This window comes from Pontibacter vulgaris, assembly GCF_022758145.1.
In the GTDB taxonomy this organism is placed as follows: domain Bacteria; phylum Bacteroidota; class Bacteroidia; order Cytophagales; family Hymenobacteraceae; genus Pontibacter; species Pontibacter vulgaris.
This window is the reverse complement of sequence record NZ_JAJVDH010000002.1, coordinates 115,343-997,782: the sequence shown is the minus strand read 5'-3', so window position 1 is coordinate 997,782 and position 882,440 is coordinate 115,343. Positions and strand designations below refer to the sequence as shown.

Below are 882,440 nucleotides of genomic sequence, written 5' to 3'. Positions count from 1 at the left end.
TTGCAACAAGCAAAAGCAGCTTTTTTGTGGCCCCGGGCCCTTACAAGCCCTTTTCCCAAATCCCGCTCCGGCTGAACGGGCTGCAAAAGTAAGGGTTTGTTTTTAATCCGCAAGGGTTACAAGTGAAGATTTCTGCTGAAAGCTGCTAATGGGCTATTAATGAGAGGGATTAATTTTCATTTATTTTGTATCCCCTATTTCTCTTAACTATTCAAGCCTTCTTTCTCTAGGTTAACTTCTCCTCATTTTCATCTATTAAAGTACTTTCTAAGTATAAATAGATAATCAGTCTTTCATCTTACCTTCTTTATTTATAAAGTATGTTAAAGAAAGAGCCCCTTACTAAGTATAGCAAGGGGCTCTTTCTTTTTGCTTTTATTGTTAAGCTATTTTAAAAGCTTCTCTTTTCAACGTGCTTTTTCTATCCGGGCCTACAGATACTATTGTTATAGGTACTTGCAGGTGCTCTTCTAAAAAGGCAAGATAGTTATTGAATGCTTCTGGCAAATCTTCAACCGCTTCTATTTTGTTAAGATCTACTTTCCATCCTGGGAGTTCTTCGTAAATAGGCTCGATGGCTTCTGCATCCAGTGAGTGCGGAAGTTGATCGGTGATCTCTCCTGAGGCCAGTTTATACTTTGTACATACCTTTATAGTATCAAACTCGGTCAGTACATCTGCCTTCATCATGTTTAACTGCGTTACGCCATTCAACATAATAGAGTATTTTAAACTTGGCAGATCTACCCAGCCACAACGGCGCGGACGACCAGTTGTTGAGCCAAACTCCCTTCCGGCTTGTCTTATACTTTCTCCAACTTCATCCAGAAGCTCTGTCGGGAAAGGGCCGCTGCCTACACGCGTGCAGTATGCCTTAAATATACCGTATACTTCTCCTATATGCTTAGGCGCTACACCCAGCCCGGTACAAGCGCCAGCTACCAAGGTAGTTGAAGACGTTACAAACGGATAGGTACCAAAATCAACATCGAGCAAAGAGCCTTGTGCGCCTTCCGCCAGAATCTTCTTTCCTTCGCTTAATGCTTTATTGATCATGTATTCACTATCAACAAGCTTTAATGTGCGCAGGTATGCTACAGCATCAAAGAATGCCTGCTCAAGTTCTGCAATTTCCAGTGTCTGGCCATAAAACTCTACTGTTTTACGATGGCGCTCCACCAGTTTATTATAACGATCCTGGAAATCCGGGGCAAGTATGTCGCCAACGCGTAAACCAACACGACCAATTTTATCCTGGTAAGTAGGGCCGATACCTTTTAATGTAGAGCCAATCTTTCCTGTTCCAAGCGCTTCTTCTGAAACCCTGTCCAGCACTTTGTGCGATGGAAGTATGAGCGATGCTTTTTTAGAGATAAACAGGTTTTTGCTTGCATCCACTCCGCGATCTTCCAGCTTTTTCATCTCAGTTTGGAATACGATCGGGTCAAGCACTACGCCATTGCCAATGATATTCTGAATGTGCGGATGAAAAATACCTGAAGGGATCTGGTGCAGCACATGCTTTGTGCCTTCAAACTCGAGTGTGTGGCCTGCGTTAGGGCCGCCCTGGAAACGGGCAACAATGTCATAGGTTGGAGCCAGAACGTCAACGATTTTTCCTTTTCCTTCGTCGCCCCACTGCAAACCTATTAATATGTCAACTGCCATTATACTTTAATAAATTGATTCCTTTAGAAATTGTGCTGCAAAGCTATCGTTTTCAGCGATCGTAAATATCGCATTCAGTTTGGTAACTATAAGCAGCTTCCTGATATGTTCGGAGGGTTTAATCAGAACAAGCTCTCCTCCCCTGTTTCTGAACTTGGTTAGCAATGATACCAACACGCCCATCCCGCTACTATCCATGAAGCGGGCATTGGAAAGGTCGATAGCGCAAAGTGTAACTTTGCCATCACCCTCGGCATCGGCATCCGCGATCATTTTTTGTGTATCAGGGCCGGCAATCAGATCGCCCTCCAATCTGATAAACAAAATATTATCCTTCAGCTCTTTCTGATACTTCATGGTGCTGTTGTGTCGCTTTTTTGGCACGGCAATCGCCACAGATGCCGTATAAATTCAGGGAATGGTGCAAGATATGAAAATTAAGCAGTTCGCCCACCATTGTCTGTATATTATGGATGCGCGGATCGCAAAACTCTACTACTTTGTGACACTCGGTACATATTACGTGGTCGTGCTGCCGGTAACCGTACGATTTTTCATACTGCGCCAGGTTACGACCAAACTGGTGCTTGCTTACCAGGTCGTTCTCTACCAGTAAGTCTAATGTATTATATACAGTAGCCCTGCTTACCTGGTAGTTTTTGTTTTTCATACTTATATAGAGTGACTCCACATCAAAATGTCCGGAGCGGGAATAGATCTCCTCAAGTATAGCATACCTTTCAGGGGTTTTTCGCAAGCCTTTGCTTTCCAGGTAGGCGGTAAAAATCTTTTTTACTTCTTCGAATTTATGTTGATCTAATGCCATTGTTCTGTGTGTTTTAAAATAATGCGCTGCCTTCTTAATCGAAACGTTCTACAGTGAGCACACCATTTACTTTACCCATGCGCTGAATCAGCCTGTCCAGGTGACCAGTATCATTTACAAAAACCATAATGTTACCCTCAAAGATTCCGTCGTGAGAATCAATGGTGATAGAGCGCATGTTTACTTTTAAACTATTAGAAATGATTTTAGTTAAATCATTCACCAAACCTACCCTGTCGGTACCTTTAATACGAATACCTGCCAGGAATGCCAGCTCCTGCTGATCGATCCATTTTGCCTTTACAATACGGTGGCCATAGTTAGACATAAGCTCGATGGCCCGCACACAATTGGTACGATGGATCTCAATATCCTCGTCGCCGGTTTCAAAGCCGAACACCTCGTCGCCAGGTATAGGGTTGCAGCATTTGGCAATCCTATAGTTCATGTTAGAGGTATGCTCCCCTATCAGCAACATATCTGAGTTAACCCCCCGTATTTTCTGTACTTCCTTATCAAAGGATTTAGGCTGCAGCATAGAGGTGGTTTTATCAGTAGCCGCCGTGAAGATAACCTCCTTTATATTCTTAACATCAATATGCCCCGTCGCAATTCTATAGTATAGATCCTGCAGAGAAGGCACATTAAAAAAGGCAAGCAGGCGGTTAGTGTTAGCTTGTGTGTCAGAAATATTGAGCTGCAGCAGACGCTTATCCAGCATGGTTTTGCCAATCTCTGATTTATACTTACGTTCCTCGCGCAGGTATTCCTTTATTCTCGAACGTGCCTTGGAAGTAACCACATAAGTCAGCCACTCTTCGTTTGGTTTTTGTTTCTGCGAAGTAAGTATTTCTACCTGGTCGCCGTTGCGAAGCCTGTAGCTTAAAGGCACCAGTTTCTGATTTACTTTGGCTCCCAGGCAATGCATGCCAATCTGCGTATGAATCTCGAAAGCAAAATCAAGGGCGGTGGCGCGGTCAGGAAGTATAATCAGTTCGCCTTTCGGGGTAAACACAAATACTTCCTCCACAAACAGGTTCTTACGGAATTCATCCATAAACTCCAGTGCATTGGCCGTGTTGCCTTCCAGCATATCGCGTACTTTATTTATCCATTGCTCCAGCGCCGATTCTGTAACTGCTCCTTCTGCTTTATACTTCCAGTGGGCGGCATAACCACGTTCTGCAATTTCATCCATGCGCTTGGTACGGATCTGTACTTCCACCCACTGCCCTGATTTACTCATGACGGTAGTATGCAACGATTCGTAACCGTTAGATTTGGGCGTATTCACCCAGTCGCGGAGGCGGTCGGGGTTAGGCTGGTAAAAGTCTGTTATAATAGAGTAAGCCTGCCAGCAGGCAGCTTTTTCATTTTCATAAGGTACATCCAGTATAATCCGGATAGCGAACAGATCGTAGATCTCCTCAAAGGTGATGTTCTGCTTCTTTATCTTCTTTAATATAGAGTAGATAGATTTCGGCCTGCCTTTAATGGTAAACTTAAAACCATGCCGGGTCAGTTCTTCTTCTATCGGCGCCAGGAAATCCTTTATAAACTTGGTACGCGCTGCCCGTGTCTGGCGGATCTTATTGGAGATGTCTTTATAAGTTTCGGTATCGGTATACTTCAGGTACAGGTCTTCCAACTCAGATTTTATCGCATACAAACCAAGGCGGTGTGCCAGCGGCGCATACAGGTACATGGTTTCGGAAGCGATCTTCAACTGCTTGTGCCGCGGCATACTATCCAATGTACGCATGTTGTGCAGGCGATCGGCCAGCTTTATAAGTATAACCCGAACATCATCAGACAGTGTAAGCAGCATCTTACGGAAGTTTTCAGCCTGCTGCGATGTACCGTAATCAAAAACACCGGAGATCTTGGTTAGTCCTTCAATGATCCTGGCAACTCCCGGCCCGAACTCCCGCTCTATGTCGGCAATTTCCAGTTCGGTATCTTCAACCACATCGTGCAGCAGAGCGGCAACTATTGAAGTTGTACCCAGCCCGATTTCTTCTACGGCAATCTGGGCTACTGCCAGCGGATGGAAAATATAGGGCTCACCTGATTTACGGCGCATGTCTTTATGCGCTTCCACTGAAGTATTAAAAGCTTTCTTTATGATCTTGGCATCATTGTCTTTTAAGAAAGGCTTGGCATACCTTAATATTCTGCGGTATTGTCTTAAGATCTCTTTGCGTTCTGCTTCCGGATCGATCATAGTAACTATAATAAGAGAAGTATAAAGGGGGCTCCCGGAGCCAACACCAAATGCCGGCTATACTTATATATAAGTATAAATCAGGCACAGGTATTCTTAGGTTCAAATATAACTGATTATACTTTGCATTCCATACTTTACTGTTTATGCACCTTTACCTTCTAACTATCAATATCTTATACTTACACCACTAGAATACCGCGAAAAAAAGATGAAAAATATTTCACTTTTTTTGCGCTCAGCTATTGCAAATATAATTCCTGTGCTTAATTTTGCATCATCATTACAAACAACACCACGCGGATGTGGCGAAATTGGTAGACGCACTAGACTTAGGATCTAGCGCTGCGAGGCATGGGGGTTCGAGTCCCTCCATCCGCACACATAAACGAACCCTCAACAGCGATGTTGGGGGTTTGTTTTTACATGATGTTTCATACTAAAATTTAGTAGCTTTGAATATTACATTAAACCAAACCGACAGCACCAACGCGCAACTGAAGGTTGTACTGGAAGAGGGAGATTACGCACCGAAGGTAGACCAGCAGGTAAAGGAATACAGCAAAAAGGCCCAGATAAAAGGCTTCAGACCTGGTAAGGTGCCTGCAGGTCTTGTTAAAAAAATGTATGGCAAGAGCATCCTGGTAGAGCAGATCAACAAATTGCTTCAGGACGAAATCTCTAAGTACATTAAAGATAATGATGTAAAGCTGCTGGGCGAGCCACTTCCGGAGCCTAACCAAGCCGAGATTGACTGGGACAACCAGAAGAGCTTTGAGTTTAACTATGCAGTAGGCCTTCTACCTGAAATTAACCTTCCGCTTGATAAAAGCGTAGAGGGGTACACTGTTGAGTTAGACCAGAAAACGATTGACGAGGCGTATGAGAACATAAAGCGCCAGTTCGGTAAAACCATCAACCCGGAAACTTCTGAGCAAGGCGACTTTATCTCAGGTGAGCTGAAGGCAGTAGATGGCGAATTCGAGTCTAAAACCCTTATTCCTACAAGCCGCGTAGTAGAAGGCCAGGATAAATTTGTTGGTGTAAAAGCCGGCGATGTTATCCGCTTCGATATCCGTAAAACTTTTGGCGATGATAACGCTGCCCTGGCACACGTAACCGGCCTAAGCAAAGATATGGCTGCTGAACTGAACGGTGAGTTTGAATTTACTGTAGAAAAGATCAACCGTACTGAAGCTGCAGAACTGAACCAGGAGCTTTTCGACAAGCTTTTCGGAAAGGATGAAGTAAAATCAGAAGAAGAGCTTGATGCCAAGATCCGTGAAACGATCAAGGAAAACTACGATCGCGAAGCTGATAACCTGCTGAGCCGTAACGTAATTGACACGCTGGTTGACAACGTAGATGTTGAGCTTCCAACTGAATTCTTTAAGCGTTGGCTACAAGTTACGAACGAAGGACGTTTAACTACTGAGCAGATCGAGGAAAACTTTGATAAGTACCTGCGTGAGCTGAAGTGGTCTATGATCAAGAACAAGGTTGTAGAAGAAAACGAGCTAAAAGTAAGCAACGAAGAAGTTGTAGCCTCTACTAAAGAGAAAATGCTGGCGCAGTTTAACATGCCTGAAATACCGGAAGAACTGGTTGAGAGCATGAACAACTATGCAAACCAATACCTGAGCCAGGATAATGGCCGTAATTATATTAATGAGTACGAGCAACTGCTGGCTGAGAAGGTGCTCGCTAAACTTAAAGAAAAGATGACTGTTGTAGAGAAGACCATCTCTGCAGAGGACTTCAGAAATCTATCGTTCTAAAGAGCGATTAGCTTATATACTTTCAAAAAAGTCCTTTAAATTATTAAAGGACTTTTTTATTTTTGACTAAACCGTAAAATAAACACGATATGTTTAACAAAGACGAGTTCCGGAAATTTGCTGTAAAAGGCCAGGGCATGAGCAGCCTGGGTGTAGACCAGTATATTCATCATGTAGAGAGCAGAGCCATGCATACTATAGAAAGCATGACCCGTTCTGTAATTGAAGAACGCCCTACGAACTTCCGCGAGATTGACGTATTCTCCCGCCTGATCATGGACCGTATCATTTTCCTGGGAACGCAGGTAGATGATTTTATAGCAAACATTATTACAGCTCAGCTTCTGTTCCTGGAGTCTGCTGATGCGAAGAAAGACATCCTGTTGTACATTAACAGCCCGGGTGGTTCTGTATATGCCGGCTTGGGTATTTATGATACCATGCAGTATGTAAGCCCGGATGTGGCTACTATCTGTACAGGTTTGGCAGCTTCTATGGGTGCTGTGCTATTAGCAGGTGGCGCTAAGAACAAGCGTTCTGCCCTGCCGCACGCCCGTGTTATGATTCACCAGCCAATGGGCGGTACGCAAGGCCAGGCTTCTGACATAGAGATTACAGCGCGCGAGATCCTGAAACTAAAGAAAGAGCTTTATGAAATCTTAGCTGAGCATTCAGGTAAATCTTACCAGGATATCTACGACAACTCAGACCGTGATTACTGGATGAAAGCAGATGAAGCGAAAGAGTATGGCCTGATTGATGAAGTACTGACACGCAAAAAGGCATAAGGTTCGCTAAAGCTTTAAGCTTATACTTATCTAAAGCCCGCCCCGGAAACACGGAGCGGGCTTTATTTTTATACTTTAACCATCCTTTGCTCCTTCTGCTTTTAATAAAAAGTGAAAAACTGCAAGAAATTTATCAACAAGCCAATGTGGAAATCATAAACTTACAACAATCTAAATGTCAATTAGTTATGCAAAAATAGATTAATTTATATTTTAAAATTTATAGTTAGTTTTGCGCTGTATATTAACATAGTCCTAAAAAATTTTCTGCTTTTATAACTTTTCAATTTTGTACCTTTGTTTCAGAGGTCTTACCAACTGAGACCCGGACAACGCAGGACCAATCTTTTTATGGCTGAAATTACTTGCTCTTTTTGCGGCAAAAACAAGAAAGACGTATCGGTGATGATATCCGGTATAAACGCACATATATGTGACCGTTGTATCGGACAGGCGCAGCAAATTCTGAACGAGGAGAATAAGATACGCGCCAGTAGCCGTACGCCTAAATTCAACCTGATGAAACCGAAGCAGATGAAGGAATACCTTGATCAGTTTGTGGTAGGCCAGGATGAAGCGAAGAAGGTAATGTCGGTGGCTGTTTACAACCACTACAAACGCCTGATGCAGGACACCAATGACAGCGATGTTGTGATCGAGAAGTCGAACATTATTATGGTAGGTGAAACCGGTACAGGTAAAACATACCTTGCCCGTATGATGGCCGGCATCCTGCAGGTGCCATTCTGTATTGCCGATGCAACTGTACTTACTGAGGCTGGCTATGTGGGCGAAGATGTGGAAAGTATACTTACCCGTTTGCTACAGGCTGCCGACTACAATGTAGAAGCGGCAGAGCGTGGCATTGTATACATTGATGAAATTGATAAAATTGCTCGCAAGAGCGATAACCCATCTATTACCCGCGACGTGAGCGGCGAAGGCGTACAGCAAGCACTTCTTAAATTACTGGAAGGTACTGTAGTAAACGTACCGCCACAAGGTGGCCGCAAGCACCCTGAGCAGAAAATGATCACGGTTAACACTGAGAACATCCTGTTTATTTGCGGTGGTGCCTTTGTTGGAATAGACAGACTGATTAAGAACCGTCTGAATACACGCCCTATAGGTTTCTCTAAATCTAAAATGGACGAGGAAGAAGAAAAAGAAAACTTCCTGAAATACCTGACGGCACAAGACCTGAAAAACTTTGGTCTGATACCAGAACTTATTGGTCGCTTACCAGTGCTTACCCACTTAGATCCGCTTGACAAGGAAACACTACGCCTGATCTTGCTAGAGCCGAAGAACTCTATCGTAAAGCAGTACAAGCGCCTGTTCGAGATGGAAAACATTACACTTACCTTCGACGACGATGCCCTGAACTACATTGTAGAGAAAGCAGCAGAGTATAAGTTAGGTGCCCGTGGTCTGCGTTCTATCTGCGAAGGTATCATGACAGATGCTATGTTTGAGCTTCCGTCTGAAGAAGGCACACACGAATTACTGATAACCGGCGAATATGCCCGTGAAAAATTTGATAAATCTACGCTAAAGCAGCTGCGTGTTGCTTAAGTAATTATAGATCATAAAGTATAAAAAAAGCCCCGGCAGTTGTGCCGGGGCTTTTTTTATACTTTATACTTTTTATTTTTCGTTCAGATAACCAACCATCAGTTCTGCAGCGCGCTCGGCAGTGCGGTACTCCCCTATTTTCTGGCGCACCAGGGCATAGCCATCCAGCTGCTTTTTCAGGAAGTATTTATCAAACAAGATCTGCTTCAGCTCAGCCACGATCTTTTTCGGTGTAAAATCATCCTGTATAAGTTCGGTAACTACCGGCTTGTTGGCAATCAGGTTTACAAGCGAAATGTATGGCACTTTTATTACCTGCTTACCTATATAATAAGAGATGGCACTCGTTTTATAGCAAACTACCTGCGGCACATTAAACAAGGCTGTTTCTAAAGTAGCCGTACCCGATGTTACCAGCGCAGCTTTTGAGTGGGCCAGCAGATCATAGGTCTGGTCATAAACTATTTTAATGTTTTTGTCTTTGTTATACTCCTCGTAATACTCTTTAGAGAAGTTGGAAACCCCGGCCACCACAAACTGGTAATCACGGAAAGAGGGCAACACACTCAGCATTACGTGCAGCATGTTCTCAATTTCCTGACGGCGGCTACCCGGAAGTATAGCAATTATGGGTTTGTTATTATAAAGCCTGTTCCTGGCCCTGAAATCAGAGCATGCCACATGGTCTGAAACAGAATCGTTTACGGGATTGCCAATGTAATCTACTTTATAGTTGTAGCGGCCATAGAACTCTTCCTCAAAAGGCATGATCACGAACATGCGGTCTACATACTTTTTGATCTTGTGCGCACGGCCCTGGTTCCAGGCCCAGATTTTGGGAGAGATATAGTAAAAAACTTTCAAGCCCCGGGCTTTGGCAAATTTGGCGATGCGCATGTTAAAGCCGGCATAATCAACCAGAATGACCACATCCGGGTTAAAAGCTTTAATATCGGCTTTACACTCTTTCAGGAAACGAAATATCTTGAACAGGTTTTTGAAAACCTCCGCAAACCCCATGAAGGCAAGTTCCTGGTAATGTTTTACCAGCTCCATACCAGCCTCCTGCATCATGTCGCCGCCCCAGCCTCTGATCTCAGCATCAGGGTCTTTAAGCCGAAGCTGCTTAATAAGGTTTGAGGCGTGCAGATCGCCTGAACGCTCGCCGGCTATTATATAATATTTCATGCGGTTAATCTCCGGTTAAGGACGCAACGTTGGAAAAAGGAAAAGAAATGCTGTTGCTTATTCGCCGAAATACTCTACGTAGTTACGTGGGGTTTCATATAATTTCAAACTGTGCAGTTTGGCACTCGAAATTTCAGAGATCTTAGGCTCCAGAATTTTCCAGAACTCGATCACCAGGTTTTCGGTGCTGGCCAGTTTATCTTCCATAAAAGGCACATCCATGTTCAGGTTTTTGTGGTCAACCTTATCAATGATGTTTTCGCGGATGAGGGTACTTAATTTTTTCAGGTCTATTACAAAGCCGGTTTCCGGGTCTGGTTTACCTTTTACGGTCACGATCAGCTCATAATTGTGGCCATGCCAGTTCACATTGGCACATGGCCCGAAAATCTCCTTATTCTTCGCCAACGACCAATTCGGGTTGTGCAGCTTGTGGGCCGCATTGAAATGCTCTAATCTGCTTACGTAAATCATTTAACTGCTAAACTTATAATTCTTTCTGGACAGCAAATATACAAAGAAAGGAACACCAAAGAACGATGTTATGATGCCAATTGGCAGGCCTGCCGGCGGATAAATTACTCTGGAAAGTAAATCACAGAGGAGCATAAATAAACCACCGGTAAATGCACAAAAAAGCAGATTCGATTTTCCGGTTGTCCCCATGAGCGCGCGTGTTACATGTGGAACAATAAGACCTACAAAACCTATCGGGCCTGAGGTAGCAACGGCAAAGCCGGTAACCACCGACACTGTGGCAAGTATAGCCCAGCGTGTTTTTACCACCTGCACACCCAGCGCCTGTGCCCGGTCGGCCCCTAATAAAAGTATGTTTAATTGCTTTTGCAGAAAAGCAAAAAGTATAAGTGCAAGTATAAGTGCCGCTGCCGGATAAGGCAACAAGCTCCAGCTGGCCCGTTCAAAACTCCCCATCGACCAGAAAATAACCGCTTTCAGTTTACCCTCCGAATCGGAAAGAAAAGTGAGCAAACCAACTATAGCTGTAGCCAGCGAGCTGATAGCAACGCCAGCCAGCAGTAGCTGTGCCGGAATAAGCTGCCGTTTCCGGTAACCAAGCCTTACCACCACCAGCGTAACTATAAAAGCACCGAGCAAAGCAAAAACCGGAGGCATATAAAAACCAGCTATTGCGACATCTACAAACCCAAAGAATACCAACACAGCACCCAACGATGCTCCCGAAGCGGTACCCAGCAAGTATGGATCGGCCAGAGCATTGTTTACCATCGCCTGCATTAAATACCCACAAAAGGCCAGCGACGCACCAACTACCAGGGCCAGCAACAAACGCGGCAGGCGCAGGTGCACAATAGCATAGTGTATGGTATTGTCGGGGTTATAGTTAAAAAAAGCATCGGCTATACTTGCCAGCCCGGTATCAAAAGAGCCAACCTGCAGCCCAAGCACCAATACTATAAGTATAAGCAGCAGCGCAACTATAAAGTATAAAGTTCTGCTCATGGGTATAGTAAACGCTCCAGTTCAAGTATAGATTCTACCACGCGCGGGCCGGGACGCTCCATCAGGTTGCCTGTTACAGCATATATACGGTGGTTCTGGTAAGCTTTTATTTTGCGCAGTTCCGGGTATTGGCTGAAGAAAGTCTGCTCCAGTTTTTCAGGTGAACCTCCTAACAGCACATTAGGGTTCAGCTTAAGTATGTACTCGCGGGTAAGTGCCGGGTATGGTTGGTCGAAAACTTCCTGAACAGCATTCTGTGCCCCAAGTATGTGTAGCTTGTCCGTCAGGATGGTGTTCTGACCATATACATAGATCGGGTCGGTCCAGGTGATGGCGAGTACCTGCTGCGGCCTGGCTTGCCCTTTGTGGCGTTGCTCTAATTGTTTCACCTGCTGCCTAAGCGAATCTGCCAGATGATTTGCCTGTTGCTCCCGCCCCATGATCTTACCAATAGCTTCCATTCCTTTAAAAACATCCTCTACCGTTCTATACTTCTGTATGTATACCGGCACGCCAAGCTCTTTCAATTTCTCTACTACTTCCATCGGAACAATGCCTTCACTCGAGAAAATAAGATCCGGCTTCAGCGCCAGCACCTGTTCGTAATCTACAGGGTAGTTACTGACAATAGGTTTGGTTACTACTTGAGTAGGGTAATCGCATTGGGGAGTTCTGGCAATAATGGTAGCGGTATCGCAAATAGCGAATAGCATTTCGGTCATGGCCGGGGAAAATGCCATCACGCGTTTTGGCTGGTGCTGTAGTTTGAGTTCGCGCCCCAGATCATCTCTAAAAACTATAACTTGCCCTGTAGCCGGCTCCTGCTTTTTACCGTTACAGGCCAGCAACAGTAGCAGCAGGCAAGTATAAAAAAGCCGGTTCAGGCGGAAGTACAACGTATGATTTTGTTTCAAGGGCTTTTGCTGCCAGGTACATTTACAGGGGCAGCTCCATTTATTTTCGTAAATTTAGCGCAATTTACGTTACAGCCTAAATTCTGAATTATGATCGTCGTAACTGGTGCTGCCGGCTTTATTGCAAGCTGCCTTGTAAGCAGGCTGAATGCAGCCAACTTTAATGATATAGTGGTGGTAGATAATTTCTCTGTCGCTAAAAAAGAAGACAACCTGAAAGGGAAAAAGATAAAAGAGTATGTAGACCGTGATGGCTTTATTGAGTGGCTGGACAAGAACTATGAAGAAGTAGAATTTATCTTTCATTTGGGTGCCCGTACCGATACCACCGAGTTTAACAAGGATGTATTCGACCTGCTTAACCTAAACTACTCCAAGAAAGTATGGAATGCCTGCTGCGAGTACCAAATCCCGCTGGTTTACGCGTCTTCGGCAGCTACTTATGGTTCGGGCACGCTTGGTTATGATGATGACGAAGCTACCATTCCATTGCTGAAACCACTGAACCCGTACGGCGATTCTAAGAACGATTTCGATAAGTGGGCACTGGAGCAAACGGCTAAACCATTTTTCTGGGCCGGCCTGAAGTTCTTTAACGTGTATGGCCCGAACGAATACCACAAAGGCCGCATGGCTTCTGTTATTTTCCATGCATACAACCAGATAAAAGAAAAAGGCCGCCTTACTTTGTTCCGCTCCCATAACCCGGCATATGCCGATGGCGAGCAGATGCGCGACTTTGTTTATGTAAAAGATGTGGTGGAAGTATGTATGTTCCTGATGCAACACCGCAAAAACTCGGGCATCTATAACTTAGGCTCGGGCAAAGCACGCACGTTTATGGACCTGGCGCTGAATACATTTGAAGCAATGGGCAAAACCGCCGAAATTGATTTTGTAGACACCCCGGAAAGTATACGCGATACCTACCAGTATTTTACGGAAGCCAACATGAGCAAGCTGCGCGCTATCGGATACGATAAGCCTTTTTATACTTTGGAAGAAGGCGTGAAAGATTACGTGCAGAATTACCTGATGGAGGGAAAATATTATTAGGTAAGTATAAAGTATAAATGCTGAATTGAGTTTTAGTAAAATGAGCAAGGCCCTGGCTATATTTGAATAGCCAGGGCCTTGCTCATTAATTTAGTTAGATGTACTATTTGCCTAATCAATTCTTGCCTTATACTTAGCCGCTATACTTAGTACTCAGTTATTTCTTAGTTATCAATCTACCCAACTTGTTATTAATCAAGCTTGTGATTTTATTTATGGCAATGTTAATCTTTGTTACTCTTATTAATGGCAAAGTCAAATTAGAAGGCTTCCCATACTTAAAATCAATTTCGAATTTTTGAGTTATTTCTTCCAGAATTTCCTCGGTAGCTTTTATTTCTCCCTCCATCCAATTATCCCAACCAAATTCTATCGTTCTTTTCCCGTCTCTTAGTATTATAAAGTCATAATCTATCCCAGCGTCAAACCCATCATATTTAGCAGACACTACCCAACCTTCGTCCAACAGGCCTCTTATTATTCTATTCCAGTCTTCGGTTTTTATACCTGTCGCTGTTTTCAACTTCCTTCTTTTTATATACTTTTTAGCTGCATGTTTTAGCAAACGATCTCACAAATAGCTTAAGCGGTTTTAGAAAAACTTACCTTTCTGTTCTAAATAAACTTGACCAAAAGTGGAACATTTCAAACTATGTATTCACTCTCGATAGGTCAAACAACTCGTTGTCTGCTGCCATTATTCATTTTCCAATCGTTCAATCATTTTTTTCATCTCTGCTATCTCTCTTTCCTGCGCTTTGATAATTTCCTCAGCTAATTTTTTTACTTCTGGGTCTTTCAAATCGGCTCGTTTACTAGTTAAAATTGCAATCGAATGATGTGGGATCATCGCTCTCATCCATTTAACTTCATCTATCGGTATCTGCCGTCGAACTAAATAAGTCGAAATGGACATAAGTAAAAGGCTGCCTATAACTATTGCTGCATTTTTCATTCTGTTATTGTACATCTTTTTCATGAACAAAAACATTATAATCGCCATTCCGCTGATACCAATGAAAGTCATATACATTCTAGTCCAGCTAAAATATATGTGATTAAACTCATAGGTGTTAAAATACATGGTGATATACATTGAAATTGCTGAGCAAATCAACATTAGTATAAAAGTAGTATAATTTGATTTTTCCATTTTCCTAAGACATTTTTTGGTTACATAGTTATCTGTTAACAAGAATAACTCTCCTAGCTATACTACCTTTGTAATAATATTAGTTACTATTGAGCTTAATATTGCTCTCAGCTGCTATACTTTTGGCTTATATACAATATAGCAGAAAGCTATGAAATGCCCCTTTTGATAGCTCGACTTCAAATAAGATTTTAATTATTAATGTAACAAAGTAGCCAAGAGCACGCCCTCTTAAAACAACACCGAAACCTGTGTTCTTCCGGTATGCACAGCACCTATACCGTTGGCTTTGCGGCCATCATAGTTCATCGAGATGTTCAGTCCGTTACTCAGGCGTTGCTGTAGGTTAAGAGACCAGGTTATGTTGTTACCCGGCCGAAGCGCATTCAGGATCTCGTAGCCAACATAAGAGTTCATATCGCCCTTAAACCCGATGTTCACATAGCGGAGGTTGCCGGTTATAGTTCGTTTGCTTACCTGGCTCAGTTTCGTTTCCAGCCCTAACTCGTGGAAGGTACCTTCCTGCTGTTGTTCGTCGGTAGCAGCCAGCTCATTTTGTCGCAAAGCAAACAGGTAGGTGCTTGTAAAGCGGAGCTTTGCGTTGGGTTGGTAAGCAAGTTCGGGCGTCAGCTCTTTCGATTCTATGCGGAAGTTCTTCGACTCCAGAAAATTAGAACGGTTCTCGCGCACGTTCTGCCCCACGGTTAGTTTCGAGCTCAACACTTCATTCAGGTTTAATCGCCCTGTAAGTACATGGCTGCCCAGGTTACGGGTTTCGGTGCCATTTGTTAAAAGCGATTTCTGCTGGTTCTGCTGAAAAGTATACTCCAAACCATGGTTAGGATTGCTGCGGTTAAAGTATACCGTGTTACGCAGAGTTTTCGCGAGCGACAGCAGGAATTCATCTTCAAAATCATCGATGAACGGGTTAAAACGGTTTTGCAGGTTATCGTCAGTTGTCTTTTTATCGATGCTTACGAAAGTGAGTACGGCAAAACGTGAGGCAAATCCTTTCCAGTTTTTTTGGCTACGCCAGCTGCGGGGCGTGCTGCTGTTAAGCCTGTAACTGAAGTTGTTAGTATAGGCGTTAATATACTCGTCGGTGGGCAGGAAGATCTTGATGTAGCGGCGCTGGTCTATAGTTTGTGCTTCCAGGTAATCGTTGAGGTCGTTGGGGTTGCCACCATCGCGGAGGTAGTGCGTGCCCTGCCCCGGCAGCGTTTCCCTGAAAATGAAAATACGTTTCAGTTCGCGCCCTGTACCTACAGCATACGTCATTTCAGAGCGGAAACTGCCATCCAGGAAACCGGTGTTCCAATCTATGCGCGACTGCACTGTTTCTTCGTTTAGTGCGGTGGCCAGTTCCAGTTTGCGATAGGTTAGCTGCAATGCAAGATCGCTTTCTTTGCCGTAGCGGGTTTGCAGCAAACCGTTGTAGGTCTGCCCTATTTCGCGGTTGCCTAAGGTGCCGTTTACAGTTGGCCTCAGGTCAGTGCGGTGGCTATAATCTACCCTGAATTTAACGCGGCTGGTATCGTTGCTTTCCACAAAAACCAGGTGCTCATCAAAGTACATGGCCGAGCCAGTAACAGAATCGCTGTTCAGGGCTTTTATCTTATTTTTATCAAAGCGGTAACTATAGCCGGGGGCAAAAAGCTTGGTTTTATACTTTGCACCTACTTCACCACGGTACCATTCTGACCTACGGTCGCGCTGCGAGCTGTTCAGCATAAAAAAATTGTTCCGGAGCTCCAGTTTTCCTATACTTTTAAACACATCCAGGTAATGCTGCACGCCATCTACCTGCTCTGCACGAGAGCGGTGGCTGATGCGGTAATTGACAAGGTTTGCAGCATCGCGCACAGCACCAAAAGAAAAATTCAAGATATGATCTTCGGCGGGTTTTTCAGTATTTGTAAGGCTCCAGTCGCGGTCAAACTCAATGGGGCGGTAACGGTCAATGGGCGCAAAATGCCTGTCGGTATACTCATAGTTAAGCGTGCTGTTCAGTTTATACTTGCCCAGCAATGGCAGTTCCCTGTCCTGCACTACATAGCCTACACGCACTGCTTTGCCATTATCATCCTGCGAATCTAGTTTTGAGAACCGGTTCAGATCATTCTGAGAAGCGGCACCTTCTAGGAAAAAATTCACTCCTTTCAGCACTTCATAGTTACCACCTACCGTTACCAATTGCTTTTTCCGAGGGGTTGGAAGTATACGCACCGGCAGGTAATTACCCTGAGGCACACCATTCAGCGGCGCTACCCACTTATACACACGTCCGTTCACGGTAGAGTTATCCAGCACATAATCGCCTTTATTAGCACCCACTTCAGAGAAACGCACATTGTAAAAAGCAGAATCAGGATTTGTAGAGTATACAAATATGCTGGCGCCTTGCTGCCCATCGTTAAAAAAAGTATCGCGCCTGGCGTATAATACCTGGCTTGGGTCAAAAGCTACGCTATCGGCGCCGGGGGCAACGGCCAGGTTCAGGCTATCGCCTATACTTGCCAGCAAGCGCTTTTCTTCGTCCTGCAGGTCCAGATTTATAAGATTATTGGGGTTGTCAGATTCGTTATAGTAGTTACCGTATACTTTCAGTTTTCCCAGGTTCTGGTAATGGCTCAGGTTATAAATGCCGCGGCTATAATTCTGATCAGAGTATTCAAAATCTACTTTCAGGCGGGTATTTTTGGTGATTACGTGGCGCGTGGTAAAAGTTATCTCTGCCTGGTTATAGTCAATCGTATAATCGTAATCGTAACCCCGCGTCAGTAAGCGGCCATCCAAGAAAACACGCTCCGAGTTGGCAAGTACAATAATAAAGCGCTCGTTGTTTGGCCCGCGAAGGCGGTACGGACCCAGCACGCCTTCCTGCGCTACAATACTTTGCGAAGCAAACTTACCCTTCGATACAGAGGCTGCAACTGTAGTTACTCCTTGCCTGTCAGGCTTAGAGCCCACTGTAGTTTCGAAAGCGCCGCCCTGCACGTTCTTGTAAAATTGCATAAAGTATGAGGGCTTACTGCGCAACACCACATCGCCGGCCGTGAGCTGCCAGAGTTTATGCTTCAGCGTAATGTAAACCCTGTCAAACTCCTGTAGCTGCTGGGTATTTCCTTCCGGCTGAAACGGGATATTCTGGTCGGTTATGGCAGCGGTTATACTTATGTCGTCGGTCAGTTTGCCGTCGAGTTGCAGGTTCAGGGCCGAGTTCACAAATACATTCTGGGTATTACCAAACGAGATGCCCCGGCTTATACTTCCTGTTTTGTTCAGTCCCGGCGTCCGGAAAATTTCTTCGCGGGTATTTATGTCTTCCTGGTAAAAGCCTTTCTGAAACGAGTTCATCTCCAGCTTGGCAATATCACGGCGAAAAGCAGGCCTGGTAATATTAAGCGGCAGCACCCGAAAGCAAACAAGCACCGAGTCCGGTATCGGCTGCAAAGAGCCTAAGGTATCAAGTATAGTATAATTCGGTTGTGGAAAGTTAGTAAGCCTGAACTCGTTTCGGCTATAGTTGTAATCGAAGGTAAACTGCTCTTTTTTAGGATGATAAAAGCTGACCGAGGATGGCAGCAGCGTAAGAGAATCAAGTATAACCGGATCGGATGTGATGCGCAGCCATTTGCAACGCTTGTTATTTACGGGTACTTGCGCCAGCAACGGAATGCTCAGCAACAGAAAAAGCACTAGCAAGTATAACTGCCTGCTCATGGCGCAGCCAACGGTAACGAAATAAAGAATGTGGTTCCCTTACCTTCTTCCGTTTCAAACCAGATTTGGCCGCCCGCAGTTTCGATTCCTTTTTTAGCAACCGCTAACCCAATGCCCGAACCTGTATACTTGGTGCTGAAGTTTGGTATAAATACTTTCTGCTGAATTTCGGCAGGTATGCCGCTGCCGTTATCCTTGATAGATATCACAACAGTTTTGTCCTGCTCTACCTGAAGCATTACCAATAACTTTGGTTTCCGGCTGGCAGGCACTGCCTGTATAGCGTTCAGCAGCAAATTATTGAACGTACGAACCAGCAAATTCTCATCGGCCATTACCATTACTTGCTCGTTTGGTATTTTAGAAATTAAGGTCGCCGTTGCAGGGTCGTTGTGCAGGTCAGAAGATTTACGCAAAGCAGCCGCCACGTCTATCAGTTCTGCTTTAGGCTCGGGCATGGTTGTAAAGTCAGAAAAAGAAGTGGCTATATCGCTCAGTATATTAATCTGCGTAATCAGCGTATGAGAGATTTTATCGATTAGTTGCTCTGTATTCGGTTTTTTTTCGGCAATAGCTTTCTGTAAATACTGCAACGAAAGCTTCATGGGCGTCAGTGGGTTCTTTATCTCATGCGCTACCTGCCTGGCCATTTCGCGCCATGCAGCCTCTTTTTCTTTCGTAGCCAGCTCTTCCTTGTTCTTTTCCAGCGTCAGCAGCATGCGGTTATACTCGTTCACCAGCATCCCGATCTCATCGGCACTTGCATAAGCCAGCATTTCATTCTTACCGGTAAGCGATGTGCGTTTAAGCTTATCGGCCAGCAGACGTAGCGGAACAGTAAGCGCACGCGAGGCAAAAAATGTAAGCACAATGAACACGATAAACATCACGGTAAAAATATTCATCGTGGTTGTAATCAGCTCAATCAGCTTCAGGTCCAGTTGCTTTTCAGAATCGAAGAATGGAATACCAATATACCCCACCAACTCACCGGCGGCAGCTTCGTTGCGTAATGGCAAGTATAAAGCGTTAAATTTTAAACTCCCGGCTTGTTCTTCGAGCAATACACGCAAAGCCTGCCTTTCCGAAATAGCAGCAATAGCTTCGGGATTGACGAGTTTAGATAAAAGCCCGGCTTCAAATATCAATGGCTGGCTGGTAACAAGTAACCTGCCGTTACGATCATAGAGGTTTACATCAGCTTCAGAAATAGCCGCCACATCCACAATACGGCGCTGAAGCCAGAGCTGGCGCTGTAAAATACCGTTAGCCAATGCCGTTGCCATATTCTCCTGTATTGCTTCTCCACGCCTCTCATACGACATCATTAAATCCCTTTTGTAGGAAGCAGTAACCAGACCGGCTGTTGTTATACTTACCAGCAAAAGCGGCAGCAAAATCCCGAAATTTAGAAAGAGCTGTATTTTGGTGCTGAAATTTGGCCTGAACTCCCGGATATAACTTCGGCGGAATACCAGGATTAAAATTGCCAGCAGTATGAGCCCGGCCGTAAATACAAGGAAAAGAAATGAGAAGTTAGAGAGTATTTCACTTGCGCCATACTTCTTGGTAGTAACTACAAGTACTTTCCCATCTTCGTCTTTAACGCCAAAATGATGATAATCGCCCTGGTTATGTCCATCCCTGTAAAACTCTGCATGATCAATGTGAACAGGATCCATGTTGGTGGCATAGTCATACTCGCCTTCGCTATACTTCAGCTGCTTTCCATCATAAATAGCATAACTAAGCATATCTATTCTAAAATGCTGGTCTTGCTTCTGGTCTACGAGCAGCTCAGGCACCACACTATTTGGCAGCAAACGTTTGAGGCTTAACTGTAATACTATAGTACCTTTCTGGCGCGTACTTATCGGTATTTCAATCAGCTTAAAGTATGTGCGGGCATTATAGCGCCCAGGGTCTTTAACCAGGAAAAGGTTTTTGCGCTCTGTTCGTGTAGCCGGCGTGTCATACTTACTCTTAAGCTCTTGCAAGGATGTTGCTGTTGTGTCTGAGCTCTCCAGTGTTCTGCCTTCACTGTCATAAAGAAACACGTTCGTTTCATACTTGTCAAAGTAATGCCGCAGGTACTGTTTGGAGATTTTAAGCTTGATAAAGGCAGCATCTACATAAGGGCCTTTCATTTTAGCCTGTATCAGGGCATCTTTCGCTATCTTTTTGGCAACATCTTCCAGCAGGTACTCGCCCAAAACATCATTATCTTGCAACAGGTTAAACGCAAATTTCTGCTTGTATACTTTTACTTCGTTCTGGTAATGCTCAAACAAGGCAATTGATCCTGTAAATGCACTAACGGTAATAATTAAAAACACAAAGAAATAAGTCCGGTACGGAAAACTAACCTCCTGCCGGTATTGCGCCGAAATTATCACCACCAGCCAAAAGATTGTTCCACCCAATACAAGCAGAAGCAGCTCTTTTGCAAAAAAAACAAAAACTAAAAGCAGTAAGATCGCTATACCCGCTAAAAGCTTATAAGGCCACGAGAACTGCTCTTTTTTTAGTAAGAAGGAAATTATACTTACCAATATGTAGCAGAAAATGCCCAACACAATGGTATGCAGAAACATCACTCCTAAAATCACGATCTTATACTTTGACAAATCAAGCGATTGGGTAATATCGAGTACCAGAGGCGAGTTATGGTAAATGCCATGGTAGAAACCGAATAGCAGGAATAGCAGCATGTAAAATATTGCAAAGCACCCTGCCTGTAAAAGGCGGCTATTTTTTACTGTAATTCCTTTAAGTTCTGCTAATACATTTTGTTTCTTGAATAAGTAAAGTATAGCCCAGGCCACAACCAAGAGCAACAGCATATTCAATGCTAGATCACCTATAGATGGCGACCAGAAAGAAGCTGCATATAATGAAGGGTCAAACAGGTTTAGCTCTACAAGTGCAAAGGGCAGATTCAGGAATAATAAAGCTAATCTGAAACCTCCTAATAGTATAAGCAACAGTACTACACCTAAAGTATACTTGCCCTTTTTAAACAGTGTGCGGGCACATGCTATGCTGAAAACAATAAACAGAAGCGACCCAAAAATGAAAAGCGCCAGCAAAAGGTTATTGGAAACAGCATGGGTTTTTACTTCAGCGAATTCTAATGCAAATAGAAATTCACCAGCAGGACTTTTTATTTGAGGCAAACCTTTCACTGGCTCCAGTACCAGACTCGCCTGCACATTACCAAATATATTCTCCTGCAGCCCTGAAGTAAGGTAACTGTTGCTGATCTGGTAATTTACCTGAAGCGGTATGTAGATTAAAATTTTATAGGCCTTTACCTGATGTGGTACAACTATAAATACGCCATAGCTATTATTTACGATGGCAGGTTTTATAACATCAGGTGGGAAATCAAGATCAGGTATAATGGTATGATCAGACCAGAAAACCAGCGTATCCTGTCTATATACAAAAGATGGATAATGGGTCTGCTTCAGTAACCTGGAAAAAGAAACAGTATCATTAGCTAACTGATTACCAATAATTACTGCACTTTGATGAGCGTGGGCAAGCGCGCTGTCTATTCTGGAAGTTATCAGGGATAACTCCTTCTGCTGGCTTTTAAGATTAACTGCCTGTGAGGGCACATTAAAATGCAGCCATGCCAGTGCTGAAAAGCACAGCAACGAAATAAAAAAGAGAAGGGCAAGTATTATCTTCCTATTCAAAGCAGATGAGTTTATCCACGAATTTAAAGAAAACGAAAGATAACAGCTATTGATTCAGGATGTAATTAACGTTTGTTGTAGCCAGGATCATAATCTACCCCACCAAAAAAATGGAGCATCAGAATTCTGGCATACCTGAAAAGGACCGGCGTGAAGAGCAGAACAACAACTGCAACTACTGTTACATAAACCCAGGTGGGAGGATCGTTAGCCAAATAATATAATAAAATGCCAACCAGTAGCACAATAGCTACTGAAAAGCCATAGCTGACATACATGGCTCCCCAGAAAAAACCAACCTCTACTTCATAATGGAAACCACAAACGGGGCACTGCTCATACATCTTATCAAACTTTGTCAGATTAAATGCAGAATGTGTAAAGACATCCCCCTTACGGCATCGCGGGCACTTTGCCCCTACTATGGCTCCCAGCTTAGATGGTTGCGCCATCTTTCTTTTTACGACTGCTCTTATACCATAAGAACCCTACCGTACCAACCAGCAGATATGGAATAACCATCAGGTAAAGTATTCCGGTATTTAAGCCTGAACCAACTTCTGATTCGGGCTCTTTGCTGCCTGTACCTACGTTAGATTCAACGGTGGCACGGCACATAGCACATTGGCTGTAGGCATTCCCCACTGACAATATCAGTACGAAAACCAGCATAGAAGCCATCAGTATTATTTTCTTCTTCATCACAGTTACGTCTGTTTATTAACTATAATACGGAGAAATTAAAAGGTAAACCAAAACACCGGTTACTGCAACATACATCCAGATCGGGAAAGTCCAGCGGGACACGCGCCTGTGACGGGCTAACTGGTCTGTAATACCAAAATATACTGAAAGTAAAACCAGTGGTACAATAACTACAGCCAGTACGATGTGAGTTAAAAGTATAAAGTAATAGATATACTTTAAGGCACCATCACCTCCGTAAATAGTTCTTTCACCAAGAAAGTGGTACGTTACATATGATATAAGGAATATGGCAGATAAGCCAAAAGCAGTAAGCATAGCTGCTCTGTGGTTACGAACCTTACCTTTCCGGATATTATAATAACCTACTAAAAGCGCACAAGCTGTAAGGCTGTTAAGTATAGCATGAAAAGCGGGTAAAAAAGATACATCTGCTTTACTCTCACCTTCTTTCTGCATGAAGAATAATAGCGCTACAACTACTGGAATTGCAACAGAAAGCACAGCAATCAAAGTTAAAAACTTTTTATCCTTTGCTGATGAAGCACTATTTACTTTTACTGTATCCATCAAGTAATACGTTTATCTCTGTTATTAACCGGTCAACTTCTGCAGGGTCAGTCCCATCGTAAATTCCGCGCACATGTTGCTCCTTATCTACCAGCATAAACTTTTCGCTGTGTATAAAGTCCTGCTGGCCTGCTACCTGCTGCACCGGTAAATAAAATCCCTTTTTAGCCAGCTCATAAATCTTTTCGCGCTCGCCTGTCAGGAAAAACCATTTCCCGGGCATGGCACCATACATTGCTGCATAGTTAGCCAGCACTTCAACAGAATCATGCTCAGGGTTTACTGTATAGGAAACAAGCTTTACAGAAGGATTGTTCTCAAATGCTTCCTGCACTCTTACCATCTGCGATGACATTTTCTTGCAGACATCCGGGCAAGTAGCAAAGAAAAAGTTAGCAACATAAATGCCACCGGCCAATTGCTTTTCGGTTATAGATTGCCCTTGCTGCGAAACAAATTTAAAAGATGGAACCTGGTGAAAAATCGTATCACCTTTTGTATCAATTAACGCCTCTCCACTGTCATCCACTTCGGGGAAGTATGTTTTTAGCGTAAAATGGTGTTCCCCAAATTTACCTAAAAACATAAAAACAAGAAGAGGCACTAATAGTAGGATACCTAATATTAGTGCCTTTTTTGTACTCATGATAAGATATACTATTTAAAGTAGTTCGTTACCGAATCAAAGTAGTAACTACCTTCAGAAATCAAAGCAACCATTAACCAGATAACAAGGGCCATGGGAATTAAGATTGCCCAGATTAAAGCTTTTGTCTCATGCTTTAAGTGCATAAACTCAGCTACAATGTAAAATGCTTTGAAAATTGTAAGCACAATAAAGATAGAGTTACGCAACGTGCTAGCTTCCATAAAGAATGCGAACACGAACTCAAGTGCCGTAAGACCAACAAGAATCATAAAGGTTCTCCAGATTGCTTTGGTCTGAGCTTTAGGGATCTCACCAGTTTGAGTGAAATCGTGAGAATGATCAGAATGCATTGCCATAGTATTCTATTTCTTTAGCTACAGTACCCGGAATAAGTCGGGTACCGGATATATTTTTAAAATTAACTACTGTTAGATCAGGTAGAAGAATGTAAACACGAATACCCATACAAGGTCTACAAAGTGCCAGTAAAGACCAACTTTCTCAACCATTTCGTAGTGACCGCGCTTCTGGTAAACACCATTTACAGTGTTAATGAAGATCATAATAAGCAGTACAACTCCACTCAATACGTGTGTTCCGTGGAAACCTGTTATGAAGAAGAACAGGTCTGCAAACAACGGAGGACCGTACTGGTTAATAGTCAGGTTAGCTCCAAATACTCTGGTTCCATCTGCTAGCAACATACCTTCTTCAGTACCAGTAATAAAGTGTGACCACTCCCATGCCTGGCAACCAAGGAATATGCTTCCGAAAAGGATAGTCCAAAGTAACCACTTCTGAACAGCTTCTTTATCCATACGATGGCCGGCCTCAACAGAAAGCACCATTGTTACCGAGCTTAGAATCAGAATCATCGTCATCAAAGCCACAAAAGCCAACGGAAGATCTACTCCATGGAAACCAGGGAAAGCATTAAATACTTTTTCTGGTATTGGCCACCACTGCGTAGAAAAGGTGAAGGCATCCGCTTCGCCTGTATAAGGCAGGTGCTTATGGCGAGATAAACCATAAACAATTAAAAAGGAGCCGAATGTAAATGCATCAGATAGCAGGAAAAACCACATCATAAGTTTTCCATAGCTCGCCTTTAATGGCTCGTTGCCGCCATCCCATGTACCTGAGTTAGGTGCTTCCAGCGTAGTTGAAGTAGACATAGTATATGTATTGAAAAAAACGTGTTTAGTGATTCAACTTTAAAAATATATACAAATATATCCAAAGGCCACCCAGAAAGTGCCAATAGATGGTACACAACTGTATACGCAATGTATTTTTAGAGTGTACTTTGAATTTAAAACTAGACCTTAATACAAGTACCAGAAAAATAAGCCCTGTAATAAGGTGAAAACCGTGTACACCAGTTAATACATACAGAAAGGAGCCTGAAGGGTTACTTGACACTCCACCGAAGTATACATTATTAGCTACCAGTTCGCCCCATGCATTCCACTGTCCTAACAGGAAAACAACACCTAAAACAGCTGTCGCAACCAGCATAACTTTCAACCTTGACAGGCTGTCTGTTTTAGCTGCATTGTAGGCTAATTGCATGGTAATACTGCTTAAAACAATTACAGCAGTATTAATCAACAACATGTTTGGTAAATCAAACTCCAGCCAGTTGCCCTCTTCGCGCCTTACTATGTAGGCACTCGTAAAGGCTGCAAACATCATAATAATACTTATAATAATCAACCATAACGAGAATTTAAGTGGGTGAGCTCCCGCTGAGTTATTGCTATCTTCTATTGATCTTGAAACCATAATCAAAGAGTTACTTTATCTAAAACAAACGCTATCTGAACGATAGGTAAATATAAAAATGAACCAAACATGATACTCATGGCAGCTTTTTTAGAGCAGGTACGCATAAGATAAAATGTTTGGGCAAGAAAAAGGACACCACATACAACTGCTACAAATGCAGAAGTTGTACCTGTCATGCCAAACTGTAATGGTAATAAGCTTAAAGGAATCAGCACCAAAGTATAAATCATAATCTGGAAAGCCGTTTTTAAGTTTTTACCGCCAGCCATTGGCAGCATTTTAAACCCTGCTTTCTTATAATCATCATCTAGCACCCAGGCAATAGCCCAGAAATGCGGGAACTGCCATATAAACTGAATTCCGAAAAGTATCCAAGCTTCTACGCCTAATGTTCCTGTAGCCGCAACCCATCCAATAAGGGGCGGCAAACCACCCGGTATAGCTCCGACAAAAACACAAATAGGGCTGATGCGCTTTAAAGGCGTGTAAACAAACCCATAAAGCACTAGTGAGATAAAAGCAAGTATAGCTGAAAGTACATTGAAGTAAACTGCAAGTATACTTAAACCTGTTACCCCAATCAGAACACAATAAATGGCAGCTTGCTTTACACTTAGTTCACCTGTTGGAAGCGGTCTTTTAGACGTTCGCTTCATCATTTTATCCAGGTCTTTCTCTATTATCTGATTGATGATATTGGCAGAACCTGTAACTAACAACCCTCCAAGTGTAACAAGAGCTATCTCAAGAGCAGAAGCTTTCGGATGGCCTAACACAAAACCTATTGCACTGGAAAAAGCAACTACGGCACTTAACCTAAATTTTAACAGTCTGAAATATAATACTGCCTGATGTGCCATAATATGTATTGGCAGTAGCGCTGTGGACTTTTGCGTAAACATTAGTTTGTAACTACTACTGGCTTATCAATTGCCTTAAAAGAGGCATAATTGTAAAAAACTAAAATCAAGAACTGCATACCAAACAGCAAAGTACCTAATGTTAAGTGAAGCGGCTGCATGATTGGTGGGATAGCAAAATACGCCATTACTACACCGAAAACAATTTCCAATCCCAACATCACCATCATCAGGTTAGCAAACCTGGTAAGCGTGCTATCCTTCACTTTGTAAATCAGGTATGCTACGTAAGCATTAAGCGCTAGTATAAATATGGAGAAAGAACGGTGTATGTAAAAATCTAATCCTAATTTATCAATCCACAAGTCCCTGTTACCTCCATTCATACTGAATGCTACAATATCAATATCTTCTCTTACCTGCGTCCCTAGTATAATCTGCAGAAAAGTAACTAGTGTAATAAGTATAAACAGCGCATTTAATCTGCTATTAAATGTAAGTCGTTTCTTTATACTTTCTGATTGGGAACGAATTACAGCATATTGCAACATGGCTACAATCACAAGTGCCAGTGCCATATGTATTGTTATAGTTTGAGGCAACAAATTAGTTGACACAACTATCGAACCCAGCCAACCCTGAAATCCTACCAGGATAAAACTGATAAATGACAGGTAAAAAATTACTTTATCTCCTTTTAGAAAAGGGATAGCGTAGAGTACTGTCAGAAAAATAAAGATGCCAATCAATACACCTACCAGCCTGTTAACATATTCTATCCAGGTTTTAGTAACATTGAATTCTGTTTCAATGTACTGACTTGGATGAGAAAATATATTTTCAGCTAATTTTTCAAAACCTGCTTTATCAAGAAATGAAGCAAGCTTCTTATTCTTTTCTATCCTCTTCCCTTTATATACTTCAAGGTAATTTTCGGGTAGTTGTTTAACATCAGTTGGAGGAACCCAACTGCCAAAACACTTAGGCCAGTCCGGGCATCCCATTCCTGATCCTGTGCTTCGCACGATTCCTCCAACCAATATTAAAAAGTATACGGCGAGTACAGTAAGCACCCCAATATTTTTAAATTTTTTGTATTGTAAAGACTTTGAAGTCATTTATACTTTATTCGAAATCTTTCTCCTGTGGCAGGTTAGATGACTGCGTTTGAGAGAAAGGTACTGTTTGTGGTATAAAGTCTTCAGCAGCTCCTGGCTTGCTATAGTCATAAGGCCATCTGTAAACAGTTGGTATCTCGCCTGGCCAGTTACCATGTCCTGGATTTACAGGAGTAGTCCACTCAATTGTGTTAGAGTGCCAAGGGTTCTCAGTTGCACGGCGTCCTTTAAAGATGCTGTATATAAAGTTAAACAGGAAGATAAACTGAGCTGTAAAACCTAAGATCGCAGCTAAACTGATGAAAGTATTCAGATCTGTAAACGTGTTGAATGCTTCAAAACCAGTCCATGAATAATATCTTCTAGGGAAACCAGCGATACCAATGTAGTGCATTGGCATAAACACCAAGTAAACAGCCGTAAATGTCAACCAGAAGTGAACATAACCTAATTTCTCATCCATCATACGACCGAACATCTTAGGGAACCAGTGGTAAATACCACAGAACATACCAAAGAAAGCCGCTGCACCCATTACAAGGTGGAAGTGAGCAATTACGAAATAAGTATCATGTAATTGAATATCCAAAGAAGAGTTACCAAGTATGATACCTGTTAAACCACCTGAGATAAACAATGAAACAAATGCTACAGCAAACATCATAGCAGAAGTGAAACGGATATTACCTCTCCATAAAGTAGCAATCCAGTTAAATACTTTCACAGCCGATGGAACTGCAATGATTAATGTCAGGAACATAAATACAGAACCCAGGAAAGGGTTCATACCTGTAACGAACATATGGTGAGCCCATACTACGAATGATAGCAACGAGATACCCAACATTGAACCGATCATGGCTCTGTAACCAAAGATTGGCTTACGTGAGTTGGTTGCAATTACCTCTGATACGATACCAAAAGTAGGCAGAATAACGATGTATACTTCAGGGTGACCCAGGAACCAGAATAAGTGCTGGAACAGGATAGGGCTACCACCTGTGTTTGATAAAGCCTCACCAGCAATAAATATATCTGATAAGTAGAAGCTAGTACCAAAACTACGGTCAAAGATCAGTAATAGTGCTGCTGAGAAAAGAACCGGGAACGAAAGTAGACCAAGGATTGCAGTCAGGAAGAATGCCCAGATCGTAAGCGGAAGCTTCGTCATAGACATACCTTTTGTTCTCAGGTTAATAACTGTAGTGATATAGTTTACGCCACCCAATAACTGAGAAACGATAAACAATGCCATACTTACTAACCAAAGCGTCATACCCAATCCAGATCCCGATATCGCCTGTGGTAAAGCACTAAGCGGCGGATAAACTGTCCAACCACCACCTGCAGGTCCGGTTTCAATGAATAATGAGGCAAACATAACAATGCTGGATAGGAAGAAGATCCAGAAAGACAGCATGTTCATAAAGCCTGATGCCATATCACGGGCACCAATCTGTAGTGGAATCAGAAAGTTTGAGAAAGTACCGCTCAAACCAGCCGTTAATACGAAGAATACCATGATTGTACCGTGCATCGTAACCAATGCAAGATAAAACTCAGGATCCAGTTTACCGTTTTCAACCCATTTACCTAAAAGTGGTTCTAAGAAGCTGAAAGTAGCTTCTGGCCATCCAAGTTGCAAACGGAAAAGAATTGAAAGGAAGCCACCAACAAAGCCCCAGAATATACCTGCAAACAAGAATTGTTTTGCAATTACTTTATGATCCTGGCTAAAGATGTACTTCTCAAAGAAATTTAGGTCATGGTGGTGATCATGCTCGTCGTGAGCATGGTGCACTTCCTTATGAATAGAAATATCAGTACTAGACATTGTCAACAGTATTTAAATGCTAATTTCTTATTTTACTACTTCTGTTGTTTCCGACTTCTTCTCAACTTCTAATGAAGCTTGAGCTTTATTCGTAAACTTAGCCATCAGATCAGGATTCTGCTCAATGAATGGCTGCTGTGTTGCTAACCAAGCCTCATAATCTTCCGGCTCATCTACAACAACTATAAAGCGCATTGCGAAGTGACCACGTCCACAAATTTCAGTACAAGCTAACTCATACTTGAAGTCTGGGTTACCAGTCTCATTCTGCATTTCAGCAGTAGTTTTAGTCGGAACAAACCAGAACTTAGTTGGCATACCTGGTACAGCATCCATTTTCAAACGGAAGTGAGGCATGAAAACACTATGGATAACATCTCTTGAGCGAATCTTCAAAAGAACTGGCTTACCTTTAGGCACGTGTAATTCACGCGGCATAAAGTCGTCCTTAGAATTTGGATCGCTGAAATCTACACCAAATTCGTTTGTAGCGTCGATAAGCGTATACTTAGCGCTTCCCAGTTTTCCATCTGGTCCTGGGTAACGAACCATCCAGTTAAACTGCTTACCCATCACTTCTACTACAACTGCATCTTCAGGAGCTGCACTTGTAATCTTAGTCCAGGTTTTCCAACCCGCAAATACAAGTATAGCCATTACTACAGCCGGAATCATTGTCCAAACAATTTCCAGTTTGTTGTTATGCGGATAATAGTAAGCTCTCTTGTTGTCCTTGTGCTGATATTTAAAAGAATAGAAAAATAGCAACACTTGTGTAATAACAAACACAATACCGATGATAATCATCGTTGTCCAGAACAGGCTGTCAGTCCACTCACCATGTACAGAAGCCAAGGGCTGATTCATATCATCCCATGAATCAGCAAAAGACCATACAAAGGCTGCTCCACCAAGTATAAGGAAAAGCAGAAGAAGTGTACTGTTTACTCGGTTACTGGTTTTAGTAGTACCTGCTGCACGCTGTGTAGAACCTCTAAATATAGAAGCCAGCGTACCTATCCTGAACAACAGGAAGAGGATTACTAATAAAAGTATAAGGGATAAACCTATGGCGATCGTAATCATTATATAACGCTTTTAGTGTGATCTCTAAACATGATGATGAACACTCTCTTCCAGAAATGGGTGGTTAACAGGTACAAGAGATGCTTTAGTAAGACCTTTTGTAAAAGTTAACAGGAACACACCTAAGAAAACAAGAGCAGTACCTATTTCAATGAATCCAATGCTGGCACTTGTACGAAGTGTACCTGGCATCATCATTAGGTAAAAGTCTAACCAGTGACCAAAAAGGATGGCTATAGTTACGATCTTCAACATGATCATCTGACGTTTTGCATCTCTTGTCATTAATACAAGGAAAGGGAATGCAAAATTAACAAGAAGGTTAGTGAAGAAAATCCATTTAAAGTTACCTGCATTGCCACTAAGTCTATCAATAAAATAGATAGATTCTTCCGGAATGTTAGCATACCAGATCAGCATGAACTGCGAGAACCATACATACGTCCAGAAAATAGAGAATGCGAAAACAAACTTACCTAGGTCGTGTAGGTGGTTGGCATTTACCATTTTCAGGTAGCCATTTTGCTTCAGAATAATTACTGTAAGCGTGATGGCAGCAAGACTTGATACAAACCAGCTGGCGAAAACATACCAGCCAAACATGGTAGAGAACCAGTGTGTATCAATTGATAATACCCAATCCCAGGCTGAAACTGAAGAAGAAATACCAAATACTACAAGGAACATGGCAGATATTCTGATGCTCTTGTGATAATAAGTGGTACCTCCGTGTAAATCTTCATTGATTGAATTTCTTCTTAACCAGTTGAAGAATAATATCCAAAGAGCAAAGAAAACAATCATTCTGATTAAGAAGAATGCTGTGTTCAGGTAACCAGATTTACCGGCAATAATTGGGTCGTACTCAGGGCTGTTTACATCGTAAAGGCCCTCATGCGTCCAATGGAAAATATCGTGCGAACCAAATAAGAAAACCAGCAGCATTACTACACCACCAATTGGCAGGTAATAACCTAATGCTTCCGGCACACGCTTGATCAATACAGACCAGCCAGCATAAGCAACATACTGTACCGCTACAAAGAATACACCTGCAAGTGCGATACCAGTAAAGTATACATTGTTTAACCAAAGGTTAATTAATAACCTTTTAGTCCATGATACTGCCTCATGCGCAGTTGCTGCAGCTTCTCCATGCCCTTCAGCATGATGCTCTCCCCCTCCTGCAGCCATTGCTATAATTCCAACTATAAGTAAAATTACACCTATAGCTATCATCAAGAAAAACTTGTTTGTCGTTTTTCTGGAAATGATGAGTCTTTCTTCTGTCATTATCCTTTAATAATTATGCCTTAGACTTAGTTATTCGGGGTTGAACCTGTTACTTCTGTACTTGGTTGTCCACTTGCATCCTGAGCCGTTGAATCTGCTGGTGCAGCAGGAACAGAACCTGTCTGTAATTGCTGTACATACATTACAATTTTCCATCGTTCAGTTGGAGTAACCTGAGAACCATGTGGTCTCATTCTACCTCTACCATTTGTAATAACATGGAAAATATGACCTGCTGGCAAAGAAGCTACACGACCGGAAGAATAAGAAGGAACACCTTTGAACTTCTGTCCTACCAATCCCTGGCCATCGCCTTGCTCTCCGTGGCACGGTGAACAAAAACGAGAGTATAACACTTTACCTTCAGCAAGGTTAACTTCATTAACTGCTAAAGGATTTGTCAGTTCAACACCTGCAACTTCTGCAGTATCCTGTGACAAGTATAAATTATAACCCATTTTGCCACGTGCTACAGTTCCCTGTGCCGGTACACGCAAATTCATGCCGCCTGGGTTAAACTTATTTGCTTTGATTTGTTTGTATGGCTCTAAAGGAATAGATTCATACATATCCGGAGCATACTCTAAGCCTGGATCCTGTTCATTGCTGCAGGCAAACAGAACTGCAGATGAAAATAGGACAGCTGAGGCTTTGAAACCTATGTTTTTTATCGCTTTCATTATTTAATTACCTCCTTCTCATTTACTTCGATAGCACCGTTAGAGCGAAGCAGGTTATTAAGTGTAGAAATATCAGTTGTTCCTTCATTAACTTCGATAGCCATTACAAATTTATCATCTGTTGAACGCTTATCGAAAACATTTACACGCGTAGTTGGTCTGATTCTGGACACTATAAAGAATGTGATAACCATACCAAATGCCGCACACAGAACTGTAAGTTCGAATGTTACAGGTATAAATGATGGCAATGCAATGTGAGGCTTACCACCAATGATCATTGGCCAGTCAAAACCTAGCATCCAGATCTGCATCCAAAGTGCGAACGAAGTACCGAATAAACCGCAGAAGAACGCAACGATTGGCAGTCTTGAGCGCTTAATTCCTAATACATCATCGATACCGTGTACAGGATAAGGTGAGAAAACGTCGTATATTTTAGTGCCAGCAGCCCGTACATTTTCGATGGCCTGCAGCAGGACATCTTCATCATCGTAGATACCGAGAACAAATTTTTTAGTCATTGCTATGATGTGTATTAGTGTTCGAATCCGTTGCAGTGCCATGCATTGTATTTGCATGTGCGTGGTGATTATGCTTTACTTCTGAAGATGACTTCAAAATCGCTTTTACTTCAGCCATGTTCACTACAGGGAAAAACTTAGCGAACAATAAGAATAATGTAAAGAACAATCCGATTGTACCTACATACACTCCTATATCTATAGAGGTCGGAGAGAACATAGCCCATGAAGATGGCAGATAATCTCTGTGTAGTGAAGTTACGATAATTACGAAACGCTCGAACCACATACCAATATTCACGAAGATCGAGATAATGAATGTTGCAGTTAAGCTTCTTCTGATCTTTCTGAACCAGAATAACTGTGGCGTGATTACGTTACAAGTCATCATTGACCAGTATGCCCACCAGTAAGGACCAGTTGCACGGTTAATGAAAGCATAAGCTTCATATTCTACACCTGAATACCATGCAATAAAGAATTCTGTTGTATAAGCTATACCTACAATTGATCCGGTCAGGATAATTACCTTGTTCATCGACTCTACGTGCTCAAGTGTAATATAATCCTCCAGCTTAAACGTTTTACGAGTGATGATCATCAGTGTAAGTACCATGGCAAAACCTGAGAAAATCGCACCTGCCACAAAGTATGGAGGGAAGATTGTAGTGTGCCATCCTGGTATAACTGAAGTTGCAAAGTCCATGGATACGATTGTGTGTACAGAAAGTACCAGAGGAGTTGCAAGACCTGCAAGGATCAAGGAAACTGTTTCGTAACGCGACCATGCTTTAGCTGAGCCAGTCCAGTTCATAGACAGGATAGTATAAGCACGTCTTGCGATCGGGCCTGTAGCTCTGTCACGGATAGTAGCAAAGTCTGGAATAAGACCGATATACCAAAATACAAGCGATACGGAAAAATAAGTTGAGATCGCAAATACGTCCCAAAGAAGTGGTGAGTTAAAGTTAACCCAAAGAGAACCGAAAGTGTTTGGTAAAGGTAACACCCAGTATGCTAACCATGGACGCCCCATGTGAAGCACAGGGAACATTGCGGCACAGATTACAGCGAAGATTGTCATCGCTTCTGCAGCTCGGTTAATTGAAGTTCTCCATTTCTGGCGGAACAACAGGAGGATCGCAGAGATAAGTGTACCGGCGTGACCAATACCTACCCACCATACGAAGTTGGTGATATCCCATGCCCAACCTACTGTTTTATTAAGGCCCCACTCGCCTATACCGTACCATAAGGTACGATATACTGAATAAAGGAAAATAGCTAAACCTACCAAAGCTACTGCAAAAGCAGCGGCCCAACGTGCGTTGGGTTTCGCCTCCACTTGTCTGCAGACATCTTCGGTGATGTCGTGGTATGTTTTCCCCCCGGTTACAAGAGGCTCTCTTATAGGAGATACATGCTGCATAACGCTATCTTTATTTAATTTTAAGCTAAGTTTCTAATTTTCGTCAGGTAAGTCACGTTTGGCTGAACGTTAAGTTCGTCCAGTACGTGGAAGGCTCTTTCGCCTTGCTCGCGAGCCAGCAACTGAGATACGCGGCTTTCCGGATCAAGCATATCACCGAACGTGATAGCGTTTGTCGGACAAGACTGCGCACATGCTGTAATGATCTCACCATCCTTAGGCCTTCTGTTTTCGCGTTTTGCATCTAGTTTACCTAGCTGTACACGCTGTACGCAGAAGCTGCACTTCTCCATTACACCTCTTGCACGAACTACTACATCTGGGTTCAACACCATCTTACCGAGGTCGTTGTTCATGTTGTAGTCGAACTTATCGTTGTTAGAGTAAGCAAACCAGTTGAAGCGGCGTACTTTGTAAGGGCAGTTGTTAGCGCAATAACGTGTACCTACGCAACGGTTATAAGCCATCTGGTTTATACCTTCAGAGCTGTGCATAGTTGCTGCTACCGGGCAAACAGTTTCGCATGGAGCGTGGTTACAGTGCTGGCAAAGCATTGGCTGGAAAATAACAGAAGGATTTTCTGCTGGATCTTCCATTGTTGCATAATCACCTTCTTCATGCTCTACTGCGCTATAGTATCTGTCTATACGCATCCAGTGCATTTCACGGCGATTCTGAACTTCCTGCTTACCTACAACCGGTATGTTGTTTTCTGCCTGGCAACTGATTGTACAAGCACCGCAACCAATACATGAGTTAAGGTCGATAACCATACCCCAGTGGTGATTCTTGTACTCGTAATCATCCCATAACGAAATAGTAGATGGCTTAGCAGGTCCTTCGTGGGTAGCTAAACGCACATACTCCGTTACATCTTTCGGATTTTTCTTATAGTTAGCCAGTGTATTCTCCTGCACTACATTACGATCCATAATAGTATGGTGCGTCTGCATTTGTGCGATTTCTACAGTAGCGTTGGTTTTCTCAAGCTCAACTTTACCACTATAGATGATATTATTACCAGCTACTGTTGCAATTGGGAAAGCATTTGCACCAAGGCCTTTCGCTACCGGCATAGTCTCCAGATTACGTCCGTAACCCATTGCTATACTAATAGTGCCTTGTGCCTGTCCTGGCTGAATAAGCGCTGGCAGCTCGATTGATTTGCCGTTAGCTAACTTAACTTTCAGCACATCTCCCTGTACAACTTTCATTTCATCAGCCATCTTACGTGGCATAGCCACATAATTGCTCCAGGTTGCTTTAGAAATAGGGTCAGCCATTTCCTGTAACCATGGGTTGTTGGCTTCTGCACCTGTACCGATAGCTACAGTTTCATAAACTACGGCTTCAATACCCGTTCCTGCAGTTTTATTCGCTCTGCTTGCAGCTGCAGCAGCTGTTAATGTATTAGCTGTTGCTGTTGTAGCCGGGAATAACGATCCGTTTACTACACCATCGTGCACTGATTTTTCCCAGAACTTATTAAAGTCACCAGAAGCGATGCCTCTCCAGTTATTGCGCAGATACTCATAGAATGGAGTTTTGTTGTTGCTCCACTTCAATAAGCTATCCTGCATCTGGCGAGTCATAAAGATCGGGCTGATTACCGGCTGTGCCAGGCTCAGGATACCTCTCTTAGGCTCTGCATCGTTCCAAGACTCCAGGTAATGGTTATCCGGAGTTACGTAGTCAGACAGAGCAGCAGTTTCTTCCACTCTATCTGCAAACGATACTTTTAATCCTACTTTCTTTAGGCCACTTACTACTTTATCTGCCAGTGGGTGATCGTAAGCCGGGTTAGCGTTATAGAAGAACACAGCACCAACTGATCCTGCATTCATTTCGTTGATCAGGCGAAGCATCTGGGCATCGTTACCCTGCTTCACGAAGAATGGAGCAGCAGTATCGATAGTTGCACCTTCTGCACCAATAGCCTGGTTGATAGCTGTTACTAATGTCTGCACTGCAGGATCATTAGAACCAGATACTACTAATGCTTTACCTGAATTAGCTTTTAAGTCAGCAACAGCATTTGCGATTGCTTTTTTATCAAAGTTGCCAGTAGTGCTTCCGCCCTGTCCTGTAACTCCATTATATAGAGCAGTTACTACTGCCAGTTCTTCTGATGGCTTAATCGGAACGCGAACGTCGGCGTTAGCACCTGTAAGCGACATAATTGTCTCAAACTGGTAATGACGCGACATTTCCTTCTTGTCAGAAGAAAGCTTTCTTTTCTGAATATACTGGTTAGCAAAAACCGATTGAGCCATCCAAGAGCCAAGGAAGTCAGCGCTGATACCAACTACAATATTGGCTTTGCTGAAATCATATCCTGGAACAACGCCACCATTCGCTCCAAGCAGTGCAGAAGCTGAATTTGCATCGTATACTACATGCTCGAAGTTTGCAAAACGAGCACCGAATTCATTTATAAGTTTTTTGGTGGTAGGGCTGATAATAGTAGAAGAAACAAAAGCTACTTTACCATTTACACTACCTAAACGAGAAGCAATCTCACGGTCTACCTGCTCCCACTTGGCCTCTTTACCTTTAATAAGAGGAGTGCGAAGTCTGTTGTTGTCATACAGACCCAGTACCGAAGCCTGTGCGCGTGGGCTCGTTCCGATTACCAGCGTTGAGCTAGGATTTGGCTCAATCTTGATAGGACGACCATCACGTGACTTAACAAGTATACTGTTGTAATCTCCGTTAGCGAAGTAAGTAGACGCATACCAGTTAGCCACACCCGGATCTAAATCCACTGGCTTGTTCAGGTAAGGAATCGCTTTTCTTACTGGAGCCTCGCACGAAGCCAGAGTCGCAGCTGCAAAGCCAAAACCCAGAAGCTTCAGGAAATCTCTTCTTGCTGGAGTTGCACCAGCAGAGGAGCTCTCTCCTCTTGTTTCATTAACCGGCAGGAATTCTGGAAACTCATTATGAGCATGCTTTGCGAACTCCGGAGTATTTTCTAACTCCTCAATTCCTTTCCAGTATTTTATTCTGTCTTGCATATTATATTTAGAAAACTCGAATACTTAATTAAAAAGCTGGATTGATTAATAGTGGCATTTAGAGCATTCTGCACCACCATTTGAAGCAACAGTGAAGGCTCCTTTAGAAGACTGCTCATGCAGTTTCACCAGGTTGTCATAATAGGCATTACCTTCAGTGTTCAGCGGAGTTTCGCGGTGGCAATCAATACACCAGCCCATTGTTAACGGAGCATACTGCGACACAACTTCCATTTCCTGAATAGGACCATGGCACGTCTGGCATTCTACACCACCAACCTGCGTGTGCTGAGAGTGGTTAAAGTATGCAAGATCAGGTAAATTGTGAATTCTAACCCACTCGATTGGCTTGTTACGCTCAATTGCTCTGTATATCTTCTGAATCTCAGGAGATTCTTTTTTGATCTGGCTGTGGCAGTTCATACAGATATTGGCAGAAGGAATGCTTGCGCTCTTACCTTTATATACTGTAGTGTGGCAGTAATTACAGTTGATCTGGTGATCGCCTGCGTGCAGTTTGTGCGAGAAAGCAATAGGTTGCTTTGGCTGATAGCCTTGCTGAATACCAATGCCCATTACCTTATCTATAGTAAGGTCAAGCAGAACAACTACAAATATCAACACAACCAGTGTGCGAACAGCTTTAGACTTATAAATCTTAGAGAAATCGAAACGCTGATTTACAACTTCACTGTCATACTCATCCAGCTGACGATTCTTGTTCAGATAGTTCTTAAGTAATGAGGTAATTAACAGGAGTGTAACCACCAACACTATTAACACAACAATAAGAACAACCAGTACGATATCCAGGTAATTACCTACAGCACCAATTGCCTCAGTTCCCACGTTTTCACCAGGAGTTGCACCTTCCACGCCTTCAGCAGGAGCCGGAGCAGCCGCTGCAGCACCTTGGCCAGACTGAACGTAAGCAAGGATTGACTTTACCTCATCATCAGAAAAGGCAAAAGAAGGCATAGCCTGCTTGTTAAACTGATTATATACAGCAACAGCATCCGCATCGCCAGACTGGATAAGAGCTTGTGAGTTCTTTATCCACTTAAGAAGCCAGGCTTCGCTTCTTCTTTCTGTTACACCCTGCAAACCAGGGCCAACCACTACATCACTACCAGCTGAGTGACAAACGGCACAGTTATTTTTGAAAAGAGTTGCGCCTGCATCAACTACTGCAGGATCTGCAGATGAGCCACCTGCATCGGCACCTTGCGTAGCGCCTGGCACTACCCCTTCTTTTGCCACCTCAGCCTGCTCGCTGCCACCCTGAGCATAAGCTCCGAAAGAAACAGTTAAAGCAAACAGGAAGGCAATTAGTATTTTGGTTTTTGTTTTAAGTATACAGCTAATCATAGCCTCGAACTTGTGTGTTTAGTATATGGTGAAATTACTTTACGGGCACAAATCTACTACCCGATTTCCATTAATCAAATAGAATAAGTGTATTTTTGGGAACTAAAACGATATGTGCCTTTTTCAGAGTTTATAAGCAGCAAAAACTCGGTTTTTAACGCATTAAACAGGATTTATTTAGAACCTTTTTAAATAACAAAACTCTTCTACCTACTTCATCCAACTTAATCTAATTCAAATTTTTATTACAAAATCAACAAGCAAAACATTGGTTTGTTTTGGTCATAATTAATTATGCTAAATCCAACTTAAGCGTTGCCAATTCATATTTTTCAAACCTCTTCCCAAACTGTATACTCCTTATTATATATAGGTGTAGTTTGATCTTTCTGATATTTAGATTCACCCAAGTATAAATACTGTATACTTTTTGTTATTACTTCATATTCTGTTATATTTGCACCCTTAAATAAAAAATTCTAGAAAGAAATGGAATTAAAAAATTACGAAACGGTCTTCATCCTTACCCCGTTGCTTAACGAGGTTCAGATGCAGGAAACGGTCGAGAAGTTCAGACAGGTGCTTAAGGAAAATAGCGCCGACATTATCCATGAGGAAAACTGGGGACTACGCAAACTTGCTTACCCAATCCAGAAGAAATCAACTGGTTTCTATCACCTCATCGAGTTCAAGGCTCCTTCTACAATTGTAGATCAACTGGAACTGGCTTATCGCCGTGATGAAAAAGTTGTTCGTTTCTTAACTACTGCCCTTGATAAGCATGCTATTGCTTACAATGAGCGCAGAAGAAAAGGCGAGTTTAAATCTCAAGCTAAAAAAGAGGAGGTTAAAGGATAATGAGCTTAGTAAACGAAAGAGTACACAAGCAGGAGAATCGTCAGAAATACTGCCGTTTCAAGAAGAGCGGAATTAAGTATATCGATTACAAAGACGGTAACTTCTTACTGAAATTTGTTAACGAACAAGGTAAAATCCTTCCAAGAAGACTTACTGGCACAAGCCTTAAGTTCCAGCGCAAAGTGTCTCAGGCAGTTGCCAGAGCACGCCACCTGGCTATTTTGCCTTATGTAACTGATTCTTTAAAATAAGGAGGATTGACTAATGGAAGTAATACTTAAAGATGACGTTAAAGGCCTAGGTTACAAGAATGATATTGTAGCTGTTAAGCCAGGTTATGGCCGTAACTACCTGATCCCACAGGGTTTGGCTGTTATCGCTGATAAAGTAAACAAGAAAATCGTAGCTGAGAACGTACGTCAGGCTGCCCACAAAGCTGAAATGTTTAAAAACAATGCGCAGGAGCTGGCTAACAGCCTTACTGATGTTGTTGTTGAACTTACTGCTAAAGTTGGTGAGACCGGTAAAATTTTCGGTTCTGTAACTACACTTCAACTTTCTGAAGCGCTTAAAGCGAAAGGTTTTGATATCGATCGTAAGCGTATCTCTTTTGATCAGGATGTTAAAACAGCTGGCGAGTACACTGCTACGCTGAACCTGCACAAAGAAGTTAAGCCGCAAATACGCTTCAATGTAGTTGCTGAGTAATACTTAGAAGACTACTACTACTTTTAAGCGCCCTGCCTCACAGCAGGGCGCTTTTGTTTTTATACTTTGCTAAATATACTTAAAGCTAACAGCAGCAAGTATATTTGCAGTAAGACTACCGTATTGTTAAGTATGTTCAGAACCGAAGTTAATGTATCGCCTGCCAGCCTTGCGCTTGGCCTGCAAAGTAATGTGCTTACCTTTGGCTCCTGCTTTGCCGAAGTTATCGGTAACAAATTACTTCAGAACAAGGCCCGGGCACTTGTCAATCCTTTTGGTACGCTTTTTAACCCCATTTCTGTTTGTAAACTTTTACAAGCTGCTGCCGGACAGCCCTATAACTTTGAAGAGCATCTGGTGCAGCATAATGGCATCTGGTATGTGTATGACCTGCACTCCTCCCTATCATCTCCTGATAAAGAAGAACTCACTGAGCTTATCAGGCAACGCCTGCAACAAACCGAACAACAATTGCAGCAGGCATCGCTGCTTATCATTACATTAGGCACAGCTGTCAGTTATAAACTAATAAAAACGGGTGCTATAGTTGCCAACTGCCATAAGTTGCCTGCCAGTAATTTCAACAGAGAGCTGTTAAGTATAACTGAGATCTCAACTGCTTTCGAAAGTTTGCTAGCAGTACTTAATCAGGTAAACCCCAACCTGAAAGTGCTGCTAACAGTAAGCCCGGTTCGGCATATAAAAGAAACTATAGAGATCAACAGCGTCAGCAAATCTATACTTCGGGTGGCCTGCCATCAGCTTAAACAAACGCATGATCATGTGTTATACTTTCCTGCCTATGAGATTATGATGGACGACCTGCGCGATTACCGCTTTTACAAACCAGACATGCTCCACCCCACCGAAGTGGCCGAAGATTATATCTGGCAGAAGTTTACTAAAGCGTATTTCAGTAAGGAATTTCAAGAGTTTCTGCCTGAGTGGGAAAAGATGCTGCGCGCCGTAGCCCATCGGCCTTTTCACCCGGATACGCCAGCTCATCAGGCATTTTTACAAAATACCATCGCACAACTCCGGCAGTTAGAGCTAAAGTATAAAATAGACGCTTCGGCAGAACAACAGCAATTACAGGCACAGCTTCAGCAAGTATAAACTCCTTCCCTGCTTTAAAAACATACTTTTAGCCAGCCTGGTCGTAAGTTAGTAGCATGTAATATTAAGCTGCAATTTCACTGAGCCATGGCAAAAAAGAAAAACCCTAACCGACTTATACATGAAAGCAGCCCTTACCTGCTACAGCATGCCTATAACCCTGTAGATTGGTACCCATGGGGCGATGAAGCATTGCAAAAAGCGAAGCAGGAAGATAAACCAATTCTTGTAAGTATAGGTTATGCCGCCTGCCACTGGTGCCATGTGATGGAGCATCAATCCTTTGAGCATGAAAAGATTGCTGACTTGATGAACGAGCACTTTGTATGCATTAAAGTGGACCGGGAAGAACGCCCTGACGTGGATGCTATTTACATGGATGCGCTGCAGGCAATGGGACTTCAGGGCGGTTGGCCTTTAAACGTTTTTCTGAATTCGGCTGCGCAGCCATTTTACGGAGGCACGTATTTTCCGCCGGAGCAGTGGGCAAATCTGCTGCTGAACATTGCTGAAGCTTATAAGAAGAACAGGGCTGAACTTGATACCTCGGCCGGGCAATTTGTAGCGCACCTCAACCAAAGCGAACTCCAGAAGTATGGCCTCAGCCAGAGCAACCCCACTATAACCGAGTCTGATTTTAAGCAGATGTTTCATCATCTCAGCGCGCGGTTCGATAAGAAGCTAGGCGGTTTAGACCATGCACCCAAGTTTCCGATGCCCGCTAATTATCTTTTCCTGCTGCGTTATTATACTTATTCAGGCGACCAGGCTGCCCTGAAGCATGTAAACCTGACCTTGCACGAAATGGCATACGGCGGCATCTATGACCAGATTGGTGGCGGTTTTGCCCGTTATTCAGTGGATAACGAATGGCTGGTACCACACTTCGAAAAGATGTTGTATGATAATGGCCAGCTTATCAGTTTATATGCGGAAGCTTACCAGGTTACCAAAGATCCGCTTTATAAAGATGTAGTATACGAAACTATAGCTTTTGCTGAGCGTGAGCTTTTAAGTCCGGAAGGCGGATTTTATTCTTCCTTAGATGCTGATAGCGAAGGAGAAGAAGGCAAGTTTTATGTGTTTACCAAAGAAGAGCTGCATGCCATACTTGCTGCCGAAGAACCGCTTTTCTCCAAGTATTATCACGTTACAGCTGCCGGTAACTTCGAGCATGGCACCAACATTCTGCACCGGCGAATCAGCAACGAAAAATTTGCAGAAGAAAACGAGTTGGAGCTCGAAGTACTGGAAGAAATGGTAAAAGCCTGGAAAGATAAACTGATGGCCGTACGTGCAAAACGTGTGCGTCCCGGCACCGACGACAAAATTCTTTGCTCCTGGAATGCCCTCATGCTGAAAGGCCTTGCTGATGCATTTTATACTTTCGGAGAAGACCATTTTCTGGAACTGGCCTTACAAAATGCAAACTTCCTGCTCCAGCATCTAAAACAAGACAACAAACTATACCACAACTATAAAGCAGGCAAAGCAACTATAGATGGTTTCCTGGAAGATTATGCACTTTTGACCCGGGCCTTAGTAGCGCTTTACGAAGTTACGTTTGATGAAAAATGGTTGCAGGAAGCAAAACAGCTTACCGATTATACATTAACAAATTTCCTGGACGAAGCGGAAAATATGTTCTACTTCACGGATAACAACTCAGGTAAATTAATTGCCCGCAAAAAAGAAATACTGGATAACGTAGTACCCGCTTCTAACTCCGTTATGGCTACAAACCTGCACCTGCTGGGTTTATACTTTGATGAGGAGCGTTACCAGCAATTATCCGACGAAATGCTTGCTAAGGTAAAAGACCTGGTAATTAAAGAACCTTCGCATCTGGGCAACTGGGCTGCTTTATACTTCCAAAAACTTAAACCTACTGCTGAAGTTGCCATAGTTGGCCCGAAAGCAGCTGCCATACGTGCTGAACTTAGCTCCTTTTATATCCCTAACATGATTCTGCTTGGCACAAAAACAAGCAGCAACCTGGCCCTACTTAAAGAAAGAGTAGCTGTTAATGGCAAGACTACTATTTATGTGTGCTATAACAAAACGTGCCAGTTGCCGGTGCATACAGCTTCGGAAGCATTAGAACAGTTGCTGAATCAGGCCCAATACCAGCCTAAATTTCCAGCTTTATAAATTAAGGTTACAGACAGGCTATTGACGCCAATTAAACTGGTTTTTGTTTTGTCCATGTATCGGTTTAAAACAATCCGCTTTTTTTCCGACCTTTGCACAAGGTATTTATACTTTAGCCCTTGTCTGAACTACTCAACTTTAATTACCCGCCCGAGCCGGCTGTGGAGCGCGTTACGCTGTTCGCTGACGTAATACTTCCGCTGCCGCTGCCTAAGCTTTATACTTACCGCATTCCGCTCGAAATGAACGACGATGTACTGGTAGGCGTGCGGGTTATTGTGCAGTTCGGGGCAAAAAAAGTATTGAGTTGTATTGTAGCCGATATCCACGAAAATGCCCCTGCTGATTACCAGGCAAAGTATATTCTGGATGTTTTGGATGACAAGCCTATCGTAACGGCTCCGCAACTAAAGCTGTTCAGGTGGATTGCAGATTACTATATGTGCACGCTCGGCGAAGTGATCAATGCAGCTTTGCCATCGGCTTTAAAGCTTAGCAGCGAGTCTAGAATACAACTGCACCCGCACTTCAACCCTGAGGAAGACGATATACCGATGTCGGCGCAGGAGGCAAAGATCATATACGCTTTAGAACAGAACCAGACACTTACTTTTACAGAAGTAGGCAACCTGCTGCAGGGCAAAAGTTACCACAAGTATATCAAGTCGCTCATTCAGAAAGAGGCCATTATCATATTTGAGCAGGTATGCGATAAGTATGCGCCCAAGGTGGTAAAAAAGGTGCGCCTCACAGAGCATTTTGTTCAGGAAGAAGGCATGCTGGAAGAGCTTTTTGAACAGCTATCCCCGAAGCCAAAGCAACTGGATATTCTGTTAAATTACCTGCAGAAAGTGCCGGTGTACCAGGATGTGCACATGAACTATAAAGGGCTGGAGAAAAGCGTACTTACCTCTAACCCCCACCTCTCCAAATCCTCCATCGATTCGCTGATTAAAAAAGGCGTGCTGGAGCAGTTCGATCAGATCATATCCAGGTTTCCGATAGAAGATGGCCCCAGAAAGTTGCCCATGGCGCTTTCAGAACATCAGTTGCAGGCTAAAGATGAAATCCTGGGCTTATTTAAAGAAAAAGATACGGTGCTGCTGCACGGTGTTACTGGCAGTGGCAAAACTGAAGTATACATTGATCTGATAAAACATGCGCTGGAAGGCGGCGGACAGGTTTTATACTTGCTACCCGAAATTGCACTTACCGCCCAGATCGTAACACGCCTGATGAAGGTGTTTGGCGAAAAACTGGGTGTTTACCATTCCAAATTCTCGGATAACGAGCGGGCCGAAGTATGGCAGGGCATCCTGGCAGGGCGTTTCCAGGTGGTAGTGGGCGTGCGTTCGGCTGTATTTCTGCCTTTCCATGATCTCTCGCTTATTATTATAGATGAGGAGCACGAAGCCAGCTACAAGCAGTACGAACCCGCCCCGCGATACAATGCACGTGAAACAGCGTTGATGATGGCGCATTTGCAGGGTACAAAAACACTGCTTGGCTCCGCTACACCATCCATCGAAACTTATTACAACTGCAAAACCGGCCGCTGGGGCCTGGTAACTATGAGCAAGCGTTTTGGCGAAGCCCAGTTACCGGAAATTGAATTGGTGAATACCCGCGAAGAGCAACACCGCAAAAACATGCACAGCCACTTTTCGGGCAAATTATTAACCGAAATGGAGCTGCGCCTGCAACGCCACGAGCAGGTTATACTTTTCCAGAATCGCCGTGGCTATGCCCCTTTTATCAGCTGCGACGAATGTTCCTGGATACCCAAATGCAAGTGTTGTGCAGTTAGTTTATCGTACCACAAGTATAACAACGAGCTGCGTTGCCACTATTGCGGTTACACCGAACGCATGCCCCACGATTGCCCGGCCTGTGGTGCCACCACGCTTAAAAGTATGGGTTTTGGTACCGAAAAGATCGAGGACGACCTGAAACTGCTGCTGCCAAACGCCGAGGTGCAACGCATGGACCTCGACACTACCAAAAAGAAGAACAGTTACCAGCAGATCATCTCAGATTTTGAAAGCGGCAAAACAAATGTGTTGGTGGGCACGCAAATGGTAACCAAAGGCCTCGATTTCGAGAACGTAAGCCTAGTTGGTATTCTGAATGCAGACAGCATTATCAATTTCCCGGATTTCAGGGCGCATGAGCGGGCTTTCCAGTTGTTCGTGCAGGTGAGTGGTCGTGCAGGCCGTAAAGGCAAGCCTGGCACTGTTATCATCCAAACCCGCGACCCTTTGCAACCTATATTCCGGAAGGTACACAGCACCGATTATATAAGCCTGTACGAGCATGAAATTGAGGAGCGCATGCGGTTTGGTTACCCACCATTTATGCGGATGATCCGGATAACGGTAAAGCATGCCGACGAACGTACCTCTGAAAATGCAGCCATTGTTTTAACAAACGACCTGGCTGATAAGTTAGGGAAACAGCAGGTACTAGGCCCGGAAGTGCCTTACATTTTTAAGATACGTAACCTGTTCTTGAACGAGATCCACATTAAGTTACCACGCGAAAACACAAACCTGCGTGCAGCCAAAGGCCAGATAGCTGTGGCAATACAACAACTGAAACTGCTTCCGGATTTTAAAGGAATAAGAGTAGTAGCCGATGTAGACCCGATGTAAACTATAGTTGCTTATAAGGCAGCCAGGCATCTTTTAATTTGAAGTTACGGATAGGCATACTTACATAAGGCCTGAGCAAAGTCTTAAACCATTTCTTTACAATAGGTATCCCAGAAATTAAGCAGGATTTTTACACCTTCGGGTTTATAGTTTTTCCCCATAGCAGGAGTAGGTGTAAACTCCCCAAAAACTGCGCCTTTGTCTGTGGCATAAAAGTCGATTCTTACGAATATCTCATACGCTTTACTTAGCGTCCTGGCTTGTTCCAGCATTTCGTTTAGGCATTCCGGAGCTTGCTGGTAAGTACCCGCCGGGTAACAATCCTGCAGATGGCCTAACTGGTTCCAATTCACGTCATAAAATGTACTGTAGCCTTTGGATGGGCTTAACCGTTTAATTAAGTGTATAAAAGCTATTTCGCCATTAAAGGTGTGAATTTTATAATCTACAGGAATTTTATACTCACCTTGCTCCGTACGTAAAAACTCCTCTATTAAAAACTCCTGATTGGGATTTTGTTGTAAAGCATCCATAAGATTATCTCTTATCTGACCGCTCGTGTAGGTGCAATTATCCATGTGGTTTACATGGTTATCCATCAGGTAAACCATATCACAGCCATACCCTATAGTAGGCCTTATGACATATTGATCCGGAAGATCATCGAAATTTACCTGGTTCAGGTCTTTTCCTCTCCAATACAAATCCGCTACCTTACATCCATGCATTTGGGCAAATAGGCGGGCATTATACTTGTTACTTAGCTTTCGCTGCCAATATTTTACGTCCTGCCATTTAGGTAGCGGGTCATGGGCGTTCATAGGTATAGCTTTTATACTTTTACCTTCAGGTATCCCCCAGAACTCATTATTTCTATTTCTTATACGCTCCGCAAAGTCATTGCCTTTGCGTTTTAACACTTTGTTCAAAAAGGAGTTTTTTATCGACTTTAATTGCGCGTTAAGCATAATATACTTTTAAAAAATAAGAAACTCGTTTTAAAGGGTTAGCTATTCTATTCAATAAATTTGTACATGGAAACCTGTTAAATATAAAGCGTGTAGCATAGCACCTTTGGCAGCAACTAATAAAAAATCATCCCGGTTTGCGCCTGTAAATGAGGCTTATTTATACTAAGTTTTAATTTTTTATTAGGGCTTTAGATTTTTTTATTATACCATACTTTAATTATATAGTTTAAAATTTTTATTAAAATATTTAAATTATATGCTATTTTTTATAATTCCGGGGGAGTTTATTCAAATTTGGAGATATTTTAAATTATAGCTTTTAAGGTAAAGTATGTAGCAGTAACATACTTCCTTAGATAGCTACCTAAGTGTTGGAGTTTATAGTTGGCGGAAAGCCCAGTGGAAAATAGGGCTATGCGTTAGATTGCGCCAAAAGTGAACAGCCGAAAATTATTCCAATTTTTTTAACAGGCTGCAACTACGGCCTGAGAGTGACCGTATACACAGATACCTTTGGCTAAAAGTTGAAAGCCTGAAAGTCTTAAGCGATCTACCAAGATACTTGTTGACTTTCAGGTTTTTCCCATTTAAAGGGCTTTAGGTTACTTGTTTTCCTTCTTCATTGCAACCAGGTACATTGTACCAAAGCCCAGGAAAGCAACTAAAAAGAACACATCCAACCACTCGTATTCTCCCTTAATAATTTCGTACGCCTTTACACCGGCAAAAATAAAGCAGGCTATGGCAAGTACAATTCTGAACGGTTTACGGTTCTGCATATAATTTAATTAAGTACTGAGCAAAAAGCACCAGCAATGGTTAGGTGTTTATACCTGCTCCAGGTAGCGCTGGCGAATAATGTTGAGGTGATGGATTTCGTGCCCAAGTATAGCATAACCCAGCGCCCTTACAGAAATACGGTTATTATTGGCTGTTCCGGTCTGGTTCAGCATTTCGTTATCAAAATTTTTGAACAGCTCTATCGTAGCCTGGCGCACGGCAGCGTATTCAGCAAGTATAGACGTAATGGTTCTGTTATCTGCTTTTGATGGGCCAACGTACTGGTTTTCGTCGAAGCCGGCAAGGTTTGTTTTATCCTGGCGGGCAAAACGCAGGGCGCGGTAAGCAAAAATACGCTCGGCATCCATCATATGTACCAGCAGCTCTTTTATAGACCACTTGCCTTCAGCATAACGATACGTCAGTTTTTCCTGATCCAGGCTGAGCATAAAGTTTATGATGAACTCCTGGCTGGCAGCTAAGCCGTGCAACAGATCTTCTGCCTTGGCAGCTTCAATATAATTTTTCATTCCTTCCGGATATTCTTCCGGGCCCGGGTAAGTAATAATGTTATTCATAGTTCTGGGTTGAGGCACTCCTCTTTATAAGTGATACATCTGTACCTGGTATCTCCGCTAATTTACTATTTATCGCAGTGCGAGCAAACTATAGCAGGCCTCTAACGGCATAAAAAAATCCCCTGAGATATTTCGCTCAGGGGATTCTTCTTCTGAATTTATATTTGCTATTGCCCTACCAGGAAAACAGCGTTTCCGAAAAGCAATTTACCATTCTGCCAGAAACCACGGAACAACGGGTTATCAGCCATGTAAACTACCTGCCCACGGCCTAAGTCTTGTGTGCCAAGTATAAGGGCATCCTGCAGGCGTTGTTTTGCTTTTGAGCCTACAAAACCTGTGGTGTAATTGTCTTTTTTAAGTACACCTACATTCCAGCCACTTTCCATAAACTCGAAAGTATCGGATGATCGCACAAGCGCAAAGTATGTATCGCCGTAGCCGTAAGCCAGCGGGTGGGTTTTATCCAGGTGCACACGGAAAATACTGCCTTGTACTTCTCCGGCCAATGCCTCGCGCTCACGATCGCCGTAAGTTCTGAGATTGCTGTAGGTATCTTCTTTCTTTTTTGATTTCTCTTTGCTTTCAGTTTCTTCGGCCCCATCTTTTTTCTTCAATTCGAAATCCTTTTTACCGGCCAGGAAACCGGCAGCACTTTCCATGGCTATGAGTTTGCCGCCGCTTTTTACCCAGTTCTTTACCTGGTCTAGGGTTTGGTCGTTTAGCAGGCGGTTATAGTTACCAGCCGGAAGTATAAGCACATCGAACTGGTTTAGTGGCACGTTGCTGAAGTATGCGGTATTAAGCACTGTAACCGGGTATCCGATCTGCTGCTCAAAGTAATGCCATACTTCGCCAAACGCGTTAGACGATACACCATCGCCTCCCATTAAAGCCACACGCGGCATTTTAATAGAACGCACGCTTTCAGAACCAAAATCGGCGCCGCTGGTAACAAAGCCGGTAGCGGCAGCACCCAGGGTTATACCATGTTTGGTCGCTGCTTCGCGCACCAGTTTGTCAAATTTATCGCCCAGGCGTTCGTTTCCGGTTCGTGTGATAATCAGTGTACCCACTTCATACTTCTGCTTATCGGTTTCGAAAGCTTTGCCAGCCTGCCGCACCCGAATGTTCTGCTTCATCAAGTCAGCCAGGAATTTCAGGTCCTGCACGCTGTTCCAGCGGGCCAGGTACGCGTATGGTTTATCAATAGTTATGGCAGCAGGAGTTGGTGTGTTTGGCTTAGAAGCTTTTGGCTCTAAGTGGCCACGCACAGCATAGGCATCCAGGCCAAAAGCATACGGCATAGCCCAGGAAGTAATATCATAGGTCAGCGAATCTTCCAGTGGCGAGCTTGGCTCAAACAGTACTTTCACCAATGTAGATTTTGGCTGATACATACTTACGATCACATCGTTTTCCGCCAGTTTTATACTTCCGTCTTTGCCTGTGGCGTAATTATACCCTCTGGCAGAACCTTTTTTACCGGCGTAGCCATACTTTATACCTTGCCTGTCGAGGTACTCGGTCAGCATTTTAAGGTTTGCGGCATTGGCACCATCTGCTTTAAAAACAAAGGCTTTATACTTGCCCTGCGGGTTTTTCTGGTTATCTGCGTAATATTTTTTGAACTCCTGTTTTAGTTGGTCGGCTTTTTCGGAAGTGGCCTGCATGGTTGCCAGGCTGGCAGCGTGGTGGTGCGCAATACGGTCTTTAAGCGTTAGCGTATCGCCGTCTTCTTTTCTGTAGGCCAGGCCGGCGCGGCCAGAACCTCCCTGCTCATAAGTCATACCGATGGCACCGTTAAAAGTAGGCCAGGTATCGCCGTAGCTCGGGTATAGCAGGTCAAAGCTTTCGCGGGTAAAGTATAGCCAGTTGTTTTTATCGAAGTATGACCGGTTATAGTCGCCGATGGTGTTCTGGAACTGGCGCTGCCACGGTGTTATACTTTCGTGAAATGGCTTGGCAGCAGGCGAAAAGTAGTACGGCGATTCAGGCCCCATTTCATGGAAGTCGGCGTGTACCTGCGGCAGCCAATTGTTGTAAACAGCCAGCCTTTGCTTCGATTCTATTTGTGTTTGCCATGCCCAGTCGCGGTTCAGGTCGAAGTAGTAATGGTTTGGCCTGCCGCCCGGCCATGGTTCGTAATGCTCCCAGGCAAACGGGTTGGCATTGCCTCCCTGGTTAGAAGCTTGCTTATACCACTGCACATATCTTTCGCGCCCGTCAGGGTTTATACATGGGTCGATGATAACGAGCGAATTCTGCAGCCATTTTTGTGTCTGGGCATTACCCGGGTTTACAAGGTCGTACAATACCTGCATTACCGCCTCCGACGATACAGACTCGTTGCCGTGTACGTTGTAGCTCATCCAGACAATGGCTGGCTGGTTACCTTGTGCCTGACCGCTGAGTACGCCGGCCTGGCGCAGGTTATTCTCGCGTATCTGATCCAAGCGTGGCAGGTTTTCATCATTTGCCACGTAAGCCAGTACCAAGGGGCGGCCCTCATAGGTGCGGCCATACTCCTGCACTTTTATGCGCTTCGGAGCCTGTGCGGCCAGGTAATTTACATAAGCCAGTATGCGCTCGTGGGTTGTAAACTGCTCACCCAGCTCATAGCCCAGAAATTGCGCCGGCGTTTGTATGGCTTGTTGTGCCACAGCTACCTGCACACTTAGCAGCACCAGGGCAAAAGCGAAAAACCGCTTTAAGGTGTTTATCATTGTTTTTATAGTATGGTAAGAGTTCCTATTGTAAATGCAAATGTGATACAATCTGCGGAAAAAGATGCATACGGCAAAGGTTTATACTTTGAAACAGCCACTATTGTGTAAAAAACAGGTGACTACACCAGGCAGCATAATCAATCACACAACTCACATCAGAAGTAAAGTATAATAGGAAAGTATCTTCCTGAGTTGCCGAAAAACAGCTGCAGGGTATACGTTTTAAGTGGATTTTTGTGGCGCATCTTTCACCTGTAGTTCAATAAAAATTACAGAATCGCTATATTTAACTAATAACACTCATTTGCTTCCTGTAATTTCTTTGTATTCACATGGTAGCTTCAGCAAAAAAATGCTTGATGATTTTGGGGAAGTGATAGAAGTATAAAGCCGACAAATTAACCAGACGCTACATGGCCATAGGTATAGGGCAACCTCCAACCAGAAGCTTAGAGCAAATTATACTTTCAGATCAGAAACGATAGTATAAACCTGCAGAAATACCACCCACATTCAGGAGCAACTCATTTGTATCTTCTCCGCTTTCCTGAAAAATGTACAGGTGCCTGAAGTTGTAAGCACCTTTCAGTTGCAGCTTATGAAACTGGTAATACAGCCCAAGCTCGGCATCAAGCCCTTCCTGTTTCAGGTACATATTTCCTCCTTCTGTATACCACGATTTAAACTTCGGGATGTATGTGCCAAAAGTTTCTGCCTGCAAACTCAGCCGTGGATTAATAGTATACTTTACCCTAGCTCCAATATTCGGAAATGGTACGGCCTGCCTGTAAAAAGACTCGTAAGGCTCTATCCTTACGTTTTGGGGCTGGTCACCGGAAACAGGGGCATCAATATGAAATTTAACGTAATCCAGCACCAGCCCACCAAGCAATGTAACATCAATCGGGCTTTTGCCTGTACCTACTGTGTGCTCATAAAAGGCTGCGGCCCTGGTATACTTGTTTTTGTTTATACTGGCCTGCGTTCCGCCTTGCAGTAAGGTGCCGTTATACCATACATCTTTTTTGAGGGTCGCATTGCCGCTTGTTGTGTGGTTATCAAATTTAAAGCGAAGGGCATTGCGTTGGCCAGGTAATTTGTATTCTATCTCAAGCCCGATTTTTTGCAGGTTATCAACGCCCAAATCCCTGCGAAGCTGTAGCTTATCGCCTTCATATTCATACTCCCGCACTTTGGTATAGCCACCTACCTGCCCCCAATAGCCATACGTAACTCCAAGTTGCAGCCTGCGCAATCTGCCGGGCCTTACCAGCCTTGCAGCCGGTATTTGCGCGGTAGCAGCCCCCATCGTGAGCAACAGCCCGCATAAAAAGAAAAATTTCATGGGTGCAGTTTAAAGACAGAACTTATACAACTGAATTTCATACTATTACATACGATCTACAGTATAACCATAACGCAGAACCTTTACCATTAATGCAATAAAATGAAAAAATTTAAGTGCCGCAGCGGGTGTTTATTAAGTATAGGTTTTGGTAGTTTACTGGTGTTGTTATACTTGCTGGCAGTGGTGGTTCTGGGCAGTATACCGGTAAACAGGAGCTATGCGGAAACCCGTGAAGGCATAGAGATTTTTGTTACAGATAATGGCGTGCATACTGATTTTGTATTACCTGTAAAAACCGCCATTACCGACTGGAGAACCCAATTACTATTACAGGATTACAAAGGTGCAGACAGCAGCTACACGCACATTGCTTTTGGCTGGGGCGACAGAAGGTTTTACATGGAAACACCCGAATGGAAAGACCTGCGACTGGATGTAGCTATTACGGCCTTGTTCTGGCCCACCCGAAGCGCCATGCATGTATCCTATATTCGCAGGCCATTAATACCCAACAAATACCAGCGGCCTGTTATACTATCGGAGGCGCAATACGAGCAACTGGTAAACTATATTTCCGGAACCTTCCGGCAGCAGAACGGGCAGTTTATACTTATAAAAGGGGCCGGCTATACTTCCGAAGACAATTTTTATGAGGCACATGGCCGTTTCCACCTCTTCCGCAACTGCAACAACTGGACAAACCGCGGCCTTAAAACAATAGGTGTAAAAACAGCTGCCTGGGCCCCGCTTCCTTTCGCCATTATGCGGCATTTGCGCTAATCCCCTCTCCCATCATACTTCATCAAAAATTTATTCTTGCACCTGCTTTGTCAGGTCAGGGGTATTTTATTCATAAAGCAGATAATCATAAAACATATAATTAATATAATATACAAAATCAATAACTAAAGAAACTCTGATACTCAATGCTTAACGGTAGCCTTTGGGCTGTTATTTATATTTCATTATTATTATATTCAACCACCTAAACACACTATACTTTTAACACAAAACTAAGATGAACAAACCTTTAACGCTGCTCCGTTTGCTTGCATTGGTGCTGCTCTGGCAGTTAAGTGCAACCGGTGCCATGGCGCAAAAAGTAAATCAGGATTCGCTCTACATTCGCGGTAATTACACGAAAGCAGAGTACCAGATCCCGATGCGCGATGGCAAAAAGCTTTTTACCGTGGTGTATTCTCCCAAAGACCAGTCGAAGAAGTACCCGATCATGATGAACCGCACGCCTTATTCGGTTGGCCCGTACGGTGCGGACTATAAAACATCGCTTGGCCCCTCTTCTACCATGCTGCGCGACGGATATATTTTTGTGTACCAGGATGTGCGAGGCACCTACATGTCGGAAGGTGAGTTTGTGAACATGACACCGCATGTTGCGAACAAAAAAGGCAAAAAAGACATTGACGAAAGCTCCGATACTTACGATACCATTGAGTGGCTTACCAAAAAACTAAAAAACGATAACGGGCGCGTTGGCCAGTGGGGTATTTCGTATCCGGGCTTTTATGCTGCTGCCGGCCTCATGAGTAACCACAAAGCACTTAAAGCGGTATCGCCGCAGGCCCCTATTGCCGACTGGTTCTGGGATGATTTCCATCACAACGGCGCTACATTTCTGCCACATGCTTTTAACTTCCTGGCAAGCTTTGGCCTGCCCCGCCCCGAACCAACTACCAAGCGCAACCCCGGTTTCAACCATGGCACGCCCGATGGCTATGAGTTTTTCATGCGCATGGGGCCGCTAAAGAATGCCAACGATAAGTATTACAAAAACAACGTGGCTTTCTGGAACGACATGGTGGAACACCCGAACTACGACAAATACTGGCAGGACCGCAACCTGCTCCCACACCTGAAAAACCTGAAAGGCACTGCCGTAATGACTGTTGGCGGCTGGTACGATGCAGAAGACTTGTACGGCCCGCTGAAGATTTACCAGACAATAGAAAAGAACAACCCGAAGCTGACAAACATGCTGGTAATGGGCCCGTGGGTACACGGTGGCTGGGCAAGGACTGATGGATCTAATCTGGGCAATGTATACTTCGGGCAGAAAAACTCGCCGTGGTATCAGCAGGAGGTTGAAGCTAAATTCTTCAGCCATTACCTGAAAGGCGATGCCAAATCTGATGTTAAACTACCGGAAGCCGTTATGTTTGAAGGTGGTAACAACAAGTGGCGCGAGTTTGAAGTATGGCCTCCTAAAAATGCGCAGGAGAAAACTCTATACTTCCATGCCAATGGTAAACTGAGCTTTGAGGCGCCAAAACAAGGCGAAGCCGAAGCAAGCGAATACATTTCAGATCCGGCCAAGCCAGTACCTTTTACAGAAGCAGTTGCAACTGGCATGACGCGCGAATACATGACCGACGACCAGCGCTTTGCCAGCCGCCGCCCCGATGTACTGGCTTTCCAGACTGAAGTACTGACCGATGACGTAACGCTGGCAGGTGAAATACTGGCACAACTGAAAGTAGCTACAACCGGAACCGATGCCGACTGGGTTGTGAAACTGATAGACGTATACCCTGACTCTGCGAAAGCTAACCCGCACCAGCCAAACAAGCCAATGGGTGGCTATCAGGCAATGGTTCGCAGCGAAGTTTTTCGTGGCCGTTTCCGTAACAGCTTCGAAAAACCGGAGCCGTTTACGCCAAACCAGGTAACGCCTGTTAATGTGGAGCTGCAGGATGTACTTTATACTTTCAAGAAAGGCCACCGCATTATGGTGCAGGTTCAAAGTACCTGGTTCCCGCTCGTAGACCGCAACCCGCAGAAGTATGTAGATAATATTTTTAAAGCCAACGAAGAAGATTTTATCAAGGCTACACATAAAGTATACCACTCACAGCAGCAGCCTACAAGTATAAAAGTTAAGGTATTATAATTTTGCCTTAAGCACACCAGCTTGCCCTGTAAGCTGAAAACCAAATAGCCTATAAGTAAAAAGAGCCAGGTAAAATACCCGGCTCTTTTTGTTATAAACCCTAATTTGCTTACTGTTTTAATAATTTGAAATGGTTTGTATCATCGCCCATGCGGGTAGTTATAAAGTATATTCCTCGTGGCAATGCTGCATCCAGCACCAGGCGCTCAGTGTTCATACCTTTCTGTACCTGCACGGTACGTTCAAGTAAAACTTTGCCGATAGAGTTGGTTACAGTTATCAGCATATCTCCTTCTGTTTCAACATTCATTTCAAGGTTAATCTCTGAGCGGAATGGGTTCGGGTATGCTTTTACCTGCTCCACCAGTTCGCCCATCGTTATAGCCTGCGGCCCGAAGTATTTGAAGGAACCATCCTCATCAATCTGCTTGAGCCTGTAGTAGCGGGTGCCATACTTACCATTCTCGCTGTCTATGTACTCGTATTCCTGCTTGGTTGCGGCGTTTCCATTGCGTGTTGGCACAAAGCTCAGCGTTTTGTAAGTATAACCGTTTTCTGACATTTGTACTTCAAAACCGGTATTATCGCGCTCCATGGCAGTTGCCCAACGCAGCACCACATCGTTTCCACGTTTCACAGCTTTCAGGTACATAATCTCAACCGGCAGTGGAACAACTTCCCTGTTATCCAGCATTAAGCTTTCAATACACATTCCGTCAGGCCCCTTGATTACACATTTAACATAACTGCTTGTCGTTGGGTTAGAAATCATGATACTATCTGCTGGATAAGTGGTAGTTGTTAATAGCATGGCGTTTTCCTCTGTAGTTCCGGTGTACCACTCATAAGTAAACCCGGTCATGTCTACTCCTTTTTCTTCGTGGTCAGAAATTGCGTGCACTTCCCAGGTAGTCGTGTTATTACGCCAGAAGATTTGCATTTCGCCGGTTACAAAAGGCGGTTCTGTTTTTGTAATGGTGGCCTGGCCTACATTACTATTTGTACAGTTACTGGCAGTTGCGGCTTCTATTATATAAGTACCTTCGGCATGAGGGCCGAACACCAGGTTGCTACCATTACCAGTCTTTGTTTCAACTGTAGCAGTGCCTTTTTTCAAAGTATAAACAACACCGGATTCAGAACCTTGCAACTCAATGTTACCACCTACAGGCGAAGTAAGAGGGCAGAATGTACTGCCAGACACCGTTCTTGCAAGTGGCAGCTGATTAACTACCAGCGTAGCATTTCCGGACTGGACTGTTGTAGTACATGCAGTAGTAGCTGCGTTGCTCACCTTCACATAGTATTGCCCCTCATTGGCTTCTGCAACATTGGCTATAGTCAGTGTGCTGGTAGATGTAGTACTAGTAGTTGTATTTTGTACGCTAATATTGCCTCCGATTGCAAGCGGATCGGTAGAGCCAGTTTTATACCACACAAACTGAATACCGGTACCGGTTGCGCTTACAGTATAAGTTGCTGTTTCGCCTTCGCACTTGTTTTGCGGCGTTGCAGATATATCTGTAGTTATGGCAGCAGGCTGATCTATCTGTATAGTAACAGTATTAGATTTAGACGATCCGGTACATTTTGTATTGACTCTGTACTGATCGATTATAGAATTAAACCTAACATATACTTCATCGCCATTTACCAGGTCTGTAGTAGCTGTGTTGAAAGAGAAGTTAAAGGTGTTAGTGCCATTGTAAGTAGCAGTAGCCAACACTAAATTACCTCTTGTTCTAACAAGCTCTACCTGCAGGTTAGCTGTGCTCCAGTAAGGGAAAGCAGAGTTAAGCGTTGCGGTAAAGTTTATTGTGCCTGGTTGGCACACAGGGTTAGCAGTTAAGGCTATGGTATACTCCTCTATTTCAGCGCTATACTTTCTGTCGGATATTTGCCCGGAAAGTGTAGGAAGACACGTGCTGCTGTTTTTAGAAGTAACATATACACCATAGTAGTCCATGGATGACAAGCCGGCATCGGAGGTTTTGTAAAGGTCATTTTTCCTTTCATTGCCTTCGTTTTTGGTCCATTGGTAAGTAAACAGCGCTGGGTCCATTTGTTCGCCGTTTCCTTTTTCTACTATTGGCTCAAAAAATCTGAATCCATACTTTTTAATTATATCCGGTGTACCAGCCGGGAAAGGATATCCGCCTTCAGCTACTGGTTTATCATTTGCGACAGGTAAGTTTGCTCTGCCCGCCGGAACCAGTGTTCCGTTTGCATAAACCGGCCTGCCCTGGCTGTCCACTAAGTATGGATAGGTTACTTTCGCTACATCTCTGTATACAAAGGTCTCATAATTAACATTATCGCCTCGGCAGAACGGCATCGGGGTAGCTTTTACTACAATGGTATAAGTAGATTTCTTAACCGTTACCGTTTTCTCTTCAGTTGAAGTACACTGGTTAGGAGATGTTCCTGAAGTAATAGTATACCGGATGGTTACTTGTTTTTCTGTTGAAGTTCCGAGGGCAGTACAAGGCGAGAACGTGTTACCTGTAATTCCGGCCCCTCCGCCTACTATGGAGAAAGTACCCCCGGCTACTGTAGGTGTCAGGGTTACATTGCTGCCTCCGGAGTATAAAACCTGCCCGTTGGTTACACCTGTAAAGGTTGCTACCGGGTTCGGATTAACGGTAAGCGTAACCGTGCTTGTAGCTGAGCCGCAAGGCGCATTTCCTGTAGTTGTAAGTTGCAGGGTAGCTGAACCTGTGCCTGTAACAACAACCCCCGAGTTTAACTGCGTAGGGTTTGTTATACTTGCAGTGGCTCCGCCTGTAGTACTCACTACACTCCACATAAACGTTCCGTTGCTACCCGATCCGGCAAGCGTAAACGAGGTAGTAGCACCTGCCACACATTTAGTTTGAGCAGCACCGGCATTAGCTGTAGGCGCAGGTGTTAAAGTTACTACACCCGAAGCACTGGCGCTGGCGCAGCCGGCACCGGTTTTGTCGGTTACAATAACACTATAAGTACCAGCAACTGAAGTCTGAAAGGTGCCTACTGTGTTTGCCGGTTTAATTGCCCCTGCAGGCACTGTCCACTCATAACGGTATGGCGGCGTACCGCCAGTTACGCTTGCTGTAACAGTAGCTTGTGAACCGGAACAAACGGTTGGGCTATTAACGGTAACTACAGGTGTAGGATTAACGGTAAGCACCACATCATCGGTGGTTGTGCCGCATGGTCCTGTAGTAGTTAAGCGCAGCGTTACACTACCAATGCCACTGAAGGTAACATCCGAATTTAGTTTATCCGGGTCAGCAATGGTAGCCGATGCACTTTGTGTTGCAGATTGGAAAGACCACTGGCCGGTTCCGTTGGTAGCAACACCTGCAAGTGTAAATAATACGCTTGCTCCTGAAGTACATTTTGTCTGGTCGGTGCCGGCATTAGCTATAGGGCGAGGATTAACAGTTAGTACAACATCGCTGGTAACTGAGCCGCAACTGCTGCTGGCTGTTAAACGCATGGTTACTGCACCCACCGTTGTTCCACCCGAAACTGTTACTGTAGGAGTAAGCGTGTTGGCATTTGTTACAGTAGCTGTTGCGCCACCACTTGTACTGAACACAGTCCAGGCTGGCGTAGCATTTGTAACTGAACCAGATAAGTTGAAGATTGCTTTTCCATCTGTGGCTAAACATTTGGCCTGAGCTTCACCTGCGTTTGCTGTTGGCAGCGGATTTACAACTATAGATCGGGTTGCTGTTTTGGTACAACCATTCAGAGAGTAAGAATATACGATAGTATGTGTACCAACCCCTGCAGTAGCCGGATTAAATTGCGTAGCAGCGGTACCATTTACGGTATAGGAGCCCCCAGCCGGCGAACCACCCGAAAGCGCAAATGCAGGCGCATCTACACAAACAGGGCTGAAAGCCGCCAGTGTAACAGTTGGTTCAGCAGTTACGGTTATGGTACTCGTAGCTGAGTTGCTACAGCCCTGCGCATCCTGGAAAGTATACGTGATCGTTTTTGTACCTACGCCAGCTACAGCAGGATCGAACTGGCCGTTGCTTACGCCCGGGCCGGAATAACTGCCCCCTGCCGGCAAACCACCAGATAAAGTAATTGTCCCTGCGCTTACGCAGATATCATTAAAACTACCTAGTGTAACGACTGGTAATGGGTTAACAGTAACGGTAACTTCATCTGCAATAGATGTACAGCCATTGGCAGTAACAGTTAAAGTATAAGTGCGCGTTACAGGTGCTGTTCCGGTATTGGTTAGCGTTACTGTAGGCTGCACCGCACTTGTGCTCGATAAGCCTGTAGCAGGCGACCAACTGTAAGTATAGCCAGCTACTGCAGCGTTACCTAATTGCGCATTTCCTCCGGAGCATATAGTTTTATCTGTTCCGGCATTAGCTACAGGCAATGGTGTTTCAGTTACAACCGTAGCCACCGACATATCAGAGCAACCGGCACTGCTGGTTATTTCTAAAGTATAGCTACCGGCATCCGACACGGCTAACGTGCTGCTTGTACCCACTGCTGTTGTACCGCCATCTTTATACCAGGCATAAGTATAACCTGCAGCAGTATTCTTAGAACTTAATGTTACAGAGCCGCCGGCGCAGAAAGTGGTAGAGCCGCTAGGCACAATTTCGGCAACGGGCACCGGATTAACCGTAACACTGGTAACTGCTGAAGTTGCAGAACAGCCTGCCGCATTCGTAACCCTGACAGTATAATTACCAGTAGTGCTGACTGTTATAGATGGTGTTGTAGCGCCGTTGCTCCACAGGTAACTTTCGCCTGAACTGGCTGTTAACTCAACAGAGCCGCCGGCACAGAAAGTTAAAGGACCGTCAGCGGAAATAGTGGCTGTTGGCAATTCATTTACCACCACATTTACAGTAGCAATAGACTCGCAGCCACCGGCGTTTCTGGCAGTTACAGTATAAGTGCCGGCCATAGTTGCAGCTGCGTTGGCAATAGCCGGGTTTTGTTGTGTAGAAGTATAGCCATTAGGGCCGCTCCACTCATAACTTGTACCGCCTGCTGCACTTAGCTGTATAGTACCGCCCGTACACACAGGCTCCTGCACATTTGCTGTAGCTATTACCGGTTTATATACATTGATATTAACAACATCGGTATCGGTACAACCTGTTTCATTGTCGGTTACAGTGAGCGTAAAAGTATAGGTCTTTGTATTGTTTGTTGAATTATCTACAGTAATGGTAGGGTTAGCGCTGGCCGGGTCTGATAAACCTGCAGTTGGCTCCCAACTATAAGTATAGTTTGAATTAGCAGCGCCACCCAATGTAACTATTGCGTTATCGCACACATTTTGGTCGGCACCGGCAAGGGCAGTTGGCAGCGGATTAACCGTAACCTCTACTGCCTCCGAAGTTGCAGAACAACCATTTGTAGTAACTTCTACAGTATAGCTATCGGCAGCCGAAACTTCTATTGAACGCGTTGTTGCTCCATTGCTCCACTCGTAGCTATCTCCTTCGCTTGCTGTCAGGGTTACTTTGCTGCCAGCACAAATTGCAACTGACCCCGCAGGCGCAATGGTGGCTACAGGCAATGGCGTTTTAGTTACCAGTTTTGCATTTGACGTTGTAGCGCAGCCTTTTGCATCTGTAATTGCTACTGTATAACTGGCTTCATCAACAGTCTGTAGTGCTGCATCTACAGTAAGTGTTGCATCATCAGCATCCGGAATAAGCACACCATCTTTATACCATTGGAAAACGGTGCCTTTATCTGTATTTGCTGTTAGTGTTATGGAGCTGCCTGCGCAGAAAGAGGAGTTGCCACTGATCGTAGCTGTTGGAGGAGTATTTACGGTAACAGCTACTGCATCTGAAGTTGAAGTACAGGCGCCGCTGGTTATAACTACGCTATAGCTACCAGAAGTACTTACTTCTATACTTGCTTCGCCATTACCAATATCATCACCGTTGCGCTTCCATTGGTAAGTATACCCTTCCTGAACAGGAGCGTTTAACGTTACACTTCCACCTGTACAAAACTCAGTAGAGCTTTCAGCGGTAATCTCCGGTTTTGCCAGAGAACCGACTTTTATAGTCAACGTTTCAGGTGCACCTGGTTTATCGCACTGGTTAAGCACACGCACCGATAGTTCAACATCTCCTGCTGTGCTTCCAAAGTCCAGAGTTACAGTTCTGGTATTTTGCCCTGAAACAATGGTGGCATCTCCCGTTACAGCCCAAGCATAAGATTTAGCGCCCGTAACGGCAGCTATACTATAGGTTTTGCCCTGGGTACCAACGCAAACATCGCCGGCACCTGTAATAGATCCGGCTGTTAACAGTGGGTTTATTGTAAGAGTCGCAGCATCCGATGCGCCGTTATTTTGAGCTGGGGTTGGGTTTTTAACTACAATACTTAAACTGCCGGCTGTAGCTAACTCCCCGGTAGTAATCGTGGTTGTTAAGATAGAAGCACTGATAAATGTTGCTGCCCTGGAAACACCATTTACAAGCACAGTTGAGCCTGACATGAAGTTAGTACCATTGATGCGTATTGTAAGTCCAGCATCTCCAGCAGAAAGACATAAGGCCGAATTATCCTCTTTATTGATACTTGCTATAATTGGCTGTTTATTGTTAACAGTAAAAGGGTTGCTCGTTGCTGTTAAAGAACCAACATTTGCAACTAAAGTATAATCAACGCCTGCCTTGTCTATATTTAACCCAGAAAAGGCAGCCACGCCACTTAATGCTACTACTGTTTTAGTACCATTTAAAACTCCACCACTAGGGTTAGTGCCCAAAGCTATTGTTACTGAATTTGTAGCACTTGCTCCTGTTGTAGTGATCTTTCCAAATTGGTCTTTAAGCGTTATGGATGGTTGCGGATTTAAAGAAGCATCTATTAATGCTCCTCCTGGTTGTGTGCTAAATTCTATTGTTCTGGCTGTACCATTCACATGATTAATCTGAAGAATATCAACAGAAGTGGTAAAAAGAGTACCTCCAGCTGTAACTTTTACCGTTTCTGGTGCAGAGCTTCCAAGGGAAGCTATTATTTTAATGCCGGATATAGTAATTTCTTCTTGCTTATTCGTTACAGCACCTGTATAAGTGATGGTAATTTTTGATGCAGTAACACTGGTAATAGTTGCATTGATACTTCTAGCACCATTGTCAATTTGATTAGGTGTAACAGTAATGCCATGAGGAGCTGTAGAATAAAAACTCCATCCGGTAGGAGCATTAATTTCGATTGTCTTACTGCCGGCCCCAAACTCATCTTTCGTCGAACTCTCCCTGAAGTTTATAGGCCCCAACACAGTATAGGTTGGAGTTGACAAAGTGGCATTGGCTGCAAGATCCGCGGAAATAGTAATGGGGGTTCCGCCGGTTACAGTTATTCCTACAGCTGCGCGTAAATATGCTGCTGCTGCCAGCACGAGCAATAAACTCGCAACGACAATTGCATATTGCCGCATTGATCCTGCCCGTAAGATCAGTTTTGTAAAATTTTTCTGCATAATATTGGGTTATTAGGGTTTGGATGCCTCCCTTCGGAGGTGAATAAAGGATCAGTTAAATCGGAAATTATACTTTAGCCATATAGTGGCAACGAAGAAGCATAGCGAAGCCTGTAGTTATACTTTCAGGAGGTTAAACCCATGAATGTATAGCCATACTCAAACAACTATATTATTTTTTATAGATCGTTTGGCGGTAAAAACGGGGCGTTATGATAATGCACGAGCATAGCTTGCCTAAGCTTATAACTTTTAAGCGCCTGCAAAGCTTCTAAACAGCTACTAAACACCTGTATTTTATGTTAAATTTTATACAGAATTGACTTAATAAAAGATATGTACAGATAATAATAAAATAAGTTTCATTCAAAAAACAATATTTATAAAAATATTATAACGTCATATCGAATAAGTATAAATATAGAAAACGTACTATATTTAAAAAGTTAGGCACTGTTATGCCGTAAGAGTTCTTTATATTTGTGTAAGAACAATTTAACATGAAACGCCAGACACACCTCCGCATTCGCAAAGCACATCGTTACCTGGGCTTGTTTACCGGGCTCCAGTTTATACTATGGACATTAGGCGGCTTATACTTTAGCTGGAGCGACATAGATGAAATACACGGCGACCACCAACGCAACCACGCTTCTTTCTTCAGCAAGGAAATATCGCTTGTTTCGCCGGCTCAGGTATTAACCAACCTGCCCCAGGCAAAGGAAATTAAATCAGTGAAGCTGGTAGATGTGCTGGGCGAGCCGGTGTACCAGGTAAGTTATTTTACAACAGCTAATGGCCATGCCCATGAGCAAACGCAGTTAGCAGTAGCAGCTACAGGCCAGTTGCGGGCGCCGCTTACAAAGCAGGAAGCCGTACAGATGGCGCAGCTAAGTTTCAGCGATAAGGCCAAGGTTAAACAAGTTGAATACCTCACTGAGAAAAACATAAATGGCCACCATGAGTACCGCGAAAGCCCTTTACCCGCCTGGGCTGTTACCATGGACCACCCTACCAATACTACGGTTTACGTAGCTGCTGAGCGGGGCGAAGTAACCAGGTTCCGGAACAATAAATGGCGTGTTTTTGATTTCCTCTGGATGCTGCATACTATGGATTACCAGGGCCGCGACAACTTCGGAAACCTGCTGTTGCGGGTATTTTCCATTGCAGGCATGGTTACCATACTTTCAGGTTTTGTTTTATACTTTGTTAGTTCCGGCACACGCCGACAGTTGCAGCGTGAAACAACTCTAAAAGCTAGGCCTAAGAAGTTTAGCTAATAAAAAAAACTGAGAAACATTTGATTAGAAGCCCTGCCTCAAAAGCAGGGCTTTTTACTTTTATAATCTTAACAAGACCTATTACCTAACCTCTTTAACAACCTCGCGCTGATATTTGGAAAAGCCTCTGTAAAAATTCATATTGCAGTTAGCAAACTAATCCCTAATTCCCTTAACATGTCACCCATGAAAAAACTTTACGCATTCGCTATAGCGGCGCTGGTGCTTCTGAGCCAGCAGGTTATAGCGCAGGCAAATCTGGGTTATTACCTGCCCAAAGATGTAACCTATAACCCTAACATCCCTACTCCCAAAGCCATACTTGGCTACGAGGTTGGCGAATGGCACGCCAGCCACGACCAGTTGGTCATGTTCATGCGCCAGATGGACCAGATATCGGACCGCATTACCATGGAAGAGTATGGCCGCACCCACGAAAACAGGCCGTTATACCTGCTCACCATCACCTCGCCTGAAAACCACAAGAACATCCAGAGTATAAAAGAGCAGCATAAAAAACTGACAGACCCGAGCGCCTCCGGCAACCTCGACATCAAAAAAATGCCAACCGTACTTTGGATGGGCTATAGTGTGCACGGCAACGAACCAAGCGGTAGCAATGCATCTTTGCTGGCAGTATATCATTTGGCAGCTGCACAAGGCCCGGAAATAGAGAAGTTACTCAGCGAGACAGTTATACTTGTTGATCCTTCCATTAACCCAGATGGCATGAACCGTTTTGCCAGCTGGGTAAACTCGCACCGCAGCAAAAACCTGGTTACCGACCCGAACAGCGAAGAATTTAGCGAAGTCTGGCCACGCGGCCGTACCAACCATTATTGGTTCGACCTTAACCGCGACTGGTTGCCGCTGCAGCACCCTGAATCGAGAGGGCGTCTGGCAAAGTTTCATGAGTGGAAGCCAAACGTACTAACCGACCACCACGAAATGGGCACCAACGCTACTTTCTTCTTTCAGCCGGGCATACCAAGCCGTAACCACCCGCTCACGCCTGCCAACAACTTCAAACTGACGCAGAAAATTGGTGGCTTCCATGCCAAAGCGCTTGATAAGATCGGCTCGTTTTATTACACCGAAGAAAGCTACGACGACTTCTATTATGGCAAAGGCTCTACTTACCCGGATGTAAACGGCGCAGTAGGTATACTTTTTGAGCAGGCCAGCTCACGCGGTCATGCGCAGGAAAGTACCAACGGTGTATTGTCATTCCCGTTCACCATCCGCAACCAGTTTACCACTACTTTATCTACGTTAGAGGCGGTGCAGAACATGCGCGAGGAATTACTAGCACATCAGCGCGATTTCTACAAAGAAGCAACACAGGCAGCACGCAAAGCTCCTTTTGCAGCTTATGTTTTCGGCTCCGAAAAAGACAAAGTTCGTGCTTATCATTTAGCCGAGATCATCAAACAACACCAGATCGAAGTATACCGCCCGAAAGAATCTTTCAAGGTAGACAACGTGACCTATACGCCGGAAAATGCTTACATCGTGCCCACCAACCAGCCGCAGTACAAGCTAATTGAGGCCATGTTTGAGCGCCGCACCAAGTTCCAGGACAGCCTGTTCTACGACATATCCGCCTGGACTTTCCCGCTGGCTTTTAACCTGGAGCATGCCAACCTGAAAAATCTAAAGGGCAGCCAGCTAGGCGAGCGTGTAAAAGAATTAAGTATGCCGAAAGGTGAAGTAGTTGGAGGCAAAAGCGACTATGCGTACGTATTTGAATGGCATGGCTATTACGCACCGCGCGCCCTGAACACGCTGTTCCAGAACCGCGTGCAGGCCAGAGTAGCAACCGATAAATTCTCGACTGGCGATGGCAGAGAGTTTGATTATGGTACCATCATGATTCCGGTAAATGGCCAGCAACTGAACACAGACCAACTTCACCAGCTTTTAACCAAAGTAGCCACTGAAAACGGCATCACTATTTATAACATGAGCACCGGCTTTAACCCGAAAGGTATAAAACTGGGTAGCCCGATGTTTTTACCACTTACTCAACCTAAAGTTGCCATGCTGATAGGCGGCGGCGTAAACAGCAACGATATGGGTGAAGCCTGGCACCTGCTCGACAACCGCTTTAACATGACACCAACCATGATGTCGCTGGAAACGTTTAACCGTGCCGGCCTGGGCAGGTATAATGTGCTGGTAATGGCGGATGGCAACTATGGTGATATTTCTGAAAATGGGAAAGCCAAATTGCGTAACTGGGTGCAGAGCGGTGGTACGCTGGTAGCGTTAGGGGGCGCTGCAAAATGGCTGGCCGATAACAAGATTGGAAACATGAGCTTTAAAAACGGCGAAAGCAACGACACCACCCGCCAGCCTTATGCAGATATGGGCAACAGAACAGGAGCTCAGGTAATTGGCGGTGCTATTTTTGAAACTACCCTGGACCTGACACACCCGCTGGGCTATGGTTACTATAACAGTAAGTTGCCGGTGTTCCGCGACAATACTTACTTTATGGAGGTTTCTAAAAGCCCTTACGCCAACCCGCTGGTTTATACTTCAAAACCATTGCTGAGCGGCTACATCTCCAAACCAAATCTGAAGCAACTGCAGAACAGCGCGGCCATTACGGTTTCGGCTATTGGCAGCGGCAAAGTAATCGCGATGACGGATAATCCGAACTTCCGCGCTTTCTGGTATGGCACCAACAAGTTATTCCTCAACAGCATCTTCTTCGGGCAGTTAATTAATGGCAGCTCTGCCCGTGCCGACGAAGACGCACACGAATAAGTATACCATAATTTGAAGTATAAAAGCCAGCGCATTTGCGCTGGCTTTTATTGTTTATAATTTATACTTAGAGTGGGAGTAAACCTTGTAACCGGTTTTACCTACTTTTTCATTCTAAAACCAAACATGATCTCATGTGAGCCTGCACTGTGTTTCTTCATAGGGGAAACTGTGATATCATAAGAATAACTCATCTGGTACTGCTCCAGCAACTGAATACCAACCAGCCCAACCACGGCATCCTGCGTCCGGTAAGACAGTCCGGCCCAAACCTGGTCATCATACTTTGTTTTGCGTCTTTTACTGAAACTATAAATCCCTTTCAGGTTAATATCAGCCTGCAAGGGAGCTGGGTTAACATATTTCAGCAATACAGAAGGTACCAGCGTAATATTTTTGTTCAGATCCAGGTTATACCCGCCTGATATGAACAAGTGCCTGGTCAGGCGGCTATCAGAATCAGTATCATTTGTTGTTGGAATCTTGTTACCCAGCGCCTGAAATAACGACATACCTACGTAAAATTTCTCTGCCTGCAGTATAGCGCCTACACTCACATCAGGCATAAAAGCATTAATTCCTCCGGCATTCGTAACCGGGTCGCGGTCATTCGAGTTGTCTGCCAGCTGCACTTTATTCGGGTCAAATTTAAACTGCTGAAAGCCTGCAAATACCCCTGAAGAAAGATACATCTTTCTATTGATAGGCACATGGTAGGCATACGAGATAAGTGCGCCGGTACGGGTGGTCGGGCCTGTGTTGTCGGTGTAGGCATAGCCTCCTGCTCCATGATAGGCCTGGTTTTTTTTCCTGCTTCTTCTCCTGTTCTGGAATAAGGCAGTTTCGCCACTCAGGTAAAAGGTTTTAGGTGCACCTTCAAATCCTACCCATTGGTTACGGAAGCCGGCCTTGATATTCAGGTCCTTCTCATACCCCGACACCGCCGGGTTGAGCAGGTAAGGGTTAGACATGTATTGGCTGTACAAAGCTTTCTGCTGGGCCACAGCAGCTGCGGCCGCCAGCAGATAGGATATTAAGAATATATACTTTTTCATAAAATACTGATGGTGAGTTAACGGCCGGTTTTAACGCATAATGGTTACTGACTTTTTGATAGGCACTTCGGAATCGCCGAGCTCAATGATAAAGTAGTAAGTACCATCCGGCAGCTTTTTGCCTTTATGCGTACCATCCCACTCTTGCTTATAACCTACCGACTCAAACACCAGGCTACCCCAACGGTTGTAAACTGTTACCCTGCAGTTAGGATAGCGTACAGATAAGTTTTTGAGCGCCCAGGTATCATTGGTACCATCGCCATTCGGTGTAAATCCGGTCGGAATTTCGACATCAGTTATCTCGCGTTCCGGATCATCAGTAGATTCTGCAGACTCTATCGTGAACTTAACCTGAGTAGTACAGCCATTGCTATCCTTCACCAACAGCGCATGCTCTCCCGCACTCAAATTCTCGAAAAGAGTTTCGGTACTGAACCTGCCGTTATCCAGCTGGTAAGTATAAGGGGCTTTACCACCACTGGTAGCCGTAACCGAGGCACTGCCTTTGCCAGTCAGGCCAACGGCAGGCGTAAGTGGTGTAACAGTTACCTGTAGCGGTGCAGGCTCTTTTACTTCTACCGTACCCACAGTAATCGTACAGGTTGGAGAGAACCGGGTGATCAGTTTGTAGTTACCTTTTGGCAGGTTTGTAAATACAGAATCTTTTCGGAAAGTGAGACCGTTGTCGATGCTGTACTCTGTCTTCTCGTTCCAGCCTTTTGTAGTAAAGGCAATTGTACCGTTGGTTTCACCGGCGCATTTCACATCCTGCACAAGCTTCACTTTACTTTCGGTGCTTGCTACTTTCACCTGCGTAGTATAAGTACAGTTGCTGGCGTCTTTTACAGTAAGTGTATAAGTACCCGGAAGCACATCTGTCAGCGTGGCGGAGGCAGAGAAGTTCTTGCCATCCAGTGAGTAAGTATAAGGGCTTGTGCCGCCGGTTACTTCCTGCACCTGCACCTGGCCTTTCGTTTGGCCACAGCTTGCAGACACTAACACTTTCGCATTCGTAACAGGTGGGCTGTTTTTAATGGTGGCCGTTTCAATTTTAACACATCCCGAAGCATCTTTTACCGACACCTGGTAAGAACCTTCGGCCAGGTTCAGGAACTCCGCTGAGGATTGGAAAGCAGTGCCGTTTATGCTGTAAGTATATGGGCTTTGTCCGCCGATGATCTGGCTGATAACAATTTTACCATTATTATTGCCACAACCGGCGTCCGTAACTGTTACCTTAAAGGATTCAGCTCCACCAATGTTCACAACATTCTGGCTCTTTGTAAATGTACAGCCTTCGCCATCTTTAATAGTTACGGTATAGCTTCCGGCAGCCAGGTTCTGGAAGTTAGCTGATGCCTGGAAGGTTGTACCATCAATGCTGTAAAGCAGTGGCAGTGTACCACCCGTAACAGAAACGATGGTAATAGCGCCATTCTTCTTACCACAGGCTGAAGGAGAAGCAGTAACAACAGCATCTTTAGGCCCCTTAGACGACACAGCAACTGTTTGCTGGGTCGTACAGCCGTTTGCATCTTTCACATAAACCGTGTACTCTCGCACAGAAAGTCCTGTAAAAGTAGCCTGAGGCTGGTAGGAAATTCCATCAATCGAGTAAGTATAAGGTGCTGTTCCGCCTGTAACTGTTTTCACTGTAATGGTACCATCATTGGTAGCACAGGATGCTGGTGTGATATCAGCAGTCAGGCTAGCTGGACCGGCAATGTTTCCTACCGTTATTCTTTCAACAACTGTACAGCCATTGGCATCTTTTACCGTGATCGTATGTTCGCCTGCAAGTACTGCTGTAAAGGAAGCTGATGCCTGGAAAGCACCCCCATCAAGCGCATAAGTATAAGGCGCTGTGCCGCCGGTTACCGCACCCACCGAAACAGAGCCGTTGCTGGCCCCGCAAATGGAAGAAGCAGTCGCTACTTCAAATCCGGCAGGCCCGGCTACATCCTCAATAACTGCTGTCTTAATGAACGTACAGCCGTTGACGTCTTTTACTGTAACGGTATGCGTACCAGCCGTTAGACCACTAAAAGTAGCAGCAGCCTGGAAAGCACCTTTGTTTATACTATAAGTATAAGGCGCCGTACCACCCGCAACATTTCGCACACTGATCTGGCCGTTGCTTCCGCCACATGTAGTTGCCTGGTGATCCATAGCAAAATCAGAAGGACCATTGGTATTAGACACCACAACTACCTTCGTGAAAATACAACCGTTGGCATCCTTCACCGTTACCTGGTACTCGCCTGCTGCCAGCGCCGTAAAGGCAGCGGAAGCCTGGAAGTTTGCACCATTAATGGAGTAAGTATAAGGTGCTGTGCCGCCGATTACAGATGCAACAGTAACTGAGCCGTTGCTCGCACCACAGGTTGTAGATTGAGCAGAAGCCACCAGATCAGAAGGCCCGGCTACATCAGTTACCTGCACCTGGCCGGCATACGTACAGCCGTTAGCATCTTTTACGGTGATAGTGTAAGAACCCGCAGCAAGCGATGCGAAAGTTGCGGCATTCTGAAAGGTAAGACCATCTATACTATAAGTATAAGGAGCCGTGCCGCCCGTTACTGACGTTACTGTTACGCTACCGTCGCTGCGTCCGCAGGTAGATGCTACCGTAGCGCTTGCAAATTTAGCCGGTCCGTCTTTTGTAACGGTAGCTGATGCACGCACTTCGCAACCGTTGGCATCTTTTACAGTGACTGTGTAGGCTCTCGAAGCCAGTGCATTAAAAACTGTACCTGCCTGGAAGTCGTTGCCGTTGATGGAGTAAGTATAAGGTGCAGTTCCGCTGGTTACCATTCCTACCCGGATAACACCATCGTTGTCGGCGCAGGTAGCAGCTTGTGTGGTTGCAGCCACTGCCGAAGGTCCGGCAATGTCAGTTACTGTAAAGGCTTTGGCGAACGTACAGCCGTTGGCATCTTTCACGGTGATGGTATAAGAACCGGCAGCCAGTGCTGTGAAGGCAGCAGACTCCTGGAAGTTGACGCCATCGCTGCTATACATATAAGGAGCAGTACCACCTGTTACATTTGTAATGCTTAACGCACCATTGCTGGCTCCGCAGGTTGAAGAGCTAATGTCAGCAAGCAGGTTGGCATGTCCGTCAATGTTTGTAACCGTTATTTTCTTGGCAAAAGTACAGTCGTTGGCGTCTTTTACAGTAACTGTGTACTCACCCGCTGCTAACATTTTGAAAATGCCTTCGCTCTGGAAATTTATACCATCTGTTGAGAAAGTATACGGAGCAGTACCACCTTCAACTGCACTAACCGTAACAGCGCCATTGTTGCTGCCGCAGGTAGAAGCGGTGGCTACAAGGTTCAGATCGGCAGGGCCGGCAATCTTCTCTACCGTTACTGCTTTCGCGAACGTACAGCCGTTGGCATCTTTTACGGTGATGGTGTAAGTACCCGCAGCCAGGTTTGCAAAAGCAGCCGTTGCCTGGAAGTTTGTGCCGTCTTTGCTATAAGTGTAAGGTGCCGTACCGTCTGTTACTTTGCTGATGGTAATGCTGGCGTTGCTGTTGCCGCAAGTAGAAGAAGCTACTACCAGGTCAAGTTCTGAAGGCCCGGCAATATCCTCTACAACTACTGTTCTGGTGCCAAGGCAACCGTTCGCATCTTTTGCTGTGATAGTATAAGTACCGGCCGCCAGGTTTGCGAATACAGTAGAGCTCTGGAATGTACTGCCATCTATGCTGTAAGCATAAGGCCCTACTCCACCGGTAACAGCACTAAGAGTTATACTGCCATTACTGCTACCACAGGTTGTCTTCTGAGGAGTTGCTGTGAAAACCGGACCAGACACATTGCTAACTGCTACTTCTCTGGCATAGGTACAGCCATTGGCATCTTTAACCGCTATAGTATAAGAGCCAGCAGCAAGCGTTGTGAACGTAGCAGAAGCCTGGAAAGCACCGCCGTTTATACTATATGTATAAGGAGCCGTGCCGCCCGTTACAGTACCAACAGTTATACTTCCATCGCTGCGGCCGCAGGTAGAGGAAACAGTAGAGCTGGCAAAGCTGGTTGGCACATTCTTGTTTATAGTTACTGAGACAGTTACCTGGCAGCCATTGGCGTCTTTTACTGTTACCGTGTACGCTCCGGATACAAGCCCTGTAAAGCTGGTGCCTGCCTGGAAGTTGGTGCCGTTGATAGAGTAAGCATAAGGGGCCGTACCACCGGTAACTGCTCCAACACTGATGCTACCATCGTTATCAGCGCACGTAGCCGGCTGTGAAGTGGCAGCCACCGCCGAAGGTCCGGCAATGTTTGTTACTGAGAAGGCTTTTGCAACAGTACAGCCATTGGCATCTTTTACCGTAATGGTATGCTGACCTGCGAGCAAATTTGTAAAAGTAGCTGACGCCTGGAAGTTAACACCATCCTTGCTGTAAGTATAAGGAGCTGTTCCACCCGAAACATTTGTAACAGTAAGTTCTCCGTTTCTGCTACCGCAGGTAGAAGCTGTAGTAGTGGCAGTTAAGCTGGCTGGGCCGGCAATATTCTCCACTGCTACTTTCTTGCTGAACGTACAGCCATTGGCATCTTTTACAGTTACGGTATACTCACCTCCCAGCACTGCTGCAAACGTGGATGCACTCTGGAAATCGGTACCGTTGATAGAGTAAATATAAGGCGCAGTGCCGCCGCTTACGGCCTGAACCGATATAGAACCGTTGTTGCTGCCGCAGGTTGAAGCTACGCTTGCCAGGGTCATATTACCCGGACCGGAAACATCCTCCACTTCTACTGTTTTAGCCAGTAAACAGCCATTCGCATCTTTCACGGTGATGGTGTAGGTTGCAGCTGTTAAACCTGTAAAAGTAGTTGAGTTTGTGAAGTTAGTGCCGTCTATACTATAGGTATAAGGTGCCGTGCCTGCAGTTACTGCATTAACCGTAATGCTACCGTTGCTGCGACCGCAGGTAGAAGCCTGAGCCGTTGCGGTAAATTCCGGGCCAGCTACATTGTTGATGATTACCTCTTCCACAAACGTACAGCCGTTGGCGTCTTTTACCGTGATGGTGTGTGTGCCGGAAGCCAGTGCCGTGAAGGTGGCAGAAGCATGGAAGGTTGCGCCATCCCTGCTGTAAGTATAAGGAGCCGTGCCGCCTGTTACGCCTGTTATGGTTAGAGTCCCGTTGCTGTTGCCGCAGGTAGATGCAGTAGCGGAAGTTATCAGATCAGAAGGACCAGCAACATTAGTAACTGCAACCTGGCGGGCAATGATACAACCTCTTGCATCTTTAACTGTGATAGTATGTGTGCCTGCAGCAAAATCAGTTAAGATAGCTGATGCCTGGAAGTTATTTCCGTCTTTGCTGTAAGTATACGGTGCAAACCCACCCGTTACGGCTCCTACTGTAATGCTACCGTTGCTGTTACCGCAGGTAGAAGAAACAGAAGAGCTCGCAAAAGCTGCCGGCACGTTTTTGCCAACATTAACTGAGGTAGTTACTTCGCAGCCATTGGCATCTTTGGCAGTTACGGTATAAGTACCCGAAGCAAGTGAGGAGAAAGTATTTTCTGGCTGGAAGCTAGTACCGTTGATGGAGTAAGTATAAGGAGCAGTTCCGCCCGTAACGTTACCCACTGCAATGCCACCATCGTTATTAGCACAACTGGCAGGCTGAGCAGAAGCTGCTACAGCTGTTGGTCCGGCAATGTTGGTGATGGTAAAGCTCTTCACAAAGGTACAGCCGTTGGCATCCTTAACCGTGACAGAGTGTGAGCCTGCTGCCAAACCTGTGAATACTGCAGACACCTGGAAGGTAGTTCCGTTTTTACTGTAGGTGTAAGGCTCAGTTCCACCTGTCACGTCAGTTACAGTTAACTCACCGTTGCTGGCGCCACAAGTGGTAGCTTTTAGCGTGGCAAGCATGTTGGTAGGTCCGGCAATGTTTGTGACAGTTACCTGCCTGGCAAAAGTACAGCCGTTGGCATCTTTAACTGTTATGGTATAAGTACGGGCTGCCAATGCCGTAAAGCTGTTCCCCGTCTGGAAGGTAGTGCCGTTGCTGCTATAGGTATAAGGCGCCACACCACCGCTTACTATGCCAACTGTTATAGTTCCGTTGCTGTTTCCGCAGGTTGAGGAGGCAGCTGCCAGAACAAAATCAGTTGGGCCAGCTACATCTTCTACTGTTACAGATTGGGTAAATACGCAGCCATTCGCATCTTTCACCATGATCGTGTAGGTGCCAGCCACCAGCGCTGAGAAAGTATCAGAAGTCTGGAAAGTAGATCCGTTTCTGCTGTAAGTATAAGGAGCCACGCCACCGGCAATAGCCGTTACCCTGATGCTACCATTGTTGCGGCCACAGCTTGATGCCTGAGGCACAGCTGTAAAGCCAGTTGGGCCAGCCATGTTGCCTACCGTTACTGGCTTGGCAAACGTACATCCGTTAATATCTTTTATAGTTACAGTGTAGTTGTTGGCTGCCAGTGCTGCAAAAGTTGCCGAGCTCTGGAAAGTAGCACCGTCTATACTATAAGTATAAGGAGCTGTTCCGCCCGTAACATTGCTGACTGTAAACTGCCCATTGCTGTTGCCACAAGTGGCAGTGCTGATTGAAGCTACAAAGTCAGTCGGGCCGGCAATGTTTGTTACTGTTATGGTCTTAGCGAAAGTACAGCCGTTGGCATCTTTTACTGTAACTGTATAGCCGCGGGCAGTCAAAGCTCCGAAAGTAGTAGAGCTTTGGAAGTTTGCACCGTCTATACTATAAGTATAAGGAGCAGTGCCGCCTGTTACCGCACCAACGCTGATGCTACCGTTGCTGCTTCCGCAGGTAGTAGAGGTGCTAGCCAGATTAAAGTTTGAAGGACCAGCAATGTTGTTTACCGTTACCGATGAAGTCTGTAAGCAGTTATTAGCATCTTTTACTGTGATGGTATAGGTACCAGAAGCTATATTATTGAATGTGGATGAAGTCTGGAAAGTAGTGCCATCCTTGCTGTAGGTGTATGGTGCCGTGCCACCAGTTACGGTTATGCTGATCTGGCCGTTGCTGTTGCCGCAGGTAGAAGATTGTGCTTCCGCAGTAAAAGCAGGACCAGCAACATTTGGTACCACTACTGCTTCAGTATAGATACAGCTGTTGGCATCCTTTACCCGTAACTGGTACTCTCCTGCTAACCTGGCAGCAAAAGTAGACGAGCTCTGATAGTTTATGCCATCGATACTGTAAGTATAAGGAGCCGTGCCACCAGTAACAGTGCCTACTGTAAACTCTCCGTTACTATTACCGCAGGTAGAAGCTTTTACAGAAACCGCAAGATCGGATGGGCCAGCAATGTTGCTAACCACAATATCTTTGGCGAAAGTACAGCCCTTTGCATCTTTTACTGTGATGGTATAAGTTCCGGCTGCAATACCTGTAAAGGAAGCAGTTGATTGGAACGTTGTACCGTTTCTGCTGTAAGTATAAGGAGCAAAACCACCGGTTATGGCGCCAACTGTTATACTACCGTTGCTGTTACCACAAGTTGAAGCGACAGCTGTTACCTTAAAATCAGTCGGCATACTTTTGGCCACCGCCACCGAGGTAGTTACCGTACAGCCGTTGGCATCTTTAGCCGTAACTGTATAAGTACCCGAAGCCAGGCCTGTGAATGTAGTGCCTGTCTGGAAAGTGGCGCCGTTGATAGAATAAGTATATGGGGCTGTGCCACCTGTTGGAAGCCCTACCATGATGCTGCCGTTGTTGTCGGCACAGCTGGCTGCCTGAGCGGAAGCGGTTACAGCAGTTGGCCCAGCGGTATTGGTTAAGGTAAAGGCTTTGGAGAAGGTGCAGCCGTTGGCGTCTTTTACCGTGATGGTATGGCTACCGGCTGCCAATCCTGTGAAAGTAGAGCTGGTTTGGAAATTTGTTCCGTCTTTGCTGTAAGTATAACCAGCCGTACCACCAACTGCTCTTGCCACGATCTCGCCGTTGCTGCTACCACATGTAGTAGGTTTCAGCGTAGCCGAAATATCAGAAGGGCCTGCAATATTACTTACCGTTACCTGCTTTGCGAACGTACAGCCGTTGGCATCCTTTACTGTAATAGTATGTGTGCCGGCAGCTAAGCCCGAAAGCGTTGCTGATGCCTGGAAGATAGTACCATTTGTACTATAAGTATAGGGAGTTACGCCACCGCTTATTGCACCTACAGTGATAGTTCCGTTGCTGTTGCCACAGGTAGAGGAAGCAGCTGCGGCCGTAAAGCCAGTCGGCATGCTCTTGGCTACTGCAACCGAGGTAGTCACTACGCAGCCGTTGGCATCTTTAGCCGTAACAGTATAAGAACCTGAAGCCAGACCCGAGAATGTAGTGCCGGTCTGGAAAGTGGTGCCATTAACAGAGTATGTAAAAGGAGCCGTTCCCCCTGTTACTGTCCCCATTTCTATAGTACCATTATTATTAACACAACTAGCCGGCTGTGCTGTAGCTGTCACGGCAGTTGGCCCTGGAGTATTGGTCAGGGTGAAAGCTTTTGCAAACGTACAGCCATTGGCATCTTTTACCGTAATGGTATGGCTTCCTGCTGCCAGACCTGCGAAGGTGGAAGATGTCTGAAAGTTTGTACCATTCTTACTATAGGTATAGGGAGCTGTACCACTTGTTATAGCACCAACCACGATTTCGCCGTTACTGTTACCACATGTAGATGGCTTAAGCGTGGTTGTGAAATCTGATGGCCCATTAACCTGTGTAACTGTAAATGATTTTACAATGGAACAGCTTTGCCCGTCACTGACAGTTACCGTATAAGTTCCTGCAGGCTTATTAGTAATAGTTGCAGTGGTTTCGCCTGTATTCCAACGGTAAGTTACAGCACCCTGCCCGCCGGTTACGTTAGCTGTAATACTGGCCAATGTTCCGTTACAAATCGTTGATGAGCCCGTAAGGCTCACATTCATATTATAGAAAGTGATCAGGACTTCATCGCTTACAGCAGAACAGGATCCATTACCGGTAGAGGTTAAGGTTAGCCTAACAGAACCTGCACTGATATCGGCTGCCGAAGGTATATAAACAGCATTTAGAGCATTCTTATCTGCAAACGTACCGGTTCCCCCACTCCACACGCCACCAGTAGCTGCCGTTACTGCGCCTGCTAACTGCACCGGGTTTGAAGAACAGACAAGCTGATCTGGACCGGCATTTACTGTAAGGTCAGTAACTACATTAACTGAAGCTGAAAATTTCTGGCAAGTCGGGTAATTACGGGTTCTGACTTCCAGGGTAAAGGTGCCTACAACTGTAGCAGTATAGCTTTGCGTGTTGGCAACAACTTTACCAGCGCCATCAGTCCATATGTAATCAAAATTACCATCGCCGCCGGATATATTACCGGTTAACACCACACCACTGCCTCCCGGGCAAATAATAGCCGGGGTTGGACCTACTGTTACAACTGGCGGAGGATAAAAGTATACCCGCACCACATCGCAATAAGGCAAAGTTGAACAGGCAGAAGCTACAGACTTTCCGCAAACCTCATAATCTACGTAAGCAGGAGCACTTGCATCCGGTGTTACAACAGGAGCCGACTTTCCATTGGGGAAGCTCAGGTACTTTTCATAACCCTTTCCAGATACATCTCTCCAGGTTATACTTGCTTCTTCAAATGCAATAGGAGCTTGCAGTATGGTAGAGCAGCCAGTCGTTACAGCTACATCCGGAACCTCAGTAAAGGCCGCAATAGATTTAACCACGTATGTGTTACTGGCCCCACCCGGCATACAGATAGTAAGAACGTGCGGGCCGGTTCCACTCACACAAATAGGTTGCCCTACCGGTATAGGTGGGCCACAATTAATCTGGTAGGCCATAGATCCGGATGGAACCGGGCCCGAAGCAATAGCAAACTCCAGCCCTCCGGCATTTTTATCCAGTGTTATATTAAACTTAACACAGTTGCTATTCTTATCAACGTTGCATACCTGGCCGTTTCTGGTAACTGCTGCAGATGTCCAGGTGCCATTAGGGCTTCCGGTAAGGTCGACATTAAATGTCGGGACGCTGTTACCTTGCGCATATAAGCTGCGGGATGCTGCTAACTGCAACAACCCTGACAGGCAAATAATAAACAGGAAATTAAATTTTTGAGTAAAGTTTATTCTCATATAGTAGTGGTAGTGTTGTCGGTGCAATTATTTCAGAACCTCTGAATGACTACTGAAGGCCACTTTAGCTCATTCAGTTTTCAGGTACTGGTAAGCGATATCAGAAGGGCGCTTTATACTTTTAGTATTGCCCTTACTTTTTTTGCCAGTAGTATCAAGTAATTTTCAATTTGAGTTTCGTGGCTTTTCCTGAAGCAAACTGTTCATTTCTTCTAATTTTTATTCCTATTACAAAAGAAAACACAATTAAACCTTAATATTGAATTAATCATAGACAAAAAAAATATACCCGCCTTGATAATTTACAAGACAATTGTTTATACATAAAAATTTAATTATATCACCAGCTTAAAGCAATACAACATAAACCTTGGGCTCAAATCCTATAAACAAGGCAATTAAAGCCATAAAACTTGTTTCAAATACTAAAGTAAACAGGATTTATTTTGCCAAACAATACAAAAACTCAATTAATCAAACAATATCACATACAACAATTCACATTATAATTAAATCGTTATTTTATTTAAACAGACTAAACATAACAAGAAGTGATTTAACACTAAAACACAAAAATACAGTACAATAAAAATTATAAAGTCCAAAAGAGAAACCAATACGCTGCATATACCCGAATTAAGTTAATCACCTCTTTTCAAAATCGTTTAAAACGAAAGACAAGCAATTGTTCTGAATAACCTATATGAGCTGGCCCGGCTTAGGTCAAAAGCAATTTACTGCTGATTTATAGTACCCACTTCTAAGACCAAGCTGCGGTTCTATTAACTTTTCTTCAAAAAGCTTTATTGGACTGACTGCTCCTAACCAAAAAGGCAGGCATAATTCATTTTAGAAAGCCACCTACTCCTCAAGTATGAAAGCCAGATAAAAGCGCTGACTTTTCTAGTTTGCAGCGCCCTAATCCGGAAACTTTTACCTTATAGGTAACATCGGCCTTAAACTATAATAATGACAGATTGGGCAATTACAACCAATAAGTATAATTAATTAACCTAATCAATTGGCAACAAGGCGCTAGAAGCTCAAAAGCAACTATAAATTAAGTACAATAGTTCACACCCCCTACCTGGTCATATTAACCTTAAACAACTACAAGAAAAAGGAAAGAAATCAAGCTAAGGTAACATAGGCAACAAACGCCTGCAGGCTTCACAATCTATATATAATTGCAATATTGCTTACTAATCAGAATTTTAGCTTTCAATTAACAGGCAATAGCACCTCCTCTGCAGGTTTAAACAGCTGCAGCAGAACACTATTATATTGTTACAATTTATTTAATACAACCGCACTCTATTTCTTTTTTGCACTTTTCAGATTTGTGCAACCAATAACCAACATATGATAACGGCAGGCTTATGAGAATACATTTACTACTCCTCATTTTATTCTTTGTTTTAGGTATTCAGAAGCAGCAAGCTTTTGCACAATGTAAAACGCCAACTGTTACCCTGCCTGCAGACATTGGTTATTGCGGCCCTCAGGTTATTGCCTTTTCTACCACCAGCCCCAATCACGCCCCGCAGTATACTGCAAATTCTGGCACAATCAGCTCCTATAGTTGGAAGGTGAATGGAATAGTTACGGCTACAGCTGCCTACCCCAGCATTAACTTCCCCTTGCCAGGTTCTTATGAGGTAAGTGTAACAGCTACCAACAGTTGCGGAGAAGCAGCCACAGATATCCAGATAATTACCATAACAGATCTGCCGACTGCACCTGTTGTGGAGAATGTAGCTGCCTGCACAGGCAGTAGTGCTACCTTATGGGTTAAAGATGCCAACCCTAATCTTCGCTATCGCTGGTACGATAACAATGGCGCATTGCTGGTTTGGGGAACATCTTATACGAAAACACCCGCTAACAATACCTATTTCCAGATCGAGGCCATTACGCCCGAAGGTTGTGTTTCGCCACGCACTATTGCACAGCTTACGGTTTCTTCTACTGTCGGTAACTCAGGCCTGATAGGCTCTGATCAGGAAATCTGCGCTGGTACACGCCCACAAATGCTGACAGGTAACGCGCCACAGTCTATGACCTTTCAGTGGTTTCAGAGCACCACCGGCCCAAATGCAGGCTACTATCCAATTTCGACGGCACGCGATAAAGATTACACACCACCGGTTATCTCCCAAACAACCTGGTATAAAAGAATTGCTTACAATCAAGGCTGCGGAGAAGAATCCAATGCCGTAAAAATTACAGTAACTCCGGTACCTGCCACACCAATAGTAAATAATACTTATACCTGTTACGGCACACGCGCTACCTTTACAGTTTCTAACGCCGACCCTACCATTGTTTACAGGTGGTACAGCTCTGCTACCAGCACCACCGAAATTGGTACAGGGCCAAGCTTTGTAACTCCGCAGCCACTTACCGCCGATGCCACATTTTATGTAGCTGCATCCACTACTTCCAACACAAATTGCTATAACATTACACGCACAGCAGCAAGTGTAACTGTAACAGCTCCAATCTCAAACAACATAATTTCCGCAGACCAGGAAATCTGTAGTGGCGGCACAGCTGCACGCCTGTCAGGTACAATACCGCCTCAGTTGGCAGGAGGGGGTGGAGGTTATACTTACCAGTGGCAAAAAAGCACCGATGGTATTCTGTTTATAGATATAGCCGGTGCCAACGGAGCAGATTATTTGCCTGGCGCGCTTACAACCACTAGCTGGTTTAACCGCAAAGTAAGGGCAATCAGTAGTTGCCCCGAGAGCATCAGTAACACCATACGTATAACCGTTTCGCCGTTACCAGCTTCCATTAGTGTAACCAACAATGTAGTTTGTTCGGGCTCTCCGGCAAATTTAGCAGTCAGCGATCCTGAGCCAGGCTTTACCTACCGCTGGTTTGATGTACCTTCAGGAGGAACAATTTTAGCGACAGGCATTTCGTATACAACCCCTGTTCTTACCTCTAATAAAACATACTACATAGAAGCAACTACAGCAGAAGGCTGTATAACAACACGCAGAGCCGTAGATGTAACGGTAACTCCTCTACCAGCTCAGCCTGATGCAGATAATATAACAGTTTGCGCCGGAAGCAATGCCATACTTACTGTTAAAGTGGCCGATGCTGCTTTGTTTTACCGTTGGTATGATAGTAGTGGCACATTGCTGGCAACCGGCACCAGCTACACAGCGGCTCCGCTTTCCGCCAGCGCTACTTTTTATGTGGAGGCTGTTACAAAAGCATCCCCTGGTTGCACCAGCGCGAAAAAAGCAATAACGGTTGATGTAATACCAGCTATAGCTAACAACAGCATTACTGGCAACCAGGAATTATGTAGTGGCGCTACCCCGGCAAGTATAGCTGGGGCCATACCTACAGGCGGAGCAGGAGGCTACCAATACCAGTGGGAACAAAGTACAGATGGCAGTTATTTCCAGGCTATTACAGGCGCAACCGGAAAAGACTATGCTCCGGGAGCACTTACTGCTACCACTTGGTTCCGCAGGAAAGTTACAGGAGCAGGCACCTGCCCGGAAAGTATAAGCAATGCTATAAAAGTTACTGTAAACCCGGTACCAGTCACTCCGATTCTGGCACCAGTTTCTACCTGCAGCGGCACGCCGGCCATACTTGCGATTTCATCTCCGGATGCCAGCCTGGTTTATACCTGGTATACTTCACCAACCGGCGGAACAGCCATAGCAACAGGACCAACTTATACTACAGATGCACTTACTTCAGGCAAAACCTATTATGTAGAGGCAACAACAGCAGTAGGATGTAAAAGCACAGCACGCGGAGCAGTAACAGTAAACGTAACGCCACTTCCAGCCACTCCAGTTGCTAGCAATGTTGCTATTTGTGCCGGAGCCACAACATCGCTTACTGTTTCCTCGGCTGATGCAACCCTTTCCTATAACTGGTACAACGCTGCTACAGGCGGTACCCTGCTTGCATCCGGCATTTCCTATACTACTCCTGCATTAATAGCTAATACTACTTTTTATGTTGAAGCTGCTACAGCCAATGGCTGTGTGAGCGCATCCCGTAAAGCAGTACTGGTAAGTGTTACGCCACTGCCTGCAACGCCGGAAGCCGACAATACCACTATCTGTGAGGGCCAAACCACTACATTATGGGTTAAAAATCCACAGCCGGGGCTTATTTACAAATGGTATCAAGGCGGCTCACAGGTAGCCACTGGCATATCTTATACTACGGATGCCCTGTTTTACAGCAACACCTATGAAGTAGAGGCCATCTCAAATACAACCACAGCCTGCACAAGCGCAACCCGTCTTACAGTTTCAGTAACTGTAACACCAGTAGTTACAAACAATACTATTTCTTCAGATCAGCAGATATGCAGTGGCGATTTACCAGACAGATTGGAAGGAAGTATGCCGGCAGGCGGAGGAAACGAGTATGCTTATCAATGGGAACGTAGCGAAGATGGGTTAAACTTTGCGCCTGTTACCGGAGCTACAACACAACACTATGTACCAGGTGCCCTGGCTACAGATACCTGGTTCAGAAGAAAAGTTAAAGGCAATGGCCCATGCCCGGAAAGTATAAGCGCACCAGTTAAGATAACCGTAATCCCTCTGCCAGGAATACCGGTTGTAAACAGCCCAACCATTTGCGCTGGCTCTACAGCAACATTAAGTATAACTTCTGCTCAACCAACACTAACTTACCGCTGGTATGATATAGCCTCAGGTGGTAGCACCATCGCTATCGGAGCCAGTTTTACAACGCCTGAATTAAGTAACAATACAACCTATTATGCAGAGGCATTTAATGCCAGCGGATGTGTAAGCCCGCGCAGAGCGGTTACGGTGCAGGTAACCCCGCTTCCAGCCATGCCGGTTGTATCCGATAAAGCTATCTGTGCAGGTGCTTTTACAACGCTTTCAGTTTCCAGCCCAGTAACCGGACTCACTTACAGGTGGTACAACGCCTCAGGCATATTGCTGGCAAGTGGCACTTCCTACACAACCGACGTTCTAAATGCCAGTACCACGTTTTATGTAGAGGCCGCCACAACAGTTTCGCCAGTGTGCGTGAGCAGCCGCAAAACCGTATTTGTTTCTGTTAACCCAACACCGGCTGCTCCGCTTGTAGATAATGCCACTACCTGCTCCGGAAGCACAGCTGCACTAACTATAAAAGTATCCGACCCAAACCTGGTGTATAAATGGTATACCGTTGCATCAGGTGGAACCGCCATTGCTACCGGTACAAGCTTTACTACAGGCATTCTTACCTCCGGCAAAACGTATTATGCAGAAGCTGTAAATGCCGCAAACTGTGCCAGCGCCAGAACTATAGTTACCGTAGATGTTACACCACTACCCGCTACTCCGGTAGCAGATAACCAGTCTGTTTGTGCAGGCTCTACGGTTACCCTAACTGTTGAAAATCCGCAAAATGGCATCTCTTATAACTGGTACGACGCTGCTACCGATGGCACTTTACTGGTTACAGGAGAGAGTTATACTATCAGCGCTATAAGTGCAAACACCACTTATTATGTTGAGGCTGAATCAGCAGCAGGTTGTGTAAGCCCGGCCCGGCAGGCAGTAGAAATAACCGTAACTCCTCTCCCACTGACTCCGCAGGTTAATAACACAACTGTTTGTGCCGGCCAGAGTGCCATACTTACAGTTATCACTCCCGAAGCCGGGGTATCCTACAAGTGGTATAATTCAAACGGCTTAAACATTTATACTGGTATAACTTACGCAACACCCGCTCTTCAGTCTGGCACTGAATACTATGTTGAAGCAGTTACAAATAATGCCATTACCTGCATCAGCGCCGATCGCAGAACTGTGAATGTTACCGTTACACCGGCCATTGCCAATAACATCATCAGTGCCGACCAGACTATTTGCAGCGGCAGTACTGCGGCACTTCTTACAGGCTCTGCACCTACAGGCGGCGAAGGAAATTATACTTTCCAGTGGGAGCGCAGCACCGATGGCATTAACTTCAACACCCTGCTGGGAGCTACCGAAAGAAACCTATCGCCAGGCACACTTTCTACCACTACCTGGTACAGAAGAAAAGTTAGCGCGGCCGGTACCTGTCAGTCTGCAGTAAGTAACATCGTAAAAATTACCATCACACCACAACCTCCAACACCTGCAGCACAAGGTATAACTATATGCCAGTATGGGCAGGCTAGTCTAACTATCAGCACACCTGATAATAACCTGGTTTACAATTGGTACAACGTAGCCACTGGCGGTAATAGCCTTGGCACCGGCCAGTCGTTTACGGTATACAACCTGGAGGCTACAGCAACTTATTATGTAGAAGCCATGAACAGTAATGGTTGCACCAGTACCCGCCGCGCTGTTACCGTAACTGTTACTCCTAAACCAGGAACACCTGTAGCAACCAACAGGGAAGTCTGTACAGGAGAGGCTACAACGCTAACAATTACAGCCCCTATTTCTTCGCAGGTATACAGGTGGTACAATGCCTCCGGCGACCTGTTACGCACCGGAAACTCTTATACTACCGATAAACTTATCGCCAGCACCACCTATTATATAGAAGCCGCCACTACAACCAGCACCGCCTGTGTAAGCGATAGAAGCAGTGTTAATGTTATAGTTACTGAACTTCCGGGCATACCTGAAATAGAAAATGCCACTGTTTGTTCTGGCAGTATAGCTAAACTGGAAATTACCTTACCTGACCCGGCACTTATCTATAACTGGTATACCACAGCAACCGGGGGCACCCCGATCGCCACGGGCACCACCCTGACTACAACGGCACTAACCTCTGACAGAAGCTATTTTGTGGAAGCAGTAAGTACTACAGGTTGTGCAAGTGCAAGAGCAACGGTGGTTATAGATGTTAAGCCACTCCCGGCTACGCCAATGGCCGGCAATGTTTCTATCTGTGCAGGATCATCTACTGAGATTATGGTGGAGAATCCGGACCAGGAACTTATTTATAACTGGTACAATGCAGCCACCGACGGCACACTACTCGCTACAGGTTATACTTTCACGACGGGTATATTGAATGCCAACACAACATACTATGTAGAAGCCACAACTATAACAGGTTGCGCCAGCCCGTCACGTAAAGCTGTAGTAGTAAGCGTATCGCCTTTACCTGCCACACCAGAAGCTGATAATGCTATAGTATGTGAAGGAGGATCGGTTACACTATGGGTGAAAAACACAGCACCTGGCTTACTCTACCGCTGGTATGAGAACGGAACTCAAATAGCTACAGGAACCTCTTACACAACCGATAACCTGTACAGCAGCGCTGTTTACCAGATAGAAGCTGTAACAAGCGGCACTACAACCTGCAGCAGCACCCGCACAACGGTAACTGTATCTGTAACGCCAACTATCACCAATAACACCATTAGCGCCGACCAGACCATTTGCAGCGGCGACACATTCGCTAAACTGACCGGTACGTTGCCAGCTGGCGGAGGGGGCGATTATACTTACCTGTGGGAGCGCAGCGAAAACGGACAGAACTTTACAGTTATCCCGGATGCTTTCGGAAGGGACCTTGCACCTGAAATCCTTACCGCAACTACCTGGTTCAGAAGAAAAGCAAAAGGAAACAGCAGCTGCCCGGAACACTACAGTAACTTAGTTAAAATCACAGTTGTGCCTTTACCTTCAGCGCCTGTAGCCAATAGCATAACAGTATGTGCCGGCACTACAGCCACCATAAGTATAGCAACTCCTGTAGCGGGCATCAGCTACCGTTGGTATACTGTGCCTGAAGGCGGAAGCAGCATTACTACTGGCTCCTTCTACAAGTATGAAGCAACGGCAGGTTCTACTACATTTTATGTGGAGGCAGTTAACGCACAAGGTTGCACCAGCCCACGCAGAGCAGTTGTAATTACAGGCACAACAGTACCGGCCACGCCACAAGCTGCTGATAAAGCCATCTGCGCCGGCGACAGAACCACGCTGGCTGTTACCGCTCCTGACCCTGCCCTGCTTTACCGCTGGTTCGATGGGAACGGCAAACTGCTGGGCAACAGTTCCTCTTATACTACCTCAGCCCTGAGTTCTAACACTTTATTTTATGTAGAAGCTTATACAAATACCGCACAGGCCTGCGCCAGCCAGCGCAAGGCTATAAACGTGTTGGTAACACCTATACCGGAAGTACCTGAAGCGGAGAATGTACGCATTTGTGCCGGGTCTGGCGCCACCTTGTCGGTTATTCAGATAGACATGAGCCTGACCTATAAATGGTACGCTGCTGCCACAGGTGGAACAGCACTTGCTACAGGCCCGACTTATACTTCCGATATCTTAACTTCCAACAAAACCTACTATGTAGAGGCAATCACGACTTCAGGTTGTGTAAGTGCACGCAAGGCAGTAGCAGTTGAGGTTATGCCAGCGCCAGCCGTACCGGCGGCAAGTAACAAAGCCATCTGCGCAGGTGAAAGTGTAACCTTAACAGTAACTGACCAGGATGCAGCCCTGACCTATCGTTGGTACGATGCTGCTGCAGGAGGTACATTGCTTGCAACAGGTTCAGGGTATACTGTTTCTAACCTTCAGCTGAGCAATGTATACTTTGTAGAAGCTGTTAACCAGACAGGCTGCACAAGTTTAGGCCGCAGAGCTGTACAGGTAACCGTAACCCCAATGCCTGCCACACCGGTTGTAGAAGGTACAACCGTATGCGCCGGCGAAACGGTTAAGCTATGGGTGAATAATCCGGACCCGACCCTGACTTATAAGTGGTACAGCGATGCAGCCGGAAGCGACTTAATCGGTACAGGTATTTCCTATAGTTCGGCAACAGGGCTTTATACCAGCAAAGTTTACTATGTGGAGGTTGTAACGGCAACAGGGTGTGTGAGCACGGTTAAAAAACAGGTTGATGTAAACGTAGTAGCCAAACCCGATATACCCCAAATTTCAGGAGCTACAGTTTGTACAGGCAGCAGCGCTGATCTGTTTGTTACGGCCCCTGATCCGGCGCTTGTTTATAAATGGTTTGATGAAAATGGTGCGCTTTTAAACACCGGCACTACTTACCAGACCGAAGCACTTAGCACTAATACTACCTTTACAGTTATTGCTTACACGGCAACCTCACCTGCCTGTAACAGCAACGCCCAGACTGTAGAAGTAAACGTTGTTCCAGCTATCGTTGGCAATACCATCGGTACTGAGCAAATGATCTGTAGTGGTAGTGCTATGGCAAAACTTAGCGGCTCTCAGCCAACAGGTGGCGGCAGTGCTATTACCTACCAGTGGGAATACAGCGAAGATGGCCTTACCTATAAATCTTTAGTTGGCACTAACGGCCAGGAGTATCCTTCTGTAGTTTTAACCAAAGACACCTGGTTCAGAAGAAAAGTTAAAGCAGCCGGGGCTTGTCCTGAAAGTATAAGCAACGAGGTAAAGATCACTGTAACTCCACTACCGACTACCCCACTTGCAGACAATACCACAACCTGCCAGGGTAGCAGCACAACTATAGCTGTTAAGAACGCAAGTTCAGGTATAGTATATCAGTGGCATAATGCAGCAACAGGTGGCAGCTTACTAGGTACAGGCATTACGTTTACTACGGGCATCTTAACGGCTACCACCACTTATTATGTAAGCGCTACCAATACAGAAGGTTGTACCAGCAGCACACGGCGCGCAGTTACGGTTTCAATTTCTTCTCCTGTCGCAAACAATACCATAGCTACCGACCAGCTTATTTGCAGTGGCGCAATCCCTGCCAGAATCTCAGGTTCTATGCCAGGTGGCGGCAATGGCATTTATACTTACCAGTGGCAGAGCAGCGAGAACGGGATTACATATCAGGATATAGCCGGCGCAACAGCCCAGCATTATGCACCAACTACAGCATACTTTAAAACAACCTGGTTCAGAAGAAAAGTAACAGCTACCGGGCCATGTGCTGAAAGTATAAGCCAGGCTGTGAAGATAGAAGTTATACCACTTCCGGCTAAACCTATAGCTACTGCTGCAACTATTTGCCCGGGTGGAGCTGCCACGTTGCAGGCAACTGCCGCAACAGGCCAGCAACTGGAGTGGTACGACGCACCATCAGGCGGACGCTTACTACATATTGGCACTACTTATACTACCCCTGTAGTTTATGCCACAACCGCCTACTTTGTGCAGGCAGTAAATGAAAAAGGTTGTGCCAGTTCAGAGCGCCAGTTGGTACAGGTTCGTGTGGCAGCACCGCAGGTAACTGTTAGCCCCGATGTAACTATAACTACCGGCAAGAGCGTGCAATTATCGGCACAAGGTGGCGTGGCTTACTCCTGGTCTCCTGCCGAAGGTTTATCTGCACCAAATAGCGCCAATACGTTTGCCAGCCCTAAAACTACCACAACTTACACTGTTACGGTAACTACCGAAGGTGGCTGCACCACCACAAAGCAGGTTACCATCACAGTGCTTCCAAAAGTGATAACCTCCAATGCTATCACGGCTAACGGAGACGGCCTCAACGATTACTTCAGAATCGAGAACATTGAGCAATACCCGGAATGTACCGTGCACATTTATACCCGCTGGGGCGAAAAGGTTTTTGAATCGAAGGGATATAAAGAGCCTTGGGACGGAACCCGGAACGGCAAGATGCTGCCAATGGGTGCCTACTACTATGTGATCTACCTGAACGATAAGGAAGTGCCGCTTTCGGGAAGTATAACCATCATTAAATAATCAAGTCTGCAGATATGAAACGACTTACAGCCATAGTTCTGACATTAGTAGCAAGTATAAGCGGGGCGTTCGCACAGCAGCGCCCCCAATACACACAGTATATGCTTAACAATTACCTGGTTAACCCAGCTGTAGGCGGCATAGAAAGCTATACCGATCTGCGCACCAGCTACCGGAGCCAATGGATAGGCGTAGAAGGAGCTCCAGAAAGCTTTTATGTTACCTTACACTCCTCTATTGGCAATGCCAGTACAAGCGGCTCACCTAAAGCTCGTAAATCAAACCGCTTTGGCTTTGCAGGAAAAAACAGCTATAAGAAAGCAGCGCCTCATCATGGTTGGGGTGGTGTAGCACAGGTAGACCGGGCCGGTTTGCTCCGCTCATCAACATTAAACGCAAGCTATTCCTACCATTTGCCTGTAAGCCGTTACCTCACGCTCTCCAGCGGCTTAGCCAGTGGCGTAACCAACTATAGCATTAGCACCATCGAGGCTCGTGTACCAGACCCCAACGACCCATACCTGGCAGACAACAGGCTTAACACCACTAAAATAGACCTGAACGTGGGCATGTGGCTTTACAGCCCGGATTTTTTTGTGGGGTTGGCGGGCACGCAACTACTTCGCAACCAGAACGATTTTAAGCAGGGCGAAGAACCAAACATGACCTTGCTTCCTCATTTATATGCCACAGCCGGCTTGCGTTTTTACCCCTCTAAAGATGTCGCCCTGATTCCTTCTGTAATGGTAAAGGCAACCTCGTCTGCAAGCCCTGCCATTGATGCCAACCTGCGGGTAATGTATTCGCAGTATATCTGGGGCGGCGCCTCTTACCGCCACAACGATGCCTGGGCCGTAATGGCAGGCTTAAACCTGGGCCACTTGTTTGATGTGGGATATTCTTACGAAGTTGCTACTTCAGAAATGAACCAGGTTACTGCCGGCAGCCACGAAGTAGTAGTTGGCTTTAAGCTCAATAACTTCCGGAAGGTGGTTTGCCCGCAATGGGTATGGTAAGTATAAAACAGGCAATCTCTTAAGTATAAAATATGTAAAAGGCTTACGCTGATAATAAAAGGCTCTGCAGTAAATTAATACTGCGGAGCCTTTTTACTTTTTGTGGCAAAGTATAGTTAAGTACATCACCTGAACCAGGCGTATGGTTACAAAGTATAAACTGTTACCTTTGCAGCCTTACTTCTCTAAAACCTCGAAACAAGCATGAGCGCCAGAAGCCTTGAATTATTACTAGAGACAGCCTACGCCCCCGAAGCACCTGTAGCCCTGGAAGGTGGCGCAGCAAGCGTATACCAGAAATTTGAACAGGCATTTAAAGCGTCGCGGCTGCAAAAAGGAAATCAGGCTTCGGAAGAGCTCAACTACCGTTTCGAGATTTTACGCCTGAGCGTAGCTATTGCTTTTGTAAAGGCCTTTACCCGCCTCGCTGATAATGAGAACACCAAAGAAGTACTCGACCTGTTGCTGCAAGCCATAAAGGCAAAAAATACCCGCGAGATCGACAAGATCGTGCAGAAAAAGATTGCCCTGTTCGACAACTTATACCACGAGATTTTTGTGAACGCGCAGCGCGAGGAAATACTTGGTCTGTTTGAGCGTACGCTGGATGCCGGCTCTAAAGAAGAGTTAGACGAGCTGATAATGGAAGGCCTGGAACTGCTGCAGGACGTAGATTTTGACCGCACCCACGACGATGACGACGACGAACCAATTGACGAAGACCTCCTGAAAAGTATACAATAACGAAATCAATACTGGCAGAAAGTATAAATTACTGCCATGCTTTATAAAGTATAAAACTGCTGCCCTGCTCCCGAAAAGTAAGGCAGCAGTTTTTATTTAAGTGCATTACCTTTGCACTGCATTATACTTACCCATGACAACAGACCCTAAAAAACTGGCCATAAAGGATTTTGTGTACGAGCTGCCAGACGAGCGCATCGCCAAATTTCCGCTACCCGAGCGCGACCAGTCTAAATTGCTATACTATAAAACCGGCGCCATCACAGATTATACTTTCACTGATCTGCCGCAATTGCTGCCGGCTCATACCTTGCTGGTGTTCAATAATACCAAGGTAGTGCAGGCACGCTTGCTTTTTCAGAAAGAGACAGGTGGTATAATAGAGATATTTTGCCTGGAGCCCGTACTGCCGCACCGCGAAGTACAACTGGCCATGCAGCAAACCCAAAGCTGTACCTGGAAGTGTTTAGTAGGCAACAACAAACGCTGGAAAAGCGGCCCTTTATACTTACAGTTTGAAGGCGGCACACTTACCGCAGAACGCGAAGCCCAGCAGGAAGGCCATTTCCTGATAAAATTCAGCTGGCAGCCAGAAGAGCTTACTTTTGCTGAAGTACTGGAGCGTTGTGGCAAACTACCGCTTCCTCCCTACCTTAACCGCGACCTGACTCCCGACGACCGCACCCGCTACCAGACCATTTATGCCGAGCAGCAAGGCGCCGTAGCAGCGCCAACAGCCGGCCTGCATTTTACTGATAAAGTAATGGCGCAGCTTCAGGAGAAAGGTATAGATACTGCTTACCTGACGCTGCACGTTGGTGCCGGCACGTTTAAGCCGGTTAAGGCTGATGTAATGGAAGAGCACGAGATGCACGCCGAGCAACTATACGTTACCCGCAACTTATTACAAAGGCTACTCGCACAGTTGGGCAACCCGATCATACCAGTTGGTACAACCAGCATGCGCTCTCTCGAAAGCCTGTACTGGTTAGGAGCCAAAGTATACCAGCATCCGCAGCTTCCTTTGCAGGATTTACACGTAAGCCAGTGGCAGGCGTATGAAAGTACAGATCTGCCAACACCGCAGCAGGCCTTAACCGCGTTGCTGCAGTATTTAGAGCGCAACAATACCGATCACCTGCATGCCAGCACCCAGATCATTATTGCACCCGGTTATACTTTCAGAATTTGCGCCGGCCTGGTAACTAACTTTCATCAGCCGGAAAGTACGTTGCTGCTCTTGGTTTCAGCATTAATCGGCGAGAACTGGCGCAACGTATACCAACATGCCCTGGATAACAACTATAGGTTTCTGAGCTACGGCGATAGCTCGTTGCTGCTGCCGTAAGTATAAATGACCTTGTAGCGTGCTCAGCTCCCATAAGCGCCTGACAAGAATTTTATTTCAACAAAAAAGCCTGCTTCGGATTAACCAAAGCAGGCTTTATACTTTACTTCTGAAGATCATTTTCCAATCTTCACTTCTTCAAATCTATACTTACAGACCGTATTCAGAAATCAGGTATACCAGCGATGCCATAGAAGCCGCACCAAGCTGCATTTCGCGGCGGTTAACCTGCTCAAATGTATCGATTATGGTATGGTGGTAATCGAAGTAACGCTGCGAATCCGGGCGGAAGCCGATCAGAGCTACTGTTCCTTGGCCTTTCAGCGGGCCGATGTCAGCGCCGCCACCGCCACGGGTTAAATCGTGCAAGCCGTAAGGAGCCAGCAGGTTTTTCCAGGTAAGCGCTTTTGCATACTGGCTGTCGTTGCCATCAATACCGAAACCACGCGGCGTAAAGCCACCCGCATCCGATTCGATAGCAGCAATGTGGTTCTCGTTATTTTTCTTGGCCAGTTCCGCATACTTCAGGCCGCCACGCAAACCGTTCTCTTCGTTCATGTACATAACGGCACGAATCGTTCTTTTCGGCTTAATGCCCATGGCTTTGAAAAGTCGAAGTACTTCGATAGACTGCATACAACCGGTACCATCGTCGTGCGCCCCTTCGCCCAGATCCCAAGAATCCAGGTGGCCGCCTACCACTATAATTTCATCAGGTTTCTCCGTTCCTTTGATCTCGCCAATAACATTGTAAGACAGCGCATCCGGCAGCGTCTCGCAGTTCATGCGCATAAAGAATTTTAGTTTTGCATCTTCCTTCAGCATTTTGCTCAGAAACTCAGCTCCGTTTGTGCTGATTGCCGCAGCCGGAATTTTCGCTACCCCGTCCTGGTATTTGGTGTTACCGGTGTGTGCTACATTCTGGTAATCGTTTGTCATGGAGCGCACAATAACGCCAACCGCGCCTTGCTTTGCAGCAGCTACCGGGCCGGCACCACGCTGGTCTACGGCACCGCCGTAAGCTGCACCTGTTTGTATGTGCTTGTTATCGAAAGGGCGGTTGAAGAAAACAATTTTACCTTTTACATCTTTCGTCTTCAACTCTTCCAGGCTATGCACTTCCACTACCTCAGCCTTCAGTCCTTTTTTACCTGTACCAATGGAGCTACCCAGCGCTGCAATGGCAACTTCATGCTTTCTCTTTCCCTCTATGCGGCCAACTTCTTTCTCGCCACGCACCCAATGCGGCACCATTACTTCCTGCACATACACACGGTCCAGGCCCATGCCTTCCATTACTTTTTTGGTCCAGTCTACAGCGGCGGCAGCTTGCGGCGAGCCACTTAAGCGCGCACCGATGTTCTTGGTCAGGTAACGCAGGTTCTCGTAGCTTTCGTAACTGGTGAGGGCATTGTCGTAAATCTTCCGGATAGTAAGCGAATCGGAAGCAGGATTTTGTTGCGCCATCGCCGGCATGGCTACTACGGTTGCCGCAGCAATAGCCAGGTTGCGCAGTTTGAGTTTCAGTTGCATGGTAAAGGTGATGTAATTATTGGTTTAGTTTGTTAAGGTTTGTGACCGTTAATATAGTAAATCTTCTTTACAGATGTATGGTGTTGTAACGTCAGAGGTTTATTTGGTTGATTATGGTTGATTATGCTTTATCGTCTTTTTGAATGATGGTGAGAAATCTGGTATAGTTTCATAGTTACTGCTTTTGATGTCTGGCTATACTTCCAAGTATACTTTCACCCTCAGATATACTTGCCATCAGTTTCAATTTATACATTGGTGCTCTCCTAGGCCGGGCGGCCTCGTCTTTGGCATCGCGCTGTCTATTGAAGCTGCTCCTCGCTCCGCTGCGGGCTGCCCTTGCGGGCACCGCAACAATAGAAGGCGCTCAACCCAAGGACTGGGATTGACACTTCTTAGTAAACAGCTATGCAACTGGAACCACTGTCCCCTTGAGGGCACTATAGGGGTGTTTAGCAGCTATGAAACACCTCCCTACCCTCCTCAAGGAGGGAATTTGCCTGTAGCTTCCCAAACTCCCCGCCTTAGACAAGGAGGGGTTTGGGGTGGTTGGAGAACAGCAACTATGAAACTATAACATCAACTTTACCAAAGGTAAAAGCTCCTTCCCCTGTTCTTAGGGGAAGGTTGGGAAGGGATAAATTCGGGTGAAAGAACGGGTTTATACTTTGGCTGATTAAGATCCCTCGGCTAGCGCTCGAGATGACAGGAAAGTCATCTAAAAACAAAAGCCAATTACGCTTGCAACCACCATTATACTTATCAATTCCTATTTTACATCCAGCACTTTCTGCAGATCCTGGGACGTGAGGTTAAGCAGCCCAACTTCGGGTAACCGGGTGGTAAGCTCTTTCCAGTTTTTATCCTTCTTGTATACTTCGCGCAGCAGTTTTACAGCTCCGTGCACCTCCCCGTTGTTGGCCAGTGTAATGGCATGCCAGTACTTCATTTCCAGATTGTTGGGAAACATAGTTTCGGCTTTGCCATATTCCTGCATAGCTTTATCCATCTGGCCTTTTTCTACGGCCAGGTCGCCGTTGTTCATGTGTTCGTAAGCGCGGTATACTTTAAGCAGGCGGGCCAGTTCGTCCAGCGGTTTTTCGTGGTCATCTACGCGCAGGTCAATCGTTTTGTCGTTCCAGGGCTGGCCCGAAGCTTTGCCGTTTACAACCACCAGGGCGGCCGATTGCCTGCCACGTATATCGCCTCCTTCGCGCTCAGCCGCCTGCATGGCAAGCAGCACACGCTCGGCCAGTGGTTTTGCGGCACTTGTTTCAAAAGCCTTCGCCATAGCAGGCCATACTTTATCCGAAAGCATCATGTTAGCCTGCACCGAGAAATCTTTACCTGTAATATGCCCGGCATAGCGTATGCATTGCTTACCCGTATGGGTAGCCACGCGCCCCTGCACATCCAGTATAGCTACCTGGCGTACTTCGCGGCCTTCGTCGTCAGCTAAAAGTATAGCCAATACCTGCTCAGGTGTTTTGCCTTGCTTTAGCAGCTCCAGCCCGCGAGGTCCAAATGATTTGTTTGTAAAAGATTGCGTGGCAACTACTCCAACACCAGCCTCGGCCCAGGGCACCGCCGTACCCACCGAAAACCAGTGGCTTTGCACGCCTACCGCCATTTCGCCGGTTTTGGCATCGCGGGCAACAATAGAGTAAGTATGTGCCAATGGCTCCTCGGCCTTATAAACCTGTGCCTTCGCTGAAAATGCCGAACCGCAAACCATGGCTACAGCACCTATAATCTTCGTCATGCTCCTCATTTTATACTTTCTGCAAGTATGGGTTAGTGTGATATTGTTCATACTCATTCTGCTGCCGGTTGTTGTGCAGCCACAACTCATCTCTGAAGTATAAGTATAACAGAAAAACTATACAGCTGCAACTGCGGCTGGCACACCGCCCGCCACAACATCAGCCCTTATACATGAAAGATAATTTCCGCGAGAAAAAAACACACCGCATGGCCATGCTAATTGATGGCGACAATGCACAACCCAGCCTTATTGTAAAACTGCTGGCCGAAGCCGGTAAATACGGACCTACCACCATACGCCGCATTTACGGCGACTGGACAACGCCCCAGATGAACGGCTGGAAAGACTGCCTGAACAACCACGCGATACAACCTATACAACAGTTCCGGTATACGATCGGGAAAAACGCTACCGATAGCGCCCTGATCATAGATGCGATGGACCTGTTGCACAGCAACCTGGTAGATGGCTTCTGTATCGTATCATCAGACAGCGATTATACCCGGCTTGCAACCCGCATCAGGGAGGCCGGCATTTTTGTAATGGGCATAGGGCAGCGCAAAACGCCTAAGCCTTTTGTAAATGCCTGCAACATTTTTATTTATACTGAAAACCTGACCGATGATATTGATGAAAAAAAGATAGCATCGGCAGATAAAATCACAGCAAACGGCCACGATAACCCGCAACCTAACCCGGTACCGATGCTGAAAGAAGCTTTTACAATGGCTGTGGGAGAAGATGGTTGGGCTCACCTGGGGGCAATTGGCTCCAGCCTGCGCCAGCTTGACCCTGCCTTTGATGCACGCACCTTTGGGTACAGCCAGCTAATTCAGTTAATAAAAGCGTATAAAGAACTGTTCATCATCCGGAAAGAAGATGACAAAGGCTCCTCGGCGGTGTATGTAAAGCGGCGCAGTAAACGTTATAAAAAACCGAAGGAAGCTGAGCCCCATAAAGAGTAACCGAACCTGTAACAATGCTGGTTTTATTATTATTTTCGTACTATAACCAAAATCTATACTATGAAAAAAACGATCATGCTGTTGGTGCTTTGCCTGCTTACCTGGCAGTGGGCCAATGCCCAGGCCACTATGGCTTGCTGCACAAAACCTACCGAGGCTACCGCACAATTTGCCATGCTGGCCAGCGATGCCGCCTTCCGCGGAAAACACGACAATCCTTTACCTTTTAAGCTTCAGAATATGACCGGCAAGAAAGTAACTTTTAAAACTCCGGACGGCAAAACAGGTATGGCCTATGAGATTAAAGCTGCCCGGCAAACCGATAATTACCTGTTTGTAATACACGAGTGGTGGGGGCTGAACGACTACATAAAGCAGGAAGCCGAGCGCCTGGGCAAAGATTTAGGCAATGTAAACATACTGGCGCTTGACCTGTATGATGGCAAAATAGCCACTACATCGCAGGAGGCCCAGAAATATGTGCAAACCGTAACAACCGAACGGGCGCAGAACATTATTAAAGGCGCTATTGCCTACGCAGGTAAAGATGCTGACATTGCCACCATAGGCTGGTGCTTTGGCGGTAGTTGGGCGCTTCAGGCTGGGCTGCTGGCCGGCGATAATGCGGAAGCAGTGGTTATGTACTATGGCATGCCCGAAGATGATGTAGAACGACTTAAAAAGCTGGATGCTCCCGTACTTGGTATTTTCGCCAGCCAGGATACTCACATCACGCCTAAAATAGTGCAGCAGTTTGAGCAGAACATGAAGAAAGCCGGCAAAAACCTGACCGTTAAAATGTACGACGCCGACCATGCCTTCGCAAACCCAAGCAACCCGAAGCATAACAAGGCATTTACAGCAGAGGCATACAAACTAAGTGTAGATTTCCTGAAAAAGCACTTCGATTAAGTATAGACCTCTGTTTATACTTACAAACGCCCTCTTCTTACCTGCAGAAAAGGGCGTTTTAGTTTAGCGCATTACACTATTGCCATTACCAGTAAAGCCTGTAACTATACTTCAAGCTCCCGCCTATGAAAAAGTTAACCCATACTTACCAGCTGCCCATTGCGCCAGACCTTGTATTGCGTGAGGTAACCATAAACGACGCACCTGCTATTTATACCCTGATAGACAGTTACCGGGCTTACCTGCGCGAGTGGCTCCCTTTCATTGATTTCAGCAGATCGGTAAAAGATAATGAAGCTTACCTTAAAAGTGTTACTTCTGAAGATAACGTTACAGACCAGGTATTTGCCATTGTATACTTAGAGCGGCTGGTTGGCATTATTGCGTACAAAACCATAGATCTGCTTAACCGCAAACTCGAGATAGGTTACTGGCTGGGCGAACCTTACCAGGGTAAGGGCATTATGCGGCGTTGCTGCTCAGCCCTGATGCAGCATGCTTTTGAAAACATGGGTATAAACCGCATCCAGATTAAAGTGGGTGAAGGAAACTTTAAAAGCAGCAATATTCCTAAAAATCTTGGTTTTACCATTGAAGGCATTGAGCGCGAAGGCGAATTTCTGAATGGCCGCTTTCTCGACCTTGAAATTTATAGTTTGCTTAAAACTGAGTGGGAGGCGCACCGGCGTCAGTCCTGATAATGGGTTTCACTTTTTTCAGTACCCTCTTCTTTTTATTATTTCCGGCGCTCAGCAGCAAAGAAACCGGTCGCAACTCGCTGTGTTTATCAGCAATAAGTTTTATGATAGCCAGGAACGGGATAAACAAGATCATGCCGGAAGCGCCCCAAAGTATACCGCCTGCCACTATAGCCAGCAACGTGAACAGCATATTAACCTGTAACCGGTAACTAACGGCCCACGGAAAAATCAGGTTTGCCTCCAGGTACTGCACCACCGTAAACACAATCACAACACCAACCGGGTACCAGATCGAATCATAGGTTATCCAGGCCACAGCCATCGGAAGTATAGCCCCGATGGTGATGCCTACATAAGGTATAAAAGTAAGTATAGATGCCACCACGCCAAAAAATACCGCATGTGGAATGCCCAGCAGGTATAACCCTAAACTGTTGAGCGCACCCACAATAAAGTAAACGATCACCATGCCTTTTATGAAATTATAATAGGTAGTGATGGTTTCGGCAAGTATGGCGCATATGGTTTGCTTTTCTGATTTCGGGAACATCGAAAAAAGCGCCGTTGCGAGTTGCTCGCGGTAAAAAAGTATAAGCGCCGCATAAAGCGGAATGAGCACCAGCAGCACCAGCGAAACTGCCGAAGTATAAACTACCCCCTGCACCATATTCAAGGCCGAAGATCCTACATCGGCTGCCATACTTTGTATCCACTGGGCTTGCTGCAGGTTGGTTATGCCCAGGCGTTGCTCCAGGTATTGGCTTATGGTTTGCCACGTCTGCAATAATTTGGCTTGTATAACAGGCCACTCCTGCCCAAAACGCCCCATCTGGCTTATCAGTAACCAGGCTAAACCGCCAAACAGAACCAGTAACAACAACAGGCATAACATAATGGCCACCCAGCGTGGAAAATGCTTGTTTTCGAGCCACTTACAGATCGGGTAAAGTACAAAGCTGATAAGCAGCGCAAAACTAAGCGGCACCAGCAATGTGCGGCCAAAGTATAAAATCACAGAAACCAGCACGGTGTATTGCAGTAGTTTTAGCCAGTTTACTTTAGCGCGGGTTTCCATAATTTCAGTATCTTGTGTGTCGGAGCAACAGACTGGCAGAAACAACTGCTTGTCTTTCTCAATTTCTTTAAAAATCTATCAAAAACCTATACTTAAACCGCACACTATGAAAAACAGCAAATACTTGCTGACAGCCTTTGCATTATGCGTTGGCAATGCCCTTTCAGCCCAGGATCTATCCACCATTTCGGAGCAGGAAACCACACGTTTGGTTAAAACCCTTAGCGCCGACGATATGCAGGGCCGTTCTTCTTTTACGCCCGGCATCGATAAAGCAGCTGACTTTATCCAGGGTGAATTTCAGCGTATCGGGTTAACGCCGTTGCCAGCAGCCAAGGGCTCTTTCAAGCAAACGTTTTACTTCTATAAGATTACCCCGGGCACCGCACAAGCAACGCTGAACGGTAAAAGTATAACCGCCGAAAATGTTTTAATTACCAGCTCTGCAGAAAAGCTGAAATGGAAACAAAGCAAGAAGCGCAAGGTGTTGATGATAAAGAAAGGCGAGAATGCACGCAAGGCGTTTTCCGATATTATGAAGCAGGACACCGACGCCTTGGTATTGGTGCACCCAAGCCATGCCAAAACCTTCGAAATGTTTAAACGCTACCTGGGCAAAGGTGAGGTCAAAAAAGAACTAACCAAAGGCAGCAGCAAAGTATACCTGCTGACCGATGCCACAGAAGCTAAAAAGTATAAAGCAAGCACTACAAACAAAATAGAAAAGCTGCCGCTTACCAATGTGGTAGGTATTATTGAAGGAAAGCGCAAAGATGAATACGTGCTATTCTCAGGCCACTACGACCACATTGGCATCGGCCATACCCTAGATGGCGACAGCATTGCCAACGGTGCCGACGATGATGCATCCGGTACTTCGGCTATGATCATGCTGGCTAATTACTACAAGCAACAGCCACAACCTGAGCGCACACTCGTTTTTGCAGCCTTTACAGCTGAAGAGATCGGTGGTTTTGGTTCTAAAATGTTTTCGGAGCAGTTTAACCCTGATCAGATCGTGGCCATGTTTAACATCGAAATGGTGGGCAAGCCTTCTAAGTTCGGCCCGAACAGCGCTTACATGACGGGCTTTGAACGTTCTGATTTAGGCCAGCTGGTACAGAAACGTTTGCAAGGCACTACGTACAGCATCCACCCGGATCCTTATCCTAAGCAAAACCTGTTCTACCGCTCCGACAATGCTACCCTGGCACGTTTAGGCGTTCCGGCACATACTATCTCATCCGTACAGATAGACAAAGACACTACCTACCATACTGTGAATGATGAGTTCGAAATGCTGGATATGGCGCACTTGACCAATATGATAAAAGCCATTGCACTTGGCGCACAAGGTGTGGTTTCCGGCACCGACACACCTACCCGGGTTAACAAAGCTTTAGTAGAGTAATAAGCTACTCCCATACAAACAGTAAAAGCCTGATCTCTCAGGCTTTTACTGTTTTATACTTTGACTATTATTAAAATCACTGTTATTATTCAGGCAGCTTGCTTACCACCACATCCTCCAGCTTTATTTCCGATACTTTCTCCAGTTTGCCGGCTTCGAAAGCTTTGTCGTACTGCTCCAGCGGAAGCTGTTCTTTAATAGTATAGTTGTTATAATTCTGGAAGCGGATGCCGCCAACAATGCGCGGGTTTACAGCCTCCCGGAAACGGGTGCCACCGCCATCTTCCTTAAAACTATAAGCCAGGTAATCCATGGTATGGCGCTGCTGGTGGAACCAGTAAATGTATACATCCTCGAAATCAGTGCCTCCGCCAGCTTTTGCAAACGTTACTTTCACTTTGTAGTATGGCTCCTCTTTTATACTTGCCTCGCCTATGTATTCTTTCTGCACGGCAGCATCATTTAAAAAGTATGGCAGCAGCGCAAAGTATATAACAGAGTTTACAGAAGCCGAAAAAGCATCCTTTCGTTCCTGCGGCAGTGTTACTTCTGTTCCATTTATAGTTCTGGTAAAGCCGCTGTTACGCAACACATCGTGCACGCGCTGGCCCGTTGAGTCCTGAAAAGTGCGGCTGTAAACGTAGGCTCCGCCATCGCGCAAGGCCCTGTATTGTTTATCGCGCAACCTGAAACTGATAACGCCACGGTTATACTTCCCGCCGCCGTGCGTGGCAATGGCCTGGTCTACCAGCTGCTGTGCATCGGGTTGTTTATCTGAACAAAAAGTAAGCATCAGGCAAAACGGAAGTATAAATCGGATGAGTGTAGTGGCTGACATAAGTATAAACTGAAGTATAAACCAAAGATAGGCAACTGGAAAGTATGGTAAAAGAAAAAGCCCCGCAGCGGTGCCGCGGGGCTTTCATCAACTAAACACAGGTAGTAATTACTGTTTTGCTGTTACGTTGAAAGACACTTTGAAATCATCGTAGATAGCTTTGTCGCCGATCGTATCGAAGAAGCTCTTGGAAGCGTAACGGATATCGTATTTTGTGCGGTCTACGGTTACATCTGCTTTTGCAGTTGCAACACCACCTTTAACCGTGATTGTAGCCGGGAAAGTAACTGGCTTTGTAATGCCTTTGATAGTAAGGTCGCCGGTTACAGTAGTGTTTGGCTGGCCAGCTGCAGCTTTAGCAATTGGCTTCAGGCTTGTGATTTTGAATGTAGCGGTTGGGTGTTTCTCTACGCTGAAGAAATCATCAGACTTCAGGTGTCCGATCAGTTTGCCGTTATACTCAGCATCTTTAATGTCGGTGCAGGCGATAGAGTTCATATCGATGGTGAAGGTACCGCCGGTTACTTTATTCTTAGCTACTAAAAGCTGGCCGTTAGCTACATTAATAGTACCCATGTGCTCGCCTGTAACTTTTTTAGCATGCCATTTAACTTCGCTCTTAGTTACATCCAGTTTAAAAGCTTTGCCTTTAGCTGGAGTAGCAACTTCAGTAGCAGTTGTTGAAGTAGAAATTGTTGAAGTGTTGCCAGTAAATGCAGAGAACATAAACGCTGCGGCAAGTGAAGCTAAAATTGCTGTTTTTTTCATGATAAATTTAATTGTGTATTCTAAAGGTTGGTTTTGGTTTACTTTAATCTCTTATTTTATCGAGCAGGCGGTTCAATTCCTTCGCCTCCTGTTCTGTTAAATTTGTGATGCCCGTTTTCTGGCCGCCTTCAAACTCGTCCATCTCTTTAAGCAGGGCAAGTCCTTTGTCTGTTATCAGCACATCTACTGTGCGGCGGTCGTTGGGGCACTGTTTACGCGTTACAAGGCCTTTTGCCTCCAGTTTATCCACTATGCGCGAGGCATTGGAGGTTTTATCCAGCATGCGCTCAATCAAAAGACTAACCGTAGCGGGCTCAGGGTGCTGGCCCCTAAGTATGCGCAAAATATTATACTGTGGCAACGTAAGGCCAAAAGGCTTAAAAAGAGTTGCCTGCGCCAACTCAAGCCAGCCCGAAGTATAAATCATATTGATGTATGCCTTCTGGTACTCTGACTTAAAAGAGCTCTGCTTTATTTCTTCCTCTATCTTCATAGGTGCATGTATGCTCATTGGTGTTGCAAATATATGTACATACATTTAATGTACAAACACATTAACACCTTTTTTACAAAAAAGTTTAGTTTTGGTTAATTATTTTGACTGAGAGCAGTTAAAAGTGCTTTCAGAATTATCCTTCATGAAGGTTATACTTCGGCATACTTGTCTTTTACTTCAGATAAAGTATACCGTCCCTCTCTTTCACCAACCCAAAAGGCTCTTCTTCCAGAATCAGGAAGCCATCCAGGTCAGAAAAGTCGAAAGAGGAACTTAGCTGCATCGCCGACCAGATACCAAGGCTGGTTTCTACCATACAGCCCAGCATAGCCATCATGCCGTGCTGGCGTGCTTCTTTCAACAACCGTACCGCGTTCAGGTAGCCGCCAGCTTTCATCAGTTTTATGTTAATGCCATGAAACTCCTGGCGCAGCAGTTCAAAATCAGCTTCATCGGTAACGGATTCGTCGGCTACGAACGAAATAGGTGTTTCCTGTTTAATAGCTGCATAAGCCGAAGCTGACGAGGCGGGCATAGGTTGCTCTATAAATACCACCCGGGTTCTGTCGAGGCCGTGTATAAAACGTAGCAACTCCTCCGGCTCCTGCCAGCTTTCGTTGCCGTCTACTACCAGCGGGCGGTTGGTGTGCTTCATTACTTCGGCCACCAAATCAGCACCCTGCTCCTGGTTTACTTTAATCTTCAGGCTATTAAAGCGGTTGATGTTATACTTCCGGATAAAGTCGCCAACCTCGCCGGTATCCATAATGGGCAGCGAAAAGCAGGTAGCCTGCTGGTGTGGGGCCGGCTGGCCTAACAGCTGGTGCACAGCTATGTTCTGATGCTGGCAATAAAAATGCACGTAAGCCGATTCGATAGCAAAACGCAGGGCATTTACAGGCTGGTGCTCGAGCAAAAGCTGCAGCAAGTCTTCCATGGATTTTACCTGCGCCAGCCCGGCCATTAACAGTACCTGGTATTGCTGTAGTAAAAGCTCCGGGGTTTCGCCGTAGCGTATATTAGGGGCTGCCTCGCCAAAGCCGCTGTACGTACCATCCGATACCTGCACCAGGAAATTAACTTTTTCGTTGCTCGCATTACGGGCTATCTTCCAGGTATACTTCAGCTTCAGGTGCAGGGCTTCTATGCGCCAGTTTAACATAGCTTGTTTTCTAAAAATGGTGGTAAAGAACTGCGGAAGATGCTACTTTTTTAGCTAATAAGCTATACTTGCCCCGCTGTCTGGCTCTACACAAATTCCTAAAAGTATACTGCTACTCCCTAAATTAAAGTGGGATATAAGCCCTCAGCCCTTTGCCAATGTGCACTAAAAACTTATATTTGCTATGTTTTTATACCTGTGCATCCATGGTAATCAAGTGTTAAGGGCATTTTTGCTGCTTGCAACCAATGCGCATTACTTACGGCAAAGCACCCAAAGCCAATTGCCCTTATTTATTCTTTTATGAAAAAATCTTTTATTCCACGCCTTACCCTGCTCGTAATCTCGATTGCGGCTATACTTACCGTATTGCAGCAGAATCAGCTGCTGGCGCTCCCTGAAGCGGCAATGATGGCTATCCGTTGGGCCGCTATCGGCGTCCTGATCATGTATGGCGTACAGAAGCGCTCGCTCACGGCCTGGATCCTGATCAGTATGATAGTCGGGGCTGAGATCGGAAATGATTTCCCGGCTTTCTCCCAGAACCTCAATGTGCTCAGCAAGGTCTTCCTGAAGCTGATAAAAACCATTATTGCACCGCTGATATTTGCTACGCTGGTGGTAGGTATAGCTGGCCACTCTAACCTGAAACAGGTGGGTAGCATGGGCTGGAAAGCCATTTTATACTTTGAGATTGTAACTACACTGGCCCTTTTCATTGGTCTTGCAGCCATAAACATAAGCCAGGCAGGCGTTGGCATTACACTTAAAGCCGAGAACCACGAAGGTATAACAGCAGCTCCAAAACAAACTGTTTCTGATATCATTCTGCACGTTTTCCCTGAGAACATAGCCAAATCGGTAGCGGAAGGCCAGGTACTTCAGATCGTGATTTTCAGTGTGCTGTTTGCCATTGGTCTGGCTATGGTTGCCAAAGAAAAGCGCAAGCCAATGCTTGATTTCTGCGAAAGCCTTGCCGAAACCATGTTCAAATTCACGAACGTGATCATGTACTTTGCGCCAATTGGTGTGGGTGCTGCCATTGCCTATACGGTAGGCCATATGGGCTTCGGTATTTTGGTAAACCTGTTCCAGTTGCTGGCAACCCTTTATGTAGCTTTGCTTGCCTTCCTGGTGCTGGTACTGTTGCCGGTAGCGCTTATTGCCCGCGTACCTGTTAAACGTTTCCTGCAGGCCATTTCCGGACCGGTTTCCATTGCATTTGCCACTACCAGTTCCGAGGCTGCCCTGCCACGCGCCATGGAAGAAATGGAAAAACTGGGTGTGCCACGCCGTATAGTTGCTTTCGTAATGCCTACCGGTTATAGCTTTAACCTGGATGGTACAACTTTATACTTATCGCTTGCATCCATCTTCGTAGCGCAGGCTGCGGGCATTCATATGAGCTGGTCGCAGCAGTTGCTGATGGTATTTACCCTGATGCTGACAAGTAAAGGGGTAGCTGGTGTGCCGCGTGCATCTCTGGTTATACTTTTAGGTACGGCTGCTTCATTCAACCTGCCTGTAGAGCCAATCTTTATTATACTTGGTATAGATGAATTGATGGACATGGCCCGTACTTCGGTAAACGTTACGGGTAACTGCCTTGCAACGGCCGTTGTGGCCCGCTGGGAAGGAGAGTTTAACCCGGAGCCTGAAACAGGCCTGGTAGCAACTTCCAGTCCTGAAATAGCCGAAAAAATAGCTGAAAAGGAAAACCACCCGATTCATTAACCTGGATCAGGAACTATAAACAAAAAGGCCCGGCTATACTTGCCGGGCCTTTTTGTTTTTCAAAAGTATTCTCAAAGTATGTTTGCCGATAAAACCTATCCATTCGTCGAGTTTACCGTTCGTACTACAAAGCTAAAAATTCAGAATAGCTATATTTAAGCTTTAAAACAGAACCTTTTGGTTTAAAACCTTTACCTAAAAGTGTAACCATGAAAAACAGATTTGTAGCCTTGCTGTTGCTTTTTGCTGTTGCTGTATCGTCGGCAGTGGCGCAGGGCAGCCAGAGCAAGAAAATTTTGCCCTACCCTATCCATCAGAAAATGCTGAATAACGGCCTGAACGTAGTAACTGTACCTTATAACAGCCCGGGCATTGCTGCCTTTTACTTAGTAGTCAGAGCGGGCTCGCGCGAGGAAGTAGAAAAAGGCAAAACCGGCTTTGCGCACTTTTTCGAGCACATGATGTTCCGGGGCACCGACAAGTATAGCAAAGAGGCTTATGGCGATATTATGAAAGCGATGGGCGCTGCGGCCAACGCCAATACCTCTATAGACCGCACCATGTATTACATGACCGGTAACAAGGAAATGCTGGACAAGATGTTTGAGATTGAGGCAGACCGCTTCCAGAACCTGAAGTATAGCGTGCACGATTTTAAAACAGAAGCCGGTGCCGTGAAGGGTGAATACACAAAGAACTCGGCCAGCCCTTACCAGCAATTGTATGAAAAAACGGCCAGCACCGCTTTTACAAAACATACTTACGCGCACACTACCATGGGCTTTTTCGAGGATGTGGTGGATATGCCAAACCAGTATGATTACTCGCTAACTTTCTTCGATCGTTTTTATCGCCCTGAATACACCACTATAATGGTAGTAGGCGATGTAAAACCGGAGCAGGTAAACCAGCTGGCAGCGCAGTATTTCGGTAACTGGAAGCGCGGCAACTATAAACCTGACATTGCAACAGAGCCAAAGCAAACCGAAACCCGCTACGCCCACGTGAAACAAGCCGGCTTCCCGCCATACCTGAGCCTGAACTATAAAGGCCCCGCTTTTAACGACAAAAGTAAAGACCTGCCAGCCCTGAACATACTTACAACCATACTTTTTGCAGAGAACTCTGACCTGTACCGCAAACTTGTTATAAACGAGCAGAAAGCCCGCTTTATAGGTGGCGGCGCACAGTTTGCCCGCGACCCTAACCTGATCTCTGTTTCAGCTTCTGTGGTTAAGCCGGAGGACATGCAATACATTAAAGATGAGATAACAAAAACGCTGAACAATGCGAAAACAAAGCCTATTGATGCCAAAAAAATAGAAGAAACGAAGTCACGCATCAAGTATAGCTTTGCCATGAGCATGGATAGCCCTGACGCAATTGCCAACGCCCTGGGCCGCTATATTTGGCTTACAGGCAACCCGGAATCGCTTAACAACATTTACAGCGTTTACGATACCATTACAGCTAAAGACCTGATGGATGTGGCCAAAAAGTACTTCGTGAACCAGACACTTACTATCGGTACCATCTCGCCGGCCGAAAAGTCGCCGGTAAAGTAATCCGGTTTAAATAAAATCAAGACCTATATCAATCGCTATAGCATGAAAAAATTAGCTGCCTATATATTGCCTGTTGCGTTGGTTGCAGCGTCCTGCGCCAAACAACCGCAGGCATCTCAGCAAAGCACCGCAACAACCACCGCCGTTACTACTACAATGCCTGTTGCCTACGATGCCAACCTGGCTTTTGCACCGGATAAAGTAGTGGAACTGCAGAACCCGCAATCAAATAAAGTAATCATCAAGCTGATGTTTAAGAACGGTTCTATGTCGGACCCGAAAGGCAAGGAAGGCCTTACTTATACTACAGCCGAAATGATTACGGAAAGTGGCACAAAGGATATGACCACTGCCCAGATAAAGGATAAGCTTTTCCCGATGGCGGCAGGCTATTCTGCCAACGTGGATAAAGAAGTAACCACTTTTACTTTTGAAGTGCACCAGGATTTCCTGAACGAATTTTACCCGATTGTTCGTGGCCTGTTGCTAACACCTGCATTTGCCGAAGAAGATTTCAAGCGCGTACTCTCGAACCAGCAAAACTATGTAGACCAGGTAATCCGGGCATCGTCGGATGAAGAGTATAGCAAAAAGGCTCTCGAAGATCTGCTGTTCCGGGGCACCAACTACCAGCACACGCCTGAGGGCACATCGGCTGGTGTTAAAAGTATAACCCTGGATGATGTTAAGAACCACTGGCGCCAATACTTTACCCGCAACAACGTAATGATCGGGATAGCCGGTAACTATAGCCAGGATTTCCTTAACAAAGTAAAAGCCGATGTGGCGCAGCTATCGGAGGTAAAACCAAACATACCACTGGCCGGGCAGCCAAATAGGCCAAACGGAGTTCAGGTAGAGATTATTCAGAAAAGCGATGCGCTGGGTTCCGCTGTATTTACAGGTATGCCTTTGCCGGTTACACGTTCTGCCAATGATTTTGCTGCCCTTATGGTGGCCAACTCATACCTAGGCGAGCACCGCAAAAGTTACGGTAAACTATATGACAAAATCCGTACAACGCGCTCTATGAACTATGGCGACTACTCTTACATTGAGTGGTACGACAACGGTGGAAGCTACCAGTTACCAAACCCGGGCGTGCCGCGCACTTCCAATTACTTTGCCTTGTGGCTGCGCCCGGTTCAGATTGCCGAAGGCCTGAAACAACAATATGCAGAGCTAAAGGATATTAACGTTGGCCATGCACACTTTGCCCTTCGCCTGGCCGTGCGTGAGGTAGACAACCTGATTAAAAACGGTATGACGGCTGAAGAATTTGAGCTCACACGCAAGTTTCTGCGCTCCTACATGAAACTCTACATCCAGACAGAAGAGAAGCAACTGGGCTTTTTAATGGATTCACGCTTCTACGGCCGCCAGAATTATATCCAGGAAATGGACCGCCTGCTGGCTAAGTTAACAGTAGATGATGTAAACAAAGCTGTTAAAAAATACTGGCAGGTAGATAATATGTTCGTTACCGTTGTTACCGACGACAGCGAAGCAGAGCCTCTGAAACAAGCCCTGCTGAACAACACACCATCGCCGATGAGCTATTCTAACCTGGTAAAAGAAGGCTTGCCAAAAGAAGTGCTGGCTGAAGATGCTGAGATCGCCAACTATAAACTAAATGTAAAAGACGTAAAGATCGTGGATAGCAAAGACACGTTCAGATAAGTTTTTAACAACTCAAACAAGAAAGGAGAACTTCGAAAGTTCTCCTTTCTTGTTTTTACCAATATACTTTTGGCCTCAACTACATCTGCTTACAAGTAAAACCAAAACCCTGTCCTGCCCATTAAAGCCGGCACATGCACCGACAACTTCTAGCCCCTTTATTTTTGTTCTATTTTACCATTCCCTACAAGGTGTTTACTCAAAACTACCGCCTGGATCATAAGTTGCTATTTTAATAAGTATAATTTTTTATTAAAATTACCATATTATTTAAGTATACTTTCAATCTCATCTGTTCTTCCTGTGTTTATGAAAAAGGCCTTTAAAATTATTGGGTATATAGTTGTGGGTATTGTGCTTGTTATTGCAGCAGGCGTTTTATACCTCCGCTATACTTTCCCTAAAGTAGATGCAGCCCCTGTACTATCTGTTAATAAGACAGCTGCACTAGAAAAACGAGGTGAATACCTGGCAAACCATGTGGCAGTGTGTATCGATTGCCATTCGTCGCGCGACTGGTCCCGTTTTTCAGGCCCTTTAGTGCCGGGTACAGAAGGAAAAGGTGGAGATAAATTTGACCAGAACATGGGTTTTCCGGGCACTTTTTATGCTAAAAACATAACTTCAGACAAGGAAACCGGTGTTGGCGCTTGGACCGATGGCGAACTGTACCGTGCCATTACGATGGGTGTAAGTAAAAACGGCGAGCCACTTTTCCCGCTGATGCCTTATAAAGCTTTCAACCAGATGGCCGAACAGGATGTACATGCCATTATCGCTTATATCCGTACGCTGGCCCCTGTTAAAAATGTTGTACCTAAATCGGAGCCTGATTTTCCATTCAGCCTGATCCTGCGTACCCTGCCTGAAAACCGCCCGCTGGCAACTGCAAAAGACCCTGAGCTTAAAGACCCTGTACTTAAAGGAAAATACCTGTTCACGATGGCCTCCTGTGCTGAATGCCATACACCACAGGATAAAGACGGGCCTCTCGAAGGCATGTATCTGGCAGGCGGCGTAGAATTTAAATTTCCGAATAATGCCGTTGTGCGTTCTGCTAACCTCACCCCGGATAAAGAAACCGGCATAGGTACCTGGACAGAGGATACTTTCGTTCAGCGCTTTAAATCGAGAGGCAATCCGGAGGCTTTGGCAAAAGTAAGCCCTGACGGGTATAACTCAGTAATGCCATGGAGTATGTATGGCGGCATGGAAGAAGAAGACCTGCGTGCCATTTACAAGTACCTGCGCACTGTTGAGCCAACCAAAAACAAAGTGATCAAATTTTCGCCTGCGCCTAAAGCAACAGCCAGTAAATCCTGATAAAGTATAAAGTATAAATCATAGCAAAAACAGAGAAGCCACCCGTTGCGGTGGCTTTTTCGTTGCCATTGTGCGGTAATTACCTTATCATTAGCACAGATTTACTACTCTTTTACATGAATACCTTTACACAAGAAACAACCCCTACCTACGCCAGCTTCTGGGCCAGATTTGCAGCCGCTTTACTGGATGGCATTGTTGCCTTTATGCTTACCTTCCTGCTCATACTTACCTGGAGCGCGGTGACCACCCTTAACCTGCAAAACCCTGAAACTTCGCTGCAACTGAACCTGGCTGGCCTTGTACTGGGTTGGTTATACTATGCCGGCATGGAAAGCTCTAAATACCAGGCTACTTTTGGCAAGCAAATAATGGGAGTTTTTGTAACAGACGAGCGTGGCGTGCGGCCTTCGTTTGCAAAAGCCACAGGGCGTTATCTTTCCAAGATCATATCATCGGCAATTTTTTTCATCGGGTATATTATGGCTGGCTTTACAGACAAAAACCAGGCCCTTCACGATATTATTGCCGGTACACTTGTCTTCAGAAGGTAACGCATAAATTTATTTTATCCCTTTAAACCTATGGCTTCTGTTCCAGTCTTAGAAGTATAAACCTAACCCTTTAACCTCTATGTACTTGAACAGAATAAAAAACCTGATGCTGCTGGTGTTGCTGGTCGCAATCAGTACGGCAACGCTTGCCGGGGGCAAACAAAAGAACCCCGAGCTGCGCAAAGAACTGCACACTTACATGCAGAAAAATGTGCGCCCCGTGCTACGCGCGCAACGCCTGAAACTGGAAAAAGAAATATCGGCCAAAGACAAGCAGGAAATAGAAAAACTGCGCCAGCAATTACAGCAAACCCGCCAGGAAGGCAAAGCCCTGAAAGAGCAGCTTAAAGCAGCCCGTGGCGAAAACAAAACACCGCTTACCGATGCCCAGAAAGCCCAGGTAAAAGCACAGCACGAAAAAGTAAAGCAAGTATACACAGCTGCTGCAGCCATTGCCGAAAGGTATAAAACGCAGATGCAACGCATAAAGGTAGACCTGCGTGATGACCGCACCAAATGGGATGCCGACATTAAAGCAATTCTGGCCAAGTATGGCGTAACGCCTGAAGCCGGAGAGAAAGGCAAACATAAAAAACGTGGCGGCGCATACATGCAGTACAACCACCTGCTGCGCCCGGCCCAGTTTATACTTTGGGATGGCTCTGAAAAGGAAGTACGCAAAGCCGGTAAAAGCAAAAAAGACAAAGAAGTATCGGTTTATCCGAACCCGGCAACCAATGCTAATACCATTGCCTATTCTGTAGCCAAACAGGGCAATGTAAAAATAACCCTGCTGGATGAAAAAGGCACCACCCTGCGCACCCTCCTGAACGAGAATAAGGCACCAGGAAAATATACCCTGGAAGTTAACCTGCGCGACCTGCCAAATGCTACTTACTATTATAAAATAGAAACAGCCGCCGGCTCCGATACCAAACGCTTAATAAAGAGATAACCCCTTTACCCTGTGCAAAAAGCCGGCGCCATGTGCCGGCTTTTTTGTTGCTATACGGCCGCAAATTTCTTAACTTACAGGTATGGCTACCGAGATTTATACTACCTGTTACCCCTCTCCTATTGGTGTTGTTAAAATTACAGGCACGGATACGGGCATCTGCAGCACACTTTTCTGCGAAGACGAAGTTGTAGTTTCGGAGCATGTGCCGGATGTGTTAAAGCAGTGCGTGCAGCAACTGGATGAATATTTTACCGGGCAGCGCCGCGACTTTGATCTCCCGCTTGTGCCTGCAGGCACCGTGTTTCAGCAACAAGTATGGGAGCAGCTTAAAAGTATACCTTTTGGCAAAACAAATTCTTATATGGATGTAGCCAGGAGCATTTCCGGAGAGAAAGCCATTAGGGCCGTAGGAGCAGCCAATGGCAGAAACCCGCTGTGTATACTTGTGCCCTGCCATCGCGTAATCGGCAGTGACGGCAGCCTGACAGGCTACGCCGGTGGCCTATGGCGCAAAGAGTGGCTGCTGCGCCACGAAGGCATTCTTCAGCCTGAAAAGCAGCTTACATTATTTTAATATCAGTTTACCCTTCATAACATACCACATACCGCAACTTGTAAGCCGCGCTATAGTATAAGTCATTACGCACTCTACTATAAGCACTTAGCACATGCAAGCGGTATACTCTACATCAAAAAACAACGTTGAACTGGCCGACATGGGAGTTCGTGTGGTTGCTTTTGCTATAGATGCTCTGCTGCTGCTGGCTGTTATTGGCCTGGAAGATTATTTTACGATCAGCAGCGACGAGACTGCCTTTCTCCTAAAGCCTGAATTATTCCTGCATTTTTTACTGGGCTGGCTATACTTTGCCGGAGCCGAAAGTTGTGCCATACAAGCCACTATAGGCAAGCAATTACTGGGGCTTCGGGTTAAAAATGTTAATGGAACGTGCCTCAGTTTTAAAAAAGCCTCCGTACGTTACGCTGCAAAGCCCATCACAATGGTTATCGTGATTTTCAGGTTTATTACAGGCAACTATCACTCTGATAAAAACACCCTGCACGACCGCCTGGCCGAGTCTATGGTTGTGAAACGATAATTCACTCCTATACTTCACCCAACTTTTACTTATACTTTTAGCATAAAAAAGCCCCGCATACTTTCTGGTAGCGGGGCTTTGTATGTTATAGCTGCTTAGTTGGCAGGTGTGCCGAAATGCGCGGTTTTAACGGCTATGCCATTATCAGGTGCCAGGGCCAGCCTGAACAGATAATCGTATTGGTGATCTGAAATATCTGAAACCGGGCGCTTGCCACCAAAGGCTTCTATTATTGGCAGCAAGGTATTTGAGTGCCCCGCCACTACAACTGTTTTACCGCTATAGTTTGTCAGGATCTGTGTTTTCAGGCCATTAAAATCATGTGCTTCGTATTGGGTAATAGCCAGGTTTCGTTCATCAGCTAAAGGCTTAAGCGTATTCTGGGTACGGATATACTTGGTAGCAAAAAGTGCATCTACCTGCTGCCCCTGCATTAGAGCACGAAATGCCTCAACTCTCGCTTTGCCAGCTTCTGTAAGATCCGGATCCTGGTTATCAGGGTTAGAAATATCTTTTTCGGCGTGGCGCACAATGTAAATAATTGTGGAGTCGGCAGGTGCCGCGGCAGCATTACTTGACATAACAGCTTCGCTTTCGGAAGATGTGGTACGGCAGGAAAAAAGCCCTGCCAGCAACAGTACAAGTAAAAATGGTAAGCGTAAAATAACTTTCATGTGTGTAGATTAGATTGGTTATAAAAGTATAGTTTGTGTCTGTTTAAAGTTGTGCCAGTTTTACTCCTTCGGCTTTTACCTGTTCCGCCTGCTGGATTTTACCCTGCTGCTGCAAGAGGTTTGAAAGCTGCTGCCGTGCCTCAAATTGGTAAGGATTTTCTTTCAAAGCAGTTTTGTAAGCTTTCCTGGCCTTTTTTGGTTCCTTTGCCGCTTCGTTTAGCTGCCCTTGTGCCAATAATTTATTTGCTGCATCAGCTGATGTGGCAGCTTCCGGTAACTGTGCCAGTACTTCGGCCGCTTTCTCTTTTTCGCCTAAGGCTGCATACACGCCAGCCAACCTGTGCAGATCGGTTCGCAGTTTTGCTTTGCCATCAAGTATAGGTTGCAGTGCTTCACGGGCGCCTGCCTTATCACCTGCCTTCAGCTTAAAAGCTGCCAGCCTGACCATAAAATCAGGGCGGGCATTGCCGGCCGCAGCCAGAATGCGCTGTGCTTCTTCCAATGTCGCAATGGCCTCGCTATACTTGCCCTGGGCAGCCAGCACATCGGCATATTGCAAGCGCAGTTCGTAATTTTGCGGCTTCTGCGCCACTATTTTCGACAGCACTTCTACAGCCTCTGGTGCAATCCGGGTGGTGCCTTTCAGGTAATTGGCATAGGCCAGGGCTTCATCGCGCCGGTCGCGGAGGTAAGTAGAAATAGTTGGCGCATCTTTCAAGTATGATTCTGCTACCGCTATTGCCTGTGGCACCATCCCGTACGAAGTATAAAACTCCCGGAAACTACGGTTTACCTGTGCCCGCGTCAGCAGGTCGTCTTCCAGCGCTATGGCTTTTTCGTACAATTTTGCCTGCTCAGCTACTGCTTTCTTTCCCGATAGTTTACCGGCGCGGCGCATATTTTCCTGCAGTTCTGCTTCAGCTACATAAACAGGCGCATACTTCGGGTTTATACTTTCAGCTTTTCGCAGGAAGGATTTGGCAGCTTCATAATCGTTTTGCTGTTGCTTCAGGCCGGCATACGCCAGTAGCGCTGGTTGGTAACTGGCATCCCAGGTAAGGGCGGTATCCAGCAGGGCTGCTGCGCTGGCAAATTCTTTTTTCCCTTCGGCTCGCTCTGCCAGGTTCAGGTATACTTGCGCCCAGTTGCTGGCCATTGCCTGCTTATCGCCTGCCAGGTAGGCTCGCTGGCGTTGCACCAGTTTATCCAGGAAAGTATAAAGCTCCGGGTCTTTGGCTTTCAGGTCGGCGGTGGTGTTAATGGACTTATGGTTGAGCGGATGCACTTTTACAGGCTCAAAGTATGCCGGATAGGTCTGGGCCAGGTACTCGTGCTCGTTGTTGGCGGAGTAATAATCCAAAGTCCTGCCTTCTTTCATGGCATTGTTATAGAGGCGGCGTACTTCGCGGTTTTCGGCATCGGTAAAAACACGGCCGTGGTAAAGGTGGGTATACTCATGCAGCACCACGTTGCGCTCCAGGAAAGAGCCCCGCACAACATATTCGATGGCAGCAGCGCCGCTTCCTACCCCACGGATATCCATCCATTGGCGGTTATCAAAGGTGGTAGCCTGCCGGAAGTAGGGCGATTTCATGGCAATAGCCAGGTCGATGTGCAGCGGCGGTACCACGAATGTTTCGCCCATCCTGGACAGGAACGGGAAGTATACGATGCTTTCATACAACTGCGACCACACCATTTTCTGCACAGTATTGCCCGGGTAGTAGCTCACATCCGGAAACACGCGCGCAAAATTTACAGGGTCCTTTATTGCTGTTCTCTCAATTACCTGGTTCAGCGAATCGTAGGCGGCAAGGTAAGTAAGCTGCTTTTGTTTGATAACGGCGGCCATGGCGTTATGTGCCGAGCCATAATGTTTTTTATACTTGAGAATGCGCTGAAAAATAGCCTGGGCAGAATCCAGGCGTGCCTCGCGTGGCATATCGAAAGCCATGTAGTAAGCCGAGCCACGCAGCATCTCCGGCAAAACTGACTCCGGATAGCTTTTCTGTACCTGTTGTGCTGCTGCCAAAGCTTCCTGAACTTTGTTCTGCGAGAGTAGTTTATCGGCCACCTTTAGCTCTTCGCGTACTTTTTCATCAGTTGGGTGTGCATAATCAGCATAGGTAAGGTTGGTGTGGCCATTGCCCCAGTGCCAGTGCGTAACGTAATGCAGTGGGTTTAGCTCCAGGGCCAGTTCCCACTGTGCCGCCATGGCGTTAAGTTGCGTGGCATCTACGCGACGCCAGATAGCATAGCCATAGTTAAAGCGGGCATCGGCATTAAAAGGATCTAAGGTAAGGCTGGTAATAAGAGGCTTTTCAGCCAACTCCGGCTTCTGGTTCCAGAAATGGACATCAGACTCCAGCAGGTAAGCCGCCGCATTATTCTTGTTCCAGCTTTGTACTTTCTGTGCCCAGTTCAGTGCCTCGCCATACTTTTTCTGCAACATCAGGATGCGGCCTATGGCCAGTGCAGCTTCTTCGTTTTTAGCATTTTGCTGCAATACCTGCTCAGCTGTTGCCAGGGCTTTGGGTAGCTCCCATGCCTGCACCTGTAGTTTGCTTTGCAGCAGCAAAGCTTCGGGTTGCTTCGTGTTCTGTTTTAGTGCCTGCAACACCAGCTTTTCGGCCTGCTTAAACTCATTCTGCAGTATGGCCAGTTTGGCTTTGGCAAGTATAGTTTGGGTGGAAGGTTTGGCAGTGGTCAGCGCCTGGCTTGCTTCCTGCCACATGCCAAGCTCCAGCAACTTTTCGGCTTTGGCGGCTGCGCTTATACTTTTGCTTGCCTGTGCCTGCATTCGTTCCTGCTGAAGTTTTGCTTTTACTTCGGCTATATTATCGGGGTGCTGGGCCAGGCCTGGTACGGCCATAAACAAACCGAAACTATAAAGTATAATTCTTCTGCGAAAGGTATGCATACTGGTGTTACAGGAGCTGATCAAAATACTTTACATTAACCGGAATCATACTTACTGACAGGCACAAAGTATAAACCTGGCAGGTAATCCGGCGTCAGTAACTAAAGTACAGTTCTTTAGGCTTAATTCAAAGCTGATGAACAAGATAGTCCCCTTATCCGGGTAATGGGTTAACTATAATTCTTCGGATGGAGTTTTGGTTTCGTAGCGGCGCAGGTAGGCAATTTCGAGTTTTCGCATCAGGTAAATGGAAATGATAAGCCAGAGCGCCCCTACTGAATACCCGGCCAGTACATCTGTGGCATAATGCACGTTCAGGTAAATCCGGCTGTAACCGATGAGCAAAATCAGCAACGTGAGCACTAGCGTATAGATCCAGCGCAAGGTCTGGTTGGCAACCGTTTGCCATACAATGTAAATCAGCAGGCCATAAAATATGCCCCCGATCATGGCATGCCCGCTCGGGAAGCTCAGGCTGGCCAGTTCCTCCATGGCAGTATCCGGGCGCGGCCTGTCAAAAATGCGCTTCAGGGCCTGGTTAAGTATAGACCCTGAAAAGGAAATCAGCAGCACTTTAAGCCCGAACCAGTGCATCTTTTCAAAAAAGGCAAATATTAACACGACAATTGCAGGAGCTACCAGCAAATATTCGGCAGAAGCAAAAAAAGAAATATATTTCATAAGCTGCGTAATTCCCGGCGAAGTATGGCTGTCGGCAAACGCAAACAAAGCCTGGTCAAAATCTGTTTCCTGCTCAATAAATACTTCGTTCACGATAGTAGAAAACGCCATAATGCAGCCAAAGAAAACAAGCCATACCACAACCAGCTCTGCAGACAACAAAGCCAGCAACTGCCATAACTTTCTGGTCACGTTTTTCATAGTTAAAGTGTAATGGTATGTAGCTGCAGGTTAAGCTTTCAATTGGGCTTATAACGTAATCGCAATAAAATTTTTCAATATTTTCATATACCTTAAATAAAGAAATAAGTATAAAAACATCTACCATAAGTGGCAGTTTTGATGAATGCACTAACCCTTACTATAATAGTACCTGTTTTTAACGAAGAAGGCTGCCTGGCTCGTTTCTGCGAATCTATGGATGCTTTTCTGGAGCAATCGCCGGTGCCGGCGCAGGTGCTTTTCATAAACGATGGCTCTACTGATAACAGCCTGCCAATGCTACGCGAAATATGCCATGCTCGCACGGGGTATGCTTACCTCTCTTTTGAAAAGAACCACGGGTTGAGCACAGCCGTGAAAGCCGGCATAGACCATTGCCAAACTCCCTACGTGGGTTATATAGATTCAGACTTACAAACCTCGCCACTCGATTTTCTGCTGTTTTTTGAGTATTTAGCGGAATACCAGATGGTAAACGGCATCCGGCAAAAACGAAAAGACACCTTCGTAAAAAAAATGTCGTCTAAGATTGCGAACGGCTTTAGAAGGCGCATGATTCAGGATGGCATAGCAGATACCGGCTGCCCGCTTAAAATTATGGATACAGCCTGGGCCAAGCGTATTCCTTTTTTTGATGGTATGCACCGTTTTCTGCCCGCACTTATTCAGTTGCAGGGAGGCAAGGTAAAACAGATACCCGTACAGCATTTTGAGCGTTTTGCTGGCTACTCTAAGTATCACTTGTTCAATCGTTTGTGGGGCCCGCTGCAAGATACTTTTGCCTTCCGTTGGATGCGCAAGCGATATATCCGCTATCGCATAGTGGAGCAGTTTGAAGCCGAGCCTGTGCAGCATGGATAAGAGCGAACTTATTATCTACGGCATTGGTTTGCTGGCCCAGGTGCTTTTTTCGGCCAGGCTACTGGTGCAATGGGTAAAATCGGAGCAGGCTGGCAAAGTACTCTCCCCGGGCTCTTTCTGGACCACCAGTATCATTGCCTCTATCCTGCTCATGGTGTATGGCGCCCTGCGCACCGACCTGGTTATTATTGGCGGGCAAATGATATCCTACTTTATATACCTGCGCAACCTGAAGCTGAAAAACATGTGGGATCAGGTACCATTTATAGTTCGTTGGGCAGCTATACTTTTCCCGTTTATGGCTATTGGCTGGCTCCTTTTCAGCGATACCTATAGTTTTTCCTATATTCTGGAGCACAACAAGATATCAGGAGCATTAATAGCCTGGGGCGGATTGGGGCAGGTAATTTTTACGCTGCGCTTTGTTTACCAGTGGTACCACTCGGAGCGGCTGCAGGTTTCGGTTATACCTACGGGGTTTTGGGCTATCAGCCTGGTGGGCAGCCTGATGATCGTGTCTTACGCTGTTTTCCGGAAAGACCCCGTACTTTTTATCGGTCAGATTTTCGGCCTGGCAGCTTATAGCCGGAATTTATACTTAGGCCTGCGCGAAACACCCTCCCAGCAACCCTCTACCACACGCTAAGCTTTATGCTGAAACAAAATGATGCCTACGGCTCCCGCACCGTACTTCTGCTGCTGACTATACTACTGGCCATACTTTTATACAACCTGGGTGGCTGGGGCGTTATCGAAACCAGCGAGGCCCGTTATGCCGAGATAAGCCGCGAAATGCTGGCTACCGGACACTGGTTGCACCCGCGCCTGCTGGGTATCCTGCACTTTCATAAACCACCTGTTACTTATATAATTACAGCCTGGGGTATGGCTGCTTTTGGCGTTACTGAATTCGGGGCAAGGTTTTTTCTGCAGCTATCGCTGGTGTTGCAGGCCTGGCTGGTTTACAAAATGGGGCTGGAGCTTTTTAAGGCCAAACGGCCTGCCTTTTTTGCGGTAGTTGCTTACATTTCTATGCCTGCTGTACTTATTTCGGCGCGCAACCTTACCACCGACTCCTTCCTGACCACTTTTGAGCTGCTGGCGATCTGGGCCTGGTTATGCTACAAAAACCGGAACAGCCCAGGCTGGCTATACTTATACTTTGCAACCATGGCGTTAGCATTTTTAACTAAAGGCCCTGTAGGTATTATTTTCCCGGTGCTGGTTGCTATAGCTTACAGGCCGGTAACAGGTCTACTACATGGCAAAGCAGCTCATATTTTTACAGCCTTTACACTTTTCCTGCTGCTCAGCGCCTCATGGTATGTTTACCTCATGTGGCAGGAAAAACAGTTTGTAGATTATTTTCTGCTGAAACACACCGTACAACGTTATGCCAACCCCGAAACCTTTGGCCGTTCCAAGCCCTGGTGGTTTTACCTGGTGCTAGCTCCTGCCCTTAGCTTGCCCTGGTCGGCGCTAGTAGCTTTTAGTGCTGCAAGTATAAAACAGATGCCAAAACTACAAAGCCGCTTATTGTTAATATGGCTGCTGGTTCCGCTGGTGTTTTTCTCACTTTCAGGCTCCAAGCTTATACTTTACATCTTGCCGCTTTTCGCTGGCCTGGCACTGCTTGCAGGTTATACGTTACAAGCTTTACCACCCGAACGGCAACAAAAAGCCACTTTTTATACTTGTTTATACTTTGCCATACTTGCGCTGGCATTGCTGGCTGTTCCTTTGGCAGGCTTAGGTATTGAGATACCAATTTGGGCACTTCTTTTCCCGGTGGCTATACTTGCTAGTTTGGCCTTTATACTTCGTTCTTCAAAAGATCCGGGGTTGAAATTTATACTTGCCACACTGGCTTTTACATTATTGCTTATTCCTTACTCAACGTACCTGCTAGGCCATAACCCCGACAAAACCAACAGCAGCACCAGCCTGGTTACTTTTCTCCGGCAAAAGCAGCTTGCAAACAGGCCCTTGCTAGTATATGATGAGTTGTTGCCTTCACTGGCATTTGAGCTAAAAAGAAACATAGTTACCGTGCAGGATAAAAACCGCAAACTTACCCGCGAAACCCAGTTTGAAAGCGACACTACCTGGCGACAACATTACCTGCAGTTATCAAACAAACAAGATGAAGCCCGCCTGCGAAATTTGGTGCAGCAGGAAGCGGTTTTGATTACCGGGGATGAATTGCTGTCAGAGAGAGTCTGGCTAATAAAAAGTTTTAAACATAAGCAGCAGGTTGGGAAGTGGCGGGTGTATTATTGAGATTGATTTCCCCTATCGTTTCAGCTTTACCTCACCCCGGCTCTGAGTTTAAGTCTGAGCCAGGATTAGTATAGACCTCGTAGCGCGCGCAGCTCCTACGAGCGTCTTGCTTATAGTTTTATGGTTATAAATGCTCCAACCACCCCTAACCCCTCCTTGTCTAAGGCGGGGAGTTTTTCTGCTGCTGCTTTTAAAGTTATAGTTTTATAGTTGCTGTTGTTACACCCCTATAGTCCCCTCAAGGGGACAGTTCTGCTTTAGTTGCACAGCCGCTAACGAAGAAGTGTCTTTTCCAGTCCTTGGGTTGAGCGCCTTTTATTGTTGCGGTGCTGAGCTTGCTCAGCAGCCCGCAGCGGAGCGAGGAGCAGCTTCAATAGACAGCGCGATGCCAAAGGACGAGGCCGCCTGGCCTGAGGGCACCAAAGTATAAAATGAAACGATAGGCAAGTTAAGCTCTCAGGATGGAAGGACATTTGAAAGGATAGCGTACTAACCTAATTACAAAAGCTTCAACTATGAAACTTTACCAGACCACCATAGCCTCAGGATAACATTTTGAAGGGCAAAAGTATAAAAACAAAAAGGCCAGCTTTGCAGCTGGCCTTTAACATTCTTAGTGTGCGCACGGGGAGACTCGAACTCCCACACCCGAAGGCACAGGCTTCTGAGACCTGCACGTCTACCAATTTCGCCACGTGCGCATTGGCACTAAATCAAATGTACTGTCCCAAAACCCTTTAACCCTTGTAGATTGGGATTGCAAAGGTATAACAGATTTTTTTATCTGCAATAGCAGCCTGTAAAATTATTCGTTTCCAGTGAGGATTTCATCCTCTACTACCGGGGCAATTTCTTTACGGGTATAACGCTCTATACGCCGCAACAACGATATCCCGATTATAACCCACAGAAAACCAGCAGCAAAACCAGCCAGCACATCTGTCGCATAATGCACCCGCAGGTAAATCCGGCTAAAGCCGATAAAAAAAATAAAAACTGCGATCAGGGCTACCAAAGTATAACGCAAAGCAGGCCGCTCTACATTTTGCCAGACCAGGTAAATAAGCAAACCATAAAAAGAAGCGGCCACCATAGAGTGCCCGCTCGGGAAACTAAGGCCCGATGCTTCAACCAGTGGCGACAGCGGCCGTTGCCTGTCGAAGAAAAATTTCATAACCAGGTTAAGTAAAATACTGCCCAGCGCCACAACCGGCACTTTTAAAGTATACCAGCGGTGCTTGCGGATAAAAAGAAAGTAAGCACATAGCAACAATGCCGCAGGGGTAAGAAAATGGCGCGAGGCAAAGAAGGTGATAAACTGGATAAAACTATTTATTTCCGGACTCCGCAAGTCTCCGGCAAACGCAAAAGCCTTCTCGTCGATGCCCAGGTTATTACCATCCGAAATCTCGTTTCCTAAGTATAAAAACCCGATTATACATACAACAAACAGCAGGAGCACCAACACCAACTCTACTGTAAATAAGGCCGTTTCTGCCACTATTTTTTTATAGATATTCCGGATCATAGGGTCATTTGTATTTATTGCTTTAAACAGTAAATGCTACAACTGCCTCTCACTTACGTATTTTGACAAGAGAAGGCGCTTTTATACTTGTACCTGTTCTATGACAAACACCATACGTTTATTTGTTGCAGCCGCTTTGCCCCCAGCGTTAAAAAAGCATCTTAGCGAAGCAGTGGGCCATTTTACTGATCCTGTTATACGGGTGTTGCCCGAAGAAAATTTACACCTCACTTTATACTTTATCGGCAACGTGCCGCCATCAGAATTGCCCCGCATTAAACAAAGTATACAGCAGGTAGCGCAAAATCATGCCCCTTTTACACTGGAGCTGGAACAAACCGAGCCGGGCCCAAAGCCTAAATCGCCGCGACTAATCTGGGCACGTTTTGCACAAAGCACACCCTTCGAGAACCTGAGCCGCGACCTGACAAATGCATTGGCACCGCAGCCGCCTGCCAGGCAAAAAGCTATTGCGCATATTACGCTGGCCCGTTTCCGGAAAGATAAGCCTGCCCCGAAAGGTTTGCCCAACATTGCACCGGATACGCCTGTTTCGCTTGCTGTAGATACCATCGGATTGTGGCAATCTGAAATCACTTCGCCTCACCCACGGTATTCAGTGCTGGAAACATACTCCTTATCTCAAAACCAATAAGGGCCTAAAGCAGTAAGATAAGCACTCCATTAACTTCGCTTATACTTGCCATGACGCAGAACGAACTGACAGAAATCATTATAAAACTAAAAGACAAAGGACTTACCCTGGCTTTTGCCGAAAGTTGCACAGCCGGTATGCTGGCTTCGGAATTTGTGAAAGGCAAAGGCAGCAGCGATGTGCTGAAAGGAAGTTTGGTGGTGTACCAGCCGGAAGCAAAAAAGAAACTGCTCGGTGTGAAGCAGGAAACCCTGGATTTATACACAGCCGAATCGCAGCAGGTAACAAACGAAATGGTAATGGGCCTGAAAAAAGCACTGAACGCCGACATCAGCATTGCCACCACGGGGCTGGCTGGCGAAGGTGCCTCCGAGAGCAGCGAAAAGCCGGTAGGCACCATGTTCGTGTCTGTTTTATATGATGGTAAAGCCGAGGAGTTCAGGGAAGTTTTTAAAGGCAACAGCCTCGCCATCCGCAAAGAACTGACAGATTATATTTTCGAAAAGCTGAAAGGAATTCTGGAAGAGCATTACGACCGTTAAGCCATAGTTTATACTTTTGCCCGAGCTTATACTTTCTAACGTAGCCCGTTTTATACTTGCCCCACCTCCCCGACAGCGGTTTTGATAAAGTAGCCCCGTTTTACGACAGGCTGGCAAAGCTTGTTTTTGGCAATGCGCAACAACAGGCGCAACACTTCCTGCTTCAGTTTATTCCGCAACACGCCCGGGTGCTTATTATTGGCGGCGGCAGCGGCTGGGTGCTGGAACAGGTTCTGAAGTATAGCCAAGCCAGTTATATTTTATACTTAGAGGCTTCTCCCAACATGCTCCGGCTGGCGCAGCAACGCTATCAGCATGCAGGTATAAAACCTGATACTATAGTAGAATTCAGGCTGGGAACGGAAGCTGAATTACGCCCGGCAGATGTGTTTGACGTCATTCTCACGCCTTTCCTCCTCGATCTTTTCCCGCCGCAGCGCCTGTACCAACTTATGCTCAGGCTTAACACAGCCTTATCTGCCAACGGCTTGTGGCTCTTTACTGATTTCTGGCTGCAACCTACGCCGCCGTTCTGGCAACAATTGCTGGTAAAAAGTATGTATTTGTTCTTCGGAACTGTAAGCGGAGTAAAAGCAAACAAGCTCCCGGATTATCAGAAACATTTCGAAGAGCTTAACCTACAGCAAGTTGCTTCAGAATCATTTTTCCACAACATGATTAAATCCAAAGTATACCGCAGGCAAGCTTAGTTGTGCAAACTCAGTAAAAAAGCTATATTTAAGTTTTAACACCTATCAGACTATGAAAAATAAAATATACGGCCTTCTTGGCTTTGCCTTGTTATTGGCTTCGCAGCCACTGTCAGCGCAGCAAAAAGTAACTTATAGCCTGTCTTTCCCCAATGCGGTTCACCACGAAGCCGAGATCAGTGTTACTTTTTCCGGCATTAAAAACGATACCCTGAAAGTATTGATGAGCCGAAGCTCGCCGGGCCGCTATGCCTTGCATGAGTTTGCCAAGAATATATACAGCGTACACGCCACTAATGCTCAGGGCAAACCATTGCCGGTAAACCGGGCAAATACAAACCAGTGGGATGTAACAGGCCACAACGGCAGCGCCACCGTAACTTATACTTTGTTTGCAGACCACGCCGACGGCACCTATGCCGGTATAGACGAAACGCATGCGCACCTTAACCTGCCTGCCACCTTGCTGTACGCCAAAGAATTTGAGAAGGCTCCGGCTGCTGTTACATTTAACCTGCCCGAAGGCCGCAACTGGAAAGTAGCCACCCAGCTGAAACCCGAGAAAGGCAATACCTACTCGGCACCTAACTTCCAGTACCTGATGGACAGCCCTACCGAGCTTAGCAATTTTGACATGGCCGAATGGACAGTTAATGAAAACGGCAAAACCAAAACCGTGCAGGTTACCCTCCACCACCAGGGCACGAAAGAGCAGTTTAATGCCTATGCCGATAAAGCCAGAAAAATTGTAGCCGAACAACGTGCCATTTTTGGCGAACTACCTGATTATGACTTTGGCCGTTATACATTTATTGGCTGCTACATGCCACAGGCGTCAGGCGATGGCATGGAACACCGCAACTCTACTATGCTTACCAGCTCTGCGCCTTTGGCAAAAGCCATGAACGGGCAGCTTAATACCGTATCGCATGAGCTTTTCCATTCCTGGAACGTGGAGCGCATCCGCCCGAAGAGCCTGGAGCCCTTTAATTTTCAGGAAGCGAATATGAGCGAGGCTTTGTGGCTGGCAGAAGGTTTCACCAGCTACTACGGCGACCTGACCATGGCCAGAACAGGCATTTTTGATTTAAAGAAGTATGCATCCGGCCTTGCCGGCGATTTAAATTATGTGCTCCTTTCCCCGGGCCGCCAATACCATAGTCTGGTAGAGATGAGCAAACAGGCTCCTTTTGTAGATGCCGCCCGCTCCGTAGATCCTGTAAACCGCCACAATACCTTTATCTCATACTATACCTACGGTAGCATGACCGGCCTCGCCCTGGACATGACGCTCCGCCAGAAGAATAACAAAACGCTGGATGATTTTATGAAGGCGCTCTGGAGCAAATATGGCAAACCTGAAAAACCTTATACTTTAACCGATTTAGAGCAAACCCTGGCCGAAGTATCCGGAGATAAAATATGGGCAGCAGACTTTTTCAAAAACAGCATTAACGGCAGCCAGTTGCCAGATTTTGAGCCGCTGCTGGCCCAGGCAGGTTTGCAATTACGCAAGGCCAATTCTGGCCAGGCAACCTTGGGTATGATGGGCTATGAGTATAGCAAAACAGGCGCTAAAATTACGACCGGTACGTTTATTAACTCAGCCGCCTACAAGGCCGGTTTAGACAGGAACGATGTTATACTTACACTGGACGGCAAAAAAGTAAGAAGCGAGAAAGAACTGAAAAAGATACTGGGCAAACACAAACCCGGCGACAGCATTCCGGTTACTTTTGAGCGCCTCGGCCAGCCCCGTACTGTTAACCTTACTTTAGATGAAGTACCAACCCTGGAGCTTGTACCGTTTGAAAGTATAGGAAAAACGCTGACACCAGAGATGGAGCAGTTCAGAAAAGCGTGGCTTAACTCAAAAGCAGGTTAAAACAAAAGCAGCCTGAAGGCGTTGATGTTATAACCACGAAGCAAAGTATAACCATTGCTTTTTAGGCACTTAAACAGTAACTTTGAGTAAACCTGAACCCAGATCAGTGAAAAAAATACTACTAACCATACTTGCGGGCAGCCTGCTTACAGCGGGCCAGGCAATGGCGCAGTCGGGCGTAAAACCTGCATTGGATGCGGTGCCTGCAGCAACAGCTACGTCAGCTTCAGCGCCCGCAGCAGCCACAACGGTTCCGGCTGCTGTAAAGCCATCTTTCGCAGGCCCCAGGTTAAACTATAACTTATCGGCAGGCGCCAGCTTTAACAGTCAGTTTGGCGGCGCCACATATGTAGAGCCATCGGTTCGCTATAATGTTACCAACCGTTTCAGGGCACACGCCAGTTTTACTTACCTGAATGTGCTGCCCCATAACGAAACTGTAGCCAACCCCGAAGGCGGCACCATGTTGCGCCGTACCGGCAGCACCGGCCATTACATCGTAAGTGCAGGCGGCGATTACCTGGTAAACAACCGCCTCATACTAAGCGGCAACATCTGGAAAGATTTTTCGAACACAGCAGGTCAAAACAACTTGTACAATAACTTCTACAGCCCGGGCAGGTATGGTGCCGATTTTAAAGCTACCTACAAAATAACCGAGCATTTTACCGTAACTGGTGGTTTGCGCTATACTGATGGTGCTTTGCCGTATTACAACTCGATTTATGGCCCCGGTTATGGCAGTTATCAGAGCAATCCATTTGGTTACTAATCCGAATCAATACAATTTCAGGAACGCCTTCTTATACCTAGAAGGCGTTTTTCTTTGTAAAAACAGCAACTTTTAATACCTGTAACTGTACCTCTTCTTTCCTGTTTACCGTTTACAGTTATATTTCCTGAAACAAAGGCAGATTATTTTGCAGCAGAAAAAGAACCACATACGGCACATCAAAAACGACAAGCTCCCTGTTATAAAGCCTGATTACCGGGGAAACAAAACCCAGAACGGGCGCTTTTTCAATGTTAATAAGCTTTACGAACCTGAGCTTGGCAATGTACTGCGCTGGAAATTTTCTGCTAACCCGCAACGCGACGAGAAAAAGTTCGATACCTATGTGCCTGCTACCATCAGCAACTGTGATTTTATACATGCTGAGGAGGATATGATCGTATGGCTGGGCCATGCCAGTTTCTTTATTCGCTTTGGTGGCGTTACCTTTCTTACAGATCCTATATTTTATGATCTGCCGATGATGAAACGGCGCACAAGCCTGCCCTGCGCGCCTGAGAAATTAAAGAACATTGATTTTTTATTGCTGTCGCATGCACACCGCGATCATCTTGACAAGAAATCTATCCAGAAAGTATACGAGCACAACCCACAGATAAAAAGCCTGGTGCCCTTGCAGGCAGGCAGCTTATTGCGTAGCATTGAGCGGCACCTGCCTTACCAGGAAGCAGGCTGGTACCAACGCTTTGACCTGACACCTGATCACGTAGAGATATACTTTTTACCGGCATCGCACTGGCACCGCCGTGGCCTGAACGATATGAATAAAGTGCTTTGGGGCAGTTTTTTGCTCAAGACCCAAAACCAAACTTTATACTTTGCCGGCGACACCGCCCTCGATAGTCATTTTGAAGAGATAGAAGCTTTGTTCGGTCCTGTGGATGTGTGCATTATGCCGGTTGGCGCTTATAAACCATCGTTCCTGATGCAGCAAAGCCACCTGAACCCCAACGAAGCTGTTAAGGCCTTTAACATCCTGCGCGGCGGCACCTTTATACCTATGCACTATGGCACATTCGACCTGTCGGATGAGCCAGCGGGAGAGCCGGTGCGCCTGTTGCAGAAAATTGCAGCTGCTGGTTTGCTGCAAGGCCTGCAACTGCCTGCCATCGGGGAGCCGCTCCTGCTGAAAGAACTGCTGTAAAGGCCGCTTCTTACGCTTTATAGTTTGCTATATTTGCAACTGCTTGCTGCACGAGGCAGCTTTTAACAATAGCAAACTATGTCAGCTACCTTTATCTTAAGCTTAATTATAGCTTATTTCGGTATACTTATCCTCATTTCATACTTTACTAGTAAAAACACCGATTCCGATACTTTCTTCCTGGCTAACCGGCAATCGCCGTGGTATGTGGTAGCTTTCGGCATGATCGGTACAACCTTGTCGGGCATTACATTTGTGTCGATACCGGGTATGGTAGAGAAAGCGCAGTTCTCATACCTGCAACTGGTGCTGGGTTACCTGCTGGGTTATGTGGTAATTGCACTGGTGCTCATGCCGCTTTACTACCGGCTTAACCTGGTATCAATTTATACTTACCTGGAGCAACGGCTGGGTTTTTGGTCTTATAAAACAGGGGCTGCTTTCTTTCTTCTGTCGCGTACGCTCAGCGCGGCTATTCGCCTGTTTCTGGTGGCGGGCGTGCTGCAATTAGCCGTTTTTGACGATCTGGGCATTCCTTTTTCTGTTTCGGTTATCATTACCATACTTCTGATTTGGATCTATACTTTCAGGGGTGGTATGAAAACCATTATCTGGACAGATACTTTCCAGACGGCGGCCATGATGCTGGCTGTTATCAGCACCATTTTTCTTATTTCAAATGAGCTTAACCTATCGTTCAAGGGTATGGTTGATACTGTTACAGCCAGCAAGTATGCGCAGGTATTTGTCTGGGATTATAAGGCAGGAAATTACTTTCTGAAACAGGTATTTTCCGGCGCTTTCATTACCATTGCCATGACCGGGCTGGACCAGGACATGATGCAGAAAAACCTGAGCTGCAAGAACATCGGCGAAGCAAAGAAGAACATGTTCTGGTTCAGTGTTATTTTGCTGATCGTAAACGTTCTTTTCCTGTCATTGGGAGCGCTGCTTTATACTTACGCCAGCCAGAAAGGCATTGCGCTGCCGGCCAAAGCTGATGATGTGTATCCGTTCCTGGCGCTTAATCACTTCCCATACTTTGCAGCTATTGCGTTTATACTTGGTATTATTGCCATAACTTACGCCTCCGCCGATTCTGCTCTTGCAGCGCTTACCACGTCATTCTGCGTTGATTTTCTAAACTTTAAAGAGCGAAGCGAGCACGAGCGGGTGCGCCTTCGTTACTTTGTGCATGCTGGTTTTTCGGTAGTGCTTGTGCTGGTAATTTTTGCTTTCCGGATGTTAAACAGCGAGAGCCTAATAACGACTTTATTTGTATTGGTAGGTTATACTTATGGCCCGTTGCTGGGTCTTTATTCATTCGGCTTATTTACCAAGCGCAACATCCGCGACAAGTTTGTTCCTGTTATTTGTGTGTTGGCACCTGTACTTACCTATATCATTAGCTCTAACTCAAAAGAATGGCTCTTTGGATATGAGTTTGGTTTTGAAGTTCTGCTCCTGAACGGCCTACTGACTTTTACCGGCTTGCTGGCTGTTTCTAAAAAAAATAATAAGCTGGAACTGGCTCAGAAGTAATCTGGAGATCAGGAAACCTTTGCCTGTTATTTTGAGCTTGACAAGAAATCTAATTCGACAGAAGTATAAACCCACCCTGCACCCCTTCTTGTCCAAGGCGGGGAGTGTTCTGTTCTCGATATTGTTGAAAGTATAGTTTCATAGTTATGGACCTGCGCGGACAGGTCGCGACCTGTCCCTACGGAAATACAGTGCTGAAAAATCTCGGAGCTTACGGTTTCAAAGTATAAATGAGCAATTGCTATGAGGAAGTTATCAGTTTTCCTGTGAGGCGCCTTGTGAGATTCCGGTGCCTGCAAGGCATTGCGACGCAGGAGCAAAGGAAGGGAACACAGCGCTGAACAGGAAAACGAGCCCTCGCGGGCTTGGAGCGAACCAAAGTATAAAATGAAACAATTGGTAAATAAGACTTGAGGAAGAACAGCAAGTATGTAAGTATAGCCTGCTAACTAACTGCAAAAGCCTCAACTATGAAACCCAACATATAAATGCTAACTTACCTTTACTGCCAATTCAGGCAGAATGCTTACCTTTGCAGGATTAGTTGGGATTGTGGCATTTTTATGGCGTCTGCGCTGTTAATCACAAAACCCATTGCTTTAAAATCCATCTACAGGATAGGAAAAACAGCAAATTCTTAACACAACATTTAATTAATGGCAAAACGCGGAATCGGGCTAAACAGCGCGCAGGAGAAAGAAGGCAGAAAAAGCATCAGCAAAGAAAGCTTTCGTCGCGGGCTCCGCATTTTTAGCTACGTACTACCTTACAAGTATAAGTTTATAGTTGGATTGATCTTTCTGGTGCTTTCCAGCCTTACCATGATGGTTTTCCCTTTTATCACGGGTAAACTTGTAGACTCCTCTACCGGCAACGCCGACTGGTTCCTGAAAGACATCAACATGATTGCGCTGGGGCTGTTTGCGGTAATCCTGCTGCAGGGTACTTTTTCATTTTTCAGGGTATACTTTTTTGCGCAGGTTAGCGAAAACGCCGTGGCCGATATTCGCCGCGACCTGTATACAAAGTTCGTATCGTTACCTATTTCTTTCTATGAAAAGCGCCGCGTTGGCGAAATTACCAGCCGTATTACAACCGATGTAGCCCAGGTACAGGATGCTTTCTCGATAACATTAGCCGAGCTTTTCCGCCAGGTAACTACCCTTGTCGTTGGTATCGGCATTATCATGTGGACATCCATAAAACTATCGATGTTTATGCTGGCTACCTTCCCGGTACTGGTGGCACTGGCCTTGGTTTTTGGTCGCAGAATTAAAGGCTTGGCCAAGAAAACGCAGGACGAACTGGCTAATACCAACGTTATTGTAGAAGAAACTCTGCAGGCAATCAGCACGGTAAAAGCTTTTACAAACGAGTTTTTCGAAGTGGGCCGCTACAAAGCATCGTTGGGCAGAGCGGTAACTACAGCCCTTTCTGCTGCTTACTATCGTGGTGCTTTTATCACTTTCATTATCGTAGGCTTGTTTGGGGGCATTATCCTGGTAATATGGTATGGTGCCACGCTGGTTCATAACGGCGACCTTACAATTGGCGATCTTACTTCGTTTATTATTTATACGGTTTTCATTGGAGCATCTGTTGGCGGCTTAGGCGAGATCTATGGCAAAGTACAGGCATCTTTAGGCGCTACAGAACGCATACAGGAGATACTTAACGAAACTGAAGAACCAACTGACAAGAGCATTAAAGCCCTGAGCGAGGTACCAAAAGTACACGGTAACATCACCTATAGCAATGTTGCTTTCTCGTACCCTACCCGCACTGACGTACAGGTGCTGCGCGATATAAACCTGAATATTCGTTCCGGTGAAAAAATAGCGCTGGTGGGCCCAAGTGGTGCCGGTAAATCAACTATAGTGCAGTTGCTGATGCGTTTTTACGATGTGCAGCATGGCGGCATTACGGTTGATAACATGGATATTCGCGACATGAACCTGACCACCTTGCGTGGTAATATTGGCATTGTGCCACAGGAAGTATTATTGTTTGGCGGCACCATCCGCGAGAACATTGCCTATGGCCGACCAGAAGCCACCGAAGACGAAATTATACTTGCCGCTAAAAAAGCCAACGCTTACAACTTTATAGAAGCTTTCCCGGAAGGGCTGGATACGCTGGTTGGTGAGCGCGGTATAAAACTTTCAGGAGGACAGCGCCAGCGCGTGGCCATTGCCAGAGCTATACTTAAAAACCCTGCTATACTTATACTGGACGAAGCAACCAGCTCGCTCGACTCAGAATCGGAGCAACTGGTGCAGCAGGCCATGGACGAGCTGATGAAAGACCGCACTACCATCGTGATCGCGCACCGCCTGGCAACCATCCGTAAAGTAGACAAAATATTGGTGATAGATGGCGGCGAAATAGTAGAGGTTGGCTCACACGATGAGCTTTCTAACAACAACGACGGTATTTATGCCAACCTGCTCAGGCTACAGTTCGAGCTGAGCTAAAGATTTTACTTATTGATTAACCTGGAAACCTGTCGGAGCTTCCCCGGCAGGTTTTTTCCGTTTTATATATACTTAAAACTATACTTTTGCGTATGCATGTTTCGTAAGCGCCAACATTATTACGGCACCAGCACCTACTACCCTACATGCTACACCACACCCGCATTTTTATACTTATACTTTGCCTGTTTCAGCTGCCATTTTTAGTAGCAGCGCAAGGTGGCCGGCAAAAACTAAAAGCACTCAATTCTTTATACTTAGAGCTTGGCGGCAACGGCGACGTATACTCCCTCAACTACGACCGCATCATTTACCAGCAACAAAAACTAAAAGCCGGCTTACGGGCTGGCATAGGCTCTAACCTCTTTTTTCTGCCTGAAGAGCCATCAGCATATCCTATTGTACCCGTAGAGGCATTCGGCATGCTGGGCAACCGGGCGAAACATTTTGAATTTGGCCTGGGTTATACCCGCCGTTTCACAGATGCCCCCGACCTGATACAGAGCATGTATTTTGGCCGTATCGGGTTCCGGTATCAGCCGCCGCGGGGAGGCATGCTGGTGCGCTTGGCAGCCACTCCATTTATCTCCTCAGAACCAAATGCCAAAACACCGGGCAGAGCAGTCGTACCGCGTTTTGGGTTGAGTATAGGGCGGAGCTTTTAGTCTGTCGTGTATCGTGTGCAGGCTGCAATGCGTATTCGCTAAAGCCCTTTCTTTTTAGTAATATTACAGGTAGAAAGTATAATCATCCAAACCAATTATAAAACCATGAAGAAAAGTATACTTGGCTTTGCCCTATCGGCTGCCCTTCTTTTTGGCGCTGGTGCCGCTCAGGCTCAGATCGCTATGCCTGCACCCAGCCCTGCTTCTACTGTAACCCAGAAAGTTGGCTTAACAGATGTTACCGTTACGTACTCACGCCCATCGGTAAAGGGCCGCACCATTTTTGGAGGCGACGTAGTACCTTACGATAAAATGTGGCGCACCGGTGCTAATGCTGCTACTATCATTAAATTCAGTGATGTAGTAACTATAGCTGGCAATAAAATTCCTGCCGGCGAGTATGCGCTTTATACTATTCCGGGCAAAACAGAATGGACGATCATCCTCCATAAAAATACCAAGCATTGGGGCGATGGTGGTAAAGAGTATAAGCAGGAAGAAGACCAGGCTCGTTTTAAGGTAAAGCCTGAAACCAATCCACGTGCCGTAGAATCTTTCACGATCAACTTTGCTAACCTGAAAAACAACGCTGCTGATGTAGAGTTGCTATGGGATAAAACAATTGCCAGCTTCACCATCGAAACAGATGTGGAAAGCAAAGTGATGGCTCAGATTCAGGAGAAAGTTGTAAACGGCAAAGACGTAGCGCCGGGTATGTATGCCGCTGCTGCTACTTACTACCTGGAAACTGGCAAAGACCTGAAGCAAGCTGCCGAGTGGATGAAAAAAGCTAATGCAAACGAACCTAAATTCTGGAACTTGCATACACAAGCCAAAATTCAGGCAAAGATGAAAGACTATAAAGGTGCTATTAAAACTGCCGAACAGTCTATGGCGCTTGCAAAAAAAGAAAACAACGACGACTATGTGCGTATGAATGAAAAGGTCATAGCCGAGTGGAAGAAAATGAAATAAAGCTGCTATAGCTTTTTAAACATGGAAAGCCTCTGCTCTGGCAGGGGCTTTCTGTTTTACAATATTACCTTATACTAATTGGAAGAGCACGAAGAAAAGAAACACTCAGAAGAACATTTGGGCCCGGCCCGCGATTACTGGTGGAACGACGATTACCTGGAACTACTGGCGCGGCGGCTGAACCTGGAATATTGCCAGACCCTGGTTGATATTGGTTGTGGTAAAGGCATGATGGGCTTTAAATTTTCGAAATATATGCCTGCGGGTGCCACGGCTTACGGCGTAGATTTTGAGCCGGAGTATATTGAGGAGGCCCGGCAGCGTGCGCAAAGCTTATACAACAATAATATTAACTATAAATTTCTGGTAGGCAACGCCTCCGATATTCCCTTACCCGATAACATTGCCGACATAACTCTTTGCCAGACGCTGCTGATCCACGTGAAAGATCCGCAACGCGTAATTCAGGAGATGATCCGGATCACAAAGCCCGGAGGATGGGTACTGGCCCTGGAGCCCAACAACTTAGTTCCTAACCTTATGTTCGACCGTTACGGCGAAACCGACCTGGATGTAGAAAGTACACTGGAAGTATTGGAAGTGAAACTACGCATTGAGAAAGGCAAAAAAAGGCTGGGCGAAGGCTTTAACTCTTTGGGTGATGTTATACCTGATCTTTTCCTGAAGGCCGGCCTGCGCGATACCAAAGTATGGATTTCTGATAAAGCGCTTTCCATTATTCCGCCTTACGATTCTGCCGAAACCATGCTGCGCGTGGAGCAGATGATCAGCTGGATAGAATCGGAAGCGATGGGTTACCATTACCAGGATAACCTGAATTACTTTATGGCGGGGGGCGGCACCAAAGAAAAGTTCGACGACTACTGGCAAAAGCTAATATACAACAAGTTCAACCTGAAACAGAAGCTACAGAAAGGCGAGTATATTTCGGCAGGCGGCAGTTTAATCTATATTGTAGCCGGACGTAAGCCCCGCGCTTCTGAGCTATAGCTATTATTTAACTTCAGAATTACATAAGTATAATCGAGACAGCAAGCTTTACTTATGCGCTACGTTATTGGTGGTTCCTATACTTTCTGTTGTAATTAAAGAGAGTAGTTTGCATAAATATGCATTCTCCTTTTTAAAGTCTTTTTGCAGATTCCATTCCTGTAAAATAACGGCAATCACCTTCTGCTCGGGTATTATCAGAAGGTATTGCCCTCCTTTGCCTCTTGCTGTGTAAACTGTATTACCATTATGGTTTAACAGCCACCAGGAGAAACCATACCCTACTTCCTGGTAGCAGTTTAAAGTCCGGAAGGCTTTACTTTCAGTGGTATAATTCGCAAAGCTCTTTTCCACCCATGATGAGTCCAGCAGCTGTACACCATTTACTTTTCCTTTAGTAAGGTATAACTCTCCAAATCTGGCCAGATCTCTTGCAGTGAAATAAGTCTCGTCGCCGCCAGCGTAATAACCATCCACCTTTCGCCAGAAGCCACATCGGATACCAAGAGGTTTAAATAGCTTCTCTTCGGCAAAATCCTTTGTAGTAGCTTTGGAAGCCTTCGCAAGCATGGCAGAAAGCACCATATGCGAGCCGGTAAAATATTTAAACTCCTGTCCTATTTTACTTTCAGAAACTTTTTCATCCAGAATAACTTGTTCTGCATTCTGCGGCCCGTCCCATCCGGTAAAGCCACCTCGCATGGATAGCAGGTGAGCTACCGTAAGTTTTTCCTTTAAGTTAGCTGACGCGCCTTGCTGGTACTCCGGAAAGTATGGCATTACCTTTTCATCTTCAGAACTTAAATATCCTTCTTGAATAGCTAAACCGGTTAAACCAGATGTAATACTCTTAGTGACAGAATGGACATTGAATGCGCTATACCTGGTGGCACCTTTCTGATACTTCTCTATCACTATTTTCCCATCTTTGATCACTACCAATCCTCTTAACCTTTCCCAAGCATCTATTTCTTGCAAGTATTGCTCTATTTCTTCCTGATTAAGATGAGCGTTTGCAGGCGTTGTAGTTTGCCATATGTAAGGTTCGTAGCTAACTTCAAAAGACTGTGACTTTGTGAAGGGTAATGACAGGCTCAGGGGGTGCCACTCAAAGAGGTAGTTCATACAATTAACCACCAATAATAAAATAGCTGCTGACGCCATACCGAGAATTACTTTCCTTTTTCGTTGCTTAGGCCATACCAAAAGTACCGCGGTAAAGAGCAGTATAATCAATACCAGAACATACTCAATGGCATTAGGATAGGGTAAATAGAAATAGTCATCCTTTATTTTGTAAGCGATGGCTATGCAAAGTCCAGTAAGCAGTGAAAAAGTGATAGAAAGTTTCTTCATTTATTTTTGGATTACTTACCTACAAAGTTGAATGAGTGTGACTTGAGCAAGCGACCAAATAGAATTTATTGGCAACACTGATGTAGCTCATCCATAATCCCTTGATGTAAAAGTATGGAATAGCATGATACAGCAATGCCTCATTATACTTAGAAATCCTGCACGCCTTTAGTCTTCTCCCCTATTATGGCCTGCGCTATAAAACCAAACACTATAACCAGGCCACAGCCAATCACATTAAACCACAGGAAGGCTATATCAGTGTAAAGGAAGCAATACAGCACCACGGCTTCGGCAAGCAACGCGGCTATAAAAACAGCATGCCCCCTGATGTATTTAAAGTAAAATGCTACCAGGAAAATACCCAGGATGGTACCATAAAAGATAGAGCCGATGATGTTTACCGCCTGAATCAGGTTATCTAACATAGACGCGAAGGTGGCAAAAAGTATAGCTGTAATGCCCCAGGCTACAGTAAATAGCTTAGAAGCATTCAGGTAATGATGGTCGGTGCCGCTGGGATTTATAGTACGCTTGTAAATATCAACTACTGTGGTAGAGGCCAGCGCATTTAATTCGGAAGATACGGATGACATGGCTGCACAAAAAATTACAGCCAGCAACAAGCCTACTAAACCCTCGGGCAGGTATTTCATCACAAATGAAATGAAAACATAATCCGTATCCCGGGTTTCGGCATCAGGCGCCGCTTTTGCTATCAGCGCTTTTACTTCGTTTCGTACTTCTTTGGTGGCAGCCGTAAGCGAATTTACGTTGCTTTCGGCTGCGGCAATGGCAACAGCATCATCTGTGCGAAGGGCGGTTACCAATCCTTTTACAGCTTCCTGCTTTTGCCCGAAAACAGAAGTATGTTTTTCTTCTAGCTGGCGCATTTCTCCGGCATAGGCCGAGGTTTGCACTTTGCTTTTGATAGCCTCATTAAAAAATACAGGTGGCTGGTTAAACTGGTAAAAAACAAACACCATTACACCAATAAATAGGATCATGAACTGCATAGGTATCTTTAGCAAACCATTAAACAGCAAACCCAGCCTGCTTTCGGCAACCGATTTACCAGACAGATAACGTGAAACCTGGCTTTGGTCGGTACCAAAGTATGAGAGCGCCAGGAACAAGCCACCCGTCATGCCCGACCAGAAGTTATAGCGGTCGTCCCAGCTTGTTTGCCAATCCCAGGAGAAATCTACCACATTCATTTTACCCATTTTACCGGCCACAGCTACGGCATCGCCAAAGCTTACGTCGGCAGGCAGGTAATGCACCACCATAAAACCGGCAATCAGCATCCCTCCCATCATCACGGCCATCTGCTGTTTCTGCGTTACGCTCACCGCTTTTGTACCTCCCGACATAGTATAAATGATCACCAGCACACCGATAAAAATATTGGTAATGGTCAGGTTCCAGCCAAGTATAGTAGAAAGTATAATGGCCGGCGCATAAATAGTTATACCTGCTGCCAAACCACGCTGCACCAGAAAAAGCAAGGCTGCCAGAGAACGCGTTTTCAGGTCGAAACGATTTTCCAGGAATTCGTACGCGGTGTATACATTCAACCGGTAAAAAATAGGAATTACGGTAATGGAGATAATAACCATGGCTATCGGTAAGCCAAAGTAGAACTGCACAAAGCGCATTCCGTCTTCGTAGGCTTGCCCGGGCGTAGAAAGAAAAGTAATGGCGCTGGCCTGCGTTGCCATAATCGAGAGCCCGATGGTCCACCATTTCATGCTGTTATCGCCTTTCAGGTAGCCTTCAATATCTTTGCTGCCCCGCGTTTTCCAGACACCGTAAATCACAATAAAGCCTAACGTACCAAGCAGTACAATCCAATCTAATACACTCATTCGTACAGCTTTGTGATGATGTAAAATAAAACGATCAGGAATCCGAGATTGCCCAGCACTAACCAGTACATCCCACTCCATGTTTTAAAAAAAGGGGGTGATTCTGTCTCCTTCTCAGCGTTTTTAGCGATGTGCTCTTTCATAGTTCGGGTGAAGTATAAACTCAGGCAGCCGTGTTAATTAACCTGCGCAGCCTTTACTGCCGGTTGCGTACTGCTTGTTTTGGATGGTGTGTTTTTGCCGAGTGAAATAAGATTTGCAAAAAGCCTGTAAGCGCCCGGCACACCAGCCGGCAACTGCCTGAACCACGCATAACCAGTGTAGATATAGTTACCTTTTCCATAAGGCGCGATCAGCAGGCCTCCATCGCGGGCAGGCTCGCCCGGGTCGTTAGACGAAAGTATGGCCGCATACTCTTTGCTCCACTCGTTCGGGAAGTATAAACCGCGCTCCTGCACCCATCCTTCAAAATCTTTGGAAGTTATTTTGTTTGGCGATTGTAATACCGGGTGGCTTGGCCGCAGAAAACGGACCTGGGCATCTTCAACCGTAACGCGGTCGCGCGACAGTTTAAGCGGGTAAGGTCCGACTTCAGGCATCACAAGCGCATGGTTGGTATTGTACTGCACAATCAGGTTGCCGCCATTCTCTACGTAATCCAGCAGCTTGGCCTGGTGGTATTTCAGGCGATCAATGGTATTATAAGCTCTTACGCCAAGTATGATGGCATCAAACTGCTTTAGTCGGTTAGGCGTCATGTCGGCATCTTTCAGCACCGTAACCTGGTAGCCAATTTGCTGCAGACTGATGGGTAACTCATCGCCGGCTCCCATTACATAGCCTATTTTTTCGCCATTCTTTTTCAGGTCGAGTTTCACGGCTTTAGCAGTGGCATCCGGAAAGGTGGTCTGGGCTGGAATATGGCTGTATTGGATCGTATTTACGCCTTTGGAATATGTTTTACCATCTACAACGGCAATTGCTTTTAACTGCACTTCCTGCTGGCCTTTTGGCGGATGCACGGTAAATAAGAAAACCTGCTCGGCACCTTTTGCTTTGAGGTTGAAAGCAGTGCTTGCAGGCTCAGAGCGCCAGCCTTGTGGCAATTGCAGCGACAGGCTGCCTGCTACACCTGCCTTGCCTGATTTTACCAGCACCTGCACCTGTTTTGGTTCCTGGTCGGCAAACATGTATACTTTCTCAGCGATGTTCACGAATACAGGCGGCGTTACCTCAAATGGGCGGTATACTTCCCCATCTACCGGATCGGTGCGCTTGTAAATAACCGGTTCTGTAAAAGTGAAGGGCTGGCCAGCGATAAGCAGGTTAAATTGTACCGGCGCTGCCGGCATATTCTCAGGCAAACCTACCTCCTGCTGGTTTTCGATAGCAAACATACCCAGCGTACCTGCTTTGCGAAGCCAGTAAGGCTGTGTGTACGGCATGCTCTCCGGCAGTTTTGCAGTAGTGCTATACTTTAAACCGATATTGTTCTGCAACTGGCTGTTAAGCGTGCTGTCTTTAGATGCGAAAGTATAGTTTATACTTTGCAGGGTTACAGGCACTTTAGAACGGTTAATAGCTTCTACCTGCAGCGTTACCTGCTGCCCGGGCGTGGCTGCAAAATCTGTAGCGGCTACTTCTAAGTATAAACCCATCGCATTTTTCACTACTTCCTGCATTTCGTTCAGCTTCGTGGTTTTCCAGTAGCTGGCAGGCAGTTTATCCAGCTCTTTTTTAGCTAACAATAAGGTAGGAACTACAGCAGCAGGCTCTTCCGGTTTAAATTCCCTGATCGCTTTTTGCAATAACTTCTCAATTTTTTCGCCGCCTTTTACACGGCTCCAGCTTGTGTTAATGCCGTCAAACAGCTCTGCTTTTGCTTTTTCGCCTTTGGTATGCTCCAGGTACTCGATAGCGCTGCCACGAGAGCCGCTGGCACCAAAGCCCTGGCTCTTGTGCATGCTGCGGCTTTCGGCTGCAATTTCGCCATAAGATTTACCCAATAATGGGTTATAGTTGCCCACATCTATTTTCAGGAGGTTAGAGCCATAGTCGTCAAATTCTTTCTGGTTTCTGAATGACCAGACTCCAGTGTTCCAAAGCAGGCGCTTTGGTTGCCATACTTCCACGAACTTTAACTGCTCCGGAAAGCGCTTGGGGTCAGCGGCTGCAACGAATGCTTCACCGGCAAGTATAGCGGAGGCGGTGTGGTGGCCGTGTGTTTCGCTGGGATTGGGCGAGAAGCGTGTGATCAATACATCTGGCCTGAACTTCCGGATAACCCATACCATATCGGCCAGCACCTGCTCTTTGTCCCAGATGGTAAATGTTTCCTGCGGATTTTTAGAAAAGCCAAAGTCATTGGCACGGGTAAAAAACTGTTTACCGCCATCGGTTCTACGGGCCTGCAGCAACTCCTGTGTTCTTATTATGCCCAGGCCTTCGCGTATCTCGGGTCCTATCAGGTTTTGCCCGCCATCGCCACGCGTAACCGATAAATAAGCGGTATTGTATAGTTTTTCGTTGCCCAGGTAAGCAATCAGGCGTGTATTTTCATCATCGGGGTGAGCGGCAATGTAAAGCGCCGACCCCAGCACATTCAGCTTTTTAAGATCCTGTAATACCTTAGCGGCAGATGGCTTTATGGGAGCCTGTGCCTGCACACTCAGCGGAGAAATTGCCAAACCAATAAAGGCCAGCAGGCGGCAGATAACAGAAGATGATTTTTTCATAGTATGATATACATCAGGGCTATAAATTGAGAAGCATACTTATACTTGTAAATCTATTAAAACTGCGTGAGCAATACTAAACCAGTGTGGCCAGCCCAGACATAAAGATTAAACTACCAGACAAACAGCAGCCACAAATCTTAATCCACTCTTATATTTTCCTCAAAATCCGAAGGACTTTTCAGGTCGTACTTAGCCTGTAAAGTTTCCTTATACAATGCTATTTCAAAATTTTGTGAGTGCATAATAAGTATAAATATATTTCTTGCTTTTAATATCTTAAAATCACGATACCATTATATATATTTGTAAGTTGTTAAGATAATTTTGCTTACTAAACCAGAGGTTGCATACTATAACCTTATAAAGTAATGTCAGAATTTATATTACATCTTTAGCTTAAATAGGCTAAAATTCTAAAAGTACACTTTGCCCATTACGTTCAGCCTTACTTTAAAAAGTATGCAAAAACAACGAGAAAGCAGAATTGAGGATTTCGCGTTCGATTACCTTAAAGCGTATTACACCCAAGCTTATAAGGTATCGAATGTGCTGGTAAGTAAAGCTGAAATAAGCAAAAACGCAGCAGAAGCTGATGGCCTGTTCGTTTTCACGCATACAGAACACCCCGTATTTACTGCATCGCTGCATACCGGCAACTCAGATAAATTAGCCTCTTTGCTTATTAGCTACAAAAAAACCGGTTTAGGAAAACTACGTTTTCTTACGGCCTTTGCTTTATTTGCAGGCTTTTTTCTGCTTATAAAACCAGTAATAGGTATAGGGTTTGCACTACCTGTAGCACTGTTTGCCGGCATAACCGGCTTTATACTTCACACCTATTTAAAAAACCGCTATCTCCAGCGCAAAATTGAATACTTAGTAAGTGTATTAAAAAAATTACCTGCTAATGATCAGTGGCTGGGTATTTCCATCAGCAGTCTTACTTTCCGGAATAACGCACTGGCTGATTATTTAAACACCGTTTGCAAACGAAGAGGCATTGGCTTGATAACTGTAGGCAAACGATCAAAGGTTATATTGATGCAGGAGCCGCGCACTGCCACCTGCCGCAAAGGCGATTTTTTATCATACTATACTTCCGAAGCAAATATTCGCAAAGCCTTATCCGACGACCCGCTGATGCGCGTTGCATAACTCATTTTATACTTCACTTTTTAAAAAGCCCCGTGTAGCAGCAAACCAGTTGCAACACGGGGCTTTGTTATGTAGTATTATAGTTCGGGCCCGTAGCGCGCTAAATAATGCTTTATTTGTTTCGTTGTATACAGGTAAAAAATCGATCCGGCCCTGACTTCTGATTAAACTAATGAATACACCCTTTATACTTAATTTTCTGCGGGGCTTGCAGGCAAATAACAGCAAAACCTGGATGGATGAGAACCGCGACGGGTACCTGCAGGCAAAACAGTATTTTACAGAACTGGTAGCTTTTACATTAGATGAGCTTAAAGGTATAGATCCGGCATTGCACAAGGTTTCGCCGGCAGAATGCCTTTTCAGGATAAATAAAAATGATTTTTCTAAAAAGGGAGAGGCGCCTTATAAAGGACGGTTTGGAGCGGGCATATCTCCGGGCGGCCGGCATTCTGCGTATTCGAATTATATTCTGGTACTGGAGCCCGGCAACAGGTCAAGAGTAGGCGGCGGTATGCCTAACCCAAGGCCAGAGCGCCTCGAAAAGGTACGGCAGGAAATTGACTACAACCCAGGTGAGCTGGAAGCTATCTTAAACGACCCAGTTTTCAGAGCCAGCTATGGCGATTTGCAGGGTAAGGCATTACGAGGCGTACCTAAAGGCTATAAAAAAGACCATCCGGCATTGCCGCTGCTAAAGTATAAAAGCTATGCAGCATTACATCATTTTTCAGACGAAGAGGTTTGCAGCCCTGATTTTAAAGCCAGGTTACTACCTTATTTCGAAACCGTTAAACCATTACAGGAGTTCTTAAACAGAACGCTAGAAGACTAAACCATGAAAATCAACTATAGATTAAAGTTTATACCGGTACTATTTAGTTTATTTATACTTGGGGGGTGCGGCGCAGAAGAGCCTGATAAATTGCCGGATACTACACCTGATATCCGGGGCAGCATTACTACTTTTAAAAAAGCAGCTGCAAAAAAAGACAATTCTATAACCATGGTTTTAGTAGAGGCTGCCGATACAGACAGCACAAAATTCAGAAAAGCAAATCTCCGAATAGACAACACTACACTTATACAAAACCAGAAAGGCGATAACATGAGGCTGGGGCAATTGCAGCAGGGGCAACAGATTGAGGCCTGGCTTGAGGGCCCTGTAATGGAATCAGACCCAGTGCAGGCACATGCAGCTGCACTTCGCATTTTAGACTAAGTTTTTCACCAGGCTGCAACGGAGGAAACAGCTTTCACCATATCAAACCCGGCATTTACTCAAAATAGTCATCAGCACTAAAGAATACGCCTAAATCAGCTTATCTTGCTATATCTGGCAGCCTTGTAGTTATACTTCAGGTTGTGTCAGCGATGAGGTAAAGGAAAAAAAGGAGTAAGTATGCAATTTGTGGAGGCAAACAGAAATTCTGCTCAAAATATTAATAAGACAGCTCTAGAACTGAAAAACCAGCAGGGCAATGTATTTGTAAACATATCGTACCAGCCTGATTACATTGAAGCAAAATGGCACGGACATATTACAGCTGATGAAGTAGTAACGGCTGCCATAGCATACCTGCAACTAATTCAGGAGCACTCCTGCCCAAAACTGCTCAATGATAAAACCGAAGTTACCGGCGACTGGCAGGATGCGAACGACTGGCTTGAATTTGAATGGTTGCCCAAGGTAAGGGCGGCTGGCCTGAAGTATCTGGCACACGTTTATTCTCAAAACATTTTCAGCCGCTTATCAGCCCGTGACCTTATAGAACGTGTATCACCCGAGCTGATGATGCGTAATTTTTTTAATAGGGAAGAAGCAATTAACTGGTTACAACAATGTACCATGCCCGGCGGCAACCGCCAAAGTGCTTAGTGCAGGTTGGCGGCTATTGCCTGAGGAGCAGAAACTACAATTTCAACAGTATCCAGTAACACGCCTTCATTTGCAGAACTGGCTGCATGCGCTACTGGTGCAGCAGCTGTTATCTCTACTGTGTCAAGCAATACATTCATAACCGGTTGCTCTATGGCTGGCATAACCGCTGCTGTATTTGTAACTGATTTTTTAGTTTCGTTTGCAGTATTTTGCATAGCAACACCGAAACCGAATAATGAAGCTGAAAGAAGAACTAGAATTTTCATGGTTTTAAACTTTAAATGGTAAAACTGTTATTTGATGTTTCAAAGATATTACAATGTACTTTGCATTGCAAGGTACTGTTGCAATAACAGCTACTGTTTTATACCAACAGCTTTTAAATATCCGTGAACAGCCAAGTATTCCGGACAAACTACCAGCATATTTTTTAGCCAAAAAGTACAAATCTACAGCACTTATAGTTATATATAAATCTTATTGATTTGAAGAACTGCCTAACTATAGAAGCCGTATTTTTGTTGTATCTAAAAAAATTAGTATACATTACACTTCACTTTCCTAAAATAAGCCACCTGCATCCATGCAACATACCGATCGAATAAAGACTTCTGAGGAAAAAGAAGCTTCTCCGGCTTTTAAGCGCGAGATCACGCTCTTCGATGCTATTATGATCGTGACCGGCGGCATGATCGGTTCGGGCATTTTTATAGTTTCCGCAGATATTTCGCGCACGGTAGCTACACCAGGTAACATGTTGCTGGTATGGCTGCTTACAGGTTTCCTGACCATAGTAGGTGCTTTAAGTTATGGAGAGCTCTCTTCTATGTTCCCCAAAGTAGGTGGGCAGTATGTGTATTTAAAAGAAGCTTACAACAAAATGGTGGCTTTCCTGTATGGCTGGACGCTTTTTCTGGTAATACAGACAGGAGTAATTGCAGCGGTAGCTGTAGCATTTGCCCGTTTTACAGGCGTTATTTTCCCGTGGTTCAGTGAGTCTAACATACTTTTTTCAGTTGGCCCTATAAACTTTACATCTGTGCAACTGCTGGCTATTAGCAGTATTATATTGCTTACATACATTAATGCAGGAGGCGTTAAAAGCGGGAAACTGATTCAGAACATTTTTGGCAGCACAAAACTGATTGCCCTGTTTGGCCTGATCATTTTTGGTCTCCTGTTCGGTATAAACGATACTGCTATAGAAGCAAACTTCTCCGATTTCTGGGGTTCAAACGCAGCTGCAACCGGTTCTGGCAACTTCCCTCCTACCGGCTGGGCATTTATTACGGCGATAGGCATTGCGATGGTGGGCTCCCTCTTCTCCTCCGACTCGTGGAATAATATTGGTTTTGCCGGTGATGAAATTGTGAATCCGAAGCGTACTATTGTGCTAAGTATGGTTATAGGTTCGGCTATCGTTACGGGCATTTACCTGCTTATTAACCTGGTATACTTACTGGTGCTGCCACTAAACGGCGACCCTGCCGGCACTGATGTGATGAGCCTGGGTATAAAGTATGCCAGCAACGACCGTGTAGCCACTGCTGTTGCAGAAGTTATCGGAGGCTACAAGGCAACCGTAGCAATTGCTTTGCTTATTATGGTTTCTACTTTTGGCTGCTACAACGGAGCCATACTTGCGGGCGCACGCGTTTATTACGCTATTGCTAAAGACGGCCTGTTCTTTGAGCGCATGGGCCGCCTGAATAAAAACGGAGTGCCTGGTGCTGCTTTGTGGTTGCAATGCGCCTGGGCCTGTATACTTTGCCTGTCGGGTACTTACGGTGACCTGCTCGATTATGTAATTTTTGCAGTGATGCTGTTTTACATCATGACCATTTTAGGCATATTTATACTTCGTAAAAAGCGCCCTGATCTGCCAAGGCCTTACAAAGCGTTCGGATATCCTGTCCTCCCGGCTATGTATATTATGCTGGCTTCGGCTATCTGCATTATCCTGCTCATATATAAGCCTAATTTTACCTGGCCAGGTCTGATTATAGTTGGCCTGGGGATACCGGTTTATTACTTCTTCGGGAGTAAGTTCAGGAGCCTGGAAGAGTAATACAGCCTGTAGGAGTTAACCTTTATTCGGGGTATCCAAAAGGGTTAGTTATAGCTCTTATCTGAAAATGCCGGGAGCGTAATCTTATACTTCTGTCAGTTTAAAGCGCAGCATAAATTATCTTTCGTCCTGCAACTTATCGTATAGTCTGCCAGGGTCGGTATTAAAATCATGACTACAGTATACTTCATAAGTGGTTTGGGAGCGGATGAACGGATGTTCCAGTTTTTGCACATCAAGTGTAAGAACCGCGTGTTCGTGCGCTGGATTCAGCCCGAAAAAAACGAGCCTTTGCAAAAATATGCCAGAAGGCTGGCCGAGCAGATCACCGAACCCGATCCCATACTTGTAGGCATGTCTTTTGGTGGTATAGTTGCCATTGAGCTGTCCCGTTTTCTGCACCCGCGCCAAACTATACTTATCTCCAGCATGGCCAGCAGCAAACACCTACCTTGGTACTACCACGTTATGGGAGGTTTGCAACTGCACCAGATCATACCAGTTTCGTTAATGAAACGGTTCCATTTTGTGGCCCCCATGCTTTTTGGTGCCGCCACCGAAGCCGAAAAGGTGCTTTTAAAAGAAGTGATTATGGAAACGGAGCCACATTTTTTGCGCTGGGCTATCGGGCAGCTGCTGAACTGGCACCAGCCAGACCATTACGAACATGTAACCATGATCCATGGAACCTCCGACCATATCCTGCCGCTTCGGGAACATCCAAACATCATTAAAATAAAAAATGCCGGGCACATGATGGTTTTAAGCCATGCTTCGGAGATAAGTGCTATCTTGGACGATATTATAGGAGATTGTACCGCATGACAACGAATAAGAACCTCTATATTGTAACCACCTCCGAAGGAAAACAGGTGGAATTAACAACCGCCAAAGTACTTAAAAGCAATAATTTATATCCTTTTGGCATGCACAATTATGCCATTTACGAAACCCCGGAAGGCCTTTTTGTAAAAGCAACCAACAGCGGCGAGCGCGAAATCATGCTTACGGATTATGCCCTGATAGATGAGGCAGCTGCCCGCACTTACGACCACCCTTACTACCGCGTAGACGAGTAAACCATGCAGCTCAGCTTCTGGGAAAAAGAAACATACTTCAGTAACCTGGATGTGCTTATAGTTGGTAGCGGCATTGTGGGCCTGAGCGCCGCACTGCACCTGAAAACGACACAACCAAACCTGAAAGTAATGGTGGCCGAGCGCGGGCTTTTGCCAACCGGCGCCAGCTCTAAAAATGCTGGCTTTGCTTGTTTTGGCAGCCCGTCAGAATTACTAGACGACCTTAGCCACCATACCGAAGAGCAGGTATTCAGCCTTGTAGAACGAAGGTGGCGTGGCCTGCAGCGCCTGCGCCAGAACCTCGGCGATGCAACTATAGATTTTCATCAATGGGGCGGCTACGAACTTTTTGATACTGCACCACTTTACGAAGCTTGTTCTGATAAACTATATTACCTGAACAAACAACTGGCAAGTATAACCGGCCTGCGCCAAACCTATACTCCGGCAGATGAAAAGATAAACCGGTTCGGGCTCCAGCAAGTGCAGCATTTAATTGAAAACGTAGCGGAGGGCCAGATAGACACCGGCAAAATGATTCTGGCGCTGACGCAGAAAGTACAGGCATTGGGTGTATTGGTACTAAATGGCCTGGAAATCTTAAAGCTGCACGATAACGGCAAAAGTATAGCGGCCGAAACAACCCAGAGTATAACCGTTGAAGCAAAATCGGCGCTGGTGGCTACCAATGGTTTTGCCCGGAATTTGCTGCCTGAGTTACAAGTTGTACCCGCCCGCGCGCAGGTTCTCATCACAAAACCCATACATGGTCTAAAAATCAAAGGCACTTTCCATTTTGATCGCGGGTATTTTTATTTCCGGAATATTGGTGACCGGGTTTTGTTTGGAGGCGGCCGTAACCTTGATTTTAAAACCGAAGAAACTACTGAGTTTGAACTTACTGGCCTTGTTCAGGATAAACTGGAGGAGCTTTTAAGAGAAGTTATACTTCCGGATACACCTTTTGAGATTGAGCAGCGCTGGAGCGGCATTATGGGCTTAGGGCCTGAAAAAACAACTATAGTTCAGTCGGTGTCAGGGCGCGTTTGCTGTGCCGTGCGCATGGGTGGTATGGGCGTTGCCATTGGCTCATTAGTGGGAGAGGAAGGCGCCGCATTAATACTGAAAATGCTCGATCAAGCTTAACTCCATTCAAATAAACCTTTTTATACATTACCAATGCCTGCCAAAACCTACCACATCGACACTGATAATACGTTAACCCTGCAGTGGAAATTTAACTGGAAAAACATGACCCTGAGCTGGAACGGGGAGCCATTAGGGGTTATAGATAACCAGCAACAGTTAAAGGAGGGCAGGTCGATCACATTGCCCAATGGCGATTTGTTGCAGATAAGACTGACCGGCGGCGTATCCCAGGAGCTGGAAGTATTGCTGAACGGGACTCCCCTGCCCGGTAGTGCAACAGATCCGTTGCAGCGGGTAAAATCCGCTTTCCACCTGGCGTTATTTCTGGGTATACTTAACCTGGCAATCGGGCTGCTGGCTGGCTTCGTAAACCTCGATATTCTGAAAGCACTTACTGCCGGCCCTGCCAGCATTGCAGCTGGTATACTATACATCGGGTTGGCATTTGGCATTAAGCGATTATACCTGGTGGCACTCTACTCTATGATCGGGCTTTTGGCATTAGATATTATACTTACTTTATACTTAACTACTACCGAAGGAACAGCTTATAACCCAACTTCCGGCATATTGGTAAAAGGCTTCTTTATTTTTATACTTACCAAAGCCGTACCTGCCATTAAATTTCTTAAAACCACCGAACACCCTGTATCATAATCCATAAAAAGCAATGGCATTAAAAAAGGTAAACCGTTTGTTGTGGTTTACCTTTTTTAATGAGTGATGTTATAATGCTTTATACAGAGATCCATTGGCGCGTATTAGTGGGGTTTTGTAAAAAGGTTGGTTTTATACTTTCCTGTTCTGATTTAAAAAATTGCTGATACTCTTCTTCGCTTAATTCTTCGCGTAGTGCAATATGGAATTTTGCCAGCTCTGGGTATAGATTATTGCGTTCCTGTCGCTCCTGTGGGTTGTCTCTGTTGAAATCATAAAAGCTTTTCATAAAAAAATTAAATTTTAATTAATTGGTTGTTAATTAGTTAGAAAACATAGATACTCTAATACAACGCAATTAGTTTCTAAATAATTTGATAACAGCAAGATAACAAAGGGTACACTTAAATAAATAAAATAAAAACGGCCATACCTCAAGGCATGGCCGTTTTTACAAAATTATTATACTTAAATATAGCTTAGATCTGACCTTTCTCGGCAGCTTTCTTCAGCTTTTCGTTGGCAAAAATAGCTACTTCTACACGGCGGTTCTGCTGCATACCAGAAGTGGTAGCGTTGCTGGCTATTGGCATAGATTCACCGAAACCCTGGGTAGTAATTCTGGTAGATGCTACGCCGTTTGAAGTAATCTGCTGGTAAACCGAACTGGCTCTGCGCTCAGAAAGCGACTGGTTGTACGCAGCGTTACCTCTTGCATCGGTGTGGCCTTCTACCATCACGTTGGTGTCTTTATACTTATTCAGCGTTTTAGACAGATCTGCAATATTGCTCTGGGCTGCGTAGCTAACCTGGTCTGAGTTTGTCTCGAACAGGATACCGGAGTCGAACGTGATCTTGATTCCCTCTCCAACACGCTCTACCTTGGCGTTAGCCAGTTCCCGCTGCAATTCTTCAGCTTGCTTATCCATGTAGCGGCCAATAACGGCGCCGGCAGCACCACCCACGGCTGCACCAATAATAGCACCAGCGGCAGTATTCTTCTTTTTCTTACCGATAAAACCACCAGCCACACCGCCTACCACGGCACCTATAACGCCACCTTTAACAGTGCGGCTAACTGGCTTTTTAGTTGTTGTTTGTGCACTGGCTGCTACTGATCCTAAAAGAAAAACAGCCACTAGAAAATAAGCGATAAAAGTTTTGGCATTTTTCATAACCTCATTGTTTAAATTTTACATTCAGCTGCTTTGCCCGGTTAGTTTTGTTTTGAGCTTTAAAGCTGATGTTTGGGCTATTTTCAATTGCTGTGCCAGAATTTACATAAACTACATAGTGTATTTTGTATATAACTGTATATCAATTACAAAATTCACAAACCAGGTATAAAATAATTTTTTAAAAGCCTCTTCCGGGGCAAGCTTAAAACAGAAAAGCCCGGCTGCTTAGCCGGGCTTTCATAGTTATAGTTGTTATTGATTTTACTTCAGTCCAAGCACTTCTACGCCCTGCTCAAACACGACATCTACAGGTATGTTTTTGCGGCTCAAACGGTCCAGGTCTGATTGCAGTTGCGGGCTGATGAGGCCTTGCTCGTTCAGCAGTTTGCCTACACCGGCGTAGTCGCCGTTGCCTTGCAGGGTAAGTATAGTTTCGGATAGCTTGTTCATGGCATTGCGCATTTTAGCATAATTTACGCGGTACTTACCTGTCTGCTCATCGCGCTCGAAAGCACCATTCTGCTGGAAAAAGTTGAAGCGCACCATGTTGGCCTTACCGTGTGCGCTTGCAGCACCAAAACGCACCGAACGGAAAATACCGGCCAGGAAAGTAGTATAATAATCTTCGATGCTACCTTCGAGTTGCCCTTTCTCATGTAATTGCGTGATCATGTAAAGGCCCAGGATATCAGCTTTCCCTTCTTCAAGAGCAGATGCATGTTCTTTCAGAGCCTCGCGTACAGTGCCTTTGCCATTAATGGTATTTTTTACACCCAACCCGTGCGCCACCTCGTGGAACATAGTTGTAGCAAAAAACGCATCAAAAGTGATATGCTTCTGCTGTTCATCCACGATCAGTTCATCGCCAATTGGCTCCATGATCTTGTCGAATTTGGCACGCATGGCATTTTTAAGCTGCAGACGGCGTGTTCCTTTCTTCAGCTGTACCTGCTCATCGTTAGGCAGATTAATGGCTATGGTTTTGCTGCCCGCATTGCAATCGCCGGCATAATAAACCACATCGTAGGCATTCAGATCGGCATCAGCGCCGGGCATTTCTTTTTTATAGTTAGCCCCTACCGGCAAACCACGCTGCAACTCCGGCAGAAAAGCAGCATACTTCTCCAGTCGTTTGCTCCAGTCAAGGTCTTTTATCAGCACATAGGCTTCGTGCGCCGCTTTGTAACCAAACAGGGCATCTTCATAGGTTTCTATCGGCCCGATAACCACATCAATGGTATTGTTTTTCATATCCATCCAGGCCAGGTCGCTTGGCTGGTAATTATCGGTAAGCAGGGCCTCGGCACGCATGGTCAGGTACTTTTTCAGGCCGGCATCATCGGCAAGGGCAGCAGCTTGTTTTAAAAGATCAGATGCACGCTTTACTTCATCCTTAAACTGTACATGGTATGGCACTGTAATCAATTTACCATTGGCATCGCGGCGCACAAACGTATACTGGCTAGTTTTGTCTTTCAGGTTAACCTGTTCAAACTCTTCCTTGGTCATGTCGTGCGGATAAAAGTTGGAAGCAGCAGGCTTCGCACCTACACCTGGCAGAAAAGGTTTGTTATCATCCAGGCGGTCCCAAGGGCCATAGTTTATTTTTACATATTGTCTGGCGGCATCGTTATCAAGCGTGGCTAGCAACGAGTCGCCATTGCCATAGGCTTCGTACCAGAAAAGCTTATCCATAATTTTACCGGCCTCGATCAGTAACGGAATCATCTGGCGCTCTTTGGCAGTCAGCTTGCTCATATCCGCAGTAAGCCGAACAGAAGTATACTTATCCAGTTTTTGCTGCAGGTCGTTGCCAGTAGCTTCAGTTGCAACTGTTTCTGTATTTTTGGCCTCTTCTGTTTTTTTGCCGGTGCAACCAGCAGCCATAGCCGCTACTGCCGAAGCTAAAATAAAATGACTTGGTTTCATTCTGGTTTATGTTTTAGTGACGAATAGATTGTGGAAGTTAACAAATTTTGAATTGCCTGTAAAGCGCCAAAAGTTATTGCTAAAAAGTATAAGGCAAGTACAAACGGATGTTTACGTAAAACTAAAAAAGCCGCTGCCTCCCTTTTACAGGAAAAGCAACGGCTTTTTAAAGTATAAAGTATGGCTGCAGTCTAGAACAGGCCGAACAACTCGCCTTGTATTTTCTCGATAATGCTTCCCATATCTTCCGGGTTAGCCACAAAATCCAGGTTATTTACATCAATCACCAGCAACTTGCCCTGATCATAGTTACCCATCCAAGTGTTGTAATGTTCGTTCAGGTTACGCAGGTAGTTAATGCTGATGCTGCTTTCGTAGTCACGGTTACGCTTTTCTATCTGCCCGATAAGTTTTGGCAGGTCAGCCTTCAGGTAAATCATCAGGTCTGGTGCTTTTACCATGCTGATCATAGACTGGAACAGGTCGTAATAATTGTCGTAATCACGGGTGCTCATCAGGCCAGACTGGTGCAGGTTTTTTGCAAAAATATGGGCATCTTCGTAAATAGTGCGGTCCTGGATCACGTCTTTGCCATTCGCCTGGATCTGCTGCACCTGGTTAAAGCGGCTGTTCAGGAAAAATACCTGCAGGTGAAAGGCCCAACGCTCCATGTCTTCATAAAAATCCTTCAGGTAGGGGTTATTCTCTACCGCCTCTAAGTATAAATCCCACTTAAAATGATGTGCCAGCTTGGTGGCCAGGGTGGTTTTGCCGGCGCCAATGTTGCCGACGATTGCAATATGCATAATGTAAACTATTTGTAAATGCCGGCTGCAAAAGTAAGGGTTTTTCGTTAGAAGCAGCTACCTGTTTTTCCACATCCGGAGCTATACTTTTACACATGCTACTGTGGCATAAGATTAAAGCCTTAAGGTATACTTTAAACAGGTTCTATCGTACAGCTTATCTGAAACAAACTATAAAAAACTATGACAAAGGGACATAACAAAGAGCGCGAAGATAAAAACAAACCAAGCGCCGAACATAACACTGGCAAACACCAGACGCATCATTTAAAAGATCAGGACAAAGAAAAAGGTCCTCAGGGCCGCCATAAAGAAAAAGACCAATCAGGCGGTACCAAAGGGCAAAATGCCATTTAAATAAAAAGGCCGGCAGCACAAAATGTGCTGCCGGCCTTTTTATTAAAGTATAACTTAGCGCTTTTCGCGCATATTTTCATACAGGTCTTTTGCATCGCGGCTTTTACGCAAGGTGTTAAATTCTACCTGCAGGGCGGCTACTTTCATTTTATCGCTGTTGTTCATCTGCTGCAAAACCTGCTGCTTGCGGTCACTTAGCTGCAGGTATACATGCTCGGCGTAATCCCAGTCGCGTAGGCTCCAGCGGCTGCGTTGGCCACGCACGGCTTCCAAAAACTGTACAAAAGCAGGGCGCATCTGGTTAGCCTTTAAGTGCATAATGTTATTGGTACCGGTCAGTTCTTTTTCCCAGCGGGCTGCCTCTTCGCGGTTCAGTGGCTGGCCGTATCGCTCCTCATTCTGCTGTTCCCAGCTACGGTACCTGGTTTTAATGCTGCTATACTCTTCTTTTGATTGCTGCGATAACTTAGACGAGCCCTGCTCCAGGTTCTGGGTTTTGATGTTAAACTCACGCTTTATGTTAGGCCATTCGGCTCTTGTAATGCTATCGCCTTGGTTGGCCTTATTTCGCATCCAGGCGCGCAGATCTGCCAGGTCTTTTTCCAGCTGCGATTGCGTTTGTGCCTGCGCCATAAAAGTTATACTTGCCAACACCAGCGTCAGCGCCCATCTCATCAGATTTTTCATAGGTTTCAAAGAATATTGGTTCTACAACTACTCCAGACAATAAATATTGTGCCACAAATATATTCAGAGAACACATTTTTATCTTCTGATAGCTGCAACAGCGTATAAACCAGTATAAAATATAAGCCAACAATGTTAATGGCACTATCTTTTAAAAGCCTGGCACGTTTAAAGCAATTATAGCTAATAAACAGCAAGCCCCTCCACAAAGATAACCTCAAAAAGTGGCTATCTGTCAAGTATAAACAAAACACATGTATGAGTAACAAAGGAAGCTTTCATGAAACAGTTGTAGCCATTACAAACCAGGATGGCATTACCCTGAGCGTAAAAGAATTTCCGTTTAAAACCACTTTCAGCCTGTCGCCGCTGATAGCTTATTGGGAAAACAAGGTAAGTACCAGCCCAAGCTGCAACGTAGCGCGTGTGAAAGAGCTGGCTGGCTTACTACGCCAAACCCCCGAACTACTGGAGCCTATTGAGAACCCTGCTCTAATTGAAAAGCATATTGATACGGTGGATATTCTGATGGAAGATATTTTCCCGAGCGCCCTCTGGGAGAATGATTTGAAAGCCGCTGCGTTGCCCTTCCATTTCGAAAGCTTTTATGCCACCCCGCGCCTGGAAGAACTACGCCTGCTGGGCGGCGAGAACTATTCAGAAAAGCTTAATATCGACAAGACAACACTGTTGTTCCGTCAGACGCTTTCGGCTTATACTTTAATTCTGGCTAAATTTTACAATGCAAACTTTTTGGTAGATGAGCCTTTCATTTTTACCATAAAAGACAAGTTTACACAACTGGAGCGCCACTATAAACTTACCATAGACCTTAAATTTATGGAAGTAAAGGCAAAAGGTAAACTCAGCAAGCTAACACCCTCTGAAATCAACTTCCTGATAAACCGCTACAACGACCTCGATATCTGGATGGAGAAGCTACCACCACAGAACTTTGAGTTTACTGGCTTTGCAATTTATGATTTCACTGATGTAACTAACGAAGAAACTATATCATCGCTGCGTTACGACCTGCTTGACGGCGACTCTGTAAGCACAGAAGAAGGTTTCCTGAGCCTCCAGCAAAAACTGCGCGTGCTTTTTGAGCTGCCCGGCATTCGCCTGGGTTTGGCCTCCTGCCCTGCCCTGCAGGAATTTGACACCAATTATGCGCGCAGAATATGGAATGGCTTGGTGCTTACCAATACCTGCGATCTGAAAATGAAAGATCTGAGTCACTCAATTTACCAGCCCGTTATCCAGAAAGGCCATACTATAGTGGTAGAAGATCTCAAATATTTCTCGGACCCTACCAGCATAGAGCAAAAATTACTGGACACTGGCATTCGCAACCTGATTATAGCACCGCTCCGGTATGAAGGTATTACAATTGGGCTATTGGAACTGGCTTCCCCTATTCCCGGCGAGCTTAATGCGCTATCTACCATTAAACTGAAAGAGATTTTGCCGCTGTTTGCCCTGGCCATGAACCGCAGCCTCGACGAACTACGCAACAGCATCCAGACCATCATCAAAGAAAAGTATACTGCTATACATCCTGTTGTAGAGTGGCGGTTTACGAAAGCTGCTATTAACCTGCTCGAAAAAATGGAGCGCAACATCAGTTCCGAAATTGAGCCGATCGTGTTCAAGGATGTATACCCGCTATACGGCGCATCGGATATCCGAGGGTCGGCTACCGAGCGTAACAGAGCCATACAAGGCGACCTGATTGAACAGTTGGTACTGGCTAAAGAAGTTATACTTGCTGCGAAAGACCATTTGCCGCTATCTATACTTGACGAGCTCATTTTCAAGATCGATAAATTCTCGCAAAAGCTGGTTAACGAACTTGGCTCCGGCGACGAAGGCGTGGTGCTGGATTTTCTGCGGGGCGAAGTGGAGCCGCTTTTCGATCATTTTAATGCGCGCAGCGAGGCAGCCGCTCTTCCGATAGAAACTTACCTGAAAGCCATTAATAACCCATACAAGGTAGTTTACAACAAGCGCCGGGCTTACGAAGAAAGCCTTTACATGATTAACGAATCTATTTCTGCTTTCCTTGACCGCGAAGAAGAAAAAGCCCAGAAAATATTCCCGCACTATTTTGAGAAGTATAGAACTGATGGTTTAGAGTATAATATCTATATAGGAGCATCGTTGTTAAGTAACGGGCAGTTTGAGCACATCTACCTCAAAAACATGCGCTTATGGCAGCTTATGGTTACCTGCGAAATTGCACGCCGCATACATAACCTGCGGGCAAACCTGAAGCTTCCGCTGGAAATTACCCAGTTGATACTGGTGCACAGCGCACCGATCAGCATCAGGTTCAGGCTGGATGAGAAAAAGTTTGATGTAGAAGGCGCCAATAACATCCGCTATGAGGTAATTAAAAAACGCCTCGACAAGGCAACTATAAAAGGCACAGATGAGCGCCTGACACAGCCCGGCATGATTGCCATTGTTTACATGCTGCAAAAAGAGGCTGACGAATATATGCGTTACATCGAGTTTCTGCAGGCCGAAGGGTATATAGAGCAAGAGGTAGAATTCCTGGAAATTGAAGAGATGCAGGGGGTACAAGGTTTACGTGCACTCAGGGTAACTATAAACAACCAGGAACAGCTCCGCCACGACATAGACTCCGGCGATGAGCTGCTATCAATAGCCCAAAGTGCAACGCTAAATTAACTTTACCCAAGCAAGTATAATCCTATATTAATTGCATTTTAAAAAAAGTTATCCACAAAACGTAACCATAGTAAAAATATTATATAATTGATTACTAACTGTTTATATAATTTTAAACACATATATCCATCACGCCAGAAAAAAAATTTATATAATTTTATCTCATCAAGTGCAATTCTTAAAAATATTTCCCTTTACTTTGTGACACTATCAGGGACAGCAGGTTCCTCATAGTTTTTCTTTTTTAAAACTTTTTCAACTTTTAGCCAAATGAAATTGAAAAACAGATTTTTGCCTGCCATGCTATTATTCGGCGTGGTAGCACTATCCTCTTGTGAAAAAACAGAGCAGGATGAAGCAACGCCCCTTTTAGAGCAGGGCATGATTTCCCATGTAATGGTAGACTCAGCAGAGGTTACATCTTACAATTTTTCAGGCAGCCAGTTAAGTCAGGTTAACCATTACAACGAAGAGAGCGGCAAGGTAGAGAGCTACGAGCAGGTTGAGCGCGACTCTAAAGGCAGGATCCAGAAAATCAGATCGCATGCCGGCAACACACACGCGTTGCTTTCAGAAGAAACGTATACTTACAACGATAAGGGCAACCTCGACAAAACTACCACTGCGTATTATACAGGCACTAAAGTAGACTATACTTCTTATGCTACTTATGAGTTTAACGCTCAGAACAAGCTGGAGAAAAAGTCTGTCTTCGAAGGTACAGATGAAAATGCACAGCTGAAGTCTTATACTACTTACGCTGTACTACCAAACGGCAACTATACCCAGGAGAAAGAATTCGTAGTTAACGCTAAAGGCGAACCAGTGCTATTCTCTACTACAACGTACTCTTACGATGCCAATACCAATCCATTCTACGGATACGCTGACCCGGCAACTACAAGCAGCCCTAACAACATTTTAAGCTCAAGAGCCGAAATGCATGGTACTGGCAAAGTTTATACTTACTCTTACTCTTATGAGTACGATGAGCGTGGTTACCCAACCAGCCAGACTGTTACTAACCCGAACGGCAAACGCGAAACTTATACTTACCTGTACAGCAACTAATTCAGCTTAACAGGAATAAAACAACAGGCGGCCCGGAAACAAGTTTTTCCGGGCCGCCTGTTGTTTTTGCAGCCATACGTTATTGCATACTTCTGCCGGCATTCAGCAAAAAACAGTATATTTGTTTAGCACGAATAATAAATAAAATGTCAAAAACTAAGATTACAGTAAACAACAATGGCTCTCTGCGCATAGAAGGCGAATTTGAGATAGTAGATAAAGATGGTAATGTATATGGCCTTGGGGGCAGAGAACTTGTTTCTATATGCCGTTGCGGGTTATCTAAAAACAAGCCTTTTTGCGATGGCTCACACAAGGGGCACTTCGAACACGATGCCATAGCTTTTGACCTGCCTCCTAAAAAGCAGTAAGTTATACCTCTAGCTTAGCGCCTATACTTTAGCACCACCCTTATGCCCGAGCGCCTGATAACAATAGCTACATTTAACGAGCCAACAGAAGCCCACATAGTAAAGGGCCGCCTGGAGGCAGAAGGCATACCATGTTTTCTGGGAGATGAGCATATTGTATCGGCTCAGCCGTTTTATTCGGTAGCAGTTGGCGGCGTTAAGTTAAGAGTTACCGAAGGAGACGCTGAAGAAGCCCGCGCACTGCTTGCCCACATCCAGGGGGGCACCGGCGAATATATCCTGGATGATAACATTGAGCTGGCACCTCCGATGCAGGAACATGTGCCGGTAAGCACTTGCCCGAACTGCGGGTCAGAGCACGTTGCAGAAGAAAAATACTCTAAAACAGTCTTTTCGCTTTCATACTTACTATTGGGGTTTCCAATACCTTTCCTAAACCGGCAGTATAAATGCTACGACTGCGGATTTGTATGGCAGCATAAATAAACCAGAAGCGGGAGCCTTGTACAAGGCTCCCGCTTCTGGTTTATTCTTCAGTTAGTATTAAACTCCCTCAGCAAACGGAATTGGAAAACTGGTCCATACATCGTCTCCGGTCCTGTCTATTGGCAATTCGGCAAGCCTGTTATAGCGGCGCATATCTACCCAGCGATGTCCCTCAAAGTATAACGAGTAGCGGCGCTGGCGCAGCATTTCATTTATAAGTGCATCTCTGGTAATCGCACCGGTATAAGGTCTTAAACCGTGTCCTGTTCTTATTCTGTTCAGTGCAATAACAGCATCCGGAAACTGGCCAGTCTGAATCTTCGACTCAGCATATATCAGAATTAGTTCTTCGTTGCGAATGATCGGCACCGGGTCGGTATTGCTTTTATAAACGGCCACATCATACTGCCCTGTTAAGTTACTTTGCGTTGCCGGCGCTTTACGCTTATAAACCTTAGCTAAACGATCATCTCCCGGTTCGGCATCTGTCACAAAACTCGGGTGCGCAATACGAACTTCGCCGGTAGCATCCGGAGCCAGAAAAAGCGGGTTAAGCTGATCGCCGGAAGCGGTACTAAAAACATAATAGGCACCTTTATTAAAATCGCCTTGTAAGTCTAAGAAAGACTCATCCAGAAATGTAAGTGCTTCACTAAACTGGTTACGGTAAATAGCTACCCTCGCGGCCAGGGCCTGGTTAAACTGCAGAAAGGTTTGTGGCGTATTAAAACCGGCAAACCCGCCGGAAAGGGTAAACGCAAAACTAGTTCCGGCACTTTTTAAATGGCCCTCTGCTTCGGCAAGTAAACCGGCAATTGCTTCCAATGCTGCTTCGCGGCCAACCACCGGCCCCAGATTTTCAAAGTCGCTTACATCTACCCGGATACCGTTGTCATTCATCATGGTCAGGTTCATGAGCAGCTGGTGCGCTTTTATAGTTTTGGCAAAGCCCAGGTACCCCTGCTTCTGTTCTTCCGACACAATTTCCGGTTTAGCATTCGTGGTAGCCTCAATCAGGATATTGGTATTTTTAACTACCCTATACCTCGCCGACCACGGGTTTGTAGTATAAAATGTGTTGTTATCCAATACGGCGCTGCCGGCTCCCAGCAAATCAGATGTAAAACGCGGGTCAGCGCCAGAGAATCGGTAATGCTCACGCCCGATCACACCAACGTTATCATAGTAAGTGCCAATTATATTGCGCATACCGGCTTCGGTACCCACAACAAGGTTATTGAGGTCTGCAATACTGGCGTCTACTGTTTTTATAGTTGGATTATTGGGGTCATCAAAATCGTTTATTTCGCAGGCTGGCACTGCAAATGCAAATGCAAGTATGGCTACCACCTTCAAACTATGTAACAGGCTGTTATCTCTTTTCATGATTTCAAATATTAAGTATTAAAAGCCAACTGCTAAATGAAAGAACATTCTTCTTGAAGCAGGAAAAGGCGTAACTTCTACACCAGTAGAAAGTCCATTACCACCAAAATTGGATACTTCCGGATCATAGCTGTCGTAGTTGGTAATGGTAAAGAGGTTATTGGCAGATACACCAACTCGTAGCTCCCGCACCACAGACCCGAATACACTTTGCAGCGCAGTTGCTGGCAGGGTATAGTATAAACCTATTTCACGCAGGCGCAGGTAAGAAGCATCCTGTACAAAAGGCTCTGCAGTTACACCAAGTGCACCTACACGCTCTTCGCTATTGGTTTCACCGTCACCATCATCGTCGTCGTCATAGTCTGGAGAGGTACCACCAAGATCAGTCAGCAGTTCAGTCAGGTTAATGTTCTGGCCTCCTTTTTTCCAGTGGAGCAGAAACGAGAAGGTCAGGTTATTTTTCACAGTGAAGAAATTATGGAAGTTCATCTGGAAATCCGGGGCTGCATCTCCTAATTTCTGAACGCCTTCATCCCCTTTTATACCCTTTATTTGTGTTACCGATGCGCCTTCTTCAATAAAGAATGTACCCAGTGTGTTACCAAAGCCCCCCAAAGCAAACGGAAGTATATTTAGCTTCGTCATTTCAGAACGGTTTAGCCAGTAACTTGTGCGTGATTCCCACTTCAGAAAAGTTGACTCGACCGGCTTTAAACTTAGCGCCAGCTCTACGCCACGGTTACGAAGCTCGCCACCGTTTACAGCCTGCGTAAGAAAACCTGAAGACTGCGGAAGATTCTGGATCAGGATAAGGTCAGATACTGTTTTCTGGTAGACAGTTGCTTCTAACAATACTTTGTTGTTTAACAAACCAATATCAATACCGCCTTCCAGTTCTTTCTGCCTTTCCTGTTTGATGTTTTCGTTGCCGCGTTGCGTAAATGGCAGCAAGCCGGCCTGCCCGCCTGTGTTAAAAGCAACCAGTGCACTATACTTGGAGCCAAAAGGCGGAAACCCTCCGGCTTCACCATAGGCAGCACGCAGCTTGAACAGATTTATATTATCCCACTGCCAGAAATCGAAGTTACCCAGGTTAAGCGCCAGCGAGAATTTAGGGAATGCCTGAAAATCATTTACATCTGCGTTATTGGAAGATTTATCAAGACGAAGGCCGGCTGTAGCTATTATTCTGTCTTTAAAGTTGATTTCTTCCTGAAAGAACAAGCCTTTATTGCGCTCTTTTACCCGATTTTGAGTTACTTCCACCGCTCCTGCCTGGTCCAGATTAGTTTGTGAGCCGATGAGTTTGGTGGCCACGTTCAGTATCTGGTCCTGGTTAAAGTTCTCTCGTGTGGCACCCAGCGTTGTTGTAAAATTCAGGTCGTTGTTGCTTAAAGTAAGGTTATTAACCAGGAAAGCAGCAAAGTTGGTATTCAGGTTATAGTTGTTACCCTGTATAGAAGCACCGCCTGTACCCCGGCCATTTGACTGGAATTGCAACACGTTCGGAAAAAACGCGCGTGTACGAAGTTCATAAAAATCCAGGCCCGAACGGAGCACCAGTTTCGTATTGCTCATGTCTGTTTCGTATAGTTTGGTGTTCAGCGTTAAGCCTCCCAGAAACCTGTCGGTAGCTTCGTTATTTGTGATCAGGTCGCGGGTCTGGATAAAGTTTGAAGCCGCGAAAGGGTTATCCGGGTAAACACCTAATTCGTTCGGAAACAGGTTTACAAAGCTTGGCGTAGATGACAGTGCTACTCCAAAAGATACCCCGGCATTGTCGTTGTTTGTTAACCCTCGATCAGCAGACGAGTTGATATAGTTGGTACTCAGGCTGAAATCAAGCCTGTCAGAGAGTGTATGGTCGAGGTTAAAACGGATGGCCTTTTTCTCGTAGCCGGTTTTCTCAATTATACCTTCTTCGTCCTGTACCAGGCCGCCCACAAAAAAGCGGGTACGGTCGTTGCCGCCGCTCACATTCAGGCGCGTGCTGTACAGCATACCTGTGTTGCCATACAGTTCTTCCTCATAATCTACAAGTCGTCCTGCATCCCGGGCTTCTATAAATAAAGGCACAGCGCTGGCTCCAAAAGTTGCCCGAACACGGTCTTCGGTATAGGTGCGCATGCCCAGTAATTTAGACACTCTTGTAATACCTATGTCCTGCGAAAAGTTTACAAGTGTCTGACCGGCAGCGCCCCGTTTTGTTGTAATTATAACTACACCTGCTGATGCCAGAGAGCCATAGATTGCAGCCGCTGAAGCACCTTTCAGAATTTCTATACTTTCAATGTCATCAGGGTTAAGATCGGCAATGCGGTTAGAGGCGTTATCCTGGTTAGAAGACGGGTTTCCACCGGCTGCTGCAGCCGTAACAGCATTTAGCCCGGCAGAAACAGAAGAGTTATCTATAATTACACCATCTACTACATACAGCGGCTGCGACTCACCAAAAACAGACGTTACCCCGCGCAACTTAATAGCAATACCGCCACCGGGTGCACCTGAGTTTGAAACAACTTCTGCCCCAACCAGTTTACCGCTTATAGCAGCATCCATAGTTTGAGGTGTGGTTATACCTGAAATTTCCCGGTTACTGATGGTTGCAACCGCATTGGCAGCATTGGCGCGTTTAACCGTTGTGGCCAAACCTGTTACAACAACTTCGCTAAGCCTGGTGGTTGTTTGTTGTAACTGTACATTCAGCGTTCCGGTACTGGCATTAACATCTATACTACGCGATACATACCCTAGAAACGAAAACTGAAGTCTTCCGCTATTAGTGGGCAACTGGAGCGAGTATTTGCCGGTAGCATCGGTGTTTGTACCTACTGTAGACCCAATTAACACCACACTTACACCAGGCAAAGCATTTCCCGAACCCGCATCGGTCACGTTTCCGCTTACAGTAGTCTGCCCAAACAGGGCAAGTGGCAATATCATCCCAAACAGAAAGACGAATGCCTTAAAAAGGTAGAGTTTTTTCATAGAAATCAGGTTAAAAAAACAGGAATGAGGATTTTACACATGCAGCGTGATCTGCATGAGACTTATACGGCCAATTATACTATTTAGTATAATTCTAATTTATTTTTGAACTATAATGAAACACAGCTTACATTACCAGAAAAGGTAGTTGCATTTAGCTGCAGCTGTTCAAAAAGGATTGAAGCGGTAACTAAGTATAGAAGGGATGGAAAGCCTGTAATTTAACCGGCTAAAGTATAGCGCCTTATACTTGCCATTAACCTCCAACTTTAAAATGCGTAGGCACTGAAATGGTTATTTATACTTATATAAGTAATCTGAATAAAGGCATAAAGTATAAAGCCACGAGCCAAGGATTTACACCTTAACACGTGGCTTTATAAAGGTCAGGACTAGAAGTATTCACGCAGCTAGAAGGTGATTTACAAATTGCACGTATTCTTCGCGGGCTTCGTCCTGAGTTTTGCCTTTAAGTTTAGCCCATGCATCCCATTTGGCTATATTCTTAAAATCGAAACCTCCCGGGCGATCCGTATTTACATCGCCTTCAGAGGCTTGCTTATACAGTGCATACAATTGCAGCAGTACATCGTTTGATGGGCGTTCGGTCAGTGTTTTAGATCGTTCTACTGCACTTTCAAATTCAGCTTGTGTTGCCATATAGTTGTTTAGTTAGTATAGTGATACCCTAAACTACTAAAAAACACGCTGCATGCATAACTTATTTAATATTTAGTATTCAAAGTTATTTTATTAAATTTCATATACTTATAAGCTTATACTTGAAAGTATGAGCACCAGTGAAGTATAAAACTTAACAACTATACTATGAAAAAACTAAACTCCAGCGTTACCGGTTCGGCCTTGTTGCTGTCGGCTTATCTGGTGCTGGGTGGTGGCTGCACCTCCAGCAAAACTACAGACACTGCAACAACAACAGCAGAGCAAACCACTGTTGCTACCCAACCCGTAGTAGCCGAAGCTCCTAAGCCGCCTGTTGCAAAGAAAGTAGCCAAAGAGCTAAGCATGCACGGCGACACCCGCATTGACAATTACTATTGGCTGAACCAGCGCGAAGACCCGGAAGTAATTGCGTACCTCAACGCTGAAAATGCTTATACCAAGCAGATGCTGGCAAACACCGAGGACCTGCAGAAAAAGCTTTTTGACGAGATAGTAGGCCGCATCAAGCAAACAGACGAATCGGTGCCTTACAAAAAAGACGGCTACTATTACTATACCCGTTTTGAAACAGGCAAAGAATACCCGATTTATGCCCGCAAAAAAGGTAGCCTTGATGCCAAAGAAGAAATCATGGTAAATGCCAATGAGCGCGCCGAAGGCCTGAGTTACTACGCTGCAGCCGGCATGAATGTGAGCAAGAACAACCGCCTGCTGGCTTTTGGCGAAGACACCGTAAGCCGCCGCAAGTATACGATCAGGTTTAAAGACCTGAGCACCGGCCAGCTGCTGAAAGACGAAATACCTAACACAACAGGAAGTGCCGTATGGGCCAACGATAACAAAACAGTATTTTATACGATGAAGGACCCGGCGCTTCGCTCCTTCAAAATCTTCCGCCACACGCTGGGCACACCAACTGCGCAGGACAAAGAGATTTTCCATGAGGCGGACGAAACCTTCAGCACCTTCGTTTATAAAACCAAATCCGACAAGTACATTATCATCGGCTCAGGCAGCACTTTATCTAACGAGTATCGCTACCTCGATGCCAGCAACCCGAACGGCACGTTCAAGGTAATTCAGCCACGGGAGCGCGGCCTGGAATATAGCGTAGACCATTTTGGCAACAACTTTTACATTGTTACCAACAAAGACAAAGCCACCAACTTTAAACTGATGCAGACCCCGGTAACTAAAACCGGTAAAGCCAACTGGAAAGAAGTTATACCGCATCGCCCTGATGTGCTATTGGAAGGCATCGAGATATTTAAAGATTATCTTGTATTGCAGGAGCGCAAAAATGGCCTTACCCAGATTCGGGTAACTAAATGGAACGACCCTAAAGCTGACCATTACATAAATTTTGGCGAAGAGGCCTATACTGCTTTTGTGGGCATGAACCCTGACTTCGACAGCCACACACTGCGCTACGAGTACAGCTCCCTTACCACACCAAGCACCACCTATGACTATAACATGCAAACAAAGCAGCAGAAGCTGATGAAGCGCCAGGAAGTTGTGGGTGATTTTAACCCGGAGAACTACGAGGCAAAGCGCATTTACGCAACTGCCAAGGATGGCACAAAAATTCCGGTTTCGCTGGTTTACCGTAAAGGACTGCAGTTAAATGGCAACAACCCTACCCTGCTGTATGCTTATGGCTCTTATGGTATCAGCACCAACCCTGGTTTCAGCTCGGTGCGCCTGAGCCTGCTCGACAGAGGTTTTGTGTATGCTATAGCCCACATTCGGGGTGGCCAGGATCTGGGGCGCCAGTGGTACGAAGATGGCAAGCTGCTGAAAAAGAAGAACACGTTTACCGACTTTATTGATGCAGGCGAGTACCTGGTACAGCAGAAGTATACCAACCCTGATAAACTTTTTGCACAAGGCGGCAGCGCAGGCGGCTTGCTGATGGGTGCCGTAGTAAACATGCGCCCTGATTTATTTAAAGGCGTGCTTGCTGCCGTGCCGTTTGTAGATGTGGTTACAACCATGCTCGATACCAGCATTCCGTTAACAACTGGTGAGTTTGATGAGTGGGGAAACCCAGCTAACAAGGAATATTACGATTACATGAAGTCCTACTCGCCATATGATAACGTGGAGAAGAAGGATTACCCGAACATGCTTGTAACCACCGGCCTCCACGACTCTCAGGTACAGTACTGGGAACCGGCCAAGTGGGTAGCCAAGCTCCGCGAAATGAAAACGGATAACAACATGCTGCTGCTGCATACCAACATGGAAGCAGGGCACGGCGGCGCATCCGGTCGTTTCGAGCGTTACAAAGAAACAGCCCTGCAGTATGCCTTCATGCTGAACCTGCTCGGTCAGAACCAGTAATTTATACTTGCTGAAGTATAAAAAAAGCCGCTGCTATACTTTAGCAGCGGCTTTTTTTATTTAAGTCCATATTTTATAATCGCTGGTACTTCTTTCTATTTTCTTCATTAAAAATTAAATCGATATCTCGCCAACCAAAAACTTCCCCTCTAACAGTATAAACTTTCCAGCAGGGTACCATTTTTAGCACACGCAAAGCTTCCTTCCCGAATTCTGTGCCATTACTAAGTCTAACTTCTGCCTGTATTATCTTACCCTCTTTATTCGTCTCAAAATCTATTGATACTTCTTCCCTTGTACTTGGCATTTTTTCCCAATCAATGTTAGAGTATATGAAATGGTAGAGTGTATCTTTATTCTGAAATGAGCAATTAGGAGAAGTATGTTTTATGGTGCTTTCTAAAAATCCACCTTGGAAAGAGAACATTACCTCCTTATCAAAAGCATTCCAAAATCTTTCACCTCTTCCTCCCCAATATACTCCACTTACCCAATCAGCTTTCATCTTACCACCTACAAACTTTCGCTTGATTGCTTTTTCTATTAAGGCATTAACTATTTTTCCATCTTCACAGCTTTTTACTTTTGTCAAGTATAACTGACCATTCTCAATCACCCATTCTGCAATATAACCCCTCCAACACCCGCTAGACCACCATTTTGACTGCTTTGATAACTCCTCTCTAATTTGATCAAAGGACTCTAAGGGAGACATATCAGCATGGTTTGTATATAATTCATACTTATCTCCTTCATAAAACAAAATATCAGGAGCTTGATCAGTTGACTTAGCTTCTAAACAGAAGAAGAATAGTAAAACACTTAATAGTATTTTCATGGCTAATTCTCAAGTCTCAAACTTACCCCACCTTCACCACGATCTTACCGAACTGCTTACCGGCTTCCATATACCGCATGGCCTGCTCCGTTTCTTCCAGCGGGAATACTTTATCTACTATTGGCCTTATTTTCTTCTCTTCTACCAACTTCATCATAGCTGCGAAATCGTCGTTTGTGCCCATAGTGCTGCCGAAAATGGATAACTGTTTCCAGAAGATCTCTGCCGGGTTCACGTTCTGGATCATACCGGTGCCGCCACCATACATGCCAATGCGCGCGCCTGGCTTTGCCAGCTTTACCAGTTGCGCAAAGCCTTCGCCGGCAGCGCTGTCTATAATCACATCAAAACCTCCGGCTAATGCTTTTAACTCTTTACCCCAGCCTTCTGTTTTATAGTTTACACCACCTTTAGCGCCCAGGCCAACTGCTGCAGTTATCTTTTGTTCAGACCCTGAAGTTACGTATACTTCGGCGCCAGCCGCAACGGCAAACTGCACCGCAAATAAAGCCACGCCGCCACCCGCACCAGTTACCAGCACGCGCTCGCCAGGCTGCAGTCCACACTTTGTAAACAAAGCCCGGTAAGCCGTTACACCAGCAAGTGGTAAAGCGGCAGCTTCTTCAAAGCTCAGGTGGGCTGGTTTCTTGTGCAAGTTTGCAGCACGTACTTTCACATATTCGGCAAAAGCACCGTCTTCTGGCATACCAAGCACTTTAAAGTTACCACCCTGCGCACGCGGGTTATCACCCCAATCCGACGACGGATCCACCACTACTTCCTGCCCCAACCAGCTTTTATCAACACCCTCGCCCACTTCGGTTACAATGCCAGCACAGTCAGAGCCAAGTATAGCCGGATACTCTTTTGTAAAGTAGCGGCCATACTGAATCCAGACGTCGCGGTGGTTGAGTGCGGCAGCTTTTACCTGAACGATGGCTTCATTCGGCCCGGCAGTTGGCTTCTCTTTTTCTATGAGTTCGAAGGGTTTGTTTATCGCTTCTAAGTATATTGCTTTCATAGTGTATTTTTAAAGTTCAAATCCTATACTTACAAAGGTATAACTTATGCCGAAAGTGTAAAGGCAGTATAGCAACGCTTGCATTTTACAGCTCAGCCTATAACTTGCAACCTTCTGTTACCCGGATTTATATGAACACAAACTATAGCATACGCGAAGCCGGTCTTGCTGATATACCAACTATAAAAGCACTGGCCGAAGCTACCTGGGCGCCTACTTACCTGCCTATCCTTAGCGAAGAGCAGGTAAACTATATGTTCGACGTTATTTATACAGAAGAAGCACTTACACAGCAAATGCAGGAAGGCCAGACATTTATGCTTTTGTATGATGATAACCAACCGTTGGCATTTGCGGCTTATTCGGTAAAAGATACAGCAGAGAAAGTATACAAGCTTAACAAGATTTACCTGTTACCATTGTGCCAGGGCAAAGGCTTAGGGAAACTGCTGTTAACTGCCGTTGAAAATGAAGTTAAGAAAAAAGGAGCTGCTATACTTGACCTGAACGTGAACCGCTATAACAAAGCGAAATTGTTTTACGAGCGTTGCGGCTACCATGTACACCAGCAGGAAGACATTGCCATTGGCCCTTATTGGATGAATGATTACATCATGCGAAAGCAACTCTAAAACAAAACAAAAGGGGCAGCCTACTGGTCGCCCCTTTCATTTTCACCTCAATAAACAATAGCTAAACTTAGTAATACTTTTTCGGGAAAGGCGCTTTTTACAATCCTCCTTATTGATTACACAAAGCAAACCCTGTTTATACTTTGACAATGATTTGCCCTGCCTGATTATTTTCTAATATACTGAATTAAAGATATATATCCAAACAAGAGCACTGCAAAATTTGCACTAAATCTACCTAACCCGCATTACAAGCCAGAAACGCACCCTGTGTTATAACAACTAAATTCAATAACACGATACTCCCGTTGAATAGTAAGAAGTTTTGAAAATTGTTATGCTTTTCAGGAAGTCCGTTACTGTACTAAATTTAAATTGCCAACTCAAATCATCACTCACAAGTAAAGAAAGTATGATTGGCATTTTATAACGCTAACTCGTAGATTAGGAATCAGGAAAAACACAGCACTATGAAAAACTTTAACCCAATATTTTCTTTAAAACAAATCTTATGGATGGTGGCCTGCCTGCTACCCTTAATAAGTTGTAACCCCAATAAAGACAAAGCCACTGATGAAGGCGAGCCTCAGGCAAAAACACCAACCCTGCAACCGCTAACTACCGAAACAGCCGTAGACACTCTTACAGCATTTGGCCAGGAAAACCCGGATAGCATTGCCGTTATAAGCACGCGCCTGGGAGATATTAAAGTGCGTTTGTATAAAGATACGCCCCTGCATAGAGCCAATTTTGTGCGTTTGGCCAAAGCCGGTTTCTACGACCAGGGCGAGTTTTACCGCGTAGTAAAGGATTTTGCCATACAAGGCGGCGACTCTGATAACCGGAAACTGAAACAGGGTGCTTATAAAATTCCGCAGGAGTTTAATCCAAAGTATTACCACAAGAAAGGTGCGTTGGCCATGGCCCGCTACGGCGATGAGCGCAACCCGGAAAAAGAATCATCTTCGCATAATTTTTACATTGTGCAGGGCACCAAGGTACCGCTCGAGCAACTGCGCGCCATCGAAGCCCAGAAAGGCTTTAAGTATACTCCGGAGCAGATTAAAGTATACACCACCATCGGAGGCGAGCCCAGCTTAGACCAGGAATATACAGTTTTCGGAGAAGTGATAGAAGGTTTGGAGGTAGTAGATAAAATTGCTGAAGTACCAGTAGATGGCAGTAAATGGCCTACCGAGTTGGTGCCGCATAAAATTAAGATGGTAAACCAATAATAGGCATAAGTATAAAAAGAGAAGGCGCTACATTTCTGTAGCGCCTTCTCTTTTTATACCTGGTTAAACTTACCAGATTCTGGCTCTTTCGGTTTCGGCACGGAACATTTTGTCGCCGTTGTTGCAACCAAAGGCTTCGTAAAATTGTGGCATGTTAGAAACCGGACCATTGGTACGGAAGCGACCCGGCGAGTGCGGATCCGTTAGAATCTGCTGGTTCTGGGCTTCGTCGCGCATGTTAACGCGCCATATTTGTGCCCAGGCCAGGAAGAAACGCTGCTCCGGTGTAAAACCTGCTATTTTACCCGGGTTGTTCTTCTTCAGTGCTTTCTGCAGCGCAGTGTAGGCAATGTTCAGGCCGCCAATATCGGCAATGTTCTCACCCATAGTTAGTTTACCGTTTACGTGCAGGTTATCCAGAACTGAATAAGAACTGTACTGTTGGTCAACCATACTGGCGCGGGTGTTAAACTTTTCAAGGTCTTCTTTTGTCCACCAGTCTTTCAGGTTACCTGCAAAATCATACTTGGCTCCCTGGTCGTCGAAACCGTGGGTAAGTTCGTGGCCGATTACAGCTCCCATACCTCCATAGTTTACAGCATCGTCCGCGTTCGGATCAAAGAAAGGTGGCTGCAGGATACCTGCCGGAAACACGATCTCATTCATACTTGGGTTGTAGTAGGCATTTACCGTAGGCGGCGACATGAACCACTCGGTGCGGTCTACTTCTTTCCCTATTTTACCAATGTTCTCTTTAAACTCGTGCTGGTTTGCCTTCATTACGTTAGCAGCATACGAATCACGTGTGATCTCCAGATCTTTATACTCTTTCCATTTATCAGGGTATCCGATCTTTACAGCAAAGGCATCCAGCTTTTGCAGTGCCTGCTTTTTAGTATCGTCGCTCATCCAGTCCAGGTCCTTTACGTGCTCTTTAAAAGACTCCTGCAGGTTATCTACCATTTCCTTGGCTTTCTGCTTTGCTTCCGGCGAGAACGTTTTCTGTACATACAACTGACCTAAAGCTTCGCCAATAGCGCCATCGGTAGTACGAAGCACGCGTTTCCAGCGTGGTTGCATTTCTTTAGCGCCGCTCAGGGCTTTACCATAAAAGTTGAAGTTTTCCTGCACAAAAGCATCGCTCAGGTATGGCGACATAGAACGCACCAGGTGCCACTGTGTATAGGTTTTCCAGTCGGTTAATGGAATTTTACTGAGCATACTGTTAAGCGCAGTAAAGAACTTAGGCTGGCCTACAATAATTTCTTTGGCAGTTTTGCTTCCCATCCCTTCCAGCATTTGTGTTACTGTCAGCTTTGGGTTCTGTTTCGCAAAATCCTGAACCGTCATTTTGTTGTAGTTGGCATAAGGGTCGCGCAGTTCTACGCGGGTTTTAGAGGCCTTGGCAAGTTGGGTTTCGATGTTAATAACCGCCTGCGCTTTTTTCTGTGATGTAGCAGCATCGTTGCCAAGCAGCCCGAACATATTTTTTAGGTGCGTCAGGTAATCTGCACGTACTTTTTTAGAGCGCTCATCGTCTTTCAGATAGTAATCGCGGTCAGGCAAACCAAGCCCGCCCTGTGCTGCCTGCAAGGCATATTGCGTACTTATTTTATCATCCTGTGCTACATACAAGCCAAAGTATCCGCCCATACCTTTTGTTTTCAGGTCGGCTACGGTCTTCATCAGGTCGTTTGTAGTTTTAGCAGCAGCTATCTTATCCAGCTCCGGTTTTATAGGCGTTATACCTGCTTTGTTAACAGCCACCGAGTCCATACCCGATGCATAAAAATCGCCTACCAGTTGTGCCGGTGTACCTTTTTCAGAAGCTGTGTTAGCAGCAGCATCTGTCAGCAAAGATCGGAGCACGGCATTGTTTCGTTCAGCCAACTCGTTAAAAGAACCCCAACGGCTTTCGGATGCCGGAATCGGGTTGTTTTTTACCCATCCGCCATTGGCAAACTGGTAAAAATCTTCGCAGGGGTTAACGGTGGTATCGAGGTTCACTAGTTCCAAACCGCGGCCCATGTTCATGGGCTCAGCTGCCTTTGTTGTTTCGGCAGTTTGGGAAGTGGTGTCTTGCGGGGTTGTTGTAGTAGAAGAACTACAACCATAAAGCAACAGCCCTGCCAGAACAGCTGAGCAGGTTAATAGATTTGTTCTGTTCATATTGCGATAGTTGATTTACAATGCAAATGCCCGCATCGCTGCTGAAGCACAACCTATACATACTATACTTGCAGTATAGGGTTACCCAGGCAGTCAGAAAAGTATATGTATACACGCACGTCTTTATCATTCTTTTAAACACCTGAATCTAAACAAACTATAAAACAGGAAGTCCGGCCACAAAAGCTGCAACCGGACTTCTGAAGTATAAACTATAGCTTACCTGTTACTGAACCGGACGATTCTTCATATAAGTATCCAGCCAAGTATTCATTTCCCATAGCTGAAGTACATATCCAAAAACAAAGTATATAAATAGTGGCTGTTTAACATGGAAATCAGAGGGTTAGTATAATTTATTTTAAAATCCGGCCCGCAATTTTTTAATTAAAGGCATAGATCGTTCCTGCCACCTTTTCCGCTTAAAACTATGCTCAAAAATAAAGACCTGCTCACTATTCTTATCCGCCTGTTTTTAGGATATATTTTCTTCTCGGCGGGCATCTGTAAACTCACACACGGGCAGTTCGGGCAAATTATAGGGCCACCGGGGCTGGAGGAACAACTGGCAAAGTATGGGTTAGGGCTTTTTGCCCAGATAGTAGCTATAAGCCAGGTTATTTGCGGCACCCTGCTCCTGTCGCAACGATTCAGTTTATTGGGCGCCGTTATGCTGGTCCCTATGAATGTGGCTATACTTGCTGTAACCGTATCTATGCAATGGGTAGGTACTCCTTTTGTAAACGCGTTCTTTCTGGGTCTTAACTTTGTATTGCTTGGCATGGAGCATCGCAAATTCCATTTCCTGTTTCAGCCTAATCGGCAATATGAAGTCATTCCGGTAACTACTGATTCTATAGGTCAGGACAAGTATAGCTGGCTGGGAATCGGGTTTGGTTTGCTTACTATACTGATGACCTTTGTAAGTATAATGCTCACAAACCTATTGGCGCTGCTCTTATTTGCGAGTTTTGCTACCACTATTATCCGTTCAGGGTTATTAACCAAGCTGGATACCGTACTTATATTGCTGCCTTTTATAGGTATGGTTATCATTACCTACGGAGATCTGCACACACTACTAACTAAGTTTATAGTTGTATTAGCAATTGCAGAAGCCTTACTTTTAGTTTACCGTTTATACCTGGGTGCACATAAAAACACAGATCCGGAACTTGCTGCTACCGTCGCCAATAATTAACAAATCAATCAAACCTATACTTGATGTATTCCCGATTACTTTTAACAGTTGCAAGATTATAATAAGCATAACTTAAACAATTAATGCCAACTATAATATTTTGTCTATAATAATTGCTCAACCAAATTTCATATTTAAATTATAGATTATAATCTCTTATTGAACAACCATACTATGACAAGAAAACCTCTACTCTTACTAGCCTTTGCGCTACAACTGGGCTTTACCGCGCAGGCCCAGCAGGAGCCTGTAAACCAGCAAATGATCGGGCGCATACGCGAAGAAGGCCTGAAAAATTCCAAAGTAATGGAAACCGCTTTTTACCTGACCGATGTATCAGGGCCGCGCCTTTCCGGCTCGCCGGGTCTGAAGCGCGCCAACGACTGGGCAGTAAAAAGGCTGACCGACTGGGGGCTTAAAAACGCCAAGCTGGAAGCATGGGGAGATTTTGGTAAAGGTTGGGAGTTCGAGAAATCATACATTGCCATGACAGCTCCTTATTACCAGCACCTGATTGCCACGCCAAAAGCCTGGACACCGGGCACAAATGGCCCTGTAAAAGGCAAAGCTGTGTATGTAAAAATTGATAAAGAAGAAGACCTGCAAAAGTATAAAGGCCAGCTGCAAGGCAAAATCATACTTACCCAGATAGCGCAGGAAGCCAAAACAACTTTTGAGGCAGATGCGAAGCGTTACACCGATGAGGACCTGAAGAAAATGGCTGCCGGCCCGGAAGAACGCAACAACTCTGCCTGGACACCGGAGCGCATTGCCGAATACAGAGCCCGCATGGCGTTGCGTACCAAAGCAAACGAATTCTTTAAGCAGGAAGGCGCTGCTGTAGTATTAAGCTCCAGAGGCGGTATGCACGGCACACACTTCACCAGCAATGGTGCTTCTTACGCTGCCGATGCACAGCCCGTGTTACCAGAACTGGAACTTGGCCTGGAAGATTATGGCCGTATGGTTCGTTTATTAGAAGCTGGCCAGCCACTTGAGTTGGAGGTAGAAACAAAAACTAAATTCTTTACCGATGACCTGAAAGGTTATAACGTGATTGCCGAGATACCTGGCACAGACCGTAAACTGAAAGACGAAGTAGTGATGCTGGGCGGCCACATCGATTCATGGCATGCCGCTACCGGCGCCACCGACAATGCTGCCGGTGTAGCCGTAATGATGGAGGCCGTACGTATACTTCAGACGCTGGGCGTGAAACCAAAACGTACTATCCGCATTGCCTTATGGGGTGGAGAAGAACAGGGTTTGCATGGTTCCAGAGGGTATGTAAAGCAACATTTCGGCGACCCTGCTACTATGCAGCTTAAAAAGGAGCACGAGAAATTCTCGGCATACTATAACCTGGATAACGGTACAGGCAAAATACGTGGCATTTACCTACAGGGCAACGAAGCCGTAAGGCCTGTATTTGAAGCCTGGCTGGCACCGTTTGCTGACCTGAACGCCAATACTATCACTATCAGAAACACAGGCGGCACCGACCACCTTGCTTTTGATGCGCTTGGACTGCCTGGTTTCCAGTTTATTCAGGATGAAATTGACTACGACACCCGTACGCACCATACTAACCAGGATACTTATGACCGCCTGCAGGCTGATGATCTGAAACAGGCTGCAACTATTGTGGCCTCGCTGGTATACCACACTGCCATGCGCGATAAAAAATTACCGCGCAAGGAGCTGCCAAAAGCTAAACCGGCTGCGCTATAGATAGCTACAACTAAACAGAAATTTCAGGGAACCCGCACAACTTAACTGTGCGGGTTCTTTGTTTTATAAAGCACTTATTATCGCAGCAAGTATAGTTTAGCACCAACTTTATACTTTAACAGAATTGCCACACTTACCGGAAACAATGCAACTAAAGCACAACTTTAATGCGGGCCAAAGCAGTATAGTGATACATGAGCAAAGGATTTAACATACCCGAAAAAGTAATTTATGTATGCACCGGCAGCAAGTGCAAAAAGAAAGGTGGTAAAGATCTGGCCAAGCTATTCCGGGAAATGATCAAGGAAATGGGCCTGAAAGGAAAAGTGGAAGTAGTTAAAACCGATTGTACCGACCGTTGTGATTATGCCCCTGTTATGAGCATGCAACCCGACAACGCCTGGCTGAATTACATGAACGAAGCAAAAGCAAAACAGGCTTTCAACGATCATATACTGCATTCATCCAAAGATTAACCTATACAGCAGGTATAAAACAAAACGAGCCCCGGAAGTATAACCCGGGGCTCGTTTTGTTTTTATACTTTATACTTGTGTTAAGCTTCGTAAGTATTTTCGTACGTAATCTTTGGCACACGCTTATCAATTTCATAAAGGCCTGTACCTTCTTCGCCGATAACCTCAAACAGCTCAAGGGCGCGGCGGGCAATGTACTCTTCTTCAATCTGCTCTTTCAAAAACCACTGCAAAAACGAGAAAGTCACATAGTCTTTTGCTTTCTGGCAGCGATCGGCAATACGGTTAAAAGATTGTGTTACGGCAATTTCCTGCTGAAGCGCCTGCTCAAATACACCTCTGAAGGTATCGAACTCTACCGGCACATTCATAATATCCGGCGAAATGGCTCTGCCCCCCATATCAGAAACATACTTGAATAAACGCAGCATGTGCTCGCGCTCCTCATCCGACTGCTTTTTAAAGTATCCTGCGCTAAAGTCGAAACCGTTGCGGTCGCACCACGCTGACATAGCCAGGTACATAGCAGAGGCTTCCGCTTCCATTTTAATCTGGTCGTTCAGAACTTTCTCTATTTCTTCTGTAAGGGATGTTCTTAATCTAAGTAAATCCTTCATAAAGTATAGGGTGTTTGGTTTGGTCTTAAATTAGTAGTACCCATAAAAAGGGCTTCTACTATTCATACTTTAATATACCGATTATGTTTAGAGAATATGATCCCAGGACCAAATATGGAAAATGTCTAAATAAAAATGCACAGCGGCGGGGCTGTGCATCAGGTATAAAAGTAAGTATAACTTTTGTTAAGCAGGCAGCGCGCTCAGGCACTCGTGCAACATGCTGTTTAGTTCAAGGGCAAAACGGGCTCCGGCCAGCAAATCCTGAAATGCGTATAATTCCGGCAATGTAAGTACATAGCAACGGTCGCAGCCAAAAACAGAAATTACCTCCAGGTCAGCGGCACGGTCGGTACGGGTAGCCATACTTGCCAGGTCTATACTTTCAAGGGCTTTGTTCAGGCGAAGGAAGGCATCTACTTTTAATATGATAAGAGAACCGGCAAATTTTACCATCAGCCTGTTTTTACGGTCGCATTGGTAAACGGCGCCTGCGTTTGTGGCAAAAATCTCGACTAATTCTGTGGCTGCTTGCATCTTCTGTTCTATCTTCACTAAGGCTATTTCTTACATAGCGCTACAAAAGTAAGCCCTATTTAGAATGAGTCCAAATAAATTTAACTGATATTTATCATTATACTTAAAAGATTCATGGAACAGGAAATTGAAAAAGTAAACCTGCAGGAAAAATTTAACCAGATACAGGATTACTGGAACCCGCGTATTACCGGCGAACTAAATGGCCAACAGGTAAAACTGGCTAAGTTTAAAGGCCCCTTTGTATGGCACTACCACGAGCATGAAGATGAGTTTTTCCTGGTAGTAAGCGGCACTTTTGATATGGAATTACGTGATAAGACAATAACACTGAGGCCCGGCGAATTCCTGATCGTGCCCCGTGGTGTGGAACACCGCCCTGTAGCTAACCACGAAGCAGAAGTTTTACTTTTTGAGCCAGCCTCAACTGTAAATACAGGTAATATAGAGAATGAGCGGACGAGGAAGGATTTGGAGAGGCTATAACAAAACCCCGTTATTTCGAGTGGGAGATTTTAACCAGCTGAAGTATGAACCTACCCCTTACCCCTCCGAGGAGGGGAATTTCGGTTTATGCGCTATAGTTCAAAGTATAGTTTTATAGTTGCTGTTGTTACAACCACCCCCAACCCCTCCTTAGCTAAGGCGGGGAGTCTGCTATTGCTTTGATGGTTCTGGATATAGTTTCATAGCAGACGATTACACCCCAATAGTCCCCTCAAGGGACAGTTCTGCTTTAGTTGCACAGTCGCTAACGAAGAAGTGTCTTTTCCAGTCCTTCGGTTGAGCGCCTTCTATTGTTGCGGTGCTGAGCTTGCTCAGCAGCCCGCAGCGGAGCGAGGAGCAGCTTCAATAGACAGCGCGATGCCAAAGGACGAGGCCGCCCGGCCTGGGAGGGCACCAAAGTATAGAATGAAACAATAGGCAAGTAAAGCTCCCAGGATAACAAGTAACTATGAAGGGATAGCCTACTTGCAACAAGTATAAACTTCAAGTATAAAACTGTAGTAGGTCTCCTCTATCGTCGAGAAGTCAAACTATAAATCAAGAAGACAGAAGCATGTGAATCGAAAACGCTTTAACCTTCAACTTCTTTAATCTTCGTTTTAGTCAGGGTAATTTTAAGATTCAGCCTTACGAGATCTCCCATACACTTACATTTAAGAAACTCGGGGGCGTTATGGTGTTTGGCTAATTCCTGCTTCAGTTGCTCTACTTTTTCAGGAGTAGAAATTGTGTCGGAGCGCATACAGTCTATGAGGTCTTTAAGGCGGTAGCGGGCCGAGCGGAGCCTTCTAAACATGAGCGTGCGTTCTTCGTTCTGGTACTGTTTTACAGTTTCCGGTTTCAGGAGTTGAAGTACAAGGTCAACTATAACATTGTTGTCTTTGAAGTACTGCGGCAGGTACATGCTCCTGCGGCCTTCGTAAGATTGCTGGTCAAAATCAATAGCGCGAACGCGGTACTGTTCGTCTTCAAAATCCGGGGTAATATCAATAACATAGTTATAGGCACGCATGTCGCCCAGGAGCCGTACAAAACAGCGCTCGTTAAACTTCACAAACTCCTTGGCAATGCGCACCTTGTTCGTGTTGGGCCTGTCGATATACTCTTTTATAAAAACATCGCCCGGAATGCCGGCAATGTGCTCCTCAATCAGAGATTCGCCATCTACCATATAGTTAATGCGGTTCGGCGACAAAATATGCTCCAACTCCAGCCCGTAAATGCGCGATGCATCGGCGCGTTTCACATAAAAATAATCGTAGTTGTCGTTAAGCTGGTTCATGATCTGAACCCGGAAAGGATTGGAGTTGCCAAAGGTGCAGTAATCGATCCGGGACACATACAGGTGCTCCATCACCGACATATCTCCGTCTGTTTTCAGCAAAGCATAAATCTGGGTAAGTCCGGTATTCAGTTCCTCTTGCACCTGCTGGTCGTACATAACGGTTTCCCAAAGCGTATCCTGCCCTTTTTTGTCATAGTACGGGAAGGAATCGGAGTAATGCAGCAGGTCGTCGTAACGCACAGGCAGGCGGGTTTCGCGGTCGTAGGTGCGCAGGTAGCGCCTCAGGGGGCGTGCAATCGGGTAATACTGCTTCTTTTTGGAAATGGAGTTCACAACTTAAGAACGAATTAAGAATGGAAAGATAGAGCAGAAAGCTATACTTTGGTTAGGCAACTATAGTTCTGCTTCTACTTCCTAATTTAGGAATTGTTAAGTATAGATTTATACTTCCGAAATTCGTAATCCCAAACTTAAGCTTCCAGCAGGTTATTCTGGTTAAGAATCTGAAGCACTTCGTTTTTATAGAAGCGGCCAATCGGGATTTCGGTTTGACCAATATCTACTGCTGTGGCCGAAAAAGCCTGAATTTTATCGAGGGCAACTATAAAGGAGCGATGGATGCGGAGGAATTTATCTGTCGGCAGTTTCTCTTCCAGGAACGAGATCTTCTGGTAGGAAATAATTTCTTTCGCATCCGTTTTTACCCGAATATAATCCTTCAGGCTCTCGATGTAAAGTATATCGCTTAGCATTACCTTCACCATTTTTTTATCGGCTTTCAGGTAAATAAAGGCATCTTTATAGTTAGCAATGGCAGGCTCAGTAACAGGAGCAGCAGGTATACTTGCACCAGAAGCAGGCTTAGGCTCGGGAGGCGTAACTTTAGAAACTGCTTTCAGAAAACGATCAAACGAAATCGGCTTCAGGAGGTAATCCACGGCATTGAGCTCGTAACTATCCAGGGCATAATCGCGGTAGGCAGTGGTAAAAATAACCTTTGGCGGGTTTGTCAGCGACTTCAGAAAATCTATACCTGTAAGCTTCGGCATCTGTATATCCAGGAACATCACATCTACCTGCTCTTTTTGCAGGCAATTATAGGCTTCCACGGCATTGTTGCAGCGGCACACCAGTTCCAGGTTATCCAGGCGGGCAATGTAGGTCTCCAGCACATCCAGCGCCAGCGGCTCATCGTCTACTATCAGGCATCTCAGTTTCATAGTCGGGTAGGTTATACTTCTTCTTCAGACAGGTCGAGTTGCAGGCACACGGCGTAGCTTTCGGCTTCGTCTTCTATTTCTAAATTATAGCGGTTTTCGTAGAGCAACTCCAGGCGGCGGCGCACATTTTTAAGCCCGATACCTGATGCAAAATCGCGGTTGCTCCTGCTGGCCTGTTCCCCGCACTTGCAGTTTTCTACCAGCAATATCAGCTCATCAGCCTGTACTTTTACATCTATCCGCACCCAGGCATTTTCGGTTTCGGTGCTTACGCCATGCTTAAAAGCATTCTCTATAAAAGGCAGCAAAATCATGGGGGCGATGCGCTTGCCTGCTATACTTCCGGCTTCGGTAAAGGTAATATCCACGCGGTCGGCGTAGCGCACGCGCTCCAGTTCTATATAATTGCGCATGTAGTTCAGCTCCTTCTCCAAGGGAACGGTGGCCGCCGCGGCATCATATAACATGTAATCCATCAGCTCGGATAGCTTCAGCACTACTTCCGGGGCTTTTTCCGATTTTTTAAGCGTAAGCGAGTACAGGCTGTTAAGGGTATTGAACAAAAAATGCGGGTGTATCTGTGCCTTCAGGAATTTAAGCTCTGCTTCCAGTTTGTCCTGCGTAAGCGATTGCGCGGCCTGCTGGTGGCGGTACCAATTCTTGAGCAGGTAGATAACGGCCGTGATCATAACCACATAGTTGATATTGACGATGTTCTTCACAAACCGGAACAGCGTTAAATTATCTTCTTTGCAGGTTGTAGGGCAAAACATCGGGTGAATGAGGAAAGGCAGCAACACATACTGCATCAGGGCAGTTATCACCATCATCAGCAGCAGCAGGTATACAACAAACTCCAGGTACTTTTTAGTGAGCAGGTACTTGGGCATCAGGTAATACATGTTAAAGTATACCAGTCCCATTTTAAACGGCAGCTCCGCCAGCTCTACCATAAAGGCGTTGTAATAATCATCTATGTAGCTGCCATAAAGCAAACTGAAGAACGCCAGGTATACCAGCCAGAAAACCACGTGCAGCAGCGTACGGTTGCGGGCCATACTGCGTACATCGGGCAGGCTCCATGCCTTTATCTCTACTCCTCTTTCCGGGGCAAGCTTTACTTCCATACTACAAAGGTAAGATTTCTGCTGCACGCCAGCACCTGGCCGTCAGCGCTTTTAGACGGTTGGCTGTGCAACATACTTCAGCAACAAGTTATACTTGCCCAACAACCAAGCATGCAAAATAATTTACCGGTAAGTATGTAAAAGGAAAGTATGAATCAGCTACAAAGGTTTAACTTAAACCAACATACGTTTGGCCGCCTGCATTTGGAAGTATAAATGTATGTTGTTACGTTTATACTATAGTTGGTCAATAATAAAAATGGAAGAAATAGTGAAAATTCCAATTGGTTCAATCCTGCTCATTATTGGTTTCATTGGAATAAATAAATCAATTAGGAATTTACAGGCTAAAGGTGTTCGGTTTGGAGGTAGCATTGAAATTCTATCAAGCTCCATAATATTTGTTTTGGCAGGTATTTACCTTATTATAGAAAATTTGTAGGAGTGGAGATTTAATTCATTGCATATTCCACTTAGAAAATAAATAGAATTACAGTGGCTAACACGGCACAGGCTCCAAACTTGGCTATGCCTCGTTCACAGCCTTTACTAAACGTTGGGCAAAACTACTAATTAGTGTAAAACAGATTTCATGAAAGTTTAAATGATGCAAAACCAAAGGATTGTTCAAAGATTAAAAACTCTTCAATTTAATCTTGACGATATCAATGATTGCTACGACAATTCTCTAAAAGACACTTTTCTTGAAGTTGGTTTAGGGTATCACAAGCAATACCCTTTAAATGAAGAAACTTATAGACTTTTCAATAAAGAACAAGAATTAAAGAAGTTACTTGAAGACAAACTTTTTAGTAGCGTCTTTAATTTTACTCAAACCTACTACTCTATTAAAGAATATTTAAGGGAGGAATTCCCCGAAATGAAGCAAATTATAGAAGATTTTTTTTCCAATGAAAAAATCGGTCTTATTGCTCGAAAAGATATATGTAATGATTTAAAACACAATCCAGAGAAGGATTTAATGTATGGACTTGGAGAAGTACGTAAAGTATCCTTTACTGAACCAGAGCAAGTTGCTATAAATATTGAATTTCGTAGAACTTGGTTTTATTCAGGCATCGATTCAGTGGAACATTGCAATTTATTGTTCAAAGAACTGAAAACGTTTATTGAAGCAAATTTCAATAAGTGAAAATACTTTTACAGGCAAATTAGTTGCTGCTAACCACAGCTAAACTTTAGCTCCGCCACAGTTTATCCAAGCCGTCCCAACCATTATCTCAAAACACAGCTCTAAATGGCAAAAAGAACAATAATCTTAATAGGGTTTATCATTCTGAAATTCTTTTTGCAGTATATTCTGATTAGCCCTGCGTACGATCTGCACCGTGATGAGTACCTGCATCTTGACCAGGCAAACCATTTAGCGTGGGGTTATTTATCTGTTCCGCCAGTTACCTCCTGGATATCCTTCTTAATTAAGCTGTTAGGCAACGGCGTGTTTTGGGTTAAGTTTTTTCCGGCTCTTTTTGGTGCCTTAACCATTCTGGTTGTCTGGAAAACGATTGAAGAGTTAAAAGGAAATCTGGTTGCATTAACATTGGGAGCAACCGGTGTTCTGTTTTCTATTCTGCTGAGATTGAACACACTTTATCAACCTAACTCCCTGGATGTGCTGTGCTGGACAACTTTTTACTTTGTTGTTATAAAGTACATTAACACAGAAAAGCAAAAATGGCTTTTTATTGGAGCGGCTGTATTTGCAATCGGTTTCCTGAACAAGTATAACATAGTCTTTTTACTGGCAGGCCTTTTACCGGCGGTTTTATTAACTGAGCAACGTAAGCTACTGGTAAACAAATCACTTTACTTAGCAATTCTGTTGGGCGTGTTGCTTATTCTGCCAAACCTTTTATGGCAATACACTAACCAGTTTCCTGTTATACATCATCTTAAAGAGCTGGCCGACACCCAATTAGTACATGTGGATAGATGGGGATTCTTGAAATCTCAGCTGCATTTCTTTATAGGCTCTTTGTTTGTCATTATCGCAGCTCTGTATGCCTTGCTGTTTTACAAGCCATTCGAAAAGTATAGATCTTTTTTCTGGGCCATTACTTTTACGCTTTTCCTTTTTACCTATTTCAAGGCTAAAGATTATTACGCTATTGGGTTATACCCTATTTATATCGCGTTCGGGTCTGTTTTCCTGATTAACATTCTGAAGTATGACTGGCGAAAATATTTGCAACCAGTAGCTTTTTCAATTCCTGTACTGATTTTTATTCCGATGTATAATTTAGCCTTCCCGAATAAAAGCCCGGAGTACATAGTAAAACACAAACAGCAATACAAGGATTTGGGTATGCTGCGCTGGGAAGACGGCAAAGACCATTTATTGCCACAAGATTACGCAGATATGCTGGGCTGGAAAGAGCTGGCTCGCAAAGTAGATAGCATTTACTCGAAGCTTCCTGAACCTGAAAAAACACTTGTTCTCTGCGATAATTATGGCCAGGCAGGGGCGATAAATTTTTACACCATGAGAAATATCAAAGCCGTTTCTTTCAGCGCAGATTATATTAACTGGTTTAACCTAAACCGGCAATACAACCACCTGATAAGAGTTAAAACCTACGATGGCAGCAACAATGAACTGGAAGAAACCAGTCCGTATTTTCATACTTCTACAGTGTCTGGCTCCATAACAAATAAGTTTGCCAGAGAATACAGAACAACAATTTATACTTTTACAGGAGCCAAAATCGACATCAACAAAAGAATAAAAGCCGAGATTGACGAAACTAAAAATAACGCCACCTTATAACACAGGCAACCAGCCCTGATCCAAAATGATCTTCAGAGAAGCAACTATTACTGACATTCCCCAGATTCAGATTGTACGGCACTCAGTAAAAGAGAACGTGCTCTCGAACCCTGCCCTTGTAACCGACCAACATTGCGTAGAATACCTGACCATACGGGGCAAGGGCTGGGTATGCGAGGTAAATAATGAAATTGTAGGTTTTGCCATCGTTGACCTGAAGGAAAACAATGTATGGGCTCTGTTTCTGAAGCCAGAGTATGAAGGCAAAGGCATTGGCAAAAGGCTACTCAACACCATGCTCAACTGGTATTTCAGTCAAACAAAAGAAACCTTCTGGTTAGGGACAGGATTTCATACAAGAGCTGAAAAGTTTTACCGCTTGCAGGGCTGGACTGAAGCCGGACTACATGGATCAAATGAGATCAGGTTCGAAATGAGCTATGATACCTGGCTGCAGAAGCCGCAAGTATAAGCAGCTCCTGCACACAAGGTGCGTAACATTTTCAAAATACCTTCCTGACATCAGGTAGCACATTGCTGCAGAAAAGCAGATGTTACAAATCGGTCAAAACTTTCCTTTTTTATTTATAGCGGAATAAGTATATTTAAAAATATCCTAACCCTATTTCTCTTTCGTTTCCGCTATGAAACAACTTTACGCCCTTTTGCTGCTTATACTTGCAGCTGCAGCCTTTACTGCCTGCGATAAAGACCAGAAAACCCTGAACCAGCTCGACGGCACCTGGCAAATAAAACAGGTAACGCACCTGAAGCAAGACACCACCAAACTCCCCAGCTCCGGTAGCATCACCTTCACCAAATGCGACCTGGACGGTGCAGCAAAGTCCTGCCCCGCTACGTATACTTTCGGCTCGCAGCCAATCAATGATTTAACCTATAATGTTTCGGAAAAAGGAAAAAGCCTTGGCATGTTTCACAAAGGCCCCTACAACACCTATAACCTTTCCGATATGTATTCCATCGTGCAACGGAATGACGACAGGCTGGAACTGGAAGGCGACATTATTGTATTAAGAACACCTGCTGGTGCAAACCCTGTAACAAAGGTGATAAAAGTCAGTCTTGTACTGGAGCGGTAAAGTATAAATTATGCGGCGTTTATACTTGGTGCTACTGCTGGCTTTGGCAAGCAGCAGCTACACAGCCCTGGCACAGGTAACGGTTAGCGGATTTGTGCAGGATGCCCGTTCCGGCGAGCGCCTGGCCGGCGCTATGGTGTCGGCAGGAGTTACCGGCACTACCACCAATACCTATGGCTTTTATAGTTTGCGCGTACCAAGCGGCGCGCTGCAGGTACAGGTGCGCTATTTAGGTTACACCCCGCTTAGTTTCTCTGCCCCCACCCTTCGCCGCGACACGCTCATCACGCTGCAGCTACAGCCACTAGAAAACGAGCTGCGGGAGGTAACCGTAACAGCCGAAAAAGTAACCGACCTGCAACAGGCCAACCGCCTTTCGATGCGGAGTGCCGAACTGAAGCAGCTCCCGCGCCTGATGGGCGAAGCCGACGCGGTAAAAGCCTTGCAACTGATGCCGGGGGTGCAGGCAGGTCGCGAGGGCTCTTCGGATATGCACGTGCGCGGCGGCGGCCCCGACCAGAACCTGATCCTGCTCGATGGCGTGCCGGTGTACAATGTGTCGCATTTGCTGGGCATGTTCTCTGTTTTCAACCCGGATGCCATTAAAAACGTGGACCTGGTTAAAGGTGGCTTTCCGGCTCCCTATGGCGGCAGGCTCTCTTCTATTATGGATGTGCAGCTGAAAGAGGGCAACAACCAGCAATTTTCCGGTGAAGGTGCCGTGGGCCTTATCTCTTCTAAACTGCTGCTGGAAGGCCCGATCAGAAACGAGAAAACCTCCTACCTGGTAGCCGCACGCCGCACCTACCTCGATGCACTGGCAGCGGCCGCAGCTGCCTTGAATGGTGAGAAGATGAGCAACTATAACTTCTATGATATCAACACCAAGATAAACCATACGTTCTCTGCTACCGACAGGCTGTACCTGAGCGTGTATGGCGGCCAGGATAAATTCTCTGATAAAGATGAATATGCCGGCCAAAACCAGCAAGAAGAGCAGCAGTTTAAAATGCGCTGGGGCAATGCCACCAGTGCCCTGCGCTGGAACCACATATTCGGGCCTAGGCTGTTCAGCAACCTCACCCTTACGCACAGCCGCTACAGTTTTAGCCAGGACACGGAGTCCAGCACGATACAGAGCGAAAACAAAACACAACGGCAAACAGAGTATAGCTCCAGCATAAAAGACTGGGGTGCCAAAGCCGATTTTGATTTTGCGGCCACTGCCCGGCACAGTATCCGGTTTGGAGGCAGCTATACCTATCACAACTTCAGCCCGGAATCTACCACGCTGCGCACCGACACCCTTACCCTTACTTCCGACTCTTTCTCCACCATCCGGGCGCATGAATTTTATACTTATGCTGACGACCGCCTGCAACTAAGCGAGCGCCTGCAGGCTACCATCGGGCTACATTTTTCGGGGTTTGCCGTGAACGGCGCTTTTTATACGTCGCTGCAGCCACGCCTGGCGCTGGGTTATACTTCTGCCAAAGGTATAAGTATACGTGCTTCTTACGCCACCATGGCCCAGTACCTGCACCTGCTTAGCAACACCTCCACGGGCACTCCTACCGATATCTGGGTACCGGCCACCGATAAAGTAAAGCCGCAGCGCTCGTGGCAAACGACCTTAGGCGCGGCCGCCTCGCTGGCCCAGAATAAGCTGGAACTAACATCCGATCTGTATTACAAGGAGATGCAGGATGTGGCCGAGTTTAAAGATGGGGGAGATTTTATAGGCGATTTTATACGTAGCGGACCTGAAACCAACTTCGCTAATTTTGCGGCCCCGCCTTACGAGACGCGCATTGCCAGCGGCAAAGGCTGGAGCTACGGCTGGGAAACCATGCTGCGCAAACGGCAGGGCCGCACCACCGGCTGGCTTGCCTACACGCTGGCCTGGTCGTGGCGCCAACTCGACAGCATTAACCATAATCAAAAATACCCTTATACTTACGACAGCCGCCATAGCATTGCCCTGGTAGCCAACCACCAGTTGAATGAGCGCTGGAGCCTGGGTAGCAGCTGGGTATACCGTACCGGCTTTGCCACCACCTTGCCGCTGACCAGGTATAAAGCGCTGGAAGACCCGACAGCTTACCGCCCCGGAACTTATTCCCCAACTATCGAAACGGCAGACTACTTGGGGGAGCGCAACAATTACCGGATGCCGTCTTACCACCGCCTCGACCTTAGCCTGACGCATACCAAAAAGAAGAACTGGGGCGAGCGCAGCTGGAACCTGTCGGTGTACAATGCCTACAACCACAAAAATCCTTATTACCTGTACCTGAGCAGCACCGGCTCAAGCACAAGTTCTCCACGCCGGCTGTACCAGAAATCCTTGTTCCCGGTGCTACCTTCTGTAAGTTATGGATTCAAGTTTTAGAAAGATGCTGACACGCAAGATACTCTTCCTGCTTTATCTGCCCCTGCTGCTGTGGAGCTGCACCGATATTGTAGAGTTGGAATTACCGGAGCAGGAGCCCCAACTGGTCGTAAACAGCATGTTTACCCCCGACAGCGCCTGGAGCGTGGATATAAGTGCCAGCCAGAACGCCCTCTCCAACGCACCTTACGAGCAGGTACAAAATGCTACCGTGGAAGTATACCAGGGCAGCAAATACCTGTTCAACCTGGCGCATACCAGAAATGGCAAGTATAAATCGGAGGAAGCTTTGCCAAAGGCACTGGAGCATTATACGTTGAAGGTATCAGCCCCGGGGTTTCCGGCCTGTGAGGCTTCCAATTTTGCCCCTGCCCTGCCTGCTACACGGGCGCTAAAAGTAGCCAGGGCGTCATCGTCCATAGACCCTAATATACCGGAGGCTGAGGTTAGCTTTGTTTTGGATGATGCACCAAACACGCAGAATTACTACGCCATCAGCGCCTACTTTCCGGATACGGCCTATACTGGTGAGGCCTATAAGAACTATGTTGGCCTGGATTTTCAGGCACCTATAGAACAGGAATTCACGATGGGCAACAGTTACTTCTTCAGCGACAAACTGATTGACGGAAAAGCCACCACGCTGAAGCAGCGTTATACTTTAATTGAAGGAAAGACGGTATACCTCAATATCGCACAGATCAGCCCCGACTATTACCATTATGCCCGCACCCTAGTAAAGCAATCGTATAACGACAACTTTATGACCACGCCAGGCCCCGTGCACAACAACATCCGCAACGGCCTGGGCATTTTTGCCGGGTATAATACAGTTACTTACCATATTAAACATTAACATATCCAGCTCATGAAAAAGCTATACTTTACACTTTTTATACTTCTGCCGCTGCTCTACTCCTGCAAAGACAATTGCGGAGGTATAGACTGCCTTTCTGTAGACGCTTTTGCTTTTACCATCAGATCAAATTCAACCGGTGAAGACCTACTGTTTAGTAACAATGCGCAGCTCGGGCAGGATGATGTAGAAATATACTTTATGCAGAATGGCACAAAACAGCCTGCCCAGGTTCGGTACATGACTGACCACGTACAGGTAGCTATAATCCCGGAAATTACCACTTACTATGTTACGGCACTGGGTCAGACCGATACTTTAAATCTGGCCATCTCCCGCACCAACTCATCAGGGTGCTGTCCCAGCACCACCTTAGTAAAGCAGATCACAGTGAATAATCAGAACGTACCAGTAGATTACAGGACAATAATTTTAACAAGATGAGATGTATTAAGCTTTCATCAGGTATAGCTTCATAGCCAAAGTAAGTACGCACTAAAACCACAGACAAGTCGCGCCCCAACAAAATCTTAATTTCTAAACTTCCAGACTTACAAAAGCTCCTTCGCCGGGTCCCAGAACAGTTTATCGAAATCTACTACCTGGTCGTTTTTAACCTTTACTCCTTCTTTTTCCAGCCGCTCCTGCATGGCATTGGGTCCTTCAAAGTGCTGGCTGCCGGTTAGCATACCCACGCGGTTTACCACACGGTGCGCCGGAATATTAACAGCAGGATGCGAAGCAATAAGTGCCCAGCCTACCATGCGGGCCGAGCCTTTAGAACCCAGATAGCTGGCAATGGCGCCGTAAGAAGTTACCCGCCCTTCAGGTATCAGCCGAACAACTTCATACACATCCGAAAAAAAATTTCTTTTATCCTCGCTCATACTTTGTCTAAAATTTTAGAAAACGGTTTAGCCCTACAAAGATGCTGTTTGTCTTTAAATAGTGTTCATTTGTATAGAAAAACATTGGCAGGTTTCGATTTAACTGGATAACGTTATAACTTTAAAAGCGCTGAATGCCCGCAAGTAAGAATGCAGGAAACAGGCTAGCTAAAAAAATTATAATTAAACCTTTGCCTGGCTGCGCTGTCAAAGTATGCATACTTTGCAGCAGGCCCGAAATAAAGCCCGACCAGGTAAAACACAAAGTATAAATTGCAATTTAAACACCTTACAGCAAACAAGTTATATTGCCAGCAGGAATTTATACTTTGTATTACCAATAATAAAGTAAAACATAAAGTGTGGCCAGCCGCCACCAATAAAATAAATAAAACACCCTGACAACTTATGAAAGTTAAGCACATCGTTTATGCCATACTTATACTTGGTTTTGGCGCCCTGGTAGCCTATCGCATTACAAAAAACAAAAGCGAAGGAGCTGGTGGCGGACCTGGAGGCGGAGGCCCTGGGGGCAAATCTGGTAAGGGGGGCGGCATGCCGGCTATGCGTGTAAATGGTGTAGTTGTGCAACCACAATCGTTTTCAAACTCCCTTTCAGTAACGGGCTCAATGGAAGCAAACGAGCAGGTAGCTGTGCGTGGCCAGGTTTCGGGGCTGGTGCGCTCTATTTCTTTTAACGAAGGCAGTAAAGTAAGCAAAGGCCAGGTTTTACTAAAGATTGATGATTCGGAATTACGCGCCCAACTTGCGCAGGCTCAGACACGCCAGAGCCTTGCTGCTGAAAACGAGCGCCGTGCAGGTTTGCTTCTTAAAAAAGAGGCCATCAGCCGTGAAGAGTACGATGTAGCCCGCGCTGACCTTAAATCTGCTCAGGCACAGATACAACTGATACAGGCCCAACTGGCAAAAACAACTATACGTGCACCATTCTCCGGCCGTATTGGTCTGCGTTCTATATCTGAGGGCAGCTACCTTTCGCCGGAAACTGTGGTAGCCAATCTAGTAAGCACCGATCCTATTAAAATCACTTTTTCGGTTCCGGAAAAGTATGCCACACAGGTAAAAGAAAATACACGACTAAGCTTTACAGTAGCTGGTTCAGGCAAAAAGTATACTGCTACCGTTTATGCAATAGAGCCGGGAATAGAAGCCAGCAGCCGTACACTGCAACTGCGCGCCCGTGCTGAAAACGGAGACGGAAGCCTGATGCCTGGTTCTTTTGCGAACATTGAGCTGCCTTTAACTGTTATTGAAGGTGCCCTGCTGGTGCCTACAGAAGCAATTATACCTGTGCAGAACGGCAAAAAGGTATTTGTGTCGAAAGATGGAAAAGCCAAGGAAACGATGGTAGAAACCTCTACCCGCACCGAAAAAGATGTGCTGGTAACATCCGGTTTGCAGCCCGGTGACACGGTTCTGACCACCGGCATCATGACCCTGAAAGAAGGTACGCCTGTAAAAGTAGCAGTTGGAAAGAAATAGATAAAGCGCGAAAAGTATGAGTTTATCCACCACAAGTATAAAGCGCCCCGTTTTTACGATCGTTATTAACCTGATTCTGATTTTGTTCGGTTTTATCGGGTATAGCTTTCTGGGGGTGCGCGAGTATCCGTCCATCGACCCGGCCATTGTTTCGGTTAGTACAAGTTATTCGGGTGCCAACGCCGATATTATTGAGTCGCAGATAACGGAGCCGCTCGAAAAAGCCATTAACTCCATTGATGGTATCCGCAATATCTCCTCGTCCAGTAACCAGGGCCGCAGTAACATTAACATCGAGTTTAATCTGGACAAGAACCTGGAGGAAGCGGCCAATGACGTGCGCGACAAAGTATCGCAGGCGGTAAGAAGTTTGCCACAGGATATTGATGCGCCACCGGTAGTTTCTAAAGCCGATGCCGACTCGGAGCCGATCATTACCATGACCGTGCAAAGCGCTAACCGCGATCAGTTACAGCTCAGCGACTATGCCGAGAACGTGATTTCGCAGCGTTTGCAAACGATACCTGGCGTAAGTAGTGTGCAGATATGGGGGCAAAAACGCTATGCCATGCGCCTCTGGCTGGACCCGATGAAACTGGCCTCTTATGGTTTAACTGTAGGTGATGTGCGCACCGCCCTGAACCGTGAGAACGTAGAATTACCTTCGGGTAAAATAAGCGGCGAGAACACCGAACTGGTTGTAAAAACACTCGGTAACATGTCTACTGCCGAGCAGTTCAATAACCTGATCGTAAAATCAGACAACAACAAGATCATCCGTTTCAGCGACTTGGGTACCGCAGAACTTGGCCCTGAAAATCTGGAGACCAAGATGAGCAACTCCGGCCAGCCGATGGTGGGACTTGCCATCATTCCGCAGCCGGGCACCAACTACCTTGATATTTCAGAAAAATTCTATGAGCAGTTCGAGAAACTAAAAAAAGACCTGCCTGAAGATATGAAACTGGATATTGCGATGGATAACACGATATTCATCAAAAAGTCCGTAACCGAAGTGGCTGAAACTATACTTATAGCGCTGGTACTGGTTATACTTATCATTTACCTGTTCTTCCGCGACTGGAGCATCGCTTTCCGTCCACTTATAGATATCCCGGTTTCGCTTATTGCTACTTTCTTTATCATGTACCTGTGCGGTTTCTCAGTAAACGTACTCACGTTGCTGGCTATAGTTCTGGCTACAGGTCTGGTGGTGGATGATGGTATTGTGGTTACGGAGAACATCTTTAAGAAAGTAGAAGAAGGCATGTCGCCGATAGAAGCTGCTATTAAAGGTTCTAACGAAATCTTCCTGGCAGTAATTTCGATTTCGATTACGCTGGCAGCTGTGTTCCTTCCGGTTATCTTCCTTGAAGGTTTTGTCGGGCGTTTGTTCCGGGAATTTGGTGTCGTGATTGGGGCAGCTGTACTTATCTCGGCTTTCGTATCGCTGACGCTTACGCCAATGCTGAACGCTTACCTGATGAAAGGCGGCCACCAGAAGAAAACGAAGTTCTACAACTTTACAGAGCCCTACTTCCAGAAAATGAATGCCGGTTATGCCAGTGCGCTGAGTGGCTTTATGCAGCGTAAATGGCTTAGTTTCCCGATTATTATTTTCTGTATTGGCCTGATAGGTTTGTTCTATACTATACTTCAGAAAGAAACCGCCCCTTACGATGACAGAAGTATGTTGCGTGTGCAGGTAAGTGCCCCTGAAGGAGCTTCTTACGAATACACCGACCGTTTTATGCAGGAGCTTACCCAACTGGTAAACGATTCTATCCCCGAAAAAGCAGTTAACCTGGTTATTACTTCGCCGGGCTTTGGTGGTGCCGGTTCTGTAAACAGCGGCATGATGCGTATCGCCATGAAGCAGCCAAATGAACGTGAGCGCTCGCAGAAGGAAGTGGCAGATTACCTGACCGGCCTGACCCGTAAATATTCTGAAGGCCGCATTATGGTAACGCAACAGCCAACCATCTCTGTAAACCGCCGCGGTGGCCAGCCAATTCAATATATTATACAGGCACCAAACTTCCAGAAGCTGGAGGAAAAGATCCCTGCATTTATGGAAGAAGCCAGCAAAGACCCTGTTTTCTCGAACGTAGATGTTAACCTGAAATTCAATAAGCCGGAGATCAACATTTCTATTGATCGCGAAAAAGCGCAAAGCTTAGGTGTATCGGTAATTGACGTGGCGCAAACCTTACAGTTATCGCTGAGCGGCCAGCGCTTCGGGTACTTCCTGATGAACGGACGCCAGTACCAGGTAATGGGCCAGTTCGACCGCCCTGACCGTAACGACCCGCTTGATCTGACCTCGCTTTTTGTTCGCAGCAAAGATGGAAAGTTAATTCAGCTGGATAACCTGGTAACCATGTCGGAGCGCAGCAGCCCGCCGCAGCTATACCACAACAATCGTTATATGTCGGCCACCGTTTCGGCTGGTTTATCGCCGGGCATGAGTATTGGCGATGGCATTGAAGCCATGGACCGCGTGAAGGAAAAAGTGCTGGATGAAACATTTACAACTGATTTGGGTGGTGAGTCGCGCGACTTTGTGGAAAGTGGCTCTAATACCTCATTTGCTTTCGGCCTTGCCTTACTTTTGATCTACCTTATACTTGCTGCCCAGTTCGAGAGCTTTGTCGATCCGCTTATTATTATACTTACCGTGCCAATGGCGGTAGCCGGTGCCATGCTTTCGTTATGGCTATTTGGTCAGACCTGGAACATCTTCAGCCAGATTGGTACCATTATGCTGATAGGGCTTGTAACGAAGAACGGTATCCTGATAGTGGAGTTTGCCAACCAGCTCCGGGAACAGGGCAAACCGAAACACGAAGCGATTCTGGAAGCTGCCGAAGCCCGTCTTCGTCCGATCCTGATGACGAGTTTAGCAATTGCCTTGGGTGCCTTGCCAATTGCGCTGGCCTTGGGAGCTGCCGCGCAAAGCCGTATGGGTATGGGTATTGTAATTGTGGGCGGAACGATGTTCTCGCTTATACTTACGCTGTTCGTTATCCCGGCTATTTATGCCATGTGGTCGAGAGAGCGCAAGCACCATCCGGAGTTCGACCAGATCGAAGCTTACGAAAAAGCAGCTGTTTAATTAATCTAAAATCACACGCAGATACTCCTTATGAAGTATAAAATTACTATCCTGCTTGCGTTTGCGCTGCTTGTATTTACAGGCAAGGTAAACGCACAGGAAGTCCTGACGCTGGAAGACGCCATTAAAATTGCCCTGGAGCGTAACTACGACATTAAACTTGTAGCCAATAACCTGGAGATAAACCAGAACAATGTAACGCGCGGAAATGCGGGTATGCTGCCGGGTGTCTCAGCTAACCTTTCGCAGGTAAACACCATTCAGAACAGTGCCCAGACCCGTGAAAGCGGCCAGGTAATAGAACGCAATGGTGCCAAAGGATCAAACCTGAACTATGGCGTAAGCCTGAACTGGACGGTTTTTGATGGCCTTGGCATGTTTGCCCGTTACGACCAGCTGAAAGAACTGCAGAAACTTGGCGAAGCTAACCTGAAGCAAACCATACTTGCCCGCGTGGGCGACGTGATCGGTACGTATTATGACCTTGTGCAGCAACAGCAGCAACTTAAAGCACTGGATACTGCCATGGCAATTTCGAGACTGCGGGTGCAAACCGCCCAGAACCGTTTCGAGATAGGCAAAGCAGCCCGCCTCGAGGTACTGAACGCGCAGGTAGATTTTAACACCGATACTACCAATATGCTGCGCCAGCGCGAACTGTATCAGAATACCCAGACGCAACTGAACCAGCTATTGGCCCGCGATGTGGCTACCCGTTTTAGCGTGGTTGATACCATTACCATTGATGAGCAACTGACACTGGCACAATTAACCGAAAAAGCAACTCAGCAAAACCCTACCCTGCAGGCTGCTATCATTAACAAACGTGTCGCCGAACTGGACCTGAAACAGGCTAAAGCTAACAGATTACCTGTTGTTTCTCTTAACTCAGGCTATAACTTCAGCCGGTCCGAATCAGCAATTGGCTTTACCACTTTATCTACGGGTAACGGCTTTAACTATGGGGTAACGGCATCTGTGCCTATTTTTAACGGGTTTGAGCAGCGACGCAACGAGCAGAACGCTGCCATACTTATCCGCAACTCCCAGCTCGACTACGAAAGACTGAGCCAAAGTATAAACGCACAGCTAACTACTGCCTTCAACACATACCAGACCAGCCTGGCCTTGGTAGACCTTGAAGAAAAGAACCAGCAGATAGCAAAACGTAATCTCGACATCACGATGGATAAGTTCAAAATCGGCAGCATCACCCCTATCGAGTTCCGGGAGGCGCAGCTTAATTATGTAAACGCTACCGTACGCTACAGCAACGCGCAGTATCTTGCCAAACTGGCCGAAGTATCGTTGAAAGAAATTGCAGGCGCTCTGACATTCTAAGTATAAACAGATCGGAATCTGATAAGTATAACCCAGTTCTAATATTCAAGTATAAAAGTATAGCTTCGGCTATACTTTTATTTTTTATACCTATACTTAAGCTCTATTGCACCTGATCTTCTATGCCCGATCTTGAACTCTTCCAGACATTGGCTATCTCACTTGGTCTTGGTTTGCTTGTGGGCCTGCAACGCCAGCACGAAAAAGCCCGCATTGCTGGCATCCGTACGTTTCCGCTTATTACTGTTTTTGGTACGGTATGCGCGTGGCTGGCGCAGGATTATGGCGGCTGGATGATAGCTACCGGGGCAGTAGGCACAGCAGCTATAGTTGTAGTGGCTAACCTGTTGCAAAGGAACCAGGAGCACGTAGATATTGGCCAAACCACTGAGGCCGCCCTGCTGCTGATGTTTGCCGTTGGCGCTTATCTGGTTGCCGGCAATACGGCAGTGGCTGTAGCTATAGGTGGGTTAGTAGCTGTTTTATTGCACCTGAAAGAAACCCTGCACCAGGCTATTGCCCGCCTCGGCGAAAAAGACCTGCGCGCCATCATGCAGTTTGTAGTTATCTCGTTAGTTATACTTCCTATACTTCCTGATAAAACCTACGGCCCTTACAATGTGCTAAACCCCTACAATATCTGGTTGATGGTGGTATTAATTGTAGGTATCGGGCTGGCAGGATATTTTGCTTATAAGGTATTTGGCGGGAAAGCAGGCACATTATTGGGCGGCATTCTGGGCGGCCTGATCTCGAGCACAGCTACTACAGTTTCTTTCTCAAGAAGAGCAAAAGGCGCAGACGCAAGTATAACACCGGCAGCTTTTATTATACTTATGGCTTCTACGATCGCCTTTCTGCGGATAATGGTGGAGATATTTGTAGTTGCACCGGCCACAACGCCACAGGTAATTCCGCCACTCGCTGCTGTTTTCCTGCTGATGCTGGTAATTGCTACCGCTTTATACTTTATAAAAAAACCTACCCACGAAAAAATGCCTGAGCAAGGCAACCCGGCACAGCTGAAAAGTGCCCTGGCCTTTGGTGCTGTTTATGCATTGGTTTTACTGGCAACGGCTTTTGCAGAAGATACTTTTGGCAGCAACGGCCTTTTTATTGTCGCCATCATTTCCGGCCTTACCGATGTTGATGCCATTACGCTTTCCACGTCGCAACTGATGCACGCCGGCAACCTGCCCCTGGATAGTGGCTGGCGCATTATACTGGTGGCAGCGCTTGCTAACCTGGCATTTAAGGCGGGTATTGTGGCTATACTTGGTGGCCGGCAAATATTCTTTTACATAGCCACTTTGTTTGGAGTTGCTATTGCCGGAGGCTTACTGGTACTTTGGTTGTGGCCTGAAAATTTACAGCTATTCGTCTAGGTATGATTAAAGGAATAACTATAAAACGCCGTACTTGAAAACGCCCTACTTGCTCCCGCTTATACTTAAAACCATGTAGTTATACTTCCTAAAGCGGGCCCAACTTATCTATTTTCTGCTGATTCTGATAAAGCCTTTGTCATAAACCCGCTTGCCTGTAATGGCATCTGTTTCATACCAGATATCCAAAACATGAGTTGGTGTGGTGTAAGTAGTGGCAAATTCCTCAGCGCCGTTTATCAACTTATAATCCGTTATCATTTCGTAACCGTCTTCCAAAGCTTTATAGTAGGCTTCGTCATCGTCATCAAGTTCATCCAGGTATTGGTTGTACACCTGATGATAACTGTCGGTCACAACTTCATACATGCGCTGCATCTCTGATGGCTCAAAATCCATGTAGCCTTCTTCGTCTTTGGTCCAGGTGCCTTGGTTTTCCATAGTTATAGTTTATTTATTGCTGTGAGCTAAGTATGCGCAAAAGAAAAAGCCCCTAAATCGCTTTATCAGCAATTTAGGGGCTTTTGGTGCAGAGAGTGAGGTTCTGCCTTTTCCTAACAACTTCAAACAACTCAACTCACAAATAAAACACTAAATACCTAATTATCAATTATTTATTATCTATATTATAAATTATTAGCTTATAACTATATACAACTTCATACTTGCTTTCTTGACGAAATTTTGATTATTTTGACGAAATATTGACGAGAAAAATGGATTATTTAGGTAAGCATACATCACTAATTGCAGTGAAAGAAGGTGATAAAGTGCATGTAAAGGTTTACTACTCCCGAGAAGGTACTAAAAGGTACAAGACGAATGTCTATGTAAAGAATAAGGCACAGTTCGATAAGGGTAATAAGTTCACGAAGAACAACTCGTTGAATCCACAAAACTTTAAAGATGACGAAGATAAGATCATTAAAGTGCAAGGCAAAATAGAGAGAATCATTCAACTGTTTTTTGACGAACACCTCGACAAACCCACCGCTGCCCAACTGGATGATCTTATTGCCAATTACAAAGAAGAAAGCCAGCGAAACTATACTTTCATCAGCGATTATCTTGCTGAGTATGTTGAAATATTTGAAGAAAAGAATAGGAATAGTAAAAGTGTTGTAAAGGCATTTGCATCAGCCTATACACAATTCTGTCAGTTCCAGAACCGCAACTACAAGTTCAACGACATCAATGAAAAGTTTCTCAGTGACCTGATTGATTATTTTTTATTACATAAGCCTAAAAGCACGAAGTATGATGTGGGAAAGCCCAATCATCTTTTATCAAAATCGCAACCTGAGCAATCCGAGTTTGACACTAACTTCGGGATGAACAACAATACCTTACTGAAGAGATTAGATGCTTTCAGATCATTTATCCTTTGGGCACAGAAAATGAAGGGTATAAATATCAAATATGATACTGTGAGTGATGCTTTGAAAAAAGTGAAGAGCGAAAAAAAGATTGTGGGATACACCAACATCGAATTTGCATTTAAAAAGCGTGAAGATTTAAAACTACTGGCTTCAGAAGAATTTGAAAGCATCATTAAAGATGACATCTATATTGAACACTCTAAGGGGAAAAAGCTTGAAAAAGGTGTGTCAAAGGAGTTGTTGGTGCGAGCTAAAGATTACTTTGTAGTCAGCATACTTACAGCAAACAGGATATCAGATTTACGAAATATAAAACGCCACCATATTGAGCTTGGTAAACAAAAAGCGAAGAAGACCAATGCCGAGTTCCTACTCAACTCCAATCAAACCATTGTAGACCTGCTGGAAAAAAACAGCTACGATTTGAATATGAACGATGGTAAATACAATAAGTGCATTAAGGTTTTCCTAAGACAATTTTTTACTGAATATCTAAAGAAAGTAGATCGAGTATGGGTGGTAGAATGGCGTGGTGAATTTGCGCAGTATAAAGAAGTAGAATACTATTCTCTTGCTGGCAGCCACTCTGGCAGACGATCGTTTGCCTCGATTCTTTACAATGAAGGAAGGTATCCAAAGCGTAAGATCATGCAGTTTACGGGGCATAGCAGCGAGCGAGAATTTGATAAATACATTCAGTTATCTCCAGAAGAAGACATACAAGAAGTGTCAGACTTCATGAATATCAACTACAACTAACATGAAGACAAAAGAAATTTATAGTGAGATTTTGGAAAACTACAATCTACAAAAATCTGATGCCATCTCATTTGTTAATTATAGAGTAGGTGTTGCTATAGATAAGACAAAGATGCTGGATACCATTTCGGCTAATATTGATAAGCTGACGATTCTATGTGGAGATTTAAAATTGGAAATAAGATTGCATGAAGCAAATCCACTATTTGCTACGAATAATCAGCAATTTTATACCACCAAACAGGCTGCCGATATACTTAATGTTTCACCAGACAAAATCAGGCAGCTAATAAACAATGGAATTCTCAGTACAAAAAAGATTAACCAGCGTAACTGGCAGATTCCGAATTGGAGTTTAGAAGCCTATAAGAACGATCTGTGTAATTTTTTAACTGAAACTATAGAATCAACATTAGAGATTGCTGTCGTAGATGTGTTAGACGATGAAAACAACCTGCTGATTAGCTTAATCTCTAAAGAAGGTATACATCAAGTGCATGAATACCAGACACGCATTAAAAGAGCCATAGCTACTGTTTACCCTGAACTTTAAGTAGAATTAATGTTTCGTACTTTTGATACAGGTTCGATTCCTGCCGAGGGTTACAAAGTATAATAAAAAACCCACTGGTTTAAATCAGTGGGTTTTTTATTATTTAAAGTGCAGGTATAACGCAACTTATCATTTCCTTTTACACATTGTCAATTGCAGACAATGTTTCCCTTCTATTATACCACTTCCGCTTAAACCAGAATGCAGCGTTCACCAGCAGAATCAATGCTGGCACTTCCACCAGCGGTCCGATCACACCAGCGAATGCCTGACCAGAGTTGATGCCGAAGATGCCGATGGCAACGGCAATGGCTAACTCAAAATTATTACCCGTAGCCGTGAAGGATATGGCTGCGTTCTTAGAGTAGTCTGCCCCAAGCTTTTTGCCGATAAAAAAGCTGATAAAGAACATGATCACAAAGTATAGCACCAGTGGAACAGCGATCTGCACCACGTCAAACGGGATCTGCACGATCAATTCTCCTTTCAGGCTAAACATCAGCACGATTGTAAACAACAATGCAATCAGCGTAACAGGCGAGATGAATGGGATATACTTGTTGTTGAACCAATCCAGCCCTTTCCAACTGATCAAGGCGTAACGGCTGATCACGCCAGCAAAGAACGGAATGCCTAAGTAGATCATCACGCTCTCGGCTATCTGCCCGATGGTAATGTTGATCTCAGCACTCTTTACCCCAAAGTATGGTGGCAGCACGGAGATGAACAGGTAAGCGTATAGGCTGTAAAAGAAGATCTGGAAAATGCTGTTCAACGCCACCAAGCCTGCTGCATACTCCCTGTTGCCTTCTGCCAGTTCGTTCCAGACCATCACCATCGCAATGCATCGGGCGATGCCGATCAAAATCAGCCCGACCATGTACTCAGGCTGGTCGTGGAAGAAAATGATTGCCAGAAAGAACATCAGCAGTGGTCCGATGATCCAGTTCAATAGCAACGAGATGCTCAGGATCTTCACATTCTTAAATACTTCCCCCATCTTCTCATACCGCACTTTCGCCAGAGGTGGGTACATCATCAGGATCAGACCTATGGCAAGCGGAATGTTGGTCGTGCCACTGGAAAAGGAGTTGATAAACCCAGAGGATTCAGGCAAAAAATACCCGATACCCACGCCAAGGAACATGGCAAGGAAGATCCACAGGGTTAGGTAGCGGTCAAAGAAGCGTAGCTTCTTCCTCTCGTACGTGGGGGCACAGTTTGTAACGCTCATATCGTATAGTTTAACAGCCTTTTCTTAAATTCTCAGCGTAATCGTTCGGCAGAATGCATTCTTCAATGGCACGGGCAGCTTTCTCGTAATCATACTTGAAGCGGATGAACTCTACCTGAATGCTGTTTTTGTCCAGCACCGAACTGTTCTCGTCTATGGTCAGCAGCACGTAGCCACCACGGTTATCTCCATCCTTGGGTTTACCTACCGATCCGATGTTAATGACATGTCTGTAGTGTGGCTTGCCCTCTTCCCCAGAATCCAAGATCCTGTGGTACGGCTTGTGCGTGTGCCCAAAGCACATGATGTCGGCATCAGCATCCTGCATGATCCGCAGCAGGCTTTTTTCATCCCGATCCTCGAACAGATACTCGTTTATTTTTCTCGGGCTTCCATGCACCAGCAGCAGGCTCAACTTGTCGTTGTTTAGCTGGTACTCTACTTTAATATGGGCTGGCAGCGACCGCAGGTACTGGCGTTGTGCTGGCTTAATAATGTCATTGGTAAAAGAGATGGAAACCGCTCCGTTGGCTTTCTCCTGATCTGTCTTGTAAGCACATCCGCAATCGTTGCTTTCTCTGCCTATACCGAAGTCATAGTTGCCAGCGATGGTCGGAATGTTGCGTTTGCGGATCTCGTCTACTACCTCGTTTGCCCAGATATTGTAGCCCACCAGATCCCCGAGGCAATAGATGAAGTCGGGCTTTCTGGTTTCCACATCTTCAAAGAAAGCTTCCAAGGCAGGCAGGTTGGCGTGGATGTCGCTGAAGAGAACAATCTTACTCATGGTGTCTTGTATAAGGGTAAATTATATAAGTCTGGATAACTTTGGAAGAGTAGTGGCTGCTTAGCAGCAGCCACTACCTGGTGTGCAGGCGTTGTCCGACTGCATCTCTTTGAGGTTGATTCTGATTTTCTCCTTCGGGATGCCGCACTTGTCTGGGGCAAGGCAGTTGGTCGTCTTGGACTGCAGCACGAAGTTGTTTCCGTTAAAGCCAAGGTCGTACTTGCCGATCGTTTCGGCTTGGTATTCCACCTCTACTTCCAGATCTTCCATGCCCAATGCCTTTTCAGACAGGGCGATGATGTTTAGCAGCTTCTGGGGCTTTAAGCGGTGGTCGAAGTCGTTGGCTTCCCATAGCTGGAAGTTCGCCACTTTCTCGGTACGCACCGTGCCACCGCAGTCGATGAAGTGTTTGGTTACCACGCCCACTTCGGTTACGTGGAAATGCTCTGGCACTTTTACTCCGTTATCTAACTGGAAATCCACCGTATCGGCAGTTTGCAGGATATTTTTTACTTCGGATAGTTTCATGGTCGTCTTATTTAAAATATTAACAACAGTTTGATTGCTGGCACTTCACATCTGCCAGTATGTTAGAAAAGTAACCTTTCAGGTACTCGAATGCGTTTTCATCAAGGCAGTAGCAGACAGCATTACCTTCCACCGTGCCTTTAATGATGCCAGCGTTCTTCAATTCTTTTAAGTGCTGCGAAACAGTGGCTTGAGCCAACGGAAGTTCGCTGACCAGATCACCGCACACACAGGCTTTCATTTTCAGCAGGTGTTCGATGATGGCGATCCTTGCTGGATGCCCCAAGGCTTTGAGCAGCTTGGCAACCTCGTTTTGCTTTTCGGAGAAATTCTCGGTTTTCGTCAGTCCCATTATTCTTATCGTATGATCGCAATATTACGATTAACATAATCATTATACAAATAGTTTAGTGTTATCAAATCATTAATGATGATACCTGTTTAAGATATACTTATAAGATGTTAATGAAAGGAAGTATGTGTAGGCTCTAACAAAAAAGAGCAACCGTTTCTGGATGCTCTTTTTAATTTTTACTTCTTCTTGCAACAGGATGGCAAGGTACTGTCTGCTGCAACTGTTGCCGTTGCTTCTGCTTTCTTTGCCTTTTCCTTTTTTACCAGTGGGCAATTAGGCGTGTTCTTCAATTTGCACTCCTTCACGATCGGGCAATCAGGCGTACCTTTCAACGGGCAATCCTTTAACTCACCGTTTCCAGCGAAAGCGAAGAACGATCCACCTGCCAGCATCATAGTGGCAGTTGCGATTCCTAAAAATCTTCTTTTCATAATATTAAACATTAAACTCTTTGTCGGGTATAGCAACAAAGCCAATTAAACAAAGCAACTATACCTTGCTTATATGTTCCAGTTTAAGCTGCACTTCCTATTCCAGCAGCCACTAATTGCTCACGGCTTACACCTCTGCCTGAGCAGCAGGAAAGCAATTCACCGTTCACTACTACAGCTGGCAAGGAAGTGATGTTGTATTCCTTCACTTTGCTTACGCACTCTTGGGTATCGCACTGCTCTGCAAGGTTGTATACTGTTAGATCACAGGATTCGCAGGTCATGGACTTTACCATCTCCACAACTGGTTCACAGACAGGACATCCTGCGGTGAATACTTCTATTTTTCTTTTTTTCATAATCGTAAATTTTAAATTTAAACAAAGCTACATCAGGACATAGGGCGGTTGTCAAGCAGATTTATTCTTTGACTGATTCTCTTTCATCTGGTCGTAAACAGCCTGCATCTCTTTCATCTTGCTTGTCAGTTCATCAGCCGTAAGGTTCGGGAACTGCCTTCGCAGCATATCAATCCTGTCTTCCTGTCCACAATTCCCTGTGCAGCTTTCCATCGTTTCAGATAACTTTACAGCCAAAGACTTTCTGAATGTTTCGTCCAGTAACAAGAACTGAGCGGTTTCCAGTGCCTTACCAGCAGCTTTGAACTGCACCAGCACCGATTCGGGATCTTTATCTTCATCCAGCATTTTGATAATGCCTTCCAACTGTCCTTTGATGGTATTCAGTCTGGTTTTTATATCACGAGTTAAATCCTTTTGTAGCATAGCATGAGATTTCTGGTAGTATAATACGGATAGGGGGTGGTCTACAAACTTTCTAAGAAATTTTTTTTAACTGGTAGCTTCGACCAATCATTGGTATGATAAACATGCTTTGAACCACTACTCTCAAACATGTTTAAGCCTTAGCCAGCTAAACCGCTCTATCTGTACTGGTAGCTTTTTATGTTCCAAAGCAACAAGGTATTTTATTTTTTATTATTTTAGCGTTTGCTTAAATGATAAACTAAAATAATGGAAATCAACTGTATTAGAGAAGCAGCGGACGAAAGCCAGATCAGAAGGTGCAGGGAACGGGTAACAGAACTCAGCGATTCATTTTTCGAACTTTCCCAAGGGCTTGAACTGGCTGGTAACAACGTGAGGTTAAAGATCCTGTTCCTGCTGTATGAGGAAAGCAGGCTCTGCGTGTGCGATCTGAGCGATGTACTTGGCATGACCATTTCTGCCGTTTCGCAGCACCTGCGCAAGCTGAAAGACCGAGATCTTATCACCCCAACCAAGGAAGGCAAGACCATCTTTTACTCACTCACACCCAAATATGAGCAAATGCTCAGACCATTCTTTAAACTACTGGAAGAAAATAAAATATTCGAACTGGCATGAAAGCAGAGAATAAATTCATCGGATTAGGAGTGTTTGGGGCAATCGCAGCCTCGATGTGCTGCATCACACCTTTGTTGGCTCTGCTCGCTGGCACAAGCGGTGTAGCCTCTTCATTTTCCTTCTTAGAGCCTTATCGCTACGTATTGGCTGGTGCAACCATAATCGTTCTCGGGCTGGCGTGGTATCAGAAGCTTCGACCTGTAAAACAGGAAGATTGCGACTGCGAAGCTCAAAAGTCAAGCTTTTTCCAGACCAAGACTTTTCTGTTTGCGGTTACAGCATTTGCAGCCGTGATGCTCGCTTTTCCTTCCTTCTCACACATCTTCTACCCGAAGCCCAAGCAGGCGATGCAAACGGCAGTAGCTGGTATCAACACGACCAAAACCGTGGAGTTTGGCATCAGTGGCATGACATGTAGCGGATGCGAGGCACACGTGGAGCAGGAAGTGTTTGCACTTAATGGAATTGTAAAGGCAAAAGCCTCTTATGACAACAGTAATGCCGTGGTAGCATTCGATAGCACCAAGACCAGTATAGCTGCCATTGAAAAAGCCATTCTGAAAACAGGCTATAAAGTAACAGACCAAAAAGAAAGATAATATGCAACAGCAATTCGACTTGATCATCATCGGTGGTGGATCTGCTGCCTTTGCAGCAGCCATCAGAGCAAATGACCTGCAACTCTCCACGCTGATGGTCAACAGCGGTTTGCCTCTGGGTGGAACGTGCGTGAATGTGGGCTGCGTGCCATCTAAGTTTTTGATCAGGGCTGCCGAAAGTGTACACCATACCATGCATTCCTCTTTTGATGGAGTACAGGCGAAAGGTGCGAATGTAAACTTCAAGCAGATCATTCAGCAGAAGCAGGCATTGGTAGCTGAGATGCAGACACGCAAGTACCTTGATTTGCTTCCTGACCTGCAACACCTAACCGTGCTGGAAGGACGTGCAGCGTTTGTGGATATGAACACCATCACTGTAAACGGTGAAACCTACAAAGGCATAAAGATTGCCATCGCCACAGGCTCAACCACGGACATTCCACCCATTGAAGGACTTTCTGATGTAGCGTTCCTGACCAGCGACACGCTCTTTGACCTCGAAGAGCAGCCAGATTCGCTTATCATCGTGGGGGGTGGTTACATCGGTTTGGAGATAGCCCAACTCTACAACCGCCTCGGTACAAAAGTTACTGTGGTGGTAAGGGATCGAATCTTAAAGGTTGAAACAGAGGACATCACAGACGAACTGACAAAGCACCTGAGAGCTGAAGGTGTGGAGATCAAAACGGGTGCTACCATTCAGCGAGTGTGGCAGGAAGGCAGTGCAGTTAAAGCGGAACTGGTATCCAACGGGCAAAGCCAGACCATCAAGGCATCACACTTAGTGATCGCAACGGGCAGAAAAGCAAACACCGAAAACTTGGATTTAGAGAAAACAGGTGTGAAAACTGGAATAAAAGGGCATGTGCTGGTGAATGAGTACCTTGAAACAAATGTTCCCAACATCTACGCCATCGGTGATGTGAATAACCTTCCGCAGTTCGTCTACACGGCTGCCTACGAAGGAACGACTGCCATAGGTAATGCTTTCCAAGGTTCGAACCATAAAGTTGACTACAACGTGCTACCGTGGGTGGTGTTCACCGATCCGCAGGTGGCTGGTGTGGGCTTGGACGAGCGAGAGGCAACAGAAAGAGGTATTCCACATGAATCTACCATCATGCCATTGACAGAAGTTCCTCGTAGCATTGCTGCACTGGATACACGTGGCTTCATCAAACTAATCCGCAACCCAGAAACTGACCAGTTGCTTGGGGCAAGGATAGTAGCACCCGAGGGTAGCGAACTGACCATGGAATTGAGCCTTGCTATCAAGTACGGCATCACCGTGAAAGAACTCGCCTCGGCACTGCACCCGTACCTGACCTTGGCAGAAGGCGTGAAACTGGCAGCGATGTCTTTTACCAAAGATGTGAAGAAAATGAGTTGCTGTGCTGGATAGAGATCCCATAAAAGCAGAGGCGACCATATTAGGTCGCCTTTATTATTTACTTTCCTATTTAAATATGTAAGCTTTTACTATGAACCTGTTCTTCTTCTAATCAAAAGCAATGCCTGCGAAACCAATGCCAGCACAGGTAGTTCGATAAGGGGTCCGATTACCAATGCCAAGGCAATAAGCGGTGTGTCTGGGAACGCTGCAACGGCTATTGCCAGTGAAACAGGGGAATTCCGTGCCAAGGTGGTTAGGCTCAAGCTTACGGAATCAACATAGTTTAAACCCACCCATCGGCTGGTAATCCAGCCCACCACGAAGTTGATTAGAAAGTATAGCAAAAGCGGAATTAGCATTACCAATACTATATCTATACTTTCAAACAGTAGCTGCCCTTCGGATGCGAACATAGCCGTGATGGCAAGCCCAAGGAAAATGATCTGCATGGATTCAAAGAACGGCAGCAGTTTTTCTTCCATAAAACCCTGTTTATTTGATTTGAGCAGGAGAAGCCGAGTGGCATGGGCAAATGCAAAAGGCACAGCTATCACCAGCACGATGCTTTCCAGCAAAGCAACTATCGGCAGCATACCCGTTTGGTTAAAAAACAGCAGCAGGTAAACAGGGAGCAACACCACTTGCAGCAGCAAGTTCAACGGAAGGATGGATGCCGACAAGACCGTGTTCCCCTTTGCTATGCCCGTGAAGATGATGTACCAGTCTGTACAGGGCGTTACCATCAGCATCACAAAACCAATCCACAGTGCCTGTTGCTCGTTTAAAAACAGGTAGCCTAAAAGATAAGCAAGCAGTGGTGTCCAAACAAAGTTCAACAAAAGGCTTGCTGCCACGAACTTCCTGTGGAAGAAGCCTTGCTTTAGCCCACTCAGGGGCATGGCTAAAAACAAGCCATAGAGCATCAGCATCAGGAACGGTATGATGAAAGTTGCCGCATTCGATGCAACAACTGGTATCTGTCCGATCAGTAACCCGATCATCACTGCTACCAGTATGATCAGGGTGTGGAGTTTGTTAAGAAGGCTCATTGATTCGTATTACCCTGCGTAGTTGCTATGAAATGCACAAGATAAAGGTTCTGTACTCGTATTAAAAACGTTTCATAGATGAAAGGCGTTTACAAATTAGGTTCAATGAATTTGTTTGAAGCTACTGTTTGTAATTAGGTTCAATTATCAATGATCCCGATATATTCTCAATACAAACATAAAATGTGTACTATTGCACCGTGAAATTCTTAACTGTCATATTAACCCTCTTGGTTTTCGTGCTAACGGTCATGCCGTGTTGCCCGACTGACAGTTGTTCCACAAACGAAGTCAGTACAGAGCAAACAGATAACAAAGAAAGCGGATCGGATATCTGTTCCCCTTTTAACAGTTGCTCTACGTGTAGTGGCTTTACCATCACCATACCCCCAATTACGCCAGCAGAACCGATCTTGCTTACTGATGTAACCTATACAGTTTACAACCCAAGCTTTATCGCCCACTTCCATCATTCCATCTGGCAACCGCCTAAGTTAAGCTAATAACCAGGACGTGGCATTGCCACAATGATTACGCTACGCAACCGTAGCAAACTTTCTGTATTTACTATATTAGCTTATTTTTCAATGAAGAAGTACTTTTTTGTGCTGCTCATGCTATTGTGCAGTACTGTGGCGTATAGCCAGCATACCTTACAGGCTATCATCAGGGATAGCGAATCGCAACAACCACTCATAGGTGCTACGGCATCGATCACGGGAACATCTATCGGAGCAAGTTCCGATGCCACTGGCTTGGTGGTGCTTTCTGGCATACCAGAAGGCGAGCAGACGATCAGGTTCAGCTACATCGGCTATGAAGATAAATTCCAAAAGCTTACGTTTCCGATAGCCCAAACTACTCCGCTTGAGATACTCTTAGAGCCAAGCGGTGAGGAACTGGAAGAAGTGGTGGTAACAACCACCAGAAGCAGCCGAACCATTGCTGACATCCCGACACGCATCGAAGCGATCACCACCGAAGAACTTGGTGAGAAAGCCAACATGAGAGCTGGCGATATCCGCATATTGCTCAGTGAAAGCACGGGCATCCAAACGCAGCAGACTTCCGCTACCAGTGCAAACTCCAACATCCGCATACAAGGTCTGGATGGTCGCTACACCCAGATCTTGGAGAATGGCTTTCCATTATACTCTGGCTTTTCCAGTGGTCTAAGTATCATGCAGATCCCACCGCTCAACTTATCTCAGGTAGAGGTGATCAAAGGAAGTTCGTCTACGCTGTACGGTGGTGGTGCGATAGCTGGTTTGATCAACCTAATCACCAAAAAGCCGACCGAAGAAGGAGATCTCAGCTTTATGGCAAATGTTACCAGTGGCAAAGGGCTTGATCTGAGTGGATTCTATGGAAAAAAGTACGGGAAGTTCGGTATAACCATGTTTGCTTCCAGAAACAGCAATTCAGCGTATGATCCAGCCGATATCGGGCTTTCTGCGATCCCAGAATTCGAACGCTACACTGTCAACCCAACACTATACTTTTACCCGAATGACCGCACACAGCTATCCTTTGGAGTGAACGCATCCAAGGAAGACCGTTTGGGCGGTGATATGCGTTATATTGATGGCGAAGAAGGTGATTTCTATTTTGAGGAAAACAACACCAACAGGCTTTCCACGCAGTTCAGTTACGCACAAAAACTAACCGACCAGTCCACGCTTTCAGTAAAAAACAGTCTTAGCTTCTTCGACAGGGATATTGGAGTGCCTGATTATGAATTTCAGGGCAAGCAACTATCCAGCTTCAGTGAAGTGGCATACAATACCAAAGTCGGGAAGCTGGATTGGGTGATTGGAGCGAACCTATGGACTGATAAGTTCGAGGAACAGGGCATCGGTGCTGAACAGGCAAGGGATTATGATTATACTATCGTTGGTGCTTTTGCACAGAACACGTTCGCTCCAACGGAATGGTTTACGCTGGAATCAGGGCTGAGAGCTGACTACGTTACGCCAGCACCAGCCAACAAAGCCAAAGGGCTTTTCCTGTTGCCACGCATCTCTGGTATGTTTACGATCAGCGATAAGATAACCTCTCGTATCGGTGGTGGCATGGGCTACAAAACCCCAACCATCTTTACGGAAGAAGCTGAAAACGTAACATTCAGGAACATCCTGCCACTGAACGCCAGCGAAACCCAAGCTGAAACTTCCATCGGTGGCAATGCTGACATCAACTACAGTACGTTGCTTGGAGAGAAGTTTACTTTCAGCATCAACCACATGTTCTTTTATACTTACCTGAACAATCCGCTTATCCTATCGCTACGACCAGATAACCTGTATGAATTCCAGAATGCCAACGGGCACATCGATTCAAAGGGCACGGAAACCAACATCAAGTTGGGTTATGAATGGGCAAGGCTGTTTCTGGGGTATACTTACACGGATGCCAAGCAGCACTACAACGAAGAACTTACACAAATACCACTGACACCGAAGCATCGGATCAACGCCATCCTGATGCTGGAAAAAGAAGATAATTTCCGCATCGGTCTGGAAACGTATTATTTCAGCCCACAGCAGTTGTCAACTGGCGGTAAAGGTCGAAGCTACTGGCTGAGCGGTATCATGGCAGAGAAAACATTCAACAAGATTTCGATCTTTATCAACTTCGAAAACATCTTTGATACCAGACAAAGCAAGTTCGGCAGCATCTATACAGGTACGATCACCAATCCTGTATTCAACGAGATCTACGCACCTGTGGATGGCAGGATCATCAACGGTGGTATCAAACTCAGGCTGCTGTAAGCATCGTATTTGTTTTTATGTATGATCGAAGTAACAGGTATCGGATCGAGTAAAGCTGAGCCTGTTACTTCATAATATACTGATAATGGAGAAATCAACATATAAGATCCAGCATATGGACTGTGCATCCGAGGAAAACGTGGTGCGTATGAAACTGGATGGAATAGCTGCTATAAAAAGTCTGGACTTTGATCTACAGCAACGCCAGCTAACGGTTTACCATACGGGTGAACTGGAAACAATCACAGGCTCAATCAATGAACTTGGCTTGGGTTCTTCGCTGCTGGCAACAGAACACAGCGATCAGAAGGAAATGGTGGTTGAAGATGCCCAAGGGCAGCGTAAGCTGCTGTGGATTGTGCTGTTTATCAATTTTGCCTTCTTCGTAGTTGAGATGACTACGGGTATCATTTCCAAGTCTATGGGCTTGGTCGCTGATTCGCTGGACATGCTGGCTGATTCGTTGGTGTACGGGCTTAGCCTTTTTGCGGTCGGCAGCACCATTGCAAGGAAAAAGAGCATCGCCAAGATCAGTGGTTACCTTCAGCTTACATTGGCTATAGTTGGATTTGTGGAAGTGGTACGCAGAGTAATCGGAGATGAACCGATGCCCGATTTTCGCACCATGATCATCATCTCTATACTTGCCCTACTTGCCAATGCCTATTGCCTTTACCTGTTGCAGAAAAGCAAAAGCAAGGAGGCACACATGCAGGCAACCATGATCTTCACATCCAATGACATCATCATCAACGGTGGCGTGATTCTCGCTGGTCTGCTGGTGCTGTTTACTGGATCAGCAATACCCGATCTGGTGGTAGGTGCTACCGTGTTCGTGATCGTGATCCGAGGTGCGTTCAGAATTCTGAAACTGGCAAAGTAGTTTTGTGTTCAAAATAACGTTGCTGACGAAAACATCTTTCACGGTTCAAATTCGAAGATTGAAATACCTGATTCTTGTGTTGTGAAAAAGATTCGTTATTATGAATACAAATTCGTATATTTGAATACACTATTATTAACTATAACTATGAATAGGGCTGCGCTTCTTGTTAGGATATCAACTGCCGATCAGAGCTATGACAGGCAAATATCACAGTTAACAGAATTCGCTGAAAGCAGGAATCTCACGGTGGTTGAAACGATTGCTGAAACCATTAGCGGTGCAAAGAAGAATGAAGACAGAAAAGGGATTCAACGCCTGTTGGAACTCGCTCAAACTGGAAAGATCAATAAATTACTTGTGCATGATGTAACTCGTTTGGGCAGAATAACTTCACAGGTTTTGACAACATTAGAAACATTGCACCACCACCGTGTCAGCGTTATAGTAATGAATTACAATTTGGAAACTTTGAATAAGGATGGTTCAGTGAATCCTATGACACAGTTTCTGATAACCATACTCACAGATCTCGGTCGTATGGAAAGGATCACGCTGATCGAACGTGTAAAATCAGGATTGCAGGAAGCACGAAGAAAGGGTAAGGTGTTGGGCAGACCGAAGAACAGTACGAAAGCTCCATCAAAGGTTTTATCGGAATATAAACAAGTTGTGAAGTACTTAAACGATGGCTATACCATTCGGGAAACAGCCAAACTCTGCGATGTCGGTATTTCCACCGTTCAGCGTGTAAAGAAACTGGTCGAAGAACAACCTGCCTGATTATGCGCAACTACTTCATTCGACTAATCACCTGCTAAGAAGCTCCGAATAGCGTGCTTTCTTAATTGCGCTTTAAAAAAGAGCGCAAATCCTGTAATCAATGTAACAAATTCCTTGTCGTTACTGGAAATCACGACATCTCTGTAGTCTTTGTGTCCGACACATTCTATCAGAAAATTTATTTCTTTTTCATCCACTGCCCTACCCGTTATATCATAAAACTCGAAAATATACGAACGTAGTTCTTCAACTGATATACTCATTTCATTGTATTATTTTTCAGTATATATCTGGTATCAGTTTGCATAAAAAGAAACCCTGTCCGATGGACAGGGTTTTGAATCACGGATCTACCATGCACCTTTCAACCCACTAAACTCTTTAACAGCTACCATCGGCTGCGGTAGGTTCAGTTGCTGAAAAACCTTTTTTATAGTCTGATTCACTATTGTACAGTTGGCAACCGAACTGGTTATACTGTCATGGCAGGTAATTATTTTCACATCCAATGCTATAAGTTCGGCACAGATCAAATCGAGCATTTTTGCTTCCATACGCTGCAACATCTGCGGGATGAGCATTTCATCGTTCAGAGCATCTGCAAGTACAACAAGCGTGGGATATACTTCTTTTACTTTTGATCTTGCGTAAAAACATTGTGATCTGTTGGAGAAAAGTACCTTCATTAGTTTGTTTTTCGCACCCTTTCTCTTAATCGATAAACGCTGCGCCAGTGCATCGTATACCGCACCTGATCGACTTAGTGTACAGAATAATTTCAGATCCGCAGCATCTTTTTGCTGTTGCATGTACATCAAAGCACTCCAGAATTTTCCATTTTCATCACTTTCCTTCAGAAGCGAGTACGCAGCATCCATGTCTGAAAAGCATAGCGACAGGAAATACATCTGAGAATTTTTGATATCATTCTGCGCCACGGGCTGCCCATCAATTCGGACGTAATTGTATATGAAAGAATGGATGTTGGTGAAGGGCGAATGAAACCGAAATCCGAAAATATCCATTAGGTTACAGTAGAATAAATCACCGTTTACCAGCCTACGAGTTATTTCTAAAAAATCACTGTAACTGGTTTTCTTTACTTTTAACATATTCCACGGATCGGCTTTTCTACTGCGTTTCACTTTACCTTCCAGATCACTCGTCAGCGCATCGATATCGATTTCTCTTACCAGTTCTTCACACCATGTCGCTAATATATTTCTGACTTCGGATACACCCAGATTTTTTATCCGCTCCTGCTTACGCTGGTGAACCTTAATGTTCATTCTATCGGATTCATAACCGATCTTATACCACTGTTTGCTGCTTCTATCGATCAGATTCGGATTGATTCTGTAGGCATATAATGGCTTTCTTACATCGTGTGGATTGAAATCGAAAATAGTTCGCTGTATCACCTGAGCTTCGATCAGTACATTTAAATACATCACGTACTTCTTATCGTGTACCCATTTTTGGAACTGCTTGTTGGGTACATATAAATACCCATCGTCTTGCATGAAGTCGTTCTTGAAGCCTCGACAGTAGCGGTTGAAGTAGAGACAGTTGATGGTGGCGATCACCATGTCCATTTCCCATTCTATTTTATAATTCCAGAATGTATCAAATATGATGGTGAGATCTTCTTTCGATAATCCGTTAGGTAGCCAAGCGTTGGCAGCAGGTATATCAAGTGCCTTTACCTTTTCCGTGTATACTACACCTTTCGCTTTACCTTTTCGGGATTCTCGCAGCCGAACCACAAATTTCTGTGTAGCTGAGTTCCAGTACTTCCCCGTAGCTGGATCTCGATAAGCATGCGCAAGCACTACGCATGGCTATTATTTTTTAGCCGTGTAACATATGTAACGGTGGATATGCACGATAACGAAGCAATTGATACATAAGCTTTTAATATATTCGACACATATACTTCAGATGATCTTTTAATATTATATTTCATGATTATAATTGGATTATTTTTATTCATATACTATATATCGAGTATACTACCTGTTATACATCATGATTTTTAAAAGTTTTAAGTTGGATGTAGAAATAATATTTATTGCATACACCAGCAGTACACACAGAAGATATTAATCTACCTGTCCACAGGCAGGAACAATTAATATGTTATCATTAATAGTGGATATATTTTGTCATGTATCACCTATATTCAGATGCATTGTAGCTTATATGTATACCATTATGTTGTATATTTTTTTAATGTTAGCGGAGCGTAGAATTGGTAGCGCATGAATGTATTGAGCTACAGTTACACTGGATATCCACTGAAACAAACGGGAATATTTGTAGCATGAACTAAAACGGAAAGCGGTGAGTATTGCTACCCACCGCTTTCCGTTTCATATATTAGAATCCGTATTATCGGCTGTGTATCCTCGCCAACTGGCTAACCCTGTTTACTACTTGGTACTCCAGATCATCGAACTCTTTAAAATGCGCTGTGCCGCATTTAATCTTCATTTGCTCGTCCTCTGTCAGCTTTGAAAGATCAACTTCTGGTGTGCCAGTATCTTTCGTTTCCGCTACAAAGTATACCTTTTTTTCATCATTGAACACCACTGCCCAATCTGGATTGTAAGTACCTATCGGTGTGGCAATTTTAAACCAACTTGGCAATTTGAAGTAGAATTTCACCTGTTCACTGGATTCACAATCCTGTGCGAACCTATTCTCTACCTTTGAATCCAATGGCATGAATTCATCATAAATGGTCTTTGTAGTATCACCGACCTTGAATGTGAATTCATCCAAATATGTTTCCAGTTCCTTGGCTTCGAACTTTGTCATCTGGTATTCACTACCGTTTACTTTATGGTATTTTATGCCATTAATCATCAATCCATAAAGGCTCTTTCTGATTGCCTGAGATGCATAATCGAGAAAAAGCTGTGGGTTTACAAGGATATCGCCAATCCTACCTGACTTGCTCAAAATTTCAAAAACTGTGGACCTGGTTAATTCGGTTTTGCGCTGGATATAGCCCAGAACATCAGGTATAGACCAGTTGTAGTCAAAGGATTCAGATTTTGTTCCAGCGTAACGGGTATCAACTCCCTCTTCCGACATCATAATTGCTACCTTAGTTGCCACGATCGCTGGTGCTGTTATTTCAGGTAACGCCTGAGTCGCTGCTGCTGCGACACGCACCAATTCATCAGTATCGTAGTCGACACGATAGGTGGTATGGTGCTTGATTTTCTCCCATATCTCCAGAAACTTCGGATCAGCTTGGAAACCCTTGCGGTATTTAACTGCAATACGCTCCCGTTTATTTTTAATCCTGCCTTTAAACTCAACGCCACAATCTTCCTCTATTTCGTTTTGTAACGCCCTTGCAAAATCATCGTAGGATTCGTTGGCGATCACAGTAAGTCGGTTCACATTACGATCATATACCCTATTTCCAGTTTGATCTACAGCCAATCGTAATCCCCTACCGATTTCCTGACGTTTCCTAACAGCAGATTTTGTTTCGTTAAGGGTACATATCTGGAACACGTTCGGGTTATCCCAACCTTCCCGTAGGGCAGAATGAGAGAATATGAAACGCAGAGGGTAGTTGATGTCCAGCAACAATTCTTTATCTCGCATGATTGCGTGATATGCTTTCTGCGCAGCCTCGCTGTTCTGTGCTGCTTCTGATTCCCTTATATCCTTCCATATACCTTTCTTGTCGGCTGAAAAGTAACCGTTATGGCATTCCTGAACAGGAAATTTATCCAGATCACGGTATTCTTTCTTGGCAATGGTTTCCAGATAAATTTCTTCGAACCATTTGGCGAATTTGCCTTGTGTTGGATTTCCAGCAGCATCGTACTCTCGGTAGTTGGCAACCTTATCAATAAAGAAAAGCGACAGTACTTTTATTCCATCCCTTGCGAAACGCCTTTCTTTGTTTAGATGCTCCGCAATGGTTCTGCGCATCTGGAACTTCATTACCTCTTCGTTAAGACCGCCTTGGCTACTGCCTTTATACAGCATGTTGCCATTTTCGAAAGTAATAAAACCGTTAGAAGCATCTATTTCATCCACGATGAAGCCATCTGCGTAGATCTCTCTTCCGTTCGATAGGCTGTACAGGTCATCTCCAGACTTCACCGTAATGTTTTTCTTCTTCACACCAGAAGTACTGTTAGCAAAAATGGAAAGATTGGCTGCCAACTTAGTCTTAGTGGCTTTGATATCATCCAGCGATACAAACGCTTCGTTGTTTGCATTTTCTTCTACCACGGAATCAACCTCGATTTGCTTCACCAGCCCCAGATCATATGCACGAACTGGATTAAGGCTGTATGTTAGGTTGTAAGTGTTGCGGTGTGTAGCGGAATAACGGAGCGTACAAAGCGGTTTCAGGTTCTCGATTGCCAGCTTACGTTTCTCTGTTTCCATGTTTTGTGGCTCGTCCACTATTACAATCGGGTTAGCTGATTGTATGTATTCTACAGGCTTAACCCCTGTTTCTTGAATCGTATTTATGACATTGTTGTCTTTCGAAAAAGCATCAATATTGATCACAAGTATCTCGATGTTGTCCGCAGTGGCAAAGCCTCTGAGAGATGATGTCCTTGAGCTGTCATACACCTGAAAGTTCGATGGCACATGATCGTATAGGTTCTGAAAATGCTCGTGCGTGATCTCCAGATTTTTGATCACACCCTCCCGTATTGCCACCGAGGGCACTACTATCACAAATTTTTTGAAGCCGTACTGTGAGTAGAGTTCATAGACGGTTCGCAGGTACACGTAGGTTTTACCCGTACCTGTTTCCATCTCCACAGAGAAGTTCATACCTGCCAGTTCTGAGGATATCGGAAGTTCATTCTTCTTCTGAACCGCTTGCAGGTTTGACAATATTTGTTCCTGTGATAAGACCAAGCTGTTACCAATGCCGTTGATCAGGTTCAAGCTGCCCTTTTCATTTAAGCTATACTCCCTTATAGTATCTTCAGATGGCTGACCTTCGAATACTGCAGTAATCGATTTTATAGCATCTTGCTGGTATTGAAGGTTCGATTCAAACGCTATCTTCATACTAAATCGTTTTGAATTCTACGCCAGCATCTTTCATTTGCAAGACTGTATTGGTTTTCAACTGATCGTTGCCTATGAACAGTTTATCGAGTGCGATAACTTTTTCTGGTTTCTCTTGGAGTACTGCATCAACGATGTCCTGCGTAGCTTTTTCCAACATCAATATCAATTCGTTACCAGCCACACGGTAGTATTTGCCTTTATTCTCAACCTTGCTATTGATGTCTTTGCCTGCTTTCAATAGCAGTTCATATACCATGTTTTCGATGGATGCCGTTTCTGCTACGGGATCTATGAACAACTTCATTTGTTCTTCCAGCGCATTGACATCTTTAGTATTCAATTGTTGCCACTGTTTAAAGTTACTATCCGAAAGCACCAAACTTTTGAAACCTAAATCGACTTTTTCTATGTTTTCTATTTCTTCCCGCAACGCATCAATTGCAGCTTCTTTCTTCTGCATTTCCAATTTTAGTTTGGTGATGGCTTTTGATTCTTTGCCTCCTTCGAACAGGGTGTTTGCTTGCGGATCTTCGGTAGAAAGCTTTTCCAGTTCTACGTTGAGTTCGTATACCAATGCTTCCAATGCAGCTAAAGCTTCTATCTTGTTCTCTTTCTCTGCATGAATTTTGGATATGGATCTTCGAATACGTTCACGTGTCAGAGCAGCAACAGATTTGTAACCTGCTTTGTATGCTTCTTCATCAGGATCATACGGTTGCGGAAGCTGAACCAGTAACATTTTGCGATTACCACCATCTTCCTTATTCAGCTCCATAACAGCCTGTCCAGTAGTTCCACTGCCAGCGAAGAAATCCATTACTATTTGGTTGGAATCTGCTTCCATACCTTGTTTAAGCAGAAGCTTGATCAGATCCGTTGGCTTTGGGAAATCAAAATACTCATTATCATCAAATAATGCCCTGAGTTCTCTTGTTCCTTGGGTGTTAAAAACGGTGTTAAGAACGCTTGAGAAACCAGTAAAATCACTTTCAAGATCCTTCACAAATTTCTTTCTCCGTGGTCTACCATTCGGCTTTGCTGGAAATAAAACTTCGTTATTCCGAATCAGTTCTGCCATACGCTTTGGTTCGTATCGCCAGCCCGTTGGTGGGCACTTATAAGTAATTCCTGTTTCGGGATCGGTTAGATCATAATGTAAGTTCGGTCGTTGATCTTTGGTAGCCAATCCAACCATATTATCGCTCATCCAGTCGCCACGTTCATCGTTGTCTGGATTCGAATATTTATTAAAGTCTTTATCACCACCCTTTAATGATCCTGCTTCTGATTTACTGTAGCAGATAACATATTCATGGTCAACGGAAATTCCTTTTTTTGCTCGGCTATCAACGTTCTGTCTGCGCTTCCAGATAAGCTGCCCGATGAAGTTCTCTTCACCGAAGATCTCGTTCATTAATAATCGCAAATTATGAACCTCGTTATCATCGATCGAGATGAAAATCAGACCATCTGGGCTAAGAAGATTCCTCGCCAGAAACAGACGTGGATACATCATGTTCAGCCAGTTACTATGGAACTGCCCGTTTTCTTTGCTGTTCTTGGTAAATCGCCCCTCTTTCGTTACAAATCCTTCTTCGTCTTTATCACCGACACGTTTTAGGTATTCAGTTTTGGTTTCAGAAAATTTATCAGGATACACAAAACTATCGCCCCCTGTGTTGTATGGCGGATCTATCACCGCCAGCCGTATCTTGCCGAAATAGCTTCTCTGCAACACTTTCAGGACATCCAAATTATCCCCTTCAATGAAGATGTGCTCGGTTTCATCGAAATTTATGGAATCATCCTTGGATGCAACTAATGTCTTGGTATTTGGCATCTGGAGCGACCTGAAAGCATCGCTTTTACCAGCCCAATTCAGTACGTATCGTTCGTTGCTGAAATTAATATTTTCGCCAAGTGATGCTTTCAGCTTCTCCCAATCTTATCTTCTGTAAACGCTGCTGGTAGTATTGCTTTCAGTTGCTGTAGTAGATCTTCCTGTGGCGCAAGGCTTTCTCCGTTCATTATCAATGAGTTCTGTATGTCTGGTGTTGTAAGATCAATGGAAAGACCTTACAATGTGTGGTACAATGTATAATCTCCGTACAAGATATACATCTGCGAGGTCAAGTGAAACGATATGCAGGAAAAAGAAATGGGCGCATCGAAATTCGACACGCCCATTTCTCGGCTGGACAAAACACATTAATCAATGTCAAAATCGTAATTGATCGGAATAAAGCCTAATCCTTGGCAAAATTCACAGCCTTTATCTCTACAAGCAGGGCAGTAGTCTGCTTTAAGCGTAAGGTATATTCGCATCCCATCCAACTCATCGAAATATCTCTGCCGATCTCTATACTCTCTACCTTCCTTGTCTACCTCAAGATACTTACCATCTTTTATAGCCACAGCACGTTCGTTTTCAAATTCATGTAATTCGGTATACTTCGGGCGAATTACTACTTCTCCTGTATTGGTGTCCATTGCACCGTATAAGCCCGATAACGGGTTTAGCACACGTGTTAAACCTTTCCCAAGGTTGCTATACTTCAATATAATCATGGCTTTTTATCCTTTCTATGTATATAGTAAAAACAGCACGCTACCATTATCGGAAACGGTAGAAAAAAATGTAGAAAAATCGATGATTCTGATTTTCAATTCGAATATATAATCCTAAACAAAGATTATATGACAGATTACAATCACAGGAAAAACGACTTTCGAAGTATAAAGGTAAAAGCCCGAACTATGGCAAAGCTCGATTGGATTAAAAACCAGATGCTGGATATGGGATTTCATTTTTCAAAATCAGAAATGCTACACGTAATAACCTTGGAATACGCCCGAAGGCTGGAACAAATCAAAGTGCAGGATCATGGAAACAAGTAAAAAATCGATCGAAACTGTTTACTCGTACCAGAATGGAAATGCCAAATTCACTATCACCTTGACAATGCATACCAGTGTTACCAATGGCTTTGATTTTATTGTTCAACGGGAAGAACTGGGTGATGTAATTGAAGATATAATCATGAACCTGAGTGAACCCGTAGCATGTCTTCCAATTAGTTTCGACATTTTGGTGCACAGCAGTGTAAAGGGCACACAGAAGCTATTTACAACGCCCTACAGAGCAACCCTCGAGGTTTCAGAACTTTCGTTTCCCGATAGCAATATACCATTTCAGGTCTTGACTTATCCAGAATTTGAACTATCCGAAAGAAAAACGATCCAGAGCTTTCGTAATTTTCGATATTAATAACATTGCATAGAAGCACCTGTTTTAATAATGAAAGGTACTACCGACAGCTTATGATGTAATCAATAACATTTTTCTGCGTTTTAGTTAAATACGACTGCAAGATGATATACTCCCTTCTACTGTTTTTCACCTTTGTACTACATACCCATACATCGCAGCCAGCGAATGTGGAATGGACAGCAGCAGAGCTGCGCAATGCCGATACTGGTAGGAATGCAACATATCTGAACGATACGGAAAAGGAAACACTCCTATACCTGAACTTAGCTCGTCTTTATCCGAAGAAATATGCACGGGTAGAGATTCCTTCCGAAATGTTACTTACGAGAGGCGAAAAAGCCAATTGGCAAGCATACAGGCGATCACTATTGAAAGATCTCAATGAAATGAAGCCTGCCGCAACGTTAACGCCTGACAGCTACATGACAAGCAATGCAAAATGCTTCGCAAAAGAATCAGGCATCATGGGTAAGACAGGGCATCAACGGGAGTTGTGTAAGAAGGAAAATTTTGCAGAATGTAATGCGTATGGAATAAAAGAAGGCAGAGCTATTGTGATGAATCTTCTCATTGATTACAATGTACCAAATCTTGGGCACCGAAAGCATATGCTCGATTCTACATTTTCATCGGTTGGAATCGGCTACGACAAACACGTAAAATACAGGCAGTGTCTTGTACTTGTAATTCAATGATGTTTGACGAAATTTTGACGAAAAACAAATAAAAAAAGCCCCAAATTGCTGTATATCAGCTATTTGGGGCTTTTACTTTGCAGAGAGTGAGGGATTCGAACCCCCGGACCTGTTACAGTCAACGGTTTTCAAGACCGCCGCATTCGACCACTCTGCCAACTCTCTGTATTAATCGTTCACAAAAGTATATAGCCGGAGTTAATTATCAAAACTATACGGCAACATTTTTCTGTTGTTTTCTGCATTAAAGTATAAACAGCTGATTTTTAAGCTGAAAATTTTTCATTGTCCTATCCTCATATAAGGCCTGACAATGACTATTTATAGTTTATACTTTTGCGAAGTCTGAAAAAAGCCCGCTCTTTATGCCACAAACTGGCAGAGGGTTATTCTTCAATAACCACTTTGCGGGTATTTCTGGATACCAGGCGCTTCGTAACGGTGTCGATACTTACGTTGATCTCGAAACCCAGTATCAGGATCATCGATACAAAATCGAGCCAGATCATCAAACCTATCAGGGCCCCTATGGAGCCATAAAATTTGTTATAAGTATCAAAAGCGCTTATGTACATCGAAAATATCATTGACACCAGGAAGATGAGCCCGGTAGCAACCACAGCACCCGCAGATATAAATGGCCACTTATCCTGTATGGCAGGCACGTAGTAATAAATAAGCGAGGTTGCCAGCATAAACAGGAACACAATAGCCACATACTTTAGAATCACGATTAGGGCGTACGTATAGCTCTCAGTAACCACTTCGTAAAACACCAGCACATCCAGTATCCATTGCCCAAAGAAAATAGCCGCTACCGCCAGAAAAAGTATAAATGCCAGAGCAACGGTTAGCAATGTTGCGATCATGCGCTTACGCAGGTAAGAACGTTTGTAAAACGTATGGTACTTTTTATCAAAGGCATCCATCAGCGACATGATGCCATTGGTGGAAAGTATAAGCGCAAACAGAAAACCGAACGACAGCAAGCCGCCGCGTGGCTTGTTTACAATATCTTCGATGGTGCTGTAAGTAGCTGCATACATCTCTTCAGGCATAAAATCGCCGATAAAATTGAGGATGCTCGCGCTCAGATCCATGGAAAGCACGCTCGGGATGTATGGTATAAGCGTGAAGAGAAAGATTATACTTGGGAAAATGGCCAGCGTAAAGTTAAAGGCCATGTAGGAAGCCCGCTTGGTAATGGAGTCTAACCGGAGCTCGCCTAAAAGTACATCCACCACATCATAAACCGAATAGCGACCGTTACTGAAACGCCATCTTTTCAGGAAAACGATAAATTTCCGATAGGTACGGCGCCGCTTCAGGTATTGGTGGTTCAGCCTCATCCGCTAAAACTATTCGCTAAAAAACGAGTCGAGCTTCTGGTGTATAAGCGCTGGCACCGCCGTTGGCCTTCCGGATTTCATATCCACAAATACCATGGTGGTTTCGCCTACATTCAGCAGCGTTTGCTCTTCGTTGTATACTTCGTATTCAAATTTTATACGCGATCCGTGTGGTTTGTGCTTAACCAGCAGTTTTATCGTGAGCAGATCGTCATACTTTGCCGGGCGCACATACTTACATTTCAGTTCGAGAACAGGCATCATGGTGCCGGTGGCTTCCATCTCTTTATAATGAATGCCTAACCTGCGGAATACCTCGGTGCGCGCCACCTCATAATAAGCAGCATAATTGCCATAGTATACATACCCCATCTGGTCTGTTTCGGCGTAGCGCACACGTATCTGAACTTCTGATTCGAACATGTTAATTGTTGATTGCTGGTTGTTAATTGTTGATTGGCAAATGCTGAAACATATTAAAATAACAATCAGCAATTAGCCATCAGCAATTAGTTATTTCATGATTTTACGCTGATTCAGGGCCTGCTGGTAGCGGCGGGCATTTGCCTGGTGCTCTGCTACATTGGTAGCAAAACTATGGTATCCTGAAAAATCTTCTTTCGCGCAGAAATAAATGTAGTCGTGTTGCTCCGGGTTAAGTACCGCATCTATACTTGATATGTTTGGTACGTTGATCGGGCCTGGAGGCAAACCTTTATACTTGTAAGTGTTGTAAGGCGAATCGTGGCGCAGGTGTACGTTAAGCACACGGCGAATAGTGAAATCGCGCACGGCAAATACCACGGTCGGGTCGGCTTGCAGCAACATATTTTTTTGCAAACGGTTTAGGTATACGCCTGCCACGCGGGGCTTTTCGTCGTTCTTTATAGTTTCAGCCTGCACAATAGATGCCAGCGTAGAAACCTGCTTTGGCGTTAGCCCCAGTTTATCGGCTTTCGCTTTGCGCTCTGCCGTCCAGAACTTGTCGTACTCGGTTTTCATACGCTCCATCAGTTCTTTACCGGTAATGGTCCAGTATACTTCGTAGGTGTTCGGCACAAACATGCTTACAACGGTGGTAGTATCAAAGCCGAGTGTTTTCAGGTACTCGTTATCGTTTAGCAGTGCGTCTAGTTCTTCCTGCCCGGGTTCCACTTCAGTTGCCAGTTTTTCGGCGAGCTGGGTGCGCAGGCGCACGTTGTTAAAGGTTAGCTTTACAGGAGATTGCTCGCCCAGGCGCAGTACACCGATAAGCTGGCGGTTACCCCAGCCATTTTCCAGTTTGTAGCGGCCCGGCTTTACCAGTTCATCATAGTTCATCAGCTTGGCCATAAAGCGCAGCGACAGTTTATCGATGATGGTACCGGTTGCCTCTACCGAATCCAGGGCTTGCTCATAAGTAGCACCAGTTGGTATGTATACATAGGTTTCCTGATCTTTCGTATCCACGTTGGCGGTGTATACAATCTGGTAAGCGTAGTAAGAGAAGCTCACGAACAGGAACAGGAATAGCACCACGAGCCCCGGAACCAGCTTACTTTTTTCTTTTCTTTTCTTTGTTGTTGCGACTTTCTTAGCCATAGTTATAATTGATGCAGCGTTACAGATACGCCTCACCTGTTGTTATTAAAGCTCCAAAATTAACACTTATGTTCCTAATTGTGAATGCGTGAAGGTATGAATGCGTGAATTATCTTTGCTAACCTGCTCTAAACATACTCCTGACGTAGTTATTGCTCCTGCCGGGCCGCCCCGCCCCGGAAACGTTTAACACTATAAAAGAGTATGCTTAACTTATATTTACATCCAAATCACAAGATAAAACTATGGCCAACGCAATTTTTATGCGCATACACCCCGACAACCCACAGGAGAAAAAGATACTGGAAGCAGTTGATATACTTCGGAATGGTGGTGTTATCATTTACCCAACTGATACCATTTACGGCATGGGCTGCGATATACACAACGTGCGCGCAGTAGAGCGGCTTTGCCAGATAAAAGGCGTAAAACCGGATAAGGTGAATCTTTCCTTTATCTGCTCCGACCTGACCCACATTTCGGACTATGCCAAAATAGATACGCAGGCTTACAAAGTAATGAAAAAAGCATTGCCCGGGCCGTTTACGTTTGTGCTGGAGGCAAGCAGCAAAGTACCGCGCTATGCTGGCATTAAAAAGAAAACAGTAGGCATTCGTGTACCCGAAAACGAGATAGCCCTGGCGCTGGTACGCGAGCTTGGCAACCCGATCATTTCTACCTCTATCCGCGACGAAGACGAAGTAGTGGAGTACAGCACCGACCCCGAACTGATTTATGAAAAGTATAGAAACCTGGTAGACCTGGTTATTGATGGCGGCTATGGCAACAACGAAGCCTCAACTGTAGTGGATGCTGCCAATGGTTTTGAAGTGCTTCGCGAAGGCGCCGGAGATATAGAACAGTATCTTTAAGAGTTCTGAGTTGCTTTAAAATAGTTAAAGGGAGTAACTCAGGATGCAGGACTCGTAACTTCCGCTACGCGGCGATGCTTCCAGCGTTTGTGTGTCCAAAGGTAGTCGGCAGGAGCGCGACGTATGGAAGCTTCCAGTTTTTGAGCAAAAATTTCAGTGATAGGGACTGCATCTGAAGTGCCGTCAGAGATCAACTCAAATGTGAGTGCGTAGCATCCGCGGTTGGTTCGCCTGATATCAAGAAACAGAACCGGGTATTTAAATTTTTTTGCCAGCTTTTCAGCCCCTTCATAAAAAGGCGTATCCTGGTTCAGAAAAGTTGTCCAGAAAGTGATTTCGCTCCGTAATGGTGTCTGGTCAGATAGCATGGCAATTACACGGGGCGTATTACGATTAGCCGCAAAATCACGTAGTGTATCCTTCATTTTGATCAACCTTGCTCCTAACTGGCTCCGCGTTCTAAGCATAAAATCTTCGAAGAAGGGATTGTTAAGCGGCTTGTAGATTCCTTCGGCAGGGAAACCAAACTGAACAGCCCCGGCAGAAAGTACCCATTCCCAGTTACACGAATGAGAACCCATGGTGATGACCGGCGTACCACTTTTCACAAAATCATCCAGCAAATCCTGATTTGTAAAAGTTATCCGCTGCTTCATTTCTTCGCTCTTCATAGACCGCAGCTTCAGAATTTCCACGATCACATCGGTCAGCTGGTGGTAAAAGTCTTTGGCTACCTGTTTTATTTCCTGTTCGTTTTTCTCCGGAAAAGAATTACGCAGGTTAGTTAGTACCACCTTTTTGCGATAACCGATACCGTAGTAGATAACCAGAAATAAGAAATCAGAGAGCACGTAAAGCGCACGTAGCGGCAACAAAGATAAACCTTTGAGCAGCAGCCACAGCGGGTAATATAAGGGCGGGATGTTTATACTTTTCTTCATCAGCAAATAAGCAGTTGCAAAGGTACAACCCTGCGCCTGATTATGAAATTTCATAATTCGTGCTTATTTAGCAGTTGTGAGAGCTTGATAGATTATACTTCACAATAATCTTTTCAGTAATTCTTAATTCGTATTTCTTAATTCGTAATTCCCAAATCGTTTGATTCTCTTAACCGAAATCCACTACAACCCACCCGTGCAATACTTCTGGCATGCCCTGCGCGCCGACAGTCTGCTAATAGAGCAGCACGAGAACTATGTAAAACAAAGCTACCGAAACCGCTGCCACGTACTTACAGCGCAGGGCGTGGTTCCGCTAAGCATACCTATACTCAGGGGCAACAGCAAAGAAAAGATCCGGATTACTGACATAGAAATAGATTACAGCCAGAAGTGGTATAATGTGCACTGGCGCACCATACAGGCAGCTTATGGCCGGGCTCCTTATTTTGAATTTTATAGTGACTATATTCGGGAAGTATATGAGCAGCAGCCGAAATATTTGTTTGAGCTGAACGTTAACCTCTTGCGCCTTTACTTAAAATTTCTTAAGCTAGGCAAACAATTGCATTTCACAGATGCTTACCAGGTAGAAGTACCTGAAAACGTGACAGATTTAAGGAATAAGATCCATCCCAAAATCTATACTGACAATTTGCACGTAAAACCCTATACACAAGTATTTGGCAAACAATTTGTACCAGAGTTAAGTATAATTGACTTGTTGTTTACACAGGGTCCAAAGTCACTTTCTTTTATACAGTAAGTATGCCTTTCAGATGAACATTTGTTCTCTCTGGCTTGTTTAAAATTAGGCTTCTCGTGGTAGCCACAACCAATTATCAATTTTAGACTTTTTTTAGATTAATATAGTATACATGGAAGCTAAATTCTCAAACCGAGTGAAAGAGGTCATATCACTCAGCCGTGAGGAAGCTATTCGACTTGGTCATGATTACATTGGCACTGAACACCTGGTGCTGGGCATGATACGGGAAGGAGAAGGTACCGCCATTGCCCTGCTTAAAAAGCTTGGCGTTTCGATAGATGAACTTAAGTACGCTTTAGAACAAGCTACCCGAAATACAGCTTCGCAAAACAGCAACATTACCGGCAGTATCCCGCTTACAAAGCAAACGGAGAAGGTGTTAAAAATCACGTACCTGGAGGCCAAAATCTTCAAGAGCGATATTATTGGCACCGAACACCTCTTATTATCCATCCTGCGGGATGAAGACAATATTTCTTCACAAATATTAGCGAAATTTAACGTGAACTACGAAGCAATAAGAGACTCGCTGGATTATCATAGCAATAATCCGCTTGCATCGTCAGATACAGACGATTCTGATGACTCAGACAAATTATTTGGTAGCTCTTCTCGCTCTGGCAGCAGCACAAGCAAGAAACCCGGCGAAAAATCGCGCACTCCGGTGCTCGATAACTTTGGCCGCGACTTGACCAAGCTGGCTGAAGAAGACAAGCTGGACCCAATAGTTGGCCGTGAAAAAGAAATTGAGCGCGTGGCCCAGGTACTAAGCCGCCGCAAGAAAAACAACCCTATACTTATTGGTGAGCCTGGTGTTGGTAAAACTGCCATTGCCGAAGGCTTAGCCCTGCGCATTATCCAGAAAAAGGTAAGCCGCGTGCTTTTCAACAAGCGTGTAGTTACCCTGGACCTGGCATCGCTGGTAGCCGGCACAAAGTACAGAGGCCAGTTTGAAGAGCGTATGAAGGCTGTAATGAATGAGCTGGAAAAATCTCCGGATGTGATCCTGTTCATTGATGAGCTGCATACTATAGTTGGTGCCGGTGGCGCTTCCGGCTCACTGGATGCCTCTAACATGTTTAAACCAGCCCTTGCCCGTGGCGAGATCCAATGCATCGGTGCTACTACACTAGATGAGTATCGCCAGTACATTGAAAAAGATGGCGCTTTGGCCCGTCGTTTCCAGGTAGTTATGGTTGACCCTACAACGCCTGAAGAAACTATCGAGATCCTGAATAACATCAAAGACAAGTACCAGGACCACCACCACGTTAACTATACCGACAAGGCTATTGAAGCCTGCGTTAAGTTAAGCGACCGTTACATGAGCGACCGTTTCTTACCAGATAAAGCAATCGATATCCTAGATGAAGCCGGTGCGCGTGTGCACATCAACAACATTGTGGTGCCGGAAGATATTCTGAAGCTCGAGGAGCAAATAGAAAATATCAAAGGTGAGAAAAACCGTGTAGTGAAGAGCCAGAAGTATGAAGAAGCTGCCCAGCTACGCGATAAAGAGAAAAAACTCATCGACCAGCTGGAAACTGCAAAACGCAACTGGGAAGAAGAAACTAAAAAGAAGCGCTATACTGTAAAAGAGGAAAATGTGGCAGAAGTTATTGCCATGATGACAGGTATTCCGGTTAAGCGTATTGCTCAGAATGAAGGCCAGAAGTTACTGAACATGGCTGATGAACTGGGCGGAAAGGTTATCGGACAGGAGAAAGCCATCAAGCAATTGGTGAAAGCGATCCAGCGTACGCGCGTTGGCCTGAAAGACCCTAAAAAGCCTATCGGTTCGTTCGTATTCCTTGGCCCGACAGGGGTAGGTAAAACAGAGCTTGCAAAAGTACTGGCTACTTACCTGTTCGACAAAGAAGATGCGTTGGTTCGTATAGACATGAGTGAGTACATGGAGAAATTCAGTGTATCTCGCTTGGTGGGAGCGCCTCCGGGCTACGTTGGTTACGAAGAAGGTGGCCAGCTTACCGAGAAGATCCGCCGCAAGCCATACTCTGTGGTATTGCTGGATGAGATTGAAAAAGCGCACCCGGATGTTTATAACCTGTTGTTGCAAGTGCTGGATGATGGTATACTTACAGATGGTTTAGGCCGCAAGGTTGACTTCCGTAACACGATCATCATCATGACTTCTAACATTGGTGCCCGTGATCTGCAGGACTTTGGTGCCGGTATTGGTTTCATGTCGAAGACCAAGCAGGAGAACGTGGATGATATTATGAAAGGTACTATTGCAAGTGCCCTTAAGAAAACATTCTCGCCTGAGTTCCTGAACCGTTTGGATGATGTGATCGTGTTTAACTCCCTTAACCGTGAGGATATGCACAAGATCATCGAGATCTCGCTCAGCAAGCTGTTCAAGCGTATCGAAACACTTGGTTACAAGATCGATCTTACCAACAAAGCGAAAGATTTTGTGGCTGAGAAAGGTTACGATCCGAAGTATGGCGCCCGTCCGCTTAACCGTGCTATTCAGAAGTATATCGAAGATCCGATTGCGGAAGAAATACTGAAAGCCGAAGTAGCACAAGGCGACACCCTTATGGTAGATTATAAAGAAGGCGACGACAAGCTTACTTTCACTTCAAAGAAGAACAACGGCAAAAAAGCCAAAGGCGCTTCTGACGACGGGGAGGAAGAAAAAGAGCCTACCAAGTCTACTGACGGAGATAAATCGAAAGATTAATTCAATTTAAAACATAGCAAAAGGCCGCCCAACCAGGGCGGCCTTTTTGTTTATAGTTATATTTATAGAAGCTATATATTTAAAAAATAATGCAATTGTAGCAGATTTAGGAGCAGAGTTTTTAAATTTGAAACACAATACATTCAGAACTACACAAGTAAGCTATACAATTACATACATGGCAGGAGAAATCAGACAAAGCCAGATCGAAACGCTGGAGCGTAAGAACGCCGAGGCGCTTTTGGGCGGAGGACAAGACAGAATAGATGCACAACACCAGAAAGGAAAATTAACCGCCCGAGAGCGTATCCACCTGTTAATGGATGAAAACTCTTTTGAGGAAGTTGGCAAGTTTGTGATGCACCGTTCTAAAGATTTCGGCCTTGATAAACAGTATTTCCTGGGCGATGGTGTGGTTACAGGTTATGGTACCATTAATGGCCGCCTGGTGTATGTTTTTTCACAAGACTTTACAGTTTTAGGTGGTTCGCTTTCCGAAACTCACGCCGAGAAGATTGTGAAGATAATGGAACTGGCCATGAAAAACGGCGCTCCGGTTATTGGCCTCAACGATTCTGGTGGCGCCCGTATCCAGGAGGGTGTGGTATCGCTTGGCGGTTATGCCGATATTTTCTACCGTAATACGCTGGCTTCGGGTGTAATCCCGCAGATTTCGGCTATTATGGGTCCATGCGCTGGTGGTGCAGTATACTCTCCGGCCATTACAGACTTTATCATGATGGTGGAAAACACCTCTTATATGTTTGTAACAGGCCCGAACGTAGTAAAAACGGTAACGCATGAGAATGTAACTTCTGAAGAACTTGGTGGTGCCAGCACCCATAGTTCTAAAAGCGGTGTTACGCACTTCTCCTGCGCCAACGAGGTAGAGTGTATCAATTACATTAAAACACTGCTTAGCTATATTCCGCAAAACTGCGAAGAGCTGCCTCCTTTTGTTCCTTACGAACCACAGGCCGATGAAACCCGCTCTGTACTTGATACTATCATACCTGAAAACCCGAACCAGCCTTACGATATACGTGAGGTAATTGAAGGTATAATTGATACAGATTCATTCTTTGAAGTACATAAAAACTTTGGCGAGAACATAGTAGTAGGCTTTGCCCGTTTGGGTGGCCGCAGTATAGGTATAGTTGGTAACCAGCCAGCCGTACTTGCCGGCGTACTTGATATTAATGCCAGCACCAAAGCAGCCCGCTTCGTTCGTTTCTGCGACAGCTTTAACGTACCACTGCTTGTTCTGGAAGACGTTCCGGGCTTCCTGCCGGGCACCGACCAGGAATGGCGTGGCATTATTACCAACGGCGCCAAGTTGCTTTATGCATTCTGCGAAGCTACGGTGCCGCGCATTACTGTAATTACCCGCAAAGCTTATGGTGGTGCTTATGATGTAATGAACTCCAAGCACATTGGTGCTGATATGAACTATGCCTGGCCAACTGCCGAAATTGCGGTAATGGGTGCGCAAGGTGCGGCCGAGATCATCTTCAAACGTGAAATTGCAACTGCTGAAGACCCTGCAGCTAAACTGGCTGAGAAAGTACAGGAGTATAAAGACAAGTTTGCCACACCATACCGTGCGGCTCACCGTGGCTTTATAGATGAGGTAATTACGCCTTCTGAAACAAGAGCCAAGCTGATCAAGGCATTTAAAATGCTGGAAAATAAGGCTGTGCAGTTACCACGCAAGAAGCACGGCAATATTCCGTTATAACAGCGTTTAAAGAGCGGCTGTGAACAAAGCCTGCTGCTGCCCGTTATCTCTGATAATTAATTATTGATAATTGTTAACTGACATTGATGCGACAAGAATCATTCGATTTCCTTGAGAAATATTTAAATAACTCCTCCCCGACCGGTTTCGAGGTAGAAGGCCAGAAACTATGGTTAGAGTATGTAAAACCATATATTGATGAGTACTTTGTAGATACATACGGTACTGTTGTAGGTGTTATAAATCCGGAAGCAGACTATAAAGTTGTGATTGAGGCACACGCCGATGAAATCTCCTGGTTTGTAAACTACATTACACCCGAAGGTTATATTTACCTGAAGCGCAACGGCGGCTCCGATGCCCTGATCGCGCCATCAAAACGCGTAAATATTTATACTTCAAAAGGTGTTGTAAAAGCTATTTTCGGATGGCCGGCCATACACGTGCGAAAAGTAGAAAACGACAAGGCTCCAACTTTAGAAACCGTGTTCCTTGACTGCGGCGCCAGCAGCCGTGAAGAAGTGGAAGAAATGGGCATACACGTTGGTTGCGTAGCTACTTTCGAAGACGAGTTTACCGTTATGAACGACAAGTTCTACGTTGGCCGTGCCCTGGATAACCGTATCGGTGGCTTTATGATTGCCGAAGTGGCCCGCATGATAAAAGAGCGCAAGCACAAACTGCCGTTTGGTTTATACATTGTAAATGCTGTGCAGGAAGAAATTGGCTTGCGTGGCGCCGAAATGATCGCACACCGCATTAACCCGGATGTAGCCATTATTACCGACGTAACCCATGATACGCAGTCGCCAATGTACGACAAAAAGAACAGTGGCGATATCCATTGCGGCAAAGGCCCTGTAATTGCTTATGGCCCTGCCGTACAAAACAACGTGCGCGATCTGATCATCAACACGGCAAAAGAGAAAGAAATACCATTCCAGCGCTCGGCTGTTTCACGTGCTACAGGCACCGATACCGATGCTTTTGCATACTCTAATGCAGGTGTGGCATCGGCACTTATTTCGTTGCCGCTGAAGTATATGCACACCACCGTAGAAACCGTGCACAAAAATGATGTTCAGAATGTGATCGACCTTATTTACGAAACTATACTTAAGATAGAAGACAAGCAGGATTTCCGTTACCTGAAATAACATTCTACCATATTTTACAACTATAAACCCCATGGTATCGAAAGAACTATGGGGTTTATAGTTTCTATAATTTATACTTACCTGAAGTGATAACCATGGACCAAACAGGCCACCAGATAACGCTGCCATACTTGCCTAAGCGCATTGTATCATTGGTGCCGTCGCAAACCGAATTGCTTTTTGACCTGGGCCTAGGAGATCGGATAGTTGGCATTACAAAATTCTGCATTCACCCAAGGGAGCAGGTAAAGTATAAAACCATAGTTGGCGGCACCAAAAATTTTAAGTTTGATGTAATAGACCAGCTGCAACCCGACCTGATCATCGGGAATAAGGAAGAGAACTATAAAGAAGGAATTGAGCAACTGCAGGCAAAGTATAAAGTATGGATGAGCGATATTTATACTTTACAGGATGCGCTGGAAATGATGCAGCAGGTAAGCCAACTGACAGGCACAGAAGCAAAAGCCGGCCAACTCATACAAAGTATAAAATCTGGTTTTGAAAACTTACAGCCAGCGCAGCAAAGTATAAAAACAGCTTATTTTATCTGGCGCAAACCTTATATGGCTGTTGGGGGCAACAATTTTATTCATCATATACTCTGCCACTGTGGCTTGGAAAATGCTTTCGCTGATTTAGACCGCTATCCTGAAATTACTCCCGGGAAATTACAGCAGGCTAATCCACAGCTTATACTTTTATCGTCGGAGCCTTACCCCTTTCATGAAAAACATATAACCGAGTTTAAAGAACTCTGCCCACAGGCAAGTATAAAAATAGTGGATGGCGAAATGTTTAGTTGGTACGGCAGCAGGTTATTACAGGCGCCGGCTTACCTGCAGAGGCTTATGCAGGAGGTAAAAGGAGATTTGTAATTATTCAGGTAGTTTTAACAGTCGCTGCGCTCTTTCAGCTATACGTTGGAAGTATGCAGCCTCTTTCTTAACCTCTTCGGCTGTTTTATGTAGCAACTCGCGCCGGTTCATGGGGTCATCAAGGGCGGCTAGTTTTATAAGTTGCTGCGCCCGCCTTTTTTCTTCCGAATTGGCCAGGTTCAGTTCTTCCAGTTTCTCTATCAATGGCAGCCGAAAATCCTTCTTTTCAATCTGTTCTTCATCCAGCAGGCGAAGTATAGCAGCTACCATTTCATCCTCAAAAAGAGTATGAATGGCTATTTGTATCAACTCATCTGTAGTGGGAACTGGTAATTTGAGCAGCGTTAGATAACCTCCGCCCTGCGTTGCGGCTGTAGCGTAATACTTCATCCAGAAAGCACCCGTTTCAGGATTTTTATACACAGAAGCCCAGCCGCCGGCAGCAGTTTCAACCAGTTCCATCTGCCTGAGCTGTTCTTCTATCAGGTTGGCATCGCCATATAAACGCCTGCTAGTAGTCATACTTCACTTCAAATCCTACTTTCTCCAGGTCTTCCCAGAAACGCGGGTACGATTTACGCACCACGCCCGGGTCTTGTATATGTACAGGCTCCAGTAAGGCAATCGGCGCAAAAGCCATAGCCATGCGATGGTCCTGGTACGTCCGGAAAGTCAGCTCGCGTTTTGTAAGCAATGCAGGCTCCATCCGGAAAACACCCGCCGTAATTTCCTGCAGCGATGTGCCCATGCTCAGCACCTCTATTTGCAAGGCCTGGATGCGATCGGTTTCTTTTATGCGAAGGCTTTCAACCCCGGTCATATCAATGGTAACACCCAATGCGGCACAAAGCGCAACTATAGTCTGGGCCAGATCGGGGCAATGTGTAAAGTCAAAAGCCACTACTTTTTCATGGTGCTTTTTTATTAACTGCACCCCATCTTCCGAGAACAAAGTATAAACGCCCAGCCGGTTCATAATATCTGCAATTGCCCTGTCGCCCTGCAAAGACTGCTGCTTTAAGCCGGGCAGAAAAATATCAGCCTCGCGTGCCAGCGCCACCATACTATACCAGTAACTCGCCGCAGACCAATCGGGCTCTATGGTATAGGATGCCGGTTTATACTTCTGATGCGCAACTGTAATTTTATTGCCAGTAAAATCAGCTTCAACGCCAAATTCCTTCATCAGCGAGAGCGTCATTTCGATGTATGGCCTCGATCCGATCTTGCCTTCCAACTCCAGTTCAAGGCCATCAGGTAACAGCGGCGCTATCATCAGCAAAGCAGAAATATACTGGCTACTAATGTCGCTTCGGATCTTTAAGGTATTGTTGCCATTTCCTTCAAAGCCATTTATTTTTAGCGGTGGATAACCCTCTTCTCCCAAGTAATCTATACTTGCACCAAGTTCGCGTAAGGCATCAACCAATACTTTTATAGGCCGCTTGCACATGCGGGCAGTTCCGGTAAGCGTTTTTTGCTGGCCCGTTATAGCATAATACGCTGTTAAAAAACGCATTACAGTGCCGGCATCTTCTGCATCTATTGCTTCAGCATCGCTTTTCAGCAGGCGTTGCAGCAGTTGGGTATCGTTAGCTTCGGAAAGGTTATGCAGTTGTGCCCCGGCGCCGGATAAAGCAGAAATAATGAGCGCACGGTTGGCCTCGCTTTTAGATGCAGGCAGGTTTATACTTCCTTTAAGTATGCCATTTGCGTGGCTAAGGGTGAGGCAATTGCTCATAGTAATGAATAATAACGTAAGGATTCCTGAATTTCCTGCACTGTAACAGGCTGGTCGTATACGGCGCTGCCAATGCCATTAAGCAAGGTACAGTTTATAGTAGTACGGGTATTCTTCTTATCCTGCAATGTTAAAAAGGCCAGTGTTTTTATATCATCGTCACTTAACTGCACCTTTTCATAAATTGAAATCAGAAAAGTCTCTATCCTGTCCAGTTCCTGCTGCGTCAGCAATTCTTTTTTTACTGATAAATAAGCTTCGCACAGCATACCAATGGCAATAGCTTCGCCGTGTAGCAGTTCGCGGCCAGGTTTTTCCAGTAAATAACTTTCTACGGCATGCCCAACGGTATGTCCAAAATTAAGCACTTTGCGGTAGCCACCTTCCAGCGGGTCTGCCTCCACTACCCTGGATTTTATACTTACCGAGTGCCGTATCAGTTCTTCCCAATCCTCGGTAAACAAACCTACATGGCGTTGCTCCTGAAAAGCGCCAGCATCAGCAATAAGCCAATGTTTAATGATCTCGGCATACCCGGATTTAATTTGCCGCGGCGAAAGTGTTTGTAAAAACGGGGGATAAATAAATACCGCCTGTGGCTCCTGGTAAACGCCGATATGGTTTTTGAGTCCGTGGAAATCGATACCGGTTTTGCCGCCCACACTGGCATCTACCTGGGCCAGCAGCGTAGTTGGCACCTGCACAAAGTATAACCCGCGCTTAAACACGGCTGCACAAAAACCACCCATATCGCCTATTACGCCTCCACCTAAATTCACCAGCACCGACCAGCGGTCCAGGTTCAGCTCCGTCATGCGTTGCCAGATGTACTCGCACGTTTGCAAAGTTTTGTGCTCTTCGCCGCTTTGGATCCGGATAAGGTCGTGCTCCGGCAAGTATGGCTTTACCAGCGGGTAGCAGTGGTGTAAGGTATTTTCATCAACCAGCACAGCCACCTTACTAAATGCACGGTTTCGCAGGTTTTCAGCAAGCTGGGATAAGGCATCAGCGCCAATATGTACAGTATTCATGCTCTTGTTCTCTTGCCTGCGCTCCTTAAAGGCGAAAGCAAAGTATAAGTTAGATTCGGGAAGTACAGGCAATTTATACTTTGCTCATACTTTAAATGAATGTATACAAAGATACGCGATGATACAGCCAGCAGCAAAGTATTTCCTGTGGCCTGGCATTCGTATAAACTACTACTTAAAACATAATCGAAACAATAAAGTTACTTACACTATATAACCCTTTAAACCAACACCTTATAATTTACTTACAACTATAAAATTTGCTTTTACAACTTTAGCACACCACTATAACCGGCATATCATGAGTAACTGGCATACACAATCCGCAAGTGAGGTTCTTAAAAACCTGGGTTCTTCAGAGAACGGGCTCAGTGATTCTGAAGCAAGTGAGCGGTTAACAAAGTATGGCTACAACCAATTGCAGGAACGTGCCGGCAAAGGCCCGCTCCGCATGCTGTGGGAACAGTTTACGCAAACAATGGTGCTGATCTTGGTTGTAGCGGCTATTATTTCCGCTTTCTTAGGAAAAGACATTGAAACGATAGCCATACTTGCTATTGTGGTTTTGTTCGGGGTGCTGGGTTTTATACAGGAATACAGGGCTGAAAAAGCGATGGCTGCTCTTAAGCGCATGGTGGTGCCAACAGTAAGAGCACGGCGCGAGGGCATGGTACATGAACTATCGGCGCAGGAACTGGTGCCAGGCGATATAGTAATGCTTGAGGCTGGCAACGTGGTTCCGGCTGATATGCGGGTATTGGAGAGTGCTAACCTGCGCGTGCAGGAGGCGGCACTTACAGGCGAATCAGAGGCAGTAGAAAAAGAATCGGCAGCGCTCACGAAACCCGACATGCCGCTCGGCGACCGTAAGAACATGGTATACCTGGGCACAAATGTGGCCTATGGCCGGGGCATAGCTGTAGTGGTGGGTACCGGCATGCAAACCGAACTGGGTAAAATTGCTGATCTTCTCCAGGAAGTAGACACCAAGCAAACACCCCTCCAAAAGCAACTCGACCAGCTTGGCAAACTACTGGCTATACTTGGTTTTGCAGCCGCCGCGCTCATGCTGGTTATTGGGTTACTGATTGGGGAACCGTTGGAGGATATGTTCCTGACGGCTGTGAGTCTGGCAGTTGCTGTTGTACCCGAAGGCCTTCCGGCAGTAGTTACCATTACGCTGGCTATCGGGGCACAACGCATGCTGAAGCGAAATGCCTTAATGAGAAAACTGCCAGCTGTGGAAACCCTTGGCTCTGTTACCATCATCTGTTCTGATAAAACCGGCACGCTCACCGAAAACCGGATGACGGTAACAACTATAAACCTACCCGATGAGCAGATCGATTTCTCAAGTAACGGAAGTATAAAGGTACCTGAAAGAGCAGCGTTGGCGCTTACCATTGGTATACTTTGCAACGATAGTATACTTAAAAACGAGGATGGAAAAGAAACACAGGTAATTGGAGACCCAACCGAAGGAGCTTTGCTGCTGGCCGCCAGCCGAGCCGGATTTCAGAAGGAAACTATAGGGCAATATTTGCCACGTGTGCACGAAGAGCCCTTCGATTCGAACCGCAAACGCATGACTACCGTGCATCAGGTGATTGCTGATGGTTCTCAATTTCCTGCGTTCGAACATTTTTCCCGCTCTCCATACTTTGCCTGTACCAAGGGGGCTGTAGATAGTCTGCTTAAAATAACGGACAAAGTATGGCTGAATGGCCGGTCAGAACAAATGACTCCTGACTGGTATAACAGGCTGCTGGAGGCAAACAACGAGCTTGCCCAAAATGGCATGCGGGTGTTAGGTATCGCTTTCAGAAAGCTGCAGGAGCCTAAAAATAATGGCCAGACGCTGGAAGAAAAACTCACGTTTGTAGGCATGATGGGGATAATTGACCCGCCCCGTGCAGCCGTTAAATCAGCAGTTGCAACCTGTCGTACTGCCGGCATCCGCCCGATCATGATCACAGGCGACCACCCGCTAACAGCTTCTGCCATTGCCAAAGAACTGCACATCACCGACAATCCTGAAGCCGTAACCGGCGAAATGCTGAATAACCTTTCAGAAGCTGAGCTGGAGGAAGTGGTATCGCGGGTATCAATTTACGCGCGCGTGTCGCCGGAAGATAAGTTGCGGATTGTGGAAATGCTTCAGAAAAAAGGCGAAGTAGTAGCCATGACTGGCGACGGTGTAAACGACTCACCCGCTCTGAAAACAGCTAATATTGGCGTAGCCATGGGCATAACGGGTACAGATGTAGCCAAAGAAGCCTCCGACATGGTACTGCTCGATGATAACTTTGCTACCATAGTTGCAGCCGTAGAAGAGGGCCGCGTAATCTATGATAACCTGATCCGTTTTGTGAAGTTTTCGCTGGGTGGTAACCTGGGCAAGGTACTGGTAATGCTATGCGCTCCCTTACTAAGTATAAATGTAGCCTTAAGTCCGTTGCAATTGCTTTGGCTAAACCTGCTAACCGATGGCCTGATGGGACTAGGTTTAGGAACAGAACCCGCAGAAGCCGATACCATGCAACGTCCGCCCCGATCACCAAATCAGTCTGTGCTTAAGAAAAACGATGTTATACACGTATCCTGGTCCGGTGTGTTGATTGCGGCCCTTACCTTATGTATGGGTGCTTTATACTTTGATCCGGCCAACCTGCAGGACACGCGCTGGCAAACCATGATTTTCGCTACTATAGGTTTTACCCAGATCGGGCACGCACTCGGCCTCAGGGCTTACGGCCACTCGCCATTCTCGCTTAACACAAATCCGCTGATTATACTAATGGCCACGCTTACTTTCCTGTTGCAGATAGCCGCTATTTATACTCCTTTCCTGGATAAGTTTTTTGGCTTGCACCCGCTCAGCTTGCCAGAACTGGCGCAAGCAATTGGAGCCGGTATATTTGTATTAATTGCTGTAGTGGCTGAGAGTTACTTCAGCAGAAAGAAAAACAATGTATAATTGAATTTATACTTTGCCTTAACAGAAAGAGAAGCTAATGAGGCTTCTCTTTCTGTTTTATACTTCCTTCTTCATTACTTCCGTCTGTTGCCGGATAGATTCCACATGAATCAGTTTATAAAGCTCTTCAACAAAAGCCGGGTTTATACCTGCTTCCGCTGCCCAATCTGCCCTCGATCTGAAAATCTCTTTCCAGCGCTCCAATTGCAGCACCTGTACATTGTTCAGTTTTTTATACTCGCCTATTTGCTCAACCAGTGCCATACGTTTAGCCAGTGCAGCAATTATTTCATGATCGGCTGCGTCAATTTGCAGGCGTAGTTCTTCGGCGCGGTTTACCAGGTCGGCATCATCATAATTGGTTTTGCGCACCTGCAGTTTGCTAAGTATAACGGCCAGGGCAGCAGGCGTTACCTGTTGTTCGGCATCGCTCAGGGCATTTGCCGGATCAGGGTGCGTTTCTATCATCACGCCATCATAGCCCAAGTCAAGCGCTTTCTGCGACACCGGAAATATCAGCTCGCGGTTACCGGCAATATGGCTGGGGTCAACTATAACAGGCATGCCCTGGAACTGGGCTTTCAGCTCTATCGGAATTTGCCAGACCGGCGCATTTCTATACTTTGTTTTCTGGTAAGACGAGAACCCCCTGTGGATGGCCGCCAGATCGGTAATGCCGGAATTATAAATACGCTCTATCGCCCCGATCCACAGTGCCAGATCCGGGTTAACCGGGTTTTTTACCATAACCGGCACGTTAGCTCCCTGCAATGCATCGGCAATTTCCTGCACGGCAAAAGGGTTTACGGTAGTTCGGGCACCAATCCACAACACATCAATCCCCTGCTTTAAGGCTTCTTCCACGTGTTTTGTGTTGGCAACTTCTGTGGTCACACGCAAGCCCAGTTCGCGCTTTACGCGGCCCAGCCATTGCAGCCCGTCCAGCCCAATGCCTTCAAAAGAATTAGGGCGCGAACGCGGTTTCCAGATGCCTGCCCGGAACAGGTGAATGTGCTGATTTTTCAGGGCCTCGGCTGTCTGCATTACCTGTGCCTCGCTTTCTGCGCTGCATGGGCCCGCAATCAGCAAAGGCTTGCCGCGCTCCGATAGCAAACGGCTGAAATAGGTGTCTTTATTATTAAAATTCATCAATGCTAAATCTTGTCGCAAAGTTAACTCAAATACAACAGCAATGCACGCAGAGTAGTTTATTATCGGCTCCGGGCAGTGTACAATCCAAAACAACAGGTAATTATGCGGTTTAAATTAACGGATGCACTATCTTTGCAGCTGCTAACTTATACTTTTCATGAACCCGGTTACCAACGTATCATTCGACGACACCGCTGTCGCTTTCTCATCAAAATCCAACGCTGAGCTATATAAAATGTACCTGCTGTTTAAATCGATGAACAGCAACATGTTTGTTAAAGTGGGCGGAGGCCTCCTAAACACGGCCCTGAAACTGCACCTGCCGGTTAAATTTATTATTAAGCCAACAATTTTTAACCACTTCTGCGGCGGCGAAACCATACAGGAGTCAGAGCGTGCCATACAGGAACTGGGCAAGTATAACATCGGCACCATCCTGGATTACTCCGTGGAGGGCGAAGGCTCCGAACAAAGCTTTGACCACACCCGCGACGAAATTCTGCGCACAGTAGAAAAAGCACGCGGAAACAAGCACATACCATTTTCGGTGTTTAAGGTAACCGGCCTGGTAGATATAAAACTGCTGGAGAAAGTACAGGCCAGGCAGGAACTTAGCGCTAACGAACGCGCGGCCTTTGAACGCGGCCGCGACCGCATAAATGCCATATGCCAGCGTTGCTTTGAAGCCGATGTGCGTGTTTTTGTTGATGCCGAAGAAAGCTGGATACAGGAAACCATAGACCTGCTGACCTATGAAATGATGGAGCTCTATAATAAAGAGAAAGCCATAGTTTACAACACCTACCAACTCTACCGCCACGACCGCCTGGATGCCATTAAGCGCGATTATGAAAATGCGGTAGCACGTGGTTACTACCTGGGTGGCAAACTGGTGCGCGGCGCCTACATGGAAAAAGAGCGCAAGCGTGCCCAGGAGCAAGGTTACCAAAGCCCGATCAACATTTCGAAAGAAGCGTCCGATAAACTTTTTGATGATGCGCTCCGCTTCTGCATGGAACACCTGGACCGCATTGCCATTTGCGCCGGCACGCACAACGAGAAAAGCTCCTACTTATTAATCGAGCTGATGAACAAGTATAACATTGCTCCCGGCGATGAGCGCATATACTTTGCCCAGCTGTTTGGTATGAGCGATAACCTGTCGTATAACCTGGCGCATGCCGGCTATAATGTAGCCAAGTATGTACCTTACGGTCCGGTTGAGGCTGTAATGCCTTACCTGCTGCGCCGTGCTAACGAGAACACAGCTATTGCAGGCCAGAGCAGCCGCGAGTTTCTGCTCATTAATAAAGAGATGCAGCGCCGCAAAAAAGAGAGACGCTAGATTGCCTGCGTATAAAAGTATAAAGGCCGGCTACTGTAGCCGGCCTTTATACTTTATAGCTGCTTTTTTAAGCAGGCACAAAAAACAAAAGGGCCCCGCGCCTGATGGCATGGGGCCCTTTTGTGTGCTTTTAGAACTATAAGCTAAAAGGCTTAGTTCTGATACTAATTACTGAACAGTTGTAGCAGAGTCAGTAGTAGTAGTTGTAGTAGTTGTAGTATCTACAGTTGTAGCAGCTGTATCAACAGTAGTTTCTTCAGTTACAGTAGTTTCTTCAGTTGTAGTTGCTTCAGTTTCAGTAGCAGCTTCTTTGTTTTCGCAAGCAGTGAAAGCAGTAAGGGCAAGAGCAACGAATGCGAATTTGATTGAATTTTTCATTTTTTTGATTCTGATTAAGTATTTTGGTTTCGGTTTTGAACTTCATACCAGAATGAACCATAGGTAACCCACGTTTTAAAAAAAATTTAAAATATTTTTTCGGTGGGTTACAAACAGACTAAAAGCGTATTAAAACTTGAACGGAATGAAGAAGAGTTTGTATGAGACGGACGAGGCGATAATTCAGGGCATCCGGCGAAACGATGACAGAGCGCTGGCTTACCTGTACAAACTTCATTTCCCGATGATATCTCATTTTATACTGAGTAACAGCGGAACCGATGACGAAGCCAAGGATATTTACCAGGAAGGCGTTATCGTTTTCTATGAGAAAATAAAGGATAATAGCCTGGAGTTAAGCTGCCAGATAAAAACCTACCTCTACTCTGTATGCAGAAGGCTATGGTTGAAACGCCTTGCCGAGAAAGGTCGCTTTGCAAATCGCATTGATGACTCCGAAGAGTTTCAGACACTGGAGGAGGATGTGCAGAAACACGAGGAAAATGAGCGGCAGTTTGGTGTAATGGCCGATGCGCTGGGCCAGATTGGCGAGCCTTGCCGCAGCTTGCTCGAAGACTATTACATCCGGATGCAGAACATGCAGGACATTACCGATAAGTTTGGCTATACCAACACCGATACAGCCAAAAACCAGAAGTATAAATGCCTGCAGCGCTTAAAGAAATTATTTTTTGCAGCCTATAAACCAGAAGTATAAGCTGCACCAGTAACAAGTATTAGTACCCGCCTTGCGAAAGGCCAAGAACAAAACAAAGATGAAGGACTACGGCATGTATGAGCAGATAGAGCGCTACTTAAACGGCGCCATGGCAGCAGAAGAGCGGGCCGCCTTTGAGGCTTTACTGCAAACCGACCCACGGCTTGCAACCAAAGTACAGGAACATGCACAACTCCTGCAGGCCATGCAGCATTACGGCCAGCGCCAGACATTAAAGCATAAGCTGAATAATCTTCACGCCGAGATGGAAGCTGACTTCGACCTGGCTCAGGAGGCAACTCCGCAATCAGCGCAAATCTGGAAAGTATACTGGAAGCGCCATGCGCAAACTATAGCCGTAGCAGCAAGTGTATCCCTGCTTTCAGTTTTCGGCACACTTTGGAGCGTGCAGCAATTAAAAGCACCGGTTCGCCAGCAAACAGCCCGTTACGTAGAGCTACGCCGCGAAGTAGAGAAAATTAAAAAAGAGCAGCGTGCTATTATCAACGATATCAATAGTGTAGACCCATCTGTAAAGCCTGCTCCGCGCCCGGCCCGTTTCAGTGGTACTGGTTTCGCCATCAGCTCTGACGGGTATATTGTTACAAGTTCACACGTTCTGGAAGGTGCTGACTCTGTGATGATTGAAAACAAATCCGGGCTAAAGTATAAAGTAACCGAAGTATACCGAGATCATGACAATGATCTATCCATACTTCACATAGCTGACCCTGCTTTTACGGGTTTTGGCAAATTGCCTTATACTTTCAAAAATGCTGAAGCTGATCTGGGTGAACGGGTTTATACTTTAGGTTATCCGCGCGAAGACATTGTTTTTGGTGAAGGAGCACTGAGCTCAACATCGGGTTTCGAAGGCGATACCACTTCTTACCAGATCTCAATTCCGCTTAACCCGGGTAACTCCGGCGGCCCTTTGCTGGATGATAAAGGCAATATGATTGGAATTATCAGCGGTAAGCAGGTGGGCCAGGAAGGTGCGGCATTTGCTGTAAAATCTACTTACCTGCTTGAAATGATAGCTGAACTGCCTGCAGCAGCTACGCTGGCCCCGTTAACTTTACCAAAGAAAAACAACCTGACCGGCAACAGCAGACCACAGCAGCTGAAGAAGTTAAAAGATTACGTTTTTGTTGTTAAAGTTTACAGCAGCAAGGGCGTTTAAACACCGCTGTTTTATTCGCTAAGTATAAAGTAGAGTATACCTGCGGCCTTGCTCCTGCTTACAGAATTGTAAAGTGCAGCTATCAACAAAATAGCTTTAGGCAAGTTAAAGTATAATAGATGATGTTATTTCTTTAACGCGAAACCTGAAAGCTATGGAAAAGTCACTTTTAAAATATATGGCCCTGCTGGTAACAGCGGGGCTTACTTTTTTCAGCTGTGCTACCAACCCCGACACCGATACCACCACCGACAACTCCGAACCTATTGCAGAAGACCAGGTAATGGAAACCGGCGACTCAACTACTACTGCAGATACACAAACTGCCGGAAACCTTATAGCTGTCATCAAGACCCAACCCAACCTTTCCAGGTTTTTAAGAACTATAGAAGCAGCCAATTTAACAACTATGCTGCAGGGCCCGGGCACTTACACCATTTTCGCCCCAACTAATGATGCTTTTGCCGCACTGCCCGCCGGCAAATTGGAAAGTTTGCTCATGCCCGAAAATAAAACAGAGCTGGTAAAGTTACTGCAGTACCACATTGTGCCCTCTGTAGTCATGTCATCAGACCTGAAAAGTGTGCAGCACATAAAAACTGCTCAAGGAGGCCATGCTAAAATCACTACCGAAAGCGACAAGCTGCTTATAGATGATGCACAAATTGTAACACCCGATCTGGCAGCAGCAAACGGTGTAATTCATGTAGTGGACAAAGTGCGTATGCCGCCTGCTAATAAAGAAAATTAGCCCGCATCCCGTAACTACATACTACCACAATAGATGGCTCTGCAACCTGAATAAACAGCTAAGCAGGTATAAAGTTATAACTGTAACCGTAACTCTAGCCCCATATTGCCGTTAGTATGAATCAGCTATTTTATAACAAGTAGCATATGTGACTCCAATTAAAACAATTAAAACTATGACAAACAGAGATAAGGCAGGTATGATGACCGCCATGTTCAGAGACAGAAACAGTGCCGAGCAGGCATTCAACGAACTACGTGCGCGAGGTTATGACAAGGATGATATAAACGTGGTAATGTCTGATGATGCACGTAAGCGCCACTTCGGTGCCGATGATAAAGATAACACTACAGAGTTAGGCAATAAATCATTAGAAGGTGCCGGTGCAGGTTCTGCCATTGGTGGTACACTTGGTGCCATTGTTGGTGCTATTGCGGCTATCGGTACATCAGTTGCTATTCCTGGCCTTGGCCTTATTGTGGCTGGCCCGCTGGCAGCTGGTCTGGCAGGTGCAGGTGCAGGTGGTTTAACAGGTGGTTTAATTGGTGCTTTGGTTGGTGCCGGTATACCAGAAGAGCGTGCTAAAGTATATGAAAGCGGTATTAAAGAAGGTAACATTGTATTAGGATTTAACCCTCGTACACCTGAAGATGCCCGTTATTTCGAGCAGCACTTCCAGAAAAACCGTGGAGAGCATATTTATTACTAAGCCAATTTTAAAGTATAAAAAAGAGCCCGGCTGTTTTAAACAACCGGGCTTTTTTATACCTCTGCAATATTATCGGCATCCTTCACCATTTTAAAATTACCATTTACATCAGTAAATGGTCTATTCACCTGTAAATTATTGTTGCATAATAATTTCTTAAAAGTCCTTCACTAAATAACATTTTGTATACCAGCCTTTCCGAAGTATATTGCCAGCTGCCAGATTAGAAGGGAAGGATTTAGATGAATAAACTCAACCATATACTCATTATTGATGACGACGAGATCAATAATGTTTTTTCACAGATCGTTTTAGAAGATGCCAATGCCGGTAACTTAATTTCAGTTTGCCAAAGCGCACAGGAAGCTCTCGATCTTTTACAAAACTTCAGTAACAACAAAGCCGCCCCGTTCCCGGACCTTATCCTGCTCGACATCAACATGCCCGATTTAGACGGGTTTGATTTCCTGCACTGTTACCACAACTTAGGTTATCACAACGTTTACAATACGGCCATATCTATGTTCTCCTCTTCAGATGAAGAAGACCATAAAGAGCGTATCAGCCAGTACGATTCGGTAATCGGCTTTATTAAAAAACCACTTTCGCGAACAAACCTGCAAACTATACTTACCCGCCGCAAGCAGGCACACCAGTAAACAATTTTCTGTAGCTGCGTATGCTTTAGGTATAACAATCTGTACTTAAAGTATAATGCTATGAAAAAACTAATAATGGCTGTAGTATACCTGGCAGGAACCAGCATATTTACGGCCTGTAACACCGATTCGGGCAAAAAAGAAGAGGCTGGCGAGACTACAACTACCACCGCACCTGCCGATACCACTGCAGACACAACTGCTACAGCAGCACCAATGGACACTACGCTTACCAATGAGCAAAAAGAGTTTATAGGCGAAGCGTACGAACATACACAGTTGCAGTTGGCACTGGCTAAAGTAGCAGCACAAAAAGGCGTATCTGCTGAGATAAAGCAATACGGCCAGAAGATTACCCAGCTTTATACTACCAGGCAAAAAGAATTAGCCGATATGGCAAAACAGCACAACCTAACGCTGCCAACCGCCATGGACGATGATGACCAGGAAGATGTAAAGAAGCTAACCGCAACAACAACAGACAAGTTTGACAAAGCGTACTGGGACAGCGCAATAGAAGCCCAACAGGATGCGATAGAGGACTTTGATGAAGTTATTAAAGATGTGCCTCAAAACAACATGGCTCCATTTAACTTATGGGTTCAGAATGCCCGCAAAGAAATGCAGGCCCAGATGGAACAAGCCATGCGCTTCCGCCTGGATCTAAAAAAATAAGCAAGCTATAAAGTATAAACCGAGGCCAAGTTAGTGTAGATGGCCTCGGTTTATACTTTATCTAAAGCAGATCTTTCAGCACAGCCCAAGTATGGTTGGCCAGTATTTTCTGTCCTTCGGCATTAGGGTGCACGCGGTCGGGCAGGTTTAAATGTGGTACACCGGCTACCCCTTCCAGCAAAAAAGGAATAAAGGAAATGTTATTACTGATGGATAGTTCCCGGAACAAAACACGAAACTCGGCAGCATAGCGCCCCGGCACAATGTCAGGAATCTCGAGGCCTGCAAGTATAACCTTAGCTTCAGGGTGTTTGTGTTTTACTTTATCAAGTATTTGCTGCAGGTTTTGGGTTGTTTCACGGGTAGGTATACCGCGCAGTCCATCGTTTGCTCCTAAGCCCAATACAAAAATATCAACCGGCTCGTTTAGCCATCTATCCACACGATGCACGCCACCTGCTGTTGTATCGCCGCTCAGTCCTGCATTTACTACTACATAATCTTGGTAGCCGTTTTCTTTCAGGCGCTCCTGTATAAGAGCAGGAAATGCCTGCGATGCCCTTAACCCATACCCTGCTGTCAGGCTGTCACCAAAAAAAAGTATTCTTTTCATGCTCTTTACTTCCTTTATCATTTTTTGCACCGCCGCCAGCCTGAACAGGCTACTTAATTTGTACTTGCAACAGGCATACAGAGAAGTATACTTCTGCTTTATACTCCTTCCTGTAAATAACCTTTCAGGCTGCAGCATCTATACTTTTATTTTTAGATGCCTCACAGGTCAAAACATCCGGTAGAGCGGTTTGTTGTTGCATAGCAGCCGGAAATAGTATGACTCGGAAACGAAAAATTTCAATTTACAGTTGTAATATAAGCTGCCAATGCACGTATGTACATTGTATTGCTAAGAAAGCAGAGCTGATTTAAAGCGTAAAAGCCATGATTTTTTAGCTTTTTATAGTACATTACACTCTTGATGCGCAATTGTGCTGGTTAGCGGCACTAATTTTGCGTAATAGCTTTAATAGAATCCAACTAACGTTAATAGATGCTATCCTTGACAACTAGATTTAAAATATTACTGTCGGTTTTGGCAGTTATACTTCTTACCGGCTCTTTTATACTTTATACAAAAAAGGGCACACCGGAAGATAAAAACGAAATACTGATAAAAACTGTGATGCAGGGTTTATCGCAAGGGCACTACAGCCCTGAGAAGGTAGATGATGCATTTTCTAAAAAAGTATTTGCCCTGTACCTGGAGCGCCTGGATTACAACAAAAAATTCCTGTTGGAGTCTGACGTAGCCATGCTGCGCAAGTATGAAACTGCTATCGACGATCAATTACAGCAAGGCTCTTATGAGCTTTTTGATGTATCTGCAGACCTGATGGAGAAGCGCACCAAAGAGTCGCAGGCTTACTATAAAGAGATTTTGGCTAAGCCATTTGATTTTAACCAGGCTGAAAATATAGAACTCGATGGGAAGAAACTAAGCTTTGCCAAAGACAAGGCTGCCCTGAAAGAAGCATGGCGCAAGCAACTGAAGTACCAGACCCTGGTACGTTTGGCTGATATGCAGAAAGAGCAGGAAAAAGCTACTGCCAAAGATGCTAAAAAAGAGCAGAAGACTTTTGAACAAATGGAAGCTGACGCGCGCCAGCGTGTACTTAAAACTTATGACGACCTGTATGAGCGTTTAGCTAAAGTAAACAAAGAAGACCGCCGCGCCACCTACATCAACGCCATCACAAATGTGTACGACCCGCACAGCGGTTATTTCCCTCCAAAGGCCAAGTCTGATTTCGATATCGAATTTACTGGCCGCCTGGAAGGTATAGGAGCTTCGTTGCAGGAAAAAGACGGCCAGATTAAAGTGGCAGAAATTGTACCCGGCAGCCCATCTTACCTGCAGGGCGACCTGAAACCAGGCGATGCGATCCAGAAAGTAGCACAGGGTAACGGCGAGCCTGTACTGATAGAAGGCATGCGCATTGACGATGCAATACAACTGATCAGAGGTAAAAAAGGCACCGAAGTACGCCTAACTGTTAAAAAACCGAATGGCTCTACTAAAGTAATTTCAATTATCCGCGACGTGATCGTGTTTGAAGAAACGTACGCGCAGTCAGCCATGATCAACGATAAGCAAAAGATCGGTTACATTAAACTACCAGGTTTTTATGCTGATTTCGAGAACAAAGGTGGCCCTAACAGTGGTGCCGATGTGAAACGTGAAATTGAGAAGCTGAAAGCTGCCGGTATGCAAGGGCTTATACTTGACCTGCGCAACAACGGTGGTGGCTCGCTGGCCGATGCTATTGAAATGGCTGGTTTGTTTATCGATCAGGGTCCTATAGTTCAGGTTAAAACTGCTGCCGGCAAAGCTGTAGTGTTAGACGACCGCGACCCACAGGTACAATATGGCGGACCGCTGGTAATTATGGTTAACTCTAACAGCGCATCAGCTTCCGAAATTCTGGCAGCTGCCATGCAAGACTATAAACGTGCTGTGATTGTAGGTAGCCCTACTTATGGTAAAGGTACAGTACAGCAATTCTTTGAGCTGGATGAAGCCCTGCCTGCCCAATTCGATACGTTTAAACCTTTTGGCGCACTTAAACTTACTACCCAGAAATTCTACCGCATAAACGGTGGTACAACGCAGCTGCGTGGCGTTAAGCCCGATGTAGTGCTGCCTGATGCGTATAGCTTCCTGGAGTTTGGCGAAAAAGATCAGGAGTATCCGCTTCCGTTTGATGAAATTGCTCCGGCCAAATTTAAGCCTTGGACAAAGAGCAAAGTGAACATAGCTCAGGTACAGGCCAATAGCCGAAACCGTATTTCTGGTAACCAAAGCTTTACCCTGATAAAGGAAAGCGGCCAGCGCCTGAAGCAGCAATCTGACAATACTGTACGCTCGCTTAAGTATACAGAATACCTGCAGGAAGAAAAGAAAGCTGAAGCACAGGCAAAACGTTTTGAGGAAGCTCAGAAAAATGTGCCGGTACTAAATGTAAACCGTTTGCAGCAGGACCTGCAGGCCGTAAGCGGCGATACTGCCAAAGCTGCCCGCAGCAAAGACTTCCTGAAAAATCTGCAGAAAGATATTTATGTAGAGGAGGCAGTAGCTGTTATCGAGAAAGATCTTAAATAAGCAGAACCAAAGTATAAAATGAGACGCCGGTTGTTTTTACAGCCGGCGTTTTTTATTTTACCTCCTCTAAACAAACACTCTTCTTATGCAGCAAAGTATAAAATACTCTTTTAAAACGATTTCAGGTTCATACTTTATACTTTGCGTCTGGCTGCTAAGTATACTTTCAGGCTGCGCCACAGGCAATAAACCGCAATCGCAGAAGCAGGGCGTGGTAGCTGATAAGGCCATGGTAGTTTCTGCCCACCCTGATGCGTCGCGCATTGGCCTGGAGATACTACGAAAAGGCGGTAACGCTTACGATGCTGCAGTTGCTACACAATTTGCCTTAGCAGTATGCTTTCCTGCTGCCGGTAATATTGGCGGTGGCGGATTTGTGGTATACCGTCATCACACCGGAGAAACAGGCGGCCTCGATTACCGCGAAATGGCTCCAACAACAGCCAGCCGTGATATGTACCTCGATGCTGCCGGCAACCCAATCGATGACCTGAGCAAGCTTGGCCATCTGGCCTCCGGCGTACCAGGCGCGGTAGACGGCATGGTAAAGCTACACCAGAAAATGGGCTCCCTGCCCTGGAAAGACCTTGTTCAACCAGCTATTGACCTAGCAAAACGTGGCATTGTTTTAACTGCCAAAGAAGCCGCTGGCCTTAACGGAAATAAAGACTACTTCCTGAAGTATAACAAGCACCTGCCTTACCTGGTAAAGCAACAAACAGACTGGAAAGCAGGCGATACCCTGCGTCACCACGATCTGGCCCGTACCCTGGAGCGCATCCGCGATAAGGGCCGTGATGGATTTTATGCCGGTGAAACAGCCGACCTGATTGTGCAGGAAATGAAAACTGGTGGTGGCATTATCTCTAAACAAGACCTTAAAAACTATACTTCGGTTTGGCGTACGCCTGTAACAGGCAACTATAAAGACTATAAAATAATCTCAATGGCGCCGCCATCCAGCGGTGGTGTAGCTTTGCTGCAACTCCTGAACATGGTAGCACCTTACAACCTGAAACAGTCTGGCTGGCAGCAAGCCAAAACCATACAGGTAATGACAGAGGCTGAAAGACGCGTATACGCTGACCGAGCCACCTACCTCGGCGACCCTGATTTTGTTAAGGTTCCGGTGCAGGACATGCTGCAGCCAGAATACCTGAAAGCCCGCATGGCTGACTTTAGTATGGATCAGGCTACTGCATCCTCTGCTGTTAAGGCCGGTGAATTTGCTCCGAAGGAGTCAGAGCAAACAACACACTTCAGTATTGTAGATCAGGCAGGTAATGCAGTTTCTATTACTACCACCCTCAATGGCAGCTACGGTTCTAAAGTAGTGGTACAGGGCGCTGGCTTTTTACTAAACAACGAAATGGATGATTTCAGTGTGAAGCCGGGCGTACCAAATATGTTTGGCCTGGTAGGTGGCACTGCTAATGCCATTGAACCTGGCAAACGCATGCTCAGCTCTATGACACCAACTATAGTAGAGAAAGATGGTAAATTATACATGGTTGTAGGTACACCTGGCGGTTCTACTATCATCACGCAGGTTTTTCAGGCGATCCTGAACGTGGTAGAGCATGGCATGACGATGCAGGAAGCTGTTGCGGCTCCACGCTTCCACCACCAGTGGCTACCCGACGAGATACAACACGAAGCGGACGCCATTACGCCGGAAGTACGTACCATACTTACCGGTAAAGGCTATAAGCTGACCGAGCGCGGTCGTTTTGGCCGAATAGATGCTATACTGGTTCGCCCGGATGGCAAAATGGAAGGAGGCGCTGACCCACGCGGCGACGACCTGGCGGTAGGTTTTTAAACATACTTTATACTTCAACACAAAGCGGGCGCAACCTCAGAGGTTGCGCCCGCTTTGTGTTTATACTTCGATATACTTTTAATAACTTTTTCTTCGCTTTTCTATAAAGCCTGCCACATAAATACTTACAGCGGCCAGGCCTGTTATACTCATCAAGCCAAATACGAGCGAACGCCTTTGCAGTGTTTGTTTGCCTAACTTAGCTTCTGTTTCTTCGTTGGGCATGGCGGCTTGCAGAAACATGCGGGTGGTTTGTACCAGTAATGCTGCGGTTTCCAGCACAGCCACATGGGCCACCGACTTATTTCCTTTTTTCAGGCCATTGCTCAACAGCAACAGCGAGCCACCAACTGCCGGCGGAATTAAAGCGGTTTTAGGCCTGCTCTTGTTCAGGAAGTAACTGCTAAGCCCTGCTCCTATTAAAGTAGCTGCATGTATGTTATTAACAATTTGCGGTTTTTCTGTCATAGCTTTCTCTTTTATACTTCATTGGTTTACCGCAACTATAGTTTCCAGGTTATACTGGATGTTACTCCAACGGTCAAAACCCGGAGACCTATAAAAGCAAACGGGCCTGCCACAAGTATGGCAGGCCCGTTTAAAGAAAGTATAAATTTATACTTAGTTCTTAATTAATCTGGTAGTATAAAGTACTTTACCAGCTTCTACTTTCAGCAGGTACATGCCATTGCTTAAGGTAGTAACACGGTTATTAAGCTGCTGCTGTACTTCGTACTGAGAGCCGGTAAAGTCCTGTACCTTGCGGCCATCGGCTGTCCAGATGCTCAGGTTAATAGCAGGCAGCGTAGCAACATGCTCAGGCAGGATCAGGTTAACGGCATTGCCTCTTGTTGGATTCGGGTAAAGTGTGAACTGGCCTTTGGTAGCATCAGCTATACCTGTAGGCATGTCGTTCTTATCAATTACCAGGCTAAAGGTTTTGCTTGTACCTAAAGTAAGTTTGTTGCTCACTTCAAATAATTCAAACGTTACCGTCTCTTCCTGCTCCTGAAGCTCGTCGTTAAGTATAGCAACCGAGAAAGTAGCTGTGTTAGCACCCGCAGGTATACTTACAGCAATAATGCCATTAGAAGCTGCAGGAGTTGCAGTATAATCAGCTGCAGTTACATTGGCGCCGTTCGTTACTTTTACCTTTACTTCCTGTTGCGTAACTGTTGGCTGGTCTAAAGTAATGGTAACCACTTTAGTGCCTGCATCTTCTGTTACTTTAAGTGAAGCAGCGGCAAAATTTACTGCAGACTTATCGTTGTCCTCAATCACAAACGCAAAGGTGTTCTGCTCGCCTACTGTTAATTTAGAATCAGCAGCTGTTAACGTAAAGCTGAAGGTCTCGTCTAGTTCTACCAGCTCATCGTTGTTGATAGTTACATCAAAAGAAGCAGTAGTTGCATTCGCAGGAATTGTTACATTCAGAACCCCGTTTACAGCACCTGCCACAGAATAATCAGTGGCATTTTCAGCCATCGTTACTGCTACAGTCTGATCAGTTGTTTGTGCTTCTGTTACAGCCAGATTTACAGTAAACTTCCCGGCACTTTCTTTTACTGTAGCCGTTGAAGTCGCAAAATTAACTGTAGACTTGTCTGTATCGGTGATAGTGATATTGAAGTTACCGCCATTGCCCAGGGCAATACCTGCACTTGGTTCAGTCAGTTCAAACGATACTACTTCGTTCAGTTCTACATCTGCATCATCCAGTATAGTTACCTTGAAAGTTGCTTTGGCAGCGCCAGCCGGAATTGTCAGGCTGAACTTGTTATCGGCAACAACAGGGTCTGTGGTATAATCTGTGGCGTAAGTAGCAAAAGAAGACGATACAAATACCTTCACTGTCTGCTCTGCCACAGTTGGCTGATCCAGTTCTACTGTAATTTCATACTCACCTGTACCTTCAGCTGCTTCAAGTGCATTAGTTGCAAAGTTTACAGTTGACTTGTCGTTGTCAGTGATGGTTAGATCTAAAGTATTCTGCGTTCCAACAATCAGGTTGGCATTTACTGCCGACAGCTTAAAGCTTACTACTTCGTTAGCTTCTACTATAGCATCTTCAGTTATACTTACTTCGAAAGAAGCTGTAGTTGCATTGGCAGGTATAGTTACAGCAGCTACTCCATTTACAGCGCCTGCTATAGTATAATCAGTAGTGTTTTCGCCTAGCGTTACAGTAACAGTTTGCGCAGTTGGCTGTGCTTCCGATACCGTCAGGTTTACGTTAAATGTACCTGCATCTTCTGCTTTAACAACACTTGCTTCTGCGAAAGTAACTACCGGTGTTGCGCTCAGGTTGAAACGGGCAGAAACTGGTGCGTGGTCAGATGTTGTGGTGCGGTAGCTGGCGATGCTGTTTACAAGCGCATTTTCGATCGTGATTGATTCCTGGATATATTCATCTTCCAGAGACTTTGAAATGATGATATGATCGAGGAAGCTTTTCAGGGAACCAGAAGCATAAGTATAACCTCCAGCCTTGCTCAGGTCAAGTGTAAGGGTATTAAAGTTGGCATTGCTCACGAAAGCATCAAGCGAAGTGGTCAGGCTGTTCACTACCGATACATCCACATCATCGTTCATGTCGCCAAGCAGAACCAGGTTTGTGTTGCCATACTGTGCCGCCAGAGAATCTCTCAGCACCTCTATGTCATACTTACGCTGCTTATACTTTGTCTCATCTGTGCCAGAGTTAGCACGGGTATGCATGGCTACCAGGTTCAGGAGCTGTGTTGTTCCGTTAAGCGTAGCTTCTACTTCTACCATAAATGGCAGGCGGCCGCTTGCCCAGAAGCTGCTTGGCACATCAGGATAATTCGCTAATGTAGCGTCGCCGTTGCGCACATCGGTATACAATTTCTGCAACAGAACTTTCTGGCTCTTTACTTTAACCACATCTTTTTTATACACGAAGTATAATTTCTGTGGTGTAAGGTTTTTAGTCGGATCCCATGAGTAAGAAGTTACATCAGATTTTACGAAGTCGTAGTTACCAAGCTCATTAACAAGTTTGGCCATTGCCGCATCGTTTGATACTTCTTCCAAGGCAAAGATATCGGCATCCAGTTCCTGCATTGCCTTTTTAACGTTGGCAAACTGCAGTTCTTCGTCGTTTGGACCCAGTTCCGCACCTTTTTCATCTTTATCAGCACCAAACCACTCCACGTTCCAGGTAACAATATCAAGCGTTTTTGCTTTAGAAAGCGATGAACCGGTTAAGGTACCTTTTGTAACATTGAAATCTGAACCGCTTGCAAACGTTACGTTACCCGCGAATTTAAGGGCTGCAGTAGCCGGCCTAAAGCGAACGAGTACGGTATGAGTTGCATTAGCTTCAGCTGAAGTGTAGGTAATTGCCTGCTCAAAGTTTTGCCCATTATCTTTTGAAAGCTCAAAACCTGTGGTTGCAGTCAGTGTCAGTTTATCAGTTAAGCCAGCAGCCGTGAAGCCAAAAGTTTTAGCTTCAGAAGCATTTGGTGTTTCTACCAGGCCGAAATCAAAGTTGAAATCGTCTGCAATAACATACTTATCAACGTTTGTTACAGCAAAGTCATCGAATGTCCAGCGGGCAGCAGAGGCTGTTGCAGAAGAAGTATAAACAAAAGCTACATGCACTGCTTTGCCTTTGTAAGCTGAAAGATCTAGTTCAGATTTTTTCCAGTAGTCAGATGCTTCAGCCGGGAAATCACCATTTAGCTCCGTCCAGGTGGCTGTTGCCGGAGCCTGAGCCGGGTCGTAGTTTTCAGAGATCATTACTTTCAGGCCAGGACCAGCAAAAGCAACGCGGCTCCAGAAAGAAAGTAACGGAATGTTAAAGTTGTCGAGGTTAAGTACCGGCGAAATCAACCAGTCTTCGTTCTCTTTGGCACCGCCGCTGTAACCGTTAATCTGAACAGCGTTAGTAGCCAGACCTGTTGTTTCATCGTTTCTGCCGAAGGTAGTGCAGCCCCATTTCTGGTCGCCGGTTACGCTATACTGCATCCAGCCACCAGATAACGTGGTACTGTTTACCGGAGCACAGTTGTTAAAATTCTGTGCAAATGGGTTTACTGCCAATGCATTCAGGTTTACCAAAACATCGGTAGCGCCTGCAGAAGTATGAGTAATAGTTCCGGCAAGTGCACCCTCAGCGGTTGGCGTGGCCTGTACTTTTATAGTTTGGGCAGTTGCCAGCTCTGCAGCTGTGAAAGTTAGTGTAGAACCGAACTCGCCACCAACTTTAGCAATCAGATAGCCCTGGCTTGCAGTAACAGTTACATCGCCTGAAAGGTCGCTGGCAGATAAAGTATAGCTAAGCGCTGCGCTGGCACGGTTTACAGGAAGTACGCCAAAATCTAATGCAGCTATACTTGCTGCAAGCGAAGGCGTAGCTACAGCTGCCGTAGTAAATGCCCAGGCCGTGTTGCCACTGATACCTGCATACGCATTACCGGCTGCATCTGTAAAAGCAGTGTTCGGAATCTCGATATAATATTGCTTGCCTGCTTCTAAGTTGGCAGCAATTGTTACTTCAGCGCCATTAACGGCAACGCCAACAGAGGTAACATCTATACTTTGAACAGATGCCGGGTTAGCTGCATCTATCACTAGAATATTGCCAGAACCTTTAACTACATCTTCGCTAAAAGTAATGCCTAAGGTTGAAGTAGTAGCTACGTTGGTTGCAGCATTAGCCGGCGAGAAAGTTAAAGCAGTTGGAGCTGTTTCGTCGGCGGCTTGAGCAGGAGTCACGGAGGCCCAAGTTGTACCAACTCTTATTTCATCAACTATTGTCGAAGGTGTTTCAGTATCTGAATCTTGGCGTAAGAAAAAACGATCAACAGAACCTAAATCTGTGCCTATTGCAGTTTCAATATCTGCCACTGGAGTATTTTCACCAGCAGTAGGATTAATCCAAATCTTTGCTTTATCATCTCCCGTTGCAGCAAGAATTTCATAACTCCCTACAACTAAAACATTTTCACCAATAACATGAACTTTAGGAAGCCACTTTATATCAGCTGTAGAAGTACGCTTAGAAAACCCAATATTAAAACCACTACCAGATTTTCTTACCCAAATTGTAGATCCGAAATTAGTAGTGCTAGATCCTACCCCAGCAAAATACCCACCTGTTGTATTATCAAGAGAACCTAAATCTGAAATTTTTAAAATAAAGGAAAAATAAATTTCACCCGTTGTAGCTTTAGTAAAAGCAATTTGTGGGTCTATTCCAGTTCCAGCAAAGCTTACACTATTACCTATTGAAGCTTTTAAATTTCCGTAAGATAAGTTGTCAGCAATTACAAAAACATCATCGCCAGAATTAACATTAACCCAATTACCTTTTCCCCCAAGGCTTGAACTTACAGGGTAATCAAATGGGTCATAAATAATCTCTTGAGCTTTACTAATGCCGCTACTACCAAAAAGGCAAAAGCAGACCAGCACAAGAGCAAAAAGCTTGTGTAAATGTTTACTCATAAGTATAAAATTTATTTGGGTTGATTTTCTGGCAGGCAGGGATGCATCGGGCAAGTAAAGCGCTTGCCTTGTCAGCTTGAACTAAGCATATAAAGTCGGAATGCATCATACAAATCTAAGCAGATACATCCGATGTTTTGTTATCTAATTATTAAGAATAGTGAATATTTTTTATTTAACTTCAGAAGCCGGTAATCAACCCAAATAATTTATACTCAACAAAGTATAATGTTTAAACTATGTTTTAGCAAAAGCCTGTTCCATATCTTTTATCAGATAGTCTGCATCTTCCAGACCAATGTAAAAGCGGATAAGGTTGTAAGGCAACGACGATTTATAGCTGCCCGAAGTATAAGATGCCGACACCGGATAAGCGAGCGACTCGTGCCCGCCCCAGGAGGCAGCCATTAAAAAGTGCTGCAAACTATCGCAGAAGAGGTCTACTTTATCTATTTCCTGTGTTTTTAGTTTGATGGAAAACTGGCCGGAGTTGTTGCGCATTTGCCGGTGCGCAAGGTCATGTTGCGGGTGAGATGGCAGGAACGGGAAAAGAACCTGCTCTACTTTCGGGTGTTTCTCGAGGTATGTTGTTACTACCCTTGTTGTGGCGGCAATACGCTCCATACGCACCGGCAAGGTACGCAGGCCGCGCAGCAGCAGCCAGGCATCATGGGGCGAAAGTACGGCGCCCAGCGTCATAAACTCCGCCTCGAAAATCCTGTTTATAGTTTCTTTTCTTCCGCAGATAATTCCGCCCATTACATCCGAGTGGCCACCTATATACTTCGTAGCCGAATGTACCACCAGATCTACGCCCATTTTTATCGGGTTCTGGTATAGCGGGCAGGCGTAGCTATTATCAATTATAGTTACCAATCCGTTCTCTTTGGCAATGGCTACAACGGCAGCAATATCCTGGAGCTCAAAGGTAAAAGAGTTGGGCGTTTCGAGGTATAATACTTTGGTGTTTGGCTGTATAGCTGCTCTGTAATTTTCGGCATCGGTGCCATCTACCATGGTTACTTCCACACCAAACCGGGGCAGAAACTTTTTCATCAGCGCGTTGGTCCAGGTATAGGGTTTTTGCACACACACAATATGGTCGCCGGCCTTAACCTGCGAAAGCACCGCCGCCGATACTGCCGCTATGCCGCTGCCAAAAGCAATGGCATGCTCCGCTCCTTCCAGGGCCGCAATTTTCTGCTCCAGTATGGTAACAGTCGGGTTATTGCCACGGGTATAGAAATGCACTTCTGGTTCGTGCTGCAGCATGTGCCGCAATTGCGCTACCGTTTTGCAGGCGAAGTTGCTGCTTTGGATTATGGGTGGCGCCACAGCGTTAAAATACTGCTCCCGGTCCTCGCCTAACTCGTTTATAATGTATGAGATATCCATGCTGCTTTTGGTGTGTGATACAACCCTCTCATACTCCTAAAAACAACCAGATGTTATACTTGACGCAGCTTTAAAATAACCGGTTTTTATACTTCGCGAAGTATAAAAAAGCCTGCTCCTGTTGTATACTTCTACCTGATTTACAGGGAGTTTCAAAATATTAAAAACATCATTACTTATTCTGCACAACTAACTGATTATCAATAACATAATTTTACTTGAGATAAGCATTTAATGGCTGTTTTTGCAACTGATACAGCGCTAAAAATGTTTAGTTTACATGAAAGAGAGAGAAGAAGAAAATATTTATTCGCTATTCCCGGAAGAGCCAAAGCAGCTGGACCAGGAGCAGATAAAATCTATTCCGGCGCAGGTGTTTTTAAATTACTTTTTCGCGATCAATTACCACATTAAAAACTTTGATGATGGTGGTTTAGAGCAGCTTGCTTTTTTCAGGGAGGCAAAGCCTGAAATGACTGAACAGGATATTGAGGCTGTAAAACGACTTTTAATAAACAGCTGGAGCACTGAGTATGCTTTGCGCACCACAGCCGAGCTTGGCGATGCAGATTATATGCGCAATGCCCTGCACTGGACTTTTCCGCAGGCTTATTACTCTGTATTTGCAGGTTTGCAGGCTTTTTTGCGCACACGCGGTGTGCTAAGCAGCAACGAGGCACTGGTTATGCGCGAGGTGGGCCGTTTGGTAGTTAAAAATGCGTACCCGCGTGCCATAGGCTTTTATGCATCCGGCCACTACGACGATTTTAAAGTAAACCGCCTGCCGCTGGCGCATTATAAACCTGGCTTACAGATTGCAAGCAAAGAATTGGAGGCCCAGGCTCAAATTGGTCAGTTTTTGCGCACCACACGCCGTATGAAGGCGAAAGCTATCAGGCAGCAACTTCAGGCCAACCCAAGCACTGCCATCCGGAGCAGCCGTACCGGCGAGATATTGCAAAAGTTCGGGCCACAGCATTGGCAGCAACTAACATGGCGTGTCGGCTATACCACCTTGTTCGATCTGCTGTCGAGGTTGCGCATTTCTAATTCGCACCGCGAGATAGAGCGTTTTGTACAGGCCGATATCGATTTTAAGCTGTTCCATGAATCGCTGCTGGAGATTGTAAGTTACCTGAACGGCATACACGAATGTTATGTAGCGCAGGCTATGGGCTTGCAGCAGTATGAAGCTTTTGTTCAGGAATTGCCTAAACACCTGCAAAACTCGTTTGTTACTGCAAGACTACATGATAAGGTACAGCCGCTGCTACAAGACAACGATTATAGTTTAGGTGCCGCAGCCTAATTTTATACTTCATTTATACTTTAAGCTCCTGCAGGTTTATACTTACAGGAGCTTTTCTTTACATACTATGCTTAACTTGCAGGTGTAACTTCAGATCAGTTTGCGTGAAACTGTTGCTAACTATACTTCAGCATTTTTTTCCATCCTGCTAATAAAACTAACTATGTCGCCTAAAGCTGTAAAATACCTTTTGCTGGCAATTGCCGCCGCCCTTGTTATCTGGTTTATCCAGGATTCGTTTTCGCAACCGGGTGTTGATGATCTGAAAGGCGATTTTAAGGAAACCGCTTTTTACCGCAACGAGAACAATACAGGCCCTATAGTAAGAATTTACGCTGTAACCGTAGCTGATACGCTTTGGGACCAGATGCGCCAGTATGGAGATTACATGCCACACACCAAGTATGGCAACACCAAAGTATACTTCTTCCTGAAGGGCAAACCCGCCCCTGATAAAATATCTCCGCAAGGTGCCCAGATAGCGCAGCAGTTCCAGCAGTTTTGCCTGGCCAGGTATGAGAAGGATGCCATGGGACAGGTATCGTTTGTGCGCAACCCGTTTTAATAGGATTTAAGAAATCTTTATACTTACTGCTATAATTTCCAGCAACAAGTAATCAGCTTTTAAACTGTAAATAAGAGGCAGGTTTATACTTGCCTCTTTTGTTTACACCTGCAACTGTTCTGCTTAACCATCTGAAATTCAGGCTATACTTTACACAACTTCAGCAATCAGCGCCTTTGCATATTTTTTTTGAAAGGCTGGCACCGCATTTGCATTAGCGGCGTTATACATAAAACAGACGCACAGCATGGGCAATATGAAAACATTACTGGCAATAGCTATACTTTGCATCGGCAGCCTTACGGCTTTTGCGCAAGGCGAAACAACTAACTGGTACTTCGGTAAAAACGCCGGAATATCTTTTGCATCCGGCAAAGCCACCGCGCTCACAAATGGCCGCCTTGTAACTGAAGAAGGCAGTGCCACCATTTCAGATAAAAACGGCAACCTTTTATTTTATACCAACGGTATCACCGTCTGGAACCGTAACCACCGTGTAATGCCCAACGGCAACGGCTTAATGGGGCGCCACTCTTCTACCCAGTCAGCACTTATACTCCCAAAACCCGGCAACGACAGCATTTACTATATTTTTACAACCGATATCCAGGCTCAGTCTGAGGGTTTACGCTACAGCACCATTAACCTGAGCAAAGATGGCGGCAACGGAGACCTGGTATCGAAAAACAGCTTTTTAATGGCACCGGCCACCGAAAAATTAACGGCAGTGCGCCACAGCAACAACCGCGACTGGTGGGTACTGGCACACCGCTGGAACAGCAGTGCCTACGTAGCCTATCTGGTAACTGAAGAAGGCGTAAAAACGGAGGCTGTCATCAGCAACGCAGGTACGGTGCATGGCGGCGCTAACCGTAAAGCAATTGGTTACCTGGTACCTTCTCCAAACGGCAATAAGTTGGCTGCAGCACTCTGGAGCGACAAAAGCAACTTTGAAGTTTTAGACTTTAACCGCACCACCGGCGAAATCTCGAACCCTATACTTTTAAAAGGATTTGAAGAGGCCTACGGCGTGGCTTTTTCGCCGGACGGAAGCAAACTTTACGGCACAGCCAATGGTATAGGTGGCGGAAAAGCTCAGGTAATCCAGTTTGATCTGAAAGCTGGTAACGCCGAAGCGATCTCAAAATCTGCGGTGGTGGTTGGTACGTCTGGCAGCCCCCGGGTGGGAGCGCTTTTACTGGGCCCCGACGGACAGATTTATGTAGCCAGAAAAGATAATTTCTACCTGGGCGTGATCAGTAAGCCAAACGTGGCCGGCAAAGAATGCACTTATACTGATAACGGTTTTCACCTGGCTAACCGCAAATCCGATCTTGGTTTACCTAACTTCCCTCAAGGCCTAATTCCAGGCACTTACAAAACAACATCTAAGCGCTAGATTGCAATAAGTATAAATAAAAAATGCCAACCCGGTTTTGGGTTGGCATTTTTTATTCCGCCTTAAAGTATAAACTACAGAACTTGTGGTTTACCTATTTTAAAGCGAAGGAAGCCCATTGCAAAAGATGCTCCCGGGTTATTTTTAGTAAAAGGCGCTGTTACATCACGTGTACTGATACCGAATTCATAAAACGGCGTAACGATGGCTATACCAAATGGCAGGTTTACTTTATCGCCGGCACCGCTGGTTACACCCGAGCTCAGGCGGAAAAAAGGAATTGGCATTACATCAACACCTAAACCTATAAAGTCTTGTGTTATATTGCCTGGGGCTTTGTTCAGTGGTTTAACGTAATCTACACCTACCTGTACTTTATTGCCTAACTTAATGCCAACACCGGTTCTTAAACGAGTTGGCAGGTCGGTTCTTAGTTCGCTTATCGGAGAAAATACAAGGGCGCTGTCTATAATTGTTTCGGCAAGCTCTATAGTAGATTCATAGTCCTCGGCTTCTTCTTCTGTTTCCGGTAATTCAAAACCATTGTCCTGGCCTTGCAGCAGGTTTTCTGTCCAGGTCATTTTACCAATGTCTGTTACAGAAGCGCTTACTTTTACGATCTTCGCTATTTCGGCAGAAAGGCCAACATCAACACCGTGGCCCCGGCCAACAGGGCTTAATAAACCATCGGCAGTTTTATAGTTAAAATTAGGGTTGTTGATGTATTCCTGGTAGTCGATGTTCAGCACCGGAGAAGATGCATTGTAAGCTTTTACTTCACCATCAATAGAGCTGAACTCGAAAAGTGCCAGGCCCTGCAGGTATTTATATCCTACACCGGCGTATACATTAAACAAGGGCAGATCAATCACCTTGCGGCCATAAGCCAGGTTCCATTCGTTTACCCAAGATGCTTTCATCTCAGTGCCGTCAAAAATTTCAGACACATAAACCGTCTGCCTCGGCTTTACTTCATCATAAATAGAAGCTTGGTCGCCCAGGAAAATCAGCTCTGAAAAGTTCTTATTAAAGCCAACATGGCCTAATACACGCTGCCGGTTACTAAAGGCAAAGCCACCAATTTTAGGCAGGTTTACTGATATGGCAAATGTGTTTATATCTGCATTGGCATTCAGCACATTGTTGCTTGTAAATGCTTTCGCCAGTTCTATTTTGTCTTGCGTGCTCAGGTCCTGTGACTCCGAAAAATTGGCAAATTTGCGAAAGGTATCTTTTGTAAGCGCCTGTGAGCTCGCTCCGGCTCCAAACTCTGCAAGAGAAAACGAAACGATAGAGGTATTTCTGCCTAAATTAGCAGGGTTAACGCCAAGCGCCTGGTAATCGGTAACAAACGTGTTCATAACGCCGCCACGGCCCGCAACAGAAAAGCTGCTAAGCTCTGTTTGTGCAAATGCACCTGCCTCTGCTGCCAAAAACGCAGCAACAAGCAACAACATTTTCTTCATTAGAATGTAAAATTTGGGAATAAGTATATTGTATATGTATAGATTAGCAAAAAGCAGAAATTATGAAACCACTGAAGCATTAGTTAGAGCTGTATCGTAATGGCAAAGTATAACTTCCTATTGGCCTGCAAGTTCAGCTCTTTTTCCTGAAAAACATAATATTCATCCTGTATTTTCTTATAGCATACCTATAGCTGAATATACAAGTACATGTAATGTATAATTTGCAGCACGCTAAACCAGAAACCTTAAATTTGTAAACTATACTTTCAACCTAAAACCCAAAGCGATTGGCAAAGCGATTTAGCCCTGATCAATATGTAAGTGGCATTCTGGCAGGAGACCGGGTAATGCTCAGCCGCGCAATCACGCTGGTAGAAAGCAAACTGCCTACCGACCAGGATCTGGCCCAGACTGTAATTGATAAGGTATTGCCGCACTCTGGTAATTCGGTGCGCATAGGTATAACTGGTGTTCCGGGGGTAGGTAAAAGCACTTTTATTGAAACTTTTGGCAATTACCTTATTCAGGAGCAGGGGAAAAAACTGGCGGTATTAGCCATAGATCCGACAAGCCAGCGTTCGGGCGGAAGTATACTTGGCGATAAAACACGTATGGAGTCGCTTTCTATTAATCAGCAGGCTTATATACGGCCTTCGCCGGCAGGTAAATCGCTGGGAGGTGTTACGCGCAGCACCCGCGAAACCATTATACTTTGCGAAGCGGCAGGCTTTGATGCTGTAATTGTAGAAACTGTTGGTGTAGGGCAATCAGAAACAGCCGTGCATGCCATGGTTGATTTTTTCCTGCTGCTGATGCTGGCCGGCGCCGGCGACGAACTGCAAGGTATAAAGCGCGGCATCATGGAAATGGCCGATGCCATTGCCATTACCAAAGCCGATGGATCTAATATAAGCAAGGCTAAGTCTGCACGCGCCGAGTATCAGAATGCAATACATTTATACCCGTTGGCCGCATCGGGCTGGTCGCCGAAGGTTTCTGTTTGCTCTGCTATCGCCCAAACTGGCCTCGATACCATCTGGCAAACTATAACCGATTACCTTATACTTACCCAAAAAAATGGTTACTTTGATAAAAAGCGCCGCGACCAGAACCTGCAATGGATGTATGAAACGATACGCCAGGGCCTTGAAGACAATTTTTATTCTCACCAGCAAGTAAAAGACCAACTGCCGGCCATTGCAGAACAAGTAAAGCTTGGTCAGAAATCAGCTTTTGCCGCTGCAGCAGAGTTGCTAAGATTAGTATAGGCAGGAGTTGTTATTCTGAACTTTGCAAGGTATCTGAAGGTGAAATTTATAGTTTCCTAGCCTAAGTATAGTCATCCCACGCCCCTCCCGGAAAAGTCCGGATCTTCGACTTCTAAGGAGACTTTTTGGCCTTTATTATTTTCCTTGTCATCCCGAGCGCTAGCCGAGGGATCTTATACAGCTGAGGTATGGACTTGCCCTTTACCCCTTCCCAACCTTCCCCTAAGAACAGGGGAAGGAGATTTTGCCTTCGCTATAATTAGAAAGTATAGTTTCATAGTTATTGTAGTCCAACCACCCCCAGCCCCTCCTTGTCTAAGGCGGTGAGCTTGTTCTTACTTTGATGGTTCTGGATATTATTACATAGCAGACGATTACACCCCTATAATCCCCTCAAGGGGACAGTTGACCAAGGTTACATAGCCGCTAATGAAGCAGTGTCTTTTCCAGTGCTTGGGTTGAGCGCCTCCTATTGTTGCGGTGCTGAGCTTGCTCAGCAGCCCGCAGCGGAGCGAGGAGCAGCTTCAATAGACAGCGCGATGCCAAAGGACGAGGCCGCCCGGCCTGGAGGGCACCAAAGTATAAAATGAAACAATTAAGTAAATAAGACTGAGGAAGAAAGTATACTTGGAAGTATAGCCTGCTTGCCAGTTACAGACACCTTTGCTATGAAACAATAGCAGATTTCTCACTATCGTTCGAAATGACGGGGTAAATTTCAAATGACCAGATTAGCCCGAAAGAAAAAAGTATTGTACTATAAAAACAAAACAGCCGGCTCATTTCTGAACCGGCTGTTTCAATATGTAAAAGTATAAACCCTACCTCGCTTCTTCCAATGTAACCTTTGCCCATTTGCAAATGCCACCAAGTGGCGGGTTATACTTGTAAACATTTATTCTTACCGACTGCACAAACGGAAAATGATCATATACCTTATCAATGATGCGGTGCCCTAAGTGCTCCAGCAGGCGGGCAGGTATTTTCATTTCATCTAATGCAAGCGCATACAGCACTTCGTAATTTACAGTCTGGTGCAGGTCATCGGATTCGGCGGCGCGGCGCAGGTCTGTTTTAATGTACAGATCCAGGCCATACTTGTTACCGATCTTCTGTTCCTCATCGTAGTAGCCGTGGAAGGCAAAGAACTCCATGCCTTCCAGTGCGATCTGTCCCATCTGGTGATTGCCTATATCTCGTCGAAGAATGAGCCTGCCGTTTGCTTAACAGGGCTTTCAGTATAATTCTTGGAAGGCTCTGTCAGAGGGCGTTGTATTTCCGGCTTATCCGGCGTTACCGGCTGGATGTCTGGTATCGGGCGTTCAATTTCAGGAGCCGGCACTGTGCCCGGGTAATCCGGTTTTGGCTGCTCTATTTCAGGAGCCGGAATATCTGGCACAGGTGTTACAGGGTTTGGAATTTCCGGGTGCGGTTGCGTCACATCCGGGGCCGGGTCGCCGATCGGGTTATACCCATTGCCATTTCTAACTATTATCGGAGCATTAGCTGCCGTCGATTCTGCTATTTGGGGTTGATTTGCTATCATTCCGTTCATTTCTTTCAGTTTTTGCAGCAACTCCGGTGTTTGTGTTTTTACATCGGCTGCTCTTGAAAGAATACTGAATGTAGTAGTTTTAGGTTTTGCGTTGGCTTTTTCTACCTTCTCCAGCGCATCGTTTGCAAGGTTTTTCAGGTCGCGAACCATGGTATCTAAATAGCTCTCCAGGCGTTGGTAATCCTGCTCCAGGGCCTTAACTTCCTGCTGCATATCTGCTACCACTTTCTCTGATTGCTTGGCTGCGTCTTCCAGCACACGGCGCGCTTCGGTTCGGGCCTGGGTCAGCAGTTCATCAGCTTTTAGTTGGGCCTCGCGTGCCTGCAACTCAGCTGATTTAGTAGCCTGCTCCAGTATGCTGTTACCAGTATCTTCAGCGGTTTTAAGCGTTTTATATAGCGATGATTCCACCTCGCGCAGCTTTTGGGTTTCGCGGTGCGATGCTTCCAGCTTCAGGCGAAGATCTTTGTTCTCGTCCAACAGTTTTTCCCATTGCTGCGAAAGGGTAAGCAGGAAAGCATTTACCTCGTCTTTATCTAACCCCCTGAAAGCCTTCTCAAATGATTTTTGCCTGATCTCTAATGGTGTAATCTTCATAACTCAAAATTTATATCCCAAACCGAAATGGTGCGGTCATCGCTACACGAAACTAACTGATTCTGATGAGCCGACCAAAATAATTTATTTACTGATGTGCCATGGCCTGCGTGGCGTACTTTGTCAATCACCTTCAGCAATTTAAAGGTTTTTGCATCCCATACTTTTATAGATTTATCCATGCTGCAGGTAGCAAAGTATAAACCATCCGGGCTGTAGGTTAAATGATTGACGGTATACATGTGCGCAATAGTATAACCCATCTCTTTATACTTCTGCTTTACTTCCCAAACCCGCAAATGTGCATCGCGCCCGGATGTTAGTAACAAACTGGCATCCGGAGAATAAGCCAGCGTAAACACAGAGTTCGTATGGGTATGCAGCTTATACTTCAGCTCATGCGTAGCGGCATCAAAAATACGCACCGTATGGTCGCTGTAGCCAGCAGCCAGCTCCAGGGTTTGCGGATTAAATGCCAGGCTGCGCACGCTCTGGTCCGATTCCCGGATAAGCGTTTGCAGCTCAAAAGTCTCAGCAGAAAGCACCGCAATTGCCCCATTACCTAAACCAACGTAAACCCAGCCTGTTTCTGGTGCATAGGCTATATCAAATATGGCAACTTTCGGTAAGGGTATCGATTTCAGCACTTTTTTATCAGCCAGATCAATTACCTGTATACCTTCCGTATTTTGCCCGATAAGCAATAAATTACGTTCGGGTATATGCCGTAGTGCATATACCGATGTTGTTACGCGTGCAATTAATTCTCCATTTTCAGGGTCGTGCAGGTTCCAGGCGGCTATCATTCCATCTCCTCCTGCCGAATAGAAAACAGCCTCATCGGCAGAGCGCTCCAATGTATACACGCTGTCGCGGTGGCCGGTAAGGGTTGCTTTTTTCTGTACTTGTACTTTACTCGCCATCTGGCTTAAACTCGTTTCTTAATTTTGATTAAATTTACAATAATTGCAGCTAATCCACAGGCTGCACAGCTTAATTAACCTTTATTTCTATACTTTACCTGCCATGCCTCTGCTCCAACTGCGCCAGTTAAACAACCATACTTTACTGGGAATATGGGCTTTAACAGAAACCAGGGAAGATCTGCAACAGGCGTTACCCGGCACCGTTGATATCGCTGATATAGCATCAGCGCACCCGCGCCGCCAGAACGAGTGGCTGGCCAGCCGTATACTTGCCCACCAATTACTCAGTCATTTTACCACTCAGCCCCATACCTTAGAACGTAACCAGCATGGCCGCCCGTTTTTCAGAGATGCAGCTTTTCATGTTTCTATATCGCATTCGCCGGAGCTGGCAGCAGTTATACTTTCTGATAAATACGAAGTTGGCATAGATGTTGAGTTAATAAGCGGGAAGGCATTGCGTGTGGCAAATAAGTTTTTATCGGAAGCAGAACAAAGTATAACCGCCAACGACGAAGAACGAACCTGCCTGTACTGGAGCGCTAAGGAAACATTGTACAAATTATACAGCAAAAAGCAGCTGCTGTTTAAAGAAAACCTGCTGGTAGCACCCTCCGGGCACAATATTTTGCAAGGCCGTGTGCAAACCGAAAATTTTTCTAAATTGTACCAGGTTTACCACGAAACAATACAGAACCACGTACTAACCTATAGTATAGACAATACTATATAACTCTAAAACATGAAAACTATAAACAGGCTTAAAATAGCCGTAACGCTGGTAGTAATCTTTCTGGCAACAGTGGGGGCATTTGCGCAAGCCGGTTATAAACTCGGCGATAAAGTAGCAAACTTCTCATTGAAAGATGCCAGTGGCAAAGAGGTTGCGCTGAAAGATTATTCTTCCGGAAAAGCTGTAGTAGTGGTTTTTACAAATAACACCTGCCCTTATGCCAAATTATACGAGAACAGGCTGGTAAAACTAGCCGGCGCTTACTCGGGTAAAAACGTGCAATTTTTGTTTGTTAACCCAAGTGTGGGAGACGAAGGCGGCGAAACACTGCAGGATATGGCGAGCAAAAGCTATAGCTTCCCTTACTTAGCTGATGAAGGACAAAAAATAAGCACCCAGTTTGGCGCTACCAAAACGCCTGAGGTTTTTGTATTGCATAACACCAGCGGCGGTTTCGTACTAAAGTATAAAGGTGCTATTGATGACAATCCGCAGGTAGAAACAAGTGTAAAAAGCAGTTACCTGAAAAACGTGATTGATGAGGTATTGGCAAACAAAACCGTTACTGTACTTGATAAGCGCCCTACCGGCTGTATGATCAGGAAATACTAATCAAAGTATAACGCAAGTATAAAAAAGCGGCCCTTATGCAGGAGCCGCTTTTTTTATTTTTATAGTGTAGGATCGTCGTCGGAAATGGCAGTGAGCAGTTTTGTAACTTCAGTAGCTTTTTCCGCATCGTCCATTTTCTCGAACGAAAAGGCCAGGTTACGCAGTGCCCTTTTTATGATATCCAGGTTAGAGCATGGCTCATAGAAAATATCAACAGGGTTCAGGTTCAGCTGCAGCACATAGTTATCTATATCGGCTTTAGAAAGTATAAGCCCTTTGTTATACACATTGATATAAAACTGCACGCTGTCTAACTTATATGTAAGTATAAACAGGTTTGGCAGGTTTACGCCATATACCGGCATCTCCAGTTTCTGGGCAATGGTAAGGTATATCACACACAAGGTAAGCGGGTTACCGCGCTTGGTTTCCAGGGCCAGATGCAGCATAGAGTTAGCCGGCGAATGGAAATTCTTGGTATTGGCAGAAAACTTTTTTTCGCGGAACAGCACATTGTTCAAAGCCTTTACCTGGTCGTAGGGGTGCATATTTTCCTGCATGTGCGTCCAGGCATCAAAGTATAGCTGCTCTACTGTGCGCCGTATAGTTGCCAGTTCCACGTCGGGGTACATGTAAGTATTTACCAGCCACATCCCTTCCAGCAGATCGGTAGCGCCGGTTTCTTTCCACTCTTTCAGCCTGCCCAGCAACCCGTCGAACTGCAGACTATGGATCAGATCTTCGATCCTTTTCTGCATTTCAGGGTCCAAAGATTCTTCCCACTCCTCTTCCAGAAAAGGTATTAAACTTTCACCTAACGACACTATCTTCTGCTCTACCATAGAAGCGACCTGGGCATCACTATCATCCAGCAGCGAGATAAGTGCTTTTATTTCCTTCTTCGTCACGCTATATCTTTAATTAAAAATCCAAAATTAGAAATTTCAGAAGAAGTACCTCTTTACTGACAAATGGCCTGCGCTTCATTTCTAATTTCTAATTCACAATTTATAATTCTTAAGGTTTACGTTTGTATAACGCCCACGTTATAAGGTTTTTCAATTGGGGCGTGGTTAGCGGCCTCAATGCCCATAGAAATAACCTTGCGGGTTTCCAGCGGGTCAATAATGCCATCTACCCATAAACGTGCTGCCGCATAATATGGCGATAGTTCTTCATTATACTTGGCCGTAATGCGCTCCAGCAATTCCTGCTCCGCTTCCGGTGTAATTTCTTCGCCTTTGGCTTTCAAGGCTGATACCTGAATCTGAAGCAATGTTTTAGCTGCAGAAGCTCCGCTCATAACGGCAAGCTGGGTAGTTGGCCAGGCATAGATCAGGCGTGGGTCGTACGCTTTGCCGCACATGGCATAGTTACCGGCACCATAGCTGTTGCCTAAAAGTATAGTAAATTTAGGTACTACTGAGTTGGCCATGGCATTCACCATTTTGGCGCCATCTTTAATAATGCCACCATGTTCGGCTTTGCTACCAACCATAAACCCGGAAACATCCTGCAAAAACACCAGCGGAATTTTCTTCTGGTTACAGTTCATGATAAAGCGTGCAGCCTTGTCAGCAGAGTCGGAGTAGATGACGCCGCCCATCTGCATTTCGCCTTTTTTGCTTTTCACGATCTTGCGTTGGTTGGCAACTATACCTACAGCCCAGCCATCAATGCGGGCAAGGCCACAGATAAGCGTTTGGCCATAGTGGTCTTTGTAAGGTTCAAATTCAGAGTTGTCTACCAAACGAAGTATAATATCCATCATGTCATATGGCTTTACCCTGTCGGCAGGCATTATCCCATAGATCTCATGCTGATGCAGCTTTGGCAAAACGGGCTCAACACGGCTGAAACCAGCTTTGTTATAATCGCCCATCTTATCGAAGATGTTCCGGATATGATCGAGGCACTCTTTATCGTCTTTGCACTTGTAATCGGTTACGCCCGAAATTTCAGAATGCGTGGTAGCGCCGCCAAGTGTTTCGTTATCTATCGTTTCGCCGATGGCAGCTTTTACCAGGTAGGAGCCTGCCAGGAAAATAGAACCGGTTCCTTCCACTATCATGGCTTCGTCGCTCATAATTGGCAAATAAGCGCCGCCGGCTACACAGCTGCCCATGATGGCGGCAATCTGCACAATGCCCATCGAGCTCATTACGGCATTGTTGCGGAACATGCGGCCAAAGTGCTCTTTATCCGGGAAAATCTCATCCTGCATCGGCAAAAACACACCGGCGCTATCTACTAAGTATACTATAGGCAGTTTATTTTCTATCGAGATTTCCTGGGCACGCAGGTTTTTCTTGGCTGTGATCGGAAACCAGGCACCGGCTTTTACGGTGGCATCGTTGGCTACCACCACACACTGCCGGCCTTTGATATAACCTATACCTGTAACCACGCCGCCGCTTGGGCAACCGCCAACTTCCTGGTACATGCCATCGCCGGCAAATGCGCCTACTTCCAGAAACTCAGTTCCTTCGTCCAGCAGGTAAGCAATGCGCTCGCGGGCGGTCATTTTGCCTTTTTCGTGCTCTTTCTGGATGCGTTTTTCGCCGCCTCCTAAGTATACTTTATTAAGTTTTGTTTTTAGCTGGTAACTAAGCTGCTTTAATGCGTCTTCGTTCTTGTTAAATTCGATGTCCATGAAGGGCTATTAGGGTGTATAGACAGACTTACAAAGAAAAATCCGCCCTTAAAGCGGATTCTACAAATATACAATTTTTACATACAAGGCTACTGCGCTTTTGTTGTATCCGATTTTAACGGAATTTTCAGCGTATCAGGCACAGGTCTTCTGAATTCGTCGGGGTGCTCGTCCTGCATGTCTTTTACCTCATCCAATGTTATTACACGGCCCGTCGGATCTACTTTATACTTGTCGCGGCGGCCGATGAGCGAGAACTGCACATAACGTTTCGGGTAAGCCTGAATGTCGCGCAGCAATAGGTTAAGCGCCTCGGTAGAGCGGTTCAGGTTCTGGTAAAGCTGCTCGTCATTCATCAGTTTACCAGCCGAGCCCTGCCCTGAGTTTAGCTTAGCTACAGCCTGCTGCATTTCGGCTACGGCCTGGTTGGCATTGTTTACTAGCTTGGTCACTTCTACACGCTTCAGTGTATCGGTTATCTCGTTCATGTTCAATGCCAGGCGGTCTATGTGGCGCTGGGTCCTGTTTAAAGAAGCTGTTAGCGTGCTCAGGTTACGGGTAATGTCGTTTATATTTTGCTGATTTGCCCTAAGTATGTCGTTCAGGGCTTTGGTAGTAACCTGCGTGTTGGCAAGTATAAGCTGGATGTTTTGTTTTGCTTCGCTATCCAGTAACCTGTTTACGCGGGCAAGCGTGGTATCAACTTTCGTGATTACAGGAACAGACTTTGAGGAAAGCATATCGGTTATACTTTCTTCCATGAATGGAATTACAGTTTCGCCGCCTTTGTAAAGCTTAGTGCTTTTGCCCAGGTAAAGTGTAATGGCTTTGCTGCCCAACAGGTCGGAGTTGCCGAGGCTGGCAATAGTGGAATCACCTACCTGTATGTCTTTAATTACCTGAAACTCTACCTGAATTTTGTTACCCTTTTCAGTGAGGAGTTTTAATTTCTGCACCGTTCCTACTTGTATACCATTAAGTATAACGGGGTTAGAGGCGGTAAGTCCGTCTACGTTATCGTAAATAACATAGAATTTTTTATCATTTGAAAAGATGTCTGTTCCTTTAAGGAACATAAATCCGAAGTATAGGATAAGTATAGCTACTATTCCAAGAAGTGCTACTTTAATTTCTTTCGATATTTTCACGTGGGGTGTTTGGCTTGTGCATTAGTTCATGGCTTCAAGTTCTAGTTTATATTCCTTGAAAGCACGATATATACCTGATGCCATATACGATTGGTTGGCTTTATCGTTAAGAAATTTTTCTTCCGATGGATTTGTAAGGAAACCTGCCTCTATCAGCACGCTTGGCATGTATGATTTCCAGAGCACCAGGAAGCCCGCTTGTTTTACCCCACGGCTGCTGCGGCCTACTTTGTGCTTAAACTCTCTTTCGATCTTTTGGGCCAGACGCAAACTGTTATCAATATGGGCACTTTGATGCAGTGCAAACATAATATGGCTCTGTGGCGAGTTAGGGTCAAAGCCTCCGTAGTTCTCTTTATAGTTATCTTCCTGAAGAATAACGGCGTTCTCGCGCTTGGCTACGTTAAGGTTACCCTGCGAAGTATGCAGCCCCATGGTGTAAGTTTCCGTACCATAAGCAGCAGACGGGCCTGAGTTCAGGTGAATGGAGATAAAGAAATCGGCGTTGTTCTTGTTAGCAATCCCGGCTCTGTCTATAAGTTCTACAAATGTGTCGGATTTACGGGTGTAAACCACTTTCACATCAGGCAGGTTGCTCTCGATGAGTTTACCCAGTTGCAGGGCAAGTTTAAGCGCAACATCAGCCTCGTGCGAGGCTTTACCGTTGCAGCCTACATCTTTGCCACCGTGGCCTGCATCTATTACAACCGTGCGCACTTTATACGCTTTGCGGTACTCCAGCGTATTTGAGGAGCATAATAAAAGCACAAAAACCAGGACAGAAACAGTAACAATATTTCTCACAACGTTCGTTAGTTAAAAGTTAAACAATAACTTTGTACAAAATAAACAAAACTTTAGGGAAGTCTGAAGAAGTTGCGCTACATTTTGAAATTTTCGCTGCTACTGCAGCTCGCCATACTTTCTCCTCTACTAACAATAGGGCAAGTAACGCCACGCCTTCGTGTCGCCGCTGCGAAAGATACCGTTAACATTGTACAGGATTCGCTGGCAGTATCCGCTCCGAAAGGCGACATCGAGACGACTATCAAATACTCTGCCAAGGATTCTATCCAGTTTGAAGTTGAACGCAAAGTAGTACACCTTTACGGCGACGCCAAGATAAATTACGGTACGATGTCGCTAACGGCGGCTTACATCGAAATAGACTACGAAACCAATACCCTCACTGCTACCACCCTACCCGACTCTTTAGGTAAAGAATCAGGAGTACCAGTGTTTGTGGATGGAGCCGAAACTTACGCCGCTAAAAAAATAGCCTACAACTATAAAACTAAAAAAGGCCGTATTGCCGATGTAGTAACGCAACAAGGCGAAGGTTATATACATTCAGAGATTGTAAAAAAGAACGAAGACAACGAAATTTTCGGTCTGCATGCCCGTTACACAACCTGTAATCTGGAGCATCCGCACTTTTACATAAATGCCAACCGCATCAAAGCCATCCCGAACGACAAAGTTATGTCGGGGCCATTTAACCTGGTTATCGGCGATATACCTACACCGCTTGGTTTCCTGTTCGGCCTTTTCCCTACACCAAGGGCAAAACGTGCATCCGGTATACTTGTACCAAGTTTTGGCGAGTCGCGGGCCCGCGGTTTCTACTTATCCAATGGTGGCTATTACTTTGCAGTCAACGATTACATCGGCACAAGTATAACCGGCGACATTTACTCGCTAGGCGGCTACCGTGTAAGTATGGATAACAGCTACATCAAACGCTATTCTTACAGCGGCAACCTGCGCCTGGATTACGATTATTTTAAGAACGATGAAGCCGATATAGTTGGCACCGACCTGCGCTCGCAGTTACCGCCGTCTACACGCAGTTTCTGGATTAACTGGTCGCACTCGCCAGTACAGAAGCCGGGTCGTGGCCGCTTTACTGCCAGCGTAAATGCGGGTAGTACACTGCACCAACGCCTGGCCTATACCAATACTACGCAATACCTGGCGCCAACCTTTAACTCCAACATTTCTTACCAGAAAAATATACAGAACACCCCATTCAGTTATACTGCCAAGCTATCACAGGGCCAGCAGAGCGGTGCAGCTACAAACAACCGTATTGGCGTAATGAACTTCGTGCTGCCGGATGTCAACTTCTCGATGACGCCTATCAGCATATATGAAGCACTGACCAAGAATGTGCCTACCGGCCAGTGGTTCGAGAATTTCACGATTGGCTATAACGTAACTGCCCGCAACGAGGTATCGAATGTAGTGCAGCCACGTACGCTATCGGGCATTCCGGTTATTGGTGAAACAAGTGCTGATACTTTTGCTATTAACGGCAGCAACCTGAACCGCCTCTGGAACAATGGCCGCCGCAGTGCACAGCACAACTTCTCTATTGGCCTGGGTAGCTTTAAACTGCTTCGTTATTTTAACTTATCGCCAAGCGTATCTTACAACGAAGTATGGCTCGATAAAAAATTCACATACAAGTATAACGCCGATTCAAACAAAGTACAGGTTGATACTGCCAACTTTGGCCGTATTTATGAATACAACGCCGGCGCCTCGCTTAATACTACCGTGTATGGTACGGTGTATGTAAAAGGCAAGCGCGTAGAGGCTATCCGCCACATTATGCGCCCAAGCATATCGTACAGCTACCGCCCGGATTTTGGAAATGAAAGTCGGTTTGGCTACTATCAGACTATCCAAGCAGATACTCTTAATGACCAGCCTGTATTTACCCCATTAACGTTGCCTCGCTTCTATAGCAATGTACCAGGTGCAGGGTTACAAAGCGCCCTTAGCTTCAGCTTGCAGAATAACATAGAAATGAAGGTGAAGTCGAAGAGTGATACAGCTTCCACAAAATTCGAGAAAGTAAGTATAATTGATAACCTGGGGCTAAGCGCTGCCTATAATTTTGCAGCTGATTCTTTTAAGCTTAGCACCATTAACATGAACATGAACACGAGGTTGTTTAAACTGTTCAATGTTAACCTTACTTCTGCCTTCGACCCATACCAGGTAAATGCAGAAGGCCAGCGCATAAACAAGTACTTATTTGAAGACTCAGGATTTAACCTGGCACGCCTTACAAATGCAAGCTTATCGGTGGGAGCCAGCCTGAACCCTGAATCAGGCCGTTCGAATAAAGGAGGCTCGGCAACCAACCTGCCTTCGCTGCAGCAGAACCAGAACTCGCTGATGCCGGATTATGTGGACTTTAAAATTCCGTGGACATTGAACTTCGATTTCACGCTGTATTACCAGAATGCCATTGCACGGGGCCAGAAAGACCAGATCACCAAGAACCTAAGCTTTGATGGCTCCCTGAACATGACCGACAAGTGGAAGATAACTTACATGGCAGCCTACGACTTCACTAATAACAACATAGCTCACGCAAACCTGCAGATTTACCGTGACCTGCATTGCTGGGAAATGAGCATCGGCTGGAGCCCGGTTGGTTTTCAGCGTGGTTATAACGTAACTATAAACGCCCGCTCGGCCTTGCTACGCGACCTGCGCCTGACAAAAAACAGAACAGGATTTAACAGATAATCAGAGGCCGTTTATACTTTATAGCAACGGCAATAAGTATACTTAGAAACAACAGAACCCCAATATTATGTCAGTTCAGAAACGCGATGTGAAAGTAATTACAACGCACCAGTTGCAAAACATGAAGGAGCGTGGCGAAAAGATCTCTATGCTTACTGCTTACGACTTTTCGATGGCTTCTATACTGGATGCTGCGGGTATTGATGTACTGCTGGTTGGTGATTCTGCCTCTAACGTAATGGCCGGCCACGAAACCACATTGCCTATTACACTCGACCAAATGATCTACCATGCGCAGTCGGTAGTTCGGGGAGTTAAAAGGGCTTTTGTAGTAGTAGATATGCCTTTCGGTTCTTACCAGGGAAATTCTTCTGAAGCACTGCGTTCAGCTATCCGCATCATGAAAGAATCCGGTGCACATGGTGTAAAACTGGAAGGTGGCGCTGAAATAAAAGAATCTATCACCAGGATCTTAAGTGCCGGTGTTCCGGTAATGGGCCACCTGGGCCTTACACCGCAATCAATCTATAAATTCGGTACTTATACTGTTCGCGCCAAAGAAGAGGCCGAAGCACAAAAATTACTCGAAGATGCCCAGCTATTGCAGGACCTGGGTTGCTTTGCCATTGTACTTGAAAAGATTCCGTCGGCCCTTGCTAAAAGAGTTGCCGAACAATTACAGATACCTATAATAGGAATTGGCGCCGGCCCACACGTAGATGGCCAGGTGTTGGTAGTACATGATATGCTGGGAATCACAAAAGAATTTAAGCCACGCTTTTTGCGCCGTTACGCCGACCTGCACAGCATCATGACTGATGCAGTACAGAACTTTGTGCAGGATGTAAAGAACCGTGATTTCCCAACCGAACAAGAAGCTTACTAAGTATAATTTCTAATTATATCAAATGGCTTTAGAAGTTCTCTTTGAAGACAACCACCTGCTGGTCGTAAACAAGCCTGCGGGTATGTTGGTACATGGCGATGAAACTGGCGACGAATCGCTGGATCTGGTGGCCAAAAAGTATATCAAAGAGAAGTATAACAAGCCGGGCAATGTATTTATTGGCGTAGTTCACCGCCTCGACCGGCCCGTAAGTGGGGTAGTTCTTTTAGCTAAAACCTCCAAAGCCCTTACCCGCCTTACCGAACTGTTCAGGGATAAAAAAACCAGAAAAATCTATTGGGCCGTTGTTCATAAAAAACCCGTGCCCGAAAGCGGTAACCTGGTGCATTGGCTGGTAAAAGACAGCTCCAGGAACGTAACCAAGGCTTACCCCAAACTAAACCCAAATGGTCTTCGGTCTGAGTTGAACTATAAATTACTGAGCCAGCAACAAGGCAAATACTTAATAGAAGTAAATCCAATTACCGGTCGCCCGCACCAGATACGCGTGCAACTTGCCTCCTTACACTGCCCTATTGCCGGCGACCTGAAGTATGGCGCAGCCGAACCTTTGCCAGATAAAAGTATAGCCCTGCATGCACGCCAGTTACAGTTTGAACACCCCACGCTTAAAACTCCTATAACCGTGAGCGCCCCTTTACCGGCTGCAGCCATATGGTCGCCTTTCCGCAGCCTTACCTAAGGTATATTTTATACTTTGGCTTTATAATAAGGTGATATCTATCACTTTTCTGAACTTTTGTGGGTGCTACTATACTTTACTATTTATTGATTTGTAATTTTGTATTGTACAGTTACATACTGTAGCTTTAGAGCCTACTTTATTTCTTTAGTTTGAATTATTTATTTACGGTTATTTAATGGCAATTCTTATCTTTTTTGTCGTGCATTGGTACCTGTCGCTGTTCGTTCAGACGTTTTACCTGCACCGTTATGCTGCCCACAAAATGTTCACCATGAACCCTTTTTGGGAGAAAGCATTTTACCTGCTAACCTACATAGCACAGGGGTCTTCGTTTTTATCGCCTCGTGCTTATGCTATTTTGCACCGCATGCACCACGCTTTTTCAGACACCGAGCGCGACCCGCATTCGCCACATTTCTCTAACAATGCTTTCACGATGATGTGGAAGACAAAAGAAATATATAATAACGTATTAAATCACCGTGTTGAGCCGGAGCGCCGCTTCGAAGGCGATTACCCTGTTTGGGCTGCGCTTGAAAAAGTAGGCGATTCATACTTTTCGCGAATCGGCTGGGGTGTGGCTTATGTATTATTTTACATTGCCTTTGCTACCCAGTGGTGGATGTTCCTGTTATTACCTATTCACTTCCTAATGGGTCCGGTACACGGCGCTATCGTGAACTGGAGCGGTCACAAGTATGGCTATCAGAACTTCGATAACAACGATAAATCAAGAAACTCACTATTCTTCGACTTCCTGACAGGTGGCGAGTTGTTCCAGAACAACCACCATAAGTTGCCTAACCGTGTTAATTTTGGTGTTAAATGGTGGGAAGTAGACCCAACCTGGCCGGTAATCTGGACGCTGGATAAACTGAGCATCATCAAACTGAAACCTGTAAAGCTAAAAGCAGCCCGGGAAAAAGTAGCTGCTTAATACTTCAAGACATAAAAGGAAAGCCCTCCCACAACGGAGGGCTTTTTTGTTTCCTCCCATCGCATTTACTCCATTACATTTATACTTTAACTCTAACAGCATCATTTTCAACCACATCTACACTTAAGAGATTCCTGAAATATTTGCAATAATCCGGATACTTTTACTACCTTTGCGGTTCTAAAAAATGGCGGACGGGTTCCGCCGACTTAACTATTTATATAAACAATGGCTGTTAAAATCAGACTGGCCCGCAGAGGCCGCAAAAAAGCTGCTATCTACGATATCGTAGTAGCTGATGCTCGATCACCACGTGATGGTAAATTTATCGAGAAACTGGGTACTTACAACCCGAACACTAACCCTGCATCTATCGATTTCGATGATAACAAGGCGTTCCAGTGGTTAATGAACGGTGCACAGCCTACTGATACTGTTAAGGCTATGCTTTCTTACAGAGGCGTACTTTACAGAAGACACCTTCAGATTGGTGTTATCAAAGGTGCTATCTCTCAGGAAACTGCTGACAGCCGTTTCGAAGAGTGGAAGAAAGAGAAAGATGCTAAGATTGCAGGTAAAGTTGAAAGCTTAGGTTCTGCTAAAGAAGCTGCTAAGAAAGCTGCTCTTGCTGCTGAAACTAAAGTAAAAGAAGCTCGTGCTGAGGCTATCCGCCAGCGTGAAGCTGAGAAAGCTGCTGCCAGCGCACCTGCTGCTGAGGCTACTGAAGCTCCGGCTGAAGGCGAAGCAACTGAATCTACTGAAGAGCAAGCATAAATAAAGGCGCCATGAATATTGATGACTGCTTCCAGTTAGGATATATCGTCAAAACCCATGGCACCCGCGGGCAGGTAGTCGCGTTTTTTGACGTAGATTACCCCGAAGATTATGATGATCTGGAATCAGTCTTCCTTGAACAAGGAGGAAGACTGATTCCTTTTTTTATTGATGACATGGAACCGCAGCAAAAGGGGCGCTTCATCATACATTTTGAGGATATCAAAACGATGGAACAAGCCGAAAAACTGCGTAACACTGCTTTATACTTACCCCTGAACGAGTTACCTGAACTGGAAGAAGACCAGTTTTATTTTCATGAAGTAATCGGCTACAAAGTAGTGGATGCTAACCATGGCGAACTGGGTACCGTGAAGGAGTTTTACGATATGCCGCAACAGCAGCTGATGGCCATGGAATACATGGGCCAGGAGATGCTGATACCGGTTATTGATGAGATATTACTGCGTGCCGACCACGAAGCAAAAGTGCTGCACGTGCAGTTGCCTGAAGGCCTGCTGGAAGTATATACCCAACCTACTGCCCCCGAAGAAGCCGACGACCAGGACGAGGAGAAAAAATAACAATGCGCTTTGATATTATAAGCTGCCAGCCAGACCTGTTAGAAAGCCCTTTTAGCCACTCTATACTTAAAAGAGCACAAAACAAAAATCTTGTTGAGGTACACATCCACGACCTGCGCAAATATGCAATAAACAAGCATGGCCAGATCGATGATTATGCTTTTGGCGGCGGTGCAGGTATGGTAATGATGATCGAACCTATCGACAAGTGCATATCTGAGCTGCAGGCACAACGAAAGTATGATGCCATTATTTACATGACACCGGATGGCCAGACCCTTAACCAGAAAATAGCCAACCAGTTCTCGCTGCTTAACAATGTTATTATACTTTGCGGCCATTATAAAGGCGTAGATGAGCGCGTTCGCCAGCATTTTGTAACGCACGAGATCAGCATCGGGGATTATGTATTGTCTGGCGGCGAGTTAGGTGCAGCTGTACTGGCTGATGCCATTATCCGGATCATTCCGGGAGTACTTAACGATGAGTCTTCGGCTCTTACAGATTCTTTCCAGGATGGTTTGCTGGCTCCGCCGGTTTATACCCGCCCCGCTGAGTATAAAGGCATGGAAGTACCGGAAATCCTGTTATCAGGTGATGGGCCAAAGATAGAACAATGGCGCTTTGAGCAGGCAGTAGCCCGCACGAAACAGCGCCGCCCGGACTTACTGGAAGAGTAATTTTTACTTCAAAAATAAGCCTCTGAAGGGCTACTAAAATAAAGTTTCAGAAATTGATATTTTTTTCAAACAAATCTTCCTAAGTAAGAAATAATTATCTAACTTTGCAGTCCGAATTTTGAAGAAGATACTTTAAGAACATAGCGATGAGCGAACTATTAAAACTAATCGAACAGGAATCTACTGACAAGCGTACCTCTTTCCCTACTTTCCAGGCAGGTGATACTATCAACATTCACGTGAAAATCCGTGAGGGTAACAAAGAGCGTATCCAGCAGTTCCAAGGCGTTGTGATTCAGCGTAAAAACGTAAATACAAACGGTGAAACTTTCACTGTAAGAAAAGTATCTAACCAAATCGGCTTAGAGCGTATCTTCCCACTTCTTTCTCCATCAATCGAGAAAATCGAGCTTGTGAGAAAAGGTAGAGTAAGAAGAGCAAGACTTTACTACCTGAGAGGTTTACAAGGTAAGGCTGCAAGAATTAAGGAAAGAAGATAAAAATACCTGTTTTCATAAATTTTCCATAGTTTATAAAAGGGAGCTGCTGTTAAAGCGGCTCCCTTTTATGCTTTCAAAGTATGTGGCCGCAAAAGCGCATACTTAGTATATTTGCGCAAGCACCTATTTATACTTCCGCATGAAAACCTATACTTTACGGCTTTTGCCTTTGCTGCTTTTAATGGCACTTGCCGCTTGCAAAACAGATTACTCGACGCTGCCAACCTACACCCCCAGCAAGCAGTTGCAGGCAGTAATAGAAACACCTGCAGGCACCAACCTTAAACTTAAGTATAACCGCGAAACAAAGGAGTTTGTAACCGATAAAGAAGCAGGCCAGAACCGGGTAATCGGCTTCCTTTCCTACCCTGGCAACTTTGGGTTTATACCATCCACAGAAACCAACCGCGCCGGAAAACCACTGGAGATACTGGTACTGTCTGAAAGTGCTGCACAAGGCACTGTAATGGAAGTTATACCAATTGCTGTACTGCAACTCGAAACAGCCGGCGACCTGGACCATAAAATTATAGCCGTACCTGCCCGGCCAAAAGACCAGACAATTGCCGCTACCGATTTTTATACATTAAGCACGCAGTACCCGGCAGCCAAAGAAATTTTAAAACAATGGTTTGTGCATAACACACCTACTGCGCATACAAAATTTGTGGGCTGGAAAGATGAGAAGTTTGCGGAGAAAGAAATTCAGCGCTGGATGAAATTGTAAAGTATAAAAAGAAGGCCGGCAATCGTAGGGATTGCCGGCCTTCTTTTTATACTTAGATTAGCTTTATTTTATAGTTTGCAGCTTGGCACGAACAGCCTCAACAGCTTTTTCCATTTCCTGCACCTGCTTGCGGCTGGCCTCCTGCTGTTTCAGGTTATTCTCCACACCTACCTGTAGCTGTTTCAGACCTTCGGCATTGCGTACCAGTTCAGCTTCCAGGTCTTGTTTGCGTTTTTTATTACGCTCTATACCTCCCTGCAAATCATTGGCCTGGCGTACAACACGCTCTTGTTCAGCTTTTGTATCGCGTAGCACATTCTCAGCTTCGTTAATCTGGCGCAACACATCTTCGCGGTAAAGTTTGCGGGCAAAGCTGCGCAAAAGGCCTTCTGCCGCAGCATACTCTTTCGGTGATGCTTTCTTATCCACATAAGCCACTCCCATATCCAACGACCACCAAACATAACTTCCGGTGGCGCCGCTGCCAACTGTAGAAATAATCCGCATCGGTTGGCTGGATATAGTATCAATTACGGCTCCTTCTAAAGTATAAACTCCTTTGCTATACTTTGATTTGCCTGCTTTCTGAGTCAGGAATTCTTTCCAGTACTTCTCCACAAATTTGGGATCGAGCTGCACTGTAAGCTGCTGCCCGCGGCGTGTAATGCCATTTACTAACTGCTCCCGCTCCTCTACCTCTACCGATTGGGCCTGGCAAATGGCGGCCACCATCAAAAGCAATCCGAGTAAAATTCCTCTCATTTCCGTATAATATAATTTGGCTAAAAATTTATATACGAAAATAGCTATTCTAGCTGAGATACAGTTTGGTTACCAGCATTTATTTAGCAAAAAATAGGTTTGCCTTTCGTGCCTACTACACTAACTTTGCAAACTTATACTGTTACAGTTCTTACCGTTTTAGAATTTGATCAAACATTAGTCGGAACCAGGTTGTTAAAGAAACTATGAAAGTAACTGTTTGCCGGAAAGAGCATTTTAATGTTGCCCACAGGCTACACAACCCTTCCTGGAGCGATGAGCAGAACAAGGCTGTGTTCGGAAGTTGCAATAACCCCAATTTCCATGGCCATAACTACGACCTTATCGTGAAACTGACTGGCACTGTTGATCCTGAAACAGGATATGTTTATGACATGAAAAAGCTTAGCGATCTTTTAAAAATAGAGATTCTGAACCGTTTCGACCATAAAAACCTGAACCTGGATACTGTAGAGTTTACCTCTCTGAACCCTACGGCAGAAAATATTGCTGTTGTAATATGGGAAATTCTGAGAAAGAAGATCGATAAAGAATATGAGTTGGCTGTAACGCTTTATGAAACTGAAAGAAACTTTGTTGAATATAATGGATAACCCGGACCTGGAGCACGAGGATGAGACCATGGATGACCACGTGATGGGTTCATTGGAAACACCCCTTCGGCCTGACGCTTTTGACTTGTCGGATGATGAAAAAATCGATCTTATAGAAGGACACTTCCACAAGATCATGCATACACTGGGCCTTGACCTGACAGACGATAGCCTGAAGGGCACACCGCGCCGTGTGGCTAAAATGTATGTAAAGGAAATCTTTCACGGGCTGCACCCGGATAACAAGCCCGTAATCCGCCGTTTCGAAAACAAGTACAAGTATAACCACATGCTGGTTGAGCGCGATATTACCATCTACTCTTCCTGCGAGCATCACTTTGTACCTATTATCGGAAAAGCACACGTGGCGTATATGCCAAACGAAAGTGTGATAGGCCTCTCGAAGCTAAACCGCATTGTGCAGTATTACGCCCGCCGCCCGCAGGTGCAGGAGCGCATGACCATGCAGATTGCCAACGAGCTGAAAGAAGCCCTGAAAACAGAAAACGTGGCTGTACTGATAGAAGCTGACCACCTGTGCGTAATGAGCCGCGGCGTAAACGATGTAAGCAGCAGCACCATTACGGCAGAATACTCCGGCTTATTTCAGCAAGACCAGTATCGCAACGAGTTCCTGCACCACATTCGTAAATAACCTACGCTACCACCACACCCCTGAAAACTTACTTAATTAGTTTAGAACGCAGTTTGAATAACGGAATATAAGCCTGTTAACGTATAGGTACAATTCATACAACGCACATACGCTTACTAATTAACTATGCCTGGTAAGATACTTATTACAGGGGGCTCTGGCCTCGTAGGTTCACGCCTGTCTGAGATGCTGATTGACCTTGGATACGAGGTTGCGCACCTGAGCAGAAACCCCGATAAATTCTCGCGCTACAAATCCTTTAAATGGGATATGCGCCAGCCATACATTGACGACAATGCCATTGGCTGGGCTGATTATGTGGTGCACCTGGCAGGCGCCAGCGTTGCAGACGAAAAATGGACAGACGAGCGTAAGCAGGAAATCCGGAACAGCCGCGTAAATGGCACTAATCTGTTGTACAGCTGCCTCCAGAAATCGAACCACCATGTAAAAGGCTTTATTTCGGCTTCGGCCATTGGCATTTACGGTAACTCCGGCGACCAGCTTATGTCCGAAGAAAGCACTTTGGCTGATGATTTTCTGGCAGATGTCTGCAAAGACTGGGAGGCCGCAGCCTGGAATATAAAGGAACTTGGGTTACGAACCGTTATACTCAGGTTAGGGATCATACTTAGCGATAAAGGCGGTGCACTGCCCCAGATTGCCCGCCCTGTAAAACTCATGGCTGGCGCTGCACTTGGCTCAGGCAAACAATACATGTCCTGGATACACATAGACGATGCCTGCCGCCTTTTTATTAAAGCGATAGAGGATACGCACATGGAAGGTGTATATAATGCTGTAGCCCCGCACCCTGTTACCAATACGGAGTTTACCAAAGAGTTGGCCGAAGCCATGCACAAACCATTGGTATTGCCTAAAGTACCGGCTTTTGCCATTAACCTGATGATGGGCGAAATGAGCGAAGTTGTATTGGCAAGCCAGCGCGTAAGTGCTAATAAAGTATTGCAAACCGGCTTTACATTCGAGTATAATTACCTGGAAGAAGCACTGGACTCTTTTTACGAAAAGAACCACTAATGTATAACATATAAAAGAAGAGGGCCAGCTAAAGTATAGCTGGCCCTTTTCTTTTATATGTTGATCAATCAAACTCTAAAAAATAGAATCTCCGAAGTTTAACTCCTCCAGTTGAGCATCTAACGCTGTAGAATCTACTACTACCTTTCTTGGTAATACAGTAGTACAGTTATACTTCTTGTTGATCTTGACAGTAGGCCCCGGGAACCTGCCCATCGTATAGCCCAGTGATTTATCCTGGTAGATCTTTTCCATGTAAAGGCCGAATACTGGCAGGGCCGTTTTAGAGCCTTCGCCCAGGCTGGATGTCCGGAAGTGAATGCTGCGGTCTTCGCCACCAACCCATACACCGGTTACCAGATCTTTGGTTACACCCATGAACCAGCCATCAGAGTGGTTAGAGGTTGTTCCGGTTTTTCCACCTATCTCATTTCCTCTCCAAAGGTCGTATTCCCAAAGCGCCTGTGATGTTCCGCCCGGCTCTTCAATACCGCCTTTCAGCATGTGCATCATCAGGAAAGCTGTTTCTTCGCTCAGTACTTTTTTCTGGCGCGGCGTAAATTGCTGTATCAGGTTGCCATTCCGGTCTTCGATGCGGGTAATAAACATTGGGTTGGTATAAAAACCATGGTTAGGGAAGGTACTGTAAGCGCCTACCATTTCAAAAATAGACACATCGCTTGGCCCTAAACCAATAGAAGGAACCGATTGCAACGGACTGTTTATACCTAAACGCTTCGCATACTTTACAACAGTTTCCCAGCCAATAAGCTCTGTAAGTTTTGCTGTTACCGAGTTCACCGATTTACCCATGCCACGGCGTAGCGTCATAGGAGCGCCTGTGTACTGCCAGTCGGCGTTTGTAGGCGACCAGGATTTCTTCTGCCCGTTCTCTACATAATTTATGGTAATACGCTGATCTACAATTTTATCACAAGGTGAGTAACCGTTATCAATAGCAGCTACATATACAAAAGGTTTAAAAGTAGAACCCGGCTGGCGGCGTGCCTGTTTCACGTGGTCATACTTAAAGTACTTAAAGTTTATCCCCCCAACCCAAGCCTTAATGTGCCCCGTAAATGGGTCCATGGTCATCATGCCGCCGTGTAAAAACTTCTTGTAGTAACGCAGCGAATCCAAGGGCGACATGGTTACTTTTTTCTCCAGCGAGTCATTATCCCAGGTAAAAACCTTCATTTCGCGCGGCCTGTTCAGCTCACGGTTTATGGCAGCTTTATCGTTACCAAAGCGCTTCTTCAGCTGTCGGTAATAATCTGTCCTTTTTATAGTTTCTTCTATAAAGCCCGGAATTTCCTTATCCTGCTCATCTACCCACGGGTTTTTACCTTGCCAATGGTTGTTAAAGCGGCGCTGCAAATTACGCATGTGCTTCTCCATGGCTTCTTCGGCATGTTTCTGCATGCGCGAATCTATGGTAGTATAAATCTTCAGGCCATCGCGGTACAGGTCGTACCCGTTTTGCTTGCACCATTCTTTCAGGTAATCGGCAACGGCGCCTCTGAAGTAAGTGGCCGGTCCATCGTAATGTGTTTCAACACTATAATCCAGCACCAGCGGTAGTTGGCTCAGCGAGTCGGCCTCGGCTTTGGAAATGTATTTATACTTGGCCAGCTGGCCCAGTACGGTATTACGCCGGCGCGTCGAGTTTTCAGGGTTGAACTTGGGGCTATAGTATGTAGGCGCCTTCAGAAGGCCAACCAATACAGCGGCCTGCTCCGTTTTCAGGTTAGCCGGCAATACATTAAAGAATGTTTTAGATGCCACTTTTATACCGAAAGAGTTAGAGCCAAAATCTACCGTGTTCAGGTACATGGCCAGAATTTCCTCTTTTGTATAGCGTTGCTCTAGTTTAATAGCCGTAAGCCACTCCTTTGTTTTAGAAATTACAATATTTACACCCGGAATATGCCCCAAAACACCTTTAGAATCGTCGGTGCGGGTTTTGTAAAGGTTCTTGGCAAGCTGTTGCGTTATGGTACTTCCGCCACGGCCCTGCCCGCGCAGGTTATCGTAAAAGGCAGAAAACAAGGCTTCGGGGTCTATGCCGGAATGCTCATAAAAACGAACATCTTCCGTAGCAATTAGTGCTTTTACAAGTATAGGCGAAAGCTGGTTATATTTAACCGGGCTTCGGTTTTCGCTGAAATATTTACCTATCAGTTGCCCGTCGGAAGTATAAAGTTCGGAAGCCAGTTCGCTTCGGGGATTCTCCAACCTGTCGAGGCTTGGGGAGGAGCCAAATAGGTAAAATATGTTAAATTCTACGCATAACAGGTACAGAACTATAGCAGCAGAGCCCAGGAAAAACATTTTCCAGATAAAGCTTACCATTTTAATGTACCACGATTTATTTTTCGGCTTTTCTACTATCTCTTGCTCTTGGGGCATCTTATTTAAAACAAGGGGCTTCAGCCCTCTGAAATTTCTATAAACGGTTCTTTCAAATATTCTGCAAATATACCGTTTGTGCACAACATACATGATTGTTAGAACATAAAACTTCGTGAACATCACCAGTTAACAGCTATACTTTGCCGGCACCTGCCTATATTTGCCGCTGCTGAAACACACATTTATTATGCAAGAGCAACTGCAGCAAGGTTTGGAAAAAATTCTGGACCTGCCCCTTACTAAAACCACACGCAACGAAACGGTACAATATTTTCATTTCGGGCGTGCCCATTATACTACCCCGCAAGGCCTTATACTGGATGTGGGTACTTATACCCTGGCTGTAAATTGCCCGTGGCAACTGGTGTTACCCAATGGCGATAGCATAAAGCACAGCGAAGTATTTATGCGCAAACGCGAAGCCGGAATGCCATCTCTTAAATTCGACTGGAAAGTTCCGGGTGCTAACCTGCGCGACCAGCGCTTACAGGAACTTATAAATGCTGGCGGCACCATGTCGCCGCAACGCCTGGAAACAACAGATAACAACGGGTTTATACTTTATTTTGAATATGGTGCCAAACTTATAGTTACTCCTGACACCACAAAAGAACAGGAACTTTACTGGCAGCTTTTCAGCAACACCGGCGATGGATTTAGTTTAAGTATTGGCGAAGCTGGTATACTTTAGATGCTCGTTTTATTTATCAGAAAACTAAATTTTATACTTGCATGAAAAAGGTATTACAAAGTGCTGCCATACTTATACTGTTGGTACTCAGTTTTAGCGTGAGCGCACAGACACAAACAAAAAAGAAAGCGGCCGCAAAAAAACAAGTTGCTGCCCCGGCAAAACAGGCCATCCCGAAAAGCGACGACGTGGACATGAGTAAAATGAAAACGTACTACATGACTTTTCTGAAACGCGGCCCTTACCAACCTACCGATACCGCCGAAATAAATCGCATTCAGGCAGCTCACATGGCACATATCCAGAAAATGGCGAAAGATGGAAAACTGGTTATCGCAGGCCCATTTCTGGATAACACCGAAATGCGCGGCATTTTTATTTTTGATGTAGCCTCTTTAGAAGAAGCCAAAGCCCTTACCGAAGCTGACCCGGCCGTTAAAGCCGGTAAACTTATTATGGAGCTGCACCCGTGGATGGCGCAACGCGGCTCTAAGCTACCATAGCAACCTTTCTGGTAGCAGCACAGTAAGCGGTGTTACAGCTAAACCACCGCTTACTGTGAACATACGCCTGCAACTATTCGAACTGGAAGACCAAGCCTGGTTTCCGCATATTATCCGGCAGGGCATGCTCGATTTTCTGCGGTTCATGATATCGAAGCTCAAGGCCTACGAAGCTGCTATTCCTTTGCTGGAAGAATTACTTTTTAAAACCAACCAGCGCCACATTACCGATTTATGCTCGGGTGCAGGCGGCGGCATAGCCGGTATACAGCAGGATCTGAGCCAGCGCTCAGGAACTCCTGTGCAGGTTACACTCACTGATCTTTACCCTAACATTTCCGCTTATAAATATTTGCAGGAGCAATCTGAGGGTGCGCTTAAGTTTATAGCACAGCCTGTTGATGCCACCAACGTTCCGGAAAGTATAACTGGTGTGCGCACTATCTTCTCATCTTTTCACCACTTTTGCCCGAAGCAGGCGCAGGCTATACTTCAGGATGCAGCAGATAAGCGGGCAGCCATTGGCATTTTTGAAGGGGCAAGCAAAAGCTGGTTCGAACTCATCCTTTTCGTGCTCACCTTTCCGGTAATCATACTTGTGGTTACGCCTTTTATCCGGCCTTTTAAACTGAGCAGACTTTTCTTCACTTACCTTATTCCACTAATTCCGATAGGTATACTTTGGGATGGTGTGGTATCGTTGCTGCGAATTTATACGCCGCAGATGCTGCAGCAAATGGCGCAAAAGGTAAACGCACCTAGTTATACCTGGCGTGCTGGCAAAGCAGGAAACCGCCCTGGCAAACACGTTATTTACCTGATCGGATATCCGGAGGAGGCAAAAAGATGAAGGCAATACACCAAACCGATACTACAGCAACAGGTTTAGCAAAGTATAAATCTGCACTGGTGTTGCTGCGCATCCCCTTCTCAGTATACCTGATGCCGATTTTCTGGTTTGCCCTGAGCACTGTTTCCGGTTACGAAGTATGGCGCGCTGTTTTGGTTTTTATAGTTTTGCATTTGCTGGTTTACCCGGCAAGTAACGGCTATAACTCCTACCACGACCGCGACGAAGAAAGTATAGGCGGCTTAAAAAAGCCCCCCAAAGTTACTCCTGAGCTTTACCAGCTGGTGCTGCTTTTTGATGTACTTTCTGTAACTATAGCTTTACTGCTTTCTGCGCTATTTGCCTGCATGGTTGCAGTATACCTGCTGGTATCCAAAGCTTATAGTTGCAAAGGAATTCGCCTGAAGAAATATCCTATACTTAGCACCATTATAGTTACTGTTTTCCAGGGAGCGTTTACGTATATGATGGTGCAGGTTGGTGCCGGCTTTGGATTGCACGATATACTTCAGTTTCCGAATTTGTGGTTTGCACTGGTTAGTACCCTTTTTCTGTGCGGCTCCTACCCGCTTACCCAAATTTACCAACACCACGAAGACAGCCGCCGAGGCGATAAAACGCTTAGTTTACTACTGGGTGTGCAGGGAACATTTTTATTTGCTGCCCTTAGCCTTGTTATTGGCACCGGCCTTTTGTTGTATCTATACTTTACTTCCGGGCAATTCATTAACATCATCGTATTTCTTTTATGCACTACGCCTATTTTATACTATTTCGGTAACTGGATGCTGCGTGCACATAAAAACCCCAAAGCCGTAAACTATGAAAATACAATGCGTATGAACAAAACTTCTTCGCTCTGTATCAGCCTTGCTTTTATCTTAATCATTATCGCAGAATTGTACATTACATAATATCAGCTGGTCTTGAAAACAAACTCATACGCTAAGGCCATCAAATTGCACTACATAGCAGTCTGATTGATATGCTTCAGGAATAAATTATAAATGATGTTTAACTGCTGATTTGGCTTTATTCTGGATTTAGTGGTAAGATAGTTTACAATCAGTTACTTCTATCCGTATAAAACCGAAACTGACAAAACTATGAAGACGCTGGACGCTATTATTGCAGGACTGGCCGGCACTGCCGCCATGACAGCTTTTCTTTACCTGCTATCTTATATTACGCACCGTGTTATGAAGGTAGTAAAGACATTGGGTACCATGCTGTTATTCCGGACGCAACCAGACGGCGGACTTTCTGATGCTACCAGTACCAAAGTTGTAGGCACCATTGCTCATTATGCCATGGGCGTTTTCTTTGCCATAATCTACCTTGCATTATGGGATTCAGGTGTTGGCATGATAACAGCTTCCTGGAGTATTTTACTGGGGTTTGCACACGGTATTGCCGCCATGTTGATCTGGTATTCTTTTTTCCTGGTGCATCCTAAGCCACCTATTATAATGCTTAAGACCTACCTGCTCACAATTATTTTTGCACATATCGTATTCGGCTTCGTAACCACCTATACTTTCTACCTGCTGTCTCAGCCGGATTATAGTTTCTGGCAGTAGTTTAGGTTTAGATAGTATAACATTTTGATTGTTTTCAACTTAGCTCAGGCATACATGTGAGTGTTTTATACTTATCTGGAAAAGATTTTCCTGTTAATCCATTCCCATACTTTGCTGCGTAGGCTTTGTATTACAAGTACTATAGTTTCATAGTTTCAGATCAAGAGCGGGCAGGTCTAGACCTGTCCCTACAACAGGTTCCAATTGCATAGCCGCTAACGAAGATGTATCCTACCCAGTCCTTGGGCTGAGCGCCTTGTGAGATCCGGTGCCCGCTAAGGGCAGCCGCAGCAGAGCGGAGGCAGGAGGGAACACAGCGCGATACCAAAGGACGAGCCCTCGCGGGCTTGGAGCGAGCCAAAGCAAAAATGAAACGATAGGTAAGTAAAGCACCCAGAAAAATGGGTAATTTGAAAGTATAGTTTGGTTGCCAGTTATCAAAAGCAGTAACTATGAAACTATACCAGATCGTTCCTATCGTTCAGATGGCAGGAGCGTTTACAAGTAAAGCATACATCCCCTCATCTATTATAATTACATTCCTATAAAACAAACGAGCCTGTCTGTGTTCACCACAAACAGGCTCGTTTTATACTTTAACTCAGCTCTACTTAGCCGTTCATCGAAATCAAAAACTCCTCGTTGCTCTTGGTGCCTGTCATTCTGTCTTTTAAGAACTCCATAGCTTCTACAGAGGTCATATCTGACATGTACTTGCGCAGGATCCAAACACGGTTCAGCTCGTCTCTGTCCATCAGCAGGTCTTCGCGACGTGTACCAGATGCAGGAACGTCGATAGCCGGGTAGATACGCTTGTTAGCCAACTTACGATCCAGCTGTAGTTCCATGTTACCAGTACCCTTGAATTCTTCAAAGATAACCTCGTCCATTTTAGAACCTGTATCGATAAGCGCGGTGGCAATGATCGTAAGTGAACCACCATTCTCAACATTACGGGCAGCACCAAAGAAACGCTTCGGCTTGTGCAGCGCGTTGGCGTCCACACCACCCGATAAGATCTTACCAGACGACGGAACCACGGTGTTATAAGCACGGGCCAGACGCGTAATAGAATCCAGCAATATAACCACGTCGTGGCCACACTCCACCATACGCTTCGCTTTATCCAGCACAATGCTCGATACTTTCACATGGCGCTCAGCAGTCTCATCAAATGTTGATGCAATTACCTCAGCTTTTACGCTGCGTGCCATATCTGTAACCTCTTCAGGGCGTTCGTCGATCAGAAGGATCATCAGGTATACTTCCGGGTGGTTTTCAGAAATAGCGTTGGCAATTTCTTTCAGCAACACGGTTTTACCAGTTTTAGGCTGCGCCACAATCATACCACGCTGGCCTTTACCAATTGGAGCAAACAGGTCAAGTATACGGGTTGAAAGCTGACTTGGGCGGGTAGTTAACTTTAAACGCTCTTCAGGGAAAAGCGGTGTAAGGTGCTGGAACGGGATACGATCACGAATTTCTTCTGTAGTACGGCCGTTTACAGTTTCTACTTTTAACAGGGCAAAATACTTCTCGCCTTCTTTTGGCGGGCGTATCTGGCCTTTTACAGTATCACCGGTTTTCAGTCCAAATAATTTTATCTGCGATGGCGATACATAAATATCATCAGGCGATGCCAGGTAATTATAATGCGTAGAGCGAAGGAAACCATAACCATCCTGCATCAGCTCCAGAACGCCTTCGTTTAGGATTATTCCGTCAAACTCCTTAAAGTTGCTGGTACTGGCATTTACTTGCTGCTGGCCACGGCGCTGTCCTTGGTCGGTGTTGCGGTTAACATTCTCGCGTTGCTCACGGTTTTCGTTTCCACGTTCAGGGCGTTGTTCGCGCTGCTGCTCGCCACGGTTATCAACTCGCTGCTCACGGTTATCGTTACCACGGTTATCTGAGCGGTCTTGTCTTTGTTCTCGTACTTCGGTGCGCTCAGCACGTTGCTCGCTAACTACCTGTTCGCGGCCTTCGTTGCGGTTATCACGGCGCGGCTGCTGTATGCGCTCGCGTTGCTGCTGCGGGCCATGATCTTTAACTGGTGCAGGTGCTGCTACAAAAGTTTGCGCGGCACTACCCTCTCTCCGGGCTACAAATTCACGTGCAGGTTTTCTTTCTTGTCTTGCAGGTGCGGCTGCTTCTGCTACCACCGGTGCAGGTGCTACTCGCTCTTCTACTAATTCCTTCGTGGTTTCTTCAGGGGACTCGCTAACAGCGACTGATTGGGCAGGCGTTTTGTACTTTTTAGGTAACTTTTCAGGCGGGGTAATGGCTTGCTGATCAAGGATCTTGTAAATAATGTCTTGTTTGCTCAGCTTTTTAAAGTTCTGGACGCCCAAGTCTTCCGCAATTTCCTTGAGTTCTGAAAGAAGCCTATCTTTCAATTCTTCAATATTGTACATAAATAATGGTGTGGTAGTTAAATTAACTTGCCGGGTACGCGGTGTGCGAACGCAGCGCGAGCTTTATCTTAATATAGGGAAAACAGGTTTGCTTGTGATAGAGTTTGTAAGACTCAGGAAAGAGTCTTTTTCAAAATGTACCGCAATGTTATTGCAATGATGTCTAATTAACAAATATTACGGAGTTTTTTGTTGAAAATGTTTCAGATTTTAGCTAAAAGATTTCGTAAATGCCGCAATACTACTCAAAAAAGTATATTTTTGTACCTCTATATACGTTAATTTATGCTACAGCTAACAGTTTTAAGAGAGCAGACCGACTTTGTAGTTGCCGCACTGAACAAGAAAAACTACAAAAATGCAGCCCAGGAAGTTGCCGCTTTGCTAGAGCTCGACCAGCAACGCCGCCAGGTGCAGAACGAACACGATGAACTCCAGAGCAGAGCCAATTCTATTGCAAAAGAAATTGGCGCATTGATGAAAAGCGGCGAACGCGAAAAAGCCGAATCGCTTAAATCAGAAACATCCGAACTGAAGCAGAGAACCAAAACGCTTGCCGAGCAGCTGTCAGCAATTGAAGATGAGATACAAAAAGCGTTATATAAATTACCTAACCTGCCACACGAAAGTGTGCCTGCAGGAAGAACAGCAGAAGACAACGAAGTAGTTCTCCAACATGGCGAAATTCCTACTTTGCATGCAGGCGCTCTTCCTCATTGGGAGCTTATAAAGCAATACGATATTATTGACTTCGATCTTGGCAATAAAATAACCGGTGCAGGTTTCCCTGTTTACAAAAAACAGGGTGCCCGTTTGCAGCGCGCGCTTATTAATTTCTTCCTGGATGAGGCCATGAAAGCCGGCTACATGGAAGTACAGCCACCTATACTTATCAACGAAGCGTCGGGCTACGGCACCGGCCAGTTACCGGATAAGGAAGGCCAGATGTACCACGCCACTGCCGATAACCTGTACCTGATACCAACTGCCGAGGTGCCAATTACCAATATTTACCGCGACGAGATTGTGCCAGTAGATAAACTGCCTATCAAAAACGCAGGTTATACGCCATGTTTCAGAAGAGAAGCTGGCTCGTGGGGTGCTGATGTGCGCGGATTGAACCGTTTGCACCAGTTTGATAAGGTAGAAATTGTACAGATTTCGCTTCCGGAAAAATCTTATGAAATTCTGGAAGAAATGAGCAGCTACATACAAAGCCTACTGCAAAAACTGGAATTACCTTACCGTGTGCTGCGCCTTTGCGGCGGCGATATGGGCTTTACCTCTGCCCTTACTTACGACATGGAAGTATACTCTACAGCACAAGGCCGCTGGCTGGAAGTTAGCTCTTGCAGTAACTTCGAAACGTACCAGGCCAACCGACTGAAACTGCGTTACAAAACTGAATCTGGTAAAACGCAGCTACTGCATACATTAAACGGTAGTGCCCTTGCTTTGCCACGCATTGTAGCCGCTATACTTGAAAATAACCAGACCCCTGATGGTATAAATATGCCAAAGGTGCTGCACCCATACCTAGGATTTGAGAAGATTGGTTAGGATTTGAGGATTGTTTATGATTTGAAAATTTGAAGATGTGGAGATTTGAAAATTCTCTAAATCTGATAAAACAAAAAGCCGCTGAGAGCATCATCGGCTTTTTGTTTTTATAGTTACTTGAGACACTTACAGGTCTTAAAGGCGCTGTAAGGTCTTTTGATTGCTTGCTCTGCCAGGCTTTGGCTGTTTCGGACTTCCTGGCCCGAAGTATAACTGCTGGGGATTTCCTAATCCCGTATTCCTGCTAACGCGGATTAAGAAATCCGAAACAGCTCGTTATTTCATCTTCTCCTCTTCAAATCTCTCCGAGGCCTACCCAAACTGTTCCAGGTACTGTTGATAATGGTTCTTGAGTTTATACTTTTTAAGTACGGTGCTTCGTACTTCTTCTATCTTCTCTTCGCTTAATGGCTGTTGCTGTAGCAGTTTTATCAGTGGTTTTTGATTATCAGTGGCACTATCTTCCTGTAAAGTAATCTGCTCATACTTCTCCAGGAACTCCGGCGTTAGCGCCAGTTTGTTTTTTTGTACTGTTACAAAACCAACTGCCAGCAGCTTCTGCAGGCCTTGCTCCAGTTCATCAAGCGTAAAAACAGTACCATCCACAGCATCGGCCATCAGGAGCACATCCTGTAATCCTGTGTTTCCTTCGCCGCCTGTTGCCAGCAGTAAAGCGTCCAGTAACTGGGCATCTGTATCCTGCCAGGTTAAGTTATACTTCGGCATTTTCTTTAATTTCTAAATCTTCAAATTTAATATCGCGCATGCACCTGAAATGGCCTTTCGGACACTTGCTATAGCCTATTTTAGAGCAAGGCCGGCAGCTTAGCCCTTCCACCTCCAGCACTTTATACTTTGCCCGGAACGGATACATCCCAAACTCTGGTATCGTATTGCCCCAAATACTGATAATTTCCTTCTGAAAAGCAGCTGCAATGTGCATCAGGCCAGTATCATGACTCACCACTTTAGCTGCCTGCCTTACCAAAGAGGCCGATCCGTTGAGGTTATACTTGCCACAGGCATTGAGTACAATATTCTTCTCCCCTACCTGTTGCACAATTTCATCGCCAGTGGCAGCATCTTCTTTGCCTCCTAAAAGTATAACGGGTTGCTGCAAAAGGCTGCACAATTCTATAATGCGCTCGGTGGGCAAACGTTTGGTGTAATGCTGGGCTCCAATAGCAAAGGCGATATAACCGTTCTGAAAAGGCACCGGCAGCGTTTGCAAGTCTACTTCATCTTGGTCAGGTATAAAATAATCCAACCCCTTGCCATCGTCGTGTATGCCAAGCGCAGCTGCTGCATCTAAGTAACGTTGCACTATATGCACATCGGGCAGGCGGTTTAGCTTAAAGTTAACCATCAGCCACTTTTCGTAATTCAGCTTATTGAAGCTCTTATTTGGCTTGCCCAGTCGCGTTTTAATGATGCGGGTACGCAGGTTATTGTGCAGGTCTACTACATAGTCAAAATTCTCGGCCTTAAGTTGCTGAATCAGTTCATTCAGGCCACCACTCAGAACATGTACTTTATCAACATAGGGATTATGATCGAGTATACTTTTAAAGGCTGGTTTGGTACAATAATGCACCTCCGCACCCGGCACCTGTTGCTTAATGCAGCGGATAACGGGCGTAGTCAGTACAATATCGCCGATAGAAGAAAAACGAAGGATTAGGATTTTAGGCATTACAGATTACTTTATCCGCTCCTTTCGCTCCCTGAAATACTTCTCCACTTCTTCTGCCGATTTTGCATTAAAGGTCATCTCTTTTGTAAGGCCTCCTTTTCTGCCAACGAGCACGCCATACTTCATATCGTCGTAACCACTGGTGTGGTGCGCATCTGGGTTTATACTTATCATCACTCCCTTTTCAAGGGCATATTGTACATGGCGCCAGTCCAGGTCCAGCCGCCACGGGTTTGCATTAATTTCGATGATAACATTGTTAGCAGCGCAGGCATCGATGACCATTTTATGATTTATCGGGTAACCCTCGCGGCGCAGCAACAGGCGGCCGGTTGGGTGGCCCAGCATAGTAGTGTAAGGGTTTTCGATGGCGGTAATCAGGCGGGCAGTCGCTTTCTGCTCATCCATGTTCAGGTTGCTGTGGATAGAAGCAACTATAAAATCGAAGGTCTTCAGAATATCCTCTTCATAATCCAGGGAACCGTCGCCTAAAATATCAGATTCTATACCTTTAAATATTTTGAAAGGAGCCAGTTTTTGGTTTAGCTCATCAATTTCTTTCTGCTGGCGCAGCACATCGCCTTCTCGCAAACCGCCTGCATAGGCAGCTGTTTTAGAGTGATCCGAAATGCCCATGTATTGGTAGCCCATGTCTCGGCAAAAGGTAGCCATTTGCTCTAAAGTATGAGCGCCATCAGAATATGTGCTGTGGTTGTGCAGAATACCTTTCAGGTCGGATAACTCCAGCAATTTAGGCAGCTTGTTTTCCATGGCCAGCTGCAGCTCGTTGGTGCCTTCGCGCAGTTCTGGTACTATAAAGGCCATACCTGCCGATGCATAAATATCTTCTTCTGAAGTATGATTTCCTTCGCGGATAACAGACATGATGCATTTACCGGCAGCAAACACCTGCCCCAGGTGCGCCTGCGAAGCAGAGCGTTTCAGAAGCTCGTTGGCAAAACAATCATCAGAAGCAAAGTATACTTCCAATGGCAGATTGCTAACGCGGTGCTGGCCACGCCAAACAACCGGACCTGATTTTCGCACATCCTGCTCCACTATGTTCAGCTGGTTCAGCTTTTCGTGCGCGGTGGCCGGAGAATCGGTAGACACCACAAACTGCAACGACTCCACAATCTCGAGCCTGCGGCGTACATCACCGGCAACTTCTACCTTAGCATCCGGGAACACGGATTTTATACTTTGAAGCAGTTCTTCGGCAGCAGATTCGGCCTCGGCATACAAAAGTTTACCACGGTTTTGCTGCGTAAAAAGAAGCGCCTGTTTTACTGTTTCCTGCGTTTTAGCACCAAAGCCTTTAATCTTGCTCAGCTTATCCTGCTCGCAGGCATCCAGCAGTTCTTCCAGGGTTTCGGTGCCCAGTTCTTTCCAGATCAGGCGTACTTTTTTAGGGCCGATGCCTTTTATACTTAGCATTTCTACCACACCCGGAGGCGTGGCGGCCAGCATCTGGTCCAGTTCTTCGAAAGAGCCGGTAGCATTTATTTCTACAATTTTAGCTGCAATGCCCTTGCCTACACCGGCTATACTTTCCAGCTCGGCCTGCGTTTTAACAGATAAAGGCTCTTCTACCAGTTCCAGCGCGGCAATGGCATTGGCGTAACCACGCACCTTAAACGGGTTGGCGTCGTGCAGCTCCAGCAGCTCGGCCGTCAGCTTAAACAGCTTTATGATCTTTCTATTTTCCAAGGCTATCTCCTGTATACTTACAAAGATATGAAAACCGGCACAAACCCCGCCATCCATTAGCCACCACGTTTTATATTCTCTTGCTTCTATATAAAGCCGGAATTACGTACCTTAGCCTTGTAAACCGTCTCTGATAAAAGAGCAACTGTATCTGCTATGAAACACGCTTCGTTACTTTGCATTTTGTGCCTGTTTTTGCTGGCCGGCACCTGTAAAAAACAGGAAAAATTAAAAAGCGAGCTGATGGGCAAAACCTGGCTCCATTCTTTTGAAGAAGACGAAGGCGACATTACAGTATACCGCCCCAACACGTATGATTTTGCGCCTTCGCGTGGCAGAACCGGTTTTGCACTGGAGCCCGACAACGTGATAAAACAATACGAAATTGCCCCAACTGACGGCTTGGAAGAGCGCCCCGGGAAATGGACATTAGGCGAGAAAAATACTATAAATGTTCATATTAACGGCAATGGCAGCCCCGAAGAAAACTATAGTTTAGAAATAGTATCGCTTAAGAATGACGTGCTGAAGATCAGGAAGAAGCAGGCTTCCAAAAAATAATTATACTTTATAAGCTGAGTTACTCTGTTGATGGGATTCGGTTTAACAAAAGGCAGCTCTGAATCTTTAAAATCTACCTCAAGTTCAATATTTATTTAGCAATTAAATTAACACATGCATTACTGGTTAGTAAAGTCGGAGCCCGAGACATTTTCGTGGGCTGATTTAGTGAGAGATGGCCGTGCCTGCTGGGATGGCGTACGAAATTTCCAGGCAAGAAATAACCTACAGCAAATGCAGCCCGGCGACATGGTACTGTTTTACCACAGCGTAACCCAGAAAGCAATAGTGGGCATAGCCAAAGTAGACAAAGCCGCTTACCCCGACCCAACCACTGACGATGCCAAATGGGTAGCCGTAGACCTGGTACCTTTCCGCGATTTCAGAGACCCGGTTACACTGGAACAGATAAAGCAGGACAAACGCCTTGAGAATATTGCCCTGCTGCGCCAGTCGCGCCTTTCGGTAATGCCGCTGCAGGCCAAAGAATTTGATGTGTTGCTTGCCCTGGGCAACTAGCACTTGCCGGCAGCAGGATTCTTTAAAGTATAACAACGAATATGGGCTAAACAGAGTACAAAGCCCTAAAGCCACTCTTATACTATTCTGGTACTTATTAGCATGATTAACCCTATGCCTAAAGTACGTTTCCTGCTGCTGTGCCTGCTTGCGCTTGCACCAGCCCTGCTATGCGCACAATCTCCTGTACAAAGTCTCCGCCTTGAACTTCCTTACAAAATAGAAGACACCGAGGTACAGGTAATTGCACTACCCGACAGCAGCCTGCTGGTTTATAGCAAAACTGATAATGCCTGGGGCACCAAAGCTACTTTCCTGCTCGAAAAGTATAACCATAAGCTGGAGAAAGTATGGAGCAAAAACCTGGATTTAGAGGCTGCCGACCAGTATATCCGTTATACTACAGAAGAGCCTTATACTTATTTCGCCTTCCAAAACGCTAACCCCGACGAGTATAAATTCCTGCGGATAGACATGGCTACCGGAGCGTTGCAGGTAACCGAACTCGAAGTTGAACTAGATTTCCTGTATGAGTTTAAAGTGCTCCAGGGCAAATACTTCCTGATCGGACGCAAGGGCACCGACGAAAAACCACTGCTATTGCACGCTAATCCGGAAAAGAAAGAAGTAAAGCAGTTACCCAGCATCTATGGCAACCAGTCTACTTTTTCAGACCTGCTCGCTGACCCGGAACATAACCGCATGGATGTAGTGCTTACCGAATCCAATGGCCGAATTTCAAGACTGCAGGTAAAGAGCTTTGCTGCCGATGGTGAACTTATCAGCAACCATTTTATACTTCAGAAACCCGACAAAAGCCTTTTGAGTGCAGAAGTAACACCCGGCGACAGTTCCGGTAAAATGCTATTCGGCACCTATGGCACCCGCGACCTGCGTTTTATGCAGGGCTTTTTTGCAGCACCAGTTGCCTCACAGGTGGTTGAGGGCCAGTTTTACAGCCTGCTTCAGCTAAAGAACTTTTTTAAATTCATTAGCCCGAAACGCGAAAAGCGCCTGCGAGCCCGCGAGGCCGACCGCCAGAAAACTGGAAAAGAGCCAGGTTACCATTACCGCGTTCTGCTGCACGATCTTATAACCACACCGGAAGGCTACATTCTGCCCTTAGAAGTATACTTCCCGCAGTATCAGAACACCTCTACATACTTTAATATGTCTATCAGAACGGCAGGAGCACGCCCAATGGAGGGTTATAAACGCACCCACGCTGTTGCCCTGGCTTTTGATAAGAACGGAACGTTGCTTTGGGATAATTGCTTTAAACTGAAAGATGTAGTAACCTTAGAGCTAACCCATGCCTTAGAAGTTGGCTACAGCCCCGATGGCAAAGTAATAATGGCTTATCCGGAAAATGGCAAAATCAAATATTCCATCATGCACCAGGACGAGTATAACGACAAGGAAAACGAACTGGAACTGCTGAGTTACGACAAAAAGGACAAAATCAGCACCACCGAAGAAACCGGCATTCGCAAATGGTATGGTTCGCACTTCGCTGCTTTCGGCTTCCAACGCATCAGATCCGGTGAAGATGGCGGGAGAAGCGTGTTCTTTATCAATAAGATCAGTTTTTGACCGGGTCTAACAGCGATGCGGATTTTGCTTCTGCTTATTATATCAGTTGTCATTTCAAGCTTGCCGAGAAATATGATGAAATCGAAGTATGATTTGCTAATCTCAAAGTATAAACCCACCCCCAACCCCTCCTTGTCTAAGGCGGGGAGCAAATACAGCCTTCGCCCTATAGTTAAAGTATAGTTTCATAGTTACTGTTTTGACACCCCTATTGAGCTCTGCTCGCAACTCTAAAGCTCCCGCTTTAGGTTGTCCTCAAAGGGACACTTCTGCTTTCCAGTTGCATAGCTACTTGCTATCTAATCTGTACCCAGTCCTTGGGTTGAGCGCCTTGTGAGATCCGGTGCCCGTTTAGGGCAGCCGCAGCGCAGTGGAGGCAGGAGGGAACACAGTGCGATGCCAAAGGACGAGCCCACGCGGGCTTGGAGCGAGCCAAAGTATAAAATGAAACGATAAAGTAATAAGACTGAGCGAAACAGCAAGTATGAAAGTATAGCCTTCTAATCAGTTACAAAAACTTTGGCTATACCACATCCCTCCTATCGTCGAAATCACAAAACTGACATTACAATCCAAACAAGAATCAACAATTATTTTCGCTTATTGCCTGAACCCTCTATATTTGCAATACATACATTCAGCTATGCAGAAAAGACTCATCGTAAACCATCAACTACTCGATATCATGGTGATGCGCCTTTGCCACCAGCTTATTGAGAACCACGGCGACTTTTCTGATTCTGTTATACTTGGGCTGCAACCGCGCGGCAAACAGGTAGCACAACGCCTACAACAAACGCTGGCAACTATACTTGGCAAACAAGTACCAACCGGCTACCTCGATACCACCTTTCACCGCGACGATTTCCGTAGAAGAGAAACACCTCTAACAGCCAATGCTACTAAAATTGATTTCCTGGTAGAGGGCAAAAAGGTAATTTTGGTAGATGATGTATTGTATACAGGGCGTTCTGTAAGGGCTGCCATGGATGCCATGATCGCTTATGGCCGGCCGGCAAACGTGGAATTGCTGGTACTTATAGACCGCCTCTATAGCCGCGACCTGCCCATTGAGGCAACGTACGTAGGCCGCAGGGTAAACTCGCTGCAAAGCCAGCGGGTGCTCGTAGAATGGAAAGGCGATAGCGCAACCGAAGATAATATCTGGCTTATCACTAAAAACGAAGACTAATTCTTACTCATGCAAGAGCTCAGCGTCAGGCACCTGTTAGGCATCAAAGACATCACCGCACAAGATATTCAGCTTATTTTTGAAACGGCTGATAACTTTAAAGATGTCCTGAACCGACCGATAAAGAAAGTGCCGTCGTTGCGAGATATTACCATTGCCAACGTTTTCTTCGAGAATTCTACCCGCACCCGTTTATCGTTTGAGCTGGCAGAAAAAAGGCTTTCAGCGGATGTGATCAACTTCAGCAGCAGCAGCAGTTCTGTTAAAAAAGGCGAAACCCTGCTTGATACCGTAAATAATATCCTGGCCATGAAAGTGGATATGATCGTGATGCGCCACTCCAGCCCGGGTTCGCCTCACTTTCTTAGCCGCCACATAAAAGCCAATATTGTAAACGCCGGCGATGGCACCCATGAACACCCTACCCAAGCCCTGCTCGACACTTTTTCTATCAGGGAGAAGTATGGCGATGTAGCTGGCAAAAAAGTGGTAATTATTGGCGATATTCTACATTCGCGCGTGGCCCTGTCCAACATCTTTGCCTTGCAGAAACTAGGCGCTGAAGTAATGGTTTGCGGCCCTATTACCCTTTTGCCAAAGTATATAAAAGAACTGGGCGTTAAGGTAGAACTAAACGTGCGTAAGGCCCTGGAATGGTGCGATGTGGCTAACGTGCTGCGTATACAGTTAGAGCGCCAGCAAATGAAATATTTCCCGTCGTTGCGTGAGTATACTTTATACTATGGCATCGACAAAAAAATGCTGGACAGCCTGGACAAAGAAATTACGCTGATGCACCCGGGCCCTATAAACCGTGGCGTAGAACTTAGCTCCGATGCTGCCGATTCTCACCATTCCATTATCTTGAACCAGGTAGAAAATGGTGTTGCTATCCGGATGGCGGTTTTATACTTGCTGGCTTCAAAACAATAAACTCACAGTTATACTTACTGCCAATCTAACCTGAAAGAACTATTCTTTTCAGCTGCTACCCTCTTCTTTATACTTAAGCATTTGCCTTATACTTTCTTTCAGGCTGCCTTCCGCATATTTATACTTTGTCAGAAAATCCTGATCTGTATAACTCCGACCTGCAGGCAAATTGCACATTGAACAGTATCTGTTTACTAAAACAATAACCTTTAATAAGGGTTTAGCTGTACAAGTATAAGATTGTTTATAACCATACTGCTTTTGTTTAACAGATATAAACGGTTTGGCCAATTCATGGATAGAAAAAAGAAGATAAAACTCAGTGTGTTAGATCAGTCTCCTGTACGCAAGGGTGGCAACGCAGTGCAGGCTATTAAAGAAACTATAAATTTGGCAAAAGCTGCCGATACCTTAGGCTTTACACGCTATTGGGTATCAGAGCACCATAACTCGCGTGGCCTGGCTGGCTCAACGCCGGAGGTACTGATAGCGCACCTGGCCGGCGAAACAACACGCATTCGGGTTGGTGCTGGTGGCGTTATGTTGCCGCACTACAGCGCCCTTAAAGTAGCTGAAAATTTTAAAATGCTGGAAATCCTTTTCCCGGGCCGCATAGATCTGGGCATCGGCCGCGCACCCGGCACCGACCGCCTTACAGCAGCTATACTTAATCCATCCAACGATTTTGATGAGCAGCAATTTATAGAGCAGTTGCAGCACCTGGGCCACTACCTGCACGACTCTTTTGAGCCAGGCCATGTAACCGAAAAAATACGCGCCATTCCGCAGGCCCCTACTGTGCCGCCGGTATGGCTGCTAAGCTCCAGTGGCCAAAGTGCTTTATTTGCAGCTAATTTCGGGCTTGCATTCTCTTTCGCACATTTTATTAATCCTAACGGCGGGCCAGCTATAGTACAGAACTATAAACAGCATTTTCATCCGTCGGAGTTTTTTAACAAGCCTAAAACCAATGTAGGTGTATTTGTACTTTGCGCCAACACAGAAGAAAAAGTAGCAGAACTACAGGAAACTATGGACCTGGTAATGCTCCGGGTTGAGAAAGGCATACTTGCAGGCATACCTCCTTACAAAGATGTAGTAGCTCAAAAGTATACGCCTGCAGAGCAAGAGCGCATAAACCATAACCGGCAACGCATAATTAGCGGTACCCCTGACCAGGTAAAGGAAAAGCTGGAAACCCTGGCTGCAGCCTACGATGCAGATGAGCTGGTACTGGTAACTATAACCCACGATTTTGAAGACAGGCTGGAGTCTTACAGGTTGCTTTCCGAAGCTTTCTCGCTCGGCAAACCCAACCCATACTCCAGTGCACTGTAAGATTTATACTTACCCCTTAATTACTTCTTATGCTAATGTGGCCAGAAGAAATTATTACCTGAGTTTATACTTTCAGGTTAAGCTATACTTTATACTTTGTTATTTTGCAGGCTTTCAACCATCAAACAAAGTATAGCAGATGCCCGAAATACAGATTATACATGTGCCCGGATTAGGGAATTCAGGGCCTGAGCACTGGCAAAGCTTATGGCAGGCGCAGCAACCACAAAGTATACGCGTGCAGCAAAACAATTGGGATAACCCGGTTTGCCATGATTGGGTAGAGAAGCTGCAGGAAGTAATTAAGCAAGCTGGCAATAAAGAAATTGTGCTGGTTGCACACAGCCTGGGCTGCCTGACGGTGATACATTGGGCAAGAAAGTATAACGCCAATATAAAAGGTGCACTGCTTGTGGCTCCGCCTGAAGTTGAAACAGATGTTTCTCTAAAAGAAGTGTTAGACTTCGCTCCTTTCCCCAAACATAAATTACCATTCAGAACTATACTTGTTGCTAGTACCGACGATGATTACCTGACCATAGAGCGGGCTGAATACTTGGCTGATATCTGGGGCAGCGAGTTTGTGAACGTTGGTGCAAAAGGCCATATTAATTCATACTCTAACATAGGCGACTGGCCCGAAGGAAAGACAATTCTGGAAAAGCTGTTAGCTTAATTAAGGTACAAATCCCGATAGTTACCACTAATCATAAACAAAAAAGGCGCCGCAGAAAATTCTGCGGCGCCTTTTTTGTTTTAATATTTAGCCGGAGCTTACTCCATATTGATCTTCATCTCAGGGGTGTTGAGCTCAAAGCCTACTCGTCTGTTTCGGGCACGTGCCGTAGCAGTTCTTGCTTTTGAAAGGCGAGTATTAACTTTTACAAGTGGCTGAGTTTCACCGTAGCCTTTAGTTACCAGTCTGTCTGGGTTTTTAACACCTCTAGATACTAAGTAATCTTTTACAGCTTGTGCTCTGCGCTCAGACAATGCCTGGTTATACTCTTCAGAACCGATGTGGTCAGCGTGACCTTTGATCAGGAGTACGTGGTCAGGGTATTTCTCAAGGGCAACTACAATGCTGTCAAGCAATTGCTGGTAACCATCCTGTACACGAGCCTGGTCAAACTCGAAGCGTACTTTCTCTTCCATCAGTTTTAAAGTACGGGCATCAAGCTCAGGGCAACCACCTTTATCAGCCGGGCCTGCAGAGTTAGGGCAAAGGTCTTTGTCATCAGCAACACCGTCACCGTCAGAGTCAGTAGCGCAACCATCGGCACCTACCTGCTGGCCAGCCGGAGTGTCTGGGCACTTATCGTCTTTGTCTGCAACACCGTCGCCATCAGCATCAGGGCAACCGTTTGTAGCGGCTGTACCGGCTTCATCAGGGCACTGGTCGTTTTTATCAGCTACACCGTCGCCGTCTTTATCTGGGCAACCACCTAAGTTAGCTACGCCAGCCTCAGCAGGGCACTCATCCTGGTAGTCAGCAACACCGTCGCCGTCAGTATCAACAGGGCAACCCTGCTTATCAACCTGAACACCGGTTGGAGTATCAGGGCATTTGTCTCTTCTGTCCGGAACACCATCAGCATCAGTATCTTTTGCTTTACCTAAGTTAAAGCCAAGACCAACGTTATGCATCAGGAAGCGGTCGTTGCCACCACCTTCATAACCATCGATCTTATCGTTTCCAGTTACCATGTAACCAGACTGGATAAAGGCACTAACAGCATCAGAGAAACGGAAACGCAAACCGGCACCACCTAAAGCAGCTGGCGTGAAGAATTTATCATCTTGCTGCACTGTTCCGTCGGCTCTTGTTGCATCGGTTTTAACCCATGCACCACCACCGTTCACAAACAGGTATGGCCCGATAAATGCATCCTCTTTCAGGATTTTGCCATTGTTCATTTTCAGCCTTAAGCCTAACATGGCAGTTCCAAGCTGAGCATCAAATTTACCCAGGCTCGGGTTTGCAGCTTCGGTGCTACCATAGGTCAGGTGCAGGCCACCATCAAAAGACGGGCTGATATAACGGTTAAGCGAAAGGCCACCACCCCACTCTAGCCTGTCGGCTTCGAAATGCTGGTTTTCAAGCTCGCCTTTGTACTGAAGGGCACTACCGTATATCTGAATGTTTGTTTTTTGATCTGCACTTTGCGCAAGTGAGTCTGTATTAGCTGCCAGCAGGCAGACAGACGCCAGAGCAGCTGTACTTAATTTTGAGAGATATTTTTGCATAGTTTTACAAAGTATATTTTGATATGTCAATACGTACATATTTCAGCTAAGTTTTTCTGCTGCCATATTAAAATTCTGGCAAGCGGGTTAACTTCATAAGGAGATGTGGATGCTTGAAAGGAAATGTAGAGTTTTACCATACATTCTAGTTTTCTTAAACGTTTACTTTAATTACCTGACATTCAAATGTGTTATTGCACCATTTCAGTAGAGGTATACCTATCCCGTCAGGAAATAAGGTACACCTGATTAATTCAACTGCAACCGCCTGACAAGGTTTTATCCGTGCAAAAAAAAAAATTTAAAGGCAGGAAAAATAGTGTAAGTGCAACAAAAAAGGCTGCCAATGACATTGGCAGCCTCCTTAGGCATTATAAACTTTCGTTACTTTTAACGATTCATCAGGCTTTCTATTTCATCAGCCTCCAGCGGAATATCTTTCATCAGATCTACAGGGCCATTTCTGGTAACCAGGATATCGTTCTCTAACCTTATTCCTATACCTTCTTCTCTTATATATATGCCCGGCTCGCAGGTAAACACCATACCTTCTTCAAACGGTCTGTACTTGCTTCCCACATCATGCACATCCAAACCTAATAAATGCGAGGTGCCATGCATAAAGTATTTTTTGTATAGCGGTTTATCCGGGTTCTGGTTTCTCACATCCTCTACAGTAAGCAGCCCCAGCCTTATCAGCTCGTTTTCCATTACAGTGCCCACAAAAGCGTGGTACTGATCGAGGGTATTGCCGGGCACCAGCATTTGTGTGGCTGCTTTCATTACGTGCAATACGGCTTCGTACACATCGCGCTGGCGAGGCGTAAATTTGCCGTTTACCGGAACAGTGCGGGTAAGATCGGAGGCATAGTTGGCATATTCGGCACCAAAATCCATCAGTACAAGGTCACCGTCTTTACACTCCTGGTCGTTATCTACATAATGCAGGATGCAGGCATTCGCGCCAGAGGCAATTATAGAACCATAGGCTGGTCCGCGCGATCGGTTACGGATAAACTCATGGTACAGCTCCGCTTCTATTTCATACTCCATTACCCCTGGTTTTATAAAATTCAGTAGCCGGCGGAAACCAAGCTCGGTAATGTGGCAGGCTTTTTTTATGAGCGCAATTTCATGCTCTGATTTGATGGCCCGCAGGTAATGCATGATGGGTGCGCTGCGCTCATACTTATGCAGCGGGTAAGTTTCTTTACACCATTTTATAAAACGGGCATCGCGGGTTTCTACCTCCACCACGGCACGCAGGTGCTCGTTTGAGTTCAGGTATACATGCTCAGCCTCCAGCATCAGGGAGTTTAATACTGATTTAAATTCGTGCGTCCAAAGTATGGTTTTGATTCCTGATACTTCCTGCGCCTGCTTTTTGGTGAGTTTATAGCCTTCCCAGGTTAAAATATGGTCGTTTGTTTCGCGCACAAATAGTACTTCCTTCATCCGCTGGTCGCGGGCATCCGGAAAAAGCAGCAATACACTTTCTTCCTGGTCTACCCCCGACAGGTAAAACAGATCGTTGTTTTGCCGGAAAGCCATAGTGCCATCCGCGTTGGTTGGCATGATGTCGTTGGAGTGAAAAATGGCGATGGAGGAGGGCTGGAGCCGCTTGGTAAAGTTATGCCGGTTCTGGATAAACAACTCCGGACTGATGGGCATATATCTCATAGTTTTATCTGCTGGTTATGTCAGGATACGGTTTCTATACCTGAAGGCATAGATTTTAAGCTGATACTAAGATATAAAAATTCTGAAGCAGGCAAGTATAAAGTGTGCACCTGTTAGGCTTACAACATTTGTAAACTAACGGCCACAAGTATAAAATAAGTATAGAATCTTAAAAAGTGGATTTAGATAACAGCCTGCGCTTCTGCCAGGGTCAGCACTTCAAGTAATTGCTCGTTACGGATATCGCGGGCGCATTTAAAATGACCTTGCGGACAGGCTTTGTAACCATGCAAACCGCAAGGGCGGCAATATAATGGTTCTTCTCTTTCTACCACCTCCGCAAATTCGGCCAGTGGGCCAAAGCCAAAACGTGGTACTGTAGAGCAATAAACTGCACAGGTTGGCGCATTCAGAGCCGAAGCCAGGTGCATCGGGCCCGAGTCGTTCACATAATTAAGTATAGCGTCCTGCATCAGTGCCGCCGATTGCAACAGGTTTAGCTGCCCGCACAGATTTACCACCTGCCTGTTTATACTTTGTACTATAATATCGTCGCAGTGCTGTTTATCGGCCGGCGAGCCCAGTAAGTATATTGTATAGTTTGGGGCTATACTATTAATAAGTGTAACCCACTGCTCTTTCGGGAACTGCTTTGTAAACCATACCGAAGTTGGCGCCATACAGATAAAAGGCTGCTGCTTCAGGGGCTGTACTTTTATAAAATCCTGTTCAGATGGGTATAGCTTAGGTTTAGCTGCCTGGCTATCCGTTATACTTTGAATGAGCAAATGGTTGCGCTCTACTTCATGTGTACCTGATTCTACATCGTGCTGGTAGCGGCGCGTAAAGAAACGGGAGAAAGGATTTTTATCGAAACCAACTGTTTCACGGGCACCAGACAAGGCCGTAAGTATGCCGGTAGCACCAAAGCGCTGCACGTTAACTACAAGGTCATACTTTTGTTTACGGATGTGGCCCAGCAATTTAAGCAGGCTTTTATACTTGCCTTGCTGCTTATCCCATATCAATACTTCATTCAGCAGCGGATGGCCTTTCAGCAACGATTCGTTTCCTTTGCGCAGCAGAAAGTCCAGGCGGGCATTCGGGTAAAAAGTATGCAGTTTTTCTACCAGCGCCGTTGCCAGCACCACATCTCCCAAAAAAGCCGTTTGTATGATCAGTATATTTTTCATGCCGTTAAGGCAAAGCTACGCGAAAGTGCCCGTAGTTAAAAGCAAAGTATAAATTCAGGCTTTGAGTTAAGCAGCTTATACCTTTCCACAAAAAGCATTATTTATCCACAATCAGTTAAAATCCGGGCATTGGGGATGAATAAAAATTAAAGATTCTCGTTGTGTCTCTTGATATTTGCAGTTGGTGCAACATGCCCATAATTATATTTCAGAATTAACCGGTAAAATCCTGCAAGCACACGTTTTACCCACTTTCAGCTTTTTATGAAAAAACACGTTTACTCTCTTAGTCTTATTGCCGGTCTTTTATTTTTGTTGTCGGGTTGCGTTTCTACTTACATGCCCAATGTGCCCAACGTGCCTATGTTTACCGAACAAGGCGAGCTGAGCGCTGCCGCCCATGTTACGCCAAAAGGCAATATTACCTTTAACACTGCCTATGCCGTTTCTGACCATTTTGCTGTACTTGTAAATGGCTCTATGCTGAACAGCGAGCGGAAAAAGCGTGATTTCAAACATAACCTGCTCGAAGCTGGCGGCGGTTATTTTACCACCTTCGGCCCTAACCAGGACCGCGTGCTGGAAATTTACGGTGGTCTTGGCCGTGGCAGCAGCGACCGTATAGAAAAAGACGAGAATGAGAAAGGCGAGATGATTTACGACCGCCGCGAAGCTAATTTCGGTAAATACTTTGTACAGGTAAACTTCAGCTCGAAACGCAAAAAATCATTAAGGTTGCTGAGTTATGAGTTTCCGCTTAACTATGGCACCGCCCTGCGCGCCAGCTACATCAACATGAATAAGTACCAACTCAATGGCGTAGACCAAACCACTGAAGATAATATTTTCCTGGAGCCCATCTTTTATACCCGCCTTGCCTTAAGCCCATCGGTGCAGCTACAATATACCAGTGGCGGTAATTTCGGCCTTAAAAACCGTAAATCTCTTACAGCCGGCTATTCTGTTTTCTCGCTTGGTTTTGTAATTAACGTTGGCGGCCAGGCAAAGAATAGATAGAAGCTTTGAGACAAGTGTGATTTGTCATTCTGAGTGTTGCGAAAAATCTGGATGGATAAGTTATAGTTTCATAGTTGAAATAAAACATCCCCCTGCCCCCTTCAAAGGGGGACTTAGTTCCAGTTACAAAGCCGCTAACGAAGAAGTGTCGTTTCCAGTCCTTGGGTGAGGGTGCAGGGGCCCCCTTTAGAGAGCGCCTTGTGAGATTCCGGTGCCGTAAGGCATTGCGACGTTAGGAGCAAAGGAAGGGAACACAGCGCGATGCCCAAAGACGAGGCCGCCCGGCCATGAGGGCACCAAAGTATAAATTGAAACTATAGGTAAGTATAAATGAGGAAGAAAACCAACTACGCAACTATACCTGCTTACCTAACTGCAAAAGCTTCAACTATAAAACAATTCCACACTTTCAACAACACCGAAATCAAATCATATCCTCCTCAAAAATCTAACATCACTTTTAACTCAACGCTCTTTCCCGTAACTTTGCAGGCTAACTCGCGACTTAATGCTTGATTATCATATCCATACATTACCGAACGGTATCCGTATCGTTCACAAACAAGTTACACACACCAAAATCGCGCACAGCGGCTTTATACTTGATATAGGCAGCCGCGATGAGTTGCCGGTGCAGCAAGGCCTGGCCCATTTCTGGGAGCACATGGCTTTTAAAGGTACGGCCAAGCGCAAATCTTTTCACATTATTAATAGCCTGGAATCGGTAGGTGGCGAGCTGAATGCTTATACTACCAAGGAAAAGTTATGCTTTTACAGCTCCGTGCTGGATAAGCACTTCGAACGATCATTTGAGCTGCTGACAGACATTACATTCCGTTCGGTTTTCCCGGAGAAGGAAATTGAAAAAGAGCGTGGCGTAATTCTGGAAGAAATGGCCATGTACCTCGACACGCCTGAAGAAGCTATTGTAGATGAATTTGATGCCGTGATCTATGGCAACCACCCGCTTGGCAACAACATACTGGGTACTACAGAAAGTGTTTCGGGTTTCCAGAAGCAGGATTTCTTAAGTTTTATTGACCGCAACCTAAGCACCGATGCCATTGTTTTTTGTTCGGTTAGCAACCTGCCTTTCGAGAAAGTAGTGAAACTGGCCGAGAAATTCTTGAAAGACATCCCAACTATAAAAAAAGAGCGCGACCGCATACTTGTTGATAAGTATAAGCCGCAAACTATAACAATAGAAAAATCTATTTCGCAGGCGCATTGCGTACTGGGTTGCCCTGCTTATGCACTGAGCGATGAGCGCCGTATTCCGTTTTTTATGCTCGTTAACCTGTTGGGCGGGCCCGGCATGAACTCGCGCCTGAACCTGGCTGTGCGCGAAAAGTATGGCCTTGTTTATACTATAGACGCCAACTATGCCACTTATATAGATACTGGTCTGCTTTCGATATACTTCGGAACAGAGAAAAAACAGCTGAAGCGCACCACTTCGCTTGTACTGAAAGAACTGAAAAAGCTGCGCGAAAAACCGCTTGGCTCGTTGCAACTGCATACTGCTAAGGAACAACTGATGGGCCAACTGGCAATGGCAGAAGAAAGCAATATGGGCCTGATGATGATGATGGGAAAAAGTATACTAGACCTGAACAAGGTAGAAACCCTGAACGAGATCTTTGACAAGATCAAGAACATTACAGCTCCGGACCTGGTGGAAATTGCTAACGACGTGCTCCGCGAAGACCAGCTCAGCTTCCTGAACTATGTGCCTAGTTAATTGCTGATTGCTTACTGTTTGGAGTTCACATTATACCTCTACTACAAAAGCAATCAATAAAAAACAATTATCAATTAACAATCAGACCCATGGAATTTATAGACGAAGAGCTGCTGCGCTATTCAGAAGAGCATACCACTGCCGAAAGTGAACTGCTGCGCAAGGTAAACCGCCAGACACACCTGAATGTACTGAAGCCGCGCATGCTTTCAGGGCATTTGCAGGGCAGGCTGCTGGCCATGTTCTCGCAAATGGTAAAGCCAAAGCAGGTGCTCGAAATTGGTACTTATACCGGTTACTCCGCTCTTTGCCTTGCCGAGGGTTTGCAGCCAGGCGGCATTATCCATACTATAGATAAGAACGAAGAGCTGGAAGACATGGTGCGTGGCTACATAGCCGAGGCCGGCCTTACAGAAAGTATAAAACTATACATTGGTAACGCACTCGATATTGTACCAACCATAGATGCTACTTTTGATATGGTATTTATAGATGCCGACAAGATAAACAACGCCACTTACTACGACATGGTTTTTGACAGAGTAGCCAAAGGTGGTTATATAATTGCCGATAATGTGCTCTGGAGTGGCAAAGTGCTGGAGAAGTACCGCAAAAAATTAGACGAAGACACCGCTGCATTGCTGGCGTTTAACAAAAAGGTGCAAGACGATGAACGGGTAGAGAACATTTTGCTGCCGGTACGCGATGGCCTGATGATTGCCCGCAAACTATAAACTATACTTACCACTTTTCTCTGCAACGAACGCACAATGTGCAGTTCCGGCCATACTTTTAGCCGGAACTGCACATTTACATTGCCTCCCCAAAAATTTATAAAAAAGAAGTTCGTTCTATCCTTTAGAATGAGCGCAAAATTACGTTAATTTTGCAACAGCTATATTCAGCTCTGAACATATTATGCCAGAACTGATTAGTGGCCTTGCCTTAAAGCAAAAGTAGCATCCGAAATAACTTATTAGCCAAGTATAATTACCCTTTATATTTATGAGAAAATCTCTACCACTTCTCTTATTATTCCTTTTGCCTTTTTTAACGTTTGCGCAAAATGTAGTTGTTCCTAAAAACGTATACTTTGCAGGCATTCACCTGACTATTTCGGACTCAGGCCAGCAGGAGATTCAGAAAAAAGTAGACGCACTGCACCGTAACCAAACTTATTTTAAAATTAAAGTAGACCTGGCAGATACGTATTTCCCGCTCATCGAACGTGTTCTGACGGAGGAAGGCGTGCCGGACGATTTCAAATACCTATCGCTGCAGGAAAGCGGCCTGGTTCCGGATGCGGTATCTACATCTAATGCTGTTGGTTTCTGGCAGTTTAAGAAAGAGGCTGCTTCAGATTTCAACCTCCGCATTAATACCATGGTTGATGAGCGCCGCCATATTCTGGAAGCCACACGTGGGGCAGCAAAATACTTTAAGCGCAGCAACAACTATTACGACAACTGGCTGAACACACTACTTTCGTACCTGGAAGGCTATACCGGGGCAAAAGCTTATACCAAGCCATCGGATAAAGGAGCTAAAAAAATGGAAATCACGGATAAGACGCACCCTTACGTGCTCACTTTCCTGGCTCACAAAATAGCTTATGATAACTTTGTAGGTAAAATGACGCCTCCTGCCCTTGCCCTGCGCGAGCACCGCGCCGCGCCCGGCCAAAGCCTTGCCGATATAGCACTTGCCTCGCAAACCGACCCTGCAGAGCTGGCAAAGTATAACAAGTGGCTTTTAGGCAGCTCTATCCCTTCCGATAAAGATTATTATGTAATGATACCAGTGCGCAACAGCGATAATAGCGGCCTGCTGGCATCTAACCAAACTAAAACATCTCCTGCACCAGTTGGCTCAAAACAAGTAGTAGAGTCGGCTGCGATGGTGAAACGCAATGGCCTGAATGCGCTGGTGGCACGCTCCGGCGACACCAAAGATAAACTGGCGTTGCAGGCTGGCATCTCTACCCGCAAATTCTTAAAGAACAATGACCTCCATAATTTTGATAAAATAGAGCCCGGCCAGGTTTATTATATCGAAACAAAACATATTTCAGCAAACACAGAATACCACGTAGTGCAACCTGGCGAAACTATGCAAATGATTTCGCAGCACTATGGCATCAGGTTAAAGCACCTGGTATTTAAAAACCGAATGGCACGTAATGAGGTACCTGTGCCAGGCCGCCTGCTTTGGTTGCAGAAGCGCCGCCCTCATACTACACCAATAGAAATACGCGACCTGAAACAGGCTAAAACAGCTGCTGCAAGTACAAACAACACTACACCAGTTAGTAAGCAAACAGAGCAGGCCCCGCACGAAAGTGGATTTCAGCGATTCCTGAACAGTTTTAAACAGAAGAAGACGAAACAGCCTGCTACTGTTGCAAAAAAACCGGAGCCAGCTCCTGCAAAGCAACAAACTGTTACAGTTGCCGAACTGGAAGATGCTCTAAAAAAGCAGGAAGAAGAGGAAGTAATTACGCCTGCCGAGCCCGCTCAGAACAGCAACCTTATACTTTACCCGAATACTAAAAAAGTAACCCCGGTACAGCCTGAGGCGCCACAGCAGCAAGCGGAAGAAGAAACAGAATATCTGGGTTATGGCAATAACGAACCTGCAACTACAGCAGGCACACCAATTCATACTGGAGAAGAAATTAAAGAATTGCCGGCAAATGTAACAAGCGAAAAACCTAACCCGGTAAGTGCTGAAACCACAGGAAGTATAAACTCTGCAGTTAGATCAACCAGGCATGTTGTTAAGCAAGGCGAAACACTTTATAGTATTTCAAAAATGTATGCCGTAGCTGTAAGCGATATTACTACCTGGAATAACTTAGGCGACCAGCCGCTTAAAATGGGCCAGGAATTACTGATTGCGGAGCCTCAGTCTGCACCAGCTCTCAAACAGGAAACTTCAGTAGTTACAGAGCAAGACGCACCATTTGGCAGTCAGATGATCCATACAGTTGCAGCCGGCGAAACGCTTTACCAGATATCCAAGAAGTATAATGTAACGCTGGATGAACTGAAAAAGTGGAACAACCTACCTGATAACGCTATTAAATTAGGTCAGGAGCTCCGTGTAAAAGCCCCAGTTTCTGAAGATGAATCTCCAATTCTGGAAGAAACAACTCCTGTTAAAGCACCAGAAACATCTACAGCAAACAGTGCAACGGTTTACCATACTGTAGGTACCGGCGAAAGTATGTACCAGATATCACGCAAGTATGGCGTTACCATTAAAGACATTATGGATTGGAACAAGAAGTCAGACTTTAATGTGAAACCAGGCGAGAAACTGCTGATCAGGAAAAAGTAGGTTAGACACAAGATTCTAGACTTAAAAGGCCAGCACAAGTGCTGGCCTTTTTGTTTACAGTAATTTCAGTCTTGTATCTTATGTCTAATATCCCTGTGTCTTTTATTGCTACTTTTCCTCCGGCGGTGCAGTTAAGTTTGAGGCCGTTTGCAGGCCAGTAGCTATAGTTGGCACAATGCCCAGGCGCATGTAAATCGGTTGCACCATCTCCTGCAGGCGGCTCAGATTTAAGGCAAACGGAATGATACTGATAGCGCAAAGCAAACCGCAACCAGCCAAAGTATAACTCACCCCAATTATCTCGGCAACCGCACCGGCCAGCATACTTCCGATAGGCGCCATTCCCATAAATGCCGTTGCATACAAACTCATCACGCGGCCACGCTTGTCGTCTTCCACAATAGTTTGCAGCAGCGTATTGCACGAAGCCATCGTCACTATCATCCCGAAACCGGTAAACAACATCAGCAGCAGCGAGATAACCAACACTTTAGAGAAAGAGAAGGCGATCAGCGCAAAGCCAAAAAGCAGCATAGTAAACACAATCACTTTGCCCAGCCCAACCACTGACTTCCGTTGTGCCAGGAACAAGGCTCCGGCTAATGCTCCCACTCCCGAAGCTCCCATCAGGAAACCCAATGTATTAGCACCACCATGCAGAATATCACGGGCAAAAACCGGCAGCAGCACACTAAACGGCATCCCGAACAAGCTGATCAAACCCACGATAAGTATAAGCGCCTTTATCGGAGCGAAATTGTAACTATAGGCAAAACCTTCCTGCAACGACTGCCATACTTTGTGCTCTTTCTTCTCCCGTACAAATGGTTTTAGCGGCATCAGCAACAGCGAGGCAATGACAGCAATATAACTTACTGCATTGATCAGTATACAGATACCTTCGCCAACTGCCGCAATCAGCAAACCGGCAATGGATGGCCCGACGAGCCGCGCCATATTAAACATAGAGGAATTGAGTGCAATGGCATTGCTGAGGTCTTCGCGTTGGTCCACCATCTGTACCACAAAAGCCTGCCTAGTGGCAATATCAAACGCATTTATAGTTCCGAGCAGCGCGCTCAGCATAAGCACATGCCATATCTGGATAGAGTCTGTCAGCACCAGAGCAGCCAGTGTAGAGGCCTGTAACATAGAAAGCACCTGCGTTACGACCAGCACCTTCCTCCTGTCAAATTTATCGGCGATAACACCGGCAAACGGACCAAGTATGAATGAAGGAATCTGGCTGGAAAAAGTAACAGCGCCGAGTAGGAAAACCGAATCAGTCAGGCGATATACGAGCCAACTAAGTGCTATCTGCTGCATCCAGGTACCGATAAGAGAAATGCCCTGCCCTATAAAAAAGAGCCTGTAGTTGCGATAACGCAAGGCCCTGAACATTCCTCCTATTTTACTTTCGTTTTCCTGTGCCATACCTATACCTGCAGCTTCTCTCTTACGTGCAAGCTTGCCTGCTAAGTTATAGTTGATTGATAGAAAAGCTTGTACAAAACGGCACATTTCAAGTATAAATTTTGTTGCCCCATAAGCCGCTTTATAGTTTGGGCGGCCGCCCGATTTTGCGTAATTTTAACATCCCGAAATGATTCTCAAGTATAGATTTTCTCTTATACAGAAGTCATTCGTAATTCTTAACTCGTAATTCGTAATTCCCTCAAATGCCAGTTTTTTCGCATTTACACACCCATACACAGTACTCGCTGCTCGACGGCCAGGCCAGCATTAGCGCGCTTATGAAAAAAGCGCAGGCCGATGGTATGCCCGCCGTAGCCATGACCGACCACGGAAACATGTTTGCCGCCTTCAACTTCGTAAACGAGGCCAACAAGTATAACGTGAAACCGATCGTGGGCTGCGAGTTTTACCTGGTTACAGACCGCCACCTGAAAACCTTTACCAAAGAGCAGAAAGATGTGCGCCACCACCAGTTGCTGCTGGCAAAAGACCAGGAGGGTTATCAGAACCTGGCTAAGCTTTGCTCGCTGTCTTACATTGAGGGTGTGTACAGCAAGTGGCCGCGTATTGATAAAGAACTGCTTTTAAAGTATAGCAAAGGACTTATTGCTACAAGCTGCTGTATTGGTGCCGAGGTACCACAGGCTATACTTTGGAAAAGCGAAGAAGAAGCAGAAGAGATATTTAAGTGGTGGCTCGACGTTTTCGGCGAAGATTATTACATCGAGATACAGCGCCACGGCCTGCAGAACATAGATGGCACCGGCAAAAGCCAGGAAGATATAAACCAGGTGCTGCTGAAGTGGGCCAAGAAGTATAATGTGAAGGTGATCTGCACCAACGATTCGCATTACGTGGACCAGGACGACTGGAACGCGCACGACATTCTGCTGTGCGTGAATACTGGCGAGGACCAATCTACCCCGGTTGGCGATTTTCAGACGCGTTATTACCGTTTCCTGACAGATGACCAGAAGGTGATTTACGATACCGTAGATAACGTTCGTAACAAGTATAGCAGCAGTGCCAATATCCGCCAGATGTTGCAGCGCATTGATGAGGCTGGCCCAAAAACTCGTTTCGGTTTCCCGAACGACCAGTTCTATTTCAAGACGCAGGCCGAGATGAACCAGTTGTTCAAGGACGTGCCGGAAGCTGTAGATAATACCAACGAGATTGTAGACAAGATAACGCCACCCGTGCTGAAGCGCGATATCCTGCTGCCCAACTTCCCTATTCCGCCGCAGCACGCTGATGCTGACGATTTTCTGCGCCACCTGACTTATGAGGGAGCTGCAAAAAGATATTCTGAGATTACACCAGAGATAACTGAGCGCCTCGATTTTGAACTGCACGTTGTCAAGACCATGGGTTTTGCTGGTTACTTCCTTATCGTGCAGGACTTTATTAACAAAGGTCGCGACATGGGCGTGTTTGTAGGCCCTGGTCGTGGTTCGGCGGCGGGTTCGGCTGTAGCGTACTGTATCGGTATCACTAACATCGACCCGATAAAGTATAACCTGCTGTTCGAGCGATTCCTGAACCCGGAGCGTGTATCCATGCCCGATATTGATATTGACTTTGACGACGTGAACCGCCAGCGCGTGATCGATTACGTGGTGGATAAGTATGGCAAAACGCAGGTAGCCCAGATCATTACCTTCGGTACGATGGCGGCTAAATCATCGATCAAAGACGTAGCCCGCGCTACTTCCCTGCCGCTTGCCGAGGCAAACGAACTGGCGAAAATGGTACCGGAAACACCTGGCACCACGCTGGCGAAAGCCTTTATGGAGAACCTGGAGCTGGCTGCCATCCGTGAGGGTAGCGACGCTCGTGCTGCCGTACTAAAGCTGGCCGAAAAGCTGGAAGGTTCTGTTCGAAACACCGGTATACACGCGGCAGGTGTTATCATCGCCCCGGACGATATTACCAACTACATCCCGGTTTCTACTTCTAAAGATGCCGACCTGCTGGTAACGCAGTTTGATGGTAAAGTGATCGAGAGTGCTGGCATGCTGAAAATGGACTTTCTGGGCTTAAAAACCCTAACCATCATTAAAGATGCCATGGAGCTCATCAAGAAAAACCATGGCGTTGAGATTGACATAGATAACATCCCGATTGACGACGAAAAGACCTACCAGCTTTACCAGCGCGGTGATACCATTGGTACGTTCCAGTTCGAGTCGGAAGGTATGCGCATGTACTTAAAAGACCTGCAGCCTACCAACATTGAAGACCTAATTGCCATGAACGCCCTTTACCGTCCGGGCCCGATGCAGTTCATCCCGAACTTCATTAACCGTAAGCATGGTAAAGAGGAAGTAGAATACCCGCACGAGCTGTTGGAGCCGATCCTGAACTACTCCTACGGGATCATGGTATACCAGGAGCAGATCATGCAGACGGCCCAGATTCTGGCCGGTTACTCACTGGGTGGTGCCGACTTGCTGCGCCGCGCTATGGGTAAGAAGGACATGAAAAAGATGGCCGAGGAGCGTGAGAAGTTCATCAAAGGAGCCGCCGAGATCAACAACATTCCGGCGAAAAAAGCTTCGGAGGTGTTCGATGTGATGGAGAAATTCGCTCAGTACGGCTTTAACCGCTCGCACTCTGCTGCTTACTCTGTAGTTGCGTACCAGACCGGGTACCTAAAGGCCCACTACCCTGCCGAGTACATGGCAGCGGTGCTTACCAACAACATGAACGACATCAAGAAGGTGACGTTCTTTATCGAGGAAGCCCGCAAGCAGGGTGTACCGGTATTAGGTCCGGACGTGAACGAATCGTTGCTTAAGTTCAACGTGAACGAGCAGGGCCACATTCGTTTTGGTCTGGCTGCGATAAAAGGAACAGGTGAGGCTGCGGTAGATGCCATCATATCGGAAAGAGAAAAGAACGGCATGTACCAGGATATTTTTGACTTCTCGAAGCGTGTGAACCTGCGTGCCGTGAACAAGAAGACCTTTGAAAGCATGGCCTTGGCCGGTGCTTTCGATTCGTTTGGCTTGTACCACCGTGCCCAGTTAATGGATATACCGGAAGGTGAAAACATCAGCTTACTGGAAAAAGCGGTTCGTTACGGCAACAACTACCAGGCAGAACTACAGGCGGCGCAACAGTCGTTGTTTGGAGGTAGTGCTGCCGTAGCCGCCCCTATGCCGAAGATACCAGAAGTACAACCATGGACCCAGGCTGAAATGCTGCGTCGCGAGAAAGAAGTAGTAGGTTTCTACATTTCTGGTCATCCGTTGGATCAGTTTAAGCTGGAAATTGATTCTTACTGTACTTCGGCCTTAGCTGATATTGCAAACCATAAGAACAAAGACATCAACGTGGCGGGTATGGTATCGGAGGTAGTAATCCGTACGGCTAAGAATGGTAACCCGTTTGCGCTGTTCTCTATCGAAGATTATGATTCTACAATGCAGATGGCGCTGTTCGGGGAAGATTACGTGAAGTTCTCGCCTTACCTGAAGACCGGTTTATACTTGTTCATCCGAGGTAAAGTACAGCTGCGTTATAAGACCGAAGACCAGTGGGAGTTGAAGCCTGTTAACATCCAGCTCCTGGGCGATGTGATGGATAAGATGGCGCAAGGCGTTCAGGTTAATATCAACCTGCAGCACTTCACACCAAATGTCGCCGAAGCCTTGGAAGAAGCTATAGTTGCCAGTGCCGGCCAGAAACGCCTGGAGATAACGTTGCATGTGCCGGATGAAAAACTGGCCCTGCCAACATATTCAAGAAAGTATAGAGTAGATCCGAAGTTGTTTCTAAACTCAATAAAAGATTTGGGACTGGGTGAGTGTAAGCTGTTGTAGTTGATTTGGAGATTCGGAAATGAGGAGATGAATCTGCTCTTTACTTAAAGTATAAAAGGTGTGCTGCTTAGGTAGCGTACCTTTTTTGCTCTTTCGGACTTCCTAGTCCGAAAGCTTTCTGGTGGGGATTCCCTAATCCCCTTCTTCCTGTTAACGCGGATTAGGAAATCCGCTTCAGTTCTGGTAATATGTTATAAAAAAAGCGAGTGGCTTGTCTCTAGCACAACCCATTCGCTTTTTTCTTAACATATAATTTAAAACAAATCTTCTTTTATTGGATTACCTCCATAGAGTTTACAAAGATGAAGAAAAGCTTTTTTTAATAATTTTAATTCGGCTTCGTTTAATTTTAATGGAATTTCTATAGTATCTCTCCTATCATAAGTGTTCCCACCTCCAAACACTTTGTGTTTTGTCACACTTAAGTAACTTTCATTAATACTAATGATTAAGGAGTTTAACTTCTCTCCAGTCTTAGGATGTATTTGTGAACTTAGTGTTACAGAATTTATTCCTTTAACATCAAAAGAATACATTACAGCAAAGATTTGCTTGCCTAAATCCTCTACAATTTGATTATTACTTAAAATCCTTTCCTTTTCATCTTCTTCCAATATCTTTCCTGTCAGTTGTTTCGATTGATCAATTGTTAACTTATCTAGGAATACTGCTTCCATTACTTGGGAGTCCCAAGGGTTAACTATGATTTTATCAATTATATAAGCCTTGGTTTGGCTTATTGTTTGTGCATAACTGGCAGTTGCTGTTAATACAAAAAATAATAGTAAAAAGGAATAAAATTTACTCTTCATACAGAATGATTAATATTTATGCAATATCTATTTTAGCAATATAGTAATTAATAGATTCTATACTAAAGTATCAAGTTGCATTATAAATATTCACCTGAAAAGCAGTTATAAATTTGATTATATATCAATCCAAGTAAATCTCTTTTGCACCGATATTAAATTTTCCTGCTAATGGTAGCACTCCTTTTTACTCACGTCCCTATCTCATGAAACTAAATCCCACAACATTTGTTTATACAAATAAATATACCTTCCGCTGCGAAGGACGTATGTATAAGTTCTAAATTTGCAGCAAAGACTGTTTGTAAACAGGACAGCTTGTCAGGCATGTGCAGTTTGGGCTTAAATTTGACAAGCTATAAAATGTTACTATATTTAAAACACAGAATTTAACCAACAAAACGCTAAAGTTATGGCTAACAAAGCAATAGAAATTACAGACGCAAACTTTGATGAGATCATCAATTCAGATAAACCAGTGCTGGTAGACTTTTGGGCAGAGTGGTGCGGCCCTTGCCGCATGGTAGGCCCGATCGTGGAAGAGCTGGCCGGCGAGTACGAAGGCAAAGCCGTTATCGGTAAAGTAGACGTTGACGCTAACCCACAAACTTCTGCTAAGTTCGGTATCCGCAGCATTCCGACACTTCTAGTTTTCAAGAATGGCCAAGTAGTAGACAAACAAGTTGGTGCAGTTCCGAAAAACGCGCTTGCTTCTAAACTTGATGCTCAGTTAGCGTAAGCTAAAGTATATATAGAAAGAGGCCTCTTCTGCTGATGCGGAAGAGGCCTCTTTTTTGTACCCACAAAGCAAGTTATTCGCCTGCACTTTTAATGGGCGCCCCACCTGGCTCAGGGCAATTACAGAGGCTTTTATCTAATGTTACAATTGTCTGGAAATTGGTTTCTACTTCCTGTATCTGATGCTGCAGGCGGGCATTATACTCCTGTACCTTCTGTAGCTTGGGATCGGCAATCTCAATCTTATTCAATTGGTCTAATGTCTTTATATTACTAGCGAATTCCTTATTCTTTTCGTGCATGCGGCTCATGTAAGCATCCAGCCCCTCGTTAGTAGAGGCCACTGTTTTCAGGTTACTTTCGATGCAAAGCTGCTCTTTCAAATACTTTAACACGGTTTGCTCTGCAGCCAGGTTCAACTCTTCTTTCTTCTTAAGTGCCTGTTTAAGTTTAAAAACCTCGTAGCGCTTGTTATACTCTGTTACGGCATCGCGTACTTTATCGCGGCAAGTAAGGCATTTGCTGGCTGCAGCTTTTTCCTGCACACTGTTGCGCTGGGCTATAGTTTCATCGTTAGCTGCAACTTCATTCAGTTTCTGTATATCCTGGGCAAAAACTTCGGCATACTGCTGGTCTTCCAGCTTTTTAATCAAGCGCATAATTGCTTCGCCCTCTACCGATGCTGACAAAAATTCTGATTTTGGCAATTCTATGGCATAAAGCTTTGCCAGTGCCGCCTCCCGTTGTGTAGGGGTGCTGCCCGCTTTCTGGTCGTTTTCTAATTCGCGTAACGTATTTACCAACACTTTTCCGCTCTTAAGGTTATGGTCGGCTTCCAGGTATAAATCTGCATTGGAAAGTATAGCCTGGTACTCCTCCCTGAATACATTCTGATATGTGCTGTTCTTAGCAAATTCTTTCTCACGGGCATCCATCGTACCTTTCAGGCGTTTATACTCCTGCACTATGCCGAACAGGTTTTTGGCATTTATTTCAGGGCTGTTGTTGCGGTAATTCAGGCGATAGGTGTTCAGGTTCTGCTTCATCTCGGCAAAAACGCGCAGGTACTCTACAAATAACTTTTCGTGGCGATAAGTCTCATCGTTAACCAGGCCGGCGTTATGCGCATTTTCAATTTTCTGCTTGCGCTTTTCTATCAGATCCAGTGTAACTTCATCGCCTGTCAACACATCCATCTTGTAAAGCGATTTATAGTTGGCCACCACCATATAGGGATAATCCTTATAACCGATCATCTCTTCCAGCTGCCTCCGATCCAGTTTATTCGGGTTTTTAGAAAGATAATCGGCAAGCTTAACAGATTTGATGTTTACCGTTTTAACCTCGCCCGGCACAAACACATAAACCTTTACTGAATGCAGGCGCGTGTCGAAATCCTGGCCTTCATACAGCCTGATAGTGGAGTTAAATTTATACTCTTTGCGCTTGGTGCGTGAGCTTAGCAGGTTACCAAACTCCCCTACTAAAGATAATACTGCCCCGGTTGGTGTAGCCATTTTAGAAATATTAACCAACTGGCTGGCCACTAGCCCAAAAATCTGCTCTGTATCGTCGTTTGTTATGGCTTTGGCCTGTATGCTGGCATCTATACCTAACCCGGCAGAAGAAATCGGTAATTTATCTATAATGCGCACTACCTCTTGGTGGTCGCTTACCTGTGTGGTATAAGTCTTTTTATCTGTGCCGACAGAGAAATTATAAAGCGGGTATACAATTTCGTCGTTACCGAAGAGCTTCAGGTTTTTAAGCTGTGCTGTTATAAAAAGGTATTCCAGTTCATTTCTGTAACGCTTTTTTTCTTTACGTGGCCCTTTCTCCAGCTCATTTAGTACACGCGTAAATTTGGTACCATTAAACAGGTATAAATCTGTAGAAAGATATTGCCACTCGTCCGAAAACTCATATTTATCGTTGTAACTATAACCAAGGCGGGTTTCAATATTTTCCTGTGCTACAGCCTGCTGGCACAACAGCAACAGTATGAATGCGTAAAGTATTTTTCTCATGCACTATGGGGAGTTTTTTCAGCTTTAGGAGCAAAACAAGTACAGGCGGTTAAAATACCTGAACGTTGTAGATTGATTATAAGTATGTTATTATGCAAATATACACGCTGTATTTCTAGTTCAAAATATATCAAAAGAATAGCTTACCATGTTTAAGAAAGCAATGTTAGGGCTGGCTGTTACTGCCTGCCTGTTAGTAGCGCAGGCTGCTCATTCACAAACAAATAAAGATTCAACTGCTGCCACCAGCACAACAACTATATCAGAAGAGGAGAAGATAGACCGCCTGATTGCATTTGTTAAAAATATGAAAAACTGCAAGCTGGTACGAAATGGTTCAGAGCATATTCCGGCTGAGGCGGCCGAGCACTTGCAGATGAAGCGTAAAAATCATGGTTCCAAAATAAAAACGGCAGAAGATTTTATAAAATACCTGGCAACAAAATCGTCTATGACGGGTGAATATTATATTATCAGGCAGGATGATGGCCAGGAAATGAAACTACAGGAAGTGCTTACACGCGAATTGCAACGTATAGAGCGTTAGATAGCTGAACCACTATACTTGCTACTATAGAAATACCGGTTCAACCACATGCTTAAACTATAAACTTATGTTGCAGTTGTTAGAAGAATCGAAAGGAGACCTGGTTGCTTTTCAGCTTACTGGCCAGGTAGATAAACGTGACTATGATGTAATGCTGCCGCTGCTGGAAGAAAAGATAAAACAGTATGGCAAGATCAACATATACGCCGAAGTGCAGGGCGTTGAGGACATATCGTTGCAGGCACTCTGGGATGATATAAAATTTGATTTCAGGCATGCCGGCGACTTTAAAAAAGCGGCCATTGTGGGCGACAAAAAGTGGCTGGACTGGCTCACCGTTATGGCTACCCCGTTTACCACCGCCAAAGTAAAATACTTTGAGCCCATACAAAGAACAACCGCTTTGGAATGGATTCAGGAGGAAGAAGAATAACCTGCTAAAGTATAAAAGCTGCTACTTTATACATACTGACGAAGCGCCTGCTAAAGTATAGCTGGCGCTTTTGGTTTTATACTTCATGCCACCGCTTCTGGCGCTCATTTATACCTGCTGCTATTCAGAGTATATTTTATGCTGCTATAACCCTCCCTCTTTGCCGCCATTTGCAAACTATACTTGCCGCACTAACTTTGCCTCATGAAGCTGATTGATAAACTAGCCTGGATAGAGATCCAAAGCAGGAAAGTACTGAGCACCCGCAGCCAAGGCAAAGATGTTTACTACATACCCGGTGGCAAACGAGAAACAGGCGAAACAGACCATCAAGCCCTGATCAGGGAAATACAGGAAGAATTAACGATAACCCTCCGAGCAGATTCACTAAAATACCTGGGCACGTTTCAGGCGCAGGCACACGGGCATGCAACAGGCATTGAGGTAAAGATGACCTGCTACACCGGTTTATTTGAAGGTACAATTACTGCCAGCTCCGAGATAGAAGAAGTAGTCTGGCTTACCTATGCAGATCGCTTCAAGTCTTCGCAAACTGATGTACTGATCTTTGACTGGCTGAAAGAACAAGACCTGATTGATTAGGTAATGTATACTTCAACAGACAGTTTTACCTATACATTATAGCTTATAATCGGTAATTATGCTGGGTTTATACTTGCCTGCAATAAAGTATAAACAACTTATACTTATGCCTTTAGTGCCTCCACTGAAACATATATAGTATTTATATAATATTTCAAACAAAGTTGCGTTTTATAACCAACTTGAAAGTATTAAAGCCAGATTAACGTCTTTTTTAATAGTTTGGAACCCGATCTTTTACCATATTTGCAACCATAGTTTTTCACTTTTATTAACAACATAACAAGTAAAACACATGAAATTTAATTTCTTCAAAGCATCGTTTTCTCTGTTGCTGTGCGTCAGCCTGATGTCTTCTTGTGTATCATCTAAGAAGTATGATGACCTGAAAGCAAGCAAAGCAGCCCTGGAAGCAGAGCAGGCGGCTAACCGCCAAAAAGTAGACGAATTATCTGCCAGCCTGAAAGAGCGCGAGCAGAAACTTGCCGAAATGGAGCGTGCTATGAACGAGCAGCAGAAGGCATTAGATAATTTGAAAAATGATTTAAATGCATCATTGCAGGGCTTTAACCAGGGCGATCTTAGCGTTGATATCAGAGATGGCAAAGTATATGTTTCTATGTCTGATAAATTATTATTTGCAACTGGTAGCACTAAAGTAAACGCTGGTGGCCAGAAAGCGCTTGACCAACTGGTAAGCGTATTAAAGAAAAACCAGGAAGTTGGTGTAATGGTAGAAGGCCATACAGATGATGTTGAAGTTCTTCCAGGCACTAAGAAAATTGCTGACAACTGGGATCTGAGCGTGTTACGTGCAACTGAGATCACACGTCTGTTAACGCAGAAAGGCTTATCTCCTGACAGAGTAACTCCTGCAGGCCGCGCTTACTATCAGCCAGCTGATACAGGACGTACAGCTACTGCCAAATCAAAGAACCGTCGTACCGAGATCATCTTAACTCCGGACTTAACTGAAGTTTACAAGATCATCGGTATCCAGGCTAAAAAATAGTCCAGGCAAATTATAAACATAAAAGCCGCTGCTCTTAACCCGGGCAGCGGCTTTTTTATGACTGATGATTTACAAATTGGAGCCACTAAACATCCGTTCGCTTTATTTCCTTCGCTTTCCGGATAGCCTCCAAAAGTTGTTGCGGGCGTTGCGAGCCAATTAGCAAAGGCTTTTTGTTGTAAAAGTATAATTGCACACCCTTGTTGCCTGATGTGTTATAAGCTTTTCCGTTAAACGACCAGCGTATGCCCCAGCCACCGTAATCTAGTATAGGGTTATAGGTAACAGATTCGTAATTGCGGAGCTCGTGCAGCGGAATTTTCATAGCTTTCAGGTGGAAAGGCGAAAACTGTACAGTAAGCAGCCCCGGGTATACTTTGGTAGTTAACTTCATACTATAAAAAAACAGCGGCAGCCCTACCCCCAATAGCCCAGCCATAACAGCTAATTGTATTGCAGAAGCCGACCTGCTGCCAAGATCGCCACCAAGTATAACTTTGTAGATAAAGCCCGCCCAAGACATAGCTGCTACGCCAAGTATAACTACCCAAAGCCATACTTGCTTAAACCGTTGTTGCTCCCGGAAAAGGACTTTCATAGTTTAGGAGTTAGAGAGTTAGTTAATTTAAGGAATTTAGAGCTATAATAGCTACTGCTCGTCACTTTATACTCATGCTGCGAGTAGCTTCGCTTGCAGCATTATTGAATTAATTTCTAATCCTGTCCATCCTAAAATTTTATAAACCCTGATTCAGACAAACAAAAAAGGCCGCCAACTATTAAGCTGGCGGCCTTTCTGACTCAACACAGAAGTCTTAAATCTTGTGTCTAGAAATAACTATCCAATAGCTTGTTCTAAATCCGAGATCAGGTCTTCAGCATCTTCCACTCCTACGCTCAGGCGGATAAGTGAATCGCTCAGGCCGGCTTTCATACGCTCTTCGCGCGGAATGCTGGCATGCGTCATAGAGGCCGGGTGTCCGCAAAGTGACTCTACCCCACCCAACGATTCTGCCAGCGCAAAGTAATGGAAGCGCTCCAGCGTGCGGGTAGCATCTTCTATCTTATCGCCTTTCAGCACAAACGAGATCATACCACCGAAATCATTCATCTGTTCTTTAGCAACATTGTGGTTGTTGTGGTCTTCAAAACCTGGCCAGTATACTTTGTCTACTTTCGGGTGATTGCGCAGGTACTCGGCAATTTTGCGGCCGTTCTGGCAATGGCGCTCCATGCGCAAGTGCAATGTTTTTAAACCACGCAGCACCAAAAAGCAGTCTTGTGGGCCGGGTGTGCCACCGCACGCATTCTGAATAAAAGCCAGTCGCTCGGCCAGGGCATCGTCTTTAACTATAAGCGCTCCCATTACCACATCAGAGTGGCCACCCATGTACTTGGTAAGCGAGTGCATTACAATGTCAGCACCCAGATCAAGCGGAGTCTGCAGGTATGGCGTAGCAAAAGTATTATCGGCAACAAGTATAAGGTTATGCTTTTTAGCGATGGCTGCGCAGCCTTTAATATCGATAATGTTCAGCAGTGGGTTGGTTGGCGTTTCTACCCAGATCATTTTGGTGTTCTCGTTTACCAGCTCCTCTACCTTGCTCAGGTCGGCCATGTTGGTAAAGTGAAACTTGATGCCATAGTTCTGGAAGATCTTGGTGAAGATGCGGTAGCTGCCACCATACAAATCGTTTGTCGAAATCACTTCGTCGCCGGGAGCCAGCAATTTTATAGCAGCATCAATAGCGGCCATACCTGATGAAAAGCACAAACCATGTTTGCCATTCTCCAGGGCAGCCAGTGCGTTTTGCAGCTGTGTGCGGGTTGGGTTATGCGTACGCGAATACTCATAGCCTTTATGGTCGCCGGGAGATTTTTGCACGTAAGTAGAGGTCTGGTAAATTGGCGTCATGATGGCGCCTGTTGTTGGGTCTGGCTCTACGCCAGCATGTATAGCTTTTGTTCCGAATTTCATGTAGTCTATCGTTTAAGTATAAACAGTATGCTGCAAGTTAGTAAATTTACTTTTCAGGATTAAACATACTTGCCATGCCTGTTACGAGTATAGGAGGTAAAGTAACTAAGTAAATATTTAAAAGTCGGCACCCTATTATTCGTGCCTTTATACTATAAAATGAAGCAATTTCAACTGCTGCAGGGCTTTATACGTCAGAATGCCTCTACGTTTGTATCGATGGTGTTGCTGGTGGCCGTGCCGGTGGTAGTAAGTTCTACGCTGGCTTACTACCTGTACCAATACCAGGGTCTGCTGCAAAACCTGGAGCTGTGGCAAATGCTGCTATACTTTGTGGCAGTATCGTTTACGATGGCTCTGGCCCTTACTCCTACTACCTTTGTGGCATTAGTTAGCGGCTTTTACATGGGCTGGCCAGGTTTTCCGGGTGTAGTAGTATCTTATGGCATTGCGGCGCTTGTTGGCTATAGTATAGCCCAACTGATCGATCATGGCAAGATGATGAGTTTCCTGAACCGCTTTGAAAAAGCCCGAAACCTGATGCAGGAACTGCGCGAGCAAAGCTGGAGTCTTATTTTTCTTACCCGTATTTCGCCGGTGCTGCCTTTTGCTCTCATGAACTTTGTGCTGTCGTTGTTGCAGGTGCAACGCAATAAATTCTTTGTGGCAAGTATAGTGGGTATGCTTCCGCGTACACTTTTCTTTTTTTGGATAGGCACGCAGGCAAATGATATCATAAATTTATTGCAGAACCCTGACACCGGCACAAGCGGTAAACTTCTTATGATCGGCCTGATAATCATTTCGATAGGTGGTTTATACTTTGTGTTTGACCGTGCCCTGAAGAAAGCTTTGAAAAAAGCGAGCGCTAAAAATTAAAAAAATGTGTGTTTAGGGGTTGCGTTGTAAGAAAAATTGGCGTTACTTTGCATCACCATAACGGAAAAATGGTCACGTAGCTCAACTGGATAGAGCATCTGACTACGAATCAGAAGGTTAGGGGTTCGACTCCCTTCGCGACCACCGAAAAGCCTGTTTACGAAAGTAGACAGGCTTTTTTTTATTATCTATAGTTTTTGATATTAAGGCATCGGAACTGTTTAGGAAATATGGCCGTAACTTTTAACGCACTAAAACAAAGCAATGATCTTATACTCCGGATTAATTACGCTGAAATACGACCCCGCTACTGATATATTAGAAACTGAAATGCCTAATGTATCGCAGTTTACGTTACCTGAGGTGCGGTCGTGCTTAGATATTATTATCTCACATATCCATAACTACCACATTACAAAAGCGCTCTTCGACTCACGCGGCACTCAACTTGATATTGGAGAAAACGACGAAGAATATAAAGCTCTAGCAGCAAAATTCGGAGCAGACCTTATAACCACCAAACTTCGTAAAGTAGCACGACTTGCTTTAGCAGATAAAAAAAGGGAGAAGCAAGGTCAGAAACTACAGGAATCAGCAAAAGAGACACTTACAATACGTACTTTTAGCTCTTACCCGGAGGCTATGAACTGGCTACAAAAAAAGTAACTTATTACTGATATCAATTAAGGTTACCCTCGCCTTTACAACTGCCACAATACTTTATTCATAAAGATACTTATTCCCTAAAAATCGTATCTTACTTGTTATTAACCAATTGCATCGCGATGGTAGTTTATCAGGATAAGTATATGAAGCTCCATTATACCAGGCCCACAGATGTCTTGAGCATGGAGTTGCTTGGCTTTTGGGTACTTGGAAAGGAAGATGTAAAGCACATCTTTAATGCCTTGGCTGCTTGCGCACAAGAACATGGCACAAGGCACATTTTGCTGGATTTTGCCAAAAGCTCTATCAAGATGACAGAGGCAGAATATAAGATAGTGATGTCTCAGTTGGTAGTAGACCTTATTGCTACGCCAATAGAAAAAGTGGCACGTATTTCAACTCTAGATTCCAACCGCGAAAGTATAGTAGACTCTACTTATGAAACCATGCAAGCTATAATGAAGCTGCCACTAGAGTTCAGAAGTTTCCAGCAACACCAGGATGCATTTAACTGGTTGCTAGAGTAAGTATAAATCCTATCTATAAACAGCAAAGGCTCCCTTATGAGGAGCCCCGCCGATATTTTTGAAAAGATTATTTACGAGAAATTTACTTTTCAACTTTTAGCCATTTCCTTTTACGGGCTACTTTATCTTATGTTACAACTATGTGAACATAATTTTTCTTTTTGTTTGAAACATTGGCAAAATGGCATCTAAAAGCTTACAATACTTCTAAACACTTTTGAAAAACATCCCTTTACACCCACCTATAAAGAATACGACATTAAACAAGCCTACTTATATAAATTCAATTTTAACCAAGTATTTACCTATTATTGCAACACTTTTCAGCATCTGCAGTTATTTTAGACATGAAACTCTACAGTGACGATCTTATTGAGCTAACTTATACTGCAGCCCAGGACCTGCTGTATGCTGCGTGGCAAGAGCAAAGGCCTTATAGCACTGCGGAGGTAAAAAAGGCCTTTATGGCAATTGTAGCCAGCGCCAGAGAACATAACATTAAACGCATTCTTCTTAACTTTTCTGAAAACACAAAGGACTTTTTAGAATCTGAGTATAAAGCCTTACTAACCCAGCTAGCAGTTGGGTTGCTCCACACCATGATCGAGAAAATAGCCTGCATCGGACCGGGACACAGCGAACGGGAAGTACGGATAGGTGCCTCATTCGAAGAAATCAGGACTGCCAGTTCTATAGCATTACAATTCAGATACTTCTCTAACAGGGCTGAGGCGTTCCAATGGCTAATTGAATAAAAAACATTAAGTATAATTACATATAACACAAGCACTAATTTTTCTAATTCGTACTTAGAAAGTATAAGCTAATATCTAACCTAAACCAACGGATCAGTAGGCTTATAGATTCGTGTTACCACCACTTGTAGTTTATATACTGCTGCCACTTCTCCAGCACAAAGAAAGATTTGTGCGTCTGCATTTGCTTCTACAATTTCTTAAACCTTCAAAGCACTCAGCCTGATAGAAGACTGGCTATACGCTAAAGGTTTGTCAACAAATATAAAATGCGTATTACATTAAAATTCAAGCTATTATTCATAAAAGCGTGTTGTATACTACTATTTAGCATTGCAGGGAGCTTGCAGGCTAATTCTACAGCTTTAGCTGCTTCAAGTAAACCCTCCAATTCTTTAATTAACCAGATAGTAAGTTTCAGCCTGATAAATACTGATACAAAACATCCAATTCAGGTACTTAACAATAACTCGGCCTTTAGTTTAGACACGTTACCTACGGGTAACCTGAACATACAGGCCAATACCGCCCCTGCTACCACAGGCAGTGTCGTATTTACGCTCACCGGAACTCAGAATCACAGCCAAGTAGAAAATCACCCGCCTTATACTTTATTTGGAGATTCCGGCGATTCCTACAACTCCTGGACTCCGGCCATTGGAAACTATACCTTAACGGCAACTCCTTATTCAGCACCCAATGGCGGTGGCACTGCAGGCATTGCATCAAGTATAAATTTTAAAGTAACAAACTCTTTGGAAAGTGTAGTTACCGGCGAGTTAAAAAAATGGCATAAAATCACGATTACTTTCTCCGGCCCTGTAACCAAGGAATCTGCTTCTACTAACCCGTTTTTAGATTACCGCCTGAATGTTACTTTCAGCAATGGGACCCGCCAAATACAGGTACCGGGTTATTATGCTGCAGATGGCAATGCCAGCGAATCAGGAGCTTCGTCAGGAAATAAATGGCGTGTGCACTTTTCTCCGGATGAAGAAGGTATCTGGAATTATACGGCTTCATTTCGTACTGGCAACAGTATTGCCGTTGATAGCAGCGCTAATGCAGGTAGCCCCGCAGCTTTTGATGGCGCTACTGGTAGCTTTACTATTGGCCCCAGCGATAAAGCAGGCACTGACTTCAGGTATAAAGGGCGGTTACAGTATGTAGGCGAACATTATTTGCGCTTCGCACAAACCGGCGAATACTTTCTGAAAGGAGGCGCAGATAGCCCTGAAAATTTTTTAGCCTTTTCAGATTTTGACAGTACTTATAGTTCAGGCACAGAAAATACCATCAAAACATACCTGCCACATATCAATGATTGGAAGAGCAGTGACCCTGTTTGGAGAGTTGGGAAAGGGAAAGGTATAATTGGGGCATTAAACTACCTGGCCTCTAAAGGTATGAATGCTGTATATTTTCTTACCATGAATGTTAACGGAGATGGAAAAGATGTATGGCCCTGGGTTTCTCATACTGAACGCTACCGGTTTGATGTATCTAAGCTAGACCAATGGGAGGTAGTTTTTACGCATATGGATAAGCTCGGAATAATGCTGCATGTAGTAACGCAGGAAAGAGAAAACGACCAGCTTTTAGATAACGGAGAACTGGGGAAGCAGCGGAAACTCTATTACAGGGAATTAATTGCCCGCTTTGGCCATCACTTAGCTATTAACTGGAATTTAGGAGAAGAAAACACCAACACTGATAGCCAGCGGAAAGCTTTTGCTGATTACATCAAATCATTGGACCCTTACAAAAGCTTCATTAGCATACATACTTTCCCCACACAACGATCTGTGGTTTATACTTCCCTCTTAGGTTATCCCACTTTAGATGGGGCCTCGCTACAAATTTCCAGTATAACAGACGTACACCGCGAAACATTAAAATGGGTAAACAACTCTGCTTCAAAAGGACGAAAATGGGTGGTTAATCTGGATGAAATAGGGCCTGCCAGCATAGGAGTTGCACCTGATACTATAGATTATATGCATGACGCAATACGGAAGGCAGCTTTATGGGGTAACCTGATGGCCGGAGGAGGTGGTACTGAATGGTATTTTGGATATAATTACCCGAATAGTGACTTAACAACCCAGGATTGGCGCTCCCGCAACCATATGTGGGAGTTAACAAGCTATGCGCTGGAGTTTTTTAAAAAGTACCTGCCTTATAGTCAGATGCAAAACGCTGACAGCCTTACTTCAAGTACAACCGATTATTGCCTGGCTCTTCCAGGAAAAGTATATGCTATTTATTTACCAGATGGCGGATCAACCTCCCTGAATGTAAACTCCGGCAGTGATAGCTCAACTTACGAAGTCAAATGGTACAATCCGCGTACTGGTGGCGATTTGCAGAGTGGTAGCATTCAGCAGATCACTGGTTCGGGCAATAAAAGTATAGGTCCTCCCCCAACTGATATTTCGCTTGATTGGGTATGCCTTATTCGCAATACAGAAGTTGCAGATGCACCTCCTCTTTCCATAACACCGCCACTTAACAACTCAACTAGCAGTTCAGCGCCATCTGTTTCAGTATTTCCAAACCCGGTGGCAAATAGCATAACTGTGCAAGTAAACCTTCCGGAAACATCTGCAATAGAAATTTTAATAACGGATATAACAGGTAAAAAACTACTGCTGGCTACTTCAGAACCCGTTAAAATGCTTCTGAAAGAGTTTAACTTAATTAATCTCAAGCCGGGCGCATACCTGCTCCAGGTAAAGTACGGGGATAATTATACTACTAAGAAAATAATCAAGTATTAAATAAGAGAAGTAAGAAAAGGATACGCCTTTACTTAGCTAATTATATAGCTAGTTTGGTTAAATTCTGAAGTATAAATTTTCCTGAAATTAGGCTGCCAGAACTTTTTGTAACTCTTCTTCGATGCGTGGCGAAAGTATGGTAAGGAATGTTTCTATAAGATTTGCCTGCGCAATAGTACTCGAATGCATTAAACAGATCAAGCCGATCATGTTATTATCGGCATCGTTGAGGGGTGTGCCCATGTAGCTCTCTATCCCAAACTTGTGCAGGTATACATCGTCCGGAAATAGCTGCTTCACATCAAAAGGATAATAACAGAAACCAAAGCGTACTATATTTTCACAAGGTGTATTATCGAGGCAATATTCCAGTGGCCCAAGCAGCTTGCCCTTGTGCGCTAATTCAACGCCTTGCACCTTATTAGAGCCAGCCTGCGAAATCCTGCCTATCAGTACAAAATCTACCCCAAACGTTTCGAATATAAGCAGGCAGACAGCCTGAAAGAAATCACTTTTATTGTATTCGTTCGCAAACGACACAGCTTTGTCTAAAACTAAATTATCTTCTTCTGTCCAATCTTTCTGAACTGTGTATACATACTTATACTGCATTAGCCGACTCCTCTATCACTGGTTTGTAACACTTTGGTTTAAAGTATTTTGTAAATTTACTCAAGCTTGATAAATAAAAAAACGACAATTGCATCTAAATCAGATTTTGCAATTGCCGCTTTTATACTTGTAACAGAATCTTCTGAAAACCCTGTCGCTAATTGGTTTATGCTAAGCTGCCATCTCTTCTGGCAAAAGATACATTTCTCTATATTTCAACAGGCCTACCAAAGCCTTATTGATAACACTAAACTTTTTATGATCTTGTTGCAGCTCTTCCCACGAAGAAAAAATGCGCCAGATCTGTTCTTCACCGAAATAGAGTTTTTCCTGGGGAGTTATTTGCCTAGAATAAAATGCAGTCAGTTCATTATCCTGTTCGCGTTCGGGTACCCAGATGTTGTTATCGTTGCTATTTAAAATTTGAATTAATTCTGCTGGTCTGCCCTCACGGGTAGGTAAATAAAAATAAAATACAGTATCAGGATAATCTTCAGTCATCGCGTAAAGCTGTTAATCGTTGTATCTGCTACCTAAATTATGTTGTTTTACTGGCAGCCTCTAAACGTGTAATGTTATACTGGCAACAAAACTCGCACAGAAAAAGTTACAAACCAAAAGTTATACATTAAGTCAATTATATACTTCAAAAAATATCACTTCATTATACTTAATCAAGAGTAACCTTTTAAAAGTATAACCTATAATACGTTTAATAAAAACACCCGAATTTAACTATTTGATGAATATTGTATAAATATTATTCAATTAAACTATCACTAAAAATTATACTAAAACACGCAACAAACGGCAACATTATACTATAATCCTAAGGTTAAACATGGGTTTAAACCAACCACATCAAACAAACTATAATCCTATTTAATTATAGTTAACCAAAAAACAAGTTAATGCTAAACCAGTACGGTAGGATTTTTGTTTGAATTAATTCATACAAGCTTAGTAGCGAATTATTTACTATTTTTGTATCAGTAAATATTACAACAATAAAAAGCCGATTATTATGGGAATGTATCCTGAATATATGGTTGCCCCGATTCGTGAAGACCTTACTTCTGCAGGATTTGAGCAATTAATGACATCTGAAGAAGTGGAGCAAGCACTTTCTTCTAACAACGGTACTGTACTGGTTGCTATCAACTCTGTTTGTGGTTGTGCAGCCTCCAAGGCCCGCCCTGCTCTTAAAATGGCAGTTGCATCATCAGATAAAAGACCGGATAAAATGATTACGGTTTTTGCAGGCATGGAGCAGGATGCTGTTGCTAAGGCACGTGAATTTATGCTGCCCTACCCGCCGTCTTCTCCTTCTATTGCCTTGTTCAAAAATGGCGAACTGGTGCATATGATCGAGCGTTACCACATTGAGGGCAATGACCTTAACCGTATTGTTGATAACCTGCAGGGCGCTTTTGAAGCCTACTGCTAACGGTTAATTAACCTTAAAAACAGCAAAGGCCAGCTATTGTAGCTGGCCTTTGCTGTTTTTAAACTAAGTATACTTTATATACCAGCTTTTATAGTGCGCAGGTCAAAACCAATATCACGGCGGTAATAGCGGTTTTGCCAGGTTATAGTTTCGGCAGCTTTGTTAGCTTTTGCCAGGGCTTCCTCCAGTGTATCGCCTAGGGCGGTTACAGCTATAACACGGCCTCCGTTGTTTATCAATTTATCATTTACAATTTTAGTACCTGCATGGAACACCAACACATCCTTATCCACATTTTCCAGGCCGGTTATCACTTTTCCTTTCTCGAAACCTTCCGGATAGCCCCCAGATACCAAAAATACAGTTGCGGCAGTACGTGGGTCTATTTCCAGTTTAAAGCTTCCCAGTTTATGGTCGTGCAGGGCGCGGAACAGCTCAAAAAGGTCAGATTTAATGCGTGGTATGATCGCTTCTGTTTCCGGATCGCCTAAGCGTACGTTATACTCAATCACGTAAGGGTCGCCATTTACATTCATCAGCCCGATAAACAGGAAACCAGTGTATGGGATGTTATCCTGCTGAAGCCCCGTTAAAGTTGGCGTAATTACGCGGTCTTTTACTTTTTGCATAAAGGCATCATCGGCAAACGGCACCGGCGACACAGCCCCCATACCACCTGTGTTAAGGCCGGCATCGGCTTCACCAATGCGCTTATAGTCTTTTGCTTCAGGCAACAGCACGTATTCTTTACCATCGGTAAGTATAAACACTGACACCTCTATACCTTGCAGATATTCTTCTATTACTACTTTGCTACCGGCATTACCAAACTTTTTATTACGCAGCAGGTCTTCCAGGGCATCAATAGCCTCATCAAATGTTTGTGCTATAATAACACCTTTACCAGCCGCCAGGCCATCCGCTTTAAGTACAGCCGGGTAACTATGGTTGCGCAGGTATTCTACTGCATCGCGGTAAGTGGCTTCTGTAAAGGTCTGGTAACGTGCAGTAGGAATGTTGTGGCGAGAGAAAAAAGCTTTACAAAAGTCTTTGCTACCTTCCAGCATGGCACCGGCTTTTGTAGGGCCAACCACCAGTATGTGCTTCAGGTATTCAGAATTCTGGAAGTAATCGTGTATGCCTTCTACCAACGCGTTTTCCGGTCCCACCACTACCATCATAATATTAAAATCGCAGGCAAACTTTGCCAATTCTTCAAAATTATGAATATCGATGCTGGCGTTGGTATGAAAGTCTGAGGTGCCGGCATTACCTGGGGCCACAAAAACTTTGTCGCAGTATTCGCTTTGGCTAAGCTTCCAGGCAATGGCATGCTCTCTGGCTCCGGATCCTATAATGAGTACATTCATAGTTTTATAGTTATGCGTTAACAGCAACCGTTAACGAGTATTTATACTTTATATGTTTCATCAAAAACTGGTAGCACAACCTGATGCTGATGCTGCGAATTTACCACTTTTAGTTTAAGCACCTTATACTTTATACTTTAGTTCTTAGCGCTTTTATTAAAGAACAAGGCCAGCGACTATAGTTGCTGGCCTTGTTCTTTTCAATTTTTCATGCGCACGATTAGTTAGCGTATTCCGACAAGAATTTAATACGCATCAAGCGCAAATCCTCTTCCGTAAACTCATCCGCTCCTAACTCTTTTAAGGCAACGGCTATATTATCGGTGCTGGCGTTCATAAAGTAATCATAGATATCCTCTTGGCGCTCATGGTCTAATACACTGTTAATGTAGTAGTTAAGATTTAGTTTAGTGCCAGAATAACAGATATGCTCAATTTCCTCGATCAGTTCCTGCATTGTCAGGTCTTTCGAAGAGGCGATTTCCTCCAGATCTACTTTCTTATCTATCTGCTGGATGATGTAGATTTTGATCTTCGATTTATTAACCGTTGTCTTAACCACAACATCAGAGGCTGTTACGATATCGTTTTCCTCCACATACTTGCCAATCAGATCCAGGAACGGTTTTCCGAATTTCTGAACTTTACCCATACCTACACCGGCAATATGCGCCAGCTCTTCTTTAGAGGTAGGGTAAGTGGTAGCCATTTCCTTTAAGGACGGATCCTGGAAAAGCACGTAAGGCGGTAGTCCTTTTTCTTTCGCCAGTTTTTTGCGCAGGTTCTTGAGTAAGTCAAAAAGCACTTCATCATGGCCGGCAGCGGCCTGTGTTTCTTCCTTCTCTTCGTCTTCTTTTACTTCCTGCTCAAAGTTATGGTCTTTGGTTAGCTGTATTGCAAATGGCTTCTCTATAAAATCAAGGCCTTTCTGTGTCAGTTTTACTACGCCAAAGTTTTCGATGTCTTTTTCGAGGAACTCAGATAGCAACACCTGCCGCAGCACAGAGCCCCAGAATTGTACATCGTGCTCTTTGCCCGCCCCAAACACTTCTAATTTGTCGTGATCGTAGCTGGTAGTGTATTGGTTGCGCAAGCCTGTAAGTACAGCCGTAATATGATCTATACCAAAGCGCTGGCCTGTTTGCTGCACTGCTTTCAGTGCCAGTTGGGCTTCTTCCTGCGCCTCAAAACGCTCTTTAGGGTGCAGACAGTTATCGCAGAAACCACAATCTTTTTCGTATGCTTCACCAAAGTAGTGTAGCAGTTGCTTGCGGCGGCATACGGCAGAATCAGCGTAAGCTGCCATTTCCTGCAACAATAGTTTTGAGTTGTCGCGCTCAGTTACAGGTTTATCTTTATTAAACTTCTCCAGCTTAACAATATCGTCGTAACTGTAGAACATCAGGCAGTTTCCTTCCAGCCCGTCGCGTCCGCCGCGGCCGGTTTCCTGGTAATAACCTTCTATTGATTTAGGGGTATCATAGTGGATTACAAAACGCACATCCGGCTTATCTATACCCATACCAAAGGCAATGGTGGCTACAATTACGTCTGCTTCCTCGTTCAGGAAAGCATCCTGGTTGGCCATACGAATGCTGGCATCCAGCCCGGCATGATAAGGCAATGCCTTTACATCATTTACGCGCAGTAATTCGGCAATCTCTTCTACCTTTTTGCGGCTCAGGCAATATACAATTCCGCTTTTGCCTTTGTTTTTCTTAACGTACTGTATTAGCTGTTTTTTGGTATTATGCTTCGGGCGTACCTCGTAGTACAGGTTAGTGCGGTTAAACGACGACTTAAACACCGATGCTTCATCCATTTGCAGGTTGCGTTGGATGTCGAGCTGTACTTTTGGCGTTGCTGTAGCCGTAAGGGCAATAATAGGCAAGTTTCCGATCTGGTCAATTATGCCACGTATTCTGCGGTATTCCGGTCGGAAATCATGTCCCCACTCTGAAATGCAGTGCGCTTCATCAATGGCAACAAAAGAAATATTAGAACTACGCAGGAATTCAACAGTTTCTTCTTTCGTTAGCGACTCCGGGGCCACATACAAAAGCTTTACTTCGCCGGCCAGCGTTTCTTTTTTAACTTTATTTATTTCAGACTTCGATAAAGTAGAATTAAGGAATTGCGCATTCACGCCAAACGCATTTAACTGATCTACCTGGTTCTTCATCAAGGCGATTAGCGGCGAAATAACAATAGCGGTTCCCGGAAGCGAGAGTGCAGGCAATTGATAACACAATGACTTGCCCGCGCCTGTAGGCATAATTACAAAGGTGTTTTTACCGTTGATAATATTGTTTATTATCAGCTCCTGGTTTCCTCTGAATTGATTATACCCGAAAACTTCCTTTAATTTGTTCTTGAGATTGACCTCTTTTAGTGACATGAAACTTGCAAAATAATTCTAAGTGCAACGTATCCATTCAGAATACATTAACACAAATTTAACTTGAATATCATTAATAATATAACCTCGACCGCAAAAAAAGTCTTAATGGCAGAAGCCGAGGCAATCGCCAGACTGGCAGATTTTATCGACGAAGATTTTAAAAATTGCGTCGAAGCCATTTTGCACATTAAAGGGCGCGTAGTTGTAACGGGTATTGGCAAGAGCGCAAACATTGCTTCTAAAATTGTAGCCACCCTTAATTCTACCGGTACACCCGCTCTTTTTATGCACGCCGCTGATGCTATTCACGGCGACTTAGGCATGATCCAGGCCGAAGACTTTGTGATCTGTATCTCTAAAAGCGGTAATACACCGGAAATAAAAGTTTTAGTTCCGTTACTCAAGCGTAAAGGTTCTAAACTGGCGGCCATGGTATCCAGTATAGATTCTTACCTGGCTACCAGCGCCGATTTTATACTTAACGCCTCTGTAGAACGCGAAGCCTGCCCAAACAACCTGGCTCCTACTACCAGTACTACCGCTGCTTTGGCACTTGGTGATGCCCTTGCGGTTTGCCTGCTTGAGGCCCGTGGCTTCAGCAGTGCCGATTTTGCCCGCCTGCATCCTGGTGGCTCGCTTGGCAAGCGCCTTTACCTGAAAGTAGAAGACATTTACGGCCTTAACCAAGCCCCAAGTGTTAAAGAGAACGCTACACTGAAAGAAATTATTATTGAAATATCTTCTAATAGGCTGGGTGCCACAGCTGTAGTAAAAAATAATAGCTCCGAATTGGTTGGTATTATAACCGATGGCGATTTGCGCCGTATGCTGGACAAATATGAATCTATAGATGGTATTAAAGCAGTCGATATTATGACGCCTTCCCCACTCACTATAGAGCCAGATCAATATGCTGCTGAGGCGCTGGCCATTATGCAGGATAAAAGTATAACACAATTAGTTGTAACCGAAGCCGGCAATTTCAAAGGCTTTGTTCACCTCCACGATTTATTGAAAGAAGGACTTATATAGCAATGGATAAGAACACCTACGTGGTAATAATGGCTGGCGGCATAGGAAGCCGCTTCTGGCCATTTAGCCGCACCAACTACCCAAAGCAGTTCCATGATGTGCTGGGCATAGGCGAAAGCATGCTGCAGATGACAATGAAACGCTTTAAGGACATCTGCCCGGATGAAAACATCTTTATAGTTACCAACCGCGACTATGAAGCCCTTGTTAAAGAGCAACTACCGCAGCTAACCGATAACCAGATATTGCTGGAGCCGATTGGCCGTAATACCGCCCCTTGTATTGCTTACGCTTCTCATAAAATTGCACAGATCAACCCGAACGCGAACCTGGTAGTTACCCCTGCCGACCACGTGGTGCTAAAAGAAGAAGCCTTTACGAAGGTGGTAAAAGAAGCAATACAGGCAGCCAGCCAGGATAATATTTTGCTAACACTGGGCATTACACCAAGCCGCCCTGATACCGGTTATGGCTACATCCAGTTTATTGACCACAATGACAATAACTTAAAAAAGGTAAAAACTTTTACCGAGAAGCCGAACCTGGAGCTTGCGCAAATGTTCCTCAACAGCGGCGACTTTGTATGGAACTCGGGTATCTTTATCTGGAATGTGCAAAGTATACTTAGTGCCTTCCGCGAGTACCTGCCTGAAGTGAATGAAATATTTGAAGAAGGCAGCCAAAAGCTGAACACACCTGAAGAGCAGAACTTCATAACTAGAGCTTACTCACATTGCCGTAACGTATCTATTGACTATGGCATTATGGAGAAAGTGGATAATGTGTTTGTACTGCTGAGCGACATTGGCTGGTCTGACCTGGGCACGTGGAACTCGCTTTACACCATTGGCCAGAAAGATGAGCAGCAAAATGTTGTAGATGGCGAAGTAATGTTATACGACACGAATAACTGTATCATTAAAACGCCAAAAGAGCGTTTAGTAGTGGTACAGGGCCTGGAGGGTTATATCATAGCCGAACACGACAATGTACTGATGATCTGCAAACTGGATGAAGAGCAAAAGGTAAAAGAATTTATGTCGGATGCCAAATCTAAAAAAGGCCCGAATTACATTTAAGTCAAGTATAAATTTCAAGAGGCTTTTGCCCTTTACATAAAACAGAAACCCCTGCAGCTTTATAGTTGCAGGGGTTTCTGTTTTATAGCCTTATACTTTCAGAAGTATAAATCTTTAAGTATAAATGGTTATTTAAACTTACGCTTTAAGGGCAACATCACCGGCCTTCAGGCGCTGGCTCATAGCCTCGTAAAGTATAATGCCAGTAGCTACTGATACGTTTAGCGAGCCGATCTGACCCAGTAACGGGATACGCAGGCGGGCATCTGCTTTTTTCAGGTATTCCGGCGAAATACCGTCTTCCTCACTTCCCATAATAATAGCAGTAGGGCCAACCATATCTACTTTATCATCGGTCAGGTTATCGTCTGTTTTTTCGGTACAGGCCACAATCTGTATACCAGAGTTCTGTAGGTATTCTATGGTTTCTTTCAGATTTGGCTCGCGGCAAACCGGCACCAGGTGCAGGGCACCAGCCGATGTTTTCAGGGCATCAGCGTTGATCTGAGCGCCACCGCGGCTCGGAATAACAATGGCATCCACACCTAAACACTCTGCATTTCGCGCTATAGATCCGAAGTTTCTGACATCGGTAATGCGATCAAGTATAAGCAAAAGTGGGTTTTTACCTTTCTCAAAAAGGGAGGTTACAATTTCCTGCAAAGGCGCATAGGTAATAGCCGATGAGTAGGCTACAGCTCCCTGGTGGTTCTTGCGTGTAAGTTTGTTCAGCTTCTCGATCGGCACCATAGATACCGGTACATCCGAACGCTTTGCCAGCTCCAGCAACTCATCAACGGTTGGGTTCTTGGCTGTTTTCTGCAGGAAGATTTTCTCCAGTCCTTTGCCCGCAAGCATGGCTTCTATTATCGGACGAAGCCCGAATAGCATTTCGATCTTTTCTTCTCTGGCTTCTCTCGGTGCTCTGGGGCTGCCGTAGCGCGAATTTATATTTCTGTTATACCTGCTCTCCATTGTGCAACTGTGCTGTACCAGCTCTCCTCGTAATCGCGGCGCCGTTCCAGCTCATAATGATTTTCTGTAAAGGTATTCTGTTTTTTGTTAAAAACGAACTTGATGTAAGGCATCAGCTCAGATTCGCGGTATGTCCATACCTCAGAGTTGCCGACGCGCGTTACCTGGCTTGGCCTTCCGTAAATAATATAGATCATTCCACGATCCGTGGCCCAGCCTGCCTTGTGCGAAGTATAAAGCTTGTTTGCAAACTCTACACGCCCATAGTACTTCCTGATCAGCTCACGGGCTATACTTTTATCGCCGGCTACTTTTAACCAGAAACCATCTACAGCTGCTTTAGGGTCAGGTGCTTTAAACAGGGCTTCGCGCTCTGCTGAGGTTGTAATATAAATGAGTGGCTGCAGTAATTCCTGCGATGTGGTAACTAAAGGAAAAGCGTCTCTCTCAACTAATAAGCCTTCTGGCTGCGCTTCCTTCTGCTGAATCAAGTATAAGCCAGAATTGTGTAGTTGTATCGTGTCGCCGGAAGTATAAGAAAGGGTATCTATTGCATTTATAGTTTGAGGTATAGCTTGCTGCCGGGTAGACATAGGTGGTAAAGCGGCCATAAATGCAGCATCGTAGCGCTGTAGTTTTATTGGCTCTGTAACGCCGAACTGGTGTAAAAGCAATTTTTCGGTAGTAGTAGTATAGTTACTGAAAAGCGATCTGCCAGATTTTGCCTGTACCAGCAGGTATTTTTTTTGCAGCATTTTAGGTTGCAACGGTACTTTATAAAAGGTTGAGAGCCGCTCCTGCCCTACCAGCTTTTGCCGCAAACGCAGGTATAGCACATTAGGCTCAGCAACAAATTTGGCTGGCAGCCTCAGCGACAAGTATAAACTACCTCCATTTGCCGGATCAATCTCTGTATCTACCTGAATGGAATCCTGTGTGAGCAGTGGATCTTTTTCGCCTTTGCCTGCGCGCACATCATACTGTACCTGCATGGCACTTTGCTGCACATCAACCACCTGATTCACATCTTCAAACTTCATAAACAGGTGCAGACTGTCGTTTAAAGTATAATGATCCGTCTGAAGTATAATTTCTGGTAGCAGCGGCTTAGCATAAGCTGTTTCCGGCATGCGCGTATCCGGTGGCGAGCCACATGCAGCCAATAACATTGTTGTGCAGCCTAAGAGAGTTAAGCATCTGAGCTTCATGAAGTATAGGATTGAGCAACAGCCAGAAAACAAAAAGCCAGGCAACAAACGCTGCCTGGCTTTTTTACTGTTTAACTCTCTATTTTGTTTAACGCCGTATGCGCTGCAGATATTGCATGAACTGCCCCTGTATTTGCTGGGCACGTTGCTCATCGCCAATTGCCTGCGCTTCGGTTACAAGCTGCTGCATAATGTACAGGTTTGTTTGTATCTCCATATCATGCAGGGCACCTTTGTCTAAGTAATAATCCAGCGATTCCTGCGAGCTTTTTGCCATGGCATCCAGCAATTGCTTGGCACGCTGCTGCTCACCTACTTTCGACATCAATGTAATAAACTGAGGCGTGTAATAATCGAACGGAACGGTTTTCTCAGGCAGCTGCTCAAAACAATAATCAATAATTTCTTTCGCTCTGGCTGTGTTGCCCTCCTGCAGGTAAGCTGTAGCCAGCTTACCAAACTTATCGCGTGCATTGGCAGCAAAACGGAAATAGTTCTCGTCGTAGAAAATGTTCGGGTCGTTGAAACCACGGAAGCTGAACTTCTTCATCAGGTTGTTATACATTACCTCTTTGTTCAGGTAACCTGGCATTTCTTCGCTCACTGTTTTGACAGGTACAATGCGGTACGCCAGGCCATCTAACTGGAAGTAATCAGACAAACCAATAAAATCTGAAGCATTTACTGTAGTAGAGAAGTATACCGGACGCTCCCAGTTGTTTGTAGCCAGCAAGTCAAGTATGATCAGGTGCTTTTTCTCCAGGAATGATTTGTTGGTAGTCCACTGCATGCGGTCTGTAATTTCAGCCTGCTTCTCTTTAGGTATAAAGCCCATTCCCTGCACTTTTGCTTTATCAATGTTTAGGAAGAAGTTTTTAGTAGGGAAAGAAGTCAGCGTAGTGCCGGCACCATACTGCACCTGCAAGGCCGGATGGTTTTCCTTTACCAAACTGATAAACTGCTGCAAATCTATACCAGCTGCTACCTGCGGTTTTTCAACATAAGGCAGGTAATCGTTTACACCCTGGCGGTAGTTCGAATTTTCAAGCGACAGCGGCCACGGCGCAGACTTGTAAGAAGGGCGCTTCATCTGGTCGATATACCAATCGGTATTCAGGTAGCTAAGTACGGCTACGCGCACATCAGTCCTGTAGCCTTCTACTTCCTGAGCATACCATAGCGGGAACGTATCGTTATCGCCATTTGTGAAAAGGATGGCGTTAGGTGCACACGAATCAAGCAGGTTTTTGGCAGAATCCACAGAATGATAACGGTTAGAGCGGTCATGATCGTCCCAGCCTTCGGCAGCAAGTATAACCGGCACCGATAAACACACTGCTGTAGCTACCGCAGCACGCGCCTGCTGATTACGCAGCACTTTCTGCAACAGGTCAGCCAAACCTAACACACCTAAACCAATCCAGATAGAGAAGGCATAAAATGAGCCTGCAAAAGTATAATCTCGCTCGCGAGGCTCTATTGGCGGCTGGTTCAGATAAAGCGCAATGGCTATACCCGTAAAGAAAAACAACAGACCAACTATAAAAGCATCGCGCTCATTCTTGCGGATCTGGTAAATCAGACCAAGTATACCTACCAAAAGCGGCAGCAGGTAGAAACAGTTACGAGCCATGCTATTTGCTACACGAGCCGGCACGCCGTTATCGTTTTTACCAAACCATAGCACGCCGGCCTGCTGCACATCGCTTTCGCGGCCAGCAAAGTTCCACAGGAAATAGCGCCAGTACATGTGGCCTAACTGATAACGCATCAGGAAGCTCATATTCTGGCCAAAAGTCGGCATCTGGCCTTCGCGCAGGTCTACCCATTTTTTATATTCTTCCAGGTGTTGCGGGTTATCGCTGTAAATACGCGGTAGCAAGGTTTTGTCTTTGCTGTCATAGATAGCCTCTACGCCGCCAGGTACTGCTATGTACTTATCCTTGCCTTTGATGTAACGCGGTGCTTTTTCTTTCTGATCAACTGGCTGTGCATTGTATTGCGGACCATAGATTAAAGGTCGGTCGCCGTATTGCTCACGCTTCAGGTAAGATACAAAGCTCAGAATATCCTGTGGGTCGTTCTCATCAATCGTCGGGTTATAAGACGATCGGATCGGGATGATCATATAAGATGAATAACCAATCAGGATAAAGATAAAGCAAAGTATAGCTGTGTTAAGAACGCGGTTACCATGCTTAATGGAATACCGGATACCAAAAACGATAGCAACTATAAGTATAGCAACAAATACGATGATACCGGATCCGAAAGGCAGGCCAAGCGAGTTGACAAAGAATACCTCCACATTACCTGCCAGCGACGGCAAGCCCGGTATAACACCCCAAAGTATAGCCATTACAACTACCGCACTAATCAGGAAAGCGATAACGCCTCCCCAGAAAGTAGGCTTATATAAACGGAAGTAATAAATAAAGGCAAGTGCCGGTATAGCAACCAGGTTAAGTAAGTGAGCTCCAATAGACAGGCCTACCAGGTAAGCTATAAGTATAAGCCATTTATCAGAAAGCGCCTCTCCAACTTTAGACTCCCAGCGCAGCATAGCCCAGAAAACAATAGCCGTAAAGAACGACGACATGGCGTATACTTCAGCTTCTACTGCCGAGAACCAGGCAGAATCAGTAAAAGTATAAGCTAGTGCTCCTACTGCACCGGCTCCCATAATCAGAAGTACGTTGCCGTTTGTCGGGGCTTCGCCTTCTTTTACCAGCAACCTGCGGGCAAGTATGGTGATAGACCAGAACAGGAACAGCACTGTGAACGAGCTGCAAAGCGCCGACAACAAGTTTACCCACCATGCTACCTGCGTAACATCGCCGGCAAACATAGAGAAGATACGGCCTACCAACAGGTAAAATGGCGCCCCTGGCGGGTGCGGCACCAATAGTTTGTACGAGCAGGCAATGAACTCGCCTGCATCCCAATAGCTGGCAGTTGGCTCCAGCGTTAACACATAAACGGTTGTCGCGATTAAGAACACGATCCAACCGACCAGGTTGTTTATCCTCCGATAATCAGTCATAGCTAATTTTGATTCTGCCCCGAAAATAATAAATAAAGATTTGCCGAGGTGCAATTTTGAGATTTAATACAAAAAAAGCCGGCCTTGGGAGGCCGGCTTCTGTAGGCTATATTTTAAAAGCTGTTATTTCTGAATAATAAGTCGCTTTGTTTCAATGGTCTTGTTGTTTACCAACAGGCTGTAAAAGTATACGCCAGCCGGCCAGCTTTCCATGTTTAGCACCAGGTCTGTATTGTCAGCTGCAGTAAGTTCCTGGGTATGTATAACCCTTCCGATGGTGTTTGACACACGGATCTTATAGTTATCATTGCCGGAATGGTTCAGCGAAAAACGGGTAATGCCGCGCGATGGGTTCGGATATGCATGTATAGATGGCAGTTCCTTAATATCGCGGCCAGGCGCAAATGCAGCTAATGTAATAGCGCTGTACATGCTTTTGCCAATACTGGCAGTTTCTACTGAATGGAATGACGGTGCTACAGCAGATTCATATATTTTTGAGCAATTGTGCTCATTATCGCTGATAATGAAAGCAGGACGCGCATTCTGAGCCGACAGCACCAGACTTTTCTGTTTTTCCGGCATCATTTTCCAGACAGTGGCACCGCCTTTGTTTACAGGGGATACTCCTGCATTTACCTTATGCCCTGCTACCTCGCTATGCGCATTTAACGCAAACCCCAAGAGCTGTGCACCTGTAAGAGCAACGGTTAAAACCAATTGAGTAAAAGTCTTCATTTTATAGTACCTCCTTTTCTAATCTATACCCTTATCAATCAAAGATAAGCGAAAACCTTAAAAGCGAAAATATATTTTTTAAAATATTTGTAAATGAGACACATAAGTCGTCTCAATGGTTGCCTGTGTATTTTGCTCCCCGAAATATAGTACAACAACTATGCCTATTCCTTTTCAGCAACCGGTTATACCGAAACAAATAAGTATAACCAGTCCTTCATAAAGCTTGCAATTTAACTTTCAGTCAACTGCTCCACCTCCAGTTATAGCACTATTTAACTACAACCCACCTGTCAGCCAAGCATCAAACCTCCTTGCAATAACAAGCATTAGTTATATTCTTAAAACTATCACAATATAACTAACCACATCAACTAACTTCTTAAAACTCTGCCAAAAGAAAGTAAATCAATTAAAATAGTATAAATATAGCAAGAATATAATTGCACTAAAAAACAAACATATTAATAATGTGCAACTGCTGTTATTCAATACCGTTAATCAAATTTACATACAAAATTGGATTACACTTAATGATAGAACTTTACATGAAACGCATCATATTTTTACTCACTATACTTGCCAGTTTTTGCGCCGGGGCAAAGGCGCAGGACAGCGCAAGCGGTTGCACACAGGAGGTGGGCTGCTTTAGATTTCAGATGATCGGGGCAGAAGTTACCAATACAAATAACATAATGCTTACTTATACTTTACAGGTAAACTGCAATACCAGGCTTGAATATGTAGCTTTTGAACTGCCCGAAGGCAAAACTGCAGCATCTCCTGCTGACATTTATGCCAGAGACCCAAAGTATATAGTAACAAATGGCAGAACCGGCAACTCGAGCAAACTGAACACGGCTTTTAATGCCATTCAGTTTGAAGCAAAAAACAAGATCGAGCTGAAAGCCGGCGCTGTAGATACTTTCCGTTATTACCTAGCTTTAGAAGATTATGCAGCCTTGCAAACAGTACGCGTGCAAGCCAAAGAAGCAAACAATACAAATGCCAGCACAGCAACTTTTAACATGGCCGAGTGCGGCCTGCCAACTACTATACCTGCCCCTTTATGCATCATCGATCAGGGTGAAATTGTTTACGGCTTTGCGGGGGCAACAACCAACACTGATGGCACTACCACACTGCGCTTTGGCATTCAGAACAAAACAGCTGCTAATGTAACAGCCGTAACTTTTGAAATACCGGAAGCACCTCAGCCGGTTTCGGTACCCGGCAATGGCAATATTTACAAAGCAAGGTATAATTATAAAGTAACCCTGGATGAAGAAAGCGGCCTTTTAACTTATGATGCCCAAAATGCCACTAACTTCTCGAACGGAAACGGTGATGTATTTACTTTTAGCATACCAACCGAGCTTTACAACAGAAATTCATACTTCCAGATCAGCGTCACTACAAGTGATAACCTTTACAACACAGGCTTTAACACCATCACCTGCGACGACCAGCCTATTGTACCTCTACCGGTAGAACTTGTATCGTTTAAGGGCAAAGTAACCGAAAGTGGCATCGAGCTTAACTGGTCTACGGCCTCTGAAAAAGACAACGACAGGTTTGAGATTGAAAAGAGCAGCAATGGCAAAAACTTCAATACAATAGGCCAGGTAAACGGCGCAGGCAATTCAACTACTGCAAAACGCTACAACTTTACAGATACAAAAGCAGATGCAGGCACTAACTATTACCGCTTAAAGCAGATTGACACAAATGGCACATCGGAATACAGCAAAATTATAGCAGTAGATAACAAGGCAACTTTAGCCGAAGATGGCAACCTGATGCTTTACCCTAACCCTGCTACCGGTAATATTGTTACGGTAGCCTTAGGCAACGCCAACACCACAGGAACTATACTTAGAATAATGGACCGCAACGGGCGCGAGGTTCACCGCGAAACTATAGTGGCAGGCACACGCCAGACCGACCTTTTGCTACAAAGCCTTCACATCAAAAAAGGTATGTACATGATTTCTATCCAGCAGGGCGATAAAATTGAGTCGAAGAAGCTGATTGTACAATAACTTATATTCAACTTTAAGCAAAAGCGGGAGCCAGTTCTGGCTCCCGCTTTTGCTTAATCTATATCTTAAAGTACAAATTCAGAGATCTCAGATAACGTAGGCTATCTCTTTAAAAGCAAAGTAACGCAATTCATTTTCTATTTCTACCGCAAGCCGGCCGTCCTCGTTTATGCCAACTATACTCCCTTCCACGCGTTTGCCGTTTACTTCAAAAGTATGGCGCTCCTGGTAGCGGTAAAGAGCCTGCAGATATTCGTAACGCAGTTTTTCTGTTTTACCATTTCGTAGCTCGAGGTAGCGTTTTTCAAGCAATTCAAGCAAACGGGCAATGAGTTTATTCAGGTCCAGGTCGTAACCCAGTAACATAGCAAGCGAAGTAGCCGTAGCATGGCCAAAATGAAGTTGATTAATGTTTAAACCAATCCCGACAATACTGTGTTGTAAAGAATAGCTATTTATTGTGTTTTCTATTAAAATCCCACCAAGTTTCTTATCTTCAAGGTAGAGATCGTTGGGCCACTTAATCAGGGCTTCTGTTGCGCCTTGCTCATGCAACAAATCAAGCACGGCCAGCGAAACAGCCATGTTCAGATAAAACTGGTGCCTGACAGCAACAAACGTAGGTGACAGAATAACAGAAAGAGTAATGTTTTTTCCAGGCGCAGCCTCCCATACATTACCCCGTTGTCCACGCCCTTTGGTTTGTTCGTCTGTTATAACAGTGCAACCTTCTGTGGCTTCATTTTTGAGAAGAAGCTGTTGGGCCTCTGAATTAGTGGATTCGCAAACCGGCAGAAAATACAGCTGCTGGCCCATAAACAGCGTATTAGGCAGCATAGATTAAGCAAAATTTAATACTTTTGTAATTCAAATTTAAACATCGCAAATGAAAAATACCAAGGTTGAGGTTAATTCAGACATATTGGCAGAACTTGTAGTTAAAGGAATGCAGGAAAAGAAGGCTACCGATATTGTCGTTATTAATCTTAAATCGTTAAAGAATGCCGTTTCTGATTATTTCGTAATAGCATCTGCCAACTCCGATACACAACTTGATGCTATCGCCAACTCTATCGAAGAAGAAGTTTTTAAAGCAATTCGCCAGAATCCGTGGCAAAGCGAAGGCCGTACCAACAGAGAATGGGTACTGCTGGACTATGTAGACGTAGTAGCACACATTTTCCTAAAAGATAAACGAGAGTTTTATGCACTGGAAGAGCTTTGGGGTGATGCCAGTATAAATCATGTAGAAACTGTTTAACTAAAACTTTCTGCCGAACAAAAACCGGCGGAACAGTGTTTCTAATTCATCTGAAATTTAATATTCATGGCAGAAAATAATAATAAAGGGAACAGAAAGAAAAAGCCAATCATCCCGAACACTCCTCCGCGGCCAACTTTACAGCTGTGGATGCTGGCGGTGCTGATTCTGCTTATTTTCGGATTAACCTATTTAAACAAGAGTAACGCCTCTGTTGAGACCACGCAGCAGAACTTCGAAGAGATGCTTCTGAGCAACGATGTGAAGAAACTCACCATCGTGAACGACAAAATCGTGGAGGTTTACCTGAAAGAAGAAGCGCTGCAGAACGAAAAGTATAAAAATGAGGTATCTGACCGCGGTGCACTTTCACTTGACCAGGGGCCACATTATCACTTCCAGATCATATCTGCCGAGTCTTTTAAGGAAGATTTGGAGAAGATGCAGGAAAACGTGCCAAAGGAGCAACGCATTGGCTATAGCCTGGACACTCGTACCGGCTTTGCTGATTTCTTCCTGCAGTGGGGCTTCCTGATTTTACTACTATTTGGTTTCTGGTTCCTGATGCGCCGCGTTACAGCAGGCGGTGCAGGTGGCCAGATCTTCAACATCGGTAAATCTAAAGCTGCACTGTTTGATGCGGAAAACAAGGTAAAGATCACGTTTAAGGATGTGGCCGGCCTGGAGGAAGCAAAAGAAGAAGTACAGGAGATTGTAGAGTTCCTGAAGAACCCTTCTAAATTCACTATACTTGGTGGTAAAATACCGAAAGGTGCCTTGCTGGTAGGCCCTCCGGGTACCGGTAAAACCTTATTGGCGAAAGCTGTTGCCGGCGAAGCCGATGTGCCTTTCTTCTCGCTTTCAGGCTCTGACTTTGTGGAGATGTTTGTGGGTGTGGGTGCTGCCCGTGTTCGCGACCTCTTTAAGCAGGCTAAAGCCAAAGCGCCTTGTATCATCTTTATTGATGAGATCGATGCCATTGGCCGCCACCGTAGCCGTGGCCAGGTGCCAGGAGGTAACGACGAGCGTGAGAACACATTGAACTCGCTGCTGGTAGAAATGGACGGTTTCGCAACTGACTCAGGTGTAATTATACTTGCAGCCACTAACCGCCCCGATACCCTTGACTCTGCTCTACTTCGCCCGGGCCGTTTCGACCGCCAGGTAAGTATAGATAAGCCAGACATTAACGGCCGTACCGAAATTTTTGAAGTACACTTAAAGCCACTTACGCTCGCCCCTGATGTGGATGCCCGTAAACTGGCTGCCCAGACTCCAGGTTTTGCCGGTGCCGAAATAGCCAACGTTTGTAACGAGGCCGCTCTGATTGCAGCACGACGTAACAAAAAGGCAGTAGAACTACAGGATTTCAACGATGCCGTTGACCGCGTAATCGGTGGTTTGGAAAAGAAGAACAAGATTATCTCTCCGCAGGAGAAAAAAATTGTTGCTTACCACGAAGCTGGCCACGCCATTGCAGGCTGGTTCCTGGAGCATACCGACCCATTGGTAAAAGTAAGTATAGTTCCGCGTGGTGTAGCTGCGTTAGGTTATGCACAATATTTACCAAAAGAGCAGTTCCTTTATACTACAGAGCAGCTTGTTGATGAAATGTGCATGGCACTGGGTGGACGTGCTGCTGAGGATATCGTATTCGGTAAGATCTCAACCGGTGCTTTAAGCGACCTGGAGCGTATCACTAAAATGGCTTACAGCATTGTAACCATGTATGGTATGAACTCTAAAATCGGTAACGTATCGTTCTACGACTCGAAGCAATCTGATATGGCGTTTAACAAACCATACTCAGAGGCAACCGCCGAAACCATAGACAATGAAGTACGCAGCATTATTGAAGCAGCCTACGAGCGCACAAAACAATTACTGATGGATAAGCGCCACGAACTGGAACTGGTTGCACAGGAGCTGTTACAGAAAGAGATCCTGTTCCAGAACGATCTGGAGCGCATTGTTGGCAAGCGTCCGTTTGAAGGTTTAACCACCTACCAGGCACACACTGCCGGCACCGACCGTAGCAAAACTAAAAGCGAAGTTGAGCAGGAGCATCCTATGGAAATGGATCGTGAAGGGCAGCAGGAAGAGCAGCCTGTAAATGGCGCACCTGTTAACAACAATGCACCTGCTACAAACCAGGATGATTCTTTAAACACTAGAAGAGCTTAGTAATACGCATGTACGAAGCAAAATCGAAAGAAATTGTATTAAGAAGAGTAAGAGAGGCGCTGGCTAAGTCAGCGCCTTTTCTGCCTCCTACTCCTGACTTCACATCGCCGCTCCATGCCAGTCCTTCAGAGGATATGTCGGTGGAGTTTGCGCAGAAGTTCATCGCTAACGCCGGCCTGTTTTTCTACTGCGAATCAGAAGAAGATTTTTTTGACCAGCTATTCGTATTCAAGCAGGAACAGAACATACAGCACCTTTTTGTATGGGAGTCTAACCTGCAGCACATACTTTACCAGGCAGGCATAGAGTTTATAGCCAACGATGATACGTTTGTGCAGGATGCTGAAGCTGGCCTTACAACCTGCGAGGCACTGATAACCCGCACCGGTAGTTTATTGGTAAGCTCAGCAAATGCCGGCGGACGCAGGTTAGGTATTTACCCGGCCACACACATTGTGGTGGCAAAAGCCAGCCAACTGGTACCTGATATCAAGGACGGCCTGCAAATTGTGCGCGATAAGTATAAAGAGAATTTCCCATCCATGGTTTCGCTGGTAAGCGGGCCAAGCCGCACCGCCGACATCGAAAAGACATTGGTAATGGGCGCACACGGCCCTAAACAGCTAGCTCTTTTTTTAATTGATGACCTTCCGCATTAACGAACTGGAGCCGGGTAAGAAAGTATACTTTGCCTCTGATTTCCATTTAGGAGTACCAACCGCCGAACATAGCCTGGCCCGCGAACGCAAAATTGTAAAGTGGCTGGATACAGTGAAGCACGATGCAGCGGCTATACTTTTGCTGGGCGATATTTTCGATTTCTGGTTTGAGTACAAGCATGCCATCCCGAAAGGGTTTATCAGGCTACAGGGCAAACTGGCTGAACTGACCGATGCCGGCATACCTGTTTTGTTCTTCACGGGCAACCATGATATGTGGATGTTTGACTACTTCCCGACTGAGCTGAACATTCCTATACTGCGCGAGCCCATTTCTACCAGTTTTGGGGGTAAAACCTTTTACATTGGCCATGGCGATGGCCTGGGCCCCGGCGACCATACTTATAAACTACTCAAGCGCGTGTTTAACAACAAGGCCTGCCAATGGGCCTTTGCCCGTATCCACCCGAACTTAGGTATAGGCATAGCCAACATGTGGTCGCGCAGAAGCCGCATCAGTAACATCAAAAAAGATGAGCAGTTTTTAGGCGATAACGAGTGGTTATTACATTACTGCAAAGAAGTGGAAGCCAGCCAGCACCACGACTACTATGTTTTTGGGCACCGCCACCTGCCGCTCGATATACCTATTAATAACAGCAGCCGCTATGTTAATTTAGGCGAATGGGTCAATTTTTGCTCGTATGCCGTGTATGATGGCGAATCGTTAAAACTAGACTACTTTGAAGCTTAATCTATACTTTATACTTGTGTTGCTCCAGGCGTTAATACTGCCAGGGCGAGTTTCCGCTCAGGGAGCTGCAGCAGCACAGGATTCTTTAAAGTATAGCTATAGCACAAGTATAAGCTCACCGTCAACTGTTTCTGCAGACCGTAATGGCCATGTATACTTCCTGGATGCGAAAAGAAACCTGGTTAAGGTAGATTCATCAGGTCGGGCAGCTCTTACCTACTCCCCTGCCAAAGGTGGCCGCATTACAAGCATTGATGCCTGGAACCCGATGAAAGTGCTGCTTTTTTATGAAGACAGGCAGGAAATTGTATTGCTCGATAGGTTTTTGCGTCCCATTACGTCCACTGACTTTTCGGACTACCAGGAGCTCTCAGGAAGTATAAAAGCAGCCGCACTTACCTCCGACGATGGCTTCTGGCTATTCAACGAGTCAAATTACACGCTAAGCAAATTAGACACCCGCCTGCGCAGAACTGTAACAGAAACATCATTAAACCTGATATTGGATAAAGCCCGATTTGATATACGCCTGCTGCGTGAGTACCAGAATACAGTATACCTGCTGGATTATAACACCGGCATTTTTGTGTTCGATAACTTAGGTAACTATAAAAAAACAATTCCAGTTACAGGCATTTCCCAGATAGGCTTTCAGGGAAATGAGTTATACTTTGTAAAAGACGGTAAATTGAATTTCTTGGATATTTACACGCAAAAGCAACACAGTATAGCACTTCCTTCTACAGCAAAGTATACTTCAGCAATCGTCAGCAGTAACCGCGTTTACCTGTTTACACCGCAACAAATGCAGGTTTATACCTGGCAATAGTTGTTACTTAGCTTCTCCTGAAAAAACCTTAAGCCCAACCACCCCACCTATGATCATCAGGATACAAAGGATGCGGATAAGATCTCGGGGTTCGTTCAGGAACACAATGCCAAGTATAGCTGTTCCGGCTGCACCAATACCCGTCCAGATGCCGTAAGCAGTACCTAGTGGCAGCGTTTTCATAGCCTGCGACAGCAGCACAAAGCTCAGAATCATGACGATAACGGTAACTATACTTACCCCTATTTTTGTAAAACCTTCGCTATACTTTAACCCAAAGGCCCATCCAATTTCACAGATGCCGGCCAATATCAGGTAAACCCACGCCATATTCATAGTTATCAATTGTTAAGCTGGCAAATTACGAAATAAGGCACTGGCATAAAGTATAAACTTAAAACCATATCCCGATTTATACTTTAAAAGCTTGTAGAAGCATACTTTAACCAATTGGCAGCACCATCTCATACTGCATTAATATCCTTCTCAGGCCACGGTTCTCCAGATATTTTATAAACTCTTCGCCGGCGGTATCAATATTGATTAGCATAAGGGCAGGTGTAGCTGCTAGTCTTGCTACCTCGCGAAGCAGAGCAGTGCCAATACCTTTACCCCGTGCATTCATACTTACAGCCAGCTGGGCAATAGCCCCGTTATGCGGGTAAAAAACAACATAGCCAGTTACCTGATTAAATTCATCATAAGCTTCCAGTATAATTTTGGGATCTGTACTTCTGGTTATGGCCTCCGGGGTATTTTGCCAGGTTGGTGTAATATCCCAGAAGCTTTTATAAAGTGGCCAATTGGGCTGTGTTGCCTGGCGTATGTTTATACTTTTAGCGGCAGGTATGTGAAGTATAAGTTCTTCCTTAAAGCTCCGGAAACAATCCAGGGTGCGGGTAATTTTAAATCCGAGGCTTTGGTATACTTTCAGCGCCGGAACGTTTTGTTTTATTACCTCCAGTAAACATTGCTTAACACCAGCCTTTTGCATGGCAGGCAACATAAACTCATAAAGCCGCCTGGTAAGCGCATGCCCACGGTGCTGCGGCACCACACCTGTTCCGGCATTGTAAGCCGTATACTTGCCCTGCCATTCCCCAAGTCCGGTAAGTATAAATCCAGCCAGATTTTCTTTATAAAAAGCTCCCCCACAAAGCTCAGTTTGCACGCCTTCGCGTTTCAGTTTTGCCTTAAACTGGGCTTCATTTAATTGTATAGGTACCAGGTAATCGGCAAAAGCATCCAGGAAAGTTTGATGAAGTATGGGAAGATCCTGTGCCGTTAAAAGCTTAAAATCATAGTTAGAACTCATGCGCCTGCTCTGTTTATACCTTGCTTATATTTCTTGATGCTACTGTAAATCCGGTTAGACTATCCGCCTGAAGCTAACAACCACTTTAACCTCCCATCGTTAAACCTAATCTATTGTCTTTGCAAAAAGGCGTAGTTATTAAACATTTAACGACAACACAACTATGAAAGCAGTAGTATTCCACAACCCGAAAGATGTTCGGGTAGACACCGTTGATGATCCACGGATTGAAGATGCCCGCGATGTTATACTTAAAGTAACTTCTACGGCCATCTGCGGTTCAGACCTTCATATTTACAATGGCATGTTTCCGCAACCCCGCAACATGGTGTTGGGCCACGAGTTTATGGGTATAGTAGAAGAAGTGGGCCAAGGTATAAAAAATCTTAAAAAAGGCGACCGCGTGGTGGTGCCATTCCCGATTTCCTGCGGCACGTGCCACTTCTGTAACATGCAGTTGCCAACGCATTGCGAAAATTCCAACCCCGACAACTATGGCCCCGAAGGTGCACTGTTAACTGGTAAAGGCGCTGCCCTTTTTGGTTATACAGATCTTTACGGCGGGTATAACGGTGGCCAGGCAGAGTATGTGCGCGTACCTTATGCCGATTTTGGCCCACGCAAAATATCAGATAATTTCACCGATGAGCAGGTACTCTTCCTGACAGACATTTTCCCGACAGGCTGGGCTGCCATAGACTGGGCCGAGCTGAAAGGCGGCGAAACAGTGGTAGTATGGGGCTGTGGCCCTGTTGGTATAATGGCCATGAAATCTGCCTGGCTACGCGGTGCCAAGCGTGTAATTGGTGTTGACATACAGCCTTACCGTTTAGAAATGGCCCGCAAAAGCGCTAACGCTGAAACTATAAATGCCTCCGAAGTTGATGCCGTAGAAGTGATACGCGACATGACAGGCGGTTACGGGGCTGATGTGTGCGTAGATGCCGTAGGTATGGAAGCCGACCGCACCATACTCGAAAAAGCCATGAACGTAGTGCAGATGGAAAAAGGAAGTATGAAGGTATTAGAAAAATGCTTTGATTCTGTGCGCCGTGCCGGAACTGTAACCGTGGTAGGTGTGTATGGTACGCCTTACAATAACTTCCCGCTGCACCAGTGGTTCGATAAAGGCATTAAGCTGATGGGCGGCCAGGCCTGGGTGCAACGCTACATCGATCAGTTAATTTCGTTGGTACAGGATGGTAAAGTCGTGCTCGATGATATCATCACACACAATGTGCCACTCAGCGAAGCTGCTAATATGTATGATATCTTCAATAAAAAGCAGGATAACTGTGTGAAGGTAGTATTGAAGCCATAAAACGGAAGTATAAATTTAAAAAGGGAGCCTAAACAGCTCCCTTTTATTTTAAAACCCGTTGATCTTATTTCTGTTAAAGTATGCTAAAAGCCCAAACGCTATACTTACGCCACCGGTCAGCCATACTTTACTTATCATAACCATATCCGCCAAATTATAGACCACAAGCAAAGCTGCTACTGTTATACTTAACCAGACCAGCGGGTATAACTTCACCAGCGCAGCCTGTTTGTACTCTTTCAGCAGAAATCCGGCATAGCCCATATACATTAGCGCTGCAAAAGTTGTAAAGGCTGCCGCCTGAAAGCCAAATACCGGCACAAGTATAAAGTTAAGCAATACATTGCCCACACCAGCCACCGCCGATATCCTCCATAGTTTGTTCGTGTTTTCGCGGTATACTAACAGGTTCATTACAGCCAGGTACATCGGCCTGAAGTTATAACCCATTAAAATGATTATGGCCAGCGTATAAGCTTGTTGCAGGTCTTTGTTTTTGATGAGCAAACTGAATATTTCTTTCATCCAGAGGCTGCCTATGGTTGTAGCCACCAGAAAGAGAATTTGTAAGGCAAAGGTCATGCGCCGGGCCTGCATGGCTCCTTGCTCCCCGGCTTCCTGCTTATAAAACTGCAGGTAAAACGGAGAAGCGGCCTGCACAATGGCGCTGCTGGCAATCATAAAGTATGTCCCGAAAGAAGATGCCACATTATACAAACCAATGCGTGCGAGTGGCACACGTAATACATCCAGCACTAACCTGTCAGAGGTATCCATCAAAAAGAAAGACATGTTGTGCGGCACAACTGGCAACGCAATTTTTAAGGCTGATCTTACCCGGTACCATTTAAAATTAAAGATGGGCCATAAGCCCTGCCGGAAGTATAAACTATAGCAATTGACCACAAATCCGAACAGCTGCCCGAAAAAATTCGCATAGAACCAGCCCATATACCCCATCCGGAGGTAAGCTATAGTATAAACATTTAACGCCACTGTTACCGCTCCAACCACAAAAGCACGTACTGCCAGCGGCAACGGCCTCTGCGACAGCTGGTAGTAAAGGCTGGTCTGCATCTCGGTACTTACAAAAAGCATGGCAGGCAAACTATAAAGCAGCGCAATCCATAACCTGTGCTCATGTGCTTCCGGCGGTACAACCAGGTATAAAACGGTAATCATGAGCAGGCCATACCCCAGCGAGAAAAGCGATATAAACCCATTTAGCTGCCGCCAGACCCAGCTATACTTATCAGGGTGCCGGGCATAGGTATTGGTAAGCACCACCGAAAGGCCCAGCGATTGCAGCATCAGCAATGCCGAGGCATACGCTGTAACCACACCTGCTACACCATAATCGGTGGTGGTAAGGTAGCGCGTAATTACAGGCAGCACCAACACGCCTGCCAATCGGGGCAGCTGTGCTGATAACCCATAAATAGCAGCATGTGACAGCAGTTTCCGGAGCATGGCTTAAAATTATACTTTAATTTCCATCACTGCTTTAAAAAACAGCAGCCACCCATATAATCTGACGTGGATTTTACAGAGTATAGCACCCAATACAGCATATTGATGTTATCACGCGTATCGCATTTAGCGTAGTCTGAAGCAAAAGCACAAAAAATTAGTATATTTGTTAATTGTCAAGTTAAGAAAACAAGAATAGCATAGCTATATAAGGAGATAAAACTGTGGGATGTAATTCATGTTCTAGTGGCGGATGCGGCACCAGCGTTGGTGGCTGCAAAAGCAACGGCGGCTGCAGCACGGGAGGCTGTAACCGTTTAAACGTGTTCGACTGGCTCAGCGATATGGAGCTGCCTACCTCCTTTGAGGAGTTTGATATAATAGAAGTGCGCTTTAAAGGCGGCCGTAAAGATTTCTTTCGTAATATAAACAGGATAGACCTTACCACCGGCGATGCCGTGGTAGTTGATGTACCAAATGGCCACCATATTGGCTTTGTATCTCTGAAAGGAGAGCTGGTACGCCTGCAAATGCTGAAGAAAAAGGTAGATAACAACGAAGAAATCCGTACGATATACCGCATCGCCAACGAGCGCGATATGGAGAAATTTAACGAGGTACGCGACCTGGAAAGCGGCACAATGTACCGTAGCCGCGAAATCGTACAGGGCCTGGGCCTGAAGATGAAACTATCGGATGTAGAGTACCAGGCTGATAAATCCAAAGCTACTTTCTTTTATTCTGCCGATGACCGCGTAGACTTCCGTGATCTGATCAAGAAGCTGGCCGAAGAGTTTAAAGTGCGTATTGAGATGCGCCAGATAAGCCTGCGCCACGAAGCCGGCCGTTTAGGTGGCATTGGCTCATGCGGACGCGAACTTTGCTGCTCTACCTGGCTCACCGATTTCAAGAGTGTATCTACAACGGCAGCACGTTACCAGAACCTTTCGTTAAACCCAAGCAAGCTTTCAGGGCAATGCGGCCGCTTAAAATGCTGCCTCAACTATGAGCTGGAAACTTACATGGAGGCACTAAAGGATATACCTACCGTAAACCGCCCGCTACAAACCCAGCAAGGCGACGCCATGTTGCAGAAAACCGACATCTTTAAGAAGATGATGTGGTTTGGCTACAAAGGCGATAACAACTGGTACCCCGTTCCGGTAGAGCGCGTGCAGGAAATTCAGGCGCTCAATGCCAAAGGCGTTGTAGTAGAAACCCTGACACTGGAAGTAAAAGAAGAGTCTAAGCAGAATGAGTTTGTAGCACAGGTAGAAGGTAACCTGGAACGCCTGGACGATAAATTCAAGAATAAGAAAAAGAAGAAAAAGAAAAACAAGCCACGTCCTGAAGGTAGCGCTCCTCAGCAACAACCTGCGGGTAATGCTCCTGCTAAAGCAGCAGCAACTAACGATGCTGAAACAAGACCTGCAAACCAGGAGCAAAGACCTAACAGGCCAAAAGCGCCATTTAAGAACAACAATAACAGGCGCCGTGATGGCCGCGATAACCGTGAGTTTAAAGAAAACCGCGAGCCTCGTGAACAGCGACCGGAGCGTGAACCACGTGCAGAACGCGAGCCAAGACAGCCACGTGAAAGCGCACCAAACAGGCCGCCAAGACCTGAACAACAGGCAGGCACCGGACAGCAGGCTTCGCCAACTGGCGAGCAACAGCCAAAAAAGCAGAAGCCGCGCAAACCATTTAGAGGTAAAAAGCCAGACCAGCAAAAGCCACGCACCGATGCATAAACTTATAATTATGGTAGCAATGGCTATGCTGTTGCTAACTGCCTGCGACCCAAACCGGGTGTATGAGCAGAACACTGATTTTGAGAAAGGCAGCTGGACTGTGGATAATGCTCCTGTATTTGAATTTAAGATAGAAGATACCACGCAGCATTATAATGTATACTTTAATGTGCGCTACGCCCTGTCTTATGAATATTATAATTTATACCTGAAACACCAGTTGCTAGGGCCTGATGGCAAACCTTTATCATCGCAGCTACATGAATTGTTGTTGATGGATCCTAAAACAGGCAAGCCACTGGGCAAAGGCTCCAGCGATTTATATGATCTGCAGGCACTGGCGCTAAAGGATATTACTTTTAAGCAGAAAGGCACCTATAAGCTGGTTCTTACACAATACATGCGCCGCGATCCGCTTCCGGGCATTCTGGCTGTAGGAGTACGTGTTGCAAAAAAGACAGCCGATAAGAAGTAAATAAAGTATAAAGTACAATCATGAACACGCCCTTTCGGTATATTACCGGAAGGGCGTGTTGCTTTATGGCAAATGCTATTTTCTCCTCTTTTAATAATATCACCTCAATACCCAACCTCACGTACAACTACTTGCACCATAATTTATATAGCGCCAGGCTATATTTGTTTTATTACAAATACCTGCTGTTTTACCAACCACTGCTTCGCCAACATGAAGACTGCCCTACAGATAACCGGATATATTTTAACCCTGCTCTCTTTTTTACCACTGATTAAAACACCATTGTGGTGGATCCGCATTTTTGATTTCCCGAGGTTGCACGTGGCCTTGCTGCTAACACTTACCTTAGCCGCTTTTGGGCTACTGTATGGCTTTCATAGTACACCTGAGATTATAATGGCTGTTATCTGGGTGGTGGCAATTGTAAACGAGGTGCGATACATTTATAACTTTACGCCGATTGCAAAACCGGAAGCGTTACGCAACACACAACTAAAGCCCCTGAACAGTTTTTCCCTGATGATCGCAAATGTTCGCATGGCAAATAAAAAGCATAAGAAATTTTTGCGCTTAGTCTTGTCCCAAGACCCCGACATACTGGTAGTCAACGAACCTAACGAAGCCTGGCATAAAAGCCTGAGTCCTGAACTTGATCAGATATATCCTTACTCCATCAAAAAGCCGTTGGAGAACACCTATGGCATGATGATGTACAGCAAATTTAAGCTATTAACCAGCGAAGTACGATTCTTAGTAGAAGACGGCATTCCTTCTTTTTACTCTACTATAGAGCTGCCAAGTGGTGCAGTGTTCGATTTTTTTACGGTACACCCCCAGCCGCCGCGCCTGCTTAAAAATACCGAAACCCGCGAAGCCGAACTCCTTATAGTTGCTAAACAGGCAAAGAAAACACCAAACCCTTGTATTGTGGCTGGCGATCTGAACGATGTGGCTTGGTCTAATACAACGCAGCTATTCAAGAACATCAGTGGCCTCCTAGACCCGCGCGTAGGCAGAGGATTTTACAATACTTACAATGCCTTTATACCTCTATTCCGTTACCCCCTGGACCATGTTTTTTACGATCCGGCCTTCCGATTAATTAATATGAAGCGCCTGCCCAAATTTGGCTCCGACCACTTCCCTATTCTAATCAGCCTGAGCTACGAACCGCACAAGCAAGAAGCGCAGGACCAACCTGTGGCCACACACGAAGACCATAAAGAAGCAAACGAACTTATAGAGGAAGGGCTTGAAAAAGGTGAGGAGAAAAACGAAGAAAAAAAGGAAAACAGCAGCGTGGAGAAATAAAAAACCCGCTCAACTCGTGAGCGGGTTAAAACAGATGAATGTGTGCCGGGAGGCACTATATGTTTCTAACTTAGATTTTCTCTACGTTGATTGCATTCAATCCTTTTTTGCCTTCTTTCAGCTCGAAAGAAACACGGTCGTTCTCACGGATCTCGTGTACTAATCCAGTCTGGTGAACGAAGATGTCTTGGTTTGTATCGTCAGCGATGATGAAGCCAAAGCCTTTAGATACGTTGTAGAATTTTACTTTACCTGTTTGCATGATAATGAATTTATAATAATGTGACAAAGGTAATAATTACTTTGGAATTACAACCCATCGGACTAAAATATTCATAAACCGTTAGTTAGCAAGCGCTTCTAAGTATAAACACTCACAATTCCCTGCTCTAAAATTGTTTCTTTTTAATCCACTCCGAGCAATTAATACCATAATTCGGATTATTAGATTAATACTATATTTTAATTTTATAAAATTGTAAACATAACACTTTTTCAGGAACCAATCTTCATACTTCTTATTGACAGACTGCGATATAGCAATAACCCTCTCCCCCGTGGTTCGTATAGCTAAAACGTTCTGTTACACCTAAAATCACATATAATCACTAAATCAAAAGGTATAACAGCAACCATACTTACCCATAGAGTTTTGGCAAACAGACAGTAGCAAAAGTATAGCGCTACGGGGTAAGTCAGAAAGAGTACTATTAATTAAACTATAAAACTAAGGAGATCAGAACTATGAAAGAAAATGAGAAAAACCAGGGGTTTGGCCAGTCCTCCAGTACATCCGGTGGATCGTCGAGTAGCAATTTATCATCATCCGGTTCATCCAACCAGAATACTTCTGGGTTATCATCAGGCTCAACAGGGTCTTCAGGTATGTCAGGTTCGATGGGCTCAACAGGCTCAACTTCAGGGTTAGGTAAAGCAGGCGGATCTACTTCTTCCGGCCTTACCTCTTCTTCATCTAAAAGCAGCAAAAGCTCTGCTTCAGGCTTAGACTCCAAGTCATCTACAACTAAAGCTAAAGCAAGCTCCAGCAAAGAAGGTAAAACTTCTGATACTAAAACTTCTAAATCATCAGGTAAAAAAACAAGCTCTACTGCGGCTAAAAGCGGACAGAGCGCCGATATGGGTAGCTATGGCTCTATGAGCGCACATGAAGGAAGCAGCCAGCAGCAAGGTGGCTGGGGTTCCTCTCAGCAAGAGCAGGGCTATGGTTCTCAGCAAGGTTATGGCTCGCAGGGTGGTTATGGTTACGGATCGCAGCATGGCAACTATGGTGGCCAGAGCGGTTATGGTTACCAGGGCGATTATGGCTCTTCGCAGCAAGGCGGTGGCATGCAGCGTGGTTATGGCGATAGCAGCGGTTACAGCCAGAGCGGCCAACAAGGTGGCTATGGTGGCGGCATGAGCGGCCAGGGCGGTTATGGTTCTTCTTCGCAGCAAGGCGGTTATGGCTCACAGGGCCGCTCTGAGTGGGGTTCGCAAGGTGGCTACAACTATGGCAACCAGGGCGGCATGGAAGGTAACCGCGCCAGATACCAGGATCAGGATTACGGAACCTCAAGAAGTGGTATGCAAGGTGGCTATCAAGACCGTGAAGGCGATGAGCAGGGAAGCAACGTTTATGGCGGCTCTTCCGGCAGATTTGGCAGAGAAGGCAGTTCATCGCAAGGTGGTTACGGAAGCTACGAAAGTGGCAGAAGCGGCCAGTTCGGCGGTGGCGGCTATAGCGGCTCACGCGGTTCGCAGGAAGGATACGGCTCTTCCCAGCAAGGTGGATATGGTAGCCAGGGTGGCTATGGTTCTTCTTCACAGCAAGGCGGTTATGGCTCTCAGGGCCGAAGCTCCGGTACATCAGGTTATGGGTCTTCACAGGGTGGTTATGGCCAGGGTAGCTACGGTTCTTCTTCCCAGAGAGGCGACTATGGCTCCATGGGCTACGGATCATCCAGAGGCATGAGCGAATACGATAGGGATGACTATGGTTCATCAAGAGGTTATGGCTCACAGCGAGAAATGCAGGGTGGCTATGGCAGCCAGGGTGGTTATGGCTCTCGTGGCGGATCTTATAACGATGAATACCGTTCATCCAGAAGCGAAAGAGGTGGCCAGGGCGGCTATGGTTCATCGCAAGGTGGCTATGGTGGCGGCATGAGCGGCCAAGGTGGCTACGGTTCTTCTTCACAGCAAGGCGGTTATGGTTCACAGGGCCGCTCTGAGTGGGGTTCATCAAGAGGTATGGGCAGCGGTTATGGTTCGCAGAGTGGCCAGTATGGCCAGGGCGGCTACCGTGAAGGTGGTTACGAAAGTGGCCGCGGCAGCGATGAAAGCCGTTATGGTTCTATGGGCAGCCACACTTCTTTTTACAGCGATAATCAGGGCTCAACCTCACGCGAGAATTACCCTGGCGGAATGGGCAGACAAGGCTCCTCACAAAGAGGTGGCTCTTCGTCAGGCCGACACGATCAGGATAGCGGTTACCAGACACACCGCAGCGATCGTTACCGCAACCCGGACAGAGACCAAGATTAAGTTTAGCTAAAAAAACCCTCCTGTTTTTCAGGAGGGTTTTTTTATAGTTTAGATTCTACAAAACAATGATTATAATCCTGAACGAAATGCAGGAAACTACGTGCCGGCCGGCCAACAACCCTTTGTACAGTATCAGTAACGTGGCAACCGTAGCCGGATTTGTAAACACCGTATAGTTCCAGCATAGCGTTTGCCATCCATTCAGGCATACTTTGCGACAACATACTTTGCAGGGCAGTATGTTCGGGCACATCTACATACTGAATGTCTGTTTTTAATACCTGGCTAAAAATGTCTGCTATCTCGGTATGTGATAGCGCTTCGGGGCCGCTTATCTCGTAGGCTTGCCCCTCATGGCCGTTTCCTATCAGGGCCTCCACTCCTACAGCCGCCACATCGCGCACATCTACATAACTAACTTTACCATCACCTACAGGCATATAAAACTTTCCTTCCTGCTTTATACTTTCAGCACAGTAGTTTACAAAATTCTGCATAAAAGATGTAGGCCGCAGATGTGTGTAAGAGATGCCGCTTTGTTCGATATCGCGTTCTATCTCGCGGTGCCAGCGACCCAGTTGTATGCCCGGCTCAGCATCAGCGCCACTTGCAGAAAGGCGAACAATATGTTGTACATCCGCCCGCTTGGCTTCATCTACAAGTATTCTGGCCTGCTCTACCTGATCATAGGCAAAAGGTGTGATCATAAAAACCTTGTCTGCATGCGTAAAGGCTGCGTGCAGCGATTCAGGATTTTCGAATTCCATCTCCACCACTTCCACATCAGGCAATCTTCTCAGGTTCTCGCCTTTAATAAGAGAGTGCACGCCAGCTCTTACCCTGATATCATCCAGCATGGAAAGCTGTTTGACAACCTCCCGCCCAACGGTGCCCGTGGCCCCCGTTACAAGTATTGTTTTATGCATAGTTTTATTAAATTAAATCTATACCACTACTTACGGAAAGCACTTGTTTTAAGGCTATGGCTCTTTATACTTTGGCCTGCTATTAATGCGGCTTGTTTTTATACTTGAGTGATACCTTGTAAAGTTTACCTTTCTCGTTGCCTACAAGTATACTTTGCGGCGATAAAAAAAGCACGGCTTCTGCCTGGCCTGTACGCCCCAGCGGCAGACAGTAGCGCTTCTTACTAAGGGATATACCCTGTTCATTATCCTGATTAAAGAAGTATAACCTGCCATAACCCAGCAAGGCAAACTGGCTGGCATCCGGCAGGGCATCGGCAGCAGTTAATGGCGATTTTACCTGTAATTCCTGTTGTGGTGCTAACGTATAATTGCCGGCAGTGGCAGGCAGTTTATAAAGCCTGGTTATACTTTTAAGCGCGCGGCTTTTAGTAAAAAGGTAAAGCGTATCCTGGTGATAAAAAAAGGCTTCCAGGTCGTAGTGCCGCTGCTGAGGAGTTGGCGGGAAAGCAGTCTGGTCGGCGAAGCGAAACTTTATGGTATCGGTAACGGCCATTGTACTTTGCTGCACTTTATAAACCCGCAGATCCTGTCGTGTATTCAGGTTGTTGCCAAAATCACCAATGTATAGGTTGCCCTTATCGTCTTGGGCCAGGTCTTCCCAATCTTTGTTTTTTATACTTAACGATGCCTTTTGCAGCAGCTTTCCATTTTCCGATACCAGGTATAGCTCACTTGGCGAGCCGCCATCCGGGTGGGTCCAGATAGCGCTGTCAGGGCCATGTGCAAAACCGGAGCTTTCAAGTATACCAGCTTCTAACCTGCCAATCTTCCGCACTTTTACTTTATAGTCTTTCCGGAGCCGCACAAAATTGCTGTTACGGCGGTCGGCCCCACAGCCGCAAAGTGTAGCCTGCAAGTATACATAAAGTGTAAAAAGTTTAATTAGCATAGGGTAAGGTTCGCGTAATGGATTTTATACTTCTCCTGAAAATTTAATGTGAGCGTCCAAAGTATAGATGAAAGTATAAATTAACTGTTTAGTGCTGCCTCCATAGTTTTTAGCTTTTGAAATACTCCCTCCCTGTCTTCCCAATATTGCCGGCTGTATACTTTCAGGTATGGCCAATGCCGCTTTTGCAACAGCTGCGGTACGTCGGCATGAGAGTGGCGCACCGAAGGTTGGCTGAAGTATAAATCATCATCGGTAAGTATAACTCCGCTATACTGTTGCTGTTGTTTCCAGGCCAGATCAGCAAAGGGCAGTTCCTGTTGCAAGCCAGAAAAGTTAGTTTGCAGCCGCTCTTTTAATAACCAGTCTGGCGCCGGAGCAGTTGAAGCAACCGGATTGTATATAAAGCCGCCATTGCTAACAGCCTGAGCATATTGCAGGTAAGCTTTCAGAAGTTTCGGGCCCTGGTGCAGTGTATTTTCGACTTGCAGTTGCGCAGCTTCGATGCTGCTTACTACTATTATCTTCTTTTTTGCCCGGGTAACGGCCACGTTCAGTCGGTTTTCGCCGCCGGCTTGGTTCAGGCTACCAAATTGCATGGCCAGCTTTCCTTTTTCATCGGGCGCGTACCCCACAGAAAGTATGATCACTTCCTTTTCATCGCCCTGCATATTTTCGATGTTCTTTACCAGCAGGCTGGGCGGCAGGTTTATACTTTGCGACTGTGCGGCATCTTCCAACAGGTCCATTACCAACATTTGCTGGTTATAGTTGAAAGTAATTACGCCTATATCCGGCTGGCCTTGCTGCAGCATGTCCAGCACTAGTTTTACCACAACTTCTGCCTCTGGCTTATTTGTATTTTGCTGCCACAAGCCCTGCACCTTTACAAAACGAATGGCCGGGTGGCCCGCATTTATCTCTCTTCTGTCCGGAATCAGCTCCAGTTTATTGCGGTAAAAATGCTGGTTAGAAAACCCGATAAGCTCCGGGTAACGGCTGCGGTAATGCTGCGAAAGCATCGTTTGCGGCAAGTATAAACCACACAATTGCAACAACGATTCAGCAGTTAATTCTTCTGCTTCTTCCCCTTCCGGGTTCCAGCGTGCGCGGTACAGGTCAGATGGTTTCAGCTGCTGTTCGTCGCCGGCCACCACTATTTGTTTGCCACGAAGTATAGCTGGTATGCCCGACTCAGCATAACACTGCGATGCTTCATCAAATATAACCAGGTCAAAGCATTGCGCCAGCGGCAGCACTGCCGATACCGTATCAGGCGAGGCCAGCCAGCATGGCACCAGATCCAGTATCTCTTCTGAAAACAAGGTAAAAAGCTTTCGGATGGGATAAAGGCTACGTTTCTTAATCACCTGCGCATGTAACCTGCGGTACGTTACAGCATTGCCCAAGCGGTTATATTCGATGTTTGTATAAGTCTGTTCGCGCAGTTTTGATAACACGATTTCCTGGCTCAAACGATTTTTTTCCTCCAGTAGCCGTTGCAGTTCCTGCTCCAGGCTTTCCATGTCGCCACTGGATGGCATCCGAAGCTCGGGGTGTTGCTGCTCCAGTTCATACAGCCAGGCCAGTTGCACACTATTCAGGAAAAGCGCTTCCAGATCTACTTTCTCAGGATTTATACTTTGCGCCAATAAAAGCTGCGCCATTTCCTGTTCTGCTTTTGTAAAAGTTGCCAGCAAGGTATCGTGTGCAACCAGCGGTTCGAAGTTTTGCTGCAGCGCCTGCAAAAGTTTTGAAGTGTGCTCGGGTTGGTTTAGCAGCTGACGAATCTGAATGTCGGGTAACCATTGCAGCCATTGGCTATAGTCTTTCTGGAGTTGTGTTATACTTTGGCCGAGCTGTTGCAAACGCGCCGTTAAGCCTGGCTGAAGTATAAGTTTCTGGGAAAACACCTTTGCCTTTTGTAGCTGCTGCAATAATTTCTGCCCCTGTATTGCCTGTTCCACATAGTTCAGTTGCTGCAGTATGGTTTCAGGCGAATCGGTTACAGTTAAGGTGCTGTTTATACTTTGGTTCAGGCTTTGCAAAAGTGACTCGGCTTGCTCGCGCAGCTGTAATCGTGCCTGTAGTTTAGTTACTGCCTCTTCCGTCAGTTCCCAACCATACAGTGCAAGGGCATTTTTCAACGCCTTCTTTTCCGGGGCGATCAAGTGCCAGTTTATACTTTTAAGCCATTGCCCGCGCTGCTGTTCATATACTTTAATAGCCTGCTGTACCTGGCCTGTTTTACCGGCAGGAAGTACTGCATCGGGTAAGGTGGTAGCTGTGTATACTTTTCTGAGCTGAATTATCTGCTGTTCCAGCGCTTTGGCATCTGTTGTTTTCTGGGAAAGCACCAACACGTTCTGTAATACCTCTGGCTGGGCCAGTAACTTTTGCAGGTCGGTTATAGTTGGCAACGAGGCTATACTTTGAGGTAAATCTTCCGGTTTAAAAGAAAAGCCGCTCAGCTCGGTTATACTTTGCGCAACCTGGTTATACTTCCTGTTCAGCTCTTTTATAGTTTGTTCCAGTTCCTGGCGTTGCGGCCAGCCCCAGCCTTGCATACTTCGCCGTTCTTTTAGCGCAAAGTCGGGCGCTTCCAACACATCAGCACGCTGCAAATACTGGCGTAAGCGTGGCATAAAGTCAGTTATAGTTTCGGCGGTAAATTGCCTGAAATTATTGCCCAATGGCAGGTAAGACTGCGACAGGCTGCTTTGCAAGTATAACTCCTTTGCCGACCAGCCGCACCGGCTCGTATCGAATAACGCGTGTTTAAATGCCTCCAGCTTTTGCGTGCATCGGTTTATACTTCGGCATACCTCCAGAAAAGTACGGTCGGTGTAAATGCTGTTGAGGGCCAGGTTTTGCTTCCGGTATTCCTCTACCTGGTCTATCTGCAGTTGTAGCTGCGCGTAAATGCTTTTCCGGTCGGCATGGATATCGTGCACCAGAGCAGCAAAATTACCGAAGCCTTTTGCAGACAACCGCTGGTGCACCACATCCAGGGCAGCACGTTTCTGGCTTACCACTAAAACCTTTTTGCCACGCGCAGTAAAATCAGAAACCAGGTTACAGATAAGCTGCGATTTACCTGTGCCTGGCGGGCCCTGCACAACCAACGACCTGCCTTGTTTTACCTGCTGCAGTGCAGCTTCCTGCGAGGCATCTATATCAAAAGCGGTAAAGGTATTTTGCGCCTGTGTAGTGCTGTTTATACTTTCGGAAGGCACTGCCGGAAATAAATCTTCCATCTGGTGCAGGCCATCGCGCAGCAGCAACTCATCGTAATCTGCCAGCAAGTAGGATGCAGCCTGCGGGTAAATGCCAAGTACGGCTTCCTGCTCCAGGTGCAGCTGCCCAGGTCTCAGGTTTTCTTCATAATCTGCTTTTTTATACTCCCGGAAATGCTTCAGGCGGTCGGTAAAAAAATCACGCCCAACATGTACAGCCAACTGGTTTTCTTTCAGCAGCTCATACAACTTTGTGCGAAACTCCAACGGATGGTGCGGCAGCGTGCGTAGGTCCAGTTCCAGCAATGCTTCTGCTACCGGTACATTATTATAATGGGCATAAGCCAGCAGAAAGCTTTGGTTAAGGTGCGGGGGTTGCGAGGAGTCCTGCACCAGCTCCCACTCGCGGGCGGCGTTTAGCTGCAGCGCCACCGGGAAAAAAAGCAAAGGACAACGCACGGCGGTTCCGTCAGAGAATTTGCCGTGCACAAATGGCCAGCCAATGTATAATTCCCGGCTGCCGCGCTCCTCAAAAATCATTTCCTCTTTCCTCTTAATATTGCGCAGTCGGCGGCTAACAGGCTCTACCGGTGCAAAGCGGCTATCGGCAAAAGGGCTTATAATGATTCTTTTTTTACCGGCCAGCAGGTGCTGTATTACACTAAAAGCAGGTGAGTTTATAAGAAAATCGAACTCCTGCACATCCACATGCATTTCAGCGGAAAGGCGCAATTGTACCAATGCCCTGTTGCCGGGGCCAAGGTTCAAAAGTCTTCGCCGGTAGTTTTTGAGGATGTTTTTCATGTAAGGTAATCGGCTAACGCTAAACTCTTAACGATAGTCTGTAACTAAAAAGGCAAGTTAGTTTTAATTGTGGTGAGTTGGAAGTATAACGCAACAGCATACTACAACGGCAATTGCTATACTATAAGAGAGTATAAAGCTGAACGTTAGTTTTTGCAAAGTCTTAACAAGTACCGGCTTGCAGGTATATCAAATAGCTTTAGAGTAGAGAAAATCAGGATCCGAAAAAAAATTTGAAAAAAAATCAAAAAAAATATGTTCTTCATGTTCTCTTCATCTTGACATTATAGTTTTGACACATAAACTATAAAAAGACAATACGAACAATGAAAAAATTATCCCTTGTAGCTATCGCTGTACTAAGTGCAGCCACTACGTTCGCTCAGACAAACACAACTAAAGTAAATACAGGCGTACAGACTTCTACAGAAGTTTCGGCCAACGACCACGGAAAAAGTGTAAGCACTGCTGCACAATCTTCTACTACTGCCGCTGTTGATGGCAAAGGCACTGTGGTAAGCGAGACCGCCATTAAAGGTGATGCAAAAGCTAAAGCCGATAAGCCGGAGCCAAAAACAAAGCCTGAGAAAGAAAATAAGAGAAAAGAGAAAGCTAAAAAAGAAAAAGCTGCTAAAAAGGAACAGGCTGCTAAAGAGATCGACAACCACGGCCAGACTGTAGCTGAAGTAGCTAAAAGCACTGAAGTAACAGGTAAAGCAAAAGGCCAGCTTGTAAAAGAAACAGCTAACAAGAACATTGCGCTGGCAACAGAAACTACTACAGAAGCAGCCGTAAATGTAAAAACTGATGCCGCTGCAACTACAGAAACTGCTATCCAGACAGGTGCTAAAACTGCTCAGAATACAAAAGACAAAACTGGCAAAGCTGCCAAAGAAGTTAAGACCAAAGCTGAAACACACGGCGATGCTGTAGTTGAAGTAGCTCAGGGTACAGAAGCAAGCGGTAGTGCCAAAGGCCAGGAAGTAAAAGAAGTAGCAACTGCAAAACGCCAGGAAAAACCAGTAAAAGTAGATGGTAAGGTAACTACTAAAACTGCTGCAAGAGTTAATGGTGCTGTAGGCGTCGGACGCCCTGTAGGTGGAGCTGGCCGCCCGGTAAAAGTAGTTACTGGTGCTGCTTCTAACGCAACCCGCCCTGTTAAAGTAGGTGTAGGAAGTGCTGTAAAAGTTGGCTCAGCCATTAAAGTAGGCAAGCAATAAGCAACAAAAATCTGCTAACCAAAGTCGCCTCTGCCCCCAGCAGAAGCGGCTTATTTTCCCGTTAAAAATGAAACAGCTAACCAGTTTAAAGATACTGCTTGCGTTGATGCTACTAACGCCGGTTCTTGCCCATGCTTCGGAAACAGCTATGCCCGACACAGTTGCTGCAGCTGATTCTGTAAGTAAAAAAGGTTGGTGGACCCTGGGCCTTGAAACCGCCAATAATTCTTCATTTTATGGGCGCAATACCCCAACCCGTTACCCGTATGCGGCAGCTACTGCTACCTATACACACCGCTCCGGCCTGTGGGCTTCGGCAACCACTTACCAGCTTTTTAATACAGAAGATTATATTGATGAAACCGACTTATCGGTAGGTTATAGTTTCAGTATCAGCAAACGCGCAGCTGCTAACTTAGGCTACTCCCGGTTTTTCTTCAGCAAAAATACCCCGCTTGTAAAGGCTGTTACTTCCAATGCCGTTACTGCCTATACTACCCTGGACTGGAAATACCTGCTTACAGGCCTGAAAACAAGCTATGTATTTGGCGGCAGCAACGACCTCTTTGTAGTGCTGGAAAACTCACGCTATATTCCACTAAACCCGATCTGGAAAGGAAAACGCATCGTTGGCCTCGATCCGAAGATCAGTATTACGTTAGGTACCCAGGAGTTTTCAGTAACGCACACCGAGCAACAAAAGAAGGTAATTAATAACCCATCTACCGGCGGTGGGGGCGGCATACTTGACCCGCTTATACCTGGCAAAGGAAATAATAATAATGGCGGTACCACAACCACCACAACAACTAAAACAACCACCACTACGGAGCATAAATTCAAAGTACTGAACTATGATTTCCAGGTGCCTTTGGTTATATACCTGGGTAGTTTCGAAGTAGAGCCGTCCTGGCGTTATTCTATACCAGTAAACCTGCTGGAAGGCGACGAGTCTAAGGCACAGTCATTTTATACGCTTAATGTAAGCTATACCTTTTAACTTTGTAAACCGAAGTATAACCTAAGCACGCACCCATGCACGTATTGATTGTAGAGGACGAAGCCAGCCTGGCAACGGAACTGGTCCATTTCCTGTCGCAGCAGCACTACCGTTGCGACTGGGCCCATACCGGCCGCGATGCTTCTGAAAAGATTGCCGTTAACCTGTATGATTTTATACTTCTGGACTTGGGCCTGCCCGATTACAATGGCCTTGACCTGCTGGAAGAAACAAAACAACTGGACCACGACCCGGCAGTAATTATACTTACGGCGCGTGGCTCTCTGGAAGAACGTATTAAAGGCCTCGGGCTTGGGGCCGATGATTACCTGCCAAAACCTTTCTCGTTGCTCGAACTGGATGCACGCATGCAAGCTGTATTGCGCCGCAAGTTCAAGGTTAAATCATCTGTACTTTCTTTCCATGGTTTTAACCTCGACAGCACTGCCCGCAAGGTGAGCTACCAGGATAAAGATGTATCATTAACTAAAAAGGAGTTCGACCTGCTGCATTACCTGCTTCTGCACAAAAACCGCATACTTACCAGGTTGCAGCTGACCGAACACATCTGGGGCAACATACTGGAGGATGATTACGACTCCAACTACATTGATGTGCACATCAAAAACCTTCGCAAAAAACTATCTGCCCACATACCAACCGATTGGATCGAAACAGTACGTGGGGTTGGCTACCGGTTAACTGTGTCATAGTATGCGGCTCCAGACCAAGATCGCGCTCTTCAGTGCTGTTTCTAAAATCATTATCCTGCTTTTGCTGGTGTTGCTGCTGCCATTTATTATACACCGGGTAGCCCTGCATAATACCGACGATCGCCTGTTACAAAAGCGGGACAAGGTGATCAGTATGATTGAAAAGCAGGGTATTGAAACCTTTATTGCGGAAGGCGATAACGGAGCCTATGGTAGCTATAACCTCCTGAAAGAAGAGTTCATATCGCTGGAGCAGATAAACTCGCCGGTACAGGTGGTGGATATGATCGAGAACAGCCTGCGCAAAGTTGAGGGCGAAATTGAAGAATACCGCGTGCTGAGCCTGACGCTGGAAGTTGACAACAAATATTACCTGCTGGAAATAGGCCGCAGTATTGCCACTATTGGCGAAAACACCAATACACTGCAACAGTATGCCTTATACTTTCTGGTGGCCGTAGTGCTTACAACAGTTTTTGTTGACCTGGCTTTCAGTAAGATACTGCTAAAACCACTCCGGCTTATTATTAAACGCTTACAACGCATTGGCCACCCCAGCACCTTTATCCCTGCCAGGCTTAACACCTCTACAGAAGATTTCTTATACCTTAATAATACCATCAACGATATGATGGGCCAGATTCAGGCTGCTTTCCTGAAAGAGAAGGAGTTTATCGGTAACGTATCGCATGAGCTGCTTACGCCTGTTTCTATACTTCAGACACGGCAGGAAAATATGCTGGCCGACCCAACCGTGCCGGAACATTTACTGGTAAAACTGGTAGAAAACCAGAAAACACTGCACCGCTTAAAAACCATCATAAGAACGCTGCTACTCATCTCACGGATAGAAAACGAGCAGTACCTTAAAAACGAAGCTGTGGAGCTGAAACAGTTGACAGATGAGGTAGTAGAGGAAATAAGCGAACGCGCTGAAGCTAAAGAAGTAGCGTTGCAAGTAGATGTAGAAGAAGACTGGACGCTACAACAAGGCAACGAATCGTTGCTGCATACCATGCTGTTTAATGTTATTAATAACGCTATAAAGTATAACCTGCCGGGTGGCAGCATCTTTATAAAAGGCAGGGCTGTTGGCAAAGGCTATGAGCTGTCAATAACAGATACCGGCGTAGGTATACCCGAGGACCAATTGCCACATATTTTCGACCGTTTTAAGCGCTTTCATGCAGCTGATGGCGAAAGCCAGGGACTGGGCCTACCCATTGTAAAAACGGTGGCAGAATTTCACAAGATCAAACTTAAGGTACAATCTGTTTTAGGCGAAGGCACTACCTTCACTTTCCACTTCCCAAAAGCCTGACCCTTCAGGTATAAAATTTAAAGCCCCTGAGTACGTTCCTCTCGTATCTAAAAATTTAGATTACATTTTTTAACAGAGCTGTTATGGCAACAACATCTATAGAACCCTCAGAAGAAAAATATTTACACGGCTACTCCACCGAAGAGCAAACACGCCTTTACAAGCAGGCGCGTTTTATGGAGAACAAGATCTATTCCGATATCGATTTCTCGATGGTGAATAACCTGCTCGAAGTTGGTTGCGGTGTTGGGGCGCAATCCGAGATTCTGCTGCGTCGTTATCCACATCTTTTCCTTACCGGCCTAGATTATTCTGATAGGCAGATAGAGCAGGCTGAGAAGTATTTAGCAAACATACCATACGCTACAGGCCGTTATAAATTGCAGCAAGGCAACGCCATGGATATGGATTTTTCTTCACAGTCTCAGTTTGACGGAGCTTTCCTATGCTGGGTGCTGGAGCATATTCCGGATCCGGCGCGGGTGCTATCCGAAGTTAGGCGTGTGTTAAAACCGGGCAGCCCGATTGTGATAACCGAAGTGCTTAACTCCAGCTTTTTTGTGGAACCATACTCGCCAAGCGTGCTGCAATACTGGATGCGGTTCAACGATCTGCAGTATGATATGAGCGGCGATCCCTTTGTTGGTGCTAAACTAGGCAACCTGCTACAATCTGTAGGCTACCAGCGCATCGAAACAAAACCCATGACCTACCACCTCGATAACCGAAACCCTGCCAAACGCGCCGAAATGATCGGTTTCTGGACAGAGCTACTACTCAGCGGATTACCTCAGTTACTCGAAGCAGGTTATGTAGACGAGGAGCTGGCCGAAAAAGTAAAGCAGGAAATGCACCTGGTAGCCAAAAGCCCAAATGCTGTATTCTTTTATACTTTTATACAGGCCAAGGCTTATACTTCTTAGGGTATACTTTGAACACATTATGCGAACTAAATAATTTTTAACTATTTGGCTTTATATTTATAATAGTAAAATTTCTATATTTGAGACTGTTTTTCAACTTAATTTATAGCCAAATGAAAAAAACAGTAAAAATGTTCGCAGCAGCGATGCTAATGTCTTCTATGTTAACATCATGCTATACTTACACAACTGTAGTAGGTAATGGCGCACAAGGTAGCACACAAGTAAAAAAGATGAACCACTATGTAGTGTATGGCCTTGCACCAGTAAGCGTGTCAAATCCAGTTGAAATGGCTGGTGGCGCCAAAGATTATACAGTTAAAACAGAGCATTCTTTTATTGATGGTCTGATTGCTGGTCTTACATTCGGAATTTATACTCCTACTACTACAACTGTTACAAAATAAATAATGAGGGGAAACGGATCCGTTTCCCCTTACATTTGCCTGCTATGAAAGTAAGAATATTTTTGTTGTGCGTGTTCCTCATACTTTTTGTGGTAATAGCTAACACAGTGCTTTCCCTTGATTTTGAGCGGCTGTCTGTGTACGGTCAAGGCTATCTGGCAGGCAACGGTATATTACTGTTAGGCAGTTTACTGGGGCTCTTCTTTACTGGCAGAAGCATTTTCAAAAAGATTTCCCTCTAGATTTATACTTACAACACCAGGTAAGGCTTCAGTTTATCATACAACTCCTGCGACACGATCTTTACATTTCGCACTTCTTCCAGCGCTTTATACTCGCCGTGCTGTTGCCGGTAAGCTACAATGGCCCTCGCTACATTCGGTGAAATATAGGGGTGTGCATTCAGTTGTTCTACAGTAGCTTTATTCAGAGAAAGCCCGTTTATACTTGCCTGTGCAGCCCGCACGTAGCTATACTTTACTAAGCTATCTACCACATCAGGTTGCAGGCCATATACTTCCTTCAGCTGCGCCATACTATGAAAACCTCCTAGCTTATCTCTGTACTTAATAATACGAGCCGATAGTTTGCTGCCAATACCGCGTATCTGTTTCAGTTTGGTAGTATCGGCGGTGTTAATGTCGAAGGGTGCAAGTATAAATTTTTCTCGCGGGTAGCGGTTATTGTTCCAGGCAGGGCGTGTGGTGTTGCTCACGTAAGCCTGGCCGGTTTTATACTTTGATGGCCGGTCTTCAGGCAATTGTATGTAGGGGTACAGCTTTCTGAATGTGGAATCCGGCAACCCATAAATCTTACCTAATTCAGCTTTGTAAGTAAAATCGCCTACTTTATTGCGGTAGTTGAGTATGCGCTGTGCCATGTATTTTGGCAACCCTAATGCCTGCCACTGCTCCACAGTAAGCTCGTTCGGGTTAAACGGATGCAATGCAACTGCAGGGAAATTATACTTACTCCGGTAGCCTTTTTCCGGCTGCCTCGCTTCGAGTTGCGCCACCAGGCTGTCTAACATGCGCTGGTCTGAGGCGGCAGTATGTTTACTTGCATCTGGCTGGTAAAGTATAGAAAATAAAAATGGTGCTGCCGTAAGCAGCACCATTAGAAGTATAAGCAGCAAAAACCCGTTTACCTCGCGTTGCGAAAAACCAAAGTACCGGCGTATAATGCGCTTTATTTTATTCATTCAGTCTGGGTAACTATAAAGCCTGGCGGCCAAGCTCGTCGTCGTTGTCGAGGTACGAGTCAGGCTCCGGCTTTGGTGGAGTCTTTAAAACCCTGGCGAAGAAGTATAACGTTAATCCGGTTACCAGTGTTAAGGTGGTAAGCATGATAATAAGTGCAGACGTATTCATAAGATTAAATTCTTCCTTCTCTAACTCGTTTTTTATAAGCAATGTAAACCAGCAGCGCAAGGCTCAGGAATACAAGGGCAAGCAATGCGCGCGAAGCGTTTACAAAGAACATGGTTTCTTCCAGGTGCGAGATCTGTGCAGGATCTGTGGCGGCAGCTAATTGTTCTTTCAAACCGCTGTTCGCCAGTTTCTTGATGATAGAGCCATTATCCAGTTCCCAGTTTCCGCTCAGGGCTGCTCCCCAATCGCCACCTTTTGGCGTGATAAGCGAACCAATAAACACCCACAGCAACAGCAGCGGCGTTACAAACTTGATGATGAACTTATAGATGTTCGGTACTTTTATATCAGATCCGGATGTAATCTCGCGCCAGCCTTTGTTCATACCAAATACCCATGCAAACAGCACAGACTCCAGCAAGGCAAACACTACCAGCGATACCGTACCGGCCCAGTAATCATACTCATCAAAAACGCCATAGTTAAAGTATAGTACGGTTGGCATACCCAGCAGGAACACAATCAAACCAAAAGACCAGGCAGCTGGTTTGCGTCTCCAGTTAAACTCGTCCTGCAGGAATCCGATCCACGGCGTACCCATTGCCAGCGATGAGGTTATACCGGCAAAGAACAACAGGCCAAACCACATAACACCAGAGATAGCAGCTAATGTAGGCCCCCACTGTGCAAACAGGTATGGCAATGTTTTAAAACCAAGGCCCAGACCACCCAATTGTACCAGTTCAGTTACACGGTCGATACCCAGGTAACCGATAGAGATAGGAATAAGAATAGCACCACCCAGCACTACTTCCACAAACTCATTCATCCAACCGGCAGACATGGCGTTAAGCGCAATATCATCTTTAGAACGGACATAAGAAGCATAGCAATGAATTGTACCCATACCTACTGATAAGGTAAAGAAGATCTGACCGGCAGCTGCCAACCATACGCTCGGCGACCATAGCTGGTCATAGTTCGGAGTCCAGAGGAAGTTTAAGCCAACAGAGCTATCGTTAATAGCGCCCTGCTCACCGGCAGTAATTGTAAAGCCTTTGTAAGCCAGGAAAATACCGAAAATTATAAGCAACGGCATACCTATTTTAGCAACTCGCTCAACACCCGCTGCCAGCCCCTGAGAAAGAATCCAGGTGTTTAACAGTAAGCAGATCACGAAGAATACGATTGGTTCGTATGGTATACCGGTTGTAGAAGTGTCCAGGTTTACGTAGTGGTTAAAGAACTCCGCTACACCATTCTGGTCGAGGCCGTTGAAAGAGCCCATCAGTGAGTGCATTACGTACGAAAGCGTCCAGGACTCGAGGTAGCAATAATAAGCTGCTACGGCAATGTTTGTCCAGATACCGAATACCCCGATATACTTCCAAAAACGTCTTTTATCCATTGCATCCAGGATGAATGGTGTGGAGTGGTGACCGAATTTTCCTCCGAAACGGCCCATAGACCACTCAATCCAAAGGAGCGGTATGCCCATTACTAAAAAGCAAACCAGGTAAGGGATAATAAAGGCACCACCGCCATTTTGTACTGCCTGTACCGGAAACCTCAGAAAGTTTCCGAGACCGACGGCGTTACCGGCCATGGCCAAAATGAGACCCACGCGCGAGCCCCAGGATTCTTTGTTAGCACTCATAAATAAGGGTAAAAATTAATGCGTTTAGTTTAGGTTTAGTTAGGTGTAGTTTGGTATTAAACTTCTAATATAGGAAATTGCTTTTACAGGCGCACATAAAATACTGTTTTTATACTATACAGCACCTTGTTGTAACTGCAAAAAATCAGGTTTTAACCGTATACTTCGGCCTGCTCTGCCACTATTTTTATACCTTGCTGGAAAGTATGAGGCTTATATCCGAGGTATGTTTCGGCCTTCGTAATATCAAAACCGGTGCGGGGCGGGCGTTTGGCAGGCTGCGAAAAGGTAGTATGGTCAGCTTTATCAATCAGCGATTTATCCAGATCAAAATAATCAGCTACCTGCAGGGCCATATCGTAAGGCGTTAGCATTTCTTTGCCAGATATATTAAAGATACCCTCGGCATCTTTTTCTACAGCCAGCCAGCAACCCATCGCCAGATCTTCGGCCAGCGTTGGCGTTCTGAACTGATCGGTGACTACTTTAATTACTTTGCCGGCCCGCAGGCTATCGCGCACCCACAGCACAATGTTGGTGCGGCCATAATCGTGCACTACGCCATACACCAGCACTGTGCGCAGTATAGCCCACTTGCAGGTTGAGCTCTTTACAATCTCTTCAGCAAGACGTTTGCTTTCGCCGTAAAAGCTGATCGGGTTTGCTACTGCTTCTTCGTTATAAGGGCCGTCTTCGCCGTCAAAAATAAAGTCAGTGGATAGATGAATGAGGTGCACATTATACTTTTCGCAGGCATCCACAAGGTTTTGTACCGCTTCAACGTTCAGTTTCAGGCAGCCTTCGCGGTTGGTTTCGCATTCATCCACGTTGGTCATGGCGGCTGTATGAATAATATGCGTCGGCCTGAATTCAGCAACTACTGCATCAACCTGCGCTTTATCGGTTACATCCATTGAGGCAAAAGGCAGCGCCGGAAATACAGAAGCCAGTTTATTTTGCCCGCGGCTGGTAGCCAGCAGTTCTATATCGGTACGTGGCAGCAACAATTTGGCAAGCTTTTGCCCCAGCAAGCCGTTTGAGCCTGTAATCAGTATTTTCTTCATAGTAATAAGCAGCGTTTGTTAGTTGCTGTAAGTATAGTTGTATTTCTTAGCGATCTTTTTCTTTTTTACCTCCTCCACTTTCACTTTCATCTTGATGTCAGAAAGCGGGCGGTCGCGGCCATCTTTAGGTTGTTCGGCTATTTTATCTATCACATCCAATCCATCTACTACCTGTCCGAAAACAGTATAAGCTTCGTCCAGCATGGGTGTGCCATCGTGGTTCTCCACAATATAAAACTGCGATCCGCTTGATTCGCGCTCCGGGTTCATGTGGTCGCCCATACGTGCGGCAGCTACAGCGCCACGTTTGTGCTTATACTTTGGCAGAATTTCGGCCGGTATAGTATAACCCGGGTTGCCTGCACCATCGTTGCGCGGGTTGTCGTCTTTAGTGTTTGGGTCGCCGCCCTGTATCATAAAGCTGTCTATAATGCGGTGGAAGGTAGTATTATCGTAAAAGCCTTCCTTGGCAAGCTTCAGGAAATTGGCTTTATGCTTCGGGGTATCATCAAACAGCACCAGCTTCATGTCGCCTTGCGGCGTGGAAATGGTAACAAGCTGATCTTTGCCTTTAGGCGCTTTTTGTGCAGATACTATAGCCGGAGCCAACACTACAAAAGCCGCCGATAACACCAGGTGCTTTATACTTTGCTTCTTAAACATATCTCAGGTTTATATAAAACGGACTTTAAGTTTCCCATTTTTTCGCTCTATTCCAAATTCAAGCAGGTTTTAGCTGTTTTTAAACAACTTTTGCCAGTGCATATACCAAAACAAAAATCCCTGGGTTTATACTTTGTTTAAGCATAAACCCAGGGACTCCGGAGCAAGTTGCTGCTGCTATTATACTTCTGCGCGCTGCTCTTTTATATTTTTAAGTATCTCTGCACCGCCTTTGGCAAGTATAGATCTGGCCAGTTGCTCGCCAATAGCTTCTGCTTGTGCGTTAGCACCAATCAAGGTTTCCTGCAACAGTATCTGCCCATCCAGACTTACGATACCGCCATTTATACTTACACCAGTTTCTGTTAAAGTTGCCAGCGCAAACGAAGGTATGCTGCAGCCGCCTTCCATAGTGCGCAGGAAAGCGCGCTCGGCCAGCAGGCAAACGTGTGTATCTTCATGATCGAGGGCAGCTTTTAAAGCTTTTTTCAGATCAACAGACAAACTTCTGGCGCACTCAATAGCTACACTTCCCTGGCCGGCAGCCGGCACAAATTCATTTTCAGGGAAAGTATGCACAATCAGGTTATCATAACCCATTCTAACCACACCGGCATAAGCCAGCATCAGCACATCAAACTGGCCATCTTCCAGCTTTTTCAGGCGTGTTTGCAGGTTTCCGCGCGACTCCGCCGTAGTTATGTTCGGGTAATAGTTTTTAAGCAAAGCCCTGCGGCGTGTAGATGATGTACCTATCACAGCTTTTGTATCGCGTTCCAGTTTAAAATCGGGGTTAAAAGAAAGTATAACGTCGTTCACTTTCTCGCGCTCCATAAAAGCCACCAGTTCCAGGTCGGCAGGTATAGTAGACTGCACATCTTTAGCGCTGTGTACCGCAATTTCTATACTTCCATCACGCAGGCTTTCTTCCAGTTCTTCGGTAAAAACGCCTTTTGCCCCAATCTTATCCAGCGATTTATCCAGTACCTGGTCGCCTTTGGTGCTGATGATCACAATTTCGGTAGCAAAACCTGCCGATGTTAATTTATCGGCAACGGTGTTTGCCTGCCACAGCGCCAATTTGCTGCCGCGTGTGCCTATGCGTATAGTTTGTAAAGTTGATTCTGTCTGCATAAATATCTTAGTTGTTGCCGCGCAGGTAGCCGGCAATTTGAATAGAGCTGTCTACAAATACCATTTTAGGGTTGGCGTTGCGCTCTATGTGGTAGTGTGCCTGGTTAAGTTCTTCGGCCAGCTGGCCAGCATTGTCCTGCGTAATTACCTTAGAGAATTTCTGAACGAAGTCGAGCTCGTTTGGCGGCAGGTACGTAATTAAAGAGGCATCTACGCCATAAAGTGTTACTTTCCGGAAAAGGTTAAGCGCGTATAGCAGGAAGTTTTTCTGGTTCTCGCGGCCCAGCTTCTGAAAATCCTCGCTCATATCTACCAGCTCGTTAAACTTACGGGTGTAGCAATTGCGCATCCAGGTAAGGAAAAGCGTAAAATAATCGCTGCTGATCTCGCTTGTAAGCTTAGCCGCGGCATTTAAACTACCATCAGCTAACTGGGCAATCTGGTAGGCAGTGGTTTTCTCGGTATTATACTTTTCTTCCAGGTAAGAAATAATTTCCTCTTCTGTAAAAGCCCGCACCTGCACGATCTGGGTACGCGAGGTTATAGTTGCCAGCAGCTTTTCAGCAGACTGCGACACCAGTAGGAACAGCGTTTTGGCAGGTGGCTCTTCCAGTAGTTTTAACAGGGCATTGGCGGCAAACGGGTGCATCAGCTCCGGCAACCAGATCAGTACAATTTTATAGTCTCCCTCAAATGCTTTCAGCGATACCAGCTTTACCAACTGGCGGCTTTCCTCTTTCGAGATATTGCCTTGTTTGTTCTCGGCGCCTATAAACTGCATCCACTCGTTTAGCCCCTGATAAGGGTTAGCAAGTACAAAGCTGCGCCACTCTGTCAGAAACTTCTGACTGAGCACATCTTTGGTAATGGATTTGGTGCTTGTAACCGGCATCACGAAATTAAAATCCGGGTGCACCAGTTTGTTCATTTTAACGCAGCTGCCGCATGTTCCACATGAATCATCGGCTTGCCGGTCTTCGCAGTTTATGTAGGTAGCATAGGCCAGCGCAAGCGCCAGGTTGGCGCTCCCCTCCTGCCCCAAAAACAGCTGCGCATGCGCCACATGGTTTTGTAGCACCGAGTTTGTCAGCAACCGCTTTGTTTCCTGATGGCCTTTTATCTGTGAAAACTGCACGTTTTTAAATTACGAATTAAGAATTATGAATTGCCGCAAAAATGAAAATCGACAATTAACAACCAACAATTAAACTTTCTTATCCCAGACCCTGTATTGTTGTGTCTGGTTGAACACTTCCTCAAGTATAGCTTTTTCGGTTGCATCTAATACCTTGTTACGGCGGTCCATTACCTTTTCAGCCACTTCGTATACTTTGCGCAACTGGTATGTTTCGAAGCCAGATGCCCCTCCCCAACTAAAAGAAGGCACAAAATTACGCGGGAAGCCTGAACCAAAAATATTGGCACTTACACCAACCACCGTACCGGTATTAAACATGGTATCGATGCCGCATTTGCTATGATCGCCCATAATAAGGCCACAGAACTGAAGGCCAGTGCCTTTAAAACCACTCTTGCCATAGTTCCATATCTTCACCTCAGCATAATTGTTCTTCATGTTAGAGGTATTGGTATCTGCTCCGAGGTTGCACCACTCGCCCAGCACAGAGTTGCCTAAGAAACCTTCGTGCCCTTTATTGGAGTAACCAAAAATAACCGAATTGCTGATTTCGCCGCCTACTTTGCTGAATGGGCCAATAGTTGTATCGGCCCGCATTTTGCCGCCCATATTTATAGTGCTGCCTTCGCATAACGCAAACGGGCCTCTAATAATAGCTCCCTCCTGCACCTGCGCATTCTTTCCAATATAAATGGGGCCACCTTCTGCGTTAAGTATAGCTGCTTTAATGGTAGCGCCTTCTTCTATAAAAATGTTTTCCTCGCCGTAAACTGCCGTAAATTTATCATTCACTGGCTGGCTTATACGGTCTTTTGTCAGCAAGGCAAAATCGTTGCGTATCTCACGGCCATTGTAAACAAATATCTCCCAAACATTGCGGATCATGGGCACATCACCCTCCAAAACCCGTTTCTTGCTGTCTTTGGCAAGGTTTATCAACTCTTCAACTTCCTGTATGTTCAGTCCGTCGCCGTTAAAAGCGATCAGGGTATCGCCCTGCCAATACGATTCGCCATAACTCAGGCCTTTCATGTGGTCTATCAGTTCGCGCGTGGGGCAGATAGCACCATTTATATAGCAGTTATGTACATCGTGATATGAAACATACTTCGCCTGCAGGTAATTCTGTGTTAAAGAAGAAACCGCCTGTTTTGTGAGCTGCTGCCATTTCTCGGCTAACGTGAGTATACCTACCCGAATTTCTGAAACGGGCCGGGTAAATGTTAGCGGCAACAGGTTCTGCCTGATGGCAGGATCATCGAAGAGGATAATGTTCATAAAGACAAAAATAAAAAAGTCTTCCTGATATTCTCAGGAAGACTTTTATTTAAACGCTTTAACCGGTAGAAACCGCTTATTTTTTCTTGTAACGCGTGTTGAATTTTTCCACACGACCAGCAGTATCCACGAAAATGTTTTTACCAGTGTAGAAAGGGTGAGAAGCAGAAGAAACTTCCACTTTGATTACAGGGTACTCTTTGCCATCTTCCATTGTGATAGTTTCGCTAGAAGTCATGGTTGAGCGGGTGATAAATTTGAAATCACTCGTCATATCCTGAAATACCACCTCTCTGTATTCTGGGTGAATGCCTTTTTTCATTATTATAAACGTTAATTAACCTTAATTTCTTCTTCGGACTGCAAAAATAATAAGTAATTCTGAATTTAAAACGCTATTAACCAAATTATTTTAGCCGATGGCCAAATATAGCAACTCCTTTGTAATATTGTTTAAATTTGCTTCGGTAGCTAACAGCGGCTTAAGCCAACATCCTACGTATCAATACCATGACACACGCAAATAACAGCATCATTTTAAATAAAGACCAGATCGGGCAGAAAATAACCCGCATGGCTTATGAAATTTATGAGCAGAACGTAGAGGAACAGGGCATTGTGCTGGCAGGTATACATGAGAAAGGCGCCATACTTGCTGCGATGCTAACAACACAATTACGCAGTATTTCGCCGATAAACGTGCAATTGCTAACGGTTACACTTAATAAAGTAAGCCCCCTGGAAACGCCTGTAAAGTTAGACCCTTCTGAGGTAAGTATAGCCGATAAGGTAGTAATTATAGTAGATGATGTACTGAACACCGGCAAAACGCTGGCCTTTACTTTAGCCGCATTGCTGCAACACAACCCCAAAAAAATAGAAATAGCTACCCTGGTTAACCGCCACCATACGTTGTACCCTGTGGCTGCCACCTATACCGGTTACTCGCTTGCCACTACCCTGCGCGAACATGTACAGGTTGTATTACAGGATGGAGAAGTAGCGGCTTATCTGCATTAAGATTTAATTGCATTTGCTGATTGTTAAATTATTCACACTTAAGTCAAAATTAACGATTGCTATCTGTATTAATGCCTTACATATTGAGAGACTTCCCTTACAGAAGTATAATCCAAGTCAGTACACTTATATAATCAGAAGTACTACCTGCTTCAAAGCAACAAGCAATTAACAACTAACAATCTACTCCCATGACCGATCTTTGCTTTGCCACCAATAACAAGAATAAAATTGCTGAAGTAAGCCAGATGCTTGCGGATAAGTATAAACTGCTGAGCCTAGAAGACATTGGTTGCCACGAAGAACTGGCCGAAGACCAGGATACTATGGAAGGAAATTCGCGGCAAAAGGCGCAGTATGTTTGGGAGAAGTATAAAGTTAATTGCTTTGCTGATGATTCCGGGCTGGAAGTAGATGCATTGTGTGGTGCGCCAGGGGTTTACTCGGCACGATACGCCGGCCCGCAACGCTCCGACTCCGACAACATTACAAAACTACTGCAAAGCTTGCAGGGAGTTGAAAACCGCAAAGCACGTTTCCGCACTTCGGTTACTTTATACTTAAACGGTCAGGAATATCAGTTTGAAGGCATTGTGAACGGAACTATAACCCACGAATGGAAAGGCGACAAAGGCTTTGGCTACGACCCGGTATTTTTACCCGATGGCCACGAACAAACCTTTGCACAAATGGGCGCAGCCGAAAAAAATGCTATCAGCCATCGTGGCCAGGCCATCCGAAAACTGGTTAACTTTCTGAAAGCCCAGGCAGGCGCATAAAATATTTACACGCACAAGTATAGTCAATTACTGCTCAAAAGCTTAATTTTGCAGTCTGAAACTATAACTCCCAATGCAAAAGCCATATATCGTCGGAATTACAGGAGGTAGTGCTTCAGGAAAAACCACTTTTTTGAATAAGCTACTCACGTCGTTTTCGCCAGAGAACGTCTGCCTTATCTCACAGGACAATTACTACAAAGACCGCGAACACCAGACACGCGACCTTAACGGAGTTGTCAATTTTGACCTTCCTTCCTGCATAGACGACGAAGCCTACGCACACGATGTTTTAAAAGTGAGCCAGGGCGAAACCGTTTACAGAACAGAATATACTTTTAACAACCCAAATGTGGTACCCAAGCAACTGGAGTTTAAACCAGCTCCTATAGTTGTGGTAGAAGGCATCTTTGTTTTTTACTTTGAGCAAATAGCAAAACTGCTCGACCTGAAAGTATACATAGATGCAAAAGAGTATATTAAACTGCAGCGCCGCATAGTACGCGACAAGGTAGAGCGCGGCTACGACCTGGATGATGTATTGTACCGTTATACCCACCACGTGGCACCAACTTACGAAAAGTACATCAAGCCTTATAAAAACGATGCTGATATCATTATCCCGAACAATCAGAACTTCGAACGCGGGCTGGATGTATTAACAACGTTCCTAAACACGAAGATCAAAAATGGTTAAGTATAAATTTGCGGTTATTGGCCTGGGCGTATTCGGTAACTCGATTGCCCGTACCCTTGCAGAACGTGGTGCCGAAGTGCTGGCCATGGACGTAGATGAAGACCATGTAGAAGATATTAAGGACGACGTAGCGTACGCCGTTGCCCTGGATGCCACTGACCTGCGGGCACTGGAAGCACAGAACCTGCAAGAGTTAGATGCCGTGGTAGTTGCCATAGGCGAAGATTTTGAAGCTTTGCTAATCACTACTGCCAACCTGCAGGAGCTGAACATCAAGCGCATTATTACCAGGGCATCTAACAAACAGCAACGCCGCATACTTGAGAAAATGGGCGTTAAAGAAATCCTGTCGCCGGAGGGTGAAGTTGGTAAAACAGTAGCCGAACGCCTGCTACAGCCAAGTATACGCACCTTTCTGCCGCTGCCCGATAACTACGAAATTGTAGAGATAAATACGCCACGTGCTGTGGCTAATAAAAGCATTGCTGCCATATCGCTGCGCGAGAAGTATAACCTCAACATGATTACTATAAAACGTTTTTTTGAGGAGATACAAGACGGAAAACCAACCCTGGTAGAGCACATTATCGGGGTACCTAAAGCTGATACCGTTATCTATTCAACTGATATCCTGATTCTTATTGGTAAAAAACAGGATGTGAAACGTTTTATAGAAGTTAACCGCTAAGGATTTTATTTTTTCGAGAAAGGCGTTACATTTGTAAATACACATGCCAAACGCTAAAACCATACACTATCACTTCAGGCATCTGCTGATGTCCGTAACCCTGCTTTGGGCGCTTATGCTCAATGGCCAGGAAGTGGTGGCGTATACATACCCGGCTAAGGCAGCTCCGAAGCAAACATCTTCTGAACTGACAACTGCCCCTGAAAAGGAGCATAAAACAGTTGTAAAGCAGAAAGTATCGCTGGAGGCAACAACTTCTTTTGTAGCCCTTAACCTAGGCCAGGCCCTTAAACCGGCTCCTTTCCCTGATTTTGCACAACCAACCGACGAGCCGCTGCCAGCTATGGTAGCCAAGCCTGCCGGCATAAGTTTTATAGCCCAGCTATTTCCCGTTACCATACAGCCAAACGCCCCTTAAGGCTGTAATTCCCTCCTATTTCATTTAACTGAAAGCTGCTTTCGCAGCAGTTTTTAACACGGTACGGAACGCTGTTGTGCTTTCGCATAGTTTATATAATACTTCCGGCTCCCGTGTTACCTGCAGATTTTAATTTATTATACTTATACGCTTCATTCATTTTTAACCAACAATGCGGAATAAAACCTTAATTATTGTTCTGACAGTAATAGTATCGGCGCTTTGCGCGTACTACCTGTCGTTTTCGTTTGTTGCCAACAATGTGCAGAAAAAGGCCGAGGCCTACGCTACTGATGCACAGGGCAATGTAGATAATGCCAAAAAGCAAGACTACCTGGATTCTGTTTGGAAAGAGCCTGTATTTATGGGCATGACTTACCAGCAGGTTAAAGAAAACGAATTAGGCCTTGGTCTTGACCTTAAAGGCGGTATGCACGTGGTGCTTGAAGTTTCTCCTATCGAGATCATCAAGTCTATGTCCGGCAACAGCAAAGACCCTAATTTCCTGAAAGCACTGGCACGCGCGCAGCAGTTACAGAAAACCAGCCAGGAAAGCTTTACTACACTTTTCGGCGAAGCTTATCGCGAGGTAGAGCCTAACGGACGCCTGAGCCGCATTTTCTCTAACAATGCCAACCGCGGCAAAATCAGCTACGAATCTTCTAACGCTGATGTACTGAAGGTAATTGACAAAGAAGTGGAAGATGCTATTGACCGCTCTTTCAACATTCTGCGCACACGTATCGATAAATTCGGTGTAAACCAGCCAAACATCCAGCGCCTGAAAGGTACTGGCCGTATCCAGATCGAGCTTCCGGGTATCGATAACCCAGACCGCGTACGTAAATTATTACAAGGTATGGCTAACCTGGAGTTTTGGGAAGTATGGACTCCTGAAGAGTTCTCGCCATACTTTATGCAGCTGAATGAGTACCTGACTACTCAGGAAAAAGCAGGCAAACTGAACGTTAAGACAAAAGCTAAAGGTGATGCCCTAGCTAATGCTGCTGCTAAGCCTGATTCTGCTGAAGACGTACTTGCTAAAGCAGCTGCTTCGGATTCTACAAAAGCTGACTCAACTACTATTGCAAAAGCTGATACTAAAGAAACTCCTGCTGTTGATTCTGCAGCCGCTCAGACTGGCGTACTGGCTCGTTTGTTCACGCAAATGCCAGGTGGTATTGGTGCTAACGTGCGCGATACAGCCCGTATCAATGATATTTTTGCACGCCCTGAGGTTCGTGCTATCTTCCCTCCTAACATGAAGTTCCTTTGGGGTGTTAAGCCTATTGCAGGTGATAACCGCCAGGAATTTGTAGAGTTCTACGCTATTAAGAAAGGCCGTGACGGAAAAGCTCCTCTTACAGGTGAAGCCGTAAACGATGCACGCCAGGATTTCGACCAGACTGGCCGTCCTGAGATCAGCATGACCATGAACCCAACAGGTGCTAAGAAATGGGCTCGTTTAACAGGTGCCAACGTTAACCGTCAGGTTGCGATCGTACTTGATAATTATGTATACTCTGCGCCGGTAGTACAAGGCGAAATCACAGGTGGTAACTCTTCTATCTCTGGTAACTTTGCTATTGAAGAAGCACAAGACTTAGCTAACATCCTGAAAGCTGGTAAAATGCCGGCTCCAACACGTATCGTTGAGGAAGCTATCGTTGGTCCGTCACTAGGCCAGGAGGCAATCAACCAGGGTCTGATCTCTACACTGGCAGGTCTTTTGATCGTGGTTGTGTTCATGATCGCTTACTATAGCCGTGGTGGTTTCATCGCTGACTTAGCACTTGTATTCAACGTATTCTTTATACTTGGTATACTTGCCCAGTTTAACGCTGCGCTTACATTGCCTGGTATCGCGGGTATCGTACTTACACTGGGTATGGCCGTAGATGCGAACGTATTGATATTCGAACGTATGCGTGAAGAAGCCAGAAAAGGCCTGAGCATGCGTGAAGTAATCAACAAAGGTTACGACAAAGCATTCATGACTATTCTTGATGCCAACGTTACTACGTTCCTGGCTGGTTTTATACTTTACTTCTTCGGTTCAGGTCCGGTTAAAGGCTTCGCAATTACGTTGATGTTGGGTATCGTAACTTCATTCTTTACATCAGTATTTATTTCGCGCCTGTTTATTGAATCTACTTTCAAGAGAGCTGGTAAACTGTCGTTCTCTAATGCATTAGCCGAGAGAATGTTCCAGAACGTGAAGTTTGATGTAATGAAGTGGAAAAAACCTGCTTATGCATTCTCACTGGCTATACTTGTGTTCGGCTTTGTAGCGATGGCTATTAAAGGACCAAACCTGGGTGTTGACTTTAAAGGTGGCCGCTCTTATGTAGTTGAATTCGATAAAGCAGTTCCTGCTTCTGACATCCGTGCTTCGTTGGTAGATAACTTCCAGGAAGCTGGTACTGAAGTAAAAACTTTTGGTGCATCTAACCGCATGAAAGTAATTACAAGCTGGTTGGCTGATGATGAAAGCGTTGAAGCAGACGAGCAGGTAAAAGCAGCCCTAGATGCAGGTTTGGGAGAATACAGCAACCTGAACCCTAAAGTATTAAGCTCATCTAAGGTAGGTGCTACAATGGCAGATGATATCCAGAACACAGCCATGATCTCACTTGTATTAGCGCTGGCAGGTATCTTCGTTTACGTAATGCTCCGCTTCCGTAACTGGCAGTTCTCATTGGGTGGTGTGGTAGCCTTGCTTCACGACTCCCTGATGATCATCGCGATCTTTGCTATACTTGATCTGTTTGGTATCTCTTATGAAATGGACCAGGTATTTATTGCAGCTATACTTACCATCATTGGTTTCTCTATTAACGATACCGTGGTAATCTTTGACCGTATTCGTGAGTACCTGGATGAAAATCCACGTAAACACATCAGAGAGGTAGTAAACCCAGCCCTGATCCATACTTTCAGCCGTACGATCATTACTTCTGCAACCGTATTTATGGTGGTACTGGTATTGTTCATATTTGGTGGTGAAGTGCTTCGCGGCTTCTCACTTGCCATGCTGATCGGTATTCTGTTCGGTACTTACTCATCGTTGTTCATTGCAGCTCCGATTGTAGTAGATACCATGAAAGCTGAGAATAAGCCGGCTCCTGCTCCGCAGGCAGCAGCTCAGAAAGTTCGCTAATTAGCTTTAGCACATAAACAGAAAAGCCCGGGGCAATAGCTTCGGGCTTTTCTGTTTATAAGTGATTTCTGGCAGTAAAGCATTCCGTTAATAAAAAGCAACGCAAAAAGACCTGCCACCATTCAAGTTTCATACTTGCTCAAAACAACAGAAGCCAGCTACTCTCGCAGCTGGCTTCTGTTTTATACTTTATACTTTGAAAGTCTTAGATAGTCACGCCATCGGCAACTACTTCGGTAACTTCAGGTACCATACGCTTCAGCAGGTTCTCGATACCGGCTTTAAGTGTTACAGTAGCAGATGGGCAACCGCTGCAAGAACCTTGCAGGTGCACAGTTACTACGCCATCTTTATAAGACTTGAAAGTGATGTTACCACCATCCTGCTCAACAGCCGGACGCACATAATTCTCTAACAGGTCAATTACTTTTTTAGATATCTCAGCATCTTCTGCAGTTGCAGTAACATCGCCTTCTGTAGTTGCAGCCTGCTTTTTAGCCACAAAACCTTCATTAAACACAGGGCCGCCTGCCTCAATATAAGACTTAAGGAAAGTGCGCAGCTCCGGAATCAGTTTTGTCCACTCAAGCTCAGATGCTTTTGTAATGGTTACAAAGTTATTGGCGATAAATACTCTTGATACATAATCGAAGTTGAAAAGCTCTTGCGCCAGCGGCGACTCCATAGCGCTTTCAAGCGTTGGGTAATCTACGCTCTGGCCTTCTGGCAACAGTTGCACGTTCATTACCAGCTTCATAGACTCGGGATTCGGGTTAGCCTCAGCATAAACCGAAACCACTTTTTCTTTATTTTCTAACATGATATAGCAAGGTTTTAAATTAAAACTTGAGCATTAGTTATTAAGTTTCCAAAATTAACTAATAATTCTGAGAAGTAGGATACAGGCTTATACTGCAGTATTTAGCTTTTGTTATGAAAGGCTAAAACAGCTATTTAAATAGCATTTTAACTCAGAAAGTATAACTTTGTGTTACAGTTAAATTTTTAACAAGAAGTAACCCCCTGCATTCCGCATGCTAAATTTTACAATTTTACTGGCGCAAGTACAGCATCAGCCCCCTGCATTTCTCATTATCCCGTTTCTGATTCTTATAGGTATGATCGCCAGTGGCCCGGTACTTTTTGGCCACTTCTGGGAACACAACTATAAAAAAGTAGCAGTTAGCCTGGGCTTAACTGTGCTGGCTTATTACCTTTTTGTGCTGCACGATGTGCACATGCCTATACATACACTAGCGGAGTATGCTTCTTTTGCTATCCTGTTAAGCGCTTTATACATTGCTGCAGGCGGTATTTATGTTAACATTAACGCTAACGCAACTCCGGCCATGAACGTGGCCATGGTAGCACTTGGCGCAGTACTCGCTAATTTAGTAGGTACAACAGGTGCTTCGCTTCTACTGATCCGCCCGTTTATACGTTTGAATCTGCACCGCATAAAGCCTTACCAGATCGTATTTTTTATATTTATAGTGAGTAACGCGGGTGGTTTGCTTACCCCGCTCGGAGACCCTCCGCTGTTTATCGGTTTTCTGAAAGGGGTGCCGTTCTTCTGGACACTTCAGCATTTAATTGTACCCTGGGTGGTAGTTATCGCTTTGCTGTGCCTGGTGTTCTTTATTGTAGACAGCCGTAACAAAAAAACAGATTATACGCCACGCCCGGAAGTTAAAGCCAAAATAGAAGAGCATACTGAATTTTATATTAAAGGAAAGCGCAACCTGTTCTGGCTTGCCATTATTATTGGAGCTATTTTCCTTGATCCGAATGTTATAGAGAACCTGCCGCACATTGCTTACGATGGCAATAAATTCTCTTTCCTGCGCGAAATCATACAGCTGACTGCAGCATACTTCTGCTACCGTAACTCCAGCAAAACTGCTCTTGCCGGTAATCAGTTCAGCTTTCACCCTATCCTGGAAGTAGTGTTCCTGTTCTTTGGTATTTTCTTTACCATGATGCCAGCCTTGCAACTTTCAGCAGCTATCGCTTCTTCTCCGCAATATGCACAATACATTACACCAAACTTCCTGTACTGGGCTACCGGTTCTTTGTCTGGTTTCCTGGATAATGCTCCAACCTATGCCAACTTCCTATCGCTGGCTATGGCCAAGTATGATATGGCACAGAACAGTGTGGTAGAGGTAAGACAGTTTGCTACCGGCACTGGTACTGACCCAATTACGCTGGTTCTGCTGGAAGCTATTTCGTTGGCATCAGTGCTGTTTGGTGCCTTTACCTACATTGGTAACGGCCCTAACTTTATGGTGAAAGCCATTGCAGAAAGTGCTGGTATAAAAATGCCATCGTTTTTCGGCTACATTGTGCGCTACTCCATTCCGTTCCTGTTACCAGTACTGGTACTGATCTGGTTCCTGGTAGTGCACCTCCACTTGTTCTAATCTGAATTCAAACTATAAAAAGAGCCGTTCCTGATAACAGGGAGCGGCTCTTTGTTTTTATACTTACCAATGATTCCCAAGCTTGGCAAATAGCTAGTGCAAGTATATTCTTATAAACAAGAACTGCTAAGTTTAAAAGTGCAAGGTGCTTATTTGAGCAACTATAACTTATACTTTGTTCACTTTCTGGCGCAACACAAAATCTGCCAGAACCAGCGCTGCCATGGCATCTACTATAGGTACAGCGCGCGGTAATACACAAGGGTCGTGGCGGCCTTTGCCTTGAAGTATAACCTCCTCACCGGCATCGTTTATAGTTTGCTGTGGCTGAAGTATAGTGGCAACCGGTTTAAAGGCTACATTAAAGTAAATATCCTGACCATTGCTGATGCCACCCTGTATGCCACCTGAGTAGTTGGTGCGTGTCCGGATGTTGCCTTGTGCATCGGTATAAAACTCGTCGTTGTGCTGGGAGCCGCGCATTTTTACACCTTCGAAGCCGCTGCCATACTCAAAGCCTTTCACAGCATTTATACTTAGCATTGCCTTGCCTAACTCCGCATGTAACTTATCAAACACAGGCTCTCCCAGACCGGCCGGAACACCTGTGATCACGCAAGTTATTACACCACCTATCGTATCCAGCGTATTTCGGGCATCTTCTATCAAACCGATCATGCGGGCAGCAGTCTGGCCATCAGGGCAGCGTACTTTATTTGAGTCAATCAGGTTAAGGTTAAGTTTGGAGTAGTGCTTGCGCAATTTTATACTTCCTACCTGCGACACAAAGGCCTTAATGCTAATGCCATACTTCTGCAGTAGCTTGGCAGCCAGTGCTCCGGCTGCTACCCGTGCAACCGTTTCGCGGGCCGAGCTGCGGCCGCCACCTCGGTAATCGCGCAAGCCATACTTGGCTGTAAAAGTATAATCGGCATGCGATGGCCTGAAGGCATGCTCTATGTGGCTGTAATCGTGGCTGTGCTGGTCTTTGTTGTTTACCACCAGGGCAATGGGAGTACCTGTACTCTTGCCTTCAAAAATACCCGAAAGTATAGTTACCTTATCTTCCTCTTTGCGTGGTGTGGTTATATCAGATTGTCCGGGGCGGCGGCGGTCCAGAGCTTCCTGGATTTCATCTATACTTATATCAAGGCCTGCCGGGCAACCATCCACTATTACGCCAACCGCCGGGCCATGCGATTCGCCAAAGGTCGTGATCCTGAAAAGCTTGCCGTAAGAATTGCTCATAGTTTATTTTTTTAAGAACACAAACGCCGATATTGCCAGCAGCACCAGGAGTATGATGTTGGTATAGCGCTTTATCACATCAAACTGATTAAGGCTTGCCAACCTGTGATCTTCGTTCTGAATAATTTTGTAAAATGGCCCCAAGTCTCTTGAAAGTATAAGTGCATCGCTGTCGCTCTCGCCGGTTACGCGCACTGCAAGTGTTGGCTGCAGCGTATCATAGGTAGCCGTATTGGGGTTAAAGTATATCCATTGCAGGGCATCCTGTAATTTATAAGTGCCGGGTTCTTTTGCCAACCCGGTATATGTAAAGCTTTTGGAGCCTAATACCCTGCCGGCACGCCGTGTTACATCCTGCCGCAGGTCAGGTGGGTAAAGCTCCAGGGCAGCATTGGAAGCAGGTACCGGAGGCATAATAGCAGCCAGGTTTCCCTCACCTTCTAACTGAAAAAGATAAGAAAAGCTCTTGTTTACACGCACCTGCTTCTTAGAAAGGTTCTCGCGTAAAGTATAAACACCAACCGGCACCACATCGCGCAACGGGTGCGGCGGCAACTCTTTCACTTTTATTTCCCGCTCCCGGGCAAAGAACGTTTTAAAACCCTCCTGCCGGTCCTGCTTCAGCAACGTAGGGTTTTTGGCAACTTTATACTTTATCATCTTCAGCGACAATGCCGGAAACCGGATTGGCTCTAAATTGATAGGGTATAGAACAGCCTCGTACAGTTTAAAACGCAGGTATGCTTTATCTTTTATAGTTACTTCTTCAGGCGTTATCTCTGTAAACTCAAAAGCCTCTTCCCACACATTTGGCTGCTGCAATTGCCGCAAAATTCCACCTATCTGGTTCTCAAAATCATAAAAATCTAAAAGCCGCTGGTCTTCCTTGGCCAGATAAAAATATAGCGCCACATTCAGGCCCTCGCCTACATAAATTTCCTTTTTATTTGTATAAAGTGTCAGGAAGGCGTTATCGGCCTGTTCAATATATTGCTGAGGCTCATTTGCCAGTTCAGGTGCTTCGTCAGGGGCTACCAGTTCGGTGGCCGGTGTTTGGGCGGTAGCTGCAGCCATTGGCAGCACTTTTATACTTGTACCCGCCGATTGCACCGTTTGGCCGTTAACCTTCATGGTAAAAGGCTTCAGCACAAAATCGCCTTCTTTAAGCCCGGCGTAGTTTTGTGTAATGGTAAGTATAGTAGAGGTTTGCCCGCCCACTATAATGGTTTTTGTAGTAGAAAATTTGCTACTCTTTTTAAAACCTTCTATTTCCGGAAACGGGGTATACTCCTGTAAGGGCTTATCTTTTATCTTAATAGAAACGGTGTAGTACTGGTTAATGGGCACCGGACTTTTACCCAGTTCAATGCTAACCTGCTGGGCCATTGCCGGCACCACCAGTATCGTCAGCAAAAAAACAAAAAGCAAAAGTGAGCGCATAAATTAGGTACTGAAGCTGTTTCAGGTAGTAGTGTAAAAGCAAATTTAGCAATTTTTTGTACTTAATCTTTCCACTTTGTTTATACTTAACCGGGGCTTACCAAGCTCATTTCGTACAGGCATAACTCCAATTTTATACTTTAATTGCGCGATAGCTAAACCTGGCCTTGGTATCGGCCTTCATACTTCGTTAGCGCCGGCTAAACTTTACCCTGGCATTTTTATTCTTAATTGAACTTTATTTTATAGTGCTGCAATCCGGTCTTATAGCCTGGTCGTAGGTCTTTTACTTTTCACGAAAGTGCTTCTGGCTTTGGCGAAGCCCTTATGGAAAGTACATCTCTTACACCTTTAAACTATAGGAATTATGCAAAAACTAACACCGAAAGCTGACCAACAGGAAAACGGCTTGGGTAAACACCTCCTTAACCCAATTCACCGACGCATGTTTTTTAGATATGCAGGCGCCACCGCAGCTGTAACCACGCTGTTGCTAACAACCGGTTGCGACGATGATGACGATGATACAATGATAGACCCGATGGCAGTAGACCTCGGCTCGGGTGATGTGGGAATACTGAATTATGCTTATGCGCTGGAGCAACTTGAAGCAGCTTTCTATACCCAGGTAGTGGCTACTAAATTCTCTGGCATGACGGCCGCTGAAACACAACTCTTCACCGATATCCGTGACCACGAAATAGCGCACCGCGAATTCTTTAAAGCAGCACTTGGCCAGAAAGCCATACCTGCCCTGGAACCCGATTTCTCCAAAATAAACTTTGCCGACCGCACAAGCGTGCTTACAACTGCTAAAACTTTTGAAGACCTGGGTGTTTCTGCTTACAACGGTGCAGGCCAATTGTTTACAGACACCGGCGTTGGCTTAGATTACCTGGTACTGGCTGGCAAAATAGTATCGGTAGAGGCACGCCACGCTGCTGCTATCCGCGACCTTATTAACCCGAAATCAAAAGATTTTTCAGGGGATGATGTAGTAGATGCCAATGGCCTTGATGTAGCGCGCACGCCGGCTGAAGTACTGAAGCTGGCTGCTCCATTCATCAAAACTAAAATTAACGCTAACAATTTACCTAAGTAACAGGAGGACCGCACCATGAATATCTTAAAACTGATACAGGATATAGAAAAAGTTGATCCTGAAGTATACGAGCGCCTGGATTCACGCAGATCAATCTTCAAGCATTTTAGTGGTTTTGGTATGAAAGTAGCAGCCGCTGCCGTACCGCTGGCCTTGGGCTCTATGTTCAAGAAAGCTTATGGCCAGTCCAGCAACACCATTGTAGATACCTTGCAGTTTGCGCTTACGCTGGAGTACCTGGAAGATGAGTTTTATCGCTTGGGTCTGGCCTCGCCTGCGGTGCAGGCAGAGAACAGAGCTGTTATCCAGCAGATAAGCAAGCACGAAGCTGCCCACGTAAAGTTTCTGCAGGATGCTATCAAATCTTTAAATGCAACACCTGTTACCAAACCTACTTTTGATTTTTCGGCTAAAGGCAATTTCCCTACCTGGAACTCCGATCCGGCTGTATTCCTGGCTATTGCGCAGGCTTTTGAAGATACAGGCGTAAGAGCCTATAAAGGACAGGCCGGAAACTTAGTTGGCAGCAATGCAGTATTAACAGCCGCCTTGCAGATACATTCTGTTGAGGCACGACACGCAGCAGAAATACGCCGCATACGTGGTTTAAAAAGCTGGATAACCGGCAACGAGCGCGGTGCAGGCATGCCGGCAGCAACACAGGCTGTTTATAACGGAGAAGAAGTAACAACCCAGGCTGGTGTTAACATAGTATCTGGAAATATTTCTTCTGCAGCCGCTACCGAAGCCTTTGATGAGCCATTGAACAAGCAACAAGTATTAGATATAGCCAGCTTATTTATAGTTGCTTAGTTAAATATCTGGAAAACATATCTACTTAAAGCTCAGGAGCTGATAAAACCAGCTTCTGAGCTTTTACCATTTTATATAATTATTTCACCAATAATTTAGATATATACAATTTTAATATTGTAACCTTTCTGCCTGTTCACGTATTACCCAGTAACTACCTGGTCTAAAAGATCTCATTATTTTACTGACATGTTGGAATATGTAAAAACCATTTTGCAGAAGGTTAGCTTCGACAAAATGCTGTTTGAAAAGGAACTCAGAAAAGCTTTTAAATTTCTTATTGCAGATGAGCTGCAGCAACTTAAGCAATGGTGTTACGACCAGTTTTCTGGCAAATACCTGTATATCCTGAATAAAGTATTTACCAGAATGCAGCCTGTAGCTTAATCCTGTTCCGGGTTTTCCTGCACAAACTTAATGTTGCGCAACAAGCCGTTGTAGCCAGTCCGTTTTACTGCCGATTTTTTAAAGAGCTGAGAGAATACCTCGTGTGTAAGCTCCTGCCAATCGCTAGATTTCATCTTGTTTAAGTCAGGGTGCGGGGCAAAAGCCGGTTCCTTGTGCGGTTTGCTGAAGCGGTTCCAGGGGCACACATCCTGGCATATATCGCAGCCAAATACCCAGTTACCAAACTTACCGTTCATTTCCTGCGGCAGCTGGTCTTTCAACTCGATGGTAAAGTATGAAATGCACTTGCTGCCATCAACTACGTAAGGCGCAACTATAGCATCGGTCGGGCAGGCATCCAGGCATTTGGTGCAGGAACCGCAATAATCTTTTATAGGTCCATCATATTCCAGTTCTAGGTCTATGATAAGTTCAGCAATAAAGTAAAAGCTGCCTACCTGCGGCGTGATCAGGTTCGAGTTTTTGCCAACCCATCCCAAACCGCTTTTCTTTGCCCAGGCTTTATCCAGCACCGGCGCAGAATCTACGAAGCAGCGGCCGCCTACTTCACCTATACTTTCATTAATAAAATCGAGAAGCGTTTTCAGCTTGTCTTTAATTACAAAGTGGTAATCTGTGCCGTACGCGTACTTCGATATCTTGTAAGTATCTTCTTCAGGCTGTTTTTCTTCGGGATAATAATTGAGAAGCAGCGACACCACAGATTTAGCACCATCAACCAGCAGTCGCGGGTCCAGGCGCTTATCGAAGTGGTTCTCCATGTAGTGCATCTGGCCGTGCATGTTCTGCTTCAGCCAGTTCTCCAGGCGTGGCGCTTCCTCTTCCAGGAAATCCGCTTTAGAGATACCGCAATACATAAAGCCTAGCTCCTGCGCCTTCTGTTTAATAAGATATGTGTGTTGGGCTTTGTTCAATTTTATACTTTCCGCCATTTATACTTTGGCAGCTATACTTCGCAACAAAATTACATCAAAATAAATCCGCATTAAAGTATAGTTCTTCGCAAGCCTGCTTAGGCAAAGTATATAGCTGATTGTAAGACTTTTATTAACTTTAGTTATCAGACAAAATAAACCTATAACTATGAAAAAACTATTCCCACTATTCATCTTCCTGCTACTAGGATGTGGCTCTTTTGCGCAGGGCGTAATGGAGAAAAATGGCAAGGTTTTCCATCTGCACCCCGGCGAAAAGGAATGGAATTACGCGCAGGCTTACCGTAGCGGCAACCTACTTTACATTTCGGGTACAGTTGGCAACGGCGACATGGACAAAGCAATGGAACGTGTCTACAAAACGCTGGAACTGACACTAAAGAAGTATAACCTCGACTTTACGCATGTAGTGAAGGAGAACTTATTCACCAAAGACATTGAGGCTGTAACCAAACACAAGGACATCCGGAAGAAGTATTACGGAACACATAATCCTGCCGCCACCTGGGTAGAAATTACCCGGCTTTTTGATGCTGAATCGGTGCTGGAAGTAGAGTTGATAGCAGAGATCAAGAAAACAGAATAAACAAAAAGAGCAGGCTCATCACCTGCTCTTTTGCTATACTATAATTTATACTTTATTCCTGGTCAAACAAACCACCTGATGCCTGTGCATGCTGTGGCGGAATTTTGCCTAAGTGTCGGTAAGCAGCTTCGGTAGCTTCACGGCCACGGGCAGTACGCTTAATGTAACCTTCCTGAATCAGGAACGGCTCATACACTTCTTCAATGGTTTCTGCTTCTTCGCCGCAGGCTGTTGCTATAGTTGAGATACCAACCGGGCCACCTTTATACTTATCGATGATGCAGGAAAGGATGCGTTTGTCCATATCGTCCAGACCATTATGATCCACATCCAGTGCATTCAGGGCAAAACGTGCGATCTCTACATCAATAGTACCGTTGCTTTTTACCTGTGCAAAGTCGCGGGTACGGCGCAGCAGGTTGTTGGCAATACGCGGTGTACCACGGCTACGGCGGGCAATCTCGAAAGCTGCATCCTCATGTATTGGCGCACCCAGCAAGGCAGATGAACGTTTCACAATAGAAGTCAACAACTCCGCATCATAATACTCCAGTCTGCTGTTGATACTGAAACGGGCACGCAGTGGCGCAGTAAGCAAACCAGAACGGGTAGTAGCACCAATCAGCGTGAATGGGTTCAGACTAATTTGTACAGAACGCGCATTCGGGCCTGAATCGAGCATGATGTCAATCTTATAGTCTTCCATCGCCGAGTACAGGTACTCTTCCACGATAGGGTTCAGGCGGTGGATCTCATCAATAAAAAGTACATCATTCGGGTCGAGGTTGGTAAGCAAACCAGCTAAGTCGCTTGGCTTGTCCAGCACCGGCCCTGATGTCATCTTTATGCCTGAATCCAGCTCTGAGGCAATTATATGTGATAAGGTCGTTTTACCAAGTCCCGGAGGTCCGTGCAGTAACACGTGGTCCAAGGCTTCGCCACGGCGACGAGCTGCCTGCACAAATATTTTCAGGTTCTCCACCACCTTTGCCTGCCCGGTAAAATCCGAGAAACTAAGCGGACGGAGTGCCTTGTCAATATCGCGTTCGGCTGGCGTCATGTGCTCTTTTTCGCCAGTGAGATAATCTTCTCTCATTCTTCTATCTTATACTTTAAAATCAGCTTTTGCTATACCTAAAGGTAACAGTTCAGGCATTGCTTTCGCTCCATTTACACCTACGAATTTACGAAATTTTGCTAATTATTTTATAGTGTTTCACCAGAAATCTAATCTCATTAGCATTACTTGGTTTCTATATCTAAACTGAAGCTGCAAACGTACCTTTCGCTGACTAATTTATACTTTATGCAGCCAAGCATCCAACATATTACCAGCCACGCTTTCTTCAGTCCCGGAGAAGATTGCCTGAACGCCATCATCAGCGCCATAGACGCAGCAACCAGAACGATAAAAATCTGTGTGTTTACAATTAGTGATGACCGGATTACAGAGGCCATCATGCGTGCACACCAGCGCGGGATAAGTATAAAGATCATTACAGATAACGATAAACTGCACGACCTGGGATCGGATGTTATTGAAATGGCTGCTCAGGGGCTGGAGATCTGGGTGGATAAAACGCGTAACCACATGCACCACAAGTTTGCTATTTTTGATGAAAAGCGGGTGCTAACCGGCAGCTACAACTGGACCCGCAGCGCCGCTCTCTACAACCACGAAAACATACTTATAACTGATAACGCAAGTATAGTTCAGGACTACAGCCGCGAGTTCGATAAGCTGTGGAATGAAATGGTCAAGTTTGATCCGGAAGAAGATGCGAAAAACAGTGGAGTTGTACCCAAAGCTGTTGAATAATCAATAACAAAAAAAGGCAGCTACTTTCGCAACTGCCTTTTATATTTTATACTTCTGGACTCACTATTTAAACGCCTGAATACCGGTAATATCCGCACCAGTTATCAGTAAGTGAATATCGTGGGTTCCTTCGTAAGTGATCACCGATTCGAGGTTCATCATGTGGCGCATGATCGGGTACTCGCCGGTAATACCCATACCACCATGTATCTGACGTGCCTCGCGGGCAATATGCAGGGCCATGTCCACACTGTTTCGCTTCGCCATCGAAATTTGCTGCGTAGTCGCTTTGCCTTCGTTCATCAAAGTACCTAAACGCCAAACCATCAGCTGTGCTTTCGTAATTTCAGTCAGCATTTCGGCTAGTTTTTTCTGTGTCAGCTGGAAGCCGCCGATCGGCTTATCGAACTGGATACGCTCTTTGCTATACTTCAGAGCAGACTCGTAGCAATCGATAGCGGCACCAATAGCACCCCACGAAATGCCGTAACGGGCAGAGTCAAGGCAGCCAAGCGGGCCACGCAAACCATCTACATTTGGCAATAGGTTCTCTTTCGGCACTTTCACGTTATCAAAAACAAGCTCACCGGTGCAGCTGGCACGTAAGCTCCATTTATTATGGATCTCTGGTGTAGTGAAACCTTCCATGCCACGCTCCACTATCAGACCTTTAATGCGACCGTCCTCGTTCTTAGCCCACACTACCGCTACCTGACACTCCGGAGAGTTCGATATCCACATCTTAGAACCATTCAACAGGTAATGGTCGCCCATATCTTTGATATTGGTAACCATGCCGCCAGGGTTAGAACCGAAATCAGGTTCTGTTAGGCCGAAGCAACCCAGCCACTCGCCGCTTGCCAGCTTTGGCAGGTACTTTTTGCGCTGTTCTTCCGAGCCATACTTATAGATCGGGTACATTACCAGCGAGCCCTGCACCGAAGCTGTGGAACGCATACCAGAATCGCCGCGCTCAATTTCCTGCATAATAATACCGTAGCTGATATAATCCAGGCCGCCGCCGCCGTACTCTGTAGGTATAGTTGGTCCGAAGGCACCTACATCACCAAACTTCTTCACGATCTCCGATGGAAAATGTGCATCCTGTGCCCACTTTTCTATACTTGGAGATATCTCGCGCTTCACGAAGTCGCGCATGGTTTGGCGAATAAGTATATGCTCTTCTGTAAGTAAATCGTCTATGTTAAAGTAATCGGGCGCACCTGATGATTCGTAAGCCATAGTTTTGGTTTAAGGGTTTGAGAAAGGGTAATACGCAAAGTTAAAATTTTAAATGAATTGTCTGAACCACAGATTAAGGAGATTCAAAAGATTAATTGGATTATACTTTGCGTCAGGCAATGATTTTGAATTTACAACTTAACTGGCCGGAGACCCAACTATAGTTCGTCACGAGCAAGGACGCTCGCGCAATGTTTAATTTAAAGTATAAATCCTGCTAATCCATCCAATCATTATTAATCTGTGGTTCAGACAAACAAAAAAGCCCCGCCAAATGACAGGGCTCCTTTAGCAAAGTATAAACTTTCGTTTAAAACTTCAGACCAACAGATAACAGGAAGTTGCGCGTAGCTTGTGGGTAATAAAAGTTCTCGGTTACCTGGCTACCATAAATGTAGCTGTAGGTATAGCCGTTGGCTGCATACTTCTCATTAAACACATTGTTAACCAACAGGCCAAGCTCCAGCTCTTTCAGCAGGTTTTTGAAACCGATATTGTACCGGAAACGCAGATCGCCAACCTGGTAGGCAGGTATAATACGGCTTTCATTCTGGGTGTTATCCAGGTATTGTTTACTTACTGTTTTATAGATAAATGCAGCTTTTAAACCTTTCAGCACTTCCACTTCCAGCTGGTTACTTGAAACAAAGGCCGGTGAAAAAGCGATGGTCGATTCCTTATAGTTGTTCTGAACCTGTTCGCCAGTATCGTAATCATCTATAAACTCACTGAAGTTACTGATTTTATTCTGGCTGTAGGCCAGGTTAGAGCTTAATTTGGCTATACTTCCCAGGTTCAAAGCGCCGGATAGTTCTACACCCTGCCGGGAACTTTTGTCGATATTTTTACGGGTATAAGCCCCCACATCGTTTATCTGACCAGTTACTACCAGTTGGTTTTTATAGTTCATGTAGTAAACGTTAGCCTCTATAGTTGCACCCAACGCTTTCCCTGCTAACTCGCCTAAACCGATCGTGCCGCGGTAACCGGCTTCCACATTTTGTAAGGTTTCGTGTTTCGGGCGGCTGTTTGGTGTAGATTCTGTGAAGTCGTCGCGTACAGGCTCTCGGTTACCAATGGCGTAAGAAGCATATAATTGTTGTTGAGGTGTGAGGTTGTAAGCTATACCTGCTTTTGGGTTCAGGAAAGTATAATCTACGTCCTGCTCTATACTTTCCAGGTCATTATCATAGCCCGTGAAAGTATAGTTGATCTTGCGCACCTGCATATCGCCAAACACGCTCAGTTTATCTGTTAAGCCGTAAGTGGCTTTTGCAAAAATATTGAAGTCGGTTTTGTCGGCATCATTCTCATAATACCTGTCACGGATGTTGGAAGTGGAAGCATAACGTGCCCAGATAACCTCACCGTAGTGACGGCCATCATACCTGTTCCAAGCCCCGCCTAATGTGGCATTCAGCCTCGAATTCGGGTTATACTGCAGCGCATAAGTAGCTCCGTAAAAATCGTTATCGAGCCAGCGGCGGCGGATGATATCGGAAGTAGTTCTCGTTTCATCACCGATTTCTACGTTTGGCAAACCATAATCTGCCAGGTCGTCTTCGGGCTTAAACTGCTCGTAGTAGCCACGGCCATAAGTATAGTGCAGCGCACCCGATAAGGTAAGGCCCGGCATAAAATCATGGGCCAGGTGCAGTTGGTAATGGTCCTGCTGGTAGTTGTCAGTCTCGTTATCGTAAGTATAGTAGTTGTAGGTTCTGCCAGATCTCAGCAGGTTTTCTTTGTCTGCTCCTTCAATCCAGTTTCGGTCAATGTAATCCTGCAGGTCTTCTTCGTTTCCGTACACAAGTGCTTCCGGTGTGCCATACCATGCCTGGTAGGTTTGTTCTTTGCCCGAGAATGTAACGAACTTAACCGTGGTCTTATCGCCATAGTAGCCACCCGAAAAGTACAGCGACTTCAGGTCAGAGAAAGCACGATCTATATAGCCATCCGACTTAATGCGAGACAAACGTCCATCAAAAGCGAATTTACCATTTATCAGACCTGTACCGAAACGTACGTTATTCTTCCAGGTATCAAAAGAACCGTAGCTGTTATCGGTTTCGGCGTAGGCCTCGCGGCGCACCTGCTGGGTTTGTATATTTATACTTGCTCCAAAGGCTGCAGCCCCGTTTGTTGATGTACCCACACCGCGCTGCACCTGAATATCCTCTACCGATGAGGCAAAGTCCGGCATGTTCACGAAAAAGGTACCGTGGCTTTCAGAGTCGTTAATCGGGATGCCGTTTACAGTAACGTTAATGCGGGTAATATCAGAGCCCCGAATACGGATACCGGTATAACCCACACCTGTGCCTGCATCAGAATTTACTACTACCGATGGTACCTGTTCCAGCAGGTATGGCATGTCCTGGCCAAAGTTGCGTTCAGCAATCTGTTCATTGGTAACGTTGGTAAAGGTAGTTCCGGTTTTTTCGTTGGCGCGGGTTGCCTGTACAGTTACTTCTTTTGCCTGTACGGCTTTCTGTAGAAGCTGAATCTGTACATACTTGTCCTGCTGTAGGTTTATACTTACAGTTTTCTGCTCAAAACCCAGGAAGCTTACTTTTAAAGTATAGTTGCCGGCGGCAAGGTTTGTAAATCCAAAAGCACCGTTCTGGGCTGCAGTAATTCTGGTATTGTTACCCTCAAGTGTAACTGTTGATCCGGCGAGGGCATTGCCGGTGGCAGCATCGGTAACACGCCCGCTCAGTTTAAACTGTGCAAGCAACTGCAATGGCAATAAGCACACGGCCAGTGCAAACAAGAAATTTTTCATTAAGTGGTTAAAAAGAAATAAGTGAAACATACAGGCATGCCAGGGGTTAGCATCCCGTTAATCTCGTTTCCCTCCGTTTTCCCTTCGCCGGCATTACCCGGATCAGGTTCAATGGGTATGATCTCAGCCCGTAATATTGGGGCACCCCTAAACTGTGGCAAAGGTATAGCCGATTTTGATCTAAACAAACAATTGCAGCCAATACCTGCCTGAAGTATAACATTTAGCTGCTAAAAGGAGTTTAAATTTTGGTAAAAGACAAAAACCACATACCTGCAACGTACGTTCTAATCTTAACAAGGCACGTTTTCCTGCTCATACTACCTGAGTTGCTTTTGATGTGAGAATTTGCCAGCCAAAAACTTAATATTATGTAGAACCGTGATGATGATCAGCCTCCTGTATACTTTAGCATTGCTAACGATACTGGCCTATTACGCCTTCGCACCTCGCCAGCACTATAGAAGACCTCCTTCTACCGATAGTGATGACGATGGAGGCGAGCCACTAGGCGACGACCTGCCAGATCTGGACCTCCCCCCCGGCATCTCATTACCAATAAATGACTTTGAACCGGACTATGATTTGAGAAGAATAAAGGTCCCTAAATTTCCGGAGCCTTCTTTGCAGTGACTGCAAGAATAAAAGCCCTGCCTAACCAATGTTAAGCAGGGCTTTTATTCTTGACATCCTTTTATACTTTATACTTAAGTTGTAACGGTTATAGTAAACGTGCGCTCAAAGGCTTGCTTGGGTGCTAACTGCTGAATACCTTCTTTATCCTGTAACAGCCCAGACTCGCCTACCCGGCTGGCAACGCCGCACCAGGGCTCAATGCAAATATAAGGCACCTGCTCCTTTTTCGACCAGATGCCGAGGTATGGAAAACCATCAAAAGCAACTTCTATCCTGAGTGGGTTTGTGCGGCTGGCCAGCGTTACTTTACTTGAGTTAAGGTCTTTAAGCACAATGGCATCCTTGGTAAAATAGTCGTGGGTTAGCGGCAATATGTTTGTGCCCTCCAGCACCCGCTCGGTATCACCGTTCAGCAGGCCAGTACCATCAAGTAAATAGCGGCTCAGGCTTTCTTCCTGTTCAAATTCCAGATAATAATCCTCAAACTGCTCGTTCGGGTATAATGGCACATTAAAGCCCGGATGCCCGCCTACCGAAAAGTACATAGCTTTATCATCGTCGCAACGCACTAGGTAGCTAACTCCCAATTGGTTGCCTTCAAGTTTATAGGCGATCAGCAACGTAAATTTAAACGGGTATTGCGCCAGCGTTTCGTCATCGTGGGTGAGCTCAAATACCAGTTTGTCTTTATCGTGGCCTACAACTTTAAACTCTTTGTGTCGGGCAAAGCCATGGCGATTCATGTGGTAAGTATGGCCATCAAACTCATATTGCTGGTTGGGCAATTCGCCTATAATCGGGAAAAGGTTTGGCGCGTGGCTGGCCCAAATGGCCGGGTTAGCCTGCCATATTAATTCCAGTTGCTCATCAAGCTTAATAAAGTGGTGCAACTCGGCGCCGCGGCTTTCTACGCCTACTTTATAGTTATTATTTTGGATGAAGTATAGCATGTTCAGGTTTACGATTGATCTTGATTATGGAGCAGGTTATTTATATGCCGTTGTGCCTGTGCAAAGCGCTCGTGGTGCTGGCCTGCTATTTCTACAAAAGGCACTTGCATGGCTTGCAGTTCGCGCTTGTACCAGTCGTAAAAAAACTGGCGCAGGTGCGGGTGCTCGCGCTGCGGATCCGGCTCCCAGGGCAAATCAACGCCCATTAGCAGGTAAAGGTTGTAGTGCTGCTGGTTTAGTTTTTTAAGGATCCAGTCGGGGCAATGGCCAAAGGCATGTTCGCTCCAGATTTTAAGTACAAGCAGGTCGGTATCCGCAAAAAGTATGGTAGTTGCCTCTGCCTGAACCTGGCTTTCCAGTTGCAGTTGTCCTTTGGCAATTTCCTCAATATCGGTTAAAGTGTAAGGCCTGTCGATAGCACCTATGTAGGTGCGGGCATACTCAGGCACCCATACAGTATTATACTCCTGGGCCAACATGGCAGCCATTGTAGATTTACCGGTAGATTCGGGCCCTGTAATTGCGATTTTCAGCATAAAGCAAAGTAAGGCAAAAATTACATGTAAGCTGCAGCAACACGTGTAAACCATGTAACAAAACTTATTGAGACAGGCATAAAAAACCCTGACCAGTTTACACCAGCCAGGGATAAATCTTGTAATCCGGAAATCTTAATTCTCAGAGAAGCTGTAGCCATAAAAGTTATACACTTCCACCTCTTTTGGCTGTTTATCGCCAAATTGCCTGAAGTATAAACGTTTTGGACTTTCGTCCGGCGACTCGTATCCCCACTTCAATCTGTTAGCGTACTTTAGTTCTTCGGGCAGTTCTATTTTACGTCTTTTCATGGTGGAGTATATTAGAGTTCAACATAGGTGCTCCGCTCCGTTTGAGCGGCAAGAAGAATGGCCGAAGCCTATAGCGTTTACGTAACTACACTCGTTGCAGGTATTCCAAAATAAACAGATAATTGTGCATTTTAATTATAAAATCATTTCAGGCAAAGTATAAACCAGCCACAAAACTGCATTTCACCAACTATAAATAAAACAAATAACTACCTAATAATCAAAACACAAACCCGGACCAACGAAATAACAACACCTACAATTTCCTCTAAATACACACCAGGCTCAGGATTTAACTAAACTAATTTTCACCTGTCTTGCTCTTTGCTTCCATTCGTACAGGCCGGCAAAAGCCATCAGCAATAATACAAAGTAAAACACCGAGGTAAAAACCAGCCCTTTCATAAAGTATAGCGGCACCGAAGCAATGTTTGTAGCTATCCACCAGTACCAGCTTTCTATTTTTTTGCGGGCCATCAGCCACATACCCGTATAAGCAGTAGCACTGGCAAAGGCATCGCCCCAGGGAATAACGCCCGGGTAAAAGGCAGATTGAAGATATATCAGGCAGTAATAAATTACGACGTAGAGCAACATAAAAAAACCGATCTGGTAGAGCCACTGCCGCTGGTTTGAGAACGTGATATGCAAAGTATGTTCATGCTGGGGGTTCATCCGGGCCCATAACACCCAGCCGTATATACTTAAAACCGAGTAGTAAATATTAACACTGGCCTCCCCTATCAGGTGGTATTTAAAGCTCAGGTATACGTAAATAATAGTGCTGACCAAACCAACCGGGTAAACCAGTATATTTTCTTTCTTAGAGAACCATACACTGGCCACACCCGCTATTACCGCAATATACTCCAGCCAGCTTGTTTGCTGCATGCCGCTTACAAACTGTTGCCATACCTCTGCTGAAAGGCGGGCTAATTCTGTTATTTCCATCGTAAATTAATCTTGCAGAGCAACAGCTCAGATCAAAAGGGGTTTGTTACTTTTGTAACCCAAAAACCAACTCTTATAGTTGCACCTGCAAGTATAGGCAAAAGAAAAGTATATGGATGAGATTACCGCACAGGAACTGAAGGAAAGACTGGCACACCAGAATAAAATGCAGCTGGTAGATGTGCGCGAACCCGAAGAGTTTGAAATCTGCAACATCGGAGGTGAGCTTATACCGTTGGGTGAGCTTTCAAAACAGGCCAACCGCATTCGTCGCGATGTGCCGGTTGTGGTTATCTGCCATCATGGGTTCCGAAGCGCCCAGGCCATTAATTATTTATCTCAGCGCCTGGGTTTCGATAACCTGTTAAACCTGAAAGGGGGCATCCATGCCTGGGCTACGCAAATAGACCCAACTATGGCAGTCTATTAATTTCAAAAAAGGCGACTCAGCTTTATACTTTGCTATAGTTATACTTTGCATTAAAATAAGCTTCTCAAATCAAGCTTTCTGCACTGGTGTACCTGCTGGTTTTACAAGTTTTATACTTCAGATTAAAAATAATCTTGCTAAGTATTAAAGCTTTGTCATTTAATTATAGTAATTTTACGCGGCAAATAAGGACCCCTAAATTATTTGCCATGCTCTCTGATCAGTCTAAGATATTATTCGAGGCACTCACCTACGACGACGTGCTTCTCCTCCCGGCTTACTCCGAGGTACTACCACACCAAACAGATACTTCCTCGCAGTTAACGCGCAACATCCGGATCAATATTCCACTTATTTCAGCAGCCATGGATACCGTTACCGAGGCTGAACTGGCCATAGCTATGGCGCAGGAAGGTGGCATCGGAATCATCCATAAAAATATGAAAATAAAGGCGCAGGCCGAACAGGTACGCAGAGTAAAGCGTTCTGAAAGCGGCATGATCCTGGACCCGATTACCTTGCGCGAGGATGCCACACTAGGCGATGCCGTGCAACTGATGGTGGATAATAAGATCGGTGGTATTCCGGTAACCGATAACGACGGTAAACTGAAAGGCATTATTACCAACCGCGACCTGCGTTTCGAGAAAGACCTTACCCAGAAGGTAAGCGTTATCATGACCACCCGAAACCTGATAACTGCCGAAAAAGGCACTGACCTGGCAAAAGCAGAAGACATTCTGCAGCAATATAAAATCGAAAAGCTTCCGGTAGTAGATGAGCAGGGCAAACTGGTTGGCCTGATCACTTATAAAGACATCCTGAAGAAAAAAGACCGCCCTAATGCCTGTAAAGACGAATTTGGCCGTTTGCGCGTAGGCGCCGCCGTAGGTGTAACCCCTGACGTGATGGACCGCATAAAAGCATTGGTTGATGCCGGCGTAGATGTAATAAGCGTAGACACAGCACATGGCCATTCCAGAGGCGTGCTCGATACGGTTAGAAATATTAAAGCGCATTACCCTAACCTGGAAGTTATTGCAGGAAATATTGCAACAGCTGAAGGAGCCCGCGCCCTGGCCGATGCCGGTGCTGATGCCGTAAAAGTAGGCGTTGGGCCAGGCAGTATTTGTACTACCCGTGTGATTGCTGGTATAGGCGTGCCGCAGTTGTCTGCCGTTATGGAGGCTGCGCGTGGTTTGCAGGGCACTGGTGTTCCGGTTATAGCCGATGGTGGTATTAAGTTCTCCGGTGATATTGTAAAAGCACTGGCTGGTGGCGCAAGCACTGTTATGATCGGTTCTTTGCTGGCCGGTACAGAAGAAGCTCCTGGTGAAAAGATTATTTACGAAGGCCGTAAGTTTAAAACTTACCGTGGCATGGGTTCTATTGAAGCGATGGAAGAAGGCTCGAAAGACCGTTACTTCCAGGGCAATGAAAAAGACTCTAAAAAACTGGTACCGGAAGGTATTGTGGGCCGTGTACCTTACAAAGGCTTTGTAAGCGAAATGCTTTACCAACTGGTGGGTGGTATTCGTGCTGGTATGGGTTATTGCGGCACACCAAGTATAGAGCGCCTGCAGGATGCTAAAATGGTTAAAATAACCGGGGCTGGTCTGCGCGAGAGCCATCCACACGATGTGCAGATCATGCGCGAGGCGCCAAACTACAGCCGTTAATCAGGCTATAGTTGCCTTTATAGTTATACTTTAAAACTATTTGCCTTGCCTGGCATATACTTTAAGCACGGGCAGCAGTATAAAGTATAAGTATAACCCAAAACGCCTTAATTATACTTGCAGGAGTTGGTTAGCTAAAACAGGTTAACCAACTCCTTCTTTTTTCCGTTATGCAAGTTGTTTTGCAAAACACAATAGAACATATCTTGAACAAAGAACATTTTTTTTAGTACCTTTCACTCTGTTTAAGTTTCACAAAGGCAACAAACGCCGCACAAATACCATACACGGATTTCCGTTTTATGCTTTATAAAACAAATGCAAAATCTTTGTTTGTAACAACAGCTATCATTAGCTGGGTGCTGCTATTGTCTAACATATTGCTGGCGGCAGAAAGTGCACGTCAGGCAGGAGCCCCTAAATGGGCGCTTCCATACTTCAATAACCTCCTTACAGTAGTTTTTATACTTTCTGTATTCCTGTACCAGCGCCTCAGCGCCGATAACCTTAAAGGCATTGACTTTATAGGCTACCTCTGGAATCTGTTTTCAAAAGCGGGTACAGCTGCTTACTTGAGCATTGCCATTTTTCTGGGCTACCGCCTTTCTACGGGTTATGCAAACCTGCAATCGCCGTTGCTGCTGCACATAGTTTATCAGGTAAACTTCGGTTTATTGGTTTTATTTCTGGCAAAGGCATTTTACATCTGGCGCCAGTTGCTGCTTTATCATAAAAATAAATTCCTGCAGATAGCTTGGGACTGGTTTGAGCTATTGCTTTTTGCCACCCTGCTGCTTACGCTGCTTAACTTTAACTATACCAGCTACATTTTTCTGCCACTGCTGGCGCTGATGGGCTGCTATATACTTTTCCTGTGCACCAACCTGAAATGGGTTGCTTACCTTACCTTCAGTAAAAAAAGCCGTTCGCTGGTATTACTGGGCGCTATCTTGCTCAGCTGCTACATTTTTATGCGCTTTTTTTACCAGTTTGCCGATAGCCCGGAATTGGTAATAGATTATACAGATGTAGGCTTTCTGCTTCTGGCTATGCTGTTTGTAGGTTTTTATACCTTGGCCGCATTCTTGGTTTCGTTGTTCAGCTTACCTACCTCCAGTGTATTTGAGCAGAAAAGCGAAGATCTACTTAACTTTCAGCGCTTGAGCCAGTCTATACAGCAGGGGCAAAGTGAGAAGCAGGTTTATGATATGCTTTTTGAAAGTACCATTAGGGCATCAGATGCCAATGCGGCCTGGTTCGAGCTTATCCGTAACGGCGAGCCACAAATAACGCATCTGCTCAATATCAACAACGAACAGATCGTGCGTATCAGGCATTTGCTGCTTGCCTACAACATCCATAACATCGATTATATCAATAATAACCTTGATCGTAATCCAGGCTTCCGTGATCTTACATTGCCCTGGAAAGCTCTGATCATACTTCCGATAAAATCGAAAAAGCACCTATTTGGCATGTTATACTTGCTGAAAGATATTGAACAGGGTTTTGACCGGGAAACAACAAATGTGCTGCGTACTTTTACCAGCCAGACCATACTTACCATCGAGAACCTGCGCTTGGTAGCCGAATCGTTGCAGAACGAGCGCTACAAAGAGGAGCTGAAAATTGCCAGTACCGTACAGGAAAACCTGATTCCTAAAACATTCCCGAGCGATAACTGGTTTGAAATTAGCACCCATGCGCTGGCAGCCAAAGAAGTTGGTGGCGATTTCTACGATTTCCTGCAGCTGAGCGAGTCCCGTATTGCCATTATTATAGGCGATGTATCGGGCAAAGGTATTTCGGCAGCATTCCATATGGCGCAAATGAAAGGTATATTCCATGGCCTGATGCAACAGGATATGCCGCCAAGCGAGTTTATGAAGCAAGCCAACAGTGCGTTAAGCCGTTGCCTTGAGAAAACTTCTTTTATAACTTCTGCGCTATATATAATTGATTACCGCATGAAAGGCTTTATGTTTGCACGGGCCGGCCATTGCCATACACTTTACTATAACTCTATGACGGATGAGACCTTTTACTTCCAGACGGATGGATTAGGGCTTGGCATTATCCGCGACAAGAGCTACAATAACCATGTAAAGGAAATGTATTACGATTACAACCCCGGTGATGTAATGGTAATTTATACTGATGGTATAGTGGAGGCACGCAACATGGCAAACGAAGAATATACCGAAGAGCGCTTAAAGTATATGCTTACACAAACATACCACCTTGAGGCCGAAGATATTAAGTGCGCCATTATTAATGATTTGCAGGATTTTACAGGCCCCGACAACCTGTATGATGACCAAACCTTGCTCGTGATTAAGTTTAAGCCTACTCAACCTAACCCGTAATTGTAACGTACAGAACGCCGATGAAAATTACACACGAAATTAAAGAATCGACCATCGTTATCACCTTAGACGGTGAACTGGACGCAAGCTCTTCGGTTATACTTGACGAAGAACTCTCTGACCCTGAGATCATGAAGTATAGCAAGATCCTGGTAAACTGCCAGAACCTGCATTACATTTCTTCAGCAGGCCTCGGCGTATTCATATCGCATTTACAGCGTTTTGAAGATGCCCAGATCAAGCTTATATTCTTCAACATGCAAGATAAAGTACGCAACGTATTCGAAATCCTCGGCTTAGACCTGCTGATGACAATAGTTTCGAATTACGAAGAAGCCTTGACCATCGCAGATGAATAATTCGATCAGGGTTAGTTGTACTAAAAAAAACCTGAAGCTAATACGAGATTTTGTCACAGAGTATCTGCAGGCTTTAGAGCTTTCGGATATTCTGATGAACCAGATCGTATTGGCCGTGGATGAGATATGTGCAAACCTCATCATCCACGCCAATCACGAAGATCCTACAAAAACAATTTCGCTTGCCATACACGAACAAAAAAGCCAGCTTAAGTTCGAGATCACAGATAATGGCGTAGCTTTTCAGGAATCGAAGTACAAAGAACCTAATATCGAAGAACATATTCGGGTGGGCAAAAAAGGTGGCGTAGGTATTGCGCTCGTAAACCGCATCATGGATAAAGTAGAGTTTACAAGTAATGGTACTAAAAACACTTGCCTGCTTTACAAAAAGATTAAATAAGCCTTCGCGCCGTACACTTTTCCCTCATTCTGTCCGTTATCCGGAACGAAATCAATTGCAATAGGATTATAGTCATACTTTTTGGCTCATCTGTCAGAAAAAATAACTAAAATTGCATATCCTGGCTGAGGCCAGCGAATCTAAAAGTTTGTTTTTAATCTACTTATGCGCAGCAACCACCTACTTGTTGCGGTAGCCGCCCTGCTTCTGGCCGGATGCACCGCTACCAAGAAGAATGACAAAAAAGAACCCGCTATTGTCACCTTGGGCTCTCAACCAGTTTCTACATCGGAGTTTCAGTACGTTTACGAAAAGAACAATAACGGCAACAGCGATGCTTATACCCGCGAAAGCGTAAACGATTACCTGAACCTGTACTCCAATTTTAAACTGAAAGTACTGGAGGCTGAAAGTCGTGGCCTTGATACCACCACCGCATTTAAGCGCGAGCTGGAAGGTTACAAGGAACAACTGGCATTGCCATACCTTACAGATAAGAGTGTTACAGACAAGCTGGTGCAGGAGGCTTATGAGCGTATGAAACAAGAGGTAAACGCCTCGCATATTCTCATTAACCTGGCCCCTGATGCCGCGCCTGAAGACACACTTGCTGCTTATAACCAGGTGCTGGAATTGCGCAAGCGAGCTCTTGCCGGCGAAGACTTTGGCAAACTTGCCCGCGAAAATTCACAGGACCCAACCGCAGCCGAAAGCAACGGCAACCTGGGCTATTTTACAGCTATGCAAATGGTGTATCCGTTTGAGGATGCTGCCTATAAAACCCCTGCCGGACAAGTATCGATGCCGGTACGTACCCGCTTTGGTTACCATTTAATAAAAGTAAACGATGTGCGCCCTGCACGAGGCGAAGTGCGTGTTGCCCATATTATGGTGCGTGCCACGCCAGGCATGCCTAAAGCCGATTCTTTAGCAGCCAAACAGCGCGTAGACGCTATTTATAAGCGTGTGCAGCGCAAAGAGAGCTGGGATAAACTTACCTCTGAGTTTTCGGAAGATGCCAACTCGGCCTCTAATGGCGGCGAGCTGCCTTGGTTTGGTACCGGCCGCATGATTCCTGCTTTTGAAGAAACAGCTTTTTCCTTAAAGCAGGGCGAGATCTCAAAACCAGTGCTTACACCGTACGGCTGGCACATTATAAAGCTACTCGAAAAGCGTGGCTTGGCGCCTTACGAAGACATGGAGCAAAACCTGCGCAACCGCGTAGCCAAAGATTCTCGCTCAGAACTCAACAAAACTGTTTTCCTGAACCGCATTAAAAAAGAGAACAACCTCGCTGAAAATGCTGAAGCTAAAACAGCAGCCCTAGCAAAAGCAGATGATAACCTGCTACAAGGCAAATGGGATTACAACACAGCAGACAAAGCTTTAAAAAGCACTTTGTTCACTATTCAGGCCAAGCCTTATACTGTAGCTGATTTTTATACTTACGTTAAAGCCGAGCAGCGCCCGCGCGTAACCGGCACACCGGCACATGCCATGAATGTGCTGTATAATAACTTTATAGAAAAGAGCCTGCTGGAGTACGAGCGCGCTAACCTCGAAAACAAGCACAACGATTACCGCATGCTGGTAAAAGAGTATCATGATGGTATTCTGTTGTTCCAGTTAATGGATGAGAAAGTATGGTCGAAGGCGGTTGAAGACACAACAGGCTTGCAAACATACTTTGAGCAGAACAAAGACAAGTATACCTGGGGCCCTCGGGTGCAGGCAACGGTAATTAGTGCGGCAAACAAAGAGCTGCTACAAAAAGCACAGAGCCAGCTGGCACAACGCCGTTATACCGTTCGCTCTGCCAAATTATCGGATGTTCTGTTTGAAACTAACAAGACCGACCTTTCCAAAGAAGTGACTACGCAATTAGATGCGCTGGCATCCCGATTAAAAAACAACCAGAACCTTACCCTGGAAATTAATGGACACACCGATGCCCGCGAAGCTACCGCTAAACAAAACATTGCTGCAGCCAGAACTGAAAAAGTAAAAGCCTACTTTGTTAATAAAGGTGTTTCGGAAGCTCAGCTCAAAACTATTGCTTTAGGTAAAACAAAACAGGCTGGCCCTGATAACACAGAAACCGGTCGCCGCCGCAACAGACGTGTATCATTTATACTTTATACTTCTGAACTGAGCGCCCTGGCCGATAACCTGAATGCAGAGAACCCGCTGGCTGTACAGATAACGGAGAAAAAATTCCAGAAAGGCGAAAACAAAGCTCTGGATGATGTAACCTGGGAAAAAGGCACTTATACTACACAGCAAAATGGCCGCGAGTACCTCATCATCATAAACGATGTGCTGGCACCTGCACCTAAAAAACTGAATGAAGTCCGCGGGCTTGTAACATCAGACTACCAGAATTACTTGGAGCAGGAATGGGTAAAACAGCTTCGCGAGAAGTATCCGGTTTCTGTAAATCAGGCAGAAGTAGACAAGTTGATCAAGAAGTAATTTGAAAGAAAAAAGCTCCGCAGGTTGTTGGAGCTTTTTTTGCTCAGAAAAACTTAAGAGATTGCAGCATAAGTATAATTCAGGAACTTCGTTTTAGAAGAAAATTAGCAAGGCGCCCTTTTGCAACGGCGCTATAAAAGCAACCATGCATAACCAAACCATAAAAACCAACCTGTTCGTAAAATCACTGGCTGCCGGCATACTGTGCTGGGTTGCTGCCTTCACAGCCTCTGCACAAGTACCTGTGCAGCGCAAAGTAGATGGCATAATTGCCAAAATAGACAACTATATTGTGCTTCGCTCTGAGCTTGAGTTCAGTTACCTGCAGTACCTTGCCCAGACTAAGCAGCAACCAAACCCAAATCTTAAGTGCGAGATCCTGAGATCGATGGTACAGGATAAGTTATTACTGGCACGTGCCGATATTGACTCTGTTACCGTGGAAGATGGTGTGGTTACAAACGAGCTTAACCGCCGAATGGAATACCTGACAGCACAGGTTGGTGGTGTAGAAAAACTGGAGCAGTACTATAATAAAAGTGTGCGTCAGCTGAAAGATGAATTACGCCGCACTGTACGCGACCAGATGGTAATGGAAAAAATGCAGCAGGAGATCAGCGGTAAAGTAACTGTAACGCCAAAAGAGATCAAGCGCTATTTCGACAGAATTCCGCAGGATAGCTTGCCATACTTCTCAAGCGAGGTAGAGCTGGGCCAGATTGTAAAGTATGCTCAGGTTAGCAAATCGCAGAAAGCCAATGCCCGCCAGAAGCTGGAAGACCTGCGCAAGCGTATACTTGCCGGCGAGGATTTTGCCACGCTTGCCAAACAATATTCTCAGGACGTAGCATCGGCGCAGGCTGGTGGCGAACTGGGCTTTTTCAAGAAAAAAGAACTTGTACCGGAGTACGAAACAGCAGCGCTTAAACTAGAGCCGGGCCAGATTTCAAACGTGATCGAATCGCAGTTTGGCTTCCACCTTATCCAGATGATCGAGCGTAAAGGACAGGAGTTTAACACACGTCACATCCTTATCAAGCCGGAAACAGCCACAGTAGATATACAGGAAGCTGCCCAGGAACTTGATAGCATCCGTACGCTTATACTTAACGATAGCCTCACTTTTGCAAAAGCTGCCAAAGAATTCTCTGACGATAAAAACACAAAAGATAACGGTGGCATGATAATGAGCCGCGCTACGGGCAGTACATATACACCAATGGACCAGGTAGATCCGTCTATCTTCTTCGTGATCGATACGATGCAGGTAGGTGGCATTTCGAAGCCAATTCCTTTCCGTACGGAAGATGGCCGTGAAGCTGTACGTATAGTTACCTTAAAATCAAAGTCGGTACCACACCAGGCTAACCTGAAAGACGATTACCAGAAAATTGCAACAGCTGCGCTTAACGAAAAGAAAAGTAAAGCTGTAAGTGATTGGTTCCGAAAAAATATTGATTCCGTATACATCGAAATCGATCCGGAGTACCAGGACTGTAAAGTGCTCCAGCTAACCAATTAAAACTCTATGAAGCAGTACACCTCTGACAAAGAAGCAGCCGATGTGCTGCACCACTCCTACCGGGAGCTTACGTCCGAAATATCAAAAATAATTGTAGGACAGGAAGAGGTTGTCAGGCTGGTTTTAACAGCTGTTTTTTGTCAGGGGCACTGCTTGCTGGTTGGCGTACCAGGCTTAGCCAAAACGCTCCTTATTCATACTATTGCGTCTTCTCTGGACATGTCGTTTAACCGGGTGCAGTTTACACCCGACCTGATGCCATCTGATATTGTTGGAGCCGAGACAATGGACAAGGACCGTAACTTCAATTTTGTTACAGGCCCTATATTTGCCAACATTGTACTGGCCGATGAGATAAACCGCACACCGCCTAAAACACAGGCAGCCTTGCTGGAGGCCATGCAGGAATACTCGGTTACAGTAGCGGGCCGCCGCTACGAACTGCCAAGGCCTTTCTTTGTACTTGCTACCCAAAACCCGATAGAGCAGGAAGGTACTTACCCCTTGCCGGAAGCGCAGCTCGACCGCTTTATGTTCAACATTACGCTTGGCTACCCAAGTTACGAATCGGAGTTGCAGATCGTAAAAAATACGACAGGCGCTGTTACCACCCACCTCAACAGAATACTGCATTCCGATGACATACTTGCGTTTCAGCAATTGGTGCGCCGCGTGCCGGTAGTGGATAATGTAGTAGAGTATGCTGTAAAACTGGTACACAAAACCCGCCCTGATACTGCCATGGCATCGGCTCAGGCAAACCAATACTTAGAATGGGGCGCAGGCCCGCGTGCTTCGCAACACCTTATAGTTGGTGCTAAATGCAACGCCTTGCTAAACGGCAAGTATAGCCCCGACATTGAAGATGTGCAGGCTGTGGCTTTGCCTATACTTCGTCACCGTATTGTGCGCAACTTTAAAGCTGAGGCCGAAGGTATAACCGTGGAGCGCATCATCCAGGAATTGCTCTAGTTTAAATTGTAACCAGGTTTTTCTTTGCCGCAACAATTTAACCATCAAACTATTTAGCAATCTAGCCATATTGGTGTAATTTTGCACCCGTTCAATATTTTTCACATTACTCTAAAGACTTATGGAAGCGGCTGCTTTATACTTTCGCTTTAAAGATAACCTGGCAACTATAGCCGGCGCATTAAACAGCAAACTGGAAGTGCGTTCAATGCCCTACAATACTTCTATACCACTGGAGATCGATCTTTTAGCGGATATACTTCGCCTTCACGGCCTTGAATTTTCATCAGCTACTCCTGGTGCTGCACGCATATTCGATTTTCAGCAGTGGTATGCACAAAATGAGGAAAAAGTAAACGAGGTAATGCACCGTGTGCTGGAAGATAAAAGAGCGTACATGAAAACAGCGACTGGCACTGTATTACAAAAAGAGATGCTTTACCGCCGCCTGGAGTACTTCAAGGAAACAGCTCATACGTTAGATGTAATGATGTCACAGCAGCAATTGCATAGCCCGAAACACTTTAACTATACTTTCCTGAACGCATAAAGTATAGCTTTATAAAAACAGCAAAGCCGCTGCCCCTATGGAGAGCAGCGGCTTTGCTGTTTTTATACTTTACTTCCGGATAGAAGTATGGCCATCTTTAGAGTGCTCCAATTCCAGCTCTCCTTCCGGTTCTTTTTTCATACTTGAGTCAGCTTCTTCACCAACTGGCCCCTTTGCCAGCGTAATACCGCCATCAACCATATAAGTAGCGCCCGTTACATACGAGGCCTCATCTGATGCCAGGAACAAGTATACATTGGCAACTTCTTCGGGAGTACCACGTCGGCCCATTGGCGTTGCCTGCTTAATAGATTTCACCATTTTGCTGTCCATAGGGCCGGTGCTTTCGTGGGTCCAGGCGGTATCTATCGGGCCGGGGCCAACTATATTGCAGCGCACACCAAACTGAGCCTGCTCCACGGCCAGTCCTCGCATAAACGAATGTATAAATCCTTTGGTACCGCCATATGGCGTATTCTGCGCAATACCAATTACCCCGGCTTCTGAACCCGCTGATACGATATTGCCTTTGGTCTTATGCAGTTCCGGTAAGGCAGCTTTGCTCATCACAAATGCCGTTTTCACATTATTCTTGATCATGTAGTCAAAAGCTTCTTCTGAGTAGTCCTGCAACAGATTTACTTCCGGAAAAACACCGGCATTATTTATCAGAATATCCAGCTTGCCATATTCGGTCACGGCAGTTTCTACACAGCGTCTGGCATTTTCTTCTGTAGAAATGTCGCCGGCAAAAGCAATGGCTGTGCCACCGGCTTCCTGTATTTCATTCGCTACATTTTTTACAGGGTCTTCCGGAAAACCAGTAACCACTACCTTAGCACCCTCATTGGCAAATTTCTTACAAATGGCCTCACCTATACCTGATCCGCCACCGGTCACAATCGCTACTTTCCCTTCCAGTCTTTTTTTCATGTTGCTTTTAAAATTTGGTTTAACAGAACAAAACTGTTTTCAGTAACGGCAAAAATCGAAGGCAAGTTAATTTAGCTAAAAATCAGTAGTCAAGAGTGCACATTTTTAAATAGTTAGCGTATTACAAAACAGAGGCGAATTGCGTAAAACAACCTCCTTCCGGCCCTTTATTTTGTACTTATCAAATTTAATTTGTTATAAATGAGCTATCTGTTTAACATTCTGCCCGAATCGTTTGAAGAACGTCTCGAAACAGAAAATCTATTACTACGCCCTTACCAGGAAGGAGATGAAAGCGATTTTATGCGCCTTATACAGGAAAACTCTGTTAAGCTGAACCCTGCTTTCAGCGGCAGGCTGGCACGCGTGCGTGCCCTTGAAGACGCCCGCATACAGGTACAGCAATTACGCACCGATTGGGATAACCGAAAAGTGTTTGATTTTGGCGTGTGGCTGAAAGGACAGGATACTTATATAGGTGACATTGCCCTGAAAAACATCGATCATAAAATACCAAAGGCAGAGATTGGCTTATACTTTACCGGCTGGCCCGAAACCAAAAGCCATGTACAGGAAGCTTTGTATGCCGTGCTGGATTTTGCATTTAAAACGATGCAGTTAAAAAAAGTATACCTGCGCTTAACCCAGGCTAATGCTTTTTATGAGGAAGTTGTGCTGACCTGCGGCTTTATAAAAGAAGGTGTGTTGCGCAACGAATATCGCGGTGTAGACTCTGATGAGCTGCTTGACCTGGGCTATTATGGCATCACTTTAACCGACTACGAACAACACCGCCAGGTGAAGCAAACAGGCTCGGAAGCTATGGTATAATCTGGCTTTACCTTAGCGCCTTGGCTTGGCAACAAAAAAGTCTGTATCAAAGGTTAGGTAAAAGGCATTAGAAAATTCGAGTTTCGGGTTATCCAGGTCCAGCACCGGCTCCAGGCGCAACGTTAAGTATAGATTATCCAGCAGCTCTATATCTTTCATCAGCCTGAGTATAAGTATACGGCGCTGCTCCTGCAGGTAATCAGGGTTTTTATAGGTGGTAGAAGCCGATTGGTAAAGTTTTCCGCCTAGTTCCGCCACGTAACCATCGCCCTGCCAGTAACTCAGCATCACGTCCTGGTATTTGGTATCTATGCCTGCGTTCAGGTATATGCCGTATCCTTGTTCATAAGGCAGCAAGCGTTCATTCGAGAAATCTTTAAAGCCTACCAGGTAGTTTTTGGTGTACAGGCGGTGCAGCACCTTAAAAGGATATTTTTTCTCTAGCTCCACTCCTATGGCCATATTCACCATCGTTTCAAGAGGGAGCTCGGAGGCATCTATCTGGCCGCCTTTGTGCTGCGCTGTAAACTGAACAGGCAATGTAAGACTAAGCGTATCGCCGGCGCCATACTTGCCTTCGCGTTCCAATAGTTTAATACCTATACTTGCGCCGCCGTTAATTTCTTCACGGTCCGGGTCAGCGCGGTAGATCATTTTTTTCCAGTCAATCCAGGCATCCAGGTTCAGGCTATGGGTATTTATTAATAACTGTGCGCCATTCTCCAGTTTATTGTTTATTACCCGTTCAAAATCGTATAAAGGCTCGATGTAGCCATGGTTAAGGTTGCCCTGCAGATTGCCAAATACCAAAGCCCAGTTCTCCTTCTGTACTTTAGCTGTAAAAGTAGGTGCTATACTTTGGTAGCCGGAGCTCCCGAAATCTTTCCATAAAAATATACCAGCTTCCAGTTTTACAAAAGAAGCCGGGTAATATTCCAGCCTGGGATTAAGGTGATAGCCAAATAAAGTATAGCCATCTGCAATTTTATTGAAGTACTCGTTGTTCTTAGAGAAGCCAAAAAAATGCAGCGAAGTTCTAAGCTCATTAGCATGAGCCGGGTTTAGAGGTTGCCGTTGGCGTAAGGCATAGTTGTTTAACTGGGCCTGCGCCAATACACTGTAAAACAAAAGAATTACTACAAATAAGGGCTTAATTAAGCGCATAAATAATCAGAGAAAATGGCACAAAAAGTGAAAAGTGTTTGTTGTAATCTGACGGCGCGAAACAGCTAAAAAATTTAGCAAAATACCTTTTTAGAATTTGCAATTTGGCTCCGAAAGTCGTAATTTCACCTTTAATATAAAGCTAATAATTCAAACACACATGAGCGTAAGCAACGAAAAACTTAAAGCCCTGCAGCTGACTATTGATAAGCTCGATAAAACATACGGTAAAGGAACCGTTATGAAGTTAAGCGACAACAAGGTAGAGGACATTCCTGCAATCTCAACCGGATCGCTTGGGCTTGACATTGCTTTGGGTATTGGCGGCTTGCCGCGTGGCCGTGTTATCGAGATCTACGGCCCTGAATCATCAGGTAAAACCACGCTTACAATGCATGCTATTGCAGAAGCACAACGCAATGGTGGCCTGGCAGCGTTTATAGATGCTGAGCACGCATTCGATAAGGCATATGCCGAGAAACTCGGAATCGATACAGAAAACCTTTTAATATCTCAGCCAGATAATGGCGAGCAGGCTCTTGAAATTGCCGATCATCTGATCCGTTCAGGCGCTATCGATATCATAGTTATTGACTCTGTTGCTGCACTGGTGCCGAAAGGCGAACTGGAAGGCGATATGGGCGATAGCAAAATGGGCTTGCAGGCGCGCTTAATGTCGCAGGCATTGCGTAAGCTAACTGGTACCATCAACAAAACCGGATGCTGCTGTATCTTCATCAACCAGCTTCGCGAGAAGATCGGTGTGATGTTCGGTAACCCGGAAACAACTACTGGTGGTAACGCCCTTAAATTCTACGCATCTGTGCGTTTAGATATTCGTCGTGTTGGCCAGATCAAAGAATCTGCCGATAACATTACAGGTAACCGTACACGCGTTAAAGTTGTAAAGAATAAAGTAGCACCTCCATTTAAGGTGGTAGAGTTCGATATCATGTACGGCGAGGGTATCTCTAAAGTAGGTGAGATCCTTGACCTGGGCGTAGAGCTTGGCGTGGTACAAAAATCAGGTTCATGGTTCTCGTACAACGGCGACAAGTTAGGCCAGGGCCGCGACGGCGTGAAGCAGATTCTGCTTGATAACCCGGAGCTGCAGGAAGAAATCGAAGGCAAAATCAGAGCTATTGTTAAAGGCGAGCCGGAGAAAGTAGCTGCTGCCCTTGAGGATAACTCAGGCGAATGAACTTTATTTCCGAACAATAAGTAACAGAAAAGGTGCTATAGAATTATAGCACCTTTTTGCTTTTAAAACTGTTGGTTACAAAAAAGAACTGAGTAACTTAGTAAAAGCTCAATGGTAGTTGGTATAATAGTTGTTTGACTATAGATACAGGAACTATAATGAGACCCCTTATGAAAAAGATATTCCCGGTTATACTTTTATTACTAGCTGTGCTGTCTGGCTTTGCCCTGAAAGACACCATGCGCAACATACCCAATGAAAGCTTCTCTAAAGGCGAAATTTTAAAGTATAAGGTACATTACGGACCTATAACTGCAGCCGAGGCGATAATAGATATTTCGCCTAACCTGCACCGTGTAAACGACAGAATGTGCTACCGTGCTACTGTATATGGCAAAACCAACAGCTCCTTCGATCTGTTTATAAAGATCCGGGATACATGGCAATCTTATATAGATACATCGGCTATTTTACCGCAGCGCTCTTTCCGCAATATTGAGGAAGGCAGCTACCGCAAGCGCGAAACAGTGGATTTTAACCACTATAACAATACTGCTTTTGTAGAGAAAAAGAAGAAGACCAAACATAAGCAGACAGCTTCCTATAAAGTGCCAGATAACGTGCAGGATATTGTAAGCGGCTTTTACTTTTTGCGTACCATTAACTACGACCGTTTAAACATTGGCGACAAAATAAATGTAAAAGGCTTTTTTGATGAAGAAACCTTTGATATGGTTGTTACCTACAAAGGCCGCGAAACGGTGAGTACAAAAGCAGGAAATATAAAAGCCATTAAGCTAACGCCTAAAATGCCGAAAAACGATATGTTCAAAGGCGAAAACGCTATAACTGTATACTTATCTGATGATAAAAACAAAATACCGGTACTAATACAGGCTGAGATGTTTGTAGGAGCCGTTAAAGTAGACCTCTACGAATACCGGAACCTGAAGCACAAAATATACATTGCCCAGAAATAACAGGAAGCCAGCTCAATGCTGGCTTTTTTGTTTAATAACCTACCCGCTTTACCATGTTAAGAAAACGTTATGATTTTACAGCATGTAAGTTTACTACTTATCTATATGTACCTTTGTATAAGGAAAAACTGCAGAACAAAGTATAAATTTATACTTGCGAATTACTCATAGCAGGCTTTCCGGCATAAGTACCTTTAACCCTAGCTATAAAACTGTGCAACCTTCATCTAGCTACAAGATCTTAATAGTAGACGACGATCCGGATATCATCGAACTGCTACATTATAACCTCACACGTGAAGGCTATGAAGTGGCGCAGGCAGAAAATGGCAGAAAAGCTATAGAAGTCGCGAAAGCTTTTAAACCTGATGTAATACTGCTTGATGTGATGATGCCGGTACTGGATGGAATTGCTGCCTGCCGCGAGTTGCGCCACATGTCCGAATTCCGCAACACACACATTATTTTCCTGACAGCCCGCGCCGAAGAATTTTCGGAAGTAGCCGCTTTTGAAGCCGGCGCAGATGACTTTATAACAAAACCGATTAAGCCGCGCGCCCTGCTTAGCCGTTTGGCAGCTTTTGCCCGCCGCGATGCACAACAGGAGCAGCAGGAACAGATAATTGAAGCCGGTGGCCTGCGCATAGACCGCACCAGCTTTGCTGTGTATAAAGGCCCTGAAAAAATAACCTTACCCAAAAAAGAATTTGAACTGCTGGCATTCCTGGCCTCAACACCTAATAAAGTATTTACCCGCGAGGAGTTATTGAACAATATCTGGGGCAGCGATGTGTATGTAATAGCCCGCACCGTGGATGTGCACATCCGAAAAGTGCGCGAGAAAATCGGTGAAGACAATATTAAAACCATTAAAGGCGTGGGCTATAAATTCAACATCGATTAAAGTATGAATTTAAACTCCCGAACGCTTGCCCTGCTTATATCGCTGGCGGTAGCTTTGGTGCTTACCGCTTTTCTTGCTTTAGCCAGTTACTTTTCTTCACAGGGGCTTATTGTTGCACTTGCCTTTGTGTTTATCAGCTGTTTTTTACTCATACACTTCTCTTACGAAGCATTGGTTTTCCGGGAAGTTAAAAATGTATACTCCAGCATCGAGAAGATAAAAAGGCAGGAGTATAAAAAAGCCGAAAGCCGTTCGCTTTTCACATCTGATCCGCTCACAAAAATTAAGGACGAGATTTACCAGATAACCGAAAAAAAGCAAAAAGAAATAGACGAGCTGCGGCACCTGCAGGTAATGCGACGGGAGTTTCTGGCCGATGTATCGCATGAACTAAAAACCCCGATATTTGCCGCGCAAGGCTTTATCCATACTTTGCTGGATGGCGCTGTAGACGACCCCAACGTACGCGATAAGTTCCTGGAAAAAGCTGCCAAAAGCCTTGATGGGCTGGATGCCTTGGTGCAGGACCTGATCAGCATTTCGCAGTTTGAAAAGGGCGTGGTAACCATGCAAAAGCGAAATTTTGATGTGGTCTTGCTGGTAAGAGAAGTTTTTGAGTTGCTGGAGCAGAAAGCCGCCAGCCAACACATCAAACTTCACCTCGACCTTAATCCGGATCACAAGATAATGCTCTACGCCGATCGTAACCGCATCCGGCAGGTGTTTATTAACCTTGTAGATAATGCCATAAAGTATGGCCGCAAAAATGGCAACATTTGGATATCATTTGTCGAAGGCAAAAAGAAGTATACGATCAGCGTAAAAGACGACGGCAAAGGGATAGCGCAGGAACACATTAACCGCATTTTCGAACGCTTCTACCGGATTGACAAAAGCCGCTCCCGCGACACCAGCAGCACCGGACTTGGCCTAGCTATTTGTAAACACATTGTAGAAGCGCATCGCTCTTTTATTGCGGTAAAAAGTGAAGTAGGCAAAGGCAGTACCCTTCAGTTTAAATTATCGAAAGCTAAATACTAGCCACAGGTACTATACACCCAAAGTAAATTTATTTCATGCGCCCTCCTGTTACAGGTTAAAAGCTATAGTTTCAGCTTATCAGGAGCATGTCTGCAACTATAGTTATGCAATAAAATAACCGCCAAAATTGCGTACCTTTGCAGGTCAGAAGCAGCCATACTTTTACACAGGCTGCCATAGTTTATACATTGCCTTATGAAATACCCGGTTTTTAAAGACCTGATCATACACGAAGACGAGGACTACCTGGTGGTAAACAAACCTCCGTTTTTATCTACATTAGAAGATCGCACGCCCAACACTACGCACCTGCTAAAGCTTGCCAAGCAGTATAACCCGGAACTTCAGGCTTGCCACCGTCTTGATAAAGACACCTCCGGTTGCCTTGTTTTTGCCAAACACCCGGAAGCTTACCGCCACCTGGCAATGCAGTTTGAGCACCGCGGGGTTTACAAAGTATACCATGCCGTGGCCTGGGGAACACATAAATTTGAAGATGAGCTGGTAAGCCGCTCTATACTGGCAGGCGCCAAAGGTGTGGCCAAGCTTACGCCACAAGGCAAGCCGGCCGAAACGTATTTTACTACATTAGAGAACTATAGCCGCCATACGCTTATAGAATGTATGCCTGTTACCGGCCGTTTGCACCAGATACGCGTGCACCTGGCTTACCTGAAGGCACCTATTGTAAGCGACGAACTATACGGAGGCGAACACCTTTACCTGAGCTCACTCAAACGCAAGTTTAACCTGAAGAACCAGACAGAAGAGCAGCCCCTGATTAAGCGATTTGCGCTGCACTCGCACACAATCGGTTTTAAACAGCTGAATGATGAGCCAATTAAAATTGAGGCCCCTTATCCGAAAGATTTTGCAGTACTGGTAAAACAATTACGCCAGCACGGTTAAGCACACCAAGTATAAAGTATAAAAAGGGGCGGAAGATTACTTCCGCCCCTTTTTGCTTTTAGCTGTTTACGCGCAACACAATTTTACCGATATTCTGATTGGTTTCCATGTACCGGTGCGCCTTGGCTACTTCTTCCCAATCATATACTGTATCTATTACAGGACTTAGCTGGCCCAACCGGAAAAGCGGCAGCGCAAACTCCCGCAGGTCATGAGTAAGTTTTATCTGGTAATCACGAGAACGTGAGCGCAAAGTGGAGCCCATAATATGCAGGTGTTTCGTTAAAATCTGGCGCAGGTCCACTTCTTCTACTTTACCACCTCCCAGGCTGGCAAGTATAACCAACCTTCCATCCAGGCGCAGGCATTCCAGGTTCTGCTTAAAGTATGGTCCGGCTATGAAATCCACGATCACATCTACCCCTTCCGAGTTAGTATAAGCCAACACCTCATCTTCGAAAGGCACTTCTTTATAGTTAATGGCTTTATGGGCTCCTAGCTCCAGGCAGGCACCTATCTTTTTCTCTGAGGCAGTAACCAACACTTCCGCTTTAAGTGCAAGTGCTAGTTGTATGGCTGCCGTGCCCACGCCACTGGCGCCTGCATGTATAAGCACACGCTCGCCGGGCTGTAACTTACCCAACCAAACCAGCGCCTGGTAAGCTGTTAAAAACACTTCCGGAATGGCCGCTGCTTCTTCCATAGTCAGGTTATCTGGCACTGGCATGGCCATAGCTTCATCTATAACGGCATATTCGGCATAGCCACCACCGGGCAGTAACCCAAAAACCTTATCGCCTTTTTTAAAATGCCTGCAGTTGATGCCAGCTTCTTCAACTACGCCCGCTATCTCTAAACCCAATAATGGACTTGCACCTTTTGGCGGCGGGTATTTCCCTTGTCGTTGCAAGGTATCGGCGCGGTTAAGTGCAGTGGCATGTACTTTTACCAGCAACTCAGAGGGGCCGGGCAATGGCTGCTCGTACTCTCCAAGCATAAGTTGCTCCGGCCCGCCCGGCTGTTTTACAAGTATGGCTTTCATATAGCTTCAGAATAGTAAGGTTATAGTTTAGACGCCAGATCACTTAAGAAGTTTCTGTAAATATACACCACTCTTTCACACCAGTATAAAGCCGGCTTTCAATCATACTTTAAAGTAATATCAAAAATAATTAATAAAAGCTTGACCTTATTACGAAGCTTTCGTAATTATACGAAAACATCGTAATAACATGGAAAAGCTAACGCAACAAGAAGAAGATGCCATGCAAACCATCTGGCTTACCGGAGGCGGTTTTATAAAGGATTTCCTGGAACAGATGCCAGAACCTAAGCCACCTTATACTACGCTGGCCTCTACGGTGAAGAACCTGGAGAAAAAAGGCTTTCTGGAGAGCGAGAAACTTGGCAACACCTACCGCTACACACCCCGCATAAAAGCTGAAGACTATAAAAAGCGATTCATGAACGGTTTTGTGGGCGACTATTTTAAGAACTCCTACAAAGAACTGGTTGCCTTTTTTGCCAAAGACCAGAAAATAAGCGCCGAAGAGCTGAAAGAGATTATTGACATGATCGAAAACAAAAAAGCTGAATAATATGCCGACCCTGCTTTTATACCTTCTGAAAGTGAACATAGCACTGGTTCTATTTTACCTGGCTTACCAACTGGTGCTGCGAAAGCTCACATTTTATACTTTAAACCGCCTCTTCCTGGTATTTGGTATTGTGTTCTCCACAGTGTACCCTTTTATAGACCTAGCCGGGCTTTTTGCAGCACACGAGCCAATTGTCAACGCCTATATGATAACCATTCCTGCCTGGGCAATTGCAGCTCAGCCGGCTGCGCAGGCAACTCCTTCTGATTACTGGCAGCTGCCGGTGTACCTGTTCTGGGCCGGGCTTATAGTTATGCTTGTCCGTTTTATACTTCAGTTTGTATCGCTTTATAAACTACATGCAGCATCGGAGCCGGCCAAGTATAAAAACATCGGTTTCAGAGAGGTTAAAAGTATGAGCCATGCTTTCTCTTTCTGGCAAACCATCTACCTGAATCCTGCTCAACATACGCCTGAAGAACTCGAATCTATACTTCGGCATGAGATGATACACATAACCGGCTGGCATACGTTGGATGTGCTGCTGACTGAGCTGAGCACTGTGTTTTACTGGTTTAACCCCGGAGCCTGGCTCATAAAAAAAGCTGTGAAAGAAAACCTTGAATTTATTGCCGACCAGCATGTTGTAGATACTGGTGTAGACAAAAGAGAATACCAATACCTTTTACTGAAAGTTGTAGGCGCCACGCAACCTCAGATTGCCAATCAGTTTAATTTCCCATCACTTAAACAAAGAATTGTCATGATGAATAAAAAACAAAGCTCTAAGGCAAATCAGCTAAAATTGCTGATTGTACTGCCTCTCGTTACTGTGTTGCTATTCGCTTTCAGAAGTGCTGACACAAAAGCCCTGACGGCTCCGAAAGTAGCGACCAGTGTGGCTCCAGCTTTCACACCACCAAACCAGGATGAGTCCTTTATCTTTAAACTCGACGAAGTAGAATACTACAAGGATAAAGCAAAATGGCCGGAAGATTACAAGGATTTCCTTAAGCGCAACCCTGGTGTACAACAAGTAGGCTGGAAGTTTAACAACAAGAAAGAGTATAATCTGGAATCCATTGTGATCTACTTAAAAAACGGTGAGACAGAAGTATACGATTACAACAAGAATCCCCGCATACCAGCTGCAGAAGCTAAGTATGGTACATTACCAAACCTGCCACCTCCGCCGCCACCTGTTAGAGTAGAATCTCCTGCCAAACAAAAGAATTCTCCGGGAGCCAGCATGATCAAAGCAAAGGGAAATGCTACCACTAACCAGCAGCAGAATATTCCGGCAGCAAAAACCAGCTTTACCATAACCAGATCCGGGCAGGATAGCGTGATATACTTTGTGGATGGCAAGCGCATGCCTGCAGCAAGTATAAAAAGTATAGACCCAAAAAGAATCGTAAAAGTTGATGTGGTAAAAGGTGAGAAGGCCAGAGAGATGGCAGACGGCGAAGCGGTAAAGGGCGTAGTAAACATCACAACAACGAAAGACATCCGTTCAGATAAAAACCAAAAAAGCGCTAGTGCTGAGGCCAAAGCACTTCCAGAAGGTAGTTTATCTAAGTCGTTGGATACCTTACCGACTAACGCAGTTTATATTCTTGATGACAAAGAGGTTAGCATGGAGAAAATAAAACAGCTTGCACCTGATGACATTAAAGCTGTAAGTATATTGAAAAACAGCGAGAAGATGGTGCAGAAATATGGGCCAAAAGCCAGTAATGGCGTAATCATGGTTTATACTAAAAAGTAGATTTTAGTAGGGTGGATAATGATCTGAACAATGCCCAAAGTAAGGCAAACTACCAGTATATTCCCTCCACCTACCATAAGATACAAAGCCTGAAAGTATAGCTAACATTTAAGCACTGAAGAATCAAAAACCCGGATTCTTCAGTGCTTTTATTTTGTCCAGAGCTTTGCAAGCTTTTATAACACGCTACTACTGTGCTTACTTTCAGCATTTTATTAAGGACATGTTGCATATCAAATAAATAGCATCTATCTTTGTGTCCATTTTCAAGATTCGAAAGAAAATTAAATAGTTAAATAAATCGCTTACAACCACTAAAAATGGATCATTTAAGTTATAAGACCCTTACTGTCAACAAAAAGACAGCCAACAAAGGCTGGGTTATTGTTGATGCAGGGCAAGGAAACTTGGGTCGTGTGGCATCTGAGATCGCCAAGATCCTGAAGGGTAAACACAAACCTTCATACACGCCTAATGCTGACTGCGGCGATAACGTAATCGTTATCAACTCTGACAACCTGCTGTTGTCTGGCCGTAAGTGGGATCAGAAGTACTACCTGACACACACTGGTTACCCAGGTGGTCAGAAGAAGACTTCTCCACGTGAGCTAAAGGCTAAATCATCAACGCTGCTGGTAGAGCGCGCTGTTCGTGGCATGTTGCCTAAAGGCCCACTAGGTCGCGAGCTATTCAGAAATCTTCATGTTTTTACAGGAAGCGAGCATCCATTTGCAGCTCAGCAGCCTAAAGCATTAACCTTCAACATCTAATTTTAATGGAAATTATCAATACATCTGGTAGAAGAAAAACCTCGGTGGCGCGCATCTACATGACGCCTGGGCAAGGGATTATCACTATTAACGGTAGAGATATTAAGACATACTTCCCTAGCGAAGTATTGCAAACTATAGTTAATCAGCCGTTCAAAACCTTGGATCTAATTGGCAAGTACGATGTTACTGCTAATCTAAAAGGTGGTGGTGTAAGCGGCCAGGCTGAAGCACTAAGACTTGCTATCTCAAAAGCACTGGTAGTAGAGAACGCCGAGAGCAAATCAGCTCTTCGCAAAGAAGGTTTCATCACTCGTGACCCACGTATGGTGGAGCGTAAGAAGTTCGGTAAGCGTAAAGCACGTCGTTCATTCCAGTTCAGTAAACGTTAATATTTTAGGTGTATCAACAACATGGCAAGTACTAATTATAAAGAATTACTTGAGGCAGGTGTTCACTTCGGTCACCTTACCAGAAAGTGGGATCCGAAAATGGCTCCATATATCTTCATGGAGAAGAACGGTATCCACATCATTGACTTGAACAAAACTTTGGCTGCTCTTGATGAAGCTACTTCAGCTATCAAGAACATCGCTAAGTCTGGCCGCAAGATCATGTTCGTAGCTACTAAAAAGCAAGCTCAGGACATCGTGGCTGAAGAGGCTAAGCGTCTTAAAATGCCTTATGTTGCAGATCGTTGGTTAGGTGGTATGCTTACTAACTTTGCAACTGTTCGTAAGTCTTTGAAGAAAATGTCGACTATCGACAAAATGATTAAAGACAATACAGCTTATGCAGCTATCGCAAAGCGTGAAAAGCTAATGCTTTCTCGCGAGCGTGAGAAACTGGAGCGTGTACTTGGTGGTATCGCAGATCTTTCAAGACTGCCTGCAGCCCTGTTCATCGTTGACGTTAAGCGTGAGCACATTGCTGTAAAAGAAGCTCAGAAATTAAACTTACCAGTTTTCGCTATCTGCGATACTAACTCTAACCCAGAGCTGGTAGACTTCCCAATCCCGGCTAACGACGATGCTTCTAAATCAATCGCTCTTATCGTGTCTATCATCGGTAAAGCAATTGAAGAGGGTCTGTCTGAGCGTAAGGTTGACAAAGAAGAGACTGAGCGTAAGCGTTCTGAAGAAGAAGGCATCAAGGCTAAGCAAGAAGCTGACGAGCAATAGTCAATAGTTCATATTGCATTTTATACAAACTGAACATTGGGCGAAGCTGCTTCAATGTTCAGTTTGTTTTAGGGCATTGGAGAGACACAAGATATCAGACGCAGGACATAAGACTTTAAAATTGCGTGTCCGGAAGTAGTCAAGGTATAACGTGGAGCTTTCCGATAAACCCAACAAGTATATTCGTAATTCTTAATTCATAATTCTTAATTATAGAAAGATGGCTATTACAGCACAAGACGTTAACAGACTTCGCCAGGAAACTGGTGCTGGTATGATGGACTGCAAAAAAGCGCTTACTGAAGCAAACGGCGATTTTGAAGCGGCTAAAGATATTTTGCGTAAAGCAGGTCAGAAAATCGCTAGCAAGCGTGCTGACAACGCAACATCTGAAGGTATAGTTCTGACTCAGGTAAGCGAAGATGGTACTACTGGTAAAGTAGTTGCTCTGGCTTGCGAAACTGAGCCTGTATCTAAAGTTGCTGATTTCCAAAACCTGGCTAAAGCTGTTTTGGAAGCTGCTGTTTCTACAAACGCTGCTACTAAAGAAGATTTACTTGCTGCTTCACAGGCTGATGGTCGTTCGCTTCAGGACCACATCACTGACCTGATGGGTAAAATTGGTGAGAAGATCGATGTAGTTTCTTACGAAACTGTAAAGGCTGAGAAAGTTGTAGCTTACAACCACTCTAACGGTAAATTAGGGGTACTTGTAGGTTTGAACAACACAAACGGTACTGATGTAACTGAAGTTGGTAAAGATATCGCAATGCAGATCGCGGCTATGAAGCCAATCGCACTTGACAAAGACGGTGTTGATGCAGCTACTGTAGAGCGTGAAATTGAGATCGGTAAAGACCAGGCGCGCCAGGAAGGTAAGCCAGAGGCTATGCTTGAGAAAATTGCTCAGGGTAAACTGAACAAGTTCTACAAAGAAAGCACTCTGTTAAACCAGGAGTTCGTTAAAGATTCTTCTTTAACTATCTCTCAGCTGCTTGAGAAGACTAGCAAGGGTCTAACAATTACTGAGTTCAAGCGTGTTGCTATCGGTGCATAATCTATAGCTCTGCTTAAAGTATAAAAGCCCGCTTTCAGCGGGCTTTTTTTATATCCTATACCACAATTTTTTAGAAAAGATCTTTCAAAAAGGTTGGTGTATGCATTAGGTTAGTCAGAAGCATAACAATAACAATAGCAGCGCCAATAGCTAAACGTATCATAAGTGAATTAAAGCTACCAAGATGCTTTGCCTCATATAAGCGTAATATTATACCTGCCAAGAGCATAGCTCCAGAGACATACTTAATGATTGAGCTCAATAAACTACCTGTCTCAACAATATCATAAACTGAAAGCATAATCCTAATTACACCTAACAAAAGGCTGCCAAAGATCAGATGTAGTGTGAAACTTGGTATGTTCAGAGTATACTTTCTCATATTATAGAGTTTGCTAAATCAGTCCTAATATAGCAAAATTCTAATTATGTCGTCGCAAAGTACTTACAAAAGCATCGCGCATATCTATAAAACGATTAACTACGGCCTCAATAAAATCCTCATCCAGTAGAGCTATAACACCTTCATCGCCCATTACTTCGGTTTCTTCAATCTTATAGATCTGCTCCAGGTTGGCCTTCTCCAGCTTTATAATATACTTGTTATTATAGGAGTGCAAGGTAATTTTAACGTGTGGGTTTGGTATATCGGCTACTACTCTCATGGTTTTAAAGTGCTAATTGGTTTATGTGTTAATGTGCTAAACAGGAGCAAGTTTAACCCACCCCTACCCCTCAAGAGAGGGATTAAAAATATTGTCAAAAACTCCTCTGTCTATAGTTACTCTTCAATAGCTATACCCATTAGCTGCATGAGCTTGCTGGCGTTAAAGCTACGGCAAATACCTTTGGTCAGTTTATAATCGAACTTTATTTCATCGCCGATAATATCGCTGTTAAAGCTATAGTTGTTCACGCTGCCTTTCAGCTCCTCCTCCATAGCACCAAGTTCCAGATCGTGTGTAGAAATTAGCCCGGAAGCGTTACGCTGATGCAACTGCCTGATAAGCGACATCGCCCCAAGGTGCCTGTCACGGGAGTTGGTACCTTTCAGTATCTCATCTAACAAGTAAAACACCGGCTCTTGGCCTTCAGTCATAGTAAGCAAAATGCGCAGGCGTTTAAGTTCGGCGTAGAAAGAGGAGGTATTTTCAGAGAGATTATCGGCAGTGCGCATAGCCGTGTATACTTGCACAGGCGCTACCCGCAACTTAGCGGCACAGGCAGGAGCTCCTGTAAAAGCCAGCACCATATTTATACCTACCGTGCGCAGGAAAGTAGTTTTACCCGACATATTAGAGCCAGTAACCACCATGGTTTTGCCGGCTCCCTGCATTTCAAAATCGTTGGCTACGCGCTGCACCGAGAATATAAGCGGATGAGCCAGCTTAGTGGCGCTAAACTCAAAAGGCTGATTGCTTAACTCCGGCACTGCATACGTAGGATTGGCATACTGAAAAGCGGCTATACTTGCCAGCGCTTCAAAATTTGCCAATACTTCCAGCGAATCCTTTACCTGATCCACATACTTGTGCTTCCAGTTCTCCAGGCGGTAGATCCACAGGAAATCCCACATTAGAATCGTATTCAGGAAAAAGCTCATCAGGGTGCTAAGCCGCCAGGAAAAGTAATCGATTATGGTAGCAATTTTGCCAATTGCCTCCGAGGCTTTGTTGTTTCTCTGTACTAGCTTTTGGTGCAAATCAACTAAAACCGGAGCAGAGAAAGTATGATTTTCTATGTGCTGTAACTGTTGAGTATAGCTGCGCATGGCCTCATATATTTCTATACTCTTCTCATAGTATTCGTCGCGCTGGCTTTGGAAACGGTAAGAAAGAATATACTGAATTACTAAAAACCCGGCAGCGATGTATCCGCTGAATCCGTAAAACCAGGCTGCAATTGCGGCAAGCGTAAGTATAGGAAGTATAAAAAGAGCAACTTTAAGCCATTGACGGTCTTTATAAAACTCACTTTGCTGTAACCAGTTCAGGAATTCAGCTGAAGGCTCATCGGCATGTTTATAATGCATGGGCATAGCTAAAAACTGCTGCACCCAATTAAGTTGCTGCGGTTGTGCCAGGTTTGCCACGGCCTGCTGCCGCTCCAGAACTACTTTTGCAGGTGCCGGCTTACGAAGCCAATCGGCTAGTTTATACTTGCCAATACTGGTAACAGAGCGGTTTAAAAGCTGAAAAAGTGAGTGCGGCCCGAAAATGTCCAGGTCAGAAGTATACGGGTGATGATCATCTATAAATCTGGTACCACCATCAAACTGCTCCAGGTTACCTTTAAGCCGCTCTACTTCGTTAATATTTATCTGGCGCAGCAACTGCAATTGTTTATACTTATAATCGAGCTTACTGTGCCAGCGCATTACCAGCACAAACAGCAGGTAAAAAACAAGTATGCTGCCCGCACCTGCTACATTATCTCCTGCATTAAAAAAATAATACGCCACACCGGACCCAGCCAGAAATACCAACACCCGCAACCACGATACAACCCTGGATTTAGATGCGGCTTGCTTCTCTTCTTCGGCAAAAGTGGCAGCTCTTTGGTTAAATTCCTGCTCTCTGTTATTACTCAACTTTCTCGTATTTATACTTGCTATTTCTGTACTTCGCCTATGGTGGCAATGCACTTTAGTTCTATGGCAATAGGCGTGGGTAATTTGTTTATCTCCACGGTGGTACGGCAAGGCTGGTTATCTTTAAAATATTCAGCGTATATGCGGTTATAGGTAGCAAAATCGTCTTTCATGTTTGTCAGAAAAACGGTTACATCTATTAACTGGCTCCAGTCAGAACCGGCATCTTCCAGAATATAACGCACATTCCGGAAAACGGAGTGGCACTGTGCTTCTATGTCGTAAGCGACAATGTTGCCTTGCTCGTCCAGCTCTACACCGGGTATTATTTTGCTGCCACGTTCGCGCGGGCCTACCCCAGATAAAAACAACAGGTTGCCAACACGGCGGGCATGCGGGTACAAGCCAACAGGCTCTGGCGCTTTAGATGAATTTAACAGTTCGTTATCGTTTGCCATTGTATATTATTTCTGTTCGAATGCAGGTTTTACTTCTTAAAAGTAAGCAATAAACCGGAAAGTTAAGGAAGCTGCATTTCATACTTTGATCATAAGCAGCGCTGCTTATACTTTGCCTCAAGTCCGAAATAGGATATAAGGGAAGCATCTCCTATTTTAGCTTGTATGATAATCAGAAAAGTTGACCTGCAAGCCACTACTCACCTGAAGGGAATAGCTATCCTGCTTATCATGCTGCATAATTATTACCATATCTTAGATAATGCACCCGGCGAGAACGAGTTTACGTTCTCAATCTCTCATATTTTAAACCTGCTGCATCATTTAGCAACTACACCACTCGATGCTGTTAAACAGCTTTTTTCGTTTTTTGGGCATTATGCGGTGCAGGTATTTATATTTTTAAGTGGCTATGGCCTTGCTGTTAAATGCAGCAACACATCTTATTTAAAGTATAAATTGTTTATCTGGCAGCGTTTAAAGAAGCTTTATCCGGCACTATTTTTTGCTATTGTTTTTCTCTTCAGTTATAAAGCACTTGTAACTGTTTTGTTTCCGGCTAAGGGCATGGACCTCGCAATTTTTGCCTGGCAAGCTTTTTTAAAACTCACGCTGCTATCAAATTTTTTACCCGGTGAGGGTTTTAGTATTTCAGGTCCCTGGTGGTTTTTCTCACTCATATTCCAGTTATACTTAATTGCACCGCTCCTACTTCGTATCCGGAATAGCAAAATATTATTTATCATAGCGGCTGCATGCCTTCTCCTTCAGCTTTTGGTACTGACTTCCGCTCCTGCTTATATGGAATATTTTCGCCTTAACCTTTTAGGCCACCTGCCCGAGTTTTGCCTGGGCATATACTTTGCCAGAAAAAGGGAAGTAAAAATAAGTAAAGGCATGCTCCTGCTACTCGTAATCATGTTTGCTGCAGGCGCTTTTAATGCTGAAATCTGGTTATTATCGGGTATACTAGTGCCAGTATTCTTCTTAGTAACCTATAACCAGATAACAATACCCGATACAAGTATAACAGCAAAGCTTTTGAATTTCTTTGGCAACAATTCGCTATACTTTTTTGCTGTACACGGGCTTTGCAGAGCGCCTTTTGTTCCTTTAGGAAATCGGTCTGTAGTATGGTCTTGGGTAGCGGCGTTGCTTTACCTGCTTGTTGTAACAGCTTTAACTATGGCATTTAAGTACATTGTTCGGAATTTAGTAGCGTTAAGGTTAAGCATACCGAAAGCCGTTGGGCAAGATTAAACTTCACGAAGTATACCTGAGCCATTTTAAAAGGTATGCACTTTAAAAGATGAACCTGATACCAAAGAAAATATACACGCAAGCCTTCGTGTTTTTTATCCTGCTTTCGCTGTTTGTAGTTACGGTTGAAATGCGGCCGGGCCGGGTATACTTTTTACTGCAGATGCTGCTTTTTCAGGATAGCGTTTTGGATTTACTTTTATACCTGGCAGTATTCGGCTTCACAGTATGGAGCTTGCAGGTTTTCATCCTCAACAAAAGCAAAGCCATTCGGTATAGTTACCTGCTGCTGTTCTGGGTATTTTTTACCATCAGTCTGAGTTACCGCATTATTTCGGGCTACAATTTCTCTTATACCGATGCCCAGACAGCTTTAAATAATGCCAGTTTTTTGCAGGCAGCTCTTACAAACTATACCTTTCCCGTTATTTTAGCGCTTATGGGTGCCACCCTAACAGTTGCTATACTTTACCTGACAGCAAACCGCACCCGGATCAACTATAAAGCCTGGCATGCCATTGTGCTGCTGCCCACAGTGCTGCTGGGGTATTGGTATGCCAACCGCTCACTGGGCGTGATAGATGATTTGCCTGCTTTTTACCGGGTTCCCATCAGCACCTTACTTGTACACAACCACACCCTCCCCATTGGAAACCGCCAGCAAGTACAGGCGCGAGCTACAGCTACAGCTACAGGGGTAAAACATCTTTTTATGATTGTGGATGAAAGTATAACAGGCAGCGCTTTATCTTTAAATGGCAACCCTGAAAAAACGACGCCATTCCTGGAAACGGCCAAGGACAGCATCATAAATTTTGGAATTGCCAACTCCTATACCAACTATAGCGCCGGCAGCAATATTGCCTTAATGAGCGGTGTGCAGCTATCGCAGTTGCCCGACAAACAGGGGTTGGCGCTTACACGCCCCAGTATTTTCCAGTATGCGCAGGCAGCTGGTTATACTACCTATTTTGTAGATGCCCAAATTGGCCTGGGCGCGCTGCAAAACTATGTTTCTCTTGCAGATCTAAAGTATGTAGATCATTTTATCCAGCCTAGTGACCAAAACCAGGACCTGCCTTACTACCTGCGGGATTATGTTGTTGCCGATTTGCTGCTACAATTAACTAAATCCCAAAAAAAGGTGTTTGTTTATGTGAACAAAGCGGGCGCTCATTGGCCTTATGCCAGAACATATAACTCTGATTCCACCATATTCAGCCCGACGCTTTCTGAAAAAAGCATGCTGCAAGACCCTGTTCTGTCGCGTAACACCTATTATAATTCTATTCGGTGGGCGGTAGATGGCTTTTGGAAAAAACTACTGCCAGGCATATCAGCTACCGACAGCACGGTTGCCATTTATACTTCTGATCACGGCCAGGATTTATCTGGTGATGGCATTAGCATTGCTCATGCCTCTATAAATAACACGGCTGCAATTGAGGCTAATGTTCCGCTCTGGGTCTTAGATAAATCAAAGTATACTTCTTCTTATACTATACCTAAGCCCAACCAACAATCTCATCAGCAGATTTTCCCGACATTACTTTTGTTCCTGGGTTACCAGCCTGGTTTTATACAACAGCAGTATGGACCTACTTTATTTTATTCCGGAAAGCCCAACCGTTATTTCCTTACCGGCGATATTTTTGGCCGTGGCCCTGTTTCGTTGCGCCCATTCGATAAGCAGCCATAAATGAAAAAGCCGGCATTACTGCCGGCCCTTTCTCTCACCTTAAACAAACAATTTATTTACTAACAGGAAATCTTATCTGGTGAATTTCACATCGCCATACTTGGATACAATGCTAACTAATCCTTTTGGTGATGTGCTGCCATACTTGCCTTTATACTCTGCTGAAGTGTGGCTTTTTTCAAGCGAAGTAATATTTACCAGTTCTTTATCTACTCTGAAGTTTCCGAACTGCACATTCACATTGAAATTAAAGGCCGTGTTGTCTTCAAAGTTTAATGAAATCGGGCTGAAGCCGCTCTCCAGGTTTATCTTCCGGATGTTCTTGCTCACATTATCGATTCGGAATGAGCCATACTTTACCTCCATATCCAGATCCTGATTTAAGCTGCCTAATTTAAAATCACTGAACTTAGAGAAGCCTTGCAGGCCATTTGTACCTTCCAACGTCATGTCTGAGTATGAAACTTCAATGTTACCACCGTTTATGTAGCCGCAGTTACCAGAGCCATAAGCCAGCTTTACCGAGTTGGCGGAGTTGTTCAGGCGGCCGGTTTTCAGAGAGCCGTATTTAACGCTTATATCTGCTTTACCTTTAAAAGCCGCCAGGTATACATCTCCAAAGCTATTTTTAACTGCGATCGGGTTATCATCAGGCATGTAAACCGTGTAGTTTATTTCGAAGCTCTTTTGGGTATTGCCGGAAATTCGCATCGGTTCCATTATTGTTTTTAACGCAATAAGCTTTCCTTCGCGTTTATCACTGATGCTAATGTTATCCAGAATTTCCTGGGCTTTTTGCTCTGAACTGGCACGGGTAATAATGTTTACCTGTACTTTTATCTCGTTCTTATCCCAGGTATTGATGTGTACTTTACCAAATTTGTTCTCGATGCTCAGCATATCGGAGCTGCTAACCTTGTAAATCTTTTCGAAGGTTTTGCGCTTCTCAGAATCATAGGCTGCTTCGGCATCCTGATTCTGATTGATATGTGGGCCCTGGTGGCTAAGCATAGCCAGGAATTCCGGGCCTACTACTTTAACCAAGGGGCCAGCAGCGGGTGCTGCCGGAGGACAAGGTGCTTGCGGGGCATGCTGGGCCTGCACCAAAGCAGGTACCATTACAATGATAAGTAAGGCAATGTAGCGTATAGAGTTAAACATTCGCGGTTTCATCTTTTTGAGGTTCTGAAGTTTGCTGTTTTTGCAGTTGTTCTACTTTCTGTAGTATTTCCAATTGGCGGCTCAGGACACGGATCCGTATCTGCAGATTCTGGATCATGGCATCCATAACCTTATCGGTATTGGGTGTTGTGTAAAGTTCTTTTTTAAGTTGCTGGTAGCTGGTATTCAATCGCTCCAGTTCCTGGTCTATTTCCTGGTCTTTATCCAGGCCCAGCACTTTTAGGTCATAGGCACTTAGCTGGCTCTTTTTAGCTTCTATCTGGCTGGCGTAATAGGCTTCTACCTCTACCAGTTCGGGTGCTATTCTGTTAAGTGGTGCCTGTTCGGCTGCGGCTGCCAGTGTATTATTTGTATCAGGTGCGTTCAGCTTCATCAGCACAAGTGTAAGGGCACAACCTAACAGCAACACTACAGCCGCCGCCACCCGCATAAACACAAGGTTACCGCTTAAACTAAAGCTATCCCCGAAATTAAATTTAATTACTCTGGTAGTTTCTTTTTTGGCTTTTGGCAGCTCGTGGCATATTTCCTGCCACAGCTCCGGCCGGGGCTCGAATACATCGAATGCCTCACGGTTTTCGCTCACAAACTCTTCCAGTCTATCTTTCATATCTAAAGATCCCGTTATTTCCTGTCTTGTTGCTAGGCCGCAAACTGCGGTTCGCGCATTATTTCAAGCAACTTCTTTTTGGCGCGGCTAAACTGAGATTTAGAGGTCGACTCGGTTATTCCAAGTATCTCCCCTATCTCAGCGTGGTCAAAGCCTTCCAGCAAGTATAAACTTAGCACAATGCGGTAGCCATCCGGTAGTTTCTGAATAGCCTTGCGTACTTTTTCTACTTGCCACTCGGTGTCCTCGTCGTTGTTTATTTCGTCGGGCACCTCGCCTGCCAGTCGCTCGTCCATCGGTACTAATTCCGACCTGCGTTTGCGTATGGCATTAATGGCGGCATTAACCACAATTTTTTTTAGCCAGCTCCCGAAAGAAGCTTCTGCTTTATAGGAATGGAGGTTTTTGAAAGCGCTGATGAAAGCTTCCTGAAGCACGTCTTCTGCTTCGGCATAATCGTTTGTGATGCGCATACTCACGTTGAACATGGCCTTGGCGTACAGCTTGTACAACTCGTATTGGGCCCGGTTGTCGCCTTCCCTGCACCGGTCTACTACGCCCATGTTCACATCCTGATAGCTGAGTGTTTCCAAGTTAGTACCGTTTTACTTTACACGTTCGGGTTAAGCGCAACACTTTCGATTTTTAGTTTTTGCTTTCTATTTCTGCATCTCCTTCATCCAATTCCACACTAAAGACAAAAGCAATTGCGCGAGGTTGCATCAAGTTGCAAAAATTTATTTTTTGCTGCTGTTTATTTATACTTTCAGGTGTATTGTGGGCGTTAATAGTCGTTTTTACCAGATTAACAAAGTATAAAGCAAGCCCAAGTATGGACGAACCGGCTAAGTACAGGCACAAAAAAGCCAGCCCTTGCGAGGCTGGCTTTTATACTTTACTAAACTATACTTTAGTCCATTATATCAAACTTTATACCTTGCGCTAATGGCAGCTCACGGCTATAGTTGATGGTATTTGTCTGGCGGCGCATGTATACTTTCCAGGCATCGGACCCGGACTCACGGCCTCCTCCTGTTTCTTTTTCGCCACCAAAAGCGCCCCCGATCTCAGCACCCGATGTACCAATGTTTACGTTGGCAATACCACAGTCAGAGCCCCAGTGGCTCAGGAATGCTTCGGTTTCGAGCAGGTTGGTAGAGAAAATAGATGACGATAAGCCTTGTTTTACACCGTTTTGCAGCTCAATAGCATTTTCCACTTCGCCGCTATACTTGATCAGGTATAAAATTGGCGCAAAGGTTTCTTCCTGCACCATGTGGTAGTGGTTTTCAGCTTCTACAATAGCAGGCGTAACGTATGTTCCTGTTTCATAACCTTCGCCTTCCAGCACATCGCCGCCAACTATAAGCTTACCACCTTCTTTCTGTACTTCTTTTAACGCATTGTTAAAGGCTTTTACAGCATCCTTATCGATTAATGGGCCTACCAGTGTTGTGTTGCTTAACGGATGACCAATTGGCAGTTTCGGATAAATTTTAAGCAGGCGGTCGCGCACCTGGTTGTATACATTCTCGTGGATGATCAGGCGACGGGTAGACGTGCAGCGCTGGCCACAGGTACCAACAGCCCCAAAAACTACGGCGTTCATCGCCATATCAATATCAGCATTTTCTGTAATGATGATGGCATTGTTACCGCCAAGTTCCAACAGCGACTTACCCAGACGGGCACCTACAGCTTCGCCTACTTTTTTGCCCATGCGCGTAGAGCCCGTAGCCGAAACTAACGGGATGCGCTTATCATTTGCCATCAGGCTGCCAATTTCTGCATCACCAATGATAACACTAAATACGCCTTCCGGCATTTCATTCTCTTCCAGAACTTCTCTTATTATGTGCTGGCAGGCAATTGCCGTAAGCGGTGTTTTTTCAGAAGGTTTCCAGATGGTTACATCGCCGCAAACAGAAGCCAGCATAGCATTCCAGCTCCAGACAGCAACCGGGAAGTTAAAGGCCGAAATTACACCTACTATACCAACCGGGTGATACTGCTCGTACATACGGTGCTGCGGACGCTCTGAGTGCATGGTAAAACCGTGCAGCTGGCGCGATAAGCCTACAGCAAAATCACAGATATCGATCATTTCCTGCACTTCGCCTAAGCCTTCCTGCAGAATTTTGCCCATTTCGTAACTTACCAGTTTGCCCAACGCCTCTTTGTGCTCACGCAGCTTGTTGCCTATCTGGCGCACAATATCGCCACGCTTTGGCGATGGTACCTTGCGCCATACTTTAAAAGCTTCCTCTGCAGTAAGAACTACCTGTTCGTAATCATCGGCAGTTGCCATATTAACTGTTGCGATCAGGTTGCCATCGGCTGGCGAGTGTATAGCCTTTGTAGTTCTGCCTTCAGTGCCGCCCCATACTAAGCCAGTGCTGTAAGCAGGATTTATCTCTTTTATACCCAACTGTTTGAGTACATCCAGTATAGTTGCTGCCAGCGGAAGTTCGTCGATGGTTTGTTTCATGGGTTATAGTTTAATTGGTTAAGGGTCTAGTACAAATCTACTAAAACAAAAAAGCTTCTACAATCTTGCAGAAGCTTTCCTGAGGTTATACTTATACTTGTTTCAGCTTTATTGTTTACCGATCGGGTAATAGGCTTTCAGACCATCCGGGTAAATGCCTTCAATGTAAACCACGCCGCTATCGAAGTTCTTTAAATGCTTCTCCACATCAGCTGGCTCATTTACTGCATACTTATCGATTCTGGTAATGATAAAGCCATCTTTCATGCCTGTTTCGCGGAACTTGCTGCCACGCACGCCCGTGATCTTAGCACCACCATCTATACCTAACTTGTTCATTTCCTGCTTATTTACAGGCTCAAAGGTAGCGCCATCAAATGTAACAGCTTTAGCAACGCTGCGCTTGGCTATACTGGTGCTGTTCTCCAGGTTTTTAAGAACTACATTGGCACTCTTTTCTTTGTTGTTTCGCAGGTAGCTAACTTTTACTTTATCGCCAGGGCGGTAACGGGCCACCTGCTCCAGCAATTGCGACGATTTATTTACGGCTACGCCATTGATCGCCGTGATAATGTCGCCAGCCTGTAAACCTGCCTCTTTGGCTCCACTTTTTTCTTCTACGCCGGCAATGTATACACCATTGAGTGTAGTAATACCTTTATCTTTTGCAAAAGAAGCATCAATCTCCTGTATGGTTGCACCCAGTAAAGCACGCTGCACCTCACCATACTTCAGCAGGTCATCAATTACCTTGCTTACAATAGAAGATGGCACCGCAAAAGAGTAACCGGCAAAAGTACCTGTTTGCGAAGCTATAGCTGTGTTTATACCTACCAGGTCACCGTTCAGGTTAACCAGTGCGCCACCACTGTTGCCAGGGTTCACAGCTGCATCTGTCTGGATAAACGACTCAACACTCAGATCTTTGGTAGCATTGGTACGCAGAATGTTAATATTACGCCCTTTAGCACTTACAATACCAGCAGTTACCGTTGATGTCAGGTTCATAGGGTTACCTACAGCCAAAACCCACTCGCCTACCTGCAGGTCATCGGAGTTACCATACCGTACAGCCGGCAATTTATCTGCATTAATTTTTAACAGTGCCAGGTCAGTGGTGGGGTCGGTTCCTACCAGCGTAGCTTCAAACTTGCGTTTATCATCCAGCACTACTTCAATTTTATCGGCCCGGTCAATTACGTGGTTATTTGTAACGATGTAACCGTTAGAGGCAATAATTACTCCCGAACCGGATCCCATTTGCGGGCCACGGGGAGCACGCTCGCCAAAGCCGTCGCCAAAGAACTCGCGCAGAAACGGATCCATAGGGCTGCTGCCATACTGGTCTGATGAGCGTACGCTATACTCCGTCATAACGTGCACTACCGCTGGTGTGCTTACTTGGGCTGCTTTTACAAAATTAAGGCCTTCGGGCACTATAGATGTACTACTGCGCATGTCGCTTGTGTAGCGAACAGTTGTTTGCTCCGGTTGCTCCTGTGCGCTTTGTGTTTTGTCGTCCTCCAGCAGCTTATAGCTTCCTACAGCCACGCCGCCACCCAGGAGGGCAGAAAGGGTAAGGCCTACGATAAACTGATTTGTCTTCATGAATACTTGTTGATATGTAATTATACTTTAAATATTAAGATTTATCTATATTATAATTCTCTAACGCTAATATAGTATACGATAGTATATAGTGCCATGGTAAGTACTTCTATCTATTCCTTTTATAAACAAAAAAGAGGCCAAAATGGTGGCCTCTTTTTCTATTGATTTAAGCTTAGGCTTTGGCAGCAGATTTACCGTTGCTTTCTACCTCTACTTGCTTTTTTTGTTTGCTGCCACCTGCCTTGCTTTCCTGGCTTCCGGACGAGATCTGGATCTGGCGCTTCATGGTTTTCTGTACATCCTTCGGTGCGCTTACCAGCAGAATGCCATCTTCAAACTGTGCACTAATCTTATCGGCCTGCACGTTATCTGGCAGGAAGAAAGTTCTGGAGAAGGTGCCATACTGTGTTTCTACCATGTGATAGCGCTTGCTGTCTTCTTTACGCTCAAAGCGACGCTCACCTGATATTGTAAGTCTGCCTTCCTGGAAATCAATATTGATATCTTCCTTCTTCACACCTGGCAAAGCCATTTCAATCTCGTAACCGTTGTCTGTTTCAAAAGCATCAACACTTGGCGTAAAACCTGCTACACGACGTGTATTTACAGATTCGTTAAAAAACCTGTCCAGCATTGAGCTAAAGTTCTGAGGCATTGTTTCTTGCATGCCGCTGTATTTGCTAAGTGCCATAGTTTTATCCTCCTAAGATTTGTTGTTTAACATGTACAATTACTTAGGAGTAAAAACCATACCAACAACATTATCCTTTTATTTCGTGAAATAATGTCATTATATATACTTTAACGATTAATCTTTCCCTGACTTTTTTTCAGATAAACAACTGATTAGTAAGCAATACTGGCAGTATTAGGTTGCAGGTTCAGATTATACTTTAGCTCCAGCCCAAAAACAGGCGTAATGCGGTTTCGTTTGGTAGTATATCCATCTTTTACCAGGTTATTGTTCTCGTCATACACAGGCGGGATGAGCACATAGTAATAGTCTGTCTGGCGCATAAAGTATGGTGCTATATGAAACCTGGGCGTAAGCTCGTAGTTTAAGCTGAGGCGAAGGCGGGTGCGGTCTATTGATCGTTCTTCTGCAGTTTGCTCCTCGTTGCCAAAATCAGAAAGTATAAACAATTCATACAACAAGGCTGGTGTCAGGAATTTATCTTTAACAGGAAGCCGCTTACCCAGCTCGCCCAGTATGCGCCAGCGCCCGTAATCTTCCTGGCTTTTTTCCTGCAACACATACTCGAACATGCCTTGCTTGTTAAAGTATAAACTGCCAATGTTACCATTGTGGCGCAGAAAAGCAGTAGCAAACAATGCCTTCGGAAAATCTTCTATCGCATACCGAAGTATAGCACCTCCCCTCCAATGCTCGGTTAATGTATGTTCGTAGCCAACTGCCAGCTGCACACGCTCAAAATTGCTTAGTATCCCACTGCTTTTAAGGTCGTTGTAACGGGAATCGGTGTTAATGCGGTATTGGTTGCGCACGAAAAGTATACCTGCATCGCCTGCTCCGTAATTTAGCTGTAGCTCAGGCCATAAAGTTGCTGGCGCTGTTACTTTGCTCTGCCCCTGCAAAAAGTATGGCAAAAGGCCCATCAGAAGTATAATGTATAGTTTTAACCGCATCAGGTTGATCTGCTAAGTATAAGTATGGTTAGGCGTTGAGCTCCTGTACTGCCAGCCAGGCCATCAGCCCGATGCCAGTTTCCAGTGCAGTTTCGTCTATATCAAACATAGGCGTATGCACAGATGAGGTAATGCCACGCTCCTCGTTGCGCGTACCCAATCGGTAAAAACAGGCCGGCACTTCCTGCGAGTAGTATGCAAAGTCTTCCGCACCCATCCACAAGTCAAGGTTAACTACGTTTTCGGCTCCCAGGTATAGTTCGGCTGCTTCTATGGCACGTGCTGTAAGGGCCGGGTCATTTTTTAAGAACGGGTAGCCATCCTTAATATCGATCTCGCAACTGCCGCCCATACTTTCGCACAGGCCTTCTGCCAGCTTTTTAATACGCTTGTGCGCCTCGCGTCTCCATCCTTCATCCATTGTCCGGAACGTACCTTCCAGCTTTACCTCGTTCGGGATAACATTTGTAGCGCCTTTGGCTTCTATTTTACCAAACGATAACACGGTAGGAATTTTAGGGCTGGCATGGCGGCTCACGATCTGCTGCAGGGCAACTATAAGGTGCGATGTTATCAGCACGGGGTCTATGTTCATTTCAGGTATTGCCGCGTGGCCGCCTTTGCCTTTTACGGTTATGTAAATCTCGTCGGCGCTGGCCATGTACATACCCGGCCTGAAACCAACTTTACCGGCGGGCAGCAGCGGAAACACGTGCTGCCCCACTATACTTTCCGGACTCGGGTTTTGCAACACACCTTCTTTTATCATAATAGAAGCGCCTCCCGGAAATTTTTCTTCTCCCGGCTGAAAGATCAGTTTTATACTTCCTTCAAACTCATGGCGCAACTCCTGCAGTATGCGGGCAGTTCCCAGCAACGACGAAGTATGCACATCGTGGCCGCAGGCATGCATCACACCTTCATTCTTCGATCTATAATCTACTTCGTTTTGCTCAGTTATTGGCAAGGCATCCAGGTCGGCGCGCAGGGCTATGGTTTTCTTCTCCGGATTCCGGCCTTCTATTATCGTTACAAGGCCGGTATTCGCCATTCGTACTGGGTTCAGGCCATAGCTTTTTAATGTAGCCTCTACATAAGCAGCCGTGTTATGCTCTTCAAAAGATAGCTCTGGGTTGGCGTGCAAATGCCGGCGCACGGCTACTGTGTCTGGCGTGTACGTAGCGGCCAGCTGTTTTATACTTTGTAATAATGATGTCATAGGTAAGAAACTATAAAGTATAGCTTGTTCTGTTGATGAAGGTAACAGATGGCTGCAAAATAAAAAAACGTTGCGGCTTCTGGTAAAGCAACCGCAACGTTTATAGTATAGTAAAAACAGGTTTTAACGGCCTCTGCCTACACTTTTGTTTATGGTTATCTGGTCTGAAACGATCAGGGCATTGGGCAGGATGTCACGAAGCTGGTTCAGTACCTGCTGTGCCTCAACCCTTGAAAAAAAATCTCCGACCTTTAACCTGAAATTAGGCTGCTGATACGTCAGGTAATCTTTTTGCTCCGGCACGCGCGCAATTATAGTTTTACGTAGGTTCATTACGGTTTGGCGCTCCGAACCATTGTAAGCTAAAATACGGTAGCCTTGTGCATATCTGATGCTCTTGTTAACATTAGCTACGGTATCAAGAAGAGCCTCTACCTTATCGTTTACATGATTTGCCGGTACCGGGCGTGCAGCTGGCGTTGTGGTGCCTGCATCAGCTACCGGATACTTTGGTCGGTAAACACTCAGGTCTTCAGCTGTTTTAGCTTTACCGCCCGAGGTTTTTGTTTCGCTGGTTGCAGTACCTGAAGAAGAGGCACATGCTGTTATGATCACAAAAAGTAGTGATAGTATAAGGCTAAGCGTTCTGTTCATTGGATATGATTTGGATACTGGCCGAGCAGCCTAACCTGTCGGCGCCGGCTTTGATTAACGCTTCCGCATCAGCGAAAGTTTTTATACCTCCTGCCGCTTTGATTTTAATATGCCCCGGCAAAGACTTGCGCATAACAAGAATATCTTCAACGGAAGCGCCTCGTGCAGCAAAGCCTGTAGATGTTTTTACAAAATCTACACCGGCAGCCGCGCACAGCTCACATGCTTTTACAATTTCTTCAGGCGTAAGCAGGGCGGTTTCGATGATCACTTTTAACTCGGCTTCTTTCAGATGGCAGAATTTAGCTAAGTCGCTCAGCTCGTTTTCTACCTCTTCATACTTGCCTGATTTAAAAGCAGACACGTTCATTACCACATCAATCTCGTTGGCGCCATCGGCAATAGCCTGGTGGGTTTCCAGGAATTTTACTTTAGCATGCTGGTACCCTAACGGGAAACCAACCACCGTAGCAATTTTAACCAGCGTACCCGGCCCAAGGCGATCTTTTGAAAGCTGCACATAACAAGGCGGCACACAAACCGCAGCAAAGCTATAGTTGCGCGCTTCATCACAAAGCTGCTCTACCATATCAGCGGTTGCATCAGGGCGCAACAGGGTATGGTCTATATAAGATGCAAGTTCTTCTCCTGCCATATTTTCACATCAGCCTTGCGGCTATACTTCTTACTTAACTCTAAAACAGAAGCTGGTAATACATAAAGCAGCCACTAAATTTTGGTTAGTGGCTGCTTCTATTTTTATTCTTCAATAAGTATGCAACGATTATTCAGCAGGTCTTCCTCTACCGTTTTGAACTTCACGTCTTTCAGCACACGGCCATCGCTATACTGAACACTTACTCTATCGTTTCGGCCAGCTACTTTGTGTGAGTGCACAGGCACTAACTTAGGAGGCTCTGGCGCCGGAATAGAAGTATGGCCTGTTTCATCTTCCAGCGAAGAATGAACTTCAGCTTTTTGCTCGTGCAGTATCGGCGCTTTTGGGGCACGCTGTGGACGAGGCTCCTGCACCTGCTCTGGTGCCTGTACTGGTATAAAGGCGTGCATCAGGAAAGAAACAGTTTCTTCATTCACTTTACCGATCATGCGCTTGAACAACTCAAATGATTCGAACTTATAGATCAACAGTGGGTCTTTCTGCTCGTACACTGCATTCTGCACCGATTGCTTCAGGTCGTCCATCTGGCGCAGGTGGTCTGTCCAGGCCTGGTCGATTGTACCTAGCGAGATGATCTTTTCCATAGAGCGAAGCAGCTCCATGCAATGCGATTCGTACGTTTTGGTCAGGTTTGCAACTGCAGCCAGCTGGCGCTTACCATCTGTAAATGGTACAGCCACATTCTCGATCATCGGCCCACGGTTTGCATGAATATCGGCAATAATCGGGAAAGCCTGCTCTGCTGTATGCTTGTTCTTGGTTAAGTAGTGGTTAAGTGCTTCGTTATACAAGCGCTCTGCCAATGGCGTAGCCTGCGTAGACGTAAACTCTTCCAGTGTTATAGCTGTATCGTAACCAAATACGCGGATAATGTTGAGCTGGAAGTTTTCGTAATCATTCGCATTCTTATAGCTAACTACCAGTTCCTCGCTCAGATCATAGATCATGTTCCAGATATCCAGTTCCAGTCGCTCGCCATAAAGGGCATTTCTGCGGCGTTTGTAAACAACCTCGCGCTGTGCGTTCATCACGTCGTCGTACTCCAGCAGGCGCTTACGCTGTCCGAAGTTGTTTTCTTCAACTTTCTTCTGCGCACGCTCAATTGAGTTCGTGATCATCGAGTGCTGAATAACCTCGCCTTCTTCCAGACCCATACGGTCCATCAGGCGGGCAATTCTGTCAGAACCGAACAAACGCATCAGGTTATCTTCAAGAGATACGAAGAACTGCGAAGAACCCGGGTCGCCCTGGCGGCCTGCACGACCACGCAACTGGCGGTCTACGCGGCGAGACTCGTGGCGTTCTGTACCAATAATAGCCAGACCACCTGCAGCCTTAGACTCCGGCGTAAGCTTAATGTCGGTACCACGACCGGCCATGTTGGTAGCAATAGTAACGGTGCTTGGCTTACCAGCTTCTGCCACAATCTCGGCTTCTTTCTGGTGCATTTTCGCGTTCAGTACCTGGTGTTTAATCTTACGCAGGGTAAGCATACGGCTCAGTAATTCTGAAATTTCTACTGATGTTGTACCTACCAGTACCGGGCGGCCTTTTTCAGTAAGTTCTACAATTTCATCAACTACTGCGTTATACTTCTCACGAACGGTTTTGTATACTTTGTCGTGCTCGTCTTTGCGTTGAATTGGTCTGTTGGTAGGTATAACTACTACATCCAGTTTATAAATTTCCCAGAACTCGCCTGCTTCTGTTTCGGCAGTACCCGTCATACCAGAAAGTTTGTGGTACATACGGAAGTAGTTCTGCAGCGTAACGGTGGCGTAAGTCTGCGTAGCATCTTCTACTTTCACGTTCTCTTTCGCCTCAATTGCCTGGTGCAAACCATCAGAATAACGGCGGCCTTCCATTACACGGCCAGTCTGCTCATCTACGATTTTCACTTTATGGTCAGGCGTAACGATATACTCCACGTCCTTCTCGAACAAAGTATAAGCCTTCAGCAATTGGTTGATCGTGTGAATACGCTTCGACTTTTCCTGGAAATCAGAGATCAGCTGCTCTTTTGCGTGCAGTTGTTCTTCATTGGAAAGCGATTTATTATTCTCGATGTTAGCAATCTCGGTACCTATATCCGGGAGTATAAAGAAACTTGGATCTTCGCCCTGGCCTGTAATCAGGTCAATGCCTTTCTCGGTCAGTTCGATCTGGTTGTGCTTCTCATCAATAGTAAAGTATAGCGGCTCATCAGCTTCCGGCATCATGCGGGAGTTATCCTGCAGGTAGTGGTTCTCAACTTTCTGTAAGATGGCGCGGTTACCAGTTTCGCTCAGGAATTTGATAAGCGGCTTGCTCTTTGGTAAACCACGGTATGCTCTGAAAAGCGACAGGCCACCTTCCTGTGTGTTGCCTTCTTTAGTCAGGCGTTTTGCTTCTGTAAGGAAGTTGGTAACTATTTTGCGCTGCGCCTCTACCAGCATCGCAATGCGTGGCTTCAGTTGATAGAATTCATGTTCATCGCCGCGCGGCACCGGACCAGAGATAATCAAAGGCGTACGGGCATCATCAATCAATACAGAGTCCACCTCATCGACCATGGCGTAATGGTGCTTGCGCTGTACCAGGTCTTGCGGCTCGCGGGCCATGTTATCGCGCAGGTAATCGAAACCGAATTCGTTGTTTGTACCATACGTGATGTCTGCGCGGTAAGCATTGCGGCGCGATTCAGAGTTTGGCTGGTGCTTATCAATGCAATCGATGGTCAGGCCATGGAACTCGAACAATGGCGCCATCCACTCAGAGTCACGCTTGGCAAGGTAATCGTTTACCGTTACTACGTGCACACCACGACCAGACAAGGCATTCAGGAAAGCTGGCAACGTAGCTACCAGTGTTTTACCCTCACCTGTAGCCATTTCTGAGATTTTACCCTGGTGCAATACAATACCACCAATTAACTGCACATCGTAATGCAACATTTCCCAGGTAATCTCGCTTCCGGCAGCAACCCATTTGTTTGCCCAGATAGCTTTGTCGCCATCCAGTTGTACGTTTGGCTTGCGGGCAGAAAGTTCGCGGTCCATGTCGGTAGCGGTTACTACTAACTGGCCGTTCTCTTTCCAGCGGCGGGCTGTTTCTTTTACTATAGCAAAACCAACAGGCAGCACCTCCATCAATACTACTTCCAGATCTTTGTTGCGCTGTTTTTCCAGCTCATCAATTTCTGCGAAAATGTTTTCTTTCTGAACGATATTCAGTTCAGGCTCATCGGCTATGCGCTTGTGCAAGGCCGCGATCTGATCATCGATACCTTTTAAGCGCTCATTAATGATGCTTTTAATTTCTGCCGTTTTCTGGCGCAGCTGGTCATCTGTAAGGCTGGCAAGCTTGGCGTACTCTTCGTTAATTTTAGATACGTAGGGTACAACCTCTTTTATATCTCTGTCGGATTTGGTTCCGAATAGTTTCGCAACGGTTTTACCGAAAAAATCAAACATTCTGTAAGTCTATTAAATGAAGTTTTTTGTGCCTGTAATATCGTCAAAAATAAGCTGTTTTTCTGACATATTTTACAATTTGCACGAAAACAATACCATAGTGGCAGCTTATACCTGTGCCTGCCAAATTTACCGGTACAATATAGTTATTAGCCTATACTTAGTTTAAGGCTATACTTTGCTTGTGCCATAAACGGTAAAATGTGGCAATGTGGCAGGCTGCCGATAAAGTAAAACTGATAAGCGGGGGTAGAAAGTTCAGTTGAGAAAGGTTTAAAAAAGAAGCTGGTATTCAATCACATCGTCCCATCCCTGCAGGGTTCTGAGCCACTGCCTGCGAGTACCAATTTCTGTAAAACCAGCCTTTGTAAAAAGATTTATACTTGCCATATTGGTAGCTGTTACGGAACAATATACCTGGTGTAACTGCAGCGTTTGCTGGCAGTAATGCAGCAATAACTGCAATGCCTCGCTTGCATAGCCTTTGCCTCTGAACTCTGAAGCTACTAAAATACCTACTCCGGCACGGCGGTGCAAGGGCTCAAAATCAAACAGGTCGATGGCGCCAACAGGAGTATGATCTGAAGTACAGATGACAAGGCGGAGTTGTTTTACAGTATAAATATCGAGCGTAGCATTCTCTAAATATTGCTCCAGTACGAATTTAGAGCAGGGCATAAGCGTATTGCCCACATGCCAGACAGAGGTGTCGTTTTCGAGGGAATATAGAAAATCCAGGTCGGTGGGCTCGAGGGCGCGCAAATAGGTCTGGTCTGTTTTCAGGAACACGTGGTTTATACTTTTTGCTTACCTAAAGGTATAAAAAGCAAAGACTCCCAACAATTTATACTTGCTGAAAGTCTTGTTTTTTTAAGTTGTACGGTTCTGGAGCAAGTTGCCAGAATTGTAACGAAGCGTGTAATAGAGTATCCAGACTCACTGGGCAGGACACCCAAACTATAGTAAGCCACGAGCATAGACGCTCGCGCCATACTTACAAGTATAGTTTATACTTTCTAAACTGAAACCGAGCCTGTAAACACCTGCCTGGCTGGGCCAATCAAATAAATATACTTAAAGCTATTTTCGCCAGTTTGCCGGAAAGCGACTTCCAGTTCGCCGCCCAGCACTTTTACTTTTACCGGGCTTTGCATGCCTTCTATACCTGCTACCAGCGCCGCAGCTGTTACACCTGTTCCGCACGACAGGGTTTCGTCTTCCACACCGCGCTCGTAGGTGCGTACAAAAATCTCGTTCTCACCTGTCTTCTGCACAAAGTTTACATTGGTACCTACAGCTGCAAAACGATCGTTATATCTGATGGCGCGGCCTTCTTCAAACACATTTATACTTTGCACATCATCTACAAAACGAATGTAATGCGGCGAGCCAGTGTTCAGGTAATAATCATCGCCAATTCTTTCAACGCCCTGCACGTCGTTCATTTTCAGTTGAATCAGGTCACGTTCTATACTTGCCTGGTGCTCGCCATCTGCTGCTAAAAAACAGGCTACGTCTTCTATCACACCCAATTGTTTGGCAAAGCGAACAGTGCAGCGCCCGCCATTTCCGCACATAGAGCCTAAGCGGCCGTCGGCGTTATAGTATACCATCTCGAAATCGTAGTCCGGGTGGTCCTGCAGAAGTATAAGTCCATCGGCGCCAATGCCTACGCGGCGGTCGCAGAGGTGTTTTACCAACGCTTCGTTGTCTCCCGGGAAAGTATGTTTCCGGTTATCGATCATCACGAAATCGTTGCCGGTGCCCTGGTATTTGTAAAAGCTGATTGCCATGTATCTGAAACAATTAAAACTGCAGGTTCGTGCACTTTTTAAGGTGTGGCATATAATGCGTAATTTTACCACCTTATAGGCGCTGCGCCTGAAATAAACGACAAAGATATGTATTCCTTTCTTACAACAGAAAACTGGGCCGATTACGAATTAGTGGATAGTGGCAACTTTGAGAAACTGGAGCGTTTTGGCCAGTATTATGTAGCACGCCCCGAGCCACAGGCCATCTGGGACAAGCACCTGCCTGAGCAGGAGTGGCAGCGTATGGCCAATGCCGTGTTTACCCGCGACAAAGGCAGCCAGGAAAAAGGCCAGTGGAAACTGAAGAAAGGAATGCCGGAGCAATGGTTCATCAACTATAAGTATAACGACCTGAAGCTGCGTTTCCGTTTGGGTTTGTCGTCGTTTAAGCATGTGGGTTTGTTTCCGGAGCAGGACGCTAACTGGAAGTTTATTTATGATACCACCCGCAAGCTAAAAACGCCACAGCCAAAAGTACTGAACATGTTTGCCTACACCGGTGCTGCTACCTTAGCTGCCAAAGCTGCCGGTGCCGATGTAACCCACCTGGACTCTATAAAGCAGGTTAACTTCTGGGCCCGCGACAACATGGAAGCCAGCAACCTGGATAACGTGCGCTGGATAGTGGAAGACGCCATGAAGTATGCCCGCCGCGAAGTGAAACGTGGCAACAAGTATAACGGAATCATCCTGGACCCACCAAGCTATGGCCGTGGCCCGAACGGCGAAAAATGGCAACTGGAAGACGAACTGAATGAAATGATAAAGCTCTGCCGCGAAATGCTGGATGGCACCGATTATTTCCTGCTGATAAACCTGTACTCGATGGGCTTCTCGGCGATGGTGCTCGATAACCTGATGCGCGGCACGTTTGGCGACATGGTGAAAAACGAAGAGCTCGGCGAACTATATCTGCTGGATGGCGGTGACAGGAAACTGCCGTTGGGTACTTTCTTCAGGTTTACTTCGGTTGGGAGGTAGAAGTTATAGTTTAAATAGGTATCTTTCTATATCTAGAACTTAAAGCGATCATTATATGAAGACATTTCTTTTTGTATGGAATCCTAAAAAGTGGGAATGGAAAGATCTCGAACAAACTATAAGTAAGATTAAAATTAAAGGAAAGGCAACAGAAGACTGGAGCGTAGCAAGTCATAAAAAAATATCTCCTGGAGATCGTGCTTTTCTTTTCCGCTTAGGAGAAGAACCAAAAGGGATTGTTGGCTCCGGATATGTTTCAAGCCATGTATTCTTAGCCAAACACTGGAGTGGAGAGAATAAAACGATCCACATGGTTGATATTGAGTTTGATGTATTGCTTAATGTAGAGCAAGAGCCAATATTAAGTCTTGACTTATTGAAGCAAGGAGATTTATCTAGAATCAACTGGACTCCGCAAGCTTCAGGAATAGAAATTCAAAAAGAGTTTACTAAAGAGTTAGAAGGGCTATGGTTTGATTTTCTTACGACACAAAACATAAGAACAAATCCTTTTATAAACTCTGAATCAGATAACCATCAAGTTTTTACTGAAGGAACTCCAAACCAGGTTTTGGTTACAAAATATGAAAGAAATCCTTTTGCTAGACAAACTTGCATAGACCACTATGGTCTATCCTGCCAAGTTTGTGATTTTAATTTTGAAGAAAGATTTGGTGAATTAGGTCAAAACTTCATTCATGTTCATCATTTAAATCAAATTTCTTCAATTGGAGGACAGTACCAAGTAGACCCTATTAAGGACTTACGACCTGTTTGCCCCAACTGTCATGCAATGTTGCATAAAAGAAAGGAGCCATATACTATAGAGGAGCTAAAAGAATTCATCAGTATAAACTCTCTGCATTAATTCTTACAACAATTATCAATTAACATTCCAAACAATGACCAACCGCCTTGCACTAATAGATATGGGTACGAATACATTTCACTTGCTGGTAACGGAAGTGAATGAGCAGGGGCAGTTGCGCGACCTGTATAAAACCAAAGTACCGGTGAGGTTGGGGCAGGGCGGCATCAGCAACGGCAACATAGCTCCCGAAGCCTACGAGCGTGCCCTTAAAACTCTGAAAGATTTCCGGAAGGTGATTGATGAGCATGGTGCTGAAACGGTTCGGGCCATGGCTACCAGCATGGTGCGTAACGCTGCCAACGGCGAAGATTTTGTAAAGGACATCTATAAGCAGACCAACATAGAAGTAGAAGTAATAGACGGTGCCCGCGAAGCAGAACTAATCTACTATGGTGTGCGCTTCGCTGGTGTGCTGGACGAGCAGACGGCCCTGATCATGGACATTGGTGGCGGCAGCGTGGAGTTTATAGTTTGCAACAACCAGGAGATCTTCTGGAAACGCAGCTTCGAGGTAGGAGCCCAGCGCCTGATGGACCAGTTCTTTACCGCAGACCCGATACCAAGCGAAAGTATAGCCGCCGAAAAAACTTATTTAGCCGAAAAGCTGCAACCGCTCACCGAAGCTGTAGCCACCTATAAACCAACTATACTTGTAGGCTCATCCGGCACCTTCGATACGCTTTGTGATATTGATGCACTCCGCAAAGGCGATATATCACGCCAGCAAACTATACCACCGGCATCAACTATAAGCATTGCAGATTATTATGCCATACACGAAGAGCTGCTCCGCAAAAACCACGAAGAGCGTTTAGCTATACCCGGTATGCTGGAAATGCGTGTGGATATGATCGTGCTGGCAAGTATAGTTGTAGATTTTGTGCTGCAGAAGTATAACCTGCAGGAAATTCGGGTGTCGGCTTATGCGCTGAAGGAAGGCGTTTTGCAGCAGATGCTGGAAAGGAAGTTATAGTTTCAACTGGCGCGAGTCTCCAGACTCGTGACTTAGGATGGTGTTGAGTCTTCCGACTCAACTGGCCTGAAAGGACAGGGGACGCAATTGTGCTAGCTATAGTTCTATAGCAGTCCAACCACCCCCTACCCCTCCTTGTCTAAGGCGGGGAGCTTTGACCTACTACTATAGTTTAAGTTATAGTTTTATAGTTGCTTTTTAACACCCCCGTAGTCCCCTCAAGGGGACACTTTTGTAAATGCTATAGTTTTAGTTATTGTTTTATAGTTTCTGGCTGAGATCGGGCAGGTCTTGACCTGTCCCTACGGAATACATTGCAGGAAAGGCTATAAAACTATAGCTTCTCCTGCAACTATAGATTAGCTATCGAACTATTATCAGTCTTTGGGTTGAGCGCCTCGAGAGGTTCCGGTGCCGAAGGCATTGCGAGGCACGAGCAAAGGAAGCGAAAGCAGCGCGATGCCCAAAGACGAGGCCTCGCGGCCATGAGCGCACCAAAGCTAACTATGATAACAATAGGTAGGTAGAGCTCCCAGGAATAGATGTAACTATGAAAGTATAGCCTGGTTCAATCAAGTATAAACTTTAACTATAAGCTGAAATCGATTTCCCAACTGCGCTCAAAATGACATTAAAACAACTATAAATGTAAAAAGGCAGGAGAACATCCTGCCTTTTTACATTTATGCTTTTGATATGCGTTTTCTTTCTTTCTCGTAAGCCTTTCTCAACTTCTTCAGGTCGCGGTTATTGTTGGTGTGTTTAGAGGCTAAGGCTTCCACATCTTCTTTTAAACCTAATTGCGCATCCTTAGCAGCCAACTGCTTGCCTAACTGCTCCTGTACTTTTTTGGTTTTTCTCCTCGGATAGTCTTTTTCCAGCAGCACATTTAATAACTGCACTGCTATCTGCTCCTCTCCTATACTTGCAAAATGGTTAACAACAGCAGCTGTAAAAGGGAGCTTCTGGTTATCTTTAGCATAGTTGAAAAGCGAAATATGGTTCAGCCCAAAACGTCTTACATCGTTCGTGAGGTACTGTTTTTCGGCTTCGTTATACTTCAGGATCGCTTCGGTGTAACGGCTACTATATACAAAATGCGCTGCTTCTTCCAGCATGCGCTGGTAAATAGCTGCTGCAGCAATAGCTTCGCGCCCATCTTTTGCTGTAAAAGTAGCAATGTTGCAGGTGGCCATATCGTCAGCTGCTTTTATGGCAGCCTGGTAGGCCATATCAGCAGATATAAACTGCTTTGCTTTAATCAGCTCTTTTGCAGCCTGGAAATGCTTATCGTAAGCAGCCTGTGTATTTATACATTCCTGTGTAAAAATGCGATCGCGCAGCAGGTTATACTTTGTTCTGATATCGGCATCCTGCTCCAACGCATAACGGGTTTGCATGGCAAGCGTAACTGAAGCTACTTCGCGGGCATTGGCCAGTTGGTTGCTCATTGCCTGCTGGTAACCATCGTTCAGTTTAGCCAGCAACACAGGTTTTGCCGCTTTCTGAGTCAATAACCCCAGTTCCTGTACATACTTAAAAGTATAGTTTTGTTCCAGTTCCAGCGCTTCTTCAAACTGCCCGAGCGCTGCTTCGTAGTTTTTCTCGTTCAGGTAGCGCTTGCCTTTGTCTATGTTCTGCACATAAAACTGGTATTTCACCTGGTTTTGCAGCTCTGTAGCCTGTGGCTCTGTGTGCAGGTAATTATCGTATTCCTTCTGAAAATGCAGTGCTTCCGCAGCCAGTTGCTCCGCTTTAGCCAGGTTATTCAGTGATAAGGCGCGTTTGCCTTCAGCTATTATACTTTTATAAGCTCCCAGCGCAGCGCGGCCTTCGCCATCGTTCAGGGCAGGCATGTTGCAGCGAACCCCACCTATGCTGCACATTTCGCGGGCATCGTTAAAAGCAGCTAGGGCATTGTTATAGTCACCGCGCGAGATCAGGTTATTTCCCTGGCTGAGGTAGGAAGTATAAATATCATTTGCCAGCACCAATGTCATCTGTTCTGTTTCAGGATCGATGCGCATACCTTTCAGCATGTCGCGGGTTCGGCCGGCAGCTTCTTTTATATAGCCGTTCACAAAATCGAGGCGGGCCAGTTGCAGGTGCGCAGGAGCAAACTTCGGATTTACCTCCAAAGATTTTATGAAGTAATCCTGTGCAGCACGCACATTGCCTCCAGTAAGCATACCTACCCCACGGTTATAGAACTGCTGATCCAAGGTAGCCAGTGCATAATCAATGGCACGGCGGCGCTCTTTCAACAACTGGTGCAACTGGCTCATTTTAGAGGCCAGGTTTTGAGGGTCATACTGGCGTAGGTTCAGCTTTTCTTTATAATCGGCAGCCTGCAATCGCCCGAAAAGCTCCTCCATCTGGCTTAGGTTGCGGTCGTGGTGGCTGATACGGTCTATATCATCAGGCGTGATGCGCTGAATATCGCGTAGAGCTACATTTATAGTAGTTTCGGCAGCATAATAATCGCGCACCAGGTTCAGGCGCTCCTGCACACGGCGCACACTTTCCGAAGTATAAACTAGCTCTTTATCCTCTACTTTTAACTTATAGTTCTGATTGGCGGCTGTATCAGGTATGGTAAAATCAGCCAGCACCACGCCTGTTTTATTAAAGGCGATGTTGGTGTAAGTATAACTTTTGATCTCTTTGTTCTGAGCGTTCAGCAGTTTTACCTTGAAATTCAGCTTTTCAGGCAGTAACACCTCACTTATATCGAAGCCCTTATAGTTTACATCGCCGCCTACTTTTATGCGATCCAGCTGTACTTTTAGCTGTAACTGATCGCCGTTATCAGAAATGCGGGACTGCTGCTCGTAGCGTACCACAAACTCAGGTTTAGTACGACCGCTGCTGGTGGCTAATGCTGAAATAATGCTGTTGATGCTGGCCTGACTGGCACCTCCGGAAGTAGTGTTATACTTTAGCAGGTAGGCCTCGGTAAGAGTTTCCTCGAACAACAGCTTGGTTTGCGCCTGCGCCATAAATGCCGCTGCCAATAACCAAATCGATAGTAACGCTTTTTTCATAGGAAGATTGTTTTGCTTAAGCTGTCACAGACAAATTATGTTCCAAAAACTTAAGCCAGGCCGAAAGTATAGAAAAAAGAAGATATTTTAAGTAAAAAAGCTCCGTGAATGCTGTTGCCAAATGAGTTAACAAAGTATAATCCGAGGCATTGCTTTCATAATTTATTACTTTTACCACCCTGAAATAGCTTATACATTATGTATCCATACCGACAACTTTTCGATTTTACCCAGGAAATTTTCCTGCGTATGGGCTGCCCGCCCGAAGATGCAAAACTTGCCGCTGAGGTTTTATTAGAAGCCGACCTACGTGGCGTTGATTCGCATGGTGTTGCCCGCCTGAGTGGTTATGTGCGTTTATGGGAAGCCGGCCGCATTAATATAAAACCTAAAATTCGCATTGTACACGAAACACCAAGCACAGCCACAGTAGATGGCGACGCGGGCTTAGGCCTGGTAATAGCGCCGCGCGCCATGGATATTGCTATTGAGAAAGCCAATAATGTTGGAACAGGTTGGGTATCGGTTAAAAACTCCAACCACTTTGGCATAGCCGGTTACCACGCTATGGAAGCACTTTCATCTGATATGATCGGTATTGCCATGACCAACGCCAGCCCCTTGGTTGCGCCTACTCATTCCATAGACCGCATGCTGGGCACCAACCCGATTGCTGTAGCCATACCTACCAAAGACCAGCCACCTTTTGTAGCCGACTTTGCCACTGCCTCAGCTGCCAACGGTAAACTGGAAATCCTGCAACGCAAAGAAAAGAAAGCCCCTCTAGGCTGGATACAGACTGCCGATGGCGAGGATACGGACAATGCCAACGAACTGAAAATTGGCGGCGCACTGCTGCCACTGGGTAGCGACCTGACTCACGGCAGCCATAAGGGCTATGCACTAGGCGCCATTGTAGATATTTTTTCGGCTGTACTTTCGGGTGCGAACTATGGCCCGTGGGTACCTCCTTTTGTTAGCTTTTTACCGGTGGCTGATAACCTGCCTGGCGAAGGCATCGGGCACTTTCTGGGCGCCATGCGCATAGATGCTTTCCGCCCTGCTGATGAGTTTAAATCGCACATGGATAACTGGATCAATTCTTTCAGGCACGCCAAAGTGAAGAAAAACGAGAAAGCTGTACTTATTCCTGGTGATCCGGAACGTGAAATGACAGAAAAGCGCCTGAAGAAAGGAATACCACTACTGGAGCCTGTTGAAAAAGACCTGGAAGAGCTGGGCAAAAAGCTGGGTGTAAAACTATAACCAAATGGCAGCAGGCAAAGAGGCAGCCATTTTCAGAAAGTTGAGTTTAAGCTCAGCGAAGAAAAGTATGGCTGCACAATTGCTGGTTTGGGTGCTGAACCTGGCATGGTTTGGTTTTAACTATTTCTGGCAATTGGTACCTGCTTTTGTTTTGGTTGCTGTACCTGCGCTGCTTTTGATGTATGCCATACTTGCTTTGGCTGCTTATATCTACTGGGCTCTGAAAGAGATACGAGAACAGGATGCTGCCTATGCGAACTTATTTATTGGAGTTGTAATTGCGGGCACCTTGCTTTTCCTGAACTATAAATTTCTGCACCTGGCTCTGTCTGTCTATCAAATGCAGACCTAAGGCCATTGTTTTATACTTGTAAGCAACCAGCAGGCTCAGTTTATACTTATCACCAGCAAAGTACGACGGCAATTCTAATAAATATGTGATACAGTCCAAACTATAAACTGGCTGCAACAGCATCTTAAATAAGCTATAAGTATATAAAGAGAAAAGGCCGGCAATTTATAGTTACCGGCGTTTTCTCTTTAGCGTAAATTATCGTTACTCGATCTTTTTTCCGGCCATCGCCTTCTTGATCGATATCTGCATCACACGTTCAGCAAACGGGCTTGTCTGTTCTTCCAGCACATCTACTGCTTTCAGAATGGTGTCTTTATCGTTTGTGGTCAGGGATTCACGCAGCTTTTGAATGTTGCTTCTCGTCAGATCAATCTCTTCTTCAGTCAGGTGTTCGCCGTTTTTCTCCAGGAACCGCTCAACCTGGTAAAGCATTTGTTCAGCTGTTGTGCGTGCCTCAATTACCATGCGCGCCGATACGTCTTCGCGGGCGTGCGTAATCGAGTCCATCAGCATTTGCTCTACCTGTGCATCCGTTAAACCATACTGTGGCTTCACTTCCACTTCCTGGCGAACACCCGAGCGCAGTTCAATGGCTTCTACTTTAAGGATGCCATCTGCATTAAGTATAAAGTTTACATCTACTTTCGGGAAGCCTGCCGGCATAGCTGGAATTCCTTTCAGGTCGAACTCAGCCAGTTTGCGGTTCTCGCGTACCAGATCGCGCTCGCCCTGGTAAACCGAAATTTTCATGTTCACCTGGCCATCTACAGAGGTGGTATACTGGCGGCCTGCCTTGGTTGGTATTTTAGAATTGCGCGGAATAATAGAATCCATCAAACCGCCCATAGTTTCAATACCAAGCGTGAGCGGCGTTACATCCAGCAGCAGAATATCTTTGCGGTTACCAGCCAGAATATCGGCCTGAATTGCAGCGCCAAGGGCTACCACCTCATCCGGGTTAAGCGAGTTGTTGGCTGGCTTGCCAAAGAAATCGGAAACTGAAGTATAAACCAGCGGAACACGCGTAGAGCCACCCACCATAATAACGGTATCGATCTGCTCAGGCGTTAATTTAGCATCAGCCAGTGCCATTCGGCAGCTATCTATGGTTTTATCAACTATAGGCCTGATCAGCGATTCGAAAGTATGGCGGGTAATGTGGCACTTAATGCTATCGTTAATATAGCTATCATATACTTCTCCCGTGCTTAGTACTTTCTTGGCTTCTTCGGCTTTCAGGCGCAGCTCCTGCGACAGGTTTTTGTCAGAGTTTATAGTATCTGCAATAAGCTGGTTGTCCAGTATCCAGTGGTTGATGATGGCGCGGTCCAGGTCATCGCCACCCAGGTAAGTATCGCCGTTAGTGGCCAGTACTTCAAAAATGCCCTGATGTATGCTAAGTATAGAAATATCGAATGTGCCGCCACCCAAGTCATAAACTGCTACTGTTTTTTCTTCTGTTGGGTCTATGCCTATGCCGTAAGCAAGGGCCGCTGCTGTTGGCTCGTTCACAATTCGTAAAACTTCCAGACCAGCTAACTTACCGGCATCACGTGTTGCCTGTCGTTGCGAATCGTTGAAGTAGGCTGGCACTGTGATCACAGCACGGTTTACGGGAGTTTTTAAAGCATGCTCGGCACGTGCACGAAGTTCTTTCAGTATCTCTGCCGAAAGGTCAATCGGAGAATAGAACTTGTCTCCTACCCTGATTTTAACCAAGCCTTCGGAGTTATCATCAATTATCTTGTAGCCAAAGTAATCTTTGTGCTCACCTAAATCTTTGTATGATTTACCAAGCAGGCGCTTTACAGAATAAATAGTATTAGCAGGATCAGTGATCAGGTAATCTTTTGCCTCCGTACCAATTATGGTTTCGCCTTGTTGTGTAAAGTGAACTACCGAAGGCACAATGGTACCACGGCCTAAATCGTTTATTGCAGTTGGTGTTTTAGTTTCGGGGTGCACATAGGCAACCAGGCTATTGGTTGTACCCAGGTCTATACCTACAATTACCTCTTCCTGCTGAAGAGCGCCTGTAGAAAGGTTTATTGCTACTTTTGCCATAATATCTATAGTTAGATAAGGCCGCCGCTAAAGAGCAGCAGCGCGTTGGCACAAAGTTACAAATAATTTGGGAGGGGGCTGTGTTAAGGTAAACAGATATGGGATGCTGGCTTTATACTTAGCAGCATTTAAAATAAACTTATTCTTCTTCCTTTTTAGGCACTACAATAAATACATCCTCGTTCGGGCGCTTCATCAGGTACTTTTCGCGGGCAAATTTTTCCAGCAATTCCGTATTACTCATCAGCTCCTTGCGGTCTTTCTGTACTTCGTCTATTTTATCCAGGTAATATTGTTTGTCGTTCTCCAGGTCGCTTAGTTTTTTGCTCATCTGGTACTGGGTAATAAAATCATTCGAGTCAAAAAATATCATCCAAGCCAGAAACAACACAGAAGTAACAAAGTAGAAATTGCGGAAAAGTTTCGGGATGCGCTTATACATAAAGTGTTTTGGCTAAAGACCTATTACAAAAATAAGGCTGTGAGTTATATAACCCACAGCCTTAGCCATAATTATTTTACCAGATAGGATTTTAGAACTTTCTGCCCGGGAAATAAGCAACTTCTGCCAGTTCTTCCTCAATGCGAAGCAGCTGGTTATACTTTGCCATACGGTCAGAACGCGAAGCAGAACCAGTTTTGATCTGGCCTGTGTTTAACGCAACTGCCAGGTCAGCAATCGTGTTATCTTCCGTTTCACCTGAGCGGTGGCTCATCACGCTCTTATAACCATGGCGTAAGCCCAGGTTAATAGCATTTATAGTTTCCGTTAGCGTACCAATCTGGTTTACTTTGATCAGGATAGAGTTTGCCACACCCTGATCTATACCTTGCTGCAGGCGGTTAACGTTTGTTACAAACAGGTCATCGCCTACCAGCTGTACTTTGTTACCGATAGCGTCGGTCAGTTGTTTCCAGCCACTCCAGTCGTCTTCAGCCATACCATCTTCAATCGAGATGATCGGGTACTTGTTCGTCCAGTCAGCCCAGTAGCTAACCATGTCAGAAGAGCTCAACTTATCACCTGTAGACTTTTTGAAAGTATAAAGTCCTGACTCAGCATCGTAGAATTCAGAGCTGGCCGCATCCATCGCGATCATCATATCATCGCCTGGCTTATAACCTGCAGCTTCAATTGCCTGCAATACCACTTCGATAGCCTCAACGTTAGAAGCGATGTTCGGAGCAAAGCCACCTTCATCACCTACGTTTGTAGACAATCCTTTTTTCTTCAGTACACTCTTCAGGTGATGGAAAACCTCAGAGCCCATACGCAATGCTTCAGAGAACGAAGGCGCGCCTACCGGCATGATCATAAACTCCTGGAAGTCGATAGCATTATCTGCATGGCTACCACCATTCAGAATGTTCATCATTGGTACAGGCAGTGTATTTGCATTTACACCACCAATGTAACGGTAAAGCGGCATGTTAAGCTCCTGTGCAGCAGCACGTGCAATAGCCAGCGATACGCCAAGTATAGCATTAGCGCCCAGCTTGCTTTTGTTATCAGTGCCATCCAGTTCGATCATGATCTTATCTAGTAAGTTCTGCTCAAACACCGGGAAGCCAATAAGTTCTTCGGCTATACTGTCGTTAACATTCTTTACAGCCTGCATTACCCCTTTACCCATGTAACGGTTTTTGTCGCCATCACGCAGCTCTACGGCCTCATGTATACCTGTAGAAGCACCAGATGGAACTGCAGCACGACCAATCGTACCATTTTCAGTTAACACATCAACCTCTACAGTTGGGTTTCCTCTTGAATCAAAGATCTGTCTTGCTTTAATGCTTGTGATTAAACTCATCGGATAGTTTTCTTATGGTTTTACTTGTTTTGCTCTAGTAATGCGATAAAATCATCGAACAGGTAAGTCGAATCGTGTGGCCCTGGAGAAGACTCCGGGTGATATTGTACCGAAAAAGCAGGCTTACCTTTTATTCGGATACCTTCAATTGTATTATCGTTTAGGTTAATATGGGTTACTTCTACATCCGGATGATTTTTGATCTGCTCAGCATCCACAACAAAACCATGGTTCTGACTTGTAACCTCACACTTACCTGTAATCAGGTTCTTAACAGGATGATTTAAACCACGGTGGCCATTATGCATTTTATAAGTCGCAATGCCATTAGCCTGTGCGAGTACCTGGTGGCCCATGCAAATACCAAACAGTGGTTTTTCTACTTTAAGAATTTGTTTCACACTATTCACAGCATCAAGCGTAGCAGCCGGATCACCTGGGCCATTAGAAATAAAATAACCATCCGGATTCCACTTCTCCATTTCTTCGAAAGGTGTGTTATAAGGGAATACCTTCACTTCGCAGCCTCTTTGCATAAAATTATAAAGGCTGTTACGCTTAACACCAAGGTCAAGTACAGCTACTTTATACTTAACATCCTCTGGTTTCATCTCATACGTTTCAGGTGTACTAACACGAGAAGATAGCTCTAGGCCGGCCATAGAAGGCACTTCAGAAAGCCTATTACGTAACTCCTCAATATCTGTTATTTCAGATGAAACAATAGCATTCATCGCACCTTTATCACGAATGTGGCGCACTAGAGCTCGGGTATCGATTTCACAGATTCCTACTACACCGGCTTTTTCAAAATAATCCTGCAAAGAGCCTTCGGCAGTTTTACGCGAGAAATGATGAGAAAAATCTTTACAAACCAAACCACTGATTTGTACTTTATCAGACTCCACTTCTTCGTGTTGTACACCATAGTTACCTACATGGGATACTGTAGTAACTACCATTTGCCCGTAATAAGACGGATCTGTAAAAATCTCCTGGTAACCCGTCATGCCGGTATTAAAGCATAACTCACCGCCAGAAGTACCTATGCGCCCCAAGCTTTTGCCTTTGAAAACTGTACCATCTTCTAAAAGAAGGATTGCCTCGGAGAAAGTATGTTTTTTCATTTATTAAGATTTTTACAAAAATAAAAAAGGGACACGACTTACGTCATGTCCCTTTAATAATATTTAACAAATGAGCTTATTCAGCATCTTTTGTTTCTTCAGTTGTTGTAGCTACATCAGTTGCTTCTACATCTTTCTTCTTAGTAGTAGCACGACGACGAGTTTTCTTAGCACCAGCAGCTGCAGCGCCAGTAGTAGAGATCATATCTTCGTTGTAGTCTACAAGCTCAATAACACACATTTCTGCGTTATCACCTAGTCTGTAGCCAGTCTTAAGAATACGAGTGTAACCACCTGGTCTGTTAGCAATTTTGCCAGCTACTTCATCAAAAAGTTCTTTTACAGACTCTTTGTCCTGTAAGTAAGCAAATACAGTTCTTCTAGAGTGAGTAGTATCGTTTTTTGATTTAGTAAGCAGAGGCTCCACATACTTGCGAAGTGCCTTAGCTTTAGCTACTGTAGTAGAAACGCGTTTGTGCAGGATAAGAGAAGCTGCCATATTTGACAACATCGCTTTACGGTGCGCTGCGGTTCTTCCTAAGTGATTTATTTTTTTACCGTGTCTCATTATTGTAATTTGTGCACGTGCATACCGTCGATCAACCTAAGCGGGATCGGGAATTATGCCGTAGGATTATTAATCTTCTTCTAATTTATACTTAGAAAGGTCCATACCAAACGTCAAACCTTTCTCCTGAACTAAATTCTCAAGCTCAGTCAACGACTTCTTACCGAAGTTTCTGAATTTCATCATGTCAGAAATATCAAGTTGCACCAGGTCACCTAGTGTTTTGATATCAGCTGCTTTAAGGCAGTTATAAGCTCTAACTGATAAATCCATATCTTGCAGCGAGGTCTTAAGAACCTTACGCATGTGCAGCAGTTCTTCATCTACAGCTTCCTCCTCTTCAGGCTTGGCTGTTTCAAAAGTCATAGTGTTGTCTGAGAAGAGCATGAAGTGCTGGATCAAGATATTGGCAGCGCCTTTTAATGCATCTTCCGGATGGATAGAACCATCTGTTTGGATATCAAGAACAAGTTTCTCGTAGTCAGTTTTCTGCTCAACACGTGTGTTCTCTACGCTGAATTTTACATTCTTAATAGGAGTGTAAATAGCATCAATAGAGATAACACCGAACACTTGGTCAGCAGGCTTATTTTCATCAGCAGGAACGTAACCACGCCCCTTCTGAATTGTAAGCTCTACTTCTAATGTCATGTTCTTATCAAGATTGCAGATTACCAGTTCAGGGTTTAAAACCTCAAAACTAGAAGTAAACTTGCTTATATCACCAGCAGCAAAGGTATCTTGGCCACTAATGGTAACTGTAATCTTATCGTCAATTACTTCGCTTATTTTCTTAAAGCGAACCATCTTCAGGTTAAGAATGATATCAGAAACATCCTCAACTACGCCTTCAACAGACGAAAATTCATGCAGTACACCAGGGATGCGAATGCTAGTGATTGCGTATCCTTCAAGAGAAGAAAGCAATATTCTTCGCAAAGCATTACCAATGGTTACGCCGTAACCTTTTTCAAGCGGCTTGAATTCAAATAAACCATGAAAGTCGTCGGCTTTTTCCATCACAACTTTCTCTGGCATTTGAAATGCTAATATTGACATACTTGCAGTGTTAAAGGTTAAAAATTGATTATGCTGCTTACTTAGAGTAAAGCTCGACGATTAGCTGCTCCTGAATTTTCTCAGGGATTTGGTCACGCTGAGGTGCAGACACAAACTGGCCAACCATTTCAGAAGCATTCCACTCTAACCATCCGAACTGACGTGCATTACGTACAGAAAGGCTAGTAGTGATAGCCTCAAGCGACTTTGATTTCTCTCTAACAGCTATAGCATCACCAACTTTCAAGCTGTATGAAGGGATGTTAACGATATCACCATTAACAGTGATATGCTTATGAAGTACTAGCTGACGAGCAGCTCTTCTTGTTGGAGCAATACCTAATCTGTAAACAGTGTTATCTAATCTTGATTCAAGAAGGATCAAAAGGTTTTCACCTGTGATACCACCTTTTCTATGAGCTTTGTCGAACAGGTTTGCAAACTGCTTCTCAAGCATACCATAGATATATTTTGCTTTTTGCTTTTCAGCTAACTGTATAGCATATTCAGATTGCTTCTTACGACGGCCACGGCCGTGCATCCCTGGAGGATAGCTCTTCTTCTTTAATGCTTTGCTTGGGCCGAAAATCTCTTCGTTAAATTTTCTAGAGATTTTACTTTTAGGACCAGTATATCTTGCCATAATTAATAAATCGAATTAGATAGATTAAACTCTTCTGCGTTTTGGAGGACGACATCCGTTGTGAGGTAGTGGAGTAACATCTTTGATAGTTGTTACCTCGATACCTGCATTTTGTACAGTACGGATGGCGGACTCTCTACCTGCACCAGGACCTTTAACAAAAACTTCAGCTTTACGCATACCCAGGTCATAAGCAACCTTAGCGCAATCTGAAGCTGCCATTTGTGCAGCGTAAGGAGTGTTCTTTTTAGAACCTTTGAAACCCATTTTACCAGCAGAAGCCCAAGAGATAACTTGTCCTGCGTTATTGGTTACTGAGATAATGATATTATTGAAAGAAGCTTTGATGTGTACTTGGCCAGTTGATTCAACAACCACAACACGCTTTTTTGCTTTATCTTTTCTTTTCTGAGCCATGATCAAATATTATTTAGAAGCTTTCTTCTTATTAGCAACTGTCTTACGCTTACCTTTTCTGGTACGAGTGTTGTTTTTAGTACGCTGACCACGAACTGGCAAACCTTTACGGTGTCTCAATCCACGATAGCTACCGATATCCATAAGACGCTTAATGTGCAACTGCACTTCTGACTTAAGAACACCTTCAACTTTATGATCAGCTGCTATAATATTTCTGATCTCACTGGCTTCGTCTTCAGTCCAGTCTTTTACTTTCTTGTCAAGATCCACCCCGGCTTTAGTAAGAATTGTCTGAGACAATCTACGACCAATACCAAAGATGTAGGTCAAAGAAATCTCACCTCTTTTGTTATCCGGAATATCTACTCCTGCTATTCTTGCCATACTACTTTAAATTATCCTTGTCTTTGTTTGTATCTTGGATTTTTTTTGTTGATTACATAAAGTTTCCCCTTACGGCGGATAACTTTACATTCAGCACTTCTCTTTTTTACTGATGCTTTGACTTTCATTGTATTTATTTATATCGATAAACAATTCTGCCTTTGGTAAGATCATAAGGAGACATTTCCAGTTTAACTCTATCTCCGGGTAAAATCTTAATGTAATTCATTCTCATTTTACCAGAAATATGAGCAACTACCTGATGACCATTTTCTAACTCTACCCGGAACATAGCATTCGATAATGCTTCTATGATGGTACCGTCTTGTTCGATAGAGGACTGCTTCGCCATTTATTATTGTTTAGCTTGTTCTATATATTCAAAAGTTGTTAAAATCTCGGCTTTATCCTTTCTTACTACAACAGTATGCTCAAAATGAGCTGAAGGTTTATGATCCCTTGTCCGGATAGTCCATCCGTCATCTTCCTGTACTATATGACGAACACCTAAATTTATCATTGGTTCAATTGCAAGCACAAGGCCATTCAATAATTTCATGCCTTGGCCGCGCTTGCCGTAATTTGGTACTTCTGGCGCTTCATGTAAGCTTTTACCAATTCCATGGCCGACAAGCTCCCTTACTACAGAATAGCCATGAGACTCAGCATGCTTTTGTATAGCATAACCTAAGTCCCCCATTCTTGAACCAACAATTGCTTGCTCTATTCCTTTGTATAATGACTCTTTAGTAACAGATAAAAGGTTAGAAACTTCTTCTGAAACATTACCTACAGCATGTGTGTAAGCAGAATCACTATGATAACCATTAAAAAGAACTCCACCATCTACTGAAATAACATCACCATCTTTTAGTTCATAAGAACCTGGCATGCCATGAACTACAGTAGAGTTTACTGAAATACATAAACTATAAGGAAACCCATTATAGTTCTTAAAAGAAGGCTGCGCTTTATGATCTTTAATAAATTCTTCAGCCCTTTTATCCAATTTTATAGTTGGAACACCTTCTTTTATATGAAGAGCAATTTCGCCATGTGCTTTGCTTAATATCAAAGCACTCTGGCGAATTAACTCAATTTCTTCTTCTGTTTTGTAATATATCATGCTAAGAAACCATGGCGATATTCTCTGTTCTACCACGTAGTTTCCCAGATTTCATCATACCATCATAGTGGCGCATTAATAAGTAGCTTTCAACTTGTTGTAATGTATCTAACACTACACCAACCATAATAATTAAAGAAGTACCGCCAAAGAATTGAGAAAATTCTCTTGTTACTCCTAAAAGCATAGCAATTGATGGAGCAATAGCTACCAATGCTAAATAAATAGCGCCAGGAAGGGTAATTTTAGTTAGAATATTATCAATATATTCCGAAGTTGCTTTACCAGGCTTAACTCCAGGCACAAAGCCTCCACTTCTTTTTAAATCATCAGCAATCTGATTCGGGTTAACGCTTATCGCAGTATAAAAATACGTGAAGATTAGAATCATTAGACCGAACACCAGATTATATTGCCATGAAGTATAATCAGAGAAAGTAGATCCTATATAGTTAGCAGTTTCATTTGTGTTAGCCCAAATTGAAGCAATCATCGATGGTAAAAACATTAATGATTGAGCAAAGATTATAGGCATTACACCAGCAGCATTTACTTTCAAAGGAATAAACTGTCTTTGACCACTATATAAAGAACTTCCTCCAACTTGCTTAGCATATTGTACAGGTATTCTGCGAATAGCCTGAGTAAGCATTACAACAGACATAACCACAAAGAACAAAACAACAATCTCTACTAAGAAAACTAGTGCTCCATTTAATTGCTTTGAAAGTGCCTCCTGTACTAAGGCGCCAGGTAATCTGGAAACTATACCTATCATAATAAGCATAGAGATACCATTACCAATTCCTTTATCTGTTATCTTTTCACCTAGCCACATACAAAATATGGTACCGGATGTAAGCACTATCATTGATGTGATAGTGAATAAAGTATGGTTTATAGCTATAGCTTCATTATTAATAGTTGCAACAAACCCAACAGCCTGTGCAAGTGTTATAATGATAGTAAGAACTCGGGTGATTTGGTTGATTTTTTTTCTACCAGACTCACCCTCCTTCTGCATCTTTTGAAAATAAGGAACGGCAATAGTCAATAATTGTAAAACGATAGAAGCCGAAATATAAGGCATTATACCTAAAGCAAAGATGGATGCATTACTAAATGCACCACCTAAGAAAGTATCTAACAATCCAAACAATCCAGCGGTATTAGCTTGAAGTTGAGTTGGATCTATGCCTGGAAGAACAACATAAGAACCTAATCTGAATATTGCTATGAAGCCAAGGGTATTTAAAATCCTTACCCGAAGGTCATCAATAGCGAAAATGTTCTTAATAGTTGTTATAAACTTCTTCATACAATTAAAGAGCTACAGTTTTGCCGCCTGCGTTTTCGATAGAAGTAGTTGCTGTTTGAGAGAAAGCGTGAGCGTGAATCTCAATTGCCTTATTCAACTCGCCTCTACCTAATACTTTTATTTTATCATTTTTAGAAACTAATCCATGAGCTTTGAAGAAATCAAAGTTAAAGATAGTTTCAGTACTGTTGTCCGCAAGAGATTGTATAACATCTAAGTTAATAGCTTTATACTCTACTCTATTGATATTCTTAAAGCCGTATTTAGGAACACGTCTTTGAAGAGGCATCTGACCACCTTCAAAACCAGATTTTTGAGAATATCCAGAACGAGACTTAGCACCCTTATGTCCTCTTGTAGAAGTACCCCCTCTACCAGAACCAGTACCACGGCCTATTCTTTTACGAGACTTTATCGCTCCTTCTGCAGGTTGTAATGCGCTTAGATACATATTAAATCTCTTTTACTTCTACTAAATTATGAACTTTATTGATCATTCCAGCAATCTGTGGAGTATTTTCAACAGTTACTGACTTATTGATTTTGCCTAAGCCAAGTGCTTTAATTGTAAGCTTCTGATTCTTAGGTCTGTCAATTATGCTTTTAATCTGTCTTATCGTTACCTGAGCCATGACAATTAACCGTTAAAAACTTTCTGAAGATTTACACCACGTTGCTGAGCAACTGCAAGAGGATCACGCATTTTAGAAAGAGCATCAAAAGTAGCTTTAACCACGTTATGAGGGTTTGAAGAACCTTTTGATTTGCAAAGTACGTCTTTAATACCTGCACTTTCTAATACTGCACGCATAGCACCACCGGCAATAACACCTGTACCAGGTGCAGCTGGTTTAACTAAAACGAAACCACCTGAATATTTGCCCTCCATAGAATGAGGAACAGTATGGTGATAAAGTGGAACTTTAACTAAGTTCTTCTTTGCATCATCAATACCTTTAGCAATGGCATCAGTTACTTCATTAGCTTTACCTAAACCATAACCAACAACACCATTACCATCACCTACTACTACAATGGCAGCAAAACTAAATCTTCTACCACCTTTAACAACTTTGGCAACACGATTGATAGCAACAACTTTCTCTTTGAGCTCAATCTCGCTAGCCTTTACGCTTCTTATATTATTCTTCAACATAATTATTAGAATTTAAGGCCAGCTTCGCGTGCGCCTTCTGCCAATGATTTAACTTTACCATGGTAGAGGTAACCAGAACGATCAAAAACTACTTGATTGATTCCTTTTTCCAGAGCTTTAGCAGCAATTTCCTTACCTACACGATTAGATACTTCAATATTAGCTGTAGCAGCAGCATCATCAAGTTTAGCTGAAGAAGCAGCTACCAGCGTTTTGCCGGTAGTGTCATCGATGATCTGTGCATAGATAGCTTTATTGCTTCTGAATACAGATAATCTTGGTCTTTCAGGAGTACCAGAAATCTTGTTTCTGATGCTTCTCTTAATTCTAAGTCTTCTTTGTACTTTATTAGCAGACATGATGATGATTATTTAGATGCTGTTTTACCAGCTTTTCTTCTTACTACTTCACCAACAAAACGGATACCTTTACCTTTGTAAGGTTCTACTTTGCGTAGTGATCTGATTTTAGCTGCAACCTGACCTAAAAGTTGCTTATCGTTGCTCTCTAAAGTTATAACTGGAGCTTTACCTTTTTCAGTTACAGCAGAAGCAGTAACCTCAGTTGGCATAGTCATGAAAATGTTGTGAGAGTAACCAAGTGCAAGCTCAAGAACACTACCTTGAACTGTTGCTTTATAACCAACACCTACAAGTTCTAACTGCTCTTTATAACCTTCACTCACACCAATAACCATGTTATTGATCAATGATCTGTAAAGGCCATGCATAGCTTTATGACGTTTTTGCTCAGTAGGGCGCTCAACCACAATTTGGTTATCTTCCTGCTTAACAATAATATCCTTGTTAACAGGAGTACTAAGAGTACCTTTTGGTCCGGCAACCGTTACCAGGTTATCTTCACCTACTGTTAAAGTGATGTTGCTTGGAAGGTTGATTGGCAATTTTCCTATACGTGACATTGTCTATCCTCCTATTAGTAAACGTAACACAACACTTCACCACCGATATTCAGTGATTTAGCTTCTTTTTCTGTCATTACACCTTTTGAAGTAGACAAGATCGCAATTCCTAAACCGTTAAGAACGCGAGGCAAGTTATCTCCACCAGTGTATTTACGTAACCCAGGCTTACTAATACGCTCAAGTTTCACAATAGCAGACTGCTTAGTGCTTGGGTTATACTTTAGAGCAATTTTAATAGTACCTTGTACAGAAGAGTCATCAAACTTGTAACTCTGGATGTACCCTTTATCGTAAAGTACTTTAGTTATTTCTTTCTTAATGTTGCTAGATGGTACTTCAACTATCCTGTGGTTAGCTTTGATAGCGTTACGCACTCTAGTTAAATAATCTGCTATTGGATCTGAGTTCATTATGAATTCACTTAAATAATGAATGCTTTTTAATAAGCGAGCCGCAAAGATACAAATATCTTGCTTATTTTCTTTATGTATTAAGAAAAAATTACCAGCTTGACTTAGTTACACCAGGAATCTTACCCATAACGGCTAATTCTCTGAACACAACACGAGAAATTCCGAATTTTCTCATGTAACCACGTGGTCTTCCTGAAAGCTTGCAACGATTATGTAATCTTACAGGAGAAGCGTTTTTAGGAAGTTTATCTAATCCTTCGTAATCTCCTTTTGCTTTCAGTTCAGCTCTTTTGGCAGCATATTTAGCTACCATCTTTTGTCTTTTAAGCTCTCTAGCTTTGATTGCTTCTTTCGCCATTTTATTATTTCTTTATATTAGTGAAAGGCATACCAAATGCTTTAAGTAACTCATAGCTTTCTTCGTCAGTTTTAGCTGTAGTTACAAAAGTGATATCCATACCACTAATGGCTTTGATTTTATCAATACTGATTTCTGGGAAAATGATCTGCTCTTTTACACCAAGAGTATAATTACCTCGGCCATCAAAACCTTTTTCATTTACACCTCTGAAGTCACGTACACGTGGAAGAGCAACAGTCAAAAGACGGTCAAGGAATTCATACATTTTCTCACCTCTAAGCGTTACGCGAGCACCAATCGGCATACCTTCGCGAAGCTTAAAGTTGGAAACTGATTTCTTTGCTATAGTTGCAACTGCACGCTGACCAGTTATAGTAGATAATTCTTCTACACCAATATCAACTAATTTCTTATCAGCAACTGCAGCACCAATTCCTTTATTGATAGAGATCTTAGTGATCTTAGGCACCTGCATGATGTTCTTATACTGGAACTTCTCTTGTAATGCAGGAACTACCTCTTTCTGATATTTATCTTTTAATCTTGTAGTAGCCATCTTAGATTACTTCTCCTGTCTTTTTAGAATAACGCTCTGATTTACCTTCGCTGTTTTTTCTAGTACCACTTTTAGTAGTAGCGCCTGTTTTTGGATCTACTAACATAACGTTACTTGCATGTACAGGGGCTTCAATCTTGCTAATACCTCCTTGCGGATTTTTAGCACTTGGCTTAGAATGTTTAGTTACCAGGTTTAATCCTTCGATAACTACTTTTCCTGTATCAGTTTTAACAGCTATTACTTTTCCTGTTTTACCACGTTCATCACCAGCAATTACTTTTACTGTATCGCCAGTTTTAACATGAAGTTTTTTCTTATTCATTTCGATTCTAATTAATGATTAAAGAACTTCAGGTGCTAACGAAACAATTTTCATGAATTGCTTTTCACGAAGTTCACGTGCAACCGGTCCAAAGATACGCGTACCACGTGGTTCATTGTTAGCATTCAATAGAACAGCGGCATTGTCGTCAAAACGAATGTAAGATCCATCTTTTCTTCTAATCTCTTTTTTCGTTCTAACAATCACTGCTTTAGAAACAGTACCTTTTTTAACGTTACCTGAAGAAAGCGCAGACTTTACAGTTACTACAATTCTATCACCGATAGAGGCATACTTTTTACCAGTACCACCCAGTACACGGATGCAAAGAACTTCCTTTGCACCACTATTATCAGCTACAGTTAATCTTGATTCTTGCTGTATCATCTTACTTAGCCCTTTCTACAATTTCAATTAAACGCCAATTTTTATTCTTGCTTAGCGGACGTGTCTCCTGGATGCGAACAATGTCACCAATGTTGCATTCATTCTTTTCGTCGTGAGCCATAAATTTAGTAGACTTGCTAACAAATTTCCCATACATTGGGTGCTTCATTTTGCTTTCTACTAGTACAGTGATAGACTTGTCCATCTTGTTGCTAACAACCTTACCACTTCTTTCTTTTCTAAGATTTCTCTCTTCCATGATTTTTACTTAGTATTAAGAGTTAGCTTCAATTTCACGACGACGAATCTCTGTGTTTAGGCGAGCTATAGCCTTCTTGGTCTCACGGATTTTCATTGGGTTCTCCAACGGAGATATTGCATGTGCAAAACGAAGGTTTTGCATGTTGGAGTTCTCAGTGTTTAGCTTCTCTTTCAATTCTTCTAAAGACAAAGCTTTGATCTCTGAATTTTTCATTTTTAATTCTCAACGTAATCCCTACGTACAACAAATTTTGTTTTTACAGGTAGTTTCTGAGCAGCTAAGCGCAGAGACTCTTTGGCTACCTCTAAAGTAACACCATCAGATTCAAACATGATAGTACCAGGCTTAACAACGGCTACCCAATACTCTGGAGAACCTTTACCCTTACCCATACGAACCTCTGCAGGCTTTTTGGTAATAGGCTTGTCAGGGAAAATACGAATCCAAACCTGACCTTCACGTTTCATTGCTCTTGTCATGGCAATACGAGCCGATTCAATCTGACGGCTTGTAATCCAAGAAGCTTCTAGAGATTTTATTGCAAATGAACCAAATGAAATAGTACTGCCTCTATGAGCCAGACCTTTCACGCGGCCTTTTTGCATTTTTCTATATTTAGTCCTTTTAGGCTGTAACATTTTCTAAATTATAATAATGTTTACAATCAATTATTGACGACGCTTGTTATTGCGCTTTGGTGCAGCACCATCCGTTTTTTTACGGCTGTTACCACCACGTCTATCACCACTTGGTGCGCCACCAGGGCCACCTTTAGCTTCCATACCTGCATTAGGTGAAAGATCTTTTTTGCCGTAAACTTCGCCTTTAAAGATCCATACCTTAATACCAAGCTTGCCATATACAGTCTGTGCTTCAGACAGTGCATAGTCAATATCAGCACGCAGTGTATGAAGAGGAGTTCTACCTTCTTTGTAGTGCTCAGTTCTTGCCATTTCAGCACCGCCTAAACGACCTGAAACCTGAACTTTGATGCCTTCAGCACCAACACGTAAAGCAGAAGCTATAGCTTGCTTCATGGCACGACGGAAAGAGATACGAGCTTGTAACTGCTGAGCAATAGACTCACCTACAAGTTTAGCATCAAGTTCTGGACGCTTAATTTCAAAAATGTTAATTTGAACATCTTTGCTAGTAAGCTTCTTTAGTTCTTCCTTGATCTTATCTACCTCTTGTCCACCTTTACCAATAACAACACCTGGTCTAGCTGTATTTATTGTGATAGTGATGCGCTTAAGCGTTCTTTCAATAATGATTTTAGAAATACCGCCTTTAGGGATACGAGCTAAAATATATTTTCTGATTTTCTCGTCTTCTACCAGTTTTTCAGCGAAATCTTTTCCACCATACCAGTTAGAATCCCAGCCTTTGATAACTCCTAGTCGAAAACCGATTGGATTTACTTTCTGTCCCATTTTCTTACTTGTTGGCTTTTTTAGATTTCTTTGATTGCTGCTCTATTTGTTCATCCGTCATGCTATCAACGATAACAGTAACATGATTTGAACGCTTTCTGATTCTATGACCACGTCCTTGTGGAGCTGGACGAAGACGCTTTAACATTTTACCTTCATCAACAAATATTTCTTTGATGTAAAGGTTTGCATCTTCGATGCGAGCATCTTCATTTTTTTGTTGCCAGTTTGCTAAAGCAGATAATAAAAGCTTTTCAATTTTGGCAGCACCAGAATTAGCTTCGAACTTCAACAATCCTAGCGCTTTAGTTACGCTCTTACCGCGTACTAAGCCTGCTACTAATCTCATTTTACGAGGAGAAGTAGGCACATTATTTAGTTTTGCTACTGCTTCCATCTTAACGCTTGCCTTTATCTTTTTTAGCAATGTGACCTCTAAAGTTTCTGGTAGGTGCAAATTCACCTAATTTATGGCCTACCATGTTTTCAGTAACATAAACAGGAATAAACTTATTACCATTATGTACTGCAAATGTGTGACCTACGAATTCAGGAGAAATCATCGATCTGCGTGACCATGTTTTGATAACTGTTTTCTTACCAGCCTCATTCATCACGTCAACTTTCTTTTCAAGCCTATAGTCAATATAAGGCCCTTTTTTTAATGATCTAGCCATTTATTTTTTCTTTCCTCTATTTACTATAAGCTTTTCAGAATATTTATTCTTGTTTCTAGTCTTAAGACCTTTTGAGTATAAACCTTTGCGTGAACGAGGCTGACCTCCTGAAGATTTACCTTCACCACCACCCATAGGGTGATCAACCGGGTTCATTGCAACACCTCTTACACGAGGACGTTTACCTAACCATCTGTTACGACCAGCTTTACCGATCTTAACATTCATATGATCAGAGTTAGAAACAGTACCTATAGTAGCATAACATGTTACTAATACCATTCTTAATTCACCTGAAGGAAGCTTAATTGTTGCATAACGACCTTCTCTTGCTACAAGCTGTGCATAAGAACCTGCACTTCTTGCTAATGTAGCGCCATTACCTGGCTGCAACTCAATGTTGTGAATTATTGTACCAAGAGGAATATCAGATAAAGGAAGGCAGTTTCCAACTTCTGGTGCGATACCAGGACCTGAAACGATTTCTGTACCAACCTGAAGCCCAGAAGGAGCAATTATATAGCTTTTTTCACCATCTGCATAGTAAACCAAAGCAATACGAGCTGTTCTGTTTGGATCGTATTCTATCGTCTTCACCGTGGCAGGAATGCCATGCTTTGTACGCTTGAAATCGATCATTCTGTACTTCTTCTTATGACCACCGCCAATATAGCGCATAGTCATTTTACCTGTGTTATTGCGTCCACCAGATTTTTTAATCGGCGCCAACAAAGATTTCTCAGGAGTAGTAGCTGTAATCTCATCGAATGCAGGCGCTACTCTAAATCTTTGACCTGGTGTTATTGGTCTTAACTTTTTTAAAGCCATTTTTATTTAATTATATGCCGCTGTAAAAGTCTATTACTTCACCCTCTTTAAGGGTTACAATTGCTTTCTTGATAGCTGAAGTACGGCCAGAAACAGTACCTGATTTAGTGTACTTGCTCTTTACTTTACCGATAGTCTTCATAGTAGCTACTTTATTAACTGTAACACCATAAAGTTTCTCAACTGCTTTTTTGATCTCTACTTTATTAGCTTTGATTTCAACCTCAAAAGCATATTTACCAACCTCATTCATGGCAGTAAATTTTTCCGTCACAAGCGGTCTTTTCAGTACGTTCATCATTATGCGCTTAAGAGGTTTTCAATAATTGAAATTGAATCTTCAACCAGATAAACTTTATCTGTGTTTAAAAGATCATAAGTATTGATATCATTAGCTGTAGCAATCTTCACTTTAGGCAAATTGCGACCAGACAATACAACATTCTGATTAACATCTGACAGAATGAACATTGACTTGCCTTCAACTTTTAGATTACTCAGAATTGATTTGAATTCTTTAGTCTTTGGAGCATCAAAATTGAAAGACTCTATCAAAGACAGTTTGCTATCACGAGCAAGAAGAGAAAGTGCAGAGATACGAGCAGCAGCCTTAGACTTTTTGTTAAGTTTAAAGCTGTAGTTTCTTGGTTTTGGACCAAATACTCTACCACCACCAACAAACACAGGAGATTTCAAGCTACCTGCACGAGCACCACCTGTACCCTTTTGTTTTTTAATCTTCTTAGTTGAACCAGCTACTTCGTTTCGCTCTTTCGACTTATGTGTACCTTGTCTCTGATTCGCCAGGTACTGCTTCACGTCAAGATACATTGCATGCTGGTTTGGCTCAACACCAAAAACAGCATCAGAAAGTGTTACCTTTCTACCTGTATCTTCACCTTTAATATTGAATACAGAAAGCTCCATTTTATTTCTCAATTAACACGTAAGAATTTTTGGCACCTGGTACAGAGCCACTAACTACTAAAAGGTTTTTATCTGCAATAACTCGTACTACAGTTAAGTTCTGAACCTTCACTCTATTACCACCCATTCTGCCTGCCATGCGCATTCCTTTGAACACTCTTGAAGGCCAAGAACAAGCACCAATAGAACCAGGGTGTCTAGCTCTGTTGTGCTGACCGTGAGTCTGACCACCCACACCGGCAAAGTTATGACGCTTAACTACGCCTTGAAAACCTTTACCTTTTGATGTACCAACAACATCAACAAATTCACCTTCTTCGAACAGGCTAGCGTCTACTAAATCACCAAGATTCAGTGTAGTGCCTTCAGCATCAAATTCTGCTACTTTTTTCTTAGCAGCAGTATTTGCTTTCTTGTAATGTCCAGCTTCCGCTTTAGTTACTCTTTTTAACTTCTTGTCGCCGTAGCCAAGCTGTACAGCTTCATAGCCGTCAGTCTCTACTGTCTTCACCTGAGTAACTACACACGGGCCTGCTTGAATAAGCGTAACTGGTGTGTATTTACCATCTGCTGTGAAGAGGCTTGTCATTCCGATTTTTTTACCGATAATTCCAGGCATTCAACTTTTTTTTAAGATGGATATAACAATTTCTTCCCTATAGTTTTCGCTAAGGGAGTGCAAAGTTAATAAAATTTAAACTCTCGTAACAAGTTTTGTCAAAAATATTTATTAATCATGTAGTTATAAAAAAAGGAGAGCTAATTTCTTAGCTCTCCTTTTTTTATAACTGTTGTATTATCAAACTTTGATCTCAACATCAACTCCGCTTGGAAGTTCTAATTTCATTAAAGCATCTACTGTTTTAGAGCTTGTTGAATAGATATCTACCAAGCGCTTGTAAGTGCAAAGCTGAAACTGCTCACGTGACTTTTTGTTAACGTGTGGTGAACGTAGTACTGTGAATTTATCCTTTTCTGTTGGAAGAGGAATTGGTCCGCTTACGATGGCACCTGTAGCTTTTACTGCTTTTACAATCTTCTCAGAAGATTTGTCTACCAGGTTATGGTCGTAAGACTTTAGCTTAATTCTGATTTTCTGATTCATTATTTTTACTACTATTTAGCTGCAGTTCCTTTCAATTTTGCAATAATGCCATCTGCTAAGTTCTGTGGTACTTGCTCATAGTGTGAGAAAGTAAGTGAAGCAGTGGCTCTTCCTGAAGTGATTGTACGAAGATCAGTCACGTATCCGAAAAGTTCTGAAAGTGGAACATCAGCTTTTACTACTGTTGATGTACCTTTAGTATCCATACCTTTCATGATACCTCTTCTTCTGTTCAAGTCACCTGTTACCGGACCAGTATACTCATCTGGAGTAACTACGTCCACTGCCATAATTGGCTCAAGAAGTTTTGGCGCACATTGCTTTCCAGCTTCTTTGAACCCCTGACGTGCAGCTAATTCGAATGACAGCGAATCAGAGTCAACATCGTGGAAAGAACCGTGGAATAAACGTACTTTCATTGAATCAACAGGGAAGCCAGCAAGAATACCGTTCTTCATTGAATCTTCAAAACCTTTCTGAACTGCAGGAATAAATTCTCTTGGAATTACACCCCCTACGATAGCATTTTCAAATTCAAGTCCTGGCTTGCCATCTTCACGTGGTCCCATTGTGAACACGATATCCGCAAATTTACCACGACCACCTGACTGCTTTTTAAATACCTCTCTGTGTTCTACAGATTTAGTGATAGTCTCTTTATAAGCAACCTGAGGCGCACCCTGGTTAAGTTCAACCTTGAACTCACGCTTCATACGGTCGATGATGATCTCCAAGTGAAGCTCTCCCATACCACGCAGAATTGTCTGACCAGTTTCCTCGTCTGTATTCACCTGAAGTGTTGGATCTTCTTCAACAAGTTTGGCAATAGCCATACCCATTTTATCAGAGTCAGCCTGAGTTTTCGGCTCAATTGCATATCCAATTACTGGCTCAGGGAATTCCATTGACTCAAGAACGATCTTTGCATTCTGATCGCAAAGTGTATCTCCTGTTTTGATGTCTTTGAAACCTACTACTGCACCGATATCACCAGCACCAAGTTTATCAATTTGGTTTTGCTTGTTAGCGTGCATCTGGAAAATACGTGATATACGCTCTTTGTTATTCGAACGTGTATTGAATACGTATGAACCTGAATCTAATACACCTGAATAAGCACGAACAAAGCATAGGCGACCTACATAAGGGTCAGTTGCAATTTTAAATGCTAATCCGGCAAATGGCTCGCTTTCGCTTGGTTTTCTTGATACTTCTTCGCCTGTATCAGGGTTTGTACCAATGATGCTTTCCTTGTCCATAGGAGAAGGGCAAAGCGCCATTACGTAGTCAAGCATTGTTTGAACGCCTTTGTTCTTGAAAGAAGAACCACAAAGCATTGGTACAATTGCCATATCTATAGTTGCGGCACGAAGAGCTGCGATAATCTCATCTTCAGTAATCGAAGCCGGATCATCGAAGTATTTCTCCATTAACCTCTCATCGTAATCAGCTACTGCTTCCAGTAACTTCTCTCTGTACTCTTCAGCTTCTTCCAGCATATCATCCGGAATAGGAACCTCTGTGAAGGTCATACCTTTATCATGCTCGTTCCACTGAATACCTCTAAAGTTTACCAGGTCAACTACCCCTTTAAAGTTATCTTCTGCACCAATTGGAAGCTGAAGTGCTACGGCATTACTGCCAAGCATTTCTTTTACCTGCTTACAAACTGCAAGGAAATCAGCACCAGAACGGTCCATTTTATTAACGAAACCGATACGAGCTACTTTATAGTTATCGGCAAGGCGCCAGTTAGTTTCTGACTGTGGCTCAACGCCATCAACAGCACTGAATAGGAATACTAGACCATCAAGTACACGTAGTGAGCGGTTTACTTCTACCGTAAAGTCCACGTGGCCCGGAGTATCAATAATGTTTATATGATAATCATTATTTCTATAGTTCCAGTTAACTGTTGTTGCAGCTGAAGTGATCGTGATACCACGCTCCTGCTCCTGCTCCATCCAGTCCATGGTGGCTGCACCTTCGTGCACTTCACCAATCTTGTGCGATTTACCTGCATAATACAGGATACGCTCTGTTGTTGTAGTCTTACCGGCATCAATGTGCGCAGCAATACCTATGTTTCTTGTGTATCTTAAATCGCGTGCCATTATTAGAATCTAAAGTGTGAGAATGCTTTATTTGCCTCTGCCATTCTGTGTGTATCGTCTTTCTTCTTCACGGCAGCACCTTCACCTTTAGCAGCTGCAATAATCTCACCTGCTAATTTGTCTTTCATTGTTTTCTCGCCTCTTTTGCGCGAGTAGGAAATCATCCATTTGATTCCTAGAGATACTCTGCGGTCAGGTCTAACCTCAGTCGGCACTTGGAAAGTAGCTCCTCCAACTCTACGGCTCTTAACTTCCACACTTGGCATGATGTTATTCAATGCCTTTTTGAAAGTTTCAAGACCGTTTTCTTTTGTTCTTTGCTCTACTAGATCTACAGCGTCATAGAAGATACCATAAGCAACACTCTTTTTGCCATCTACCATCAGGTAATTAACAAAACGTGTTACCAATGTCTCTTTATATTTTGGATCTGGAAGGAGAATTCTACTCTTCGGCTTTGCTTTTCTCATTGTATTATACTATATAAATTATTTCTTTTTACCTTTTCCTGCAGCAGCTGGAGCCTGGCCTGGCTTTGGTCTCTTAGCACCATACTTAGAACGTGACTGAAGACGGCCATTAACACCGGCTGTATCCAGAGCACCACGTACTATGTGATAACGTACACCAGGAAGGTCTTTTACTCTACCACCTCTGATAAGCACAATTGAGTGCTCTTGCAAGTTGTGACCTTCACCTGGAATATAAGCGTTAACTTCTTTTCCATTTGTAAGTCTTACCCTTGCTACTTTACGCATAGCAGAGTTTGGCTTCTTAGGTGTAGTAGTATATACTCTTGTACATACTCCACGGCGCTGTGGGCATGAATCTAGGGCAGGAGATTTTGATTTTGACGTTAATTTCTCTCTTCCCTTTCTTACTAATTGCTGTATAGTAGGCATTTACAATCTGTTAATTATAGATTTTTCCACTCTAAATTTTGGTCTGCAAAGGTATAAAAATCACTTTGCAAATTCAAAATTTTAATTCATTAATTATTAGCACATTATGCTTCGCCCATTGTACCTCCGAAGTTCATCGGAAATGAAGGGGCTTCTTGTGCCTGTTTGATGTCTCCAAAGCTTTCTTCGTATTTCTTGATGTTATCTGCCAGAGCAGCCAATAAACGTTTGGCATGCTCTGGTGTGATAACTACTCTAGATTTTACTTTCGCTTTAGGAACTCCCGGCATCAATCTTATGAAATCTATCACAAATTCACTGCTTGAATGTGCTATCATAGCCAGATTTGCATATTGCCCTTCTGCTATTTCTTCAGACAGTTCTATTTGAATCTGATTTTGCTGATCTTCTGCCATTTTTATTATTTATTCTGCAGCTCCTGCTGTTTTGATCTTGTTGAAGTCTTTTTAGACTCTACAAGTGAATCGTATTCTTCCTGGTTACCAACGATCAGTTTCTGATATTCTCTCAGACCTGTACCCGCTGGTATCAAGTGACCTACAATTACGTTTTCTTTCAAGCCCAGAAGTTCATCTGCCTTACCTTTGATTGCTGCTTCGCTCAGTACTTTAGTAGTTTCCTGGAACGATGCTGCAGAGATAAAGCTTTGTGTACCCAATGATGCTTGAGTAATACCCTGCAGAGTTGGTCTTGATACAGATGGTTGAGCATCACGTACTGTTACCAGTTTAAGATCACGACGCTTCAAGCTAGAATTCTCGTCACGCAATCTTCTTGCTGTAACAATCTGGCCTGGCTTCATGTTAGCTGAGTCTCCTGCATCTTCCACTACTTTCATGTCAATGATTCTATCATTCTCTTCCATGAATGTAATTTTATCAACAACCTGGTGCTCTAAGAAACTAGTATCACCTGGATCGATCACAACTACTTTCTGCATCATCTGGCGTACTACAACTTCAATGTGCTTATCATTGATTTTCACACCTTGCAAGCGGTATACTTCCTGTATCTCATTTACCAGATATTCCTGCACAGCACCTGGGCCCTGAATATTAAGTATATCTGTAGGAGTGATTGCACCATCTGAAAGCGGCATACCTGCTCGGATAAAGTCATTATCCTGAACCAGAATGTGCTTAGAAAGCGGAACCATGTATTTCTTCTTCACACCGTCTTTTGACTCGATGAAGATTTCACGGTTACCACGTTTCACGCTACCATAAGTCACTACACCATCAATCTCAGACACAACTGCTGGGTTAGATGGGTTACGAGCCTCGAATAATTCGGTAACTCGTGGCAGACCACCAGTAATATCGCGTGTCTTACCAATAGCACGAGGAATCTTAACAAGGATTTGACCTGCTTTAATTTTCTCGCCGTTTTCTACTGTCAAGTGTGCTCCTACTGGTATGTTATAACCTTTTGGTTCGCCGTTCTTAGGATTTACAAGTATAGCCGGGTTTTGTGTCTTATCTTTTGTATCGATAATTACTTTCTCGCGGTAACCTGTCTGCTCATCTGATTCTTCACGGTAAGTAATACCTTCAATGATCGATTCGTAAGCAATCTCACCATCAAATTCTGAAAGTATAACCGCGTTATATGGATCCCAGCTACAGATCTGATCACCTTTCTCTATAGCTTGGCCATCATTTACTGTCAGGAATGAACCATAAGGAACGTGATTACTGATGAGTAACTTGCCAGATGCAGGATCTACAACTTTCACCTCACCTGAACGACCCATCACTACTTTCACCGGTTCGCCTTCGTTATTGATCGTATCAATTGTACGAACATCCTCGAACTCAATTTTACCAGCAAATTTCGCTTTAATGGTTGCTTCTACCGCAATGTTAGATGCAGTACCACCCACGTGGAATGTACGTAGTGTCAGCTGTGTACCTGGCTCACCGATTGATTGTGCTGCAATTACACCTACTGCCTCGCCTTTCTGCACCATAAACCCTGTTGCCAGGTTACGGCCGTAGCACTTAGCACAGATACCACGCTTAGACTCACAAGTAAGTACTGAACGGATCTCTACTGTCTCAATAGCTGTATTTTCAATTGCACGAGCAACTTCTTCTGTAACCTCAGAACCAGATTCTACAATCAGTTCATTTGAGATTGGGTCGTATACATCATGTACTGTTACACGACCAAGTATACGTTCTGACAGAGACTCTACGATATCCTCATTGTCCTTCAGTGCACTTACTTCAAGACCACGCAATGTACCGCAATCTTCTTCATTCACGATCACATCTTGTGATACGTCAACTAGACGACGGGTCAGGTAACCAGCATCAGCAGTTTTAAGGGCTGTATCGGCAAGACCTTTACGAGCACCGTGTGTAGAGATGAAGTACTCGATTACATCCAGACCTTCCTTAAAGTTAGAAAGGATAGGGTTCTCGATAATTTCTCCAACTGAACCTTGCAATGATTTCTGAGGCTTAGCCATCAGACCTCTCATACCACCTAACTGACGAATCTGCTCTCTCGAACCACGTGCACCAGAGTGCATCATCATGAAGATCGAGTTAAAGCCCTGATCATCATTTTCCAGACGGCGCATCAACGTTTCAGTAATCTGGTTATTGATACGAGTCCAGATATCGATAACCTGGTTATAACGCTCGTTATCTGTGATCAGACCCATAGAGTAGTTCTGCCATACAGCATCTACATCCTTTTTAGCCTGCTCAACAAGTATATCTTTCTCTTTTGGTACAACAATATCACCAAGGCCCATTGACAGACCACCTTTGTAGGCTGACTGGAATCCTAATGTCTTGATATCATCCAGGAAGTGAGCGGTACGAGCCATACCTGTCTCTTTGAATACTCTTGAAATGATCTGCTGAAGTTTCTTCTTCGTTAACAGCTCATCAATGTATCCAACTTCTTCCGGAACAAACTGGTTAAATAGAACGCGGCCAGCTACTGTCTCAATGAGTTTTAGCTCCAGTTCGCCTTGCTCGTTTCTAATCGTTGTTCTTACTTTAATGTAAGCTTGTTTAGAAAGACGGCCTTCGTTAATAGCTATGATTACTTCTTCTGCAGAGTAGAAGCTCATGCCTTCACCAGCGATGGTCTCATTTTCTGTGCTACGCTTTCCTTTTGATACATAGTATAAACCAAGTACCATGTCCTGAGAAGGTACTGCAATTGGCGCACCGTTAGCAGGGTTCAGGATGTTGTGCGAAGCAAGCATCAGCATTGAGGCTTCCAGTACAGCTGCAGGTCCAAGTGGAACGTGCACCGCCATCTGGTCACCGTCAAAGTCGGCGTTGAATGCAGTACACACTAATGGGTGTAACTGGATTGCCTTTCCTTCGATTAGTTTTGGCTGGAATGCCTGAATACCTAATCTGTGTAGTGTAGGAGCACGGTTAAGGAGTACCGGATGGCCTTTCAGCACATTTTCCAGGATATCCCAAACTACAGGGTCTTTACGATCTACTATTTTCTTAGCAGACTTTACAGTCTTAACTATACCTCTTTCAATCAGTTTGCGGATGATGAATGGCTTGAAAAGCTCAGCTGCCATATTCTTTGGCAGACCGCACTCATGAAGCTTCAATTCAGGACCAACCACAATTACCGAACGGCCAGAATAGTCAACACGCTTACCAAGTAAGTTCTGACGGAAACGTCCCTGCTTACCTTTCAGCATATCAGAAAGCGACTTCAGCGCACGGTTACCTTCTGCACGAACAGCGTTCACTTTACGTGAGTTGTCGAACAGGGAGTCAACCGCTTCCTGTAACATACGCTTCTCATTACGAAGTATAACTTCAGGAGCTTTGATCTCGATCAGACGCTTCAGACGGTTGTTACGGATGATAACGCGTCTGTAAAGGTCGTTCAAGTCAGAAGTAGCAAAACGGCCACCATCCAACGGAACAAGCGGACGAAGCTCTGGCGGAATTACTGGAACCATGCGGATGATCATCCACTCTGGTCTGTTTTCAATACGAGTTGCAGCATCACGGAATGCTTCTACTACACGAAGACGTTTTAACGCTTCAGCCTTACGCTGCTGCGATGTCTCGTGAGCGGCAGCATGACGAAGCTCGTATGACAAGTCATCAAGGTTCGTACGCTCTAATAGCATTTGCAATGCTTCAGCACCCATTTTCGCGATAAACTTGTTTGGATCATTATTGTCCAACATCTGGTTCTCGCGTGGGAGCTTGTCAATCATATCCAGGTACTCATCTTCTGTCAGGAAGTCCAGCGTATTTACACTGTCTTCAGCCAGAATACCTGGTTGAATAACTACATATCTTTCGTAATAGATAATCTGGTCAAGCTTCTTTGTTGGTAAGCCTAACAGATAACCAATTTTGTTCGGAAGAGACTTGAAGTACCAGATATGCGCTACAGGAACTACCAGTTCGATGTGGCCCATGCGCTCGCGACGCACTTTTTTCTCAGTCACCTCTACACCGCAACGGTCGCAGATAATGCCTTTATATCTGATTCTCTTATACTTTCCGCAGTGGCATTCCCAGTCCTTAACAGGTCCGAATATTCTTTCGCAGAATAAACCACCCATTTCAGGCTTATAGGTTCTATAGTTAATTGTCTCAGGCTTTGTTACCTCCCCATTGGAACGTTCCAGAATCGACTCCGGAGAAGCTAAGCTTATCGTTACTTTTGAGAAGTCCTGAGTTAGCTTTTTATTTTTCGCAAATGCCATATTATTATAATAATGTCGATACAATGAATATGCTTTACAGCTACTCTCTATAAAGTGCGCTAAGCGCTTCGGACGTTGCCTCAGCGCTTAGCTTATACTTTATTATTCTAATGTGATCTCCAGAGCCAAACCTCTTAACTCGTGAATCAATACGTTGAATGATTCCGGGATATTTGGTTTTGGCAACACATCGCCTTTTACGATTGCTTCATAAGCTTTCGCACGGCCGATCACGTCATCAGATTTAACTGTAAGAATTTCCTGCAGTACGTTTGATGCACCAAATGCCTCAAGCGCCCACACCTCCATCTCACCAAAACGCTGACCACCAAACTGGGCTTTACCACCAAGTGGCTGCTGCGTAATCAGAGAGTATGGTCCGATAGAACGAGCGTGCATTTTATCATCAACCAAGTGACCAAGTTTCAGCATGTAAATAACACCTACTGTAACCGGCTGATCGAAACGATCACCTGACAGACCATCATACAAGTATGAACGGCCATAACTTGGAAGACCTGCTTCTGCTAGTTCAGCCTGAACCTGCGCGTCTGTAGCACCATCAAATATTGGTGTAGCGTATGTTCTACCAAGTTTTTTACCAGCCCAACCTAACACTGTTTCGTAGATCTGACCGATGTTCATCCTTGAAGGTACACCCAGTGGGTTAAGCACGATATCCATTGGTTCACCTGTTTCCAGGAATGGCATATCTTCTTCACGAACGATACGTGCCACAACACCTTTGTTACCGTGACGACCTGCCATCTTATCACCAACTTTCAGCTTACGCTTTTTAGCGATGTATACTTTAGCAAGCTGTACAATACCTGCTGGTAACTCGTCTCCAACTTCCAGTGTGAATCGCTCACGCTTAAAGTGTGCTGAAACGATGTTTCTGCGCTTGTTATAGTTTTTAACAAGCTCTACCAGCATGCTATTTGCCTTTTCGTCACTTGTCCAGTTTTCAAGAATTAGATCCTTGAACATATTCACCTCTTCCGGCACCGCATAGTTACTTTCGTCCTTGTATGGGTTCTTCTCTGGGAATAATGCCTCAATAATATTCTTTCTGCTAAACTTAACGCCTTTTGAAAGAATCTCATCTCCGAACTTGTGCTTGATACCCTGTGAAGTTTTGCCTTCCAGCAAAGCAACGAGTTTATCAACCATTACATTCTTGATGGCGTTCAGGTCTTTAGAATACTTAACCTTTAGCTCTTCAACCTCTTTCTTAGATTTCGCTCTTAAATTCTTATCCTTCTTAGGTCTTGAGAAAAGTTTAGTATCGATAACAACACCATTCAGTGACGGAGGCGCCTTAAGCGAAGCATCTTTCACATCGCCAGCTTTATCTCCGAAAATCGCACGAAGCAGTTTTTCTTCTGGCGTCGGGTCAGTCTCACCTTTAGGAGTGATCTTACCTATCAGAATATCTCCTTCCTTAACTTCAGCACCTAAGCGGATGATACCATTTTCATCTAAGTTCTTAACTGCTTCTTCGCTTACGTTAGGGATTTCAGAAGTTAATTCTTCTTCTCCACGTTTCGTTTCACGAACTTCCAGTTCAAACTCTTCGATGTGGATAGATGTAAATACATCATCACGAACCACTTTCTCAGAGATTACAATCGCATCTTCAAAGTTATATCCCTGCCAAGGCATGAAAGCTACCTGTAGGTTTCTTCCTAGAGCAAGTTCACCATTGTTAGTTGCGTAACCTTCGCAAAGTGGCTGTCCTTTTGTTACACGCTGACCAGTGTAAACAATTGGAGTCAGGTTAATGCAAGTGTCCTGGTTGGTTCTTCTAAACTTGATCAGGTTATAAGTAACATACTCTGCATTGAATGATACTAGTTTCTCATCTTCTGTCAGGTCATACTTAACAACAATCTTAGTTGCATCAACAAAGTCAATTATACCTTCGCCTTCAGCAACTACCAGTGCCCTAGAATCTATTGCACCTCTTCTTTCCAGACCAGTTCCTACTATTGGAGCTTCAGCTTTCAATAGTGGTACTGCCTGGCGTTGCATGTTAGATCCCATCAGGGCACGGTTAGCATCATCATGCTCCAGGAATGGAATCAATGAAGCAGCTACCGATACAATCTGGTTTGGAGCAACGTCCATATAAGTATAGGTAGATGGCTCTTCAACAGGGAAGTCACCTTCAAATCTACCTTTTACTTTATCATTTATGAAGTTACCATTATCATCGATAATAGCATTTGCCTGAGCTATATGATGCGTATCTTCTTCTTCAGCTGTCAGATAGATAACACTACCATCCATTTCTACTTTACCTTCATTTACCTTGCGATAAGGAGTTTCGATAAAGCCCATGTGGTTTACACGTGCGTGCACACATAGAGAAGAAATCAGACCAATGTTCGGACCTTCCGGCGTTTCAATTGTACACAGTCGGCCATAGTGTGTGTAGTGAACGTCACGTACTTCGAAACCAGCACGCTCTCTTGACAGACCACCTGGTCCCAGGGCAGAAACACGACGCTTATGCGTTACCTCTGCCAGAGGGTTAGTTTGGTCCATGAACTGAGAAAGCTGGTTTGTACCGAAGAAAGAGTTAATAACAGAAGACAATGTACGTGCGTTGATCAGATCAACTGGTTTAAAGTCTTCGTTATCGCGTACGTTCATACGCTCTTTTATAGTACGAGCCATACGTGCAAGGCCAACACCAAACTGAGCATATAACTGCTCACCTACTGTTCTTACACGGCGATTGCTTAAGTGGTCAATATCATCCACTACAGCTCTCGAGTTAATCAAACCGATCAGGTATTTAACAATAAGAACAATGTCCTCATTAGTTAAAACTTTAGCATCCCAGTTTGTATCAAGACCAAGCTTTTTATTTATTCTGTAACGTCCTACCTCGCCAAGATCATAGCGCTTGTCTGAGAAGAACAGTTTCTGAATAATGTCACGGGCAGTTTCAACATCCGGAGCTTCAGTGTTTCTCAACTGACGGTAGATTTGCTCTACTGCTTCCTGCTCAGAGTTTGAGTTATCTTTCTGTAAAGTATTGTAGATAATGGCGTAATCTGCAATATTTACATTTTCACGGTGCATGATGATAGACTTTACTCCTGAATCCAGGATTAGATCTATATCTTCTGCAGTGATTTCCGAATCACGCTCTAATAGAACCTCGTTTCTATCAATGGATACTACTTCACCTGTATCTTCATCCACGAAATCCTCCGTCCAGGTTCTTAGAACACGTGCAGCCAGTTTTCGGCCAGCAGCATTCTTTAGATTTGCCTTTGTTGCAGGAATTTCTTCTGATAAACCGAATAGGTCAAGTATATCCTTATCAGTGCCGTAACCAATAGCACGAAGTAATGTAGTAACCGGGAATTTCTTCTTACGGTCAATATATGCATACATTACGTTGTTAACGTCTGTAGCAAATTCAACCCAAGATCCCTTGAAAGGAATAATTCTGGCAGAGTATAATTTTGTACCGTTAGTGTGTTTGCTTTGAGCAAAGAATACACCCGGAGATCTATGCAACTGGGAAACAATTACACGCTCGGCTCCATTGATTACAAAAGAACCTTTTTCTGTCATGTAAGGTATATTGCCCAGGAATACTTCCTGCTCTATCGTCTCAAAGTCTTCATTATCTTCATCGTTACAGATAAGACGGAGTTTTGCTTTGAGTGGAACAGAGTAAGTAAGTCCTCTGTCAATACTCTCATCAACAGAGTATTTTGGAGGATCAATATGATAATCGATAAACTCTAATACGAAGTTCTCGCGAGAATCTGAAATTGGAAAGTTCTCAGCAAATACTTTGAACAAACCTTCTTGAGCTCTATTTTCAGCTGGGGTCTCTAGCTGAAAGAAGTCCTGAAACGATTGAACCTGAACATCTAGGAAGTCAGGATAGTCGATTACTTGCTTTATAGAGGCAAAATTGATTCTATCTGTCGTTTTATTCTTAGCCAAAGCCTTGGAATTTTACGTTTAAAATCAGTTACAAGCACACAGACTTAAGAACAGCCGTGGGCAAAAAAAGGATCCAATTTCTTGAATCCATATACAAACAGGAAAAGACCTGACGAAATTGCCAGGTCTACCTGTTATCGGTATGTTGAAAAAGTGGGATTATTTAACCTCCACTTCAGCACCAGCTTCTTCTAAAGCTTTCTTCAGTGAATCAGCTTCGTCTTTAGCAACACCTTCTTTTAAAGACTTAGGAGCGCCATCTACTAGTTCTTTAGCTTCTTTCAAGCCAAGGCCAGTAAGTTCTTTTACAAGTTTAACTACTGCTAGTTTACCTGCACCTGCTGACTTAAGGATTACGTCAAAAGAAGTTTTTTCTTCTGCAGCAGCTCCTCCTTCAGCAGAACCACCACCAGCAACCATCACTGGAGCAGCAGCAGCTGGCTCGATACCGTATTCGTCCTTAAGGATTGTAGCTAGTTCATTAACTTCTTTCACAGTTAAGTTTACTAACTGCTCAGCGAATGCTTTCAAATCTGCCATTTTTATTGAAATTAAAAGTTACTTATTGATTACGTTTTTTAAATTATTCTTTTTCTGATAATGTTTTCAGGATACCTGCAAGCTTACCACCACTGCTCTGAAGCGCAGAAACAACGTTCTTAGCTGGAGACTGTAGTAAACCAATGATATCACCGATAAGTTCGAACTTAGACTTGATGTTAACAAGAGTTTCTAACTGGTCATCACCAATATAGATACCACTGTCAATATAAGCACCCTTGATAAGTGGAAGGGGATTGCCTTTTTTTCTAAAGTCTTTGATCAACTTAGCTGGCGCGTTACCTGATTCAGCAGAGAACATGATGCCAGATGATCCTTTCAGCACGCCATCAAGAGCAGATGTATCTGCTTCTAATGTATCTAATGCCTTCTTGATAAGTGAGTTCTTATATACTTTATACTCCAAACCTCTGTCGAAGCATAATCTCCTGAACTGGTTGATGCTCGCCACTGTCATTTTAGAGGCATCCGTGATGTAGAAGTAGTTTGTATTAGCTAACTTCTCGCTCAGGTCTTTTACAATTATCTCTTTTTCTTCCCTGGTCATTTTCTTAGATTGCTGCGTTCTTGTCAACGATTACGGCAGGGCTCATTGTGCTAGACAATGTTATACTTCTGATGTAAGTACCCTTTGCAGATGAAGGCTTCAGCTTATTTAAAGTCTGAATTACTTCAGCAGCGTTAGCTGCAATTTGCTCTGCAGAGAAAGAAACTTTACCAACACTTGTGTGTATGATACCAGTTTTATCAACTTTGAAGTCGATCTTACCTGCTTTAACTTCTTTTACTGCTTTCGCTACATCCTGAGTTACTGTACCCGATTTAGGGTTTGGCATCAGGTTACGTGGTCCTAATATTCTACCAAGACGACCTACTTTAGCCATTACTGCAGGCATAGTGATGATAACATCTACATCTGTCCAACCTTTTTCGATTTTCTGGATATAGTCATCAAGACCTACGAAATCAGCACCTGCATCTTTCGCTTCCTGCTCTTTATCTGGTGTAACCAGTGCAAGAACCTTTACCTCTTTACCTGTACCGTGTGGAAGTGTAACAATACCACGTACCATTTGGTCAGCCTTACGAGGGTCAACGCCTAAACGTACATCAATGTCAACAGAGGCATCAAACTTTGTATAAGTAATGTCCTTAACTACTGAAGCGGCATCTGTTAAAGAATACTCTTTTGTAAGGTCAGCTTTTTCTAAAGCTGCTTTCCTTTTCTTTGAAATCTTCGCCATAATCCTTTAACTAATTATTCGTTCCAAGGTGCCTTACCAGAAACTGTGATACCCATGCTTCTAGCTGATCCAGCTACCATTTTCATAGCAGACTCCAGTGTGAAAGCATTTAAGTCAGGCATCTTCAGTTCAGCAATTTCTCTTACCTGATCCCATGTAACAGAACCTACTTTGTTACGGTTAGGCTCTTTTGAACCACCTTTAATTTTAGCAGCATCCATTAACAATACAGGAGCAGGTGGAGTTTTCACCACGAAGTCGAAGGACTTATCTGCGTACATTGTAATCAATACTGGTAACACTTGACCAGGCTTATCCTGAGTTCTTGCATTAAACTGCTTGCAGAATTCCATGATATTAAGACCTTTAGAACCAAGTGCAGGTCCAACCGGTGGCGATGGATTCGCGGCACCTCCCTTTATCTGAAGTTTCAGATAACCTTTAATTTCCTTTGCCATTATTTAAATTTACTACGATTCTTTTTCTACTTGCATGTAGTTCAGCTCAACTGGTGTGTTTCTTCCGAAAATCTTCACCATAACATTAAGCTTCTTACGCTCTTCAAACACCTCTTCTACAGTTCCTGAGAAACCGCTGAAAGGACCGTCCATCACTTTCACCATTTCTCCAACTATAAATGGCGTATCCAGCACTTCTGTTTGTTCTTCTGCCTCATCTACTGTCCCCAGAATTCTGTTTACTTCAGATTGGCGTAGCGGAACTGGTTTTTTGTTAGCAACACCTTCATTAGAGCCTAAAAAGCCAATAACGCCAGGAGTACTGATAATAATGTGCTCTGCTTCGCCGTGAGACAAATCTGCATGCACTAATACATACCCTGGAAAAAAGTTACGCTCTCTGATTCGCTTCTTACCTCCCCGCATTTCATATACCTTTTCTGCAGGTATAAGCACTTGAGGAACGTACTCTTCTAGATGTTGTCTGATAACTTCATTCTCAAGATAAGCTTTCGCTTTCTTTTCCTGACCACTTACTGCGCGTACTACATACCATTTTAAATCAGCCATTGCTTTCTTTCTAGAATTGGTTGTAGAACCATGATAATGTTGAGTCAAACACAATATCCATTGCGCCTACTACAAGAGCAAAAATCAGCGAGCCAATAAGTACAAGTATAGAGCTACTCTGTAGCTCAGAATATGAAGGCCATGAAACTTTCTGTTTCATTTCTTCAACTGTTTCTGCCATATAGCTTTTAATCTTGCTCATTGCTCTTCGCTTTGCTATTTGTTTGATTGCACGGGTGGAGAGACTCGAACTCCCAGCCAATGGTTTTGGAGACCACTACTCTACCAATTGAGCTACACCCGTAAAAAAATGCACACCATTACTGAAATGGAGTGCAAATTTATTTAATTGTTTTATAAAAACAAACCCGTTCCTAAAAAACTTCTTTAGAAACGGGTTTGTAGTATAGTATTAGTCAAGAATCTCAGTAACCTGGCCAGCACCTACTGTTCTACCACCCTCACGGATAGCGAAACGCAGACCTTTCTCCATTGCTACTTTGTTGATCAGGTTAACCTCGATAGTGATGTTATCACCAGGCATAACCATCTCTACTCCTTCTGGAAGCATGATCTCACCTGTAACGTCTGTAGTTCTGAAGTAGAACTGTGGACGGTACTTGTTAAAGAATGGCGTGTGACGACCACCTTCTTCTTTAGAAAGAACGTAAACCTCAGCTTTGAATTTCATGTGAGGCTTCACAGAACCTGGCTTACAGATAACCATACCACGACGGATATCAGTTTTCTCAATACCACGAAGAAGAAGACCTACGTTATCACCAGCTTCACCTCTGTCAAGGATCTTACGGAACATCTCAACACCAGTAACAACTGATTTTAAGTTTTCAGCACCCATACCCAAGATCTCAACTGCTTCACCAGAGTTGATTACACCACGCTCGATACGGCCTGTAGCAACAGTACCACGACCAGTGATTGAGAACACGTCCTCAACTGGCATCAGGAATGGAAGATCAGTTAGACGAGCAGGAATTGGAATCCAGTTATCAACTGCATCCATCAGATCTTCAATAGTTTTCACCCACTGTGCATCTCCGTTAAGACCACCAAGAGCTGAACCTTGAATTACTGGAATGTTATCACCATCGAAATCATAGAAAGAAAGAAGCTCTCTGATTTCCATTTCAACTAGCTCAAGAAGTTCTGGATCATCTACCATGTCCACTTTGTTCATGAACACTACAAGCTGAGGAACACCTACCTGACGAGCAAGAAGGATGTGCTCACGAGTTTGTGGCATTGGACCGTCAGTAGCAGCAACCACAAGGATAGCACCGTCCATCTGAGCAGCACCAGTAACCATGTTCTTCACGTAGTCAGCGTGACCTGGGCAGTCAACGTGAGCATAGTGACGGTTTTCTGTTGCGTATTCTACGTGAGAAGTATTGATTGTAATACCTCTTTCTTTTTCTTCCGGAGCGTTATCGATAGAAGAGAAGTCGCGCAGCTGAGCAAGACCTTTTTTAGCCAACACTGTAGTAATGGCAGCAGTCAGAGTAGTTTTTCCGTGGTCAACGTGACCGATTGTACCGATGTTTACGTGCGGTTTGGAACGGTCAAATGTTTCTTTAGCCATTGTATAATTATTAAATTAAGGTTAAAACGTTTAAGTTGATGTTGCGCTATTAAATACACGTAACGGACTTTGAGCCAACGATGGGAATTGAACCCACGACCCCTTCCTTACCAAGGAAGTACTCTACCCCTGAGCTACGTCGGCATAATTTTCAAACTTTATCCTATAGTAAAAAGGAAATCCATTTTCATAGAATTCCTTCAAAAACAAACCCATAAGACAAGTCTGTAAATTGCGATTGATTAAGAGCGGGAGACGAGGGTCGAACTCGCGGCCTATAGCTTGGAAGGCTATCGCTCTACCAACTGAGCTACTCCCGCTTCAAGATCAACTAGCCATTACCTGACTTAAAATGTGGGGAGAGCAGGATTCGAACCTGCGAAGTCATTACAACAACGGAGTTACAGTCCGTCCCATTTGGCCGCTCTGGAATCTCCCCATTTGCTAATTATTTCAACAAAACTAGCAGAACTATTCCTCAGAACCTCTCGCTTTAAGTGTGCTTGTTGTTCTAAGTGGATGCAAAATTAAGCGCTTTTTTATTACAGTCAAATATTCTCGGAAAAAAAGTTAAAAAACTTTCAAAATCGAATATTCTGAGTCTACAATACTACCTGATTATACATCTCCAGCAAGCGTTTATCCTGCTCCTTTTTCTTGATTTCCTGTAGCAATTGTTTTACTTCAGGTCTTTCAGACATCACCATAAGTGTTTGAAAAGCAGATAGTCTGACATAATACAGATTATGAGTTTGTGCAATTTCGGCTAACAGTGAAATAGCCTCTGGTGTGTTTGTTTTGCTATTGCCTGCCAGATAGGCGCTAAAACTTTGCAACAGGTAATATAATGCTCCTCCTTTACTATTTTTTACTTTGCTTACGAACCAATCATACTTTTCGGGGCCGCCCTGCACCGCATAAAATGTTGCCAGAGCCAGAACTACCTCTTCATTATTTTCTTTTTCGTATGCGGCAAATTTTGCTTTTGTATCAGCTGCTCCTGTTCCGGCATAGGCCATAATGCCGGCAGCTGTTACCAGATATGAGCTGTCTTTCATAGCCTGCAAGTATAATTCCTGCTGGTTAGCTGTACCCCACCCTGCTAATGCAAGTATAGCATCGGCGCGTACGGCTCCCTTTTTATCCTGCTGCGCTATCTGTTTTACTTTATCAGTTAATGCTTTATTCTCTCCCTCTTTAAGCTTACTTATTGCGCCCAGTGCCGAACTTCTAACAAACCAGTATTTATCCTGCAAAGCAGCCTGCATCATTTTCTGCACTTCCGGATTTTTTATCTTATCGGCGAGTTTTGTGATCGACTCAATTTTAGGGGCCAGCTGTTTTGCCTGGTAAAACTGAGCGACCAGTTCTTTTTCGTTTTTATCGTGGTTTATAGTTCCTAGTAATTGCTGCTGAGAATCAAATAGCACTAGTTCAGGTTGTGATGATACCGGAAAGGTAAACACCTGATTGGCCTTTGTAACTTCAATCGGGTATTCATTTCTTTTTCCGTTTATCCATACTGCAACTTTAAGCGGTAAGCGATATACTGGCGCATATAAGGTATCCTGCTGCTGCTTCACGTTCAGGCTCAACTGCCCATCCCGGTAAGTATGATTTACTTTTAATTCCGGATGGCCGGCGCGCATAAACCATTGGTCAAAAAACCACATCAGATCCTGCCCGGTAACATCTTCAAAAGCCATTCGAAGCTCAGCGACCTCTACATCGTTCAGTTTATGCTGAGACAAATAGCGGTTTAGTGAAGCATAAAAAGCGTCGTCGCCAACAAGATTGCGCAGCATGTGCAGCACGCGCCCACCTTTCGCATAAGAATGGCTGTCGAACATTTCCTCGCGGTTGCCATACCGGTAACGGATAAGTGGCTCGCGCTTTGTTTCAGCTTCTTCCAGGTACTGGTTCAGCTCATCCATCTGCAAATAGGCTGCCTCCTCAGCACCATACTTATGCTCTGCCCAAAGGTATTCAGAATAGTTTGCGAAAGACTCATTCAGCGGCAGGTTCGACCAGGACTCCGTTGTAACATAATCCCCAAACCATTGGTGGAAAAGCTCATGCGCAATAATATTATCCCACTTTTTATCCAGCAGTTCGCGTTCGTTCAACTGCACATCTTCCATAAAAGTAGAGGCTGTTGTATTTTCCATGGCGCCGGATACGAAATCGCGCACTACAACCTGCGAATATTTTGAAGCCCACGGATAACTAACACCCAGTTTCTTAGAGAAGAACTCCATCATTTCAGGCGTGTTCCCGAAGATCTTTTTAGCTGTATTTTTGTAAGCAGGCTCTACATAATAGTTTACTTCCAGGTTTCGCCACTTATCTTTTACAACAGCAAACTCCCCTATTGCCATCATAGCCAGGTAAGGTGCATGCGGTTGATCCATCTTCCAGTAGTCAGTTTTAGTACCATCTGCGTTCTGGCGCGAGTATACAAAAGTACCATTCGAGAGCGTGCTATACTTCTTATCTACTGTAATATAGATTTCCTGCGTCATGCGCTCATTAGGAGAATCTATAGTTGGAAACCAGGCAGAATTGGCTTCCGTCTCGCCTTGTGTCCAGATCTGGCGTGGCTTATTTGCCTCTTTACCCAGCGGGTTAATAAAGTATAAACCTTTGTCCTGGGTAATGGCATCGCTACCTCCAGCTGGCAGTTCGTTAGGCCTGGCAGTATAATCTATCTCTATCGTATACTTTTCATCGCGGGTATAGGTCTTGTTCAGTTCAATTGTTAGTTGCAGGCTGTCGTAGCTATACTTTAGAGGAATGGCATCGTTACCTTTCATTAAGCTGATGCTGTGTATTTCAAAACCTTTGGCATCCAGCACAAGTTTATTCTGTGGGTAAAACCATGGTCTAAGCGTAAGCTCTGCCAAGCCAAACACGTGCTGTTTTTGCCAATCAAAACTTACGCGCAGGCGGGTATGCAGCAAATCATGCTCTTTGGTGCGTGATGGGTTAAAGCTGTGCATTTTAGGAGCCCACGCCGGAACAGCACCCGCTGCCTTAACAGTTTTACCCGTTGCACTTTTGCCCTGCTTTGCAGTTACCGCTCCTTTGTTTGTGCTGCAGCCGCCCGTAAACGCCATAGCTACGGCCATACCCACTACACTCAAAAACCTATGATTCATGATGGATTGTTTTAATTTTGAGCTCAATTTCTAAAAATACTCTGATAAATCAATTATCTTTAAGCCCCAAACTATACTTTATAAGATGCTCCAGATAAAAACCGCTAACGACAAAACATGGCAGGTTGATATTCAAAAAGATGCTATACTTCTAAACGGAACACCTTTTAACTGGGACATCGCCCCCATCGGCCCCAATACTTTTCATATCATTAAAGACAGCAAATCTTACACTGCTGAGCTTATAGAGGCTGATTACCAAAGCAAAACATTCACTTTTAAGATAAATGGTGTAAAGCAAACCGTGAGCGCGAAAGACCGCTTCGACCTGCTGCTGGATAAACTGGGCATGAGCAATGCAAACGCTAAACAGGTGAACGATGTAAAAGCGCCTATGCCCGGACTTATACTTGAAATTAAAGTACAGCCAGGCCAGGAAGTGAAAAAAGGCGACCCGATCATGATCCTGGAAGCAATGAAGATGGAGAACATTCTGAAGTCTCCGGGCGATGGCATTGTTAAAGAAGTGAAAGTACAGCCAAGACAGAACGTGGAAAAAAACCAGGTTTTGATTCAATTTTAATTTTTTAGTGTTGCCGTCTGGGCAGCAGGTCTGCTCGTTCAGCACACTTGCAACCATACATTAACTATTCAAACTCAAAGATCGTGAAGTATAAAAGAATATTGCTAAAGCTAAGCGGTGAGGCGCTGATGGGAGAACAGCAGTACGGCATCGACTCTACAAGACTGATGCAGTACGCGCAGGAGATTAAAGAAGTGGCAGCACTTGGAGTGGAGGTTGCAGTAGTAATTGGAGGTGGCAATATTTTCAGAGGTGTGCAGGCAGAGGAAGTTGGCCTGGACCGCGTACAAGGCGATTACATGGGTATGCTGGCTACGGTAATAAACAGCATGGCATTGCAGAGCGCCCTCGAAAAACTGGGCGTTTATACCCGTTTGCTTTCCGGCCTCAATATACAGCAGGTATGCGAGCCTTACATCCGTCGCCGCGCAGTCAGGCACCTGGAAAAAGGCCGTGTCGTTATTTTTGGTGCCGGCACCGGTAACCCATACTTTACAACAGACTCTGCAGCCAGCTTACGTGCTATTGAGGTTGAGGCTGATGTAGTATTAAAAGGCACACGTGTAGATGGTATTTATTCCGCAGATCCGGAGAAAGATCCGGATGCCATTTTCTACCGTAACATATCGTTTAAAGATGTGTTTGAAAAAGGCCTGAATGTAATGGACATGACCGCTTTCACACTTTGTAAAGAAAATGGCCTGCCAATCATTGTTTTTGATATGAATACCCAAGGTAACCTGAAGCGCCTGGTGCAGGGCGAGCAGATAGGTACACTGGTAAGTATGGATGATGTTGCTGATTCTCTGAATGAAAGTATAAACGAGTTGCAGGAAGAAGAGCAGCAAAACAGAACAGATAAAAATTAGTAATTTCGCACAAACTATAGTTTAACCAGAACTTTATTAAGCTACAATCAGATATGACGGAAGAAATTCAGTTTTACCTCAGCGAAGCAGAGGAGTCGATGCAAAAAACAGTGCAGCACACAAATGCCGAACTGCTTAAGATACGTGCCGGTAAGGCATCTCCTGCTATGGTAGAAGACCTTCGTGTAGATTATTACGGCACACCAACTCCTGTTGCACAGGTGGCAAACATTACAACTCCGGATGCCCGTACACTCATGATCAAACCATGGGAGAAGAATATGGTAGGTGAAATTGGTAAAGCCATTAAAAACAGCGACCTGAACCTGAACCCGTTGGTAGAAGCCGATGGCATACGCCTGAACATTCCGCCACTTACTGAAGAGCGTCGCCGCGACCTGGTAAAGCAGGTTAAAAACGAAACTGAAAGCGGTAAAATCGGTATCCGTAACATCCGCAAAGATGTAAACGATTCACTGAGAAAACTGCAGAAAGAAGGTACTTCTGAAGATGCCGTTCGCGATGCTGAAGCTAAAGTACAGAAAATGACAGATGCTTATATCGTGAAGATAGATGAGCTGCTTGTTAAGAAAGAAGCAGAGATCATGACCATCTAAGCCTATACTTAAGTATAAAATACAGGACAATAGACATAAGACTTTTGTTCTGAAGTATAAAAAAGAAGCCCTGTAATTAAGTTTACAGGGCTTCTTTTTTAGTAAGTATTTAGTAAGTAGACGAGTCTTATGGCAACATCACTGATACAACTTGTGTACTCTTATGTAATCCGCCACTTCATCAGGCACGAGGTATTTTATACTTTTCTCCTGCTTTATACAGTCTCTTATAAAGGTAGCTGAAATATCAAGGATAGGCGCTTTCACAAAAGAAACATTAGGCAGGTGCGTAATCTCGGAAGTAAGCGAGCCAGACCGCGGGTACACGTATACTTTGTGGTACTCCAAGATGCGCTCATAATTTTTCCACTTCGGAAAGCTAGCCAGATTGTCCTCCCCCATTATCAGCACAAACTCATAACTCGGGTACTTTTCCTGCAAATACGTTAGCGTATCTATCGTATAGCTTGGCTTGGGCATACTGAACTCGATATTGGAAACGCCCAGATGGGGGTTGTCGGCAATTGCCAACGATACCATGTGCAGGCGATCAAATTCGTGCAGCAGCGTGTTGCTTGGCTTAAACGGGTTTTGTGGCGACACAACCAGCCACACCGTATCCAGATCGGTGTTGGTAGCCATAAAATTGGCCAGTATCAGGTGCCCGATGTGGATAGGATTAAAAGAGCCGAACAGCAGCCCTACCTTCATACTATGGCCGGCTCTGCGTTCAGAAACTCTTCTACAAGCTTTTCTGCTTTAGCGCAGGCGTCCTGCAGGTTGTCGTTCACGATCACTTCATCAAACTGGTCCTCAAACTTCATTTCAAACTCTGCTTTAAAAACACGGCTTGAAATGCTGGAGGCTGAATCAGTGGCGCGGGCTGTAAGTCTTTTTGCCAGTTCTTCCACTGATGGTGGCTTAACAAAAACAGCAAGTGCTCTTTCTTTATAAAAGTGTTTTATACTTAAACCACCTTTTACATCTACATCTAAAATAGCATGTTTCCCGCTTTTCCAGATGCGCTCTATCTCTGATTTGAGCGTGCCGTAAAAGGCACCTTCATATACTTCTTCCCACTCTACAAATTCATCGGCTTCGATCTTTTGCTTAAAGTCTTCGGGTGTTATAAAGTAATAATCTTTTCCGTTTTCCTCAGTGCGGCCGCGCTTATCGCGGGTGCAGGCCGAAATAGAGAAGGCCAGCTTAGGATTTACCTGTAAGAGGTGTTTTACAATAGTTGTTTTACCAGCGCCAGACGGGGCCGAAAAGATGATAATTTTACCTTGCATCAGGGGTTATACAGTTTCTTGGATCTTCGCTTTGATGGATAGAGCTAAACGCTCCGGCACTATCACGCGCTTAAGGTGGCCACTGATGAGGCCTTTAAGTAGCTTTTGCTTTTGATGGCTTTCAAAGCAGGTAACACAGTCTTCGATGTGTTTGGTAAAAAACTCGCTCTGATCGGATGTTGCTTCGCCGTCAATTACTATATCCAGTAAATTGGCTACCTTCTCACAATCAGTCTCGTGGCTGTCTTCCGACGCTTGTTGCTGATACACTTCTGTAAATTTAGATTCCATCTTAGCTCAAACTCTTAAATTCTCTAACTATTATAACCCATGGTTTTGGCATACTTTTCCAACTTCTCTTTCAACGAGTTTCGTGCGCGGTGCAGCCTGGATCTTACAGTACCAATCGGGATGTCCAGGATCTTGGCCATCTCTTCATAGGTAAATCCTTCCAGGTCGCAAAGTATAATAACGGTTCTAAAATCTACCGGAAGCGCGTTCAGGGCACTGGCAACTTCATCGCCAATCAGATCCTGCACACTTTCTGAGCGCATATCAGTGGTAGTTGTTACTCCACCTTCGCCTTCAACATCATCCGAGTTATAATAACCCTCTACCTCGCTATAGTCTACCTTCGCAGGCTGCTTGCTCTTTTTTCGAAATTCGTTAATGAACGAGTTCTTCAGGATTCGAAACAGCCATGCTTTTGCATTAGTTCCTTGCTCGAAGTAATCGAAAAAGCGATAAGCCTTTAAATAAGTTTCCTGTACGAGGTCGTTAGCGTCATCTTCGTCTAAGGTGAGGCGGTAGGCAAAATTGTACAGAGGATCCAGTACGGGCAATAATTCGGCCTCGAACCGTGCATCTTTTTCCTCTTTACTCAGCTGTTTACCTGTTTCTTCGCTCATCTGACTTAAATTTGTACCTTTATAAAGCCTTTTATCGCGTATTATACGCAAATATAGAAATTTTAATTACATACCTTGCTTGCAGCTTTTGGGTTGCAGCCTCGCTGCCAACCACTAGTTTTCAAGTAAAGCTCCCTACGCCACCTTATACTTTGCTTAGTATACGGCCGGCTCGCGCTGCTAAACAGGCTTTTACATCCTATTTATAAATATGGCAGCCACCAGCCGCTTATGGTTTGGGCGTTTTTGCTATTACTGCTCTAAGTATACCTTTGTTGTGGTTTATAGCGGGTTTCTGCTCTTACGCCACAGTAAGCCCGTTTTTGGAGCTGAAAACTTGCACCATTTTATACTTACTGCACATTTCCTGAAACCAGGCAGGCAAAGTATAGGCTGGTAAAAAATTGTAGCTAATATTATTGTACTTTTGTGCCCTGATAGCCGCTGATTGTATATGCAAGGAGTTACTGCCATTATTATTTGTAAAAACGAGTCTCAGAATATTGCCGCGGCCATCGAGTCGGTGCTGTGGGCAAACGAGGTGCTTATAGTTGATTCTTTCAGCACAGATAATACCCTGGAAATTGCCGTTAAGTATCCGGTAAAAATTTTGCAGCATGTTTTTGAAAATTATTCAGCACAGCGTAATTGGGCCACAACCCAGGCAGCCAATAACTGGGTGCTGATGCTGGATGCCGATGAGCGCGTTACCCCGGAGCTAAGCCAGGAAATTTTACAGTTACTTCAAAACACGCCGGCACACCATGCTTATGAGATCTTCCGGAAAAATTATTTTATGGGAGAACGTGTGCGTTTCAGTGGCTGGCAAAACGATGGCGTGGTGCGGCTTTTTAACAGAGAGCACTGCCGCTACTCCGATAAGTTTGTACATGAAGAACTGGTTGTACCCGGCCATATAGGCAAACTGAAGTATAAAATCATACATTATACTTACAAAGACCTGGCGCAGTACCTTGATAAATGGAATAGCTATAGTTGGCTTTCGGCCCGCGATAAGGCGGCACGCACCAAAAATGTAACACTCTTCCATCTGGCTGTAAAACCACTGGTGCGTTTTCTGAAGCAGTACTTTCTTAAGCTGGGCATTTTAGATGGTAAGGTTGGTTTTACGATCGCGTTTCTGGCTGCCTCCAGTGTTTTTATGCGCTATCTTAAAATCTGGAGAATAAGGGAAGAAAACCTGAAACTGGACTAAGCATGCGTGTACTTCATCTGATTTCTGAAAAGTCGTGGCGTGGTGGCGAGCAGCAGGCCGCATTCCTGATAGAAGAACTTGCCAGACAGCATGTAGAAAGTTTTGTGGCTTGCCGGCCGGGCTCTGCTTTCGAAAAATACTGCCAGCAACGTAATGTACCTTACATAGCGCTTTCGTTTTCTAAGCTTGCTGTTTTAGCTACTGCCCAAAAGCTTAAGAAGTATGTAAATGAGCACCAGGTGCAGCTTATACACATGCACTCCAGCCTGGCGCATACTTTAGGCGTTGCGACACATGTGCTTGGCGCCAAAGCGGGGCTTATACTCAGCCGGCGCGTAGAATTCAGCATCGGCAAAAATCCGTTTTCGCTTTTCAAGTATAACTATAAAGGCATCAGGCGAATAATCTGCGTATCGGATTGCGTGCGCGACCTGATGGCAAAAAATGTAAACGATCCTGCTAAATGCGTAACCGTTCACAGCGGCATCGACATGAACAGATTTAAATCTGTAAAAAAGGGGGCTACAAATTTTCTGCACACTAAGTATAACATTGCACCCGGTAACCTGCTCATTGGCAACGTATCAGCCATAGATAAGCACAAAGATTATTATACTTTCCTGCAGACGGCCAAACTCTTAAAAGAGCAAGGTATAAAAGCTAGTTATTTTGCTATTGGCACCGGCTCCCTGGAAGAGGAAATTAAAGCGTATGCAGTAGAACTGGGCCTGCAACAGGATGTAATTTTTACTGGTTTTATAAAAAATATTGACCAGGCACTACCCGAACTTGACCTGTTCTTGTTTACAACTATAAAAGAAGGCCTTGGCACAGCTGTACTTGATGCTTTTGCCTGCCAGGTACCTGTTGTTGCATCAAATGTTGGAGGCATACCGGAAATGGTTAAAGATGGCGTAACCGGTTTTCTGGCCGCGCCTCAGCACCCCAAGGAATTTGCAGCACAAGCGCTAAAAATCATACATAACCCTGAACTGCGCAATACTTTTGTAGCTAATGCCTCTGCCAGCTTAACTCGCTTTACAAGTACACATACTGCCCTGGAAACCCTGAAAATATACAAACAGGTGATCTTAGAATAGCAGTTCACGCTTTCACATAATTGCACTTTAGTTATTCAGACTATCCTTTTTAAAAGTTTACCGTACAGCATATTGCCTTTATTGCGCAGTATGTAAACCTATCAAAAGCGCATTATCTAAAGGTTATCATCTGCAAACCTGTATAACATAGCGCATGCGAGCCATTTTTCTTCTTGTTCTTCTTCTGAAGGGAGTACCGCTATTCTCGCAGCAATATAATTTCCGGAGCTGGACCTTAGAAGATGGGCTTCCGCAATCGCAAGTAAATGATGTAATACAGGACAAGAAAGGGCAACTATGGCTGGCTACCCGCGGAGGCGTAAGTCGTTTTAATGGTGCCGAATTTTATAGCTACACAAAGCATCATGGCCTTAAAAGCAATAATATCCAGTGCCTTCTCCAGGATCGCAAAGGCCATATATGGATAGGAACCTACGACCAGGGCATCAGCAGCTATAATGGGTATAAATTTACAAACTATACTTTACCGGCTGGAAGTATAAACGACTTATCGGAAGATGGAATCGGGCAAATATGGGCCGCAACAGACAGTGGCTTATTTTACCTCGATGACAACGCTTTTATAAAGTATAATGAGTTGCCAACGCAGGTTTATACTTCCGTGATTTGTGCTCCGCAAACCGAGCTGTGGGTGGGCAGTAAAGATAAAGGCCTTTACCATATCAGCCAATCGGGCACCATATCTCTTAATACACAAAACAGCGCGCTGCCGCACAATACCATTACTACGCTCATGCAAATTAAGAATGGCGAAGTATGGGTAGGCACTGCTGCAGGAGTAGCGTTAGTTAACAACTTAACACTTAAACAGCTGCCATTGCCTGCCAATATAGCAACGCCATGGGTTACTACATTGGCGCAGGACAACGATAACATCATTTGGTTAGGCACTCAGAAGAACGGGATTTTAAAGTATGATGGTAACAGCTTTACACATTTAACCCGCCAAAGCGGCCTCCGGACAAACAACATCAATGTTTTAGCTACCGACCAAGAAGGCAACATCTGGATTGGTACAAATGGCTACGGGCTGCAACAGTATAAAAGCCCATGGTTTGTTCATTATTTTGAGCTGGACAACATACAGGAACCACGTATAACCGGGCTTGCTAAAGATGCTATTGACCGTATCTGGCTGGGCACCGACGATGGGCATGCCGGGTACATGCAAGATGGCAAGATAAACTGGCTGAAAACCAACCTATGGCCAGTAGGTACTTCCCTTTACGGCATGTGGGCCAAAAACAAAGATGAAGTATGGGTATGCACCAGCCAGGGAGTATGGCAATTAAAACCTGAAAACACAGTTCATTATACTTCAAAAAACGGGCTGCCAGCTGACGAGGTATACTATTGCGCCCCCGATACTGCCGGAAATTTATGGTTTGCTACTGCTAAAGGTTTATCCTGTTTGCGCAATGGCCGGTTTGTAAACTATACTTCTGTAGCCGGCAATGCATTGGGCGCTATGGCTGTTATATTTAAGGATAGTAAAAGCAGGTTGTGGTTTGGAGGCCAGCAGGGCATTTTCCAGTTTGTAAACGGAAGTATAAAACCAGCTGCTACACTTCAGAAGTATGGCTTTAAAGACATCACTACTATAACTGAAGACCAGCAGGGCACTTTATACTTTGGCGGGTTTAATTACGGCATTATGGCCACCCATGCTAAATGGAAAAAACCGAAAGTAATTACCAGCGCAGCAGGACTGCCAAATGAAGGTGTTACAAGCCTGTTTGCCGATAAAAGTAACAACCTTTGGATAGGTACCAGCCGCTACGTTTTAAAACTGGACCTGGCAGAACTACATCAAGGCAAAAAACTTACCTTCCGCTCTTTCGACTCAAACGATGGATTTAAAGGAATGGAAGTTTGCAACAATGCCATAACACAAACCAAAGATGGCACTATATGGTTTGGCACAGTTAAAGGCCTTAGCAAGTACCTGCCCCACCTCGACAAGCAAAACAGAGTTTACCCAAACCCGGTAATAACCGATATCAGGCTTTTTTTTAAACCCGTAAACTGGCAAAAATCAGGGCATAAGTTTGATTCTGTGAGTGGTCTGCCTAACGATCTGGAACTGCCATACTTCCAGAATCATATCACTTTCAATTTTCATGGAATTTCTCTTACCAACCCGGATATGGTAAAGTACCGCTACCGGTTAAAAGGCCATGAAGAGCAATGGTCGCCGGTTACGCCACAATCTTTTGCTACTTATGCCAGCCTAACGCCCGGCGATTATACTTTCCAGCTGCTTGCACAAAACGGTGATGGCTACTGGACTCCGCACCCGCTTAACTATTCTTTCTCTATAACACCGCCTATATGGCAACGGGAGTGGTTTGTGGGCATGGTATTATTACTAGTGGCGCTTGCAGCCATAAGTATAGTGCGCCTGCGCGAACGCAATCTTGTAAAAACAAATGCCCTGCTCGAGATGCGCGTACGCCATCGCACCCAATTGCTGGAAGAAAAAAACCGAGAGAAAGAAATTCTGATTAAGGAAATCCACCATCGTGTAAAGAATAATCTCCAGATCGTGATTAGTATGCTTAACCTGCAGGCGCGAAGTATAACAGACCCGCTGGCCCTGGAAGTTATGCGCTCCATCCGCAGCCGCGTACGTTCTATGGCCATTCTGCACGAACATTTATACCAACATGAAGACCTGTCTCACATAGACCTGGATGATTACTTCCGGGGAATTTGCGAGAGCCTTTATGCTTCTTATGGCATTACCACAAAACAGGTAACCATGCAGCTTAATATTCCGCCTATCAAAATGGATATAGATTCAGCCATAACACTGGGCCTTATCGTAAATGAATTAGTATCGAATGCACTGAAGTATGCATTTCAGGGGCGCGATGGGTTACTTACTCTTGAACTGCAACAACAGGATAATCAGCAATATACATTAACAGTTTCGGATAACGGCATTGGTATACCTCCCGATGCAGAACAGCACCAGGAAAAGTCTTTTGGTTTGCGGTTGGTTAGTTCGCTTGCCAAAAAGCTTAACGGGAGCTTCAGTTTTCACAGCAATAAAATAAATGGTACAAAATCAATAATTGTTTTTGTTTTACCACCTTAATTATTAATTTCACGTATTAACCTAATGCTATGACAAAACCAAAAATCCTTATTTCGGAGGATGAGATAATCATCGCTGAAGACCTTGCGGCTAGCTTGGAAGAGTTAGGTTATCAGACGTGTGCGATAGATACCGGCGAGGATACCATTGATATGATCCGGGAAACGCAGCCCGATCTTGTGTTGCTGGATATTAACCTGCGTGGTAAAGCAGATGGAATTGAAATAGGTTCGCGTATAAAAGCTGAATTCGGGATTCCGTTTATTTACCTGACCGCCTACGCTGATAAAGCAACCATAGACAGAGCAAAAAAAACTGAGCCCGATGGGTTCCTGGTTAAACCTTTCGATGATAAAAACCTGCGTTCAGCTATAGAAATAGCGCTTTACAAACACGACAGCCATCGCCTTGAAGGCAAAGACCCTGAAGAGAACCCGCAACCCAACAACCATAATAACCACAACGGCAACCATAAAGACGAGGTAGCTACTGACTATATTTTTGTGAAGGTAAAGCACCGGATCATTAAAGTGCATTACAACGAGATATTATGGGTAGAGGCTTATGATAACTACTCTTTTATAGTTACCGCCGACCAGAAATACCTGGTAAGCTCTACTTTAAAGGACATGGAAAGCAAACTGCCACCGCAAAATTTTGTGCGTGTTCATAGGTCTTACATAGCTAACCTGGATAAGATAGAGGCCCTGGAAGAAAATTCAGTTGTATTCTCAAAAGGCGATATCCCGATCGGAAAATCCTATAAGAAAACACTCATGTCGCGCTTTAATATTATATAATTAAACAGCTACGCTAACTTAACTTATACTTTATACAAATAAAAAAGCCGATGCAGAGCACCGGCTTTTCGTGTTATTATACTTTAAGTATAGCTTAGTATCTGTAATACTCTGGCTTGTATGGTCCTTCAACCTCTACGCCAATGTAGCTTGCCTGCTCCGGAGTAAGTTCTTCCAGAACAACACCAATTTTAGCAAGGTGCAAACGGGCAACTTTCTCATCCAGGTGTTTAGGCAAAGTATAAACCTGGTTCTCGTAAGCATCTGTGTTTGTCCAAAGCTCAATCTGTGCCAATGTCTGGTTAGAGAAAGAGTTAGACATTACAAAAGACGGGTGGCCGGTAGCGCAACCAAGGTTTACAAGGCGGCCTTCTGCCAGTACAATGATATCCTTACCATCGATGTTGTAAAGATCAACCTGTGGTTTTACAGTATCTTTTGTATGGCCATAGTTATCGTTCAGCCAAGCCATATCGATCTCGTTGTCGAAGTGACCGATGTTACAAACGATCGCTTTATCCTTCATGCCTCTGAAGTGCTCACCTCTGATGATATCGCAGTTACCAGTAGCAGTAACTATAATATCAGCTTCTTTTACAGCATCAGCCATTTTTTTAACAGCAAAGCCGTCCATAGCAGCCTGAAGCGCGCAAATAGGATCGATCTCGGTAACGATAACGCGTGCACCAGCGCCACGAAGCGAAGCAGCAGAACCTTTGCCTACATCACCGTAACCAGCAACAACCGCAACTTTACCAGCCATCATCACATCTGTAGCACGACGGATCGCATCTACCAATGATTCTTTACAGCCATACTTATTATCGAACTTAGACTTGGTAACAGAGTCGTTTACGTTGATAGCAGGCATTGGCAGTGTACCGTTTTTCACACGCTCGTACAGGCGGTGAACACCAGTAGTAGTTTCCTCAGAAAGGCCTTTGATAGCAGGCGCTAGTTCAGGATATTTATCAAGAACCATGTTGGTCAGGTCACCACCATCGTCCAGGATCATGTTCAAAGGCTGGCGGTCTTCGCCAAAGAATAAAGTCTGCTCAATGCACCAGTCAAATTCTTCCGCGTTCATACCTTTCCAGGCATAAACAGAGATACCGGCAGCAGCAATAGCAGCGGCAGCATGATCCTGCGTGGAGAAAATGTTGCACGAAGACCAGGTAACCTCAGCACCCAGTTCTACCAGCGTTTCAATTAAAACGGCAGTCTGGATTGTCATGTGAAGGCAACCTGCAATGCGGGCACCTGCCAGCGGCTTGCTTGGGCCATACTCCTCACGGATAGCCATCAAACCCGGCATTTCGGCCTCAGCCAGTTTTATCTCTTTGCGGCCCCACTCAGCCAGCGAAATGTCTTTTACTTTGTACTTCAACTGTGTATCAATCATCTTTTCTATTTTTTTCTGATGAAAACACAAAATTACACATTTTGTTGTTCATCTTCAACTATAAGCAGCCAGACTGTCTGTTAAGTTCCTGCGGCTCAGAGTATGTATGGTCATACTTTAGTTAAAGGCAAAAACCCATGCGTAAGCACGGGCTTTTCTAAAGTATAATCAATTATTTATTTACTATTATCTCTGCACCAAGACTGTTGTTATTGCCAGAAGGCGGTGCTACAAAGCCTTTTGCAAACACAGTATAAATTTTACCACTAGTAAGCGCCACATTAGGTAATGGCAGCACTACTGTATTTGTGCCCGCCAGGCGCACTTCCAGGTTATAGGTTCCGGCATCTACAGGCGTAAAGGCACTGGCGCTTTTGAAAGCAGCATTACTGAATAATACCGGGCCATTTGTTACGGCTACATCCACGGCAGGCGCGTCGGGTGACAGATGTACAAAACGAACATGCGCTTTGCCTGATGCCGGGCTGCTCAGGTTATCTTCCAGCACTACAGCGGTTATATTGCTCAGGCGGTCGGCGGCAAAGATGGTATAATCCTTATCACTGTCAATATCGAGGTTTGCATTTATAACTGAAGTAGATGTACCTGCGGCATTTACTTTAATATTACGGTTGCCCTCCTGTACCTGCAGGTAACCTGTGTTGTTCGGGTAAGCCAGGGCAGCCGTATTTACTTTAGTATTATCTATCAGCAGGTCAACGCCCGGGGCATCCGGGGAAGCATGTACCACCATTACCTGTGCTGTATCTGGTAATGCATCGCCGTCGTCATCATCATCGTCGCAACTTGTAAAAGTCAAAGCAGGCAGTACCAATAAGAGCAATAGTTTCATCCACTTGTTCATAGCATTTAATTGTTTAGTTATTACTAATTGATTTAAACACTATCAGAACAGCCTGAGTCACAACTTGTTTAATGTTTATTAAAAATTATTAAACAATATTATTCCTGCTGCTCTTTTACAGAACACGTATCTTTGCAACGGCAACTACCAAGTGGCTCAGCTAACTATAAAGCATTTATGCGAATTTTTACAGAACAGGAGAAACAGTTTATGCAGGCCCACGCCCTGAGCGATGTGGCTACGCTGATGCTACAGGCCAAACGTTTCCCAAACCTGCCTGTTGCCGAACTTGCCAAACAAATACAGGCACGCCAGAAAGCCACTTCCAAGTTACCTACCTGGGTTACTAATCCGGATGTTATTTTTCCTGTCACACTTTCAGTAGAGCAAAGTTCCTCTGAAGTTACAGCTGCTTATAAAGCTTCGCTTGTATCCGGTGAGTTGCTGATAGATTTGACCGGCGGATTTGGGGTAGATAGTTTCTATTTCTCAAAGCGTTTTAGTAAGGTAATTCATGTAGAGCAGAACCAGGAACTGTCTGAAATTGCGGCTTATAACTTTGAATTACTGGGAGCAACAAACATCGAAACTATTAACAAAACGGCAGAAGACTTTTTAACCGGCTTTGCAGGAATGGCCGATGTAATTTATTTAGACCCGGCTCGGCGCGGCGAGCACCATGAGAAAGTGCATTTGCTAAAAGATTGCGAACCTGATGTACTTAACCTATTGCCTGTACTTCTGGCAAAATCCAAAAGCGTTCTGCTGAAAACTTCGCCCATGCTGGATATTGACTTGGCTATAGCGCAATTAGCAACAGTAGCAAACGTGTGGGTAGTAGCCGTACAGAACGAATGCAAAGAGGTTTTATACCTGCTTACGTCTACCCCACCCGAAGATACCGAACGCGAAGCCGTTAACATACTTGCTAACGGACAGGTGCAGCAACTACACTTTAACGCACAGCAGGAAGAGCAGGCAAAGGCAGAATTTTCGGAACCACTTAATTTTATATACGAACCCAACGCTGCCATACTTAAAGCAGGTGCTTACCGCTACCTGGCTCAGTACCTGAATCTGGGCAAACTGCACCCTAACAGCCATCTTTATACTTCGCAAACGTTGTTAGCCGATTTTCCGGGCAGATCGTTTCGTTGTTTGCAGGTAACCCGTTACAACAAAAAAGAACTGTTGCCATTACTTCCTCACAAAAAAGCGAACATTACAGTCCGTAACTTTCCGGAGTCTGTAGCTGATATCCGGAAGAAGACAGGTATAAAAGAGGGAGGCAACATTTACTTATTCTTCACAACCACCAGAAGCCAGAAGCCGGTGGTGTTGGTTTGCGAGAAAGTATAAGCTCTGTTTCAATCAATTCTTATCAATTTATTCTTTTTTTCTGCTCTTCCTTTCTTGCTATTATGCAGCGCCATACCCAACTACATTCTTCTAAGCAAGGCCTTCAATTAACTATTGCTCAATCACATACACCCTTTGTTATACTTTCATAAAGCTATATAACAATTAATAATTTATAACGGAATAACAACATATCTTGCTCCAGTTATAGCACTTAATTTATTAACCATCAGGCTTATGAACCGTAAAAATGTGGGTGGCCGGCTAATGCAGCAGGCTTTATGTTACACTAAAATTGTAAGCTATGAAAAGTAATAATGAGAAAAACCAGAATCAGAACCAGCGTTCGGGTAACCAGAATCAATCGTCGCAACAGCAGGGTTCTAATATTCAAAATAAAGCCGCTTCTTCGCAAGGCAGCACTTCAGCCTCTGATATGAGCGGAAGTAACATGAGCGGCCGCTCACAAGGCCAGACCCAGAATAAAAATCAATCGCAAGTACAAGGTCAGGGCCAGACTCAAAATAAAAACCAATCACAGGGCCGTGGCTGGCATGGCGATCCGCAGGGACATGCTGAAGCAGGTAGTCAGAGTCATAAAAAGAGTGGCAGTTCCTCATCAAGCGAATCGTCCTCTTCTACAAGTAACAGAGGCTCTGGCAACCAGGGTTCTAACAGAGGACAGAATTCATAATTAAAATAATTTTTGCACAACCTGAAAAGCCCGTAGCTATTTGTTACGGGCTTTTTATTGCCCGCTTATACCCTGCCGGCTCAAAACCGTTTAATAATAAAGTATAACCAAACTTTAAAGCTATGAAACAGGAGAAGGATAAGCGCAACCAGCATCATGCTTCGGAAAGCGACCCGCAAAAGTCGATGGAAGCTGGCAAGAAAGGAGGCGCCCCGGCATCGCAGGTTAGGAACCAGGTAAATGCCGGTAATACCCAGAATCAGGCCGGAAGCAAAAACCCAGGCCGCAAAACCGATTAACAACTAAGATAAAACCAGCTACTATGAAAAGCGAGAAACAAGATAAAGGCCAGCAGAAAAAAAGCGACCTGACAGATACTTCTAAAAGAGACAAATCTGATATTTCTAACAGCCTTGCCCGTGATGCAAAGGGCGACAAAGGAGTAAATAACTATACCCCGCAGAACCGCACCGATAACGAGCAAAAAGAACAGAAGAAAAAAGGCAACTTATAAAATATAATTTCTGACGCCACGGCCACAGCAGATTTGTTGTGGCCGTGGCTTTTTTACAACTACAGAAATTATCTCCCGGAAATACGCTTATATTGGCAGAATAAACGAATAAGAGGGTAGCTTTAAACTTACAGCAAGTATAAATTGCCCTGCGTTTTCGCTACCAACTAACAATTTGCATGAAAGACCTGAAGAAATATTACATCATTCCGGCCTCGCCTGAGGAAGTATACCTTGCACTTACCAACCCTTTAACTATACAACTTTGGTCTGGCGATAAGGCTGAAATGTCTACAGAGCCGGGCTCTGAGTTTTCATTGTTCGATGGAAGTATAGTTGGCAAGAACCTGGAGTTTGAAGAAGGTAAAAAGCTGGTGCAGGAATGGTATTTCGGGGAGCAGCAGGAGCCATCAATCGTTACCATAAAGTTGCATCCGCACAAGCAAGGCACCTCAGCAGAGCTACGCCAGACCAATATCCCGGATCAGGATTTTGAGGACATTACCGAAGGCTGGAACGATGCCTACTTTGGCGCTCTCATTGAGTTTTACGAGGAGTAAAGTATAGGTTTTTTATACTTTACTCGATTTTGGCAAAGTATAAAACCTACTATTTAAGCAAGGTTTTCAGCTCAGCATCCAGTCGTCGGTTCCAGCGCTCCTGCGCCAGTTCATCCAGGCCGTGGCGGGTTTCAGCATCGTATTGTTCCTGCAGGTGGTTCATCTCCCTGAACGACTCGATATACTTGTACTGAATGATGCTGTTATAATCAGAGATGGTTAAGCTATCGGGCTTTATCTTTTGCTTGAAACGCTCAGCTACAAGTTTTGCAATTTCGAAATGCCGTTGCTCGTGGTTCAGGCTATAGGGGTTGCGGGCATCTGCCTTTACCCACGATGAGCTTTGCAGCACAAATACTTTCATTAATAAATTGAGGTGCACAATTCCTTCGGATACTTCGCTCCTGCCCTCGTAAGCAAAGCCTGGCATTACGGCCGCCGCATACTTACTTGGTTTAGTTGGGTAGCCTTTAAAATCAGCCCACACAAGCGGACGCTTTAAAGTATAAAATACAGTGTCGTCCTCAGCTGTGCTTTTATAATCCGTAAAAGTCACTTTTATACTTTTGGCCAGTTTCTCGTTATGGCCTGCTTCCTGGTTCATCCAGGTATTCAGGTATACCAGTGCATTCCCCAACGATTTCCGCAGAGCAGGCTCTACAACATTTAACTGGTTAGCAGACCGAACATACCTGGCGCCGCCTTTATACTCGACCAAAGGAATTGTTTCGCCATCGCGGTTTAGCTCAAAAGCCATCGTTACTACAATCCGGCCTTCTATGCGTCCGTTAGTTCCAGGTGCTTCTGTTACAAGGGCCTCTTTCAGGCGTATCACAACCGGGCGCAAGGTTGTATTACTGCGCAGGCTTTGCTGTAAAAACTGGCTAATAGCGGCATGCCCACCACCCTGCAAATCTACCGGTATGGCTTTCGTAGCCTGCTGCGGGGTTGTAGCTACCGGAATCAGATAGGCAACTGCCTTGCGGTTGGTGCGCGCATCTATCACATTGGCAATGTAAAATTCTTTGGGTGTGAAAGGCAAAGCTTCGTTGCGGAGTACCAGGGTCTCGGGGTTTGCAACTGGTTTGCCTGCCGCAAAAAGCAAAACAAGCAGCGGCAAAGTTACTAATACCCAGAAGCTGAATTTCCTGAAAAAACGCATGGTAAAATGGCTTTTCCGGGTCTGGTACTTATGTATAGGCTTAAGATTCATGAGCAGGGAGTAGCAACGCCCGGGCAACTTAATTCTGCCGTTTTCCGGGGGCTGTTCTGTAAACAACGCTGCTCGTTTTTCGGTTCGTAAATACCTGTTACAGAAGTATAAAATCTGCTACTTTTTTCGGCTTACCCATTTATTTCCTTTCAGCCAGAAGCGCCAGGGTAGCAGCGCGTCTTCGCCGGCATACTCTACCCCTATGCGTGGGCCGATGGCTATACTTTCCGCGGGCACTTTAAGGCCTTTGTCTTCTACCCAGATGGTGTTACCGGTCAGGTCTTCGCCGTAATGTTTGCGGTTAATGCCCAGGGCTATACTTAGCACGCCGGGGCCGGCTGTTAAGTTAGGTTTTATACTTGCCATGTTACGCCGCAGCAGCATTTCCTCCACTCCTGTTTCAGGCTCTATCGCTCTTATCAAAACCGCATCGGCTTTTCCCTCTACATTAGTAATAATGTTGAACAGGTTATACATACCATATACTAAATACACGTATGCTACGCCACCTTCCTGGTACATGATTTCGGTGCGCTGGGTGCGGCGGTTCATGTGAGCGTGGCAGGCGCGGTCGTTTTCGCCGGAATAGGCTTCGGTTTCCACGATCATACCACCAGTCAGCATGCCATCAACAGAAGTATACAGGTATTTACCCAACAGGCCCTGGGCTATCTGCACCACATCGGGCCGGGTATAAAAAGAAGCAGGGAGTTTCAAATTGGCTAGGCTTTGGATTTAATATATGCTTGGTACGAAGCTACCACACCTGGGTTTACGGCCGCGCTATAAGTATAATTCAGAATTATAAATTCGTAATTCGTAATTAAATAAACTACTTTTGCTTTCAGATTGGTGGCTTATACTACTTCCGTGGTAAAAGCCTTAAAAGGGAAACAGGTGTAATACCTGTGCTGTTCCCGCAACTGTAATCTTCAAATAAAAGGTAGCCCATACCACAGCCACTGTGCAGCACTTGCCGCATGGGAAGGCGGGTCAACCGAAGAGAGCCAGGAGACCTGCCAGTCCGACAAACATAGTCGTATGCTTTCGGGTAAAAAGCTGCACCGCCTCCGCTACTTACTGCGTTCGCTGTCTCTGCCCTTTTACCTGCCGGCATGCTTCGGGATTTAAGCAACCTTTGCAGTGGCCAGATTTTCGTTTAAAAGCATTGTTTTCCTGTTAGGCCTGTTCGGTGCTGCGCATACCTTGCGTGCGCAACAGGATACCTCACATTACCAGTTGCAGGGCGTAGAAATTTTTGGCCAACCCGCCGAAATATACGCCGCCGGCAGCCGCGTAAGTAGCATAGATAGCAGTTTTCTCAGTACCTACAACAGCACTTCGCTGGCAGCAGCATTGCAGGCGCGCACCCCGCTTTACATCAAATCTTATGGTGTGAGTGGTATTTCGTCTGTTTCTTTCCGGGGAACTATGGCTTCGCACACAGCTGTGCTCTGGAACGGGCTTAACATTTCCAGTCCATCGTTAGGCCAAACTGATCTGGCAGCGTTGCCGCTTGGCGGTGTGGGCACTATAGCCATACAGCATGGCGGGACTGGCGCAATGTATGGCAGCGGTGCTATTGGCGGAGCTATACTGCTAACTTCCCCGGATTATACTTCACAGGGCTTCAGCGGAGAACTGCAACAGGAAGCCGGTAGCTTTGGCCGCTACTACAGCAAGGCTACTTTTAACTATGGCAACGATAAATTTTCGGTTAGTGCAGGCGGCTACAGACTGCAGGCCGAGAACGATTTCAGGTATACAGACTACGCCAGCTTCGGAGCGCCGGAACGTAAACAGGAGCATGCTGCTATACTTCAATATGGATTTACACAGGATCTGGCCTGGAATCTTTCTACAAACAGCAAACTGGCACTGCATAGCTGGTATACTTTCGCTGACCGGGAGCCACAGGCTTCGCTGGGCGCTGCTCATAACAACTCCCGGCAGATTGATAAAAACCTGCGTTTACTGGCCGAGTATACCCTGGGCACTAACTGGGGCGAGACAAGTATAAAAGCAGGCTATTTTAACGACCTCCTGAAGTATACCGCCACAAGTATAAACTCGATAGCAGACATTGCCACCTACCAGTTGCAAGCCGAGCAGACTTATACTTATGGCCGCACCTGGCGCCTGCGCGGAGGCATTAACCTGCAACATTTCGCCGCCAATGTAGATGGGTATAGCCAACCAGAAAAAGAAAACAGAGCATCAGCTTTCGTATTGCTCCGCTACGATCCGATAGAAGCACTAGCTCTTAGCCTGAACCTGCGACAGGCATTTGCAGAAGGTTATAATCCTAACCCTACTCCCACGCTTGGCGCCAACTATAGATTCTACTCAAACAACAATCACCTGTTTTACCTGAAAGGCAATGTAGCAGGCAGTTACCGTGTGCCTACACTAAACGACAGGTTCTGGCAGCCCGGCGGCAACCCTGACCTGAAATCCGAGCAAGGCTGGAACTATGAAACCGGTTTGCAGCACGAGTATACTTCCGGAACATTACACCTTGAGTCGGAGGCCACGGTTTATTACATGCTTGTTGATAACTGGGTACAATGGGTGCCAACTGAACAGGGCTTTTATACGCCTAAAAATTTACAGAAAGTACGCTCTCAAGGTATAGAGATCAGTAGCAGTGCCACAAAGCAGTTAGGGAAAGTAAGTATAACCGCTGCTACAGGCTATACTTATACTTTATCGGAGCAGGTTAAATCGTATGAGGGACCTGAAGAACTGCACAAACAACTGGCTTATGTGCCACTTCATAAAGCTACAGGTGCCCTTAGCGCAGCCTGGCAAAACTGGAGCCTCACTGGTAATGTAAGCTATAACGGCCTCCGTTACACAACCTCCGACAACACCACCAATTTAGCCGCATTTACACTGCTCGACTTAGCTGCCAGCCGCAAATTTATACTTGGCAGCAACACTTTACAGGCATCGGTGCAGGCCAACAACCTGCTAAACACCGAGTACCAGACCATGGAAAACATGCCGATGCCGGGCCGCAACTATGCCATTAACTTTCGCTTTATCATTCCCTAACTATAAAACTCAATTTCTCTAAACTAATGAAAAAGTATAACCCGGTGCGCAGCTTTATGTGGGTTGCAGCGCTTGCCGCACTTACAATATCCGGCTGCAATACCAACTCCGACGATGCGCCAACAGGCGAATATGCCCAGGATGCTGTTTTAATCTCTAACGAGGGAGCTTTTAATAAATCCAATGCTTCTGTCAGTTATTATAACCGCAGTACAGGACAGGTTCAGAATGAGATCTATAGTGCAGCAAACCCTTCTCAGGTACTGGGCGATGTACTGCAAAGTATAAACCTGCACAACGATAAAGCTTACCTGGTGATGAACAACAGTAAAAAAATTACCGTGGTAAATGCCAGCACTTTTAAAGCTGAAGGTGAGATAAATGGCCTGGATGCCCCGCGCTATTTTGCAGCACTCAACAACGAGAAAGGTTATGTAACCGAATGGCTGGCTTACGACCCAAACACCTATCAATATGGTAAAGGCCGTGTCTCTGTCATCGACCTGAAGACTTATACTGTGCTAAAAACCATTGAAGTTGGCGTGCAGCCGGAGCAGCTTGTGATAACAGGTGGCAAAGTATACGTAGCCAACGTAGGCGAAAACGCTGTTACTGTTATTAACACAATTACAGACGCCGTTGAAAAAAATATTATAGTTACGCAAAGCCCGAACAGCCTGGCGTTAGACCAAAACAGTAACCTTTGGGTGATAAGTACAGGCCAGAAAGACTGGCAACTAGATCCTTCCAACTACACACCGGGTGCACTTACAAAAATAAATACAGGCAGTAATACCGTTGAGGCTACTTTACCTTTCAGCAGCAAAACTGCTTTTGCCAGTAAGCTGGCCACCAACGGGGCTAAAAACAAACTATACTTTGAGTACGATAACAAAGTATACCAGCAGGATATAAACGCTACCACACTAAGCACAACTCCGGTAATTAACAGGAGCTTCAGCAGCCTGGGTATCGATCCGGTAAACAACTACATCTACGCCGGCGTGGCACCAGGCTATACTTCAAACGGATGGGTGGTGCGCTTTAACCCAACCGGTGCCGCCCTGGATTCTTTCAGAGTTGGCATTGCACCAAACGGATTTATTTTCCGGTAAGCCAAACTTTAATTTATAAAACGAGAAAGCCCGCTCCTTTTACAGAGCGGGCTTTCTCGTTTTATTTCTGATGAATTTAAGGCCGTTTGTCGCGTTTGCCATCCTGGTTATAGGCGCTGTCGCCAATGGTGGTGCCTTCGCGGCCTTCATAGTATTTATCTTCCAGGTTTGCAGTATCGCTGCTTTGCGAGTAGCCGGATTCTTTCTCTTCAGTACGTTCTATGTCGCTACGCTCGGTATTTGTTTCGCCCGGGTCTGTGCCCGTGCTGCATGCCGATAAGCCAATAGCCGCAGTTGCCGTTAAGGCAATTGCCAGTAAGTTTGCTTTTATGTCTTTTCTATTCATAGTGTTAGCGTCTTTGTAATTCTGTTAAGGCAATTCGTGCTGCCTCTTCCGTTTACGACCGCAAATGCCATAGAGTTAAATTGTATACTTTGGCCCCCACCGGAACGTACACATTACAAACTATAAAAACATCGCCATGAAAGAGAACAAACCCGAAGATAAGCAAGCCAAAACATCTAAAACCATGTCGTCGGATGTAGGCCGTACAGGAAAACAAGAAAGCAGCACACCGGCTCAGCCAAAAGCGCAGCAAAACTCCGGAGGCAAAAGCAGCCAGGCCTTGGAAGACGAAGAAGCAGAAAAAGGCCATTCCTGATATACTTTCAGCGCAATTGCTTTACCTTTGCGTTACACTTTTGCAGATATGAAGAAGCCCGTTATTACATCGCAGCTGAAAACAAAATTTTTGGTTATTGTCCTGATCAGTTTTTTGCTGGCCTCGGCATTGGAGCTTTATACTTTCGGCATTGCCTCAGACTTTTTTTTGCGCTGGCTCCGGTCTTTCTTTGTGTTGTTTACGCTGATAGGCATAACTGTATTGGGCATTGTGCCTGGCATTAACTATGCTGTAAATAAAGCGGCTAACCAGAAATAAACAAAGCACCCCTATAAAAGACAAAAGCCCTGACTGAACAGGGCTTTTGTCTTTTATAAGAACCAAGGCTACTTACAGCCCTACTGTCATATTAGCATAAATTTTGAAGTTCATTGTCGCAACTACAGGCACAGCAGTAGTTGTTCCTTCCAGTTTAAAGGTAACTTTGTTGCCGCCTCTCATCTGGGTAACTAAATCATTTTTAGCAGCTTCATCTGTAATAGCAACCGCTACTTCCTGTCCGTTACCGGCAAGCGCCTTCAGATCTGCGTTGGTAACAGAACCCAATGTTTTATAGTTAGTAGTGCCAGTTACAGCGAACTTCAGAGTACCAGAAACTACAGGCGAAGCACTGCTAGTAAAATTACTCACTGTAAATGTCAGCTTGTCGATCTTAAAGTCATCAATTTTATCCTGATACTTTCTTACGTCCTCAGATCCTGTATCTACATCCTTGGTTGTAGAAAACTGTTGGGAAGCATTTGCCTGCTGATTAATCTGGATTGAAAACTTTTGTGGCACTTCAATATCCTTTGTGAATAGTTTACAGGCTGATACTGCCACAAGTAATACGGCCATAGCCAAGAGTTGTAATTGTTTTTTCATGGTAGATTAATTATGTTGTGTTTCTCAGTTTAAATATGATGTAAATATAATATCATATTTAAAAAATAAAATATATTTAAAATAAAATTTGTTTAAACATATTATATCCAAACACCCACTCTGAACCAGCTCAGCCTCCCGGCTGTTGCTAATACAATCTTTGTTAACATAAAAGAGGTGCAGATTACGTACTTTTGCGCTCTTAAATTTTGCTACCGTTATACTTTTATACTTTGGAGAAGCCAACGATCCTGCTGATTACACCGCCGCTTACACAGCTAAACACGCCATACCCTGCTACTGCTTACCTTAAAGGCTTCCTGAAGGGGCAGGGCTATACGGTTACGCAGGCCGATTTTGGTATTGAGCTCGTGCTGCGCATGTTCACCAAAGCTGGCTTATCCAGAATTTTTGCTGCCATTGAGGAAGGCGATTTTGAGTTATCAGACAATAGCCTGCGCATACTACGTTTGAAGCGCGAGTACCTGAACACCATAGAACCCGTTATCCGTTTCCTCCAGAACAAAGACCTGACACTGGCGCAGCAGATCAGTTACAGCCGTTACTTGCCTGAAGCAGCACGCTTCGACCAGGTAGAAGATGTGGATTGGGCTTTCGGAAGTATGGGCATTACAGACAGGGCACGCTACCTGGCAACTTTATACTTAGAAGATCTCGGCGACCTGATTAAAGAGACTGTTTCTCCGCATTTTGCTTTCAGTCGCTACGCCGAAAAACTGGCTCTGTCTGCTACCTCTTTCGATCCGTTGGAGGAAGAACTGCAGGAAAACCCAGGCCTGCTTGATGAACTGCTGCTGGAATTACTGGAGGAACGAATTCAGGAAGTACAGCCCACTGTAGTTGGTTTATCGATTCCGTTTCCGGGCAATTTGTATGGTGGCCTGCGCCTGGCACAGTACGTTAAGCAAAAATATCCGCCCATAACAACCATGATGGGCGGTGGCTACCCGAACACGGAGTTACGCAGTCTGCGCGAGCCACGCCTGTTCAAGTACATTGATTTTGTAACGCTGGATGATGGTGAAGGCCCGTGGCTGAAGATACTGGAATACCTGCAGGGCCAGCGCCAGGTAGATTTCCTGCAGCGTACGTTTATGCTGCAAAATGGCAAAGTAGAATTTATAAACGGCTGCCTCGATAAAGACATACCACACACCGAAGTAGGCACACCTGATTACAGCGATCTGCCACTGAAAGATTATCTCTCGGTGATAGATGTGATAAACCCGATGCACCGCCTCTGGAGCGATGGCCGCTGGAACAAATTAACCGTGGCACACGGCTGTTACTGGAAACGCTGCTCTTTCTGCGACATCACGCTGGATTATATTTCGCGCTACGAAACGGCGCCGGCTACACTCCTGGTAGACCGCATTGAACAGATAATTGCCCAGACGGGCCAGACCGGCTTTCATTTTGTAGATGAGGCCGCGCCACCTGTTGCCCTGCGCGACCTGGCCATTGAGTTGCTGCGCCGTGGCGTAAAAATTACCTGGTGGGGGAACATCCGCTTCGAAAAAACTTTTACACCTGATTTGTGCCGCTTATTGGCCGCCTCGGGTTGTATTGCTGTTTCGGGTGGTTTGGAAGTAGCCTCTGATCGTTTGCTTACCCTGATGGCGAAAGGCGTAAGTATAGCCCAGGTAGCCCGCGTTACCGATAGCTTTACACAGGCCGGCATTATGGTGCACGCCTACCTCATGTATGGATTCCCTACACAAACAGCTCAGGAAACGATAGATTCTCTGGAAGTAGTGCGCCAGTTGTTTCTGAACAATGTGATACAGTCGGGTTACTGGCACCGCTTTAGTATGACGGCGCATAGCCCGGTTGGTAAAAACCCGGAGAAGTATGGCGTAGTTAAAGTTGGGCCACCCGAAGGCGATTTTGCCAACAACGACCTTTGGCACAACGACCCGCAAGGAGCCGACCACAATTTATTTGGTCCCGGCCTGAGCAAAGCCTTATACAATTACATGCACGGCGTTGCCCTAGAAGAACCACTATCATTCTGGTTTGATTTTAAAGTGCCGCGCACTACCGAAAAACCGAGCATGATTGCCGGAGCCATACAAGCGCCGCATCGCCCGGATAGTACGCGCACTGGTGCGCGCCTGCTTTGGCTGGGCAACATTCCGGAAGTTGAGTTTACTATGATCGCTAAAAAAGGCCAGACAATAGAGCGTTGCGAACTCACTTTTTACGAAAAGGCAGAAGATTTCCAGATAAAGACAACCGCTACGATTGGCCAGTGGCTGCTGGAGTCGCTTCAGAAGATAACACCCGAAAACACCGAAGCATTTACACTAAAGCAACTGGAAGAAACTTTCCCGGCAGAAGCGCATCTTAACTTTAATGAGTTTATGGCTTCTCCAACCTGGTTTGAGTTAAGAGAGAAGGAATTATTATTGCTTTAATTTCATTTATAGAAGTCAAAAAAGCCGGAGCATGAGCTGTTCCGGCTTTTTTTATCTTATTTTTTTCGGATGGTGCAACCAACGCAGTAGCAAATGCATCTTATAGTTAGAAAGCAGGCAATTTTTCTGCGTCCTGTTTTTCAAGCTACCTACCAATCTACCTATAAAACTATGGAATTACCTGGTCCTGCCTCTTCCCTACCGGAAGGGGTGGGGTACAACCAGTTTATACTTCGCGCTGCATGTATAGGTCGCGTTGCACATCCTGTCCAAGAATAAACTCCAGTTCTCCTACTTCCCTGAAACCATATTTTTGGTAAAAGCGCATGGCCCGCTCATTATGCTCCCATACTGTAAGCCACACTACATCATGTCCGTTTTGCTTAGCCTTCTCTATACTTAGCTGCATCAGCTGGTCGCCCAAACCTTTACCAAGCCATAGTTTAGAAATATACAACCGGTTAATCTGCAGCGGATTCTTTGCCTGAATGGCAGCCGGCGCAGCGCCTGTATTCAGCTTCAGGTAAGCAATCGCCTCTCCTGCAGCTTCCACTATAACAAATTCCGTAGCAGGGTCGGCAAGTTCAGCAGCCTGCAATTCGGGGCTATACATGGTTTTATGGAAAGCCGCCATATCTTCCGGTTTGTTATAGGCAGCAAATGTTTCGTTAAAAGTCTGCCAGCCCAGCCGGGCTAAAAGTATAGCATCAGCAGTTGTACCCTTTCGGAAAGTATAAGCTATGTTTTGTGCCATGTTGCAGATGTATAGTATGCTTGCAAAGATAAGCGATTGAAACACTTCCTGATAATTGTAACTACCTACTGACAAAAGTCATTGCTGGCATTAACATAGGTCATAGCCTGAAGCTAGTTTATACTTTAATATTATGATGTTAAATCTCTAAGCAATAACATTATGAAAAAGCTATTTTTAACAGCAATGGCAGCGACAGGCGCTTTGCTGTTATCCTGTAACTCAACAGAACAACAAACCGCAGCTACTACCGAAGTAGAACAAAGTGCAACCGATGCGCAGGCATCTGCAGGGCAATCTGCTGTGCAGGACGATGAGTCTCAGAAAAATGTGGTACAGGTTGCCGCGTCTTCGCCAGACCACACCACATTAGTACAAGCCGTAAAGACAGCAGAATTAGTAGATGTGCTTTCCAATGCCGGACCATTTACGGTATTTGCGCCAACCAATGCGGCTTTCGAAAAGCTACCAAAAGGTACTGTAGAAGGCTTGCTTGAACCAGAAAAGCGCAGCGACCTCCGTAACATTCTTCAATACCATGTGTATGTTGGCATTTTAAACGCCGAAAGTTTTGAAGATGGGCAGAGCCTGGGGCAGGTAAATGGTGGCCGCGTGACAATGGGAGTTAAAGATGGAAAAGTAACTGTAAATGGTGCCAATATTGTAGCATCTATACCAACATCAAATGGCGTGATCCATGTAATTGACCAGGTTTTGCTACCCCAGTAACAACTATAATGTAAAAAAATAGCGCCCCGGTAAAAATACCGGGGCGCTATTTTTAATTTAACAAGGTACGTTCTGATGCCAGAAAATATGCTATTTCATGTAGGCTTCTCTGGCAGCTTTAAATTCAGAGCCGGTTTTCCATTTTGGCCACTCTCCTGCCACTGAAAGGCGTTTACCCACCTGGAAAAGCAAGGTCAGGTCTTCTACAGCTCCATCCATTACATAACCGTCATGCACTTCATCAGAAGGTTTATGGTAATAGTTTGCATAAAAAGCGTCTAACTGCTGCTTGCCATATTCTTTGCCTTTGTCTACAACATCAATACCCGGGCCAATAAACAAGGCCGGAATACCGATTTTAGCGAAGTTGAAATGGTCAGATCTATAGTATAAACCGGCCTCGGGGTTAGGCTCTGCGGCCACGTAACGGCCTACTTTCTTGCCTTCCTCAGCTAAATAATCCTCCAACTCTGATTGCCCCATTCCGAAAAGCACAATGTCTTTTGTTCTGCCATATGAGTTCAGCATATCCATGTTAATGTTGGCCACTGATTTCTCTTTCGGGAATACCGGGTTTTGAGCATAGTAGGCTGAGCCCCAAAGCCCCTGCTCCTCAGCTGTAACGGCCAGAAACACGATGCTTCTTTCAGGTTTTACCGGGAGACTTTTAAATGCTTTTGCTATTTCAAGCAAGCCGGCAACGCCGCTTGCATCATCAACTGCGCCGTTATAAATGCTATCGCCTGTGGCATCTGCTTTTCCGTAGCCCAGGTGATCCCAGTGAGCGGAGTAGATGATATTTTCTTCAGGGTTCTTAGTGCCTGTGATCTTGGCTATGAAATTGTGAGACTTATCATACTTTGTTTTTACCATCATGGAAGTGCTCACCTTCATTTTCAGAGGCACTGGTTTTGCACCGGGTTTGGCGGCACTGTTTACCAGCGTAGCATAATCCATACCGGCAGCAGCTAACAGTTTTTTTCCAACTTCATTAGACACCCAACCTTCCATGGCGCACTTATAAGTTTCCTTCCCTCTGGAGTCTAAGTATAGTTTAGAGGTATTCCAGTTGTTCTGCACTATTTCAAACCCGTAGCCAGCCGGCTTGGTGTCGTGTATGATCAGGCAGCCTTTAGCACCCTGCCGGGCAGCTTCTTCAAATTTATAGGTCCAGCGGCCATAGTAGGTCATGGCGTTACCTTTGAAAGCGTTTGGAGTCTGGGCATAAAAGCCTGGATCGTTTACCAGCACTACCACCACTTTATCCTTTACATCAAGCCCGGCATAGTCGTTCCAGTTATATTCTGGCGCCACAATACCGAAACCGGCAAATACTAGTTCGCTTTGCTCAATCTTAACCGACGGATCGGTACGTTTGGTCCAGATAACGTAATCCTTGCGGCCTTCCAGCTTAAACTCCTGCTTGCCTTTAATGGTCATGGTTGAGCTGGCTGTTGTGTTTACATCTACCATCGGCACTTCCTGCACATAGCTATTGCCATTTCCGGGTTCCAGGCCAAGCGCCTTAAACTCACGCTCCAGGTAAGCGAGCGTCTTTTTCTCACCGTTTGTAAAGGGCTTACGGCCTTCCAGCTCATCCGCAGAAACTTCCCGCAGGTACTTACCAAAGCTTTCTGTAGTAAGTGTCGCGGCTTTTGTAGCAGTGCCGGCTTCTTCAGCTTTTGTACTGGCATCGGCTGTTTTCGTGCTGACAACGGAAGACTGGCAGGCAGGTATCAGGCAGACAGCAACAGGCAGGCAAAGAAGTATAAATCGTTTTAACATGTTAGTCCTGTTTAGTTAAAGTATAAATATATTAGACGAGGGTCTGGTATCAAAAAAACGAAGGGCTGTTATCATTACATAACAGCCCTTTAAAGTATAGTATGTTAATCGCGCTTCGATTTTATCAACTGGCGCAGCTCGGCCAGCTCATCTCTATACTTGGCAGCCTGTAAAAAGTCGAGGTCTTTGGCGGCGGCTTCCATCTGCTTTTCTGTTTTCTTGATGAGTTTTTCCATTTCGTCGCGCTTCATCATTTGAATAACAGGTTCTGCTGCCAGCGATACTTCTTCCGGACCGGCATACATTTTCACCTCTTTCTTCTTAGAATCGGCAACGGAAGTCTGCTCATAAATCTCGTCTTTCGATTTCAGTACAGTGCGCGGTGTAATGCCATGTTCTTCGTTGTAAGCCATCTGGGTAGCGCGGCGGCGATTGGTTTCATCAATAGCACGCTGCATGGAACCCGTCATGCGGTCGGCATACATGATTACCTTGCCTTTTTCGTTTCGGGCAGCACGGCCCATCGTTTGTATAAGCGAGCGCTGATCGCGCAGGAAGCCTTCTTTATCAGCATCAAGTATGGCCACTAAACTTACCTCGGGCAAATCCAGACCTTCGCGCAAGAGGTTCACGCCTATCAGCACATCAATCTCGCCCAGGCGCAGCTCGCGCAGAATTTCCACGCGGTCCAGAGTTTTTACTTCGGAGTGCAGGTATTTTACTTTTATGTTCAGCCTTTCCATGTACTTGGACAGCTCTTCCGACATACGCTTGGTTAGTGTAGTTACCAGCACGCGGGCTCCGGCTTTTATGCGTTCATCCACCTCATCAAGCAAGTCATCTACCTGGTTTGTACTTGGGCGCACTTCAATTTCAGGGTCAAGCAAACCTGTAGGTCGTATGATCTGCTCTACCACCACCCCTTCCGATTTCTGGATCTCATAATCGCCGGGCGTGGCACTAACAAACACCACCTGGTGCATCATACTTTCGAACTCGTTAAAAGTAAGCGGGCGGTTATCCATGGCAGCCGGCAATCGGAAACCATACTCTACCAGGGCTACTTTTCTGGAGCGGTCGCCGCCCCACATGGCGCGTACCTGCGGAACAGTTACGTGGCTCTCGTCTATCACCATCAGGAAATCATCCGGAAAATAATCGAGCAAACAGAACGGGCGCGCACCCGGTGCACGACGGTCGAAGTAGCGCGAGTAGTTTTCTATACCAGAGCAGTACCCTAATTCGCGGATCATCTCGAGGTCGAACTCGGTACGTTCTTTAATGCGTTTGGCTTCTGCCGGGCGGTCTTCTTTCAGGAAATACTCGTGCTGCGCTACCATGTCGTACTGGATCTCGTGGATAGCCTGCTGCAATGTATCTTTTCCGGTTACAAAGAGGTTAGCAGGATAAAGGGTAATTGCTTTTTCATCCGATAGCTTTTTACCTGATGCAGGATCAATACGGTGTATCTGCTCCAGTTCATCGCCGAAAAAGTATAGCCTGTAAGCAAAATCTGCATAAGCCGGAAAAATATCTACCGTATCGCCTTTAACCCGGAACGTTCCACGTGTGAACTCAGCTTCGGTGCGGCTATAGAGAATCTGCACAAAAGTATAAAGCAGGTTGTTACGGCTGTAGCGTTGCCCCGGTGCCAGGTGAATAACGTTCTTGCCAAACTCCTCCGGGTTACCAATACCATAAATACAGGACACTGAAGCAATCACGATAACATCGCGGCGGCCCGAAAGCAGCGCTGATGTAGTATGTAAACGTAGCTTCTCGATTTCCTCATTTATAGCCAGGTCTTTCTCGATAAATACATCCGATGAGGCTATGTATGCCTCTGGCTGGTAGTAATCGTAGTATGAGATAAAGTATTCTACCGCATTGTTGGGGAAGAATTGCTTGAACTCGCCATAAAGCTGGGCGGCCAATGTTTTGTTGTGGCAAAGTACCAGCGCAGGCTTTCCTGTTTGCTGAATAACGTTGGCCATGGTAAAGGTTTTACCTGTACCTGTAGCGCCCAGAAGCACTTGTGCCTGCTCGCCACGCCTAACGCCATCGACCAGCTGCTCTATTGCTTTCGGCTGATCGCCGGTTGGTTTAAATTCTGAAGTTAGCTGAAAATCCATTCGTTGATTTTACGAAAAGTAAAGATATACTATAACACCAAAACAACACTGTAAGTTTAGCTTTTACAGATATTATAAGTATAAGTTATGGTGCCCTTAAAATGCAAAAAGCCCACCACAGGGGCGGGCCTTTAGACAAACTCACTCATCTAATCAATCAAAAATCTATCTATTATCTTTCGCCGGTTGGTACGGCATCACAAACTCGTTTTATAGTTACTGCCGGGTACATTACGGTAACTGCCACACACCTTGGGCTACGCTCGCCATTGGTATCCATTGCTACATTTAAGCGGCGGCCTGCCTGCTGGTACTCCAGCGGTAAATTATCGGTGGTAACATAACCAGCCTGCAGCGGCCCGGTGTAATCCTGCGTATTCTGAACTATAAAATTCTCATCGAGTACATGAAGCAGGTACCAGCCATTTTCGCAATCGGCGCCTACTACCTCTACCTGCAGGCAAAGCGGCTCCGGATCATTTTCGGAGCACCCGAACATTACCACCGAAAGGCAGAAGCAAAGCAGATTGAGGTAAAAGCTTCTTTTCATAGTTTTATTTTGTACCAAGCGCGTTTTGCTAACGCGGGCATATGCAGTTGCTCTTGAATTAAGGGTTAGGTATAAGAAATCTGGTTAGGCAGCAGCTTCTTTACCACAACTACACACGCCCTGTGTTAGCAATTTTTTATTATCGTTTTAAGTAATAAGTATCGGTAAACAAAGCATCGGGGTCTCGGCCGGTAAAGGAAGTTACCAATACCATACTTCGTGCATTTAAATCCCGTACTGTAAACCTCCCCGACCAGCCGGAAGCCTTTAATTCAAATCCTCCGGCAATGGTATATTCTATTTTATACTTCTCTTTAACTGACGAAGCATTCGGTATGCCGTTTTTTACCAGGAAAGCACTGTCGGCCCGGAATTCAAAATAATCGAGCCCGGTACCTGTGTAAGTGGTTGTGCTGCAATTATTATTGCGACACAGGCTGTAATCAATTCGTTCTAAAGCCCACTTACCCTGCACAGCAGATTGTATATCTTGTCGCAGCAAGGCCGGCGAAAGATCTTGTTTCTCGCAGCCAGCTAAAGCAATTGCCAGCATACAGGCCACTACAGCCTGGTAAGGTTTTCTCATAATTTCAGGAGCAGGTAATGCAGCAACGGCTGGCATAAAACATGCGCTAAGCACCATGCCTATTATATAACCGATGCAAAAAGGAGCACTAATAACACAAACCAGCCCGACAAATTAAAGATTGTTACCGCATCAGATAGCGCAGCATTAAACATTGCTTTCATAGGCTACCGGGTAGTTAAACTGTTACTATTCTCTTTACTATCTACATGATTCCGGTTGCGGCCTTATGGTTGCAAGAGCTTGAAAAAATTTGCAATTATTTTTTACCGAGCTGGTAATTTACGGCCATGTTCAGGCCAAGCGAGTATGGTTTGCCCTGGGTGGCAACGGCTTTGTCAGGGTTTTCGATTAAGGTGCTCAGGAAACTGCGCATTTCAGGGCCAAAGGATACAGTAACCACATCAGAAATACGCTTGCCCACTCCCATCGACATATTCCCCGAAAACTGCATGCGGCGGAACGGTGATTCTGATTCTTTGCTATACGCTACCGACTGTACTTCTTTTGTATCTGCATCAATACTGGCCTTCATCAGGAAGTTGGCTGCCATGCCACCGGCTGCATACCAGTACCATTTTTTAGTAATATTACCTTCGTACTGCAGCCCTAAGGGCAACGTCAGGAATTCGTAGCGGTAATCTACATCAAAAGCATTTTTAGTGCGCGCCACGCTGATGGAGTCGGTTGTAAAGTTGTTGTTAAGCGATGGCAGGAAAACCGTGGAAGGTGCCAGCTGCGAACGCTCGCCAGAGTATGGTTTAAACAGAAACTGCTTAATAACATAATTGGTTTTGGTGCGTGCGGTGTTCTGGCTGTAGCCTAAACCGGTTAAAAGCTTCAGCTTATTTTTAAGCTTAAAACCTGCTTTCACATCCACTGAATACGAAAAAGCTGGTTTGGTATTTTTGGCAAACTCATCGCGAGCTTCCTCCATATTATCTGACGTTGCGCTTGAGATGGAAGGGCCCTTAGCAGCAAAGCTGCGTTGATTAACGGCAACCATCATGCGTTCCGGCAAACCAATGTTCTGCTCAAAGTATGAAGGTGCATAAGCCATACTTACGTTCCAGCGGCTGTTTCCGCCGGCAACATCTTTTTCAGATCCGCCACCAGCTTCTTTGTTTAGGGCCAGCACCAGTGCTTCGTTCTGTTTTTGCAGATTCTTATTTCCCTGCTGAAGTTGTTTATCTATACTTTGTGCAGCATTGGAGTTAGCATCAGGATTTAACAGTAATTGCTGAGCCGCCGTTTTATAGTAGCTATTAATGGAGGAAGGCACTGCAGCAATAGCACGGCTTGCCGATGGAAACAACGTATTTTGCTGTGGCTGAACCAGTGTGCTTTCATCTGTTGCAAGTGTTGCTCCAACTGTAATCATTGAGTTCGGTACACTGGTTTCTGTGTTAACCTGTGGTTTTGGTGCGCCTATACTTCTTGTATCAACTAAGCTATTAGAAGTATAAGCACTTTCTTTCTGCTTTTGAAATGACGCCGCAGTTGAGTTAGAAGCATAATTGCCCAGCTGTGAATTTTGGCTCGCCACATTTTGCGAGGGCACATCTGCAATTGCTATACTTTCAGAAACGCTACTGTTTATACTTTGCTCTGTAACTGGTGTCGCATTATTTATACTTGAAACAGCATCTATACTTTGTTGCGGATTTATACTTTCCTGCTCCGGTACTGCTTCGCTTTTCAGGGTCTTTTCAGGAGCAGCAGTAGCTGTATTTGAAGCTATACCTGGCTGCAGGCCAGTGCTTGTTAGCGCATCCTGCCTAAAGTGGTAGAAAAACGCTGCACCTGCTACCATTAACAGGGCAATGCATGCGGCGGCCAACTGGCGGTAAAATACCAGCCTGTTTTTATACTTTGAGTTTTCCTGCACCGTCAGTTCATGGTCTATACGCGACCAGATATCAGGGGCAGGCTGCGCCTCAGCGTCGTGCAAGCGGCGCCAGAATTCCTGCTCCAGGTTCCCGTGCTTCTGTTTATCTGCTGATGACATTTTCTTTATATGGTTTATCTTGCCGTGCCAGCATATTCTGCAATATGGCTCGTGCACGCGAAAACTGCGATTTAGATGTTCCCTCTGAGATTCCGAGCATTTCGCCTATCTCTTTATGGTTGTAGCCTTCTATAGCGTAGAGGTTAAATACCATCCGGTAGCGTGGTGCCAGGCCCTGGATCATACCTAGCAACTCATCGAGGCTGTAGTCGCTTAAATTTGTCGCTTCGGCTGCCACACTTACCGCTTCTTCCGTTTCATGTGAAACTGTCAGCAGCTGTTTTTGCCGCAAAAGTTTCAGGGCCGTGTTTATCATGATCCTCCTGATCCAGAACTCCAACGGGCAGTCTTTTTTAAAGTTCTGCAGGTTATTGAACACCTTTACAAAGCCTTCCTGCATGATGTCTTCTGCCTCGAAAGAAGTTGGTGCATAACGCAAACAGATCACCATCATCTTTTTAGAATACAGTTCATACAAAAGCCGTTGCATATCCCGTTTGCCGGCAATGCACCCTTCTATGAGCTTATCCTCGTCTGACTTTGGTTTAGTAAAAAGCTTCAAATGCTGCCTGTTTAGAGCCTCTCTCCCATAGGATGCCATTTAGCCTACCAATGGTTGCAAGCACTGTTAATTATTTTCTTTTATCAGGCAGACAAAGTGATTAATTAAGCTACCTGTTGTATTAGCCTCTGTAAATATATTAAAATACAAGGCAAAACAGATAGTATAGCTTATTGAAGGCTGTAAAAATTTCTACACAACTACTTAAGTATAAATAGCATACTTTACAAAATAGAAGAAGCCTCCTTTATAGGGAGGCTTCTTCTATCATCTTAATAAACACAACAGCTAAATTTTATTTCATTCATGCCAGATCTTACATCATGTTCATGAATAATAATTTGTACAGAATTACAGCCACTACAGATGCGATCAGCATCCAGGCGTATAAAACAATCTTGTAAGCAGCGGTAAATGTGGCAGTATCTCCGTTAAGCTCTTCGTAAGCCTGCAGGCGTGCCTGGCCAAGTATATTTTTAGAAAGTAAGTGAGAAGAAAAGCTCAGGCCAATCGCCACTATAACCACATCATCCAGGAAACCGAAAACAGGCACATAATCGGGCACAAAGTCTATCGGGCTGATAGAATAGCCAATTACAAAGGCCAGCAGCAGGCGCACATACCATTGCACACGACCATCGCGGTAAGATAAGTACAGAGCGTAAAGCTCGGTGTTAAGTTCCTGGGTTTTCTGCTTAAGGGTGTGTAGCTGTGCCATGGCATAAGAGGTAGAGTGTCTGCTATTTTACGAGACCAGGGCACCATTTTGTTACATAGTAATACAAGAATATATACTAAAAAAAATTGTACTGCGTTTTTACTCGTTCCAGATAGCCCAGGCCGCTTCTGCCTGGCCCTGCAACATGGCCAGCCCGTTCATGGTTTTTGCACCAGCCGCTTTGCCTTCCGTTATAAAAGACGTCAGCTCAGGGTTGTATACCAGGTCGTACAGGTAATGCTGCGGTGTAAGAGAAGTATAAGGTATTGGCGGCAATGTGTCTACCTCGGGGTACATGCCCAACGGAGTAGTATTGATAATAAGATTATACTTCTGAAGTAAGTCGGGCGTAACGGCCTCATAAAGTATAGCACCAGCCACGGCTTTTCTGGCTACTGAAGTATAAGGTATGGCCAGGGCTTTTAGCGCAGCACAAACCGCTTTGGCAGCACCGCCGGTTCCTAACACAAGCGCCTGTCCCCTATCTTCCTCCGGGTAAAAGTTTTGGAGCGAAGTTTTAAACCCGATATAATCTGTGTTATAACCTTTGGTTCTGCCGGCTTCTATTTTTATAGTATTTACAGCGCCAATCTCGGCAGCAGCGGCATCGAGCTCTGTCAGAAATGGTATTACCTGCTCTTTGTAAGGCACTGTTACATTCAGCCCAACCAGTTCCGGTTCCCTGGCCAATAACTCTGGCAGCTGCTCTATCTGCTCCAGTTCATAAAGATCATACACAGCTTCGCGCACACCTACCTTTTCAAATTTCTCTGTGAAATATCGTTTTGAAAATGAGTGCCCTAACTTTTTACCGATAAGCCCAAACCTGCGCATCTTTTATGGAAGTATAATTTTGATACCTGAAACTCATATAAAGGCAGATAACTTGCTCGTTTACCGACACCTTGTATACAAAGCTAAAATAAAAATGCCCGTTCAGGTGGTCTGACGGGCATTTAAAATATTGAGTTTTATATTTAGCCTTTATAAGCTGCGGCTTCATCTCCCAGGAAATGGAAGAAAGTATCGCCGCGCAAGCCTAAACGGATTGTTTCTAAAGGTACAACCTCGTTTGGCGCGATGTTACCAAGGTTTACATTGGCACCCAGCAGTTTAATAAACCATACTTGCTGTGCTTTCTGAGGAGCTTCCCACAATATCTTTTCAAACGGGATCTTTGTCAGAATCTCTTCCACAAGGCCGCTACGTACTTCGCCGGTAGAACGGAACAAACCAACATTACCACCTTCACGGGCTTCACCAATCACTTTCCAGGCACCTGCATCCAGCTCGGCCTGCATCAGCTTTATCCACATGTATGGCGGGATGATCTTCTCAGCATCTTTAGAACCAACCTCTGAAAGAACAGTTACCTGCTCAGAAAGCGTCTGAATGTATTCGCATTTTTTGCCATGGTCCAGCACGATAGAACCGTCTGATACTTCAGCAAAGTTCATGTTATACTTGTCCAGGATGCGGCGGTAGTCGTCAAACTGATTGCGCACGATAAAGGCCTCGAAAAGCGTACCTCCAAAGTATACCGGAATTCCGGCTGCTTTGTATACATCCAGTTTTTGCTGCAGGTTAGGCACCACATACGAGGTGGCCCAGCCCAATTTCACAATGTCAACATAGTCCCCGGCTACTTCCAGGAAGTTTTCTACCTCCCGAATGCTCAGACCTTTATCCATAGCCATGGTAAAGCCCTTTTCGCGTGGTTTTACATCACGCTCCGGCAGGTTATTCAACGTATAGTTCATGCTTTTTTATTTGCGGTACTGGTCAATTAATCGGGATAATGCCCGCTGCGACTCCAGCTCTGGGAAGAACTCGAAGAGCAGCTTATGTTTTTCGAAGTCCAAAATTAAAGCATTTTCCAGATAATTGTATGCTTCGCGATATTTTCCTGCCGAAAGCATATAAGCACATGCCCTATAGTATAGCTCAGCCTCATTTGGCTGCAGTTCTATGGCATTAAGAATGATGTCTGTGGCTTCTTCAAAATTGCCCTGCTCGTAAAGTATAATCGACCAGTTCAGGTAAATATCCTTATCGTCGGGTTGCACCTCGGCTGCACGCGCATAACTTTCGAGCGCCGACACCACATGCCCTACATGGTATTCAGCGGCTGCAAGCGCCACCCAGTAGTCAGGGCTATCATCATACAGGCTTACCGCCTTTTTAAAGAAATGCACTGCTTCGTACCACTTGCCCTGCGCATCAAGGATAACCCCAATACCAAACCAGGCTTCATCCATTTCCGGATCCAGGTCGATGGATTTCTGGTAATAGCGCCTTGAAAGGTCCCACTGCAGCAGTTTTTCGTAGCACTCGCCTATATTACAATATACTTCTGCCGATGGCGAGCCTTGCTCCAGCATCTGGTTAAAGGCCTCTATAGCTTTGGTATACTCGCCCAGATACACATAGGCATTGGCCATGTTGTTATAAGCCGTAATAAAATCAGCCTTAATAATAGTGGCATAATCGTAAGCGGCAATGGCTTTGTCGTAAGAGCCAAGCTTGTTATACACGTTACCCAGGTTAAACCAGGCTACATATGAGTATGGATCGGCGTCTACAAACTCCTGGAAAAATGGCAGGTGTTCGCGCAAAGTACCCGTTACCTCCATGCAGTATACAATTTCCTGCATGGCTGCCTCATTCTCTACGTTCAGTGTGATGCACTTTTTATAGTACTTGATAGCCGAGCTGAATTTGCCCCAACTCTGGTAAGTAAGGCCAATGTTAAAGTATATATCGTCACGGTCTTCGGCGTAAGCCAGTGCTTTCTTAAACTGATCTATGGCATCGCGGTAATCGCCTCGCTGGGTATAAATAATACCACGCGTCAGCGACACATCCGGGTTTTCCATCTCTGTTTCAGCTACCTGCTCAATTAGCGTAAGGGCATCGTCGAATTTTCCGGACATGGCCAGCAGCTGTGCTTTATCTATCAGCAGCTCAGAAGAAAAAGGGTACTGGGCAATAGCAGAATCACAGGCTAGTATCGCTTTCTTATAGTCGAAGTTAGCCGTGTAATGGTCTATTATATATTCAAAATCAGTAAGGTCAAAAAAAGCAGTCTCATTACTTCCCAGCATCTGCTCGAACCGCTGTATCAGTTCAAGTTCTTCGCTGTTCTCATCAAAATTATCTTTCATCTCCTATATCCAACAGGCTGGGTTAAAACAGCCTTTGTCATACTACATTTATCTACTGCAAATAGTTTAGTTAGAATTGGCCGTTTCTGGTGTTGTTGCGGCACTTGCCAATGCCAGCAACCGGCTGCAGCTCCAGGCTATGGTTTCATCTAATGGCCGGAACTCTAACCCGATGGCGGCACTTACTTTATTGTTACTGAATAAGTGTGTTTTACTTGCCACGCGGGCTGTATCTTTTGTAATTAACGGCCTGCTGCCGGTAAGCCAGGAGCGTACGCGCTCTGCTCGCCAAACTACTTCGGCTAAGGCAGCGGGCACTTTTATACCCGGAGCTTTTTTCCCCAGGCAACCTGCTACGCGTTCAAAGAATTCTTTATAGGTAAGCTGGCCGGCATTAAGTATAAACCGCTCGCCGGTTATGTCTGAAAAAGTAAGCTGAAGCATGGCCTCTACCACATCGCGCACATCTACAAAATTGGCGCTGCCCTTAGTGTAAAAGCTTTTCTGGTCAAAAACATACTTAAACAGGCGTGTGCTGCTGCGGGTCCAGTCGGCGGGGCCAAGCACCACCGATGGGTTTACGATTACTGCATTCAAGCCTTCAGAAATGCCGCGCCATACTTCCAGCTCGCCAAAATATTTAGAACTGGCATAGGCTGAGTGTTCTTCGGCCTGGTCCCATTTGTCTTTTTCGGTTAAGGTTGTAGAGCCTTTGGGCCGGCCCACCGCTGCAATAGAGCTTACATGGCAGAGCTTTATACTTTGTTGTTCCAGGCAGGCATCTACTATATTCGCTGTGCCTTCCACATTTATCTGCTTCAGCAATTCCACATCCTGTGGTGCATACGATACCAGGCCGGCACTATGAAATACATACTTCACATCCTCCAGAGCACTTCGCAAAAACACAGGATCCAGAATATCGCCTTCCAGCCATTGCACCTGCTCAGCTCCGGGTATACCTGGCACTTGCCCTCTGTAAATGGCCTTTACCTGGTGCCCTTGCTCAAGAAGCGCCTGAATAAGAAAGCTGCCGATCAGGCCACTACCGCCTGTTACAAAAACCATGGTCGCAAGTATAAATTGGAAGAATACTAAAGCTGATTGTTAAGCAATGGAAGTGCAAGTGCCTTTTGCAGGTATTTGCAGCTCACCACTTTCTGCAGCACGTTTGTGTGTTTTAAACTATGGGTATCCGAGCCTAGAAAATCTATCTGACCGGCATCTATTAACCGCTCCGCTACCTGTTTTGCCGCCGGTGAGTAATAGCCTGCTAACGAGTTTAGATTAGGCTGCAGTAAAACACCCTGCTCGCGCAGCTCCAGCAATTCATCGAACTTACCATAAAAGAAAGTGTAGCGCTCCGGGTGAGCCAGCACAGGTTTATACCCATAAGACCGCATCCGGAAGATCGCCTCTCTTAAATTAAGCGGCTCGTTCATGAACGAGGTCTCAAATAACAAGTAGTTATCCCCGAATGTTAACAACTCCTCTCCTTTTTCCAGCTTATCCAGGAAACCTTCATCCAGGTAATGCTCGGCGGCACAGGCAAGCTCCATATCAATACCGGCGGCAGCCACAGCTTCCTGCAGTTGTTGCAAGCGCTCACGTATACCAGCAGGTGTGTTTTTATAGAAATCGCTCATGATGTGCGGTGTCATGATCAATTTGCGGTAGCCCAGGTTTTTCATGGTTTGCACCAACTCCACAGACCGCTCCATTGTATCGGCCCCATCATCCAGCCCCGGAAGTATATGCGAATGCATATCCACACCCAATGCCTCTAACGTGAGGGAGGGAGTAGCATCGTTACGTCCGAATAAGTCCTTGAAAAACTGTATCATTAACAAAAATCAGGTATAATGGCATATAAGCCAATAATGTGCCGTTAACGGGGCAAACGTATTTCAAAATAACGCAAATTATAAGCACTATCAAAACTTACACCCCTATACAGCTGCTTAATACCCCTTATAAACACGGAGCACCGTATTATACCTTTTAAATTGGGTGATTATTATAAAATGTATAGTTTTGTAAACAACGCATAGTTGTAACCCGTTATATACCCGACCTTAAAAATTTCTACAACAAACTATAGATGGAATTAAAACAAACAGAAAACCAGCGCATGATCGCGGACATGGTCCGGGACTTCGGAGCGAAACACATCAAGCCTAAAATGCGGGAGTGGGACGACAGCCAGGAGTTTCCGGTAGAGGTGTTCAAGCAATTAGGCGAACTGGGGCTGATGGGCGTACTGGTGCCAACGGAGTACGGCGGATCGGGTTTCGGTTACCTGGAGTATGTAACAGCTATTGCCGAGTTATCTAAGATTGATGGTTCTATCGGTCTTTCGATGGCGGCGCACAATTCGCTTTGCACCGGCCACATTCTGGCTTTCGGTAACGAGGAGCAGAAACAGAAATACCTGCCAAAGCTTGCAACCGCCGAGTGGATTGGTGCCTGGGGCTTAACGGAGCCAAACACTGGTTCTGATGCCGGCAACATGCGCACGGTAGCTGTAGAAGACGGCGACTACTACGTAATTAACGGCGCCAAAAATTTCATCACACACGGTAAATCCGGTAATGTGGCCGTGGTTATAGTTCGCACAGGCGAAGTTGGCGACTCGCACGGTATGACGGCTTTCGTAATCGAGAAGGGCACACCGGGTTTTAGTGCAGGCCGCAAAGAAGACAAACTGGGTATGCGCGCTTCAGAAACTACAGAACTTATTTTCCAGGACTGCCGCGTACATAAGAGCCAGATACTAGGCAAAGTTGGCGAAGGTTTTATACAGGCGATGAAAGTGCTGGACGGTGGCCGCATTTCTATTGCAGCTTTATCGTTGGGCATTGCGCAGGGTGCATTTGAAGCGGCTTTGGCCTACTCGCAGGAGCGCAGCCAGTTTAACAAACCTATTTCCAGCTTCCAGGGCATTGCCTTTAAATTAGCAGATATGGCTACTGAAATAGAAGCTGCCTCTTTGTTAACTTACCAGGCTGCCGACATGAAAAACCGCGGCCTGAACGTGAATAAGGAATCTGCTATGGCCAAACTATATGCTTCTGAAGTATCGGTTAGAGTGGCAAACGAAGCAGTTCAGATCTTTGGTGGCTATGGCTTTACAAAAGATTACCCTGCCGAAAAATATTACCGCGATGCTAAACTATGCACTATAGGCGAAGGCACCAGCGAGATACAGAAACTGGTGATTTCCAGAGCCATTTTAAAATAACATTACCAGCGAAAGCATGTAAAAATCTATCGCTGCCACACAAAAAATACACATTTGCGGCACTTTTATCGTAGTTTGAGATAAATAATTTACTCAATCTATTGATTTATAAGATAAAGCTTGTGTAAATTTGCAATCCAAAATATCGAAAGAAGCAGTAATAAAAATAACATGATAATTGTAAACGTAAAGGATAACGAGTCTGTAGACCGTGCATTAAAAAGATTCAAGAAGAAATTCGAAAGAACTGGTGTTCTTAAAGAGCTAAGATCAAGAACTTTCTTCCAGAAGCCATCTATCACAAAGAGAAAGCAGAAAGAGAAAGCTAGATACATCCAGACGCTTTTCGCGAAAGATAACTACTAGTCTTTCTACCAACATATCTTATTTTTCCATAAATTAGTATAGCTGATTCACCCATCAGGTATACTAGTTTATGGAATTATTTTTTAAGTACCTACAATACGAAAAGCGGTATAGCCCCCATACCCTTACCTCCTACCACACCGACCTGGGACAATTCTCAAATTACTTAGAGCAAGTATACCAGATTACCGATCCAGCCGAGGCAGATCATACCATTATCCGTTCCTGGCTACTTACATTGGTACAGCAGCATATTCAGCCGCGCTCTATCAACCGTAAAATTGCCTGCCTCCGCTCTTACTACAGGTTTTTACTTTCACAGCAGCGCATACCTGCCAACCCTATGCTGCGCATAAAAGCACCAAAGGTTTCTAAGAAACTACCGGGCTTTGTACTCGAAGAGCCTTTTAACTCTTTCCTGGATAGCTTTGAATTTGAAGAAAATTTTGAGGGCCAGCGCGACAGGCTTATACTTGAATTTTTGTACGGCACAGGCATCCGATTAGCCGAGCTTGTGAACATCAGCCACTCAGATATAGATCTGAGAGCCAGAACTGTAAGGGTACTGGGCAAGGGCAATAAAGAGCGTATTGTTCCTATTAACGATTCGCTGCTTACCTGCCTGGAAAATTATACTGCGCTGAAGAAAACCTATTTTACCGATAACAATTCCGAAAAGCTGCTCGTTACTAATAAGGCACGTCCGGTATATCCTAAATTTGTATATCGTGTGGTAAAAAAGTATATCAGCTTGGTAACAACTTCTGAACATAACAGCCCACACGTGCTGCGCCATTCTTTTGCTACGCACTTGCTCAATAATGGAGCAGATCTTAATGCTATTAAAGAATTATTAGGCCACTCAAGCCTGGCAGCTACACAAGTTTATACCCACAACTCTATCGAGAAACTTAAATCGATTTTCGAGAAGGCACATCCTAAAGCATAATTTAACCTTTAAACAGATACTTCTATGAAGCTACAGATGCACTCTATCCACTTCGAAGCTGACGCTCAGCTATCCGATTTTATCAAACAAAGAGTAGACAAACTGGAAACATTTTACGACCGCATAGTAGAGGGCGAAGTGTTCCTTAAAAATAATAACAACGACGGCAACGACAATAAAACTGTAGAACTCAAGCTATTTGTACCCGGCTCTACTTTATTCTCTAAAGAAGATGCCCCATCATTTGAAGCAGCCGCTGACGCAGCTATTGAAGCTATGCGCAAACAGCTTAAAAAGTATAAAGAAAAGCAAAACGCACATTAACCATAATCAGGTATAAAAGAAAAGGCCCGTTGTACAACGGGCCTTTTCTTTTATACTTAGAAAGTAAATTATACTTTATGCTGAACTATAGGTTGAAAGCCTGCTTGATCTTATCTACATAGTCAAGTTTTTCCCATGTAAACGTTTCGAACTCTTTCACCTCAACCTGGCCATTCTTTACAAACTCAACCTTCTTTATACCTGGCGTGCGGCCCATGTGGCCATAAGCTGCCGTTTCTGAGAAGATCGGGTTTTGTAGGCCATAACGCTGTACAATTGCATATGGGCGCATATCGAACAACTGGCTTACTTTTTCAGCAATTTCGCCATCGCTCATAATATTGCCAGCTGCATCTTTTGCCTTAGTAGAGCCATAGGTAGTTACATACAAGCCAACCGGCTTTGCAACACCAATTGCATAAGCAACCTGCACCAGCGCCTGATCTGCTACACCGGCAGCTACTAAGTTCTTAGCAATATGGCGGGCAGCGTAAGCCGCAGAACGGTCTACTTTAGAAGAATCTTTACCTGAGAAAGCACCCCCACCGTGAGCACCCTTACCACCATAAGTATCTACGATGATTTTACGGCCGGTTAAGCCTGTATCGCCGTGCGGGCCACCGATTACAAACTTGCCAGTTGGGTTAATGTGGTAAACGATCTCGTTATCAAACAGCTTCTGGATACGCTCCGGCAGTAAGTTAAGTACACGCGGAATCAGGATGTTGTTGATATCTTCGCTGATCTTCTGCACCATCTCTTTTTCAGCTTCTTGTCTTGCTTCTGCTGTGTCGGCTTTCGGCATTACAAACTCATCATGCTGAGTAGAGATTACGATGGTATCGATCTTTTCAGGAACGTGGTTGTCGCTGTAACGGATTGTAACCTGAGATTTTGCATCCGGACGCAGGTAAGTCATCTCTCTGCCTTCTTTACGGATAGCGGCAAGCTCCTGCAGCAACAGGTGCGAAATGCTAAGCGCTAATGGCATGTAGTTGTCGGTTTCGTTTGTAGCGTAACCAAACATCATACCCTGATCGCCGGCCCCCTGATCTTCCGGGTTAGCACGTTCAACGCCCTGGTTTATATCACTTGACTGACCATGGATAGCAGAAATAATTCCGCAGGCATCCGCATCAAACATATATTCAGACTTGGTATAGCCAATGCGCTTAATTACATCGCGGGCGACTTTTTGCACATCAACATAACCATCCGTTTTCACTTCACCGCTCAGCACAACCAACCCAGTGGTTACAAGTGTTTCGCAGGCTACTTTAGACTGAGGATCCTGTTTTAAAAATTCATCAAGGAGGGCATCCGAAATCTGGTCCGCAACCTTATCTGGGTGACCTTCTGAAACAGACTCAGAAGTAAATAAATATGGCATTTTACAATTGGGTTTAGGTACAAAGTATAAACCTGCCTGCCCTTTACGGCAGCGGGTACAAAGCTAAGGGAAATATGCCATACTTTAAAATTCATTGCCTTTTAAGGCTTGTAAAGTTATACTTAGCGCTAGTGTTAATAAAATACAATCATAAATCTGACTAGCTTATACTTAACAGCAGTTAAAATTGCTCTCCGAAGTTAATAAAAGCTCTATATAGCTATTTAAGGCGTTTAATTTAAAACTTTTTAAAAGTGCTCCCGTTTCAAAAGCACTTCATTGTACCATTTCTAAAGACAAAACATGAAATCCTATATAATCATTTTACTTGCTTTTATTAGCTTGGCGGGCAAAGCCTTTGCACAGGACGACTCGCCGTATAAAACCAGCACGAAAGTAGATGCACCCATCATTGCAGCCGGCATGGGCCTTAGCTACTGGGGCTTATCTAGGATGCAGGATAAAGAAGGCCTTACTGAGGAAGAGATAGCAAACCTTAGCAAGAACGACGTAAATGGCTTTGACCGTTTCTCTGTGGGCTATCATTCAGACCAGGCTAAAAAGATAAGCGACATTCCTTTTTATAGTTCTTTTGCCATGCCTCTGGCTGTAATGATATTAAATGATAATGTGCGTAGCAAATTCGGACAGGTAGCAGTACTGTATGTAGAAACTATGGCTATTACCGGCGCTTTATTTACGAACGCGAATGCTGCTTTTCCCCGCACAAGAGCGATGGTTTACAACGATGAGGTAGATATGTCGGATCGTAAATCTGCTAATGCCCGCAATTCATTTTATGCCGGGCATACGGCAGCCACAGCAAGTGCTACATTTTTTGCAGCTAAAGTATTTCATGACTTCAACCCCGATTCAAGGGCACGTCCATATGTATGGGCTACAGCCGCGGCCATTCCGGCTACTGTTGGCTATTTACGCCTGAAAGCCGGTAAGCACTTCCTGAGCGATAATATTATTGGTTATACTTTAGGTGCAGCCGCCGGTATACTTGTGCCGCAACTGCATAAAAAATCAAACAAGACAAACATGAGCCTGGTACCGGTTGCCTCTCCTGAATTTAACGGGGCTGCCTTTGCTTATACTTTCTAAAGTACCTTTCAGGTATATCTAAAACAAAAAGGCCCGCAATATTGCGGGCCTTTTTTATAAATAACCTTGATGATTAATAACCAGGGTTTTGTACCAGCTTAGGGTTGGCCTGAATATCTACCTGAGGTATAGGCAGGATAGTTTTATTTGAGCCATAAGCCTGAGCAGAATTTGATCCGTTAGCAGGAATATCTTTCTTGTTTCTTAACAGGTCGAACATTCCGTGTCCTTCAAATGCAAGCTCTCTTCTTCTTTCTAACAGAATAGCATTTACCAGCGCTTCTTTAGTAGGCACATCCAAAAGAGTAAGCTCAATTGCACCAGCTCTCTTACGAATAGTATTTAGCAAGTCAAGTGCTTCAACACTAGGAAGATCAGACTGTTTTGCAAGTGCTTCAGCTTTAGTTAAAACTACTTCTGCATAACGGATAACCGGCACCCACTGTGTGTTATCAGTATACTTCAGAGTCCATGCTTTATTTTTAGCATCTACTGTAACTAAAGCAGTTTTACGAAGGTCGGTTAATTCCTGTGCACCAAACAGATTTAAGTAAGGATTTACAGAAATATCACCACGCTTAACCGGAGAATAATGCTGACCAAGTGAGTTGTTGGTATTCGGATTATCGCCCTGGTTATGAGCCACAGAGAAAATAGACTCTTTCGTTGTATAGTTACTGAATACAGTTACCGGAGAAGGGTTAAGAACATAACCTCTAGCTTTAACTTTATCTGCAAACTCAATTGCTTTTGCGTTATCGCCTTTATACAAGTATAAACGCATTAATAAAGCCTCAGCAGCTCCCTGAGTAGCACGTGCAACATCTCCGAAACCAGTTCCGGCACGTACAGGCAGGTTGCTCGCACCAAATAACAGATCCTGTTCAATCTGAGCATATACTTCGGCTACAGTATTTCTTGGTATCTGGGCCTCAGGCGTAAATGCACTTGTAGCATCAAACGCTTTTAGAGAAAGTGGAATACCTAAGTGTGAACCGTTAGCAGAGAAAGTATATGGCTGTGCAAACAGGTTTACCAGGTACCAGTGGTTTAATGCTCTGATAAATTTTGCTTCAGCTTCATACTGTTTAGCCAGCAAATCAGTAGGAACTTTCGTGCGATTAGCTTCCAGAGCCTGAAGGAATTGGTTTGCTGTATAGATTGCTCTATAACCACCAGTCCATGCTGCAGTTACTGTACCATCATTAGAAAGTGTGTTGAACAGACCAATTCCTCCGAAGAAAGAAGCAGGATCAGTATCAGCACCGCGTACATCTGAATAGATCAAGGCACGACCTCCCAGGAACTCAGCATTCTGGTTGTCATCGTACATACCCACAACAGCCTTTTCAATACGGGCAGGGGTTGAGAAAACAGCGTCAGGAGAGAAGTTCTCGATCGGCTCTTTTTCAATTACATCACATGACACAGAAGCAAATGAAAGCGCTCCCAGCAAAAGTGATGCAGTTATATTATTTTTAATTCTTTTGTTCATGATTGTAATGGAATAAATTATAGACCAACATTTACACCAAACGTGAAGCTGCGAGCCTGCGGAATAGAACGGTTATCTACACCGTAAGCAATGTTCGCATTTCTATTAGTGTTTACTTCAGGGTCTGCACCTTTATACTTTGTCAACACAAATGCATTTTGCAGCTGTCCGTACACGCGGATATTGTTGATACCAAGTTTAGATGTTACTGCAGCAGGCAGGTTGTAACCCAGGCTCACCTGACGTAGTCTCAGGAAGTCGCCATCTTCTAACCATCTTGTTGAAGTACGGGTAGAGATGTTATCCTGTAAATACAGTCTTGGAACATCTGTGTTATCACCTGGTTTCTGCCATCTGTCTTTGATCTCAGCAATGTTGTTGTTCAGGTAATTTGTCATTAAAGATGCACGGGTAGTATTAAGAATCTTGTTACCACCGCTGTACTGGAAGAAAACACCTAAGTCAAATCCTTTGTATTTGAAAGTGTTATCGAAACCACCAAACCATTTCGGATAAGGGTTACCGGCATAAACAGCATCATTAGCAGTAATATCTGAAGTTTCAGTACCATCTGCCAGGTAATACTTCTTAGTTGCTGGATCGTACTGCTTCAGTGTACCATCTTTCGCAAGGAACTGAGCATTACCGTTAGCAGGGTTTACGCCAGCCCAACGGATCAGCTTAAACTCACCAATTCCATAGCCAACTGCAGCTTCACTTGAGCCACTCACTACAGCTACATCATTGTAAAGGCTTGTCACCTCATTTTTAACTGCAGAGAAGTTAAAAGATGTATTCCAGGAGAAATCAGCTTTTTGAATATTTACTGTATTGATTGATAATTCAACACCTTTATTATACATAGAGCCAATGTTTGTGCTAACTGCAGCACCAGGTATACCTGTAGTTCTTAGTACTGGGGCATTTAGAACCAGGTCAGTGATGTCGTTGTAGAAGTAATCAAAAGTAGCACCGATACGATCGTTTAAGATAGATAAGTCAAAACCTACGTCTAACTTAGTTGAAGTCTCCCACTGCAGTTCAGAGTTACCAACCCTTACCGGGCTTAAACCATTCTGCTCTGCATATAAGCCACCACCATAAAGCGTTCTTGAAGCAAAGTCAGCGATGTTAGAGTTACCAACAACACCGTAGCTGGCACGCAGTTTTAAGTCGTTCAAGAACTCAAACTGGTCCATAAAGTTCTCTTCAGATATTCTCCAGCCAATAGAACCGGCAGGGAAATAACCACGCTTGTTGTTTATACCAAAACCAGAGAAGGCATCAGCACGGAAAGCAATTTCTGCGTAGTATTTGCTACCAAAATCGTAAGATAAACGGCTGAAATAAGAATCAAAACCATTATGTGTTCTTCCACCATCAGCGCCAAGTTGCTCAGAGAATGTACCTGAGATAATATCCTTAAAGAATGGATCAGCAAAGTCACCGGCATAAGCACCAATAAAGTATTGCTCAACCTCCTGATACTCTAAACCAGCTGTAGCAGTAATGTTATGCTGTTCTGCAATTAGCTTGCTGTAAGTAGCATAGTTTGACCAGCTCCATTGGTTACGACGCAGGTTGTTTGTCTGCACAAGACCGTTGTAGCTTCTTCCAAGACCAGCAATACGAGGATCGCTATACTGATCTTCAAAATTGTCGATATAGTCAATACCATACTTTGAAGTAACCTTAAGGTCTTTGATTGGCTGCACTTCAATGTAACCATTACCTAAGATTCTTTGGGAAGTGTTATTGTTTCGCTGTAACTGAAGGTTTGCAAGCGGGTGATAGAAGTTATTCAACTTATATGATGTGTTGTTAGCACCATCTCCCAATAAACCAAGCGAGTTCAGGTAATAGAACCCATCTTTACCATATACCGGTACGTTCGGAGCAGCATTGAAACCTGCTACACCGGCACCAGCCAGGTAACCTTCAGAAAGAATACCGTTGTTAAGAGACTTTGTAAAGCTTGTGCTAATACCAGCTTTGAACCAGTCTTTTGGAGTAATGTCGATGTTTAAGCGGGCACCGCCTCTTCTTAATCTGTTTCCTTCAGTTACACCTTTCTGGTCAGCATAAGTAGCAGAACCATAGTATGATGCTTTCTCAGTACCACCTGAAAGTGAAAGCTGGTGGTTTTGTACAGTACCTCTTCTGAAAATCTCATCCAGCCAGTTTGTTCTGTCAGGAACGCCATCTTCATTTATATCCACATTACCAGCAATTGGAGCTAATCCTCTGTTTGCTGCTTTCTCATTCTGGATGGCGATGTAATCATCACCGTTCAGCATTTCAGGTGTGTTAACTACTTCATGGAAACCAGTATAGTAGTCGTAAGTTACTTTTGAAGTACCAGATTTACCTCTTTTTGTAGTTACCAGTATAACACCGTTAGCTGCACGAGAACCATAAAGTGCAGAAGCAGCAGCATCTTTCAGTACTTCGATTGATGCGATGTCATTTGGGTTAAGGTCGGCAAGCGGGTTGTAACGTGTACCATTACCACCGTTAAATGTATTCAGGTTAGCAACCTGAGCCATAGGCACACCATCAATAACGTATAGTGGCTGGGAGCTGTTAGAAATAGAACCAACACCACGCACACGTACAGTAACACCATCAGCTAAGGCACCACTGGTATTTGTGATCTGAACACCTGCAGCACGGCCAGCAAGAGACTGGTCGAAGCTTTGTACTGGCTGGTTCTCGATTGTAGCAGCTTTGATACTGGTAATTGAACCAGTAACATCTTTTACATCTTTCACACCGTAGCCCACAACAACTACTTCCGAAAGCGCTTTGCTGTCTTCTTTCAAAGAAATATTTACAGCAGTTTTGCCTGCAGCATTAACTTCCTGCGCTACATAACCCAGAAACGAAAATAACAGTGTAGCATTTTCAGATGGCACATTTACAGTATAGCTACCGTCGCCACCTGTATAAGTACCTACTGTAGTACCCTTTACTACCACGTTTACACCTGGCAGGGGTTGTCCACTTCCAGAGTCGGTTACCTTCCCTGAAATAGTTCGGTTTTGCGCCCACACCTGACTAACAAGTGTTAGGAGCATTACCAAACTTAATAATAGAACTTTTCTCATAAAGTTAGATTAGTAAAATTGATAATTGTGTAATTAGTTAGTGTCCAAATATATATCAATGTTATAACAATGTAAAAACTGACACTAAAAATTTTATCAATACAGTCATTTTATGCACATTTCATCTAACCCAACTATATTTTAATTTTATAACATATTATGAATCAATTATTTAAATAGCAAAATAATTTAGTTGCATTATTTTGTGATAATGTCTAAACATTATTATTGCAATATAAAAGCTATGTTTAAGCATAATAGATGAAAGTGAAGCAGCAGCTAAAAAATGTATTCTGCCTTTTATTGCATCTCGAGGGAATATAAAATTTTCATCTTCTCATCAATAATTTACCGAAGTATGAATTGCTGTAAATCAAATATATAGTCTTTACTATACTTGCTCAGCTCTATTGCCCTGCGGCATAAGATGTATAGTATTCATAAGTATGGATACTATTTGGCCTGCTCTTTAAAAACAATTGAAAATGACAGGAATAAAAAAGCGCGGGATGCTGATGCACCCCGCGCTTTCAAACAAGAACTTTATACTTGCTATTTCTTTTTCAGATTTTGTTCAAAGAGTTTATAAATACGCTTGTACTCATCTGTCCAGCTGGCAGGCTCAACAAAGCCGTGGTCTTCAACCGGGTAAACTGCCAGCTCCCAGTTATCTTTCCCTAACTCAATCAGGCGTTGCGACAAGCGAACTATATCCTGGAAGTGCACATTCGTATCTACCATACCGTGGCACATCAGCAAAGCCCCTTTTAAACCATCAGCATAATAAATTGGAGAGCTTTTAGTATAAGCCAAACTATCAGTATAAGGTGTGTTAAGTATATTAGAAGTATAACCATGATTGTAGTGCGCCCAATCTGTAACAGAACGCAAAGCTGCCCCGGCTGCAAAAACATCCGGTTGCGTAAACATGGCCATCAGTGTAATAAAGCCACCATAAGAGCCACCATAAATACCAATCCGCTTCGGATCTACATTATACTTATCAACTAAAAGCTTGGCTCCATCAACGTGGTCGCTCAGGTCTTTACCTCCCATAAACTGGTAAATCCCTGTTCGCACATCGCGGCCATAACCGGCACTTCCTCTGTAATCAATATCGAGCACGGTATACCCCTGGTCTGCCAGGAAATTATGAAACATGTACTCTCTAAAGTAAGTACTCCACCACTTATGCGCATTTTGCAGGTAACCGGCGCCATGCACAAATATTACAGCTGGTCCTTTGGCTTCCGGTTTGGCTGGCTTATAAACGCGCGCATATACATCAGCACCATCGGTTGCCTTAAAAGAAATCACTTCCGGCTCACGCCATTTGTAAGACTTAAATTCTTCAGTAAGCGATTGCGTGACCTGGCGCGGTTTGGCACCTTTTCTGTTATCCATTACATACAACTCCCAGGGCTTGTTGCTATAAGAGTAGCGTATTGCCAGCGTTTTTTCATCCGGAGAAATCTCAACTTCATTTGCGCCCGACATAGTCGTTAACTGCACCATTTCTCCACCTTGCAACGGCATGCGGTAAAAATGCTGTTCGCCCGGGTGCACCTTATTAGCTATGAAATACCAATGCTTTTTGTCATCAGACAATGTAGCGTTAGAGATTTCAAATTTGCCGCTTGTCAGGGCTTTCTTTTTACCCGAGTTAAAATTTACGGTATAAAGGTGCGAGTAACCACTCTCTTCCGACTGAAACCATACATGCTCATTATCAGGCATCCAACCAATAGCACCGGCATCATACCCAATACCCGGTCCGTTTATCCAGGCCTCATCGCGCTGCCGATCCAGTGTGGTTAACTTACCGGTTGCAGGATCAAGCTTTAGTATCCAACGATCTTTATTATCTGCGGAGCGGGCCACAACTACGGCATACTTGCCATTACCGGACCAGAATGGGCCATATAGTATGGTTTTGCGCTGTTCCTGCTTCTCTGTTTTCCCTGCGCTGCTTTTGGCAGCATTTGCCTCCAGGTATGCAGGCTGTTCGTAAATGCCCGGCACATCTTTCATCTGTACTGCAAAAGTGGTATCGCGGCGGGTATCGTAAACAAAAAACTCTACGGTAGCTTGTGCATCTCCTACCTTGGTGCGCGTATTAATATCTTCTGTGTAGCCAGACGAAGTAACATAGTTAGGCACCAGGGCAATTTTGGCATTCTTCGGCCTGCTTACTAACCTATAGGTTATAAACTGTTCATCAGGGCTAAGCACAACGCCATCTACATTCTTCTCCTCTATATATATTTCCTTTGGACGTGAAGGAGAATCTGCTTGCTGTTGTTTTTTTAAAGCAGCTTTGTCTGCCTCTCTGTCGCGCACTATTTGCAATAAGGCCAGCTGCTGCTTTTGCAACCACTCTTTCTGCTGGTCTTTAGGTTCGTCGGCAGGTTTGCGGCCTTTGCGGAAATCCGTTAACTGCGCTACTTGCCCGTTGCTCACATTCCATGCAAACAGGTTGCTGTCTTTCAGGTATACTACTTTCTTTTCATCAAAGCTGAACGATGGATTACTCTCCCGCTCAACGGTATTAGTAAGCTGCTGTGTTTTTCCGCTTTTAATATCGAGCAGGAAAATATCACCGTTCCTTTCATATACTTTCTTTGATTCGGCTTTATTATAGCTACCAAACCTGCTTGGCAAGCTTCTGCGCTCTTGTGCACTTACTTTTTTAATGTTCTTCCCTTCGGCCGAAACACTGTAAAGCGAGTCTTTGCGATTGCCTTCCGGATTCCAGTTAAAGTATATTTTTTTCCCGTCTTCAGACCAGGAGATATTGCTTGGCGAAGTGCCGATCCATTTCGGATCACGCATTATTTTTTCTACGCTTAGCGTGGTTGGCCCCGTTTGAGCCTGCACTGAGCCACCTAACAGTAGCAGAAAAGCAGAAAAGGCAACAGCTTTACTTTTGAGTAGCATGTTTGTTTTGGTTACAGGTAGTTTATTATAGTTAGCTACCCAAATAAAAGAAATAAGTCTAAGGTTGCCAAACTACTGACTGCAACCTCAGACTTATACTTGTTTTACAGAGAATACTTAAATCACTTTGCAGCCAATTTGGGATGCTGCTCATCAAAATCTGTCAGGCTTTGGTAGAATTTTGCGAAGGCCAGAAGCTTTGCCTCACCGTATAGTTTACCCATAAATGTTATAGTTGTTGGCATACCGTTTTTCTGGAAACCATTCGGAAGAACTACACAAGGATGGCCAGTCAGGTTGGTAAGCACCAGGTTATTGCTCGCAAAAGAAGGGCTGATATATACATCTACATCTTTAAACTTTTCATGCATCTGCTGAATCATGAGCGTGCGTACACGCTGCGCCTGTATATATTCTACCGCCGTTATGAAACGACCCGCGCGAAAGGTATTTGGCCATGCATTTTTATCCTGCTTAACCATTAACTGATCGCGGCCATTGCGGGTCAGCTCATCAAAGGCAGCAGCTCCTTCTGCAGAAATAGTAAATGTCAGGTCACGGGCCGGCATATCAGGTAATTCCATCGGCACTAATTCTATACCTGCTTTTCGTAAAGCCTCCAGCGTAGCCTGATCGTTTGCTTTAAAACCATACTCACGCTCAAAGTCTTTTTTCAGATATCCTACACGTAGCGTTTTAACATCTATACTTTTATTAAAGTTAAAAGGGGCATCCTGCACAGACAGGTCTTTACCATCAGGGCCATAAATGGCATTAAACACTATGGCGCAATCTTCAGCAGTTCTCGCTATTGGCCCAATTTTATCCATCGACCAGCTTAGGGCCATTGCCCCATGGCGGCTGACACGGCCAAACGTTGGCCTAAGCCCAGTTGTTCCGCAAGCAGTAGACGGTGAAACTATAGAACCCAACGTTTCTGTACCAATAGCAAAAGGCAACAAACCTGCCGCTACTGCTGAAGCCGATCCTGCTGACGAACCACTGGAGCCTTTACTGATATCCCATGGAGATCTTGTTTTGCCACCATACCATACATCGCCCATCGCTAACTCACCCAAAGTTAGTTTTGCTACCAACACAGCCCCTGCTTGTTCGAGGCGTTGCACTACTGTAGCATCCATGTTTATTTGCTGGTCTTTGTAAGGAACCGAGCCCCAGGTCGTTTTATAGTTCTTAGTTGCCAGCAAGTCTTTCACACCAAAAGGAATACCATGCAGCATACCTTTATACTTTCCGGCTTTTATTTCCTGGTCTGCTTTGCGTGCCTGTTGCAGCGCCAGCTCTTCTGTTAAAGTTGTTACGCACTCCAATGTAGGCCCGTAGTGCTTAAGCCGCGCCAGAAAAAAGCGTGTAAGTTCTTCAGATGATATCTGTTTTGTTTTTATCAGCTCTGCCAGTTGTGGCACCGTATAAAACGCCAGTTCTTCTCTGTTTACAGGTAGCTTTGTCTTTTTTGCTCGTTCTACCTCGAACTTTTCTTTCTTCTGCTCAAAAGTAAACCCAACCGGTATCGGGTTGAACATGATAGCCGGCGCCACATCGTTTGTAAGCGGCTGTTTTCTTATACTTTCATAGCTGGCTCTCAACTCCTCTACTTCACTTGTGGCAGAATCGAGTTGTGCGTTGGTAAAATTCAGGCCCAGTAGATGTTGTGCATTCTGCAGCATACCCACTGTTACTTTGTTATCGGCTACTTTGGTAATAAAAGCACCGGAGAGGAAGCAAGTGGCTCCAAGTATAGCTACTTTAGTTTTTTTGAACATATTGTTGACTATGTTTTCATTATTAATTAACATTCTTTCAAATAACACACTCACAATTTAAAAGAAAAGGGCTGCTTTACAAGCAGCCCTTTAAGTTAGTAGCAATTAATAAAAATTAGTAACCGCTATTTTGTACAATATTTTCGTTAGCATCTATCTCCGCTTGAGGAATTGGCAATTCCCATCTAAAGTTACCAGCAGGTAAGCTTCTTGCTGTAGCAGGTGCTACTACACCACTACAGTCAGCTGCATCTCCTTCAGTAGCTGAACGCTCTATTGGTAAATTCAGACGCTTAAGATCGAAGAAGCGATGACCTTCAAAGGCAAGTTCTAACCTTCTTTCTGTTAAGATAGCATCATATAATTCCTGACCTGCAACAACCAGTGGCACATTAGCATCATATCTTCTGCTTCTGATTTCATTCAAATCAGCAAGTGCTTCTACATGTCTTGCAGCACCTAAATTATATAGTGCTTCTGCCCTGTTTAAATATACTTCTGAAAGCCTGATTACTTTAACATCAACTACGTTTAAAGCACCAGTAGCTCTACCAACATGCTTTTTAACATATTTGGCTGTTAACCCACTATAGGTGGATTGACCGATATAAGTTGTTGTTCTTATATCGTTTGCCTGATAAAGCTTAACTAATTCACAAGTTGGGCTATACTCAGCTCTTACATTGCCAGTTACGGTTTGCTGATAACCCACCCCTACAGTAACAGCTGGAGTAGCATCAGTATCAAGTATTTTCACCTTGAACAATACATCTTTTTCCGTAGCGTCTGTCCAAATTGCAGGGAATTCAGCTCTTGTAGCAAGTGCATTTGCAGCAGGAACATTTGCGATTGCAGCAGTAGATTTATCTACTGAGTTTTGCCATTGCCCCATGTATAAATATACACGACCCAATAAACCTTGAACAGCTGCTTTATTCAATCTACCTACACCGTTCGCTGAATTTATACCTGACTCTGCAGCAAGAAAATCAGCCACCATTAAATCATAAGCTTTCTTTAGTGGAGTTCTGCTTGGCTTTTGACTAGGGTCAGTAGAAGTAACATAAGGAACTCCTAAGTCAGAATCAGTTGCACCAATATAACGCTTACCATAGGTGCGTAAAAGATCGAAATGAGATAAAGCTCTTAGAGCTAAGGCTTCAGCTTTTATATTGTTCTTTGCTGCACCTTCAGGAAGATTATCTATATTCTCAAGTATATAATTGGTTCTGAGAATAGTAGTATAAGCGTTATTCCAGATGTTCCAGGTATTATTCGCTGTATAATTTAATTGATAAGTAGTTTGCTGAGAAAATCTTCCCTGCGAATTTATAATCAAATTATCAGAAATGATGTCTGGAGTGATGATCATAGAACCTCCATCCTGGCCACCGTAGTAAGTAGCACCTCTCAAACCAGTATAAGCACCTCTTAGAGCATTCACAAAATCAGCTTCTGTTTTGAATGCTTGTCCTGTACTTAAAGCGCTGAATGGCTCTTGATCTAACTCGCTTTCACAACTTGCGAAAGACATAAGTCCTATAGCAAGCATGTATATATATTTTCTTTTCATTTTTAATCTAATTAAAAGCTGTTACTTAAAAACTCAGGTCTAAACCAAAGGTAAATTGGCGAGTTGTAGGATAGCTATACAAGCTGAATTGTCCTGGAATGAACAAATTGCTTTCTGCGCTACCTGTTCCTACTTCCGGATCACCAAAGTAATTAGGAATATATGTCAGGAGGTTTTGTCCTTGAACATAAACTCTTAGGTTCTGTACTTTAACTTTTTCAGTTAAGCTCTTTGGCACAGTATAACCTAGTGTTACGTTTCTCAACCTTAAGAATGAAGCATCCTGTAAATACTGATCTGTTGTTCTGGTAGTATTTGTTGCAGAAGCTTTTGGCAAGAATGTTACATCACCTGGTTGCTTCCAGTAATCTAATGCGGCTGTACTTAATGCCTGTGCACGAGAAGGTCCCCAAGACACTAACCCAGACATCACGCCATTATAAGTATAACCACCAATAGTATAGTTAGCCTGTGCAGATAAATCGAAACCTTTGAATGCTACACTTGTACCAAAACCACCGTAATAGTCAGGGTTTGAACTCTTACCATCAAGAACAACTGCATCTGATGCTAAATAAGTTTTAGTTATTTCCCCATCCTTGGTATAGAATTGTGCTTCACCAGTTGCCGGATCTACACCAGCCCAACGTACCAATTTAAAAGTACTATAAGCATGACCTGGTCTATAAACGTTGATACCAGTGTTACCATCAACAATCTCTTCCTGCCCTTTATTTAATTCCTCCACACGGTTTTTGTTGAAGGTAACATTACCATTAACAGACCATGTCAACTTATCAGAACGAATAAGATCTATGCTAACAGATGCCTCAACACCCTTGTTAGACATTGCACCAATATTTCTGGTCACAGATGTAAAACCAGTAGTTCTGGATACAGGCTCACTTAAAAGAAGGTCATCAGTGTATTCATTATAATAATCTACACCAACCGCAATTCTTGATTGGAACAGCTCAAAATCAACACCAATGTTGCGCTTGAGCTTTGACTCCCAAGTAAGATCAGGGTTTGCAATTTGGTTAGGGAAACTTGTTAATGCACCATTATATCTGCCAAATGCAAATGTGCCTAATGACTGGTAATTAGAAATACCGCTGAAGTTACCTACTGTACCAATTGATGCTCTTAACTTTAGAAGAGACAACCAATCATAGCCTTGCAGAAAACCTTCTTGCGACATTAACCAAGAAGCACTGGTAGACCAGAACGTTCCATATTTATTATTTTCGCCAAATCTAGAAGAACCATCTCGTCTTACACTTCCTGTAAGGAAATATTTCTTTTGAAAGCTATATTCTGCACTGCTAGCTAAAGAGTATAGTGCCCAAATAGATTTAGATGTTGTGTTGTTACCAAGGTTAGAAGCACCATTATCCTGAGTTGTCAGGTCAGCACTTGCGAAACCCTTTTTCTGTAAACTATAGCTGCTAAAGTGGCTTTTTTGGAACTCCTGAAGCCCCATAACACTGATATTATGATCAGTACCTAAGTTAAACTGATATCTGGCCTGGTTAGTCCAGCTATAATAGAATTCTTTAGAACCATTGTCCGTTTTTGAGCCTGGTGCTGCAGGGTCTCCCACAATAGGATCAAGAGCTCCTCCTGGCTGAGAAAATGCTTCTCTTGTGTAATCTCTTAATGTTAAACCAACTCTTGACGTTACATTAAGGCCTTTAATTGGGTGGAAATCAACATTAAATGCATTTAAGCCAGTTAAGTTTTTCTGCATTTCAGGCTCAGTCTGCATGTACTGAATAATGTTTACACCTTGGTGAGTAGCATTGTATTTTCCATCCGCATTGAATACAGGCTCATAAGGATTGTATGTATACATAGCCCTGAACGGGTTCTGTACGTTGTTTCTATCTCTTGTTTCGTTAGAGCTTGTATGGCCAATATTCAAAGAGTTACCCACAGTTAACCAAGGCTTGATCTCTGTGCTAACATTTAAAGTACTTGAATATCTACCGAATTCATTACCAATAACAATACCTTTCTGATCGAACTTCTGCAACGAGAAAAAGTAAGTAGTGCTTCCTGCGCTACCACCAAAAGAAAGTTCATGCTGCTCAATTTTTCCACTCTGAAGAATATCATCCTGCCAGTTATGATCTACGGCACCGATGGCATTCCATACTTGCTGACGCTGCTCTGGAGTAATGCTAACTATAGTTGTCCCTTTTGGAAATGTTGTAGAGTTCGCTGCAAAATAGCTATTAATGTATGGGTTGGTATATCCCATCTCATACTCATACTGTAACTTCTGAGCTGAATTCATCATTTCGAAGTTATCAGGCAGCTTTTCATTTACACCTGTTTGGAAACGATAAGTAAGTGTACCCTTAGATTTAGCACCACTTTTAGTTGTAATTACTACAACGCCGTTAGAACCTCTTGCACCATAAATTGAAGCCGCCGCCGCATCTTTCAACACAGAAATACTTTCAATATCATTAGCGTTAATGCTATTAAAGAACTGATCTCTCATGTTGTCAGGTATCTGCACATTGTTCACAACAAGCAATGGCTGGCTGCTAGCATTTATTGACCCTGTACCACGGATTCTGATGTAAGCATTTGCACCAGGCTTACCATTAGCTGCTGTTACCTGAACACCAGCCGCTTTACCTTGTAATAATTGATCTACAGAAGGCACTGGTTTCGACTCAATATCTTTTGAGCTGATAACCGAAACAGATGAGGATAAATCCTCCTTCGTTTTCGCACCGTAACCAACAACCACAACTTCAGAAAGCTGCTTGTTATCCAGGCCTAAAGCAACATTTACATTAGAAGATGATCCAATTACCACTTCCTTTGTTAAATAACCAATAAATCTAAACACCAATGTGTTTGCATCAGCTGGCACATTAATAGTGTAAGATCCATCAGCATTTGTAGCAGTGCCCGTTGTGGTACCTTTAACAAGAACAGCAACGCCTGGTAGCCCCTGACCGTTTTCTTGGTCAGTTACCTTTCCAGTCACTGTTCTACTTTGAGCCCATGCTTGAACAACAAGCGCGAGCACAAAGATGAAACTGAGTAGTAAACTCTTCTTCATACTAGACTTCTTAAGATTAATAGATTTGTGAATAGATTAGTTTGTCTCCAAATATAGGCACAATATCATAATTCCAAACTCACAGGAAATAAATTTTAACCAAAAATAATATTTTTAAATTAAAATCATATAAAAACGATCTATATTCATATTTGACCTTAATCACAGTTTAAAGCTCATAAACCCATGATTCCTTTACCTTTACCCTGTAAATTCTCCCTGCCACAAACAATAAATGTTTAAACAACATTAATATTATTCAATTTAATGTTTTAACATTAATCAAACTATAAAATTGTACTTTACACATAATTAAGCCACAGCAAACTAAAATACCTATAACTTAGCCCATCCTAATAATGATTCAGCACTTTGTTGAATGTAGCATGAAAACCACGTATGCATAAAGGTCGCATTATGGGCCTCATCATTCTCCGTAAAAACTTAAATCACAACATATTACAACACAACCCAAGTTTACAAACAGACACATGCTACAGGCACAGCACAACACACTTCTTATCTTCAGCATGTAAAATGCTTCTCAAAAGCTTTGCAACGAGGGAGAAATTCTAAATACTGAATAGCTGTAAGGCTTCAAATCACGATTATTTAAGCATGGCAAAATTTATGCATTTATCCGTTGTTATGGCATCAGTTAAAACTGGTTATAAACAAGGTTTTACATCTATAATTTTCGGGCTTGTAATTGAACAGCGCTTATCAGTGAGCGGCCATCTATAGGAGCCTTGATACTTACCAGAACAGAGTAAACAGCTCATGCAATTCGGCAATAAATAAGTATAGTGAAGTATGCTTAAAGTATAAATCTTTTACCTATATTATACCTGGAGAACTACAGTAATTGATTATGCAAAAGAAATTACTCCTGAGTATACTGCTTATTATACTACAGGTATCAGGTAACCTTAGTGTAGCGCAGCAATTGCCAGGTATAGCCAGTTGTGCCGAGAGCCGGATAAACAATACGCAGCGCCAGGCAGTAGCTGCCCCGAGCCACCAACAGCGCATGAACCAATATGATGTTACGTTCTATAAACTTGACCTGAAACTAGAGCGGAACACTACTTATATAGAGGGCTCCGTAACTACAGAAGCAAAATTGAAAACCGCCCGTTTAGATACATTTGCTTTTGAACTGCACCCGGCCTTCACCATCGAATCAATAAGTATAAACGGGCAATTGGCGCAAAGTATAAACCGTACTGGTTCCGATGTTACTGTAGAAATTCCTGCTCCTGTATTATCTCCTGCTAAACTTACTGCTATCATCAATTATAAAGGCACTGCGCCTAACAGCGGCAATGCAGCTATCGGTAATGGGTTTAGTTCGGCTACCGAGCCCCAGTGGGGCAACCAGGTTACCTGGAGCCTGAGCGAGCCTTATGCTGCTTACGAGTGGTGGCCAAGCAAACAGGTGTTAACCGATAAAGCAGACTCGGTGCATGTGTTTGTAACCACCAGCTCTGAGAATAAAGCGGGTTCTAATGGCTTGCTTACAAATACCGTAAAACTGCCTGATAACAAAGTAAGATACGAATGGAAATCGCGCTACCCGATTGCGTACTACCTGATTTCGGTGGCTGTATCTAACTATGAAGAATACCTGGTGGAAGCCCGGCCAAATGGTGCCAGCAAACCAATACCTGTTGTTAATTATGTATACCGCGGTGCTGTCAACTTATACAGAAATGAGATGAACGGCATTCCGATGCTGATCGAGCATTTTTCAGACTTGTTTACGCTATACCCTTTTGCCGCCGAAAAGTATGGCCATAGCATGGCACCCATTGGTGGCGGCATGGAGCACCAGACCATGACCACCCAAAGCAGCTTTAACTTTACACTGACAGCCCATGAGCTGGCACACCAGTGGTTTGGCGATAACGTAACCTGCGCTTCGTGGTCCGACATCTGGCTGAATGAAGGATTTGCCTCTTATGCTGAATTTCTGGCCCTGCAAAAGTATAACCCCGCGGGAGCCCGCGAATGGATGCTGTTCGCCCATAACGCTGTATTGCAGCGGCTCAATGGAAGCCTGCGTGTACCCGACACTACCAATGTAAACCGGATATTTGACTACAGGCTTTCTTATAAAAAAGGAGCTGCTGTATTGCACATGCTGCGTTATACCATCAACAACGACCAGGTATTTTTTCAGGCATTGCGCAATTACCAGCAGAAGTATAAAGGTAGCACTGCCAGCACCACAGATCTGCAGCGCGTATTTGAAGAAACAAGCAAACTGAACCTCGATTACTTTTTCGAGCAATGGTACCTCGGCGAAGGCTGGCCTACTTTTAATGTGGAATGGAACCAGGAGGGCAACCAGATAGTATTGGCATCAACGCAAACACCCAGCGGCCTTACACCTTTTTTCAAAACAGATGTAACGTATAAAATCCAGACTACTGAAGAAGATATAACAGTAAGGGTTCCGCATAACGAGCCCGCAGAACAATATGTACTGCGTGTAAAAGGCACCGTTACCGGCATAGAGACAGACCCTGACAACTGGCTACTAAACAACAACACGCAAGCTCTGAAGAACGAAAACCTGGTGGTGCCTGCTCCGGAGCAACCATTACTGTACCCAAACCCGGCTTATACTTTCCTTAAACTGGCCAAACTGAACTTTATACCTGTTGCCATCGAAATATATGACAGAACTGGCCGTCTGGTAAAGCGCCTTCAGCAAACAGTAAATGAAGAAACAGCCGTACCAGTAGCAGATTTACCGGCTGGCATGTATATACTTCAGGTAAGCGATGGCACTAATTACCACCGCGCTACCTTTATAAAGCTGTAGCAACCTTAAGTTTATACTTTAATAATTACTGCCGTATTGCCCGTTCATCATGGCGTTAACCAGTTGCGCTTCTTTCACATTATACTCAAAAGCCAGGCGGCGGTAGTTAATCACATCGATGATAGTACCTACCAGGCAAAGACCACCTGTGAAGAAGTATAACAACCCCATTCCGATCTGGCCAAGTACAAACCGCTGCACACCCGACACCAGTACAAAGCCCAGAAGCGCTGTAACAAGTATTAACATGGGGTCTCGGCGCCGGGCCCGATAAATGTTAGCGAATTGTTGCGCCCGCTCTTCGCTCATATCACGGATAATGTTTTGCACATAAGCCATCTCGTCGGCCTGTAATTCGGGCATTATGTTCAGGATGTTAGCCATGGGTTGGTTTTATATAAGTATGGTTGGTTGTAATAGTAAAGTATAACCTGAGCAGCATAACTACCCGGTGGCCAAGTACAAGCAAAGCCGGCACTGCCAGTGGGTGCGCCTCCCACGATGCCTGCCATTCGCCTCTGAAAATATACGCTATAGCATGGCCTATCCCGCAACCCGGGCAACCATCCTGCAGCAGCCAGCTAAAAGGGCAAAAACTAAACAAATGCTCCTGCCCTGGTTCCATAAAAGCAAGCAGCGTTATACCCAGCACCCATACTATTACCTCCAGCAAATATCCTTTCTGTTGATTAACTATGACCACTTCCGGATGTTTTAAACGCACGTTTTATACCTTAACTTTAACTTAGGGCTGCCGTAATCCATTAGCAGGATATAATTTATACTTAAAATTTACCAAAAGCAAGTAAATCCGTTTCACCCGCCATAGATGAGCAAAGTATAAATCGAACAGTTACCTGTATCCCTGCACTACATTTAACCAAGTATAAACCAACTATAAAGTATAACTATGGAATGCAACGTAGGAATGATAGAACAAAAAGCGCGGGTACTGGCTGGCATGGCCATGATTGGAGTTGGCGCTTATTATAATGTAAAATGGCTGGCAGTGGTAGGCATCATACCCATACTTACCGGCATGCTACGCTACTGCCCTGTAAACGAGGCAATAGGCTATAACGGATGCAGCCAGGTAAAAACCCGAAAAGTAAAGCGGTAGCGTTCTTCATTATTTTTATACTTACTGTGCATACATCTGCTGGTAATGCCGTATAGCCGAAACAATATTACGCAGTATGGGAAAGTATAACCCGGCTACCGCAAACAATAACTATGAGAAGAATTGTACTGTATATTGCCGCCAGCCTCGACGGTTACATTGCCCGCCCCGATGGCAATATCGACTGGCTTCAGGATAAAAAGTATAACATACCCGATGAGGATTTTGGCTACAGCGCTTTCCTCGAAACCATAGACACCACACTGATGGGCAACAGTACTTACAAGGCCGTCCTCGGCATGGATATGCCTTTCCCCTACTCCGACAAAAAGAACTATGTTTTCAGCCGGTCAGCGCACGAGAATACAGAACACGTAACTTTTGTAAAGGATAATATTGTTGATTTTGTAGAGAAACTGAAAGAACAACCCGGCAAAGATATCTGGTTAATTGGTGGAGGAGAGCTTAACGCGCTGGTACTGAATGCCGGCCTGCTCGATGAGATTATACTTACTTACATACCCATTATACTTGGCAAAGGCATCCCGCTTTTCTCGGCAGATGCCCGCGAGCATAAACTTAAACTACTGCCCGCACATAATAACCTCTACCGCAATGGCTTTTTGCAGGTAAGGTATACTACATAGTGGAAAATCAGGTGTAGCTTAAATTACCCGGCACTACCCCCACCCGTACTAAAACACTATGGAGATACTCATTATATTTATACTTACCCTTCTCAACGGTTTTTTTGCCTTATCCGAGATTGCGCTGGTTTCGCTGAGGCGCTCGCGCATAGAGCATAAAGCAGCGCAAGGCAGCTCAAGTGCTAAAACGGTACTTAAGCTGCTGGAAGACCCGGAAAATTTCCTATCGTCGGTGCAGGTGGGTATAACACTAATTGGCATTGTGGCTGGTGCCTATGGCGGCTCCGCACTGTCTGATGACCTGCAACCGGTTATTGAAAGTATAAAACCGCTGGCACCTTACGCCCAACAAATTTCCATTACCCTGATCATCGGCCTGATCACCTACTTTACCATCGTTATTGGCGAACTGATTCCGAAAACCATAGCCATGAACAACCCCGAAGGAATCGCTTTAACAGTCGCCCCAATCATCAATGTTTTTACCATGATCACATATCCGCTGGTAAAGCTGCTTTCAGGCTCTACCAACCTTTTTCTTAAACTGCTGCGCGTAAAAGAAAACCCTGGCGGCGCATCGCTTACAGAAGATGAACTGCGGCACCTGATAAAAGTAGCGGGCAAAGAAGGTGTGCTGGAGAAAGAAGAAGAGCGCATACACGACAATGTTTTCCACCTCTTCGACCAGCGCAACCGCAGCCTGATGACGTACCGGACCGACGTGGAATTAATAGACCTGAACTGGCCACAGGAGAAGATCCGGCAGGCCATCTCGAAAAGTGCTCATACTAAATTTCCGGTTTGCCAGGGCGGTATAGACAATGTGGTTGGCATGCTATCTGTGAAGGATTATTTTGAGAACTACGGAAATGAGGAAGTAAAATTCACCGACCTTTTGCAGAAGCCTTTGTTTGTATCAGAGATCATGCTGGCTGTAAAAACACTCAGGCTTTTCCAGAAAAAACGCCAGTACCTGGCTTTAGTGGTAAATGAATTTGGTGCCGTAGAAGGCATTATTACCTTACACGATATAATGGAAGCTATTGTAGGCGACCTGCCGGATATTGATGAAACGGAAGAACCTGATGTAGTGGAGCGGGAAGATGGCAGCTACCTTGTTAATGGATCTATACTTGCCCGTGAATTAAACCATACGCTGGGCCTGCAGCTTGTACCTGAAAACACAGACCATTATACCACGCTGGCTGGTTTTGTATATTACCACCTTGCCAAAATACCCAAAAGCGGCGACAAACTAACGGTAAACAATTACCAGATGGAGGTAATTGACATGGATGGCAGCCGCATAGATAAACTGTTGCTTAAGCAAGTGGCCCCAACAAAAGACAATGACGGCACGACTACCCAATAAGCCGATTCTAAAAAGCAAAAGCCTGTACCGATAATGCATCAGTACAGGCTTTCTTTGTTGAAGTATAAACCGCGTTACTTCTTTTTCTTGCTCTTAGCTTTCGCTTTTTTGCTTTTGGCAATTTTGGCTTGGGCTTCCGATTCTTCTGCTTCTTTTATAAGGGCTTTCCAGTCGTAAGTGGCAGCTGCCGAGAAATCTATGGTTGCTTCGTGGTCTTCTCTATCTAACTGAAGTACTTTTATGTCTTTGGTCAGGTATTGCTGAATCTCGTCGAGTACGGGCTTTTCTTCAGGAGCACAGAAACTTACGGCTATACCTTTGGCGGTACCGCGGCCAGTACGGCCTACACGGTGCACATAGTTCTCAGGCTGATCAGGCAGGTCATAATTTACCACGTAATCCACGTTTGGTATGTCAATACCCCGGGCACTTACGTCAGTAGCGATCAGCAGCTTCACGTCGCCTTTCTTAAATTTCTTCATCACATCGAGGCGGTCTTTCTGCTCTTTGCCACCATGTATACTTATGGCCTCAATGCCTGCACGCTCCATGGCTGCCACCACACGCTCGGCACGAACTTTTGTGCGCACAAAGGCCAGTATTTTTTTATCCGGATTTTCACGCACCACACGCTCCAGGAAAAAGCGCTTGTCATCCATCTCTACATACATCACCGAGTGGTCTACGTTTTTAGACACCGGGTCTTTAGGCGAAATCTGGATGCGTACCGGCTTGTTTACCAGCGAATAGGCAAGGTCTTTTATTTTTTCATCTATAGTTGCCGAGAAGAAAAGCGTCTGGCGGTTGCGTGGCAACTTAGTAATCAGCTGGCGGATATCATGTATAAAACCCAGATCCAGCATGTGATCGGCTTCGTCCAGCACCAGCACCTCAACACGGTTCAGGTTAATATGCCCCTGGCTTACCAGGTCGAACAGGCGGCCCGGCGTTGCAACCAGGATATCTATACCTGCTTCCAGCTTCGCAATCTGCGGGCCTTGCTCTACGCCGCCAAACACACTAAAAGTATCTACACGGGTATGGCGGCCAATCTCGTTAAAAACCTCGGTTATCTGCAGGGCAAGTTCACGCGTGGGCACCATCACTACGCATTTAATACCATCGCCACGCCTTCTGTTTTTGCTGAATTGCAGCCTGTCCAGAATCGGAATGGCAAAAGCTGCCGTTTTACCGGTACCGGTCTGGGCAATAGCCAGCACATCCTCCCCTTTCATGATCGGTGGAATGGCCTTGAACTGTATATCAGTAGGTTTTTTATAGCCCAGTTTTTCAAGGCTTTTTTTGATCTCGTCGGATATGCGGTAATCTTCGAACTTCATGTTGCTGCGAAAGTATAATTTGCACTGCCTATACTTTACGTACGGCTGGCGCTACATACAAAGGTACGTCTAATTGTTTATTGTTGTAAGTATAGGTCATTTTAAACTCCGCATACCACCTAAAGTAGCTGCTATACAAACTATAATGATAGCATTACTATTATTTAAAGAAGCAATCCTGAACAATTATACCTCCTACTAGTTATAGGAAAAATAACGAAGTATAAACCAAATGGCAACAAGTGTGCAGCTGCATCTCAACCATCAGTCTTACCTGCGTGAGCCGGAAAGCACCGAACTGGGCCGTAAGATTATCGCAGTAAGTATAAAACTGATAGATGAACTGGGATTTGAGGACTTCACTTTTAAAAAACTGGCCAGAGAAATCAGCTCGACTGAGGCTTCCATTTACCGGTACTTCGAAAACAAGCATAAGCTGCTGGTATACCTGGTGTCGTGGTACTGGGCCTGGATAAATTACCGGGTTACGTTCGAGACAAACAACATACAAGACCCACTTGAGTGCCTGAACCGGGCTATTTCGGTTATCAGCAGATCAAATATAAACGACCCGGCAACTCCGCATGTAGATGAAGCGGCACTGCACCGCATTGTAATTGCCGAGGCTTCCAAAGTATATCACACAAAAGCTGTAGACGCCGACAACAGAGAAGGCTATTTTATGGAATACAAGCGACTTTGCAGGCACATTGCCGATATGGTGCTGGTACTGGCACCCGATTATCCTTACCCGCAGACACTCGTAAGCACTATACTGGAGGCGGCCCACCAGCAGGTATTCTTTGCCCGGCACCTGCCCTCGCTTACTAACATACAGCGGCACGGGCAACCCGAGGCAGAAACATCCGCATTTTTGCAGCACCTGATCTTTGCGGCCATAAACACACCCTTAAAGCAGCAAGTATGAGTACCCAAGCCAGAAAGTATACCCCCATGCAACGTTTCCTGCAGCTGCTCTCCATAGAGCGCCGGGAAATTATGTACTTATATGTGTATGCCATAGCTGCAGGACTTATCAGCCTGGTGCTGCCGCTGGGTATACAAAGTATAATCGGCTTCGTATCGAGCGGGCAGGTGTCGGTTTCGGTAGTGGTGCTGATAAGCCTGATTGTGCTGGCCTTGCTTATAGTTGGCGGCTTGCAGGTAATGCAGTTGTGGCTGGTAGAGTTTATACAGCAGCGCCTTTTTGTTAGAACTGCCTCCGAGTTTGCTTACCGCCTGCCACGTTTTCAGCCGGAGGCATTACAGAAATATTACCCGCCGGAGCTTATGAACCGTTTTTTTGATGTAGTTACGCTCCAGAAAGGGCTTGCCAAAATACTGGTTGATTTTTCCACTGCTGTTATCCAGATCGTTTTTGGCATCATCCTGCTCTCGTTCTACCATCCTTATTTTATCTTTCTGGGGCTGATACTGGTACTGGTGTTGGTAGGCATTATCTGGCTTACCGGCGATAAAGGCCTGGATACAAGCATAAAAGAATCAAAGTATAAATATAAGCTGGTGGCCTGGCTGGAGGAGATGGCCCGATCGATAAGCACATTTAAACTGGTGGGCCACACCAGCCTGCCAATGGAGCGCACTAATTATTTTGTAAAAAGTTACCTGGAGGTACGCCGCGAGCACTTTAAGGTACTGATGACGCAGTACTTCAGCTTTGTTGGCTTTAAAACATTTATCACAGGTGGGTTGCTGGTACTGGGCTGTATCCTGGTAGTGCAGCAGGAAATAAACATTGGCCAATTTGTGGCTTCGGAAATCATCATCATCCTGATCATGAGCGCAGTAGAAAAGATCATGATCAAGCTGGACACCGTGTATGATGTAATGACAAGCCTCGATAAGATTGGCCAGGTAACTGATTTACCTATTGAAGAGATGGAAGGTATAAAGTTAAGCGAGCTGCCGCTGAATGGCGGGCTGAGTCTGCAGGCAAAGAATCTGAGCTACAAGTTCCGTGACTCCAGAAAAGTAGCGCTGCAAAACATCGATTTTACTATTCAGCCATCCGAGCATGTGTGCCTTTCGGGGTTTAACAACTCCGGCAAAACCACGCTTATCAACATTCTGCTTGGTTTACTGCCGTCTTACGAGGGCAGCCTTACCTTTAACGGCATTTCGCTTCACGACCTGCACAAGGGCAACCTCCGCAGTCTCATTGGCGATAATATTTCAAAAGAACAGGTATTTGACGGCACTCTGCTGGATAATATCACCTTAGGGCGAGAGCTACCCATGAGCGATGTACTTTGGGCTATTGAAGAAGCCGGCCTTACAGAGTTTGTGCACTCGCTGCCGGAAGGGCTGCACGCTTACCTTACCGGAGGCAGCCTGCACCTGCCGGGCAGTGTGTCCCGTAAGATAGTGATGGCCCGCAGCCTGGTGCAGCGCCCTAAGCTTCTCATCATCGACAATTACTGGGCCGGCATGGCAAAAACCGAGAAAGAAGAATTCCTGCACCTGCTCACCAGCCCGCAGTTTACCTGGACCATCATCATTGTATCGAACGACAGGGAAGTAATGCAGCTGTGCGACCGCGTATTGGTATTACAGGATGGCTACCTGGCAGCCAACGGCAGCTACGAGGAGATTAAGCACCTTGATGTTTTACAGGAACTAACCCAGGTATCAGCATAACGTATGGCACCCGAACTAAAAGTATTTGACGATACAGAAAAGCAACAGCTCGAGGTGATGTCAGAGGTGCAGACCCCGCACCTGGGCCGCACGCTAAGCTATTGGATTGGTGGTATCTTCCTGGGCCTGATACTGTCACTCTTCCTGCCCTGGACACAGAACATCCGCTCGCAAGGTACTCTTACTGCCCTTCGCCCGCAGGACAGACCACAAACCGTGGAGGCAACTATAGCTGGCCGTATTGAGCAATGGCACGTATTGGAAGGCGCTTTTGTAAAGAAAGGCGATACCATTGCCAGCCTGTCTGAAATAAAAGAAAAGTACATGGACCCAAACCTGCTTGCGCGCCTGGGCGAGCAGGTAGATGCCAAACAGGATGCCGTAGAAGCCAACAGAGCCAAAGAACAGGCCATGCAGGAGCAGATAAAAGCCTTACGTGAGGGCCTTGTGTTCAGTTTGCAGAAAGGACGAAACAAAGTGATCCAGACCCGCCTGAAACTGCAGAGCGATAGTATGGATGTAGTGGCACAGCGCACTGAGCTGGCTATTGCCCAATCGCAGTTCGGGCGCCAGGAAAACCTGTACAAGCAGGGGCTTAAGTCGCTGACGGAGCTGGAGCAGCGCCGCCTTAAACTACAGGAGGCTCAGGCAAAACTACTTTCGCTGGAAAACAAGTATAACGCCTCCCGTGCCGAGCTGCAGAACGCCCGCACCGAACTGAACTCGCTGCAGGCGGAGTATGGAGACAAAATTGCCAAGGCAGAGGCCGAGCTCAGCGCTACCCGTTCCTACATTTATACTGCCCAGGCCGATGTTGCCAAGTTGCAGAATGAGTACAGCAGCACGGAGATCCGGAGCCAGTATTACCAGATAGTGGCCCCGCAGGATGGCTATGTAGTACAGACGTTGAAAGCAGGTATAGGCGAAACTATAAAAGAAGGCGAACCCCTTGCCACCATTATGCCCCGCAACCCGCAACTGGCCGCTGAGCTTTATGTTAACGCGCTTGACCTGCCACTGATAAAACCTGGAGATGAAGTGCGTCTACAATTTGAAGGCTGGCCTACCATTGTTTTTTCTGGTTGGCCTGGCGCAAGTTTCGGCACTTTTGGTGGCAAGGTAGCCATAATAGACAATACCGGAACAAACGGAAGGTACCGTATGCTGGTAGTGCCAGACCCGGAAGAAGAGCCATGGCCTGATCAGCTACGTGTGGGCTCCGGTGTATATGGTTGGGCTATGCTGAAAACGGTACCTGTCTGGTACGAACTATGGCGCCAGCTCAACAACTTCCCGCCAGATTATACTTCCACAACAGAATCAAAGGACACCGCAAAACCCTCTGAAAAGAAGTAACCAGGAGCATGTATAAGATCAACTATATCAAAGATATTGCCCTGTTGCTTCTGCTCTTTATACCTGCATTAACGTATGGGCAGGCACAGCAACAGAAGGTGCTCACGTTGCAGGAGTTTCATCAGATTATTCTGCAGCACCACCCGGTAGCGGCACAGGCAGCCTTGCTTTCGGAGCAGGCCCGGCAGGAGCTGCGCATTGCCCGCGGCACTCTAGACCCAGTTATCGCCAGCAAAGTATACCGAAAGGAGTTTGGCGGCAAAGAATACTATAACCTCTGGAACAACACCCTATACGTGCCTCTCTGGTTCGGACCTGAGCTGAAAGCAGGCTTTGAGAAGAACCAGGGCCAGTACCTGAACCCGGAAAACACCACTCCTTCTGATGGGCTAAGCTCGGTAGGTATATCAGTACCGCTGGGTCAGGGTTTATTTATAGATGAACGCCGCGCTACTATACGGCAGGCCCGTTTGATGCAGGATATTGCTGAAGCAGAACGTGTAAAACTCATCAACAAACTGCTGTTGCAGGCTACCAAAGATTACTGGGACTGGCTTTTTTATTACCAGCAGGCTCAGCTTTACCAAGAGTCGGTAGGGCTGGCTGATTTCAGGCTGAAGGCAGTAAAGGCGCGTGCGCAGGAAGGTGATCTGGCTGCTATCGATACTGTAGAGGCCCTTACGGAAGTACAAACCCGGCAGGTACTGCTGCAGGAGGCTCTTTTAGGTTATAACAACGCCCGCCTGATGGTTGCCACGCACCTGTGGGCCGAAAACGAAACACCGCTTGAGCTGCAGGAAAACACCATACCCGCCATAGTCGGCAGCGAAGTGGCAACCCTATCCGCAGCAGACCTGAAACAGTTACTGGAAACAGCCAGAACCAACCACCCCGACCTGCGCAAACTAACCCTGAAAGGCGAGCAGCTGCAAATAGAACAACGCTTTGCCGCCGATAAGCTGAAACCTAAACTGAATGCAGAGTATAACCTGCTGCAAAGCGATTTTTACATGAGACCCGAAATGTGGGACAACCGGTTTATGGGCGAAAACTATAAGCTGGGCCTTAGCTTTAGCCTTCCGCTTTTTCTGCGGCAGGAACGGGGCAAACTACAGCTGACAAAAGCTAAACAGCAAACCAATGCCCTGGAGCAGATACAAGCCTCAAGAGAAATAGAGAATAACCTGCTGGCTGCATACAACGAGTGGCTGGCCCTGGAAGAGCAGATACGCCTGCAGCAGCAAATGGTGGAGAATGCCAATATCCTCCGCAATGGCGAAGTTACCCGCTTCGAAAACGGTGAAAGCTCTTTGTTCCTGGTAAACTCACGCGAACTGAAACTGCTGGAGGCGCAGGTTAAACTATACAACTTACAGGCGAAGTATGCCAAAGCCCGCACCTTTCTATACTGGTCGGCAGGAAGTATGGAGGCGAAGTAATTTTATACTTGTAACCGTTTATCCTTTTAAACCTACTAACTCCTGCAGCGCAACACCAAGCTTTACAAACTCCTGCCCGCCCGTACCAAACGTGTCGTAAGCAAATTTAAAAATGATGCCGGTAACCACCACCAAGAACAGCACACGCACAAAGCCAACTCCTCGCTTTAGGGCTGTACGCGTACCCAACTGCGACCCGATAATACTGCAGATTGCCATCGGTATAGCCACTTCGTAAAGTATAAACCCTTTGTAGCCGAAGTATAAAAGCGCCGACAGGTTGGTTGCTACATTCACTACTTTAGCCGCCGCCGAAGCCGCCAGAAAGTTAAACCCGAAAATACCGATAAAGATAAAGATCAGGAAGCTGCCGGTGCCGGGACCAAAAAAGCCATCGTAAAAACCAATGGCAGCGCCAATCAGAAGTCCATATAATTTCTCCTTGGCATCGGTAAGCTTAGGGGCATGTAATGAGCCAAAATCTTTCCGGATAAAAGTATAGATCGCAACAAGTATGAGCAGGATCAGAATCAGCGGCTTCAGCAGACTCACATCAAGGTGGCTCAGGGCGCGGGCTCCCAGAAACGAGCAGATAAAAGCTGCTAATGCCGCCGGAAGTATAGCCAGGTAGTTGATCTTAACCGTGCGCACATACTTTACCATAGCAGCCGTGGTACCCGCAATGCCTGCAAATTTACCAGTGCCAAAAGCTACCGGCAACGGCACACCCGGCAAAAACACCAATAACGCCGGCAACTGAATAAGGCCTCCCCCTCCTACAACCGAATCAATAAAGCCTGCCAAAAAAGCAAACAGGCACAGGTAAATAATTTCTTCCACCGAAGTATAAGCTATTTTATAGTCTGAATTCTAGTTTTGATAAAAGTGGCACAAGTTAAGGTTTTGCACTGATTTAAAGGTGCTAAGCGCATGAATTAGTTCATCTCAAAAACCCGAAGTATAAAAAGTACAGACATGCTGTGTTAAAACAGCCTATCCGGGAGCTCTTCGGCGGGGTAGGCTGTTGCTCAGGAGCGCATTTTTAGAACATTTTGGTAAAGATATTTTCGATTTATACTTGCTGCTGCGCTTGTTTACCCTAAATACTAATCGTTACACCGAAGCTGTTGCTCTACCCTTCAAAGCCAGCCATATTTAAATCTGCCAACTTTAACCCTTGTTTAAGCAGCCCCGCTTTAACTTTAAAATTGTACAAAATTTTCTATCGTTTATCGCATGTTATACTTTAAGCTTCTATATTCGCGCATCCATTCTTAATCTATTTTAATGAAAACATTTTTACTCGCACTCTCAGCTTGCACACTAGCCGCCATTACTTCTTATGGACAAACTTCACAGGCAGACAGCGTTTTTGTATCATCGTTAAAACCACAGGCAAAGCAGATAGCCACAGAGCTTAATGTAAACCCGTTTAACGGCACCATCAGCCTGAACAACTCTCTCAACCAGCTGAAGTTCCGTTACTTCCTTAAGTCTGACATGGCTTTTCGCCTGGGCTTTAACGGTAACAGAGAGAGCAGACTCTTTGAGAGCTCTAACCCTTACGGCACGAACTCTTACAACAGCAAAGATGAACGCAACAGCACTACTATCGGAGTGAACCTTGGTATTGAAAAGCATTTTAAAGGTACCAGAAGGCTATCTCCTTATGCAGGAGCTGATCTTATTTTAGAAAAGAAGACATCAGAGCAGGAAATCACTTCCGGCAACTCTACTACTACTATTACAGGTGCATGGCGCGAGAACAGCTACTCCAACGGGTATCCACCACAGACATACTATACTTACACACAGCAGGGATACTCTCGCTATGGCCTGAACCTGGTAACCGGTTTTGACTTTTATATGGCCAAAAACCTGTTCTTTGGCTATGAGGTAAACTTTGGCTTCAGTAAAAAATCGCTGGATGACATAGAGGTAAAGCAGAGCGACTCTAACAGCTCCCCTTCTAATACTGCTGATGTTACCAACACTTCTTTTTCGTTTGGCCCAAGCCTGATGAATGGAGTAAGAATAGGGTATGTATTCTAAGAACCAGACAAATAAGGCTATGCGTTTACACCAACTAATACATCCCTTCCTGTTTGCCTTGTTCTTCGTCTTATTACTACAGGCCTGCAAGGAAGACGAGGTATCGCACCCAGAAGTACAGACAGCAGAAATAACAGCACTATCACCAACAAGTGTGAAACTAAAGGGTCTCATCCTTAATAAAGGTGATTTTAAGGTTCTTGATTATGGGTTTGTATATGGCTTTAACGCTGACTTGAGTGAAACCAGAGGAACGAAAGCTTCTTTGGGAAAAGATGCACAGACAGGTGAATACACGCATAATATAACAGGCTTAAACTTGTCTGGATACTACTATGATCGAACCCTTTACGCCAGAGCTTACCTGACTAATGAAAAAGGAACAGTATTTGGCCAGATTTCCACTGTGGTAATGCCATCGCCTAACGTGCAGGGTATATCGCCCAGCAGTGGCAAAGCGGGTGATAGAGTAACTATTTCCGGGAACTTCTTTACCAATAACAAGGAAGAGGTGGAGGTTCGTTTTGGCAGCACTTCGGCCAAAATAATAGAGGTTTCGCCTTCTAAAGTTATAGCAGAGGTACCAACCGGCATTAATATAAACAGCTATTACAGTTACAACCAGGTACCGGTTAAGCTCTTGATGGCAGGCCAGGAATATACAGTTTCATCTAATTTTAAGGTAATCTCAACAGTTAAGGATTTTGCACCTAAAACCGGACAAATCGGCACTGTGGTTACAATTACCGGAGAAAATCTGCCCTCTTCTTATTACTACTACAGCGTTGCCAGGGTGTTTATGAACCAGACGGAGGTTTCTGTTACCAGCTATAGCCCCACTGGCATCCAGGTTCAGGTGCCTTATACTTTAGCCAGCGATAAAGTATCCATATCAGTGTTAATTGATGGCGTGACCACTATTTTGCCCGGTGAATTTGTTGTAACTCCGCATACGGTTTCATCTATATCACCTGCGACTGGCTTAACAGGAAGTTCCTTCTCTGTTTTTGGCAACTTTCCGCTTAACAGTTCTTATTACTATAACAGCAATATAACTGTAAAGCTTGGCGAGGTGCCTGCTAATGTTTCGGTGGTATCGACAGGGCAACTTACTGTTACGGTACCGTATGACCTGCCTGCTGGCAGTTATGATGTACGGGTTACAGCAGGGCCCCATACAGTAAATGCACCCGAGCAGTACAAGGTTCTCTCTCCTGTAATTACCGGGTTCTCGCCTACTTCGGGTGGCATTGGCAAAGAGGTAGTAATCAATGGCAGATTCTTGCCGAATCAGTACTATACCGTTTATTTTGGATCAGTAGCTATAAACGCTCATAGCGTAACAGCATCCTCGCTTCGGGTTAACGTTCCGTCAGGCCTTGAGGCAGGTAAGGTCAAAATAGCTGTAAAGCATGGTAATCAGTTGGTGGAGGCACAAGATGAGTTTACAGTTCTGGCTCCATCTATCACCTCTTTTTCACCGGCCTCTGGCGTACCAGGTTCCGTGGTAACAATTACTACCTCCGGGTTTACGCCTAGCAAGTCCTGGACAGCTGTGAAATTCGGAACCGTTTCTACCACTGTATTAAGTGTTACAGAATATACCATACAGGCAGTAGTACCTTCTAACATCACTGGTTCCATGAAGATACATGTGATCCACAACGGCCAGACCCTTATCAGCCCGGATAACTTTGTAGTTACAAATTAACACCAGATAACATTTCTATTTTAAAAACGGCCTCTTGTATAAGCGGCCGTTTTTATTTTACACACTTTATCCACCAAAATGTGGAAAACTCATGTTGATAACGCAAGTTGCTAACATTTTTGGCTTACGTTCTAAATTAATTAGCATTTCTCAAGGTGCAAATGTTACAACCTCCCTCCCACAACAACTTTCTCTTTATGCACGCTTTTCTCGCCATTCAGGCCAAACAGCTCGATGTAGAAAATGTAGTAACCAATGGCAGCTTTAGAGCCATCCTGCCTTAAACCATCCCAACTGAAAAAGCCATTAGTTGCCAGCAATTCGTTTCGTATTAATTTCCTTACTTCACGGCCCTGAGAATCAAAAATTGTAATGTTTGTTACAAACCCCATTTGGCTGGTGTTATAGTTTATAGTTGTAAAGTCTTCAAATCCGTCGCCATCTGGCGAGAATACCTGCGGTTCTATTTTAAATACCTGCTCCGTTGCTACCCCATCCTGTGCCTGCGAATTTCTATAGCCCGGCGTGGCGTTTATAGTTGTAGCCGCCGAATGGAAGTTGCTGGCTATACTTTCACCATCCAACCTGATTCGCTCAAACGACACGCCATTCACATCATCCAGTAAAGCAAAATGCATCTCCGAAGTATAGCTGAACCGATCTGCTACTTTTCCATCCGGCTGCAGCACAACTATAGTTCCGGCATCGTCGGGGTAGCTGGGCAAACTGGCCATTTTAAGAAATGCTTTGTCGTTGGCAGCCGGATAGTTTGTTTTAATGTTTTCGGGGTTGGATGTTACCACTGCAAATTGACCGGGCGCCAGCACATAGTTGGTTGTAGTTATCGGTTTGATGTTGCTGATGGTATCGCCGCTGGTGTTGGCCAGTTGCCAGTTTTTCAAGTCGATATATTTCGCACTTCGGTTTACCAGTTCCACAAAGTCTACCCCGTTAGGCCGCGGGTTAAACAGTATTTCATTAATAACTACATCGCCAGGCTCGGGGGCCGAGGGCAGCGCAAAAGTTGTGGTTAAAGTCTGGCTAAGGTTTCCGGAACAGTCAGTTATACTACTGGCGGTTAACGTATAAAGCTGCCGCTCCTGCAGCGGTGAGGCAAGTGTAAGTATAACTTCTGTAAATAACGGCCCTTGCACCTGTGCATTGATAATTGGTAAAGTTGGGCTGATATTATAGTTTGCTATAGTTGCTGCCCGGGTGCTATCCAGCCGTTCGGTAAAGCGGATATGTACCTGTGTTGGCGAAATAGCTGTGGCATCGAGAATAGTTGGCGATGTGTTATCAGGTATAGTTGCGGCTACGGAATTTGCTTGGGCCGGCGTACCGCCTTTGGGATTTACTGATGCAGTCCAGTTTTCCGCGCCGGCACAGGGGTTGGTTACGTCTATCATCTCCAGGCTCCAGCCGCCTTCACGTTTGGCAGCATCTTTATACCAACTGTCGCTATAGTTTACCGCATAAAGAAGTTTGCCATCAGGCCTGCGGAGTTGCAATAGCTCACCTGAGTTGTTAAGCCCCGGAAAGTTGCTGATACCGATAATCTTACCAAACTGTGTAAAATTAGCCACCTGTGTATTGGGAACAACCATGGCATATTCGCCAGGCAAAAGCTGCATATCCGGTAACGTGGTGGATGAAGTAGCATCTGACAGCCTGAGTCCTCTCAACGAAAGCACCTTATCAGTTGTGTTATAGAGTTCGAAATATTCTTGTTCAGGCAGGCTAACGGCAGGTGTTTCGTCGGCCATAATTTCGGTAATCAGCAGCTCATTATAGTTGGGTGTTACAGCAGGCGGTATAAAGGAAAAACTACGCGTTATCTGACTTCTCAAACTGTTACCAAACAGATCCTGCAGGTTGGCTATACTTAGCGTGTTATTACCACTCCGGAAATTCTGGCTGAATACCAACCGCACTGTAGTTGGGTTTTGTAGTCCGGCTATAGTTGGTTTTATACTTCCGTTTAAAGTATAGTTATCTATGGTTTGTGCCTGTTGCGGTTGCAGTGGTTCATTAAACCTAAGTATAAGTTCCTGTGGCGTTATAGTCTGCAGTTCTTCCAGTGCAGGTGGCTGCGTATCGGTAATCTTAAAATCATCGAAATAGAAATTTTTACTGTTGGCCGAAGTATACTTGAGCAGCACCCCAAAGTAAGCGGAGCTTTTATGCGTTGCATCGGTTACTCTGCCCTGACTGGTGTAGCTTTGGCCAGTGCCGGTTACATCTATACTTAGGTCCCACTCATAGTTTATACTTCGGGTTACCCGCACACGCATCACGTTATTACTGGTAGCAACAGTTTTGTCCTGCCCGTTTATAAGTATAACAGCTGTTTTACCGGCATCTTTTCGGTATAGGCTTACTTCGTCGGCGGTGTTGCCGATGCGAACGAAGTACCCGTTTACGTCTGTTGCTTTCAGATTTTCCTTATCAGAGATCAGGTAAATATCGGTGTAGTTAGTGGAAGAGGTTGCCAGTTTCAGGTTTGCCCAAAACTCCCAGGTGGTACCCACTACAGCCTGCGATGGTATAGCTAAGTATAAAGTTGTGCCTGTAACAGCAGGGCCATTGCTTTGAAGCTGTTTGCCGGTATTAACTATAAAACTGCCTGCATCACCGGTCCAGGTTGGGTTTTGGGTATAATTACCATCAGAGAAAGTATCCTGCAGCTGACTGTAAGCCCAGAATGGAAGTAGCAGAAGTATAGCCAGTAAAGTTTGTTTCATGTATACATTTGTGCTGAAAACTTACGAACTTCGCAGCCGCTCTTGCATGATGAAGACGCTTGCAGAAGCTTGGCACGCTGCCAGGTCTGGAGCAACTGCAACAACCCTGGTAAAATTGAGAACTTTTACGCGAGGCCGTGGCGTTAGTTAGAGAGTCGAAGAGTTAGAGCATGCAGAAATAACAATCAGCAATAAACGACTAACGATTAATACATTAGCAAATTAGCACATTAAATAAATACCTTAAATGAAAGTAGCAGTAGTAGGCGCCACCGGATTGGTAGGCGGCGAAATTTTGAAAGTACTGGCGGAGCGTAACTTCCCGGTAACAGAGTTGATGTTGGTTGCTTCTGAGAAGTCTGTTGGTAAACAGATGGAGTTTAAGGGTAAACAGATAAAGGTTATCGGGATGCAGGACGCGATTGCGGCTGCCCCACAAATTGCCATATTCTCTGCCGGCGGAAGCACTTCTACAGAGTGGGCTCCAAAGTTTGCCGCAGTTGGTACTGTTGTAGTTGATAACTCATCGGCGTGGCGCATGGACCCTACCAAAAAGCTGGTAGTGCCGGAAATAAATGCCAAAGAACTGACCAAAGAAGATAAGATCATCGCTAACCCAAACTGCTCTACCATACAAATGGTGGTGGCCCTGAACAAGCTGCACGAAGAGCTAAAGGCAAAGCGTATAGTTGTAAGTACCTACCAATCAGTAACAGGTACGGGCGTAAAGGCTGTAGAACAACTGATGAACGAGCGTACCGGCAAAGAAGGCGAGAAAGCTTACCCTTATACTATCGACCTGAACGTGCTGCCGCACATTGATGTGTTCCAAGACAACGGCTATACCAAGGAGGAGATGAAGATGACCCTCGAAACCAAGAAGATCATGGGCGACGACTCTATCCGGGTAACCGCTACAGCGGTGCGTATTCCGGTAATGGGTGGCCACTCGGAGTCGGTGAATGTGGAGTTTGAGAAGGATTTTACCTTAGATGAAGTATACCGCTTGCTTGGCGAAACCGAAGGCGTGAAAGTGGTAGACGACGTGAAAAACCTGCAGTACCCGATGCCGAAGGACGCGCACGGCAAAGACGAAGTACTCGTAGGCCGTGTACGCCTGGACGAAACCCAGCCACGCACCCTGAACATGTGGATCGTGGCGGATAACCTGCGCAAAGGCGCTGCTACCAATGCTGTACAGATCGCGGAATATCTGGTGAAGCACGCGCTGGTGTAGTTTTCTTTGACAAAAGTTTTTTAGACAAAGGACAAAAGACTGATAAATAGTAAAATTTGCTCTTCCGGACTTCCCAGTCCGGAAACTATCTGACGGGGACTTCTTAGTCCCCGTTTTTTATTTAGCGGTGGTGTACGCGGATTAGGAAATCTGTAGCTCGTTGTTAAAATGAGTAAGTAATGAGCTGACCTGGAGAACAGGGCAGCTCTTTTGTTTCGGGATAAATTTTTTATATAGAGTTTATACTATATAAAAATTACCCTGATATTTAATCACAAAAAAGTTTAAAATAATTCTTGTAAGGCTTTTGATTCCACCTGACAGTATTTGTTAGCTACTGTTAAAAGTAAGCATGCAACTACAGAGGCATATTATGGATCATAGCAAGTAGAATGTTCAAGTATACATAAGATAAAGCCTTATATATGAGAATCCTACACAGACTACTCGTAATCTTATTGACCATCATTGGGCTATCCGGGTGCAATGAAAACGAAGTAAGCCCTACTTTAGAAGACAATGGAGATATTTCGTTTGAAATAGAACGTACAAATTCAACAAAAAACTACTCCACTTCTGCAAAGCAGGCTACCATTTCACATGCAGAGTCTGGGTGGCAATTAATGGGGAATGGGGAAATACAGTTGTCGCGCGGAATTACCTTTGATGTGGAACTGGAAAATGGGGATACGCTTCAATTAGGGTTGCATTTTTATAAAAATGAGACAAATCCCGGATTACTGATATTACAGGATCAGGATTCGCTTCACTGGAACAGAAGATGGAAGTATACTTCGGCAAAGCTTGAGGCGGACAACTTTTATAGTGATTTTGATGGGGCAAGGGTATTGGTTAACAACACGAACGTTATTTTTAATGATGTCATCAATGATAACTTCAGGATTAATGTAGAAAAGGCCTTGGTTAATAATCATGAGCAAAATGTTCTCACAATCAATTTTGCCGGTACAGCCTACGGCTGGTACGATCCGACAGGAGAATACTGGGAAGTTTACAAGATTAAAAATGGAAAATTTAGCGGCGTAGTTGAATAAACTTGCCAAGGCGGGCTTTGAGATTGTACCCACTGTTTGATACAAAACAGTACACCCAAAAGTTATCCTTAACCTTTTCACCTCTATGCAGTCCTCTAAGCCCTATCTGATAGCAGTATCCCAAATGATTGCTTCGCTTCTCTTCCTTTTTATCGGCTTTCTGCCGCAACTTACTTTTGCAGCAGAAAGCTACCAACCAAGCGATAAACTGTTTGTAGCTCCAACCACTGGAGCTAACATCAGAACCGAACCGTCTTTACAGGCACCTGTGCTGGCTAAGTTAAAGTATAACACTGTTATAATTGTTGTGACGGACACACTTGATGCCCAGCCATTGCAAATAACTGTACCTGATTTCAACGAAGGTTTTTTAAGCTTGCAGGGGCATTGGGTTAAAGTGAAGGCAGGTACTATAATAGGTTATGTATTTGATGGGATGCTATCTAAGTATAAAGGACTGGAGTTGGGTAATCATGATGAAGAGGCCTACTATGCTGCTACATTTGGCAAACCAGCCACGAAAACTATTCCTAAAAGCGAGGTTGTACAAGGCCATACTATAAAGTATGAAACCATCATCAAAACTTATCCCAAAGGATTAGTGGAGGAATATACTTTCTCTGACGACTGCCACGATTTTACCTATACCTTCAAGCTCACATTCAATGAAGTGTACTGGCTTATAAACCGGATAATGATAGGTGCCGATGCTGTACAGGAGGTAAAAATTAAGAAAGCAGATAAAGGAGCTATACTTACCTTTTATAGCTGCACCTAAACTAATTAGTACAAAGTATAAATCCTGATTATCTTATTAAATCAGGCCCTGATAGCTTAAAAGTCTACCTTATACAGATCCTCCATCTGCCGCTGCGTTACAAAAGCCGGCGTAGCTCTGAAAACAGCATTTCGTAGCCCGATCAACAACGGGTTTTCCCACTGCGACACCCAGCCCAGCATCCGGGACATACGAATAACTTTTGCTGTGCGGACTAGCCTGCGTTTTTCGTAGTTGGCTAAGGCTTTGGCTATACTTGTCTCCTGCTCCAGGCACTGCCCCAGCACTACGGCATCTTCAATTGCCTGGCAGGCACCTTGCCCCATGTTGGGTGTAGTAGCATGCGCCGCATCACCCAGTAAAACGATGCGGTTATATACAAACTTATCCAGCGGTTTCAGGTCGGCTATATCTCCCCATATCATTTGGTTAGGCTTGGTAGCGGCTAACACAGCTTGCACGGGTTCATGCACTCCGGTAAAATGCCCGGCTAATTGTTCAGGAGTCATTTGGCGCATGCGCTCGTCCTGCTCCGGTGCATTAATGCAGGCATACCAGTAAATTCTTTTACCCGGCAACGGCGCCATTCCAACCCTGCCCTGTGGCGCCCAGGTTTCGGCAGAGATCATGGTATTCAGCTTAACTCCCGGATTTTCGATAACACCACGCCAGCAAGTATAACCGGCGTAGCGTGGTTTGCTCTCCGGCAACAACTGCTGCCTTACTACAGAGTTTATTCCATCGGCGGCAATCAGCAGATCGGCAGTAGCATCAGTTCCATCTGTAAAGTATACATGTACTTTATCGTTTTTCTGATCTATACTTTGGCAGCGTTTGTTCAGGTATAAAGTGCCGGGTTTCAGGTTCTGAGCCAGCACATCGTGCAGGTCAGCGCGGTGAATTACAAAGTTACTGATGCCATATTTCCGGCTGAGTGGTCTTGTATCCTGGTTAGTGATGATGTTATTATGCTCGTCGAATATGGTGAGGGCTTCCAGTTCTTTGCCCCGGGCAATTACGGCATCAGCAACGCCTAATCTTGCAAGGCCTTGTATGGCATTTGCTGCCAACCCAACGCCGGCTCCTACCGGTTTAAGTTCGGGTGCCGCCTCGTAAACTATAGTTTCTACACCTTGTTTCTGCAGTGCAATGGCTGCACAAAGACCTCCTATTCCACCACCTATAACTATAACTTTCATACCTATACTTTATACTTCTGCTGCAAAGGTACGCCGGGAATGATGAATGGTGAAGTATAATAATTGAGAATGGTTTAAACCTAGTAGCGTCCGAAGCGAAGGCATTGGCATAGACGCTCCGAGGTTTTGCAAACGCTCGGAGGTCGGAAGGATATCAACTTTGAAAGTATAAAGCCTTATCAGTTCCTGAAACCAGTCCTTATTCGACGAACAGTTGCGTTACCTGCGTAGCATCGCCATCGGCAATGGTAATAGTAAAATCATTAAAGCCATCGCCAACTTCCACTCCAATCAGGTTTAGCTGCAGCATATCAAGTATAGCCAGGAAGTTAAAGATCATACCGATCTTATCGGGGAAGGCTGAAATGATCTCGGAGAAACTCATTTTTGATTTTGCCTGGATCTCTTTCAGAATGTAATCGCGCTGATCTTCTATCGTATAAGGGTACTGAATGATGGTATGCTTCGGTCGGTTTTGCTCTTCCTCAAAGCGCGTCATCACTTTATCAAACACACGCATCAGCTTATACAGGCTCAGGTCCTGAAGCTCATACTCAAAGTGGTTGGCGTTGGCAATCTGCTGCAGTTCTTCGTGTATGTTACCGCGGTTTTCCTGGGCAAGGCGCATATCCTCCATTTCGGAAAGTATAGGCGTGGCAGTTTTATACTTTTTGTATTCCAGCAGATGCTGGACCAGCTCCTGTCGCGGGTCAATCTCGTTGCCTTGTTCGTCTTTCTCGGTGCGGGGCAACAGCATTTTAGCCTTTATGCGCATTAAAGTGGCAGCCGTAAGTATAAAGTCGCTGGCCACTTCTATGTTCAGCTGCTCCAACTGGCGTATGTAATCCATAAACTCATTCGTGATCTGGAAGATCGGAATATCATGGATGTCCAGCTCGTCGCGCTCTATGAAGAAGAGCAGCAGATCGAAAGGACCTTCGAACAACGATAATTTTATTTCAAAACTCACCTGTACAATGCTTTAAAGGCGCGCTGCAGCGCTGTGTGCAAAAGTAATCATTTTTGGCAGATAGGCAGCAAGCCACTTTTACAACAACTGCTATCTGCTGGTACAAGGTTCATAACTACTTCTTCCTAGTGCAAGTATAAGCATCATACACTCACCATCAACGCCTGATAAAACTGAAATTCAAGCAATTACAAAAAAAGATAACAAAATACATAGAGATTACGCTATACTTATACTTACGGTGCCTGCGTTTAGCTACTGGTTGCTAAAGTAATGTAAAAGCTTCCTGTGTTTTTTAATTTTACTAACTTTACGTTTTGTCCGATAGATACAAAGTATACACTTTGCAAACTATTGCGATTTATTTTTGTTAGAGGTCTATAAAGACAATTCTATGATCATCAAACCCGGGGAGCTGCTTGCCTCCATCAACACACCTGAAGACCTGCGGAAGCTTAAGCCGGAGCAGTTGTTGCAGGTATGCCAGGAGCTGAGACAATATATTATTGATGTGGTGTCGATACATGGCGGGCATTTTGGTGCAAGCCTTGGCGTAGTAGAGTTAACTACCGCACTGCATTATGTGTTTAATACTCCTTACGACCAGCTGGTTTGGGATGTAGGCCACCAGGCATACGGGCATAAAATATTAACCGGCCGCCGCGATAATTTCCATACAAACCGCAAGTATGGCGGGCTGTCTGGTTTCCCGAAGCGTAAAGAAAGCGAGTATGATACTTTTGGCGTAGGCCACTCGAGCACGTCTATTTCGGCGGCGCTGGGTATGGCTGTTGCCTCCCAGTATAAACACGAAGACAAGCGCCAGCACATAGCCGTTATAGGCGATGGCGCCATGACGGGTGGCATGGCTTTCGAGGCGCTGAACCACGCCGGTGTTGCCAATGCCAACCTGCTGGTGGTGCTTAACGATAACTGCATGAGCATAGACCCGAACGTGGGTGCTCTGAAAGAATATTTAACCGATATTACCACTTCCCGCACTTACAACAAAGTGCGCGACGAGATCTGGAATGTACTGGGCAAGATCAGTAAGTTTGGCCCGAATGCACAGCAGATTGCTTCTAAAATTGAGAGTGGTGTAAAGGCTACCTTACTTAAGCAGAGCAACCTGTTCGAGAGCCTGAAATTCCGCTACTTCGGCCCTATTGATGGTCATGATATTAATCATCTGGTATCGGTAATGGAAGATCTGAAACATATCCCGGGCCCGAAAATTCTGCATTGTGTAACTACAAAAGGGAAAGGCTTTGCCCTTGCCGAAAAAGATCAGACCAAATGGCACGCGCCAGGTTTGTTCGATAAGATTACCGGTGAGATCTATAAAACTGTTCCGGAAAAGCCGCAGCCGCCTAAGTACCAGGATGTGTTTGGCCATACTATAGTTGAGCTTGCTGAGAAAAATCCAAAGATCATGGGGGTTACGCCTGCCATGCCTTCTGGTTGCTCGCTTAATATTATGATGGCTGCCATGCCGGACCGTGCATTTGACGTGGGTATTGCCGAACAGCATGCGGTAACATTTTCTGCCGGTTTAGCTACCCAGGGCTTAATCCCGTTCTGCAATATTTACAGTACGTTTATGCAGCGCGGCTACGATCAGGTAGTACATGATGTATGTCTGCAGAACCTTAACGTTGTTTTCTGTTTAGACAGAGCTGGATTTGCTGGTGCCGATGGCCCTACACACCATGGCGCTTACGACATTGCTTACATGCGCTGCATACCGAACATGGTGGTAGCTGCCCCTATGAACGAGCAGGAACTGCGCAACATGATGTATACTGCCTCGCAGGATAATATGGGTCCGTTCACGATCCGTTACCCGCGTGGTGAAGGTGTTATGCCGAACTGGCGCACGCCGCTTGAATTGCAACAGGTTGGTAAAGGCCGCACCATACAGGAAGGCGAAGAAGTAGCCATACTTACTTTTGGCCACATTGGTAACTATGCCGTAGACGTTTGCAAAAAACTTGCACTTGATGGCATCACACCAGGTCATTACGACATGCGCTACGCCAAGCCGCTGGATGCTGAGCTACTGCACCACATCTTTGCAAAGTATGATAAAGTAATTACCGTAGAAGATGGTTGCCTGCAGGGTGGTTTCGGTAGTGCTGTGCTGGAGTTTATGGTTGACAATGGTTATACTTCTCAGGTTAAACGCCTGGGTATGGCTGATGTGATCTATGAGCACGGCTCGCAACTGGAACTGCACCGCGAAGCTGGCTTTGCCCCGGAAGACATCGAGCGCACCGTTCGTGAAATGATTGGGGTAGCTGTTAAAGTATAATTCAGACATTAGTACTTAGATCTTAGATACTAAATATAAGCCCTGCAGGTATTTTACTTGCAGGGCTTTTTATTTGTCTGAATTACCTCACCCCAACCCTCTCCTAAAAACAGGAGAGGGAGCTTTGTCTTCTAATGCTATAGTTGTTGCTATAGTTTTATAGTTTACGTGGTCAAACTGCCCCTCCTTATCCAAGGAGGGGAATTTCTTCCTTACTATTTCAGGTGTAAATGCAATCAATGTAACAGCTAGATAAAATCCCTATAGTATGATTATTTTAAGTTGAAATTTATCCTTATAGCTTCATATTATGAATGGCATTCAAAGAATTGAGTAAGAACTCCCCTCCTTGGATAAGGAGGGGCAGGGGTGGTTTGACCCGGCACTTCAGATATCCCGTATTTACTATCTTTACCAATTATAGAGACAAACTATATACTATGCCACACTCCACCTACACTGATGCCGGAACCGGCGAGGCAATTGTTTTTCTGCATGGCTTTGCTGAGAGCAAAGAAGTATGGACAGAATTCATAAAACCGCTACAAAAAAAGTTCAGAACTATAGCCCTCGACTTGCCCGGCTTTGGCGATAACACCGCTGAAGTTGCAAATTATAGTATGGAAAGTATGGCCGAGTATGTGAAGCAGCAGATTGATACCTTGGGAGTAAAGAAACTTATACTTGTAGGGCACTCAATGGGCGGCTATGTAAGTATGGCCTTTGCCGAAAAGTATGGCAATATGCTCAGCGGCCTTTGTATGTTCCACTCCTCTGCCCTACCCGATACGGAAGAGAAAAAAGAGAACCGCAACAAATCTATTGAGTTTGTAAAGAAACATGGCGTAGCGAAATTTATGCAGTCGTTTATAGAGCCTCTTTTTTACAGCGGCAACCGCGACAGGCTGCGTAGCGAGATCGCACTCATGAAGAAAATTGGCAGCAAAGCCCCCGAAGAAAGCGTAACCGGGGGCTTTGCTGCCATGCGCGACAGAGCAGACAGAACCGATGTGCTGAAAAAGTTAAAATGCCCGGTTCTGTTTATTTTCGGGAAAGAAGATAATGCCGTACCCCTTGACAAAGCATTAGAACAATGCCACTTACCTAACAACAGCATGGTTAATTTCCTGGGTAAAACCGGCCACATGGGCATGTTTGAGCGCACCTACGAAACACGCAAAGCCCTCGAAAAATTTGCAGAAACCATTTATGGGTAAGACTGCAGTACAGGAAAGCAGAAGTATATAATCAGGCAGCAAATCAACTATAAAAACAGCCTAATCTGCACTAGATGGGGCTGTATACTTTTAGCCATTTAACCTTTACTGCATTCATAGCTTTTCTTCTATCTTCGTAGTTTATACTTCTACTTTATGCAGCACAGTATACCCGAGCCACCTTCCCGTATTTTGCCTGCCATTGTGTTCTCTCAGTTTGCGGGCACGGCCTTGTGGTTTGCCGGCAATGCTGTGTTGCCAGAACTGCAACAATCGTTGCGGCTACAGAGTGAGGCGTTGGGTTTGCTTACCTCGGCAGTACAGTTAGGCTTTATACTTGGCACTTTATGTTTTGCCTTTCTATCACTAGCCGACAGGTTTTCGCCGAGGATGCTTTTTTTGGTTTGTGCGCTGGCTGGTGCCATAGCAAATGCCCTGGTTTTGTTTGTGGCCGAAAGTATAACCGGAGTATTAGCGCTGCGGGCCATAACTGGCTTTTTACTTGCCGGCATTTACCCGGTGGGTATGAAAATAGCAGCCAGCTGGTATAGCGGCAACTTGGGCAAAGCAATTGGTTACCTGGTGGGAGCGCTGGTACTTGGCACGGCTTTTCCGCACTTATTACGCGGTTTAGGAGCTGCGTTACCCTGGCAAACTATGTTGCTAAGTATAAGTGCACTGGCAGCTTTGGGTGGTGTGGTAATGTATACACTTGTACCGGATGGTCCTTTTTCAGGTAAAGGCGCCAGGTTTGATGCCCGGAACATATTGCATGTTTTTAAAGCAAAAGATTTCAGAGCAGCTGCATTCGGTTATTTCGGACACATGTGGGAGCTTTATACTTTATGGGCCTTTGTTCCTTTTATACTTTCATTTGTTTACCCTGATCTTACAGCTGCCCAAGTTTCCATCAGAGCTTTTGCCGTAATTGCTGCAGGTGCTGTTGGTTGCGTTGGTGGCGGCTATCTTTCGCAAAGGTTGGGCAGTAGCAAAGTTGCTTTTCTCCAGTTATTGTTCTCAGGTGTATGTTGCTTATTATCGGTGTGGGTGCTGCAGTTACAGGGCAATACTGTTTTATACTTTCTTATTTTCTGGGGCATAGTAGTGGCCGGCGATTCGCCTCAATTTTCGGCGCTAACGGCCCGTACAGCACCAACCCAGCTTGTAGGCACAGCGCTTACCGTTGTCACGTCCATTGGTTTTGCTATTACCATTGTCAGCATACAGTTTATGGGGTATCTGCAAAGTATACTTCCTTCGCCATACTTGTTTGTTTTCCTGGTGCCCGGGCCTGTACTTGGGCTTCTTGCGCTCCGCAAACTCATCGCGAAATAACATAAAGTATAAAAGCCGGCTTACAGGCCGGCTTTTATACTTTATAAGCTTTCTTTTACAGTTTATTCAGCTTTCATATGCATCTCAGAACCATCTGCGGCTTTCAGGTGCATTTCCTTTTCAGATAGCGATGTTACATCAAAGGTTTCAGCTACATCCTGGCCTTCAAAAGTTAACGATAATTTTTTGGCAGCCTGATCGTAAGACCATGTACCTGTTTGCAGAGCATCGCCGCCGCCAAGTGCAAAGCGGCCATCAGAGTAAAACTGCATGGTTTCCTGCTTCTCTTCACTCGATAGTTTATCTTTTTCGCCAGATGCAGTTAGCTCTTTGCTGGATTTCCAGGTTTTGCTGCTGCCACCAGAGATCATACTCTGATTGCCTTCGCTCTCTTTACCTCCGCAGCTTGCCAGCACAAACACCAGCATTAAAGTTAAGATTGCCTGCCAGCCACGTAATGTCTTTTTCAATTCGATGTTCATAATTCCATAGTTTATAGTTGTACATGCGCTTTAAAACCAACCCCAAATCCCAGGTTGGTTTGGTCTGCTTACGGCCAAAACATGTAATTAGTTAGTTTGCTTACAGCATTATAGCTGCCGGTGCATTTATACAACTAACTAGGCAATAAGGCGTATTTATTTAAGCAGCAGGCAACTGCCAGAGGCTGCATTAAACCGACGTACTATTAAACAATATAAGCTATGGGATTGCGTGATTTTTTTAAAAAAGGACATGAAGAGCCAGCTAAAAAGCCGGCCGATCAAATAAAACCTACTCCTCCTGGAGGTTCTACTTCCGGCTCTATCTTTAACCAGCAAAGCCAGCAACAAGCCGTTAACCAGGATACTTATACTGTACAAAGCGGCGACTCGCTGTCTAAGATTGCCAAGAAGCATTATGGTGATGCCAATGCCTGGAAAAAGATATACGAAGCAAACAAGCAAACTATAGGCGACAACCCTGACCTGATTAAGCCAGGCCAGCGCTTTGTAATACCAAGAACATAGTTCTGAAACGTGCTAAAAACAAAAGCCCCGGCTCTTCACAGAGCCGGGGCTTTTTCGTTAATTATACTTTATACTGCTTAGAAACGCTCGTCAGCAGAAAAATAGAAGTCACCTTCAATCTGCGCATTCTCATCAGAATCAGAACCGTGTACTGCGTTAGCTTCGATAGACTTAGCATAAACCTTACGGATAGTACCTTCTTCCGCCTGAGCCGGGTTAGTAGCACCAATCAGTTTACGGAAATCTTCTACTGCATTTTCTTTTTCAAGAATCATCGCCACAATCGGGCCAGATGACATATACTTAACAAGGTCGCCGTAGAAAGGACGCTCTTTGTGTACTTCGTAAAATTTACCGGCACGCTCTTCCGTCAGTCTTGTCTTTTTCATTGCCACAATACGGAAGCCGCCTTCCTCGATCATCTTTGTAATGCCGCCAATGTGGTTATCAGCTACTGCATCAGGCTTAATCATTGTGAATGTGATGTTTCCGGCCATGTCTCTTTTAATGTTATAGGTTATTGTTCTTTTTTGAAGCTGCAAAATTAGGGCATTTCGCCGGATTAAAAGCATACTTTTTAACTATACTTTTACAAACTACCTGTATCATTTATACTTTTTGCCTCCCTGCACTGGCATTAACTAATGCTGCTTAGCCCCGATTTTATTGTTTTAGAAGTTATTTCTTCAGAAATTCGCGCCTTATATCCTTATTAATCAGAGGATTTATTCTGGCAGTATGCATGATATCAACGCTCTGAAAGAGCTTTTAAAAGAACCTAAAGAGGTGATGATCACCACACATCACAAACCGGATGCCGATGCACTGGGATCTTCTTTGGGTTTGGCAGGTTATCTTAAAAAGAAAGGCCACCGGGTTACCGTTATTACGCCTTCAGATTACCCTAACTTTTTAGAATGGATGCCCGGCAACGATGATGTGCTGGTATATTCTGAAAAAAACGATGAGCTGGTGCAGCGCATCGTAAACGAGTCGCAGGTTATTTTTTGCCTCGATTTTAACAACCTGTCGCGCATAAACGAGATGGGCGATTATATCCGGAATGCAAAAGGCACCAAGGTACTGATAGACCACCACCTGCAGCCCGAAGATTTTGCCGACCTGGATTATGCCAATACCAATGCCGCTGCCACTGCCGAGCTTGTTTATGACCTGATAAAGGCAATGGGCGACGCCGACCTGATAGATACCAACATTGGCGAGTGCCTGTATGCTGGCATCATGACCGATACAGGCTCGTTCCGACACCCAAGCACCTCTAAAAATGTGCACCTGATTATTGCCGATCTGCTGCACATCGGGGTTAATACTTCTAACATCCACCGCCTGATATACGATAGCTCATCGGAGCTGCGCCTGCGCTTTCTGGGTTTTGCCTTAAAAGATAAACTGGTAGTTTTGCCAGAGTATAAAACTGCTTATATGGCCATTTCGGCTGATGAGCTGAAGGCTTATAACTCTAAAACCGGCGATACCGAAGGCCTTGTAAACTTTGCGCTTTCTATTGAAGGTATTGTGTTTGCAGCTGTTATCATAGACCGTACGCAGGCTGTTAAAATGTCTTTCCGCTCGGTAGGCAATTTCTCTGTAAATGAGTTTGCCCGTGCGCACTTTAACGGCGGCGGTCACCGCAACGCAGCCGGCGGCATGTCTACCGACACGCTGGAGGCTACCGTAGCTAAATTTGAAAGCCTGTTGCCCCAATATAAGGAGCAGCTTGCCAACTCAATCAACTAACGAATTATTACATCAACCTACAATCCATGTTATCTAAAACAACTAAACTACTGTTGCCAGTACTAGCTGGTGCCCTTATGCTGCAGAGCTGCGGCAAAAAAGATGAATTTATTACTAACGCGAATGGCTTAACTTATAAGATCTATTCGCAGGATAAAGACGGCAAGTATGAGCCTAAAGGTGAAGTTGCTGTTGGCGATTCTTCCGGTGCTAAAATCGGACAGGTGGTAACCATGCACATGTCTTACCGCAACGCCGAAGATTCAGTTCTTTTTAACTCACGCGACCAGCACCAGCCAATTATGATCCCGGTGATGGAGCCAACATTTAAAGGCTCTCTGGAAGAAGCACTAACCATGCTTTCTCCTGGCGATAGCGGTGTGTTCAAGATCAACGCTGATTCACTTTTCGCTAAAACTTTCGGCCAGCCAATGCCTCCGTTCATCAAGCCTGGTTCACACCTTACTTTCTTTATCAAAGCTGAGAAAATTCAGTCGAAAGAGGCTGCTATTGCTGACCAGCAGAAAATGATGGAAACGCAGATGAAAGAAGCTGCTGTACGTGCTGAAAAGCAGATCAAAGTTGATGATGCCAAGATTCAGGAGTATATCAAGAAAAACAACCTGCAGAATGTACAGAAAACTCCATCAGGCGTTTACTATGTGGTAACAGAACAAGGCAAAGGCGCACAGGCTAAAGCCGGCGATATGGTTTCTGTACACTACAAAGGCACTTTCCTTGATGGTAAGGAATTTGATTCTTCTTACAACAACCCAATGTCAGGTGGCCAGCCGTTCCAGTTCCCGCTGGGTCAGGGCCAGGTAATTAAAGGCTGGGACGAAGGTATTGCCCAACTGAAAAAAGGCAGCAAAGCTATACTTTTAGTACCTTCTCCGCTGGCTTACGGCGAGCAGGCACGTGGCAAAGAAATGCCGGCTAACTCTATCCTGCGTTTCGACGTGGAGCTTGTTGATATTAAAAACTAATTAAAGTAGCTGTTACATTACCAGCCAGTACTATGAGCTTACTAACCTTTATCCAAAGCGCAGCAAAACGCAACACACTTTTAAATGTGTTCTTTTTCTTAGCATTAGCCTGTTCGCTTACTGCCTGTGGCGGCGACGATGACTATTTCAAGTCTCCTTGTCTGCCATCTGAAACCGAAAAGCAGGCCCAGAAAGTGCTGGATGTTAAAGCCATTAAAAAGTTCTTGCGCGAGAATAATGTAGATACCACTCAAATGAAGGAAACAGCTTCAGGTATACATTATCTTCCGATTACGGCAGGCACGGGTGCTCAGGTAACTACCGGCAAAACGGTGCAGGTACATTATATAGGCAAGCATTTATGCGCTGGCCTCCCGTCTACCTGTACATTTGATGAGTCTTACTCCAGACAGTCGCCTTTTACTTTTACAGTTGGAGCCCGCCAGGTTATAGCCGGTTGGGAAGAAGCGCTGCCGCTTATGAAGGTTGGCGAGGAAACAAGATTCTACATTCCGTCTTACCTGGCTTATGGCCCATGTGGTAATAGCGCTATCGGTCCGAACGAGATACTTGTGTTCGATATTAAAGTAGTTAAAATACTTTAACAGGAGCTTACTCTTAACTAATGCAGAAAGGGCAGCGCTTACGTGCTGCCCTTTCTTTTTTTTTACTCTGATAATACTTCTGAAAGTATAGCCAGCGATTTTATCTCGCCCAGTTTATCAACGTGAAGCTGGTAATACCGGATAAGTACCGATAATAACTCGCGCCGTACCCGGCCATTTGGTATCTCTACAGGTTCGGTTGCATGCAACAACTGATCATAGTATACTTCCAGCGCCTGCAGTGCCAATACCGGCGGCGCACTGGTAAGCGATTGTGCATTTGCCGAAAATGCTACCTGCTCCACTATCTCTTTGCCTGAACTTGGCCCGAAACCTAAATGGTGGCTAAGTTGAAGTAAGAACAGCAAGTGAAAATTCTCAAAGCCCTGTTCCTGTTCATCAAAGTAAATAATGGCATTAAACAGGAAGTTAAATAACGGCTGGTTTTCCTCTTCTTCTTTTACCGTGCGTGCCACCACCTCCGACAAAAACAATAAAATGCTACTCTTCCGGATATCGAACGGAATGGTAGCGAAAGGATAGGCGCTTTTATACTCTGAGATGCGCGACAGGCCGCCTTTATGCGAAGTATAAACCACCAGGTCCAGCAAGGTAAAGGGCTGAAACAAGGCAATTCGGGAGCCTGTACCTTTTTTGCGCACACTGTTTACGATGTACGATTGCACACCCAACTGCTCGGTATAGATCTTAGTGATGATGGATGATTCCCGAAACTTGATATAGTTTAGGACGATGCCTCTTGTTTTTACTAACATTTACTCCAGTACGGCTATTTTACTAATGCAGGTTTGTGCTCCCTCTTCATCAGAGCTCATAACTAAGTATACTCCGGCTTTCACGCGTTTTCCGTTGTAACTGCGCGCATCCCAGGTGGCGGTGCCGCCGGCTGCTTTTGTTTTATACACCAACATTCCGCTAATATCGGTAATGCGCACCTGGGCATTATCGGGCAAACCGGATATCCCTATCAAACCAGAGAAATCGGGCCGCACCGGGTTCGGAAAAACCATAGCACAATCAGGAGTACCTTCAGTTATAGTTGCCCCAGCTCTGTACGAAACCATTCCTGCATCTGTACCTATAAAAACTTCGCCACTCTTATGTTCAACAGCAACCGTGAGCACATTATCTGAAGGCAAAGGGCTGTTTTTAGTATTGAAATGATGTATAAGTTCATCGCCGGTTGGGCCGAAAAGCCAAAGCCCCTGTTCTGTGCCTACCCATTTTCTGTTGCCGCCATCTATAGTTATTGCCTGTACTTTTTGCCCCGCCAGCAGCGGCCGCTGGTCTATAATCGGTATGCGCGCCTCGTACTGTTGCGAAGAGAAAACTGCGCTTGTATTGTAAAATACCCCTACGCCACTTGCAGTTCCAACCCAGATGTCGCCATTCAGGTCTTTGGCTATGCTATGTATACTTCCGTTTGGCAAGCCTCCGTTTCCATTACCGGCGCCTAAAAAACGAGTCTCTTGTCTTTCGTTATCATAAACAACCAAACCACTACGGTTATTACCACTTCGGCTTATAGTCAGCCATTTATAGTTATTATCACCCAATACAAGGTGCTCTAAATTAGAACCATCGGCTATACCCGGAATGGTGAAGGCCTGCCAGCTGTTATCGGGCCGCAGCACATGCAGCCCGGGCGCATTGGTTTGCTGGTTACGGTTAACAGCCCATACATTTCCTTTTGCATCTACAGCCACTCCTGTTACCCGTACAAGGTTTGCATTGCCTGAGGTGCCCAGCAAAGAACTGTTAGCTGCGTTGTATAGTTTATACTTGCCCAAGCCACTCCATTCAAGTAAACCGCTGCCATAAGAAGCAAAGTATAACTTATTTGTAAGCGGGTTAAAGGCAGCTGCAACCAGGTCGCGGATTACCGGGAAAGCAGACGGATCAGGATAAAGGTGTTGGTTATAACTCTGCCACTCGCCGTTGCTATACTTGTAAAAGCCTGCCGTCAGGTTCTGTGGTGCGTAGGTTTGAGTATAGCCGCCGCTGAGTGCGTATACTTCGCCGTTAGTTGCCAAAAGCTTAAAAACATTGCCTGCATAAGGGCCATTTGGCACAAAAACAGTTGCATCCTGTGCGTTGGCTATACTTTTCCTGACCAAGCCTTGCTGCCGGTCAGCGGCCCAAAGTATGTTATCTGTTCCTGCTATTGCTTCGGCAGGCTGCTTCAGTTTCTGATTATCAACTTGGGTGATTTTCTGCTGCTTATCCAGGAGTAGAACATTTGTGCCGGAAACTATACCCAGGTAGTTAGCCGATGTGGTAAGCGAAGTTATTCCGGCATCTGCTTCTGCACTTGTTTTCTGCCAGCTTTTGCCCTCAAGAATATACAACCCCTGCTGGGTAGTGCCTGCATATACTTTGTTGCTGAACGCTGCAATGGAAGTTACTGCCGCGCCGCCAGGTAACCCTGTATTGAGGTTGCGCCAGCTGTTAAAGTCTTTCAGGTTTGAATTTAGGCGGTGGGCTGCTAGAACGCCCGAATTGGTGGCCAGGTAGATACTGTCGTTCAGGATGGCAGCACTGTTTATACTTACTGCAGTGCCGTTAGCGCCCAGGTCTTTATACGTGTCTTTAATTTCCTGCTTTGCCAGGTCAAGCACTACTACACCAAAACTACAGGACAGGTAAGCCTGCTTGTTATGGATGTAAATGTGGTTTATACTTTTGACGCCCGTAGTCTGTAGCCTCAGAAGATCATCAAGGTTTGTGAAACGATTATTCTGCAGCAGATCTATACTTGCGTTGGTGTAGGCAATAACCAGGGTTGCTGTAGCCATATCGTAGCGGATAGTGCTGATGCGTTGCTCCCGCAGGCCATCTACTTTTGATATAGTTTGCGTGTTGTTGTACGCCTTGTCGTAATAAAACAAGCCGTTATCCGTAGCGCAATACACTTTATCGCCAGCCTCTGCTACAGCGCGCGCCTGCTGGTAGGGCACATGCGCCTGCCACTCGCCTATGCCAATTTTACTTTGCCCATAGTTTATGGAGCCACACAACATCAGCACTACCCAAAGTATAAACTTAACGTTCAGGAGCTGTGCAAAGGGCTGTTTGGCTAAGTATAACATGGCTTCTGAAACAAGGGAAAGTATAGCGGCTTACTGCTTTTGCTTCATGCCTTCTAAAAAGCAATGGCGGCAGCGGGCTTCGTAAGAATCAGTTTCGCCGAGCAGTACCTGTTGCTCTGAGGCATCGCTGCGGAAAGAGTAGGTGGCAATATCACCGCACTGCACACATATTGCATGTACTTTGGTAACATACTCGGCCACGGCCATTAACGCTGGCATCGGCCCGAAAGGCTTTCCTAAGTAATCCATGTCCAGACCTGCCGCAATTACTCGCACACCACTGTTTGCCAGCTTCACGCATACTTCAGCCAGGCCTTCATCAAAAAACTGGGCTTCATCTATACCTACCACATCGCAGCTACCACCCAACAAGAGCATATCCTGGGCAAAATCTATAGGCGAAGAACGTATGGCATTGGCGTTATGCGATACCACATCCTCGTCATGATAGCGTTTATCCAGGGCTGGTTTAAAAATCTCCACCTTCTGTTTTGCAATCTTGGCGCGGTTAAGCCGGCGAATCAGCTCTTCAGTTTTGCCCGAAAACATCGATCCGCAGATCACCTCAATCCATCCTCTCCTGTGTGCGTGGTTATCTTTGCCTACGCGCGGTTCAATAAACATCTATAAAAAAACTTAAGCGGTGTAAGTTAAGTGTGGTAACTTGGTCTGGTTAGGTACTACGCCCACGGCATCGCCGTTCTCTAATGTACACTGGCAGGTCAGGCGTTCGTTATCCTGTAAGCGGCCATTGTTGCGGTACCTGGTTTCTGCAGCTGTAAGCGGGCCAAAATGCTGTAACCCCTCGCGTACAATAATGCGGCAGGTAGTGCAACGGCCCTTGCCTCCGCAGGCGTGCATCCAGTCGATGCCTTCAGCCTGCAGGGCCTTCAGCAACGTTTGACCTTGCGCCACAAATACTTGGCGGCTGGCAAGGTTTTGCACAACTAACTTTGGCATATTTTTATAACTTTACAGAAGAAAGACATCCCCCAAATGGAAGACAAATATAATCAATTACACCTGGATCGTTACAGTAAAGAGCTGGCAAATCTGCTTTGCGACCGTCACTTTGCATCGCATGATGTTATTAACGGCCTGCAACTCATTGGCTTTACACCTATCAGGCAGGTAAACCTGTTTGTAATAAAGGAGCTCCTGCTGAAGTGGCACCATGAAATGGCAAATCTGCGCAGCCCGTATTTTGATTATGAAAACGAGGAAGTAAAAGAGGCACTGCTGAATTTCATGAATGTGCTGTCGCGCAAGATACTGATGAAGCGCAACGCATTTGAGCCCCTGCTGCAGAAAGCCATTTACGACACGTTTATAGTTGCGCTTAACCCGGCAGCTACCTTAGAGGAAAAGTTTCTCAGGATACAGGAGGAAATTACACTTCCAAAGCTGCAGGATAACCTGAAGTATATTGACTTGGACAAACAGCTGTTCGCTGGTTTTGTAGACACACTGTCGCCATCAAACCGTGACCGCGAGTACATTCTGAGCCGCTTTAAACTATACATTAACGCAAACCAGGCCAACCGTACGCCCCTGAGTAATTTAGTAGCCCAGTTTAACAGCCTGCTACCTATAAGCGAACAGGAGGTTATCAGCCCGGCTGTAACGGTACCGCCAATAGAGACCTTTGCCAAACCAACACCTGCTGCTCCTGAAGAAGAAAAGGACATTGTAGCACCAATACACATGGCGCAGCGTGAAGCTACCATAGTGCAGCGCCCCGCTACTGTGCCTGCTGCAGAGCATAATATAAACGAGCGTTTCCGAACTGAAAGCAAGCCAACCCTGAACGAAAACTTCCGGAAGGCAGCTGCGAATGCTTCGTTAGCCGATTCTCATAGCAACCGCAAGATCGAGTCGTTGAAAAACTCTATTTCCATTAACCAGCGTTTCAGCTTTATAAATGAGCTCTTCGATGGCGATAACCTGTCGTATTACCAGGCTATAATGGCTTTAGATGAGTTTGCTAACCCTGAAGAGGCCCAGGATTTTGTTACCCGTAACCTGGCCAGCAAATACGACTGGAGCCGCAAAACGGAAAATGTAAACAAGCTCTTGAAACTGATAGAACGTAAATTTGCGTAACATCGGCAGCTATTATACTTTAAGCCCCTTCTAACGGAGGGGCTTTTTTTATGTACCCCGGTAACCGTTCCGGTAGAGGCCCGAAAGTGATAAAATCAGCTGCCCGTTAAAAAAAAGTAACTGCTATACTTTTGCAAATAAGCGCAGCAAATACTAATTATGCAGTTAGCTTGTGCATTGCAGGCGGCCAAACTATACTTATCAGGCCAATATGTTGTTGGCTAAAAAAGTATAATTCAACCGTATCCTAGCAGTCGCAGGCTCGTAATATCAACTTACATAAACTTTTATATTAGCCATGAGAGACGATTTCGATTACGAAGATGAGTTCAGCCACGATTTTGACGAGGAGGAGGATGACGATTTAGGGATGACATTCGAGGAAGACTTATACCTGATGATTCGGGAGAGACTCCGTGACACAATCCAGGAATTCAAGCCTAAATATCCTTCGCTGAAGAAACTTGAAAGCGCTGTAAGTTCTTTTAAAGTAAACGCCAAGAACACCGACGATTCTAAGTTTTACCCGTTGGCGGCAAAGCTACTGAGCGAACACATTAAACCATTACTAGAAGAGTCGGAAGAAATTCAGGAGATTTATGATAACATGCAGCTGGATGTTGCGCGTTTCAAAAATCAGCGTGCTCATGGTTTTGAAGGAGAATTCTACCTTACCTAAACACTATACTTAGCTTAAGCATCACAAAGCTCCTTTTGCACGGCAGAAGGAGCTTTTATTTTTAGCGCAGCAAAATTATTTTATATAGCGGTTAAACTATTTATTTAAAAGCCTGTCAATAACCATGGCATGTTTTATGCTTAAGCCTTTATTAATCCATACTACGTATACTTAAATTAATAAATGAAGTATACTTATTTATCAAACATTAAAATTTTATCTTTGTAGATAGTACTTGCAACCTTTTGAATGCTTTTGGTATCTACAGTATAGATAATTAAAATACACTGTGCTTCTGACCCTTTTACACTACCCGAAATTGAACAAACTTAACGCTTCACCAGCTATGGCGAATGCAAAATTACTCGTGGGCGAACAATACCTCCTGCAAACAGTTGATGATAAGCTGGCGCTTACCACGCACCGGGTTATCCGGAAGCGTAAACCATGGGATCTACGTGGCACGCAATCAGTTATGCTGGAAGATATACTGAAGTGGGAAATGAAGACAACCGGCAAAACAGCCTACTTAGGATTGAGTGTTGCATCGGCCCTGTTTGTATACTTCAATGATTCGTTCGCGCTTATCAGTGGCTTTTTCCTGATGCTTTATATCATGACACGCCAGCGCCGCATTCATATAGTTGCCCCTAACACTGTACTTGTATTGCCTTTGGAAGTAGAAGAAACCCGCGTTGGAGCCCTTATACAAATGGTGCGCCAGGCAAAAAAAGATCGTTTGGCATCGCTTCAGAAAACAGAGCCTCAAAAAACAAAACCACAGCAAGTAGAAGTATCCTGATCTCTACTTGCGTATGATCTTACCAGATAGCACCCCTTGCCGGTGCTATTTTTATTTTAGCCCATTCAAGCCGCTGTCTTATAAAACATTGCCCCTCTTCTGAGCATTTTCTTGAATGTAATGTGTTATAGTTACTATATTTAAGCGTTATAAATCCAAAGCAAGACGCATGGCAGTAGAAGAATTGATGTACCAGGATAAGGTAAAGGCGCACCAGCTTAAGATAAAACAGGTATTTAGTGAAGTGGGCAAAGTGGTAGTGGGGCAGTCGTATATGGTAAACCGCTTGCTGATCGGCTTGTTTACAGGCGGTCATATTTTGCTGGAGGGTGTGCCCGGCCTTGCCAAAACACTTACCATCAACACACTTTCGAAAGCCTTGCATCTGGATTTTCAGCGCATTCAGTTCACGCCCGATCTTTTGCCTTCCGACCTGATCGGCACCATGATCTATAACCAGAACGCTTCTAAGTTTGAGGTAAAGAAAGGGCCGATATTTGCCAACCTTATACTTGCCGATGAGGTTAACCGCTCGCCTGCTAAAGTACAGTCGGCGTTGCTGGAGGCTATGCAGGAAAAACAGGTAACTATAGGCGAAACCACTTTCAGCTTAGACCTTCCCTTTTTAGTATTGGCTACCCAGAACCCGGTAGAGCACGAAGGTACTTACCCGCTGCCTGAAGCCCAGGTAGACCGCTTTATGATGAAAGTATACATCGATTACCCTAAAAAAGCGGACGAACTGGAAATTATGCGCCGCATGGCCAACATGTCTTTCAGCGATACCGTTTCTAAGGTGCTTTCGCAGGAAGATATTTTTGCCATCCGTAGCGAGATAAACCAGGTACAGATTTCTGAAACGCTGGAGAAGTATATTATAGAACTGGTGTTTGCCACCCGGCGACCAGCCGAGTACGATCTGGCTGAATTTGCAGATTACATTCAGTTCGGGGTTTCGCCGAGGGCAAGTATAGCCCTACACCGTGCCGCCAAAACTGTGGCTTATTTTGATGAACGCGATTATGTGTTGCCCGAGGATATCAAAGAAGTAGCGCACGATGTAATGAACCACCGCATTATACTTAACTATGAAGCCGAAGCCGACGGCATTACAACCAAGGATTTCATAGAAGCCATACTTCGCAAAGTACCTATCAGTTAATAAGGCAAGCCTATCCATAAAAAAACCCACCTGAACAGGCGGGTTTTGCGCAGCACGGGAGACTAAGCCGTACTGCTTCGGCTGGCACACTATTTCTCACCAAACATGTGCAGCCTTATTTAAAATTCTACACTTAGTATTCTGTATTGTTTGGGTCAAAATTCGTCCAGCCGGCAGTCCAGTCGGTTGTACCGAAAGCGCCTCTGTAAGCAACGGTTTCAAACCCTGTAACGCCCTCGAAGCTTGCACCTGAAAGCAGCTCTGAACCTGAACCAGGCAGGAAAGTTGGCGCTCCGGACTGCTTGAAAGATCCATCTACTTTTACATCTGAGTTAGCTGCTTTTTGCATATTCGTATTGTTAGCAAACCAGGCAGTAATATCAAATGTACTGTTGCTGGCCAAGTTTAGCGCCCTAGTTGATCCTGAAATTACGTTGCTCTTAAACTTAAACTCATTGTTCTTCGCGCCGTTTTCTACAGCAGCACCATCCAGGTAAATGCCTTTCGGCCATCCTGCGATCAGGGAGTTGTATACTGATATCTTCGTATTTTTCTTGAAGTGGATGCCGCTGCCATAGTTGGAGTTCACACTGGCACCTGAAGTAGCTATTGGACCGAATAAGCTCACGTTGGAAAATTTAGCTGAAGTAAACGGAGCAGCATTATCGCCAGCCTTGTTGTTATCCGACTCAAAACCATTCGATTTAGAACCATCTGCTACGTTCGGGTCGCTGATGCCAACTACATACTGCACCGTGCCTGCATAACCATTGTCGGTATCAAACATATCGTCCACGGTTTTGTAAGCTACCAGGTGCTTTGCATTTACAGTGCCACCAAACCATTCAAAAGCATCGTCTCCGCCAAAAGAAACCTGCACAAAGTCCAGCTCAGTGCCGCTGCCCACTCCACCCAGCGTAATGCCGTTTATCTCGTTGTCGGGCTGGTAGGCTATACCTGCAAACTCAACGCGCACATACTTCAGCACGCCCGAATTATCTGCTGCGTCGCTGCCGCCATACAACCTGTCTACGCCTCCTTCTATAGCGCTTGAGCTGCCAGAGTTTACAGGAGCTTTACCAAGTATAATTAACCCGCCCCAGTCGCCGGCAGCACGCGTGCCTTTTGCCTGATTAGATGTAAAAACGATTGGCTTATCTACGGTGCCACGGGCTATGATTTGCGCACCGCGTTCTATGATCAGAGAACCTTTTGTCGCCTTATCGCCTTTTATGATGGTACCTGGCTCTATTGTTAATTTAGCCGGCGCCTGCACGTATACAAATCCTTTCAGCAGGTATTTTTTATCGGCCTTTAAAGTCATGTCAGAAGTAATAGAACCTGTCAGCTCCACAACGCCTGTCGTCTGTTCGATAGGTGTAACAGTATCTTCTCCGTCTTCTTTGCAGGCGACTGTGGCCACACCTAATAAGGCGAGCAGTAATAATGTGCTTACTTTTTTCATGGTTAATAAAATTGGGGTTAAGGTTGATTAGGTTGTTTTAGAATCTATAGTTGATGCCTAGCGTTGAGTAGCTTCCGCGTTTGAAAGTCGTAAAGTCCTCGTCGGTGCTGTTGATGCTGGCGTTTCTGTCTGAGTCCTGGACAAACCGTACTTTCTGGTTCAGAATATCCTGGATGCCGGCTTTAATTTCGAAGTGCTCACCTATACCTTTTGTTACAGAAAGGTCGATCATGTTGCGGGGCATTTCATACACCGTAGGTGCCTGGGCATCACCAACAGTAAAAATGCGCTTGCCAATTACATTGTATAACAAGTTCACCTGCAGGTCGCGGGCATCGTCCTGGTAGTATAAACCGGTGTTAACGATGTAAGGCGACTGGCCATACATGGCTCTTTTTCGCTCCTGCCCTTCCGTTTGCTCTCCTAAATCCACATTGCTTTTTATCAGCGAAGCGTTCAGCACAAAACTCATGTTTTGGATCAGGCTGCGGTCAGATAGGTTGAGGAAAGATTTCCTGATCTCTGTTTCCAAACCATAGCTTTGTGCGCTGCTGGCATTGCCTGGTTTATAGATGGGGTTGCCCGCTGTCGGGAGGCTATAGACTTCTATCGGGTTTTTGAAGTACTTGTAAAAAGCGCCTATTGAAACAACCTCCGTAGGGTTCGGGTAAAACTCGTAGCGCAGGTCTGTGTTATGGATAGTGGCTGTAGTCAGGTCGCTGTTACCTTGTATTTCTGCATTCAGCTGGAAGTCGTAGTAGGCAAACGGTGCCAGTTCCCGGAACTCCGGACGGTTTACGCTCAGGCTGTAGCCCCCTCTAAGCAAAGTGCGATCGCTGAAATTATAAGTGGCGTTTAGCGAGGGCAGCACGTTCGTGATCGGGTTATTAACTTCTATTTTGCCGCTGCCATACCTTGATGAGTTTAGCTGTTGCCTGTTATACTCCACACGCACCCCACCCGACAGGTTGAGTTTGTTTAAAGGCAGTACGCCGCCTACATAACCCGCTACCAGCGTATTGGCCGCATCGTAACGGTCGGTGGGGTTGGTACCTTCTTTCAACGTAAATCCAGATGCGCTTATATGCTCCGGATTAAAAAGCTGGCCAAGCGGCAATGTCAGCAGGTTATTGTCAAACTGTGCTGCATTAGCTATAGTATAAGACATCCAGCGGGCATCAAACTCCCTGCTTTTGCGCTCTGCATAAAAACCTGCCCGTAGCTTTGGTTGATTGGCTGCAAGGGTATCTTTACCTGCAAATTTCCGCTCTGCCTGGCCACCGGCCATTACCGTATTTTCCTGCATTTTGGAGTAGAAACGGCCAGCATCAAATGTATTGGCATCGTAAGGTATGATCCAGCGGAAGGGTTCGTTGCTGCCTATGTTGCGCTGCGATCTGATGCGCTTGTAATCCGGTTCGTTGCGGTTGGTATAGTTGTAGCCTGCCGTCCAGGTATAAGTGGTAAGCTCTTTATCGTGCGTTCCCTGTAACTGACCCGAGTAAATGCTTCTGCTTTCGTAGCGTTGGGCGGTGTTGCGCACATCCACATCTTTGCCCTGCAACTCCTGCCCGCTACGCTCTATTACCTGTGTCTGGCCTAGCTGGTTAAACAGGTTTCTGAATTCGATCTTGTTGTTATTGTTTAGCCTGAAAGCCCAGTTACTGATAAGACCCAGCCGGACATTGCGACTCGATTCGGTATCGTTATACTTATACTCTACAGGGCTTTGCTGCAGCTGTGCATCATAGGCCGTGTAGCGGAATCTTTCGGCGTTAATAAGCTGGCTGGTGTTGCTGTAAGACAGTGCCGTTAAGTTGCTTGCCTCTGTATCGCCTACATAAAATCGACGGGTCAGACCAAAAGACAGGCGCTGGTCTGGCAGGGCGGTAGTTTTGTTAATCCCCCAATTGCTGTTCAGTTGTTTAGCAGCAGTTTGTATACTTTCGCCACCGGCATTGTTCAGGTTAGCAGGAAAAGCGCCTGGCAATGCTCTGGCGCCATCATCAAACCCAAGAAAATCTGTTTTACCGCCTTTATAGGTACTGATGTTGTTAAACGTAGTGCCGCTGCGGTATCCGCCGGACAAACCAAAGCTGGTAGTATTCTCGGTAGCAAAATTTTTGGTATATACTTTAATTACACCGCCCCCAAACTCGCCCGGCAGTTCCGGTGAACCAGACTTGAACACCAGGATCCTATCTAAAACGCTTGTTGGAAGTATATCAAATGAGAAAGCCCTTGAATCTGGTTCTGTACTGGGCGTCAGGGCATCGTTCAGCATTACGGTGTTGTAGCGCTCGCTTAGTCCGCGTATCATAATGTAGCGATCGTTCATTACGGTTACGCCCGGTATGCGGCGCACTACGGCCGAGGCATCCCTGTCCAGCGATTTGGCAATCTGCTCACCCGACACACCGCTTACTACAACCTCGCTTTTTTTCACGTCCTGCAGGAGGGCCATATCGGTATTTGTCTGGCGTGTTGCTACAATCTCTACCGTTTGTATCTCTGTGGTATTTTCTTCGAGCTGTATATTAAGTATAGTTGGCTGGCCGGGGTTTATTTTTATACCTGTACTTTCGAAGGGCTTGTAAGAGAGAAACGTAACCGAAGCATTATATACGCCTGCCTCCAGTGGCAAGGTATAGTTTCCGTCGTAGTCGGTGGTGGTGCCTTTACCTGTGCCTTTAATAAAAACCACTGCCCCTATTATTCCTTCTCCGGAGGCCTTATCGGTTACCCTGCCTTTTAAAGCTGCCTGCTGGGCAAAACCATAAACTGTTGTTGTAAGAATTGTGAGAATTGTAAGTAAAAACTTCATAGCGATGTACTGTTGTTTAGTCTCGCTGCAAAAGTAGAGTAGCTGTTTTACCTGAAGTTTAAGCGGAAATTATGATAGCGTTAAGCTTTGGCCGGTAGTGTTAAATTGAGTTTAAGGCAATGTTAAGTACAGGTTAAATCCCATCGTTCTCACAAGCATTAAGGCTGCCATTATACTTCCTAATTTATACTTACAGAAGCATTTAGGCCAGTTGACTTGGTAACAATAAGTTAACCTTGGGGTAACAATCAGCTAATACTGGATAATGAATTTTGTAACATCGGAAGCAGAAAGTGCAAGGGATTTCACACGCAGGCATTTATACTTTCCGGAAGCTGTTGCCTGCTGCGACTGGACCCCGCAACAGGACGAGACTAAACAGTTAAACTTTTATCTCACCCAAAATGAACATTGAGAGAATTCTTGCAGCCCTGGCTATGGCAGCTTGCTTTAGTGTAAGCAATAGTGTTGTGGCACAAACCACCGACACCACACAAACCACCCCTGCTGTGCAGCCGGTTATGCAGCAGGCTCCTGCTCCTGAAAAGCCGAAGAAAAAATCCTGGTACGAGATCATCTCGATACGCGGCTATGCGCAGATCAGGTATAACCGCCTTTTAGAAACCAACTCTAAACTTAAGTGCGACCAATGCGACAAGTCGCTGGGCGAAAACGGCGGATTGTTCCTGAGACGTGGCCGCCTGGTATTCAGTGGCAATGTAAGCGACCGCGTATACTTCTACATTCAGCCTGACTTTGGTTCTTCGGCTTCTTCTACCGCTTTAAACTTCTTCCAGATACGCGATGCATACTTTGATGTGTCTCTTGACAAACAGAAGGAATTCCGCTTCAGGATAGGACAAAGCAAAATACCGTATGGCTTTGAGAACCTGCAGTCGAGTAGCAACCGCCTTACCCTTGACCGAAACGATGCCCTCAATAGTGCGGTAGCTAACGAGCGCGATCTGGGTATTTTCTTTTACTGGGCTCCGGCAGAGATAAGAGAGCGTTTCTCAATGCTGACCGATGAAGGCCTGAAAGGCTCCGGCGACTATGGCGTGTTTGGGGTAGGTATTTTTAACGGACAAACAGCCAACAAACCTGAGGCTAATAACTCACAACATGTGGTAGCACGCGTATCATACCCATTGCAGGTGGGCAGCAAACAGATCATCGAGCCAAGCTTGCAGGCCTACACAGGCAAGTATACCATAACTTCTGATCAGTTATCGGAAGGTGTAACCATTGCTTCGGAAAGCGAGGCTAAAGATGGATTTAAAGACCAGCGCATAGCAGCCTCGCTGGTAGTATACCCGCAGCCATTTGGTTTCCAGGCAGAATATAACATTGGCAGAGGCCCTGAGTTTGACGCGGCCACCTCAACTATAAAAGTAAAAAACCTGCAAGGTGGCTATGCTCAGACCATGTACAGGTTTAAGGTGAACGAGCAGGTGTTTATCCCCTTTGTAAAGGTGCAGTATTACGATGGCGGCAAAAAGCATGAGCGCGATGCAACCAGCCATACCATGTATGAAACCGAGGCCGGGATAGAGTGGCTTGCTTTCAAAAACCTGGAACTGACTGCCGATTACAGCATAGGCGACAGAACAACACGCAACGCAGCCAATCTAAATAACCGCCAGCATGGCAACCGCCTGCGCCTACAGGCCCAGTTCAACTTTTAGGGTATAAACCCACACATACCGAAACACCTGCAGTTTACTAAAAGCTGCAGGCGTTTTGTTTATACTTACCCCTATCCATCTGGTAACAATAAGTTAACACTGGGGTAACCTTGAAGTAACAGTAAGATACTTATTTTGCAGCGTGATAAAGCAGTAAAACGCAGCCTGACTAACTGCCCTTATTGCCACATCACAAAGTATAGTATAGCCTTATACGGACTCTACTACAACATATTGTTTAGCGTATTAGGATTAGTTCTCACCATAACCATAGTACCATGAACTTAAGTATCAGTTTTCGGGGTATCTTATTAACAGGTACCCTGGCGTTACTAACATTTAGTAGCGTAAGTGCCCAAAGTATAAATGAATCCAAGTTTGGCAAAGGAGTACAGTTTGTAGCTGCCGACTCTTCGTTCAGCATGAGATTGGGTGCGCGTTTTCAGCTACTATACCAGGGTGGCCAAAACCCATCTACAGACAACTGGGATGATCGTTTTCTTATCCGCAGAGCCCGCCTCAAATTTGATGGTTTCGCCTTCTCTCCTAAGCTGGAGTATAAAATAGAGCTGGGACTTGCCAACAGCGACATCGGCAGCGATATACCAGACCAGACCAACAACGCGGATAATATTATACTTGATGCCGTTGCCAAATGGCAGATGACGCCCAACCTATCACTTTGGGTGGGCCAGACGAAATTGCCGGGTAACCGCGAGCGTGTAATCTCTTCACAGAAAATGCAGTTTGTAGACCGCAGTTTGCTTAACGCCCAGTTTAACCTGGACCGCGACGCAGGATTGCAACTTCACCACGAACACCAGTTGGGTACAGTATTGCTGCGTGAGATAGGCTCTTTAAGTATGGGCGAAGGCCGCGACATTACCGTGAACAACGCAGGAGGCTACGATTATACAGGTCGTGTAGAAATATTGCCTTTTGGCGAGTTCGAAAGCGAAGGTGATTATGTAGGCGGCGATCTTGTAAGAGAACAAACTCCTAAACTATCAGTAGCAGCTACGTATGATTATAACGACAATGCCACCAGATCGCGTGGACAGCTTGGTCATTTCCTGGTTGCCGAGCGCGACCTGCGCACTGTGTTTGTAGATGCCATGTTCAAGTATAAAGGTTTCTCTACTATGGCCGAGTATGCCAACCGCAAAGCCCCTGACGGAGCAGTTGTAGAGCGCGATATAGATGGCACGCCACTGGAGACTTTTGTAACCGGTAACGCTCTAAACCTGCAGGCAGGTTACCTGCTCCCGACAAACTGGGAAGTAGCCGGCCGTTTTACCAACTATGAAGCCACTGCAAATACAGGCCTGCGCGACCAGAAACAATACACCCTGGGCTTATCGAAGTATATTGTAGGGCACTCGCTTAAAGTACAGAGCGATGTTACATTAGTAAACGAGCAAAGCCGAGACGATCGTTACCAGTTCAGACTTCAGATGGAGCTGGCACTGTAACTAAATTTAACAATAATATAATATTGACTTGTTTTTAGTCTGCCGGATAGTCTTTCTATTTGTACTGCAGAGCAAGTATAAAACAAGTATTTAACCCTTTCAGTATAACACTCTGATTTACACATTTTTTTGATTTAAAGTAACCCAGATTGTTAATAGAAGTTTATCTCAAGAAATTATAAACCTTACTAAAAACAAAAGCTTATGTCAAATTTTAGGCTTACTTACACAAAACTGAACCTTGCTATACTTTTAGGTGGTAGCTTACTTTTAGGTTCTTGTGGTGGTGATAAGAATACTAAAGAAGGTGAAGCAGGAACCTCAGAAGTTGCCGGCGATCTTTCTGGCAGCATACAAATAGATGGCTCCTCTACAGTTTACCCTATTACAGAAGCAGTAGCAGAAGAATTTCGTGCTGAGGCTCCGGATGTAAAAGTTACAGTTGGTGTATCGGGCAGCGGTGGCGGATTCAAGAAATTCTCGCGCGGCGAAATTGATATTGCGGATGCATCGCGTTCTATAAAGGCATCAGAAGACAGCCTGGCAAAAGCTAACAATATCAGCCATGTAGAGCTATCGGTAGCTTACGACGGCCTAACTGTAGTGGTGCACCCTGAAAACAACTGGGTAAAAGACATAACTGTTGCCGAGCTGAAGAAGATATGGGAGCCTGCTGCACAAGGCAAGATTAAGAAGTGGAACCAGATCCGACCAGAGTGGCCTGACAAAGAAATTCACCTGTACGGTGCTGGTGTTGAGTCTGGTACTTACGATTACTTTACCGAAGCTATCGTTGGCAAGAGCCACTCAAGCCGCGGCGATTATACTGCCAGCGAAGACGATAATGTACTGGTACAGGGCGTATCTACAGACCCGCTGGCGCTTGGTTTCTTCGGTTATGCTTATTATGAAGAAAACCAGACTAAACTGAAGGCTGTGCCGGTTGATGATCAGAATGATGCGAACGGCAAAGGTGCTATACTTCCGAGCATGGAGTCTGTTAAAGATGGTTCTTATGCACCACTTTCCCGCCCATTGTTCATTTATGTAAACTCTAAGGCAGCTGCGCGTCCTGAGGTGGTAAACTTCGTAAACTTCTACCTGGATAATGCTGCCGCACTAAGCCAGGAAGTTGGTTATATCCCGATGCCTGCTGAAAAGTATAAAGAAGAGAAAGCAAAGTTCCAGCAGTTTGTATCTGGCGCAGCTAAAAAATAAAATCTTTATCTAAGTATAAAATCAACGCCAAATGCGGCTTCTGCTGAAGTCGCATTTGGCGTGTAAAAACTTTCCCTTGAGAGTACAAGAGCGAATTATTGAAGGGCTGCTATGGTTATCCGCCGTGATCACCATACTCATTACAGCAGCCATTATCTGGGTTCTGCTGTCAGAGTCAGTCAGCTTTTTCAGCGAAGTATCCATAATTGATTTCCTGACAGATAAAGAATGGACGCCGCTGTTTGCCCAGAAACACTTTGGTATACTTCCGTTGGTGGCAGGCACATTGCTTACTACAGCTATTGCCATTGCGGTTGCACTGCCCATTGGTTTAACTATAGCTGTATACTTAAACGAGTATGCGCCCGGCCGCTTTAAGCAAACTGTAAAACCTTTGCTCGAGATCCTGGCTACTATACCAACCGTAGTGTATGGTTTTTTTGCGCTTACTGTGGTTACGCCATTCCTGCAAAAAATTATCCCGACACTGGCTGGTTTCAACGCACTATCAGCGGGTATTGTAATGGGTATTATGATCATTCCGATGATCTCTTCGCTGAGTGAGGATGCGATAAGTGCAGTGCCGCGCTCCTTGCGCGAAGCGGCTTATGGTATGGGTTCTACCCGTTTACAAACTGCTTTCGGGGTAATGGTTCCGGCGGCATCGTCAGGTATAGTGGTATCGGTTATACTTGCTATTTCCAGGGCCGTAGGCGAAACTATGATCGTGGCTATTGCAGCAGGTCAGCAACCGCGACTTACCCTAGACCCTACCGTACCCATCGAAACAATTACCACCTATATTGTACAGGTAAGTCTGGGCGACGTTCCGCATGGCTCGCTGGAGTACCGCACCATTTTTGCAGCGGGTATCACGCTCTTTATTTTTACGTTTGCGCTGAACAACCTCAGCTTCTGGATCAAAAAGAAATACCAGGAAAAATATGACTAACTCAGATAAAAACAGGCTGAAGGACAAAGCTTTCCAGGTGTTTGGCATATTCTGCACCTTCATTGGCCTGGTTGTGCTCGCTATCTTTCTTATCGACATCCTGATAGAAGGCATTTCAAGAATAGACTGGGATTTTATTACCAGCTTACCATCCCGAAGAGCCAGCCGTGCCGGTATACTTACTGCCTGGGCAGGTACCCTCTGGATTTTAGGGCTCACCTCGGTTATTGCTTTCCCGCTGGGCATTGCTGCCGGCGTTTACCTGGAAGAGTATAGCAAAAAAACAAAACTGGCTAACTTTTTAGAGATCAACATCGCTAACCTGGCGGGTGTACCCTCTATCATTTATGGTTTGCTGGGTATGGAAATCTTCGGCCGTATACTTGGCTTAGGCGGAAGCCTTTTGTCTGGTGCACTTACGCTGTCACTGCTTATACTTCCGATCATCATTGTAACTACCCGCGAGGCTATAAAAGCTGTGCCCCGAAGTATACGTGATGCCTCCTATGCGCTGGGTGCTTCTAAATGGCAAACCACCTGGAACCAGGTTCTTCCGGCTTCGTTTGGCGGTATACTTACAGGCATCATACTTTCCCTTTCCAGGGCTGTGGGCGAGGCCGCACCGCTTATCGTGATTGGTGCCCTGGCTTACGTGCCGTTTGTACCTACATCACCCACAGACGAGTTTACCGTATTGCCGATTCAGATCTTTAACTGGACATCAAGGCCGCAGGCAGACTTTTTAGTTAATGCCGCAGCTGCCATTATTATACTACTTTTAATTACATTTATACTTAATGGCATTGCCGTATACTTGCGCAGCAAGTGGCAGAATAAAGTTAAGTGGTAAAAATAACCATGAGTAAGAAACCCTATAAATTAGAAGCCCGAAACCTGAATGCCTTTTACGGCGGTTTCCACGCGCTTAAAGACATTAACATTGCCATGGAAGAAAAGGCTGTAACAGCTTTTATTGGTCCATCAGGCTGTGGTAAATCTACTTTTCTGCGCACCCTTAACCGCATGAACGACTACATCGATGGTTTTAGAGTAGAAGGTGACATTCTGCTGGATGGCCGCGATATCTATGGTAAAGATGTACGTGTAGACGAACTTCGCAAAGAAGTAGGTATGGTTTTCCAGAAGCCAAACCCCTTCCCGAAAACTATTTTCGAGAATGTGGTTTATGGCCTGAAAATACAAGGCATAAAAGACAAGAAAGTACTTACTGAAGCTGCTGAAAGATCATTACGCCAGACAGCGCTTTGGGAAGAGGTAAAAGATAAAATGGACAAGTCGGCACTTGCCTTATCTGGTGGCCAGCAGCAGCGTTTGTGTATTGCCCGCGCACTTGCTATTTCGCCATCGGTAATTTTAATGGATGAGCCAACCTCAGCCCTTGACCCGATCTCGACTGCTAAAATCGAAGAGTTGATCTATGAGCTGAAGAACGATTATACCATCGTAATAGTAACGCACAACATGCAGCAGGCCGGCCGCGTTAGCGACCAGACTGCGTTCTTCTACATGGGCGAACTAGTTGAGTATGCCAAAACGAAGACCATGTTTACCAGCCCGAAGCATGAGCGTACCCAAAACTATATTACAGGACGCTTCGGGTGATTTTTATACTTGTTGCCAAAGTATAAAGTATGTTATCAATCTAAAAAGAGACTAACGAATGAACCATATAGATGTAGAACTTAGTGGCCTGAAGGTTAAGTTAATGGAAATGTGGGACCTGGTAGAGTATCAGTTGCAAAGTGGCCGCGATGCCATGCTGAACGCAGATCAGGAACTCGCCCGGAAGGTGGTAAAACTCGGCAAAAAGGTAAACAACTTCGATGTGAAGATAGACCGCATGTGCGAAAACCTGCTAGCTCTTTACACCCCCGTTGCCGTAGACCTGCGCCTGGTACTGGCCACCCTTAAGATCAACGCAAACTTGGAGCGCATTGGCGATACAGCAGAAGGAATTTCTATGTTTGTTCAGAACCGTAAAGCTCCGTTTAACCCTGAGATACTTGAAATAACGAAAGCGGTGGTGATGTTCGATGAGGCGTTAGCCATGTTCCATGATTGCCGTGTTGCATACAAATCTAATAACACTGATCAGGCACGCGCCATGCTGAAGCGCGATAAAACGCTGAATAAGATCTATCGGAAATCTGAAAGCATTATTGCCAAATACCTGCGCGATAACCCGGATAGTATTGAAGAAGGCCTGACATTGCTTTCTATTATTAAGAAACTGGAACGCGTAGGCGACCAGGTCACTAACATTGCCGAGGAGATCATTTTCTACCAGGATGCCAAAGTAGTGAAGCATAAGACAAAGAAGAAAGACAAAAACAACAACAATAATCAGGAAGAATAACCGGTTAACTATTGCCTGGTTATAAGTACGATTCCAAAGTATAAAGCACGAGCCAAACCGGTTCGTGCTTTATTGTTTTATACCTTGCTGTCTTATGAATATTGAGAACACGGGTTCGTAACGAGCGTAGCGCTGAGGGGTTAATGTGATTAGATAACCAGCAAGTATAAAACTATACTTCCAAACTTTAGCCGTTGCCCAAAAGACCTCACAGCGTTTGCAAAACCTGTGATCGTCTATGCCAATGCCGTTGTTCCATAGCCAGACCTAGCAGGAACTACGCATGCTGCCAGGTCTTAATTCTAATTTAGATCTCTCGCTGTCACCCGAAATAGCACTATAGTATAACTTTTAAAACTGATACATATCATCAATCCGTAACAAACACTACTTTCTCATTTAATTGTGTCGTAACTTTGCAGCAAAATTAAAAAAGTGCTGTTAAAAGAAGTTTTATCCTTGATGCAGAAGGACTTCGTGCTGGAGTGGCGGCAGAAGTATGCCTTCAATGGCATGTTGCTATATGTCAGCAGCACCGTTTTTGTATGCTACCTGAGCTTTGGCCTTCGCTCCAACGTGCTTACAGTACCTGTCTGGAACGCTGTGCTTTGGATCATACTTCTGTTTACATCGGTTAATGCTATTGCCAAAAGCTTTATGCAGGAAAACCGCGGAAGGTTGTTATACTTTTACTCTATCGTCAGCCCGCAGGGAGTTATACTTTCAAAAATACTCTACAATGCCTGCCTGATGCTGGTTCTGGCGCTTATCTGCTTCGTGTTTTATGCGTTTGTGCTTGGAAACCCGGTGCAGGATGTACCCATGTTCCTGCTATCAATTTTGCTGGGAGCTATCGGGTTCTCCACCTCCCTTACCATGATCTCGGGCATCGCATCCAAAGCAGCTAACAGCAGCACACTTATGGCAGTACTCAGCTTCCCAGTTATTATTCCAATGTTGCTGATGCTGATAAAAATGTCTAAAAACGCGCTGGATGGCCTTGACCGCGGCGCCAGCCTCGACGAACTGCTTACTTTGCTTGCCATAAACATGATCGTTATCACTGTTTCTTATATTTTGTTCCCGTACCTTTGGCGTTCGTAATCTTTAAGACACAAGGCACTGGGCGCACGACTTGAAATAAAGGCAAAAATGTTAAAAGCGAAGAAGGAGTTAATAAATCTTTATCAAGAACCAGAACAGGGCTTCATCTGTTTTTCAGGAAAAGTCTAACGTCTTGTATCTTACATCTACTATCTGAATATGAAGAATTGGTGGAAAATTCTGGCAGTGCTATTACTGGTTTTTACCGTTGTGGCAGGCTTGCTTACCGAAGTACCACGGCTGGCCATCCTTAACGAGACAATTCGTAATTTATACTTTCACGTGCCCATGTGGTTTGGCATGATCCTGATCCTGCTAGTATCGGTGGTATATTCTGTTAAATACCTGCGCAACCCAAGTATAAAAAACGATGTGATTGCCTTTGAAGCGGCTAAAGTTGGTATCCTGTTTGGCGTGCTGGGTATTGTTACCGGCATGGAGTGGGCTAAATTTACCTGGGGCGAATACTGGAGCAACGACCCGAAACAGAACGGTGCGGCTATTGGCTTGCTTTTATACTTTGCTTACCTGGTACTGCGAAGCTCTTTTGCCGAGCAGCAGCAACGTGCCCGCATCAGCGCAGTATATAATATTTTTGCATTTGCAGCGCTCATCCCGCTACTGTTTATACTTCCACGCCTCACCGATTCGCTACACCCTGGTAACGGCGGCAACCCCGGCTTTAACTCCTACGACCTCGACAATCGCCTGCGGCTTGTATTTTACCCGGCTGTTATCGGCTGGACACTGCTGGGCATCTGGATCGTGAACGTAAAGTCAAGATTAGAATTATTGAAACAACGCTTATATGAAAATCATTAAAATAGTGGCCTTGTGGTGCTTTATACTTGTTGCCACGTTAGGCGCCCAGGTTGCGCAGGCCCAGACCGAATATGTGGCTACTACAGCCGGAGCCGATGTTGAAATGGCCGATGCCCTGCGCCAGGACGGTAAAATTTATGTAGTAGTTGTAGTGTTACTGACGGTGCTTATCGGGATGATCATTTACCTGATTGCCTTAGATAGAAAAGTAACCCGACTGGAAAAGCAGCTGAAAGACGACCTGGTGAACAGATAATACCAGCGCTTAGAATAACAGCAGAAAATAAACTATAACGGGCAGCCAGAAGGGCTGATGTTTGCGTAATATGCTCATCTATGTTTAAAGAATAACGATGAGCATCACCCTAAACCCGAATTTATTTGTTTCGCTAAGTCCCTTAGACCATGTGAAACCACACCCGATCAACGATGGACATTTTGACCCGGCCTATGCCTATAAAGTATTGGGCGTTTATAATGCCAGCGAAACATCGGAGTGTTTTTTTATACTAAGCAATACCAGCCGCCAAGTATGGTTTATTTCGCAACGACACCTGCGGGCCTATAAACTTATCGAGTGCGACGAGTTTTTTGTAGAGATCGACCAGGCAAAACAGGTATTAGACGACAAGAACAGTATTGAAGCCAGAGTCAGGCCTATTACCAGCACTATCTAAAGTATAATTTCGCTGATATGTGCCTCTCTTGTCTGGTATAAATAGTTTTAAACAGGATGGATTTAAAAACATCCGTTAGGTGTTAGGCTAACAGAAAAAGAGTACTTATACTTTAACTTAAAGATGAAAAAGTCACATATCATCGGAATTATTGTTATCGCATTGGCTATAGGCATTATCATGACTACAGCAGGCGATGCCAGTACGTATGTTTCCTTTGGCGAGGCCATTGAGCGCGCCGAAGATGGCAATACAACCAAAGTACACGTGGTGGGTAAACTTAAAAAAGATGCAAAAGGCCACATTGTAGGCATGCAATACGACCCACTCGTTGATCCGAATTACTTTTCCTTCACCCTTGTAGACACAAACCGCTTTGAGCAGCGCGTGGTGTACTATAACCCCAAACCACAGGATTTCGACAGATCAGAGCAAGTAGTAATTACCGGCAATATGCAGAACAACGTGTTCGTGGCCGATAAGATCCTGTTGAAGTGCCCATCCAAGTATGTGGAAAAAGAAGTAACAGCCAGCATGTAATTTATAGTGCCCGGTTAAAAGTCGAAGTTATACTTTATACTTTGCGCTGCTTTTAACTGCAAAATTCAACTTTTAAGTATTAAGAAATGATAAATACGCTGATCGGAGACATAGGCCACGGTAGTGTGATCGTAGCTTTTGTAGCGGCCATTGTTGCCTCCTACGCATATTTTATGGCTTCGCGCCAAAAGGTAGAAATCAGTGGCGACACGAGCTGGCGCACGCTGGCCAGGTTAGCCTTTTATGTACACGGCGCCGCAGTGTTCATGATTGTATTCAGCCTTTTCAATATTATTTACGCGCACCGCTACGAGTATTATTACGCATGGAGCCACTCATCTAACCACTTGCCGGTTCATTACATGATCTCCTGTTTCTGGGAGGGGCAGGAAGGTTCTTTCCTACTTTGGATCTTCTGGCATGTAGTGCTTGGCGTAGCGCTTATCGGTTTCGGCAAAAAGAACAAGACATGGGAAGCGCCGGTTATGGCCACTTTCTCTTTTGTTCAGATATTCCTGACCTCCATGATATTAGGTGTGGTATTGGGTGATCTTAAGATCGGATCTTCACCATTTATACTGATGCGCGACTTTATGACGGATGCACCGGTGTTTAAAATGGACCCGAACTTCATCCCGAAAGATGGTACCGGCCTTAACCCATTGCTGCAGAATTACTGGATGGTGATTCACCCTCCTACCCTTTTCCTTGGCTTTGCCGCTACACTGGTACCGTTTGCATTTGCAATTGCCGGCCTCTGGAAAGGAAAATTAACAGAGTGGGTAAAACCTGCTTTGCCTTGGTCGCATTTTGCAGCCGTTGTACTGGGCGTTGGTATAGTTATGGGCGCTTACTGGGCTTACGAAACCCTAAACTTTGGTGGCTACTGGAACTGGGACCCTGTTGAGAATGCCGTTTACATTCCGTGGCTGGTGCTGGTTGGCGCTATACATACCATGGTGGCCTACCGCCGCAGCAAGCAAGGCCTGAAAGCAAGTTTTATACTTGTTATCGCTTCGTTCCTGCTTATACTTTATGCTACCTTCCTTACCCGCAGCGGTATATTGGGTAATGCCTCAGTCCACTCTTTCACAGACTTAGGCCTATCAGGGCAGCTGTTTACTTACCTGGCAGCCTTCATGGTTATCTCCATTGCGTTGCTGGTGTATAACTGGAAAAAGATCCCGACAACTGAAAAAGAACTTTCTACTTATAGTGCTGAGTTCTGGGTATTTATTGGTGCATCTGTACTCTGCCTGGCTGGTTTCCAGGTACTGGCAACCACGTCTATCCCGGTTTACAACTCCTTCCTGGGTTTTATAGGTATAGATTCTAACGCAGCGCTGCCAGCCGACCAGATTGCACACTACACAAAATTCCAGCTTTGGGCGGGTGTGGCTGTGGCTATACTTTCTGGCGTTGGCCAGATTATGTGGTGGCGCAAAACAGACAAAACCAGCCTGAAAGATGCGATTGTGATGCCGGCTATGCTAACACTGCTGTTTGCAAGCTTGTTCATCATACTTGGTAAGATTGACAATTTCGTTTACATCGTATTACTGGTAGCTGCCCTTTTTGCAGTATTTGCAAACCTGAGCATCATGCTGGGCCTGATCCGCAAAAAGGTAACGCTTTCTGGCGGCGCAGTAGCTCACATTGGTATAGCCCTTATGCTGATCGGTATTTTGTTCTCTTCGGGCTACTCTAACATTATTTCGCAAAACAACTCCGGCTTACTATACTCACGCGAGTTTCCGGATGAGATTAACCGCGACAACGTACTGCTGTGGCGCAATACGCCGGTAGATATGGGCAAGTATAAAGTAAGCTACCATGGTCAGTTTCTGGAGGTAGAAGGCGTGCCCGAGTATGTAACCAAAGAGTTGCTGTTCCCTACAGAAGACGAGTATAAATCTATTGCCCGTGGCGATATTAAAGTAGGTGATAAAATATACTTTAAAACCGGCGATACACTGAATATTGTTTCTCCGGAAAACACCTACTACCAGGTACAATACAAGAGCGAAGAAGAAGATTTCACACTTTATCCGAGAGCGCAGGTAAACCCGAACATGGGCCTGCTGGCATCACCTGACATTAAGAACTTCCTTACAAAAGACTTATACACCCACGTATCTACCGTTCCGGACCCTAACGAGGAAAAAGAATGGAGCGAACTGAAAGAGTATGAAGTATCTGCTGGGGATACAATTATCTTAAATGACTACGTAGCTATTTTTAACGGCATAGAGCGCGTTGAAAAAGTGCCGGGTGTTGAGATAAACAAAGGCGATGTGGCCGTACAGGCAGACATGAAAATTATGGGTGAGCGTAAAAATTACCATGCCCACCCGGTGCTCATGATAAAAGACCAGATGATGGGCCGTGTGCCGGAAGAGATCGAAGACCTTGGCCTGCGCATTACCTTCATGAACATCGACACCCAGAACAACCGCTTCAAGATTGGTGTAAACTCTACCCAGAAAGATTACATCATACTTAAGGCAATGGAAAAACCTTTTGTAAATGTGCTTTGGATCGGTACTATTATTATGTCGATTGGCTTCGTAATGGCTGTAATACGCCGCAGTAAGGAAGGCAAAACCGCTACAGAAGATTTAACAAGTATAAAAAAGCAACAGAAACCACAAGTGGCGTAAGTTGAGTTTTAATCTACAATTGCAAAAGGCAGGCTATGTATAGCCCGCCTTTTGTGTTTAAAGCCTAAAATTTAGCTAATCGAAATTATTAAAAGCTAATTATTACTTACTTGTAGATATACTTGTAAGCAGAACACGCTTATAGTTAAATTAAGAATCGACTTTAGAATACAGGATAACTCGACAATGATTCAGCATGCTTGCAAAACTTAAACGGGTATACTATAAAGTAAAGGATTTTAGATATACTAAAATTTCCTACGCACAGGAAGGTGAAGACCTACTGCTCGAGCGGATATTTGAGTCTAAACTGCAAGGGTTTTACATCGATGTTGGCGCACATCATCCTAAACGATTTTCAAACACCTACCTGTTCTACAAAAAGGGGTGGCGCGGCATTAATATAGATGCGATGCCCAATAGTATGACTTCTTTTAATAAGATAAGGCCTAACGACATTAATTTAGAGGCTGGCATCTCGCAGGTAGAGCAAGTCTTAACTTATTATATGTTTCCCGAGCCAGCCCTGAATGGATTTGACAAGCAAATGTCTGAAAGCAGAGATATGCCAATAATTGATAAGAAGGAGGTTCATACTTTTCCGCTTCATGTAGTTTTAGATAAATATTTACCTCTTGATCAGGAAATATCATTCCTTTCTGTTGATGTGGAGGGCTATGATTTAGAAGTATTACAATCCAACAACTGGGATAAGTACAGACCTCTAATCGTTTTGGTGGAAATACTGGAGGCAAAGGTTGAGAATATATTTGAAACAGGAATTCATAAATTCCTGAACTCGAAGGGGTATGTATTTTACTGCAAGTCGCCCAACACTGTTTTTTATAAAATTAAATCCTGTTCTTTAAATTGATTTATACTTCCGCTGCCAATCTTATTTTGGCTACAGGAATGCAAAACAGAAGAAGTAGCGGCGGAATACAAAAAAACTATGGCAACTGATTTTATAAGAGTCTTTAAGCGCAAATTAAACAGCGCCTTTTATGTAGCGTTAAGGCTTATTAATTATTACCCATACTATTCATACTTACATGGGCGTGGCCAGAAAATAAACTTAACCCCAGAGTATGAGTTGGATTTTAACGCACAGGAGAAAGATTTTTTAAAAGCATGCGCGGCTTCCTATAATTATTTCGAATCAGATTATGCTTTGGGCCACAGGCAAAAGGAGCTTTCCATTTATAAGCTAAATGATGTTACATTTTTTAGCCACACCGGGGTAATAATGATAAATCAGAAGCTGATCGTTGAATCGGGGTTAAGTGTAGATAGATTAACAAGATCAAAGGCCTTTCGTGATTTCACGGTAATGCTTCCGCACCGCTTTAAAGAAGGCAATTATACTACAATACAACACAGCCACTGGGCTGACAATAACATTTCGCTTTGGTTTATAGACAGCTTGCCCCGGGCCTATATTATAGCCAATACTATAAAAGAACCTGTTACCCTGCTCATGTGGAAGGGCGCTCATGCTTACCAAAAGCATACATTGGAATTCCTGTTAAAAGATTATCCCCACATAAAAATTAAGTACATTAATAAACACCACAAAATCAGGATAGCCAATTTCTATTTACCCTCGTTTGTAACATCATCTTTTAGCGGATACCTTCCACCGGATGTAAGCAGTTGGCTTCGTGAAAAAATATGGGATAGCTATACTATAGAACGAAACAATCCAAAGCAGCGGATTTATGTCAGCAGATCAAAAGCCAGATTTCGTCGTGTCATAAATGAGCCTGAATTATACCCTGTCCTAGAAAAGTATGGTTTTAAAATAGTTTGGTCAGAAGACCTGGATTACAAACAACAGATCCAGACATTTTATGATGCCGAAGCTATAATATCGCCACATGGGGCAGGTCTGACAAACCTGTTGTTCTCTGAAAAATGCAGTGTTATGGAGTTTCACCCGGCAAAAATCATGAAGGCCCGTTATATGTTATTGTGTAAAGGCCTTAACTTCGATTATACTCCAATTATCGGATCAAGCGGAGATGAAATCGAAGATTTCAGCATTCCGATACCGGAGGTTGAAAAGTGGCTGCAAGAAAAGTATGGTGCATAAGTTTACCTGATACTGAAACCAACGGATCTCCTGGTCTAAAATCTCCCATTTCGTACTTAAAGTTTATGCACAAAAAAATGCGAATAGCCCTAATAGGAGCTGGTAACGTAGCCTGGCACTTAGCGCATACGGCAGTAGCGGCGGGCCATCAGGTGGTGGCATTATACAGCCGTACAGTTGAAGCCGCCGAAGCTTTGGCAAAAGAATTTACAGCCACACAGGTTATTCCAACCCCTGACTTTACTTCTGTTGAAGCCGATATAGTAATTATTGCCATACCAGATGCCGCTGTGGCTGCTGTTGCCAGCCAGGTAAAAGTAAACGCAGGTACTATAGTAGTGCATACGTCAGGCTCGCTACCATTGCAGGTGTTGCAAAGTATAAATGATGCCCGTATTGGCGTATTTTACCCACTACAGACATTCACAAAAGGAAAGCCAGTTGATTTTAAACAAGTGCCGGTTTTGCTGGAGGCCGAGAATGAATCAACACTTACCCTGCTAAAAGCATTTGCACAAAGTATAAGCCAGCATGTAATAGAAGTAACCTCCGAAAAACGGAAGCATTTACATTTGGCAGCAGTATTTGCCTGTAACTTTACAAACCATTTGCTGGGCATCAGCAGAGAAATTTTGCTTGAAGCCGACCTCCCAGCCACCCTTTTGCAGCCACTTATACAGGAAACCATACAAAAAGCTGCCAGCCAGCACCCATTTCTGGTGCAGACAGGGCCCGCTATAAGGCGCGACGAAAACGTGATTAAAACGCACCTGCACCTGTTACAGAACCACCCGCAATACCAGCAACTATACCAGCAACTTACCCAGAGTATACAAAATCAGCAGCAGTAATGCTTAAGTAGCAGCGTAAGAATTGTACCGCGTTTTGATTCGGGGAGAGGGTTTTATAACTTTGCAGCCTAAATGTGAGGAACAGATGAAAGTTATAAATATAACCTTTAAGTTTGCTGATGGCGCACCAGACCAGATACTACCTGCCGTAGAGGGCGAGACAGTGCTGGATGTAGCGCTTAACAACGATATAAAATTACAGCACAACTGTGGCGGCGTTTGCGGCTGCAGCACCTGCCATGTATACATAGAGGCCGGCATGGACGATATGCCTGAAATTTCGGACAAGGAAGAAGACTTTATCGACCGTGCCGTAGACCCTCGTATTAACTCGCGCCTTGCCTGCCAGTGCGTCATACAAGGCAACGAAGACGTAGTGGTAACTATACCAGAGCAGGATTTCCTGGGCCACTAATTACAGTAAACAGGTAACAGTAAACACTTATCAAATAGCCAATAAAATATAAACCTGTTTACTTTTGACTGCAGATTGTTAACTGATAAAATTGTTAATTGAAAAAATATGAACAAAGGATATGAGCCACCAATGAACTGGGGCGACCATGAAGATATAGCCATGGCACTTTACGAAAAATTTGGTGACGACTTCACGGAATCTAAAATTTACCGCATCCGCTTTACCGAGTTACTTGACTGGGTGCTTTCGTTACCTAATTTTGAAGGCACACGCGAGCAAGCAAATGAAGGCCATTTAGAGCAAATCCAGGCTGCCTGGGTTTATGAATGGCGCGACAACCAGGACTAACACCTGCTGATGCAGCAAGTATAACTATACTTCTAAAGGTTCTTTCCAGTAAAGAACCTTTTTCTTTAACCCTTACCCCAGGCTATATTTGCTCCTTCAACAGTACGATACTGCCCATACTTAATTATCATCTCATAAGTAAAACATCTACCGATTTCCCATACTTCCTATGCCAATCACACAACCGGATCTTACCCGCATTAACACCTTCATTTTTGATGTAGATGGTGTGCTTACTGATGGCCTGCTGTATAGTTTTGCCGATGGCGAACAGGTACGTGCCTTCAACATTAAAGATGGTTTTGCCATTAAGCATGCTATAAGACAAGGATACCGTGTAGCTATCATATCTGCCAAAAATGAGCCGGGAGTACGCCTGCGCCTGGAGCAACTCGATATTGAAGATATATTCTTGGGAGCAGAAGATAAAGTAGATGTTTTTGAAGATTATATATACATGCAGGGGGTGCACCCGGCTACAGTTGCGTATATGGGCGACGATATGCCTGACCTGGAAGTATTGCAACGCTGTGGCCTAAGCGCCTGCCCTGCCGATGCAGCCAATGATATCCGGGAAATATGCACATTCGTTTCTGAAAAAGGAGGCGGCAAAGGTGCAGTACGAGACCTGATTGAAAAAATAATGAAAGAACAGGATACATGGTAACCAATATTATACTATTCTGTAATTAAATTATAAATTTCTTTTAAACTAAATTTGCATATATAGAAATAAAGAATATCTTTGAACTGTTTTTAATACCAATAATTATTTAATCTTTATGAAAACAGGAAAAGTAAAATTCTTTATTGAGTCTAAAGGTTTTGGGTTTATAACTGAAGACGACACCAACGAGGACTTCTTTGTACATGTAACTGGCTTGAACGGATTGCAGATCCAGCAGAACGACCGCGTAGCTTTCGACACACAGGAAGGCAAAAAAGGAGTAAACGCAGTTAATATACAGAGACTCTAAGTAGATATATTTAACCGCACAAAAAAAGCCCCTGCAACCCAGGGGCTTTTTTTGTGATCAGCTTATTAGTTGCCCGGCAAAAACCGGCGCCTTACCTTTACAATACAACATGAGCTAACCGCCCCGTGAAAGATTTTCTCAGCCTTGTCCGTTTCCCGAACCTGCTGCTTATAGTAATGTGTCAGGCATTGGTGCAAGCCTGCTTGCTGGCTGCTGGCATAGAGTGGGCAATGGTGCTGCATCCGGAGTTTGCGCTGCTCACTTTTTCAACGGTTTGTGTGGCGGCCGCCGGCTACATCATCAATGATTATTATGATATAAAGATTGATGCCATTAACAAGCCGCATAAAATGGTAGTGGGCAAAAGTATACGCCGCCGCCGGGCTATGTTTGCGCACTTATTCCTGTCTTTTTTAGGGGTAAGTATCGGTGCCTGGTTATACTTGCCTATCGGGCTCATAAACCTGGGCGCTGTGCTGTTGCTTTGGGGTTACTCGGCACAGCTCAAGAAAATGCTGTTGGTTGGCAACATCGCTATTGCTTTGTTATCCGCATCTATGTTGCTGGTGGTGGCTGTATATGATGATAAGCTTAACAAGATCACGATTGGGTATGCCGTATTTGCGTTCCTGATCTCGCTTATCCGGGAAATTATCAAAGACATGGAAGACGTGAAAGGCGACGCTTCTTTTAACTGCAGAACCTTACCTATTGTGGCCGGCCTGCGCACCACAAAGTATGTTTTATACCCGCTTATAGCCACATTTCAGGCTTTTGTTATTGTAGTTATACTTCATCCGGCAACGCCGCTTTTTTTTGATGTATATATGCTGGTATTGGTGCTGCTGCCAAGTATAGGATTGGTACTGAAACTGATCCGGGCCGACCGCCGGCGCGATTTCACATTCCTCAGCAACCTGAACAAGTTTATAATGCTTACCGGTATACTCTCAATGCTGCTGGTACGGTAACTCAAAAGCCATTGCTTTATACTTCTATCTGAAAAAAAATTAGTATTCTTGCTGTGGGCTAACGTGAAGAAAATGAATAAGGCGCAGGAATTGCTGAAACAGTATGGTCTCCGGAACACCAGTTGCCGGGCAGAAGTACTGCATCTGTTTTTAGATAAAAGGTTTGCGCTTGCCCACGCCGACCTTGAACAACTCCTCGGCGACCGCTTTGACAGGGTAACTATTTACCGCACCCTGTATGCTTTTGAAGAGAAGGGACTGCTGCATAGTATAAACGATGTGAGCGGAGCAGTAAAGTATGCGCTTTGCCACGAAGCCTGCAGCCAGCACCAGCACTTTGATAACCATATCCATTTTAGCTGCACCGCCTGTGGCCATACTTTATGCCTGAACGAAGTACATGTGCCTGAAATAAAACTACCTGCTGGCTACAAAGTTAACAGCCTGCATTTTTCGGCGCAGGGTGTGTGCAAAAACTGCGAAGCCATTGCCTGAGTTATACTTGCCGGTTTTAAAAACCACGAGGAGCTTAGAGTAACTTCCGAGCTATTTCTTTATCTTTAAGTATACTTGCTGTAACTGTATACTTGCCATGGGTTCATCACAAAATCAAGCCGAGGTTTTCCGGAATATTGTTGCTTCGCCTACCAAGCTAAGGCTGTTTATGCTTTCGAAGTTACCAATGGCATATCTGGCAGGTTTACGGGTTGTATCTGTTTCCGGGGAACATGCATCGGTTTCCATACCTTATAAATACCTCAATAAAAACCCATTCCGGTCTATTTACTTTGCCAGCCTAAGTATGGCAGCTGAATTATCCACGGGCGTACTCTGCATGATGCATGTTTACAAATCCTCGCCAGTTGTATCGATGCTGGTTACGAACATGCAAGCCAGCTTTACTAAAAAAGCTACAGGCAAAATAACCTTTAGCTGCTACGAAGGCCAGCTTATACAAGAAGCAACAAACATAACAAAAGCCACCGGAGAGGGCGTAACTGTAGTAGCTACAAGTATAGGTGTAGACGAAACCGGAGATAAAGTGGCAGAGTTTCAGTTTACATGGTCATTAAAGGCTAAGAAACAGTAAATTGGTCTTAACCTTTACTACTAATACCACTCAATAATTAAAGTTTATACTTGCGGTTTGAGCTATAGCAAAACAAGATAAGCCAGCCTAAGACGCTTAAATATACTTATTCTGTTATCTCTATGCTATAAGTTCAGGGTAAATGTAACTTTACACGACTTGGGATAGCTGGTATAAATTTTAATCAAATTTGATCTGACCACTTTAAAATTATACTTCTCTTTCGATTTAATTTACTGTTTCCGGCACACAAATTCTCATTCTGTAGTTATAAAAGAAGAATTCTGAATCTATACTTGTAACTTGCACTTTTTACAAGTAACTGTTACTCAATATGAAATTCCGTGCTATTTGCACTGATATAGATGGCACTTTGCTAAACAGTGATCGCCAGCTATCACAGCGCACCATATCTACTTTCAAAAGTTTAGACCAAAACGTACCTGTAATCCTGGCATCTTCGCGCATGCCGAGCGCCATGCGCCACCTGCAGCAGGAACTCAACATCCTGCACCATCCGCTAATCTGCTTTAACGGAGGGTATGTTATTCATTTTGAAGATGGCAAAGCAGAAGCAGTTCAACTGGATTCTGTACAGATACCGGCTGCTATTTGCCAGACCATCCATGATTTCACGAAAGACACCGACATACACGTAAGCCTGTACGAACAGGATAACTGGTATGCACCCGCCGCTGATTTCTGGGCAGAACGCGAGGAACGCATTACAAAAGTATCGCCTAACATAACTGAGTTGCAGCCTATACTTGAGAGTTGGCACCAAACAACAACCGGGGCACATAAAGTAATGTGCATGGGCCCTGCTGATGAGATTGATGCGCTACAACAAGAGCTGACCCAAAATTTTGCTAACCACGTACACGCCTATCGCTCCAAAGACACTTACCTTGAGATTGCTCCGCGTGCCATTTCTAAAGCCACAGCCCTGGAGCTGTTACTGAAAGCGCGCTACGCTATAGGCATGCACGAAGTGATGGCCTTTGGTGACAACTACAATGATATTGATATGCTGCAATCCGTAGGCATGGGCATAGCTGTAGGCAATGCCCGCGAAGAGGTAAAAGCTGTAGCCAATGAGATTACACTTAAAAGTATAGAAGACGGTGTAGCTGTTGCCATAGAGAAATACTGGAAGTAATTTATAGTTTACAATAAACTTAAGGGTCGGATTTTAAAGTATAAGTTTTGCATTACTTACTGGCAACTATAAGCAAACCGGCTATATTTGCAGCTTCATTAGCAAGCTTATACTTTTGAAACGACCAGATAAGAAAAATATAGTCATTTTCGCTTCCGGCTCGGGGAGCAATGCCCAACGCCTGCTCGAGCACTTCGAGCACCACCCTGAAATACGCGTGGCCGCCCTGTTCTCCAACAACCCGAAAGCCTATGCCCTAAAAAGAGCCGAGACCTACCACGTCCCGGCTCTTTTGTTTTCCAGGGATGAGTTTTACAACTCTGAAAAAGTGCTGGAGCAGGTTAAATCCTTTCATCCTGATTTAATTGTGCTGGCTGGCTTTCTGTGGCTGGTGCCGCAAAATTTCCTGCATACTTTCCCAAACAAGATCATTAACATACACCCAGCCCTGCTGCCCCGGTATGGCGGCAAAGGCATGCACGGCATTAACGTACATACTGCCGTGGTACAGGCAGGCGATAAACAATCGGGTATTACCATCCACCACGTAAACGCAGAATACGACAAAGGTGAATTTATACTTCAGGAGTACTGCCCTGTTTTACCCGAAGACACACCCGAAGAACTTGCAGCACGCGTATTGCAGTTGGAGCACAAACACTTGCCTGAAGTAGTTGAAAAATTACTACTTGAGAAAGACGAACTATAGAAATCAAAAATCAACCCATAGATGCAACCTGTTCAAATTAAATCCGCACTTATTTCGGTTTATTACAAAGACCGCCTCGAGCCACTGGTAGAGCTTCTGAAACAGCATAATGTAACGATCTACTCAACAGGCGGCACACAAGCTTTCCTGGAAGAGCAGGGCGCTGAGGTAATTGCCGTAGAAGACCTGACTGCTTATCCATCCATTTTCGGCGGCCGCGTAAAAACACTTCATCCAAAAGTTTTCGGTGGTATACTTCATCGCCGCGATAACGAGAGCGATCTTTCTGAAAGAACACAATATGAGATTCCACCAATCGACCTTGTTGTAGTAGATTTATACCCTTTCGAGGAAACTGTTGCAGCTGGCGCATCGGAGGCAGAAATTATTGAAAAAATTGACATTGGTGGAATTTCTCTTATTCGTGCGGCTGCTAAAAATTTCAAAGATGTACTTATCGTATCGTCGCGCGAGCAGTATGACGAAGTAGTAGAATTACTTAAAACCAGAAGCGGCAGCACCTTGCTACAGGACCGCAAGCGATTTGCGGCCAAAGCGTTCGACGTTTCGTCGCACTACGATACGCATATCTTCAACTACCTGAATGGCAGCGAAGAGGAAGAAGTAGTATTTAAGCAAAGCGTGCGCGATGCTATTCCGCTGCGCTACGGCGAGAACCCGCACCAGAAAGGCACTTTTTATGGCAAACTCGATGAGCTTTTCGAACAGTTAAATGGCAAGCAGCTTTCCTATAACAATCTGGTAGATATGGATGCTGCCGTTGCCCTGGCCGCCGAATTTGAAGAACCGATTGTAGCTATACTGAAACACACGAACGCCTGCGGCTGTGCTATCGGCGAAACTATAAAAGAAGCTTACCTGAATGCCCTTTCTTCTGACCCGGTATCTGCTTTCGGTGGTGTGATCATCGCAAACAGAACTATAGATCTGGCTGCAGCAGAGGAACTGAACAAGTTGTTCTTTGAGGTATTGATCGCTCCTGCTTTTGATAATGATGCCCTGGAACTGCTGAAGAGCAAGAAAAACCGCATCCTGCTAAAGCAGAACAATGTAGAGTTGCCGAAGAAACTGTTCAAAACTTTACTGAACGGCGTTATTGAGCAAGACAAAGACCTGGCAACTGAAACAGAAGCTGATTTTAAAACCGTTACCAAACGCGAACCAACCGCAGAAGAAAAAAGAGCGCTGGTATTTGCAGCCAAAGTTTGCAAGCACACCAAGTCGAACACCATTGTTTTTGCTACAGATAAGATGATGTTCTCAAGCGGTGTCGGCCAGACCTCAAGGGTAGATGCCCTGCGTCAGGCTATAGAAAAAGCGAAAAGCTTCGGATTTGACGTGAGTAAAACAGTAATGGCTTCTGATGCCTTCTTTCCTTTCCCGGATTGTGTTGAAATTGCCGATAAAGCAGGTATAAAAGCAGTAGTGCAGCCAGGCGGCTCTATTAAGGATCAGGATTCGATTGACTATTGCGATGCCCACAACATGGCAATGGTAATGACTGGCGTTCGCCACTTCAAACACTAAGAGATTTATACTTTATTTTAAAACAGCCCCGGTTTATAATTGAGCCGGGGCTGTTTTTATTTATACTTTATTCTAACTTGTGACTCGGTAACCGGCACAGACTGGAGTATAAGTATAATTTTCTCCTGCTCTTGCTGGTATTACCCGACAGCAAAAAATTTACTCATTCCAATTTAAGCAGCAGAAACACGTTATTAGGGGCGGTTAGTACTGAAAGTACTGATCACTTTAAAAAAAATAATTTAAAACACGAAATGCATGAGGCAATCGCATTATTAATTCCGCTGAATTTCACTAATTTTGCGCCAAGTTTTTGACTAGAAATATTGTATATTAAAAATATAACAGGCTACTGTACGCCTTTACAACTTCAGAATGGGACTATTTAATTTTCTTACCAGCGATATTGCCATTGATTTGGGTACAGCCAATACCCTTATCATTCATAATGATAAAATTGTGGTAGACGAACCATCTATCATTGCTGTTGACCGCACAACCGGCAAAGTGTTAGCTATCGGACGCAATGCGATGCAGATGCACGAGAAAACGCACGAAAACATCCGTACCATTCGCCCTTTAAAAGACGGTGTAATTGCCGACTTCCACGCTGCTGAAGAAATGATCCGCGGCATGATCAAAATGATCGACTCTGGTCGTCGTTTGTTCCAGCCATCACATCGCATGGTAATTTGTATTCCTTCTGGCATTACCGAAGTAGAGAAACGTGCTGTACGTGACTCTGCTCAGCACGCCGGTGCCAAAGAAGTATGGATGATACAGGAGCCAATGGCAGCTGCTATCGGTATAGGTATTGATGTGGAGCAGCCTATTGGCTCTATGATTGTAGACATCGGGGGTGGTACTACTGAAATTGCTGTAGTTGCCCTTTCAGGTATAGTTTGCGACCAGTCTATCCGTATTGCCGGTGATGTTTTCACAAAAGATATCCTGGATTATATGCGTCGCCAGCATAACCTGCTGATTGGTGAGCGCTCTGCTGAGAAAATTAAAATTGAAGTGGGCTCTGCTCTTACCGAACTCGAGAACCCTCCTGCTGATTATGAGATACGCGGCCGTGACTTGATGACAGGTATTCCTAAAGTTATCAAAGTCACTTACCAGGAGATCGCCATCGCATTGGACAAATCTGTATCTAAAATAGAAGAAGCGGTACTGAAGGCTCTTGAAATTGCTCCGCCAGAGCTTTCTGCCGATATCTATGACAATGGCATTCACCTTACTGGTGGTGGCGCCTTGCTAAGAGGTTTTGATAAGCGTCTGGCTGCCAAAACAAAGCTTCCTATCCATATTGCCGAAGATCCGTTAAGAGCGGTAGTGCGTGGTACCGGGGCTGCCATCAAGAATTTAGAAGGTTTCAAGAACGTACTGCTGACGTAACCGGGGTAAATGCGGAATCTTTTTGCTTTTATTTACCGGTTCCGTGCGTTCCTCATATTCGTATTGCTCGAGGTACTGTGCGTTTTCCTGATTGTGCGTTATAATACGTACCAGGGAGCGGCGTTTTTTAACTCGGCTAACAACTATGTGGGGCGTGTGCTGGAGTTCCAGAGCAGCCTGACAGATTATTTCAGGCTGGGATCTGTAAACAGTACATTAGCTCGCGAAAATGCCGCGTTACGCCAGGAAATAATACGTTACAGGTTGCAGCAGCAAGCTGATAGCGCTACTATACTGGCCGATACCATGTATGTAAAGGTTGACTCTGCTACAGTAGCACCTTTTTACCTGCATGCAGGCCGTGTAATTAACAACTCGGTACGACGCACCAACAATTACCTGACGCTTTCTATCGGCACTGCTGATGGTGTTAAACCAGGCATGGGGGTTATAGCACCTAATGGCGCAATCGGGCGCGTAAAAACAGTATCAGAACATTATGCTACTGTAACTTCGCTCCTGCACTCGCAAATGCTGATATCGGCAAAAATCAAAAAGAACAACACCTTTGGTACCGTAAAGTGGACGGGTGGCGATTACCGCACGGCCATGCTCGATTACATTCCGCTACACATAAAACCAACAAAAGGCGATACCATTGTTACCAGTGGATTTAACACCGTTTTCCCGGAAGGCATCATGATCGGCACTATCAGCTCGGTAGAGAAAGAGCTGGACAAAAGCTTTTATACTATAAAAGTTAAGCTGGCTGTTGATTTCGCAAAGCTTTCCTATGTATATGTGGTAGAAAATCCTAAAAAGGATGAGCGGGAAATATTAGAACAAAACGCAGGTATAATAACTGATGAACAGTAGTTTCGGCATCCGACATATCGTACAGTTTATACTTTTTGTTGCCCTGCAGATTCTGCTTATGGATAGTCTTGTGCTTTTCAGTACCGGTTTTTGCTTTATTTATATTGCATTCCTGCTTTTCCTTCCTATCAATATAAACAGGGTATTACTGCTGTTCCTTGGCTTCCTGGCTGGTTTTACCATTGATATTTTCTATGATACGATGGGTATTCATGCAGCGGCCAGCGTACTTCTTGCTTTTTTACGGCCACACGTTTTGAACCTTCTCACACCACGTGATGGTTACGATACCAAAGATTCTGTGAACATACACGTAATGGGCTGGCGCTGGTTTTTAACGTATGCACTTCTGCTCATACTCATGCACCATGCAGCTGTATTTTTCCTTGAAACCATCAGCCTCGAATCGGCCTGGTATACTTTGGCTAAAGTATTTGCAAGCGTACTGTTCACGGGTATAGTAATGATTATACTACAGTTACTGTTCTTCTCCGTTAAGAGAGCGAATAGATGAATTATTTAGAGAATAGAAAATACGTAATACAGGCCATTTTCCTGATTGTAGGGGTAGTTTTCGCACTGCGCCTATTCTACATTCAGGTGGTAGACAGCAGCTATAAGCAGGCTGCTGAAACAAATGCCATTAAGCCGATCATCCAATACCCATTCCGTGGATTGATTTACGACCGCAACGGCCAGTTGCTGGTGCAAAATACCCCTGTTTACGACCTGATGGTAATACCGAAAGAAGTAAAACAGGTAGATACGCTGAGATTATGTAAGCTGCTTAACATTCCGGTAGAAGATGCACGCGAGCGCTTTAAAAAAGCACGTACTTTTTCCTATGTACAACCATCTATCTTTTTCCAGAAACTAAGCACAGAGGACTTTGCCCGCATTCAGGATAACCTGATTGACTTCCCTGGCTTTTATATAAACGCACGTACGGCTCGTGGATATCCGCACTCCAGCTTATCGCACGCGCTGGGTTATATTGCAGAGATCAGCCCAAAACAACTGGAAGACTCTGCTTACAAAGGCTACCGCCCTGGCGATTATATTGGTAAAAGCGGTATAGAACAGGAATACGAGAAATTCCTGATGGGCCGCCGTGGTGTAAAGTATAAAATGGTGAACGTACGTGGCGTTGATAAAGGCTCTTTTAAAGATGGCGCCTACGATACACTTTCTGTTGCAGGTCAGAACCTCATCAGTACCATAGACCTTGACCTTCAGAAGTATGGCGAGTTTTTGATGAATGGTGCCAAAGGCAGCGTGGTAGCTATAGAACCTTCTACTGGCGAGGTATTAGCCTATATTTCAAGTCCATTCTATGATCCGAATCTGTTTACAGGCAAGGACTATGGCAAGAACTATATGAAATTGCTTACCAGTCCTGACAAGACGATGTTTAACCGTCCTATCATGGCCAGCAGCAACCCACCAGGTTCTATTTTTAAACTGGCTCATGCGCTTATTGCTTTGCAGGAGGGTGTAATTACGCCTAACACTGGCTACCCATGCAACCAGGCATTGGTTACATGCTCTCACGCGCACCCTGCGCCAACCGATCTTACCATTGCCATTAAAACATCCTGTAACCCATACTTTTACCAGGTATACCGGGCCTTACTTAACCAGGGTAAGTCAAAAAATATTTTCAAAGATACTGCTATTGGCCTGGCAGACTGGCGCGAGCAAATTCTGACCTTCGGGTTTGGTACGCACTTAGGTATAGATTTACCGAATGAAAAACAGGGTATTATTGCATCTAATAAGATGTATGACCGCATATATGGCGAAAACCGCTGGAAGTTCTCTACCATTTACTCATTAAGTATAGGTCAGGGGGAGTTGGGCGTAACGCCACTACAGATGGCTAACTTTATGGCAATTATTGCAAACAGAGGCTTCTACTACCAGCCACACATTATCCGGTCTGTAGGTGAGCACGGCAAACCATTGCCAGAATATCAGAAACGCCATTATACTTCTGTAGCAGCAAAACACTATGCCCCAATTATAGAAGGTATGGCAGCTGTAGTGCAATCTGGTACAGGTGTAAATGCTAAGCTCGAAAAGGTTGGCATAACAGTTTGCGGAAAAACTGGGACTGCTGAAAACCCACAAGGTAAAGACCACGCAGTATTTGTAGCCTTTGCCCCGAAAGACAATCCTAAAATAGCAATAGCTGTATATGTTGAGAACGCTGGTTTTGGCGCTCAGTCTGCAGCGCCAATTGCCGGCCTGATGATTGAAAAGTATTTAACCGACTCTGTGTCGAGAAAACCAATGGAACAATGGGTGTTGAGCCGAAAGTACTTGGAGGTAGAATAGTAGCGCCTAGCAGCCGACGCACTTCGCGCAAGATCATCCAGAACCTGGACTGGGTAACTGTGCTCCTGTACTTTTTATTAGTAGCACTTGGCTGGATGAATATCTATGCTGTGGTTTACAGCCCGGATAATATAGTTAACATCTTCAGCTTTGAAATTAACTCAGGCAAGCAGCTTGTCTGGATAGGCACGGCCGTTATACTTATAATTATGCTACTGGTAGTAGACTATAAAATCTACGAACACCTAGCTTATCCAATTTATGGCTCCATTATTTTGCTCCTGCTCTTTACATTAGCTGTGGCATCGCCTGTTGCAGGGTCACGCTCCTGGCTGGATCTTGGTGGTGGAGTGCGTCTGCAACCCGCCGAATTGGCAAAGTTTGCTACGGCTTTGGCCGTTTCCAAGTACTTAAGCGGTGTAAACCTGCGCCACCAGAATATGAAGGACCAGATGAAACTGGCTGCTATCACTTTTCTGCCCCCTGTTATTATAATCCTACAGAACGAGACCGGTACAGCGCTTGTTTTTGGTGCATTTATACTTGCCTTCTTCCGCGAAGGCATGTCGCCGCTTATACTAATTATTGGCGGCTCCGCAGCAGCAATTTTTATACTTACCCTACTCGTACCAAAGCTTTATCTTATACTTGGAATTGCAGTTTTGATGGGCCTTGCCACCTGGCTTGATTACCGCCTTATGCGCCGTATCAAAACAATGATCTTTATACTTGTAGTGATTTCAGGTATGATCTTCAGTGTGGACTACTTTGTAAATAACGTGCTGCAACCTCACCAGCAAAATCGTATAAAAGCACTCATAAACCCTGAGGCAGACCCACTTGGCTTTGGCTGGAACGTAACCCAATCTAAGATTGCTATCGGTTCTGGTGGCTTCTGGGGTAAAGGCTTTCTGGAAGGTACGCAAACCAAATTCGATTTTGTGCCGGAGCAAAGTACCGACTTTATTTTCTGCACAATCGGCGAAGAACACGGCTGGATAGGTAGTACTGTATTGATTGCTTTGTTTATGCTGCTATTGATAAGAATTGTAGCAGTAGCAGAGCGGCAAAAGTCTGTTTTTGGACGCACATATGGGTACTGTGTAGCTTCCATCATCTTTTTTCACTTTCTGGTAAACGTAGGCATGACCATTGGCTTGGCGCCTGTAGTAGGCATTCCTTTGCCTTTCTTCAGTTATGGTGGCTCATCGTTATGGTCTTTTACAGTTTTGCTCTTTATACTTCTGGCTATTGATGCTAACCGGAGCCAGGAATTAGTGAGGTAAGTTTACATCTGCTACACAGAGCTCTGTCTAAAGCAATTTAAAAGTTGGAAAAAGAATAAATAGAAAATGAGAAATTAATAACTCTGTATATTTTTTGGTAGAGAAAGTATAAAATTCAAAACAGAAAAAGCTCCCGTTATCGGGAGCTTTTTCTGTTTTCATAAAAAATTAAGTTACAGCAATGGAAAGCATTTAAAAAATTTTGCTGCATTAGCTAGCTACCGAATTAATGCTTTCCTTTGTATTGGATAGCTGTAGCATCTCTACCACCTTCAAACAAAATACCATCTGCAGCGCGGCTCTGCACTTTCTTTACCATCTGCTGAACATCTTCTTCGATTGAGTTATTCATAAGGCCACCTGTTACTAGTGACTTAACTTTAATGCCACCTGTTTTTGTGCCTAAGGTTGTATAATCCTGCACTGGTTCGTTCATTACAAAAACAGGGTATCCCATCACTCTCGAAACTTTGGCATAACCTTTCGTTTTCGATGTTCCTTCATCAGTAAACTGCACACCTACTATTCTTTTACCGGCACTGTAAATAACGGCATCAACACGGGCATTTTCTTTCGTAACTTTTCTTATAAACTGCTCAACTCTGTCTGAAATGGTTTTATTAACTACACCTCCTGTTAATAAAGATTCTGCCTTTAGACCTGATCCCGCATCCACCACAACTTCATATTCTCTTAAAGGCTCGCATAAAATATATGCCTCTACTCCATTTATCTTTCTAACCTTGGCCAGGTTGTCTTTAGACTGTGCATTGCTTGCATTAATTGCAAAAAAAGCGAAGGCAATAAAGAGTATAATTCTTTTCATAAAACAAGTGTTAAGAGTGTTTTGATTATGATTACTTAATAATTGATTCAGGTCAGATAAATGCAAGTATAAAATTTAAATGACTTAATTATTTGGAAAACACCCTCTTGAATTGAGTCAAATAAATATTTTATTAATCCCAAAATTATTTTAAATAATATAATATCCAAATGTTTTAATTAATTTTTTTTATTGCACATGAAAGGCAGATTATCAACTGAAAATTTACTAATGTCAACTTTTTGATATAAGAAGTATAATATACAATTTTACACCTGATTAATTGTAAATACTAATACTCACGATTTCTTGTTATTAATATCTCATAACCTTTTATGTTATAGCATAAAATACACGTATACTATTAAACATTTTATTCAAACTGGCACTATAATCATATAGTACCAGTTAAACCAACTATACATGTTAGTTATGAAACTTTATGTGCAAAAAGGTACGGGAGAAAAGGTATACTTGAACTCTACTGCACCTACAAGACCCGAGTTAGTAAGAGAGTTAGGAAGTGAGCAATTTGATTTATCAATAGGGAGCTTTCATGTCAATGATGTGTTTGCAGAGACAGATCCATACTACCATACTCCTTCAACTGGCTCAACAATTGGCGCTACAGTCGGAGCAGTAGTAGGATTTCTAGCGGGTCCTGTTGGCTCTGTTATTGGAGGTATAGCAGGGGGCATTATAGGTAATCAACAATCCAATGAAGACAGTAAAAAAGTAGACCAGTTTAATAACTCTAAGTTACCTGAGTCTATTATTTATAATGAGGCACAACACGCGTAGAACCACTCTAACAAATGGATAAAAAGCAAGTAGATTGGAAGTGGTTATTTATATTAATACTTGTAGGTACAAGCTTATTTTTTGTTTACAAATTTCAAGGTAAAATTATATATTATTCCATCATAACACTTAAATACAAGGAATTAAATATCTTTTTAACTGGTGGAACTTTCATTGTAACTATTCTACATAAAATTAAAATTGAAAAGCCTTCTTGGGATTGGGATACGACATTCAATCAGTTTTACGAACAATTCAAGAAAATATCAGGCATGGTAACTAAACCAGCCGCTGTTGCTAGTTCTTTTGCCCTAATCAGAGGCTTATATCTACAAGCTTTTGACAATACTTGTAAGTCCTGTTATTTCAAAAATTTCGCTGATGCTGAGATAGTTTTTTTGTGGGGCGTCGCGTTATATTTAATATTTAGCACAGTTACTGATGTAGTTAAACGCCTCATAGAATTATTAATTACAGAAAAAACTGAAACTGCTCAAGGAAGGAAATAAAGTTAATCTTTTTGATCAACCATAAAATTGTTACTAGTTTGTTACTCAGGCAACAATAAAGGGCTGTAAGTTATTAACCTACAGCCCTTTATGCATTACAATCAGTACCAGGAGCGGGAATCGAACCCGCACGTCCTTGCGGACACAAGATTTTAAGTCTTGCGTGTCTACCAGTTCCACCATCCCGGCTTCCATCCGAACCGGCGTCCGGAGGATGACTTTAAAAAACAAAGACGTTGTTTATCACAACGTCTTTGTTTGCCTTTTTGAGCGGGAGACGAGGTTCGAACTCGCGACCTCGACCTTGGCAAGGTCGCGCTCTACCAACTGAGCTACTCCCGCTTAAGTCATTTACTATTCCGCTTTTCGTTTCCGTCCTAGCGATTTAGTGATACAAAGATATAGACAAAATTCGACTTGTCAATAGCCCCTCTAAAAATTTTCTCTCTCTTTTGCGTTTCCTACTGATTTTCAGAGAGAAAAATTTCAAAGTTTTTTAAAGAATCTATTTCAGAGAGCAAAAGGAAGCAATACTTACTACCTGATTGCCTCCTTTTGCTTGTCCTGTAAGAGTAATTTAACTTCGTTCAGTTTCAGCAAAGCCTCTACCGGGGTAATTGTATTAATATCCAGCTGGCCAATCAGGTCTTTTACACGTTCCAATTGTGGGTCGTGCAGCTCAAACATACTTAGCTGGTAGTTATTTTTTGGCGCCGTTTTCATTTTCTGTTGTGGCGCCTGGTCTGTTACCTTTTCCTGCTCCAGGTGGTGCATAATTTCGTTAGCCCTCAACACCACACTGTTAGGCATACCGGCCATTTGGGCCACATGTATACCAAAGCTGTGCTCACTGCCCCCTTCCACCAGTTTGCGCATAAACAGGATTTTCCCGCCTGCCTCGCGTACCGATACGTTATAATTCTTCACGCGCGGAAAATCTTCGGCCAGTTGGTTCAACTCGTGGTAGTGCGTTGCAAACAGCGTTTTGCCTTTATACTTTGGATGGTTATGCAGGTGTTCTACAATAGCCCATGCAATTGAAATACCATCGTATGTGCTCGTTCCTCTTCCGATCTCATCCATCAGCACCAAACTGCGGTCTGAAAGGTTATTAAGTATACTTGCTGTTTCGGTCATCTCCACCATAAACGTAGATTCGCCTTTCGATAAATTATCTGAAGCACCCACACGCGTAAAGATCTTATCGATGATACCTATACATGCTGCCTCCGCCGGAACAAAGCACCCGATCTGCGCCATCAACACAATAAGAGCTGTCTGGCGCAGCAGCGCGCTTTTACCTGCCATGTTAGGGCCTGTAATAATGATGATCTGCTGCTCTTCGTTGTCCAGAAAAATATCGTTCGGCACGTAAGCTTCGCCTAATGGCAACTGTTTTTCTATTACCGGATGGCGGCCTTTCTTAATATCCAGCACATAAGACTCGTTTACCTCAGGTTTAACATAGTTGCTGGCCAAGGCTATACTTGCAAACGAGCTGAGGCAATCAATAACACCAATTACTTTTGCGTTTTGCTGCACCTGCGCCACATAATCTAAGGCGTGCAACACTAACTCATTAAACAGGCCAAATTCAATCGTATAAATGCGCTCTTCAGCGTTCAGGATCTTCTCTTCATAGGTCTTTAACTCTTCGGTTATATAGCGCTCAGCATTAACCAGCGTCTGCTTGCGTATCCAGGTTGGAGGCACCTTGTCCTTGTGCGCGTGCGTTACCTCCAAGTAGTACCCAAAAACTTTATTATAAGCTATTTTAAGCGAACTGATGCCGGTGTTCTTTATCTCGCGCTGTTGTAGTTGCGCCAGGTAATCTTTACCAGAAAAAGCAATGGCACGCAGTTCATCAAGTTCTGCATGTATGCCATCATTTATCATGTTGCCCTGGTTTGTTAGCATCGGAGCATCCGGGCGAAGTATGTTTTTAATTTCTTCGCGCAATCCATCACACGGCACTAACTGGTCGGCCAATTTTACTAATGCAGGTATAACACTGGCGGCCAGCATTTTTTTGATCGGCTGAATGGCATCCAGGGCCTTAGCAAGCTGCATTAACTCACGCGGGTTAACGCGGCGCACAGCCACTTTTGAGATCAGGCGCTCAAGGTCGTTTATATTTTTCAGGTGCTGGCTCAGCTCATCCAGTAGCTCTTCATGTTGCTTCAGGGCCTCTACCGTGTCCAGGCGGCGGCGTATCTGGGCAACATCCTTTAGTGGCAACACTACCCATTTCTTGAGCAGACGGGCTCCCATAGGCGTTATGGTATGGTCGAGCACTTGTATAAGCGGCACGCCCTCCTGGTGCTGTGGGTAAATAAGCTCGAGGTTGCGCACCGTAAAGCGGTCCAGCCATACGTACTTGTCTTCTTCCAGCCTGGAGATGGTAGCAATGTGGCTGATCTCGTTGTGATGCGTTTCGGACAGGTAATGAAGTATAGCACCTGCCGATATGATCGCTTCGCTCATGCCCTCTATACCAAAACCTTTAAGAGATGTAGTGTTGAAGTGGCGTGTTAGCGATTCGTAAGCAAAATCATAGTTAAACACCCAGGGCTCCAGGGCATAGTATCGGAAGTCGGGGCCATAGCTTTCAAAAAAGGATTCTTTCTCGCTCTTGCAGAAAAGCACTTCGGCCGGAGCCATACTTTGCAGCAGTTTGCCTATATAGTTTCGGTCGCCTTGCGCGGTTATAAACTCCCCTGTAGACACATCCAGCAAGGATACGCCAGTTTCCGTTTTGCCAAAATGCACCGCAGCCAGATAATTGTTACTGCGCTTTTCCAGTACCTGGTCGTTAAAAGAAACACCGGGTGTTACCAGTTCGGTTACGCCACGCTTTACAATCCCTTTTACCGATTTTGGGTCTTCGAGCTGGTCGCAGATGGCCACGCGCTCGCCGGCACGTACCAGTTTAGGCAGGTAAGTATCAAGGGAGTGGTGCGGAAAACCGGCCAGAGCAGTTTCGGAAGGCGAACCTGCACCACGTTTAGTCAAAACAATATCTAAGATCTTACTTGCCTTTACAGCATCCTCGCCGAAAGTTTCGTAAAAATCGCCCACCCTGAACAGCAACAATGCCCCCGGATGCTTCGCCTTAATGGCGTTGTATTGTTTCATCAGTGGGGTTACGGTGCTTTCTGCTTTCATACTATATTGGTAATTAGAATTCTGATTTATGAATCAGGGATGAATTAACCCACCCCTAGCTCCTCCGAGGAGGGGATTTATACTTTCTTCAACAACCAACTATAAACTATAAGTTTGATTTTAAAGCAAACAGCCTGACCTTTGCAGCACGCTACAAAAAAGAAAGTCTAACATCTAATGTCCAGCGTCTAATATTTAAATAAAATGCGTAAACTTTCGATGGATGAACTTAACCGCGAGTCGGTTGAAGAATTCAAAAATAAGAAAAAAATACCGTTAGTCTTGGTGCTCGATAATGTGCGCAGCCTGAATAATGTGGGCTCTGTGTTCCGTACCGCCGATGCTTTTATGGTAGAGAAAATATACCTGTGTGGCATTACCGGTACCCCACCGCATCGCGACATAGAGAAAACGGCCTTAGGCGCAACCGAATCGGTAGAATGGGAGCACGTACCGGGCACGCTGGAATTGGTTTTGAAACTGAAAGAACAAGGCTATAAAATCGGATCGGTAGAGCAGGCAGAGAATAGCCTGAAGCTGAATGAATTTATACCTGAACCCGGCCAGCATTATGCACTTATACTTGGCAATGAGGTATTTGGCGTGGAGCAGGAGGTTATAAACGTATCTAATTTTGTGCTGGAGATTCCGCAGTTCGGCACCAAGCATTCGCTTAACATATCGGTAGCAACAGGTGTGGTAGTCTGGGATTTCCTGAGCAAATCGCTGGCGTAGTAATTCCCGGATATACTCTGGTGGCATAGCAGCACGGTTGGCAAGTATAAGCCGGCCGTGCTGCTTCAGTTTCAGGACTCTACGCTCTCCTATACTTAACATTCTTTTTCAGGTTATTTTAAACCTAAGCTCCGTTAGTTTGTCCTACCTACAGGTTAAGCCACAGCGGGGTTTTATACTTTTCACGTATACTTTCTGCACAGGCCATCCCTCCTGCTACCGATTCAACACCAATACCACCTGCCCTTTTCCTGTACTTTATTTACCTGGTTTGCAGATCAACTACTATGAAAAAATGCTTATACACGCTCTTTGTTATACTTTCTTTTCTTAGTTCGGCTACTACATTATATGCTCAGGATCAGCCTGTAGGCACTTCAAATTCATTCGGCAAGGTAAGTGGCACGCTGCAGGATGGGGCTACAAAATCTCCTGTTGGTTTTGCAAATGTAGTGCTGCTCTCAGCCCGCGACTCCAGCCTTGTTACAGGTTCTACTTCCGATCAGCAAGGCAGATTTGTACTGGAGCGCGTGCCGGTTGGGCGGTTTATACTTCGGGCCTCCATAGTGGGCTATCTAACTAAGTATGTACCTGATATTTCTGTAACAGCCTCAGCGCCGCAGGTTAATATTGGCTCCATTGTATTAAGAGCTACATCAACCAAACTAAGCGAAGTGCAGGTTACTACAGAACGCGAACTGGTGCAGTATGACCTTGATAAAAAAGTTGTAAATGTAAGCAAAGACATTGTGGCCCAAAGTGGCTCGGTAGCCGAAGTTATGCAAAACCTGCCTTCTGTAACGGTAGATATCGACGGCAATGTAAGTATGCGCGGCAGCTCCAATGTAACCATACTTATCGATGGTAAGCGCTCCGCGCTCAGCAACCTCACACTCGATCAGATCCCGGCCAACCTTATCGAAAAGATAGAACTCATTACTAACCCATCGTCAAAGTATAACCCCGAGGGCACTTCAGGCATCATAAACCTGGTAATGAAGAAAGAAAAAAAGCCCGGTTTTCATGGTTCGGCTTCTGTAACGGCCGGCACTTACGATAACTATAACACCTCGCTAAACCTTAACTACCGCTATTTTAAATGGTCTGTGAACGGCGGCTATGATTTCAGGCAGCGCTCGCGCCCCGGCACCAGCAACAGTTTTACCACCAACTATTACCTCAACGATGCCGGCCTGCCCGACAGCACCAGTTACCGCCAGCAAAACGGCGACCGTTACAGCACCGATGTGTCGCATAACTTCCGCCTCGGCACCGATTACTTTCTGGCCCCGCGCAAAACCTTATCAGCCTCTGTTTTATACCGCTTTGGCCAGGACAAAGGCCGCAATAATATACGTTACCGTTTTCTGGATGAGAACCAACTGCAACACAACGAGCGCACCCGCAACACAAGCGATCTGGAAGATGAAAAAGCCATGGACCTTACCTTGGGGTACCGGCAGACCTACGAACGCAAAGGCCAGGAACTGACTGCAGATGTTGTGTTTAATACCAATATTGATGATGAAACCAGTCGTTTTGTGGAGTCAGATATAGCATCATCAGACCTGGCAGATGTGCAGGAAACGTTAGTGGATGATAAAAACATGGAGCTGGTAACTAAAGTTGATTTCGTGTACCCAATCTCGGAGAACAGTAATTTAGAAACAGGTTTCAGAAGTTCGTTTGAGCGCCTTGATGAGAATTCGAGATTCTTTAACCAGAACCCTGCTACCGGCAACCTGGATTTTAACTCCGACCAAAGCAACCACTTTGTATTCGACCAACAGGTATATTCTGTGTATGGTAACTACAGCAACAAATTTAACAGCATCAGTTACCAAGTGGGCTTGCGTGCCGAGCAGACACTTACAAAATCAGATCAGCGTACTCAGAATCTCACCTCTGACAAGAGTTACTTCAGCCTTTTCCCGACCTTGTTCATCACCAACGATTTTAATGACAACAACAAGCTGCAGTTTAGTTACAGCCGCCGCATTAACCGGCCGCGCAGCCGTTTCCTGAATCCCTTCGTGGACCGCTCTGACCGTTTTAACCTGAGCTACGGAAACCCTAATCTCAACCCTGAATTTATAAATGCACTGGAGCTCGGCTACCTGAAATACTGGGGCGACCTTTCGCTTAACAGCACTGTTTTTTACCGCCGCACCACCGACGAAATAGAGCGCTTCCGGACACCGACCACTGTTATACTTGACGGCGATACCATACCCGGCACCGAAACCACTTTCCTGAATCTGGCCAGCAATTCTTCGTATGGTGTTGAGCTGGGCTTAAATTATACATTGGCAAAATGGTGGCAACTAAACGGTAGCGTGTCGGGTTTCAGAACAGAATTAAACACCACTCAGGGCGATACAGAACTTAGCAACAGCCGCATCAGCTGGAATTCCAAACTTAATTCTACCATGACTGTCTGGAAAAACATGGACATCCAGGTATCTGCTTTTTACCGGGCCCCCATGGCCGATATCCAGGGCCGTATGGAGCAAATGTTTAGCGCTGACCTGGGCGTAAAAAAGGATGTTATGAAAAAGAATGGCACTATCTCGTTGCGTGTATCAGATATCTTTAATACCCGCCAGTTTAATTTTCTAAGCTATGCCCCCGAGTTCAGAACCGAGAGCAAGAACCGCCGCCAGAGCCGCATTATTTACCTGGGCTTTACCTACCGCATCAATAGCGAAGGCGACCAACGCCGCCGCCAACAACAAAACCAGCAGGATAGCGGGGATGAAGATGAGTTTTAGTTTTATAGTTACAATTATTCAATTGCTCCTCCTTGACTAAGGAGCCCAGGACGAGCCCTCGCGGGCTTGGAGCGAGCCTAAGTAAGTATAAAATGAAACGAATGGCAGGTAAGACAGAGGAAGCAGGCTATAATTGAAAGTATAGCCTGCTTATCTATTAAGCAGCTTTAACTATGAAACTATATCAGATTGTCCGATAAGCTCGAAACAACAACCTCTATTACTTTTTCTCTTCTCATTCCGTATCTTACCAAACCATAAATTAACAACTCATGAATCAAACCAAACCTGCTGCTTTCCCGATCATCGATATGCATTGTGACCTTTTGTCTTACCTGGCTGATGTACCTGGTGCGTCGATGGATAAGCTGGAAGATATAGGATGTGCGGAGCCTGCACTTAAGCAAGGCAATGTGAAGCTGCAGGTAATGGCCATTTACTCAGCAGTAGAGCCCGGCAGCAGTGCGTATGGTTTGCTACAAAGTGAGGTGTTTAAAAAACTGGCCGAGGGTTCGAACGAGTGTTTTATGGCCGTTACCGATAACGAAACCTTACACCAGGCCATGCAAGGCCGTGCCACAGGTATGGTAGCAGCCATCGAAAATGCTTCCGGGTTTTGCGAAGAAGATGATACGCTTGAAGATGGATTTAAAAAACTGGAGAAGATCATCGAAAATACAGGCAGGGTTCTTTACATCAGTTTTACACACCAGTATGCCAATCGTTTTGGAGGTGGTAACATGACCACCAGCGGCATTACCACAGAAGGCAAAATGCTGCTCGATTACCTGCATGGCCGCCGCATTGCTGTAGATTTTTCGCATACCAGCGATGCGCTGGCATTTGATATCCTGAACCACATTGACGCCGAAAAACTTGACATTCCTATACTTGCCAGCCATTCCAACTTTCGCCCGGTTTGGGACCATAACCGCAACCTGCCCGATGAACTGACACAGGAAATCGTTCTTCGTGAGGGCCTGATAGGAATAAACTTTCTGCGCCATTTTCTGAACGCCACCGAACCGGATGCTTTGCTGCAGCACATTTTGTATGGTTTTAGCCACGGAGCTGAAAATAGTATCTGTTTCGGAGCCGATTATTTTTATACTGCCGGCGATCCGGACCCATCGCGCTACCCTTATTATTTTAAAGAATATGAGCATGCCGGCAACAGCTATACTTATATATTGGCTAAACTACAGGAGCAACTTTCGCAGCAACAATTGGAAAAGCTAAGCTATGGCAATGCGCAGCGGTTCCTGCAAAAATTGTGGGCTGTATAAGCTTTAATTTATACTTGTTTAATTAAGCTCTATAAGCACTCCGAAAGTATAAGTTCTTTAAATTCTGCAAAAAACACTGCCCGTTGGCAAGCTGCACAGGTTCATTTACAACATGTTTAGGCGCAATAACCAAACTTCGCTTAAATTTTATATATAGAAAGTTTGCCATGTGTTAAAAAACTTCGTATACGGTCTACGGCACCTGTTACCTGGCTTCCAGGCTGCTCCAGCAATCGTACACTTAGCAAGCTTAACAGCATGGATGCTTCAGAATATACGCCATACTACCTCCAGATAAACGAGCTTTACATTGATACCGTGGTTATTGATGACACCGAGTTTATTACGCTCTGGTGCTTTACCATGCTCGACGATGAGTATAAGTTTATTTACCTCGGCTGCGATTTCACACAATTCAACCAGATTTTGATAGGGGCCGGCGATAAAGGCAAAGAAATTGCCCTCCACATTGCCAGCGTACTCAACCAGCCCTACGACATACCTACCCTAATTCCAGTAAAAGAACAGTTCGGCGATTACCTGGAGCTTACCGGTTATGATATCATCGTGTATGAACCCTTATCTGTAGATGATGATTTTGAAGACGAGTACGACGACGACGATGACCTGCCACTGGACAAATTACTGGGTGCGCAAACCGACCAGACATCAAAAAAATACCTCATCTACCAATTAGATAAATTATATCCTTCTAAAGTTTTTGAGCCGGAGCAACTTTCTAAAGAAGCCCTCACAGAATGCTTCGAAGACGACTCGCTTGAACTTGCCCAGCTATATTATGATTACCTGAATGCAGCCGAAAACGGCTATAACGAATGCGAGGCGCGCCAGGTAGCTGGCCTCGAACGGGAGCTTTTCTTCAGAATGGCCCGTAAGGCCGCCGACCTCTGGAAATAATCCTGCCCCTAAAAACTATAGTCTTTCCTAACAATGGTCAGGTTACTGTCGCGGCCCTGCTCTGGTATAACGTGCGCCGGTCTGGCCTTTTTTACCAATTGCTGTGGCAAACCTATACTTTGGTCGTAAAGCAGTAAGGTCAGTTTATTATCCTGGTTTAGTTTCACTTCCAGCATCACTTCATTAGACTCCGGCAAACCATGCACCTTAATATGGTAATAAGTATGGCCTTCTGCTTTAACAAGCTGCAACAATAATTTTTCTCCGTTCAGGCCGGCTTCTATTTTATCATCCTGATTTTCAGGTTGCAACATTACCTCCAGGTGCGCCGCACCTCTCTGCGAACGCAGTTTTAGCTGTATCGCCCTTCTTCCATTAACTATAGTTTCCTTAACCAGTTCTGCTACAGGCGCCTGCAGGGCAATTGGTTCCGCCTCATTTTTAAGGAAGCCGCGTGAGGCTGTAGGGTAAATTTCGGTTAGCGGTGCGGTTATAGGTTTTGTAAAAAACTGTTGGTTCCAGTCGTCGGTTTGCTTAAAAGCAGAGGCCCAAACAGCTTGCTTTGTATCTGCATTGAGGTAGTAACTTATATGGCTATGCAAAGGGCGCTCCGCGGAGGGGGCTTCGCCGGCTACAGCACCGGCTAGTTGTATGCCACCAGCCAACAGAAGCAAAAACGGCAGCAGTGGCCATACTTTCAGGCTAAAACTACGCTCCAGTATAACCAGCAACGGCAAAGCCAGGCCAAGCAACAACAGCAACACTGCTACCATAGCCACAGGCAATTGCAGGGCAAACACAGTAAACAGCAGCTTCACAACCGGTAATACGATGAATATAGCAGGCAGCAACGCCACCAACATTATCAGCATATAAGCCCAGCCAGTCTGCTGATCCAATCCTTTTAACAATACTACCAAGGTGCCACTTAAACAGAACAGCAACGGAAAAAGGAACAAGTATGAAGCCGATGGTACCAGCAAAAAAACAGCCAGTAACAGCACAAACCATAGCAGGTAAATGCCCATCACCAGCGAAAATAACCTCAGCCGGCGCAGCACTACCCAGGCCAAAAGTATAAATAAGCCAAGTGCAAGCAGCAGGTAAGCCATAAAGAAACTATTGGAACCATACACGCCATTATGCGGATGGGAGTAAGTTAGCAGGCTGGTAACAAAAGCGTTTAACGGAAAGAACAAGCCTGCAATTATAACCAGCATCAGCAAGTATAAACCGAAACCTGCGATTACTTGCAGTAAGGTAAAAGCCTCCTTCTTTACACCAACTATAAAAGTTACCACCAGTAGCAGCGTAGCAATAGCAGCCAGTACCATGTTCAGCCAGGCAGGGTAATGCACCAGCCAGGTACCGGCAGGGTTAAAGAATACCTTATCTGTAGCCTTTGTGTTATCCAGCGAAATATTGCCGAAGTGACGTGCCAGAGCCAGCATGTTGCTGCCGTGGTGCTGCAAACTATTCTTGTCCAGGTTTTCGGGAGAGTCGGTTAGTTTGTGGTAGTGCACAAAACCATCTATTACAGCGGAGTTTACGCCGGTGTAGCCTTGTTTTCTGAAAACGGTAAAATCGGTATCGTTGGGCATGTTACGGTATACTTCGTAAGCCAGCGAATTGGCAATCGGGTAAGGGGCAGCTTTTGCAAACTGTTCTATTACCCAGCCGTTTTCAGGGCTTATTTCGAAGGTCATGCTGGGGCCGCTGTTGCCCCGAGCTTCAACATTTACGATCATGCCTACTCCTTTTGCCCAGGGGTAGCGCAGAAAAGCTTTAGCGCCGTAAAGGCCATACTCCTCCCCATCTGTCATCAGGAAAATCACATCGTTTTGCAGCGGTTTACCTTGTTTCAGGGCTCTTGCCGTTTCCAGCATGGCAGCAATACCAGCACCATCGTCGCCGGCTCCGGGCGTGTTGGGTTGCGAGTCGTAATGCGCCATCAGCAATACGGCTTTGCCATTGCCGCTCCCCTTCAGCCTGCCTATTATATTGTATACATAGCCTGCCTGGGCAACAGGCCCGGCCTGGTCTGTTGTGGTAGTTGCCTGAATCTCAGGTTGCAGCCCCAGCTCTTGCAGCTGGCTTATTAAATAGCTTCGCACCTTGGCGTGCGCTGGCGTGCCCATCGCATGGGGTTCACGGGCTATCTGCCGCACATGCGCCATGGCCCTTTCTGCTGAAAACGCTGTAGCCGGTGCACTGGCAGGCAGTGCCTCAGGTGCGCGCACCAGGTAAATGCTAAGTATGGCAAGTCCGGTGAGGGCTACAAGAAGTATAAAAGCCGGTGCGTAGTTGCGTTTTTGCATGGAGACAAAATATAGTATATCAGAACTCTAATATATAAACTTATACTTTATACTTCAGCAGGTGAGCACTTTAAACAAAAAAGGCTTCCGGCAAATAACACCGGAAGCCTTTAATAATGCTTGTTAAGGAAGCTAGTCGATAACGGTATACTTGTCTTCGTCCAGGATCTCGTTCTGGCGCAGGTGTACCGGAATGGTTTTCTTGCGAAGTTTCATGTTCAGCATCTCCACCATCAGCGAGAAGAACATGGCAAAGTAAATGTAGCCTTTCGGAATTTCTACGTGGAAGGATTCTGCCACCAGCATTACCCCTATCAGCAGCAGGAACGAAAGCGCCAGCATTTTTACGGTTGGGTGCTTGTTAACGAAATCGCTTACATACTTGGCAAACAATAGCATAATACCCATCGAGATAATTACGGCTATGATCATGATCATCACGTTATCTACCAGGCCTACCGCTGTAAGTATAGAGTCGAATGAGAACACAATATCTATCAGGATGATCTGAATCAGGATCTTGCCTAAAGTTGCACTTGGTTTGGCTGTTCCATGGCTTTCTTCTTCGCCTTCCAGTTTGTTGTGTATTTCTGTAGTGCTTTTAGCCAGCAAAAACAGACCACCGGCAAACAAGATCAGGTCACGGATAGATACTGACAGTTCGTTCGCTGTAAATGGAAGTTCCAATGTAAACAACGGTTCTTTTGCCTGCACAATGGCACTGATGAAAAGCAAAAGTATAACCCTGAAAACAAGTGCCAGCATCAAACCGATTGTACGGCCTTTACCCTGCTGTTCTTGCGGTAACCGGGCGACAATGATCGAAATAAACACGATGTTATCTATACCCAGCACTACCTCCATAAAGGTCAGGGTTAGCAAACTGATCCAGGTGTCCGGATTAGCAAAAATCTCCATAAGGTTATATTGTTAATTATTTATTGCTGATTGGTAGACTATGGTCTTGACATTCAGCTGTTCAGCAAAAGTACTGTAATAAGTATGAGATTTGGTTTTATTGCATTGCAGGAAATGATCTATTGTTATACTTCGCTGACAATCAATAAGTAACAACTAACAACCAATTAGCTTTTCATGTTGATGAACTGCAGCGGCATGCCAATTTCTTCGGTCTTGCTGCGCATTAACCCGATTACTTCCTGCAGGTCATCAATCTTTTTACCGGTTACCCTGATCATTTCGTCCATAATGGCAGCCGATACTTTGGTCTTGCTGTCTTTTATAAGCTTCATGATCTTTTTAGAGGTTTCTTTATCGATGCCGGCCTTTACTTTTATATCCTTCTTTACCATGGCACCCGACTGGTAATGCTCTTTCGAGAAATCAAGTGCCGTTGCATCCAGTCCCTGCTTTACCATTTTGCTGATGAGCACATCCTCGGTATGTTGCACACGCATCTCGTTCTCCATTACAATATGCACCTCGTTGTTTTTCTTATCGAATTCCAGCGAGCCTTTTGTATCACGAAAATCGTAACGGTTCATGATTTCTTTGCGGGCAGTGTTTACGGCGTTGTCCATAGTTTGCGGATCAACTTTGCTTACGATGTCGAAAGATGCCATAGTTTCTTTAGCTTTATTTTAAATTTAAGTTTACACGGTTTAGAGACAACAAAGTTATTTTAAATTGTTAATTGTTGGCGCCTAATTCTTGATTGAAGTACGCATTTAGCGGGTAAATAAAAAAGTAGCTAACCACTGCCTCAGTTTATTCACCAAATTAAGCTTAGGTTATACTTTAACTCACAACACACAGACCGGCTATGCACATTATACAACCTCATACTTCTGAAGAGTTCGAACAATACTACAGTCTGCGTTACGACACCCTGCGCCGCCCCTGGAGCCAGCCGGCAGGCAGCGAACGTGCCGACGATGATGCTACGGCTACCCACGCCATGCTGGTAAACGACGCTGGTGAAGCTATAGGTGTTTGCCGCCTGCATTTGCACACCCCGCAGGAAGGACAGATCAGGTTTATGGGAATAAGGGAAGACCAGCAAGGAAAAGGGCTAGGGAAATTGCTATTGGATTACCTGGAAGAACAGGCCCGAAGTATGGGCGCCACCACCATGACGCTGCAAGCCCGTGAGAGAGCTGTAAACTTTTACCGCCGTTGCGGGTATGAAGTAATAGAAAAAACCCACTTGTTGTTTGGCAGCATACAGCATTATAAAATGACGAAGCAACTCTGATAAACTATGAACAGGAACACGAAAGCGGCATTAATAAGTATAAGCGCATTACTGTTAGGCAGTTTGGCCGTTAGTAGTTGCAGCCGAACGTATGCCCCGCTGGCCACAGTTCCTGAAGTAGACCTGAACCGTTACATGGGCAAGTGGTACGAGATCGCTTCTATTCCGCAACGTTTTTCTAAAGGCTGCCATTGCACCACGGCCGAGTATAAATTAAATGCCTCTGAAGGCTACGTGGAAGTATACAATTCTTGCCGGAAAAACAGTGCCTCTGGCAAATTAAGTGATGTAAAAGGCAAGGCTTACCCGGTAGATGGCAGTAACAACAGTAAACTTAAAGTACAGTTTTTCTGGCCCTTTAAAGGCGATTACTGGATACTGGAGCTCGACAAGGATTATCAGCATGTTGTGGTAGGCTCGCCTGACCGTGAAAGCCTCTGGATACTTAGCCGCAAACCCACCCTCGACAAAGAAACCTATAACCAACTTGTTCTAAGTGCTAAAACCAAAGGATTTCCGGTGGAGCAGCTACAGCTTATGGACCAGGGTTGTAATGAGTAAGCTGTAGTATACTGGCATAAATATTGCTTAAAGCTAATATACTATAAGTTTTTATAGGCATGCCATCTTCTAACGCTTAACTAACTATGCAAAATATCTTTACTGCTCTAATTTTTGCGCTTTTGTTAACTGGTTGCGCTTCTGCTGTCAATACTACTACCAGCACTGTACAGGCTCCTGAAAAGCACTATACCAGTATTATGACGCTGGTTGCTAACATCGATGCTGATTTCAGCCAACTGGACTCTACCACTTACGAAAAGTACTTCAAAGGCAAGTTCAACAACCTTGAACAATCCAGGTATCGCTCCCAAATGGAAAATGCATTGTTTAGTGCATTAAGAGAAAACCAGGTACAGGTTATTGGGTCGTCGCAGGTGTTTAAAGTTAATGATAGTGTAGGCTATAGCCAATTTTTAAAAGAAGTGCAGAAAGCCGGCGTAGACGGTATTTTGTTTGTTAACCGCAAATACCAGGGTATAACCCTGACCAAGACAAACGACACCAATGATGCTAATTTATACACTGAGCAGGATGGCACCCGGGTAGTTTTTCATTCTTACCTGATAAATCCGCAAACACTGAAACCGGTTTGGTACGCTAATACCACCGCAAGCTACGACATGGCAGAAAGCACCTTAGCCCGACAGCTTCAGAAAAAGTTAAAGCAACAAAACTACATAAACACTCCGCTGGTACAGTAACCAAAACTCCACCTGCAGCAAAGTATAAACCAGCCCTTTCTTATGGCCGCTTCATTAGTTTGCGGCCTATACTTCATCCGTAAAGTATAAAACCGGGAGAATTTTCCGGAGTTTATACTTTGCTGCAGCATTACCATACTTTCACTTTCATTCTGATTTTTCCTGCTGATGCGCCATGTTACAAAGTATAGCGTAAGATTTTTATACTTTGGTGTAACAGCCATATTAATACAAGGCTGCAATTTGCAATAATTACAAAGCTGATTATCCTGCGGATTTTAGTTAAATCGCGTACCTTAGTTAAGTAAACATCTCTTAATCCGCGAACTATGAAAGACCAAACTCCAGATTCGTTACGCTACCCAATCGGACACCACAATGCAGCTCAGGTTATAGACGATGAAAAGCTAAGCCAGCATATACATGCTATTGCCGAACTGCCCACTTTGCTTCGCGATGCTGTAGATGGATTAACGAAAGAACAACTGGATACACCTTATCGGCCCGGCGGCTGGACGGTTCGCCAGGTTATCCACCACCTCCCCGATTCGCACCTGAATGGCTACACACGCCAGAAACTCGCCCTCACAGAAGATAAACCAACCATTCGTACTTATGATGAAGTAGCCTGGGCAGAACTGCACGACGGGAAATTTGGTGCGCCTGAGTTCTCGTTAATGCTGCTGGATGCCCTGCATAAGCGCTGGGTATTATTGTTACTGAGCCTCACACCCGAACAACTCGAGCGCAAATTCATACATCCGTTAACCGGTGAGTTTACTATTCGCCAACACATTGGCCTGTATGCCTGGCACGGCGCGCACCATCTGGCGCATATTACGGAGTTAAAAAAACGGATGGGTTGGTAACTCAACAGCATCATGGCCTGTTACAAAGTATAGTTTAAGTTAAAACTATACTTCCTGGCTATTGTCATTTATTGATTCTGCTCTTTAATTCTCTTTGGTTTCAGCAGTTGCCGGTTTTTATCATAAAGGCCTACCAGCACGCTGTTTCCTTCTTTGTCCACCCGCAGCCCGCCATACTCTGCCTGTTCAAACGTTTTAGCCTGGCCTTCTTCAAAAAAGTATGATTCTGCCCCCAGGTTAAGTGCCCAGTCGCCTTTGGTATACTTCAGCAGCAGTTCGCCTTTGTGCAGCGGTTCTTTTTCGGGTTGATATCTTACCAGTTGTGCCACTTGTTGTGCATCTAGTTTTATCACAGCATAGCCACGGCTTTCCAGGCTGTCAAGGGTCTGTTGCTGTTGTCCGGGTTGGTTGATCAGGCTATCCTGGTTTTGTTGCTGCCAGGGCTGGCTGATGGCATAACTCAGACGCATGTAATCGCCTTGCATCAGCGAGCGCGGATCTACAGGAGCCAGCTTGAGCAGCACCAACTCACCTTCTTCCAGAATATCCTCCTTCTCCACCACCGACCAGTTCAGGTATGCCAGCACCAATACCAGGTTTACCAGCACTACTATAGGTTTCAGGTTATTTTTCATGCGCTCTGATGTAACGGTTAAGCAAGTATAAGCCTCCTAAAAACAGGCAGCCAGTAAGCACCAGTATTCCTGATTTTGCCAGCAGCGTGAGCTCCAGATTATAGTAGTACAGGATGATGAAATACCCAAGTGCCAGCAAGCCAACTATAAAACTCAGGTTATGACCCATGTAAAAACTGACCAGCACAATAAGCAGTGCGCCAGCCAGTGAAGGCGTAAGTATAGTTGGCGCCAGAATCGTGATGCAGCAGGTATAAACTATAAATTGCGTTTTAATATCGGTAACACCGGTATCCTGCATAATGCGGCGCAGCACAACCAGCAACGCAACTATAAGCAACAGGCTGGCTAACCAGAGATGATCAAACTTTTCAGGGAAAAAGTTGTGATGGGCCAGCAGGATAAGCAAACCAATAAAAGCAAACACCAGCCCGATACGTACAGGCGCATATAGTTTAGCCAGCCTCGGATGCTGCGCAATCAGTATTGCCTCGTTCAGGCTCAGGTAAGTAAGTATGGCCGCCATCATCCCGACATGCACATACAGCAGCTCGGGCACATCATAAATAAGCGGCAGACTGATCAGGCTTCCCCAGAAAACCAGCGTGGCAAAAAACACCAGTACCGTGCTTCCCGAAACAAGTATAAACACCAACGCTATACCTGCCAAGGCAAGCGCCAAAGCTGTATCTCCTGTTACAAACTCCGGTAAACCAAACGCGACCATGTAGTACCCTATAATATTTAGCGATACGCTCATCGACTCCAATAACAGGTCGTTCCGCAGCCGGTTAAGCACTTCGGAGCCAACCAGAAATACTACACCGGTAACCAGCATCGCCGTCCTGGAATCCAGCAGGCCGGTTGTCATCAGGAAACCCAAGAAAAAGCCTGTCGCCAGAAAGCCTCCGAAAATGGTGAGCAGTTTAATGGGCAGGTTTGTGTAGAGCGATGAGCTCCAGTGTGACTCTTTCTCAATTTTGGCGGCATCAAAGGTAAAGTTGTCGCCTTCTTCGTGCTGTATGGTTTGCAGCACTTCCTGCAGGTTATAGTTCTCTTGCTGTGGCATGCCAGTTTCGGTTCAGGTGAATAATTTGGCGAACGAGCAGGGTTATACTTGCCACAACAAAAAGGCTGGCAAACAAAAATACCATCTCCGGATTATCTTTCTGGATGCGCACAATGCCGGCAGCTCCCACTACAATTAAAGAAAAAGGAATAACAGAAAGGTAAAACAGGTCGCGGCTACGGTAGCCATACCAGATGCCAACTGTATAGGCAACAGCTGCCAACGCATAGCAAAGACCTTTGTCACCGGAGCTATAGTCATCAAACATAAAGATGATCATACTCATGGTAACAGGCACCAGCACAGCAAGTGTTGCTAACCTCGGGAACCACTTGCCAAACCGACTGATCCTGCCTTTGCTGTACAACACCTCCCAAACCACTACAGCTGCAGTGTTTATTCCAAACAGAATGTCCAGCTCAAATGGGAAAGCTAAGCCTGTAGCCACCTGCTCCACATAAAGTATAAACGTGGTATTAACGAGCGCCATAAAAATGATCCAGAGCGGCTGAAAGCGCGCTACCAATACCCAAAGTATAACCCACATCGTCCAGCCCAGGAAGAAGTCGTAGGCGTTAGCCCCGGTCTGGTAGATCTGCCCGTAAACAGCAAACAACACGCCCACCAACATCACAGAGGCTATCAGCAACAGGTTCTTTACCAGTTTACTCCACCTGGTAAAAGCGGCCAGTACCGTAACAGCCATCAGCAGAAACTCTATTAACCCTAGCTTCAGGAACTTGTGCATCTCATCCCAGTTGTAAGCGAAAAAGAACACGATACCTGCCACTACAAAACCGCCGCCCAGCATCAGCAAAAGCAGCTGCATAAACCGGATCCATGCAGTTGTATCGGCGTAGATGTACTCTTTCCGGAACCATGCAGCTATACTTTGCCCGCGCCAGTTGCTGTGCCGGGCAATGCTGTAGATCAGGTCGCGGGTTATTTTCTGCATGAGTTTTATCCTGTTTAGGTACAGGAAGATACAAAAGTTGCTATAATCAAACAACAAGCCCCTGCAAATCCGGATTTGCAGGGGCTTGTGAGAGCAAGTATAAATATAGTTACTTTTTAGCAGTAGTTATCTTCACCGGCACTACCATGTTTTCCCAGCTCAGCAGCAGTCCTTCGCTATTCACATCATACTTCAGGCGCTCGTTCATGGTTGGGGCTGTGTGTGGTGTAACAGTTACACGCAGCGCGTCTTGTTTCTGATCATACTGTGTACCCCACTGCTTGGCAGTTTTGTTAAAGATCACGGTCCATTTGTCTTCTGTAGGTATAGTATAGAAACTATAAGTGCCAGCGGCCAATGGCTTACCTTCCACCATCACCGCCTTGTCGAAAGTTACAGTTGTAGCTTCGTTGGCACCAGAGCGCCATACCTCACCGTAAGGCACCAGCTCGCCCCAGATGGTTCGGCCTTTTACGCCCGGGCTGCTATAGTTTATAGTTACCGTGGCATCTCCTACTTTACCTGTAGCTGTGGCCGGTGGACTTGCCTTCGGTTTCTGATCCTGGGCCATTACTGAAGTCGAAAATACAAACGCCAGCAGCAATGCGAGCAAGCTAAAAATACGCGTGTTCTTCATAGTGATTCTCTTAAAGTGAAATTGAATGATGATATTTTACAAACACCCTATAATTACGAAATTAACGCAGAAGGGATAACTGAAAGTATAACCTACCTGCTTTTGTTTAGCTCACTGATTTTTTCCAGGTTGTTGCGGCTGTTTTTAAGCGTTGAAGTATCTTTATTTATAGTTGCCAACTCAATGGCTTTGTTAAACTGCTGTTCGGCCTGTTTTAATTTGCCCTGCTGCATCAGAGCTTCTCCAAAACTATCAAACGCATTTGCTGACTCCGCAAACTGAACTGTGTTATACTTAAAAATCAGCACTGCCAGCGTTATAGTTTCCGGGTTTTTGAGTTGCTGGTAGGCAATTGAGTTTATAGTTTGCTCATTAAAGCCTGAAACTTTTAAAGCATCAAACACAACAGCTTCAGCTTTCGCATCTTTTCGTTTTTTCAGGTAAGCAGTGGCTTCTGTAAATTTACTACTTAGCAGGGCCATTTTAGCTTCGTGTTCTTCGCGTATCTTCTGCTTTGTTGCCGCTTGTGTTACCTGATTTATGGCATTCACTACCAGCTCCGGCTCTTCGCGGTGTATGTTATGGCCGCTATTGGCAGTTATAATGTGCGCGCCGCTGGTAAACTGGCCGAAGAATTCGCTATGTAATTTTCGCCATACTTCCACACCTGCTGGTTCATGTAAAAACAACTCAGGGTTCGTTCTCTTCTGCACCGATGTAAGCACTACAGCCGGCACCTGCGACAACTTTCCAAAATCAGGCAAAGTACCTTTCTCGAATAGCTGGTTGATTAGCTCATTTTCCTGCTTAAACTTGTCGGGCATAAAACTGTTCTGCAACTCCACATCCTTTTGAGCTTTCACAGGATCAATCTTCTTTAGTTCCTGCATCAGCTTTTCATGTGCCGGGTCTACAAACACCAGCCCCTTTACTTTGTCCGGATGCTGCGCAGCGTACGCCCTGATAATAAACGCCCCGTACGAATGGCCAACTAAAATGAATGGAGCTTTCAGGTTTGCCTTTTCGATGAGTGTAGTTAAACTCTGCACAGCCTGCTCCAGTGTTTGTGGTTTTGGGTTAGGTTCAGATTTTCCGGTGCCTGCTCTGGAGTATAGCATTACCTGGTTAGTGTTCATCACTTCAGAAGCCACTTTGCCCCATATTTTATAATCTGTACCAAAGCCGGATTCAAAGATTACAGTATACTCGCCTGTGCCAGCCTGTATCATCTCCAAAGAATGATCCCCGACGTTCACCAGTTGTGTTTGTTGTGCCATTGCCAGCGCCATATTCCCGAAGAAGCACAGCAGCAGTAAAGTTCTTTTGATCATCATAGTTTTAGTTTGTTAAGGTGTTGAGTTACCAGATCTGAAATAAACTAAAGCAGCAGGTTAACATATGGCAGATGCTATATTAAAGAAACAGGTTGCCTGACCTGAATTTATAGTTTGCCGAACCACTGAACTGTACACATATCCCGATGCCTGCGTAAGTATAAGCCATCACTATTTTTTATTCATGCGCGTACTCTGGAACTACTTAAAACCCCATCGCGGGCTGGTTATACTTTCACTCATACTTGCCGGAATTAGTCAGGTGCTGGCCCTTGTCGATCCGATCATTTTCGGGGAGATAATAGACAAGTATGCCACGCCGCCTTTTACCATGACCAGCGACGAGCGGGTGAAAGGTGCCTTGTGGTTAATGCTCCTGGCAGTTATAGTGGCGCTGCTCTCGCGGTTGGCAAAGGCAGGAGTATTTCACCAACCTGGTGGTGCAGAAATTCGGGGTGCAGATCTTTAACGATGGCCTGAAACAAACCCTGAAACTATCTTACCAGGAATACGCCAACCAGAACAGCGGCGAAACGCTTTCCATACTACAGCGCGTGCGCCGCGACACCGAACGCTTCATCTCGGCTTTCATCAATATCCTGTTCTCATCTATAGTTGGAGTGGGCTTTCTGGTGTGGTATGCGGTTACCAAGCACTGGGCGCTGGTTCCCATTTTCGTGATCGGTATACTTATACTTGGTGGGCTCACCAGTCTGCTCAGCGCTAAGATCAAAACCATGCAGCGCTCCATTAACCGTGCCTCCAATAAAATGTCGGGTGTGATTACGGAGTCGTTGCGCAACATTGAGCTGGTAAAAAGCCTCGGCCTTACCTACCCCGAAGTACGCCGCCTGCGCGAACACACCGAACGCATTTTTGAACTGGAAATGGCCAAGGTAAAGCAGGTGCGTACCTTGTCTTTTTTGCAGGGCACGGCGCTTAACCTGCTCAAGCAATCTATACTTTTCACGCTGCTGTGGCTTATTTTCAGGGATGTGCTGACGACGGGCGAGCTGATCTCAATGCAGTTTATTTCAGTCAGCATATTCGGGCCGCTGCAGGATCTGGGCACAATTATACTTACCTACCGCGAAGCCGAGGCATCCCTCCAAAATTTTGACGACCTGATGAACAAGCCGGTAGAAACACGCCCTGAATCGGCAATTGATATTGGCCCGGTGCAGCAACTGCGTTTCGAAGATGTGGTGTTCAGGCATAAAGGTGCCAAGCAGAATGCGGTAGATGGCATCTCTTTCGAAGCCAATTCCGGTGATACCATTGCTTTCGTTGGTCCGTCGGGTTCTGGTAAATCTACGTTGGTAAAGTTGCTGGTTGGCTTGTATAAACCTGTGAGCGGCGAAGTATACTATAACAATTACCCAACCCACGAAATCTGGCTGAATGAAGCGCGGCGCCAGCTCGGCTTTGTTACCCAGGAAACCAACCTGTTTTCAGGAACTATAAAAGAGAACCTGCAATATGTAAAACCCGACGCCACCGACGAAGAAGTGCTGACAGCTATGCGGAAAGCATCGGCTACTAACCTATTATCCCGCTCCGAAAAAGGCATTCACACCCAGATTGGCGAAGGCGGCCTGAAAATGTCGGGTGGCGAAAAGCAGCGTTTGTCTATAGCCCGTGCTCTTATCCGCAACCCGCGCCTGCTCATTTTCGACGAAGCTACCTCTGCCCTCGACTCCCTTACCGAAGAAGAAATTACCAGCACCGTCCGGGAAATTTCCGCATCAAGAGAGCAGATAACTATACTTATAGCGCACCGCCTGAGCACCATTATGCACGCCGACACCATTTTTGTACTCGAACGAGGCAAGATTGTAGAGCAAGGAAACCACGCCGAACTGCTGGAACAAAAAGGGTTATATTATGCCATGTGGCGCCAGCAGATCGGGGAGCGTAAAGCAGAATTGATCAGGTAGACGCTTGCAGCATGCACAGTTCCTGCAAGCGCCTAACAGGCAAAGGCTAATATATAACCAGTAACCCGTACTTTTGTAACACAACTCTATCACTCTTTTATACTTCCACACTATGCCTGCCTCCAACAAACCTGCTCCTAACTTAACGCCACAAATTTCTACTTCAGCAGAGCGGAAACTGAGCAAATTGCAACAGGAGTTTAACCAGAAAACTGAGCAGATAGAGCTACTTAAAAAAGAAATAACTACCCGTCGCGAAAGTATAAACCTGGCTCAGAAGCGTATCGAAAAAGAGCTGCGCCCCATTATATTGCAGCAACTAGAAAAGCGTGTAGAGTTAGCACACCTGTTAGATCAGGCTTTCCCGCTTCCTATTTTCAGCATCCGGGAGAAGTTGAAAATATCGGCCCTTATTGAGAACATTACCTTCGATCTGATCTCAAACTATGAGCGTAAGGATATGATCGAACTCCATGACCGCTATGCGGAATATACCTATGCTGAGCGCACCGCTTTTGATACCGAAGAACATGATGAAACTATAGCTGATGAGGAACCAACTATAGAAGATACGTTTGATGACCTGGATGATTTTAAGCGCATACAAGCCCAGCTAGACCGCGAGCGTGAACAACGCGAACAGGAAAAACAGAACCGCCAGAAAGGCCGCAAAACAAAAGCTCAAAGAGAAAAAGAAGCGAAAGCGAAAGCGGAATTAAGCAATATCAGCAAGGCCAGCCGCCGCGTGTATACCGAGCTAGCCAAACAACTGCACCCTGACAAAGAACAAGACGAAACCAAACGCGCCTGGAAAGAAGAAGCCATGAAACGCGTAACCCAGGCCTACCACCACGATGACTTCTTCGAGCTGCTACGCCTGCAGATGGAGTTCATGCAGGAACAAGGCCAGCCACTGGACACATTGCAAGATGAGCAACTGCAATACTATGTAAAGATACTGACTGACCAGTCGGAGGAGCTGAAAACAGAATTTTACGAGTTAGCAAACGGCCCCGACGCCGGCTTTTATACCCGATTCTGCGGCAGCCCCAAGCAAATGGACCAGAAGTTCAAATCCGCCAAAGAAGACCTGACCAGAGAACTCGAGCAGCTAAAGCAAAACGTCCGAACGCTGCAGGATGATCCGCAGATGATAAAGGTGATCCTGAAGTAGATAAAAGACCTCGCAGTGTGCGTAGCTCCTGCGAGTGTCTGATAGAAGTATGTTTAATTCGAATGGTCGTGTAGTATTTTCCAGCCTTTATCCTGAGTGTGCTCAAATACTAACGTATAGCGGCCGCTTTGCTTCGAAGAGTCTTGGGCTGTTAAAATATAACGGCCGGTAACCAGTGCATGGCTGTCACCTAAAGGTCGCATTTCCAGGCTGTCGAAGCTTAGGGTTGAGGTTGGTGTGCCCGTTTCGGTAAAAGCAGCTTTGTAGTGCGCTTTCATCTCATTCACTCCAATCGGGCCTTTGGGTAGCATAAAGGTAGCTTCACTGTCATAAACAGTTACAAACTTATCCAGGTCGCCTTTGTTCCAGTCGGCTGTAATGGCATTCAAGGTTGGTATAACCTGCGTAAAGTCTGCCTTTTCTTTTATAGCAGTTTCGGGTGTGTTACAAGCGGTAAATAAAAGGGAAGCAGCAAGTATAGCACCGCAATTGGTAGTGAGGGATTGTTTCATTTTGTTTTAGAATCCATTCAAGATATGAAGTTCTAACAGTAAATATGCTAATTTCTCAATGTATATAAAATAAGGTGATTAGTATTAATTTAATCTAGATAGGAAACATGTAAAGTATAAGTGATCTTAAACAAGGATATTAAATCTAGAAAGGTATTCGCTTTAATTTCATCGTAATCTGTAAGCAATCATAAAGTGCTTTACCTTCATTATTTGCATACGCTTTATCATGATTAAAAAATTTGCCGGCTACTTTTAACCCTAATTTTTTATTTATGAAAAATAAAGGAATTGCTAATTTGGTTTTCCCCATCATTCCTTGAACATTTTCTATTTTGAAATACTTTTTGATTTGAGCAAGACTTTCTTTTTTGAAAGGATATTCCCAATCTTTGTCACTTTGGAATGGTCTATAAAGGTATCGAATAAAATTCATCGTATTATTAGTCTGCAAAGGATCCAGACTAATAATATAACCATCTTCTTTAAGAATCGAATGACACTTTAAGAGTAAATCATCAAAATACTTAAAATGATGTAATACACTATGAGCATATATTACATCAAATTTTCCCTTATATTCCTGCTGAAATTCAGCAGACAAAAAATCCACTGCTTTAGCATAAGCATTTTTTATATTTTGATTTCTTAGCTTATTGGCTAGTATTTCAGTTGCTGGTTCACTTAAATCAATACCAAGGTAGTATTTTGCTTTTTGAGCAATCGATAAGCTCAAATGGTTGCCATCATAACACCCTAAATCTAATACAGCTTTATTCCTTAAATCTCCTAACCATTCATTATGTAAAGAATAAATATATTCGTTTACTTTTATTTCTGTTCTGAATGCCTGCTGTGACCTTCTAGCTTTTCTCCATAGTTGTGTTAAAAAGTTTCCTTTATTTACCAGATTCCCGTCTTTTATATCTTCATAATATAGTTTTTGTCTTTTATTTATTAAAAGCATTTCGTCTACATTACTTACATTTTCCATCTTTTGAATCTTTTGTTCTTACACCTTGTTTTGAGAACTTTCTAAATAATTATAGATATCTACGAAAGTTTACGTCTGCTATTGTTAACATTTACAATAAAACTGCATGAAATTACTATAAATATAACAATAAATTATATGATTTTAAATATTACGAGTTCAAAACCAAAGGGTTATAATATTGCAATCCCATCATATCATAAATTTTGATATCCATCTTTGTCAATAATAACAATTATCTATTTTTATAAAAGCTCGAAGGCTTTTATAAAAATCTTGATTTCCCCCGGAACCCTCCCCACCTCCTACTCCTAACAAAGCCATAACTTCCGTATCTTTGTAAGAAGTACTACCAGCAGAACACGGCTATACTATACGCCCTGTGTTCTGCCTTTCTTGTTTTGTAATAGAGCTGAATGAAAGTATCTGATTTTTTAGAACTGTACCGCCTCGATAGCGTGGTGCAAACTATAGCCGAGCGCCTGAAAGCTAATACAGCACATCGCCTGCAGTTAAAAGGCATGGCCGGTAGCCAGGATGCCGTGCTGGCCTCGGCGGTTTATACGTTGAATCACCAGCACCAACTTTTTGTAATGCACGACAAAGAGGAAGCTGCTTATTTCTATACCGATCTTAAAAACCTGCTCGGCGACGAGAAGGAGGTCATGCTGTTCCCTACATCGTACAAACGGCCTTATAGTTTCGACGATACCGAGAACGCTAACATACTGATGCGCGCTGAGGTGCTGAACCGTCTGAACCAGAAAACCGGCAAAGGCGAACTTATAGTTACCTACCCCGAAGCACTTACCGAGAAAGTTATAAACAAAAAGTCGCTGGTTGAGAATACGCTGGGGGCTAAGGTTGGCGAAAAGCTGGATGTGAATTTCCTGAGCGAGATGCTGGCCGAGTATGGCTTTGAGCGCACCGAGTTTGTGTACGAAGCTGGCCAGTATGCCGTGCGTGGTGGTATTGTGGATGTGTTTTCTTACGCCAACGACCTACCCTACCGTATCGAGCTTTTCGGCGACGAAATTGAAAGTATAAGAACCTTCGATCCGGATACGCAGCTGTCAGTTGAGACCAAGAAAGCGATCTCCATCATCCCGAACGTACAAACCAAATTACTCCAGGAAACCCGCGAAGCCTTCCTGAAATTTTTGCCTGCCGATACTACTATCTGGTTCAAGGATGTGCGTCAGACATTGGATGTGATCGATGAATATTTCGACAAGGCATCCCAGGCATTTGATAAACTGATGGCGGGCAGCGGCGGCACCCAGATCGTGTCAGACCCGGAGCAATTGTTCCAGACGCAGAAGCAGTTTAAGAAGCTACTCGAGAAGTATAACGTGGTGGAGATGGGCAAGCGTTTTCATTTCCGGGATGCCGAGGTGATACCTTTTCAGGCCAAGCCACAGCCATCGTTTAACAAAGATTTTAACCGGCTGGTAAAAGACCTGCACGAGCACCAGAATGATGGCTTTGTAAATATCATCGCCACCGATTCGCCGCGCCAGATAAACCGCCTGACCACTATTTTCGATGAACTGGACCACGACATCCGTTTCCAGCACCTGGCTATTTCCCTACGCGAAGGCTTTATCGATCAGACACTTAAAATAACCTGCTACACCGATCACCAGCTGTTCGACAGGTTCTACCAGCACAAGGCCAAGGAAGGGCATTCCAAGCAAAAGGCCATGACGCTGAAAGAGCTGCGTTCGCTGCAGCCCGGCGACTACATCACGCACGTTGACTACGGTATCGGACGCTTTGCCGGACTGGAGAAAGTAGAAGTAGGTGGCCGTTTACAGGAAGCTATCCGATTGGTGTACCGCGACGATGATCTACTGTATGTGAGTATCCACTCGTTACACAAAATAAGCAAGTATAGCGGCAAAGAAGGCGGTCCGCCAAGTATGAGCAAGCTGGGCTCGCCGGAGTGGGAAAACAAGAAGAAGAAAGTTAAGAGCAAAGTTAAAGACATTGCCGCCGAGCTAATCAAACTATACGCCAAGCGCAAAGCCGCTCCCGGTTATGCTTATACCAGAGATGGTTTCCTGCAAGCCGAGCTGGAATCGTCGTTTATTTACGAAGACACCCCCGACCAGGGCAAAGCTACCGAAGACGTGAAAGCCGACATGGAGCAGCCGCACCCTATGGACCGCCTGGTGTGCGGCGACGTGGGTTTTGGTAAAACAGAAATTGCTATACGTGCAGCCTTTAAAGCTGCCTGCGATGGCAAACAGGTGGCTGTGTTGGTACCAACAACGGTGCTGGCCATGCAGCATTTCAAAACCTTCAGAGATCGCCTGGCACAGTTCCCGGTTACAGTAGATTATGTAAATCGCTTTAAAACTGCCAAGGATACCAAAGAAACCCTGAAACGTGTAGCCGAGGGCAAAGTAGACATCCTCATCGGTACACACCGCATTGTTAGCAAAGACATCAAGTTCAAGGACCTGGGCCTGCTGATAATAGACGAAGAGCAGAAGTTTGGCGTGAAAACAAAGGACAAGCTAAAGGAAATGCGCGTGAACGTGGACACCCTTACCCTTACCGCCACACCAATTCCGCGAACGCTGCACTTCTCGCTGATGGGTGCCCGCGACCTTTCGGTTATTGCCACGCCGCCTCCAAACCGTCAGCCGGTGCAAACAGAACTACACGTGTTCGATGAAATCCTGATTCGTGATGCCGTAGCTGCAGAGTTGAAGCGCGGCGGCCAGGTATTTTTTGTGCACAACCGCGTGAAGGATATCGAGGAGATCGCCAACATGATCCTGAAACTGGTGCCGGATGCGAAGATCACCTATGCACATGGCCAGATGGACGGCGAACAGCTCGAAAAACGCATGATGAAATTCGTGGAAGGTGAGTACGATGTACTGGTATCCACTAACATCATCGAGTCAGGTCTGGATATCCCGAATGCCAACACCATCATCATTAACAGGGCACACATGTTCGGTTTATCTGACCTGCACCAGATGCGTGGCCGCGTGGGTCGCTCCAACAAAAAAGCATACTGCTACCTACTTACGCCGCCTGTGGCCGGTTTGCCAAGCGATGCCCGCAAACGTTTGAGCACCCTGGAAGAATTCTCTGACCTGGGTGAAGGCTTTAAGATTGCGATGCGCGACCTGGATATTCGTGGAGCTGGTAACCTGTTGGGAGGCGAGCAAAGCGGTTTTATTACAGACCTTGGTTTTGAGATGTACCACCAGATCCTGGATGATGCCGTGAAAGAGCTGAAAGAAACTGAATTCAGGGAGCTGTTTTTAGGCGATAACCTGGAAGCTTTTATAGAGCCGGTGCGCGACTGTAACATCGAAACCGATATGGAAGTGCTGATACCGGATTGGTACGTGAGCAACATTTCGGAGCGCCTTAACCTGTACAGCAAACTCGACAGCACCAAAGACCTGGATGAGTTAGAAAAACTGCGCGCAAGTATAGTGGACCGTTTTGGCCCGCTGCCGGAGCAGGTACAAAAGCTGGTCGAGATCGTGAAGCTGAGATGGCAGGCACAGCAACTAGGCTTCGAGAAGCTGACCATCAAAAAAGAAGTGATGAAAGGCTACCTGCCAAGCGAGAACAACGACAAGTATTTCCAGTCAGATACTTTTGGCAACATACTCAAGTATGTACAGCAGCATTCGCGCCGCTCACGCCTGAAAGAGGCCAAGGATAAGCTTATAGTTATAGTGGAAGATATACGAAGTATAGCCGATGCCCGGGAAGTGTTTGAAGGGTTCGGGGTAAAAGAACCGGCTTCTGCCTGACCAGAAACTGACGAAGTATAAATCTTACCAGAACACAGGGTATAAGCGCCCTGTGTTCTGGTTTTATATGTGCTTAAAAAATAACAGGCTATTTTACGCAAGCAAGTATAAACTCCCAACGATCCTTTTCCTCATCTTACAAAACTCTATCCCAACGCATAGCTGCTGCAATCCGGCAGTAGTTTGTTATAAATTCGGCCTGATAATAACTACATCTTACCAGAAACCACTTTATAGCCAAGCTGGTAACAGGCTACAATTTCAGCAGCTTGGTTATATTTATACTTCTGCTACTATCAGAAATAAAATTATCAACTGAATCAGAGTTGCACGAACAGGCTTTATTGCTTAAATTTCTACTTTATCTGCTCTAAGTATAAATCTACTACGTGAAAACACAATATGCCTGAACCTAATTTTTTATATTCTTCACCTTTCCCACACGCTGTTTTTAGGGAACTGCCCGGCTTATACCTTATCCTGGACACAGACTTTACCGTTCTGGATGCTACAGATGCGTATCTGAGAACATCGCATTCCCCCCGGCAACGAATCTTAAACCAGAATATACTTAATCTTATTCCTGATAATTCGCATTTATCAAACATAAATGCCAGACAGGAACTTAAAAGCTCGCTGGAGCATGTCCTGATTAATAAGGAAAAACATACAATACCCTTATTCCGCTTTGATATAGCGTTGTTTGAAGAAGAAGGCGGTGGCTATGAGGAGCGCTTCTGGACAACTACCAATAAACCTGTTTTTGATAACAACGGCAACATCTCCCACATAATCCTGGAAACCTGTGACATGACAAATGTTATACAGAAAGAACAGGAAAACCAGCGCACCCAGGAGCAACTTTTTATGCTTACCGGCGCCATCCATGCTGTTTCGTGGGAGTATGATATTGTGCGCGACCAGATGATGTGGGGCCCCCGGCTGGAAGAAGTTTTCGGGTATACGCCGGAAGACATGGGATCGAATGGCGACTCCTGGGACAGCAGGGTACACCCGGATGATTATGCACAGGTGCAGGAAACTATCGAACAAGCCAACTCCAATGGCAGCAAAATATGGACAGGTGAGTACCGCTTCCGGAAGGCAGATGGTACGTATGCCCATGTACTGGACCAGGGTTATATCATTTACGATAACAAAAACGAAGCTGTCCGTACTATCGGCTCTATTATAGACCTTTCTGAAAGCCGGCAGGCCGAGCAGGACCTGAAAGAAAGTGATGCCCGCTTCCTGCACCTGATAGAGGTGCTCCCGCACATGGCCTGGACGGCAGAGCCAAGCGGTAAAATTCTGCATTTCAACCAGAACTGGTACAGTTTTACAGGCATGCCGGAGGGCCAGACAGAAGGATGGATAAGTGTCATTCACCCGGAAGATTCTGCTGCTGTGCTTACTGCCTGGTACGAGGCACTTGCCAGCGGGCAGACATACGAAATAGAATACCGGATTTTAAATTATCTCGAAAACGAGTATAAGTGGTTTCTGGAGCGGGGTGTGCCTATGCACGACGAAAATGGCAACATAAAACTATGGTTTGGCACTTACACCGATATAGATGATCAGAAACAAGCCCTTGAAAAGCTACAGTTAAAAGATCAGCAGCTGCAGGAAATACTAAACTTATCACCAGCGCATCTTTGCCTGCTGCAAGGGCCGGATCACATATGCAGATTTGTGACTCCGGGCGTTTATACCATGTATGGCAACAGGCAATATTTAGGCAGGCCAGCCGCCGAAATCTGGCCTGAGCTGGGCGAAATAGGTTTTCCGCAATTGCTGGACCAGGTATACACGCAGGGCAACACGGTAAATATAGATGGTTTCAGAACACCTGTAAACAGAGATAAATCGGGAAAAGTGAAGGATGCATACTTTAATTTCCGATACCAGCCCCTGCCAGACAGTAACGGCAAACCTGAAGGTATTCTTATTTCGGCGGTAGAGGTAACCGAACTGGTACTGGCCAAACGCGAAGCAGAAGCACTTGCCAAAAAACTACAACATAATAAAAACCTATAAGCTTACGCAGCCTGAGATGGTGCACCGAGACTGGTAATCATTTAAAGCCTGCAATTGCATGTTGTTTCCACCATTATACCTTATAAACCAGAACTGTAAGTATAAAATAACGGTATAGCAATAAAGCTGAACAAACACCAGCGTAAACTGTTCCGAATATTCACACGTTTTAATGGCGATGCGAACTGATAAAGCCTGGCTTATTACTTTGAAACCGGTTATTACTAAAAGCAACGGCTTTATGAAAACTTTAAAACACCCTAACTCATACAACAACCTTCTTCCTGTATTTTAAATAGAAGAAAGCTTAGAGTATATTGCAGGATATTCCAGAAAATTATGAAGCAGCTTAATACGGTTCTTTTAATAGACGACGACGAAACAACCAATTATCTTAATAAGCGCTTGCTGACGCGGATGGAAATTGCCTCTGACATACGGGTGGTTACAAACGGCGAAGAAGCACTGGAGTATCTTGGTAAAGCCTTTGCCGGAGTTGCCGATTATCCCCGCCCTGACCTGATTTTTGTAGACATAAAAATGTCGGTGATGGATGGCTTTGAGTTTCTGGAAGAATACAGCAAACTGGATGAAAAGGAGACAAACCATGCCACTATGCTGATGCTTACTTCTTCGGCCAGTTTCTACGACCTGGAGCGACTGAAAAACTATCCTGTTGTGCGCAGGCACTATTCTAAACCACTTGCCGAGGCCGACGTGCGTGAAATTATGCAGGAATATTTCTAACATATACTTTCCTCAAAAACACAAGTATAAAGAGCACCTCCAAAGGGTGCTCTTTACACTTTTAAGCCAGCCGTAAGTATAAGCCGGCATCAACAATAGCTATCATATTCGCGTACAAAAAAATGCCGCAAGGCAGCTTTACACGAATAAAGTATGTATTAAAATATAAGATGATGGCAAACCGAGATGACAGAGATACAAGCGCTGATAACTCAGGCGAAATGAACCAGCGCCTGGGCCGTGAACTACACGAGAGAGACCAGCAACACCAGGGCCGTTACAGCGGCTATCGTGGCCAGCCTTCTACCAGAAAATGGGATGAGGGCAATTACTTCCATACAGGACCAAGCCCACGCGGCGCGCAAGACCAGCGCCCCCAGGACAGAGGATATCGCCCAGGCAGCACCCATTATACCGGCGAAGGCTCGCACCCTGGTCAGCACTATGGCAACCGCTCTGATAGCCCATACCGCAGCGAGAGCTCTTACCTGAACCATGGCAACCGTTCGCAGCAGGTGCCCCCATATCAGGGCAGTTATACAGGAAGCTCAAAACCGGGCAACTATAACGAGCCACCTGCTTACCCCGACAAAATTCATAGGGAAGGGCCGGGCACGCGCAGCCGCTACAAAGAAGATGATTACCGCTATGGCAGTGGCTCGCATAACTGGTATCAGGAAGGTCGTTTTACACCAAACCATACCTATCACGATCCCGAAGACCACAGGAGCTATTTCCAACGCATAGGCGATACCATCCGCGACACCTGGAACGACATTATGCACTCCGATGACCCTGAATACCTGCGCAGCCACCCGCATAGTGGCAATCGGTATAATCGTGAAGAAGATATGAGAAACCGCGAGCGCTATGGTGCAGACCAATACCGCAACCGTAACTTCGACCGCGGATACGAAAGAGGGCCACATTGGGCAGATGATTCCGATACAAGTCGCAGATAATTTTTTTGATCTAATATAGCGATTTCCAAACGTTAGCGCCTGCCACCCGTATATACACCCAGATTAGGTAGATTTGGTAGTAGATTAGTTTTAGTTAGTGATACAAAGCCGGTTTAGAGACCGGCTTTGTTGTTTTATACCCTCCCTGGTTTCCCCTATCATTCTGAACATCCCTTTAACCCAACCGTACAATTTAGTCCAGCCTTTACATGTCAGGATTATCACTTAAACATTACAACTATGCGTTACGAGGAAGATGATTACAGAGATTATGAACAGGATGAGCGCCAACGCTGGTATCATGACGAAAAAAACCGAAGACACCCGAGAGAAGGTTTTCGTGATTTCAGTAACCGCTGGCAGGAGCCCATCTCCCCTGTTTTACCCCACCGCGACCGCGACTTTGAACCACAACATCCGGGGCGCTTCTATAACAGGCAGGAACAGGAATGGCCACGCCACGAAAACTGGCAACAACACCAGCCACATGCCCCCTGGCAGCAACCGCACCACCAGGATTGGGAACGCAACAGGTATAACCAACAGCCCGAAGACCGATGGGCAGAACATGCCCCTGAACATTTACGCCGCCAACACAACGAACATACACGAGATACACACAGCCATCGAAACCGATACTGGCGCGACGATGACAGAGGCTAATTCCGTAAACCATAACTTCTAGGTATAAACCCGTTTGCCTTTTTATACTTTGTATCTTTGTACTTATACTTTTAACCGATGGAGGCATTAGAAAGCTTGCTGGAGCAGGTACGGGCCTGCCGCATTTGCGAATCGCACCTGGTATTAGGACCAAGGCCTGTTTTGCGGGCATCTGCCACCGCCCGCTTACTAATTGTAGGGCAGGCGCCGGGCACCAAAGTACATGCCAGCGGCACCCCCTGGGACGACCAGAGCGGCAAGCGTTTACGGCAATGGCTGGGGCTGGAACCCGAAGTATTTTATGATGAAAGCAAAGTAGCCATAGTGCCTATGGGATTCTGCTATCCGGGTAAGGGCAAAAGCGGCGACCTGCCTCCACGCCCCGAATGTGCCCGGCACTGGCACCAGCAACTGCTACCCTTGCTACCAAATATTAAACTCACCCTGTTGGTAGGCAAGTATGCCCAGGATTATTTTTTAGGTTCAGCTGCTAAAAGTAATTTAACCGAAACAGTAGTAAATTGGCGCGGGTATTTGCCCGATTATATGCCACTGCCCCACCCTTCGCCGCGCAACCAGTTCTGGCTAAAGCGCCACCCGTGGTTTGAGCAGGAAGCCATACCTGTGCTGCAAGGAATAGTAGCAGATTTACTTCATCAATAAAGTATAAATTTCGAACTTACGCTCTTTCCAGAACTCTTACGCTATATACTATGATCATCCATCCGGTTAGTAAATTACCAGACGTGGGCACCAGCATTTTTGCAGTAATGTCGGCATTGGCCACTGAACAAAAAGCTATTAACCTCTCGCAGGGCTTTCCTGATTTTAACTGCCCCGATGAGCTGGTAGAGCTGGTGGCAAAGTATATGCGCGAAGGGTTTAACCAGTATGCTCCTATGCCGGGTATGCCAAAACTGCGCGAAAAAATAAGCGAAAAAACCGAGAAGATGTATGGCTACCTACCCAACCCCGATACCGAGGTAACAGTAACATCCGGAGCCACAGAGGCCTTGTTTGCAGCCATTACAGCAGTGGTAAAGCCCGGCGATGAAGTAGTAATTCTGGAGCCTTGTTACGATAGCTACGCGCCGGCCATTCGCCTGAGCGGCGGCATCCCGGTTTACGTACCTCTAGCTTTACCCGACTTTCATGTTAACTGGGACCTGGTAAAGAAAAGTATCTCTTCGCGCACACGCCTTATCATCATTAACACACCACATAACCCAACGGGCGCTGTTATGAGCAAGCAGGATATGGAGGTATTGGCAAGTATAACCGATGGCACCGACATACTAGTTATAAGCGATGAAGTATACGAACACATGGTATTCGACGGGCAGCAACATTACAGCGCGCTTCAGATACCGTCGTTGCGCGAGCGCAGCTTTGTAATTTCATCATTCGGAAAAACATACCACACTACCGGCTGGAAAATTGGTTATGCCATTGCACCTGCAGCATTAAGCAGCGAAATGCGAAAGATGCACCAGTTCATCACTTTCTGTTCTGTTACGCCACTGCAACTGGCCATAGCCGATTATATGGATAACGAACAGCATTACCGTGAGCTTCCGGCATTTTACCAGGCCAAGCGCGACCTGTTCTGCGAGCTTATTGCCCCATCCAGATTTGAGCTTCTACCCGCCGCCGGCACTTACTTTCAGTTACTGAAGTATAGCAGCATCTCCAACGAAAATGACCTCGAATTTGCCAAGCGCCTGACGCACGAAATCGGTGTTGCTGCCGTTCCGGTATCTGCTTTCTACCACGATAAAACAGACCACAAATACCTGCGCTTCTGTTTTGCAAAAGGCGAAGATACTCTGTGCGCTGCCGCCGAAAGGTTGGTTAAACTATAAGTTGTTGACAACTATTAACTATTACTGATTCATGGACCTGAGCGTAACAATTGTACAGACAGAGCTTTACTGGCAGGATGCAACTGCAAACCGCCGGATGCTGCAGGAAAAACTTGCCGCTGCTGCACCAAAAACTGACCTGATCATACTGCCCGAAATGTTTACCACCGGCTTCAGCATGAATGCGGCAGAGCTGGCCGAAGAACCGGAAGGCGAAACATTGCGCTGGTTGCAGCAAATGGCACAGCAGCACCATGCCGTAGTTACCGGAAGTATAATTGTGAAAGAAGGCGATAATTATTACAACCGCCTGTTATGGGTGCGCCCGGATGGTCGCTATGAAAAGTATGATAAAAAACACCTGTTCCGGATGGCAAAAGAACACCATACTTATACTTCGGGTAATGAGCAACTGGTGGTAGAGTTGAAAGGCTGGAAAATTCGTCCGTTGGTTTGTTACGACCTCCGCTTCCCTGTCTGGAGCCGCAACACCAGCAACAGCTATGATTTGCTACTATATGTAGCAAACTGGCCGAAAGCCCGCAACCATGCCTGGCGCACTTTATTGCAAGCCCGTGCCATCGAGAACCTGGCTTATGTAGCGGGTGTAAACCGCGTAGGCACCGATGGCAATAACCACCCTTACTCCGGCAACTCCGCCATTATCGACCCGAAAGGTATACAGCTCCTGGAAGTAAACGAGGAGGAAGGAGTTCATACGGTTACGTTAAGTAAACAGGAACTGGAAGCGTTCAGAGAAGCTTTCCCCGCTCACCTGGATGCCGATGGCTTCGAATTTATATAAGCTTTACTTGCTATTTGGTCGACAGGAGAAATCAAGTATAGTTTCATACTTTGATTGTAAACAAGCCATCCTTTTATAGTTACCTGTTATCCTGGGAGCTCTACTTACCAATTGTTTTATAGTTTGCTTTGGCTCGCTCCAAGCCCGCGAGGACTCGTCCTTTGGCATCGCGCTGTGTTCCCTCCTGCCTCCGCTGCGCTGCGGCTGCCCTTAACGGGCACCGGATCTCACAAGGCGCTCAACCCAAGGACTGGGATCAGATTCGATAGTCAGCTGCTATGCAACAGGAACTAAGTGCCCCCTTGAGGGGACTACAGGGGTGCTATACTTACACTACAAAGCAATAGCTTTTCCAGGTGCACCAAAGACGATTCGATGTTTGAGCGTTCAGCGAGTGGGGGTAGGGGCCCTCGATAAACGAATTGTCTTGATTCTTTTGCTTACTTTTCTCATCAAGGAGAAAAGTAAGGCCTAGCCGGCGAGGCGAAAAGCTAGCTCAAAGCATAGAAGTTAAAATTGAAGCTTACCGTTTGCAAAGATCCTTCTAGCTCCCCGCCAATGACAAGGAGGGGCTGGGATAGGGTTTATACTTCTGCTACATCACATCTCTCCTACCACTAGAAATAACAGAAAGGGAAATGATAGGATAATACTTTAAACCTACCCTAAATATAACGTCACTTCCTGAATAACCTCCTCCACACTCAAAACCTGCTTAAAGTATAAATCCGGGCGGGCCTGCGCCATGCGCTGCAGGCGTGCATGCTGGCCGAGGAGCAACAATAAACGGTTGGGCTGCACCTGTAGCAGTTCTTCTAACAAAGGTATTAACTTCCCGAACCCGGTTTCTGATTCTGTTGCATTAAAGCAAATAACAGCTCGCCCCGATTCATGCAACAACCGTTTGGCAAAATGCAGCATCAACTCATCTGACTGGATATCCAGGTCAAGTATAGCCACTTCCGGAAATTGGTGTTTTACCTGTTGTATTACCGGGTTGCTATAAGATGTGCCGGCGCTCAGGTCTAAGTATAATAAAGAATGCATTACTGAACTATAAATTTAGCGGAGGCCTGCTTTTCGGTACGTGAAGTGGCACGCACTACATACATTCCTGCTTTAAAAAGAGACAGCGGTAGCCGATGCGTTAGATTATACTTATTTTCTGTACTGTAGATTCTGCGCCCTATCGCATCAAACACCTCCAGCGAAACAGCATCCGAAGCTTTTATAAGTATGGTTTCATGAGTGGTTTTTATGCCGGGGTTAGGGTATAGCTGTAAGGTGAGTTTACCCAGCGGTTCGGTTGGGTAGGCATTATTGCCTGCGGTTTGCTCCAGCAAGTATAAACCGCCGCCTTGTGTGCCAACTGCCAGGTACATTTTGCCGTCGCCGCCCAAAGGTGCAGCTGCTATACTTAAACCCTTTCCAAAACGTGTAGCTTGAACTGTTGAAGTAAGATCGTTTTCGAGCAGTTCTTTATCAGCCGTGAAATTGCTGTTCAGGTCTTGGGTAAAGTTGCGGTAAATGTGTAAAGATCCGCTATCGTCGGTTGTCAGCAGATCTGGTTTGGAATCGCCATCAACATCGGCTATAGTTGGGTAAAGATTGCGCCGGTCTGTACTGCCTGCAATTCCGCCTAGTGCTGTTTTCTCGGCTGCATAAGTTGGGTTGGAGGCTGTGCCTGTGTTACGGTATAGCACCAGTTCTCCGGTAGTTTTGCCCAGCAGGTAATCCATATCGCCATCACCGTCAACATCTACAAACGCCGGCGCGTAACCATTTGTAAGTATAGTATTGGATTTGAGATCTGCTAAATTATACCTGGCTGGTTGGTTTTTAGCGGCCTTGTTTAAAATGTAATAACTGGCGTTCGTATAGGTTTTCGATCCGTTTAATTTCTCTTTGTAAGTAAGTATCAGATCCGGGGCGCCATCATTGTTTATATCGGCAAAGGCAGGAATTATACTTAGCAACTGCCGCCCGGCAAGGTTCAGGTAATCATCTGTGATCAGTTTGAAAGCAGGATTTGTGGCGGTGCCTGTATTTTCGAAATAACTGATGGAGGAAGTATAAACGCCGTTCCGGAACGAAGCCAGGTTGCCAACCAACAGATCATAATCACCATCTGCATCCATGTCTGTAAAAGCCGGGAAAGCACCTTCGCCTAAATCCAGCAGCTGGCCCTGCAGAAAATCATTTTGCACATACTCGAAATCAGGTTTGCTGGCGGTGCCTTTGTTGCGGTACAGCCACACCGACCTTTGCATTTCAACTTCGCCATCGTGGTGGGCGCTGTTGGGTGCTACCACCATATCCGGCACACCATCAAAGGTTACGTCTTCGTAGTACGCAGCCGGAAAAAGATTAAATTTTGCAGGTGTGGTATTTGCCGGAAAAGCCTTTTCAAAACCAGCCATCAGGGCCGATGTGCTGCTTCCTTTATTTTCCATTTTTATAAGGTTGTTGCACTCCACGTTGCCCATCAGAAGGTCTTTATCGCCGTCGTCATCAAGGTCTATGGTAAGCAGGGCAGTGCCACTGTGGCCCGTATGCAGCGGGGCGGCTATGCGGCAATAGGCCCCGAAAAGGTAGCTGTCGCAACCTTCGCACTCCGTAATTTTGCCCCACCAATCTGTATCCTGCACAAAGGAGAGCGTGTTACAGCCAAGGCCCTGCTCTATGCGCATATTGCGGTAATACTCCATGGTTACACCCCTGGAAAATTCTGTTATCAGGATGTCGAGGTCGCCATCGTTATCCATATCGGTAATGGCCGGAATATCGGCGGATCCCATTTGCATGTTCACACGGTTGGCGTTGTAGTATAAAGCATCCTCGGCAAGTATAAACTTTGGTTCGCCTTGGGCCGCCTCCTGCCTGTACACCCTGATACCCAGCGGGCTACTTGTAAAAATATCTTTCAGCCCATCGCAGTTGTAATCGCGCAGCAGCACCCAGGCTTCCAGGTTTTCCGGAAAGTATACTTCATACTCGGGCTTATAAGTATACTTCCAGCTGCCCGCAACCTGCACGGCCAGGTAAGTAAAAACTTTGCGTTGCGTGCGGTCAAAAATAAACAGATCCTCGCGTCCATCCTTGTTTAAATCAATAGCAGAAAACTGGGGCGTGTTAAGCCCACCGCTCCAAGGCATTGCCAGGGTACCCGCAGGAGTAATTACAGGCACATCATGCCGGAGTTTAAACTGCGGCAAACTTTGCCCCGAAGTATAAAGGCTAAGGCTGAAGTATAAAATGAGCAGCAGGTACAGGTTTTTCATAGTTTGGTTAATATGGCGAAGGCACTTACGGTTAATGCCCATACTACTGCCTGCGAGAACAATATATAAAGCGCAAACCTTTGCTTATACTTAAATTTTGGCAAAGCAATTGGTTTGCTACTGCTTACCCGATTACCGCTTTTGCTGTTTTGGATGTATATTGCCGTGCCGGAAGCGGCGTTACAATAAATGCGCTTTGCTCCCGGTTATAGCATCTGATCAAGATAAAATTACGCAATCCATGCCACACAGCATCGAGTTTCTATACCAAAAATTTCTGGAGTGCAGCCACGTAAGCACCGACTCCCGCGCTATCCAGACCCAAAGTATGTTTTTTGCCCTGAACGGGCCTAATTTTAAAGGGGCCAAGTTTGCCGCCATGGCCCTGGAAAAAGGCGCCCGCTACGCTGTAGTAGACGATCCTGCTTTGGCCACTGATAACGTATTTGTGGTAGAAGACACGCTGCAAACGCTCCAGGACCTGGCCCGCCACCACCGCAAACAATTAAGCATTCCGGTAATTGGTATTACGGGTAGTAACGGTAAAACCACAACCAAAGAGCTTATTCATGCTGTGCTCAGCCAGAAGTTTAACACGCTTTATACACAGGGCAACCTGAACAACCACATTGGTGTGCCGCTAACCTTGCTGCGTATAAAGCCCGAGCACGAAATGGCGATCATCGAGATGGGCGCCAACCATATCGGCGAAATTGCTTTGCTGTGCAGCATAGCCTTGCCAAGCCACGGCGTAATTACCAACATCGGGAAAGCGCACTTAGAAGGCTTTGGTAGCTTAGAGGGCGTAGCCAGAGGTAAAAGCGAATTGTATGTACACTTGTTTAATACAGGTGGAACTGTGTTCATCAACACCCGCAACGAACACCTGATGCGCATGAGCCGCCTCATCGAAAATAAAGTAACTTACCCTGCACCTTCCGACTTTTACCATAGTGAATTGTTAGAAGCATCGCCTTATGTAGTTTATCGCGACGAAGCCGATAACGAAGTGCATACGCAACTGGTGGGTAGCTATAACTATGAGAACATGGCCGCCGCCGCTTGTATAGGCAAATACTTTGGCGTGCCACTAGAGAAAGCAAATGCCGCTATTGCCAACTATAGCCCGGTAAACAACCGCTCGCAGGTACTACAAAAAGGCTCTAACACCATTATTCTGGATGCTTATAACGCCAACCCTACCTCTATGGCAGCTGCTATCCGCAACTTTGGTGGCATGAACGCAGCACATAAAGTAGCTATACTGGGTGATATGTTTGAAATGGGTGCTGAAAGCGAAGTGGAGCATAGCGCCCTGGGCCGGATTGTAGCCGAGCAGCAGTTTAGCACTGTACTTTTGTGCGGAAAAGACATGAAGCATGCAGCAGCAGCAAACAACAACTTTTTATACTTCGAAACCAAACCTGAGCTGGAAAAATGGCTCCAGGAAAATCCGGTTTCAGAAAGCTATGTACTGATAAAAGGCTCACGCGGCATGGGACTGGAGACGCTTGTGGAAAAACTATAGGGTCATAAGTATAAAATAGAGAGAATGAAAAAGCTTTTCAAAATGTTGAGGTGGACATTAGTAAGTATCTTAGCCTTTACAGGAGTTTTAAATCTTTCCCTCTATCTAATCTCCTTTTTTCAGGATGAAGTATCTGTTCCGTTAAATAGAAATGAATTTCTGATTGCAAGCATTCTATTTTTGATTGTTAGCGTGGTAGTTGCCAAACTAAAAATTACTGGAAATAGATATATAGATTAACTTCCCATTCTAGATAAAAACAGAGAAGCCGGCAATTTATAGTTGCCGGCTTCTCTGTTTTTACACTTTTCGCCGCTTAAAACGGCGAATCAAAATCTTGTAGCAATGGCAATATCTCGTCCTTCGGCGAAACCAGAGCCTCCGTAACACCCCAGTCTATACCTAAAGCCGGGTCGTTCCAAAGTATGCCACCTTCTGCTGCCGGCGCATAATAATTGGTACACTTGTACAGAAAGGTCGTGTTATCTTCCAAGGCTACAAAACCGTGGGCAAAACCTTCCGGCACATAGAACACATTTTGCTTTTCGGCATCCAGCACACAGGCAACATGCTGCCCGTAAGTAGGCGAATCTTTACGCAGATCTACAGCAATATCAAGCGCCTTGCCTGAGCTTACCCGCACTAATTTGCCTTGTGCATACGGGTGCTTCTGAAAATGCAAACCGCGCAAAACGCCTTTCTTCGACACGGATTGGTTATCCTGCACAAAATCGGGCTGAAGTCCAAAAGGCTCGAACCATTTCATGCTGAATGTTTCTAAAAAGAAACCACGGTCGTCGCGAAAGATACGTGGCGAAAATTCGATAAGGCCCTCTATGTGAAAAAGCTTGTGTTCCATTGTTATACTTTGTGCTGCACCCGCAGCTATACTTTAAATAAATTTATACTTTAACTTTTGCTGTTACTTCGGCTATGGCATGCAGGTACTTTTGTATCACATAACTGTCGTTAAACTTTTCTTCGGCTATGCGGCGGCTGGCTTTACCCATTTGTTCCAGTTCGGCATCACTTAGCTGCATCAGCTGTACCATTTTAGCAGCCAGGTCAGGGGAATTTCGCAGGCGGCACAGGTAGCCGTTTATTCCATTTTGTACTACCTCTCGGCAGCCGGGCACATTAGTGGCAATCAATGGTTTTGCCATGGCAGCAGCTTCCAGCAAAGTGCGCGGCGTGCCTTCGCGGTAAGAGGGTAATACTACGCAATCAGCCTGCGCTACTACAGTTGCTACTTCATCGGTAGTTCCCAGGTATTCCAGCACACCGGTTGCCAGCCACTCTTCCAGTTTCTCACGTTTTATACCTGAGCGGCTGCGCTCGTCTACCGCGCCCAGCAACTGAAATTTAACTTCGGGGTATTGCGCTTTTACCTGCGTGGCCGCCTGCACAAACTCGGCCACACCTTTATCATACAGCACCCGCGCTACCATCAGAAAAACAAACGGGTTATGGCGCTCATACTTTGCAGCCGGCACAAAATCCTGCAGGTTTATACCTGAACCGGGAAGCACCTCGGTTATACCTGCCCGTACCAGATTGTGGCGCAGAAAAAGCCGTCGGTCGTCCTGGTTCTGGAAAAACACTTTTGCCGGATACCGGAACGCATACTTGTAAAGCCGCAGTGCTATGTTGGAAATATGATCTTTGGTAATGAAAACCGTACCCAGGCCCGATACATTGTTAATAGCCGGAATGCCTGCCCAGTTTGCTGCTATAGCGCCGTAAATATTAGGTTTTATAGTATAATGCAGCACCACATCCGGCTTTACGCGGCGATAGGTTTGGTACAGTCGCCAGGTTAGCAGCAGGTCTGTAAAAGGGTTTGTACCTTTCTCCATAAGTACCGGCACAAACGTACAACCGGCTGCAATCAGCTTATCTGAATAGGCATCGTGCGGGGCTATTGCCAACACCTCATGTCCCTCCGCCAGCAGCGCTTTTATTAGGCTCATGCGGAAATTAAAGATGTTCCAGGAAGTATTTATAACAATAGCTATTCGCATACAGGCATTCGCACCATAACAAAGGGCGACAAAGATACAGCAGTTAAAGCGCTAAAAAGTGCTAAGTTAGCCAATTTAGCGCTATCCTCAGAAAAATAGCGTAAATTGCATACATTACTTTCGACTAATAGCAAAATCATGCCCATCACTGCCTTTTTACACACTCACATACTTGTGGTGGTTATCTTCCTGCTCTTTTTTGCGACTAAAACATTGCTTTTGCTATTAGACAAAAAAGAAATGCTTGCCACTGTCAGGAATAAAACCAAAGTACTGGACATGATTCTAGGCACACTCATACTTGTTACCGGCGGCTGGATGCTGCTTAACTACAATGGTGAGTTACCGGCTTATCTCCTTTTAAAAATCAGCCTGACGCTGATTGGTATTCCGCTTGGCATTATTGGATTAAAGAATGGAAGCAAAGTGCTTACCTCATTAGCCCTGCTCCTATTTATTTATACTTATGCCGTAGCTGAAGCCGATGCCATTGGATTGCTGAACAATGATGACGCCGAAACTTCTACCCTTCCAGTTAACGAATCGCCTGAAACAGATGCTGCCGAAACCGGCGATTCAACTTTCAGCGAATCAGAAGAAACTCAAAATGAAATTGTGGCCTCTATGAACGAAACTGCATTGGCCAACGCACAGAAAGTTTACGTACAACAATGCGCCACATGCCATGGCGAAGATGGCCAGAAAGGCGCCAACGATGCAGCTAACCTTGCAGCAAGCTCGTTAAGCATGCACGACATGAAAGATGTTATATCGAAAGGGCGCGGCCTGATGCCTGGCTTTGGTGAGCAGCTAAGCGAACAGGATATAGATGAGCTGGCTGCGTATACCTTGACGCTAAAAAAATAAAATGGGTAAAAAACAGTTTTACGAAACCGCAAAACCGCAGGAAACTGCTGTACTGGTAGCCGTACCAAGCTACCGCCAAACCGATGAGCAGACCCGCGAGTACCTCGACGAGCTTGCTTTCTTAACTGAAACCGCCGGGGCTAAAACATTAAAACGCTTTGTGCAGAAGCTTGATAAACCAGACCGCGCTACGTTTGTGGGCAGTGGTAAACTGGAGGAAATTCAGGCATATGTAAAAGAGAATAACGTGGACATGGTTATTTTTGATGATGACCTTAGCCCTTCGCAGGTACGAAATATAGAGCGCGAACTACAGGTAAAAATTGTAGACCGAAGCTTACTCATACTTGACATATTTGCCCTGCGTGCCAAAACCGCCCAGGCGCACGCCCAGGTAGAAATGGCGCAATACCAGTACCTGTTGCCACGCCTTACCAACCTCTGGACTCACCTTTCGAAACAAAAAGGTGGTATCGGTATGAAAGGCCCTGGTGAAACTGAGATCGAGACTGACCGCCGTATTGTGCGCGACAAGATTGCCTTGCTGCGTGAGCGCCTCACCAAGTTCGAAAAACAGAATTTTGAGCAACGCAAGTCAAGATCCGGTATGGTGCGTGTAGCGCTGGTTGGGTATACCAACGTGGGTAAATCCACTATTATGAACCTGCTTTCAAAATCAGAGGTGTTTGCTGAGAACAAGCTGTTTGCAACCGTAGATGCCACTGTCAGAAAAGTAGTTCTTGATAATATCCCGTTTCTGCTTTCTGATACGGTTGGGTTTATCCGTAAGCTACCTACCAAACTTATCGAGTCGTTTAAATCTACGCTGGATGAGATTCGTGAAGCAGACCTTTTACTGCATGTTGTAGATATCTCGCACCCTTCTTTCGAAGAGCAGATTGAGGTAGTAAACAATACACTGAAAGACATTAACTGCGCCGATAAACCGGTATTGCTGGTATTTAATAAAATTGACCAGTACCTGGCCCAGCGCGAGCAGGAACTGCGCGAAGAAGAAGCCGATGTGCGCCCATCAATAGACGATCTGAAAGCTACTTATATGGCCAAGATACATGCACCGGCCCTCTTTATTTCTGCTACAGATAAAACGAACATTGAAGAGTTGCGTGGCGAACTGTTGCGCCGTGTTGCTGCCATACATTATGAGCGCTACCCGAATAACGTGTAAGTGCATCAGGTATAAATACTGAAGTATAAAAAGGGCTGCCGGTTGTGCAGCCCTTTTTATTTGCCTCTTCATAAATAACCTCATACAGTAATAAGCACTCCTCCGCGTCATCAAATGTAGTATAGCACAAGCCGGCACAACCATTTTACACTGCTTTCAGTAAAGACACAATGCCACAATACCCGTAGCCATACAAGGGTAGTGGCCCTGTGATTGAAACCTTATGAAAACCCTATATATACTGAGACACGCCAAATCGAGCTGGAAGTTCGAAGAGCTCAGCGACCATGACCGACCGCTTAGCAAGCGCGGGCGCGATGATGCCCCGTTGATGGGACAGGAGTTAGCTGCCCGCCAGGTAAAACCTGATATGATCCTGTCGAGCCCGGCTGTGCGCGCCATTACCACCGCCACATTGGTTAGCAAAGAACTTGATTATGACCCTGATGATGTTGTAATAGACGACCGCATTTACGGTGCCGACAAAGACGATCTCCTGGAGGTGGTGCGTGAGACACCAGCTGATGTAGACAAGCTGCTGCTGATTGGCCACAACGATGCCTTAACAGAGTTTGCCAATATGCTGGCGCCAGAACCCGTATCAAGTATACCTACAGCAGGTATTGTAGCAGTGCAGTTTGATTGCGAAAGCTGGTTTGAAATAAACCGCGGCAATGCAGAGCTGCTGTTCTTCGATTTCCCTCAGAACTATAAATAAGCCCGGGCATACACCTGCCATACTTTACAGTTACAAACTGTACCTATAACCATATAACCGGCCAGCCAACCATACACTTTTGCCGGTAACCAAGTATAAACCACCCATGGAAAAAGAGAAAGAACACGCCCATAAAGAATCAGAACAATACCCCTTTATAAACCGGGAACTCAGTTGGCTCGCCTTTAACTACCGTGTGTTACAGGAGGCCAAAGACGAAACCGTACCCTTGCTTGAACGCGTGAAATTCATGGCTATTTTTTCGTCTAACCTCGATGAATATTTTAAAGTACGGGTTGCTACACTCAAGCGCCTTATCAACTTAAAGAAAAAAACGAGAGAGAAACTGCAGGAAGACCCATCCGAAACATTTGACCAGGTAATTTGTGAGGTAAAGCGCCAGCAGGAAGAATTTGGTAAAACTTTCCGCAACAGCATTCTGCCTGCCCTTAAAAAAGAAAACATACACCTGCTCACAGAAAAAGACCTGAACCCGGAACAGGAAACGTATATTAGGAATTACTTTTCCGAAAATCTGCGGCCGCTTCTGTCGCCTATTATACTTGACGAAACCGAAACGCACATTTTCCTGAAAGACCAGACAGTATACCTAGGCGCGCAGCTATCTGAACCACAGGACGCAGGTTGTAAAGCACATCGTGTGGCTATCATTGAAATACCAACCAAAAAACATGGCGGCCGCTTTATAAAACTCCCAACCGTTGGCGACCAGCGCTATGTAATGTTTATTGATGATGCGATCAGGTTTTGCCTGCCGGCCCTGTTTCCTGAGTATAAAAAGTTTGAGGCGCATGCCGTGAAAGTGTCGCGCGATGCAGAGCTGGACATTGAGGAAGAAGTATCGGGCAACCTGATGGCCAAGATCAAAAAAAGCCTTAAAAAGCGCGAAACCGGCTACCCTGCCCGACTGCTCTATGACCCCGAAACACCCCAAAGTATGCTGGATGCTTTTATGGCACACACGGGCATTTCTGAAGACGAACTGGTAGAAGGCAGCAAGTACCACAACTTCCGTGATTTTTTCCAGTTCCCGGATTTTAACCTACCTGAATTAAAGTATGAGCCACAGCCTGCTCTGGTGCACCCGCTACTCGAAAAAGAACCCAGTATACTTAAGGCAATGCAAAAGCAGGATTATGTTGTGCATTACCCATACCAGTCGTTCGATTATGTTTTGCGTTTGTTCAGGGAGGCTGCCACAGACCCGCAGGTAACAGCAATCAGTGCCACCCTGTACCGTGTAGCCGATGACTCAGCTATTGCCAAATCGCTTGTAAAAGCTGCCAAAAATGGCAAACTGGTAACAGTGGTTGTAGAGCTGCAGGCGCGCTTCGACGAAGAGTCTAACATTTTCTGGGCAGGCAAATTGCAGAAAGCAGGTGCTAACGTAATCTTTAATGTGCCGGACCTGAAAGTACACTCTAAACTTGGCCTGATTACCCGCAACGAACGAGGTAAGCTGGTGAATTATGCCTACCTAAGCACAGGCAACTATAACGAAGATACCTCCAAAATTTACTGCGACCATGCCCTCTTTACCTCCGACAAAAGGCTGACGCGCGATGTGGAGCAGGTTTTCAACTTCTTTTTAGACCAGCAAACCGACAAGAAATTCAAGCACTTGCTGATGGCTCCTCTGGTGCTGCGCGAGCGCCTGGTAGAACTTGTGAACCGGGAGATAAAAAATGCAAAAAAAGGCTTGCCTGCTTCTATCATTTTAAAGTTGAACGCCTTGCAGGATGAGCGCATGATCAGGAAACTTTATGCAGCCAGCCAGGCAGGTGTAAAAATTCAGTTATTGGTAAGAGGGATTTGTTGCCTGCAGCCTGGCATAAAAGGCGTTAGCGAAAACATAACCATGCATAGTATTGTAGACCGTTACCTGGAGCACGCTCGTGTTTACATTTTCCACAACAATGGCGATGAGGAATACTACATTGCTTCTGCCGATTGGATGACCCGCAACCTGAACCGCCGTGTAGAAGTAGCTTTCCCGCTTTACCAACCAGATATTATTAAACAGGTAAGAACCATCGTAGACCTGCAACTGGCAGATGATACAAAGTCGCGCAACATCGATAACAGTTATGTAACTTCTGATGCACATGTGCGCGCACAGTATGCCACCTACGATTATCTTCGCAGCCTGGTGCCCGAAGGTATGAACCCGGTGAAAGTGTAAACGAGCTCTCTTTAAAGTATAAAAGGCCAGCTGTTGCAGCTGGCCTTTTATACTTAATTTTGGCTATACTTTGCGGCCGAACAAAACAGTATGCTACGCTGCTTTTTATTAAAAAGGTCTCTTTCTGACTTGGCCTTTTTCCATCCATTTGCGTGGTGCCACCAGGTATAACTCTACACCAATGTAGCCCGCACCGGCAAGATCATTTTTTATCAGTTCATCTTTATCACCTGGTTCCTCGAAAACCCTATGCCTGTAATACTGCCGGAAACCACCCTCCACGGCAAACCATACAAAGTCATAGATTTCACGCTCCATGCGCAGCAGCCCTTTTATATCTGTACGCCGTAACTCAATCTCTCCAAATTGCTGCAGCTCTGTAGCATCTGCAAAAATATCGTAGCTGCCACCTTCCAGGCGGTATCCTGCATATAAATAGGTTTTTTCGTCAACATTCCGTCGTACCCTAACAGCAGCAGGGAATATAGCCTCTACTCCCCATTTATCGTTAAAGGTGCGGTTGTACAGTATACCAGGGTAAATCCGCTGTCTGCCAAAAACCCAGCCGTATTCTACGCCAACGCCAATAGAGTAATAAGGAGATAGCGACCAGCCATAAGCCAGATCTATAGTTCCTTTAAAGTAATCCGAGATATTGATGTCGTCGCGGGTGTAATCTCCGTTAAGCTCCCCCTTTGCACGAATCAGGTAAAACTTGCGGGAATCTATAGAATGCTGGTAGGCAAGCTGCAAACCTACACTTTTCAGGTTTTTGTCTTCCAGGTAGCGATACAGGCTATAAGATGTTTCTGAAATATCTTCGAAGTTAAACTCCTCCAGTTCATAATTAAAGCCTATGATAAGCTTTGTCTGAGGCCTGTTTATCAGGGGGGCGCCGACTGAAGCAGAGAACTTATTGTGGCGTCTTACGCGCCCTTCTCCGTTTCCTATTCTGGGGTCATCAGACTCAGACTCTATATCGAAGCCAGGGAGGCGTTCATACTTGATGACTATTCCACGGGGCCTTGGTTGCCCCTCTACTCCCGGACCAGCATATGTAACAGTGTCTACCTGATGGTGTTCGGTTGTCTGGGCAGTGGCGTGCCAGGTAATCAGCAGCAAAGTAAGCAGCAATATATTGGTAGATATTTTTTTCATAGTTTATCAGGTAAGTTATAGTAACTAAAAGAGTAAGCACAGAGCCTGAAACTACAGCTCCTGCGCTTACCCCTTATACGTTTTCTTAAAAAAAGAACCCAAAGTCGAGCGTAATGAGCTTATCTTCTTCGCCTACGGCATAGGTTACAGATGCGACGTTCTTTCTCATGAAATCTGCCCAAATGCCACCTCCTACTCCCGTATGAAAGTTGCGGAAGAAGCCTTCCTGCGGTATACCGTCATTGTATACGCGGCCGGCATCAAACAAGCCTAATACACCCAGCTTGGCGGGCGTTAAGTATAGGTTAAAATCGAAAAGCTGCACCCTTGCCTCGGCATTGGCAAACACCACGCTGCGGCCTGCAAACCTGGTGCGGCGGTAGCCGCGCAGGTTATCCATACCTCCTAGCGTGTTGGCCTGATAAAAACGATAATCGCCCCAGTTGTGTGCAAAACCCAGGCGGCCAGCCCATGTAAGCTGCAGCGGGAAATTCGGGCTCAGGTAAAACATAAACTCAGAGCTTAGCCTTGTAAAGTGCAGCTGCTCGTCGTCGGTTTGCCTGTTATAGCTGAATTTACTGTACCAGCGCATGCCGATGTGCGGGTTTACATCATTATCACCGCCAATTACATCCATATCCAGGAAAGCGGCTGCACCAACATAGTGCTGCGACTCAAACTCGCCTTTCTCAAAATTATAAGTACCGGGTTGCAGACGGCCAGCCTGGGCTTCCTGCACCAGGAAGTTTTCCCGGTTCGGGTTAACTACTTCAAAGCGATCGTAAGTAGGGCCTATACCAAATTTAAAGAAACCGGTAATATCGTTTGTCAGTGCCGCATTTAAACCAAGACGCTTGTAGCGTACGCGGTAAAAGCTATCGTCCCGCTCTGCGTCCTGTTTCGAGTTATTGCCAAACCCGTAGAAGTTGCGCTGATACTGCGGCCCCTGCATCAACGCATTCAACCCAAGGTTCCAGCCTCCCATTACCTGCCGCACATCGCCGGTGTAGCACACGTTAAACGAGTTGGTCAGGAAGGCATAGTTACCCTCCAATATGTGCTGCGAAGCGTATGGGTCTTTCCGGAACTTCTGGGTTCGCAGCATTACGCCGGCGCCCAGGAAAACGCCATCGTCCGGGTTATACTCTGCTGAAAGGCGCGGCCCGATGTAAGGCAGTTTATAGTTGTTACGGTCGTAGAAGTTTACATCGGGGTGTTCTGATGTTTTTGTTTTCGCCTCAGGGCCAAGTGTAAAGGTATTGGCAGTATCAGAATCATAAACTATAGTATGTTTTCTTAAACCCGATACATGCGAGTTGTCAGTAACAATATCTTCGTTGTTGCCGCCAATAATGCGAACCAGTATACTTTTATCTACATCGCCGGAGATCTCGAAGCGGTCTTGCCCACCTAAACCATATAAGCGGATTTCCTTTGTTTCGTTTGTAAAGAAAGTGCGTTTGTAAAGCGTATCGCGCAGCTCACCTTCTTTTGTAATCTTAAGTACTGTTAACTGAACCTGCTCATCACTTAGTCGGTTAAGTATAAACCGCTCGTGCTTGTCGCTGCCGGCTACATCTACCATTTTGGCCATATGCTCATAGTATTGAGCTGCGGCCTGCGGCAATTTATCGCGTCTCGACTTTAGCTTGGCAATAATCTCAGCTCCTGAAATGGCACGCACCTGCTCCGGCCATTGTGCCACAGCTTCCTCTATTATGGCATCGGTCATGTTAGCTTTTATGTCTTCTGCTATACTTACCCATTGCTGGCGGGTAACGCTGGAGGTAAAGGTACGGTCTATGGTTAGCGAGGTAAGGTTAAGGCCTACAATATCCGGGTAATCATAGCCGAAGTTCTGCACATTCCGCACGCCCCATTTGCGGGTTGCCAGCCATGGCAATATGCCATCTGCTTTAAAGAAAGCCTGGTCTCTGTCTTCAGGTATGGGAGTGTAGTATTTAGTTTTGTCTCCTTTTTCTTCTTTCCAGCGCCACTGCCCTTCATGCCGGTCCCAGTCGCCGATGAGCATATCGAAAAGGCGTGCCCTGGCAAAAGCCTGTTCATTTACCCGGAAATCGTTATCCTGCTGTACTTCGCGCAGCACTTTATCTGTACCTACCAGGTTTTCAGCGTAACCCAGGCTGGCCACGTCTTCGTGGTTCTCGTCGGGGTCTTCTTCTAAAAAGGCTAAGGTGTTGCCAAATTCATCCAGGTACTGGCGCAAGTATGGCGTATTAGGGATGTATACCAATTTAGGATTAGTATGATATACTTTAGCGGCATCGGCCAGCTTGGGAACTATAAGCGCACCGTAAGGGTGCTGCGCCGACATCTGGTCCTGCAGCAGTGCTTTTGCCGCTGTTTCGCGCAGGTAATCGGGCAGTGCCAGGGTTGGGTCTTTGTCTACGGTGCGAAGTACAAACTCGCGCGCATCGGGGTTGCGTACTTTAAGCGATGAGGTCTGTTTTCCGCCTCCTTTCTGGTAAGGTGTAAGCCCGCCAAGCTCATTTTTCATATCGAGCATCGGCACATTTACCTTTGTTGCCCACTCTTTGCGGTAATGCTCTCCTAATAATTTGCTTCTGAAGCTTCCGGCTACATAATCCGCGTTGGCAGCCAGCGTAATCGTGCTATCGGCGTAGTTGTTATTATCTTCTACCAAAGGTACTTCGCGACGTGGCTTTTTGGCGTATATAGGAGTTCTGAAAGTTACTTTACCCGTAGAGCCATCTCCTTCCGGCACCCAGAATTCTGTCCAGGCCTCGCCGTTTTCATAATACAGCACTTTTGCAAAACCTTTTACATCCTGCACATAACTAGCTGTACCACCAGGCCTTACATCCTGCACCTTACACCCTGAACCGCTAACAATATGCCCCAGGTTGTTGTGTTTATAATACTGGAGCGCATGCTCGTGGCCGGCAGCATATACTATATTATCATACTTATCAAAAATCTTGAGCAAGCCTTGTACATAGGCCTGGTACCTTGGGTGCGGGATATCCTGCAAAATACCGCCATACTTACGGGCAAACGGGTAAATAGAGCCGATGATAGGCAATGGCAGGTAAATCCATTCGCGCAGTAAAGTCATAGGAAAAATATGGTCTTTCAGGGTAAAGAAACCACCATGCACCCCACGGCTCATGAGTGGGTGGTGCCCTACTACAAGAATATCTTTACCGCTGTTCTTCTCTATTATATCTTCCAGCTTTATCAGAAAGTCGGCCTCATCGGCGGTGCCGCAGTTGCTGTTGTTGCCATAAGGGCGATCCCAGGGGTGCAGCCACCATTCCGAATCAATAGCAATAAGCACAATATCATCCGATATCATGACCTCATATGGGCCAGGGCAACCATCGCCGGGTACATAAAAGTCGCCGCCTACAACAATGCCTTCTTCGGTAAGGTAGCTGTTTACATAATTTTGCTCACGCATTACAGCCTGCAAGCCACCGCGCCCGCTGTGGTTCCAGTCGTGGTTACCCGGTATCATATACTTTTCTCCGGGGTAGCCTTTCATAATATCAAGCTGTTCGTTGAGGCGCTTTTCAGAAACATCACGGTCATACTTATCGGCCTCGGGCAAGCCGTTATAATACACGTTATCACCCAGAAAAATGGTGGCACTTTTTGCACCTGCTTCCTTTAACTGCGACTGCATCAATTTAAGGGAGGGCTCTTGTTGCTTAAGATCCGGCGCTCCCACGTCACCGATCAGGAATACAGTATACAGGAGCTTATTCTCAGTATCTTGTTTACGTTGTTCCCAGGTGCTTGCTTCACGGCTATAATAGGGGGTTTTAGCTGTACAGCCTGCTATAACTATAACCAGCGCAATACGCAACGAGTGAAGTATAAAGTGTGGTAGGGTCTTTCTTTTTTTCATGAGTACTTGGTAGCTAATCAGCCTGTTCTAAGCACAGCCTGCAAACCCGTAAAGAGGTCACCAACGCCAGTAAATGCTCATACATATCAGACAATATGCCTGAAAGAGGCCAATGCTGCAGTAAATAAGTGGTTGCTTTTGCCATAGCGGGTGATGTTTGCTCTGTGCCATTGCCTTTGAAATACAGGCAGGAAGTGCTGCAGGTGTGGCAGAACTGAGATTCATAACGAGTAGTAAAAGATTTTAGTTGTTTCGCCTGGCGCACCTTATATACAACCCGATTGCTACCCGAAAGTTATACAGAATGACATCCCTTCAACCAAAACCCCAATTCAGCGTAACGGCAGATTACCATGTGCATCTGTTTTAGCTACCTGGCAGCCTTTTGCACTGATCTACACGCATACCTATCAGAAGTAAATACCAATTATGGAAACCCAGAATATTGTCAGAAAAGCCAACGAGTACATCTTTAATCTCTTTAAAGAAAAGCTTTCTAAAAAGCTAGTATACCATAATTACAGGCATACTTTTGATACAGCACAGGAAGCGGAAGACCTGGGCAAATTGCACAAGCTGAGCCCCGAAGAGCTACAGGACCTGGTGCTGGCAGCGTGGTTTCATGATGCAGGCTATATAAATAAATATGAAGGCCACGAGGCAGAAAGCGCCCGCTTTGCTTCGGAATGGCTGGCAAAACAAAACTATCCGGAAGAACGCATACAGCGGGTAGTGGATTGTATAATGGCTACCAAGCATGGCACTGAACCGGAAAACCTGCTACATGAGTTACTGGTAGATGCCGATATGTCGAACATTGGTAAAAGCAATTTTTTTGCAACAGCCGAACTGCTGCGCGTGGAATGGGAAATTTTTCAGGACAGATCATTCAGCGACCGGGAGTGGGAGCAGTTTCAGATGGATTTCCTGCTTTCGACAACCTTCCATACCAATGAGGCACAACGCAAGTATGCCGAGCAACTTGGCCTGAACATACAGGAGCAGCGCAGCCGCCTGAGCAAGGAAACCAAGAAGCAGAAAAAGCAGGACAAGAAGCACTATGAAACCATGGCGCAGCCGAAACGAGGCATTGAAACCATGTTTCGCAATACCTATCGCACGCACCTGAACCTGAGCGCCATTGCTGATAATAAAGCCAACATGATGATCAGCCTGAATGCGATTATACTTTCAGTCATCATCACATACCTAAGTGCGAAATCATCCGTTATCGGCACCGATTTTGCACAGCACCGTACCTTGCTTATTCCGGTTGGTACACTACTGGCCACAACGCTTGGCTCGGTTATTTTTGCCATTATTTCAGCACAGCCCGAAATCACAAGTTTTGCCCTGAAGAAGAACAAGAACAAAATGGTAAGCCGTAACGTGAACCTGCTTTTCTTCGGCAACTTTACCCGCATTCCGCTGGAGGATTTTCAGACGGGCATGAATGAGATTATGAGCGATAAGCGCTCGCTTTATAATAACATGATCACAGATATTTATTACCTGGGCGAGGTGCTGAGCCGCAAGTATAAGATCCTGCGCATTTCATACACTATTTTTATGGTTGGGCTGGTTTTAACAGTTATAGCATTTACCATTGCTGTAGTATTTAACCAAACTGTAGCTACTAAGTTTCCGCCGTTGTAATCTGTTTGTATAAAGTATGTATTTGCTTTAACTTTGTTACGCTGGCATGCCAGCAACCGGCCCTGTAGTTCAACGGATAGAATAGAAGTTTCCTAAACTTTAGATCCGCGTTCGATTCGCGGCAGGGCCACAATCACCTCCTCAGATTTCCTTTTCCGGCTCCGATTGTTTATCTTTAAATGGATTGCTTTACATAAGGCCATTACCTCATGAAGAAGAAAACCTTATTTGCTGCCCTGCTTATACTTTGTGTGGCAATAGCTTCCTGCAAAGAGCGTGAGGGCTTAAAAGTAGATGATTCTGAAGCGACGATAGCCAGCGAAACAGGCGCTTTGCCCCGGCTTTCTGCCGATGTGCTTGAGGTAACCCAGCCTTTGGTAAGTGGCCGGCTTTACACCAGTCCTGACTTCGAATCTGCTGTTATTACCAATTTTGATACAGCCCAGGAAATCCAGGTTCTGGATACTACAAACAACCTGTTTATAAAGGCCCGCTTACATAAAGACACTTCAGATTTTACCGGGTTTGTATCCAAAACTATACTTCCCGAATAATCCCAAGGTATAAAGTATACACTACCCGGCTATACCTTCAATTATGAACTACAGGCTGGTGTTGGCAAAATAAAAAGGCGACCCTCATGCAGGAGCCGCCTTTTCTTTAAAGTTTATTTTATTACTTAATAACTACCCGCTTGATAGCGCTATAGTTATCAGCCTCTAATTTCACGTAGTATAAGCCTTTTGCAAACTTATTCAGGTCTATCTCTTTCGAGAACTGGCCATCGTTGCGGGTAATAGTTTCGCGTAATATTTCGTTACCTATTACGTTAATAATGCGCAGTTCAGCAGTTTTAGATTCAAGGTTAGCCAACGATATAGTAAATACCCCGTTACTAGGGTTTGGATAAATAGATATCTCTTTTTCAAGCTGGTCTGCAGGCTGTTGTTTTTCGCTTTGAGCATGTGCTACAGTGGCACCACGCACCTGCGCTTGTGCACAAAGCACTGTTAAACTGGCAAAAAGAGAAAGTACAAGTTGTTTCATATAAATATAGTAGTGTCCTGTTCTGTTGTGTTACAAAAGTTGTTCCAATATTGTAACGCGCTGCACAATAATTTGTTCTTGTATTATACACCTCTAAATGAGTGCATTCACTAAGTATTGGGTTCATAAAGTTGCACTAAATTTATAGCAGAACCAAGATTTATACTTTTGAAAGATGTAATTGTAATCGGCGGTGGCTTAGCTGGCCTGGTAAGTGCTCTTGGTTTAGTACAACAGGGGCTCACAGTTACACTCATAGAAAAAAAGGCTTATCCTTTCCATAAGGTATGCGGAGAATATATATCAAATGAAGTGCTCCCCTATCTCAATAGTTTGGGCGTAGACCTAACTCCATTACAACCTTCCCGAATAAGTCGCTTCCTGCTATCTTCCCCTTCCGGCAATACTCTTGAAGCAGGATTGGATTTGGGTGGCTTTGGCATTAGCCGTTATACGTTAGATAATTACCTGTATGAGCTTGCAAAGGCGCAAGGTGTGGAGTTCAGGTTACAATGCACCGCACAGGATGTTATTTTTGCCGACGATAAGTTTGAGGTAAAATTAGCAGATGGTACTGCCATTTCGGCGGCTGTAGTACTGGGTGCTTATGGCAAGCGTGCCAACCTCGACCGAAAACTAAACCGCAGCTTCTTCAGCGCCCGCTCGCCTTATATTGGCGTTAAATATCACATCAGGTATAACTTTCCGAAAGACCTTATTGCGCTGCACAACTTTAAAGATGGGTACGCCGGCATGTCGGCGGTGGAAGACGGGCGTTATTGTTTCTGCTACCTGACTACCCGCCAGAACCTGCGCCAATACGGCAGCATACCTGCCATGGAGCAAGCCATACTTTACCAGAACCCATACTTACGGCAGGTTTTTGCGGAGGCCGAGTTTTTATATGAGCAACCGGAGGTTATAAATGAGATCTCCTTCGCCACTAAAACAAGTATAGAAAACCACATGCTTATGTGCGGCGATGCAGCCGGCATGATTACGCCACTCTGCGGCAACGGCATGGCCATGGCAATACATTCCGGTAAAATTGTGACAGAACATACGCTGGCATACTTTAAAAACGGCAGAAACCGCCCCCAACTGGAGCAAAATTATAGCCTGGCCTGGGAAAAACAATTCAACAATCGCCTGAAGCTTGGCCGCACGGTGCAGCACCTTTTTGGCAGCCTTATACTTTCTGAGCTAGCGGTAGGCACCTTAAAACGCATACCTGCTGCCGTGCGCCTGCTTATGCACCAAACCCACGGCCAACCTTTTTAACCCGTCTTTTAAAACAGCTTACATCCAATCTCTTGCTGCTTGCGTAGTTAAGGGCGTGTTTCGATTGTCGTGTTTTGAACCGGTCCTTTTACAGGTATAAAATCACAGGCATTTCATTACCTGACGTAACTTTTATACCGGGTAATGGTTAATCAATCGCTTGCTTTCCCCGAAACACCATACACGTAACTACCACCACATGAAAAGCTACCTATGCGCCATCGGCACGGCTAACCCGCCCCACAAGATACCGCAGATGCAGGTAGCCGACTTTATGGCTGCAGCTTTGCAGATGAATGAACCGGATACCCGCAAACTGAAGGCTCTTTACCGCGTGTCGGGCATTGGCCAGCGCTACAGTGTACTGCAGGATTATACCCGTGCTAACGGCGAGTATACTTTCTACCCGAACACCCCCGACCTGGAGCCTTTCCCGACAGTACAGCAGCGCATGGATGTTTACCGCAAACACGCTGTGGAATTATCAGCAGAAGCCATCCGGAATTGCCTTGCCAAAACACCATCGGTAAAGTATAGCCATCTTACGCACCTGATAACAGTAAGCTGCACCGGCATGTATGCTCCCGGCCTGGATATCGAACTGGTTGAAAAGCTGGAACTGCCTTCTAATGTGCAGCGTACTTCTGTAAACTTTATGGGTTGCTACGCTGCTTTTAATGCCATCAAACTTGCCGATTCTATTTGCCGGGCCGATGCACATGCCAAAGTAATGCTGGTTTGCACCGAGATCTGCACCATCCATTTCCAGAAAAACCCCGAGCCCGACCACCTGGTATCGAATGCTTTGTTTGGCGATGGCGCAGCAGCAGTACTGATGCAGGGAGAGCCTTGCCAGGAAGTTAGCCTGGAGCTACAATCTTTTCATTGCGACCTGGCTCCGGCGGGCAAACGCGACATGGCCTGGCACATTGGCGACACCGGTTTCGAAATGACACTTTCCTCTTATGTGCCCGACCTCATAAAATCAGGTATAAAACAACTAACTGAGCGCTTACTGCAAGGCCTGAAAACCACTATAGAAGAGATAAAGCTTTTTGCCATCCATCCAGGCGGCCGACGCATTTTGGAAGTTATTGAACAGGAACTGGGCATGACCCGCAACGACAACCGCTTTGCCTATGAAGTGCTGCAAAAATTCGGTAACATGTCGTCGGCTACAGTACTGTTTGTGCTGCAGGCCCTTATGGATACGCTTACGCCTAAAGAAAAAAACGAGCCGGTACTGAGCTTTGCCTTCGGCCCTGGCCTAACCCTGGAATCTATGCTGCTAAAAGTACACTATGCTGAAACTGCGGTCTAACACACCTGAACTGATGGATGACCTTACGCTGTCGGGTGAGGAACTCCAGGAAAATCTGGAAGAGCTGGAGGTGATAAATAACTGGCTCGGTGGTTACCAGGTGGTGCTTCAATCGCTGGATAAGATCATTTCCAGGTATAATCCTTTGCCAAAACCGTTACGCATTGCTGATATTGGCTGCGGTGCCGGCGACACCCTCCGAAGTATAGCCAAGTGGGCAAGGCGTAAAAGAATACAGACGCAGCTAACAGGTATAGATGCCAATGATTTTATGGTACAATATGCCCGGCACAATTGCAGTGCTTTTGAAGAAGTGGCCATTGTGCAGCACGATGTCTTTTCTGAAAGATTCAGCCGGGTGAAGTATGATGTGCTGGTTTGCAGCCTTTTCTGCCACCATTTTACCGATGCGCAACTCGTGCAGATGTTCCGGCAGTTGCATAGCCAGGCAAGTATAGCCGTCATCATCAATGATCTGCACCGGCACTGGTTTGCTTATTACTCTATCAAATTTATTACAGCCATTTTTTCAGGGTCAAGGCTTGTAAAAAACGATGCGCCGCTTTCTGTTATGCGGGCTTTTAAAAGGCACGAACTGGAAAACCTGTTGCACCAGGCTGGTATCTCTAACTATACTTTGCGTTGGATGTGGGCGTTTAGGTGGCAATTGGTAATGTATAAAACCGAAGCCGGGATGTAAACATTTGGCACCGCCGGCAAGTATAAACTCAATCTACCTACCTGATTACGCTATGAGCAAAAGCACGCTTAATTTCTGGATCCTGTTTGCAGTTTCGCTTATACTTTCCGCCATCGTTATTGCAGTATTTTTCAAAATTCTAAAAGCTGTTCTTTTTCTTATCCTGATACTGGCCCTGGCACCTGTTATTTATATTCTGCTAAAGCTTATAATGCCCGGCAAGAAAACCGGCGAAGGCGACAAACTAAAAACCAGGCATTAAAAGAAAATGTGCTGCGCCAGCCTGAAGGTATTGGCATGTGCCTCCACAATATGCGCTATCTGCCTGGAGTAACCACCGCCCATACTTACCGTTACCGGAATTTTGTTTTTATGACATAGGTCCAGCACCAGCCTGTCGCGCTCTTTGCAGCCATCAATGGTCATGGCCAGTTTCCCCAGTTTATCTGTGGCCAGCACATCAACCCCCGACTGAAAAAACACAAACTCGGGTTGCAGCTTATCCAGCAGGCGTGGCAGCGTATCAGAAAGTATAGCTAAGTATGTTTTATCGTCGGTGCCATCGGCAAGCGGTATATCCAGGTCTGATCGCTCTTTATGGAACGGGTAGTTATGGCCGCAATGCATGCTGAAAGTATAAACACGTGGCTCCTGCTCAAATATCTGCGCCGTACCGTTACCCTGGTGCACATCCAGGTCTACTACAAGTACTTTTTTAATGCCTTTATACTTCAGCAGGTAATTAGCTGCAATGGCAATGTCATTTAACAGGCAAAAACCCTCGCCCCGATCGGTAAACGCATGGTGCGTGCCACCAGCTATGTTCATGCCTATGCCATACTCCAGCGCGAACAGCGATGCCTGCAATGTGCCGTTCATGATTACGACTTCGCGGTTAATCAGCTCCGGTGAGTGCGGGAAACCTGTTTTCCGGATTTCTGAAGGCGTTAATTCCAGATCGCGCAGGCGTTTCCAATAAGTAGCATCATGGGTATGCAGTATGTGCTGTTCCGGCAGTGGCTCCGGAGCAAAAAGGTTTTTCCCGGTAATGGTGCCTTCATACAACAGTTGCTCAGGCAGGAGGTCATACTTGGCCATCGGGAAACGGTGGCCTTCGGGCAGGGCATGTGCAAAAATATCGGACCAGGCAATTTTAAGCATAGCACAAAGCTAACAATTAAACCCCTGTCCGGGTTTACTCTGACCTCTCTAAAACTCCAAATTCAAGTATAAATTCCCTCTCCTGAACCAGTACAATTTTGAGGGTTTTAACTTCGGTTTATAAGTCTTTCTGAGGAAAAGTTCATAACACATCTTACCCGCTTTCAGAAGCCCTTGAAAAGCACTTCTTGCTGTGGATAAATGTGGATAACTATGTTGATTTACTCACTTTATCCACTTTTATCTGTGAATTGAATGTTAAGAAAGGGCTTACATATACTTATATTTATATTCTTATACCTGAATAATTAAAGTTTAGCCACTAATGGCTGTTAATATCATGGCTACCCAGCAAGAGTGCTTGTAAGTGAGAAAAAGTGGTGAATTCTGATACAATTTATACTTTCTGTAACCTCTTATAACAATTCTGCAGTATATATCTAAAAAGCGATTTTACGCTTGCCTAACCACTATGAAAAAGATATTTATTCTTGCCACCCTGCTACTCACCACCTTCTCTGGTTTTGCACAAACTGAAGATGTAACAGGCCCTACCACTATACAGAAAAACCATAACCTGCTGAGCGGGCTTTACACACCCAATGAAGGTTTTGGCCTGAAAGGAGGCGTAAACTTTAATACCCTGCGAGGCAGCGATAAAGACAACTTGGGCACTATAAACGAGCTGACCAGTTTTCATGCAGGTGTTTTTGCCCAGTTTGCCTTCAATGATTTTTTCTCGCTCCAGCCCGAAGTATTGTATAGCCGCAAAGGCTTCGAAAGAAACGACTCTACCTTCCGTTACGATTACCTGGAAGTACCAGTTCTGGCAGTTTTTAATGTAACCGAAAACATAAGCTTTCACCTTGGCCCGCAGGCAAGTATAATGGTTTCGGCGAAGGAGGAAGATAAGGAAATAGATCTGGAGCCATTTAATACGTTTGATTATGGCGTTGCTGCAGGTGCCGAGGCCCATATAAGCCGGTTCCGGCTGGGCGCGCGTTACAACCTGGGCTTTGCCGACCTACGCAACCAAAATGAGGCCGGACAACATATTAATGAAGACATTAAGCATGGAACGCTACAGCTTTACGTTGGCTTTAGCTTTTAAAACCTTCTAACCCACTGGCAAGGCAACAAAAAGTTAAAGTGCAAAGTAAACAGCTGTAACAAACTGACCTACAGCAAAAATCCATCGCACACGCACCCTTTGCTGCGCACTCAGCAAGCCTGAGTATACTTCCTTTTGCCCGCGCAGCTATGCGAAACACGCTATACACATCGTTCCTACTCAAACTTATTAGCCGTGTTACCATGAAAAATTACCTTTGCCTGCTCCTGCTTCTGCTGTTTAATCTTACTGCTAGTGCCCAGAGCGGCACGGCAGCAGCTTTTAACCAGAAGGAGGGCGAAATATTGAAAATAGGGATGGTGGTACTTGGTGGCTGGGCACTTCTGAATATTATTTTCGGGAGCTTCCGGCTAATGAAAGCTTCGCGCAGCAAGAAGTTTCTTCACCAAATGAACATCTATTTCAACATTGTGAACATCTGCATAGCAGGTTTTGCCTTATACTTCATACTTACCGAAAATGCTGCCCGAACACTGGCCGAAACAGTGCGCATGCATTACTGGTACATTAAAATACTTTACCTGAGCATAGGGTTGGATGTGAGTTATATGTTGCTGGGCGCTTATTTGCAGGAAAAATCACGCAACTCGCCGAAAACGGAGCAATACTTAGGCTGGGGACAATCGTTGGTACTGCAGGGTCTCTTCCTCTTTTTACTGGACCTGGCACTAACCATACTACTCGAAAAACATACATCCGACTTGATGCGCCTGCTGTAAGTATAAAAAAAGCCGCTCCCGGCACATGGCAGGAAGCGGCTGCAAAGTATAAATATTATCTGCTAACGGTCGTGGCGGCCTTCAGCAAACTCTTCAATCATTTTACGGTTAAAAGCTGGGATATCGTCTGGTTTACGGCTGGTTACTAACCCATTATCCACTACTACTTCTTCATCTACCCAATCAGCACCGGCATTTTTCAGATCGGTTTTTAAGGTGTGGTAGCTTGTTATTTTCTTACCTTTCAGTTTGCCGGTTTCTATCAGCGTCCAGGGGGCGTGGCAAATCGCGGCAACAGGTTTCCCGTCTTCCATGAACTTATTAACAAAAGCAACGGCATCTTTATTAACACGCAGCTTATCCGGGTTCATAACACCACCAGGCAACAGCAGCGCATTGTAGTCGCTGGCATTTACACTGTCCAGTGTCTTATCTACTTTATACTTATCGCCCCAATCGGTGTGGTTCCAGCTTTTTATTTCGCCGCTTTTTGTTGAAATGATGTGCGTCTGGGCACCTTCCGCCTCCAGCGCTTTTCTTGGCTCGGTCAACTCTACCTGCTCAAATCCTTCTTCTACCAGTATGGCGATCTTTTTTCCTTCCAGCTTATTAGCCATCTTTCAGTTTGTTTTATAGTTTAACAAGTGCTTAATGCCTTAGTAAACGCCCGTACTGGTAAATAGTTAAAGGTTTTATACTTGCCACAATGGTAACCACCTAGATTTATACTTCCTTTTTTTCATCGGCTGGCAGCGGTAGCGTTGTAGGTTCTATTTTAGCAGCGGCTTTATTTTTTATACCTGCCAAGTGCCGCATGTGCTTGGTGCCTGCCTCGCGGGCCTCTACTTCATACTTGTTATTATAATACCCGACCCGCACCGATTCTACAAAGTATAGCCACAGAAAACGGGTGTAGCCATGCTCTTTAAATTGCCGGATGTGGCACATTTCGTGCGCCAGCCAGCCTTCATCTTTCAGAAAGGTCTGCCCATCTACGCCGCTCAAATGTATCTTATTACCCAGCACCATGGCCACGTTACTGCTCTTTAAAACCATGCGGGCAATACGGGCAAAAAACGATCGTTCTACAATTTTAAAATCCATTTGTTATACCTTAAAAATTGCACTTATACACACCTTTGGTTGCAAGCCCAAAAGCACCTCACAGCTCAACCAGCTTCTATGTGAAGCAGATATGCTAATTACGTGGTGTAAGCGGCTTCAGATCGCAATTTGGTTCTTTCAGCAATTGTACTTAATTTCACCCCTTGTTAAGATGCGGCAACATCTAAAACAGTAAAAGCGGGCTTTGCCAGTGCTATTTTTCAGCAGTCTGCTTTTAGTTATGGTGACAACTGTTTACCCGCTGCGGTGGGCCAAAAACATGCTAAACCCGATGATAAAAACAACCATACTGAGCGTATTTGCCTTAACTTCGCTCGCCATGTCTTACTTCTACGAAGTAAAGCCAGCTGCACCGGCCACAGAGGCTGCAAGCATTACACCTTACGCCATTAACTCCGGCGATGATGTAGTAAATGCCCTCAAACTGAAGGCCCCGGTTACCTACCGCGACACGTTATTTTACGAATATTACTCTCAAACGCTTGGCCTTAACTTCGATTACAGCGAAGACAAGGAGCTGATTGAAACTGTAACTGAATGGATAGGCACTCCTTACCGTTATGGCAGTAACTCAAAGCGTGGCACCGATTGCTCTGGTTTTGTAACCAGCATATACCGCGATGTTTACGGCATCGACTTAAGCCGCAGCTCACGCTCTATGTTTCAGGATGTGCAGCGCATTAAAAAAGACAGCATCAAAACCGGCGATCTCGTTTTCTTCCGCCGCAGCCCCAAGCAACCGATCTTTCATGTGGGCATCTATTTAAAAGGAAATAAGTTTATACATTCTGCTACCAACGGTGGTGTAATGATAAGCTCGCTTAAAGAACCTTACTACCGTAACTACTATTATGCGGCCGGCCGTGTAATGTAAGCACAAGCTAAAATAAACAACCTGAGCCCTGTAGTGTTACTATAGGGCTTTTTCTTTGCCATAAGCAGAACAATTTTACAGGCAGCCAGTATATAGGTTACCTTAAGTTTAAGCAAATTGCAGCCGCTTTGGCCCGGGCTATGTATAACCACCTGCCTCCTGGCACCATTTAACGTACAAACACAACCACAATAAGCACGTACTATAGTATGGAAAATCAGCAACCTGATGGCAAAAATGTAGCACAAAGCGCATTTTTCAAGGGACTTCTGAAAAAAGCAGAACGTTACCTGCAGCACCCTATGCAAGTAACCAAACTGCTGAACGATGCATTTAAGAAAGCAACTGCCAAAAAGAATATTGGCGCTCTGGCAGGCGAGGTTTGGGAAAACCTGCAACTGCTGTCACGTTTGATAAAATCGGCTGTGGCCGGTGAGTATAAAGGCATCCCAACCACTACACTTGTAGGTGGCATTGCCGTTATTATTTATTTCCTGAGCCCGATAGACCTGATTCCGGATATTATACCGGTAATAGGTTTACTCGATGATGCCAGCCTGCTGGCCTGGTTTATGACCAGTATAAAAGCAGAGCTCGACAGGTTTAAGGAATGGGATGCCTACAAGCAGGAACAGGAGCGCAACACAACGCACACCGACCCGGCACACCACGCTGACAGCTCTTTTGGTACGCCCAAGTATAGCAACCAGCCTCCGGGCACGGTGCATTCAGGCAAAAGCGAAAACATCTAAATAACTTAAAAAGGACAGATTATGGCACACGAAATCGACAAAAGCAATGAAGCCGGGCACATAAAGAGTTCAATGAAAAAAGGCGACATTGCTGAGAAGTATAAAGCTGCAGAGCAACACTACCTGAAGGTTAATAACAAACCGGTTAAAGTGGCCCAGCACCAGCACTTGGGTTCCGCTGAAGGCTCTACCACCTTTAACCAGGAACCTGTTTTACGCGCCTCCACTACCGATAGCAGCCGCGTGCCTAAAAGCCGGCACGACGACAGCCCTATAGGCGGAAACGTACGTTAGCAAAGTATAACTTAATCAATTTTAAAGGAGCTCTCAACGAGCTCCTTTTTATTTTTCAGGAAATAGAAATTTTCATAGCTACTCTTTCTGCCACAAACCACCTACAAGTGCTTAAAAGGGCTTTTTCGTCTCCAGATATAGAACTATTCAAATACATAAATTTAAATAAATTTAGATAAAAGCTGCCCTGTCATTAGTTTTTTACAGAATTTATTATCTATATTTGAGCTACCAAATTTGTACTTAACTTTTAGCCGAGTGTCTGCAACATTTTTAAGATTATCTTCTGTCAATCTTCATATTGATGGGATAGGGAAAGTTCTGATTGAACGAAGCGATAAAGCAAAACGCGTAAGTATAAGCGTAAGGCCTATTAAAGGTATACGTGTAGCCGTACCACCACACATCAGTTTTGAGAAAGCCGAACAGCTTATCTATACCAAAGCCGATTGGATTAAGGAGCACCAGGCACGCATGCAGCAGCAGGAAGCCCGGGTAACGGTTTACGATCAGGACAGCGAGTTTAAGACCTATTCTCATACATTACGCCTGCTTACACATGCCCAGTATACCATGCGCTGCGTTATTGAAGATGGCTATATAAACGTGTTCTACCCGGCTTACAAAGACGCTTTGGACAGCGATGTGCAGAAGTTTGTCCGTAAATCTATAGAGGAAGCTTACCGCAAAGAGGCCAAGGTATACTTGCCGCAACGTGTGGAGTACTTTGCTAAAAAATTCGGATTCAGTTACCAGAGCGTATTTATTAAGAATGCGAAATCGAGATGGGGAAGTTGCTCGCACACCGATAATATTAACCTAAACCTGCATTTAATGCGCCTGCCTGAAGATCTGCGTGATTATGTTATCCTGCATGAACTGGCCCATACTGTAGAAAAAAACCACGGCCCACGTTTCTGGGCTTTGCTGGATACTTTGTGCGGTAACTCAAAAGCTTTAGACAAAAAACTGAAAGACTACCGTATCTCTGTATACTAGATTTATACTTCAGAAAATAACTATAGAAATCAACCCTAACGCAATTCTATACTTCAGTTAAAGTATAAAATCAAAACCGGGAATATTAAAAACAGAAAGAGCGGGGAATTTTCCCCGCTCTTTCTGTTTTTAATAAGCATGAATGCTATACTGTCTAATTATCAGATGGTGCAGCGTGCAGGGCCACATACTCTATGAAATCGCCTACCGTGTTAATAGGCACTTCATCCGGAATGGTGATGTGAAAATTCTTTTCTAACTCAAGTATAATATCAACAACATCAACGGTATCAAAGCCAAAATCCTTTGTAAGGCGGGCTGTGGCCTGCAAGCGGGCAGGTCTTATTTCCTTGGTTTTGCTAATGATGCGGATAACCTCCTTCTCAATAGCTTTGTCAATTGTAAGCATATTCAAATTATAGGGTATATTCTCTCACTTTTCCGTTTACAGGAGTTTCCTGACCGGTTATTTTAATGGTGCCTGCTGCCTTTTTCCTGCCTCTCAGTCTTTCACCAACTTTCTCGTTGAGCAGGTACATAACCGGCACAATCAGCAGTGTAATGAGGGTAGCAAATCCCAGACCAAAAATGATTGTCCAGGCGAGCGGGCCCCAGAATGCGGCACTATTACCGCCCATAAAGAAGTGCGGCTTAAACTCTGTGAATAAAGTATAAAAGTTAAGGTTAATGCCCAGGGCCAGCGGCACCAGCCCCAGCATGGTGGCAGTAGCCGTCAGCAATACCGGGTTAAGGCGTGTTTTACCGGCTTCCACAATAGCCTCGCGCATTTCTTTGCCTTCTTCGCGGAGTATGTCTGTAAACTCCACAATCAGGATACCATTCTTTACCACAATACCAGCCAGCGCCACAATACCCACACCCGTCATTACTATAGACACCTCCATACCGAAGATAGAGAAGCCCAGCAACACACCGATGATACTGAACAGCACCTCCGAAAGTATAATAAATGGCTTCGAAACAGAGTTAAACTGCGTAACCAGGATCAGGAAGATAATACAGAAGGCTGCCACCAGTGCCAGGCTCAGGAAGCTGGCTGTTTCATCCTGCTCTTCCTGCTGTCCACCCATTTTTACTTCATAACCTTCCGGCGTATCAAAGTTCTGTAACGACTGCTCTATCTGTTGCACTACTTCGTTGGCGTTATAACCAGCCAGCACGTTTGATTCCAGCGTAACTACACGCTTCAGGTCTTTGCGCTTGATACCGCCATACGATGTTTCATAGGCTATACTTGCAACCGATGAAAGCGGAATCTGGCGCACCAGGCCGGAGTTCATGTCGCGGTACGTAATGCGCATATCCATCAGGGCATCTATGTTTTTGCGGTAAGGCTCAGCGTAGCGTACCTGTATCGGGTATTCGTCTTCATCCAGTTTAAACTTAGAGGCTTCCACCCCGAAAATAGATGTTCGGATTTCAGAGCCAATCTGGGCAGTACTTATACCTTCGCGGTTAGCACGCTCACGATCAATGTTGATCACGATTTCAGGTTTGCTGTCTTCCAGGTCTGAGCGAAGTTCTTCAATACCTCCTATCTGCTGCTGATCAATATACTGTTCTACCTGTTTAGAAAGCGACACAAGCTGGTTAAAGTCTTCGCCGGCAATTTCTATACTGACAGGTTTACCAACCGGTGGGCCGTTCTGCTCTTTATCTACTGTGATGTCGGCACCAGGTATACCTTTTACCACTTCACGTATCTCGTTCAGGTATTCGCTAGACGACTTCTCTCCGGTACGGTCAGAAAAATCGACAAAGGCTACGGTTACCTTACCTTTCTGAGACTGGGCAGTTGCGCTTCTATCGTTCTGGTCGCCGGCGCCAATGGCTACGTTCGATATAACAGACTCTACATCGGGGTTGTTCTGGCCGATAACACTATAAATGCGTTTCTCTACTATCTTGGTTACAGAATCAGTTACAGCCTGGTCTGCGCCAATAGGCATGTTGATGTAAGTATAAATAAAGTTCGGATCGGACTCCGGGAAGAACACTACTTTAGGCGGACGTATACCAGTTATTACAAAAGAGAAGATCAGTAGGCCGATTACGCTAAAGAACATGGCTATCGGGCGTTTGCCTGCCAGCATCCAACGCAGCAAGCGCTCATACCCGTTCATAAATCTTGGCAGCAAATTGTTCTGGAACTTCTCGATCAAGCCTGTAAGTACATACTTATTAAGCAGCACCAGCACCACACCCAGCATAACCAGGTTAGCCGTTCCGTACCACCCAACTATGTAGGCCACTACAGCAACCAGAAACGCAGCACCTGTCAGCATCCAGAAAGTTCTGCGGGCTCGAGGCGAGGCAGCAGTTCCATGCTCTCTCTTCATGAAGGAAACTGCAAACACCGGGTTAATAACAAAGGCTACCAACAACGAAGCTAACAGTGTTACAATCAGTGTTATGGGCAGGAAGAACATGAATTTACCAACTATACCCGGCCAGAAAGCCAGCGGTAGAAATGGTGCTACTGTTGTTAAGGTACCTGCCAGTACCGGTACAAATACCTCGCCTGCGGCAACTTTAGCTGCCTTTACAATGCTCAGGTTTGTAGTATGAAAAATGCGGTGCGTATTCTCTATTACCACAATGGCATCATCTACCACTATACCCAGGGCCAGCAGGAACGAGAAAAGCACGATCATGTTCAGCGAGAAACCGAGCAAAGGCATCAGGATAAAAGCGATGAACATGGAAATAGGCACCGACAAACCAACAAATATGGCGTTGGTAGCCCCCATAAAGAACATCAGAATTATAGTTACCAGCACAAAGCCAATGATGATCGTGTTGATCAGGTCATTAAGCGTATGGCGGGTTTCTGTAGACTGGTCACCGGTTATAGTTACTTTCAGGTCGTCGGGCAGCACGGTGCCTTTCATGTCTTCTACAGTTGCCTGAATTTTATCAGAAGCTTCTATCAGGTTTTCGCCGCTGCGCTTGATCACGCTTAGCGTAATAACCGGGGCATTATCGAGGCGTGCAAAGCTTTCCTGTTCTTCAAAGCCTTCTTTTACTTCGGCAATTTCTTTGAGTTGAATATTAGCCCCTGCCAGCGATTTCACTACAATATCCCCGATCTTGTTAGGATCCACGTACTGTCCAACCACACGCACAGAGCGCTTCATTTCGCCTACGGTAACGTTACCACCCGAAATGGTCATGTTTTCGGTGGCTATAGCACGCTGAATATCGCCGAATGTAACCTGGGCAGCCTGCATTTTATACAGGTCCACGTTTACCTGTACTTCCTTATCCAGGGCACCAATCAAATCAACACGGGTAATTTCAGGTTCAGCTTCTATTCGGTCCTGCAGGTCTTCGGCATACTTCTTCAGCCTGTCCATACTATAGTTACCCGACACGTTAACCGACATTATCGGAATATCAGAGAAGTTTACTTCCTGCACGTCAGGGTCGCGGTCCAGGTCAGAAGGCAGATCGGTGCGGGCTTTGTCCACGGCATCTTTCACCAGTTGTTTTGCAACCGCTACCTCCACATCTGTATTAAACTCTACTACAATCATAGAGAAGTCCTGGATAGAATTAGAGGAAATCTCCTTCACTCCCGAAATCGCTTTCAACTCCTTTTCGATAGGGCGTGTTACCAGGTTCTCCATATCAGATGGGGAAGTACCCGGGTAAATTGTGCTCACAAACACAGTAGGTATAACTATATCCGGGAAGTTCTCTTTTTGTAACTTGATATAGGATATAATACCCGCCAGCGTGATAATGATGGTCATGATATAGATACTGGTTCTATTATCGATGGACCAACTGGTTGGCTTGAACTGTTTCATAGTTTTATACTTAGTTTTTTATTTCTGCGCGCTACCTACCTGGTCGAAAACCACTGGCTGCCCTTCATTTATATTCTGGTATCCGGCAGTGATCACCTGATCGTTTGCAGCAAGGCCATTAAGCACCTCCACATTTCCTTTGTAAGACATGCCGGTTTTCACTTCTTTCCTGGTTGCTACATAGCTATCGCCTTTTTTCTGGGCCACGTACACATACTGCGATTTTTCGTCTTTCTGCACCAGGTTTACAGGCACCACCACGATGTTCTCGTTCTTATAATCCTGGATGCGAACCACGGCAACCAGGTTAGGGCGAAGTGGCACATTGGCAGCGTTTTTCAGCTTAAGCTCTACTGTAAAGGTGCGGCTTGTAGGGTTGATAAACTGGCTTACCACATTCACTGTAGTTTCTACTTCGCGGTTCAGGTCGGGGAAGTATACTACTGCCTGGTCGCCTTTATTTATTTTAGATAGGTATGCTTCGGATACTTCGGCCACAACCTTACTGCCTTCGGTATTTACCACCCTGATAATGCCTACACCCGGTGCTACCGCCTCGCCTGAATTCGGAATAACCTCATCTACCACACCACTGATTGGCGCTTTAATGTTGTATTGGTCGCGCTGCTGCTGCAATGCCGCCAGGCTACGCTCCAGGGCTTCCTTGTTATTTTTGGTCGTCAGGTATTGCATCTCGGTACCAATTTTCTGGTTCCAGAGGTTTTGCTGCTTCTGGTAAGCTATGCGAGCCAGGTCCAGGCGGGTGCGTAATTCCTGCAGGTTCTGCTCCAGCACCTGTGCATCTATAGTTGCCATTATCTGGCCTTTAGCAACATGGTCGCCGCGGTTAACACGCACGCTTGTAAGCACGCCCGGCACACGGGCACTCACTAACACGTTCTGGTCAAAATCTACCTTGCCCTGTACTTCCAGGTAGTGGCGGAAAGTGTCTTGTTGCACAGCTGTTACAGTTACCGGTACTGTTTTCTTTTCTGCTACTCCCCCTTTGCCTTCGGCTTTCAGGTCTGCCTCCAGTTGGGCAATTTTATTTTGTATTTCGGTCTGCTGCTTTTTCAACTCGGCCAGTTGTGCGGCTTTATCGTTGCTTTCGCCACCACAAGCTGTAAATGCAAGTATGGCCGTTACAGATGCTATACCTGCTAATCGTTTCATGTTAGGTCTGATCATGGTAATACTGTCTTCTTCTATAGTTTTATTTAGTTAGTAAAGTACCGGTAGCTTTGCCGAGATTTACTTTGGAGATCAGGGCTTCGTAAATAGCGGCGTAGTAGTTAGTTTGCGCCTGCCTCAGGTCGGTTTCGGCGGTAATCACTTCCAGGTTAGAGCCCACGCCTTCCTGGTACTTGATCCTGGCCACGCGGGCAATGTCCTGTGCCAGGGCCAGGTTCTCCTGCTGCGATTTCAGGACATCCAAAGAGTTGGTCAGCTCTGTAGAGGCTTGTTCCAGTTCCAGGTCTATACTTTGGCGAAGTGTTTCGAAACCGTATTTGGTGTTTTCGACTGCTACTTTGCTTTGCTGTATCTGGTAATGCTTGCGCAGGCCATCAAAAATTGGAATGCGGAGTTGGGCACCCACATAACCATATTCAAAGTAGCTGCTTGTGGTAGCTATATCGCTGAAACTGTTGCTGGCTGCATTGTAACCATAGCGGGCGTTCAGGTATAGTTTAGGCAGGTAACCTGATCTAATGTTGCGCAGATCGAGTTGTGCCAGGCTCTGCTGTGTTTCCAGTAAAGAGTATTCGATGCGGTTGCTATAGTTGAAGTTTGTAGTGATTATTGCCGAAGCATCTACTTCTACTTCGCTCAACTTATCTGTCAGAATTATAGGCTGGCTCTGCGGCAGGCCCATCTGGAACTTCAGCAGGTTTTCGCTCAGCTGCATCAGGCGCTCTGCCCTCTGATGATCTACTTTCAGGTTGTTGTACGATACACGCAGGCGGTCTACATCCAGCTGTTCGGCCACACCATTCTGAAACATAATGCGGGTTTGCTTCAGCAGGGTATCCAGGCGTACCAAGTTCTGGTTAAGCAATTCTATACGCTCACGGCTTACCAGCACGCCGTAGTAAGCTTTACTTACCTGCTCGGCCACTTCAATCTCGCTTTGTGTGGTTGTTTTGCGCGATAACTCGGTATAAGTTTTAGCGGCCTTTAAACCTATCAGGTAAGAGCCATCGAAAAGCAGCTGGCTGGCCATAACCGTAGCATTACTGGTATAAGCCGGCGTAAAGGTTACAGGCACAAAAGTACCCGGCTGCGGAGAGTTCGGGTCGTCCGGATCATTTAAAAACTCGCCTGGCAGGAAGCTCTGCTGCTGCACAAAGTTATCCCCAACATCCAGGGCAGCATCTATCTGCGGCAGCCCCATAGCACGTATCTCACCTACTCTGGCTTTGGCGCTTTTCTCGTTGTTGCGGTTGGCTTGCAGGCTTGCCCTGTTCTGCAAAGCATATTCTATACTTTGCTGCAGGCTAAACTGCTGCACTTCCTGGGCTTGCACCACTTTAAATGACATCAGGGCCAAAATCAAAGCTATCAGTTTTACTCTTTTTTCCATGTTTTATTCTGGTAGATAATAGGTGTAGGTTATTCTTCTTCTTTGATATGCTTGAGCTCGTTTATCAGTTTGTGACCTTTAAGGGTAGCTAAGCCCAGCATGTAGTGTTCCAGGGTTGCCATCTGTACGCGCTTCAGGTCATATTTGTGGGGCGGAAACAGCACAGGGTTAAAAGGTAGTTCTACCTGCACCAGGCGTACTTTAGCCATCACTTCTACATCCAGGTCTTTCCGGTAAAGGCCTTCCTTTATGCCGCGCTCCAGGTTCTCCTTTATCTTCACAAACATGTACTCATCGCGGTGCTGCATCCATAGTTTGAATGCCTCAGGGTGGTATTTCTGCAGATCGTGGAAGATAGAAGGGTGAAACTGGTTGAACAGCTCGCGGGTCATATCCATCATGTTAAATATTTCCTCAATGGCATTACCGGAATTCTGGAAATATACTTCGCAGCGCTGCTGCATATCATCCAGGTATGCCCCCGTAGAGGCTACCACGATCTCGTTCTTGTTCTCGAACCACTTGTAGATCGTTTTCTTCGACATGCTCAGAAACTGGGCAATATCATCCATCGACACGCTTTTAATGCCCCGCTGGCAAAACAACTGGAAAGCGGTGCAGGAAATCTTTGTCTTGGCGTTTGTTCTTTCTTCTAATTCGGTGGTGCTCATAACGGCGCAAAACTATGGAAACGATTTTTATATCCAAAGTTTCCTGAAGGGTATTTTGTTTAGAAAAACGAGCATAAAAATCTCATTTCCAGCTAAATTGCAAAAAGCTATACTTATCTATTTTTAGCCTTGAACCTGACAAACTACTGTGTTACATAGACTAACACCTGCACAAACTATAGTAATGGCAAAACCACTGTCACACCAGGTCGGTATTACAACACAAAAGATTACTACAAAAAAATTACAGACCAAGTACAGTTCTGAGTCGGGTATAGCCGCTCTTGCTTAGCGGAACGCGCACGCCATTGCGGAGCAGTGCCAGGTGGCTGTCTTTTTCAAAAGGCTCTATGCGGGTTAGCTGGGTTAGAGGTATGATGTAAGATCGGTGCACACGTACAAACTGCGCAGGATCCAGCGTCTGTTCGTAATAGCCCATCGTTTTCTTTTTCAGGAACAGGCCATCTTTCGTGTGGATCTTTACATAGTCGTCGTAAGCTTCAAGGTATAGTACATCCTGCACAGGTATAATCCGGATATCGTTGCCGGCCTTAACTACAATGCGCTGTTGCTCTTCGGGCTGCTTAGCCGGCAGGTCATTAAGTATACTTGCTTTCGCCTCTGCAACACCAGCTTTCTGTTTTTCCAGCCATTTATTAACAGCAGTATCAAAACGCTCGCGGCTAAAGGGTTTTAGCAGATAATCTACCGCATTTGCTTCAAAGGCCTTTAGTGCATACTCATCAAATGCCGTTGTAAAAATTACGCCGGGGACATGCTCCACCAGCTCCAGCATTTCAAAACCGTTGATCTTAGGCATCTGTATATCCAGAAAAATAAGATCAGGCTGGTGCTGCATAATAGCTTTTACACCTTCGTAACCGTTGCTGCACTCCTGCACCACTTCTATGGTTGGGTAATGCTGCAGATATTCCAATACTATACTTCTGGCCAGGGGCTCATCATCTATAATCAGGCACTTGATCATGCGGTCTGGGGGATTTTTATAGTTGTTTCGAAAACGCTATTATTCTGTCGGGTCAGGAGGAGGTCCTGGCGGGCATAAAGCAAGTATAACCTGCGCCTGACAGAGTTAAGGCCGAAGCCAGTGCCCTGCCGGGGCTGCTGTGTGATAGGGTCGAAAGGATTTAAAGTTGTAATTACAAGTATGCCATTCTCAGCCGTTGCTTTTACCTTAATACAGGTTTCGCCAATGGTATCATAAAGGCCGAACTTTATGGCGTTTTCAACTACAGGTTGCAGCAGCAGCGCCGGCAATTGCATAGCTGAAGTAGCCTTATCAACTTCTATAGTAGTCTGCAGGCGATGGCCGAAACGTACTTTTTCTATTTCCAGGTATAATTGCAGTTGTTGCAGCTCATCGGCCAGCGTTACCAGTTGTTGCTCATCTTTGCGAAGCGTACCCCGCAGAAAATCAGATAACTGCTGAATCATGGTGCGGGCCTGCTCGGGCCTTGCAACTACCAGTGCGCTAATAGAGTTGAGGCTGTTGAACAGAAAATGAGGCTGCAATTGTTGTCGCAAAGTATGAAGTTCTGCTTCGCGGGCCATTTTTTCTGCGGCAGTTTTGCGGTCTTCGGCGTGCTGCTGGGCACGGGTATAAAACCAGAGCCAGCTTAGCAAAAGCATCAGCAGCACCATAAGCCAAGCAAAAGCCATACGAACAGGCAAGGTAGTATTTACAAAAGTCAGGTAAGCCGGGTTTGCTTCGGCTACTTTAGCCATGAGCAAAGTATAAACCAGGGTACAAACACCTGCCAGCGCTATACTCCAGCCCATAAAAAAAGCCCCTTGCCGTATACCTGGCTGGTAATAACGCAAGCCTGTACCTACCGCGTAGCCGCCTGCTGCCAGCAACAGGTTATTTAGCAAGGCATCTTTTATAAGTAAGCTTAACTCAAAATTTGTAGGTAGCATTACCAATGTTTGCACCACTGCCCACAACAGCGCCCAACTTAAGTATAGCAATATAATGCGGAGTGGATACATAGTTGCCCTGCTTATACCTGCTGGTTAGTAGCTTTTAATATTGAGGCCGCCAAACAGGGCTGTTCCTTTAATTACGAGCACTTTGTTCGGGTCGTAGTTGGTACCTGGCACCACAATGCGTTTATCATCAACGCCCCCCATAATGGCAACCACTTCTGATTTTACGCTCCAGTTAGACGGCACAATCAGCGTAGTACCACCAAAAATCTGGGTAGTTTCCAGCACAGCCGGGAACTGCATATCGGCTTGCGTTAAATTCAATTCTGTGCCACCAAACACACTTACTATATCGCCACCTTTAAAATTTTTAGAGATAATGCTTTTCTTGATACCCCCAAATATGGCTGTTGCGTTCACATAATCCTCCTCCGACGAAGTATAGTTTTCAGAAGTATAATCATCCGGAGCTGTTGCAGTTATAGCATCGTATGGCGGCTGCGCTCCTACCCCCGACCGGAATTGCCTGGGATAGCGGTGACGTGGCTTCAGGATCACCCATAAACCGATCCCGATTATCAGAATTGGCCAGAAGTAGTTCCGAAACGAGATTTCAGGTATAAAATCATCGATCAGGAAAACTGAGCCGATCAGCACCAAAATGATCCAGCTGGGTTTGCGGAACGAATGCCTGAACCCGATAAATAAGCCGAGCACGATCAGGAGCATTTGCCAAGAGAATACCCAGTGCGGTAAAAATAGAGCATTCATTTTGTAGGCCAGCAGCGCTACACCAATAAGTACCAGCACCAGGCCACCCATAACTCTGCCACTTCGGTTGTCCTGTGGGTTCTCCCAGCCTCTGTAATCTTGCTTTGTGTTTAGATCTCGATTTTCCATAGTTGTTCGTTTTTTTATCAAATATACCTGCGCTGGCTCCTGGTGGCTATACCATATAGGCCGGCCCGGGTAAGAAATCGGTAAAGCCCGGGATTTCGTCGGTAAACATACAAAGTATAAAATCTATATAGTTAGTTTTCTATACCTGTCTTACTCTTGCTGCCATCTGTAACTCACAAGTATAGCTTCCAAAATCATAGTTTATGAATTTAATTAAATCGTTGTGAAAAATATAGTTACAGCACAGCAACTGCATGCGCCATTTATAAGCTGCAAACCTGTAAATTATTATCTTTGCGTATTATGGTTGAGAAAATACAAAGAGTAGCACAAGAGATAGAGGCGGCACAGCTAAGCAATGCTGCTGAACTGGAGCAATTCAGAATAGCCTACATCGGGCGCAAAGGTATAATTTCATCGCTTTTTGATGACCTGAAGCAGGTTGCGCCAGAGCAGCGCCGCCAGGTTGGCCAAGACCTTAATCAGCTTAAAAACCTGGCACAGGCACGTTTCGACCAGGCCCAGGAACAACTGGTTAATGCCGCCGACAGCACTGCTGCCGAATCGGCTTTTGATTTTACGTTGCCAACAGTGCCAAATACCTTAGGCACGCGCCACCCGCTTGCCTTGGTACGCAACGAGATCAACCGTATTTTCTCGCGTATCGGCTTTAACCTGTCGGAGGGCCCGGAGATGGAAGACGACTGGCACAACTTTACAGCCCTGAACTTCCCTGAAAACCATCCGGCTCGCGAAATGCAGGACACGTTCTTCCTCAGCCAGGACCGTGACAAACTGCTGCGCACGCATACATCAACCGTGCAGGTGCGCCTGATGGAAACGCAGAAGCCGCCTTTGCGCAGCATTATGCCAGGCCGCGTTTACCGTAACGAGGCTATCTCGGCACGTGCACATATGATGTTCCACCAGGTTGAAGGCTTGTTTGTGGATAAAGGCGTGAGCTTTGCCGATCTGAAGCAGACGCTATACTTTTTCGCTAAGGAAATGTTCGGGCAGGACACTAAGATCCGTTTCCGCCCGTCATTCTTCCCGTTCACAGAGCCAAGCGCTGAAATCGATATTTCGTGCTTTATCTGCAAAGGCGAAGGCTGCAACATCTGTAAGCAATCCGGTTGGGTAGAGATTGGCGGCTCCGGTATGGTAGACCCGAATGTTTTAGAGAACTGTGGCATCGACCCTCAAGTATACTCCGGCTTTGCGTTTGGTATGGGCATCGAGCGAATTGCCATGTTGAAGTACCAGATAAAAGACCTGCGCCTGTTCACCGAGAACGATGTACGCTTCCTGCGCCAGTTTGAAGGGGTTATCTAGTAATTTTGAATGACTGAATAATTAAATGAGTGAATGTTTTGCCGTACAACTATAGCAGAGCATTCACTTTTCGTTTTATAAGCAATACCAAAAACTATGAAATTTGAAGATATAAAAACGATAGGCGTAGTAGGTGCCGGCACTATGGGGCAAGGTATTACCCAGATTTGTGCGCAGGCTGGCTACAAAACCATACTTTTCGATATCAATGCCCAGGTACTGCAGTCGGCTGAAGCAACTACAACCAAAACCCTTGACAAAGGCATAGAGCGCGGTAAGCTTACCGAAGCCGAAAAGCAGGCTACTCTTGGCAACCTCACCTTCACCGGCGATACACTGCAGCTTATCTGCGATGTGATCATTGAAGCGGTTGTAGAGCGCCTGGAGGTAAAGCAGAGCATCTTTAAAGAGCTTGACAGTATTAACGGCCCCGAAACTATTTTTGCCTCCAATACTTCTTCTATTCCGATAACACGCATTGCTGCCGGCATTCCGCACCCGGAGCGTGTAGTAGGCATGCACTTCTTTAACCCGGCCCATATTATGAAGCTGGTAGAAGTAATATCAGGAGCGGCCACTGCCCCTGATATTGCTGAAACTATAAAACAACTAGCCCTGAAACTGGATAAAGTGCCTGTAATGGCCAAAGACTCTCCCGGCTTTATAGTGAACCGCGTGGCGCGCCACTACTATGTTGAAGGCCTGAAGCTGCTGGAAGAGGGCGTGGCAAGTATAGAAACTATTGACAAACTAATGCAGGCCAGCGGCTTTAAAATGGGACCATTTGAACTAATGGACCTTATCGGCGTTGATACTAATTACTCGGTTACAACATCTATGTTCGAGGCTTTTCACTATGATCCGAAATTCAGACCAAGCCGCATACAACAGCAAAAAGTGGATGCCGGGCACCATGGCCGCAAATCGGGCAAGGGCTTTTACGACTATCAGTAAGCTCCTGCCACTGCTGGTCCTGCTTACCCTTTTCTCCTGCAGCGATAACTCCAACGGCCCCCTTATACCTGATACTCTTGTTAGCGAGCAGATAAATGTGACCAGCCTGCAATACCCCATGCTCCGGCAGGATGGTGGCTACGCTTACCTGCAGGGCGGCTATAAAGGAATTATGGTAGTGCGGCAGAATGCCAATTTATACTTAGCCTTTGAAAGAGCCTGCCCTTACGACCCTACTTCTTCCTGTTCCGGTGTAGAAGCCGACCAGTCTAACCTGTTCATAGTGGATAAATGCTGCAGCTCCCAATTCAATTTTCAGGGAGGCGTTATGTCCGGGCCAACGGTTTATGGATTAAAGCAGTACAAAACAGCGCTCAGTGGCTCTATTCTATACATATCGAATTAATTTTTTCAGATTGATTTACAGAATCTTATACTTTATTTAAAAGTTTTTTTAGCCACAGGCTTGCATAATCTGAAAAACTGCCTTAATATTGCATTGTAATTCAACGGCAGCAACGCCAAGAATAACAAAACACTCTTCCTTAGCTCAGTCGGTTAGAGCATCTGACTGTTAATCAGAGGGTCCCTGGTTCGAGCCCAGGAGGGAGAGCAAAAGCCACTCAATCGAGTGGCTTTTTTGTTTTATAGCCTATCCATACTTCAGAGTGCTAATTATACTTAGCTAAGTAATCGGTTTTTATACATTCATCAATTTTTCCGGCGCCTTACTTATTTTGCCAGCTAAACCAGGCTTTTGGTGTAAAAAGGAGAATGGTAGTAGCTATGGTAGCACCCAAAAAAGCCAGGAATGTATCTTTCTGGGCATCCCAGATATCGCCCTGCGTTCCTAAATAAGCCTGCCCCTGCTCGGTAAAGAAAATATCAGCAACAGCCCATTCTATCAGTTCATAAACAGCGCTAATAGCCAATGTTACTACAATGGGTGCAAACCTGGCAGTTTTTGGCGGATACCCCAGCCAGTTAATGAATATCTCAAGCATTGGATAAGTGAGCAATAAGCCAAATGAGAAATGCACAACACGGTCGTAGTGGTTTCTGGATAAGTCGAATAGATCCTGTAGCCAATACCCCACCGGGTTCTCGGCATACGTATACTTTGAACCGTACACATGCAGGCACAAGTATAAACTGATAAGCACATAGCTTGCATTACTAAACCTGTGCCATTTATAGGTTATAACCAGGAAGAGAAGAGCAGTAAAAGTAAGTGCGTTCTCCAGCAGCCAATTGTTCATGTCAGTAGTGCCTACCAGGGTACTGATCCATACAATAACGAAAACAAGTATAGATGCCAGCAGCCACCCGTTTTTTGTAAGCGGTTTTGTGGTTTTATGTTCTGCAATCATTCTATCCATACTTTCCTGCTTGTGGGTAGCAAAAGCTTGCCAGTTACAAATGCTATATCAGAAGTACGTTTATAGCTTATACTTTGCCGCAAATACTACTTTCTTAATGGGCGCCACATGCCAGGCTACGCCCGAAAAAATTAAGATGCCAGCAGATACTTATGCAATGCTGTTCCATTACACATCTCAACCTTTTAAGCCGCAATACAGTATCTTTTAATACACATGGCAATATTTTCATATAAAACGGCGAATGTGTCTTTATCAGGCAGAAGCCCATGTTGTTAACGCCGGATTTAAACCTCGAATCATGAAAGATATAAGAGCATATTTATCGGTTTTGTTCGTATTGCTGGCTGTAACATTAAGTAGCTGCGAACTTGTAGGAGACATTTTTGAGGCTGGCATGTGGACAGCAGTTATTATTATTGTGCTGATTGTACTGCTTGTAGGCTGGCTTTTCAGAAAACTTAGACGCTAAAAGAAAAGGGAGCCAATTGGCTCCCTTTTTTATACTTGCTATACTTATCGGCTGCGTTTTGGCATGGTGCCCAGCAGGTAATCCCATAGCGGCGACGATACGCCATACGCGGCATTAGGGTCTTTATAATGGTGTATACTATGATGTATCCAGAGCTGCTTTAAAAAGTTTTTAGGCGGCGCATACGCATGCACAGCATAATGCACAAACAAGTACATGGCATATCCAAACAACAAGCCGGCCACTACGCCAAATACAAACTGCCCGAATATCAGCTTAAACACAAAAAACAGGAACGAGGCAATAAGCACACTTACAATGGGCGGCATAGCCAGGCGCTCTTTGTCCTTAGGGAAATCATGGTGGTTGCCATGGAAAGTATATTGTATGCGAGCCTTGGCTGGCGTGTCCGTATCCATATGAAAAACAAACCGGTGCGCCAGGTACTCCAAGAAGGAGAAAATAAACCACCCCAGGAAAAAGAGCCCTACTGCCTCCAGCACATTTATAAAACTATGCGTGATGCCATAGTAGATCAGCCCGATAGAAAAAAGTATGAAAATGGTAATAGGAAGGGCAATATGCGTTCTGGTTAGTCTTTCCAGAACAGGGTTCTGAAAAATCTGCGCGCGGCCTTTATGATTTGGTTTCATCGTTTTATTTATGCTTTGTACCTGGTGCGGAATTACTCAAAATTCAAGGAAGAATATATGCTGTAACTACTATAACTGGCATAAACGAGATAGATTACTTAATGTTTAATAACGTTTCTAATCCATGAATGGTCTGATTTTTTTCGGATAAAGTATAATTTGCCTGCTCATAAAACCGCCTGCGCTCCTTAATTGTTTTAACTAAGTAAGTATAAAGCTCTTCTGATGATTTTCCGGAAAGAAGCGGCCTTACGGATAGGTCTGAATTCTGAAGTCTTTGCAACAATTCACTGGCTGGCAGATCCAGAAAAATACTTTTGCCATACTTGTTGATAAAGGCCATGTTATCGAAGAAACAGGGAGCGCCGCCGCCTGTGGCAATTACAGCCTGCTCATATTCCTGCACCACAGCTTCCAAGGCCTGCCGCTCCAGCTCCCGAAACTTTTGCTGGCCTTCCTGCTCAAATATTTGGGTTATACTTCGCCCCTCGCGCTGTACTATATAATCATCCAGGTCTACAAAAGTATAGCCCAGCTTTTGCGCCAATTGCCGCCCAAGCGTGGTCTTGCCCACTCCCATCATACCTATCAGGAAGATTCGCATTTTCTTTAATTAGAACTTATGAATTGGTGGTGTTTGAGGTAGAAAAGTACTGATTTCTGGTTACTCTAGTCCAGTTTCACTCTTGGGTCCAGGACAGCATACAGCAGGTCTACGAAAATATTGATGAGCACGAACAGAAAAGCTACAAACAACGTGGCCCCCATTACCAGCGGAAAGTCGAGGTTCTGAACAGCCTGAATAGTAACTGCGCCCAGACCTTTCCAGTTAAAGATATACTCGATAAAGAAGGCACCGGCCATAAGCGAAGCCATCCAGCCGGAAGCGGCTGTAACTACCGGGTTGAGTGCATTTTTAAGGGCGTGCCCAACTATAACATGGTAGCGGTCCAGGCCTTTGGCGCGGGCTGTACGAATGTAGTCCTGCGACATTACATCGAGCATAGAGCTGCGCGTAAGCTGCACAATAACCGCCAGAGGACGGATACCCAACGCGATGGCTGGCAACAGCAAGTTTCGCAGCATCAGGTGCTGGCCTTCAAAGGGGTCTATCTCGTAAAGCTGCCCGGTCAGGCTCAGGCCGGTCCAGTTGCTCCAGTAAAAACCAAATGTAATGGCAATAAGTATGGCTGCCACAAACGAAGGCACCGAAATACCCAGCACCGATGAAGTAACCAAAGTATGATCTAAGGTACTGTGCGGGCGCAGCGAGGCCAGTACCCCGAAAAGTATACCAAACACGGTGGCAATAAGCATGGCAGCCAGCGCCAGCCAGAGTGTGCCGGTAAAATGATCAAGCAGGATATCGGTTACGCTTTTGTTTGTCTGGAAAGACCTGCGCAGGTATGGCGTTTTCCACACAATCGCATCTTCGCCTATGTTTGCCAGCTTATTATACTCATACTTCTGCTGGTTTTCCTCCGTATCCTCGTGCACCGACAACGGCGACACATCGTTCATGTAAAACAACAGCTGCGTTGGCAAGGGTTTATCCAGCCCAAGTTCTTTTGTGATGGCTTCGCGTGTGCTTAAATCGGAGCGCTGGCCAGCCAGCAAAGCCACCGGATCGCCGGGCAATACGTTAAAAAGGAAAAACACTGCCACCAGCACCCCCAGCAGAATCAGCAGGCCATGCCCCAGTCGGCTAAGTATAAATCCTATGAATTTCATTTAGTAGTAATTTGTAAGTTATGTTATTCTCTAGAAGCCTTTTCGGTCAACTCTTCTGAACTTCTCAGTCCAGAAACCAACTGCCGAGAATTTCCTAATCCCAATGTTATAATTTATGCGGATTAGAAAACCCGCTTCAGCTTTAGTTTCGGACAAAAATGTCTGAAACAGCAACGCATCAGTTTGGGCAATGCTTAATCAGCAAGCAATGCCTTTACTTCATCTACAGCTGGCGTATCATTATGGTGCCACATGCCTTTTACAGTACCATCCTGCAACAGCATAATGCCCGGGTTAGAGCGCATCATCGTTTTTAAAACAGTGCCATCGCCAAAGTAATAAGGAGCTGCCAGATTTACCTCGTGGCGGAAAGCCTCAAAATCCTGGCTACTGCTGGATGTAACTACAAGCGGTGTTATACCCTGTTTTTCTGCCCCGGCCACCAGTTGGTTAATTTTATCAAAGTCAGAACGATCGGCTTTTGCTACGTTGTGCACAATGATCAGCAACTTTTTACCTGTCAGTACTTCCTGTGTAAAATCGCCCTGGTCGTTCCATACATTAAAATCTGTTATCTTAGGTCCGGCTTCAGGATTTACCGGCACCATTTCTTTAAACTTGTAGCTCTGATCGGTTGGGTATTCTTCAAACTCCTGCTCCTCGCCATTCTTCACCATAATGTACTTATACTTTAGCGGCGCCGATGGCTTCATGAGTGTAGGTATGTTGTTACCGATCTTATAAGCACGGAAGTCGATGTAAGGCAGGTGCTCGTAAGCATACCAGCCAATACCTACCGAAAGTATAGCCGTAAGTGCGGTTATTGTTGCTCCCATAGTTGGCTTCATAATCGGTTGCAGGTACCGGCGCGTCACCAGCAATACCACAATCATTACCAGCAGCACAATATCTTTTGTAAACGACTCCCAAGGCGTTAGTTTAATGGCATCGCCGAAGCAGCCGCAGTCGGTTACTTTGTTAAAGTATGCTGAATAGAATGTCAGGAAGGTGAAGAACACGATCATGGCCAACAGCAGCCATAGCACTTCTTTCAGTTTCCATCGCACAAGCAAAGCCACGCCCAGCACAATCTCCAGCGCACTCAGGAAAATAGACAGGAACAACGCCGCCGGCTCCAGCGATTTAAAGAACGGCGCAATGTCTGCCGAGAAAACTTCGAAATACTCTTCCAGTTTAATAGCGGTGCCTACCGGGTCGTTAATTTTGATCAGTCCGGAAAAGATGAATAGCACGCCCACAAAGAGCCAGAAGAATTTGGTGATGTATTTCATGGTTGACCTCCCCCTGCCCCTCCTAAAAACAGGAGGAGGTTAGGATTATGTTTTTGTTTAGTAAAGAATAAAAATCCACTCCTAAATAAGCAAGTTTTCAAACCCTCATTTCGTGCACATCTTATTTGACCACCTGCTGTGCGGTATAAGGTCCCTCGGCCAAGCTCGGGATGACAAAAAAGAGAATATCAATTATAGCCTAACTATAAACTATAACCCTACTTAACCTTCTCCGCTGCACCTAGCTTTATCAGCGCGAAAACGGCGTAGTTGATCATGTCGCGGTAGTTGGCTTCCACACCTTCCGAGATCAGGGTCTGGCCTTCGTTGTCTTCTATCTGCTTGGTGCGGTATAGCTTCATCAGGATAATGTCGGTGATGGAGCTAACTCGCATGTCGCGCCAGGCTTCGCCGTAATCGTGGTTTTTAGCCGTGAGCAGTTTTATGTTCTCTTCTATGTGGTGCGTGTACTGGCGCTCTACCTCATCGGCTGGCAACGTCTGCTCGGCATCAGCAGGCAGGTTAAGCTGCATCAGGGCAATAACACAGTAATTTATGATGCCAACAAACTCATCGCGGATGTCATCTTCTACCAGCTGCTTGCCCTTTTCCTGAATAGAGCGGATGCGCTGGGCCTTAATAAATATCTGGTCGGTAATAGATGGCAATCGCAGCACACGCCACGCGGTGCCATAATCTTTCGTCTTTTTTACAAACGTATCTTTACAGCGATTTACTACCTGATTATATTCCTGGAGCGTTTGACTTATCAACTTTTTAGCTTTAATTTTAAAACGACCGACATAATTGCCAGCATTGGAATCGAAAGATAAGCTTTTTAGAAAAAAAAGTACACTTAACTGCCGCGGAAAAATCCTCTCGCTGGATACGCCACTGGTAATGGGCATCCTGAATATTACGCCAGATTCCTTTTTCCCAGGTAGCCGACTGAGCTCAACTGAAGAGGTACTACAGCGCGCCGAAACCATGCTTGCCGAAGGTGCCGACATACTGGATATCGGAGGTTACTCATCCAGGCCGGGTGCTGAGGATATAACTGTTCAGGAAGAACTGGACCGCGTAATTCCGGCTGTAGAGGCTATTATGAATGCTTTTCCAGAGGCTATACTTTCTGTTGATACGTTCAGGGCTGCTGTAGCCGAGGCAAGTATAAATGCGGGCGCATCCATCATAAACGATATTGCAGGCGGCCTTTTGGATGAAAACATGTTTGAAACTGTTGCCAGGCTGCAGGTACCGTACATACTTATGCACATGCGCGGCACGCCGCAAAACATGCAATCGCTGTCGAACTATACCGATCTGGTAACAGAAGTAATAGCTGAACTACAAGTGCAGGTTGCAAAACTGAAAAAACTTGGTGCTAAGGATATTATACTTGACCCTGGCTTTGGATTTGCTAAAACCATTGAACATAATTTTGAGTTGTTAAACCACATGAATGAGCTGCGCATATTTGGCTTGCCTGTGCTGGCTGGCCTTTCGCGCAAATCCATGGTTTACAAGTCGTTGGGCATTAACCAGACCGATGCCTTAACAGGAACAATAGCCGTTAATACACTGGCGTTAACCAGAGGGGCGGACATTTTGCGGGTGCACGACGTAAAAGAAGCTAAACAGACTATAAAACTATATAAGAGAACAACACTTTGACATTATTATTCAGCATAGGGTTTTTAGAGATTGAGCTGCTTGATATCATTGATATTCTGCTGGTTACTGTATTGCTATACCAGCTATACAAACTCCTGACAGGCAGCGTAGCGCTCAAGATTTTCCTGGGCCTGCTCTCTATTTACCTCTTATACCTGGTGGTGCGCGCCGCCGGTATGGAGTTGCTGAGTATAATTCTGGGTCAGTTTATGGGCGTGGGCGTGCTGGCTGCTATTATACTTTTCCAGCCCGAGATCCGGCGCTTCCTGCTGATGATAGGCAAAACCACAGCTTTTAATAACGAACGTATTTTCTGGGGATTTCCGTGGCGCCGCGAACAAACCGAAAAACTAAGCCTCACTCCTTTTATAGAAGCTGCCAAATCATTGGCTGGCAAAAATACCGGCGCTCTTATTGTATTCGCAAAAAGCTCGGAGCTGAAATATTATGCTGAGTCGGGAGATTTGATTGATGCCGTTATCTCGAAACGCCTGCTGATGTCTATCTTTAACAAAACCAGCCCTTTGCACGATGGCGCTGTTATTATTGCTAACAACCGCATTAAGGCTGCCCGCTGTATTTTACCTGTTACTGAAAACAATGAGATTCCGGCCTCTATGGGTTTGCGCCACCGCGCTGCAATTGGTTTAACAGAGGTTACAGATAGTGTAGTGCTTGTAGTTTCGGAGGAGACAGGCCAGATTGCCCTAGTACGAAACGGCGAAGTATACCGCAACCTTTCTTCCGCTGACCTGCGTGTGAAGCTCAACCAGTTCCTTTTTGATATGGATCAGCGCCCTGCAGCAGCCCCTTCTGAAAAGTCTGTAAATGCAGCTTAGTACTGTAACTATAACCGATTAAGCTTTTTCTTTAACACGCTGCTGTTTCCTTCTGCTTAGAAAGTATAGCTTACTCATCATCGGTTTGAGTAACGGTACTTCGATTAAACTGCTAGCCCGCTTTATCCTCGCAAACAACTTATACTTAGACTTGCTAAAAATCTGTGCTGCTACTACGGCAGCAAACACATACAGTAGTATTACAACAACTGTAGATAGGATATTCTGAGAAGCAGTCTCCATAGCTATACTTTTGCTGCTTATACGACATATAATTATTTAAAGATAAAAAAGATTAATTTCCCTTTCTTCTCCAGAAAAACCAATAAGCTGAAAACCCGATTACCGGAATTACCCATACTACTACCATCCAGAGTAACCGCTCAGTAAGCACATAGCTAGACCTGAAAATGATATGCACTACTGTAAGCACCACCAGCAGGTAATTAACAACTACAAGTGTAAAAATCAAACTCTCAACAAAGGCTCCGTTTCCTGCTGCTAACTCCATTTTTCAATCAATTTTGCTTCAGTTTAAAAGTATAAGAACTATGCTTAAAAACAAAAAGCTGCCCGTTACAAGGGGCAGCTTTTATACTTTGCAAGCAAGTATAAAACTTACTTAATAACACCAAGCTCTTTACCAACTTCGGTAAAGGCAGCTATACATTTATCCAGGTGCTCTTTATCATGCACCGCAGACATTTGCACACGTATACGCGCCTGGCCTTTTGCAACTACAGGGTAGTAGAAACCGATAACATAAATGCCTTTATCCAGCATGCGGGCTGCAAACTCCTGCGCCAGCGGGGCATCGTACAGCATTACCGGCACAATCGGGTGGTCGCCTGGCTTAATGTCGAAACCGGCTTCTGTAATTTTCTCACGGAAATATTTGGTGTTCCACTCCAGCTTATCGCGCAGCTCTGTTGTTGAGCTAAGTAAATCGAGCACGGCAATAGAAGCACCTACAATAGAAGGAGCCAGTGAGTTTGAGAACAGGTAAGGACGTGAGCGCTGGCGTAACATATCGATGATCTCTTTATGCCCGGAAGTAAAGCCGCCCATAGCACCACCAAGCGCTTTGCCAAGCGTACCTGTAATAATATCGATTTTGCCCATTACGTTGTGATACTCGTGTGTACCACGGCCTGTTTTACCCATAAAGCCGGAGCTATGGCACTCATCGATCATGATCAGAGCTTTATACTTATCAGCCAGTTCTACTATTTTATCCAGCTGGGCAACAGTACCATCCATCGAAAAAGCGCCATCTGTTACAATAATGCGGTGCTTGGTGTTTTTACTAACAGCTTCCTGCAGTTTTGCCTCCAGGTCGGCCATGTTGTTGTGCTCATAACGGAAGCGCTGCGCTTTGCATAAACGGATACCATCTATGATAGAAGCATGGTTCAGGGCATCAGAAATGATTGCAGAGTCTTCGCCGAACAACGGCTCAAAAACGCCACCGTTGGCATCAAAAGCAGCTGCGTAAAGTATGGTGTCTTCAGTGCCTAAGAACTCAGATATCTTACGCTCCAGCTCTTTGTGTATATCCTGGGTACCGCAGATAAAACGTACCGAGCTCATGCCATAACCATGTGTATCGATCGCTTCTTTGGCTGCCTCAATTACTGCCGGGTGCGCCGAAAGGCCCAGGTAGTTATTGGCGCAAAAGTTAAGTACATGCTTCTGCTGCGTGGTATCAATATCAGCACCCTGCGGCGTTGTAATGATGCGCTCTCTTTTATACAATCCTGCTTCTTCTATTTCAGCAAGCTGCTGTGCTAAGTCTGGTTTTAAAGTCTCGTACATATCTGTTGTTTGTATATCAATTTTGGGTATTTGTCAAGTATAACTATAAATCTGCTACTTCCCCGCTTTCGTCGGGTTTAGGCGTTGGCCTCCGGATAATAGGTCTTGGGCGCGGAGGCTTCGGGTTCTCTTCCGGGGCACTGTCTGCAGGTGGTTTAGTTTCTGTAATTTGCTCTTCAGCCTGCTTTTGCTCCTGTTCAGCTGCTGGTGGCGTTAGCCTTTTTATTACAGGACGTGGCCTAGGCGGTTTTAGTGCCGGCACATCTGTTTTTTCATCCGCAGGTGCAGCTTCTGTAGGTTGATCTTTATCAGGTTTGCCTGCTTCTTCCTCAGGTTTTACCAATGCAGCTGGCCGTTTCATTACGGGTCGTGGCCTTGGTGGCGCAGGCGTTTCAGCAGCAGGCGTAGTTATTGTTGTTTCTTCTTGGGCGCTTGCCTGCGTTTCTTCCTGGGGTGGTTTTTGTAACGCGGTCGGGCGTTTTATTACCGGTCTTGGTCGGGGAGAAGGTATAGCAGCTGGCACTTCTGTTTCTGCAGTTGGCTCAACAGGTGTTATAGCTTCGGTCTTTTCTTCTGCCGGCTTCTGAAGCGCTGCCGGCCTTTTTATAACAGGTCGGGGTCTGGCAACTGGTTTAGTTTCTTCTGAAGCTGGTGCCTGTGGCGTAGCTTCTGTATTTGTATTGGCTGCTTCCGCAGCTGGTTTTGTTATTACAGGCCGTTTAATTACCGGCCTTGCTTTGGCAGCAGCCGGCTGTGTTGGCTCAGATACTGGTGCCTCTCCCTCTACCGGAGGTTTTTGCATAGCAGCCGGCCTGCTGATAACAGGCCTTGCTTTTGGTACAGCAGCTGGCGCAACCGGCTTTTCTTCAATTGTTTCCTGTGGAACAATAGTTGAAGCCGGAACATCAGCAGGTTTTGCAACAGGGGCAGCACGCCTTGCAGCGGCAGGCCGTGGTACTGCAGTAGTGGCAGGGGCAACTTTCGGAACATCCTCTTCCCGCAAATGGTATTTTAAACGCACATTGTTGATGAGCATTTTTACAGCTACATAAAAGCTGTTAGGGTGCATCTGCGCATACATCTCCTCCCATGCTTTATAACGAGCCGTGTCTTCTGCCTCAAAGGCAGCCTTATTTATACGCTTCTTTATCAGGTACTCTTCAAACGTCATGCTTTGTTAGCTTAACCCAGCCTGGGTGCTGCAAATTTACAGGCTTCGCTTCTAAATAACGGTTATAAATTAAATTTACTCTTTTGCCTCTACAAATATAAGAAAATCAACCTCCTGCAACAGAGCTGTGTTGCTTCTATTTTATACTTCGTTAACTCATGTTTTCAACCACTTATACTTTTGAAGAAGTGCATAGAAGGCGATGTAAGGCTGTATAACCTGTCGCAGACATTTATCTTGTATTAAGCCCTCACCTTTCTTGTGGTTTATACTTTTACTATTGCACTGAAATCGGTTACTTTGCACAAATAGAATTCCTTAACTATGGCAAACACAAGTGATACGGTATTAGTGATTGGCGCCTGCGGACAGCTTGGCTCGGAACTTACCCTCGAGCTTCGTAACATGTATGGCGGGCAAAATGTGGTCGCAGCCGACATTTCAGCACCAAAGCAGGCTGACTTGCGCGATTCCGGCCCTTTTGAGAAAGTGGATGTACTGGATACGAAAGTTTTGGCAGAATTAGCCTCTAAGTATAAATTTAAGCAGATCTACCACCTGGCCGCTGTACTTTCGGCCACTGGCGAAAAGAATCCGAAATTTGCCTGGAAACTGAACATGGACGGCCTGTTTAATGTGCTGGACCTGGCCCTGGAGCAGAAAGTGGAGAAAGTATACTGGCCAAGTTCTATTGCTGTGTTTGGCCCTAACACGCCGCGCCAGAACACGCCGCAGCACACCATCATGGATCCTAACACGGTATATGGCGTTAGCAAGCAGGCTGGTGAGCGTTGGTGCGAATATTACTTCGAAAAGTATGGCCTTGATGTGCGTAGCCTTCGCTACCCGGGCCTGATCGGCTATAAAGCCCTACCTGGCGGTGGCACTACAGATTATGCTGTGGATATTTACCACCAGGCATTAGAAAGTGGTAATTACGAATGTTTCCTGAGCGAGAACACGTACCTGCCTATGATGTATATGCCGGATGCCCTGAAAGCTACCATTGACCTGATGCATGCACCGGCGGAGCAGGTAAAAGTTCGTAGTTCTTATAACCTGAGCGCCATGAGCTTCTCGCCTAAAGAAATAGCCGCTTCTATTCAGAAACACATCCCTGATTTCCAGATATCTTACAAGCCTGATTCTCGCCAGCAGATAGCAGATTCGTGGCCACAAAGCATCGACGACAGCGCTGCCCAGCAGGACTGGAACTGGAAACCAGCTTATAATCTGGATACCATGACGGAAGACATGCTCCTCAACCTGAAAAAAATGAAAGAAGAGCAGACGCTAGCGTAAGTTGGTAAGTATAAAATTTAAAAAAAGGGTGATGTCATAACTGATATCACCCTTTTTTGTTTTCATTCTGTTGTCATTTCGAGCGATAGTCGAGAAATCTTATGTGTTCTATCGTTGAAGCTTTAGCTTGTGGCTAACAGGCTATACTTTCATAGTTTCCTGTAATCCTGGGAGCTCTACTTGCCTATCGTTTTATAGTTGTTTTGGTTCGCTCCTAGCCCGCGAGGGCTCGTCCTCGGGCATCGCGCTGTGTTCCCTCCTGCCTCCGCTACGCTACGGCTGCCTTTCAGGCACCGGATCTCACAAGGCGCTCAACCCAAGGACTGGGTACAATTTCGATAGCAAACGCTAGTACTACTGAAACCACTGTTCCCTTGAGGGGACTACAGGGGTGTTATACTTGACCTATAAAGCAATAGCTTTTCCAAGTGCACCCAAGACGATTCGATGTTTGAGCGTTCAGCGAGTGGGGGTAGGGGCCCTCGATAAACGAATTGTCTTGATTCTTTTGCTTACAGGGGTGCAGGGGCCCCTTTTAGACTTTTCTCATCAAGGAGAAAAGTAAGGCCCAGCCGGCGAGGCGAAAGCTTAATCAAAGCATAGAAGGTGCATGTTAAACAGAATGTTTACAATGAAACGTTGAGCTCCCCTCATTAGTTAAGGAGGGGCTGGGGTGGTTGGAAACACCAACTATAAGTAAGACGCTTGTAGGAGCTGCGTACGCTATGAGGTCTAAAGAACTTCCACTAATGACCCTATACCTCACATCAACTTTCTCCAATAAAAGCAGTTTATACTTTGGCCAAGTATAAACTAATAGCTTATGATCGTAAATGCGATACCTGAAGGTTGGGAAATTATTTACCAGCAGGCGCATGGGGTGCTGGCAGCGCAGTTAGCATTTCACCTGAAACCAGAATTACACTGCCGGCACTGGGTTGAAACCATAATTGCAATTGCCAACCACGACAACCGCCAGAAAACATGGAAAGGAAAAGATGGCCTGACAGAAGCCGGCGCTCCCGCTGATTTTACACTTCTACCAACTACCCTCGATCAGGCCAAAGCACTGATGCACGCCACCAGGTTTCAGAGCAGTTGGGTAATGTTGCTTACCTCTATGCACATGAGTTATTTGTATGAAAGCCAGCGCGGCAAAAACAAAAGCACCGATAACTTCCTGGATGAACAACTTGTCGTACAGCGCAAATGCCGGCAGGCGCTACGTATAAATAAAGCTGAAGCAGAAAAAGGATATGCTGTACTACAGTGGTGCGACCGCCTCTCGCTTATACTTTGCAAAAACGAACTCCCTGCCGATGAACGAACTTTAGAGATTACAAAAGGCCCCGATGGGAAAGTATACTTCATTAAACAAACAGCAAATAACACTTTAATAGTAGATCCCTGGCCTTTTGCAACACCGGGACTGGAAGTACAGGTAGCGTACAGAACCTTGCAGCAGCTACAATTTAAGAACGATGCAGAGTTGGCAACTGCGCTGGCTAAGGCCGAAGTAAAGTATAAACGATGGGCATTCTCAGAAAATCCATAAACCAACTTCTATAAGCACCTAACCCCAGCAGGTATTCCCCGTCTATACTTGCATGCATAAGTTTTCTAACCCGGCAGACTTATTCAACCTGAGGAAAAAAAAAGAATGACCATACTGGAATCAAACGATAAAGAGCTTAGACAACTCATATTTAAAAAGGACCGCGTGATCGTGAAATTTACGGCAGACGATTGTCCTGTTTGCAAATCTATACATCCTAAGTTTATAAGAATTTCTGCCGAGCCGGCTTACCAACACATTACGTTTGTGCGGATGAGCGCTAAAGAGAATCCGGTTTCCAGTAAAGAAGTAAGCATGACCGGAACACCTTTTTTTGCTACTTACAAAGACAGCATGCTGGTGGATTGCGGCGTTGTAGCCACCGAAGAAGACTTGCGCGGCATGCTCTCGAAACTGCTGTAAGTATAAAACCAATATCAATAACCTGGCACTAGCCTTGCATTCTGGTAGCTGACGTGTAAAATCAGTAACTTGCGTTGCTTTTATTAATCAGCTAAATCCGTGATAAGAAACAACTTACCTAAATTTATACTACTGCTGTTTGCCTGCTCTGCCACTTTTATAGTTCCGGGCTGCTCCAGCACATCTAAAATAAACTCTGAAGCGCCCGCTGCTACTGCTGTAGCTGTGCCTGCCTACCAACCCAAGCTGTCTTCTATTACCATACCTGTTTCTATACCTATTGCCGCTATCGAAGATAAACTGAACCAGGAGTTTAAGGGCATACTTTACAAAGACGATAACCTGGAAGGCGATAATGTGGCTGTAACGGTGTCTAAACTGGGGCGCATGAGCATGCGTGCCGAAAAAGATAAAGTATACTTTAGCGTACCGCTTCGCATTTATGCCAAAGGCCGCTGGAAATGGGACCCTTGCAAACTTTGCCCTGCCATCGATAAAACCGAAGACACCAATTTTGACATGGTGATAAAGACGGAAAGTAAGATTGGCCTTACCGAAGACTATGCAGTAAAAACTACTACAAGCGGCGATTTTGAATGGGGCGACACCAAGCCTGTACTTCAACTTGGCCCGCTTAAAATTGGCCTGGCCCGCTTTGTAGAGCCTACTATGCGCGAGCAAATGGCCATACTTACCAAACAGCTCGATAAAGACCTGCAAAGCCGACTGAACATGCGCCAGTATGTAGTCGAGGCCTGGCAGCAGGTGCAGCAACCACTAAAACTAAATGATGCCTATAATGCCTGGCTAACCATTGTACCCAAGGATGTGCGCATTGCCCCACTTTTTGCCAGCAACGGCAATCTTAACACCCGCATCGGTATTACCTCTTACATTAGCGTTGATACCGATGGCAAACCCAATGTAAAGGTAAACAGGAACCTCCCGAAACTGGTGCTGGATAACCGCCTGACCGATGCCATACAGATCGGGCTGACTGCAACTATACCGTATGCCCATGCCAGCAAGCTGCTACAGGAACAGGTAGCTAACCAGACCTATAAGTTTGATGGCGGCAAAAGTGAAGTAAGGGTAAACAATGCTGCTATTACGCCGGGCGGCGAACAACTGGTGCTGATGCTGGATGTGAACGGAAAAACCAAAGCAGGCTTGTTCACTAAGAAGATAGTAGGCAAAGTATACCTGCGCGGCACGCCTTACTACGATGCCCAGACTGCCTCTATCAAAGTACGCGATGTAGACTATGACCTTGACACAAAAGACAGGCTCTTAAGCACGGCCAGCTGGCTTGCCAAAAACAAGTTTAAAGACATGATACAGAGCCAGGTAAGTATACCGGTGCAAAGCCAGCTTACCGAAGCCCATACCATGCTCCAGAACATGCTGAACACATCCGGGCGGGTACACGAATCGGTGATGCTGCGTGGCAATATAAAGGAAATTACCCCCGAAAATATTTACCTCACGCCCACAGGTATAAAAGCTGTTGTTAACGCTAAAGGCAACCTTACTGCTACAGTAGATAAACTGTAGGTACAACAGGCTATTTTATACTTGCCCTGGCAACCGGCTTAGGGCTGTTAAAGATAGCATCGGGCACACTGTCAGGAACTGCAATATCGGTGAGAAAGAAGTCGCCGGTAGGGTTGCTGCGGTTGTCGGCCAGTTTTATATTTCCGTAAAGTTTATAGTCTGCCCAGCGGCGGGTAAAGGTTGGTTTGGTATCGGTGGCATTCCTGTAAAAAGCCCACTGCGTTATCAGCTTCTGCTCTTTATCTACCCAAAGTTTATACTTGTTTTGTGGTGTTAAGCCTACTTTTTCAAATGTCATTTCCAGCACATCGGCAGGGGCTCCGCTTGTAGTTTTGCCCTCTCCTATGTATGTTAAGTTAACGCCCGGGTCCAGGAGCTTAAAAGGCATTACCAACCAGTAAGAGTTATTGATAAACATGGCATACGCACGCTCCCGCAGCTTCAGCGTTTCCTCCGGGTTTTGTACTTCCCTGCCCGCCACATATACTTTGCCTTCTTTTGTCTGGGTATTTATAATGGCTACCAGGCTGTCGTTTTCCCACCGAAATTTGTTCTGATGTTTATCCCAGATCTGGTATTGGTCTTTAAAAGTCCAGGCGAGGTAGCGGGTGTTATCCCAGTTTTTCCGGCCGCCCATTTGTTTCATTATCTGCTGTGCCAGCTCTCTTGCTTTAGCATTTGAAGTAGTAGTTATCTGAGCGTGCAACTGCAAGCCTTGCAGCAGTACCAGGCACAGTAAAAGCAGCAGGTAAAAGCGTTTTCTCGGGAGCATAGCTTTCTAAATTTTCAGGATGCTATGTATACGTAAAACCCGGATAAGGCTACCTGTTCCCACATCTCATTAACCTAAGAGAGTTGCCATCGTATCAGAATTGCGCCCTGAAAAGAGAACTATAAAATAATTGTCTATGACTGCTATTTCTATTAAAAGCATTTTGCCCTTGTTCAAATCAACTTTTTCTGAGTTTAACGAGAACAACTCTTTCAGGCTGGCAGGTGCTCTGGCTTTTAACGCCATATTTTCTATTCCGCCACTGCTCATTATCATTATAAGAGTAGCCGGGGCTTTTTTCGGAGAGAAGGCTGTTTCAGGGCAGCTTTCAGATCAGATTGGAAGCGCTATCGGGCCAAGTGCCGCAGAGGGCATCGAAACTGTGCTTAAAAATGCGCAGGTAAGCGAAGGAGGCGGCATTGCGCTTTGGATAGGAATAGGTACGCTTATTTTTGCGGCCACTACGTTTTTTGCCACCTTACAGGAGTCGCTGAACTCAGTCTGGAACCTGAAAGTAAAGCCAAGCAACGGCATTGTAAAGATGCTGCAGGTACGTGTTTTCTCTTTTGGCATTGTGCTGAGCATTGCCCTGCTGATGCTTTTATCGCTGGTTATAAGTGCGGTAATTGCCATTTTAAGCGATTTCCTGGCTCAGCTTATACCTGGCGTTGGCGTTTTCTTTATTAAACTCGCCGACTTTGTAGTTTCTGTGGGCATTATTACAGCACTTTTTGCCCTTATTTATAAATACCTGCCAGATGCCACCATCCGCTGGAAAGACATCTGGATAGGCGCTTTTGTTACAGCCTTGCTGTTTACCATTGGCAAGTTCCTGATAAGCTGGCACATTGGCACCAGCGACCCGGGCTCTGCTTACGGCGCGGCTGGCTCTATCATTGTTATACTTGTCTGGATCTATTATTCCTCACTCATCGTGTTTTTCGGGGCCGAGTTTACACAGCAATATGCCCTGCAGCTGGGCCAGAATATCAGGCCCAAACCGCATGCTGTTTTTGTGAGAGAGCAGGAAGTAACCGAGCAGCCACAGGATAAAAAAAGCGGACGCCCTAAACCGGAAGGCAGGTTTAACAAGAACCCTTAAGCAAGTATAAATTGTTACAGCTGCTTAAAAGGATAAGCCAACCAGCAAAGTTGCAGTTCTGTTTGTGTGGCGGAGAGATTCGTAATACGAAACACCGTTACTGATCTCATACCTTGCCTCTGCTAAAAGATTTATTTTTCCCTTATAAGGAGCGCGTAATCCAATACCTCCTATTAACCCTTGTTCATGCTTCCGGTAAGATTCTAAAGCTTCATACTCTCTGGTAGATGTGGAAGTGTAGAAAGTTGAATGTTTAACAACCGGGCTGGCAAAATCCAGCATAAACCTGTTTTGCACTCCCAAAGCAAAGTAAGGGCGGGTTTTGCCTTTCGGATACGTATACCGCAGCATTAATGGCACCTCCAGGTAAGATGCTTCAATAGAACCGCTGTATTCGTCGTGTATACTTTCGGATTTTACATACTCATAATTCCCGTTATACTTGTACTGATAGTACATAACAGCAGAATGCAGGCTTAATTTCTCACTTACTTTTGGCATACTGAAATTCAGGAAGAAGCCACCCGTTAAATTTGTAGAAGAAGAGAACTTACCTTTAGCCAGGTATTCAAAAGAACCCTCCATGGCAGTGAAAGTAGCTTTGGCATTCGAAACTCCGAGTAATATGCCTTTTTCAAATTTAGCATTAGCCGTTACAGGTTTTGCAAACTCTACCGCGTTAGGTGATATGCAGGCATTATACTTCGTTACCAGCTTAATAAGGTCAGATTGCTCTAATCTTACTTTTTCAATGCCGTCTAAAGCTGCCGCACAGTCTGCCATGTTATTAGTTAGCGTGCCAATATAAATTTTAGAGACTGCCGTAAAAGTTTTGCCATTTTGCTTTACCTGCCTTACCTCCTGCACCAGTTCCTGAACGGCGGCTTCGTCTTTCTTAAGTATAAAGTAGCGTTCTTTTTTACCCAATTCTTTTAAAAAGTATAAACTCACAGGCCCCTTTGCCAGCACTTCCATGAAAAAAGGCTGATCTATTTCCTCGTCTTCTATACCTATACTTTTTATACTTCTGGACTCGTATAGCTTACCTCCGTTAAAACCATAACCTAGCAAATCTGCTGGCAAGTATGCTACAGGGCTGGCACTTTCTTCTGACTTAAAGGTAGTACCTGTTGCATTGCGCTCGTTACCTCGGTAATCTACCAGGCCTTCGCTCCTGCTACCATCTGTTTTTATAATAAAGCCAGGCTTAAAGTTTGATTGGGCTGCCACCTGAAAAGATAAAACAAGGGCAAAAAGGAGGAAGTAAGCGCGTTTCATGTTAGCGGTATATTGTATATAACAAATATACAAACTAATCTATGTTCTGACAACTAACAGGCTACCTGAAAAAGCAACAGCCCCAACTCCTGGAGGAGCTGGGGCTGTTGCTTTATACTTAATTTAAGCCAGTGCTTACTTATACGTTACACCGATTGCTTTTCTTTTACGGCTAATTGTCCGCAGGCGGCATCAATGTCTTTACCGCGGCTGCGGCGCACATTTACCTGCACGCCACGGTCGGCGAGGTAGTAAATAAAGTCCTGCCAGCGGTCTTCGTTTGTGTTTACAAAGTCGGCATCGGCAATCGGGTTATATTCTATCAGGTTTACCTTGCACGGGATGATCTTTGAAAAACGTAGCAGTTCTTCGGCATCCTGCAGGGTATCGTTAAAGTTTTCGAACACGATGTACTCATAGGTTACCTTGCGGCCTGTTACTTCGTGGTAGTACTTCAGAGCATCTTTCAGCGCCTCCAAAGAGTTGGTTTCGTTGATTGGCATGATCTGGTTACGCTTCTCGTCGTTTGCAGCGTGCAGCGATAGTGCCAAGTTAGCCTTTATGCCATCATCAGCCATCTTCTTAATCATTTTGGCAATACCGGCTGTACTTACCGTAATGCGGCGTGCGGCCATGTTCAAGCCATTTGGCGAAGTAATGTATTCGATGCTCTTCATTACGTTGGCATAGTTAAGCATTGGCTCGCCCATACCCATGTATACAATGTTAGTAAGCGGTTCGCCGTACTGCTTCATACTTTGCTCGTTAATGCGCACCACCTGATCATAGATTTCGGCGGCATCGAGGTTACGAACACGGTCCATGTAGCCGGTAGCGCAGAACTTGCAGGTAAGCGAACAACCCACCTGGCTGCTAACGCAGGCCGTTTTACGCTCATCGTGCGGTATAAGAACACCTTCTACTATGTTGCTGTCATACAGCCTGAAAGCAGATTTTATAGTACCATCAGTGCTGAGCTGTTGAGTTGCAACCTGCACGGCATTAATAGCAAAGTGCTGCTCCAGCTTTTCGCGAAGCGCCAGGCTCACGTTGTTCATTTCCTCAAAAGACTGTGCTGCATGTTTCCAGAGCCAATCGTGTACTTGTTTTGCACGGAACGGTTTCTCGCCCTGCTCTACCAGCCACGCCTTCAGGTCATCCAAACTCAGCTTCCGGATGTCTTTCTTATTGATGATGTTAATGTCTGCAATCAAATCCATACTGCAAAATTACAAAAATACTCAGGCAATAGTTTCAATCTTTGCCTTTACTTCGTCGGGCAACGACATAAGTTTTCGTTCTTTGTAGTTAAAGCACAACATTCCGGTTTTAGCACGTGCCACTTCTTTGCCATTCTGGTTCAGCACATGGTAGGTTATATCGAAGCCATACTTGTTTATGTCATCAAAAGCCATGTTTATACTTAGCACATCGCCGTAGAAGCCTTCGCCTTTATACACAATGGCCACATCCGCCATAATCAGGCTGGCGCCGCCAAGGTCTAATTCGCTGTAGCCAAAGTTTTGCAGCAGTTGCATGCGTGCCTCGTGCAGTATAGCCAGCAGGGCATCGTTGCCGAGGTGGTTGCCATAGTTAAGATCTGTGATGCGAACCGGTATAGTTGCTGTAAAATGCGAGTGCGCTGGGATGTATACTTGTACCCGTGCCATGCTATTAGTTGCTAGATGTGAAAGTATAAAACTGTAAAAATTGACTAAAAGTATAAACTGCCTCAGATGTTTTTGCAAAATCTGACCTGATTGTGTTGCAGGCAGGGCTTTGGTTTTCTTACATTTGTAAAGTAACACAAAAAAGATGCACCTCGAAATACGGCAAACCAAAGACGGCTCGAACACCCTGTATGTACCCGAACTGAACGAGCACTACCACTCTGTACATGGGGCGTTGCAGGAGTCGCAACATGTGTTCATTAAACATGGCCTTGAACACGCGCTGCTACAGAAAAAAGACATCAAAATACTGGAAATAGGTTTTGGCACCGGCCTTAACGCAATTCTTTCTCTGCCGTTTTCGCTGGCACAGAAAGCTTTTATCCAGTACGACACGCTGGAAAAACACCCACTTACAGCAGATGTTATAGCGGACCTTGATTACGATAAGCTTATACTTAACCAGGAGTTGCAGGATTACTTTATGCGCATGCACAAAGCGCCCTGGAACGAGCCGATAGATATTATCCCGTACTTTACGTTGCAAAAAATACACGAAACGCTGGAGGAGTTTTGCTCGCCAGGCTCTTACTACGATGTAGTATACTTTGATGCCTTTGCCCCGGAAAAGCAACCGGAACTCTGGGAAGAAGAAATGTTTGTTAAGTTGTACAAAGCCATGCGCCCAGGCGGTATACTGGTTACCTATTGCGCCAAAGGCTCTTTTAAGCGCACGTTAAAAGCAGCAGGTTTTCAGGTAGAGGCATTGCCAGGCCCTCCGGGCAAACGGGAAATGACACGCGGATTAAAGCCTGTAATTTAGAACTTATACTTGCTATATAGCTTTTTTACAGACACTTAGGCAGGCCAAAAGTATAACTATACTAACATAATAACTGCATTTAACCAGCTATTTAGCAACAGCATTTTAATTTTAAGAATTAAACAATATTTTGCGTCAGCATGAAACAAACTCTACAAAACCATTCTTAATGAAGAAGTTATTTAAAAAAGCTATCAGCCCGCTGCAGGCCATAGGAAGAGGTGTCGTTAAGCCTTTCCAGTCGAAGTACGAGGTAGTTTGTACTACCTACCAGGTTATTCCTGGTATGCCAGTTAACAAAAACGAGCAGAAGCATGCTTTCGAGCGTGGTGCTGCTCTCCAAGCAAAAGAATTTTATACCAAAGTTGTATCTTCTGACATGACCAAGACCATGGCTCCTGTAGAAGTGCAGCTGCGCAAGATCTATATTGGCGGCAAAACGATAGAGCAGGCTGAGTTTGGCCCGGTACAGCACCTGAAAAGCCTGAACAAAGGCAAGAAAAAGAAATAACAGTTTCGGCTGCAAGTATACAAGCCCTGTTGGTTAACACCAGCAGGGCTTTTTGCTTTAGCTTGATCGGTGCAATATTAACTTAGGTTACGCAAATGCGTAATGCAGCACAAATACTGTTTAAACTATACTTTGTCAGCTGCACCTAAACCATCTGCCCTTATCAGACGACCGGCTTTAGTTATTACACTACAAGCCCTTGCTACTTTTGCTATACTTGGTACATTTTTGCCGCTGCTGCATTCACAGGAATGGTACATACGGGTATTTGATTATCCGCGCCTGCAGCTTTTTACGCTGGCTGTAGTTAGTTTTATACTTTACATCTGGCTTGCTCCGAAAGACCGAAAACGCGATAAGTTTTTGCTTGCCGGCCTTGCCATTGCTGTTATTTACCAGGCTATCAACATTTATCCTTATACTTTCCTGGCTCCTAAAGAAGTAAAAGACGCAGACAAAAACACTCCTTCCGATTCCTGGCTTAGTTTACTGGTCTCGAATGTGTTTATGGACAACAAAGAGCATGACAAGCTTGCTGCACTTATACAAAAGCAGAAACCTGATATTGTGTTGCTACTGGAGTCTGATCTGGTATGGCAGCAGGGTTTATCAAATGTTACTAAACAATACCCTTACCGCGTCGAGATACCGCTTAAAAACACTTATGGCATGCACCTTTACAGCAGGTTGCCGTTGCGCCAGCAAAAAGTAAGTTACCTGCTCGATAAAGACATTCCTTCCATTAAAACATTTGTAAAGTTACGTAACGGAATCTGGGTAGAACTGCATGTGGTGCACCCCAAACCACCTGTACCAACCGAGGATGCCACTTCTGAAAAACGAGATGCTGAGATCGTGATGATTGCCCGCGACATTGCCAACTCCAAATACCCGGTGGTAGTAGCCGGTGATTTTAACGATGTAGCATGGTCGCGCACTACGGAGCTTTTTCAGGAGGTGAGCAAACTCTTAGACCCACGCTTAGGCCGTGGCTTTTACAATACCTTTAATGCCAATTACCCTATTCTGCGCTGGCCCCTTGACCATGTTTTCCACTCCAATCATTTTAAGGTTGAGAACATTAAAAGGCTACCCGATATCAATTCTGATCATTTCCCTATGTATATCAGGTTAAGCTTTGCCCCCGAAAACAAGTATGAGCAAGAAGAGCCTGAAGCTGATGCACAAACCCAGGAGGAAGCATCGGAGATAATTGAAGAAGGCAAAGAAGAAGCTGCGGATGATAAACGCAAAGGAAAAGAAGAATAGATCATTTACCCTTCCATACCCCGTCCGGCATTACCACGTCATCAAGCGGCACATCAAACGGGTTAGGGTCAGCTATACTTTCGATGGGTGGCTTCAGCGATAAACCTACTTTCAGCACATCCGGTCGGCAATCGGCCAGGAAGCGGTCGTAGAAACCTTTGCCATAACCTACACGATGGCCTGCTTTATCAAATGCCAGCAAAGGTATAAGCACGATATCTACTTCAGGGGCAAGTATGTGTTGTGCATTTTGCGGTTCCGGTATGCCCCAGGGGTTTTCTATAAGTATAGCCTCGTCGGTGAGGTGGTGGTGGGTAAGTATGTTCTGCTCTACATCGGTAACCGGCACAGCTACGCGCACTTCGGGATGCTCCAGTCGTAACCGTTTAATAATAGGCCAGGTGTTTACCTCGTTATTTTTGATGATCGGCAGGAAGATATGTACGGTCTGACCAGGCTGTAACGGGAAATTAGCAAAAAACTGATCGGCTATACATTCGCTGAGGCGCTGTACTTCTTCGGCAGGCAAAGCTCTGCGCTGTTGCAGCATCAGTTTCCGTAGCTCTGCCTTTTGCATTACTCTTCTTCCAGTATGGTAAACTTAAACTCCAGCGGCTCAAAAGCATCCACCAGCGCAGGTATAAAATCCGGGTTATTGGTCTGGATTGAGAGCAGGTTATCCTGGCGCTCCTGCAGGCTGCCATTCGGGAACAGCTTTTCCTTCAGGTTCTCAAGTTGCTTAAAGGTTTGCTCGTGCTTGTTGTCGCGGGCTTTGGATAGCTTTTTCTCCAGCATCTGCAGCGCATTATAAGCTTTCTGTTCTTCGGCGGCTACTGCTTTTACCAGCGTTGGGTCTATAGTTTTGGCCAGTTCTTCTACTTCTTTAAAAGCATCTTCCACCACTTTTCGCTGTGCCTCCAGGGTCAGTTCTTCTTCGTGCAGTTGGCTGGATAAATACTTCTTCAGCTCTAAGTATGGCTTGAACAGTTCCTCCGGTTTAAGACCCAGTTTGTGCATACGGCTGGCATTTCCGCGGTTAATGTACATAGCCGAGTTACGCAGCATCAGCACTGGGAAAGCTACTTTATAATTCTCAAATACTTTCTTCAGCTGGAACCAGTACACTACTTCTGCCCCACCGCCAATATAAGCCAGGTTCGGAAGTATAAGCTCTTCGTACAACGGCCGAAGTATAACATTCGGGCTGAACTGCTCCGGATGTTCTTTTGCCAGCTGTAGTACTTCTTCCAGTGTAAAACTGATATCGGTGTTCAGAACTTTATACTTGTCATCTTCCTGCACAAGGCGCTCACGCAGGCCATTTTTCAGGTAAAACAGGTTTATCTCCCGGGAATATACTTGTGGTTTATAGCCTAGCTCTTCCAGTTGCGCGCTTGTTTCAGAAACCAGCTTATGCGATAGGTTTTCGGTTAGTTCTTTTTCGATAACCGGAGTCAGTGCTTTTTTTAACTCGGCGTGGTCGCCATCTATACTTACCAATCCATACTCGCCAAACAAACTATGGGTAATGGCGCGGGTGGCATCGGCTAAGGTTTTGCTGTTGCGGTAGGCTTCCTCAAATACCGGAAATTGCTCCGGCAGTTCTTCCAGCAGTTTATCCAAACCTTCAGTAGAAAATCTTCCTACAGCCCCGGTCTGCTCCGTTTCCCAGCTATACTTCTTACCAAATAGATTAAAATGGTTTATCTCGGCAAAGTCGTGGTCTTCGGTGGCCATCCAGTAAACCGGTACAAAATTATAGTTCGGGTACTGTGCCTGCAGTTGCTTACAGGTATTTATAGCCGTGATGATCTTATAAACAAAGTATAGCGGACCGGTAAAGATATTTAACTGGTGGCCGGTAGTAATGGTAAAGGTATTGGGCTGTAATAACAGATCGATGCTCTGCTGCACTTTCGGGCTGATCTCCGATATAGAACTATACTGCTCCTGCAAAGCCTTGTGCAACACCTGCCGCTGCTTTACGGTAAACTCTTTCTCTTTAATCTGCGCTTCAAACGCATCTATACTTGGGAAGTGGTTATAGAAGGGCTTTAACTTTTCGTTTTGTGCCAGGTAATCAGTTATAGTTTGGGAGAAGGCGCCGGTTGCGGCATAATCCATCTTCGTAATCTTCATAGTGGTTACTTCCATCGGTAACGAGGTGCTTTTATAGCTACTTTAACAGCAGAATCGTGTTTGGGTTTCGGTGGGGCTTATACTTTGCCGGCCACGCTACAAAGTAAGGCTTTTATTTTTTGATTTACAGATGCTACGACAGAAAGCAGTTGACACAGCACAGGCGTATTTTAAAATCGTATACTTTCAACTATAAAGCATAAACACTAACTTACTCTACATCAAACTATAAAAACAAAACTATGGGATTACTTAGCGGCCTGATGGGACACGCATCGGAAGTGTCTATCGAGAAATTAACCACCGAATTCCAGCCTATTTTACTGGATAACGAACACATCGAAAAAGCTTATAAACTGATTCGCGATATGCTGGTGTTTACCAACAAGCGGCTTATAGTTGTGAACAAACAAGGCTTAACCGGCTCTAAAGTAGATTATCAATCCATCCCATACAGCAGCATCAAAATGTTTTCAAAAGAAACTGCCGGAATGATGGATTTTGACGCAGAACTAAAGATCTGGCTAACCGGTGAGTCTGCACCAACTATAAAACAGGATTTCAGGAAAGGAGATAATATAAACGAGGCTTATAAGGTGTTGAGCAAGTATGTGCTTTGACCTCCCCCTGCCCCCTCCTAAAAACAGGAGGGGGTTCTTTATATGGTTTTGAATGCTGCTGATATTTTTTGAAGTACCATTTCAGGTTTATCAAACACTTCGGAGTTTCTGATGCGGATAACTTTATAGCCTAAAAGTTGTAGGTTTTCATCCCGGATCTGGTCGTTCCCTATGGCTTCTATAGTGTCGTGTACTGAGTCATCCACTTCAATTACCAATTTCTCTGAAGCGCAATAGAAATCCACAATATAACTCCCAATACTGTGCTGACGCCTAAACTTACGCCCACCGACTTTATGCTTGCGCAGCAGTCTCCAAAGTTCTTCTTCTGCCGGAGTTAAATTGCTTCTGAGTAAAGCTCTTTCTTTTCGCAAGTTTGGAATACTGTGTAGCTGGTCTTTCCGCATAGGTTTATACTTTGCCCGCTAACACATAAATACCTTAAACCTGTTCCCAAAAACAAAGCCCTTACCAAAAGTCAGGTAAGGGCTTTTATTAAGATATCTTACACCCTCCCCTGTTTTTAGGGGAGGGCAGGGTGGGGTTAAATCACTTCGCCGTACAAATCAAAATCCGACGAGTCAGTGATCTTTACATTCGCGAAGTCGCCCAGACGTACATAGTTACTGTCAGCTGGCACAAGTACTTCGTTGTCTACTTCCGGAGAGTCGTATTGGGTACGGCCTACAAAATAACCGCTTTCTTTTCTGTCGAACAGTACTTTGTACGTGTTACCTACTTTCTCTTCGTTCAGCTCTACAGAAATACCCTGCTGCAACTCCATAATCGCATCAGCGCGCTCCTGCTTCACTTCGTCCGGCACGTTGTCTTCCAAAGTATAAGAGTGCGTGTTGTCTTCGTGCGAGTAAGCAAAAATGCCCAGTCTGTCGAAACGTGTTTCTTCAACCCAGTCGTATAGTTCACGGAAATCCTGGTCTGTTTCGCCCGGGTGGCCTGCGATTAGCGTTGTTCTTAATGCAATGTCCGGCACACGCTGACGAATAGAATCCACTAACTCTATAGTTCTACGCTTGCTGATACCACGGCGCATTGTCTTCAACATGTTATCCGAGATGTGCTGTAACGGCATATCCAGGTACTTGCAGATGTTGTCGCGCTCGTTCATCACGTCAAACACTTCCATCGGGAACTGCGACGGGTACGCATACTGCATTCTTATCCACTCAATTCCTTCTACATCCGAAAGGTTTCTTAACAAATCAGCCAGCTTACGCTCACCGTATTGCTGCAAACCATAGTAAGTAAGATCCTGGGCTATAAGTATAAGTTCTTTTGTACCCATACCTGCCAGGCGCTTCGCTTCCTTTACAAGATCTTCAATCGGGCGGTCAACGTGTTTGCCACGCATTAATGGTATTGCGCAGAAAGAACAAGGGCGGTTACAGCCTTCGGCTATCTTAAAGTAAGCGTAATGCGATGGTGTGGTTAACAGACGTTCGCCGATCAACTCATGCTTATAGTCTGCTTCCAGGGTCTTCAGCAGGCGCGGTAATTCCAGTGTACCAAAGTAGGCATCTACCTGTGGAATCTCCGCCTCCAGAGAGTCTTTGTAGCGCTGCGAAAGGCAACCCGTTACGTATAGTTTGTCTATCTGGCCGGCTTCTTTGGCATCAGCGTAGCGCAGAATAGTATCTATAGATTCCTGCTTGGCATTGTCTATAAAACCACAGGTGTTCACAATAATGATGTTCGAATCATCTTTGTCAGACTCGTGCGCCACATCAAACTCGTTGGCACGCAGCTGCCCCATCAACACTTCCGAATCCACCAGGTTTTTAGAGCAACCCAAGGTGATCACGTTTACCTTATCCTTCTTTAAGCTTCTTACTTTCACGTATTAATAACTTGCTTGGTAATTTATCAGGAACTCTATTGTTGTTACCTGCCCTTCCTTCACTTCAACCGGAAAAATATTCATTTCTCCGTCAAAAAGGTTAGCATATAGCCCCTTCTCTTCTTTCGTGAAAAGGCTATACTTGCCGGGCTCCAGTGCAACAGAAAAGAATCCGTTAGCATCTGTAACAACCTGAGAGACTAAATTAGTTTGAATGTTGGTGTGAAAAACACCGTCTTGTGTGGTAACCTGGCTGGCATTGGTGAGCTGGTAGATATAAACCGTACGCTCAATACCACGTTTACTTTCGGTTGGCGGCGCGTCCGGCGATGGCATCCGGTTGCCAGATTTCCATAGAATGCGACCGGTTATACCTTGCTTAATAGCGGCCTGACTTTGCTGCACCTGTATTACTGTAGTTTTTCCTGTTTCTGAAGCTGTAGTTGGCTTGCCTTGCTTGCTACCGCAGCAGGCTGCCAGCAATAGCAGCACAAAAAACAGAAACCCCTTCATACTTAACTTACTTTTTGCGCGAGAAGAACGAGTCTACAAACTCGTGCTTATCAAACAACTGCAGGTCTTCAATTTTCTCACCAACCCCGATATACTTCACCGGGATCTTGAACTCATCCGAAATGCCAATTACTACGCCGCCTTTCGCCGTGCCATCCAGTTTGGTAATGGCAAGAGCTGTTACGTCTGTAGCTTTGGTAAACTCGCGTGCTTGCAGCAGGGCATTCTGGCCGGTACTTCCATCCAGCACCAATAGCACTTCCTGTGGCGCATTCGGAATCACTTTTTCCATTACCCGCTTTATCTTGGAAAGCTCGTTCATCAGACCAACCTTGTTATGCAGTCGGCCGGCGGTATCTATAATCACCACATCGGCTCCCATGTCCACTCCTTTCTTCACAGCATCGAAAGCTACTGAAGCAGGATCGGTGTTCATGCCATGCGATATTACCGGCACGCCTACGCGCTCTCCCCAGATAATCAACTGATCAACGGCAGCAGCACGGAACGTATCGGCAGCACCCAGTACCACTTTCTTACCAGCCTTGTGAAACTGAGAGGCCAGCTTACCAATGGTGGTAGTCTTACCCACTCCGTTTACACCAACAACCATAATTACGTATGGTTTCTGGTCTTTCGGCAGGTCAAAGTTAGCGCCATCGCCGGCACGGTTTTCTTCTAAAAGCGCTGCAATCTCTTCGCGTAGTATCTTGTCCAGTTCATCGGTGCTCACATACTTGTCGCGGGCTACGCGCTTTTCTATGCGGTCAATGATCTTGACAGTGGTACCTACTCCTACATCGGCATGCACCAGAATTTCTTCCAGCTCATCCAGCACGTCTACATCAACGGTGGCTTTACCAATTACAGCTTTGCTCAGCTGCCCAAAGAAGCTCGATTTGGTTTTTTCGAGACCTTTATCCAGCGATTCTTTTTTCTTCTCTTTGCTAAAAAAGTCAAAAATGCCCATCTGCTTTTTCTGTAGGGTGAAGATTATGAGGGTGATACGGTAATATACTAAAAAAGTCCCAATAGTGGGACTTCTTCATGTAATCTATCTATGTTAAGTAGAGTAGGCCTAATTACTTAGCAAGGACTTCCTGCACTTTGTCAACAGGAACCATTTCTTCTTTGAAGCTGTAAGCACCAGTTTTTGGCGACTTAACGGCTTTGATCACTTTTGCCCAGTCTTTACCTGTGGCGGTTTTTAGGGTTGCAACTACCTTCTTAGCCATGGTTATTTAATTTCTTTATGTACAGTTACTTTTTTCAACACAGGGTTATACTTCTTTAACTCAAGGCGCTCAGAAGTGTTTTTTCTGTTTTTGGTAGTGATGTACCTTGAAGTACCAGGCATGCCAGAAGCTTTGTGCTCTGTGCACTCCATAATAACCTGGATTCTATTACCTTTTGCTTTTTTAGCCATCTCAACAGTAATTTTTTATTTAGGACTGCAAATATAATTGCTTAAATCTCTAATTACAAACAAAGTATAAATTTTATTCCTGAGCTTTGATTTAAGCCCCGGAACAGTACTTTTTCAGCTCGCTTTTGCTTTACAGGAACAATCCTTAAAGTATAAAAGTCTGCCTTGCCAGCACAAAGGCAATTACCCGCGCACGGCTATCTCCTACAGCATTTGCACCAACACAGCCACGCCCCGGATAAAACGTAAAAATACCGGCAACGGAGCGATCTTAAAACCACTTACATGGCTGCGCTCCGTTGCCGGCGAATTTTATCTAAAGTACCAGATGGCTTGCCCGGCCTGTTTATACTATGCCTCAGCTATTTAAACAGCCAAGGCAGCAAACACAGCCGGAAACTGGTTACTAGTAAAGGATAAAACCTTGCTCTACTGCTTTCTTAAGCACTGCAGAAATACCATTCTTGTTGATAGTTCTAAGAGCTGATGTAGAAACTTTAAGTGTGATCCAAGCATCTTCTTCTGGTATGAAGAAACGCTTCTTCTGAAGGTTAGGATAGAACTTACGCTTAGTCTTATTGTTAGCGTGAGAAACGTTATTTCCTACTTGTACTCTTTTTCCGGTTAAATCGCAAACTCGTGCCATCTTGTATTTTTGTCTAATTTATTTCAATAGGGGTGCAAATATCCATAAAAACTTACAGAAGTTCAAAGGCATAGCAAATATTTTTAGAAAAACAGCCTTTATTTGCCGCAACAGCACTTTTATTTAGGCTTTTCGCCTGCTACTTTTTTAATGCGGACTGCTTTTTCCTGAAACCAAAAGGGCAATGCCGGCAGCCATTCTGGCAACAGTACCCACGCTTCAGGTGATATTTGGCAGTAAAAACCAGCAAGCCCTGCTCGTTCAGGTAATAATCCTCTCCTTCTTTTAACTGCTCGCTCAAACCTATACTTAGTTTTAAAGTACAAATAAACGCATTTCCTGTGCATCGGCCAAAAACAGGCACACGGCACACCAGTTGGCACAGGTTACTCGTTTACTTTATAGCCAATGCCGCAACGGCCATAGTTATACTTTAAATTAATTGCCTATGCCAAGCTACCAGACATTAAGCGAAGCCATCAGTGCCATGCGCGAACGAGGCTTCGTAAACACCTTCACTATCCAGCATCGCCAGATTTACTGCCCAGAACAAGATGCTACTTTTGCGCCGGAACAGCTTACATTGCTGGAGCATTATGAAGTAAAAGCCCCGCAAACCCTTGCCGGTGCGCGTGAAGTATTTGGCTTTAAGACCGCAAACAATATGCTGGGCCTGATGACAAATGCTTATGCCGAGTATGAACCTGATGAATTTGCCGCCATACTGGAGCGTTGCAACTACCCTAGCGCACGCCGCGCCTGAGCTGGCTCAATATGTATAAAAGGTTTTATACCTGCCGGGTTTTAACTATTTTTACAACTATATACAGTTTTATCTGTAAATTATATGGACTCTTGCTTCAGCAGGGGCCTTGTACCAGAAATTCACAAACAAAACTATGAGCACGCTAACCATTACCTCCAGCCAGCAGGCTATTGAAATCGAAAACAAGTATGGCGCCCATAACTACCACCCACTGCCCGTAGTACTTACACGCGGCGAAGGTGTTCATCTCTGGGATGTGGAAGGAAAACATTACTACGATTTCCTGTCGGCGTACAGTGCGGTTAACCAGGGCCACTGCCACCCTAAGATCATTAATGCACTGGTAGAGCAGGCACAGCAGCTTACGCTTACTTCGCGTGCTTTTTATAACGACAAACTAGGCGCTGCCGAAAAGTATATTTGTGAGTATTTCGGCTACGACAAAGCACTGCTTATGAACTCCGGCGCGGAGGCCGTAGAAACAGCTATTAAACTGGCTCGTAAGTGGGGTTACCTTAAAAAAGGCATCGCCCCTAACCAGGCCGAAATTATTGTGGTTGAGCATAACTTCCATGGCCGCACCACAGGAATTATATCCTTCTCAACTGACCCTGACTCAACCAAAGGATTCGGACCATACAACCCAGGCTACAAGGTTATACCTTACAACGATACAGATGCCCTGGAACTGGCCCTGAAAGAAAATCCAAATGTATGCGCGTTCCTGGTAGAGCCTATTCAGGGCGAAGCCGGCGTAATGGTACCAAACGATGGCTACCTGGCCAAAGCACATGAAATATGCAAGCAATACAACGTGCTGCTGATAGCTGACGAGATACAGACAGGCATAGGCCGCACCGGCAAATTACTGGCAAGCGATTATGATAACGTACACGCTGATATACTTATACTTGGCAAGGCGCTTTCTGGTGGCGTACTTCCTGTTTCGGTGGCATTGGCTAACGACGATATCATGCTGTGCATACAACCCGGCGAACATGGTTCTACATTTGGGGGTAACCCACTGGCAGCAACTGTAGCCATTGCAGCCTTAGAGGTTATTAAAGAAGAAAACCTGACGGAGAATGCCCATACCCTAGGTCATATTTTCCGGGAGCGTATGAATCAGATTAAACTAGAGCGCCCTGAGCTGGTTACACTCGTTCGCGGCCGCGGTTTGCTCAATGCCGTTATCATCAGCCCTACTCCGGATGGCCGCACAGCTTGGGATGTATGCGTAAAACTGATGGAAAAAGGATTGCTGGCCAAACCAACGCACGGCGATATTATCCGTTTTGCCCCGCCGCTGGTTATTACCGAAGAGCAACTGCACGAGTGCTGCGATATTATTGAAGAAGTACTAATGAGTTTCTAAACTATACTTGTTGATTGCTAAAAAGGCGAGGTTGTAATGGCTTCGCCTTTTTAATTATCCGGACATTTATAAGTTTACTTTTTATACTTTGAGCAATGAGAAGGCTCAGCTTTAACATCTGTGTATAAACATAAAAACTGACAGCCATCATTTCAATTCCACACCATTAGCCGTACCTTTGCATCAACTTGATTTTGAACAGTTTTTCTGAATATTCCATAATTATGATGAACAGAAGACCAAGACGTAATCGCCAGACCGAGGCGATCCGCAATATGGTGCAGGAAACAAGTCTGAGCACCCATGATTTTATATACCCGCTTTTCCTGATAGAAGGCCAGAACCAGCGCATCGAGGTTGCCTCTATGCCAGGCATTAATCGTTTTTCTGTTGATACAGTTTTAGACGAAGTTGCAGCCTGCGTTGAGCTTGGCGTTAAAGCGTTTGCCCCTTTCCCGGCTGTACCAGAGCAGTATAAAGATAAATTTGCTACTGAAAGCTATAACCCGGAAGGCCTTTTCCCGAGCGCTATCCGCGAGATAAAGAAGAACTTCCCGGATGTTGCCCTGATCACCGACATTGCCATGGACCCTTATAGCTCTGACGGGCACGATGGTATAGTAGAGAACGGCGAAATTCTGAACGATGCCACACTGGAAGTTTTAGGTAAAATGGCACTGGTGCAGGCACAGGCCGGAGCCGATATTGTTGCTCCATCCGATATGATGGACGGACGTGTTGGCCACATCCGCCGCGTGCTGGATGAGCATGGCTTTACCAAAGTGGGCATTATGGCTTATACTGCCAAGTATGCAAGTGCTTTCTACGGCCCGTTCCGCGATGCTCTGGACTCTGCTCCTAAAGCCGGCGACAAGAAAACCTACCAGATGAACTACGCCAACAGCCGCGAAGCTCTGATTGAAGCCGAGCTGGACACCGCTGAAGGCGCCGATTACCTGATGGTAAAACCTGCCCTATCTTACCTGGATGTAATTAAGCTGCTGCGCGATAACTCTAACCTGCCCATTGCTGCCTACAACGTAAGCGGTGAGTATGCCATGGTAAAAGCTGCTGCTCAGAAAGGCTGGATAGATGGCGAAAAGATCATGGTAGAAACGCTGACAAGTATAAAACGTGCCGGAGCAGATATTATACTTTCATACTTTGCCAAGGAGTTTGCCCAGTATCTGAAAAAGTAAGACAACCTGTTTTATACTTTAAAAGCGCACCAGCTAACCTGGTGCGCTTTTTTTCTTTTCCGGCATACTACAAAATTTGTGTTTGAAAATGACCTTTATCCGCTATACTTCTGTTGCAATCCAAAACAGTAACAATAGTATTATTTAGCGCTTTAATAGCCCAGGTTGGCATTATCGTACATTTATAGTAACTTGAAAGGCTATAATTTTTACTCTATCTAAGTTTTTATGAAAGGATTAAGCCTATGGTTTGCCGCTTTAGCCGTGGCAACTACCACAACGGCGTATGCACAGCGGGGCAATGCTCCTAAACGTGCGAACTCAGTGGCGCTGCAGCAAATTGCAACCCAGGCTGATAAAGAGTACCAAGAGAACTACGCGAAGGCTTTGATCCTTGCAAAGAAACACGGATGGGTAATAGAAAAAACCTACTCTGATGGCACGCACATGTCGCTGCAGGGGCTTGATAAAAGAGGCTTACCTGTTTACTACATTACCTATAACAACACCCGCGCGGCTGCTACCACCAACACCGACCAGCTGTGGGCAGGCGGCTCATTGGGCCTGAACCTGAGCGGTGCTGGCAGTGCCGTAAACAACAAATTAGGAATCTGGGATGGTGGCCGTGTACTGGAAACGCACCAGGAACTGAAAGGCCGTGTTGTGCAGAAAGATAAACCTACCAAAGTCGACGGCCATGCCACCCACGTAGCGGGTACCATGATTGCCAGCGGCGTTAATGCACTGGCCAAAGGTATGGCATTCGGCACAAAAACACTGATGGCTTATGATTTCAACAACGACATAACAGAAATGGCAGCGGCAGCTTCAGGGCTGCTGGTATCTAACCACTCGTATGGCTCTTTAACGGGCTGGCGCTTTAACTCCGACCGCAAAGGCACAGCCGAAGACCCTTATTGGGAGTGGTGGGGCAACCCCGACATCAGCAGCACCGAAGATTATAGGTTTGGGTACTATGATGAGTCTGCCTCTAAGTGGGATAAGATTGCATTCGAAGCACCTTATTACCTGATCGTTAAATCAGCAGGAAACAGCCGTGGCGAAACCGGGCCGGAAGTAGGCAAGCCATATTACCAGCGCGACAGCAACGGCAAATTCAACTTAGTAAGCAGCCGCCCGGCCAGCATCAGCAGTAACAATAGCTATGATATCATCTCAACTTACGGCAATGCTAAAAACATACTTCTTGTAGGCGCTGTAGAACCCATCTCTACTGGCTATAACCAGCCTTCTGATGTGCGTATTTCCGGATTCAGCAGCTATGGCCCTACCGATGATGGCCGTATAAAGCCAGATATTGTTGGTAATGGTGTAGCAGTATTATCTACCTCCAGCGAGAGCGACCGTGCATACCAAAGTATGAGCGGCACATCTATGGCGTCGCCAAACGTGGCAGGAAGTATGTTACTATTACAGGAGCACTACAGCAACCTGAACAACGGAAACGTAATGCGTGCGGCTACTTTGCGCGGCCTTGCCATACATACTGCCAGCGAGGCAGGCACAGCACCCGGCCCCGATTATGTTTATGGCTGGGGATTATTGAATGCCGGCAAAGCCGCAGCACTTATATCCAACACCAATGGCACACACCTTTTGCAGGAAAAAACACTGGCCCAAAACGAGGAATACACGCTGCAGGTAACAGCATCCGGAGCAGGCCCGTTGGTAGTAACCATCGCCTGGACCGACCCTGAAGCAACAGCCGTAGCCTTAAACACCAACGCATTAGACAATCCTGCTCCACGCCTGGTAAACGACTTGGATGTGCGCATCTCAAACTCAACTACTACTTTCCTGCCATGGATACTTGACCCTAAAAACCCAGCTAACGTAGCTTCCCGCGGAGATAATATTCTGGATAACGTGGAACAAGTGTTGGTAGAAAATGCAATACCAGGCGAAACGTATACTATCAAAGTAAAACACAAAGGCACTCTTCAGCGCGGGCCACAGGCTTTTTCGTTGCTGGCAAGCGGAGTTGGCGGTACAGCTTATTGCACCAGCGCACCAAACACAGATCAGGGCGCTTTTATTGATGAGTTTAAAGTAGGTGATGTTGCAAAGTGGCAGTGGCAGGCGGGCACATGCACCACTTACAGCAACTATACCAACCATACTTATACATTCGAGCCCGGCCAGACCAAGTCGGTAAGTATATCAACGGGCACATGCGGAACGGACGCAGCCAAAGCTCCTAAAGTGTTTATAGACTGGAACGGAGACGGAGATTTTAACGATGCCAGCGAAACAGCAGCAACATTCAGCACGCTAACCGGCAATGCCGATTTCACCTCTTCCATAACAGCCCCGGCAACCGTAGAAATTGGAAGAACCGTACGGATGCGTGTGGTGCTGGCTGAAACAGCAAATGCCGGTAGTATAACTGCTTGTGGCGCTTACGAGCGCGGCGAAACCCAGGATTACCTTGTAAAGTTCGAGCGCCCGCAGAAGGATGTAGGAGTAGCCACTATCAAACTCCCAACCTCGGCACTTTGCGCTACTCCAAACCAGCCATTAAGTGTACTAATACGCAACTTTGGTACTGCCGCAGCATCCAATATAACTGTTAAAGTAAAAGTTCTGCGCAATGGCCGGGAGGTTACTACACTTTCTGAGCAATACAAAGGCACGCTGGCAGCATTCTCGCAGGATGAGTTAATGTTTAGCAATGGTTTTGCCACAGAAGCAGGCGCGACTTATACACTGGAGGCATTTACCGAATTTTCCGGCGATGCCGTGCCAGCAAACAACAGCACCCGGCAAAGTATAACTATAGCCGCTAATGCTGCTGCGCCGCAGGCTGCTATTTATCGTTGCGGCAGCGCCGGTACGTATAGCTTAACCGGATCCGGCGATGGCACCATTTTCTGGTATACTTCTGCTACTGCCACTCAACCTATAGCTGCAGGCAACCAACTGCAACTACCACTTACTATATCGGGCGGCACACTTTACGCTTCTCTTAATGACTTTTCGGCAACTATTGGCCCTGCTACCAAAGGCTTTGCCACGGGCGGTGGTTATAACCAGTTTACACCGGACGTTCTTGTTACTACCAATGCACCCATGTTGCTGGAAAGTGCGAGGTTATACATTGGCAACGGCGGCAAGATTACGTTTACAGCTTATGATCAGGATGGGGCACCCGTATCTTCCAGAACATTAACTGTTACGCCGACCAGAACCATACCAGGCCCGAAGGATCAGCCAGATGATCCGGCTGACCAGGGAGCCGTTTATTACCTTGGCCTGGAACTGCCACATGCGGGCAACTATAAAATTGCTATTTCTTATGAAAACGGTGCTACCATTTACCGCAACAATGCAGGTGTAACAGGCTATCCGTTTGGCATACCTAATGTATTTACCATAACCGGTAACACAGCCACCACTACACCAGAAGCCTATTACTATTATTTCTATGACCTGAAAGTAAGTGCGCTGGGCTGTAAAAGTGAGCGTATACCTGTAACTGAAAAGATAGGCACACCGCTGCAAAAGCCACAAATTACCCGCAGCAACCTTACCCTGAAATCGAGTGCAGCAGAGGGCAACCGCTGGTACCTGAACGGCAGGCTTATACAGGATGCTACAAACCAGAACTACATACCTACCCAAAGCGGAAATTATACTGTTATGGTGGTGAAGGATGGCTGCATCTCAGAAATGTCTACAGCTTATACTTTCTCTTTCCAGCAGGATGGCCCTGAGATCGGAGCTGAGCTGGTAGTATCGCCAAACCCAAGCACAGGCCGCTTTAAAATACTATTAGAAACAAGCCAGCCGGAGGATATCAGCGTTGATGTTACTGACCTGATGGGCAACCTGATTTATACCCGCTATGTGAAGAAGTTTAATGGTTTATATGAAGGCACCCTGGATCTTTCATCTAGAGCATCGGGCATCTACCTACTGCGTGTGCGTTATGGCAGCACCACCTATACCCAAAAACTGATGGTACAGCATTAATCTGAAAGTATAAAAACCAACTATAAAGGAGCGGCTTTTGATAAGGCCGCTCCTTTTTTATACTTATACTTCATTTCCGCGCAGATTTCGACCTGACGCAACATTTTAGCAACTGCTTTAAAACATAAAATCCGGAGCTGTACTTGCTCCGGATTTTATGTTTATACTTTGTTAACTTAAAGCAGCTTACGATTTCTTCAGGCGTTTCTTAAGGGTAAGGTAATCGATATAATAAAGCACCTTAACAGAGAAGCTGTTGTTCTGCGGCGATGAGATCGTGTTAGAGAAGTTATCCAGGTAACGTGGCACCACTACATTTTTGCTCTCGTGTATGGCATTTTTCCAGACAACACTAATCTCGCTGCCCGGTGCAAACCACCACGAATAAATCATATCGATATTGAACACATTGAAGTTGATGTTATGGTTAGCGCCTGCATATTTGTCGTTATAGCCATTCGGATACGTATCGGGCTGCAATAAGCCATCGGCAGTTAAACGGTGGTAGTCTTTATACTCAGCTTTGGTCCAGTAATGGCGTGCCCGCAACGAGACCGACATTTTGTTATTGAAGCTGAAGTTACTTGTCAGGGTACTTGATGTCGTATTTAAATTGCGGCGGCCGAAAATAACAAAAGGCTCTTTCGTATCATTTATGCCAGGTTCAGGATTTATCTTTTTGGCAAATCCCATCTCGTCAAACCGCAGATTACGGCTGTAGCTATATGTAAACGAAAGCTTATCGTTTACACGGTATCTTGGCGAAATATCGAAGTTAATGTTGTTCCTGTTATTCTCGTCAAACCAACGGTAATTACCGCTCACATCCAGGGCAAACTTTTTGCGATAATCCGAAGATACATAGCCGCCTATGTTATTGTTTGTCGGAAAAGTATAATACCTGCCTGCTACACGCGGCTCAAAGAAATCATAGGTAATAACCGGCTCAATATTAAAGAAGGCTCCTGCACTCATAAAGTTTTTAAAGGTAGTGTTCAGGTTACCGTAAATCACGAAATTCTGAAACGTATCGGGTTTATACCTGCGTGCATAAACAGCGCCAATGTTAGTATACATATTCAGGAATTTCCAGAACGGCTGGTAGAAGTTATAATTAAACTGCAGGTTTTCCTCCACGGAATTGTTCACGAACAGGATACCTAGGTCGTTTGGGTTATAGGTATCGGAAATAAGCGTATGAGAACCGTATACCTGGAAGTTGCCGCTTATCTTACCAACGCCTACACGGTAAGTATGGCCCAGTGCTGTACTGTCAGAAAAATACTGCTGGCTCAGAGCTGCCTTTCCGTCTATGGCATAGGTATTCTTCTTATTCGCCAGTTTAAATACTAAGCCTGTCAGGTTAGCATCGTAGGTGCTGCCCTGCCGCATTACGTTGTTATTGATCAGGGTAACGTAAGAGTTATTCTTCAGCGACTGATCTAAAACGGTTATGTTATAGTTGGTAAGCGGCTGTATTTCTTTCTCAAACCTGTTGCCCTCGCTATCTTCTACAGTTGCAAACTGCCGGCCCACCACGGCGTTAAAAATACCTACTCCCAAACCAGATTGTGTACGCCCCGATACTTTAGTACCGTTCAGCATTTTGGTTTCGAGCGGTTGTTCGATAATTTTATTTCCAAGCTTTGCTTCCTCGTCGCTACTCAGCGGGTTAATGGGTGCACCGCCAATTCTGCGCGAATACAGGAAGTTACCTTTATTAAACAGCTCGGTACCTTCCATAAAGAATGGCCGGTTCTCGTTATACTGCACCTCAAACGGCGACAGGTTCAGTACCTGGTTATCAGATTGCACCTGGCTGAAATCAGGTATAAGTGTCATATCCAGCGTAAAGGCATCGTTAATACCATACTTCACATCCATGCCGCCGCCAAAGTTATAGTCGCTTTTATAGCTCACACCGTTGCTGCCTTCTTTTGGTTGTGGAATGCTTTCGGCATAAGCTGAAATATAAGGCGTGAAAGATAAGCGCAAGGGAGCTTCTATGTTTTTGATGCCGGTTAATTTACCCCATTGGTTCACAAACCCATCTACTGCCGGGTCTACGTGGTTCCAGAAATAGCCCTGACGCGTTGACTGCCGGTTACGCATAAAGTTAAGGCCCCACAACTGCTCCGGTTTGCTGCTGAAACGAATTGCAGAATAAGGAATTTTAAACTCGGCGACCCAACTGTTGCCCTGCAGGCTGGTGTTACTTTCCCAAACAGCATTCCAGCTAAAATCTTCGCCGTTAGAGGAGTAGCGGGCATCGAGCTGCACGCCGGCCGGTGTGGTAAAAAAGCCAAACCCGTTTAGTTGGTCGTTATAAGTATCCAGGAAAACGCCAAAGAAGTCGGTATTGCCCAAATCGTCGCGTTTCCCCATTTGCCTGAATATACTATCCTGCGACACGTCGTTCATGATCGCTCCTATATAGATGGCTTCGTCATCATACAGTATGCGTACTTCCGTGGGGTGTACTTCGGCTGGTCCGGGAGTTGGCCTGTTCTGGATAAAATTGGTGGCAATCTGGGCCTGTTGCCAAATGGCTTCGTTTAACACGCCATCTATTTTAGGCGCATCTGTTATGCGAAGTGCCTGCAACTCTTTAGCCGGCTTCTTTTTTACGTTTTGTGCCATAGTATGGGTAGCAGGCAACAGGGCTACCAAAACAACTACCAGGCATAAAAAGGCGGATAGTAATAATTTCTTCATAGTTTGGAAATGTGTGGCGGTTAAATCTGCTGCAAATGTAAGAATTAGAAAGTAACGGCTCTGGAAAGATGAAAAATAGATACCTAAGGTTGCTTGAAGAATAAAAAATATTTTAGAAAATATTTAACTTGATTTCAGCCAGCTTGCGTTCGCCTCGGAAAACCATCGCAGGAAGTATAAAAACAAAAGAGCCATACCCTTTGTGGGGTATGGCTCCTGATAGCTGGGTTTATACTTTATACTTACAGATCTTCTTCGCGCACCAGCATCAGAACAGCCGATTGCGGAACTATAAAATACTTCTCGCCGAGGTAGCTTATTTCGATGGCATCGCGCTGCAGGTAAATGGCCAGGTCGCCTTCCTTAGACTGCAACGGAATATAACGCACCGCTTCTTCTTCCTGCTGCTCCCAGGGTTCTTCTTCTTCAAAACCATAATCAGCTGCAACCGGGTAGCCGGGCCCAACTTTCATAATGTAGCCTTCCTGCACTTTCTCTTTCTGTTGCACTCCGGGCGGCAGGTATAAACCGCTTTTGGTTTGCTCCTGCGCTTTCTTGGGCTTTATGAGCACGCGGTCGCCTACGATAATGATTTTTTCTAACTTGTTCTTTTCAGAAACTCTCATTTGCAATGTATGCATGTTATATAGGGTCAGCTGTAACTTTAAAGCGCATATCTGCTCTTATTGAAATATCCTGCGAAATTGGTTTCGCCAGCGTAGCCTTTGTTTTTATAGTATACGAGTCGCTCTTAATATATTTATCAAGCTGGGCGTTGGTAGACTTCAGAGTAAGGCTGCTAACATTCTGAGGTATCTCATCCAGATAAGCCAGGCGCGTATCGCCATTCTCTGAATTGCTGATATAAATTTCGATGTTCTTCAGGAAGTTGAAGTTCTGGCCCTGCGGATCCGAAATTGTCAGCGTCAGTTTGTTCAGCGTTACATCTTTTACCAGCTCGGCGCGCGTATTGTTATTTTTAAAAGTTTCCTGTGAGTTAGTCGTAACTGCAACCGGTGTTAAGGGTACTACTGCGCCAATCGGAAAATTAGACTCGATTTTAATTGTTTCGTCTTCGTTGATGTAGAATGTCAGCAATTCATCCAGCTTCTCACAGGCCGTTCCAAAAAATACAACAAAGGCCATCAACACAAAAAGTGCTTTCTTCATAATGTAAAGGGTAAATTTATTTAAGTATAGATTAAAAATAAACATAGCAAAATGACTATACTTGCTCCACTTGCTAAAGGTTAGGTTTGTACTGAAATTTATACTTTAGTCGAACATATCGGCAGAGCGTGGCGGATTCGGATGATTCTCATTCCAGCTCATCGGGTAATTCTTATCCATGTAAGCTACTGCTTCTTCGGTCAGGTGTAGTGGCTTAAAAGTATCAATCATTACGGCATATTCATGCGTTTCCTTTTTGCCTATACTTGCCTCTACTGTGCCCGGGTGCGGCCCATGCGGAATACCTCCAGGGTGCACCGTAAACGAAGCGCGGTCTACGCCTTTTCGGCTCATAAAGTCGCCAGCCACATAGTATAGCACCTCGTCAGAGTCTACGTTAGAGTGGTTGTATGGCGCAGGTATAGCTTCCGGGTGATAATCGAACAAGCGTGGCACAAACGAGCAGATCACAAAGTTGTGCGCCTCAAAGTTCTGGTGTACGGGAGGTGGCTGATGCACGCGGCCTGTTATCGGTTCAAAATCATAAATAGAGAACGCGTACGGGTAGAAATAACCATCCCAGCCAACAACATCAAACGGGCTGAACTCATAGTGATACTGGTGCAGCATGCCATCTTTTTTGATCTGTACCAGGTGCTCGCCGCCGGCTTCAAACTCGATCAGCTCGTGCGGTGCCCTGATATCACGCTCACAAAATGGTGAGTGCTCCAGCAGCTGGCCAAAGTGGTTGCGGTAGCGGCGTGGCGTTTCAATCGGGCTGAAAGATTCGATTACCAGTAAGCGTACCGGGCCTTCGTTAAATTTAAACTGGTGGATAATAGTACGCGGAATTACAATGTAGTCGCCTTCCCGGAACTCCAGCTTGCCCATTTGCGACAACAGCACGCCACTTCCTTCATGCACAAACACTACTTCATCGGCCTGTCCGTTTTTATAGGAGTAGCTCATCTCCAACTCCGATGGATTGCAGATACTAATGGCAACATCGTTGTTCAGCATCATGGTTTTGCGGGCGCTCAGGTAATCGGTGCCTGTGGTTTTCACATCCAGCGTGCGCAGGTGGTGCGGTGCCAGTTTTATACCTGCTGCCACTTTAGGAGCATACGGCACCGGCTCGCCAATGCGGGCAATACGTGTTGGCGGATTTATGTGATACAGCAACGACGAAACGCCGCTAAAACCCAATGTACCCACCAGCTGCTCAGCGTACAAACTGCCATCTGGCTGGCGAAACTGCGTGTGCCTTTTATGAGGAATGTTTCCTAATTTATGGTAATAAGCCATGTGCTTTGTCTGTGCTTATAGTTATACTTGCCTGCCCAGCGGGGCTTTGCAAATATAAGCAACTAATTAAAACTGTATAGTTTATGAGTTACCTTTTGCCAGGCGTTGTGCCCGGGCAAACTGCTTCAGGGCCTGCTGAAACTCCTCATCCGACTCATGCAATACCGGGAAGAAGCCTTTATTACCGTATACACTTCGGGCTATAAATGCCTTCAGGTTATTCCGGATCAGGTTTTTAGAACGCTTAAATTGGGCATCGTTGTATACCACGCCTTCCTCGCCTGCCAGTTTTACAAGCTCCTGCAGCATTTTATCTGATACATCAAACGATTTGTTAAAACGCTCGAAAGACATTTTCTCCAGGCTCTTGCGGTTATCGCGGTAGTAGCCTAAAGTATACTCCCGGATAACATTTTTGGTATATAACTGGCTCAGGTATTCTGAAAGCTCTGTTGTATCGCGGGCTACAAATACATCCGGCATAATACCGCCGCCGCCATATACTACACGCCCTTTTGTTGTTTTATACTTCAACGAGTCTACAAACAGGCTGCTATCCGGGTGAAAATACTCACCGCGCTCAAATCGCTGCAACATATCCTGCTCATACTTCTCTGCACCATCTACATAAGATTTCTGAATAGAGCGGCCGCTTGGTGTGTAGTAACGTGAAATTGTCAGGCGCAGCTCGGAGCCATCGTTTAACGGAATCGGCATTTGCACCAGGCCTTTACCAAACGAACGGCGGCCAACTATAAGTGCACGGTCATTATCCTGCAGGGCGCCTGCCACAATCTCCGAAGCCGAAGCGCTGCCTTCATCCACTAATACTATAAGGCTACCGTTTTCGAAATCGCCTTTTGTGCGGGCATGTGTTTTAGAATCATACTTGGTGCCTTTGCCATCGGTATAAACTATAAGCTTATCACCGGCAATAAACTCATCGGCCATGCGGGTGGCGTGGTCCATGTAGCCACCGGGGTTGCCGCGCAGGTCAAGTATAAGCTGCTGCATGCCTTTCTTCTTCAGCGATGTAAGCGCCTGCTTAAACTCATCAAAAGTATTGGCCGAAAAACGGCTCACTTTAATGTAGCCGGTATTGGCATTTACCATGTAGCTAACATCTACTGATGAGGTAGGTATTTTATTGCGCTGTAAGTTAAATGTAAGCGGTTTGCTACTGCCTTTGCGCAGAATGCTCAGGTTTACTTTGGTACCTTCTGCCCCACGCAGGTGCTTAAATACCATTTCATTTGTAATACCTACGCCTGCCAGGTTCTTGCCATCTACTTTTATGATCTTATCACCGGCCTGTATACCTGCCGCTTCCGATGGGCCACCGCTTAAAGGTGTGATCACATAAATAGTATCTTTAAAGATATTGAACTCTACACCAATGCCTTCGAAATCGCCTTCCAGGTAAGATCTGGCCATGGCTAACTCTTCTGCAGGAATGTAAGAAGTATGCGGGTCCAGCTTCTCGAGCATTTTAGTGATGGCGTAGTCCGAAAGCTTTTCAATGTCCACGGTATCAACATAATCGCGGTCAATATAGCTTAGGATATCGCGGAACTTCAGGTAACCTTTGGCAGTGCTTTGCGGGTTATTGCCCGAGGGTGAAAAGGTGTTTGCCCCTATCAGCACGCCCACAACCAGTGCCATAGCAATGTATAGCGGCAAGCGCACCTGAAACAACGTGTTACGCTGCTTATGCGGGTGGCCCTCCTGCTCTGCCGTATGTTTTATTTCCTCGCTCATATCTTTAGTAAATATGGTTAAATATAAAGGGTAGGAATCGCTTTCGGGAGCCTCTCCTGTTATAAAAATTACTGTTTATACTTAACACCAACCCTAACTCCTTTTACCAGAGCAGCTTGCAGTAAGTTTTAATTTAAACACCTAAAGCACTATACTTTGTTCGGTTAGGCAAATTATACTTGTATTTATCCTATCAAGCATAGTGCCACAGCTACAGTAGCAGCATCTTATCCGAATAAATATGCTACCTTTGCAGTTTAGAATGGCACATTTGCCAAAAAAACTATGGGCAGAATACTGGCAGTTGATTACGGGAATAAACGGGTGGGCATTGCAGTTACCGATGTGCTGCAGATGATCGCCAATCCGTTAGAAACCGTTCATGCCAAAGATGTGTTTACATACCTGAAAGACTATGTGCAGCGCGAGCCTGTGGATGCTTTTGTGGTAGGTATGCCCAAGCGCCTGACAGGTGAACCAACCGATGCCACGCAGCATGTGATCGGGTTTGTGCGCAAGCTACAGAAGGAGTTTCCGGCTATACCGGTGCATACCGTGGACGAGCGTTTTACATCGAGTATGGCAAAAAAAGCAATGCTGGCCGGTGGCCTTAAAAAAATGGCCCGCCAGGACAAAGCCACAGTAGACCGTGTAAGTGCTGCCATTATTTTACAATCGTATTTAGAAAGCAAAGCGATATGATTTACCCTATTACCGCCTACGGCGACCCTGTACTAAAGGAAGTTGCCCAGGATATTCCGCAGAATTATGAGAACCTGCAGGAACTGATCGAGGATATGTTTGCCACCATGTACCATGCCCATGGCGTTGGCCTGGCTGCCCCGCAGATAAGCAAAAGCATCCGCCTGTTTGTAATTGACTCAGAGCCGATGATGGATGATGAAGACGAAGGTAAGGGTGTGAAAAAGGCATTTATTAACCCGGAGATTATTGAAGAGGATGGCGAAGAATGGGGTTTTGAAGAAGGCTGCTTGAGCATACCGGGCGTGCGCGAAATGGTTTACCGCCCAGAGCGCATTGTTATCCGATATTTTGATGAAGAATGGAATGAGCATACCGATACCTATGATGGCATGACTGCCCGTGTTATCCAGCACGAGTACGACCACATCGAAGGCATCCTGTTCACCGACCACTTGAACGGCCTGAAAAAGCGCCTGATCAAGAACAAGCTTACCAAAATATCGAAAGGCGAAGTAGACGCCGATTACCGCATGAAGTTCCCGGCGGTAGACAGACGCCGCTAAGTTTTTAGTTTACGAAGTATAAAAACGGCCTGCTATAGTTTTATAGCAGGCCGTTTTGGTTTATATATTCTGATAAAATCAGGTTAATACTTTTATTTATTTGGTAACCGCTTTGCCAGATTCTACCCACGCTTTTAAGCCACCATCCAGGTGGGCAACATTATTATAACCCATTTGCTTTAAAGTAGATGTAGCCAGAGCAGAACGCCCGCCCGAGGCGCAATGCAAGATCAGCCGCTTGTTTTTGTCAAACTCTGGCCGGTGGTAAGGTAATGTAGAATCGGCATAAAACTCGAGCATGCCACGTGGCGCATGTACGGAGCCCGGAATACTGCCGTTTTGTTCCAGTTCCTCGCGTTCGCGAATATCAATTAAAGTCGCATTGCCTTTCGACAACTCTTCGTTCACCTGGTCCGGCGAGAGGTTTTCAATTTGCTGTTTGGCATCTTTAACCAAATCAGTAGCAGACTTGTGTTCCATAGCGATCCTATAATTTATAAAGCCAATATTTTCACGGATTTATAGTATATCGTCGCGCTACGGCAAATGTTGTCTTTACATACTTATAGCTACTCTGTTTGCTTAAATAACCGGGCTGATAGTATGAACTAAGGCGAATTGCATGGCCTAACCTACATCCCAAAACCCCATACTGTATGTAAATTCATTAACCCAGCACTTCGCAAGCCTCCAGCACATTGCCATCAGGATCGAAGAACAAGAAATATTTCACATAATTATCCTGCATTATTTCTTCTACAGCTAAGCCTTTTTGAAGAAGATCTTGTCTGAGGCTAACTGCATCCACTGTCTTAAAGATTGGGAAAGAAGCAGTGTCCTTATCAGCTTCTACTTTTTTATCTGTTTGCCACAGTGTCAGGCTGGTAGGCCCATTAGTATCCAGAATTGCAAGCTTCGTAACAGGGTCATGCCAAAGCAGGCCAAAACCTAAATTATCCTGATACCAGTTTTTGGAGGTTTCCAGGTTACTGACACGAACAATTATGGTATCAATTCCCTGTAAAAGAGTAGCTTCTTGCCTGTTCATTTGTAGATCTGCTTACAATTTGACTTATTATTGATCCGTATTACCAGTTAGTCCTTTCTTAATGTTGTTGGTGTTAACAGAAAGCCCATTCATCTGATTTCATAACTCCAAAGTAGGGTTTATGTTATTTTGCCGGTTCTGTATTTCGTATGGGTTTACAAATTGCCGCTCTCGGACCTGCTTTGCTGTAATGTAGCTTCCGTAAAGGCAAGGTTGTAATGCGTTATTTGTTTTTCATTTCAATACTATTAGTTTTCAAGAACAGTTTTGTACTCCACCTAAATAGGAGTGTCCAGTTCCAGCTAATGGGCAACCAACAACCACACATCCACAAAAAACCTGAACGTAGCCGACTCCACAAAATTGATGTACTGGTTTTGGGTTACGGTTATAACTTCATCAGCAGAGCGGGTTTTCTGTTAATCATTAATCCATTATTTAACTGGTTTCAAAAGCATAGGTTAAGCTATTTATCTATGATGATCAAAGTCATAAGTTAATAACAAAAGCCCTACCTATACTTATTGATGTCCGTAATCTGTTTCTGCCTTACAACTATAGTCCTTAAGTATAAACAGCCTCCCGCGTAAAGAATAAAGCAGTTCCAAAATCAACTTATAGTTATGTTTCGTACACGGCAGGTATGGCCCGACCTTTAAAAGTTATACTTATACTTTTTGCAATTTTGCTGCCTTTACAGGGTTATTCCTGGGGTTTTTATGCACACCAGCGCATCAACCGGCTGGCAGTGTTTTCACTTCCGCCCGAGATGATCGGCTTTTACAAAAAACACATCCGCTACATCACAGAAAATGCTGTAAACCCAGATAAACGCCGCTATGCGGTGGAGGGCGAAGCTGCCAGGCACTACATAGATATAGACGTGTACGGCGACAGTGCCATCTACAAAATGCCGCGCTTCTGGCCCGATGCTGTAGCAAAGTATACCGAAGATACGCTTCAGGCTTATGGCATTGTACCCTGGCATATAAACCTGATGAAGTACCAACTCACACAGGCATTTAAAGAACGAAACCTGGACCGCGTACTGCGCTTATCTGCTGACCTGGGCCATTACATAGCTGATGCCTGCGTACCCCTACATACCACCCACAACTATAACGGGCAACTGACAGGGCAACATGGCATACATGGTTTTTGGGAATCAAGGCTGCCGGAGTTGCTGTCTGCTAACTATGATTTCTTTACAGGGCAAGCTACTTACATAGAGCAACCGCAGCTAAAAGCATGGGAACTGGTTACCAGCGCACACCTAGCCCTGGATTCTGTATTAACTTTTGAGCGGGAACTGACCAGAGCTTATGCAGAAGACAAAAAGTATAGTTTTGAGCTTCGCAACAACCAAACCACCAAGGTATACTCGCGGGAGTTTTCTGAAAATTACCATAAACAGTTGAACGGCCAGATAGAACGGCAGATGCGCCTGGCAATTCGTACTGTAGCCAGTTATTGGTTTACGGCATGGGTAGATGCCGGCCAGCCCGAGTTCAAGCCTTTTGCAACTGATATATCAGAGGAAGAGCGGCAGCGCCTGAAAATGGAGCAGGAAGAATACCAGAAAGGCACGCACAAGCCACGCGAGGAAGGAGATGCGCTGCTTCTGCCAGACACAAAAAGCATCTGGAGCCTGCATAAAGTATAAATCTGTAGTTAAATCAGCAGCTAATCTCAGATTTGCCAAAGTATAAACGCCATTTGGCTTATTCAATTCAATCCTATTAAAAACCCCTTTTGCCATTTGGGCTATCCTAACTATCTTGCTGCCATACAAACAGCTACATATACATGATCAACAAAAATACAATCCTCACTTTCCGGAGTTTCTTTCTGCTTCTGGCAGCTCTGCTACTTCAGCAAGGTGCTATAGCCCAGCAGACCAATACTGCTGCAACTCTCAGCAAGCTCGATGCTTATTACCAGAAAGCTTTAAAAGACTGGAACGTACCGGGCATGTCCATTGCCATTGTGAAAAACGATTCTGTTATTTTTTCCAAAGGCTACGGTGTTCAGAATATTAAAACCGGCGGCACCGTAGATGGCAATACTATTTTTGGTATTGCATCTAACTCCAAAGCTTACACGGCTGCTGCACTGGCCATTCTGGTAGACGAAGGCAAAATTAAGTGGAACGACCCGGTGAAAAAGTACCTGCCATACCTGCAGTTGTACAGCCCATACGTTACCGAAAACCTGACCATAGAAGACTTGCTGAGCCACCGTGTAGGCTTTACCACGTATGCCGGCGACCTGCTCTGGTATAACACCACCTATAGCCGCCGCCAGATTCTGGAACGCGCCCGTTACCTGCAGCCCGCTTATGGTTTCCGGGATGGCTATGGCTATTCTAACCTGATGTTTATTGCCGCCGGAGAGGTGGTGGAAGCTGTATCTGGTAAGCCTTGGGAAGCATTCGTGAAAGAACGTTTTTTTGCGCCGCTTGGCATGAGCCGTTCCTATACTTCAGTAACAGAGCTTGCCGGCAAAGATAACGTAGCATCTCCGCATGGTTATGATGAGAAGCGCAACCCGTATGCCACTACGTTTATGCCATGGGATAACTGGAACCCAGCCGCCGGTATTTTCACTAGTGCCAACCAGCAAGCCCAATGGCTGCGCCTGCAGCTAAACCGTGGCACTTACAAAGGCAAGCGCATTTTCAGCGAGAACGCCAGCCGTTATATGTGGACAGCCCATAACCCACTACCAATTTCTAAACAAGCTGAAGAGATCACACCCTCTACACATTTTTCTGCCGCAGGCCTGGGCTGGATGATGACCGACTACCAGGGGCGCAAAGTAGTTAACCACAGTGGCGGGCACGAAGGCATGAACAGCCGTACAGTTTTGGTACCGGAAGAAGGTTTGGGAATTGTGATCCTGACCAATAGCATGAGCAGCATTATGGCACCTATTGCCAACTATACTTTAGACCAGTTGTTTGGTGTGCAGAATGGCCGCGACTGGAGCCAGTTTGCTTTGGATAATGCAGCAAAAGCAAGAAAAGCGCAACAGGAAGCCCTTGCAAAAGCGCCTAAAGAAAAGGTGCGTAAAAGTAAACCAAGTATGGCTTTAGAAGATTACGCCGGCACTTACAACAGCCCGCTTTACGGAGATGCTACCATAGTTGTACAAAATGGCAAACTGGTATTGCAAATGGTACCAGCACCATCTCTGGGCGGTACCCTCGCTCACTGGCAGCACGACATTTTTGACCTGGACTGGAAAAACGATTTTGCATTGCTAACTCCTACCCGCGTCCGCTTTTTGATGGACGCAAATGGTAAAGTAGCCCAAATGCGCCTCGACTCTGATAACCCTGACTTCAATTTTGAAGAACTGGAATTTACGAAAGTCAAACCTGCTGTTTTGTAAATAAACACATTAGAAAAGAAAGGCCGTTATACAAGTATAACGGCCTTTTATATCAACAGGGTCTGCAGCAAATCAGTAAGTATAACTATGGCTTTGCATAAACATCTGCCTGGTTAACAAGAAAAATCTTTAGAAAAAGAAGGCTGCCCCAGAAAGGGGGCAGCCTTCTTTTTTGTGTAAATGAGAACTAGCTATGCAAGCATAGTGCTTATTATACTACCAGTAATAAAATAAGCTACTACTACTACGTAAGCAAATCCTTCATTTAGAGTAAAATTTTTCATGATTTTTGTTAAGCTTTAGGGTTTGTGGTTGAACAATACGTTTAGTATTAAACTAGTTGTGAATAGCATTTAAAGAATGCTATTCGGTAGCTAATACGACACAAATAAATATTAGTTATATTTTATATACAAGTACTTATATATTTTATTTACTTTATTTAATAAAAGTTATAACTTTAATATTATTACCTAACAACAAAAAATGCAACTATCTATATTTCAATACCATGCAGCCCTAAGCCCTAAGAGGTAGAGTACAAAAAGAAGAGACTAGAAATAGTTTATAAAAGAATCAATATATTTTCGCGATCAAATAACAATCAGCACTGAAGATAAAAAATTCACATAGCACAAAAGCCTGCTTATCTACATCTATAACTTCCCTAAAATCTCATAGTATAACATACTATGAAGTCGCTCTTTAATTGGGTTGTTTTTGGGATTATCAGCATACTAATAGCTACTTATGCTTTGCCATTGGCAAACGGTCAATCGGATTGGAGTAGTAAACCTGAGAAGAGTACTATTAACTACATTCTTAAACACCCTTTACATACAGTGAGAGGCACAAGCTCCCGGATAAAAAGCAAAGTGAGCATTAATGATACCAAAGGCATACAAGCTGTTACTACTACAGTACCCGTTAAATCTTTTGATAGTGGCAACAGAACACGCGACAAGGATATGCTGAAAGTAACTGAAGCCGCCACCTATCCTGAAGTAAAATTTACCAGCACAAGTATAACAGACCACAATACCCACCTTGTAGTTAAAGGGCAACTGCAATTTCATGGTATAACCCAAGATATTACATTTCAGGCCAAGCAGCAACTTGTTAATAACGAGATTTTAGTAACCGGCTCCTTCCCTATCAGCCTGGAAAACTATAAGATCAAGCGTCCGTCTATTTTTGGTATGGCTGTAAAAGATATTGTTACCATTGAGTTTCACATAGTATACACGGCACCCAAAACCACACCCTGAAATACAACCGGCTATACTTATAAATAAAAATCCCGCTACATTGATGCAGCGGGATTTTATACTTTAAAATCAGAAATCTAACTATAATCTCTGATCTATATTATACTTAAAACTATACCAGTTTCTTATAACGGATACGCTTCGGCTCAATATCGCCCATACGCTTCTTTTTGTTCTCTTCGTACTCGCTGTAGTTGCCCTCAAACCAGTATACCTGCGAGTCGCCTTCGAAAGCAAGAATGTGCGTACAAATACGATCCAGGAACCAGCGGTCGTGTGAAATGATTACCGCGCAACCGGCAAAGTTCTCCAGCGCATCTTCCAGCGCACGGATCGCGTTCACGTCCAGGTCGTTGGTAGGCTCATCGAGTAAAAGTAAGTTACCGCCTTCTTTCAGCGTCATGGCCAGGTGCACACGGTTACGCTCACCACCCGATAAGTTGGCTACTTTTTTCTCCTGATCGCCACCTGAGAAGTTGAACTTGCTCACGTATGCACGAGACACTACCTGACGGCCAGCCATCATCATGTGCTCCGTGCCACCAGAAATCACCTCGAACACCGATTTAGTCGTGTCAAGATTTGCGTGCTCCTGATCTACGTAAGATATCTGTACCGTAGAGCCTACAGTAAAATCTCCTGCATCCGGCTTCTCCTGGCCTGTGATCAGTTTAAACAAAGTTGTTTTACCAGCACCGTTTGGCCCGATAATACCAACTATACCACCTTGCGGCAAGGCAAAGTTCAGATCTTCAAAAAGAAGTTTATCGCCATAGGCTTTGCTTACATGGTGCGCCTCAATTACCTGGGCACCCAAACGCGGTCCATCAGGTATAAACAATTCTAGTTTTTCTTCTTTCTTGGAAGCCTCTTCGCCGGCTAACTTATCATACTGGCTGATACGGGCTTTAGACTTGGCATGACGCGCTTTAGGGGCCATTTTAACCCACTCCAGCTCGCGCTGTAGTGTTTTCTGGCGCTTGCTTTCGGTCTTTTCTTCCTGAGCCAGTCGGTTAGATTTCTGCTCCAGCCAGCTGCTATAGTTGCCTTTCCACGGAATACCTTCCCCACGGTCCAATTCCAGAATCCAGCCAGCCACGTTGTCAAGGAAGTAACGGTCGTGGGTAACGGCAATTACGGTACCTTTATAGTGCTGCAGGTGCTGCTCCAGCCAGTCCACCGATTCGGCATCCAAGTGGTTGGTAGGCTCATCCAGCAATAGTACATCCGGCTCCTGCAACAGCAGGCGGCAAAGGGCTACGCGGCGCTTCTCACCACCCGACAGGTTACCTATAATGGCATCTTCCGGAGGCGTGCGCAGGGCATCCATGGCGCGCTCCAGGCGGTTGTCCAGTTCCCAGGCATTGTGGTGGTCGAGTTTTTCCTGCACCACGCCCTGGCGGTCAATGAGCTTGTTCATCTCATCGTCCGTCATCTCTTCGGCAAACTTCATGTTTATCTCATCGAATTCCTTCAACAAGGCAACCACTTCAGCTACGCCTTCTTCCACCACCTCGCGCACAGTTTTGGTTGGGTCCAGCTGTGGTTCCTGCTCCAGGTAACCAACAGAGTAACCCGGCGACCATACTACTTCGCCTTGTATTTGCTTATCAATGCCTGCAATAATTTTCAGTAAGCTTGATTTACCGGAACCGTTAAGGCCCAGCACACCAATTTTTGCGCCATAGAAAAAAGACAGGTAAATGTTCTTAAGTACTTGTTTCTGGGGAGGGTAAATTTTGCTTACCCCGGCCATCGAAAAGATGATCGTCTCGTTACTCATGTTGTATTTATCTGTTAACCCTTAATTCATTGTTATCACCTTACCTGCTTTTACTATATATGGAAAATACATATTCAGGCGGTGCATGATCTTTCTTCTAAATAATAAAAGAATTACAAATATCGTAAAAATTCATGCATTTATGATTCACAAAATTGATCTGAAATACTTAAACTTGTAAAAATCTGTATGGGTTAAGTGTGCCTACTTGCTTTAGCACAAAATTAATAGGTTGCCTGTTGCAATTTTCTCCTGTTATGGAGTTTACAGCAGTTTTATAAAAACGCACCCCGTTAACTTGCGTATGCTATGGTTAGTTTATTATGCCGCCTAACCCTATTTTCGAAGTATAACCCGATCCTTAAATGGAAAACAACGATCTATTGGAAGAAGCCAGAAAGTATGGTTTTATTCAGGACCAGCAAGTTTGGCTAAAAGCTTTTATGGATTATCCATCCAGAAAAGTTGGCGAAGTAAAAGAATCAGAGGAAGATTCTCTGGTATATTTTGCAAAACGCTTCGACATGTTCCGCGAAAAAGTAAACGACCTGCTGGGGCGTATTAACACCTCTGAAAACAAAGGCTCTTTCCTGATGAAGGTGCTGCACATGAAGGAGCAGGTAGGCAACTATGACGCGCTGGGTAATTTCGAGGAAATCTTTAACACGCTGAGCAAAGCCGAAGAAGAGATAAACGAAACCATAAAACACAATCGTGAGAAAAATCTTGCGATTAAAATGGGGTTGATACAGGAGGCCGAGGCGATACAGGATAGCATAGAGTGGAAAGAAACATCTGACAAGATGAAAGACCTGCGCGCTACCTGGATAAAGACCGGACCAATTGAAAAAGAGCTTACCGAAGAAATAGAAGAACGCTTTAAAGATGTGCTGGAAGGCTTCTTCGAGCGTAAGAAAAACTTCTTCAACGATAAAAAACAGATGCAGAACCGCACCTATGAGAAGTATAAAGATCTCATAAACCAATCGGTGCGCCTGCAAAACTCTGAAGAGTGGGAAGAAACCACAGCCAAATTAAAGCAGCTGCAAAACCAGTGGAAAGAAGTTGGCGGCAACCTGCCACGCCAGGTAACCAATAAGCTCTGGACCGATTTCCGCAGAGCCCACAACCACTTTTTCGAGCGCCTTAAGGTAAAAATCACCACTGAAAAGACGGAGTCGAAAGACAAATTCTACGAAACTAACCTGGTAAAGAAAAACCAGCTGGTAGAAGAAGCCGAAAACCTGCTGCAACACCAGGGCTTAGGCGAAGGCGTGCGCCGCGCGAAAGAACTGCAGGCCGAATGGAAAAAAGTTGGCCCTGTGCATCCTTCTGTTTCGGATATGGTATGGGAGCGCTTTATTAAGGCCTGCGATAAAGTATTTGAACTGAGCAGCCTGGAGCATTACATCCGTAAGCGCCAGCAAGGCGATGCAACTGACACTGATGGCTTACAGGCCCGCATCAATGCACTTCGCGATTTTATAAAATCTGATAAACAGGAACTCGAATTACTGGAATCTAACCTGGGCAAGTTAAGCGATACGCCAAGTAACGATGCTTTTAAAAGCATGCTGCAAGGCAAAATCCGTAACTTTAACCGCAAAATAAACACCAAGCACGAGCTTATCGAGATGTTTAAAGGCCAGCTAAGCACCAGCAGCAAATAGTAATATAGAATTATAGCTATATTTTTTTGGAAGCGCCTGTTGTTTATGCAGCAGGCGCTTTTTATATTTACCAATGTAGCCTTCGTGCAGCATCTGTTATTCAGATTCAGCGTTCAGCAAAAAACTCAAAAACTTTGAGAACATTTGTTTATAGATTGCGTTGTGTTGTAAAAACAGACAAAAAAAGCAATTAAGTTGTGGTAAATATTTTTGTTTACCTATATTTTTATACTTTTGCAAACTATTTTTAAAAGCAACTAAGTTAAGGAGAAACATACTATGTATTGGACACTGGAATTAGCCTCATACCTGGAGGATGCACCCTGGCCAGCAACAAAAGACGAGCTGATTGATTACTCTATCCGCTCTGGCGCACCTATGGAGGTGGTAGAAAATCTACAGGCTCTGGAGGATGACGGACAGCCTTACGAGAACATCGAAGAGATCTGGCCTGACTATCCTACTAAGGAAGACTTCATGTTTAACGAAGACGAGTACTAACATTAATTAGAAATTATGAATTAGAAATTAGAAATTGCTCTTGAACGGCACTCACATTTCTGATTTTGAATTTCTAATTTTTAATTGACATCGTTTTGATCGTTGAAGCACATAATTTGGTTGCGGGTTATGAACAGCGTGTTCTGATCCGCAACCTTTCTTTTTATGTGCCTGAGCCGGCTTTTATAGCTATTATCGGCCATAACGGGGCTGGCAAAACAACGCTTTTCAAAACATTCCAACAGCAGGTGCCTTACCAGGGCCACCTGAAACTACAGGGGCAAGACCTTCAAAGTATAGCCAACCCCACGGCACAGGGCCTGCTCTCCTACCTGCCACAAAAGAACATCGTTTCCTTCCCTATTAAGGTGCACGACCTGGTGGTGATGGGCTTGTTCCGCAAAAAACGATTCTTTGAAAACTATAGCGCAGAAGATTATACTCTGGCAGCCGCTATACTTGAGAAACTGGAGCTTTCTCACCTGATCGAGCATGATTTTACTACCCTTTCGGGTGGCGAGCAGCAATTGGTTTGGCTGGCACAGCTTATACTTCAGGATGCTGGCATTTGCCTGCTGGATGAGCCTACGCAGCAGCTGGATGTATACTATAAAAAACAGGTATTTATCTTATTACAGGAATGGGTACAGCAAAATAACAAAACCGTGCTTTGCATAACACACGACCTCCTGAACCTGCTACCCATGAACGGCTACCTACTCAACCTTTCCAAACCTGACCCTGTACTTGAAGTTATTTCTACCGAGACTGTGCTGCAGAACCAGGACTTCCTTGAATCCTCGCGTGGGCCTTTGTCTTTGTAGTTATACTTGCTAATTATTCCTGGCTCTTGATAAAAGCCTCGGCCAGCACCATATCCTCGGGTGTTGTGATCTTGATGTTCCGGTAGCTTCCCTCAACAAGTATAATTTGTTCCCCCAGCGCCTCCACCACCGATGCATCGTCTGTAAAGTATGGCTGCTCTTCCTGCTCATAGGCTCGTTTCAGTATACTTGCCTTAAAGCATTGCGGCGTTTGCACCAGTTTATACTTTGCCCTGTCCACGGCGCTGCTACCGGCTGCTGTAAGCTCCCTGATAGAATCTTTAGGCGACACGGCTACTACAGCATTTCCATACTTTTCAGCTGTTTCAAAAGCCTCTTTTATGATTCCGGTGATAAAAGGTCGAACTCCGTCATGCACTGCAACCAGGGCCTCGCCGTGTACTACAGCCAAACCATTTTTAACAGAGCCAAAGCGAGTGTTTCCACCAGCCACTGCAATATGAAACAGGTTAAAATTATGTTTCTTACATAGTTCCCGCCATACTTCCAGCTGATTTTCAGGCAGCACTATTACCAGCCTCAGCTCCGGGCTATACTTGTAGAACTGCTCCACGGTATGCATGAGCACGGGTTTACCTGCCAGTTCTATAAACTGTTTGGGTATGTCGTGCTGCATGCGGCTACCAGAGCCACCTGCTACTATAATTGCATATTCCGGAAGTTGCGCCATAGTGGCAAAGATAACTTTTTTAGAGAAAGCGCGCAGCAGCTACCTGCAATCTGCCAGTGCTTCCGTATCTGTGGCATGAATCAGATGCAGGTTGCGGCTAATCTTCTCTACATCCCAATTCCACCAGGCTATACGTAGCAATTCCTGTATCTGAGCATCGGGGAAGCGCATTTTTACTACCACAGCAGGGTTGCCAGCTACAATGGCATAATCAGGAACATCTTTGGTTACTACTGCTTTGGTAGCTACAATGGCGCCATTTCCAATTCGCACGCCAGGCATAATCACTGCCTCGGTACCAATCCATACATCATTCTCCACCACAGTATTTCCTTTCATCGGATAAGAAACGTTGTTTGCAATACGCTCCCAACCGTTACTAAATATCTGGAACGGATAACTGGAAATAGGCCTGGTTTCGTGGTTGCCGCCATTCATGATAAATTTTACACCCGATGCAATGGCACAGAACTTCCCGATCAAGAGTTTATCGCCAATAAAATCGAAGTGATACAATACGTTCTTCTCGAAGTTATAGGGGTCTTCCAGGTCGTCGTAATAAGTATAGTCGCCCACCTGTATGTTCGGGTTGCGGATGATGTTTTTCAGGAACACTAACTTCTGGTGGTTAGGCAGCGGGAAAATGGTGTTTGGATCAGGACCGGCCATCGTTTTATAGTTTTAAGTAACCGAAAATATATCAAAAGCCACTACAGGCAACCAGAGTTACAAGTATATTCTTTTACTGCCAAAATCAGAAGATGGGTAATTCTGCGGCTTTATACTTTAGTACATCGGTTTAAGCCAGTAGCAAAGTATAAATCCATAACCTTATCATAAAAAAGCCCCGACCTGAGTGGCCGGGGCATTTTGTTTTGTCTTGGTAAGTATAACTTACAGAATCAGCATTACATCGCCGTAGCTAAAGAAACGGTACTTCTCTTTTACAGCCTCTTCGTAAGCTTTCATTACCAGTTCATAACCACCAAAGGCAGCCGTCATCATCAGTAAGGTAGATTCCGGCATGTGGAAGTTTGTAACCAACGCGTTCGCAATTTTGAAATCGTACGGAGGGAAAATGAAACGGTCTGTCCAGCCTTCGTTCGGCTTCAGGCGGTTGTTAGCCGATACCGATGACTCCAGGGCTCGCATAGTAGTAGTACCGATAGCACAAACACGCTTCTTGTTATCCAGCGCCTTGTTCACCATCTCAGCTGTATCTGCAGGAACGCTAAAGTTCTCTGAGTCCATTTTATGCTTGGTCAGGTCTTCCACATCAACCGGGCGGAAAGTGCCCAAACCTACGTGCAGCGTTATAGGCGCTACATCCACACCTTTAATTTCAAGGCGCTTCAGTACTTCTCTGGTAAAGTGCAAACCAGCAGTTGGAGCCGCTACTGCACCAACATTCTTGGCATACACTGTCTGGTAACGGTCTTTATCTTCTGGCTCGGCCTCGCGCTTAATATACTTTGGCAGTGGCGTTTCGCCCAGGTCGTTTATCGTTTTATAAAACTCCTCGTCCGGGCCATCAAACAGGAATTTAATTGTACGGCCACGGGAAGTTGTGTTGTCAATTACTTCGGCTACCAGGTCGCTTTCGCCAAAGTATAACTTGTTACCTACACGGATCTTACGGGCAGGGTCTACCAGCACATCCCAAAGGTGAATATCCTTGTTAAGCTCACGCAGCAGGAACACCTCTATTTTGGCACCGGTTTTTTCTTTGTTACCGTAAAGGCGTGCCGGGAAAACTTTGGTATCATTTACCACCATTACATCGCCATCATCAAAATACTCCAGTATGTCTTTGAAAATGCGGTGCTCAATCTGGCCGGTGCTACGGTGCAATACCATCATGCGCGACTCATCACGGTTTGCAGCCGGGTGTGTAGCCATCAACTCAGGTGGCAATTCAAATTTAAATTCTGATAACTTCATATGTTTAATATTACGGTATTAAAACGCGTGTATTTATGTATATTGCTTTAAAAAATAAGGTTCTGCCGTTTATTAAGGTTTGTAACAGCCGGCTTTGTTCTATAACAAAAAACAAGGGGCAAATTTACTCAGTTTGGCCGAAATATTATTACTTTTAGAAAAATTACTTCGCACTTGACCCAACTATGATCTACCTGCGCCTGATTATTGAAAGCTTCCGATTTGCTTGGCAGGCCCTGAAATCAAACCTGCTCCGCACCATATTATCGCTGTTAGGCGTTACTATAGGTATTTTTGCTATTATATCGGTGTTTACATTGGTTGACTCCCTGGAGCGCAATGTGCGCGATAGTATGAGCTTTATTGGCGACAAAGTAATTTACGTACAAAAATGGCCATGGTCTTTTGGCGGCGAGTACCCTTGGTGGAAGTACTTCCAACGCCCGAAACCAACTATGCGTGAATTCAGGCAACTGGAGCGCAACCTGACCAACGATGCCGGCACTGCTATTTTTGCCGACAAGGGTAACAATACCTTTAAGTACCGCAGCAACAGTTTTTCAGGCGCCGATTTGTTAGGTGTTAGTTATAACTATAATAAGGTTGCTGAAATACCTGTATCGGAGGGCCGTTATTTTGTACCCCAGGAAATTGATGCCGCCCGCAATGTTATTATTATTGGCAACGAGTTGGCAGAAGCCCTCTTCCCGGCTCAGGACCCGATCGGGCAGCAGGTAAAAGTAGCAGGGCAAAAGTTTAACGTAATCGGGGTACTGGAGAAGCAGGGCGAGAGCTTGTTTAACATGGCTAACTTTGACCAGCTGGGAATTGTACCTTATGGCGCTTTCAGCAAAATGTTTGATACGGGGCCTAATGGAGTAGAATCAACTATAGCAGTAAAAGGCCGCGAAGAAGACCAAGGCTTGCTGGAGCTGGAGTATGAAATAAGGGGCATAATGCGCAATGTACGCGGCCTGCGCCCCCGCGACGAAGATAACTTTGCCATGAACCGCCCAGAAATGGCAACACAAGCTATAAGCGGCTTTTTTCAGGTTGTGGGGCTTGGCGGCTGGGTAATAGGCGGCTTTGCCATACTTGTAGGTGGCTTTGGTATTGCCAACATCATGTTTGTGTCGGTTAAGGAGCGTACCAACATTATTGGTATACAAAAATCTTTGGGCGCTAAAAACTATTTTATACTTTTCCAGTTCTTGTTTGAGTCGGTGTTTCTGAGCGTATTAGGTGGCGGAATTGGTATATTACTCGTATTTTTGCTCACGCTTATACCGCAGGATATGATGAAAATATCGCTCTCGTTAGGCAACATTACCCTTGGCCTTGGCGTATCGGCGGTGATAGGAATGCTCTCAGGAATTATCCCGGCTGTGCTAGCCTCAAATTTAGACCCCGTAACAGCTATCCGCTCCAAGTAAAAAAAAAGAAATTAAACAGCCGCTTGCATGGTGCCCCTCACCACCTTGCCTGCAGGCTTTAGTATGTATTTATATGTAGATTAGTACTGCTTAAAGATGTGCAGTACCCAGGAGCCCGCCTCCTGCAGAAGATGAAGAAATAATTATGACAAAGCTGAGAAAAACAAGCAAAACAAAGCTGCAAGACGAAACAATGAACACCGGCAGCGGGCAAACCATTTTAAAACCCGATGCAAACTTAAATAAGGCAAAATCTATTACCGACTTACGCGAAGCCGGCGAAGTAATGGCCCCTCCTGCCTCTGAAGAGGATATTCGCATTCGTAAAGCGTTTGTAGACAAAGACTGGAACGAGATCAAGATTGCTGACTCCTGGCAGATATTTAAGGTAATGTCGGAGTTCGTAGAAGGATTCGAGAAATTATCTAAAATAGGCCCTTGCGTATCGGTATTCGGTTCGGCGCGCACCAAGGCAACACACAAGTATTACCTGATGGCCGAAGAAATTTCTGCCAAGCTGGTGCGCCATGGTTATGGTGTAATTACAGGTGGTGGCCCGGGTATTATGGAAGCCGGTAATAAAGGAGCACACTCAGAAGGTGGCAAATCGGTTGGCCTTAACATCCATTTACCATTCGAGCAGTTCAACAACATTTACATCGACTCTGACAAGCTTATCAACTTCGACTACTTCTTTGTGCGCAAAGTAATGTTTGTGAAGTATGCGCAGGGCTTTGTGGTAATGCCAGGCGGTTTTGGTACGCTGGATGAACTTTTCGAAGCGATAACACTGATCCAGACAAAGAAAATCGGTGCATTCCCGATCGTACTGGTAGGCCGCTCTTACTGGGAAGGCTTATTTAAATGGGTGGAGGATGTGATGCTGAAAGAAGAAAGCAACATCAGCCCGGAAGACCTTGACCTGGTACACATTGTAGACGACGCTTCAGAAGCCGTTAAAGTTATCGACGATTTCTACAGCAAATACCTGCTGTCTCCGAACTTCTAAGAGACGAAACTATACATTATACTTCAAAAGCCCGCTGCAACCACAGCGGGCTTTTTGCTTTTATTAATTCTATCTTTTCGCTAATTATTATATCCCGGTTGCACTTCCAATATTTTATAAAAGGTATATTTAAAGTAATCTTGTTGCTTGATATAATATGGACTGTGAGTTTTTTTCTATCGCACTGACCTAAAAGAAATGACAGCTTACACATTATTGAAAATGTATGGGAATGCAATTAATTTATATAGAGCACCAATAGAGTCTACATAACTTCAACCACTTCAAATAGATAGTCAAGGACAGCTTACAAATATGCCCTGTGTTTAACCTCAACAATATATTAAGATGAAAAAGATAGTAATATTAACAATATTTGGCTTGCTGTTATATGTTAATGGCTTCAGTCAGCAGCAGGTTACAATACATGACATTGTTACTATAACCCTACCCGATAACGCTGAAAAACTAACTAAAGAGAAACTGGCTGCCCTTAAACCAAAAAATGGGGAAACATCTCCAATCGTTCATGAGCAATCCAAAGGAGATTCTTATAAGGGAGAAAACTTTCTAATACAGTTAAATGCCGCTTATACCACACCAACACCTGGCTTTTTGGAGCAGCAAAAAAGGGAAATGGATGACCTCTTTAGCTTATCACAGCCCCAAGTATACAGTTCTTCGATTAAACACTTTCAGAACCAGTCTATTGTAATCACTAACTTTGAAGACGCAGGAAGAGATAAGGGCTATTTCTTGTTGAGGAGTTACAACAAAAGCGGAGATAGTATATTAGTGGGAACTCTAGAATATGACAAAGGTAATAAAGAGACAGCTGAGAAGATTCTTGAAGAAATATTAAAAAGCATTAAGTTTAAAAAACCATAAAAGACATGAATTCAAATCAGTTAATATAAGTCCTAACAAAACGAAAGTATAGATTGCTAAAACAAAACTCTATGAATAGGCTTCTTTTATACCTGATGGTATTCTTAATAAGTGGATGCTATACTTCAAAAAGTGCATTGCAACCAACATATAATAAGGGGGGCTTTATACTTAACAAGTATAATAGTAAAGCCTTGACAATAGCAGACAGTATAGTTATAGTTGGTAAGATAAGTGCTTTGAATAAAAAGGCTATGTTAGTAGCCCCGACCATAAAGTATGGTTGTATTTCTCAACGGGCAGATTCAGGAGGTTACCTGATAAAAACCAAGGCAGCCGATATCAAACTACAGCTATCAGCTACTGCTGTTGGTTATCTAGCAGTAGAAACTGAGCCACTTATTACCCAAATAGGAGATTCTATAGTTGTAAATTTCTACCTGACTCCAGATGAAAGACCTCTGCTGAATTGTGAGGGAAATATTAAGTAACATGAACGGTGTAGTACAGCACACACTAAACACTATACTTTCAGGTATTTATACTTCAAAAGCAGGTCCCGCAATGACCTGCTTTTTTATACCTATACTTCTTAAGCGCCCGGATTTCATTCACTAAATATTTACCTTCTGCTATACTTATAACATCTCACAAAAGCTATATTTACAGCATATTGGATCATTATCGCTTGTAAAATAATATGGCTCTTTGGGGTAAGCTTTCTGCTGTTAGTAAAGCAGCAGCTTTTATACTTTATACTTTCATTTTAAGCTGCTTACTCCCACAGAAGGCAGAGGCGCAAAAGCATGCCAATATCTGGTACTTCGGCGACAGGGCCGGGCTGGATTTTAACCATGGCACCCCTATAATTGCTTTAACCAATAGCGCCATGAATGCTTTTGAAGGCACAGCCTCTATTGCAGACAACAACGGTAACCTGCTTTTTTACTCAGATGGTAGTACTGTATGGAACAAGCAGCACCAGGTAATGACTAACGGAACGGGCTTATTGGGCCACCCCAGTTCCTCACAGTCGTGCATTATTGTGCCTAATCCGGAACAGAAGAACATTTACTACCTCTTTACCACGGATAGCAATGGCCGCCCGAATGGTCTGAAGTATAGCACAATCGATATAGCAAAGCAAAATGGTTTGGGTGAGGTAACGGAGAAAAACATACCGCTCTATACTCCTACTACCGAAAAAATGACCGCAGTGCTACATGCAAACGGAAGAGATATCTGGGTGCTGACGCATGAATATGGCACCAATTCTATTATGGCCTATCTGGTTGCTTCAAGCGGGGTCGCTACAACTCCCGTCGTAAGTAAAACAGGTACAATACATACCAAAGAAACCAATGGCATTAACGCCATCGGGTGTATGAAAGCTTCTCCTAATGGCAAAAAACTGGGGATTTCATTAGGCCTGGGCAACTGGGACTCAAACAAAATAGAGCTCTTTGATTTTAACAACGCTACTGGCGTGGTAAGTAACCCACTTATACTTACCACCGGGAACAGCCCTTATGGCATAGAATTCTCTCCGGATAACTCCAAGCTTTATGTATCCATAGAGGCTGGCCTTAAACTTGTTCAGTATGATTTAACAGCCGGGCTCATACAAGATACCCGTACTGTAATAGGCGATTTAACACCTGCAACAACCACACGCTATACTGGAGCAGCCATACAATTAGGGCCAGATGGTAAACTATACATAGCTAAGCCGCAGAGCCAGTACCTGGCGGTAGTGCAGAACCCAAATGCAAAAGGCACTGACTGCGGGCTGTTAGACAATGGTGTTTTCTTAGGTGGGAGAGTTAGCCAGGTCGGCCTGCCCAGCTTTATTCAAAGCTTTTTTAACTACTCAAACGATGTACAGTATACCATTAACTGTTTCGGTACCGCAAGCTCTTTTTCCTTTGATGCTTCGCCGTTTGACGTACCCACGTTTATGCAGTGGGATTTTGGCGATCCGGCTTCCGGCGCCGCTAATATAGTCAATACATTAAGTGCCAAACACAACTTCAGCGCACCCGGCGATTACACCGTTACCTTTACCCGTCACATCAGCAACAAACAGGAAACGTATACTATAGGTATAAAAATAACAGCACCACCAGTAGTAGATCTTGGCCCCGACCGTTGGGTTTGCCCTGGCACCGAAGTAACCCTGGATGCCACCACTCTAAATGCCACCTACAAATGGAGCACTGGCAGCACATCGGCAAGTATAAGCACTACCACTCCCGGCACTTACTGGGTTGATGTAACGGTAGCCGAATGCACCACACGCGAAGAGGTAAGAATATCTAACTATACTTTGCCAACCGTAAGCCTAGGCGCAGATAAAGAGCTATGCGAAGGCGAAACCTTGGAACTGAATACCTTTAACCAGGGAGCAACTTACCTGTGGCAGGATGGCTCTACCAATTCAACTTTTACGGTTACGGCTCCAGGCACTTACCGCGTGGAAGTCACCAGCCAGAACGGATGCAAACAAACAGACGAGATCAGCATAAAGTATAACCCGCTGCCTGTTATAAACCTCGGCCCTGACCACAACATCTGCGCCAACACCACCATCACCCTGGATGCCACCCAACCCGGCATGACCTATAAATGGAACACAGGAGCAACTACACCAACTATAACAGTAGCCCAGGCAGGGGAATTCAGGGTAACGCTTACCAACAGCAAAGGCTGCACCGCTACCGATGCTATCCGGGTAAACCACCTGCCACTACCTGTAGTAAACCTGGGCCGCGACACCACCCTTTGCACCGACGAGACGTTGCTTCTCAATGCTACATTCCCTAACGCTACATACCTGTGGCAGGACGGCTCTTCGGCTCCTACTTTTAAGGTGATGGAAAGCGGAAAATACTGGGTAGATGTTACCAACGAGTTTGGCTGCACTGTACGCGACGAAATATGGGTTCCTTACCTGGTGCGCCCAACTATTTTCCTGGGTAACGATACCACGCTCTGCTACGGCGACACGCTCGTAATAGGCAAAGAATTACCGGGCAGCATCAAGTATAAATGGCAGGATGGCAGCACCGAAGCAAAGTATAAAGTTACCAAACCCGGCACCTATAAATTAAAAGCTTATAACCAGCACTGCGAAGCCTCCGATGAAATCACTGTAAAGTTCAAAGAGTGTATTGGTGGTTTGTTCATACCTAACATCATTACCCCGAACGGCGATGGCCTGAACGATGTCTTTTTTATACATGGCCTGACAGAAGATGATTGGGAGCTAACGCTTTTTAACCGTTGGGGAAACAAAGTATACCACACTGGTAACTATAAAAATGATTGGGCGCCACAACCCGGCACAACTACAGGCATGTTCTATTATATGCTGGAGCATCGCACCACTGGCCGCACTTACAAAGGCTGGCTTGAGGTGATGCAATAGAGGTATACTCTTAGGCCTTACAGCCGTATAATTTCAGTATGAATTGGAGATCAATACTGAGCCACCGGGAGCGTAAGGCAATAAAAAAAGACCTGAAAGTACAGGAAAAGCAAAATATTGAGGTTAGGGATAACCTGGCCATGGAACGTACCAAGCTGGCTAATGAGCGTACACTTCTGGCTTATAGCCGCACAGCCATGGCACTTGTACTGGCAGGGTTATCCTTTATTAAATTCTTCGAAGATCCGGTTTATCAAATTATTGGCGCCGGGTTTATACCTATCGGTATTGTGATTGGCATTATTGGTTACCGCAGGTATTGCAAAAAGCAGGATAGAATTTCGAATCATACAAAAGATTATGCCCCTACCAGCCCGATACATGCAGAAGTAGCTGCCCAGGAAAAAGCCGAACCAAACCCAAGTGCAAAAACACTATAGCTTATACTTGCCAATTCATACTTGCTAACCCATGATGCTACCCGACCCGGAACAGGAAGAAATTAAAAAGCTGAAAAAGAAGCTGAAGCAGCAGGAGAAAAAGAATACCGAGATCCGGGACCAGATGGCTGTACAGCGTACTATTTTTGCAAACGAGCGCACTTTGATGGCATACCTGCGCACCTCTATTGCCATTATAGGCGGCGGCTTTGCTGCCATTAAGCTCTCCAAACATATTTACATGGAAATAGTCGGCCTGGTTCTGATGCCGACAGGCCTTGCACTTGCCCTTTATAGTTTGTACCGGTATGTACAGAAACAAAAGTTGATAAAGAGCCAGAAGGAAGAGTTTACCCAGACCAGCCACCACCACGCCGCCATTCATGAAAAAGAAGCCTCCCGCTACGGCAACACCGATTGAAGTATAGCTTAAGGAAACTTATGAAATGCTAAACCAATTGCCTCGGTTTTCTGTTAAGAAGGGTTGGAGTTTTACTAACGTAAAGCGCTGGCAATTTTATACCTTTGCTATTTAAAATCAACGCATCCTGAATGGCTTTAGAACAAAAGCAAACTACAGATACCGGCGTAGCTTCAGCAGCCTTCTCGCATAACGGCGAATCGCAGCAGATTGAAGTTTATGGCGCCCGCGAACATAATCTCAAAAACATTTCTATAACCCTGCCGCGCTACAAGCTGGTTGTATTTACAGGCATCAGTGGGTCTGGCAAATCGTCGCTGGCTTTCGATACCATTTATGCCGAAGGGCAGCGCCGCTACATGGAAACCTTCTCGGCTTATGCCCGCTCGTTTATGGGTGGCCTCGAAAGACCGAACGTAGACAAAATTGAAGGCCTGTCACCAGTAATTTCTATAGAGCAGAAAACCACGAGCCGCAACCCGCGCTCTACTGTTGGTACCATCACTGAGATCTATGACTTTATGCGTCTGTTATGGGCGCGTACCGCTGAGGCTTTCAGTTATGTGACTGGCGAGAAAATGGTGCGTCAGAGCGATGAGCAGATCGTGAATCACATCCTGGAGCACTTCGATGGTAAGCGCATTGTGGTCTTGGCTCCGGTGGTAAAAGGCCGTAAAGGGCACTATCGCGAGCTTTTCCAGCAGATCCGTAAAATGGGTTTTATCCGTGCCCGCGTAGATGGTGAACTGCTGGAGATAGCGCCTAAAATGCAGGTAGACCGCTACAAGATCCACGACATCGAGATCGTGATCGATAAGATCGTGGTGAAGGAAGAAGATCGTTTCCGTTTGTCGAGCTCTATACAAAATGCGCTGACGCATGGCAAAGGCACGGTGCTTATACTTGATGCCGATGCCGACAAGACACACTTCTTCTCGCGCCACCTCATGGACCCTGCCACCGGTATCGCCTACGACGATCCGGCTCCGAACTCCTTCTCTTTCAACTCCCCTTACGGTGCCTGCCCGGTGTGTAATGGACTTGGCGAGATACAGGAGATTACAGAAGAATCGGTTATACCTGACAAGAGTTTAAGCATACGACGCGGTGGCATTGCCCCATTAGGTGAGTACCGCGACATCTGGATCTTTAAACAGATAGAAGCACTGTTCAAGCACTTTAAAGTATCGGTTTCTACACCACTAAAGGACCTGCCTGAGGATGTGATGAAGGTATTGCTTTATGGTCTGGAAGAAGACCTGGAAGTGAATACCAAAAAAGGCAACTATGTAGTTGAGTTCGAAGGGATCATCAACTTCCTGAAAGGCCAGATGGAATCTGATTCGGATAACATCCGCAGCTGGGTAGAAGATTTTACACAAACCAATACCTGCCCGGAATGTAACGGCTACCGACTCAAAAAAGAATCGCTTCACTTTAAGATTGCCGGCAAAAACATCGGTGAGCTTTCTGTACTGGATATAAACAAACTGGCTGCCTGGTTTGAGGGGCTTGAAGAACGCCTGAGCGAGCGCCAGAATGTAATTGCCCGCGAACTACTGAAAGAGATCCGCAAGCGTATCGGCTTTTTGCTGGATGTGGGTCTGGATTACCTGAGCCTGCATCGCCCGGTGAAAACACTTTCGGGTGGCGAGAGTCAGCGAATAAGATTAGCAACACAGATCGGCACGCAGTTGGTTGGGGTATTATATATCATGGATGAGCCAAGTATAGGCCTGCACCAACGCGACAACGAACGCCTGATAAATGCCCTGAAAGACCTGCGCGACCTGGGCAACTCTATTATTGTGGTAGAGCACGATAAGGACATGATCCTGCAGGCTGATTACGTGGTGGATATCGGACCTGGCGCAGGTATACATGGTGGACAGGTGGTTACAGCTGGCACGCCGGAAGAAATGATGAATGCCGGCACCACCACTGCCGACTTCCTGAGTAACCGACGTGGCATTGCCGTACCACGCACCAAGCGCCCGGGCAACGGCGAAACGTTAAAGCTGATCGGAGCTACCGGCCATAACCTGAAAAACGTAACACTGGAGTTGCCACTAGGTAAAATGATCTGCGTAACGGGCGTATCGGGTTCAGGTAAATCTTCGTTAATTCACGACACACTTTATCCGATACTTAATACCCATTTCTTTAGAGCGAAGCGCGAACCGCTGCCTTACAAAAAAATAGAAGGGCTGGATAAGATAGACAAGGTTATTGAAGTGGATCAGTCACCGATTGGGCGTACGCCGCGCTCTAACCCAGCTACTTATACCGGCGTGTTTACGGACATCAGAAGTTTGTTTGCACAGCTGCCGGAAGCTAAGATCAGGGGTTATTCGCCAGGTAGATTCTCGTTTAACGTAAAAGGTGGCCGTTGCGAAGCGTGCGAAGGGGCCGGTATGCGAACCATCGAGATGAATTTCCTGCCGGATGTGTACGTGCCCTGCGAAGTATGTAAAGGCAAGCGCTACAACCGTGAAACCCTGGAAGTACGCTTTAAAGGCAAAAGTATAACTGACGTGCTGGACATGACCGTGGAGCAGGCTGTGGATTTCTTTGAAAGTCAGCCACGAATCCTGCGCAAAATACAGACACTGAACGAAGTTGGGTTGGGCTACATTACACTTGGTCAACAGGCTACTACTTTATCCGGTGGTGAGGCGCAGCGTGTAAAACTGGCAACGGAGCTATCCAAGAAAGATACCGGGCAAACGCTTTACATCTTGGATGAACCAACAACCGGACTTCACTTCCAGGACATTGAGCACTTATCAGAAGTACTGCACAAGCTGACCAACAAGGGTAACACGGTTCTTATTATAGAGCACAACCTCGACCTGATCAAGATCGCCGATCATATTATTGATATTGGTCCGGAAGGTGGCGAAGGGGGCGGAACTATAGTTGCGAAAGGTACTCCTGAAGAAGTGGCCAAAGTGAAGAAAGGCTATACTTCCCGTTTCCTGAAAGAAGAACTGGCCACCAGCCACTACCGTGAAGACGGGCAGGAATAAAGTATAAAAGCCGCAGCTATAGTTTATAGTTGCGGCTTTTTTGTTTTACACGCCTTCTACTTTTTCTTGAAGTTTATCGATCATTTCCTGGTGCTGGCGCAGGAGCGGCAATTGCTGCGAGGCAAACATTTTCACCTTCATGTTTGTCCCGTTCTCCGACATATCCTGGTAGCGGTCCAGCAGGTTCTGGTGTTGTTCGGCTACAGTTTTTATATACGCCAAGTCAAAAGCTATACCTGATTGGTCTGTTACTTTTTTTAGCAAATCTTCATGCGCCTGGCCAAGTGTGCCCGGTAATACCAAGTTTGTTGCAGAAGCCATTGCCCTCAGATCTTCGTGTATGCGCTGGTGGTCGTTTACCATACGTTGCGCCAGCGTTTTCACTTCAGGGCTGGTGCCGCGTTCCAGGGCTTTTTCTCCAAGTTCGACCTGTAGCAGACTGGCACTGGCTGCCTCAGCAGCAAACAGCGCATCATTTTCCATGTTCTGTATGCCTGCCTGCTCAAACTGCTGCACACTTTTATCTGCTGCCTTTTTTATACTATCGTTTGTGTTACAACCAGTGCATAACAGCACTCCGATAGCCAGCAAACCTGTAAGTATAAGTTTTTCCATTTCCATCTGTTTTTAAAGTATAAAGCATCTGCAAGAACTTGTCTCGCAGATGCTTTGATATAATTATTCTGCGGGTTGTATCCGCTTTCCCTTACTTAGGTGTAGCTGCATTTGTTTTGCTACCAGCTGCTTTATCTACAACATCTTTCGTTTTTTTAGCCTCATCAAGGTGTTTACGAAGTGTAGTTACTGTTTTAGCAGCAAATGCTTTTACATCCGGGTCTTCCTGGTCCTTGGCTGCTTTATCAAACATTTCCACATCTTCTTCATGGTCTTCTACCATCAGGTCCATGTAAGCCTTGTCAAAATCAGCACCTTTTTTATCACGTAGTTCTGTTATATGGCCCATATGTTTTTCGCTCATACTGTCTGGCAGGGTAATGTTTTTCTTTGTAGCAAGTGCCTTTAGCTCATCATTGGCTTTGGTATGGTCGTTCACCATCATGGCGCCAAAATCTTTTACCTTCTGGTTGGCCGCATTCTGCTTCGCCAGTTTGCCAAGCTCTACTTCCATCATACCGCCACTGGCAGCCATGGTCATAAAGTCTGACTGCTCATCTTTTGTTTCCTCCATTTCAGTGCCTTCAGCCATTTCTTCATTTGTGGTCTGTGCCTGCTCTACACTGTCTTCTTTTTTTTCCTGGTTACAGGCTGATACGCCAAATAAAAAAACGCACGCCAAAAGCCCTGTTGATGCAATTTTTTTCATAGTTTTATTTATCGCTTAGTGTTTAGTATATTTCGAACATATGAGTATACGCCCTATATGTCATGGAGTTATACTTTACAAAACACTAACCACCATGCAGCAATTGAAATATCAATAATTCTAATAATACAAATTTACACAAGCATACAGCCGCAATTATCAATTACCAAATCACTTACATTTAATACTATATAAGCAAACTTTTACAATCCCATGAAGAGAAGAGAAAGCAAACCAATGGTAACCCTATACTTTATATTGCTGTTACTGTTGCCCTTTGGTTACGCACAAGCCCAGACACAGGAAGAAGAGGAAGAGCTGGAACAGCAGGAACTGGAAGAACGGGAACTATCAGCAAGCATTGACCAGGATCATAACCGCTTGTTTAAAATACATCCCCTGCAAATAGGCGAAGTATATGTATCCTATGAGAAAGTACGCGCTAAGCGCATCAGCAACGAAATAGGGCTATCTTATGTGTACAGCAGCGGGCTAAACGGAGACATGTGGTTACCCGAAAGCAAAAAAACAGTAGGCGCAGCTGTTCGTATGAGCCAGCGTTATTATACTTCCAAGAAAAAGCAGGCGCCTTTCGGTTTTTTCCATGGGCCCATGTTTGGCTATAAGTTTCTGGCATTCGAGAAAAACGTTTTCGGGCGAGAGGAATTACCCCAAGACGACCCTAACTATAAATTTGTAGGACGCCTTTACCAGAACTCGCTGGAGCTGAACTACCAGCTTGGCGGTCAGTTTATGCTTAGCCGGCACTTGACTTTAGAGGTTGCCGGCGGGCTGGGTGGTAGAGTGAAATATGCCCGCGCTGTGGGCGGCGAAGAAGAAATGCGCAATACTATAACCGGGCATATACTTACCTCTGACGATAACTCGGTAATTACAGCATTGCCTACGCCACACCTCAAAATATCTGTTGGTTTCGCATACTAAATTAAATATATACTTTGCATATATAACTGGCAGCAAAGTTCGTTATGCATCTGAATATCATAAACTATAGTTAATTCTTTTATGAAGACAGGTTTTTTGAACAGGTTACCGTTAATGCTGGCCTTTGGCTGTACGCTTGTTTTTGCAGGATGCCAGAAAGATGAAGAAACTTCAGACCAAAGCCTGGATGTAGAGTCTGCGGAGGCGAATGCCATGGCTGAAACCGAGTTTACTTCGCTTGATGAGTTTGTAACGGATGTTGCTAAAGCAGAGCCTGAGGCAGATGGCCGCATTGCTGTGGCAGCAAGCCTGCCCGGTTGCGCCACCGCTACTTTTAACAAAGAAGCACGCACCATTATCATTGATTTTGGTACTACCAACTGCACCTGCCCCGATGGCCTGAAACGCCGCGGTAAAATAGTAGCATCTTTTTCGGGTACTCCTTTTACAGTTGGTTCGTCATTTACCGTTACGCTTCAGGATTATTTTGTAAACGATAACCAACTGAAAGGCACTAAAGTAAGCACCTACCTGGGCAACCATAAAATTAGTGTGAAGGTGAGCGATGCAAGTATAACTACCCCCGGAGGTACTGCTACCTGGAGCGCAGACCGCGTAATAGAGCAGGTTGCCGGTACAGGCACACTGTTACTGTCTGATGATGTGTGGCAGGTAACAGGCAGCGCCGCGGGTGTAAACCGTAAAGGCATTGCTTATACTGCCGAGATTAAACAGCCGCTGAAAAGAGTACTGAGTGCGGGTTGTGCCCGTAATTTTGTAGCCGGCATTATCAGCATTACCAACACCAATGGCAAAACCATGGAGCTTAACTACGACCCGACCGGAAAAGAGCCATGCGATAAAATAGCTGAAGTAACTATAAACGGTAAGGCCAAACTGATAACACTGCGTTAAGCTTACCTTATAAAGTATAAAGCCGGCACTATACCCTATAGTGCCGGCTTTATACTTTATAAGCTTTGTTATTTCACTTTACTGAGCACACTGTAAGACATCAGTTTGCCATTGCGGTAAGACTCTGATCGCACCATGCCCATATTGGGCACATAATACTCGATAGTTTGCACACGCATACCAGGCATTCTCATGCCCATGGCACGGTTTTCCATCTGTGTATTCTGGCTTATTTTGTAGGCATCGTAGGTGCCGGCGGGTACTTTTATACTTTCTTTTCCTTCTATGGTGCGGTCTGTAATTTTCATGGTCATGTTACTGAAAGCCTGCCCGCTGCTTTTATCTTTTACCTCTATGTTCAGGGTGCCGTCTTCCAGTTTCTGCCCAGCCTTCAATTCGCTGGGGTATAGCATTTTATCGCCGGTCATGCTTACTTCCATGTTCTTGTAAGCTTCCATCATATCTGGGTTTACCATCGAGCGCATATCCATCCAGATGCTACCGTTGCTGCAACCTACCGTAAACTCCCCTTCCGTATTCAGCTTGTCTTTGTTGTCGTATACTTTAGACTGCACGGTAGCTTCTATTTTATCTCCCGATTTGCTCACATCTTTTACCTGATAGGCAGCACGGCTCATGAGCTTGTCTTTACTACTATAAGTAAGTATTTCATACTGGGCATTCTCGCGCAGAAGCAGATAATCCGAGCAATTATCTTGTGCACGCAACTTTGTAGGGTGGCCAAAAGCAAACATTAAAAGCAGCAGTAACAGTATCGTATTTTTCATGGTTGATAATGTTAAATGTGAATAGTTAGACCTATAAAAATATACTGTTTCTAAAGGCGGCAGGCATTCTCTAACTATGTTTTTAAAGTAAACAGCCAGAATACGCAAGTATAAGTGCAGCAAAAAAGAGCATAAAAAAAGCCAGCACGATGGCTGGCTTTCTATACTTTACAAAGTATAAGTTAAGCACCTTTAAACTGGGGCTTGCGCTTCTCGTTAAAGGCAGCTACGCCTTCTTTATAGTCTTCTGAGTTTCCGGCAATTTTCTGGCAATGTGCTTCGTAATCCAGCATCTCGTCCAGGGTAGAGCTAAAAGATTTGTTGAGCATTTTTTTCATCAGGCCAATGGCTTTGGTTGGGCTTGCAGCAAAACGGGCAGCCAGTTCAGCAACTGCAGCATCCAGTTCTTCCGGGGCCACCACCCTGTTAACCATACCTAACTGCAAAGCTTCCTCTGCTGATACTTTAGAACCTAACGTACTCAACTCAAAAGCTTTTAATGAGCCTACTACGCGCGGCAAAAAGAAAGAAGACCCAGAATCGAGCACCAGTCCTACATTTACAAATACCTCGATCATGCTGGCAGCTGTTGAGGCGATTATCATATCGCAGGCAAGCGCTAATGAACAGCCGGCTCCGGCAGCTACACCATTCAGTTTACAGATAATCGGCTTTGGCAGGTTACGCATTGCCCGGATGATCGGGTTGTAGCGTTTCTCCAGGGATTCTGAGAGGTCGCGTTTGCTGGCGCTGGCAATGGCTTTCAGGTCCTGGCCAGAACAGAAGGCTTTTCCGGCTCCTGTAAGCACTACTACGCGCACGTTTGCATCGCGGCTTACCTGCTTCAGGGCATCCTGCAGGTCGTAGCTTTGCTGGTCGTTGAAGGCATTAAATACATCTGGTCTGTTCAGGGTAATGGTAGCAATACCATCCTGTACTTCATATAGCAGGCACTCGTAAGTCATAGTTCAGTTTCGTTGATTTTGCTTTTATCAAATATAAGCAAAGTATAAGGTTTGGCAATAATGCAGTAATTCCGGCGCCCTATGCTAAACATTTAAAAACCGATTATACCTGCCATGTATACCAGCAAAAAACCGCTGGCAAAGCCGGCATAAACCTGTGCCGGTGTGTGGGCATGCAGTGCCAGCCGTGCAGAAAGCACAGCGCCTGCAATTAAAGTAGAAAACACAACAGGCTGCACCATCTGGAAATCAGGGGCAATTTTATGTAGCATCAGCAGTATAGCCAACGTGCCACCTAACCCTACGCCGTGTGCACTTACTTTCCAGAACAGCGAGACAACAAACGTGAGGAAAACGGTGGCCGCTACCAGTCCCATTATGAAATAAAATATCTGGTCGAAGGCGGGTTCGCGATGCAGCAGGTATGCCGTAGTGCTGTAGCAAAGGCCGGTAAACAGCAACGGAGTACGGCGCTGTTCGCGTTTGTGCATTTCCACCGAATCGAGCTGGCCGCTGCGCACCATGGCATAAGCACCCAGGCCTGGAATTATGAAAGTAGAAAAAAAGATCATACTCAAAACAATCCAGCGGCTTTGCAGCGGCAACGACAGCGTAGCTACAGGCAGGTAATAAAGTATAAACGCGAACAGGTATGTAGGCAACAACAGCGGGTGAAACAACACCGACAGTACCTGCGCAAGAGAGCGGTTCACTTTTGGTTAATTAAAATTAGAAATTATGAATTGAGTTTTGGATCTATACTTCTAGCTATACTTACGCATTTATACTTTAATGAACTCTAATTATTAACACATCATTAATAACTGACTTCTATAGTTCTTTACGCAATCTTGCTACCGGTATGTTCAGCTGTTCGCGGTATTTGGCAACGGTACGGCGGGCAATGTTATAGCCTTTCTCGTTCAGTATCTGCTCTATTTTTTCATCCGACAGTGGCTTGCGCTTGCTTTCGCCATCGATGATCTCTTTAAGGATATGCTTAACCTCGCGGCTGCTGGCATCCTCGCCGGAATCGGTGGCTATACCTTCCGAGAAGAAATACTTAAGCGGGTAAATACCAAACTCTGTTTGTACGGCTTTGCTGTTGGCCACGCGGCTCACGGTACTAATGTCCATGCCAATTTCTTCGGCAATATCTTTCAGGATCATCGGGCGAAGCTCGCTTTCATCACCTTCCAGAAAGAAGTCGTGCTGGTACTTTATAATCGCCTCCATGGTGCGCAGCAGTGTGTTCTGGCGCTGGCGTATGGCATCTATAAACCACTTGGCCGCATCCAGTTTCTGCTTCACAAATGTTACCGTTTCCTTCAGCTTCTTATCTTTCTTGTCTGATTTGTCATAAGCATCAAACATATCGGCATAAGAGCGGCTGATACGCAAATCCGGGGCATTGCGCGAATTAAGCGACAGTTCCAGCTGGCCGTTATTGTTGGTAAGTATAAAGTCCGGAATAATGTACTGCACGCGCGTGCTGCCCGAACCGGAGCCGCCCGGTTTCGGATTAAGCTTGATGATCAGGTCCACTGCTTTTTTCAGCTCGTCTTCGCTGATGCCAAACTTAGCCTGTATTTTCTGGTAATGCTTCTTAGTGAACTCATCAAAAGCATCCGCAATTATCTTTTCGGCAAGTATAGTGGTGGCATCCTGCTCGCGATGCTGTAATTGCAGTAATAAGCACTCAGGCAGGTCGCGGGCACCAATGCCCGGCGGGTCAAACGTCTGGATCATATGCAGCAGCTGCTCCACTTCTTCCTCGTTTGTTTCGATGTTCTGCGAGAAAGCCAGGTCATTAACTATAGAGCTCAGTTCGCGGCGTATGTAGCCATCGCTGTCTATACTTCCTATCAGCTGCATGGCAATGGTATACTGCCTGTCGTCAAGGTTCAGGAAGCCCAGCTGGTCCATGAGCGAATCGGTAAGCGTGGTGGTCATGGCAATCGGCATTTCACGCTCTTCTTCGCTATCGCCACCACGGTCGCCCTGCATTTTATAGCCGCTTATTTCATCGTCGTGCAGGTAGTCGTTCAGGTCTACTTCGTCGTTCTTTCCGTAATCATCCTCGCCCTCATAATTATCCCCATCTTGATCTTCATAAGAATCGGTATCAGCATCGGAACTACCTTCTTCCAGAGCCGGATTGATCTCCATTTCTTCTTTAATGCGCGCTTCTAACTCGGCAGTAGGTATCTGCAGCAGCTTGATAAATTGTATCTGCTGCGGCGATAACTTCTGGGATAAGAGTTGTCTTAAATCGAGTCGCTGCATAGGTAAAAAATGGCTTTTTGTGCTAAAAAGTGCACGTTCAAATTTAGGATAATTTTACTTGCATTTACAAAAAAGGTTAAAATATCGTTACTTTGAGGGATATTTCGAGATTAACCAAACTATAAGCTTTAGGTTTTCAGAAAGTATAAGTTGCTTCACAATGGCTGTTGCGGCAACCTGATGTTTCAGCAACAAAGAAACATACTAAAACTACTGTTTATAGTTCAAAATTTATACTTTTAAACATTACACTGATTCTGTAAGCTACACATATATGCAACGCACAAAAGTAAAAGATCTTTTAACGGGTGCCGAAGTAGGCAAAGACGTTCTACTAAAAGGCTGGGTACGCACCAAGCGCGGTAATAAATTTGTAAACTTCATTGCCGTAAACGACGGCTCCACTATAAATAACCTGCAAGTTGTAGCCGATGCAGAAAAGTTTAGCGAAGAGGCGCTGAAAGACATTACAACCGGTGCCTGCGTAGCTATTACCGGCGAGTTGGTAGCTTCTCAGGGCAAGGGCCAGGCGTTCGAGGTTATCGCTAAAACGATAGATATACTCGGCAAAGCTGACCCTGAAACTTACCCGCTTCAAAAGAAAGCGCACTCCCTGGAATTCCTGCGCGAGATAGCGCACCTGCGTTTCCGTACCAACACGTTTGGTGCTGTTTTCAGAGTGCGTAACACACTGGCTTTTGCAGTACACAAGTTCTTCAACGAGAAAGGCTTTGTATACATGCACACGCCTATCATCACGGCTTCGGATGCAGAAGGCGCCGGCGAAATGTTCCGGGTAACCAACTTAGACCTGGATAACCTGCCACGCACGGAAGAAGGTAAGATCAACTTCGCAGAAGACTTCTTTGGCAAAGCTACTAACCTTACGGTATCAGGGCAGTTAGAGGGCGAGCTGGCTGCTATGGCTTTTAGCGATATTTATACTTTCGGGCCTACGTTCCGTGCCGAGAACTCCAATACCACGCGCCACTTGGCCGAGTTCTGGATGATTGAGCCGGAAATGGCTTTTTACGACCTGAAGGCAAACGCCGATCTGGCCGAAGAATTTATCAAGTATATCATAGGCTACGCTTTAGAGAAAAACCGCGAGGATATCGAGTTCTTGGGCCAGCGCTTAGTGGAAGAAGATAAAGCCAAACCACAGGCCGAGCGTCAGGAAATGACCTTGCTGGAAAAACTGGAGTTTGTAGTGAACAACAGCTTTGAGCGCGTAACTTACACCGAGGCTATCGATATTCTGGTTAACTCACCGGCTTATAAAAAGAAGAAGTTCCAGTACGAGGTAAAGTGGGGCATCGATTTGCAAAGCGAGCACGAGCGTTACCTGGTAGAAAAACACTTCAAGAAGCCGGTAATTGTAACGGATTATCCGAAAGATATCAAAGCTTTCTACATGCGCCTGAACGATGATGGCAAAACTGTAGCCGCTATGGATATACTTGCTCCGGGTATAGGCGAAATTGTAGGTGGTTCGCAGCGTGAAGAGCGTATCGACATTCTGGTAGAGCGCATGAAAGGTGTAGGCATTGAAGAAGAAGCCCTGTGGTGGTACCTGGATACCCGCCGTTTTGGTGGTTGCCCGCATGCCGGCTTTGGCCTTGGCTTTGAGCGTATGGTGCAGTTTGTAACAGGTATGGGTAACATCCGCGACGTTATTCCTTTCCCGAGAACACCGCAGAACGCAGAGTTTTAATCTGAAATCATATTTTATACTTAACAAGAAGCCCGGCCATACTTTGGCCGGGCTTCTTGTTTTTGCCTGAATCAGGATTAGTTTAGTAGGCCTCATTCTGCAACCGCCTTTTTCCCTTTCATCCCGGGCGCTAGCCGAGGGATCTTATACAGCCAAAGTATAAACTCACCCCTGCAACCCTCCGAGGAGGGGAATTTAATTGATGTGCTACAGTTGAAAGTACAGCTTGGTTGAAACAAGTGTAGACTCTAACTATAAGCTGAAATAGGTTGCTCTATTATGTTCGAAATGGCATCATAAATTATCTCCAAATCCATTACTTCTGGCTGGAAATTTGCTAGTTATACTTAATAATACGTATATTAAACTATGCATAGATTCATCCTAACCCTGCTTCTGTTTGCAGGCTTTGCGCAGATGGCAACTGCCCAGCGCGAGTTTGCAAACATAGACCTGCCAATGCGCCGCGCCGAAGATTTAGTATCGGTGGCAGATGAGAAAAGCGGTAATGTGTGTGTATACTTTTTCCAGAGCAGCAGATTATACTTCAACCTGATCTCACCATCCGGCCAGCTGATAGCTTCGCAGGAAATACCGTATCGTTGGAGCGAACAACCGCAGATAATGGGGACCCGCGTTACCGATGATGAATTCATATTTTACTCCCGTTTTGTAAATGGCCGCCGCGAATTTGTGCGCCCTTTTGCCGTGAACCGCCTGGACGGCAAATTCCGGACGCTGCCTGATATGGAGCTGAAAAAAGACAAAGGCGAGTACTTTATGGGTGGCTTTGCCGATGCCGATTACTTCTATATGCTGTACGCCGACAAGAAGGAAAACCTGCACCTGTACCGCGACGACCAGGAAGCCCGCATGACAAAAAAAACTTTCTCTCCTAAGTTGCCCCGCACCCGCGACCGCTACGACCGCGAGAGAGACCTGATATTTGTGCACCCTAACCTGGAACGCACCGTTATTGCAGGCCACCACCGCAGCAAGATTTACACCCGCGGCGATAAGATACTGATGGTTTTTGATGGCTTCAGATTAAAAGGCCAGGGCGACAAAGCTACTACCGAAATCCTGACGCTGGACTGGAACACCGGCCAGACAAATTACCGTAATTTGCCTGCCATTGAGCAAAACGGCGATCCGGAGTTTAACTCGTTCCTGCATCAGAACACACTTTTCAGGTTACAACTTGATAAAGACAAACTCAACCTGACAGCCTATGATTTTGCTACGCTGCAGCCTGTAAAAACATACAATTTTTCGGGTGATGAAGAAATAACGATAAAGTCTACGCCGGTGCACCAGCGCGGAGCCAAGGCCTTATTTTCATCGGAAAGCAAAGTAATTGAAAAGACCTCGAAGGTAATGAAGAACCTGGCAGGCGGCATTCCGGCTATCACGGTTGATGCCTTCAGCGACAGCACTATTCAGTTAACCATAGGTTCTTACCAGCCACCGCGCTCCAATGACCGCAGCCAGGACCCAAGCCGTATGGTACGTACCCCCGACCGTTATGTGTATACTCCAAGAGGAACCATGCTGATACCAGGCCGTTGGGTACCAGCATACTATGTACCTAACTATTACCTCGATTCGCCTTACTACAGCCGGTACTTTTACGACCCGTATGGCAGAGGTAGTAATTTACCAACTGGCCCGGGCATAAGCACATACTTCCGCTCAGTGCTAAACACTAATAACTTAGCCAAAGTAGATTCTGCCAATGCGTCGGTTATACTTCAGGATAAGGTGGAAAGCTTTGAGGAAGAGTTGAAAAACAAACCGGAATATGCTACCATGTACCGTTATGGCGATAAACTGCATTATGGTTATTATGATCGTAAAACAAAGACCTTCCGGATAGTGGAATTTGCCCAAAACCAAAGGCAGCCGGAAGCAGAGCAACAGCAGTAATTACCTTTTGGTACCTAAATAAAAAATCCCCGCCAGAGATATCTGGCGGGGATTTTTTATACTTGCTAAAGTATAATCATCAGTAAAAGATTAAAGCTTATCTGTTAACCTCAGCTTCTCCTCCGTTATACTTCTTTAACTTCTCTTTGTGTATGATCTGCTCTTCGAGTAGCTGTTGTACTTTAGGCTTGGAGTAATCTTCTTCGCTATTGATATGTTTCATCACTTTGCGCATGATCTCCTCCTGTAAGCGTCCGGTTTCCAGCGCATACGAGTATGGCAGATCGGAGAAGGTAACCATAGAGTAAAGTGGCAGCCATTTATCCGGGTACTGCTCGCTTATTTTACCTTCTATTTTTTTGCGCAACAGAAACCTTGAGTTAGCTACTTCATCGCGCATTTCTATAAAATTCATTACAGCCAGGTCGGCAATGGCATCTGCATCCGGCTTGCGCTTGCGCTCAAAATCCTTAAACAGTTTTTCCCAATCGCCATCAAAGTTTTCGAGCATCTGGTCCAGTACGGTAATGTCTTCGAAGCCGGCATTCATACCTTGTCCGTAAAAAGGCACCACAGCATGGCAGGCATCACCAATCAGCAACGCTTTATCCTCATAAGACCACGGAAAACATTTTATAGTTACCAATGACCCGATCGGATTTGAGAAATATTCTTCAGCCAGGTCAGGCATTAGTGGCACTGCATCCGGGAACACCTCCAGGAAGAAATTGAGCAGATCGGTATCGGTTTTGATAGCGGCAAAAGAGCGCTCGCCTTCGAAAGGGAAAAACAAAGTACAGGTAAAACTCCCATCAATATTTGGTAGCGCTATCATCATGTAATTGCCTCGTGGCCAAATGTGCAGGGCATTCTTTTCAGCCAGTTGCCAGCTCCCGTCGGCAGCCGGTGGTATGGTCAGTTCTTTGTAGCCATACTCGAGGTAGCTTTGTGAGTAGTTGTAGCGCTCGGTCTTCTGCATGGCATTACGGAGCATCGAAAAAGCACCGTCAGCACCAAAAAGCAAATCTGTTTTTAACCTTTCTTTTTCGCCTGTTTCGGTGTTGCGTAGCTCTACCTCGCTGTTGCGCAGGTTTACATCAAGTAATTGGCGGTTAAAGTGGTAATTGATATCCGGGTTTGGCTCCGAAAGGTCCATCAGGGCCATGTTTAGCCCCGCTCTTGACACTGAATAAATAGCCTGCCCTTCTTTACCATAAGGCTGATAGGTCAGGTTGCCTTTTTCGTCGTGCATCATGCGGCCATACATAGGTATAGCTACTTTCCGTACATCTTCTTCTATACCTATACCTTTAAGCGCGCGCCAGCCGCGGTCGCTGAGGGCCAGGTTTATAGAGCGGCCACCATCCAGCACTACTTTGCGCATATCGGGACGGCGTTCGTAAATATCAACTTTATGGCCCCGTTTAGCCAGGTATAACGACAGCAACGAACCGACCAAACCGGCTCCCATTATAGTGATGTTCTTTTTCTCGGTCATAGGTTAGTGAAGGCAAGGCACCTTATTGGCGTAAATTAGCATTTTAGTTTCAGCTTTGCCAATCGTTTTGCAGAGCAACTCAGGTGATGATGTGCCGGAAGGTAAGGTTTATGCGTGGCCCGGCAGGCTTTGCAGTTTTGGGCAGACTATGCAACCAATGATGTTGTGTAAGGCCCTGCATTAGCAGCAGGCTACCGTGTGCCAGCGTTATACTTACCGGCTTGAGATCTTTACGTGTGCGGTGCCTGAAACTGAAACGGCGCTCGTGGCCAAAGCTCAGGCTGGCTATACCCGGCTCGGGCCCCAGTTCGGGTTCGTTATCCTGGTGCCAGCCCATGCTATCGTTGCCGGCGCGGTAAAAATTGAGCAATACACTGTTATACTTCTTTCCGTTAACTTCCTCTACCCTTTTCTTTAGTTCCAGAAGTATGGGCAGCCAGGGCTGCGGCTCATTAAGCAAGCCCGAGTAAGTATAGCTTTTGTCGCCGTACCAGGCTGTTAGCCGGGGCATGGGCAGTTCTTTCCCGAACATTTTTATACTTTCCTGCCGCCAGTTTATAGCTTGTTGCAGTTGTGTAAAGTATAGATCGCTTTCTTCCTGCATAAAAAAATGAGGCGCATAGTATACTTCGGCATCGGGCATGGGCAACTTATGAAAATCCTGGATGTGCATAATAAACAGGGAGATCTTTTTAATCTAATACAGACTCAGAAGAGGCTTCAGCTTGTTCGCGTTTTTCATCGAGTAGCCCCATAACACGGTTGGCGGTGAGGCCGTGCAACAGAATAGATACCATAACAATAAATGATACTATTGCCCATAGCTCATTTGCATCGGCAAAGTCAATTTTAGCCAGGGCAAACGAGAGGTAAAAAAAAGAGCCTATGCCCCGAATACCAAAGAAACTGATGGCTATTTTTTCGCGACGCGGTAATTTAATGCCCCACATGCCTATTAACCCAGCCACCGGCCTGATGACGAACAAAAACACCAGCCCGATAAGTGCGCCTTGCCAGGTAAGGTAGTTTAAAAGCCCGGTTACAAGACTGCCTCCAAAAATCAGCAGCAATGTTACCATGAGTATGCGCTCTATCTGGTTTACAAAATCATGCATTTCGGTGTGGTACTTATCTTCTGCTTCAAAAGAGCTCATGGTAATAGCCGTTATAAAAACAGCGATAAAGCCATAGCCATGCACCAGCTCGGTTAAACCATAAGAAACCAATGTAGCCGATAATGCCAGGAACGCATCGCGGGCCTCCGGAAAACCGGATTTACGGGGCAATTCAAAAAGCAGGTAAGCCAGGCCGCGGCCTATTAAAAAGCCAACGGCTGCACCAGCAAAAATCCGGTACAAAAGATCACGCAGTAGCCAGTCACCCAGCCAGCTTTCGGCAGTGCCTGCTGCTACGGCCACTACTACCGCCAGCCATGTAAACGGGAAAGCCATCCCATCATTTAAACCTGCCTCGGCTGTAAGGGAAAACCGCACTTCATCTTCTTCTGCATCATGCGGCGGGCCTACCTGTACCTGCTCGGCCAGCACAGGGTCTGTTGGGGCCAATACTGCCCCTAACAGCAGCGCTGCAGCAGGCGCCAGACCCAGTGCCCACCATCCTAAAAAAGCCAGCGCCGCAATACACAGCAACATGGTTATACTTACCAGCCTGAAAGGTATCTGCCAGTTTTTCCAGTTAAAGCGCCGTCTTATTTTAAGCCCTGTTCCCATCAAAGATATGATCACACTTAGCTCGGTCAGGTGCACTACATACTTCTCGTGCCAAACCGGGTCTGGCAGGGGCAGGTTTAGGGGCAACATGTATAGTATAGCTCCGGCTGCCACAAAAATAACAGGATACGATATAAAGCTGTTTTCCAGCAATTTGGGCACCCACGCCATAGACATTGCCGCAATTCCGACCAACGTAAGAACAAGTATGTAACTATCCATAGGAGTTTTTGCTCAGGTATGTGCCCCGGAGAAGACCAGTAATTTAGCTCTGAGGGGCAACTGTTGCACCAGTGCTTAGGCTGTTGCAAGGAAGCTTTTATACTACTACGACAACCAACAGAAAGTTTGTGCCGCAGCTGCCTAAAATCATTTAACTCTTTATACTTGTTTAATGCATTAGGTAAGTGAAATCAATATTACCGCGGTTGTTTGAGCCCAGAACCTGGTTAAACAAAAACGGAGAGGCCGCTTTGCAGCAACCTCTCCGTAAACTATACTTTATACTTGCTTAGTGCGCCTGCAGGCACTGGTGTAGTATTTCAGAAAAGCGGTATACTTCTTCAAAAGAGTTATACAAAGGTGTAGGAGCAACCCGGATTACGTTTGGCTCACGGTAATCCACAATTATGCCGGCCTCCATTAATTTATCAAACAGCAGGCGTGCATCTTTTTTTACGAGCATGGATATCTGGCAACCACGGGCCTTCGGGTCGCGCGGCGTAATCATCTCCAATACATCTTTATCTGCGTGCACATCATCGATAAGGTACTCCAGGTAGCCAGTCAGTTTTTCGCTTTTGGCACGCAGGTTTTCCATGCCGGCCTCTTCAAAGAGCTCCAAAGAAGCACGGTGTACTGCCAAAGGTAGTATTTGTGCATTGCTTAACTGCCAGCCTTCGGCTCCCACCATAGGTATAAAGCCTTTCTTCATCTGGAAGCGCGAGCTTGCATCGTGGCCCCACCAGCCAGCAAAACGCGGCAGGTCGGGATTGTTGGCATGGCGCTCATGCACAAACACACCCGATGTACCACCCGGCCCTGAATTCAGGTATTTATAAGTACACCAAACGGCAAAGTCTACATCCCAGTCGTGCAGTTTTACAGGAATATTTCCGGCAGCGTGTGCCAGGTCGAACCCTACAACAGCACCTGCCTGGTGGCCTGCTTTGGTTATGGCTTCCATGTCGTATACCTGGCCGGTGTAGTAATTTATACCGCCCATCAGCACCAGCGCCAGTTCATCAGCGTGGTCGTTTATGGTTTTCAGGATATCTTCGGTGCGAAGCGTGTATTCCCCTTCTCTCGGGAAAATCTCAATGATTGCCTCTTCCGGGTTGTAGCCGTGAAACCTGGTCTGTGTTTCCAGCGCATACTGGTCTGATGGGAAAGCCCCACCCTCCATAATTACTTTAAACCGTTTGCCTTGCGGCCTGTAAAACGATACCAGCATCAGGTGCAGGTTTACTGTCAGCTGATTCATAATCACCACCTCTACCGGCTTGGCTCCTACCACATGCGCTGCGCTTTCTGTTAACAGCTGGTGGTAATTAAACCATGGGTTTTCGCCTTTAAAGTGTCCTTCTACTGCCAGGTCGGCCCACTTCTGCATTTCATGGTCTATGTAAGCCTGCGCCGATTTTGGCTGCAAACCAAGCGAGTTGCCACAGAAATAAATAGCGTCCTGTTTGTTTATTTGTGGTGCGTAAAAGCGTTTTTTGAAATGGTTAAGCGGGTCTTGCTGGTCTTGTTCCTGCGCAAAGGCAAGGGTATTCTGGTAGTTCATGTTTGTATGCAGATCTTTATAGTTTGCGCCACCTTAGTGGAGGGCTGTTCGTTAAGGTCTGCGAATATACTAATTTGCCGCGGTTTACTTTTGCGTATACTTAGCTTGTAGCAAGGTTAAAAGAAAGTATAAATGCAAAGCATCTATTGGGTCGGGTATTGTGATAAAGAAAGGAATCAGGCAATAAATGAGATCAATAAGATCATTAACCAACATGGATTTACTGCCGATTTTAAAATGTTTTCAGACGTTTCTTTAAGTATGATCATCGAAATTGAAGAACGCAGAGTTGATGCCTTATACAAAGACCTGGCAAAGTATATGCAGTTAAATGACTCCCGCCCGTTAAACTCCGGATCAGCACAAGAGCGAACGGTTCTGCTGCATATAACCTTTACAAAAGGCACCGGTGATTTAAGAATAGAGGTTCCTGCAGTTCCAGGCTAGAATTCAGCTGTTTATACTTTGTTAAAAAAAAAACAGGAAATTCCATCAGCAATATCAGGGTGATAAAACTGATATTCTGATAGGATTTCTGCTGATATCAGATTGTTGGGGCTGTAAATTTAAGGAAGGTTGTTTTATTGTAAATGTATTTCCGTAGGGACAGGTCGTGACCGGTCCGCTCGTGGATTTCAACTATAACTTAAAACATAGCAGGCAAAAGCTCCCCGCCTTAATTTAAGGAGGGATTGGGGTGGGTGAACTACAGAGGATATAGAACTATACTTTCAACTATAGCATCAACTAAACTTCCCTCCCCGGAGAGTGCAGGGTGTATTTATACTTTAACTGTATAAGAGCTATCCTACCGCTCGAGATGACAGAAAGTACAGCAAGTATAAATGACTTTTCTTGATGAGTTAAATTCTAGAGCTCATTTAACTTAAAACCCCGGATTTGGAATTTGAGGCTACCCCGGAAACAAACTGCTCTTTCTTTAAATTAAGCCACTCCAGCGCTGTACCGCTGAGCATACGCTCTTTTGTTGCCTGATCATAAGGCATGGATTCGATGAGTTTGCCGGGCTCCAGTTCGCCGAGCGGGAACGGGTAATCGGTGCCGAGGGCAATGCAGTTGGCTCCTACTAGATTAACCAGATAATCGAGTGCCTGCGGGTCGTGTACCAGCGAATCGAAATAGAACTTGCCGAGGTACTCGCGCGGGTTTACGTTATTATCTATAGCGCAGAGGTCGGGGCGCACCTCAAAACCATGGACGATACGGCCTATGGTTGCCGGAAAAGAACCTCCGCCATGGGCAAAAGCAACGCGCAACTTCGGCAGCCGCTCCAGCACACCACCAAATATCATAGAGCAGATGGCTACAGTAGTTTCGGCGGGCATACCTACCAGCCAAGGCATCCAGAATTTGCTCATGCGGTCTTTGCCCAGCATGTCCCAGGGGTGCACAAAAATGGCGGCTCCAAGCGCTTCTGCTGCCTCAAAAATAGGGAACAGCTTTGGCTCATCGAGGTTGCAGCCGTTTATATTCGACCCTATCTGCACACCCGGCATGCCCAATTCCTTCACACAACGCTCCAGTTCTCTAATAGCCAGTTCGGTATCCTGCATAGGTATGGTGCCGAGGCCAATAAAACGATCGGGGTAATCTGCTACAATACCGGCAATGTGGTCGTTCAGGAATTTGCTCAGGTCGTAAGTATGTTCGGGTTTTGCCCAGTAATTAAACATTACCGGCACAGTGCTTAGCACCTGCACTCCTACTTTGTGCTGGCTGCACTCGTGCATGCGTACTTTCGGGTCCCAGCAATTGTCCTGTATCTCCCGGAAGAACTTGTCATCCATCATCATGCGGGCGCAACACGGCTTATGGTGTTCCAGCCTGATAAAACCACCATATCCGTAACGCTCGCGCAAATCTGGCCAGGTGGCAGGTAAAATATGCGTATGTATGTCGATCTTAAGCAGATCTTGGCTGGTAAGTATAGCTGGTGTAGGGTTATGTACTTGCATGCTGTTAATCGAACGAAATGTGCTGCTATACGAGGTATAGCTCAATCGGGCAATCCTACAATATAAGGAATTTATACTTTCTACGCATGTTTTACCGCAAAAGCCTAAATAACAAACAGCAGTTTAAGCCACAGACTTATGCTTAAAGTATACAGCCCTTATAAGTATAAACCCGCCACAGCGCTACAACAGGCAAAGGCGGGTTTATACTTTACTGAAAATATATAAAGTGCACTTAAGTTTCCTCTTCCGGAGCTTAATTACATAAATTCAGGCATTTAAAATGCAGCTTTCAAAATATAGAAAGCAAAGATGACGCTGTAAATGATCGTCTTACTTGCTCACAGAAAGGCTAATTTATACTTTACTTTACTGCTTCTGCGGGTTTAACCGGTGGTTGCAAAACTTCACCGCATTTGCTGCAGGTGCGCAGTTGCTCATTGTTCCAGAAATTGCCCATTATCTCAGGCAGCTGTTTTACAATGTCGGTTACTTCGGTAAAATCTTCGTGCAGTTTGTTACCGCAGTTCTCACAGAACCACATAAAACCATCTTTCTCCCCTGCACGGCGGTAGCGCTCAATTACCAGCCCAACCGTGTTGGCAGGGCGCTGCGGCGAGTGCGGCACACGTGGCGGCAGCAGAAATATTTCCCCTTCTTTAATCGGAATATCAACCGGTTTGCCATCTTCTATGATCTTCAAAACAATATCGCCTTCCACCTGGTAAAAAAACTCTTCGCTTTCGTCGTAGTGGTAATCTTTGCGGGCATTCGGGCCGCCTACTACCATCACAATAAAATCGTCGTTGCCTTTAAATACCTGCTGGTTGCCCACCGGCGGCTTTAACAAATGGCGGTGTTCGTCTATCCATTGCTTAAAATTGAAAGCGCGTTGTATGGCCATAGTTTTGTTTAGTTAGGTTGATACATGGAAGGTACGCAAAAGCTTGCAGAAATGGTAATGCAGCTCATTTGTTAGCAGCATTCTTGCGTGCAAGTATAAAGCCTTTTGCGTACATTTAGCCTATGAATTTAGACCTGACAAACAAACGCGCTATAGTTTGCGGCAGCACACAAGGTATTGGCAAAGCAGTAGCTACCGAGCTTGCATTGCTTGGAGCCAGCATTACGTTAGTTGCCCGCAACGAAGACAAACTACTGGAAGTAACCAAAGAACTGGACACACAGCATGGGCAGCAGCACGAATATATAGTTGCAGATTTTTCTGATCCTTATAACCTGAATATACAGGTGCAGGCTTACCTGGACCAGCGCCCTGAAATACACATACTTGTAAACAACACCGGCGGCCCGGCTGGCGGCCCTATTACCGAGGCTATTTCGGATGAGTTTCTGAATGCATTTAACCAACACCTTATAGCCAACCACCTGCTGGCCAAGGCCGTGATACCTGGCATGAAGGCCGCAAAGTATGGCCGTATCATCAACATCATCAGTACATCGGTAAAGCAGCCGTTGCATGGCTTGGGCGTATCGAATACCATTCGTGGGGCTGTGGCGAGCTGGGCGAAAACGATGGCTAATGAATTGGGGCAATTCGGCATAACCGTAAACAATGTGCTACCGGGCGCTACCCGCACCGGCAGATTGGAGTCCATCATCGAAAATAAAGCTAAGAAAACAGCTACTGAAGTAGATACCGTGGAAGAAGAAATGATGAAGGAAATACCTGCCCGTCGTTTTGCCGAGCCAGAAGAAGTAGCGGCGGCCGCTGCATTTTTGGCTACACCTGCTGCTGCCTACATTAACGGTATAAACGTGCCGGTAGATGGCGGCAGAACAGGGTGTTTATAGTTGTTGATTACTGATTGTTAATTGTTGGACTACATTCCTAATTATTAATTCTTTTCAAGTGCAGCACATACATAACTATATAAACGGCGAGTTGGTAATGCCTGTGGCCGGGCAGTACATCGATAACTATAACCCGGCATTGGGTGAAGTATACTCGCTTATACCTGACTCGGATGAGCAGGATGTGGAGCAGGCGGTGCAGGCGGCGTTGGCGGCTTTCCCGGCATGGTCTAAAACACCAGCCGAAAAACGTGGGCAGATATTAATGCGCATTGCCGACCTGATTGACCAAAACCTGGACCAACTGGCCGAAGCTGAATCTATAGACAATGGCAAGCCACTGAAACTGGCTAAGTCTGTTGATATACCGCGAGCAAGCAGCAACATGCGGTTTTATGGTACGGCCATTCAGCACTTCGCTTCGGAAGCGCATTACATGGAAGGCACCGATGCCATTAACTATACCGTTCGTCACCCGCATGGCGTGGTGGGCTGCATCTCTCCCTGGAACTTGCCTTTATACTTGTTCACCTGGAAAATTGCTCCTGCCCTGGCTGCCGGAAATTGTGTAGTTGCCAAGCCATCGGAAGTAACTCCCATGACGGCTTACCTATTGTCGGAGATATGTATTGAAGCGGGTTTACCGGCTGGTGTTCTGAACATTGTGCATGGTTACGGGCATAAAGTAGGCGCTGCCATGACGGCTCACCCGAAAGTTCCTGTCATCTCTTTCACAGGCGGCACAGCAACGGGCAAAACTATAGCTTCCACAGCGGCTCCTATGTTCAAAAAACTATCGCTGGAACTTGGCGGTAAAAACCCGAACATCATTTTTGCAGATTGTGATTTTAACAACGCGCTCCATACAACTATACATTCATCGTTTGCCAACCAGGGGCAAATCTGCCTATGTGGTTCCCGCATTTTTATTGAGCGACCTATTTATGAGAAGTTCCGGGATGCTTTTGTAGAAAAAGTGAAAGCCATGATTGTAGGTGACCCGATGGAAGAAGGCTCTAAACTGGGCGCTGTAGTATCGGAGCAACACATGCAGAAGGTGCTGTCTTACATAGAACTGGCCAAACAGGAAGGCGGAACTATACTTACCGGCGGGCACCAGGTACAAGTAGATGGCCGCTGCACAAAAGGCTGGTTTATCTCCCCAACTATAATTGAAGGCCTGCCCTACAACTGCCGCACCAACACCGAGGAGATTTTTGGCCCGATTGTTACGCTCATGCCTTTTGATAGCGAAGAAGAAGTGGTCCAATACGCCAACTGCACCGAATATGGCCTCGCCGCCACCATCTGGACAAACAATCTGCAACGGGCTCACCGGGTAGCACACCAGGTACACAGCGGCATTATCTGGATAAACACCTGGCTCCTGCGAGACCTGCGCACCCCGTTCGGTGGTATGAAAAACTCCGGCGTTGGCCGTGAAGGCGGCTTTGAAGCACTACGATTCTTTACAGAGCCTCAGAATGTTTGTGTGAAGTTGTAGGGAGTTACGTGTTGATTTTCGAAAAGCGAAGAACCTACTTTTTATTATTCTATGGCGCGAGCGTCCTCGCTCGTGTTGAACGATAGTGGGGCCCCTGGCCCAGTTAAGTTACAAACTCAACATCATAAAAAACACGGGTTGCAAACTTGCGCCAACATTCTACGCTTTTAGTAAAGCTCACACTTGCTCTTTCGGACATCCTTGTCTGAAAGCATATGTCGCAAGTTTAGCGTGAACGTAACTTGTGTTAGCTGTTGATATGCTCGATTACAGCGGGTGCTTAGATAAAGGTTTCGATTCTATTAAAATTTCTGAGAAGCCTAATTATTAATTATGAGTTATTATCTTATTTTTCTTTCTAAAGTATTCCAGAAGCTTGGTTCCAAAAGCCCTATAGATTCAGCTATTATTGCTATAACATTTATACAGTGCTGTTTCACTGTTGTTATAATAGCTATTATTAAGATGGCTACTAGTTTCGATGTTAGTAAAGCAGAATTTATGGCTTTTATCTGTGCTTTGGCAGTCTTTAATTTTTTTCTCTTCAAAAGGAAGAAATGGTCTATCGTACGTAGACACAGAGTTGAGAAAGTTACCTGGTTTGAAGTTGCTGTTGGACTTCTAAACTTTATGATTGCTTCTGTTGGAGTATTGGGACTGTTTATTCCTATCTCAAAACTTTTTAAGTAATGAATTAATATCAGGACAATTCATAGTAAGTACTGGCTAATTCACTTGGGGAATCACATTAAAATTATTCCCATTTGGACTGAGACCTTAACTAATTCTTCTTTTGTTTCGCCGCTAGCGCGAGCTTGTAGCTCGTGCTTTTAACTTTTTCACAACTTTTAAATAGGCACGAGCTACAAGCTCGCGCTAGCAAAATGCAGGGGAACTTACTCTTTCACAACACTATACTTCTAAATCCAAGTTATACTTTACCCTTCCTTACTTTTCTGCGTACCTTTGCGGCATGAAGTATAAAAAAGCAAAACGGTTCATTTTGTTACGGGACCGGCTAAACTACCCGCTTCGGTTTAACCCGTTCGTGTTTAGCAAACTGTTCTTTTTGTGGGTAGCTGTAGGTGCCATTGGCGGCATTATTGCCGGTTCTTACTGGATCGTGCTCGAGCAACTGCTGCATTTCCTATCCCAGTTTCAGGGGCTGCTTGTTATACCTTTAATGGCTACGGCGGGCTTACTGGCTGGTCTCATCATCCACAAACTCGGCGACCCCGGCGAAATGGACCTGATCGTGAACAACATTCGTTTTAAGGGCGGCAAGCTGGAACCCAAGAATAACCCGGCCATGATCTTATCGTCGTTGCTGTGTATTGCCAGTGGTGGTAGTGCAGGCCCAGAAGCACCGCTGGTGCAGGTTACCGGCTCTACCGGTTCCTGGATAGCGCGGAAGCTTAAATTTAAAGGCGAAGACCTGCGCTCGTTAACTATAGCTGGTATGGCTTCGGGGTTTACGGCACTGTTTGGCGCACCGCTGGGTGGTAGTTTATTCTCTTTAGAAATCTTGCACCACAGGCACGTAGTAGAGTATTACCAGGCGCTTATACCTGCCTTTGTAGCCAGCTGCTCCAGCTTTGTCATTTTTATACTTATCACGCACATCGGTATCGGGCCTACGTGGGCATTCCCGGTTTATAGTACGCCGCAGCTAAGCGATTTCTTTTATGCCATGCTATATGCACTGGCAGGAACGGCGGTGGGTTGGCTTTTCATTTTTACGGTTCGGCAGAGCAAAGCTATTTTTAGTGTGGTGCGCATGCCTATTTACCTTCGAATGGCTATTGGTGGCTTACTGATAGGTATTATAGCCTACTATATGCCGCTCACCCGCTACTTCAGCCACGACCAATTATCTATACTTCTGAAAGAGAACTTTACAATGGAGTTCCTGGTTACGCTGCTGATCGCCAAGATATTTGCCATCAGTTTTACGGTAACTTCGGGATGGCGCGGCGGCTTTATTATTCCGCTGTTTTTTGTAGGGGCCATTACCGGCCTGATAGTTAATGCCCTCTTTCCGGGACAAAACCTGCCGCTTATACTTGTTAGCTGCATGGCCGCTATTAACGCCTGTGTTACACGCACACCTATCAGCACTATTATTCTGCTTTCTACTTTAACCGGTTTTCATCAGTTTGTGCCTATTATGTTTGCCAGCTTAACGGGCTTTTTCCTGGCGCCTAAAACACCTCTTATTAACGCGCAGCTGGGTGTAAAAAGCAGCGAACACGAGTAGTTGGCAAGTATAGGTTTAGCCTTTTTAACTGAGGAGCGTACTGTAAGTATAGCAAGTATGTTCCGAGGTTAAGGATGGCTGACCATACACAGATAGCAACACTCCCTTTTATATTTGCCGAGCTGAATGAGAGCGCGGAAAGTCTGCATGCACAGGACATAAATGCACAGGAGCTGCTTGCCATTTACAATGATTACCTCAGCCGCATTAACGAACTACAGGATATCGCCTCGCTGGTAGCCAATTTCCTGATGCGGCAGGAAGATGTGCATGCCGTTCGGCACCGGGTTAAGGCGCCGCTCCACCTGCTCAGAAAGATCATCCGGAAAAAGAAAGAATACCCCGAACGTTGCTTAACAACCAGCAATTACCTGGAGTATATTAATGACCTGGTTGGCGTTCGCATACTGCACCTCTACAAAGATGACTGTTACAAAATAGGGCGTTACATACGTCAGGTATGGGAGCTGAAACGTAAACCTTATGCATATGTTAAAGGCGAATATACTACCCTTGCAAGGCAATTCTCTTCAGATAATTACGAGGTCTTTATAAATCCTAAAGGGTACCAGGCAGAGCATTACATCATTAAAATACGACCAAACAAACAGTTATATTTTGTAGAGGTTCAGGTTAAAACTTTATTTGAGGAAGGCTGGAGCGAAGTAGACCATTGCCTCCGCTACCATGACCACAACCCAAGCGAATTACTAAACAGGTTGCTCTGGCTGCTAAATCAATTTACCGCTAACGCCGATCAGGTAGCCACCCAAATCCGGGCGCTTGTAGAAGAACTACGCGAGTACAAGCATAACCCACCACTAAATTCGGGTATCACAAACGCGCAGCTCCGCAGCCACATTAATAAATTACCTGTTGATGAACAGGAAAAACAATACCTGTATACCTGCCTGGCAAGTATAACAGGCCATTAAACACCTTACTTTTTATCGGGTACCAGGTTGTGCGCTACCAGTTTCCATTGGCTGTCCAGCATTTTCCATACTTTCAGGTAATGGCCGGTTTCTGTCTTTTCGCCTGAGCTGGAAGTATAACTGCCGTAAGTATAGGCCATATCTGCCGCCGATGAAATATCATGCCCCAGTGTTGTATAAACTATATTAGTATTAGTTGCCGCCTCAATTAACACCTCTTTATACTTTACAGGATATTCCCCATGGCGGTAGATCAGCGTCTCGGAATGGTAAGGCTGTATTTTCTGTACATCTTTCACCAACAGAGCTTCTTTTGCGCCTTTGGCAGTTTTTCCTTTAGTTGCTGTTGTCGGCTGGTATACTTCCTCTTTTATCAGCTCCGGCGAAAACGAATTACCCATATCAATCGCTACTTTCCATTGCCCGTTAGCTTGCTTTTTCCAGACAGATAAATAGAAACCGGCACCAACTGGTTTAGCATCTTCCGGGTTAGCTTTGAGTTCGTATGGGCCGGTAGTGTAACCCCAATCCAGGGAAGCGGAAATATCGGCGTAAGCCGGATACCAGGTTAGTAAGATTTTGCTTTCGGGAGCTTCGGCGTGCAGTTTTTTACCGTTAGTTGGCGTTGGTGCAAACACAATTCCATCGTCAGCCATGTTCTCCACAAACGCCTGGTGAAAGCCTTTTTTTACAGATGTGGCAGCAAAGTTGCGTTCGGCGTTGGCAAGGCTTTCCAAAGCTTTATCACGGGTTGAGTTGGCAGCCTGAAATGCACATAGCAACAGGGGCAACACCAGTAAAAGAGATAACTTCATAGTTTATAGTTTTAGGGTCGGATTATACTTTACTTAATCAACTATAAATAAAGCGCTTAAGCAAGTATAAATATAGTTGATTTACCACAAGCCACATCCGTTTGACCCAATTTTTATACTTTGCCAGATTAGAACTGTAGGACCACTTACTTTGCTATAAAACAAAAAAGGCTCGCTAAGTATAGCGAGCCTTTTTTACTTGAGTTTATACTTTGTTACTGGTTAACTTCAGTTGATTTGATCAGCTTACGTACCAGGAAGTCAGTCATCATATTAAAGCGGTGCAGCGATGTGATGCCGCCACCCACGCCGTGGTTACGGTTCGGGTAGTAGAAGCTTTCGAACTGTTTGTTAGCACTGATCAGGGCATCCTGCATAGCTACTGCATTCTGAAAATGTACGTTATCATCACCAGTTCCGTGAATCAGCAACAGTTCGCCCTGCAGTTTATCAGCAAAGAAAAGTGGTGAGTTATCGTCGTAACCAGCTGCGTTATCCTGTGGTTTTTTCAGGAAGCGCTCTGTGTAAATGCTGTCGTAGTATCTCCAGTTAGTAACAGGGGCAACCGAAATACCAGCTGCAAATACGCCGTTACCTTTCGTTAAGCCCAGCAGCGTCATGTACCCACCAAAGCTATGGCCCCAGATACCGATGCGGTTCTTATCAACATACGACTGGTTGCCTAACCACTTGGCAGCTTCTATCTGGTCTTCAATTTCATACTTGCCCAGGTTGGCGTAGGTCATTTTCTTGAACTCAGCGCCGCGGGCACCTGTACCACGGTTATCTACACTTACAACTATAAGACCTTTGTTAGCCAGCACCTGGTACCACAGGTAGTTGCTTCCGCCCCAGCTGTTGGTTACCGTCTGCGAGCCCGGACCACCGTACACAAACATCAGTACAGGGTATTTTTTCTTAGGATCGAAATCCGTTGGTTTTATCATGAAACCATTCAGCTCAGTACCGTCAGAGGTTTTCATTTTAAAGAATTCCTGTTTCGCGATGTCATACTGGGCCAGTGTGTTTTTCAGTTTGGCGTTGTCTTCCAGCATCTTTATCAGCTTGCCATCTTTTGCAGTGTGCAGGCTAACTGTAGTTGGCACATTGGCTGCCGAGTGGTAATCTAAATAATACTTAAAGTCGGTGCTCATGTTAATGCTGTGCGTTCCGGCTTTTTCAGTCAGGCGGGTTTTCTTTTTGCCTTTGCTGCTGATGCTGTATAGGTGGCGATCAAGCGGCGATACTTCCGTAGACATAAAGTATAAACGGTCGTTCTTCTCATCGAAGCCTACATAGCTGCTTACTTCCCAGTTGCCTTTTGTTATCTGGCGCACCAGTTTGCCATCCATTTTGTACAGGTACAGGTGGTTAAAACCATCTTTCTCTGAGCTATGGATAAAATGCTTGCCATCTTTCAGGTAAGTCAGGTCGTCGGTAATATCAATGTAAGCCTTATCTGTTTCTTTCAGAACCACATCCGCTTTACCGGTTGTAGCATTGGCGTGCAAAATCTCCAAGGTGTTCTGCAGACGGTTCATTTTCTGGATAGAAACCAAATTAGGATTGTTGGTCCATTTGATGCGCGGGATGTAGATATCTTCCTCGCTGCCAGTATCCATTTTCACGGTTTTGCCGCTGGCCACATCATACACCGATACTTTTACTTTTGAGTTAGCCTCGCCAGCTTTCGGGTATTTAAATTTATAGTCCTGCGGATATAGGTCGCCCCACATCTGCATGTTAAACTCCGGCACATTGGTCTCATCGAAAGTATAGAATGCGATCTTCTTTCCATCCGGCGACCAATGGAAGCCCTGCGCAAAAGAGAATTCCTCCTCATAAACCCAGTCTGCATACCCGTTCATGATGGAGTTATACTTTCCATCTGTCGTGATCTGCGTTTCTTTCATGCTGGCCAGGTCGGTTACAAACATGTTGCCTTCGCGGGCAAAAGCTACACGCTTCGCATCCGGAGAGAACGTAGCGTACATCTGTTTGCCACCATCGCTCAGCTTGGTCAGTTTTTTAGAGGCGATATCGTAAATGTAGAACTCAGCTTTAGACGAACGGCGGTAGATCGGCTCTGTTTCTGTTGAGAACAACACCTTTTGCTCATCCGAAGAGAACGTGTAGTTATCGAACTGGATAGGTGTACTGCTGCCGGCTGGCTTCAGGTTTTCGCCTTCAATAATGGTGCTTACCGCTTTGCCTGTAGTTACATCATACTTTACAATGTCGGCTACTTTGTTCTGCTCATCAGCAACTGTAGAGCTATAGTACTGGCCATCTTTCATCCAGTTTACACCATACACCGACTGGGCACGGAAGGTACCTTTGCGGTAGATATCCTCCAGGGTGATGTCTTTTTTCTGCTGGGCCTGCGCCACAAAAGTGAAGCAAAGCAACAGAGCAGCCAAAAGGTTTGATCTGAGTTTGATATACATGCGTTTAGTTAATTGTTAGTTTAGCTCCCCTAATTTAGTTGAATATTATTGTTATGCCATAGGTAACAGCTAAAACCATACTTGCAATACACTTATAAGTATAAAAAAAGCGGCAGCCCCTTCCGGAACCGCCGCCAACTGAAAACAGGTATTTTTATTTATACTTAGAAATTATAGCCGACTGTAAACATTACGTTGTTTTGCTTATTGTCCAGGTCCACGATCGGGTCAAAAGTAGCATCTTCGAAAGTATAAGGCGAATACTGCTTCTTACCCGAAGAATGCGTGAAGGCTACATCGGCATAATATTTCTGTAAACGCACGCCTGCACCCACAGTCAGGGTGTTGATTTTGGCATCGAGGCTGCTGTTTTTGTACGGACTGGCAGATACGGCATAGCCCGCTCTTAAACGGAACACTTCGTAACGGCCTTCGGCACCTATTTTATAGTTCAGAGCAGATTTGTAAAGATCATCTATGCGGCTGTTCACGCCACTGAAATAACTGCCATAGCCATCGCTGTCATCGTTTGAGAAGCGCATGCTGCTGTAATCTATATATTCCACATCAGCCGTTACAAAGCCATACTTGCTCAGGAAAACCGCTACCCCACCGTTGGCTTTAAAAGGCGTTGTAAGGCGATAAGTAAACTCTCCTGGCAATTCTGATGCGCTGTAATTTTCAACAGGGCCACCGTTTGACTGCAGCGTAGAGTATAAAGAGCGGTCGTATGCTTCGTTAAAAGTATACCACGTTGGCGTTTGCAGGCTCAGGCCAAATCGAAAAGCATCAACCGGTTTTATAATTACACCCACTTTCAGGTTTGCACCAGAGCCTTCAGTGGTAAATTCATCGCGTAGTTCCAGGCTTGTAAAATCAGTAGTTACGTCAGAATCGCTTTCCCTGTAAATGCGCTCCTGTGTAAAGCTGGATGTGATGATTCCTAAAGATGCACCCAAGTATACTTTATCGCGGAAACTGGCACCAAAGGCAAAGTCAAACTGGTTCTGAGAACCTCTTCGCTCCAGCTCTTCAGCTATGCTGATGTTATTGCTCAGCGTATCGATCGGCAAGCCATCACTTCCGAAGTTGAGCAGATAAGTACCATAAGCTAAGCCTTCCAGGGATGTGATCCCATTATCGAATTCATCATCCAGGTCAGCGGCAGTACGGTTGTTTAAGTAAGCCTGCTCTGCAAAGTAATTCAGGATGGTGGCATCATTCGGGCCGGTAGTACCCTTATAAAAAGTGCGGTTGTTAAAGCTGTTGAGCCTGGTAATGCCAATACCAAAAGTAGTGCCGCGCCAGTCGCTGCTGGTATCGTCATCGCTGCGGCGCTTACTGAATACAACTCCTGCGTGAGGTATACTTATTGTGGTTCGCTCGTCTGGTGTGGTCTGGCCAAGAAAGCGGGAATCGGTAGTATTGTTTTCAAAGCCTATACCTAAGTTTGCTTCTGACCTGCGGAACATACCCAAACCTGCCGGGTTCACGCCTATTGTAGAAATATCAGCGCCAAGTGCTGTCTGTGCCCCGCCTATGCCTTGTATACGGGCCGAGCCGGTGATACCTAAACGGGTATAGCGCAATGCATCTATCTCATTCTGAGCCAAAGCGGTTCCGCTCCAGCCTAGCAAAAGAGCCAGGCTGGCCGAAAATATCTTATTTATTCTCATGTGTGTTTTAGCTGAAGGTTAGTTTCCCCGGCGCGGTCTGCCGCTGCTGCTATTGCTATTAGAACCGCTGTTACTAGAGTTATTAGATGGTGTGCTGCTGCGCTGCTCATAAGTATTGCTGCTGCGTTCGTAGCTTCTGCTTTCGGTACGTTCTGTGCGCTGGCGCTGCTCGGGTTGTCTATACTCTCTCACCGGTGCGCTTTCTGTACTTGGCGTATAATCTCGAATACGTTCCTGGCGCTGGCGCTGTGCAGGTTGGTTATACTCTCCGCTTGGTGCACGTTCCTGGCGGCGCGGCTGTATGCGTTCAGTCTCGGTTCTTGGTCTAAGCTGGCGTTGTTCTGTTGGTTGCGGCCTAACCTGGCGCTCTCTTGTAGTAGGCCTGTCGGTACGTGGCACATATTCATCTGTTCTTGGCCTGGCTGGCAACGCTTCTTTGGTTTCATTTACTGCTGGTACATTATTGGTGCGCTCGGTACGGGCCGGGCGGCCTGGGCGAACAGTTCCAGTATTGCCTGCCGGGTTAGTGGCCCGCTGCTCATTTCCTTCTGAAAGTGTTCCGCGTTCTGTTCTGCCTGTACTTCTTCCGCCTGCATCAATGCGTTCACCACCGCGCTCGCCGCGTGGGCCATACTGTACTTTCCTGACCATGCCTGGTCTGTCGTGGTAATATCCGTGGCCTGAGTAATACCCCTGGTAAAAACCCTGATAGAAACCATTGTAATAGTTGTTATACCTTCCCCAACCATAATGGCCGCCATAGTATGGGTGCCTGTTCCAGCCATAACCACCCCAGCCATAGTTAACACCAATAATAACGCTTACACCAGATCTGTAAGGTGTCCAGTAAGGTGAGTAAGCTATTGGGGCATACAATGGATCATAGAATGGATCATAGAACGGATCGTAATATGGGGTATAACGGTTGTAGCGGCTATAGCCATAGTATGTAGATGGGTAATAAGCGGCACTGCTCCAGTATGGGTCTATAAAGGAATAGTTTGGCCTGTACCAGTTGTTTCGTGGGTTATATTCGCGGCCATCGTAGTATTCATCGCCGTAGTAATTATCTATTATAGCGCTGCTGCTACCAGATGAGTATTCCGGATTTACAACCTCGCCTTCTGTAAGTGGTTGCTCTTCCTGTGCGTAGCTTTCTTCCTGAATCTGTACTTCTGGTTGCACATACTCGGTTTTATCAGAAGAGCTATAGTACATGTCGTCGTACTCAGTCGACTGCATAGCTGAATGGCTGCTGCAACCCGCCAGCAACCCCATGAGCAATGGCGCTATAGCGATAGTAAATGATCTTTTCATGGCATTCTGGGAGTTAAACTGCTTCTAAATCAAAGATAAACACACAATAGCGCAAAACCTTATCAATAGTATAATATATTAACGTAATTTTGAGCTGGTTTGATATTCTTTTCTTCTAGCACAGAAGCAAATATTATTCCAAAAATATCTCAAAATAGAAATACTGTAAATATTTATTAAAAAATGAGCAAAGGGCTACCAAAAAGAAGCGAAGACTACTCCTTGTGGTATAACGAACTGGTAAAAAAAGCAGGCTTAGCCGAAAACTCTGCTGTGCGTGGCTGTATGGTTATAAAACCATACGGGTATGCCATCTGGGAGAAAATGCAACGCCAGCTAGATGATATGTTTAAGGCAACAGGCCACCAGAACGCATACTTCCCGCTATTCGTGCCCAAAAGCTTGTTCGAAGCTGAAGAACAGAACGCCGAAGGTTTTGCAAAAGAATGTGCCGTAGTTACACATTACCGCCTGCAAACCGACCCTGATAAGCCAGGAAAACTGCGCGTAGATCCGAATGCCAAACTGGAAGAAGAACTTATAGTTAGACCAACTTCTGAGGCTGTAATCTGGAACACCTACAAGGGTTGGATACAAAGCTATCGCGACCTGCCATTACTTATAAACCAGTGGGCAAACGTAGTGCGTTGGGAAATGCGCACACGCCTGTTCCTACGCACCGCTGAGTTCCTGTGGCAGGAAGGCCACACCGCTCACGCTACTGCTAAAGAAGCTATCGCCGAAACTGAGCAGATGCTGGAAGTATACGCTACGTTTGCCGAGCAATACATTGCCCTGCCGGTTATACGTGGTGTAAAAACACCGAACGAGCGTTTTGCCGGCGCTTTAGATACCTATTGCATTGAAGGTCTGATGCAGGATGGCAAGGCATTACAGGCTGGTACGTCTCACTTTCTGGGCCAGAATTTTGCCAAGGCTTTTGATGTGAAGTTTGCTACCAAAGATGGCGGCCTGGAGCACGTTTGGGGAACCTCATGGGGGGTAAGTACACGCTTAATGGGCGCGCTGGTAATGGCGCATTCTGATGATGAAGGTCTGGTATTACCTCCAAAACTGGCTCCGATACAGGTTGTAATCGTTCCAATCTACAAAGGCGAAGAGCAGCTTGCCCAGATAAGTGATAAAGTGTTGCAGCTAAAGAAAGAGCTGGAAGCAAAAGGCATCAGCGTGAAGTTTGACGACCGTGATACCGAGCGCCCAGGCTTTAAGTTTGCCGAATGGGAGCTAAAAGGTGTGCCGGTACGCATCGCCATCGGGGCCCGCGACCTGGAAAACGGTACTGCAGAAGTTGCCCGCCGCGATACAAAAGAGAAAAGCTCGCAGCAGTTCGACAGCCTAGCGACTTACATTCCTGCGTTGCTGGATGAGATTCAGGAGAACATTTACAACAGAGCCCTGACTTACCGCGAAGAGCACACCACTAAAGTAGATAGCTACGAAGAGTTTAAAGATGTACTGGAGAACAAAGGAGGCTTTGTGTTAGCGCACTGGGATGGCACTCCTGAAACCGAAGAACGCATAAAAGAAGAGACAAAAGCAACTATACGCTGCATCGCACTTAACACCCCTGATGAAGACGGTGTAGACATGCTGACCGGCAAGCCAAGCAAGCGCCGCGTATACTTTGCAAAAGCTTATTAATTATTGATTGGCAATTGCTGACTGTTGATCGGCAAGAGTAACTATAAATAAAGCGCCACTTCTGAATAAGGAGTGGCGCTTTTGTATTGCCCTTTTCCAAGCTTTAGTCTGAATCGGGCTTGCTTTAATCTTGAAGCGTTCGCAACTCCTACGAGCGTTTTGCTACGGAGAAACGGTTAGTCCACGAGACCTCCAAGGTTTTGCAAACGCTCGTAGGTCTTTGGAGCCGGTGCAATAGCTATAAGCATAGTTTCATAGCCCAAGTATAATCATCTCCCTCGCCCCTCCAAAGGTACTTCGGCTTGTATTACTGATAATTGGTGGATCTGCTACAAAGTATAAAATGTAACTACTGCTTTATAAAACGAAGAAATACAGCAAAGTATAAAATCTTGCTATCGAACTCAGAGCCATCGTTGACTCGTAATAATATCAGGTGATTCAACTATAATATTTCGTAATCCCATATAAAATTTACTATATTTACTAATATACCAACAGGCACGCTATGCTTATAGACTGGATAACGGTAATACTGCTAATACTGATAGGGCTTACACTTATTATTGTGGAGCTGATATTTGTACCAGGCACCACCATTATAGGCATCCTTGGATTTATACTTACAGCCATAGGCATCTGGATTGGGTATGCAGCCCTAGGGTCTAATACCGGTCATGTGATATTGGCGGCAGCAGTGTTGGTAGGTGGTATTGCTTTCTTTTATAGCTTCCGCTCCGATGTCTGGACACGGTTTGCACTAAAGGAAAGAAACGAGAGCCACGTAAATGAAGAGTTTGCCCAGACATTTGAGATAGGTGAGATTGGCCGCACGGTATCGGCGTTGCGCCCACAGGGCACGGCCATTTTCCGCGACAGCCAACAGGAAGTTCAAACCAACGGCGAGTATTTAGAACCTAATACACAAGTTCGTATTATCAGACTAAGTCAGAATAAAATTATTGTAGAGAAAATCAGCTAACCTTTATAAATGGAAATATCCGTTATTCTTCTGATCGCAGGAGCCATTATCCTGCTCATGATCTTTTTATACTTTGTGCCGATCAGCCTATGGATCACGGCACAGTTCTCGAATGTACGCGTAGGGCTGCTGGAGTTGGTATTTATGCGCATCCGCAAAGTGCCGCCAAGCCTTATTGTTAACTCCATGATAAACGCGACCAAGGCAGGTATAGCTGTCACCACATCCGAGCTGGAAACTCACTTTCTGGCGGGGGGCAATGTACCAACTGTTATCAAAGCCTTAATTTCTGCTGACAAGGCAAACATTCCGTTATCGTTTAAGCAGGCTACGGCTATAGATCTGGCAGGTCGTAACGTGTTTGAAGCTGTAACCACATCCGTTAATCCGAAAGTAATAAATACACCTAACGTGGCCGCCGTGGCCCAGGATGGTATACAACTGATTGCAAAGGCTAGAGTAACAGTTCGTGCCAACATTATGCAATTGGTAGGTGGTGCCGGCGAAGAAACCATACTTGCCCGTGTGGGTGAAGGTATTGTTACGTCTATCGGTTCATCTATTTCGCATAAAGCTGTACTGGAAAACCCGGATATGATCTCGAAACTGGTATTGCAGAAAGGCCTTGACGCCGGCACAGCTTACGAGATACTTTCTATTGATATTGCCGATGTAGATGTAGGTGAAAACATTGGTGCCAAACTACAGATAGACCAGGCTAACGCCGACCTGAAAGTAGCCGAAGCCAAAGCCGAAGAGCGCCGCGCTATGGCCGTAGCCGTGGAGCAGGAAATGAAAGCCAAAGCCCAGGAAGCCCGTGCCTCTGTAATTGCAGCCGAAGTAGAGATTCCGCAGGCTATTGCAGCTGCCTTCCGTAGCGGCAACTTAGGTATCATGGATTACTATAAAATGCAGAACATCCAGTCTGATACTGACATGCGAAACTCGATAGCCAACCCTAACCAGGGCGGGCCAACCAGACCAACCTCATAACTAAACTCAACTATAAATACAAAGGCCACAACTTTAGGTAGTTGTGGCCTTTGTATTTTGTGCAAGTACAAGTATAAGTCTTAGCTCTCTTTCAGCGTAATTTTGCGCTCAACGCTGTTGTATGGCCCCGGTATCAGGTTGCCATTATTATCTACCAGCTCCAGTTTTATAGTTGTTTCGCCCATTGGCAGGCCTTCTATAATGTGAGGCATCCACTTATCCAGCATGAATTCAGTGCCATTAATGGTAGCGCGAACTTTATTGCCTTTAGCAGACAGCTCGGTGTTTACCAGGTAAAAATCCAGCATAATACGCTTGGTATCTGGGCCTACATACTCGCCTTTTGGCCGGCTGTAAAACATATGCGGCGCCTTCATATCAAACTGCATACGCTCAGCGGGTTTCCCGGCAGTAACCATACGCAGGTCATAAGCGCCTTTGTGTTTCAGGCTTTCGTGGTACGATCTTGATAGAAAAGAAAGTATAACATGGTCGCCTTCTTTCAGCTCTTTTGTAAAGGTTGTTTCATAATGGGCTGTATATGGTTCGTTATCTACAATATTATGAATGTGCTGACCTTGCTGCGAATTGGCCATGTGCTCTGCATTGGAGTGCGGTGTCATGCGTGTAAGCTGGAAGTTAGACAACTCATACGAGAACTCCACCGGCCCGGCTTCTACTACGCCATCGGCAGGGGGCACATTCAGGCGCAACTGCGATTCAGGGTATTGTTGCGAATCATTAAAGGCAAATACACGCAAGCCATTTTTAGACATAACAGCGCCGGTTGGTGTAGGGCCTCCATCGGTGCTTGCTATGGGTGCGCGGGTTTCAGTATCCTGTGTCTGTCGGGCAGTGTCACAGGCAGAAAAACCCAGCAATAGCATCGATGCCAGGAGTAAATACGATTTTTTCATTTATTTATGGTTTGGTTAGGGGATACAGCTAAGTAGGCGGTAATAATTTTTCGTATATTGCGAACTACGAGAAGATTACAAAAAAGTATACAGATTGTATTTATGAGCGAGATTTTGTTTGACGAAGTGCCGTCGCTGGACTTAGCTGATTTCACTTCAGGAGACCCGGAAAGAAGAGCACAGTTCGTGAAAAAGTTAGGTGATGCTTACCAGAACATCGGTTTTATTGCCCTACGTAACCATGGCCTGAGCGATGATCTGACACAGAAACTGTATGCTGCTACTAAAAAGTTTTTTGCCCTGCCTGATGAGGTGAAGCAGAAGTACGAAAACCCGGAACTGGCTGGCCAGCGTGGCTACACAGGCAAAGGAAAAGAGCATGCAAAAGGCCGCAACACTGGCGACTTGAAAGAGTTTTACCATGTTGGGCAGGAAGTAACTGACAACGACCCGATCAAAAGCGAATACCCTGATAACATCTTCCCTGAAGAGGTACCAGAATTTAAGGAAGTAACGCTGGAGGCTTACCGTAAATTAGAAGCTGCAGGCAAGCAAGTGCTTAGAGCTATTGCCATTCATATTGGCTTACCTGAAAATTACTTTGACGACAAAGTGCATAACGGTAACAGCATTCTGCGCCCGATCCATTACTTCCCGATCGAGAACCCGGATGCAGTTCCGGCTGATGCAGTACGTGCTGCCGAGCATGGTGACATCAACCTGATCACATTGCTGATGGGCGCTAGCGCCGATGGCTTGCAGGTACTTCGCCGCGATGGCAAGTGGATTCCAATTACAGCCCTGCCAGAGCAGGTAGTGGTAAACGTAGGTGATATGATGGCCCGCCTTACCAACAACAAGCTGAAGTCTACTATCCACCGTGTGGTTAACCCGCCGCGCGAGCTGATGAACACTTCACGCTATTCTATTCCGTTTTTTATGCACCCACGTTCTGAAATGGACCTGACCTGCCTGGAGAACTGCATAGATGAGCAAAACCCAAAAGCTTACCCGGATGCAACAGCAGGTGAATTCCTGAATGAGCGCCTGATAGAGCTAGGGTTGAAAAAAGCATAACACCACCAATAACCTAAAAGAGAGATAGCTTACCGCTGTCTCTCTTTTTTTGATATTCAGGCATGAGCTTGCGCTACTACATCTTCCTGAAAGACGTTTTGATGCTCGCCCTTACCGCGTTTGGGGGCCCACAGGCGCATATTGCCATGATGTTTAAGCTGCTGGTAGAAAAACGCCGCTACCTTACCGAGCAAGACCTGATAGAACTCAATGCCCTTTGCAATATTTTACCTGGCCCCTCCTCTACTCAAACTATAACAGCTATTGGCTATAAAATCGGAGGGCCCAATTTAGCATATCTTACCTTACTTGTTTGGTTATTGCCTGCCTCCGTTGCCATGACCGCCGCTGCACTGGTTATTTCATACTTACAGCAACAAGGCGTTTCCCTTAAATTCCTTCGCATTATACAACCAATGGCTGTTGCTTATGTAGCTTATGCTGCCTACCGCATCAGCTCAAAAGTAGTGCATACCCGGCTGGCTGTCAGCCTGATGGTTGTTTCGGCTATACTTTCCTACTTCTTCCGGTCGCCCTGGGCATATCCTGCCTTGCTTATTGCAGGTGGCGCAATTACAGCTTTACACTTCCGGCAGCACCCTAAAGAAGAAGATAAGAAGCTGCGCATACAGTGGGCAAATTTTATACTTTACGCAGGCGTACTTATAACTGCGGCTGTTGTGGGTGCTACTACTTCTTCGCTACCGGTCAGGTTGTTCGAGAATTTTTACCGTAACGGCAGCCTTATTTTCGGAGGAGGCCAGGTATTAATCCCGCTTATGTATACTGAGTTTGTGGATTTTAAAGGTTACCTCACCGCCGAGGAGTTTTTGTCGGGTTATGCGATTGTGCAGGCACTACCCGGGCCGGTATTTTCTTTTTGCTCTTACATTGGTACACTAACAATGCGCAACTACGGAATTTGGGGGCAGTTACTGGGGGCTTTTGTGGCTACAGTTGGCATTTTCCTACCTGGCACTTTCCTGATCTTCTTTGTGATACGGTTCTGGGACGAATTAAAAAAATACAGGGTAGTACGTGCATCGCTGGAAGGAATAAGTGCTGTGAGCTCAGGCATGGTGGTAGCCGCCGCCATTATGCTTTACCACCCGATAGATAACACGATCATTAACGTGAGCATCGTTATTATAACATTCTGCCTACTTATGTTTACCCGCATTCCGGCACCCGTACTTATTATTTCAGGCTTACTGATCGGGTTTATACTTCCATAAAAAAAGAAGGTACAGGACCTACCTATACCTTCTTCACAAATGCTTAGTAAGTATAAACTTACTTTATCAGGCTCAGCAGATACTCGCCATAGCCACTTTTGCGCAAAGGCTCTGCCACGCGTTGCAATTGCCCGGCATCAATAAAGCCCATGCGGTAAGCTACTTCTTCTATCGAACCTATCTTCAGGCCCTGGCGCTCCTCAATAACCTGCACAAAAGTAGCAGCCTGCATCAGCGATTGGATGGTGCCGGTGTCGAGCCAGGCGGTTCCCCTGTCCAGGATGCCTACTTTCAGTTTGCCCTGGCGCAGGTATTCTTTGTTCACATCCGTTATCTCATACTCACCGCGCGGGCTTGGCTGCAGGTTTTTGGCAATTTCCACTACATCGTTGTCGTAGAAGTATAAACCCGGCACGGCATAGTTTGATTTTGGCTCTTTAGGCTTCTCTTCTATCGAGATGGCATTCAAATTTTTGTCAAACTCCACCACACCATAACGCTCCGGGTCCTGCACATGGTAGGCATACACCACGCCACCGTCCGGATCGTTGTTTTGCTGCAACAGCTTGCTCATACCTGAGCCATAGAAAATGTTATCGCCAAGTATAAGCGCTACTTTGTCTTTGCCAATAAACTCTTCTCCGATCACAAAAGCCTGCGCCAGACCGTTCGGCACTTCCTGCACAGCATAACTGAAGTTACACCCGATCTGGCTTCCATCGCCCAGCAGGCGCTCAAACAGGGGAAGATCGTGCGGGGTAGAGATGATCAGAATATCCCGAATGCCGGCCAGCATCAGCGTAGACAGCGGGTAATAGATCATCGGCTTGTCGTAGATCGGCATCAGTTGCTTGCTAACAGCCAGCGTGAGTGGGTGCAGGCGGGTACCGGAGCCCCCGGCAAGTATAATTCCTTTCATAGGTTTTATTGTTGTGCTTAATTGTTGATTGCTTTTTCCTGCAATCAACAATTAAACTTTCTGCCATTTTGTAAAATTGTTCAGTTTGTTTGTCGATCTGTTTAAACAATTCACATCAGCAATTAACAATCAATTAGCGGTCAGTATACTGCTGCTCGTAGTATAACTGGTAATTACCGGAAGTCACGTTTTCCAGCCATTCGGTGTTTTGCAGGTACCAGTCCACAGTTTTGGCCAGGCCTTGTTCAAAAGTTACCGAAGGTGCCCAGCCCAGCTCGTTCATCAGCTTGGAAGAATCGATAGCGTAGCGCAGGTCGTGGCCGGCACGGTCTTTTACAAACGTGATCAGCTTGCGGGAGTGTCCTTTTTCACGGCCCAGCTTTTCGTCCATCACATCGCACAGCAACTCGATCAGGTCCAGGTTCTTCCACTCGTTGTTGCCACCAATGTTGTAGGTATCACCAACTTTGCCATTATGGAAAATAACATCAATTGCACGGGCATGATCCAGCACATAAAGCCAGTCGCGCACGTTTTCGCCTTTGCCATAAACCGGCACCGGCTTTTCGTTCTGAATGTTATTTATCGCCAGCGGAATCAACTTCTCGGGGAAGTGGTTTGGGCCGTAGTTGTTGGAGCAGTTGGAAATTTTAACCGGCAAACCATATGTATGATACCAGGCACGCACAAAATGATCGGAACTGGCTTTGGAAGCCGAATAGGGTGAGCGCGGATCGTAGGCAGTTTCTTCTGTAAAAAAGCCATCTTCGCCAAGCGAGCCGTATACTTCGTCGGTAGAGATATGATAAAACAGGTGATTCTGCAGGTTAGCTACCCAGTGCTTCTTAGCCACGTTCAGCAAATTCACTGTGCCGATCACGTTAGTATTTACAAAAGCCAACGGGTCTGCAATGGAGCGGTCTACGTGCGACTCGGCAGCCAGGTGTATAACGGCATCGAATTTATAGTTGGTGAAAATCTCCTCCAGATAGGCTGCATCTACAATATCGCCTTTCAGGAAAGTATAGTTTTCACGCTCCTCAATGTCTGTCAGGTTTGCCAGGTTGCCGGCGTAGGTCAACTTGTCGAGGTTATAGATTTGGTAATCCGGGTATTTGGTAACAAACAACCTGACTACGTGTGAACCGATGAACCCGGCCCCGCCTGTAATTAATACTCTCATATTATGCGTTTGCAGTTGATTCCTGTAAATGTAATTGCCAGTTCCAGGCACTCAGCATGGTTTCTTCTAAGGTGCTGGTTGTTCTGAAGCCAAGTATTTCTGTTGCTTTTGTAACGTCAGCATAGATTTTAGGCACATCGCCGGCACGGCGAGAACCTATTTTATAGTTTAGCTTTACGCCTGTAGCTTTCTCAAATGCATGCACAGCCTCCAGCACCGTTGTGCCACGGCCTGTACCTACATTAAAGAATTCTATACTTTCAGCTTTATTGCTCAACAATCTTTCTATGGCTACCACGTGGGCTTTTGCCAGGTCCACTACATGCACATAATCCCGGATACAGGTACCGTCTGGGGTATCGTAATCGTTGCCAAATATAGTTACCTGCTCGCGTATGCCTGCTGCAGTTTGCGTAATAAACGGCACCAGATTATTCGGAACGCCTAATGGCAATTCACCAATTTTAGCTGATGGGTGCGCCCCGATCGGGTTAAAGTATCGCAACGCGATTGTCTTCAGGCTGCTGTCGCTTGCGGCAACGTCCGTCAGAATTTCCTCGCACATTTTTTTGGTATTGCCATAAGGCGAATTAGCCTTTTGCACCGGCGTTAGCTCCGTTACGGGCAGCTCGGCAGGTATGCCATACACCGTGCACGACGACGAGAACACCAAATTATTAACCCCGAATTCTTCCATCACCTGCATCAGCGCCATTAAAGAGCCAACATTGTTCTGGTAATATTTAAGAGGCTCCTCCACCGATTCGCCTACTGCTTTGTAAGCTGCAAAATGGATAACGCCGGCAATATCGCCTTCCTTTTTAAACACATCACGCAGGGCATAAGTGCTGGTGCAATCGATGCGGTGGCAGGTTATACTTCTGCCCAAAATAGCTGCAATTCCTTCCAGCGCGCTTTCCTGCGAGTTAGAAAAATTATCTACAATTACAGGTTCATAACCTGCTTCTACCAACTCTACTACTGTATGCGAGCCAATGTAGCCGGCTCCACCTGTTACTAATATCTTATTCATTTTCAAAGCTTGCTTTCAGAAGAAAGTATTAAGGTTGTAATATACCTGTTGCAGATATCACTACAAATGTAATATTTTATACTTACAGGATAATTCTATAACAGGAAAAGTATACTTAAAGTATGGCCTGCACTATGCGCTCTTTCCCAAACAAATCCTGAATTATGCCGGCTTCAGAAAAACCTGCTTGCAACAGCTGCTCCCGCACTTCGGCTCCGTAACGTTCGTTTATCTCGAAGTATAACTTACCGCCTTTGTGTAGAAGGTTGGCAGCAAGTTCGGCAATACGTTTATAAAACCTGAGCGGATCTGTGTCTGGCACAAAAAGGGCCAGGTGCGGTTCATACTCCAGCACATTCGGGCGCATGCGGGCCTGCTCTTCTTCCAGCACATACGGCGGGTTACTGGTGATAATGTTGAGCGAATGAGGTGCTATACTTGTAATGTCTTCAAAAACATCCTGGTGCAGCCACTCTATGGGCAGTTTATACTTTGCAGCATTGGCTTTGGCAACTTCCAGGGCTCCTTCCGAAACTTCCAGCCCGTATACTTTCGCTGTATCCAGGTTAGCGGCTAAAGCTAACGGAATGCACCCGCTGCCGGAACAGATATCCAGCACACGCAACCCGGTTTTACCCCGATGCTCTTTTACTACCCTATCTACCAGTTCTTCAGTCTCGGGCCTCGGGATCAGGACACGTTCATCTACCAACAATTCAAGGTCGTAAAAATGAGCGGAACCTAGAACATACTGCAGGGGCTCGTGCAGCAAAAGCCTCTCCTGAATAGCTTTTATACTTTGCGCAGCTGCTTCACTCACATTTTCCTGGCGACTTAAACTCAGCTCTAACCGGTTTTTATGCAGCACATGCTCTGCTACCTGGTTTGCCATGGCACCGGCTTCATCCTCTCTGTAAATAGCAGAGAGTGCGCTTTTAAATTGTTGTATGGTTTCCTGAACAGTAGGCACGGGCGTATTTTATTTGGTCAATTTAGGTACCTTTGCAAAGATAGAAAGAAACCATGACAACGGCTGACGAACTGTACATGCGGCGCGCACTGGAGCTGGCTCAGTTAGGCGCTGGCTATACTTCTCCTAACCCAATGGTAGGTTGCGTAGTGGTGCATGATGGTAAAATTATTGGCGAAGGCTGGCATAAGCAATATGGTGGCCCGCATGCCGAAGTAAATGCCATTGCCGCTGTAGAAGATAAAAGCTTGTTACCGAAAAGCCGGGTATATGTAACGCTGGAGCCTTGTTCGCATTTTGGTAAAACCCCGCCTTGCGTTGATTTACTCATCAGTAGTGGTGTACGCGATGTAGTTATCTGTAACACTGACCCAAACCCATTGGTAGCAGGGCGCGGTATCCGGAAATTGTTTGAAGCGGATGCTCAGGTAAAAGTAGGCGTGTTGGAATACGAAGGCCTGGAGCTGAATAAGCGTTTCTTCACGTTTCATGAAAAGAAGCGGCCTTTTATACTTCTGAAATGGGCTGAAACAGCCAACGGATTTATAGCCGGCCCTAATTGCGAGCAGGTACAGATCAGCGGAAAACTGGCGCAACAACTGGTGCATAAATGGCGATCGGAGGAACAGGCCATTATGGTGGGTACCCGCACGGCGCTCTACGATAACCCACGCCTGAACACGCGCCACTGGAGCGGCCAGAGCCCAACACGCATTGTTATCGATAGGAACCTGCAACTCCCCGAGCACCTGCACCTGTTTGATAAAAGCACCGCAACTATAGTTTATACTTATAAAAGCCGGGAAGATCAGCAGAATGTATACTTTGTGCAGCTGCAGCAACACGAACCGATATTAGATCAGATCATGCAGGATCTGTACAACCGCAATATACTTTCTGTGATGGTAGAAGGCGGCACTATTTTACTTGAGAGCCTGCTGCAGGCCAGCCTTTGGGACGAAGCATTTATACTTAAAAACACTTATAAAACTATAGCTGAAGGTATAAAAGCTCCGGCCATGGTAAAGGGCCAGCTAACAGCATCACAAACTTTAGGTACAGATCTGTTGTTGCATTACCGGAACAATTGAGCAATTAACAACCAGCAATATCTATTCAGTCATTCAAAATTCAGTAATTCAAAATTAAACTTCATGGCCGAATCACTTATAGTAGACCAGACCCTCACGAAAGAGGAAAAATATAAAAGCCTGCTCCCGCAGATAGAAGCGCTAACAACCGGAGAAACTGACCTGATCGCCAATATTTCGAATATGGTGGCTGCTTTAAAGCAAGGTTTCGGCTTTTTTTGGGTAGGCGTATACTTTAATAAAGAAGGGCAACTTGTATTAGGTCCGTTCCAGGGTCCGATTGCCTGCACGCGCATACCTTACCACAAAGGCGTTTGCGGTGCCTGCTACACCCGCCGCGAAACTATACTTGTACCTGATGTAGAAGCTTTTCCGGGGCACATTGCCTGTAGCAGCGATTCTAAATCTGAAATTGTAGTGCCTGTAATTAAAGATGGTGAAGTAAAACTGGTAATTGATGTAGACAGCGACCAACTAAACGATTTTGATGAGGTAGACCAGAAGTATCTGGAGCAACTGATGAAACTGGTAGAAAGCTGGTATTAGTTTGGTTGTTAGCTGCAGACCCCGTAGCGTGCGCAGTTCCTGCGAAGTATAAAAACAAAAAGGCCGTTGCAAGTATAAATTGCAGCGGCCTTTTCTAATATCTAACTACTAAAATCTAGTATCTGAATATTATCCAAACAAAGTTGGCGTTTCAGTTTTAAGTTGGGCAATAACGGTTTGGCCGCCTTTTGTTTTCTGGCCCAGCTGCACTTTCACTTCAGCATCCAGTGGCAGGAAAACATCTACGCGCGAACCGAATTTAATGAAACCGAACTCTTCGCCCTGGCTTACCTCATCTCCCTCATTTACATACCATACTATGCGGCGCGCCATAGCGCCGGCAATCTGGCGGAAAAGCACCTCAGGGCCTGCAGTAGATTCTACTACCACGGTAGTACGCTCGTTCTGTGTACTTGATTTCGGGTGCCAGGCTACAAAATAGTTACCCGGGTGATACTTGAAATACTTCACAATGCCTGATATCGGGTTACGGGTTACGTGCACGTTTATCGGCGACATGAAAATAGAGATCTGCTTGCGCTTGTCTTTAAAATATTCGGTCTCTTCTACCTCTTCTATAACCACCACTTTGCCATCGGCAGGTGCTACCAGTAGGTCTTCGTGCAGCAGCAGGTTGCGGTATGGGCTCCGGAAAAACTGAAGTATAAGCAGAAACAGCACGGCTGAAACTCCGGAAAAGATGCGGTTAAAGGTATCATTGTCTGCATTGAAGTTGTAGAGCAGCAGGTTTAGCACCAACAAGGTCAATAAAGTGAATAACAGTATCCTTCTACCTTCTTTATGAATTTTCATCCGTGATTTATATTGGCTGCAGGTTTTTGTAAGTTATAATAGCCCATCCGTTTAAATTGGATGGGCTATTACCTGCAATAAAATTATGTAAACTTTAATGTAATTAACAAGAAAAACGATTAAAAACCGCCACGATACTTGTAAGTCATAGCTACTTTATCGATAGCTACGATGTAAGCTGCAATACGCATAGGTACGTTATACTTCTGCGAAGCTGCATAAACACGCTCAAAAGACTCGTTCATGATACGCTCGGCACGCTCGTTTACGCGCTCCAGTGTCCACTTAAAGCCCATGCGGTTTTGTACCCACTCAAAGTAAGATACGGTTACACCACCTGAGTTAGCCAGGATATCCGGTACAACCATAATGCCTTTTTCGTTGATGATCTTGTCAGCCTTATAAGAAGTAGGGCCATTAGCACCTTCCACAATAAGTTTAGCCTGTATCTTCTCTACGTTATGGATCGTGATCACATCTTCCACGGCAGCAGGCACCAGTACATCTACTTTAGAAGTAAGCAGGTCATCCGGATTCATTTGCTCAGCGCCTTTGTATCCCTCCAGGCGGCCGTTGTTACCGTTCTTATATTCAATGGCCTCGTCTATGTTAATACCGTTATCGTTCCAGTAAGCGCCGCTAACGTCGCTCACACCCAGAATTTTAACGCCACGGTCAGCCATTAATTTAGCAGCCCACGAACCTACGTTACCAAAGCCCTGTACTGCAGCTGTAGATTTGGTTGGGTCCATGCCCAGTTTTTCCATAGCAGCCATAGCCGAAACCATAACACCACGACCAGTTGCCTCTACACGGCCAAGCGAACCACCTAACACAAGCGGCTTACCTGTTACCACAGCGTGTACGGTAGAACCTTTGGTCTTAGAATATTCGTCCATTAACCAGGCCATCTCGCGTGGGCCTGTACCCATATCCGGAGCCGGGATATCCTGGTCTGGTCCGAAAATATCTATCAGTGATTGTGTATAGGCTCTTGTAAGACGCTCAATCTCACCTGCAGACATTGAATAAGGATCGCAGATAATACCACCTTTAGCACCACCGTAAGGAATATCAACTACGGCACACTTCCAGGTCATCCAGGCAGCTAGGGCCTTAACTTCATCCAGGAACACATCCGGCGCGAAACGAATACCGCCTTTAGACGGGCCCAGGATTGTAGAATGCACTACGCGGTATCCTTCAAACACACGCACTTTGCCGTCGTCCATCGTTACCGGAACGTTAACGATAACCTGACGCGTAGGCGATTTCAGAACATTGTATGTCTCTTCATCCAACCCAAGCACTTCAGCAGCAATATTAAAACGCGACATCATCGATTCGAAAGGGTTCTCCCTATCTTTAATCGGCGCAGGCTCTTTGTATAACATTGTTTTGTCTACTATGATTATTTATCAGTAATTAACAATTGTGGCGGCAAAGTTATATAATTTATACTTACAAGCGCCTAACAAACAAGTAACAAAAATCAGAAAATCTTCAGGAAGGCTACTATAAATGGAATTGCCATCAGCAGGCTGTCGAATCTGTCTAATATGCCGCCATGCCCGGGCAGCAAGGTGCCGGAGTCTTTTACTCCCAGACTACGTTTCAGCAACGACTCTACCAGATCGCCCATTACACCAAAAACAGACATTATAAGCGCAATGCCTATCCACTGGTACAGCTCCAGGTCCTGAAAAAAGTATGAAAGCCCCCAGGCTACAAGTATGGCCATTAATACACCACCAGCCCAGCCCTCCCAGGTTTTACCCGGCGAAACCCGCTCCAGTAATTTATGTTTGCCAAATGATTTTCCGAAAATGTAAGCGCCGGTATCAGAAGCCCAGGTCAGGAAGAGCACGCCAAGTATAGGTTGCCAGCTGTACTCGCCTTGCAGGTAGCCCAGTTGGTGCAACAGCCCGAACGGAACAGCCACATAAATTGCACCCAATAAGGTAAAAGCAATATTGCTGAATGGCTGCTGGTGTTTTCTGTATAACTCAAGCAAAAATGTAAGAAAGAGAACGGGCACCGAAAGATAAAGCAGCTCGGCTGGCATAATTTCTTTTTCTACCAGGAAAACTGATGTGAAGAACAGGGCACCTAAAGCTAAACCTGATTTATAGTTTGGTTTTATACCCTGCGTATTTACCAGCTTATAAAACTCTACCATACCCAGCAGCGTGAGCCCCAGGAAAAGCAGGAAATAGGTCCACTCGCTAAACAGGATACCCCCGATGAAAAGTATAACGCCCAATACTCCGACTATGACGCGCTGCTGCCAGTTACTTAAGGTAGAGATCTTTTTATTCATGCAAGGGTTGGTAGCCGGAATAAGGCAGCTGTAAAAGTAACAGGTTTATAGGTATTAGGCAATTGTTTACAAAGTATCTGAAGCAGGCTCTGGCAGCTCCTGGTTGCGGAGGCGCAGCTCTGAAAAGTGTTTATGCAGGAAGTATAAAACAGCTGCGCTCAGCACCAGCGAAAGTATAATACTATACAAAGGCATCGCTTCTGTAGATTCAACATCAAACTTAACGGCTTTGGTTTGGTGCAGATAAAGCAGCAATACCGAGAAGCCGTTGTTTACAAAATGCGCCACAATGGGCACAATAATATTACCCGACCAGTAGTATAAATACCCGAACAAGGCACCCAATACAGCACGCGGCACAAAGCCGAAGAACTGCACATGTATGGCTGCAAAAATCAGCGCCGCTACCCAGATAGCTACATGCGGATTTCCGGTCCAGCGGTGCAATTGCTTTTGTACAACCCCTCTGAACACCAGCTCTTCGCCAATGGCAGGTATAACCGCTATTACCAACAGGCCAACCAGCAGGCGCGGCAGGGTGCCAAAATCAGCAATCAGTTTTGTAAGTTCAGCCAGTTCGTCTTCTTTGGCACGCGCCCATTCCTCAAGCCCTTTCATAAACCCAGGGAACTTAGCGGTGGCGTTCCATTCTATAATAACCGAGTTGGCAGGCATTATAAGCAACACCAGCAGGCCGCTTAATAAAATCAGTGGCAACCATGGGCGCTCTTTCCAGTTCAGGTACAGGTTTATGTTGTAACCACTCACCCTTAGCAGGTAAAGTGGCGCAATTACAAAGGAAAAAAACTGCACCAAGCCCTGGAACATGAGCATGGCATTAGCCCCATTAGGGTAAGCAGCAGGATTTTCTACAATCTTCACCAGCTCCATTATACTTATCCCAAAGATCCAGTTTACCAGCAAACTATAGAAAAAACTGGCTACAAAATAGCCCCCCGTCATGAAGGCTAACAGTAGCAGCAACACGAAAAATGGGTGTACATCCTTGGTTATGAAACCTTTCATAGAGAAGATTAGGTTTAATTGACGTAAATTTACGCGAAAATTTAAATTTTGCTTTGGTAAAGATAGCGAACATAGAGCTGGGAGAGTTTCCGCTGTTGCTGGCACCCATGGAGGACGTAAGCGATCCGCCGTTCCGAAAAGTGTGCAAAGCTAATGGCGCTGACCTTATGTATACGGAGTTTATATCCTCCGAAGGGTTGATACGTGATGCAGCAAAAAGTATCCAAAAACTGGACATTTTTGATTACGAACGCCCGATTGGTATTCAGATATTCGGGTCTGATATAGACTCGATGCGCGAGGCTGCCATTGTTTCATCGCAGGCCGGCCCCGACCTGATCGACATTAACTATGGCTGCCCGGTAAAGAACGTGGCCTGCAAGGGAGCCGGTGCCGCCCTGCTGCGCGATGTACCTAAAATGGTGAAGATGACCGAGGAAATTGTGAAAGCAACACACCTGCCGGTTACCGTAAAAACCCGCCTCGGCTGGGACGAAGACACCAAGTATATAGTGGAAACTGCCGAAAGACTGCAGGATATTGGTATACAGGCGCTAAGTATACATGGCCGAACACGCGTGCAGATGTATAAAGGCGAAGCCGACTGGACCTTAATTGCAGAGGTAAAAAATAACCCGCGCATGAAGATTCCGATCTTTGGCAACGGTGATATTGATTCGCCGCAGAAAGCGCTGGAGTATAAAAACAAGTATGGCGTAGATGGCATTATGATTGGCCGCGCCTCTATTGGCCATCCCTGGATCTTTAACGAGATCAAGCATTACATGAAAACCGGCCAGGAACTGGCACCGCCAACCCTGGAGGAGCGCGTGGAAGTATGCCGGCAGCACTTTACGCACTCGCTGGAATGGAAGGGCGATAAGCTGGGAATTTTTGAAATGCGCCGCCATTATACTAACTATTTCCGTGGCCTTTCGCACTTTAAGCCACTGCGCATGCGCCTGGTGCAAACCGAAGATATCCAGGAAATCTACGACATTCTGGATGAGATTGCACAAACCATGAGTTACGTGTAACCTTTTTGGGCAAGTATAAAAGAAAAGGCCGCTAAGCTATCTTAAGCTCAGCGGCCTTTTGTAATTTTGCACTCAACATATTTCACCAATACTGCTATCAAAACAATAACTACCCCCGCACCGGAAAAACCCGCTACCTCTGCCCTTGCCTGGTTCCTGATGATCATACTTGCCCTTATCTGGGGCACATCGTTTATTCTCATCAAGAAAGGCCTGGTAATCTACACTTCAGATGAGCTGGGAGCTTTGCGCATTACCATTGCCTGCTTTACACTGTTGCCTTTTGCCATAAAACACATCCGGCAGGTAGAGCCGCGCCACTGGAAATTTTTGCTGGGCAGCGGCTTGCTGGGCAACCTGATTCCGGCTTTCCTGTTCGCTTACGCTGAAACGCGCCTGGCCAGCGGCTTAGCCGGCGTGCTTAACTCGCTTACCGCACTGTTTACATTGCTGGTTGGTGCTATGCTTTTCCATCAGGCCATTACCTGGATGCGCATGCTGGGCATTATAGTTGGTATTGCGGGCACAGCTGTACTTATTTTCTCGGGTGGCAGCGCCAACATGGACAACACCTTTTACGGTATCTATATTGTGATTGCCTGTATCTGTTATGGCGGCAGCGTAAACATTATAAAGCACCGTTTGCAGGGCATGAAACCGCTGGTAATGTCGAGCGTGGCGTTGCTTACGGTTGGCCCAATGGCTCTAGGCTACCTACTTACAACCAGTGCGATAGATAAACTGCAGCATGCCCCGGGTGCCTGGGAAGCGCTGATGTACATAGCTATACTTGCTGTTTTCAGCACGGCGGTAGGCTTGGTGCTTTTTAACAAGCTGATCCATATTTCAACTACCTTATTTGCCAGCTCTTCTACTTACCTTATACCTATAGTTGCCTTAATGTGGGGCGTGCTCGATGGCGAAACTATACATCTGTGGCACTACGTAGGTATGGTAATTATACTTGCCGGCGTGTTTATCGTGAACCGGGCGAAGTAGACAGTTATAACATTGCTATAAAATCAGAAAGGCCCTCAACTTTGAGGGCCTTTCTGATTTTATACTTTCGGCTCTATTACTGCCTGATAAGCTTATGCTGATAGGTCTGGTTATTTAGCTCTATTGTCAGGATATACAAGCCTTGCTGATAGCCTTCGCCTATAGTTACCGGCAATACAGAAATCCCGGCCTCAACTGTTACTTCATTTTTGTAAATCGTTTTGCCTACGGCATCGCGTAAACTGATGATAGCCTGTCCGGTTGCCGCAGCATCGATGGCTAACTCCAGGCGGTTATGGAACGGGTTAGGATAAGCTTTTATAGTAGTGCTGAACACCTGGCCGAAGCTAACAGTTTTAGGACCGTATACTTTAACTGTGCCATCCAGGTCGCGCTGGCGGAGGCGGTAGTAGCGCGTTCCGTTCTTGCCATTTTCAGTATCGGTAAACGTATATTCCTGCTTTACAACTGAGTTAGTAGTTTTGCTCTGCACAAAGCCCAGTTTGCGGTAACTATAACCATCCGCTGATACTTCTACGTCAAACCCTTCGTTATCTTTCTCCATCGCCGTTTCCCACCTCAATACTACATCCGAGCCACTTTTGACAGCTTTAAACGAGAGAAGCTCTATTGGTAACGGTATGTTTCTATCACCAAGTGTAAAGCTCGTTAAGCTACTAATTCCTGAGACCGATACTTTATTTACAGCTGGCGCCAGGTTGGTTGTACTTGCTGCAGGTAGAGCAGTCCATTTATTGCCGGCAGCGTCTGATTGATACAATGAAAGACTACCGTTTGAAAGACCATTGAGCTCATGATTCAGGTAAAATATACCTACTGTAGCATTTAGTTCTGAGCCAGGGCTATCTGGTTCTACTTTAAAGCTTCTGAGTATACTTTTACCGGTTGTACCCACAGTAGTACCGGTAACACGGGTAACTTTAGTTAACCCAATTGGCGCTCCGGCCGGATCAGGCTGTATATTTATACCTATGTTACCGAATGTTTCTGTAACGCCGGCTGGCAAACTGCGTGTGGTTTCTACTATACCTGTTACATAATTGCCTTCACTTTCTATAATAGTAGCAGCATTACCTAGCGTTACTTTATACCCACCGGTGTTTATTTTGCCGCTTGTCAGCCTAAGCTCGTTTGTTACATCTGTGTTACCTGCCAATGCTTTATCGCCTCCGGCAGATAACAGGATCTTGCTGTAGTTTAACGCTGGAATAACCTGCGCCCCGGCACCATTAAAATCTATAGTGCTTTCACTAGTGATGAGATCTGCTGTAGCAGCATCCGTTATTGTAAAAGAGTTGGCTATACCGGTAATTCCGGAGAAAGTTTTAGTACCGCTTCCGCTTAAGTTCAGGTTATGGTAGTTGAGCGGGAATACACTCTGGTCGCCTGCTTTGGTGTAATGAACCGTGGTAATATTGGTTCGGGCATCTACCGGAGCTGTACCTGGCTTTGTGAGCGCTTCTGCAATTCTGGTATCGCCGGCGGCAAATGTTTTAGCACCTGTGCTGCTTAGCGTAAGCGTATTATAGTCGAGGGCAGCTACAACCTGCGTGGCAGCACCATTATAGTTTATAACAGCAGGTGTAATTACTGTTGCCGTAGTTGCTTTGGTCAGGTTGCCGGCTATACTTGCTGTGCCTACCTCGAAGGTAGCTGTGCCCGTGTTCAGCAGATCGAGATGGCCATACTGTATGCTTTTTATACTTTGGTTGATGCCGTTGTATACGATGGTACTGGCCGGAGTTAAAGTATAAGCATCGAAAACAGGCAATGAATTAGTACCCCCTACCTTCATGGTTGCGCCATCAGCTACTGCAAGTGTAGTGCCTGAAACTGCCTTTTTAGTAAGTGCCCGGGTGGCTGCATCAAGAGTTCCGGCAGCTACATCTATACTTTGCATTTCGTTTATGTCGGCGGCCAGCGTTACTGTTGTGGCTGCCGCAGCTTTACTGATGCGCAGCTGGTTTATACTTACCGGACTTGCCGAAGTTATACTTGCTGCATTTGTGCCAGTAAACTCAACCTGGTTTGCCGGTGCACTAAAGCTTGTGCCATTGTTAACCAGGTTGCCATGCAGGGCGATATTTTTATTAACAATTAAACCGGCGCCTCCTGCTACTGTCAGGTCGTTCATTACCGTTGTTCCGGTGCCATCTATCTTAGCTGATGCACTGGTAAAGTTTATACTTGTAGCTGGTGCGTTAATAGTGCCATTGTTCAACAGGTCGTTATCAAGTGTTAAGGTTACGGCTGCACTGTTTAGGGTCGCATTTGTAACTGTTATGAGGTTAGCTACCCGTGTATCAGCCTGCAAGGCTCTGGTGCTGCCATCCTGAACGGTTAAATAACCATACACTACCGGCGCTATAGCTATACTTCCTCCGGAGTAAATAACTGTGCTATTCAAACCCAGTGTATTTGTTCCGAAGTTTGCCGGGTAAATAGCTGCGTTATTAATGCGTAATGTAGCGCCGTTGGCAAGCGTAAGCGTTCCGCCAGCTGCGTTTCTGTTCATCGTATGGCCATTCAGCACCAACGTTCCGCCCTGCACACTTAAATTTCCAGTTAAAGTAGAGCTGCCAGTTGTAGTTAATGTGTTGCCTGTTGTCTTGCTCAGGTTATTGAACGTGGTAGCCGATACGGTCTGGTCTGCGCTGCCCGAGAAGACAACAGTGCTGGCGCCCGCTGTAAAAGAAGAGATATTGGCTGTACTCCAGTTTCCTTTCAGATCGATAATAGTTGTAGTTGCGTTAGCCTGCAACCTGCCTGCACTTATACTTACATTTCCGGCTACATTAAAAGTTGGTACATTCAGGTTTAAGAAACCGTTATTATTGATGGTAAGGTTACCGGTTATACTTTGTGCCGCCGCTGAAGTATAAGTTGCCATACCTCCCGGTTTATTTATAGTAAGATGATGGTAAGGTACGGTTGCCACTACCTGTGAGCCCGTGCCATTATACATAACAGTGCTGCTACCTGCAGTAAAAGGAGCGCCTGCTTCGTAAGTATAATCTCCTCCGATGGCTAAAATGCCGTTGCTCAGCGCAACACTGCTCGAGCCTCTATGCTGCAATGCGCCTGCAACCGTTATGTTACCCGACCCGCTGCTTAGCGCAATGCTGTTGCCGGCACTGCCATCGTTCAATACCAGGTTGCCCCCTACGCTCAGAGGGTTATTATTGACGTTTAAAGAATGTAGTATTGCAGAGCCAGCACCTGTAGCTTCCAGGTTGCCTGTTACGGTGAGCGAGCCGGTTGCAATGTTTAAATTAGTCTGGCCCGCTCCTTTATACTTTAAGCCACTGATGGTAACTGCAGAGTTTATAACCGGATGGTTGGTAGGTACTACTTCGCCTAGATTTGCGATATCGTTGCTAAGTGGGGCAACAACTGCAGAACTGACGTATCCATCGGTTGTGTTCAGCCAGTTATCCGCCAGCTCCCAGGCGGTGCTTGTTCCACCAACCCACCTGTATGTGTTCGGGCTGGCCGACATTGTCCAGGAACCATCCATACTTGTGAGAGCACTTCGGCTTACCCAGTTATCGGTAGCATTCGCACTCGTTCTTCCCTGCGTAAGCCATCTCGCCACACCTGTATTGTAGCGGTATAGTTGCAAGCCGGCTTCGTTGTTTCCGTTCAGGTCAGCATCATAATACTGTAGCTGCAAGGTTCCGTTTGTGTAAGTTCCTGCTGGTATAGCTACTGCATACTTTCTGTTGATGGCCCCCAGGTTTGTAAAATCAGTTATACTTTCGGAGGTTACGGTCATACTTGCCTCGTTTATGCCGCTTGGTGTTGCAAAAGTTAGCTGTGAGTAAGGTGCATTAAAAGCATAAGCTATGCCGTCGTTAAAAGTATGGCTTCTGGTTACAGTACCTATCACCCATCCGTTGCCGCTTCTGTTATTAAGTATATTTACCTTATTTGCTCCTGTCTGTATGGTTCCGCTGGTCATTTGCAGCATTGAGGCTGTTACACTATTATTCAGCGTAATGGAGTTGCTCATACTTGTTTTGCTCAGCGCCAGGTTATTAAATACTGTGGCTCCGGTTATACTTTTATCAGCTGCTCCGGCAAAAGTTATGGTGCCGTTATCGTGGTTAAATACTCCGGAGTTAATAAAATTCCCATTTAGGGTATGGTTGTATGCACCAGCATTTAAAGTTGCTCCTGCACTTATAGTTATGTCACCGTTAACGGTTACTGCCCCACCAGCTGTTTTAATCCCGCTGTTTGCCAGCACCAGGTTATGATAGCTTACCGGAAGTATAGTTTGCGCGGCCGTACCATTATAATGCACTGTGTTGGGTGTTGCTGTGGAAATATCGAAAGCTGAGGTGCCTCCTTTTGTAAATGCCCCGGCTATATGCAGATTGGAATTGGCCATCAGGCGCAAGCTTGTGCCAGTTATTGCTACATCATTCAGGTAATGCGTGTTTGCGAAGGTAGAAGCAGATGCAAATGTTGCTGTGCCGGCTGATGCTGTTAATGCACTTGTGCCGCTCATTGCCGAGGTAATTGTAAAGGAACTAGCCGTGGAAGTGGTATTGGCAATGTTAAGCCCGAAGAAGCTCATGCTGCCCGGCCCTGCTATACTTTTGCCTGCTCCGGCCATACTTACTGTACCTGCACTGGCTGTAAAATTCTTGCCCGCATTAGTTGTAAAGTTTCCATTCAGGGTCATACTTGAAGCTGTTGTTACAATACCATCAATGGTCAGGTTCTGGAAGTTAAGGCTATTCCCGCTAATACTTTTGCTGACAGTATTTGTAAAGGCAATGGTGCCATCTGCCACCTGTGAAATGCCACCGGTTGCACTCAGGTTGCCGCGTATGATTAAAGATGGAAATGTAACGTAGGTGCCTGTGCCGTTTACTGTCAGGTTAAAGAACTCCGGTGAGTTGGCCGTGCCGCCTATTGTTTTGTTCGTGCCTGTCATGGTTACAGTGCTGGCATTGCCTGTAAAAGTACCGTCTGCTGTCCAGTTTCCGCCAACAGTATGCGTTGCACTACCGCCATTAAAAGTAGAGCCTGTGCCTATTGCAACATTACCTGTTACATTTATTGCTGCCCCAGCTGTAAAAGATGCTGTTCCGGAGCTTATCAGGTTTCCTGCAACCGTCATGGCTGTGGCAGGCATTGTTTTGGTGCCCGAACCGCTCAGGTGCAGGTGGCCATAGGTTTGGAGAGCTACCGTTTGGTTAGAGCCATAATATTCTACTGTACTGTTTGCATGCAGTGTGTTTGTGCCATAGTTTGCCGGAAAGGTGTTAGTGCCGCCAATACGCAGCGTTGCTCCAGAGGCTATGCTTAAGGTGCCGCCAGGGCTTGAGATTCTATCCAGAGTGTTAGTTCCGAGATCAAGTACACCTGCGTCAATAATTAGTTTTGTTTCCTGTGAGTTAAATACACTTGTATTTCCATTTAAAGTTTTAGTACCACTTCCACTTACTCTTAGTACTGCATACATTATTGAGCTTTCTATTACCTGATTGCCACCTGCATAGTCTATTATCCCTGTGACGACCATGCTTGTAGGCTTAATAGTATAGTTGTTAAAATATGTTGGTGCTTTCACCATTACTGTAGCAGCATCTCCAATCTGAAAGGTTGTATTATCGCCTGCTATACTTGGCATAGTTACCAGGCTTGATCCTGGATCTAAAGTACCATATACTTGCAAGGATGGCTGTGTTGTTCTGTTACCGCTTGTATTAGAACGGGCAACCATGCTTATACCAGAAGTCAAGTTAATACTCCCTCTAATAATAAGAGTGTTAAAACTATTAAATCCGATTCCTCCAATCGATTTACTTGTTCCGGAAAACTCAACTTTAGGGTCTTGTGTACTTCGAGCATTAGCAGATTGACCTTGTACAAATATTTTTTCAGTGTAGGTCCCATTATTGGTCCAACTACCTTTTATTGTTAAATAACTCCCTTCATTTTCTAGTTCACTGTTTGCCGCAATTACCACATCTCCATGTACCGTAAGGCCTTTATCACTAGTAACCAATAATTTAGAAGTGTTTACCCCTCCAACTGTTAATGAAAGACACTCAGCAAGATAGTTTTGCTCTATAGTGGGTTGCTTATTACCAGTAAAACTTGCATCACCTATAACAACATGCTTTGTAGCATCCGGTGCACCTGCCGTCCAGTTCGTAGGGTCGTCCCACTTTGTTCCGGTACCTTTCCAGCGTGTTGTAGTTTGGGCCATCAGCAATGCACTTTGCATGCACAGCAGAATAATGGCAAAAGATAGTTTCAGAGGTGACAAATTTCTCAGGTAAGTAAAAATGCCCATAACAGTTTAAATTTTACAGTGATATTTTAAGGGGTTATTCCTGGCACAAACCTTAAGCGCCAGCCTATACCCAAAATGGAATTATGCACACATAAAATTGAACTAACTCAGAAGACTGAATGACTTCAATAGGAATGGTTGATTGCACAGCTTGCGCCGCAACATAGATTTAAAACTTGACCTATAATCATTATAACTATTCTTGGCAGCCATAATAATCCTCATGCAACAGTTTTTAAATATTATATAAATATATATAACATTATCAATTTAACAACACATTAATTGCACTGATTTTTGTTAATTTATAACTAGTCCAATTTTATAGTAGATTTCTTGCCTTGCGGGAAATTTATGCTTAAAATAATGCAATAAAAATTTTGTGTAATTCTACTTTAGAATGCACAAAACAGCATTTAACTTATTGAATTACTGCACCTTGCTGATGCATAAAAAGCGATGAAAAGGATGGATGTAGTTGCTGCAAAAAGAAAAGTATATTGAAAGCAATTATTAACTACAGTGGCTGCATGCAACCACTGCTAAAGTTGAAATCAAATAAACCAATGAAATTGTCATCGGTCTAATCTTAAATATGAAGGAATCAGGTCAGGGGTAGATGGTAAAAATCGTGAACCACGGCCCGTGCCCCGTAACTCTCTTTGTTTCGGATAAGCCCTTCATTTAAGTATAAACCCTCTTGTTCTGAAGATACTCCAAAGCTGAAATACTCTTTATAAGGGTATACTTCGGTAATAAGATAATCTGTTAGCACATCTAAAGCATTTAGCTGCTGGCCTTGTGGTGTGGCGGCAATATACTGGCAATGCGCAACGGTAGCCGTTTCATAAACAAGTATACCTCCTAAAATCTCCCCTTCTAAAGTAGCAGTAAACAGCTTTATGTTATCCGGAAAACGGGCGGCCAGCATTTTCACTTCATCTGCTGTGTGAGCTGGGCTTGTTTTATACTTCTGCTGTAGTAAAGCTTGTTGTATACTTAAAAACTGATCAAAACTATAGCTTTGGCCGAGTTGCAGATTATGTTGGGCTTTTTGCTTCAGCTTTCTTTTCCTGAGCGTGGCGTAAGGCAGTTTATTGGTTAGTGTGATTACAGAATTTATATCGCGGCGGTATAAACTGGCTCCCATCCTGAAAAGGGCATACAGGTCTTCTTCGGCTGGCAGTTGGTGATAGATGTGCGGTACGGTTTTATACTTTATACTTGCAAAACCCTGCTCCCGGAAGTATAAAGCCATCTTTTCAAACACTTGCAGCATCAGCGCTGTCTTCATGCCGGCGTCACTGATTATGCCGCCATAACTAAGGCCTCCGTGCGAGTATACCTCCGGCCCCTGTTGGTTAGCAGGCAGCAGCGCAATTAATTTATTATTGTAGTAAAACAGCAGCGAGTGGTCGGTAAACCTGTCTGCGTGGTAATCCATGTAATCGCGTTGTAATAGAAAGGTGCCGTTTTTAGAGGCGGCCACAAAAGCATCCCACTCAGATTTATACTTCGCGCTATACGTTATTACCTGCAGCAATTTTCTTTTTCTCAGTATAAACAAATCAATTACTGTAAAGCATAGCCATACTTAGCCAACTTTCAGAACTCAGCACCCCTGAGCCTACCGGTTCAGAACAATTCTAAAAGTGGTGCCTTTTCCAACTTCAGACCACTTTACAAAGAGCTTTCCCTGGTGGTAGTTATCGATAATGCGTTTTGCCAGCGCCAATCCTAAGCCCCAGCCCCGTTTTTTGGTTGTAAAACCAGGCAGGAAAACAGAGTCTACTTTACTTTTAGGTATTCCTTTTCCTGTATCTGTAATATCCAAGGCGATGCTGCTTTTCCCCAGCAATACTAACTGCAAGGTTATACTCCCTCTTCCCTCCATGGCATCTACTGCATTTTTACAGATGTTCTCAATTACCCAATCAAAAAGTGGCACATTAACTTTAGCCGTTATATCTGGTGAGAAGGATGATTTTACGCTGATTTCTACCTTCCGCGAAATGCGATTCTGTAAATAGTTTATCGCATTCTGAGTTACCTGCAGTATGTTCTCGTCGCGCAGCAACGGCACTGAACCAATATTGGAGAAGCGTTCCGTAATTACTTCCAGTCGCCGGATATCTTTCCAAAGCTCCGCCACTATGGCTTCGTTCTCAAATTTGGGGCTGGCCTTCATGTACTCGTACCATGCCATCAGCGATGAGAGTGGCGTACCTAACTGGTGGGCCGTTTCTTTGGCCAGGCCAACCCAAACCCTGTTCTGCTCAGCCTTCCGCGAATAACTAAAAGCAAAATAGGCCATAGATGCAAAACAGGCAATAACCATAAGCTGCACATAAGGGTAATAGCGCAGTTGCGATAACAAAGCAGAATCTTTATAGAACACGTAATTTTCAGAGCCTTCGGCCCAGGGCACTACAATAGGCGCATGCTGCGCCCGCATTTTTTCTATCTCACTGCGCAGGTGCTTGTTCTTCTTGCTTTCCGAAATATTGTCTGGCAGGTTAATGTTTTTGTAATCCAGAATATTTTCCTGCTCATCTGTGAGTATTACAGGTACGGTATGGTTAGAGGAGAGAATCTCTTCCTCAATAAAAACGATATTATCGTCGCTGGGCGCGTTGATCATGTAGCGCAAACCTTTGGCATATAGCTGCACCAGTTTCTGCTCACGCTCAGATAGTTTACTTACCAAAACATTCGTATACATGATGGTGGCAGCGCCAATAACCAGGGCAACTGCAACCACAATAAGTTTAATTCTGTTCTTCTGGGAGTAAATCGGTATCATGCAGGGTACACGAAAATTATTTGAAATTAGTATAAATTAATGAAATAGGGCAAGAAGTTTCGTTTTAAAAAAATCATACAGTAAATTTGTACTTTAGTATTACGAACGTTATTATGCTTCAGAATTTTAAAGCAATCAGCCTATCTTACAAGAAAGCGCCGCTGGATATCCGGGAACTGATTGCCTTAGATGAGATTTCGTGCAGGCAATTTCTTCAGACGCTGAAAGACTTTATTCAAGCCTCTGATATATTGGTGCTATCGACCTGCAACCGCACCGAAGTATACTATAATGCCGATGCTGATTACAGCACCGAAATTGTAAAGCTGTTAGGCATTACAAAAGGCATCCAGAACATTACCCAATACCTTGATTTTTTTACCATCCTGAACGAGCACAACGATGCCGTGCAGCACCTGTTTGAGGTTGCCATGGGTCTTGAGTCGCAGGTGGTGGGTGATATGCAGATATCAAATCAGGTAAAAGTTGCCTACCAATGGTCCGCTGACTGCGATGCTGCCGGTCCGTTCCTGCACCGCCTGATGCACACCATTTTCTTCACGAATAAACGCGTGGTTCAGGAAACAGCCTTCCGCCATGGTGCCGCTTCTACTTCTTATGCCTCTATCGAACTGATCGAAGAACTTACTGCTGATATTATTGACCCGGCTATACTTGTAGTTGGCCTGGGCGAAATTGGCGCTGATGTTTGCCGCAACCTAAGCGACAAAGGATTTAAGAATGTGAAGATAACCAACCGCACCCTTGCCAAAGCGCAGCAGCTGGCAGAAGAGTGTAAGCTGGAAGTTTTACCTTTTGAAGATATGGTGCAGGGCTTGAAAGAGGCAGATGTGATCATATCTTCGGTAGCGCGCGAAACGCCTTTCTTTACAAAAGAAATGGTTCAGCGCCTGAATGTACTTTCTTATAAGTTCTTTATAGATCTGGCAGTGCCACGCAGCGTGGAGGCCGAAGTAGAGAGCATACCTGGTGTACTGGTATATAACATCGATACAATTCAAAACAAAGCATCGGAGGCGCTTCAGAGTCGCATTAATGCCATACCTAAAGTAAGGGAGATCATCACTGAATCTATTGCTCAGTTTAACGACTGGTCTAAAGAGATGATGGTATCGCCAACTATAAATAAGCTGAAAAATGCATTAGAGGCGATCCGACAGGAAGAAATGGCCCGTTACATGAAAAAGCTTGGCCCTGAAGAAGCCAAACACCTGGATAATGTAACAAAATCGATGATGCAGAAAATAATTAAACTACCGGTACTGCAACTGAAAGCTGCCTGCAAACGCGGTGAAGCCGAGACACTTATAGATGTACTGAACGACCTGTTTGACCTGGAAAAACAATCATCTGAAGTGCAAACAGAAAAATAAGTAAACGTACTGTTTTTCTTAGTGAATGAAAAATGCCTAAGGGTTCCGGGAGCTATTAATATAAGCAATACGGAGCCCTTAGGCATTTTCTAGCCTACAAAACTTTAGCGTAAACGTCTTATGCCGGTTACCCTATTAAATATCAATACAGCATTCCTCCAGACAATCTATTACATCAATCAATTTAGGTATTGAAAGAGAGTAATAGATTTTGGTGCCAACTTTAAAGGAAGAAAGTACTCCCTTATCTTTTAGCGTAATTAAATGCTGTGAGGCAATTGCCTGCGGCAGATCCAGGTATTTGTAAATTTCGGTAACGGTCATTTTTTCTTCCTTACCCAGCAAATCCACAATGGCTAACCTTTTAGGGTGGGCCAACACCTTTAGCATGGCTGCCGCCTTATCTATTTTCTTCGACTCAATTCTAGACAACAAACTTTTCATAATTAAATTAACACCTAACAGTTTCTACATTCATTAAACAATCCTAATCATAATAAGATATATACGACGGCTACATTATTTGGCTTAATAGCCTAAAATCATTTTCTTATTTTCGTCACATGCACACTTATCATGCATTTCAGCTTATGCCCGCGAGATGCTATTTAACACCTGAGACATAGCGTCTTCTAGATTTACGTATAAAAACCAAAATTGGATATATAATATACTTAATGCTACTACATTAGAATATGCACATGGTCCGATTGACTCCCTCCATGATACCTGAATTTGCTCACCTCCCGCTTTGCTTTTTAAGCTTAACCCTTTAGTAAAGTATCTGATGAAATTGTGCTTAATACCAGCACCACTTTTTAACAATCCGAATCTTTGGCCAATTCCGGACAAATAACAATTTCTTCAGGAAAGAGTTACTTTAATATTAAATCCGAAAGTATAATCCGGGTTTATTATAAGTATAACAGCAAAAGGGCGCCTTTGTGTATAATCATTTACAACTATAAACGCCTTTAACTCCATTGCAAATAGCATTCAGCTTTATGGTTATCAGCATCTAAGTATAAGCTGCACACCTGTATGCTACCATGTATTTTTGTACCTTTGCACCACATTAACAAACGTGTATCTCATTCATGAAAGAGCTGTTAGAGAAATTTGAAAATAAAAGACCTGAAATTGTTTTTGAGTGGAAAGACCCTGAAACTGAAGCAGAAGGCTGGGTAGTAATAAACTCATTGAGAGGTGGTGCCGCCGGCGGAGGTACCCGTATGCGTAAAGGCCTGGATAAACATGAGGTAGAATCGCTGGCCAAAACAATGGAAGTAAAATTTACGGTATCGGGCCCGGCAATTGGCGGTGCTAAATCAGGTATAAATTTCGATCCGGCAGACCCACGCAAACGCGGCGTTTTAGAGCGCTGGTACAAGGCTGTTATTCCGTTGCTTAAAAATTACTACGGCACGGGCGGCGACCTGAACGTGGACGAGATACACGAGGTAATTCCGATTACCGAAGATTACGGTTTATGGCACCCCCAGGAAGGTGTAGTTAACGGGCACTTTAATGCTACAGAACCTCAAAAGATAAACAAGATAGGCCAGTTGCGCCAGGGTGTTATAAAAGTGATTGAAGACGCACACTATACTCCTGCTGCATCGCGCAAGTATACTGTAGCCGATATGATAACAGGTTACGGCGTAGCTGAGGCCGTAAGGCATTATTATACCTTATGGGGCGGCAACTTTGAGGGCAAACGTGCTATTATCCAGGGTTGGGGCAATGTAGGCGCTGCTGCTGCATATTATTTGTCAGCAAAGGGCGCCAAGATTATAGGCATCATTGATCGTGCCGGCGGCTTGCTAAAACCGGACGGTTATACTTTTGAAGAGATTGGTCAATTGTTTTTTCAGCGCCAGGGCAATACTTTGTATGCCGAAAACATGCTCCCTTTTGAGGAAGTGAATAACCGTATCTGGTCTGTTGGAGCCGAAATATTTATACCAGCTGCAGCATCGCGCCTTGTTACGCGCCCGCAACTGGAGCAAATGATCAGTCATGGCCTGGAAGTTATTTCTTGTGGCGCCAACGTGCCTTTCCAGGATCCTGAAATTTTCTTCGGCCCTACCGGCGAGTTTGCAGACCAGAATGTGGCTGTTATACCAGACTTTATTGCCAACTGTGGCATGGCCCGCGTGTTTGCTTACCTCATGGAGAATGAAGTTGAAATAACGGATGAAGCCATTTTCTCCGATATTTCCAATACTATACTTAGAGCACTGGAAAAAACAAAAGCCAAAAATCCGGCTAATACTGAAATTGCCAAAGCTTCGTTTGAAATTGCGCTAAGCCAGCTGTTATAATTTCGCTATGGATATCAGGGAAGTACTTTCTTATACTTTTTTAGGCAACACAGTTTCCGATTACCTGCTATCAGTGGGCATACTGCTGTTTGGCTTCATCTTTAAAACATTGCTCTCCAAAATTCTTACCGGGGTAATGTTTAAGATGGTAAGGAGGTTTTCTGATAAAGATAACCAGGCAAATTTTAAGCGCCTGTTATTGCAGCCGCTCGAGATGGTGCTGTTCCTGATATTTCTGTTCTTTGCCTTTAATGTGCTCGATTATCCTTTAGATCCGTCTGTTACCCGAAAAGGGGACCCGTTTTTTAAGGTGTTTATGCTGCGCACTTACCAGGTATTTGTTATAGTTGCTATTACCTGGGTTATTACACGCTTTGTTGATTTTATCGGGCTCATTTTCAGCCATCGCGCCGAAAAAACCGCTTCTAAACTCGACGACCAGTTGGTACCTTTTTTTAAGGATTTTACCAAAGTTATAGTTTGGATACTGGCTTTTATGGTGATGCTGGGCTCGGTTTTTGGAGTGAATGTGGCCGGCCTGGTAGCTGGTTTGGGAGTAGGTGGTCTGGCAATTGCCTTTGCAGCAAAAGAAAGCCTTGAAAACCTGCTTGCATCTTTTACTATTTTCCTCGATCACCCGTTTGTAGTTGGCGACCTGGTTGAGGTTGGCGGCATTACCGGTACCATCGAGAAAATTGGCTTCCGGAGCACACGCATCAGAACACTGGAAAAGACCTTTGTAACTGTGCCAAACAAGCACATGATCGATAAGCCGCTGAACAACCTGACATTGCGCACCTTCAGGAGAGTAGGTTTTGATATTACCCTGACCTATACTACCACTTCAGCGCAGATGAAAGCGATCAGTACCGAGCTGCAGCAGTTTATAGATAATCACCCCAACACCAACCAGGATGGCCGCGTGCGGTTCCAGACGCTTGGAGCCAGCTCCAAGAACATCATGGTGCTGTACTTTGTGGAGTCTATGGACTGGAACGAGTATATAGATATTAAAGAAGAGGTAGCTTATAAGGTCGTAGAAATTGTAGAGCGGCATGGAGCAGAATTTGCCTTCCCTACTCAAACATTATACTTCCAGCAGCAACAAGAGAGGCAGCCACAACCCATGCAAAGTATAAACTATACAGCAGCTACAGATTTAGAATAACCATAAATAAAAAAGCCGGAGAAACTCCGGCTTTTTTTTCACCCTTATATTTTAAGTATATCCTTACTACTAATTTAAATTAACCTAACCTATTATTTATAACCAAATCAAGTCTTTCCAAAACAGAACCTTATTTTATGCCTTAGCAATCTAAAACAGGTATTTGTAATTTTGCTTTCTTTAACGGCAATAGGCGCATATTGTTATACTTAAAACATAATTTTTCTATTATAATATATTTTTTGAGAAGCAAGCAAACTATAACACAGGGCGCAGCAAAAATATAACTTTTACAATACTACATGCTTTTACCCAGTAAGTATACTGGCTAAAAGGCGTGCAATTTAACTAATACACAAAGCGTTTTAATAATTTATTGTAGCCTGTCTGGTGTTATAGCGGTGGTTAAAAATCGAAATATTCACCGTGCTGCGGCTCTACTTTTTTCTCTTTCTGCACCGGCTTTTTACCTCGAAGTAAGTCGCGTAATTCATTGCCTTCCTGTTGCAGCTCGGTCTGAATTTTTTCGCGCACACGCTCTCTGTCGTAGGCTATTTTGAAGTTATTTTCTTTACCCTTTAGCGTCAGGTACAACATGCTGCCAGTATCTGTATCTTCGGCAACCACACCAAATGCTGCATCTTTATCAGGGCGGCGGCTTCTAAACAGAGGCAGCTTAATTTTATAATCCATATCCTGGTCGAAAGTATGCATGCCTGACACCGATATAACCGGCAAAGCAGACAGACTGGATCGGATATCCATTTCTGGTATGTATATCGTACGCTGCTGAATCCAGAAATTATTCTGAAGCTCGGCAAACCGCATATTGGCAAGCTCAGAGCGCCGCACAAAAGCAGACATCTTTTGCATTGGGGCAAAGTTAATAAGCTGGCCATTGCGCACTGTAGCGGCTATTTCTGCCTGCAGCAAATCTGTTTTAGGGTTAAGCTGGCTATCAAAGTATAACTCGGAAATGATGTTGGCGGTCAGGTTGCCACGCAGCTGGCGGTTAACTATAAAATCCTGCTTAAAGTTTTCGAACACATAAAACAGACTGTCTACGCTCATGTTATTTAGCCTGGAAGCAGTGCTTACCTTTATATGCTCGCGTTGGCGGGCATCCAGGCTACCTCGCACAGCAAAGTTGCCACCTATGGCATTAAACGAAATATCCGGCGACGACACCACCTGGTTCCGAAGCTTTACCTCGCCAGTTATATTCTTGGCATGAAACCGCCGGAACGTCATCCTGTTTATATCGGCACTTAAATTAAAGGCAATATCCGGCGAAATGATGAATTTGTAATCTGCACTGCTGTTGCCTTCGCGTTCGCCGGCAGGTGTGTTTAGTTTTTCGTTTAAAAGCTGGTCGAAGTTAAGGTAGTTACTCTTAAAATCTGCCTCTACTAACAATCGTTGATTATCGAGCAGCAACCAGGCCATTACATTCCGGAACATGCCGTTCAGCACAAAGTCAGACTCGCCAAGTTTTCCCCTGAAATCTGAAATAGCAACATCATTTTTCTTGAACATGAAATTGCCGCCCAACCCGGTAACAGGCAATGGCAGCTTTTTTAACGAAAGCGACACATTATGCAGCGTAATATCGCCAGAAGTACTGAGAGTACTATTGCCAGGCCGCGCTTCAAACTCTTTCAGATTTCCGGCAAATGCAACATGCACATCAGCCAGGCCACTTCCGGCTTTTATCTCCTCCACCTTCAGTAAACCCAGCACATATCCCACATCTATCATACCGGTGGCATCAAATGCAAGATAGGGGTTATTGAAATTACGGTATGTGAGGTTGCCCCTGAATGGGCGGCCTTTTAACACCCCCTTCAGGCCTTTTAGTTTAAGTTCTGATGTGCTGGAGTTACGATTGGCGCCATTTGTAAAGCTGCCTGTAAAGCTTAACTTCTCTATTTTTTCTTTGGCATCAGGGTGATAAAATGAAGCGTTGCGGCATCCAAAATCAAATGTCACCAGCGGGTTATACTTGCCGGATGCTTTTCCTTTTACACGTCCGTTAAAGTAGATATCGCCATCGCTGCGGTACTGCTGGAATTCGCGGGTTATACTTTGCGGCAATAACGACAGCATAGACTGTATACTTGTGTTCTTACCGTTCAGCTTCAGATCAAGCTCCGTTGTGCCTCCATACGCAATATCGCCGGATACCTCATAAACTGCTTTTTCAACAGCTACCTCCGATGGCTGTAGTTTTATAGTTTTAAGCTGCCGGTTTATACTTAAGATAGTGGCTATATCTACTGCTTTCTCTTTAAAGTATTCGCCTTGGGCTATTTTAAGGCTTTTAACGGTGGCTTTGCCTTTTGCCTCTACATCTATAGTTTGTGTTGTTATAGCTAAGGCAGCCTCCATCTGGTGCGCATTGGCGGTGTAGGTCTGGTCTTGCTGCAGGTCGCTGTACTGCACTAGCACATCCTTCAGGTTTATCTTCTCCAGGTCAAAAGAAAAATCTTTATTAGATGCAGTAGTATCTGCGGCAAATATCTCATAGTTCACCTGCCCATCTTCCAGCACTTTTACATGTATTTCACCCTGCTCCATGTGGAGCTCCTTTATACTATACTTACCAAGCAATGCATCCCAAGCACTAAATGTAAAGTACAGTTTTGCTGCCTTGCCTAGTGTGGCTTCACTTTCCGGCACCCCTTCCAGTATCTTTACTTTATCAAGCGTTACCGCCACCTGCGGAAATTTATCGAATAGCGAAAGCGAAATCTTCTCCACTTCCACTTTGGTTTTGATGTGCTTGTTAGCTTCTGCTACAAAAAGCGAAATTATTTTATCCTGATATACATACACTAAACCCATAGCCATACCCATTATAGCTATGGCTACAGCAACAGTATAAAATAGCACTTTTTTAACAGCTCTTTTTCGCACAGAGGGAAAGTTCAGATTTTTAGCACCTTACAAAACCTAAAGGTACTGCAGTAATAAGAGGTGAGCAATAGGCAGCACCGGCACAAAAAATATTTTTAATTTTTTTTTCAAATGTTTTGCAGTTAAAAAAATATGCCCCATATTTGCATCATCAAACGGGGACAAAAGGTCAACGAAACGAAAAAACGGGGTGTTAGCTCAGCTGGTTCAGAGCACCTGCCTTACAAGCAGGGGGTCACTGGTTCGAATCCAGTACGCCCCACAAAAGGACAACGTAAAAGTTGTCCTTTTTTTATGTCCATACTTTTTCAAGACACCTCTCCTACCCTGCCTCTATCTTTTTAATGTAGAGTTAATTAACTGCCATTATACTTAAAATGCACATACTTCTGCTGCAAGTATAAGCGATGTATACTTGCTATTAATGCAGCTTAACCTAAAGTATAAATTACTTTAACAGAGAAAGGAATTGCTGGTGCAGTTGCAGCACCTGAGGGATGAGGAGTTGCTTATCGTCGTTGTGGATGATATAGTTGGCGCGAGCCATTTTTTCTTCTTCCGGCAACTGCTTGCCGATAATAGCTAAAATTTCTGCTTCGGTGCGATGGGGGTCACGTTGTTTCAGGCGCTTAATACGCACATTAAGCGGAGCGCTTACGGTTATTATCTTATCCATCTGGCGCCATGCCTCCGATTCAAACATTAGCGCTGCTTCTTTCAATACATAAGGCGCTTTTGCATTTGCCTTTGCCCAGTTACTGAAATCAGCGCCAACATGCGGGTGCACCAATGCATTTAATTTTGCTAAGCGGTCGGGGTTATTAAAAACTATACTTGCCAGGTATGGCCTGTTAAGTTCACCTGCCAAAGTATACGCTTCTTCTCCGAAAGCATCCTGCAGCTCCTGCTTTAATGCTACATCATGTTGCATCACCCATTTTGCGCGTGCATCAGAATCGTAAACAGGAATACCCAGCAGCTCGAACAGGCGGCAAACAATACTTTTGCCAACGCCTATGCCCCCGGTTATACCAATCTTTAGCATGTAGTTAGTTTGATTCGGTCAGCACCCTCACGCGTACAGGAGAAAGCTTAATGTTACGCGCACCTGCAGGCTTTTGCACCAGTTCAGGTACCAGCGTAGAGTCTTGCTGGCTATACTTTGAAAAATCCAGGATAACTTTAAAACCTTCGCGGTTAAGCGTAGTTACCGAATCGTTCAGAAATTGGTAACGCACCAGTACATGAGGTGGCAATAGCACGATCTTTTTCCCTTGTGGAGCATTTATAAGTTCAGCAACCAGTTGCTTCTCTTCCTGCACCAGCTCTTTCACATTTACTTTTACTATAGCTTCTTCAATATCCGAAGTAAGCAGGGCATTTTTAAGAGCGATTGGCACTTCTATCTCAGCAGGCGCTTTCAGGCCGGTTTCAGGCAGCCGTAACAAGTATGGCGAAGGAATACTATCTATTTTGGAAGATGGACCGGTAAACGTGATAAATTTAGGCGTGATATTTACTTGCCCTACAACAGCAAAATTAGAATCCGCTATTTTCTGCTTTGGATCCAGCTTAAGCGGAATGCGACGTGTTAGTTTTTCCTCGAACCGAAAATGAAGGGTATCTGTAATTACAAAGTTCAGCTGCAAGCCATCCATGGCATTTACCAGGGCTGGCCGAAGGGCTGAACCCAGCAGGTAATTATTTCTTGGAAGATTACGGATAAAGATCTCGGCCGGCTTTACTTCCAGCCTCAGCGATTTACGCAGCAGTTTCCAGCCTTTACCTGTAACATTTATAGTAACCTCCTCCGGTAAGGCTTGGGTGGCAACCAGTTTCTGATCATTATAGATAAAAGCTACCGGGTAGGTAGTTTGAGTGGAGTAGCTTTTATTAAGCGCATTAAGTAGCCAGAAGGTAGAGGCAGCCACAAAACAAAGCAATACTACTCGCCAGTATTGCTTTGTTTGTGGCCTGAATGGCCTCGCAAACCATAAAACTATATTTCTTGCTTTCTCAAATGGCAATGGTACCGTTTTTTATTTCACCCTTGCGGTGGCTTCTACCGATATGGCTGATTTATCGAATGTCAGGCGAACGCCTTTATCCACTTCAATGGTAACAGTATCGTCTTCTATACTTACCAGTTTCCCGTGCAGACCTCCAATGGTTACAACGTTCATTCCTTTGGTTAGCTCATCACGAAACTTCTTCTGATCGCGCGCTTTCTTTTGCTGCGGCCTGATCATGAAAAAATAAAAAACAAGTATAATGGCACCGAACATGAGGAGCTGTGGCAGCATACCTCCATCCGTAGTGGCTTGCAGAAATATTGTTTGCATGTTATCCTATTCTCTTTGCAGAGGTTTTGCTTAGTTTAATTTAACTGGTCCTTCTGCACCTGCAGTAGGCATAGTACTTGCCTGCACGTTACCTTTCATCGATACTTTAGTCAGGTTAGGCTCTGTGTTAGCACGAATGGTAACTGTAGGCGCTTGCTGACCTCCTTTGCCTGTGCTGTTGAAAACAACTTTGATCTTACCTGAAGCACCCGGAGCTACTGGCTCACTTGTCCATTCTGGCGCAGTACAACCACAAGAAGCAGATGCGCTTTCGATAATAAGCGGCGACTTACCACTGTTGGTAAACTCAAAAACATGTTCTACAATCTCGCCTTGCTTTATAGTACCGAAATCATACTCTGTTTCTTTGAACGTGAAAGCAGGAGCATTTTCAGAAGCAACTACCGGTTCAGAAGCAGCAATATTTGGGTTATCAACTGCTACTGCCTGTGGCTGCTCAGTAGTTGTAGCAGCTGTTGCATCAGTAGTTGTATTTTCAGTTGTGTTGGCTTGGTCGCAGCTGGCAGTCATAAGTGCCACGCCTAGTGCAACCGAGAAAAATAGGTTCTTTTTCATAATCAAGAACAATTTAAACAATTAAAACTATAGTTTCGCTATAATATTTTGAGCAAACTCCATGGTGCCGGCTTTACCGCCTAAGTCGCCAGTACATTCTTCCTGGCGTGCCAGCGTAGCTTCCAGTGCCGCTTCAATTCTGTAAGCCTCGTCCTTCATATCTATATGGTGCAGCATCATGATAGCTGAACGCAACATAGCAGTCGGGTTGGCGATGCCTTTACCTGCAATATCAGGGGCAGAACCGTGCACGGCTTCAAAAATAGCCATTTCTTTACCAATGTTGGCTCCAGCCACTACACCAAGTCCGCCTACAAGACCGGCACAAAGGTCTGACAGGATATCGCCAAACAGGTTAGTAGTTACCAGTACATCAAACTGCTCTGGTTTTACCACCAGCTGCATGCACATATTGTCGATGATCTTGTCATCAGCCTGAATGTGCGGGTACTCTTTTGCAGCTTTCTGAAACTCATCCAGGAACAATGCGCCCGCGCTTTTCAGGATGTTAGCTTTATGAACTGCAGTTACTTTTTTGCAACCATGCTTGCTGGCATACTCAAATGCAGCACGCACAATTTTCTGGCAACCTACACGCGTCAGGCGGGCAACAGAATCAGAGATCTGCAGGCGCTCGTCAAACATTTCCAGGCCAGAGTATAAACCTTCTGTGTTCTCGCGGAACAGCACCAGGTTTACATTATCGAACTTGGTTTTTAAACCGGCTGTGGTTTTCGCAGGACGCACATTTGAGTATAAGTCAAACATCTGGCGCAGCTGCACATTTATACTTTTAAAGCCTTTGCCAACCGGAGTTGTGATTGGGCCTTTAAGCGCCACTTTATTTTTGTTCAGCGATGCGATCAGGGTAGATGGAATTAACTCCCCGATAGAATCGAAAGTAGTTTGTCCGGCATTTTCCTCTTCCCAGGTAACAGGTACATTGGCTGCACTGAAGATGGCTTTTACAGCCTCGGTAATTTCCGGTCCTATCCCGTCGCCGGGAATAAGCGTAACTTGTCTCATGCTTTAAATTTCTTTCCTGCTATTAATCTCATTAATAAGCGAATCTACATCGCCTAAAAGTTTCTCAGCCTTGTCTTTGGCATCCTGAATCACACGCTGGCCTTCTGATTTTGCTGTGGTTGGCAACATGTTGCGGTTATCCACCAGTTGCTCCAGTAAATCGGCAAGTGTGTCGCGGTATTTTTCCAGACGGTAGCTAAGCCAGCTGCGTGTTTCTCTTCCTTTTTCAGGAGCGAACAAAAGGCCTGCAGCAGCCCCAACGGCGGCGCCTGACATAAAGGCTAATAAGGTGTTGGTTTTCTTACCCATGGTTTCTTATATATTCTAATATGTCGGATAATCTATTTTGTGCCTTTTACGGCAATTTTACCTAATTGGCCGGCATAATGCCTGCCTAAGGTTATTTATTATCGATAAGGCCACGGCCTGACTTACGAATCTCTCCTTTGGTAGCGAGTTCCTGTGCCATTTTATCCAGCACGCCGTTAATAAATTGCTTGCTTTTAGGTGTGCTGTATAGCTTGGATATCTCGATATACTCGTTGATGGTTACTTTTACTGGTATGCTACGGAAGATGAACATTTCACAAAGCGCCATCTTAAGTATAATTTTATCGAGCAGGGCTACACGCTCTACATCCCAGTTCTTTACGCTGGCGGCAATCATGGCCTCATACTTTGCATCGTCCTGCAAGGTCTGGTTGTAAAGCTCTTCAAAGAAAGCTTTATCGTCTTCCCAGTTTGCAGAAAGCTCCAGCAACACAGGCTCTTCTTCGGTCTCCTCGCTAAAAACCTTGATGGTTTTATTTACCAGGCTCTTTACAATGGCTTTGTTCTCTACCCAATTCAGGTCCTGCTCTTCAAACAAAGATTGTAAGTTTTTTTCTTTAAAGATAATGTTTTTGAAAATATGTTTAACGATCTCGAAGTCGTCTGAAAGGGTTGGCGCAGGCAGTGCCAGGTAGTTCAGGAAGACCTCATCCTGCTTCAGAATGTTCTTATAAGCCGACTTGATATCGCTTATATCAGAACCCCAGCTGATGTTGCGGCGGATGATATTATCCAGGTATGATTTGTTGCTGAGCAGGCGCTGAACCAGGCGGTTATTCAGGAAGCGTTTCACATCAGGGCCACTTGCAGCCGTAAAACGTTTTTCTTTTTTGTCTTCCTCTTCCTCAATAAGATTTACCAGCACCTGAAGAATCTGCAGCGAACCCAGGTAATGGTCGTAGATGCGCTCTACAGCACTCAGCATCTGGTTGCCGTAGCCCTTAAAATCTTTTTTGATGAGATTCTGGTAGTACACGATCGCTCTGTTTACCGCATCGATTATCTCTTTATCTGTTTCCTCTGTCTCGAACTGGCGTGTTTCGTGCCATTCCTTAAAAAGCAGCTGAGCTATCTGCTTTTTACCTTCGAGCAGCTTCTTGTCCTGCACCTCCATTGAGTTAAGGTCTGGTGCAAAATCATCGCTTATCTGGTCTAACGCCAGCAGATAATCTGAACCTTCGGCCTGCTTATAGGCATAGATCGCTTGCATTGCCTTGATTCGTAGTGTTCTGCGGTTGAGCATATTGGTATTATAAAGAACGTATAGTGTTGTTATTGTGTACTCTTTAAAATGCGCATATGGCGCAAAGTATAAATAACGGAGCATTTTCAGCTGCCGCTTCTCAACTATAAATCAGAATGCAAGGCAGGCTGTTTATAGTTCCGTTTCTGTTTAAATACGTTTAAAGCAAAAGTGCCACAGATTATGCAGCACTTTTGACTTAAACGGTAGTTATACTAAGTATTGCTTAGTAAGTTGAGTGCACTTTACCGATGCTCTGGATACGCTTCTCAGCCAGCTTGGTAGCTGCAAGCTGCGTATAGATACCTTCTTTCTCAGCAAGTTCAAAAATATCCAGAGTATAACCGTAGATACGTTCTGTCTGGGCATAAGCGCTTTCGCGGTTGTAGCCCTGCAGCTCAGAGTATACATTAATTAAGCCACCAGCATTGATAAGGAAGTCCGGCGCATAGAAAATGCCACGCTCGATAAGCGCTGGTCCGTGCACTGTCTCATCACGTAGCTGGTTGTTTGCGCTACCAGCAATAATCTGGCACTTCAAACGCTCAATTGTGTTATCGTTTACAGTTCCGCCAAGTGCGCATGGTGCGTAGATGTCTACATCCAGGTCATAGATCTCATCCATACCCACTACTTTAGCGCCATACTTTGTTGAGATCTCTTTCAGGCGGTCTTCATAAATATCCGTAATGAAAACCTGAGCATTTTCTTTAGCAAGCAGCTCTACCAGGTAACCACCAACGTGGCCAACACCCTGCACAGAAATCTTTTTACCAGAAAGTGAATCAGAACCGTAAGCTTTTTTAGCTGCGGCTTTCATACCCATATAAGTACCATAAGCCGTTACAGGAGAAGGGTCTCCGCTACCGCCAACAGCTTCAGGCAAACCAGCTACGTGATCTGTTTCCATCTTGATGTACTCCATATCTTTTGTAGTGGTTCCTACGTCTTCTGCAGTGATATAAGCACCATTCAGGTTCTTAACAAAACGGCCATAACGGCGCATCAGAGCCTCAGTTTTATCTTTTTTAGCATCACCGATGATCACAGCCTTACCACCACCCAGATTAAGGCCAGAGATAGCAGCTTTGTAGGTCATACCTCTCGAAAGACGAAGAACATCATCAAGCGCCTCTGCATCAGAAGCATAAGACCACATACGCGTACCACCCAACGCCGGGCCAAGTACTGTATTGTGGATACCGATGATGGCTTTTAAGCCAGTCTCGTGGTCATGGCAGAAAACAACTTTTTCGTGATTGTATTCTGAAATCTGACCGAAGATCGAGTTCTCTTTCTTCAGTTCTACTTCTTTAATTTCGACCATTTATGAAATTGATTAAGTGTTATTCTATCTTTGTGTGCATGAGACAAGTATGACAAGCCCCTGTTTCGCGCTGCAAAATTAAATCTTTTTTTGATTAATTCAATTTGTACTTACTAACTCCACGTAAAAGCCATCAGGCTTAGCTTTAAAAAGTGAAATCATTACGCTATCTAAATAAATACCTGCTCAAGTATAAATACAGGCTCTTGCTGGGCCTGCTGTTTACTATTATTTCCAACTTTTTCCAGATCCTGCCGGCACAGGTAGTGCGCCATGCCTTTAACCTGATCCGGGAAGGCATCAGCCTGCACAGCCTGTACGATGGCTTGAACCAGCAAACTTTGGTTTATGATATTTTCGCGAATAGCATTCTCGTGTACGGCGTGATCATATTATTGATGGCGTTGTTGCGGGGTGTTTTCCTATTTTTTGTGCGGCAAACTATAATTGTGATGAGCCGCCTGATAGAGAACGACCTCAAGAACGAAATTTACGAACACTACCAGAGCCTGCCCCTCAGCTTTTACCGCAAAAACAACACCGGCGACCTGATGTCGCGCATATCAGAAGATGTGAGCCGTGTGCGCATGTATGTAGGCCCAGCCATTATGTATGGTATAAACCTGGTGGTGCTTTTTGTGATGGTGATCCCCTACATGCTGTCTGTAAACGTGAAACTGACCATGTATACATTGATACCATTGCCTATACTTGCCATCAGCATTTATTATGTAAACAACATCATAGAGCGCAAATCCGACGAGATACAAAAGAGCCTTTCAGGTATAACCACATTTGTGCAGGAAGCTTTTTCCGGCATCCGGGTACTTAAATCTTTTGTGCGCGAAGACGACTCGCACAATAACTTTACTACTGCCAGCAATGTGTATAAAGACAAATCGCTGGACCTGAACTTTGTAAACTCGCTCTTCTTTCCGCTGGTGCTTTTCCTGGTGGGCCTGAGCACGATCATCACGGTTTATATTGGCGGGCAGGAGGTTATTAACGGCACCATCACGCCGGGTAACATTGCCGAGTTTATCATTTACGTGAACATGCTTACGTGGCCGGTTACTTCGCTTGGCTGGACGGCCAGTCTGGTGCAACGGGCTGCCGCTTCGCAGGCACGCATTAACGAGTTCCTGCACACACAAAACGACATCGTTTCACGGGAAAACATCAGCAAGCCCATTAAAGGCGATATTGTTTTTGAGCATGTGGATTTCATTTACCCTGACACGCACATTCAGGCCCTGAAAAATATTTCGTTCCGCATTCAGCATGGCGAAACGCTGGCGGTTATTGGCAACACTGGCTCAGGCAAAAGCACCATTGCTAACCTGCTGCCGCGTATGTATGATACCACTAAAGGGCGCATTTTAATTGATGGCGTTGACGTGCGTGATTATAACCTTGAAAGCCTTCGCAGCCAGATAGGCTACGTACCGCAGGATGTGTTCTTGTTCTCCGACTCGATCCGGAATAATATTGGCTTTGGCCTGCCAAGTATAACCGAGGCCCAAATGGTACAGGCCTCCAAAGATGCGGATGTGTATGAAAACATTATGCGCTTCCCTGAGAAGTTTGAGACTAAATTAGGTGAGCGTGGCATTACCTTATCTGGGGGCCAGAAGCAGCGTGTTTCTATTGCCCGGGCCTTAGTACGAGAGCCAAGTATACTTATACTTGATGATTCGCTTTCGGCAGTTGATACCAAGACTGAGGATGCTATACTGAACAGCTTGCGCCGCATTATGGCCAATCGTACTTCCATCATTATTTCACACAGAGTTTCGTCGGTAAAACTGGCTGACCGCATTCTGGTGCTGGATGATGGCGAGATCGTACAACATGGCACACACGAAGAACTTATTAACCAGCAAGGCTTATACAAGGTACTTTACGAGCGCCAATTGCAGTCCGAAGATTCAGTATAACTCACTAAATCAGCGCCTTGCTTAGCCCTATAATTACCTGCGCTTGCACATTTACCACACTTCTCAGGAATTTTTTGCTACAGATTCTGTTATAGGTACGTATAGAGGCTTATCTATCAAACATAACTATATCAATCTATGGCTATTGACTTACAGCAAATTGGTAAACGATTCCGTTTTTATACCCACCTGAAGGAGTTGGAGCTTAATGATCTGGAAAAGATAACGGGTGCGCCGACAGACATGTTGGAGAACATTATCTGCGGCAAAAACTATATGCTGGATGAGCTGGTTGGCATTCTGAAACACTTCCAGGACCTGAACCCACAGTGGATCATTTACGGCGAAGGCAGTATGTTTAAACCAATGGACCAGGATGGCAATTGCAACGACCACCACAAGGGCTGCCTGAAAAAAGATAAAGCTGCCTACCTGAAGCAGATGAAAGACATGCTGATGGAACTGGAAGCTGCCGAAATAGCCAAAGGCCACCACGCCGATGTAGATGCCCTGCGTGCCAAGCTAGACGCGTTTAAAGCAAGCCAACAGGCGTAAAAACACCAGTTTATACTTTGCTGCTGATGCCGTTAAGTATAAGCCCTACCGTAAACAGTACATCCTGCTCTATTTTCTGGAAATTTATTGTTGGCAGCTGCTGATAGTACACCCTTTCAAATTCATCGAACTGGATCAGGTCTTTTACTACCATAATGGAGTTGCCCACACGTTCGGCCTCGCAAGGTATGAACACGCCGCTGCTTATACCTTCCTTAATTACGCTGGTATAAAAGTTGGCCTCTTTGGCCCTCGATTCTTTGAAAAGTGTCTGGAAAAGGCTGCGCGTTTCTATAAGCACTTTAATGGAAATGGTGTGCTGTGTTACAATTTCCTGGTAATAACGCAACGAGGATTGAATGTATAACAGCAGGCGCTGGTGTGGATCGGATTCCTCTTCAGCAATTTTTTTTATCCGGTACAGGCTGTCTTTCCACTCCTGCGAAAAGGCCTCTATAAAAAGTACTTCCTTATTTTTGTAGTAATAGTAAAGCGTGGGTTTCTTTAATCCGATAGCCTGGGCAATATCATCGAGTGTAGCTTTGCTGTAGCCCAGCTTACCGAAAACGGATTTGGCCGCCTCCAGTATCTGCTCTTTTTTTGCCTCTGCTTTAGTACCCACTGTGGTTAAATTAGCTATCGAAGCCAAACTGGCTCCCTTATCTCAAAGATAAAGTATAAATCTATACTTGCAACTTCCGGCTACTGCTTTATCGGCACCTCCACTACGCCACGCTTCTCCTCCGGAAACCACTCTACATAAAACGTTTCCAGTTTCAGCTTTTCTTCTTTGGCGTAATCAAAAACAGCCGCGTACAGGCGCTTTGGGGCCATAGCTATACTTGCCTCTACTTCGGCGTGCACTACTTTTTTTCCGCCTGGTATAGTTCTCAGCTCAAACCCGGCAGGCAAAACCACATTTTTGTCCGGAACGATCACCCCAATAAAAGCTTTCAAACTATCGCTGGTTTTGTCGGGGTCGTTGTAGTAAATGCTGCCCAGTACACCTTGCAATTCCTTTTTATCTACCACTTCGGCTGCCCGCTGAAAAGCTTTGCCCAAGGCTTCATCTTTTACAGAACCACTAAATGGCTGGCCCGCGATATACTTTGTTTCGGAGGTGGTAACCTTTACTTCAGGGGTAGCAAAACCGCCCATATAAGTATAAAATACCATCCCAAGGATGGCAATACCAACCACTACGTAGAGAAATTTTTTCATAAGTCGATCATGTTCTTGTACTGCATCTGGTACAGCTGGGCGTAATAGCCGTTGTGGCGCAGCAACTCTTCGTGGTTGCCCGTTTCTTTTATTTCGCCTCGGTCCATTACAATAATTTTATCTGCTTTTTGTATGGTTGATAAACGGTGTGCGATAACGATGGAAGTACGGCCGCGCATAAGCTGCTCAATCGCAAACTGTATCAGTTCTTCGGTTTCGGAATCAACGCTGGAAGTAGCCTCGTCCAGAATAATGATCTTTGGATTATACACCATAGCGCGCACAAACGAAATAAGCTGGCGCTGGCCTACCGAAAGTGTAGCACCGCGCTCCATTACCTGGTAGTGCAAGCCACCCGGCAACCGTTCAATAAACTTGCGTGCGCCCACCAGATCGGCAGCATGCCACATCTGTTCTTCAGTTATACTTTTATTTCCTAAGCTGATGTTATCGGCAATGGTGCCCGAGAAAAGGAAAACATCCTGCAACACTACACCAATGTGGTGGCGGAGCACACTCAGATCAAACTCTTTCAGGTCGTGGCCATCTACCAGAATATGCCCGCCATTGATCTCATAGAAACGGTTGAGCAGGTTGATGACGGAAGTTTTACCAGCACCGGTTGCGCCTACAAAAGCGACTGTTTCGCCGGCCTTTACATCAAAGGAAATATTGCGCAGCACCCACTCTTCATCGTTGTAAGCAAACCATACATCCCGGAAAGCCACGTCACCTTTTATAGTTTCAGGAGCAAATGTTCCATTATCAGCAATCATTTCTTTGCTATCGAGCAGGCGCATCAGTCGTTCGGTACTTACCACACCCAACTGCAGTGTGTTAAAGCGGTCAGCAATCATGCGTATCGGTCGGAAGAACATCTGGATGTAAAGTATAAAAGCCATCAGCGTACCCAACGATACGTTATCGTTTATAACACCATAGGCACCATACCATACCAGCAAGCCAAGACCGGCTGCGCCAATAATTTCTGCTACAGGAAAGTAAATAGAGTAGTAAAGTACAGAACGGATATTGGCTTTTGTATGCTCTTTGTTTATCTCCTTGAACTTCTCCATCTCGCGCTTCTCGTTGTTGAAGATCTGCACGATGCTCATACCTGTTATATGTTCCTGCACAAAGGAGTTTAGCTTGGCCACCGCCGTACGAACCTCCTGGAACGTGCTCTTGATCTTTTCTTTGAACACATAGGTACTGAACAACATAATAGGCAGTGTAGAAAGGCTTACCAGTGTCAGCTCCCAATCGATGTAGAACATGAAACCAAGTATAAATACCAGCTGCAGGATATCACCGATCATAGCAGCAAGGCCTTCGCTGAATACATCCGACAGCGTTTCCACATCCGACACGTTGCGGGTTACCAGCGTACCAATTGGGGTGCGGTCAAAAAACTTGAGGCGCAGGTTAAGTATATGGCGATAAAGCTGCACACGAATATCGCGCACCACGTGCTGCCCCAGCCAGCCGGCAAAGTATGTATGCAGGTATTGCACAATGGCATGCACCACCAGCAAAACGCCCAGTATCACGAACATTTTGTTCAGCCCTTCCCAGTCGTTCTGCAGGATTTCATGGTCTACAGTATATTGGATCAGGAAAGGGCGCACGGCTGCAAGTATAGCCGAGGCAAAGGTCAGGAATATGATAAAGTAGAAGATGCGCACATACGGCTTCACGAACGTAAAGAGCCTTTGCAGCACGTCGGCATCAAATACTTTACCTGTATTTTTAGGTTTATCGTCCAAAGTAGGAATTCTGCTTTTGTTATGGTTTAGCAAGTATAGCCCGCAGTAGCAGCGCAATTTTGTACATACGAATGCTGGCTTCTAACCGATTGTAAAGTTAAGGGTTTTGCTGCAGAGTACTGGTTTTGTAATGGAAGTTTATAGTTGCTTAGTTGATGTGTATACTTCATTCGAACAAGCTATACTTCTATCCTTAGTGTTTTCCTCAGTCTTACAAGGCCAATCATTTTATAGTTTACTATGGCTAGCTCCAAGCCCGCGAGGGCTCGTCCTGGGGGTAGGGGCCCTCGATAAAGGCATCGCGCTGCTTTCGCTTCCTTTGCTCCTAACGTCATAATGCCTTTTCAGGCACCGGAACCTCTCGAGGCGCTCAACCCTAGGACTGGGAAATCAGATTCGATAGCAAGCAGCTATGCAACTAGAAACAACTGTCCCCTTGAGGGGACTACAGGGGTGTTTGTACAGAAGCCATGAAACTTATACTTCCAAAGTATAAAAGGTCGGCCCCTCTCCTTAAGATGAAGATTAGAGTGAGGTGAAACAGCAGGAGTAGCTGGATAACTAGCAACTATAAAATAAAAAGGCTGAAACTAAGTATAGCTTCAGCCTCTCTAAATCCTAACCTAGATTTATACTTTAGCCAGCGCTTGCTCTATATCAGAAATAATATCTTCAGGGTGCTCTACGCCTACCGAAATGCGAACCATGCCCTCGCCTATACCCATCACCGTTCTGTCGGCAAGACAAATATCGGAGTGCGTCATAGAGGCCGGGTGTTCGGCAAGCGATTCAGTGCCGCCTAAGCTTACAGCCAGTTTTATGAGCTTCAGATTGTTCAGGAACAGGAATGCTTCTCTTTCACCGCCTTTTATATCAAATGCGATCATAGAACCAGCTGAGGTGCATTGCTTTTCATAAATAGCCTGCTGTTGCGGGTTGTCCTGCAAATAGCCCAGGTAATAGATCTTTTCTACTTTCGGGTGCTGCTTCAGGTAGGCAGCTACAGTTTCGGCACCTTTCGCCTGCGCTTCCATACGTATCTTTAATGTTTCCAGCGAGCGCATCAGCATCCAGCCGGTCCAGGGGCTGGCCATAGAACCCATAAATGTACGCATGGCCTTTACCTGTTTCATGAGCGGAGCAGAACCTAAGCAAGCTCCGGCAATCAGGTCAGAGTGGCCACCGATATACTTGGTAGCGGAGTAAAGTATAAGATCAGCACCGTGCTTTAACGGGTGCGAGAACACCGGCCCCAAGAAGGTATTATCTACCGCCACGATCACTTTTTTATCAGCAGTAGAATGTTTCTTAGCCAGTGCCGAGCAGGCTTCAATATCAACAAGGTGGTTGGTAGGGTTGGCTGGTGTTTCTACATAAATCATGGCCAGTTTACCAGCCACACCAGTTTCTTCGAGCAATTGTTCTACTTCCTGGGCAGTGGCATTTGCCCGGAAACCTATACTTTGTATGCCAAACTTAGGAAGTATGTTTTTGATGTAATAATCGGAGCCGCCGTAAATTGGCTCGCTGTGCAGGATCACGTCGCCGGGCTTAAGCAAGGCTAGCAGCGAGGTGCTGATGGCAGCCATACCGCTGGCAAACACTGCCGCATCTTCGGCACCATCCCAGAAGCGGAGGCGGTTCTCTAAAATTTCGAGGTCGGGGTTGTTGAGGCGGCTGTAGATAAGGCCCATTTGCTCTTCCGCGTTCTTATCGCGCAGGCCGTATGCCAGCTCAAAAAATGCTTTTCCTTCTTCAGCTGTTTTAAAAACAAAGGTAGAAGTTTGGTAGATTGGTGCTTTTACGGCCATCTCCGACCACTCGGGGTTGTAACCGTAACTCATCATTAAACTTTCTGGCCGCAGGTGTTTTCCGTTTAGGTGCGGCCCACGATGGTCTTCTTCCAATTGCATGGTTATAGTTTGTTTTAGGTTGATTTCTGGAAAAGATGCTCCGGGTATTCTACTTTGGCTAAGTATAAACCCTCGGCAGGTGCCGCTCCGCTTGCCTTGCTGCGGTCCTGGCTGGCAATTACCTCCTCAAAGCCCTCTACTGTAAGTTTACCCCGGCCAACATCGAGCAGGGTACCTACTACCAGGCGCACCATACCTCGCAAAAACCTGTTTGCCCGGATCGTAAACCGCAACTCCTCTCCTTCCTGGCTCCATGCCGCCTCGTAGATATTGCAGTTATAGTGCTTGGTATCGCCTTTTACTTTAGAGAAAGTGGTAAAATCTTCATATTTCAGAAGTATAGCCGCCGCCTGGTTCATTTTCTCAACATCGGGCAACCTGTTAAGATAGGTGGCATAATAGCGCTTGAATGGATTTTTAGCGAGCATGATGTGGTAATGATACGTTCTCGCGAAAGCATCGAAGCGGGCATGTGCCTCGTCTGGCACAAGGTATAAGTTCCGGGCTACAACATCATCAGGCAGTAAGCGGTTAAAGCGGTAAACCATCTGCTCGGTGTCAAGTTGCTGCGCTACATCAAAGTGTACAAACTGCTGACTTGCGTGCACGCCAGTATCGGTGCGGCCGCTGCCTGTAGAGCTGATTGGCTGGCGTAATACTTTGCTTAAACAATCATCCAGCACCTCCTGCACCGATAATGCATTAGGCTGTACCTGCCAACCATGAAAACGGGTGCCATCATAGGCTATCTCTAAAAAATACCGCATGCGGCAAAGTTATCATTTCAATTTAATAGTGGAGTAAAATAAGACAGAACTAGTAGCGGATTTAGTTGAACATGATGTCATTATTAATCGCCCCGCCATACTTTGTATCCACCGGCTGGCCCATACTTTGGTTATTGTTCCCGGCTTACCAGATTCCTCCTTTCTAGAAATCACCGTTTATAAATCCCTTGTGCAAGCCTTCATGCTTGTTAATTTTTGATGAGTTGCCGGTAAAACAGCAGCGGCAGCCTTACCGGGCTGCCGCTACTGAAAAGATAATAGTCTTCTTTAAATCGCTTCGTTACTGTCGGGTTTGGCCGTCTTTTACTCCATCCAGAATAATATCGCCTATACCACGGCCGCTGTTATCACGACGGCGCTGCTCTTCGCGGCGCTGTTGTTCCCAACGGTCATCGTTTCTTCTGCGATCATCATCTCTTCTACGATCTTCATATCTATCGTTGTCTCTTCTGCGCTCATACCTGTCATCATCGTGGTCATGGTCGCAGTCGCGCCGATCTTTGTCGTTATACTTTCTGTATTTTTCGTGTTCTTTTTCGCGCTTCCATTGAGCATGCGCGCGGTGCTTTTTATCTACAAAAGAAGGTTTACCTTTTTTATGCCCTTTGCCCTTATCATGATCATGGTCTGCGGCGGTGGCGGCCTGCGTAGCAAAAGCCATTATACCTACCAATGCGAGTGTCATCAACTTTTTCATAAGCTTTTGTTTTAAGGTTTGATGATACACAGGCAAAGCAAGTGCCAGAAATTAGGAATTGCTATATTCAAGCATTAATTAAAAGCAAAAAGCCCGCTTCTGTTAGCAAGAGCGGGCTTTTTAAATGTATAAGTTAAATTTATACTTTCTCGTAAATAACAGCCACACCCTGCCCTACGCCTACACACATAGTTGCCAAACCATAGCGAACATCGGTGCGGCGCTTCATTTCGTGCAGTAAGGTAGCTGTAATACGTGTACCGCTGGCGCCAAGCGGATGGCCAATAGCAATAGAACCTCCATTAACGTTTACGATGTCCGGATTAATGCCAAGTTGCTGCACACAAGGTATGGCCTGGGCTGCAAAAGCTTCGTTAATTTCGGCAAGCGATATGTCATTTATAGTTAAGCCCGCTCTTTTTAACGCTTTCTGAGTGGCCGGAATCGGACCTAAACCCATGTGCGCCGGATCTACGCCCGCAACCCCTACCGATACCACACGTGCCATAGGGGTAAGATTATACCGTTTAAGCACCTCTTCGCTAACTATAATGGACGCAGCAGCACCATCGTTTATACCTGATGAGTTACCAGCCGTTACTGACCCGCCTTTTCTGAAGGCTGCTCCCAACTCGCCTAACTTCTCAACTGAAGAAAGCCTTGGATGCTCATCGGTATCGAAAACAATAGCATCGCCTTTGCGCTGTGGTATAGTTACAGGCACAATCTCATCGTTAAATTTACCGGCCTCGGCAGCAGCTTTATACTTTACCTGCGAGCTATGGGCAAATTCGTCCTGGGCTTCACGTGAAACACCTTCGCGCCCGGCCACATTCTCGGCTGTTTCGCCCATGGTAAACGGGTGGTATAGCGCCGAAAGCTTTGGATTTGTAAAGCGCCAGCCAATGGTTGTATCATAAATTTCAGCAGTGCGGGCAAACGGCGTCTCGGCTTTTGCCATTACAAAAGGAGCACGCGTCATACTTTCTACACCACCGGCCAGGTATATTTCGCCATCGCCACAGGCAATGGCACGGCTGGCATCTATAATTGACTGCAACCCGGAGGCGCATAAACGATTAACAGTAACGCCACCTATAGTTTCGGGCAGTCCTGCCAGCAGCAAGGCCATGCGGGCTACATTACGGTTATCTTCGCCGGCCTGGTTGGCGGCACCCAGCACTACGTCTTCTATCAGCCCCGGATCGAGGTTGGGATTTCGGGCCAGTAATTCCTTTAATACATGCCCGGCCAGGTCATCGGGGCGCACCGAACTAAGCGTGCCACCAAACTTTCCGACAGGAGTTCTGAGTATATCAACTATATAAGCTGTGTTCATCAATTTTGGATTTACAGGTCTTTGTCTAATTTTGCATCTCCTTGCAAGTTAAATTAACCGACTTATGATACAAAGAATTCAATCCGTATTTCTATTCCTGCTGGTACTATCTATGGTTGCCATGCTGTTTTTACCGCTATGGTCTAAGACTGACCCGGCTACTAACCAAACGCTTATACTTACTGCCTGGAACCTGAAACCGGAACAAGCTCAGGGCGATGCGGCCGCAAGCCTGCCTTCGCAAGGCACTTTTGCCATTGGTATGCTGGCTATTGCAGCTGCTGTGCTGGCGCTGTATGAGATTTTCCAGTTTAAGAACCGCCTGAACCAGATGAAAATGGGCTTACTTAACACCCTGGTGCTGGCTGCTTTACTTGGCACAACTTTTTATTACGCCATGTATGTTGGCAACGACATGATTCAGGCCAGTAACCCAGGCGAATACGAACCGGGCTTTTATATGCCTATTCTGGCACTGCTGCTTAACGCACTGGCCAACCGCTTCATCCGCCGCGATGAAAACCTGGTAAGATCTGTAGACAGGCTGAGATAATTCTGAGTAACTGACTTTTGATTAAGTGAATGTATAGTTTACTTATTCAACAAAAAAAGCCGCTTCCAGTTACTTTGGAGCGGCTTTTTTTATTCACAAACTATTTAACTTATCACCTTAATACTCAAATTATCTTCTTCGGCTAACATATTCTTCCAGTTCGCGCACGCTGCTGTCAAATTTAAAGGCATCATATACATAGTAGAAGCGCTCGCGGTCGCATACATAATCGTAGGCATACTTGGCAAACTCCACGCGGGTGCTTTCGTGGTCGAACTGGCCGAGCAGTTTTTTCAGGTCTTCGGCCATGATGCTGTTGTTGCGCAAGGCTTCGCGGGCTATACTTAGTTTAGTGCTCTCGAAGCTTCGGTTATCCATAGCGTCCATAAGCCTATCCAGTTCATAGTTGCTAAGGAGGTTGCGGCATTTTTCGTACCGGTAATCATCGTCGTGGCGAGGGTAATCAGGGTGGCGAGGCTCGTAACGGTCCGGGTAACGCGGTGCTGGTGGTACCGGAATTCTTGGCCTAAGCGGCACTTCGTCTATCAATCGTAGTATGGCTTTACCGCTTCGGCCTGCAGTATGCAGCGCATAATTAGCTTCGTAGCCATCGGTTACATATATTTTAGAGCCCATGCTATGCACGCCATACCGGCCCATTATCTTAAACTCTACAAAGTGTTTTCCAGGCCTCAGGTTGGCTACCCGCACAAAGTTAGAAGCAACGCGGCTTACAGTTCTGCCATCAATCTTTACCAAAAACGGATCGCCTTTGTGCGTAGTGAAAGTTAAAGAAGCTTGTGCCCAGGCCGGCAATGCCAGCAGTACAAGCAGGAGCGGAAGTAGAAGCTTTCTCATAGTAGTATAGGTTTATTTCTATACTTTGAGCGAAGCCAATTATTGTGCCAAGTTTTGTGAAAGAATGCCCTTGCGTTTGCTGAAGCACCAGCCTGCCGGAGTTCATGATGTAGTAAATCAGGCCGGGCTTGCGCCACAGCCTAACTAGTTGCTGCTATATATTAACAGCGCTTCATGTTTGCACAAGCTAGTTACGGACTATTCCTGTAACCTGAAAAGCCATTTACACAGCGTTTGTAACAGCTTATTTATGCTTTCTTAGTATGATTTTGCGGTAATAATTGCCTGCCAGGGCTTAATTGTGAACCAAATGCTCAGGCATTTTTATACTTGATTGTAACATCAAAGCCGGAAAAAAATTAAAGGCCACAAGTATAAAACCTCTGGCCTTTAAAGTATAAGTATAGCTACTGCTTACCCTTCGTAGTAAAATTCACCTTTATCGCTGGTAATAGTTAGCTCATTTTTATTGCTGGCCTCAACACGGCCTATAACCTGTGCATCTACCCCAAACGACTTCGAGATATTAATTAAGTCTTGCGCATATTGTTCTGGTAAGTAGATCTCCAACCGGTGGCCCATGTTAAACACTTTGTACATCTCCTTCCAGTCGGTGAGGCTTTGCTCCTGAATTATGCGGAACAGCGGCGGCACCGAAAACAGGTTATCTTTTATGATGTGTACCTTGTCGGTAAAATGAAGCACTTTGGTTTGCGCCCCTCCACTGCAATGCACTATGCCGTGCAGGTGCTGGCGGTACTCTTGCAATATTGCTTTTACAATGGGTGCATAGGTACGCGTTGGCGAAAGTACCAGCTTGCCAACCTCCATGCCTGTTTCTTCCTCTACATCTGTCAGCCTGTAATTGCCGGTGTATACCAGGTCTTTTGGCAGCTCCGGGTCAAAACTCTCCGGGTAAGATGCGGCCAAATATTTATGGAACACATCGTGGCGTGCTGAGGTTAGCCCGTTGCTGCCCATGCCACCGTTATACTCTGTTTCATAGGTTGCCTGCCCCGAAGACGAGAAGCCTACAATTACATCGCCAGGCTGTATAGTATGGTTCGAGATAACCTCGTCGCGGCGCATGCGGGCTGTTACCGTGCTATCTACAATAATTGTGCGCACCAGGTCGCCTACATCAGCTGTTTCGCCGCCGGTGCTGTAAATACCCATACCATTGTCGCGCAGCATTTGCAGCACTTCTTCAGTACCGTTAATAATGGCGGCAATTACCTCACCCGGCACCAGATTTTTGTTGCGGCCTATAGTTGATGATAGCAGGATGTTATCGGTAGCACCCACACAAAGCAAATCATCGGTGTTCATTACCACAGCATCCTGGGCAATGCCCTTCCACACGCTCAGGTCGCCGGTTTCTTTCCAGTACATGTAGGCCAATGCCGATTTGGTGCCGGCTCCGTCTGCGTGCATAATAGCGCAGTAGTCCGGGTCGCCGGTTAAAATGTCGGGGATGATCTTGCAGAATGCTTTCGGGAATAAGCCTTTGTCGATGTTCTTGATGGCGTTGTGTACGTCTTCCTTCGACGCAGACACGCCTCGTCGCAGATATCTGTTTTCCATAGCTGGAGAATGGTTTGTCTACAAATTTAAGAAAGGCCGTGGTATTAGCGAGGTTAAAAAGCAAAAAGATGAATTTGGTAATCCAAGCTGGGCTAACACATACAAACTTAGTATAACGCGTGCAAATCTATACTTAGTATACTACAATTTTATACTTAATAACATGCAACGTTTGCCTATTTATAGGCATCATACTATATATAAACCTAAAAAATAAACTATGAAAAACAAGATCATGCTGCTTTGCCTCTGTTTGCTGAGTTCGCTTAACACCTTGCAGGCGCAAGACTCGCTGCGTGTAAAACCACAAGCCACGGCTCCTTATAAAGCAGCCATCGGGGCACGTTTATCTTATGGTGGCCCGACCGGGGCAGATATCAGCATATCGGCCAAGTACTTTATAGGTAAAGAGTCGGCGCTGGAAGCACAGTCAAGTATAATAAAGGACTCGCGCATTTTTCTGGCCTCGCTCAGTTACATCTGGCAGCCACAACTGCTAACCTCTTCGCGCTTCAGGCCTTATGCTGGTTTAGGGCTTGGGGTTATGCGCAGCCATAATTATACTTATTACCCCGAAGAGCCAGATATAACAACTAACCTGGTAACTGTGGCAAGTTTTGGCATGGAGTATACTTTCAAAAAAGCGCCTATCTCCCTCTCTCTTGATTACCGGGCTCCGTTCATGCGATTCGATAATAGTCCTTATCAGCCTCGCATGCCGCTAGAGCAAGCCAGAACTATTGGTGTAGGCGTTAAGTTTTTGCTGAAGTAGCGGGATAATGAGATCTGCTTTCTAATACAGATCTGATAATTTGATCAAACGTGGCTTTGTTGAGATTCTAACGATTATCTCAAGCTGGGCGATAAAGCTATTATGTATCATCCGTTATAGTAAACCCACCCCTAACCCCTCCTTGGAGGGGAATTTGTACACGTACCTGTAGTTCCCCTCCAAGGAGGGGTTAGGGGTGGGTAAGTTATCAGCAGGGTAAAGCATCAAGCAACTTGCGTTTAGTAACTTAAAGTATAAAAAAGGCCTGCAGTTTATCTGCAGGCCTTTTTTATACTTTAAGTTACAGTTCCTGACTCAGCACTCCTCACTCTAAAGCTATTCCTGAATGCGAACCACTTTAAACTCTGTGCGGCGGTTGCGCTGGTGCTCGGCTTCTGTTTTGGCATTCTTCACAACTGGTCGCTTTTCGCCATAGCCTTTTGCGGTAATACGGGATTTATCTATCCCTTTCGAGATAATATACTTCACCGCAGATTCGGCACGTCGCTGCGATAGATCCTCGTTATAAATATCTACACCACGGGAGTCGGTGTGCGAACTCAGCTCGATAGAGATTTTAGGATTGTCGTTTAGTACTTCCACCAGTTTATCCAGTTCTATGGCAGCATCCGGGCGAATATTGGCTTTATCGAAATCGTAAAAAATGTTTTCCAGCACAATTGCCTTCTCTTTCACAATTTCATTCATCACCAACGTAGCGGTTAACCTGATGTCGGTTACTTCGTCTTTTAACTGCTCCTGCGGTGGAATTTTACCTACTGTAGTTATGCGCTGGCGGGCTGTGAAGAAACCAGGCTTTTCAGATACTAATGAGTAAGTTGCTGCTGTATCTAAACTAAAGGAGAATTTACCTTCGGCATCGGCGTTAACTTCGCGCAGTTTTTTGCCCTTATCGTCCTGCAGCACTACCAGTTGGTTCGGAACTATAGTTTGCTGCTTTGCTCCTTCACGGCGCTGGAAAACGGTACCGTCTACAAAGAAGTTAACAAGCTTGCGCTGCAATTTTGCAAAGCTATACAGGTCGTCGCCACCTTTTCCGCCTTCGCGGTTAGACGAGAAATAACCAGTTAAGCCATCTTTAAAGTAAATGCTGAAATCATCGCCCGGGGAATTTACGGGTGCGCCCAGATTTACAGGTTTACCATTTTCTATACGGAACAGATCTAAGTTGCCTAAGCCGGGTAAACCATCAGAAGCAATGTATAAAGTGCCATCCGGTGCTACATAAACAAAGCTTTCGTTGCCCTGTGTGTTCACATCCGGCCCTAGATTTTCCGGCGTAGAGAAACGGCCGTTATCGTCTATGGTGGTTTTGTAAATATCGTTACCGCCCAGGCCGCCTTTCCGGTCAGAAGCAAAGTATAACGTTTTACCATCTGGCGAGAATGCCGGCGAAGAATCCCAGGCACGGGCATCGTTTATACTTAAAATCTTAGGCTCAGACCAGGCATTAGAGCGGAAGAAAGAAATGTACAGGTCTACGTTCTGGCGGCCTTTCTTTGTGCCTTCGTTGCCACGGGCAAACACCATACTTCTGCCTTCATCAGTAAAAGTAGCCAGCGCATCGTGTAAGCCTTCTACATTTATACCATCAAATTTGCGCACAGCACCGCCCATAGCTGCAGCCGAATCGGTAAGTGTTGTGGCATAAATATCGATAAAGCCCTCTCCATTACCCCAGTACTTTTTACCGGCACCACGGGTAGATGAAAAAATGAGCTCGTTATTAAGTATGTATGGCGCAAACTCAGAAGCATCCGTGTTCAGGGCTTCCAGGTTCTGTACTTCAAATTTTTGTGCACGGCGTAAAATATCGCTTAGTGCATTATAGTTCTCTACTTCGCGTACTGCCAGGCCTTTTAACCGTGGGTTGCTGCCTACACGCACATAATCCTGTAGCTGGTTCAGGGCCTCCTCGTATTTGCCATTAGCTTTGAGCGCCATACCATAATAAAAGTAAGCATCTTCTCTACGGAAATTCGCATCCAGGGCAGCTTTATAGAATGGTTCTGCCTGCGCAAGCCTGTTAGACATGCGGTAAGCTTCTGCTATTCTATAGTTTATTTCTCCCGGATTTTTTGCTTTGGTCAGGCCCTGCTTGTAGTATTCAATGGCGCGCTCATACTCTTCCTCCCCAAACTTTTTATCGCCTTTGCTGATGTGTTTACCAGAACCGCAGGCTGCGAGCAACAGCACAAATAGTATAAACATACCCGACCGTATCAGGTAAAAAGCAATAAGCTTTGGTTGTAGCGTTTGGCGCATGAACAGTGTAAAGTTATGGTTAGCCAGAATCAGAAATACCGCGAAAGCCAGCTGGCACGGGCTGGCCGAGGCCACTCCGTTTGCAGGTCTTCGTAATTGTTTACAAGCGTATCAAAGTATAACGTATCTTCTTTTATATCGCCGGTAGCTACTTTGTTTTTTAGTTCGCTTATACTTACCAGTTGTACCTGCCCTTTGTTTAAAAAGGCAAGCTGTGTACGATCGAAAAAAGAAACTTCAAAGCGTTGTTCCAGCTCCCTTACAAAATTTACCGACTTATCGATGGAGCAACCACTGGCAGCAGTTGCGCTTTCGTTGTTAGCCAGCACCAGAAACTGCCCGTGCAGTAATTTAGCCGATGCCTGCAAACCTGTTCCGTGGCTGCTCCATTCAGTTGCAAAAGCCTGCAGCAGTGGTTTTATCTCGGTTTGCTCGACCTCGGTTAAAGGCCTGTTTGCCTGGTAGATCCACAGCCGGGCATGCGGCGGCAACTCGTCAAACGGAATATACATATTTATTGTTAGTTGTTTATTATTGATCGTTGGTTCTTAATCGTTTAAAACAATTAGCAACTACCAATCAACAATTACTTTGTAAGTCCTTCGGCTTGTGCGATAAGCTCGGCAATATCAAAAACTTTTACGTTTTGTTCCTGCTCCTTGTTCTTTACGCCGTCATTCATCATTACCATACAGAACGGACAGGCTGTTGCAATTACGCCTTCTGTTCCTAAAGTAGCCAGTGCTTCTTCCGTTCTTTCGATGTTAATCTCTTTTTTACCCGGCTCAGCTTCTTTAAACATCTGGGCACCACCGGCACCGCAGCATAAACCATTGGCACGACTACGCTTCATTTCAACCAGGTCGGCATCCAGGGCAGCCAGTACATCGCGTGGAGCTTCGTAAATATCGTTGGCGCGGCCCAGGTAACAGGAATCGTGGTAGGTAATGCGCTTGCCTTTAAACGCCTCACCGCCCTGCACATGCACTTTGCCTTCGTTTATAAGTTGCTGCAGGAACGTGGAGTGGTGAATTACTTCATAGTTGCCGCCCAAGTCAGGGTATTCATTTTTAATCGTGTTGAAGCAGTGCGGGCAAGCCGTTACGATCTTCTTCACATTATAAGCATTCATCACTTCGATGTTAGTGATGGCCTGCATCTGGAACAGGAACTCATTACCGGCACGTTTGGCTGGGTCGCCGGTACAGCTTTCTTCGGTACCTAATACGGCATATTTTACACCCACATGCTCCAGAATCTGAACGAAAGCGCGGGTTACTCTTTTATAACGGTCGTCGAAAGCGCCGGCACAACCAACCCAGAACAGGATCTCAGGTTCTTCGCCGTTGGCAGCCATCTGGGCCATCGTTGGCACTTTCACTAATCTTTTATTTTCTTCCATCAGTGTATTTGTAAAGGACGAAGGACAATTTGACAAAAGACAAAGGAATCAATAATCAACTCCTACATCCAATGACTTATGTTCTTTGTCTGAAAATTCTTTTGTCTAGTTCTTCGAAGGTAAGTATAATTCGTCGGCCCAGTTAAAGCGGTCAGACGCCGGGAACGCCCACGGCGCACCGTTGTTCTCGATGTTAGTGAACATAGCATTAAGCGAAGCCGGCGCAGCAGATTCTTCCAGTACCAAATAGCGGCGCAAGTCCATGATAGTAGAAAGCTGATCGATGTTAACCGGGCAGGACTCTACGCAGGCATTACAGGTTGTACAAGCCCATAGCTCTTCTGGCGTGATGTAACCTCTCAGCAATGTTTTTTCATCGGTAGTTTCTACACGCTCCACACCCATTTCTTTATAATGGTTTGGCTTGAAGATAGCCGGATGTTCGCCTTTCTCCTCCATACGGTCACGGGTATCCATCACAATCTTTCGTGGCGAAAGCAGCTTACCTGTTATGTTGGCCGGGCAAACAGAAGTACAGCGGCCGCACTCGGTACAAGTATAAGAATCCATCAGCTGCTTCCAGCTCAGGTCTTCCACGTCTTTGGCTCCAAAGCGCTGTACAATCGGGTTGCCCTCGGCATCTACTTCAGGAGCGGGCGGCTGGTAGCTTGGGTCCAGCATGGCCTTTATTTCGTGCGTTATACTTGGGTTTGTAGAGAATTTGCCTTTCGGGAACAGCTTAGAGTAATATACGTTCGGGAAAGCCATGATAATGTGGAAGTGCTTGGAGCTTGGCAGGTAGTTCATAAACGCCAGTATGCCCAAGATGTGAATCCACCAACCTACGGTAGCAATGGCATGCAAAGTACCAGCATCAGACCCAAAAGCATTTACAAACAGTTGGCTCACCGGGAAGCTGCCGGCCATGTGGCGGTTTTCCAGCTCTGCCAGTTTAATATCGGAGATATTAAAAGCGAATAGCGCAAACATCAGCACGATCTCGGTGATTAGGATAACATTGGCGTCCATTTTAGGCCAGGCACGCATTTCCACACCAGTTGCCAGGCGTGGCACCTTTGATACATTTCTTCTCCACAGGAAAATAGCGCAGGCCACAATTACCAAGGCAGCCAATATCTCATTTACAAACATGAGGGCACTGTAGAGTGGCCCCATAAAACCCAGCACGCGATGTGTTCCGAAAATACCATCGATCATGATCTCCAGTACTTCGATGTTAATTACCAGAAAGCCTACATATACAAACAGGTGAAGTACTGCCGGCAACGGGCGCTTAAACATTTTCTGCTGGCCAAAGGCAACTAACAACATTTTATTAATGCGCTCCGATGGGTTATCAGCCAGCTCTACGTCGCGGCCAATAAGTATATTCTTTCGGATCTTGCGTATCTGCCACACAAATAAGCCTATGCCCAGTGCAGCAACAATCAGGAAGATAATGTTCTCTAATCCTATCACGATAAACTATTCGTTATACATACCAATTTATACCTAAAGATAGCAGAATACGAAGAATAAACGTGCATGAGGAACTTTTTTTAAAATTTTTTGAGCTGAATGTTTGCACGTTCAATCTTAGTTGCTACTTTTGCATACCCTTTAGAAACAAGGGGCACAACAAGAGCTGGTGATGTAGCTCAGTTGGTAGAGCAAAGGACTGAAAATCCTTGTGTCGTTGGTTCGATTCCAATCATCACCACCAGCTTAAACCCTCTTCTTAACCGAAGAGGGTTTTTTGTTTTTATACTTTATCTAACTCCCGAAACTTTACATTGTTTGCGCTGCCCATACTTGCCGAGCCCGCAATAAAAGCCCTGTTAAACTTAGCGCACCAATCTTATACTTACTGGCAATTTGCACTCAGCTCTAACATTGCTGCTGTATAACCTAACCTGTAGGCATTCTTAAAATGCACGCAGGCCGAATCAGCAAACTGCTGCTCCAGCTCTGTTCTGCCTAATAAATAATACACACGGCCATTACTGTTATCCACATCCAACACCCGGCGGTAGTCAGCCTCCGACAAAGTATAATCACCTAATTTATAATATCCAAAACCCCTAAAAGTAAGCGCCTTAGACCAAGACTCACCGCTATGCGAGCGTTTTAAAAAAGCTGTAAAATCTGCAATGGCTAGCTTATAGTTTTGCAGGTAAAAAAGGCGCACCTCACCTCGCTCCAGGTGCGCGGCATACAAAGTACTATCCAGGTGCAGTGTCCGGCTAAAGTCTTGTTCTGCCAGTTTAAACTGCGATAGCTTCTGGTAACATTTGCCGCGCATATAATAGGTTTCGGCGGGCACATTATCCTGTAGCGCTATTGCCTGGTTCAGATCCTGCAGGGCATCCTGGTAATCCTCAAACACATTCAGTTCTATACTTGCGCGGGTCAGGTATGCATCGGCATGCTTGGGCCTGAAATATATGGCATCTGTTAAAAGGCTGTGGGCACTGCTATACTTACCGTCTGCCATGTATGATAAGGCTGTTTTATACTTATCTTCTCCGGCCACGTAATCCATTACCACTTTAAGCAGCAGGCTAAACAGCAACAGGCAGGCAACAAATGCAGCGGTAATGTATGCATCGCGTCGCGAGAAACGCTGCTCCTGCATAACCGGACGTTTGTGGTAATAACGCTCCGATACCGATGCAGGCTCGCGGGTATGGTTATAACGGGGATCGTAATAAGATTGCGGTTGCACTACACGGCGCTGCTCGCTTACATATTGTAGTTTAAGGTCGTATCGGGCACGCTTGCTTGGGTTAGAAAGTGTCTGGTAGGCGGTGTTCACCAGCTTAAATTGCTCTTCGGCACGCGCATTACCGGGGTTCCTGTCGGGGTGGTATTGCAGCGCAAGCCGTTTGTAAGCCAGCTTAATTTCCTGCGTGGTGGCAGTGCGGCTTACTCCTAAAACTATGTAATAATTCTGATCCAAGCAGGCGAAAGTACAAAAAGGTTAACGTTTATCTTTTGTAATTTTATACAACTGATCTGAAATTTCCGTAGTACATTTTATCCGGTTATACATTGAGTAATTTTTCATTCTTTAATCGTATACAAAACAGGCACTAAAAAAGCTTAGCACTATGGCCAACAACGACAACGGCACACGCGAGAAAAGCACCAATATCATCGAAAACCTGATGGGGTACATCGATACCCGCATCGATATAATCAGACTGGAGATACAGGATAAACTAAAAACTTCCTTCGTTAGTTTACTGCACGTGCTCCTGCTAGGTTTTGTTGGGATTATGAGCTTTATTTTTATCAACCTCTTTATTGCCCTGTTGCTCAATCACTTGCTGGATAGCTCGTTCTGGGGCTTTGGCATTGTGGCTTTGTTTTATGTAGCAGTGCTGGTTGTGCTGATTATTGGCCTGGATAAAAAAGTATTTCAGAATGTGGCCGATAAAACCTTTGACAATACAATCTATAAAACCGACAAACGAGATAAAACACTATGAGTGAGCTAAGCAACCCCTTGTTCGAGAATGAGCGAGAGTTATTGGAGCGTCAGAAAGAAGAATACAGAAATGCTTTAATGGGCGATGTTGACCAGATTAAGACACAGTCGCAGCAGATTGGCAAAAAAGTAGCCATTGCCGGCGGTGTATTGCTGGCAGGTTATTTATTAAGCAGTATGTTTAGCGGCGGTAAAAAAAAAGCTAAAAAAGTAAAGAAAGCAAAAGAGCCGCTTCATGTAAGCCACAATGCCGCTGCAGAGACCAGCGTAGTAGACTACGATTCTATGCTGCATGAGCAGGAAGATGATTATACTTTATCATCAGAACGTATGCCGCATGCAGAACAGCCCGAGCACAAAAATAAAAGTGCCGCCAAAAGTTTTATGGATTCCGGCTTCACCAAGCTGATCACCAGCCAGCTTACAGCCCTTTTAATGGTTTACATCACGAAAAAGGTAGAAGAATACTTACAGAGTGTATCTGAAAATCCCGATATTGCAGCTAAGCCTGTAGAGGCGACTGAGATACAAACTACTGAGTATAATTATCCGGAAGAGGATGCCATTTAAAAACCTTCGCCAGCAACAGCAGCAACAAACAGGCAGGAAGCACTTTGCGGTACTGCTAGACCCAGACAACCTTGATGAGGCTACCTGCC

The 882,440-nt window shown here is 45.1% G+C and carries 776 protein-coding genes, 14 tRNA genes, 2 pseudogenes and 2 riboswitches (1 of these 794 cut by a window edge); of the genes and pseudogenes, 399 read left to right on the top strand and 393 right to left on the bottom strand.

Annotation, left to right across the window (positions count from 1 at the left end; translation table 11 throughout):
• Window positions 1–381: 381 nt before the first annotated feature.
• Genes LWP20_RS05410 through LWP20_RS05395 form a run of 4 tightly spaced genes read right to left on the bottom strand, consistent with a single transcriptional unit; the run spans window position 382 to window position 4,718 of the window.
• Window positions 382–1,668, bottom strand: a complete 1,287-nt coding sequence (locus tag LWP20_RS05410; RefSeq protein ID WP_242927089.1) for an adenylosuccinate synthase — start codon at window positions 1,666–1,668, stop codon at window positions 382–384.
• 6 nt (window positions 1,669–1,674) lie between these two features.
• Window positions 1,675–2,025, bottom strand: a complete 351-nt coding sequence (locus tag LWP20_RS05405; protein WP_242927088.1) for an STAS domain-containing protein — start codon at window positions 2,023–2,025, stop codon at window positions 1,675–1,677.
• Window positions 1,997–2,494, bottom strand: a complete 498-nt coding sequence (locus tag LWP20_RS05400) for a Fur family transcriptional regulator (protein WP_242927087.1) — start codon at window positions 2,492–2,494, stop codon at window positions 1,997–1,999. Before LWP20_RS05400 ends, LWP20_RS05405 begins: the two co-directional genes overlap by 29 nt.
• A gap of 34 nt (window positions 2,495–2,528) precedes the next feature.
• Entirely contained in the window at window positions 2,529–4,718 is a 2,190-nt protein-coding gene (locus LWP20_RS05395; protein ID WP_242927086.1) for a RelA/SpoT family protein, read from the bottom strand.
• 299 nt (window positions 4,719–5,017) lie between these two features.
• Between LWP20_RS05395 and LWP20_RS05390 the strand changes: the two genes are divergently transcribed.
• The 4 genes from LWP20_RS05390 to clpX all read left to right on the top strand — a co-directional run bounded on the left by LWP20_RS05390 (window position 5,018) and on the right by clpX (window position 8,859).
• Window positions 5,018–5,099: transfer RNA gene (locus tag LWP20_RS05390), tRNA-Leu, on the top strand.
• Window positions 5,100–5,173: 74 nt separating this feature from the next.
• Window positions 5,174–6,496, top strand: coding sequence for a trigger factor (tig, locus tag LWP20_RS05385; RefSeq protein ID WP_242927085.1), 1,323 nt, complete (start codon window positions 5,174–5,176; stop codon window positions 6,494–6,496).
• Window positions 6,497–6,585: 89 nt separating this feature from the next.
• Entirely contained in the window at window positions 6,586–7,284 is a 699-nt protein-coding gene (locus tag LWP20_RS05380; RefSeq protein WP_242927084.1) for a ClpP family protease, read from the top strand.
• A 351-nt stretch (window positions 7,285–7,635) separates the two neighbouring features.
• On the top strand, window positions 7,636–8,859 hold the full coding sequence (gene clpX, locus LWP20_RS05375) for an ATP-dependent Clp protease ATP-binding subunit ClpX (RefSeq protein WP_242927083.1): 1,224 nt from the start codon (window positions 7,636–7,638) through the stop codon (window positions 8,857–8,859).
• A gap of 72 nt (window positions 8,860–8,931) precedes the next feature.
• Here the strand turns inward: clpX and lpxB are convergent, their stop codons facing one another.
• Genes lpxB through LWP20_RS05355 form a run of 4 tightly spaced genes read right to left on the bottom strand, consistent with a single transcriptional unit; the run spans window position 8,932 to window position 12,443 of the window.
• Entirely contained in the window at window positions 8,932–10,047 is a 1,116-nt protein-coding gene (lpxB, locus tag LWP20_RS05370; RefSeq protein WP_242927082.1) for a lipid-A-disaccharide synthase, read from the bottom strand.
• Between the two features lie 57 nt (window positions 10,048–10,104).
• Entirely contained in the window at window positions 10,105–10,521 is a 417-nt protein-coding gene (locus LWP20_RS05365) for a 6-pyruvoyl trahydropterin synthase family protein (RefSeq protein WP_242927081.1), read from the bottom strand.
• Window positions 10,522–11,529 carry a FecCD family ABC transporter permease gene (locus tag LWP20_RS05360; protein ID WP_242927080.1) on the bottom strand — a complete coding sequence of 336 codons (1,008 nt, stop codon included), beginning with the start codon at window positions 11,527–11,529 and terminating at the stop codon, window positions 10,522–10,524.
• Complete coding sequence (locus tag LWP20_RS05355; protein ID WP_242927079.1) at window positions 11,526–12,443, bottom strand: ABC transporter substrate-binding protein; 918 nt, start codon at window positions 12,441–12,443, stop codon at window positions 11,526–11,528. The genes LWP20_RS05360 and LWP20_RS05355 overlap by 4 nt, the downstream gene beginning before the upstream one ends.
• Before the next feature lie 90 nt (window positions 12,444–12,533).
• Here LWP20_RS05355 and rfaD point away from each other — a divergent pair, with 90 nt between their 5' ends.
• Window positions 12,534–13,499, top strand: a complete 966-nt coding sequence (gene rfaD, locus LWP20_RS05350) for an ADP-glyceromanno-heptose 6-epimerase (RefSeq protein WP_242927078.1) — start codon at window positions 12,534–12,536, stop codon at window positions 13,497–13,499.
• Between the two features lie 157 nt (window positions 13,500–13,656).
• On the opposite strand, the gene LWP20_RS05345 is transcribed toward rfaD, so the two are convergent.
• The 21 genes from LWP20_RS05345 to LWP20_RS05245 form a co-directional block, all read right to left on the bottom strand.
• The gene (locus tag LWP20_RS05345) at window positions 13,657–14,022 is read right to left on the bottom strand and encodes a hypothetical protein (RefSeq protein WP_242927077.1); all 366 of its coding nucleotides are present in this window, start codon (window positions 14,020–14,022) and stop codon (window positions 13,657–13,659) included.
• Window positions 14,023–14,196: 174 nt separating this feature from the next.
• The gene (locus LWP20_RS18325) at window positions 14,197–14,478 is read right to left on the bottom strand and encodes a DUF305 domain-containing protein (protein ID WP_367615737.1); all 282 of its coding nucleotides are present in this window, start codon (window positions 14,476–14,478) and stop codon (window positions 14,197–14,199) included.
• A 405-nt stretch (window positions 14,479–14,883) separates the two neighbouring features.
• On the bottom strand, window positions 14,884–18,375 hold the full coding sequence (locus LWP20_RS05335; RefSeq protein WP_242927075.1) for a DUF8818 domain-containing protein: 3,492 nt from the start codon (window positions 18,373–18,375) through the stop codon (window positions 14,884–14,886).
• Window positions 18,372–22,079, bottom strand: coding sequence for a sensor histidine kinase (locus LWP20_RS05330; RefSeq protein WP_242927074.1), 3,708 nt, complete (start codon window positions 22,077–22,079; stop codon window positions 18,372–18,374). The genes LWP20_RS05335 and LWP20_RS05330 overlap by 4 nt, the downstream gene beginning before the upstream one ends.
• Before the next feature lie 65 nt (window positions 22,080–22,144).
• Window positions 22,145–22,531 carry a DUF983 domain-containing protein gene (locus tag LWP20_RS05325; RefSeq protein WP_242927073.1) on the bottom strand — a complete coding sequence of 129 codons (387 nt, stop codon included), beginning with the start codon at window positions 22,529–22,531 and terminating at the stop codon, window positions 22,145–22,147.
• Window positions 22,515–22,781 carry a hypothetical protein gene (locus LWP20_RS05320; RefSeq protein ID WP_242927072.1) on the bottom strand — a complete coding sequence of 89 codons (267 nt, stop codon included), beginning with the start codon at window positions 22,779–22,781 and terminating at the stop codon, window positions 22,515–22,517. The genes LWP20_RS05325 and LWP20_RS05320 overlap by 17 nt, the downstream gene beginning before the upstream one ends.
• Window positions 22,782–22,799: 18 nt before the next feature.
• On the bottom strand, window positions 22,800–23,354 hold the full coding sequence (locus LWP20_RS05315) for a DUF420 domain-containing protein (RefSeq protein WP_242927071.1): 555 nt from the start codon (window positions 23,352–23,354) through the stop codon (window positions 22,800–22,802).
• Complete coding sequence (locus LWP20_RS05310) at window positions 23,332–23,940, bottom strand: SCO family protein (protein ID WP_242927070.1); 609 nt, start codon at window positions 23,938–23,940, stop codon at window positions 23,332–23,334. Before LWP20_RS05310 ends, LWP20_RS05315 begins: the two co-directional genes overlap by 23 nt.
• 71 nt (window positions 23,941–24,011) lie before the next feature.
• Window positions 24,012–24,359 carry a cytochrome C oxidase subunit IV family protein gene (locus LWP20_RS05305; protein WP_242927069.1) on the bottom strand — a complete coding sequence of 116 codons (348 nt, stop codon included), beginning with the start codon at window positions 24,357–24,359 and terminating at the stop codon, window positions 24,012–24,014.
• Between the two features lie 72 nt (window positions 24,360–24,431).
• Window positions 24,432–25,178: a cytochrome c oxidase subunit 3 gene (locus tag LWP20_RS05300; RefSeq protein ID WP_242927068.1), complete on the bottom strand. Its 747-nt coding sequence runs from the start codon at window positions 25,176–25,178 to the stop codon at window positions 24,432–24,434.
• Window positions 25,179–25,203: 25 nt separating this feature from the next.
• The gene (locus LWP20_RS05295) at window positions 25,204–25,788 is read right to left on the bottom strand and encodes a cytochrome c oxidase subunit 3 (protein ID WP_242927067.1); all 585 of its coding nucleotides are present in this window, start codon (window positions 25,786–25,788) and stop codon (window positions 25,204–25,206) included.
• Window positions 25,789–25,790: 2 nt separating this feature from the next.
• Complete coding sequence (cyoE, locus tag LWP20_RS05290; RefSeq protein ID WP_242927066.1) at window positions 25,791–26,651, bottom strand: heme o synthase; 861 nt, start codon at window positions 26,649–26,651, stop codon at window positions 25,791–25,793.
• 41 nt (window positions 26,652–26,692) lie between these two features.
• The gene (locus LWP20_RS05285) at window positions 26,693–27,724 is read right to left on the bottom strand and encodes a COX15/CtaA family protein (protein ID WP_367615736.1); all 1,032 of its coding nucleotides are present in this window, start codon (window positions 27,722–27,724) and stop codon (window positions 26,693–26,695) included.
• Window positions 27,725–27,776: 52 nt separating this feature from the next.
• A complete protein-coding gene (locus tag LWP20_RS05280; protein ID WP_242927064.1) occupies window positions 27,777–29,603 on the bottom strand; it encodes a cytochrome c oxidase subunit I in 1,827 nt (608 codons plus the stop codon).
• Between the two features lie 27 nt (window positions 29,604–29,630).
• The gene (locus LWP20_RS05275) at window positions 29,631–30,689 is read right to left on the bottom strand and encodes a cytochrome c oxidase subunit II (protein WP_242927063.1); all 1,059 of its coding nucleotides are present in this window, start codon (window positions 30,687–30,689) and stop codon (window positions 29,631–29,633) included.
• A 24-nt stretch (window positions 30,690–30,713) separates the two neighbouring features.
• Window positions 30,714–31,982, bottom strand: a complete 1,269-nt coding sequence (locus tag LWP20_RS05270; protein ID WP_242927062.1) for a quinol:cytochrome C oxidoreductase — start codon at window positions 31,980–31,982, stop codon at window positions 30,714–30,716.
• A gap of 26 nt (window positions 31,983–32,008) precedes the next feature.
• Window positions 32,009–32,662 carry a c-type cytochrome gene (locus LWP20_RS05265; RefSeq protein WP_242927061.1) on the bottom strand — a complete coding sequence of 218 codons (654 nt, stop codon included), beginning with the start codon at window positions 32,660–32,662 and terminating at the stop codon, window positions 32,009–32,011.
• The gene (locus tag LWP20_RS05260) at window positions 32,662–33,186 is read right to left on the bottom strand and encodes a DUF3341 domain-containing protein (protein WP_242927060.1); all 525 of its coding nucleotides are present in this window, start codon (window positions 33,184–33,186) and stop codon (window positions 32,662–32,664) included. The genes LWP20_RS05265 and LWP20_RS05260 overlap by 1 nt, the downstream gene beginning before the upstream one ends.
• Window positions 33,179–34,615: an NrfD/PsrC family molybdoenzyme membrane anchor subunit gene (gene nrfD / locus LWP20_RS05255; protein WP_242927059.1), complete on the bottom strand. Its 1,437-nt coding sequence runs from the start codon at window positions 34,613–34,615 to the stop codon at window positions 33,179–33,181. Before nrfD ends, LWP20_RS05260 begins: the two co-directional genes overlap by 8 nt.
• 20 nt (window positions 34,616–34,635) lie before the next feature.
• Window positions 34,636–37,629, bottom strand: a complete 2,994-nt coding sequence (locus tag LWP20_RS05250; protein WP_242927058.1) for a TAT-variant-translocated molybdopterin oxidoreductase — start codon at window positions 37,627–37,629, stop codon at window positions 34,636–34,638.
• 45 nt (window positions 37,630–37,674) lie between these two features.
• Complete coding sequence (locus tag LWP20_RS05245) at window positions 37,675–38,997, bottom strand: c-type cytochrome (protein ID WP_242927057.1); 1,323 nt, start codon at window positions 38,995–38,997, stop codon at window positions 37,675–37,677.
• 489 nt (window positions 38,998–39,486) lie between these two features.
• Here LWP20_RS05245 and rpsF point away from each other — a divergent pair, with 489 nt between their 5' ends.
• The 6 genes from rpsF to priA all read left to right on the top strand — a co-directional run bounded on the left by rpsF (window position 39,487) and on the right by priA (window position 46,481).
• Window positions 39,487–39,855 (top strand): 30S ribosomal protein S6, encoded by a 369-nt coding sequence (rpsF, locus tag LWP20_RS05240; protein ID WP_242927056.1) that lies wholly within the window; start codon window positions 39,487–39,489, stop codon window positions 39,853–39,855.
• Complete coding sequence (gene rpsR, locus LWP20_RS05235) at window positions 39,855–40,106, top strand: 30S ribosomal protein S18 (RefSeq protein ID WP_007652662.1); 252 nt, start codon at window positions 39,855–39,857, stop codon at window positions 40,104–40,106. Before rpsF ends, rpsR begins: the two co-directional genes overlap by 1 nt.
• A gap of 13 nt (window positions 40,107–40,119) precedes the next feature.
• Window positions 40,120–40,563 carry a 50S ribosomal protein L9 gene (rplI, locus tag LWP20_RS05230; RefSeq protein ID WP_242927055.1) on the top strand — a complete coding sequence of 148 codons (444 nt, stop codon included), beginning with the start codon at window positions 40,120–40,122 and terminating at the stop codon, window positions 40,561–40,563.
• A 132-nt stretch (window positions 40,564–40,695) separates the two neighbouring features.
• Entirely contained in the window at window positions 40,696–41,679 is a 984-nt protein-coding gene (locus LWP20_RS05225; RefSeq protein ID WP_242927054.1) for a GSCFA domain-containing protein, read from the top strand.
• Between the two features lie 87 nt (window positions 41,680–41,766).
• On the top strand, window positions 41,767–43,830 hold the full coding sequence (locus LWP20_RS05220; protein ID WP_242927053.1) for a thioredoxin domain-containing protein: 2,064 nt from the start codon (window positions 41,767–41,769) through the stop codon (window positions 43,828–43,830).
• 119 nt (window positions 43,831–43,949) lie between these two features.
• A complete protein-coding gene (gene priA, locus LWP20_RS05215) occupies window positions 43,950–46,481 on the top strand; it encodes a replication restart helicase PriA (RefSeq protein WP_242927052.1) in 2,532 nt (843 codons plus the stop codon).
• Between the two features lie 83 nt (window positions 46,482–46,564).
• On the opposite strand, the gene LWP20_RS05210 is transcribed toward priA, so the two are convergent.
• From LWP20_RS05210 to LWP20_RS05190, 5 genes are all read right to left on the bottom strand, one after another.
• Entirely contained in the window at window positions 46,565–47,401 is an 837-nt protein-coding gene (locus tag LWP20_RS05210) for an ATP-grasp fold amidoligase family protein (RefSeq protein ID WP_242927104.1), read from the bottom strand.
• 653 nt (window positions 47,402–48,054) lie between these two features.
• Complete coding sequence (locus LWP20_RS05205; protein WP_242927051.1) at window positions 48,055–48,231, bottom strand: hypothetical protein; 177 nt, start codon at window positions 48,229–48,231, stop codon at window positions 48,055–48,057.
• Between the two features lie 48 nt (window positions 48,232–48,279).
• Window positions 48,280–48,810 (bottom strand): DinB family protein, encoded by a 531-nt coding sequence (locus LWP20_RS05200; RefSeq protein ID WP_242927050.1) that lies wholly within the window; start codon window positions 48,808–48,810, stop codon window positions 48,280–48,282.
• A gap of 167 nt (window positions 48,811–48,977) precedes the next feature.
• On the bottom strand, window positions 48,978–51,536 hold the full coding sequence (locus LWP20_RS05195) for a M14 metallopeptidase family protein (protein WP_242927049.1): 2,559 nt from the start codon (window positions 51,534–51,536) through the stop codon (window positions 48,978–48,980).
• A gap of 475 nt (window positions 51,537–52,011) precedes the next feature.
• Window positions 52,012–52,884 carry a hypothetical protein gene (locus LWP20_RS05190; protein WP_242927048.1) on the bottom strand — a complete coding sequence of 291 codons (873 nt, stop codon included), beginning with the start codon at window positions 52,882–52,884 and terminating at the stop codon, window positions 52,012–52,014.
• A gap of 102 nt (window positions 52,885–52,986) precedes the next feature.
• On the opposite strand from LWP20_RS05190, the gene LWP20_RS05185 reads away from it, so the two are divergent.
• Window positions 52,987–53,667 (top strand): TIGR02117 family protein, encoded by a 681-nt coding sequence (locus LWP20_RS05185; RefSeq protein WP_242927047.1) that lies wholly within the window; start codon window positions 52,987–52,989, stop codon window positions 53,665–53,667.
• Window positions 53,668–53,905: 238 nt separating this feature from the next.
• Complete coding sequence (locus tag LWP20_RS05180; RefSeq protein WP_437179398.1) at window positions 53,906–55,795, top strand: CocE/NonD family hydrolase; 1,890 nt, start codon at window positions 53,906–53,908, stop codon at window positions 55,793–55,795.
• 109 nt (window positions 55,796–55,904) lie between these two features.
• Here the strand turns inward: LWP20_RS05180 and LWP20_RS05175 are convergent, their stop codons facing one another.
• Window positions 55,905–63,278: an Ig-like domain-containing protein gene (locus LWP20_RS05175; RefSeq protein ID WP_242927046.1), complete on the bottom strand. Its 7,374-nt coding sequence runs from the start codon at window positions 63,276–63,278 to the stop codon at window positions 55,905–55,907.
• Window positions 63,279–63,778: 500 nt separating this feature from the next.
• Here LWP20_RS05175 and LWP20_RS05170 point away from each other — a divergent pair, with 500 nt between their 5' ends.
• Window positions 63,779–64,561, top strand: a complete 783-nt coding sequence (locus LWP20_RS05170) for a PepSY domain-containing protein (protein ID WP_242927045.1) — start codon at window positions 63,779–63,781, stop codon at window positions 64,559–64,561.
• Between the two features lie 186 nt (window positions 64,562–64,747).
• A complete protein-coding gene (locus LWP20_RS05165; RefSeq protein WP_242927044.1) occupies window positions 64,748–67,333 on the top strand; it encodes a M14 metallopeptidase family protein in 2,586 nt (861 codons plus the stop codon).
• Window positions 67,334–67,434: 101 nt separating this feature from the next.
• Here the strand turns inward: LWP20_RS05165 and LWP20_RS05160 are convergent, their stop codons facing one another.
• Together LWP20_RS05160 and LWP20_RS05155 are read right to left on the bottom strand one after the other, a co-directional pair.
• Window positions 67,435–68,388, bottom strand: coding sequence for a PorP/SprF family type IX secretion system membrane protein (locus LWP20_RS05160; protein ID WP_242927043.1), 954 nt, complete (start codon window positions 68,386–68,388; stop codon window positions 67,435–67,437).
• Window positions 68,389–68,418: 30 nt separating this feature from the next.
• A complete protein-coding gene (locus tag LWP20_RS05155) occupies window positions 68,419–78,528 on the bottom strand; it encodes a T9SS type B sorting domain-containing protein (RefSeq protein ID WP_242927042.1) in 10,110 nt (3,369 codons plus the stop codon).
• 1,379 nt (window positions 78,529–79,907) lie between these two features.
• On the opposite strand from LWP20_RS05155, the gene LWP20_RS05150 reads away from it, so the two are divergent.
• From LWP20_RS05150 to LWP20_RS05135, 4 genes are all read left to right on the top strand, one after another.
• Entirely contained in the window at window positions 79,908–89,231 is a 9,324-nt protein-coding gene (locus LWP20_RS05150; RefSeq protein ID WP_242927041.1) for a T9SS type B sorting domain-containing protein, read from the top strand.
• 14 nt (window positions 89,232–89,245) lie between these two features.
• Window positions 89,246–90,247, top strand: coding sequence for a PorP/SprF family type IX secretion system membrane protein (locus LWP20_RS05145; RefSeq protein ID WP_242927040.1), 1,002 nt, complete (start codon window positions 89,246–89,248; stop codon window positions 90,245–90,247).
• Window positions 90,248–90,451: 204 nt separating this feature from the next.
• Complete coding sequence (locus LWP20_RS05140; RefSeq protein ID WP_242927039.1) at window positions 90,452–90,991, top strand: hypothetical protein; 540 nt, start codon at window positions 90,452–90,454, stop codon at window positions 90,989–90,991.
• Window positions 90,992–91,124: 133 nt separating this feature from the next.
• The gene (locus LWP20_RS05135) at window positions 91,125–92,339 is read left to right on the top strand and encodes an S-adenosylmethionine:tRNA ribosyltransferase-isomerase (protein WP_242927038.1); all 1,215 of its coding nucleotides are present in this window, start codon (window positions 91,125–91,127) and stop codon (window positions 92,337–92,339) included.
• 150 nt (window positions 92,340–92,489) lie between these two features.
• Here LWP20_RS05135 and LWP20_RS05130 read toward each other — a convergent pair whose 3' ends face one another.
• The gene (locus LWP20_RS05130) at window positions 92,490–93,872 is read right to left on the bottom strand and encodes a M28 family peptidase (RefSeq protein WP_242927037.1); all 1,383 of its coding nucleotides are present in this window, start codon (window positions 93,870–93,872) and stop codon (window positions 92,490–92,492) included.
• Window positions 93,873–94,641: 769 nt separating this feature from the next.
• The gene (locus LWP20_RS05125; protein WP_242927036.1) at window positions 94,642–95,634 is read right to left on the bottom strand and encodes a DUF1028 domain-containing protein; all 993 of its coding nucleotides are present in this window, start codon (window positions 95,632–95,634) and stop codon (window positions 94,642–94,644) included.
• A 173-nt stretch (window positions 95,635–95,807) separates the two neighbouring features.
• On the opposite strand from LWP20_RS05125, the gene LWP20_RS05120 reads away from it, so the two are divergent.
• From LWP20_RS05120 to LWP20_RS05110, 3 genes are all read left to right on the top strand, one after another.
• Window positions 95,808–96,602, top strand: a complete 795-nt coding sequence (locus tag LWP20_RS05120) for an NYN domain-containing protein (RefSeq protein WP_242927035.1) — start codon at window positions 95,808–95,810, stop codon at window positions 96,600–96,602.
• Between the two features lie 60 nt (window positions 96,603–96,662).
• The gene (locus tag LWP20_RS05115; RefSeq protein ID WP_242927034.1) at window positions 96,663–97,514 is read left to right on the top strand and encodes a dienelactone hydrolase family protein; all 852 of its coding nucleotides are present in this window, start codon (window positions 96,663–96,665) and stop codon (window positions 97,512–97,514) included.
• A 125-nt stretch (window positions 97,515–97,639) separates the two neighbouring features.
• A complete protein-coding gene (locus LWP20_RS05110) occupies window positions 97,640–98,212 on the top strand; it encodes a GNAT family N-acetyltransferase (RefSeq protein WP_242927033.1) in 573 nt (190 codons plus the stop codon).
• On the opposite strand, the gene LWP20_RS05105 is transcribed toward LWP20_RS05110, so the two are convergent.
• Entirely contained in the window at window positions 98,175–99,290 is a 1,116-nt protein-coding gene (locus LWP20_RS05105) for an AI-2E family transporter (RefSeq protein WP_242927032.1), read from the bottom strand. The two genes, LWP20_RS05110 and LWP20_RS05105, sit on opposite strands and share 38 nt — an antisense overlap.
• A gap of 106 nt (window positions 99,291–99,396) precedes the next feature.
• Here LWP20_RS05105 and LWP20_RS05100 point away from each other — a divergent pair, with 106 nt between their 5' ends.
• Window positions 99,397–100,701, top strand: coding sequence for a M20/M25/M40 family metallo-hydrolase (locus LWP20_RS05100; RefSeq protein ID WP_242927031.1), 1,305 nt, complete (start codon window positions 99,397–99,399; stop codon window positions 100,699–100,701).
• Window positions 100,702–100,786: 85 nt separating this feature from the next.
• Here the strand turns inward: LWP20_RS05100 and LWP20_RS05095 are convergent, their stop codons facing one another.
• The 4 genes from LWP20_RS05095 to LWP20_RS05080 form a co-directional block, all read right to left on the bottom strand.
• Complete coding sequence (locus LWP20_RS05095; protein WP_242927030.1) at window positions 100,787–101,539, bottom strand: DUF6503 family protein; 753 nt, start codon at window positions 101,537–101,539, stop codon at window positions 100,787–100,789.
• Between the two features lie 108 nt (window positions 101,540–101,647).
• A complete protein-coding gene (locus tag LWP20_RS05090; RefSeq protein WP_242927029.1) occupies window positions 101,648–102,307 on the bottom strand; it encodes a YceI family protein in 660 nt (219 codons plus the stop codon).
• A gap of 43 nt (window positions 102,308–102,350) precedes the next feature.
• Window positions 102,351–102,800: a MarR family winged helix-turn-helix transcriptional regulator gene (locus tag LWP20_RS05085; RefSeq protein ID WP_242927028.1), complete on the bottom strand. Its 450-nt coding sequence runs from the start codon at window positions 102,798–102,800 to the stop codon at window positions 102,351–102,353.
• A gap of 175 nt (window positions 102,801–102,975) precedes the next feature.
• Complete coding sequence (locus LWP20_RS05080) at window positions 102,976–103,965, bottom strand: enolase C-terminal domain-like protein (RefSeq protein WP_242927027.1); 990 nt, start codon at window positions 103,963–103,965, stop codon at window positions 102,976–102,978.
• Window positions 103,966–104,268: 303 nt separating this feature from the next.
• Between LWP20_RS05080 and LWP20_RS05075 the strand changes: the two genes are divergently transcribed.
• The 8 genes from LWP20_RS05075 to LWP20_RS05040 all read left to right on the top strand — a co-directional run bounded on the left by LWP20_RS05075 (window position 104,269) and on the right by LWP20_RS05040 (window position 112,879).
• Window positions 104,269–105,699 carry a dicarboxylate/amino acid:cation symporter gene (locus LWP20_RS05075; RefSeq protein WP_242927026.1) on the top strand — a complete coding sequence of 477 codons (1,431 nt, stop codon included), beginning with the start codon at window positions 104,269–104,271 and terminating at the stop codon, window positions 105,697–105,699.
• 209 nt (window positions 105,700–105,908) lie between these two features.
• Entirely contained in the window at window positions 105,909–107,264 is a 1,356-nt protein-coding gene (locus LWP20_RS05070) for a M16 family metallopeptidase (RefSeq protein WP_242927025.1), read from the top strand.
• A gap of 42 nt (window positions 107,265–107,306) precedes the next feature.
• A complete protein-coding gene (locus LWP20_RS05065; RefSeq protein ID WP_242927024.1) occupies window positions 107,307–108,944 on the top strand; it encodes a M16 family metallopeptidase in 1,638 nt (545 codons plus the stop codon).
• A 309-nt stretch (window positions 108,945–109,253) separates the two neighbouring features.
• Entirely contained in the window at window positions 109,254–110,267 is a 1,014-nt protein-coding gene (locus LWP20_RS05060; protein WP_242927023.1) for a c-type cytochrome, read from the top strand.
• A gap of 116 nt (window positions 110,268–110,383) precedes the next feature.
• Window positions 110,384–110,821, top strand: coding sequence for an RDD family protein (locus LWP20_RS05055; protein ID WP_242927022.1), 438 nt, complete (start codon window positions 110,384–110,386; stop codon window positions 110,819–110,821).
• An 85-nt stretch (window positions 110,822–110,906) separates the two neighbouring features.
• Window positions 110,907–111,776, top strand: coding sequence for a T9SS type A sorting domain-containing protein (locus LWP20_RS05050; RefSeq protein WP_242927021.1), 870 nt, complete (start codon window positions 110,907–110,909; stop codon window positions 111,774–111,776).
• An 82-nt stretch (window positions 111,777–111,858) separates the two neighbouring features.
• On the top strand, window positions 111,859–112,353 hold the full coding sequence (locus LWP20_RS05045) for a methylated-DNA--[protein]-cysteine S-methyltransferase (protein ID WP_242927020.1): 495 nt from the start codon (window positions 111,859–111,861) through the stop codon (window positions 112,351–112,353).
• A 94-nt stretch (window positions 112,354–112,447) separates the two neighbouring features.
• Window positions 112,448–112,879, top strand: a complete 432-nt coding sequence (locus LWP20_RS05040; RefSeq protein ID WP_242927019.1) for an RDD family protein — start codon at window positions 112,448–112,450, stop codon at window positions 112,877–112,879.
• A gap of 95 nt (window positions 112,880–112,974) precedes the next feature.
• Here LWP20_RS05040 and LWP20_RS05035 read toward each other — a convergent pair whose 3' ends face one another.
• The 3 genes from LWP20_RS05035 to LWP20_RS05025 all read right to left on the bottom strand — a co-directional run bounded on the left by LWP20_RS05035 (window position 112,975) and on the right by LWP20_RS05025 (window position 117,355).
• Window positions 112,975–113,553 carry a SixA phosphatase family protein gene (locus LWP20_RS05035; protein WP_242927018.1) on the bottom strand — a complete coding sequence of 193 codons (579 nt, stop codon included), beginning with the start codon at window positions 113,551–113,553 and terminating at the stop codon, window positions 112,975–112,977.
• Between the two features lie 43 nt (window positions 113,554–113,596).
• Entirely contained in the window at window positions 113,597–116,473 is a 2,877-nt protein-coding gene (locus tag LWP20_RS05030) for a tetratricopeptide repeat protein (protein WP_242927017.1), read from the bottom strand.
• Window positions 116,474–116,647: 174 nt separating this feature from the next.
• Window positions 116,648–117,355 carry a phosphatase PAP2 family protein gene (locus LWP20_RS05025; RefSeq protein ID WP_242927016.1) on the bottom strand — a complete coding sequence of 236 codons (708 nt, stop codon included), beginning with the start codon at window positions 117,353–117,355 and terminating at the stop codon, window positions 116,648–116,650.
• 141 nt (window positions 117,356–117,496) lie between these two features.
• On the opposite strand from LWP20_RS05025, the gene LWP20_RS05020 reads away from it, so the two are divergent.
• Genes LWP20_RS05020 through LWP20_RS05010 form a run of 3 tightly spaced genes read left to right on the top strand, consistent with a single transcriptional unit; the run spans window position 117,497 to window position 120,517 of the window.
• A complete protein-coding gene (locus LWP20_RS05020) occupies window positions 117,497–118,237 on the top strand; it encodes a glycosyltransferase (protein ID WP_242927015.1) in 741 nt (246 codons plus the stop codon).
• Complete coding sequence (locus tag LWP20_RS05015) at window positions 118,230–118,883, top strand: lipid-A-disaccharide synthase N-terminal domain-containing protein (protein WP_242927014.1); 654 nt, start codon at window positions 118,230–118,232, stop codon at window positions 118,881–118,883. Before LWP20_RS05020 ends, LWP20_RS05015 begins: the two co-directional genes overlap by 8 nt.
• 5 nt (window positions 118,884–118,888) lie before the next feature.
• Window positions 118,889–120,517: an ArnT family glycosyltransferase gene (locus tag LWP20_RS05010; protein WP_242927013.1), complete on the top strand. Its 1,629-nt coding sequence runs from the start codon at window positions 118,889–118,891 to the stop codon at window positions 120,515–120,517.
• Window positions 120,518–121,136: 619 nt separating this feature from the next.
• Here the strand turns inward: LWP20_RS05010 and LWP20_RS05005 are convergent.
• Window positions 121,137–121,218: transfer RNA gene (locus tag LWP20_RS05005), tRNA-Leu, on the bottom strand.
• A gap of 104 nt (window positions 121,219–121,322) precedes the next feature.
• Entirely contained in the window at window positions 121,323–122,045 is a 723-nt protein-coding gene (locus LWP20_RS05000; protein ID WP_242927012.1) for a phosphatase PAP2 family protein, read from the bottom strand.
• A gap of 100 nt (window positions 122,046–122,145) precedes the next feature.
• On the opposite strand from LWP20_RS05000, the gene thpR reads away from it, so the two are divergent.
• The 11 genes from thpR (at window position 122,146) to LWP20_RS04945 (ending at window position 134,441) form a co-directional block, all read left to right on the top strand.
• Complete coding sequence (gene thpR, locus LWP20_RS04995; RefSeq protein WP_242927011.1) at window positions 122,146–122,700, top strand: RNA 2',3'-cyclic phosphodiesterase; 555 nt, start codon at window positions 122,146–122,148, stop codon at window positions 122,698–122,700.
• Between the two features lie 50 nt (window positions 122,701–122,750).
• On the top strand, window positions 122,751–123,242 hold the full coding sequence (locus tag LWP20_RS04990) for a CinA family protein (protein ID WP_242927010.1): 492 nt from the start codon (window positions 122,751–122,753) through the stop codon (window positions 123,240–123,242).
• 56 nt (window positions 123,243–123,298) lie between these two features.
• A complete protein-coding gene (locus tag LWP20_RS04985; RefSeq protein WP_242927009.1) occupies window positions 123,299–123,952 on the top strand; it encodes a class I SAM-dependent methyltransferase in 654 nt (217 codons plus the stop codon).
• A 52-nt stretch (window positions 123,953–124,004) separates the two neighbouring features.
• A complete protein-coding gene (locus LWP20_RS04980) occupies window positions 124,005–125,837 on the top strand; it encodes a M61 family metallopeptidase (RefSeq protein WP_242927008.1) in 1,833 nt (610 codons plus the stop codon).
• A 106-nt stretch (window positions 125,838–125,943) separates the two neighbouring features.
• Window positions 125,944–126,609, top strand: coding sequence for a hypothetical protein (locus LWP20_RS04975; RefSeq protein WP_242927007.1), 666 nt, complete (start codon window positions 125,944–125,946; stop codon window positions 126,607–126,609).
• Window positions 126,610–126,757: 148 nt separating this feature from the next.
• Window positions 126,758–127,774: an MBL fold metallo-hydrolase gene (locus tag LWP20_RS04970; RefSeq protein WP_242927006.1), complete on the top strand. Its 1,017-nt coding sequence runs from the start codon at window positions 126,758–126,760 to the stop codon at window positions 127,772–127,774.
• Window positions 127,775–127,852: 78 nt separating this feature from the next.
• Window positions 127,853–129,316 carry a sodium:solute symporter gene (locus LWP20_RS04965; protein ID WP_242927005.1) on the top strand — a complete coding sequence of 488 codons (1,464 nt, stop codon included), beginning with the start codon at window positions 127,853–127,855 and terminating at the stop codon, window positions 129,314–129,316.
• 656 nt (window positions 129,317–129,972) lie between these two features.
• A complete protein-coding gene (locus LWP20_RS04960) occupies window positions 129,973–131,790 on the top strand; it encodes an ABC transporter ATP-binding protein (RefSeq protein ID WP_242927004.1) in 1,818 nt (605 codons plus the stop codon).
• Window positions 131,791–131,936: 146 nt separating this feature from the next.
• Window positions 131,937–132,455: a hypothetical protein gene (locus LWP20_RS04955; RefSeq protein ID WP_242927003.1), complete on the top strand. Its 519-nt coding sequence runs from the start codon at window positions 131,937–131,939 to the stop codon at window positions 132,453–132,455.
• Between the two features lie 105 nt (window positions 132,456–132,560).
• Window positions 132,561–133,430, top strand: a complete 870-nt coding sequence (locus tag LWP20_RS04950; RefSeq protein ID WP_242927002.1) for a DUF2911 domain-containing protein — start codon at window positions 132,561–132,563, stop codon at window positions 133,428–133,430.
• A 78-nt stretch (window positions 133,431–133,508) separates the two neighbouring features.
• Window positions 133,509–134,441 (top strand): class I SAM-dependent methyltransferase, encoded by a 933-nt coding sequence (locus LWP20_RS04945; RefSeq protein ID WP_242927001.1) that lies wholly within the window; start codon window positions 133,509–133,511, stop codon window positions 134,439–134,441.
• Window positions 134,442–134,489: 48 nt separating this feature from the next.
• On the opposite strand, the gene LWP20_RS04940 is transcribed toward LWP20_RS04945, so the two are convergent.
• The 3 genes from LWP20_RS04940 to LWP20_RS04930 form a co-directional block, all read right to left on the bottom strand.
• Window positions 134,490–135,566, bottom strand: a complete 1,077-nt coding sequence (locus LWP20_RS04940) for a serine hydrolase domain-containing protein (protein WP_242927000.1) — start codon at window positions 135,564–135,566, stop codon at window positions 134,490–134,492.
• Between the two features lie 380 nt (window positions 135,567–135,946).
• Window positions 135,947–137,665 (bottom strand): sodium:solute symporter family protein, encoded by a 1,719-nt coding sequence (locus LWP20_RS04935; protein WP_242926999.1) that lies wholly within the window; start codon window positions 137,663–137,665, stop codon window positions 135,947–135,949.
• A gap of 176 nt (window positions 137,666–137,841) precedes the next feature.
• Window positions 137,842–140,400 carry a PIG-L family deacetylase gene (locus LWP20_RS04930; protein WP_242926998.1) on the bottom strand — a complete coding sequence of 853 codons (2,559 nt, stop codon included), beginning with the start codon at window positions 140,398–140,400 and terminating at the stop codon, window positions 137,842–137,844.
• A gap of 462 nt (window positions 140,401–140,862) precedes the next feature.
• Here LWP20_RS04930 and LWP20_RS04925 point away from each other — a divergent pair, with 462 nt between their 5' ends.
• The 4 genes from LWP20_RS04925 (at window position 140,863) to LWP20_RS04910 (ending at window position 143,437) form a co-directional block, all read left to right on the top strand.
• Window positions 140,863–141,558: a hypothetical protein gene (locus tag LWP20_RS04925; protein ID WP_242926997.1), complete on the top strand. Its 696-nt coding sequence runs from the start codon at window positions 140,863–140,865 to the stop codon at window positions 141,556–141,558.
• Between the two features lie 172 nt (window positions 141,559–141,730).
• Complete coding sequence (locus LWP20_RS04920) at window positions 141,731–142,393, top strand: DUF2461 domain-containing protein (protein ID WP_242926996.1); 663 nt, start codon at window positions 141,731–141,733, stop codon at window positions 142,391–142,393.
• A 3-nt stretch (window positions 142,394–142,396) separates the two neighbouring features.
• The gene (locus LWP20_RS04915; RefSeq protein ID WP_242926995.1) at window positions 142,397–142,780 is read left to right on the top strand and encodes a DUF3221 domain-containing protein; all 384 of its coding nucleotides are present in this window, start codon (window positions 142,397–142,399) and stop codon (window positions 142,778–142,780) included.
• A 180-nt stretch (window positions 142,781–142,960) separates the two neighbouring features.
• Window positions 142,961–143,437, top strand: coding sequence for a hypothetical protein (locus LWP20_RS04910; protein ID WP_242926994.1), 477 nt, complete (start codon window positions 142,961–142,963; stop codon window positions 143,435–143,437).
• Here the strand turns inward: LWP20_RS04910 and LWP20_RS04905 are convergent.
• Window positions 143,434–143,706 (bottom strand): hypothetical protein, encoded by a 273-nt coding sequence (locus LWP20_RS04905; RefSeq protein ID WP_242926993.1) that lies wholly within the window; start codon window positions 143,704–143,706, stop codon window positions 143,434–143,436. The genes LWP20_RS04910 and LWP20_RS04905 overlap by 4 nt on opposite strands.
• Before the next feature lie 317 nt (window positions 143,707–144,023).
• Between LWP20_RS04905 and LWP20_RS04900 the strand changes: the two genes are divergently transcribed.
• The 5 genes from LWP20_RS04900 (at window position 144,024) to LWP20_RS04880 (ending at window position 148,393) form a co-directional block, all read left to right on the top strand.
• Window positions 144,024–145,508, top strand: coding sequence for an APC family permease (locus LWP20_RS04900; protein WP_242926992.1), 1,485 nt, complete (start codon window positions 144,024–144,026; stop codon window positions 145,506–145,508).
• 171 nt (window positions 145,509–145,679) lie between these two features.
• Window positions 145,680–146,333, top strand: a complete 654-nt coding sequence (locus LWP20_RS04895) for an alpha/beta hydrolase (protein WP_242926991.1) — start codon at window positions 145,680–145,682, stop codon at window positions 146,331–146,333.
• Complete coding sequence (locus LWP20_RS04890; RefSeq protein ID WP_242926990.1) at window positions 146,330–146,587, top strand: hypothetical protein; 258 nt, start codon at window positions 146,330–146,332, stop codon at window positions 146,585–146,587. The genes LWP20_RS04895 and LWP20_RS04890 overlap by 4 nt, the downstream gene beginning before the upstream one ends.
• A gap of 3 nt (window positions 146,588–146,590) precedes the next feature.
• Entirely contained in the window at window positions 146,591–147,733 is a 1,143-nt protein-coding gene (locus LWP20_RS04885) for an NAD(P)/FAD-dependent oxidoreductase (RefSeq protein ID WP_242926989.1), read from the top strand.
• A gap of 33 nt (window positions 147,734–147,766) precedes the next feature.
• Complete coding sequence (locus LWP20_RS04880) at window positions 147,767–148,393, top strand: hypothetical protein (protein WP_242926988.1); 627 nt, start codon at window positions 147,767–147,769, stop codon at window positions 148,391–148,393.
• A 79-nt stretch (window positions 148,394–148,472) separates the two neighbouring features.
• Here LWP20_RS04880 and LWP20_RS04875 read toward each other — a convergent pair whose 3' ends face one another.
• The 4 genes from LWP20_RS04875 to LWP20_RS04860 form a co-directional block, all read right to left on the bottom strand.
• Window positions 148,473–148,682 (bottom strand): hypothetical protein, encoded by a 210-nt coding sequence (locus tag LWP20_RS04875; RefSeq protein ID WP_242926987.1) that lies wholly within the window; start codon window positions 148,680–148,682, stop codon window positions 148,473–148,475.
• Window positions 148,683–148,872: 190 nt separating this feature from the next.
• Window positions 148,873–149,568 carry a YiaD family glycine zipper/OmpA-like lipoprotein gene (locus tag LWP20_RS04870; RefSeq protein ID WP_242926986.1) on the bottom strand — a complete coding sequence of 232 codons (696 nt, stop codon included), beginning with the start codon at window positions 149,566–149,568 and terminating at the stop codon, window positions 148,873–148,875.
• A 264-nt stretch (window positions 149,569–149,832) separates the two neighbouring features.
• Window positions 149,833–151,500, bottom strand: a complete 1,668-nt coding sequence (locus tag LWP20_RS04865) for a DUF8614 domain-containing protein (protein ID WP_242926985.1) — start codon at window positions 151,498–151,500, stop codon at window positions 149,833–149,835.
• 191 nt (window positions 151,501–151,691) lie between these two features.
• On the bottom strand, window positions 151,692–152,306 hold the full coding sequence (locus LWP20_RS04860) for a deoxynucleoside kinase (RefSeq protein WP_242926984.1): 615 nt from the start codon (window positions 152,304–152,306) through the stop codon (window positions 151,692–151,694).
• Window positions 152,307–152,489: 183 nt separating this feature from the next.
• On the opposite strand from LWP20_RS04860, the gene LWP20_RS04855 reads away from it, so the two are divergent.
• Window positions 152,490–152,663 (top strand): hypothetical protein, encoded by a 174-nt coding sequence (locus LWP20_RS04855; RefSeq protein ID WP_242926983.1) that lies wholly within the window; start codon window positions 152,490–152,492, stop codon window positions 152,661–152,663.
• 54 nt (window positions 152,664–152,717) lie between these two features.
• Here the strand turns inward: LWP20_RS04855 and LWP20_RS04850 are convergent, their stop codons facing one another.
• Entirely contained in the window at window positions 152,718–153,350 is a 633-nt protein-coding gene (locus tag LWP20_RS04850) for a DUF6565 domain-containing protein (RefSeq protein WP_242926982.1), read from the bottom strand.
• 258 nt (window positions 153,351–153,608) lie between these two features.
• On the opposite strand from LWP20_RS04850, the gene LWP20_RS04845 reads away from it, so the two are divergent.
• The 4 genes from LWP20_RS04845 to LWP20_RS04830 all read left to right on the top strand — a co-directional run bounded on the left by LWP20_RS04845 (window position 153,609) and on the right by LWP20_RS04830 (window position 157,972).
• Window positions 153,609–156,044, top strand: a complete 2,436-nt coding sequence (locus LWP20_RS04845; protein ID WP_242926981.1) for a GAF domain-containing protein — start codon at window positions 153,609–153,611, stop codon at window positions 156,042–156,044.
• A gap of 276 nt (window positions 156,045–156,320) precedes the next feature.
• Entirely contained in the window at window positions 156,321–157,115 is a 795-nt protein-coding gene (locus LWP20_RS04840; RefSeq protein ID WP_242926980.1) for a hypothetical protein, read from the top strand.
• A 146-nt stretch (window positions 157,116–157,261) separates the two neighbouring features.
• On the top strand, window positions 157,262–157,486 hold the full coding sequence (locus LWP20_RS04835) for a CDGSH iron-sulfur domain-containing protein (protein WP_242926979.1): 225 nt from the start codon (window positions 157,262–157,264) through the stop codon (window positions 157,484–157,486).
• 42 nt (window positions 157,487–157,528) lie between these two features.
• Window positions 157,529–157,972 carry a putative signal transducing protein gene (locus tag LWP20_RS04830; protein WP_242926978.1) on the top strand — a complete coding sequence of 148 codons (444 nt, stop codon included), beginning with the start codon at window positions 157,529–157,531 and terminating at the stop codon, window positions 157,970–157,972.
• A gap of 57 nt (window positions 157,973–158,029) precedes the next feature.
• On the opposite strand, the gene LWP20_RS04825 is transcribed toward LWP20_RS04830, so the two are convergent.
• From LWP20_RS04825 to LWP20_RS04815, 3 genes are all read right to left on the bottom strand, one after another.
• Window positions 158,030–159,358, bottom strand: a complete 1,329-nt coding sequence (locus tag LWP20_RS04825; protein WP_242926977.1) for a RagB/SusD family nutrient uptake outer membrane protein — start codon at window positions 159,356–159,358, stop codon at window positions 158,030–158,032.
• 18 nt (window positions 159,359–159,376) lie between these two features.
• Window positions 159,377–162,349, bottom strand: coding sequence for a SusC/RagA family TonB-linked outer membrane protein (locus LWP20_RS04820; protein WP_242926976.1), 2,973 nt, complete (start codon window positions 162,347–162,349; stop codon window positions 159,377–159,379).
• 402 nt (window positions 162,350–162,751) lie between these two features.
• Window positions 162,752–163,009, bottom strand: coding sequence for an acyl-CoA-binding protein (locus LWP20_RS04815; RefSeq protein WP_242926975.1), 258 nt, complete (start codon window positions 163,007–163,009; stop codon window positions 162,752–162,754).
• Between the two features lie 168 nt (window positions 163,010–163,177).
• On the opposite strand from LWP20_RS04815, the gene LWP20_RS04810 reads away from it, so the two are divergent.
• Window positions 163,178–165,379: a S9 family peptidase gene (locus tag LWP20_RS04810; protein ID WP_242926974.1), complete on the top strand. Its 2,202-nt coding sequence runs from the start codon at window positions 163,178–163,180 to the stop codon at window positions 165,377–165,379.
• Window positions 165,380–165,452: 73 nt separating this feature from the next.
• Here the strand turns inward: LWP20_RS04810 and LWP20_RS04805 are convergent, their stop codons facing one another.
• Window positions 165,453–166,217, bottom strand: coding sequence for a hypothetical protein (locus LWP20_RS04805; RefSeq protein WP_242926973.1), 765 nt, complete (start codon window positions 166,215–166,217; stop codon window positions 165,453–165,455).
• 22 nt (window positions 166,218–166,239) lie between these two features.
• Window positions 166,240–167,238 (bottom strand): quinone oxidoreductase family protein, encoded by a 999-nt coding sequence (locus LWP20_RS04800; RefSeq protein ID WP_242926972.1) that lies wholly within the window; start codon window positions 167,236–167,238, stop codon window positions 166,240–166,242.
• Between the two features lie 131 nt (window positions 167,239–167,369).
• On the opposite strand from LWP20_RS04800, the gene LWP20_RS04795 reads away from it, so the two are divergent.
• Both LWP20_RS04795 and LWP20_RS04790 read left to right on the top strand, forming a co-directional pair.
• A complete protein-coding gene (locus LWP20_RS04795) occupies window positions 167,370–167,870 on the top strand; it encodes a GNAT family N-acetyltransferase (RefSeq protein WP_242926971.1) in 501 nt (166 codons plus the stop codon).
• Window positions 167,871–168,340: 470 nt separating this feature from the next.
• The gene (locus tag LWP20_RS04790; RefSeq protein WP_242926970.1) at window positions 168,341–169,105 is read left to right on the top strand and encodes a peptidylprolyl isomerase; all 765 of its coding nucleotides are present in this window, start codon (window positions 168,341–168,343) and stop codon (window positions 169,103–169,105) included.
• Between the two features lie 69 nt (window positions 169,106–169,174).
• Here LWP20_RS04790 and LWP20_RS04785 read toward each other — a convergent pair whose 3' ends face one another.
• Window positions 169,175–171,274, bottom strand: a complete 2,100-nt coding sequence (locus tag LWP20_RS04785; RefSeq protein ID WP_242926969.1) for a M13 family metallopeptidase — start codon at window positions 171,272–171,274, stop codon at window positions 169,175–169,177.
• A gap of 430 nt (window positions 171,275–171,704) precedes the next feature.
• Here LWP20_RS04785 and LWP20_RS04780 point away from each other — a divergent pair, with 430 nt between their 5' ends.
• The 3 genes from LWP20_RS04780 (at window position 171,705) to LWP20_RS04770 (ending at window position 174,682) form a co-directional block, all read left to right on the top strand.
• Window positions 171,705–172,475, top strand: coding sequence for a DoxX family protein (locus LWP20_RS04780; RefSeq protein ID WP_242926968.1), 771 nt, complete (start codon window positions 171,705–171,707; stop codon window positions 172,473–172,475).
• Between the two features lie 174 nt (window positions 172,476–172,649).
• Entirely contained in the window at window positions 172,650–174,206 is a 1,557-nt protein-coding gene (locus tag LWP20_RS04775; RefSeq protein ID WP_242926967.1) for a M28 family metallopeptidase, read from the top strand.
• A 194-nt stretch (window positions 174,207–174,400) separates the two neighbouring features.
• Entirely contained in the window at window positions 174,401–174,682 is a 282-nt protein-coding gene (locus LWP20_RS04770) for a (2Fe-2S) ferredoxin domain-containing protein (protein WP_242926966.1), read from the top strand.
• Between the two features lie 80 nt (window positions 174,683–174,762).
• Here the strand turns inward: LWP20_RS04770 and LWP20_RS04765 are convergent, their stop codons facing one another.
• Together LWP20_RS04765 and LWP20_RS04760 are read right to left on the bottom strand one after the other, a co-directional pair.
• On the bottom strand, window positions 174,763–175,299 hold the full coding sequence (locus LWP20_RS04765; RefSeq protein WP_242926965.1) for a ferritin: 537 nt from the start codon (window positions 175,297–175,299) through the stop codon (window positions 174,763–174,765).
• Between the two features lie 186 nt (window positions 175,300–175,485).
• Window positions 175,486–175,854, bottom strand: coding sequence for a hypothetical protein (locus LWP20_RS04760; RefSeq protein ID WP_242926964.1), 369 nt, complete (start codon window positions 175,852–175,854; stop codon window positions 175,486–175,488).
• A 96-nt stretch (window positions 175,855–175,950) separates the two neighbouring features.
• Between LWP20_RS04760 and LWP20_RS04755 the strand changes: the two genes are divergently transcribed.
• Entirely contained in the window at window positions 175,951–176,322 is a 372-nt protein-coding gene (locus LWP20_RS04755) for a cupin domain-containing protein (RefSeq protein ID WP_242926963.1), read from the top strand.
• Window positions 176,323–176,914: 592 nt separating this feature from the next.
• Here LWP20_RS04755 and LWP20_RS04750 read toward each other — a convergent pair.
• From LWP20_RS04750 to LWP20_RS04740, 3 genes are all read right to left on the bottom strand, one after another.
• The gene (locus tag LWP20_RS04750) at window positions 176,915–177,961 is read right to left on the bottom strand and encodes a hypothetical protein (RefSeq protein WP_242926962.1); all 1,047 of its coding nucleotides are present in this window, start codon (window positions 177,959–177,961) and stop codon (window positions 176,915–176,917) included.
• Between the two features lie 137 nt (window positions 177,962–178,098).
• Complete coding sequence (locus LWP20_RS04745) at window positions 178,099–178,848, bottom strand: LytR/AlgR family response regulator transcription factor (RefSeq protein ID WP_242926961.1); 750 nt, start codon at window positions 178,846–178,848, stop codon at window positions 178,099–178,101.
• 11 nt (window positions 178,849–178,859) lie between these two features.
• Window positions 178,860–179,975, bottom strand: a complete 1,116-nt coding sequence (locus LWP20_RS04740) for a sensor histidine kinase (RefSeq protein ID WP_242926960.1) — start codon at window positions 179,973–179,975, stop codon at window positions 178,860–178,862.
• A gap of 259 nt (window positions 179,976–180,234) precedes the next feature.
• Between LWP20_RS04740 and LWP20_RS04735 the strand changes: the two genes are divergently transcribed.
• The 8 genes from LWP20_RS04735 (at window position 180,235) to LWP20_RS04700 (ending at window position 187,555) form a co-directional block, all read left to right on the top strand.
• The gene (locus LWP20_RS04735; protein ID WP_242926959.1) at window positions 180,235–180,417 is read left to right on the top strand and encodes a hypothetical protein; all 183 of its coding nucleotides are present in this window, start codon (window positions 180,235–180,237) and stop codon (window positions 180,415–180,417) included.
• A 162-nt stretch (window positions 180,418–180,579) separates the two neighbouring features.
• Window positions 180,580–181,128, top strand: coding sequence for a hypothetical protein (locus LWP20_RS04730; protein WP_242926958.1), 549 nt, complete (start codon window positions 180,580–180,582; stop codon window positions 181,126–181,128).
• 105 nt (window positions 181,129–181,233) lie between these two features.
• Window positions 181,234–182,763, top strand: coding sequence for a glycosyltransferase family 39 protein (locus tag LWP20_RS04725; protein ID WP_242926957.1), 1,530 nt, complete (start codon window positions 181,234–181,236; stop codon window positions 182,761–182,763).
• Between the two features lie 25 nt (window positions 182,764–182,788).
• Window positions 182,789–183,235: a GNAT family N-acetyltransferase gene (locus LWP20_RS04720; RefSeq protein ID WP_242926956.1), complete on the top strand. Its 447-nt coding sequence runs from the start codon at window positions 182,789–182,791 to the stop codon at window positions 183,233–183,235.
• Between the two features lie 172 nt (window positions 183,236–183,407).
• Complete coding sequence (locus LWP20_RS04715) at window positions 183,408–183,863, top strand: hypothetical protein (RefSeq protein WP_242926955.1); 456 nt, start codon at window positions 183,408–183,410, stop codon at window positions 183,861–183,863.
• A 10-nt stretch (window positions 183,864–183,873) separates the two neighbouring features.
• The gene (locus tag LWP20_RS04710; protein ID WP_242926954.1) at window positions 183,874–186,255 is read left to right on the top strand and encodes a TonB-dependent receptor; all 2,382 of its coding nucleotides are present in this window, start codon (window positions 183,874–183,876) and stop codon (window positions 186,253–186,255) included.
• A 4-nt stretch (window positions 186,256–186,259) separates the two neighbouring features.
• The gene (locus tag LWP20_RS04705) at window positions 186,260–187,111 is read left to right on the top strand and encodes a DUF4249 domain-containing protein (RefSeq protein WP_242926953.1); all 852 of its coding nucleotides are present in this window, start codon (window positions 186,260–186,262) and stop codon (window positions 187,109–187,111) included.
• 12 nt (window positions 187,112–187,123) lie between these two features.
• Complete coding sequence (locus LWP20_RS04700; protein ID WP_242926952.1) at window positions 187,124–187,555, top strand: hypothetical protein; 432 nt, start codon at window positions 187,124–187,126, stop codon at window positions 187,553–187,555.
• Between the two features lie 107 nt (window positions 187,556–187,662).
• Here the strand turns inward: LWP20_RS04700 and LWP20_RS04695 are convergent, their stop codons facing one another.
• Window positions 187,663–187,998, bottom strand: coding sequence for an MGMT family protein (locus tag LWP20_RS04695; protein WP_242926951.1), 336 nt, complete (start codon window positions 187,996–187,998; stop codon window positions 187,663–187,665).
• A gap of 408 nt (window positions 187,999–188,406) precedes the next feature.
• Between LWP20_RS04695 and LWP20_RS04690 the strand changes: the two genes are divergently transcribed.
• The 4 genes from LWP20_RS04690 (at window position 188,407) to LWP20_RS04675 (ending at window position 195,342) form a co-directional block, all read left to right on the top strand.
• The gene (locus LWP20_RS04690; RefSeq protein ID WP_242926950.1) at window positions 188,407–189,501 is read left to right on the top strand and encodes an efflux RND transporter periplasmic adaptor subunit; all 1,095 of its coding nucleotides are present in this window, start codon (window positions 188,407–188,409) and stop codon (window positions 189,499–189,501) included.
• Window positions 189,502–189,517: 16 nt separating this feature from the next.
• Window positions 189,518–192,616 carry an efflux RND transporter permease subunit gene (locus LWP20_RS04685; RefSeq protein WP_242926949.1) on the top strand — a complete coding sequence of 1,033 codons (3,099 nt, stop codon included), beginning with the start codon at window positions 189,518–189,520 and terminating at the stop codon, window positions 192,614–192,616.
• A gap of 30 nt (window positions 192,617–192,646) precedes the next feature.
• On the top strand, window positions 192,647–193,957 hold the full coding sequence (locus LWP20_RS04680; protein WP_242926948.1) for a TolC family protein: 1,311 nt from the start codon (window positions 192,647–192,649) through the stop codon (window positions 193,955–193,957).
• Between the two features lie 122 nt (window positions 193,958–194,079).
• Window positions 194,080–195,342: an MgtC/SapB family protein gene (locus tag LWP20_RS04675; protein ID WP_242926947.1), complete on the top strand. Its 1,263-nt coding sequence runs from the start codon at window positions 194,080–194,082 to the stop codon at window positions 195,340–195,342.
• 108 nt (window positions 195,343–195,450) lie between these two features.
• Here the strand turns inward: LWP20_RS04675 and LWP20_RS04670 are convergent, their stop codons facing one another.
• Entirely contained in the window at window positions 195,451–195,783 is a 333-nt protein-coding gene (locus tag LWP20_RS04670) for a hypothetical protein (RefSeq protein ID WP_242926946.1), read from the bottom strand.
• Window positions 195,784–196,058: 275 nt separating this feature from the next.
• On the opposite strand from LWP20_RS04670, the gene LWP20_RS04665 reads away from it, so the two are divergent.
• Complete coding sequence (locus tag LWP20_RS04665) at window positions 196,059–197,480, top strand: site-specific integrase (RefSeq protein WP_242926945.1); 1,422 nt, start codon at window positions 196,059–196,061, stop codon at window positions 197,478–197,480.
• A 1-nt stretch (window position 197,481) separates the two neighbouring features.
• Window positions 197,482–198,033, top strand: a complete 552-nt coding sequence (locus LWP20_RS04660; RefSeq protein WP_242926944.1) for a helix-turn-helix domain-containing protein — start codon at window positions 197,482–197,484, stop codon at window positions 198,031–198,033.
• Window positions 198,034–198,172: 139 nt separating this feature from the next.
• Here LWP20_RS04660 and arsB read toward each other — a convergent pair whose 3' ends face one another.
• The 7 genes from arsB to LWP20_RS04625 all read right to left on the bottom strand — a co-directional run bounded on the left by arsB (window position 198,173) and on the right by LWP20_RS04625 (window position 202,153).
• Window positions 198,173–199,267: an ACR3 family arsenite efflux transporter gene (arsB, locus tag LWP20_RS04655; RefSeq protein ID WP_242926943.1), complete on the bottom strand. Its 1,095-nt coding sequence runs from the start codon at window positions 199,265–199,267 to the stop codon at window positions 198,173–198,175.
• Between the two features lie 10 nt (window positions 199,268–199,277).
• On the bottom strand, window positions 199,278–200,054 hold the full coding sequence (locus LWP20_RS04650) for a metallophosphoesterase family protein (RefSeq protein ID WP_242926942.1): 777 nt from the start codon (window positions 200,052–200,054) through the stop codon (window positions 199,278–199,280).
• A 60-nt stretch (window positions 200,055–200,114) separates the two neighbouring features.
• On the bottom strand, window positions 200,115–200,582 hold the full coding sequence (locus LWP20_RS04645; protein ID WP_242926941.1) for a DUF6428 family protein: 468 nt from the start codon (window positions 200,580–200,582) through the stop codon (window positions 200,115–200,117).
• A gap of 19 nt (window positions 200,583–200,601) precedes the next feature.
• A complete protein-coding gene (locus LWP20_RS04640) occupies window positions 200,602–200,934 on the bottom strand; it encodes an ArsR/SmtB family transcription factor (RefSeq protein ID WP_242926940.1) in 333 nt (110 codons plus the stop codon).
• Between the two features lie 179 nt (window positions 200,935–201,113).
• Window positions 201,114–201,368 (bottom strand): hypothetical protein, encoded by a 255-nt coding sequence (locus LWP20_RS04635; protein ID WP_242926939.1) that lies wholly within the window; start codon window positions 201,366–201,368, stop codon window positions 201,114–201,116.
• An 83-nt stretch (window positions 201,369–201,451) separates the two neighbouring features.
• The gene (locus LWP20_RS04630; RefSeq protein WP_242926938.1) at window positions 201,452–201,727 is read right to left on the bottom strand and encodes a thioredoxin family protein; all 276 of its coding nucleotides are present in this window, start codon (window positions 201,725–201,727) and stop codon (window positions 201,452–201,454) included.
• A 51-nt stretch (window positions 201,728–201,778) separates the two neighbouring features.
• Entirely contained in the window at window positions 201,779–202,153 is a 375-nt protein-coding gene (locus LWP20_RS04625; protein WP_242926937.1) for a metal-sensitive transcriptional regulator, read from the bottom strand.
• Window positions 202,154–202,402: 249 nt separating this feature from the next.
• Between LWP20_RS04625 and LWP20_RS04620 the strand changes: the two genes are divergently transcribed.
• The 3 genes from LWP20_RS04620 to merA are packed head-to-tail and all read left to right on the top strand — an operon-like array spanning window position 202,403 to window position 204,778.
• Window positions 202,403–202,774, top strand: a complete 372-nt coding sequence (locus tag LWP20_RS04620; protein WP_242926936.1) for an ArsR/SmtB family transcription factor — start codon at window positions 202,403–202,405, stop codon at window positions 202,772–202,774.
• Window positions 202,771–203,373, top strand: a complete 603-nt coding sequence (merTP, locus tag LWP20_RS04615) for a mercuric transport protein MerTP (protein ID WP_242926935.1) — start codon at window positions 202,771–202,773, stop codon at window positions 203,371–203,373. The genes LWP20_RS04620 and merTP overlap by 4 nt, the downstream gene beginning before the upstream one ends.
• A 1-nt stretch (window position 203,374) precedes the next feature.
• Window positions 203,375–204,778: a mercury(II) reductase gene (gene merA / locus LWP20_RS04610; RefSeq protein WP_242926934.1), complete on the top strand. Its 1,404-nt coding sequence runs from the start codon at window positions 203,375–203,377 to the stop codon at window positions 204,776–204,778.
• 77 nt (window positions 204,779–204,855) lie between these two features.
• Here merA and LWP20_RS04605 read toward each other — a convergent pair whose 3' ends face one another.
• Entirely contained in the window at window positions 204,856–205,818 is a 963-nt protein-coding gene (locus LWP20_RS04605) for an arsenic resistance protein (protein ID WP_242926933.1), read from the bottom strand.
• 587 nt (window positions 205,819–206,405) lie between these two features.
• On the opposite strand from LWP20_RS04605, the gene LWP20_RS04600 reads away from it, so the two are divergent.
• The 3 genes from LWP20_RS04600 to LWP20_RS04590 all read left to right on the top strand — a co-directional run bounded on the left by LWP20_RS04600 (window position 206,406) and on the right by LWP20_RS04590 (window position 210,258).
• On the top strand, window positions 206,406–208,592 hold the full coding sequence (locus tag LWP20_RS04600; RefSeq protein ID WP_242926932.1) for a TonB-dependent receptor: 2,187 nt from the start codon (window positions 206,406–206,408) through the stop codon (window positions 208,590–208,592).
• 85 nt (window positions 208,593–208,677) lie between these two features.
• Entirely contained in the window at window positions 208,678–209,475 is a 798-nt protein-coding gene (locus LWP20_RS04595; RefSeq protein WP_242926931.1) for a cation efflux transmembrane domain-containing protein, read from the top strand.
• 81 nt (window positions 209,476–209,556) lie between these two features.
• A complete protein-coding gene (locus LWP20_RS04590; protein ID WP_242926930.1) occupies window positions 209,557–210,258 on the top strand; it encodes a recombinase family protein in 702 nt (233 codons plus the stop codon).
• 350 nt (window positions 210,259–210,608) lie between these two features.
• On the opposite strand, the gene LWP20_RS04585 is transcribed toward LWP20_RS04590, so the two are convergent.
• The 4 genes from LWP20_RS04585 to LWP20_RS04570 all read right to left on the bottom strand — a co-directional run bounded on the left by LWP20_RS04585 (window position 210,609) and on the right by LWP20_RS04570 (window position 217,893).
• Complete coding sequence (locus LWP20_RS04585) at window positions 210,609–212,090, bottom strand: hypothetical protein (protein WP_242926929.1); 1,482 nt, start codon at window positions 212,088–212,090, stop codon at window positions 210,609–210,611.
• A 559-nt stretch (window positions 212,091–212,649) separates the two neighbouring features.
• Complete coding sequence (locus LWP20_RS04580) at window positions 212,650–215,322, bottom strand: restriction endonuclease (protein ID WP_242926928.1); 2,673 nt, start codon at window positions 215,320–215,322, stop codon at window positions 212,650–212,652.
• A 1-nt stretch (window position 215,323) separates the two neighbouring features.
• The gene (locus LWP20_RS04575; protein ID WP_242926927.1) at window positions 215,324–217,165 is read right to left on the bottom strand and encodes a site-specific DNA-methyltransferase; all 1,842 of its coding nucleotides are present in this window, start codon (window positions 217,163–217,165) and stop codon (window positions 215,324–215,326) included.
• Between the two features lie 368 nt (window positions 217,166–217,533).
• Complete coding sequence (locus tag LWP20_RS04570; RefSeq protein ID WP_242926926.1) at window positions 217,534–217,893, bottom strand: WG repeat-containing protein; 360 nt, start codon at window positions 217,891–217,893, stop codon at window positions 217,534–217,536.
• A 129-nt stretch (window positions 217,894–218,022) separates the two neighbouring features.
• On the opposite strand from LWP20_RS04570, the gene LWP20_RS04565 reads away from it, so the two are divergent.
• The 3 genes from LWP20_RS04565 (at window position 218,023) to LWP20_RS04555 (ending at window position 219,291) form a co-directional block, all read left to right on the top strand.
• A complete protein-coding gene (locus tag LWP20_RS04565) occupies window positions 218,023–218,223 on the top strand; it encodes a hypothetical protein (protein WP_242926925.1) in 201 nt (66 codons plus the stop codon).
• The gene (locus LWP20_RS04560; RefSeq protein WP_242926924.1) at window positions 218,210–218,593 is read left to right on the top strand and encodes a hypothetical protein; all 384 of its coding nucleotides are present in this window, start codon (window positions 218,210–218,212) and stop codon (window positions 218,591–218,593) included. Before LWP20_RS04565 ends, LWP20_RS04560 begins: the two co-directional genes overlap by 14 nt.
• Before the next feature lie 170 nt (window positions 218,594–218,763).
• Window positions 218,764–219,291 (top strand): CAP domain-containing protein, encoded by a 528-nt coding sequence (locus LWP20_RS04555; protein ID WP_242926923.1) that lies wholly within the window; start codon window positions 218,764–218,766, stop codon window positions 219,289–219,291.
• 80 nt (window positions 219,292–219,371) lie between these two features.
• On the opposite strand, the gene LWP20_RS04550 is transcribed toward LWP20_RS04555, so the two are convergent.
• The 4 genes from LWP20_RS04550 to mltG form a co-directional block, all read right to left on the bottom strand.
• Window positions 219,372–219,456: transfer RNA gene (locus tag LWP20_RS04550), tRNA-Ser, on the bottom strand.
• 221 nt (window positions 219,457–219,677) lie between these two features.
• Window positions 219,678–220,640, bottom strand: coding sequence for a YihY/virulence factor BrkB family protein (locus LWP20_RS04545; RefSeq protein WP_242926922.1), 963 nt, complete (start codon window positions 220,638–220,640; stop codon window positions 219,678–219,680).
• Window positions 220,641–220,649: 9 nt separating this feature from the next.
• Window positions 220,650–221,063 carry an acyl-CoA thioesterase gene (locus LWP20_RS04540; protein WP_242926921.1) on the bottom strand — a complete coding sequence of 138 codons (414 nt, stop codon included), beginning with the start codon at window positions 221,061–221,063 and terminating at the stop codon, window positions 220,650–220,652.
• A 90-nt stretch (window positions 221,064–221,153) separates the two neighbouring features.
• A complete protein-coding gene (gene mltG / locus LWP20_RS04535) occupies window positions 221,154–222,221 on the bottom strand; it encodes an endolytic transglycosylase MltG (RefSeq protein WP_242926920.1) in 1,068 nt (355 codons plus the stop codon).
• Window positions 222,222–222,466: 245 nt separating this feature from the next.
• Between mltG and LWP20_RS04530 the strand changes: the two genes are divergently transcribed.
• Window positions 222,467–223,093, top strand: coding sequence for an L-threonylcarbamoyladenylate synthase (locus LWP20_RS04530; RefSeq protein ID WP_242926919.1), 627 nt, complete (start codon window positions 222,467–222,469; stop codon window positions 223,091–223,093).
• 38 nt (window positions 223,094–223,131) lie between these two features.
• Here LWP20_RS04530 and LWP20_RS04525 read toward each other — a convergent pair whose 3' ends face one another.
• The gene (locus LWP20_RS04525; protein ID WP_242926918.1) at window positions 223,132–224,088 is read right to left on the bottom strand and encodes a lysophospholipid acyltransferase family protein; all 957 of its coding nucleotides are present in this window, start codon (window positions 224,086–224,088) and stop codon (window positions 223,132–223,134) included.
• A 106-nt stretch (window positions 224,089–224,194) separates the two neighbouring features.
• Between LWP20_RS04525 and LWP20_RS04520 the strand changes: the two genes are divergently transcribed.
• From LWP20_RS04520 to LWP20_RS04500, 5 genes are all read left to right on the top strand, one after another.
• Window positions 224,195–224,800 carry a WbqC family protein gene (locus LWP20_RS04520; protein ID WP_242926917.1) on the top strand — a complete coding sequence of 202 codons (606 nt, stop codon included), beginning with the start codon at window positions 224,195–224,197 and terminating at the stop codon, window positions 224,798–224,800.
• A gap of 112 nt (window positions 224,801–224,912) precedes the next feature.
• A complete protein-coding gene (locus tag LWP20_RS04515; RefSeq protein ID WP_242926916.1) occupies window positions 224,913–227,510 on the top strand; it encodes an ATP-dependent Clp protease ATP-binding subunit in 2,598 nt (865 codons plus the stop codon).
• Between the two features lie 178 nt (window positions 227,511–227,688).
• Window positions 227,689–229,248, top strand: coding sequence for an acyl-CoA carboxylase subunit beta (locus LWP20_RS04510; protein ID WP_242926915.1), 1,560 nt, complete (start codon window positions 227,689–227,691; stop codon window positions 229,246–229,248).
• Between the two features lie 86 nt (window positions 229,249–229,334).
• Window positions 229,335–230,405 (top strand): M42 family metallopeptidase, encoded by a 1,071-nt coding sequence (locus LWP20_RS04505; protein ID WP_242926914.1) that lies wholly within the window; start codon window positions 229,335–229,337, stop codon window positions 230,403–230,405.
• A gap of 95 nt (window positions 230,406–230,500) precedes the next feature.
• Window positions 230,501–231,283, top strand: a complete 783-nt coding sequence (locus LWP20_RS04500) for an ABC transporter substrate-binding protein (RefSeq protein WP_242926913.1) — start codon at window positions 230,501–230,503, stop codon at window positions 231,281–231,283.
• On the opposite strand, the gene LWP20_RS04495 is transcribed toward LWP20_RS04500, so the two are convergent.
• From LWP20_RS04495 to aroB, 3 genes are read right to left on the bottom strand one after another with little or no spacing between them, the layout of a single operon-like run.
• Window positions 231,284–231,805: an Imm27 family immunity protein gene (locus LWP20_RS04495; protein WP_242926912.1), complete on the bottom strand. Its 522-nt coding sequence runs from the start codon at window positions 231,803–231,805 to the stop codon at window positions 231,284–231,286. It abuts the gene before it with no gap.
• Window positions 231,795–233,024 (bottom strand): 3-phosphoshikimate 1-carboxyvinyltransferase, encoded by a 1,230-nt coding sequence (locus tag LWP20_RS04490; protein WP_242926911.1) that lies wholly within the window; start codon window positions 233,022–233,024, stop codon window positions 231,795–231,797. The genes LWP20_RS04495 and LWP20_RS04490 overlap by 11 nt, the downstream gene beginning before the upstream one ends.
• Complete coding sequence (gene aroB, locus LWP20_RS04485) at window positions 233,021–234,055, bottom strand: 3-dehydroquinate synthase (RefSeq protein WP_242926910.1); 1,035 nt, start codon at window positions 234,053–234,055, stop codon at window positions 233,021–233,023. The genes LWP20_RS04490 and aroB overlap by 4 nt, the downstream gene beginning before the upstream one ends.
• Window positions 234,056–234,356: 301 nt before the next feature.
• Here aroB and LWP20_RS04480 point away from each other — a divergent pair, with 301 nt between their 5' ends.
• Window positions 234,357–237,032 (top strand): cation-translocating P-type ATPase, encoded by a 2,676-nt coding sequence (locus LWP20_RS04480; protein WP_242926909.1) that lies wholly within the window; start codon window positions 234,357–234,359, stop codon window positions 237,030–237,032.
• Between the two features lie 57 nt (window positions 237,033–237,089).
• Here LWP20_RS04480 and LWP20_RS04475 read toward each other — a convergent pair whose 3' ends face one another.
• Window positions 237,090–238,181 (bottom strand): bifunctional 3-deoxy-7-phosphoheptulonate synthase/chorismate mutase type II, encoded by a 1,092-nt coding sequence (locus LWP20_RS04475; protein ID WP_242926908.1) that lies wholly within the window; start codon window positions 238,179–238,181, stop codon window positions 237,090–237,092.
• Window positions 238,182–238,341: 160 nt separating this feature from the next.
• On the opposite strand from LWP20_RS04475, the gene LWP20_RS04470 reads away from it, so the two are divergent.
• Window positions 238,342–239,529, top strand: a complete 1,188-nt coding sequence (locus LWP20_RS04470; protein ID WP_242926907.1) for a proline dehydrogenase family protein — start codon at window positions 238,342–238,344, stop codon at window positions 239,527–239,529.
• 168 nt (window positions 239,530–239,697) lie between these two features.
• Here the strand turns inward: LWP20_RS04470 and LWP20_RS04465 are convergent, their stop codons facing one another.
• Complete coding sequence (locus tag LWP20_RS04465) at window positions 239,698–239,907, bottom strand: hypothetical protein (RefSeq protein WP_242926906.1); 210 nt, start codon at window positions 239,905–239,907, stop codon at window positions 239,698–239,700.
• A gap of 145 nt (window positions 239,908–240,052) precedes the next feature.
• On the opposite strand from LWP20_RS04465, the gene LWP20_RS04460 reads away from it, so the two are divergent.
• The 6 genes from LWP20_RS04460 to LWP20_RS04435 all read left to right on the top strand — a co-directional run bounded on the left by LWP20_RS04460 (window position 240,053) and on the right by LWP20_RS04435 (window position 244,602).
• Window positions 240,053–240,625 (top strand): RNA polymerase sigma factor, encoded by a 573-nt coding sequence (locus LWP20_RS04460; RefSeq protein WP_242926905.1) that lies wholly within the window; start codon window positions 240,053–240,055, stop codon window positions 240,623–240,625.
• A gap of 58 nt (window positions 240,626–240,683) precedes the next feature.
• The gene (locus LWP20_RS04455; RefSeq protein WP_242926904.1) at window positions 240,684–241,808 is read left to right on the top strand and encodes a S1 family peptidase; all 1,125 of its coding nucleotides are present in this window, start codon (window positions 240,684–240,686) and stop codon (window positions 241,806–241,808) included.
• Between the two features lie 154 nt (window positions 241,809–241,962).
• Window positions 241,963–242,559, top strand: coding sequence for a fasciclin domain-containing protein (locus tag LWP20_RS04450; RefSeq protein ID WP_242926903.1), 597 nt, complete (start codon window positions 241,963–241,965; stop codon window positions 242,557–242,559).
• Between the two features lie 175 nt (window positions 242,560–242,734).
• Window positions 242,735–243,268 carry a general stress protein gene (locus tag LWP20_RS04445; protein WP_242926902.1) on the top strand — a complete coding sequence of 178 codons (534 nt, stop codon included), beginning with the start codon at window positions 242,735–242,737 and terminating at the stop codon, window positions 243,266–243,268.
• A gap of 242 nt (window positions 243,269–243,510) precedes the next feature.
• Window positions 243,511–243,927, top strand: a complete 417-nt coding sequence (locus tag LWP20_RS04440) for a response regulator (RefSeq protein WP_242926901.1) — start codon at window positions 243,511–243,513, stop codon at window positions 243,925–243,927.
• 60 nt (window positions 243,928–243,987) lie between these two features.
• Window positions 243,988–244,602, top strand: coding sequence for a DUF4142 domain-containing protein (locus LWP20_RS04435; RefSeq protein ID WP_242926900.1), 615 nt, complete (start codon window positions 243,988–243,990; stop codon window positions 244,600–244,602).
• 61 nt (window positions 244,603–244,663) lie between these two features.
• On the opposite strand, the gene LWP20_RS04430 is transcribed toward LWP20_RS04435, so the two are convergent.
• Window positions 244,664–245,215, bottom strand: a complete 552-nt coding sequence (locus LWP20_RS04430; RefSeq protein WP_242926899.1) for an arylesterase — start codon at window positions 245,213–245,215, stop codon at window positions 244,664–244,666.
• 477 nt (window positions 245,216–245,692) lie between these two features.
• Between LWP20_RS04430 and LWP20_RS04425 the strand changes: the two genes are divergently transcribed.
• Window positions 245,693–247,759 carry a carboxy terminal-processing peptidase gene (locus LWP20_RS04425; RefSeq protein WP_242926898.1) on the top strand — a complete coding sequence of 689 codons (2,067 nt, stop codon included), beginning with the start codon at window positions 245,693–245,695 and terminating at the stop codon, window positions 247,757–247,759.
• Between the two features lie 85 nt (window positions 247,760–247,844).
• Window positions 247,845–249,581, top strand: a complete 1,737-nt coding sequence (ggt, locus tag LWP20_RS04420; RefSeq protein WP_437179397.1) for a gamma-glutamyltransferase — start codon at window positions 247,845–247,847, stop codon at window positions 249,579–249,581.
• 78 nt (window positions 249,582–249,659) lie between these two features.
• Here ggt and LWP20_RS04415 read toward each other — a convergent pair whose 3' ends face one another.
• The 3 genes from LWP20_RS04415 to LWP20_RS04405 form a co-directional block, all read right to left on the bottom strand.
• On the bottom strand, window positions 249,660–250,049 hold the full coding sequence (locus tag LWP20_RS04415; RefSeq protein WP_242926897.1) for a hypothetical protein: 390 nt from the start codon (window positions 250,047–250,049) through the stop codon (window positions 249,660–249,662).
• Window positions 250,050–250,202: 153 nt separating this feature from the next.
• Entirely contained in the window at window positions 250,203–254,321 is a 4,119-nt protein-coding gene (locus LWP20_RS04410) for a choice-of-anchor J domain-containing protein (RefSeq protein ID WP_242926896.1), read from the bottom strand.
• A gap of 969 nt (window positions 254,322–255,290) precedes the next feature.
• Window positions 255,291–256,448 (bottom strand): trans-sulfuration enzyme family protein, encoded by a 1,158-nt coding sequence (locus LWP20_RS04405; protein ID WP_242926895.1) that lies wholly within the window; start codon window positions 256,446–256,448, stop codon window positions 255,291–255,293.
• A gap of 280 nt (window positions 256,449–256,728) precedes the next feature.
• Here LWP20_RS04405 and LWP20_RS04400 point away from each other — a divergent pair, with 280 nt between their 5' ends.
• The 3 genes from LWP20_RS04400 (at window position 256,729) to LWP20_RS04390 (ending at window position 259,721) form a co-directional block, all read left to right on the top strand.
• Window positions 256,729–257,757 (top strand): hypothetical protein, encoded by a 1,029-nt coding sequence (locus LWP20_RS04400; protein WP_242926894.1) that lies wholly within the window; start codon window positions 256,729–256,731, stop codon window positions 257,755–257,757.
• Between the two features lie 163 nt (window positions 257,758–257,920).
• Window positions 257,921–258,322 (top strand): hypothetical protein, encoded by a 402-nt coding sequence (locus tag LWP20_RS04395; protein ID WP_242926893.1) that lies wholly within the window; start codon window positions 257,921–257,923, stop codon window positions 258,320–258,322.
• Window positions 258,323–258,578: 256 nt separating this feature from the next.
• Window positions 258,579–259,721, top strand: coding sequence for a YncE family protein (locus tag LWP20_RS04390; protein ID WP_242926892.1), 1,143 nt, complete (start codon window positions 258,579–258,581; stop codon window positions 259,719–259,721).
• A 74-nt stretch (window positions 259,722–259,795) separates the two neighbouring features.
• On the opposite strand, the gene LWP20_RS04385 is transcribed toward LWP20_RS04390, so the two are convergent.
• On the bottom strand, window positions 259,796–261,187 hold the full coding sequence (locus LWP20_RS04385; protein WP_242926891.1) for a DUF5723 family protein: 1,392 nt from the start codon (window positions 261,185–261,187) through the stop codon (window positions 259,796–259,798).
• A gap of 290 nt (window positions 261,188–261,477) precedes the next feature.
• Between LWP20_RS04385 and meaB the strand changes: the two genes are divergently transcribed.
• Complete coding sequence (gene meaB / locus LWP20_RS04380; protein ID WP_242926890.1) at window positions 261,478–262,458, top strand: methylmalonyl Co-A mutase-associated GTPase MeaB; 981 nt, start codon at window positions 261,478–261,480, stop codon at window positions 262,456–262,458.
• A gap of 821 nt (window positions 262,459–263,279) precedes the next feature.
• Here meaB and folB read toward each other — a convergent pair.
• From folB to LWP20_RS04365, 3 genes are read right to left on the bottom strand one after another with little or no spacing between them, the layout of a single operon-like run.
• Entirely contained in the window at window positions 263,280–263,636 is a 357-nt protein-coding gene (folB, locus tag LWP20_RS04375; RefSeq protein WP_242926889.1) for a dihydroneopterin aldolase, read from the bottom strand.
• A gap of 11 nt (window positions 263,637–263,647) precedes the next feature.
• Window positions 263,648–264,610: a DivIVA domain-containing protein gene (locus LWP20_RS04370; RefSeq protein ID WP_242926888.1), complete on the bottom strand. Its 963-nt coding sequence runs from the start codon at window positions 264,608–264,610 to the stop codon at window positions 263,648–263,650.
• On the bottom strand, window positions 264,607–265,533 hold the full coding sequence (locus LWP20_RS04365) for a WD40 repeat domain-containing protein (RefSeq protein ID WP_242926887.1): 927 nt from the start codon (window positions 265,531–265,533) through the stop codon (window positions 264,607–264,609). The genes LWP20_RS04370 and LWP20_RS04365 overlap by 4 nt, the downstream gene beginning before the upstream one ends.
• A 103-nt stretch (window positions 265,534–265,636) precedes the next feature.
• On the opposite strand from LWP20_RS04365, the gene LWP20_RS04360 reads away from it, so the two are divergent.
• Window positions 265,637–266,269 (top strand): 4'-phosphopantetheinyl transferase family protein, encoded by a 633-nt coding sequence (locus LWP20_RS04360; protein ID WP_242926886.1) that lies wholly within the window; start codon window positions 265,637–265,639, stop codon window positions 266,267–266,269.
• A 9-nt stretch (window positions 266,270–266,278) separates the two neighbouring features.
• Window positions 266,279–266,881, top strand: a complete 603-nt coding sequence (locus LWP20_RS04355) for a thioredoxin family protein (RefSeq protein WP_242926885.1) — start codon at window positions 266,279–266,281, stop codon at window positions 266,879–266,881.
• Window positions 266,882–266,940: 59 nt separating this feature from the next.
• Here the strand turns inward: LWP20_RS04355 and LWP20_RS04350 are convergent, their stop codons facing one another.
• From LWP20_RS04350 to LWP20_RS04335, 4 genes are all read right to left on the bottom strand, one after another.
• Complete coding sequence (locus LWP20_RS04350; protein ID WP_242926884.1) at window positions 266,941–267,789, bottom strand: transglutaminase-like domain-containing protein; 849 nt, start codon at window positions 267,787–267,789, stop codon at window positions 266,941–266,943.
• A gap of 116 nt (window positions 267,790–267,905) precedes the next feature.
• The gene (locus tag LWP20_RS04345) at window positions 267,906–269,534 is read right to left on the bottom strand and encodes an acyl-CoA carboxylase subunit beta (RefSeq protein ID WP_242926883.1); all 1,629 of its coding nucleotides are present in this window, start codon (window positions 269,532–269,534) and stop codon (window positions 267,906–267,908) included.
• Window positions 269,535–269,623: 89 nt separating this feature from the next.
• A complete protein-coding gene (locus LWP20_RS04340) occupies window positions 269,624–270,682 on the bottom strand; it encodes an MlaD family protein (RefSeq protein WP_242926882.1) in 1,059 nt (352 codons plus the stop codon).
• A gap of 21 nt (window positions 270,683–270,703) precedes the next feature.
• Window positions 270,704–271,486 (bottom strand): N-acetylmuramoyl-L-alanine amidase family protein, encoded by a 783-nt coding sequence (locus tag LWP20_RS04335; protein WP_242926881.1) that lies wholly within the window; start codon window positions 271,484–271,486, stop codon window positions 270,704–270,706.
• A gap of 84 nt (window positions 271,487–271,570) precedes the next feature.
• Here LWP20_RS04335 and LWP20_RS04330 point away from each other — a divergent pair, with 84 nt between their 5' ends.
• The 9 genes from LWP20_RS04330 (at window position 271,571) to LWP20_RS04290 (ending at window position 280,019) form a co-directional block, all read left to right on the top strand.
• Window positions 271,571–274,225, top strand: coding sequence for a putative LPS assembly protein LptD (locus tag LWP20_RS04330; protein ID WP_242926880.1), 2,655 nt, complete (start codon window positions 271,571–271,573; stop codon window positions 274,223–274,225).
• Window positions 274,226–274,292: 67 nt separating this feature from the next.
• The gene (gene panB / locus LWP20_RS04325) at window positions 274,293–275,111 is read left to right on the top strand and encodes a 3-methyl-2-oxobutanoate hydroxymethyltransferase (protein ID WP_242926879.1); all 819 of its coding nucleotides are present in this window, start codon (window positions 274,293–274,295) and stop codon (window positions 275,109–275,111) included.
• 22 nt (window positions 275,112–275,133) lie between these two features.
• Window positions 275,134–275,814, top strand: a complete 681-nt coding sequence (locus LWP20_RS04320) for an RluA family pseudouridine synthase (RefSeq protein WP_242926878.1) — start codon at window positions 275,134–275,136, stop codon at window positions 275,812–275,814.
• A 178-nt stretch (window positions 275,815–275,992) separates the two neighbouring features.
• Window positions 275,993–276,754 (top strand): acyl-CoA desaturase, encoded by a 762-nt coding sequence (locus LWP20_RS04315; RefSeq protein ID WP_242926877.1) that lies wholly within the window; start codon window positions 275,993–275,995, stop codon window positions 276,752–276,754.
• A gap of 228 nt (window positions 276,755–276,982) precedes the next feature.
• On the top strand, window positions 276,983–277,528 hold the full coding sequence (locus LWP20_RS04310) for a 30S ribosomal protein S16 (RefSeq protein ID WP_242926876.1): 546 nt from the start codon (window positions 276,983–276,985) through the stop codon (window positions 277,526–277,528).
• A gap of 11 nt (window positions 277,529–277,539) precedes the next feature.
• Window positions 277,540–278,112 (top strand): ribosome maturation factor RimM, encoded by a 573-nt coding sequence (gene rimM / locus LWP20_RS04305; RefSeq protein ID WP_242926875.1) that lies wholly within the window; start codon window positions 277,540–277,542, stop codon window positions 278,110–278,112.
• 2 nt (window positions 278,113–278,114) lie between these two features.
• The gene (gene trmD / locus LWP20_RS04300) at window positions 278,115–278,792 is read left to right on the top strand and encodes a tRNA (guanosine(37)-N1)-methyltransferase TrmD (RefSeq protein WP_242926874.1); all 678 of its coding nucleotides are present in this window, start codon (window positions 278,115–278,117) and stop codon (window positions 278,790–278,792) included.
• A 146-nt stretch (window positions 278,793–278,938) separates the two neighbouring features.
• A complete protein-coding gene (rplS, locus tag LWP20_RS04295; RefSeq protein ID WP_242926873.1) occupies window positions 278,939–279,292 on the top strand; it encodes a 50S ribosomal protein L19 in 354 nt (117 codons plus the stop codon).
• A 139-nt stretch (window positions 279,293–279,431) separates the two neighbouring features.
• Window positions 279,432–280,019 (top strand): inorganic diphosphatase, encoded by a 588-nt coding sequence (locus LWP20_RS04290; protein ID WP_242926872.1) that lies wholly within the window; start codon window positions 279,432–279,434, stop codon window positions 280,017–280,019.
• A gap of 63 nt (window positions 280,020–280,082) precedes the next feature.
• On the opposite strand, the gene LWP20_RS04285 is transcribed toward LWP20_RS04290, so the two are convergent.
• Window positions 280,083–280,781: a DNA repair ATPase gene (locus LWP20_RS04285; protein WP_242926871.1), complete on the bottom strand. Its 699-nt coding sequence runs from the start codon at window positions 280,779–280,781 to the stop codon at window positions 280,083–280,085.
• Window positions 280,782–280,987: 206 nt separating this feature from the next.
• Between LWP20_RS04285 and LWP20_RS04280 the strand changes: the two genes are divergently transcribed.
• The 3 genes from LWP20_RS04280 to LWP20_RS04270 all read left to right on the top strand — a co-directional run bounded on the left by LWP20_RS04280 (window position 280,988) and on the right by LWP20_RS04270 (window position 283,091).
• Window positions 280,988–281,395, top strand: coding sequence for a 6-pyruvoyl trahydropterin synthase family protein (locus tag LWP20_RS04280; RefSeq protein ID WP_242926870.1), 408 nt, complete (start codon window positions 280,988–280,990; stop codon window positions 281,393–281,395).
• Window positions 281,358–282,050, top strand: a complete 693-nt coding sequence (gene folE / locus LWP20_RS04275; protein ID WP_242926869.1) for a GTP cyclohydrolase I FolE — start codon at window positions 281,358–281,360, stop codon at window positions 282,048–282,050. The genes LWP20_RS04280 and folE overlap by 38 nt, the downstream gene beginning before the upstream one ends.
• 126 nt (window positions 282,051–282,176) lie before the next feature.
• The gene (locus tag LWP20_RS04270; protein WP_242926868.1) at window positions 282,177–283,091 is read left to right on the top strand and encodes a TIGR01777 family oxidoreductase; all 915 of its coding nucleotides are present in this window, start codon (window positions 282,177–282,179) and stop codon (window positions 283,089–283,091) included.
• 75 nt (window positions 283,092–283,166) lie between these two features.
• Here the strand turns inward: LWP20_RS04270 and LWP20_RS04265 are convergent, their stop codons facing one another.
• A complete protein-coding gene (locus tag LWP20_RS04265; protein WP_242926867.1) occupies window positions 283,167–285,500 on the bottom strand; it encodes a penicillin-binding protein 1A in 2,334 nt (777 codons plus the stop codon).
• Between the two features lie 190 nt (window positions 285,501–285,690).
• Between LWP20_RS04265 and LWP20_RS04260 the strand changes: the two genes are divergently transcribed.
• The 5 genes from LWP20_RS04260 (at window position 285,691) to LWP20_RS04240 (ending at window position 289,127) form a co-directional block, all read left to right on the top strand.
• A complete protein-coding gene (locus LWP20_RS04260; RefSeq protein WP_242926866.1) occupies window positions 285,691–286,194 on the top strand; it encodes a hypothetical protein in 504 nt (167 codons plus the stop codon).
• Window positions 286,195–286,235: 41 nt separating this feature from the next.
• A complete protein-coding gene (locus LWP20_RS04255) occupies window positions 286,236–286,697 on the top strand; it encodes a YciI family protein (RefSeq protein ID WP_242926865.1) in 462 nt (153 codons plus the stop codon).
• A 55-nt stretch (window positions 286,698–286,752) separates the two neighbouring features.
• Window positions 286,753–287,547 (top strand): class I SAM-dependent methyltransferase, encoded by a 795-nt coding sequence (locus LWP20_RS04250; RefSeq protein ID WP_242926864.1) that lies wholly within the window; start codon window positions 286,753–286,755, stop codon window positions 287,545–287,547.
• Window positions 287,544–288,461, top strand: coding sequence for a UbiA family prenyltransferase (locus tag LWP20_RS04245; RefSeq protein ID WP_242926863.1), 918 nt, complete (start codon window positions 287,544–287,546; stop codon window positions 288,459–288,461). The genes LWP20_RS04250 and LWP20_RS04245 overlap by 4 nt, the downstream gene beginning before the upstream one ends.
• Before the next feature lie 192 nt (window positions 288,462–288,653).
• Window positions 288,654–289,127, top strand: a complete 474-nt coding sequence (locus tag LWP20_RS04240) for a hypothetical protein (RefSeq protein WP_242926862.1) — start codon at window positions 288,654–288,656, stop codon at window positions 289,125–289,127.
• Window positions 289,128–289,738: 611 nt separating this feature from the next.
• On the opposite strand, the gene rho is transcribed toward LWP20_RS04240, so the two are convergent.
• Window positions 289,739–291,541, bottom strand: coding sequence for a transcription termination factor Rho (gene rho, locus LWP20_RS04235; RefSeq protein WP_242926861.1), 1,803 nt, complete (start codon window positions 291,539–291,541; stop codon window positions 289,739–289,741).
• Between the two features lie 285 nt (window positions 291,542–291,826).
• Between rho and serS the strand changes: the two genes are divergently transcribed.
• The gene (gene serS / locus LWP20_RS04230; RefSeq protein WP_242926860.1) at window positions 291,827–293,101 is read left to right on the top strand and encodes a serine--tRNA ligase; all 1,275 of its coding nucleotides are present in this window, start codon (window positions 291,827–291,829) and stop codon (window positions 293,099–293,101) included.
• 312 nt (window positions 293,102–293,413) lie between these two features.
• Here serS and LWP20_RS04225 read toward each other — a convergent pair whose 3' ends face one another.
• Genes LWP20_RS04225 through polX form a run of 3 tightly spaced genes read right to left on the bottom strand, consistent with a single transcriptional unit; the run spans window position 293,414 to window position 296,561 of the window.
• A complete protein-coding gene (locus tag LWP20_RS04225) occupies window positions 293,414–293,827 on the bottom strand; it encodes a hypothetical protein (protein ID WP_242926859.1) in 414 nt (137 codons plus the stop codon).
• The gene (locus LWP20_RS04220) at window positions 293,814–294,794 is read right to left on the bottom strand and encodes a glycosyltransferase family 9 protein (RefSeq protein ID WP_242926858.1); all 981 of its coding nucleotides are present in this window, start codon (window positions 294,792–294,794) and stop codon (window positions 293,814–293,816) included. Before LWP20_RS04220 ends, LWP20_RS04225 begins: the two co-directional genes overlap by 14 nt.
• Before the next feature lie 6 nt (window positions 294,795–294,800).
• Window positions 294,801–296,561 carry a DNA polymerase/3'-5' exonuclease PolX gene (gene polX / locus LWP20_RS04215; RefSeq protein WP_242926857.1) on the bottom strand — a complete coding sequence of 587 codons (1,761 nt, stop codon included), beginning with the start codon at window positions 296,559–296,561 and terminating at the stop codon, window positions 294,801–294,803.
• 99 nt (window positions 296,562–296,660) lie between these two features.
• Between polX and LWP20_RS04210 the strand changes: the two genes are divergently transcribed.
• The 5 genes from LWP20_RS04210 to LWP20_RS04190 all read left to right on the top strand — a co-directional run bounded on the left by LWP20_RS04210 (window position 296,661) and on the right by LWP20_RS04190 (window position 301,302).
• The gene (locus LWP20_RS04210) at window positions 296,661–297,065 is read left to right on the top strand and encodes a hypothetical protein (RefSeq protein ID WP_242926856.1); all 405 of its coding nucleotides are present in this window, start codon (window positions 296,661–296,663) and stop codon (window positions 297,063–297,065) included.
• 114 nt (window positions 297,066–297,179) lie between these two features.
• On the top strand, window positions 297,180–297,584 hold the full coding sequence (locus LWP20_RS04205; RefSeq protein ID WP_242926855.1) for an EVE domain-containing protein: 405 nt from the start codon (window positions 297,180–297,182) through the stop codon (window positions 297,582–297,584).
• 114 nt (window positions 297,585–297,698) lie between these two features.
• Window positions 297,699–299,177, top strand: a complete 1,479-nt coding sequence (locus LWP20_RS04200) for a hypothetical protein (protein ID WP_242926854.1) — start codon at window positions 297,699–297,701, stop codon at window positions 299,175–299,177.
• Window positions 299,178–299,820: 643 nt separating this feature from the next.
• A complete protein-coding gene (pyrR, locus tag LWP20_RS04195) occupies window positions 299,821–300,369 on the top strand; it encodes a bifunctional pyr operon transcriptional regulator/uracil phosphoribosyltransferase PyrR (protein WP_242926853.1) in 549 nt (182 codons plus the stop codon).
• A 9-nt stretch (window positions 300,370–300,378) separates the two neighbouring features.
• On the top strand, window positions 300,379–301,302 hold the full coding sequence (locus tag LWP20_RS04190; RefSeq protein ID WP_242926852.1) for an aspartate carbamoyltransferase catalytic subunit: 924 nt from the start codon (window positions 300,379–300,381) through the stop codon (window positions 301,300–301,302).
• Between the two features lie 48 nt (window positions 301,303–301,350).
• On the opposite strand, the gene LWP20_RS18220 is transcribed toward LWP20_RS04190, so the two are convergent.
• Complete coding sequence (locus LWP20_RS18220; protein ID WP_262914523.1) at window positions 301,351–301,479, bottom strand: hypothetical protein; 129 nt, start codon at window positions 301,477–301,479, stop codon at window positions 301,351–301,353.
• 117 nt (window positions 301,480–301,596) lie between these two features.
• Between LWP20_RS18220 and LWP20_RS04185 the strand changes: the two genes are divergently transcribed.
• Window positions 301,597–302,640, top strand: a complete 1,044-nt coding sequence (locus tag LWP20_RS04185) for an LLM class flavin-dependent oxidoreductase (protein WP_242926851.1) — start codon at window positions 301,597–301,599, stop codon at window positions 302,638–302,640.
• A 139-nt stretch (window positions 302,641–302,779) separates the two neighbouring features.
• The gene (locus LWP20_RS04180; RefSeq protein WP_242926850.1) at window positions 302,780–303,316 is read left to right on the top strand and encodes an RBBP9/YdeN family alpha/beta hydrolase; all 537 of its coding nucleotides are present in this window, start codon (window positions 302,780–302,782) and stop codon (window positions 303,314–303,316) included.
• Window positions 303,317–303,414: 98 nt separating this feature from the next.
• Here the strand turns inward: LWP20_RS04180 and LWP20_RS04175 are convergent, their stop codons facing one another.
• The 3 genes from LWP20_RS04175 to LWP20_RS04165 form a co-directional block, all read right to left on the bottom strand.
• Window positions 303,415–304,884, bottom strand: a complete 1,470-nt coding sequence (locus tag LWP20_RS04175; RefSeq protein WP_242926849.1) for an OmpA family protein — start codon at window positions 304,882–304,884, stop codon at window positions 303,415–303,417.
• Between the two features lie 390 nt (window positions 304,885–305,274).
• The gene (locus LWP20_RS04170; protein WP_242926848.1) at window positions 305,275–306,564 is read right to left on the bottom strand and encodes an aminopeptidase P N-terminal domain-containing protein; all 1,290 of its coding nucleotides are present in this window, start codon (window positions 306,562–306,564) and stop codon (window positions 305,275–305,277) included.
• 182 nt (window positions 306,565–306,746) lie between these two features.
• Window positions 306,747–307,757, bottom strand: coding sequence for a glycosyltransferase family 9 protein (locus tag LWP20_RS04165; RefSeq protein ID WP_242926847.1), 1,011 nt, complete (start codon window positions 307,755–307,757; stop codon window positions 306,747–306,749).
• A gap of 264 nt (window positions 307,758–308,021) precedes the next feature.
• On the opposite strand from LWP20_RS04165, the gene LWP20_RS04160 reads away from it, so the two are divergent.
• From LWP20_RS04160 to LWP20_RS04145, 4 genes are all read left to right on the top strand, one after another.
• The gene (locus tag LWP20_RS04160) at window positions 308,022–308,774 is read left to right on the top strand and encodes a hypothetical protein (RefSeq protein ID WP_242926846.1); all 753 of its coding nucleotides are present in this window, start codon (window positions 308,022–308,024) and stop codon (window positions 308,772–308,774) included.
• Between the two features lie 508 nt (window positions 308,775–309,282).
• A complete protein-coding gene (locus tag LWP20_RS04155) occupies window positions 309,283–310,515 on the top strand; it encodes a M16 family metallopeptidase (protein WP_242926845.1) in 1,233 nt (410 codons plus the stop codon).
• Window positions 310,516–310,604: 89 nt separating this feature from the next.
• Window positions 310,605–311,249, top strand: coding sequence for an O-methyltransferase (locus tag LWP20_RS04150; RefSeq protein WP_242926844.1), 645 nt, complete (start codon window positions 310,605–310,607; stop codon window positions 311,247–311,249).
• 271 nt (window positions 311,250–311,520) lie between these two features.
• Window positions 311,521–313,854: a LysM peptidoglycan-binding domain-containing protein gene (locus LWP20_RS04145; RefSeq protein WP_242926843.1), complete on the top strand. Its 2,334-nt coding sequence runs from the start codon at window positions 311,521–311,523 to the stop codon at window positions 313,852–313,854.
• A gap of 108 nt (window positions 313,855–313,962) precedes the next feature.
• Here the strand turns inward: LWP20_RS04145 and LWP20_RS04140 are convergent, their stop codons facing one another.
• The gene (locus tag LWP20_RS04140) at window positions 313,963–315,375 is read right to left on the bottom strand and encodes an MFS transporter (protein WP_242926842.1); all 1,413 of its coding nucleotides are present in this window, start codon (window positions 315,373–315,375) and stop codon (window positions 313,963–313,965) included.
• 158 nt (window positions 315,376–315,533) lie between these two features.
• On the opposite strand from LWP20_RS04140, the gene dnaE reads away from it, so the two are divergent.
• The gene (gene dnaE, locus LWP20_RS04135) at window positions 315,534–319,157 is read left to right on the top strand and encodes a DNA polymerase III subunit alpha (RefSeq protein WP_242926841.1); all 3,624 of its coding nucleotides are present in this window, start codon (window positions 315,534–315,536) and stop codon (window positions 319,155–319,157) included.
• A 254-nt stretch (window positions 319,158–319,411) separates the two neighbouring features.
• On the opposite strand, the gene LWP20_RS04130 is transcribed toward dnaE, so the two are convergent.
• A complete protein-coding gene (locus tag LWP20_RS04130) occupies window positions 319,412–319,969 on the bottom strand; it encodes a hypothetical protein (RefSeq protein WP_242926840.1) in 558 nt (185 codons plus the stop codon).
• A gap of 409 nt (window positions 319,970–320,378) precedes the next feature.
• On the opposite strand from LWP20_RS04130, the pseudogene trxA reads away from it, so the two are divergent.
• Window positions 320,379–320,708, top strand: a pseudogene (gene trxA / locus LWP20_RS04125) (thioredoxin); the annotation flags it as partial.
• A 73-nt stretch (window positions 320,709–320,781) separates the two neighbouring features.
• Here trxA and LWP20_RS04120 read toward each other — a convergent pair.
• On the bottom strand, window positions 320,782–322,734 hold the full coding sequence (locus tag LWP20_RS04120) for a sbcc family protein (protein ID WP_242926838.1): 1,953 nt from the start codon (window positions 322,732–322,734) through the stop codon (window positions 320,782–320,784).
• Between the two features lie 148 nt (window positions 322,735–322,882).
• On the opposite strand from LWP20_RS04120, the gene LWP20_RS04115 reads away from it, so the two are divergent.
• The 4 genes from LWP20_RS04115 to LWP20_RS04100 all read left to right on the top strand — a co-directional run bounded on the left by LWP20_RS04115 (window position 322,883) and on the right by LWP20_RS04100 (window position 325,329).
• Entirely contained in the window at window positions 322,883–323,281 is a 399-nt protein-coding gene (locus LWP20_RS04115; protein WP_242926837.1) for a DUF5329 family protein, read from the top strand.
• Window positions 323,282–323,348: 67 nt separating this feature from the next.
• On the top strand, window positions 323,349–323,714 hold the full coding sequence (locus tag LWP20_RS04110) for a SpoIIAA family protein (protein ID WP_242926836.1): 366 nt from the start codon (window positions 323,349–323,351) through the stop codon (window positions 323,712–323,714).
• A gap of 204 nt (window positions 323,715–323,918) precedes the next feature.
• Entirely contained in the window at window positions 323,919–324,317 is a 399-nt protein-coding gene (locus tag LWP20_RS04105) for an NUDIX hydrolase (RefSeq protein ID WP_242926835.1), read from the top strand.
• A 295-nt stretch (window positions 324,318–324,612) separates the two neighbouring features.
• The gene (locus tag LWP20_RS04100) at window positions 324,613–325,329 is read left to right on the top strand and encodes an OmpA/MotB family protein (protein WP_242926834.1); all 717 of its coding nucleotides are present in this window, start codon (window positions 324,613–324,615) and stop codon (window positions 325,327–325,329) included.
• Window positions 325,330–325,414: 85 nt separating this feature from the next.
• On the opposite strand, the gene LWP20_RS04095 is transcribed toward LWP20_RS04100, so the two are convergent.
• Together LWP20_RS04095 and LWP20_RS04090 are read right to left on the bottom strand one after the other, a co-directional pair.
• The gene (locus LWP20_RS04095) at window positions 325,415–325,927 is read right to left on the bottom strand and encodes a DUF6141 family protein (RefSeq protein ID WP_242926833.1); all 513 of its coding nucleotides are present in this window, start codon (window positions 325,925–325,927) and stop codon (window positions 325,415–325,417) included.
• 240 nt (window positions 325,928–326,167) lie between these two features.
• Window positions 326,168–327,307, bottom strand: coding sequence for a cystathionine gamma-synthase (locus LWP20_RS04090; protein WP_242926832.1), 1,140 nt, complete (start codon window positions 327,305–327,307; stop codon window positions 326,168–326,170).
• Window positions 327,308–327,466: 159 nt separating this feature from the next.
• Here LWP20_RS04090 and LWP20_RS04085 point away from each other — a divergent pair, with 159 nt between their 5' ends.
• The 6 genes from LWP20_RS04085 to LWP20_RS04060 all read left to right on the top strand — a co-directional run bounded on the left by LWP20_RS04085 (window position 327,467) and on the right by LWP20_RS04060 (window position 332,914).
• The gene (locus LWP20_RS04085; RefSeq protein WP_242926831.1) at window positions 327,467–328,186 is read left to right on the top strand and encodes a TVP38/TMEM64 family protein; all 720 of its coding nucleotides are present in this window, start codon (window positions 327,467–327,469) and stop codon (window positions 328,184–328,186) included.
• 70 nt (window positions 328,187–328,256) lie between these two features.
• Window positions 328,257–328,330: transfer RNA gene (locus LWP20_RS04080), tRNA-Arg, on the top strand.
• 120 nt (window positions 328,331–328,450) lie between these two features.
• Window positions 328,451–328,852: a hypothetical protein gene (locus LWP20_RS04075; protein WP_242926830.1), complete on the top strand. Its 402-nt coding sequence runs from the start codon at window positions 328,451–328,453 to the stop codon at window positions 328,850–328,852.
• Between the two features lie 143 nt (window positions 328,853–328,995).
• The gene (locus LWP20_RS04070; protein WP_242926829.1) at window positions 328,996–329,379 is read left to right on the top strand and encodes a hypothetical protein; all 384 of its coding nucleotides are present in this window, start codon (window positions 328,996–328,998) and stop codon (window positions 329,377–329,379) included.
• A 347-nt stretch (window positions 329,380–329,726) separates the two neighbouring features.
• Window positions 329,727–330,134 (top strand): hypothetical protein, encoded by a 408-nt coding sequence (locus tag LWP20_RS04065; protein ID WP_242926828.1) that lies wholly within the window; start codon window positions 329,727–329,729, stop codon window positions 330,132–330,134.
• 344 nt (window positions 330,135–330,478) lie between these two features.
• On the top strand, window positions 330,479–332,914 hold the full coding sequence (locus LWP20_RS04060) for a DUF5060 domain-containing protein (protein WP_242926827.1): 2,436 nt from the start codon (window positions 330,479–330,481) through the stop codon (window positions 332,912–332,914).
• 87 nt (window positions 332,915–333,001) lie between these two features.
• Here LWP20_RS04060 and LWP20_RS04055 read toward each other — a convergent pair whose 3' ends face one another.
• Together LWP20_RS04055 and LWP20_RS04050 are read right to left on the bottom strand one after the other, a co-directional pair.
• Window positions 333,002–333,526, bottom strand: coding sequence for a GAF domain-containing protein (locus tag LWP20_RS04055; RefSeq protein WP_242926826.1), 525 nt, complete (start codon window positions 333,524–333,526; stop codon window positions 333,002–333,004).
• A 171-nt stretch (window positions 333,527–333,697) separates the two neighbouring features.
• The gene (locus tag LWP20_RS04050) at window positions 333,698–334,027 is read right to left on the bottom strand and encodes a hypothetical protein (RefSeq protein ID WP_242926825.1); all 330 of its coding nucleotides are present in this window, start codon (window positions 334,025–334,027) and stop codon (window positions 333,698–333,700) included.
• 529 nt (window positions 334,028–334,556) lie between these two features.
• Here LWP20_RS04050 and LWP20_RS04045 point away from each other — a divergent pair.
• Complete coding sequence (locus LWP20_RS04045) at window positions 334,557–334,973, top strand: BrxA/BrxB family bacilliredoxin (protein ID WP_302467595.1); 417 nt, start codon at window positions 334,557–334,559, stop codon at window positions 334,971–334,973.
• A gap of 74 nt (window positions 334,974–335,047) precedes the next feature.
• On the opposite strand, the gene purD is transcribed toward LWP20_RS04045, so the two are convergent.
• Complete coding sequence (gene purD / locus LWP20_RS04040; protein ID WP_242926823.1) at window positions 335,048–336,343, bottom strand: phosphoribosylamine--glycine ligase; 1,296 nt, start codon at window positions 336,341–336,343, stop codon at window positions 335,048–335,050.
• A gap of 220 nt (window positions 336,344–336,563) precedes the next feature.
• Entirely contained in the window at window positions 336,564–338,741 is a 2,178-nt protein-coding gene (gene recQ / locus LWP20_RS04035) for a DNA helicase RecQ (RefSeq protein ID WP_242926822.1), read from the bottom strand.
• Window positions 338,742–338,804: 63 nt separating this feature from the next.
• On the opposite strand from recQ, the gene LWP20_RS04030 reads away from it, so the two are divergent.
• Window positions 338,805–339,776: a KpsF/GutQ family sugar-phosphate isomerase gene (locus LWP20_RS04030; RefSeq protein ID WP_437179396.1), complete on the top strand. Its 972-nt coding sequence runs from the start codon at window positions 338,805–338,807 to the stop codon at window positions 339,774–339,776.
• Between the two features lie 2 nt (window positions 339,777–339,778).
• The gene (locus LWP20_RS04025; protein ID WP_242926820.1) at window positions 339,779–340,855 is read left to right on the top strand and encodes a mannose-1-phosphate guanylyltransferase; all 1,077 of its coding nucleotides are present in this window, start codon (window positions 339,779–339,781) and stop codon (window positions 340,853–340,855) included.
• Window positions 340,856–340,993: 138 nt separating this feature from the next.
• Here LWP20_RS04025 and rlmB read toward each other — a convergent pair whose 3' ends face one another.
• From rlmB to LWP20_RS04005, 4 genes are all read right to left on the bottom strand, one after another.
• Entirely contained in the window at window positions 340,994–341,830 is an 837-nt protein-coding gene (gene rlmB / locus LWP20_RS04020; RefSeq protein WP_242926819.1) for a 23S rRNA (guanosine(2251)-2'-O)-methyltransferase RlmB, read from the bottom strand.
• Entirely contained in the window at window positions 341,803–343,038 is a 1,236-nt protein-coding gene (locus LWP20_RS04015; protein ID WP_242926818.1) for a GWxTD domain-containing protein, read from the bottom strand. The genes rlmB and LWP20_RS04015 overlap by 28 nt, the downstream gene beginning before the upstream one ends.
• Window positions 343,039–343,126: 88 nt before the next feature.
• Complete coding sequence (locus LWP20_RS04010) at window positions 343,127–346,081, bottom strand: glycosyltransferase family 117 protein (RefSeq protein WP_242926817.1); 2,955 nt, start codon at window positions 346,079–346,081, stop codon at window positions 343,127–343,129.
• Window positions 346,082–346,204: 123 nt separating this feature from the next.
• The gene (locus LWP20_RS04005) at window positions 346,205–346,819 is read right to left on the bottom strand and encodes a T9SS type A sorting domain-containing protein (protein WP_242926816.1); all 615 of its coding nucleotides are present in this window, start codon (window positions 346,817–346,819) and stop codon (window positions 346,205–346,207) included.
• 548 nt (window positions 346,820–347,367) lie between these two features.
• On the opposite strand from LWP20_RS04005, the gene LWP20_RS04000 reads away from it, so the two are divergent.
• Window positions 347,368–348,861, top strand: coding sequence for a T9SS type A sorting domain-containing protein (locus tag LWP20_RS04000; protein ID WP_242926815.1), 1,494 nt, complete (start codon window positions 347,368–347,370; stop codon window positions 348,859–348,861).
• An 87-nt stretch (window positions 348,862–348,948) separates the two neighbouring features.
• Here LWP20_RS04000 and LWP20_RS03995 read toward each other — a convergent pair whose 3' ends face one another.
• Window positions 348,949–349,698: a biotin--[acetyl-CoA-carboxylase] ligase gene (locus LWP20_RS03995; RefSeq protein ID WP_242926814.1), complete on the bottom strand. Its 750-nt coding sequence runs from the start codon at window positions 349,696–349,698 to the stop codon at window positions 348,949–348,951.
• A gap of 49 nt (window positions 349,699–349,747) precedes the next feature.
• Here LWP20_RS03995 and rsfS point away from each other — a divergent pair, with 49 nt between their 5' ends.
• The 5 genes from rsfS to LWP20_RS03970 all read left to right on the top strand — a co-directional run bounded on the left by rsfS (window position 349,748) and on the right by LWP20_RS03970 (window position 354,548).
• Complete coding sequence (gene rsfS, locus LWP20_RS03990) at window positions 349,748–350,122, top strand: ribosome silencing factor (RefSeq protein WP_242926813.1); 375 nt, start codon at window positions 349,748–349,750, stop codon at window positions 350,120–350,122.
• Between the two features lie 66 nt (window positions 350,123–350,188).
• Complete coding sequence (gene ftsH / locus LWP20_RS03985) at window positions 350,189–352,306, top strand: ATP-dependent zinc metalloprotease FtsH (protein WP_242926812.1); 2,118 nt, start codon at window positions 350,189–350,191, stop codon at window positions 352,304–352,306.
• A gap of 8 nt (window positions 352,307–352,314) precedes the next feature.
• The gene (locus tag LWP20_RS03980; RefSeq protein WP_242926811.1) at window positions 352,315–352,965 is read left to right on the top strand and encodes a LutC/YkgG family protein; all 651 of its coding nucleotides are present in this window, start codon (window positions 352,315–352,317) and stop codon (window positions 352,963–352,965) included.
• The gene (locus tag LWP20_RS03975) at window positions 352,949–353,719 is read left to right on the top strand and encodes a UDP-2,3-diacylglucosamine diphosphatase (RefSeq protein ID WP_242926810.1); all 771 of its coding nucleotides are present in this window, start codon (window positions 352,949–352,951) and stop codon (window positions 353,717–353,719) included. The genes LWP20_RS03980 and LWP20_RS03975 overlap by 17 nt, the downstream gene beginning before the upstream one ends.
• Window positions 353,709–354,548, top strand: coding sequence for a hypothetical protein (locus tag LWP20_RS03970; protein ID WP_242926809.1), 840 nt, complete (start codon window positions 353,709–353,711; stop codon window positions 354,546–354,548). Before LWP20_RS03975 ends, LWP20_RS03970 begins: the two co-directional genes overlap by 11 nt.
• 3 nt (window positions 354,549–354,551) lie before the next feature.
• Here LWP20_RS03970 and LWP20_RS03965 read toward each other — a convergent pair whose 3' ends face one another.
• Complete coding sequence (locus tag LWP20_RS03965) at window positions 354,552–354,884, bottom strand: DMT family transporter (RefSeq protein WP_302467594.1); 333 nt, start codon at window positions 354,882–354,884, stop codon at window positions 354,552–354,554.
• A gap of 106 nt (window positions 354,885–354,990) precedes the next feature.
• A complete protein-coding gene (locus LWP20_RS03960) occupies window positions 354,991–355,863 on the bottom strand; it encodes a GNAT family N-acetyltransferase (protein ID WP_242926808.1) in 873 nt (290 codons plus the stop codon).
• Between the two features lie 163 nt (window positions 355,864–356,026).
• Between LWP20_RS03960 and LWP20_RS03955 the strand changes: the two genes are divergently transcribed.
• On the top strand, window positions 356,027–357,184 hold the full coding sequence (locus LWP20_RS03955) for a zinc-dependent alcohol dehydrogenase (RefSeq protein ID WP_242926807.1): 1,158 nt from the start codon (window positions 356,027–356,029) through the stop codon (window positions 357,182–357,184).
• 48 nt (window positions 357,185–357,232) lie between these two features.
• Here LWP20_RS03955 and LWP20_RS03950 read toward each other — a convergent pair whose 3' ends face one another.
• The gene (locus LWP20_RS03950; protein ID WP_242926806.1) at window positions 357,233–358,654 is read right to left on the bottom strand and encodes a lipopolysaccharide biosynthesis protein; all 1,422 of its coding nucleotides are present in this window, start codon (window positions 358,652–358,654) and stop codon (window positions 357,233–357,235) included.
• A gap of 344 nt (window positions 358,655–358,998) precedes the next feature.
• Here LWP20_RS03950 and ricT point away from each other — a divergent pair, with 344 nt between their 5' ends.
• The 3 genes from ricT (at window position 358,999) to LWP20_RS03935 (ending at window position 362,194) form a co-directional block, all read left to right on the top strand.
• The gene (ricT, locus tag LWP20_RS03945; RefSeq protein ID WP_242927100.1) at window positions 358,999–360,405 is read left to right on the top strand and encodes a regulatory iron-sulfur-containing complex subunit RicT; all 1,407 of its coding nucleotides are present in this window, start codon (window positions 358,999–359,001) and stop codon (window positions 360,403–360,405) included.
• Window positions 360,398–360,880, top strand: a complete 483-nt coding sequence (locus LWP20_RS03940) for a gliding motility lipoprotein GldH (protein ID WP_242926805.1) — start codon at window positions 360,398–360,400, stop codon at window positions 360,878–360,880. The genes ricT and LWP20_RS03940 overlap by 8 nt, the downstream gene beginning before the upstream one ends.
• Window positions 360,881–361,093: 213 nt before the next feature.
• Window positions 361,094–362,194 carry an endonuclease/exonuclease/phosphatase family protein gene (locus LWP20_RS03935; protein ID WP_242926804.1) on the top strand — a complete coding sequence of 367 codons (1,101 nt, stop codon included), beginning with the start codon at window positions 361,094–361,096 and terminating at the stop codon, window positions 362,192–362,194.
• 70 nt (window positions 362,195–362,264) lie between these two features.
• Here the strand turns inward: LWP20_RS03935 and LWP20_RS03930 are convergent, their stop codons facing one another.
• Window positions 362,265–362,456: a cold-shock protein gene (locus LWP20_RS03930; RefSeq protein WP_242926803.1), complete on the bottom strand. Its 192-nt coding sequence runs from the start codon at window positions 362,454–362,456 to the stop codon at window positions 362,265–362,267.
• 482 nt (window positions 362,457–362,938) lie between these two features.
• Between LWP20_RS03930 and LWP20_RS03925 the strand changes: the two genes are divergently transcribed.
• Entirely contained in the window at window positions 362,939–364,738 is a 1,800-nt protein-coding gene (locus LWP20_RS03925) for a hypothetical protein (protein ID WP_242926802.1), read from the top strand.
• Window positions 364,739–364,779: 41 nt separating this feature from the next.
• Here the strand turns inward: LWP20_RS03925 and LWP20_RS03920 are convergent, their stop codons facing one another.
• The 3 genes from LWP20_RS03920 to LWP20_RS03910 form a co-directional block, all read right to left on the bottom strand.
• The gene (locus tag LWP20_RS03920) at window positions 364,780–365,664 is read right to left on the bottom strand and encodes an SDR family oxidoreductase (RefSeq protein ID WP_242926801.1); all 885 of its coding nucleotides are present in this window, start codon (window positions 365,662–365,664) and stop codon (window positions 364,780–364,782) included.
• 82 nt (window positions 365,665–365,746) lie between these two features.
• On the bottom strand, window positions 365,747–366,616 hold the full coding sequence (locus LWP20_RS03915; protein ID WP_242926800.1) for a hypothetical protein: 870 nt from the start codon (window positions 366,614–366,616) through the stop codon (window positions 365,747–365,749).
• An 80-nt stretch (window positions 366,617–366,696) separates the two neighbouring features.
• Window positions 366,697–370,656, bottom strand: a complete 3,960-nt coding sequence (locus LWP20_RS03910) for an AAA domain-containing protein (protein ID WP_242926799.1) — start codon at window positions 370,654–370,656, stop codon at window positions 366,697–366,699.
• Window positions 370,657–370,982: 326 nt separating this feature from the next.
• On the opposite strand from LWP20_RS03910, the gene LWP20_RS03905 reads away from it, so the two are divergent.
• From LWP20_RS03905 to LWP20_RS03880, 6 genes are all read left to right on the top strand, one after another.
• On the top strand, window positions 370,983–371,876 hold the full coding sequence (locus LWP20_RS03905; protein ID WP_242926798.1) for a hypothetical protein: 894 nt from the start codon (window positions 370,983–370,985) through the stop codon (window positions 371,874–371,876).
• Window positions 371,877–371,943: 67 nt separating this feature from the next.
• Window positions 371,944–372,876, top strand: a complete 933-nt coding sequence (locus LWP20_RS03900; protein WP_242926797.1) for a hypothetical protein — start codon at window positions 371,944–371,946, stop codon at window positions 372,874–372,876.
• Window positions 372,877–372,911: 35 nt separating this feature from the next.
• Window positions 372,912–373,589: a response regulator transcription factor gene (locus tag LWP20_RS03895; RefSeq protein ID WP_242926796.1), complete on the top strand. Its 678-nt coding sequence runs from the start codon at window positions 372,912–372,914 to the stop codon at window positions 373,587–373,589.
• Window position 373,590: 1 nt separating this feature from the next.
• Window positions 373,591–374,910, top strand: a complete 1,320-nt coding sequence (locus tag LWP20_RS03890; RefSeq protein ID WP_242926795.1) for a sensor histidine kinase — start codon at window positions 373,591–373,593, stop codon at window positions 374,908–374,910.
• Between the two features lie 83 nt (window positions 374,911–374,993).
• Window positions 374,994–375,833 (top strand): class I SAM-dependent methyltransferase, encoded by an 840-nt coding sequence (locus LWP20_RS03885; protein WP_242926794.1) that lies wholly within the window; start codon window positions 374,994–374,996, stop codon window positions 375,831–375,833.
• A 113-nt stretch (window positions 375,834–375,946) separates the two neighbouring features.
• Complete coding sequence (locus tag LWP20_RS03880; RefSeq protein WP_242926793.1) at window positions 375,947–376,240, top strand: Bor family protein; 294 nt, start codon at window positions 375,947–375,949, stop codon at window positions 376,238–376,240.
• Between the two features lie 250 nt (window positions 376,241–376,490).
• Here the strand turns inward: LWP20_RS03880 and LWP20_RS03875 are convergent, their stop codons facing one another.
• From LWP20_RS03875 to LWP20_RS03835, 9 genes are all read right to left on the bottom strand, one after another.
• Window positions 376,491–377,441: a ComEA family DNA-binding protein gene (locus LWP20_RS03875; protein WP_242926792.1), complete on the bottom strand. Its 951-nt coding sequence runs from the start codon at window positions 377,439–377,441 to the stop codon at window positions 376,491–376,493.
• A gap of 13 nt (window positions 377,442–377,454) precedes the next feature.
• Complete coding sequence (locus LWP20_RS03870) at window positions 377,455–377,610, bottom strand: hypothetical protein (protein WP_242926791.1); 156 nt, start codon at window positions 377,608–377,610, stop codon at window positions 377,455–377,457.
• Between the two features lie 4 nt (window positions 377,611–377,614).
• Window positions 377,615–379,267, bottom strand: coding sequence for a sodium-dependent transporter (locus tag LWP20_RS03865; protein ID WP_242926790.1), 1,653 nt, complete (start codon window positions 379,265–379,267; stop codon window positions 377,615–377,617).
• 152 nt (window positions 379,268–379,419) lie between these two features.
• A complete protein-coding gene (locus LWP20_RS03860; protein ID WP_242926789.1) occupies window positions 379,420–380,331 on the bottom strand; it encodes an SDR family oxidoreductase in 912 nt (303 codons plus the stop codon).
• A gap of 18 nt (window positions 380,332–380,349) precedes the next feature.
• Complete coding sequence (locus tag LWP20_RS03855) at window positions 380,350–380,994, bottom strand: peptidylprolyl isomerase (RefSeq protein ID WP_242926788.1); 645 nt, start codon at window positions 380,992–380,994, stop codon at window positions 380,350–380,352.
• A 180-nt stretch (window positions 380,995–381,174) separates the two neighbouring features.
• A complete protein-coding gene (hemC, locus tag LWP20_RS03850) occupies window positions 381,175–382,128 on the bottom strand; it encodes a hydroxymethylbilane synthase (RefSeq protein WP_242926787.1) in 954 nt (317 codons plus the stop codon).
• A gap of 7 nt (window positions 382,129–382,135) precedes the next feature.
• Window positions 382,136–383,263 carry a DNA polymerase III subunit gene (locus tag LWP20_RS03845; protein ID WP_242926786.1) on the bottom strand — a complete coding sequence of 376 codons (1,128 nt, stop codon included), beginning with the start codon at window positions 383,261–383,263 and terminating at the stop codon, window positions 382,136–382,138.
• A gap of 69 nt (window positions 383,264–383,332) precedes the next feature.
• Window positions 383,333–384,544 (bottom strand): GlmU family protein, encoded by a 1,212-nt coding sequence (locus tag LWP20_RS03840; protein WP_242926785.1) that lies wholly within the window; start codon window positions 384,542–384,544, stop codon window positions 383,333–383,335.
• Window positions 384,545–384,620: 76 nt separating this feature from the next.
• Window positions 384,621–384,866: a type B 50S ribosomal protein L31 gene (locus LWP20_RS03835; protein ID WP_242926784.1), complete on the bottom strand. Its 246-nt coding sequence runs from the start codon at window positions 384,864–384,866 to the stop codon at window positions 384,621–384,623.
• A gap of 188 nt (window positions 384,867–385,054) precedes the next feature.
• Here LWP20_RS03835 and LWP20_RS03830 point away from each other — a divergent pair, with 188 nt between their 5' ends.
• From LWP20_RS03830 to secDF, 6 genes are all read left to right on the top strand, one after another.
• Complete coding sequence (locus tag LWP20_RS03830; RefSeq protein WP_242926783.1) at window positions 385,055–385,564, top strand: phosphoribosyltransferase family protein; 510 nt, start codon at window positions 385,055–385,057, stop codon at window positions 385,562–385,564.
• Window positions 385,565–385,755: 191 nt separating this feature from the next.
• Window positions 385,756–386,343: a non-canonical purine NTP diphosphatase gene (locus LWP20_RS03825; RefSeq protein WP_242926782.1), complete on the top strand. Its 588-nt coding sequence runs from the start codon at window positions 385,756–385,758 to the stop codon at window positions 386,341–386,343.
• A 73-nt stretch (window positions 386,344–386,416) separates the two neighbouring features.
• Window positions 386,417–387,040 carry a uridine kinase gene (gene udk / locus LWP20_RS03820; protein ID WP_242926781.1) on the top strand — a complete coding sequence of 208 codons (624 nt, stop codon included), beginning with the start codon at window positions 386,417–386,419 and terminating at the stop codon, window positions 387,038–387,040.
• The gene (locus LWP20_RS03815) at window positions 387,033–387,728 is read left to right on the top strand and encodes a potassium channel family protein (protein WP_242926780.1); all 696 of its coding nucleotides are present in this window, start codon (window positions 387,033–387,035) and stop codon (window positions 387,726–387,728) included. The genes udk and LWP20_RS03815 overlap by 8 nt, the downstream gene beginning before the upstream one ends.
• 43 nt (window positions 387,729–387,771) lie before the next feature.
• The gene (locus tag LWP20_RS03810; RefSeq protein WP_242926779.1) at window positions 387,772–388,146 is read left to right on the top strand and encodes an RNA methyltransferase; all 375 of its coding nucleotides are present in this window, start codon (window positions 387,772–387,774) and stop codon (window positions 388,144–388,146) included.
• Window positions 388,147–388,318: 172 nt separating this feature from the next.
• Window positions 388,319–391,306: a protein translocase subunit SecDF gene (gene secDF, locus LWP20_RS03805; protein ID WP_242926778.1), complete on the top strand. Its 2,988-nt coding sequence runs from the start codon at window positions 388,319–388,321 to the stop codon at window positions 391,304–391,306.
• A 205-nt stretch (window positions 391,307–391,511) separates the two neighbouring features.
• Here the strand turns inward: secDF and LWP20_RS03800 are convergent, their stop codons facing one another.
• A complete protein-coding gene (locus LWP20_RS03800; RefSeq protein WP_242926777.1) occupies window positions 391,512–392,126 on the bottom strand; it encodes a NifU family protein in 615 nt (204 codons plus the stop codon).
• A gap of 214 nt (window positions 392,127–392,340) precedes the next feature.
• Between LWP20_RS03800 and LWP20_RS03795 the strand changes: the two genes are divergently transcribed.
• Window positions 392,341–393,729 (top strand): sodium:proton antiporter, encoded by a 1,389-nt coding sequence (locus LWP20_RS03795; protein ID WP_242926776.1) that lies wholly within the window; start codon window positions 392,341–392,343, stop codon window positions 393,727–393,729.
• A gap of 168 nt (window positions 393,730–393,897) precedes the next feature.
• Here the strand turns inward: LWP20_RS03795 and aroC are convergent, their stop codons facing one another.
• Window positions 393,898–394,977 (bottom strand): chorismate synthase, encoded by a 1,080-nt coding sequence (gene aroC, locus LWP20_RS03790; protein ID WP_242926775.1) that lies wholly within the window; start codon window positions 394,975–394,977, stop codon window positions 393,898–393,900.
• A gap of 3 nt (window positions 394,978–394,980) precedes the next feature.
• Complete coding sequence (locus tag LWP20_RS03785; RefSeq protein ID WP_242926774.1) at window positions 394,981–396,417, bottom strand: BatD family protein; 1,437 nt, start codon at window positions 396,415–396,417, stop codon at window positions 394,981–394,983.
• 367 nt (window positions 396,418–396,784) lie between these two features.
• On the opposite strand from LWP20_RS03785, the gene LWP20_RS03780 reads away from it, so the two are divergent.
• The 3 genes from LWP20_RS03780 to LWP20_RS03770 all read left to right on the top strand — a co-directional run bounded on the left by LWP20_RS03780 (window position 396,785) and on the right by LWP20_RS03770 (window position 398,719).
• Window positions 396,785–397,519, top strand: coding sequence for a ferritin-like domain-containing protein (locus LWP20_RS03780; protein ID WP_437179395.1), 735 nt, complete (start codon window positions 396,785–396,787; stop codon window positions 397,517–397,519).
• Window positions 397,520–397,534: 15 nt separating this feature from the next.
• A complete protein-coding gene (locus LWP20_RS03775) occupies window positions 397,535–398,332 on the top strand; it encodes a ferritin-like domain-containing protein (protein WP_242926773.1) in 798 nt (265 codons plus the stop codon).
• A 189-nt stretch (window positions 398,333–398,521) separates the two neighbouring features.
• Window positions 398,522–398,719 carry a hypothetical protein gene (locus LWP20_RS03770; protein ID WP_242926772.1) on the top strand — a complete coding sequence of 66 codons (198 nt, stop codon included), beginning with the start codon at window positions 398,522–398,524 and terminating at the stop codon, window positions 398,717–398,719.
• Here the strand turns inward: LWP20_RS03770 and queG are convergent.
• Entirely contained in the window at window positions 398,716–399,672 is a 957-nt protein-coding gene (gene queG / locus LWP20_RS03765) for a tRNA epoxyqueuosine(34) reductase QueG (RefSeq protein WP_242926771.1), read from the bottom strand. The genes LWP20_RS03770 and queG overlap by 4 nt on opposite strands.
• 151 nt (window positions 399,673–399,823) lie before the next feature.
• Between queG and LWP20_RS03760 the strand changes: the two genes are divergently transcribed.
• Complete coding sequence (locus LWP20_RS03760) at window positions 399,824–400,261, top strand: RidA family protein (RefSeq protein WP_242926770.1); 438 nt, start codon at window positions 399,824–399,826, stop codon at window positions 400,259–400,261.
• 52 nt (window positions 400,262–400,313) lie between these two features.
• On the opposite strand, the gene ruvB is transcribed toward LWP20_RS03760, so the two are convergent.
• The gene (gene ruvB, locus LWP20_RS03755) at window positions 400,314–401,357 is read right to left on the bottom strand and encodes a Holliday junction branch migration DNA helicase RuvB (RefSeq protein WP_242926769.1); all 1,044 of its coding nucleotides are present in this window, start codon (window positions 401,355–401,357) and stop codon (window positions 400,314–400,316) included.
• A 210-nt stretch (window positions 401,358–401,567) separates the two neighbouring features.
• Here ruvB and LWP20_RS03750 point away from each other — a divergent pair, with 210 nt between their 5' ends.
• The gene (locus LWP20_RS03750) at window positions 401,568–402,080 is read left to right on the top strand and encodes a phospholipase D-like domain-containing protein (protein ID WP_242926768.1); all 513 of its coding nucleotides are present in this window, start codon (window positions 401,568–401,570) and stop codon (window positions 402,078–402,080) included.
• Window positions 402,081–402,143: 63 nt separating this feature from the next.
• Here LWP20_RS03750 and LWP20_RS03745 read toward each other — a convergent pair whose 3' ends face one another.
• Together LWP20_RS03745 and LWP20_RS03740 are read right to left on the bottom strand one after the other, a co-directional pair.
• Window positions 402,144–403,322, bottom strand: a complete 1,179-nt coding sequence (locus tag LWP20_RS03745) for an acyl-CoA dehydrogenase family protein (RefSeq protein WP_242926767.1) — start codon at window positions 403,320–403,322, stop codon at window positions 402,144–402,146.
• 310 nt (window positions 403,323–403,632) lie between these two features.
• Window positions 403,633–406,104: a TonB-dependent receptor gene (locus LWP20_RS03740; RefSeq protein ID WP_242926766.1), complete on the bottom strand. Its 2,472-nt coding sequence runs from the start codon at window positions 406,102–406,104 to the stop codon at window positions 403,633–403,635.
• A gap of 62 nt (window positions 406,105–406,166) precedes the next feature.
• A riboswitch (TPP riboswitch) is annotated at window positions 406,167–406,263 on the bottom strand.
• 225 nt (window positions 406,264–406,488) lie between these two features.
• On the opposite strand from LWP20_RS03740, the gene LWP20_RS03735 reads away from it, so the two are divergent.
• Window positions 406,489–406,737, top strand: coding sequence for a hypothetical protein (locus tag LWP20_RS03735; RefSeq protein WP_242926765.1), 249 nt, complete (start codon window positions 406,489–406,491; stop codon window positions 406,735–406,737).
• 74 nt (window positions 406,738–406,811) lie between these two features.
• On the opposite strand, the gene LWP20_RS03730 is transcribed toward LWP20_RS03735, so the two are convergent.
• The 4 genes from LWP20_RS03730 to pnuC form a co-directional block, all read right to left on the bottom strand.
• A complete protein-coding gene (locus LWP20_RS03730) occupies window positions 406,812–407,690 on the bottom strand; it encodes an aldose 1-epimerase family protein (protein ID WP_242926764.1) in 879 nt (292 codons plus the stop codon).
• A gap of 8 nt (window positions 407,691–407,698) precedes the next feature.
• Window positions 407,699–408,226, bottom strand: a complete 528-nt coding sequence (locus LWP20_RS03725) for an AAA family ATPase (protein WP_242926763.1) — start codon at window positions 408,224–408,226, stop codon at window positions 407,699–407,701.
• A 135-nt stretch (window positions 408,227–408,361) separates the two neighbouring features.
• A complete protein-coding gene (locus LWP20_RS03720) occupies window positions 408,362–408,538 on the bottom strand; it encodes an SPRY domain-containing protein (RefSeq protein WP_242926762.1) in 177 nt (58 codons plus the stop codon).
• 285 nt (window positions 408,539–408,823) lie between these two features.
• Complete coding sequence (pnuC, locus tag LWP20_RS03715) at window positions 408,824–409,489, bottom strand: nicotinamide riboside transporter PnuC (RefSeq protein WP_242926761.1); 666 nt, start codon at window positions 409,487–409,489, stop codon at window positions 408,824–408,826.
• A 112-nt stretch (window positions 409,490–409,601) separates the two neighbouring features.
• Here pnuC and LWP20_RS03710 point away from each other — a divergent pair, with 112 nt between their 5' ends.
• The 9 genes from LWP20_RS03710 (at window position 409,602) to LWP20_RS03670 (ending at window position 420,242) form a co-directional block, all read left to right on the top strand.
• On the top strand, window positions 409,602–409,919 hold the full coding sequence (locus LWP20_RS03710) for a rhodanese-like domain-containing protein (protein ID WP_242926760.1): 318 nt from the start codon (window positions 409,602–409,604) through the stop codon (window positions 409,917–409,919).
• A 209-nt stretch (window positions 409,920–410,128) separates the two neighbouring features.
• A complete protein-coding gene (guaB, locus tag LWP20_RS03705) occupies window positions 410,129–411,598 on the top strand; it encodes an IMP dehydrogenase (RefSeq protein ID WP_242926759.1) in 1,470 nt (489 codons plus the stop codon).
• Window positions 411,599–411,900: 302 nt separating this feature from the next.
• The gene (locus LWP20_RS03700) at window positions 411,901–413,964 is read left to right on the top strand and encodes a GAF domain-containing SpoIIE family protein phosphatase (protein ID WP_242926758.1); all 2,064 of its coding nucleotides are present in this window, start codon (window positions 411,901–411,903) and stop codon (window positions 413,962–413,964) included.
• Between the two features lie 20 nt (window positions 413,965–413,984).
• On the top strand, window positions 413,985–414,323 hold the full coding sequence (locus LWP20_RS03695; protein ID WP_242926757.1) for an STAS domain-containing protein: 339 nt from the start codon (window positions 413,985–413,987) through the stop codon (window positions 414,321–414,323).
• The gene (locus tag LWP20_RS03690; protein ID WP_242926756.1) at window positions 414,316–414,726 is read left to right on the top strand and encodes an ATP-binding protein; all 411 of its coding nucleotides are present in this window, start codon (window positions 414,316–414,318) and stop codon (window positions 414,724–414,726) included. The genes LWP20_RS03695 and LWP20_RS03690 overlap by 8 nt, the downstream gene beginning before the upstream one ends.
• 165 nt (window positions 414,727–414,891) lie before the next feature.
• Window positions 414,892–417,198, top strand: coding sequence for a peptidylprolyl isomerase (locus LWP20_RS03685; protein ID WP_242926755.1), 2,307 nt, complete (start codon window positions 414,892–414,894; stop codon window positions 417,196–417,198).
• 145 nt (window positions 417,199–417,343) lie between these two features.
• Window positions 417,344–418,720 carry a peptidylprolyl isomerase gene (locus LWP20_RS03680; RefSeq protein ID WP_242926754.1) on the top strand — a complete coding sequence of 459 codons (1,377 nt, stop codon included), beginning with the start codon at window positions 417,344–417,346 and terminating at the stop codon, window positions 418,718–418,720.
• 6 nt (window positions 418,721–418,726) lie between these two features.
• A complete protein-coding gene (locus tag LWP20_RS03675; protein WP_242926753.1) occupies window positions 418,727–419,692 on the top strand; it encodes an AAA family ATPase in 966 nt (321 codons plus the stop codon).
• Between the two features lie 121 nt (window positions 419,693–419,813).
• Complete coding sequence (locus tag LWP20_RS03670) at window positions 419,814–420,242, top strand: hypothetical protein (protein WP_242926752.1); 429 nt, start codon at window positions 419,814–419,816, stop codon at window positions 420,240–420,242.
• A 69-nt stretch (window positions 420,243–420,311) separates the two neighbouring features.
• On the opposite strand, the gene LWP20_RS03665 is transcribed toward LWP20_RS03670, so the two are convergent.
• On the bottom strand, window positions 420,312–421,175 hold the full coding sequence (locus LWP20_RS03665; RefSeq protein WP_242926751.1) for an SDR family NAD(P)-dependent oxidoreductase: 864 nt from the start codon (window positions 421,173–421,175) through the stop codon (window positions 420,312–420,314).
• 201 nt (window positions 421,176–421,376) lie between these two features.
• On the opposite strand from LWP20_RS03665, the gene LWP20_RS03660 reads away from it, so the two are divergent.
• Entirely contained in the window at window positions 421,377–422,006 is a 630-nt protein-coding gene (locus tag LWP20_RS03660) for a GNAT family N-acetyltransferase (protein WP_242926750.1), read from the top strand.
• A 12-nt stretch (window positions 422,007–422,018) separates the two neighbouring features.
• On the opposite strand, the gene LWP20_RS03655 is transcribed toward LWP20_RS03660, so the two are convergent.
• Window positions 422,019–423,170 carry a lipid A deacylase gene (locus LWP20_RS03655; RefSeq protein ID WP_242926749.1) on the bottom strand — a complete coding sequence of 384 codons (1,152 nt, stop codon included), beginning with the start codon at window positions 423,168–423,170 and terminating at the stop codon, window positions 422,019–422,021.
• 160 nt (window positions 423,171–423,330) lie between these two features.
• Here LWP20_RS03655 and recA point away from each other — a divergent pair, with 160 nt between their 5' ends.
• From recA to LWP20_RS03630, 5 genes are all read left to right on the top strand, one after another.
• The gene (gene recA / locus LWP20_RS03650; protein WP_242926748.1) at window positions 423,331–424,371 is read left to right on the top strand and encodes a recombinase RecA; all 1,041 of its coding nucleotides are present in this window, start codon (window positions 423,331–423,333) and stop codon (window positions 424,369–424,371) included.
• Between the two features lie 170 nt (window positions 424,372–424,541).
• Window positions 424,542–425,351 carry a DUF3108 domain-containing protein gene (locus tag LWP20_RS03645; RefSeq protein WP_242926747.1) on the top strand — a complete coding sequence of 270 codons (810 nt, stop codon included), beginning with the start codon at window positions 424,542–424,544 and terminating at the stop codon, window positions 425,349–425,351.
• Between the two features lie 214 nt (window positions 425,352–425,565).
• Complete coding sequence (locus LWP20_RS03640) at window positions 425,566–426,255, top strand: response regulator transcription factor (RefSeq protein WP_242926746.1); 690 nt, start codon at window positions 425,566–425,568, stop codon at window positions 426,253–426,255.
• 3 nt (window positions 426,256–426,258) lie between these two features.
• The gene (locus tag LWP20_RS03635; RefSeq protein WP_242926745.1) at window positions 426,259–427,296 is read left to right on the top strand and encodes a sensor histidine kinase; all 1,038 of its coding nucleotides are present in this window, start codon (window positions 426,259–426,261) and stop codon (window positions 427,294–427,296) included.
• A gap of 195 nt (window positions 427,297–427,491) precedes the next feature.
• Complete coding sequence (locus LWP20_RS03630; RefSeq protein WP_242926744.1) at window positions 427,492–428,205, top strand: RluA family pseudouridine synthase; 714 nt, start codon at window positions 427,492–427,494, stop codon at window positions 428,203–428,205.
• Window positions 428,206–428,263: 58 nt separating this feature from the next.
• Here the strand turns inward: LWP20_RS03630 and LWP20_RS03625 are convergent, their stop codons facing one another.
• Window positions 428,264–429,247 (bottom strand): NAD(P)H-quinone oxidoreductase, encoded by a 984-nt coding sequence (locus LWP20_RS03625; protein ID WP_242926743.1) that lies wholly within the window; start codon window positions 429,245–429,247, stop codon window positions 428,264–428,266.
• A 190-nt stretch (window positions 429,248–429,437) separates the two neighbouring features.
• Between LWP20_RS03625 and LWP20_RS03620 the strand changes: the two genes are divergently transcribed.
• The 6 genes from LWP20_RS03620 (at window position 429,438) to tsf (ending at window position 434,579) form a co-directional block, all read left to right on the top strand.
• Window positions 429,438–429,803 carry a BlaI/MecI/CopY family transcriptional regulator gene (locus LWP20_RS03620; RefSeq protein WP_242926742.1) on the top strand — a complete coding sequence of 122 codons (366 nt, stop codon included), beginning with the start codon at window positions 429,438–429,440 and terminating at the stop codon, window positions 429,801–429,803.
• A 1-nt stretch (window position 429,804) separates the two neighbouring features.
• The gene (locus tag LWP20_RS03615; protein ID WP_242926741.1) at window positions 429,805–431,571 is read left to right on the top strand and encodes a M56 family metallopeptidase; all 1,767 of its coding nucleotides are present in this window, start codon (window positions 429,805–429,807) and stop codon (window positions 431,569–431,571) included.
• A 320-nt stretch (window positions 431,572–431,891) separates the two neighbouring features.
• Window positions 431,892–432,341: a 50S ribosomal protein L13 gene (gene rplM / locus LWP20_RS03610; protein WP_242926740.1), complete on the top strand. Its 450-nt coding sequence runs from the start codon at window positions 431,892–431,894 to the stop codon at window positions 432,339–432,341.
• Window positions 432,342–432,346: 5 nt separating this feature from the next.
• A complete protein-coding gene (gene rpsI, locus LWP20_RS03605; RefSeq protein ID WP_242926739.1) occupies window positions 432,347–432,733 on the top strand; it encodes a 30S ribosomal protein S9 in 387 nt (128 codons plus the stop codon).
• Window positions 432,734–432,754: 21 nt separating this feature from the next.
• Window positions 432,755–433,522, top strand: coding sequence for a 30S ribosomal protein S2 (gene rpsB, locus LWP20_RS03600; protein ID WP_242926738.1), 768 nt, complete (start codon window positions 432,755–432,757; stop codon window positions 433,520–433,522).
• Window positions 433,523–433,742: 220 nt separating this feature from the next.
• Complete coding sequence (tsf, locus tag LWP20_RS03595) at window positions 433,743–434,579, top strand: translation elongation factor Ts (RefSeq protein ID WP_242926737.1); 837 nt, start codon at window positions 433,743–433,745, stop codon at window positions 434,577–434,579.
• 70 nt (window positions 434,580–434,649) lie between these two features.
• Here the strand turns inward: tsf and LWP20_RS03590 are convergent, their stop codons facing one another.
• From LWP20_RS03590 to LWP20_RS03575, 4 genes are all read right to left on the bottom strand, one after another.
• A complete protein-coding gene (locus tag LWP20_RS03590) occupies window positions 434,650–434,961 on the bottom strand; it encodes a hypothetical protein (RefSeq protein WP_242926736.1) in 312 nt (103 codons plus the stop codon).
• Window positions 434,962–435,001: 40 nt separating this feature from the next.
• A complete protein-coding gene (locus LWP20_RS03585; protein WP_242926735.1) occupies window positions 435,002–435,244 on the bottom strand; it encodes a hypothetical protein in 243 nt (80 codons plus the stop codon).
• A gap of 116 nt (window positions 435,245–435,360) precedes the next feature.
• Window positions 435,361–437,169, bottom strand: a complete 1,809-nt coding sequence (locus LWP20_RS03580) for a MutS-related protein (RefSeq protein WP_242926734.1) — start codon at window positions 437,167–437,169, stop codon at window positions 435,361–435,363.
• Between the two features lie 20 nt (window positions 437,170–437,189).
• Window positions 437,190–437,627: a RidA family protein gene (locus LWP20_RS03575; RefSeq protein ID WP_242926733.1), complete on the bottom strand. Its 438-nt coding sequence runs from the start codon at window positions 437,625–437,627 to the stop codon at window positions 437,190–437,192.
• A gap of 165 nt (window positions 437,628–437,792) precedes the next feature.
• Here LWP20_RS03575 and LWP20_RS03570 point away from each other — a divergent pair, with 165 nt between their 5' ends.
• Together LWP20_RS03570 and LWP20_RS03565 are read left to right on the top strand one after the other, a co-directional pair.
• Window positions 437,793–438,887, top strand: coding sequence for an acyltransferase family protein (locus LWP20_RS03570; protein ID WP_242926732.1), 1,095 nt, complete (start codon window positions 437,793–437,795; stop codon window positions 438,885–438,887).
• A gap of 49 nt (window positions 438,888–438,936) precedes the next feature.
• On the top strand, window positions 438,937–440,586 hold the full coding sequence (locus LWP20_RS03565) for a sulfatase-like hydrolase/transferase (RefSeq protein WP_242926731.1): 1,650 nt from the start codon (window positions 438,937–438,939) through the stop codon (window positions 440,584–440,586).
• A gap of 72 nt (window positions 440,587–440,658) precedes the next feature.
• Here LWP20_RS03565 and LWP20_RS03560 read toward each other — a convergent pair whose 3' ends face one another.
• The 13 genes from LWP20_RS03560 to dapF all read right to left on the bottom strand — a co-directional run bounded on the left by LWP20_RS03560 (window position 440,659) and on the right by dapF (window position 455,921).
• A complete protein-coding gene (locus tag LWP20_RS03560; protein ID WP_242926730.1) occupies window positions 440,659–441,759 on the bottom strand; it encodes a DUF4097 family beta strand repeat-containing protein in 1,101 nt (366 codons plus the stop codon).
• Window positions 441,740–442,378: a hypothetical protein gene (locus tag LWP20_RS03555; RefSeq protein WP_242926729.1), complete on the bottom strand. Its 639-nt coding sequence runs from the start codon at window positions 442,376–442,378 to the stop codon at window positions 441,740–441,742. The genes LWP20_RS03560 and LWP20_RS03555 overlap by 20 nt, the downstream gene beginning before the upstream one ends.
• Window positions 442,379–442,410: 32 nt before the next feature.
• Window positions 442,411–442,971 (bottom strand): RNA polymerase sigma factor, encoded by a 561-nt coding sequence (locus LWP20_RS03550; RefSeq protein ID WP_242926728.1) that lies wholly within the window; start codon window positions 442,969–442,971, stop codon window positions 442,411–442,413.
• Window positions 442,972–443,288: 317 nt separating this feature from the next.
• Window positions 443,289–444,866: an L-piperidine-6-carboxylate dehydrogenase gene (gene amaB, locus LWP20_RS03545; RefSeq protein WP_242926727.1), complete on the bottom strand. Its 1,578-nt coding sequence runs from the start codon at window positions 444,864–444,866 to the stop codon at window positions 443,289–443,291.
• Between the two features lie 108 nt (window positions 444,867–444,974).
• Window positions 444,975–446,474 carry a Do family serine endopeptidase gene (locus LWP20_RS03540; RefSeq protein ID WP_242926726.1) on the bottom strand — a complete coding sequence of 500 codons (1,500 nt, stop codon included), beginning with the start codon at window positions 446,472–446,474 and terminating at the stop codon, window positions 444,975–444,977.
• 175 nt (window positions 446,475–446,649) lie between these two features.
• On the bottom strand, window positions 446,650–447,168 hold the full coding sequence (locus tag LWP20_RS03535) for an Hsp20/alpha crystallin family protein (RefSeq protein WP_242926725.1): 519 nt from the start codon (window positions 447,166–447,168) through the stop codon (window positions 446,650–446,652).
• Between the two features lie 155 nt (window positions 447,169–447,323).
• Window positions 447,324–448,124: a DUF2490 domain-containing protein gene (locus LWP20_RS03530; protein ID WP_242926724.1), complete on the bottom strand. Its 801-nt coding sequence runs from the start codon at window positions 448,122–448,124 to the stop codon at window positions 447,324–447,326.
• A 28-nt stretch (window positions 448,125–448,152) separates the two neighbouring features.
• Entirely contained in the window at window positions 448,153–449,343 is a 1,191-nt protein-coding gene (locus LWP20_RS03525; RefSeq protein WP_242926723.1) for a M20 metallopeptidase family protein, read from the bottom strand.
• Window positions 449,344–449,466: 123 nt separating this feature from the next.
• Complete coding sequence (locus LWP20_RS03520; RefSeq protein ID WP_242926722.1) at window positions 449,467–449,997, bottom strand: sporulation protein; 531 nt, start codon at window positions 449,995–449,997, stop codon at window positions 449,467–449,469.
• Complete coding sequence (gene deoC / locus LWP20_RS03515; protein WP_242926721.1) at window positions 449,981–450,652, bottom strand: deoxyribose-phosphate aldolase; 672 nt, start codon at window positions 450,650–450,652, stop codon at window positions 449,981–449,983. Before deoC ends, LWP20_RS03520 begins: the two co-directional genes overlap by 17 nt.
• Window positions 450,653–450,756: 104 nt before the next feature.
• Window positions 450,757–454,128, bottom strand: coding sequence for a preprotein translocase subunit SecA (gene secA, locus LWP20_RS03510; RefSeq protein ID WP_242926720.1), 3,372 nt, complete (start codon window positions 454,126–454,128; stop codon window positions 450,757–450,759).
• 273 nt (window positions 454,129–454,401) lie between these two features.
• Complete coding sequence (locus tag LWP20_RS03505; RefSeq protein ID WP_242926719.1) at window positions 454,402–454,917, bottom strand: GNAT family N-acetyltransferase; 516 nt, start codon at window positions 454,915–454,917, stop codon at window positions 454,402–454,404.
• A 227-nt stretch (window positions 454,918–455,144) separates the two neighbouring features.
• Complete coding sequence (gene dapF / locus LWP20_RS03500) at window positions 455,145–455,921, bottom strand: diaminopimelate epimerase (RefSeq protein WP_242926718.1); 777 nt, start codon at window positions 455,919–455,921, stop codon at window positions 455,145–455,147.
• A 108-nt stretch (window positions 455,922–456,029) separates the two neighbouring features.
• Here dapF and LWP20_RS03495 point away from each other — a divergent pair, with 108 nt between their 5' ends.
• The 3 genes from LWP20_RS03495 to LWP20_RS03485 are packed head-to-tail and all read left to right on the top strand — an operon-like array spanning window position 456,030 to window position 458,767.
• Window positions 456,030–456,923, top strand: coding sequence for a class I SAM-dependent methyltransferase (locus LWP20_RS03495; RefSeq protein WP_187031438.1), 894 nt, complete (start codon window positions 456,030–456,032; stop codon window positions 456,921–456,923).
• Window positions 456,924–456,978: 55 nt separating this feature from the next.
• Window positions 456,979–457,791, top strand: a complete 813-nt coding sequence (locus tag LWP20_RS03490) for an HNH endonuclease (RefSeq protein ID WP_242926717.1) — start codon at window positions 456,979–456,981, stop codon at window positions 457,789–457,791.
• Between the two features lie 34 nt (window positions 457,792–457,825).
• The gene (locus LWP20_RS03485) at window positions 457,826–458,767 is read left to right on the top strand and encodes a Ppx/GppA phosphatase family protein (protein WP_242926716.1); all 942 of its coding nucleotides are present in this window, start codon (window positions 457,826–457,828) and stop codon (window positions 458,765–458,767) included.
• A 683-nt stretch (window positions 458,768–459,450) separates the two neighbouring features.
• Here LWP20_RS03485 and LWP20_RS03480 read toward each other — a convergent pair.
• Window positions 459,451–461,811, bottom strand: a complete 2,361-nt coding sequence (locus LWP20_RS03480; RefSeq protein WP_242926715.1) for a tetratricopeptide repeat protein — start codon at window positions 461,809–461,811, stop codon at window positions 459,451–459,453.
• Window positions 461,812–462,009: 198 nt separating this feature from the next.
• Here LWP20_RS03480 and LWP20_RS03475 point away from each other — a divergent pair, with 198 nt between their 5' ends.
• The gene (locus LWP20_RS03475) at window positions 462,010–463,077 is read left to right on the top strand and encodes an Ldh family oxidoreductase (protein WP_242926714.1); all 1,068 of its coding nucleotides are present in this window, start codon (window positions 462,010–462,012) and stop codon (window positions 463,075–463,077) included.
• Between the two features lie 4 nt (window positions 463,078–463,081).
• The gene (locus LWP20_RS03470; protein WP_242926713.1) at window positions 463,082–463,429 is read left to right on the top strand and encodes a hypothetical protein; all 348 of its coding nucleotides are present in this window, start codon (window positions 463,082–463,084) and stop codon (window positions 463,427–463,429) included.
• A 204-nt stretch (window positions 463,430–463,633) separates the two neighbouring features.
• On the opposite strand, the gene hscA is transcribed toward LWP20_RS03470, so the two are convergent.
• The 52 genes from hscA to LWP20_RS03210 all read right to left on the bottom strand — a co-directional run bounded on the left by hscA (window position 463,634) and on the right by LWP20_RS03210 (window position 502,627).
• A complete protein-coding gene (gene hscA / locus LWP20_RS03465) occupies window positions 463,634–465,496 on the bottom strand; it encodes a Fe-S protein assembly chaperone HscA (protein ID WP_242926712.1) in 1,863 nt (620 codons plus the stop codon).
• Between the two features lie 139 nt (window positions 465,497–465,635).
• On the bottom strand, window positions 465,636–465,938 hold the full coding sequence (locus LWP20_RS03460; RefSeq protein ID WP_242926711.1) for an FtsB family cell division protein: 303 nt from the start codon (window positions 465,936–465,938) through the stop codon (window positions 465,636–465,638).
• A gap of 91 nt (window positions 465,939–466,029) precedes the next feature.
• Window positions 466,030–467,307, bottom strand: a complete 1,278-nt coding sequence (eno, locus tag LWP20_RS03455) for a phosphopyruvate hydratase (RefSeq protein ID WP_242926710.1) — start codon at window positions 467,305–467,307, stop codon at window positions 466,030–466,032.
• A 20-nt stretch (window positions 467,308–467,327) separates the two neighbouring features.
• Window positions 467,328–468,434 carry a glutamine-hydrolyzing carbamoyl-phosphate synthase small subunit gene (gene carA, locus LWP20_RS03450; RefSeq protein ID WP_242926709.1) on the bottom strand — a complete coding sequence of 369 codons (1,107 nt, stop codon included), beginning with the start codon at window positions 468,432–468,434 and terminating at the stop codon, window positions 467,328–467,330.
• Between the two features lie 76 nt (window positions 468,435–468,510).
• Complete coding sequence (gene rplQ, locus LWP20_RS03445; RefSeq protein ID WP_242926708.1) at window positions 468,511–469,002, bottom strand: 50S ribosomal protein L17; 492 nt, start codon at window positions 469,000–469,002, stop codon at window positions 468,511–468,513.
• A gap of 69 nt (window positions 469,003–469,071) precedes the next feature.
• The gene (locus tag LWP20_RS03440; protein ID WP_242926707.1) at window positions 469,072–470,061 is read right to left on the bottom strand and encodes a DNA-directed RNA polymerase subunit alpha; all 990 of its coding nucleotides are present in this window, start codon (window positions 470,059–470,061) and stop codon (window positions 469,072–469,074) included.
• 37 nt (window positions 470,062–470,098) lie between these two features.
• Window positions 470,099–470,704 carry a 30S ribosomal protein S4 gene (gene rpsD / locus LWP20_RS03435; protein WP_242926706.1) on the bottom strand — a complete coding sequence of 202 codons (606 nt, stop codon included), beginning with the start codon at window positions 470,702–470,704 and terminating at the stop codon, window positions 470,099–470,101.
• Window positions 470,705–470,728: 24 nt separating this feature from the next.
• Window positions 470,729–471,121, bottom strand: a complete 393-nt coding sequence (rpsK, locus tag LWP20_RS03430) for a 30S ribosomal protein S11 (protein ID WP_242926705.1) — start codon at window positions 471,119–471,121, stop codon at window positions 470,729–470,731.
• Window positions 471,122–471,130: 9 nt separating this feature from the next.
• Entirely contained in the window at window positions 471,131–471,508 is a 378-nt protein-coding gene (gene rpsM, locus LWP20_RS03425) for a 30S ribosomal protein S13 (protein ID WP_242926704.1), read from the bottom strand.
• An 11-nt stretch (window positions 471,509–471,519) separates the two neighbouring features.
• On the bottom strand, window positions 471,520–471,636 hold the full coding sequence (gene rpmJ, locus LWP20_RS03420; RefSeq protein WP_007654264.1) for a 50S ribosomal protein L36: 117 nt from the start codon (window positions 471,634–471,636) through the stop codon (window positions 471,520–471,522).
• Window positions 471,637–471,641: 5 nt separating this feature from the next.
• Window positions 471,642–471,860 (bottom strand): translation initiation factor IF-1, encoded by a 219-nt coding sequence (gene infA, locus LWP20_RS03415; protein WP_018476861.1) that lies wholly within the window; start codon window positions 471,858–471,860, stop codon window positions 471,642–471,644.
• A 3-nt stretch (window positions 471,861–471,863) separates the two neighbouring features.
• Window positions 471,864–472,634: a type I methionyl aminopeptidase gene (gene map, locus LWP20_RS03410; protein WP_242926703.1), complete on the bottom strand. Its 771-nt coding sequence runs from the start codon at window positions 472,632–472,634 to the stop codon at window positions 471,864–471,866.
• A 1-nt stretch (window position 472,635) separates the two neighbouring features.
• Window positions 472,636–473,952: a preprotein translocase subunit SecY gene (secY, locus tag LWP20_RS03405; protein WP_242926702.1), complete on the bottom strand. Its 1,317-nt coding sequence runs from the start codon at window positions 473,950–473,952 to the stop codon at window positions 472,636–472,638.
• A 4-nt stretch (window positions 473,953–473,956) separates the two neighbouring features.
• On the bottom strand, window positions 473,957–474,403 hold the full coding sequence (gene rplO / locus LWP20_RS03400; protein WP_242926701.1) for a 50S ribosomal protein L15: 447 nt from the start codon (window positions 474,401–474,403) through the stop codon (window positions 473,957–473,959).
• Between the two features lies 1 nt (window position 474,404).
• A complete protein-coding gene (gene rpmD / locus LWP20_RS03395; protein WP_242926700.1) occupies window positions 474,405–474,584 on the bottom strand; it encodes a 50S ribosomal protein L30 in 180 nt (59 codons plus the stop codon).
• A gap of 5 nt (window positions 474,585–474,589) precedes the next feature.
• Window positions 474,590–475,108 carry a 30S ribosomal protein S5 gene (rpsE, locus tag LWP20_RS03390; protein WP_242926699.1) on the bottom strand — a complete coding sequence of 173 codons (519 nt, stop codon included), beginning with the start codon at window positions 475,106–475,108 and terminating at the stop codon, window positions 474,590–474,592.
• Between the two features lie 5 nt (window positions 475,109–475,113).
• Window positions 475,114–475,467, bottom strand: coding sequence for a 50S ribosomal protein L18 (rplR, locus tag LWP20_RS03385; RefSeq protein ID WP_242926698.1), 354 nt, complete (start codon window positions 475,465–475,467; stop codon window positions 475,114–475,116).
• A gap of 8 nt (window positions 475,468–475,475) precedes the next feature.
• Window positions 475,476–476,030 carry a 50S ribosomal protein L6 gene (gene rplF, locus LWP20_RS03380; protein ID WP_242926697.1) on the bottom strand — a complete coding sequence of 185 codons (555 nt, stop codon included), beginning with the start codon at window positions 476,028–476,030 and terminating at the stop codon, window positions 475,476–475,478.
• A gap of 14 nt (window positions 476,031–476,044) precedes the next feature.
• Entirely contained in the window at window positions 476,045–476,443 is a 399-nt protein-coding gene (rpsH, locus tag LWP20_RS03375) for a 30S ribosomal protein S8 (protein WP_242926696.1), read from the bottom strand.
• 91 nt (window positions 476,444–476,534) lie between these two features.
• Window positions 476,535–476,804 (bottom strand): 30S ribosomal protein S14, encoded by a 270-nt coding sequence (rpsN, locus tag LWP20_RS03370; protein ID WP_242926695.1) that lies wholly within the window; start codon window positions 476,802–476,804, stop codon window positions 476,535–476,537.
• 4 nt (window positions 476,805–476,808) lie between these two features.
• On the bottom strand, window positions 476,809–477,363 hold the full coding sequence (gene rplE / locus LWP20_RS03365; RefSeq protein ID WP_242926694.1) for a 50S ribosomal protein L5: 555 nt from the start codon (window positions 477,361–477,363) through the stop codon (window positions 476,809–476,811).
• Window position 477,364: 1 nt separating this feature from the next.
• Complete coding sequence (gene rplX / locus LWP20_RS03360) at window positions 477,365–477,688, bottom strand: 50S ribosomal protein L24 (protein WP_242926693.1); 324 nt, start codon at window positions 477,686–477,688, stop codon at window positions 477,365–477,367.
• An 18-nt stretch (window positions 477,689–477,706) separates the two neighbouring features.
• Window positions 477,707–478,075: a 50S ribosomal protein L14 gene (gene rplN / locus LWP20_RS03355; protein ID WP_018476849.1), complete on the bottom strand. Its 369-nt coding sequence runs from the start codon at window positions 478,073–478,075 to the stop codon at window positions 477,707–477,709.
• Between the two features lies 1 nt (window position 478,076).
• A complete protein-coding gene (gene rpsQ / locus LWP20_RS03350; RefSeq protein WP_242926692.1) occupies window positions 478,077–478,334 on the bottom strand; it encodes a 30S ribosomal protein S17 in 258 nt (85 codons plus the stop codon).
• 15 nt (window positions 478,335–478,349) lie between these two features.
• Entirely contained in the window at window positions 478,350–478,550 is a 201-nt protein-coding gene (gene rpmC, locus LWP20_RS03345; protein ID WP_242926691.1) for a 50S ribosomal protein L29, read from the bottom strand.
• A gap of 2 nt (window positions 478,551–478,552) precedes the next feature.
• A complete protein-coding gene (gene rplP, locus LWP20_RS03340; protein WP_242926690.1) occupies window positions 478,553–478,975 on the bottom strand; it encodes a 50S ribosomal protein L16 in 423 nt (140 codons plus the stop codon).
• A gap of 30 nt (window positions 478,976–479,005) precedes the next feature.
• Window positions 479,006–479,770, bottom strand: a complete 765-nt coding sequence (gene rpsC / locus LWP20_RS03335; protein ID WP_242926689.1) for a 30S ribosomal protein S3 — start codon at window positions 479,768–479,770, stop codon at window positions 479,006–479,008.
• A gap of 4 nt (window positions 479,771–479,774) precedes the next feature.
• Window positions 479,775–480,167, bottom strand: coding sequence for a 50S ribosomal protein L22 (gene rplV / locus LWP20_RS03330; protein ID WP_242926688.1), 393 nt, complete (start codon window positions 480,165–480,167; stop codon window positions 479,775–479,777).
• A 1-nt stretch (window position 480,168) separates the two neighbouring features.
• A complete protein-coding gene (gene rpsS / locus LWP20_RS03325; RefSeq protein ID WP_242926687.1) occupies window positions 480,169–480,447 on the bottom strand; it encodes a 30S ribosomal protein S19 in 279 nt (92 codons plus the stop codon).
• A complete protein-coding gene (gene rplB, locus LWP20_RS03320) occupies window positions 480,448–481,275 on the bottom strand; it encodes a 50S ribosomal protein L2 (protein WP_242926686.1) in 828 nt (275 codons plus the stop codon).
• A 10-nt stretch (window positions 481,276–481,285) separates the two neighbouring features.
• The gene (gene rplW / locus LWP20_RS03315) at window positions 481,286–481,573 is read right to left on the bottom strand and encodes a 50S ribosomal protein L23 (RefSeq protein WP_242926685.1); all 288 of its coding nucleotides are present in this window, start codon (window positions 481,571–481,573) and stop codon (window positions 481,286–481,288) included.
• A gap of 2 nt (window positions 481,574–481,575) precedes the next feature.
• Entirely contained in the window at window positions 481,576–482,202 is a 627-nt protein-coding gene (gene rplD / locus LWP20_RS03310) for a 50S ribosomal protein L4 (protein ID WP_242926684.1), read from the bottom strand.
• Window position 482,203: 1 nt separating this feature from the next.
• Window positions 482,204–482,821, bottom strand: a complete 618-nt coding sequence (rplC, locus tag LWP20_RS03305) for a 50S ribosomal protein L3 (RefSeq protein WP_242926683.1) — start codon at window positions 482,819–482,821, stop codon at window positions 482,204–482,206.
• 180 nt (window positions 482,822–483,001) lie between these two features.
• Window positions 483,002–483,307, bottom strand: coding sequence for a 30S ribosomal protein S10 (gene rpsJ, locus LWP20_RS03300; protein ID WP_007654312.1), 306 nt, complete (start codon window positions 483,305–483,307; stop codon window positions 483,002–483,004).
• A gap of 11 nt (window positions 483,308–483,318) precedes the next feature.
• On the bottom strand, window positions 483,319–485,421 hold the full coding sequence (gene fusA / locus LWP20_RS03295) for an elongation factor G (protein ID WP_242926682.1): 2,103 nt from the start codon (window positions 485,419–485,421) through the stop codon (window positions 483,319–483,321).
• A 2-nt stretch (window positions 485,422–485,423) separates the two neighbouring features.
• Window positions 485,424–485,891: a 30S ribosomal protein S7 gene (rpsG, locus tag LWP20_RS03290; protein ID WP_242926681.1), complete on the bottom strand. Its 468-nt coding sequence runs from the start codon at window positions 485,889–485,891 to the stop codon at window positions 485,424–485,426.
• An 18-nt stretch (window positions 485,892–485,909) separates the two neighbouring features.
• On the bottom strand, window positions 485,910–486,323 hold the full coding sequence (rpsL, locus tag LWP20_RS03285) for a 30S ribosomal protein S12 (protein WP_162346205.1): 414 nt from the start codon (window positions 486,321–486,323) through the stop codon (window positions 485,910–485,912).
• 104 nt (window positions 486,324–486,427) lie between these two features.
• On the bottom strand, window positions 486,428–486,739 hold the full coding sequence (locus LWP20_RS03280) for a DUF3467 domain-containing protein (protein ID WP_242926680.1): 312 nt from the start codon (window positions 486,737–486,739) through the stop codon (window positions 486,428–486,430).
• A 5-nt stretch (window positions 486,740–486,744) separates the two neighbouring features.
• On the bottom strand, window positions 486,745–491,061 hold the full coding sequence (gene rpoC, locus LWP20_RS03275; RefSeq protein WP_242926679.1) for a DNA-directed RNA polymerase subunit beta': 4,317 nt from the start codon (window positions 491,059–491,061) through the stop codon (window positions 486,745–486,747).
• A gap of 102 nt (window positions 491,062–491,163) precedes the next feature.
• Complete coding sequence (rpoB, locus tag LWP20_RS03270) at window positions 491,164–495,036, bottom strand: DNA-directed RNA polymerase subunit beta (RefSeq protein WP_242926678.1); 3,873 nt, start codon at window positions 495,034–495,036, stop codon at window positions 491,164–491,166.
• A 159-nt stretch (window positions 495,037–495,195) separates the two neighbouring features.
• Complete coding sequence (gene rplL, locus LWP20_RS03265; protein WP_242926677.1) at window positions 495,196–495,576, bottom strand: 50S ribosomal protein L7/L12; 381 nt, start codon at window positions 495,574–495,576, stop codon at window positions 495,196–495,198.
• A 43-nt stretch (window positions 495,577–495,619) separates the two neighbouring features.
• Window positions 495,620–496,144: a 50S ribosomal protein L10 gene (gene rplJ, locus LWP20_RS03260; protein ID WP_242926676.1), complete on the bottom strand. Its 525-nt coding sequence runs from the start codon at window positions 496,142–496,144 to the stop codon at window positions 495,620–495,622.
• A 4-nt stretch (window positions 496,145–496,148) separates the two neighbouring features.
• Complete coding sequence (gene rplA, locus LWP20_RS03255; protein ID WP_242926675.1) at window positions 496,149–496,841, bottom strand: 50S ribosomal protein L1; 693 nt, start codon at window positions 496,839–496,841, stop codon at window positions 496,149–496,151.
• Window positions 496,842–496,855: 14 nt separating this feature from the next.
• Window positions 496,856–497,299: a 50S ribosomal protein L11 gene (gene rplK, locus LWP20_RS03250; protein ID WP_242926674.1), complete on the bottom strand. Its 444-nt coding sequence runs from the start codon at window positions 497,297–497,299 to the stop codon at window positions 496,856–496,858.
• A 12-nt stretch (window positions 497,300–497,311) separates the two neighbouring features.
• Window positions 497,312–497,869 (bottom strand): transcription termination/antitermination protein NusG, encoded by a 558-nt coding sequence (gene nusG / locus LWP20_RS03245; protein ID WP_242926673.1) that lies wholly within the window; start codon window positions 497,867–497,869, stop codon window positions 497,312–497,314.
• Window positions 497,870–497,879: 10 nt separating this feature from the next.
• On the bottom strand, window positions 497,880–498,071 hold the full coding sequence (gene secE / locus LWP20_RS03240) for a preprotein translocase subunit SecE (RefSeq protein ID WP_242926672.1): 192 nt from the start codon (window positions 498,069–498,071) through the stop codon (window positions 497,880–497,882).
• 29 nt (window positions 498,072–498,100) lie between these two features.
• Window positions 498,101–498,173, bottom strand: a tRNA-Trp gene (locus LWP20_RS03235).
• Between the two features lie 108 nt (window positions 498,174–498,281).
• A complete protein-coding gene (gene tuf, locus LWP20_RS03230) occupies window positions 498,282–499,469 on the bottom strand; it encodes an elongation factor Tu (protein WP_242926671.1) in 1,188 nt (395 codons plus the stop codon).
• A gap of 72 nt (window positions 499,470–499,541) precedes the next feature.
• Window positions 499,542–499,613: transfer RNA gene (locus LWP20_RS03225), tRNA-Thr, on the bottom strand.
• A 103-nt stretch (window positions 499,614–499,716) separates the two neighbouring features.
• Window positions 499,717–499,789, bottom strand: a tRNA-Gly gene (locus LWP20_RS03220).
• A gap of 35 nt (window positions 499,790–499,824) precedes the next feature.
• Window positions 499,825–499,908: transfer RNA gene (locus LWP20_RS03215), tRNA-Tyr, on the bottom strand.
• A gap of 163 nt (window positions 499,909–500,071) precedes the next feature.
• Complete coding sequence (locus tag LWP20_RS03210) at window positions 500,072–502,627, bottom strand: M1 family aminopeptidase (protein ID WP_242926670.1); 2,556 nt, start codon at window positions 502,625–502,627, stop codon at window positions 500,072–500,074.
• Window positions 502,628–502,712: 85 nt separating this feature from the next.
• On the opposite strand from LWP20_RS03210, the gene LWP20_RS03205 reads away from it, so the two are divergent.
• The 3 genes from LWP20_RS03205 (at window position 502,713) to frr (ending at window position 504,696) form a co-directional block, all read left to right on the top strand.
• Complete coding sequence (locus tag LWP20_RS03205; RefSeq protein WP_242926669.1) at window positions 502,713–503,210, top strand: acyl-CoA carboxylase biotin carboxyl carrier protein subunit; 498 nt, start codon at window positions 502,713–502,715, stop codon at window positions 503,208–503,210.
• A gap of 83 nt (window positions 503,211–503,293) precedes the next feature.
• A complete protein-coding gene (pyrH, locus tag LWP20_RS03200) occupies window positions 503,294–504,079 on the top strand; it encodes a UMP kinase (protein ID WP_242926668.1) in 786 nt (261 codons plus the stop codon).
• A gap of 53 nt (window positions 504,080–504,132) precedes the next feature.
• Window positions 504,133–504,696 carry a ribosome recycling factor gene (frr, locus tag LWP20_RS03195; protein WP_242926667.1) on the top strand — a complete coding sequence of 188 codons (564 nt, stop codon included), beginning with the start codon at window positions 504,133–504,135 and terminating at the stop codon, window positions 504,694–504,696.
• Window positions 504,697–504,834: 138 nt separating this feature from the next.
• Here the strand turns inward: frr and nadD are convergent, their stop codons facing one another.
• From nadD to LWP20_RS03175, 4 genes are read right to left on the bottom strand one after another with little or no spacing between them, the layout of a single operon-like run.
• A complete protein-coding gene (gene nadD / locus LWP20_RS03190; protein ID WP_242926666.1) occupies window positions 504,835–505,407 on the bottom strand; it encodes a nicotinate (nicotinamide) nucleotide adenylyltransferase in 573 nt (190 codons plus the stop codon).
• Complete coding sequence (gmk, locus tag LWP20_RS03185; RefSeq protein WP_242926665.1) at window positions 505,404–505,988, bottom strand: guanylate kinase; 585 nt, start codon at window positions 505,986–505,988, stop codon at window positions 505,404–505,406. The genes nadD and gmk overlap by 4 nt, the downstream gene beginning before the upstream one ends.
• A 6-nt stretch (window positions 505,989–505,994) precedes the next feature.
• Window positions 505,995–506,279 (bottom strand): hypothetical protein, encoded by a 285-nt coding sequence (locus LWP20_RS03180; RefSeq protein ID WP_242926664.1) that lies wholly within the window; start codon window positions 506,277–506,279, stop codon window positions 505,995–505,997.
• Window positions 506,280–506,302: 23 nt separating this feature from the next.
• A complete protein-coding gene (locus LWP20_RS03175) occupies window positions 506,303–506,896 on the bottom strand; it encodes a sigma-70 family RNA polymerase sigma factor (protein ID WP_242926663.1) in 594 nt (197 codons plus the stop codon).
• 211 nt (window positions 506,897–507,107) lie between these two features.
• Here LWP20_RS03175 and LWP20_RS03170 point away from each other — a divergent pair, with 211 nt between their 5' ends.
• The 5 genes from LWP20_RS03170 (at window position 507,108) to LWP20_RS03150 (ending at window position 513,133) form a co-directional block, all read left to right on the top strand.
• Entirely contained in the window at window positions 507,108–507,296 is a 189-nt protein-coding gene (locus LWP20_RS03170; RefSeq protein ID WP_242926662.1) for a hypothetical protein, read from the top strand.
• A 54-nt stretch (window positions 507,297–507,350) separates the two neighbouring features.
• Window positions 507,351–508,112 carry a glycosyltransferase family 2 protein gene (locus LWP20_RS03165; protein WP_242926661.1) on the top strand — a complete coding sequence of 254 codons (762 nt, stop codon included), beginning with the start codon at window positions 507,351–507,353 and terminating at the stop codon, window positions 508,110–508,112.
• A 2-nt stretch (window positions 508,113–508,114) separates the two neighbouring features.
• Window positions 508,115–509,212 carry a glycosyltransferase family 4 protein gene (locus LWP20_RS03160; protein WP_242926660.1) on the top strand — a complete coding sequence of 366 codons (1,098 nt, stop codon included), beginning with the start codon at window positions 508,115–508,117 and terminating at the stop codon, window positions 509,210–509,212.
• 154 nt (window positions 509,213–509,366) lie between these two features.
• Window positions 509,367–512,333: a two-component regulator propeller domain-containing protein gene (locus LWP20_RS03155; RefSeq protein WP_242926659.1), complete on the top strand. Its 2,967-nt coding sequence runs from the start codon at window positions 509,367–509,369 to the stop codon at window positions 512,331–512,333.
• Window positions 512,334–512,362: 29 nt separating this feature from the next.
• Window positions 512,363–513,133 (top strand): LytR/AlgR family response regulator transcription factor, encoded by a 771-nt coding sequence (locus tag LWP20_RS03150; RefSeq protein WP_242926658.1) that lies wholly within the window; start codon window positions 512,363–512,365, stop codon window positions 513,131–513,133.
• A gap of 94 nt (window positions 513,134–513,227) precedes the next feature.
• Here LWP20_RS03150 and ahcY read toward each other — a convergent pair whose 3' ends face one another.
• Together ahcY and LWP20_RS03140 are read right to left on the bottom strand one after the other, a co-directional pair.
• Window positions 513,228–514,535, bottom strand: a complete 1,308-nt coding sequence (ahcY, locus tag LWP20_RS03145) for an adenosylhomocysteinase (RefSeq protein WP_242926657.1) — start codon at window positions 514,533–514,535, stop codon at window positions 513,228–513,230.
• Window positions 514,536–514,707: 172 nt separating this feature from the next.
• Window positions 514,708–515,400: a DUF4397 domain-containing protein gene (locus LWP20_RS03140; RefSeq protein ID WP_242926656.1), complete on the bottom strand. Its 693-nt coding sequence runs from the start codon at window positions 515,398–515,400 to the stop codon at window positions 514,708–514,710.
• Window positions 515,401–515,577: 177 nt separating this feature from the next.
• Between LWP20_RS03140 and LWP20_RS03135 the strand changes: the two genes are divergently transcribed.
• From LWP20_RS03135 to LWP20_RS03115, 5 genes are all read left to right on the top strand, one after another.
• The gene (locus tag LWP20_RS03135; protein ID WP_242926655.1) at window positions 515,578–516,759 is read left to right on the top strand and encodes a THUMP-like domain-containing protein; all 1,182 of its coding nucleotides are present in this window, start codon (window positions 515,578–515,580) and stop codon (window positions 516,757–516,759) included.
• Window positions 516,760–517,063: 304 nt separating this feature from the next.
• Window positions 517,064–517,453, top strand: a complete 390-nt coding sequence (locus LWP20_RS03130; protein ID WP_242926654.1) for a hypothetical protein — start codon at window positions 517,064–517,066, stop codon at window positions 517,451–517,453.
• A 122-nt stretch (window positions 517,454–517,575) separates the two neighbouring features.
• Window positions 517,576–517,752, top strand: a complete 177-nt coding sequence (locus LWP20_RS03125) for a hypothetical protein (protein WP_242926653.1) — start codon at window positions 517,576–517,578, stop codon at window positions 517,750–517,752.
• Window positions 517,753–517,775: 23 nt separating this feature from the next.
• Window positions 517,776–517,967, top strand: coding sequence for a hypothetical protein (locus LWP20_RS03120; RefSeq protein WP_242926652.1), 192 nt, complete (start codon window positions 517,776–517,778; stop codon window positions 517,965–517,967).
• A gap of 179 nt (window positions 517,968–518,146) precedes the next feature.
• Window positions 518,147–518,527 (top strand): SRPBCC domain-containing protein, encoded by a 381-nt coding sequence (locus tag LWP20_RS03115; RefSeq protein ID WP_242926651.1) that lies wholly within the window; start codon window positions 518,147–518,149, stop codon window positions 518,525–518,527.
• Window positions 518,528–518,576: 49 nt separating this feature from the next.
• Here LWP20_RS03115 and LWP20_RS03110 read toward each other — a convergent pair whose 3' ends face one another.
• Complete coding sequence (locus tag LWP20_RS03110) at window positions 518,577–519,740, bottom strand: hypothetical protein (protein WP_242926650.1); 1,164 nt, start codon at window positions 519,738–519,740, stop codon at window positions 518,577–518,579.
• A gap of 117 nt (window positions 519,741–519,857) precedes the next feature.
• Window positions 519,858–520,457: a DNA-3-methyladenine glycosylase gene (locus LWP20_RS03105; RefSeq protein WP_242926649.1), complete on the bottom strand. Its 600-nt coding sequence runs from the start codon at window positions 520,455–520,457 to the stop codon at window positions 519,858–519,860.
• Between the two features lie 116 nt (window positions 520,458–520,573).
• Window positions 520,574–520,778, top strand: a riboswitch (cobalamin riboswitch).
• Window positions 520,779–520,883: 105 nt separating this feature from the next.
• Here LWP20_RS03105 and LWP20_RS03100 point away from each other — a divergent pair.
• Together LWP20_RS03100 and LWP20_RS03095 are read left to right on the top strand one after the other, a co-directional pair.
• The gene (locus LWP20_RS03100) at window positions 520,884–522,797 is read left to right on the top strand and encodes a TonB-dependent receptor (RefSeq protein ID WP_242926648.1); all 1,914 of its coding nucleotides are present in this window, start codon (window positions 520,884–520,886) and stop codon (window positions 522,795–522,797) included.
• A gap of 26 nt (window positions 522,798–522,823) precedes the next feature.
• Window positions 522,824–523,912: a YncE family protein gene (locus LWP20_RS03095; RefSeq protein WP_242926647.1), complete on the top strand. Its 1,089-nt coding sequence runs from the start codon at window positions 522,824–522,826 to the stop codon at window positions 523,910–523,912.
• A 76-nt stretch (window positions 523,913–523,988) separates the two neighbouring features.
• Here LWP20_RS03095 and LWP20_RS03090 read toward each other — a convergent pair whose 3' ends face one another.
• On the bottom strand, window positions 523,989–524,258 hold the full coding sequence (locus LWP20_RS03090; protein WP_242926646.1) for a hypothetical protein: 270 nt from the start codon (window positions 524,256–524,258) through the stop codon (window positions 523,989–523,991).
• Between the two features lie 136 nt (window positions 524,259–524,394).
• On the opposite strand from LWP20_RS03090, the gene LWP20_RS03085 reads away from it, so the two are divergent.
• Both LWP20_RS03085 and LWP20_RS03080 read left to right on the top strand, forming a co-directional pair.
• Window positions 524,395–524,574 carry a hypothetical protein gene (locus tag LWP20_RS03085; RefSeq protein WP_242926645.1) on the top strand — a complete coding sequence of 60 codons (180 nt, stop codon included), beginning with the start codon at window positions 524,395–524,397 and terminating at the stop codon, window positions 524,572–524,574.
• A 48-nt stretch (window positions 524,575–524,622) separates the two neighbouring features.
• On the top strand, window positions 524,623–524,853 hold the full coding sequence (locus tag LWP20_RS03080; protein WP_242926644.1) for a DUF2798 domain-containing protein: 231 nt from the start codon (window positions 524,623–524,625) through the stop codon (window positions 524,851–524,853).
• A 72-nt stretch (window positions 524,854–524,925) separates the two neighbouring features.
• On the opposite strand, the gene LWP20_RS03075 is transcribed toward LWP20_RS03080, so the two are convergent.
• Window positions 524,926–525,459 (bottom strand): hypothetical protein, encoded by a 534-nt coding sequence (locus LWP20_RS03075; protein ID WP_242926643.1) that lies wholly within the window; start codon window positions 525,457–525,459, stop codon window positions 524,926–524,928.
• A 233-nt stretch (window positions 525,460–525,692) separates the two neighbouring features.
• Here LWP20_RS03075 and LWP20_RS03070 point away from each other — a divergent pair, with 233 nt between their 5' ends.
• The gene (locus tag LWP20_RS03070; protein ID WP_242926642.1) at window positions 525,693–527,897 is read left to right on the top strand and encodes a B12-binding domain-containing radical SAM protein; all 2,205 of its coding nucleotides are present in this window, start codon (window positions 525,693–525,695) and stop codon (window positions 527,895–527,897) included.
• A 226-nt stretch (window positions 527,898–528,123) separates the two neighbouring features.
• Here the strand turns inward: LWP20_RS03070 and LWP20_RS03065 are convergent, their stop codons facing one another.
• Entirely contained in the window at window positions 528,124–528,651 is a 528-nt protein-coding gene (locus LWP20_RS03065; RefSeq protein ID WP_242926641.1) for a GNAT family N-acetyltransferase, read from the bottom strand.
• Window positions 528,652–528,813: 162 nt separating this feature from the next.
• On the opposite strand from LWP20_RS03065, the gene LWP20_RS03060 reads away from it, so the two are divergent.
• Window positions 528,814–529,380: a fasciclin domain-containing protein gene (locus LWP20_RS03060; protein ID WP_242926640.1), complete on the top strand. Its 567-nt coding sequence runs from the start codon at window positions 528,814–528,816 to the stop codon at window positions 529,378–529,380.
• A gap of 90 nt (window positions 529,381–529,470) precedes the next feature.
• On the opposite strand, the gene LWP20_RS03055 is transcribed toward LWP20_RS03060, so the two are convergent.
• The 12 genes from LWP20_RS03055 to LWP20_RS03000 all read right to left on the bottom strand — a co-directional run bounded on the left by LWP20_RS03055 (window position 529,471) and on the right by LWP20_RS03000 (window position 542,729).
• On the bottom strand, window positions 529,471–531,165 hold the full coding sequence (locus tag LWP20_RS03055; protein WP_242926639.1) for a M28 family metallopeptidase: 1,695 nt from the start codon (window positions 531,163–531,165) through the stop codon (window positions 529,471–529,473).
• Window positions 531,166–531,269: 104 nt separating this feature from the next.
• A complete protein-coding gene (uvrB, locus tag LWP20_RS03050) occupies window positions 531,270–533,297 on the bottom strand; it encodes an excinuclease ABC subunit UvrB (RefSeq protein ID WP_242926638.1) in 2,028 nt (675 codons plus the stop codon).
• Between the two features lie 172 nt (window positions 533,298–533,469).
• Window positions 533,470–533,847: a hypothetical protein gene (locus LWP20_RS03045; protein WP_242926637.1), complete on the bottom strand. Its 378-nt coding sequence runs from the start codon at window positions 533,845–533,847 to the stop codon at window positions 533,470–533,472.
• Between the two features lie 139 nt (window positions 533,848–533,986).
• On the bottom strand, window positions 533,987–534,433 hold the full coding sequence (locus LWP20_RS03040; RefSeq protein ID WP_242926636.1) for a hypothetical protein: 447 nt from the start codon (window positions 534,431–534,433) through the stop codon (window positions 533,987–533,989).
• A gap of 259 nt (window positions 534,434–534,692) precedes the next feature.
• Window positions 534,693–536,441, bottom strand: a complete 1,749-nt coding sequence (locus LWP20_RS03035; RefSeq protein WP_242926635.1) for an outer membrane beta-barrel protein — start codon at window positions 536,439–536,441, stop codon at window positions 534,693–534,695.
• Entirely contained in the window at window positions 536,425–537,003 is a 579-nt protein-coding gene (locus LWP20_RS03030) for an RNA polymerase sigma factor (protein WP_242926634.1), read from the bottom strand. Before LWP20_RS03030 ends, LWP20_RS03035 begins: the two co-directional genes overlap by 17 nt.
• Window positions 537,004–537,319: 316 nt before the next feature.
• On the bottom strand, window positions 537,320–537,721 hold the full coding sequence (locus LWP20_RS03025) for a YkvA family protein (protein ID WP_242926633.1): 402 nt from the start codon (window positions 537,719–537,721) through the stop codon (window positions 537,320–537,322).
• Window positions 537,722–537,820: 99 nt separating this feature from the next.
• Entirely contained in the window at window positions 537,821–538,555 is a 735-nt protein-coding gene (locus tag LWP20_RS03020) for a shikimate dehydrogenase family protein (RefSeq protein WP_242926632.1), read from the bottom strand.
• Window positions 538,556–538,698: 143 nt separating this feature from the next.
• Window positions 538,699–539,481 (bottom strand): phosphosulfolactate synthase, encoded by a 783-nt coding sequence (locus tag LWP20_RS03015; RefSeq protein ID WP_242926631.1) that lies wholly within the window; start codon window positions 539,479–539,481, stop codon window positions 538,699–538,701.
• A gap of 6 nt (window positions 539,482–539,487) precedes the next feature.
• A complete protein-coding gene (locus tag LWP20_RS03010; protein WP_242926630.1) occupies window positions 539,488–540,885 on the bottom strand; it encodes a tetratricopeptide repeat protein in 1,398 nt (465 codons plus the stop codon).
• 66 nt (window positions 540,886–540,951) lie between these two features.
• Window positions 540,952–541,953: an NAD-dependent epimerase/dehydratase family protein gene (locus tag LWP20_RS03005; protein ID WP_242926629.1), complete on the bottom strand. Its 1,002-nt coding sequence runs from the start codon at window positions 541,951–541,953 to the stop codon at window positions 540,952–540,954.
• Window positions 541,954–541,979: 26 nt separating this feature from the next.
• Entirely contained in the window at window positions 541,980–542,729 is a 750-nt protein-coding gene (locus LWP20_RS03000) for a tyrosine-protein phosphatase (RefSeq protein WP_242926628.1), read from the bottom strand.
• Window positions 542,730–542,986: 257 nt separating this feature from the next.
• Here LWP20_RS03000 and LWP20_RS02995 point away from each other — a divergent pair, with 257 nt between their 5' ends.
• The 4 genes from LWP20_RS02995 to hpf all read left to right on the top strand — a co-directional run bounded on the left by LWP20_RS02995 (window position 542,987) and on the right by hpf (window position 545,765).
• Complete coding sequence (locus tag LWP20_RS02995) at window positions 542,987–544,126, top strand: acyl-CoA dehydrogenase (protein ID WP_242926627.1); 1,140 nt, start codon at window positions 542,987–542,989, stop codon at window positions 544,124–544,126.
• Window positions 544,127–544,297: 171 nt separating this feature from the next.
• Window positions 544,298–544,492 carry a 30S ribosomal protein S21 gene (gene rpsU, locus LWP20_RS02990; RefSeq protein ID WP_242926626.1) on the top strand — a complete coding sequence of 65 codons (195 nt, stop codon included), beginning with the start codon at window positions 544,298–544,300 and terminating at the stop codon, window positions 544,490–544,492.
• 70 nt (window positions 544,493–544,562) lie between these two features.
• Window positions 544,563–545,441, top strand: coding sequence for a phage lytic cycle repressor MrpR family protein (locus LWP20_RS02985; RefSeq protein WP_242926625.1), 879 nt, complete (start codon window positions 544,563–544,565; stop codon window positions 545,439–545,441).
• Window positions 545,442–545,465: 24 nt separating this feature from the next.
• Window positions 545,466–545,765 (top strand): ribosome hibernation-promoting factor, HPF/YfiA family, encoded by a 300-nt coding sequence (hpf, locus tag LWP20_RS02980; RefSeq protein ID WP_242926624.1) that lies wholly within the window; start codon window positions 545,466–545,468, stop codon window positions 545,763–545,765.
• Window positions 545,766–545,850: 85 nt separating this feature from the next.
• Here the strand turns inward: hpf and metK are convergent, their stop codons facing one another.
• Window positions 545,851–547,155: a methionine adenosyltransferase gene (gene metK, locus LWP20_RS02975; RefSeq protein WP_242926623.1), complete on the bottom strand. Its 1,305-nt coding sequence runs from the start codon at window positions 547,153–547,155 to the stop codon at window positions 545,851–545,853.
• A 303-nt stretch (window positions 547,156–547,458) separates the two neighbouring features.
• Between metK and LWP20_RS02970 the strand changes: the two genes are divergently transcribed.
• The gene (locus LWP20_RS02970; protein WP_242926622.1) at window positions 547,459–548,265 is read left to right on the top strand and encodes a phosphatase PAP2 family protein; all 807 of its coding nucleotides are present in this window, start codon (window positions 547,459–547,461) and stop codon (window positions 548,263–548,265) included.
• Between the two features lie 73 nt (window positions 548,266–548,338).
• Here LWP20_RS02970 and LWP20_RS02965 read toward each other — a convergent pair whose 3' ends face one another.
• The 6 genes from LWP20_RS02965 to LWP20_RS02940 form a co-directional block, all read right to left on the bottom strand.
• Window positions 548,339–549,760 carry a RagB/SusD family nutrient uptake outer membrane protein gene (locus LWP20_RS02965; RefSeq protein WP_242926621.1) on the bottom strand — a complete coding sequence of 474 codons (1,422 nt, stop codon included), beginning with the start codon at window positions 549,758–549,760 and terminating at the stop codon, window positions 548,339–548,341.
• Between the two features lie 17 nt (window positions 549,761–549,777).
• A complete protein-coding gene (locus tag LWP20_RS02960) occupies window positions 549,778–552,837 on the bottom strand; it encodes a SusC/RagA family TonB-linked outer membrane protein (RefSeq protein ID WP_242926620.1) in 3,060 nt (1,019 codons plus the stop codon).
• A 582-nt stretch (window positions 552,838–553,419) separates the two neighbouring features.
• Window positions 553,420–555,804, bottom strand: a complete 2,385-nt coding sequence (locus tag LWP20_RS02955) for a prolyl oligopeptidase family serine peptidase (RefSeq protein WP_242926619.1) — start codon at window positions 555,802–555,804, stop codon at window positions 553,420–553,422.
• Between the two features lie 122 nt (window positions 555,805–555,926).
• Window positions 555,927–557,588, bottom strand: a complete 1,662-nt coding sequence (locus tag LWP20_RS02950) for an amidase (protein ID WP_242926618.1) — start codon at window positions 557,586–557,588, stop codon at window positions 555,927–555,929.
• Between the two features lie 115 nt (window positions 557,589–557,703).
• Window positions 557,704–559,161: a RagB/SusD family nutrient uptake outer membrane protein gene (locus LWP20_RS02945; RefSeq protein WP_242926617.1), complete on the bottom strand. Its 1,458-nt coding sequence runs from the start codon at window positions 559,159–559,161 to the stop codon at window positions 557,704–557,706.
• A gap of 25 nt (window positions 559,162–559,186) precedes the next feature.
• Entirely contained in the window at window positions 559,187–562,243 is a 3,057-nt protein-coding gene (locus LWP20_RS02940; RefSeq protein ID WP_242926616.1) for a SusC/RagA family TonB-linked outer membrane protein, read from the bottom strand.
• Between the two features lie 871 nt (window positions 562,244–563,114).
• Between LWP20_RS02940 and LWP20_RS02935 the strand changes: the two genes are divergently transcribed.
• Complete coding sequence (locus LWP20_RS02935) at window positions 563,115–565,073, top strand: M1 family metallopeptidase (protein ID WP_242926615.1); 1,959 nt, start codon at window positions 563,115–563,117, stop codon at window positions 565,071–565,073.
• Between the two features lie 18 nt (window positions 565,074–565,091).
• On the opposite strand, the gene LWP20_RS02930 is transcribed toward LWP20_RS02935, so the two are convergent.
• Window positions 565,092–565,457, bottom strand: coding sequence for a TM2 domain-containing protein (locus LWP20_RS02930; RefSeq protein WP_242926614.1), 366 nt, complete (start codon window positions 565,455–565,457; stop codon window positions 565,092–565,094).
• Window positions 565,450–565,797, bottom strand: a complete 348-nt coding sequence (locus tag LWP20_RS02925) for a DUF2752 domain-containing protein (protein ID WP_242926613.1) — start codon at window positions 565,795–565,797, stop codon at window positions 565,450–565,452. Before LWP20_RS02925 ends, LWP20_RS02930 begins: the two co-directional genes overlap by 8 nt.
• A 186-nt stretch (window positions 565,798–565,983) precedes the next feature.
• On the opposite strand from LWP20_RS02925, the gene LWP20_RS02920 reads away from it, so the two are divergent.
• From LWP20_RS02920 to LWP20_RS02910, 3 genes are all read left to right on the top strand, one after another.
• A complete protein-coding gene (locus LWP20_RS02920; RefSeq protein ID WP_242926612.1) occupies window positions 565,984–566,193 on the top strand; it encodes a YgaP family membrane protein in 210 nt (69 codons plus the stop codon).
• 113 nt (window positions 566,194–566,306) lie between these two features.
• The gene (locus LWP20_RS02915) at window positions 566,307–566,840 is read left to right on the top strand and encodes a dihydrofolate reductase family protein (RefSeq protein WP_242926611.1); all 534 of its coding nucleotides are present in this window, start codon (window positions 566,307–566,309) and stop codon (window positions 566,838–566,840) included.
• 58 nt (window positions 566,841–566,898) lie between these two features.
• Window positions 566,899–568,212, top strand: a complete 1,314-nt coding sequence (locus LWP20_RS02910) for a hemolysin family protein (protein ID WP_242926610.1) — start codon at window positions 566,899–566,901, stop codon at window positions 568,210–568,212.
• Window positions 568,213–568,286: 74 nt separating this feature from the next.
• Here LWP20_RS02910 and LWP20_RS02905 read toward each other — a convergent pair whose 3' ends face one another.
• Entirely contained in the window at window positions 568,287–569,552 is a 1,266-nt protein-coding gene (locus LWP20_RS02905) for a DEAD/DEAH box helicase (protein ID WP_242926609.1), read from the bottom strand.
• A 232-nt stretch (window positions 569,553–569,784) separates the two neighbouring features.
• Here LWP20_RS02905 and LWP20_RS02900 point away from each other — a divergent pair, with 232 nt between their 5' ends.
• The 4 genes from LWP20_RS02900 to LWP20_RS02885 are packed head-to-tail and all read left to right on the top strand — an operon-like array spanning window position 569,785 to window position 575,005.
• Entirely contained in the window at window positions 569,785–570,480 is a 696-nt protein-coding gene (locus LWP20_RS02900) for a TetR/AcrR family transcriptional regulator (protein WP_242926608.1), read from the top strand.
• Complete coding sequence (locus LWP20_RS02895; protein WP_242926607.1) at window positions 570,477–572,210, top strand: peptidase domain-containing ABC transporter; 1,734 nt, start codon at window positions 570,477–570,479, stop codon at window positions 572,208–572,210. Before LWP20_RS02900 ends, LWP20_RS02895 begins: the two co-directional genes overlap by 4 nt.
• 3 nt (window positions 572,211–572,213) lie before the next feature.
• A complete protein-coding gene (locus tag LWP20_RS02890; RefSeq protein ID WP_242926606.1) occupies window positions 572,214–573,566 on the top strand; it encodes an HlyD family secretion protein in 1,353 nt (450 codons plus the stop codon).
• 8 nt (window positions 573,567–573,574) lie between these two features.
• On the top strand, window positions 573,575–575,005 hold the full coding sequence (locus tag LWP20_RS02885; RefSeq protein WP_242926605.1) for a TolC family protein: 1,431 nt from the start codon (window positions 573,575–573,577) through the stop codon (window positions 575,003–575,005).
• Between the two features lie 18 nt (window positions 575,006–575,023).
• Here the strand turns inward: LWP20_RS02885 and LWP20_RS02880 are convergent, their stop codons facing one another.
• The gene (locus LWP20_RS02880; RefSeq protein WP_242926604.1) at window positions 575,024–575,845 is read right to left on the bottom strand and encodes a sulfite exporter TauE/SafE family protein; all 822 of its coding nucleotides are present in this window, start codon (window positions 575,843–575,845) and stop codon (window positions 575,024–575,026) included.
• Window positions 575,846–576,292: 447 nt separating this feature from the next.
• Between LWP20_RS02880 and LWP20_RS02875 the strand changes: the two genes are divergently transcribed.
• Both LWP20_RS02875 and LWP20_RS02870 read left to right on the top strand, forming a co-directional pair.
• Window positions 576,293–577,057: a BT1926 family outer membrane beta-barrel protein gene (locus LWP20_RS02875; RefSeq protein ID WP_242926603.1), complete on the top strand. Its 765-nt coding sequence runs from the start codon at window positions 576,293–576,295 to the stop codon at window positions 577,055–577,057.
• 19 nt (window positions 577,058–577,076) lie between these two features.
• Complete coding sequence (locus tag LWP20_RS02870; protein ID WP_242926602.1) at window positions 577,077–578,768, top strand: IPT/TIG domain-containing protein; 1,692 nt, start codon at window positions 577,077–577,079, stop codon at window positions 578,766–578,768.
• Window positions 578,769–578,932: 164 nt separating this feature from the next.
• On the opposite strand, the gene LWP20_RS02865 is transcribed toward LWP20_RS02870, so the two are convergent.
• Window positions 578,933–581,512: a lamin tail domain-containing protein gene (locus LWP20_RS02865; protein WP_242926601.1), complete on the bottom strand. Its 2,580-nt coding sequence runs from the start codon at window positions 581,510–581,512 to the stop codon at window positions 578,933–578,935.
• A gap of 247 nt (window positions 581,513–581,759) precedes the next feature.
• Between LWP20_RS02865 and LWP20_RS02860 the strand changes: the two genes are divergently transcribed.
• The 3 genes from LWP20_RS02860 to LWP20_RS02850 all read left to right on the top strand — a co-directional run bounded on the left by LWP20_RS02860 (window position 581,760) and on the right by LWP20_RS02850 (window position 584,582).
• Window positions 581,760–582,749 carry an aspartate-semialdehyde dehydrogenase gene (locus tag LWP20_RS02860; protein ID WP_242926600.1) on the top strand — a complete coding sequence of 330 codons (990 nt, stop codon included), beginning with the start codon at window positions 581,760–581,762 and terminating at the stop codon, window positions 582,747–582,749.
• A gap of 425 nt (window positions 582,750–583,174) precedes the next feature.
• On the top strand, window positions 583,175–583,804 hold the full coding sequence (locus LWP20_RS02855; protein ID WP_242926599.1) for a hypothetical protein: 630 nt from the start codon (window positions 583,175–583,177) through the stop codon (window positions 583,802–583,804).
• Between the two features lie 85 nt (window positions 583,805–583,889).
• A complete protein-coding gene (locus tag LWP20_RS02850; RefSeq protein WP_242926598.1) occupies window positions 583,890–584,582 on the top strand; it encodes an SH3 domain-containing protein in 693 nt (230 codons plus the stop codon).
• Window positions 584,583–584,638: 56 nt separating this feature from the next.
• Here LWP20_RS02850 and LWP20_RS02845 read toward each other — a convergent pair whose 3' ends face one another.
• Entirely contained in the window at window positions 584,639–585,781 is a 1,143-nt protein-coding gene (locus LWP20_RS02845; protein ID WP_242926597.1) for an FAD-dependent monooxygenase, read from the bottom strand.
• A gap of 199 nt (window positions 585,782–585,980) precedes the next feature.
• On the bottom strand, window positions 585,981–586,751 hold the full coding sequence (locus LWP20_RS02840; RefSeq protein ID WP_242926596.1) for a segregation and condensation protein A: 771 nt from the start codon (window positions 586,749–586,751) through the stop codon (window positions 585,981–585,983).
• A gap of 394 nt (window positions 586,752–587,145) precedes the next feature.
• Between LWP20_RS02840 and dxs the strand changes: the two genes are divergently transcribed.
• From dxs to LWP20_RS02825, 3 genes are all read left to right on the top strand, one after another.
• Window positions 587,146–589,062, top strand: coding sequence for a 1-deoxy-D-xylulose-5-phosphate synthase (gene dxs / locus LWP20_RS02835; RefSeq protein ID WP_242926595.1), 1,917 nt, complete (start codon window positions 587,146–587,148; stop codon window positions 589,060–589,062).
• A gap of 440 nt (window positions 589,063–589,502) precedes the next feature.
• On the top strand, window positions 589,503–590,279 hold the full coding sequence (locus LWP20_RS02830) for an alpha/beta fold hydrolase (RefSeq protein WP_242926594.1): 777 nt from the start codon (window positions 589,503–589,505) through the stop codon (window positions 590,277–590,279).
• A 156-nt stretch (window positions 590,280–590,435) separates the two neighbouring features.
• Window positions 590,436–591,614 carry an MFS transporter gene (locus tag LWP20_RS02825; RefSeq protein ID WP_242926593.1) on the top strand — a complete coding sequence of 393 codons (1,179 nt, stop codon included), beginning with the start codon at window positions 590,436–590,438 and terminating at the stop codon, window positions 591,612–591,614.
• A 62-nt stretch (window positions 591,615–591,676) separates the two neighbouring features.
• Here LWP20_RS02825 and LWP20_RS02820 read toward each other — a convergent pair whose 3' ends face one another.
• Window positions 591,677–592,096 (bottom strand): lipocalin family protein, encoded by a 420-nt coding sequence (locus LWP20_RS02820; protein ID WP_242926592.1) that lies wholly within the window; start codon window positions 592,094–592,096, stop codon window positions 591,677–591,679.
• Between the two features lie 222 nt (window positions 592,097–592,318).
• Between LWP20_RS02820 and LWP20_RS02815 the strand changes: the two genes are divergently transcribed.
• Window positions 592,319–592,624, top strand: a complete 306-nt coding sequence (locus LWP20_RS02815) for a LysM peptidoglycan-binding domain-containing protein (protein ID WP_242926591.1) — start codon at window positions 592,319–592,321, stop codon at window positions 592,622–592,624.
• Between the two features lie 77 nt (window positions 592,625–592,701).
• On the opposite strand, the gene LWP20_RS02810 is transcribed toward LWP20_RS02815, so the two are convergent.
• Window positions 592,702–593,121 (bottom strand): nucleoside-diphosphate kinase, encoded by a 420-nt coding sequence (locus tag LWP20_RS02810; protein ID WP_242926590.1) that lies wholly within the window; start codon window positions 593,119–593,121, stop codon window positions 592,702–592,704.
• 241 nt (window positions 593,122–593,362) lie between these two features.
• Between LWP20_RS02810 and LWP20_RS02805 the strand changes: the two genes are divergently transcribed.
• Genes LWP20_RS02805 through LWP20_RS02795 form a run of 3 tightly spaced genes read left to right on the top strand, consistent with a single transcriptional unit; the run spans window position 593,363 to window position 595,973 of the window.
• Complete coding sequence (locus LWP20_RS02805) at window positions 593,363–594,382, top strand: DHH family phosphoesterase (RefSeq protein ID WP_242926589.1); 1,020 nt, start codon at window positions 593,363–593,365, stop codon at window positions 594,380–594,382.
• A gap of 26 nt (window positions 594,383–594,408) precedes the next feature.
• The gene (locus tag LWP20_RS02800; RefSeq protein WP_242926588.1) at window positions 594,409–595,368 is read left to right on the top strand and encodes an FKBP-type peptidyl-prolyl cis-trans isomerase; all 960 of its coding nucleotides are present in this window, start codon (window positions 594,409–594,411) and stop codon (window positions 595,366–595,368) included.
• Between the two features lie 32 nt (window positions 595,369–595,400).
• A complete protein-coding gene (locus LWP20_RS02795) occupies window positions 595,401–595,973 on the top strand; it encodes an FKBP-type peptidyl-prolyl cis-trans isomerase (RefSeq protein ID WP_242926587.1) in 573 nt (190 codons plus the stop codon).
• A gap of 62 nt (window positions 595,974–596,035) precedes the next feature.
• Here LWP20_RS02795 and recO read toward each other — a convergent pair whose 3' ends face one another.
• Genes recO through LWP20_RS02775 form a run of 4 tightly spaced genes read right to left on the bottom strand, consistent with a single transcriptional unit; the run spans window position 596,036 to window position 600,043 of the window.
• Entirely contained in the window at window positions 596,036–596,749 is a 714-nt protein-coding gene (recO, locus tag LWP20_RS02790; RefSeq protein ID WP_242926586.1) for a DNA repair protein RecO, read from the bottom strand.
• Window positions 596,750–599,083 carry a type IX secretion system anionic LPS delivery protein PorZ gene (porZ, locus tag LWP20_RS02785; RefSeq protein ID WP_242926585.1) on the bottom strand — a complete coding sequence of 778 codons (2,334 nt, stop codon included), beginning with the start codon at window positions 599,081–599,083 and terminating at the stop codon, window positions 596,750–596,752. It lies immediately after the preceding gene.
• A 30-nt stretch (window positions 599,084–599,113) separates the two neighbouring features.
• A complete protein-coding gene (locus LWP20_RS02780) occupies window positions 599,114–599,707 on the bottom strand; it encodes a thymidine kinase (protein ID WP_242926584.1) in 594 nt (197 codons plus the stop codon).
• A 12-nt stretch (window positions 599,708–599,719) separates the two neighbouring features.
• Window positions 599,720–600,043: a 2Fe-2S iron-sulfur cluster-binding protein gene (locus LWP20_RS02775; protein ID WP_242926583.1), complete on the bottom strand. Its 324-nt coding sequence runs from the start codon at window positions 600,041–600,043 to the stop codon at window positions 599,720–599,722.
• 36 nt (window positions 600,044–600,079) lie between these two features.
• Here LWP20_RS02775 and LWP20_RS02770 point away from each other — a divergent pair, with 36 nt between their 5' ends.
• The 4 genes from LWP20_RS02770 to LWP20_RS02755 all read left to right on the top strand — a co-directional run bounded on the left by LWP20_RS02770 (window position 600,080) and on the right by LWP20_RS02755 (window position 603,829).
• Window positions 600,080–601,186, top strand: a complete 1,107-nt coding sequence (locus LWP20_RS02770; RefSeq protein ID WP_242926582.1) for a DUF8457 domain-containing protein — start codon at window positions 600,080–600,082, stop codon at window positions 601,184–601,186.
• A 298-nt stretch (window positions 601,187–601,484) separates the two neighbouring features.
• A complete protein-coding gene (locus LWP20_RS02765) occupies window positions 601,485–601,865 on the top strand; it encodes a hypothetical protein (protein ID WP_242926581.1) in 381 nt (126 codons plus the stop codon).
• 319 nt (window positions 601,866–602,184) lie between these two features.
• On the top strand, window positions 602,185–602,667 hold the full coding sequence (locus tag LWP20_RS02760; RefSeq protein WP_242926580.1) for a hypothetical protein: 483 nt from the start codon (window positions 602,185–602,187) through the stop codon (window positions 602,665–602,667).
• Between the two features lie 169 nt (window positions 602,668–602,836).
• Window positions 602,837–603,829 carry an AAA family ATPase gene (locus tag LWP20_RS02755; protein ID WP_242926579.1) on the top strand — a complete coding sequence of 331 codons (993 nt, stop codon included), beginning with the start codon at window positions 602,837–602,839 and terminating at the stop codon, window positions 603,827–603,829.
• Between the two features lie 133 nt (window positions 603,830–603,962).
• On the opposite strand, the gene LWP20_RS02750 is transcribed toward LWP20_RS02755, so the two are convergent.
• A complete protein-coding gene (locus tag LWP20_RS02750) occupies window positions 603,963–605,294 on the bottom strand; it encodes a beta-helix domain-containing protein (protein WP_242926578.1) in 1,332 nt (443 codons plus the stop codon).
• A gap of 37 nt (window positions 605,295–605,331) precedes the next feature.
• The gene (locus tag LWP20_RS02745) at window positions 605,332–608,118 is read right to left on the bottom strand and encodes a TonB-dependent receptor (RefSeq protein WP_242926577.1); all 2,787 of its coding nucleotides are present in this window, start codon (window positions 608,116–608,118) and stop codon (window positions 605,332–605,334) included.
• A gap of 265 nt (window positions 608,119–608,383) precedes the next feature.
• Here LWP20_RS02745 and LWP20_RS02740 point away from each other — a divergent pair, with 265 nt between their 5' ends.
• The 32 genes from LWP20_RS02740 (at window position 608,384) to rodA (ending at window position 637,688) form a co-directional block, all read left to right on the top strand.
• Window positions 608,384–608,533 carry a hypothetical protein gene (locus tag LWP20_RS02740; RefSeq protein ID WP_242926576.1) on the top strand — a complete coding sequence of 50 codons (150 nt, stop codon included), beginning with the start codon at window positions 608,384–608,386 and terminating at the stop codon, window positions 608,531–608,533.
• Complete coding sequence (locus LWP20_RS02735) at window positions 608,523–609,803, top strand: porin (protein ID WP_242926575.1); 1,281 nt, start codon at window positions 608,523–608,525, stop codon at window positions 609,801–609,803. The genes LWP20_RS02740 and LWP20_RS02735 overlap by 11 nt, the downstream gene beginning before the upstream one ends.
• Before the next feature lie 278 nt (window positions 609,804–610,081).
• Complete coding sequence (locus tag LWP20_RS02730; protein WP_242926574.1) at window positions 610,082–611,275, top strand: porin; 1,194 nt, start codon at window positions 610,082–610,084, stop codon at window positions 611,273–611,275.
• Between the two features lie 204 nt (window positions 611,276–611,479).
• Window positions 611,480–612,493, top strand: a complete 1,014-nt coding sequence (locus LWP20_RS02725; protein ID WP_242926573.1) for a PstS family phosphate ABC transporter substrate-binding protein — start codon at window positions 611,480–611,482, stop codon at window positions 612,491–612,493.
• A gap of 76 nt (window positions 612,494–612,569) precedes the next feature.
• Complete coding sequence (pstC, locus tag LWP20_RS02720; RefSeq protein WP_242926572.1) at window positions 612,570–613,445, top strand: phosphate ABC transporter permease subunit PstC; 876 nt, start codon at window positions 612,570–612,572, stop codon at window positions 613,443–613,445.
• Window positions 613,438–614,295: a phosphate ABC transporter permease PstA gene (gene pstA / locus LWP20_RS02715; protein ID WP_242926571.1), complete on the top strand. Its 858-nt coding sequence runs from the start codon at window positions 613,438–613,440 to the stop codon at window positions 614,293–614,295. The genes pstC and pstA overlap by 8 nt, the downstream gene beginning before the upstream one ends.
• 8 nt (window positions 614,296–614,303) lie before the next feature.
• A complete protein-coding gene (pstB, locus tag LWP20_RS02710; RefSeq protein WP_242926570.1) occupies window positions 614,304–615,068 on the top strand; it encodes a phosphate ABC transporter ATP-binding protein PstB in 765 nt (254 codons plus the stop codon).
• 58 nt (window positions 615,069–615,126) lie between these two features.
• A complete protein-coding gene (gene phoU, locus LWP20_RS02705) occupies window positions 615,127–615,822 on the top strand; it encodes a phosphate signaling complex protein PhoU (RefSeq protein ID WP_242926569.1) in 696 nt (231 codons plus the stop codon).
• Window positions 615,823–616,284: 462 nt separating this feature from the next.
• On the top strand, window positions 616,285–616,926 hold the full coding sequence (locus tag LWP20_RS02700) for a heme exporter protein CcmB (protein ID WP_242926568.1): 642 nt from the start codon (window positions 616,285–616,287) through the stop codon (window positions 616,924–616,926).
• A 159-nt stretch (window positions 616,927–617,085) separates the two neighbouring features.
• Window positions 617,086–617,748 carry a cytochrome c biogenesis protein CcsA gene (gene ccsA, locus LWP20_RS02695; RefSeq protein WP_242926567.1) on the top strand — a complete coding sequence of 221 codons (663 nt, stop codon included), beginning with the start codon at window positions 617,086–617,088 and terminating at the stop codon, window positions 617,746–617,748.
• Complete coding sequence (locus LWP20_RS02690) at window positions 617,735–618,004, top strand: CcmD family protein (protein WP_242926566.1); 270 nt, start codon at window positions 617,735–617,737, stop codon at window positions 618,002–618,004. The genes ccsA and LWP20_RS02690 overlap by 14 nt, the downstream gene beginning before the upstream one ends.
• Before the next feature lie 97 nt (window positions 618,005–618,101).
• On the top strand, window positions 618,102–618,425 hold the full coding sequence (locus LWP20_RS02685) for a hypothetical protein (RefSeq protein WP_242926565.1): 324 nt from the start codon (window positions 618,102–618,104) through the stop codon (window positions 618,423–618,425).
• 123 nt (window positions 618,426–618,548) lie between these two features.
• Window positions 618,549–618,965, top strand: coding sequence for a cytochrome c maturation protein CcmE domain-containing protein (locus LWP20_RS02680; protein ID WP_242926564.1), 417 nt, complete (start codon window positions 618,549–618,551; stop codon window positions 618,963–618,965).
• 86 nt (window positions 618,966–619,051) lie between these two features.
• The gene (locus LWP20_RS02675) at window positions 619,052–621,625 is read left to right on the top strand and encodes a heme lyase CcmF/NrfE family subunit (protein WP_242926563.1); all 2,574 of its coding nucleotides are present in this window, start codon (window positions 619,052–619,054) and stop codon (window positions 621,623–621,625) included.
• Between the two features lie 196 nt (window positions 621,626–621,821).
• Entirely contained in the window at window positions 621,822–622,499 is a 678-nt protein-coding gene (locus LWP20_RS02670; RefSeq protein ID WP_242926562.1) for an FkbM family methyltransferase, read from the top strand.
• A gap of 78 nt (window positions 622,500–622,577) precedes the next feature.
• A complete protein-coding gene (locus tag LWP20_RS02665; protein ID WP_242926561.1) occupies window positions 622,578–623,717 on the top strand; it encodes a glycosyltransferase family 61 protein in 1,140 nt (379 codons plus the stop codon).
• Window positions 623,718–623,794: 77 nt separating this feature from the next.
• Window positions 623,795–624,568, top strand: coding sequence for a Rossmann-like and DUF2520 domain-containing protein (locus tag LWP20_RS02660; RefSeq protein WP_242926560.1), 774 nt, complete (start codon window positions 623,795–623,797; stop codon window positions 624,566–624,568).
• A gap of 85 nt (window positions 624,569–624,653) precedes the next feature.
• Window positions 624,654–624,983: a 2Fe-2S iron-sulfur cluster-binding protein gene (locus LWP20_RS02655; protein WP_242926559.1), complete on the top strand. Its 330-nt coding sequence runs from the start codon at window positions 624,654–624,656 to the stop codon at window positions 624,981–624,983.
• A gap of 108 nt (window positions 624,984–625,091) precedes the next feature.
• Window positions 625,092–625,334, top strand: a complete 243-nt coding sequence (gene iscX, locus LWP20_RS02650; RefSeq protein ID WP_242926558.1) for a Fe-S cluster assembly protein IscX — start codon at window positions 625,092–625,094, stop codon at window positions 625,332–625,334.
• Between the two features lie 169 nt (window positions 625,335–625,503).
• Window positions 625,504–626,001, top strand: a complete 498-nt coding sequence (locus LWP20_RS02645; RefSeq protein ID WP_242926557.1) for a KdsC family phosphatase — start codon at window positions 625,504–625,506, stop codon at window positions 625,999–626,001.
• 115 nt (window positions 626,002–626,116) lie between these two features.
• Complete coding sequence (locus LWP20_RS02640; protein WP_242926556.1) at window positions 626,117–626,311, top strand: cold-shock protein; 195 nt, start codon at window positions 626,117–626,119, stop codon at window positions 626,309–626,311.
• Window positions 626,312–626,436: 125 nt separating this feature from the next.
• Window positions 626,437–627,282 carry a geranylgeranylglycerol-phosphate geranylgeranyltransferase gene (locus LWP20_RS02635; protein ID WP_242926555.1) on the top strand — a complete coding sequence of 282 codons (846 nt, stop codon included), beginning with the start codon at window positions 626,437–626,439 and terminating at the stop codon, window positions 627,280–627,282.
• A gap of 72 nt (window positions 627,283–627,354) precedes the next feature.
• Window positions 627,355–627,777 carry a Fur family transcriptional regulator gene (locus LWP20_RS02630; RefSeq protein WP_242927098.1) on the top strand — a complete coding sequence of 141 codons (423 nt, stop codon included), beginning with the start codon at window positions 627,355–627,357 and terminating at the stop codon, window positions 627,775–627,777.
• Window positions 627,778–627,874: 97 nt separating this feature from the next.
• Entirely contained in the window at window positions 627,875–628,372 is a 498-nt protein-coding gene (locus LWP20_RS02625; RefSeq protein ID WP_242926554.1) for a PaaI family thioesterase, read from the top strand.
• Window positions 628,373–628,706: 334 nt separating this feature from the next.
• A complete protein-coding gene (locus LWP20_RS02620; protein WP_242926553.1) occupies window positions 628,707–629,531 on the top strand; it encodes a Cof-type HAD-IIB family hydrolase in 825 nt (274 codons plus the stop codon).
• Between the two features lie 115 nt (window positions 629,532–629,646).
• Window positions 629,647–630,240, top strand: a complete 594-nt coding sequence (gene purN, locus LWP20_RS02615) for a phosphoribosylglycinamide formyltransferase (protein WP_242926552.1) — start codon at window positions 629,647–629,649, stop codon at window positions 630,238–630,240.
• Window positions 630,241–630,261: 21 nt separating this feature from the next.
• A complete protein-coding gene (gene purH, locus LWP20_RS02610) occupies window positions 630,262–631,788 on the top strand; it encodes a bifunctional phosphoribosylaminoimidazolecarboxamide formyltransferase/IMP cyclohydrolase (RefSeq protein WP_242926551.1) in 1,527 nt (508 codons plus the stop codon).
• A gap of 375 nt (window positions 631,789–632,163) precedes the next feature.
• The gene (locus LWP20_RS02605) at window positions 632,164–633,189 is read left to right on the top strand and encodes a rod shape-determining protein (protein WP_242926550.1); all 1,026 of its coding nucleotides are present in this window, start codon (window positions 632,164–632,166) and stop codon (window positions 633,187–633,189) included.
• Window positions 633,190–633,198: 9 nt separating this feature from the next.
• The gene (mreC, locus tag LWP20_RS02600) at window positions 633,199–634,065 is read left to right on the top strand and encodes a rod shape-determining protein MreC (RefSeq protein ID WP_242926549.1); all 867 of its coding nucleotides are present in this window, start codon (window positions 633,199–633,201) and stop codon (window positions 634,063–634,065) included.
• Entirely contained in the window at window positions 634,055–634,579 is a 525-nt protein-coding gene (locus tag LWP20_RS02595; RefSeq protein ID WP_242926548.1) for a hypothetical protein, read from the top strand. The genes mreC and LWP20_RS02595 overlap by 11 nt, the downstream gene beginning before the upstream one ends.
• The gene (gene mrdA, locus LWP20_RS02590) at window positions 634,576–636,402 is read left to right on the top strand and encodes a penicillin-binding protein 2 (protein ID WP_242926547.1); all 1,827 of its coding nucleotides are present in this window, start codon (window positions 634,576–634,578) and stop codon (window positions 636,400–636,402) included. Before LWP20_RS02595 ends, mrdA begins: the two co-directional genes overlap by 4 nt.
• Window positions 636,366–637,688 carry a rod shape-determining protein RodA gene (gene rodA / locus LWP20_RS02585; protein WP_242926546.1) on the top strand — a complete coding sequence of 441 codons (1,323 nt, stop codon included), beginning with the start codon at window positions 636,366–636,368 and terminating at the stop codon, window positions 637,686–637,688. The genes mrdA and rodA overlap by 37 nt, the downstream gene beginning before the upstream one ends.
• 226 nt (window positions 637,689–637,914) lie before the next feature.
• Here the strand turns inward: rodA and LWP20_RS02580 are convergent, their stop codons facing one another.
• Window positions 637,915–638,514 (bottom strand): hypothetical protein, encoded by a 600-nt coding sequence (locus tag LWP20_RS02580; RefSeq protein ID WP_242926545.1) that lies wholly within the window; start codon window positions 638,512–638,514, stop codon window positions 637,915–637,917.
• A 423-nt stretch (window positions 638,515–638,937) separates the two neighbouring features.
• Between LWP20_RS02580 and LWP20_RS02575 the strand changes: the two genes are divergently transcribed.
• On the top strand, window positions 638,938–639,315 hold the full coding sequence (locus LWP20_RS02575; RefSeq protein WP_242926544.1) for a glycine zipper domain-containing protein: 378 nt from the start codon (window positions 638,938–638,940) through the stop codon (window positions 639,313–639,315).
• A gap of 14 nt (window positions 639,316–639,329) precedes the next feature.
• A complete protein-coding gene (locus tag LWP20_RS02570; RefSeq protein ID WP_242926543.1) occupies window positions 639,330–639,824 on the top strand; it encodes a hypothetical protein in 495 nt (164 codons plus the stop codon).
• A gap of 105 nt (window positions 639,825–639,929) precedes the next feature.
• Here LWP20_RS02570 and LWP20_RS02565 read toward each other — a convergent pair.
• From LWP20_RS02565 to mutS, 3 genes are all read right to left on the bottom strand, one after another.
• A tRNA-Leu gene (locus LWP20_RS02565) sits at window positions 639,930–640,013 on the bottom strand.
• 80 nt (window positions 640,014–640,093) lie between these two features.
• Window positions 640,094–640,166, bottom strand: a tRNA-Gly gene (locus tag LWP20_RS02560).
• Between the two features lie 195 nt (window positions 640,167–640,361).
• Complete coding sequence (gene mutS, locus LWP20_RS02555) at window positions 640,362–642,989, bottom strand: DNA mismatch repair protein MutS (protein WP_242926542.1); 2,628 nt, start codon at window positions 642,987–642,989, stop codon at window positions 640,362–640,364.
• A gap of 204 nt (window positions 642,990–643,193) precedes the next feature.
• On the opposite strand from mutS, the gene LWP20_RS02550 reads away from it, so the two are divergent.
• The 4 genes from LWP20_RS02550 to LWP20_RS02535 all read left to right on the top strand — a co-directional run bounded on the left by LWP20_RS02550 (window position 643,194) and on the right by LWP20_RS02535 (window position 648,699).
• Window positions 643,194–643,724, top strand: coding sequence for an RNA methyltransferase (locus LWP20_RS02550; protein ID WP_242926541.1), 531 nt, complete (start codon window positions 643,194–643,196; stop codon window positions 643,722–643,724).
• Between the two features lie 287 nt (window positions 643,725–644,011).
• Window positions 644,012–646,495, top strand: a complete 2,484-nt coding sequence (locus LWP20_RS02545; protein WP_242926540.1) for a TonB-dependent receptor — start codon at window positions 644,012–644,014, stop codon at window positions 646,493–646,495.
• A 272-nt stretch (window positions 646,496–646,767) separates the two neighbouring features.
• The gene (locus tag LWP20_RS02540; protein WP_242926539.1) at window positions 646,768–647,781 is read left to right on the top strand and encodes a dipeptidase; all 1,014 of its coding nucleotides are present in this window, start codon (window positions 646,768–646,770) and stop codon (window positions 647,779–647,781) included.
• A gap of 258 nt (window positions 647,782–648,039) precedes the next feature.
• On the top strand, window positions 648,040–648,699 hold the full coding sequence (locus tag LWP20_RS02535; protein WP_242926538.1) for a hypothetical protein: 660 nt from the start codon (window positions 648,040–648,042) through the stop codon (window positions 648,697–648,699).
• Between the two features lie 8 nt (window positions 648,700–648,707).
• On the opposite strand, the gene LWP20_RS02530 is transcribed toward LWP20_RS02535, so the two are convergent.
• From LWP20_RS02530 to LWP20_RS02520, 3 genes are all read right to left on the bottom strand, one after another.
• Window positions 648,708–651,017, bottom strand: a complete 2,310-nt coding sequence (locus tag LWP20_RS02530; protein ID WP_242926537.1) for a M20/M25/M40 family metallo-hydrolase — start codon at window positions 651,015–651,017, stop codon at window positions 648,708–648,710.
• Between the two features lie 132 nt (window positions 651,018–651,149).
• Window positions 651,150–651,935, bottom strand: a complete 786-nt coding sequence (locus LWP20_RS02525; RefSeq protein WP_242926536.1) for a TerC family protein — start codon at window positions 651,933–651,935, stop codon at window positions 651,150–651,152.
• Window positions 651,936–652,102: 167 nt separating this feature from the next.
• A complete protein-coding gene (locus LWP20_RS02520; RefSeq protein ID WP_242926535.1) occupies window positions 652,103–652,600 on the bottom strand; it encodes a YajQ family cyclic di-GMP-binding protein in 498 nt (165 codons plus the stop codon).
• Window positions 652,601–652,800: 200 nt separating this feature from the next.
• Between LWP20_RS02520 and LWP20_RS02515 the strand changes: the two genes are divergently transcribed.
• The 3 genes from LWP20_RS02515 (at window position 652,801) to LWP20_RS02505 (ending at window position 654,497) form a co-directional block, all read left to right on the top strand.
• Window positions 652,801–653,232 (top strand): GNAT family N-acetyltransferase, encoded by a 432-nt coding sequence (locus tag LWP20_RS02515; protein WP_242926534.1) that lies wholly within the window; start codon window positions 652,801–652,803, stop codon window positions 653,230–653,232.
• Between the two features lie 6 nt (window positions 653,233–653,238).
• Window positions 653,239–653,793, top strand: coding sequence for a lipocalin family protein (locus tag LWP20_RS02510; RefSeq protein WP_242926533.1), 555 nt, complete (start codon window positions 653,239–653,241; stop codon window positions 653,791–653,793).
• Between the two features lie 86 nt (window positions 653,794–653,879).
• Window positions 653,880–654,497, top strand: a complete 618-nt coding sequence (locus tag LWP20_RS02505; RefSeq protein ID WP_242926532.1) for a hypothetical protein — start codon at window positions 653,880–653,882, stop codon at window positions 654,495–654,497.
• On the opposite strand, the gene LWP20_RS02500 is transcribed toward LWP20_RS02505, so the two are convergent.
• A complete protein-coding gene (locus tag LWP20_RS02500) occupies window positions 654,470–654,721 on the bottom strand; it encodes a hypothetical protein (RefSeq protein WP_242926531.1) in 252 nt (83 codons plus the stop codon). The genes LWP20_RS02505 and LWP20_RS02500 overlap by 28 nt on opposite strands.
• A gap of 105 nt (window positions 654,722–654,826) precedes the next feature.
• On the opposite strand from LWP20_RS02500, the gene LWP20_RS02495 reads away from it, so the two are divergent.
• The gene (locus LWP20_RS02495) at window positions 654,827–655,366 is read left to right on the top strand and encodes a YfiT family bacillithiol transferase (RefSeq protein ID WP_242926530.1); all 540 of its coding nucleotides are present in this window, start codon (window positions 654,827–654,829) and stop codon (window positions 655,364–655,366) included.
• Between the two features lie 68 nt (window positions 655,367–655,434).
• Here LWP20_RS02495 and LWP20_RS02490 read toward each other — a convergent pair whose 3' ends face one another.
• The 5 genes from LWP20_RS02490 to LWP20_RS02470 form a co-directional block, all read right to left on the bottom strand.
• Window positions 655,435–656,001, bottom strand: coding sequence for a GDYXXLXY domain-containing protein (locus LWP20_RS02490; RefSeq protein WP_242926529.1), 567 nt, complete (start codon window positions 655,999–656,001; stop codon window positions 655,435–655,437).
• Entirely contained in the window at window positions 655,991–657,070 is a 1,080-nt protein-coding gene (locus tag LWP20_RS02485; protein WP_242926528.1) for a DUF4401 domain-containing protein, read from the bottom strand. Before LWP20_RS02485 ends, LWP20_RS02490 begins: the two co-directional genes overlap by 11 nt.
• Window positions 657,048–658,025, bottom strand: coding sequence for a DUF2157 domain-containing protein (locus tag LWP20_RS02480; RefSeq protein ID WP_242926527.1), 978 nt, complete (start codon window positions 658,023–658,025; stop codon window positions 657,048–657,050). The genes LWP20_RS02485 and LWP20_RS02480 overlap by 23 nt, the downstream gene beginning before the upstream one ends.
• Window positions 658,026–658,134: 109 nt before the next feature.
• On the bottom strand, window positions 658,135–658,662 hold the full coding sequence (locus LWP20_RS02475; protein WP_242926526.1) for a DUF2911 domain-containing protein: 528 nt from the start codon (window positions 658,660–658,662) through the stop codon (window positions 658,135–658,137).
• A 92-nt stretch (window positions 658,663–658,754) separates the two neighbouring features.
• Window positions 658,755–659,996, bottom strand: a complete 1,242-nt coding sequence (locus LWP20_RS02470) for an alpha/beta fold hydrolase (protein ID WP_242926525.1) — start codon at window positions 659,994–659,996, stop codon at window positions 658,755–658,757.
• 184 nt (window positions 659,997–660,180) lie between these two features.
• Here LWP20_RS02470 and LWP20_RS02465 point away from each other — a divergent pair.
• Window positions 660,181–661,933: pseudogene (locus LWP20_RS02465) on the top strand (ABC transporter ATP-binding protein).
• Window positions 661,934–662,045: 112 nt separating this feature from the next.
• Window positions 662,046–663,107: a J domain-containing protein gene (locus LWP20_RS02460; RefSeq protein WP_242926524.1), complete on the top strand. Its 1,062-nt coding sequence runs from the start codon at window positions 662,046–662,048 to the stop codon at window positions 663,105–663,107.
• Window positions 663,108–663,160: 53 nt separating this feature from the next.
• On the opposite strand, the gene LWP20_RS02455 is transcribed toward LWP20_RS02460, so the two are convergent.
• Both LWP20_RS02455 and LWP20_RS02450 read right to left on the bottom strand, forming a co-directional pair.
• Window positions 663,161–663,619 carry a YybH family protein gene (locus tag LWP20_RS02455; protein WP_242926523.1) on the bottom strand — a complete coding sequence of 153 codons (459 nt, stop codon included), beginning with the start codon at window positions 663,617–663,619 and terminating at the stop codon, window positions 663,161–663,163.
• A gap of 145 nt (window positions 663,620–663,764) precedes the next feature.
• On the bottom strand, window positions 663,765–664,613 hold the full coding sequence (locus LWP20_RS02450) for a class I SAM-dependent methyltransferase (protein WP_242926522.1): 849 nt from the start codon (window positions 664,611–664,613) through the stop codon (window positions 663,765–663,767).
• Between the two features lie 416 nt (window positions 664,614–665,029).
• Here LWP20_RS02450 and mfd point away from each other — a divergent pair, with 416 nt between their 5' ends.
• From mfd to LWP20_RS02410, 8 genes are all read left to right on the top strand, one after another.
• Window positions 665,030–668,401 carry a transcription-repair coupling factor gene (gene mfd / locus LWP20_RS02445; protein ID WP_242926521.1) on the top strand — a complete coding sequence of 1,124 codons (3,372 nt, stop codon included), beginning with the start codon at window positions 665,030–665,032 and terminating at the stop codon, window positions 668,399–668,401.
• Between the two features lie 402 nt (window positions 668,402–668,803).
• Window positions 668,804–670,441: a PAS domain-containing protein gene (locus LWP20_RS02440; protein ID WP_242926520.1), complete on the top strand. Its 1,638-nt coding sequence runs from the start codon at window positions 668,804–668,806 to the stop codon at window positions 670,439–670,441.
• Window positions 670,442–670,780: 339 nt separating this feature from the next.
• Window positions 670,781–671,188 (top strand): response regulator, encoded by a 408-nt coding sequence (locus LWP20_RS02435; protein ID WP_242926519.1) that lies wholly within the window; start codon window positions 670,781–670,783, stop codon window positions 671,186–671,188.
• A gap of 170 nt (window positions 671,189–671,358) precedes the next feature.
• Complete coding sequence (locus LWP20_RS02430; protein ID WP_242926518.1) at window positions 671,359–672,150, top strand: hypothetical protein; 792 nt, start codon at window positions 671,359–671,361, stop codon at window positions 672,148–672,150.
• 240 nt (window positions 672,151–672,390) lie between these two features.
• Window positions 672,391–672,813 (top strand): hypothetical protein, encoded by a 423-nt coding sequence (locus tag LWP20_RS02425; protein WP_242926517.1) that lies wholly within the window; start codon window positions 672,391–672,393, stop codon window positions 672,811–672,813.
• Between the two features lie 78 nt (window positions 672,814–672,891).
• Window positions 672,892–673,476: a uracil-DNA glycosylase family protein gene (locus LWP20_RS02420; protein ID WP_242926516.1), complete on the top strand. Its 585-nt coding sequence runs from the start codon at window positions 672,892–672,894 to the stop codon at window positions 673,474–673,476.
• A 50-nt stretch (window positions 673,477–673,526) separates the two neighbouring features.
• Entirely contained in the window at window positions 673,527–674,675 is a 1,149-nt protein-coding gene (locus tag LWP20_RS02415) for a pyridoxal phosphate-dependent aminotransferase (RefSeq protein WP_242926515.1), read from the top strand.
• A 31-nt stretch (window positions 674,676–674,706) separates the two neighbouring features.
• Window positions 674,707–675,480: an amidohydrolase gene (locus LWP20_RS02410; RefSeq protein WP_242926514.1), complete on the top strand. Its 774-nt coding sequence runs from the start codon at window positions 674,707–674,709 to the stop codon at window positions 675,478–675,480.
• 660 nt (window positions 675,481–676,140) lie between these two features.
• On the opposite strand, the gene LWP20_RS02405 is transcribed toward LWP20_RS02410, so the two are convergent.
• Window positions 676,141–676,527 (bottom strand): hypothetical protein, encoded by a 387-nt coding sequence (locus LWP20_RS02405; protein ID WP_242926513.1) that lies wholly within the window; start codon window positions 676,525–676,527, stop codon window positions 676,141–676,143.
• A complete protein-coding gene (locus tag LWP20_RS02400) occupies window positions 676,527–678,761 on the bottom strand; it encodes a T9SS type A sorting domain-containing protein (RefSeq protein WP_242926512.1) in 2,235 nt (744 codons plus the stop codon). Before LWP20_RS02400 ends, LWP20_RS02405 begins: the two co-directional genes overlap by 1 nt.
• A 241-nt stretch (window positions 678,762–679,002) precedes the next feature.
• On the opposite strand from LWP20_RS02400, the gene LWP20_RS02395 reads away from it, so the two are divergent.
• Complete coding sequence (locus LWP20_RS02395) at window positions 679,003–680,289, top strand: UDP-N-acetylmuramoyl-tripeptide--D-alanyl-D-alanine ligase (RefSeq protein ID WP_242926511.1); 1,287 nt, start codon at window positions 679,003–679,005, stop codon at window positions 680,287–680,289.
• A gap of 24 nt (window positions 680,290–680,313) precedes the next feature.
• Window positions 680,314–680,529, top strand: coding sequence for a hypothetical protein (locus tag LWP20_RS02390; protein ID WP_242926510.1), 216 nt, complete (start codon window positions 680,314–680,316; stop codon window positions 680,527–680,529).
• A gap of 76 nt (window positions 680,530–680,605) precedes the next feature.
• Here LWP20_RS02390 and rfbC read toward each other — a convergent pair whose 3' ends face one another.
• Window positions 680,606–681,148 carry a dTDP-4-dehydrorhamnose 3,5-epimerase gene (gene rfbC / locus LWP20_RS02385; RefSeq protein WP_242926509.1) on the bottom strand — a complete coding sequence of 181 codons (543 nt, stop codon included), beginning with the start codon at window positions 681,146–681,148 and terminating at the stop codon, window positions 680,606–680,608.
• A gap of 43 nt (window positions 681,149–681,191) precedes the next feature.
• Window positions 681,192–682,310 (bottom strand): glycosyltransferase family 4 protein, encoded by a 1,119-nt coding sequence (locus LWP20_RS02380; RefSeq protein WP_242926508.1) that lies wholly within the window; start codon window positions 682,308–682,310, stop codon window positions 681,192–681,194.
• A gap of 138 nt (window positions 682,311–682,448) precedes the next feature.
• Between LWP20_RS02380 and LWP20_RS02375 the strand changes: the two genes are divergently transcribed.
• The 4 genes from LWP20_RS02375 to ppk1 all read left to right on the top strand — a co-directional run bounded on the left by LWP20_RS02375 (window position 682,449) and on the right by ppk1 (window position 687,287).
• Window positions 682,449–683,177, top strand: coding sequence for a c-type cytochrome (locus LWP20_RS02375; RefSeq protein ID WP_242926507.1), 729 nt, complete (start codon window positions 682,449–682,451; stop codon window positions 683,175–683,177).
• Window position 683,178: 1 nt separating this feature from the next.
• Entirely contained in the window at window positions 683,179–684,366 is a 1,188-nt protein-coding gene (hflX, locus tag LWP20_RS02370; protein WP_242926506.1) for a GTPase HflX, read from the top strand.
• A gap of 223 nt (window positions 684,367–684,589) precedes the next feature.
• Window positions 684,590–685,084 (top strand): SixA phosphatase family protein, encoded by a 495-nt coding sequence (locus LWP20_RS02365; RefSeq protein ID WP_242926505.1) that lies wholly within the window; start codon window positions 684,590–684,592, stop codon window positions 685,082–685,084.
• A gap of 106 nt (window positions 685,085–685,190) precedes the next feature.
• Window positions 685,191–687,287, top strand: a complete 2,097-nt coding sequence (ppk1, locus tag LWP20_RS02360) for a polyphosphate kinase 1 (RefSeq protein ID WP_242926504.1) — start codon at window positions 685,191–685,193, stop codon at window positions 687,285–687,287.
• A gap of 108 nt (window positions 687,288–687,395) precedes the next feature.
• On the opposite strand, the gene LWP20_RS02355 is transcribed toward ppk1, so the two are convergent.
• Together LWP20_RS02355 and LWP20_RS02350 are read right to left on the bottom strand one after the other, a co-directional pair.
• Window positions 687,396–688,445, bottom strand: coding sequence for a DUF6268 family outer membrane beta-barrel protein (locus tag LWP20_RS02355; protein ID WP_242926503.1), 1,050 nt, complete (start codon window positions 688,443–688,445; stop codon window positions 687,396–687,398).
• Window positions 688,446–688,530: 85 nt separating this feature from the next.
• Window positions 688,531–692,337 (bottom strand): metallophosphoesterase, encoded by a 3,807-nt coding sequence (locus tag LWP20_RS02350; protein ID WP_242926502.1) that lies wholly within the window; start codon window positions 692,335–692,337, stop codon window positions 688,531–688,533.
• Window positions 692,338–692,766: 429 nt separating this feature from the next.
• Between LWP20_RS02350 and LWP20_RS02345 the strand changes: the two genes are divergently transcribed.
• From LWP20_RS02345 to LWP20_RS02335, 3 genes are all read left to right on the top strand, one after another.
• Window positions 692,767–693,993 carry a Pycsar system effector family protein gene (locus LWP20_RS02345; RefSeq protein ID WP_242926501.1) on the top strand — a complete coding sequence of 409 codons (1,227 nt, stop codon included), beginning with the start codon at window positions 692,767–692,769 and terminating at the stop codon, window positions 693,991–693,993.
• A 58-nt stretch (window positions 693,994–694,051) separates the two neighbouring features.
• Window positions 694,052–694,123: transfer RNA gene (locus LWP20_RS02340), tRNA-Arg, on the top strand.
• A gap of 79 nt (window positions 694,124–694,202) precedes the next feature.
• The gene (locus tag LWP20_RS02335) at window positions 694,203–694,547 is read left to right on the top strand and encodes an SH3 domain-containing protein (RefSeq protein ID WP_242926500.1); all 345 of its coding nucleotides are present in this window, start codon (window positions 694,203–694,205) and stop codon (window positions 694,545–694,547) included.
• A 121-nt stretch (window positions 694,548–694,668) separates the two neighbouring features.
• Here the strand turns inward: LWP20_RS02335 and LWP20_RS02330 are convergent, their stop codons facing one another.
• A complete protein-coding gene (locus LWP20_RS02330; RefSeq protein WP_242926499.1) occupies window positions 694,669–695,040 on the bottom strand; it encodes a T9SS type A sorting domain-containing protein in 372 nt (123 codons plus the stop codon).
• 168 nt (window positions 695,041–695,208) lie between these two features.
• Here LWP20_RS02330 and LWP20_RS02325 point away from each other — a divergent pair, with 168 nt between their 5' ends.
• The 4 genes from LWP20_RS02325 to LWP20_RS02310 all read left to right on the top strand — a co-directional run bounded on the left by LWP20_RS02325 (window position 695,209) and on the right by LWP20_RS02310 (window position 698,604).
• Window positions 695,209–696,321: an NAD(P)/FAD-dependent oxidoreductase gene (locus LWP20_RS02325; RefSeq protein ID WP_242926498.1), complete on the top strand. Its 1,113-nt coding sequence runs from the start codon at window positions 695,209–695,211 to the stop codon at window positions 696,319–696,321.
• Window positions 696,322–696,520: 199 nt separating this feature from the next.
• The gene (locus tag LWP20_RS02320) at window positions 696,521–697,642 is read left to right on the top strand and encodes a type III polyketide synthase (RefSeq protein WP_242926497.1); all 1,122 of its coding nucleotides are present in this window, start codon (window positions 696,521–696,523) and stop codon (window positions 697,640–697,642) included.
• Window positions 697,623–698,342: a methyltransferase domain-containing protein gene (locus LWP20_RS02315; protein WP_242926496.1), complete on the top strand. Its 720-nt coding sequence runs from the start codon at window positions 697,623–697,625 to the stop codon at window positions 698,340–698,342. Before LWP20_RS02320 ends, LWP20_RS02315 begins: the two co-directional genes overlap by 20 nt.
• Window positions 698,343–698,394: 52 nt before the next feature.
• Window positions 698,395–698,604 (top strand): hypothetical protein, encoded by a 210-nt coding sequence (locus tag LWP20_RS02310; RefSeq protein ID WP_242926495.1) that lies wholly within the window; start codon window positions 698,395–698,397, stop codon window positions 698,602–698,604.
• On the opposite strand, the gene LWP20_RS02305 is transcribed toward LWP20_RS02310, so the two are convergent.
• The gene (locus tag LWP20_RS02305; protein WP_242926494.1) at window positions 698,601–699,503 is read right to left on the bottom strand and encodes a histone deacetylase family protein; all 903 of its coding nucleotides are present in this window, start codon (window positions 699,501–699,503) and stop codon (window positions 698,601–698,603) included. The two genes, LWP20_RS02310 and LWP20_RS02305, sit on opposite strands and share 4 nt — an antisense overlap.
• Before the next feature lie 472 nt (window positions 699,504–699,975).
• Between LWP20_RS02305 and LWP20_RS02300 the strand changes: the two genes are divergently transcribed.
• Both LWP20_RS02300 and LWP20_RS02295 read left to right on the top strand, forming a co-directional pair.
• Window positions 699,976–700,614 (top strand): porin family protein, encoded by a 639-nt coding sequence (locus tag LWP20_RS02300; protein ID WP_242926493.1) that lies wholly within the window; start codon window positions 699,976–699,978, stop codon window positions 700,612–700,614.
• A 203-nt stretch (window positions 700,615–700,817) separates the two neighbouring features.
• A complete protein-coding gene (locus tag LWP20_RS02295; RefSeq protein ID WP_242926492.1) occupies window positions 700,818–701,354 on the top strand; it encodes a DUF6992 family protein in 537 nt (178 codons plus the stop codon).
• Between the two features lie 62 nt (window positions 701,355–701,416).
• Here the strand turns inward: LWP20_RS02295 and LWP20_RS02290 are convergent, their stop codons facing one another.
• Entirely contained in the window at window positions 701,417–701,971 is a 555-nt protein-coding gene (locus LWP20_RS02290) for a type 1 glutamine amidotransferase domain-containing protein (protein WP_242926491.1), read from the bottom strand.
• Between the two features lie 106 nt (window positions 701,972–702,077).
• Window positions 702,078–702,458: a hypothetical protein gene (locus LWP20_RS02285; RefSeq protein ID WP_242926490.1), complete on the bottom strand. Its 381-nt coding sequence runs from the start codon at window positions 702,456–702,458 to the stop codon at window positions 702,078–702,080.
• 292 nt (window positions 702,459–702,750) lie between these two features.
• Between LWP20_RS02285 and LWP20_RS02280 the strand changes: the two genes are divergently transcribed.
• The 4 genes from LWP20_RS02280 to LWP20_RS02265 all read left to right on the top strand — a co-directional run bounded on the left by LWP20_RS02280 (window position 702,751) and on the right by LWP20_RS02265 (window position 705,398).
• Window positions 702,751–703,353: a C40 family peptidase gene (locus tag LWP20_RS02280; protein ID WP_242926489.1), complete on the top strand. Its 603-nt coding sequence runs from the start codon at window positions 702,751–702,753 to the stop codon at window positions 703,351–703,353.
• A 209-nt stretch (window positions 703,354–703,562) separates the two neighbouring features.
• Complete coding sequence (locus LWP20_RS02275) at window positions 703,563–704,105, top strand: YkvA family protein (protein ID WP_242926488.1); 543 nt, start codon at window positions 703,563–703,565, stop codon at window positions 704,103–704,105.
• A 21-nt stretch (window positions 704,106–704,126) separates the two neighbouring features.
• Window positions 704,127–704,399, top strand: coding sequence for a hypothetical protein (locus tag LWP20_RS02270; protein WP_242926487.1), 273 nt, complete (start codon window positions 704,127–704,129; stop codon window positions 704,397–704,399).
• A gap of 258 nt (window positions 704,400–704,657) precedes the next feature.
• Entirely contained in the window at window positions 704,658–705,398 is a 741-nt protein-coding gene (locus LWP20_RS02265) for a M48 family metallopeptidase (protein ID WP_242926486.1), read from the top strand.
• A 154-nt stretch (window positions 705,399–705,552) separates the two neighbouring features.
• Here the strand turns inward: LWP20_RS02265 and LWP20_RS02260 are convergent, their stop codons facing one another.
• The 8 genes from LWP20_RS02260 to LWP20_RS02225 all read right to left on the bottom strand — a co-directional run bounded on the left by LWP20_RS02260 (window position 705,553) and on the right by LWP20_RS02225 (window position 715,330).
• Window positions 705,553–705,807, bottom strand: a complete 255-nt coding sequence (locus LWP20_RS02260; RefSeq protein ID WP_242926485.1) for an acyl carrier protein — start codon at window positions 705,805–705,807, stop codon at window positions 705,553–705,555.
• A gap of 7 nt (window positions 705,808–705,814) precedes the next feature.
• Window positions 705,815–709,231, bottom strand: coding sequence for an efflux RND transporter permease subunit (locus LWP20_RS02255; RefSeq protein ID WP_242926484.1), 3,417 nt, complete (start codon window positions 709,229–709,231; stop codon window positions 705,815–705,817).
• Between the two features lie 18 nt (window positions 709,232–709,249).
• A complete protein-coding gene (locus LWP20_RS02250; protein WP_242926483.1) occupies window positions 709,250–710,419 on the bottom strand; it encodes an efflux RND transporter periplasmic adaptor subunit in 1,170 nt (389 codons plus the stop codon).
• A 25-nt stretch (window positions 710,420–710,444) separates the two neighbouring features.
• The gene (locus tag LWP20_RS02245; RefSeq protein WP_242926482.1) at window positions 710,445–711,812 is read right to left on the bottom strand and encodes a TolC family protein; all 1,368 of its coding nucleotides are present in this window, start codon (window positions 711,810–711,812) and stop codon (window positions 710,445–710,447) included.
• Between the two features lie 29 nt (window positions 711,813–711,841).
• Window positions 711,842–712,483, bottom strand: a complete 642-nt coding sequence (locus LWP20_RS02240; RefSeq protein ID WP_242926481.1) for a TetR/AcrR family transcriptional regulator — start codon at window positions 712,481–712,483, stop codon at window positions 711,842–711,844.
• Between the two features lie 244 nt (window positions 712,484–712,727).
• Window positions 712,728–713,471 carry a LytR/AlgR family response regulator transcription factor gene (locus tag LWP20_RS02235; protein ID WP_242926480.1) on the bottom strand — a complete coding sequence of 248 codons (744 nt, stop codon included), beginning with the start codon at window positions 713,469–713,471 and terminating at the stop codon, window positions 712,728–712,730.
• Window positions 713,468–714,493 (bottom strand): sensor histidine kinase, encoded by a 1,026-nt coding sequence (locus tag LWP20_RS02230; protein ID WP_242926479.1) that lies wholly within the window; start codon window positions 714,491–714,493, stop codon window positions 713,468–713,470. The genes LWP20_RS02235 and LWP20_RS02230 overlap by 4 nt, the downstream gene beginning before the upstream one ends.
• Window positions 714,494–714,517: 24 nt before the next feature.
• A complete protein-coding gene (locus tag LWP20_RS02225) occupies window positions 714,518–715,330 on the bottom strand; it encodes a LiaF transmembrane domain-containing protein (protein WP_242926478.1) in 813 nt (270 codons plus the stop codon).
• A gap of 303 nt (window positions 715,331–715,633) precedes the next feature.
• Between LWP20_RS02225 and pheS the strand changes: the two genes are divergently transcribed.
• From pheS to LWP20_RS02205, 4 genes are all read left to right on the top strand, one after another.
• Window positions 715,634–716,662 carry a phenylalanine--tRNA ligase subunit alpha gene (pheS, locus tag LWP20_RS02220; RefSeq protein ID WP_242926477.1) on the top strand — a complete coding sequence of 343 codons (1,029 nt, stop codon included), beginning with the start codon at window positions 715,634–715,636 and terminating at the stop codon, window positions 716,660–716,662.
• A 96-nt stretch (window positions 716,663–716,758) separates the two neighbouring features.
• On the top strand, window positions 716,759–717,616 hold the full coding sequence (locus LWP20_RS02215; RefSeq protein WP_242926476.1) for a 3-hydroxyacyl-CoA dehydrogenase NAD-binding domain-containing protein: 858 nt from the start codon (window positions 716,759–716,761) through the stop codon (window positions 717,614–717,616).
• Window positions 717,576–718,022 (top strand): hypothetical protein, encoded by a 447-nt coding sequence (locus LWP20_RS02210; protein ID WP_242926475.1) that lies wholly within the window; start codon window positions 717,576–717,578, stop codon window positions 718,020–718,022. Before LWP20_RS02215 ends, LWP20_RS02210 begins: the two co-directional genes overlap by 41 nt.
• Before the next feature lie 133 nt (window positions 718,023–718,155).
• Window positions 718,156–718,229, top strand: a tRNA-Asn gene (locus tag LWP20_RS02205).
• A gap of 115 nt (window positions 718,230–718,344) precedes the next feature.
• Here LWP20_RS02205 and LWP20_RS02200 read toward each other — a convergent pair.
• Entirely contained in the window at window positions 718,345–718,995 is a 651-nt protein-coding gene (locus LWP20_RS02200; RefSeq protein WP_242926474.1) for a DUF2238 domain-containing protein, read from the bottom strand.
• 301 nt (window positions 718,996–719,296) lie between these two features.
• Here LWP20_RS02200 and LWP20_RS02195 point away from each other — a divergent pair, with 301 nt between their 5' ends.
• Window positions 719,297–719,467 carry a hypothetical protein gene (locus LWP20_RS02195; protein ID WP_242926473.1) on the top strand — a complete coding sequence of 57 codons (171 nt, stop codon included), beginning with the start codon at window positions 719,297–719,299 and terminating at the stop codon, window positions 719,465–719,467.
• 44 nt (window positions 719,468–719,511) lie between these two features.
• Here LWP20_RS02195 and LWP20_RS02190 read toward each other — a convergent pair whose 3' ends face one another.
• From LWP20_RS02190 to LWP20_RS02170, 5 genes are all read right to left on the bottom strand, one after another.
• Window positions 719,512–720,120 carry a sterol desaturase family protein gene (locus LWP20_RS02190; protein ID WP_242926472.1) on the bottom strand — a complete coding sequence of 203 codons (609 nt, stop codon included), beginning with the start codon at window positions 720,118–720,120 and terminating at the stop codon, window positions 719,512–719,514.
• A 94-nt stretch (window positions 720,121–720,214) separates the two neighbouring features.
• Window positions 720,215–720,724: a shikimate kinase gene (locus tag LWP20_RS02185; protein WP_242926471.1), complete on the bottom strand. Its 510-nt coding sequence runs from the start codon at window positions 720,722–720,724 to the stop codon at window positions 720,215–720,217.
• Between the two features lie 65 nt (window positions 720,725–720,789).
• Entirely contained in the window at window positions 720,790–721,851 is a 1,062-nt protein-coding gene (locus tag LWP20_RS02180; RefSeq protein ID WP_242926470.1) for an ABC transporter permease, read from the bottom strand.
• Between the two features lie 194 nt (window positions 721,852–722,045).
• Window positions 722,046–723,143, bottom strand: coding sequence for a BT_3928 family protein (locus tag LWP20_RS02175; RefSeq protein ID WP_242926469.1), 1,098 nt, complete (start codon window positions 723,141–723,143; stop codon window positions 722,046–722,048).
• A gap of 218 nt (window positions 723,144–723,361) precedes the next feature.
• On the bottom strand, window positions 723,362–723,916 hold the full coding sequence (locus LWP20_RS02170) for a DUF1599 domain-containing protein (RefSeq protein WP_242926468.1): 555 nt from the start codon (window positions 723,914–723,916) through the stop codon (window positions 723,362–723,364).
• A gap of 43 nt (window positions 723,917–723,959) precedes the next feature.
• Between LWP20_RS02170 and folP the strand changes: the two genes are divergently transcribed.
• Together folP and cdaA are read left to right on the top strand one after the other, a co-directional pair.
• Entirely contained in the window at window positions 723,960–724,817 is an 858-nt protein-coding gene (gene folP, locus LWP20_RS02165) for a dihydropteroate synthase (RefSeq protein ID WP_242927097.1), read from the top strand.
• Window positions 724,814–725,656, top strand: coding sequence for a diadenylate cyclase CdaA (cdaA, locus tag LWP20_RS02160; protein WP_242926467.1), 843 nt, complete (start codon window positions 724,814–724,816; stop codon window positions 725,654–725,656). The genes folP and cdaA overlap by 4 nt, the downstream gene beginning before the upstream one ends.
• A gap of 295 nt (window positions 725,657–725,951) precedes the next feature.
• Here the strand turns inward: cdaA and LWP20_RS02155 are convergent, their stop codons facing one another.
• From LWP20_RS02155 to LWP20_RS02145, 3 genes are all read right to left on the bottom strand, one after another.
• On the bottom strand, window positions 725,952–726,167 hold the full coding sequence (locus tag LWP20_RS02155) for a PLDc N-terminal domain-containing protein (RefSeq protein ID WP_242926466.1): 216 nt from the start codon (window positions 726,165–726,167) through the stop codon (window positions 725,952–725,954).
• A 107-nt stretch (window positions 726,168–726,274) separates the two neighbouring features.
• Window positions 726,275–727,471, bottom strand: a complete 1,197-nt coding sequence (gene kbl / locus LWP20_RS02150; protein WP_242926465.1) for a glycine C-acetyltransferase — start codon at window positions 727,469–727,471, stop codon at window positions 726,275–726,277.
• A gap of 43 nt (window positions 727,472–727,514) precedes the next feature.
• Complete coding sequence (locus LWP20_RS02145) at window positions 727,515–728,642, bottom strand: hypothetical protein (RefSeq protein WP_242926464.1); 1,128 nt, start codon at window positions 728,640–728,642, stop codon at window positions 727,515–727,517.
• A 324-nt stretch (window positions 728,643–728,966) separates the two neighbouring features.
• Here LWP20_RS02145 and LWP20_RS02140 point away from each other — a divergent pair, with 324 nt between their 5' ends.
• The 4 genes from LWP20_RS02140 (at window position 728,967) to LWP20_RS02125 (ending at window position 733,476) form a co-directional block, all read left to right on the top strand.
• Entirely contained in the window at window positions 728,967–729,944 is a 978-nt protein-coding gene (locus LWP20_RS02140; protein WP_242926463.1) for an NAD-dependent epimerase/dehydratase family protein, read from the top strand.
• A gap of 823 nt (window positions 729,945–730,767) precedes the next feature.
• A complete protein-coding gene (locus LWP20_RS02135; protein ID WP_242926462.1) occupies window positions 730,768–731,499 on the top strand; it encodes a DUF3891 family protein in 732 nt (243 codons plus the stop codon).
• Between the two features lie 105 nt (window positions 731,500–731,604).
• Window positions 731,605–731,922 (top strand): thioredoxin family protein, encoded by a 318-nt coding sequence (locus LWP20_RS02130; protein ID WP_242926461.1) that lies wholly within the window; start codon window positions 731,605–731,607, stop codon window positions 731,920–731,922.
• 99 nt (window positions 731,923–732,021) lie between these two features.
• The gene (locus tag LWP20_RS02125; RefSeq protein WP_242926460.1) at window positions 732,022–733,476 is read left to right on the top strand and encodes a DUF4403 family protein; all 1,455 of its coding nucleotides are present in this window, start codon (window positions 732,022–732,024) and stop codon (window positions 733,474–733,476) included.
• A gap of 10 nt (window positions 733,477–733,486) precedes the next feature.
• On the opposite strand, the gene LWP20_RS02120 is transcribed toward LWP20_RS02125, so the two are convergent.
• Window positions 733,487–734,248 (bottom strand): hypothetical protein, encoded by a 762-nt coding sequence (locus tag LWP20_RS02120; protein WP_242926459.1) that lies wholly within the window; start codon window positions 734,246–734,248, stop codon window positions 733,487–733,489.
• Window positions 734,249–734,384: 136 nt separating this feature from the next.
• Here LWP20_RS02120 and LWP20_RS02115 point away from each other — a divergent pair, with 136 nt between their 5' ends.
• Entirely contained in the window at window positions 734,385–735,350 is a 966-nt protein-coding gene (locus LWP20_RS02115; protein WP_242926458.1) for a YihY/virulence factor BrkB family protein, read from the top strand.
• 24 nt (window positions 735,351–735,374) lie between these two features.
• Here the strand turns inward: LWP20_RS02115 and LWP20_RS02110 are convergent, their stop codons facing one another.
• From LWP20_RS02110 to LWP20_RS02100, 3 genes are all read right to left on the bottom strand, one after another.
• Entirely contained in the window at window positions 735,375–736,628 is a 1,254-nt protein-coding gene (locus tag LWP20_RS02110) for a porin family protein (protein ID WP_242926457.1), read from the bottom strand.
• A 146-nt stretch (window positions 736,629–736,774) separates the two neighbouring features.
• A complete protein-coding gene (gene rlmN, locus LWP20_RS02105) occupies window positions 736,775–737,848 on the bottom strand; it encodes a dual-specificity RNA methyltransferase RlmN (RefSeq protein WP_242926456.1) in 1,074 nt (357 codons plus the stop codon).
• Between the two features lie 21 nt (window positions 737,849–737,869).
• Window positions 737,870–738,298: an acyl-CoA thioesterase gene (locus LWP20_RS02100; RefSeq protein WP_242926455.1), complete on the bottom strand. Its 429-nt coding sequence runs from the start codon at window positions 738,296–738,298 to the stop codon at window positions 737,870–737,872.
• Window positions 738,299–738,443: 145 nt separating this feature from the next.
• On the opposite strand from LWP20_RS02100, the gene mnmC2 reads away from it, so the two are divergent.
• The 3 genes from mnmC2 (at window position 738,444) to LWP20_RS02085 (ending at window position 740,901) form a co-directional block, all read left to right on the top strand.
• Window positions 738,444–739,121: a tRNA (5-methylaminomethyl-2-thiouridine)(34)-methyltransferase MnmC2 gene (mnmC2, locus tag LWP20_RS02095; protein WP_242926454.1), complete on the top strand. Its 678-nt coding sequence runs from the start codon at window positions 738,444–738,446 to the stop codon at window positions 739,119–739,121.
• 169 nt (window positions 739,122–739,290) lie between these two features.
• Window positions 739,291–739,632, top strand: a complete 342-nt coding sequence (locus tag LWP20_RS02090; protein ID WP_242926453.1) for a hypothetical protein — start codon at window positions 739,291–739,293, stop codon at window positions 739,630–739,632.
• 132 nt (window positions 739,633–739,764) lie between these two features.
• Window positions 739,765–740,901, top strand: coding sequence for an endonuclease/exonuclease/phosphatase family protein (locus tag LWP20_RS02085; RefSeq protein WP_242926452.1), 1,137 nt, complete (start codon window positions 739,765–739,767; stop codon window positions 740,899–740,901).
• Window position 740,902: 1 nt separating this feature from the next.
• Here LWP20_RS02085 and LWP20_RS02080 read toward each other — a convergent pair whose 3' ends face one another.
• Together LWP20_RS02080 and bshC are read right to left on the bottom strand one after the other, a co-directional pair.
• Complete coding sequence (locus LWP20_RS02080) at window positions 740,903–741,478, bottom strand: 5-formyltetrahydrofolate cyclo-ligase (protein WP_242926451.1); 576 nt, start codon at window positions 741,476–741,478, stop codon at window positions 740,903–740,905.
• A complete protein-coding gene (gene bshC / locus LWP20_RS02075) occupies window positions 741,478–743,040 on the bottom strand; it encodes a bacillithiol biosynthesis cysteine-adding enzyme BshC (protein ID WP_242926450.1) in 1,563 nt (520 codons plus the stop codon). Before bshC ends, LWP20_RS02080 begins: the two co-directional genes overlap by 1 nt.
• 242 nt (window positions 743,041–743,282) lie before the next feature.
• On the opposite strand from bshC, the gene LWP20_RS02070 reads away from it, so the two are divergent.
• Window positions 743,283–743,660, top strand: coding sequence for a PH domain-containing protein (locus LWP20_RS02070; RefSeq protein WP_242926449.1), 378 nt, complete (start codon window positions 743,283–743,285; stop codon window positions 743,658–743,660).
• 38 nt (window positions 743,661–743,698) lie between these two features.
• On the opposite strand, the gene LWP20_RS02065 is transcribed toward LWP20_RS02070, so the two are convergent.
• From LWP20_RS02065 to LWP20_RS02030, 8 genes are all read right to left on the bottom strand, one after another.
• Window positions 743,699–744,067 carry an endonuclease domain-containing protein gene (locus tag LWP20_RS02065; protein ID WP_242926448.1) on the bottom strand — a complete coding sequence of 123 codons (369 nt, stop codon included), beginning with the start codon at window positions 744,065–744,067 and terminating at the stop codon, window positions 743,699–743,701.
• A 137-nt stretch (window positions 744,068–744,204) separates the two neighbouring features.
• Window positions 744,205–745,515 carry a 30S ribosomal protein S12 methylthiotransferase RimO gene (rimO, locus tag LWP20_RS02060; protein ID WP_242926447.1) on the bottom strand — a complete coding sequence of 437 codons (1,311 nt, stop codon included), beginning with the start codon at window positions 745,513–745,515 and terminating at the stop codon, window positions 744,205–744,207.
• A 3-nt stretch (window positions 745,516–745,518) separates the two neighbouring features.
• Entirely contained in the window at window positions 745,519–746,028 is a 510-nt protein-coding gene (locus tag LWP20_RS02055) for a carboxypeptidase regulatory-like domain-containing protein (RefSeq protein ID WP_242926446.1), read from the bottom strand.
• A 7-nt stretch (window positions 746,029–746,035) separates the two neighbouring features.
• Entirely contained in the window at window positions 746,036–746,998 is a 963-nt protein-coding gene (gene ftsY / locus LWP20_RS02050) for a signal recognition particle-docking protein FtsY (protein WP_242926445.1), read from the bottom strand.
• 112 nt (window positions 746,999–747,110) lie between these two features.
• Window positions 747,111–747,263: a DUF4295 domain-containing protein gene (locus tag LWP20_RS02045; RefSeq protein WP_162346559.1), complete on the bottom strand. Its 153-nt coding sequence runs from the start codon at window positions 747,261–747,263 to the stop codon at window positions 747,111–747,113.
• A 2-nt stretch (window positions 747,264–747,265) separates the two neighbouring features.
• Complete coding sequence (gene rpmG, locus LWP20_RS02040; protein WP_242926444.1) at window positions 747,266–747,454, bottom strand: 50S ribosomal protein L33; 189 nt, start codon at window positions 747,452–747,454, stop codon at window positions 747,266–747,268.
• Between the two features lie 406 nt (window positions 747,455–747,860).
• On the bottom strand, window positions 747,861–748,100 hold the full coding sequence (gene rpmB, locus LWP20_RS02035) for a 50S ribosomal protein L28 (protein ID WP_242926443.1): 240 nt from the start codon (window positions 748,098–748,100) through the stop codon (window positions 747,861–747,863).
• 139 nt (window positions 748,101–748,239) lie between these two features.
• On the bottom strand, window positions 748,240–748,401 hold the full coding sequence (locus LWP20_RS02030; RefSeq protein WP_262914520.1) for a C1orf53 family protein: 162 nt from the start codon (window positions 748,399–748,401) through the stop codon (window positions 748,240–748,242).
• A gap of 147 nt (window positions 748,402–748,548) precedes the next feature.
• Here LWP20_RS02030 and LWP20_RS02025 point away from each other — a divergent pair, with 147 nt between their 5' ends.
• The 4 genes from LWP20_RS02025 to LWP20_RS02010 all read left to right on the top strand — a co-directional run bounded on the left by LWP20_RS02025 (window position 748,549) and on the right by LWP20_RS02010 (window position 755,433).
• Window positions 748,549–748,863 carry a hypothetical protein gene (locus tag LWP20_RS02025; protein ID WP_242926442.1) on the top strand — a complete coding sequence of 105 codons (315 nt, stop codon included), beginning with the start codon at window positions 748,549–748,551 and terminating at the stop codon, window positions 748,861–748,863.
• A 136-nt stretch (window positions 748,864–748,999) separates the two neighbouring features.
• Window positions 749,000–750,241: an ornithine--oxo-acid transaminase gene (gene rocD, locus LWP20_RS02020; RefSeq protein ID WP_242926441.1), complete on the top strand. Its 1,242-nt coding sequence runs from the start codon at window positions 749,000–749,002 to the stop codon at window positions 750,239–750,241.
• A gap of 227 nt (window positions 750,242–750,468) precedes the next feature.
• Window positions 750,469–751,440, top strand: coding sequence for a porphobilinogen synthase (gene hemB / locus LWP20_RS02015; RefSeq protein WP_242927095.1), 972 nt, complete (start codon window positions 750,469–750,471; stop codon window positions 751,438–751,440).
• Window positions 751,441–751,668: 228 nt separating this feature from the next.
• The gene (locus tag LWP20_RS02010; RefSeq protein WP_242926440.1) at window positions 751,669–755,433 is read left to right on the top strand and encodes a S8 family serine peptidase; all 3,765 of its coding nucleotides are present in this window, start codon (window positions 751,669–751,671) and stop codon (window positions 755,431–755,433) included.
• Between the two features lie 186 nt (window positions 755,434–755,619).
• On the opposite strand, the gene LWP20_RS02005 is transcribed toward LWP20_RS02010, so the two are convergent.
• From LWP20_RS02005 to LWP20_RS01985, 5 genes are all read right to left on the bottom strand, one after another.
• Entirely contained in the window at window positions 755,620–758,148 is a 2,529-nt protein-coding gene (locus tag LWP20_RS02005) for a DUF5916 domain-containing protein (RefSeq protein ID WP_242926439.1), read from the bottom strand.
• A gap of 242 nt (window positions 758,149–758,390) precedes the next feature.
• Window positions 758,391–758,774, bottom strand: a complete 384-nt coding sequence (locus LWP20_RS02000; RefSeq protein WP_242927094.1) for a co-chaperone GroES — start codon at window positions 758,772–758,774, stop codon at window positions 758,391–758,393.
• Between the two features lie 16 nt (window positions 758,775–758,790).
• Window positions 758,791–759,318, bottom strand: a complete 528-nt coding sequence (locus tag LWP20_RS01995) for a hypothetical protein (RefSeq protein ID WP_242926438.1) — start codon at window positions 759,316–759,318, stop codon at window positions 758,791–758,793.
• Between the two features lie 105 nt (window positions 759,319–759,423).
• Window positions 759,424–760,623, bottom strand: coding sequence for a homogentisate 1,2-dioxygenase (locus LWP20_RS01990; RefSeq protein ID WP_242926437.1), 1,200 nt, complete (start codon window positions 760,621–760,623; stop codon window positions 759,424–759,426).
• An 81-nt stretch (window positions 760,624–760,704) separates the two neighbouring features.
• Window positions 760,705–762,381: a S41 family peptidase gene (locus LWP20_RS01985; RefSeq protein ID WP_242926436.1), complete on the bottom strand. Its 1,677-nt coding sequence runs from the start codon at window positions 762,379–762,381 to the stop codon at window positions 760,705–760,707.
• 285 nt (window positions 762,382–762,666) lie between these two features.
• Here LWP20_RS01985 and ruvX point away from each other — a divergent pair, with 285 nt between their 5' ends.
• Together ruvX and def are read left to right on the top strand one after the other, a co-directional pair.
• Complete coding sequence (ruvX, locus tag LWP20_RS01980) at window positions 762,667–763,083, top strand: Holliday junction resolvase RuvX (RefSeq protein WP_242926435.1); 417 nt, start codon at window positions 762,667–762,669, stop codon at window positions 763,081–763,083.
• Window positions 763,080–763,649, top strand: coding sequence for a peptide deformylase (gene def, locus LWP20_RS01975; RefSeq protein WP_242926434.1), 570 nt, complete (start codon window positions 763,080–763,082; stop codon window positions 763,647–763,649). Before ruvX ends, def begins: the two co-directional genes overlap by 4 nt.
• 96 nt (window positions 763,650–763,745) lie before the next feature.
• On the opposite strand, the gene LWP20_RS01970 is transcribed toward def, so the two are convergent.
• Window positions 763,746–764,129 (bottom strand): rhodanese-like domain-containing protein, encoded by a 384-nt coding sequence (locus LWP20_RS01970; RefSeq protein WP_242926433.1) that lies wholly within the window; start codon window positions 764,127–764,129, stop codon window positions 763,746–763,748.
• 187 nt (window positions 764,130–764,316) lie between these two features.
• Window positions 764,317–764,697: a VOC family protein gene (locus LWP20_RS01965; protein ID WP_242926432.1), complete on the bottom strand. Its 381-nt coding sequence runs from the start codon at window positions 764,695–764,697 to the stop codon at window positions 764,317–764,319.
• Between the two features lie 643 nt (window positions 764,698–765,340).
• Between LWP20_RS01965 and LWP20_RS01960 the strand changes: the two genes are divergently transcribed.
• From LWP20_RS01960 to LWP20_RS01950, 3 genes are all read left to right on the top strand, one after another.
• Entirely contained in the window at window positions 765,341–766,360 is a 1,020-nt protein-coding gene (locus LWP20_RS01960; protein ID WP_242926431.1) for a zinc dependent phospholipase C family protein, read from the top strand.
• A gap of 143 nt (window positions 766,361–766,503) precedes the next feature.
• A complete protein-coding gene (locus tag LWP20_RS01955) occupies window positions 766,504–768,090 on the top strand; it encodes a serine hydrolase (protein ID WP_242926430.1) in 1,587 nt (528 codons plus the stop codon).
• Window positions 768,091–768,782: 692 nt separating this feature from the next.
• A complete protein-coding gene (locus LWP20_RS01950) occupies window positions 768,783–769,358 on the top strand; it encodes a YceI family protein (RefSeq protein WP_242926429.1) in 576 nt (191 codons plus the stop codon).
• Between the two features lie 112 nt (window positions 769,359–769,470).
• Here LWP20_RS01950 and ettA read toward each other — a convergent pair whose 3' ends face one another.
• A complete protein-coding gene (ettA, locus tag LWP20_RS01945) occupies window positions 769,471–771,141 on the bottom strand; it encodes an energy-dependent translational throttle protein EttA (RefSeq protein ID WP_242926428.1) in 1,671 nt (556 codons plus the stop codon).
• 365 nt (window positions 771,142–771,506) lie between these two features.
• Here ettA and LWP20_RS01940 point away from each other — a divergent pair, with 365 nt between their 5' ends.
• The 3 genes from LWP20_RS01940 (at window position 771,507) to LWP20_RS01930 (ending at window position 774,136) form a co-directional block, all read left to right on the top strand.
• Entirely contained in the window at window positions 771,507–772,811 is a 1,305-nt protein-coding gene (locus LWP20_RS01940; RefSeq protein WP_242926427.1) for a DUF349 domain-containing protein, read from the top strand.
• Window positions 772,812–773,090: 279 nt separating this feature from the next.
• A complete protein-coding gene (locus LWP20_RS01935; RefSeq protein WP_007652164.1) occupies window positions 773,091–773,312 on the top strand; it encodes a DUF2795 domain-containing protein in 222 nt (73 codons plus the stop codon).
• Window positions 773,313–773,407: 95 nt separating this feature from the next.
• The gene (locus LWP20_RS01930; protein WP_242926426.1) at window positions 773,408–774,136 is read left to right on the top strand and encodes an ABC transporter ATP-binding protein; all 729 of its coding nucleotides are present in this window, start codon (window positions 773,408–773,410) and stop codon (window positions 774,134–774,136) included.
• A 13-nt stretch (window positions 774,137–774,149) separates the two neighbouring features.
• On the opposite strand, the gene LWP20_RS01925 is transcribed toward LWP20_RS01930, so the two are convergent.
• The 3 genes from LWP20_RS01925 to queA form a co-directional block, all read right to left on the bottom strand.
• Window positions 774,150–774,827, bottom strand: coding sequence for a 2-C-methyl-D-erythritol 4-phosphate cytidylyltransferase (locus tag LWP20_RS01925; protein WP_242926425.1), 678 nt, complete (start codon window positions 774,825–774,827; stop codon window positions 774,150–774,152).
• Window positions 774,828–774,866: 39 nt separating this feature from the next.
• The gene (locus LWP20_RS01920) at window positions 774,867–775,496 is read right to left on the bottom strand and encodes a CatB-related O-acetyltransferase (protein ID WP_242926424.1); all 630 of its coding nucleotides are present in this window, start codon (window positions 775,494–775,496) and stop codon (window positions 774,867–774,869) included.
• 225 nt (window positions 775,497–775,721) lie between these two features.
• Window positions 775,722–776,768, bottom strand: a complete 1,047-nt coding sequence (gene queA / locus LWP20_RS01915) for a tRNA preQ1(34) S-adenosylmethionine ribosyltransferase-isomerase QueA (protein WP_242926423.1) — start codon at window positions 776,766–776,768, stop codon at window positions 775,722–775,724.
• A gap of 185 nt (window positions 776,769–776,953) precedes the next feature.
• On the opposite strand from queA, the gene LWP20_RS01910 reads away from it, so the two are divergent.
• The 8 genes from LWP20_RS01910 to uvrA all read left to right on the top strand — a co-directional run bounded on the left by LWP20_RS01910 (window position 776,954) and on the right by uvrA (window position 787,415).
• A complete protein-coding gene (locus LWP20_RS01910; RefSeq protein ID WP_242926422.1) occupies window positions 776,954–778,201 on the top strand; it encodes an ABC transporter permease in 1,248 nt (415 codons plus the stop codon).
• Window positions 778,202–778,487: 286 nt separating this feature from the next.
• On the top strand, window positions 778,488–779,210 hold the full coding sequence (locus LWP20_RS01905; RefSeq protein ID WP_437179400.1) for an LOG family protein: 723 nt from the start codon (window positions 778,488–778,490) through the stop codon (window positions 779,208–779,210).
• A 348-nt stretch (window positions 779,211–779,558) separates the two neighbouring features.
• On the top strand, window positions 779,559–780,098 hold the full coding sequence (locus LWP20_RS01900) for a hypothetical protein (protein ID WP_242926421.1): 540 nt from the start codon (window positions 779,559–779,561) through the stop codon (window positions 780,096–780,098).
• Window positions 780,099–780,292: 194 nt separating this feature from the next.
• Window positions 780,293–780,589, top strand: coding sequence for a hypothetical protein (locus tag LWP20_RS01895; protein WP_242926420.1), 297 nt, complete (start codon window positions 780,293–780,295; stop codon window positions 780,587–780,589).
• Between the two features lie 209 nt (window positions 780,590–780,798).
• A complete protein-coding gene (locus tag LWP20_RS01890) occupies window positions 780,799–783,525 on the top strand; it encodes a T9SS type B sorting domain-containing protein (protein WP_242926419.1) in 2,727 nt (908 codons plus the stop codon).
• 38 nt (window positions 783,526–783,563) lie between these two features.
• Complete coding sequence (locus LWP20_RS01885; protein ID WP_242926418.1) at window positions 783,564–783,965, top strand: DUF202 domain-containing protein; 402 nt, start codon at window positions 783,564–783,566, stop codon at window positions 783,963–783,965.
• Window positions 783,966–783,996: 31 nt separating this feature from the next.
• Complete coding sequence (locus tag LWP20_RS01880; RefSeq protein WP_242926417.1) at window positions 783,997–784,386, top strand: YidH family protein; 390 nt, start codon at window positions 783,997–783,999, stop codon at window positions 784,384–784,386.
• Window positions 784,387–784,517: 131 nt separating this feature from the next.
• The gene (gene uvrA / locus LWP20_RS01875; protein ID WP_242926416.1) at window positions 784,518–787,415 is read left to right on the top strand and encodes an excinuclease ABC subunit UvrA; all 2,898 of its coding nucleotides are present in this window, start codon (window positions 784,518–784,520) and stop codon (window positions 787,413–787,415) included.
• A gap of 45 nt (window positions 787,416–787,460) precedes the next feature.
• Here the strand turns inward: uvrA and LWP20_RS01870 are convergent, their stop codons facing one another.
• Both LWP20_RS01870 and LWP20_RS01865 read right to left on the bottom strand, forming a co-directional pair.
• Window positions 787,461–788,030 (bottom strand): DUF4142 domain-containing protein, encoded by a 570-nt coding sequence (locus LWP20_RS01870; protein ID WP_242926415.1) that lies wholly within the window; start codon window positions 788,028–788,030, stop codon window positions 787,461–787,463.
• 91 nt (window positions 788,031–788,121) lie between these two features.
• The gene (locus LWP20_RS01865; protein ID WP_242926414.1) at window positions 788,122–788,739 is read right to left on the bottom strand and encodes a DUF4142 domain-containing protein; all 618 of its coding nucleotides are present in this window, start codon (window positions 788,737–788,739) and stop codon (window positions 788,122–788,124) included.
• Between the two features lie 213 nt (window positions 788,740–788,952).
• Between LWP20_RS01865 and LWP20_RS01860 the strand changes: the two genes are divergently transcribed.
• Complete coding sequence (locus LWP20_RS01860; RefSeq protein ID WP_242926413.1) at window positions 788,953–789,684, top strand: ABC transporter ATP-binding protein; 732 nt, start codon at window positions 788,953–788,955, stop codon at window positions 789,682–789,684.
• Between the two features lie 81 nt (window positions 789,685–789,765).
• A complete protein-coding gene (locus tag LWP20_RS01855) occupies window positions 789,766–790,599 on the top strand; it encodes a hypothetical protein (RefSeq protein WP_242926412.1) in 834 nt (277 codons plus the stop codon).
• Between the two features lie 68 nt (window positions 790,600–790,667).
• On the opposite strand, the gene LWP20_RS01850 is transcribed toward LWP20_RS01855, so the two are convergent.
• The 4 genes from LWP20_RS01850 to rpoN form a co-directional block, all read right to left on the bottom strand.
• On the bottom strand, window positions 790,668–791,387 hold the full coding sequence (locus tag LWP20_RS01850; RefSeq protein ID WP_242926411.1) for a TapB family protein: 720 nt from the start codon (window positions 791,385–791,387) through the stop codon (window positions 790,668–790,670).
• Between the two features lie 182 nt (window positions 791,388–791,569).
• Window positions 791,570–792,352, bottom strand: coding sequence for an enoyl-CoA hydratase-related protein (locus LWP20_RS01845; RefSeq protein ID WP_242926410.1), 783 nt, complete (start codon window positions 792,350–792,352; stop codon window positions 791,570–791,572).
• 92 nt (window positions 792,353–792,444) lie between these two features.
• Complete coding sequence (locus LWP20_RS01840) at window positions 792,445–793,065, bottom strand: hypothetical protein (RefSeq protein WP_242926409.1); 621 nt, start codon at window positions 793,063–793,065, stop codon at window positions 792,445–792,447.
• Window positions 793,066–793,183: 118 nt separating this feature from the next.
• Window positions 793,184–794,638 carry an RNA polymerase factor sigma-54 gene (gene rpoN, locus LWP20_RS01835; protein WP_242926408.1) on the bottom strand — a complete coding sequence of 485 codons (1,455 nt, stop codon included), beginning with the start codon at window positions 794,636–794,638 and terminating at the stop codon, window positions 793,184–793,186.
• Window positions 794,639–794,912: 274 nt separating this feature from the next.
• On the opposite strand from rpoN, the gene asnS reads away from it, so the two are divergent.
• Window positions 794,913–796,352: an asparagine--tRNA ligase gene (gene asnS / locus LWP20_RS01830; protein WP_242926407.1), complete on the top strand. Its 1,440-nt coding sequence runs from the start codon at window positions 794,913–794,915 to the stop codon at window positions 796,350–796,352.
• Between the two features lie 369 nt (window positions 796,353–796,721).
• Window positions 796,722–798,278 carry a hypothetical protein gene (locus tag LWP20_RS01825; protein ID WP_242926406.1) on the top strand — a complete coding sequence of 519 codons (1,557 nt, stop codon included), beginning with the start codon at window positions 796,722–796,724 and terminating at the stop codon, window positions 798,276–798,278.
• 97 nt (window positions 798,279–798,375) lie between these two features.
• On the opposite strand, the gene LWP20_RS01820 is transcribed toward LWP20_RS01825, so the two are convergent.
• From LWP20_RS01820 to kynU, 4 genes are all read right to left on the bottom strand, one after another.
• Window positions 798,376–799,776 (bottom strand): FAD-dependent oxidoreductase, encoded by a 1,401-nt coding sequence (locus LWP20_RS01820; protein ID WP_242926405.1) that lies wholly within the window; start codon window positions 799,774–799,776, stop codon window positions 798,376–798,378.
• A gap of 79 nt (window positions 799,777–799,855) precedes the next feature.
• The gene (locus LWP20_RS01815; RefSeq protein ID WP_242926404.1) at window positions 799,856–800,449 is read right to left on the bottom strand and encodes an alpha-ketoglutarate-dependent dioxygenase AlkB family protein; all 594 of its coding nucleotides are present in this window, start codon (window positions 800,447–800,449) and stop codon (window positions 799,856–799,858) included.
• 19 nt (window positions 800,450–800,468) lie between these two features.
• Complete coding sequence (locus LWP20_RS01810) at window positions 800,469–801,728, bottom strand: cation:proton antiporter (RefSeq protein WP_242926403.1); 1,260 nt, start codon at window positions 801,726–801,728, stop codon at window positions 800,469–800,471.
• A 289-nt stretch (window positions 801,729–802,017) separates the two neighbouring features.
• Window positions 802,018–803,292 (bottom strand): kynureninase, encoded by a 1,275-nt coding sequence (kynU, locus tag LWP20_RS01805; RefSeq protein WP_242926402.1) that lies wholly within the window; start codon window positions 803,290–803,292, stop codon window positions 802,018–802,020.
• Window positions 803,293–803,424: 132 nt separating this feature from the next.
• Between kynU and LWP20_RS01800 the strand changes: the two genes are divergently transcribed.
• Window positions 803,425–803,739 carry a hypothetical protein gene (locus LWP20_RS01800; RefSeq protein WP_242926401.1) on the top strand — a complete coding sequence of 105 codons (315 nt, stop codon included), beginning with the start codon at window positions 803,425–803,427 and terminating at the stop codon, window positions 803,737–803,739.
• Window positions 803,740–804,173: 434 nt separating this feature from the next.
• Here LWP20_RS01800 and LWP20_RS01795 read toward each other — a convergent pair whose 3' ends face one another.
• Together LWP20_RS01795 and LWP20_RS01790 are read right to left on the bottom strand one after the other, a co-directional pair.
• A complete protein-coding gene (locus LWP20_RS01795) occupies window positions 804,174–805,268 on the bottom strand; it encodes an amidohydrolase family protein (protein WP_242926400.1) in 1,095 nt (364 codons plus the stop codon).
• A 364-nt stretch (window positions 805,269–805,632) separates the two neighbouring features.
• Window positions 805,633–806,172 (bottom strand): 3-hydroxyanthranilate 3,4-dioxygenase, encoded by a 540-nt coding sequence (locus tag LWP20_RS01790; protein ID WP_242926399.1) that lies wholly within the window; start codon window positions 806,170–806,172, stop codon window positions 805,633–805,635.
• A 122-nt stretch (window positions 806,173–806,294) separates the two neighbouring features.
• Here LWP20_RS01790 and LWP20_RS01785 point away from each other — a divergent pair, with 122 nt between their 5' ends.
• The 5 genes from LWP20_RS01785 (at window position 806,295) to LWP20_RS01765 (ending at window position 811,779) form a co-directional block, all read left to right on the top strand.
• Complete coding sequence (locus LWP20_RS01785) at window positions 806,295–807,083, top strand: SDR family oxidoreductase (RefSeq protein ID WP_242926398.1); 789 nt, start codon at window positions 806,295–806,297, stop codon at window positions 807,081–807,083.
• 58 nt (window positions 807,084–807,141) lie between these two features.
• On the top strand, window positions 807,142–808,587 hold the full coding sequence (locus LWP20_RS01780) for an aldehyde dehydrogenase (protein ID WP_242926397.1): 1,446 nt from the start codon (window positions 807,142–807,144) through the stop codon (window positions 808,585–808,587).
• Window positions 808,588–808,920: 333 nt separating this feature from the next.
• Window positions 808,921–809,277 (top strand): hypothetical protein, encoded by a 357-nt coding sequence (locus tag LWP20_RS01775; RefSeq protein WP_242926396.1) that lies wholly within the window; start codon window positions 808,921–808,923, stop codon window positions 809,275–809,277.
• Between the two features lie 283 nt (window positions 809,278–809,560).
• Window positions 809,561–810,844: a chloride channel protein gene (locus tag LWP20_RS01770; RefSeq protein ID WP_242926395.1), complete on the top strand. Its 1,284-nt coding sequence runs from the start codon at window positions 809,561–809,563 to the stop codon at window positions 810,842–810,844.
• A gap of 74 nt (window positions 810,845–810,918) precedes the next feature.
• Window positions 810,919–811,779, top strand: coding sequence for a RelA/SpoT domain-containing protein (locus tag LWP20_RS01765; RefSeq protein ID WP_242926394.1), 861 nt, complete (start codon window positions 810,919–810,921; stop codon window positions 811,777–811,779).
• A gap of 5 nt (window positions 811,780–811,784) precedes the next feature.
• Here LWP20_RS01765 and LWP20_RS01760 read toward each other — a convergent pair whose 3' ends face one another.
• From LWP20_RS01760 to LWP20_RS01745, 4 genes are all read right to left on the bottom strand, one after another.
• Complete coding sequence (locus LWP20_RS01760; protein ID WP_242926393.1) at window positions 811,785–812,594, bottom strand: hypothetical protein; 810 nt, start codon at window positions 812,592–812,594, stop codon at window positions 811,785–811,787.
• Window positions 812,595–812,809: 215 nt separating this feature from the next.
• Window positions 812,810–815,041: a S9 family peptidase gene (locus LWP20_RS01755; RefSeq protein ID WP_242926392.1), complete on the bottom strand. Its 2,232-nt coding sequence runs from the start codon at window positions 815,039–815,041 to the stop codon at window positions 812,810–812,812.
• Between the two features lie 164 nt (window positions 815,042–815,205).
• Entirely contained in the window at window positions 815,206–816,717 is a 1,512-nt protein-coding gene (locus LWP20_RS01750) for an OmpP1/FadL family transporter (protein ID WP_242926391.1), read from the bottom strand.
• Window positions 816,718–816,735: 18 nt separating this feature from the next.
• Window positions 816,736–818,034, bottom strand: coding sequence for a hypothetical protein (locus tag LWP20_RS01745; RefSeq protein ID WP_242926390.1), 1,299 nt, complete (start codon window positions 818,032–818,034; stop codon window positions 816,736–816,738).
• 183 nt (window positions 818,035–818,217) lie between these two features.
• Between LWP20_RS01745 and proS the strand changes: the two genes are divergently transcribed.
• The 3 genes from proS to floA all read left to right on the top strand — a co-directional run bounded on the left by proS (window position 818,218) and on the right by floA (window position 821,671).
• Window positions 818,218–819,696 carry a proline--tRNA ligase gene (gene proS, locus LWP20_RS01740; RefSeq protein ID WP_242926389.1) on the top strand — a complete coding sequence of 493 codons (1,479 nt, stop codon included), beginning with the start codon at window positions 818,218–818,220 and terminating at the stop codon, window positions 819,694–819,696.
• A 508-nt stretch (window positions 819,697–820,204) separates the two neighbouring features.
• Complete coding sequence (locus LWP20_RS01735; protein WP_242926388.1) at window positions 820,205–820,678, top strand: NfeD family protein; 474 nt, start codon at window positions 820,205–820,207, stop codon at window positions 820,676–820,678.
• Between the two features lie 9 nt (window positions 820,679–820,687).
• On the top strand, window positions 820,688–821,671 hold the full coding sequence (gene floA / locus LWP20_RS01730; RefSeq protein WP_242926387.1) for a flotillin-like protein FloA: 984 nt from the start codon (window positions 820,688–820,690) through the stop codon (window positions 821,669–821,671).
• An 80-nt stretch (window positions 821,672–821,751) separates the two neighbouring features.
• On the opposite strand, the gene LWP20_RS01725 is transcribed toward floA, so the two are convergent.
• Window positions 821,752–822,588 (bottom strand): hypothetical protein, encoded by an 837-nt coding sequence (locus LWP20_RS01725; protein WP_242926386.1) that lies wholly within the window; start codon window positions 822,586–822,588, stop codon window positions 821,752–821,754.
• Between the two features lie 102 nt (window positions 822,589–822,690).
• Here LWP20_RS01725 and LWP20_RS01720 point away from each other — a divergent pair, with 102 nt between their 5' ends.
• Window positions 822,691–823,665, top strand: coding sequence for an isopenicillin N synthase family dioxygenase (locus tag LWP20_RS01720; protein ID WP_242926385.1), 975 nt, complete (start codon window positions 822,691–822,693; stop codon window positions 823,663–823,665).
• A 62-nt stretch (window positions 823,666–823,727) separates the two neighbouring features.
• Window positions 823,728–824,900: a chromate efflux transporter gene (gene chrA, locus LWP20_RS01715; protein WP_242926384.1), complete on the top strand. Its 1,173-nt coding sequence runs from the start codon at window positions 823,728–823,730 to the stop codon at window positions 824,898–824,900.
• Between the two features lie 58 nt (window positions 824,901–824,958).
• Here the strand turns inward: chrA and rfbA are convergent, their stop codons facing one another.
• The 4 genes from rfbA to prmC form a co-directional block, all read right to left on the bottom strand.
• Window positions 824,959–825,819 carry a glucose-1-phosphate thymidylyltransferase RfbA gene (gene rfbA / locus LWP20_RS01710; RefSeq protein WP_242926383.1) on the bottom strand — a complete coding sequence of 287 codons (861 nt, stop codon included), beginning with the start codon at window positions 825,817–825,819 and terminating at the stop codon, window positions 824,959–824,961.
• Between the two features lie 133 nt (window positions 825,820–825,952).
• Window positions 825,953–827,002 carry a dTDP-glucose 4,6-dehydratase gene (rfbB, locus tag LWP20_RS01705; protein WP_242926382.1) on the bottom strand — a complete coding sequence of 350 codons (1,050 nt, stop codon included), beginning with the start codon at window positions 827,000–827,002 and terminating at the stop codon, window positions 825,953–825,955.
• A gap of 1 nt (window position 827,003) precedes the next feature.
• Window positions 827,004–828,035 (bottom strand): UDP-glucose 4-epimerase GalE, encoded by a 1,032-nt coding sequence (gene galE, locus LWP20_RS01700; protein WP_242926381.1) that lies wholly within the window; start codon window positions 828,033–828,035, stop codon window positions 827,004–827,006.
• 115 nt (window positions 828,036–828,150) lie between these two features.
• Window positions 828,151–829,005, bottom strand: coding sequence for a peptide chain release factor N(5)-glutamine methyltransferase (gene prmC / locus LWP20_RS01695; protein WP_242926380.1), 855 nt, complete (start codon window positions 829,003–829,005; stop codon window positions 828,151–828,153).
• 53 nt (window positions 829,006–829,058) lie between these two features.
• Here prmC and ribD point away from each other — a divergent pair, with 53 nt between their 5' ends.
• Window positions 829,059–830,096, top strand: coding sequence for a bifunctional diaminohydroxyphosphoribosylaminopyrimidine deaminase/5-amino-6-(5-phosphoribosylamino)uracil reductase RibD (gene ribD, locus LWP20_RS01690; protein WP_242926379.1), 1,038 nt, complete (start codon window positions 829,059–829,061; stop codon window positions 830,094–830,096).
• Between the two features lie 63 nt (window positions 830,097–830,159).
• A complete protein-coding gene (locus LWP20_RS01685) occupies window positions 830,160–830,642 on the top strand; it encodes a GAF domain-containing protein (protein WP_242926378.1) in 483 nt (160 codons plus the stop codon).
• 129 nt (window positions 830,643–830,771) lie between these two features.
• Here LWP20_RS01685 and LWP20_RS01680 read toward each other — a convergent pair whose 3' ends face one another.
• From LWP20_RS01680 to LWP20_RS01665, 4 genes are all read right to left on the bottom strand, one after another.
• On the bottom strand, window positions 830,772–831,455 hold the full coding sequence (locus LWP20_RS01680; protein WP_242926377.1) for a phosphatidylserine decarboxylase family protein: 684 nt from the start codon (window positions 831,453–831,455) through the stop codon (window positions 830,772–830,774).
• Between the two features lie 119 nt (window positions 831,456–831,574).
• Window positions 831,575–832,849 (bottom strand): Glu/Leu/Phe/Val family dehydrogenase, encoded by a 1,275-nt coding sequence (locus LWP20_RS01675; RefSeq protein ID WP_242926376.1) that lies wholly within the window; start codon window positions 832,847–832,849, stop codon window positions 831,575–831,577.
• Between the two features lie 98 nt (window positions 832,850–832,947).
• Window positions 832,948–833,775 (bottom strand): phosphatidate cytidylyltransferase, encoded by an 828-nt coding sequence (locus tag LWP20_RS01670; protein ID WP_242926375.1) that lies wholly within the window; start codon window positions 833,773–833,775, stop codon window positions 832,948–832,950.
• 66 nt (window positions 833,776–833,841) lie between these two features.
• Window positions 833,842–834,801, bottom strand: a complete 960-nt coding sequence (locus LWP20_RS01665) for a CPBP family intramembrane glutamic endopeptidase (protein WP_242926374.1) — start codon at window positions 834,799–834,801, stop codon at window positions 833,842–833,844.
• Window positions 834,802–834,854: 53 nt separating this feature from the next.
• Here LWP20_RS01665 and dusB point away from each other — a divergent pair, with 53 nt between their 5' ends.
• Complete coding sequence (gene dusB, locus LWP20_RS01660; protein WP_242926373.1) at window positions 834,855–835,838, top strand: tRNA dihydrouridine synthase DusB; 984 nt, start codon at window positions 834,855–834,857, stop codon at window positions 835,836–835,838.
• A gap of 66 nt (window positions 835,839–835,904) precedes the next feature.
• Window positions 835,905–836,837 carry a DMT family transporter gene (locus LWP20_RS01655; protein ID WP_242926372.1) on the top strand — a complete coding sequence of 311 codons (933 nt, stop codon included), beginning with the start codon at window positions 835,905–835,907 and terminating at the stop codon, window positions 836,835–836,837.
• A gap of 76 nt (window positions 836,838–836,913) precedes the next feature.
• Here LWP20_RS01655 and LWP20_RS01650 read toward each other — a convergent pair whose 3' ends face one another.
• The 3 genes from LWP20_RS01650 to LWP20_RS01640 all read right to left on the bottom strand — a co-directional run bounded on the left by LWP20_RS01650 (window position 836,914) and on the right by LWP20_RS01640 (window position 845,974).
• On the bottom strand, window positions 836,914–843,171 hold the full coding sequence (locus tag LWP20_RS01650) for a T9SS type A sorting domain-containing protein (protein WP_242926371.1): 6,258 nt from the start codon (window positions 843,169–843,171) through the stop codon (window positions 836,914–836,916).
• 604 nt (window positions 843,172–843,775) lie between these two features.
• Complete coding sequence (locus LWP20_RS01645) at window positions 843,776–844,714, bottom strand: GNAT family N-acetyltransferase (protein WP_242926370.1); 939 nt, start codon at window positions 844,712–844,714, stop codon at window positions 843,776–843,778.
• An 84-nt stretch (window positions 844,715–844,798) separates the two neighbouring features.
• Window positions 844,799–845,974, bottom strand: coding sequence for a sensor histidine kinase (locus LWP20_RS01640; RefSeq protein ID WP_242926369.1), 1,176 nt, complete (start codon window positions 845,972–845,974; stop codon window positions 844,799–844,801).
• Window positions 845,975–846,087: 113 nt separating this feature from the next.
• Here LWP20_RS01640 and hemA point away from each other — a divergent pair, with 113 nt between their 5' ends.
• Window positions 846,088–847,368: a glutamyl-tRNA reductase gene (gene hemA / locus LWP20_RS01635; RefSeq protein WP_242926368.1), complete on the top strand. Its 1,281-nt coding sequence runs from the start codon at window positions 846,088–846,090 to the stop codon at window positions 847,366–847,368.
• Window positions 847,369–847,503: 135 nt separating this feature from the next.
• Here hemA and LWP20_RS01630 read toward each other — a convergent pair whose 3' ends face one another.
• Complete coding sequence (locus LWP20_RS01630; protein WP_018476478.1) at window positions 847,504–847,812, bottom strand: ArsR/SmtB family transcription factor; 309 nt, start codon at window positions 847,810–847,812, stop codon at window positions 847,504–847,506.
• Between the two features lie 653 nt (window positions 847,813–848,465).
• Between LWP20_RS01630 and LWP20_RS01625 the strand changes: the two genes are divergently transcribed.
• Window positions 848,466–849,692 carry a Glu/Leu/Phe/Val dehydrogenase dimerization domain-containing protein gene (locus tag LWP20_RS01625; RefSeq protein WP_242926367.1) on the top strand — a complete coding sequence of 409 codons (1,227 nt, stop codon included), beginning with the start codon at window positions 848,466–848,468 and terminating at the stop codon, window positions 849,690–849,692.
• Between the two features lie 7 nt (window positions 849,693–849,699).
• On the top strand, window positions 849,700–850,860 hold the full coding sequence (locus LWP20_RS01620; protein ID WP_242926366.1) for a mechanosensitive ion channel family protein: 1,161 nt from the start codon (window positions 849,700–849,702) through the stop codon (window positions 850,858–850,860).
• Between the two features lie 405 nt (window positions 850,861–851,265).
• Here the strand turns inward: LWP20_RS01620 and LWP20_RS01615 are convergent, their stop codons facing one another.
• The gene (locus LWP20_RS01615) at window positions 851,266–853,776 is read right to left on the bottom strand and encodes an AsmA-like C-terminal region-containing protein (protein ID WP_242926365.1); all 2,511 of its coding nucleotides are present in this window, start codon (window positions 853,774–853,776) and stop codon (window positions 851,266–851,268) included.
• Between the two features lie 187 nt (window positions 853,777–853,963).
• Between LWP20_RS01615 and LWP20_RS01610 the strand changes: the two genes are divergently transcribed.
• Window positions 853,964–854,038 (top strand) — tRNA-Val (locus tag LWP20_RS01610).
• A 186-nt stretch (window positions 854,039–854,224) separates the two neighbouring features.
• Here the strand turns inward: LWP20_RS01610 and coaE are convergent.
• From coaE to LWP20_RS01570, 8 genes are all read right to left on the bottom strand, one after another.
• Window positions 854,225–854,821 (bottom strand): dephospho-CoA kinase, encoded by a 597-nt coding sequence (coaE, locus tag LWP20_RS01605; RefSeq protein ID WP_242926364.1) that lies wholly within the window; start codon window positions 854,819–854,821, stop codon window positions 854,225–854,227.
• 4 nt (window positions 854,822–854,825) lie between these two features.
• Window positions 854,826–855,707 carry a hypothetical protein gene (locus LWP20_RS01600; protein ID WP_242926363.1) on the bottom strand — a complete coding sequence of 294 codons (882 nt, stop codon included), beginning with the start codon at window positions 855,705–855,707 and terminating at the stop codon, window positions 854,826–854,828.
• Window positions 855,708–855,815: 108 nt separating this feature from the next.
• Window positions 855,816–856,118, bottom strand: a complete 303-nt coding sequence (gene yajC / locus LWP20_RS01595) for a preprotein translocase subunit YajC (RefSeq protein WP_242926362.1) — start codon at window positions 856,116–856,118, stop codon at window positions 855,816–855,818.
• Between the two features lie 30 nt (window positions 856,119–856,148).
• Window positions 856,149–856,694, bottom strand: a complete 546-nt coding sequence (locus LWP20_RS01590; protein WP_242926361.1) for a DUF1573 domain-containing protein — start codon at window positions 856,692–856,694, stop codon at window positions 856,149–856,151.
• A 27-nt stretch (window positions 856,695–856,721) separates the two neighbouring features.
• Window positions 856,722–857,720, bottom strand: coding sequence for an isocitrate/isopropylmalate dehydrogenase family protein (locus LWP20_RS01585; RefSeq protein WP_242926360.1), 999 nt, complete (start codon window positions 857,718–857,720; stop codon window positions 856,722–856,724).
• Window positions 857,721–857,723: 3 nt separating this feature from the next.
• A complete protein-coding gene (locus LWP20_RS01580) occupies window positions 857,724–858,029 on the bottom strand; it encodes a YtxH domain-containing protein (protein WP_242926359.1) in 306 nt (101 codons plus the stop codon).
• Between the two features lie 91 nt (window positions 858,030–858,120).
• A complete protein-coding gene (gene nusB, locus LWP20_RS01575; protein ID WP_242926358.1) occupies window positions 858,121–859,293 on the bottom strand; it encodes a transcription antitermination factor NusB in 1,173 nt (390 codons plus the stop codon).
• A gap of 226 nt (window positions 859,294–859,519) precedes the next feature.
• On the bottom strand, window positions 859,520–860,620 hold the full coding sequence (locus tag LWP20_RS01570; RefSeq protein WP_242926357.1) for a Glu/Leu/Phe/Val family dehydrogenase: 1,101 nt from the start codon (window positions 860,618–860,620) through the stop codon (window positions 859,520–859,522).
• Window positions 860,621–860,772: 152 nt separating this feature from the next.
• Here LWP20_RS01570 and LWP20_RS01565 point away from each other — a divergent pair, with 152 nt between their 5' ends.
• Both LWP20_RS01565 and LWP20_RS01560 read left to right on the top strand, forming a co-directional pair.
• Window positions 860,773–862,557, top strand: coding sequence for an ABC transporter ATP-binding protein (locus tag LWP20_RS01565; RefSeq protein ID WP_242926356.1), 1,785 nt, complete (start codon window positions 860,773–860,775; stop codon window positions 862,555–862,557).
• Window positions 862,558–862,695: 138 nt separating this feature from the next.
• Entirely contained in the window at window positions 862,696–863,112 is a 417-nt protein-coding gene (locus LWP20_RS01560) for a hypothetical protein (protein WP_242926355.1), read from the top strand.
• A 10-nt stretch (window positions 863,113–863,122) separates the two neighbouring features.
• Here LWP20_RS01560 and LWP20_RS01555 read toward each other — a convergent pair whose 3' ends face one another.
• From LWP20_RS01555 to LWP20_RS01525, 7 genes are all read right to left on the bottom strand, one after another.
• Window positions 863,123–863,734 carry a TetR/AcrR family transcriptional regulator gene (locus LWP20_RS01555; protein WP_242926354.1) on the bottom strand — a complete coding sequence of 204 codons (612 nt, stop codon included), beginning with the start codon at window positions 863,732–863,734 and terminating at the stop codon, window positions 863,123–863,125.
• A gap of 80 nt (window positions 863,735–863,814) precedes the next feature.
• A complete protein-coding gene (locus tag LWP20_RS01550; RefSeq protein WP_242926353.1) occupies window positions 863,815–864,333 on the bottom strand; it encodes a GyrI-like domain-containing protein in 519 nt (172 codons plus the stop codon).
• A complete protein-coding gene (locus LWP20_RS01545) occupies window positions 864,330–866,099 on the bottom strand; it encodes an ABC transporter ATP-binding protein (protein ID WP_242926352.1) in 1,770 nt (589 codons plus the stop codon). Before LWP20_RS01545 ends, LWP20_RS01550 begins: the two co-directional genes overlap by 4 nt.
• A 629-nt stretch (window positions 866,100–866,728) precedes the next feature.
• Window positions 866,729–868,012, bottom strand: coding sequence for a cystathionine gamma-synthase family protein (locus tag LWP20_RS01540; protein ID WP_242926351.1), 1,284 nt, complete (start codon window positions 868,010–868,012; stop codon window positions 866,729–866,731).
• Window positions 868,013–868,026: 14 nt separating this feature from the next.
• Complete coding sequence (truA, locus tag LWP20_RS01535) at window positions 868,027–868,779, bottom strand: tRNA pseudouridine(38-40) synthase TruA (protein WP_242926350.1); 753 nt, start codon at window positions 868,777–868,779, stop codon at window positions 868,027–868,029.
• A 301-nt stretch (window positions 868,780–869,080) separates the two neighbouring features.
• On the bottom strand, window positions 869,081–869,497 hold the full coding sequence (locus tag LWP20_RS01530) for a hypothetical protein (protein ID WP_242926349.1): 417 nt from the start codon (window positions 869,495–869,497) through the stop codon (window positions 869,081–869,083).
• Window positions 869,498–869,636: 139 nt separating this feature from the next.
• Entirely contained in the window at window positions 869,637–870,836 is a 1,200-nt protein-coding gene (locus LWP20_RS01525; RefSeq protein ID WP_242926348.1) for a thiolase family protein, read from the bottom strand.
• A gap of 64 nt (window positions 870,837–870,900) precedes the next feature.
• Between LWP20_RS01525 and LWP20_RS01520 the strand changes: the two genes are divergently transcribed.
• Entirely contained in the window at window positions 870,901–871,389 is a 489-nt protein-coding gene (locus tag LWP20_RS01520; RefSeq protein WP_242926347.1) for a DUF4293 domain-containing protein, read from the top strand.
• Window positions 871,390–871,518: 129 nt separating this feature from the next.
• Here the strand turns inward: LWP20_RS01520 and LWP20_RS01515 are convergent, their stop codons facing one another.
• Both LWP20_RS01515 and LWP20_RS01510 read right to left on the bottom strand, forming a co-directional pair.
• Window positions 871,519–872,247 (bottom strand): proline and serine-rich protein 1 family protein, encoded by a 729-nt coding sequence (locus tag LWP20_RS01515; protein ID WP_242926346.1) that lies wholly within the window; start codon window positions 872,245–872,247, stop codon window positions 871,519–871,521.
• A gap of 414 nt (window positions 872,248–872,661) precedes the next feature.
• Window positions 872,662–873,831, bottom strand: coding sequence for an AIR synthase related protein (locus LWP20_RS01510; RefSeq protein ID WP_242926345.1), 1,170 nt, complete (start codon window positions 873,829–873,831; stop codon window positions 872,662–872,664).
• A 220-nt stretch (window positions 873,832–874,051) separates the two neighbouring features.
• Between LWP20_RS01510 and LWP20_RS01505 the strand changes: the two genes are divergently transcribed.
• Window positions 874,052–874,603, top strand: a complete 552-nt coding sequence (locus tag LWP20_RS01505) for a hypothetical protein (RefSeq protein WP_242926344.1) — start codon at window positions 874,052–874,054, stop codon at window positions 874,601–874,603.
• Between the two features lie 336 nt (window positions 874,604–874,939).
• Here LWP20_RS01505 and LWP20_RS01500 read toward each other — a convergent pair whose 3' ends face one another.
• The 4 genes from LWP20_RS01500 to LWP20_RS01485 form a co-directional block, all read right to left on the bottom strand.
• Window positions 874,940–876,889: a CHU_0125 family OmpA-like outer membrane integrity protein gene (locus LWP20_RS01500; RefSeq protein WP_242926343.1), complete on the bottom strand. Its 1,950-nt coding sequence runs from the start codon at window positions 876,887–876,889 to the stop codon at window positions 874,940–874,942.
• A gap of 29 nt (window positions 876,890–876,918) precedes the next feature.
• Complete coding sequence (locus LWP20_RS01495) at window positions 876,919–877,401, bottom strand: hypothetical protein (RefSeq protein ID WP_242926342.1); 483 nt, start codon at window positions 877,399–877,401, stop codon at window positions 876,919–876,921.
• Window positions 877,402–877,475: 74 nt separating this feature from the next.
• Window positions 877,476–878,255, bottom strand: coding sequence for a (Fe-S)-binding protein (locus LWP20_RS01490; RefSeq protein WP_242927092.1), 780 nt, complete (start codon window positions 878,253–878,255; stop codon window positions 877,476–877,478).
• Between the two features lie 141 nt (window positions 878,256–878,396).
• Complete coding sequence (locus LWP20_RS01485) at window positions 878,397–879,770, bottom strand: 4Fe-4S dicluster domain-containing protein (protein ID WP_242926341.1); 1,374 nt, start codon at window positions 879,768–879,770, stop codon at window positions 878,397–878,399.
• A gap of 168 nt (window positions 879,771–879,938) precedes the next feature.
• Between LWP20_RS01485 and LWP20_RS01480 the strand changes: the two genes are divergently transcribed.
• A tRNA-Phe gene (locus LWP20_RS01480) sits at window positions 879,939–880,014 on the top strand.
• Between the two features lie 141 nt (window positions 880,015–880,155).
• On the opposite strand, the gene LWP20_RS18295 is transcribed toward LWP20_RS01480, so the two are convergent.
• Window positions 880,156–881,250, bottom strand: coding sequence for a tetratricopeptide repeat protein (locus LWP20_RS18295; RefSeq protein WP_302467593.1), 1,095 nt, complete (start codon window positions 881,248–881,250; stop codon window positions 880,156–880,158).
• A gap of 151 nt (window positions 881,251–881,401) precedes the next feature.
• On the opposite strand from LWP20_RS18295, the gene LWP20_RS01465 reads away from it, so the two are divergent.
• The 3 genes in view from LWP20_RS01465 to LWP20_RS01455 are tightly spaced (each overlapping or abutting the next) and all read left to right on the top strand, a layout consistent with a single transcriptional unit that may run on beyond the window.
• Window positions 881,402–881,782, top strand: coding sequence for a phage holin family protein (locus LWP20_RS01465; protein WP_242926340.1), 381 nt, complete (start codon window positions 881,402–881,404; stop codon window positions 881,780–881,782).
• The gene (locus LWP20_RS01460) at window positions 881,779–882,351 is read left to right on the top strand and encodes a hypothetical protein (protein ID WP_242926339.1); all 573 of its coding nucleotides are present in this window, start codon (window positions 881,779–881,781) and stop codon (window positions 882,349–882,351) included. Before LWP20_RS01465 ends, LWP20_RS01460 begins: the two co-directional genes overlap by 4 nt.
• Window positions 882,341–882,440 carry the beginning of a phosphoglycerol geranylgeranyltransferase gene (locus LWP20_RS01455; RefSeq protein ID WP_242926338.1) on the top strand. Its footprint extends 665 nt past the window's final position, so 100 of the gene's 765 nt are visible here — the first part of the coding sequence; its start codon is at window positions 882,341–882,343; the stop codon falls past the right edge of the window. Before LWP20_RS01460 ends, LWP20_RS01455 begins: the two co-directional genes overlap by 11 nt.

Coding starts and splice junctions, on each gene's coding strand:
- LWP20_RS01825 (WP_242926406.1), top strand. CDS start 796,722: ATGCATAGATTCATCCTAACCCTGCTTCTGTTTGCAGGCTTTGCGCAG.
- LWP20_RS03890 (WP_242926795.1), top strand. CDS start 373,591: ATGCGGCTCCAGACCAAGATCGCGCTCTTCAGTGCTGTTTCTAAAATC.
- rplK (WP_242926674.1), bottom strand. CDS start 497,299: ATGGCAAAGGAAATTAAAGGTTATCTGAAACTTCAGATAAAGGGAGGT.
- LWP20_RS04475 (WP_242926908.1), bottom strand. CDS start 238,181: ATGAATTTTAATAATAAAGACACCTATTTCAGCCGTTTGCTATCGGAG.
- rpsD (WP_242926706.1), bottom strand. CDS start 470,704: ATGGCAAGATATACTGGTCCTAAAAGTAAAATCTCTAGAAAATTTAAC.
- ppk1 (WP_242926504.1), top strand. CDS start 685,191: ATGGAAAAAGAGAAAGAACACGCCCATAAAGAATCAGAACAATACCCC.
- LWP20_RS02515 (WP_242926534.1), top strand. CDS start 652,801: ATGCACATTATACAACCTCATACTTCTGAAGAGTTCGAACAATACTAC.
- LWP20_RS02305 (WP_242926494.1), bottom strand. CDS start 699,503: ATGCTTAAAATTGCCTGGTCCGATATTTTTGCACATGCCCTGCCCGAA.
- LWP20_RS04820 (WP_242926976.1), bottom strand. CDS start 162,349: ATGAAAAAACTCTACCTTTTTAAGGCATTCGTCTTTCTGTTTGGGATG.
- LWP20_RS01625 (WP_242926367.1), top strand. CDS start 848,466: ATGAAAGAGCTGTTAGAGAAATTTGAAAATAAAAGACCTGAAATTGTT.
- LWP20_RS01990 (WP_242926437.1), bottom strand. CDS start 760,623: ATGGCTTATTACCATAAATTAGGAAACATTCCTCATAAAAGGCACACG.
- LWP20_RS03785 (WP_242926774.1), bottom strand. CDS start 396,417: ATGCGCTCACTTTTGCTTTTTGTTTTTTTGCTGACGATACTGGTGGTG.
- LWP20_RS02255 (WP_242926484.1), bottom strand. CDS start 709,231: ATGAAACAGTTCAAGCCAACCAGTTGGTCCATCGATAATAGAACCAGT.
- LWP20_RS04355 (WP_242926885.1), top strand. CDS start 266,279: ATGAAAACTATAAACAGGCTTAAAATAGCCGTAACGCTGGTAGTAATC.
- hemA (WP_242926368.1), top strand. CDS start 846,088: ATGCTTCAGAATTTTAAAGCAATCAGCCTATCTTACAAGAAAGCGCCG.
- LWP20_RS04740 (WP_242926960.1), bottom strand. CDS start 179,975: ATGGAAGTAAAGCTTGCCCCGGAAAGAGGAGTAGAGATAAAGGCATGG.
- LWP20_RS04580 (WP_242926928.1), bottom strand. CDS start 215,322: ATGAAGATAGCGTTTGAATCGAACCTTCAATACCAGCAAGATGCTATA.
- rpoC (WP_242926679.1), bottom strand. CDS start 491,061: ATGGCATTTGCGAAAAATAAAAAGCTAACTCAGGACTTCTCAAAAGTA.
- LWP20_RS05065 (WP_242927024.1), top strand. CDS start 107,307: ATGAAAAAATTAGCTGCCTATATATTGCCTGTTGCGTTGGTTGCAGCG.
- LWP20_RS04850 (WP_242926982.1), bottom strand. CDS start 153,350: ATGAAAAATCTGATGAGATGGGCGCTGACGCTGGTGTTGGCAAGTATA.
- LWP20_RS02210 (WP_242926475.1), top strand. CDS start 717,576: ATGGCCGCAAATCGGGCAAGGGCTTTTACGACTATCAGTAAGCTCCTG.
- LWP20_RS01510 (WP_242926345.1), bottom strand. CDS start 873,831: ATGGAAAACAGATATCTGCGACGAGGCGTGTCTGCGTCGAAGGAAGAC.
- LWP20_RS02295 (WP_242926492.1), top strand. CDS start 700,818: ATGAAAAATTACCTTTGCCTGCTCCTGCTTCTGCTGTTTAATCTTACT.
- serS (WP_242926860.1), top strand. CDS start 291,827: ATGCTACAGCTAACAGTTTTAAGAGAGCAGACCGACTTTGTAGTTGCC.
- LWP20_RS02215 (WP_242926476.1), top strand. CDS start 716,759: ATGAAATTTGAAGATATAAAAACGATAGGCGTAGTAGGTGCCGGCACT.
- rpsL (WP_162346205.1), bottom strand. CDS start 486,323: ATGCCTACTATACAGCAATTAGTAAGAAAGGGAAGAGAGAAATTAACG.
- LWP20_RS04210 (WP_242926856.1), top strand. CDS start 296,661: ATGAAACACGCTTCGTTACTTTGCATTTTGTGCCTGTTTTTGCTGGCC.
- tsf (WP_242926737.1), top strand. CDS start 433,743: ATGGCTATTACAGCACAAGACGTTAACAGACTTCGCCAGGAAACTGGT.
- LWP20_RS05320 (WP_242927072.1), bottom strand. CDS start 22,781: ATGAAGAAGAAAATAATACTGATGGCTTCTATGCTGGTTTTCGTACTG.
- LWP20_RS04785 (WP_242926969.1), bottom strand. CDS start 171,274: ATGAACAGAACAAATCTATTAACCTGCTCAGCTGTTCTGGCAGGGCTG.
- LWP20_RS01585 (WP_242926360.1), bottom strand. CDS start 857,720: ATGAGACAAGTTACGCTTATTCCCGGCGACGGGATAGGACCGGAAATT.
- LWP20_RS03695 (WP_242926757.1), top strand. CDS start 413,985: ATGAAAATTACACACGAAATTAAAGAATCGACCATCGTTATCACCTTA.
- LWP20_RS03910 (WP_242926799.1), bottom strand. CDS start 370,656: ATGAAAAACATCCTCAAAAACTACCGGCGAAGACTTTTGAACCTTGGC.
- LWP20_RS03090 (WP_242926646.1), bottom strand. CDS start 524,258: ATGAATAGAAAAGACATAAAAGCAAACTTACTGGCAATTGCCTTAACG.
- rsfS (WP_242926813.1), top strand. CDS start 349,748: ATGAAAAATACCAAGGTTGAGGTTAATTCAGACATATTGGCAGAACTT.
- LWP20_RS03685 (WP_242926755.1), top strand. CDS start 414,892: ATGCGCAGCAACCACCTACTTGTTGCGGTAGCCGCCCTGCTTCTGGCC.
- LWP20_RS03210 (WP_242926670.1), bottom strand. CDS start 502,627: ATGAATCATAGGTTTTTGAGTGTAGTGGGTATGGCCGTAGCTATGGCG.
- LWP20_RS01665 (WP_242926374.1), bottom strand. CDS start 834,801: ATGAAAGGTTTCATAACCAAGGATGTACACCCATTTTTCGTGTTGCTG.
- pnuC (WP_242926761.1), bottom strand. CDS start 409,489: ATGGAAATAACAGAATTAGCCCGCCTTTCAGCAGAGGTATGGCAACAG.
- deoC (WP_242926721.1), bottom strand. CDS start 450,652: ATGGCAGGAGAAGAACTTGCATCTTATATAGACCATACCCTGTTGCGC.
- LWP20_RS02750 (WP_242926578.1), bottom strand. CDS start 605,294: ATGAAAAAAGTAAGCACATTATTACTGCTCGCCTTATTAGGTGTGGCC.
- LWP20_RS05380 (WP_242927084.1), top strand. CDS start 6,586: ATGTTTAACAAAGACGAGTTCCGGAAATTTGCTGTAAAAGGCCAGGGC.
- LWP20_RS03160 (WP_242926660.1), top strand. CDS start 508,115: ATGCGTGTACTTCATCTGATTTCTGAAAAGTCGTGGCGTGGTGGCGAG.
- LWP20_RS02495 (WP_242926530.1), top strand. CDS start 654,827: ATGAAAGACCAAACTCCAGATTCGTTACGCTACCCAATCGGACACCAC.
- LWP20_RS03690 (WP_242926756.1), top strand. CDS start 414,316: ATGAATAATTCGATCAGGGTTAGTTGTACTAAAAAAAACCTGAAGCTA.
- nrfD (WP_242927059.1), bottom strand. CDS start 34,615: ATGCAGCATGTATCTCCTATAAGAGAGCCTCTTGTAACCGGGGGGAAA.
- LWP20_RS01910 (WP_242926422.1), top strand. CDS start 776,954: ATGATCTACCTGCGCCTGATTATTGAAAGCTTCCGATTTGCTTGGCAG.
- LWP20_RS02665 (WP_242926561.1), top strand. CDS start 622,578: ATGGCAACTGATTTTATAAGAGTCTTTAAGCGCAAATTAAACAGCGCC.
- LWP20_RS02920 (WP_242926612.1), top strand. CDS start 565,984: ATGGAATGCAACGTAGGAATGATAGAACAAAAAGCGCGGGTACTGGCT.
- LWP20_RS02685 (WP_242926565.1), top strand. CDS start 618,102: ATGAGCATCACCCTAAACCCGAATTTATTTGTTTCGCTAAGTCCCTTA.
- LWP20_RS03520 (WP_242926722.1), bottom strand. CDS start 449,997: ATGAACAGAACGCTTAGCCTTATACTATCACTACTTTTTGTGATCATA.
- LWP20_RS03855 (WP_242926788.1), bottom strand. CDS start 380,994: ATGTTTAAGAAGCAAAGTATAAAGCACCTGGTGTTATCGGCGGCTTTT.
- LWP20_RS04510 (WP_242926915.1), top strand. CDS start 227,689: ATGGCAGGAGAAATCAGACAAAGCCAGATCGAAACGCTGGAGCGTAAG.
- LWP20_RS04400 (WP_242926894.1), top strand. CDS start 256,729: ATGAAAGAGAGAGAAGAAGAAAATATTTATTCGCTATTCCCGGAAGAG.
- LWP20_RS02225 (WP_242926478.1), bottom strand. CDS start 715,330: ATGGAAAATCGAGATCTAAACACAAAGCAAGATTACAGAGGCTGGGAG.
- LWP20_RS02320 (WP_242926497.1), top strand. CDS start 696,521: ATGAAAAGCTACCTATGCGCCATCGGCACGGCTAACCCGCCCCACAAG.
- LWP20_RS03670 (WP_242926752.1), top strand. CDS start 419,814: ATGGAAGCGGCTGCTTTATACTTTCGCTTTAAAGATAACCTGGCAACT.
- LWP20_RS04140 (WP_242926842.1), bottom strand. CDS start 315,375: ATGTGCCGTTTTGTACAAGCTTTTCTATCAATCAACTATAACTTAGCA.
- LWP20_RS03710 (WP_242926760.1), top strand. CDS start 409,602: ATGGATGAGATTACCGCACAGGAACTGAAGGAAAGACTGGCACACCAG.
- LWP20_RS02380 (WP_242926508.1), bottom strand. CDS start 682,310: ATGCGAATAGCTATTGTTATAAATACTTCCTGGAACATCTTTAATTTC.
- LWP20_RS03950 (WP_242926806.1), bottom strand. CDS start 358,654: ATGCTCCGGAAACTGCTGTCACATGCTGCTATTTATGGGTTATCAGCA.
- rpmC (WP_242926691.1), bottom strand. CDS start 478,550: ATGAAAAATTCAGAGATCAAAGCTTTGTCTTTAGAAGAATTGAAAGAG.
- folB (WP_242926889.1), bottom strand. CDS start 263,636: ATGGGACAGATCGCACTGGAAGGCATGGAGTTCTTTGCCTTCCACGGC.
- LWP20_RS01745 (WP_242926390.1), bottom strand. CDS start 818,034: ATGAAAAGATCATTTACTATCGCTATAGCGCCATTGCTCATGGGGTTG.
- LWP20_RS01530 (WP_242926349.1), bottom strand. CDS start 869,497: ATGAAAAAGTTGATGACACTCGCATTGGTAGGTATAATGGCTTTTGCT.
- LWP20_RS05315 (WP_242927071.1), bottom strand. CDS start 23,354: ATGGATACAGTAAAAGTAAATAGTGCTTCATCAGCAAAGGATAAAAAG.
- LWP20_RS01800 (WP_242926401.1), top strand. CDS start 803,425: ATGCAAAGCATCTATTGGGTCGGGTATTGTGATAAAGAAAGGAATCAG.
- LWP20_RS04150 (WP_242926844.1), top strand. CDS start 310,605: ATGGAATTTATAGACGAAGAGCTGCTGCGCTATTCAGAAGAGCATACC.
- LWP20_RS05090 (WP_242927029.1), bottom strand. CDS start 102,307: ATGAAAAAAACAGCAATTTTAGCTTCACTTGCCGCAGCGTTTATGTTC.
- LWP20_RS05045 (WP_242927020.1), top strand. CDS start 111,859: ATGGCTACCGAGATTTATACTACCTGTTACCCCTCTCCTATTGGTGTT.
- LWP20_RS02740 (WP_242926576.1), top strand. CDS start 608,384: ATGAATTTTGTAACATCGGAAGCAGAAAGTGCAAGGGATTTCACACGC.
- LWP20_RS03075 (WP_242926643.1), bottom strand. CDS start 525,459: ATGAAAAAACAATTACAACTCTTGGCTATGGCCGTATTACTTGTGGCA.
- LWP20_RS03895 (WP_242926796.1), top strand. CDS start 372,912: ATGCACGTATTGATTGTAGAGGACGAAGCCAGCCTGGCAACGGAACTG.
- LWP20_RS04990 (WP_242927010.1), top strand. CDS start 122,751: ATGACGCAGAACGAACTGACAGAAATCATTATAAAACTAAAAGACAAA.
- pstB (WP_242926570.1), top strand. CDS start 614,304: ATGAGTAAGAAACCCTATAAATTAGAAGCCCGAAACCTGAATGCCTTT.
- LWP20_RS01765 (WP_242926394.1), top strand. CDS start 810,919: ATGGCTGACCATACACAGATAGCAACACTCCCTTTTATATTTGCCGAG.
- LWP20_RS03740 (WP_242926766.1), bottom strand. CDS start 406,104: ATGAAAAATTTCTTGTTTGCACTGGCCGTGTGCTTATTGCCATTGCAG.
- bshC (WP_242926450.1), bottom strand. CDS start 743,040: ATGAAGATTACGAAGATGGATTATGCCGCAACCGGCGCCTTCTCCCAA.
- LWP20_RS03470 (WP_242926713.1), top strand. CDS start 463,082: ATGGCAGCAGGCAAAGAGGCAGCCATTTTCAGAAAGTTGAGTTTAAGC.
- LWP20_RS03125 (WP_242926653.1), top strand. CDS start 517,576: ATGAAACAGGAGAAGGATAAGCGCAACCAGCATCATGCTTCGGAAAGC.
- LWP20_RS03835 (WP_242926784.1), bottom strand. CDS start 384,866: ATGAAAAAAGGCATTCACCCAGAATACAGAGAGGTGGTATTTCAGGAT.
- rplJ (WP_242926676.1), bottom strand. CDS start 496,144: ATGACCAGGGAAGAAAAAGAGATAATTGTAAAAGACCTGAGCGAGAAG.
- LWP20_RS03870 (WP_242926791.1), bottom strand. CDS start 377,610: ATGAATACGTCTGCACTTATTATCATGCTTACCACCTTAACACTGGTA.
- LWP20_RS04065 (WP_242926828.1), top strand. CDS start 329,727: ATGAAACTCTACAGTGACGATCTTATTGAGCTAACTTATACTGCAGCC.
- LWP20_RS03775 (WP_242926773.1), top strand. CDS start 397,535: ATGAATATCTTAAAACTGATACAGGATATAGAAAAAGTTGATCCTGAA.
- kbl (WP_242926465.1), bottom strand. CDS start 727,471: ATGTACGAGACTTTAAAACCAGACTTAGCACAGCAGCTTGCTGAAATA.
- LWP20_RS04730 (WP_242926958.1), top strand. CDS start 180,580: ATGATGCAAAACCAAAGGATTGTTCAAAGATTAAAAACTCTTCAATTT.
- LWP20_RS02530 (WP_242926537.1), bottom strand. CDS start 651,017: ATGCAAAAACGCAACTACGCACCGGCTTTTATACTTCTTGTAGCCCTC.
- LWP20_RS03020 (WP_242926632.1), bottom strand. CDS start 538,555: ATGCGCAGGTTTGGGCTTATCGGTAAAAAGTTAGGGCACTCATTTTCA.
- LWP20_RS01925 (WP_242926425.1), bottom strand. CDS start 774,827: ATGGCGCAACTTCCGGAATATGCAATTATAGTAGCAGGTGGCTCTGGT.
- LWP20_RS04950 (WP_242927002.1), top strand. CDS start 132,561: ATGAAGAAAAGTATACTTGGCTTTGCCCTATCGGCTGCCCTTCTTTTT.
- LWP20_RS02395 (WP_242926511.1), top strand. CDS start 679,003: ATGCCACACAGCATCGAGTTTCTATACCAAAAATTTCTGGAGTGCAGC.
- LWP20_RS05405 (WP_242927088.1), bottom strand. CDS start 2,025: ATGAAGTATCAGAAAGAGCTGAAGGATAATATTTTGTTTATCAGATTG.
- LWP20_RS02005 (WP_242926439.1), bottom strand. CDS start 758,148: ATGAAGAAATTATTACTATCCGCCTTTTTATGCCTGGTAGTTGTTTTG.
- LWP20_RS02500 (WP_242926531.1), bottom strand. CDS start 654,721: ATGGCTGTTACACCAAAGTATAAAAATCTTACGCTATACTTTGTAACA.
- LWP20_RS05190 (WP_242927048.1), bottom strand. CDS start 52,884: ATGAAATTTTTCTTTTTATGCGGGCTGTTGCTCACGATGGGGGCTGCT.
- LWP20_RS03025 (WP_242926633.1), bottom strand. CDS start 537,721: ATGGCACAGCTACACACCCTTAAGCAGAAAACCCAGGAACTTAACACC.
- LWP20_RS02155 (WP_242926466.1), bottom strand. CDS start 726,167: ATGGAGTTAGCAGCAGGAAACGGAGCCTTTGTTGAGAGTTTGATTTTT.
- LWP20_RS03860 (WP_242926789.1), bottom strand. CDS start 380,331: ATGAAGAAAATACTGATTACAGGCTCAAACGGCTTGCTGGGGCAAAAG.
- LWP20_RS03735 (WP_242926765.1), top strand. CDS start 406,489: ATGATGATCAGCCTCCTGTATACTTTAGCATTGCTAACGATACTGGCC.
- LWP20_RS03585 (WP_242926735.1), bottom strand. CDS start 435,244: ATGAGAGTAGTAGCCGATATACCAAACCCACACGTTAAAATTACCTTG.
- LWP20_RS04540 (WP_242926921.1), bottom strand. CDS start 221,063: ATGTTCGAATCAGAAGTTCAGATACGTGTGCGCTACGCCGAAACAGAC.
- LWP20_RS04675 (WP_242926947.1), top strand. CDS start 194,080: ATGCCCGATCTTGAACTCTTCCAGACATTGGCTATCTCACTTGGTCTT.
- rplX (WP_242926693.1), bottom strand. CDS start 477,688: ATGAATAAGAAAAAACTTCATGTTAAAACTGGCGATACAGTAAAAGTA.
- LWP20_RS03205 (WP_242926669.1), top strand. CDS start 502,713: ATGCTCCAGATAAAAACCGCTAACGACAAAACATGGCAGGTTGATATT.
- LWP20_RS04565 (WP_242926925.1), top strand. CDS start 218,023: ATGACAGATTACAATCACAGGAAAAACGACTTTCGAAGTATAAAGGTA.
- ftsH (WP_242926812.1), top strand. CDS start 350,189: ATGGCAGAAAATAATAATAAAGGGAACAGAAAGAAAAAGCCAATCATC.
- tuf (WP_242926671.1), bottom strand. CDS start 499,469: ATGGCTAAAGAAACATTTGACCGTTCCAAACCGCACGTAAACATCGGT.
- LWP20_RS04055 (WP_242926826.1), bottom strand. CDS start 333,526: ATGCAGTATAAGTATGTATACACAGTTCAGAAAGATTGGACAGAAGAA.
- rpmB (WP_242926443.1), bottom strand. CDS start 748,100: ATGGCACGAGTTTGCGATTTAACCGGAAAAAGAGTACAAGTAGGAAAT.
- LWP20_RS01995 (WP_242926438.1), bottom strand. CDS start 759,318: ATGAAGAAAGCACTTTTTGTGTTGATGGCCTTTGTTGTATTTTTTGGA.
- LWP20_RS02410 (WP_242926514.1), top strand. CDS start 674,707: ATGGACCTGAGCGTAACAATTGTACAGACAGAGCTTTACTGGCAGGAT.
- LWP20_RS02820 (WP_242926592.1), bottom strand. CDS start 592,096: ATGAACATCGAATTGAAAAAGACATTACGTGGCTGGCAGGCAATCTTA.
- LWP20_RS05060 (WP_242927023.1), top strand. CDS start 109,254: ATGAAAAAGGCCTTTAAAATTATTGGGTATATAGTTGTGGGTATTGTG.
- LWP20_RS04015 (WP_242926818.1), bottom strand. CDS start 343,038: ATGAAGCTCAGATGCTTAACTCTCTTAGGCTGCACAACAATGTTATTG.
- LWP20_RS02240 (WP_242926481.1), bottom strand. CDS start 712,483: ATGAGCACCACCGAATTAGAAGAAAGAACAAACGCCAAGACAAAGATT.
- LWP20_RS02525 (WP_242926536.1), bottom strand. CDS start 651,935: ATGGAGATTTTTGCTAATCCGGACACCTGGATCAGTTTGCTAACCCTG.
- proS (WP_242926389.1), top strand. CDS start 818,218: ATGAGCAAAGGGCTACCAAAAAGAAGCGAAGACTACTCCTTGTGGTAT.
- LWP20_RS02875 (WP_242926603.1), top strand. CDS start 576,293: ATGAAAACATTTTTACTCGCACTCTCAGCTTGCACACTAGCCGCCATT.
- LWP20_RS03975 (WP_242926810.1), top strand. CDS start 352,949: ATGACCTTCCGCATTAACGAACTGGAGCCGGGTAAGAAAGTATACTTT.
- panB (WP_242926879.1), top strand. CDS start 274,293: ATGTCAGTTCAGAAACGCGATGTGAAAGTAATTACAACGCACCAGTTG.
- LWP20_RS05325 (WP_242927073.1), bottom strand. CDS start 22,531: ATGGCGCAACCATCTAAGCTGGGAGCCATAGTAGGGGCAAAGTGCCCG.
- LWP20_RS03760 (WP_242926770.1), top strand. CDS start 399,824: ATGAAAAAACTATTCCCACTATTCATCTTCCTGCTACTAGGATGTGGC.
- LWP20_RS05085 (WP_242927028.1), bottom strand. CDS start 102,800: ATGAAGATAGAGGAAGAAATAAAGCAGAGCTCTTTTAAGTCAGAGTAC.
- LWP20_RS05200 (WP_242927050.1), bottom strand. CDS start 48,810: ATGAATAACATTATTACTTACCCGGGCCCGGAAGAATATCCGGAAGGA.
- rpsQ (WP_242926692.1), bottom strand. CDS start 478,334: ATGGAAGAGAGAAATCTTAGAAAAGAAAGAAGTGGTAAGGTTGTTAGC.
- LWP20_RS04360 (WP_242926886.1), top strand. CDS start 265,637: ATGCCTCTGCTCCAACTGCGCCAGTTAAACAACCATACTTTACTGGGA.
- LWP20_RS05270 (WP_242927062.1), bottom strand. CDS start 31,982: ATGACAGAAGAAAGACTCATCATTTCCAGAAAAACGACAAACAAGTTT.
- LWP20_RS03095 (WP_242926647.1), top strand. CDS start 522,824: ATGAAAAAGTATAACCCGGTGCGCAGCTTTATGTGGGTTGCAGCGCTT.
- def (WP_242926434.1), top strand. CDS start 763,080: ATGATTTACCCTATTACCGCCTACGGCGACCCTGTACTAAAGGAAGTT.
- LWP20_RS02795 (WP_242926587.1), top strand. CDS start 595,401: ATGAGCTTACTAACCTTTATCCAAAGCGCAGCAAAACGCAACACACTT.
- LWP20_RS05135 (WP_242927038.1), top strand. CDS start 91,125: ATGACAACAGACCCTAAAAAACTGGCCATAAAGGATTTTGTGTACGAG.
- LWP20_RS04255 (WP_242926865.1), top strand. CDS start 286,236: ATGAAAAAGGTATTACAAAGTGCTGCCATACTTATACTGTTGGTACTC.
- LWP20_RS05105 (WP_242927032.1), bottom strand. CDS start 99,290: ATGGAAACCCGCGCTAAAGTAAACTGGCTAAAACTACTGCAATACACC.
- LWP20_RS01525 (WP_242926348.1), bottom strand. CDS start 870,836: ATGAACACAGCTTATATAGTTGATATACTCAGAACTCCTGTCGGAAAG.
- LWP20_RS02330 (WP_242926499.1), bottom strand. CDS start 695,040: ATGAAACAACTTGTACTTTCTCTTTTTGCCAGTTTAACAGTGCTTTGT.
- LWP20_RS04225 (WP_242926859.1), bottom strand. CDS start 293,827: ATGCCGAAGTATAACTTAACCTGGCAGGATACAGATGCCCAGTTACTG.
- porZ (WP_242926585.1), bottom strand. CDS start 599,083: ATGTTATACTTAGCCAAACAGCCCTTTGCACAGCTCCTGAACGTTAAG.
- LWP20_RS02805 (WP_242926589.1), top strand. CDS start 593,363: ATGCATGATATCAACGCTCTGAAAGAGCTTTTAAAAGAACCTAAAGAG.
- LWP20_RS05225 (WP_242927054.1), top strand. CDS start 40,696: ATGTTCAGAACCGAAGTTAATGTATCGCCTGCCAGCCTTGCGCTTGGC.
- LWP20_RS02185 (WP_242926471.1), bottom strand. CDS start 720,724: ATGCGAATCTTCCTGATAGGTATGATGGGAGTGGGCAAGACCACGCTT.
- LWP20_RS02300 (WP_242926493.1), top strand. CDS start 699,976: ATGAAAAAGATATTTATTCTTGCCACCCTGCTACTCACCACCTTCTCT.
- secE (WP_242926672.1), bottom strand. CDS start 498,071: ATGAGCAAGATTAAAAGCTATATGGCAGAAACAGTTGAAGAAATGAAA.
- LWP20_RS04525 (WP_242926918.1), bottom strand. CDS start 224,088: ATGAAATTTCATAATCAGGCGCAGGGTTGTACCTTTGCAACTGCTTAT.
- LWP20_RS03675 (WP_242926753.1), top strand. CDS start 418,727: ATGAAGCAGTACACCTCTGACAAAGAAGCAGCCGATGTGCTGCACCAC.
- metK (WP_242926623.1), bottom strand. CDS start 547,155: ATGCCATATTTATTTACTTCTGAGTCTGTTTCAGAAGGTCACCCAGAT.
- rlmN (WP_242926456.1), bottom strand. CDS start 737,848: ATGGATTTGATTGCAGACATTAACATCATCAATAAGAAAGACATCCGG.
- LWP20_RS04285 (WP_242926871.1), bottom strand. CDS start 280,781: ATGAGAGGAATTTTACTCGGATTGCTTTTGATGGTGGCCGCCATTTGC.
- LWP20_RS04865 (WP_242926985.1), bottom strand. CDS start 151,500: ATGAAACCAAGTCATTTTATTTTAGCTTCGGCAGTAGCGGCTATGGCT.
- LWP20_RS02285 (WP_242926490.1), bottom strand. CDS start 702,458: ATGGATTTTAAAATTGTAGAACGATCGTTTTTTGCCCGTATTGCCCGC.
- LWP20_RS04460 (WP_242926905.1), top strand. CDS start 240,053: ATGAAGAAGAGTTTGTATGAGACGGACGAGGCGATAATTCAGGGCATC.
- LWP20_RS01865 (WP_242926414.1), bottom strand. CDS start 788,739: ATGAAAAAAATTGCATCAACAGGGCTTTTGGCGTGCGTTTTTTTATTT.
- LWP20_RS03930 (WP_242926803.1), bottom strand. CDS start 362,456: ATGCAAACAGGTAAAGTAAAATTCTACAACGTATCTAAAGGCTTTGGC.
- rplM (WP_242926740.1), top strand. CDS start 431,892: ATGGATCATTTAAGTTATAAGACCCTTACTGTCAACAAAAAGACAGCC.
- LWP20_RS02245 (WP_242926482.1), bottom strand. CDS start 711,812: ATGGAAAAAAGAGTAAAACTGATAGCTTTGATTTTGGCCCTGATGTCA.
- LWP20_RS04955 (WP_242927003.1), top strand. CDS start 131,937: ATGCTACACCACACCCGCATTTTTATACTTATACTTTGCCTGTTTCAG.
- LWP20_RS03570 (WP_242926732.1), top strand. CDS start 437,793: ATGATAATCAGAAAAGTTGACCTGCAAGCCACTACTCACCTGAAGGGA.
- LWP20_RS02915 (WP_242926611.1), top strand. CDS start 566,307: ATGAGAAGAATTGTACTGTATATTGCCGCCAGCCTCGACGGTTACATT.
- dxs (WP_242926595.1), top strand. CDS start 587,146: ATGATCATCAAACCCGGGGAGCTGCTTGCCTCCATCAACACACCTGAA.
- LWP20_RS04200 (WP_242926854.1), top strand. CDS start 297,699: ATGCCTAAAGTACGTTTCCTGCTGCTGTGCCTGCTTGCGCTTGCACCA.
- LWP20_RS02775 (WP_242926583.1), bottom strand. CDS start 600,043: ATGCCAAAGTTAGTTGTGCAAAACCTTGCCAGCCGCCAAGTATTTGTG.
- LWP20_RS01900 (WP_242926421.1), top strand. CDS start 779,559: ATGAAAAAGATAGTAATATTAACAATATTTGGCTTGCTGTTATATGTT.
- queA (WP_242926423.1), bottom strand. CDS start 776,768: ATGAAGTTATCAGAATTTAAATTTGAATTGCCACCTGAGTTGATGGCT.
- LWP20_RS01720 (WP_242926385.1), top strand. CDS start 822,691: ATGAGCGAGATTTTGTTTGACGAAGTGCCGTCGCTGGACTTAGCTGAT.
- LWP20_RS05055 (WP_242927022.1), top strand. CDS start 110,384: ATGAATACCTTTACACAAGAAACAACCCCTACCTACGCCAGCTTCTGG.
- LWP20_RS04770 (WP_242926966.1), top strand. CDS start 174,401: ATGAGCAAAGGATTTAACATACCCGAAAAAGTAATTTATGTATGCACC.
- LWP20_RS04370 (WP_242926888.1), bottom strand. CDS start 264,610: ATGAAGATTACACCATTAGAGATCAGGCAAAAATCATTTGAGAAGGCT.
- rplL (WP_242926677.1), bottom strand. CDS start 495,576: ATGGCAGATTTGAAAGCATTCGCTGAGCAGTTAGTAAACTTAACTGTG.
- LWP20_RS04005 (WP_242926816.1), bottom strand. CDS start 346,819: ATGAAGACTTTTACTCAATTGGTTTTAACCGTTGCTCTTACAGGTGCA.
- gmk (WP_242926665.1), bottom strand. CDS start 505,988: ATGCAAGGTAAAATTATCATCTTTTCGGCCCCGTCTGGCGCTGGTAAA.
- yajC (WP_242926362.1), bottom strand. CDS start 856,118: ATGCAAACAATATTTCTGCAAGCCACTACGGATGGAGGTATGCTGCCA.
- mnmC2 (WP_242926454.1), top strand. CDS start 738,444: ATGCACCTCGAAATACGGCAAACCAAAGACGGCTCGAACACCCTGTAT.
- LWP20_RS04570 (WP_242926926.1), bottom strand. CDS start 217,893: ATGATTATATTGAAGTATAGCAACCTTGGGAAAGGTTTAACACGTGTG.
- LWP20_RS02625 (WP_242926554.1), top strand. CDS start 627,875: ATGGGTTCATCACAAAATCAAGCCGAGGTTTTCCGGAATATTGTTGCT.
- LWP20_RS03565 (WP_242926731.1), top strand. CDS start 438,937: ATGAACCTGATACCAAAGAAAATATACACGCAAGCCTTCGTGTTTTTT.
- rpsH (WP_242926696.1), bottom strand. CDS start 476,443: ATGAACTCAGATCCAATAGCAGATTATTTAACTAGAGTGCGTAACGCT.
- LWP20_RS04385 (WP_242926891.1), bottom strand. CDS start 261,187: ATGAAGAAAATGTTGTTGCTTGTTGCTGCGTTTTTGGCAGCAGAGGCA.
- ettA (WP_242926428.1), bottom strand. CDS start 771,141: ATGAGTAACGAGACGATCATCTTTTCGATGGCCGGGGTAAGCAAAATT.
- LWP20_RS04145 (WP_242926843.1), top strand. CDS start 311,521: ATGAGAAAATCTCTACCACTTCTCTTATTATTCCTTTTGCCTTTTTTA.
- LWP20_RS05275 (WP_242927063.1), bottom strand. CDS start 30,689: ATGATTACGATCGCCATAGGTTTATCCCTTATACTTTTATTAGTAATC.
- LWP20_RS05140 (WP_242927039.1), top strand. CDS start 90,452: ATGAGCGCCAGAAGCCTTGAATTATTACTAGAGACAGCCTACGCCCCC.
- LWP20_RS02900 (WP_242926608.1), top strand. CDS start 569,785: ATGGCAACAAGTGTGCAGCTGCATCTCAACCATCAGTCTTACCTGCGT.
- LWP20_RS02110 (WP_242926457.1), bottom strand. CDS start 736,628: ATGAAACGCGCTTACTTCCTCCTTTTTGCCCTTGTTTTATCTTTTCAG.
- LWP20_RS03630 (WP_242926744.1), top strand. CDS start 427,492: ATGAAATACCCGGTTTTTAAAGACCTGATCATACACGAAGACGAGGAC.
- LWP20_RS04450 (WP_242926903.1), top strand. CDS start 241,963: ATGGAAAAGTCACTTTTAAAATATATGGCCCTGCTGGTAACAGCGGGG.
- LWP20_RS02860 (WP_242926600.1), top strand. CDS start 581,760: ATGAAAGTAGCAGTAGTAGGCGCCACCGGATTGGTAGGCGGCGAAATT.
- LWP20_RS04290 (WP_242926872.1), top strand. CDS start 279,432: ATGAAAACCTATACTTTACGGCTTTTGCCTTTGCTGCTTTTAATGGCA.
- LWP20_RS02430 (WP_242926518.1), top strand. CDS start 671,359: ATGATGGCAAACCGAGATGACAGAGATACAAGCGCTGATAACTCAGGC.
- rplD (WP_242926684.1), bottom strand. CDS start 482,202: ATGGAGCTTTCTGTATTCAATATTAAAGGTGAAGATACAGGTAGAAAG.
- pheS (WP_242926477.1), top strand. CDS start 715,634: ATGGTTGAGAAAATACAAAGAGTAGCACAAGAGATAGAGGCGGCACAG.
- LWP20_RS03795 (WP_242926776.1), top strand. CDS start 392,341: ATGCTAAATTTTACAATTTTACTGGCGCAAGTACAGCATCAGCCCCCT.
- LWP20_RS04505 (WP_242926914.1), top strand. CDS start 229,335: ATGCGACAAGAATCATTCGATTTCCTTGAGAAATATTTAAATAACTCC.
- LWP20_RS02810 (WP_242926590.1), bottom strand. CDS start 593,121: ATGGCCGGAAACATCACATTCACAATGATTAAGCCTGATGCAGTAGCT.
- rpsJ (WP_007654312.1), bottom strand. CDS start 483,307: ATGAATCAGAAAATCAGAATTAAGCTAAAGTCTTACGACCATAACCTG.
- LWP20_RS02660 (WP_242926560.1), top strand. CDS start 623,795: ATGCGAATAGCCCTAATAGGAGCTGGTAACGTAGCCTGGCACTTAGCG.
- LWP20_RS02440 (WP_242926520.1), top strand. CDS start 668,804: ATGCCTGAACCTAATTTTTTATATTCTTCACCTTTCCCACACGCTGTT.
- LWP20_RS01550 (WP_242926353.1), bottom strand. CDS start 864,333: ATGAAAAAATTTCTCTACGTAGTGGTTGGTATTGCCATCCTTGGGATG.
- LWP20_RS05205 (WP_242927051.1), bottom strand. CDS start 48,231: ATGCAGAACCGTAAACCGTTCAGAATTGTACTTGCCATAGCCTGCTTT.
- LWP20_RS02945 (WP_242926617.1), bottom strand. CDS start 559,161: ATGAAAAGAAAATATATATACATGCTTGCTATAGGACTTATGTCTTTC.
- LWP20_RS05145 (WP_242927040.1), top strand. CDS start 89,246: ATGAAACGACTTACAGCCATAGTTCTGACATTAGTAGCAAGTATAAGC.
- hpf (WP_242926624.1), top strand. CDS start 545,466: ATGAAGCTACAGATGCACTCTATCCACTTCGAAGCTGACGCTCAGCTA.
- LWP20_RS04700 (WP_242926952.1), top strand. CDS start 187,124: ATGAAAAAGCTATACTTTACACTTTTTATACTTCTGCCGCTGCTCTAC.
- LWP20_RS04715 (WP_242926955.1), top strand. CDS start 183,408: ATGAAACAACTTTACGCCCTTTTGCTGCTTATACTTGCAGCTGCAGCC.
- LWP20_RS03065 (WP_242926641.1), bottom strand. CDS start 528,651: ATGGCACAAAACATAGCTTATACTTTCCGAAAGGGTACAACTGCTGAT.
- mltG (WP_242926920.1), bottom strand. CDS start 222,221: ATGGCTAAGAAAGTCGCAACAACAAAGAAAAGAAAAGAAAAAAGTAAG.
- LWP20_RS03620 (WP_242926742.1), top strand. CDS start 429,438: ATGGAAAAGCTAACGCAACAAGAAGAAGATGCCATGCAAACCATCTGG.
- LWP20_RS04445 (WP_242926902.1), top strand. CDS start 242,735: ATGACAAACAGAGATAAGGCAGGTATGATGACCGCCATGTTCAGAGAC.
- thpR (WP_242927011.1), top strand. CDS start 122,146: ATGACAAACACCATACGTTTATTTGTTGCAGCCGCTTTGCCCCCAGCG.
- LWP20_RS04960 (WP_242927004.1), top strand. CDS start 129,973: ATGGCAAAACGCGGAATCGGGCTAAACAGCGCGCAGGAGAAAGAAGGC.
- rpmD (WP_242926700.1), bottom strand. CDS start 474,584: ATGGCTCAGGTAACGATAAGACAGATTAAAAGCATAATTGACAGACCT.
- LWP20_RS03960 (WP_242926808.1), bottom strand. CDS start 355,863: ATGAGTTCTAACTATGATTTTAAGCTTTTAACGGCACAGGATCTTCCC.
- LWP20_RS03140 (WP_242926656.1), bottom strand. CDS start 515,400: ATGAACAAGTGGATGAAACTATTGCTCTTATTGGTACTGCCTGCTTTG.
- LWP20_RS02335 (WP_242926500.1), top strand. CDS start 694,203: ATGAAGAAGAAAACCTTATTTGCTGCCCTGCTTATACTTTGTGTGGCA.
- LWP20_RS02490 (WP_242926529.1), bottom strand. CDS start 656,001: ATGAAAAATAACCTGAAACCTATAGTAGTGCTGGTAAACCTGGTATTG.
- dnaE (WP_242926841.1), top strand. CDS start 315,534: ATGCCAGTTTTTTCGCATTTACACACCCATACACAGTACTCGCTGCTC.
- LWP20_RS03460 (WP_242926711.1), bottom strand. CDS start 465,938: ATGTATAAGCGCATCCCGAAACTTTTCCGCAATTTCTACTTTGTTACT.
- LWP20_RS02520 (WP_242926535.1), bottom strand. CDS start 652,600: ATGGCATCTTTCGACATCGTAAGCAAAGTTGATCCGCAAACTATGGAC.
- LWP20_RS02400 (WP_242926512.1), bottom strand. CDS start 678,761: ATGAAAAACCTGTACCTGCTGCTCATTTTATACTTCAGCCTTAGCCTT.
- LWP20_RS01675 (WP_242926376.1), bottom strand. CDS start 832,849: ATGTTATACAAAGAGCCTGCGCCGATTAAAGATAGGGAGAACCCTTTC.
- LWP20_RS04240 (WP_242926862.1), top strand. CDS start 288,654: ATGAAGACGCTGGACGCTATTATTGCAGGACTGGCCGGCACTGCCGCC.
- LWP20_RS01845 (WP_242926410.1), bottom strand. CDS start 792,352: ATGACTTACGAGTGCCTGCTATATGAAGTACAGGATGGTATTGCTACC.
- LWP20_RS04435 (WP_242926900.1), top strand. CDS start 243,988: ATGAAAAAACTAATAATGGCTGTAGTATACCTGGCAGGAACCAGCATA.
- LWP20_RS04625 (WP_242926937.1), bottom strand. CDS start 202,153: ATGCTACAAAAGGATTTAACTCGTGATATAAAAACCAGACTGAATACC.
- LWP20_RS05040 (WP_242927019.1), top strand. CDS start 112,448: ATGCAAGCGGTATACTCTACATCAAAAAACAACGTTGAACTGGCCGAC.
- LWP20_RS04810 (WP_242926974.1), top strand. CDS start 163,178: ATGAAAAAACTAAACTCCAGCGTTACCGGTTCGGCCTTGTTGCTGTCG.
- LWP20_RS02290 (WP_242926491.1), bottom strand. CDS start 701,971: ATGGCTAATAAGCTGGAAGGAAAAAAGATCGCCATACTGGTAGAAGAA.
- LWP20_RS04940 (WP_242927000.1), bottom strand. CDS start 135,566: ATGAACTACCTCTTTGAGTGGCACCCCCTGAGCCTGTCATTACCCTTC.
- LWP20_RS04160 (WP_242926846.1), top strand. CDS start 308,022: ATGAAAAAACACGTTTACTCTCTTAGTCTTATTGCCGGTCTTTTATTT.
- rfaD (WP_242927078.1), top strand. CDS start 12,534: ATGATCGTCGTAACTGGTGCTGCCGGCTTTATTGCAAGCTGCCTTGTA.
- LWP20_RS02415 (WP_242926515.1), top strand. CDS start 673,527: ATGATCATCCATCCGGTTAGTAAATTACCAGACGTGGGCACCAGCATT.
- LWP20_RS03780 (WP_437179395.1), top strand. CDS start 396,785: ATGCAAAAACTAACACCGAAAGCTGACCAACAGGAAAACGGCTTGGGT.
- LWP20_RS01725 (WP_242926386.1), bottom strand. CDS start 822,588: ATGAAAAAATCGTATTTACTCCTGGCATCGATGCTATTGCTGGGTTTT.
- LWP20_RS04090 (WP_242926832.1), bottom strand. CDS start 327,307: ATGAAATTCGGAACAAAAGCTATACATGCTGGCGTAGAGCCAGACCCA.
- LWP20_RS05170 (WP_242927045.1), top strand. CDS start 63,779: ATGAAACGCCAGACACACCTCCGCATTCGCAAAGCACATCGTTACCTG.
- LWP20_RS05310 (WP_242927070.1), bottom strand. CDS start 23,940: ATGTTTTTAGGTAAATTTGGGGAACACCATTTTACGCTAAAAACATAC.
- LWP20_RS02855 (WP_242926599.1), top strand. CDS start 583,175: ATGAGAATCCTACACAGACTACTCGTAATCTTATTGACCATCATTGGG.
- LWP20_RS02955 (WP_242926619.1), bottom strand. CDS start 555,804: ATGCTACTCAAAAGTAAAGCTGTTGCCTTTTCTGCTTTTCTGCTACTG.
- LWP20_RS03535 (WP_242926725.1), bottom strand. CDS start 447,168: ATGGCACTTAGCAAATACAGCGGCATGCAAGAAACAATGCCTCAGAAC.
- LWP20_RS05260 (WP_242927060.1), bottom strand. CDS start 33,186: ATGACTAAAAAATTTGTTCTCGGTATCTACGATGATGAAGATGTCCTG.
- purD (WP_242926823.1), bottom strand. CDS start 336,343: ATGAATGTACTCATTATAGGATCCGGAGCCAGAGAGCATGCCATTGCC.
- LWP20_RS02935 (WP_242926615.1), top strand. CDS start 563,115: ATGCAAAAGAAATTACTCCTGAGTATACTGCTTATTATACTACAGGTA.
- LWP20_RS01885 (WP_242926418.1), top strand. CDS start 783,564: ATGAATTGGAGATCAATACTGAGCCACCGGGAGCGTAAGGCAATAAAA.
- LWP20_RS01770 (WP_242926395.1), top strand. CDS start 809,561: ATGAAGTATAAAAAAGCAAAACGGTTCATTTTGTTACGGGACCGGCTA.
- LWP20_RS05245 (WP_242927057.1), bottom strand. CDS start 38,997: ATGATTAGCTGTATACTTAAAACAAAAACCAAAATACTAATTGCCTTC.
- eno (WP_242926710.1), bottom strand. CDS start 467,307: ATGAGTTTAATCACAAGCATTAAAGCAAGACAGATCTTTGATTCAAGA.
- LWP20_RS01890 (WP_242926419.1), top strand. CDS start 780,799: ATGGCTCTTTGGGGTAAGCTTTCTGCTGTTAGTAAAGCAGCAGCTTTT.
- LWP20_RS04605 (WP_242926933.1), bottom strand. CDS start 205,818: ATGAGCCTTCTTAACAAACTCCACACCCTGATCATACTGGTAGCAGTG.
- chrA (WP_242926384.1), top strand. CDS start 823,728: ATGAGCTTGCGCTACTACATCTTCCTGAAAGACGTTTTGATGCTCGCC.
- phoU (WP_242926569.1), top strand. CDS start 615,127: ATGAACCATATAGATGTAGAACTTAGTGGCCTGAAGGTTAAGTTAATG.
- rpsE (WP_242926699.1), bottom strand. CDS start 475,108: ATGTTGAAGAATAATATAAGAAGCGTAAAGGCTAGCGAGATTGAGCTC.
- LWP20_RS02870 (WP_242926602.1), top strand. CDS start 577,077: ATGCGTTTACACCAACTAATACATCCCTTCCTGTTTGCCTTGTTCTTC.
- LWP20_RS04405 (WP_242926895.1), bottom strand. CDS start 256,448: ATGGATATCTCATACATTATAAACGAGTTAGGCGAGGACCGGGAGCAG.
- LWP20_RS01815 (WP_242926404.1), bottom strand. CDS start 800,449: ATGCACATCCAGGATTTTCATAAGTTGCCCATGCCCGATGCCGAAGTA.
- ggt (WP_437179397.1), top strand. CDS start 247,845: ATGCAGCAAAGTATAAAATACTCTTTTAAAACGATTTCAGGTTCATAC.
- LWP20_RS01935 (WP_007652164.1), top strand. CDS start 773,091: ATGTATTGGACACTGGAATTAGCCTCATACCTGGAGGATGCACCCTGG.
- ruvX (WP_242926435.1), top strand. CDS start 762,667: ATGGGCAGAATACTGGCAGTTGATTACGGGAATAAACGGGTGGGCATT.
- LWP20_RS03010 (WP_242926630.1), bottom strand. CDS start 540,885: ATGAAAGATAATTTTGATGAGAACAGCGAAGAACTTGAACTGATACAG.
- LWP20_RS04085 (WP_242926831.1), top strand. CDS start 327,467: ATGAAGCAATTTCAACTGCTGCAGGGCTTTATACGTCAGAATGCCTCT.
- LWP20_RS01640 (WP_242926369.1), bottom strand. CDS start 845,974: ATGATACCGATTTACTCCCAGAAGAACAGAATTAAACTTATTGTGGTT.
- LWP20_RS04860 (WP_242926984.1), bottom strand. CDS start 152,306: ATGCATATTGCAATCGTCGGCAACATTGGCGCCGGCAAAACCACCCTG.
- mfd (WP_242926521.1), top strand. CDS start 665,030: ATGAAAGTATCTGATTTTTTAGAACTGTACCGCCTCGATAGCGTGGTG.
- LWP20_RS01515 (WP_242926346.1), bottom strand. CDS start 872,247: ATGAGAAAGCTTCTACTTCCGCTCCTGCTTGTACTGCTGGCATTGCCG.
- rpsU (WP_242926626.1), top strand. CDS start 544,298: ATGATAATTGTAAACGTAAAGGATAACGAGTCTGTAGACCGTGCATTA.
- LWP20_RS03035 (WP_242926635.1), bottom strand. CDS start 536,441: ATGTCATCAGCAGATAAACAGAAGCACGGGAACCTGGAGCAGGAATTC.
- LWP20_RS04205 (WP_242926855.1), top strand. CDS start 297,180: ATGCATTACTGGTTAGTAAAGTCGGAGCCCGAGACATTTTCGTGGGCT.
- LWP20_RS02680 (WP_242926564.1), top strand. CDS start 618,549: ATGAAAAAGTCACATATCATCGGAATTATTGTTATCGCATTGGCTATA.
- LWP20_RS03575 (WP_242926733.1), bottom strand. CDS start 437,627: ATGGCAAACGATAACGAACTGTTAAATTCATCTAAAGCGCCAGAGCCT.
- LWP20_RS02670 (WP_242926562.1), top strand. CDS start 621,822: ATGCTTGCAAAACTTAAACGGGTATACTATAAAGTAAAGGATTTTAGA.
- LWP20_RS02675 (WP_242926563.1), top strand. CDS start 619,052: ATGATAAATACGCTGATCGGAGACATAGGCCACGGTAGTGTGATCGTA.
- LWP20_RS03040 (WP_242926636.1), bottom strand. CDS start 534,433: ATGAGAAAACCTTACCAGGCTGTAGTGGCCTGTATGCTGGCAATTGCT.
- LWP20_RS03655 (WP_242926749.1), bottom strand. CDS start 423,170: ATGCGCTTAATTAAGCCCTTATTTGTAGTAATTCTTTTGTTTTACAGT.
- LWP20_RS01855 (WP_242926412.1), top strand. CDS start 789,766: ATGAAGACAGGTTTTTTGAACAGGTTACCGTTAATGCTGGCCTTTGGC.
- LWP20_RS03885 (WP_242926794.1), top strand. CDS start 374,994: ATGGCAACAACATCTATAGAACCCTCAGAAGAAAAATATTTACACGGC.
- ccsA (WP_242926567.1), top strand. CDS start 617,086: ATGAAGAATTGGTGGAAAATTCTGGCAGTGCTATTACTGGTTTTTACC.
- polX (WP_242926857.1), bottom strand. CDS start 296,561: ATGGATGGCGGGGTTTGTGCCGGTTTTCATATCTTTGTAAGTATACAG.
- LWP20_RS18220 (WP_262914523.1), bottom strand. CDS start 301,479: ATGTGCAATTTGCCTGCAGGTCGGAGTTATACAGATCAGGATTTTCTG.
- LWP20_RS04925 (WP_242926997.1), top strand. CDS start 140,863: ATGCAAAAACAACGAGAAAGCAGAATTGAGGATTTCGCGTTCGATTAC.
- LWP20_RS02630 (WP_242927098.1), top strand. CDS start 627,355: ATGAATAAGGCGCAGGAATTGCTGAAACAGTATGGTCTCCGGAACACC.
- LWP20_RS04515 (WP_242926916.1), top strand. CDS start 224,913: ATGGAAGCTAAATTCTCAAACCGAGTGAAAGAGGTCATATCACTCAGC.
- LWP20_RS04600 (WP_242926932.1), top strand. CDS start 206,406: ATGAAGAAGTACTTTTTTGTGCTGCTCATGCTATTGTGCAGTACTGTG.
- LWP20_RS02250 (WP_242926483.1), bottom strand. CDS start 710,419: ATGATCAGACCTAACATGAAACGATTAGCAGGTATAGCATCTGTAACG.
- LWP20_RS02180 (WP_242926470.1), bottom strand. CDS start 721,851: ATGAAATTCATAGGATTTATACTTAGCCGACTGGGGCATGGCCTGCTG.
- LWP20_RS02120 (WP_242926459.1), bottom strand. CDS start 734,248: ATGCTCCCGAGAAAACGCTTTTACCTGCTGCTTTTACTGTGCCTGGTA.
- LWP20_RS04245 (WP_242926863.1), top strand. CDS start 287,544: ATGAAGGCAATACACCAAACCGATACTACAGCAACAGGTTTAGCAAAG.
- LWP20_RS02270 (WP_242926487.1), top strand. CDS start 704,127: ATGGCACACGAAATCGACAAAAGCAATGAAGCCGGGCACATAAAGAGT.
- LWP20_RS04825 (WP_242926977.1), bottom strand. CDS start 159,358: ATGAAAAGAGATAACAGCCTGTTACATAGTTTGAAGGTGGTAGCCATA.
- LWP20_RS02745 (WP_242926577.1), bottom strand. CDS start 608,118: ATGAAGTTTTTACTTACAATTCTCACAATTCTTACAACAACAGTTTAT.
- LWP20_RS03955 (WP_242926807.1), top strand. CDS start 356,027: ATGAAAGCAGTAGTATTCCACAACCCGAAAGATGTTCGGGTAGACACC.
- LWP20_RS04735 (WP_242926959.1), top strand. CDS start 180,235: ATGGAAGAAATAGTGAAAATTCCAATTGGTTCAATCCTGCTCATTATT.
- LWP20_RS02470 (WP_242926525.1), bottom strand. CDS start 659,996: ATGATGATCAAAAGAACTTTACTGCTGCTGTGCTTCTTCGGGAATATG.
- LWP20_RS03840 (WP_242926785.1), bottom strand. CDS start 384,544: ATGAACATTATCCTCTTCGATGATCCTGCCATCAGGCAGAACCTGTTG.
- LWP20_RS03660 (WP_242926750.1), top strand. CDS start 421,377: ATGAGCTATCTGTTTAACATTCTGCCCGAATCGTTTGAAGAACGTCTC.
- LWP20_RS04845 (WP_242926981.1), top strand. CDS start 153,609: ATGAGTAACAAAGGAAGCTTTCATGAAACAGTTGTAGCCATTACAAAC.
- LWP20_RS01650 (WP_242926371.1), bottom strand. CDS start 843,171: ATGGGCATTTTTACTTACCTGAGAAATTTGTCACCTCTGAAACTATCT.
- LWP20_RS03770 (WP_242926772.1), top strand. CDS start 398,522: ATGTTGGAATATGTAAAAACCATTTTGCAGAAGGTTAGCTTCGACAAA.
- LWP20_RS04980 (WP_242927008.1), top strand. CDS start 124,005: ATGAAAAATAAAATATACGGCCTTCTTGGCTTTGCCTTGTTATTGGCT.
- LWP20_RS02000 (WP_242927094.1), bottom strand. CDS start 758,774: ATGAGAGTTTCTGAAAAGAACAAGTTAGAAAAAATCATTATCGTAGGC.
- LWP20_RS03730 (WP_242926764.1), bottom strand. CDS start 407,690: ATGCTATACTTCATCCAAAATAATAACTATAAAGTAGGCGTAGAAAGC.
- LWP20_RS05180 (WP_437179398.1), top strand. CDS start 53,906: ATGAACAAACCTTTAACGCTGCTCCGTTTGCTTGCATTGGTGCTGCTC.
- LWP20_RS01790 (WP_242926399.1), bottom strand. CDS start 806,172: ATGGCCATACAACGCGCTTTCAATTTTAAGCAATGGATAGACGAACAC.
- LWP20_RS02455 (WP_242926523.1), bottom strand. CDS start 663,619: ATGAAACAATCCCTCACTACCAATTGCGGTGCTATACTTGCTGCTTCC.
- LWP20_RS03045 (WP_242926637.1), bottom strand. CDS start 533,847: ATGAAAAGAAGCTTTTACCTCAATCTGCTTTGCTTCTGCCTTTCGGTG.
- LWP20_RS03540 (WP_242926726.1), bottom strand. CDS start 446,474: ATGAAGACAAATCAGTTTATCGTAGGCCTTACCCTTTCTGCCCTCCTG.
- LWP20_RS05295 (WP_242927067.1), bottom strand. CDS start 25,788: ATGGTTTCAAGATCAATAGAAGATAGCAATAACTCAGCGGGAGCTCAC.
- rplO (WP_242926701.1), bottom strand. CDS start 474,403: ATGTATCTAAGCGCATTACAACCTGCAGAAGGAGCGATAAAGTCTCGT.
- LWP20_RS01460 (WP_242926339.1), top strand. CDS start 881,779: ATGAGTGAGCTAAGCAACCCCTTGTTCGAGAATGAGCGAGAGTTATTG.
- LWP20_RS02950 (WP_242926618.1), bottom strand. CDS start 557,588: ATGTTCAAAAAAACTAAAGTAGCTATACTTGGAGCCACTTGCTTCCTC.
- LWP20_RS04855 (WP_242926983.1), top strand. CDS start 152,490: ATGACAAAGGGACATAACAAAGAGCGCGAAGATAAAAACAAACCAAGC.
- LWP20_RS02620 (WP_242926553.1), top strand. CDS start 628,707: ATGAAATTCCGTGCTATTTGCACTGATATAGATGGCACTTTGCTAAAC.
- LWP20_RS04315 (WP_242926877.1), top strand. CDS start 275,993: ATGGCAATTCTTATCTTTTTTGTCGTGCATTGGTACCTGTCGCTGTTC.
- LWP20_RS05280 (WP_242927064.1), bottom strand. CDS start 29,603: ATGTCTAGTACTGATATTTCTATTCATAAGGAAGTGCACCATGCTCAC.
- LWP20_RS04685 (WP_242926949.1), top strand. CDS start 189,518: ATGAGTTTATCCACCACAAGTATAAAGCGCCCCGTTTTTACGATCGTT.
- LWP20_RS04880 (WP_242926988.1), top strand. CDS start 147,767: ATGCCTGCCAAAACCTACCACATCGACACTGATAATACGTTAACCCTG.
- nusB (WP_242926358.1), bottom strand. CDS start 859,293: ATGCTCAACCGCAGAACACTACGAATCAAGGCAATGCAAGCGATCTAT.
- LWP20_RS05300 (WP_242927068.1), bottom strand. CDS start 25,178: ATGTCTACTTCAACTACGCTGGAAGCACCTAACTCAGGTACATGGGAT.
- LWP20_RS04725 (WP_242926957.1), top strand. CDS start 181,234: ATGGCAAAAAGAACAATAATCTTAATAGGGTTTATCATTCTGAAATTC.
- LWP20_RS01465 (WP_242926340.1), top strand. CDS start 881,402: ATGGCCAACAACGACAACGGCACACGCGAGAAAAGCACCAATATCATC.
- rpsN (WP_242926695.1), bottom strand. CDS start 476,804: ATGGCGAAAGAAGCAATCAAAGCTAGAGAGCTTAAAAGACAAAAGATG.
- LWP20_RS04965 (WP_242927005.1), top strand. CDS start 127,853: ATGTCAGCTACCTTTATCTTAAGCTTAATTATAGCTTATTTCGGTATA.
- LWP20_RS04165 (WP_242926847.1), bottom strand. CDS start 307,757: ATGAAAAATATACTGATCATACAAACGGCTTTTTTGGGAGATGTGGTG.
- LWP20_RS04790 (WP_242926970.1), top strand. CDS start 168,341: ATGAAAAACTTTAACCCAATATTTTCTTTAAAACAAATCTTATGGATG.
- LWP20_RS01495 (WP_242926342.1), bottom strand. CDS start 877,401: ATGTATATTCCGTTTGACGAGTTGCCGCCGCATGCCCGGCTGTGGATC.
- LWP20_RS02535 (WP_242926538.1), top strand. CDS start 648,040: ATGGATGCTTCAGAATATACGCCATACTACCTCCAGATAAACGAGCTT.
- clpX (WP_242927083.1), top strand. CDS start 7,636: ATGGCTGAAATTACTTGCTCTTTTTGCGGCAAAAACAAGAAAGACGTA.
- LWP20_RS03940 (WP_242926805.1), top strand. CDS start 360,398: ATGCATAAACTTATAATTATGGTAGCAATGGCTATGCTGTTGCTAACT.
- LWP20_RS04935 (WP_242926999.1), bottom strand. CDS start 137,665: ATGAGTGTATTAGATTGGATTGTACTGCTTGGTACGTTAGGCTTTATT.
- LWP20_RS02145 (WP_242926464.1), bottom strand. CDS start 728,642: ATGACGTTTGAAGAGTACCTGATAAAGAAGCGTATAAATAAGGCTGCC.
- LWP20_RS03665 (WP_242926751.1), bottom strand. CDS start 421,175: ATGAAAAAAAGACTGGAAGGGAAAGTAGCGATTGTGACCGGTGGCGGA.
- LWP20_RS01960 (WP_242926431.1), top strand. CDS start 765,341: ATGGCCCGACCTTTAAAAGTTATACTTATACTTTTTGCAATTTTGCTG.
- LWP20_RS04705 (WP_242926953.1), top strand. CDS start 186,260: ATGCTGACACGCAAGATACTCTTCCTGCTTTATCTGCCCCTGCTGCTG.
- rfbA (WP_242926383.1), bottom strand. CDS start 825,819: ATGAAAGGAATTATACTTGCCGGGGGCTCCGGTACCCGCCTGCACCCA.
- LWP20_RS02575 (WP_242926544.1), top strand. CDS start 638,938: ATGTTAGTTATGAAACTTTATGTGCAAAAAGGTACGGGAGAAAAGGTA.
- fusA (WP_242926682.1), bottom strand. CDS start 485,421: ATGGCACGCGATTTAAGATACACAAGAAACATAGGTATTGCTGCGCAC.
- LWP20_RS04650 (WP_242926942.1), bottom strand. CDS start 200,054: ATGAGTAAGATTGTTCTCTTCAGCGACATCCACGCCAACCTGCCTGCC.
- LWP20_RS03750 (WP_242926768.1), top strand. CDS start 401,568: ATGCAGCCAAGCATCCAACATATTACCAGCCACGCTTTCTTCAGTCCC.
- galE (WP_242926381.1), bottom strand. CDS start 828,035: ATGAATAAGATATTAGTAACAGGTGGAGCCGGCTACATTGGCTCGCAT.
- LWP20_RS05025 (WP_242927016.1), bottom strand. CDS start 117,355: ATGAAAAACGTGACCAGAAAGTTATGGCAGTTGCTGGCTTTGTTGTCT.
- LWP20_RS05160 (WP_242927043.1), bottom strand. CDS start 68,388: ATGAAAAAGTATATATTCTTAATATCCTATCTGCTGGCGGCCGCAGCT.
- LWP20_RS03815 (WP_242926780.1), top strand. CDS start 387,033: ATGGTTAAGTATAAATTTGCGGTTATTGGCCTGGGCGTATTCGGTAAC.
- rpsM (WP_242926704.1), bottom strand. CDS start 471,508: ATGGCAAGAATAGCAGGAGTAGATATTCCGGATAACAAAAGAGGTGAG.
- LWP20_RS02765 (WP_242926581.1), top strand. CDS start 601,485: ATGAGAGACGATTTCGATTACGAAGATGAGTTCAGCCACGATTTTGAC.
- rlmB (WP_242926819.1), bottom strand. CDS start 341,830: ATGGAGAGCAGGTATAACAGAAATATAAATTCGCGCTACGGCAGCCCC.
- LWP20_RS03175 (WP_242926663.1), bottom strand. CDS start 506,896: ATGAGCGAAGAAACAGGTAAACAGCTGAGTAAAGAGGAAAAAGATGCA.
- LWP20_RS04930 (WP_242926998.1), bottom strand. CDS start 140,400: ATGAAAAAATCATCTTCTGTTATCTGCCGCCTGCTGGCCTTTATTGGT.
- LWP20_RS03475 (WP_242926714.1), top strand. CDS start 462,010: ATGTATCCATACCGACAACTTTTCGATTTTACCCAGGAAATTTTCCTG.
- LWP20_RS04345 (WP_242926883.1), bottom strand. CDS start 269,534: ATGGACATCGAATTTAACAAGAACGAAGACGCATTAAAGCAGCTTAGT.
- LWP20_RS04875 (WP_242926987.1), bottom strand. CDS start 148,682: ATGAAAAGCTTTTATGATTTCAACAGAGACAACCCACAGGAGCGACAG.
- LWP20_RS02510 (WP_242926533.1), top strand. CDS start 653,239: ATGAACAGGAACACGAAAGCGGCATTAATAAGTATAAGCGCATTACTG.
- queG (WP_242926771.1), bottom strand. CDS start 399,672: ATGGCGGAAAGTATAAAATTGAACAAAGCCCAACACACATATCTTATT.
- LWP20_RS05010 (WP_242927013.1), top strand. CDS start 118,889: ATGCTGAAACAAAATGATGCCTACGGCTCCCGCACCGTACTTCTGCTG.
- LWP20_RS01560 (WP_242926355.1), top strand. CDS start 862,696: ATGGCTATTGACTTACAGCAAATTGGTAAACGATTCCGTTTTTATACC.
- LWP20_RS05080 (WP_242927027.1), bottom strand. CDS start 103,965: ATGTTAAACTGGCGCATAGAAGCCCTGCACCTGAAGCTGAAGTATACC.
- LWP20_RS02315 (WP_242926496.1), top strand. CDS start 697,623: ATGCTGAAACTGCGGTCTAACACACCTGAACTGATGGATGACCTTACG.
- LWP20_RS03485 (WP_242926716.1), top strand. CDS start 457,826: ATGACCAACCGCCTTGCACTAATAGATATGGGTACGAATACATTTCAC.
- LWP20_RS02365 (WP_242926505.1), top strand. CDS start 684,590: ATGAAAACCCTATATATACTGAGACACGCCAAATCGAGCTGGAAGTTC.
- LWP20_RS02055 (WP_242926446.1), bottom strand. CDS start 746,028: ATGAAGGGGTTTCTGTTTTTTGTGCTGCTATTGCTGGCAGCCTGCTGC.
- LWP20_RS04270 (WP_242926868.1), top strand. CDS start 282,177: ATGCCTGGTAAGATACTTATTACAGGGGGCTCTGGCCTCGTAGGTTCA.
- LWP20_RS02175 (WP_242926469.1), bottom strand. CDS start 723,143: ATGAAATACATCACCAAATTCTTCTGGCTCTTTGTGGGCGTGCTATTC.
- rpmG (WP_242926444.1), bottom strand. CDS start 747,454: ATGGCTAAAAAAGCAAAAGGTAATAGAATCCAGGTTATTATGGAGTGC.
- LWP20_RS02310 (WP_242926495.1), top strand. CDS start 698,395: ATGAGCAAAAGCACGCTTAATTTCTGGATCCTGTTTGCAGTTTCGCTT.
- LWP20_RS05100 (WP_242927031.1), top strand. CDS start 99,397: ATGAAAAACAGCAAATACTTGCTGACAGCCTTTGCATTATGCGTTGGC.
- LWP20_RS05400 (WP_242927087.1), bottom strand. CDS start 2,494: ATGGCATTAGATCAACATAAATTCGAAGAAGTAAAAAAGATTTTTACC.
- LWP20_RS04815 (WP_242926975.1), bottom strand. CDS start 163,009: ATGGCAACACAAGCTGAATTTGAAAGTGCAGTAGAACGATCTAAAACA.
- LWP20_RS02080 (WP_242926451.1), bottom strand. CDS start 741,478: ATGCAAAAGGCAGAGCTACGGAAACTGATGCTGCAACAGCGCAGAGCT.
- rpsS (WP_242926687.1), bottom strand. CDS start 480,447: ATGGCTAGATCATTAAAAAAAGGGCCTTATATTGACTATAGGCTTGAA.
- pstA (WP_242926571.1), top strand. CDS start 613,438: ATGACTAACTCAGATAAAAACAGGCTGAAGGACAAAGCTTTCCAGGTG.
- LWP20_RS01630 (WP_018476478.1), bottom strand. CDS start 847,812: ATGAAAAGTTTGTTGTCTAGAATTGAGTCGAAGAAAATAGATAAGGCG.
- LWP20_RS02755 (WP_242926579.1), top strand. CDS start 602,837: ATGGCAGTAGAAGAATTGATGTACCAGGATAAGGTAAAGGCGCACCAG.
- hemC (WP_242926787.1), bottom strand. CDS start 382,128: ATGCAGACAGAATCAACTTTACAAACTATACGCATAGGCACACGCGGC.
- LWP20_RS04025 (WP_242926820.1), top strand. CDS start 339,779: ATGGATAAGAACACCTACGTGGTAATAATGGCTGGCGGCATAGGAAGC.
- LWP20_RS03560 (WP_242926730.1), bottom strand. CDS start 441,759: ATGAAACCGCGAATGTTTAACTCTATACGCTACATTGCCTTACTTATC.
- carA (WP_242926709.1), bottom strand. CDS start 468,434: ATGAAAAAACATACTTTCTCCGAGGCAATCCTTCTTTTAGAAGATGGT.
- LWP20_RS05035 (WP_242927018.1), bottom strand. CDS start 113,553: ATGAAAGTTATTTTACGCTTACCATTTTTACTTGTACTGTTGCTGGCA.
- LWP20_RS01500 (WP_242926343.1), bottom strand. CDS start 876,889: ATGCGCCAAACGCTACAACCAAAGCTTATTGCTTTTTACCTGATACGG.
- LWP20_RS02770 (WP_242926582.1), top strand. CDS start 600,080: ATGGAAGACAAATATAATCAATTACACCTGGATCGTTACAGTAAAGAG.
- LWP20_RS04455 (WP_242926904.1), top strand. CDS start 240,684: ATGAAGGACTACGGCATGTATGAGCAGATAGAGCGCTACTTAAACGGC.
- LWP20_RS04805 (WP_242926973.1), bottom strand. CDS start 166,217: ATGAAAATACTATTAAGTGTTTTACTATTCTTCTTCTGTTTAGAAGCT.
- LWP20_RS02260 (WP_242926485.1), bottom strand. CDS start 705,807: ATGCTTACAATTGACAAAGCTATTGAGAAGGAGGTTATCCGCATCATT.
- LWP20_RS05220 (WP_242927053.1), top strand. CDS start 41,767: ATGGCAAAAAAGAAAAACCCTAACCGACTTATACATGAAAGCAGCCCT.
- LWP20_RS03130 (WP_242926654.1), top strand. CDS start 517,064: ATGAAAAGTAATAATGAGAAAAACCAGAATCAGAACCAGCGTTCGGGT.
- LWP20_RS04720 (WP_242926956.1), top strand. CDS start 182,789: ATGATCTTCAGAGAAGCAACTATTACTGACATTCCCCAGATTCAGATT.
- LWP20_RS05000 (WP_242927012.1), bottom strand. CDS start 122,045: ATGATCCGGAATATCTATAAAAAAATAGTGGCAGAAACGGCCTTATTT.
- LWP20_RS02045 (WP_162346559.1), bottom strand. CDS start 747,263: ATGGCTAAGAAGGTAGTTGCAACCCTAAAAACCGCCACAGGTAAAGAC.
- LWP20_RS04630 (WP_242926938.1), bottom strand. CDS start 201,727: ATGAAAAAAAGAAAAATAGAAGTATTCACCGCAGGATGTCCTGTCTGT.
- rpsG (WP_242926681.1), bottom strand. CDS start 485,891: ATGAGAAAAGCAAAGCCGAAGAGTAGAATTCTCCTTCCAGATCCAAAA.
- mreC (WP_242926549.1), top strand. CDS start 633,199: ATGCGGAATCTTTTTGCTTTTATTTACCGGTTCCGTGCGTTCCTCATA.
- LWP20_RS04870 (WP_242926986.1), bottom strand. CDS start 149,568: ATGAAAAATGCCAAAACTTTTATCGCTTATTTTCTAGTGGCTGTTTTT.
- LWP20_RS02065 (WP_242926448.1), bottom strand. CDS start 744,067: ATGCGGAAAGACCAGCTACACAGTATTCCAAACTTGCGAAAAGAAAGA.
- LWP20_RS01760 (WP_242926393.1), bottom strand. CDS start 812,594: ATGAAGTTATCTCTTTTACTGGTGTTGCCCCTGTTGCTATGTGCATTT.
- LWP20_RS05095 (WP_242927030.1), bottom strand. CDS start 101,539: ATGTCAGCCACTACACTCATCCGATTTATACTTCCGTTTTGCCTGATG.
- LWP20_RS03995 (WP_242926814.1), bottom strand. CDS start 349,698: ATGCTGCCTAATACGCTGTTTATGGGCCAGCAGCTGTATTTTCTGCCG.
- LWP20_RS04390 (WP_242926892.1), top strand. CDS start 258,579: ATGAAAACATTACTGGCAATAGCTATACTTTGCATCGGCAGCCTTACG.
- LWP20_RS02025 (WP_242926442.1), top strand. CDS start 748,549: ATGCCAAGCTACCAGACATTAAGCGAAGCCATCAGTGCCATGCGCGAA.
- rplQ (WP_242926708.1), bottom strand. CDS start 469,002: ATGAGACACGGTAAAAAAATAAATCACTTAGGAAGAACCGCAGCGCAC.
- purH (WP_242926551.1), top strand. CDS start 630,262: ATGCAACCTGTTCAAATTAAATCCGCACTTATTTCGGTTTATTACAAA.
- rplF (WP_242926697.1), bottom strand. CDS start 476,030: ATGTCACGTATAGGAAAATTGCCAATCAACCTTCCAAGCAACATCACT.
- LWP20_RS04920 (WP_242926996.1), top strand. CDS start 141,731: ATGAATACACCCTTTATACTTAATTTTCTGCGGGGCTTGCAGGCAAAT.
- rpsF (WP_242927056.1), top strand. CDS start 39,487: ATGGAATTAAAAAATTACGAAACGGTCTTCATCCTTACCCCGTTGCTT.
- aroC (WP_242926775.1), bottom strand. CDS start 394,977: ATGAGCAATTCTTACGGCAAGCTTTTCAGGATCACGACCTTTGGCGAA.
- LWP20_RS04050 (WP_242926825.1), bottom strand. CDS start 334,027: ATGACTGAAGATTATCCTGATACTGTATTTTATTTTTATTTACCTACC.
- LWP20_RS01965 (WP_242926432.1), bottom strand. CDS start 764,697: ATGAACAGGCAAGAAGCTACTCTTTTACAGGGAATTGATACCATAATT.
- LWP20_RS02010 (WP_242926440.1), top strand. CDS start 751,669: ATGAAAGGATTAAGCCTATGGTTTGCCGCTTTAGCCGTGGCAACTACC.
- LWP20_RS01520 (WP_242926347.1), top strand. CDS start 870,901: ATGATACAAAGAATTCAATCCGTATTTCTATTCCTGCTGGTACTATCT.
- hscA (WP_242926712.1), bottom strand. CDS start 465,496: ATGGCAAAAGTAGCAATAAACCTTTCTACAGGCGCTCTTCAGCAGGAA.
- LWP20_RS04480 (WP_242926909.1), top strand. CDS start 234,357: ATGAGTAACTGGCATACACAATCCGCAAGTGAGGTTCTTAAAAACCTG.
- rpsC (WP_242926689.1), bottom strand. CDS start 479,770: ATGGGACAGAAAGTAAATCCAATCGGTTTTCGACTAGGAGTTATCAAA.
- LWP20_RS05410 (WP_242927089.1), bottom strand. CDS start 1,668: ATGGCAGTTGACATATTAATAGGTTTGCAGTGGGGCGACGAAGGAAAA.
- aroB (WP_242926910.1), bottom strand. CDS start 234,055: ATGAATACTGTACATATTGGCGCTGATGCCTTATCCCAGCTTGCTGAA.
- LWP20_RS03700 (WP_242926758.1), top strand. CDS start 411,901: ATGCTTTATAAAACAAATGCAAAATCTTTGTTTGTAACAACAGCTATC.
- LWP20_RS05250 (WP_242927058.1), bottom strand. CDS start 37,629: ATGCAAGACAGAATAAAATACTGGAAAGGAATTGAGGAGTTAGAAAAT.
- LWP20_RS03920 (WP_242926801.1), bottom strand. CDS start 365,664: ATGCATAAAACAATACTTGTAACGGGGGCCACGGGCACCGTTGGGCGG.
- LWP20_RS03825 (WP_242926782.1), top strand. CDS start 385,756: ATGACCGATCTTTGCTTTGCCACCAATAACAAGAATAAAATTGCTGAA.
- LWP20_RS04110 (WP_242926836.1), top strand. CDS start 323,349: ATGTTGCAGTTGTTAGAAGAATCGAAAGGAGACCTGGTTGCTTTTCAG.
- rplP (WP_242926690.1), bottom strand. CDS start 478,975: ATGTTACAGCCTAAAAGGACTAAATATAGAAAAATGCAAAAAGGCCGC.
- LWP20_RS04645 (WP_242926941.1), bottom strand. CDS start 200,582: ATGAAACTATCCGAAGTAAAAAATATCCTGCAAACTGCCGATACGGTG.
- LWP20_RS03495 (WP_187031438.1), top strand. CDS start 456,030: ATGTATTCCTTTCTTACAACAGAAAACTGGGCCGATTACGAATTAGTG.
- LWP20_RS02605 (WP_242926550.1), top strand. CDS start 632,164: ATGGGACTATTTAATTTTCTTACCAGCGATATTGCCATTGATTTGGGT.
- LWP20_RS04120 (WP_242926838.1), bottom strand. CDS start 322,734: ATGAGAAAAATACTTTACGCATTCATACTGTTGCTGTTGTGCCAGCAG.
- LWP20_RS03180 (WP_242926664.1), bottom strand. CDS start 506,279: ATGGAATCTAAATTTACAGAAGTGTATCAGCAACAAGCGTCGGAAGAC.
- LWP20_RS03935 (WP_242926804.1), top strand. CDS start 361,094: ATGAAGACTGCCCTACAGATAACCGGATATATTTTAACCCTGCTCTCT.
- LWP20_RS02735 (WP_242926575.1), top strand. CDS start 608,523: ATGAACATTGAGAGAATTCTTGCAGCCCTGGCTATGGCAGCTTGCTTT.
- LWP20_RS02845 (WP_242926597.1), bottom strand. CDS start 585,781: ATGAAAGTTATAGTTATAGGTGGTGGAATAGGAGGTCTTTGTGCAGCC.
- hemB (WP_242927095.1), top strand. CDS start 750,469: ATGAACAGAAGACCAAGACGTAATCGCCAGACCGAGGCGATCCGCAAT.
- LWP20_RS02280 (WP_242926489.1), top strand. CDS start 702,751: ATGATAAAAACAACCATACTGAGCGTATTTGCCTTAACTTCGCTCGCC.
- LWP20_RS03555 (WP_242926729.1), bottom strand. CDS start 442,378: ATGAAAGATAGACTGGAAGAGTTTGTGAGCGAAAACCGTGAGGCATTC.
- LWP20_RS02350 (WP_242926502.1), bottom strand. CDS start 692,337: ATGAAAAAAAGAAAGACCCTACCACACTTTATACTTCACTCGTTGCGT.
- LWP20_RS04635 (WP_242926939.1), bottom strand. CDS start 201,368: ATGAAAAGAAGATTTTTAGGAATCGCAACTGCCACTATGATGCTGGCA.
- LWP20_RS01750 (WP_242926391.1), bottom strand. CDS start 816,717: ATGAGAATAAATAAGATATTTTCGGCCAGCCTGGCTCTTTTGCTAGGC.
- rpsK (WP_242926705.1), bottom strand. CDS start 471,121: ATGGCTCAGAAAAGAAAAGATAAAGCAAAAAAGCGTGTTGTGGTTGTT.
- LWP20_RS03280 (WP_242926680.1), bottom strand. CDS start 486,739: ATGGCAGAAGATCAGCAAAATCAGATTCAAATAGAACTGTCTGAAGAA.
- LWP20_RS03965 (WP_302467594.1), bottom strand. CDS start 354,884: ATGAATATGGCGTGGGTTTACCTGATATTGGCCGGCATCTGTGAAATT.
- LWP20_RS05110 (WP_242927033.1), top strand. CDS start 97,640: ATGAAAAAGTTAACCCATACTTACCAGCTGCCCATTGCGCCAGACCTT.
- LWP20_RS01685 (WP_242926378.1), top strand. CDS start 830,160: ATGGCCGAATCACTTATAGTAGACCAGACCCTCACGAAAGAGGAAAAA.
- map (WP_242926703.1), bottom strand. CDS start 472,634: ATGATATATTACAAAACAGAAGAAGAAATTGAGTTAATTCGCCAGAGT.
- LWP20_RS04545 (WP_242926922.1), bottom strand. CDS start 220,640: ATGAGGCTGAACCACCAATACCTGAAGCGGCGCCGTACCTATCGGAAA.
- LWP20_RS02645 (WP_242926557.1), top strand. CDS start 625,504: ATGCCAATCACACAACCGGATCTTACCCGCATTAACACCTTCATTTTT.
- LWP20_RS03720 (WP_242926762.1), bottom strand. CDS start 408,538: ATGAAAAGACGTAAAATAGAACTGCCCGAAGAACTAAAGTACGCTAAC.
- LWP20_RS02545 (WP_242926540.1), top strand. CDS start 644,012: ATGAAAAAATGCTTATACACGCTCTTTGTTATACTTTCTTTTCTTAGT.
- LWP20_RS01970 (WP_242926433.1), bottom strand. CDS start 764,129: ATGGAACACAAGTCTGCTACTGATTTGGTTAAAGATGCCAAACAGCAA.
- LWP20_RS03810 (WP_242926779.1), top strand. CDS start 387,772: ATGCCAAACGCTAAAACCATACACTATCACTTCAGGCATCTGCTGATG.
- LWP20_RS03085 (WP_242926645.1), top strand. CDS start 524,395: ATGAAAGAGAACAAACCCGAAGATAAGCAAGCCAAAACATCTAAAACC.
- LWP20_RS04710 (WP_242926954.1), top strand. CDS start 183,874: ATGCGGCGTTTATACTTGGTGCTACTGCTGGCTTTGGCAAGCAGCAGC.
- LWP20_RS02375 (WP_242926507.1), top strand. CDS start 682,449: ATGCCCATCACTGCCTTTTTACACACTCACATACTTGTGGTGGTTATC.
- LWP20_RS02580 (WP_242926545.1), bottom strand. CDS start 638,514: ATGAAAAGAATTATACTCTTTATTGCCTTCGCTTTTTTTGCAATTAAT.
- rplI (WP_242927055.1), top strand. CDS start 40,120: ATGGAAGTAATACTTAAAGATGACGTTAAAGGCCTAGGTTACAAGAAT.
- LWP20_RS02965 (WP_242926621.1), bottom strand. CDS start 549,760: ATGAACAAAAGAATTAAAAATAATATAACTGCATCACTTTTGCTGGGA.
- LWP20_RS02195 (WP_242926473.1), top strand. CDS start 719,297: ATGAAAGATATAAGAGCATATTTATCGGTTTTGTTCGTATTGCTGGCT.
- LWP20_RS04765 (WP_242926965.1), bottom strand. CDS start 175,299: ATGAAGGATTTACTTAGATTAAGAACATCCCTTACAGAAGAAATAGAG.
- LWP20_RS04575 (WP_242926927.1), bottom strand. CDS start 217,165: ATGCCAAATACCAAGACATTAGTTGCATCCAAGGATGATTCCATAAAT.
- LWP20_RS04830 (WP_242926978.1), top strand. CDS start 157,529: ATGCCCGAGCGCCTGATAACAATAGCTACATTTAACGAGCCAACAGAA.
- LWP20_RS02485 (WP_242926528.1), bottom strand. CDS start 657,070: ATGCCACAGCAAGAGAACTATAACCTGCAGGAAGTGCTGCAAACCATA.
- rplN (WP_018476849.1), bottom strand. CDS start 478,075: ATGATACAGCAAGAATCAAGATTAACTGTAGCTGATAATAGTGGTGCA.
- asnS (WP_242926407.1), top strand. CDS start 794,913: ATGCAACGCACAAAAGTAAAAGATCTTTTAACGGGTGCCGAAGTAGGC.
- amaB (WP_242926727.1), bottom strand. CDS start 444,866: ATGAAACAAACCATCGACGAACTTCCGCTGGCAGCAACTATACTGGAT.
- secY (WP_242926702.1), bottom strand. CDS start 473,952: ATGAAGAAGTTTATAACAACTATTAAGAACATTTTCGCTATTGATGAC.
- rplR (WP_242926698.1), bottom strand. CDS start 475,467: ATGTCTGCTAATAAAGTACAAAGAAGACTTAGAATTAAGAGAAGCATC.
- LWP20_RS04915 (WP_242926995.1), top strand. CDS start 142,397: ATGAAAATCAACTATAGATTAAAGTTTATACCGGTACTATTTAGTTTA.
- LWP20_RS01870 (WP_242926415.1), bottom strand. CDS start 788,030: ATGGAAAAACTTATACTTACAGGTTTGCTGGCTATCGGAGTGCTGTTA.
- rplA (WP_242926675.1), bottom strand. CDS start 496,841: ATGGCGAAGATTTCAAAGAAAAGGAAAGCAGCTTTAGAAAAAGCTGAC.
- LWP20_RS02100 (WP_242926455.1), bottom strand. CDS start 738,298: ATGGCACGGGTACAAGTATACATCCCAGCGCACTCGCATTTTACAGCA.
- LWP20_RS02460 (WP_242926524.1), top strand. CDS start 662,046: ATGCCTGCCTCCAACAAACCTGCTCCTAACTTAACGCCACAAATTTCT.
- ricT (WP_242927100.1), top strand. CDS start 358,999: ATGGAGCTGCCTACCTCCTTTGAGGAGTTTGATATAATAGAAGTGCGC.
- LWP20_RS04530 (WP_242926919.1), top strand. CDS start 222,467: ATGGCCAACGCAATTTTTATGCGCATACACCCCGACAACCCACAGGAG.
- LWP20_RS04430 (WP_242926899.1), bottom strand. CDS start 245,215: ATGAAAAGAATACTTTTTTTTGGTGACAGCCTGACAGCAGGGTATGGG.
- lpxB (WP_242927082.1), bottom strand. CDS start 10,047: ATGAAATATTATATAATAGCCGGCGAGCGTTCAGGCGATCTGCACGCC.
- recO (WP_242926586.1), bottom strand. CDS start 596,749: ATGTTAGTAAAAACAAGAGGCATCGTCCTAAACTATATCAAGTTTCGG.
- LWP20_RS05155 (WP_242927042.1), bottom strand. CDS start 78,528: ATGAGAATAAACTTTACTCAAAAATTTAATTTCCTGTTTATTATTTGC.
- LWP20_RS01940 (WP_242926427.1), top strand. CDS start 771,507: ATGGAAAACAACGATCTATTGGAAGAAGCCAGAAAGTATGGTTTTATT.
- ruvB (WP_242926769.1), bottom strand. CDS start 401,357: ATGAGAGAAGATTATCTCACTGGCGAAAAAGAGCACATGACGCCAGCC.
- LWP20_RS02390 (WP_242926510.1), top strand. CDS start 680,314: ATGAAAAAGCTTTTCAAAATGTTGAGGTGGACATTAGTAAGTATCTTA.
- LWP20_RS04395 (WP_242926893.1), top strand. CDS start 257,921: ATGTCGCCTAAAGCTGTAAAATACCTTTTGCTGGCAATTGCCGCCGCC.
- LWP20_RS03680 (WP_242926754.1), top strand. CDS start 417,344: ATGCATAACCAAACCATAAAAACCAACCTGTTCGTAAAATCACTGGCT.
- LWP20_RS03110 (WP_242926650.1), bottom strand. CDS start 519,740: ATGAATCTTAAGCCTATACATAAGTACCAGACCCGGAAAAGCCATTTT.
- LWP20_RS04595 (WP_242926931.1), top strand. CDS start 208,678: ATGGAGAAATCAACATATAAGATCCAGCATATGGACTGTGCATCCGAG.
- LWP20_RS04640 (WP_242926940.1), bottom strand. CDS start 200,934: ATGGGACTGACGAAAACCGAGAATTTCTCCGAAAAGCAAAACGAGGTT.
- LWP20_RS02655 (WP_242926559.1), top strand. CDS start 624,654: ATGAAAGTTATAAATATAACCTTTAAGTTTGCTGATGGCGCACCAGAC.
- LWP20_RS02420 (WP_242926516.1), top strand. CDS start 672,892: ATGGAGGCATTAGAAAGCTTGCTGGAGCAGGTACGGGCCTGCCGCATT.
- iscX (WP_242926558.1), top strand. CDS start 625,092: ATGAACAAAGGATATGAGCCACCAATGAACTGGGGCGACCATGAAGAT.
- ribD (WP_242926379.1), top strand. CDS start 829,059: ATGACAACGGCTGACGAACTGTACATGCGGCGCGCACTGGAGCTGGCT.
- LWP20_RS03865 (WP_242926790.1), bottom strand. CDS start 379,267: ATGAGTGCTAACAAAGAATCCTGGGGCTCGCGCGTGGGTCTCATTTTG.
- rplS (WP_242926873.1), top strand. CDS start 278,939: ATGAGCGAACTATTAAAACTAATCGAACAGGAATCTACTGACAAGCGT.
- LWP20_RS18325 (WP_367615737.1), bottom strand. CDS start 14,478: ATGAAAAAGATGTACAATAACAGAATGAAAAATGCAGCAATAGTTATA.
- LWP20_RS02995 (WP_242926627.1), top strand. CDS start 542,987: ATGGAATTAAAACAAACAGAAAACCAGCGCATGATCGCGGACATGGTC.
- LWP20_RS03645 (WP_242926747.1), top strand. CDS start 424,542: ATGAAAAAGATATTCCCGGTTATACTTTTATTACTAGCTGTGCTGTCT.
- LWP20_RS04695 (WP_242926951.1), bottom strand. CDS start 187,998: ATGAGCGAGGATAAAAGAAATTTTTTTTCGGATGTGTATGAAGTTGTT.
- LWP20_RS02140 (WP_242926463.1), top strand. CDS start 728,967: ATGGCAAACACAAGTGATACGGTATTAGTGATTGGCGCCTGCGGACAG.
- LWP20_RS03900 (WP_242926797.1), top strand. CDS start 371,944: ATGAAACAGCTAACCAGTTTAAAGATACTGCTTGCGTTGATGCTACTA.
- LWP20_RS05120 (WP_242927035.1), top strand. CDS start 95,808: ATGAAAGATAATTTCCGCGAGAAAAAAACACACCGCATGGCCATGCTA.
- ftsY (WP_242926445.1), bottom strand. CDS start 746,998: ATGGGCATTTTTGACTTTTTTAGCAAAGAGAAGAAAAAAGAATCGCTG.
- infA (WP_018476861.1), bottom strand. CDS start 471,860: ATGGCGAAGCAGTCCTCTATCGAACAAGACGGTACCATCATAGAAGCA.
- LWP20_RS02830 (WP_242926594.1), top strand. CDS start 589,503: ATGCCACACTCCACCTACACTGATGCCGGAACCGGCGAGGCAATTGTT.
- LWP20_RS02865 (WP_242926601.1), bottom strand. CDS start 581,512: ATGAAACAAACTTTACTGGCTATACTTCTGCTACTTCCATTCTGGGCT.
- secA (WP_242926720.1), bottom strand. CDS start 454,128: ATGTTTGATTTTTTCGGTAAAACCGTTGCGAAACTATTCGGAACCAAA.
- LWP20_RS04265 (WP_242926867.1), bottom strand. CDS start 285,500: ATGCCCCAAGAGCAAGAGATAGTAGAAAAGCCGAAAAATAAATCGTGG.
- LWP20_RS02970 (WP_242926622.1), top strand. CDS start 547,459: ATGAAATCCTATATAATCATTTTACTTGCTTTTATTAGCTTGGCGGGC.
- LWP20_RS04440 (WP_242926901.1), top strand. CDS start 243,511: ATGAATAAACTCAACCATATACTCATTATTGATGACGACGAGATCAAT.
- LWP20_RS01540 (WP_242926351.1), bottom strand. CDS start 868,012: ATGCAATTGGAAGAAGACCATCGTGGGCCGCACCTAAACGGAAAACAC.
- LWP20_RS02190 (WP_242926472.1), bottom strand. CDS start 720,120: ATGAAACCAAATCATAAAGGCCGCGCGCAGATTTTTCAGAACCCTGTT.
- LWP20_RS05130 (WP_242927037.1), bottom strand. CDS start 93,872: ATGCAACTGAAACTCAAACTGCGCAACCTGGCTATTGCTGCGGCAACC.
- LWP20_RS01850 (WP_242926411.1), bottom strand. CDS start 791,387: ATGAAAAATACGATACTGTTACTGCTGCTTTTAATGTTTGCTTTTGGC.
- rpsR (WP_007652662.1), top strand. CDS start 39,855: ATGAGCTTAGTAAACGAAAGAGTACACAAGCAGGAGAATCGTCAGAAA.
- LWP20_RS04680 (WP_242926948.1), top strand. CDS start 192,647: ATGAAGTATAAAATTACTATCCTGCTTGCGTTTGCGCTGCTTGTATTT.
- rpsI (WP_242926739.1), top strand. CDS start 432,347: ATGGAAATTATCAATACATCTGGTAGAAGAAAAACCTCGGTGGCGCGC.
- LWP20_RS03830 (WP_242926783.1), top strand. CDS start 385,055: ATGACACACGCAAATAACAGCATCATTTTAAATAAAGACCAGATCGGG.
- LWP20_RS02550 (WP_242926541.1), top strand. CDS start 643,194: ATGCGTAAACTTTCGATGGATGAACTTAACCGCGAGTCGGTTGAAGAA.
- kynU (WP_242926402.1), bottom strand. CDS start 803,292: ATGAACTACCAGAATACCCTTGCCTTTGCGCAGGAACAAGACCAGCAA.
- LWP20_RS02700 (WP_242926568.1), top strand. CDS start 616,285: ATGCAGAAGGACTTCGTGCTGGAGTGGCGGCAGAAGTATGCCTTCAAT.
- LWP20_RS04670 (WP_242926946.1), bottom strand. CDS start 195,783: ATGGAAAACCAAGGCACCTGGACCAAAGACGAAGAAGGCTACATGGAT.
- LWP20_RS04800 (WP_242926972.1), bottom strand. CDS start 167,238: ATGAAAGCAATATACTTAGAAGCGATAAACAAACCCTTCGAACTCATA.
- LWP20_RS03055 (WP_242926639.1), bottom strand. CDS start 531,165: ATGTTAAAACGATTTATACTTCTTTGCCTGCCTGTTGCTGTCTGCCTG.
- LWP20_RS01755 (WP_242926392.1), bottom strand. CDS start 815,041: ATGTATATCAAACTCAGATCAAACCTTTTGGCTGCTCTGTTGCTTTGC.
- rpmJ (WP_007654264.1), bottom strand. CDS start 471,636: ATGAAAGTCAAAGCATCAGTAAAAAAGAGAAGTGCTGAATGTAAAGTT.
- LWP20_RS02090 (WP_242926453.1), top strand. CDS start 739,291: ATGAAGAAGTTATTTAAAAAAGCTATCAGCCCGCTGCAGGCCATAGGA.
- LWP20_RS03875 (WP_242926792.1), bottom strand. CDS start 377,441: ATGAATAAAATAAAGCGCATTATACGCCGGTACTTTGGTTTTTCGCAA.
- LWP20_RS05030 (WP_242927017.1), bottom strand. CDS start 116,473: ATGCATACCTTTCGCAGAAGAATTATACTTTATAGTTTCGGTTTGTTT.
- guaB (WP_242926759.1), top strand. CDS start 410,129: ATGCTCTCTGATCAGTCTAAGATATTATTCGAGGCACTCACCTACGAC.
- secDF (WP_242926778.1), top strand. CDS start 388,319: ATGCGGAATAAAACCTTAATTATTGTTCTGACAGTAATAGTATCGGCG.
- LWP20_RS03525 (WP_242926723.1), bottom strand. CDS start 449,343: ATGACATCATTATTACAAAGTATAAAACAGCTGGCCGCTACGTACACG.
- LWP20_RS04280 (WP_242926870.1), top strand. CDS start 280,988: ATGAAAGTAACTGTTTGCCGGAAAGAGCATTTTAATGTTGCCCACAGG.
- LWP20_RS01785 (WP_242926398.1), top strand. CDS start 806,295: ATGAATTTAGACCTGACAAACAAACGCGCTATAGTTTGCGGCAGCACA.
- LWP20_RS02730 (WP_242926574.1), top strand. CDS start 610,082: ATGAACTTAAGTATCAGTTTTCGGGGTATCTTATTAACAGGTACCCTG.
- LWP20_RS05020 (WP_242927015.1), top strand. CDS start 117,497: ATGAATGCACTAACCCTTACTATAATAGTACCTGTTTTTAACGAAGAA.
- rimM (WP_242926875.1), top strand. CDS start 277,540: ATGAATATTGATGACTGCTTCCAGTTAGGATATATCGTCAAAACCCAT.
- LWP20_RS02725 (WP_242926573.1), top strand. CDS start 611,480: ATGTCAAATTTTAGGCTTACTTACACAAAACTGAACCTTGCTATACTT.
- LWP20_RS04775 (WP_242926967.1), top strand. CDS start 172,650: ATGACAAGAAAACCTCTACTCTTACTAGCCTTTGCGCTACAACTGGGC.
- LWP20_RS02200 (WP_242926474.1), bottom strand. CDS start 718,995: ATGGATAGAATGATTGCAGAACATAAAACCACAAAACCGCTTACAAAA.
- LWP20_RS02850 (WP_242926598.1), top strand. CDS start 583,890: ATGCAGTCCTCTAAGCCCTATCTGATAGCAGTATCCCAAATGATTGCT.
- LWP20_RS03060 (WP_242926640.1), top strand. CDS start 528,814: ATGAAAAAGCTATTTTTAACAGCAATGGCAGCGACAGGCGCTTTGCTG.
- LWP20_RS04310 (WP_242926876.1), top strand. CDS start 276,983: ATGGCTGTTAAAATCAGACTGGCCCGCAGAGGCCGCAAAAAAGCTGCT.
- LWP20_RS04900 (WP_242926992.1), top strand. CDS start 144,024: ATGCAACATACCGATCGAATAAAGACTTCTGAGGAAAAAGAAGCTTCT.
- LWP20_RS03615 (WP_242926741.1), top strand. CDS start 429,805: ATGCCGACCCTGCTTTTATACCTTCTGAAAGTGAACATAGCACTGGTT.
- LWP20_RS04010 (WP_242926817.1), bottom strand. CDS start 346,081: ATGACTGATTATCGGAGGATAAACAACCTGGTCGGTTGGATCGTGTTC.
- LWP20_RS02570 (WP_242926543.1), top strand. CDS start 639,330: ATGGATAAAAAGCAAGTAGATTGGAAGTGGTTATTTATATTAATACTT.
- LWP20_RS03915 (WP_242926800.1), bottom strand. CDS start 366,616: ATGCTAATTAAACTTTTTACACTTTATGTATACTTGCAGGCTACACTT.
- LWP20_RS05115 (WP_242927034.1), top strand. CDS start 96,663: ATGAAAAAAACGATCATGCTGTTGGTGCTTTGCCTGCTTACCTGGCAG.
- LWP20_RS03120 (WP_242926652.1), top strand. CDS start 517,776: ATGAAAAGCGAGAAACAAGATAAAGGCCAGCAGAAAAAAAGCGACCTG.
- LWP20_RS05195 (WP_242927049.1), bottom strand. CDS start 51,536: ATGATAAACACCTTAAAGCGGTTTTTCGCTTTTGCCCTGGTGCTGCTA.
- LWP20_RS03925 (WP_242926802.1), top strand. CDS start 362,939: ATGAAAGAAAATGAGAAAAACCAGGGGTTTGGCCAGTCCTCCAGTACA.
- nusG (WP_242926673.1), bottom strand. CDS start 497,869: ATGGCTGATTTAAAATGGTATGTAGTACGCGCAGTAAGTGGTCAGGAA.
- LWP20_RS01590 (WP_242926361.1), bottom strand. CDS start 856,694: ATGAAAAAGAACCTATTTTTCTCGGTTGCACTAGGCGTGGCACTTATG.
- LWP20_RS01905 (WP_437179400.1), top strand. CDS start 778,488: ATGGCCCCTCCTGCCTCTGAAGAGGATATTCGCATTCGTAAAGCGTTT.
- LWP20_RS05185 (WP_242927047.1), top strand. CDS start 52,987: ATGAAAAAATTTAAGTGCCGCAGCGGGTGTTTATTAAGTATAGGTTTT.
- mrdA (WP_242926547.1), top strand. CDS start 634,576: ATGAATTATTTAGAGAATAGAAAATACGTAATACAGGCCATTTTCCTG.
- rfbB (WP_242926382.1), bottom strand. CDS start 827,002: ATGAGAGTATTAATTACAGGCGGGGCCGGGTTCATCGGTTCACACGTA.
- LWP20_RS03745 (WP_242926767.1), bottom strand. CDS start 403,322: ATGGCTTACGAATCATCAGGTGCGCCCGATTACTTTAACATAGACGAT.
- LWP20_RS01570 (WP_242926357.1), bottom strand. CDS start 860,620: ATGGTCGAAATTAAAGAAGTAGAACTGAAGAAAGAGAACTCGATCTTC.
- LWP20_RS02115 (WP_242926458.1), top strand. CDS start 734,385: ATGACTGCTATTTCTATTAAAAGCATTTTGCCCTTGTTCAAATCAACT.
- LWP20_RS03490 (WP_242926717.1), top strand. CDS start 456,979: ATGAAGACATTTCTTTTTGTATGGAATCCTAAAAAGTGGGAATGGAAA.
- LWP20_RS02930 (WP_242926614.1), bottom strand. CDS start 565,457: ATGGCTAACATCCTGAACATAATGCCCGAATTACAGGCCGACGAGATG.
- LWP20_RS03725 (WP_242926763.1), bottom strand. CDS start 408,226: ATGCTGAAAATCGCAATTACAGGGCCCGAATCTACCGGTAAATCTACA.
- rfbC (WP_242926509.1), bottom strand. CDS start 681,148: ATGGAACACAAGCTTTTTCACATAGAGGGCCTTATCGAATTTTCGCCA.
- LWP20_RS02355 (WP_242926503.1), bottom strand. CDS start 688,445: ATGAAAAAAATATCTACCAATATATTGCTGCTTACTTTGCTGCTGATT.
- LWP20_RS02130 (WP_242926461.1), top strand. CDS start 731,605: ATGACCATACTGGAATCAAACGATAAAGAGCTTAGACAACTCATATTT.
- LWP20_RS04415 (WP_242926897.1), bottom strand. CDS start 250,049: ATGACAGAAAAACCGCAAATTGTTAATAACATACATGCAGCTACTTTA.
- LWP20_RS04755 (WP_242926963.1), top strand. CDS start 175,951: ATGGAACAGGAAATTGAAAAAGTAAACCTGCAGGAAAAATTTAACCAG.
- LWP20_RS04095 (WP_242926833.1), bottom strand. CDS start 325,927: ATGAAAGTCCTTTTCCGGGAGCAACAACGGTTTAAGCAAGTATGGCTT.
- LWP20_RS02690 (WP_242926566.1), top strand. CDS start 617,735: ATGAAAATCATTAAAATAGTGGCCTTGTGGTGCTTTATACTTGTTGCC.
- LWP20_RS04745 (WP_242926961.1), bottom strand. CDS start 178,848: ATGAAACTGAGATGCCTGATAGTAGACGATGAGCCGCTGGCGCTGGAT.
- LWP20_RS01810 (WP_242926403.1), bottom strand. CDS start 801,728: ATGGATAGTTACATACTTGTTCTTACGTTGGTCGGAATTGCGGCAATG.
- rho (WP_242926861.1), bottom strand. CDS start 291,541: ATGTACAATATTGAAGAATTGAAAGATAGGCTTCTTTCAGAACTCAAG.
- LWP20_RS03625 (WP_242926743.1), bottom strand. CDS start 429,247: ATGAAAGCCATACTTGTAAAACAGCCGGGCGGGCCGGAGCAACTTATG.
- LWP20_RS05165 (WP_242927044.1), top strand. CDS start 64,748: ATGAAAAAACTTTACGCATTCGCTATAGCGGCGCTGGTGCTTCTGAGC.
- LWP20_RS04500 (WP_242926913.1), top strand. CDS start 230,501: ATGGACCAAACAGGCCACCAGATAACGCTGCCATACTTGCCTAAGCGC.
- LWP20_RS01880 (WP_242926417.1), top strand. CDS start 783,997: ATGATGCTACCCGACCCGGAACAGGAAGAAATTAAAAAGCTGAAAAAG.
- rocD (WP_242926441.1), top strand. CDS start 749,000: ATGAGCACGCTAACCATTACCTCCAGCCAGCAGGCTATTGAAATCGAA.
- LWP20_RS02135 (WP_242926462.1), top strand. CDS start 730,768: ATGATCGTAAATGCGATACCTGAAGGTTGGGAAATTATTTACCAGCAG.
- LWP20_RS04185 (WP_242926851.1), top strand. CDS start 301,597: ATGGATAGAAAAAAGAAGATAAAACTCAGTGTGTTAGATCAGTCTCCT.
- rpoN (WP_242926408.1), bottom strand. CDS start 794,638: ATGCAGCGACTCGATTTAAGACAACTCTTATCCCAGAAGTTATCGCCG.
- LWP20_RS01860 (WP_242926413.1), top strand. CDS start 788,953: ATGAAGAGAAGAGAAAGCAAACCAATGGTAACCCTATACTTTATATTG.
- LWP20_RS02235 (WP_242926480.1), bottom strand. CDS start 713,471: ATGATCAAGTGCCTGATTATAGATGATGAGCCCCTGGCCAGAAGTATA.
- udk (WP_242926781.1), top strand. CDS start 386,417: ATGCAAAAGCCATATATCGTCGGAATTACAGGAGGTAGTGCTTCAGGA.
- rpsB (WP_242926738.1), top strand. CDS start 432,755: ATGGCAAGTACTAATTATAAAGAATTACTTGAGGCAGGTGTTCACTTC.
- LWP20_RS01950 (WP_242926429.1), top strand. CDS start 768,783: ATGAAGTCGCTCTTTAATTGGGTTGTTTTTGGGATTATCAGCATACTA.
- LWP20_RS02425 (WP_242926517.1), top strand. CDS start 672,391: ATGCGTTACGAGGAAGATGATTACAGAGATTATGAACAGGATGAGCGC.
- LWP20_RS03980 (WP_242926811.1), top strand. CDS start 352,315: ATGTACGAAGCAAAATCGAAAGAAATTGTATTAAGAAGAGTAAGAGAG.
- LWP20_RS02475 (WP_242926526.1), bottom strand. CDS start 658,662: ATGAAGAACACGCGTATTTTTAGCTTGCTCGCATTGCTGCTGGCGTTT.
- LWP20_RS02905 (WP_242926609.1), bottom strand. CDS start 569,552: ATGAAGTTCGAAGATTACCGCATATCCGACGAGATCAAAAAAAGCCTT.
- LWP20_RS01985 (WP_242926436.1), bottom strand. CDS start 762,381: ATGAGCGAGGAAATAAAACATACGGCAGAGCAGGAGGGCCACCCGCAT.
- arsB (WP_242926943.1), bottom strand. CDS start 199,267: ATGAGCGTTACAAACTGTGCCCCCACGTACGAGAGGAAGAAGCTACGC.
- rplV (WP_242926688.1), bottom strand. CDS start 480,167: ATGGAAGCAGTAGCAAAACTAAATAATGTGCCTACTTCTCCTCGTAAA.
- trmD (WP_242926874.1), top strand. CDS start 278,115: ATGCGCTTTGATATTATAAGCTGCCAGCCAGACCTGTTAGAAAGCCCT.
- LWP20_RS02230 (WP_242926479.1), bottom strand. CDS start 714,493: ATGTATCCACTCCGCATTATATTGCTATACTTAAGTTGGGCGCTGTTG.
- LWP20_RS05305 (WP_242927069.1), bottom strand. CDS start 24,359: ATGGCAATGCATTCTGATCATTCTCACGATTTCACTCAAACTGGTGAG.
- LWP20_RS04835 (WP_242926979.1), top strand. CDS start 157,262: ATGTCAAAAACTAAGATTACAGTAAACAACAATGGCTCTCTGCGCATA.
- LWP20_RS03115 (WP_242926651.1), top strand. CDS start 518,147: ATGAAAGACCTGAAGAAATATTACATCATTCCGGCCTCGCCTGAGGAA.
- LWP20_RS04490 (WP_242926911.1), bottom strand. CDS start 233,024: ATGAGCAATTGCCTCACCCTTAGCCACGCAAATGGCATACTTAAAGGA.
- LWP20_RS05075 (WP_242927026.1), top strand. CDS start 104,269: ATGAAAAAATCTTTTATTCCACGCCTTACCCTGCTCGTAATCTCGATT.
- LWP20_RS03150 (WP_242926658.1), top strand. CDS start 512,363: ATGACAAAACCAAAAATCCTTATTTCGGAGGATGAGATAATCATCGCT.
- LWP20_RS04780 (WP_242926968.1), top strand. CDS start 171,705: ATGCTCAAAAATAAAGACCTGCTCACTATTCTTATCCGCCTGTTTTTA.
- LWP20_RS01920 (WP_242926424.1), bottom strand. CDS start 775,496: ATGGCCGGTCCTGATCCAAACACCATTTTCCCGCTGCCTAACCACCAG.
- LWP20_RS02960 (WP_242926620.1), bottom strand. CDS start 552,837: ATGCTCCTAACACTTGTTAGTCAGGTGTGGGCGCAAAACCGAACTATT.
- LWP20_RS03155 (WP_242926659.1), top strand. CDS start 509,367: ATGCGAGCCATTTTTCTTCTTGTTCTTCTTCTGAAGGGAGTACCGCTA.
- LWP20_RS02595 (WP_242926548.1), top strand. CDS start 634,055: ATGAACAGTAGTTTCGGCATCCGACATATCGTACAGTTTATACTTTTT.
- LWP20_RS02940 (WP_242926616.1), bottom strand. CDS start 562,243: ATGAAGAAGAGTTTACTACTCAGTTTCATCTTTGTGCTCGCGCTTGTT.
- recA (WP_242926748.1), top strand. CDS start 423,331: ATGAGCGTAAGCAACGAAAAACTTAAAGCCCTGCAGCTGACTATTGAT.
- LWP20_RS05395 (WP_242927086.1), bottom strand. CDS start 4,718: ATGATCGATCCGGAAGCAGAACGCAAAGAGATCTTAAGACAATACCGC.
- LWP20_RS03480 (WP_242926715.1), bottom strand. CDS start 461,811: ATGAAAAAAGCGTTACTATCGATTTGGTTATTGGCAGCGGCATTTATG.
- LWP20_RS02890 (WP_242926606.1), top strand. CDS start 572,214: ATGGCACCCGAACTAAAAGTATTTGACGATACAGAAAAGCAACAGCTC.
- LWP20_RS04115 (WP_242926837.1), top strand. CDS start 322,883: ATGTTTAAGAAAGCAATGTTAGGGCTGGCTGTTACTGCCTGCCTGTTA.
- LWP20_RS02480 (WP_242926527.1), bottom strand. CDS start 658,025: ATGCAGAAAATAACCCGCGACCTGATCTACAGCATTGCCCGGCACAGC.
- LWP20_RS02825 (WP_242926593.1), top strand. CDS start 590,436: ATGCAGCACAGTATACCCGAGCCACCTTCCCGTATTTTGCCTGCCATT.
- LWP20_RS02345 (WP_242926501.1), top strand. CDS start 692,767: ATGGAAACCCAGAATATTGTCAGAAAAGCCAACGAGTACATCTTTAAT.
- LWP20_RS02405 (WP_242926513.1), bottom strand. CDS start 676,527: ATGCATTCTTTATTATACTTAGACCTGAGCGCCGGCACATCTTATAGC.
- LWP20_RS05265 (WP_242927061.1), bottom strand. CDS start 32,662: ATGAAAGCGATAAAAAACATAGGTTTCAAAGCCTCAGCTGTCCTATTT.
- LWP20_RS04170 (WP_242926848.1), bottom strand. CDS start 306,564: ATGAGATATATGCCCATCAGTCCGGAGTTGTTTATCCAGAACCGGCAT.
- LWP20_RS04895 (WP_242926991.1), top strand. CDS start 145,680: ATGACTACAGTATACTTCATAAGTGGTTTGGGAGCGGATGAACGGATG.
- LWP20_RS04795 (WP_242926971.1), top strand. CDS start 167,370: ATGAACACAAACTATAGCATACGCGAAGCCGGTCTTGCTGATATACCA.
- LWP20_RS04890 (WP_242926990.1), top strand. CDS start 146,330: ATGACAACGAATAAGAACCTCTATATTGTAACCACCTCCGAAGGAAAA.
- LWP20_RS01620 (WP_242926366.1), top strand. CDS start 849,700: ATGGATATCAGGGAAGTACTTTCTTATACTTTTTTAGGCAACACAGTT.
- LWP20_RS03440 (WP_242926707.1), bottom strand. CDS start 470,061: ATGTCAATATTAGCATTTCAAATGCCAGAGAAAGTTGTGATGGAAAAA.
- LWP20_RS03015 (WP_242926631.1), bottom strand. CDS start 539,481: ATGAACTATACGTTGAATAACCTGCCGGAGCGTGATGTAAAACCACGC.
- LWP20_RS02780 (WP_242926584.1), bottom strand. CDS start 599,707: ATGTTTATTGAACCGCGCGTAGGCAAAGATAACCACGCACACAGGAGA.
- rplE (WP_242926694.1), bottom strand. CDS start 477,363: ATGGCTACTACAAGATTAAAAGATAAATATCAGAAAGAGGTAGTTCCT.
- LWP20_RS01795 (WP_242926400.1), bottom strand. CDS start 805,268: ATGCAAGTACATAACCCTACACCAGCTATACTTACCAGCCAAGATCTG.
- ahcY (WP_242926657.1), bottom strand. CDS start 514,535: ATGATTGATACACAGTTGAAGTACAAAGTAAAAGACATTTCGCTGGCT.
- LWP20_RS05070 (WP_242927025.1), top strand. CDS start 105,909: ATGAAAAACAGATTTGTAGCCTTGCTGTTGCTTTTTGCTGTTGCTGTA.
- LWP20_RS01490 (WP_242927092.1), bottom strand. CDS start 878,255: ATGGCCCAGATGGCTGCCAACGGCGAAGAACCTGAGATCCTGTTCTGG.
- LWP20_RS03170 (WP_242926662.1), top strand. CDS start 507,108: ATGGCAGCCACCAGCCGCTTATGGTTTGGGCGTTTTTGCTATTACTGC.
- LWP20_RS02540 (WP_242926539.1), top strand. CDS start 646,768: ATGAATCAAACCAAACCTGCTGCTTTCCCGATCATCGATATGCATTGT.
- LWP20_RS01955 (WP_242926430.1), top strand. CDS start 766,504: ATGATCAACAAAAATACAATCCTCACTTTCCGGAGTTTCTTTCTGCTT.
- LWP20_RS03635 (WP_242926745.1), top strand. CDS start 426,259: ATGAATTTAAACTCCCGAACGCTTGCCCTGCTTATATCGCTGGCGGTA.
- LWP20_RS03880 (WP_242926793.1), top strand. CDS start 375,947: ATGAAAAAAACAGTAAAAATGTTCGCAGCAGCGATGCTAATGTCTTCT.
- cyoE (WP_242927066.1), bottom strand. CDS start 26,651: ATGGCACATCAGGCAGTATTATATTTCAGACTGTTAAAATTTAGGTTA.
- LWP20_RS04905 (WP_242926993.1), bottom strand. CDS start 143,706: ATGAAAATTCTAGTTCTTCTTTCAGCTTCATTATTCGGTTTCGGTGTT.
- LWP20_RS05175 (WP_242927046.1), bottom strand. CDS start 63,278: ATGCAGAAAAATTTTACAAAACTGATCTTACGGGCAGGATCAATGCGG.
- LWP20_RS01505 (WP_242926344.1), top strand. CDS start 874,052: ATGAAAAACAAGATCATGCTGCTTTGCCTCTGTTTGCTGAGTTCGCTT.
- LWP20_RS02800 (WP_242926588.1), top strand. CDS start 594,409: ATGTTATCTAAAACAACTAAACTACTGTTGCCAGTACTAGCTGGTGCC.
- LWP20_RS05360 (WP_242927080.1), bottom strand. CDS start 11,529: ATGAGCAGAACTTTATACTTTATAGTTGCGCTGCTGCTTATACTTATA.
- LWP20_RS03800 (WP_242926777.1), bottom strand. CDS start 392,126: ATGTTAGAAAATAAAGAAAAAGTGGTTTCGGTTTATGCTGAGGCTAAC.
- LWP20_RS02640 (WP_242926556.1), top strand. CDS start 626,117: ATGAAAACAGGAAAAGTAAAATTCTTTATTGAGTCTAAAGGTTTTGGG.
- recQ (WP_242926822.1), bottom strand. CDS start 338,741: ATGTCACTAAAAGAGGTCAATCTCAAGAACAAATTAAAGGAAGTTTTC.
- LWP20_RS04220 (WP_242926858.1), bottom strand. CDS start 294,794: ATGCCTAAAATCCTAATCCTTCGTTTTTCTTCTATCGGCGATATTGTA.
- LWP20_RS04465 (WP_242926906.1), bottom strand. CDS start 239,907: ATGAAAAATTCAATCAAATTCGCATTCGTTGCTCTTGCCCTTACTGCT.
- LWP20_RS04660 (WP_242926944.1), top strand. CDS start 197,482: ATGAAGACAAAAGAAATTTATAGTGAGATTTTGGAAAACTACAATCTA.
- LWP20_RS04885 (WP_242926989.1), top strand. CDS start 146,591: ATGCAGCTCAGCTTCTGGGAAAAAGAAACATACTTCAGTAACCTGGAT.
- LWP20_RS05015 (WP_242927014.1), top strand. CDS start 118,230: ATGGATAAGAGCGAACTTATTATCTACGGCATTGGTTTGCTGGCCCAG.
- LWP20_RS05150 (WP_242927041.1), top strand. CDS start 79,908: ATGAGAATACATTTACTACTCCTCATTTTATTCTTTGTTTTAGGTATT.
- LWP20_RS02275 (WP_242926488.1), top strand. CDS start 703,563: ATGGAAAATCAGCAACCTGATGGCAAAAATGTAGCACAAAGCGCATTT.
- LWP20_RS04100 (WP_242926834.1), top strand. CDS start 324,613: ATGAAATTTAATTTCTTCAAAGCATCGTTTTCTCTGTTGCTGTGCGTC.
- LWP20_RS01670 (WP_242926375.1), bottom strand. CDS start 833,775: ATGAATAAAAAGATCTCTACCTTAAGTAACTGGCAGCAGCGCGTCATA.
- LWP20_RS03590 (WP_242926736.1), bottom strand. CDS start 434,961: ATGAGAAAGTATACTCTGAACATACCAAGTTTCACACTACATCTGATC.
- LWP20_RS01680 (WP_242926377.1), bottom strand. CDS start 831,455: ATGAAAATTCATAAAGAAGGTAGAAGGATACTGTTATTCACTTTATTG.
- LWP20_RS04910 (WP_242926994.1), top strand. CDS start 142,961: ATGCAATTTGTGGAGGCAAACAGAAATTCTGCTCAAAATATTAATAAG.
- LWP20_RS04560 (WP_242926924.1), top strand. CDS start 218,210: ATGGAAACAAGTAAAAAATCGATCGAAACTGTTTACTCGTACCAGAAT.
- LWP20_RS05335 (WP_242927075.1), bottom strand. CDS start 18,375: ATGAGCAGGCAGTTATACTTGCTAGTGCTTTTTCTGTTGCTGAGCATT.
- LWP20_RS03005 (WP_242926629.1), bottom strand. CDS start 541,953: ATGGTTTTTGTAACAGGCGGTAGTGGCCTGATCGGCAGCTTTCTTATT.
- uvrA (WP_242926416.1), top strand. CDS start 784,518: ATGGCTTTAGAACAAAAGCAAACTACAGATACCGGCGTAGCTTCAGCA.
- LWP20_RS04665 (WP_242926945.1), top strand. CDS start 196,059: ATGGATTATTTAGGTAAGCATACATCACTAATTGCAGTGAAAGAAGGT.
- dapF (WP_242926718.1), bottom strand. CDS start 455,921: ATGGCAATCAGCTTTTACAAATACCAGGGCACCGGCAACGATTTCGTG.
- LWP20_RS04070 (WP_242926829.1), top strand. CDS start 328,996: ATGAAGCTCCATTATACCAGGCCCACAGATGTCTTGAGCATGGAGTTG.
- LWP20_RS04045 (WP_302467595.1), top strand. CDS start 334,557: ATGTATCCTGAATATATGGTTGCCCCGATTCGTGAAGACCTTACTTCT.
- folE (WP_242926869.1), top strand. CDS start 281,358: ATGAAACTGAAAGAAACTTTGTTGAATATAATGGATAACCCGGACCTG.
- LWP20_RS01735 (WP_242926388.1), top strand. CDS start 820,205: ATGCTTATAGACTGGATAACGGTAATACTGCTAATACTGATAGGGCTT.
- LWP20_RS04190 (WP_242926852.1), top strand. CDS start 300,379: ATGCAAGAGCTCAGCGTCAGGCACCTGTTAGGCATCAAAGACATCACC.
- coaE (WP_242926364.1), bottom strand. CDS start 854,821: ATGCTAAAGATTGGTATAACCGGGGGCATAGGCGTTGGCAAAAGTATT.
- rplC (WP_242926683.1), bottom strand. CDS start 482,821: ATGCCTGGAATTATCGGTAAAAAAATCGGAATGACAAGCCTCTTCACA.
- truA (WP_242926350.1), bottom strand. CDS start 868,779: ATGCGGTATTTTTTAGAGATAGCCTATGATGGCACCCGTTTTCATGGT.
- LWP20_RS01580 (WP_242926359.1), bottom strand. CDS start 858,029: ATGGGTAAGAAAACCAACACCTTATTAGCCTTTATGTCAGGCGCCGCC.
- LWP20_RS04470 (WP_242926907.1), top strand. CDS start 238,342: ATGAACCCGGTTACCAACGTATCATTCGACGACACCGCTGTCGCTTTC.
- LWP20_RS05365 (WP_242927081.1), bottom strand. CDS start 10,521: ATGATTTACGTAAGCAGATTAGAGCATTTCAATGCGGCCCACAAGCTG.
- LWP20_RS04000 (WP_242926815.1), top strand. CDS start 347,368: ATGAAACGCATCATATTTTTACTCACTATACTTGCCAGTTTTTGCGCC.
- rplB (WP_242926686.1), bottom strand. CDS start 481,275: ATGGCTTTAAAAAAGTTAAGACCAATAACACCAGGTCAAAGATTTAGA.
- LWP20_RS02450 (WP_242926522.1), bottom strand. CDS start 664,613: ATGGAAAATGTAAGTAATGTAGACGAAATGCTTTTAATAAATAAAAGA.
- LWP20_RS03080 (WP_242926644.1), top strand. CDS start 524,623: ATGAAGAAGCCCGTTATTACATCGCAGCTGAAAACAAAATTTTTGGTT.
- LWP20_RS04105 (WP_242926835.1), top strand. CDS start 323,919: ATGAAGCTGATTGATAAACTAGCCTGGATAGAGATCCAAAGCAGGAAA.
- LWP20_RS03905 (WP_242926798.1), top strand. CDS start 370,983: ATGAAAAAATTATCCCTTGTAGCTATCGCTGTACTAAGTGCAGCCACT.
- LWP20_RS04495 (WP_242926912.1), bottom strand. CDS start 231,805: ATGACTACTAGCAGGCGTTTATATGGCGATGCCAACCTGATAGAAGAA.
- uvrB (WP_242926638.1), bottom strand. CDS start 533,297: ATGGATTTTCAGCTAACTTCAGAATTTAAACCAACCGGCGATCAGCCG.
- LWP20_RS04690 (WP_242926950.1), top strand. CDS start 188,407: ATGAAAGTTAAGCACATCGTTTATGCCATACTTATACTTGGTTTTGGC.
- merTP (WP_242926935.1), top strand. CDS start 202,771: ATGAAAGCAGAGAATAAATTCATCGGATTAGGAGTGTTTGGGGCAATC.
- LWP20_RS02070 (WP_242926449.1), top strand. CDS start 743,283: ATGGGATTACTTAGCGGCCTGATGGGACACGCATCGGAAGTGTCTATC.
- LWP20_RS04175 (WP_242926849.1), bottom strand. CDS start 304,884: ATGCAAAAATATCTCTCAAAATTAAGTACAGCTGCTCTGGCGTCTGTC.
- hflX (WP_242926506.1), top strand. CDS start 683,179: ATGGGTAAAAAACAGTTTTACGAAACCGCAAAACCGCAGGAAACTGCT.
- LWP20_RS02505 (WP_242926532.1), top strand. CDS start 653,880: ATGCAAAATATCTTTACTGCTCTAATTTTTGCGCTTTTGTTAACTGGT.
- LWP20_RS01820 (WP_242926405.1), bottom strand. CDS start 799,776: ATGACCGAGAAAAAGAACATCACTATAATGGGAGCCGGTTTGGTCGGT.
- LWP20_RS01775 (WP_242926396.1), top strand. CDS start 808,921: ATGAGTTATTATCTTATTTTTCTTTCTAAAGTATTCCAGAAGCTTGGT.
- LWP20_RS04620 (WP_242926936.1), top strand. CDS start 202,403: ATGGAAATCAACTGTATTAGAGAAGCAGCGGACGAAAGCCAGATCAGA.
- frr (WP_242926667.1), top strand. CDS start 504,133: ATGACGGAAGAAATTCAGTTTTACCTCAGCGAAGCAGAGGAGTCGATG.
- floA (WP_242926387.1), top strand. CDS start 820,688: ATGGAAATATCCGTTATTCTTCTGATCGCAGGAGCCATTATCCTGCTC.
- LWP20_RS04180 (WP_242926850.1), top strand. CDS start 302,780: ATGCCCGAAATACAGATTATACATGTGCCCGGATTAGGGAATTCAGGG.
- LWP20_RS04260 (WP_242926866.1), top strand. CDS start 285,691: ATGCAAGAGCAACTGCAGCAAGGTTTGGAAAAAATTCTGGACCTGCCC.
- pyrR (WP_242926853.1), top strand. CDS start 299,821: ATGCAGAAAAGACTCATCGTAAACCATCAACTACTCGATATCATGGTG.
- LWP20_RS03530 (WP_242926724.1), bottom strand. CDS start 448,124: ATGCGGTTAAAACTATACATTATACTTCTGATGGGCCTTTTGCCATAC.
- rodA (WP_242926546.1), top strand. CDS start 636,366: ATGGGTGTTGAGCCGAAAGTACTTGGAGGTAGAATAGTAGCGCCTAGC.
- nadD (WP_242926666.1), bottom strand. CDS start 505,407: ATGAAGGTAGGGCTGCTGTTCGGCTCTTTTAATCCTATCCACATCGGG.
- LWP20_RS02815 (WP_242926591.1), top strand. CDS start 592,319: ATGGGATTGCGTGATTTTTTTAAAAAAGGACATGAAGAGCCAGCTAAA.
- LWP20_RS02895 (WP_242926607.1), top strand. CDS start 570,477: ATGAGTACCCAAGCCAGAAAGTATACCCCCATGCAACGTTTCCTGCAG.
- LWP20_RS03165 (WP_242926661.1), top strand. CDS start 507,351: ATGCAAGGAGTTACTGCCATTATTATTTGTAAAAACGAGTCTCAGAAT.
- LWP20_RS03135 (WP_242926655.1), top strand. CDS start 515,578: ATGCGAATTTTTACAGAACAGGAGAAACAGTTTATGCAGGCCCACGCC.
- LWP20_RS02985 (WP_242926625.1), top strand. CDS start 544,563: ATGGAATTATTTTTTAAGTACCTACAATACGAAAAGCGGTATAGCCCC.
- LWP20_RS02910 (WP_242926610.1), top strand. CDS start 566,899: ATGGAGATACTCATTATATTTATACTTACCCTTCTCAACGGTTTTTTT.
- LWP20_RS04155 (WP_242926845.1), top strand. CDS start 309,283: ATGCTTGATTATCATATCCATACATTACCGAACGGTATCCGTATCGTT.
- LWP20_RS04320 (WP_242926878.1), top strand. CDS start 275,134: ATGGCTTTAGAAGTTCTCTTTGAAGACAACCACCTGCTGGTCGTAAAC.
- mutS (WP_242926542.1), bottom strand. CDS start 642,989: ATGAAAGCAGAAAGCACCGTAACCCCACTGATGAAACAATACAACGCC.
- LWP20_RS02885 (WP_242926605.1), top strand. CDS start 573,575: ATGTATAAGATCAACTATATCAAAGATATTGCCCTGTTGCTTCTGCTC.
- LWP20_RS04365 (WP_242926887.1), bottom strand. CDS start 265,533: ATGGCGAGTAAAGTACAAGTACAGAAAAAAGCAACCCTTACCGGCCAC.
- merA (WP_242926934.1), top strand. CDS start 203,375: ATGCAACAGCAATTCGACTTGATCATCATCGGTGGTGGATCTGCTGCC.
- LWP20_RS04075 (WP_242926830.1), top strand. CDS start 328,451: ATGATCTTATACTCCGGATTAATTACGCTGAAATACGACCCCGCTACT.
- rplW (WP_242926685.1), bottom strand. CDS start 481,573: ATGAACGTACTGAAAAGACCGCTTGTGACGGAAAAATTTACTGCCATG.
- LWP20_RS05125 (WP_242927036.1), bottom strand. CDS start 95,634: ATGACGAAGATTATAGGTGCTGTAGCCATGGTTTGCGGTTCGGCATTT.
- LWP20_RS03000 (WP_242926628.1), bottom strand. CDS start 542,729: ATGATACAGTTTTTCAAGGACTTATTCGGACGTAACGATGCTACTCCC.
- LWP20_RS02435 (WP_242926519.1), top strand. CDS start 670,781: ATGAAGCAGCTTAATACGGTTCTTTTAATAGACGACGACGAAACAACC.
- LWP20_RS04130 (WP_242926840.1), bottom strand. CDS start 319,969: ATGAAGAGTAAATTTTATTCCTTTTTACTATTATTTTTTGTATTAACA.